Origin of the sequence: Vibrio sp. K4 (genome assembly GCF_051122595.1) — a bacterium.
GTDB classification, from domain to species: Bacteria; Pseudomonadota; Gammaproteobacteria; order Enterobacterales; family Vibrionaceae; genus Vibrio; species Vibrio owensii.
This window is the reverse complement of record NZ_CP178578.1, coordinates 862,075-1,784,820: the sequence shown is the minus strand read 5'-3', so window position 1 is coordinate 1,784,820 and position 922,746 is coordinate 862,075. Positions and strand designations below refer to the sequence as shown.

General features: G+C 45.3%; 806 protein-coding genes, 9 tRNA genes, 3 pseudogenes and 1 riboswitch (2 of these 819 cut by a window edge). Of the genes and pseudogenes, 361 read left to right on the top strand and 457 right to left on the bottom strand.

The features are described from left to right. Together ACLIIY_RS25480 and ACLIIY_RS25475 are read left to right on the top strand one after the other, a co-directional pair. On the top strand, window positions 1-503 hold the 3' portion of the coding sequence (locus ACLIIY_RS25480) for a LysR substrate-binding domain-containing protein (RefSeq protein WP_005441888.1). It extends 403 nt beyond the left edge of the window; only the last 503 of its 906 coding nucleotides appear in the window; the start codon falls outside the window, past its left edge; the stop codon is at window positions 501-503. 297 nt (window positions 504-800) lie between these two features. Further along, window positions 801-1,280, top strand: coding sequence for a DUF1097 domain-containing protein (locus ACLIIY_RS25475; protein ID WP_005441887.1), 480 nt, complete (start codon window positions 801-803; stop codon window positions 1,278-1,280). 126 nt (window positions 1,281-1,406) lie between these two features. On the opposite strand, the gene ACLIIY_RS25470 is transcribed toward ACLIIY_RS25475, so the two are convergent. Beyond that, entirely contained in the window at window positions 1,407-3,041 is a 1,635-nt protein-coding gene (locus ACLIIY_RS25470) for a DUF2813 domain-containing protein (RefSeq protein WP_005441885.1), read from the bottom strand. 273 nt (window positions 3,042-3,314) lie between these two features. Between ACLIIY_RS25470 and ACLIIY_RS25465 the strand changes: the two genes are divergently transcribed. The 4 genes from ACLIIY_RS25465 to ACLIIY_RS25450 all read left to right on the top strand — a co-directional run bounded on the left by ACLIIY_RS25465 (window position 3,315) and on the right by ACLIIY_RS25450 (window position 7,913). Beyond that, complete coding sequence (locus tag ACLIIY_RS25465; RefSeq protein WP_434528760.1) at window positions 3,315-5,057, top strand: bifunctional metallophosphatase/5'-nucleotidase; 1,743 nt, start codon at window positions 3,315-3,317, stop codon at window positions 5,055-5,057. 529 nt (window positions 5,058-5,586) lie between these two features. Continuing rightward, complete coding sequence (locus ACLIIY_RS25460; RefSeq protein WP_005441878.1) at window positions 5,587-6,606, top strand: TerC family protein; 1,020 nt, start codon at window positions 5,587-5,589, stop codon at window positions 6,604-6,606. Between the two features lie 279 nt (window positions 6,607-6,885). After that, window positions 6,886-7,077 carry a hypothetical protein gene (locus ACLIIY_RS25455; RefSeq protein ID WP_005451745.1) on the top strand — a complete coding sequence of 64 codons (192 nt, stop codon included), beginning with the start codon at window positions 6,886-6,888 and terminating at the stop codon, window positions 7,075-7,077. A 137-nt stretch (window positions 7,078-7,214) separates the two neighbouring features. Then, complete coding sequence (locus ACLIIY_RS25450) at window positions 7,215-7,913, top strand: DUF1223 domain-containing protein (protein WP_434528759.1); 699 nt, start codon at window positions 7,215-7,217, stop codon at window positions 7,911-7,913. Between the two features lie 5 nt (window positions 7,914-7,918). On the opposite strand, the gene ACLIIY_RS25445 is transcribed toward ACLIIY_RS25450, so the two are convergent. The 5 genes from ACLIIY_RS25445 to ACLIIY_RS25425 form a co-directional block, all read right to left on the bottom strand. Next, window positions 7,919-8,824 (bottom strand): homocysteine S-methyltransferase family protein, encoded by a 906-nt coding sequence (locus tag ACLIIY_RS25445; RefSeq protein WP_434528758.1) that lies wholly within the window; start codon window positions 8,822-8,824, stop codon window positions 7,919-7,921. A gap of 194 nt (window positions 8,825-9,018) precedes the next feature. Then, complete coding sequence (locus ACLIIY_RS25440) at window positions 9,019-9,576, bottom strand: PhnA domain-containing protein (protein WP_005441869.1); 558 nt, start codon at window positions 9,574-9,576, stop codon at window positions 9,019-9,021. 279 nt (window positions 9,577-9,855) lie between these two features. After that, entirely contained in the window at window positions 9,856-10,065 is a 210-nt protein-coding gene (locus ACLIIY_RS25435) for a YgdI/YgdR family lipoprotein (RefSeq protein WP_005435119.1), read from the bottom strand. 134 nt (window positions 10,066-10,199) lie between these two features. Continuing rightward, complete coding sequence (locus tag ACLIIY_RS25430; RefSeq protein ID WP_434528757.1) at window positions 10,200-12,608, bottom strand: VolA/Pla-1 family phospholipase; 2,409 nt, start codon at window positions 12,606-12,608, stop codon at window positions 10,200-10,202. A gap of 22 nt (window positions 12,609-12,630) precedes the next feature. Further along, window positions 12,631-13,872: an outer membrane protein transport protein gene (locus ACLIIY_RS25425; RefSeq protein WP_005435122.1), complete on the bottom strand. Its 1,242-nt coding sequence runs from the start codon at window positions 13,870-13,872 to the stop codon at window positions 12,631-12,633. 412 nt (window positions 13,873-14,284) lie between these two features. Here ACLIIY_RS25425 and ACLIIY_RS25420 point away from each other — a divergent pair, with 412 nt between their 5' ends. Then, window positions 14,285-15,313, top strand: a complete 1,029-nt coding sequence (locus tag ACLIIY_RS25420) for a site-2 protease family protein (RefSeq protein ID WP_434529525.1) — start codon at window positions 14,285-14,287, stop codon at window positions 15,311-15,313. 104 nt (window positions 15,314-15,417) lie between these two features. Here ACLIIY_RS25420 and ACLIIY_RS25415 read toward each other — a convergent pair whose 3' ends face one another. Then, entirely contained in the window at window positions 15,418-16,203 is a 786-nt protein-coding gene (locus tag ACLIIY_RS25415) for a M48 family metallopeptidase (protein ID WP_009704459.1), read from the bottom strand. Between the two features lie 192 nt (window positions 16,204-16,395). On the opposite strand from ACLIIY_RS25415, the gene ACLIIY_RS25410 reads away from it, so the two are divergent. From ACLIIY_RS25410 to cutA, 5 genes are all read left to right on the top strand, one after another. Then, window positions 16,396-16,833 carry a hotdog fold thioesterase gene (locus ACLIIY_RS25410; protein ID WP_020196913.1) on the top strand — a complete coding sequence of 146 codons (438 nt, stop codon included), beginning with the start codon at window positions 16,396-16,398 and terminating at the stop codon, window positions 16,831-16,833. 12 nt (window positions 16,834-16,845) lie between these two features. Beyond that, window positions 16,846-17,079 (top strand): DUF3389 domain-containing protein, encoded by a 234-nt coding sequence (locus ACLIIY_RS25405; protein ID WP_020196912.1) that lies wholly within the window; start codon window positions 16,846-16,848, stop codon window positions 17,077-17,079. Window positions 17,080-17,158: 79 nt separating this feature from the next. Next, the gene (locus ACLIIY_RS25400; protein ID WP_005435131.1) at window positions 17,159-18,865 is read left to right on the top strand and encodes an SgrR family transcriptional regulator; all 1,707 of its coding nucleotides are present in this window, start codon (window positions 17,159-17,161) and stop codon (window positions 18,863-18,865) included. Beyond that, window positions 18,849-19,100 carry a hypothetical protein gene (locus tag ACLIIY_RS25395; protein WP_009704455.1) on the top strand — a complete coding sequence of 84 codons (252 nt, stop codon included), beginning with the start codon at window positions 18,849-18,851 and terminating at the stop codon, window positions 19,098-19,100. Before ACLIIY_RS25400 ends, ACLIIY_RS25395 begins: the two co-directional genes overlap by 17 nt. 9 nt (window positions 19,101-19,109) lie before the next feature. Continuing rightward, a complete protein-coding gene (gene cutA / locus ACLIIY_RS25390) occupies window positions 19,110-19,442 on the top strand; it encodes a divalent-cation tolerance protein CutA (protein WP_009704454.1) in 333 nt (110 codons plus the stop codon). Here the strand turns inward: cutA and ACLIIY_RS25385 are convergent. Next, complete coding sequence (locus ACLIIY_RS25385; protein ID WP_005435133.1) at window positions 19,404-20,000, bottom strand: DUF2238 domain-containing protein; 597 nt, start codon at window positions 19,998-20,000, stop codon at window positions 19,404-19,406. The two genes, cutA and ACLIIY_RS25385, sit on opposite strands and share 39 nt — an antisense overlap. 222 nt (window positions 20,001-20,222) lie before the next feature. Between ACLIIY_RS25385 and ACLIIY_RS25380 the strand changes: the two genes are divergently transcribed. Further along, window positions 20,223-21,062 (top strand): isopenicillin N synthase family dioxygenase, encoded by an 840-nt coding sequence (locus ACLIIY_RS25380; RefSeq protein ID WP_005435134.1) that lies wholly within the window; start codon window positions 20,223-20,225, stop codon window positions 21,060-21,062. A gap of 113 nt (window positions 21,063-21,175) precedes the next feature. Then, window positions 21,176-21,796: a DNA-J related domain-containing protein gene (locus tag ACLIIY_RS25375; RefSeq protein WP_434528756.1), complete on the top strand. Its 621-nt coding sequence runs from the start codon at window positions 21,176-21,178 to the stop codon at window positions 21,794-21,796. A gap of 105 nt (window positions 21,797-21,901) precedes the next feature. Here the strand turns inward: ACLIIY_RS25375 and ACLIIY_RS25370 are convergent, their stop codons facing one another. The 4 genes from ACLIIY_RS25370 to tesA all read right to left on the bottom strand — a co-directional run bounded on the left by ACLIIY_RS25370 (window position 21,902) and on the right by tesA (window position 27,615). After that, a complete protein-coding gene (locus tag ACLIIY_RS25370; RefSeq protein WP_041053051.1) occupies window positions 21,902-23,557 on the bottom strand; it encodes an ABC-ATPase domain-containing protein in 1,656 nt (551 codons plus the stop codon). 72 nt (window positions 23,558-23,629) lie between these two features. Beyond that, complete coding sequence (locus tag ACLIIY_RS25365) at window positions 23,630-25,540, bottom strand: bifunctional diguanylate cyclase/phosphodiesterase (RefSeq protein WP_434528755.1); 1,911 nt, start codon at window positions 25,538-25,540, stop codon at window positions 23,630-23,632. A 189-nt stretch (window positions 25,541-25,729) separates the two neighbouring features. Then, the gene (gene fabV, locus ACLIIY_RS25360; RefSeq protein WP_434528754.1) at window positions 25,730-26,929 is read right to left on the bottom strand and encodes an enoyl-ACP reductase FabV; all 1,200 of its coding nucleotides are present in this window, start codon (window positions 26,927-26,929) and stop codon (window positions 25,730-25,732) included. Window positions 26,930-27,012: 83 nt separating this feature from the next. Beyond that, window positions 27,013-27,615: a multifunctional acyl-CoA thioesterase I/protease I/lysophospholipase L1 gene (gene tesA / locus ACLIIY_RS25355; protein ID WP_434528753.1), complete on the bottom strand. Its 603-nt coding sequence runs from the start codon at window positions 27,613-27,615 to the stop codon at window positions 27,013-27,015. Between tesA and ACLIIY_RS25350 the strand changes: the two genes are divergently transcribed. The 3 genes from ACLIIY_RS25350 to ACLIIY_RS25340 all read left to right on the top strand — a co-directional run bounded on the left by ACLIIY_RS25350 (window position 27,614) and on the right by ACLIIY_RS25340 (window position 32,546). Beyond that, complete coding sequence (locus ACLIIY_RS25350) at window positions 27,614-28,315, top strand: ABC transporter ATP-binding protein (protein WP_005435141.1); 702 nt, start codon at window positions 27,614-27,616, stop codon at window positions 28,313-28,315. The two genes, tesA and ACLIIY_RS25350, sit on opposite strands and share 2 nt — an antisense overlap. After that, complete coding sequence (locus tag ACLIIY_RS25345; protein ID WP_434528752.1) at window positions 28,306-30,759, top strand: ABC transporter permease; 2,454 nt, start codon at window positions 28,306-28,308, stop codon at window positions 30,757-30,759. The genes ACLIIY_RS25350 and ACLIIY_RS25345 overlap by 10 nt, the downstream gene beginning before the upstream one ends. 353 nt (window positions 30,760-31,112) lie before the next feature. Further along, window positions 31,113-32,546: an FAD-dependent oxidoreductase gene (locus ACLIIY_RS25340; RefSeq protein WP_434528751.1), complete on the top strand. Its 1,434-nt coding sequence runs from the start codon at window positions 31,113-31,115 to the stop codon at window positions 32,544-32,546. A 29-nt stretch (window positions 32,547-32,575) separates the two neighbouring features. Here the strand turns inward: ACLIIY_RS25340 and ACLIIY_RS25335 are convergent, their stop codons facing one another. From ACLIIY_RS25335 to ACLIIY_RS25325, 3 genes are read right to left on the bottom strand one after another with little or no spacing between them, the layout of a single operon-like run. Next, a complete protein-coding gene (locus tag ACLIIY_RS25335; RefSeq protein ID WP_434528750.1) occupies window positions 32,576-33,511 on the bottom strand; it encodes a biotin-dependent carboxyltransferase family protein in 936 nt (311 codons plus the stop codon). Further along, window positions 33,508-34,191 (bottom strand): 5-oxoprolinase subunit B family protein, encoded by a 684-nt coding sequence (locus ACLIIY_RS25330; RefSeq protein ID WP_434528749.1) that lies wholly within the window; start codon window positions 34,189-34,191, stop codon window positions 33,508-33,510. Before ACLIIY_RS25330 ends, ACLIIY_RS25335 begins: the two co-directional genes overlap by 4 nt. Continuing rightward, window positions 34,191-34,946 carry a 5-oxoprolinase subunit PxpA gene (locus ACLIIY_RS25325; RefSeq protein ID WP_009704442.1) on the bottom strand — a complete coding sequence of 252 codons (756 nt, stop codon included), beginning with the start codon at window positions 34,944-34,946 and terminating at the stop codon, window positions 34,191-34,193. The genes ACLIIY_RS25330 and ACLIIY_RS25325 overlap by 1 nt, the downstream gene beginning before the upstream one ends. 285 nt (window positions 34,947-35,231) lie before the next feature. Between ACLIIY_RS25325 and ACLIIY_RS25320 the strand changes: the two genes are divergently transcribed. Both ACLIIY_RS25320 and galE read left to right on the top strand, forming a co-directional pair. After that, the gene (locus ACLIIY_RS25320; protein ID WP_434528748.1) at window positions 35,232-37,190 is read left to right on the top strand and encodes a diguanylate cyclase domain-containing protein; all 1,959 of its coding nucleotides are present in this window, start codon (window positions 35,232-35,234) and stop codon (window positions 37,188-37,190) included. A 54-nt stretch (window positions 37,191-37,244) separates the two neighbouring features. After that, on the top strand, window positions 37,245-38,261 hold the full coding sequence (gene galE / locus ACLIIY_RS25315; protein ID WP_434528747.1) for a UDP-glucose 4-epimerase GalE: 1,017 nt from the start codon (window positions 37,245-37,247) through the stop codon (window positions 38,259-38,261). Window positions 38,262-38,603: 342 nt separating this feature from the next. Here galE and ACLIIY_RS25310 read toward each other — a convergent pair whose 3' ends face one another. Further along, window positions 38,604-40,742 carry a TonB-dependent hemoglobin/transferrin/lactoferrin family receptor gene (locus ACLIIY_RS25310; protein ID WP_434528746.1) on the bottom strand — a complete coding sequence of 713 codons (2,139 nt, stop codon included), beginning with the start codon at window positions 40,740-40,742 and terminating at the stop codon, window positions 38,604-38,606. Window positions 40,743-40,978: 236 nt separating this feature from the next. Between ACLIIY_RS25310 and ACLIIY_RS25305 the strand changes: the two genes are divergently transcribed. After that, window positions 40,979-41,866 carry a LysR family transcriptional regulator gene (locus ACLIIY_RS25305; RefSeq protein WP_005435159.1) on the top strand — a complete coding sequence of 296 codons (888 nt, stop codon included), beginning with the start codon at window positions 40,979-40,981 and terminating at the stop codon, window positions 41,864-41,866. A gap of 85 nt (window positions 41,867-41,951) precedes the next feature. Here ACLIIY_RS25305 and ACLIIY_RS25300 read toward each other — a convergent pair whose 3' ends face one another. After that, window positions 41,952-44,585, bottom strand: coding sequence for a bifunctional acetate--CoA ligase family protein/GNAT family N-acetyltransferase (locus tag ACLIIY_RS25300; protein WP_270051686.1), 2,634 nt, complete (start codon window positions 44,583-44,585; stop codon window positions 41,952-41,954). Window positions 44,586-44,821: 236 nt separating this feature from the next. Between ACLIIY_RS25300 and ACLIIY_RS25295 the strand changes: the two genes are divergently transcribed. The 4 genes from ACLIIY_RS25295 to yciH all read left to right on the top strand — a co-directional run bounded on the left by ACLIIY_RS25295 (window position 44,822) and on the right by yciH (window position 47,359). Beyond that, the gene (locus ACLIIY_RS25295; RefSeq protein ID WP_009704436.1) at window positions 44,822-45,391 is read left to right on the top strand and encodes an SPOR domain-containing protein; all 570 of its coding nucleotides are present in this window, start codon (window positions 44,822-44,824) and stop codon (window positions 45,389-45,391) included. Between the two features lie 150 nt (window positions 45,392-45,541). Next, on the top strand, window positions 45,542-46,531 hold the full coding sequence (locus ACLIIY_RS25290; protein ID WP_434528745.1) for a D-alanine--D-alanine ligase: 990 nt from the start codon (window positions 45,542-45,544) through the stop codon (window positions 46,529-46,531). Window positions 46,532-46,659: 128 nt separating this feature from the next. Continuing rightward, window positions 46,660-47,043: a DUF3319 domain-containing protein gene (locus ACLIIY_RS25285; protein WP_020196894.1), complete on the top strand. Its 384-nt coding sequence runs from the start codon at window positions 46,660-46,662 to the stop codon at window positions 47,041-47,043. 4 nt (window positions 47,044-47,047) lie between these two features. Continuing rightward, window positions 47,048-47,359 carry a stress response translation initiation inhibitor YciH gene (gene yciH, locus ACLIIY_RS25280; protein ID WP_005435166.1) on the top strand — a complete coding sequence of 104 codons (312 nt, stop codon included), beginning with the start codon at window positions 47,048-47,050 and terminating at the stop codon, window positions 47,357-47,359. 306 nt (window positions 47,360-47,665) lie between these two features. Here the strand turns inward: yciH and ACLIIY_RS25275 are convergent, their stop codons facing one another. Continuing rightward, the gene (locus ACLIIY_RS25275; protein WP_005445767.1) at window positions 47,666-48,034 is read right to left on the bottom strand and encodes a DUF3693 domain-containing protein; all 369 of its coding nucleotides are present in this window, start codon (window positions 48,032-48,034) and stop codon (window positions 47,666-47,668) included. 189 nt (window positions 48,035-48,223) lie between these two features. On the opposite strand from ACLIIY_RS25275, the gene ACLIIY_RS25270 reads away from it, so the two are divergent. The 12 genes from ACLIIY_RS25270 (at window position 48,224) to ACLIIY_RS25215 (ending at window position 55,497) form a co-directional block, all read left to right on the top strand. Further along, a complete protein-coding gene (locus tag ACLIIY_RS25270; RefSeq protein WP_274291376.1) occupies window positions 48,224-48,847 on the top strand; it encodes a 3'-5' exonuclease in 624 nt (207 codons plus the stop codon). Window positions 48,848-48,850: 3 nt separating this feature from the next. Beyond that, window positions 48,851-49,066 (top strand): hypothetical protein, encoded by a 216-nt coding sequence (locus ACLIIY_RS25265; protein ID WP_005427128.1) that lies wholly within the window; start codon window positions 48,851-48,853, stop codon window positions 49,064-49,066. Next, complete coding sequence (locus ACLIIY_RS25260; RefSeq protein WP_274291375.1) at window positions 49,050-50,195, top strand: replication initiation factor domain-containing protein; 1,146 nt, start codon at window positions 49,050-49,052, stop codon at window positions 50,193-50,195. Before ACLIIY_RS25265 ends, ACLIIY_RS25260 begins: the two co-directional genes overlap by 17 nt. A 3-nt stretch (window positions 50,196-50,198) precedes the next feature. Beyond that, window positions 50,199-50,558, top strand: a complete 360-nt coding sequence (locus ACLIIY_RS25255) for a DUF1293 family protein (protein WP_005427115.1) — start codon at window positions 50,199-50,201, stop codon at window positions 50,556-50,558. 4 nt (window positions 50,559-50,562) lie between these two features. Continuing rightward, window positions 50,563-50,793 carry a hypothetical protein gene (locus ACLIIY_RS25250; RefSeq protein ID WP_005427132.1) on the top strand — a complete coding sequence of 77 codons (231 nt, stop codon included), beginning with the start codon at window positions 50,563-50,565 and terminating at the stop codon, window positions 50,791-50,793. Window positions 50,794-50,798: 5 nt separating this feature from the next. After that, the gene (locus tag ACLIIY_RS25245; protein ID WP_005427124.1) at window positions 50,799-51,047 is read left to right on the top strand and encodes a hypothetical protein; all 249 of its coding nucleotides are present in this window, start codon (window positions 50,799-50,801) and stop codon (window positions 51,045-51,047) included. A gap of 169 nt (window positions 51,048-51,216) precedes the next feature. Then, window positions 51,217-52,716: a hypothetical protein gene (locus ACLIIY_RS25240; protein WP_157621058.1), complete on the top strand. Its 1,500-nt coding sequence runs from the start codon at window positions 51,217-51,219 to the stop codon at window positions 52,714-52,716. Window position 52,717: 1 nt separating this feature from the next. Continuing rightward, entirely contained in the window at window positions 52,718-53,062 is a 345-nt protein-coding gene (locus tag ACLIIY_RS25235; protein WP_005427048.1) for a DUF2523 family protein, read from the top strand. A 4-nt stretch (window positions 53,063-53,066) separates the two neighbouring features. Continuing rightward, window positions 53,067-54,452 carry a zonular occludens toxin domain-containing protein gene (locus ACLIIY_RS25230; protein WP_274291374.1) on the top strand — a complete coding sequence of 462 codons (1,386 nt, stop codon included), beginning with the start codon at window positions 53,067-53,069 and terminating at the stop codon, window positions 54,450-54,452. Further along, a complete protein-coding gene (locus ACLIIY_RS25225) occupies window positions 54,452-54,610 on the top strand; it encodes a hypothetical protein (RefSeq protein WP_274291373.1) in 159 nt (52 codons plus the stop codon). The genes ACLIIY_RS25230 and ACLIIY_RS25225 overlap by 1 nt, the downstream gene beginning before the upstream one ends. Then, window positions 54,607-54,762, top strand: coding sequence for a hypothetical protein (locus ACLIIY_RS25220; protein ID WP_274291372.1), 156 nt, complete (start codon window positions 54,607-54,609; stop codon window positions 54,760-54,762). Before ACLIIY_RS25225 ends, ACLIIY_RS25220 begins: the two co-directional genes overlap by 4 nt. A gap of 483 nt (window positions 54,763-55,245) precedes the next feature. Continuing rightward, the gene (locus tag ACLIIY_RS25215; protein WP_394156188.1) at window positions 55,246-55,497 is read left to right on the top strand and encodes a hypothetical protein; all 252 of its coding nucleotides are present in this window, start codon (window positions 55,246-55,248) and stop codon (window positions 55,495-55,497) included. 9 nt (window positions 55,498-55,506) lie between these two features. Here ACLIIY_RS25215 and ACLIIY_RS25210 read toward each other — a convergent pair whose 3' ends face one another. Next, window positions 55,507-55,830: a hypothetical protein gene (locus tag ACLIIY_RS25210; RefSeq protein WP_274291370.1), complete on the bottom strand. Its 324-nt coding sequence runs from the start codon at window positions 55,828-55,830 to the stop codon at window positions 55,507-55,509. Window positions 55,831-55,921: 91 nt separating this feature from the next. Then, window positions 55,922-56,287: a regulator gene (locus tag ACLIIY_RS25205; protein ID WP_274291369.1), complete on the bottom strand. Its 366-nt coding sequence runs from the start codon at window positions 56,285-56,287 to the stop codon at window positions 55,922-55,924. A 238-nt stretch (window positions 56,288-56,525) separates the two neighbouring features. Between ACLIIY_RS25205 and ACLIIY_RS25200 the strand changes: the two are divergent. Continuing rightward, a pseudogene (locus ACLIIY_RS25200) lies at window positions 56,526-56,940 on the top strand (phage protein). On the opposite strand, the gene ACLIIY_RS25195 reads toward ACLIIY_RS25200, so the two are convergent. The 12 genes from ACLIIY_RS25195 to ACLIIY_RS25140 all read right to left on the bottom strand — a co-directional run bounded on the left by ACLIIY_RS25195 (window position 56,941) and on the right by ACLIIY_RS25140 (window position 70,546). Continuing rightward, window positions 56,941-58,563 carry a GmrSD restriction endonuclease domain-containing protein gene (locus tag ACLIIY_RS25195; protein ID WP_434528744.1) on the bottom strand — a complete coding sequence of 541 codons (1,623 nt, stop codon included), beginning with the start codon at window positions 58,561-58,563 and terminating at the stop codon, window positions 56,941-56,943. It lies immediately after the preceding pseudogene. A gap of 1,126 nt (window positions 58,564-59,689) precedes the next feature. Beyond that, a complete protein-coding gene (locus tag ACLIIY_RS25190) occupies window positions 59,690-59,845 on the bottom strand; it encodes a YoaH family protein (RefSeq protein ID WP_005427041.1) in 156 nt (51 codons plus the stop codon). Between the two features lie 42 nt (window positions 59,846-59,887). Next, on the bottom strand, window positions 59,888-61,012 hold the full coding sequence (locus ACLIIY_RS25185) for a conjugal transfer protein TraF (RefSeq protein ID WP_434528743.1): 1,125 nt from the start codon (window positions 61,010-61,012) through the stop codon (window positions 59,888-59,890). Window positions 61,013-61,071: 59 nt separating this feature from the next. After that, window positions 61,072-61,953: a DUF2861 family protein gene (locus tag ACLIIY_RS25180; RefSeq protein WP_005435171.1), complete on the bottom strand. Its 882-nt coding sequence runs from the start codon at window positions 61,951-61,953 to the stop codon at window positions 61,072-61,074. An 8-nt stretch (window positions 61,954-61,961) separates the two neighbouring features. After that, window positions 61,962-62,624 carry a response regulator transcription factor VxrB gene (vxrB, locus tag ACLIIY_RS25175; protein ID WP_005435172.1) on the bottom strand — a complete coding sequence of 221 codons (663 nt, stop codon included), beginning with the start codon at window positions 62,622-62,624 and terminating at the stop codon, window positions 61,962-61,964. Further along, window positions 62,599-64,020 (bottom strand): sensor histidine kinase VxrA, encoded by a 1,422-nt coding sequence (gene vxrA, locus ACLIIY_RS25170; protein WP_434529524.1) that lies wholly within the window; start codon window positions 64,018-64,020, stop codon window positions 62,599-62,601. The genes vxrB and vxrA overlap by 26 nt, the downstream gene beginning before the upstream one ends. A 188-nt stretch (window positions 64,021-64,208) precedes the next feature. Beyond that, window positions 64,209-65,603 carry a Re/Si-specific NAD(P)(+) transhydrogenase subunit beta gene (gene pntB, locus ACLIIY_RS25165; protein WP_005435174.1) on the bottom strand — a complete coding sequence of 465 codons (1,395 nt, stop codon included), beginning with the start codon at window positions 65,601-65,603 and terminating at the stop codon, window positions 64,209-64,211. 12 nt (window positions 65,604-65,615) lie between these two features. Next, window positions 65,616-67,172: a Re/Si-specific NAD(P)(+) transhydrogenase subunit alpha gene (locus ACLIIY_RS25160; protein ID WP_434528742.1), complete on the bottom strand. Its 1,557-nt coding sequence runs from the start codon at window positions 67,170-67,172 to the stop codon at window positions 65,616-65,618. Window positions 67,173-67,656: 484 nt separating this feature from the next. Then, the gene (locus tag ACLIIY_RS25155; RefSeq protein ID WP_045478032.1) at window positions 67,657-68,376 is read right to left on the bottom strand and encodes a hypothetical protein; all 720 of its coding nucleotides are present in this window, start codon (window positions 68,374-68,376) and stop codon (window positions 67,657-67,659) included. A 228-nt stretch (window positions 68,377-68,604) separates the two neighbouring features. Next, a complete protein-coding gene (locus ACLIIY_RS25150) occupies window positions 68,605-69,369 on the bottom strand; it encodes a hypothetical protein (protein WP_041053011.1) in 765 nt (254 codons plus the stop codon). 464 nt (window positions 69,370-69,833) lie between these two features. Next, a complete protein-coding gene (locus tag ACLIIY_RS25145) occupies window positions 69,834-70,115 on the bottom strand; it encodes an HlyU family transcriptional regulator (RefSeq protein WP_005427008.1) in 282 nt (93 codons plus the stop codon). A 62-nt stretch (window positions 70,116-70,177) separates the two neighbouring features. Next, complete coding sequence (locus ACLIIY_RS25140; protein ID WP_038896671.1) at window positions 70,178-70,546, bottom strand: late competence development ComFB family protein; 369 nt, start codon at window positions 70,544-70,546, stop codon at window positions 70,178-70,180. A 255-nt stretch (window positions 70,547-70,801) separates the two neighbouring features. Here ACLIIY_RS25140 and ACLIIY_RS25135 point away from each other — a divergent pair, with 255 nt between their 5' ends. Then, window positions 70,802-72,046: a GGDEF domain-containing protein gene (locus ACLIIY_RS25135; RefSeq protein WP_005435185.1), complete on the top strand. Its 1,245-nt coding sequence runs from the start codon at window positions 70,802-70,804 to the stop codon at window positions 72,044-72,046. Window positions 72,047-72,058: 12 nt separating this feature from the next. Here the strand turns inward: ACLIIY_RS25135 and ACLIIY_RS25130 are convergent, their stop codons facing one another. Further along, entirely contained in the window at window positions 72,059-73,030 is a 972-nt protein-coding gene (locus tag ACLIIY_RS25130) for a Solitary outer membrane autotransporter beta-barrel domain (RefSeq protein ID WP_052447874.1), read from the bottom strand. Between the two features lie 14 nt (window positions 73,031-73,044). Then, on the bottom strand, window positions 73,045-74,004 hold the full coding sequence (locus ACLIIY_RS25125) for a diguanylate cyclase (protein ID WP_020196882.1): 960 nt from the start codon (window positions 74,002-74,004) through the stop codon (window positions 73,045-73,047). Window positions 74,005-74,249: 245 nt separating this feature from the next. Between ACLIIY_RS25125 and ACLIIY_RS25120 the strand changes: the two genes are divergently transcribed. After that, entirely contained in the window at window positions 74,250-74,687 is a 438-nt protein-coding gene (locus ACLIIY_RS25120) for a DUF3069 domain-containing protein (protein ID WP_005435194.1), read from the top strand. Between the two features lie 68 nt (window positions 74,688-74,755). Here the strand turns inward: ACLIIY_RS25120 and modC are convergent, their stop codons facing one another. The 4 genes from modC to ACLIIY_RS25100 form a co-directional block, all read right to left on the bottom strand. Next, on the bottom strand, window positions 74,756-75,862 hold the full coding sequence (gene modC, locus ACLIIY_RS25115; RefSeq protein WP_434528741.1) for a molybdenum ABC transporter ATP-binding protein ModC: 1,107 nt from the start codon (window positions 75,860-75,862) through the stop codon (window positions 74,756-74,758). Continuing rightward, window positions 75,859-76,548: a molybdate ABC transporter permease subunit gene (gene modB, locus ACLIIY_RS25110; RefSeq protein WP_038896676.1), complete on the bottom strand. Its 690-nt coding sequence runs from the start codon at window positions 76,546-76,548 to the stop codon at window positions 75,859-75,861. Before modB ends, modC begins: the two co-directional genes overlap by 4 nt. Window positions 76,549-76,560: 12 nt before the next feature. Next, complete coding sequence (modA, locus tag ACLIIY_RS25105) at window positions 76,561-77,313, bottom strand: molybdate ABC transporter substrate-binding protein (RefSeq protein WP_434528740.1); 753 nt, start codon at window positions 77,311-77,313, stop codon at window positions 76,561-76,563. Between the two features lie 90 nt (window positions 77,314-77,403). Next, window positions 77,404-78,855 carry a cobyric acid synthase gene (locus tag ACLIIY_RS25100; protein ID WP_434528739.1) on the bottom strand — a complete coding sequence of 484 codons (1,452 nt, stop codon included), beginning with the start codon at window positions 78,853-78,855 and terminating at the stop codon, window positions 77,404-77,406. A 165-nt stretch (window positions 78,856-79,020) separates the two neighbouring features. Here ACLIIY_RS25100 and ACLIIY_RS25095 point away from each other — a divergent pair, with 165 nt between their 5' ends. Both ACLIIY_RS25095 and ACLIIY_RS25090 read left to right on the top strand, forming a co-directional pair. Continuing rightward, complete coding sequence (locus tag ACLIIY_RS25095; RefSeq protein ID WP_005427087.1) at window positions 79,021-79,392, top strand: YgiW/YdeI family stress tolerance OB fold protein; 372 nt, start codon at window positions 79,021-79,023, stop codon at window positions 79,390-79,392. A gap of 173 nt (window positions 79,393-79,565) precedes the next feature. Further along, entirely contained in the window at window positions 79,566-80,096 is a 531-nt protein-coding gene (locus ACLIIY_RS25090) for a hypothetical protein (RefSeq protein ID WP_005435209.1), read from the top strand. Between the two features lie 84 nt (window positions 80,097-80,180). Here the strand turns inward: ACLIIY_RS25090 and ACLIIY_RS25085 are convergent, their stop codons facing one another. From ACLIIY_RS25085 to ACLIIY_RS25075, 3 genes are all read right to left on the bottom strand, one after another. Next, entirely contained in the window at window positions 80,181-80,858 is a 678-nt protein-coding gene (locus tag ACLIIY_RS25085) for a RimK/LysX family protein (protein ID WP_434528738.1), read from the bottom strand. 12 nt (window positions 80,859-80,870) lie between these two features. Then, window positions 80,871-82,058 (bottom strand): amino acid aminotransferase, encoded by a 1,188-nt coding sequence (locus tag ACLIIY_RS25080; protein ID WP_409930290.1) that lies wholly within the window; start codon window positions 82,056-82,058, stop codon window positions 80,871-80,873. 155 nt (window positions 82,059-82,213) lie between these two features. Continuing rightward, a complete protein-coding gene (locus ACLIIY_RS25075; RefSeq protein WP_054823292.1) occupies window positions 82,214-83,071 on the bottom strand; it encodes an AraC family transcriptional regulator in 858 nt (285 codons plus the stop codon). Between the two features lie 155 nt (window positions 83,072-83,226). Here ACLIIY_RS25075 and ACLIIY_RS25070 point away from each other — a divergent pair, with 155 nt between their 5' ends. Continuing rightward, window positions 83,227-84,612 carry an MATE family efflux transporter gene (locus ACLIIY_RS25070; protein ID WP_434528737.1) on the top strand — a complete coding sequence of 462 codons (1,386 nt, stop codon included), beginning with the start codon at window positions 83,227-83,229 and terminating at the stop codon, window positions 84,610-84,612. A 146-nt stretch (window positions 84,613-84,758) separates the two neighbouring features. Here ACLIIY_RS25070 and nrdG read toward each other — a convergent pair whose 3' ends face one another. Both nrdG and nrdD read right to left on the bottom strand, forming a co-directional pair. Further along, the gene (gene nrdG / locus ACLIIY_RS25065; protein WP_005435220.1) at window positions 84,759-85,229 is read right to left on the bottom strand and encodes an anaerobic ribonucleoside-triphosphate reductase-activating protein; all 471 of its coding nucleotides are present in this window, start codon (window positions 85,227-85,229) and stop codon (window positions 84,759-84,761) included. 85 nt (window positions 85,230-85,314) lie between these two features. Next, window positions 85,315-87,435 (bottom strand): anaerobic ribonucleoside-triphosphate reductase, encoded by a 2,121-nt coding sequence (nrdD, locus tag ACLIIY_RS25060; RefSeq protein WP_434528736.1) that lies wholly within the window; start codon window positions 87,433-87,435, stop codon window positions 85,315-85,317. 308 nt (window positions 87,436-87,743) lie between these two features. Here nrdD and ACLIIY_RS25055 point away from each other — a divergent pair, with 308 nt between their 5' ends. Then, window positions 87,744-88,607, top strand: a complete 864-nt coding sequence (locus tag ACLIIY_RS25055) for an endonuclease/exonuclease/phosphatase family protein (protein ID WP_418111964.1) — start codon at window positions 87,744-87,746, stop codon at window positions 88,605-88,607. Here the strand turns inward: ACLIIY_RS25055 and ACLIIY_RS25050 are convergent. The 3 genes from ACLIIY_RS25050 to ACLIIY_RS25040 are packed head-to-tail and all read right to left on the bottom strand — an operon-like array spanning window position 88,604 to window position 89,763. Further along, a complete protein-coding gene (locus ACLIIY_RS25050) occupies window positions 88,604-89,029 on the bottom strand; it encodes a DUF6691 family protein (protein WP_434528735.1) in 426 nt (141 codons plus the stop codon). The two genes, ACLIIY_RS25055 and ACLIIY_RS25050, sit on opposite strands and share 4 nt — an antisense overlap. A 14-nt stretch (window positions 89,030-89,043) precedes the next feature. After that, entirely contained in the window at window positions 89,044-89,445 is a 402-nt protein-coding gene (locus ACLIIY_RS25045) for a YeeE/YedE family protein (protein ID WP_434528734.1), read from the bottom strand. A 24-nt stretch (window positions 89,446-89,469) separates the two neighbouring features. Further along, complete coding sequence (locus tag ACLIIY_RS25040; protein WP_005435229.1) at window positions 89,470-89,763, bottom strand: ArsR/SmtB family transcription factor; 294 nt, start codon at window positions 89,761-89,763, stop codon at window positions 89,470-89,472. Window positions 89,764-89,914: 151 nt separating this feature from the next. On the opposite strand from ACLIIY_RS25040, the gene ACLIIY_RS25035 reads away from it, so the two are divergent. Further along, a complete protein-coding gene (locus ACLIIY_RS25035; RefSeq protein WP_434528733.1) occupies window positions 89,915-91,618 on the top strand; it encodes an FAD-dependent oxidoreductase in 1,704 nt (567 codons plus the stop codon). 54 nt (window positions 91,619-91,672) lie between these two features. Here ACLIIY_RS25035 and ACLIIY_RS25030 read toward each other — a convergent pair whose 3' ends face one another. The 8 genes from ACLIIY_RS25030 to ACLIIY_RS24995 form a co-directional block, all read right to left on the bottom strand. Continuing rightward, window positions 91,673-91,885, bottom strand: a complete 213-nt coding sequence (locus ACLIIY_RS25030) for a DUF6500 family protein (protein WP_434528732.1) — start codon at window positions 91,883-91,885, stop codon at window positions 91,673-91,675. Window positions 91,886-91,984: 99 nt separating this feature from the next. Then, window positions 91,985-93,211 (bottom strand): carbohydrate porin, encoded by a 1,227-nt coding sequence (locus ACLIIY_RS25025; protein WP_434528731.1) that lies wholly within the window; start codon window positions 93,209-93,211, stop codon window positions 91,985-91,987. Between the two features lie 111 nt (window positions 93,212-93,322). Next, window positions 93,323-93,955 carry a DUF3299 domain-containing protein gene (locus ACLIIY_RS25020; protein WP_009705370.1) on the bottom strand — a complete coding sequence of 211 codons (633 nt, stop codon included), beginning with the start codon at window positions 93,953-93,955 and terminating at the stop codon, window positions 93,323-93,325. A 79-nt stretch (window positions 93,956-94,034) separates the two neighbouring features. Continuing rightward, entirely contained in the window at window positions 94,035-95,366 is a 1,332-nt protein-coding gene (locus tag ACLIIY_RS25015; RefSeq protein WP_434528730.1) for an amidohydrolase family protein, read from the bottom strand. Window positions 95,367-95,643: 277 nt separating this feature from the next. Then, window positions 95,644-96,642: a helix-turn-helix domain-containing protein gene (locus ACLIIY_RS25010; RefSeq protein ID WP_434528729.1), complete on the bottom strand. Its 999-nt coding sequence runs from the start codon at window positions 96,640-96,642 to the stop codon at window positions 95,644-95,646. Window positions 96,643-96,705: 63 nt separating this feature from the next. Then, window positions 96,706-97,170, bottom strand: coding sequence for a hypothetical protein (locus tag ACLIIY_RS25005; protein WP_434528728.1), 465 nt, complete (start codon window positions 97,168-97,170; stop codon window positions 96,706-96,708). 38 nt (window positions 97,171-97,208) lie between these two features. After that, a complete protein-coding gene (locus ACLIIY_RS25000) occupies window positions 97,209-97,715 on the bottom strand; it encodes a hypothetical protein (RefSeq protein WP_122070353.1) in 507 nt (168 codons plus the stop codon). Window positions 97,716-97,717: 2 nt separating this feature from the next. Further along, window positions 97,718-98,176, bottom strand: a complete 459-nt coding sequence (locus ACLIIY_RS24995; RefSeq protein WP_122070350.1) for a hypothetical protein — start codon at window positions 98,174-98,176, stop codon at window positions 97,718-97,720. A gap of 647 nt (window positions 98,177-98,823) precedes the next feature. Here ACLIIY_RS24995 and uhpT point away from each other — a divergent pair. From uhpT to manA (ACLIIY_RS24970), 5 genes are all read left to right on the top strand, one after another. After that, window positions 98,824-100,221 carry a hexose-6-phosphate:phosphate antiporter gene (gene uhpT, locus ACLIIY_RS24990; protein WP_020196862.1) on the top strand — a complete coding sequence of 466 codons (1,398 nt, stop codon included), beginning with the start codon at window positions 98,824-98,826 and terminating at the stop codon, window positions 100,219-100,221. Between the two features lie 136 nt (window positions 100,222-100,357). Beyond that, complete coding sequence (uhpA, locus tag ACLIIY_RS24985; RefSeq protein WP_005435246.1) at window positions 100,358-100,966, top strand: transcriptional regulator UhpA; 609 nt, start codon at window positions 100,358-100,360, stop codon at window positions 100,964-100,966. Further along, entirely contained in the window at window positions 100,966-102,465 is a 1,500-nt protein-coding gene (uhpB, locus tag ACLIIY_RS24980; RefSeq protein ID WP_434528727.1) for a signal transduction histidine-protein kinase/phosphatase UhpB, read from the top strand. Before uhpA ends, uhpB begins: the two co-directional genes overlap by 1 nt. Before the next feature lie 5 nt (window positions 102,466-102,470). Next, window positions 102,471-103,811 (top strand): MFS transporter, encoded by a 1,341-nt coding sequence (locus ACLIIY_RS24975; RefSeq protein ID WP_434528726.1) that lies wholly within the window; start codon window positions 102,471-102,473, stop codon window positions 103,809-103,811. Between the two features lie 118 nt (window positions 103,812-103,929). Further along, a complete protein-coding gene (gene manA, locus ACLIIY_RS24970) occupies window positions 103,930-105,153 on the top strand; it encodes a mannose-6-phosphate isomerase, class I (protein ID WP_434528725.1) in 1,224 nt (407 codons plus the stop codon). A 70-nt stretch (window positions 105,154-105,223) separates the two neighbouring features. Here manA (ACLIIY_RS24970) and ACLIIY_RS24965 read toward each other — a convergent pair whose 3' ends face one another. The 4 genes from ACLIIY_RS24965 to ACLIIY_RS24950 are packed head-to-tail and all read right to left on the bottom strand — an operon-like array spanning window position 105,224 to window position 109,152. Continuing rightward, window positions 105,224-105,880 (bottom strand): potassium channel family protein, encoded by a 657-nt coding sequence (locus ACLIIY_RS24965; RefSeq protein WP_409580759.1) that lies wholly within the window; start codon window positions 105,878-105,880, stop codon window positions 105,224-105,226. After that, the gene (locus tag ACLIIY_RS24960) at window positions 105,877-106,998 is read right to left on the bottom strand and encodes an AI-2E family transporter (protein ID WP_434528724.1); all 1,122 of its coding nucleotides are present in this window, start codon (window positions 106,996-106,998) and stop codon (window positions 105,877-105,879) included. The genes ACLIIY_RS24965 and ACLIIY_RS24960 overlap by 4 nt, the downstream gene beginning before the upstream one ends. Window positions 106,999-107,027: 29 nt before the next feature. After that, the gene (locus ACLIIY_RS24955; RefSeq protein WP_074051477.1) at window positions 107,028-108,041 is read right to left on the bottom strand and encodes a DUF2955 domain-containing protein; all 1,014 of its coding nucleotides are present in this window, start codon (window positions 108,039-108,041) and stop codon (window positions 107,028-107,030) included. Then, the gene (locus ACLIIY_RS24950) at window positions 108,031-109,152 is read right to left on the bottom strand and encodes an HlyD family secretion protein (protein ID WP_434528723.1); all 1,122 of its coding nucleotides are present in this window, start codon (window positions 109,150-109,152) and stop codon (window positions 108,031-108,033) included. The genes ACLIIY_RS24955 and ACLIIY_RS24950 overlap by 11 nt, the downstream gene beginning before the upstream one ends. A gap of 149 nt (window positions 109,153-109,301) precedes the next feature. Between ACLIIY_RS24950 and ACLIIY_RS24945 the strand changes: the two genes are divergently transcribed. Next, the gene (locus ACLIIY_RS24945; RefSeq protein ID WP_038877339.1) at window positions 109,302-110,315 is read left to right on the top strand and encodes a helix-turn-helix domain-containing protein; all 1,014 of its coding nucleotides are present in this window, start codon (window positions 109,302-109,304) and stop codon (window positions 110,313-110,315) included. A 540-nt stretch (window positions 110,316-110,855) separates the two neighbouring features. Beyond that, on the top strand, window positions 110,856-112,118 hold the full coding sequence (locus ACLIIY_RS24940) for a hydroxymethylglutaryl-CoA reductase (protein ID WP_434528722.1): 1,263 nt from the start codon (window positions 110,856-110,858) through the stop codon (window positions 112,116-112,118). Window positions 112,119-112,242: 124 nt separating this feature from the next. Here ACLIIY_RS24940 and ACLIIY_RS24935 read toward each other — a convergent pair whose 3' ends face one another. Continuing rightward, window positions 112,243-114,711 (bottom strand): hypothetical protein, encoded by a 2,469-nt coding sequence (locus tag ACLIIY_RS24935; RefSeq protein ID WP_434528721.1) that lies wholly within the window; start codon window positions 114,709-114,711, stop codon window positions 112,243-112,245. 578 nt (window positions 114,712-115,289) lie between these two features. Between ACLIIY_RS24935 and ACLIIY_RS24930 the strand changes: the two genes are divergently transcribed. Both ACLIIY_RS24930 and ACLIIY_RS24925 read left to right on the top strand, forming a co-directional pair. Next, window positions 115,290-116,852: a DUF1800 domain-containing protein gene (locus ACLIIY_RS24930; RefSeq protein ID WP_434528720.1), complete on the top strand. Its 1,563-nt coding sequence runs from the start codon at window positions 115,290-115,292 to the stop codon at window positions 116,850-116,852. A 9-nt stretch (window positions 116,853-116,861) separates the two neighbouring features. Further along, window positions 116,862-118,187 (top strand): DUF1501 domain-containing protein, encoded by a 1,326-nt coding sequence (locus tag ACLIIY_RS24925; protein WP_434528719.1) that lies wholly within the window; start codon window positions 116,862-116,864, stop codon window positions 118,185-118,187. A gap of 100 nt (window positions 118,188-118,287) precedes the next feature. Here ACLIIY_RS24925 and ACLIIY_RS24920 read toward each other — a convergent pair whose 3' ends face one another. Further along, a complete protein-coding gene (locus tag ACLIIY_RS24920) occupies window positions 118,288-119,385 on the bottom strand; it encodes a ketoacyl-ACP synthase III (protein ID WP_434528718.1) in 1,098 nt (365 codons plus the stop codon). 165 nt (window positions 119,386-119,550) lie between these two features. Between ACLIIY_RS24920 and trxC the strand changes: the two genes are divergently transcribed. After that, window positions 119,551-119,985 (top strand): thioredoxin TrxC, encoded by a 435-nt coding sequence (gene trxC / locus ACLIIY_RS24915; RefSeq protein ID WP_005443913.1) that lies wholly within the window; start codon window positions 119,551-119,553, stop codon window positions 119,983-119,985. Between the two features lie 176 nt (window positions 119,986-120,161). Further along, complete coding sequence (locus ACLIIY_RS24910; protein WP_009705352.1) at window positions 120,162-121,322, top strand: MFS transporter; 1,161 nt, start codon at window positions 120,162-120,164, stop codon at window positions 121,320-121,322. A 112-nt stretch (window positions 121,323-121,434) separates the two neighbouring features. Here the strand turns inward: ACLIIY_RS24910 and ACLIIY_RS24905 are convergent, their stop codons facing one another. Next, entirely contained in the window at window positions 121,435-122,334 is a 900-nt protein-coding gene (locus tag ACLIIY_RS24905; protein ID WP_434528717.1) for a helix-turn-helix transcriptional regulator, read from the bottom strand. Window positions 122,335-122,386: 52 nt separating this feature from the next. On the opposite strand from ACLIIY_RS24905, the gene ACLIIY_RS24900 reads away from it, so the two are divergent. Then, entirely contained in the window at window positions 122,387-123,772 is a 1,386-nt protein-coding gene (locus tag ACLIIY_RS24900; protein WP_434528716.1) for an MATE family efflux transporter, read from the top strand. A gap of 12 nt (window positions 123,773-123,784) precedes the next feature. Here ACLIIY_RS24900 and ACLIIY_RS24895 read toward each other — a convergent pair whose 3' ends face one another. Beyond that, entirely contained in the window at window positions 123,785-124,180 is a 396-nt protein-coding gene (locus tag ACLIIY_RS24895) for a nitrous oxide-stimulated promoter family protein (RefSeq protein WP_020196846.1), read from the bottom strand. A gap of 84 nt (window positions 124,181-124,264) precedes the next feature. After that, window positions 124,265-124,774 (bottom strand): GNAT family N-acetyltransferase, encoded by a 510-nt coding sequence (locus ACLIIY_RS24890; protein ID WP_434528715.1) that lies wholly within the window; start codon window positions 124,772-124,774, stop codon window positions 124,265-124,267. Between the two features lie 72 nt (window positions 124,775-124,846). On the opposite strand from ACLIIY_RS24890, the gene ACLIIY_RS24885 reads away from it, so the two are divergent. Both ACLIIY_RS24885 and ACLIIY_RS24880 read left to right on the top strand, forming a co-directional pair. Then, a complete protein-coding gene (locus ACLIIY_RS24885) occupies window positions 124,847-125,035 on the top strand; it encodes a DUF2986 domain-containing protein (protein ID WP_020196844.1) in 189 nt (62 codons plus the stop codon). 349 nt (window positions 125,036-125,384) lie between these two features. Beyond that, window positions 125,385-126,716, top strand: coding sequence for an anaerobic C4-dicarboxylate transporter (locus ACLIIY_RS24880; protein WP_005440973.1), 1,332 nt, complete (start codon window positions 125,385-125,387; stop codon window positions 126,714-126,716). A gap of 98 nt (window positions 126,717-126,814) precedes the next feature. Here the strand turns inward: ACLIIY_RS24880 and ACLIIY_RS24875 are convergent, their stop codons facing one another. Continuing rightward, complete coding sequence (locus tag ACLIIY_RS24875) at window positions 126,815-127,306, bottom strand: NYN domain-containing protein (RefSeq protein WP_434528714.1); 492 nt, start codon at window positions 127,304-127,306, stop codon at window positions 126,815-126,817. 120 nt (window positions 127,307-127,426) lie between these two features. On the opposite strand from ACLIIY_RS24875, the gene ACLIIY_RS24870 reads away from it, so the two are divergent. Continuing rightward, complete coding sequence (locus tag ACLIIY_RS24870; RefSeq protein ID WP_005440978.1) at window positions 127,427-127,867, top strand: DUF4174 domain-containing protein; 441 nt, start codon at window positions 127,427-127,429, stop codon at window positions 127,865-127,867. A gap of 21 nt (window positions 127,868-127,888) precedes the next feature. Here ACLIIY_RS24870 and cobA read toward each other — a convergent pair whose 3' ends face one another. From cobA to ACLIIY_RS24815, 11 genes are all read right to left on the bottom strand, one after another. After that, a complete protein-coding gene (gene cobA / locus ACLIIY_RS24865; RefSeq protein ID WP_005440981.1) occupies window positions 127,889-128,647 on the bottom strand; it encodes a uroporphyrinogen-III C-methyltransferase in 759 nt (252 codons plus the stop codon). Window positions 128,648-128,853: 206 nt separating this feature from the next. Continuing rightward, entirely contained in the window at window positions 128,854-129,702 is an 849-nt protein-coding gene (locus ACLIIY_RS24860) for a formate/nitrite transporter family protein (protein ID WP_005427050.1), read from the bottom strand. A gap of 177 nt (window positions 129,703-129,879) precedes the next feature. Next, a complete protein-coding gene (nirD, locus tag ACLIIY_RS24855; protein WP_005387969.1) occupies window positions 129,880-130,203 on the bottom strand; it encodes a nitrite reductase small subunit NirD in 324 nt (107 codons plus the stop codon). Window positions 130,204-130,216: 13 nt separating this feature from the next. Beyond that, window positions 130,217-132,781, bottom strand: coding sequence for a nitrite reductase large subunit NirB (nirB, locus tag ACLIIY_RS24850; protein ID WP_434528713.1), 2,565 nt, complete (start codon window positions 132,779-132,781; stop codon window positions 130,217-130,219). 280 nt (window positions 132,782-133,061) lie between these two features. After that, window positions 133,062-134,543, bottom strand: coding sequence for a nucleoside hydrolase (locus ACLIIY_RS24845; protein ID WP_434528712.1), 1,482 nt, complete (start codon window positions 134,541-134,543; stop codon window positions 133,062-133,064). 68 nt (window positions 134,544-134,611) lie between these two features. Continuing rightward, window positions 134,612-135,964 (bottom strand): sensor domain-containing diguanylate cyclase, encoded by a 1,353-nt coding sequence (locus tag ACLIIY_RS24840; RefSeq protein WP_434529523.1) that lies wholly within the window; start codon window positions 135,962-135,964, stop codon window positions 134,612-134,614. A 126-nt stretch (window positions 135,965-136,090) separates the two neighbouring features. Next, complete coding sequence (locus ACLIIY_RS24835; protein ID WP_434529522.1) at window positions 136,091-136,537, bottom strand: hypothetical protein; 447 nt, start codon at window positions 136,535-136,537, stop codon at window positions 136,091-136,093. Between the two features lie 427 nt (window positions 136,538-136,964). After that, a tRNA-Cys gene (locus ACLIIY_RS24830) sits at window positions 136,965-137,038 on the bottom strand. A gap of 180 nt (window positions 137,039-137,218) precedes the next feature. Next, window positions 137,219-137,292 (bottom strand) — tRNA-Cys (locus tag ACLIIY_RS24825). A 5-nt stretch (window positions 137,293-137,297) separates the two neighbouring features. Then, window positions 137,298-137,373: transfer RNA gene (locus ACLIIY_RS24820), tRNA-Gly, on the bottom strand. A gap of 97 nt (window positions 137,374-137,470) precedes the next feature. Beyond that, window positions 137,471-137,557: transfer RNA gene (locus ACLIIY_RS24815), tRNA-Leu, on the bottom strand. Window positions 137,558-138,047: 490 nt separating this feature from the next. On the opposite strand from ACLIIY_RS24815, the gene ACLIIY_RS24810 reads away from it, so the two are divergent. From ACLIIY_RS24810 to ACLIIY_RS24795, 4 genes are all read left to right on the top strand, one after another. Next, window positions 138,048-139,094, top strand: a complete 1,047-nt coding sequence (locus ACLIIY_RS24810; protein ID WP_041054347.1) for a hypothetical protein — start codon at window positions 138,048-138,050, stop codon at window positions 139,092-139,094. Between the two features lie 79 nt (window positions 139,095-139,173). Beyond that, a complete protein-coding gene (locus tag ACLIIY_RS24805) occupies window positions 139,174-140,232 on the top strand; it encodes a hypothetical protein (RefSeq protein WP_434528711.1) in 1,059 nt (352 codons plus the stop codon). An 81-nt stretch (window positions 140,233-140,313) separates the two neighbouring features. Next, window positions 140,314-141,261 carry a CHAD domain-containing protein gene (locus tag ACLIIY_RS24800; RefSeq protein ID WP_434528710.1) on the top strand — a complete coding sequence of 316 codons (948 nt, stop codon included), beginning with the start codon at window positions 140,314-140,316 and terminating at the stop codon, window positions 141,259-141,261. A gap of 127 nt (window positions 141,262-141,388) precedes the next feature. After that, complete coding sequence (locus ACLIIY_RS24795) at window positions 141,389-142,177, top strand: lipase family protein (RefSeq protein ID WP_005440995.1); 789 nt, start codon at window positions 141,389-141,391, stop codon at window positions 142,175-142,177. Window positions 142,178-142,268: 91 nt separating this feature from the next. On the opposite strand, the gene ACLIIY_RS24790 is transcribed toward ACLIIY_RS24795, so the two are convergent. The 11 genes from ACLIIY_RS24790 to ACLIIY_RS24740 all read right to left on the bottom strand — a co-directional run bounded on the left by ACLIIY_RS24790 (window position 142,269) and on the right by ACLIIY_RS24740 (window position 155,587). After that, the gene (locus ACLIIY_RS24790; RefSeq protein ID WP_005440998.1) at window positions 142,269-142,514 is read right to left on the bottom strand and encodes a hypothetical protein; all 246 of its coding nucleotides are present in this window, start codon (window positions 142,512-142,514) and stop codon (window positions 142,269-142,271) included. 137 nt (window positions 142,515-142,651) lie between these two features. Next, entirely contained in the window at window positions 142,652-144,175 is a 1,524-nt protein-coding gene (gene amyS / locus ACLIIY_RS24785; RefSeq protein WP_132697214.1) for an alpha-amylase, read from the bottom strand. Between the two features lie 317 nt (window positions 144,176-144,492). After that, window positions 144,493-144,566 (bottom strand) — tRNA-Cys (locus ACLIIY_RS24780). A gap of 5 nt (window positions 144,567-144,571) precedes the next feature. After that, window positions 144,572-144,647 (bottom strand) — tRNA-Gly (locus ACLIIY_RS24775). Window positions 144,648-144,744: 97 nt separating this feature from the next. Further along, a tRNA-Leu gene (locus ACLIIY_RS24770) sits at window positions 144,745-144,831 on the bottom strand. Between the two features lie 248 nt (window positions 144,832-145,079). After that, a complete protein-coding gene (gene dld, locus ACLIIY_RS24765) occupies window positions 145,080-146,786 on the bottom strand; it encodes a D-lactate dehydrogenase (protein WP_061010526.1) in 1,707 nt (568 codons plus the stop codon). A gap of 447 nt (window positions 146,787-147,233) precedes the next feature. Further along, complete coding sequence (locus ACLIIY_RS24760; RefSeq protein WP_418112318.1) at window positions 147,234-148,136, bottom strand: LysR family transcriptional regulator; 903 nt, start codon at window positions 148,134-148,136, stop codon at window positions 147,234-147,236. 164 nt (window positions 148,137-148,300) lie between these two features. Next, window positions 148,301-151,588 (bottom strand): glycoside hydrolase family 3 N-terminal domain-containing protein, encoded by a 3,288-nt coding sequence (locus ACLIIY_RS24755; RefSeq protein ID WP_434529521.1) that lies wholly within the window; start codon window positions 151,586-151,588, stop codon window positions 148,301-148,303. Window positions 151,589-152,153: 565 nt separating this feature from the next. Next, window positions 152,154-152,227: transfer RNA gene (locus ACLIIY_RS24750), tRNA-Cys, on the bottom strand. A gap of 234 nt (window positions 152,228-152,461) precedes the next feature. Further along, on the bottom strand, window positions 152,462-153,916 hold the full coding sequence (gene viaA, locus ACLIIY_RS24745; protein ID WP_005443815.1) for an ATPase RavA stimulator ViaA: 1,455 nt from the start codon (window positions 153,914-153,916) through the stop codon (window positions 152,462-152,464). Window positions 153,917-153,925: 9 nt separating this feature from the next. Next, window positions 153,926-155,587 (bottom strand): ATPase RavA domain-containing protein, encoded by a 1,662-nt coding sequence (locus ACLIIY_RS24740; RefSeq protein WP_053052493.1) that lies wholly within the window; start codon window positions 155,585-155,587, stop codon window positions 153,926-153,928. 271 nt (window positions 155,588-155,858) lie between these two features. Between ACLIIY_RS24740 and ACLIIY_RS24735 the strand changes: the two genes are divergently transcribed. From ACLIIY_RS24735 to ACLIIY_RS24715, 5 genes are all read left to right on the top strand, one after another. Next, entirely contained in the window at window positions 155,859-156,374 is a 516-nt protein-coding gene (locus tag ACLIIY_RS24735) for an NUDIX hydrolase (RefSeq protein ID WP_017818795.1), read from the top strand. A 24-nt stretch (window positions 156,375-156,398) separates the two neighbouring features. Further along, window positions 156,399-157,403, top strand: a complete 1,005-nt coding sequence (gene ltaE / locus ACLIIY_RS24730; RefSeq protein ID WP_434528709.1) for a low-specificity L-threonine aldolase — start codon at window positions 156,399-156,401, stop codon at window positions 157,401-157,403. 78 nt (window positions 157,404-157,481) lie between these two features. Next, complete coding sequence (locus ACLIIY_RS24725; protein WP_239967495.1) at window positions 157,482-157,808, top strand: c-type cytochrome; 327 nt, start codon at window positions 157,482-157,484, stop codon at window positions 157,806-157,808. 218 nt (window positions 157,809-158,026) lie between these two features. Then, window positions 158,027-159,559 (top strand): putative basic amino acid antiporter YfcC, encoded by a 1,533-nt coding sequence (gene yfcC / locus ACLIIY_RS24720; RefSeq protein WP_171371512.1) that lies wholly within the window; start codon window positions 158,027-158,029, stop codon window positions 159,557-159,559. Window positions 159,560-159,705: 146 nt separating this feature from the next. Then, entirely contained in the window at window positions 159,706-160,701 is a 996-nt protein-coding gene (locus ACLIIY_RS24715; RefSeq protein WP_434528708.1) for a succinylglutamate desuccinylase/aspartoacylase family protein, read from the top strand. A 111-nt stretch (window positions 160,702-160,812) separates the two neighbouring features. Here ACLIIY_RS24715 and ACLIIY_RS24710 read toward each other — a convergent pair whose 3' ends face one another. Continuing rightward, window positions 160,813-161,934, bottom strand: a complete 1,122-nt coding sequence (locus ACLIIY_RS24710; protein WP_114321929.1) for a multidrug effflux MFS transporter — start codon at window positions 161,932-161,934, stop codon at window positions 160,813-160,815. A gap of 128 nt (window positions 161,935-162,062) precedes the next feature. Between ACLIIY_RS24710 and ACLIIY_RS24705 the strand changes: the two genes are divergently transcribed. Continuing rightward, window positions 162,063-162,842, top strand: a complete 780-nt coding sequence (locus ACLIIY_RS24705; protein WP_434528707.1) for an AraC family transcriptional regulator — start codon at window positions 162,063-162,065, stop codon at window positions 162,840-162,842. Between the two features lie 17 nt (window positions 162,843-162,859). Here ACLIIY_RS24705 and ACLIIY_RS24700 read toward each other — a convergent pair whose 3' ends face one another. The 7 genes from ACLIIY_RS24700 to ACLIIY_RS24670 all read right to left on the bottom strand — a co-directional run bounded on the left by ACLIIY_RS24700 (window position 162,860) and on the right by ACLIIY_RS24670 (window position 167,914). Further along, complete coding sequence (locus ACLIIY_RS24700; protein WP_005444070.1) at window positions 162,860-163,381, bottom strand: lipocalin family protein; 522 nt, start codon at window positions 163,379-163,381, stop codon at window positions 162,860-162,862. A gap of 56 nt (window positions 163,382-163,437) precedes the next feature. Further along, window positions 163,438-163,965, bottom strand: a complete 528-nt coding sequence (locus ACLIIY_RS24695; protein ID WP_434528706.1) for a histidine phosphatase family protein — start codon at window positions 163,963-163,965, stop codon at window positions 163,438-163,440. Between the two features lie 27 nt (window positions 163,966-163,992). Beyond that, window positions 163,993-164,421, bottom strand: a complete 429-nt coding sequence (locus tag ACLIIY_RS24690; RefSeq protein ID WP_042606073.1) for a hypothetical protein — start codon at window positions 164,419-164,421, stop codon at window positions 163,993-163,995. Next, a complete protein-coding gene (locus ACLIIY_RS24685) occupies window positions 164,408-165,061 on the bottom strand; it encodes an amino-acid racemase (protein ID WP_434528705.1) in 654 nt (217 codons plus the stop codon). The genes ACLIIY_RS24690 and ACLIIY_RS24685 overlap by 14 nt, the downstream gene beginning before the upstream one ends. A gap of 70 nt (window positions 165,062-165,131) precedes the next feature. Further along, window positions 165,132-165,377 carry a hypothetical protein gene (locus ACLIIY_RS24680; protein ID WP_274791278.1) on the bottom strand — a complete coding sequence of 82 codons (246 nt, stop codon included), beginning with the start codon at window positions 165,375-165,377 and terminating at the stop codon, window positions 165,132-165,134. A gap of 117 nt (window positions 165,378-165,494) precedes the next feature. Next, the gene (locus tag ACLIIY_RS24675; RefSeq protein ID WP_434528704.1) at window positions 165,495-166,037 is read right to left on the bottom strand and encodes an adenylate kinase; all 543 of its coding nucleotides are present in this window, start codon (window positions 166,035-166,037) and stop codon (window positions 165,495-165,497) included. Window positions 166,038-166,228: 191 nt separating this feature from the next. Further along, the gene (locus ACLIIY_RS24670) at window positions 166,229-167,914 is read right to left on the bottom strand and encodes an immunoglobulin-like domain-containing protein (RefSeq protein WP_045399936.1); all 1,686 of its coding nucleotides are present in this window, start codon (window positions 167,912-167,914) and stop codon (window positions 166,229-166,231) included. 375 nt (window positions 167,915-168,289) lie between these two features. Between ACLIIY_RS24670 and ACLIIY_RS24665 the strand changes: the two genes are divergently transcribed. Next, entirely contained in the window at window positions 168,290-168,670 is a 381-nt protein-coding gene (locus tag ACLIIY_RS24665; RefSeq protein ID WP_032802381.1) for a cystatin domain-containing protein, read from the top strand. Window positions 168,671-168,771: 101 nt separating this feature from the next. Here ACLIIY_RS24665 and ACLIIY_RS24660 read toward each other — a convergent pair whose 3' ends face one another. The 26 genes and pseudogenes from ACLIIY_RS24660 to ACLIIY_RS24535 all read right to left on the bottom strand — a co-directional run bounded on the left by ACLIIY_RS24660 (window position 168,772) and on the right by ACLIIY_RS24535 (window position 203,261). Then, entirely contained in the window at window positions 168,772-171,828 is a 3,057-nt protein-coding gene (locus ACLIIY_RS24660) for an AAA family ATPase (RefSeq protein WP_434528703.1), read from the bottom strand. A 9-nt stretch (window positions 171,829-171,837) separates the two neighbouring features. Further along, entirely contained in the window at window positions 171,838-172,977 is a 1,140-nt protein-coding gene (locus ACLIIY_RS24655; protein ID WP_434528702.1) for an exonuclease SbcCD subunit D, read from the bottom strand. Window positions 172,978-173,237: 260 nt separating this feature from the next. Next, window positions 173,238-173,624, bottom strand: coding sequence for a DUF7674 family protein (locus ACLIIY_RS24650; RefSeq protein WP_434528701.1), 387 nt, complete (start codon window positions 173,622-173,624; stop codon window positions 173,238-173,240). A gap of 57 nt (window positions 173,625-173,681) precedes the next feature. Beyond that, window positions 173,682-177,791 (bottom strand): RHS repeat-associated core domain-containing protein, encoded by a 4,110-nt coding sequence (locus tag ACLIIY_RS24645; protein ID WP_434528700.1) that lies wholly within the window; start codon window positions 177,789-177,791, stop codon window positions 173,682-173,684. An 8-nt stretch (window positions 177,792-177,799) separates the two neighbouring features. Next, window positions 177,800-178,630 carry an NAD/NADP transhydrogenase beta subunit gene (locus ACLIIY_RS24640; RefSeq protein ID WP_434528699.1) on the bottom strand — a complete coding sequence of 277 codons (831 nt, stop codon included), beginning with the start codon at window positions 178,628-178,630 and terminating at the stop codon, window positions 177,800-177,802. Further along, window positions 178,631-178,921, bottom strand: coding sequence for a PAAR domain-containing protein (locus ACLIIY_RS24635; RefSeq protein WP_020196276.1), 291 nt, complete (start codon window positions 178,919-178,921; stop codon window positions 178,631-178,633). A gap of 12 nt (window positions 178,922-178,933) precedes the next feature. Further along, window positions 178,934-180,769, bottom strand: coding sequence for a type VI secretion system tip protein TssI/VgrG (gene tssI, locus ACLIIY_RS24630; protein WP_434528698.1), 1,836 nt, complete (start codon window positions 180,767-180,769; stop codon window positions 178,934-178,936). Window positions 180,770-180,819: 50 nt separating this feature from the next. Beyond that, window positions 180,820-181,299, bottom strand: a complete 480-nt coding sequence (locus ACLIIY_RS24625; protein ID WP_005426862.1) for an Hcp family type VI secretion system effector — start codon at window positions 181,297-181,299, stop codon at window positions 180,820-180,822. 207 nt (window positions 181,300-181,506) lie between these two features. Continuing rightward, window positions 181,507-184,071 (bottom strand): type VI secretion system ATPase TssH, encoded by a 2,565-nt coding sequence (gene tssH / locus ACLIIY_RS24620; protein WP_434528697.1) that lies wholly within the window; start codon window positions 184,069-184,071, stop codon window positions 181,507-181,509. 10 nt (window positions 184,072-184,081) lie between these two features. Continuing rightward, window positions 184,082-185,044: a type VI secretion system baseplate subunit TssG gene (gene tssG, locus ACLIIY_RS24615; RefSeq protein ID WP_418111521.1), complete on the bottom strand. Its 963-nt coding sequence runs from the start codon at window positions 185,042-185,044 to the stop codon at window positions 184,082-184,084. Continuing rightward, on the bottom strand, window positions 185,041-186,864 hold the full coding sequence (tssF, locus tag ACLIIY_RS24610) for a type VI secretion system baseplate subunit TssF (protein ID WP_434528696.1): 1,824 nt from the start codon (window positions 186,862-186,864) through the stop codon (window positions 185,041-185,043). The genes tssG (ACLIIY_RS24615) and tssF (ACLIIY_RS24610) overlap by 4 nt, the downstream gene beginning before the upstream one ends. Then, a complete protein-coding gene (gene tssE / locus ACLIIY_RS24605) occupies window positions 186,861-187,325 on the bottom strand; it encodes a type VI secretion system baseplate subunit TssE (protein WP_434528695.1) in 465 nt (154 codons plus the stop codon). The genes tssF (ACLIIY_RS24610) and tssE (ACLIIY_RS24605) overlap by 4 nt, the downstream gene beginning before the upstream one ends. Window positions 187,326-187,333: 8 nt before the next feature. Continuing rightward, window positions 187,334-188,131 carry a type VI secretion system accessory protein TagJ gene (locus ACLIIY_RS24600; RefSeq protein ID WP_199460484.1) on the bottom strand — a complete coding sequence of 266 codons (798 nt, stop codon included), beginning with the start codon at window positions 188,129-188,131 and terminating at the stop codon, window positions 187,334-187,336. Window positions 188,132-188,140: 9 nt separating this feature from the next. Beyond that, window positions 188,141-189,652: a type VI secretion system contractile sheath large subunit gene (gene tssC, locus ACLIIY_RS24595; RefSeq protein ID WP_434528694.1), complete on the bottom strand. Its 1,512-nt coding sequence runs from the start codon at window positions 189,650-189,652 to the stop codon at window positions 188,141-188,143. Window positions 189,653-189,733: 81 nt separating this feature from the next. Continuing rightward, window positions 189,734-191,227, bottom strand: coding sequence for a type VI secretion system contractile sheath large subunit (gene tssC / locus ACLIIY_RS24590; protein ID WP_005426776.1), 1,494 nt, complete (start codon window positions 191,225-191,227; stop codon window positions 189,734-189,736). Further along, entirely contained in the window at window positions 191,227-191,757 is a 531-nt protein-coding gene (gene tssB, locus ACLIIY_RS24585; RefSeq protein WP_434528693.1) for a type VI secretion system contractile sheath small subunit, read from the bottom strand. Before tssB (ACLIIY_RS24585) ends, tssC (ACLIIY_RS24590) begins: the two co-directional genes overlap by 1 nt. 15 nt (window positions 191,758-191,772) lie before the next feature. Further along, window positions 191,773-192,912 (bottom strand): type VI secretion system protein TssA, encoded by a 1,140-nt coding sequence (gene tssA / locus ACLIIY_RS24580; protein WP_050917919.1) that lies wholly within the window; start codon window positions 192,910-192,912, stop codon window positions 191,773-191,775. Continuing rightward, window positions 192,905-193,699: a PP2C family protein-serine/threonine phosphatase gene (locus ACLIIY_RS24575; RefSeq protein ID WP_258491377.1), complete on the bottom strand. Its 795-nt coding sequence runs from the start codon at window positions 193,697-193,699 to the stop codon at window positions 192,905-192,907. Before ACLIIY_RS24575 ends, tssA (ACLIIY_RS24580) begins: the two co-directional genes overlap by 8 nt. Before the next feature lie 10 nt (window positions 193,700-193,709). Then, entirely contained in the window at window positions 193,710-194,405 is a 696-nt protein-coding gene (gene tagF / locus ACLIIY_RS24570; RefSeq protein ID WP_054823237.1) for a type VI secretion system-associated protein TagF, read from the bottom strand. Next, window positions 194,387-197,905, bottom strand: coding sequence for a type VI secretion system membrane subunit TssM (gene tssM / locus ACLIIY_RS24565; protein WP_434528692.1), 3,519 nt, complete (start codon window positions 197,903-197,905; stop codon window positions 194,387-194,389). The genes tagF and tssM (ACLIIY_RS24565) overlap by 19 nt, the downstream gene beginning before the upstream one ends. Window positions 197,906-197,919: 14 nt before the next feature. Continuing rightward, a complete protein-coding gene (gene tssL, locus ACLIIY_RS24560; RefSeq protein WP_434528691.1) occupies window positions 197,920-199,209 on the bottom strand; it encodes a type VI secretion system protein TssL, long form in 1,290 nt (429 codons plus the stop codon). 14 nt (window positions 199,210-199,223) lie between these two features. Next, the gene (gene tssK, locus ACLIIY_RS24555; protein WP_434528690.1) at window positions 199,224-200,513 is read right to left on the bottom strand and encodes a type VI secretion system baseplate subunit TssK; all 1,290 of its coding nucleotides are present in this window, start codon (window positions 200,511-200,513) and stop codon (window positions 199,224-199,226) included. A gap of 56 nt (window positions 200,514-200,569) precedes the next feature. Next, a pseudogene (locus tag ACLIIY_RS24550) lies at window positions 200,570-200,668 on the bottom strand (type VI secretion system lipoprotein TssJ); the annotation flags it as partial. Between the two features lie 135 nt (window positions 200,669-200,803). After that, window positions 200,804-201,232: a hypothetical protein gene (locus ACLIIY_RS24545; RefSeq protein ID WP_025499522.1), complete on the bottom strand. Its 429-nt coding sequence runs from the start codon at window positions 201,230-201,232 to the stop codon at window positions 200,804-200,806. Next, window positions 201,216-201,902 carry a hypothetical protein gene (locus tag ACLIIY_RS24540; protein ID WP_049874738.1) on the bottom strand — a complete coding sequence of 229 codons (687 nt, stop codon included), beginning with the start codon at window positions 201,900-201,902 and terminating at the stop codon, window positions 201,216-201,218. The genes ACLIIY_RS24545 and ACLIIY_RS24540 overlap by 17 nt, the downstream gene beginning before the upstream one ends. 711 nt (window positions 201,903-202,613) lie before the next feature. After that, entirely contained in the window at window positions 202,614-203,261 is a 648-nt protein-coding gene (locus ACLIIY_RS24535) for a recombinase family protein (RefSeq protein ID WP_023623169.1), read from the bottom strand. A 177-nt stretch (window positions 203,262-203,438) separates the two neighbouring features. Between ACLIIY_RS24535 and ACLIIY_RS24530 the strand changes: the two genes are divergently transcribed. Next, window positions 203,439-206,465: a Tn3 family transposase gene (locus ACLIIY_RS24530; protein ID WP_025499520.1), complete on the top strand. Its 3,027-nt coding sequence runs from the start codon at window positions 203,439-203,441 to the stop codon at window positions 206,463-206,465. Window positions 206,466-206,508: 43 nt separating this feature from the next. Here the strand turns inward: ACLIIY_RS24530 and tssJ (ACLIIY_RS24525) are convergent, their stop codons facing one another. After that, window positions 206,509-206,907 (bottom strand): type VI secretion system lipoprotein TssJ, encoded by a 399-nt coding sequence (tssJ, locus tag ACLIIY_RS24525; RefSeq protein ID WP_434528689.1) that lies wholly within the window; start codon window positions 206,905-206,907, stop codon window positions 206,509-206,511. A gap of 9 nt (window positions 206,908-206,916) precedes the next feature. Further along, window positions 206,917-208,086, bottom strand: coding sequence for a type VI secretion system-associated FHA domain protein TagH (tagH, locus tag ACLIIY_RS24520; protein WP_434528688.1), 1,170 nt, complete (start codon window positions 208,084-208,086; stop codon window positions 206,917-206,919). A 318-nt stretch (window positions 208,087-208,404) separates the two neighbouring features. On the opposite strand from tagH, the gene ACLIIY_RS24515 reads away from it, so the two are divergent. From ACLIIY_RS24515 to ACLIIY_RS24500, 4 genes are all read left to right on the top strand, one after another. Continuing rightward, the gene (locus tag ACLIIY_RS24515; protein ID WP_434528687.1) at window positions 208,405-210,549 is read left to right on the top strand and encodes a serine/threonine-protein kinase; all 2,145 of its coding nucleotides are present in this window, start codon (window positions 208,405-208,407) and stop codon (window positions 210,547-210,549) included. Window positions 210,550-210,671: 122 nt separating this feature from the next. Beyond that, window positions 210,672-212,216: a response regulator gene (locus ACLIIY_RS24510; protein ID WP_434528686.1), complete on the top strand. Its 1,545-nt coding sequence runs from the start codon at window positions 210,672-210,674 to the stop codon at window positions 212,214-212,216. 3 nt (window positions 212,217-212,219) lie between these two features. Then, window positions 212,220-212,555 carry an Hpt domain-containing protein gene (locus tag ACLIIY_RS24505; RefSeq protein WP_020196294.1) on the top strand — a complete coding sequence of 112 codons (336 nt, stop codon included), beginning with the start codon at window positions 212,220-212,222 and terminating at the stop codon, window positions 212,553-212,555. A gap of 45 nt (window positions 212,556-212,600) precedes the next feature. Then, window positions 212,601-212,780 (top strand): hypothetical protein, encoded by a 180-nt coding sequence (locus ACLIIY_RS24500; RefSeq protein WP_009705290.1) that lies wholly within the window; start codon window positions 212,601-212,603, stop codon window positions 212,778-212,780. 96 nt (window positions 212,781-212,876) lie between these two features. On the opposite strand, the gene ACLIIY_RS24495 is transcribed toward ACLIIY_RS24500, so the two are convergent. The 4 genes from ACLIIY_RS24495 to ACLIIY_RS24480 form a co-directional block, all read right to left on the bottom strand. Further along, window positions 212,877-213,314 carry a GNAT family N-acetyltransferase gene (locus ACLIIY_RS24495; RefSeq protein ID WP_078609654.1) on the bottom strand — a complete coding sequence of 146 codons (438 nt, stop codon included), beginning with the start codon at window positions 213,312-213,314 and terminating at the stop codon, window positions 212,877-212,879. 46 nt (window positions 213,315-213,360) lie between these two features. Continuing rightward, window positions 213,361-213,882, bottom strand: coding sequence for a GNAT family N-acetyltransferase (locus ACLIIY_RS24490; protein ID WP_434528685.1), 522 nt, complete (start codon window positions 213,880-213,882; stop codon window positions 213,361-213,363). Then, complete coding sequence (locus ACLIIY_RS24485; RefSeq protein ID WP_020196297.1) at window positions 213,879-214,217, bottom strand: DUF3465 domain-containing protein; 339 nt, start codon at window positions 214,215-214,217, stop codon at window positions 213,879-213,881. The genes ACLIIY_RS24490 and ACLIIY_RS24485 overlap by 4 nt, the downstream gene beginning before the upstream one ends. Window positions 214,218-214,304: 87 nt before the next feature. Further along, on the bottom strand, window positions 214,305-214,820 hold the full coding sequence (locus tag ACLIIY_RS24480; protein ID WP_331405859.1) for a MazG-related protein: 516 nt from the start codon (window positions 214,818-214,820) through the stop codon (window positions 214,305-214,307). A gap of 291 nt (window positions 214,821-215,111) precedes the next feature. Between ACLIIY_RS24480 and gloA the strand changes: the two genes are divergently transcribed. Beyond that, a complete protein-coding gene (gloA, locus tag ACLIIY_RS24475; protein ID WP_010452114.1) occupies window positions 215,112-215,498 on the top strand; it encodes a lactoylglutathione lyase in 387 nt (128 codons plus the stop codon). Window positions 215,499-215,509: 11 nt separating this feature from the next. Then, the gene (locus tag ACLIIY_RS24470) at window positions 215,510-216,610 is read left to right on the top strand and encodes an alkene reductase (RefSeq protein WP_434528684.1); all 1,101 of its coding nucleotides are present in this window, start codon (window positions 215,510-215,512) and stop codon (window positions 216,608-216,610) included. Between the two features lie 153 nt (window positions 216,611-216,763). Here ACLIIY_RS24470 and ACLIIY_RS24465 read toward each other — a convergent pair whose 3' ends face one another. Next, window positions 216,764-217,039, bottom strand: a complete 276-nt coding sequence (locus tag ACLIIY_RS24465; protein ID WP_005441361.1) for a nitrogenase-stabilizing/protective protein NifW — start codon at window positions 217,037-217,039, stop codon at window positions 216,764-216,766. Window positions 217,040-217,294: 255 nt separating this feature from the next. On the opposite strand from ACLIIY_RS24465, the gene ACLIIY_RS24460 reads away from it, so the two are divergent. Then, window positions 217,295-219,142 (top strand): acyltransferase family protein, encoded by a 1,848-nt coding sequence (locus tag ACLIIY_RS24460; protein WP_434529520.1) that lies wholly within the window; start codon window positions 217,295-217,297, stop codon window positions 219,140-219,142. A gap of 47 nt (window positions 219,143-219,189) precedes the next feature. On the opposite strand, the gene ACLIIY_RS24455 is transcribed toward ACLIIY_RS24460, so the two are convergent. The 3 genes from ACLIIY_RS24455 to ACLIIY_RS24445 all read right to left on the bottom strand — a co-directional run bounded on the left by ACLIIY_RS24455 (window position 219,190) and on the right by ACLIIY_RS24445 (window position 221,769). Next, entirely contained in the window at window positions 219,190-219,660 is a 471-nt protein-coding gene (locus tag ACLIIY_RS24455) for an RES family NAD+ phosphorylase (RefSeq protein WP_208445916.1), read from the bottom strand. A 1-nt stretch (window position 219,661) separates the two neighbouring features. Beyond that, window positions 219,662-220,114 carry a type II RES/Xre toxin-antitoxin system antitoxin gene (parS, locus tag ACLIIY_RS24450; RefSeq protein ID WP_390502721.1) on the bottom strand — a complete coding sequence of 151 codons (453 nt, stop codon included), beginning with the start codon at window positions 220,112-220,114 and terminating at the stop codon, window positions 219,662-219,664. A gap of 113 nt (window positions 220,115-220,227) precedes the next feature. Then, a complete protein-coding gene (locus ACLIIY_RS24445) occupies window positions 220,228-221,769 on the bottom strand; it encodes a glutamate synthase-related protein (protein ID WP_434528683.1) in 1,542 nt (513 codons plus the stop codon). Between the two features lie 129 nt (window positions 221,770-221,898). On the opposite strand from ACLIIY_RS24445, the gene ACLIIY_RS24440 reads away from it, so the two are divergent. Further along, window positions 221,899-222,378 (top strand): aminoacyl-tRNA deacylase, encoded by a 480-nt coding sequence (locus ACLIIY_RS24440; protein WP_009699021.1) that lies wholly within the window; start codon window positions 221,899-221,901, stop codon window positions 222,376-222,378. 87 nt (window positions 222,379-222,465) lie between these two features. On the opposite strand, the gene ACLIIY_RS24435 is transcribed toward ACLIIY_RS24440, so the two are convergent. Further along, window positions 222,466-223,443: a ribonuclease Z gene (locus ACLIIY_RS24435; RefSeq protein WP_434528682.1), complete on the bottom strand. Its 978-nt coding sequence runs from the start codon at window positions 223,441-223,443 to the stop codon at window positions 222,466-222,468. Between the two features lie 468 nt (window positions 223,444-223,911). Between ACLIIY_RS24435 and ACLIIY_RS24430 the strand changes: the two genes are divergently transcribed. Continuing rightward, window positions 223,912-225,198: an outer membrane protein transport protein gene (locus tag ACLIIY_RS24430; protein WP_434528681.1), complete on the top strand. Its 1,287-nt coding sequence runs from the start codon at window positions 223,912-223,914 to the stop codon at window positions 225,196-225,198. 45 nt (window positions 225,199-225,243) lie between these two features. Next, window positions 225,244-227,961 carry an SO2930 family diheme c-type cytochrome gene (locus ACLIIY_RS24425; protein ID WP_434528680.1) on the top strand — a complete coding sequence of 906 codons (2,718 nt, stop codon included), beginning with the start codon at window positions 225,244-225,246 and terminating at the stop codon, window positions 227,959-227,961. Between the two features lie 125 nt (window positions 227,962-228,086). Here ACLIIY_RS24425 and ACLIIY_RS24420 read toward each other — a convergent pair whose 3' ends face one another. The 4 genes from ACLIIY_RS24420 to ACLIIY_RS24405 all read right to left on the bottom strand — a co-directional run bounded on the left by ACLIIY_RS24420 (window position 228,087) and on the right by ACLIIY_RS24405 (window position 231,269). Next, the gene (locus ACLIIY_RS24420; RefSeq protein WP_434528679.1) at window positions 228,087-229,499 is read right to left on the bottom strand and encodes a coniferyl aldehyde dehydrogenase; all 1,413 of its coding nucleotides are present in this window, start codon (window positions 229,497-229,499) and stop codon (window positions 228,087-228,089) included. Between the two features lie 128 nt (window positions 229,500-229,627). Then, window positions 229,628-230,038 carry a GNAT family N-acetyltransferase gene (locus ACLIIY_RS24415; protein ID WP_005441349.1) on the bottom strand — a complete coding sequence of 137 codons (411 nt, stop codon included), beginning with the start codon at window positions 230,036-230,038 and terminating at the stop codon, window positions 229,628-229,630. A gap of 173 nt (window positions 230,039-230,211) precedes the next feature. Then, window positions 230,212-230,799, bottom strand: a complete 588-nt coding sequence (locus tag ACLIIY_RS24410; RefSeq protein WP_103411595.1) for a GNAT family N-acetyltransferase — start codon at window positions 230,797-230,799, stop codon at window positions 230,212-230,214. Window positions 230,800-230,816: 17 nt separating this feature from the next. Next, window positions 230,817-231,269 (bottom strand): NUDIX hydrolase, encoded by a 453-nt coding sequence (locus ACLIIY_RS24405; protein WP_434528678.1) that lies wholly within the window; start codon window positions 231,267-231,269, stop codon window positions 230,817-230,819. A 150-nt stretch (window positions 231,270-231,419) separates the two neighbouring features. Here ACLIIY_RS24405 and ACLIIY_RS24400 point away from each other — a divergent pair, with 150 nt between their 5' ends. Then, window positions 231,420-232,319, top strand: coding sequence for a DMT family transporter (locus ACLIIY_RS24400; RefSeq protein WP_009705275.1), 900 nt, complete (start codon window positions 231,420-231,422; stop codon window positions 232,317-232,319). 89 nt (window positions 232,320-232,408) lie between these two features. Here the strand turns inward: ACLIIY_RS24400 and ACLIIY_RS24395 are convergent, their stop codons facing one another. Beyond that, complete coding sequence (locus ACLIIY_RS24395) at window positions 232,409-232,723, bottom strand: DMT family transporter (protein WP_005441333.1); 315 nt, start codon at window positions 232,721-232,723, stop codon at window positions 232,409-232,411. A gap of 368 nt (window positions 232,724-233,091) precedes the next feature. Between ACLIIY_RS24395 and ACLIIY_RS24390 the strand changes: the two genes are divergently transcribed. Further along, window positions 233,092-234,456, top strand: a complete 1,365-nt coding sequence (locus tag ACLIIY_RS24390) for an endonuclease/exonuclease/phosphatase family protein (RefSeq protein WP_434528677.1) — start codon at window positions 233,092-233,094, stop codon at window positions 234,454-234,456. Window positions 234,457-234,531: 75 nt separating this feature from the next. Here ACLIIY_RS24390 and ACLIIY_RS24385 read toward each other — a convergent pair whose 3' ends face one another. The 5 genes from ACLIIY_RS24385 to ACLIIY_RS24365 all read right to left on the bottom strand — a co-directional run bounded on the left by ACLIIY_RS24385 (window position 234,532) and on the right by ACLIIY_RS24365 (window position 238,167). Further along, on the bottom strand, window positions 234,532-235,071 hold the full coding sequence (locus ACLIIY_RS24385) for a phosphatase PAP2 family protein (RefSeq protein ID WP_434528676.1): 540 nt from the start codon (window positions 235,069-235,071) through the stop codon (window positions 234,532-234,534). 366 nt (window positions 235,072-235,437) lie between these two features. Continuing rightward, entirely contained in the window at window positions 235,438-235,971 is a 534-nt protein-coding gene (locus tag ACLIIY_RS24380) for a DNA mismatch repair protein (RefSeq protein WP_418104161.1), read from the bottom strand. Beyond that, the gene (locus tag ACLIIY_RS24375; protein ID WP_009705272.1) at window positions 235,965-236,351 is read right to left on the bottom strand and encodes an MAPEG family protein; all 387 of its coding nucleotides are present in this window, start codon (window positions 236,349-236,351) and stop codon (window positions 235,965-235,967) included. Before ACLIIY_RS24375 ends, ACLIIY_RS24380 begins: the two co-directional genes overlap by 7 nt. Before the next feature lie 105 nt (window positions 236,352-236,456). After that, window positions 236,457-237,362, bottom strand: coding sequence for an EamA family transporter RarD (gene rarD / locus ACLIIY_RS24370; protein WP_054823215.1), 906 nt, complete (start codon window positions 237,360-237,362; stop codon window positions 236,457-236,459). An 82-nt stretch (window positions 237,363-237,444) separates the two neighbouring features. Then, window positions 237,445-238,167, bottom strand: coding sequence for a sulfite exporter TauE/SafE family protein (locus ACLIIY_RS24365; RefSeq protein WP_434528675.1), 723 nt, complete (start codon window positions 238,165-238,167; stop codon window positions 237,445-237,447). 354 nt (window positions 238,168-238,521) lie between these two features. On the opposite strand from ACLIIY_RS24365, the gene ACLIIY_RS24360 reads away from it, so the two are divergent. Further along, on the top strand, window positions 238,522-239,043 hold the full coding sequence (locus ACLIIY_RS24360) for a type II secretion system protein (RefSeq protein ID WP_039988852.1): 522 nt from the start codon (window positions 238,522-238,524) through the stop codon (window positions 239,041-239,043). A 44-nt stretch (window positions 239,044-239,087) separates the two neighbouring features. On the opposite strand, the gene ACLIIY_RS24355 is transcribed toward ACLIIY_RS24360, so the two are convergent. The 3 genes from ACLIIY_RS24355 to ACLIIY_RS24345 all read right to left on the bottom strand — a co-directional run bounded on the left by ACLIIY_RS24355 (window position 239,088) and on the right by ACLIIY_RS24345 (window position 243,073). Next, window positions 239,088-240,068: a chemotaxis protein gene (locus ACLIIY_RS24355; RefSeq protein ID WP_054823213.1), complete on the bottom strand. Its 981-nt coding sequence runs from the start codon at window positions 240,066-240,068 to the stop codon at window positions 239,088-239,090. Window positions 240,069-240,330: 262 nt separating this feature from the next. Next, complete coding sequence (locus tag ACLIIY_RS24350; protein WP_434528674.1) at window positions 240,331-241,053, bottom strand: nitroreductase family protein; 723 nt, start codon at window positions 241,051-241,053, stop codon at window positions 240,331-240,333. A 100-nt stretch (window positions 241,054-241,153) separates the two neighbouring features. Further along, window positions 241,154-243,073, bottom strand: coding sequence for a HAMP domain-containing methyl-accepting chemotaxis protein (locus ACLIIY_RS24345; RefSeq protein ID WP_434528673.1), 1,920 nt, complete (start codon window positions 243,071-243,073; stop codon window positions 241,154-241,156). Window positions 243,074-243,439: 366 nt separating this feature from the next. On the opposite strand from ACLIIY_RS24345, the gene ACLIIY_RS24340 reads away from it, so the two are divergent. After that, entirely contained in the window at window positions 243,440-244,048 is a 609-nt protein-coding gene (locus tag ACLIIY_RS24340; protein ID WP_009705265.1) for a response regulator transcription factor, read from the top strand. A gap of 21 nt (window positions 244,049-244,069) precedes the next feature. Here ACLIIY_RS24340 and ACLIIY_RS24335 read toward each other — a convergent pair whose 3' ends face one another. The 18 genes from ACLIIY_RS24335 to ACLIIY_RS24250 all read right to left on the bottom strand — a co-directional run bounded on the left by ACLIIY_RS24335 (window position 244,070) and on the right by ACLIIY_RS24250 (window position 265,895). Continuing rightward, entirely contained in the window at window positions 244,070-244,957 is an 888-nt protein-coding gene (locus tag ACLIIY_RS24335; RefSeq protein WP_005441308.1) for a LysR family transcriptional regulator, read from the bottom strand. 208 nt (window positions 244,958-245,165) lie between these two features. Next, window positions 245,166-246,527 (bottom strand): GGDEF domain-containing protein, encoded by a 1,362-nt coding sequence (locus tag ACLIIY_RS24330; protein ID WP_434528672.1) that lies wholly within the window; start codon window positions 246,525-246,527, stop codon window positions 245,166-245,168. Window positions 246,528-246,538: 11 nt separating this feature from the next. Beyond that, on the bottom strand, window positions 246,539-247,138 hold the full coding sequence (locus tag ACLIIY_RS24325) for a response regulator (RefSeq protein WP_409930315.1): 600 nt from the start codon (window positions 247,136-247,138) through the stop codon (window positions 246,539-246,541). Window positions 247,139-247,142: 4 nt separating this feature from the next. Beyond that, the gene (locus ACLIIY_RS24320) at window positions 247,143-248,297 is read right to left on the bottom strand and encodes an EAL domain-containing response regulator (protein ID WP_434528671.1); all 1,155 of its coding nucleotides are present in this window, start codon (window positions 248,295-248,297) and stop codon (window positions 247,143-247,145) included. Continuing rightward, the gene (locus tag ACLIIY_RS24315) at window positions 248,290-251,940 is read right to left on the bottom strand and encodes an ATP-binding protein (RefSeq protein WP_434528670.1); all 3,651 of its coding nucleotides are present in this window, start codon (window positions 251,938-251,940) and stop codon (window positions 248,290-248,292) included. The genes ACLIIY_RS24320 and ACLIIY_RS24315 overlap by 8 nt, the downstream gene beginning before the upstream one ends. 303 nt (window positions 251,941-252,243) lie before the next feature. After that, window positions 252,244-254,169, bottom strand: coding sequence for a diguanylate cyclase domain-containing protein (locus ACLIIY_RS24310; RefSeq protein WP_434528669.1), 1,926 nt, complete (start codon window positions 254,167-254,169; stop codon window positions 252,244-252,246). Beyond that, window positions 254,166-254,705 carry a YfiR family protein gene (locus ACLIIY_RS24305; RefSeq protein WP_005437953.1) on the bottom strand — a complete coding sequence of 180 codons (540 nt, stop codon included), beginning with the start codon at window positions 254,703-254,705 and terminating at the stop codon, window positions 254,166-254,168. The genes ACLIIY_RS24310 and ACLIIY_RS24305 overlap by 4 nt, the downstream gene beginning before the upstream one ends. Continuing rightward, window positions 254,699-256,855, bottom strand: a complete 2,157-nt coding sequence (locus tag ACLIIY_RS24300; protein ID WP_434528668.1) for a TonB-dependent receptor plug domain-containing protein — start codon at window positions 256,853-256,855, stop codon at window positions 254,699-254,701. Before ACLIIY_RS24300 ends, ACLIIY_RS24305 begins: the two co-directional genes overlap by 7 nt. A 235-nt stretch (window positions 256,856-257,090) precedes the next feature. After that, window positions 257,091-257,501 carry a hypothetical protein gene (locus ACLIIY_RS24295; RefSeq protein ID WP_285378948.1) on the bottom strand — a complete coding sequence of 137 codons (411 nt, stop codon included), beginning with the start codon at window positions 257,499-257,501 and terminating at the stop codon, window positions 257,091-257,093. Window positions 257,502-257,600: 99 nt separating this feature from the next. Then, window positions 257,601-258,092 carry a hypothetical protein gene (locus ACLIIY_RS24290; protein ID WP_039988838.1) on the bottom strand — a complete coding sequence of 164 codons (492 nt, stop codon included), beginning with the start codon at window positions 258,090-258,092 and terminating at the stop codon, window positions 257,601-257,603. Window positions 258,093-258,101: 9 nt separating this feature from the next. After that, window positions 258,102-258,674, bottom strand: a complete 573-nt coding sequence (locus tag ACLIIY_RS24285) for a hypothetical protein (RefSeq protein ID WP_039988837.1) — start codon at window positions 258,672-258,674, stop codon at window positions 258,102-258,104. A gap of 11 nt (window positions 258,675-258,685) precedes the next feature. Further along, the gene (locus tag ACLIIY_RS24280; protein ID WP_180826144.1) at window positions 258,686-259,456 is read right to left on the bottom strand and encodes an AHH domain-containing protein; all 771 of its coding nucleotides are present in this window, start codon (window positions 259,454-259,456) and stop codon (window positions 258,686-258,688) included. 12 nt (window positions 259,457-259,468) lie between these two features. Further along, entirely contained in the window at window positions 259,469-260,986 is a 1,518-nt protein-coding gene (locus ACLIIY_RS24275) for a PAAR-like domain-containing protein (protein WP_180826143.1), read from the bottom strand. 149 nt (window positions 260,987-261,135) lie between these two features. Beyond that, complete coding sequence (icmH, locus tag ACLIIY_RS24270; RefSeq protein ID WP_005449458.1) at window positions 261,136-261,927, bottom strand: type IVB secretion system protein IcmH/DotU; 792 nt, start codon at window positions 261,925-261,927, stop codon at window positions 261,136-261,138. Continuing rightward, entirely contained in the window at window positions 261,924-263,249 is a 1,326-nt protein-coding gene (gene tssK / locus ACLIIY_RS24265) for a type VI secretion system baseplate subunit TssK (protein ID WP_171371461.1), read from the bottom strand. The genes icmH and tssK (ACLIIY_RS24265) overlap by 4 nt, the downstream gene beginning before the upstream one ends. Before the next feature lie 11 nt (window positions 263,250-263,260). Next, window positions 263,261-263,761 carry a type VI secretion system lipoprotein TssJ gene (gene tssJ / locus ACLIIY_RS24260; protein WP_020195819.1) on the bottom strand — a complete coding sequence of 167 codons (501 nt, stop codon included), beginning with the start codon at window positions 263,759-263,761 and terminating at the stop codon, window positions 263,261-263,263. Further along, window positions 263,754-265,286, bottom strand: coding sequence for a type VI secretion system-associated FHA domain protein (locus tag ACLIIY_RS24255; RefSeq protein ID WP_434528667.1), 1,533 nt, complete (start codon window positions 265,284-265,286; stop codon window positions 263,754-263,756). The genes tssJ (ACLIIY_RS24260) and ACLIIY_RS24255 overlap by 8 nt, the downstream gene beginning before the upstream one ends. A gap of 9 nt (window positions 265,287-265,295) precedes the next feature. Continuing rightward, a complete protein-coding gene (locus tag ACLIIY_RS24250) occupies window positions 265,296-265,895 on the bottom strand; it encodes a hypothetical protein (RefSeq protein WP_009705248.1) in 600 nt (199 codons plus the stop codon). A gap of 619 nt (window positions 265,896-266,514) precedes the next feature. On the opposite strand from ACLIIY_RS24250, the gene ACLIIY_RS24245 reads away from it, so the two are divergent. The 3 genes from ACLIIY_RS24245 to ACLIIY_RS24235 are packed head-to-tail and all read left to right on the top strand — an operon-like array spanning window position 266,515 to window position 271,722. Next, window positions 266,515-267,819, top strand: coding sequence for a type VI secretion system ImpA family N-terminal domain-containing protein (locus ACLIIY_RS24245; protein ID WP_434528666.1), 1,305 nt, complete (start codon window positions 266,515-266,517; stop codon window positions 267,817-267,819). 28 nt (window positions 267,820-267,847) lie between these two features. After that, window positions 267,848-271,237 carry a type VI secretion system membrane subunit TssM gene (gene tssM / locus ACLIIY_RS24240; protein WP_434528665.1) on the top strand — a complete coding sequence of 1,130 codons (3,390 nt, stop codon included), beginning with the start codon at window positions 267,848-267,850 and terminating at the stop codon, window positions 271,235-271,237. A 32-nt stretch (window positions 271,238-271,269) separates the two neighbouring features. Next, complete coding sequence (locus tag ACLIIY_RS24235; protein ID WP_009705245.1) at window positions 271,270-271,722, top strand: Lrp/AsnC family transcriptional regulator; 453 nt, start codon at window positions 271,270-271,272, stop codon at window positions 271,720-271,722. A 136-nt stretch (window positions 271,723-271,858) separates the two neighbouring features. On the opposite strand, the gene tssG (ACLIIY_RS24230) is transcribed toward ACLIIY_RS24235, so the two are convergent. The 13 genes from tssG (ACLIIY_RS24230) to ACLIIY_RS24170 all read right to left on the bottom strand — a co-directional run bounded on the left by tssG (ACLIIY_RS24230) (window position 271,859) and on the right by ACLIIY_RS24170 (window position 287,399). After that, window positions 271,859-272,857, bottom strand: a complete 999-nt coding sequence (gene tssG, locus ACLIIY_RS24230; RefSeq protein WP_009705244.1) for a type VI secretion system baseplate subunit TssG — start codon at window positions 272,855-272,857, stop codon at window positions 271,859-271,861. Further along, window positions 272,854-274,602 (bottom strand): type VI secretion system baseplate subunit TssF, encoded by a 1,749-nt coding sequence (tssF, locus tag ACLIIY_RS24225; RefSeq protein WP_434528664.1) that lies wholly within the window; start codon window positions 274,600-274,602, stop codon window positions 272,854-272,856. The genes tssG (ACLIIY_RS24230) and tssF (ACLIIY_RS24225) overlap by 4 nt, the downstream gene beginning before the upstream one ends. A 10-nt stretch (window positions 274,603-274,612) precedes the next feature. Further along, the gene (gene tssE, locus ACLIIY_RS24220) at window positions 274,613-275,023 is read right to left on the bottom strand and encodes a type VI secretion system baseplate subunit TssE (protein WP_020195813.1); all 411 of its coding nucleotides are present in this window, start codon (window positions 275,021-275,023) and stop codon (window positions 274,613-274,615) included. A 61-nt stretch (window positions 275,024-275,084) separates the two neighbouring features. Next, window positions 275,085-276,560, bottom strand: coding sequence for a type VI secretion system contractile sheath large subunit (gene tssC / locus ACLIIY_RS24215; protein ID WP_005437988.1), 1,476 nt, complete (start codon window positions 276,558-276,560; stop codon window positions 275,085-275,087). Window positions 276,561-276,568: 8 nt separating this feature from the next. Further along, a complete protein-coding gene (tssB, locus tag ACLIIY_RS24210) occupies window positions 276,569-277,075 on the bottom strand; it encodes a type VI secretion system contractile sheath small subunit (RefSeq protein ID WP_005437995.1) in 507 nt (168 codons plus the stop codon). A 26-nt stretch (window positions 277,076-277,101) separates the two neighbouring features. Further along, window positions 277,102-278,676 carry a type VI secretion system protein TssA gene (tssA, locus tag ACLIIY_RS24205; protein WP_434528663.1) on the bottom strand — a complete coding sequence of 525 codons (1,575 nt, stop codon included), beginning with the start codon at window positions 278,674-278,676 and terminating at the stop codon, window positions 277,102-277,104. Then, window positions 278,676-280,679, bottom strand: coding sequence for a serine/threonine protein kinase (locus tag ACLIIY_RS24200; RefSeq protein ID WP_009705240.1), 2,004 nt, complete (start codon window positions 280,677-280,679; stop codon window positions 278,676-278,678). Before ACLIIY_RS24200 ends, tssA (ACLIIY_RS24205) begins: the two co-directional genes overlap by 1 nt. Window positions 280,680-280,914: 235 nt before the next feature. Then, window positions 280,915-281,859 carry a hypothetical protein gene (locus tag ACLIIY_RS24195; RefSeq protein ID WP_434528662.1) on the bottom strand — a complete coding sequence of 315 codons (945 nt, stop codon included), beginning with the start codon at window positions 281,857-281,859 and terminating at the stop codon, window positions 280,915-280,917. Next, entirely contained in the window at window positions 281,852-282,844 is a 993-nt protein-coding gene (locus ACLIIY_RS24190; protein WP_434528661.1) for a DUF2169 family type VI secretion system accessory protein, read from the bottom strand. Before ACLIIY_RS24190 ends, ACLIIY_RS24195 begins: the two co-directional genes overlap by 8 nt. Further along, window positions 282,825-284,144, bottom strand: coding sequence for a hypothetical protein (locus ACLIIY_RS24185; protein ID WP_434528660.1), 1,320 nt, complete (start codon window positions 284,142-284,144; stop codon window positions 282,825-282,827). The genes ACLIIY_RS24190 and ACLIIY_RS24185 overlap by 20 nt, the downstream gene beginning before the upstream one ends. Before the next feature lie 100 nt (window positions 284,145-284,244). Further along, window positions 284,245-284,730, bottom strand: coding sequence for a hypothetical protein (locus tag ACLIIY_RS24180; protein ID WP_434528659.1), 486 nt, complete (start codon window positions 284,728-284,730; stop codon window positions 284,245-284,247). Further along, complete coding sequence (gene tssI / locus ACLIIY_RS24175) at window positions 284,730-286,808, bottom strand: type VI secretion system tip protein VgrG (protein ID WP_005438008.1); 2,079 nt, start codon at window positions 286,806-286,808, stop codon at window positions 284,730-284,732. The genes ACLIIY_RS24180 and tssI (ACLIIY_RS24175) overlap by 1 nt, the downstream gene beginning before the upstream one ends. A 72-nt stretch (window positions 286,809-286,880) precedes the next feature. Continuing rightward, window positions 286,881-287,399, bottom strand: a complete 519-nt coding sequence (locus tag ACLIIY_RS24170; RefSeq protein ID WP_009705234.1) for an Hcp family type VI secretion system effector — start codon at window positions 287,397-287,399, stop codon at window positions 286,881-286,883. A gap of 455 nt (window positions 287,400-287,854) precedes the next feature. On the opposite strand from ACLIIY_RS24170, the gene tssH (ACLIIY_RS24165) reads away from it, so the two are divergent. Both tssH (ACLIIY_RS24165) and ACLIIY_RS24160 read left to right on the top strand, forming a co-directional pair. After that, a complete protein-coding gene (tssH, locus tag ACLIIY_RS24165; RefSeq protein WP_434529519.1) occupies window positions 287,855-290,533 on the top strand; it encodes a type VI secretion system ATPase TssH in 2,679 nt (892 codons plus the stop codon). Continuing rightward, window positions 290,520-292,148 (top strand): sigma-54-dependent Fis family transcriptional regulator, encoded by a 1,629-nt coding sequence (locus tag ACLIIY_RS24160; RefSeq protein WP_078609691.1) that lies wholly within the window; start codon window positions 290,520-290,522, stop codon window positions 292,146-292,148. The genes tssH (ACLIIY_RS24165) and ACLIIY_RS24160 overlap by 14 nt, the downstream gene beginning before the upstream one ends. 132 nt (window positions 292,149-292,280) lie before the next feature. On the opposite strand, the gene ACLIIY_RS24155 is transcribed toward ACLIIY_RS24160, so the two are convergent. The 4 genes from ACLIIY_RS24155 to ACLIIY_RS24140 all read right to left on the bottom strand — a co-directional run bounded on the left by ACLIIY_RS24155 (window position 292,281) and on the right by ACLIIY_RS24140 (window position 312,923). Then, window positions 292,281-297,053 (bottom strand): OmpA family protein, encoded by a 4,773-nt coding sequence (locus ACLIIY_RS24155; RefSeq protein ID WP_434529518.1) that lies wholly within the window; start codon window positions 297,051-297,053, stop codon window positions 292,281-292,283. Further along, window positions 297,053-298,168 carry a TolB family protein gene (locus ACLIIY_RS24150; protein WP_434528658.1) on the bottom strand — a complete coding sequence of 372 codons (1,116 nt, stop codon included), beginning with the start codon at window positions 298,166-298,168 and terminating at the stop codon, window positions 297,053-297,055. The genes ACLIIY_RS24155 and ACLIIY_RS24150 overlap by 1 nt, the downstream gene beginning before the upstream one ends. Window positions 298,169-298,171: 3 nt before the next feature. Further along, a complete protein-coding gene (locus ACLIIY_RS24145) occupies window positions 298,172-299,866 on the bottom strand; it encodes a hypothetical protein (RefSeq protein ID WP_054823192.1) in 1,695 nt (564 codons plus the stop codon). Between the two features lie 760 nt (window positions 299,867-300,626). Beyond that, window positions 300,627-312,923, bottom strand: coding sequence for a tandem large repeat (locus tag ACLIIY_RS24140; protein ID WP_434528657.1), 12,297 nt, complete (start codon window positions 312,921-312,923; stop codon window positions 300,627-300,629). A 291-nt stretch (window positions 312,924-313,214) separates the two neighbouring features. On the opposite strand from ACLIIY_RS24140, the gene ACLIIY_RS24135 reads away from it, so the two are divergent. From ACLIIY_RS24135 to cqsA, 3 genes are all read left to right on the top strand, one after another. Next, window positions 313,215-314,201: a peptidoglycan DD-metalloendopeptidase family protein gene (locus ACLIIY_RS24135; protein ID WP_434528656.1), complete on the top strand. Its 987-nt coding sequence runs from the start codon at window positions 313,215-313,217 to the stop codon at window positions 314,199-314,201. A 322-nt stretch (window positions 314,202-314,523) separates the two neighbouring features. Continuing rightward, complete coding sequence (ylqF, locus tag ACLIIY_RS24130) at window positions 314,524-315,468, top strand: ribosome biogenesis GTPase YlqF (RefSeq protein WP_038897169.1); 945 nt, start codon at window positions 314,524-314,526, stop codon at window positions 315,466-315,468. Between the two features lie 410 nt (window positions 315,469-315,878). Next, the gene (gene cqsA / locus ACLIIY_RS24125) at window positions 315,879-317,060 is read left to right on the top strand and encodes an alpha-hydroxyketone-type quorum-sensing autoinducer synthase (RefSeq protein WP_434528655.1); all 1,182 of its coding nucleotides are present in this window, start codon (window positions 315,879-315,881) and stop codon (window positions 317,058-317,060) included. Window positions 317,061-317,215: 155 nt separating this feature from the next. Here the strand turns inward: cqsA and ACLIIY_RS24120 are convergent, their stop codons facing one another. Next, the gene (locus ACLIIY_RS24120; protein WP_434528654.1) at window positions 317,216-319,261 is read right to left on the bottom strand and encodes a response regulator; all 2,046 of its coding nucleotides are present in this window, start codon (window positions 319,259-319,261) and stop codon (window positions 317,216-317,218) included. A gap of 303 nt (window positions 319,262-319,564) precedes the next feature. Between ACLIIY_RS24120 and ACLIIY_RS24115 the strand changes: the two genes are divergently transcribed. Beyond that, on the top strand, window positions 319,565-320,182 hold the full coding sequence (locus ACLIIY_RS24115) for an HAD family hydrolase (protein ID WP_434528653.1): 618 nt from the start codon (window positions 319,565-319,567) through the stop codon (window positions 320,180-320,182). A 67-nt stretch (window positions 320,183-320,249) separates the two neighbouring features. Here ACLIIY_RS24115 and ACLIIY_RS24110 read toward each other — a convergent pair whose 3' ends face one another. Then, window positions 320,250-320,798, bottom strand: coding sequence for a GNAT family N-acetyltransferase (locus ACLIIY_RS24110; RefSeq protein WP_005437703.1), 549 nt, complete (start codon window positions 320,796-320,798; stop codon window positions 320,250-320,252). 293 nt (window positions 320,799-321,091) lie between these two features. Between ACLIIY_RS24110 and ACLIIY_RS24105 the strand changes: the two genes are divergently transcribed. From ACLIIY_RS24105 to ACLIIY_RS24090, 4 genes are all read left to right on the top strand, one after another. Then, window positions 321,092-322,216 carry a fatty acid desaturase gene (locus ACLIIY_RS24105; RefSeq protein ID WP_434528652.1) on the top strand — a complete coding sequence of 375 codons (1,125 nt, stop codon included), beginning with the start codon at window positions 321,092-321,094 and terminating at the stop codon, window positions 322,214-322,216. 375 nt (window positions 322,217-322,591) lie between these two features. Next, the gene (dcuC, locus tag ACLIIY_RS24100; RefSeq protein ID WP_005437706.1) at window positions 322,592-323,959 is read left to right on the top strand and encodes an anaerobic C4-dicarboxylate transporter DcuC; all 1,368 of its coding nucleotides are present in this window, start codon (window positions 322,592-322,594) and stop codon (window positions 323,957-323,959) included. A 244-nt stretch (window positions 323,960-324,203) separates the two neighbouring features. After that, window positions 324,204-324,794 (top strand): LemA family protein, encoded by a 591-nt coding sequence (locus tag ACLIIY_RS24095; protein ID WP_054824684.1) that lies wholly within the window; start codon window positions 324,204-324,206, stop codon window positions 324,792-324,794. Then, a complete protein-coding gene (locus tag ACLIIY_RS24090) occupies window positions 324,794-326,677 on the top strand; it encodes a M48 family metallopeptidase (protein ID WP_434528651.1) in 1,884 nt (627 codons plus the stop codon). Before ACLIIY_RS24095 ends, ACLIIY_RS24090 begins: the two co-directional genes overlap by 1 nt. Window positions 326,678-326,742: 65 nt before the next feature. On the opposite strand, the gene ACLIIY_RS24085 is transcribed toward ACLIIY_RS24090, so the two are convergent. After that, entirely contained in the window at window positions 326,743-327,099 is a 357-nt protein-coding gene (locus ACLIIY_RS24085) for a hypothetical protein (RefSeq protein ID WP_009704179.1), read from the bottom strand. A 576-nt stretch (window positions 327,100-327,675) separates the two neighbouring features. Between ACLIIY_RS24085 and ACLIIY_RS24080 the strand changes: the two genes are divergently transcribed. Both ACLIIY_RS24080 and ACLIIY_RS24075 read left to right on the top strand, forming a co-directional pair. Beyond that, window positions 327,676-328,908, top strand: coding sequence for an L-lactate MFS transporter (locus ACLIIY_RS24080; protein ID WP_009704178.1), 1,233 nt, complete (start codon window positions 327,676-327,678; stop codon window positions 328,906-328,908). Between the two features lie 95 nt (window positions 328,909-329,003). Beyond that, window positions 329,004-330,620, top strand: a complete 1,617-nt coding sequence (locus ACLIIY_RS24075; RefSeq protein WP_434528650.1) for a VRR-NUC domain-containing protein — start codon at window positions 329,004-329,006, stop codon at window positions 330,618-330,620. A gap of 7 nt (window positions 330,621-330,627) precedes the next feature. On the opposite strand, the gene ACLIIY_RS24070 is transcribed toward ACLIIY_RS24075, so the two are convergent. Beyond that, complete coding sequence (locus ACLIIY_RS24070) at window positions 330,628-331,701, bottom strand: HEAT repeat domain-containing protein (protein ID WP_038897160.1); 1,074 nt, start codon at window positions 331,699-331,701, stop codon at window positions 330,628-330,630. A gap of 10 nt (window positions 331,702-331,711) precedes the next feature. Then, complete coding sequence (locus ACLIIY_RS24065) at window positions 331,712-333,034, bottom strand: anaerobic sulfatase maturase (RefSeq protein WP_005437723.1); 1,323 nt, start codon at window positions 333,032-333,034, stop codon at window positions 331,712-331,714. A 176-nt stretch (window positions 333,035-333,210) separates the two neighbouring features. On the opposite strand from ACLIIY_RS24065, the gene ACLIIY_RS24060 reads away from it, so the two are divergent. The 4 genes from ACLIIY_RS24060 to ACLIIY_RS24045 all read left to right on the top strand — a co-directional run bounded on the left by ACLIIY_RS24060 (window position 333,211) and on the right by ACLIIY_RS24045 (window position 336,290). Continuing rightward, window positions 333,211-333,999 (top strand): formylglycine-generating enzyme family protein, encoded by a 789-nt coding sequence (locus ACLIIY_RS24060; protein WP_005437724.1) that lies wholly within the window; start codon window positions 333,211-333,213, stop codon window positions 333,997-333,999. A 172-nt stretch (window positions 334,000-334,171) separates the two neighbouring features. Further along, entirely contained in the window at window positions 334,172-335,152 is a 981-nt protein-coding gene (locus tag ACLIIY_RS24055) for an HAD family hydrolase (protein ID WP_434528649.1), read from the top strand. A 137-nt stretch (window positions 335,153-335,289) separates the two neighbouring features. After that, window positions 335,290-335,937 (top strand): AcfA family outer membrane beta-barrel protein, encoded by a 648-nt coding sequence (locus ACLIIY_RS24050; protein ID WP_434528648.1) that lies wholly within the window; start codon window positions 335,290-335,292, stop codon window positions 335,935-335,937. Between the two features lie 17 nt (window positions 335,938-335,954). Beyond that, on the top strand, window positions 335,955-336,290 hold the full coding sequence (locus tag ACLIIY_RS24045; protein WP_434528647.1) for a YgiW/YdeI family stress tolerance OB fold protein: 336 nt from the start codon (window positions 335,955-335,957) through the stop codon (window positions 336,288-336,290). Window positions 336,291-336,355: 65 nt separating this feature from the next. On the opposite strand, the gene yegS is transcribed toward ACLIIY_RS24045, so the two are convergent. The 20 genes from yegS to ACLIIY_RS23945 all read right to left on the bottom strand — a co-directional run bounded on the left by yegS (window position 336,356) and on the right by ACLIIY_RS23945 (window position 355,994). Next, window positions 336,356-337,258: a lipid kinase YegS gene (gene yegS / locus ACLIIY_RS24040; RefSeq protein WP_434528646.1), complete on the bottom strand. Its 903-nt coding sequence runs from the start codon at window positions 337,256-337,258 to the stop codon at window positions 336,356-336,358. Between the two features lie 12 nt (window positions 337,259-337,270). Continuing rightward, the gene (locus tag ACLIIY_RS24035; protein WP_005437729.1) at window positions 337,271-338,173 is read right to left on the bottom strand and encodes a LysR family transcriptional regulator; all 903 of its coding nucleotides are present in this window, start codon (window positions 338,171-338,173) and stop codon (window positions 337,271-337,273) included. A 139-nt stretch (window positions 338,174-338,312) separates the two neighbouring features. Beyond that, window positions 338,313-338,738 (bottom strand): bifunctional diaminohydroxyphosphoribosylaminopyrimidine deaminase/5-amino-6-(5-phosphoribosylamino)uracil reductase RibD, encoded by a 426-nt coding sequence (locus tag ACLIIY_RS24030; RefSeq protein WP_434529517.1) that lies wholly within the window; start codon window positions 338,736-338,738, stop codon window positions 338,313-338,315. A gap of 207 nt (window positions 338,739-338,945) precedes the next feature. Continuing rightward, on the bottom strand, window positions 338,946-339,383 hold the full coding sequence (locus ACLIIY_RS24025; RefSeq protein ID WP_005431788.1) for a F0F1 ATP synthase subunit epsilon: 438 nt from the start codon (window positions 339,381-339,383) through the stop codon (window positions 338,946-338,948). Window positions 339,384-339,398: 15 nt separating this feature from the next. Beyond that, on the bottom strand, window positions 339,399-340,784 hold the full coding sequence (atpD, locus tag ACLIIY_RS24020) for a F0F1 ATP synthase subunit beta (RefSeq protein ID WP_005431749.1): 1,386 nt from the start codon (window positions 340,782-340,784) through the stop codon (window positions 339,399-339,401). Window positions 340,785-340,807: 23 nt separating this feature from the next. Continuing rightward, complete coding sequence (atpG, locus tag ACLIIY_RS24015; protein WP_005431811.1) at window positions 340,808-341,668, bottom strand: F0F1 ATP synthase subunit gamma; 861 nt, start codon at window positions 341,666-341,668, stop codon at window positions 340,808-340,810. 21 nt (window positions 341,669-341,689) lie between these two features. Then, a complete protein-coding gene (gene atpA, locus ACLIIY_RS24010; protein WP_009699258.1) occupies window positions 341,690-343,228 on the bottom strand; it encodes a F0F1 ATP synthase subunit alpha in 1,539 nt (512 codons plus the stop codon). A gap of 12 nt (window positions 343,229-343,240) precedes the next feature. Next, on the bottom strand, window positions 343,241-343,783 hold the full coding sequence (locus ACLIIY_RS24005) for a F0F1 ATP synthase subunit delta (RefSeq protein ID WP_005431763.1): 543 nt from the start codon (window positions 343,781-343,783) through the stop codon (window positions 343,241-343,243). Window positions 343,784-343,791: 8 nt separating this feature from the next. Further along, window positions 343,792-344,262, bottom strand: coding sequence for a F0F1 ATP synthase subunit B (locus tag ACLIIY_RS24000; protein WP_005431830.1), 471 nt, complete (start codon window positions 344,260-344,262; stop codon window positions 343,792-343,794). A gap of 43 nt (window positions 344,263-344,305) precedes the next feature. Then, window positions 344,306-344,542 carry a F0F1 ATP synthase subunit C gene (atpE, locus tag ACLIIY_RS23995; RefSeq protein WP_004727739.1) on the bottom strand — a complete coding sequence of 79 codons (237 nt, stop codon included), beginning with the start codon at window positions 344,540-344,542 and terminating at the stop codon, window positions 344,306-344,308. A 49-nt stretch (window positions 344,543-344,591) separates the two neighbouring features. Beyond that, window positions 344,592-345,359, bottom strand: a complete 768-nt coding sequence (atpB, locus tag ACLIIY_RS23990) for a F0F1 ATP synthase subunit A (protein WP_005533315.1) — start codon at window positions 345,357-345,359, stop codon at window positions 344,592-344,594. Further along, the gene (locus ACLIIY_RS23985; RefSeq protein WP_005447171.1) at window positions 345,360-345,758 is read right to left on the bottom strand and encodes an ATP synthase subunit I; all 399 of its coding nucleotides are present in this window, start codon (window positions 345,756-345,758) and stop codon (window positions 345,360-345,362) included. 598 nt (window positions 345,759-346,356) lie between these two features. Continuing rightward, complete coding sequence (locus ACLIIY_RS23980; RefSeq protein WP_434528645.1) at window positions 346,357-347,664, bottom strand: BatD family protein; 1,308 nt, start codon at window positions 347,662-347,664, stop codon at window positions 346,357-346,359. Beyond that, window positions 347,661-349,412, bottom strand: a complete 1,752-nt coding sequence (locus tag ACLIIY_RS23975; protein WP_050941013.1) for a vWA domain-containing protein — start codon at window positions 349,410-349,412, stop codon at window positions 347,661-347,663. Before ACLIIY_RS23975 ends, ACLIIY_RS23980 begins: the two co-directional genes overlap by 4 nt. Beyond that, entirely contained in the window at window positions 349,405-350,496 is a 1,092-nt protein-coding gene (locus ACLIIY_RS23970) for a vWA domain-containing protein (protein WP_434528644.1), read from the bottom strand. Before ACLIIY_RS23970 ends, ACLIIY_RS23975 begins: the two co-directional genes overlap by 8 nt. Beyond that, window positions 350,489-351,040 carry a DUF4381 domain-containing protein gene (locus ACLIIY_RS23965; protein WP_191118062.1) on the bottom strand — a complete coding sequence of 184 codons (552 nt, stop codon included), beginning with the start codon at window positions 351,038-351,040 and terminating at the stop codon, window positions 350,489-350,491. Before ACLIIY_RS23965 ends, ACLIIY_RS23970 begins: the two co-directional genes overlap by 8 nt. Continuing rightward, window positions 351,041-352,003: a DUF58 domain-containing protein gene (locus ACLIIY_RS23960; RefSeq protein WP_038896274.1), complete on the bottom strand. Its 963-nt coding sequence runs from the start codon at window positions 352,001-352,003 to the stop codon at window positions 351,041-351,043. It lies immediately after the preceding gene. Between the two features lie 12 nt (window positions 352,004-352,015). Continuing rightward, window positions 352,016-352,999: an AAA family ATPase gene (locus ACLIIY_RS23955; RefSeq protein WP_122070700.1), complete on the bottom strand. Its 984-nt coding sequence runs from the start codon at window positions 352,997-352,999 to the stop codon at window positions 352,016-352,018. 65 nt (window positions 353,000-353,064) lie between these two features. Next, entirely contained in the window at window positions 353,065-354,381 is a 1,317-nt protein-coding gene (locus ACLIIY_RS23950; RefSeq protein ID WP_434528643.1) for an anaerobic sulfatase maturase, read from the bottom strand. A gap of 95 nt (window positions 354,382-354,476) precedes the next feature. Next, on the bottom strand, window positions 354,477-355,994 hold the full coding sequence (locus tag ACLIIY_RS23945; protein ID WP_045414723.1) for an arylsulfatase: 1,518 nt from the start codon (window positions 355,992-355,994) through the stop codon (window positions 354,477-354,479). 127 nt (window positions 355,995-356,121) lie between these two features. Here ACLIIY_RS23945 and ACLIIY_RS23940 point away from each other — a divergent pair, with 127 nt between their 5' ends. Beyond that, a complete protein-coding gene (locus ACLIIY_RS23940) occupies window positions 356,122-356,991 on the top strand; it encodes a LysR family transcriptional regulator (RefSeq protein WP_132697035.1) in 870 nt (289 codons plus the stop codon). On the opposite strand, the gene ACLIIY_RS23935 is transcribed toward ACLIIY_RS23940, so the two are convergent. The 3 genes from ACLIIY_RS23935 to ACLIIY_RS23925 all read right to left on the bottom strand — a co-directional run bounded on the left by ACLIIY_RS23935 (window position 356,978) and on the right by ACLIIY_RS23925 (window position 362,847). Next, a complete protein-coding gene (locus ACLIIY_RS23935; RefSeq protein ID WP_434528642.1) occupies window positions 356,978-359,332 on the bottom strand; it encodes a tetratricopeptide repeat protein in 2,355 nt (784 codons plus the stop codon). The two genes, ACLIIY_RS23940 and ACLIIY_RS23935, sit on opposite strands and share 14 nt — an antisense overlap. Window positions 359,333-359,474: 142 nt before the next feature. Next, complete coding sequence (locus ACLIIY_RS23930; protein WP_434528641.1) at window positions 359,475-361,022, bottom strand: arylsulfatase; 1,548 nt, start codon at window positions 361,020-361,022, stop codon at window positions 359,475-359,477. A 277-nt stretch (window positions 361,023-361,299) separates the two neighbouring features. Beyond that, on the bottom strand, window positions 361,300-362,847 hold the full coding sequence (locus ACLIIY_RS23925) for an arylsulfatase (RefSeq protein ID WP_434528640.1): 1,548 nt from the start codon (window positions 362,845-362,847) through the stop codon (window positions 361,300-361,302). Between the two features lie 345 nt (window positions 362,848-363,192). On the opposite strand from ACLIIY_RS23925, the gene ACLIIY_RS23920 reads away from it, so the two are divergent. From ACLIIY_RS23920 to ACLIIY_RS23895, 6 genes are all read left to right on the top strand, one after another. Continuing rightward, the gene (locus tag ACLIIY_RS23920; protein ID WP_005437756.1) at window positions 363,193-364,758 is read left to right on the top strand and encodes an arylsulfatase; all 1,566 of its coding nucleotides are present in this window, start codon (window positions 363,193-363,195) and stop codon (window positions 364,756-364,758) included. Between the two features lie 206 nt (window positions 364,759-364,964). Then, window positions 364,965-365,723, top strand: a complete 759-nt coding sequence (locus ACLIIY_RS23915) for a response regulator transcription factor (protein ID WP_434528639.1) — start codon at window positions 364,965-364,967, stop codon at window positions 365,721-365,723. After that, window positions 365,720-367,060, top strand: a complete 1,341-nt coding sequence (locus ACLIIY_RS23910) for a sensor histidine kinase (RefSeq protein WP_434528638.1) — start codon at window positions 365,720-365,722, stop codon at window positions 367,058-367,060. The genes ACLIIY_RS23915 and ACLIIY_RS23910 overlap by 4 nt, the downstream gene beginning before the upstream one ends. 108 nt (window positions 367,061-367,168) lie before the next feature. Continuing rightward, the gene (locus tag ACLIIY_RS23905) at window positions 367,169-369,094 is read left to right on the top strand and encodes a TonB-dependent receptor domain-containing protein (protein WP_434528637.1); all 1,926 of its coding nucleotides are present in this window, start codon (window positions 367,169-367,171) and stop codon (window positions 369,092-369,094) included. A gap of 130 nt (window positions 369,095-369,224) precedes the next feature. Next, on the top strand, window positions 369,225-371,582 hold the full coding sequence (locus ACLIIY_RS23900; protein ID WP_434528636.1) for a fatty acid cis/trans isomerase: 2,358 nt from the start codon (window positions 369,225-369,227) through the stop codon (window positions 371,580-371,582). 18 nt (window positions 371,583-371,600) lie between these two features. Next, complete coding sequence (locus ACLIIY_RS23895) at window positions 371,601-371,792, top strand: hypothetical protein (protein WP_005447215.1); 192 nt, start codon at window positions 371,601-371,603, stop codon at window positions 371,790-371,792. A gap of 66 nt (window positions 371,793-371,858) precedes the next feature. Here the strand turns inward: ACLIIY_RS23895 and torS are convergent, their stop codons facing one another. Then, window positions 371,859-374,822 carry a TMAO reductase system sensor histidine kinase/response regulator TorS gene (torS, locus tag ACLIIY_RS23890; protein ID WP_434528635.1) on the bottom strand — a complete coding sequence of 988 codons (2,964 nt, stop codon included), beginning with the start codon at window positions 374,820-374,822 and terminating at the stop codon, window positions 371,859-371,861. A 43-nt stretch (window positions 374,823-374,865) separates the two neighbouring features. Between torS and torT the strand changes: the two genes are divergently transcribed. After that, window positions 374,866-375,915: a TMAO reductase system periplasmic protein TorT gene (torT, locus tag ACLIIY_RS23885; RefSeq protein ID WP_434529516.1), complete on the top strand. Its 1,050-nt coding sequence runs from the start codon at window positions 374,866-374,868 to the stop codon at window positions 375,913-375,915. 63 nt (window positions 375,916-375,978) lie between these two features. Then, window positions 375,979-376,434, top strand: coding sequence for a methylglyoxal synthase (locus tag ACLIIY_RS23880; protein ID WP_005437764.1), 456 nt, complete (start codon window positions 375,979-375,981; stop codon window positions 376,432-376,434). Between the two features lie 79 nt (window positions 376,435-376,513). On the opposite strand, the gene helD is transcribed toward ACLIIY_RS23880, so the two are convergent. After that, window positions 376,514-378,583: a DNA helicase IV gene (gene helD, locus ACLIIY_RS23875; protein WP_061009467.1), complete on the bottom strand. Its 2,070-nt coding sequence runs from the start codon at window positions 378,581-378,583 to the stop codon at window positions 376,514-376,516. Between the two features lie 292 nt (window positions 378,584-378,875). Here helD and yccS point away from each other — a divergent pair, with 292 nt between their 5' ends. The 3 genes from yccS (at window position 378,876) to ACLIIY_RS23860 (ending at window position 381,815) form a co-directional block, all read left to right on the top strand. Next, a complete protein-coding gene (gene yccS, locus ACLIIY_RS23870; RefSeq protein WP_005437766.1) occupies window positions 378,876-381,029 on the top strand; it encodes a YccS family putative transporter in 2,154 nt (717 codons plus the stop codon). Between the two features lie 243 nt (window positions 381,030-381,272). Beyond that, window positions 381,273-381,434 (top strand): hypothetical protein, encoded by a 162-nt coding sequence (locus tag ACLIIY_RS23865; protein WP_162998341.1) that lies wholly within the window; start codon window positions 381,273-381,275, stop codon window positions 381,432-381,434. 114 nt (window positions 381,435-381,548) lie between these two features. After that, window positions 381,549-381,815 carry a hypothetical protein gene (locus ACLIIY_RS23860; RefSeq protein WP_005437768.1) on the top strand — a complete coding sequence of 89 codons (267 nt, stop codon included), beginning with the start codon at window positions 381,549-381,551 and terminating at the stop codon, window positions 381,813-381,815. A 98-nt stretch (window positions 381,816-381,913) separates the two neighbouring features. Here ACLIIY_RS23860 and ACLIIY_RS23855 read toward each other — a convergent pair whose 3' ends face one another. The 3 genes from ACLIIY_RS23855 to ACLIIY_RS23845 all read right to left on the bottom strand — a co-directional run bounded on the left by ACLIIY_RS23855 (window position 381,914) and on the right by ACLIIY_RS23845 (window position 401,090). Continuing rightward, complete coding sequence (locus tag ACLIIY_RS23855) at window positions 381,914-389,245, bottom strand: cadherin-like domain-containing protein (protein WP_434528634.1); 7,332 nt, start codon at window positions 389,243-389,245, stop codon at window positions 381,914-381,916. Window positions 389,246-389,249: 4 nt separating this feature from the next. Next, the gene (locus ACLIIY_RS23850) at window positions 389,250-400,544 is read right to left on the bottom strand and encodes a retention module-containing protein (protein ID WP_434528633.1); all 11,295 of its coding nucleotides are present in this window, start codon (window positions 400,542-400,544) and stop codon (window positions 389,250-389,252) included. Window positions 400,545-400,826: 282 nt separating this feature from the next. After that, complete coding sequence (locus ACLIIY_RS23845; protein WP_009704152.1) at window positions 400,827-401,090, bottom strand: hypothetical protein; 264 nt, start codon at window positions 401,088-401,090, stop codon at window positions 400,827-400,829. Between the two features lie 322 nt (window positions 401,091-401,412). Between ACLIIY_RS23845 and ACLIIY_RS23840 the strand changes: the two genes are divergently transcribed. Continuing rightward, on the top strand, window positions 401,413-401,661 hold the full coding sequence (locus ACLIIY_RS23840; protein WP_005431786.1) for a YgjV family protein: 249 nt from the start codon (window positions 401,413-401,415) through the stop codon (window positions 401,659-401,661). 80 nt (window positions 401,662-401,741) lie between these two features. On the opposite strand, the gene ACLIIY_RS23835 is transcribed toward ACLIIY_RS23840, so the two are convergent. Both ACLIIY_RS23835 and ACLIIY_RS23830 read right to left on the bottom strand, forming a co-directional pair. Next, window positions 401,742-402,023, bottom strand: a complete 282-nt coding sequence (locus ACLIIY_RS23835) for a DUF2218 domain-containing protein (RefSeq protein ID WP_009704151.1) — start codon at window positions 402,021-402,023, stop codon at window positions 401,742-401,744. Window positions 402,024-402,102: 79 nt separating this feature from the next. After that, window positions 402,103-404,109 carry a TonB-dependent siderophore receptor gene (locus tag ACLIIY_RS23830; protein WP_434528632.1) on the bottom strand — a complete coding sequence of 669 codons (2,007 nt, stop codon included), beginning with the start codon at window positions 404,107-404,109 and terminating at the stop codon, window positions 402,103-402,105. Between the two features lie 116 nt (window positions 404,110-404,225). Here ACLIIY_RS23830 and ACLIIY_RS23825 point away from each other — a divergent pair, with 116 nt between their 5' ends. Continuing rightward, entirely contained in the window at window positions 404,226-405,197 is a 972-nt protein-coding gene (locus tag ACLIIY_RS23825) for a helix-turn-helix domain-containing protein (protein ID WP_434528631.1), read from the top strand. 109 nt (window positions 405,198-405,306) lie between these two features. Next, window positions 405,307-405,693: a Cu(I)-responsive transcriptional regulator gene (cueR, locus tag ACLIIY_RS23820; RefSeq protein WP_005437780.1), complete on the top strand. Its 387-nt coding sequence runs from the start codon at window positions 405,307-405,309 to the stop codon at window positions 405,691-405,693. A gap of 44 nt (window positions 405,694-405,737) precedes the next feature. Here the strand turns inward: cueR and vctC are convergent, their stop codons facing one another. Genes vctC through ACLIIY_RS23800 form a run of 4 tightly spaced genes read right to left on the bottom strand, consistent with a single transcriptional unit; the run spans window position 405,738 to window position 409,303 of the window. Further along, window positions 405,738-406,493, bottom strand: coding sequence for an iron chelate ABC transporter ATP-binding protein VctC (gene vctC, locus ACLIIY_RS23815; protein ID WP_038867972.1), 756 nt, complete (start codon window positions 406,491-406,493; stop codon window positions 405,738-405,740). 2 nt (window positions 406,494-406,495) lie between these two features. Continuing rightward, window positions 406,496-407,446 carry an iron chelate uptake ABC transporter permease subunit VctG gene (gene vctG, locus ACLIIY_RS23810; RefSeq protein WP_104036585.1) on the bottom strand — a complete coding sequence of 317 codons (951 nt, stop codon included), beginning with the start codon at window positions 407,444-407,446 and terminating at the stop codon, window positions 406,496-406,498. Beyond that, window positions 407,439-408,374 (bottom strand): iron chelate uptake ABC transporter permease subunit VctD, encoded by a 936-nt coding sequence (gene vctD, locus ACLIIY_RS23805; protein WP_005437790.1) that lies wholly within the window; start codon window positions 408,372-408,374, stop codon window positions 407,439-407,441. The genes vctG and vctD overlap by 8 nt, the downstream gene beginning before the upstream one ends. Window positions 408,375-408,394: 20 nt before the next feature. Continuing rightward, window positions 408,395-409,303, bottom strand: coding sequence for a siderophore ABC transporter substrate-binding protein (locus tag ACLIIY_RS23800; protein ID WP_434528630.1), 909 nt, complete (start codon window positions 409,301-409,303; stop codon window positions 408,395-408,397). Between the two features lie 246 nt (window positions 409,304-409,549). On the opposite strand from ACLIIY_RS23800, the gene ACLIIY_RS23795 reads away from it, so the two are divergent. Further along, window positions 409,550-409,714 carry a DUF3012 domain-containing protein gene (locus tag ACLIIY_RS23795; RefSeq protein ID WP_078609721.1) on the top strand — a complete coding sequence of 55 codons (165 nt, stop codon included), beginning with the start codon at window positions 409,550-409,552 and terminating at the stop codon, window positions 409,712-409,714. Window positions 409,715-409,790: 76 nt separating this feature from the next. Here ACLIIY_RS23795 and ACLIIY_RS23790 read toward each other — a convergent pair whose 3' ends face one another. From ACLIIY_RS23790 to rbsD, 9 genes are all read right to left on the bottom strand, one after another. Beyond that, window positions 409,791-410,471 (bottom strand): Crp/Fnr family transcriptional regulator, encoded by a 681-nt coding sequence (locus ACLIIY_RS23790; protein WP_005437794.1) that lies wholly within the window; start codon window positions 410,469-410,471, stop codon window positions 409,791-409,793. Window positions 410,472-410,593: 122 nt separating this feature from the next. Beyond that, on the bottom strand, window positions 410,594-411,325 hold the full coding sequence (locus tag ACLIIY_RS23785) for a nucleoside phosphorylase (protein WP_434528629.1): 732 nt from the start codon (window positions 411,323-411,325) through the stop codon (window positions 410,594-410,596). Window positions 411,326-411,329: 4 nt separating this feature from the next. Beyond that, window positions 411,330-412,067, bottom strand: a complete 738-nt coding sequence (gene pnuC / locus ACLIIY_RS23780; protein ID WP_434528628.1) for a nicotinamide riboside transporter PnuC — start codon at window positions 412,065-412,067, stop codon at window positions 411,330-411,332. A gap of 501 nt (window positions 412,068-412,568) precedes the next feature. Next, window positions 412,569-413,582 carry a substrate-binding domain-containing protein gene (locus ACLIIY_RS23775; RefSeq protein ID WP_038895366.1) on the bottom strand — a complete coding sequence of 338 codons (1,014 nt, stop codon included), beginning with the start codon at window positions 413,580-413,582 and terminating at the stop codon, window positions 412,569-412,571. 15 nt (window positions 413,583-413,597) lie between these two features. Further along, on the bottom strand, window positions 413,598-414,518 hold the full coding sequence (rbsK, locus tag ACLIIY_RS23770) for a ribokinase (RefSeq protein ID WP_005435750.1): 921 nt from the start codon (window positions 414,516-414,518) through the stop codon (window positions 413,598-413,600). 204 nt (window positions 414,519-414,722) lie between these two features. After that, window positions 414,723-415,601, bottom strand: a complete 879-nt coding sequence (rbsB, locus tag ACLIIY_RS23765; protein ID WP_434528627.1) for a ribose ABC transporter substrate-binding protein RbsB — start codon at window positions 415,599-415,601, stop codon at window positions 414,723-414,725. Between the two features lie 92 nt (window positions 415,602-415,693). Then, complete coding sequence (gene rbsC / locus ACLIIY_RS23760; protein WP_005435746.1) at window positions 415,694-416,677, bottom strand: ribose ABC transporter permease; 984 nt, start codon at window positions 416,675-416,677, stop codon at window positions 415,694-415,696. Continuing rightward, window positions 416,674-418,179, bottom strand: a complete 1,506-nt coding sequence (gene rbsA, locus ACLIIY_RS23755) for a ribose ABC transporter ATP-binding protein RbsA (RefSeq protein ID WP_434528626.1) — start codon at window positions 418,177-418,179, stop codon at window positions 416,674-416,676. Before rbsA ends, rbsC begins: the two co-directional genes overlap by 4 nt. A gap of 24 nt (window positions 418,180-418,203) precedes the next feature. Further along, on the bottom strand, window positions 418,204-418,623 hold the full coding sequence (gene rbsD, locus ACLIIY_RS23750; RefSeq protein WP_005435742.1) for a D-ribose pyranase: 420 nt from the start codon (window positions 418,621-418,623) through the stop codon (window positions 418,204-418,206). A 505-nt stretch (window positions 418,624-419,128) separates the two neighbouring features. Here rbsD and ACLIIY_RS23745 point away from each other — a divergent pair. After that, window positions 419,129-421,465 carry an EAL domain-containing protein gene (locus tag ACLIIY_RS23745; protein ID WP_434528625.1) on the top strand — a complete coding sequence of 779 codons (2,337 nt, stop codon included), beginning with the start codon at window positions 419,129-419,131 and terminating at the stop codon, window positions 421,463-421,465. Window positions 421,466-421,578: 113 nt separating this feature from the next. Here the strand turns inward: ACLIIY_RS23745 and ACLIIY_RS23740 are convergent, their stop codons facing one another. The 4 genes from ACLIIY_RS23740 to ACLIIY_RS23725 form a co-directional block, all read right to left on the bottom strand. Continuing rightward, window positions 421,579-422,334 (bottom strand): 5'-methylthioadenosine/adenosylhomocysteine nucleosidase, encoded by a 756-nt coding sequence (locus ACLIIY_RS23740; protein ID WP_009704133.1) that lies wholly within the window; start codon window positions 422,332-422,334, stop codon window positions 421,579-421,581. A 357-nt stretch (window positions 422,335-422,691) separates the two neighbouring features. Then, complete coding sequence (locus ACLIIY_RS23735) at window positions 422,692-423,390, bottom strand: aspartate/glutamate racemase family protein (protein ID WP_434528624.1); 699 nt, start codon at window positions 423,388-423,390, stop codon at window positions 422,692-422,694. Between the two features lie 8 nt (window positions 423,391-423,398). After that, entirely contained in the window at window positions 423,399-424,016 is a 618-nt protein-coding gene (locus ACLIIY_RS23730) for an NUDIX hydrolase (protein WP_009704131.1), read from the bottom strand. 188 nt (window positions 424,017-424,204) lie between these two features. Beyond that, on the bottom strand, window positions 424,205-424,615 hold the full coding sequence (locus tag ACLIIY_RS23725) for an NUDIX hydrolase (protein ID WP_434528623.1): 411 nt from the start codon (window positions 424,613-424,615) through the stop codon (window positions 424,205-424,207). Window positions 424,616-425,189: 574 nt separating this feature from the next. On the opposite strand from ACLIIY_RS23725, the gene ACLIIY_RS23720 reads away from it, so the two are divergent. The 3 genes from ACLIIY_RS23720 (at window position 425,190) to ACLIIY_RS23710 (ending at window position 426,863) form a co-directional block, all read left to right on the top strand. Beyond that, entirely contained in the window at window positions 425,190-425,834 is a 645-nt protein-coding gene (locus tag ACLIIY_RS23720) for a murein L,D-transpeptidase catalytic domain family protein (protein ID WP_020197530.1), read from the top strand. Between the two features lie 208 nt (window positions 425,835-426,042). Then, a complete protein-coding gene (locus ACLIIY_RS23715; protein WP_434529515.1) occupies window positions 426,043-426,450 on the top strand; it encodes a hypothetical protein in 408 nt (135 codons plus the stop codon). A 95-nt stretch (window positions 426,451-426,545) separates the two neighbouring features. After that, window positions 426,546-426,863: a hypothetical protein gene (locus ACLIIY_RS23710; RefSeq protein ID WP_005435730.1), complete on the top strand. Its 318-nt coding sequence runs from the start codon at window positions 426,546-426,548 to the stop codon at window positions 426,861-426,863. Between the two features lie 85 nt (window positions 426,864-426,948). Here the strand turns inward: ACLIIY_RS23710 and ACLIIY_RS23705 are convergent, their stop codons facing one another. The 5 genes from ACLIIY_RS23705 to ACLIIY_RS23685 form a co-directional block, all read right to left on the bottom strand. Then, window positions 426,949-427,626, bottom strand: a complete 678-nt coding sequence (locus tag ACLIIY_RS23705; protein WP_005435728.1) for a DedA family protein — start codon at window positions 427,624-427,626, stop codon at window positions 426,949-426,951. A gap of 49 nt (window positions 427,627-427,675) precedes the next feature. Further along, window positions 427,676-428,083 (bottom strand): hypothetical protein, encoded by a 408-nt coding sequence (locus ACLIIY_RS23700; RefSeq protein ID WP_122070762.1) that lies wholly within the window; start codon window positions 428,081-428,083, stop codon window positions 427,676-427,678. A gap of 142 nt (window positions 428,084-428,225) precedes the next feature. Beyond that, a complete protein-coding gene (locus tag ACLIIY_RS23695) occupies window positions 428,226-428,609 on the bottom strand; it encodes a hypothetical protein (protein WP_264408094.1) in 384 nt (127 codons plus the stop codon). 180 nt (window positions 428,610-428,789) lie between these two features. Continuing rightward, window positions 428,790-429,254: a hypothetical protein gene (locus ACLIIY_RS23690; protein ID WP_171371531.1), complete on the bottom strand. Its 465-nt coding sequence runs from the start codon at window positions 429,252-429,254 to the stop codon at window positions 428,790-428,792. Further along, complete coding sequence (locus tag ACLIIY_RS23685) at window positions 429,247-429,915, bottom strand: winged helix-turn-helix domain-containing protein (protein WP_434528622.1); 669 nt, start codon at window positions 429,913-429,915, stop codon at window positions 429,247-429,249. The genes ACLIIY_RS23690 and ACLIIY_RS23685 overlap by 8 nt, the downstream gene beginning before the upstream one ends. Window positions 429,916-430,405: 490 nt before the next feature. On the opposite strand from ACLIIY_RS23685, the gene ACLIIY_RS23680 reads away from it, so the two are divergent. Genes ACLIIY_RS23680 through ACLIIY_RS23670 form a run of 3 tightly spaced genes read left to right on the top strand, consistent with a single transcriptional unit; the run spans window position 430,406 to window position 437,098 of the window. Beyond that, window positions 430,406-432,463 carry a hypothetical protein gene (locus ACLIIY_RS23680; protein WP_434528621.1) on the top strand — a complete coding sequence of 686 codons (2,058 nt, stop codon included), beginning with the start codon at window positions 430,406-430,408 and terminating at the stop codon, window positions 432,461-432,463. Window positions 432,464-432,482: 19 nt separating this feature from the next. Further along, a complete protein-coding gene (locus ACLIIY_RS23675) occupies window positions 432,483-433,535 on the top strand; it encodes a response regulator (RefSeq protein ID WP_020197073.1) in 1,053 nt (350 codons plus the stop codon). Next, window positions 433,535-437,098 carry a response regulator gene (locus tag ACLIIY_RS23670; RefSeq protein WP_434528620.1) on the top strand — a complete coding sequence of 1,188 codons (3,564 nt, stop codon included), beginning with the start codon at window positions 433,535-433,537 and terminating at the stop codon, window positions 437,096-437,098. The genes ACLIIY_RS23675 and ACLIIY_RS23670 overlap by 1 nt, the downstream gene beginning before the upstream one ends. Window positions 437,099-437,180: 82 nt before the next feature. On the opposite strand, the gene ACLIIY_RS23665 is transcribed toward ACLIIY_RS23670, so the two are convergent. Beyond that, window positions 437,181-437,699, bottom strand: coding sequence for a DUF4136 domain-containing protein (locus tag ACLIIY_RS23665; protein WP_005435718.1), 519 nt, complete (start codon window positions 437,697-437,699; stop codon window positions 437,181-437,183). Window positions 437,700-438,027: 328 nt separating this feature from the next. Between ACLIIY_RS23665 and ACLIIY_RS23660 the strand changes: the two genes are divergently transcribed. Beyond that, window positions 438,028-438,102 (top strand) — tRNA-Gly (locus ACLIIY_RS23660). Window positions 438,103-438,288: 186 nt separating this feature from the next. Here ACLIIY_RS23660 and ACLIIY_RS23655 read toward each other — a convergent pair. The 7 genes from ACLIIY_RS23655 to ACLIIY_RS23625 form a co-directional block, all read right to left on the bottom strand. After that, window positions 438,289-438,696: a hypothetical protein gene (locus ACLIIY_RS23655; RefSeq protein ID WP_032801934.1), complete on the bottom strand. Its 408-nt coding sequence runs from the start codon at window positions 438,694-438,696 to the stop codon at window positions 438,289-438,291. A gap of 103 nt (window positions 438,697-438,799) precedes the next feature. Continuing rightward, entirely contained in the window at window positions 438,800-439,657 is an 858-nt protein-coding gene (locus ACLIIY_RS23650) for a sterol desaturase family protein (RefSeq protein WP_334439429.1), read from the bottom strand. 9 nt (window positions 439,658-439,666) lie between these two features. After that, the gene (locus ACLIIY_RS23645; RefSeq protein ID WP_434528619.1) at window positions 439,667-440,677 is read right to left on the bottom strand and encodes a DUF2804 domain-containing protein; all 1,011 of its coding nucleotides are present in this window, start codon (window positions 440,675-440,677) and stop codon (window positions 439,667-439,669) included. Window positions 440,678-440,828: 151 nt separating this feature from the next. Next, window positions 440,829-441,710, bottom strand: coding sequence for a LysR family transcriptional regulator (locus tag ACLIIY_RS23640; protein WP_009704115.1), 882 nt, complete (start codon window positions 441,708-441,710; stop codon window positions 440,829-440,831). A 76-nt stretch (window positions 441,711-441,786) separates the two neighbouring features. After that, window positions 441,787-442,254: an OsmC family protein gene (locus ACLIIY_RS23635; protein ID WP_434528618.1), complete on the bottom strand. Its 468-nt coding sequence runs from the start codon at window positions 442,252-442,254 to the stop codon at window positions 441,787-441,789. 121 nt (window positions 442,255-442,375) lie between these two features. Beyond that, entirely contained in the window at window positions 442,376-444,739 is a 2,364-nt protein-coding gene (locus tag ACLIIY_RS23630) for an ATP-binding protein (RefSeq protein ID WP_434528617.1), read from the bottom strand. Then, the gene (locus ACLIIY_RS23625) at window positions 444,732-445,709 is read right to left on the bottom strand and encodes a cytochrome-c peroxidase (protein WP_434528616.1); all 978 of its coding nucleotides are present in this window, start codon (window positions 445,707-445,709) and stop codon (window positions 444,732-444,734) included. The genes ACLIIY_RS23630 and ACLIIY_RS23625 overlap by 8 nt, the downstream gene beginning before the upstream one ends. 259 nt (window positions 445,710-445,968) lie before the next feature. On the opposite strand from ACLIIY_RS23625, the gene ACLIIY_RS23620 reads away from it, so the two are divergent. The 6 genes from ACLIIY_RS23620 (at window position 445,969) to ACLIIY_RS23595 (ending at window position 456,528) form a co-directional block, all read left to right on the top strand. Further along, a complete protein-coding gene (locus ACLIIY_RS23620) occupies window positions 445,969-449,571 on the top strand; it encodes an ATP-binding protein (protein ID WP_434528615.1) in 3,603 nt (1,200 codons plus the stop codon). After that, window positions 449,572-450,714: an EAL domain-containing response regulator gene (locus tag ACLIIY_RS23615; protein WP_434528614.1), complete on the top strand. Its 1,143-nt coding sequence runs from the start codon at window positions 449,572-449,574 to the stop codon at window positions 450,712-450,714. It begins immediately after the preceding gene. Between the two features lie 64 nt (window positions 450,715-450,778). Beyond that, window positions 450,779-452,446 carry a response regulator gene (locus ACLIIY_RS23610; protein WP_434528613.1) on the top strand — a complete coding sequence of 556 codons (1,668 nt, stop codon included), beginning with the start codon at window positions 450,779-450,781 and terminating at the stop codon, window positions 452,444-452,446. A gap of 1,014 nt (window positions 452,447-453,460) precedes the next feature. Continuing rightward, window positions 453,461-453,784, top strand: coding sequence for a hypothetical protein (locus ACLIIY_RS23605; RefSeq protein WP_041060641.1), 324 nt, complete (start codon window positions 453,461-453,463; stop codon window positions 453,782-453,784). Window positions 453,785-454,359: 575 nt separating this feature from the next. After that, window positions 454,360-455,727 (top strand): NfeD family protein, encoded by a 1,368-nt coding sequence (locus ACLIIY_RS23600; RefSeq protein WP_434528612.1) that lies wholly within the window; start codon window positions 454,360-454,362, stop codon window positions 455,725-455,727. A 9-nt stretch (window positions 455,728-455,736) separates the two neighbouring features. Further along, the gene (locus ACLIIY_RS23595; RefSeq protein ID WP_005435702.1) at window positions 455,737-456,528 is read left to right on the top strand and encodes a slipin family protein; all 792 of its coding nucleotides are present in this window, start codon (window positions 455,737-455,739) and stop codon (window positions 456,526-456,528) included. An 88-nt stretch (window positions 456,529-456,616) separates the two neighbouring features. Here ACLIIY_RS23595 and ACLIIY_RS23590 read toward each other — a convergent pair whose 3' ends face one another. Beyond that, window positions 456,617-457,021 (bottom strand): globin, encoded by a 405-nt coding sequence (locus tag ACLIIY_RS23590; protein WP_277205569.1) that lies wholly within the window; start codon window positions 457,019-457,021, stop codon window positions 456,617-456,619. Between the two features lie 287 nt (window positions 457,022-457,308). On the opposite strand from ACLIIY_RS23590, the gene ACLIIY_RS23585 reads away from it, so the two are divergent. Then, the gene (locus tag ACLIIY_RS23585; protein ID WP_005435698.1) at window positions 457,309-457,965 is read left to right on the top strand and encodes an NAD(P)H-dependent oxidoreductase; all 657 of its coding nucleotides are present in this window, start codon (window positions 457,309-457,311) and stop codon (window positions 457,963-457,965) included. Between the two features lie 120 nt (window positions 457,966-458,085). On the opposite strand, the gene ACLIIY_RS23580 is transcribed toward ACLIIY_RS23585, so the two are convergent. From ACLIIY_RS23580 to aspT, 7 genes are all read right to left on the bottom strand, one after another. Then, on the bottom strand, window positions 458,086-459,252 hold the full coding sequence (locus tag ACLIIY_RS23580) for a BamA/TamA family outer membrane protein (protein ID WP_434528611.1): 1,167 nt from the start codon (window positions 459,250-459,252) through the stop codon (window positions 458,086-458,088). A gap of 258 nt (window positions 459,253-459,510) precedes the next feature. Further along, complete coding sequence (locus ACLIIY_RS23575; RefSeq protein WP_258640156.1) at window positions 459,511-460,422, bottom strand: LysR family transcriptional regulator; 912 nt, start codon at window positions 460,420-460,422, stop codon at window positions 459,511-459,513. A gap of 142 nt (window positions 460,423-460,564) precedes the next feature. Next, a complete protein-coding gene (locus ACLIIY_RS23570) occupies window positions 460,565-460,993 on the bottom strand; it encodes a hypothetical protein (RefSeq protein WP_032801931.1) in 429 nt (142 codons plus the stop codon). 17 nt (window positions 460,994-461,010) lie between these two features. Beyond that, entirely contained in the window at window positions 461,011-462,180 is a 1,170-nt protein-coding gene (locus ACLIIY_RS23565; protein WP_434528610.1) for a patatin-like phospholipase family protein, read from the bottom strand. A 225-nt stretch (window positions 462,181-462,405) separates the two neighbouring features. After that, the gene (gene pdxY / locus ACLIIY_RS23560) at window positions 462,406-463,263 is read right to left on the bottom strand and encodes a pyridoxal kinase PdxY (RefSeq protein WP_434528609.1); all 858 of its coding nucleotides are present in this window, start codon (window positions 463,261-463,263) and stop codon (window positions 462,406-462,408) included. 125 nt (window positions 463,264-463,388) lie between these two features. Continuing rightward, on the bottom strand, window positions 463,389-464,984 hold the full coding sequence (locus tag ACLIIY_RS23555; protein WP_434528608.1) for a bifunctional aspartate transaminase/aspartate 4-decarboxylase: 1,596 nt from the start codon (window positions 464,982-464,984) through the stop codon (window positions 463,389-463,391). A 95-nt stretch (window positions 464,985-465,079) separates the two neighbouring features. After that, a complete protein-coding gene (gene aspT / locus ACLIIY_RS23550) occupies window positions 465,080-466,795 on the bottom strand; it encodes an aspartate-alanine antiporter (protein ID WP_031781104.1) in 1,716 nt (571 codons plus the stop codon). Between the two features lie 426 nt (window positions 466,796-467,221). Here aspT and ACLIIY_RS23545 point away from each other — a divergent pair, with 426 nt between their 5' ends. The 6 genes from ACLIIY_RS23545 (at window position 467,222) to ACLIIY_RS23520 (ending at window position 475,454) form a co-directional block, all read left to right on the top strand. Beyond that, window positions 467,222-467,434 (top strand): DUF1656 domain-containing protein, encoded by a 213-nt coding sequence (locus ACLIIY_RS23545; protein ID WP_033005140.1) that lies wholly within the window; start codon window positions 467,222-467,224, stop codon window positions 467,432-467,434. 10 nt (window positions 467,435-467,444) lie between these two features. Next, complete coding sequence (locus ACLIIY_RS23540; RefSeq protein ID WP_104971803.1) at window positions 467,445-468,305, top strand: HlyD family secretion protein; 861 nt, start codon at window positions 467,445-467,447, stop codon at window positions 468,303-468,305. A gap of 13 nt (window positions 468,306-468,318) precedes the next feature. Further along, complete coding sequence (locus ACLIIY_RS23535) at window positions 468,319-469,674, top strand: FUSC family protein (RefSeq protein WP_434528607.1); 1,356 nt, start codon at window positions 468,319-468,321, stop codon at window positions 469,672-469,674. Between the two features lie 301 nt (window positions 469,675-469,975). Next, window positions 469,976-471,628: a hypothetical protein gene (locus tag ACLIIY_RS23530; protein WP_434528606.1), complete on the top strand. Its 1,653-nt coding sequence runs from the start codon at window positions 469,976-469,978 to the stop codon at window positions 471,626-471,628. A 233-nt stretch (window positions 471,629-471,861) separates the two neighbouring features. Beyond that, on the top strand, window positions 471,862-473,901 hold the full coding sequence (locus tag ACLIIY_RS23525; protein WP_434528605.1) for a carboxylesterase family protein: 2,040 nt from the start codon (window positions 471,862-471,864) through the stop codon (window positions 473,899-473,901). Window positions 473,902-474,002: 101 nt separating this feature from the next. Next, window positions 474,003-475,454 (top strand): phospholipase D family protein, encoded by a 1,452-nt coding sequence (locus ACLIIY_RS23520; protein WP_434528604.1) that lies wholly within the window; start codon window positions 474,003-474,005, stop codon window positions 475,452-475,454. Between the two features lie 58 nt (window positions 475,455-475,512). Here ACLIIY_RS23520 and ACLIIY_RS23515 read toward each other — a convergent pair whose 3' ends face one another. Continuing rightward, the gene (locus ACLIIY_RS23515; RefSeq protein ID WP_434528603.1) at window positions 475,513-477,219 is read right to left on the bottom strand and encodes an autotransporter assembly complex protein TamA; all 1,707 of its coding nucleotides are present in this window, start codon (window positions 477,217-477,219) and stop codon (window positions 475,513-475,515) included. 240 nt (window positions 477,220-477,459) lie between these two features. Between ACLIIY_RS23515 and ACLIIY_RS23510 the strand changes: the two genes are divergently transcribed. Together ACLIIY_RS23510 and ACLIIY_RS23505 are read left to right on the top strand one after the other, a co-directional pair. Beyond that, window positions 477,460-478,323 carry a universal stress protein gene (locus tag ACLIIY_RS23510; RefSeq protein WP_434528602.1) on the top strand — a complete coding sequence of 288 codons (864 nt, stop codon included), beginning with the start codon at window positions 477,460-477,462 and terminating at the stop codon, window positions 478,321-478,323. A 35-nt stretch (window positions 478,324-478,358) separates the two neighbouring features. Next, complete coding sequence (locus ACLIIY_RS23505) at window positions 478,359-479,303, top strand: CorA family divalent cation transporter (protein WP_045490963.1); 945 nt, start codon at window positions 478,359-478,361, stop codon at window positions 479,301-479,303. 34 nt (window positions 479,304-479,337) lie between these two features. On the opposite strand, the gene choV is transcribed toward ACLIIY_RS23505, so the two are convergent. The 6 genes from choV to betI all read right to left on the bottom strand — a co-directional run bounded on the left by choV (window position 479,338) and on the right by betI (window position 486,193). Next, window positions 479,338-480,522 (bottom strand): choline ABC transporter ATP-binding protein, encoded by a 1,185-nt coding sequence (choV, locus tag ACLIIY_RS23500; protein ID WP_434528601.1) that lies wholly within the window; start codon window positions 480,520-480,522, stop codon window positions 479,338-479,340. Between the two features lies 1 nt (window position 480,523). Next, on the bottom strand, window positions 480,524-481,366 hold the full coding sequence (gene choW, locus ACLIIY_RS23495; protein WP_005425967.1) for a choline ABC transporter permease subunit: 843 nt from the start codon (window positions 481,364-481,366) through the stop codon (window positions 480,524-480,526). 62 nt (window positions 481,367-481,428) lie between these two features. After that, on the bottom strand, window positions 481,429-482,367 hold the full coding sequence (locus tag ACLIIY_RS23490) for a choline ABC transporter substrate-binding protein (protein ID WP_434528600.1): 939 nt from the start codon (window positions 482,365-482,367) through the stop codon (window positions 481,429-481,431). Window positions 482,368-482,396: 29 nt separating this feature from the next. After that, entirely contained in the window at window positions 482,397-484,097 is a 1,701-nt protein-coding gene (betA, locus tag ACLIIY_RS23485; RefSeq protein WP_434528599.1) for a choline dehydrogenase, read from the bottom strand. A 19-nt stretch (window positions 484,098-484,116) separates the two neighbouring features. Further along, window positions 484,117-485,577 carry a betaine-aldehyde dehydrogenase gene (gene betB, locus ACLIIY_RS23480; RefSeq protein WP_434528598.1) on the bottom strand — a complete coding sequence of 487 codons (1,461 nt, stop codon included), beginning with the start codon at window positions 485,575-485,577 and terminating at the stop codon, window positions 484,117-484,119. A gap of 16 nt (window positions 485,578-485,593) precedes the next feature. Further along, a complete protein-coding gene (gene betI / locus ACLIIY_RS23475) occupies window positions 485,594-486,193 on the bottom strand; it encodes a transcriptional regulator BetI (RefSeq protein WP_009700210.1) in 600 nt (199 codons plus the stop codon). 546 nt (window positions 486,194-486,739) lie between these two features. On the opposite strand from betI, the gene ACLIIY_RS23470 reads away from it, so the two are divergent. Then, window positions 486,740-488,191 carry a coniferyl aldehyde dehydrogenase gene (locus ACLIIY_RS23470; protein WP_434528597.1) on the top strand — a complete coding sequence of 484 codons (1,452 nt, stop codon included), beginning with the start codon at window positions 486,740-486,742 and terminating at the stop codon, window positions 488,189-488,191. A gap of 47 nt (window positions 488,192-488,238) precedes the next feature. On the opposite strand, the gene ACLIIY_RS23465 is transcribed toward ACLIIY_RS23470, so the two are convergent. Continuing rightward, complete coding sequence (locus tag ACLIIY_RS23465) at window positions 488,239-489,237, bottom strand: AraC family transcriptional regulator ligand-binding domain-containing protein (protein ID WP_434528596.1); 999 nt, start codon at window positions 489,235-489,237, stop codon at window positions 488,239-488,241. A gap of 147 nt (window positions 489,238-489,384) precedes the next feature. Beyond that, window positions 489,385-490,473, bottom strand: a complete 1,089-nt coding sequence (locus ACLIIY_RS23460) for a diguanylate cyclase (protein WP_434528595.1) — start codon at window positions 490,471-490,473, stop codon at window positions 489,385-489,387. 206 nt (window positions 490,474-490,679) lie between these two features. Between ACLIIY_RS23460 and ACLIIY_RS23455 the strand changes: the two genes are divergently transcribed. Both ACLIIY_RS23455 and ACLIIY_RS23450 read left to right on the top strand, forming a co-directional pair. Next, window positions 490,680-491,000 carry a hypothetical protein gene (locus ACLIIY_RS23455; RefSeq protein WP_005435655.1) on the top strand — a complete coding sequence of 107 codons (321 nt, stop codon included), beginning with the start codon at window positions 490,680-490,682 and terminating at the stop codon, window positions 490,998-491,000. 236 nt (window positions 491,001-491,236) lie between these two features. After that, window positions 491,237-491,398, top strand: coding sequence for a hypothetical protein (locus tag ACLIIY_RS23450; RefSeq protein WP_009704081.1), 162 nt, complete (start codon window positions 491,237-491,239; stop codon window positions 491,396-491,398). Window positions 491,399-491,895: 497 nt separating this feature from the next. Here ACLIIY_RS23450 and ACLIIY_RS23445 read toward each other — a convergent pair whose 3' ends face one another. Further along, the gene (locus ACLIIY_RS23445; protein ID WP_009704080.1) at window positions 491,896-493,158 is read right to left on the bottom strand and encodes a metal-dependent hydrolase family protein; all 1,263 of its coding nucleotides are present in this window, start codon (window positions 493,156-493,158) and stop codon (window positions 491,896-491,898) included. A 183-nt stretch (window positions 493,159-493,341) separates the two neighbouring features. On the opposite strand from ACLIIY_RS23445, the gene ACLIIY_RS23440 reads away from it, so the two are divergent. Then, the gene (locus ACLIIY_RS23440; protein WP_434528594.1) at window positions 493,342-494,478 is read left to right on the top strand and encodes an LEM-3-like GIY-YIG domain-containing protein; all 1,137 of its coding nucleotides are present in this window, start codon (window positions 493,342-493,344) and stop codon (window positions 494,476-494,478) included. A 42-nt stretch (window positions 494,479-494,520) separates the two neighbouring features. Here ACLIIY_RS23440 and ACLIIY_RS23435 read toward each other — a convergent pair whose 3' ends face one another. The 4 genes from ACLIIY_RS23435 to ACLIIY_RS23420 form a co-directional block, all read right to left on the bottom strand. After that, window positions 494,521-495,567 (bottom strand): XRE family transcriptional regulator, encoded by a 1,047-nt coding sequence (locus tag ACLIIY_RS23435; RefSeq protein WP_434528593.1) that lies wholly within the window; start codon window positions 495,565-495,567, stop codon window positions 494,521-494,523. 217 nt (window positions 495,568-495,784) lie between these two features. After that, a complete protein-coding gene (locus ACLIIY_RS23430; RefSeq protein ID WP_020195985.1) occupies window positions 495,785-496,060 on the bottom strand; it encodes an ANR family transcriptional regulator in 276 nt (91 codons plus the stop codon). A gap of 138 nt (window positions 496,061-496,198) precedes the next feature. Continuing rightward, window positions 496,199-496,834, bottom strand: coding sequence for a trimeric intracellular cation channel family protein (locus tag ACLIIY_RS23425; RefSeq protein WP_050554353.1), 636 nt, complete (start codon window positions 496,832-496,834; stop codon window positions 496,199-496,201). Window positions 496,835-496,904: 70 nt separating this feature from the next. Beyond that, on the bottom strand, window positions 496,905-498,341 hold the full coding sequence (locus ACLIIY_RS23420) for an amidohydrolase (RefSeq protein WP_334421515.1): 1,437 nt from the start codon (window positions 498,339-498,341) through the stop codon (window positions 496,905-496,907). Between the two features lie 245 nt (window positions 498,342-498,586). Here ACLIIY_RS23420 and ACLIIY_RS23415 point away from each other — a divergent pair, with 245 nt between their 5' ends. Next, window positions 498,587-499,504, top strand: a complete 918-nt coding sequence (locus ACLIIY_RS23415) for a LysR family transcriptional regulator (protein ID WP_434528592.1) — start codon at window positions 498,587-498,589, stop codon at window positions 499,502-499,504. A gap of 71 nt (window positions 499,505-499,575) precedes the next feature. On the opposite strand, the gene ACLIIY_RS23410 is transcribed toward ACLIIY_RS23415, so the two are convergent. From ACLIIY_RS23410 to ACLIIY_RS23390, 5 genes are all read right to left on the bottom strand, one after another. After that, entirely contained in the window at window positions 499,576-500,619 is a 1,044-nt protein-coding gene (locus ACLIIY_RS23410) for a GMP reductase (RefSeq protein WP_009704073.1), read from the bottom strand. A 453-nt stretch (window positions 500,620-501,072) separates the two neighbouring features. Further along, entirely contained in the window at window positions 501,073-502,608 is a 1,536-nt protein-coding gene (locus ACLIIY_RS23405) for an NAD(P)H-hydrate dehydratase (RefSeq protein ID WP_434528591.1), read from the bottom strand. Window positions 502,609-502,698: 90 nt separating this feature from the next. After that, window positions 502,699-503,139, bottom strand: coding sequence for a PAS domain-containing protein (locus tag ACLIIY_RS23400; RefSeq protein ID WP_434528590.1), 441 nt, complete (start codon window positions 503,137-503,139; stop codon window positions 502,699-502,701). Beyond that, window positions 503,139-504,143: a response regulator gene (locus tag ACLIIY_RS23395; protein WP_434528589.1), complete on the bottom strand. Its 1,005-nt coding sequence runs from the start codon at window positions 504,141-504,143 to the stop codon at window positions 503,139-503,141. The genes ACLIIY_RS23400 and ACLIIY_RS23395 overlap by 1 nt, the downstream gene beginning before the upstream one ends. 309 nt (window positions 504,144-504,452) lie before the next feature. Beyond that, window positions 504,453-505,361, bottom strand: a complete 909-nt coding sequence (locus ACLIIY_RS23390) for an aldo/keto reductase (RefSeq protein ID WP_180827084.1) — start codon at window positions 505,359-505,361, stop codon at window positions 504,453-504,455. 96 nt (window positions 505,362-505,457) lie between these two features. Here ACLIIY_RS23390 and ACLIIY_RS23385 point away from each other — a divergent pair, with 96 nt between their 5' ends. Beyond that, on the top strand, window positions 505,458-505,871 hold the full coding sequence (locus ACLIIY_RS23385; RefSeq protein ID WP_180827083.1) for a helix-turn-helix domain-containing protein: 414 nt from the start codon (window positions 505,458-505,460) through the stop codon (window positions 505,869-505,871). 42 nt (window positions 505,872-505,913) lie between these two features. On the opposite strand, the gene ACLIIY_RS23380 is transcribed toward ACLIIY_RS23385, so the two are convergent. Further along, window positions 505,914-506,474, bottom strand: a complete 561-nt coding sequence (locus ACLIIY_RS23380; protein ID WP_434528588.1) for a hypothetical protein — start codon at window positions 506,472-506,474, stop codon at window positions 505,914-505,916. Between the two features lie 694 nt (window positions 506,475-507,168). On the opposite strand from ACLIIY_RS23380, the gene clcA reads away from it, so the two are divergent. After that, on the top strand, window positions 507,169-508,575 hold the full coding sequence (gene clcA, locus ACLIIY_RS23375; RefSeq protein ID WP_180827081.1) for a H(+)/Cl(-) exchange transporter ClcA: 1,407 nt from the start codon (window positions 507,169-507,171) through the stop codon (window positions 508,573-508,575). A 277-nt stretch (window positions 508,576-508,852) separates the two neighbouring features. Beyond that, entirely contained in the window at window positions 508,853-509,752 is a 900-nt protein-coding gene (locus tag ACLIIY_RS23370; protein ID WP_061009339.1) for a TDT family transporter, read from the top strand. Between the two features lie 93 nt (window positions 509,753-509,845). On the opposite strand, the gene ACLIIY_RS23365 is transcribed toward ACLIIY_RS23370, so the two are convergent. Together ACLIIY_RS23365 and folE are read right to left on the bottom strand one after the other, a co-directional pair. Further along, on the bottom strand, window positions 509,846-511,087 hold the full coding sequence (locus ACLIIY_RS23365) for an NRAMP family divalent metal transporter (protein ID WP_434528587.1): 1,242 nt from the start codon (window positions 511,085-511,087) through the stop codon (window positions 509,846-509,848). Window positions 511,088-511,364: 277 nt separating this feature from the next. After that, complete coding sequence (folE, locus tag ACLIIY_RS23360) at window positions 511,365-512,018, bottom strand: GTP cyclohydrolase I FolE (protein WP_005373478.1); 654 nt, start codon at window positions 512,016-512,018, stop codon at window positions 511,365-511,367. Window positions 512,019-512,305: 287 nt separating this feature from the next. On the opposite strand from folE, the gene moeA reads away from it, so the two are divergent. The 7 genes from moeA to ACLIIY_RS23325 all read left to right on the top strand — a co-directional run bounded on the left by moeA (window position 512,306) and on the right by ACLIIY_RS23325 (window position 520,739). Continuing rightward, window positions 512,306-513,541 (top strand): molybdopterin molybdotransferase MoeA, encoded by a 1,236-nt coding sequence (gene moeA, locus ACLIIY_RS23355; RefSeq protein WP_434528586.1) that lies wholly within the window; start codon window positions 512,306-512,308, stop codon window positions 513,539-513,541. Between the two features lie 9 nt (window positions 513,542-513,550). Next, complete coding sequence (gene moeB, locus ACLIIY_RS23350) at window positions 513,551-514,300, top strand: molybdopterin-synthase adenylyltransferase MoeB (RefSeq protein WP_434528585.1); 750 nt, start codon at window positions 513,551-513,553, stop codon at window positions 514,298-514,300. Between the two features lie 176 nt (window positions 514,301-514,476). Continuing rightward, window positions 514,477-516,582, top strand: a complete 2,106-nt coding sequence (locus ACLIIY_RS23345; RefSeq protein ID WP_434528584.1) for an LruC domain-containing protein — start codon at window positions 514,477-514,479, stop codon at window positions 516,580-516,582. A gap of 12 nt (window positions 516,583-516,594) precedes the next feature. Next, window positions 516,595-517,101, top strand: a complete 507-nt coding sequence (locus ACLIIY_RS23340) for a hypothetical protein (RefSeq protein WP_418091022.1) — start codon at window positions 516,595-516,597, stop codon at window positions 517,099-517,101. 139 nt (window positions 517,102-517,240) lie between these two features. Next, entirely contained in the window at window positions 517,241-517,540 is a 300-nt protein-coding gene (locus tag ACLIIY_RS23335) for a hypothetical protein (RefSeq protein WP_020196635.1), read from the top strand. Window positions 517,541-517,595: 55 nt separating this feature from the next. Continuing rightward, window positions 517,596-518,426 (top strand): sulfurtransferase, encoded by an 831-nt coding sequence (locus tag ACLIIY_RS23330; RefSeq protein ID WP_331419765.1) that lies wholly within the window; start codon window positions 517,596-517,598, stop codon window positions 518,424-518,426. A gap of 21 nt (window positions 518,427-518,447) precedes the next feature. Next, window positions 518,448-520,739, top strand: a complete 2,292-nt coding sequence (locus ACLIIY_RS23325) for a bifunctional diguanylate cyclase/phosphodiesterase (RefSeq protein WP_434528583.1) — start codon at window positions 518,448-518,450, stop codon at window positions 520,737-520,739. Between the two features lie 41 nt (window positions 520,740-520,780). Here the strand turns inward: ACLIIY_RS23325 and ACLIIY_RS23320 are convergent, their stop codons facing one another. Together ACLIIY_RS23320 and ACLIIY_RS23315 are read right to left on the bottom strand one after the other, a co-directional pair. Then, window positions 520,781-522,076 carry a glycoside hydrolase family 18 protein gene (locus tag ACLIIY_RS23320; protein ID WP_038895734.1) on the bottom strand — a complete coding sequence of 432 codons (1,296 nt, stop codon included), beginning with the start codon at window positions 522,074-522,076 and terminating at the stop codon, window positions 520,781-520,783. A gap of 126 nt (window positions 522,077-522,202) precedes the next feature. Further along, window positions 522,203-523,204: a sugar-binding transcriptional regulator gene (locus ACLIIY_RS23315; protein WP_005435602.1), complete on the bottom strand. Its 1,002-nt coding sequence runs from the start codon at window positions 523,202-523,204 to the stop codon at window positions 522,203-522,205. Between the two features lie 465 nt (window positions 523,205-523,669). Between ACLIIY_RS23315 and tal the strand changes: the two genes are divergently transcribed. Beyond that, window positions 523,670-524,620 (top strand): transaldolase, encoded by a 951-nt coding sequence (gene tal, locus ACLIIY_RS23310; RefSeq protein ID WP_005425862.1) that lies wholly within the window; start codon window positions 523,670-523,672, stop codon window positions 524,618-524,620. Window positions 524,621-524,745: 125 nt separating this feature from the next. Then, a complete protein-coding gene (tkt, locus tag ACLIIY_RS23305; RefSeq protein WP_005435601.1) occupies window positions 524,746-526,737 on the top strand; it encodes a transketolase in 1,992 nt (663 codons plus the stop codon). A gap of 116 nt (window positions 526,738-526,853) precedes the next feature. Here the strand turns inward: tkt and ACLIIY_RS23300 are convergent, their stop codons facing one another. The 3 genes from ACLIIY_RS23300 to aroG all read right to left on the bottom strand — a co-directional run bounded on the left by ACLIIY_RS23300 (window position 526,854) and on the right by aroG (window position 531,052). Then, the gene (locus ACLIIY_RS23300; RefSeq protein ID WP_434528582.1) at window positions 526,854-528,416 is read right to left on the bottom strand and encodes a methyl-accepting chemotaxis protein; all 1,563 of its coding nucleotides are present in this window, start codon (window positions 528,414-528,416) and stop codon (window positions 526,854-526,856) included. A 221-nt stretch (window positions 528,417-528,637) separates the two neighbouring features. Then, a complete protein-coding gene (locus ACLIIY_RS23295) occupies window positions 528,638-529,810 on the bottom strand; it encodes an MFS transporter (protein WP_434528581.1) in 1,173 nt (390 codons plus the stop codon). A 189-nt stretch (window positions 529,811-529,999) separates the two neighbouring features. Continuing rightward, the gene (gene aroG / locus ACLIIY_RS23290) at window positions 530,000-531,052 is read right to left on the bottom strand and encodes a 3-deoxy-7-phosphoheptulonate synthase AroG (protein ID WP_009706150.1); all 1,053 of its coding nucleotides are present in this window, start codon (window positions 531,050-531,052) and stop codon (window positions 530,000-530,002) included. Between the two features lie 460 nt (window positions 531,053-531,512). Here aroG and ACLIIY_RS23285 point away from each other — a divergent pair, with 460 nt between their 5' ends. After that, on the top strand, window positions 531,513-532,493 hold the full coding sequence (locus ACLIIY_RS23285; RefSeq protein ID WP_005435592.1) for an OmpA family protein: 981 nt from the start codon (window positions 531,513-531,515) through the stop codon (window positions 532,491-532,493). Between the two features lie 453 nt (window positions 532,494-532,946). Here ACLIIY_RS23285 and cyoE read toward each other — a convergent pair whose 3' ends face one another. Genes cyoE through ACLIIY_RS23265 form a run of 4 tightly spaced genes read right to left on the bottom strand, consistent with a single transcriptional unit; the run spans window position 532,947 to window position 536,186 of the window. After that, a complete protein-coding gene (gene cyoE / locus ACLIIY_RS23280; protein ID WP_078609782.1) occupies window positions 532,947-533,861 on the bottom strand; it encodes a heme o synthase in 915 nt (304 codons plus the stop codon). Beyond that, the gene (locus tag ACLIIY_RS23275; RefSeq protein WP_434528580.1) at window positions 533,854-534,873 is read right to left on the bottom strand and encodes a COX15/CtaA family protein; all 1,020 of its coding nucleotides are present in this window, start codon (window positions 534,871-534,873) and stop codon (window positions 533,854-533,856) included. The genes cyoE and ACLIIY_RS23275 overlap by 8 nt, the downstream gene beginning before the upstream one ends. 12 nt (window positions 534,874-534,885) lie before the next feature. Further along, window positions 534,886-535,422 carry a cytochrome oxidase biogenesis cluster protein gene (locus tag ACLIIY_RS23270; RefSeq protein ID WP_171357769.1) on the bottom strand — a complete coding sequence of 179 codons (537 nt, stop codon included), beginning with the start codon at window positions 535,420-535,422 and terminating at the stop codon, window positions 534,886-534,888. Continuing rightward, on the bottom strand, window positions 535,419-536,186 hold the full coding sequence (locus ACLIIY_RS23265) for an SURF1 family protein (RefSeq protein ID WP_434528579.1): 768 nt from the start codon (window positions 536,184-536,186) through the stop codon (window positions 535,419-535,421). The genes ACLIIY_RS23270 and ACLIIY_RS23265 overlap by 4 nt, the downstream gene beginning before the upstream one ends. On the opposite strand from ACLIIY_RS23265, the gene ACLIIY_RS23260 reads away from it, so the two are divergent. Beyond that, window positions 536,185-536,421, top strand: coding sequence for a DUF2909 family protein (locus ACLIIY_RS23260; RefSeq protein WP_165935408.1), 237 nt, complete (start codon window positions 536,185-536,187; stop codon window positions 536,419-536,421). The two genes, ACLIIY_RS23265 and ACLIIY_RS23260, sit on opposite strands and share 2 nt — an antisense overlap. Window positions 536,422-536,423: 2 nt before the next feature. Here ACLIIY_RS23260 and ACLIIY_RS23255 read toward each other — a convergent pair whose 3' ends face one another. Genes ACLIIY_RS23255 through coxB form a run of 4 tightly spaced genes read right to left on the bottom strand, consistent with a single transcriptional unit; the run spans window position 536,424 to window position 540,747 of the window. Then, the gene (locus ACLIIY_RS23255) at window positions 536,424-537,308 is read right to left on the bottom strand and encodes a cytochrome c oxidase subunit 3 (RefSeq protein ID WP_009706156.1); all 885 of its coding nucleotides are present in this window, start codon (window positions 537,306-537,308) and stop codon (window positions 536,424-536,426) included. Window positions 537,309-537,319: 11 nt separating this feature from the next. Continuing rightward, window positions 537,320-537,925 (bottom strand): cytochrome c oxidase assembly protein, encoded by a 606-nt coding sequence (locus tag ACLIIY_RS23250; RefSeq protein ID WP_394611954.1) that lies wholly within the window; start codon window positions 537,923-537,925, stop codon window positions 537,320-537,322. A 21-nt stretch (window positions 537,926-537,946) separates the two neighbouring features. After that, window positions 537,947-539,587: a cytochrome c oxidase subunit I gene (ctaD, locus tag ACLIIY_RS23245; RefSeq protein ID WP_039841460.1), complete on the bottom strand. Its 1,641-nt coding sequence runs from the start codon at window positions 539,585-539,587 to the stop codon at window positions 537,947-537,949. Continuing rightward, a complete protein-coding gene (coxB, locus tag ACLIIY_RS23240) occupies window positions 539,584-540,747 on the bottom strand; it encodes a cytochrome c oxidase subunit II (protein WP_434528578.1) in 1,164 nt (387 codons plus the stop codon). The genes ctaD and coxB overlap by 4 nt, the downstream gene beginning before the upstream one ends. A 329-nt stretch (window positions 540,748-541,076) precedes the next feature. On the opposite strand from coxB, the gene ACLIIY_RS23235 reads away from it, so the two are divergent. Beyond that, window positions 541,077-542,771 carry a phospho-sugar mutase gene (locus ACLIIY_RS23235; protein WP_434528577.1) on the top strand — a complete coding sequence of 565 codons (1,695 nt, stop codon included), beginning with the start codon at window positions 541,077-541,079 and terminating at the stop codon, window positions 542,769-542,771. A gap of 102 nt (window positions 542,772-542,873) precedes the next feature. Here the strand turns inward: ACLIIY_RS23235 and ACLIIY_RS23230 are convergent, their stop codons facing one another. Next, window positions 542,874-543,293, bottom strand: coding sequence for a GNAT family N-acetyltransferase (locus tag ACLIIY_RS23230; RefSeq protein ID WP_122070917.1), 420 nt, complete (start codon window positions 543,291-543,293; stop codon window positions 542,874-542,876). Between the two features lie 88 nt (window positions 543,294-543,381). Continuing rightward, a complete protein-coding gene (locus tag ACLIIY_RS23225) occupies window positions 543,382-544,014 on the bottom strand; it encodes a LysE family translocator (RefSeq protein ID WP_020194801.1) in 633 nt (210 codons plus the stop codon). Window positions 544,015-544,264: 250 nt separating this feature from the next. Here ACLIIY_RS23225 and ACLIIY_RS23220 point away from each other — a divergent pair, with 250 nt between their 5' ends. The 3 genes from ACLIIY_RS23220 (at window position 544,265) to ACLIIY_RS23210 (ending at window position 546,215) form a co-directional block, all read left to right on the top strand. Then, window positions 544,265-545,092: an AraC family transcriptional regulator gene (locus ACLIIY_RS23220; protein ID WP_045414646.1), complete on the top strand. Its 828-nt coding sequence runs from the start codon at window positions 544,265-544,267 to the stop codon at window positions 545,090-545,092. A 71-nt stretch (window positions 545,093-545,163) separates the two neighbouring features. Beyond that, window positions 545,164-545,907, top strand: coding sequence for an AzlC family ABC transporter permease (locus ACLIIY_RS23215; RefSeq protein WP_434528576.1), 744 nt, complete (start codon window positions 545,164-545,166; stop codon window positions 545,905-545,907). After that, window positions 545,904-546,215, top strand: coding sequence for an AzlD domain-containing protein (locus tag ACLIIY_RS23210; RefSeq protein WP_434528575.1), 312 nt, complete (start codon window positions 545,904-545,906; stop codon window positions 546,213-546,215). Before ACLIIY_RS23215 ends, ACLIIY_RS23210 begins: the two co-directional genes overlap by 4 nt. An 8-nt stretch (window positions 546,216-546,223) precedes the next feature. On the opposite strand, the gene ACLIIY_RS23205 is transcribed toward ACLIIY_RS23210, so the two are convergent. Together ACLIIY_RS23205 and ACLIIY_RS23200 are read right to left on the bottom strand one after the other, a co-directional pair. Further along, entirely contained in the window at window positions 546,224-546,838 is a 615-nt protein-coding gene (locus ACLIIY_RS23205) for a fumarylacetoacetate hydrolase family protein (RefSeq protein WP_078609790.1), read from the bottom strand. Window positions 546,839-547,044: 206 nt separating this feature from the next. Next, window positions 547,045-548,070, bottom strand: a complete 1,026-nt coding sequence (locus tag ACLIIY_RS23200) for a porin (protein ID WP_009706167.1) — start codon at window positions 548,068-548,070, stop codon at window positions 547,045-547,047. A gap of 568 nt (window positions 548,071-548,638) precedes the next feature. On the opposite strand from ACLIIY_RS23200, the gene ACLIIY_RS23195 reads away from it, so the two are divergent. The 3 genes from ACLIIY_RS23195 (at window position 548,639) to ACLIIY_RS23185 (ending at window position 551,529) form a co-directional block, all read left to right on the top strand. After that, the gene (locus tag ACLIIY_RS23195) at window positions 548,639-549,607 is read left to right on the top strand and encodes a porin (protein ID WP_005435562.1); all 969 of its coding nucleotides are present in this window, start codon (window positions 548,639-548,641) and stop codon (window positions 549,605-549,607) included. Window positions 549,608-550,012: 405 nt separating this feature from the next. Then, window positions 550,013-550,852, top strand: a complete 840-nt coding sequence (locus ACLIIY_RS23190; protein WP_045483398.1) for a DMT family transporter — start codon at window positions 550,013-550,015, stop codon at window positions 550,850-550,852. 62 nt (window positions 550,853-550,914) lie between these two features. Further along, window positions 550,915-551,529, top strand: a complete 615-nt coding sequence (locus tag ACLIIY_RS23185; RefSeq protein ID WP_005435560.1) for a glutaredoxin domain-containing protein — start codon at window positions 550,915-550,917, stop codon at window positions 551,527-551,529. A gap of 67 nt (window positions 551,530-551,596) precedes the next feature. Here the strand turns inward: ACLIIY_RS23185 and ACLIIY_RS23180 are convergent, their stop codons facing one another. The 3 genes from ACLIIY_RS23180 to ACLIIY_RS23170 form a co-directional block, all read right to left on the bottom strand. Beyond that, window positions 551,597-551,731: a hypothetical protein gene (locus ACLIIY_RS23180; protein ID WP_009706169.1), complete on the bottom strand. Its 135-nt coding sequence runs from the start codon at window positions 551,729-551,731 to the stop codon at window positions 551,597-551,599. Window positions 551,732-551,865: 134 nt separating this feature from the next. After that, window positions 551,866-552,213 (bottom strand): hypothetical protein, encoded by a 348-nt coding sequence (locus ACLIIY_RS23175; protein ID WP_005435558.1) that lies wholly within the window; start codon window positions 552,211-552,213, stop codon window positions 551,866-551,868. Between the two features lie 123 nt (window positions 552,214-552,336). Continuing rightward, window positions 552,337-553,527 carry a multidrug effflux MFS transporter gene (locus ACLIIY_RS23170; RefSeq protein ID WP_045483401.1) on the bottom strand — a complete coding sequence of 397 codons (1,191 nt, stop codon included), beginning with the start codon at window positions 553,525-553,527 and terminating at the stop codon, window positions 552,337-552,339. Between the two features lie 111 nt (window positions 553,528-553,638). Here ACLIIY_RS23170 and ACLIIY_RS23165 point away from each other — a divergent pair, with 111 nt between their 5' ends. Beyond that, entirely contained in the window at window positions 553,639-554,526 is an 888-nt protein-coding gene (locus tag ACLIIY_RS23165; RefSeq protein WP_020194793.1) for a LysR family transcriptional regulator, read from the top strand. 187 nt (window positions 554,527-554,713) lie between these two features. Here the strand turns inward: ACLIIY_RS23165 and fhuB are convergent, their stop codons facing one another. From fhuB to ACLIIY_RS23145, 4 genes are all read right to left on the bottom strand, one after another. Then, window positions 554,714-556,708 (bottom strand): Fe(3+)-hydroxamate ABC transporter permease FhuB, encoded by a 1,995-nt coding sequence (gene fhuB, locus ACLIIY_RS23160; RefSeq protein ID WP_434528574.1) that lies wholly within the window; start codon window positions 556,706-556,708, stop codon window positions 554,714-554,716. After that, window positions 556,708-557,661, bottom strand: a complete 954-nt coding sequence (locus ACLIIY_RS23155) for an iron-siderophore ABC transporter substrate-binding protein (RefSeq protein WP_434528573.1) — start codon at window positions 557,659-557,661, stop codon at window positions 556,708-556,710. Before ACLIIY_RS23155 ends, fhuB begins: the two co-directional genes overlap by 1 nt. A gap of 91 nt (window positions 557,662-557,752) precedes the next feature. Next, window positions 557,753-559,876 (bottom strand): TonB-dependent siderophore receptor, encoded by a 2,124-nt coding sequence (locus tag ACLIIY_RS23150; RefSeq protein ID WP_434528572.1) that lies wholly within the window; start codon window positions 559,874-559,876, stop codon window positions 557,753-557,755. 207 nt (window positions 559,877-560,083) lie between these two features. Next, window positions 560,084-560,992 (bottom strand): AraC family transcriptional regulator, encoded by a 909-nt coding sequence (locus tag ACLIIY_RS23145; protein WP_434528571.1) that lies wholly within the window; start codon window positions 560,990-560,992, stop codon window positions 560,084-560,086. A gap of 219 nt (window positions 560,993-561,211) precedes the next feature. On the opposite strand from ACLIIY_RS23145, the gene ACLIIY_RS23140 reads away from it, so the two are divergent. The 3 genes from ACLIIY_RS23140 to ACLIIY_RS23130 all read left to right on the top strand — a co-directional run bounded on the left by ACLIIY_RS23140 (window position 561,212) and on the right by ACLIIY_RS23130 (window position 564,920). Continuing rightward, entirely contained in the window at window positions 561,212-561,970 is a 759-nt protein-coding gene (locus tag ACLIIY_RS23140) for a siderophore ferric iron reductase (RefSeq protein ID WP_434528570.1), read from the top strand. 79 nt (window positions 561,971-562,049) lie between these two features. Continuing rightward, window positions 562,050-562,835 (top strand): ABC transporter ATP-binding protein, encoded by a 786-nt coding sequence (locus ACLIIY_RS23135; protein ID WP_434528569.1) that lies wholly within the window; start codon window positions 562,050-562,052, stop codon window positions 562,833-562,835. A 264-nt stretch (window positions 562,836-563,099) separates the two neighbouring features. After that, window positions 563,100-564,920, top strand: a complete 1,821-nt coding sequence (locus tag ACLIIY_RS23130; RefSeq protein ID WP_434528568.1) for a putative bifunctional diguanylate cyclase/phosphodiesterase — start codon at window positions 563,100-563,102, stop codon at window positions 564,918-564,920. A 34-nt stretch (window positions 564,921-564,954) separates the two neighbouring features. Here ACLIIY_RS23130 and ACLIIY_RS23125 read toward each other — a convergent pair whose 3' ends face one another. Next, entirely contained in the window at window positions 564,955-566,241 is a 1,287-nt protein-coding gene (locus ACLIIY_RS23125) for a peptidoglycan DD-metalloendopeptidase family protein (protein ID WP_038895479.1), read from the bottom strand. Window positions 566,242-566,364: 123 nt separating this feature from the next. After that, window positions 566,365-566,994: a hypothetical protein gene (locus tag ACLIIY_RS23120; protein WP_434528567.1), complete on the bottom strand. Its 630-nt coding sequence runs from the start codon at window positions 566,992-566,994 to the stop codon at window positions 566,365-566,367. Between the two features lie 149 nt (window positions 566,995-567,143). Between ACLIIY_RS23120 and ACLIIY_RS23115 the strand changes: the two genes are divergently transcribed. The 4 genes from ACLIIY_RS23115 to ACLIIY_RS23100 all read left to right on the top strand — a co-directional run bounded on the left by ACLIIY_RS23115 (window position 567,144) and on the right by ACLIIY_RS23100 (window position 572,591). Next, a complete protein-coding gene (locus tag ACLIIY_RS23115) occupies window positions 567,144-567,545 on the top strand; it encodes a GFA family protein (protein ID WP_005435541.1) in 402 nt (133 codons plus the stop codon). Between the two features lie 199 nt (window positions 567,546-567,744). Then, a complete protein-coding gene (locus ACLIIY_RS23110) occupies window positions 567,745-568,416 on the top strand; it encodes a YoaK family protein (protein WP_434528566.1) in 672 nt (223 codons plus the stop codon). A gap of 471 nt (window positions 568,417-568,887) precedes the next feature. Continuing rightward, window positions 568,888-570,252 carry a YjiH family protein gene (locus ACLIIY_RS23105; RefSeq protein ID WP_005435537.1) on the top strand — a complete coding sequence of 455 codons (1,365 nt, stop codon included), beginning with the start codon at window positions 568,888-568,890 and terminating at the stop codon, window positions 570,250-570,252. A 467-nt stretch (window positions 570,253-570,719) separates the two neighbouring features. Further along, entirely contained in the window at window positions 570,720-572,591 is a 1,872-nt protein-coding gene (locus tag ACLIIY_RS23100) for a methyl-accepting chemotaxis protein (RefSeq protein ID WP_005435536.1), read from the top strand. An 82-nt stretch (window positions 572,592-572,673) separates the two neighbouring features. Here the strand turns inward: ACLIIY_RS23100 and ACLIIY_RS23095 are convergent, their stop codons facing one another. The 3 genes from ACLIIY_RS23095 to ACLIIY_RS23085 form a co-directional block, all read right to left on the bottom strand. Further along, window positions 572,674-572,991, bottom strand: coding sequence for a hypothetical protein (locus ACLIIY_RS23095; RefSeq protein ID WP_434528565.1), 318 nt, complete (start codon window positions 572,989-572,991; stop codon window positions 572,674-572,676). A gap of 235 nt (window positions 572,992-573,226) precedes the next feature. Then, a complete protein-coding gene (locus ACLIIY_RS23090) occupies window positions 573,227-574,384 on the bottom strand; it encodes an amino acid permease (protein WP_009706178.1) in 1,158 nt (385 codons plus the stop codon). 783 nt (window positions 574,385-575,167) lie between these two features. Continuing rightward, window positions 575,168-575,479, bottom strand: a complete 312-nt coding sequence (locus ACLIIY_RS23085) for a hypothetical protein (protein WP_409580646.1) — start codon at window positions 575,477-575,479, stop codon at window positions 575,168-575,170. Window positions 575,480-575,619: 140 nt separating this feature from the next. Here ACLIIY_RS23085 and ACLIIY_RS23080 point away from each other — a divergent pair, with 140 nt between their 5' ends. After that, window positions 575,620-575,967 (top strand): helix-turn-helix domain-containing protein, encoded by a 348-nt coding sequence (locus ACLIIY_RS23080; RefSeq protein ID WP_009706181.1) that lies wholly within the window; start codon window positions 575,620-575,622, stop codon window positions 575,965-575,967. A gap of 92 nt (window positions 575,968-576,059) precedes the next feature. Further along, a complete protein-coding gene (locus ACLIIY_RS23075; protein WP_434529504.1) occupies window positions 576,060-576,815 on the top strand; it encodes a hypothetical protein in 756 nt (251 codons plus the stop codon). A gap of 86 nt (window positions 576,816-576,901) precedes the next feature. Here ACLIIY_RS23075 and ACLIIY_RS23070 read toward each other — a convergent pair whose 3' ends face one another. The 7 genes from ACLIIY_RS23070 to ACLIIY_RS23040 form a co-directional block, all read right to left on the bottom strand. After that, on the bottom strand, window positions 576,902-577,648 hold the full coding sequence (locus ACLIIY_RS23070; protein WP_434529503.1) for a phosphatase: 747 nt from the start codon (window positions 577,646-577,648) through the stop codon (window positions 576,902-576,904). 26 nt (window positions 577,649-577,674) lie between these two features. Beyond that, window positions 577,675-578,409, bottom strand: a complete 735-nt coding sequence (locus ACLIIY_RS23065; protein WP_078609806.1) for a nucleoside/nucleotide kinase family protein — start codon at window positions 578,407-578,409, stop codon at window positions 577,675-577,677. Between the two features lie 9 nt (window positions 578,410-578,418). After that, window positions 578,419-578,937 carry an MltR family transcriptional regulator gene (locus tag ACLIIY_RS23060; protein WP_005435522.1) on the bottom strand — a complete coding sequence of 173 codons (519 nt, stop codon included), beginning with the start codon at window positions 578,935-578,937 and terminating at the stop codon, window positions 578,419-578,421. 59 nt (window positions 578,938-578,996) lie between these two features. After that, entirely contained in the window at window positions 578,997-580,268 is a 1,272-nt protein-coding gene (locus ACLIIY_RS23055; protein WP_045372536.1) for a zinc-binding dehydrogenase, read from the bottom strand. A 47-nt stretch (window positions 580,269-580,315) separates the two neighbouring features. Beyond that, window positions 580,316-581,737, bottom strand: coding sequence for a PTS mannitol transporter subunit IICB (locus ACLIIY_RS23050; protein ID WP_434529502.1), 1,422 nt, complete (start codon window positions 581,735-581,737; stop codon window positions 580,316-580,318). Window positions 581,738-581,749: 12 nt separating this feature from the next. Beyond that, the gene (locus ACLIIY_RS23045; protein WP_005425097.1) at window positions 581,750-582,193 is read right to left on the bottom strand and encodes a PTS sugar transporter subunit IIA; all 444 of its coding nucleotides are present in this window, start codon (window positions 582,191-582,193) and stop codon (window positions 581,750-581,752) included. A gap of 475 nt (window positions 582,194-582,668) precedes the next feature. Further along, window positions 582,669-583,388 carry a GntR family transcriptional regulator gene (locus tag ACLIIY_RS23040; protein ID WP_020194774.1) on the bottom strand — a complete coding sequence of 240 codons (720 nt, stop codon included), beginning with the start codon at window positions 583,386-583,388 and terminating at the stop codon, window positions 582,669-582,671. 313 nt (window positions 583,389-583,701) lie between these two features. Between ACLIIY_RS23040 and mngA the strand changes: the two genes are divergently transcribed. The 3 genes from mngA to manA (ACLIIY_RS23025) all read left to right on the top strand — a co-directional run bounded on the left by mngA (window position 583,702) and on the right by manA (ACLIIY_RS23025) (window position 589,741). Next, window positions 583,702-585,636, top strand: a complete 1,935-nt coding sequence (gene mngA, locus ACLIIY_RS23035) for a PTS 2-O-a-mannosyl-D-glycerate transporter subunit IIABC (protein WP_045414679.1) — start codon at window positions 583,702-583,704, stop codon at window positions 585,634-585,636. Window positions 585,637-585,792: 156 nt separating this feature from the next. Then, a complete protein-coding gene (gene mngB, locus ACLIIY_RS23030) occupies window positions 585,793-588,432 on the top strand; it encodes a mannosylglycerate hydrolase (protein WP_434529501.1) in 2,640 nt (879 codons plus the stop codon). A gap of 115 nt (window positions 588,433-588,547) precedes the next feature. Beyond that, a complete protein-coding gene (gene manA / locus ACLIIY_RS23025; protein ID WP_434529500.1) occupies window positions 588,548-589,741 on the top strand; it encodes a mannose-6-phosphate isomerase, class I in 1,194 nt (397 codons plus the stop codon). 237 nt (window positions 589,742-589,978) lie between these two features. On the opposite strand, the gene ACLIIY_RS23020 is transcribed toward manA (ACLIIY_RS23025), so the two are convergent. Both ACLIIY_RS23020 and ACLIIY_RS23015 read right to left on the bottom strand, forming a co-directional pair. After that, window positions 589,979-590,365: a GlcG/HbpS family heme-binding protein gene (locus ACLIIY_RS23020; protein WP_409588725.1), complete on the bottom strand. Its 387-nt coding sequence runs from the start codon at window positions 590,363-590,365 to the stop codon at window positions 589,979-589,981. Window positions 590,366-590,374: 9 nt separating this feature from the next. Then, window positions 590,375-591,343, bottom strand: a complete 969-nt coding sequence (locus tag ACLIIY_RS23015; protein WP_434529499.1) for an aldo/keto reductase — start codon at window positions 591,341-591,343, stop codon at window positions 590,375-590,377. A gap of 141 nt (window positions 591,344-591,484) precedes the next feature. On the opposite strand from ACLIIY_RS23015, the gene ACLIIY_RS23010 reads away from it, so the two are divergent. Then, window positions 591,485-592,360: a LysR family transcriptional regulator gene (locus ACLIIY_RS23010; RefSeq protein WP_078609810.1), complete on the top strand. Its 876-nt coding sequence runs from the start codon at window positions 591,485-591,487 to the stop codon at window positions 592,358-592,360. A 9-nt stretch (window positions 592,361-592,369) separates the two neighbouring features. Here ACLIIY_RS23010 and ACLIIY_RS23005 read toward each other — a convergent pair whose 3' ends face one another. Beyond that, window positions 592,370-594,142: an SgrR family transcriptional regulator gene (locus ACLIIY_RS23005; RefSeq protein ID WP_078609811.1), complete on the bottom strand. Its 1,773-nt coding sequence runs from the start codon at window positions 594,140-594,142 to the stop codon at window positions 592,370-592,372. A gap of 227 nt (window positions 594,143-594,369) precedes the next feature. On the opposite strand from ACLIIY_RS23005, the gene ACLIIY_RS23000 reads away from it, so the two are divergent. Next, a complete protein-coding gene (locus tag ACLIIY_RS23000; protein WP_009706196.1) occupies window positions 594,370-594,501 on the top strand; it encodes a hypothetical protein in 132 nt (43 codons plus the stop codon). Window positions 594,502-594,736: 235 nt separating this feature from the next. Then, a complete protein-coding gene (locus ACLIIY_RS22995; protein ID WP_005435499.1) occupies window positions 594,737-595,276 on the top strand; it encodes a peroxiredoxin family protein in 540 nt (179 codons plus the stop codon). Window positions 595,277-595,390: 114 nt separating this feature from the next. On the opposite strand, the gene ACLIIY_RS22990 is transcribed toward ACLIIY_RS22995, so the two are convergent. Next, a complete protein-coding gene (locus tag ACLIIY_RS22990) occupies window positions 595,391-595,759 on the bottom strand; it encodes a winged helix-turn-helix transcriptional regulator (protein WP_005435493.1) in 369 nt (122 codons plus the stop codon). 167 nt (window positions 595,760-595,926) lie between these two features. Further along, window positions 595,927-596,511, bottom strand: a complete 585-nt coding sequence (locus tag ACLIIY_RS22985; protein WP_005375454.1) for an NAD(P)H-dependent oxidoreductase — start codon at window positions 596,509-596,511, stop codon at window positions 595,927-595,929. Between the two features lie 270 nt (window positions 596,512-596,781). Here ACLIIY_RS22985 and ACLIIY_RS22980 point away from each other — a divergent pair, with 270 nt between their 5' ends. From ACLIIY_RS22980 to ACLIIY_RS22970, 3 genes are all read left to right on the top strand, one after another. After that, a complete protein-coding gene (locus ACLIIY_RS22980) occupies window positions 596,782-597,123 on the top strand; it encodes an ArsR/SmtB family transcription factor (protein WP_009706198.1) in 342 nt (113 codons plus the stop codon). 85 nt (window positions 597,124-597,208) lie between these two features. Further along, window positions 597,209-598,264, top strand: coding sequence for an ACR3 family arsenite efflux transporter (gene arsB / locus ACLIIY_RS22975; RefSeq protein WP_005435488.1), 1,056 nt, complete (start codon window positions 597,209-597,211; stop codon window positions 598,262-598,264). Window positions 598,265-598,417: 153 nt separating this feature from the next. Continuing rightward, window positions 598,418-598,636 (top strand): hypothetical protein, encoded by a 219-nt coding sequence (locus ACLIIY_RS22970; protein WP_005435487.1) that lies wholly within the window; start codon window positions 598,418-598,420, stop codon window positions 598,634-598,636. Between the two features lie 35 nt (window positions 598,637-598,671). Here ACLIIY_RS22970 and ACLIIY_RS22965 read toward each other — a convergent pair whose 3' ends face one another. Beyond that, complete coding sequence (locus ACLIIY_RS22965; protein WP_038895500.1) at window positions 598,672-599,454, bottom strand: helix-turn-helix transcriptional regulator; 783 nt, start codon at window positions 599,452-599,454, stop codon at window positions 598,672-598,674. A gap of 37 nt (window positions 599,455-599,491) precedes the next feature. Next, window positions 599,492-600,025, bottom strand: coding sequence for a YbhB/YbcL family Raf kinase inhibitor-like protein (locus ACLIIY_RS22960; RefSeq protein ID WP_434529498.1), 534 nt, complete (start codon window positions 600,023-600,025; stop codon window positions 599,492-599,494). 189 nt (window positions 600,026-600,214) lie between these two features. Between ACLIIY_RS22960 and ACLIIY_RS22955 the strand changes: the two genes are divergently transcribed. Next, window positions 600,215-601,006 (top strand): PhzF family phenazine biosynthesis protein, encoded by a 792-nt coding sequence (locus tag ACLIIY_RS22955; protein ID WP_434529497.1) that lies wholly within the window; start codon window positions 600,215-600,217, stop codon window positions 601,004-601,006. 117 nt (window positions 601,007-601,123) lie between these two features. Here ACLIIY_RS22955 and ACLIIY_RS22950 read toward each other — a convergent pair whose 3' ends face one another. From ACLIIY_RS22950 to ACLIIY_RS22915, 8 genes are all read right to left on the bottom strand, one after another. Next, on the bottom strand, window positions 601,124-601,486 hold the full coding sequence (locus ACLIIY_RS22950; RefSeq protein WP_005534602.1) for a RidA family protein: 363 nt from the start codon (window positions 601,484-601,486) through the stop codon (window positions 601,124-601,126). A gap of 14 nt (window positions 601,487-601,500) precedes the next feature. Beyond that, window positions 601,501-602,547 (bottom strand): lactonase family protein, encoded by a 1,047-nt coding sequence (locus ACLIIY_RS22945; protein ID WP_434529496.1) that lies wholly within the window; start codon window positions 602,545-602,547, stop codon window positions 601,501-601,503. Window positions 602,548-602,626: 79 nt separating this feature from the next. After that, window positions 602,627-605,080 carry a beta-N-acetylhexosaminidase gene (locus ACLIIY_RS22940; protein WP_434529495.1) on the bottom strand — a complete coding sequence of 818 codons (2,454 nt, stop codon included), beginning with the start codon at window positions 605,078-605,080 and terminating at the stop codon, window positions 602,627-602,629. Window positions 605,081-605,170: 90 nt separating this feature from the next. Further along, window positions 605,171-605,800, bottom strand: coding sequence for a bifunctional 4-hydroxy-2-oxoglutarate aldolase/2-dehydro-3-deoxy-phosphogluconate aldolase (locus tag ACLIIY_RS22935; protein ID WP_038895507.1), 630 nt, complete (start codon window positions 605,798-605,800; stop codon window positions 605,171-605,173). 16 nt (window positions 605,801-605,816) lie between these two features. After that, window positions 605,817-606,761, bottom strand: a complete 945-nt coding sequence (locus ACLIIY_RS22930; RefSeq protein WP_434529494.1) for a sugar kinase — start codon at window positions 606,759-606,761, stop codon at window positions 605,817-605,819. Window positions 606,762-606,863: 102 nt separating this feature from the next. Then, on the bottom strand, window positions 606,864-608,384 hold the full coding sequence (locus tag ACLIIY_RS22925; RefSeq protein WP_038889690.1) for a sodium:solute symporter family protein: 1,521 nt from the start codon (window positions 608,382-608,384) through the stop codon (window positions 606,864-606,866). A gap of 234 nt (window positions 608,385-608,618) precedes the next feature. Beyond that, entirely contained in the window at window positions 608,619-609,011 is a 393-nt protein-coding gene (locus ACLIIY_RS22920; protein WP_045486620.1) for a RidA family protein, read from the bottom strand. Window positions 609,012-609,062: 51 nt separating this feature from the next. Further along, window positions 609,063-610,508 carry an N-acyl-D-amino-acid deacylase family protein gene (locus ACLIIY_RS22915; protein WP_047513934.1) on the bottom strand — a complete coding sequence of 482 codons (1,446 nt, stop codon included), beginning with the start codon at window positions 610,506-610,508 and terminating at the stop codon, window positions 609,063-609,065. Between the two features lie 179 nt (window positions 610,509-610,687). Here ACLIIY_RS22915 and ACLIIY_RS22910 point away from each other — a divergent pair, with 179 nt between their 5' ends. From ACLIIY_RS22910 to ACLIIY_RS22885, 6 genes are all read left to right on the top strand, one after another. Further along, window positions 610,688-611,959, top strand: coding sequence for an amino acid deaminase (locus ACLIIY_RS22910; RefSeq protein WP_434529493.1), 1,272 nt, complete (start codon window positions 610,688-610,690; stop codon window positions 611,957-611,959). An 89-nt stretch (window positions 611,960-612,048) separates the two neighbouring features. Further along, the gene (locus ACLIIY_RS22905; protein WP_005425077.1) at window positions 612,049-612,912 is read left to right on the top strand and encodes a MurR/RpiR family transcriptional regulator; all 864 of its coding nucleotides are present in this window, start codon (window positions 612,049-612,051) and stop codon (window positions 612,910-612,912) included. A 420-nt stretch (window positions 612,913-613,332) separates the two neighbouring features. After that, window positions 613,333-614,964 (top strand): methyl-accepting chemotaxis protein, encoded by a 1,632-nt coding sequence (locus ACLIIY_RS22900; protein WP_434529492.1) that lies wholly within the window; start codon window positions 613,333-613,335, stop codon window positions 614,962-614,964. A 365-nt stretch (window positions 614,965-615,329) separates the two neighbouring features. Continuing rightward, complete coding sequence (locus ACLIIY_RS22895; protein ID WP_005385136.1) at window positions 615,330-616,280, top strand: HlyD family secretion protein; 951 nt, start codon at window positions 615,330-615,332, stop codon at window positions 616,278-616,280. Window positions 616,281-616,284: 4 nt separating this feature from the next. Next, entirely contained in the window at window positions 616,285-617,211 is a 927-nt protein-coding gene (locus tag ACLIIY_RS22890) for an ABC transporter ATP-binding protein (protein WP_434529491.1), read from the top strand. Next, window positions 617,211-618,308: an ABC transporter permease gene (locus tag ACLIIY_RS22885; protein ID WP_009706212.1), complete on the top strand. Its 1,098-nt coding sequence runs from the start codon at window positions 617,211-617,213 to the stop codon at window positions 618,306-618,308. The genes ACLIIY_RS22890 and ACLIIY_RS22885 overlap by 1 nt, the downstream gene beginning before the upstream one ends. Before the next feature lie 76 nt (window positions 618,309-618,384). Here ACLIIY_RS22885 and ACLIIY_RS22880 read toward each other — a convergent pair whose 3' ends face one another. The 3 genes from ACLIIY_RS22880 to fdhF all read right to left on the bottom strand — a co-directional run bounded on the left by ACLIIY_RS22880 (window position 618,385) and on the right by fdhF (window position 624,207). Next, on the bottom strand, window positions 618,385-618,756 hold the full coding sequence (locus ACLIIY_RS22880) for a hypothetical protein (protein ID WP_027726579.1): 372 nt from the start codon (window positions 618,754-618,756) through the stop codon (window positions 618,385-618,387). 192 nt (window positions 618,757-618,948) lie between these two features. After that, a complete protein-coding gene (locus ACLIIY_RS22875) occupies window positions 618,949-619,875 on the bottom strand; it encodes an endonuclease/exonuclease/phosphatase family protein (protein WP_061007481.1) in 927 nt (308 codons plus the stop codon). A gap of 93 nt (window positions 619,876-619,968) precedes the next feature. Then, window positions 619,969-624,207, bottom strand: a complete 4,239-nt coding sequence (gene fdhF, locus ACLIIY_RS22870) for a formate dehydrogenase subunit alpha (RefSeq protein WP_434529490.1) — start codon at window positions 624,205-624,207, stop codon at window positions 619,969-619,971. A gap of 315 nt (window positions 624,208-624,522) precedes the next feature. Here fdhF and ACLIIY_RS22865 point away from each other — a divergent pair, with 315 nt between their 5' ends. From ACLIIY_RS22865 to copI, 5 genes are all read left to right on the top strand, one after another. Then, window positions 624,523-624,945, top strand: coding sequence for a hypothetical protein (locus tag ACLIIY_RS22865; RefSeq protein ID WP_434529489.1), 423 nt, complete (start codon window positions 624,523-624,525; stop codon window positions 624,943-624,945). Window positions 624,946-625,080: 135 nt separating this feature from the next. Beyond that, a complete protein-coding gene (locus ACLIIY_RS22860) occupies window positions 625,081-626,472 on the top strand; it encodes a TolC family protein (protein WP_434529488.1) in 1,392 nt (463 codons plus the stop codon). A 146-nt stretch (window positions 626,473-626,618) separates the two neighbouring features. Then, window positions 626,619-628,337 (top strand): efflux RND transporter periplasmic adaptor subunit, encoded by a 1,719-nt coding sequence (locus tag ACLIIY_RS22855; RefSeq protein ID WP_434529487.1) that lies wholly within the window; start codon window positions 626,619-626,621, stop codon window positions 628,335-628,337. Between the two features lie 2 nt (window positions 628,338-628,339). Beyond that, complete coding sequence (locus tag ACLIIY_RS22850; protein WP_434529486.1) at window positions 628,340-631,549, top strand: efflux RND transporter permease subunit; 3,210 nt, start codon at window positions 628,340-628,342, stop codon at window positions 631,547-631,549. 76 nt (window positions 631,550-631,625) lie between these two features. After that, window positions 631,626-632,192, top strand: coding sequence for a copper-resistant cuproprotein CopI (gene copI, locus ACLIIY_RS22845; protein ID WP_434529485.1), 567 nt, complete (start codon window positions 631,626-631,628; stop codon window positions 632,190-632,192). Between the two features lie 83 nt (window positions 632,193-632,275). On the opposite strand, the gene ACLIIY_RS22840 is transcribed toward copI, so the two are convergent. After that, the gene (locus ACLIIY_RS22840; protein WP_434529484.1) at window positions 632,276-632,803 is read right to left on the bottom strand and encodes an autotransporter domain-containing protein; all 528 of its coding nucleotides are present in this window, start codon (window positions 632,801-632,803) and stop codon (window positions 632,276-632,278) included. Window positions 632,804-632,953: 150 nt separating this feature from the next. Here ACLIIY_RS22840 and ACLIIY_RS22835 point away from each other — a divergent pair, with 150 nt between their 5' ends. Continuing rightward, a complete protein-coding gene (locus ACLIIY_RS22835; protein WP_434529483.1) occupies window positions 632,954-633,862 on the top strand; it encodes a LysR substrate-binding domain-containing protein in 909 nt (302 codons plus the stop codon). A 109-nt stretch (window positions 633,863-633,971) separates the two neighbouring features. Here the strand turns inward: ACLIIY_RS22835 and ACLIIY_RS22830 are convergent, their stop codons facing one another. Both ACLIIY_RS22830 and ACLIIY_RS22825 read right to left on the bottom strand, forming a co-directional pair. Beyond that, on the bottom strand, window positions 633,972-634,502 hold the full coding sequence (locus ACLIIY_RS22830) for a hypothetical protein (RefSeq protein WP_434529482.1): 531 nt from the start codon (window positions 634,500-634,502) through the stop codon (window positions 633,972-633,974). A gap of 110 nt (window positions 634,503-634,612) precedes the next feature. Then, window positions 634,613-635,944: a ferredoxin reductase family protein gene (locus tag ACLIIY_RS22825; RefSeq protein WP_434529481.1), complete on the bottom strand. Its 1,332-nt coding sequence runs from the start codon at window positions 635,942-635,944 to the stop codon at window positions 634,613-634,615. A 212-nt stretch (window positions 635,945-636,156) separates the two neighbouring features. Between ACLIIY_RS22825 and blaCARB the strand changes: the two genes are divergently transcribed. The 3 genes from blaCARB (at window position 636,157) to ACLIIY_RS22810 (ending at window position 638,705) form a co-directional block, all read left to right on the top strand. Further along, a complete protein-coding gene (gene blaCARB, locus ACLIIY_RS22820) occupies window positions 636,157-637,008 on the top strand; it encodes a CARB/PSE/RTG family carbenicillin-hydrolyzing class A beta-lactamase (protein ID WP_009706224.1) in 852 nt (283 codons plus the stop codon). Between the two features lie 129 nt (window positions 637,009-637,137). Beyond that, a complete protein-coding gene (locus tag ACLIIY_RS22815; RefSeq protein ID WP_434529480.1) occupies window positions 637,138-637,653 on the top strand; it encodes a TetR/AcrR family transcriptional regulator in 516 nt (171 codons plus the stop codon). A gap of 2 nt (window positions 637,654-637,655) precedes the next feature. Beyond that, window positions 637,656-638,705: an alcohol dehydrogenase family protein gene (locus ACLIIY_RS22810; protein WP_434529479.1), complete on the top strand. Its 1,050-nt coding sequence runs from the start codon at window positions 637,656-637,658 to the stop codon at window positions 638,703-638,705. A 96-nt stretch (window positions 638,706-638,801) separates the two neighbouring features. Here the strand turns inward: ACLIIY_RS22810 and ACLIIY_RS22805 are convergent, their stop codons facing one another. Both ACLIIY_RS22805 and ACLIIY_RS22800 read right to left on the bottom strand, forming a co-directional pair. After that, window positions 638,802-639,374, bottom strand: coding sequence for a GNAT family N-acetyltransferase (locus ACLIIY_RS22805; protein ID WP_434529478.1), 573 nt, complete (start codon window positions 639,372-639,374; stop codon window positions 638,802-638,804). A gap of 7 nt (window positions 639,375-639,381) precedes the next feature. Then, window positions 639,382-640,545, bottom strand: a complete 1,164-nt coding sequence (locus ACLIIY_RS22800; RefSeq protein WP_434529477.1) for a MerR family transcriptional regulator — start codon at window positions 640,543-640,545, stop codon at window positions 639,382-639,384. A gap of 194 nt (window positions 640,546-640,739) precedes the next feature. Between ACLIIY_RS22800 and ACLIIY_RS22795 the strand changes: the two genes are divergently transcribed. Further along, a complete protein-coding gene (locus tag ACLIIY_RS22795) occupies window positions 640,740-641,393 on the top strand; it encodes a DsbA family oxidoreductase (RefSeq protein ID WP_434529476.1) in 654 nt (217 codons plus the stop codon). Between the two features lie 70 nt (window positions 641,394-641,463). Here the strand turns inward: ACLIIY_RS22795 and ACLIIY_RS22790 are convergent, their stop codons facing one another. The 5 genes from ACLIIY_RS22790 to ACLIIY_RS22770 form a co-directional block, all read right to left on the bottom strand. Beyond that, a complete protein-coding gene (locus ACLIIY_RS22790; protein WP_180827023.1) occupies window positions 641,464-641,862 on the bottom strand; it encodes an NUDIX hydrolase in 399 nt (132 codons plus the stop codon). Window positions 641,863-641,881: 19 nt separating this feature from the next. Next, window positions 641,882-642,397 (bottom strand): GNAT family N-acetyltransferase, encoded by a 516-nt coding sequence (locus ACLIIY_RS22785; RefSeq protein ID WP_334421445.1) that lies wholly within the window; start codon window positions 642,395-642,397, stop codon window positions 641,882-641,884. A 127-nt stretch (window positions 642,398-642,524) separates the two neighbouring features. Continuing rightward, window positions 642,525-642,887, bottom strand: coding sequence for a VOC family protein (locus ACLIIY_RS22780; RefSeq protein WP_434529475.1), 363 nt, complete (start codon window positions 642,885-642,887; stop codon window positions 642,525-642,527). 115 nt (window positions 642,888-643,002) lie between these two features. Continuing rightward, on the bottom strand, window positions 643,003-644,409 hold the full coding sequence (locus ACLIIY_RS22775; RefSeq protein ID WP_005435400.1) for a cytochrome-c peroxidase: 1,407 nt from the start codon (window positions 644,407-644,409) through the stop codon (window positions 643,003-643,005). 357 nt (window positions 644,410-644,766) lie between these two features. After that, window positions 644,767-644,919, bottom strand: a complete 153-nt coding sequence (locus ACLIIY_RS22770) for a hypothetical protein (RefSeq protein WP_005452601.1) — start codon at window positions 644,917-644,919, stop codon at window positions 644,767-644,769. Window positions 644,920-645,190: 271 nt separating this feature from the next. Here ACLIIY_RS22770 and speG point away from each other — a divergent pair, with 271 nt between their 5' ends. Beyond that, window positions 645,191-645,715: a spermidine N1-acetyltransferase gene (speG, locus tag ACLIIY_RS22765; protein WP_009706233.1), complete on the top strand. Its 525-nt coding sequence runs from the start codon at window positions 645,191-645,193 to the stop codon at window positions 645,713-645,715. 59 nt (window positions 645,716-645,774) lie between these two features. On the opposite strand, the gene ACLIIY_RS22760 is transcribed toward speG, so the two are convergent. From ACLIIY_RS22760 to ACLIIY_RS22720, 9 genes are all read right to left on the bottom strand, one after another. After that, window positions 645,775-646,572, bottom strand: coding sequence for a hypothetical protein (locus ACLIIY_RS22760; RefSeq protein WP_122071061.1), 798 nt, complete (start codon window positions 646,570-646,572; stop codon window positions 645,775-645,777). A gap of 162 nt (window positions 646,573-646,734) precedes the next feature. Next, the gene (locus ACLIIY_RS22755; RefSeq protein WP_171370026.1) at window positions 646,735-647,856 is read right to left on the bottom strand and encodes an OmpP1/FadL family transporter; all 1,122 of its coding nucleotides are present in this window, start codon (window positions 647,854-647,856) and stop codon (window positions 646,735-646,737) included. A 106-nt stretch (window positions 647,857-647,962) separates the two neighbouring features. After that, a complete protein-coding gene (locus tag ACLIIY_RS22750) occupies window positions 647,963-651,103 on the bottom strand; it encodes an efflux RND transporter permease subunit (protein WP_434529474.1) in 3,141 nt (1,046 codons plus the stop codon). A 5-nt stretch (window positions 651,104-651,108) separates the two neighbouring features. Next, window positions 651,109-652,242, bottom strand: a complete 1,134-nt coding sequence (locus ACLIIY_RS22745) for an efflux RND transporter periplasmic adaptor subunit (protein WP_434529473.1) — start codon at window positions 652,240-652,242, stop codon at window positions 651,109-651,111. A gap of 75 nt (window positions 652,243-652,317) precedes the next feature. Then, window positions 652,318-653,109, bottom strand: a complete 792-nt coding sequence (locus ACLIIY_RS22740; RefSeq protein ID WP_039974848.1) for a hypothetical protein — start codon at window positions 653,107-653,109, stop codon at window positions 652,318-652,320. A gap of 629 nt (window positions 653,110-653,738) precedes the next feature. Then, window positions 653,739-655,895, bottom strand: coding sequence for a prolyl oligopeptidase family serine peptidase (locus tag ACLIIY_RS22735; RefSeq protein ID WP_434529472.1), 2,157 nt, complete (start codon window positions 655,893-655,895; stop codon window positions 653,739-653,741). A gap of 176 nt (window positions 655,896-656,071) precedes the next feature. Then, on the bottom strand, window positions 656,072-657,643 hold the full coding sequence (locus tag ACLIIY_RS22730) for an ABC-F family ATP-binding cassette domain-containing protein (protein ID WP_434529471.1): 1,572 nt from the start codon (window positions 657,641-657,643) through the stop codon (window positions 656,072-656,074). A gap of 343 nt (window positions 657,644-657,986) precedes the next feature. Further along, a complete protein-coding gene (gene tsaA / locus ACLIIY_RS22725) occupies window positions 657,987-658,382 on the bottom strand; it encodes a tRNA (N6-threonylcarbamoyladenosine(37)-N6)-methyltransferase TrmO (protein WP_434529470.1) in 396 nt (131 codons plus the stop codon). Window positions 658,383-658,390: 8 nt separating this feature from the next. Beyond that, on the bottom strand, window positions 658,391-659,281 hold the full coding sequence (locus ACLIIY_RS22720; RefSeq protein ID WP_434529469.1) for a DMT family transporter: 891 nt from the start codon (window positions 659,279-659,281) through the stop codon (window positions 658,391-658,393). A gap of 114 nt (window positions 659,282-659,395) precedes the next feature. On the opposite strand from ACLIIY_RS22720, the gene ACLIIY_RS22715 reads away from it, so the two are divergent. The 3 genes from ACLIIY_RS22715 to ACLIIY_RS22705 all read left to right on the top strand — a co-directional run bounded on the left by ACLIIY_RS22715 (window position 659,396) and on the right by ACLIIY_RS22705 (window position 660,881). Beyond that, the gene (locus tag ACLIIY_RS22715; protein WP_434529468.1) at window positions 659,396-659,989 is read left to right on the top strand and encodes a TetR/AcrR family transcriptional regulator; all 594 of its coding nucleotides are present in this window, start codon (window positions 659,396-659,398) and stop codon (window positions 659,987-659,989) included. 59 nt (window positions 659,990-660,048) lie between these two features. Continuing rightward, on the top strand, window positions 660,049-660,300 hold the full coding sequence (locus ACLIIY_RS22710) for a DUF6482 family protein (RefSeq protein WP_033005935.1): 252 nt from the start codon (window positions 660,049-660,051) through the stop codon (window positions 660,298-660,300). Window positions 660,301-660,455: 155 nt separating this feature from the next. After that, the gene (locus tag ACLIIY_RS22705) at window positions 660,456-660,881 is read left to right on the top strand and encodes a universal stress protein (RefSeq protein WP_009706243.1); all 426 of its coding nucleotides are present in this window, start codon (window positions 660,456-660,458) and stop codon (window positions 660,879-660,881) included. A gap of 65 nt (window positions 660,882-660,946) precedes the next feature. Here ACLIIY_RS22705 and ACLIIY_RS22700 read toward each other — a convergent pair whose 3' ends face one another. The 3 genes from ACLIIY_RS22700 to ACLIIY_RS22690 all read right to left on the bottom strand — a co-directional run bounded on the left by ACLIIY_RS22700 (window position 660,947) and on the right by ACLIIY_RS22690 (window position 662,781). Then, window positions 660,947-661,165 carry a hypothetical protein gene (locus ACLIIY_RS22700; RefSeq protein WP_434529467.1) on the bottom strand — a complete coding sequence of 73 codons (219 nt, stop codon included), beginning with the start codon at window positions 661,163-661,165 and terminating at the stop codon, window positions 660,947-660,949. Between the two features lie 118 nt (window positions 661,166-661,283). Continuing rightward, window positions 661,284-662,036: a DeoR/GlpR family DNA-binding transcription regulator gene (locus ACLIIY_RS22695; protein WP_434529466.1), complete on the bottom strand. Its 753-nt coding sequence runs from the start codon at window positions 662,034-662,036 to the stop codon at window positions 661,284-661,286. Beyond that, window positions 662,029-662,781 (bottom strand): glycerophosphoryl diester phosphodiesterase, encoded by a 753-nt coding sequence (locus tag ACLIIY_RS22690; protein WP_434529465.1) that lies wholly within the window; start codon window positions 662,779-662,781, stop codon window positions 662,029-662,031. Before ACLIIY_RS22690 ends, ACLIIY_RS22695 begins: the two co-directional genes overlap by 8 nt. Window positions 662,782-663,011: 230 nt before the next feature. On the opposite strand from ACLIIY_RS22690, the gene ugpB reads away from it, so the two are divergent. The 5 genes from ugpB to ACLIIY_RS22665 all read left to right on the top strand — a co-directional run bounded on the left by ugpB (window position 663,012) and on the right by ACLIIY_RS22665 (window position 668,136). Beyond that, window positions 663,012-664,319: a sn-glycerol-3-phosphate ABC transporter substrate-binding protein UgpB gene (ugpB, locus tag ACLIIY_RS22685; RefSeq protein WP_434529464.1), complete on the top strand. Its 1,308-nt coding sequence runs from the start codon at window positions 663,012-663,014 to the stop codon at window positions 664,317-664,319. A gap of 127 nt (window positions 664,320-664,446) precedes the next feature. Next, complete coding sequence (ugpA, locus tag ACLIIY_RS22680) at window positions 664,447-665,328, top strand: sn-glycerol-3-phosphate ABC transporter permease UgpA (RefSeq protein WP_038865173.1); 882 nt, start codon at window positions 664,447-664,449, stop codon at window positions 665,326-665,328. Continuing rightward, complete coding sequence (ugpE, locus tag ACLIIY_RS22675) at window positions 665,328-666,176, top strand: sn-glycerol-3-phosphate ABC transporter permease UgpE (protein WP_005439065.1); 849 nt, start codon at window positions 665,328-665,330, stop codon at window positions 666,174-666,176. Before ugpA ends, ugpE begins: the two co-directional genes overlap by 1 nt. After that, the gene (locus ACLIIY_RS22670) at window positions 666,177-667,334 is read left to right on the top strand and encodes a sn-glycerol-3-phosphate import ATP-binding protein UgpC (protein WP_434529463.1); all 1,158 of its coding nucleotides are present in this window, start codon (window positions 666,177-666,179) and stop codon (window positions 667,332-667,334) included. Then, window positions 667,327-668,136 (top strand): HAD-IIB family hydrolase, encoded by an 810-nt coding sequence (locus tag ACLIIY_RS22665; RefSeq protein WP_409584465.1) that lies wholly within the window; start codon window positions 667,327-667,329, stop codon window positions 668,134-668,136. Before ACLIIY_RS22670 ends, ACLIIY_RS22665 begins: the two co-directional genes overlap by 8 nt. Window positions 668,137-668,207: 71 nt before the next feature. Here ACLIIY_RS22665 and ACLIIY_RS22660 read toward each other — a convergent pair whose 3' ends face one another. Continuing rightward, entirely contained in the window at window positions 668,208-668,396 is a 189-nt protein-coding gene (locus ACLIIY_RS22660; RefSeq protein ID WP_009706250.1) for a hypothetical protein, read from the bottom strand. A gap of 588 nt (window positions 668,397-668,984) precedes the next feature. Here ACLIIY_RS22660 and ACLIIY_RS22655 point away from each other — a divergent pair. From ACLIIY_RS22655 to ACLIIY_RS22645, 3 genes are all read left to right on the top strand, one after another. Next, window positions 668,985-669,320 carry a hypothetical protein gene (locus tag ACLIIY_RS22655; protein ID WP_005439068.1) on the top strand — a complete coding sequence of 112 codons (336 nt, stop codon included), beginning with the start codon at window positions 668,985-668,987 and terminating at the stop codon, window positions 669,318-669,320. Between the two features lie 88 nt (window positions 669,321-669,408). Then, complete coding sequence (locus ACLIIY_RS22650) at window positions 669,409-669,537, top strand: hypothetical protein (RefSeq protein WP_009706252.1); 129 nt, start codon at window positions 669,409-669,411, stop codon at window positions 669,535-669,537. Further along, complete coding sequence (locus ACLIIY_RS22645) at window positions 669,537-669,665, top strand: hypothetical protein (protein WP_009706253.1); 129 nt, start codon at window positions 669,537-669,539, stop codon at window positions 669,663-669,665. The genes ACLIIY_RS22650 and ACLIIY_RS22645 overlap by 1 nt, the downstream gene beginning before the upstream one ends. Before the next feature lie 59 nt (window positions 669,666-669,724). Here the strand turns inward: ACLIIY_RS22645 and ACLIIY_RS22640 are convergent, their stop codons facing one another. The 8 genes from ACLIIY_RS22640 to ACLIIY_RS22605 all read right to left on the bottom strand — a co-directional run bounded on the left by ACLIIY_RS22640 (window position 669,725) and on the right by ACLIIY_RS22605 (window position 676,621). After that, window positions 669,725-670,141 carry a MarR family winged helix-turn-helix transcriptional regulator gene (locus ACLIIY_RS22640; protein WP_434529462.1) on the bottom strand — a complete coding sequence of 139 codons (417 nt, stop codon included), beginning with the start codon at window positions 670,139-670,141 and terminating at the stop codon, window positions 669,725-669,727. Further along, entirely contained in the window at window positions 670,141-671,055 is a 915-nt protein-coding gene (dmeF, locus tag ACLIIY_RS22635) for a CDF family Co(II)/Ni(II) efflux transporter DmeF (RefSeq protein ID WP_039840380.1), read from the bottom strand. Before dmeF ends, ACLIIY_RS22640 begins: the two co-directional genes overlap by 1 nt. A gap of 223 nt (window positions 671,056-671,278) precedes the next feature. Then, window positions 671,279-671,842, bottom strand: coding sequence for an HD domain-containing protein (locus ACLIIY_RS22630; RefSeq protein ID WP_434529461.1), 564 nt, complete (start codon window positions 671,840-671,842; stop codon window positions 671,279-671,281). Between the two features lie 133 nt (window positions 671,843-671,975). Next, window positions 671,976-672,863 (bottom strand): hypothetical protein, encoded by an 888-nt coding sequence (locus tag ACLIIY_RS22625; RefSeq protein WP_434529460.1) that lies wholly within the window; start codon window positions 672,861-672,863, stop codon window positions 671,976-671,978. A 157-nt stretch (window positions 672,864-673,020) separates the two neighbouring features. Continuing rightward, window positions 673,021-674,025, bottom strand: coding sequence for a CobW family GTP-binding protein (locus tag ACLIIY_RS22620; protein ID WP_434529459.1), 1,005 nt, complete (start codon window positions 674,023-674,025; stop codon window positions 673,021-673,023). Then, window positions 674,015-674,575 carry a carbonate dehydratase gene (locus ACLIIY_RS22615; protein ID WP_005531901.1) on the bottom strand — a complete coding sequence of 187 codons (561 nt, stop codon included), beginning with the start codon at window positions 674,573-674,575 and terminating at the stop codon, window positions 674,015-674,017. The genes ACLIIY_RS22620 and ACLIIY_RS22615 overlap by 11 nt, the downstream gene beginning before the upstream one ends. 148 nt (window positions 674,576-674,723) lie before the next feature. Beyond that, entirely contained in the window at window positions 674,724-676,058 is a 1,335-nt protein-coding gene (locus ACLIIY_RS22610) for a dihydroorotase (RefSeq protein WP_418112526.1), read from the bottom strand. 104 nt (window positions 676,059-676,162) lie between these two features. After that, the gene (locus ACLIIY_RS22605) at window positions 676,163-676,621 is read right to left on the bottom strand and encodes a Fur family transcriptional regulator (protein WP_020194712.1); all 459 of its coding nucleotides are present in this window, start codon (window positions 676,619-676,621) and stop codon (window positions 676,163-676,165) included. A 179-nt stretch (window positions 676,622-676,800) separates the two neighbouring features. On the opposite strand from ACLIIY_RS22605, the gene ACLIIY_RS22600 reads away from it, so the two are divergent. Beyond that, window positions 676,801-677,649: a patatin-like phospholipase family protein gene (locus tag ACLIIY_RS22600; RefSeq protein WP_009706261.1), complete on the top strand. Its 849-nt coding sequence runs from the start codon at window positions 676,801-676,803 to the stop codon at window positions 677,647-677,649. A 173-nt stretch (window positions 677,650-677,822) separates the two neighbouring features. Here the strand turns inward: ACLIIY_RS22600 and ACLIIY_RS22595 are convergent, their stop codons facing one another. Continuing rightward, window positions 677,823-678,671 (bottom strand): pirin family protein, encoded by an 849-nt coding sequence (locus tag ACLIIY_RS22595; protein ID WP_434529458.1) that lies wholly within the window; start codon window positions 678,669-678,671, stop codon window positions 677,823-677,825. Window positions 678,672-678,993: 322 nt separating this feature from the next. On the opposite strand from ACLIIY_RS22595, the gene cspE reads away from it, so the two are divergent. The 4 genes from cspE to ACLIIY_RS22575 all read left to right on the top strand — a co-directional run bounded on the left by cspE (window position 678,994) and on the right by ACLIIY_RS22575 (window position 681,411). Continuing rightward, window positions 678,994-679,206 (top strand): transcription antiterminator/RNA stability regulator CspE, encoded by a 213-nt coding sequence (gene cspE, locus ACLIIY_RS22590; RefSeq protein WP_005439099.1) that lies wholly within the window; start codon window positions 678,994-678,996, stop codon window positions 679,204-679,206. A 296-nt stretch (window positions 679,207-679,502) separates the two neighbouring features. After that, window positions 679,503-679,712 (top strand): hypothetical protein, encoded by a 210-nt coding sequence (locus ACLIIY_RS22585; RefSeq protein WP_005452681.1) that lies wholly within the window; start codon window positions 679,503-679,505, stop codon window positions 679,710-679,712. A gap of 62 nt (window positions 679,713-679,774) precedes the next feature. Then, window positions 679,775-679,915: a hypothetical protein gene (locus ACLIIY_RS22580; protein ID WP_009706263.1), complete on the top strand. Its 141-nt coding sequence runs from the start codon at window positions 679,775-679,777 to the stop codon at window positions 679,913-679,915. A 296-nt stretch (window positions 679,916-680,211) separates the two neighbouring features. Then, window positions 680,212-680,311, top strand: a riboswitch (purine riboswitch). Window positions 680,312-680,406: 95 nt separating this feature from the next. Beyond that, window positions 680,407-681,411, top strand: coding sequence for an adenosine deaminase (locus tag ACLIIY_RS22575; protein ID WP_434529457.1), 1,005 nt, complete (start codon window positions 680,407-680,409; stop codon window positions 681,409-681,411). Window positions 681,412-681,487: 76 nt separating this feature from the next. Here ACLIIY_RS22575 and ACLIIY_RS22570 read toward each other — a convergent pair whose 3' ends face one another. Beyond that, window positions 681,488-683,122 (bottom strand): sensor domain-containing diguanylate cyclase, encoded by a 1,635-nt coding sequence (locus tag ACLIIY_RS22570; RefSeq protein WP_434529456.1) that lies wholly within the window; start codon window positions 683,120-683,122, stop codon window positions 681,488-681,490. A gap of 148 nt (window positions 683,123-683,270) precedes the next feature. Beyond that, window positions 683,271-684,200, bottom strand: coding sequence for a LysR family transcriptional regulator (locus ACLIIY_RS22565; RefSeq protein WP_434529455.1), 930 nt, complete (start codon window positions 684,198-684,200; stop codon window positions 683,271-683,273). A gap of 168 nt (window positions 684,201-684,368) precedes the next feature. On the opposite strand from ACLIIY_RS22565, the gene ACLIIY_RS22560 reads away from it, so the two are divergent. The 3 genes from ACLIIY_RS22560 to ACLIIY_RS22550 all read left to right on the top strand — a co-directional run bounded on the left by ACLIIY_RS22560 (window position 684,369) and on the right by ACLIIY_RS22550 (window position 686,467). After that, window positions 684,369-684,863, top strand: a complete 495-nt coding sequence (locus ACLIIY_RS22560) for a hypothetical protein (RefSeq protein ID WP_009706267.1) — start codon at window positions 684,369-684,371, stop codon at window positions 684,861-684,863. A gap of 3 nt (window positions 684,864-684,866) precedes the next feature. Beyond that, window positions 684,867-685,856, top strand: coding sequence for an efflux RND transporter periplasmic adaptor subunit (locus ACLIIY_RS22555; protein WP_180827003.1), 990 nt, complete (start codon window positions 684,867-684,869; stop codon window positions 685,854-685,856). Window positions 685,857-685,993: 137 nt separating this feature from the next. Next, window positions 685,994-686,467, top strand: a complete 474-nt coding sequence (locus tag ACLIIY_RS22550) for a peroxiredoxin (RefSeq protein WP_005531886.1) — start codon at window positions 685,994-685,996, stop codon at window positions 686,465-686,467. A gap of 70 nt (window positions 686,468-686,537) precedes the next feature. On the opposite strand, the gene ACLIIY_RS22545 is transcribed toward ACLIIY_RS22550, so the two are convergent. The 4 genes from ACLIIY_RS22545 to ACLIIY_RS22530 form a co-directional block, all read right to left on the bottom strand. Further along, on the bottom strand, window positions 686,538-687,242 hold the full coding sequence (locus ACLIIY_RS22545; protein WP_020194703.1) for a class I SAM-dependent methyltransferase: 705 nt from the start codon (window positions 687,240-687,242) through the stop codon (window positions 686,538-686,540). 198 nt (window positions 687,243-687,440) lie between these two features. Next, window positions 687,441-687,848, bottom strand: coding sequence for an SPOR domain-containing protein (locus tag ACLIIY_RS22540; protein ID WP_009706270.1), 408 nt, complete (start codon window positions 687,846-687,848; stop codon window positions 687,441-687,443). 168 nt (window positions 687,849-688,016) lie between these two features. After that, window positions 688,017-689,963, bottom strand: coding sequence for a diguanylate cyclase (locus tag ACLIIY_RS22535; protein ID WP_434529454.1), 1,947 nt, complete (start codon window positions 689,961-689,963; stop codon window positions 688,017-688,019). Window positions 689,964-690,257: 294 nt separating this feature from the next. Beyond that, the gene (locus ACLIIY_RS22530) at window positions 690,258-691,427 is read right to left on the bottom strand and encodes a D-alanyl-D-alanine carboxypeptidase family protein (RefSeq protein ID WP_005439123.1); all 1,170 of its coding nucleotides are present in this window, start codon (window positions 691,425-691,427) and stop codon (window positions 690,258-690,260) included. Between the two features lie 499 nt (window positions 691,428-691,926). Between ACLIIY_RS22530 and ACLIIY_RS22525 the strand changes: the two genes are divergently transcribed. Further along, window positions 691,927-693,534, top strand: a complete 1,608-nt coding sequence (locus ACLIIY_RS22525) for a BCCT family transporter (protein WP_434529453.1) — start codon at window positions 691,927-691,929, stop codon at window positions 693,532-693,534. 170 nt (window positions 693,535-693,704) lie between these two features. Here the strand turns inward: ACLIIY_RS22525 and ACLIIY_RS22520 are convergent, their stop codons facing one another. Then, window positions 693,705-694,667 (bottom strand): NAD(P)H-dependent oxidoreductase, encoded by a 963-nt coding sequence (locus ACLIIY_RS22520; protein WP_434529452.1) that lies wholly within the window; start codon window positions 694,665-694,667, stop codon window positions 693,705-693,707. A 132-nt stretch (window positions 694,668-694,799) separates the two neighbouring features. Between ACLIIY_RS22520 and ACLIIY_RS22515 the strand changes: the two genes are divergently transcribed. Then, window positions 694,800-695,699, top strand: a complete 900-nt coding sequence (locus ACLIIY_RS22515; RefSeq protein WP_041056762.1) for a LysR family transcriptional regulator — start codon at window positions 694,800-694,802, stop codon at window positions 695,697-695,699. 54 nt (window positions 695,700-695,753) lie between these two features. On the opposite strand, the gene yghU is transcribed toward ACLIIY_RS22515, so the two are convergent. Further along, the gene (gene yghU, locus ACLIIY_RS22510; protein ID WP_009706277.1) at window positions 695,754-696,614 is read right to left on the bottom strand and encodes a glutathione-dependent disulfide-bond oxidoreductase; all 861 of its coding nucleotides are present in this window, start codon (window positions 696,612-696,614) and stop codon (window positions 695,754-695,756) included. 215 nt (window positions 696,615-696,829) lie between these two features. Further along, window positions 696,830-697,396: a TetR/AcrR family transcriptional regulator gene (locus ACLIIY_RS22505; protein ID WP_434529451.1), complete on the bottom strand. Its 567-nt coding sequence runs from the start codon at window positions 697,394-697,396 to the stop codon at window positions 696,830-696,832. Between the two features lie 100 nt (window positions 697,397-697,496). Here ACLIIY_RS22505 and ACLIIY_RS22500 point away from each other — a divergent pair, with 100 nt between their 5' ends. From ACLIIY_RS22500 to ACLIIY_RS22490, 3 genes are all read left to right on the top strand, one after another. Beyond that, a complete protein-coding gene (locus ACLIIY_RS22500; protein WP_409584450.1) occupies window positions 697,497-698,030 on the top strand; it encodes a dihydrofolate reductase family protein in 534 nt (177 codons plus the stop codon). A 285-nt stretch (window positions 698,031-698,315) separates the two neighbouring features. Next, complete coding sequence (locus ACLIIY_RS22495) at window positions 698,316-699,743, top strand: AAA family ATPase (RefSeq protein WP_434529450.1); 1,428 nt, start codon at window positions 698,316-698,318, stop codon at window positions 699,741-699,743. Next, window positions 699,740-700,369, top strand: coding sequence for an HNH endonuclease (locus tag ACLIIY_RS22490; protein ID WP_088879894.1), 630 nt, complete (start codon window positions 699,740-699,742; stop codon window positions 700,367-700,369). The genes ACLIIY_RS22495 and ACLIIY_RS22490 overlap by 4 nt, the downstream gene beginning before the upstream one ends. A gap of 184 nt (window positions 700,370-700,553) precedes the next feature. Here the strand turns inward: ACLIIY_RS22490 and ACLIIY_RS22485 are convergent, their stop codons facing one another. Then, window positions 700,554-701,273 (bottom strand): beta-ketoacyl-ACP reductase, encoded by a 720-nt coding sequence (locus ACLIIY_RS22485; RefSeq protein ID WP_434529449.1) that lies wholly within the window; start codon window positions 701,271-701,273, stop codon window positions 700,554-700,556. Between the two features lie 440 nt (window positions 701,274-701,713). Here ACLIIY_RS22485 and ACLIIY_RS22480 point away from each other — a divergent pair, with 440 nt between their 5' ends. Together ACLIIY_RS22480 and ACLIIY_RS22475 are read left to right on the top strand one after the other, a co-directional pair. Next, window positions 701,714-703,198 carry a DUF1800 family protein gene (locus tag ACLIIY_RS22480; RefSeq protein WP_434529448.1) on the top strand — a complete coding sequence of 495 codons (1,485 nt, stop codon included), beginning with the start codon at window positions 701,714-701,716 and terminating at the stop codon, window positions 703,196-703,198. 5 nt (window positions 703,199-703,203) lie between these two features. Continuing rightward, a complete protein-coding gene (locus ACLIIY_RS22475) occupies window positions 703,204-704,550 on the top strand; it encodes a DUF1501 domain-containing protein (protein WP_434529447.1) in 1,347 nt (448 codons plus the stop codon). A 155-nt stretch (window positions 704,551-704,705) separates the two neighbouring features. Here the strand turns inward: ACLIIY_RS22475 and ACLIIY_RS22470 are convergent. From ACLIIY_RS22470 to ACLIIY_RS22460, 3 genes and pseudogenes are all read right to left on the bottom strand, one after another. Beyond that, window positions 704,706-705,500: pseudogene (locus ACLIIY_RS22470) on the bottom strand (metal ABC transporter permease). 3 nt (window positions 705,501-705,503) lie between these two features. Beyond that, window positions 705,504-706,430, bottom strand: coding sequence for a metal ABC transporter solute-binding protein, Zn/Mn family (locus ACLIIY_RS22465; protein WP_434529514.1), 927 nt, complete (start codon window positions 706,428-706,430; stop codon window positions 705,504-705,506). Beyond that, entirely contained in the window at window positions 706,420-707,562 is a 1,143-nt protein-coding gene (locus ACLIIY_RS22460; RefSeq protein WP_005439147.1) for a membrane protein, read from the bottom strand. Before ACLIIY_RS22460 ends, ACLIIY_RS22465 begins: the two co-directional genes overlap by 11 nt. Before the next feature lie 313 nt (window positions 707,563-707,875). Here ACLIIY_RS22460 and ACLIIY_RS22455 point away from each other — a divergent pair, with 313 nt between their 5' ends. Further along, window positions 707,876-708,529, top strand: a complete 654-nt coding sequence (locus ACLIIY_RS22455; RefSeq protein ID WP_199455271.1) for a cupin domain-containing protein — start codon at window positions 707,876-707,878, stop codon at window positions 708,527-708,529. Window positions 708,530-708,598: 69 nt separating this feature from the next. On the opposite strand, the gene ACLIIY_RS22450 is transcribed toward ACLIIY_RS22455, so the two are convergent. Next, entirely contained in the window at window positions 708,599-708,838 is a 240-nt protein-coding gene (locus tag ACLIIY_RS22450) for a YdcH family protein (protein WP_009706287.1), read from the bottom strand. 233 nt (window positions 708,839-709,071) lie between these two features. Between ACLIIY_RS22450 and ACLIIY_RS22445 the strand changes: the two genes are divergently transcribed. Both ACLIIY_RS22445 and ACLIIY_RS22440 read left to right on the top strand, forming a co-directional pair. Continuing rightward, the gene (locus tag ACLIIY_RS22445) at window positions 709,072-709,875 is read left to right on the top strand and encodes an SDR family NAD(P)-dependent oxidoreductase (RefSeq protein ID WP_418112457.1); all 804 of its coding nucleotides are present in this window, start codon (window positions 709,072-709,074) and stop codon (window positions 709,873-709,875) included. Window positions 709,876-710,166: 291 nt separating this feature from the next. After that, window positions 710,167-711,039, top strand: a complete 873-nt coding sequence (locus tag ACLIIY_RS22440; protein WP_434529446.1) for a B12-binding domain-containing radical SAM protein — start codon at window positions 710,167-710,169, stop codon at window positions 711,037-711,039. 63 nt (window positions 711,040-711,102) lie between these two features. On the opposite strand, the gene ACLIIY_RS22435 is transcribed toward ACLIIY_RS22440, so the two are convergent. Both ACLIIY_RS22435 and ACLIIY_RS22430 read right to left on the bottom strand, forming a co-directional pair. Next, window positions 711,103-712,017, bottom strand: a complete 915-nt coding sequence (locus ACLIIY_RS22435) for a LysR family transcriptional regulator (RefSeq protein WP_005439159.1) — start codon at window positions 712,015-712,017, stop codon at window positions 711,103-711,105. Between the two features lie 105 nt (window positions 712,018-712,122). Beyond that, complete coding sequence (locus ACLIIY_RS22430) at window positions 712,123-712,992, bottom strand: AraC family transcriptional regulator (protein ID WP_434529445.1); 870 nt, start codon at window positions 712,990-712,992, stop codon at window positions 712,123-712,125. Between the two features lie 130 nt (window positions 712,993-713,122). Between ACLIIY_RS22430 and ACLIIY_RS22425 the strand changes: the two genes are divergently transcribed. Continuing rightward, window positions 713,123-714,271, top strand: coding sequence for a PLP-dependent aminotransferase family protein (locus tag ACLIIY_RS22425; RefSeq protein WP_434529444.1), 1,149 nt, complete (start codon window positions 713,123-713,125; stop codon window positions 714,269-714,271). Window positions 714,272-714,708: 437 nt separating this feature from the next. Beyond that, window positions 714,709-715,737, top strand: a complete 1,029-nt coding sequence (locus tag ACLIIY_RS22420) for a hypothetical protein (protein WP_434529443.1) — start codon at window positions 714,709-714,711, stop codon at window positions 715,735-715,737. A 128-nt stretch (window positions 715,738-715,865) separates the two neighbouring features. On the opposite strand, the gene ACLIIY_RS22415 is transcribed toward ACLIIY_RS22420, so the two are convergent. Beyond that, entirely contained in the window at window positions 715,866-716,192 is a 327-nt protein-coding gene (locus tag ACLIIY_RS22415) for a DUF4156 domain-containing protein (RefSeq protein ID WP_009706294.1), read from the bottom strand. 79 nt (window positions 716,193-716,271) lie between these two features. Next, window positions 716,272-716,736, bottom strand: a complete 465-nt coding sequence (locus ACLIIY_RS22410; RefSeq protein WP_434529442.1) for a hypothetical protein — start codon at window positions 716,734-716,736, stop codon at window positions 716,272-716,274. Between the two features lie 242 nt (window positions 716,737-716,978). Here ACLIIY_RS22410 and ACLIIY_RS22405 point away from each other — a divergent pair, with 242 nt between their 5' ends. Next, window positions 716,979-717,686: a lipoate--protein ligase family protein gene (locus ACLIIY_RS22405; protein ID WP_434529441.1), complete on the top strand. Its 708-nt coding sequence runs from the start codon at window positions 716,979-716,981 to the stop codon at window positions 717,684-717,686. A gap of 61 nt (window positions 717,687-717,747) precedes the next feature. On the opposite strand, the gene ACLIIY_RS22400 is transcribed toward ACLIIY_RS22405, so the two are convergent. Next, window positions 717,748-718,176 carry a VOC family protein gene (locus ACLIIY_RS22400; RefSeq protein ID WP_038895605.1) on the bottom strand — a complete coding sequence of 143 codons (429 nt, stop codon included), beginning with the start codon at window positions 718,174-718,176 and terminating at the stop codon, window positions 717,748-717,750. A gap of 252 nt (window positions 718,177-718,428) precedes the next feature. Here ACLIIY_RS22400 and ACLIIY_RS22395 point away from each other — a divergent pair, with 252 nt between their 5' ends. Then, complete coding sequence (locus ACLIIY_RS22395) at window positions 718,429-720,009, top strand: DEAD/DEAH box helicase (protein WP_434529440.1); 1,581 nt, start codon at window positions 718,429-718,431, stop codon at window positions 720,007-720,009. 65 nt (window positions 720,010-720,074) lie between these two features. Here ACLIIY_RS22395 and ACLIIY_RS22390 read toward each other — a convergent pair whose 3' ends face one another. After that, window positions 720,075-720,944, bottom strand: a complete 870-nt coding sequence (locus ACLIIY_RS22390; protein ID WP_434529439.1) for a Vmh family MBL fold metallo-hydrolase — start codon at window positions 720,942-720,944, stop codon at window positions 720,075-720,077. 160 nt (window positions 720,945-721,104) lie between these two features. On the opposite strand from ACLIIY_RS22390, the gene ACLIIY_RS22385 reads away from it, so the two are divergent. Next, window positions 721,105-721,998, top strand: a complete 894-nt coding sequence (locus ACLIIY_RS22385) for a LysR family transcriptional regulator (protein ID WP_434529438.1) — start codon at window positions 721,105-721,107, stop codon at window positions 721,996-721,998. A gap of 101 nt (window positions 721,999-722,099) precedes the next feature. Here the strand turns inward: ACLIIY_RS22385 and ACLIIY_RS22380 are convergent, their stop codons facing one another. Then, window positions 722,100-724,976: an MGH1-like glycoside hydrolase domain-containing protein gene (locus tag ACLIIY_RS22380; protein WP_434529437.1), complete on the bottom strand. Its 2,877-nt coding sequence runs from the start codon at window positions 724,974-724,976 to the stop codon at window positions 722,100-722,102. A gap of 230 nt (window positions 724,977-725,206) precedes the next feature. On the opposite strand from ACLIIY_RS22380, the gene ACLIIY_RS22375 reads away from it, so the two are divergent. Genes ACLIIY_RS22375 through ACLIIY_RS22365 form a run of 3 tightly spaced genes read left to right on the top strand, consistent with a single transcriptional unit; the run spans window position 725,207 to window position 727,060 of the window. Beyond that, window positions 725,207-726,118 carry a LysR family transcriptional regulator gene (locus tag ACLIIY_RS22375; protein WP_434529436.1) on the top strand — a complete coding sequence of 304 codons (912 nt, stop codon included), beginning with the start codon at window positions 725,207-725,209 and terminating at the stop codon, window positions 726,116-726,118. Window positions 726,119-726,137: 19 nt separating this feature from the next. After that, complete coding sequence (locus tag ACLIIY_RS22370) at window positions 726,138-726,512, top strand: MmcQ/YjbR family DNA-binding protein (protein WP_434529435.1); 375 nt, start codon at window positions 726,138-726,140, stop codon at window positions 726,510-726,512. A 5-nt stretch (window positions 726,513-726,517) separates the two neighbouring features. Next, entirely contained in the window at window positions 726,518-727,060 is a 543-nt protein-coding gene (locus ACLIIY_RS22365) for a nucleotidyltransferase family protein (RefSeq protein WP_434529434.1), read from the top strand. A 7-nt stretch (window positions 727,061-727,067) separates the two neighbouring features. Here ACLIIY_RS22365 and ACLIIY_RS22360 read toward each other — a convergent pair whose 3' ends face one another. Continuing rightward, window positions 727,068-727,991, bottom strand: coding sequence for a LysR family transcriptional regulator (locus tag ACLIIY_RS22360; protein ID WP_434529433.1), 924 nt, complete (start codon window positions 727,989-727,991; stop codon window positions 727,068-727,070). Window positions 727,992-728,111: 120 nt separating this feature from the next. Between ACLIIY_RS22360 and ACLIIY_RS22355 the strand changes: the two genes are divergently transcribed. The 5 genes from ACLIIY_RS22355 to ACLIIY_RS22335 all read left to right on the top strand — a co-directional run bounded on the left by ACLIIY_RS22355 (window position 728,112) and on the right by ACLIIY_RS22335 (window position 732,228). Next, window positions 728,112-728,780 (top strand): SDR family oxidoreductase, encoded by a 669-nt coding sequence (locus tag ACLIIY_RS22355; protein ID WP_434529432.1) that lies wholly within the window; start codon window positions 728,112-728,114, stop codon window positions 728,778-728,780. A gap of 100 nt (window positions 728,781-728,880) precedes the next feature. Further along, window positions 728,881-730,068, top strand: coding sequence for an MFS transporter (locus tag ACLIIY_RS22350; protein ID WP_434529431.1), 1,188 nt, complete (start codon window positions 728,881-728,883; stop codon window positions 730,066-730,068). Between the two features lie 79 nt (window positions 730,069-730,147). After that, window positions 730,148-730,777 (top strand): GrxB family glutaredoxin, encoded by a 630-nt coding sequence (locus ACLIIY_RS22345; RefSeq protein WP_434529430.1) that lies wholly within the window; start codon window positions 730,148-730,150, stop codon window positions 730,775-730,777. 10 nt (window positions 730,778-730,787) lie between these two features. Then, entirely contained in the window at window positions 730,788-731,879 is a 1,092-nt protein-coding gene (locus tag ACLIIY_RS22340; protein WP_270051704.1) for an alkene reductase, read from the top strand. 163 nt (window positions 731,880-732,042) lie between these two features. Beyond that, the gene (locus ACLIIY_RS22335; protein WP_434529429.1) at window positions 732,043-732,228 is read left to right on the top strand and encodes a hypothetical protein; all 186 of its coding nucleotides are present in this window, start codon (window positions 732,043-732,045) and stop codon (window positions 732,226-732,228) included. Window positions 732,229-732,286: 58 nt separating this feature from the next. On the opposite strand, the gene ACLIIY_RS22330 is transcribed toward ACLIIY_RS22335, so the two are convergent. Next, window positions 732,287-733,729 (bottom strand): glutathione synthase, encoded by a 1,443-nt coding sequence (locus tag ACLIIY_RS22330; protein WP_434529428.1) that lies wholly within the window; start codon window positions 733,727-733,729, stop codon window positions 732,287-732,289. A 195-nt stretch (window positions 733,730-733,924) separates the two neighbouring features. Here ACLIIY_RS22330 and ACLIIY_RS22325 point away from each other — a divergent pair, with 195 nt between their 5' ends. Beyond that, window positions 733,925-734,446: a DUF2058 domain-containing protein gene (locus tag ACLIIY_RS22325; RefSeq protein ID WP_005439241.1), complete on the top strand. Its 522-nt coding sequence runs from the start codon at window positions 733,925-733,927 to the stop codon at window positions 734,444-734,446. 63 nt (window positions 734,447-734,509) lie between these two features. On the opposite strand, the gene ACLIIY_RS22320 is transcribed toward ACLIIY_RS22325, so the two are convergent. Continuing rightward, entirely contained in the window at window positions 734,510-735,397 is an 888-nt protein-coding gene (locus tag ACLIIY_RS22320; RefSeq protein ID WP_434529427.1) for a LysR family transcriptional regulator, read from the bottom strand. Window positions 735,398-735,549: 152 nt separating this feature from the next. Here ACLIIY_RS22320 and ACLIIY_RS22315 point away from each other — a divergent pair, with 152 nt between their 5' ends. After that, window positions 735,550-736,533, top strand: coding sequence for a quinone oxidoreductase family protein (locus ACLIIY_RS22315; RefSeq protein WP_434529426.1), 984 nt, complete (start codon window positions 735,550-735,552; stop codon window positions 736,531-736,533). 66 nt (window positions 736,534-736,599) lie between these two features. On the opposite strand, the gene ACLIIY_RS22310 is transcribed toward ACLIIY_RS22315, so the two are convergent. From ACLIIY_RS22310 to ACLIIY_RS22300, 3 genes are all read right to left on the bottom strand, one after another. Next, window positions 736,600-737,049 (bottom strand): YHS domain-containing (seleno)protein, encoded by a 450-nt coding sequence (locus tag ACLIIY_RS22310; RefSeq protein WP_434529425.1) that lies wholly within the window; start codon window positions 737,047-737,049, stop codon window positions 736,600-736,602. An 84-nt stretch (window positions 737,050-737,133) separates the two neighbouring features. Beyond that, window positions 737,134-737,526: a ribosome recycling factor family protein gene (locus tag ACLIIY_RS22305; protein ID WP_434529424.1), complete on the bottom strand. Its 393-nt coding sequence runs from the start codon at window positions 737,524-737,526 to the stop codon at window positions 737,134-737,136. A 4-nt stretch (window positions 737,527-737,530) separates the two neighbouring features. Next, a complete protein-coding gene (locus tag ACLIIY_RS22300) occupies window positions 737,531-738,400 on the bottom strand; it encodes a LysR family transcriptional regulator (RefSeq protein ID WP_005439250.1) in 870 nt (289 codons plus the stop codon). A 107-nt stretch (window positions 738,401-738,507) separates the two neighbouring features. On the opposite strand from ACLIIY_RS22300, the gene ACLIIY_RS22295 reads away from it, so the two are divergent. Further along, complete coding sequence (locus ACLIIY_RS22295; RefSeq protein WP_005439252.1) at window positions 738,508-739,764, top strand: adenylosuccinate synthase; 1,257 nt, start codon at window positions 738,508-738,510, stop codon at window positions 739,762-739,764. Between the two features lie 115 nt (window positions 739,765-739,879). Here the strand turns inward: ACLIIY_RS22295 and ACLIIY_RS22290 are convergent, their stop codons facing one another. Further along, window positions 739,880-740,095, bottom strand: a complete 216-nt coding sequence (locus ACLIIY_RS22290; RefSeq protein WP_005439254.1) for a hypothetical protein — start codon at window positions 740,093-740,095, stop codon at window positions 739,880-739,882. Between the two features lie 463 nt (window positions 740,096-740,558). Here ACLIIY_RS22290 and ACLIIY_RS22285 point away from each other — a divergent pair, with 463 nt between their 5' ends. Further along, window positions 740,559-742,046 (top strand): EAL domain-containing protein, encoded by a 1,488-nt coding sequence (locus ACLIIY_RS22285; protein WP_434529513.1) that lies wholly within the window; start codon window positions 740,559-740,561, stop codon window positions 742,044-742,046. A gap of 314 nt (window positions 742,047-742,360) precedes the next feature. Further along, a complete protein-coding gene (gene ansB / locus ACLIIY_RS22280; protein WP_408739723.1) occupies window positions 742,361-743,425 on the top strand; it encodes an L-asparaginase 2 in 1,065 nt (354 codons plus the stop codon). Between the two features lie 117 nt (window positions 743,426-743,542). On the opposite strand, the gene ppsR is transcribed toward ansB, so the two are convergent. Then, window positions 743,543-744,379 carry a posphoenolpyruvate synthetase regulatory kinase/phosphorylase PpsR gene (gene ppsR / locus ACLIIY_RS22275; RefSeq protein ID WP_005439262.1) on the bottom strand — a complete coding sequence of 279 codons (837 nt, stop codon included), beginning with the start codon at window positions 744,377-744,379 and terminating at the stop codon, window positions 743,543-743,545. Window positions 744,380-744,728: 349 nt separating this feature from the next. Between ppsR and ppsA the strand changes: the two genes are divergently transcribed. From ppsA to ACLIIY_RS22235, 8 genes are all read left to right on the top strand, one after another. Next, a complete protein-coding gene (gene ppsA / locus ACLIIY_RS22270; RefSeq protein ID WP_434529423.1) occupies window positions 744,729-747,098 on the top strand; it encodes a phosphoenolpyruvate synthase in 2,370 nt (789 codons plus the stop codon). A 183-nt stretch (window positions 747,099-747,281) separates the two neighbouring features. Then, window positions 747,282-748,061 (top strand): hypothetical protein, encoded by a 780-nt coding sequence (locus ACLIIY_RS22265; RefSeq protein ID WP_434529422.1) that lies wholly within the window; start codon window positions 747,282-747,284, stop codon window positions 748,059-748,061. A 117-nt stretch (window positions 748,062-748,178) separates the two neighbouring features. After that, a complete protein-coding gene (locus tag ACLIIY_RS22260) occupies window positions 748,179-749,000 on the top strand; it encodes a response regulator transcription factor (protein ID WP_434529421.1) in 822 nt (273 codons plus the stop codon). A gap of 81 nt (window positions 749,001-749,081) precedes the next feature. Then, on the top strand, window positions 749,082-750,338 hold the full coding sequence (gene tyrS / locus ACLIIY_RS22255) for a tyrosine--tRNA ligase (RefSeq protein WP_434529420.1): 1,257 nt from the start codon (window positions 749,082-749,084) through the stop codon (window positions 750,336-750,338). Window positions 750,339-750,503: 165 nt separating this feature from the next. Then, window positions 750,504-750,800 (top strand): Dabb family protein, encoded by a 297-nt coding sequence (locus ACLIIY_RS22250; protein WP_434529419.1) that lies wholly within the window; start codon window positions 750,504-750,506, stop codon window positions 750,798-750,800. A 180-nt stretch (window positions 750,801-750,980) separates the two neighbouring features. Beyond that, window positions 750,981-751,886, top strand: coding sequence for a LysR family transcriptional regulator (locus ACLIIY_RS22245; protein WP_434529418.1), 906 nt, complete (start codon window positions 750,981-750,983; stop codon window positions 751,884-751,886). A gap of 117 nt (window positions 751,887-752,003) precedes the next feature. Further along, window positions 752,004-753,833 (top strand): hypothetical protein, encoded by a 1,830-nt coding sequence (locus tag ACLIIY_RS22240; protein ID WP_434529417.1) that lies wholly within the window; start codon window positions 752,004-752,006, stop codon window positions 753,831-753,833. 97 nt (window positions 753,834-753,930) lie between these two features. Then, window positions 753,931-754,722 carry a hypothetical protein gene (locus ACLIIY_RS22235; RefSeq protein ID WP_045483740.1) on the top strand — a complete coding sequence of 264 codons (792 nt, stop codon included), beginning with the start codon at window positions 753,931-753,933 and terminating at the stop codon, window positions 754,720-754,722. 80 nt (window positions 754,723-754,802) lie between these two features. On the opposite strand, the gene ACLIIY_RS22230 is transcribed toward ACLIIY_RS22235, so the two are convergent. Then, a complete protein-coding gene (locus ACLIIY_RS22230; RefSeq protein ID WP_434529416.1) occupies window positions 754,803-756,278 on the bottom strand; it encodes a DUF1214 domain-containing protein in 1,476 nt (491 codons plus the stop codon). A gap of 132 nt (window positions 756,279-756,410) precedes the next feature. Between ACLIIY_RS22230 and ACLIIY_RS22225 the strand changes: the two genes are divergently transcribed. Together ACLIIY_RS22225 and ACLIIY_RS22220 are read left to right on the top strand one after the other, a co-directional pair. Continuing rightward, window positions 756,411-757,436: an AraC family transcriptional regulator ligand-binding domain-containing protein gene (locus ACLIIY_RS22225; RefSeq protein WP_434529415.1), complete on the top strand. Its 1,026-nt coding sequence runs from the start codon at window positions 756,411-756,413 to the stop codon at window positions 757,434-757,436. 125 nt (window positions 757,437-757,561) lie between these two features. Beyond that, window positions 757,562-758,566: a DUF1214 domain-containing protein gene (locus ACLIIY_RS22220; RefSeq protein ID WP_434529414.1), complete on the top strand. Its 1,005-nt coding sequence runs from the start codon at window positions 757,562-757,564 to the stop codon at window positions 758,564-758,566. 76 nt (window positions 758,567-758,642) lie between these two features. On the opposite strand, the gene ACLIIY_RS22215 is transcribed toward ACLIIY_RS22220, so the two are convergent. Further along, window positions 758,643-759,557: a LysR family transcriptional regulator gene (locus ACLIIY_RS22215; RefSeq protein ID WP_434529413.1), complete on the bottom strand. Its 915-nt coding sequence runs from the start codon at window positions 759,555-759,557 to the stop codon at window positions 758,643-758,645. Between the two features lie 28 nt (window positions 759,558-759,585). Continuing rightward, on the bottom strand, window positions 759,586-759,945 hold the full coding sequence (locus tag ACLIIY_RS22210; protein ID WP_434529412.1) for a DUF6559 family protein: 360 nt from the start codon (window positions 759,943-759,945) through the stop codon (window positions 759,586-759,588). Window positions 759,946-760,074: 129 nt separating this feature from the next. Here ACLIIY_RS22210 and ACLIIY_RS22205 point away from each other — a divergent pair, with 129 nt between their 5' ends. The 11 genes from ACLIIY_RS22205 (at window position 760,075) to ACLIIY_RS22155 (ending at window position 772,597) form a co-directional block, all read left to right on the top strand. After that, the gene (locus tag ACLIIY_RS22205; RefSeq protein ID WP_434529411.1) at window positions 760,075-760,956 is read left to right on the top strand and encodes a LysR family transcriptional regulator; all 882 of its coding nucleotides are present in this window, start codon (window positions 760,075-760,077) and stop codon (window positions 760,954-760,956) included. 103 nt (window positions 760,957-761,059) lie between these two features. Next, on the top strand, window positions 761,060-762,142 hold the full coding sequence (locus tag ACLIIY_RS22200) for an efflux RND transporter periplasmic adaptor subunit (protein ID WP_434529410.1): 1,083 nt from the start codon (window positions 761,060-761,062) through the stop codon (window positions 762,140-762,142). Between the two features lie 9 nt (window positions 762,143-762,151). Beyond that, window positions 762,152-765,208, top strand: a complete 3,057-nt coding sequence (locus ACLIIY_RS22195; protein ID WP_434529409.1) for an efflux RND transporter permease subunit — start codon at window positions 762,152-762,154, stop codon at window positions 765,206-765,208. 2 nt (window positions 765,209-765,210) lie between these two features. After that, entirely contained in the window at window positions 765,211-766,695 is a 1,485-nt protein-coding gene (locus tag ACLIIY_RS22190; RefSeq protein WP_434529408.1) for an efflux transporter outer membrane subunit, read from the top strand. Between the two features lie 424 nt (window positions 766,696-767,119). Further along, on the top strand, window positions 767,120-767,275 hold the full coding sequence (locus tag ACLIIY_RS22185) for a DUF5993 family protein (RefSeq protein WP_005429588.1): 156 nt from the start codon (window positions 767,120-767,122) through the stop codon (window positions 767,273-767,275). A gap of 12 nt (window positions 767,276-767,287) precedes the next feature. After that, window positions 767,288-767,827: a disulfide bond formation protein B gene (locus tag ACLIIY_RS22180; RefSeq protein ID WP_434529407.1), complete on the top strand. Its 540-nt coding sequence runs from the start codon at window positions 767,288-767,290 to the stop codon at window positions 767,825-767,827. Window positions 767,828-768,044: 217 nt separating this feature from the next. Beyond that, entirely contained in the window at window positions 768,045-769,271 is a 1,227-nt protein-coding gene (gltS, locus tag ACLIIY_RS22175; protein ID WP_005441437.1) for a sodium/glutamate symporter, read from the top strand. 147 nt (window positions 769,272-769,418) lie between these two features. After that, window positions 769,419-769,673 carry a hypothetical protein gene (locus ACLIIY_RS22170; protein WP_005441438.1) on the top strand — a complete coding sequence of 85 codons (255 nt, stop codon included), beginning with the start codon at window positions 769,419-769,421 and terminating at the stop codon, window positions 769,671-769,673. A gap of 372 nt (window positions 769,674-770,045) precedes the next feature. Next, window positions 770,046-771,062: a GGDEF domain-containing protein gene (locus ACLIIY_RS22165; protein WP_005441440.1), complete on the top strand. Its 1,017-nt coding sequence runs from the start codon at window positions 770,046-770,048 to the stop codon at window positions 771,060-771,062. Window positions 771,063-771,128: 66 nt separating this feature from the next. Beyond that, window positions 771,129-771,944, top strand: a complete 816-nt coding sequence (locus ACLIIY_RS22160; RefSeq protein WP_434529406.1) for a helix-turn-helix domain-containing protein — start codon at window positions 771,129-771,131, stop codon at window positions 771,942-771,944. Beyond that, entirely contained in the window at window positions 771,944-772,597 is a 654-nt protein-coding gene (locus ACLIIY_RS22155; protein WP_039988263.1) for a LuxR C-terminal-related transcriptional regulator, read from the top strand. The genes ACLIIY_RS22160 and ACLIIY_RS22155 overlap by 1 nt, the downstream gene beginning before the upstream one ends. A 75-nt stretch (window positions 772,598-772,672) precedes the next feature. On the opposite strand, the gene ACLIIY_RS22150 is transcribed toward ACLIIY_RS22155, so the two are convergent. Continuing rightward, on the bottom strand, window positions 772,673-775,081 hold the full coding sequence (locus tag ACLIIY_RS22150) for a glycosyl hydrolase 2 galactose-binding domain-containing protein (protein WP_434529405.1): 2,409 nt from the start codon (window positions 775,079-775,081) through the stop codon (window positions 772,673-772,675). 292 nt (window positions 775,082-775,373) lie between these two features. Between ACLIIY_RS22150 and ACLIIY_RS22145 the strand changes: the two genes are divergently transcribed. Then, on the top strand, window positions 775,374-776,957 hold the full coding sequence (locus ACLIIY_RS22145) for a BCCT family transporter (RefSeq protein ID WP_009706347.1): 1,584 nt from the start codon (window positions 775,374-775,376) through the stop codon (window positions 776,955-776,957). A 110-nt stretch (window positions 776,958-777,067) separates the two neighbouring features. Here ACLIIY_RS22145 and tnaA read toward each other — a convergent pair whose 3' ends face one another. Both tnaA and ACLIIY_RS22135 read right to left on the bottom strand, forming a co-directional pair. Next, window positions 777,068-778,489: a tryptophanase gene (gene tnaA / locus ACLIIY_RS22140; RefSeq protein WP_020196079.1), complete on the bottom strand. Its 1,422-nt coding sequence runs from the start codon at window positions 778,487-778,489 to the stop codon at window positions 777,068-777,070. Between the two features lie 653 nt (window positions 778,490-779,142). Continuing rightward, window positions 779,143-780,744, bottom strand: a complete 1,602-nt coding sequence (locus ACLIIY_RS22135) for a long-chain fatty acid--CoA ligase (protein WP_434529404.1) — start codon at window positions 780,742-780,744, stop codon at window positions 779,143-779,145. Between the two features lie 344 nt (window positions 780,745-781,088). Between ACLIIY_RS22135 and ACLIIY_RS22130 the strand changes: the two genes are divergently transcribed. Then, window positions 781,089-781,748 (top strand): HAD family hydrolase, encoded by a 660-nt coding sequence (locus ACLIIY_RS22130; protein WP_434529403.1) that lies wholly within the window; start codon window positions 781,089-781,091, stop codon window positions 781,746-781,748. A 46-nt stretch (window positions 781,749-781,794) separates the two neighbouring features. Here ACLIIY_RS22130 and ACLIIY_RS22125 read toward each other — a convergent pair whose 3' ends face one another. The 9 genes from ACLIIY_RS22125 to ACLIIY_RS22085 all read right to left on the bottom strand — a co-directional run bounded on the left by ACLIIY_RS22125 (window position 781,795) and on the right by ACLIIY_RS22085 (window position 789,164). Next, window positions 781,795-782,244, bottom strand: coding sequence for a hypothetical protein (locus tag ACLIIY_RS22125; RefSeq protein WP_434529402.1), 450 nt, complete (start codon window positions 782,242-782,244; stop codon window positions 781,795-781,797). Further along, window positions 782,228-782,944 (bottom strand): winged helix-turn-helix domain-containing protein, encoded by a 717-nt coding sequence (locus ACLIIY_RS22120; protein WP_285374795.1) that lies wholly within the window; start codon window positions 782,942-782,944, stop codon window positions 782,228-782,230. Before ACLIIY_RS22120 ends, ACLIIY_RS22125 begins: the two co-directional genes overlap by 17 nt. After that, window positions 782,937-783,545 carry a hypothetical protein gene (locus tag ACLIIY_RS22115; protein WP_045418438.1) on the bottom strand — a complete coding sequence of 203 codons (609 nt, stop codon included), beginning with the start codon at window positions 783,543-783,545 and terminating at the stop codon, window positions 782,937-782,939. The genes ACLIIY_RS22120 and ACLIIY_RS22115 overlap by 8 nt, the downstream gene beginning before the upstream one ends. After that, window positions 783,535-785,142 carry a hypothetical protein gene (locus tag ACLIIY_RS22110; RefSeq protein WP_434529401.1) on the bottom strand — a complete coding sequence of 536 codons (1,608 nt, stop codon included), beginning with the start codon at window positions 785,140-785,142 and terminating at the stop codon, window positions 783,535-783,537. Before ACLIIY_RS22110 ends, ACLIIY_RS22115 begins: the two co-directional genes overlap by 11 nt. Beyond that, on the bottom strand, window positions 785,142-785,672 hold the full coding sequence (tadF, locus tag ACLIIY_RS22105) for a tight adherence pilus pseudopilin TadF (RefSeq protein ID WP_434529400.1): 531 nt from the start codon (window positions 785,670-785,672) through the stop codon (window positions 785,142-785,144). The genes ACLIIY_RS22110 and tadF overlap by 1 nt, the downstream gene beginning before the upstream one ends. A gap of 449 nt (window positions 785,673-786,121) precedes the next feature. After that, window positions 786,122-786,826, bottom strand: a complete 705-nt coding sequence (locus ACLIIY_RS22100; RefSeq protein ID WP_434529399.1) for a tetratricopeptide repeat protein — start codon at window positions 786,824-786,826, stop codon at window positions 786,122-786,124. Next, a complete protein-coding gene (locus ACLIIY_RS22095; RefSeq protein WP_434529398.1) occupies window positions 786,826-787,653 on the bottom strand; it encodes a type II secretion system F family protein in 828 nt (275 codons plus the stop codon). Before ACLIIY_RS22095 ends, ACLIIY_RS22100 begins: the two co-directional genes overlap by 1 nt. Window positions 787,654-787,718: 65 nt before the next feature. Beyond that, complete coding sequence (locus ACLIIY_RS22090; RefSeq protein WP_434529397.1) at window positions 787,719-788,018, bottom strand: type II secretion system F family protein; 300 nt, start codon at window positions 788,016-788,018, stop codon at window positions 787,719-787,721. A 348-nt stretch (window positions 788,019-788,366) separates the two neighbouring features. Beyond that, window positions 788,367-789,164, bottom strand: coding sequence for an XRE family transcriptional regulator (locus ACLIIY_RS22085; protein ID WP_054823679.1), 798 nt, complete (start codon window positions 789,162-789,164; stop codon window positions 788,367-788,369). A gap of 202 nt (window positions 789,165-789,366) precedes the next feature. Between ACLIIY_RS22085 and ACLIIY_RS22080 the strand changes: the two genes are divergently transcribed. The 18 genes from ACLIIY_RS22080 (at window position 789,367) to ACLIIY_RS21995 (ending at window position 799,745) form a co-directional block, all read left to right on the top strand. After that, window positions 789,367-789,639 carry a helix-turn-helix domain-containing protein gene (locus tag ACLIIY_RS22080; protein ID WP_024701727.1) on the top strand — a complete coding sequence of 91 codons (273 nt, stop codon included), beginning with the start codon at window positions 789,367-789,369 and terminating at the stop codon, window positions 789,637-789,639. Next, complete coding sequence (locus tag ACLIIY_RS22075; protein ID WP_434529396.1) at window positions 789,639-791,711, top strand: transposase domain-containing protein; 2,073 nt, start codon at window positions 789,639-789,641, stop codon at window positions 791,709-791,711. Before ACLIIY_RS22080 ends, ACLIIY_RS22075 begins: the two co-directional genes overlap by 1 nt. Before the next feature lie 3 nt (window positions 791,712-791,714). Beyond that, the gene (locus tag ACLIIY_RS22070; protein WP_025818281.1) at window positions 791,715-792,638 is read left to right on the top strand and encodes an AAA family ATPase; all 924 of its coding nucleotides are present in this window, start codon (window positions 791,715-791,717) and stop codon (window positions 792,636-792,638) included. Between the two features lies 1 nt (window position 792,639). Beyond that, window positions 792,640-793,074: a hypothetical protein gene (locus tag ACLIIY_RS22065; protein WP_025788362.1), complete on the top strand. Its 435-nt coding sequence runs from the start codon at window positions 792,640-792,642 to the stop codon at window positions 793,072-793,074. Then, window positions 793,065-793,310: a hypothetical protein gene (locus tag ACLIIY_RS22060; RefSeq protein WP_025818289.1), complete on the top strand. Its 246-nt coding sequence runs from the start codon at window positions 793,065-793,067 to the stop codon at window positions 793,308-793,310. The genes ACLIIY_RS22065 and ACLIIY_RS22060 overlap by 10 nt, the downstream gene beginning before the upstream one ends. 29 nt (window positions 793,311-793,339) lie before the next feature. After that, entirely contained in the window at window positions 793,340-793,540 is a 201-nt protein-coding gene (locus ACLIIY_RS22055) for an ANR family transcriptional regulator (protein WP_025818288.1), read from the top strand. Continuing rightward, a complete protein-coding gene (locus tag ACLIIY_RS22050; protein ID WP_025818287.1) occupies window positions 793,537-794,232 on the top strand; it encodes a DUF2786 domain-containing protein in 696 nt (231 codons plus the stop codon). The genes ACLIIY_RS22055 and ACLIIY_RS22050 overlap by 4 nt, the downstream gene beginning before the upstream one ends. 9 nt (window positions 794,233-794,241) lie before the next feature. Next, window positions 794,242-794,871 carry a DUF3164 family protein gene (locus tag ACLIIY_RS22045; protein WP_023624025.1) on the top strand — a complete coding sequence of 210 codons (630 nt, stop codon included), beginning with the start codon at window positions 794,242-794,244 and terminating at the stop codon, window positions 794,869-794,871. Window positions 794,872-794,882: 11 nt separating this feature from the next. Next, a complete protein-coding gene (locus ACLIIY_RS22040; RefSeq protein ID WP_025818286.1) occupies window positions 794,883-795,110 on the top strand; it encodes a hypothetical protein in 228 nt (75 codons plus the stop codon). A gap of 120 nt (window positions 795,111-795,230) precedes the next feature. Beyond that, window positions 795,231-795,656, top strand: a complete 426-nt coding sequence (locus ACLIIY_RS22035; RefSeq protein ID WP_025818285.1) for a hypothetical protein — start codon at window positions 795,231-795,233, stop codon at window positions 795,654-795,656. Then, window positions 795,646-796,098, top strand: a complete 453-nt coding sequence (locus ACLIIY_RS22030; RefSeq protein ID WP_025818284.1) for a hypothetical protein — start codon at window positions 795,646-795,648, stop codon at window positions 796,096-796,098. Before ACLIIY_RS22035 ends, ACLIIY_RS22030 begins: the two co-directional genes overlap by 11 nt. Continuing rightward, a complete protein-coding gene (locus tag ACLIIY_RS22025; protein WP_025818283.1) occupies window positions 796,089-797,069 on the top strand; it encodes a hypothetical protein in 981 nt (326 codons plus the stop codon). The genes ACLIIY_RS22030 and ACLIIY_RS22025 overlap by 10 nt, the downstream gene beginning before the upstream one ends. Further along, window positions 797,066-797,302, top strand: a complete 237-nt coding sequence (locus ACLIIY_RS22020) for an SEC-C metal-binding domain-containing protein (protein WP_025818282.1) — start codon at window positions 797,066-797,068, stop codon at window positions 797,300-797,302. Before ACLIIY_RS22025 ends, ACLIIY_RS22020 begins: the two co-directional genes overlap by 4 nt. Beyond that, on the top strand, window positions 797,299-797,511 hold the full coding sequence (locus ACLIIY_RS22015) for a hypothetical protein (RefSeq protein ID WP_031426751.1): 213 nt from the start codon (window positions 797,299-797,301) through the stop codon (window positions 797,509-797,511). The genes ACLIIY_RS22020 and ACLIIY_RS22015 overlap by 4 nt, the downstream gene beginning before the upstream one ends. Before the next feature lie 188 nt (window positions 797,512-797,699). Continuing rightward, window positions 797,700-798,776 carry a type I restriction endonuclease gene (locus tag ACLIIY_RS22010; RefSeq protein WP_024700527.1) on the top strand — a complete coding sequence of 359 codons (1,077 nt, stop codon included), beginning with the start codon at window positions 797,700-797,702 and terminating at the stop codon, window positions 798,774-798,776. 124 nt (window positions 798,777-798,900) lie between these two features. Further along, on the top strand, window positions 798,901-799,335 hold the full coding sequence (locus tag ACLIIY_RS22005) for a regulatory protein GemA (protein WP_051509407.1): 435 nt from the start codon (window positions 798,901-798,903) through the stop codon (window positions 799,333-799,335). Continuing rightward, window positions 799,328-799,597, top strand: coding sequence for a hypothetical protein (locus tag ACLIIY_RS22000; RefSeq protein ID WP_024700529.1), 270 nt, complete (start codon window positions 799,328-799,330; stop codon window positions 799,595-799,597). Before ACLIIY_RS22005 ends, ACLIIY_RS22000 begins: the two co-directional genes overlap by 8 nt. Next, a complete protein-coding gene (locus ACLIIY_RS21995) occupies window positions 799,560-799,745 on the top strand; it encodes a hypothetical protein (protein WP_140066805.1) in 186 nt (61 codons plus the stop codon). Before ACLIIY_RS22000 ends, ACLIIY_RS21995 begins: the two co-directional genes overlap by 38 nt. A 45-nt stretch (window positions 799,746-799,790) precedes the next feature. Here ACLIIY_RS21995 and ACLIIY_RS21990 read toward each other — a convergent pair whose 3' ends face one another. The 9 genes from ACLIIY_RS21990 to ACLIIY_RS21950 are packed head-to-tail and all read right to left on the bottom strand — an operon-like array spanning window position 799,791 to window position 805,161. Next, window positions 799,791-799,967 (bottom strand): hypothetical protein, encoded by a 177-nt coding sequence (locus ACLIIY_RS21990; protein WP_153189281.1) that lies wholly within the window; start codon window positions 799,965-799,967, stop codon window positions 799,791-799,793. Window positions 799,968-799,969: 2 nt separating this feature from the next. Further along, a complete protein-coding gene (locus ACLIIY_RS21985; protein ID WP_025818927.1) occupies window positions 799,970-800,173 on the bottom strand; it encodes a hypothetical protein in 204 nt (67 codons plus the stop codon). Next, the gene (locus tag ACLIIY_RS21980) at window positions 800,170-801,066 is read right to left on the bottom strand and encodes a peptidoglycan-binding domain-containing protein (RefSeq protein ID WP_025818928.1); all 897 of its coding nucleotides are present in this window, start codon (window positions 801,064-801,066) and stop codon (window positions 800,170-800,172) included. Before ACLIIY_RS21980 ends, ACLIIY_RS21985 begins: the two co-directional genes overlap by 4 nt. 11 nt (window positions 801,067-801,077) lie before the next feature. Continuing rightward, window positions 801,078-802,256 carry a baseplate J/gp47 family protein gene (locus tag ACLIIY_RS21975; RefSeq protein ID WP_031426745.1) on the bottom strand — a complete coding sequence of 393 codons (1,179 nt, stop codon included), beginning with the start codon at window positions 802,254-802,256 and terminating at the stop codon, window positions 801,078-801,080. Further along, window positions 802,253-803,275 (bottom strand): phage late control D family protein, encoded by a 1,023-nt coding sequence (locus ACLIIY_RS21970; protein WP_025818909.1) that lies wholly within the window; start codon window positions 803,273-803,275, stop codon window positions 802,253-802,255. Before ACLIIY_RS21970 ends, ACLIIY_RS21975 begins: the two co-directional genes overlap by 4 nt. Then, entirely contained in the window at window positions 803,263-803,496 is a 234-nt protein-coding gene (locus ACLIIY_RS21965) for a tail protein X (RefSeq protein WP_025818908.1), read from the bottom strand. Before ACLIIY_RS21965 ends, ACLIIY_RS21970 begins: the two co-directional genes overlap by 13 nt. Continuing rightward, window positions 803,493-803,894: a phage tail protein gene (locus ACLIIY_RS21960; RefSeq protein ID WP_024700535.1), complete on the bottom strand. Its 402-nt coding sequence runs from the start codon at window positions 803,892-803,894 to the stop codon at window positions 803,493-803,495. The genes ACLIIY_RS21965 and ACLIIY_RS21960 overlap by 4 nt, the downstream gene beginning before the upstream one ends. Beyond that, window positions 803,891-804,526: a hypothetical protein gene (locus ACLIIY_RS21955; protein ID WP_024701748.1), complete on the bottom strand. Its 636-nt coding sequence runs from the start codon at window positions 804,524-804,526 to the stop codon at window positions 803,891-803,893. Before ACLIIY_RS21955 ends, ACLIIY_RS21960 begins: the two co-directional genes overlap by 4 nt. Beyond that, window positions 804,523-805,161, bottom strand: coding sequence for a hypothetical protein (locus ACLIIY_RS21950; protein ID WP_024700537.1), 639 nt, complete (start codon window positions 805,159-805,161; stop codon window positions 804,523-804,525). The genes ACLIIY_RS21955 and ACLIIY_RS21950 overlap by 4 nt, the downstream gene beginning before the upstream one ends. Window positions 805,162-805,294: 133 nt before the next feature. Between ACLIIY_RS21950 and ACLIIY_RS21945 the strand changes: the two genes are divergently transcribed. From ACLIIY_RS21945 to ACLIIY_RS21880, 14 genes are all read left to right on the top strand, one after another. Next, complete coding sequence (locus ACLIIY_RS21945) at window positions 805,295-805,855, top strand: phage protein Gp27 family protein (protein ID WP_024700538.1); 561 nt, start codon at window positions 805,295-805,297, stop codon at window positions 805,853-805,855. Window positions 805,856-805,864: 9 nt separating this feature from the next. Beyond that, on the top strand, window positions 805,865-806,047 hold the full coding sequence (locus ACLIIY_RS21940) for a hypothetical protein (protein WP_024700539.1): 183 nt from the start codon (window positions 805,865-805,867) through the stop codon (window positions 806,045-806,047). Continuing rightward, window positions 806,019-807,695: a phage terminase large subunit gene (terL, locus tag ACLIIY_RS21935; protein WP_140219344.1), complete on the top strand. Its 1,677-nt coding sequence runs from the start codon at window positions 806,019-806,021 to the stop codon at window positions 807,693-807,695. Before ACLIIY_RS21940 ends, terL begins: the two co-directional genes overlap by 29 nt. Window positions 807,696-807,697: 2 nt before the next feature. Further along, complete coding sequence (locus ACLIIY_RS21930) at window positions 807,698-808,489, top strand: phage baseplate assembly protein V (RefSeq protein WP_025818516.1); 792 nt, start codon at window positions 807,698-807,700, stop codon at window positions 808,487-808,489. A gap of 128 nt (window positions 808,490-808,617) precedes the next feature. Further along, entirely contained in the window at window positions 808,618-808,962 is a 345-nt protein-coding gene (locus tag ACLIIY_RS21925) for a GPW/gp25 family protein (RefSeq protein WP_024700542.1), read from the top strand. A 77-nt stretch (window positions 808,963-809,039) separates the two neighbouring features. Next, window positions 809,040-810,881, top strand: coding sequence for an Ig-like domain-containing protein (locus ACLIIY_RS21920; RefSeq protein ID WP_025818515.1), 1,842 nt, complete (start codon window positions 809,040-809,042; stop codon window positions 810,879-810,881). A gap of 2 nt (window positions 810,882-810,883) precedes the next feature. Continuing rightward, the gene (locus tag ACLIIY_RS21915) at window positions 810,884-811,396 is read left to right on the top strand and encodes a phage major tail tube protein (protein WP_024700544.1); all 513 of its coding nucleotides are present in this window, start codon (window positions 810,884-810,886) and stop codon (window positions 811,394-811,396) included. Window positions 811,397-811,406: 10 nt separating this feature from the next. Next, entirely contained in the window at window positions 811,407-812,357 is a 951-nt protein-coding gene (locus ACLIIY_RS21910) for a hypothetical protein (RefSeq protein ID WP_025818514.1), read from the top strand. A 68-nt stretch (window positions 812,358-812,425) separates the two neighbouring features. Next, the gene (locus ACLIIY_RS21905) at window positions 812,426-812,821 is read left to right on the top strand and encodes a hypothetical protein (protein WP_025818513.1); all 396 of its coding nucleotides are present in this window, start codon (window positions 812,426-812,428) and stop codon (window positions 812,819-812,821) included. After that, a complete protein-coding gene (locus ACLIIY_RS21900; protein WP_025818512.1) occupies window positions 812,821-813,699 on the top strand; it encodes a hypothetical protein in 879 nt (292 codons plus the stop codon). Before ACLIIY_RS21905 ends, ACLIIY_RS21900 begins: the two co-directional genes overlap by 1 nt. 69 nt (window positions 813,700-813,768) lie before the next feature. Further along, window positions 813,769-814,785, top strand: coding sequence for a major capsid protein (locus ACLIIY_RS21895; protein ID WP_024701757.1), 1,017 nt, complete (start codon window positions 813,769-813,771; stop codon window positions 814,783-814,785). Window positions 814,786-814,787: 2 nt separating this feature from the next. Then, complete coding sequence (locus ACLIIY_RS21890) at window positions 814,788-815,213, top strand: hypothetical protein (RefSeq protein ID WP_024701758.1); 426 nt, start codon at window positions 814,788-814,790, stop codon at window positions 815,211-815,213. Next, a complete protein-coding gene (locus ACLIIY_RS21885; protein ID WP_025818511.1) occupies window positions 815,155-816,246 on the top strand; it encodes a phage portal protein family protein in 1,092 nt (363 codons plus the stop codon). Before ACLIIY_RS21890 ends, ACLIIY_RS21885 begins: the two co-directional genes overlap by 59 nt. After that, window positions 816,234-817,559, top strand: a complete 1,326-nt coding sequence (locus tag ACLIIY_RS21880) for a phage head morphogenesis protein (protein ID WP_025818510.1) — start codon at window positions 816,234-816,236, stop codon at window positions 817,557-817,559. The genes ACLIIY_RS21885 and ACLIIY_RS21880 overlap by 13 nt, the downstream gene beginning before the upstream one ends. 31 nt (window positions 817,560-817,590) lie before the next feature. Here the strand turns inward: ACLIIY_RS21880 and ACLIIY_RS21875 are convergent, their stop codons facing one another. Continuing rightward, window positions 817,591-818,325, bottom strand: a complete 735-nt coding sequence (locus tag ACLIIY_RS21875) for an HIRAN domain-containing protein (RefSeq protein WP_025818509.1) — start codon at window positions 818,323-818,325, stop codon at window positions 817,591-817,593. After that, entirely contained in the window at window positions 818,318-819,244 is a 927-nt protein-coding gene (locus ACLIIY_RS21870; protein WP_025818508.1) for a hypothetical protein, read from the bottom strand. The genes ACLIIY_RS21875 and ACLIIY_RS21870 overlap by 8 nt, the downstream gene beginning before the upstream one ends. Before the next feature lie 205 nt (window positions 819,245-819,449). Here ACLIIY_RS21870 and ACLIIY_RS21865 point away from each other — a divergent pair, with 205 nt between their 5' ends. Together ACLIIY_RS21865 and ACLIIY_RS21860 are read left to right on the top strand one after the other, a co-directional pair. Beyond that, entirely contained in the window at window positions 819,450-819,719 is a 270-nt protein-coding gene (locus ACLIIY_RS21865) for a hypothetical protein (RefSeq protein WP_025818507.1), read from the top strand. Window positions 819,720-819,876: 157 nt separating this feature from the next. Continuing rightward, window positions 819,877-820,935 (top strand): DNA-methyltransferase, encoded by a 1,059-nt coding sequence (locus ACLIIY_RS21860; protein ID WP_031419451.1) that lies wholly within the window; start codon window positions 819,877-819,879, stop codon window positions 820,933-820,935. A 38-nt stretch (window positions 820,936-820,973) separates the two neighbouring features. Here ACLIIY_RS21860 and ACLIIY_RS21855 read toward each other — a convergent pair whose 3' ends face one another. Continuing rightward, the gene (locus ACLIIY_RS21855) at window positions 820,974-823,253 is read right to left on the bottom strand and encodes a phage tail tape measure protein (RefSeq protein ID WP_025818506.1); all 2,280 of its coding nucleotides are present in this window, start codon (window positions 823,251-823,253) and stop codon (window positions 820,974-820,976) included. A gap of 141 nt (window positions 823,254-823,394) precedes the next feature. Continuing rightward, entirely contained in the window at window positions 823,395-823,841 is a 447-nt protein-coding gene (locus tag ACLIIY_RS21850) for a hypothetical protein (protein WP_025818505.1), read from the bottom strand. Window positions 823,842-823,960: 119 nt separating this feature from the next. On the opposite strand from ACLIIY_RS21850, the gene ACLIIY_RS21845 reads away from it, so the two are divergent. Both ACLIIY_RS21845 and ACLIIY_RS21840 read left to right on the top strand, forming a co-directional pair. Next, window positions 823,961-825,220: a phage tail protein I gene (locus ACLIIY_RS21845; protein ID WP_025818504.1), complete on the top strand. Its 1,260-nt coding sequence runs from the start codon at window positions 823,961-823,963 to the stop codon at window positions 825,218-825,220. Next, entirely contained in the window at window positions 825,213-826,625 is a 1,413-nt protein-coding gene (locus ACLIIY_RS21840; protein ID WP_025818503.1) for a phage tail-collar fiber domain-containing protein, read from the top strand. The genes ACLIIY_RS21845 and ACLIIY_RS21840 overlap by 8 nt, the downstream gene beginning before the upstream one ends. A 118-nt stretch (window positions 826,626-826,743) precedes the next feature. Here ACLIIY_RS21840 and ACLIIY_RS21835 read toward each other — a convergent pair whose 3' ends face one another. Genes ACLIIY_RS21835 through ACLIIY_RS21805 form a run of 7 tightly spaced genes read right to left on the bottom strand, consistent with a single transcriptional unit; the run spans window position 826,744 to window position 832,602 of the window. Beyond that, window positions 826,744-827,307, bottom strand: coding sequence for a type II secretion system F family protein (locus tag ACLIIY_RS21835; protein ID WP_434529395.1), 564 nt, complete (start codon window positions 827,305-827,307; stop codon window positions 826,744-826,746). Next, window positions 827,300-828,541, bottom strand: a complete 1,242-nt coding sequence (locus ACLIIY_RS21830; protein ID WP_045418426.1) for a CpaF family protein — start codon at window positions 828,539-828,541, stop codon at window positions 827,300-827,302. Before ACLIIY_RS21830 ends, ACLIIY_RS21835 begins: the two co-directional genes overlap by 8 nt. Then, window positions 828,534-829,685: a hypothetical protein gene (locus ACLIIY_RS21825; protein WP_045418424.1), complete on the bottom strand. Its 1,152-nt coding sequence runs from the start codon at window positions 829,683-829,685 to the stop codon at window positions 828,534-828,536. The genes ACLIIY_RS21830 and ACLIIY_RS21825 overlap by 8 nt, the downstream gene beginning before the upstream one ends. A 5-nt stretch (window positions 829,686-829,690) precedes the next feature. Beyond that, window positions 829,691-830,173 (bottom strand): hypothetical protein, encoded by a 483-nt coding sequence (locus ACLIIY_RS21820; protein ID WP_038890821.1) that lies wholly within the window; start codon window positions 830,171-830,173, stop codon window positions 829,691-829,693. Continuing rightward, the gene (locus tag ACLIIY_RS21815; protein ID WP_171369957.1) at window positions 830,148-831,398 is read right to left on the bottom strand and encodes a type II and III secretion system protein family protein; all 1,251 of its coding nucleotides are present in this window, start codon (window positions 831,396-831,398) and stop codon (window positions 830,148-830,150) included. Before ACLIIY_RS21815 ends, ACLIIY_RS21820 begins: the two co-directional genes overlap by 26 nt. Then, on the bottom strand, window positions 831,352-832,131 hold the full coding sequence (locus tag ACLIIY_RS21810) for a hypothetical protein (protein WP_045418420.1): 780 nt from the start codon (window positions 832,129-832,131) through the stop codon (window positions 831,352-831,354). The genes ACLIIY_RS21815 and ACLIIY_RS21810 overlap by 47 nt, the downstream gene beginning before the upstream one ends. Window positions 832,132-832,140: 9 nt before the next feature. Further along, on the bottom strand, window positions 832,141-832,602 hold the full coding sequence (locus ACLIIY_RS21805; RefSeq protein ID WP_434529394.1) for a prepilin peptidase: 462 nt from the start codon (window positions 832,600-832,602) through the stop codon (window positions 832,141-832,143). Window positions 832,603-833,756: 1,154 nt separating this feature from the next. On the opposite strand from ACLIIY_RS21805, the gene ACLIIY_RS21800 reads away from it, so the two are divergent. The 8 genes from ACLIIY_RS21800 (at window position 833,757) to ACLIIY_RS21765 (ending at window position 840,144) form a co-directional block, all read left to right on the top strand. Next, on the top strand, window positions 833,757-833,954 hold the full coding sequence (locus ACLIIY_RS21800; protein ID WP_434529393.1) for a Flp family type IVb pilin: 198 nt from the start codon (window positions 833,757-833,759) through the stop codon (window positions 833,952-833,954). 35 nt (window positions 833,955-833,989) lie between these two features. Then, window positions 833,990-834,184, top strand: coding sequence for a Flp family type IVb pilin (locus ACLIIY_RS21795; protein WP_045374446.1), 195 nt, complete (start codon window positions 833,990-833,992; stop codon window positions 834,182-834,184). Between the two features lie 35 nt (window positions 834,185-834,219). Then, window positions 834,220-834,414 carry a Flp family type IVb pilin gene (locus ACLIIY_RS21790; protein WP_045374443.1) on the top strand — a complete coding sequence of 65 codons (195 nt, stop codon included), beginning with the start codon at window positions 834,220-834,222 and terminating at the stop codon, window positions 834,412-834,414. A gap of 30 nt (window positions 834,415-834,444) precedes the next feature. Further along, window positions 834,445-834,636 (top strand): Flp family type IVb pilin, encoded by a 192-nt coding sequence (locus tag ACLIIY_RS21785; RefSeq protein WP_102778554.1) that lies wholly within the window; start codon window positions 834,445-834,447, stop codon window positions 834,634-834,636. A gap of 42 nt (window positions 834,637-834,678) precedes the next feature. Continuing rightward, window positions 834,679-834,873 (top strand): Flp family type IVb pilin, encoded by a 195-nt coding sequence (locus ACLIIY_RS21780; protein ID WP_434529392.1) that lies wholly within the window; start codon window positions 834,679-834,681, stop codon window positions 834,871-834,873. A 201-nt stretch (window positions 834,874-835,074) separates the two neighbouring features. Continuing rightward, on the top strand, window positions 835,075-835,731 hold the full coding sequence (locus ACLIIY_RS21775; RefSeq protein ID WP_027726685.1) for a TetR/AcrR family transcriptional regulator: 657 nt from the start codon (window positions 835,075-835,077) through the stop codon (window positions 835,729-835,731). Further along, window positions 835,718-837,046: an efflux RND transporter periplasmic adaptor subunit gene (locus tag ACLIIY_RS21770; RefSeq protein WP_434529391.1), complete on the top strand. Its 1,329-nt coding sequence runs from the start codon at window positions 835,718-835,720 to the stop codon at window positions 837,044-837,046. The genes ACLIIY_RS21775 and ACLIIY_RS21770 overlap by 14 nt, the downstream gene beginning before the upstream one ends. Next, a complete protein-coding gene (locus ACLIIY_RS21765; protein WP_434529390.1) occupies window positions 837,043-840,144 on the top strand; it encodes an efflux RND transporter permease subunit in 3,102 nt (1,033 codons plus the stop codon). The genes ACLIIY_RS21770 and ACLIIY_RS21765 overlap by 4 nt, the downstream gene beginning before the upstream one ends. Window positions 840,145-840,832: 688 nt before the next feature. Here ACLIIY_RS21765 and ACLIIY_RS21760 read toward each other — a convergent pair. The 3 genes from ACLIIY_RS21760 to ACLIIY_RS21750 form a co-directional block, all read right to left on the bottom strand. Then, the gene (locus ACLIIY_RS21760) at window positions 840,833-841,099 is read right to left on the bottom strand and encodes a hypothetical protein (protein ID WP_005429553.1); all 267 of its coding nucleotides are present in this window, start codon (window positions 841,097-841,099) and stop codon (window positions 840,833-840,835) included. Between the two features lie 281 nt (window positions 841,100-841,380). Beyond that, window positions 841,381-844,539, bottom strand: coding sequence for an efflux RND transporter permease subunit (locus ACLIIY_RS21755; RefSeq protein ID WP_041056589.1), 3,159 nt, complete (start codon window positions 844,537-844,539; stop codon window positions 841,381-841,383). A gap of 13 nt (window positions 844,540-844,552) precedes the next feature. Then, complete coding sequence (locus ACLIIY_RS21750) at window positions 844,553-845,710, bottom strand: efflux RND transporter periplasmic adaptor subunit (RefSeq protein WP_009706355.1); 1,158 nt, start codon at window positions 845,708-845,710, stop codon at window positions 844,553-844,555. Window positions 845,711-846,299: 589 nt separating this feature from the next. On the opposite strand from ACLIIY_RS21750, the gene ACLIIY_RS21745 reads away from it, so the two are divergent. The 3 genes from ACLIIY_RS21745 (at window position 846,300) to ACLIIY_RS21735 (ending at window position 849,092) form a co-directional block, all read left to right on the top strand. Further along, the gene (locus tag ACLIIY_RS21745; protein ID WP_434529389.1) at window positions 846,300-847,817 is read left to right on the top strand and encodes a phospholipase D family protein; all 1,518 of its coding nucleotides are present in this window, start codon (window positions 846,300-846,302) and stop codon (window positions 847,815-847,817) included. Between the two features lie 89 nt (window positions 847,818-847,906). After that, a complete protein-coding gene (locus ACLIIY_RS21740) occupies window positions 847,907-848,494 on the top strand; it encodes a methyltransferase domain-containing protein (RefSeq protein ID WP_434529388.1) in 588 nt (195 codons plus the stop codon). Between the two features lie 34 nt (window positions 848,495-848,528). Beyond that, entirely contained in the window at window positions 848,529-849,092 is a 564-nt protein-coding gene (locus ACLIIY_RS21735; RefSeq protein WP_078609920.1) for a GNAT family N-acetyltransferase, read from the top strand. Window positions 849,093-849,144: 52 nt separating this feature from the next. On the opposite strand, the gene ACLIIY_RS21730 is transcribed toward ACLIIY_RS21735, so the two are convergent. Next, window positions 849,145-849,618: an ASCH domain-containing protein gene (locus ACLIIY_RS21730; protein ID WP_434529387.1), complete on the bottom strand. Its 474-nt coding sequence runs from the start codon at window positions 849,616-849,618 to the stop codon at window positions 849,145-849,147. A gap of 195 nt (window positions 849,619-849,813) precedes the next feature. Between ACLIIY_RS21730 and ACLIIY_RS21725 the strand changes: the two genes are divergently transcribed. Together ACLIIY_RS21725 and ACLIIY_RS21720 are read left to right on the top strand one after the other, a co-directional pair. Beyond that, window positions 849,814-850,671, top strand: coding sequence for a tetratricopeptide repeat protein (locus tag ACLIIY_RS21725; RefSeq protein ID WP_020196089.1), 858 nt, complete (start codon window positions 849,814-849,816; stop codon window positions 850,669-850,671). After that, a complete protein-coding gene (locus ACLIIY_RS21720) occupies window positions 850,668-851,063 on the top strand; it encodes a DUF2391 family protein (protein ID WP_005441475.1) in 396 nt (131 codons plus the stop codon). The genes ACLIIY_RS21725 and ACLIIY_RS21720 overlap by 4 nt, the downstream gene beginning before the upstream one ends. 15 nt (window positions 851,064-851,078) lie before the next feature. Here the strand turns inward: ACLIIY_RS21720 and soxR are convergent, their stop codons facing one another. Further along, window positions 851,079-851,519, bottom strand: coding sequence for a redox-sensitive transcriptional activator SoxR (gene soxR / locus ACLIIY_RS21715; protein WP_005441477.1), 441 nt, complete (start codon window positions 851,517-851,519; stop codon window positions 851,079-851,081). A 91-nt stretch (window positions 851,520-851,610) separates the two neighbouring features. Here soxR and ACLIIY_RS21710 point away from each other — a divergent pair, with 91 nt between their 5' ends. Further along, entirely contained in the window at window positions 851,611-852,810 is a 1,200-nt protein-coding gene (locus ACLIIY_RS21710; protein ID WP_434529386.1) for an MFS transporter, read from the top strand. A gap of 46 nt (window positions 852,811-852,856) precedes the next feature. Here ACLIIY_RS21710 and ACLIIY_RS21705 read toward each other — a convergent pair whose 3' ends face one another. The 4 genes from ACLIIY_RS21705 to ACLIIY_RS21690 form a co-directional block, all read right to left on the bottom strand. Continuing rightward, the gene (locus ACLIIY_RS21705; protein ID WP_434529385.1) at window positions 852,857-853,975 is read right to left on the bottom strand and encodes a carbohydrate porin; all 1,119 of its coding nucleotides are present in this window, start codon (window positions 853,973-853,975) and stop codon (window positions 852,857-852,859) included. Window positions 853,976-854,385: 410 nt separating this feature from the next. Continuing rightward, window positions 854,386-855,813, bottom strand: a complete 1,428-nt coding sequence (locus ACLIIY_RS21700) for a sucrose-6-phosphate hydrolase (RefSeq protein ID WP_434529384.1) — start codon at window positions 855,811-855,813, stop codon at window positions 854,386-854,388. 52 nt (window positions 855,814-855,865) lie between these two features. Next, a complete protein-coding gene (locus ACLIIY_RS21695) occupies window positions 855,866-857,230 on the bottom strand; it encodes a PTS transporter subunit EIIC (RefSeq protein ID WP_270052139.1) in 1,365 nt (454 codons plus the stop codon). 233 nt (window positions 857,231-857,463) lie between these two features. After that, window positions 857,464-858,192 carry a GntR family transcriptional regulator gene (locus ACLIIY_RS21690; protein WP_434529383.1) on the bottom strand — a complete coding sequence of 243 codons (729 nt, stop codon included), beginning with the start codon at window positions 858,190-858,192 and terminating at the stop codon, window positions 857,464-857,466. A gap of 128 nt (window positions 858,193-858,320) precedes the next feature. On the opposite strand from ACLIIY_RS21690, the gene ACLIIY_RS21685 reads away from it, so the two are divergent. The 4 genes from ACLIIY_RS21685 to fusA all read left to right on the top strand — a co-directional run bounded on the left by ACLIIY_RS21685 (window position 858,321) and on the right by fusA (window position 863,664). Beyond that, a complete protein-coding gene (locus ACLIIY_RS21685; protein WP_434529382.1) occupies window positions 858,321-859,205 on the top strand; it encodes a LysR family transcriptional regulator in 885 nt (294 codons plus the stop codon). A gap of 119 nt (window positions 859,206-859,324) precedes the next feature. Then, window positions 859,325-860,329, top strand: a complete 1,005-nt coding sequence (gene dgcN / locus ACLIIY_RS21680; protein WP_434529381.1) for an N-acetyltransferase DgcN — start codon at window positions 859,325-859,327, stop codon at window positions 860,327-860,329. Window positions 860,330-860,343: 14 nt separating this feature from the next. After that, window positions 860,344-861,330, top strand: coding sequence for an N-acetyl-D-Glu racemase DgcA (gene dgcA, locus ACLIIY_RS21675; RefSeq protein ID WP_009706369.1), 987 nt, complete (start codon window positions 860,344-860,346; stop codon window positions 861,328-861,330). 309 nt (window positions 861,331-861,639) lie between these two features. Beyond that, entirely contained in the window at window positions 861,640-863,664 is a 2,025-nt protein-coding gene (fusA, locus tag ACLIIY_RS21670) for an elongation factor G (RefSeq protein WP_434529380.1), read from the top strand. Window positions 863,665-863,737: 73 nt separating this feature from the next. On the opposite strand, the gene ACLIIY_RS21665 is transcribed toward fusA, so the two are convergent. Continuing rightward, window positions 863,738-863,932, bottom strand: coding sequence for a hypothetical protein (locus tag ACLIIY_RS21665; RefSeq protein WP_009697894.1), 195 nt, complete (start codon window positions 863,930-863,932; stop codon window positions 863,738-863,740). A 337-nt stretch (window positions 863,933-864,269) separates the two neighbouring features. Between ACLIIY_RS21665 and ACLIIY_RS21660 the strand changes: the two genes are divergently transcribed. Beyond that, window positions 864,270-867,284, top strand: coding sequence for an EAL domain-containing protein (locus ACLIIY_RS21660; RefSeq protein WP_434529379.1), 3,015 nt, complete (start codon window positions 864,270-864,272; stop codon window positions 867,282-867,284). A gap of 84 nt (window positions 867,285-867,368) precedes the next feature. Here ACLIIY_RS21660 and ACLIIY_RS21655 read toward each other — a convergent pair whose 3' ends face one another. Further along, window positions 867,369-867,983 (bottom strand): sugar O-acetyltransferase, encoded by a 615-nt coding sequence (locus ACLIIY_RS21655; protein WP_434529378.1) that lies wholly within the window; start codon window positions 867,981-867,983, stop codon window positions 867,369-867,371. 175 nt (window positions 867,984-868,158) lie between these two features. On the opposite strand from ACLIIY_RS21655, the gene ACLIIY_RS21650 reads away from it, so the two are divergent. Further along, window positions 868,159-868,965 carry a phosphotransferase gene (locus ACLIIY_RS21650; RefSeq protein ID WP_434529377.1) on the top strand — a complete coding sequence of 269 codons (807 nt, stop codon included), beginning with the start codon at window positions 868,159-868,161 and terminating at the stop codon, window positions 868,963-868,965. Here ACLIIY_RS21650 and nqrM read toward each other — a convergent pair. The 3 genes from nqrM to ACLIIY_RS21635 are packed head-to-tail and all read right to left on the bottom strand — an operon-like array spanning window position 868,962 to window position 869,949. Then, window positions 868,962-869,165, bottom strand: a complete 204-nt coding sequence (nqrM, locus tag ACLIIY_RS21645; RefSeq protein WP_434529376.1) for a (Na+)-NQR maturation NqrM — start codon at window positions 869,163-869,165, stop codon at window positions 868,962-868,964. The two genes, ACLIIY_RS21650 and nqrM, sit on opposite strands and share 4 nt — an antisense overlap. Continuing rightward, on the bottom strand, window positions 869,165-869,662 hold the full coding sequence (locus tag ACLIIY_RS21640; protein WP_434529375.1) for a NifB/NifX family molybdenum-iron cluster-binding protein: 498 nt from the start codon (window positions 869,660-869,662) through the stop codon (window positions 869,165-869,167). Before ACLIIY_RS21640 ends, nqrM begins: the two co-directional genes overlap by 1 nt. After that, on the bottom strand, window positions 869,659-869,949 hold the full coding sequence (locus ACLIIY_RS21635) for a DUF134 domain-containing protein (protein WP_434529374.1): 291 nt from the start codon (window positions 869,947-869,949) through the stop codon (window positions 869,659-869,661). The genes ACLIIY_RS21640 and ACLIIY_RS21635 overlap by 4 nt, the downstream gene beginning before the upstream one ends. A gap of 341 nt (window positions 869,950-870,290) precedes the next feature. Here ACLIIY_RS21635 and ACLIIY_RS21630 point away from each other — a divergent pair, with 341 nt between their 5' ends. From ACLIIY_RS21630 to ACLIIY_RS21620, 3 genes are all read left to right on the top strand, one after another. Then, on the top strand, window positions 870,291-871,283 hold the full coding sequence (locus ACLIIY_RS21630; protein ID WP_005441515.1) for an ABC transporter substrate-binding protein: 993 nt from the start codon (window positions 870,291-870,293) through the stop codon (window positions 871,281-871,283). An 88-nt stretch (window positions 871,284-871,371) separates the two neighbouring features. Continuing rightward, entirely contained in the window at window positions 871,372-872,271 is a 900-nt protein-coding gene (locus tag ACLIIY_RS21625; RefSeq protein ID WP_020196104.1) for an ABC transporter permease, read from the top strand. Continuing rightward, the gene (locus tag ACLIIY_RS21620; RefSeq protein WP_009706378.1) at window positions 872,264-873,505 is read left to right on the top strand and encodes a quaternary amine ABC transporter ATP-binding protein; all 1,242 of its coding nucleotides are present in this window, start codon (window positions 872,264-872,266) and stop codon (window positions 873,503-873,505) included. Before ACLIIY_RS21625 ends, ACLIIY_RS21620 begins: the two co-directional genes overlap by 8 nt. A 76-nt stretch (window positions 873,506-873,581) precedes the next feature. Here the strand turns inward: ACLIIY_RS21620 and ACLIIY_RS21615 are convergent, their stop codons facing one another. Beyond that, window positions 873,582-873,812 (bottom strand): hypothetical protein, encoded by a 231-nt coding sequence (locus ACLIIY_RS21615; protein WP_045415952.1) that lies wholly within the window; start codon window positions 873,810-873,812, stop codon window positions 873,582-873,584. Window positions 873,813-874,010: 198 nt separating this feature from the next. Here ACLIIY_RS21615 and ACLIIY_RS21610 point away from each other — a divergent pair, with 198 nt between their 5' ends. Both ACLIIY_RS21610 and ACLIIY_RS21605 read left to right on the top strand, forming a co-directional pair. Next, the gene (locus tag ACLIIY_RS21610; protein ID WP_005441521.1) at window positions 874,011-874,520 is read left to right on the top strand and encodes a copper resistance protein NlpE; all 510 of its coding nucleotides are present in this window, start codon (window positions 874,011-874,013) and stop codon (window positions 874,518-874,520) included. 193 nt (window positions 874,521-874,713) lie between these two features. Further along, window positions 874,714-875,526: a 5'-methylthioadenosine/S-adenosylhomocysteine nucleosidase gene (locus ACLIIY_RS21605; RefSeq protein ID WP_009706380.1), complete on the top strand. Its 813-nt coding sequence runs from the start codon at window positions 874,714-874,716 to the stop codon at window positions 875,524-875,526. Window positions 875,527-875,573: 47 nt separating this feature from the next. Here ACLIIY_RS21605 and ACLIIY_RS21600 read toward each other — a convergent pair whose 3' ends face one another. Then, the gene (locus tag ACLIIY_RS21600; protein WP_009706381.1) at window positions 875,574-876,458 is read right to left on the bottom strand and encodes a LysR substrate-binding domain-containing protein; all 885 of its coding nucleotides are present in this window, start codon (window positions 876,456-876,458) and stop codon (window positions 875,574-875,576) included. A 94-nt stretch (window positions 876,459-876,552) separates the two neighbouring features. Between ACLIIY_RS21600 and ACLIIY_RS21595 the strand changes: the two genes are divergently transcribed. Next, window positions 876,553-877,461: a DMT family transporter gene (locus ACLIIY_RS21595; RefSeq protein WP_434529373.1), complete on the top strand. Its 909-nt coding sequence runs from the start codon at window positions 876,553-876,555 to the stop codon at window positions 877,459-877,461. 88 nt (window positions 877,462-877,549) lie between these two features. On the opposite strand, the gene ACLIIY_RS21590 is transcribed toward ACLIIY_RS21595, so the two are convergent. Next, window positions 877,550-879,229 (bottom strand): hypothetical protein, encoded by a 1,680-nt coding sequence (locus ACLIIY_RS21590; RefSeq protein ID WP_434529372.1) that lies wholly within the window; start codon window positions 879,227-879,229, stop codon window positions 877,550-877,552. 328 nt (window positions 879,230-879,557) lie between these two features. On the opposite strand from ACLIIY_RS21590, the gene ACLIIY_RS21585 reads away from it, so the two are divergent. Next, the gene (locus tag ACLIIY_RS21585; protein ID WP_434529371.1) at window positions 879,558-880,649 is read left to right on the top strand and encodes a transporter substrate-binding domain-containing protein; all 1,092 of its coding nucleotides are present in this window, start codon (window positions 879,558-879,560) and stop codon (window positions 880,647-880,649) included. Window positions 880,650-880,730: 81 nt separating this feature from the next. Here ACLIIY_RS21585 and ACLIIY_RS21580 read toward each other — a convergent pair whose 3' ends face one another. From ACLIIY_RS21580 to ACLIIY_RS21570, 3 genes are all read right to left on the bottom strand, one after another. After that, complete coding sequence (locus ACLIIY_RS21580; RefSeq protein WP_009706385.1) at window positions 880,731-881,249, bottom strand: glycine zipper 2TM domain-containing protein; 519 nt, start codon at window positions 881,247-881,249, stop codon at window positions 880,731-880,733. Window positions 881,250-881,469: 220 nt separating this feature from the next. Further along, the gene (locus tag ACLIIY_RS21575) at window positions 881,470-881,817 is read right to left on the bottom strand and encodes a GlpM family protein (protein ID WP_005436374.1); all 348 of its coding nucleotides are present in this window, start codon (window positions 881,815-881,817) and stop codon (window positions 881,470-881,472) included. Between the two features lie 18 nt (window positions 881,818-881,835). After that, on the bottom strand, window positions 881,836-882,195 hold the full coding sequence (locus ACLIIY_RS21570; RefSeq protein WP_005436373.1) for a hypothetical protein: 360 nt from the start codon (window positions 882,193-882,195) through the stop codon (window positions 881,836-881,838). A 227-nt stretch (window positions 882,196-882,422) separates the two neighbouring features. Here ACLIIY_RS21570 and ACLIIY_RS21565 point away from each other — a divergent pair, with 227 nt between their 5' ends. Next, window positions 882,423-882,605: a hypothetical protein gene (locus ACLIIY_RS21565; RefSeq protein ID WP_032802795.1), complete on the top strand. Its 183-nt coding sequence runs from the start codon at window positions 882,423-882,425 to the stop codon at window positions 882,603-882,605. Between the two features lie 42 nt (window positions 882,606-882,647). On the opposite strand, the gene pncB is transcribed toward ACLIIY_RS21565, so the two are convergent. Then, window positions 882,648-883,958 (bottom strand): nicotinate phosphoribosyltransferase, encoded by a 1,311-nt coding sequence (gene pncB, locus ACLIIY_RS21560; protein WP_434529370.1) that lies wholly within the window; start codon window positions 883,956-883,958, stop codon window positions 882,648-882,650. 390 nt (window positions 883,959-884,348) lie between these two features. On the opposite strand from pncB, the gene ACLIIY_RS21555 reads away from it, so the two are divergent. Together ACLIIY_RS21555 and ACLIIY_RS21550 are read left to right on the top strand one after the other, a co-directional pair. Beyond that, window positions 884,349-885,074: an NUDIX domain-containing protein gene (locus ACLIIY_RS21555; protein WP_005436370.1), complete on the top strand. Its 726-nt coding sequence runs from the start codon at window positions 884,349-884,351 to the stop codon at window positions 885,072-885,074. A 32-nt stretch (window positions 885,075-885,106) separates the two neighbouring features. Further along, complete coding sequence (locus ACLIIY_RS21550) at window positions 885,107-885,760, top strand: nicotinamidase (protein ID WP_434529369.1); 654 nt, start codon at window positions 885,107-885,109, stop codon at window positions 885,758-885,760. A gap of 98 nt (window positions 885,761-885,858) precedes the next feature. Here the strand turns inward: ACLIIY_RS21550 and sodC are convergent, their stop codons facing one another. The 3 genes from sodC to ACLIIY_RS21535 all read right to left on the bottom strand — a co-directional run bounded on the left by sodC (window position 885,859) and on the right by ACLIIY_RS21535 (window position 888,478). Further along, window positions 885,859-886,371, bottom strand: coding sequence for a superoxide dismutase [Cu-Zn] SodC (gene sodC, locus ACLIIY_RS21545; RefSeq protein ID WP_426694191.1), 513 nt, complete (start codon window positions 886,369-886,371; stop codon window positions 885,859-885,861). A 27-nt stretch (window positions 886,372-886,398) separates the two neighbouring features. Continuing rightward, entirely contained in the window at window positions 886,399-886,863 is a 465-nt protein-coding gene (locus ACLIIY_RS21540; RefSeq protein ID WP_005436364.1) for an ankyrin repeat domain-containing protein, read from the bottom strand. Between the two features lie 100 nt (window positions 886,864-886,963). Continuing rightward, window positions 886,964-888,478, bottom strand: a complete 1,515-nt coding sequence (locus ACLIIY_RS21535) for a catalase (protein ID WP_237303939.1) — start codon at window positions 888,476-888,478, stop codon at window positions 886,964-886,966. 259 nt (window positions 888,479-888,737) lie between these two features. On the opposite strand from ACLIIY_RS21535, the gene ACLIIY_RS21530 reads away from it, so the two are divergent. From ACLIIY_RS21530 to ACLIIY_RS21520, 3 genes are all read left to right on the top strand, one after another. Continuing rightward, window positions 888,738-889,094 (top strand): VOC family protein, encoded by a 357-nt coding sequence (locus ACLIIY_RS21530; protein ID WP_104035202.1) that lies wholly within the window; start codon window positions 888,738-888,740, stop codon window positions 889,092-889,094. Between the two features lie 187 nt (window positions 889,095-889,281). Next, the gene (locus ACLIIY_RS21525; RefSeq protein WP_434529368.1) at window positions 889,282-890,091 is read left to right on the top strand and encodes an alpha/beta hydrolase; all 810 of its coding nucleotides are present in this window, start codon (window positions 889,282-889,284) and stop codon (window positions 890,089-890,091) included. A gap of 134 nt (window positions 890,092-890,225) precedes the next feature. Further along, window positions 890,226-891,119, top strand: coding sequence for a DMT family transporter (locus ACLIIY_RS21520; RefSeq protein ID WP_078609947.1), 894 nt, complete (start codon window positions 890,226-890,228; stop codon window positions 891,117-891,119). 71 nt (window positions 891,120-891,190) lie between these two features. Here ACLIIY_RS21520 and manA (ACLIIY_RS21515) read toward each other — a convergent pair whose 3' ends face one another. From manA (ACLIIY_RS21515) to malX, 3 genes are all read right to left on the bottom strand, one after another. Next, window positions 891,191-892,378: a mannose-6-phosphate isomerase, class I gene (manA, locus tag ACLIIY_RS21515; RefSeq protein ID WP_434529367.1), complete on the bottom strand. Its 1,188-nt coding sequence runs from the start codon at window positions 892,376-892,378 to the stop codon at window positions 891,191-891,193. A gap of 21 nt (window positions 892,379-892,399) precedes the next feature. Further along, window positions 892,400-893,578, bottom strand: coding sequence for a MalY/PatB family protein (locus ACLIIY_RS21510; protein WP_434529366.1), 1,179 nt, complete (start codon window positions 893,576-893,578; stop codon window positions 892,400-892,402). A gap of 92 nt (window positions 893,579-893,670) precedes the next feature. Continuing rightward, entirely contained in the window at window positions 893,671-895,242 is a 1,572-nt protein-coding gene (gene malX, locus ACLIIY_RS21505) for a maltose/glucose-specific PTS transporter subunit IIBC (protein WP_005436347.1), read from the bottom strand. Window positions 895,243-895,479: 237 nt separating this feature from the next. On the opposite strand from malX, the gene malI reads away from it, so the two are divergent. Next, a complete protein-coding gene (malI, locus tag ACLIIY_RS21500; protein WP_005453001.1) occupies window positions 895,480-896,502 on the top strand; it encodes a Mal regulon transcriptional regulator MalI in 1,023 nt (340 codons plus the stop codon). On the opposite strand, the gene ACLIIY_RS21495 is transcribed toward malI, so the two are convergent. Both ACLIIY_RS21495 and ACLIIY_RS21490 read right to left on the bottom strand, forming a co-directional pair. Then, window positions 896,499-897,239 (bottom strand): DeoR/GlpR family DNA-binding transcription regulator, encoded by a 741-nt coding sequence (locus ACLIIY_RS21495; protein WP_005436345.1) that lies wholly within the window; start codon window positions 897,237-897,239, stop codon window positions 896,499-896,501. The genes malI and ACLIIY_RS21495 overlap by 4 nt on opposite strands. A 91-nt stretch (window positions 897,240-897,330) precedes the next feature. Further along, window positions 897,331-897,720, bottom strand: coding sequence for a VOC family protein (locus ACLIIY_RS21490; protein ID WP_434529365.1), 390 nt, complete (start codon window positions 897,718-897,720; stop codon window positions 897,331-897,333). Between the two features lie 158 nt (window positions 897,721-897,878). On the opposite strand from ACLIIY_RS21490, the gene ACLIIY_RS21485 reads away from it, so the two are divergent. From ACLIIY_RS21485 to ACLIIY_RS21430, 12 genes are all read left to right on the top strand, one after another. Further along, complete coding sequence (locus ACLIIY_RS21485) at window positions 897,879-898,358, top strand: peptide-methionine (S)-S-oxide reductase (RefSeq protein WP_434529512.1); 480 nt, start codon at window positions 897,879-897,881, stop codon at window positions 898,356-898,358. Between the two features lie 451 nt (window positions 898,359-898,809). Next, window positions 898,810-899,250, top strand: coding sequence for a PTS sugar transporter subunit IIA (locus ACLIIY_RS21480; RefSeq protein WP_005436338.1), 441 nt, complete (start codon window positions 898,810-898,812; stop codon window positions 899,248-899,250). 11 nt (window positions 899,251-899,261) lie between these two features. Beyond that, window positions 899,262-900,662 (top strand): fructose-specific PTS transporter subunit EIIC, encoded by a 1,401-nt coding sequence (locus ACLIIY_RS21475; RefSeq protein WP_274879275.1) that lies wholly within the window; start codon window positions 899,262-899,264, stop codon window positions 900,660-900,662. A 121-nt stretch (window positions 900,663-900,783) separates the two neighbouring features. Next, window positions 900,784-903,615, top strand: coding sequence for a GH92 family glycosyl hydrolase (locus ACLIIY_RS21470; RefSeq protein WP_434529364.1), 2,832 nt, complete (start codon window positions 900,784-900,786; stop codon window positions 903,613-903,615). A 133-nt stretch (window positions 903,616-903,748) separates the two neighbouring features. Further along, window positions 903,749-906,169 (top strand): GH92 family glycosyl hydrolase, encoded by a 2,421-nt coding sequence (locus ACLIIY_RS21465; protein ID WP_434529363.1) that lies wholly within the window; start codon window positions 903,749-903,751, stop codon window positions 906,167-906,169. Between the two features lie 47 nt (window positions 906,170-906,216). Continuing rightward, the gene (locus tag ACLIIY_RS21460) at window positions 906,217-908,922 is read left to right on the top strand and encodes a GH92 family glycosyl hydrolase (protein ID WP_434529362.1); all 2,706 of its coding nucleotides are present in this window, start codon (window positions 906,217-906,219) and stop codon (window positions 908,920-908,922) included. 71 nt (window positions 908,923-908,993) lie between these two features. After that, complete coding sequence (locus ACLIIY_RS21455; protein ID WP_434529361.1) at window positions 908,994-911,450, top strand: GH92 family glycosyl hydrolase; 2,457 nt, start codon at window positions 908,994-908,996, stop codon at window positions 911,448-911,450. Window positions 911,451-911,539: 89 nt separating this feature from the next. Continuing rightward, a complete protein-coding gene (locus ACLIIY_RS21450) occupies window positions 911,540-914,020 on the top strand; it encodes a GH92 family glycosyl hydrolase (protein ID WP_434529360.1) in 2,481 nt (826 codons plus the stop codon). 216 nt (window positions 914,021-914,236) lie between these two features. Beyond that, complete coding sequence (locus ACLIIY_RS21445) at window positions 914,237-915,799, top strand: bifunctional metallophosphatase/5'-nucleotidase (RefSeq protein ID WP_434529359.1); 1,563 nt, start codon at window positions 914,237-914,239, stop codon at window positions 915,797-915,799. Window positions 915,800-915,833: 34 nt separating this feature from the next. Then, on the top strand, window positions 915,834-917,261 hold the full coding sequence (locus ACLIIY_RS21440; RefSeq protein ID WP_434529358.1) for a hypothetical protein: 1,428 nt from the start codon (window positions 915,834-915,836) through the stop codon (window positions 917,259-917,261). Between the two features lie 129 nt (window positions 917,262-917,390). After that, complete coding sequence (locus ACLIIY_RS21435; RefSeq protein ID WP_009706408.1) at window positions 917,391-917,570, top strand: hypothetical protein; 180 nt, start codon at window positions 917,391-917,393, stop codon at window positions 917,568-917,570. A 108-nt stretch (window positions 917,571-917,678) separates the two neighbouring features. Beyond that, window positions 917,679-918,182, top strand: a complete 504-nt coding sequence (locus ACLIIY_RS21430) for an ankyrin repeat domain-containing protein (RefSeq protein ID WP_050567178.1) — start codon at window positions 917,679-917,681, stop codon at window positions 918,180-918,182. A 53-nt stretch (window positions 918,183-918,235) separates the two neighbouring features. Here ACLIIY_RS21430 and ACLIIY_RS21425 read toward each other — a convergent pair whose 3' ends face one another. Continuing rightward, the gene (locus ACLIIY_RS21425) at window positions 918,236-918,601 is read right to left on the bottom strand and encodes a VOC family protein (RefSeq protein ID WP_434529357.1); all 366 of its coding nucleotides are present in this window, start codon (window positions 918,599-918,601) and stop codon (window positions 918,236-918,238) included. An 81-nt stretch (window positions 918,602-918,682) separates the two neighbouring features. Further along, window positions 918,683-919,549, bottom strand: coding sequence for a LysR family transcriptional regulator (locus ACLIIY_RS21420; protein ID WP_434529356.1), 867 nt, complete (start codon window positions 919,547-919,549; stop codon window positions 918,683-918,685). 103 nt (window positions 919,550-919,652) lie between these two features. Between ACLIIY_RS21420 and ACLIIY_RS21415 the strand changes: the two genes are divergently transcribed. Both ACLIIY_RS21415 and ACLIIY_RS21410 read left to right on the top strand, forming a co-directional pair. Then, window positions 919,653-920,264, top strand: a complete 612-nt coding sequence (locus ACLIIY_RS21415; RefSeq protein ID WP_434529355.1) for a LysE family translocator — start codon at window positions 919,653-919,655, stop codon at window positions 920,262-920,264. A gap of 108 nt (window positions 920,265-920,372) precedes the next feature. Beyond that, window positions 920,373-920,723 carry a rhodanese-like domain-containing protein gene (locus ACLIIY_RS21410; protein WP_434529354.1) on the top strand — a complete coding sequence of 117 codons (351 nt, stop codon included), beginning with the start codon at window positions 920,373-920,375 and terminating at the stop codon, window positions 920,721-920,723. Window positions 920,724-920,794: 71 nt separating this feature from the next. Here ACLIIY_RS21410 and ACLIIY_RS21405 read toward each other — a convergent pair whose 3' ends face one another. Then, window positions 920,795-921,664: an SDR family oxidoreductase gene (locus ACLIIY_RS21405; protein ID WP_434529353.1), complete on the bottom strand. Its 870-nt coding sequence runs from the start codon at window positions 921,662-921,664 to the stop codon at window positions 920,795-920,797. A gap of 11 nt (window positions 921,665-921,675) precedes the next feature. Beyond that, window positions 921,676-922,269, bottom strand: coding sequence for a hypothetical protein (locus ACLIIY_RS21400; protein ID WP_434529352.1), 594 nt, complete (start codon window positions 922,267-922,269; stop codon window positions 921,676-921,678). Window positions 922,270-922,416: 147 nt separating this feature from the next. Between ACLIIY_RS21400 and ACLIIY_RS21395 the strand changes: the two genes are divergently transcribed. After that, a protein-coding gene (locus tag ACLIIY_RS21395; RefSeq protein WP_434529351.1) for a TetR/AcrR family transcriptional regulator crosses the window boundary here: on the top strand, window positions 922,417-922,746 show its 5' portion. The gene runs 216 nt beyond the window's last position; 330 of the gene's 546 nt are visible here — the first part of the coding sequence; its start codon is at window positions 922,417-922,419; the stop codon falls past the right edge of the window.

The following is a 922,746-nucleotide window of genomic DNA, read 5'->3' as shown; positions in this document are numbered from 1 at the left end:
ATGGTGTTCTAGATTACAAATACGACCTAGGCGTGATTGAAGGTCGCTGCGATGACAACCGTTTACACCAAGAGATTTGGTGTCGTGACCATCTTACCGTAGTTGCAGCGTCTCACCATCCATTTGCACGGAACTCGTCTGTGAGTCTAGCGCAACTAGAGCAAGCAAAATGGGTATTGCGTGAACACGGCTCTGGAACTCGCAAGATTTTTGATAGCTCAATTCACCATCTTATTGAAGATTTGGATGTATGGCGCGAATATGAACACGTGCCAGTACTGAGAAGTTTAGTGTCGAATGGGCAGTACTTGACTTGTCTGCCATACCTTGATGTAGAGCGTTACATCGAAGCCGGTGATTTGGTTGCATTGAACGTACCTGATTTAAAGATGGATCGAACGTTGTCATTTATCTGGCGTGCCGATATGGCGGAAAACCCGCTGGTTGATTGCATTAAGCGTGAAGGCTTACGCATGATGAAGGGTAAACCTTCAGTGCTTTAAAGCGATATTCGAAACAAAATGATCGTATCTTAGAAAAGGCTCTGCATCTCGCAGGGCCTTTTTTGTCATTTATTGCTCGTTTCGCTCAATTTATTGAGACTTTGTTATTTTCGAAATCTGTTGATTTATCGGTTGCGTCAAATTTAACGTGTAAAAAATGAAACAATATGAACTTTAATGTGATCATAATCACCGAAGTATTCGATCTATATGCCTAGTATTGACTGCCTGATTTCAATGTATGAAGGCAGTTTTCGAACCATAACGGTACGAAACTAGCAAGCGGGTAAGAATACCATGACAACACTTTTAGCAATCTCTATTACCACTGGCATTCTCTCTGGCGTGTGGGGCTGGATCGCGATCTCCCTAGGCCTATTATCTTGGGCTGGCTTTCTTGGTTGTACAAGTTACTTTGCATCCCCGACAAGTGGCTTGAAAGGCTTAGGAATTAGCTTAATCACCAACATGAGTGGTGTATTCTGGGCGATGGTGATCATCTACGGTTCGACTTATGCAGGGCTAGAGATTCTTGGCTATGTAATTACTGCTGTGGTTGCGTTTTTCATGTGTATTCAAGCTAAGCAAGCTTGGTTGGCGTACATCCCTGGTACTTTCATTGGCTCATGCGCGACTTTTGCTGCAGACGGCAATTGGCAACTTGTAGTGCCATCGCTGATTTTAGGTGGTGTGTTTGGTTACCTAATGAAAGCAACAGGACTTTGGTTACATGCGAAATCAGCCGCTACTTCTTCGCTTGCTGAGCAAGTACAGTAGTGAACCCCCGATCTTATTTGTATCCGCTGTGTGTTGAGACTTATCCCGCTCAATACCGTTAATCAAAATTACTGATTCTTGATACAAGCACACCCAGTTGGTGTGCTTTTTTTTGTCTTCGAGTTGTCAGGTATTGCCATTTGCCATGGTTACCACGCGTTTAAGCGTCCAGCGTAGGAGAACAGGAATGCATTCCATACCTCTCTCTTCACAGTTTGCGACTATCGCTAAGGCTAAATCTGGCTTGGCCTGTTTTTTCAAAACACGACTCACGACTTTCTTGGCGGGCATGGGATGATCATGAGGAACTTTGATAATGTCCTTAAAGAATAATTCAAAACCATTGTTGTAAAGGAAGTGCTCAATGTCTCTGTCTGGAAGTTCTGTTAATCGATGACGTTCTTGGTCATTTTCCAGATGTGCGCGAACAGTATGGGCGTATTTTTTACCAGCAGGATCCCCATCTGTCACCACGTGCCAATCAATGCCGAATTCCTTCGCAACTTTGACCAGAGATTTCAATCCCGATTGAGCAAACTCAACAATCTGCACGCCCTCTGCGGCCAAATCATATCCGCATTGACGTGCTAATTCGTTGAATAACCAGACTTCGGTTTCGCCCTCGACTAAAAGCCAACAGCGAGCAAATAAAGCGCCAGCACGATGAAAGCGAATATGGAATCCAATTCGACGCAATTGATCGACACTGAATCGATTTGTATTGAGTGATTTTGCAATGGTACGGTCAGACAAGCGCATTAAACGACGTATAGAGGCGAGAGGAACCGAGCCAAGCAATCGTGCACTATTTGTCGTTAGAATCTTCTGCATCGGAAGAAGTTGCAACAAGCTCCAAGCACGAGAGAGATGGGTAGGGTGCAAACGTCCTTCTGGATCTTCGATGATCAAAATAGGTCGAGCACAACGTCTTAAATCGGTCGGTCCTTTTGCTTGAAGGTAAGCATTAAGCAAGCCCATTAACAATAGACGTGACTGTTTGTTGTTTGTCTCTTTCAAAAACTGCGGTAAGCCTTTGTCTGAAGAAGGGCTGGCGTAAAAAAGTCCATCGCGTGGTTTTCGAGGATTACCTTTCTTCACGCTTCTGAAGGCAAAGTAATGCTCTACTAGGGTTTGCATCGAATCTAAACTACTTCGTACTTCGCCTTTATTTACATGACCTGGCATGGCAAACAAGCGGCGGCATGTATTGTTAATGCGCTTCTCAATGCGGGCGTTTTTATTTTCACCGTTAATGTGGTTGGGCTGAGGGAATCGACGCGAATCGCGTAATCGGATCACTGGGTGTAACGTCATCAACTCAATTGCGAGCTTTTCTGAATGGTGAAGTTGCTTAGGCTCACCGTCACAGTCTAAAAATGCATATTTGGTGGTAATATGGTGCCCATCGCGCGTCGCACTTAAGCGATAGTAAATGACGTTCTCGTTATCAGCATTTACACACCAAGTTGGTTTTATCCGGCGATAGCGCCCCGCGTTAACCTCTTGCTTATCTTGAGCTTTGAAACACAAGACGATTTGAAGGTGTTGCGTCTGTGGATGGGAAATGGCGTAATCGACGTGAAAATCCGTCATTTCAAATTGATAAAGCGAGCCATCAGCTGGCAGTGCGAGGGATAGGGCATCAAGAAGGGAAGACTTACCCCAAGTGTTTTCGCCGATCAGAGTTGTCAGCTCGTCAAAAGAGAGTGAAAGGCGTTTGATGCCTCTAAACCCAGAGATTTCGATGCGTTCTAGTCTCATCTCACTCCTCCTTGCAATTATTTGAATTATCGAGGGTTCTTTTGCTTCTCCTAAGCATATATGAAATTGATCTAGGCAAGTTAAGCTCAGTTCACAAATTTAAGAGCAATCAACCTATGAATACAGACCGTTTAGGCGTACAGTCACTTTCAAATTCGTACGTAAGATGAATCTTGATCACGTTAAAATGAAATGACAATTTCTCTGTTTCATAAAATTCATGATTCTGTCATGATTCAGTTCTAATAATTAAAAGGAATGAAAAGAGAGAAGATGACAATGAATAAAAATAATAAGCCAGTCAGAATCAAACTGGCGCACATCAATGACACTCATTCCTACTTTGAGCCAACGTCATTACAGCTAAAACTCAATATTGATAACGAACGTACACTAGAGCCTTACGTGAGCGCTGGTGGATTTTCACGTATTGCAACGCGCGTAGAGCAGCTTCGCGATGATGCTCAGCGCCAAGGTCAGGGCATGTTGTTTCTTCATGCTGGCGACTGTTTCCAAGGCACGTTGTATTTTTCGTTATTTAAAGGCAAAGCAAACGCCGACTTATTAAACGCGCTAAACATCGATGCGATGGCTTTAGGCAATCATGAGCTGGATATGGGTAATGAGCCCGTTGCTTTGTTTTGTCAGCGTACCAACTTCCCGTTGCTTGCCGGTAACTGGGACCTATCAAATGAATTGCCAACAAAAGATCACCGCATGGGCGATTGCAATAACGTATTGAGCTTCGATACGACAACTCAAAGCGCGCAATATCTGGTGAAAGAGTTTCACGGAGAGAAAGTTGCCATCTTTGGCCTGTCTATCGACAAGATGAGTGACATTGCCAACCCAGATGCCGATACGCCATTCATCTCTGCTATTGAAACGGCAAGACATACTGTTGAACAAATTCATCAGGCGGGCATTAAAAACATCATCCTTTTGAGTCACTTAGGTTATGAAGGGGATTTAGAACTCGCAGCGCAAGTGGATGGCATTGGTATTATTGTGGGAGGCCATAGCCATAGATTACAAGGTAACTTTACGGCAATCGGTTTGGGCGAAGACGACCCTTATGGTGTTAAAGTCAACGATACTTATGTTGTCCAAGCCGGTTATCACGCATTAACCATGGGGCATTGTGTCCTTGAATTTGATGAAAACGGCAAAGCGAACATGTTAAGTGGTCAAAATGAGTTGCTACTCGGAAGACGCATTTTCTGGGATTCGACACTAAATGAGCAACTTGACCAAGGTGTGTTCGAAGAAGCGTGTGACTTTATTCATGGTCAGCCAAACGTGGTCGTTTGTAAAAAGCACCCAGAAACACAAGCGATCTTAAGCGACAAGTACATCCCGAGAGTACGTAAGCTTCAGTCACAAGTGATTGCCAATGTGGCAGAAAAGAAACGTCATGTGCGTGTTCCTGATGAATTTGGTGGAAGCGAACTTGCTCCGGCAGTCGCACACTCGTTCTTGTATGCGCTTAACAAGCGTGGCCATAACGTTCAATTTGCAATTCATAATGCGGGAGGCGTGCGTACTTCTCTCAATCCGGGAAATATTACTGTGGCAGATGTTGCCGGACGATTGTTGCCATTTGCCGTTCCAATCGGTTGTTATGACGTGCAGGGTAAAGTGGTTCGCCTAGCATTAGAAGGCGCAATCAATAATGCGCTGAACAACGGCGTTGAAGGGACCGGTTCTGGCAGCTACCCATATACGCATAACTTGAATTTTGAATACCAACCAGACGCTCCAAAAGGCCAACGTATTAAAAGCTTAGAAATTTTTGATGGTAAGCGTTGGTGTCAGATTGACGATGAGGCATGGTATCGTGGTGCTTCGTCTGCTTATACCATGAAAGGCAAAGAGGGCTATGAGGCGTTGCTGGATATGAAAGGCGAAGGCTTCGTTAGCAACCTCTCCATGGCGGATTGCTTTATTGAATTACTTACGGACGAACCAAACTGTTTGAACCAAGGTCACAAACTTTACTCGCAGAAGAATCAATAACCGTTATTGGTATCCTTTTTGCTCTCTTCCTGATGCACATGCGATTAAGAGGGAAGAGAGTATGTGGAAAAAAGATTGGGCTGACGCAGCGGTTGTCGTTGCTTGGGTCGCAGTTTGGTCAACACTGGTTTACTTTGTACCGCTAACTGGATTTTAAAGACCAACTATTCAACAAATGAGGGGCGCATAAGTGCTCCTTTTTTGTATCTGAACCGCTTCAAATTCATGACGTTGATAAACATTCTTCACAAAATACTTTGTTGTTATCGATAACGATTTTTTGTTGGATATCGACGCAAGCAGGGGTATGATGGCGGCGTTTGGGGAGTAGTTAGCGCAAGTTTATTTATCGTCATCTCGTTAAGCATCAGCTTATCCGGTAAATAAAGGTGTCACTTGATTCGTCATGTGATCACTTCAACGAGACCAACGCATTCATTGACTAGCAGACACATGGGTAATGTGACTGTTGGTTTGTATTGTCTGCGGAAGGTCAGCCCGAATAATGTCCTTCCGCATGGGAGGAAGCATGTCTCTTATCGAAAATACCACCCAATTATCCCAGTCTGTTCCACTGCAAGAATCACTGACAATGTACGGTGTATTCGGCCTATTTACTTTGGTTTTAGTCGCTCTCGATATCTATCAGACTCGTGGCGGCGTGATTACCATGAAAAAAGCAATTGGTTGGAGCGTATTCTGGTTCTTATTAGCGTTTGTCTTTGCAGGCTCTATCTATTTCTTTTGGGATTATTACGCGCCTCATAGCGTTTATACTCACGAAAAAGCGACCATATCATTCTTAACTGGTTACTTGCTTGAGAAATCGTTAAGTGTCGATAACTTGTTTGTGTTCGCAATCATCTTTGCGCAATACAAGGTGCCTGAGCATTTGCGTCCACGCGCTCTATTGTGGGGTGTGATTGGTGCATTGGTTCTGCGTGCAATCATGATCGCAGTAGGTGCTCAATTACTTGCTCAATACCATTGGGTGCTTTACCTATTCGCAGCATTCCTAATTTGGACTGGTATTAAACTGGCGCGAGATAAAGGCGAAGAAGAAGAGGTGAACCCATACCCTGAGCAGTTCATCCGTAAATTCTTACCAGTGACAGAAGAGTATCAAGGTAACCACTTGATCTTGAAACAAGCAGGTAAGTGGGTTGCAACGCCAATGCTGATCGTTGTTGGTGTGATTGCAGTGATGGACGTGATGTTCGCACTGGATTCGATCCCTGCAATCTTTGCGGTAACGCGTGAACCGTTCTTGGTATTAGCAGCTAACGTGTTCGCTCTGCTTGGTTTACGTTCTCTGTACTTTGTACTGCAAGCAATGTTGGACAAGTTTGTGTACCTAAAACCAGCGCTGTCAGTGATCATGATGTTCATTGGTGTGAAGATGCTACTGGTTGGCACGCAATACGAAATCCCAACGGTTTGGTCATTAACTTTCCTAGTGACAGTGATGACGACAGCGGTTATTGCTTCTATCTATAAGAACAAAGAAACCAATAGCTCTAGCGTTAAAATTACTAATCAAAACTCTTAAGTATTTTGTAAATTCAAAATCCTTTAAAAGAATATTTGGTTAATTAAATGTTGCAAATAAACTTGGGTTTACCTGTGTAAATCCAAGTTATTCAACTAAAGATTCGCTTTGCTGAATAAGTATGCGGTTAGTTGGATTTTGTATTCTTATGGTTTGTAATGGAATTGTTTTATAAGAAAAACTAATCTGAATTACCAAATTTTGTCATTTTTTGCTCAGAGAAAAAATGACTAATATACAACCAACAAAACAATTTACTGCTTTTAAAGAGAGGCAATCATGGCACAAGCAATGCAAATGACAAATGTAGCTTTACCAACCTCTATGGATAAGAAGACCTACGCGGTTAACTTCAAAGGATTGATTGCTCACTTACTAGATATTCTTTTCGTAGACAACTCTGCACCTCGCAGCTACTACGCAGAAGACCTATCTGCACACATTCAGAAAGACATCGGTATGTACCGTTAATCTGAATGGAAAGCGAATTCGAAATGCCGGCTTAATCGCCGGTATTTTTGTATCTGAAATCGCCACATCTAAAACCGCATTGAAAGCTATCTGTTGCTAGCACGGTCATAGTCAGTATCAAAGAAAAGGAGCTGTCTATGATTAACGCGATTGCACTTGTTGCTATTACCAGTCTTTCAGCATCACAAAGTTGGGTTCATGAAGGACAGCCCGCACAAGTGATAGAACTATTTACCTCCGAAGGTTGCTCAAGTTGTCCACCAGCAGACAAATACCTTTCTACGTTCGAGTCCAACCCTGATTTGTGGGGAAAGTACATTCCTGTTGCCTACCACGTTGATTATTGGGACTATCTTGGTTGGAAAGACAAATTTGCAAAGCCTGAATTCTCTCAGCTGCAACGTTTGTATCGTGCTTATGGCGCGGTAGGGAGTGTCTATACTCCGGCATTTGTCGTTGATGGTGAAGAATGGCGCGGATTCTTCAATTGGCGTAAGCGTGTATTACCCAACAACGACAACGAGAAAGCTCAAACACTAGCACTAGAACGCTCTGGCAATCAATTCACTCTACGATTTGAAGATAATGGTACGTATGACGCAACGATTGTGTTTCTCTCAAGTAATGAAACGACACCGGTTAAGCGCGGTGAAAACCGAGGGAAAGTGTTAGAACATGATTTTGTCGCGTTAGAGAAGCAACAAGGTCGCTCAAAGAACGGAGAGTGGACGTTTAAGCTCAATCAACCCATCAACAACATTGATGCTGTTGCGGCGTGGGTGACTGAGCCAGGGACCTTTAATCGTGTGCAGACTGTCGCGGGTGAGATTCGTTAAATGAACTAGAGGGATGCCTTCCAATCCGAAAGCGCTTTGATGTGTTCTGGTCCAATACCGCAGCATCCACCTATAATGGTAGCCCCGCGCAGATGCCATTCTTGCGCAAAAGCTAGGTACTCTTCTGGTGATAGCTCCCGCATCGATTGTAATGCGCTATTGGCTTCGTGGTTAGATTTGATTGCGGTGAAGTTGTTCGCGTAAACCCCAATCTCAATGTCTAGCTTACGTTGGTTTAAAACTGCTTTGGTATCACTGACAGCTTTTGCCATTACTTCAGGTACTGAACAGTTGAAGTAAACACTGATGGTATTGGTGTTATCTGCGCTTTGTACAATGTGTTCGATGGCTTGGATAACGGTTTCACCAGAACGTAACAGCGCGGTTTCCAATGAGTCATCATTTAAAGAAAAGGCATACGCAGTAGGTTTGGTGCTGCTTGCGAACACGCTTTGTAAACACTTAAGTTCTTCTAGACTGCAAATGGTCTCCGCTAACCAGAGATCAACGTAATCCTCTTGAGCGTCAAACAAAGTCCTGAAAATGATTCCACCTAATTTGGGTTCGAACAGATCTGGTCGATAACTACCAAACGCTGGTGGAATACAACCAGCTACTTGAACGTTTTTCGGTGACTTATCTGCACATTCACGAGCAATTTGGGCTGCAAAGCGTGCTAGGTCACTGCCTTTCTGGTCGTAAAGTGCTTGTCCAAGGTGGAATGGCACACAGGCATAACTGTTGGCGATGATGATCTCTGCGCCAGCATGGATAAAGTGGTTATGCGCTTGGTAAACGAATTCTGGCGATTCAATCAGAGCTTGTGCGCTCCAAAGTGGTTGAGAGAATGGGGCACCCATGCGTTTCAGCTCTCTTCCCATACCGCCATCAAGGATGGTTAACTTCTTCATACTACAATCCATCAAAATTCTTCCTAGTTGAACCTTAAATGAAAATAGCAATGAGCGAAAGTGACGAAAGGATAAGGATAGGCCGAGTAAGTGGGCAGATTTGTGGTGAGTTAGAAAACCGAAAGGTGCAGAACACCAGAAACGAAAACGGGGTCCCGATTGGAACCCCGTTTAATTCGAAAGTAATGTTGAGATTACTTCTTACGGCAGTACTCAGCGATCACGTACATTGACTGACCACCGTTTGCCTTACCTGAAACAAGTTTAGGGTCATCACCAAGGCTGATACCGCGAATAACAGTACCTTGTTTGATTACTTGGTTTGTACCTTTAACTGGTAGGTCTTTGATTACTGTTACATCGTCACCTTTCTTAAGTTCAGTGCCGTTGCAGTCAACAGTTTTATCGTCAGCAGACATACCTTTCATAGCCCAGTTCATTTGCTCTTCTTCCATGTACATCATGTCAAGAGCGTCTTGAGCCCAGCTTTCTGTGTTTAGGCGAGTAAGTTGGCGCCATGCAGTTACTTGTACCGCAGGAACCTGACTCCACATGCTGTCGTTCAAGCAGCGCCAGTGGTTAATGTCTTTAGGATCTTCGATCTCACCAAGACACTTATCACAAACCATGATAGCAGTATCAACCGTCACGTTACCGTGTGGTGGAACAGCAAATGCTGTTAGTTGAGATTCAGAAGAACACAGTTCACATTTTGACTCGCAGCGAGCAAGCAGAGTAGCTTCGATAGACATAAGGACTCACCTTAGTAATGTTTTTTGGTGGCGGTATTATCCACTTTATCCTGAGAAATAAAAGGGTGTTAGAGAATTAAAGGCGAGATTTTACAATATTCCAACCTGAAAGAGGTGAATATGTAAAATATTGGCTAAACAAATAATATCTAGAATATAAATAAGGGTGTTGATTGTTTTGAATGATGAATCAGTTGCATTGATGAATATTATTGCTGAAGGGTAAAGTTATTCAAAATGAATGGAAAGTGCCCCCTGACTCTCAGAGGGCATGTCGTTTTATCGTTCAATAATCTGCACGACTTGGTCTTTCGAAATGCTCATTTCTTTGCCATCCACGTCCTCGTATTCGTACATACCAGTATCTTCATTTAAGTCCGGCTTGCCGTAAGAGGTAATGATTTTCCCTTCATTCGTTGACATTAGGTATTGGCTGCTGCCGCAAGCGGCAAGAAGCAGTGCAGTAGCAATAACGGTCAATACGCGCATAGAGTTTTCCTTTTTAAACAAGTAAGTTAGACAAAGACAACGTTATAACTATAGCAGAGGAAATATGAGTGGGTTTGAATAGAACAGAAACGAAAAAGCCCAGTCGAAACTGGGCTTTGGTTTAGTAACGATGCTTACTTAAGTACAGCGGTGTTAGTTACACCCGTTAGCATATCGTCCATTAGGAAGTCAGCATTTTCCATCTGCATCTCTACATGATGGTCTAGGTCCGCTAACGTACCGCCAGGAGAAGCGAATGTACTGTGTGTCGCAGTTGCATTGAACTGTACAAAGCTCGCAGAAGGAGACACGGTTGTGCTCGAACTGTTCACTGTTGTTAGTCCTAGTTTCGCTGCTAGAGGTTCAGTACCCGCAAACGGTGCATTGGCTACGTTGTTTGGCACAGTATCGTCACCATCGACTTCTGTCATAAAGAATGGTGTTGAAAGCGAACCTGAAGCCATTAGGTCACTCGCGTTAGTAAATGGATCAACCGTATCTAGCGTCGTCTGCGCAGCGTAGATAAAGCTAGAGAAGCCAGACTCAAGTGCCGCTAACTGTGCTTCTGTTGCTACTTGCTCAAATGCTTCGTAACACGCTTTATCTGATAGCTCAGCACAAGATGCATCGGCGTAGCTCGCGTACTCCGTTGATGCTGCATAAGCCAAGTTGTGTTTGATCTGTGGACCAAAGTTAGACGAACCAAGCAGTAGGTTACCAATTTGGCCACCTGCGTTTTGAATTGATGCGCCGCTGAATGTGTACAGTGCGTCTGCCGTTGGGCTACCCAATGTGTTGTTCGCCGCCGCTACAGCAGAAGTACCGACGATGCCACCCAATGAGTGACCAAGCATCTTCACTTTTGAACCCGTCATTGGATTAAAACCTTGAAGCGGACTGCTTACCAGAAGGCCAGCTTGCGCTGAAACAACTAAGCTTGCACGCAGACCAAGAACATCAAGCACGCTTTGGCGAAGGTTATCACGCGCTACCGCTAGGTTAGACAGGTTTAGGTAAGCCAGTACATCCGCATTTGCTGAGCGTTGGTCATCTAAGCTACGAGTACCGTGGATAGGCAGGTCAATTGCGATAACAGCAACACCAGCTTTCACCATGTTGAACGCAAAAGAGTAAGCATTTTCTTTGGCTGACGTAATACCGTGTTGGTAAATCACAACATCTGTAGGAGTACCAGTTTCTGGCGTAAACAGTAGGAACTCCACGTCTTCTAATGACTTAACCACAGGTACTGGAGAGTAGCGAGTAATAATGCGGTCGTTATCTAGTTGAGTGCCGTCTGATAGGAACAGCGTAGAACCAACCAGTTTCAACTGTTCGGTTGGGTCGGTTGCTAGCTTGGTCACATCAACAGGATCATCAGCAAACACACCAGTAGACAGTTGTTGAACCATGTTCGCTTGCTCTGCAGGATCTGCCAACGCAGCACTTAGCTTCGCTAGGCTAGGCATTGCAGAAACCATAGGCTGCATGTTCCAATCTGCGCCTTTCTCTAGGTAATGCGGTAGTCGCACCACACCCTGAGTAACATTCACATCTACAGCTGCGCCAGCGTACAAACCTTTGATCGCTGTTTTAGCAGCATCCAGATCGCTGATGTATTTGTTGAAGTCTTCATCGGCATCTAGTGCAGTAACAAAGTCTTGCGTTGTACCTAACGTCATTGTGTATGCTGTTGCTAAATCTACAGAACCTTCATTCGCATCGTTCTTGTAAACCGTGTTTAGTGTATTTGCACCTGTAGCAAAGCCTGTTGCTGTCACGCCTTTTACTGCAGCAAGCGTATCGCCGACAGACTGGGTGCTAAACCATGAAGAGTAAACGATGTCAGCTGGGTTCACGCTCGCTAGGCCAAAAATGCCTTCTACAGCGGTTGTTGCCGCTTGTACGGAAGCTAGGTCACCAGTCTCGTAGACAATCTCTTTTGATTTACCTGTCGCGTAGCTGCCTGAAGTGCCGATAGGGTTACCGTTAACATCCTGAATAGCTTGAGTCACTGCGAAGATATATTCGCCAGATTCATCAAGAGAATTCATGAATTGGATGTAAAGCGAGTTGCCGCTTGCTTGCACAATGAAATCTGTGCCAAGTGTTAGTACTTTTTCAATTGGGTTTGAAGCACCATCCCAATCAGTCAAGCGCTGGTTGATCTTAATAACGCTAACGCCAGACGTCACAAGACCATCTGAGAAGCCGTCGCCATTAAAGTTAAGCACGATTGGCATTGATGTTGACCAACCATCCATCGTGTTCATTGCCGCTAACGGGTTAGTTAGAGCATCATCACCACCGGTAGGAAGACCAAGTGTTCCGTCTGTTGTATCCATCAATAGGTAAGATGGCGCAGGAACATCTGCATTGGCACCTTGAAGTGTAAAGCTGATAGACGTGTTACGGTCAAGAAGTGCTTGAACTGCTGGCTCAAACGTGACGGTATCAGATGTGCCTGAGCTAGAGGTATCGTCACCACAACCTGCAAGTAGGATTGCAGAACAAAGCAGTGATAGTTTAAACGTGTGTTTCATTGGTTTACTCCGTTAATCCCGATTATTTGAAGGTGTAGTTCACTTGAACAGCACTGATGTAAGCAGTACCTTCTGAGTCGAATGTGATCTCTTGATCTGCTGCGTTGGTTTCAGTGAACGAGCCGGACTTACTCTTAACAAAAGCAAAACCTGCATCGAAGGTTAGGTTCTCTTTCATTGCATAAGTCACGCCTGCGCTGTACCAGAAACGGTCGCTATCAGGGATACTCAATGTTGCTTCACCTGCTTGCTCGTCGTATGCGATACCAGCGCGAAGTGTCCATTGATTGTTTAGTGTGTATGTACCACCGAAGGAGTAACGGTTGTTGTCTTCATATTTCTCAGGTTTAAAGAAGCACACGCCATCAACACAGTCTTTGCTGGTTGCTTTTAGCTCTTTAAATGTGCTCCAGTCTGTTTGTTGCCATCCGTAGTGGATCGCCCATTTGTCATTTAATTGATGGAATGCAGACAATTCGATAATGGATGGGAGAGAGATTTGTAAACGGCCATCGACTTTTGACGCATTAGCGATGCCAGAGTCATAGCTACTGAATTCACCTTCATCGAAGTCTAAATCCACTTTGGAACGGTAACCGAATCCAAAACGGTTGTTTTCATTCAATTCGTAAAGGGCACCAATGTTCCAACCGAAAGCGAAAGTATCGCCTTCCATGCCGATTAGGTTGTCAGATTTTTTGCTTCCTGGGCCAAATAACGGCGCCAATGAGCCTTTGTGGCGAGTAAGCTCTGCGTGTGCGTAAACAATGTTAATACCACCACCAACGCTAAATTGTTCGTTGATGCGGTAAGCAATATTCGGGTTAATGTTAACCGAAAGTAGGGAAGTATCACCCGCCATGTCACCCGCAGAAATGTCATCTGGGTAATCGGTAGCGACACCGTAGGTGGTGAACATGCCAATACCCCAAGCCCATTTGTCGTTGATTGGGCTGATGTAGTAGCCAGCCGGAACGATTTGTAGTGGGGCAACGTCATTCGCGTGTTCTTTATGGAAAGTGTCATAGACGTTAACTTCAGGATCGACGACAGACAGCGCGCCTGAAAATTGAGCTTCTTTAAAAAGTGTCATCGCAGCTGGGTTGCGGGCTAATACGCTCGCATTGTCGGCTACTGCGCCTTCACCTGAAAATGCTCTACCAAGACCAGAAGCCGAGTGTTCGGCCACCTGAAAGCCCGCAGACTGGGCATTACACGCAAACAATATTGAAATTGTAAGCAGAGAGCAGTGCTTCTTGTTCATCCTTGACCCTCCTAGGGTGTCATTATATTAGACCGAAGTCTTTGTATTTGTTGTGTGCCTTTTACACCAGTTGCTGTCGGTTCGATTTACAACTGCAATGTAAATATAATGTTAATTGTATGTTTATTAACTTGTCAAAGATCAGACGTATATTGCGTTTTAAATTTGATGCATAGGTCAAACCGCAATTAATAAGGCCATGTATTATGGTGATATTTTTGTAAGGAATGGTATGACCAGAGTTGTTTTGTAAATCTTATGATTAAAAGCTAATCAAATACGTGTTGTTAACATGCTTTTCGTTCGATGCCATTGCAGGCATAATTCGAACTTTGTGTTTATCGCATTGGAAATCGCGTTGGAATTACTACACATTGAATTTTTAGGAAAGTCGCTCAGGCTTGAAGGCTCTATGGCAGGTTGGCAACAACTGTTTTGGGATAACACCTTGGTGTCGCAGATTGCTGCGAGCGATGATGACTCAGGCAAGACACAGCATGAGTTCAAGCTCACTGCTGGAGAGGATGTTTTACATTGCCAATTGAGCTGTGAACTAAACTGGCAACCATTTGATTTTAAGTATCAAGCGACAGTGAATAACTTACTGGTTGTTGAAGGTGCTCGTGACGAAAAAGACATCGAACGCCAAGTGCCAGTAGAGCCGCCACCGGCAGAAAAGCGTTTTAGTCTAATTGGTATCGTGTCGCTCGGCATGAAAGCGTTGAAAAGCGCGAAGGTCATTAAGGTGGCGTTAGCCTCTGCAAGTCTTGCCGCATACTCATGGCTGTTTTCGATTGAGTTCGCCCTCGCATTGGTGGCCTGTTTAGTTTTTCATGAATATGGCCATATCCGAGCAATGAAGTACTTTGGTATGAAGACCAAAGGCATCTATCTCATCCCATTTTTAGGTGGCTTAGCGCTAAGCGATGAAAAGATAAACACACGTTGGCAAGATGTGGTTATCTCCATCATGGGACCGTTCTTTGGGTTAGTCCTCAGCATTCTATTCACCGTCTTATATTGGATGACAGGGGAGATGATCTTTGCGGGCCTTGCTGTGTTTAACGCCTTGCTAAACCTCTTCAATTTGCTGCCAATTCTGCCATTAGACGGTGGACATGTTCTTAAAAGTATTACCTTTTCAATGAATACATGGATTGGTTTGGCGGGGAGTATTGTCACGGCTTTGCTTGGCATCTACATCAGTTATACGTTCGGCTTAACGTTGCTTGGTTTCTTGCTATTGATGGGGATGTTAGAGGTGGTAATGGAATGGCGAACTCGACACCACAGCCATTTACTGCCATTAACCCGATATGGGCAACTGTTCTCGTTTGCTTGGTACTTAGTTTCTGTCGGTGGCTTTATTGCCATCATTTGGTACTTTGCTGGGTTAGGAGACAGCTTGTTAAGCTTGCCTTTGCAGATCTTAGGTACGTAGACACAATAAGTAAAAACACAGACGAATAAAAAGAGCTCCGAAATGGAGCTCTTCTTGTTTGCAATTTAGGGACAGTTTTTAACTAGAGTGCCTTGAGTTTTGAATCAACCACACTTAGGAGCTTTAACGTTAGACGCTGGCAGTGTTTTAATGGTTGCCTGTAGATCTCTAATACGAGTGCTGTGCGATGGGTGGGTTGAGAAAAACTCTGGTGGTTGAGCACCACCTGCAACGCTCATGTTTTTCCAAAGATCGACACTTTGGTTAGGATCGAAGCCAGCTTTTGCCATAAATCCAAGGCCAACAATATCGGCTTCAGATTCTTGCGTTCGTCCATAAGGAAGAATCACACCGTATTGAACTCCCACACCAAGCGCCGCCATCGTCATCTGCTGGTATTGTTTGTATTCAGACGCACCGATTGCAACATTAGCAAGTGATAGCCCTGCATTGGCTAACTGGCTTTGAGACAAACGCTCATTACTGTGATCAGCTAAAACGTGTGCGACTTCATGGCCGATGACCGTTGCAAGTTGGTCTTGGTTTTTCGCCACTTTCAGTAAGCCGGTATAAACACCAATTTTACCACCCGGTAAAGCAAAGGCGTTTACCTGAGGGCTGTCAAACACAACCACTTCCCATTCTTTGAAGCCTGCTTGAGGCGGAATCGTGTCGGTGATTTGTTTCGCAACACATTGAACGTAGGCATTGGTCTTTTTGTCTTTACTGATTGGTATCTCTTTCTTCATTTGATCGAATGATTTTGCTCCGAGCGATGACATCTCTTGGTCGGAAAACATCAAAATTTGGTTACGGCCAGTGGGCGAAGAGCTACACGCTGTTAGACCTGCAACGGTCAAAAGTACTGAGGCTTTAATCCATGTTCTCATAGCGGGGTCCATATAAATATTTTTTGTTTTGTACCAATAGTATAACGCTTAGTAAAGAAACGTTAAGTCATTATGTTGATCACGTTGAGACTTGCGTTTGACCTTGAAGTCGCGATGCGATCAGGACTATGCTAGGCGCACTTTTCATAGATAAACCGTCCAGTGCGATACGGGACGAGATAAGAGCGAAAAATGAGTATTTGGAAAAAGCCAATTAACTTAGACATTCTTAACGCCACCTCAAAAAATACCATGATGGAGCATCTGCAAATCGTCTATACCGATTTCACTGATGATTCACTAAGCGCGACCATGCCTGTTTGCAGCTTTACGCATCAACCACTGGGTATGCTGCATGGCGGTGCGTCTGTTGTACTTGCGGAAACACTTGGTTCACTTGCTGCGAATTTTTGTGTGGAGGAAGGCAGTTACTGTGTTGGTTTGGACATTAATGCAAACCATGTTCGTGCGATGCGCAGTGGCCATGTTATTGGTACCGCAAAGCCTGTTCATTTGGGCGTGTCTACTCAAGTGTGGCAAATCGAAATCACCGATGAACGCGGACGTCTGGTTTGTACGAGCCGTTTGACGATCGCAGTAAAACATCCGAAAGAAAAACAAGTTCAGTAAGAGAATAGTCATATGGTCATTGAATTCTCTTTAGGAAAAATCATCGCTACGCAGCGTGAAATTGTTATCAAACTTACGGGTAGTGCGATGGTTACTTTGCAAGCACAAACCGATGCAATTCAGCTACTTGGGCGCGGAGCGAATGTTGTTTTGGCTCATGGTGCGGAAACGAAATGGTCGATCAAACTCGACGATGAAGATCAATTACGCCAACTAGCGCAAGAAATTGGTATCGACATTCAATAATTTGCACGTCTGAGTTTGCACTTTTCACGAAAAATGAGGAAACTTAGTTTATCGTTATGAAAACTAAAATTTCCTCTTTATGAGTAGCCCTCGTTTACGCGTTCAGTTCGAAACGCTGTTTGAAAAATTTTCTGGTAATGACACGGATGTTCAACTCGAAGACATTACCGAAGCACTCTTTTGTACTCGTCGAAACGCTCGAATCGTCCTTAATAAACTAGAGGAAGAAGGGTGGATCGAATGGCATCCTGCCGCAGGTCGCGGCAAGCTTTCTAAACTGATCTTCAAGCGCAATCGTAGCGATGTAAGTGAGAATCTTGCACGTCGTTACTTGGACGAAGGGAAAATAGGTCAAGCCCTTGAAGCGCTAGACAACGATGCAGCTAAGCTCACTCAGGTTATTCAGGGCTATTTAGGTCTGCAACATCGACAAGGTGAGCAGGTCGTTCGCTTGCCTTATTACAGACCGCTTTCTATGTTGAACCCGCAAAAGCCAATGCGCCGTTCAGAGCAGCATATCGCGCGTCAGGTGTTCAGTGGCCTTACGAAACTCGACGACAACGAGCAGCTTCAACCCGATTTAGCGCATTACTGGGAAGCACTTTCAGATACACATTGGCGCTTCTATCTACGTCGTGGGGTTCGTTTTCATAATGGCGAACTGTTGACGACTGATTGTGTTATCGAGAGTATTGGGGCGTTAAGCGAACTCAACTTGTTCTCTCACATAGAAAAGGTCATCTCTCCAGAGCCTTGGACGGTAGATATCCACTTGGTACGCCCTGATAAGTACCTGCCACTTGCATTGAGTGAGTCACAAGCCAAAGTCTTATTACCAAGCAACTTACGTTCAGAAGAATTCGATAGAAAGCCAATCGGCACAGGCCCATTCCAAGTTAAAGTCAATGATGACAAACGCTTAATTCTGACGGCGTTTGATGGCTACTTTGGTCTGCGTCCACTCTTGGATCAAGTTGAAGTGTGGGTAATCGACGAGGCGTATTCTTCCATGGTTTACCCAAGTTTGACTAAGCCACAAATGGATAAACAAGCGTCGACGGATGAAGTCGAGCTTGATCCCGGTTGTACTTTCCTACTACTGAATAAAAATACAGGTATTGCAAAAGACCCAAGATGGGCGGAGTTTTTGAGTCAAACCTTGAACAGCTACCAAGTGTACTCCCATGTGCCTCAAGACAAGGTCATTGAACTAGGAGTGCTACAAGCATTTGGATTAAAGCCTGGTTGGATTGACCTTAAACCGACGATGTCTGGTGACGCGCCCCAGAAAGAGAAAACCATTTGTGTCGCTTACCAAAAGAAACACCCTATGTTTCCTGTTATCGCTAAAGCGATCAAAACCTTGCTCAAGCCTCATGGAATTGATGTGGAGTTCATTCGTTACGATACTCAGCCGCCTTCACCAGAAGAAGTGGATATTTGGATCAAAGCAATGGGTATTGCGACCAACCGTAACGATGCACTTGCTGGCTGGCTGTTGGATTACAGCGATATTGATAAATTTAGTGCGGGTTATGATTTCTCTGGTTGGTCAACGCTGGTGGATCAATGGAGAGCAGGGCAACACACGGATTTTCCTGCCCGAGAGTTAGGCAGACAACTGGTAAAGAGCTGCCAAGTGATCCCGATGTTCCACTGTTGGTTAGGCGTGAACAAAGACCACAGCGGTGCGCTGCAAAACGCCAAATGTAACGCCTTAGGTTGGTTTGATTTCAGTACCGTGTGGGTAAAACCGAAGATAGAGAAAGATGGCGAAACCGAATAAGAAGCAACCGACCAAAACAGTCGAGATATTTTGTGCAAAATGTAAAACGCAGCTGTTTAAATATCGCAAAGGCGGTAAAGGGGCATTAGTGAAATGCTTTAAAGAACGCATTGTTGAAGACTTCACCAACACACCTTGCATTTGCCCGGGTTGTGAACAAGAGTTTGCAAGAGACACGTTAGTAAGAGGAACACCTGCCTACAAGATGATTGGCGGCAAGGTGACGATGAAATAAGAGTCAGTTATGAGCGAACAACATGAATACTGCATGGTATTGAGTACCGCAGGCACGCAGAAGAACCGAGACGAGATCATCAAAGGTTTGTTGGAAGGGCAACTTGCTGCTTGTATACAGACCATGGCAATAGAGAGCCACTATGTATGGAAAGGGGAAGTGTGTAGCGATAATGAGTGGTTGTTGATCATTAAGACACGCAAAGACTTATACGCATTGGTCGAAGACAAAATAAAAGACCTGCACGAATATGAGGTGGCTCAGATCGTACAGGTCCCAATTGTAGAAGGTTTTAACCCTTATCTAGAGTGGCTTCGCCAGTCGACGTTGAGTTGTCAGTAGAAGCAACGATAGTATCGCACCCATGGTGTCACATAACATGTCTTTCTGGGCATCCCAAATATCGCCTTGCGATCCCAGGAAGGCAATTCCCTCATCACCGCCTGCAATTTCCGCATACCACCATTCGATGATCTCGTAGCCAGCTGCCAAAGACATAATGGCAAACAAAGCAAACCAACAAGCAAATCCAACACTGATCTTTTTCTTATTAATTAGATATTCAGCAATCGGGTAAGCGTATAAGCCAATCGAGAAGTGAGCAACACGGTCAAAGTTATTGCGCTCCGAGCCAATTAAGTTGTTGAACCAATCAAACGGAACTTCTGCAAACGTGTATTTGGCACCAATGGTGTGAAGACAAAGCCAGATAAACATCAGTACATAAGCGGTATTGCTGAATTGGTAACGAATGGACAGCGCCCAAATGGCAATGAGAATACCGATGGCAGGAACGATCTCTGCAAACCACACCGCACGAGAGCTTGGCTCTAAGGCAGAAAACAAAAAAACAACGGCGTAGAAAATCGTTAAACCCAATAAGGTAGAAGTACTTTTCATAGAGAAATTGATCCTTCAATTGAAATCTGTGGTTATGATTACACTTAATTGTACAGTGTGCAATTGTTTATTTTGTCGGGGAGATGCTTACTTTTTATGTTGATATATTGCCAAACTGCTCAACAATAAAACGTTTGCGCGTAAACATTTCATTAAAGTTTGATTTACAACATGGCCATCCATAGAATTCACCGCTCAGTCTAATAAAAAAGAAGTAAAGTCATGAAACTGGAAACTGTCGATTATCTTGCTGACGATGCTGCTCAACAGTTCGTCACCTCACTGCGCGAAACGGGCTTTGGTGTTCTTAAGAACCATCCAATTCCACAAGAGCTCGTCGAGTCTATTTACAAAAATTGGTACGAGTTCTTCTGCTCTGAACAAAAGAATGATTTCCAATTTAATGTTGAAACACAAGACGGTTATTTTCCACCATCAGTTTCTGAAGTCGCGAAGGGGCACTCAGTTAAAGACATTAAAGAGTACTTCCATGTTTACCCTTGGGGTCAAATGCCAGAGCAGCTTAAAGAAGAAATTCTTGAGTACTACGAGCGCGCAAATGCCTTTGCTCAAGAGCTTCTTGGATGGGTGGAAGAGTACGCACCAAAAGAGGTTCAAGAGAAGTTCTCTATCGCACTGTCTGAAATGATCAACAACAGCGACAAAACACTACTGCGCGTCCTGCATTACCCACCAATGACGGGCGAAGAAGAACCAGGTGCGATTCGTGCGGCAGCACATGAAGACATTAACCTGCTAACTGTTCTGCCAGCAGCAAATGAACCTGGCCTTCAGGTAAAGAGCAAAGAAGGTGATTGGTTAGATGTGCCATGTGACTTTGGTAACTTGATCATTAACATCGGTGACATGCTGCAAGAAGCATCTGGTGGTTACTTCCCATCTACGACTCACCGTGTGATTAACCCTACGGGTGGCCGTCAAGAGAAGTCTCGCATCTCGCTTCCTTTATTCCTACACCCGAAGCCAGATACGGTTCTGTCTGAGCGCTACACAGCGCATAGCTACCTAATGGAACGCCTAAGAGAGCTTGGCGTTATTTAAACTAACGAGATCCTCCTTCAAAAGGCTGACGGTTTATGACTGTCAGCCTTTTTGTCTTTATGGTACAAATTGACTAGCTTTAATAACAGGTACTTAAAACGGTTAGGGGATACATGGACGAACAATTCGACGTTTGCCAAAACGGACAGCAATACATGGAAAACCCATTGTTGTGGCCGATTTTAGACATTCTCCGTAAACAACCAACGAGTTGGAAGGTGCACACACTTGCGCAAGAGCTCAGTGAGCACGATTATATTCCTCAGTTAGATCCATCTCCGGATAAAGACCTCTTTAAGCGCAATTTCTTGTTGATGAACGCGCTCTATCAACTACAAGAAACGCTTTACCCTGACGGCTGGCTACAAGTTGAAGCGATGAACATTGTGCTAATGTCTGCAATTGAAGCTTCCCGTCACAGCATCGACATCAATGACCCACTCAGAGAGTACTACCTTGATTGGAAAAATTACGAAGCCGATGAAGGCGAGGTACGTAGACTGCTCAATGACTTTTGGAGTCGATATCAACGCTACATTGGTGGAAACACTTCTAGCGATTTGGACCGAGCGAAGGCGTTGAGTTTATTTGAGTTGGGGGCGGAGGCGACTCGGGCGGATATTCGTAAGCAGTGGAGAAAGCTTGCATTACGGTGGCACCCAGATCGAGAGAACGGTGATGCAGATAGGTTTCGTATTCTCTGCGAGGCTTGGAATGTACTACGTAGCGGATAAAACAAACATTAGTCACAGTGTAACGTTATTTATCCTTTTACCTATCAGCTAGATACAAAAAAGGCAGCGTTCATTGCTGCCTTTTGCTGTATGTCTTGTCCAGTACTAACGAGAAGGTTTGAACTGAGACTTACGCATGCGGTTTAGGGCTGCCATTACATCCAATGTGCGTGGTTTTGCTAAGTCACCTTGTTTAGGTAGTGTCGCGTGCCATTCGCCAGAAAGCATGTCTTCGATTTCTTTTGCTGGGTGGTTACACCAACCTGGAAGTTGGGCAATTTGGAACCACAACCAACCAATCGTGTTTACTTCATCTGCGGATTCTAGTTGTTCAAGTGCACTTAGGTCTGCGAACTCTTTACCAAAGCGAAGAGAATCTTTGCCTTTCGCGTTAACGCGGAACTTACCGTCTGTCAGAATGTTCATCAGTGCTACTCGGTTCAACGCACGAGGGCGGAACGTTTGCAGACTTTCTTCAGATTCGTTATGACGCTGAGTAGGGTGCTGAGCAATCACTTGTTTTGCTTTTTCAGTTACATCAACCGCTTGGTAGTCGTGCATTTGGATTACGGTATCTGCAACGTCTAGATAGTCACCAGAACCGCCCATAACGATGATGGTTGAGATCTCTAGTTCATCACGTAACTGGCCGATACGATCAACTAGTGGCGTAATTGGCTCATCACCTTTTGCTACCAACGCCTGCATGCGCTCATCACGGATCATAAAGTTGGTTGCTGAAGTATCTTCATCGATAAGCAAAGAACTGGCACCTGCTTCAATAGACTCTTGTAGCCAAGCCGCTTGAGAGGTAGAACCCGATGCGTCTTGTGTCGAGAAATCAGCCGTGTCTTTGTCCATTGGCAAGTGATTGATGTAGTTCGATAGGTTCAAGTGATGAACACAACGGCCATCTTCCGCACGAATCTTCATCGCATTTCCATCTGTCACGATGTATTCGCGGCCATCGCCAGGAATGTGATCGTAGATAGAGCGTTCAACGGCATTCAACAACGTCGATTTACCATGGAAACCACCACCAACAATCAAAGTAATGCCTTTAGGGATACCCAAACCCGTTACGTAGCCTTTGTTAGGCGCGTGTAGCGTAACTTGAAGGGATTCTGGCGCTTTGAACTCAACCGCGTCTTTCATCGGCAAGTCACAGTTACCTGCGATACGTGGAAGGATGCTGCCATTCGCCACAAAAGCAACCAAGTTGTTTGCTTCTAGCTGTTCACGCAGAGATGCTTGGTCTTCAATCACTTTACAGTGCTCAATCAACGCATCTTTGTTCAGTTCACGCTCTAGCGTCGCGCGACGGATAAACTTCGGCAAGTAGAAAGTAAGGATGTTGTTGGCTTTCTTACCAAGAACAGAACGACCTTCTGCTGGCAAGTTAACGCGGAAGCGAAGTTCAATGCCTTCTTCAGTGAATAGCACTGCTGTGTTGTCTAGAACGGTTTGGCCGCTTAAAGAGATTGATACTGCGTTCTCTTGTTTTGCAAACTCGTCGAAGCTTCGAGCAATAAAGTCACGAGCCGCACGCTGAAAAGCAGGTGATTCGTCTTTTAGCCATTCAAGACCGGTTAAAGACCACGCGCGAGTTGCACGTAGGCGAGAAGCAGATGCGTATGGGTCGCCTTGAACGTAATCAATGTACAAGTCGAAATCACCGAAGTCGTATTGACCCTTGATTTGTTGGTATGCGCGGTAGTTCTGCTTTTCGATTTTCTTAAGCGTGGCAGTCAACTGATCCATGAAGATAATGGCCTTTTTATTGGAAGCGGGCGGCGATTATAGAAACCACCGCCTGCAGAGTAAAGGAAATGCTTAGGAAGAATAGATGTATTGACCACCTAAAAGGTTTTGATTAAACAAACTTTGTTCAAATTCATTGCACGGCATAGGTTTACCATACAAAAAGCCTTGTCCAATATCGCAACCTTCATTGATCAAAAACTGCTCTTGTTGGGCTGATTCAATGCCTTCTATGACCACTTGTAGATCGAGCTTTTTCGCAATGTGTATGATTGAACAAATGATGGCTCTGTCGTCATCAGATTTCTCCATTTGTTGAACAAAGCTTTTGTCGATCTTAATCGCGTCAAAAGGGTATTTCTTCAGATAACTGAATGATGCGTACCCCGTGCCAAAGTCGTCAAGTGACAGCGTCACACCAAGGTTGTGCAATTTATTCAATGTGTTACGAGCCACGACTTCATCTGCAATCAACGCACTTTCAGTCACCTCTAACTCTAGGAAGTGTGCCGGCAGGTGGAAGGTTTCAAGGAGGTGTTCTATTTGCTCAGCGAAATTAACGTTTTGTAATTGGATAGGAGACACGTTCACTGCAATCTTGAAATTGTCCACCAGCTCAGACCACTGTTTGGCTTTATCAATCGCGGTTCTCAAGACAAAAGAGCCGACTTCAAAAATCAATCCGTTTTGTTCTGCCATGTGAATTAATGCTTCGTTGGATACATCACCCAAGACAGGATGACGCCATCGCAGTAGTGCTTCGGCACCTATCCATTTGTGCGTATGTGGAAGTACCTTAGGTTGGAAGTAAAGCATTAAGTCGTCGTTGCGAACGGCTTGTAATAGGTAGCTTTCAAGCTGATTGTGATTGTTCAGTTCTTGAGTGTGGCTCTCACAGAAGTAGTTGTACGATTCACCAGACTCTTTACATAGCAACATGGCATAACAGGCGTTTTGCAGCAGTTGTTTGGCGTGACTGCTTCTGTGCGCTTGAACGACGCCAATATAAGAGTGAAGGTGGACTTCGTTTTCATCAATGTGGAAGTTGCCGACGCTAACATGGGTGATGTCTTCAAGTAAGTGTTGGACTTTCGATTCGATATCTTCACCAGAGACAACAATCACCAAGTCGTTTGAACTTGGACGGCCAGTCACAAAATAACTGGATTCGTTGTGGCCTAGGCGGAAGCGAAACTCTTTCAATACCTCGTCAAAGGCTTCAAATCCGTATTTTGTTTCGATACTACGTGCGTTACTAAAACCGACGTTAATCACCACCAAAGATTGTTGGTCATGGTTCATGGTTTCTAAGATGTGGTCTAACACTTCTTCAAGTGCAACGCGGTTTAAAAAGCCCGTCCCATGATCGTGGGTTTGTTGGTAGCTTACTTGCTTTTCTGCGGCCTTACGTCGGTCGATTTCTTTTGTTAGCGAGTAGCTAAGTTGGGCGAGGTCAGTCGTTCTATTCTCGACTCTATTTTTAAGTTCGTTATTTAAGCGCAGTAACTTATGTTGTTGGAAAACGACGGCTAGTTGCGCCTCTATGGATTCTTTAAATGTGCTCAATAGTTCTCGGTAGGTGTCATTGTACTGATTTTCTTTGGTATCCAGCATACAGATGGTGCCGAACGTTTCCCCGTTTGGCCAATAGAGTGGTAAGCCACAATACGAAATCATGCCGAGCTTAATATCAGGGTTGTCTTTCCACTCGTCATCAATGAGTGCATTAGGAACAATGAGTTCGCGTTTGTTTTTAATGACATGCTCACAGTAAAGGCCATGACCAAGTTCTTCTTTGTCGCCGACTTTATAAGGGTTGTTATCCGTCTCGCTGGAGGTATTTACTTCAATGTGGTTTGGGTGGATACGCATGATCAGCGTAGTTGGGACATCCGCGATGCGCGCGAGCAGGTTGACGATATTTTGCCAGCTTTTCCGCATGGATTCGGGTATTTCATAATCTAATGTTTGCAATGTACCCATATAGGTCATCCTTTCCCGTAATTTCACGTCCTGTGAATGAATATCGTTTTTGTTTTTGCGCGAGCTTGTTATTTAACCACTCGTCTATTTAAAGTATAGGGGGGGCGGATTCGGAAACAAAAAAAAGTCCCGAAAACCTTTCAGGACTTTGAATTACTTGGCACTATCTCAATAGTGAGACGCTTTAAATTAAGGCTTTAATGCTTTCAAAGTCTTCATTGAGATGTCTTGAGCATAATCGACACCCTCAAAGTTAAAGCCGTTCAGTTTCATAAACTCGTCTTTAAAGCCGTCGTAATCACCGATATCAGCGAAGTTGTCTGCGTTCATTTGCTCTAAAAGTGCAGAAACTTCTTCTTGTACTTGAGGATCTAACTCAAGATCATCGATACGAATCAAGCGTTCGCCATCAACGGGTACTTTGTTTTGGTCGTAAAGCTTTGTCGTGAACAGACGTTGCATTTGCTCGATACAACGCTCGTGAGTACCTTTCTCTTTCATTACACGGTATAGCGCAAGTAGATAAGGACTCAGAGCAGGGATGAACACACTTGCCTTGGTGACGAGCGCTTTACACACTGTTGCGTAGGCAGCGCCGCCAAAGTTCGCCATCTTCATGTTCAATGCATGGCTGGTTTGGTGAAGGTCAACTTTTGCTCGGCCTAACGTACCGTCTAGGTAAATTGGGTGTGTAACTTCTGGGCCCATGTAAGAAAAGGCAATCGTCTTACAACCCTTGGCAACAGATTCAGAATTGATCAGTGTGTCTATCCAACTTTCCCAGTCTTCACCACCCATGACTTTAATCGTGGCTTCTGCTTCTTCTTCTGTTGCTGGCGCCAATGTAGATTCTACCCATTGATCGTTTTCCAGCATGATTGAAGCACCCGTTACCGATTCTCCAATTGGCTTAATGACACTACGCCAAAATTCTTCAGATTCAGGCTTAGGGCGAACGCCTGTTGCTAAGCTGTAAATCACTAAATCTACTTCACCCTCAAAGTAGGTTTCAATGGCTTCAATAACTTGGCTACGAACTGAGTCTGAGAAAGCATCACCAACGATGTTTACTGCAGTGCGACCATGATGAATGGCTTCTTCTTTAAAAAAGATGTTGTTGTACCAACCAGCACTACCGACACCTTTGTCTGACGGACCGCGTTCAAATGACACGCCAATGGTGTCTGCTTCAGCACCACCAAATGTGAGGGCGATACGGGCGGCCAAGCCAAAACCTGAAGAAGCACCGATGATCAAAACACGATTGGGGCCATTTTTGATCTGCGGTGCTTGTTTAACGTATTCAATTTGCTCTTTGATGGAAGCGCGGCACCCATACGGATGTGCCGAACGAGCTACAACACCTTGAATTAACGGTTCTATTTGCATTTTTATTATCTAACCTTGGTGAATAATACTTTCGACAGGGTAACGTAAAGTTAGGTAAAACTTATTGAGCTAGACCAGTAAAATTAGAGATGTTTAACCAATTCTTCGGCGACGAGGTCGGCAATGAAAGGTTGAGCTTCCGGTTTAGGGTGCAGGCCATCGTCCATCATCCATTCTGGTTTGACGATGACGTGCTCTAAAAAGAATGGCATTAACGCGACTTGTTGATGCTCGGCGAGTTTCGGATAGATATCGTAGAACATATCACTGTATCGCTTACCATAGTTCGGTGGGACACGGATTTGCATCATGACAACATCCGCACCAGAATCTTTGATCATGGTAATCATTTTCGATAAGTTCGACGTAATAACATTAGGTGGAAAACCACGAAGGCCATCATTAGCGCCGAGTTCAATAAGAACAAGATCCGGTGTGTGCTGCTCAAGAAGAGAGGGTAAACGAGCCAAGCCATTGCCAGTGGTGTCTCCGGAGATGCTGCCGTTTACAACTTTTACATCTTGGCCGTGTTCTAATAAGGCATCAGGGAGTAAGCTAGGCCAGCTCTTCTCAATCGGCATCTGATAACCAGCGCTCAAGCTGTCGCCCAAAACAAGTAACTTTTCGCTCGCATGTGCGGTGGCGGAAAGGCAGAAAAAGAGAACTAAGGAAAGTATACGAATCATGCAAACACCTGTACTTAAAGCACCTATTGTTCAAGCTAATTTAGTTTCTAAACAAGTCTCTACTAATCAAGAACAATTAACAATCCTTAAAAATGTAAATGTTGACATTAGAAAGGGTGAGAAGATTGCTATCGTTGGCACCTCTGGTGCCGGTAAATCGACGCTCATGACGTTGCTTGCTGGGCTAGACACGCCGACGTCTGGTGAAATCACGTTACTTGGACAAGAGCTATCTAAACTGGACGATGAAGCTCGCGCTAAAATCCGTGCAGATTCACTGGGATTTGTGTTTCAAAGCTTCTTGTTAATCCCGAGTTTGAGCGCACTGCGTAACGTTACTCTTCCTTGTCTTTTACGTGGTGAATCTGAAGATGATGCACGAGCGACAGAACTACTGACAGCGGTAGGGCTTGAGAAGCGCCTTGACCATTTGCCAAGTCAATTATCCGGTGGTGAACAACAACGAGTTGCTCTAGCTCGTGCATTCATGACTCAGCCAGAACTGTTATTCGCCGATGAACCAACGGGCAACCTTGATCATCAAACGGCAGAGAAAGTCATTGAGCTTCTATTCGACCTTAATGAGCAGCATGGCACGACGTTGATCTTAGTTACGCATGACAGCCATTTAGCGAGTCGCTGTGACCGTGTCTATCGTATGGAAGCGGGTGAGCTAAAAGAGGAGGTGCTATGTCCGTGATCTCCTCAAGTGAACAAAGCTCTGCATCAAACAAAAAAGCTCATCAGTCGCCGAATAAAAGCTTGGTTCGTTGGAGCTTTGGGGAAATACGTCAAGGTAACTTGTGGCCGATTAGTGTCGCACTCATTCTTGTTATAGCCAGTATTTTTGCTTTGTCTGCGTTAGCAGAACGAATGGAGCAGGTCATCGTTAAGCAAGGCAAAGACGCATTAACAGCCGATGCCGTGTTTGTTTCAGCAAACCCCATTCCGGATACGCTTCTCACTTCAACTAAAGAGCTTGAACGCTCGACCATGACGCGCTTTGCAACCATGGCGTTCAGCGATAATGGTATGCAGCTTATCTCGGTACGCGGAGTCGATGAGCGATACCCATTGATGGGTGACTTAGTTTTGGACAATGACTCATCAGGACACATCAAGCCGAATCAGTTATGGTTGGATGAGCGAATCATGGCACAATTGGATGTTGAGAAGGGTGACGTTGTCACTATAGGCGACGCCGATTTCACGGTTTCCGGTGCCGTATTGATGGAACCGGGATTGAGTTTCAACCCTTTCCAACAAATGCCTTCGGCTTACATCCACAACAGTGACGTTGATAAAACAGGCGCGATTCAAGTAGGCAGCCGAGTACAGTATCGTTTATTCCTTAAAGGGGATGATGCAACACTGGCGCAACTGCAAGACAGCACTGAGCTTTCGCCAAGTGATCGTTGGCGTACTCAGGATACGGCAAGTCGAAGCAATGAGGTGTTTGAACGCACAACACAATACCTTTCTTTGACCGTAGCGATTGTCATCATCATGGCGGCAACCACGTTGGTTTTGACGTGTCAAAGCTACGTAAACAGCCGGACACAAACTATCGCGATGTTGAAAAGCTTAGGTGCGAGTCGTCGTTGGATTGAAAAGTGGTTATTGATTCAAGTTACCATTTTGCTGGTAAGTGCAAGTATTGTGGGCTTGTTACTGGGCAGTGGCTTGGAGTATTTGTTACGAATCCCACTCAAGGACTTGCTTCCAAATCCACTACCTAGTTACGGTGTCACTCCATTTTTAGTTTCTGTTGTTTCAGCGGTTCTGATTACGGTTCCTGCGCTGGGGATTCCGTTACTTGGTTTGATCAAAACGCCGGCTTTAGAAGTTCTGCAGCAAGGTTCAGGTAAACGTTCATGGAAGCGTATGTGGTTAGTGTTGGTTCCTGTGGTGCCATTGCTTATCCTTTACGCGAATAACACACTCGTTTGGATTGTACTTGCGGGAATCGCCGCATTGTTTGTTGTACTCGCAATGATGAGTGTGATGTTGACCAAGTTGTTCGCTCGCGTTTCAACTCGTCCAGCAATGAAACTAGCGTTAAGTCGCATCAACCGTACGCCCGTGACAAGTGGATTGCAGTTTGGTGCGTTATCACTGTCCTTGATGTTGCTTTCAATCATCTGGCTTGTACGTAGTGACATACTTGCCGATTGGGCAAGAACACTCCCTGCGGATGCACCTAACGTCTTTGCATTGAACATTGCTGATTACGAACTTGATAGCTACGTGGAAACGTTAGATAAAAATGGCGTGACGCGGTCACAAGCTTTCCCGATTATTCGAGGACGCTTGGCTGAGATTAATGACGTGAGCGTCAAAGAGATCAAATCTGAAGGTCAGGGCTCTGATGCGGTGAGTCGTGAACTCAACCTTACTTGGGGAGATTCTCTACCAGAGTACAATGACATTCTTTCCGGAGAGTGGACCAACAAAGGTAGCGTATCGGTAGAAGCAGAAGTGGCCAGTGCGCTTGGCATTGAGTTGGGCGACAAATTACGATTTGTGATCAACAGTCAGAACTTCGATGCGACAGTAGACAGCATTCGTCATGTTGAATGGCGAGATATGAAGCCAAACTTCTACTTTATCTTCTCTTCGGATGTTATGGCGAGCTTGCCAGGTTCTTACCTGATTAGTTACCGCATTGGCGAAGAGAATGAAGCGCTCTTAGCATCTATGTCACGTGAGCACCCAACCGTTTCAGTGTTAGATATACGAACGATGGGCGATAAAATCCAAGAGCTTATTCAGCAGATTGTGTCAGCCATTACCATCTTGGCGTTGTTAGGTGTTGTCGCTGGCTTATTGTTGATATTCACATTGCTTCGATTGAGCTTGTCTCAACGTCAGCAAGAGATTCGACTTTATCGAACTCTCGGGTCTAGCAAAAAACGGATTAACACAACATTGTGGGCGGAATACGGAATTATGGCTCTCGTCGCGAGTGGTGTGGCGGTATTTGCAGCCGAGCTTTGTGTCGCTGCGGTGATGAAGTATGGCTTCGAGTTGAATGCGCAAATCCACCCAGAACTGTGGATAGCTTTACCATTTGCTACGTTTGCCGTTCTCGCCTTGGTCGTTATGAGTCTTTTGAAAAGATTGTTAACGCCAGTAAACACTTAATTAGCTTGTAATAAGCCAAAACGGAAGCACTCCATGACAGTTTTATTTTAGTTATCCACAAAAACAGTGGATAACTTTTGGGATAACTGAAGTGTTAATAAAGTGGGGTGTTTCCGCAGGCTTTACACCATGGGTGTTAGCGTTAAATTATTATTCACAAAGGGTCAAAATCGGGCTTTCCCAACAACCTCGTCAAGCACTTTTTTCGGAAATTTTTTGCTCTCGAAAGTAACTTTTCGCGTATACCTTTAACAAATGCAAACCCATGAACTTTTTGTGATTTTAATCATAGTCAAACCCGAGTAGAATCCACATTAAGTAAAGATTTCTCCTTATAAAATTTCAGTGAAGCAATGAAGTCTGAGTTTCCAAATCGTAAAGATAAACACATCGCTATTGTTGGTGGCGGTGTCGCTGGCTCTACTGCGGCAATCCACTTTGCCGAGTTAGGTTTTAAAGTCTCCATTCTCGAGAAAGGGGTCTCATTAGTAAATGGACCTCCGATCTGCCACCTACACGCGGGCGGAAACCTTTATCGTGAGATTTCCGAACAGCAATGTTTGGATCTTCTGACTCAATCGATCGACACAATCCGATTGTATCCACATTCACTGAACATTCGTCCTACCATCATTGCCGTGCCTCATTCAGATGGAGGAGACCCTGAAGCATTATTACCTCGATTAGAAGTAATTAAACGTGCTTATCAATCTCTGGTTGAACAAGACACAAGTAATCAGGTGTTGGGAGAACCAGACGAGTATTACAAGTTGTACTCCAAAGAGGCCCTCATTGCGCTTTCTAAGCTTGTACAGCCAGAACACCCGCAAAGCATTGATGAGTGGACTATCCCTTTTGCTCAGCACGCAGACCTCGAGGCGCTTAAGTATCCAGTGGTCGCTGTTCAGGAATACGGATGGAGCGTATTTAGGCTTGCTGCTGTCGCGAACATGACGCTAGAACAACTTCCTAATGTTGATGTGCTGACGCAAGCAGAGCTAAAACACACCCATTGGAGTGGTTCTGATTGGGAACTGGCTTACCTTAAAGCTGATGAACAAAAGACACTACGTTGTGATTACTTAGTTAATGCTTGTGGCTTTGAGACCGGCGCAGTTGATGATGCGATTGGCGTAAAGCGCGATCGACTTGTCGAATTCAAAGCGGCTTACGTGACCCGTTGGAATAAATGTACTCAGCAATGGCCAGAAGTGATCTTCCATGGCCCTCGCGGTACAGACAAAGGCATGGCTCAGTTAACGCCATACGGTGACGGCTATTTCCAGTTGCATGGAATGACCAAAGGCATCACGTTGTTTGATGATGGCTTGGTGGAAAGCTCAAAAATCTCTGCACAACCAGAGTTACCAACCAGTTTATTGTCAAAAATACGCAACGGTTGGCGACAAGAGATCCTCGATGAGCGCACTGATAATGCGATTAAGCATATGTCTCAATTCATTCCGGATTATCAAAGTGCAGTGAAAGGCGGGAAAGCACTGTTCGGTGCGCAGCAAATCCCAGGTACTGACCCTGTATTGCGTGCAGCAGACGTGACATTTGAAGAGAACAACTATGCTCGAATTGAAGTAGTTAAAGCTTCTTCAACGCTACTAGCAGCTCAGAAAATGGCGCAATATTGGTTTGATATAGCTCCGAATGCCAATGTGGAACTTGAACATCCTGTAACGGTACATTGGAGTGAAGAAGACGTAGAGCAGTTTGCGGTAAAACTCACTCAAGAGCGCGGTTATCCAAAAGCATTGGCAGAGCGCTACGGGATGTAGCGCTCACGTTTTAATGACTAAATATGGGCTTAGTAACCAAAAAACTGAGCCCATTGACACCACACATCTTGCAGACCTTGTCTGTCTCCTTTGACGAAACTGACTTCTTGCCCGGGTTTAGCTTGCGCCAGACGTGGCAGATCAATTCTTGCGACACAACCAAACTTCGGATAGCCACCAATGGTCTGGTGATCGTTCAATAAGACGATTGGGTTGCCATCGTTTGGAATCTGAATAGAACCCAGTGCAATACCTTCTGAAAGCACGCCATCATAGGGCGGCTGTATCGCTTTGCCCTCAAGACGATAACCCATACGATTTGAATTGGGTGATATCTTAAAGCTAGCACAATAGAAATCATCAATGGACTGCTGGGAAAAATCTTCGAACTGGTAGCCTTCGATCACTCTCAGTTTTAATGGCAAGTTGTAATCTGGTTTAAATCGGAACGTCATCTGTTTGGGTTTTGACGTTGGGAGCGAATGTGGCTCAAAGCCAATAATATCTCCGGCTTTCAAAGGATTGCCATCTTTTGTCATACCGCCGAGAGATTCTCTCACAACCGTAGACGTGCTCCCTAGGTGTTTCTCAACACTAAATCCACCTTTAACAGCAAGATACGCACGTAAACCATTCTTTGGCATTCCGAACTTAAGTGTCTGGCCTTTTCTGAGGCAAAAGTCAGACCAATTAGAGATAGGCTCACCGTTTACTGATGCATTAAGATCACCGCCACAAAGCGCCAAATGACAATCGGCTAGGGCTTTAAAGCTCGCATTACCCAATGTGATTTCGATAACAGAGCAGTTAACGGGGTTGCCTAGAAGATGATTCGACCAACTGTAAGCATAATCATCGACAGGGCCGCTTTGAGTTATCCCAATGTGAGCAAGGCCAAAACGACCAAAATCTTGAATCAAAGAGAGTGGACCCGGCTTTTCTATTAACAATCCCACGAAGCTCATAAAACGCCTCCTAAACTGACAAACTCTTGTTTGGATATTGAACCAAACGTGACCTTGTCACCAACTTCAAAAGGGATTAAGGGTGGAGTATCAGTGAATAACGAGATTGGCGTACGGCCTATGATGTTCCATCCACCAGGGCTGTCGGATGGATAGACTGCGGTTTTACTGTCGGCAATCGCCACACTTCCGGCAGGTACATTGGTACGAGGTGTATGGTGTCTTGGCATGTGAAGTTCTGGACTTACATCCGACAGAAAAGCAAAGCCCGGAGCGAACCCAATGGCTGAAACGGTATAAACAGGCTTGGTATGCAGTTCAATAAGCTTATCCATTGATAGCCCATTTTGTTGAAATCGTTCCAAATCGAGAGCCGTTTCATTCGAATAATAAACGGGAATAGAAATGTAGTTCGGCTGTTTGTTGTCCATAGACTGAACGTCGAAGCGGCTCACGATCTCATTGAGCGTTTGGAGTATTACAGACTCTTGAACTCTAAAGGGCAGGTAGTCAATCAAAATGGTGCGGTAAGAAGGAACCACATTCATTACGATGAGAGTGAGTTTATCTACAATTTGATGTGCTAACTCGCCTATGTGCTCAACAGTAATGGTTTCATCAAAGCGAATTAGAATGCTGCATTCAGATATAGGAGAGATCGAAAACTGCCCTTGATTCATTAATTTCCTCCGGTGTAGAGACTTTGGCGAATTTTTTGAATCAACGCGATAGATTCATCATTATCACCATGTACACAAATCGTGTCGGCCTCTAACAAAATATATTGCCCCGATGTCGTTTTTACTCGACCTGATTCTGCCAGCATTCTGACTTGTTCTAGTATTGCATGTTCGCTGTTTAGTACCGCATTAGCTTGTGTTCTTGGCGTTAGTAACCCGTCATCTTGATAAAGGCGGTCCGCGAACGCTTCGAAGAGTAGAGGTACATCAAAATCATCGGCAATTTCTAGGTATTTTTCGTTTTCTTGGGACGCTAATATCATAAGAGGCACTTTAAACAGCGCTGCCGCTTTAACGACCGCTAAGAAAATACCATCACTCAGCATCATGTCGTTGTAGAGCGCCCCGTGAGGCTTGATGTAACCAATATCAGTATATTGTGCCTTACACAGAGCCTGTAGTGCGCCAACTTGGTAAATCACCATATTAGTGATTTCTTCGTAGGTCATCTTTAAGCTGCGGCGTCCAAACCCTTGTAAGTCTGGATAACCAGGATGCGCACCAATTTCCACGTCATGTTGATTAGCGAGGGTAATAGTATCGTGCATGACATTAGGATCAGACGCGTGGAAGCCACAAGCAATGTTCGCCATGTCTATGAAAGGCATTACGCTTTCATCTGCACCCATGGTCCATGCGCCATAGCTTTCGCCCATATCGCAGTTTAGTGTTAGTTGCTGGTTGTTCAATGTCATACGTTTATTGTGTCCAAAGTATGCTTAAAAATGCAGGAAATTGCGTTTTGGTTCAGTGACTAACGTCATTTTTCATGCAGGTGTTCGAAAAATACGCTATAAATGATCGACTGGTTATTTGAAATGATCCGAATTTTCAAGAAAATCATGATTAATCAGTCTAATATCTGAGAATTTCAGGTTCATTTCAGTGCCTGTCGTGTTAGTCTTGGCTCTTCTTTTTGTGTGATAGTTTGCATAGCAACCCTTTTGTTCTTTTGGTTGCTTTCTGCGACAGGAATATATATGTCATTAAGAGCAAAGCTAATATGGCCGATTCTCGCTTTCATCACGGTCATCTTTGTTACATCTCAAAGTTACACATCGTACATCACCTACCAGTCAGCAAAACATGAGCTTGTTGAACAAACAAAAGTGCTCATCAATGATGTATCTCACTCAATTAAAGATGCGCTGGCCACAAAGAACAAGCAAAAAGCTCAATCTATTTTGGCTGACTTTCTGAAGGAGCCAAACGTATCACGCGTTAAGCTTTACGACAAAGAAAATCAACCATTTGCGATTTTTGCTCTCGACGGTTTTTCAGCGCCTTCGCCAACAAAGCATGAACGAAGTCATCTTCATGCTATGGGGTATGCGTTATCTGCTCATTTTCTTTATGTACTTGAACCGATAATCCATGACGGACAAGTGATTGGAACGATTAGAGTCACATTGTCTCAACGTCCTTTGATACAAGTAAGAGATGCGCTATTGCAAGATGGGCTTCTGTTCCTAATCATTCTTCTCGCTGGTGGCGTGACCTTTTATATCGGTGTCGAGCGTCGTGTTCTTCGCCCTCTAGTGGAAGTTAATCAAGCACTCCAAGACTTCGCTAATGGTCATCATTTGAGTGGCCGCATTAGTCACCGTTCAAAAGATGAAGTCGGGCAACTCGTCGCTTCTCTGAATCTGATGGTAGACAAGCAAAAAAGACTAGAAAAACAGCGCAAACACAGTTTGGAAGTGTTGGAACGTCGTAAAGCGTTTGCAGAAGAAGTGGTAGATTCGATTCAAGATGCGCTTATCGTAACGGATAACTTAGGTCGCGTAATTCACTGTAATAAGGCGACGCAGAGGATTTTTGAAAAGACTTACCATGGATTAGAAACGGCAAATATCTGCGACTTGATCCAAACTAAAGCACCGAATGAATTAGGACAAATTTTAAGTCGAGGCTTAGAGTGTGACGGCATCCATCTACAAAATGCAGAAGATGAACAGCAATTAAGTTTAACCAGTCGCCGATTAGCAAAACACGGCTATCTTCTTTTTGTGATTCAGGATATCACCGAGATCGAAGAAGCCATGAACCGACAACGAGTTGCTGGACGTGTATTTGAAAGCAGTCAAGACGGCTTAGTGGTTCTCAACCATCTAGGTGTTATTACGATGGTAAACCCAGCGGTGACAAAGTTGATTGGTTTAACCGCTGAACAACTGGTTGGACAGCCGTTTATAAAATCAATTCGCTGGCGGAAACTGCAAGCAATGATGCCAAGTATCATCGAATCGATTGAAAACTATGGAATGTGGCAAGGTGAAGTAATAGAGAAAAACCACCTCGGTCAGCTTATACCAATGTTTGCGAGAGTGAATCGTATCATTAAGAGTGAAGATCAGAACTCGTTTGATATGGTGATAATTTTAACGGATCTTTCAAGTGCAAAAGAGATGGAGCGTTTAGAATACTTAGCGCATCACGATCCGTTGACGGGACTTGCTAACCGTTCAAAGTTCCATTTCGAATTGGAAGAATTAGTACAAAGATCAGGCTATCTGCGTGATGAGTTTGCGGTACTTTATCTCGACTTGGACGGTTTTAAAGGTATCAACGATACTTATGGCCATGATGCTGGGGATGAAGTGCTTAAGATCGTCGCTAAACGTATGACTGGAGCTACAAGACACAGTGATTTGATTGCTCGTTTGTCTGGGGATGAATTTGTCATGTTAGTGAATCCTGCCAATCAAAAAGTGGTGACTAGGATTGCAGAGCAGTTATTAGAAACGATTTGTGCTCCAATAGAGTATCGTGGTTCTTTGTTAATAGTCGGGGTTAGTATCGGTGTGAAATTGGTGGGTGTTAATGAACGTGACGCCACCCGAATTCTTAAAAGCGCAGATACTGCCATGTATCAAGCGAAGAAAGCCGGCAAAGGCCAAGCAATTTTAATGGGTTGCGAATCCCCAGATACAGTTTAAAAACGGGCTAGAAACCTTTAGACTAGCCCGATTCGCGTCAGAAGGAATGATAAAATGAAAGTACTTGTTACGGGTGGTATGGGCTACATTGGCAGCCACACTTGTATTCAAATGATCGAAGCTGGTATGACACCAGTTATCCTCGATAACCTTTACAACAGTAAACCAACTGTGCTTGAGCGCATTGAAAAGGTTTGTGGCGTAAAACCAATATTCATTGAAGCAGACATTCGCGACAAAGCTGCGCTTGTTGATGCAATGACGACACACAACATTGAAGCAGTTATCCATTTTGCTGGTCTTAAAGCGGTTGGTGAGTCGGTAGAAAAGCCACTTGAATATTACGATAACAACGTGAACGGTACGCTTGTTCTTGTTGATGCTATGCGCAAAGCCGGCGTTAAATCGATCGTATTTAGCTCTTCAGCAACGGTTTACGGTGATCCTGCTTCTGTGCCAATTATGGAAGACTTCCCAACAAGTGCGACCAACCCATACGGTCGCAGTAAGTTGATGGTAGAAGAGTGTCTAACGGACTTCCAAAAAGCGAATCCAGATTGGAGTATCACACTTTTGCGTTACTTCAACCCTGTTGGTTCACACCCAACCGGTGAGCTTGGCGAAGATCCACAAGGCATTCCTAATAACTTGATGCCGTTCGTTTCTCAAGTTGCAGTCGGTCGCCGTGAATTCCTGTCGGTATTTGGTAGTGATTACCCAACTAAAGATGGCACAGGTGTCCGTGATTACATCCACGTAATGGACCTTTCTGATGGCCACGTTGCTGCTCTTGATAAAGTGGGCAACAAAGCAGGCCTACATATCTATAACCTGGGTACAGGTAATGGCTACAGCGTATTGGAAATGGTGAAAGCGTTTGAAGTCGCTTCTGGTAAAGAAGTTCCGTTTAAGCTGGTGGATCGTCGTCCTGGTGATATCGCAGAGTGTTGGGCAGATCCTTCAAAAGCAGCAAACGAACTCGGTTGGAAGGCGACACGTACACTTGAAGAAATGACGAGTGATACTTGGCGCTGGCAGTCAAATAACCCTCAAGGTTATCCAGACGCTTAAAACTTCAAGTTTTACACTTTTATAACAAAAAGGCGCACTTCTGCGCCTTTTTTGATCTAAATCGGAAAAATTCGTAAATTACTGGTTAAAAGGTAGCTTCGATAAATAGAAATGCTAAACTATGTGCGAATCTTAATTTAGGTCGTAAATTTTCATTAAACTATTCGGGGTAGTTCATGGAACTTGGTTTAATCATCGCATTCATCGTTGCAGCAGCAGTAATGGTGAAAAAAGAGATGGCAAAACAATAGTCTTTCATTTTTCATTCTTTTCTTAACATTTTTGAAATGAAAGCACATAAAAAAAGCCAGCATAATGCTGGCTTTTTTGTGTTTGTAACACTTAGAACTCGTATTTGACACTAATGTTGTAGTTACGCTCTGCTTGCGTGATATCACGGCTTAGCTCAGTTTCACCACGTACATCGTTCCACAAGTAGTACTCTTCATTCGTCAAGTTCATCACACCTGCACGAACGGTTAGGTCTTTCATTGGCTTGTAGTAAGCCGTTAGGTCAACAACTGTCGCTGATGGTAGTGCAACTTGGTCTTTAGTTCCGCCATTGTCACCATCTGAGTTGATATCACTGTCAGACTTCTTCGCAGTGTAGTTAACTTTTAAACTTGTACCCCAAAGCGCGTTTGGTGAATCGTAGTTTACCGCAGCAACCGCATTCCAAGGGTTCACACTATTAAGCGGGTTGCCTTCACCATCTTCACCTTCAGTGTACGCTGCAGCTAGACGAGTCGTTACACCTTTAGGAAGGCTAGCAATAGCGTGCCAGTCAAGGCTATTAGACAGCTCGACACCTTTTACTGTTGCTTCATTGATGTTGATGAACGTGTATTCAGTTAGACCACCATTACTCGATGATGTTTGATCAATGAAGTCGGTGAAATCACTGTAGTAAAGTGCGAACTCTGTTGCCGACGCTGCTGTGTTATGACGGTAACCTAATTCGTAAGACAAGCTCTTTTCAGATTCTAGGTCTGGGTTAGGGCGGTTAGTGTAACCGTGTCCTGGGTTGTCGTACGTGTAGTAAAGTTCATCAAATGATGGTGCACGGAAACCTTGGCTTACCTGAGCGAATACTGTACCTGGTTGAGACAGCTTATATGTTGCACCTAGACGACCAGTAAACGCAGAGTCGCTGAACTTCTTAAATGACTCTTCAGAGGTATCTGATGGATCAGTAGAGAAGTAATCGTAACGTACACCAGGAGTTAAGATTAACTTGTCGTTAAGTAGTGCGATTTCATCTTGCAAGAACAAACCAAAGCTTTGTTCTTTAGCATCTGGCGTGTAAATGTAAACCGTGTCAGGCGTGCCTGGATCAGAGTTAAACTCGCGGTTTGTGTTGCTGATGTCGCTGTGTTTGTAAGACAGGCCGTAAACCAAGTAGTGGTTTTGAATCTCTTTGTCTAACTGAGTTTCAAATTCGATCTTGTCTTCAGTGTATTCGTAGTCTTTTTTCTGCTGGTTATCACCATTAGGCGGAACCCACGGTGGGAAGCCAGGACTTGCTTCTTTAAAGCGGTTTGTTACACCGTTTTCTTCTTTACTTGTCCAAGTTAGCTGAGAAGTGATGGTGTCTGAGATAGCTAAATCAGCAAACCAGATGTGTTTCAAACCAAGACGGTTTTGCTTAGTTTGGTCTTCAGCATTGAAGTTTTTGTATGAAGAACTCGCGATGTCTGAGTCAGTTTGGTTGTAAATTACTTCACCCAAAAACTCCAAACGGTGGTCTTCATTCAATTGTGACTGCAATTTAACCAACAAATCGTTCTTGTAGTAATCTTGGTCCGTCACTGAGTAGTCGTCGTAAGGCGCTTTAGAAAAGTTTTGTAGCTCAGAACCGTCACGGCGTGTGTATGCCACCAATGCTTCAAGATTATCAAATCGTTTCGCAACCGCAATGTGCTCTGCAAAAGAGTTATCTTCAGAAGAGTAAGAAAGCTTAGCTTGGCCACCAAAGTCTTTGCCTTCTTTCAAGAAGTCACTTGGATCTTTTGTTTCAAATGCAACAACGCCACCGATAGCATCACTACCGTGCAAACTAGAAGCCGCACCTTTTACAATCTCAACGCTTTTTAGCATGTCAGGGTCGACAGTCACGGCGCTAGAGTTAATGAAAGAGTATGGACCGCCGTCGAATACACCTGGCTGAGACGCTCCGTCTACCAAGATTTTCACTCGCTTGCCTTCCATGCCGCGAATGTTAATACTTTGAACACCTTGGCGTTGAGTACCGTTTACAGTAACGCCTGGTGTGTATTCGAATACATCATTGAGATCTTTTGCCATGTTTTCTTCGAGATCTTTCTCAGAAACAACGGCAACAGAAGCTGCTACAGTATCCATAGTTTGGTTAGTACGAGTGGCAGAAACAACGACTTCATTGAACGTTGATGTTTCTTCAGCGTAAGCGCCTTGGGAGAGGGCGATGACAATAGAGGCTGATAAAATTGATTTTTTATACATTGGCTTCAATACCTTAAATCCATAATAGGCAATAACAACGTGCGGTATCTTAGTGGATCTAAATGGTAATTACTATCATTACCATTGTTGTTTAATGTTGTTTTTATCAACGGAAATTTGTACTACGCACCGCCTAGTCTTTGATAATCAATGTGTTATATTGTCTAAAGTCGTTTTTTTGAGTGATTTTTCAAATACCACTACTGTGATAGCTATCACATAAATAGGGAGTTATTGTGCAGAGTCCAATCACGTTAGAAGCACTTCATATCTTGGATGCCATTGATAGAAGAGGAAGTTTTGCTGCTGCAGCCAACGAGTTAGACCGCGCACCGTCTTCGTTGAGTTATCAGATTCAAAAGCTAGAGCAAGACCTTGATATCATCATTTTCGACCGTTCTGGTCATAAAGCACATTTCACCGAAGCCGGTAAGTTAATACTTGAGCGTGGCAGGGCAATCCTTCAAGCAAGCGAGAAACTCGTTAATGATGCCACCTTGTTAGCGAACGGTTGGGAGTTGGATATTACTGTTGCGTTCGATGGCATAATTCCTATCGCAAATTTCTTCCCTATGGTTGATGCGTTGTCTAATGTGAGTAGTACACGGATCCGACTTCAAGAAGAGATTCTAGCTGGCAGCTGGGAATCATTGAACACTGGACGTTCAGATTTATTGGTTTGTCCGGCGTTAGATACGCTCCCGCAAGATGTAAAAGCAGAAAAAATTGGCAAACTAAGTATGGTTTGGGTAGCAGCGGCTGATCATTACGTTCATAAGCGCAGTGGGGAATTTGATGACGCGGCAAGGGAAAAGTATCGAGTCATCGCGATTGCAGATACTGCGCGAGAACAACCAGCGCTGTCGATCAATGTTATGCAAAAACAACCACGTCTGACGGTTACTAATTTTTCAGCAAAGGTTGAAGCTTTATTGTCGGGACTAGGGATCGGTACCTTGCCAACGCAAGTTGCACAACCTTTGGTAGAAAGCGGACAGCTTAAGTATATTGACGGCGCAGAAAGCAAGCCGATAGATATCATCCTAGCTTGGCGTAGAAATACGATGGGTGAAGCGAAGTCTTGGTGCGTACAATACCTAAAGAAAAACTGGAAAATGAAGTGACCTTGTCACTAATTTGTACAGGAATAAAGAAAAGGACGCGGCGATGCGTCCTTTCTTTTGTTACTTCATTAGTAGATGAACACAATTAATTCAAAGGTAAAACCATATCGGCAGTGCCATCTGCAAACTGAACATCTAATTCGAAACCTAAACTTTGCGCAAGTGACAGCATCCCGCGGTTAGTTGGCATCGTCATGCCAGACATCTGTTTGGTCCCTTTGATTTGGCAGTAACTGATGATCTTTTGCATCAAAAGTTTACCCAATCCTTTTCCTTTCAAATCTGAACGAACTAAAATCGCAAATTCTGCGTCGCTATTGTCCGGTGTTATCAACGCTCTCGCCACACCGATAATTGATGGGCCATTTTCATCGAATGCGACGGCGACAAAAGCCATCTCTCGGTCATAATCGATTTGTGTCAGATTCGCGAGGGCTTCATGGTTGAACTCACCGACGTCAGAGAAGAATCGGTTATATAGATCCTCCTTAGATACGCTATTAATGAACTGCGCATGGATTGGTTCGTCTTCTGGCAAGATTGGGCGAAGCAAAATAGGTTGGCCGTCTCGCAAGGTCACCGTCTCGACGAACTCTGCAGGGAAAGGGCGGATAGCTAATCGTTCTTGCGCGTCGCCTTCGTATTTCTTCAGCGTAACGTCCGCATCGATGATGGTTAAATCGCTACCAGACACCAGTACTGGATGAATATCCAGTCTTTCTATTTCTGGTAGTTCAACGGCCATCTGAGAGATTCGCACCAAGAATTTTGACAGCTCTGTGATGTCTAGAGCGTCTTTGTGTTTTTGCAGTCGCACCTTACCTGATTTGAGCGCTATGACGATCAGATAGCGTGCCAGATTCATGTTGAGTGGTGGCAGGGCTGCAACAGCATCTTGAGTAATGTTCCAGTCTGAACCACCTTGTCCCAGTAAGATTACAGGGCCAAAAACCTTATCTACTGCAATACTGACACGCAACTCTTCTGCACTACCAAGCTTTGCCATCCCTTGTACTAAAAGGCCTTGAAGGTTGGCTGAAGGGTAACTGAGCTTAGCGGTATCTAAAATAGCTTGTGCGGCGCTAGATACTTCCTGACTATTACGCAGGTTAAGTGCGACACCATGTACATCTGATTTATGAGCAATATCTGGAGACCGAAGCTTTACCGCAACCGGATAGCCAATATTCTCTGCCATATGAACGGCTTCTGTGACTTCTGAGGCAATCCAAGTTGGGAGAATATCAAAACCAAACTGCTCAAATAGGGGGCTTGTTTGGTGTGTATCCAAGGTGACTGTGTTTTTATCCAGTAGTTGTTCATTCACCCATTCGCGAGCAGAACTCACACTGCCGGAATGGAGCGGTTCTGCCGTGGTCGGTGTTTCCATCAGTTGTTTCTGGTTGCGTCTGTACTCGACCAAGTGCATGTACGCAACGACCGCACTCTCTGGTGTTCGGTAGGTTGGAATGCCTGCTTGCGTGAATGCTAAGCGTGCTTCTCTAGAGGTCTGTTCACCAGACCAATTGGTGAGAATATTAAAATGTTTATGTCTCGGATGCGCTTGAATGGCTTCGATTACTGCGTTTGCGGTCTCTAAAGAGTCTGAGACAGCTGAAGGGCTGTGCATAATCAAAATCGCGTCTGCACAGTCATTGTTCATTAATGCGTTGATGGTATCGACGTATCGCTTTTTCGTCGCGTCGCCAGCTAAGTCGATTGGATTCACACCTCGCCAACTATCCGGTAATAGACCGCGAAGGTTAGCAATCGAATCTTCATCTAATGTTGCGAGCTTGCCACCTCTATCTAATAAGGTGTCAACGGCCATCACTGCTGGGCCACCGCCATTGGTTACTATCGCGAGACGTTCACCTCGTAGAGGGACTGAATGCGTGAGCGTTTCTACTGCGGCGAATAATTCGTGTGTGTTACCAACACGCAGCATACCGGTTCTTCTGATTGCTGAATCATAGATAACGTCGAGAGAATCTATATCTTTTTCCCCAAGCGTGCGAGCTTGAGAAGAACGTCCTGCTTTAAGCACTAAGATGCGTCGATTACGAGAAGCTGCTCGTGCTGCAGACATAAATCGTCGTGCATCTTTAATCGAATCGACATAAAGCAAAATCGCTTCTGTTTTGCCATCCATACTCAAATAGTCAAGCAGCTCAGCAAAGTCGATATCTTGACCTTGTCCAATTGAGATGAACGAAGAGAAACCGATGTTTTTATCATTCGCCCAATCCAACACGGTCGTACACACTGCCGCGGACTGCGAAATAAAGGCGATCTTTCCTGGTTTCGCCGCAACAGGAGAAAAGGAACAGTTGAAGTGATGCCAAGGTAGGATAATGCCGAGACTGTTAGGCCCAAGCACACGAATGTTTAAGTCTGAGAGATCTAAGCTTTCTGCATCGTCAGAGATAACAATCGCAAACTCGGTCCCGCGTTCATCAAGCTCTTTCAACAATTGTTTATTGCGAGAAACATTGGTGCAGAGTATGGCGATATCTGGCGTATAGGGCAGGGAAGCCACGTTTGGATAAGCAATTACGCCGGAAACTGACTTGTATTTTGGAGTGACGGGCATGATAGCGCCACCAAAGCCACTCTGTAGCAAATTTCGCATCACGATTTGGCCGGCGCGCAGCTCTTTTTGAGAAGCGCCAATCACTGCAACAGAATTCGGTTTAAAGAGTTTTTGTAGTTTGTTCATTGTGACTCCTTGGCCATTGACACCGAGAACGGTTGGTCATTCCTCATACAATCATAAACGAATAAGTCACTGTTGAAATATGAACAGGCCAGACATTGGCTTAAAACTGAGCCAAGCGTACAGAGTTTGTGTCACTCATCACACCAAAATCACAGTTTATTGTGTTTGGTGCTTGATAAAATAGCCTGCTATCGGCATGATTTATCGTAATATTTATCCAGAGCGTTTGTTACTTCATGAAAAAAATCGCAATCATCGGCTTGTCTGTACTGCTTTCTGCTTGTGCATCGGAAACTTACATCACTGACGTAACGTCAGAAAGCTACCGAGAAGACTACCAATCTCAGTCAATTTCTAAACCAATTATGTCGTCTGAGAACGCAGTGGTTGAGAAAGACGTAGAACCAACAGTTGTAAAAATGACTGCGAAGCCTGAAGAGAAAAAGGTGGTGAAACTAACCCCTAAAGATCAGGCGAAACCAGTTAAGATCATTCCGCCTAGCAAGAAACAAGCGGGTATCCAGCGCTTTGGTTACACCATTCAAGTTGTTGCTGTAGGTAGCCAAGCGAAAGTTGACCAGTTTGCACGTCAACTTCCTCAAAACGGCCAGCCAATCTGGGAAAACTACAAAGTGGTAAACGGCACGAAATGGTTCTCAGTGCTTTACGGTGATTACGCAACAAGCGCAGAAGCGAAGAATGCGATCTCAACATTGCCGGGTCATTTCCAGCAACTTAAGCCTTTCGTTAAGAGCATTGATGCCATTAAAAACTCGGCATATCCAACGCTTAACAAGCTAAACTAATTGAACAAGAGAAGGGAGCAAATTGCTCCCTTCTTTCTTTGGTTAATTCCTATTCGAACAGTATTCCTCACAGTAAAATTACTGTACGTTACTACTCAAAGGTTTATCATACTGAATAGTATCTTTTGGAAATCACGGAAAGATTGATTCATGATCAAAAATATCCTTTTACTATGCGGTGGCGGCTCATCTGAGCATGAGATTTCACTGCTTTCTGCAAACTTTGTAGAACAACAGTTAAATCTGATCGAAAACGTAAGCGTAACGCGCGTAGAAATCAAAAATGAAGGTTGGGTGACAAACCAAGGTGAACTGGTTTATTTGGACCTTAATACCAAAAAGCTTTGCTCAGACAACCTTAACCTAGATATCGATTTCATTGTCCCTTGTATCCACGGTTTCCCGGGTGAAACTGGTGATATCCAATCTATGTTTGAAATCGCGGGTATTCCTTACCTAGGTTGTGGGCCTGAAGCGAGCAGCAACAGCTTCAATAAGATCACATCAAAGCTTTGGTACGATGCGATTGGTATCCCAAACACACCATACCTTTTCTTAACGCGTAATGATGAACAAGCCCATGAACAAGCGTCACAAGCGTTTGATAAGTGGGGTAAAGTGTTTGTCAAAGCGGCTCGTCAAGGTTCTTCAGTTGGCTGTTACAGTGTCACTGAAAAGGAAGCTTTATCGCAAGCCGTTAACGATGCATTTGGTTTCTCAGAGCAAGTATTGGTAGAAAAATCAGTCAAGCCTCGTGAGCTAGAAGTTGCCGCTTATGAGATGAATGGTCAATTATTCATTACAAAGCCTGGCGAAGTGATTGCGCCTGATGGTGCTTTTTACTCTTACGATGAGAAGTACAGCAGCTCAAGCCATTCATTGACTGAAGTTGAAGCGAAAAACCTAACGGAAGAACAGGTAGAAACGATTCGTGTCGCTTCAGAAACCGTCTTTAAGCAAATGAATTTACGTCATTTATCGCGCATCGACTTCTTTTTAACAGAAGATGATGAAATCTACCTAAACGAAGTAAACACGTTCCCAGGTATGACGCCGATTTCGATGTTCCCTAAAATGCTGCAAAACAACGGTCACAAATTCCATGAATTCCTAGCAGATTGTATTCATACTGCAATCTAACTAACGTTACCGTCATTCATTTTGTGGTAAACCTAAGCATAACTGAGTAATGTGACAGCGTTAAAGTTTGAATATTACTCAGTTGCATTTATGATTGTATCAAAGCATTAAATAGATGGCTCAGTGGTATGGCAATTTCAAATTATAGAGGTTTTAACCTGCAATCAGGCGGACCTGACGGTAGCGTTTGGAAGGTAAAGATCAAAAACCACGTTTTACAAGGCAGTTTGACGGCGGTAAAAAAGAGCATAGATTGGTGGTGTGACACAGCATCTATCATTGACCCAAAAGAGTTCGCAACTCTGGGGCAAAGAGCGCAAAGCACTAACAATCCTCAATCTGAAGTATTTAACGGCTACACGATAAAGAATGATACAGGCGAGCCCAACGCTTGGTACTGTATGTTCAATGGCAAATTAATCAAGGGTGCGAAGCCTGCGATTCAACGCCATATCGAAGCGTATTTGGTTGCGAAACAAAAAGCGCTACAAGCACAACAACAAAAGAAATAAGAGTATGACTCTCGTATATTCAACAGAAACTGGTCGAATCAAACCAGAAGAAGAAAAAGTCGAACGTCCTAAAGGCGACGGTATTGTTCGTATCCAAAAGCAAACTAAAGGCCGTAAAGGCAAAGGTGTTTGTATTGTAACTGGTTTGGATATGGATGACGCGCCACTTAAATTGCTAGCCGCTGAACTTAAGAAAGTCTGCGGTTGTGGTGGCTCTGTAAAAGATGGCAACATCGAAATTCAAGGTGATGCTCGTGACAAGATCAAAGCACATCTTGAGAAGAAAGGCATGACAGTAAAATTAGCCGGTGGTTAATCCAAACAGTTCAGTAGATTTTAAAGAGCGTCTCAATTGACGCTCTTTTTGTATCTGCAGTTTGTTTGGTGACTTGAAGAACTAAACCGAAGATAACAATCAGTACGAAGTGACAAACACAGAAAGTCTATTGAAGAAACTCAGCTAATAGCAGAGCAAGCAATCGTAGATTGATAGATCCATATTAGCTATTTTATGGTAAATCACGGTTATGTTTAATGACACCAACGAAAAGCGCTGTATTTTAAAATCTGAGAGGGATAGGAGACCAAACTAGAGAAGAATTGGCGTACGTGGATATTTCATTTAACATAATATACATAATGCGCACTGAATTGAGGATTCCACTGGGCTTGAAAAAGCTACTGCAAATCCTGCACAAGCCATTGAAATACTTGTTAATCCAAGCCCATTAAACTTTTTTGCTATGCTCGTCCACAACGTCTGTGCTTCGTAAGTTTTCGCTTTATCTAATGCTAATCCAACAAGTGCCTTTTCTTTATCTTCACCTATAGCTTCTGCAAGCATAAGTATCTGATTTTCCTTTAAGTATGTTCTTCCTTTTCGCACGTCAGTAAGCATTTGAGGACTGATGCCTAAATCTGGGGCGATTTGCTTGTATTGCACATACTTCATTTGCTCTTTGTAAGCGTCAATGAGTTTGTTTGTATACATTTTTGAATCCTGCCTTTAGATCGTTATTAACGATTCTAGCTCATTTGTACGGAATTTATCGTATTTACACTATGAAGAATCTCGTATTAACTGTACGAAATATTTCGTATTGGCCGCCTTGATTTAGGCGTTTGCCCTTGACGCTCGCGTCTGGTCTTGGTGGTCACTCTCAACGGTCAAGGTGTTGCTATGAAAAAACTGTCTACTGAAAATGCGATCATCATCGATACAGAAACTACTGGCTTAGGCTCTGACGCAGAAATTGTTGAGTTCACTGCTATCTGTGCTGATTCTGGCAAAGTTATCGTGAATGAACTTGTTAAACCAACTTGTTCTATTCCTGCTGACGCGACAGATATTCATGGCATCACCAATGAAGACGTTAAAGATGCGCCCGACTTTCACTTAGTCTTTTCGAATCATTTTCTTCCGCTTCTTAACGGTCGTCCAATCATCATCTACAACTCAGATTTTGATACGCGCTTAATCATCCAATCTTTGGATAAGCACTGTAACGCTGCTTACGTTCAATCCGTTCACGATTTGTTTTTCAAATTCTGTGTTCCTCAGTGTGCAATGCTTTGGTACGCCGAGTTCTTCGGTGTTTGGAATGAGCACCATGAAGATTACAAGTGGCAATCACTTTCAAACGCCTGTGCTCAACAGAATGTTGATGTGTCTGACTTAACGGCGCACCGAGCACTGGCTGATTGCGAAATGACTCGTCGATTGATTCACGCCGTTAACTCACAGATTGAAAACCAAAATAATCAAAATTGTGACAGTGTCACCAAGCCTAGTTTAGAGGCTTAATCCATGAACGAAGCTCAAATCATCTATTTCGACTTGCTGCCTGATTACACGGTTTCCGTGTTGGTCAAAGGCTGTGATGAATGGGATTTGCTTAAGTCGATGTCTCATCTTGAGTCTTGGGCTTCGTCTCAATTTGTGTCTTATGAATTGGTGTCCATCACCAATACGACTTACCAAGAACGCGTTGATTTGGGGGTGTTCGATGACTACTGCAACTAACATCCTTAAGAAGTTTGATGAGCAATCGGTTCATATCGACTACCTATGTTTTACATTTGCAGTCAAGGACTTACGCCATTGTCATAACGCAGTTCAACGTCTGCATAAACATGAAGAATACAAAGGTTTAGCGCCTAAATCCCTGTTACAGCGTAACTGTAAAGCACCTAAGTTCCCTGCTCCACCTGAGTTTAATCCGACCCTTGCGAAGACGGCTGAAGAGATTGAAGCGTACAACAGCGCCTTTGATATCTGCTACCGCAACTATTTGGAAGATTGCTTGCGTATCTTCACCAATCAAGTGCTTGGGTTGTCACTGTCTGCACCTCGCGGTTTGGGTTTCCAGTTCTATACCGAGTCAATGAAACTGACTTCGCCAGACGGTGAAGACTTCTGCGGCTTTGTTGGTATTGGCGGCAACAATGACACAGTGCATTTTCAGATAAATGGTACGGGTTGCAAACATGTCTTTGCTCGCCGTCAACCTTGGTCGCTGCATGATTGGCTGACTAACGTGCTTGGCGTTCAAACTCTGGCGCGTGTTGACCTCGCTTATGATGATTACGACGGCATTTTTGATTGTGAATATGCGCGTACCGCTTGGAACGACAATGCGTTTCGAACGGCTGAACGTGGCCGTAATCCGGTTCTGCATGTAGACCATACGATTGCGGGCTTTCGTGATGGCCGCCCTGATTACACCAAAGAGCAATACTCCATTGGCTCTCGTACTTCTCGTATTTACTGGCGTATCTACAACAAGGCGCTTGAGCAGAAACTCGCAAACACGGGTTTGGTTTGGTATCGCTCAGAAGTCGAACTGAAAAAATGGAATATCGATGTTCTGCTTAACCCAGCTGGCGCGTTCGCGGCCATCAACGATTTCGCAGCGTCGATTTCTACTGCAAAGAAATTCAATACAAAACCTGTCCCGACTAAACGCGCGGCGTTAGACCTGTTGGCCTCGGCTCACTGGATGCGTCGCCAGTACGGGAAAATCCTCAACTCTTTAATCGAATTCCATGAGGGCGACATTGAAACCGTTGTCGGCTCACTCGTCCGTGATGGAACAAAATTCACCTTCCCCGATACCTACGGAAAGTTGGTGACTCACATATTGGAGACTTAACAAATGGCTAAATCTGTTTTTGTTCTTGGCATGGACATCACTTGGAACTCGGCACGTGGTGACAGTGCTCAACTGAATATCTCGCGTCCACTACGCGAAATTAACTCGGAGAAATTCAAGCGTCGCACCATCGGTGAATCTGGTGACGTAAACCCGCAATGGGATCAACCATTGATGATTGAACACAGTTACGCCCTGCTTCTTGAGCGCACTGGTGCTCTGGTTCCTCGTCGTGAGTACCAGTTGCAACTTGAAATCAATCCAGAAGATCCATTGGCGGGTGCCATCGTGACAGCGCTTATCCCTGTCGACCCAGAACTTAAAAAGCACTTCGAAGCTTCAATGAAATCAGTTCAAGGTTAGAAAAATGTCTGTATGCGTCACCGTTGTTAACCAGTACGGCAATTTAAAAGCGACGAAAACTCACGTCGACAATTGCCAAGACTACGTGCTGATTTCGGCGGTGGAGTATCAAGAATATAAGGATCCAGTCCTGTTCAACGGTGACTTGTTCCTATATGTCAGTGGCGTGCTCTTGATCAACATGGTCGTTGGTCACTGGGTGGGTCGTGTTGTTCGCCTTATGAGTAAAAGGTAAATCTTATGAAAAAACTAGAACTTGTTGTAAATAACGTAAAACACGCAGTCGTAAACAAAAAAACAGCCGTAGGCTCTGCACTTATGCTTGCTTCCGTTTCTCCGGCTTTTGCTGAAACACCAGATATTACAGGCGCTATCAACGCCGCTGTCTCTGGCGGTCAAAGCAATGTATCACTGGTTGTTGCGGGTCTGATTGGTATGGCTGCACTGGGCTTTGGTGTGACTATGGTTGTTGGCTTCTTGCGTCGCTAACGGTTCGCCTCCATGCCTCCTTTATCTGGTAATTTACTTGGAGATGTTCTCGCTATCATTCTAGGTGTTGCCTTTGCGGGGGCATTTCTCCACGGCTTTGTGAGTGGCATCAATACTCACTAATCAGTTAATCAAGGGGGCTTCGGCTCCCTTTTTTATTGGTTGTTCTATGAAAAAGCTATTCCTTTTCTTACCGCTGCTTTTGTTCTCTTTCTATTCTCATGCCAGTGCTACCCAGTTTCCGGTGACCGCTGTTGCTCGTGACGTTAACTCTATCTTCGATTGCGCTGAGAACGGCAAGAGCTACACCATTGCGTCGGTGCTTTCTTGTCTTGAGAATCGCAGCGTGCCTTATAAGAACTACAAAACCACGACGTGCTTTTTACAAGTGAACAAGTATGGTGGCGGTTCCATTTGTAATGTTTCAGGCGGAGATTATCCCGGTCAAACGGTTAGGTTTAACGGTTGGTATGGGTTTCAGTGTCCTGCTGGTACCGAGCTTAACCGAGAAAACATGTGCGAATCGAACTGTGAATTTGGCACCAATCCCGATGGGACTTGTATGGACGCTTGCCAGTTCAAACAGTCCATTGGCGATACCGTTAAGCTCCATTGGCACCCTGCTGTTTATGGCGAATTGGTAACAGGCGCTTGTTATGGTGATTACGGTGCGACTCGATGCGAAATGACCAAGAACGAATCCACCATCATTTGCACTGGCGTCCCTGATGGACAATACACGCCGGATTCTCAATGCTCGCTGAACTTTGCTTACACTGGCCGACAGTGTGACGGCGGCACTTTGTTTTGGGGTGACAAAGGCCCTGATGAACCGATTATCCCACCGGAAGAACCCGAAGACCCGACCCATGAGCCAGATGATCCAACGGGCGAGATTGAAGATCCAAGTGTCCTACCCGATGACTCGACCAACACGTTCGACCCCAACGACGTTGACCCAGAGCCAGACGTTGAAGAACCTGACACAGATGAATCGACGGACACGGCAGTTGTTTCTGCCATTCGAGGTTTGAATGAAGACATCAACAAAGGCATTCATGACCTCAACGTTGACCTTAACGAATCGCAAACTCAGATAGCCAATGCCGTTATTGAGGTGAAAGGTTCGCTCGTTGATAACACGCAAGCTATTCAAGAGCAGCAAATCAATGACAACAAAATATATGAGAACACCAAAGCCCTTATCCAACAGGCCAACGGCGACATTACTACGGCAGTCAATAACAACACCAACGCCACCATTGGCGTTCGAACGGACTTACAAGGCTTGGGTGATTCCCTTGGTGAACTGGGCAACAGCTTGGATTCTATCGAGGGTTTACTGACTGGCTCCGACTTTGGCACACCAACAGGCACCGCAATCACTGGAGAAATCTTCACGGCTGAGGACTTCGCCAATCTGCAAACCGTTATCGATGGCAAAGCCGATTCTATTCAAGACTACGTGGATGACATCAAAGGACTGGTGAGCATCGGCACCAACTTCAATAACGGCACATTAAGTGACAAATCGTTTTCGATTAAAGGTGCGACGGTTGAGTCTGGCCTGCAACGTTTCGACTCCGTGTCCGGTTACGTTCGTCCGGTCGTCTTGTTCATTTGTGCCTTGATTGCTCTTTGGGTGCTGTTTGGTAATAGGAGTAAATAACATGGAGTACATCTACTCTGCATTAGAGTTCATCGCCAACATTGGGCAGACCTTTCTCGACTTCTTCGACGTGGCAATTGCTTGGATAAAGAATGCGTTTGAATACGGCGGAATGTGGCTTATCTCGGTTTGGCTCGATATCAAGATTGCATCGATACAAATGGCGCTCAAGATAGCGCAGCTGCTACTCGAAGAATATGGCGTTTATACCTTGGTTGAAGACCGCTTCAACGCCCTGCCTTCTGACGTTCGTTACATCCTGACCGAGTACGGCGTTACTTCTGGCCTACGTATCATCTTCGATGCGTTCGCCACTTCTTTAGTTATGCGTTTCTTTAACTGGTGATCCAATGGCAACTTCCTTTCGATATGGTCACGGCGGCTCTTACAAATCAGCATGTGCAGTATGGTTCGACTTATTGCCTGCACTGCGTGAGGGTCGCATCTGTATTACTAACATTCATGGCATGCAGCCCTTAGAAGTCATCGAGCAAAGACTGGGTGAGAAGTTTCCAGATAGTGCTCGTCTTATCCGCATCAGTTCGCGCAACCCTGAAGGCTTTGAGCTTTGGAAATACTTTTTCTGTTGGGCGCCAATTGGGGCGTTCATCCTCATTGATGAGTGTCAGCAAATCTACTCCACCAATGCAGGCTTTAAAATGGCGAACATACACAAGCGCCCTTTTACTGACTTTGAGCCGCATCTACCCGAAGGATTCTCTGAGTTGTTTCAGTCTCGTTGGCTGACTGTAGATACATCCAGTTTGGACAATGGCGAGATAGACGACTGCCAACGCACTCGTTTTGACGAGCAAGGCCGCATCATCTATCCGGAAAACTTCAACAATGCCTTTATGGAGCACCGGCACTACAACTGGGATATTGTCTTGCTCACGCCCGACTTTGCTCAAATCCCTAAAGAGTTAAAAGGCGTGGCTGAGTTGGCCAAACAGCACAAAGGGAAAGATGGGATCTTCTTTTCCAACCGTAAACCTCGAATCCTAGAACATGACCCAACAAGAACGGTCACCAAACCAAGCAAAGACGATGTGGTGTACAACCTCAAAGTCCCGCTTGATGTTCACCTACTCTATGCCTCCACCGTTACGGGGCAAATCACTAAAGCGGGACTTGGAAAGAACATCTTTCTGAATCCTAAATTCTTAGCAGCTATGGCACTGATGGTGCTTTCATTTGGGTATGTCATTTATGCGCTTATTGGTCTTTTTTCTGATCCTGAGGCGGCAGCTTCGCAAGGAACGCAGCCTCATCAAACTACGCAGCAAAGTTCTGTTTCGTCTTCGCAAAGTAAATCGAGCCCTGGGCAAACTTCTGCGGATAATTCTGTCGTGGGTTCTGGTCGTTCTGGCTGTACGGGTACTGGTTGCGGGAATAGGACTTATCATGACATAGGAACGGTTCCGGCATGGTTCCCACTGGCTAACTCAGAAAGTATCTATGTGTCAGCCGTTGAACGTTGGCACAAGCCAAGTTCGATACATGTCAGTGTTCATTTTGAGGTGGTCACGCCGCGCGGTGTGACCTACCTCGATGACGGTTTTCTTCACAAGCTCGGCATACAAATGGAGTATCTGGACGATTGCCTCGTCCAGCTGTCTCGCGGAGAGTCCAATTTCTATGTGACGTGCTCACCTTACGAACAATATGCGCAGCGCCAAGAACAAGACATAGAACTCAAGCCAGTTGGCGGTCTATTTGGAGGAGACGAAACCTAATGAATGAATACGTGACGCATGGGCAGCTTGTTGAAATCATCGAGCTGTTCGACCATCTCTCGATGTTAAACGCGATCTTAGTGATCATCGTTTACGACTTGTTTCGCTCAGGAATTCGACGGTTGTGTGACTATCTGAATAAGGAAACCGAACAATGAAGATGACACCAGAACTGTTTAATCGTGCGGTCTATAACTCAGCGTTTGGAGCGTTCGTTCTAGTTGGGCCGCCGACATTCGAGCAGCTTCAAGAACGTAAGCTATTTGTTTTGCGGTTTGAGATAGCAATGAGTAAAGCCATATATGGTTAGAACGGATTGGGCATCGCCCCGACCGAAGGGAGTCACCGAGATATAAGGAGTTGCGGAGCGACGACGAAGCACCGAGCCACTCACTACTGGCGATCTTGGGCACTTGCTTAGACTGGCGAGTGTCCCTAACTGCCCAAGCCAAAATATGTAGAGCCGCCCCTCGCCCTGCAAGAATCAGCCTCGCAGAGACTAACCACCCCAAAGGCGCATAAACCTACTGGAACACATCAGGACTATCAGCACCAAAGCTTTGCGAGTGCCGAGCAAGGCTTTTCTCATTTCTAATGATTTGGTTTGACTGCCGACTAGAGCGCGGAGCAAGTGAGGACGGGCTAGGACGATTGCGCGACGTGCGGCGGGAGGTCAAAACCCCCGTATCTGTATTACGGGGGTAAATTCCACCTAAACTCATGATATTAGGGTTTTAAAGATAGATTAATTGTCTATAATTTCTTTGACTTAATATGAAACTAAAGGTGTAGCATGAACATAAACTTTTACAAGTTAGACGACGATTTACAGGATGAATGGGATATTACTTTAAGCGAACCTCTGCTAGTAATGGAGAAAGCAGAAAGTAAAGATATCCCATCTGTAGGCGAGTTTATGATGATCCCCGCAGGTACTTTCTTATATAAGGTAAATAAGATAATAAGGAAGGTTGATGACGCTACGAAAGGCCATTTTACAACTTCGGAGATAGATGTAGTGTTAACGCCCACAGTTATTGACTAAACTGTGAAATCACATGGTGAATATCAAGAGCGTCATGCAAAAAATTACTATACAGGCTGCTGAGAGTATAAGGTTGTTAGTATGGATATGAAGTTCAATAATGCGAGTTTGGCTAACCAGTAAATTTGACCTAGCTTTATCTTCATCAGTCCAGCTGTAGCCATCACTTGCTGACTTATTTTCCAAGTAATCACCCAACAACTTGGACATCTTTTCAAGTTTGTTTAATGGATTGCCAAACAGGACATTTAAGGGAGTGATTTTCGCTTCTAAAGAATATTCCATTAAACGTTTAGAGTATTCGAGTACGCCTAATCTCTCGATAGTATCCATATCGTATCCCTCGCTGGTAAAGCTCTCTTATATATTATAGACACTGTAATGCGTGGAGTTGCTTATAAAAGGCTCAAAATGAGCCTTTGTGTTAAATCAATCTCTTTAAAGCCCTAGCATACTTTAGGATCTGATGAGCCACTTCGATATCATTAGAAGCACCTAGCTCTAACAGCGCTACACCAATTAAAACTTGTTGAGCTGTTACTAGTTGTCCGGTCGGAAGCTCTAAGCGGTCATGTCTCATCACGAAGTTTTCCCAATCTTCGCAGATGCTCAGTTCCCTGCCCTTGTTCATGCGCATCAGCCTTCTACACTCTGGCGGAATAGCATTTCCCTTATCCCATTGTTTGATCGTTCTCACACTTTTCAAACAAAGTTCAGCAGCTTCTTCAACGGTTAAACCACATTCAAACTCACGAAAAATATAGTTTTTTGTCATTTCGTGATACTTCATTGAACTGTCCCTCAAAAGGGGGGCATTTTATAAATAAGTGATATGCAACTGCATTAAACATAAGTGCCCATAATGCGCACTGAGGGTGTTAGAGCAATTTAGTAATGTCAGGTTTTAGCCACTTTAAAATGTCCTCCTAAGATTATCAACATTCTTTGCTTTTAAGACTTTAGCTGTTGCTGATTACCTTCAGTGAAAAAGATAATTATCGCTTCATTGTATTTACTCCAGCATTGTCATCTTTCACGAATCATTCCGTACACTCTTTTGGCGTGAGTTTAAATCCATCAAGCAAGGCGCTGAATACTTTCAGTTGTCCAAACCGACGATGACTCGTTGGCTCTGTTCCAATCATTCCAATGGCAAGAAAACTAATGCTGATTAAGTCGCTTGGTTACTTGCCTAACGATTTACGTTGGTCTGCCTTTCGTGTCTGTGAGAAACGTGCCATCATCATTACGCCGTCTGGCCGTGAGTTCAGCTCTAAAGAATTAGAGAGCTTTGTGTTCTGGCGTGACGAGCATCGTTAGCTTGTTGAGAAATTTGGGCATATAGACCAACCAAAAGTCTATCCTGCTAAAGAAAACGTCTTACCGTTTAAAGGCGGCCGTCGAGTGAAAGCCGCCGAATGGATACCGTCAAAACTACGGTGATTACTTACCTTTAACCATGTTGGTTACTGTGGCAATTATAAGTTTAGCACGTCGTCTTATGAATACTTTGTAGTGATTGCTGCCATAGATAGACAACTCATTTGGTAACAAGTTTGAGTCTAATATGCTCTGCTCTTTGCCCTTTGCCAGAAGGGTTTTGAAGTATTCTGACGGGGCTTTTGCTCCTATTTTCTTGTTAGACGCAGAAGATAAGAAACAGAAGTTCAATAATGTGTATCTCTCGTCTTTATTAGACACTCCTTGAGCGTTTTTCAAGAATGCGTCTGGGAATACATGGTGGAACTCACTGCGATTGTATTGAGCTAAAACTTTGCCAATATTTATCTTGGTTCCAGAGATCATGTCCATTGGTGAGTGCTGTGCTTGTAACAGTAGTACAGTTCTTGTCAATGAACTTCTAATGGAAAATGTTGATTTCATTAGAACTTCTTCTGTTACCTTTAGTGCCTCTATTTTACTGGCTTTCTCGCCTTCAATTAGGCGTTCCATCGTAGATAAGTCATGATCCATCTTTTGAGTAGTATTACCACCATCGTATCTGCGATTAAATGATGTAATCCAGAACCAAGCATTCAGGGCGTCAACCTGTTTAGCATTTGGTTTTGGACAGCGATGGAAAAAGTAACTCATTCCACATAGCAGCTGCTTGTTAGGCAAGAACTTTCCTGATTTGCACAATAAATCTGCCGACAAATGCTCTATCGCTTGTTTTATCGCTTTGCAGATGTCTGGCCAGTTGTCTTTAAAAGTGGTTGGGTTTATCGACAGAATGCTTTTTGAGGACGTCGAGTTGTTTAGGATTGAAGATGTTATTTGTAGAATAAGCGTGCTATCTAGCTTAAATGAGCAATGAGCTTCTAGTTCCTCTAAGAGCTCATCGATTTCATCTCTTAAATGAAACTCTTCATCCCACGTCCATGCCGTCATTAAATCCATGGTGTTCAGCTTCACGCCTGTGTTATTGATGCGCTCGAAGATGACACCAACTTCATCAATGGCTCTATTGCTTATTTGAATTATCGGCATATCGTAGTTCAAGAATTTGCTAGAAAGTTTACTTACTTTCTGCATTACTTCTTTCTCATAACCGTGGGTCATAAATACATCGATTTGCTTTTCATTTGATAGCAAGTTACGAAGGTAAAAGTATCGCTTCTCATCAATCGTATCTAGCTCATTAGCATGAACAAAGCAGTCTTCTTCTAAGTCATAATAGACTTCAAATACCCCTTGCTCTGGATTGTATTGTGAGCTTCCAATAGCAACGGCATTTTGCCAGAAAACACCAAATAGAGTAGATATACGCTGTTGACCATCTAGGCAGTATTGTACAGGGTATTTGTCTGGTACTTCTGGCAAGTTAATACCTGCAATATGTCGCGAAGATTGTAATTTGTCGCCCTTTTCGGCTTCCCATAATAAAATGCTTCCTACAGGGTAATTTTTGACAATACTTTCTAATAGTTCAATAACTTGTTGTGGTTTCCAAACGTAACCGCGTTGAAATTCTGGTACCTTTATAGCCCCGTCTTCGATTTTTTCGATTAACTTCTGGACTCGGATAGATGTTACATCTAATTCGGCGTTGCTTTTTGTACTCATATGTTATTTTTCTTTTTGATGATAGCAATTATATGAAATGTGCATTTTACAACATTGGATACTAAAAACTAAGCATATGTAACTGGTTTATATACAAAAGAATGCTCTAAATCAAAAAAGCCGAACCCCATCGCTAAGGTTCGGCTTTATTGTAGGCTTCTTGATTTTTGGTGGACGTCGATGAAAACGAATTGGAAGCCTGTCGAGGTCAATCGACCTGCCAAATGTATTGGCTCCCTGCCCGCTGTGTAAATCGTCATTAGTGTGGGTCTGAATTCACTCGAAAGGTTTAAGCGTTTTTCAGATCCTCATTGCACAATGATTAGACCCACCATACATAACTCAACCTTACTTACATTCTTCTATTTTCTTTCGATAACTTGCCACTGAGTTTCTGCATTGAAGCTAAATCAGGTAGGGAAAACGAACTTCCCTACGCAGAACACTATTAGTGGTACAAGCGTGTTGCGCTCTATTTCTTTATGTTACACGCCACGTTACGTCGTAACACGTAAGTAAAAGAGGTTCTAGAAGCGCTCTGCCTAGTTGTGTTGCCTAATGATCATTTTCTTAAAAATAACAGCACTAACTGCACATCCATCCAATCCGATTTCTTTCTATTCACACATTTAGATTTGCTGTTTTAGGTGAGTACTGTTGGATTAATGGATGTTAGTCCGCAAGCACTTACTGTCCTCAAAGTTCCCTTTATATCGAACTTATCTAAGTTAGCAACAAAGTGACGGTGTCTCTTTTAGATTTTTGCAGAATATTCCACTACCCACTCACTCGCTCAAATTGGCCTTTGTAATTTAATTACAGAATCATGCTTCGCATAATTCTGCGTTAGTCTTTTGTCCTTTGTTAACTCGCTGTATTTTATGGCTTTTATTGGCATTATCCTCTATGGGCGGTGTTTTCCTCTGCATTTTAAAAGTGACAGTTAATTGAAGTTAGTAAAATTTTACTAACTGATTATGGTAGAGGTTCCTACTGTACTTCTGGTTTATTGGTGTGACGTGGTAACGTAATGTTTTGTTTGAAGAAAGGGGGTGAGCTGTCTGTTTTGGTTATGTATTCGACGGGCGTAAAAAAGCAGGGTCTGTGCCCTGCTCTTCGTAATTTCTTAGTCTTGTTTCTTTGCTGCGTATTCTGCTCGAATTTGCTCTGCAACGATCTTAATCGCTTCTGCGGTACTGGTTCCCTTTTGCATTAGCTCTTGAATACGTTCTACAGCTTGTTGCTGTTCTTGATGGGACAGAGGTGGTAAATCGTCAAACATAAAAAAGCTCCTCAATGTGAGGAGCTGACTATAACGATTCGCTTAGTAGGTCGCAAGGAAATTAATTGAAGCGCCCATTGCGTTTTCATTGGTGTATTGAGCGGCAATATCCATCTCTATTAAGTTGAGTGGTGATAATCCAATACCCGCAGTAATCGTACCCTCGTCGTCTGAACGAGCTAGGTTTTTCATGTAACCGCCACGAAGTGCTAGCTGGCGTAGTACATCGATTTCAAAACCCGCACGTAGCATTTGTGTGTTGTCATCAAAGGTAGAGAACTTCTTCTCTTCATTTAGGTCGTAATCAACACTAAAGCTGAAGTAATCCGCTACGTAACCTGCACCAACGGTGTAAACAGGTCGCATGCTGTATTCATAGGATTGGATTGTGTCGCTGTTGTATGTGAATGACTTGGTTTTTACATCTCGGCCAATCAAGTTCTTCGCAGAAATACCTAATCGATAAGGACCGAAGAACCAAAGCGCGCCAGCATCCAAGTTGAACATGGTTTCTGCGGTTTCATTTTCACGTAGATCTTTAGTATCGAATGCTGCAAAGCTTGTCGCGTATGAATAGGTGTAGATGCGCTGTAGTTTAGGTGTGATACCAAATGACAGGTGCTGGTTCATGAAGTTGGTGTACTTCGCGAGAGAGACCCCCGCTTCTGCTACACCGATTGAAACGCCGCGAACATAACTGTTTTTGAGAGAATCAGCTGGAACTGAAGTATCAACTTCCGGAGCTACAAAGGATTCAGTGTAAAGCTTGCCGTAAGCCGTTGCCGATAAAAATCGATTAGGGATACCAACTGCCACAACGCCGCCCAAATCGAAGTCCATCTTCTGCCCATCAATGGCGTTCAATGAATTGACGATATCTGTAGGGTCTTTAAGTTTACCAATGCGCTCAATCTCATCGATTAAGCCATCTTGGTCGTTATAGTTGATACCAAAGCTCGGTACGATCATACCAGCATCATCATTACGTCGGTAAATCGCGGTAAGGGCTGGGTTAAAGAATGGTGCTGTTAGGTAAGAGGCAGATACGGTGCCAACGCCACCCATCGCATCACTGCGTGCTTCAATTGCGTAAGTAGCAGCAGAAGCCGCGCCAGAGAATAGCGCAGCAGTCATTGTAGTGGCTAAAATTTTGTATTGTGTCTTCATACTACACTTGTGTTTTTGTTCTTCCTGAACTTATATCGGCACAAATGTAATTTCTTTAACTATTCTTCGAGAGAAACATCATAAGTTCGACTAATAGTTTGAGCCTGCTCCACAATAATGTCCCCTTGCCAACGGCGACTGTTAATGCTCACAGCTAACACATAGCGATCGTTGGGGATGCCTTCAAGCTCTAGTGCATTTGGATAGTTAGACTCGTAGGTCTTTTTCCACACTTGATCGTATTGCCCTTCAACATAATCGTATAAGCCGACTTCGAGTTGTGGCAATGGACAGTGCGGATTTCGTAATGCGCTCTTTTCGACCTTCCAATTCTCTTTAGATGTCCAACGAACGTATTGCGTCGAGTTCGAATCCCCTAAGATTACCCAAGTTCGATAAGTGCGGTTATCTTTCGTCGTGATTGAAAGATGATACAACCCTGCGTCTAACTTACCGGTTAAGTTATAGCGCTTGAGGAAGTTTCGTTCATTCGCGAGTTCTGCGCCCTCTTGCGGCTCTTCATAGTTAAATGAGGCATCCGCAGAGATTGAGCTATCAACCCAACGACGAAAAGAAATGTCTTCAATATCGGTGGTTGCACGTAACTTCACCACTAAGCGGTAAGTGTCACGGCCGGGACTTTGAATAGTCTGACGAATAACGTTAATACCGCTGATCCAATCAGGCAGTGTGACACCAGTTAGAGATTTACCACAGTCTTTAGATAATGATTGAGCGAGCAAGTCATTAAGATGCGGTCTTAGCTCTTTATTGGGTTCACTTTGCCAGAGTTCGACCAGGGAATTGAACATGCCACCAAGGTCATCTTCTAAGAGATGTTGGTGCGCTTGTGTGAGAGGTGTGTTTGTTTGAAACCAGTCCGTTGCATGGACTGGTTTCACTAACAGTAATGATAGAACTACAGGAAGTAGTGTTTTCATTCTTGCTCTTACGCTTTCATCTTGTAGCCAACGCCACGAAGCGTTTCGATTTCAAGACCAGGTAGTTTTTGGCGAAGCTGAAGTACGTGAGTATCAACGGTACGCGTTGTTGGGAAATGGTTGTAACCCCATACGTGGTCAAGCAGTTCGTCACGTGTAAACACACGGCCTAGGTTTGATGCTAGGAACAGCAACAAGTCAAACTCTGTACGAGTCAGTGTGATCATCTCACCTTTAAATACGACTTCGCGTGTCGCACGGTCGATCTCTAGGTCTTTTGTCATCACTTTATCAGCGTTACCTTGCTCTGCTGAATCTGGTGCACGTAGTTGTGCACGAATGCGAGCAAATAGCTCCGCTTCAGCAAAAGGTTTAGTTAAGTAGTCGTTTGCGCCAGAGTCTAGGCCCGCTACTTTATCTTTAACAGTAACCAATGCTGTTAGCAGGATTACTGGGATATCTTTAATTTTTTTCCATTCAGGAAGAGATTGTACGGAATCGCCGTCTGGTAGTTGGCGATCCAGAATGACTAAGTCAGCCTTTTTCCATTGTGGCTCAACGTCTGAAATACGCTCCACATGTAAACACTCATATCCTGCTTGTTCCAGGCTTACTAACAGGCCGTCAGCCAAGTTTTTATCGTCCTCAACGAGAAGCAGTGTCTGTTTCACAAGGTATCTCCAATATAAAGGTTGTAGGTGGTCCCATTAGGGACATTTTTCCGCCCATGCGGCCTACCATTGATTCAACTATTGTTAGTCCAAGTCCTAAGCCGCTCTTACTCACGAACGGTTTTCTTAGGTTTGCCCAATCTTTCGCAGTTAAACTGCCGGCATCGATGACTTGGATAATGATTTTATCTGCACTGGTTTCTACACATAGCTCAACCGGTGCTTCACCATACTTCAATGCGTTACGTAGCAAGTTATCGATACAGGTCCCGAGCCAATACACGTTAACTTTAGCAGCTACATCTCCATTTATTTTGAAAAGTACAGCGTTATCAAATTCTTCTTCAATCTTATATTCTAGCCATTCTGCAACGGATGGAACCCAGTCTGTTGCAAGCATTTGGTTATCAGATTGCAAATAATCCTTACTTGCCTCTGCTAATTGGCGTAATCGGCGCGTATCTTCACACAATCGACGAAATTCGTCATAAACACTTTCTGGCAGATGTTCAAATTCGCGACGGAAACCCTCAACTGTTAAAGACAGTGATGCGATCGGCGTTCTTAGTTCGTGCGTTAGAATTTGCAGTACCAACATTCGGCTGCGCATTTCTTCACGTTTACTGTTCCAACGATACACTGCCCAACCGATCACCAACAAAATATTGGCAATCACGAGGATGATCATACTGATCCGCAACACTTGCGAGTGATCTTCGACATCCCAACAAATGTTGCCGCGTTTTACGAAGCAGCTTCGGCTTTCTGATGCTAAACCGTAAGACAGGCCAGCGTTTGCTACGTTCTCCTGCCATACGTTTTTAGCGAATACAAAGTAATGGTCGCCACGGCGTAACCACAACTCTTTTCCTTCAATAAACATACTCGCGCCAGCGATGAGAGCGTTGATCGCGTCATCATCCATATTCTGTAGGCTTTCGAGTAGCTCGTCCCCTTCGTCGTTTTTTCGCTCTTTGATATGCATGTACTGAGCAAGCTTAGGACGTAACTCAGGGTACTTTTCTGCATAACGTGCTGCGTAGGTACCACCACCTGGGTGGATTAAACCGCTACGCGAAAACCAACGTGGTGTAAGTTGCGTCCCCTTACATATGGCACGTGTAAAGACTAAAGGTTCAGTAATTAAAGGACTTAATGGTAATTTTCCGCGACACGTGTTCGCTAAACGGTACAGTTGCTGAATGTCTTTCAGCGGATAATCTGCCGTTTGAGGCAACATCGAATCCGGCGACAGTAACTTGGTCGGATAGTTAGACTGCAGTATGCGTATATCATACGATTTAAGAGCCACTTCGTAATTAAATAGCTCTGTAAACGTATCTATTCGTTCTGGTAATGAATCTGCAAATGCGGGTGCCGAAAAAATTGGCAGCATTAAGGCAGAACGTAGCAAAAACTGTTTAATCAAACTGTTACCGTTACTAATTATATTAGCCAGAACTATACATCAATAAACAAGCAAATGACATTAGACGGCTTAAGGATTTGCAGTACTATAACATTGAAAGCGCACAAAAAAAGGCCAGCGAATGCTGGCCTTGATTAGTTTTAAAGCAAATTATATTAAAGTGCTTTGAAAATTGCCTCGACGCTTTCTTTCGCATCACCGAACAGCATTGAGGTGTTTTCTTTAAAGAACAGTGGGTTCTGTACACCTGCGTAACCCGTATTCATTGAACGCTTGAATACGACTACGTTTTGCGCGTTCCAAACTTCTAGTACAGGCATGCCTGCAATTGGGCTGTTTGGATCTTCAAGAGCTGCTGGGTTAACCGTGTCGTTTGCACCGATGACAAGAACCGTATCTGTTTCTGGGAAGTCATCGTTGATTTCGTCCATTTCTAGCACGATATCGTAAGGCACTTTTGCTTCCGCTAGCAGTACATTCATGTGGCCAGGTAGACGGCCCGCTACTGGGTGAATACCGAAGCGAACTTCAATACCTTGTGCGCGTAGCTTCTCAGTAATCTCATGCACTGGGTATTGCGCTTGAGCTACTGCCATGCCGTATCCCGGAGTGATGATCACTGATTTTGAGTTCTTCAGCATTTCTGCTACTTCTTCTGCTGAAGTTTCGCGATGCTCGCCCTGCTCTTCATCACTTGAAATCACAACTTCTTGACCGAAGCCGCCAGCGATAACGCTGATGAACGAGCGGTTCATTGCTTTACACATGATGTAAGAAAGGATCGCACCAGAAGAACCTACCAATGCACCTGTCACGATCAATAGGTCGTTTGCAAGCATGAAACCTGCTGCCGCTGCTGCCCAACCTGAGTATGAGTTCAGCATTGAAACTACAACTGGCATATCTGCACCACCGATAGACGCTACCAAGTGGTAACCGAATGCAAAAGCAATCAGCGTCATTACGATCAGTGCGAACATGCTGCCGTCCGCTTTTACGAAGTAAATCATAAGAAGCGTAGAAACGACGATCGCCGCAAGGTTCATTTTGTGTTTGTGAGGCAAGTTAAGTGGCGAAGAAGAGATCGTGCCACGTAGCTTACCGAAAGCAACAACTGAACCAGTGAAGGTTACCGCACCGATGAACACACCAAGGAAGACTTCCACTAGGTGAATTACGTGTTCAGCGTGCATACCAGCTAGGTCAGTTGAAACTGGTGCTGGTGGCTCTAGGTAACTGTTGTAACCTACCAATACCGCTGCCATACCTACAAAGCTGTGTAGGATCGCAACCAGTTCAGGCATTTGAGTCATTTCTACTTTCTTCGCGTAGTGGATACCGATGCTACCACCGATGACCATCGCGATGATGACCCAAACAAAACCTTCCGCATTCGGGCTAAAGATTGTCGCAATAAGCGCAATCGCCATACCCGCAATACCGTAGTAGTTACCGTTTCTTGCCGATTCTTGTTTAGAAAGTCCCGCGAGACTTAAGATGAAAAATAGCGCAGCAATGATGTATGCCGCTTGTACTAATCCTGCAGACATTGGTCACTCCTATTATTTATCTTTGCGGAACATTTCGAGCATACGTTTGGTTACGGTAAAGCCACCAAAGATGTTAATGCTCGCAATGAGTACAGCAATGAATGATAGGAAGGTAACGACACCATTACCCTGACCAATTTGCAGCAGTGCACCTACTACGATGATGCCTGAAATCGCGTTGGTTACAGACATAAGCGGTGTGTGCAGTGCATGCGTTACGTTCCAAACTACGTAGTAACCTACTACACACGCCAGTACGAATACGGTGAAATGAGATAGGAATGCAGCCGGAGCAACAGAGGCAACCCAAGCAAAGGCACCTAAACCGACTGCTAAAGCACCGAATTTCTTCAGTGGTGACGTAGGTTCTTCAACTTTAGGTTGAGGTTTAACTGGTTCTTGCGGTTTGGCTTGCGGCTGTGCTGAAACCTGAATTGGTGGCGCAGGCCATGTCACTTCGCCTTCTTTTACTACTGTTACGCCACGAAGCACAACGTCTTCGAAGTCGATATTGATGTTGCCATCTTTCTCTTTGCAAAGCAGTTTCAGAAGGTTTACAAGGTTGGTTGCGTAAAGCTGAGAAGATTGCGTTGGCAGACGACCTACCATGTCAGTGTAACCAACGATTTTCACGCCGTTAGCCGTGGTAATAACTTGATCTTTTACTGTGTATTCGCAGTTACCACCGTTTGCAGCAGCAAGGTCAACGATCACGCTGCCTGCTTTCATGGTATCAACCATTTCTTTGGTGATAAGCGTTGGCGCTGGTCTGCCAGGAATCAGTGCGGTTGTAATGATGATATCAACATCTTTCGCTTGCTCAGCGTATAGCTCAGCCGCTTTCTTGTTGAATTCATCCGACATTTCTTTTGCGTAGCCGTCACCTGAACCAGAGTCTTCTTTGAAGTCTACCGTTAGGAACTCTGCGCCCATCGATTCAACTTGTTCTTTTACTTCAGGACGAACGTCAAAAGAACGAACGATAGCACCAAGGCTACCTGCTGCACCGATAGCAGCAAGACCTGCTACACCTGCACCTGCAACTAATACTTTCGCAGGCGGTACTTTACCAGCAGCGGTGATTTGACCAGTGAAGAATCGACCGAATTCATGAGCGGCTTCAACCACTGCACGGTAACCGGCAATGTTCGCCATAGAAGAGAGTGCGTCTAATGCTTGAGCACGAGAAATACGAGGAACCGCATCCATTGCGAGAACGTTGATGTTCTTGCTAGAGAGTTGTTCCATTAACTCTGCATTTTGAGCAGGCCAGATGAAGCTAACCAATGTTGCGCCATCTTGCAGTAATGCGATTTCGTCGATGCCTTTTTCTTCATCTACGAGTGGCGCATTGACTTTAAGGATTAAGCCTGATGTCCATACTTCTTCACTAGATACAATTTTCGCCCCTGCTGCTTCATAAGCGGCATCATCGAAACTGGCTAGCACCCCCGCTTGTGATTCGATTGCGACATCGAACCCCAACTTAATTAACTGCTCAACCGACTTTGGTGATGCAGCTACTCGCGATTCACCCGCGAGTATTTCTCTAGGTACACCGATTTGCAAAACGCATACTCCTTGTATACATATCAATAAATTAGTCCCAAAACAGAGCGTCGCTCTACTCTAATTCTTTTTTATTTCTATCTGTTTACTACGCAAGATAAATACAAACGAATGATGGTGTTTGGGGTCACCCATTTGCACAGTCACTTCTTGACTAACAGTCCTGTTATTATTCTGTTTTTATCTAACGTCAATCGTGACTTCAAGTGTTTTGTAATAAAAATACTAAATTTCATTACATATAACGCCACGTAATGAATGATTCTCCACTTCGCGCTGAAAAATAACAACGATTTGCATCACTAAGCAGAGGTCTAACCAGAAGCCTGCTAACTGCTTGTTTTACAGATATTTAAGCCTAAAAAAGAAAGAGAGCCATCAGCATATACACTAATGGCTCTCTTTAAGATGATTCGAATCAAGTTGCAGTGATTTCTTAATCGAAGTTAAATCAAACGATATTCAGTCATGTTGCTTCTACTCGTCAACGATATGACAGGTATTCAAACTGCGTACCTTCACTCCCCTTAGGAAACAGTACTTTCCAGCCCAGGTCACTCTCAACGATTAAATTGCCTTTGTTCTCATCGACAACTTCATATAGATGCCCTTTATTGATTACTATCTGTTTAGAGATCTCATGTTCAACATCTACTAACGCGTTAATCATTTTAGGAGGAACGGATTCAATCTCGGCAACTTCTTGTAGAACATCCGGTAGCGCAAAGTTGGTGATATCTATTGTTTCTAATAACCTATACGCAATTACCATGCTCATAGCGGTCTCATCAGCTGTATCTGCACAATCTCCGTTTTTAATTAAATGTTCTCTTATCCTTAGTTTTAGATCGTTGTTGTCCATGCAAGATAAATCATTGATTTTAGCCTGAAGGTTGTCCCACTCTAGTTTGAACGCTGCTGCTTTTTCTGCTTTAGCCTGTTTCGCTAAAACGATGAGCTCATCATAGAGAGCATCAAGCGCTTGCTCCATTGACGCCCAGCCAGATACTGAAATTGCGCGTGCAAACATATTGTCGAGCTTTTGTATTTCGCTCCCTGAACCAAGGCCAATATTGTGCAGCGTCGAGTGTATGTTCAACACTTGACCTTTTACTTCTCGTAGCAAGAGTTTGCGTTGCTGAACTTCTATTTTTAACGGGCGAAGCGTATTAATTGCTCCTTGAAGAGTTTTAAGCTTAGTCATGGCTTAATCCTGTTACTATCGTTTGATGATGTTTTTTTGTTTATGTTTTGGCTTTGTCAGTCCAACCATCGATAGGTTCATTGAATTAGGTTTAGACTAGACTTTAGGGGTAGATAGTCCCTCAAAAAATTGGAGGAATATCATGTTTAAAAAAGCCCCACTGGTTAGTGAGGCAAAGTCGAGAGAGATAAAGTTAAACCAAAATAGCTCTATGCATAAATAAGTTCATTAAAACGGAACAACTAAGCCTACAGTGGTCAAACCGTTACTAAAGTCACCATCGACGGCATACTTAACATATGGTTGGAGGCTCTCAGAACCTGTATATGTTATTTGTGCAGTATGAGACTGCGCATCTTCTGCCCCATAAAAATCTTCAAGTTGCTGATAGTAATCATAATCATACGATAGAGATAAGCTGTTGAGCGCATATTCAACACCAATGTTGTAGGCCAACATTTGTGATTGTTTGTAAACAGTGTCTACAGCGGTTCGTTGGATACCGATATCAGGTACTGTATGCTCACCCGCTGGGAGTTGACCGCCATTGTAAAAGTCTTTGTGGCGATTTGGTGTGATTGGTGGTGGTACTGCTCCGTGACTGCCAATATCATCGCCGTGTACAAGAGCGTAATCGGCTTGATCGTTATTCAGACCATTCCTGTATTGAACGCTACCACTTAGAGTTAATCGATCGGTTAATTTATAATCTTGTGAAACTTCTAGGCGTGCTTCTTCAAATCCGTCGGCACTAACGTAAGCTGCATAAATACCAGTACCCGTATTAAATGTATAACCTGCGCCAATAGCTCCAAAATTACTTTCAGCGACCTCTACATCAACGTAAATTTGGTCAGTTAAATTGAGTGAGGAATAGATACCAGCATTATTATTATCGTCGATATAAGCCTCTACTGAGCCCTCTAACTTTTCTGCTAAAACTGGGGTTGAAATTACTGTTAGCAACGCAACAGAAGTAATGTTTTTTCTCATTTGATCATCTCCGGCAACACGTAAATGCCACCTTCCTTTTAGTGCACATTTTCTTTTGAACTACCGATTTGACTGGTCATATCGGGCAGTGGGATTACACACAAACAGAGATTTCACAAAGTCAGTAACAAGTAACTTTAATGTCATTACAAAGTAATAAACTTTGAAACAATTTGACTCAATAATAGGGCTAGTGTTAAGCATTATCGACACGAAAAATACATAAATAATATTTCTATTTCGATGTGCTTTTTCATTGAAATTAATAAGCAACTCTACTTTTTAAAAGTAATGAGTAAAATGAAAAATCAGCTCATAAATTAATTATATTTACGCTTCTCCTGTCTAGCGTAGCACTTAACGATAGATGTTTATTTGCAATATGTTGAGTATTTAATTGCGAATAAAAAAAGCCACTAACAAAAGTTAATGGCTTTATGACGATTGAAAATAAGGTCGAAGAACTAATCGAAGATCTTTTCACCCATTTGGTCGATAAACATCTGCGATTTTTTTAGCATCAGTTCGTTGGCGTCTTGCTCCGAACCTAGCAAATCTGAACGGATAAAACGGTGTGATTTCACTTCTCCGTCGAAATCTTTTTCGATACGCCCTGCGATGCGGTACTGGCCACCTTCTGAAAGGCTTTCTTGGTAAATTAAGTAGCCTTTGTATTCTACTGGTTCAACGGTTTTTACTTCGGCAGCTTTGTCACTGCCACCAAACAAGCGCGAAAAGAATCCCACGGTTCCTCCTTGGGTATGCCCACTCTCTTATAGGTCATTTCCTATACAGTGGTGAGCATCAATTACTTTATGTTGACGTTGAGGATCGGTTTCTCAAACCAATCCAGTTCTTTGTCTTCATCATAACTGGTATGCGACAAAATTACAGGCACATCATTGTTACGATTTTTGCGTCTGTCTTCCTGAATCATCACTGCTGCGTTCTCAACCGCCACATCGACACTTTGTTTGAATTGAGCCAGTTTACGCTCTGGAAGTGCAGACAAAAAATCGATGTCATGACGAATGTATACCGGCTTTAGTTGAATGAGCGCTAAACATGCAATATCCGCCAATTGTTCATTGTCGAACTGCTCTACGTACTGCTCTGAGGCAAGTACCTGCCCAACCAGTGTTTCCATGTAATTGTGTACGTCTGAACTGATCTGCATCGATTTTTCTCCTTTGTTCAACACTTTGAAAGTATAGCAGTCGGGACTAACGTGCAACTCGTTGATTGCTCTTAATTTAATCAACCTCTCTCTTTTTGTAAGCGTTCGCTGTAAAACACTTGGAAAATTCCCAAATACACGTATTCTTGTTAGTTTTGAAAGTTACAGAATTTATACTGTTTGCACACGGTATTAATTGAATGCTTAACGTAACTCACTAGATATATTCAACTATTTTCAGGTAATTTGCAGTAGATGGTTTCATCTTTAATGACCTCCCCAGGCTTTCGATTCCTATTCCCAATCTTGTTGTTGGGTGTAGTCAGTTTGGGTATGGATAGCATCATTCAGATGACGCAATCTAACTGGGGAATTGCTGCGAATTTGCCGTACATTTTGCTCGGCTGTGCGTTGTTGATGTGTTATTCGTTCAAGCAAGGTCGAGAGTCTATGGTTTGTATCGCCATGCTCTTTGCCTACTTTGTGATTCAACATCGCCTTCAAGTCCCTCTTCAAACCGGAACTGCGCTTTTAGAGCTCACTATATTAGCGAGCTTGTTACCCGTTTCATTTCTCGCGGTGTTCATCTTCAATAAAGAAGGTTTTGATTCAAGAGCGACGTTGACTTACGTGTTCATGCTGATCATGTTCGTATTTTGGTCCTACGTGACTTTGACGTATTACGTCGAAGGTGGGTTTGACGAATGGACTAACGGTATTTTGTTTATCGTGCCGACTCTCTCTAAGTTACCACTCGTCTTGGTGTTGTATTGCATTGGCATCGTATGTTTTCTGGGTATCTTGGTCTTAAAGAAAAACAAGATCATTCACGCCATGACCTACTCTGCTATGGTGCTAGCATCAGCAACGTTTATCTTTTTTGACGTTCAGTATATTTCGAGCACGATGTTTACGCTGACAGGCCTTTTGATCATCATCTACTCTACTTCGGCTAGTCATCAATTGGCTTTTACCGACAGCTTGACTCTGATTCCAAGCCGCCGTGCACTGGATCTTGAGCTTAAACACATGGGACGTAAATTTACTATTGCGATGCTAGACGTTGACCACTTTAAAAAGTTCAACGATACCTATGGTCATGACACAGGCGATGACGTGTTAAAGATGGTTGCATCACGCCTAATGAAGACACAAGGTGGAGCGAAAGTTTACCGCTTTGGTGGCGAGGAGTTCACCATTGTATTCAAAGGCAAATATACGGAAGACTGTGAAGCGCATTTAGAAGAAGTTCGTGAATTGATAGCGCAATATGAAATGATTCTTCGTGACCAAGACACGCGCCCTGACGACAACAAGCAAGGTCGTAAAAAACGCGGTAGTGCAGATTCGAAGAAGAAAACGGTGTCAGTTACGGCGAGCTTTGGTGTTGCAGACAGTCGCAGCGCACGTAACCCTGCTGATGTTATTAAGCTTGCGGATGAAGCTTTGTATAAAGCCAAAAAAGCGGGCAGAAACTGTGTGAAGTACTGCCACGCTTAACGCTTATCAAAACTACTCTTGATTAAAGAACAACACTAGACTGCCACCTTTTAGTGCGCTGCCATAGTTAATAGTCAGCCCCAGACCGACATTGTCAATCCAATCTGACTTAAATGGTGGCGTCATCAGCCAGCCTACACTCGCTTCATAATAATGCGACGTGTTCATCGGTTTGCTTGTGTCTCCACCTACATCAACTCGGTTAAAGCTGGTATAAACGGACTGTACGGTTCGGCCTACCTTGGTAAAGTCATAGAATAACTTTACACCGTTGACCCAATACCAGCCTTCTGGGTTGCCGACATCCCCGTTATTGCCTTCTCCCCATCCTTTGCCGTAGAAATAATGTGGAGACGACCAAACATACCATTTACCCCAATGCTCGTTTTCTAAATACTTCAGCTCGGCGTTCACTTCGCCAACAATAGCCCACGCATCCGTATTCAGGAATACGCCATCTAAAAAGGGCCTCAAGTCACTGATAGCATCACTTCGGTAGTCATACTCGTTGCGATAATACATAAGATGAGCGCCTGCGGCGGTGCTCAACGTGAGATGTTCTGTCAGTTTGTTTTGGCGTTCGAGTTCGGTGTAAGAACCTAGGATAAGCTCTTTGTTTCGATCAGGGGTTTTGTCTTCATTTATATGAACGTCTTGATCGATTCCCAATGCATACAAGCGCCCTTTTAAATTGTACTTTGTTGGGGATTGCTCGTCGTCAGTGAGAGAGAGATGATAAGGAAGTGTGGAAATAGCAACTTGTTTCCTTAAGTCAACGGAGTCTTGCGTTCCTATGTCTTCGTTGTCGATGTCGAGGTACTTATTAGGGTCAAAGTCGTGAAAGCCAAGGGTGAACACATCACTGTCTGATAGCACGATGCCGATGGCAAAGTTACGCTCAAACTCTTTTTGCAAGGTTTGTTGAACCGGACTAGCGTGAGTTGCCATTGAAATAAGTGACAATGTCACTAAAGCGTATTTCATCTTATCCTTTTGATTTAGCTTGCATTTACCACCGTGTACGTGTTTCTTCCAAGCGATTTGGACGTATATAGCGCCCTATCTGCTGTCGCGTACAATTCGGCGACATTATCCTTACCTGTTGGTTGAAATGCAAACACCCCTTGTGACACTGTCACTCTATTTGCAACGCTTGAATACGCATGAGGGTAATCAAGAAAGTACATCGCTTCTTGTACACGCTCAGCTTCTTTTTCTGCGGTCTGCGCATCTGTGCTATTAAGCAAGATGACAAACTCTTCCCCTCCATAACGCCCCACATATTCACCAGAACGACAGAAGGTTGCTTTTAACTGATTCGCGATGGCTTGTAGACAGCGATCCCCCTCTATGTGGCCGTAGTTATCGTTAAACGGCTTAAAGAAGTCGACATCAAGAAGAATTAACGCCATCGGCATGTGGTGACGACCGTGCCATGCAATCATGGTTTCGAGCTTCTGATCAATATAACGACGGTTGTAGAGTTTGGTTAGGCCATCTTCATTGGCTTGTTGTTGCAAACGTGAATTCATCTCTTCGAGCTGTGCGGTGGCTTGCTTTAACTCACGACGCATGTGCGCAATTCGCTGCATTGCCATTAACTTAGAGTTTAGAACAAGCTTATCAACAGGCTTAATCAAATAGTCATCACCGCCCGCTTCGATTGCTTTCGCGATCATTTCTGGCTCTTCGTGACTGCTTAAGAAGATGATTGGGATCCAGTCTGGAAAGGTTTCTCTGATATGAAGTGAGACTTCGAAGCCGTTCATGTCCGGCATCGCAATATCCAGCAGCACGAGTTCAGGGTCGAAACTCTCATAGGTATTGAGGGCTTCCATCCCGCTGCCAACGGCTTTAACAATGTGACCTTGTTGTTTTAATCGGATTGCCAACTGCATTCGATCTAGCTGAACGTCATCAACTAAGAGAATGCGCATCGATGTCCCTGTCGGTTGCATAGCGCGTTCCATTCTTTTTATCAGTCTTTATTAAACATATATCATACACGCGAGGTTGTTGCATTACGCGACAAATTTAGTGCTATATTTTTTTGTTGAACGGTCACGTAATCAAATAGTTCTTATGGTAGCTATTTGACGCATTTGGTATTAATATTCCCGCCTTTTGTAACTAGAGACACTTTAATCTGGTTACATTACGCACTACAAATTACGTGCGCTCTTATGTACTAACAGGACTCATGATGTCAGAAGCAACTAACAACGAAAGCAAAAAAATCGATCTAGAAGCTATTTCTCCAGAACTACGTAAAGTTATCGAATTCGATGAAGTTCCAGAGCAAATGTTCGAGATGGTTACCTCTATCCATGAAGTGTCTGAAGAAGCTGTTCGTGCATCTTGGGATGAAATGCCAGGAAGTGCACAAAACATTCTAGACAACTTCGAGCAGTTCCACGCTCTAGTTTCTGTTGGCCAAGCTTTTGCTGGTCTGAATGTAATGGAAGAATTCCCGACTCTTAACCTGCCAGAAAACATGACAGATGAAGATAAAGAAGACTACCGTGCTCAACTGCTAGACAATGTTCTACACAACTGTGTAAAAGACATGGTTAAGCAACTTAAGAAAGCACGTCGTGACCCTCTTCTTAAGCGTGAATTCAAAGAAGTTTTCGCGAAGTAATTCCGACACTTTCTTTAATAATAAAGGCCGCACCCTGCGGCCTTTTGTGTATCTACGGTTTAGAAAACTTAGTGGTGCGCCAAAGCAATATCGCGTTGCGTGACACTTACGCCTTTAATTTGAGCATAAACCTCATCACCGACTTTCAAATTCAAGTCATCCAATGCCCACGGTGTTATCGTCGCCCATAAGTGACAATCTTCATCAAGCTTTAACGATACAGTGATACTTTGCTTATCTTCACCAGTTGAGTGCTCTTCTATTGATGCCACCGTTGCTGGTAGTACGTTTCGAATCGATGTTGATATTGGCTTTTCTAACGCGATGGAAACGTCGTTTGCACGCACTTGCAGTCGGATTGGCGTATCTGGCTCCCCATCCACTTTTTGAACCCACAGGCAAGCGCTTGGGGCGAGTTTCACGCACGTTAACGCATATCTATCGTGATGTGTCGCGATCTTGCCTTCAAACAAACTACTGTGGTCTGAGAATGACTGCCAAGGGCGCATAGCATGAGAAGCCCATACCTCTTCTAATTTACCCGACGTCATGATTCTGCCTTTATCGAGAATCGACAGGTGCTGCGCTAAACGCAGGATCTCTTGCAGGCTATGGGTAACATAAACGATAGGAATATTGACCTGTTCAGACAACTCTTCCAAAAATGGCATGACTTCACGCTTACGTGGCATATCCAACGACGCTAACGGCTCATCCATCAATAATAGATTTGGCTTTGATAGCAAGGCTCGAGCTATAGCGACACGCTGCTTCTCACCGCCGGATAACGAGATTGGAAAGCGCTTTAACAGAGGCTTAATCGCGAGAAGCTCTGTCACTTTATCGAAGTAATCATCGTCTTTTTCGGCTACGCCGTAGAGCAAGTTACCTTTCACAGAGTAATGTGGGAACAAACGCGAGTCTTGAAATACATAACCGATTTTGCGTTTGTGCGTGGGTAAATTAATTCCGGTATCACTATCGAAAAGGACATGTTCACCAATCGAGACTTGACCTTGCTTTGGCGTCACCAACCCGCTGACAACGTTGATTAGTGTGGTCTTCCCTGCACCTGAACGGCCAAATAACGCGCTTATTCCGTTACCCGGTAACGATAAGTCGATGTCAAAATTAGTTTCACCAAGTGATTGTTTAAATTGAATTTTAATGCTCATCGCTTAGCTCCCAGACGTGAAGCTGCTTTGCGATTTAACCATTCTGAAATCATTAACGTCGACAGAGCCAAAACAATAGAAATGATGCATAAGCGCGCGGCTTCCATCTCTGCTCCAGGTGTTTCTATGAAGTTGTACATCGCTAAAGGAATGGTTTGTGTCTCTCCGGGAATGTTTGAGACAAAACTGATCGTTGCCCCAAACTCTCCTAAGCTGCGAGCAAAAGACAGCATGGTGCCAGTAATGATGCCGGGTATCGTTAAAGGTAGCGTAATAGTTAGGAAGACTTTTAAAGGTGACGCGCCTAAAGTCGACGCAGCGTGTTCGAGTTTAGGATCGACATTATCTAAGCTAAGACGAACGGAACGCACCATTAGAGGCAATGCAACAACGATACAAGCGATAACTGCACCCTTCCAGTTGAAGCTGAACACCAAACCAAAGTGTTCAAAAAGCCAGTTACCCAAAACGCCTTGGCGACCTAGTGAGATCAGCAGTAGGTAGCCGATCACTACTGGCGGTAAAACCAAGGGCAAATGAATAAGGCTGTCGAGAATGGATTTGCCGATAAACTCTTTTCGTGAAAGCAACCAAGCCAGAGCGACGCCCAATGGAATAAGCCAAACGACGGCATACGCGCCAACTTTTAGGCTTAACATTAAGGCTTGGTATTCAAGTTCTGTCACTCTGTGCCCTTTTTATTGAAAACCGTACTGCGCAAACACTTGTTTGGCATCGTCAGATTTCAAATATTCGAAGAATTGTTCTGATTGCGTCGAGTCTTTAACGATAGCCGCTGGATAGACGATATCAGCGTGGGTGTTATTGGCAAATTCACCGACCACTTTTACTTTATCTGTTAAAAGCGCATCCGTTTTGTAAACCACACCAAGTGGCGCTTCACCGCGTTCAACTAATGCTAAGGCGAGTCGAACATTTTTCGCTGGCGCTACTTGTCGCTCAAGCTGTTTCCAAACCCCAAGGTTAGTAAGAGATTCTCGCGCATACATGCCCGCAGGAACCGAGACTGGGTTACCTAGCGCAAGGCGATTGCCCTCTAAAGCTTGCCCCCATGCATTGGCGTCTGAAAAATTAAATGAAGTGACGGTTGAAGCTTTAGGTGCGATAAGAACAAGACTATTACGAACCAGCTCGGTGACATTGTCACTCTTTACCGCTTTTGATTTTACCAAGTAGTTCATCCACTTAGTGTTTGCAGAGATAAACACATCAGCTGGTGCGCCGTTTAGAATTTGGCGAGCGATGGATGAAGACCCGCCGTATACTGGTGTGACTTTCACGTCGTATTGTTGTTCAAATTTTTGTGCGATATCGTCAATCGCATTGGTCATTGACGAAGCCGCGTAGACTTTTAAATCGCTCGTTGCGTTTGCTGCTGATGAAACGCTCAGTATTGCCGCTAGGCAAGCATGAATCTTCCATGCTTTCATAAAAACACTCCGGTGCTAGACAGGCAGAAAAAGATATTGTGGAACAACGTGCCCACTTTTATTTATGCTTCAAACAGTTAAAAACTGGATTTATTTGAACAGAAAGTCAAGATTCATATGTTGTTCTATCGCATCCGCAATGCGATTAATGCCTTGTTCTTTTAACTCTTCAAAGTCTTGTTGTTTGATTTGAGTACCGTTTACCCACTCAGACACCAAGCTAAGCACATCTGCTTCATCGAAGAACCCGTGTAGGTAGGTTCCAATAATTTGACCACATTCACTCAGCGCTCCTTCTGCCTCCCCAGAATTTAACTTAAGAGGTTGTGCGCCCTGTACTTCACTTCTCCCGACATGGATTTCATAACCCTTCACTTTGGCTGTTTTGCCGTTTAGGAATAAATCTGCTTGTGAATGAGTAAGCTGTTTACTGTCGGTTAGAGTTGTCGTGATGTCTAACAAACCAAGACCTTCACTACGACCAGGCTGGCCTTCTACACCATTTGGATCATCAATTACGTTGCCAAGCATCTGGTAGCCACCACAGATGCCAATGACTTTACCACCCAGACGGATGTGGCGTTGAATGTCTTTATCCCAACCTTGGCTACGTAGATAATCCAAATCGTCTCGGACTGACTTAGTGCCCGGTAGGATCACGAGGTCGGCTTTATCGATCTTTTCGCCTTTACCGACGTAGCGAAGATTAATGTCTGGGTTTAGGCGCAACACATCAAAATCGGTATGATTACTAATGCGCGTTAATACTGGTACCACAACATTGAGTTTCACTTGTGAAGACAGCTCTTGTTGTGCCGTAATGGCATCTTCCGCTTCGAGGTTTAATCCGTGAAGATACGGCAATACACCGAGCACAGGTTTGCCCGTTTTCTCTTCTAGCCAATCAAGACCAGATTCAAGCAAGCTGATGTCGCCACGGAAGCGGTTAATAACGAAGCCTTTAACGCGAGCTTGTTCAGATTCGGATAGTAACGCCAGCGTTCCATACAGGTGGGCAAACACACCACCACGGTCGATATCCGCAATAATAATGACCGGAACGTCGGCTTCTTCCGCAAAGCCCATGTTTGCGATGTCATTTTCTCTTAAGTTGATTTCTGCAGGGCTACCAGCACCTTCAATCATCACGGATTCGAATTCATCTGTTAGCTTTGCGAATGAGTCCAGCACCGTTCCCATTGCCACTTTCTTGTAATCATGAAAGCCGACAGCGTCCATATTCGACAACGCTTTGCCTTGTAAGATGATCTGAGCACCGGTATCACTGTTAGGTTTAATCAGCACAGGATTCATGTGAACCGTAGGCTCAACGTTGCAAGCTTGTGCCTGAACCGCTTGAGCACGCCCAATCTCTCCGCCATCTTTGGTTACTGCACTGTTTAACGCCATATTCTGTGGCTTGAATGGGGCAACCTTTATCCCTTTGCGGGCTAATACCCGGCATAAACCTGCCACAAGGACGCTTTTTCCGGCATCTGAAGTTGTGCCTTGAACCATTAATGAAGGGATTGGTGATTTCATGAACGTTTAATAAGAGAAAAAAAGAAGGTGAACAATCATAACGTTATCTCAGCATAGGACTCAAGAAAATGAATCGAATATGAATGTTCGAATCAGTAATGGTTCAAATAAGGTTTGTTTTAATAGCACCATCAAAAACGAACACCTATATAGAGAAACCAAATTATGAAAAACACTGTTATCGCTACTATCGCTGCACTTGCTATCGCTCCAACTGTTGCAATGGCTAAAGACCACAACCATGGCCAATCAAGCATTCAATTTAATGGCCCTGTTACCGTTGAGAAAGTCGATGCATTGATTAAAGACTCAAGCATGTTCACTGAGAAAGACGTGGTTGTAGAAGGCAACCTACTTCGTCAAACTCGTGCCGACCAATTTATCTTTAGCGACGGCTCTGGTGAAATCATGGTTGAGCTGGACGACGACATCCGCCTAACGACGCCAATTGACCAAACGACAAAAGTACGTCTGTTTGGCGAGTTTGAAGGCGGCAGCAAGCCAGAGATTGAAGTAGAACACCTTGTTGTTATGTAATCTTGCCTTTTCGCTGCTCAATTGAGCTGCACAACATTGAACTGAAAAATCATACGCACTTTGTCCTAGTGCATTAGGTGACGGGAAACGCCTAAAATGATACTTTGTAAATCTTGGTCTGCATTTTGCAGACCTTTTTTTCGTTCGTATTATTTTCTTGCCCGGAGACACCCATGTTAGGTAAAGCTCTAAAGGTTGCTGCCTTTGGTTTGTGCGCTGTTTTGCCGCTATCTGCACATGCAAACAACTTCAACTACAACACGATGGAATTCCGCATGGGTACTAGCCCAGGTACGTTTGGTGGAGAAGTTACAACCTACTTCACCGAAAACACGCACTTTGTAGGCCGTGCCGATAGTGAGTTCAGCGGCGATTGGGACATTGCAGGTGGTATTGGTTTTAATGGTCCTGCTGGTCAGTTCGCGGATATCTTCGGCCAAATGTTGGTCCACAACATTAAAAAAGACAATGGTGATGGCGACGAATGGAAAACCGAAGTTAACATTGGCACACGTATTTGGTTTATGCAGAACGTTGAATTACACGGTCGTATTGGCCAGTTGATCGACAATGATGATTCTAAAACCATCTACAACCTTGGTGCTCGCTTCCATTCAACACAACAGCTGTCGTTGGGTGCAGATTTAAAAGACAATGGCACGTATGGTCAACAGCTTGTTCTTTCTGCGCGTTTTGCTTATTAATACCAATAAGTAATTGATTAAAATTAAAAAAAGCCTCTCGTTTGAGAGGCTTTTTTATTATTACGTTAAGCGCTTAACAGTAAGTTATTTGCCGCTTGGTTTGTTCTGAACGTATTTCTTAGATACATCCACAACGGCTACATCACGGAAGAAGCTACGACCTAACAAAATTGGGTACTTCATGTGACCACGTTCTGTTAACGTAAACTCGGTTTGCTCTTTCAAGTCACCGACTTGGATATAAGCCAGAACGACGGGACGCTTATCTACGTCTTCAGATGAAGATTGACGAATCTTGGCCCAACGCTCAACAGGCAGTTTGAACTCTTTGCTCGCCTTGCCATTGATGTCAATTTTGAACTGAACCCAGTCTTTACCATCACGCTCAAATGGAACCACTTCAGTCGCACTGATCGATGAAGTCGTTGCGCCGGTATCAACGCGACCTTTGAACGTCTGGTTGATAGCTGGAATGTGAACCCACTCTTCAGCGCCCAGAATCAACATACCATCAGGTGTTTTTTGTACCTTAGCTGGTTTTTCTGGCTTTGGTTCTGGTTTCTTCTCAGGCTTCGTTTCCGGTTTTTGCTCGGGCTTCACCTCAGGTTTCGGTTCTACTTCAGGTTTCACATCCGGTGTTTCAACCGGTTGCTCAACGACAGGTGTTTCTGGCTCAACGGGCTCAGTGGTCGTCGGTGTCGACGTACAAGCGATAAGACTGCCGCTCATCATTAGCGGCAGAATCAGTTTCCAGTTCTTCATTAACTCTCCCAATTAACGTTGAGATACTTTTTGGATAGCGTCAGCAACGTAAGGAATATGAGTTTCGGTTAAACCAGCGATGTTGATACGACCATCACCGACACCATAAATGCCATAATCTTCACGCAGTTGCGCCATTTGGTTTTCACTAAAGCCTAGCACAGTAAACATGCCTTTGTGGCTCTCAATGAAATCAAATTGATCTGTATTATGGTTGTTTCTCAATTCGTTACACAAAGTTTGACGAAGGTTTAGCAAGCGTTGCTGCATTTCGTTCAATTCTTGTTTCCAAACGGAAGTAAGATTTACATCTTGAAGGATAGTTTTCACTAATGCTGCACCGTGATCTGGCGGCATAGTGTATGTTGAACGCGCTAATGTAAGCAGTTTGCCTTTCGCATTCGCCACATCTTTTGCATTTTTACCGATTACAATCGCTGCACCAGTACGCTCGCGGTACAGACCAAAGTTCTTCGAACATGAAGTCGTGATCAGCATTTCTTCAACATTGTCGGCCATAAAACGAAGACCTTTTGCATCTTCTTCTAGACCGTCACCAAAACCCTGGTAAGCAATATCTACAAACGGAGTAAAACCGTTTTTTTGCGAAAGCTCGGTAATGGCTTGCCACGCAGAGAAGTCGATGTCTGCACCCGTTGGGTTGTGGCAGCAACCATGCAGAAGAACCACGTCAGAAGGACCTGCTTTAGAAAGGTCTTCTAGCATTTTCGCAGTATCAACTTGCTTGGTTTCTGGAGAGAAGTAATGGTAGAACTTCACTTTAAGCCCAGCAGCTTCCATCACTGGCTTGTGGTTTACGTAGCTTGGGTTTGAAATCCAAACCGTTGTATCTGGTTGTGCAACCTTCATTAGGTCACCCAGCATACGCAACGCACCACTCGCACCAGGCGTTTGAATCGCAGCCACGCGATCTGTTGCTGACGTGCCAGTCAGAAGCAAATCGATCATGCTTTGGTTGAATTCTTCACAGCCGGCAAGGCCAACGTAAGACTTGGTCTTCTGGTTTTCGACAACCACTTCTTGAGCCATTTGAATGGCTTTCATGATTGGCGTTTCACCAGCGCTGTTTTTGTATACGCCAATACCAAGGTCAACCTTGTTTGGACGTTCGTCGCCGCGGTATGCGACGGAAAGAGACAAAATGGGATCTAATACGGGAGTTGGTAGATTAGAAAACATGAAAGTCATAACCCTTTGAAATTCAAGTATCGAACCTCACGGTAACACTTTCGCTAACAATGGCGAAATGATTTTTTACTCATTTCGCCAATTAGAGTACAAAATTCTGGTGACTGCGGAATTTTATGAACTCAATCGGTCACAAAAAGAACGATTCACTCATCGTAATTGATATCGAGTTTGCCATTTTTTCTGAACTCACGAGGGGTCATTGACGACCATGCCTTGAACCGAGTACTAAAGTTTGCCCCAGTTGGATAACCAACTATTTCACCAATATGTTGAATGGACCACTCAGTCGACCTAAGTAAACGGGCTGCGTATTCCATTCGCATACGAGTTAAGTGTGCCATTGGGCTTCGACCAAACTGCTGTTGCGTCAGGCGATGTAAGTGAGGCTCAGAACAAGGATAAAGTGCGGCAAGTTGCTCTACTGTCCAATCTTTATGGAGCTGTCGTTGAACCAAATCGAATACACGACGCAGTTTTAATTGGTTTCTCGAAAGGGCGTCAGAGTGTGGCATGTTTAACATAAGCTCTAGCTGAGCAACGCTATGCGCCCCTACCTCACCACCGTAATCTATGGGCAAATTGATGCTACGCAATAGGGTTTGAATACAGGAATACATCACCTCTGGCGCAGGGGTTAGTTGATAGTCGATATCGTCATTCACCATTTCCCACTCTTTGTATTGGGAAAGAAACACCCATGCGATTTGCCATGTTTCGTCTTCCATCCCAAAGCCATTTTCAATGCCTGCTGGCACGATCACTAACGATCCTGGCTCAAGTTCATAACGACAAGCTCCGCTCTCCAACCAGCCTTTGCCACGAACCGTGTACAGCAACATGTGTTTCTTCTGGTTTTTTCGATAAACCGAAAAGAAATCTCGGCAAGTCGCGATGCCGCATTGGACGATCCCTCTCTCTTCGAGGGCAAGTACTCGAGTGTGGTCGACAAATTCTTGATAGGTCTTATCTGAAATAGCGTAGCGTTCTTGTTTTTCTTCCATGGGACGACAACTCACAAATGCACTCAAAGCAAACGTGTTTTATCAAAGCATCGATAAAGACTGGATAGTTTGACAAAACTTTTGGATGTCTTTGAAAAATACACCGTCAAATCATACGGATAAACTACTCGCATTGTTCTTAGAGGAGAAATGCGATGCTCTTAACACGTCAATACATAGACAAAGCATTTTGGAAAAAACTGATTGCGATCGGTGTACCTGTGTCACTGCAATCCATGCTGTTTTCGTTACTCGGTGCCATCGATATTTTTATGGTGAGTCAGTTAGGTGAATCTGCAACAGCCGCGGTTGGCGTTGGTAACCGAATCTTTTTCTTTAATCTCGCCGTGGTGTTTGGGTTGTGTGGTGCAGTAACGGTTTTAGCCTCCCAATATTATGGCTCTGGAAACCTCTCTGGCATACGCAGAACGTTAGCGCAATCTTGGTTTATTTCGCTGGTAGTGACTTTGCCATTCATTTGGCTGTATGTGGTTTATGACAAAGAGATCGTCTCATTTATGGCGGACGATCCTGAGTATGTTGGTTATGCGAGAGAATACTTAGTCGTCACAGGGTTGAGTTTGATAGGCACAGCAGTTGTCGTTCCCATTGAGTCGGTGTTGAGATCCGTCGGTGAGGCAAAGATGCCGACTTACGTCAGTATTGCCGCTATCATCGTGAACGTTTTCCTTAATGCGGTTTTGATCTTTGGCTTATTCGGTTTTCCACAATGGGGCGTATTTGGCGCAGCTGTTGGGACTTTTATCTCACGCTTTTTCCAAACTGCGGTTCTGGTTTACTTCTTTTGCCGTCGGTATTCACATCTGCTCCCTACTCTTTCAGATTGGCGTGAGGGCACAATAAAGAAGTATCGAAACAAATATTTCAAAGTCTCGATGCCAATGTTAATCCACGATGCGTTGTGGACTGGCGGATTGATAGTCTACAGCATCATTTACGGCCAATTGGGCGTAACCGAACTGGCGATTATCTCGTTCTTATCTCCAATTGAAGGCGTATTGATTTCAACCTTTATGGGATTCGCTGTTGCCGCTTCTGTACTGCTTGGGAATGACATTGGTGCACAACAATATGACCGTGTAGAGAAAACCGCTTGGTGGTATGTACTAACGAGCGCGGTATTGGCAACCATTTTGTTCTTTGCCGTATGGATTTGCTCGCCTTTGATTTTGAATTTGTTAGAGATGAGCCCGCTCACAGACAAACAAATGGCGTTGAATGTATGTTTGGTGCTCGCATTAGGCATGATACTGCGCGTGTTTAATATGGTTGGTATTGGAGGCGTATTAAAGAGTGGCGCTGATATTCGCTATAGCATTTTCATCGACACGTTTGGTCAATGGGCGATTGGTATTCCGCTTACCTACTACACTGGGATGGTGTTAGGTTTACCACTGCATTGGGTGTTGATGTCCCTACTGGTCGAAGAATTAGTAAAAGGTATTCTAACGACTCACCGAATTCAGTCTAAGCGATGGATTAATAACATGGTTGATGATGACTCTAGTGTGACAGCGTAACTATAACGTTGTGCTATAGTTGTTGAGTCAAGCCTCACACCGAACGATTTCATCAACCAAAGCTTTAAAAGAACTCACACCAAAAGGGCACATTCGAAATATCCGAATGTGCCCTTTTTATATTGGCTTTTCTTGAGTTGGAACGCTTAAAGCTCAGTGAATCGATGGATAATTTGATTCGAGCTGCCTCGCCATTCTAGATTGAGGTCTCGTTTATCTTGCTCGTATTTGCCATCGATTAATGTGTCGATGTATTGCGTCACTTCACGCTGCGCATCGTCTAACTCTTCAAGCGTGTAACCTGTCCAAACCCAAATATCTTTGCCTGGACACTCTTCTCTAACGCGTTTAACAAGCTTAAGAATGTGCGGCACGTTCGCTGGATGCAAAGGATCACCACCAGACAGAGATAAACCACGGCGTTTGATGCGTGTGTCGTTTAGATCTGCAATGATTTTGTCTTCTGCTTCTTGCGTGAAAAACACACCAGAATCCAAGCGTTGCGTCGACTGGTTATAACAGCCGCGGCACTGGTGTACACAGCCCGACACAAACAGCGTGCAGCGTGTACCTGGTCCGTTAACAACGTCAATTGGATAGTATTGGTGATAGTTCATAATCGTGCCTTGTTTTGCTGGCTAGAAAAGAAAATCAACCCACGACAGGTTGATTTTCATTATTGGGTTTGAGCTTAAGTAAACCTTACAGGTGTTTAACTCGACGCTTCACTTCTTCTTGCTTACCGAAGTTAAACGGACGTGCATCTGGGCTGCCTAGGTAGCCACAAACACGACGTGTTACTGACACTTTGGTTGAATCATGGTTGCCACAGCTTGGGCAAGTGAAGCCTTTACTTGTACAGTCAAACTCACCGTTGTAGCCGCACTCGTAACACTCATCAATTGGAGTGTTTGTACCGTAGTAAGGTACGCGGGTGTAACTGTAGTCCCATACGTTTTCTAGTGCTTCGACGTTACGTTGCATGTTCGGGAACTCGCCGTAACAGATAAAGCCACCGCTTGAGATTTCTGGGTAAGGCATCTCAAAGTCGATCTTGTCGTATGGGTTCACCTTCTTCTCAACATCTAGGTGGAAGCTGTTGGTGTAGTAACCTTTGTCTGTTACGCCTTCAATGACGCCGAACTCTTTCGCGTCGATACGGCAGAAACGGCTACATAGGTTTTCACTCGGCGTTGCGTATAGGCTGAAACCGTAACCGGTATCTTCCGCCCAACCGTTTACTGTGTCTTTCAGGTGCTTGATGATCGTTACTGCTTTTTCACGCAGCACGGCGTCATCGTAAACGTGCGCTTCTGTACCGAATAGCGCGTTGATTGTCTCGTGTACACCGATGTAACCAAGAGAAATAGACGCACGACCGTTCTTGAAGATATCTGCGATTGAGTCATCTGCTTTCAAGCGAACACCACATGCACCTTCCATGTAAAGGATTGGTGCAACGCGTGCTTTCACGTTTTCTAGACGAGTGATACGTGTTTCTAGCGCTTTACGAGCAAGACGTAGACGATCGTTTAGAAGCTCGTAGAATTTCTCTTCACTGCCGTTTGCACGAATAGCGATACGAGGAAGGTTCAAGCTTACTACGCCTAGGTTGTTACGACCTTCGTGAATCAGCTCGCCGTTTTCTTCGTACGTACCAAGGAAGCTACGACAGCCCATAGGTGTTTTGAATGAACCCGTTACTTCCACTACTTTGTCGTAGTTAAGAATGTCTGGGTACATACGCTTAGACGCACACTCAAGCGCAAGTTGCTTGATGTCGTAGTTTGGATCTTCTGATTTGTGGTTCAGACCATCTTTGATACCGAATACCAGTTTAGGGAATACCGCCGTTTTACGGTTCTTACCTAGACCTGCAATACGGTTCTTCAGAATAGACTTCTGGATAAGGCGTGATGCCCAGCTTGTACCAAGACCAAAACCAAACGTAACGAATGGGGTTTGACCGTTCGCCGTGTGTAGCGTGTTTACTTCGTACTCTAGAGATTGGAACGCGTCGTAACACTCTTTCTCAGTGCGTGCTTTTGCGAACTCTTCTGGCTCAGCAATGTTCCACTCTTTTGCGATCTCTAGGTGTTTCTCGTAGCTTGTGATTACGTACGGTTCTAGAACTTCATCAATACGGTTGATGGTTGTACCGCCGTAAATGTGGCTCGCTACTTGAGCAATGATCTGTGCCGTTACTGCTGTTGCAGTCGAGATTGATTTTGGCGTATCAATCTCAGCGTTACCCATTTTAAAGCCGTGCGTTAGCATGCCTTTAAGATCGATAAGCATACAGTTAAACATTGGGAAGAACGGAGCGTAATCCAAATCGTGGTAGTGAATGTCACCCACTTCGTGTGCTTGAACCACATCGCGTGGAAGGATGTGTGTCTTCGCGTAGTGTTTCGCTACGATACCTGCCAACAAGTCACGTTGAGTCGGGATTACTTTACCGTCTTTGTTCGCGTTCTCGTTGATTAGGTCTAGGTTGCTTTCTTCAATCAGACCTTCGATTTCGCGAGTTAGTGCGCTTTGCTTTTCACGAGCGATGTCGCGATCGTGGCGGTATTCGATGTAAGAACGTGCTAGGGCTTTGTAAGGACCTTGCATGAGTTCATTCTCGACTAAGTCTTGAATCTCATGGATGTGAACTTCATCGTGATCCTGAAGCTGTAACTCAACTGCCAGAGCAACATTTAGTGCATAAATGGCGACATCTTTGTCTTTGTTTTCCGCTGCTGCTTCTACTGCTGCTTGAATACGATCCCTGTTAAACGGAGCTCTTGAGCCGTCACGCTTGATTACGATTGGTTTCACTTTTTCTCCTTACCCCAAAATACTCACAGACTTATCCACAAATACACTATATGGGGTTATTTCTTATTCTTATGACACAATATATTGTGGCGTATTTAACGAGAAGCACCAATTGAAAACATTGATTTTGATCAATAAAAAATGGGTAGCGAACAAGAACAAATCGATCTTATTGGCGTTGATCTCAGTTGCGAAGAAAACTGTGAAAATTGCAAAATTGGAGCGAAATCCACTTGCTTTTTTTCGAGGTCTTATAGGATAAAGGATGGAAAGGAATGCGCTAAATAATAGGAGTGCAACAGACCAAAATGCGATCACTTTTTGTTACGACGATATTACTTTTTAGTTCTCTTTCATTCGCTCAAAATTCCATCAACTTAACCAGTTGGAATATTGAATGGTTATCTATAGATGGTGGAAAAGTTTCGAGAACACCACAAGATTTTGAAAAACTGACCCACTATGTGGATAAAACACAAGCCGACATTCTTGCTTTTCAAGAAGTCGAAAGTGCTGCTGCCATCCAAAAAGCCGTTGGCAATGACTTCACTATTTATCTGTCTGATCGTGCGAACGCTTCTAATCGACATCTTCAGTTCAACGATACCAATCAATACACAGGTTTCGCGGTGCGTAATGGCGTAAACGTATTAGACAAACCAGACTTTTCTATCACACGAGGCAACAGCAAGCTCCGCTTCGCCAGCTACCTTGTTTTGAATCCAAACCAAGACAACGAGACTCACCTACTCTCTGTGCATCTAAAAGCGGGTTGCAGTGGCGCATATCGCAATAACCGCGACTGTCAGATAGTGAAACAACAAGGACAGGCACTAGCTAAGTGGATAAAAGCGCGCGAAGACAACAAACAACAATACGTGGTGCTTGGCGACTTTAACCACAATTTGGGTTATCGAGGAGATTGGTTATGGGAAGTACTATCGGACAATACCGATGCTAAGTTAGTGACCAAAAATACCAAAGCGGAATGTAAAGTGCGCTCTAATCGTAATCCGAATAAAACCCACCAATTCCGCTCGGTGATAGACCACATTATTGTGAGTGGTGATTTAAAGGCGTCGTCTGGTGTTCAAACTGTTTTCAAAACACAAGATGTGCTCGACTACAAACTGAGTGATCATTGCCCGGTATCTACGACGCTCTCTTTTTAGCCACGAACCACTCTTTTAGCGGTGAATGACCCAACCAACATAGCCGCTATAAAGAGCAGAACTTGTACGTTGCCAGTAAAAAGGCTGGCAACTGCAGGACCAGGACACACACCCAATAAGCCCCAACCAATACCAAACAGTGCTGCACCACCAACTAGCTTTTTGTCTATCGTTTTAGAAGTCGGACAGACAATCTCATCACCAAACACAGATTTGCTTCTTGGCTTTATTAATAACAGATAAGCAGGAATGAACACCGCAAGTGCTCCGCCCATGACGAAGGCTAAACTTGGGTCCCACGCGCCAGTAATATCGAGGAAACCGATCACTTTAACCGGATCAGCCATACCGGAAATCACCATACCAATACCAAAAAGCACACCAGAAAATGCAACGATAGAAATTTGCTTAATAGTTTTCATAACGACACTATTCCTCACGAGACTAGCAAGACGGTTAACATGGCTGTTGCCATAAAAGTACACATCGCGACAACAGAACGGACAGAGAAACGCCCCATTCCGCAAATACCATGACCACTTGTACAACCATTACCAATACGTGTACCGGCTCCGACAAGCAAACCAGCAACAACAACCAAACCAAGAGAGCCGCTGTACTCAGTTGGTACGTGTCCGCCAAGGGCATAAACAGCAACCACACCGCCTAATGCCATCGCAATTAAGAACACAATTCGCCAAACGCGATCTGTATTCTCAACAACGCCATTTAATATCCCGCTGATTCCCGCCGTCTTACCAGTGAAGAGCATCAATATTACCGCTGATGCGCCAACCATGACGCCGCCCAAAAGCGACATCCAAGGAACTTCAAACATAACAACCTCGATATAAAGTTTGAATTATTGCTTACAGAAAACTTGGTTAAACGCTTCGATCAGCGGAGCGACTCTTCCATCAGAAATCGAATAAAACACCTGCTGAGACACCTTTCGAGCTTTGATGATGTCGTGTTTTCTCAATACGGTGAGGTGTTGTGAAAAGGCTGATTGGCTTAATGTTGAGCCTTCAAACAGTTCACCGACCCCTTTTTCGCCTTCAATTAGCTTGCACATCACGATTAAGCGCTCCGGATGAGCCATAATTTTAAGTAGCTCACTCGCTTCGGTCGCGCTTTGTAGCATACTGTCGCCCATTCTTATGCCCCTTCATCAATACGTTAAGTTTTATTAGATATTACTAATTAATATTATTAAGTCAATGCTAATGTAGTTAAATTAACATTAGACATAGCTAATTTATTTAAGTAAGGTGTAGGCGTTTTCGATCATTCAGTAGGAGAAATCCATGAGCAAAATCGTGATTATTGGTGGTGTTGCTGGCGGTGCATCTGCAGCAGCTCGCGCTCGTCGTCTTAGTGAAGACGTAGAAATCATTATGTTTGAACGCGGTCCATTTGTGTCATTTGCAAACTGTGGCTTGCCGTACCACATTGGTGGCGATATCCAAGAACGCAGCAAACTGCTTCTTCAAACGCCTGAAAGCTTTTTATCGCGTTTCAATGTTGATGTTCGTGTGATGAACGAAGTGGTTTCAATTAACCGCCAAGATAAAACGGTTACGGTTAAGAACCTACTTGATGGCTCTGAATACCAAGAGAGTTACGACTTTCTTCTACTTAGCCCTGGTGCAGGTCCAGTAGTGCCGCCTATTCCGGGTATTGATAACCCGTTAACGCATTCGCTGCGTAATATTCCAGATATGGATCGCATCATTAAGACGATCGAAACCAACAAAGTTGAACACGCTACGGTCGTTGGCGGTGGTTTTATCGGTTTGGAAATGATGGAAGCCTTCCACCAGCTTGGCGTAAAAACCACATTGGTTGAAATGGCGGATCAAGTGATGACGCCCGTTGACCGAGAAATGGCAGGCTTTGCTCATGCTGAAATTCGTGAGAAAGGCATCGACCTGCGTTTAGGCGTTGCTCTATCTTCTATTGAATATGTTGCAAACCAATCTGTCGCTAACACTGAAGCGGGTGAAGATGACACGCACCAACACCTTCAAGGAAAGCTGACACTGTCTCTAAACAATGGTGATCAGCTGGATACCGATATCCTAATCATGGCGATCGGTGTTCGCCCTGAGACAAAACTCGCACAAGAAGCCGGTCTTCAAATTGGTGCGTTAGGCGGTATCTACACCAACGAGTACATGCAAACCAGCGATCCTTCAATCTATGCTGTTGGTGATGCGGTTGAAGAGAAAGACTTTGTCACTGGCGAACAAACACTTGTTCCGTTGGCAGGTCCGGCAAACCGTCAAGGTCGTATGGCAGCAGACAACATGCTTGGTCGCCAAGAAACTTATCAAGGTACACAAGGTACGGCGATCTGTAAGATCTTTGATTTAGCCGTCGCTTCTACTGGTAAAAACGAGAAGCAGCTTAAACGTGAAAACATCGCTTATGAAAAAGTGTATGTCCACACAGCAAGCCATGCTAGCTACTACCCTGGCGCCGAAACTGTGTCGTTCAAAATGTTGTTTGATCCAGCAACCGGAAAGATTTTAGGAGCACAAGCTGTAGGTAAAGATGGCGTAGATAAACGTATCGACGTAATGGCAGTTGCTCAGCGTGCTGGTATGACGGTAGAACAGCTACAACACCTTGAACTCACTTACGCGCCACCTTATGGATCAGCGAAAGATGTGATTAACCAAGCGGCGTTCGTTGCGAACAACATCATGAAAGGTGACGCAACAGCGATTCATTTTGATGAGATTGACAACTTGTCAGAAAACCAAGTGCTGCTTGATGTTCGTAATCCGGGAGAATTGGAATCTGTAGGCTTCATCGAAGGCGCGATCAATATTCCTGTCGACCAACTTCGCCAACGTATGAATGAACTGCCGAAAGACAAAGAGATCGTGATTTATTGTCAGGTTGGTTTGCGCGGTAACGTCGCCTATCGTCAACTGGTCAACTCAGGGTTCAAAGCGCGTAACCTGCTTGGCGGTTACCGTACTTACAAGTTCGCAAAAGCTTAACCTCTAATTCTGCTTAGTTAGACAAAGGGGCACGTTATGTGCCCCTTTCTACATTTAGGATTCGACTAATTGAATAATCTTGGTCGCTTTTTCGAAGTGATCGAGTTGATGAGTCTGAATCCACCAAGTCGCCGCTTCCATCAGTAACTCAGGGGTGTCATTCTTATTAGCGAAAAAGGCATAAAAGGACACGCCAACATTGTCGCCTTTCTGCTCTATTTTCTTCTTACACACTTGAATGATTTTGTCTCTTAACGCGATGTTCATTGCCTTTCCCTTTCTCTTTGCGATAGCAAAATTAACCCAAAACAAGAATAACTGTATTTATATACAGTTATTCTTGGTAAGGCAAATAAACATAATCATCTAGATGAATATTCTCGCACGAAGACCTAATACCCAAGTGCTGCTTTTGTTCGAAAATGCTGGGTCTTTGATGTACTGAATATCCGGTGTGATTTGAATGTAGTCGTTCAACTGGATGTTGTAGTATAGCTCGGCAGTGAACTGTTCAGAGTCATCCACACCATAGGCTTGCTCTAGGTTATCGTTAACATGGCTCCAATTGACCGCAAAACCTAGGTTGTTGGTTGGTTTACCTAAACCAAAGTAACCAATCCCCACCGTTAGCGAGCGATCATAAAGTGCCACATCACCTTCCGAAAAGCCGCCGCGAACAAATGGCATCAATTGCTCTGTAGCAAAGTAGCTTGCTGAAAAGTTAATACCCTGCCCGCTGTCTTTATTCGTTAGGTTATGTTGCGTGTCGCCATCTAAATGCCAAGCAGTTAGGTGAACATTGTCGGTATAGATTTGGTCTTGTGAGGCCGTCCAACCCAGCTCGAACGTGGTAAACAATTTATGATCATTGAATAAGGTATCGAAGCCATCAAATGGCTCATCTGAACGCCCTTTACCATCTGCGACGCCTGCAACCATATAGAAGTTATCAGTCAGCATGTGACCGACGGCTAAGCCTAGAATCCCATCATCCGGTAGACCAATCGAGCCTCCACCAGTACTGAATGCAAGGTTGGTAAATCCGGTCCAAGGGCTTGCTAATGCATAGGTATCGACGTAGTCAGTAGTATCTAGGAAACCCACCATGAAGGAAGTTTTGCCACCGTTGAGCTTTTGTTTCCAATATAGGTTGGTTAGACGAGCCCCTTGATCACTGTATGCTGGACCAATCATCCCTGCGTAGCCTAATCCACTACCGATAAAGCTAAATTCTTTCGGTGACAAATAGCTATAAGCATGGCGGTGTTCGACTTTCCAAACCAATCCGCCCGTATTGCCTGATTCAAGCCCAACAAGATTCCAACTACCGTAAAAACGAGCAACACCAGCGCTTGCTGTATCTTCACCACCACTTTGAGGTTCTGAGGCCGTTAGACCAAGGAATTGATAGTCCAGACCGAAAGTAACATTGTGTTCCTCAGCTAATGACTCACGCCATGAGCGTTTTTCTCGAGCATTTTCTGCAATAGTATTGTCGACCGTATCAGGGCTACCAAAGTTTGCCGCGTTAACCGATGATGCCATTACAAGTGAAAGAGCGATAAAACTAAGCTTTGGAACAGTTACTTTCATGTCTGGGTTCTCACTAAATTGATTTCTAGAAAGAGATTTTAATGACTCAGAGTTTTAAAAATTGCCATTAAGCGACAGCTCACTGCTTTTATGTATTTTCGATATGTACTCTTATCGATAAGGTCGGATAGAAACCTCATCCATTTGATAGATAGTTTCTACGTTGGCAGCACCATCAGAGTATGAAACGTCTGCTTTGGTCTTTTTCACATGCAGATCGCCTTTCACCCAAATTGGTTCGTAAAGAGACGTCAGTTTCAAACCTTTTGGATAATCAACCAATACAATCTGGTTTGCAGGTGGCGGAGGTGTATGGATACATGCGCCCATGGTTGGAACAAGGAAGAATTTTGTGACAACGTCATTGTTAAATTCTACTGGCGTAACAAAGCCAGGAATTTCATAAGTTTCTTCTGTTAGCGTTGTGTTTGGCATTGATGCCAACATACGACGATGTTCAGTAATTTCGTTGCGCTTTTTGAACAACCACTCAATGTCTAAGTCGTCAGCTTTTAAACTGTCTTCCAGTTCTTTCATGGTTTGCTTTTGTTGCTCATTAAGATTTTGAGAATCGCGATATCTTGCAAGAGAGCCCAGTTCAAAAAGTTGTTGGTCTGTGAGTTTTACAAATGGGTCTTCAATCTGAGGAACATTCACCGGCAGCAATTGCTCCCAGCTTAATTGATCGGCGGATACATTTGATGAAGCCAGCAAAACTAAGCCAGCCAATAGGTACTTCTTCATACGTTCCCTTGAATAGTTCTTTGTCTTTTAGAGAAAAATTTGGGGACAACGTATGCCCCCAAACTGATTGCAGAGTTTACTACAAGGTGTTCTTGTGGATCTTGCCGTCTTTCATAATTACTTTGAATTTATCTTGGTAATCGTTAAGAACTGTGATGTCCTCCAGAGGATTTCCGTCCACCAGCACCACATCAGCATACGCGCCAGACTCTACGACGCCCAATTTACCGTATTTATATGGATTCATACCACCCGACCAACTAAGCACTTCTGCTGCGTTTGATGTACCCATCTTCATGATTTGATAAGGAGTAAATCCGACTTTCTCCATCCAAACCATATTGTCTGCTTGGCGTGTATTGTAAGCCGGACCAAACATATCGCCGCCAGTCACAATCAAAAGATCGTATTTACGCGCCCACTCAAACATCTGTTTTGCGCCTTCGTTTACTTTGGTCGCTTTGGCTTTTTGATCTGGACTAAAGAAGGTGATCTTCTCTGGTTCCGCAAAGGCTTCGAGAGACATTACCGCTTGCGCAGAAAGTGCCACACCCTTCTCTTTCATTCGCTTGATGGTTTCCTCAGAGATTAGGAAGTTATGCTCGATAACTTTCACGCCAGCATCAATGGCGCGATTAACCGAACGGTCATGATAAGCGTGTGCCATGACATAAGTGCCATAATCTTCCGCTACACCCACAATCGCTTCCATTTCTTCTTTGGAGAATTGTGTCATATGGATTGGGTCAAACTCACTTGCGACACCGCCGCCAGCCATGATCTTAATTTGAGTTGCCCCCGAACGTAGGTTCTGACGCGCAGCACGACGAGCCTCTGTTTCACCATCGACGATATAACCAAAGCCGTGGCGTTCAAGATCGTCAACGCGTCCTGGTACATCATTGAAGCTGCCGGTATCTGCGTGACCGCCGGTTTGACTCAAGAAACCGCCCGCTGGGAATAGCCGTGGGCCTTCTAGTAAACCATTGTTGATGGCTTTTGCCATACCAAGAATGTTACAGCCTGCGTCACGAGCTGTGGTAAAACCTTGGTCGAGGTACTGCATCATGGAAACGTGGGCACGAGCCCCCATTGCCATTTGATCGTAATCATCTCGACCTACCAACATACCTTCCTGAATACACATGTGGGAATGCATGTCGATCAAGCCAGGGATCATGGTTAAGCCTTCGCCGTTAATCGTTGTGGTTTGCTTGTCGGTTTTTATCGGTTTAGCCGAAATCTCTTTGATTAAGTTATCGACAACCAATACGTTCTGGTTTTGCAGTAGCTTTTCATCCGTGCCATTGAAAACATCGACGTTGGTAAACAGCGTTGAGGCTGCATTGGCATTGAGGGCGAACGCACAAGATAGCGCAACTAAAGAAAGGTTCTTCTTAGAAATTGTCATTATTACACCTATGTTTTTGGATAGTTGGGGTCCATTTCCTATAACCTCCCTGTTTAAACAGCGGCGTTATGAGGGCGTCTATTTCAGTGATCACCAAAAACAACTGATCAGATAAAAATACATATGAAACAGACGACTTACGTTAAAAACATAGAAGTCATAATGACGACTTTCAAGGTGGTTTAATTGCCTTTACACGACAACATGCGGATATTGTTATAGAAATGTGAGTTGAGACGAAAACCTCCGATTATTCAGAGGTTTTATGTGTAACTCATTATGACAAGGATTGACGGTACGCTTTAGGCGTGAGATTCATCATTCGCTTAAACGCACGGGTGAAATGAGCAGAATCGGAGTAACCTGTTTTGAGCGCAATATGCGTGATACTTAGGTCTCGGTCCGCTAAAAGCTCTAGCGTTTGTTTAAGCACCAAGCCTTCGATCACTTCTCTATACGTCGTATCCTCATTTGCTAGCCGCCTTTGTATGGTGCGAGCATTCATGTCAATCAACTCACCAGCAAACTGGATAGAGATCTTGCCCATAGAGAGATAAGGCGTCAGCGCCCTTGCTAATGCGTCACTGAACTTATCATCCTCACCCCGAAAACTTGTACTTGGCGCCGTCTGAGATGGCGTGAAAGCAATCGGCTGGTTAATCCATTCATTAGGGATTGAGATTGCAGTCACCGGTCTACCAGTAAAGAACTGCGCGCTCTTCATACCCGGCAACAGATTGAAAGGCTCGGCTTCTACATCTTGAATCCCGACTTCTGCCAATCGCCATTGGGAGCCAACAAGCTTTTTGAGCAACTCATTCATAAACATCGCGGAGAACATTTCTGCGTAGCGGAACCATTCTCTTTCTGCGTTCTGTTTTTCTCTCACTAGCCACCACTTCCCACCGCGTGATTGAACAGAAATACTCACGTTATCGGAGATTTGTTTAAGCAGTTGGGATACATCTTCTAGGGCTGCTTTTAGCGAGTGAGTTTGAGTAATTTGGTTTGCAAATCTAGGTACGTAAATGTCGTGACAAAGCGTCCAAGTGAGCAAAGCAAACTTCTCTGGTGATGCGCGTTCACCTAACGTTTGGAAGACGGCTTTTAGCGCGCTCTCGGGAACAAACGCGTCAAGGGATTGGTTAGACAAGATATCCTGTGGCATTCGGGCAGATTCAAGTAATGAGTGAATATCTCCATCAAGCTCATTGAGCATAGTGGCAAAAAGCTTTACTTCTTCCGAGTGAACCAAAGGAATATCTGTATTGGGCATGCAAGCTATCATCTTAAAATACCAAGGATTATTCTAGTTTATGCAGAAACTTCAGAGCTGTCATTAATAGCAATCTAAGTGCCACTCCATATTGAGAGAGAACTCACCTGCAGGCATCTGATACTCGTTCATATCAACTCTGGCGCTGATTCGGACTTCTTTACTCGAATCTAATTGCTCAAGGTTTAGCTCAATGCCTTGCCGCCAGTAGTCAAGATTACCGACAAAACGTTCCGGCGTTTCCACTTTAAAGTGAATACGTTCCGGGCTGATGGTTTCTGCGCCCATATCGATATTGAAATAGGACAAACGAAAATAGAGACGCTTATCTCGGTTATTCGCAAGTAGTTTGAGCGTTAATGAATCACTGCCAAATCTTCGACCGAAATGAATTTCGCCACGCTCTTTGATCACTTCGATACCACAAGATTCATCGATATGTTTATGAAAATGAACTTGTGCCGCACGAGAAAGCGAACTCAGGCTTAACAGCGCGACTGCTAATAATGGAATTAGAAATTGCTTCATAAGAAAACAAGCCCTATTAAAAGGCTTTCATTAATTTATTAATCATCACATTCGATGACCCAATTAGTGACTAATGTATATTGGTCAGCATCCAAGTTGCTTTCATCGACATTAATTCGAGCGGACAAGTCAACCAGATTATTATTTCGGATGTCAGAACGGGAATATTCAATACCTTCCTCCCAATCTTTAGCATTCATATTTGCTTCATGGACACCGCCTGATTTGAACCACACATCTTCTTTATCAATATGGTTACCGAGTTCATGCTCTTTTAATGGCTCAAGGCTGAGTTCAATCTTTCCGTCGTCTTCGTTATTAATCAACTTAACTTGTGCTTTGGAATCGTTGTATTGATCACCAAAAGCAAGATCAGCGTTTGCGATGGTGACATCAATGCCGCATTGTTCTTGAATAGTTGCACTAAACGTGACGTCATCACTTGTGGCTTCGTCCTTATCTTTAAGCGCTTGAGCCTGTACACCAGTCGCTGCAATGAGTGTTGCTAACAATGCAATGCGGACCGGTCGTTTCTTGAGTTTCATGTTTACTCCGAAAAAGTGGTTTGAGTTTGCTTCATTCTCTTGAGCCTTTGTGTTTCTGCTTGAATTTGCAGAAGCTTCAGCTCGTGCTCTGCCTGAGCGAGTTCTTCCTGCCGTTTTCTCTCTCGCAATTCGAATTCATAAAGACGAGTACAATCGACTCGTTCCTCACCACCGAATTGAAAAGTCAGTGACGCGTATACGCCAGCCTCATCTTGGTTTTGCTGGTAATAATTGTTGTAATAGTTATCACTGTCTTCTTGACCCGTTGCGCCATACGTACCGACCTGAAAGGTTTTACCGGTTGAGACGGCTTGCTCACAGGTTGCGCCTTCAGACGTTCTGATTCTGTCTGTACCCGATGGATTTGAAACACTGGGAATAGGATTTGCGATAACACCAAAACTCAGCATTAACAAAGGCAAGCCACAATACAGAACACGCTTGTTAGCAATCGTGCTCATGCTTTAATACCTTTTTAACCGGATGTTAGAACACACTTCGTAGCTATTTGGTGTGTTATTCACCATTCGAGTACAAATTTTCTTTTTGCTTATTTTTCCCGCAGGTGTTTTGACTCGAACGTTTAATGACACTTCTTGTTGAGGATCGAGTGTTATTTTACTGTTGAACGTCTTATCATCGATTCTGAGATAATAATCCGCTTTTTTGTTGTACTTATTCTTTAAAAGAAATTGAACTTCCGTCATATCGGTATATGCGGTGAACTCTCTCTCTTTCCAAATATGTAAATTTGCCGATGCACTGCCAGAGATTAGCATCGTTAATATAATCACCTTTCGTATCATGGCTTATTACCTTGAGAAGAAATCAGACGGTGATTTTATTTTGTGCAGTTTTTAATCCTTACCATTTTACGCCAAGGAAGAAACTAACTAGGTAACTGGATGCTTATCGCTTGAATTAAGGTTATTCCGCACAGAATGTGATGATTTTCACGCTTTCTTAATCAGCAATCGTTTTCTAGGAATTTTTCCTAGTCGATCTAAGCCCTCCTCTCATGTGGTTCAAAAGAGGACTCTCTACAATCGCCGACAGCTAAAAGAAAGCGAGCACGCAAGTGCATCACACTAATACAAGAGAGTTCACGATGTTAAAATTCCTTGAACAAGTCCGGAAGCCTACCCTCGATCTTCCTGTCGAAGTACGTAGAAAAATGTGGTTCAAACCATTTATCCAATCTTACCTAGTGGTATTTATTGGCTATTTGACCATGTACCTGATCCGTAAAAACTTCAACGTCGCGCAAAACGACATGATTTCTACTTACGGTTTGTCGATGACAGATCTAGGCTTGATTGGTCTGGGGTTCTCGATTACTTACGGCATCGGTAAGACCGTAGTTTCCTACTACGCCGATGGTAAAAACACCAAGCAGTTCCTTCCTTTCATGCTTATCCTTTCTGGCCTGGCAATGCTTGGTTTCAGTTTCAGCATGGGTGGTGGCAGCGCGAGCTTGTTCTTGATGGTGGCGTTCTACGCACTAAGTGGTTTCTTCCAAAGTACTGGTGGTCCTTCTAGTTACTCAACCATTACTAAGTGGACACCGCGTAACAAGCGTGGTTCTTACCTAGGCCTTTGGAACATGTCTCACAACGTAGGTGGTGCGGGTGCTGCAGGTGTGGCTCTGTTTGGTGCTAACTACTTGTTTGATGGTCACGTAATCGGCATGTTCGTGTTCCCTTCTATCATTGCGATCATCGTTGGTTTCATCGGTATGCGCTATGGTAACGACTCTCCTGAAGCCTACGGTCTAGGTAAAGTAGAAGAGCTATTTGATGAAGCAGTCAGCGAAGAAGACGAAGCGGCTGAAGGCAATCAAATGACTAAGAAAGAGATCTTTGTTGAGTACGTTCTGAAAAACAAAGTGATCTGGCTACTTTGCTTCGCAAACATCTTCCTTTACATCGTGCGTATCGGTATCGACCAATGGTCAACCGTTTACGCATACCAAGAACTTGGTCTATCAAAAGAAGCAGCAATCTCTGGCTTCACCCTATTCGAAGTGGGTGCGTTAGTCGGCACATTGATGTGGGGTTACTTATCTGACCTTGCGAATGGTCGCCGTGCACTAGTGGCTTGTGTTTCTTTGGGTTTGATCATCGTATCACTTGAATTCTACCAACACGCAACCAGTGAGTTCATGTACCTAGCGTCGCTATTTGTTCTCGGCTTCCTAGTATTTGGTCCTCAACTGCTTATCGGTGTTGCGGCGGTTGGCTTTGTTCCTAAGAAAGCAATCAGTGTGGCTGACGGCGTAAAAGGCACATTCGCTTACCTAATTGGTGACAGCTTCGCGAAATTGGGTCTAGGTATGATTGCAGATGGCACACCAATCTTTGGTCTTACGGGTTGGAAAGGTACGTTCGCTGCCCTAGATACCTCAGCAATGATTTGTATTATTTTGCTTGCTTTCGTTGCTATCGCAGAAGAGAAAAAGATTCGTCAAAACAAGAAGAAGCTTGAACTCGCAGAAAACCAAGCTTAATCAAACAGCGCGCTTTGCTAGTCAAAGCGCGCTAGATCATTAAATAAACTTGGTCAATTTAGTATCATAGTAGGTTTTTATTGGGCTCTTTGAGAGCTCATTTTCGTTTGTGTATTGCTGAAGTTTGGTATTTAAGATGATTAACGTAGCGCTTGTTGATGACCATGTCATTGTTCGTTCTGGATTTGCTCAATTGCTGAGCCTTGAAACAGACATGAATGTTGTAGGTGAATTTAGCTCGGTAGCAGAAGCTCGAGTGGGATTACCTGCGTGCAAGCCAAATGTAGTTATCCTAGATATCTCGATGGCAGACGAAAGTGGGCTTACCCTACTCTCCGAAATCCCTTCAGGCATTGCTTGTGTCATGTTGAGCGTACATGACTCGCCAGCAATGGTTGAAAAGTCACTTAAACTCGGCGCAAAAGGTTACCTAAGTAAACGTTGTAGCCCTGACGAGTTAATTCAAGCAGTCAGAACCAGTGCTTCAGGCGGTTGTTACCTAACACCCGATATTGCGTTGAAGCTCGCGACACCAAGTGACAAAGCGGCGACGCTGACACAACTGACTCGCCGAGAGAACGAAGTGTGCCAATTGCTGGCTCGTGGTTTAGATGTGAAATCAATCGCCACTGAGCTTGGCTTAAGCCATAAAACCGTTCACGTTCACCGTGCAAACGCCATGGATAAGCTTGGCGTGAAGAACAACGTTGAGCTCGCCAAACTGTTCTCGCAAGAGTCGTTTTAATGCGTAGCTACACCATCACCTCCATTTGCGGTTTATTCATGACAGGATGCTCGTGGTTCTGTCTGTGGGTGATCGCCTATTACTTTGTGAACGATGCGGAGCTCGCGATCTTGCTGTTCCCCTTCGCATTACGTTTAGGGTTAACACTGCACACGCGTACAAAGTATTGGGCAACGATTTATCTCGCTGAATGGGGATTGACCGTGGCTCTTGCTCTACTTCTTGAACAACCACAATGGCTGATGGTGTTGATAGCCAGCGTATTGAGCATTCCGGTTGTTTACCTTGCTAAGCGCTATTACAAAGGCGATCAGAATCAGCATCTAGCGGTGATGGCGGTCGTGTTGCTCGTGACGTCTTGTATTAACGTACTTGCGGTTGGTTATCACGTTCAATCTGTCTACATGGCATGGTTGGCGAGCATTGCTGGCGGTTTGTTGGTTCTGCCAATGTGTTACTTACTTTGGAACTATCTCTTCCAAAGCCCTTGGTCACCGTTGACTTCGAATCTACTGGCGAACGAAGTTCAATTCAAAGTTCGTCATATTCTGCTTTATAGCGTGCTGTTGATTGCCAGCATTTTGGTTCAAACCAGCTTGCCGGATGAGTTAAAACGCTTCGCGCCTTTTTGCATGGCGATACCAATCATTGTGCTTGCGCTACGCTACGGCTGGCAAGGCGCTCTGCTTGCGACCATGTTAAACAGTATTGCCTTGATCGCTGCGCGAAGTGGTGTTTCGAATCTGGAAATCACTGACCTGCTGTTGTCCCTTTCGGCACAAACCTTAACTGGCATCATGCTCGGTTTAGCGGTGCAGAAACAAAAAGATCTCAACCAAAAGCTTCGTGGCGAATTGTCGAGAAACCAAACCTTGTCCCGACAACTCATTCAAGCGGAAGAGTCGGTGCGTCGTGACGTGGCAAGAGAACTGCACGATGAAATTGGTCAGAACATCACAGCGATCCGTACACAAGCGAGCATCATTAAGCGCGTTGATAACGCAGAAATGAACACACGCTGTGCCGACATGATAGAGAACCTATCACTCAATGTTTATGACACAACCAAGCATCTGCTGAGCAAACTGCGCCCGAAAATGCTCGACGATCTGGATTTAAAAGACTCCGTTCACCAGTTAACCCGTGAAATGGAGTTCGACAATCATGGCACTCGCGTTGTGCTTGATTGGCAAGGTGACTATGAGTCTTTAGGCGACACGCTAAAAGTCACCCTATTCCGTTTATGCCAAGAAGCGTTAAACAACGCAGCTAAATACGCGAATGCGACGTCTATAGTTATCGAGCTCTCTATTGATGAGAACATTTCGTTGAACATCGCAGACAACGGCATTGGTTTCAAAACCGAAGACTGCATGAAAGGCATGGGCGTTCGCGGCATGCAAGAACGTGTGCAAGCGCTCGGCGGCAAAATGTATATCTACTCTTTGAACGATCATGTGGATGGTACGCAAATCGCCATCACATTACCTAAGGTGTAACGAGCATGTTTGGATTATTTCAGTCTCCGAGCTACAACCAAGCTCCCCTTAGCAAAGACCAAGTGAATGAACGCTATCGCTATTGGCGTCTGCACATCATGCTGGGTATGTATCTTGGTTATGCGGGCTTTTACTTCACTCGTAAAACATTCAACTACGCTGCACCCGCGATGATTGCTGATTTAAGTTTAGATAAAGCCGATATCGGTATGATAGGTACGCTTTTCTACATCACCTATGGTTTATCGAAGTTTATCTCGGGCACCATTTCTGACCGTTCTAACCCTCGCTTTTTCATGGGTGTCGGTTTAATCGCGACGGGCCTTATCAATATCGCGTTTGGCTTCTCTAGCTCTTTGGTTGCACTCGCTGCCCTGTGGGTGATGAACGCCTGGTTCCAAGGATGGGGCTGGCCTTCGTGCTCTAAGTTACTTACGACTTGGTATTCGCGCTCAGAACGTGGCTTTTTGTGGGCAATTTGGAACACGGCTCATAACGTGGGCGGCGCTTTGATTCCCCTACTCGTTGGGTTTCTCACATTCCATTACAGCTGGCGAGAAGGCTTTATTGTACCGGGCGTAATCGGCGTCATTCTTGGTGTCATTGTTTGTTGGCGTTTGCGTGATAAACCGACCACTCAAGGGTTACCAACAGTTGGTCAATGGCGTGATGACAAGTTAGAGCTGGCGCAAGAAAATCACGGACAAGGTCTGAGTTATAAAGAAATCCTCAAACAATACGTGTTCAACAACAAGTACATTTGGTTGCTCGCATTTAGCTATGTACTGGTTTACATCGTGCGCACCGCCATCAATGACTGGGGGAACTTGTACCTGACAGAACAACACCACTACAGCCTAATCAATGCTAACGCGGCATTGTCGATGTTTGAAATCGGTGGCTTTGTTGGCTCTCTGGTGGCTGGTTGGGGCTCGGATAAACTGTTCGGTGGTAACCGAGGTCCGATGAACCTGTTGTTTGCCGCAGGTATATTCTTATCTGTCGCAGCACTGTGGTTGATGCCATTAACCAACTTCGCGTTCCAAGCTGCGGGATTGTTTTCTATTGGCTTCTTTGTGTTTGGCCCACAAATGTTGATCGGTATGGCAGCAGCGGAATGTTCACACAAAGACTCCGCTGGTGCTGCAACGGGCTTTGTTGGTTTGTTTGCTTACATGGGTGCTGCTCTTTCTGGCTATCCATTGGCATTGATTCTTGAAGAATACAGCTGGACTGGATTCTTTATCACCATCTCGGTATGCGCAGCCGTTATTGGCTTGTTGTTATTGCCATTCTTACAGGCTCAACCTTCAAGAAAGCCGCTCGCTCCCAAGCTTAGGTTGTAGACATCTGATTGTAGAAGCGACTTCTACACCTCTTAGGGTGAGTTAACCACTCACCCGTCCAATCTCCACTATTTTTTGCTTCCGATTCAGTTCGGAGGGTTTTCTACGGGTAAAATTCATGAATTCGAATACTATTTCATCAAAATGCTTCTTCAAAATGGACAATAAGATCCAAAACTACGACTGGGGAAGCCGCACAGCAATCCACGATTTGTTTGGCTTTGCTAACGAAGCTCAACAACCTCAAGCCGAAGTTTGGATGGGCACGCATCCGAATGGTTGCTCTATCGTTACACGAGGAAACACTGACGCTTCAAATACAACTGTTTCGCTATCAGAATTGATCAAACAAGATCCGTCAGCGTTTCTATCCCCAAGCACGGCAGACGCCTTTGGTGACCTACCTTTCCTTTTCAAGATTCTTGCGGCGGATAAAGCCTTGTCTATTCAAGTACACCCAAACAAGCAAGATGCAGAGCTCGGTTATGCAAATGAACAACAGCTAGGTGTCCCGCTGAGTGCATTCAATCGTAATTACAAAGATGCGAACCACAAGCCAGAGCTGGTTTACGCCCTAACGGAATATCAAGCAATGAATGGCTTTCGTCCATTTGATGAAATCATCGCTGAGTTCCGCCAGTGTGACATTCCTGAAATCAACGGCTACCTAGAACAGTTTGAGCGCAACCCCAATCAAGATGGCTTGTGTCACTTCTTCGTAGAGATCCTTTCCATGGAAGAAGCACGCAAGGCTAACGCAGTTGATCACCTATTAAGTTACGCAGCAGCCAACCAAGTACGCCCTGTGTGCGAATTGATTTTAGATCTTGCTGCTCAGTACCCGAATGACGTAGGTTTGTTTGCCCCATTACTGCTGAATGTTATTACGTTAAAACCTGGTGAAGCCATGTTCTTAAGCGCAAGAACGCCTCATGCTTACATCAAAGGCACTGGTCTGGAAATCATGGCGAACTCAGACAACGTACTTCGTGCTGGTTTAACACCAAAACACATGGATGTGGAGGAACTGGTTAAGTGTACCGACTTTATTCCGAAGCCAATGAACACGCTGCTAACCAAAGCAGAAATCAAAGACTGTGAGCACAACTTCCCTGTCCCTGTACAAGACTTCAAGTTCTCTGTGTTCCAAGAGCCGAAAGATCAACAAGTTGAGATGAACAGTGCGGAAATCTTGATGCCGATCGATGCGGACGTTACGCTGCTTGCAGAAAGCGGCGAAACATTGGTGCTTGCCAAAGGGCAATCGGCTTTCATTCCTGCTTATGTGGGTAGCTACACAATCCGTTGTGAAGGTCGCGTCGCTCGTGCATTTAATGGCTAAGTTCATTTCCTCTTAAAACAAAAATGGCGGAGACTTTTCAGCTCCGCCATTCAAACCATTCATTTGTTTGCTAACTCTGTGCTTGAGCCAAACGAATACTCACCAAACTTGCCACCATGATGGCCAAGTAAAAGCTCCCGACTATCGCTTCAAAGAAGACGAAGAACTGTGCCACTGGAACCGTTGGTGAAATGTCGCCATAGCCCACTGTCGTCAAAGTGATAAAGCTGAAGTACAAGGCATTAAACAAGTTCGACAGCCAAGGTTTTGCTTCTAATCCAGTGAAAGAGCTCGGGAAGAATTCCAGCACCAATAAGTAAATCACCGCCCACGCAAGCCCTAATAACAGATAGATACAAATCGAACCTATGATGTGGTTTGTCGTCACCGACTTAGTTAACACCACCTGCTTTAATGCCGAGTATATGTGCGAAAACAAGAACACCAATAACGCACCTAGCGTCATAATGGACAGATCTAAATGCTCTAAGAACGACATCCCGTAGGAGATGACGGCCACAATCAGTAACACACCATACCATGTTCGGTTGGTTTTGTTCTTCTTGTTGATACCTGCGATCGAAGCGCCTAGTGTCACCACCAAAAGGGCGAGAACAAATTCCTGCCCATCTGGATAAAACTGATGCATCACAGCACAGCCAAAAAACAACGCAATGAGTGCGAAAAACAAAAAGTAGAAGTTATCTTCCCTAGTCATCGGTTTCATGATGCCACCTCTACTTTGTCTTCCTCCTTCGCTTTTTGGTCAATGCTCAGTGCTTTGTTTGTTTCCTCGTCATCTTCATCTAACCAGTTCACCATCAACTGGTAAGTCAAACTCAGTACCACAGCACCAACAAACAGACCAACGATACCAGACATTGCCATACCACCCAGAGCACCTAGTAACGTCACAAGCATCGGTGTGTCAGAACCACGGCTTAGAAGAACAGGTTTCAGTACCGCATCACTCGCGCTCACCAAAATACACCAGACTAGGAAGATGCCAGCAACCAGTGTCGATTCGACGCTAAACACGTAAATGATCGCAGGAATCAATGCCAGAATCGGTGGCAACTGAACAATCGCAATCAGAATCACGGCAACCATCCAAAGCGCAGCAGCAGGAACGCCAACCGCGACCATACCAACACCCGCCATGACAGATTGAATCAGTGCAACGCCAATCACACCTTGAACGACACTGCGAACGGTCGATTTTGAAAGATCAATCAACGCTTCGCCTTTCTTGTTGGTAAGGCGGTCAGCCAGCTTGGTAAAACCTTTCTGGCACACTTCAGCATTGCTCATGAACGCACCAGCAATCATGGTCGAAATAATGAACTGGATGAAACCACCACTTACCGAGCCAACGATAGATGCTGCTTGAGAAAGGAAGCCTTTCACTTGTTCGCCATACTTAACCAAGAAGCCTTCCATGTTGGTCGATGCGTAGTTAATCGCAACGAACAATTTATCGCCCACTACAGGGATTTCTTTTAAGCTTTCTTGTGGCTTAGGTACAACTAAGGTGCCATCTTGCAACCCAGTGACGACCTCGGTACCACTGGTATAAAGGCCGGATGAGAGCGCGATAAGTGGGATTAAAAGTAGCAGCACACCAATAGTGCTGAGGAGCGCACTCGCCTTACCTTTTGAGATACCCAAGCGATTATGAAGGGACAACATGACTGGATAGAGCGCGATGGCAATAATGCCGCCCCACACAACTAACATGATGAATGGACTGAGGATAGAGAAACACCACCAGATCAGTAACGCTACGGCTCCGATCTTGATAGCGGCGTCTATCGCCTGTTTAGAGAAATCATTTGAAGCTTTCATAGCGTTACCTTTTCACTGTCTGTTAAGTGTTATGTTTGCAAAAACTTCCATTGTCGGGTTTCCAAAAAGAGTGATGCGAGGATCATGTACGTCCCGACCAACACTAATTGGAAGATTCGGATAAATGTATTGCTGTCGATATCGCCAGAGCTCATTAACGTGCTGCCAATTAAGACAAGCAAGGTACTGAACGCCGTGGCAAATATCGGCGCCTTCTCTGGCACGGTGTAAATCTTCTTCCCTATCAATACCGCCAATAACGCAATAAAGGCGGTGTAAAAGAATATGCTTGGCACAATCGCGAGAATCGAGAAAGCCAAGATGGCAAGTATCCCGCCGATACCGTTACTGATGATTAAGAACGCGCTTAATTTGACTGACTTCTCTGACGTAATCATCAAAGACAGCAACGCGACAAACATCATGGTGAGCAGCGCTTCTGAAATCTGAAAGATAAAGAAGAAGCACACCACAGGAAACGAAATCAACATGGCTCGAAATGACGCATGCCAACGTTGTTCTTTACCAATTGGTGGAGCCGCATAACCGGCGAACTCACTGTCTGGCTCTGGTAGGTAAATATGAACCAAAGCAAAAATCGCCACCGATACCGCACCAGAAATTGCCAAGCCACTCGCGAGCACTAAAGAAATCGCAGGGTTATTGATTGCCATAAACGGCAACATCAACACCGCAATCAACAAAATGGTCGCGAACAGATTCCATTTGGGGTCAGTAAACAAGTAGTAACCCCATGCCATCATCAAACCGACGGCAATCAGTAGAACAATTGGGTACTGAGTAATGCCTCCTGAAAGAAGTAGCCCCAATCCCATGGTGGCAATCAATGCCAGCAGCAACTCGTAAATCGTTTCTCTATGAAGGTTTGGCTTATCGACCAAGAACTTCGCGGTAAATACCGGCGCGACAAACGCCAGTTGCCAATTAATCCAAGCAGCGAGAAACACCGCCAGACCTACACCAATGGTGAAGCGCAGAATCCGGCGTTGAGTTGCGTTATCAATGCTCAGATTATCGGACATAAGACAGTACGCTCAGTAGACGAATCCAAAGTTTGCCAAGGGTGTTGAACACGAAGTTGTCACCGCTGTAGACAATCACGTCTGCTTGCCCGCCAACACGTAGCATTCCTGTTACCTCTTCACGCTCAAACTCGATAGCGATTGGTAACATTTGCGTTTGGCGTAACCAGCCTGTTTGTTGGTTGGCTTGCGCGAGCTTACCCGCTTGTTGGTTTTGTCCCCAATCGACACCCCAGTCGATGCTGCTGACTTTGCCTTTGATGACTTTGCCAGGAACAAAGTCGAGTGCAATTTCCACTTCGTCACCAATGCTGACGTTGCCTAAACTGTTTTCACGGAAGTACGCCTCAATCCAAATGTCTTCTGTCGACACAAACGTCATGATTGGCTGACCTGCTGAAGCGTAGAAGCCTTCGGTTAAGCTGAAGTTCGAAACACCACCTTGAGTTGGCGCACGAATCACTGTACGTTCTAAGTTCAGTTGAGCTTGCTCAAGAGCCAGCAATGCTGCTTTAACTTGGCTGTTTTCTTCACCTTCTGCGCCAAGTTGTTGTTTCGCTTTTTCAAGATCCGCTTCTGCATTTACTACGTTCGCTCTCGCGGTTGCCAATGATGCTCGTGCTTTATCTGCATCCGATTTCGACACTACGCCTTTCTCTGCCATGGCAAGAACACGGTTGGCTTGCGCTTCAGTGTTTTGGCGTTCAACAATCGCAGAAGTTAACCTTGCTTGAGCCGATGCGATTGATGCGGTTTGTGCACCAACGTTCTGCCCAGCAATTTCCAGATTCTCTTCAGCTTGCTTTACTGCAATTTCATAATCTGATTTGTCGAGAACGGCTAGCTCATCACCCTCTGCAACAAGTTGGTTCGGGCGAACCTTAATATCTAAAACGTTGCCAGAAACCTGAGGCTTTATCGGCACGATATAGCCTTTGACACGTGCATTGTCAGTCACTGGAATGATGCGGTCTGACACAATGCTGAACCCGAGCATGACGACAATGAACAAAAGCAAATAGTTGGTGACCGTCTTTACTTTGTCTTTTTTATTCGTCTCTTTATTTTCTGCCACTTCCGTTGGCTGTTTTTGTTTTTCGTTCTCGGACATGTTATCCCCTTGCCATTGAATAGATTGAACATTTTAAGAATATACCGTCCTGCTCAACCTTCAATTAATTGAATAATAAATAGCGAGCTATATCTAAAACCGTGCGTTATGCGCTAAGATAAAACAGTGATAAAGGAGTATCCGCGAAAATGCCAAATCAAACGTTTCATCTACCTGTCATTCAGACTAACTATGCTCGTATTCTGGTTGAAGTCTTTGCTGACTATGGCTTGGACAAGCATAAGCTACTTAGTGACGCTGGCTTACCTGCGGACTTATTCCAAACCGAGAGCGACTACATTCCGTCTGAATCGATAAAACGTTTAATTCATCTCACTTCTTCCCAACTTGGCGTAACGAAATTCACCGACTTATTGGTGTTAGTCTTTCGTCGCCGCGTTATACCCAATGTCTTGCATCAGTTTGTGCCATTTCAAACCATCGGCGATTCAATGCAGCACATTGATGAAATCTTCAGTTTAGACTCGCCTGGCAGTAACGTTTCTTTCGAAACCCATCATGGCCACGCCTGGTTCTGTCGATATTCGGAACAGAAAGACACACAAATCGCTAACTGGTCTGAAGCATTTGCTGTGATTTACATCATTGAGCTCATTAGCATTTTGACCAAGACCGCTTGGTATCCAAGTAAGGTACGCCTGCAAGGCAGTAACAGCGATATCGTAAAAAGTGTTGTTCCTAGCCAGTGCCAGATATTTGTGGGTCAAGAGAAGACCGGTGTTTACATTCCCGCGGACATTCTTAACGTACCAATCCAAATATCGGACTCACAGTTAGGCGCTGAACCGAGTCAGATTCAGTGGCATACAAGTTTTACCGATAGCGTGTTTGAACTCCTGCGCCCTTATGTGCGAGAGCGTAATTTGTCCATAGAAGAAGCGGCTCAGTTGCTGAGCTATTCTGTTCGAACCTTTCAAAGAAAGTTAAAGAATGAAGGCACTTCTTTTCGACATATTAAAGAGTCATTGATGTTCTCTGTTTCTTGCGAATTGATGGAAGAAGGACACTCTCTCACTTATATATCCAATCAACTTGGCTACACCAGTATTTCGCACTTTTCGCGCGCCTTTAAAAGAGTGTCCGGGTTATCTCCTAAAGTGTATAAACAGTCGATTGCGCTGAACGCATCCAGCACTTCGTGACGTTATACTGCTCAGTCCATTTGAGGCTTGGCACTTGGTAATTGTTTGAGCTTGGCTTGCATCAGTGTTGCGAGGTCTATTTCATCGCACAGCACTTCTACGTCCTGAACTCGAAAGTAAACAATCATACGTTACCCTCAATTGAAAACGTGGGGCTATTATGCCGTGGCGCAAACCAAGTTATTTACCATTTTACGCCACCCGACCACATTCCAATCTCAATATTTGAAGTCTCAAATTAGAGTAGTTCGCCCACTTTGCACAATTTTTACAATAAGAAGAAATTCGATAGTTTGTCCATTGAGTTTTACTTCTCAATCCGGCTTCCATCTTGCTTTTGTCTAATTTTCAATAACCTACTGTATTGGTTAGCCCAAATATCGGTTTTATCAGCCAATGGATAACGCTCTATCTATTGGTCAAGCCGAATGTTCATCAGTTTGAAGCGGAGCAGCCTTTTGTTGCAAAACGTATACGCGGGATTGTAATCACGTTTTGTATCACTACAATTCCAAACCAAATGAATAAAGAAACGTTTGTATGCCGAAATTAAATTTAGACAGCGCAAGGAATAGCTCTGCACTCTCTGATAATGAAACCTGCGAAAAAGTACAATCGGCATTAGAACCGAAATACCACAAGCCAGAAAAGAAACTTTGCCTCAGTGCGGGTCTGACGGAAAAGCACATTGAACGCCGTTGGAAAGTACTCGAATCGATGACGGACAAAGATCTTCTTCTGGATCCTTTCACACAATCGCATTACGACCAATACGCCAACAACATTGAACACTTTATTGGTACCGTTAACGTCCCTGTCGGTGTTGCTGGGCCTCTACGTATTAACGGCTTGTTCGCGAATGACGACTACCTAGTACCACTCGCAACAACAGAAGCCGCTCTCGTTGCCTCTTATAACCGCGGCGCGAACTTGATTACCGCAGCTGGTGGCGCAAGTACGCTTTTGATCAGCGAAGGCGTGAGTCGTACTCCCGTGTTTGGTTTCCAATCACTTGCAGAAGCAGCGCAGTTCGTCAGTTGGGTAGTCACTCAATACGATATCTTCCGTAAAGAAGCAGAATCCACCACCACGCACGGCAAGCTGAAAGATATCAACGTCAACATCGAAGGTAATCATGTTTACCTCGTGTTTGAATACGTGACGGGGGACGCGTCGGGTCAAAACATGGTGACCATCGCGACGCACAAAGTCTTCCATTACATTCTTGAACACAGTCCAGTCGCACCGGTTGATGCTTATCTTGACGGCAACTTATCCGGTGATAAGAAAGCCAACGCCCACACTTTACGCTCTGTTCGCGGTAAAAAAGTGTCAGCTGAAGTGACGATTCCTGCGGCTTTGGTCGAGAAATACCTGCACACCACACCAGAGGCGATGGTGAAGTTTGGCAAAATGAACACTGTCGGTGGATTGTTAAGTGGTACCATAGGTATTAACGCACACTACGCCAATGCTCTCACCGCTTTGTACATCGCCTGCGGACAAGATGCAGCGTGCGTTGCAGAATCTGCGGTTGGTATTACTAGAATGGATGTGGATTCTCACGGCGACCTGTATACCTCTGTCACTTTGCCAAACATCATGGTTGGCACCGTTGGTGGCGGTACTGGCCTACCAACTCAGAAAGCGTGTTTGGATATCCTTGGTTTGCACGGCAATGGCAAAGCAAAAGCGTTAGCAGAAGTCGCTGCCGGTCTATGCTTGGCTGGTGAGCTTTCCATTGTTGGTGCATTCTGTGCCGATCATTTCTCCCGAGCGCATCACAAGCTAGCGAGAAAATAAACCGTTCAGCCTAAACCGTTAAAACAAAAAGCCGCGCACTCGTGTTAATACAATGAGTGAGCGGCTTTTTAGTTTAAGCTCTTGTGCTTACTACGTTATTGATGCTGCGAGCAACTTGGCTTATTTACTCAGGTTGCGGTGGTATGTATAAATCCACAGTATCAACAAAATACGTACTCCACATCTCGTTCATACTTGTATCTGAGTACTCGTCAAAGATAATAACGGCAGCGCCATATTCACCTTTGAAGTAAGGCGCAATCAAACGGACAAAATCGTCTCCTTTGCTTAACCTTAAGTAACCTTCTGAGGTGATACTCCAATCCCAACCGAGGTTTTCAGTATTGCCATCGGCTTTCCAAGTCTCGCGATCCGCCATACCGCCTTCATAGATGTCCCAGAAACGAACTTCGACTCCGTTTCCTTTGCGTCTAGTCAGTCTTGAATCGACAACGTCATCCGCCGTTAATGGCTGTAGGCCACCACAGTTTGTTAGCTCCGACGCCAACGACGCGGCATTGACTGATGCACCAGTCTCATTGACCTCGCAGTAATCGTAACCTTCACTGCGACTCACGCCACGGATAGACTCACCAATCACTCGCAACCATATCGCTTGTTCAGACAGTCCTTCTTCGAGCCAACCGTCGACCAGTTCGTCTAAGTCTTCAATATAAGGACCGACGTACTCAGGATAACCTGTGTAATTGTCGTCGATTAGGGTGCTGTATTTTTGTCCACCATCATTAAAGGTGTAGTCATACCCTTCAATTTCAAAGTGTTGCCATTCAACATGAGTACGAATATCTGTCTCTGACCAATAGGTTTTCACTTCGTCCCAACGGTTAAACCTCATACCATCGCCATTTTCATCGACTTTCTTGACCGCGTTCGCTTCATCGAGAATATATTTGCCACCCACACTCGTTTCGATTTTCTGACCGTCGTCGTTGACACCCTTGGTATAGGTATATTCTTCCCAATAATTGACTTGGTATTCGAAGCTAACTGAGCCATCCCAGTTCCAAACTGGGCCGGCTTTCGTGTATGACTCGGAGCCATCGGCATTATTCATACTTGTTGTCGTTTCATTTACTGAACCGTCTGCATCCCAATCATGCTTGATGACTTCTTTGTTACCACCATCGACATAGTCCCATCGTTCACGAACTTGCGCATAGGTGGCCGCTTCTAGAGGAACTGCAGCATCTAGGTCGTACTCTTTAAAATCACGAGATTCATAATCATGTTCTGCCGTTGTTTCTTCTACCTCAACCATGGTTTGAAGTAAGTCCACACCAGACATATCGCGGGCCATGATCGCTTCTGCAAACAAATCCACCGTGCTGTAGCTTAACTCACGTTCTGGATCATCCGTAGTGACGCTGTCACCACCAGAATCGGCAGGGTTGGATTCATCAACGTAACGGGTAAATTCCCACTGACCGCGAGTCTCCCCCTCATCTGCGACACCAACATCATATACGTGGCTGGTAAAATCAAACTCGCCATCGAAGTTCAAGTCTGCTTTAAACGTTATCTTGGCCGTGAAAGTACCGTCATCGAGGTTCTGCACCGCTTCTTCTGTGAACGTACTGAACACCGTTTTTACGCCGGCTCGCTCATAATATTCCGTAGCCGTGGCTTGATAGGTCAATGTGTTCGCGGTTTCATCGACGATCTCCGTTTCACTGCCCTCTACCGTGAAGTCTAATGAGATGTCCATATTGTCCGGCGTACCATAGTAACTGTCTGTGTACGAGTAATGGGTAACCTTACCGTTGGGATATTCATCTTCTAACTCTTCGGCAACTCGCTCATCCGATACGCGCTCGTCGACTTTACTTTCAGCTAGTTCTAGAATTTCGCCTGTGTCGCCTTCAGCGATAAAATCACCCATCAAACGGTCTTTAAGTTCTTCATCGGTCAAGGTGCTGTCTTCGAGCTCTTCTTTTAACTCGTCAACTGCATCGTCAATTGCTTGGTTCACCAGGCTTCCAAGCGCAACAAGCAGCGCTGCTAATTCCTCATCACTCAATTCATCGAGGTTTTGATCTTCCAGAACGGCGCTTACTCGAGATGTCAGCTCTTCATGAACTTGGGTAGTAAAAGGGTTGATGACCTGACCATCGAGTTCACCGTCTTCAAGATCATCAAAGTCGGCTTGTGTTAAAGGTGGCATCCCAAGAACAATGGCGTGTCCATCTTCAGCATCTTCAAAGACTTTCTCTGCTTCATTTGCAGCGATTTTCTGCTCTAACTCTTCCATCGTGGTTGGGGGTTCAGTCCCCACATCGACAGAGTCGTTTGTTAACTGAGCCAAAATTGGCACACCTACTAAGGCGTCCTTTTGTGCTCCTGAAATTTGAAATGAATATGTACCATCAAGACCAGTGTTTGCCTGAGGTTCATCGGCGTCTGGCTCACCATCTCTATCGATGTCCATCCAGACTAAGGCGTTATAGATGTAACCATCTACGACGGTACCATTAAGTGTGTACGTTTGACTGGCGCTCTCATCATTATCATCACTGCCACACGCAGCGACCGTAGATGCAATAACAATAGCGAGCATAGTTTTGCGAGCTTCCATGTGTGCTCTCCTATCCAACATTTATGGTGCAGCTATTACCTCTCCTCTTTACTAGCTGCGGATTGAATTGTGTCGAACTTATCGACCCGGTAAATGTTAGCTATTGATCGCATTTATTTGTGCAATTTATGTACAATCGTGAGCTTATTCACGCTTTATGCAACTTAATTAATAAATCGATCAGTAAAGTAATCACTCTGGCATGTTTTTTTAGATCTAATTTCTTTAAAGGCTCACTTCAACCAAACTAAGTGATATATCAACAAGCCCACCATTGAGTGTTCGAATGATAAAAACAGGCAAAACATGAAAGCCTGCTTAAAAATTTCATAATTAATTTGAAGTTTAACAAGGCAATTTTGGCGCTTATCTATCAGTTATTTATCAAACCAAACGTGAGCCTACGTTTTTCAATCCAGATTATTTTCTGAGAAATCATACTTTGTTAGTGAATTTTCCCGTCTATACTCCGCTCTGCAGCTGCTTGATTTCGTTACTTTATTTTACAGCTCACTATGAGCTTCATTTTACTCCCGTTAAATGGATTTAAGTCGTTCCTTTGGGTAAGCGAGTTAACTATGAGACGTCAGAAACAGAATGAGATTTCTTGTTGGGTGCTAGGCTTTGTAGCCATGCTATTGTTTTTTGTAGGACCAGTATCGGCCGACGAAGACGACCCAGATCTACCAACTGCACGCTTTCTATATCAAACCACATTTGGTCCCACTCCTGCTTTGATCGACCAAATAAACCAAACCAATTACGAGGATTGGATTACAGAACAAATACTTCTCCCTCCTACTTATCACAGTGATCTTTACTTCACGCCTTTTAGTAAAGGGGCACAAGCAAACCGAGAAAACGCTTGGTATCAAATCGTCCTCACTTCTGAAGATCAACTCAGACAAAGAATGGCCTTTGCTCTTAGCCAAGTTCTCGTTGTATCCCGATATGGCGGTCTACTCGGTAGCAAGCCGGAAAGTCTGGTCAATTATTATGACTTACTGGTCGAAAATGCCTTTGGCAACTATCGTGACTTGTTGCTAAAAACCGCTATGCACCCTGCCATGGGAAACTATTTGTCAATGATGGGAAGCGCAAAAGCAAACGCGGCGACAGGTGCACTGCCAGATGAAAACTTTGCTCGTGAATTGATGCAACTGTTCACCATCGGTTTGTATCAATTGAACTTAGACGGTAGCGTCAAATACGATTTAGAAACTGGGCATGCGCTCGCGACCTACACACAAACAGACATACAAGAACTCGCTCGCGCGCTGACGGGTTGGAACAAGTCAGACAACACGTTTGTGAAGCCTATGCGCGTGATTAAAAACCGCCACGACACTGGTGAAAAACACGTACTCGGTAGCAAGATCCCTGCGGGACTGACCGCCGAAGAGGAACTGGAACGTGTCATTGATATTTTGATGAGTCACGACAATATCGGGCCGTTTGTCTCTAAGTTGCTCATCCAACGCTTTGTGACCTCTAATCCAACACCTGAATACATTGCAAGAGTCGCAACCGTGTTCAATAACAATGGCAATGATGTAAAGGGTGATTTGAATTCTGTCATCCGAGCGATCTTACTTGATGACGAGGCTCGCGGGAAAACCTCCATTCGCCCAATAAAAGTAAAAGAGCCAATCTTGGTGCTCACCAATTTCCATCGCGCGGCGGGCTTTACACTCGACGCTGCACGATACGATGGCGCGGTATCCTTGATGAACATCGCCAATCAAGGACCACTGCGGTCACCTTCTGTGTTTAACTTCTATTCGCCCGATTATCAGCCTTCAGCCGACTTTGTGTTTACCGGAATGGTTTCGCCTGAGTACGAACTATTGGATTGGTCGGTATATACAGAGTTGGTTAACTTCATGCTTTACAGCGTTCGTAAAGGTTCTGGCTCGACTTACTCATTGGATATGACTGAGTTGTACGAGTTGCTTGATGATCATGAGGCATTGGTTAAGGCCATCGATGTGCGTTTCTTTGCGGGCACGGCTTCTCCGCAGCTAAAACAAATCATGCACAACGCACTCAACAAATACAAAACCAATTATGTTCCCACCACCAAACTTGCCTTAGTGATTTTCACCGCGATTTCTGGCAGCGAATTCTACATTCAAAATTAGGAGCGACTTATGAAACTTTCACGACGCAATTTTATGAAAAGTACGGCTTCTTTGGGTGCTATGGCTTCCGTGGGTTTACCAGGTTATGCAATGGCTTCACAAACCAATGATTTTCGTGCGCTTATCTGTGTGTATTTGTCTGGCGGTAATGATGCTATTAATACATTCCTGCCCTTGTCCGACTTCCATTACGACCAATACGTCAATGTGAGAGGCAAACTTTCTGTTGCCAAAAACAGCATCATACCTATTGGGTTAAATGCCACTGACAACAAAGGCAATACGGTACCCTTGGGTATGCATCCAAAGTTAGCTCGACTGGCTGAAATGTTCGATAACGGTGATGCCACTGTCGTTCTTAACAGCGGTGTCCTTGAGCAACCCATGACGAAACAGATGATTGAATCTGGTGAGGTTGCTTTGCCTGATCAGCTCTTTTCTCACAACTCGCAAAGCAACACTTTAATGCGCGGCGGCATGAACACGTTCACAAACCTAGGTTGGGCAGGAAGAATGCTCGATGTCATGAGCTCACACTCAGAGATTACGCCGCTGTACAGTGTTCATGGTGATTCCTTGTGGTTACGTTCACTTGAACACCGACAAACCGTGCTTAAGAAAGACCGAGCCGTGCAGCTGAGCGCGATTGGCAATCCACTTTACAAAGAGGTCTATGATCAACTGTTGGCGACGGCTTCTAATAATCCATTCAGTGGTCACTTTAATCTGATGGTTGATGACTCTATGACCATGAGTGGTGTGTTGGCAGAGCAACTGCACAATGTAGAAGATGCACCGCTGTTTTCCTCTACCACGCTCGGGAAGCAAATGCAGACGGTCTACAAATTGATTGCGAGCCAAAGCCACTTGAATCAACAGCAACAAGTGTTCTTCGTTAAACATACTGGTTATGACGTTCATGATTCACAACTGTCGAAACACCCTGCATTATTAGGAGACTTGGCGACAAACCTGTTTGCCATGTATCGAGCAATCGATGCACTTGGAATGCGTGACAATGTCACTACATTTACCATGTCTGACTTTGGCCGCCGCATGACAAACAACGGTAACGGTACCGACCACGGTTGGGGCGGACATCAGTTTATTATGGGTGGCGCGGTTAACGGGTCGAAGCCAATTGGAACATGGCCTGAATTGGTATTGGATGGCGAAGATGATTACTCGAAAGGACGTTTGATTCCGAAAATCGGTACTGATCAAGTGGGCGCAACACTCGCACAATGGATGGGCATTACCGATGGCGCAGCGTTGGATTACGTGTTCCCCAACATCCGAAACTTCTCTTCATCAAATCTCGGCTTTATGTCGTAACGCCTTTATGTCTTAACACCTACCGGATAGGCATAAAAAAGGGAGCGTTATGCTCCCTTTCGCTTATTACTTATTTTGACCAGTTAGCCGCTCGCGCTAGTTATGCGTCTTCACCACGTGGGCGTTCATTACAAAGCTTAATAGCACGCTCTAGTAGCTCAAGCGCTGACTTATCACTCTCAGGCAGCGCAGCGTCACTTTCAGCAACAGGCGTTACGCGGTCACCCCACTTCAACACAGCGGCACCCCATGTTAGACCAGCACCGAACGCTGCTAACAACATGTTGTCACCTGGCTTAACACGACCTTGTTCTAGCGCTTCACACAATGCGATTGGCACCGTCGCTGCCGAAGTGTTACCGTAGTTTTGGATGTTCACAAACGCTTTTTCTTGTGGGATACCAGAAAGATCACACAGCGTTTGGATAATACGGATGTTTGCTTGGTGCGGGATTACCACGTCGATTTGATCTGTGGTTAGTTCTGAAGCTTTCAGAACTGTTTTCGCCGCTAGACCCATGCCTTTTACGGCGCGTTTGAAGATCTCTTGACCTACAAAGTTGAAGTCCCAGTAACCATTGTCTTCCGCAAAGCGGTCCATGCATGTACCAAACTTAGGTACGGAAAGGATGTCGCGCCCTTTTGCATCACAACCAATTTGCGATTGCAGTAGACCTGTTTCTTGCTCTGTACGAGTCAGAACAACGGCCCCTGCACCATCGCCGAACAGTACAGCAGTATCGCGCATTGCCCAGTCGATGTAGAAAGAAAGACGCTCTGCACCAATAATGATTGCGTTTCTGTAGTTGCCCGATTGAATCAAACGTGTGCCTGTTTCTAGGCCGTATACGAAGCCAGTACATGCTGCGTTTAAATCGAATGCCGCAGCAGAGCGAACACCAAGGTTTTGCTGAACCTTAGAGGCAATGTTTGGGATAAGGGAATCAGGGGAGCATGTCGCAACAATGATTAGGTCGATGTCACTCGCTTCTACACCTGCACGAGCCATCGCGTGTTGCGCGGCTACCGTTGCCATGTCAGACGTGTTTACGTGGCTGATGCGACGGTTTTCAATACCAGTACGGGTGCGAATCCATTCATCTGAAGTTTCAAGGAAAGTGCTAAGGTCATCGTTAGAGAGCGTGGCTGGTGGAAGACATTTTCCCCAACCGGTAATTTCAGCGTAGTAATTTGTCATCGCAGACCTATTTATTGTTGTATTTTAATGAAATTTCTTAGAACCTGTTCGGGTCCAAATACAGACTTGCCGTCTTATAATTCGGCAGGCTAAAAAATAAGTATACAAATTATGAGGCTGACTGGTAAGTCATGTTTTCATCAAGTTGTCATAAAGGAAGAAGTCATGTCATCGTTTAAAACTCGTTGCCCGTCTTGTGGCGGTTTAAATCGTGTCCCTAATGAGCGAGTTGCAGAAGCTGCAAGTTGCGGTAAATGCAAAAACGCCCTGTTTGATGGTGCACCGATAGAAGGCACTGTCGATAACTTCTCGGCGCTGCTAGAAAGTAACACGCCAGTTGTGGTGGATTTTTGGGCACCGTGGTGCAATCCATGTGTTGGTTTTGCGCCTGTTTTCTCGGATGTTGCACAAGAACAGACCGGAAACGCTCGTTTTGTCAAGATTGATACCGAAGCGCAACAGCAGCTTGCCGCTCAATTTGGGATTCGCAGCATCCCAACCATTATGGTTTTCAAGAATGGCCAGCGCGTGGATATGATCAACGGCGCCCTACCTAAGACTCAATTCGATCAGTGGTTAAATCAAGCACTTAGCAAATAAATCCTTGCGCCAGCCTCGCTTACAGGCTGGCGTTTTTATGCAGCATTTCCCCATAGAATTTCGATAAATTTCTTTTGTCGAAACGACTCAAATATATCGTTTTACTTGCCTATTAATTAGCCTCATATTCGCGCCGAATAACCCCTGATTTTTACTTAACTTATAGGCGCAAAACATTGGAAAACACAGCCATTCCTGCAGCATCACCACGAGTCACAGTTCCTGTCGTAGCACTGTCTCTTTATGCAGTGGCGTCAGGCTATTTGATGAGCTTGATCCCTCTTATGCTTGGTGAATACAACATCTCTGCTGATTACGCGAGTTGGTTGGCGAGTGTGTTCTATGGCGGTCTATTGATCGGCGCAATGTTCTTTGAACGTATTGTTCGCAACGTTGGTCACCGTAAAGCGTTTGTAGGTAGCTTAGCTGCATTCTCACTAACGATCATCGTACTGCCTATTATTCCTAACGGCATGGTATGGCTTGTCGCACGTTTTATCGCAGGTATTGCGGTCGCTGGCGTCTTTGTCATTGTTGAATCATGGCTAATGTCTGGTGATGAAGCATCACGCGCCAAACGCTTGAGCCTATACATGCTGTCACTATACGGAGGTTCTGCATTGGGTCAGTTTGGTATCGGTATCCTTGGTGTGAGCGGCGGTGTTCCTTTTATTGCCATCACAACACTGATCTTAATGGCGATGTTAGTGCTGCTGTTCATCGATTGTGAACAACCAAACAGCCATGAATCGACTGCACTTTCGTTTAAACAGATCTCTAAACTAAGCCACGCTGCGATCATTGGTTGTGTAGTGTCTGGTCTTACTTTAGGTGCGATTTACGGTTTGATGCCTGTTGAGCTTGCAAACCGCAAAATCAGCCACCAAGACATTGGCACTCTAATGGCACTTGTGATCCTAGGCGGCATGCTGGTTCAACCAATGGTGACAACCTTAAACAAGTACATGGCACGTACAGTGCTAATGGCGTTCTTCTGTATCCTAGGTATTTTCTCTATCGGTCTGACCTTCGTTTCTTCGTCAGCGGTAGTATTGGCAGCAGCACTGTTCCTATTGGGCATGGCGACATTCGCACTATACCCAATCGCGATTAACTTGGGTTGCGAAGGTTTGGACGAGCGTTTCATCGTGTCTGCAACGCAAGTCATGCTGTTCAGCTACAGCGTTGGCTCGGTAGCAGGTCCAGTGGTCGCAGATAAGTTCATGGGTCAGATGCACGGCTTGCTGGGCTACTTGTTCGCAGCATTGCTTGCAACTTGCATCTACATGCTAATCGCAGCGACCAAGTCAAAACATCAAATGGCAGCAGGTTTGTAATTCAAACCTCTGCAAAAAGACAAACAAAAACGAGGGTCAATGCTCTCGTTTTTTTTGTTTCTGAATTCTCTACTTTATCGATCATTAGGTGATCATTAGAAATCAAAACGACTCATTGGTTTTGATTCTCCAATAACCTCTTGCGATAACGCGTTGGTGATGTGCCGTAGAACTTTTTAAATCGATGAGTGAAATTGTAAGGATCACGATAACCCAATCGGTTCGCAATCATAGCCACTGACCAAGCTGGATATTGCAATAAGTCTGCGGCCTTGTGCATACGAAGCTCAATTAACTTGCTTCGCGGACTCATATTGAAAAGCTGTTTAGATAAACGATTGAACTGCTCTTCACTGATAAAACACTGCTTGGCCATTTCGGCAATGGTCCACGGCAAGTGTAACTGACCTTCAACTTCGTTAAAGAGTGTTTGAACGCGCGACAGCGACGTACTGATTGGAGTTTCAACACTTTTTACCAATCGCTGCACTTCACTGATCAATAACTGACGAAACCCCGTTCGTCCCCCTATTTCGTTGTAGAGTAAGGTCATCAGTGACCATACCTGCTCAGAGCCCCTAAACGGCACCACGGTTTGCCCCAAGTCAGAGAGATGCTGCCAGGCCTCTGTATTTTGTGGCAGAAGCCAAACCATCTTCCAGAGCCCCCTTCTTGGATTCATTTCAAATCGAAAACACGTATCTACAGGCAAAATAGTCAGCGTATAAGGCTCAATTTCTTTAACGAAATCCGGTGTAATCAAAACACCGCCGCCTTCAATAGTAAACAGCAAGGTATGAACGCCCACTTTATCTCGCTCGACATGGTAACCATCGCGCAGTTCAGCCAGCCCCGCCATAAAGATATCAGCTCGTTTCCATTCGGGGATTTCCGTTAGAGTCAGGAATCGTTCTTTACATGCAGGGGCTAAATGCACATCGTCGTGCCACTCTGTTTTGATGGCAAATTGTTCGATGACGGATTCGCACAGGTTTTGTGGTTTTTCGCACATGTATTTCTGTCCCTATTGGCTTTATATTCCTCACAAATTTCGAGGAGTAACTATGACGAACAACATTGGCATCAAAAACAGCGACAACTCTTTATCTAACGGGCTACTGAAGCAGATCATCCGCTTGGGTTTCCCTGTCGCGATCCAGAGTGCGTTGGTGGCTATTCTCGCCTTGGCTGATGTTCTCATGGTTAGTGACTTTGGTAAAGAAGCAACCGCAGCTGTGGGAATTGCATCAAAATGGCATTTTGTCGCGATTATGATCATGGCAGGTTTAGCGTCCGCAAATGGTACGCTTGTGGCTCAATATTGGGGACGTGATGACGCAGTAAGCGCAAAAACCGTTACTGGTATAGCGATTCGATTTGGTTTAAAAGTCTTGATTCCTGTTACCCTGATAATCACAGTCGGTAGCGAACTGATCATGCGTCTACAAACCAACGATACGCAAGTCATCGAACTCGGCTCAACCTATCTTTGGTATGCGTTCCCTGTTCTGTTACTCACTCATATCATCATTGTTTTAGAAGCGAGCATGCGCTCTTCTGGTGACACCGTCACTCCTTTACTTATGGGCGCGCTGACGATTGTTCTCAATATCGCACTGAACTTCTGGCTCATCAAAGGTGGGTTCGGTGTACCTGCAATGGGTGTTGCGGGTGCGGCTTTGGCGACAACTATTTCTCGCCTGTTCCAAGTGCTAGCTATGGTTGGCTACATGCGTTGGCGTAAGCATTGGTTATTGGAAGTGAAAGAAGGTTCTGAGCGCCCTTCCTTATGGCTCTCTTACCGCCGCTTGGCGCTACCAATGACATTAGGTGCGCTACTTTGGGCGATCGGCACCATGGTGTATCAAATGATTTTTGGTCACATGGGCACGACGGAGCTTGCGGTATTCAGCATGTTAGGCCCGTTTGAGTCGCTATGTTATTCGATCTTCTTTGGTATATCGGTCGCGTGTTCAGTGATGATTGGGCAGTCGTTAGGGCGTGATGCTTTTGAACAAGCTCAGCACATGGCAAGCTTCTTCATTAAAGCGGTATTTGTGTTTGGTATTTCTATTGGTACGTTACTGCTACTAAACCGAGAATTAATCATCGCTGCTTTGAACTTAGACAACCCTGAGCTTTACCCACTTGCAGCGCCTGCGGTCGTGATCTTATGCAGCGCAATTTGGCTTCGCATGCTTAATATGATCATCATCAACGGTATTATTCGTGCGGGTGGCGATAACGTCTTTTGCTTACGCATGGACTTTATCGCGATGTGGATGACGGGCCTACCTTTGTGTGCAATTGCTGCGTTTGTATTAGGTTGGGAATTCAAATACGTTTATGCGCTTATGATCGCCGAAGAAGTCGTGAAATTGGCGTTGTGTTACCGCAGATACACACAAAAGTATTGGATTAAGAACTTAACGGTCGTGACAACTTCTTAATTCTTATGTTGACTAGGATTTCTTAGCCTCGCGCTCTGCACTCATCCGTTTGTGGCGATTCGACGCATTGGCAGCAGGTTTTTCAGGCACCTCGCGTTTCTCATGCATCAAGTGTCGAATTGCCAAGATTGGGTGTTTAAGCAACATTCTCGGCCCTGAATAACGCATCACTAAACGCATTTGCTCTTTAGGCTCTGGCTTGTAACAGTGAATCGGACATTTGTTGCAAGTCGGCTTGTCTTCTCCGTAAGGGCAACGATCAAGCCGTACTTCCGCGTATTCTAATAATTCGCGACATTCCGCGCACAACTCACCTTTGGTGCCGTGGTGGTCTTTACAGTAAACCTCCACCATCGCTTTAACGGTTTTAAATTCTGTGGCGAGTTTGCCTAATAAAATGTCGCTCATTCTTTCCTCAATCTAAAGCAGCTTTGGCTCAGAGACCTTAACAATAAGGCACTAACCGATAAGCTTTAGTTACCACTTATCGGGTCACAACGTCATGGTATAGAGTTGCAATGTACGGCCATTATCGTAAGTCTGCTCGACACGTTCAAACTGAAAACCCAATTTTTCTAGCAAACTTATACTACGAATATTGTCATTATTGGTGATGGCGACCAAGTTTTCTATTTTCATCTCATCCCGAGCAAAATCGACCACGACACTCGCCGCTTCTTTTGCGTAACCTTTGCCATAAGCGCTAGGTAGATAACCGTAACCAATATCAAACGCCGTTAATGTGTCGCGTTTAACCAAACCACAAATGCCTACAGGTTGTTTGTCATGATTGGTTTCTACCACCAGCAAGCTGACGCCCTTGAGTTCTTGCATCCTTAACATGTTGTCTTGAATGTAGCGTTTTGCTTCTTCCAAGGTGCGAATCTGCTTGTCACCGACGAAGCGATAAAAGTCAGGCTGATTGTAGAGTTCTAAAATAAACGGCGCATCTTCTACACTAACAAGACGAAGTGTCAGGCGTTCTGTAATAAGTGTTTTCATAAGGGATCCATTAGGCTTGTAACTTGGTGGAAAAATCACTATCCTGCCCCGCTAAATTAAAGGACCAACACCATGAACCGCAAGAAGAAAATCAATTCGATCTTAAAAGCGAAGTTGAAAAAACAAAATGCAAAGCTTCATAAGAGCAACAAGCCTCGCTATATCTCAAAAGCAGAGCGCGCGAAAATGGAAGCTGAAGAAAAAGCAGCCGAGCAAACTTCGCAAGTGAGTGAAGAAGCTCAAACAACTGACGAAGCATAAAAGAAAAGCCGCATAACGCGGCTTTTTTATTTTAACCAAGGTTAACTCGGCATTGAGTCGCCTGAAAATCTAACGCCTATCGTTTAAATTATCATCTAGACCAAAAAGCGCTCAAAACCACTGAAAATCTTTGCACCAAAATGGACCGCTGTAACCTTAGCTGACGACGATTCAAACATTCCTTCAACACCCTTTCAAACCACTATTAACACTGACACGGCTCAGCGTGAGTTATTCCCAATTATTGGACATTGCTGTTTCTTATAAAACGGAATGTGAACAAGGCTAAGTATTTTTTCCTTCAATACCGAAACAATAGAAGTCCCTGTTTCTAATAAGGAAATTAAACATGTTGTATCTTGAGTTTCTATTTTTGCTCGTGATGCTGTATATCGGCTCACGGTATGGCGGCATTGGTCTTGGTGTCGTTTCTGGTATTGGTTTGGTCATTGAGGTTTTCATCTTCAAGATGCCTCCAACGTCTCCACCAGTGACCGTAATGCTGATCATCCTCGCGGTGGTGACTTGTGCCTCCATTCTTGAAGCCGCAGGTGGCTTAAAATACATGTTGCAGGTGGCAGAACGCGTATTACGTAAGAATCCTAAACGCGTCACTCTTATTGCGCCGTTCGTGACTTACTTTATGACCTTCCTACTTGGTACTGGTCACGCGGTTTACTCTATCATGCCAATCATTGGCGACGTTGCACTTAAAAACGGCATTCGTCCTGAGCGTCCGATGGCTGCAGCATCGGTTGCTTCTCAAATCGCAATCACGGCGTCACCAATTTCAGCGGCAGTGGTTTACTACCTTGCGCAATTGTCTGATATCCAACACGAGATCACCCTACTTTCTATTTTGCTAGTTACCGTGCCAGCAACCTTGTTTGGTACCTTGTTGATGTCTCTATACAGCCTAAAACGCGGTAAAGAGTTAGAAGACGATGAAGAGTACCAAGAGCGTCTAAAAGATCCGGTCTGGCGTGACAAGATCTTAAACACAACTGCTACATCATTGGATGAAGTGCTACCGTCTAGTGCGCGTAACTCCGTTCTACTGTTCATCCTATCGATTCTTGTGATTGTCGTTATCGCGATGTGGCCAGAGGTTCGTACCATAGTTGAAGGTACAAAACCAATCAGTATGGCCGTTGTGATTCAAATGATGATGCTCTGCTTCGGCGGTATCATTTTGCTAGCGACGAAGACCGATCCTCGCGACGTACCAAATGGCGTAGTGTTCAAATCAGGTATGGTGGCCGCGATTGCTATCTTCGGTATTGCATGGATGTCAGATACCTACTTCCAATACGCTATGCCTCAATTTAAATCCGGCATCGTAGAGATGGTAACCAACTACCCTTGGACGTTCGCGCTTGCGCTATTCATCGTATCTGTAGTGGTGAACTCTCAAGCGGCGACAGCGCGTATGATGTTGCCAGTCGGTTTAGGTCTAGGTTTGGAGCCAGCACTGCTTATCGGCTTGATGCCAGCGGTTTACGGTTACTTTTTTATTCCAAACTACCCTTCAGATATCGCGACTGTGAACTTCGATACCTCAGGTACAACTAAGATTGGTAAGTGGTACTTCAACCACTCATTCATGTCTGTGGGTTTAATCGGCGTGATTGGTGCGTGTTGTTTGGGTTACCTACTAGGACAAATGATCATTCCTTCGTAAATCATCTAAATCAGAAATAAGGGGCGAGTCATTGTACGTTTGCGTACAGCCTGAAGTGACTCGCCCTTTCTTTTATCTGTTTCTAGCGCAAGCAAAACTTAAAGAAGAAAGTCGTCATCGACAGCAACAAAATGGTCCGCGCAATCAATCAAGGTTTGGGAAGTTAGCCTTGGTACGCCATAGACAGTAACTTTCTTGTTGAAGCGTTGCTGAATGCGTTCCACCAACAAACTGAAATCGCCATCGCCAGATACCAGAATCACTTCATCCACTTCCGGCGCAATCTCAATCGCATCTAGCGTGATACCCACATCCCAGTCGCCTTTCGCACTGCCGTCACGACGTTGAATGTAAGGTTTCAACATCACCTCAAATCCGACACCACGAAGAATATGGTGGAACTGACGCTGCTTAGGGTCGTTACTCGCAATAGCATAAGCTCGTGCGCTCACCACTCCTTTCCCTTGTGTCGCAACATACCAAAACTGGTTGTAATCAAAATTGCTGCGGTACGCTTCACGACAGGTGTAGTACACGTTTTGTACATCGACCAAGATTGCGATCTTTTGTTTGTTGCTATCCGAATTCATCTTCTTAATACGCTTTATTTGTTTGTCGCATACCCTATGCCACTTTGGCTCAAAGCACAATGAGCTAATTCCACTAAACTTATCGTATAACTTGATATTCGAGTTTCAAGGAGTGAAGCCATGAACAAGACGACCATTGCCCTGTTGCTTTCATGCCTCATATCAAGTGCTGCATTTGGATATCCAGCGCACTCTCAGTATTGGCCGCACCGCAGCGTGCTGTATTTCGCCCCTGCAAATGACGACCACGTTAAGCAGTTTTTGCTTGAAGCACTGATGAATGAATGTGAACTAGAAGACCGTGACGTTATTACGCTCGTTATTGCCGAAGACGGTTACACACAACCATCATGGCTAAAAGAAGAGTTTGATTTGAAAATGTTAGCCAAACTTTACGAAGTGAAACAAGGCCAACACACGGCGATACTATTAGGTAAAGATGGTGAAGAGAAACACCGCTGGGGAGCGAAGACCGATTGGCAGTTCATCAACAATCTGATTGATGAAATGCCAATGCGTAAAAGAGAGATGCAGCAGAAACGCAGTCCTTGCGCAATCTAATGCTTTAGAATAAGTCTTCGGTTACTTGCCGAACCAATCCAATTTGTTGTGCAGCTGTGTAACGCTACCAACTACAATCAATGCTGGGCTCACGGCTTGCTCTGCCATGCTCGATAGCTCGTTCAACTTTCCTTGGAACACGCGCTGCTCCGGGCGCGTACCGTTTTCAATAATGGCGCATGACATCTCAGGGTCTAAGCCGTGAGTGATCAGCTTATCCATAATGTGACCGCTTTGCTTCAAACCCATGTAGAACACAAGTGTGTTGTTGGATTGCGCCAGTGAATGCCACTCAATCTCACGACCATCTTTTTGTACGTGACCAGTGATGAATTGAACGCTTTGCGCATGGTCGCGGTGTGTCAATGGAATACCAGCGTAAGCCGTTGCACCCGCTGCTGCGGTGATGCCCGGAACCACTTCGTATTTGATACCAAATTCCGCGAGTTCTTCTAGCTCTTCACCACCACGGCCAAAGATAAATGAGTCACCGCCCTTCAGACGTACAACACGCTTACCTTCTTGTGCTTTCTGCACCAAAATTTGGTTGATTTGATCTTGAGGCACGCAGTGAAAGTCCAATTTTTTTCCTACGTAAATCATCTCTGCTGATGCATGAGCCAATTCAAGAATGTCTTTCGACACCAAACGGTCGTATACAACAACTTCAGCCGCTTGAATGGCTTTTAAGCCTTTTACTGTGAGCAAATCAGGATCACCTGGACCTGCACCAACAAGAGAAACAAAGCCGCTGTTTAAAGATGAGTGAGCAGTAGTCATATCAACGCCTATCGAAAAATTTAGATATAAAGAGTAACACTCGCGTTATGCACTTAGGGCTAAAACCACTCTAAGGAGTTATTACTTTTTATAGCTAAACCAATAAAATATGTCGCGAAAGTGAAAGTTAAAAATTGAAATCTAGTTAGAGAATAGTCCCGCCCATCCAGAAGCGGGACCATATTAAGCGAATTACCCGTTAATGGTTATTTAGCCATTGCAGGTTGTGCTTTTACTTCTTCTTCAGCATTGATAGAAGGCGCAGTTTTAGCGTGAGTTAGGTACAGTGGAATACAAGTCATTACTAGACCACCAACAATGTTACCTAGGATGGTTGGGATAAGGTTGAAGTTCAACCAAGTCGCGATACCAAAATCCGCACCTAGAATCATACCTAGTGGGAATAGGAACATGTTTACTACTGTGTGCTCGAATACTAATGCGAAGAAGATGAAGATTGGGAACCACATCATTGCTACGCGACCAGACACTGAACGTGCAGTCATGTTGCCGATAACGCCTAGACATACCATTAGGTTACAGAAGATGCCACGTACGAAACACGTGATCCATCCGTCCATACCCATGTTTTCAAAACCAAGGCTACGCGCGGTAGAAACAGCGACAAATTTCTTCGCTACTGCGTTAAGTTCTAGAGAGAAGTTACCTGTTAGTGAGATAGCCACAAGGTAAGCAACGATTAGAGAACCGATAAGGTTACCCAAGCCTACAAGCCCCCAACAACGGAAGATACGACCCCAAGTGATACCAGGACGGTTTGCAAACTTAGCCAGCGGCGCTAGACCAAAAACACCGGTTACTAGGTCGTAACCCATCACACTTAGAATCACGAAACCAACTGGGAAGACAAGTGCACCCACGATGCCAATACCGGTTTGAACCATAGTGGTAATAGCAACAACAACCGCTAGCGATAGGATGATACCCGCCATAGTACCGCGAAGTAACAAGTCGCGAGTGCTAGTGTTGGTTTTCGCTTCACCCACGTTGATCATGGTTTGAACGAATTCTGCAGGCTTATAATCAGTAGACATGAATGTGTCCTTATTCAAAAGTGAAAGTTAAAAATTAAAGATTGAATAGAGAAAGGCTTGCCGCTGAGTAACACCTAGCTTCCCTGTCCCCGCAGATGAACCACGGAAAGCCTTTACCTATTAAATCTAGATTTCAGTTCATTCCCTCCCCCTTAGAGGAGGGAATGGAAACCAAGCTTATGCAGAAATTTCTACTTCGCCGTTGGTTACGCGCGTTTTGTACGCTTTCACGCTAAAACGCTCGTCTTCCATGCACGCACCTGTTGTCAGGTTAAAGCGCTGCTTCTTAAGTGGGCTTGCCACCCAAAGCTCGCCTTGGTGCTCACAAATCAAACCGCGAGAAAGTACGTTTGATTGGAAGAACGGGTCAGTGTTGCTGATCGCCAGCACTTCTTCTGCTTGTGTTGGGCGGAATACCGCAACTTGCTGACCATCAACCAGTGCACAAACACCCGTGCCCGGTACGATGTCGCTGATTTGGCAAATCTTTTCAAATGACATAATCAACCTTCCCTTATGCTTCAGTGATCGCTACGTGTAGGATGTCGCCTTTCGCTTCAGGGTGTTTTTCCGTGAAGGTTGCTGGGCGGTGCTGCTCACGCTCTTGTACAAACACAACGTTGTCATCGCGCTTATCAGAGTTGATGAAGTGCGCGAAACGAGTCAGTTGTGATTCGTCGTTGATGGTCGCAGTCCACTCACACTCGTACTCGTCTACAAGCTTCGCTACGTCTGCTTCTAGTTGAGCGTTGATGCCAAGTTTGTCGTTAACAATCACTTCGCGTAGGTAGTCAACGCCACCTTCCATGTTTTCCATCCAAACTGATGTGCGTTGTAGTGGCGCAGCAGTACGGATGTAGAACATCATGAAGCGGTCGATGTACTTGATTAGCGTTTCTTTATCTAGATCGCTTGCTAGTAGGTCTGCGTGACGAGGTTTCATACCGCCGTTACCACATACGTACATGTTCCAACCTGCGTCAGTCGCGATAATGCCAAGGTCTTTACCTTGTGCTTCCGCACACTCACGAGTACAGCCAGAAACACCGAACTTCATCTTATGAGGTGTACGAATGCCTTTGTAACGGTTCTCGATGTAAGAACCTAGACCAACAGAATCTTGAACACCGTAACGACACCAAGTAGAGCCCACACATGTCTTCGCCATACGAAGTGCTTTTGCGTACGCTTGACCTGTTTCGAAACCAGCGTCGATAAGCTTGCGCCAGATCTCTGGAAGATCGTCTTTTTGAGCACCAAACAGACCAATACGTTGAGCACCGGTTACTTTGGTGTATAAGTTGTATTCTGCAGCAACGTTCGCTAGCGCACCCAATGCTTGAGGTGTTACTTCACCACCCGCCATACGTGGGATAACAGAGTAAGTACCGTCTTTTTGGATGTTACCTAGGAAGTTGTCGTTCGTGTCGTGCAGCTTAACCAGTTGTGGCTTAAGAATGTGCTCACCCCAGCAAGAAGCCAAGATAGAACCAGCCAGTGGTTTACAAACTTCACAGCCGTAACCTTTACCGTATTTCTCTAGAAGCTCATCAAACGTTTTGATCTCTTCAATGCGGATTAGGTGGAACAACTCTTGGCGTGAGTATGCAAAGTGCTCACACACGTCGTTCTTCACTTCGATACCAGATTTAGCAAGCTCAGCATTTAGAACAGACGTCACTAGAGGAATACAACCACCACAGCCTGTACCTGCGCCAGTCACTGCTTTGATGTCGCCCAATGTGTGGTGACCATCAGCAACCGCTTGTGCGATCTTGCCTTTTGTCACGTCGAAACATGAACAGATCACTGCGCTTTCTGGTAGAGCGTCTGCACCTAGTGCTGGTTTCTCAGCGCCTGCGTGTGCAGGAAGGATCAACGCATCTGGGTGTTCTGGCAGGTCGATTTCGTTCAACATAAGTTGAAGCAGGTCGCCGTAGTCAGAGGTGTCACCAACCATAACCGCGCCAAGCAGTTTCTTGTTGTCTTCAGAAACGATAAGACGTTTGTAAACTTCTTGCTCTTCGTTTTGGTAAACGTAACTCTTACAGCCTTCAGTACGACCGTTCGCGTCACCGATAGAGCCTACTTTCACGCCAAGAAGTTTCAGCTTCGCAGACATGTCAGCGCCTTCGAATTTGCTTTCTGTGTTACCTAGTAGGTGATCAACAGCAACTGTCGCCATCTTGTAGCCAGGAGCAACAAGGCCGTAGAACATTTCGTTCCAAGACGCACACTCACCAATCGCGTAGATGTTCTCATCAGAAGTCTGACAATGGTCGTTGATAGCAACACCGCCACGAGGTGCCACTTCTAGCTCCATTTGGCGTGCTAGTTTGTCTTGTGGACGAATACCAGCAGAGAATACGATGAAGTCTGTTTCTAACTCTGAACCGTCAGCAAAACGCATAACGTTGCGTGCGTTTGTGCCTTCTGCCGCAATCTCAAGCGTGTTTTTGCTGGTGTGAACGTTCACACCCATACGCTCGATCTTTTGACGAAGTTGGTTACCACCAGCAAGGTCAAGTTGCTCAGCCATTAGCTTTGGTGCGAACTCAACAACGTGTGTTTCTACACCTAGTGCTTTCAATGCGCCCGCAGCTTCAAGACCTAGCAAACCACCACCGACAACAACGCCTGATTTGCTCTTCTTCGCACACGCTTCGATCGCTTTAAGATCTTCGATAGTACGGTAAACAAAACAGTCTTTGCTTTCGTGACCTTTGATAGGTGGAACAAATGGGAATGAGCCAGTAGCAAGAATCAGCTTGTCGTATTGAATTTCGCGACCAGTGCTTGAGTAAACAATGCGGTTTTCACGGTTAATGTTAATCGCGCGTTCGCCGATCAGCATGTTAATACCGTGTTTCTCGTAGAAGCCTTCTTTCACTAAAGAAAGTTCATCTGCAGTATGGTGAGAAAAGTAAGAGGAAAGGTGCACACGGTCGTATGCGACACGAGGTTCTTCACAGAAAACCGTAATGTCCATATTAGACATATCAGCTTTCTCGACTAAGTCTTCAATGTAACGGTGGCCTACCATACCGTTACCGATGACTACTAGCTTCAACTTGCTCATTGTACTTCCTAAGGGTTAGGTTCTTATCACTGAGCGCATTGTTAATTGTGAAAGAAAATTAATACATGATGTAAATCAATTACGGAATTAAACTACCCTAAAGGGGTAGGAGCAGTTTTTAAACAGCGTTTAAACCTTTGCTTTCGTAATTTAAACAAAATTCATGTAATCCAGCCGAAATGAACTCAACATATTTGTCACATTTCTTCATAACAAAGAAAAAGCAAGCGACTAACCGCTTGCTTTTTAATCACATTTGAGTGGATTTTATAGGGTCACGTTAAATAATACCGCGTGATGTCCCTACTCTACGCCCTTCTTCCATCTCCCATTGAATGCCGTATTTGTCTATCCAATAGAAAAAGGTGATCGGGAAGCCATTCAATTTTTCCGGGTGGTAACTTTTGGATTCATCAATCATAGTGACCCCCTCTTGTTGTTTTAAGTATCGAAATACCTCACCACAGTTGGAAACTTCGAGTGCAATATGACGAGGACCACCAAGATCATAGGTTCTTGGTTGTGGCGGTATAGCCGTCGCACCAACAGGCGAATGGTATTTCATCAGCTCAAGATAAACCGATGCATACGGATGCTTCACAAACAGCACGTCAACGACGACGTCTTGTCCAGCTAAACCCGCATCTTGGTTAAACTCCGCCATACTCACACCGCGGTAATCCATCTTTTGCCCCTGAGCATCAAGTGCGCGTTCAAAACCGAGTACTCGCTGATAGTAATCAGCCGCCGTATCAACATCGTCGACAATGACGTTTATATGAGATAAACCAAGTACAAATGCGCCAATATCACGCTCTGCTAAACGCTTAAGCATTTCCGGTTCGGCATCTGGTGATACTTCAACCACATAGTCGACCTCTCGTCCCTGCTCTATCGATTCGTTGCAAACCAGATAAGCTTTCCCTTTGTGTTTGTCCGTATCACTTGCTGCGATCTCCACCTTGGACTTCCAAGCGTGAGAAACAAACCACTCAGGATTCACCACGTAGGCCGCGGCCACCATATCAAAAGGAATAAACCCATCTTTAGAACCAAACACCACTTCCCACTCGGTACACCATGCAATGGAATGTGACTCTAAGAAGTGACTAAGACTACTGCCATGGCTCATCTTGTGAAGTTCTTTAAAATCGACCCAAACTTGAGCACAGGCTTCAAAAGGGACTAAAGTCACCGGAACATCGCTATCAAGGAGTACTTGAAATGCAGCTTGGTCCACCTCAAAGTTCAGATCACGAAACGGCCTTGGCTGACGCTTTCCAGCAACAAAATGCTGCTCAGTGTTTCGCCTGCCTGCAACGCATACCACCTTTTCAATGTTTTTGGCCTGTTCAGGAAAATGTCGAATCAATAAGGCGATGTTAGTCAGAGCACCGATAGCAAGAATAGTCAAAGGCTCTTGCTCAAGTTGAGCAGCAAGGTCTTTCACCGCTGGCGGAATATCTTTGGCAGAATCAAAGTAAGTGGCGCTTCCTTGAGAAACGCTGAGGTAAGTTGGACCAAACTGGCTAATAAAAGAGCGAGCGATGTCCGTAGTAACTTTAATGTCATCACAATTGCCAAGTGTTGAACTCACGCCAACGATGTCGACTTCTTGGCTTCTGAGCAATAACCCCAGCGCGTAGCCATCGTCAACATCACACAGCTTAAACCGGTCGTGATGGCCTATGGTGATGTCGGTATCAACCCAGACGCGTGTTTGTGGGCGACAGGTATGCTTATCCTCTCCGATGTTGTGCATCGAGACTCCTTTCTCTTCTTTGGTCTTAAATGGCCGAGTGGCCGAATTAAATGCAATGAAACTAAAAACTACAGCGTGATGGGTTCCGCCATAATGACAACGTTTCGTCCTTTATCTTTTGCTGCGTATAGGTTCCTATCGGCAACTTCAAAGGCCTGCTCAAGTGCCTTCTCGCAGTCGTTCAAGTTAGGATGAGACGCGGCGCGGGTTAATGGAACCGCTCCAACCGAAATCGTTACGACTTCAGAAGGTAGGTTTTTGATGTGTGGTATGGCGAGGGTTTCGACCGCTTGTCTTAAGTGTTCAACTTTGGAGTTCAACACCTCTAACGTATTGCCATAGACAAGCAAAGCAAACTCTTCGCCGCCTAAACGAAACGAGGGCTGGTCTTTACCTAAATGAGAACGGAAGACTTCCGCAACATCACATAAGGCGTTGTCCCCTTCAGTGTGCCCGTAAGTATCATTAAACTTTTTGAAATTATCGATATCACACAAGACGAAACAGGCGTACTTCATGTTGCTCAGGGTCTCATGAACAAAGACAGGCGCACTGCGCTTGTACAAATAGCGCGAGCCGATTCCGGTCAACGTATCGGTATCTGTCTGTTGACGAAGCACTCTTAGTTGGTTCTTGATTTTGGTGATTAAACTTGAGTATGAACGAGCGAGTTCGCCGATTTCATCCGAGCGTTTGATCTCCGGAATGTGTGATTGATCGATCTTCTCAATGTCTTTTTTCATTGATTGAGACAAGCGTTTAAGCGGGCTCACAATCCACATTGTCACCATGTAGATCAACACCATTGAAATAAGCGCGGCAATCAAGGCTTCGTTGATCAGCTCTTTAATCAAAGTAACCTTAATAGTATCGAGGTCACTTGCATCTAGCACTGCCCAAATGTAGCCGCCATTAATATTGCGTAGCGGTAAACAGACGTGAAGTACCGACAGTGTCGAATCGTAGTAAAAATCCGTTTGGCGCAGATAGTCCTTATTCCAAGGTAGTTCAGTATTGCGATTGAGTAACTGACTCGCTTGCAACGCCTCTAAATCAACGCTGGTCTTGTTTATCAAATATTGCAGCTTATTACGCTTGATCTCATCTTTTTCCGGCGTCATGGACAACATTCGAACTAAGTTGCCCTTTTGGTCTTTCAAGATATTGACTTCAAGGTCGCTCACATCGATACGCCACACCTGATTGGACTCCGCCAAGTAACGGACAGCAACTGTCTGGGTTTTGTAATCGGAAACGCCGGAAATTTCGATAAAGAGCAGATCGTCTATCGCACTCAAATTGGCCTTAGTCGATGGCATCATTAAGTTAGCGTAATTGCGACCCGCAATCGATCCAGAAAGGAAAGTCATTTGAGAAGAGAGATGAGTTTTCGCCATGGTGGCGGCATGCTCAATACGCATGTTCCATTCGCTTTGAAAACGCGTGAAAGACAGACCTAGAATGATGGACAGAACCAACACCAAATGCGAAACAAATAGCATCTGGTTAATCGTCAACCAGCCGAAAACTCGATTACTCACAATAAACTACTGCTTATCTTTATAAACGCCTAAAACTGGCTCTGCACACGTACCATTAATACAAATGTCTTGATACGTAGTGTGGCAACTTTGGCAAAATGAAGGCTCTAATGAGGGATGTGTGTGGCTAATATCTTTGCCTTGACGATCGTAACTTCCATAAATCGCCATACCACCGACGTGTTCTGTTACCCAAACAATGCCATCGACCTCAGAAATAGCGACAGCGGTAGGACCATCTGTGTATGGACCATGGGTCTTGTACTGTTCAATCTTTTTCGGATTCACACGGATCGTAAGTGGTGATCCTTGTCCGTTATTAATCCAACTGTAAGCACGAACAGATTCTTGAATAAACAATGAGGTGTCTGGAGGCAGAATCGTGTCTGCAGGTAGGTTTTGTGACTCTTTAACAACTGGCCATTCCTGCCACCCTTCCGGATAGCTAGCCATAGACGCGGCAAAAGCAGTAAATGACGTAGCACCCAACAGTAAGGCTACGAATCGCCTGCTTAAATGACATAACACGTGTACTTCTCCCTAAAACAAAATGGGCTCATCCTGAGCTAAAATCAAAATGTTATATATTAACAAAACGTTATATATGATGTTATCAATTAGATTCTAGTAATGCACTCAGTTTATAATTAACAACATTCTGTTAATAGAGTTGAATGTGCATTTTGGGAACTAACGAGAGTGATGAGAAGTGTAAAATGAGGCTTATGTCGAATTTACGTCGGTAAATAGCGATGAAATGCAATTATTTATGAAATTTGAAGAAGTTAGTTTTGCTGAAGTTCTTGAATGGTCAGAGGTCTGAATTGAAGCTTCTGGTTTGATTTAGGAACAAAGATGTTTGAGTTACGAGGAAAGATAATGGAGGCGCCTCCCGGAATCGAACCGAGGTCCACGGATTTGCAATCCGCTGCATAGCCACTCTGCCAAGGCGCCATTTTGTTGCTTCTAAGATGAAACATTGAGGTTTTCGTAAGGGATTGCCCTTTCGATGGTCGTTGTGAAAGATTCTATTTAAACTTGCCAGAAGCTAAATCAGCTTCAAATCATTTAAATAATCACACCAACCTAATCGCACATTCGATAATGAGATGCGATGGTACTCACTCTATCGAATGGAGGCGCCTCCCGGAGTCGAACCGAGGTCCACGGATTTGCAATCCGCTGCATAGCCACTCTGCCAAGGCGCCTCAACTGGAGCGACACACGAGGTTCGAACTCGTGACCTCAACCTTGGCAAGGTTGCGCTCTACCAACTGAGCTAGTGTCGCATAATTTGAGATGGTGCCCCGGGCCGGAATTGATGGTCCGACACTCGGCCGGTCAACTCGACGGCGGGATATTAAATTCACCCACTCAATTTTCGGATGGTGCCCCGGGCCGGACTTGAACCGGCACAACGCGAACGTCGAGGGATTTTAAATCCCTTGTGTCTACCAATTCCACCACCAGGGCAACGCAATCAATGCGATGGTAACACCACCTGCTCTAACGACCTTCGCCGTGAGAACGAGGCGTACTTTAACGGATTAAGATTCTAGGTCAACAACAAATTTTATCTTTTTTATTCATGCGGTTAAAAAGCAGACTCAGACGAGCACTCTTCAATCAATTCGATCAATCCCTAAACACATCAAACCATTCCAACCCTGCTCTTCACCTGCTGTTACTCAATCATCGCTTTTCTTTCTAGTTAATGTCAGAAAGATTAAAAAGAGAAATCTATCAACAACTTTATAAATTACTCCCGCAAGCAATCTCATTTATAGGAATTAAAATTATCATTATTGTACTCCGGTAACACTTCACTGATCGGATGTGTTGATCGTTATTATTCATCCCGTTAATCATACCTTTCGAGCAAAAGTGATTTTGATGTTTGTATTTTGCTTATTACCACTTCGCTATTTTTGGCGAAACTAAACATTCAAAGGTTGATAACATCATGAATAAAATGACAAAACTAGCCGCACTCGCAGTAGCAATGGCTTTACCTACCGCTTCCAATGCAGCTATTGGTGATTACAAAGTGGTCCTCATCCACGGATTCCAAGCCGATCAACTGCAAACTAAACCAGCGCCATCGCAAGTTGAAACAGAAGGTGCGGATTATTGGAAAGACTATTGGATGCAGTATGCCGATGCTCGCATTGATTGGCCCTCTCATGAAAGAGTTGAAGGAAAAATAGCCAGTGATTATGTATGGCCGAAGCTGCAAGAGCTCTCAAGAAACGGGACTTGCCAGCCGGGTTGCGTGTTGGTAACCCACTCAACTGGCGACTTAGTTGCAAGACATCTGCTCGATAACCAAGAAAACTGGTTAACTAACGCAGGCCTATCTCCACTCAACATTGTCGCGACTTTCGACTTTGCAGGTGCTGGTGGTGGATCAGAGCTGGGCGATATCGTTATTAACATCACTGAAGGTGGTGGCTGGACAAACAGTGCAATGCGTTATGCGATTTCACTCTGGCTTGGCGATATGCCATCAAAAAACAACACCGGTGTATTGAATGATCTAAAAGTGTCAAACGCTCGCCAAATAGCGATGTTACCAGACCACCGTATCCCTCGAATTCGTTTTGTTGGTAACGGCAGCGACTACCTAAAAGCGACCGCAAGCTTCTTGCCCGGAAAAGACGATGGTGTTGTAGCGGCGCATTCATCATGTGGCGCTTCAAGCTCAGGCAGTTTCGATAGCTGTTCTACTAGTCTTGCTATGGACGGAAAAATGGCTTCTCAAAGCAAGGGAGTGGCTAGCTTTATGCCAAACCACTACCCGTTCATCATGGGTAACGGTTATAGCCACAGCGAGGTCATTGGGTCGAAACACAAAGGTAAAGTCACCTCCAGTAATACGTCGATTGCCTTAGCGGATGGAAAATCGGTAAGCGTTGACAGCTACCAAGAGAACGGATGGTTTGGAAATAAATACATATACGTACAAGGTTCTCAAAATGACACCATGTCGGAAATCGCTGTCGGCCTGTAAAGCGTCGTAATAAGCAAACCAACGAGCCAAGTTTCATGCTTGGCTCTTCTCACACAAAGTACGATGCAAGAGATGGATTATGAGTAACAAAAAGCCAATCGCCATTGCGGCTTTCGTTTTGATTGGGGCTACGGCGTTGTTTCTATCGCAACAAGATCAAGACGATGACTCCGCGAAGCAACAACCAGCCCAGCAGAATCAAACAGCCGCTTTGCGCAAGCCAACACCGAGCGAAACCATCACTATGGAGGGCGCGCCATTACCTCCCAAACAAGAGAGTGTCGATGTGATTGAAGATATGACTTCTTCTCATGACTTATCTTTGATTGCAGAACGTCACGAAGAGGTCTTACAGTATCCAGCCTACTCTACTCCCATTACAGATAAGAACAGCCCGTATCTCGACTGGAATCATTTTGAAGAGGTCCCTGTTCCAGTGTTGAATGGAGAAGCCAAAGCAGCATTAAGCTTGGACAAATATCGTCATTTTTATCCAGACAAGATTGATGTTCGCTTAAAATCATCGGCAAACTACGTGACAGCGTCACTCGAAATTATTGACGTAGAAAGCCAGCAAACCCTTACCACTCTCCCTGTTCAAGAGAATGGTTGGCAAATAACACCAGAAGCAAACTGGCCACAAGAATTAAGATTGGTGGCACGCATCAGCTTTGAGCAAGGTGAAGATGTCATCAGTGCGGATTTACGCCTTTACCACTCTGTAGCCAGTATTATCAATGTAGACCAAGCGTCTTCGAATAATTCCGATATGGTGATTCCTATTACAGTTCAAGTGGACAGAGCGGGTATCTATCGAGTTCGTGGCAGTTTATATCAATCAAGCGGCTCGGCAGTTGCCTCTTTAGTACAAAAGAAACAACTGGCTGAAGGAGAACAAACCGTGGAGCTAAAAGCGTTCCACAATGTCTTACCCAATGGAAGAGCCGAGTATGAACTTCGTGACATCATGATAGAACGCATGTCTGGTTTCCCAGGTGAAAAAGCACAGTATGGCCAAAGTAAAGCAGAGTCTTATCCTATTGGATCATTTGATTCGAATACCCTATCCGATGAACCTTATGAAATGAGCGATAAAGAAAAGCAACAGCTTGAATTTCTTCACCAAGCCGCCAACTAGCCGGAATAATTGCTGGCTGAGGCAGGTAGAACTGGTCGTCACCTCCTAAAATTAAACCATGTTTGATGTAGGAGGATGGCGATGAAGCTTCTCAACAAGAAGGTTGCGGACTTTAAATTGAGTCCAGATTCGGATCTGAGCTTTCTTTTACCCCGTCATCTAATGCATGAATTCGACTACGCAAGAACGCTTGAACAAGGCGTAATTACCGAAACGGAACCTGAGTTTAACCATCAATATCGAGTCACTTTACGGCGCATTCGCTCTCTACTACTGCTTCTTAAGGCTAATTTCTGCCCCTTTGAATTCAAACTGCTCAAGCCCCACTTAAAGTTACTCATGAAGCAGACCAACACATTACGCGACTTAGATGTGTTTCTCATCGATAGAGAGCATTACTTAAATCGATCACCGGAATACCAAGATAAATTAGCGTCGGTTTTTGACGTGATTGAAACGCAACAAATCGAAGCACTCAAATCTGTTAGGCAATGGCTCGCCTCTGATTGCTATCTCAAAACCTGCGTCATGATTGAAAACAGCCTTCGCCGAGCATCTCAATATGAGGTGGACAATGTCGAATCCATTGTTGTTTGTTCGAACAAAAGGATCCGCCACCACTACAAGCTGGTAAGCAATGCATGTAAAGGCTTGAACAGAAAAAGCAACGATGGTGAAGTTCATCAATTCAGGATTGAATGCAAGAAGCTCCGTTACTTGCTTGAATACTTTGCTCCTTTGTATGTTCCTCACCAAGGCCACCTTGGAATACAGCACAGAGCGAATGTAAAACAGTTGAAGCAACTTCAAGACCGCCTCGGCGCGTTTAACGATACTTCCAATCAGCTCGACTTCTTTCGTAAGCAACAAAACGATAAGCAATTCACCAAGCCACAGCGTAAGGCGATTGGTCAGCTATTAACATTGGTAGAAAAAGACCATCAATCCGCCAAGCTGGCGATTTTCGCTGACTTAAAAAACTTCAAACGTGAGATAAAGAGAAGCGATGCTCTCACCATTTATGCTTAGTTTATGCCCAAGCCATAAAAATAAACGCTATAGGCTGAGCTGTTTATTTTGCCTTTCCATACAGGTTCATGTTCTTTTCATATTTGACGTCTAGAGTTTGAAATTAACTAAGACAAAGAACAACAACGTGAAGCCTCTAAAACGATACCAATACGAACGCTACGCCGTACTCTGCAACCTTGCCTACCCCAGAGTCTTTAAACAGACCCGCTATGGGTTCGATCCTAATGGACAGCGCATCATTAAAAACGAGTTTGGCAAAACCATGATTCGTGTTTTATGGAGTAAAAAGCGCACAGAAGTCGTTGTTGTCATCAAGGGCTCACACAGCATTAGCGATTGGCTTTTGAACTTTGCCATGTGGACTCGTAGCTGCAAGCGCCTTGGGCTTAACTATCGCATCCATGCAGGTTTCTACCATTTGCTATTTCAAGAAAGCCAACCTTCTCGAAATGAAGATCGTCTTGGTTTGAGCGTGATTGAACGGCTAGAAGCCACCGTCGTACCGCTGATTCTACAAGGCAAGCGCATCACCATTACTGGGCATTCATCGGGCGGCGCGATTGGTAGCGTGTTTGCCGATTATATCGAACGAAAGTACCCCAAAAGCATCAAGCGAGTAGTAACGTTTGGTCAGCCAGCAATTGGTGATTGGACATTCAAAAAACGATACAAGTTAGGACACAAAACCTATCGAATCTGTTGCGATATCGACATTGTTACCTTTATGCCTCCGGTACCTTTTCTCTACTGGCATGTGGGCAAAATGCTGTGGCTTTATAACGGTAGGATTTACGAGAACACACCAACGTTGATGCGGCTTGGACGCTCTTTGGTGAGTTGGTTGATCCGCCCTTTTTCCTATCACTTGATGAGTAAGTACATTCGAAATAAAGACTTCTTTGATGAGCGGTAATCCATTGCTTCCATTGCTTCCAGCAATCTGGGAAAAGGAACAGAAACAAAAAGAGCCAGTATTAAACTGGCTCTTTCTTCTTGATTCAGAATTACAAAGACGCAATTTCTTTATCAAGTTGGTATTTGTTGTCAGTAACGATACGCTCTAATACTTCGACGCGCTGTTTTAGGTCTTCTATTTGTTTATTAAGACCATCTCGCTCTTCTTTATTCATCTGCTTACGCTCAGAAATTTCGAGCGCTCTCACTTCTTTTCGATGATTGAGAATCAGCTTAACGATACCACCACCAAATATTGCACCGAATACAATCGCAACAATCAAAACGTCAGCCATAGATTCCTTTCCTTAATCTGCCTACTGATAATGCTCAGGTATAAAGTTACGCATATGTTTCATGAATATCAAACAAGACATTGATTAAATGCGCACTATTTTCGAAATTGGTCACACCTGCAATTTTACGAGCCTGATTATTTAACGCCGACCCAAACAGAAACCGAACCACCGTTCACTGGGAACTCTGCCCAACCGTTAGCGTCAGTCCAGACTTCTTCCGTGCGAATACCTAACTTATCGACGTAACGCGTACTTGGTGAACCTGTGTACATCCATTTTGTACCGCCAGGGCCATCACTCATGATAACCGCCATTGAGTTCGGGTGTTCTGCATCCCCTTCTCGCGTCCAACCAATCACATCCCAATGATCAAGGTAAGAGTGCTGCTTGCCATAAGCATAATCTTTACGGGCTTTCACCAATTTCTCAATATACGGCACTTTCACCATGTTGATGTCGTGTCCTTTATCGCTGTATTGTGCGCCGTAGTAATCCGCGTAGAACACTGACGGATAACCTTCTTCACGAAGCAAAATGAACGCGTACGCAAGAGGCTTGAACCACCAATCCACTGGAGACTCCAGCGCTTGCAGTGGTTGCGTATCATGGTTCTCGACCAATGTTACCGCTTTCACTGGGTTGTCCTTCATCAAGGTGCCATCCATGATACGGCGCATATCGAAGTTACCACCCGAGCGTGAAGCGTTATAGAAGTTCATGTGTAGCGGTGCATCAAACAATGACATGCTGCCAGAAGTCTTAGTGATAAAGTTATGCAGATTGTTCACGTCGTAGTTCCAGTATTCACCCACAGTGAACAGCTCTTTGCCAGTCTTCCAACGCAAGTAATCGATCCACTCTTGTAGGTACTGGTACTTGATGTGTTTAACCGCGTCCATTCGGAAACCATCCACACCCGTCATGTTTAGGTACCACTCGCCCCAGTCTTTCAGCTCTTGCTTCACTTCTGGGTGATCCATGTCTAAGTCTGCATACATGAGGTAGTCGTAGTTGCCTTTTTCAGAACTGACTTCCCAATCCCATGCTTTGCCGTCACCTTTGAATTTGAAGATCGCTTTTTCTTTACCTGCATCATCCCAGTCAACGCCGTCAAAGTGATACCACGTCCAATGGAAATCTGAGTATTTGTCGTTACGCCCTGGGAAGCTAAATTCGACCCATGCTTCAATCCATTTGTCGCCTAGCTCAATATTTCGGTTGTTCCAATCGACTCGCTTGGTGTCGACCCACGATTTACCATCCGCACCGCCACGGTGGTTAAATACCACATCACCATAAATTTGAATGTTATTTGCGTGTGCCGCTTTGATGGCATCGAGGTATTGGTCTTTAGTACCGTATTTGGTTCGCACCGATCCTTTTTGATCAAACTCCCCCAAGTCATACATATCGTAAACGCCATAACCGACGTCGTTGCTGCCACCAGCACCTTTATAGGCAGGCGGTAACCATAACGCGGTAAAGCCATTGTCCGATAGTGCTGGCGCGTTGTTTTCAACTTGTGTCCAGAGTGCACCGTCATTTGGCACATACCAATGGAAATACTGCATCATGGTTCCATTTTGAGCCGCCATTACCGGCGAACTGAGCAGCAAAGTTAAAGGTAAAAGTGTGGGTTTAAGGTTGAATGTTTTCATTATTTTTCTCTCACGTTTTAGGACGAAGCCCGAACTTAGAGAGCGCAAGACGGGTAGAAGAAATCCAACTAACCGTCTGTTGTACAACAAAAAGTTCGGACTACAATCGTGGAGAAATTATCACCAATCACCCTCTACAATTATTGAGATGTGTAACATTTATAAAACCAATAACTAATTGAGTGCAATTATTGAATCCCGATCAAATAATCAGGGAGGAGATAATAAGTAAACAGCAGAAAGAGGGATTAAAGCGCGTCGATTTCATTGCGCTAAAACGAAGAAAGCCCGTCATAATGACGAGCTTTCGAAAAGAATGGAGGCGCCTCCCGGAATCGAACCGAGGTCCACGGATTTGCAATCCGCTGCATAGCCACTCTGCCAAGGCGCCTCAACTGGAGCGACACACGAGGTTCGAACTCGTGACCTCAACCTTGGCAAGGTTGCGCTCTACCAACTGAGCTAGTGTCGCATAATTTGAGAAGGAGTCCCGAGCCGGAATTGATGCTCCGACACTCGGCCGGTCAACTTGACGGCGGGATATTAAATTCACCCACTCAATTTTTGGATGGTGCCCCGGGCCGGACTTGAACCGGCACAACGCGAACGTCGAGGGATTTTAAATCCCTTGTGTCTACCAATTCCACCACCAGGGCAACGCAATCAATGCGATGGTAACACCATCTGTTCTAACGACCTTCGCCGTGAGAACGAGGCGTACTTTAACGGATTAAGATTTCAGGTCAACAATAAATTTATTCTTTTTGATTCAGATGGTTAAAAACACGACTGAACGTATGGGAGTTGAGCAATTCGCTTAAAACTCAAACGGCTTATTCCACTATTTCTTGTTAAAAAAAGAGCCGCTGTTTAAGCGACTCTCCACATCATATCGGTTTAGTGCTTACGCACAGCAGTTACAGTTGCGCTTGTAGCGATCCATTTTACCTATGCCTGGGTTAAAAGTATTGGTTGGATCAAGTTGATGGTAGAACTTTTGCAGCGAGTTTTCCGCTTCGTACAGATGCCCTACGTTGTGTTCTGCTGGGTATTTAGCGCCGCGACTGTTCAGGTGTTCCAACATTAGCTTCTTCATCAGCTTGGTGTCGGTGCCCTTTTTGAAAACATAGTCTTGGTGGAATACATAACACATAAAGTGACCGTAATAGAGGGATTTAACGAGGTTCTTACTTACTTCCTCAGGTAATGTTTCTAACCACTCTTCATCGTTACGTCGTAACGCAATATCGAGAGCCACAATGTCTTCTACTTCCTTGCGGTGAATGGTTTCGTAACGAATTGCTGCACCTGCCGCTGCAAAACGGTGTAGATACGCTTTCTTACCCTCTTCTGGTGTGCATTCGAAGAAGTCACTATCGTGCTCAGCTGCCCAAACCTCTTTGAGGTATTTCTGTGCTTCGGCAATACCGCCGTCACTCATTTTAAGTACAAGATGGTGCTCGTACTTATCACGGTATTCCAACATGCGCTTAGGAAGATGCTGCGGGAACAACTTGCTTGCGTAGTAAAGAATAGTATCTGGCAGGTACTTGCTGACCAACGGAACACGCTCTAAGAAGTTTTCAACCTTAGCTTTAAGCGAGAACATCTTAGGTAGGTTATCTGTGCCTAATAAATCGATAGAAAGGAAGACATCTTTACCGTACTTCTCTGCCATATTGAAAATATCACGGTGAAGGTACTCGCCCATTTCTGGTAAGTTTTCGAATTGGGTAAGGAAGTCTTTTCTCAGCTTGGTCAGTTTATCTGGATCGTTAGTACCTAGGTAGAACACTTGCTCTTTTTCAGGGATTGGATAGCTATCGACTCGAACAGCGAAAACGCCAAGCTTACCCGCACAACCGCTCGCCTCGTACAGACGGCGTTCGTCGGCATTAAAGCGCGATGGGATATCAGAAGTCACATCACGAACGCGTTCGTCGTATTCTTTATCCGACGCCATACGTTCATCATGAATCACTTTGTCTGGGTCGAAGTTACCATCTTGGATATTCTGTAAGATCTCTTCAGGCGTCGAGCCTAATCCTTCAATACCAAGGTGGTTAACAAGATTGAGCTTACCGTCTTTGTCCACCTGAGCGAATATGGCTAACTCTGTATAAGCAGGGCCACGTTTAACCAAAGCGCCACCAGAGTTGTTTGCAATACCGCCCACGACGGTTGCGCCAAGAGAGGAAGATCCAATCACTGAGTGCGGCGCACGATTAACCGCTCGCAGCTCTTTTTCTAACGAATGTAAACTTGCTCCCGGAAGACAAACTGCTTGCTTACCGCCGTCTAACAGATAGATTTGCTTCATCTTGGTAATATTGATCACCACCACATCACGGTCGTAATCACTACCACTTGGCGCAGAGCCTTCGGTCAGACCCGTCTTAGCCGCTTGCATGATGATGATGCAATTATTGTCGACACATTGTTGGATGACCTTCCACTGCTCTAGCAGAGTCTTAGGAAAAACCACCGCCAATGCCGTGCCGCTTCCTGAGCGAAAACCGCTGCGGTAATACTTGGTTTTGATTTGATCGGTAAGGACATTTTCTTCCCCGACAATGGTGACAAACGCGTCGATGAGCTGCTTCTGTTTCATATCCGTATCTCTAGTTATTATGCCCAGCCAATATAAGTAGTCCGAATCTGAACGTCCATGCCACCAAAGTCCGATAACAACGCCCAGAGAAAGTTAACTACATTAATTACCCATATATTCAATTACTTAAAATTTTCAGAACTTTAAAATCAACAAAGAAACTTATCGTTTCCAAAAAGAAACAATAGCAAAGTACATTGTTAACAAATGTGCACGATATCGAAGAAAAGGAAAGTCGAAAGGGTCAACAAGGCCTTATATATCTGACCTTGAAAGAATATTCAGTCAAAACAAAACCACAACATATGAATATCATGACGTTATAGCAGCGTTATATGGCTGTGATATTGTCGGTTAATGAAGAAAATAGACAGATTGTAGAGTTTAAAATTTAGAGTGAATTCCTTCCATCAAAGGAGAATCACTCCTTTGAGAAAAGTTGAGCCATTAGAATTGATGGCTACGACGTTGAAAGCACTGATACAGGTGCTCGATAAAGATCTTAATCTTTTCTGGTTGCTGACGAGTGTATGGGTACACAGCATAAATGCCCAAACACTTAGCCGTTTCGTCTTTAAACAACTGAATCAGCTTACCCTGCTGCAAGTCTTCATAAACCAGTACCCGAGGCACATAAATGATACCTTGCCCTAGCAAAGCGACGTTACGTAACGCAGATGAGTTATTGGTACATAGATTCCCGTCCACCTTAACCTGATACACCTCATCATCACGCTTGAAAGCCCACTCACGAGCCCCTGTCTCTTGATAGGCGTAAACCAAGCAGTTGTGCTTAGTGAGATCGTCCGGTGTTTTGGGTTTGCCATGTTTGACGACGTACTTAGGCGATGCACACACAATCCAGTTTGCATCGACGAGCTTGCGTGCTATCAGGCTTGAGTCAGGCAAAACCCCAGTACGAATGGCAAGGTCAAAACCTTCGTTCACGATGTCAGCAAACCGGTTGTCCAGTTCCATATCAATGTTGATATCTGGATAAGCTTGGTTGAATTCAGAAATGACGGTAGGAAGGATAAGTTCACCAGAGATAGTCGGAACGGTAATCTTGATGTTGCCAGATAGACTCTTACCCAAACCAACAATGGATTCTTCTGCGGTTGCGACGGCTTGGTAGACACTACGAGCATGTTCGAAGAAGGATTGCCCTGCTTCTGTCAGTTTAAGCGTGCGTGTGGTTCGATAAAGCAGTTGAACACCTATCTCCTGCTCTAATTTGGCAATGCGCTTACTGACGACCGACTTAGTAAGTTCCATTTGTCTTGCAGCGGCGCTGAATGAACCCTGTTCAACCAAATGATAGAAAATAATGTAGTCGTCGGTATTTCTCATGTGTCTTCACTGCTTCCTTGTCGAAGAAGACATTCTAAAGAGATTTCGCACAGATTGCCGCAAGAAAGTTCACACTTGGCTTTTAAAGCCTGCCAACGAGAAAGGCGAGCTAATAAGGCTCGCCTTGTTTCTACTCAATTGAGTAACGTTCCTAGATGGTCTGTTTACTTCGTGAAGTGAATATCACTGATTTCAAACTCTACGCCAGCTTGGGTATTTGCCCATGCCGGGAAGATAGTGAACGTCTTAACAGTTTGAGCCCAGTACTTGTTATCAAACTTCTCTGCGAAGTTGGCCATTGGCACGGTCACTTTAATATCCGTATTCAGCGTAATATTCTCCCCGGCCAATTCCGTGACAAAAATGTCACCAGTATCCCCATCAGCATTCGCCAGCTTCAACACCAATCCGGTTTGATCGTTGTCAGGCTTTTGTGCCCCTAACGTCGATACATTAACCGTAAACACCAACGAACCCGCTTCAACAAAGTTTTCTAAGTTCTGTGCATCAAAGTTGAAATGCAACAGGCCTTTGTAAGCCTCTGGACTCGCGCTGTTATAAGTAACCGATGCACCATCAGCAGTTTGTGTTGCCGTCATGTGGATTTCACCGTCAGGGATAGGTCCCCAGCCTTCTGTCGTGTATTGGTCTGAGGTATTTATCTGTGTGTTAAAGTCGGTAATGATGTTGTACATGTCCCCCGTCAATGGTGGTAGCGCTTCATCAAGCATGTCTTCACAGCTAACTGCGTCCTCAGGTAATCCATCTGGGTTCGGAACATAACGAATCTTACCCAAATCAAACTCCACAGCCTCAGTTGAATACATCAAGAAAGACGTGTTCAACATTTGAAAACTCATCCCAGTGTCCTTCAAACACTGGAGCGGTACTTTGATCGTCGTCCAAGTGCTATCTGACGGTTCGGGTAACACTTTGTTGATGTTTACCTCACCGCGACAAGGATACTCACAGTGTGTCGACAACACTAAGCTCTCTGGCGCTGTTGTTACCATGCGAATATCAAACTCCAAAGTAGAATCGGCATTCATGTAACTGTTGTAGTCGGAACCCTTTTCATCTGGCGTTTGCATGTAAATTTGCGCGGCTGAATTACCAACGAAGTCGCCAGTTTCTCCAGAGAATTTTACGTTGATTGCTGACTGCTGCATGCCATCGTAGTTAATGCCTTTCGTCGTTACTGAGCCAATTGTGGTGGTGTCTTTGCTGATTTCCACGCCAGCCCAACCATTCGCACTGCCTGACATTCTCGCAACAAACTCACCTTTTGCGTCTTTACCGAAGATCTCTAATGGGAACTCAGCAATACCATTGTCTGGCTCGTCCATACCACAGCCATAATCACGTGGGTCGAGTGGAATGTCGTTTAAGTCTTCATACAGCGCTGGGACATCGGTCTGGTTCGCGTAGTTCAAACCATAACCATATGGGAATAACGGCTTATGTTCGCCTTCAATATCCTGCTCAATCAACTCACCGTTTATGCCATCAAGAGGAGTCGTGTAGTTAGGGATATTAAGCGCTTTGCGGTTGATTGTGGTCGAACACTTCTTAGCGCCCCACGAGTAAGAGAGCTTACCTTTGAAATCCGCGCCATCTTTTGCGAACAGTACATCCGTAATACCTAAACCTTCCGTTCCCGGCAGCCAAGCTGCAACGAATGCATCAGAGTTGTTGATCTCTTCATTTACGTAAAGCGGACGCCCAGAGAAGAATACCGTAACCACTTTGTATCCCTGCTCTTTTAGCGCTTTGATCGTATCAAGATCCGCTTGATAAGAGGCTTTTAGCTTCGAGAACTCAAGTGTTTGTGCTTTGCTGATGTCACCGAACATTTCCGCATAAGGATCTTCACCGATAACCACAAGCGCAATAGCTTCTTCAGGTGTTGTTGCAGAAGCATCAGTAAACACGTTTTCTTCACCAACTTCTTGCTGCATTGCCATAAGCACGGTTTGTGCGTTCGGGAAGTCTTTCTCTATCGTGTTGCCATCACCTTGCCAAGTAAGCGACCAACCACCAGTTTGCTTGGTGATGTCGTTGGCAGCCGAACCCGTTACCAAGAATTTCGCATCTGATTTCAAAGGTAGAATTTGGTCTTGGTTCTTCAATAGAACTAACGATTCTGAAACGGCTTGGCGCGCGATGGCGACGTGTTCTGGCGCGCTAAGCACGGATTGGTCACCCGCTAACGAACGCTCAGATGGCTTAGGTTTCTCCCAAAGGTTTGCACGCATTTTGACGCGAAGAATACGGGTTACGGCATCATCAATACGAGACATTGGGATAATGCCTGCGTTTACTTGGTCAATCACATTTTGGTAGAACGCTTGCCAATCGTTACGCGAGGTCACCATAAACACATCATTACCTGCGATTACAGCTTGCGGACAGTTTGCTGCTGTGCAGCCGTTGATCTCACCTTGTCCGTTCCAGTCTGTGACGACTAAGCCGTCAAAGCCTAATTTGCCCTTCAAGACGTCAGTAATCAGGTATTGTGAGCCGTGGATTTTCTGGTTTTGCATGTAATCGCCACCATCCTCAGCACCGTCGATACCGACCATAGGGTCGTAGTTCGCATCGTTCCACCATGAGTTAAACGAAGACATCACCACTTGTGCGCCTGCATTCAAGCCACCTATGTAGCCCATTGCATGGATGTTACGCAGATACTCTTCTGTGTAACGGTTCTCACCATGGTCAACGCCACCCAACGTACCACCGTCACCGACCCAGTGCTTCACGTTGGAGATTACGTTGGTGTCTCCTTTTAAGCCTTCTTCACCACCTTGAATGCCTTCCACCATGCGCTTCGCGTATTCATACACGATTTCAGGATCTTCCGAGTAACCTTCGTATACACGGCCCCAGCGATAATCACGTGGCGTGGCAACGGTCGGTGCGAATGTCCAATCAAGACCGGTCGCAACAACCTCTCTTGCGGTCGCTTTTCCTATTTCTTCAATCAGATCAGGGTTACGAGCTGCACCCAAACCAATGTTATGAGGGAAAACCGTCGCCATAAAAACGTTGTTGTGGCCATGAACCGCATCGGTTGCCCACATAAAAGGAATTCGGAATCCTCTCTCTGCGTAAGCTTCTTCTAGTGCCAACCAGAATTTATCCGCTTCGTCCGCCCAATCTTGCGCGGTTGAGTATTTATCGTCATTCGGGAAGCCGCCTCCGCCGTTTAAGATAGAACCTAACTTATAGGCTTTCGCTTCTTCAGGAGTGACTTCGCGCAGGTCGGGCTGAATCATTTGCCCCACCTTTTCTTCCAGCGTCATTAACGCAAGGATACGTTGGATTTCCGCTTCCATTGCATCGTCTTTCTTGATGGCACTGTCGACATCCGTCCATTCTGCAAAATAAGGAATTGGACTGGTTGAAGTCGCGTCACTGTCTGAGTCATTGCAGCCTGAGATCATCGCCATTGAGACGAGAATACTGACGATTGTTTTCTTTGTTCGTAGCACGTTATTGCTCCTGAAATATCTTGTTATCCAACGGGACCACACGTCAGAAACGTGCTAGTCACGACTAATTTTTCACTACAGGGGTTTTATTTAGACTACTGAAATAAATGATAAATAATTCTGTGTTAATCACAGAAATTAGCCGATCGGATAACCACGTTAGTTCATGAAACAAATAAACAAATTGCTGGTCTTGATGAGGTGCGCGAAGCTCTATGGCAAAAGGCACGTGGTACTTTTTAATGAGGTGAACGTTATTTCACAGATTCATAGAAATGTGATTTATTTTCAAATCTTGAAAAAACGCACTAGTGATAGTTCTTCCATATTCAACAAATTAAATCGGCATTAAGTTGCATAACTTTGAAGCATATTCACACAAATGACGTCGATTATTTTTTACTGCGTTTTAAGTTGGTTGCCAAGTTAACATCAAGAGAAATGAGATTGGATGATTGAGCTTACCGAGAGGAATTTGAGGTATAAAAAAAGACGCCATAAAGACGTCTCTTTTTTAAGAATTTGGAGGCGCCTCCCGGAGTCGAACCGAGGTCCACGGATTTGCAATCCGCTGCATAGCCACTCTGCCAAGGCGCCAAATTGTTTACGCTTAAAGGCTCTGCCCCGTTGCGTTGGTTGCTACTTTACGGATTCAGGAAATATAGTCAAACAAAAATCCAAAATTTCTGTTTGTTTGCTTTGTTTTAAACCAATCCGATGTTAATTCGACCTAAACCGTCCAGATTTATTCGTTTTGGTTAAAGCAAATCAAAATAGATAGGCAAAAGAAAAGCGGCAATCAGTGCCGCTTTTCTCTCTTAACTCTCGTGGTTAACCGTTGGCAACGCGTTTAAACAAGCGTCCCACTACGTTTGGATGGTAAGACCAAGTGTGGTCAAACATCGACATTAACGCTGGGTTGCCGTACTTCGACAAGCTAATGGCATGGAATCGGTTCTTCTTCGCTTTTAACGCATCGACTTTTGCAAGCAACTCATCTTGCTGTTTTGGCGCAATGAAGTCTGAAATAACAACCATATCGGCGTTTTTGTATTTGTCGCTGTTCATCAAATCGATGGATTTAATCAACGTTGGCTCCAAATCTGTACCACCATGGAAGCTGTAAGTTAAAAAGTCGGCAGCTTCACGTAAGCCATCCTGACGAGTTAACTCGTAAGTAATGTGCTCCGTGGAGAAGATAATCACATAACAATCACGTTGCTCCGCCAAAGCGATTTGCATCAGTGCATAAGCCATAGCCTTAGCACATTGTTCTGGGAAGCCACTCATCGAGCCTGATGCATCAACACAAACGATAAACGGTCCTTTTTCAACGTCCACCGCTTTATGATCGGGTTTGTGCGCTTTGACTTTACGCAATGTGCGAGACTTACCTTGCGTGCGGTAGTTCATCAAGCGTTTATCAACCAAATGCTTGTAGAACACGACTTCCAGCTCTGGGTAAGCCAAAAACATGGTTTCGTTCGGTAGCAGTTTGTTGAGATCGTCACTTTCATGAATACCGACGATATCGTCTGTTGCTTCGTCGCTCTTTTCCTCAACCATTTGCAGCTCTTCTGCTGGTGCGCGGTTGAGGTCAGGATCATTCACTTGTCCCGCCATGCGACCAAGCTGTTCTGCAATTTCTTGTAAGCCTTTGTGCTTTTTAAGGAACTCTGCGTGGCGCTTCATCACGGTTAAGTCGGTTTTACTCAACTTAGCGGACGCCATATCCCATAAGCGCCCTACGCTTTCTTCGTCACCGGACTCCGTCACTTTATCCATGTTACGCATGGTTTCCATACGTTGATAAAGATCGTTAAGGACTTTTTCTTTGTTCTCTTCAAGCTCAGAAACTTGCGCTTGTTTGATTGCTTCGGCAAGGCTTTGATACCACTGGTCACAGAAGTAATGAGGGAACATTGGGTTATTCACCCCCTTGTTCTTCTCCATCATGCGACGCGCTTGCATATAAAACGCTGAGTGCCATTCAAGCTTCTTGATCACATCATCAATGCGCTCAAAGAACTCGTTCTCATCCCAATAAATGACTTCTTGGTAGAGCGCGAGTTCCTGTTGAAAACGTTCTGTCTCACAGACTTTCGTCATGCGCTTTTTCACGTTGCCACGCCATTTAAGCAGATGGTTTTTCACTGAGGATTTCATGCCTCGGTTTTCTGCCATCATCATGACTTGTGAACGCGCCATTAAATCGTTAACCGCACTATCAATGATGCCTGAATCTGCCACCATGAGCGCTAAGTTGAGTCCGTCTGCACCTAACATGTCGTCTCCTTAAGAGAAAAACTGATGTAAGTTTTTGAAGCGTTGAATGATCTTCTCGCTTTCACCTTGGATAGACTCAAGTCTCTGGCTCACCTGTTGCAGACTCGACTCCATTAGACGTGGTAACTCTGGATCCACGAAACTGTGTGGTAATGCGCCATGGAAGTTGGCTTTAACCTTGCGCATATGATGTTCAGCTTCACTCAATTGGCTGACTGCTTTTTCGCTTTCTGCCAACCATTTTTGGTAAAGCTCAACATCTAAACCTTTTTGGGTGACCAAGCTCACCAACACGCCTCGGTTAGCAATGTCACGGATCACTAGGTTGTTGGCGGCATCGACATCAAAACGCAGACGACACATATTGGTGTTTTGGTTCACGTAGCCATACACATCGCCATGACCTTCTTTGATCACTCGGTCAAGTTCGTCTTTTGGAACGTATACCCAGCGGCTGTCACCCTTCTCTGATTCAGAAACCGACATGTTACTTTGCAGAATAACCAGCTTAACCAGATTCACCGCCGCGCCTACTTTGTAAGTTTTCGCTTTGGATGTATCGAAGCTCATGGTTTCTTTGCGAAGCAGACCCGTTGCCGCTTCTGCGTTTAGCGTCATGCGATATTTGTCTTCAAGCTCATGCTGAACATCAACCAAAGATTCACGACAGTATTCGATCTCTTGTTCTGCTTCTTGCTGGTCAAAGGCATGCTTAAGAGCGAACTCTTGAATCACACCGCGAACGACATCGCGTGACTCAGGGCTGTTCCATAAACAATCTTGAAGTAGCAGAAGATCAAGTGGATTGATCTCGTCACGCCCATTAAAGAACGCACTTGCTTTAAGCAGCTTGACCGCTTTCTTCCAACGGCGGTCTGACACGTACATGTCTGTTAATGATGCGTCGCCAAACTCAGACTCAACTTTGGTTTCCAACATGGTTTTTAGTTGGAACAGCTTTTCGAATGCGTTGTCGGTCAGAGTAAGTTTGTCGAGTTGCTGCTGCCAGCGGTGGTATTCTTCGTCTGTGATCGCCAAGCCCTCTGGAACTTGCGCTTCTTGAGATGTACCCACCGTCAGCATGGACTTGAAGTTTTGTTTATCCTGAATGCGGTTTACAAACACGCGCACCAACATACGGTCGTAAAGTGCGTCTAAGCCGCTGTCTTCATCTGGCAGCTCGTTTGATGCAGAAACCAAAAGACGCATCGGTACACGTTCGATATCGCTGCCGTTTTTAAATGTCTTTTCGTTCACAACGGTCAAAAGCGTGTTCAGAATGGCAGGACCTGCTTTCCAAATCTCATCAAGGAAAACCACTTGCGCCGTTGGTAAGTACCCTTGAGTAAGACGTACATAACGACCGTTGTCTTTTAGCTCTTGAATGCTCAATGGACCAAACACTTCTTCAGGTGTTGAGAAGCGCGTCATGAGGTATTCAAAATAACTGCTATTATCAAAAGCTTGGATAAGTCGTTTTGCGATTAGGCTTTTTGCGATCCCTGGAGGACCAAGCAGGAAGACGCTTTCGCCGGCAAGAGCGGCAAGAAGACAAAGTTTGATGGTGTGTTCGCGTTCGTAAACGCCATCAGTTAACGCTTTCGCTAGCTTGTTGATACGCTCTGAAAGAAGCGCCTTTTCTGCATTAGATGCGAAAGATGGTTGAATCATAGAAGCTCCGGCTGTTGAACTGAGGCTGTATATATAATTTTATACATTTGTTATCACTTTGTTACAAGTGTATTTTTTAGTGAACCTCGTTTATACCAGATGCTCTTCGCGCGCGTGCGCGAGCAACCATAGTTTTCATTTATGAGACATAACTCACTGAATGTGCTGGTTTCGCAAGAGTATGAAACCATTTTCTTCTTTTGTTTCCGGTGGTTTGTGGTTAATGTGCAAAGCACGTCAATGCGCGGTTACAGCTAGGATCCACAACTGCATGAGCAATACAATTCATAAATGGAAGCAGATTTCTCTAGTCGAAGAGGAAGTTAAACTACCAACTGGTCGGATGATCACACATACCACTATCCAACACCCCGGTGCTGCCGTTATCTTACCTATTACTTCAGATGGCAACATCGTTCTTGTTAATCAATTCCGTCCCTCTCTTAACAAATGGCTGCTTGAATTGCCTGCTGGTACACGTGAAGGCGATGAAGATCCTTTGCACTGTGCTCAAAGAGAGCTGGAAGAAGAAACAGGATACAGCGCCGAAAAGTTTACATCGCTTGGTCAAGTTACTCCTCTTGCTGGTTTCTGTGATGAAATCCAGTACTTGTTTGTTGCCGAACAACTGAACAAAACCAATCGATACGAGTGTGACGACGACGAAGTTATTGAAGTAGTGACATTGTCACGAGAAGAACTCGAACAACAAATTATTCAAGGCATTATTACGGATGCCAAAACTATCGCTTGCCTAAGCAAAGCTCGTCTTTGCGGTTATATTTAGGTCTTTTCGACCGAGGAGAGAATTATGGACTTTCGATCAGATACCGTTACGCAACCTACACAAGCAATGCGTGAAGCAATGTTTACCGCTCCTGTCGGCGATGATGTGTACGGTGATGACCCAACCGTTAACGAGTTAGAGCAATTTGCGGCTGAGCTTGCGGGCTTTGAAGCGGCAATGTTCACAACCTCAGGCACACAAGCAAACTTACTTGGCTTAATGGCACACTGTGAGCGCGGTGACGAATACCTATGTGGTCAGCAAGCGCATAACTACAAGTACGAAGCTGGCGGCGCGGCGGTACTGGGGTCTATTCAACCTCAACCGATTGAAAACAACCCAGACGGTACTTTGCCATTTGATAAGCTAGAAGCCGCTATCAAGCCAGATGACGCGCACTTTGCACGTACTCGCCTACTTAGCTTAGAGAACACCATCAATGGTAAAGTGATTCCTCTTTCCTACCTTGCTGAGGCTCGTGAGTTTGTGAACAAACATAACTTGCAGATGCACCTAGATGGCGCTCGCGTATTTAACGCAGCTGTTGCGCTTGATGTTCCAGTGAAAGAGATTGGTCAGTACTTTGATTCAATGACTATCTGTTTATCTAAAGGTTTGGCTGCCCCTGTTGGTTCGCTACTGCTTGGTAGCAAAGAGTACATTGCAAAAGCACGCCGCCTAAGAAAAATGGTCGGCGGTGGTATGCGCCAAGCGGGTATTCTTGCTGCAGCCGGTAAACTAGCCCTTACCGAGCAAGTAGCAGAGCTAAAACAAGACCACATCAATGCAAAGACATTAGCGGAAGGTTTAGCGGAATTGCCTGGTTTCTCTGTTAATCCAGAATTTGTTCAAACCAACATCGTTTTTGCCAAGCTTGATCCACAAGTCGATATTGCTGGTATTGCTGAAAAGATGAAGGAGCAAGGCATCACAATTACGCCAGGAAACCCAATCCGCTTCGTGACGCACAAAGATATTTCGGCACAAGACATCGATACCTTCCTATCTAGCCTTAAATCTCTGCTTTAACTTGATTTTGATCATTGAGCTTCCCCTAAGGGGAAGCTTTATTCTATGCGCTTTCAAGAACTACAATGAGTGCATTTCATGCTTAGATACGTGCTTCTAACGTCTCTTCTTCTCTCTTCCTCTGTTGTGGCGAAACCTTTCGGTGACGTTGATAAAGGCAAACTTAAATCGCCAAGCTGTGTTTACTGTCATGGTTCGAACGGCATGACGACAAACGACGCTTACCCTAACCTAGCCGGTCAGAATGCTCAGTACCTGTATGATTCTATGAAAGCCTATCAAGATCGGCTTCGCTTAGGTCCTTTGGCAGAAATGATGGCAGCCCAGTTACGCATGCTGAATGATGAAGATTTGCGCGATGTTGCCGCGTTTTATTCAGAACAAACACCTCATGCAGAAAAGTGAATAATTATGGGACTTGTGAATCACCACAAGTCCTAACTCCGTTTTCATTCGCACAACATCTAACCAAAACAATTAACCATTAAATCATTGATAAGCAACTCAACCCTCTTCAGATCAAATTATTGATGAATTTATAGTTCATCAACTCAGTTAATATTGACTTTTTATTCTATTTTATCGATATTTCATGCTTTCTATAATTCGACGTGAAATAGGTTATGTCTCACACACACGCTCAGCCATCGGAATCGGCGGCAACCCCTAAATCATGGCAGATGCCTGATACCCTCATTTTGATCTTCATTGTTGGTATTCTTGCTGCGATTCTTACCTACTTAATCCCTGCTGGTCATTTTGATAGCCAACAGGTGACCTACATGGTCGACGGTGCAGAAAAAACTCGCACAGTTATCGATCCATCTTCTTTCTCTTATGCAACCGACGAAAACGGTGAATTGGTTTACAACAAGGTTGGACTGTTCGCGTCAGGCGGTGGCATTGGTCTAATGAACTTCCCATTCGAAGGTCTGGTTTCAGGCTCTAAATGGGGCAGCGCGATTGGCGTTATCATGTTCATGCTGGTTATCGGTGGTGCATTTGGTGTGGTAATGCGCACAGGCACAATCGACAACGGTATCTTACGTCTTATCGACAAGACCAAAGGTAACGAAGCGCTATTCATTCCAGTTCTGTTCTTGCTGTTCTCTTTGGGCGGTGCAGTATTTGGTATGGGTGAAGAAGCCGTTGCATTTGCGATTATCATTGCGCCACTAATGGTTCGCCTTGGCTACGATGGTATCACTACAGTTATGGTGACCTACGTTGCGACTCAGATTGGTTTTGCAACGTCTTGGATGAACCCATTCTCGGTAGCGATCGCGCAAGGTATTGCTGGTATTCCGGTTCTGTCTGGTATGACTGTACGTATGGGCCTGTGGGCTGGCTTTACACTTATCGGTATTGCTTTCACTATGATCTATGCAGCGCGTATCAAAGCAAATCCTGAGCTTTCTTACAGCCGTCGTACTGACAAATACTTCCGTCAGCAAGAGCTAGGTGACCACGAATCTCGTTGGAACCTAGGTGACACCCTAGTTATCCTTACGGTTATCGCAACTACCGTATGGGTTGTTTGGGGCGTAGTAGCTAACGCATGGTACATTCCAGAAATCGCGTCACAATTCTTCACTATGGGCTTTGTCGTTGCGATTATCGGTACGATCTTCCGTCTGAACGGCATGACGCTAAACTGTGCGGCTGACGCATTTAAAGAAGGTGCAGCAATCATGCTTGCCCCTGCTCTATTGGTTGGTTGTGCGAAAGGTGTATTGCTTATCCTAGGTGGCGGTACTACTGATGAAGCGAGCGTACTGAACTCGATCCTGAACAGCGCTGGTGGCGTAATCAGCGGTCTTCCTGACGTTGCTGCGGCTTGGTTGATGTATGTTTTCCAATCGATCTTCAACTTCTTCGTGACTTCAGGTTCCGGTCAAGCAGCGCTGACAATGCCTCTATTGTCTCCTCTTGCAGACATCGCTGGCGTTACACGTCAGGTAGCCGTTCTAGCATTCCAACTTGGTGACGGTTTCACTAACGTTATCGTACCAACTTCAGCGTCTCTAATGGCAACACTGGGTGTATGTCGTATCGACTGGGGTGACTGGGCGAAATTCTGCTGGCGCTTTATGCTATTACTCTTTACCCTATCGAGCATTGTCGTCGTCGCAGCTCACGTGATGGGTTTTGCGTAAACTGATTACCAATATCCCCAAGCAACTTAAACGCGAAAGCGGAGTTTGGGTATAAAGAATAAGGCGAGACAAGGTTCTCGCCTTTTTTAATTCAAGCCGTATGGCAAACAAGCATCAAAGTAAGATGTTTTGGAGTGACAACTTTAATGGCAACACAATTTCTGGATGACGTAATTCAAGGTCATCAAGTCATTCAATCTCTTGACGTAACAGACTTGCCTGCAGGCGAGCATAAGTTTTGGTTCCGTATCGCAACCAACGCCCTATCTCAGTGGCAACATTTACCTGTGTTGGTTTTCAAAGGCGAAAAACCGGGTAAGAAAATCATGATCACAGCAGGTGTTCATGGTGACGAATACAACGGTGTTTTAGCAGCTCAAAAGACCGCTCGTGAACTGATTGGTAAAGACATCGCAGGTACTGTAACTGTCGTTCCGACCATCAACCTGACGGGTATGCTGAACCACAGCCGTGACTTCTTCTCTGCGGATCCAGATGCATCTCCTTCAAACTTAAACCGTTTCTTCCCTGGCGATGCAAACGGCAACGAAGCAAACCGATTCCTATTTGCTTTGTGGAATAACCTTCTTAAGCCAAACGCAGAACTGGCGATTGATTTACACACTCAAACCACTGGTGCTGCTTACCCGCTGTACGTTTTTGCCGATTTCCGTATTGAGCAATCTCTGGAAATGGCTCGCCTCATTAACCCAGATGCGATTCTTAACGATCCGGGTGACGCAGGTGTACTTGAAACCGTCTGGAACAACAGCGGCATTCCAAGCATCACCATCGAGGTGGGCATTGGTCGTTACACAGAACAAGAGCTGATCGACCGTACCGTGACTGGCATCTTCAATATCCTTGTTCGCCATGACGTAGTAACTGGTGAAGTTGCAGAAATCACGCCTTGCCTAGAAGGTAAAGACATAATCAGCATTCGCGCTGAATTAGGTGGTTTTGTACTACCACAAGTGAAGATGATGGATAAGGTAGAACAAGGTCAATTGGTTGCAATTCAATACGACAGCTTTGGTGATGAGATTCAGCGTTATACAGCCCCGACAGAAGGCACGGTACTTAGTCACAACATTGAATCGATCCGAGCACCAGGCTCTTTGGTTGTTCGACTGATTAAGTAATACCTTTGAATTTAATAGTTCGTAATTTCAGACTGTTAAACTCAAAACAATAACAAAAAGCCCTGCATAACTTGCAGGGCTTTTCTTTTTTGGTCTCTTCAACAGCTTCAGCTAAGCTTTGCGTGACAATGTCACCAATAAAACCAAAGCTGCACACGACATAAGAACAAATCCAAGGTTTTGAATCATTCCAGCTAAGCCTAGACCTGAACCAATCATCAAGTAGTACATTAATCCTAGCAATGCCCCTGCACTGCCCGCTTGTTGCTTGTAATCAACTAAAGCGGTGCTCAGAACATTTGGAATCGCGATACCAAATGCCATCACAATGAACAACATTGGGGCCAAGAACCAAATCGATGTTTGCAGCATAAACACACCGAAGCCTCCGATGATCAAAAATGCTGATGCAATCCAAAGCAAATGCGTTTGTGAGCGACCTTTTGCTAGCAATGACTTGTTCATCAAACTGCCAATTAAGGTACCAACGCCCAATATCACACCGCTGTATCCGAACTGCTCAGAACTCAGTCCGAGCTGCTCAAAAGTGAATGCGCCCAATTGGTAGTATGCGAATAAAGCAATGTTGTAGAGCGCAACCAACAACGCAGATTGCCAGATTTGAGCATCTTTCAACATTCGTCCAAGCAATGAACCGATGTTTAGCGGCTGCTTTTGAGTTTGTGTTTCAGGTAGATTAACCGCGTTGTAGCACAGCAAAACAAGCGCCAAAATAAACAACGTAAAGAACACAACCTGATAGCCACCGAGTGCTGTTAACTGACCACCGAGCAACATGCCAATCACAGGGCTAATGGAAATACCCATGCCCATAACACTGAATACTTTGCTTAGCTCATCGCCTGAAAAGCTGTCTCTTAGCATGGTTTGTGTCACGACCGACCCAACCGCAATACCAAAGGCACTGAACGCGCGAGCTATCATCATCACATCAAAGCTTTCTGTTTGCATAGCGACCAAAGCAGATACGCCATAAACCAGCAACCCTGCCAGCATGGTCGGGCGTCTGCCCCACTTATCTGCCAAGATTCCCCAAACCACCACGCCAATCGCAAATGCAGAAAAGTAGATAGATAGGGTTTGCGCTGCTTGTGAATACGTCACAGCAAACGACTGAGCAATATTACCTAGCGCTGGGCTGTATATGGTCTCCACAATTTGCGGAAACATCAGCATCACCACCATCAATCCAATAGAAGGTTTCGTTTTCATTTTTACCTCTCTGTCCCACTCCTACAGATGTTTAAGTGGGTAACGAACTTAACTTGGCGTGCAGTATAGAAGGCGTTATGCTTTACCCATTAACAACATTAAAACCAAAAACATCAAGATTCGGACAAATGGCAATTATTGAAGACAATACTCGATTTGATGCGGACGCAATTGCCGCGAGTGTAGTTGGTATCGCAGCGGATGTCGGCAAACATGATTCCGGTATGCACGAACACAAGAAAGGACAATTGCTTTATGCGCCACAAGGCTGCATGACGTTCGCACTCGATAACTCTATTTGCACCTTACCACCAACCAAAGCGGTGTGGATTCCGCCGCATACTTCTCACAGAGCTGTCATGACCAACGTTGTAGCTTACCGTTCACTCTATTTCGATTGCAGCCAATACAGCTGCCCGAAAAATATCGTGATGATTGAGGTGAATGATCTTTTAAAAGCACTGATCGACAAAATGGCATTGTGGGAATGGGATATTGAAGAAACGAAAACCCAAGCGACGAGCACTTTGTTTTGGGAAGAGTTTTACCAAGCGAAGCAGTTTGAATTCTCTTTACCCTTGCCTTCTGATCGACGTTTAACAGGGTTTCGTAAGGCAATGACCAAGAGTGATTTTATAGCACCAGAGTTAAACCAACTGTCACAAACCGTTGGCGCGAGCAGCAAAACCATCACGCGCCTATTTAAGGCCGAGACTGGCATGGCTTATCAAGATTGGCGTCAACAATGGCGGCTACTTAAGGCTATTGAGCTCTTATGTGAAGAAAGACAAGTCAGTGATGTTGCCCATTGTTTGGAGTTCTCATCAGACAGCGCATTTATTGCGTTCTTTAAGAAACAAACCGGACAGACACCACTGAGTTTTATGAAGCACAGATCGTTGTTATAAGGCGATCATTTCGCGTGTTATTTAGTTTGGTCTACGAGAATTAGCTCGTCCAACGCAAAGCCTTTCTCTTTTGCTACTTGTTTGAAACGCTCGACCGTTGCTTTATCGACAGTTGGCGTGCGTGACAGTAGCCATAGGTAGTCGTGATTGAAACCAGAGATAAATGCGTAGTCGTAGTTCTCACCTAGTTCAAATACGATGTAAGACGAATAAAACGGACCGAAGAAAGACACTTTTAAATGCCCTGTGTTTTCACCATCAACGAAATACGCTTTGCCGTCAGCTTGCGTCCATTCTTTATCTTCTTCTGAATAACCTCGGTTGATAACTGTTACACCACCATCCTCACGAAGCTCGTATTCAGCCGTCACATTCGATAAACCACGCTCAAAAGAGTGATCAAGACGCGCAATTTCATACCACTTACCTAGATATGGTTGAAGTTCAAAGTTGTTGACGGGCTCCACGCCGTCCGGTTTAGACGTACAGCCAAACAACGTTGCAAGAGACAAAAGTAAAAGTGTTTTAAGAGATTTCATACAGCAACCTGAAATTAAATTAGTGTCTGATTTTACTATAGAAGATAAAAATTCGATCAGAAATTAATGTATCGAAATTCTCCACAGGACAGTCCTACGTCTTGGAAACCTTGTAGTGCTTCAAACACATTAAAGTGGCTCACGACAACAACCTTTCGATATTGGCGGTAGCGTTCCAGCACCAACTCAGCCCGTGCTTTTAGCTCATCAACATGTTCGTAGCGATTATCGGCCATTGGAAGACCCGCTTTTAACAGCTCTCGGTATTCGAGCCAGCGTCGGTCTCTTTCATTCAATGTAATGTAGCCGCCTTCTTTATCAGCGCGCCACTCTCTCAAGTCATGCTCAACAAACAGAGGCAAACCGCGATGACGATTGAGAATTTCTGCAGTTTGAAGAGTACGCGTATAAGGTGAGCTGATGATGATTTCGGCACCATTGAAGACTGGATGATTGAGTTTTTCTTGCAACACAGGCAAATGCTCTCGGCAAAGCGGCGCATAATCCTTCTCAAGTTGGGTCATCTGCCGCTCATCTGCTAACGTAAAATCCGGCACACCATGCCTTACAAATACAATGTCCATATTGTGGTGCTCGTCCTTGTTAAATTGCTATTGAGAAATTGGAGTCAGTTTTAGATAGGAGTGCACTTCTCCATTTTTGTATTCAATCGCAGAGTGGATGGAAGGTTCACGATTTCCCACAACAGAAAGTTCATAAGTGTTTTCACCTTTGTAGATAGTGATATGAAGTACGCCAGCCTCTAGCTCCCAATGCCCTTTGGTATGAAGGCGTCCAAACAAGGTGTATTCATCAAGTGAACCATCTGCATGCAAATGTACCTCTGTGATGTAGCCTCCCGTGCAACTCTTGATCCAGCAACGATCACTGACTTCTTCGAAGCGTACTTCTCTTTTGCTTGCCTTCCATTTTGAGAAACGTTCCGACTCAGCAAAAGATGCTTCGATATCGGAATGTTCTTTTATGGGCGCTCCTTCAAGCTCGCGTAAGCAAAGCTGAATCCAACTAGTTATTTGCATGGAATGTCCTTAAGGTTTCAATTGCCCTTTTTACGCCTAAACGTGGGCTGCTTAATACTGGAATGTCGACATCAACTAATGATGCGGCACCTGACATAGAAGCTTGTGCCAATACGATTACGTCATAATCACGAGCCTTTTGCTCTATTACCGCTTTGATCTTGTCGTAATAACCTTGGTTATCTTGGTCGAGAAAGCGTTCCCAAGCACCTTCAACCACAAACGTATCTAACTGACGGATACAATTGCCCTCACTTGTCTCAAGTAACGCCAAGCTGGGCTCAATGGTTGTCGATAATGCCGCGAGTAACAACACTCGCTCATGAGTGACAGCTTGGTCACCCATCGCGCGGTCGATACGCTGAACGTTAACGCCCTGCTTTGTAAGCGATTCAGCAAAGCGACCAATTGAGGAGCAGGTACAAACCACCAAGTTTGCTTGTTCAGAAAGCTCTCGTACTTTGCCTTGTACGGATTGCTCCACCTTAGATTCGTCCTCTCCAGCAACCAAACGCTCCAACAACTCAGCATCGGCAAAGTGTGCGACTTTTAAATCAGGTGCGAGCTCTGTCATCAGTTCGGAGAAAGGTGGAATGTGTACGGGTGAAGTATGAAGAAAATATAGGTCGTATGGCTTCATGCTAAGTTGTCGATTTTTAGTTCAATTTCGACAACTTAGCACAAGGCGATGGGAATTAATGCGATCAGAGTTACTGTTGTGCTTCCCAAAGACCAAGAAAGTACTTGCCGTAAACCACTTCAGTTTGCATATGCATAATCAGTAAAAATACAATCAAAGCTAATATAAAGCGATTGAAATAACGGCTGACTTTGGTACGAACTTTTATATCGAATACTCCGATATGAATACCAACATAGGCAAAGGGGTAAACCAACAAAACAGCGAGTAACCAACCTAGGTAGCCGGATATCGCCATTTCTTCGTAGCCGATCATAATACCTCCACAATGAAAACGACGGGAACGTGGTTAGTATTCATCATCTAACGGAGGCGAAATGTCAGAATTTACACAGCTGCGAGCCGTTGCCAAAAAGTCCCTTAAATAAGTTACTTATCTATTTATAAAATCTTGAGAACCAAGAAAATCTTGTGCCATTTTTGGCGAACTGATGTGGATGAACTCGATAGGCGAACCTTTTAAGTCATCTTTCAGTTTTAAATAACGCTTCCGATTCTTTCGGTAATTCTTAACCGACCACCAAATAATTGAATCCTTACTCAAAAACGCTTTTCTAAAACTTTCTCTATTTCCAGTTCCTTCCCAGAACTCTTCTTGAGTCCATGCCCTTTTGATAGCACGAGTTACGGAGCGATAAGTGGTGATAGAACGTGAATAATCGAGCCAGATGATGGTATCGACCCTTTGCCATTTGTACGGTTGTGTTCTGCTGTAGTTCCCGTCGAGTACCCAAGCCTCTTGTTGAGTTACGTCCACGACTTTATCGAAGAACGTCTCATCATCGAGTTCTTTCCAGTCGGGAAGCCAGAACAACCTGTCCATTTCTATGTACGTGACACCTAATTTCATTGCGAGCTGCTTTGAAAACGTCGATTTACCGCTTCCGCTGCTGCCTACTACATTGATCCTTTTCATTAAAAACCTCCTAGGTGACCGTACCAAATTGACAAAGAGCGACGCATTCCAACTATAGGTAAGTGTGGAAAATGCGGAGGCGGGATACTAATGATTACGTTTTAAAGTTCTAGTGTAGGTTCAATAAGATGTGAAGTTACGCGCATAAAAAAGCCTCCAGTGAAGGAGGCTTGCAATAATTCATGAGCTAATTACAACTTATCCCATGCGTCTGACCAGTAAACGGTTTCACCAGGCGCATAAGAAGGGTTTGAACACCAGCCCGTGTATGGCCACGGTTTACACTGATACAAGTTGCCATCTGAACCTGTGACAATGTCACCTGCCTCATAGGTTTTTCCAGATTCATACGGAGGGTAACTGCTGCCATCAGAAACAATCACAGAGCGTTGAGCTGTCGTAGTCTGATTTGCACTATCCGTTACTCGGTAAACCAAGTCGTAGACACCTAGCACGTTAACATCTACGCTGCCCTCTACACGAACTTGATCAGTCAAATCACCGTCTTCTGCATCCGTCGCTTTTACGCCTGCCATTGGGTCAAATGCGTCACCAAGCTGTATGGTCGTATCCGTTACACCTTCAAACTCAGGCACTAGGCTGTAAACAACAACTGTTCTGCTTTGCTTGGTTTCATTGTTGTCGCTGTCTTTTACACTGTAAACCAAAACATATGTGCCAACGGTGTTCACATCAACTGAACCTTCAACAGTAATGCTGTTAGTTAGGTCTCCATCTTCTTTGTCAGACGCGGTAACACCTGCATACGGATCAAATGAACTACCGTGATGCACGCGAACATCACTGATGCCGCTGAACACCGGTTCGCCTTCACTTGGCGGTGGTGGAGTCTGGCCATGAATAAACGGACCGTAATCCTTCACAAACTTTTCACCGTACGCCTGACCATTCTTGTCTGTGCCCATATCCCAGTTCACCGACCATGTCATTACGCCACGAAGTGCCTGCCCTTGCGCTTTAAGTTGGTCAAACGCATCGTAAAGATCTTGAGGGTCTTGTACAAAGCCTGTTGCGGCTGCATCAATGTTAGATGGAATACCAAACACCAATTTGTCATGCGGAATTTTGTGGAAACCACGTGTACCGTTCGATAGAGAGTCTGAAATGTAGTAAATGAATTCTTGTTTTAGCGCATCATTGTTTTGTGCAATCCAACCCACACCTTCAACCCAAATGCCATCACCACCTTGGTTGTAAAACTGAGGGTTGATCCAATCGTAGTACCCTTCTAATCCAGTAATATAAGGAACGTATTTGCCACCTTCTGTTAAGTATGGAAACTCAGGCGCCATCGTAATTAGGAAGTTTTTACCCTGCTGTTGGTAGTGTTCTTTTACAAGGCGAAGTGCAGCTGGAATTACGGTTTGGTTGTCTGACGCGGTTACTGCAGATTGCTCTAAATCGATATCCAGACCATCAAAGCCGAATTTATCAGTCAGGCGGATGATCTCTTGTGCGAATGCTTGCTCATCGCCAGTTTTCAGCTCAACGTGTGCATCTGCACCACCAAGCGCAATAAGAACGGCGCGTCCTTGTTGGTTTAGTGCGCCAATTTGATCAATAAATTGTTGTTCTGAAAGACCAATATTTGGATCGAGCTTAAAGGTTGGGATACGGCCTTCACTGGTATTGAACACCTTCATAAAGGAGACGTTAACCACATTGTACATAGGATCAACTTCATCCAGCGTCACACACGGTGCATTACCGCCCTTGTAACCAGCCCCATCGCACCAGTTATGCCAATAACCGACTACGACACCACCATCTGGATTCACCATCTCATTAGCGGATGCTACGTTTGAAAGACCACTCAAACCCAATGCTACTGCTAGATATAGCGCTTTTTGCTTCATCGTGTTACCTCTCATCCATTTTGCTTCATCACAACAATCATTCAGCACTTTCTATTGGTGCCTAATGAATTTTGATTGGATTATATGGCCGTATTGAGAAAACAGATACACGTGCAAAGTTATGTTTTCCATGTCTATTTTATAATTGTGATCTTAATTCACGACGCGAAATGAATAGGAAATTAGCGTTCGCTCTCAAGCGTGACTTACTATCAAAATCAGGCAAAAAGTTAACCAAAATCTATTTTTTGGAGGTCACTCGCAACGATTTAATCAGGATTTAACCCTGTTCATATAAAAAGTTTGCACAACGTAGACATTGGGCTGGAATGCCAACTTATATAATGCGGGCTTACATAAATAGAGGTTATTTTTATGAAATTAAAAACAGTGTCAGCTTGCGCAATCTTGGTTTTGCTTGTCGGATGTCAGCAAAAAACTCAAGATGAAGCGACACAGCCAACAACCTCGGCAGATGTATGTAGTACACAAGGAAATATGCCAGGTGGGTGGAACGAATTCGATGCTACCCCAGACGCACAAAAGGCAATGGCCTTTGTCCTAAACAAAATGGAAACTCTCTCTTCGTTTAAACAGATCTTGTCCGTTCATGCACAAATTGTGAGTGGTGTGAACTACGCGATAGAGTTTGAATTGAATGACGGCTCAGTTTGGAACACGGTTGTTTACCGCAACCTTGATGGTGAGTATGCGATTACGCAGTCACCGAAAGAAGGTCGCTTCTGCGAACAATAAATGCTTCGAGACTGAGAACCAAAAAGCCCCGCTATTTTACACCGTAATCTAGCGGGGCTTTTTGTTTATCAATGTTTACCAATACCGTTGACCGTTACCGATTAAGAATCAAATGCCATCTGAGACTTCACAGAAACCGTAGAACCAAGTCGCGACGGTTCAACATCAATGCGTTGCGCCATTTGCTCTTTCAGCTCGGATACGTGAGAAATCACGCCAATCATGCGACCCGTTTGCTGTAAGTCGACCAAGGTTTGAATCGCAAGATCCAAAGATTCCGGATCTAAGCTGCCAAAACCTTCATCAATAAACAGCGTATCCAAGCGAATACCGCCACTGTAAGACTGCACAACATCAGATAGACCGAGCGCTAATGCCAACGCTGCCATGAAAGATTCACCACCTGATAACGTCGCAACATCGCGCGTTTTACCTGTGTAACTATCCTCAACTACCAAATCCAAGCCTCGTCCTGCCGCCCCTTTGAAGCCTTCAGTTTTACGAGCCAAGATATAACGACCTTTACTCATCAGACTTAAGCGCTGTGACGCTTGAATCAATACATCGTCTAATAATACACCAAGGACAAATCGGTGCAGACTGATGCGGCTACCCGTTTTACCGCTTGCAACGTCATACAAGGTGCCAAACACTTTATATTCGTCTTCTAACTTAGTGTTCTTGTCGTGTAACGTAGCGATATCATTACGGACTTTCTCTAGACGTTCAAACAAAGAGCGTGTGCTATCAAGCTGATTGCGTGCTTCAACATAACCTTGCTGAACACTGTTTAGCTTAACGTTAAGCCCTTCTAAATCTGGTAACACCAAGTCTTTCAACGTTGAATTCAAGTCTGCCAATGTTTGTTCTGCCTTGATTTGAGTTTGTTTGAACGCATCAATCTCTTGCTGCCAAACCTGCATCTCGGCCTCATCAACTTTACTTGTTAGGAATTGCGCTTCATCCTCGAATGCGCTCGCCTGCAACGCTTGCGCCCAATCAGCTTTAGCTGTGTTCAAACGCTCTAGTGCCTCATTCAACCACTGTTGATTAGTTGTCAGTTGGCTTTCAATATTGGTCTTCGCCAGCACGGCTTGTTGCAAATGGTTTTGTGCAGACTCGAATGTGGCATTTAACTCCGCAATCTGTTTTTGAATCGCAACAATGTCTTGCTCAAGAACTTCAAGAGATGAGTACTTAGCATCTAACGAAGCAGACAGTTTAGCCAATTGCTCTTGGTTCACTTTCACCGTCGATTCATTCGCTGCCATCTGGTTTTGTAGATCACTGATCTTACCCTCACCAGTAACACAACGCTGGTTTAACTCATTGACGCTTTGTTCCAGCTGAACCAAGTTAATCGATGACAATTGCTGTAAACGTTCATTGAGCTGCTGCATAGACGCTTGTAACGCGCTTAAATCCATTAATGCGTTTTGGCCAAGTTCAACGGATAATTGCTCAATCTGCTGCTTGTATTGTCCGACTGCGATATTGTGCTGCTCCAACTGATTGTTCAATTGGTTAAGTACAACTTGCCCTTCTCGCTCCGCGTTTCGAGCGCGCTGAACTTGCTCTTTTGTTACCTCTTCACCAACAAATTGAGCGGGTTGAGGGTGTTCTACACTACCGCACACCGGACACATTTCACCGGCTTGTAAGCGCTGAGCCAATACTGCGGCTTGAGCATTGTGCCAGCTCAATTCAAGTGTATCTGCTGAGCGTTGAAGTTCTACGTATCTCGCTTTTGCTTGGTCAACCGAAGCTTGTTTACTAGGAGTCAATGCATCCAATTTCGCTAGCTCTTGGTTTAAGCCAGTGAGCTTCTGTAGGTCTTGCATCAAACGTTGTTGCTGTTTTATCTCAGCCTCTACACTGCCAATACTTGCAACATCGACTCGAGCTTGATCCAGTGACTTCTGACCTTGTTGCGCCTCTAGCGTTAACTTCTCTTTCAGAGCGATATATTTATTAAGCGTTACCTCAAACTCTGACTTTTGCGTCAAACCTGCGTTAATGGCTTTCTCTAGTTCTGACTTTTCAACCAACTTTCCTTTCATGCCTTCAAGTTGGTATTGCTGCTCTGTCAGTTTTGGCAATTGTGCAGCTTGTTCTTTCGCGGTTTGCAATGCGCCTTCTTTGGATTTTACCGCGTCATTTGCCACAGTAAGATCTTGAGATAGCTTAGCCACCTTTTGCTCAAGTTCTTGCGTTTGCTTTGAGGCATTTTGTAACGTGACATAAGGCAACTCAACCTTGCTTGCCTTCTTCGCATTGTCTAACTGCAATTGACGTGATGAGACAGCATCGCTCTGTTCCAAGTGTTGCTTCAACGCAATTTCGGCTTGCTCGCGCTTTTTGAACTCATTGCTCAGCGCTTCTGCTTTTTGCAGTTCCGTTTTTACCGCATTTAATTGCGCCAGAGATTCTTGCTCTTGCTTTTGCACAGATTCAAATTGAGAAGCTAACGCTTCACGCTGCTCTGTTAACTCCACTTCGGAAGAAACACCAGCTACCTGCAGCGCGCCTCGAATTTGGTTATCAAACTCGTCTTTGGCTTTGCTAATGGCACTCGCTTTGTCTTTCAGTGCGTATTCAATCTTCTTGTAGATATCCGTTTGGAATAGCTGACCAAATATCTCTTCACGCTCTTTGGACGTCGCAAGTAACAACTCTCGAAACTTACCTTGTGGCAACACCATCACTTGGCGGAACTGAGTTTCGTTCAAGCCAATAATATTGGTCACTTCTGTCTTTACTTGCGTTGTTTTGCTAGTGATGAGCTTTTCTTCGCCCGTAATCTCATACAAAGCTGCGGTATGCTTACGCACCGTCATGCCCTCACCACGCGCTTTTGGCGCTTCTTGTTCTGGTGAGCGAATCACTCGATAAGACTTACCGTGCAAAGAGAACTCTAGCGTCACTTCAGTCAGCAACGTTGGCGCTGCCATATCGCAACGCATTTGAGTACCTTGGCGCTCGTTACCCGTTGTTTCACCATAAAGCGCAAAACAAATCGCATCGAGAATTGATGTTTTACCCGAACCAGTAGGGCCATTGATAAGAAACAGAGGGTTAGTTCCCAGCTTGTCGAATTCAATCGTTTCTGTTTGAGCAAACGGACCAAAAGCCTGCATTGTCAGTTTAATGGGTTTCATGTTTGGTCCTTACTGAGCTTGCTGGGAAAGTTGTTTAATGATGTCACTGATCGCTTGATCTTGTTCTTGCGATAATTGGCTGTCTTGCGCTTCCGAAAAGAAGTCTCGGAACATGTCTATCTCACTTCTCGCCAACTTCGCTTGCGCCATCTCCTGCTCGACACCAATTAACATGCCCGGTTTTTCTAGGTGCAAAACATTCGGGTAAACAGTACGTAGCTTTTCCATTGGGTTTAAGATTGCGTGCTTATCCATCAAACGTACCAACAAGTAGTCTTCGTTTTTCGGATCGGTTTTGCCCTGCTCTATTACTTGTTCAAGTTCACCTTCAACGATTCGCATCTCATGAGGTGCAGCAAGGTCAACATGCTCTGCCGAGACAAAACCGTTTTGGTCGATTTCCACCAGCGTGAAACCTTTCTTCTGGTTTTGTTCACCAAAGCTGTATTTCATCAGTGAACCAGAATAACGAATGTACTCTTCGCCTTTTTTCTGTGGCTGATGCAAATGCCCCAACGCCACATAGTCAAAGTTGAGGAAATGCTCGTGACTTACGCGGTCGGAACCGCCAATCGAAAGTGGACGCTCAGATTCAGACTCAATGGCACCATCGACAAAGCAGTGGCTGACTAACACGTTGCGTTGCTCTGATTGGAACTGCTCAGTGATTTTTTCGGCAAGTAACTTGTGCGCTTGATCGTGGGTCGAAACGGGTTCTTGATAGGCAAAACGGACTTGCTCAGGGTCGTTATAAGGCATGCCATAAAAAGCAACTTGCCCTGCGCTTTCGGTTTCAATAACAACAGGGATAAGCATGTCTTCGAAGTTACTGATAATGTGAAGACCCGCGTTTTTCATTTGTTCTGAACCAAAACCCAAGCGCTCAGCACCATCATGGTTGCCAGAAATCAAAATCATCGGCGTGTTTAGCTCACCACAGATTCGTTTCACTACTTTGTTAAGTAGCTCAATCGCAATGGTTGGTGGGACAGAACGGTCATAAATATCACCAGCAACAACCACTGCATCAACAGGGTTGTTTTCAATGTATTGGATTAACTGGTCAAGAACGGCTTGCTGATCGTCAAGCAAAGAGACGTTATGAAACTGTCGGCCAAGGTGCCAATCTGAGGTATGGATAAACTTCATTCGAATTCACTTTCTGCCATCTACATGGCGTTATCTTATTATCCCCCTAGGATATCGTGAGTTAGTAAGCTTTTCATGTGGTTTGTGTGGAAATTCATGCGACGACAACAGCTGTCAACTAAACGACTATTTCGCGTATCGCTTTAGATAGGCAGCTATAGAACCTGTTTTGAGCTGTTGCACTAAGCTCGAAAAAATAGGTTTACTTGTTCCAGATGCATTAACTAGTATATATCTCCACGCCAAAACTTCTATACTCTTTATAAGCCCTTAGTTTTACATCCTGTAAACTTATCCCATTGTCTACAGTATTTTTTGGATTCAAAACCTAATAAATCAACAAATTTTGAACTTTCAATTTGTTGAGAGGAAGTTGCGTTAAGCAATACCTCTAAAAAACACGTCGCTATAGCATCTTTTACTGCGTAATCCCCATTAAGAAAACAATTTTCAACTAGAATGAAAACCTGCTGTCTTTTTTGGATTGAAATTTCGTCGATATTCTCGATAAAGTAGCTAGCAAATTCTGTGAAGTCATTTGATAGTCCAGCGTCTTCGCCGTCCCAGTAATCTAAATACTCTTCCCATTCAGCCATAAATTCAGGCACGATAATAAGTAATGATTTAATCACTTCTTTACCAGTCATACATCCCTTCTCAAAAAATCATACGTATGTTTTTATTGTCCGAACATAATATTCGAATCAGCTCTTAAGTGCATTCATTAGATCAAGCATAACGTTTTCTGCCGCGGCTCGATCATTAGAGGAAGCAGTTGGATTTTTTGCCAACCATTTCGTTAATGCTTCAATTGCATCTACTCCCTTTTGAGAGTGAAACCTGCCTCCGACACTTTTCCCTGTTATTCTCTCATATCTAATTGCATCAGCCGTACTACCACTACCAACCTTAGCATTCTCGCGGTATAGACTATCCATCAATTGGCTCAAACGCTTTTCTTTTACAAACGGTTTTTCCATTCCTTTCCGGAGCTCAACTTTTAGCTTTTCATGTAGTATAGGATTTGAAGCTCCTCGCACATTAAATACTTCACTAGCATGAGAAGTATATTTAGTCGCCATAGCTCCCTGCCCGACAATGGGAACCATTGCAGAAAGGGAAATGCCCGCGTTAACAAAGTCACCAGTTACACCATATAAGACCGTATTAATTGCGTCAGGAATAATACCAACTCCAGGTACCATACCGGCGGCATCGAGTGCCATATGCACATCGTTAATACCTAAAGCTGAATGATGCGGGGACGAAGACGCATGTAGTTTGTAATTGGACGAAGCCTGAGAGCCTGTAGCTTGATAATTCCCTGACCCCATTGCGTAATACACCGACTTCTCAGGCGAGTTATCATTGTGTCCGGCAAGAAGTGTCGGCGTATCTTCTTTTGCACATAAACCCAAGGGGTCGACCCAAGAAACTGGATTTGGCGCAAATTGATAGTGGTTGGTTCCACCAAGCAGCCCTAGGGGATCGGGTTGGATAAATCGACCTATTTGAGGGTCGTAGTAACGTGCTAAGTTGTAGTGCAGACCAGTCTCAATATCGAAGTACTGCCCCAGTAAGCGAAAGTTATTTTTAACCGTCTCGATTTCAACGTGAGCAAATCCAAAGGTATCGTATGTTGCTTGCCAAACTACCTGCCCATTCGAGTCCACCAAACGCTCTGGAGTTCCGATTTGATTGCATTGGAAGAAATAACACTCGCCGTTTTCAATAAGTGCAAGCGGAACAAAACTGTTTGGTTGATATAGATACCACCGAAAACCTGAACGAGAATACTCGCCGACTAAATGACTTCCTTGCCAAATAAATTCGGAGGTCCCATTTTCGCTGATTTTCTTCGTTCTTCGACCTAGCGCATCGTATTCAAATTGGCATAAATGCCCTTCGCTTTCGACGACAATCAGTTGCCCTTTAGCATCGTAAGTGCAGTACTGCTCTCGTCCATTGCCTTGACTACTGGTTCTGTTTCCTAGTTCATCGTACTCGTACCTGATACCATGGTATTCAATAAGACGGTCATGTTTTCGCTGCGCACTGTCGTCATTAAAGTTGCCAAAACTGTCATAGACGTATGACTCTTCAGAGGTTTCTGTCTTTACTCTTTCTAAGTGGCCGAGCTCATCATATTGATAATGTTGAGCTCCCTTCTCACTGTCGATGATAAGCGAAAGAAAATGCTGTGCGTTGAAATGGTATTTACGCTCGAAACCAGTCCATGTTTGGCGCTTCAAGCGACCTATTCCATCGAACTCTCTTCGTTCTTTTCCCGCGCTATAAGTGATTATCGATAAACGTTGTAATTCATCGTATTCAAACTTAATTGACTCTTCTCTTTCAGAGCCGTTTGAATGAATAATTAATCCACATATCATGCCAAATTGGTCATGCTCATATAGCACCTCTGTGCCGTCGTCATAACGTTGAGAGCGGAGTAAACCGTTATCTTGGTACTGATTGACGAAAGAAAAGCGTCCCTGCTCTTCACTTACCAATTTTGTACCTAGATACGTATAGGAAACGTTAGAAAAGCGGTTATGCGCGCGGATTAACTTGCCGCCTAAGGTGTGTTGGTAATGGTCCTCAACACTACGATTTTTACCATGGGCTTTCACCCTCGCGATGCGACCAACTTCGTCATACTCAAAAGAGATGCGACCACTACAATGTAAGATTTCACTTAATCTTTCAGCGCGGTCATAGGTGTAGTTTGTTTGAAATTGATCGAAGCTAATTGTCTGGCTGATCTGGCCATCTGGAGTGTATTCAAACTCGTATTGGCAACCGTCAGAACGCTTGATAGATATCAGTTTCCTTTCCGCATCGTACGTGAAGGAAAAAGAGCTTTGATCTGGTTGAACAATTTCCGTTGGTTGAGCAAAGTTCCCCCAAACAATTTGGGTTGTCCCTCTTGGCGTATGAACCTGTTTAACTCGCCCAACTTCGTCATACTGGTAGCGATGCTCTCGAGACGTACCATCTTCTGAGCTTTGGAAGTATAGGCGTGTGAGTAAGTTGCTTTCGTTGCGCTCAAATCCGCTTATAAGGCCATGTGGGTAAGCGACACCGTTCACTCGATCGCGCTCATCATAGCTATAGCGAATCAAACTTTGATCGACTTTTTTTGCTAACAGCTGATGCGAGTCATTCCACCACCATTGTGTACGAGAGCCAGTATCAGCACTCCTTTCTACTTGTCTGCCATATTTATCAAATACGGCGCGTTCTTGAAGCCCATTACTGTGTTGGTGCCACACGAGCTGACCAAGTGCATTGAACTCTTTAAACTCGATTTCACCGTCAGGAAAGTGATGCTTAATACATTGGCCAAATTCGTTGTATTCAAAATCCTCTGTAGCCCCCGACGAGTGTGTTTTTTTCTCGAGCAAGCCAAATGGGTTGTAGCTATGGTGGGTGTATGTCTGATCTGCGTTGACAGTACAAACTAATCTACCGAGTGAGTCGTACTCAAATGCCCTACATCTCGATTCAGGGCTTACACTCTCAAGCAACTTGCCTTGTTCATTGTGTTTATAGTGCCAACAGTGTCCGAGTGAATTTCGGTATTTGGATTCGGTCCCATCAAACTCAAACGAGTAATCATAAACGCTTTCATCCGCCCAATTTTTTATGCATTGCGCATCAGGCCCTCGCCCAGACCATGTAAAGTAGTGAGAAAGTCCGCTAGCTCTTGTTCGTTTAACAATTAGGTTTGTATCATCGTATTGGTATTGCTCGGTTAAACCATTTTCATTCTGAGCAGCTATCAATCGCCCATCAACATCGAAATCGTACTTGGCTAGCAAATGTTGAGTCTTTGGGTTTCTAATCTCTATTAATTGGCCTTGATGGTTGTATTGGAGCTCAAGCTGGTTTTGTCGGTTGACGCATATATGGGTGATACGGTGATTTCGAGAGTATTCGAGATTTACCGCTTTCATATGACCTAGACGGATTTCAGTGGCAACCCACTGCTCATTCTTTAAGAAAAACTTGATTTGAGCTTCATTGCTTAACGTAACTAATCGATAACCGCTGTTATGATACTGGCAACTCGCACCTACATAAGTTTGGTAACTAATTCCACCTTTGGCGACATTAGGAAATAGGATTGTGTCCCCCATTTCGTCGATGAACAGCCACCCCGTCACATTAGATTTTTCATCCAATACGTCTGTTAGCTCATATTGAAAAATATGTCTCCAACCAAAACCAAGCGTGGTAGAAGAATCGCACAACGATGAGCGATACGTTCGTGACCAAACCAATCCATTCGGCAGTCCGACATCAGACAATGAGAGATTTTCTTCCCCTGTGACCATGGAAACAGGATCGCCTGCTTTTACATGCCTTTTGCTACTTTCTTCCTGAGGAGCACTATTACTTGCGACAGTGTTGGTACCTGAATGAGTGGCTTTCGAGTTATTACGCTCAACCTTCGCCAGTTGGTTTATGACTTGGGAAGGTATGTTAGCCGATGGATAAAATGTGCTTGGTGCAGTCTTAGGCAACTCAATAGCAAAAAGGATTTTTTCTTGTAATCCTTGAGCAATAATTTGAAGAAGTTCAGACTTAGTCTTTGTCTGGTATTCATGTGAAAAAGTCGCACTCATGCTTGTCCATGACGCAATTTCACTGAGCTCCTCTAAATCGGAAAAATGAAATTGCTCAATAAACGCTTCTGCACTTCGAGCGGTTGCAAAGCTTTGTTCCGATCCGGTACTGAGTTGCTGCGTGGAAAAGTAAAACGTGATTCCGTTTAAAGATGTGAGTTTGACAATCCTTTGTATATTCATTTTGTAAGTTACTCACTACCCCAGCGGTAAGTAGCGCCGACAGCATACCCACCGCGCTCAATATCAAGCTGAATACCTGAATAATTTTTATCTTGTGTTTCTTTCGACTGCAGGCAAGCACAAATCGCCTTCAATACCCCTCCACTCGCCCCCAAAGGGCCAGTCGTGGTACCTATTAGCCGATAGGAGGTGTCTCTATTAACCCAAGGAGAAAGGAATTGAATTGATTCCAGCCACACAGGCTCATCGCCTTCGGCTGACAACATCAATTCATCCAACTCCTCTACACACGACTTTCCAAGTTGCTTGACGACATTTGAAACCGCGGTGTTGTTACTATCGAGTTGAAGATCAATTGCGATCTTATTGAATATAAGTCCCTGTTTTTGCGCGGAGCAACGCGCGACAACTAATGAATCATGCTCCCCTTTAGCATTGGCAACATGTAAAGCGATAATCCATAATGGTTTAGTCTGTTTCACTGCTCGTTGGATGTGACTCAGTGCCATCAGAAAAGACGCGTTCCCATACGGATATAACGCCAAATGTTGTGGTTCTACTCGTTGAAACACCGAAAGAAGCAGCGTTGTAATACGTTGAAGCTCAACCTTGTCCGATAGCTTTGGTAACAGAAGATAAACTTGCCCTTCGACACCACATTCAGACAGTGCTTTTGAATAGTGAGTTAATCTGTCATAGGCAGGCAGGACTGAGCTTTCCCTGGCTTGTGGAATCAGTTCGTTTTTTTCTGATGGCCTTAGCGTATTGTTTGCCAATTGCTCTATAGAAAACGCTTGATCGCCCAGCATACAAAGGTGGGATTGAAACAATAGCGCCATTTACCCACCAATTAATATTGCTGAGTTACCGGCAACAATTTTACCGCCATGCGCAGTGGAGTCTCCCAGCCTAGCCGCAGGTTTTCCGTTGATTTTGACGCTCGAAGACCCGGATGAAATAGTGTCTGGAGGCCCCACACAAGAAAGCTTGTCTCCCTGACGCGCAGCCGGAATACCTGAAATCTTCACGTTTGGAGAACCGACAACGACAGGACCACCTACATGAGGGACTTTGTTTGTTTTTTTGGGGCACACATGGTGACTCCCCAATACCGCGGCTGGTTTACCCATATCTGCTCACCTTTAGTTAAGAGAAATTTGACCAGCTTTAAGTGCTATGGCTGAACCATTAATAGAGATCTTGTTGCCTTTAATGTTGATCTCCCCAGAGCTCGACATTTGTATGGACGCCCCTCCTACCTTTATTTCAATGCTCTTACCCGCTTTAACGACAAGTGCTTCACCGATATCAATCCCTTGGTTCTTGCCTACTTTCTGACTCGCGTTATTACCAACCTCTTGCATGAAATCATTGGTAATCCTTTCACTTTTATTGTTCTCTACAGCAATCTCGGCATTGTCTTCCACCACCATTTGAAAGAGTTTCTCAGCATGCAAATACACATGTTCTTCGCCGGGTTTGTCTTCAAAACGTAGCTCGTTGAACTTGTCGCCGCCTTTCTGTACTGAACGGGACTTATAGCCGCTTTGAGAAGCTTGAGCAGGTAATTGATAGGGTGTTAGCTGGGTACCGTTATAAAGAGCCCCAGTTACGATTGGCTGGTCTGGGTCTCCATTTACAAAATCGACGATAACTTCTTGTCCGACTCTTGGATGGAATACACTCCCCCAGCCATTGCCAGCAGTGGCTTGAGCGACTCGAATCCAACATGAACTGTTCGCATCATATTTACCTTCACGATCCCAGTGGAACTGCACTTTGATACGGCCAAATTTATCGACGTAGATTTCGCCATCTTTGTTTCCTGTCACAATTGCGGTTTGCAAACCTCTAATCTGCGGTTTAAGCCTCTGCATTTTTGGGCGCAGAATGGTGTTTGAGTCAACGCAATGAAACGAAACCCTCACACCTTGTGACGATGTACCGCCCTGCCCCGTTTGGTTAAATACCGCAGCAGAAAGTGCGACAGAAGAAAGCACATACTCTTTTCCTACTCGAGTCTTATCCTCATGCTTTTTAAATTTAAAAAGTTTGCCGACAGCAAATGTTCTGCAGCTCGATTCACCACTGCATTGATAAACGTCTTGCTGAAGTGATTCGATCGCGTGTGTATTTCGCAACACAAACTCATCGTCAGTTTCTGCTTCAGCTAAGTATTCGTAGTGCTCACTATTTGGCACCGAAAACAGTTGTGCAGATCCACTAGTAAGATTCTGTGGAGGTGATAAAGGCTTGAGCATATTAAAGCCGGACTTGTGTGCGGCTTTTGTCGTCAGTATTTGCGTTTCATTCCAAGAGTAAATGTGGCTTGCTTGACCTGTTCCCGTCGTATGTTCGACAAGAAACTCTGAGCCAGGTATGTAAAAGTTAAGATCGTCAAACAATTCCAGTATGTGTGCTGAATTTGTATGTGAGAAACAGTAAGCAATCCCTTCTTCAGACAGAAGTCGTTCAACAAATGCCAGATCAGATTCTTCATATTGAACTTTATAAATATATTTAGAGTACGACTTGGTAAGCTTTAGGCTAAAGCTTACGTCATGCTCAGATAATACTTCCGACACAATTTCTTTGATGTCTTTGTTTTGAAAAATACGGGAGTGGACTCGATAATCGGCAAAGCGAACTTTAGGCTCAATAAGTAAATCGATATTTCGATAGTTTTCACCTTGATGAGCGGTGGTCACCCGAGAACCTGTTAACTTAGCTCGTGAGACGACACCATGAAAGTAACGGGGTTGAAAGCTAACACTTGGATCATTGTCCATAGCGATAACAACCTCTTGCCCAATAATATTATTGAGCTCTTCGTGTTGCCCGTTGAAATAAGCTTGTGCATGTAATGAAAAAAGATCTGATACTTTTTCCTTATATTCAAATGAATTTAGAATAATGGCATCTGTACCAAATGGTGTAGAAATACGAATAAAGTTATTTTTCTGTGTCGCTTTTTTCATTAGATACTTCTTTATAAAATAGCGGGAAGCGTTGACTTCCCGCAATTCAATTACATTTGTTGACCTTTCACACCGCTGTAGCCATATACTAATGGTGCAGATGTGTTGTTCTTATCGTCAGTTGGTGTCACTGTCATCATCATTTCAGTGTATGAAATAGTGATAGTTTCAATTGGGCGGTCATCTTGAATTGACACTGAGTAGTTTGAAATCATTGCATCTGTAAGCTCGATTTTCATGATTTCTTCCACTTTCTCACCTTGCTTGGTGATGTGGAATACAGCTGGTTTACCTTTACCAATTGTCGCTTCTTTAAATAGATCCGGTGACGCGCGGTCTTGAAGCTTAGTGATTGTCAGGTCGTATAGACGTGTTGCACTTGCTTCACGGTCCATAGCAGTACCAGTGAATGATGAAATTTCACGACCAACACTCCAATCTACAGATAGTAGTGTAATTAGATCCTTGTACTGCTCAGCAGTTGCTTCACCTTTAATATCTGCATATTTAAGATACGTGTTAGACTGCATGCTAATCTCCTATAGCATTATTAATGACATATTGCTTAATGTTTTAATTATCTATTCTATTTTGATAATTAATGATTGATGTATCAAAAACTTTATTTTAAATACGCTCTTTTATATCTTTAATTAAGAATTTAATTAAGCGCTATTTCTGATCAAAAATGTTTATTATGAAGCGACTCTCAAATAATTTTTACTTTAGAAAAACTGTTAAATAAGTGAGACGTTCAATGAATTAACAGAACCTTCGACATTAATTATTTCAAATGTCTTACCATTAAGAATGGCGTTCAATATTTCATGAGAAACTTTCGGTAATAGCGTATTTTCAATGGTTGTTTGCACGACTCTTGCCCCACTCCCAGACTCGTTACTGCTATCCACTATGTCGGTTACAAGAGCATCACCAAAATGAAGTTCAGCCGAATAGTGTTTTTCAATTCTGTCTGACACCTTTTTCAGCTTGAGGCGTGTAATTTGGGTCAGTACTTCCTTATCCAGAGGTACAAACGGAAGGACATTCACTCTTCCTAAAAAGGCGGGCTTAAAGTCGTTCAGTAAGTCATCGTGTAGTGCGTCTTTTAGTGCACTTGGATCAGGGGCTAGTTCTGGGTCATCGAACAGTGACATGGTGGTATCCGTCCCTGTATTCGCTGTCATGATGATAATCGTGTTTTTGAAATCGATATCTCTGCCTTCGCCGTCCTTAATTATCCCTTTATCAAAGACTTGGTAAAAAATATCTTGGACTCCTGGGTGTGCTTTTTCCATTTCATCTAACAGTATTACACTATATGGCTTACGTCTGACGGCTTCGGTTAATACACCACCTTCACCATAACCCACGTATCCTGGAGGAGAACCTAACAACAATGAGACCTTGTGTTCTTCTTTGAACTCCGACATATTGATTGTCGTAACGTTGTCCTCACTACCATACACTTTTTCTGCAATCGCTAACGCAGATTCCGTTTTACCCACACCACTTGGACCAGTTAATAAAAACACTCCGTTTGGCTTGGATTCATCAGTCAATTGCGCACTCGCCGTTTTGATCACCTCAGACATGATTTCTAACGCATGGTCTTGACCAACAACTCTCTCAATCAAGCTCTCTTTTAGATTTAGAACGGCTTTTATTTCATCATCTTGCAGTTTGCCTAGTGGAATCCCTGTCCAGTCCGATATCACTTCAGCAATCAAAGCCTCGCTAACATGGGAAAACACTAAAGGCTGCGCACTCGCGTTTAAGTCGCTTTCGATTTCCATTAATTTTTTCTTATCTTCACTTAATGGTTCTAGAGCAATTTTTTCGCGTAACGCTATCGCTTGTTCAACCCACGTTTGTTCTTTGTTCCATTGCAACTCCAAGTCAGAGACCTGAGTAGATAACTCATCAATATCTCGTCTTATGCGCTGGACTGATTCAGTATTCTCCGAGCCAAATTGAAACTCTTTCTCAAGCTGCTTTAACTCGTCTTGTTTAAGTTGAACAGATTTCCTTTTGCTATCGAGCAACCCCGGAATGGCATTTTGGCTCAAGGCTACGCGGGAACATGCGGTATCTAAAACGGAAACGGCTTTGTCTGGCAACTGCCTTCCATTTATGTAACGCGAGGAGAGCTGTACAGCGGCTTCTAAAGCATCGCTGGTGATGTAAACACCATGGTGTTCAGCCATAACACTCAGTAGTCCACGTAACATGTTTACGGCAACCGCTGGCGTTGGCTCTTCCACTTTGACGACTTGAAATCGTCTTGTCAGGGCTGCGTCTTTCTCAAAGTATTTTTTGTATTCCGCCCAGGTCGTTGCTGCTATCGTTCGCAGCTCACCTCTTGCCAGAGCGGGTTTGAGAATGTTCGCAGCGTCACCTTGACCGGCTTGCCCGCCACCACCAATCAAACCATGCGCTTCATCAATGAAAAGGATGATTGGCGTGGAAGACTCGTTAACCTCCTTAATTACGTTTTTTAACCGATTTTCGAATTCGCCTTTCATGCCCGCTCCTACTTGAAGCAGAGCCATATCAAGAGACTTAATTGAAACGCCTTCTAGCGCTGGAGGGACATCTCCGTCGACGATCTTTTGAGCCAGTCCTTCGACAACCGCTGTTTTACCGACCCCCGCTTCGCCCGTCAGTATTGGGTTGTTTTGACGCCTTCTAAGCAAAATATCAATCATTAGACGGATTTCATTCTCTCGTCCAACTACTGGATCAATCTTCCCTGCCTTTGCTTGTTCAGTAAGATCCACGGTGAACTGATCCAATGCCGCGTTCGACCCTTTAGTTCTAGTAACGCCAGCTTGATGTGGCGAATTCGCCTCTGATAATCCAAGGAGTGCACTTGCCTCTACTTTGTCTAGCTCTGTGCTGACTTGGTTCATCACGTTCGCCAAGCTGTCATCGGACAAATAAGCACTTAGCAGATGGATACAGTCGAGGTCCGTTGCTTGAAACTCAATCGTCGAGACCATCATGGCGTTTTGCATCACCGAAACTGTATGTGCTGAAAGTCCCGGAACTGACTCACAACCTGTTTTATACTTTTCTAATTGAGATAGTAGCTGTGATTCAACTACCTGCGCGTTTACATTAAATCTATCGAACACTTCAGCATAGATTTGATTGGGATTTTGGACGATGGTGAGTAACCAATGCGTCATTTCAATACTATGGTGGGTACGCGAACTGGCCATAGCGGCAGCTTGCTCAAGTGTTTCTCGTGCAACAGGTGATAACCTTTCGACCAACGCTGAAAGTGAGAGTAAAGCCATTTTGATTCCCTTAAATGGTAATTGTTATTTTTCGATCTTTGGTTCGTTTATGTTTTGCCAAAACGGTTCCTATCCCTAATTGACCAGAACCTTTAACAAGACTAACTTGAGGTAAATGTTTATGACGTGTCGTGAGCTTCCAATTAATGCGCTTATGCTTACCAACAAAGTCCTGCACAACTGACTTTATGGTTGCTAAGCTCGATTTATTTGGCAGTAATTGCTCAACTTGTAATGTGTTTGTCGGAAACAGCTCAATGGTAATTCCTGCATTGATATTCCAAGCCTTGGCACCGATAGAAGCTCCTCGCCCCAATTGGGCAAACTGCCCTTCAGGCAATGAGCCCCCAGCTAGCTTCGTTTGTTCATCTTGCGATACATTCATCCACTGCCCCTGAAGCTCGTGTAACTTAGCATCACAGCCTGTGAGGTGCTCAATTAAGTCTTTTAGCGCACCTTTACCGCGACCTTTCTGCGCAAACAATCCTGCATAGTAATTGTTCAGCCGCTTTTCATGCCCAGTTACCGCTTCAAGACTGCTCAACAGAGGCGCTCGATTGCCCTTATTGTGCTCACGTGCCTGCACCGCAAATTGACTCAACTGCCAACTTCGGTAGTACAGTGACAGCAAGCGATGATTGAAAATGTTATAGAAATCAACCATTGCACCATCACCAGCCTTTTCACGACCGATGGCCAATTCACTGTAGTAGCTTGGTAAAACGCCTTGCTCACCCGTTAATCCAAGCAAGTTCGTTTCTAGGAAAACTTTATGTTCAGAAAGTGTCGCATTAACCAGTTGTGCATTCTCATAACCCAATGAGGCGTTTACTTTTAACTCAAGTTTCTCTTTCTTGGGTAACTCATCCGAGCCTAGTTGAGCTTGTGAACGAAGCAACGCTTGCTCGATTAAGTGAATCGCTTCGAACAACGGTCGCTTTTTCAGCTGAATTAAGAACTCTTCTGGTTTCATAACAGAGCTTTGTTTCCGATCAGTGCTGGCCACCGATGAAATAACTGGCCTGTCGATTTAAGTTTTACTTCTAACTGCGTAAAAATGTTTACTTCCGCAAACTGAGAGAAGTACACCGACAAGACGCAGCCTAAAAGGAAGACTTGCTCTTTAGATATCATTTGTTCAGAGACGGTCAATATGAGCTTTACACCATGAGCAAATCCAACTTTACCTTTTTCGTTCACCCTTCCCGTTGTTTGCTGATACTCGAAATTTACCAGAGCATCGATCAGCGATTTCGTTTCCGCATTACCTGTAAACGCGTACAAGTTGAGTAATTGCTTGAGCGTAGAGAGTCCGTCCTCATCGGTAAAATGAGTCAGGGTAAGCAGTTTGGTTAGTTGCCATCGCGTGCTCTCATCCATTTCCGGCCTCACCGTCTCAGACAAAGAAACAAGGCATCGAAGCTCAGCAAAATTGTCATTAACACTCGGTAGCGAGACCTCTGGCAGGCCGCCACCAAAAGGCAGTTTCTGCGGTAAGTTTCGATTGCAACATTCCGCCTGCACGTACATCAGCCAGTTTTCACGACTTTCAGGAGCAAATAGGCGGTGCTTTTTATCCACGAATGAAATGTAGCTTTCTCGGCCCGGTTCATCGAACCCACCTGCCCAATTCTTATCCTCTCGCCTCATAACCCAAAAAATCTCGCTTTTGTTCATGTAATGGGTGTGTTCACCGGCAAAATAACTGGGCAAGTTCTCGTATGTTTTATTCCAATTCCTAAGCGTGACATTCGAAATAGACACCACTTCGTTGCTCTCTGCTTCTTGGTATTGTGGAGACAGTTGGTATTCGTACTCGACTGGCTCTAGTCGCTTTGGCTCCATTGTTGTTTTGAAAAGATTGATGATGGGAACACAACCTAATAACACACTGTCTTTGTCAACTTGCTTTGGGAGCCAGTCATCATTGCAGTCAAAGTAGAAGTTGAGTTCCAACTCCTCGTTAATACCTAACTTTTCGAGATTTAAGTCAACGACATCAAAGAACATAAACTTCTCGGGGAAATGTAAATATTCCACCAACATCCTCGAAGAAGAAAAGCTTCGCTTGCTGTAGGGCACGACTTGTTCACTATCGATAAAACCGACAGCTTGGCGGTGACGTGGAGTGTACGAAGCCTGCTCACAACCATTCACCGAGACAGAGATCCCGATTAGGCTTTGGAACAATAGCTGATATAGCCGCTGAGTAAGCTGTGCTTGGCCATTGAGGTAGAATCTGAGTGTCTCGACGCCCATCTCACTTAATGCAGACTCACCATCATTAGCCTTGATCTTTACCTTAAGTACAGATTTAGACGAACGCTCCCAAGGAGAACCAATCGGCTGTATCGGGGCATTTTCAAAGGTTCCTGCCGATATATCGAAGGGATGCATTCTTGTTTCATAACACGTTCTGAATTCACATTCTTTGTAACCCGGCGCGCCAACCATCACCTTTTCCCCCTTAGAAACATCAAAGGGAGCAGAGGTCGACTCATTACATTTCATTTTAATGATCGACATTGAAGGGATTGGCGCATGAAAATCCGGATGTAATTGCCCCATCAAAGATTCCGTAAACTGCGGATAACTGTTATCGAGACTTTGACGTATACGAGCTGTCATGAAAGCGCAGCCTTCAAGAAGCCTCTCCACATGAGGGTCATCAACTTGCTCTTCACTGATCCCCAATCGAGAGGCAATTTTGGGGTACTGCTCGCCAAACTCTTGCCCTTTATGGCGTAAGTAAGCTAACTCTCGGTTGTAATACTTAAGAAACTCGTCACTCATTTCATTCTGCTCAACTTCACGCCTAAACTTACGGGTTCTACTTCTGAGTTAAATGTTACTTCGTGTGTGTTATTGCCAATCAGACAAGTCGCGCTGATCTTTAGTCTCAAGGTTCTGTCTACTGCGCTCTTTTCATCTAGAATGCTAACGTTCGGGCTTTCTAGGCGAGGTTCAAACTCTAAAATCGCATCACGAACGATCTCACACAGTTGATCTTGCCCCTGCTTGCTGCTGTATGGCATAGACGAAAAGTCAGGTAATCCATAATTTAAAATTGAGGACTTTACTTCTCTGAGATCATCCGAAATTTCCGTCCAACCGATACGGCTGTTCAGCATGGACTCCAAATCTCTTAGAAGATTGTCGACCAATGCTTGCTGACCCAACGGAAAATCCTTGTCTTCTCTGAGATGTGGATCGTTATCGATAAGCTTGTCGAGTAAAGAAGCGACCAATGGCATAAAAACCTCTATGCCAATGCCTTGCTTTCTGACAACGTGTCCAGCTCAAAGATTGGCAGAGCTTTATCACCGACAAGCCAACATTTTTGACCTAGGCCGACAAACAGTTCACTTTCACCTAATTGCCTCCAATCTGTTTCTCGGCCAAGTTTTTGCGCGTCGGTAACAGAATCAATGTAAGTCAGAGGCATATGCCCCTCACCTTCACCCAAGCCTTCAATGTCAAACTCAACAGGTCGCCAGATGTGTTCAAGCATCGAGCCCGCTTGTTTTATGTCTAGCTGCTTAATGTTTTTGATCGGCACCAGAAAGTAATTACCTGCCGTCGAGAAGAGTTCGATGTATCCGGATAAACGATCGTCAATATCTCTTACATCCTCAAACTCTCGAGTTCCTTGTAGGAAACGCTTTTGCTCTCGCATGTTTTCCAGTGACTGAGCGAGTTCATAGCCCTGGTCAAACTCTTCATTTTTGATGGCTAAATTAAGGTCGACAACAAGCTCGTTGGCCTGCTGATCAAATTCAATAAACTGTGCAGTGGCAGCCCCACCAGTAAAGTCTTTTCGCGCTTGTGCCGCTTTCACCATATGGCGTAGCTGACTCGCACCAGATAAATATTCAGGGAACAATTTAATAGACTGTATGAGCTGATCGTCAGCACGTTCAAAATCACCGTCAATACACAACAGTTCAATAAAAGAACTGCGTAACCCTGCATCTTTTGGTGAAGCTTTAATGTCTTCGATAATCAGTGTTATAGCCTGTTGTAAGTTGCCCTCAGAAAGCGCATTTTTCCATGTTTTCATTGTCTTCCCTTACACCACTTGTTCTGGTGATAATTCCGTAATAAGTTTGACTGCCGACACCATCTGGTCGAGTTGAAAATGAGGCCGTAAATGAACCACCGAATAATAGTGTCCGGGGGAGTCACGTTTTTCTTTAACGCTGATGTTTGCCTCATTTAAAGGGTATTTTGCCCTCAGTTCATCCGAAGCTTCGTCAGAGGCTGTTGTGTATTGATGAAGCCACTTTTGGAAGTCTCGTTGGATTGAATCTGCATCTTGATAACCACCGATTTTGTCTCGTCCCATGACCTTTATGTAATGGGCGATTCGTGAAACACAAAGCGTGTATTGCAGCATCGAGGTCAACTTGGCGTTCATAGTGATATGCCGCTCTTCGAACTGTCTTGGCTTATAAATGGACACGCTGGACGTCATCCCCACCATGTAGGTTTCTGCAACCGGTGACATGGTGATAAATCCACAATCCGATATTTCTTTTTCCTTCCGCTCTGAAACCTTTAAGTTCAAAGGACTTCTATCACGGGTATTTTTGCTAGTGAAGTGCACTGAACTTCGCGTGGGCGCTAAAATTGTTCCTTGTGTGTAATCGCCTTGCTTAACGCCCCTCATGTGAGTAAACCAGCCATGTTCTTGATACGTTCGAATTGCAATCGCAGCGAAACAAAAAGCGGCACTTCCCCACTGCAATTCGCGCTCAGAATCATTAATAGTCTCTTCGAAATCAAACCCTTCTATACGAGAACCGTCTCTGGTATAAGGCAAGCGAAACAACACGTTTGGTGCAGCAATACCGATGAATTTCGCATCTTCCGATTCTCGTAACTTTTGCCATTTTATGTACTCAACTTGTTCAAACTGAGCGCCGATATCTGTGGTCGATGACAACTCTGAAAATCGATTAACACCAAACACACTTGGCTGTGCAGATAGAATGAATGGACTGAATGCCGCTGCCGCAGTTTGCGAAACCTTACTTAACACCGTTAAATCTCGATCAAAGTGATTTTTCGCTGGGTCATGTCTTAGTTCGTAATCACCGATCACCACCCCAAAAGGCTCACCACCCGGCATGCCATATTCATTCTGATACAACAATTTAAACAGCGCAGATTGATCAAACTCGATGGCTTTCAGTGCGTCTTTGCTGACCTCATTCCATGTTGCCGAAAGTACTTTTATCTTCACAGGCTCACTGGATTGGCTAGCAGTTTGCTCACACAGATAGCGAACACCTAACCATGATTTTTCCAATGCTTGAAATGCTTGATGATGAATAATCTCATTCAATTGCTCTTCCAATATTTGGTCAATCTGATCGATGGTCATCAACACGCTATATCGAAAGTCATCAACAGTTGAACTCTTTGTTCCCTCTAGCCAAATTTTTGCCGAATGTATTGAATCTACTGACTCGACAAACTGGGTAACCCAGTGACTATCAAGTTCCGCACACCCAAGTGGACTGAACTCGTGTTTCAGTTCACTTGGGTCTAAGAAATTCAATGTCATATCGTTAGCCATTCCAAATCGTCACTTTTAATACTCAATCTCTATTCCCAAGCGTGGAAGGAGTGGTTGACCCAAAGGCCAACCACCCATTATTTAGCCACCCGATTGAGGGATCTTTGCGACCAAGCGTAATGACGTGGTCAACTCTTCCATTTGCAGCCAAGGCTTCAACCATGCCACAGCATTGTAGGAACCTGGCGCACCCGGAATTTCTTTCACCTGAACACGAGCATCGGCAAGTGGGTATTTCGCACGGATTTCTTGACCACCACCTTCTGAGGCATTCACGTAGCTTAAGATCCAACGGTTTAGCCACGACTCCACGTCTTCAGCTTCCATAAAGCTACCAATCTTATCGCGCGCCATGACCTTCAAGTAATGAGCAAAACGCGACGTTGCCATCATGTAAGGTAAGCGTGCTGAAATGGCCGCATTCGCAGTTGCATCAGGAGAATCGTGATTGGCTGGTTTTTGGCAGGTTTGTGCACCAAAGAAAACCGCGTAGTTGGTATTCTTATAGTGGCACAAAGGAAGGAAACCAAGTTTACCTAGTTCCGCTTCACGTCGGTCCGTAATGCCAATTTCTGTCGGGCATTTCATATCTGGGTCGCCGTCATCGCTCATGAAGAAGTGCGTCGGTAGGTTATCTACTCGGCCACCACCTTCTGCGCCACGAATAGCGGTGCAGAAGCCATATTTCGAGAATGCATCGGTAAGCTTAGCGCCCAGCACATAAGAAGAGTTCATCCAACAGTAATCATTATGTTCAGCATTCGTTGCAATGCCCGACACTGAGTCAACGTCAAACTCTTCAAAGCCAAACTCTTCCACCGGCGAAGTTGCTTGTCCATAAGGCAAACGCGCCAATACTTTTGGCATGGTTAAGCTTACAAAACGAGAATCTGCGCTTTCACGGAAAGAACGCCATTGCGCATATTCCAGTGATTCGAAAACTTTGTCCAAATCACGAGGTTTAGAAAGCTCTGTCCACTCATCAAAACCAAACAATGCAGGTGAAGCCGCAGATAAGAATGGAGAGAAACCAGACGCGGCCACATTAGACATTAAGCGAAGTGATTCAATGTCTTCTGGGTGGTTAGTAAATTCGTAATCACCAATCAATGCACCATATGGCTCACCACCGGCACTGCCGAATTCCGACTCATAAACTTTTTTGAAGATCTGGCTTTGATCAAACTCAACCGCTTTACTCAAATCTTTATGAAGCTCTTTCTTCGTCATGCTGATCATGCGTATTTTGAGTGTCGAACTGGTATCTGAGTTCATTACTAGGTAGTTCAAACCACGCCAAGATCCTTCAAGTTTTTGCAGTTCTGGATGGTGCATGACTTCAGACAGCTGTTCAGAAATCTGACGATCGAGTAAGTTAATCGCTTCACGGAAAGTCACGGTTAGGTTCTTATTCCATGAGACTGTGCCTTTCATTGCCTCTTCAGTTAACGTCTTAATCAGCTCTTCAGCACGCGAAGCTTCTGTTTGCTTAGTTGCGCCAATCGCTTGCTCTAGAAAAGAGGAAGTCTGCTCACCAACGGTAGGATCAAGCTGCTTTTCAATTTGCGTTGTCATCACTTCACCCCCTCTGGATTATCCGTTGGGTGAGCGTCACCTAATTTTAGCTCGCCTGCCAGCTTGGTTAAGTTATCCGTGTTGTTTAAGACATCTTCAAGGATATTTTCCAACTCTTCTGAACGATCCACCTTGGTCATTAGGTCACGTAGCTTATTGCGTGTTTCCATCAACTGGCGCAGTGGGTCAACTTGATTAACGATCGCTGCTGGCTCAAAGTCTTGCATCGACTTGAAGCTCAGATCAACTTCAAATTGAGAGTCATCTTTCGCGAGTTTGTTGGCAACCTTAAACTTCACTGATGGGTTCATTTTCTTTAGAACGTCATCGAAGTTATCTCTGTCGATCTGAATAAAGCGACGGTCTTTGAGTGGCTTCAGCACTTCCGTATTTTGTCCTGCGAAATCGCCCATTACACCAACAACAAAAGGAAGCTCTTTTTTCAGCGTTGTTCCCTCAGTTTCAACATCATAGGTAATGTGAACACGAGGCTTCCTTACTCGTGACAGTTTCGAGTGGATACTCGTCATACCGTTCTCCCTTTCTTAATTTTCATTTTGTTCTGCTATGCCAACTAAACGGAAATAGCTTCTCTTTGCATCTCCGTCGGAGATCAATTCCGCCAGTAGTTCCGGCAGAGGCATTCCACACCAACGAATGATTTGTTCGATGGAGTAAGAAACTGGTGAATGAGGCTCACTTTCTCTAAAGAAGTCTGCCACCTTTTGTAACTGCTCAATAGCCTGTTCCCGCGATTGCATGTTTGTCATCAATAAAGCGCCGTTTTGCCCCTGTAGCGTTGGTGCTTCCTCATCCTCAGTCGGATCGAGCTGAATAACTTCAGTCACCTCTGATGGAGCTTGAAAACGAACGCCCAATAGATGCTTTAATGCCGAATGTATTGAATCTAGTTTTTTGGAGATGTATGAGCTCGGTGTAACGTCCCCAACCGCATCATCAAGCTTTTGACTAAATTGGCTAAACGCAGCCATCGCAAACTCAAGGTCAGAGATAAGTTCACGATAGAACTCATCAGATGTAGATTTCACCGTGTCGTTAATCTTGGACATTTCAACAGCACCCTGCTCAACCTTGTAGCGGCGCTTGTCTTCATCAAGTCTCTCCAACTCAATCGCTTGCTGATATTCCCAAAAGGCGTACGGTTGCTCTACACCCATGTCAGTCAGGGGAATAGATGCTAAAGGAAAAATTAACGTTCCTTCACTATCGATGCCATTTAGGCCAATAATAGAAGAGATACGCGTCTCCATACCGTCTTCATCAGGCATTGGATATAGTTGTTCCCAAAAATTGTCGATGAAGTTTGAGGCAATTTCATAGCCAACCCCCATGCCACGAAATCCATAAAGACGCGTGAGGGCTTCAATTAACCATGCAACAAATTCTAAGTCTTTTGATTGGCGAGAAAGAATATCCGGAACCTCGTCAATAAAGACACGCCACAAGTTTGTGTGCGTTAATATGCTCTCTTCTTCGATAATCGCATTGCGCTCAGCATTGCGTGCCGCCATTCGACTGTCTTTTAAACGGTAGTATGCCGATTGAGGTGACACGTCTTCACGCGGATCTACACCTGTTGGACGCTCTTCTGATACTGGCAATAGAACCGGAGCCAACCAATCGAATACCCTGCTAGAGTCAGATACACTTTTTGGATCAACCATTCGCCTTGCTCCTCAAGAATACTGGGATAGTGGCATCCTCTTGTGTTCGTCCGTCTAGCTCGCTTCTCTCACAACAGGCTTTGATCAAAGCACACGTGACATTGTCACTCGCACCTCTCACTAATGCAGAATGCATCAAAGCTAAGCCCGCCTGATTAACCGAGTCTGCATAAAGTGTCTTGTGCATCTCATCGTTGGTGAGTTCTTTTGATAATCCATCACTGCACAAAAGAAATTGATCTCCGTCTGCAAGCTGGCCTGATATTTGGTCTATTGTGACTATTTCGTCCACACCAATCGCTCGTGTAATGACATTAGCCAGTGGATGTGACTCTGCATCCTCAAAAGCCAATAGACCTTGCTCAACCAAATCCATGACTTGACTGTGATCTCTGGTTTTTTGGGAGAAGCGACCTTCTCTGAGTTGATAGATGCGGCTGTCTCCTACCCATAAACAGTGGAAGTAGCCATCTTGCATAAACAATAAGACAAGAGTCGTTCCCATGGTTTTGCCCTCTAAGCGGGCTTGTGCGTAATCAAAAATCTCTTTGTTTGCTTGCTGGACAACAGCTCTTAGTTCATCGATATTAGTCGTTTTGCTGTCTTTGATATGGCGAGCGATACGATCCACTAACATCTGACTCGCAATATCCCCCGCACTGTGTCCACCCATTCCATCCGCTACAACCCAAAGTCCAGCTTCAGACATCTCAAGTAAGGCGTCTTCGTTATAAGGTCGCACTTTTCCTGGGTGCGTCTTAGCAAAAGTAAAGTAATTCCAATTCATTCTTCGCTTCCTACCAGTTCCACTTTTGCCAATTGCCGTCTAGCATTGCGGAATATTGTCCTATCGAGGGCAAGCCAGATGTCACCAACATGCACGGTTCGATGTTGTCCGAACCGTCTGTCCACCAAAAGCAAGGCGTTTTGTAGTCCTTACCAATCATTCGATTCAAGAGGCTGTTCACTGATAGCTGCGACGAACGCTGATAAATGACGGACAGATCACTTTCATAAACCATCGTTGGAACTTGGCTTACACCTGCTTCTTCGGCTGGTAGATTGTCAGAGTCTGTCAGCCCTTGTGCCCATGCATCGAAAACAAACTCATCACTCAATACGGCAACTGCAAGGTTTTGGCTATGCTGTGTCCAGTCACTCTGTTGCCAGTAGTTCAACGCAGGTCCCTGTACTGCGCGCGCCACCGTAAAAAAGAAATAACGGCCTGACGAATCCACGCTCGGAATGACACTGCCGATATAAGTGGCGTCTTCCATGTAAGAAACATCAAGCGCAAAATGCCAGATAGGAGCTGTCAAAAAGTACTCGCTCCAATTTTCACCCAGTTGCTCACGGCTAACGGCAATCACCGCTTGCTGCCAGTCGTGCCAACGACCAGTAAATTCTTGGGACAAACCGTCTTTAACGAAATCCCCTTTAGCCGGCATTTTTCCTATGTATCCCCAAGAAGAAGTTAAAGCGTTTGTGGACATCGGAACCTCTCCATTTCATTTGACCAGAATGGGTTTACCGTGCTCGAAGGGATCAGCTCCAACTGAACTTTATTACCATTGAGATCAATCATCACGATGTTGTCTTTTCGTGACTCCGGACGTGCTTTAAGTGATTGGTCTAGTAATCTAAAGATGCCCCATTCACCCTCATATGTATGAGCAATTTCTCGCTTTGATTCCGGCGGCGTAAATACGATTCGAGTTTGATCTTGACCTGCTGGCCAACTTAACGATTTAGCTCGTGCTGGACCATGTTTATAAACGAGGTCTTGTTCACCTAACTCCAATACAAAGCGAGTTATGTGTTGGTCTAAATAGACTGGCTTCATTCCAAACTCGACTCTCAGCGAGTTATCAGATTCAAAGAAGGTTTGTCTAATGCGCTTTGCTTGTTGAAACACCGCTAATGTTTCAGGCCTCACACCGATTTCTTTCTCAAGTTTCCAGCGTCTAGAGGAGGTGTCCACAAATGGTTCGAGATACTCTTTAAAAAAAGAGTCCATCGTTCCGCCGTAGCCGAAGAAGCGTTTAAAATCTTTGAGCCGCACTTCCTTGGCCGCATTTGAAACAAAGGGATAACGCCCTGCGATAGAGCGACGATACGGTTTTACGACCTGCGTTTGCCAAAGCTGGTTTAGGTGATCTTTAGAACCACTCTCAGCAAATTTCACTGACTCTTGAGACAACTCACCTAACCATTGATTAAATGGCTTTGGTAGCAACTCTCGCGCCCGCTCAAAAGAGGCAGCTACATCTTGGGTAACCGTTCCATCTAGAATGCTCTTGTAAGCAATTTTTTGATTGTTCCCTGAGCTTGATAGATCAGACAAGTAAGAACGCAGATTAACCATTGCTTGCTGAATGTCGTCAAAATCTTGCTCATCCAAACGTAGAATTTCAGTAAAGTGTTGCTCCACTTCCTTCCCGGGCAAGGCTACGTTAAATGCATTTTCCTCAGGTAAATACAGATCGAGCTTGTCAGCCGTGTTTGAAAACTTCACCTTGGCTACATTTCCCGCAACTTCAGAAGCGGCTTTTTGGTTTTCTGACAAAACTACTTTCGTTAAACCCACTTCTTTTTGAATCGCACGCAGTAGTGATTCAATTGGCCTTTCGACACCAGAGAACACCCTCGCCTGAGCGGAAGCCAACTCTAAACTTGGCGCCTGTTTAAGCTGGATGTCTTCAATCAAGTTTTTCCACTCATTGATATAATCTTGGTAATAGCGCTCTTGTACACCTCGAATAGCGCTTGCATGGTCAATCTCATGCGCTTTTAAATCGTCCCCATAGACCCAGTTTTCCTCCATCAAGCTCTTTACCGTGCGGTTAATTTGAATTTGAAAAATGCTATGGAATCCGTTGTAAGTGTAAAAACCAGAAATACCTTGCGATAGTGGCTTACCACTGTTTCGTTCGAACTGATCTAAACCCTTCGGTCCCAGAACGTCAGTCAACCTAAATGAAGGCACATGACTTTTCGCAAACTGCAACTTCATACGTTGGTAAGCGCGTTCCGGCAAAGACATTTGTGTTAAGACTTTTCGAGCCTTCGCTACCGATGATTCGTCGTAAGAAAGCCCTCGCTCATTGCTGTCCAGCAAATTTCGAGTGTGCGTCATTAAGCGCTCTCTTAGCATCTCATTAAGTACACCAGGGTAATGACGTTCATAGTAGAAACCAAACCAACTCAGGACTTCCTCTTGCTGATATTTATTTGGGTTAAACAGCATCAAATAAGTTTTAAGTGTTTCGTATAGATATTGACGATGCTCTTGGTTTCCTTCCATTTCTGAGACAAGACTCTGGAGCATCATTGGGGCAAAGTGCTTATTTAACGCAGAGGTATAAGCGTTGTTCGCCGCTTGAGAGACCTTATTCCCTTGATACAGGCCAAACTTTTTTATCGCAGTTTCTTCTTCATAATCGCTTTGTTTACCGAGCGGTAACATCATGATGCGATCAAGCGTTTCTATTGCACTTATAATATCTGAATCAAAGTCCAAGCTATCCGCGCCTATCATTGCGTTGATATGGTCAGTCTGCTTATTGGTTTGATTAATAAGGTTCACGTTCCACTGGTAACTGGTGAACCAAACGCCCGAGGCACCTGCCAGTGCCACTGCACATCCGATGTAAACGCCTCGATGGAGCCAACTAGACTGTTTTTGATAATGACGATTCACCGTACCAAGCAATTGCTCTTTGAAAATCACTCGATCAAATAGGTTTTTGACAAAGTAACTATCAGAACTTCGACTGTTCATTGATAGCCCGAGCTTGCCAAGTCCCAACCCACTTGTGGCTTCATTCATTAAACGGCTAACAGGGATCCCTTCTTGAACCGAACTCACCATAAACACACCACGGATGAGCGTCGGTTCTTCAAAGCTGTTTTGAGCAAAAATATCGGTTAAAAACTCGTCTAAGTTTGCCTGTAGTACACGCAGCTGTTTCGGAAACTCGAAGATAAGCGCACGCTTATCAAGGTCATCTTCAGTTTCAAGGATCCTCAACATTCGAGCATCAAGACGTTCTAATAGGTGATGAAACTCTTTATTAAAAAGAGAAATAACGCCTTTCTCATCCTCGCAATCTTGAGGGAACATAAAACCAAAGAGATCGTCTCGCTCTTCTTTACTCAAGTCAGAAAAAAACTCATTAAACCCCGCGACGAGATCCATCTTAGTAAGCAGTACGTAGATTGGAAATTGCATGCCTAATTGATTTTTCAACTCTTGTAAACGAGCCTTAATTGCTCTTGCGTGCAAGCTGCGCTCAGTGCGAGTCTGCGACATCATGCTGGCCAAACTCACCGTCACGATAGCGCCATTGATTGGTCTCTGAGTTCGATATTTTTTAAGTAGTCCAAGGAACCCATGCCAAGCCTTTGAGTCGACCTTTTCCTGACTGTCTTGCGTGGTGTAGCGCCCTGCAGTATCAATTAACACCGCTTTGTTCGCGAACCACCAATCGCAATGTCGAGTGCCACCAACCCCAGCGACCGAATCTGTACCCATTGACTCAGCCAAAGGAAATTCCAAACCAGACTGCTTGAGAACCGTTGTTTTACCCGTACCAGGAGGACCAATCAAAACGTACCACGGCAATTCATAAAGGCTGCGTTTTCCTTTATGTGTTTTAGTCACGACTTTAATTGCCTGTTCAATCCTATCTTGCAAGACATTGATTTCAGAAGCGGCTTCTTTATCCGATTGAGAGTCAACTTCTAACAAAGTCTGAATACTCTCGTCTTCTTTTACTTTTTGCTTGTGTTGTTTCGTAAGATTGAAAATCCCCCAAACGAAAACCAACACCAAAATACTGACGAGACGTTGAAAATCCGTCTTTAAAGGTTCATAACCTGCAACGGTAATTAGTGGCCCAACAGCCCATATAAAGATTGAACAAGCTGCGACACCAACTAAGCCAATAAACCAGCGTTGAGTAAAGATCTTGCCTACTTCTCGGATACTCATTTATCTCACTTTCCTTAGTTCGCAACCATTAGATCAATTTCGATTCGGCGATTAAGCGCTCGGTTCTCGTCGCTAGTGTTATCTACCAACGGCCTCGCATCTCCTAACCCCTCAGGCAACACACGTCCCTTTAAAGCACTATTCGCGATTAACTGCTCAGACATCGCGGTAGCTCTAGCCAGAGAGAGGTGCCAGTTGGAAGGATATTTGCTGGTAAAAATTGGCTTGTCGTCGGTATGTCCTGCGACCAAGATTTTCCCTTCTGTCGCTTCTAAGGTTCGAGCCAATTTGGATATCACGGGCTGAATGTATTCAACAACCTCGGCACTTCCAGACTCAAAGAGATCTTGAGCTTTGATGGAGATTCGAACTCGGTCTGGAAGCGCGTCGACCGTGACTAAACCTTTACTGATTTCTGTTGCGAGATACATGGAAATGCGTTCAGCGATATCGGTAACTTGAGAATCAGTTTGAACCGTTGATTCAACTTGTACCGGAGCGATCAAGTTGATCAAGTTGGTAAAGGTTTGGTTGGAGGCTTTGTTAAGGTCATAACTAAAGTACATAAAAATACACACCAACAAAGCAAGTGTGACCGAGCAAACAACCCACAAAGGCGCTCGTTCAGAGATTTGCGCACCATTAAGAAGACGGGCTTCGACATTATCATTCAAGCCTTGTTGCATACCTCGGCCATGATTCTTGAGCGTCGCCATCACCTGTTTCCTCAAACGACGATGCGCTTCGAGTCCGTTCTTCTCTAATCGATATTGACCGACAAAGCCCAAAGACAAGCAGACATACATTAATTCAAGAAGGTCTAAATGAGACTCTGGAGAAGAGATACATTTTTCAAGGTGTTGATAAAATGCCTCACCACCTTGGCTGCTCGAATAAAACGACGTTAATAATGAATCGTGGCTCCAAGCAGATTGGCTACCCCAATTTGTATTCAATACCGCTTCATCAATTGCACAACACAAACAGTAACGTGCCGTATCTATCGTTTCTAAGTTAATATTTTTCTGACGTAGTCGATTCTCGTAATCTCTAAGTTTCTGCGCTAACGTTTCTTTTAAAAAGAACACATCAGAGTGAGTCGCCGTTGCTCTTACCTGACCAATGATAGAAAGGATACCATTAGCCTCCGCCAGTATTGGGTTAGTGCCAAATGCGACTACCGTGTCATTGTTCACAACCTCGGCGCTTTTTGAAATCACCACAGTACTGTCTGCCGATTGTGGCTGAGATACTTTGGCTACTGGCCTTCCACCTGGCGTTGGCTTAATAATTGTCTGTTCCATAGTGACGTCACCCGTTATTGGTTAATGCTCCAAAGCTCAATATCTGCATTCGGAAATTGGCCAGATAACTGTAGAGCGATACCTCCACTCTCTTTTAGCCGGTTCCAGAAAGGCCCTTTTTTGATGACGTCAAAGTAGACGTACCCAGTTTGATAAGGAATCTGCCTCGGAACGACATTGAGTGGCGCAACATTGATGCCATTAATCTGGTTGTTGATGAGGTCACGAATTTGTTCTGCTGGCCCAAACTTAAGTTGCGCTGGTACCAATCGTCTAATCTCTTCGGTGCTCGTATCAGCTTTTACAGCCAATACAAACTGACTGGAAGCAAGTAGTCGCTTGTCTGGCAATGGTGTGACATGTATACCGAGTTGGCGAGCTTCTAGCGGTAACTTGTTGGCAGTCTGGTCGAGTACAACGCTTAAATATTGGCTTAACACTTGGTTAAGCTCCTGAACAACAAGAGTCAGGTTTATATGATCATAATCAGACAACGTAGGGATACGTTTCGTCTTGCTAGAAAATGTTGAGAGTTCGCCGACGTAGCCCTTCAATAAAGTAATAAGCTCAAGCGGATGAATTTGCTCTAATTTACCGAGGTGCTTAAGAATCGTCTCGTATCGGTTTAGCATTTGTAGCATGATGAAATCCACCGCTGATGCAGAAGCCATCTTTCCTTGAAGCAGACGTTGAGAGACGACATCAGCACGAATCTTAGTCATAGCGGAGGCGTTTTTAAGACAGCTCATCATGGCTTGATCATTAAGCGCGTTTAGGTTTGGTGGCGTGAATTCATCATCCAAGATAACAACACCTTCACTTGTTACCTCTTTAATTTTTAGAATGGGCAATTCAACAAAACCAGAAAGCTTTTCATTGTTCGCTTTCAACGCCATGTTCAATGATGCGACTTGAATACACTCTTCGTCTTGACCTGTCTGAACATCAATAACATCAATATCTTTCAACAAATATCGCGACACCAAGCCTTCGCTAACATCAGCGACCATTTTCTCTTTCAAGCTCTTCGCTGGCACGGTAAGTTTAACGAGCGTGTCTTGCGTACCTTTTTCAATGCTCAAAGGGCTGAGCTCAGCACTTGCATTCTGCAGTTGGACGACCGTCATATCAGGCAGAATTGCGTCTATACTCTCAACTTCCACCAGCCCTTCTTTAAGGCTGTTTGAGTTAACAAGGACTTTGTAAACGCCCCAATTATAGGGTTGTTGCAAGCGATTTAGCCCCTTGAATTCTTGTTCTATCGCGCGTTCGCTTTGTTGAAAATGTTGAGGACGTAAAAACATCCCCTCACACCATGCTGTGCGGGAGTAATGTGTCATGGTTTTATCGCCAATCAAGATTAGTTAACGAACAAAGACAAATCGTCTAGTTGAATTTGGTAGGTGTTGTACCCGGTTTGATCAACCTTAATTACCTGTCGCCAATTTGAGTTTTCTATATGGGGTTTTGCGCCCATTTCAGCGAAAAGTCCAAAGTTGGCTCTCAGGCCTTTAGTTACAAGGGATTCCGAAGAGTAGTAGCGAATAAAAAGACTCCCGAAGGAGCCTTTTTAAATTCAAACATTGTGACTAAATCATCGAGCTTTCACGTACATCAGATGTATTCCTGTTGGAGTGATTCTTGTTAAATCTCGGCTGTACACATACCCATATTTTTCTAACAAATCGATAGAGTGGTATGTCCAGGCAACAGCAAATGCAATTCCGCATAAAGCAAATATAGTTACAATCTTATCCCAGATTTTTATTGTTTGAGAGCGGTAAATTTCTTTTATTTTTTCACCACGAACGAAAGCCTTAGGTGTTAAAAACAACAAATAAAGCAGCACCCCAAAAAAACCTACGGGTAGCCATAAAGTAATTATTGAAACTTGTACAAGATCAGCATGATTCAACAGATCAAGATAATCTTCTAATACTCCTTTAGATACATAAAACCAACTAGGAAAAAAGAAACTCCACATAAAAAGTATTGCAAATCTAACGCTAGTTTTGGATAACATTCTCTAACTCTCTAACAATTGTGTTTGAGATTTTAAACTCCCCCCAAGCCCATTCAATAATTACGTAGGCAGCAACACACGCAAGAGCACCGACTAAAACCGTACCACCAAGAGCAGCAACCGCGAACAAAGATGCCTCACCAACGGCTGTCTGGAGCATAAATTTGAACATGTCAGAGCCAACATTCCCAAACCAATCCACTAGGTGGTAATCATCTTTGAATACTAGGTCACTGGTAGCAATACTCGCCGATACTACAAACGTTAAAACTCCTGCACCTTTAAAGTTTGCAGCCCTAGATTTCGGGCTAAAACCAGTTTGCATTGCTTTAAATGAGTTCAGCGGGTATTTTTTTCCATTCATGTTGACACGAGTGCCATTTACAAGCGCATGTTTGAGTGCTTTCCCGTTCAGATCTGTCCCATTGAATGCGACAAAGATTTTTCCTCTGCTCTCAACAAGATCCGCCTTAATGTTCATATCCCCGAATTGCTTAGCAATAGACGCAGCGTCAAACATCGGCTCTGTGTGGTTGAACCATGATTTGGCTGTATTAATACTCGCAGCAAGAGCGGCAACATCTTTACCAGAATCGACCCAAACGTTATGCAATATCTTGTGCGCATCTTCTAAATCCGTGATAAGCACATGCTGCATGTTCTTAGCCATTTCATCTTCCAGAGAACACTCTAAAGCAAGAGAATCACTCAATACTTTTTCAACCGTTTGAGTTTGGCTATATAACAAAGGCTCTGAACCATAAGGGTCGTTAACTGGAGAATAGGATTGAACGGAAGCGATGTCTGTACTTCGACCTGACGGCTCATGAACGAGTTCACTAGTGAACTGTTCAAATATACTCTTAGATGCTTCACCCATTGGTTTTAAAGGACGCTCAAGCGGATTAGCTAAACCATCTTCCGTAGGATTTAAACGACTACGGATCGCATCATTCATGTTCTTAAATGCCTTGATGCCTCTTGCTTCAAGCGCGAGCTGTTCCTGCTCTTTCTTTTGATAAAAGGCATTTTGATCCTGTGTGTATGCTCTTTGAGCATCAAAAATAGTGGGATATGTAACTCTTTTGTAAACCAATGAATTCACAATAGGATCATGCCCTAAATGTTGCTGCATAGCGGTTTGGTCATAAAACATATCAACGGCTTGATCGAATGTGACGTGACACTTTTCCCAAAAAGCACTACCGCGCTGTGCGAATGGATAGTTTCGACCTCTCGGTGGAGGATTTTTGCTCATGACTTGCTCACATTGTCGAATAAAGAGTATGAAATCATAGCGATTTTTCTTGGTGCGTCATATTGGTCATATGTTGAATAGGCAACTTCACTATCAAAACGCTCATTTTGGCAGTGACAAAAATCAATATGTCTTATCATCAATTAAACGTTCATGCTCTAACCTCTTTGCCACTCGAATGACCGTTCTGTCCGAGACATTGGTCAGTTTTGCGGTGTCGCGAATACTCAATTTATTGATGACTCGCAACTGATAGATTTTTTCGTGGAGCTCGAGGTTTGGTTGTCTGCCACGATATTTCCCTTCCTCTTTGGCCTTTTTTATCCCCTCAGCCTGACGGCGACGCCGATCTTGGTAATCTTTGCGAGCGATGGCTGCCAACATGTCCATCATCATGCTGTTTATCGCTTTGATCATAGAGCTGGTAAATTCATCGGTGACTTGAGGAGATAGAGCGATATGACTGGTCGGTAAATCTAGGCTGATCACTTTTAATGCTTTCTTGCTCAGCATTTCTTTCAATGTAAACCAACTTTTTTCATCAAGACGTGAAAGGCGGTCAATCTGCTCAATGAGGATCGCATCACCAACAGCAGCATCATCAAGTAATCGTAGAAGTTCAGGTCTTTGCAAAGACGCGCCTGATTCATTCTCAATATACCAACCCGCTACACGGTAGCCTTTATCTTGAACAAAGCTTTGTAAGGTGCTCTGAGCACGTTTTGCATTTTGATCAGATGTTGATGCTCTTAGGTAGCCAAATATGTACATAATTCACTCGATATGACATTTACATGATGATCTTAATGGTTGTGTCATTTAGGTTATGACATTGCAGGGTTTGATGTCAAATTTAACCCATGTCTTTTAGGTAGACTCAAATTTCATGCAGGCACAGTTATCCCTATGTCGAGTCGTTCAATATTTATTAACACAAAATAAAAAACAATGAGAAAAGTTAAACCAAGTCGAATCCAAATATTAACGGAACAAGAAGTCCATGAACTTTACTCCCGTCTCGCATTTAATCAGAATGAGCGTGAAGAGTTTTTCTCGATAGACCCGAGTATCGAGAAAGCGCTATCAAACATGGGAAAGATTGAAACTAAAATTTATTTGATCCTCCTAATTGGCTATTTTCGAGCCAAGCCAGTTGTGCCGCAATTTAGATTGCGAGACGTGAAACAAGATGTTGATTACATTTACGCCACTCACTTCCCCAACAGAAAACCGAAATATCCCCTCATTGCTAAAAGCACACGAGCGACACTGATCTTGAAGATGCACGAACTACTCGGCTTCAAACGATTAACCAAATCAGCCGAGAAGGCGTTATTAGAAAGGTTGCAAGATGTGGCTACGATATGTACCTATCCTAAATACATTTTTGATGAGAGCTTGGCTTTCTTCGGTCAACAGCGCATTGGCTTGGTTGGATATTCGACATTACAGAACATGATCACCACTGTCTTAGCAAATGAGCGACAGCGAACAGAGTCAATTCTTTCAAATCAAATGTCAGATACAACTCGAGCCCAACTTAAGAAAATACTACACACCAAGGGGCGGCTAAACCAACTATCAATACAAAAAGGCTCGGCTAAAGACTTTACTCCAGCAGAGCTTAATCGTGAAATAGAGGCACACAATACCATAAAGAGTGTTTATCAGGATGTGAAACGCCTCATCAGCGAGCTAAGGTTGTCACAAGGGAACTTGAACTATTACGCTTCTATTATCCGGCATCAATCTATTTACAAAATTCGTCGATTTCCTGAATGGCAGGGGCTGTTGTATATGGTGTGCTATTTATTCTTTCGCTACCAAGAAACGAATGACAAGTTAGTGACAGCCTTTCAGTATGCGACTCGAAAACAAAGAGAAGCCGCCTCAGCGGCAGCGAAGCAGCAAATAGCCGATGAATTAGAAGTGGTTAGGGACAAGCTAACCCATGCAGGCAGCATATTGAAGCTTTTCGTGGATGACTCAGTGAGTGATCAAGTCAATTTTGGTGATGTACGGCAAAATGCCTTCGACATCATGTCTAAAGATGAGCTACAGCTTATCAGTCAGCACCTACATCAAAAAAACTTCGACAAGCGTCAGTATGAATGGGAGTACATCGACACCCAGTACAGAAAAGTAGTGAAGACGATAAGACCTCTTTTTCTTGCTATTGATATTGAATGTGAGCCTGGGCAATCATTGCTTGCCTCTCAGTTGCAGGCGGCAAAGTCAGAACTCCAAAAAGAAAAACACATTTGCACAGCAGATCAGAGGCTTATTCTTAAGCAAGATAAGGGGCACATCGTAGAAGCAGGCAGTGCTAATCCGCGGCGATTTGAATATTACTTGTACCAAAAAGTTTCACGAATGCTTGATAGCAATCATATTTTCATCAATGAGAGTGCAAAGAATAAGCGCCTAGAAGATGACTTAATCCCTATTTCTGAGTGGGAGCATAGAGAACATATTATTGTTAATACCGGGCTAGAAAAGTTAACGACTCCTATTGAGAAAACGCTTACCAATTTAACACAGACCTTACGTAAGAAAATGGAGGTGGTCAGCCGCAACATTAATGACGGTGCAAATGATTTTGTTGTCCATCAACCTAGATCAAATCAACTCACTTGGAAGCTTGCCAATAAGCGCTGGAAGGAGGAAGTAGATAATCCTGTCTACAGCCAACTCCAACATAAGGGGATCATCGAAATCATGGACTATGTCCATCAGAAAACGGGGTATCTCGATGCATTTAAGAATATAGCGACCAAAAAGCAAGGCAGTAAGGCAAGAGAAGAAGACTTATTGGCGTGTATTTTTGGTAATGGTTCCAATTATGGCTTACACCATATGTCGTCGATATCAGACCGAGCTATTGGGGTATTAAGATCAGTGAATGATGGGTATATCAGACCAGAAACCACCAGTAACGCAAATGATGTGATTTCCAATGCCTTGGCAAAGCTCCCAATATTCAGCTATTACACAATTAATGAATCAGCTCCGTTTGGTAGTATTGATGGTCAAAAACATGCTTGTCGTATAAACACATTTAAAGCGCGATTCTCGGCAAAGTACTTCCGTAAAGGAAAAGGTGTTTCGGCTCTCACACTAGTATCAAACCACGTACCAGTGAACACTAAAGTCATTTCAGCGAACGAGTATGAAGCGCATCATGCTTTTGACTTACTCTATAACAATACCAGTGATATAGACCCAAAAACTCTGGCCACCGACACTCATGGCGTCAATAACGTTAACTTTGCGATCCTTGACCTATTCGGATACCAGTTTGCTCCACGCTATGCCAAGTTTAAAAATGTCTTCCATGATTTGTTTGAGATTGATTACGGAGAAGCGTTCGTTTTGAGGCTGCGTAAGCCATTTAACACCTCCTTAATTAAGCGAGAGTGGCATAATATTCAAAGAATTATCTGTTCGCTAAGCCGTAAAACAACGACGCAGAGTACCATCATAACGAAACTATCTAATGGTAAACAGAATCAACGAACATTAGCGGCGCTTAGAGAATATGATCGGCTCATAAAGTGCCTCTACGTTTTGGATTATGTTGATGATTCAGAGCTTAGACACTTTGTTCAACAAGCTCTGAATCGCGGTGAGGCCTATCACCAATTGCGCCGAGCGATTGCTTCAATCAATGGAAATCAGTTTCGTGGTGGGGATGATTATCAGATAGAACAATGGAATGACTGTGCGAGGATCATTGCGAACTGCATCATTTATTATAATTCGGCGTTGTTATCTAGCTTAATTGAAAAATTTGAGAAGGAAGGAAACCAAAAAGTCGTGGAGTTGATAGCCGGTCTTTCTCCCGTTGCTTGGCGTCATATCCAGCTTGCAGGGAATTACACATTTGGTCAAAAAAAGGACAATATAGTTTTAGAAAGATTACTTGAAAACTTAGCGCCACTAGGAGAAGAAGAGATGCTAGAAATGGTCGCGTAAAAACTCTATATGCTCTCAGCCATTGTAAATAAAGGGCTGAGAGCTAACTTTGGACTTTTCGCTGAAATGGGCGCAACTCCCCTATATCTCGAAAAGCCGCAACTAAGCCGAGATATTTCGTCTTAGCAGACATACTTGCGTGATAAACCTCTTCTTGGCCAGGCGTTAGCGATATCTCATACTTGTTAACTAAATCTGGCCCCAAAACCGTGTCGTAGTTTTCATATATTGAAAAGAAATCTTGGCTTTCAAACACCGTCGAAGAAGTGAGCTCAAACACATAAATTACGACTGGGGAAGGTCTACCATTTGAATCAGGGTTGATGTTATGTTTTGCAGCTAGCTCTAAATCAGCGTAAGGGGCAACCACAAGGTTTGCAGCGGAGCAGCCCGTAAGCAGTGCAGTAAAAAGTAGAACTAGAGTTTTCATTATCACTTTCATCATCATCCCTTAAATTTTAGTTTTTAGCGCGCTTTCATAATGCTTTGCAAAATCTTCTAAATAAAATGGCGATTCTTTATTTATAACTTCATCTGTCAATTGGTGATGAATACCTTCAAACTTTTTCCAACTGCATGCATATTTTCTCGCCGGAATTAATTTATTTAAGACACTATCATTGGACATAGCATCAGAATAAATCGTTGCTGGTTCTACTAATGACATAACACTTGATACAGTACCTTCGACACCTTTCATTAAGGCACGCTCATGATTTTCAATATCAAAGAACGCTTCTTTTATCGCGGTATCAGCTCGCATAAAACTTTCCGATTGGCGATTATATAAATTATGAATTGCATCTTCTAAATTAGCAGAGAACTTTAACGGGTTATTTTCAGATTTTCTAAACGCCGTATGATTCAAACGATTATTTTGTTTAAACTCGGCACGATTGTGTAATGTTTCCATTAAGCCTAATAGCATCAGGGAAAACGATTGGCCTAACTGCTCAAACCATTGCTCACTGCCTTCATCTGGGACCATATTAGGATTGATACCCAAACCTCTAATAAAAGCCTGTGCATTTTTCTCATCGAACTCATGTGAGATTGGAGTATGAGAAGGTAGCTTTTCTTCTTCTCGGTCATCTTGAGAGTGAGATGTAGGTGCATCTAAAAAGTCATCCATGAGACCAATATCTAGTTGAAACTCGGAAGAAACGCTCTCTTTTAATAGATCTGAGGCATTCAAACCAAAGTTGTCGTGAGCCAAGTTTTCAATAGCAACCTCCTCATCTAATTCATTGATTTTATTGGACTCATTTAAAGAATCGTCAATGCAACGCTCTTCAAGGTTGACTTGAATTTGATAATCGCCGAGGGTCACTACATCACCATGATTCAGTGCTAATTCATTTCCTTGACCAACAGGGCTGACTGCGTTGTTTACAAAAGTGCCATTAGTGGAGAGGTCTTTAATCAAGTATTTGTCACCAAACTTGATCAGCTCTCCATGCTTACCTGAAATGACTCTTTCAGGGTCTGGCAACGTCCAATCGCACTGTTCTGAGCGACCAAAACTGACTTTCTCATGCTCGCCTGTCGCGTCAAAAACGAATTCGTTGTCTATCTCTGGAGTGAACTTATGAAAGCTCGTAATAGTTAAAACCAACGTCATGTAAACCTCGCCAAAGGAACTGCTTAATATATAAATTTAGTTCTTAATAGTTAGGCGACATCTTATTAACACTAAAGTTAATAATGCCTAATCAAATAATAATTAGATTTCACGAACGGAATAATGAATTAAATTTACAGCAAAGCAATCGAGGATTATTACCCAGAACAAAATATACAACGAGGTTCAAATTTTTGACGCTAAATCTTTCATTCGTCAAAAAACCGATGTTAGCTTTACCGAGAAATCAACATTTAACTATTTTTCATTAGTTGATGAATTATATATTCACACCATCATTTTATATGGAGCCTCGTGATGGACGACCAAAGTAAAAACAATTCTATAAATAAAGACTCGAATGGTGATAAAACAAAAATTGTAAAGACTCAAAAAAGAGAAAATACAAACGACAAGATGGGTAATATAAATAATGAAGGCTCAGCCCAAAATAATAATGAGACAAATACAAAAGTGTCTCATAATCAAAACACTATTCCACCAATGGGTAACCCTCACTCTAACTTCGAGAACAGCGCTCATAAAAAGCGTCCTGATTCTTTACTCGGTGAGACAATCAAAAACCGGTATGAAATCGAGTCTTTAATTGGTCATGGTGGTTTGTGTGATGTCTTTTTAGCGAAAGACAAGATCCTCGAATCGTCCGGTTCCGATACTCCATATGTCGCACTTAAAGTTCTCCAGAATGAGTATGCCTCGCAGCCTGAGACCGCACGCATGCTGATTCGTGAAGCACAACAAACTCAGAAGTTAAGCCACCCGAATATTATCCGCGTTTACGACTTTGGTGTTGATGGTGACATTTATTTCCTTGTTATGGAGTACGTTGATGGTGAAACTTTGGAAGGGATAATTCAACGCTCTCGACCGGACGGGTTAAGATACAACGCTGCCCTATCGATTCTTAATCAAACGCTGGACGCGTTGTCGTATGCGCATTCACTCGGCGTCGTTCATGCCGATTTAAAACCTGCCAACGTCATCCTCACGTCTGAGGGAAAAGTGAAACTGTTAGATTTTGGTGTATCAAAAACTCAGCAATTAAAACATGACCAATACGCCGCTAAGCGGAAGTCCCAAGATACAGACACACTTGGCTATACACCAAATTATGCGTCACTAGACATTTTGTCGGGTAAAGAGCCTAAATTCAGTGACGACCTTTTTGCCTTCTTCTGTATCACTTTTGAACTTTTAAGCTGCAAGCATCCTTATGGCCGTACCCCTGTCGACGAAGCGTTGAAGAAAGGTATTAAAGTGAGGAAGCCAACTAATTTACCCTTCTCAAAGTGGAGTCTATTCGCTAATGCTTTTGCAACAGGAACCGTACATCAAGGCTTGAACTGTGTTGATATAAAAACACGACTCAATAAAAACCGTTGGCCTTTGTACTCTGGTATTGCTGCTAGTGTCGCTTTATTGGCAGCACTTGGCATGTTCTATCAACAGCAACAAGGTACGATCTCCAAACTAAACCTAGCACTGGCAGAGAAAGAGCAAACGATCGAGTTGGCCGAACAGTTACTCAATACATTACCAGAAGACACAAAAGCGTTAATAGATGACAAACAAGGGCTACATCCTGTGATTGAGGCTGGTTTCCTACGCCTGTATAAGCCTCACCTCTTGGGCGAATTTGAGTCTAAAATTGATGATGTACTGAATTCCGATGTCACCACTTACCCAAATTACGACCAAATTGAATCCATCTTGCAACAGGCAAAAGTTTACTACCCTGACTCACACAAAATTGAAGTGTTGGCATTGGATATTCAATCAAGTAAACATTCAACGCTTCTTGCGATTGCACGCCAGATAAACAGCCACTTAGAAAAATCCGTTTATGCTCAGGTTGAAGGTGAGAAATCGATCTATGATCTCAAGAAAGAGCTGCAAGAGATCCACAAAGAATACCCTTTCACACCAAGCTCTCTAGCAAGTGAAGTATTTGGACAGCATTTGAATGACGCGCTTCAACTGAGAGATGCTGCCGCTTTAGTTACCTTGATTAAGGTTGGAAATACGTTCTTTTCTGAATCTGAAGAACATCAAGAAAACTTGGCTTTCAGCAATGCGATGAAAGATGCCGTGTTGGAAATGAAGTTGTATGAGACAGCCAAAGACAGCACTACCCCACTTGTTTTCCCCTCGGATGCCGCCCGCCTTCTCTATCAAGAGGAGTTTGAAGGGCTGCACTACCGCCTAAAACAGGCTCGCACGACTGTAAATCTCGATAAGTTAGTAAAAGACATTGACGCGTTTGCCGAGAACTTTCCGCCGGGCTTTCAAGACATTAACGACCTTAGGTTCCAAACTGCTGATAAATACCTTCAGTTTTCCGATATCTTGCTGAATAAACGAAAATCCAAGAGTGCAAGGCGTGCAATGAAAAAGGCGAACGAGCTATTAAAACGGTTAGAAAGTGACGCAGAACAGAGTTAATGACTACAAAAGTTGATGAGGGGCATATCGCCCCTTCTTTGTCGCAAAAACCACTTGCCTTTATGCAAACTGATGACTAACTTTATTTTAGAGTGTGCTAATCCGTATAAATAGGTAGAAGTTTGACCGCAGGGAAGATCGAAGTCGATAACATCAGCATTTTAGTCATTGATGACTGCTCCACATCAGCGACGTTGATCAAGCATCAACTGGTTTCGCTCGGGGCAAAATTGGCGAATATCACTTGTGTGAATAGCGCGCAAGAAGCATTGAACGCGGTGAAAACACGCTTTTACTCATTTATTGTGATGGACTATCACTTGTCGACTAAGTTGACCGGGCTTGATTTGATCAATTTGATGAGCCGAGCCAAGTTAATCTCTGACACCACTGCGGTTCTTATGATATCTGGTGACGCTACGCAGGAAACGGTACTGACTGCCCTCTCTGGCCGAGTAAGACACCTTCTTACTAAACCACTCCAAACCAAAGCGTTGAAGAACAAGATGCTTGCTGCATTACAAGAGCAGCATAACCTTGCGGAAGTACGTCAATCACTGGGGAAATGTAGTGCTCTCACTCTCGCTGAAGTAGCACGCCTACATAAAAAGTATGCGACGAGCGTTTGTGTAGAATCACTGCTTATCGATACCTTGGTCGAAACTCAGCAGTTTGATGTGCTTGAGAACTTTCTTCCCTTCTGCAATGACAAAGAACACGCAAGTCGTATCTGCGCCGAAGCCTTTTTACTCCATAAACAAGGAAAGATCAGGGAAGCGGTGGACGTACTAGCAAATTATGTCACGCATAACCCTCTTTGCTTGAGAGCAATTGATAATCTCGTTGGCTTATACGAAACACTTGGCCAGCACAATAATGCGTCCATTCTGGCAAACCGAGCGTTTGAGCTTACACCAAGCAGTAGTGCACGTATGGTCACTGTTTCTCGAATAGTATCCAAGCTTGGGCAGATAGACAGGTTATACGAGGTTGGGTATCTATATGCTTCGAACGTTTCTTCAACTGATACGCTCTGGTTATCTGCAATGAATTCGTATGTTGATTTGATTAGTGAGCACTTCAAGACGCTTTCGAGCGCCAACGAGAAGAAAAAAGTACTTATAAAACTGAATGACTTTTGCTTGCTGGCGGAGAAACAACTGAACCGAAATCAGCAAGTCGATTTAGCGGCCTTCAAGCAAATGATGCAATGCAAGTTGTTGTTGCTTGAAGCGCGACCAGAATACGCGCACAGAAAGCTGATGAAGTCTCTCAGCTATTACTATGCAACACCAAATAGAACCCCGTTGCCCTTGTTGAAACAAGCGATTCCATTGATGGATTTCTTCGGTGAATTCGCAATTAAACAGAGCTTACTGGCACTACTCGCGGCAAAGTCTGGAGTGCCGATGAAGCAAAGCGCTCAAGGAGACAACAACGACAAGCGCTTGAGGGATAGATACCCGTTCTCAACTGAAATGCGCCTCAAAAAACTCTCTGATAACAGCATTGATGTAACAGATATTATATTGGACGAGAGCATTGAGTTTCTTTCTCAGCGTCCTTTACCACCCAATTGGTCTAACTGGCTCAAAGATTACCTATCCGGCTCTTACTCGTCCCAGTTGCCAACCCCTTTTAACCTACAAGCCACACAGTGGAGATGAGCAATGATCAATTTCGAAGTACTCAATACTTATATGGACAACGATGTCGATATTATCTTTGCTGTTTTCTCAACCTATATGGAAGACTACGAAGATGGATTGGAGCGTATTAATCAGCTTAACCAAGACCAAAATTGGCCTGAGTTGTTCCTATTGTCACACAGTTTAAAAGGCATCCTTTCAAGCTTTGGAGAGGAGTCAGCAGTATCAGCACTTAACAATATAGAGGAGCATACAAGAGATAATATCGCACCAGATAGCGGGGATCTGGCTATAGTTAATAAAGAGTTGGTTACGATAAACCAACAGATAACTGATTACTTATCCAACATGGATTAGTGACAAAACAATAAAAAATATTACGTTAATTGGAAATGCTAGGCTATGAACAACACAAATTTTAAAGAGTTGATAGATTCGCTTAAGGATCTGACGCCAACTCAAAAAAAATACTTAATAAGCCAGACGCGGCTTTCTTTAGAAGAAAGTGAAGTCCTGAAAAACAAAGACTTACTGACACCTGAAGAGCTCGAATTACTGCTTGCTGTAACTAACGCAAAATGAAAGACCGATAGAGGGAACTAAACGCGACCATTACGGGTTTTCAAATTCTGAATCAGAGGGGTTAGCTGTGCTGACCCCTTTTTCATGGTATGTGCGTTAGAGTTCGATGATTGCCAACATATCTTCACCATCTTCATCCATACCAACTTCTTCAAAACCAAACTGACTGTAGAAAGGCTTAGCGACTGGATTAGTCGGATTGTAACAGATCTCTATATGTTTGAGATTGGGCGCTTGTTTGATCTCTTCGATTGCCAGTTTTAATGCAACTCGCCCTATTCCTTTGTTTTGGTGTTTGGCATCGACCATAAAACGCCAAATAGAAACTTTATCACTTGCTTCATGAACCCACATGAAAAAACCAACGGCTTCCTCGTCTAGATAGATTGCACGAACTACATGGCCTTCGTTGTAGAAAGACTCCACCAGCGACCACATGTTGCATGCTACAAATTCTTCTTGTGGTTTCGTTACATCCAAGTCGCAGACGAGTTCATAGTTTTGTTTCGTAACCTCTCTCAGAGAGACATTCATGGCATCCTTTCCTTAATCATGTCTAATTCGATATTTTCTATGATGGTTAGTACATATACCCCAACCAATCGAGTGCACCCTTTGTCACTATTTGACCACGCAATGGTTTCACATAAAGGTCATTGAGCCGTTCTTCCGCGACGCCATAATTTTTGTGTTCGTGCACTCTCAACCAGGTCGCCTCTGCCTCAAAACACTGAAATCCGTTTTTTAGATAAAGCGATGGATCGTCAGCCACAAGAATGATGAAATCAACGTCTTTGTCTTGGGCATACTCTGTAACACGAGTAAGCATTGTTGAAGCGACATCTTTCCCTTGGAAATCAGTATCAACGCATAAATCGATGATCCCCAACACTTTGGTTGGCTGTTCATTCAAGTTCATCACGCGATAGTCCAGCCCCATATAACCAATCAGCTTTGTACCCTGAAACTCAAGAGCACGATAATGAGGTAACTGCTTGTAATAAGATTGGTCTGACTGATGCTCAGGAAATGCGGCATTTCGCAAATGCTTGATGGCTAGATGCTCGGCGGGGCTTAAATCTAGCTCTGGAACAATATTCATTGGTACGTTCGACCGTTATGTTTCAACCAACCACCTTCATGGCGTCCTTGTGGATCGTGGTGCGTCCAGTGCAAGACACCACCTTTTGAATTCCATTCATATTCACCATTAAATTCAATGCGGTCGCCAACGTTCAGATTCGCAACTCTTGGAGCCAAGTCAATATTGTGAGCAACCAAAAGCGTTTGGCGAGATTCTAGCTTAAGGATGAATTTTTGATGTCTCGAGCCAACGTTATCATCTCGTAACACACGAATGACCACACCAGAACCTCGAACTTGTACATCGCTTTGCTGCGACTGATAAGCTTGCTTCAATACTTGGTCATTCGCCATTGATACACTCGGTATTACAGCCAAACTGCCGAGTATTAATGCCAATAGAAACTTACTTTTCTTCATAGTTTGTTGCCTTGTATTTCTCTAAATTCTGGTTTGAGTCATTGATTGAGCACTATCCGCTTGTTGGATTTCTTCTAGCTCTTTGATATCGATTTGATCGACTTCTCGATTGAGGATTCGTTTGTACTCAACAAGAGAGCTTGCATTGATGACCGGCAAAGTTAGCCCATGAAAATCGCGCTGTACGGATTCGGCCAAATTAATATCAAGCAATACCCATTGTTGGTTTGAGGTGCTAAAAATCTTCGTCCCCGGAGTCAATCCAATTTCGATTTTCTGGTTTTCATAAATCAGCTGAAGGTATTCTAAGTCCCACCCTTCTTCACAGTAGTGTTTAAGCGGTTTACTTACAAAAGGTTGAAAGAACGGTAGAAGCGCATGTACATCCTCTTTTTCAATATAGAGGTCAATGTCAGCAATAGGCCGAGAACCACCGTGAAGGTGGGCGGCGAAACCTCCGACAATCTGGTAACGAATATCTTGCTTATCCAGTATTCCTTTCAGCCAAGACATTGCACGATACACTGATTCATTCATCCGCTGTCCTTTTGTTTCTATGAGTATGCATTCAATCCAATAATCAATCACTGTAAGTAATTTATATTAAAAATAAAAGGTTAAAGTGTCTCGCGCTTTCACTTCGATTAATGAGCCACCAAAATAATCAAATACCCTACGATTTTGATAACAGAATATTATACAAACAATAATCAATGATAATTTCATGTTTGCGTGTAATACCTTTATCTTTAGCTTCAACAACGTTGCTTGTTGAAATGCCTTTGTCACTCCGACATCGCCTCACAAGCCGAGATAAGAAGGTTAAATATGAAATTTCTTCACACTATGATCCGCGTGGCTGACCTAGATAAGTCCATCGAGTTTTACACCAAAGTTCTTGGTATGAGCGAGCTTGATCGCTTCGAAAACACAGAATACCGCTACACTCTCGTGTTTGTCGGTAACGCAGACCAACCAGGCAGCGCGACGATTGAACTGACTTATAACTGGGACACGGACAGCTATGACCTAGGTAATGCGTTCGGTCACATGGCATTGGGTTGTGAAGATATTTACGCTGCATGCGACAAAATCAAAGCACTTGGTGGCAATGTCACTCGTGAACCAGGTCCAATGAAAGGCGGCGAAACTCATATCGCATTCATCAAAGACCCTGACGGTTACCAAATCGAATTGATTCAAACAAGCAAATAACGAGGTTAGTCATGAAAGATACATTGTTTCAACCTGTACAACTTGGTTCTCTAACGCTTCAGAACCGTATCGTTATGCCACCAATGACTCGCTCTCGTGCAAGCCAACCCGGCAACGTCGCAAACGACATGATGGCTGAGTATTACGCACAGCGCGCATCTGCGGGTTTGATTGTTGCAGAAGGCACACAGATTTCACCTATGGGTCAAGGTTACGCTTGGACTCCGGGTATTTACAGCCAAGAACAAATCGCAGGTTGGAAAAAAGTCACTGACGCTGTACACGCAAAAGGCGGTGCGATCTTCGCTCAGCTTTGGCACGTAGGCCGTGTAACTCACCCTGACAACATCGGTGGTAAACAACCAATTTCTTCTTCTGCATTAAAAGCAGAAAACGTGAAAGTGTTTATCGATAACGGCACAGATGAGCCTGGTTTCGTCGACGTGGTAGAACCACGTGAGATGACGAAAGAAGACATCAAAGTGGTTATCGAAGAGTACCGTCAAGCGGCATTGAATGCGATCGAAGCGGGCTTTGATGGCATCGAGCTGCACGCAGCGAACGGCTATCTTGTAAACCAGTTTATCGATTCTGAAGCAAACAACCGCACAGATGAATACGGTGGTTCAGTTGAAAACCGTCTACGTTTCTTGGGTGAAGTGGTTGAAGCAATGACTCAAGCGATTGGTGCTGAGCGCGTTGGTGTTCGTCTTGCTCCGTTTACGTCACTAAATGGTACTGTAGATAAAACTCCAGTAGAAACTTACACAGCTGCTGCGGCACTGCTTGATAAGCTAAACGTTGTTTACATGCACATTGCAGAAGTAGACTGGGATGACGCACCAGATACGCCTGCTGAGTTCAAAACAGCTGTTCGTGAAGCTTATAAAGGCACCATCATCTATGCTGGTCGCTACAACACAGAGAAAGCAGCTGAAGCTCTAGAAAGTGGCTTGGCAGATATGGTTGGCTTTGGTCGTCCGTTTATCGCGAACCCTGACCTACCGAACCGTATCAAGAACGATTACCCGCTAGCTGCTCACGATCCTGCGACGCTGTTTGGTGGTAACGAGAAAGGTCTGTTGGATTACCCAACTTACCAAGCAAACTAAATCGTTGAGCTTGCCTAGTTCAGCCGACTTATTTGAATAGGTAAGTTGAATAGACAAAAACCCCGCAGATGAGTTTGAGTGCATCTCCGGGGTTTCTTTTTTTTAACGCCCAATGTTTTGTCTGACATTATGGTTTGGGTATTGAAATACGTTCTAACGACGCTGACAAGAAGTGCAACCACGACAAGCCGAGCGTGTGGTTTTATCCAACAAACTTCGCTGCACTTTGCAGTATGCGTTCTTTAATGCACGGCGAGCCGCAAACCAATCTTCAGGCTTAGTCAGAATCAAATAGCCATTGAAGCGCTTCACTAACTCCACTCTGTGTTTATCAATAAAGCGGCTGTCAAAACCAATATCGAAGTAATCCAAAGCTTCTTCGATACAAGTAAAGCTGGCAATCTTGGCTTGAATATCGTTTTGGCTCATAGCCTCGTTTCTGAGTTTGTTCACTTAGCTTGCAGTATAAAAACTTCCGTGCAACCGTTCTTTGATTTACATCCGTAGCACGTCATTTTGCTAGAAACCGCCGAGTTTTAAATTTTCAAAATGAAAATCAATATAAGAAGTCAACCTGCAAAACTCTTCTCATCTTCAGAATGGTTTTTAACTCACTGATTTTATGGCCCTAATTCTTGGTGCGCATTTTGCGTTAGTGAATTTGTTGACTAGGGAGAGATGATGATGACTTACCGAGCAGAAATAGATGGATTAAGAGCGATTGCCGTCATATTGGTGATCTTCTTCCACGCAGACATCGAAGCGTTCGCTGGTGGCTATATTGGCGTAGACGTGTTCTTCGTGATCAGTGGCTATTTAATTACCACAATTGTGATAAACGATTTGGATAAGAACCAATTCAGCCTTGCTGATTTCTACGAGCGCCGAATTCGTAGGATTCTGCCCTTACTGTTGCTGGTTATTGCAGTATGTTACCTACTCTCTTGGTGGTTGTTCCTTCCACATGCACACAAAGAGGTGGGCGAGTTTTCTGTGTCTTCCATTCTGTCCGCTTCTAATGTTTTGCTTTACCTCAAAGGGCACAATTATTTTGGGCTGGAAGAACAAGCCAATCCGCTCTTTCATACTTGGAGCTTGGGCGTAGAAGAACAATACTACATTGTCATCCCTCTTCTGCTTATGCTGCTGGCACGTGGCAAGCTCATGTCTTACCTCACCTTCTTCATTGCGGTGTTTGCACTAAGCCTGATGACTATTTGGTACGCCAGTGGTGATCCTGATTTCGCCTTTTACATGATTTTCTCTCGTGCGTGGGAACTGGCGGCGGGCTCTCTGATTGCCCTAGTGATGCGTAAAACCGTCATCAAACCCAACAACACCTTAGCTATGATTGGTTTAACACTAGTTCTCGCCTCTGCTTTGTTGTTTGATAAATCAAAAGATGGTGCCGGGCTCATGCTTTTAATCCCCGTGATTGGCACCACGCTTATCATCTTGTTCTCATCCAAAGACAACACGCTGGGTAAAGCTCTAAGCCTCAAATCGGTGGTTTTTGTTGGGTTGATCAGCTACAGCCTTTATTTGTGGCACATACCATTGCTGGTTTTTTATCGCTACGTACTTACTGCCGGACAAGAGTTCAGCCTCGCGTTTTATCTAGGGGCTCTATTTGCCTTTTCTTACTTAACTTGGCGCTTTGTTGAAAAGCCTTTCCGTAGCCGCAAGAAAATCGGCATGAGCACACTTGCTGCTTCACTTGTGTTAGTCACCCTACCGCTGCTTGCTTTTGGTGTCGTCGGTCATAAAAACGGAGGCTTTCCCGACCGTAGCGCATTTTTTGAAGCCATGCGTGTAAACAATGGCTACGGCATTGCATGTAATGGTAATACAACCATCAACGACACTTGTTCATCATCTTCAGAGCCTACTGTCGCAGTATTGGGTAACAGCCACAGCATGGTCTTTGTTCAGCAACTCTCAAATGACACACCAACGGGAGTTGTCCAGCTTACGCAAGATTCTTGTGCGGTGGGTTATGTCGACGTGATTGCAGGAGTCGATAATCTATCGTGTCGAAGCTTCTTCACCGATGCAGTAGAAACCATTCAGAATACGCCTTCAATTCGACGCGTGGTGATTTCTTCTAACTTCAATAAAGAGCTCTCTAAGCAAGACTACCAAGCTTCGCTCACCCATCTATTGAACGAGTTAGAAGACAGAGAAATCGTTGTCTTTGGTCCGACACCTTCTGCACCGCATGCTATTGGCGAATGCTTATGGAAAGCACAATTGTTTGGTGATAACACAGGCAACGAATGTGACTTTTCGCCGAAGCAGTCACACCCTCATCATGTAGCAACGCTTGCAGAGTACTTTGACCAATTTGAACATGTGGAGTTTGTCGACCTTACTAACTACATCTGCCAACAGGACAAATGCGCAATGAAAGTGGGCAGCAACAATGCCATGTACACCGATGCAAGCCACCTCTCTTACAAAGGCGCAGAAATTGTATTGAGTAGCTATCAGAAGGAGTTGAGTGACAATCAACAACTGACTGCTCAGCATTGACCCAATGACAAAAGAAAGCTCAGCGCTAACCCAAACGCTGAGCTTTTTTATTTGAAGATTCGTGGGTCAAAAGCAAAATCAAGCTTCTCTGCTTTCTTCAGGATATCTTTCATCTTGGGATGATTTGGATTGACGACGTAGTTGTTGTCACGAGGAGAAATTGTCGAAGGTACTTGCAGTGCAGCGAACTCAGGATGTGGATCGTTGAGAAACTGGTCGCCAATGTATTGTGTGGATTCACTAGCAGGAATGGAGCGCCAAGTGACCGGCAAGTCTTCGTCATCCAGTGCAGCAATTAAGTACTCTGGCATCTCGATACGATACAAATCGTAAAGCTTGGTGATCGCCGGATCGTTGTTTACATGAACGAAAACTTCTAAAGAGCAAAGAGATTCGGACTGAGAAAAATACAGTGCTTCGGTTCCTTTGGAGTTCCATCGCCCGCCGTACAGCTTAGCACCGATTGGGCTAAATGGAGACTCAGAGAACTTCTTTTGAGTCAGTCGATAGAGCTTCATATTACGAGAATACCCCGTGCTCTAGTCGTCCAATCAAATCTTTGACGACTTCAAAATCAACCGTAGTTGAAACCATGTCTAGTGGGCGCTTGCCACCCAAACCGTAAACATTTTCCCGCATCCAACCTAGCGCGCGTTCTTCATCATCAAACAGTTCTGTTGCTAGCTTAAGTAGCATCGCTAAACGATAGATGGCATCACTCTCTTGCGTGTTGAAGCGTTCTTCGTTTTTGAGTCGACGTTTGATGGTGCTCACCGGGATCAATGTGACGTGTTGGAATTCGCTTTGAGAAAGCTTCACACGCTCGACGATATTACGGTATACCTTTGGCTCAAACCCTTTATGAACCGCATCGGTGCGACCGGTTTCGGCATCTTCAATGCCCAGCATAAACCAAAAGTTTGCCTTATGAGGCAGCTTCGGTTTAAAGCTTTTTAATGTTGCCGTTGCCATACTGAGCTCCTATAGACCAAATGGTCTTGATATTATGGTCCATATGAGCCCAATTATCAATCGCACAAATTGCAGCCAGGGTAAAACAGGCGCTAATCAGAGCAAGAGAAACGCTAAGGCTTGTCTACGCCTGCGTATTTCACCCCAGAAAGCAACGCCATATCGCGATTCCAAGTGGCGAGGTCGCGTTGATTAAACTTGCTGAGATCATCGTGTCCACACGCCCTTGCCATCACTTGCATCAACTCAACCGAGGCTTCAAAGAAGTTCTTCAATTGAACCGAGGCTTTATCCACATTCAACCGCTGTCTTAAATCGGCCTTTTGCGTTGCAATGCCTGCTGGACAATTGTTGGTATTGCACATTCTCGCGGCTACACAACCTATCGACTGCATCGCACTGTTAGAAATCGCAACGCCATCTGCCCCAAGCGCCATCGCTTTTACAAAATCCATTGGAACACGCAGTCCACCCGTGACAATTAACGTGACACGGTCACTCACGCCTTGAGCATCCAGATAGCGTCTTGCTCTAGCGAGAGCAGGAATAGTTGGCACGCTGATGTGATCACGGAACATAGCAGGCGCTGCGCCCGTACCTCCTCCACGACCATCCAAAATGATGTAATCCGCACTGGCATCGAGTGCGAATTGAATATCTTCTTCGATATGGTTTGCACTGAGCTTGAAGCCTATCGGGATACCACCTGTCACTTCCCGTACCCGATCTGCAAACTTTTTGAAATCTTCTGCGGTATGCAGATCTTTAAACGTCGGTGGTGAAATCGCAGATTGCCCTTCGGGAATGCCACGCACTTGCGATATTTTGCCCACATTTTTATTGGCTGGTAGATGACCACCAGTCCCTGTTTTTGCTCCCTGCCCACCTTTAAAGTGGAAGGCTTGAACATTGAGCAACTTAGATTCGTCGTAACCAAATTGCGCACTCGCCAGTTCATAGAAATAACGCGAGTTCGCCGCTTGTTCTTCTGGCAACATGCCACCTTCTCCGGAGCAGATTCCGGTTCCGGCTAACTCCGCACCTTTCGCAAGTGAAACTTTGGCTTCTTCTGATAACGCGCCAAAGCTCATGTCAGAGACAAACAATGGAATTTTTAGCACTAACGGCTTCTTCGCTTTTGGACCAATCACCAATTCGGTTTTGACTGGCGCATCTTCCATCAGAGGTTTGGTTGCCATTTGTGCGACCATCATTTGAATGTCATCCCAATGTGGCAATTGGTCTCTCGGCACACCCATCGCCGTCATCGGTCCATGGTGCCCTAACTTTGATAGCCCTTCTCTTGCCAGTTGGTGAATAAACTCAACCGTAGGTTCTTCTTGTGTCGCGACCGCAATTGGGATCTCGTTATGTCCTGCTTGGATACCCGGACCTTCTTGCCCTACTTGCTCAGAGGTGAACTGCTTATGCGTCCCATCGCAGAAAGGCGCATTTGCGGTGTGCTTACACTGACACAGATACGCATCTTCATCCTTTTCAGCGACAAAGCTCATGGGTTTAAAATTGGTTCCGGCGTGGGAGCCATCACAATAAGGTTGGTTCTTAGATCGCCCGCATCGACAAAAGTAATATTCTTGCCCTTGCACAAGCTCAACTTTGATGGGTTTGTTATCCGCTATTACTGGTTTGCTCATTTTGCTTCCCTTTTTCAATGCCATACTCTGTGGTTGGCTTTCGTTAAGCGTAGAACAGCTCAAGTAAAGCGTCAGGGGAATAGAGATTTACCTATACTTAATGTGGGTCTCAACACTCTGGAGGCTAACATGACCATGTCAACCCGGCTCGACCACTATTTGACTGAGCACCATATTCACTTTCAAACCGTGAACCACAGTCATAGTAATAGTTCGCTGCAAAGCGGTGTTGCAGCGGGTATCCCTCTCAATAACTTGGCAAAAGGCGTGATTTTGGAAGATCACCAAGGTCGTCATATGATGGCTGTCTTGCCTGCGAATAATAAAATCAGTTTGTCTCGATTGAATGACGAGCTCAACGCCTCTTTCCATCTAATCAAAGAAAGAGAAGTCTATCGTTTGTTTACCGATTGCGATAACGGCGCGATACCTCCGGTGGGTAGCGCTTATCACATGGCAACCATTTGCGATGAAATGCTCGCCAATTTAGAGCATGTATATTTGGAAGCAGGCGATCACGAAACCTTGATTAAGTTAGACAAAGAAGCGTTTCGTGAACTGATGGGAGAAAGTCGTTTTCTACGCTTCAGTAGTCAGGTATTTCATTAGACTTAAGCTGCAATGAATGCGGTATCTAGAGCAGGTTGGCTCTTGTTGTGATGATTTCATTTAGAATTGCTTTCGCGACAAGAGCCTTTATTCGTTCTTATCTTCAGCGTCTTTAACCTCCTCAACCAAACCCGCTCTGTCAATTCGATAATGCGCGAGATCGTGAGCAAGAAAGAGATGACCAGAGTAAGCGGTTTGAGCTTCTTTCCGAATCTGCTCGATAGACACTTCCGCTTCAGGGCTAAATTGATAGCGAGGACTAAAATGAGTGAGAATTAAGCTCGGAATTTGTTTTGTCTGAGCATAACTGGCGACTTGTGAAGAATAAGCGTGACCGACTTCTCCTGCTCGCTCTTTCATCGCTTCTGAGTACGTTGATTCGTGTACCAACAGATGCGCGCCTTCAATTAGACGATCGAGCTTCTCTGGTTTGTCGTTATCACCACAAATAATCACTTTTCTCGGTGGATGTGCAAGCTTAGTAAACGCCTTACTCATTAAGGTTTGACCTTGGTACTCCACATCATTCCCCCGCACAAGTTCTCCCCAGATTGGTCCCCTCGGTATGTTCAATTGCTCAAGCTTATCGATGTCTGGATACATGCGAATGGTTGATTCTTCAAAACAGTAAGCAAAGCTAGGAACGCGATGGGAAAGTGCGGTAGCGGTAATCGTAAACTGACCAATTTCAATCGAATCAAGCTGCTCGACTTCAATGAAGTGAAGTTCAAATGGCAGATAGAGTTTGGTGAACGCTTGAGTCGCTTCAAACCACTGTTTAATCCCCTCTGGCGCGATGATCGTCAGAGGATCTTTGCGGTTATTCATACCTGCACTAGCGAGCAAGCCCGGTAAACCATAACAGTGGTCGCCGTGAATATGAGTAATACAGATGGCTTGTAAATAACTCAATGATAACTGAGTGTGTAGCAATTGGTGCTGAGTCGCCTCTCCGCAGTCAACTAGAAACCACCCTTTCCCCTTGCTCTCCAGCAAAGCAGTCGCAGAAACATTACGGGATTTAGTTGGAACCCCAGAGGACGTTCCTAAGAAATACAGCTCCATATGACTTCTCATTCCTTAAGTAAAAGCTCTAATCATTCATAAAGTTTAGCATTCGATTCAGTGATAAATTGCATGATTCTGACCGATTTTAACACTAAGCCTTAAATATCAATTAAACACTCGTTTAAAACAAGCGTACAAAAATACACTGATTACCATTCACTATTCTATAACACTTAAGCCGCACTTTTTGAGTGGACATCAAACACCATAGGGCTGTTTCGTGAAACATCCACGATGTATAAATCGAGCTTAACTATAACATTTACAGATATTTAAACCCAAAACTACAAACCATTAGTTATATGAGATGGTAATAACAAATCCTGAAATTCAATGTTACAACTATGTTAATTGTTTTTATGCTTGAGATGAGTGTTTAGCAAATAACCTACTCATCCCCTGTATAGGTTATTAGGCACTTTTAATTAAAACGCATCCTAAAAACACATGGAGTTTCAGAGTGATATGAAGACAAGGAATGCAAAACTCGCGCTTGCAATAGGTATAGCGCTCAGCTCCCCTAAGTTATACGCCGCTGGATTTCAATTATCCGAACATTCAGCCGCTGGCCTAGGGCGCGCTAATGCAGGCGAAGCCGCCATAGCAGACGGTGCATCAGTAGTCGCACATAACCCTGCAGCCATTACGATGTTCGATTCTTATCAATTGTCCGTAGGTGCTGCTTACATCATGCCAGAGGTTCGCGTAACCGGTAACGGCCCTTCAGAATCCTTCAATAATCAGCTAACCAACAATGACGTCGTCGACAATGTGGTTGTGCCATCTTTTTATATCGCAGCCCCAATCAATGACTCGTGGTCATGGGGGCTTGGTATCTTCACTGACTTTGGTTTGGCAACCGAATACCCTGATGACTATTTAGCCGGACCGATTGGTGGGGAAACCAGTTTAGAAACGATTAATTTTAACCCTACCATCGCCTACCGAATCAACGACGAGTTCAGTGTCGGCGCTGGTGCTAGCGTTGTTTATGGTAAAGCCAAGCTCACACGTACGTTGGGTATTCTTGCCGATGCAATTAATGCTGATACGGGCGCAAATTTTGCTCGTACCGACGTGGCGAAATCACTCGATGGTGATGGCTGGGGTTACGGTTTTAATCTTGGTGCACTTTGGGAGATCAACGAGAGGCACCGTTTCGGATTAAGCTATCGCACTAAAGTGGATGTGGATTTCGAAGGCGATTATTACTCAGATATTCCAAGTGCGATTTCGATGCCGGGTGAAACCGTGACGGGTGACCTAACCCTAAATCTACCGAGCATTACTGAGTTCTCTGGTTTCCATCAGATTACCGGTCCACTGGCTATTCACTACAGTGTGATGATGACGGGTTGGGATGTGTTTGAAGAAATCCGCGCCACCGTAGATGGGCAAGAAGTTCTGCAAAAGGATGAGAACTTCGAAAATGCCTTCAAATATGCGTTTGGGGCAACTTACCAACTCAACCCTTCCTTCATTCTGCGCGCCGGTATTGCTTACGACGAAACGCCTAATGTGAACGACAAGAGCATCAGCTTGCCAGATTCCGACCGAATCAATTACAGCTTTGGTGCCACGTACGCCTTCAATCAAAACAGCCGAATCGACTTTGGATTCACCTTTATTGATGCCGAAGAAGTCACGTTCACCGAGCCGCTTGAGCCGCACGCTCTACCGGGTGTTGATATCGCTTATCGCTCCGAAGGGGACGCCTACATATACGGAATCCAATACAACCACTCTTTCTAATTATTCCTGACTGAGTCAATAACACTAATTACAGGGAAGCAAATCATGCACGGAATAAACAAAACGGTTGTCGCTGCACTCATCAGTTCCGGTCTTTTGATGGGTTGTAACAGTGACGATTATGATGAACCGCAAACCTCTAGCGGTTATGAATTATCTGAATACGGTACACCAGAATTATGTGGCAACAGTCAGGAATGGGCGAGCGCAGAACAAGTCACCGCAATTGAAAACCTGGTCGAACTTGCCGAAGACAACAGCGTGGTAACACTGCCCGCTGGTTGTTTCAAAATGAACAATCAATTGACGGTCGATTCGAAGAATAACCTCGTCTTACGTGGTGCTGGTATCGACCAAACCTACCTCGACTTCAGTGGTGTGGATGGCAAAGATGGTATTGCCATCAGTGGTGGTTCGAACATCACCGTATCCGATCTCCAAATTGCGGAAGCCTCCAAGAACGGTCTTAAAGCCGACGGGGTTGAAGGCATCATTATTCGTGATGTCGCAGCGGTTTGGCTCGAAGTGCCTCGTGCACGTGACGAAGATGGCAACCTACGCGGTACTTACGGCATCTATCCAGTAAAATCTCAAAACGTCTTGATTGAAGATACATGGAGTTACGGCAGTGCCGATGCAGGTATCTATGTGGGTCAAACCATCGGTGCGGTTATCCGTGACAACGTAGCGGAAAAGAACATCGCCGGTATCGAGATAGAAAACAGTTCGAACGTGGACGTCTACGACAACTTAGCACTTGGAAACACGGGCGGTGTGCTGCTGTTTGACCTACCGGGCGCTACCACTATTGGTCGCTTAATTGATGATGTACGTATCTTTGATAACGTCATTCGTGACAACAACTTAGAGAACTATGTTGATACCACGTGTCAAAATGGGCTTGGCGGCTGTGGCGTGGTGGGCATCGTCCCTCCTGGTACTGGTGTCGTTATTCTGTCCGGACGTAATAGCGAGTTCTTCAACAACACGATTACTAACCACGACTCGATGGCACTTGCGATGACGAGTTACTTACTGGTGAATGGCGATCCCAACGCTTACAGCCCACTCAATGGGACATCTGAGGGCAATGCCGTTATGCAGGGCTGGAACCCTGTTCCGACCAACATGTATTTCCACGACAACACCATAACCAACACGGGAGCCAATCCAAATGGTTCTCTGATTGAAGATATGATTTTAGCGTACACGTTAAATCATCAAGCCTTCCCTGCTCTGTTTTATGATGGCGCTGGTGAGTCACTGATTCGTTCACAAATGTTTGCACCATTGCGTGATGCACTCAACGGTATGACAGGAACAACCAACTGGAATTACCTTACTGAGTTTACCGATGCAGACAGCAACTGTTTAGTGAACAATGGCGCAAGTGTCGGTGTATTGGTTGATAACATGGACCCAACCGCAATTGGTCGTTATGCGGAAAACCCAGCCAATGCAGATTTCTTATACGAGAAAGAGCAAACAACGCTACTTACCGCAGGTTGTGATTCTAAGACGCCATTAGACATCAATACCGTCACAATTAATGGCGTGGTGTATGGTTATAATCAAACCGAAGACGGAGCGACGGATCCTGATAACCCAGATACACCAAACGGTATCGTCGGCAACGCAAGCTGTACCCTAGATAACGTGACGGGTATTAACTGGGATGCGATTACTCGTGAAAGCGCGACATACGGTGAAAACTGTGTGAGCTTGTCGCAATACAATCTGTTTGAAGATGCGAAAGATCCAACACAAAACCTCAATTTAGCGACATCTGCGAAAGGCACTTTGTATGAGATGAACGTTGAACTCTTTACTGACTACGCACGCAAATACCGCTTTGTTGTGATGCCGAACGAAGTCTCTGCAAGCTATCGTGAGCAAGAGGTATTCGACTTCCCAGTAGGTACCGTGTTAATCAAAACCTTTGCGCTACCTTCGAGCACAGCAAATGCCCGTGGCGAAAATGAAGAGCTCATTGAAACTCGCCTATTGATTCGTCGTGACAACGGTTGGATTGCCCTACCTTACGTATGGAACGAAGACAAAACCGACGCTTACCTGACTGCCGTATCGGTACCCTTTGAGCGTAGCGTAGAACATAACGGCGAGACACTGAGCTTCACTTATGAAGTACCAAGCCGAAATGAGTGTACCTTGTGTCACAAAGTAGAATCTGATGTCTCCGATCCTACTGGTAACACACAGCCAAAAGGTTTCTCTCCTATTGGTCCTAAAGCACGTAACCTAAACAGTGTCCAGGATGTCTCTGATGGTTCACCAGTTAACCAGCTTGTGCATTGGGAAACGCTAGGGCTATTTACAGAAGCTTTACCAGATACGCCGGAGAACTTACCTAAGACCCCTGTGTTTGATACCGAAGCGGGAGCAATCAATCTAACGGACGCTGAGCTACTGGATTATGCCAAAGCGTACCTTGATGTGAACTGCGCACACTGTCACCGCACTGAAGGTAAAGCAGCGAGCAACCCGTTCAAGTTTGAATACTGGCGTGAAGGGATCAGTGAAATGGGTATTTGCGCGCGTGGTATCACCTTCCACAAAGGTCCATCTCCGTATGTGATTGTACCGGGTGATCCAGAAAACTCTGTGTTGCACTACCGCATCAATGTCGACAACGGAAATATGATGCCAGAACTAGGCAGACACGTTGTTCACGATGAAGGTGTTCAGTTAATTGCCGATTGGATTAACTCGATTGATACCACAGGCTGGAACTGTGTAGAGTAATACATTCAATGGCTACCGAATGTTTAGGTAGCCATTAACTTACTTCAACAACCCGAATTAACAACAAACAAAAACCGCCTCACTGGGCGGTTTTCTTATTCTTGGGTGTTCCAATGTCAGTCGCCTTAACGCATAAAGAATTTCTGTAATGCTTTGATTGCCATGCCACGTCGTTCCATCAACATACCTACACGAGGTAACCACGTTGGTGTATTTAGAACGGTTTTGGCGTGGCTAAAGGTTCTAAATCCTTCTTCGCCATGGTAGTGGCCGATACCAGATTCACCAATACCACCAAATGGCGCGTCTTCCGCACCAACGTGTAAGATGGTGTCATTCACCCCAACCCCGCCACTGTGAGTATTACGGGTAATTCGCTCAATAACACTCTTATCTTCTGACATGATGTACAGCGCAAGTGGGTGTTGATTCTGGTTGATGTAGTCGATGGCCTCTTGGATCTCACGGTAAGATTTAATTGGCATAAGAGGACCAAAAATCTCTTCCTGCATAATGGTCATATCTTCCGAAACATTGGTCACTAGGTGCGGATACAATAGTCGCCCCTCTGCGCTCGTCTCGGACACGGTATGTATTTCTGCGCCCTTGGCTTTGGCATCTTCCAATACTGCCTTTAAACGGTCGTACTGACGTTGATTGATGATATGAGTAAAACCTTGGTCGTTCTGACCTTTGAGGTACAGCGCTTCAAAACGTTGTAGGAACAGCTCGACAAACTCGTTGATTCTTCCCTCTGGTACAAAGGCATAATCTGGCGCAACACAGATTTGTCCAGCATTGATGCATTTACCAAACAAAATTGCATCAACCGCTTTGCTCAAGTTAGCGTCATCCGCCACGATGACTGGAGATTTACCACCGAGCTCCAAAGTAATTGGAGTTAAGTTTTCAGCAGCAGCACGAGCAACCGCACGACCCACATTGGTTGAACCAGTAAACAAGAGATGATCAAACGGCAATTTACTGAACGCTTGAGCAACTTCCGCTTCGCCCTCTACGACTTCAACATCTTCAGGTAACGCTCGGCAAATCTCAGAAATCACTTTGTTGCTCATAGGGGTGAATTCAGAGAGTTTCATCATCACTCGGTTACCAGCTGCAAGCGCGGTCACTAATGGCGATAAACTGAGAATGACTGGGAAGTTCCAAGGCGAAATGATGCCAACCACGCCAACCGGTTGATATTCAACGGTGACTTTTGAAGGAGCAAGCAACAAACCTGCATGACGACGACTTGGCTTACACCATTTATTGAGGCGTTTCAGGGTGTAATTGATTTGCGCAACCGTCGGCAATACATCCGTCATTGCCGTATCAAATTCAGAGCGATAACCGAAATCGGCGCTTAACGCTTCCACCAAGTCTTGCTGGTTATTTAAGATGGTTTGTTTAAGGAGAGTCAGCTTTTGCTTTCTCGAATCCAAGCTCGGATAAGGATCCGTGTTGTATCCGGCTTTGAGCTTATCTAACTTTTGTTGCAGCAGTTGACCAACTTCGACGTCTACGATCGCATTCATGATTTTCTCCTTGTACCCCTGACAACTGGCAATGTCGCACTTATGTACGATTTAAACCTAACATAGGTGCAACATTGTGACTATTTAAGAGGTTAGGAAGTTAGAGTTGAAACTCAGATTTCTGTTCATTAGAGCGCAAGCTTCATTTTAAAATACGGCACTTCCGATTTGTAAAAACGTTCACCTTCTGTATGCATTCCAAAACGTTCGTAAAAGATGAGCGCCGATTCTCTTGCATCACACCAAAAATACTCGACAGGAGATAGCTTCAAGTTCACCAAAATATAGCGAACCATTGAAGAGCCAATACCTTGCCCTTGATAGTCAGGTAATATGGCGAACTTACGCAGCCGAGCTTGATTGTCGTCAAGGTATATCGACGCAACGCCGACTAAAACGTCATCAACAAACGCACCATAATGCTCTGCTTCTTCATCACCCTCTACGTGGCAATGTTCCACAGGCTTGTTAGGCCATAATACTTGGTGTCGGATAGGCATGGCTTGCTGCCACGTGATCCGGTTAATTGCAATTTCCATCTCTAAATACCAATGAGTACTCATTCATCGCTGCAATAATGGATTATCTTTTCGAACATGATAAGTTTCTTATCACTAAAACCTGAATGCAGTTTGTAATTTGTGACAAAGGCTTAAATCGAACAATTTACAACCATCACGCCCCTTTTCCAGTAGGCTCAAATTTGTTGCGGTTATGCACGCTCTTCTAGCGAATGGCTCGTCCTTGGGTGTGCTTCAAATACCAACTCATAAACTCCTAACCTCTGACGAGAGTCGAGCATTTCAAAATCATGGTCTATGTATTCCTTTAATACCGCCCCTGCTCGCTCTGCAATCTTGATGCTCGGAACATTGCCTTCCATACAATGGAATTGAATCGCACTTGTCTGCCCTCGCTCACGAACCAATGGCAATAGAACAGATAAAACGTGATCAATAATGCGATGACCACGCCCCTGTTCGGCAAGCCAATATCCCACTTCCGCCACACCCGTTTCTTGGTTCACGCCTTTCATACCGAGCACACCAACAAAGTTCTGATCGAGGCGAATGGCAAACCAATACGCCTCAAACGCGTTAGAGTTAATACGTTGAGATATATAAGCGACGGCTTCTCTGCGATTCGTCACCCAATCCGTCCAAGGCAAATATTGTGACAAGTGTTCACGGCTCTTATTCACCGCAGCAAGCAAAGGGGTCGCATGCTTCGTCAATAAAGGCTCAATGGAAATGCGCTCTGTGATTTGTCGCAATTGGTGTTTTTCATATCCTTGGTACATCTAGAGAACTCGTTGACCTACTTTGGTTTAATCACTGTGAATGGCGAAGGTTTGCTTTCAACATAGTGCTTCCATACATGCTCGTATAGTTGATGTTGATTGGCAAATGGTGCGAGCTGTTTGGCTTCTTCTAATGTACACCAACGATAATCAGTATGTTCGTGATTTAGTGTCACCGTTTGATTCGGTTTGCAGAACAAGACAAAACAAGGAATGACCATGATTCGATTCTTGTGTGCCTCATAAAACTGTTCTAAAAAATCTGCGCTATGGAGCTCAACATCTTCGATTTGTGTCTCTTCCTTAAGCTCTCGCACAATGGTTTGCCAGCCAGTTTCGCCCTCTTCCACACCACCAGCGACATGACACCAATAACCACCTTTAACTCGCTCTAACAACAGCATTTTCTTTATGCCGTCGAATTCGGAAATCACCACACCAGACACATGCGTTGCTTGAATAGGAATCATCCCTTTCTCCTTATGTATTTATTGTTTTTATATCTGAACGAGACAGTCTACCTTGGTTCAAGAAGATCCGGACTCTTAATCACAAGGTGCTGATCTTTTTGTCAGTCTAGTATGCTAAAGTGCGATCTCCCTCAATAAACGAGCAGTAAGATGCCTAACTCAATCAATTCGATGATTCCCATTGGCGTGCGCTTTATGGTGCTGTCCGCTTTTGGCTTTGCACTGATGTCTGCCACCGTAAAACATGTTAGCTTGCACGGCATTCCAGTATTTGAGATCGTAGCAGCAAGGGCACTGGTCTCCTTGGTGATCAGCTATCTTGATGTAAAACGCAAAGGCATTTCGGTTTGGGGTAATAATAAACCTCTCCTTTTCGCGCGAGGCGCTGTAGGTACCATGGCTTTGATGTGTGTGTACTATTCCGTTACAACGCTACCACTAGCTGAAGCGACCATTTTCCAGTACATCCACCCTGTATTTACTGCCTTACTTGCGGTTTTCTTCCTTAAAGAACGTATCCAGTCTTCGACGTTTATCTGTATCGCCCTGTGTTTGCTTGGGGTATACGTTATGGTGAGGCCAGAAACCGGTCCAGACGCCGAACATGCTTTACCCATGTTCAGTGTGATGATCGCCATCTTAGGTGCTTTTGGTAGCTCCATCGCGTACGTAATCGTACGTAAGTTAAGTCAGACCGAAGACAGCTCGGTGATCATTTTTTACTTCCCGTTGGTGGCGCTGCCTGCATCGATTCTTTTGATTGGGGATCAATTCGTCATGCCAGATTTGTATCTGACCATGATGCTCGTTTTAGTCGGCGTCTTTACGCAAATAGGACAACTGGGCCTCACGAAAGCAATGCAAACACAAGAAGCAGGAAAAGCATCGGCTTATTCTTATGTACAGATCATTTTCTCTGTCGTTTTAGGCATCGTCTTCTTTGGTGAATTACCTTCGGCGTGGACATACTTAGGTGGCGCATTAATCGTGACAGGCGCGCTGATCAACGTATTTGGTCAGCATCTCAAGTTGCCGTTTATAAAACGATAGCAATCGCCCTTCTACTTACGTTTCGTTTGATCGAAAAACAATAGAGCCAGAGCATCACTCTGGCTTTTCTTTTGGCTGTATTTGTAACGCTAAGCTGCGAACTTCAAACCCGCGATACCTGCAACAATGAGCAGTAAACTGATTAGCTTGATTAGTGTGGCCGGTTCATTAAATAAATAGATACTGGCAATTGCGGTACCTATCGCACCAATACCTACCCAAACGCCATAAGCAACGCCTAGCGGTAACGTCCTTAGTGCGATACCCAGTAACCAAAAGCTCAACCCCATAAATCCAATAGTGAATGCAGATGGTGCAAGCTTACTAAAACCTTCGGTGTATTTGAGCCCGACCGCCCATGCGACTTCGCATAGACCAGCAAGAAAAAGAATAGCCCAAGCCATTGAGAGATTCCTAACGATTGGGGTCGTCCCCGAGAGAGAAAAGAGCGGTGAGGTCGTCCTCACTTCTGTTAGACGCCTAGTATAAAGAAAAATTTCCCACTACTAAAACTCAGATGAGTAGCGAACAAAATCCATCCAAACTGATTAATATAAAATATAAATCCAATCACATTAAATAAAATAGACATCATTATTTAACAGTTTGAATATAACCTTCTGCTGTTGAAAATGATGCGTTTATTGCATTAATCACACAAAAATTAAGCAAACGTGTAACTAAGCAATCGTTTGTGTGACCTAGATCGCTTACAAAAGCTACTGATAACTTTAGTATTTGCGCGAATCCAATTATAAGGTATGACATACCCATGAAATACATCAAAACTCCTCTTGCTCTCCTTGTTGGTGCAGCGCTTTTAACTGGCTGTAATGACGACACTGAATACGTAGATGTTCAACCTAAAGAAGTAAAGATCGCCACTTATAACCTCTCTTTTGATCGCAGTACTTTTGAAGACCTTGTCGCTGAAATGCAGGTAGAGCCAGCAAAACAAACTGAGCTTGTCACCGCTTACCTTGATGGCACCATCGCGGATGAAGACAAAACAATGGCCGAGAAAGTCATTCAGATCCGTAACGTTGCTGCAATCATTCAGAAGAACCGTCCTGACGTTCTTATGATGGCGGAATACAACAACGACGGTACTGGTGAGGATATGGTTGCTTTGGAAGGTTTCCAAAACAACTACCTATCTGTTGCGCAAAGTCTTGACGGTGCGGGTGGTGAAGCAAACTTAGAACCAATCGAGTACCCTTACGCCGAGTCTTACTCAACAAACACAGGCCTAAACAGTGGTCTTGACCTAGATAACAACGGCACTGCTGGCCAGCTTCCTGGCGATGCTTGGGGCTTTGGCTTCTACCACGGCCAATACGCTTTCGCGTTGATGTCTAAATACGAGATCGACACAGAAAACACTCGTACTTTCCAAGAGTTCAAATGGAAAGACATGGAAGGCGCAGAAATCCCTAAAATCACAATCTGTGACGGCTCACAAACCATTCCAGATGGCATGAAGTGTGGTGACGATTGGTACACTGCTGAAGAGTGGGACGTCGTTCGCCTGTCGTCTAAAAACCACGTAGATGCACCAATTATCATTCCGACAGAGAAAGGTGACGAAGTTGTTCACCTATTGATGTCTCACCCTACTCCACCAGTATTCGATCCAGGCAAGAACAAAGTTCAAAACGAAGCTGAAGTTGAGTTCTGGCATCACTATGTACAAGGCAAAGAGTACTTCTACGATGACGCTGGCAACAAAGGTGGTCTGACAGAAGGTGCGAAATTCGTCATGATGGGTGACCAAAACCTTGATCCATTAGATGGCGACGGCTTTAGTGACATCATGCAAGCATTCCATAATGATCCACTAGTAAACCAAGAAGTGATGAACGGTGAGCTTTACCCAACTAGCTTCGGTGCTGCAGAACACGCAGTAGATAGCAGTTCTACTCACCCAATCCCTAACCGCATCACTTCGACGTTCGGTCTAGGTGTTGACTATGCAATGCCTTCAGCAAACCTAAACGTGGTTGATTCTGGCGTTTACTGGGCTGCATCATACGAAGAAGGTCGTAAACTGTTTAACGATGACCGCATTGGTAAATACGGTAATGGTAAAGATGTTTCTTCTGACCACCGCATGATCTGGATTAAAGCTCAGTTCTAAAACGCGAACACGCTAACATTCAGATACAACAAAGCCTCGGTTTATGCCGAGGCTTTTTGTTTTTCAACGGACAAGCTACCAGCGGTATGTAAGTGATACGCCCATATCTTCGCTCGTCACCCAAGGAACGAGTTGAACATTTTCATCATAAGCGTCAGTGAACACGTATGCGGTCAAAGTTCCTAAAGCGGCGCCAGCAAGTACATCGCGCCAATAGTGTTTCTTCGCCTCAACTCGACCAACACCAACTAAAGTTGCGACCCCATAAGCAGGTAAGCCCGCTTCCCAACCATAACGTAAATAAAGGTTTGTCGCCGAAGCAAAAGCGTTAGCCGTATGGTTAGAAGGAAAACTGTCATTACCACTTTTGTCTGGGCGCTCCGCATCGATGGTCGTTTTACCAATCAAACCAATTCCTGACGTAGCACCAATACTGAAACCGGCTTGCCAAAAACCTTCCCAGTCCCCTTTATATGCGGGTACTGCGGCAGCCGTTGCAACCAAACCATAAGCACCGATATCGGTAAGCACGTCCCAATCTTTTTCACTCATCGCGTTTGCCGATTGAGCGCCAAAAATAGAGACAACACCAACTAAACGTACAACTTTCTTCATTAATACAACCAATTAGAATTTATATGCGCGCGAAAACTACCACAGCCATCGCCATTGTTCGACTGGAAACTGTAACAATTAAAACGTGAATTGATTGTGAAAAAAAAGCCAACCACAAAAGATGTGATTGGCTGTATATACGTGTGAACAATTGGGTTCACTAACAACGTCAGTTGGCTAGGTGACCCTCGACTTAAAAGGGTCGCTATATCTAAAGCATTAGGCATGCCAACTTTCTGATGCAGTCAAACCGATTGTTATTTAACCATTTGCACTTAATTTGAACGAATAATCACTCTTGCGAGATAAAATCATATGCATATTGCAAACAGTCTTTTGCAAATAGCAAACAAGTTACATTGGCCATTAAGGTTTACGAGCAAGGTCTCGTGCTAAAATCAAAGCTAAGCCAAAAACCTGCAAAAACAATCCAATGCTTTTGTACCATGCGATCTTTTCTTCCAAACTCGACATGACTTCAGTTACCTCAAGGTTTTCTAGATAGTAACTGTCGATGCGGTTTCGATAGTTAGTTTGAGCTTGATTGATTTCAGACATAAGGTTGGGCAGTTGGGTGATCTCAATGGCGCTAACCTTCTCCCCTGTCCATGCAGAAAGGTGTCCTTGTAGGACTTGATTCATCTCTTCAGACACCGCTTCTCTTTGGGACAAATGAAGATGCAGTAGCAATACTTCTCGCTTTCTCTCAAGCGTTTCTACACTGTTCCACGCCAATTGAATGGAGTACAAGTTGTCGGCCTTTTGATCGGCCAACAAACTGGTTTCTTTTCCTAATTTATCGAGCACCACGCTCGTCAGTACGATCGCCGCGATATTTAGCACCAATCCGATAAGAACCAGTAGCCAAGCTGGCGGTAAGTAAGTCGCGTTTTTTACCATAAATTACCGTAAGGTAAGTAGATTAAGTTCAGCACCACTAAACCAATCATAGTAAAAAAGGTGAACTTCATCCCGGTCACACGCCCTTTTAAGTCTTCACCTAATATTCCGCGAGCATGAATGATGCGCCCAATGACGAACGCAACTCCAGCAAGATGAATCAGCCAAACCGATGCACCGTTGTATTCAACGAGTGCCATTAGAATCAGAGTAATAGGAATGTATTCACTTGCGTTGCTTTGGGCACTTCGGGCGATTTGAAGCGCTTCAACGCCACCGTCAGCGTAGGCGATTTTGTTGCTTCGACGTTGTTTGATGACTTGAAAAGCGAGCCAGATGAGCAGTAAAGCGAGAATGGATGCGTAGAGAGCGGTGATCATAAATCTTCCTTCTTTAGATATTGCGATAGCATTCTAATAACGAAAACTAAGGGCTAACTATATATTAAATATAAGCTAGCCCTATGAACCCAAAGAAGGAATTGGCTAAATTGAGTGGTCAGCAAGCTTTTTTCTTTTTGATAGCTTAGCGATGCCCTCGAAGATCGTGAACAGAAGACCCACCCAAATAAAGGCAAAAGTCACCGCTTTAACGCTGTCGAACATCTCACCAAAGAACACAACAGCCAGTACAAACTGCAAGCTTGGCTCAATGTACTGCATCAACCCCACCGTCGATAAATTGGTGATGCGAATCGCAATCGAATAGAAGATCAGCGGTAAAAGTGTCACCGGCGCACTACCCAAGTAGAGCATAAAGGTGGTCATATCCACGGTAGAGGCCAACTCGCCTACTGTCACTTGTTTTACGATTAAGTAAGCGAGTGCGATTGGCGTCAGCACTACCGCTTCGATAAACAGCGTCGTGCTCCAATCAAAGTTAATCTTCTTCTTAAACAGACCATAAAGAGAGAAGAATATCCCCATTGTCAGAGCGACCAGTGGTAATTGACCGTACTGGATAACTTGATATAACACGCCGATCGTCGCCAGAAGAATCGCGATGAACTGCCCTTTTGAAAGCTTATCGCCCAACACAAACACGCCGAGTGCAACAGAGATTAATGGGCCAATAAAGAAGCCCAAGCTCGCATCAATGACGCGGTTGTTCGTTAATGCCCATGTGAATGCCACCCAAGAAATACACATTAAGCTACTGGCAACAAACGTATACCAAAGCGATTTTTTATCCTGCCAGATCGCAGACCATTTTGGCATATGACGCGTGATCGCCAGAACGAGAACAAACCCTACAGGCACTGAACCAATAATACGTAGCGCAAGCAGTTCATCCATCGATGCGTTTGGTAAAAAGCGATAGTAAATTGGCAACAGTCCCCAAATAACGAAGGACAATGCAGCCATAAAGTTGCCGTAACGATTGCTGTTCATAACTAACTCGACAAATAAAAAGTGACGCGATTCTATAGAGCAAAGTGCTTTTGTAAAGCGAATTTGAAACGATGACTTAACTTTACAGTGCTAGGCCTTGAACCACGGCGGTAATACCACTAACAAAACACAGCGTAAGTGCGCCAAAGCGAATCTTTTCTTTCGGCAATAACTGTGTCGTTTTGATTGCTAACCAATAACCAAATGCAGCAGCCGGCAGCAATGGCAACGTGATCACCAAATGATGAAGATTAAAGAAGCCAACGGGTATCTGGACTATCAATGAGATAATAGAGCTAAATACGAAGAATGCAGACAAGTTACCACGTAACTGATTCGCCTCTTGATGTTGTAACAATAAAGCCATAGGTGGACCACCAATCGCAGAACTGGTACCAAACAGACCTGAAAAGAAACCTGCGAACGTCATGCGTCCGGGAGTTGGTTCAATACGGAATGGGAGTACGCTTACTGCTACGGCAAACAGTACGAGAAAACCGATCCAAAGTGTGAGTGCTTCAGTGGAAACAAAGAACAACAGCGCCCCACCCGCTAGCGAGCCTGGCACACGACCGATCAAAGCCATTTTTAGGCCACCAATTTCAACACTGCTGCGGTGCTTCATTGCGTTCATTAATGAAATAAACAGAGCAACCAAGCAGATTGGTGCAGGTACATATTCAGGAGCCCAAAGAATCAGTAATGGCGCAGCCACAATAGCGAGGCCAAAACCAATGGCGGTTTGAACATAAGAGCCAAGGAAAATCAGCCCCATTGCAAGCAAATTAGTTGAATCGAAATCCATCTATATGATCTTATATTTTAATTAATTATTAGAGAGTTGATTGAATACACACCACCTATCAATACCTCACTCTCACCCCGCGTAGGATTCACCAAAGCCATTAAAAACACAATCAAAATGTTTCAATATCTGAGTTCTTAAGTCTCACATTTTGCGACTTACAAAATTGGTTATCTCTTCGCCACAAAATTTATGACGTGAATAGTATCTTGGATACAAATATGGAACTATAATCACACTATATTTAGAGTGAATACACCATTAAAATTCACCAAATATGAACTTTAGTAGTCTATAGCACCATAAAATACAAAAATATTAGACTATCGTATCAACCTAACTTAAAGATGGTTTATGAAAAGAAAATCAGGTTTTACTTTAATTGAGCTTGTTGTTGTTATCGTAATTCTCGGCATCCTTGCTGTCACTGCCGCGCCACGCTTTTTAAACATTCAAGACGATGCTCGCGAAGCTCGTTTAGAAGGTATGAAAGGTGCAATCGCTTCAGGTCTAGGAATTGGATATGGGAAAATGGCGATAGCGGGATTGGAAGATGGTTATGTGTCCAACTTTGAACCAAATACACCTAATTTCAACCTTCCGTTTGATGGATGTGACATTGGCGGCACAAAGCGCTGTGCATTTCGCTACGGCTATCCTGATACTGATGAAACGGGGTTAACTCTGATTGTTCCAGAGTTAGATCATCAGTATGGTGATACTGACTGGCAGATTAAGAGGACAGAGGATAAAAAATTTATGTCTGTCACTGTTCGAGGTGACTCCAACTCAAATGAAAACCACTGCAACATATTATATGCCGCTCCACAAAACGAAAATGAAACATACACGTTAAAAATCAATCACTGTTCATAATAAAAAGGCTGCCAATCGGCAGCCTTTTTTAAATCTGTAGAAAGTTACGCGAAACTAAATACGTGCTTATCCATCATGTTCACCATACGCCCGATCTCTGGCTTAGTGATGGTGTCATTCGCACCAAGAGATAACGCTTTCGCACGGTTGTCTTCACTCATCAAAGAAGAGAACATCACGATTGGTGTTTGGCTGTAGGCTTCTGTATCACGTAGTCGTTTCACTAAGTGCATACCATCCATACGAGGCATTTCTACGTCGGTAACAACGGCATCAAGCAACTCACGAACTGGCAAGTTTTCTTCTTTCGCTACGTCGATCAAGCTCATCAGTTTTTCATACGCTTCGCCACCATCTTTACAGGTGATCACGTTATACCCCGCAGAAGCCAATGTATCTTGAATCAATGAACGAATAAACGCAGAGTCATCCACAACCATGATGGTTTTTGCGTTACGCTTACCGACCATACGTTGGTTTAGATCAACCGACTTATCGCCCGTCACGTCGTACTTTTCCATACTCAGTTCTGGGTTGATGTCTGCAATGATCTTCTCGAAGTCTAAGATCATGATCAGATTGCCGTCTTTACGTACTACCGCAACAACGCAGTCTTGTTCCCCCGCTTCTAAGAATTGGCTTGGGGACTCTACATCGTTCCACGAAATACGGTGGATACGCGAAATACTGTCGATCAAGAAGCCATTCGTCATCTTGTTGAAGTCGGTAACAATAACAAACTTACGCTCAAGATCACGACGCGTAGGAACACCAAGCCAACCAGCAAGGTCAACCAATGGCGTTAACACTTCACGCGACGAGAATACGCCGATCATATGAGGTTGTGCATTCGGATAATCAGTAGTCTCCGGCACGCGAATCACTTCACGCACTTTAGCGACGTTAATACCGTAATAACATGTTTTTGTGCTGCCATCTGGCAATTGTTTTTCTAGATGGAACTCAATGATTTCAAGCTCATTGGTGCCACTTTCAGTCAGAATAGTACTGGTTACGTTACTCATAAACCCAATTATCCAAAATACGCATCAAGAAAAAGGCTTGATGCAATGCCACAGAGAATCACTTCACAGGCGTAAAAATCCAAGAGTCCTTTTGTAGTCTTTGAGACAGAATTTGTAAATAATCAAAAGGATGCTGACCGCACACTTCTATATCAAATGATGAAATTTCGTCTCATTTTTGAACAAAACTCAGCCATGAGTTCGATATAGAAAAGACGTCTGTTTAAATAGCGGCAGCAAATAGAAAAAGTTTAGCGATTTATTAGTGTGTTTTAATAACCGACTCATTCGAAACTCGGTGACGCTCACCGTATACGCCTTCTTCCGTTCGAACACCGCAGCTGATGACCATGGTGATTTGGTCACTGTCACGTAAGCCAAGTAAATCTTTCACACGCTTCGAATCAAATCCTTCCATCGGGCAAGTGTCGTAGCCCTTCTCTCTCATGGCATACATAAAGGTCATGGCTGCAAGAGAAACACTTTTGTGCAAGCATACGCGAACATCCGCTTTACTCACCTCACGCACCATAGGTTTATTACGCCCCAACCACCAGCTGTAGAGCTTACGAACGACTCCACGAACACCAAATGCATCGTTGTTATAAACCATCGGGATGAGTTTTTCGTAGTACTTTAGAGCGCGCTTGGCCGCAGCGTCGTCACGGCCTTCAAAAGCTTGGCGCACAGTCTCTGCGTTGCGCTTTGCGCGCTCTTTCCAGTTATGAGTCGTGGCAACAAACACCACCAATTCGTTAGCTGTCTTAGCGGCATTTTGCCCCATACAAAGCTCAGCAAGCGCTGCTTTTTTATCTTCTGAGATCACACGATGGAATTCCCACATCTGCATGTTGCTGCTGTTAGGACTTAATGTGGTTAGCTCAAGGGCCTTGGCAACATCATCATGGTTAAACTCAGCGCTCGCGTCGTATTTTCTGACTGAACGACGAGATTGAACAATTGATTCAAAAGAAGGTTGGTTCATAACGGACTCAAAAGATAGGAAAAACGCGATCTTACCGATTCACACCTCACCTGCAAGCGTAAATACAAAGCCAGACACAAAATCGTGTCTGGCCGTCTTATTATTGAAGTTTGAAAAAACGTATTTGGTCTGAAAGGTTAATCGACATTCTTGCCAATTCGTCGGCGGCCTGATTGCTGTCTTGAATCATATTAACCGTCTGATCGACTTGGTCTCTTACCGACACGACACTTTGGTTAATCATCTCCGCTGTTGCACTCTGCTCTTCTGTTGCCGCTGCAATTTGTGTGTTCAGAGCGTTAGTTTGTTCAATATTGGTAGAGATACTAATAAAGGCATCGTTCGCAGATGCAGATTGATGAACCGTCTCCTCAAGCATTCGCTGCCCTGCATCGATGGAATCTACCACTTGGGTCGTGTTCTGCTGCAACGTATGAATTCGATCTCCTATTTTCTCTACTGCCTTTTGGGTTTCTTGAGCCAACTGACGCACTTCATCCGCAACGACTGCAAATCCACGTCCTTGGTCACCAGCCCTTGCTGCCTCAATCGCTGCGTTTAATGCAAGTAAGTTGGTCTGCTCTGCAATGGTTTGGATGACTTGGGTGATGTCTGCGACTTCGGCTGTACCATTGGACAACGTCGCAACTTTCTGGCTCATTGTGCCCATTTGACTTGCTAGCCCGCCAACTTGCTCAGTCGCACTTTGCATGACAACTTGCCCCTGTTCAGACACCTCCGATGCCACTTCGGCTTCACGAGACGCACCATTCGCATTTTGTGCAACTTCAGCGATGGCTACCGTCATCTCGTTAACTGCTGTCGCGACTTGGTCAGTTTCCATTTGTTGCGATTGCGCATTGCTTAATATCTCAGAGTTTACGGCTGATAATTCTTCAGAAGCGGAAGCAAGAAGATCACTGCATGAAATAACTTCAGAAACGGTTTTGTACAACTGCTCTTCCATGTGATGTAGAGCATCAAGCATTTCTGCTACCTCATCGCTCCCCTTCACTTGTTGCTGCTCTGCAGAGATCTCACCGCGGCTCAGCTTCTCAGCCACTTGCTTTGCGAACAAGACATTGTTGGTAATATCGCGAGATATAAACACGCACAGCAAAGACAAAGCCGGAAGTCCGATGAACAACGCTAATGCTACGTTAATCGTTGCGTCTTCAGTGGTTTGTTGTATCTCTTCTTTTAGTACGTTCTGATCATTGACGGCGTCTGTTTTAATACCGTTGATCTGTTCTGAAATATCAAAACCAATCTCCTTTAACACGTCCCATCGAGCATTTCTTTCTCGAATTAACACAGCCACCTGAGACAAGGAACTCGCAAAGCTGTCGGTCAATGCATTTAACTGCTCTTGATTAACATAACCAAGTTGCGTCAAATACAATTTCCACTCGTCGAGCTTTGATTCAAACTGCTGATAGTCTCGCTCATTATTGGTCAATAGGTATTCTGTAGCTTCTTGTGTTAGCGCTTTAAACACCAAGGTGGCGTCAGCAAGTTCCGCACGATATTGCGTTACATCGGTCGCTTCAGAAAGACGTTTTTCTAATTTTGATTCCACTTGCTTTTGAAAAGAGACAAGTTCGGCAACCTTTAGATCTCGCTCTTTCATTAAACGAGAAACGTCATTTAGATTGTCCATGTAGCGAACCAATTCAGCAGTCACCTTTTCAAATCGAGTTTTACGCTCTGGATCGAAGGCATTTTCAGCCTGCTTTTGGGCTTCTTGATGGGCGAATTTTAACGCTTCCATAGATTGAGAGAAAAATTGTGGATCGCGATTCGTCCGATACGTAAGTGCATTGGTTCGAGCGGTCAAAAGGTTTGTTTCGATTTCGGTTGCTTCAAACGCAGTGGTATTGATGGTTTGAAAATGAATAAAATTATTGTTGATGTGTTTGGTGGTAACAATACCAACCGCGGTGATTGCAAATAGCACCAAAATAACGGCACTTAAAATCAGGTAAAACTTATGTTTTATTTTTTTAATCTTGTTTAGCATTCCGCCTAACTCCGTGAGAACAGCAAGAATGAAATACTAAAAACCCATGGATTCAGGTGCAAACTGGCCAATCAAAGCGTAACAACCTATCTAATTGTTATCATTGAGTTTATTTCAGAATGTCAGCTTTTTCCGACGAGAAACAAAGATTGATACGTCAATGTAAGACCGTCATTCTTTCACGTGCTATCTAATTGATTCTATTATTTTTAGCGCGACACTTTCTCATATGCGAGACACACCTTTTCAAATAATGAAATTGTCATTTTCACCCACTCCTCACGGATTTTTCCTACAATCCTACCTCGTTAAATAAGTGCTGAAAGGAAGCGGCAAGTAAATTGAAATATAAGGTGAGGCACAAATATGAATAACGTTCTTATTATCGACGACCAACCGTTATATAGCGAAGCACTCGCTTCTCTTGTTCAAACCGCTTTCCAATCTGTTAACGTCGTGGAGTCAACAGACAGCGCTGAAGTTATGGAAATCATTCGTAACCAACCTGTAGATTTGGTTATTTTAGACGTCGTGCTAGGTGATCGAGACGGCATGCGCTTGGCTAAGAACATATTAGCGACAGGCTACCAAGGCAAAATCTTGTTTATTTCTTCTCGTGATTATTCAAGTTTGTCTAAAGCCGCATTTGAAATGGGTGCACACGGCTTTTTAAATAAGAATGAAGCGAAAGCCACCATTATGGATGCCATCGTCAGTGTGACTCGTGGATATTCGATGTTTAAAGCGACGCATAACCAATCATCGGGTAACGTCACTTTATCTAATCGTGAAGCAATGGTGTTCCACTACCTTGCCCAAGGTTACTCGAATAAGAAGATCTCTGAGCAACTGTCACTGAGTGCTAAGACCATCAGTACGTACAAAACTCGAATCTTGAAGAAGTATCATGCTGAGTCTGTTGTAGAACTTCTCAACACCCTTCCTCAAGAAGAGTGTGGCAGTCTTTGTTGTTAGTTTCGCTTTAAGGCAGTCAGGTTAGGTAATTACGTATCTCGCGATAGCATCAGTTAATAGCTGGTGCATCGAGTTGTAGCGATGAGTTTGCTTCATTTGTACCACCACTTTTGGGCGCCCTTCAGGATAGAAGGTTTCAGGTACAGGAATAAAATGAAAACCATCAATCGGTTTTTGATACTCCAGCAAAATTGTCGCTGCGGCCCTTGTTCTGATCACCTTGAGTAAGCTGGTGATATTTCCGATAGTCGCAACCCGGTCAATATTCAATCCGCCCTGCTCAAGCGCTCGCTTGGTGACTTGCTCCCTATCTTTCCAACCTGCGAGCTCAAGCAAAATGAACTTAAGCTCACACGCTTTTTCTAAATCGGTAATACCCAGTTCTTCGGGCACGACAATAACGGCTGGCGCGTAACCGATAAACTGTTGATGAATGGATTTTGGGTATTCTTCATTAAAATAGTGCAGTTGCATGTCTACTTTATCTTCAAGAATATCGTCAATCGTATTATCGGTGCTGCTTGCCACATTAACGTAGGCATTAGGAAACAAATCCATTAAGTCACCTAAAAGCAAGTCACCAAAAGATTGTTGCGCGGATTGCGGTAAGCAGATAGTGATGCTCTTGTCATAAGACAGAGGATCAAACTCTCGTCTCACGAGGCAAGACTCAAGCTGGTCGAGAGCATCTGTGATTTCTGGTAGCTTTCGCTTCAAATAGTCTGTCGGTTCAAAGTGATGAGCGTGACGAATGAAAAGCTCATCTTCCAGTTGTGTTCGCAAACGAGTGAGGTATTTACTGATAGATGCTTCGCTTTTACCTAGCGCTTTCGCAACAGGCTTAAGTTGGCGATGTCGTTCTAGCAGCACCAGTATTTTGAGGAGGTTTAGGTCTAGATCTTTATTCACAGCGCGGTTACCAAATAGAATCAAAGATTAAAATTGTGATTTTTATAATTACCTTCAGCCAAATACAAAGAAAGCAGCCTTTGCATAGGCTGCTTTACTATAGAAGACCAAAGTCACGTTTTGGTCAAGTTTATCAAACTCTTATATCGCCACTTACTGACATTTGAGTCATTTACCACGATTTTCAGACATAAGACACTGTCTCAATTTAGCATCGCTTGCGCTTACACTCGTACAAATCCTCGTCAGCACGCATGATAACATCGTTCAGCGTCTCATGCTCGGTGCTCATGGCGATACCAGTACTTACGCTAACGTCGATATCTAAGCTCTTTAAACGGTTCTCCTTCACCACTGAACGTAGTTTCTTGGCCAGCATTAGCGACTTGCTCTCACTACAATCAGGAAGAATCGCGATAAATTCATCACCACCTGTCCGAATCAGATAATCCGTCGCTCTAAAGACTTTTTTCATCGCATCCGCAATTATCGAGATAACCTCGTCACCAACATGGTGGCCGTATTTATCGTTGATACGTTTTACTCTATCGCCATCAATCGCAATGACAGTGAAAGTGGTCATCTTGATCTTGTTCTTGAATGCCTGCTCTTTAAAGACCTTACGATTAAACAACCCGGTGAGCTCGTCTTTGGTTGCATCGCTAATGGCATTTGCTAGCTGAATCTTACTCTCTTTAGATTCCTGCGCCTTGGAGTAATAACCAAAGATTACCGCGAACATAATCAGGTACAAGAACCCAAAGTCGATCAGAATTTTACTAAACGGATACTTATAAACGATGAGGTTATTGTTATCTGCAACATAGGTCTGCGTGTAAGCAAAATCTGGCCACGGGTAATGCGGGAAATAGACCACAACGTGCTTGTTGCCATTATTAATGTCTACCGTGAGTGCTTTACCCTCCGTTCTCAGAGAATCAAGAAATATCTGTTCCCCAAACTCTCCAACAATCTGTCCTTGGTAATACACAGGGCTAATGACACTGAATGCCCTACTGTCCGAATAAGTGGTTTTAAACGGCTGTGAAATCAAAATCCGATCGGCTAATTGATCTTTCCATGCCGCCAAGACGCACGAGTTAGTTTCTTTACACCAATCAACATCAAATGGTGCTGCTAAGTTCTCGAGCTCTTCGATTGGATTTTCAAGAATAAGCTTGTTAGCGGTATAGGAGCGAAAGTAAAGCACCACGTCGATTCGTTCATAAACGTTTGATAGGTAGCCTTCGGCTTCATGTAAAACTTTACGCGCGACAGATTCCACATAATCTAGCTCACTTCCCGCTTCAAGCGCATAAACTGCATCTTGGAAGCTAAACTCCGTAAGCTCACCAATTTCCTTTGCCGTTTTTCCCTCGTAACGAGCCAATTCAGACTCCATGAGCAGACCAAGCAAGGTTACCTTCTGCTTGGTCTTAGAAATTCCCTGAGTGTAGATCTTAAATTGTTTCACCTCATGAGAAATCAGCATAGCGCCAATCATGGTCATTGAGGTTGTAAACAAAAGCGTGGCAAAGAAAAAAGACAAATAGATGTTTTTTAAATTCATCCTTTCTCCTGTTAAGTGCTCACAACTTTTGTCAGTTCAACGATGTTTTTTACGTTGAACTTATCCAGAACGCGTCGCTTGTAGGTGCTAACAGTCTTGTCACTGATAGACAGCACATCTGCGATATCTCGGTTACTCTTCCCTTGCAATAGTAACTTCATTACCGCGCTTTCACGGCTGGATAGCGTCGGTACATTTCGATGTTCTTCGACCGTTTGTTTGAATTTGAAGAACGAATACCCTTTCGCTACGGCTTCTATCGCATCTTTCAAAATTTCATGGTTTTCGGACTTACATACATAACCATCAGCGCCCGAGCGAAACGCCATTTGACTATACATGTGGCTGGTCTCAGCAGAGAAGAAGATGACCTTGCCACTGAAACCGTGAGATTTAATACGCTTATAAAAATCGTACCCATCACAGTCCGCGAGATTCACATCCAAAATGAGCAGACCGATATCCGATTCTTTCAGCGTTTTTAGTGCGTCTTTTGAGCTTGTTGCCGTCATAACTTCATTTGCAATGCCTAGGCTTTCAACCAAGGATTTAATAGCAATGCAAACCAGTGGGTGATCATCAAAGATCAAGCAGTTCATTTTATTCATCATTCTTTTAGTTCAATATCGTTATTGCTTCTAATGGCATAGGTTTATCGATGTAATAGCCTTGGCACACATCAACGGTATATTGGCGCATGGCCTCTAGCGTCACCTCGTCTTCCACCCCCTCTGCGACGACGCTAATGTTTAAGCTTTTTGCTAGTGCGCATATCGCTAACACTATGTTTTTCTTTTTCGGGTCATGAACTAACCCTTGAACGAATGAACGGTCGATTTTCAGCTCGTTGAAAGGCAGTTGAGCAAGCTTTTCTAACGAGGATGATCCGGTACCGAAATCATCAATACTGATCGTCACTCCATTCATTCGAAATTTAAGTAGGTTCTTATAGAGCGCTGGACTGGTTTGAAATGTGTCTCGCTCTGTTATTTCTATCGTAAATCGGTCTGGACTGATGCCATGCTCCTGACAACGGGCGATAAATTGGTTCGCAAATTCCGCATCTTCTAAGTTGTCATGATCGACATTTAGCGACACATGTTGCTTGAGTCCGCGATTTTTCATGTCGTATAACGCGTTGCTAAACACTGCATCAAATAACTCTGCTGATAAGTGACAACGTTCCACGATCGAAAGGAAATTATGTGGGGCAAGCACGCCGTAAATCGGATGAAACCAACGAGCAAGCGCCTCATAACCGATAATCTCGCCGGAGTTGGCATCAGCTAACGGTTGGTAATAGTTTTTGACTTTACCCTCAGCCAATGCGAACAAGAATTCTTGGTCCTGAACGCAGATATCCTGTTGGAAATGTGTATTTTTAACCGGCTCAAGTCCCGATCTTCTCAGCATTTCGGTTACTTGGCTTTCATCGTAGGGTTTAAGTAACTTACCCAGTACTTCAAAACTGAACGTCTCGCACATAGCACGCACAGCTGTAACGATTGTCAGCTCCATCGCACTGACCAGCACGACTTTGCCGCGATAACCAATCTGGTTAAGCATTTCCATCATGTCGATGCCATCTTTGTTTGGCATTTGCAGATCACAGAAGATAATGTCGATATTCGCCGATTTTGCGTGTGCAATGGCTTTGTCGACGTCATCAAATGACGCAACGTCTACGTCGTGACGCAGCAACATTTGCTTTAACAGCGTAATTTGCAGTGGATGGTCATCAATCACCATCGCGTTTAGTGGTTTATTCATGAGCTTTTATCCAATGTTCTGCGAGGTTGATTTCTTGTTCGATTCGGTCAATAAGGCCAGTGACATGTGATTCAAAGTCGGCGTCACTCGCCTGCTCTGCTTCAACACACAGTTCGGCTAAAATGCTAACGCCAATGGCACCGAGTGCTCCTTTAATGCCGTGGATAATGCGTTTTTTCTCTAATTTACTTTCTGCTTGTTTTAAGTTGGAAACGTCTTGTGTCATCGAACTCTTAAACACATTCGCAATCTCATGCGCATCTTGCTTTCTGAACTTCTCGATCCACTCAGGCCATTTCGCCTCTTTTTCTTGACCAAGATAAGGCAGCAGCTTCGACTTGAGTTTTTCTAAGTCATACGGCTTGTATAAGATGTCATCAATCCCGATGTTTTTGGCTCGCTCATTGGCTAAGCGAGAATCCTCTGCTGTCACGCCAATTACAGGGATCGAAGCGTGCTCTGGTGTTGCTTTAAGCTTCTTCACTAGCTCAAAGCCATCCATCTCTGGCATATGGAAATCGGTCAGCACTAAGATCACTTGATCGTCTCGGTTTACATATTGCCAAGCTTCTAGTCCGTTACTCACGATCACAGGCTCGATGCCAAGCTCTCGCAGTTGCATCGTAATTACGCTTTGGTTAATCGGGTTATCTTCTGCAACCAAAACCGAACCGTGCTTCCAATAAACATCACTGAGTGTTTTAGTTTGCTTGGGCTTCAATGAACAATCTTGTGTTAACAGCGCCAAAAGTGTGTCGGGGTACTTGGCATCAGAAGGAGAAAGCTCACATTCGCGGTTCTCCCCACATACCAAATTGAGACCTTGGAATTTGCCTTGAGGTGAAAACTTACCCGCCAAGCATGGTGCTACATCCGTAGACTCCATTCCCCAAACTAGACACCAATCACGAACATTCGCAGGTAAGGTTGGTGAGAAAGTATAACGAATGGCCGCTTGCGGTTCGGCTTCGCAGAAAATCACGGGTAGCTTCACCACCATTGTCGTGCCTAAGCCGAATTGGGAATCGATGCAGAGATCCCCACCCATACATTCCACAAGACGGTCAACAATGCTCAGGCCGAGCCCAGTACCACCGTACTTACGTGTGATCGTGTCATCGGCTTGCACGAACGGTTGAAGAATGCCATCAAGCTGTGTCTCCGTCATGCCGATGCCTGTGTCTGCAATCTTCAGGATCAACTGCCCTTCATTCATTGCTACGCTAACGCTGATCTCACCATCGGTGGTAAATTTCACCGCGTTAGACAGTAAATTTGTGGTGATCTGAACCAAACGCACAGCATCAACTTTCAACCAAGGATTCACAAACGGTTTGAAAGTCACACGGTAATCCAAACCTTTACTTACGGCTTTTGGCTCGAAGCTACGTACAACATCACTGAGTGTGGTCACCACATTGGTTTTGGTCGGTGTGACCTTTAATTGACCCGCTTCAAGCTTGGAGTAATCAAGAACCTCATCCACCAGTAGGTTCAAGTGATTGAGAGAACGCATCGCTTGGGTGATGAGTTCTTTACTAGACTCACGATTAGTCTGACGGGTCAACAAGTCCAGCAAGCCGTGTGCCGCAGATAATGGAGTTCTCAACTCGTGGCTCATCGTTGCCAAAAAGTTCTCTCGTGCACGAACCGCAGTTTGTGCCTTTTCTTGGGCATCAATGAGCGCAAACTCTCGCTCTTTCTGCTCGGTGATGTCTTGTAAAACGGTTAGAACGAACTTCTTCTTGCTACTCGGTGAAAGAATGGATTTGCGCTCTCGATAAACATGTTGAATACCGAGCTTACAAGCATTAGATGCCGTCGTGTCCGAGATACGTTTTCCTGCAATCACTTGGCGCAGTTCGCGTACGTTATCCACCAGCGGTTTCGCCCCTTTTCGGCTTTGAATCGTACAGCCTTTACAGCGATTATTGCGGTACAAAGAACAGTTGCTCATCTGGATCTGATTATCTTCACCGTGGATAAAGACAATGCTATTGATCTCTTGGATTATCTCCATCAGCCACTGTTTTTCTTTCTCTTCATTGGTCGCGTTAAGCTCCGCCAGATTCACTTTTAACTTAAGATGAGCCAGAACGAAGTAAACAATGGCAAGCAAGATGACGAACACTACCGCGACAAAAAGCACGATGGTAAAGATATGCTCTTCGTCGTATCCATAGACCAAGTTGAAGTTACGATATGTACGGTTCAGCTTGTCTATCTCTTTGGCATCGATCGTGTCGATGATGCTGTCGAGGATCTTCTTTAACTTGGTGTTGTGGTTTGCTACAGCAAAAGCAATAGAAAGCGTAAGGACGTCTTTCTCACTGATAAGCAGCCCATCGATATTATCTTGCGCAATCATGCTGTGAACGATGTCGTCCGGGACATAGGCGACATCGATCTCCCCCGATTTCAAATCGCTAAGCAACTGCTTTAAATCGTCGTAACGAGTGAAACGCTCTTCTTTCCATGAATCTAGATTCACCAACCCCTGCTTCTTTAGGCTCATTAATATGCCCGATTTCGCATCGTGAGGCGGATGACTGTCTACATCGAGCGCTTCAATCGCGACAAAGTTGTTGTGCATAAAAGGTTTGGTGATGAGCCAGTCTGAAGAACGCGCATGATCTACATAGGCGACAGGAACAATGTCGGCGCTAAATGCAGTCAAACCACTGTTTAAGCTGCTGCTAGGTTTTAAATACTCAAACTTGAGTCCCGTCCTAGATTGAATGAGGTCAATAAAATCCGGTAGGAAGCCATCTAAACGACCAGTGTGCGCATTTCTGAACAGAAACGGGAACGCCTCTTCACTACTGCTGTAAGTGATGGTCTCTTTGTTCTTGAGATCACGGCGATATTCCACCAGCAACTTGTCGTTGACGTGATAAGGATTTTTCGATGCAACAGAGCGAATGTTTTTACCATTGCGCTCCCAGCTTAGAATGCGGTCGATTCTATCGACAAGCGCTTGGTTTTCCTTAGAGGTAATAAAGCTCACATCCTCCTCGTTTAACCAACTTGGGATATCAACCGAGCCATTCACAATGTCGTTCTGATCTAGATATTGGTTGATCGCGACATAAGTTGAGATCAGCGCATTTGCACGGCCAGTTCTCACCTCTTCAAATGCTTTAGCGCGTGTTTGAACTTCGCGAACTTTGGTTGCGCCCATGTCTTTCAGGAACTCGCAATATACGGTTCCTACCACGCATACCCATTGGAGTTCTCGAGGGTCGCGTTTGTAGTAACTGTTTTCGCGATACCAAACAGCGACGGTGCTAGAGAAGAAAGGTTCAGAGAAAATGAATCGGGCTTCACGCTCAGGGGTTTTACTAAAACCAACGGCCCCGTCAATCTTGCCACTTTCAATATCATTGAGGATATCGGGAATGTTGTCATAAGAGCGCAGAACAAGCTTGAGATTGAGAACCTTCGCAATGTTCGTGAGGTACTCTAGGTTAATACCATAGAAGGCGTTCACCTTGATGCCGGCATTAGGGTCATCGGACATTTGTGCGATCACGCCAACCACAACGGCATCAGTTGGTTCTTCCGCAGCGAGAGAATAGTTTGAAGACGCAATTCCGATGAATGCGGCAAAAAATACAACGGTTTTTCTTAGAATGCTGAACATAACGACTTCCACAACTTGGGAGGTCAGACTAATTTGCACAGCTTAAATGTCAAACTTCGACAGTTTGAGAAATGTTTTTATATTACTGTTATTAAAAGACTTTATTCAATTTCGTCAGGACATTCTTACAAAATTATCCACCTTGGACTACAACACATTTGCGTAGACCATCTCATCATCAAAACGAAACTGTTTGCACAATAAATAAACAGCATAACGTGCGTCACAATAAACAAAAAAGTATAATCCGAAACCAGTTTGTGATGAAAAAAAGGCCACACTGGTTAAGTGTGGCTTTGATGATTATTCAACCAAACATGCTATTTCATTAAGACAATGAAACTGATTTTTCCCGTTATTCTTGGCTAGATACATCGCCATATCGGCTTCATTGATTTTCTCGTCCAATGTTGAACCGTCTTCTCTCGACCAATAACTCACACCGATGCTGGCAGAGATGTCACACGTTACGTCACCAAACTGAAATGGCTTGGATAAACTTTCTATGATGCGTTGTGCAATAGGCTCACAACTTGTCGCATCCCTTACAGCAATCAAAAACTCGTCACCAGCTAAACGCGAAACTAAATCTCTGCGAGCGACGCAGTTCATCAAGCGTTGAGCAACGACCTTGAGCAGTTGGTCGCCTATCGCATGACCATATTTGTCATTGACGGCTTTAAATCCATCTAAGTCGACAAACAAGATATGCTGAGAAGCACCGACATCGTGCTTTTCTTGTAGACGGCGCATTGCTTTGGAGCGGTTCGCAAGCCCAGTGAGCGGGTCATGATTCGCTTGGTAGTTCAAACGCTTCAATTCAATATCAATGGTGAGATCAGTAAAGGAAACCACAAAGGCTTCTGCTCGACCCGTTTCGCTCTTCAATACACGTACTTTCAACTCACAGGGCATCACGCGCTCTTGTTGGTTTTTGAGCTCTACGTGCGTCTTGTAGTGCCCAGTTTTGAGTAATCGCAGTTTGACGGCCTTTGTTACTTCAAAAGGCGATAAAAGCTCTAACGTTTTTAATGCATCCACTTCACCAAACCATTGTGTCGCGGCGTGGTTTTGAGTTTGAATGCCTAATGCTCGATTAAGCACTAAGATTGCGTCTTGGTTTTGATCGAACATCAGATCCAGTAATTTACGGCGTTGCTCGGAAAGCGTTTGCTCCGTGATGTCTTGCAACTGAATCAGACTGCTCTTTTCCGTGTCCATTGGATTACAAGAGATGAGATAACGTTTGGTCTTATCCAAACTGCGAACTTCAACGCCTTTTACCGTCGTATGTTTATCGATCGCAAACATCACTCGCTCAATTTTTGACAGAGGTTCAAAGCGGCTCACGAGCAAACGTCTGATTTCAGAGTTAACCTCCATGCCTCGTAATTCTTTAGACGCAATCGGGTTAAAGTACGTCACCCTATGACTTGAAGAAACCACCAGAACGCAACGTTGCATTGCATCGAGCGCACTGTGTATATAACGGTTTTTGTCCTCAACACGTTTTAGAACCTGCGCGACCTGAGACTCACGCTCAGCCAAGCTCATGGTCATTTCATTAAAGCACTCTGTCAACTTCCCGACTTCATCCTGGTGGTAAACAGGCAGTGCTTTACGAATCACCCCGACTTTACTCATATGCTCTACAGAGCGATGCAGAGACAAAAGCGGCAAAGAGATAAGCGAATGCAGCAGCTTCGCCAAAGCCCATGCACACATAGACAGCAGCAGCACGATAACGCCAAGCGATAACCACATCTTGCGCTCATTGATGAGTAAGTTTTCTAACGATACCCAGATCTCTAACGCGCCAAGCTTTTCATCACCTAAGACCACATCATAATGACGCATCACGACATTAAGGTGCGAGCACTTCAAGGTACGGCTTTGCCATTCACAGCCTTTTGGTAGATCTTCAATCGATGCGATGGTTTTATCATGTTGATTCACCACCAGCGCTGAAATCACATCAGGATCAAAACTCAGGTTAATCAGTTGCTCTTTCGCGGTGTATGAATCGTCAAACATCAATGCCGCTTGAAGTGTATTCGCAACCCCCTGACCAAGAATATTGGTACGACGCTCTAATGCGCTTTCTTGAGCTAGGACTAAGTATTGAATGGCAAGCGTGCCAAGACCTATCACAATGAGGGTAATCATAAGCCAAGTTGGAAGCATCATTTTGTGACGCAGTGGCAATCGAGCGAGACGAGAGCGAATCATGGCACCACCTCATCTTCAACTAGAATCGATATACTCAGCAACTGTGCTCGAAGCTGTACTTGAGTGGGTGCTACATGACCGCGCGATACCATAGGGCGGATACGGTTGTTCACTTTCACAAATGCAACCATTCCTCCCATCAAAACAAACTGTTCACCATTGCTGATTAACAACGAATGAGGATAAGTTTCTCTCAGCGTCTCAATCTGGGACGGCTTCGCCTGTGGAATATAAAGAATATGACAGGTACTCGGCTTTACATCGCTCGACAGGTCGTAGTAACGAGAAAGCTGAGGCTTGCGAGCAACAATGCGTTTTAAATGCTCAGCGACGGAGTCACCCTCAGAGACGCAATATTCTACAGGTGCAATAGACTTGCCTGTTGCCCCCCAATCGGCGAGTAAAGCAAATCGGTACAAGTAGACCGCTTTCAAATCGGCATCGTCATATTGACCGAACGCGAACGTCGCACTCAATAGGGCCCATAAGGTTATGCCCCATTTAAAGGCCGAACTCTTCTCGAATCGTCTCACCATCTGGCGTAATCCCAATCTAGCGTCAACCAATACTGTGTGCCATTAGCAAAAGAGTTGTAATTGTTAGGAAACTCTTTGCTTTGGTCAGCCCCTAAGTTCTCGACCGACGCGGTAATCTCTGGCATACAATCGTTGTACTGCCAGCTTAGAGATGCATCAAAGGAAACGACTTCAGGCCAGTTGTAGTCTTTATTGGCAACTGACACTGGATTCAATGCTGACTCATAATCTTCATGCAGTCCCGATTCAGAAACATATTGACCACTGACACTTACCCACCATTGCGGTGTGATGTCCCACATTACTTGTGCATTCACAAAGTGGTTTGGCTCATTTTCAATCATTCGTTTTACCGCATCATTATTTGAGCAGATGGCACCTTCACAATGACCAACAATTCGCTTATAGCTGTAGTTTGCGTTAATTTGGAGATCATCGTGGGGTTGCCATTTCACAGCGATTTCACCACCAAAACTTTCGCTCCATATCGGGTCAATCAGCTTGGATGTATATTGTTCCACCACAGTGCCAATAGTTCCCGGAGATGAGCCCTCCGCGATAATGTTTTGAGTCGCAGATTCAGTTTTATAAACGCGAATGTTTTCATGTCGGGTGTAAAAGGCACCGATGCTGAATTGCAAACGGTATTCATCCCAAAAACGATAACCAAGTTCATACGTAGATACAGACTCGACATCCAGACCTTCATTGCCTTTAAGCAACGTACTGTAGTAGTAATCGTAATAGTTGTTATCGCTGAACATTACGTTCTGCATGTATTGGTTTTCACGCAGGTAAGTACTCAACTCAAGGCGTGACGGCGTCACTATCGCTTTCCCCCAACCTGCCCAAATTCTTTGGTTGCTTGCAAGTTCATAACTCAAGCGAACTTGCGGTTGCGGATCGATATCATGAGTCAGGTTATTGTATTGCCAACGGTTGCCCAGCGTTAACTTGGTCTTGTCCATGACGGAAATATTCCAGTTCATGTACACGCCATAAGACTGGTTAAGAAAATCAGGATCTTCCGCTACACGTAAATAAGGCATAGTGACCTCATCACGCTTTGAAAAGGTGCCAAATTGCTCATCAATCAGGCGTACGTTGCCACCAAGGGTTAACTCGGTACCCCATAAATCAGAGAAGGTGTAATGTGAATCAAGGTCGGTTCTGAAAAACTGGGCATTAGCATGAGTACTGTCGTTAGAGCTGTAGGTAAACCAAACTTCGTTTTCCCAACTGTCGCCATTGGCGCGATCAAAAATATGATGGCCCCCAACGAAGTACTCTTGCATCGTCATTTCGGTTTCAAAAGAACGCATAGGCTCTGCACCTGGCATGATGAAATGCGGTTGGAAGTTACCCCAGTTGTAATCTTCACGGGAGCGAATCCCACCAGTCTGAACACTCAAAGTATGTTCATGCTTCTGATAATCCAAACGACCACCGAATCGCTCGGTATACACATTGAAATGCTGAAACGGCTGTACACGCGCTTCATCGCTGGTCCATGGCATGTGATCTACGAACTCGCCGTAAAGACTGTAGTTTGCGTATTCACCCGCAGAGCCCGCATGATGGAGCTGATATTCACTGTAATCGTAGTTTCCGAAACTGGCTGACACCTTCCCTTTTGCCGCACCCTCTGCCTCTTTTGTGATGACGTTAATAACACCGGTTACGGCATTGCCGCCCCATACTGTGCCAACTGGACCAAGGACAATTTCGATCTGAGCAATGTTATCCATACTGACGGGGATTAAATCCCAATCCACACCAGAAGACATCGGGTTAAACACACTACGACCATCAACCATGACCAACATTTTATTGTTCAGGGTTTCGTTGTTGCCACGCACGGTGACACCCCAATCGTAATTGGAGTATTTCGCGACATGCAGTCCGGGTGCCAAAGATAACGCATCAGCCACAGAACGCGCACCAGAGCGTTTAATCTCTTTTGCGGTAATGACATATACAGACGCGGGCGTATCTGCAAGGGATTGCGAGGTTCGAGTGGCCGAAACAACCTTGGTTTCAGCCAAGGAGCACAATGGCATTTCTAGTAAAGAATCTAGATCATAGTTAGCAGAGGCAGGAGCAATAGCTCCAAACGTGGATGCAATCACGAGGTTTAACGACAAACGCATAGGGGTATTTCTCAACGTTTGAACGCAAAAAATGGTATTTGGGGGAAGAGGTTCAAACGTTAAATTACAGTGTATCTATATGAGTACAGTGTACCATTTGCCCTAGTGTGGTTCATTTTAAACCAACGCCAATTACGCTGAGTTATTTTTGTCGAGACGATTAATTGATGTCCCAGATGGTCGGTGTTGGGGGTAGAAAGTAAAAAGCGCCGACAGGCGCTTAAATAGAAACGTTTTAATTCCAAACGGGCTCGCCGTACTCTTCACAGCGTTTTTTATCATAGTATTCAATACGCCCACCTTTACCGACAAACTGCGCCTGCACTACCATTCCTGCATCCACAAACTCTCGGAAATAGTCGCATGACACATAAAAACTGCTGTCCTGAATGACTATAGGTACCCATTCGTAACCGCCGCTACGAGGTAAGTAAGACTTGAATACAATGACCCCGTCATCCGAAACCTCAATCGCTTGGTCATATTCATTAAGTTTGTAGAAACGCTGCCCATCAAGTTCGGCTTTCGCATATTCAATAGTTTCTTGAGTTGCCGTAGAAGTCGGTGTTTGATTCGGCATTGTTTGACAGCCGACGACCGATGTTGCCGCCACCAACAGCAAAGTTAATTTCGTTGTTCTATTCATTATGTCCTAACCACTTTGGATTCATTAGCCACGTTCTCATCTTCTATTTGTTAGAGTTGTATCCGATTGAATAAAAGAAAAAGCGCCTTTCGGCGCTTATTATACATCTCTTATCCAAACGTCTTTGACGTCTTTTTCAAGAAGGTCAATCACACTTTGGTGAATGAAAACTAAGCCAAAATCTTCTTCTAGTTTAAATATTAATCGTTCTTCTAAGGGGATATTTTCTAATTTAGAGAAATCGAACTCTGTTGATTCAATGTCTAGCCAGTTTAACTTGCCGTATTGTTTTTCTTTATCCGTCAATTTATAAGTTTGATGTATGTAAGGCATACGATAATCTTCGTAAACTTTAATTTCATCATCAGATGGCTGGCTTGGAGAACAATCCACGCGAGCGTCTAACCACTCTACTCCGTGTACGACCAGTTTCTCTACTTTTGACGCAATATCACTGATGATAAATAGCTTTGGAGAAAAGGTCATTTCCAAAAGCAAATCTGGCTCTACTGGCACTATTGGCTTAGGGCTTTGTTGGAATGGGAAGTTAGTTAAGCTTTGCTTTGTTAAAATAATATAGTCTTCTTTCATTATTTTTTCCTAAAACTTAGGCGCACGCGTAGATGTATTCTTCTTCATTTTCCTAACTAGAGAAAACCTTGAATCATTACTAATCAAATCATAGATTTCTGGAGCAAAAAATACTGCAGTATCAGCTCCTTCAGCCCTATACACCACCCGTTTATGGAAAGGGACATTTAATATTTTTTCTGGACTTAGAAACAATCGGTGGACGATTAGGTTCCCACTGTTTGGTGATACTTCTATAACGCTTCGTTCAAAGTCGACAACATCTTGAATGTTGTTTAAAGCTAATATGTATCGCTCAGTGATTTCTCCGTCTTTAGTCAATAAGGATGCCGGATAAAACTCAACGCCATAAGGGTCAAAACTCATTACAAGTTCTGCAAGTTCTTTCGAAACACATATGTCGCCATTATCCGATATCGGGTGAACCATGGAGGAAGTTATGTTTTTGTCCTCCCATCTTATTGGATTCTCCGAGCTCGTTGGGTGAAAATTATTTGTACTATATAGAAACTCTCGGTCATCCACACTTTGGAATGCCGATGAACTTCTCATAAAGTCCTCAGAGATTACCGAAAACTCCATCTTATACCTCTTTATTGTTTGGTAATTATCTGGCTTTGCTCTCTTACACTCATCAGGCGATATTTTCCAGGGATATAGCTAAATGCATCTACCGTTTCTTGTTCAGGAACTCGCTTTTTGAGCTTAAAGAGTGATCTAAAGCGCTTTGTGTAATGTGTATGCCGGACGCCTTTTTTAATACAACGCACGCATCCTTTATCACCCTCTTCCATTAGTTTCCCTTTACTTATTAACAAAAGGTCAAAACTTGCTATATCACCGAGGATTTCAATAGAAACATCATCTATTGTATCAATATAGCTTTTAGGTAACGTGTCACAATTGATTGATTTGAGCCTTAAAGCCAATTTTTTAGCAACAACTTTATGGTATCCGAGTGCACCATTAAGTAATTGAACATCTTCTTTAACGGATTCTTCAGTAACTGGATTTGTTGCTAAGCTTTCCAGATCGGCCTCAACTTCTTCGCCAGTTCTATCCTCATAGTGTGCAATTAAGTCACTGTCAATATGCCCAGATTTGTGTAGCGGTACACTATACTGACAAGATATTTCATCTACTGTTGGTAAAATTACCAAGTTTTTCTGATGATTCACATCATATCCTTTCCTCACGATTTGTTGCTGTCTAGCTTCGGACAGCCGAGATAGCGTGTCACAAGATACAACGTGATGGGATGCAACAGATCTTAACTTGAAGTTTAATGGGTGGTGCTTTTTAGCTTTTGAGTCTCTCAAACTCCTGCTTCGCTCCCACTTGCCTTTACCTTCTCTTATTGGCATAGAGCTTACCTTTTAACTATATCTAGCTTTTAATGCGTCTTTACACTGACCGTTCTTCTTCCCTGCAATTCGGCGACAGATTTTGCATCTAACAGGCTTTTTATCTTTGTCCTCATTCGCCTTCGCAGAGTTCTTTCCTGACTGAGCAGACTCACCTGTATTGTGTTTTACTTTTGCTGGATAGGTTTTCTCGCCCTTACCTAAGATGCGAGCAAAAAGCTTATCAAACTCGCCCATCGCTTCTTTTAGTTTGTCGGGTACCATCTTATCGATGATTTTTACCTCATCCGCTAACTTCAAGAAATACGCACCAAGCTCATCTGCACCCATTCTGTTTGCGTATGACGCCAACTCAGTTGCCACTTCAATACAAGGTTTTAAAACATCACTCACAATCTGGCTGGTCTGCTTGGCGTAATCCACCCAATCTAATGTACGCAAGAATTTTTCTGGATCGCCTTTACCCATGCCTCTTAAAACGGCCAGCAAAGTATCCTTTGAAGTTCCTTTCCCGCCTTTTAGGGCAACTTTACACGTGCCCTTAACCGCGCTACCAAATGTAGGAACGCAACCGACAAGAGTAAGTGAAAGTGCTAACCAGTTTTCAGGCTTATCGCGCTCTTCTTCAGTCAACAAAGTCATAATGTTCGCAGATAAATCGCGCACGTCAGCGGCTTGGTCTACAACAGGAATCATCGTCAGCGCCGTATTGGCGATGATCTGCTCAACCGAAGCGTCATCGTTGAAATCACCAAGAATCACGCCCCAAATCCAACTGGCGGCACCAGACATTCGCGTCCAAGCATTTTCCCAGAAACCAACTTCGCCTTTCTTTGTTTCTTCAATGATCAGTTGAGCGTTAGCACTAGGATTAAAGTTCGGATTGGTCTTAGTTGGAACATTCGGCATAAAGTCGCGACTGTCCTCACCGTACTCTATGGCAAACTCACCCGGAGCAACGCCACCGACCGAAGCCTTACCGTTGTTGTCTAATGTTCCTTCAAATATGGCGCCAGATTGATCGGTTAGAGTGTAAGTTGCGCCTTGAACGGGTTCACCGTCTGAGTAAGAGAGGTACAAGTCAACCGTATACGTCCCTTCCTGATCTTCCGTAACAGAAACCGATGGGTTTTGTGCGCCGCCCAAACACATAGTGTTGGCTTTGTTCATAGTCATTTGATCAGACAGGCGACATACGCCCTTGCCTTCAAACTTAACCGTTGGTGAGGCTGAAATGAATTTTGCTTCGGCTTCTATCGTGCCGGATGCGACGCCTTTTTTATCGCCGCCCGCGTCACCGGTACTTTTTGAGAATGTACTGCCTTTAATTGCGACACTGTTGCCACCATCCATAGAGATAGTCGTAGTGCCACCAGCAAGGTCTGCTGATTTAGCATTGTTGCCATAAGGGATAGGAACGATCGGCTTGCCGACCTTCGTTAAACAAACATCCGGGAGCGTTGCATTCGCTTCACCACCTGAGCCTTTATGAACTATCGAAAGTCCATTTGCACCAACTGTTACGCCCATAACCAATCCATTTGAATTTTGTTGATTGAATAATAAAAGAGATCGCATATTGCAATCTCTCTAAATGACTAGTGAATTTCACTAAACCGCTAGTGACATTCACGATAAAGCTTAAAACTGGCAGAAGATCTCATTTCGAGATCTTCTGTTTATCGATACACTTCAAGCAATTGCTGGAACTTTAAATCTATAACGATGTAGGTCGCGGCATACATGATCGCGAAGGTTATCGCACTGATGCCTAAAATCAGTTTGGGTGAAATCACCCTTTTTAACGGTTTCTTGAGGTATTTAGCCTTAAGGTTAACGAGAGAGACTTTCTCTTGCTCTGCCAAACGCTCATCACGTACTAAGCGATAAATGGTATTGCCGATTTCTGCGAGCTTTTCGTTACCGCGTTCTTCACGGCCGTATTTGCCCTGAAAGCCAAGTTGAAGCAGTAAATACAGAAACTCGATAACGTGACGATACTTGCGTGGGTCGGCTTTTAAGCGCTCGAGAATAACGAAGAACTTATCACCGCCAGATGTTTCGTTGTGGAACTCTGACAACAAACTGTTCTGGCTCCAATGGCTGTTCGCGCCCCACTCTTGTCGGCAAACCGATTCATCAATCGCAGCACACAAACAGTATCGGATGACCAAAATGGATGCGCGATCCAATTCCATTTCATTGAGCTTACGTTCACCTTTTCTTATCTCGCGAGCCACTTGTTCACGAAACGGCATTGGGTCATCGAGCCAAGGAATTGAGGACATACAAGACAAACTGGCGATCAACCAAGAGAACTGATCGACCAAAGGGTTGATGCCCATGTTTTCAATGTTTAAGTCTTGTACCGCGATGTTACGAGATAAGTCAGGCGCTGGCATCACCTCCATCGGTTTGCCAGGCTCTGGTTGGAATAAGACTACGGTGACGTCGGTTTCTGCATAACTCATAGACGAACAGCCCATAGTTGCAACGACAAGTTAGCAAAGTCGCCGGCTACGTGAACCGCTATCGCAGCAGTGTTTTTCAGTGCCGCCCACTCTTCGCCTGTCTTATCCAGTTCGAAATAGGTGTAACCCGCATGGTAAGGCAATGCTCGAGGTACAACTGGCATTGGTTTGATCTCGATACCCGGCAGTTGAAGGTTAATCAAGTCACGAATGTTATCGATAGAACCGATCTTCGTTTGGCTAACAAACTGTGTGTGAAGAACATCCAAAGTGACATCGGCTTTAACCGCGAGGATAAACGTCGTGGTGTCAATGATCTTGCTGTCTGGAATCGCTGCCGTTCTAATGCCATAGTTTTGGTCTCTCAGCGTGAGTGGCATTGCACGCTGCTCAGACATCACACTTAATGTCATCTTCGCACTATCAAGTGTTCGCGATAGACAGCTGGTCAAATCGCCGTGGTTGTACTTGGTAAACTCAACTGGTCGACGAGATGCCGAACACAAAGTTGAAAGCTCTCCTTCTGCTTGAAGAAGAATGCGGTAAAACGATTCAGGATGAACCCCTTCTGCACTCGCAAAATGCCAGAATAATGGCTCGTATCGGTTTAAAGCTTGGAGCAGCATGAAATCAGAAACTGAAGATACACCTTGTTGGTCAACGACACCTAAGCGCTGAACGATAGACTCTGCGCGGTGTTTCAGCATAGAGGCAAACTCGGTTGCGAACTTGTTCAATACGGTTGAAGCATGGATATCAATACAAGTCGGAATAAAGCTCTCATCTAAGATGACACTGCCGTCTGGCTTCACTTCTGAGATCTTTAGAATTGGAATCGATGTGTAAGCACTCTTGTCTTCGTGGTCGTACATCAAACAAAAGTTAAGCTTACCGACTACGATGTTTGCCATGTCTTCCGAATCATAGCAAGCGTCGACCGCTTCTTGCGATTCCATCGTGTAACGTGCGCCGTCTTTCTTGGTGCCGAATAGCTCTGAACGTTCAGAAGGTAACGGACAGCAAAGGTAAACCACTTTATCTGCAATCGAAGGATCTACGTCTTTTACTTCTGGCAGTTCAGCGAGCAGTGGCAGATCAAAAGGGGTTCGGTCTTGAAGAATACCTTCAGCGCGAGTAATACCAATTTTACCCAACGCCAGCAGTTGCGAGTTAATCTCTAAACGTTTAATTCCCCAATGTAGAGGCGATGCATTAGAGCTCAACATGCTCGACAGTTTACTTTGTGAACGATCGAGTTGCTGAAAGTGCTGCGGCTTCATGAACATTCCATCTTGCCAAACAACTGGATTGTATAAAGACATGCTTTTATTCCTTAAAAGTAAACTTGTTCAATGCCGCGAGTGTTGTCAGAAATTAACTCACTGCCTTCTAACTTGAGTTTGATGTAGTACTCACTCTTCTCTTCAATCACTTCGACTTTACGCCAAGAAGAGCCGTCAATATCGCGAAACGCTACCGAGAACCCGACGGCACGAGTAGCAGGGTCAAGCTCCAAGAATTCATGGATTTTTTCACCCGGCTGCATTTGGTATTCGTAACGTTTGATGTATTCATCGCCCAGTGACGCTTTATCATTCTCAAACAAGGCAAAGAAATCTAAGCTTCGAAACAATACTGGTGATGTCAGTTCATGCACGCGCAAAATCACCGGAGAGGATTGCCCGCCTTCACGAACGTTAAGAACCGAAGAAGCCTCAATCACCAACTCGATTGAGGACGTTTCAGGTGTAATACCTGTTGATTCTTTAAATTGGTCCCACATGGAACAGCCGGATAGCAAAGCACATCCGAGCAACATCGCAATACTACGCATGGCTTCCCTTAATCGCTTTGGTGTAGTTTTTCTTGATCAAACCTTTCAACGATGTCTCATTCATTTGGCGACGGTTATTAGCATAGAACTCCAGATATTCACCCCACAATTTTGATTTGGTAGTGAACATAGATTTACTTGCGACGTCGTTTGCAAACGTGACAGGGTCATTCGTTTCAGATTGCTCGATCAGCAACTCATTGAGTGCTTTATTAAAAATAATTTGGTGGTCGTTGATTTCATCTAACATCTGTTCGACCAACTCATTAGGAGACAGTAGATTCTGGCTGTTTAGAGTCAGCATCAATTCAGCTAGGTTGGAATCCGCTTCGCTTAAGCCCTGCTCACCTTTAAGTGACTCCACTTCATGAAGGTCTTTTTGCAAGTTGTCGATACACAAACGAAGACAGGTTCCCATTTGTTTAAACAGAAGTGCTTCATTGCTGATCAATTCTGGATTATTGATCCCTAAACCTTCGTAGAACGCTTTGCTAATGTCGGAAGAAAGTGTGCCTTCCTCAGTAGCGATAGATTCATTGCTGACGAAACCCACTTTGGTTTCCGTAACTTTTGATTCTTGCTGAGCAGATTGCGTCGAAGGAATAAAGGCTTGTGTTACCTCCTCCCATTTCTGACCAACAGGTTCTGTTCTTTGCACCGATTGTTGGACTGGTGGTGGAGTTGGTTGTTCAAATTGTTGCGGGCGAGATTGGTGTACTTCAGGTTGTACTTTCTCAGGTTGAGAGACAAACGCTTCAGAGTTATCTACACCATCTGAATTAACAAAATCTTCAGGGATAAAACTGTTTTCTCGACGAGGCTGTGTTTCTGGTTCAACAGATGCATTACTCGTGGCGGTTCCAGCCAACCAATCTTCTGGAATTAGGTTCGGAATATCGAATTCAGAGTGGATGCTGAAGCTATCATCCACAACTTGTCTTGTGTTTTCGATTGGCTTAGTTTGCACGGCCTCAGGCTTTTCGACATCACGGATAAGATGGTCATCTTCACGCTGCATCGAAAACTTAAGATGTGCAATAGGATCATCGCTGTCCACATCGTCCTGTTTCGTTTCCATGAACAGGTCTTCTAACGCGCCGACTTTTTCGTCTTCCTCAACGACAGCCTCACCCAAATTAACTAGCGGATCATTTGAGACACGTTCTGGAGCAATATCGGCAGCAATATCTTGAGCCGCAGAAACGTGCTCTAAAGAAACACCAATTTCGTACTGGCCAAGGGACACTACGTCACCATCAACAATCGAAACTGGTTGGTTTTTAAGGATCTTATTGCCGTTTACCATAGTGCCATTGGTTGACACATCACTGATGTAATATGTGTCACCATAAACACTAATAAGGCAGTGGGTTCCAGAGATAAAACGATTATGGTCAGTTAAAGGCAGTGTACAACTTGGCGCACGCCCTACTGAGCCACCACCTTCGGGCATTTCAATATGCTTAGCGCCCGTGTATTCCTCCGGGCACTTTGAAATGAATAGGACTAGCTGATGTGTTTGCATTGCTAAACCTTAAAATAGTAGGGAAACGGACAGCTCTACTCCACCAATTCCATCATTGACTACTGGAAGAATGTAGGAAGCTTGAGGAATGATCTGGATATGGGCATCTGGGTTGCTACCAAGTTTTATTGCGGTACCAAGAGTAACAACCGCACCAAGTTCAAACTGGTCAATGTCTTCAATGCTTTCGTAACGGTAACCGTCTTGGTCTACTTTCCAACGGTTTGAATACTGTGAATAGCCGAACGAAAGTCCAGCACCGACGTAAGGGGTAAAGATGCTCCAAGAGCTCAAGGCATATTGTGGAACAACACGAAGCTCGTAGTTTGTGACTTCTTGATAAACACCGTTTGAAGGTGCGTCGACATCTTCAGCAAGGTAATTAAGACCCAACCACCAACGCCAACGATTGTTGTTTTCATCGATAGGACGTGTATGAACTAGACCGTATCGCAACGTGTCTACATCACCGCTAGAACCTTCATCATAGTCAATACTTTCGATTGTCAGCATGTTGACTGAGCCGCCATATCGCTCCCCCTTCGCTAAAGCAAAAGTAGAAAATAGACACATGGCTGAGATTAGCCCAACTTGACTTGGTTTTAGCATTTCGTCCCTCTTTGAAAGCCTTGTAATTATATTCAGGGGCGAAAGATATCAAGTCTCTTTGCTTTTTCAATATGGTAAAAAATAGCCCCATTAAATAAGGCAAATCACCTATAAATAAACGCAATATCACTAGCGATATATTCATAAAAACGGTGAGGGTTATTGTGTAAATATAATGAATCTAGCTTAAGTAACTAAATTAGCCAGTTCTTAATTAGAAACACAACCATCACTTAAACAAACAAATGTTAAAGACTTTGATAAGTTTTCACTATTAAAGTATCCTCTAATCAAGGTTGTCTTAATTTTAATAATCTGACATTACTTCAAGTTTTGAACTTTTGTCATAACCACGCTTAATATTAAAAATCTATTAATCTTACTTTTTGTCTCAATTCCTGGAATACACATCACCTAAACTAATGCCAAACAAATCAACATAATCAACAATTTTTGTGAACGAATGTCACACTAAGTTAAATTATATTGATTTAGATATTATTTATTATTCAATTTCTTTCTTTTGCCTATAAAATCCCTCAAAAAAAAGATGATAGCAGTGCATTTATAATCATTTGCCAACTGCTACTTTCCATATAATCAGTTGGAATTGGAAAATATGTTTTTCAGCGACTTCACTAGAAGGCCGATCGATGAAAGTAATCCAAGCGGCTCAAACCCTAATGGCTTAGACGATTTTGACGAAATAAAACGTCAAATAAATAACCTTAACAAAGTAACAGGCAGAGTTTCTTGGAAGACAGTTCAAACGCTGTCCAAAAAGATTCTAAGCACTCAAGGCAAAGACTTTCGTTGCAGCTGCTATTTTACGGTTGCAGCGACCTATAATGACGGTTTAAAAGGCCTAGTTGAAGGTTTGAACTCGTTGCTCGATTTATGCGTGGTGTACTGGTACACCGCTTACCCAGAGCATGCAAAAGCGAATGCCCGTATCAGCGCTATCGAATGGATGGTTGAATACACTGAGAAACGGATTAAAAAGCAACGTGCATTGCCAGAGGAGCTTCCTCTTATCGAAGCAGCACATCAACTGTGCTTACGCATCGAGGAAGAGTTGCGCCTTCACTACGGCATTAAAGCCCCATCTTTTGGTCGTATCCGTCGTATCTTGAATCAGTGGATTGAAGAGATTAAGGAGGCAAAAGCCAAAGAAGTCATGGCGTTAGAGGCGAAGCAACCAAAACCAGAAGTTCAAGCGCCATCAACAGGGATTAAAGTTGAAATCGCCCCTCCACCGAAAGTCGACGCCAAACAACCACCAGCAACGCCGCAGCCCGAGTCACAGAAATCGAGCCGATGGGTACTCTTCTCTGTGGTTGGTTTGTTAACAGCAGCATTGGCTTCTCATTTTATTTACAAGCAGCATCAATACGAAACACTGAAAGATGATATCGAACACGCTTCACTGAGAGAACTGACTGAGATCGTCGGCTCGTTTAGCGTTGAAAACAAAGATCACCGACTTTCTTTACGCTCAGCGACTGTAGAACGCCTTGATACATTGATGACCGACTGGACACTCGATCCAGTGAAGGTCAGTAAAGTAAACACCATTGATGAACTGACTAATGAGCTGACAGAAATCTACCCAGACTCGTCATCTGCTCAGCAACTTCGAGAGAATTTTTTAGACCAACGTTCTCGTTTCGAAAATGAATTCGATGTCATATACAAACGGTTTGCCTATGCTAGGACGGTATTTGCCAATGTCGCTAAACAGAATTCAGATAAAGACTCGAAGAAAGCGTATGAATACAGTAATTCACTATTTCCACTTCTAGGTCGAATTGAGTACGCAGAAAAGAACACGCAGCAAAAGGAAATTGAGCGCTCCCTCCTTTTACTGAACACCTACCTATATAAAATTAATCAGCTAAAAACTGCGTCAAACGACAATAAATAACAATACAAGTAAAAGAAGTTATAGGCTTATGTTCAAACAAAAAATACTGAGAAACCCGATCGTGGTTTCTACCATAGTGGCTCTGGTTTTAGCCGCGATATTTGCAGCAGTATATTTATTCTTACTCGAAGATGCAGATAAGCTTTATCTATGGGTTGGTCTCGGAGTCATTGCCACCTTTTATCTTATATTCCAGTTTTCACTATGGCTTAAGAAAAAGAACAACTCAAAAGCTCAGCGTCTAGAAACAGAAGAAGAAGCCCTTTCGATGGTTATTCGCCCTCTTCTGTCTAATTCAGGCAAGAAGCCAATCTATCTTATGATTGGTAATAAAGCGTCTGGGCGACGTCAATTCTTGTTTAATTCAAGCGCAATTAAACCAATGGATCGTTCTCGCACTGCAAAAAACGATTTCTTTGAATGGTATGAATCGGATAGCGCGGTTTACGTCAAGCCAGATCAACGTCTCGTGTTCCAAGAGGTGTCAAGCAGCGATGCGTCATTGTGGAATACCTTTGTCGATGAAGTGATTCGTCACCGTCCGAGAAAGCCATTTTCAGGTTGCCTGTTCTTTACCGACTTTGAGTTCATGATTGTTTCTGAGCCTGAGCAAAAAGATTACACCATCACGGCCTTATTACAGCGTTTGAGCTCCATCAGTGAAAAAACCTCTTCAGCATTGCCTGTTTACCTGATGATGTCGAAACTCGACAAGTTGGATGGCTTTAAGGAATACGTGCATTTTAGCTCGCTTAAAACGCGTGTAGAGTTCTTGTCTATCCCTTTGAAAGAAGCGAAAGGTGTCATCACAGAGTATTACCGCGATGGTTACCGCAATCTAGTCAAAGTACTTGAAAGCAACGCTTTAGACGCATCAGCAAACTCAACCGATATCGACGAGAAACAAGCAATCCTTGCTTTCCCTAAACAATTTGAGCTTTGCCAAGCGGAAATCAGTTATGTACTTGAACGCCTTTGTGACGCGAACAGCGGCGTTTATTCTCTTGATATCCGAGAGATCTTCTTCTGCTCTAGCTTGCAAGGTGGTCGTAAGTACAACCTGTTAGCAAAAAGCTGCAGCAATTACTTTAATTTGCCGATCATTGCGTCAGAGCATACACAACTGACAGAAACGCCCTACTTCTCTCGTTTCCTGATTGATTCTCAGATTTTGCCAGAGAGCGATTTTGCCGGTGAGAACAAAACGTACCTGCGTTTGATCCAACGTCAAAGCCATTTGGCTATGTTGGCGTCCGTTATCTTATTGGCAGGCGGTACCTATTTCTTCGTTACGACACTAGACAGCAACTTGCGTGTGATTAACCAATTGCTTGGCATTGATGACAAAGGTCAGGTAGAGCAAGAAGCAAGCTTTAACCAGCTATTGGTTAACGCAACACGCGCAATTCAACCGTCATACAGCGCATGGCTAGAAGGCTCTCGTGCCCTAGACGAAGAAGTCTTGCCACTGAACATCAGTCGCCTAGACCAAAGCACGAGACTGGCTTACGAAGCTTTGCTTAAAGAAGTCGCACAACAGCTCATGCCCGTCGTCGAGAGAGGTTACCGTCTCGAGTTGACTCACAATCAACATGATATTGCCGCGACGTTGCCATTGCTAAAAGGCTACTTGATGCTGAATGACCCATCAAAACGTGACATTCAGTTCCTACGTCGCCAAACACTTCAGACTCTCAACGATTTGAGCGATAAGCCAGATGTTGTTAGCCAAGCAATGCGTTACTTAGATGCCTATTTCCGTACTCAATTTGCACCGGTTGATATCAACATGGATATTGTGCGCGCGACTCGTCGCTCATTACTAGCTAACTCCAACGTAGATCTCGTTTACGCAGGTATTTTGAACCAGGCAGATGCCATTGACCTTGGTACGCTCGACCTTCAACGTGCCGTTGGTTTTGAGTTCAACAACGTGTTTAACGAACCGCTAGACGACAATCGACTTGTGATTGATAAAGTTTACACCTCAACAGGTTTTAGTACCTTCTATCGCCCTCGTGTTGATTTGATGTCACAGCAAGTGATCAGCGATAACTGGGTTTTAGGTTTATCAAACCACGTGATTCCAACCAAGCAAGAGCAGGAAGCGTTTAAGACTCAGGTTCGTAAGAAGTACACCGATGACTACATCAACTACTGGCGCAACGCACTGAGTGAGCTAAAAGTTCAGAACTACAGTAATGTGGGTGACTTGACGAACGCTATCGACCTTATTTCAGGTCCATCTTCGCCAATGACGACCGTGCTGAAGCAAGTTTACGCGAACACTCAGTTCTCTCCTGTTGGCGAGAAGAACGCGTTAATCGCTAAAGTGAACCCGAAACTCGCGGAAGCGGCAGACTCGGCATCAGAAGCAGTAGAAGAAGCCGTACAGCCAGATTACTTACTGATGAAGCGCGTTGAACAAGCGTTCCACTTGTTGAACCAACTTCAAGTTAGTGAAACACCGAACTCCCCTACTCCATGGGATGAAACCATTACAGCCTTGAGCCGTGTTCGTACTTACATGAAAGACATCGCGGATGCGCCCGATCCACAAATGGCCGCGTTGGCTGCTGCTCAACACCGCATGAACAGCACAGAAGCGGATCCGCTTATCAAACTTAAGCAGATTGCTCAAAAGTCACCAGAGCCGGTACGCAGCTGGTTGCTTGATGTGGTTCAGCAAAGCTGGTCAGTAATGATTGCGGAATCAGCAAAAGGCATTCAAACCCAATGGTACAGCGAGATTTACACCAAGTTTAAAGAGCTAGGACTTGGTAAATACCCATTTGATCTAAACGCGACAGAAGAAATCTCGATTGAAGACTTCGAATTGTTGTTTGCATCAGGTGGTTTGTTAGACACGTTTATTCAGAAGAACTTCGCACCGTTCTACGATACAAACTTGTGGACACCAAAACAGGTGGATGGCGAAACAATGCCACTTTCACCTGCTCTATTGGTGCAATTGCGCAATTACAACGTTATCCGCGATACGTTGATCAATAAGAGCACAAATCGAGTTTACATCCCGTTCAGTGCGAAAGTATTAGACCTTGATTCCAGTGCTATCAGAGCCAGTCTGAAAATTTCAGATACTGATATCAACTACTATCACGGTCCGAGCCGAATTCGTGAGATGGAGTGGCCGCCGCAGAACGGTGACTTCAACATTAGTATCACGATCCAAGATGTGACAGACGAGGGCAAGCAGCACGTTCTTAATAAGAGTGGTCAGTGGGCGATATACAGATTGCTAGGTGATTCGACCCTGACAAACACTCATAACGGTAGCTTCGTCAGTGACATAAAAGTGTCTGGGAGAGACTTGAGCCTTCGTATCACTCCTTTGACACAGAAAAACCCATTCACTCTAGCCGAGCTGTATAACTTTACACTCCCAGAGTCGATTTAATAACTATATAAAAACCAGAATAGGCAGAACACATGATTTCAAACATGACTTTACAAGGCTTAGACAAGTTAGACCGCAAAATCCTTTCCAGTCTGTTATCAAACGGACGAGAGTCAATTGCGAATCTATCTAGAAACATCGGTTTGTCTCGTACTGCTGTCGCAGAAAGAATCAATAGGTTGGAAAAGACTGGGATCATCAAGGGCTACACTGCCCAGATCCGAGTTGAAAATGAGGGTCGCAAAGCAGCCAGCTATCTGCTGATCTCTTGTGAAAAGGGCAAGAAAAACGAAGTAACGAGTGCCCTTAAAGAGATTCCAGAGGTACGACTGACGAGCGTTGTGGGAGGTAGCTTCGACATTATTGCTCTTATCGAAGCTCCTGACCTTCAGTCTATTCACCACCTATGTAATGAAATTGAATCTTTCAGCGGAATTCAAAAACTCGATACGACGGTTGTACTCCACCAACCAATCAGTCGATAAGTTATTTGGTTCCCGCCGAACGTTCTTTTCAGACTAAAAAGCCGCGAATACATCGCGGCTTTTTTTGTGTTCTTTGTACCTAACGTTTCTTATACATCCGTTTCTTATTCATCCATTTCGGAATCATCGCAAAGCATTAGATACTACCAATCACACGTATTTTAGCGTCTGCTTCGCTAGGGCTACCTAGCCAAAACGTTTGACCTAAATGGTTCCCTTCCCCATTACCCAGTTGGTTATCTGGAATAGAATCAAGGTTAACCGTCAGCTTTAGGTCCCAAGACATCGGGTCACGCAGAATAAAACGCATCAACCCCACTAGCGTCTTGTGCAATTCACCATCGTAGGAGAACTGTTTAAACGTTTCAAAATCAATGTTGTCGATACACAAGTTAAACTTGCCGTTCAAATCCGCAATGCTTTGGCCCAAGTGCAGACTTTGCCCCAACACACAGTTAGCGCGATTGAGTTTGTTACGCTGACTTTCAGCGATTTCTACGCGTCTATAAACCCACTCTTCGATTCGAACATTCGGCAGTGAAAAGTAATGCGAAACAATACCGGATATCAGCTTAGGCGAACGTGTACGCGTCGATAGCTGGTTAACATAAGACAGAATCTTCGCTCGATCCAACTCCGCGACATCACAATCTTGCATCACGCCAGACAGACCAGCCAAATGCAGTATTCTTCCCGAGAACGCGTCGCTCGCGCCACTTTGGTATTGCACGTGATAGCGATACTTCTTCCATACTCGATACAACAAACTGGTATAGCGGTTATGGAAAAAGTCGAAGAAGTCTTTTACTGGGTTATCATCAGGGTCGCGACCTGCAAGCTTCTCAGTATAAGAGGCTGGCAGTGGTGAACTTGAGCCATGTAAGCCCAGGAAGTTAGTCTCAACACGAGAATATTGCTGCCCATTTCTCTCCATATGAGTGATAAAGTCCATATCACTCTTCGGAAAGCACAGATTTGGCGACACACTGAACTCAATGCGTTCCTGATGGAAGTATTTATTCTCACCGACCGCGACAAAATTGGAATTTGGCTCTAGTTGGTAGTGTTTCTCCAGCAGAAGCACCGCTTGGTAGAAGCTAAACTCATTCGACTTATCAGAAAGTGTATTAATCATAGAATCGTCTGCTGTCCGATCAGGCTTGCCCAGTTGTACACTTCGCCAGTGGCTTCATCAAACACTTCCAGTTCAGTAAAAGAGTTCACACTCGAATACAGACGGATGAATTCGTTCAGTACCGTTGCCATAAGGAACATATCGCCTTCATTCACGAAGAACTTAGAGTTAGTCACCAACTTGAATTGGTTACCACGTACAGAAACGCCACGAAAGACGCGGTCAATGGGCTTCATCTCTGACGAAATAATGCCATCAAGTCGATGAATCGACGCGCGGTGGGCTTGTCTATCGACACGAGAATGGAAGTCGTAAGTCGAGAGCAACACTTTCAACACATCGATATTCGCTAAAGACAAATAGTTGAGCGACATGTTGGCAATCAACTGCCATTGAAGCTCACCGTTCACTTGTGGGCTTACCGATTGTGTTGGCTTAGTGATGTTTTTAAACATCGCATACGTTGGCGACTTGTGGGTTGCGTAAGTGATGTCACCCACCGAAAGACGTTCTGCCAAATCCGCGTTGCTGCATTGCAGTTTCATCAATACCGTTTCAGTCCCAAGATCCGCAATGTCGCCATTGTGAGTATGGAATGAGATATAGCGCTCTAACCCTCTTCCGCTTACTCGCTCACCTACTTTGGATTTGTAGAACTCTCGTTTATCACGCTGGTTGATTTGGTGTTCAAACGACTCAAATTCGATTAACGGTTTACGACGACGTTCATCCTTGCTCCAACTCTCCACTTGCTCAATCCCATACACTTCATAGTGTTCTTGAGTATTGCTTTGAGGGCGTACTTTGTATTCATTACGGCGATGCTCTAGGCGAATTGGATCACCGTCTTTCTCGAACAAGTTAACGGCTGGCGTGCAGTGCAATCTTAAGTGCTTATCTTTCAAAACCACTTCAGAAGGTAAAGCACGCTTAAAGTGGAATTTGATTTTGACCGTGCTGCGTTGCGGAATTCCTTTTAACCAGTCTAGACCTTTGATGTCGAAGAACATGAACTTATCTGGCAAAGAGAAGAATTCTTGTAGCAAGCGGTAACCTGCGAAGGAGTTTTTGCTGTAAGGCAGCAACGCTTCGTCTTCTTCATGCCCTACTGGTTTAACGTATTCTGGCCCTAGGCGGTGTTTGTAGCCACCACCTACGTCCAACTCGACGTAATCTAGGTAGCGGAACAACCATAAGAAGACGGTGCGAGTAATATGAATCTCGCCATGCAAGTGTAAGCGCAGCGTATCTAAGCCGATACGAGATAGCTCAAGACCATGTTCCGTTGATAACGTCACATCAATCGCTGAACTGGTGCGGCTGTTGGTTTGTTCGATATTAGTGATCGTGATTGGGTACAGATTCACATCGTAGCAAGTGCGGAACAAACACTGTGTGCCTTCAACTTGTTCACTGGCCATCTCCGCGCCACGTTTCACCACGGTTTTCTCAGTAACACTTCCCGTATGTGGTTTCAGCTCACTGATGCACAAAGACGGAATTGAACGCATGTAATGCGGCCACAGCAAAGTCATCAGAGATTGCGTCAGCTCTGGCAATTCATCGTCAATCTTTTCACGGATACGTCCGGTCAGAAAAGCAAAACCTTCAAGCAGTCGCTCGACGTCTGGATCGAAGGTTCCTTCAGAGAGAAAGTGAGTTAACTTCGGGTGATATTTGGCAAACTCACTACCCGACTCGCGCAAATACGTGAGTTCATCTTGAAAGTATTTACTGTTACTCAAGTGGCACCTACTAAACGTTAAATTGGCCGTCGGTTCCCATGTAGACATCGATCGACATTGGGACTTTACCGCCGTTATGGGAAACTTCGCCGCGAATACCAAAGCCGAGTTGTAATGGGTTATGGTGGTCTTCACGGTAATGAACCTCGACATTAAGCAGTCGCGGTTCAAAGCGTTCTATGGTTGATGTGATGTTTTTTTGAATGTGGCGAACGAGGTTTGTGTTATTGGATAGCACATCGTTGAAATCAGGCAGGCCGTACTCATCATCAATCATGGCGTTGCCAGAATGTGTGTTCAATAAGTCGGCAAGGTGCGAATGAATAGACTCAATTAAGTGTTTGTGAGACACCACTTTCTCGTAGCAGTTTTTTGGCTCACCCAATTCAATCCGTTCTAGAAGACGGTAACCTTTTTCCATGTTCGGTCCTACGAAAAAAGCAGCCAGTCTTCACTGGCTGCTTGATGGTTTCAGTAATGGGCTATTGGTCTAGTTTACCAACTAGAGACAAGTCGAAGCTTGCGCCCATGTACTTGAAGTGAGGACGTACAGACATCGATACTTTGTACCAACCTGGATCGCCTTCTACGTCTGATACCTCTACCTTCGCAGCGCGAAGTGGACGGCGACCACGAACTTCCGCTGGCGGGTTCTCCTGGTCAGATACGTATTGACGGATCCACTTGTTCAGTTCGATTTCTAGGTCAGAACGCTCTTTCCAAGAACCGATTTGCTCACGCTGTAGCACTTTGATGTAGTGTGCCAGACGGTTGATGATGAACATGTAAGGAAGCTGAGTACCTAGCTTGTAGTTCATCTCTGCTTGTTTGCCTTCAGGCGTGTTCGCAAACACTTTTGGTTTTTGAACAGAGTTTGCAGAGAAGAACGCCGCGTTGTCAGAACCTTTACGCATAGTTAGAGCAATGAAGCCCTCTTCTGCTAGTTCGTACTCACGACGGTCAGAAACAAGGATCTCAGTTGGGATCTTAGTTTCGATTTGACCCATTGCTTCAAAGTTGTAAACCGGTAGGTCTTGAACCGCACCACCACTTTGAGGACCAATGATATTCGGACACCAACGGTATTTAGCGAATGACTCACTGATCTTAGACGCCATCGCGTACGCTGAGTTGCCCCATAGGTAGTTGTCGTGGCTGTCTGTTACTTTCTCATCGTAGTCAAACGCCTTAATTGGGTTATCTTCTACAGAGTAAGGTGTACGCAGCATGAAGCGAGACGTACATAGACCTAAGTAACGCGCATCTTCGTGCTCACGCAGACCACGCCATTTCGCGTACTGTGGACCTTCGAATACAGACTTAAGGTCTTTTAGGTTTGGTAGCTCTTCGTAGCTATCTAGGCCAAAGAATTTAGCCGATGCAGACGTGATGAACGGCGCGTGAGACATTGCGCCCACGTTCGCCATGTATTCCATCAATTTGATATCAGGCGTTGATGCTGACATGTCAAAATCACAGATTACTGCACCAACAGGTTTACCACCGAATTGGCCGTATTCACGTGTGTAGATCTGCTTGTAAAGACCAGACTTCACCACTTCTGGTGCGTCTTCGAAGTCATCAAGAACTTCATCTTTCTTCGCTGAGATCAATTCAATTTGAATGTTCTCACGGAAGTCAGTGTGGTCAACAAGGTACTTAAGACCACGCCACGTTGATTCAACCGCTTGAACTTCTTCGCTGTGAAGAATCGCATCAACCTGGTTCGACAGTTTTTGGTCGATTTCAGAGATCATCAGATCAACCAAAGATTGGTCTACTTTCTCTGTGTTCGAGCTGCTTAGTAGCTCACTGATGAATGCTTCTACGCCGCGTTTTGCAACGTCAAAACCTTCATCACTTGGCTTTAAACGAGTTTCATTAAGAATGCTATCCAGAAGTGAGCCTGATTCAACTAAGGCTGCTTCTTGTTCTGGCGCTTGTGCTTCTGCAGACATGATATCCCTTACTCTTCTTTCGCTTCTTGGTCGGCGCCAATGCTTAGTTCATCCAACAGTTTCTTTCTCGCTTCTTCGTCTTGAAGAACCGATGCGATCTTCTTACGGAACGCAGGAACGTTTCCTAGAGGACCTTTCAGTGCAACCAAGGCTTCGCGAAGTTCAAGCAAGCTGTTTAGCTCAGGTACGCTTTTCGCGATTGCTTCAGGAGAGAAGTCCTTCATGTTTTGGAACGTTAGATCAACGCCGATTTGACCACCTTCTTCTTCAGAAAGACGGTTTTCAACATTCACTTTAACGTTTGGAGACATGCCTTCTAGCACTTCGTTAAAGTTGTCTTTATCGATATTGATTGGAGTACGTTCTTCGATTGGCGTCTCATCTGCACGTGCAGTAAAGTCGCCAACTACCATCATGCTCAGCGGCAGCTCTACGTCGTCTTGCGTATCACCAGTTGCTGGAACATAACGGATATTAATTCGCTCTTTAGGAGCCACCGAGCCGTCACGTGACATAATTAGTTCCTTATTTAACTCTTTAATTAGTCATAAATTGCTTTCCACTCTTCATACTTCTCAGGCAAAAGATCCTTACTTCTGAATAACTGATGGAGTGTCTTTCGAATCAGGTCTTCTAACTGTGACGATAAGTGGGGTTCCCAGCTCGCGAGATTAAACGCTTTTTGTACTTCCCAACCCTTCTCAAGATAAGGCAGACACAGCGGGTATAATCCAACAGACTGGTAAGCTGCTATCAATTGTAAATACAGCATAAACTGTCCACGTCCCGAGCTATCCAGCTCGAGTTTGCGGGCAAGTTCTGCGGCATATTCCCCTAGGTTTTCTAGAGTGATATCCTCCATCGGCAGCGAATCTTCTTGCGAAATCACAACCGTTTGAACAACGGATTGAGACGTCGAAGAAGTTGCATCCTGAGTCGATAACCAGCTCAAGGTCGCTTCATCTGCAAATGGTAAAGAATTCTTAAATGAGAGGTGCTCGATGCCCTCTAGCGAATCAACAAAACGCTGCACTTCTTGTTTCACAGCCAGCGCTGCATCGTCGAAGCCCAAGTTATTGAGCATCGAATACACGAAGTAATGACCTGTTAGCCAAAACGGCGCATCCGTTAGTGTGCGCTCCAAACGTTTAATGGTGTCGATGTCGCTTTCTTGATTGGCTTTGTCTCTGTATTCCGCCTGTTGATCGGAAGACACTGCCAAGCTCAATGGCGTTTGATTGTTTTGATGATCAGGCAGACCATCAATATCATCCCAAGTCAGATGACGATAAATTCGGTAAGCCAGCGGATCACTTGGATTTGCATGAAGCATGACTTCTGCGACCTTCTTCAAGGTACGCTTAGAAGCTGTCGGTGAAGAGAAGTCCGTATCGACATCCACTTCTTTTGCTACCGCTTTCTTAACTGGTGTAGGTTTAGAGGCTGGCGCTACCGTCTTTGCCGGAGCGGTTTGCACTTCGCTCTGTGCCGGCTTTTCTACTGCGGCTGGCTGTGCAGTTGGCGTAGATATCGCCTGTTCAACGGTAACCGATGCATCATCGACTTGGTCATCCGCCGCAGCTTGTTGAGATAAGACATTGAGCTGCGTGCGAATCTCAAAGAAATCCGCTTCTGAGTCTTGGTAAACATCATCGAACTGTCGCTGAACCTCTTCAATGGTCGAAATACAGCTTGAAACCAGATCCCATGACTGAGCACTCTCTGCTAACTTACCGCTTACCAATTTAAACTGATGGTTCAGCCATTCGACCGCGCCATCTCTGCCGCGCTTTCGCGAAGGATACAGTTCAACGCCAAAGCGACTTAACGCCTCACTAAGCAGCTTTAGACCTTGTTCAAAACCTTGAAGACCAAACTCTTCCGTTAGCGCGCGTACAAGGTAACAAATGGCTTTTAAGTCTTTGCTATGGTGCTCTAGCACTTCAGTCGCATGCGTTTTTACGACGCCCCAATCGACCGTTTCACCAAACAGGGAACCGAATTTCTTTACTTCTGATTCCATCATCTCGTAGCAAAACTCGTAGCGAGCATCTTCACCCACTGGCGTTGCATCAGAGATAGGGGCCAATAAGCGTTCGATATCGATATCAGACATTAGCCTCTCCCCTCTGCTAGATAATCTCTCAGAGCGCGCTCAACGGCGATTGCACCACGTGCCGGGCGAGAAAGTTGATGACTTTTATCGATAGAATCCGTAGCCATGCTCTCAAGCAGATCGGTAATTTCACTAAACTTCTTCGGCGCGTTTCGCTCAAGGTCAGCCAGTGAATCGTGCAATTTTTGCTTATCAAACACCGATTGCTCAGTCACAGTGCTAAATAGAATGTATTCGCTACGAGCAACAATCAGATCCTTGACCTTTTTGTTCAGCGCCGGCGTGTTACCAAAATAAGTCTTAGCGGCCTTCGCCTCTTCAATGGCTTTGGTGTAGTAATGATCTTTTGCGTGCTGCTCGATAGAGTCGTTGATGTTTGCCATCACCTTGTTTGGCAACACTTGGCTGTAGAAGTACGCTTCCGATTGATTCAACAACCAAGCCGCTTTCATCTCTTCGTCGGCCAACTTAGCTTCACCATCAAGGATTAAATTAGCAATCTGCTCGTCTTTGCTTCCCGCAACAGCAGAGATTTTCATCGAATCAACCGACGCGACATTTAAACCTGCCATCACTTTGGTTAAGGTTTTATCGGCGTATGGGAATAAAGCACCGTCATCGACCAATTTTTCTCGTAACGTCACCAACTCTTTACGCAAATCCACTAGCGTCTTCGGTAAGTCATCCGCTAGAGCTTGATAAGAAGTCAATTGCGCCTGATTATTTTTGTACAGCTTAGACAGTTTCATTTGCTGCACTTGGTAGGCTTCACGATAAGGTGCCGTCGACATGACGTCTTTTTCCATATCATTGAGCGCCTGCTCAATCGCCCAAGGAGGCTGAGCCAAGAAGGAAGCGGTTTGTGCTGGTTTGATCGTACTCGCCAGAGGGGTTTCGTTTTGTGAAATTGTCGGTTCCGACTTCACAATCGTTTTCCACTCAGGCTGGTTTTGTTCATATAAGTAATGGCCTGTAATTGCCATCACGCTCAATACCAAGCTGGCTTCGAGCACTTTAAAGCGACCGTAACCGGCTTTGTCTTGCGGTTTACAATGCGTCAGCAATAAGTCGGCATTACGCAAGCTGCTAAAAATAGGCGCATTCGACTGTGAATCAATAGATTGAGTGTCAATGCGTGCAAGTTGCTGTGCAAAAGAAATCGCAGTGTAGCCATGCCCTCTTGGGTTATTAATCACTTGCTTGAGCAGTTTCCAAATATGGTTTGGAATTAATGCCGGACGCTTGCGATCTTTTAATTGCTTATGCCAAGCGTCACCAAAGATCGAACCAATAAATAAATGGCCCGTCAGTAATGCAAGTGAATAAACATCGTCTTGTGGCTCGGTTGTACCTGTCTCAAGATAAAGAGGTGAAGCGTAACTTAAACTTGCCTCAGCATGAGATTCTGTCTCACCAATATAGCGAGCCGCACCAAAATCGATGAGCTTGACGTAGTCGCCTTCGCTCACCAAAACATTTGATGGTTTGATATCAAGATGGCAGATACCTCGGGTGTGCATAAATTCCAGCGCACCTGCGAGTTGGTAAACTAACCAAGCAATATGGTCGTGACGGAAACCTTTAGAGGAGTGACGCTCCATCTTTTCTGCCAGTGATTCACCTTGAATCCACTCGTACATTAAGTATGGGCGTTCAAATTCGTTACCGATTTTAATGAAATCTGCAACGCTAGGATGTTGAGAAAGTTCTAATCTGCTTGCCTCATTGACCAACATCTTATTGGCAATGTCTGGCGCATCCTCGTTGACGACTTTACAGCAGATTTGTTTTTCTGGTTGGCCTTTTTTGGCGAGATGGTAAACCGTAGTTCTACCATTTTTCGATGGCAGCGTGTCTAGAACATCAAATTGTGAAAAAAGCACGTACTCAAGCTTTGGCTTATTTTTCTGCGCCAACCTTTGCTCGTTCTGTTTCTTTTTCTCAATGGCTTTGACAACCAATTGATCAATATATCCTTTGGCTGCTCCCTGCTTATCAGACACTTTGCACTCTTTTATCGAACAAATATTATTAGGCCGAAATAATATTTGCTGAAACATCCTTGTTTCAAGGCTGGTATTTAAAACGAACAGTAACGCTATTACTTTAGTTATAATTACTAAGTTATTAGACTCTTTGACTTACGCTTTCACTACATAAGTTATGTTGTTTTCATCGATTAAATACCATGCCGAGATTATGAGAGCATTTTAATAAGGTTTTGCGTGTTGTTTTGTACTAGCACGCCAGTAATTGAAGCAGCCCTTTATCACCATTAAAATCAAACATTAATAGCGATGCAGGTTGGTTAAAATGATGATTTTTAACCGTAAATGCGACCAAAGCGAGTGAAGAACTACTGCCTATCGTGCCCCATAACTCATTGATAAGCTGTGGCTGTTCTGGGTTCGTAAAACGTTCTGCTTTGGCCCCCAATGCAAAGCCGTAATCTTCCGTGTGCATGCGGAGATTCGTCATATCGGAATACACTTCACCAAATGAATCGAGCTTTTTACTCGCACGCTGAACAAGGCGAAACATGCCTCGTCGGTCTGAAGTATTTAATTCCGTATCAATATAGCCAAGCTGCGCTTGAGGCTTAAGTTTCAATGTTTCTACCGTATTTCTTCGGCAGAGAATTAAACCAGCCCCTCCCTCACTCGGAATAATGCCCCACGGATTATTGGTACTCATGACCATGGCATCATCGATGAGCGCTTGCATCGTATCCACCATAGAATCGACGCTAATACACATCATGGCATCGTATTTATCCAAGGACTTCATAGCCTGTAGCACGAAGCTAGGCCCACTGGCATGCACTGCTTCGACCACAGAAAGAAAGTCAGAATAGTCACTTTCACCAAGCCATTCTTGCATCTTCACTAATGAAATTGTCGTTGGCACAGCAATAAGTAATGGAATCGGCTTCAAAGAACGAGGTAACTGCACTAGCAAGGAATCCAGTAAATTTGCAGTTAACTCGCACGTTTTTTCAAATAATGCGCTCTCTTTTGTGTACTCGATTTTGGCAAACGTGAAACGCTCAATGCCGTCTTTACCAACCACTTGATCAAATCTGGCTAAATCAGCGTTTGCGACACTGGTTGCGATATCCAGATTCATGCCAGTAGGTGTCATCACTTCCATTCCCAGTACGTAACGGCCTGTTGAATTATGCATGCTCGCTTACCTCTTCCAACTTAGTGATCGATGTCGACACCAACAAATGCTCTTTACCTTGACAAGGAAACGCCGCGGTGTAACTGATTGATATGGTTTTCTTTTCAGCATCCACGAATAAGGTGTACATCGCCATATCGACTTGGTAGCTACTGTCTTTGAACGTCGCGATTGCGCGATATCTCTCTTTAGGAATTCGGAATGAAAGCGTGTCATCATGACAGAAACCACTCATCATCAAGCGCTCACCACCATGAAGAAAGCCCTTACATTGTTGGTCTACAGGCGCGCTTTGAAAGAAACGCTTATCAAAGTCGAGCGGTAACATTGGCTTGCGATTTTCAATCCAATCTTCATCAAATGTCCCCGCCAGTTTTTGGCGCGATTCAAAGAAAGGAGGAACAGGACCAAAGCCCGCTACGCGAAGATTTTTCGACGTAGAACTCCACTCTTCTCTCGGGTAGAAAACCGAAGGCACTTTCTGTTCGAGCAGTTCTTTGTTGGAATCGGCAACCCCACCACCAACTCGGTTACGTAGATCCCCACCAATTGCACAGGTGTAATCTATGTCTTTTTCAATAAAAGGAATAGGCTTACTGAGCGTGATACTGCCACCATGTTCAACCCAAACACGTTCACCATGAATCGCGAGGGTTTTATCAATGTGGCCATCAATCAACACGCGACACTCTTGGTATGTCACTGGCTTTTTCGCGTAACTGCGCGCTTTGCCGTAAACAAGCACATCTGTGTTGTCTTTTGTATACGCAAACTCGTGGTCAACTTTCATCGCAGAGAAACCTTCTTCGCCCAAATATTGGGGATCGTCGAAGATTTCGCTTTCACCTAATTCTTGCCAAACCACACCATCGAATTGCCATGTACGTTTAGCGACCACAACCCACACTTCATCGCCGTTTTCGTCACGTTGAAAACGACCTTTAAGTGATAGCTCCGGGTGCGCTTCAATATCCCATAACTGCATTGCTATTCCTTAAGTTGAATCGTTCGCTCGCAGAAGGTGCGGCCTTTAAATTGTTGAAGTTCCAGTCTTGCTGATGTATCGGCATCGCCATATCCCAAGGTACGTACGCTCTGGATTGAATGCAGATTTGGCGCCATAACCAATCGCGGAACAGTACATCAACGTTAGGATCTTGCATCGCAGCTAAAGTAGATTCGAAGCTCAATGCATAACCTAAGCGACTTGGTAGGTTTTGGACGTGTTTTTCATCTTCCACCCATTCATTGAGCAGGTCGACGATCTCTTCCCACTCATATTCGACACCAACGTCTTCGGGAGTAAGGGGAAGAAGCTTTCCGTAAACCACATACAAAGCTTGAATCCAAGTTTCACCGTCATCTTCTTCCAGAGTTTCCAAGTGCTCGATGATTTCTGGCACTAACTTCCAATCGCCACTCAGAGCAAAATCAAAGGGGGCTAATGACGAAGAGATATCAAACGCCTCAAACTCTTTGAGTTCTAATAGCTTCGCGAAAGTCAGCACTTGATCAGAAGGCAAACCACTCGGCTCAATACCAAAACACTGACGGAACCAGGTGCCTCTGTCGCGTTTAGTGATCAAACGTTCAAACAGATATTGTTCAGAGTTCGCATTGTCATTAATCCATTCAATCCCCTCTTCCACATCTTGCAATGCCAATAGAGGTAGCGCGATATTAGAACGTATAATTTCCGCTTTATGCCAACGTTTAATTAACGCAACACTCAAAGCTTGACGCAGACGCAAGCACTCGAAGTACAACGTACTCGATTTTGCCTTCCCCTCAATCAGTTCAGACATCATGCTATCAATGTGTTCAACTGGAGATTGCGTGACAATGAACATAGCCGTTTTAGTATCTAACGCTTCGAGTAAGCTCAATCCACATAAAAGGTTATCCAACTCAGAGCCCAACTCACCCTGAAGCATCAACCAGCCGTAGATTTCTGGCTCTTGGCCTCTTAATTGATGAATCAAGCCCGGTGCTAATCGATAAAACGACAAGTAGACCTGCTTGAGCTCTTCAATTTGACGCTCGATCAGTTTGAGATACTCCAACTCACGACTTGGATAGCCCCGCTTGTGAATTTGAATTCGCTGCTTGATTAAAAATCCGATGCTTTCAGAAGCAATAGACAGCTTTTCATTACAAAAGCTCAGCCAAGTTGGCGGTAATTGGGAAAGGTCGTTCACAGCACGCTCAGCTCTTGTTAACGCGCCTTCGACTTCTTGATTGGTTATTGGTGCCTTTAGGTGCTCGACACCGATTCTTTGTCGCATCTACTTATCCGTTTTTAGCGTGCGATAACGCGATTGCAATTAGTTAACTCGAGTGGCTAGTCAATTCGTTACCACGAGATAAAGAGTTAAAACGAGCTAACTAGTTAATTGCGATCGTTCCGCCTTGAATTTTTTGTGCTTTCTCTGCTTGAGAAGTGACGTATTTCGCTTTAGTGGTAATTCGGCTATCACGCCCGCTGTAGCGAGTTTCTGTCTCACCACTTCTAACGATCAGTTCTTGCTCTGTCTCGATGACCATCTTCTTTGCTCGCAGTACAAACTCCTCAGAGTCATCCAAAATGGAGAAGAAAATGTCCGTCACAAGAGGCAAGCTTAAGTCGTCGTTCAAAAACTCGATTCGACAACTTAATCGATTATCGATAGCCATTTGTAGCTCAGAGCGACGAAAGCCACGCCCTAACCTTGCGGTAAGTGGTTGGTTAAATGGGTTGCCATCAAAATCAACGCGGACACTGCACGTTGATTCGTTGATGGCGACTATGGTTCCAAAACGCGAAAAGCAAGCCGGTGAATCGGCTTGCTGCTTCGTGATGGTTTCTGTAATAAGAGGTTGTTTTTCCATCATTAGTTAATCGCTACGTTACCACCTTTAACGACGACTTTATCGCTACCTTCAATGGTGATTGAAGAACCAGAGAGCTTGATTGAACCGTCACTGTTCATCACTAATGAAGAACCACCGGTTTTCAGTACAATCTTGTCACCACTGATGATTTGCGTTGCGCCATCGGCTTTGTATGACGTATTACCTTTCACCGACACGGTTAAGTTGCCGCCTACGGTTTGGTTATCATCCGCACCAATGTCTGAGCTCTTCGATGCACCAACGGTTAAGTTGCTGTTTTCACCCACATCCAGATCGTCATTTTTGCCAATCTTGGTCGTGCGGTTATCACCAATTTCCAAATCAGAATTGTTTTTCACATACTGAGTTTCGTTGGCGTTATAAGTGACAGTGACGTCTTGCTCTACTGTCTCAGTAAAGGTGCTGTTTACTTGCGTTGTCTTGTGACCATCAATGGTTTCTTTGTGGTCACCGTGTACTTCGTTGGTTTGATGACGCGCTACCTTTAAGAACTCATCCTGACCGATGTCTCGGTAACGGTTGTTGAGTACTTTCGTCGACATGTCTTTTTGAGCGTGAATGTAGACTTCTTCTTGGTTCGCTTCGTCCTCAAAGCTCAGCTCGTTATAACCAGTGCCTTTGTGCGTCTGAGTACGGAACGTGGTACGCGTTTTGTTTTCTGGCAACGAGTAAGGAGGGAAATGCAGGCCGTTATAAACCGCGCCAGTCACTAGCGGACGGTCTGGGTCCCCTTCAAGGAAGGTCACTACAACTTCATGGCCAATACGTGGCAAATAAACCGCACCCCAAGTTGGAGCCGCCATAGATTGGCTAACGCGAATCCAGCAACTTGCATGTTCATCATTGTCGCCATAACGATCCCAATGGAACTGAACTTTGATTCGTCCAAGCTTATCGGTGTAGATCTCTTCGCCTGCTGGGCCTACGACAACAGCGGTTTGCGGGCCATCAACTAGTGGCGCTGCCATTTTTGGTGCTTTGAATACCACATCGCGTGGAATACAAGAAAACTGGTTGTAGTAGGTCGTCGGCATCCCACTGGTTTCGTCTTCATGCACTTGTGGATCTTGCCCAGTATGCATGACGGACAGCATGATGTAATCACGGTTAATTTCTGAACGAGGATGCTCACCAATATTGAAGCTGTAACCAGACGCCAAACGCATTACATCACTGCTTGCTTCCACTTGTTGGTTATCCACAATGTGCTCAGACATCCATTCCGTCGTTCTCACCTGCCCCATCGCAGGATCAACATAACGACCTGGGTAATCGAACTGCTTCAAATCTTGGTCAAGGTCACCCGCGTGCGTCATCTCTTGCGGGATCTTTGGCTGCTCGTAGTTGTAATCAGTGTACGTAACCTGACCAGTTCGAACGCGGTTAACAAGCTCTAGGTCAGAGATGTGCTCGCGATCGGCAACACCGCCGCCGTCAGCGTGGAACACAATGGGTCCGATGTATGATGCATTGATTGGTGAGCTCACCAAAGGCGCGATAGCATCGTTACTATCCACAATCACCATGGTGTGGTTTGAATCGGTATGGTCAAAGTAATACCACATACCGTGCTCAGCCATCATTCGTTGAACGAAGTGCAAGTCAGATTCGCGATATTGCAGAACGTACTCTTTTGGAGGGTAAGTACCCGAGACTTCAAATCGGTAATCAGTAACCGCTCCATCATCTAACACTTCAGTGATGATATCTTGCGCTGACTTTTGTTGGAAAATGCGACAATCTTGGCGCTGAGATAAAAACCAAGCTTGAGGAACCAAAACCAATTGATAGCGAGAAAAACGACGCCCCGTACCTAGGTAACGAACTTCGTTTACTACGCCGTTGAATACGCGCGCAGCACCGACACCCTGTCCATAAAGAGTCAGCGTGCCCGCTTTACGAATGAGAGCATCAAAAGAGATATCTGGATCAAGTGAAAGTAATGAGAGACTGATGTGAAAAGGCTTCGAAAGCTCTTCATTCACTTGAAAGCTTTCTACTCGAAACTCGTGCCCACACCCTGGCACTTCAAATTTAAATTCTACGTCATTCACCATATCTTTTACCTGATACAAATAATCGAATTAGGGCCAACAATTGTTGGCCCTGAATCTTTACGCAAAAAGCAATTATGCTTCGCGTGGAGCACGCCAGTCGTCGTTACCAGCTGTACCACAGTTTTCGTGAGTTACTTCGATTGCACGGTAAGTCAGCTTAAGAACTTCTTCTGTCACGCGGTCTGCAGTTGCAGCATCTTGACAGTGGTTCATGCGAGTTTGGATATCTACAAGTAGCGCATCAATCAGTTTGATTGAGTAGTAGTGCTCTTGCTTACCTTGAACTGAAGTACGGTAGAAACGAATCACACACTCAGGAAGTTTTTCACCAGATACTAGTGCGTTGAATAGTAGTGGAGAAGAACGGTCTTGAACTTTAGTTACAACAAGTGGGCGGTGTACACGTTGACCTGTTGGCTGACCGCTTTGTGGGTCACGTGGCACTGTTAGTACGTGGTCTAGCTCTTGTACTAGGAACTCATCAACGTGAGCTTCTTGCCAAGTGTTACCTACAGAATCTGCAGAGTAAGTATCTTTAGTGATGTGACCTTGAGTTTCACCTTGGATAGACATATATGCTGGAGTTGGCATCGTTATTTCCTTTTCTAAAATCTGTTTTGTTTAAATCACCAAATCGCTTATCACCGCGACTACTTGGTATAATCAAACTCCGTGCCAACTTTTATAAACCTTTAAATACAACAGCTTAGAGAGAAATCAGCTTTATTTATCAATTTATTAAGTACAATTTATTGGATGAAAAACCAAAAAGTTGGATTTAAATAATAATAAATTGTTTCGATTATAAAAAGTGAAAATAACCATATATTTAAGGCAGAATAAAGTTAATAACACTAGCAATTTAGGCACATTAACCAATAATTAATTCACAATAACAATGAATATTTATCAGTGGTAAATATTCACACTAATATCATCATTAAAATCACCAACAAACGATAGTCAAAATATCTTGATAAAAAAACCGCACTGTCACTTTTAGTATAATAGCCGCTACCTCTTTTCCTCTAAAGAATAAAATGGCTATGATAAATATAAACCTTTCTTCATTAATTCAGCGTCTACACCCGATTGCAAAAGTTGCATTAGAAGACGCCGCTGCACTTGCAGTCTCTGAAAAAGCAAACGAAGTTCAAATTGAGCATTATTTACTGAGTCTATTAGAAAGGCCAAATAGTGATTTTGACGTCTTATTAAGTCATTTTGATTGTTCTGAGAACTTATTAAGACAATCGGTTCGATCCACACTCGACACCAACGCCAAAGGAAATGGCAGCAAACCTGTTTTTTCTGCTTTATTAATCGAATGGTTACAAGAAAGCTGGCTGGTTTCTTCTTTAGATCTATCCGAAACACAAATCCGCTCTGGCGCCCTACTCCTTACTCTTGTTAGCAACCCTCTACGTTACGGCCAACATGGTTACGCCTCTATCCTTGAAGCGGTAAACCCTGACAGCCTTAAGCGTAACTTTGCAGAGCTAACAAGCCACTCTATTGAGGCGCAAGTCGCAACTTCTGAGAAAACACAAGCTCGTGAAGATGGTTCCGCACTGAGCAAGTTCACGACCGACTTCACTGGTAAAGCACGCAAAGGCGAAATCGACCCTGTTTTCTGCCGCGACCAAGAAATCCGCCAAATCGTGGACATTCTTGCTCGTCGCCGTAAAAACAACCCTATTGCTGTTGGTGAACCGGGCGTTGGTAAAACCGCAGTAGTAGAAGGCTTGGCACTTAAGATTGTACAAGGTGACGTACCAGACAACCTCAAAGGTGTTGAGCTTTACGGCCTAGACATGGGTCTTCTGCAAGCAGGCGCAAGCGTAAAAGGTGAATTCGAAAAACGCCTAAACGCGGTATTGGATGAAGTAAAAAACTCACCAACGCCAATCATCCTATTCATCGATGAAGCACACACCCTTGTTGGTGGTGGTAACCAAGCGGGCGGCAGCGACGCTGCAAACTTGTTAAAACCAGCCCTAGCACGTGGTGAAGTGAAAACTATCGCTGCAACAACATGGTCGGAATACAAGAAGTACTTCGAGAAAGATCCTGCCCTTGCGCGTCGTTTCCAATTGGTAAAACTCGACGAACCGTCTCCTGAACAAGCAGCATTGATCATTCGTGGTCTTCGCCCTGCTTATGAAAAATCACACAATGTTTACGTGCGTGATGACGCCATCACTGCTGCGGCAGCACTTTCTGCTCGTTACATCTCTGGCCGTCAACTACCAGATAAAGCGATCGATGTACTAGATACGGCGTGTGCACGAGTGAACATTAGCCTTAATGCCATTCCTGCTTCTGTTGAGACTCTGCAGCAAGAACTTGCAGCTCAACAGCGCGAGCTAGAAGCTCTTGAGCGTGATGCTCTGCAGCAAACTGGCGACAAGCACAGCCTTGCTAACATTCCAGACCTAAAACTGGTAATGGAAACAACGAAAGAAGAGCTAGCAGAGCAAGAAGCCCAATGGCACAAAGAAAAAGAGCAGATCCAAGAGATGATTACTCTACGCTCTCGCTTGCATGAACTGGTGTTTGGCGAAACAAATGAAGAAGAGCTTGTTGCAGACGAAGATTCAGAACAAGAGCAAGACGTTTCTCCATATGCAGAAATGGATGAAGAAGCAGTTCGCATTGCAATTTCAGCCTGCCAAGAACAGTTAGACGCAATCCGTAGTGGCAACCCATTGGTTCACTTTGAAGTGGGTCCAGATGAAGTTAGCCACGTGATCTCGGACTGGACTGGTATTCCAATGGGTAAGATGCTTCAAGACGAAGCAGAAACCACACTAAAACTGAAAGAAAGCCTAACACAGAGCATCAAAGGCCAAGAATACGCTATCGATGCACTGTCTGAAGGCATCCAAACAGCAAAAGCTGGCCTAGGAAACCCAGATGCACCGACGGGCGTATTCCTGCTGGTTGGCCCAAGTGGTGTGGGTAAAACCGAAACGGCTCGTGCGATCGCTGACCAAATGTTTGGTGGTGAGCGCTTTATGACGACCATCAACATGTCTGAGTTCCAAGAGAAACACACGGTATCTCGCCTAATTGGTTCACCTCCGGGTTACGTAGGTTACGGTGAAGGCGGCATGCTGACAGAAGCGGTACGTCAGCGTCCATACTCTGTTGTACTTCTTGATGAAGTAGAAAAAGCCGACCCAGAAGTGTTGAACCTGTTCTACCAAGTGTTCGACAAAGGTACGCTGAACGATGGCGAAGGCCGCACAATCGACTTCAAGAACACGCTGATCATCATGACCAGTAACCTTGCAACGCACGAGATCGAATCTTTGGTTCATCAATCAAAAGACATCGATGCAAACATCATCGCAGAAGCTATCCGCCCTACTTTGAACCAACACTTCAAACCGGCACTGTTGGCACGTATGTCGGTACTGCCATTTGTTCCGCTTTCTGATGAAGCGATGACAGAAATCATTCACCATAAGCTGAACAAAGTTTCTCAGCGTCTACAGAGCCATCACAAGCTGTCTCTGAGCTACGAAGAAAGTTTGGTTGAGTTCGTACTAGGTAACTGTCGCCTTGCTGAAACGGGCGCGCGTAACATCGACGCGGTTATCAACCGTCAGTTACTGCCTCAGCTCTCGACTCAGCTACTAGTGCATGACAAGGATGATTCACATACGCAAATCGAAGTGTCTGTCGATGAGCAAGGAACACTAACCTATGCGTTCAGCTAACCATAGCGAACTTAGCAACGCCCTACTTGCGATCAGCCAGTCTTTGGCTGATCGCAGCCAGCTTACTCAAACATTGGACGCTGTGTTGACCGCTGCGAGACAAATGACCCTCGCAAAGCACGGCATCATTTATGTTTTGGACCAGACTGGCCAGGCGTTGATTCCAAGTACCGCTCACCATAACGATAAAACGATTGTTTCCCACCCTTGGGAGGCATTGCAGATTGATTCCGCTAGTGAGAACGACCCATTTAACTTTGCCATTCGCAATGGTGAAGTGGTATTGATTAACGAGTTGTATAAGTACAACGGCTATGACTGTGACAGCATCTATCAAACTGAGCAGACGCTAGGGCTAAAAAGCGAGAACTTACTGGCTTGGCCTTTGATTGATAGCGAAAGTAAGACCATTGGACTCTTGGTCTTGCTCGATTTAAGTGTTATCGACAATGAGGCTGCATTGACCGAGTTTTGTCGTATGGCCGCAAGTAATATTCGCCAAGCCGTTTGGTTAGAGCAATATGGGCAAGTGATTAAAAGCCTCAGTGCCGATAATCAAGCCCTAGTGCGTGAGAACACTCAGCTCAAAAAGCGTACCCAAAAAACCTATCAAGGCCCTATTGCAGAGAGCGAAGAAATGCTCAGTGTTTTGAATCGTCTTGATAAGGTGTTATCTCTTCCTGTCGACGTTCTGTTGCGTGGTGAAACTGGTGCCGGTAAAGAAGTCATCGCGAAATACATTCACGAAAACTCTAACCGAGCAGAACAGCCTTTGATCGTGCAAAACTGTGCGGCTATTCCAGAGCAGTTATTGGAATCTGAGCTTTTTGGGCATAAGAAAGGTTCATTTACGGGCGCAGACAAAGACAAAGTCGGCCTGTTTGAAGCAGCCAACGGCGGCACACTATTCTTGGATGAGATTGGTGATATGCCAATGCTACTGCAGGCAAAATTGCTGCGTGTGCTACAAGAACGTAAAGTTCGCCCAATCGGCACCAGCAAAGAGATTGAAGTGGACGTTCGCGTTATCGCCGCAACCCACTGTAATCTTATGCAGCAAATCAAAGATGGTGGGTTCCGTGCTGACTTGTTCTATCGCTTGAATGTATTCCCGATTACATTGCCCCCTTTAAGAGCCCGTAAGTCGGACATCCTCCCTCTCGCAGAGCACTTCGTGCAACACACCACAAACACGCTAGGTTTACCGCAAGCGCCGGGGTTAAGTGCCAACGTCCGTAAACAACTTCTTGCATACTCTTATCCGGGTAACGTACGTGAGCTCAAAAACATCATCGAACGCTCAGTACTACTGTCCGATTTTGAAACCATCACTCACATCGAGTTTGGTGAACAAATCCCAGAAGATACGCCAAGTGTTGAAGTCAAAGCGGCGTCACCTGCCCCAGAGCAACCTGCTTACGAGCCAGCACAAGCGGATTTAGAAGACGCTTCAATGGGCCTTAAGGACGTTGTCAGCCAATACGAGCGCACAGTGATCATCGATTGCTTAAATGCCTGCAATTGGCACACCAAGAAAGCCGCCGAGCAATTGGCGCTCCCAATGAGTACCCTCAACCACAAGATGAAGAAATACGACATTTCTGCTGCGGGTTAAGCGAGAAGCGAGAAGCGAGAAGCGAGAAGCGAGAAGCGAGAAGCGAGAAGCGAGAAGCGAGAAGCGAGAAGCGAGAAATCCTACTTCAGTTTCCATTGATAAGAAAAGAAAAACCGCCCGAAGGCGGTTTTTTTATATTGATTTTTGCTGCGGAGCACTAACATTCATCGGTTCTTTCACAATCCAATCCTCGATCCACGCTTTTCGTTTCACAGAGTTGTTCGCTAACTCTTTTTGCCAATAGAGAAAAGCCGAATCATTCATTCGAGAAGCATCTCCTTCAATTTCCATCCATGGCACGCCTTGCACACTGTATTTTTGACCACCTGGCAAAGACAATTTCTGAGACTGCTTCATAGGATACTCCCCTACACCGGGTGCAAGCCCCGTTTGCGATAGCGAGGATACCGAAATATGCACCGGTAAGAACTCTGCTTTTTTCTTGTCTACAATAGGGCCAAATGGCCTCAAGGTAGGCACTCGTCGTCCAGTAGGAGAGGTGTATCTGAGCTCAAACTTAACAATATGTAGCGTTCTACGGTCATTAAATGGATCTAGGTATCGATTAGGAGCGTCTTTGACTTTCGTCTGAAACTCTTCCACAAAAGATGCTAGGTCCGTTGTAACCTCAGTATCAGCCGCAGTGAAACTCACTTCTTTAATTTCTACTTTTGCGTAAGGAGAAGGGACTTCTTTGGTATAAGTGTACTCGCCTACTTCAAGCAGTGACCCAAAGAAACTTGGTCCTTCAGTCGCATCTTTTGAAAACATCGATTCTTGCTCTTCAATCGACAAGGACAACCGCATTGGCACCCGATAGCCCTCTCCCATCATGCGCCTATATGTCTCTTTTTCGCCCCCTTCGGAAAGTAAAGCGACATATATGGTAACTGGTTTGTCATTAGACCAATCAAGCACGGAGGATTTTGGTGCTTTGTCATCGAACCACTCAAAACCACTCCCTTTCGAAACTGCACTAAAGCTCGAAACATCACCTTTTAGATACGGAGCAATACCTTCCGTTTTTTTAGCAGAAGCACTTTTAACAAACTCTTCGATTAGTAAATCATATTCGTTAATAACTACTTGCCTATTCGCTAAACCGTCATATAGAACAAGAGGTAAACCATCAACCTCGACTTCTCCACCACTATTCAGATAGCATTGCTTACCATAGGTATTGTTGTCATCGACACCATAGTTAAACATGGTTAACCGCTCGTCAGATCCTGCTAGCGATAGCGTATTCCCATCAGCAGTGAAATAGTATTGCATTGAACGAGCTTCTCCACTTTGTTTCCACTTATCAAAGTCTTGCAACTCGTAATTTGAGTATAAAGGCTTAAGACCTGGGATCTCATACTCGCCGAACCAATATGTTGGCTCAAATTCAACACATGTCAGATGTTCTTCAACTGCGTGTTGGTCAAAGTAACTTTTTAGCCTATCGTTGCTGCCGCACAAAGTTAGATCATCCGCTTTTCGCGGCGCCATCAGAACCTCAAAACTTGGCCCTTTAAAGTCCCAAAGCGACCGCTCACAACAGTATTGCAGCGTTGTCTTAAATATCTTTTTCTTAGATTTAGAGGCATAACTTGATAATACAATCTGTACCTTAACACGTGTAAAAGGCGTAACTCGATTGGTTTTATTCGGGGAAATCCACTCTTCAAGCGGCTTCCAAGAAACCCCATCCCCTTTACTATCAACTAGCAAACGGCTGAAGCCGATATCGTCCGATTTAATCGACTCCACGTTGTTATTAAACATTTTCGCGAAATCGGAAAAGCCATTGTCCGCATCCCCCTGATATAGGCGGGCTTGTACTGGGAAGCCTTTATTGAACTCCCCTTGAATGCGAGCTCTCTTTAACAAAGGTGACAATTGTGGCGAATGTTCATTTTTCCAAGATTGTGCAAAAGCACGGGCAGCACTTGCACCTGACTTATCATCCCTAACTCGTTGTATCCAATTCTGAGCCATGGTGTTGTAGCTACTTAACGGGGCCTCCCAGTTATCATTGATAACATAAACATCGATGTAATCCTTAACTCGATATTCCTCAAGCAACCCTTGCAACTTAGAAACATTAGGGTTCCAAAGCGAAATTCGAGCAAGCAGTTCCACGAGCCCATTAAGCGCAAGAGCACGGAGTAAAAATCGTTTCTGCAGCTCTTGCACAGTTTCTTTATTCTTTAGGTGCGATTCAACTTCATCACGTGTCTTTATCTCACTACGCTCAATCGTTACTTCTAGATCTCTGTACTGTTGAAGAACTCGAATATGGATTTTACCTAACTGGTTTAGTTGGTCGATATTCTGATAACGTCCTTTAAAGTCAGAATAGGCTTTTTCAGTAATGAGCTCATCCAACACAGATAGCGCGCAGTCTGCGAGCTCTGCTCCCGACCTTAGGTACAAAATGCCCGCAGCAAGCGGAGCTAAAGGTGTAAACATCGCAAACCCGTTAAGAGTCGTTAACACCGCCGCGACTTGCGCTTTCTGCGTATCATCTAAGCCAACATCCAATGCCTGCTTCAACTGGCGTGCTTTCTCTAATTCCACCATACCACTGCGGCTTGGTGGTAAAACAACTTGATAGTTAGGAATAATCAATCGAACTTCAACTCGTCGATCTAGGGCGGCAGGTGCACTGTCTCCGGTCTGCGACATATCGCTTTTGATACTATCAGCCGTGAGAGGCTGAGTGTTGCCATAAGACGCTGTGTAAACCCTTTCTTCCAAGCTAGAATTATTGGAGATAATCGCGTTAGTAACAGTCTTTGCACGTTTAGCAGCCACGAGATCGTTCGCATCAGAAGAACCAATCCTACCCGCATGCCCCTCTATCGAAAGCTTATAGCTCGGATTATCCAGCATCAATTGCGACAAGTTCTGGCACACTTGTTTAATATCTGTTCTCAGCTTGCCGTGCTCATTGCCATATTGCCATTCGTTGAACTTAAAATTGATGTGAATGGCCAACCCTTGGCGGTCGTCAACTATGTGAGCTATCGACTCACCATTACTACCATTGATGAGGTTTTTAGCGTCGTCCAACGCTTGTGCCCATTCTTGATACGCTTTAATTACCGAAATAGATTGAAGGTAGCTTTGAGATACCGCATCGAAATCTTCTTTGGCTTCAAGAGATTTCTTCTCAAGCTCGTTTTCTTTTCGTACTAAATCGTACAAATCGACTAGGCTAGAGCCAGATTCAAGAATTGGAAACGCGCGATTCATCTTCTCCATTACGGAACCATTAAACCATGACCTCGCGAGTCGTGTTGAGTTCTCACTGAATGTACCCGTGATCAAGCTTGCTTTTATCACATCAAGTTCGCGCTTAATAAAAGAGATGTTCATTCCGCTCTTACGAAACGCCAAAGCTGCCGCCTGGTTAAAATCAAGCCCTTGGTTAGCAAATGTTATCGCTTTGGCTAATTCTTTACGGCTTTCCTTAAATGCTAAAAAGCCAAAAGCAAATGCAACACTGCTAGTCATTAAATCAGGCAATTTTTGTTGCTCAATATCCGACCAGATCCCTTTAGATACACTAAACATGGTGGCTTTCAGGCCGTCTGAAAATGGATTCCCTCCAATTAGGAAACCTTCGCCTAAACTTTCCGCGTTCTTTTTGATTGCTGACGCTAAACCGAGTGTATTGACACCTGTTCCAGATAGAGGGACGGATTTACCAGTTTTTGTCATCAGCTCGCTGTAATTGGAGGGTAACGCTTGGGGGTACTGATAAAACAAACATTCTTCAAGAGAGATCATGTCGCCACATACAATAGCAAGTTTTCCATAACCGCTGATTGATTTAAACGTTACCTTTTCGTTCAGTTCATAGGTATAACAATCCTGATCTGCTACGCCAGTAACCGCTGACGATTTATTACGTTCAAATCGAAGCCTCCCAGACTGAATAACTTCAGGAAACTTATTTTGAAGAAGCTTGTTTTCTTTAAGGTAATCTTTAACAAAGAACTGAATCCTAAGCCCGTAGAAGCCATCACCCAGCACTATGTGATTATCTTCTGAGGTTGAATCAGAGTTCGAAGGTTCGATGACCGAAGGTAGATTAAATGATACAGATGGCAAAGTGTCATTAAATTCTTGCGACTCTTGATCTTCACCTTCATAAAATGGCCGCGCTACAATTCCTCTTGCTAACACCTGTTCTGAGGTTTGTTGCTGATTGTCTAGGTTGCTGCGATATTTTATTAGTGACACTTCAGCACCTATATAAATATCACTGCTAAACACGATGCTAATGGTATTTACACTGGGTACAACAAACCCTTCTATAAACTCAACACCAGATGACTGAATATCAGCATACCATTGGTTGTAGTTTTCTTCTTCTTGCGAAAGGGACGCGCCAAACTCCGGAGTAAAAGGTTTTGCAAGTTGTTTCACTACAATCTTGGTGGGCTTAAACTTTCGAGCTACGTTTCTCCAGCTCATCTCCGTGTACAGAGACTTCACTGTTTCTTTTAGTTCAACAACAGATGACGAGTTTTGCGCTAATTGTCCAATTAGATTGGTTGGTGGAAACAACATCTCATAACTTTGATTGTTATCAATCGCTGTAATTGGGCTATTATGACGAAGCAGCACTTGCCGTTCGCCCTCTATGGCGTCACTTAAGTACGACAGGTTGCACAACCTGCCATACTGATCGCTTCCCCAAAACCTAGGCAAAGTTATAGCATCTTGGGTGAGTGCATCTATTAGTATTGGGGTAAATGGGATAGGTCGAACATTCTTTACTTGTTCTACGTTGGTTAAATCTGACGCTGTATTCCAATTACTGAATTCACGCCCTGTATCTGTATCTTCACCTTGAAAGTACACTCCAAGCAAATACAGTGGTTTATCGTAGGTACATAAGTCATCCATCACTGACTCTCCTTAAACCAAAGACCATCATTTGCCAAGCCATTGTATAAGCTCATATTTGAGTTAACGCCAATTTCACCGGTACCTAGCGCATACCATTGCCAGCTTCTCTGTGTTTTGCGATCGACGACTGTCATACGGGATACACGGTCGTGTGCGCTGAATCGAGCATCTTTTCCTAATATCCCCGACCCCACATACTCGGTTTTGTTGTATTTTTTTACAGTTTCATTCTCTATATCAAAAAAGAAACGATTTTGATCATTTTGACCCCAAGCATATCGACCCAATGGGCTCATACCCAGAAATTTCAACCACTCTCTTTGCTGAACCTTACCCTTTGGCTTAATGCTTATATGTTTCAGAACATTGCTCGTTAAATTTCGCTTAAACACCCCTGTATAACTTAAATTCGTTATTGTCGTATTATTCAAGACTGCGTAAGGACCAACTCCGAAATCAATTGCTTCAATTTCGCCAGTTTCAGAATCCCACCGAGCGTTATCAACGTCAAAATTCTGGCCTGGCATTGTATGAAAATACAAATAACGGCTATCCTCTGACCAAGTCATGCCAGGAGAGCCTCCACCGATTAACCGTGTTTTCTCACCCGTTTTTAGGTCGTAAACATACTTGCCAGTCCCTCTATCTATCCAAGCAACATAACGCAAGTTAGGAGAGCGTCGAATTAGTACAATGCCATCAACCTTGGTATCTGGCACCACTAAGCGTAAATCTGTACCATCCGTCTTCATGCTCCAAATCTTCAGTTTCACCCTGTCATCATCATCATTGTCCCATGCAAACTGAAAACGCGGCAGGTCATAAGAGCTAGCATCATTAATATCCTCCTTGGGCCATTCGTCTGAATTAAAGACATAGTATTTAGGAAACTGGCCCGGCATAGGTTTTATTTTGTCATCGGATACCCAATTTTCATTGGTGACTGCCGACTCCATTACGTAGTAGTTTTGCTCGCCGACATAAACGCGATCTGGGTGTTTTTCTTGCTCTGTTTGCGCAGAACTCGAAACAAGGGAAGCACTCTGTTGAGATTGGTCATTACAACCAATGATTGCTAAGCCTAATAACGTGATTAGTAGTGTTTTTTTCATTTTTTAGCCTAATAAATCCGTAACTTTTACTTTTTCGCGCAACTTAAACGTTTCGGGAGTTTCATTCCCTCGTGATGCATGAGCCCCCCTTAAAATATCGACTTCTTTTACCTTTTCAGGCCAGCCACTAAATCGTAAATTTAGGTAACCATCATCATCAGCAGTGGCACACCTGAAGTAAGCTTTTTGTGACCATCCATGTTCTTCATTTTGTAACATAAAATAATCATCGGGCTGATCGGTGGAGCCAAGGACTCGATAGCGTAATATGATCTCGCTTCCAGGAGGCGGTATGTTTACTGCCGCGACATTACAATTGTTCTGATCATTAACAACCGCCTTCACTTTTTGACTTTCAGATAGCGTTGGTAATTTAAAAACCGTTTGTAGGGTAAAACCTTTAGAGCTGCTGTAATCCGACATCTCGGATAGTGAAATTGCCATCGACTGATAGTTACTCTCTAACTCAGAGATAGCACCATCACTCAAGGCTTGAGACGAGTAATACAGATACACATCTTGGCATTCGCCTTTAACTTTGTATGGTAGCCAGATATGAGGCAGCGGATAGCCCAACACTTCGCCACTCGGCACAGAAGAGGCCTTCATGGGACTAGAGTTCGTCGAAAGCAAAATTTGCTCATGCGCAAAACCTGCAAACTTGATCTCGACCTCCTCAGCAACCAAGCTAAACACTCTTGCCTGCTCATTGATGTCTAATTCACCGCTAAATACTTCTACCCCATCTTGTAAAATTGAGAATGGTTCAAATGCAACGTTCTCACCGGGGAACAATGAAGAGCCATCAATATTGACGTGTCTTGTCTCCTTAGCTTTTTTTCGGCTATTGCTCATGTCTACATCAGCAAAATAACCATTGCTAGTCACTTGCAACTCGCGCCAGACTTCTCCTTTCCAAATAACGTAAACACGCCCTGATGTGTAGCCATCCCATGAAGAACCCGATTTGTATAGCGGAACTACCGGCACCAACACGTTGTCCCACTCATCCATCTGAGTTTCTTTATCAACGGGTTGCAGGTCTTCGGCGAGTTTAAACAAGATCGGCTGAGGTTGGTCGGAACAAGGGATTTTGATATAGAGCGTTTTGCCCTCAGCTTCGAGATCTTTAAACGTCGCGAGGCTGCGGTGTTTGTTTTCTGTATCGGCCTTGCCTACAGTAACTTTTTCTTTTTGAGCTTCGGTTTTTCCCAACATCAAACATGCTGCATTACTAGACCACTGCCCTGCAAACTCAACAACGATTTTTTGATCTGGGCTTGGCTCAGAAGGTACATGCGTGTAACTACGGACCAAAGCAACATCGTCAGTAACCTGCTTGTAGCCCGCTTTAAAAACTTTGCTTTCATTCGAAGCAGATAAAGAGTCAACGAGTGTTTTAAGTCTAGGGAAGCTTTGTAACTGAGAGTCCGTTAATGGCGACCTACGAACAAAGGAAGATAATGAGACCCAACTGCCTTTGCCAAGTTCGGCTCTGATCGCTGCTAGCAATCCGCTGGTCGTTTTTTTAGAAGAAAGAGAAATCTTTTGCGCAAACTCTTTAGGGAGGTTTCTAAGGATGTCATCTGAATTTCGCAAACGCGAAAGCTGCCCTATACACTCGTCTGGTGTAAGAACATAAGATAGCTCGCTGGAGGATAGCTTCGAGCTAGGTATAAATTTGCAAACTAAATGCATTTGAATTCTCCACAACCAACATCGTAAATATGGTTGCGGTGACATTTAAGCTGATAAGGCTTACAAGTACGATTTGGTGCGCTAATGCTACTAATTTAATTTATAACATTCAATCACATAGAAAAATCGACAAATAAGCTAAAAGCCACCCAAAAGACACATTCGCTAGTAAATAAGTCATTTTAACTACAGAACAAGACAAAATAACTAGACATTGAAATTAAAAAGAAGGATTAAAATAAAAGGAATTTTTTTATTTTTGGGCAGAAGTTAACAGTTTCGATACAGACAATAAGGGAGCGAAGAAAGGCTCTAAAGCAATGACCTTCCTCAGTAACAATAAATAATAGAATTGCTACTGAGGAAGTATGAATAAAAAAAGGTGAGTGCGTGTCACACCCACAAAAACGCGTAACCGCTTTGATGTGATGCTAGGCTGGTGTCACTTCATTACGATTACACAACTGTCAGGTAGTACCCTACCTTATGCAGAACTCTATACTTGGGGTATAGCGATGGATGTAACTATATAATATTGCGACATATTCTCAACGTGGCATATTCACCACCACATTCTGGAATTGACCACCACAATCACACCAATACCATCTAAAAACAAAATAGATATAGTCATTCTAGATATTTGACCTTGTATAAAGACCATCAAATCATCTGTCGCAATTATTAGAAAAAGCTAATCATTTGACTTAGATCACTTAACACCAAGTAAAAAGAAAGCGAGCTAAATGCTCGCTTTGTATTACGCAACCTTTTTCAAGGCTATATATTCCTTATCTCTATACAGATAATCAGAGACGGAAAGCACTTTAACGATAGTGCTAGAATAATTAAAAGTCGTGTTGACCTCGGTAGCACTTGCAGATAGCGAATTGGTGCCATTTGCATAGACAGTAATAGTGCCCTCTTTCAAAGAAGACAAATCAAGATCAACGGTCCATGTTCCATCACTGAGCACAGATGCATTACCAGTAGTTGGTTTATCATCAGCATCAACAGCTCTGATTTCTATTACTTCACCCTCTCTGAAGCGAGTACTTGTTCCATTGATAGTTACTGAAGTTGCACCTGTGACATCGTTTACTGTTTCAAAAGCGATAGTAGGAGTCATCGCTAGCTCTTTGCTAGAAGTGAATGCCTCACCGGCATTGCCCGTTGCATCATTAAAGCCTTGCAGCGTTAACGCCACACTCTTCACCGAATCCGCAACCGACGCCACTTCTACTGTACCCACCCATTGGGTTTGAGTACCTGCTTGTGCTGTCCAGTTGATCGCCGCGGTACCCAACGTCGAACCCGTTGGTGTGGTAACGCCTTTGTCGAACGTGGCGGTAACGGTCACACTCTCACCCGCCGCTGCGTACGTTGGGTTAATCGACGTTTGACCGTCGTCCACCGTCGGCTTGGTTTGCGTCAACGTAAATGTCGTCCCCGCTTCTTTTGCTGGTGCGCCCAAGTCGTTAGTCCCGTTCACCGTCACCGTAATGGTGCCGTCTTTAAGACCAGAGACGTCTAACGTCGCGTTCCATTTACCCAATGCAGTCACTGTCGTGGTTTTCGTGACCTCTTTATTGTCCGTATCGACCGCTTTGATGGTCAATGTATCGGTGCTTTCGAAGCGTGTACTATCGCCACTGACGGCAACGCTTGCAGCGCCAGCTTCGTTAACATCACCGATATTTTCAACGGTTAAGGTTGGGGTCATCACCAGCTCTTTGCTAGAAGTGAATGATTCACCGGCATTGCCCGTTGCATCATTAAAGCCTTGCAGCGTTAACGCCACACTCTTCACCGAATCCGCAACCGACGCCACTTCTACTGTACCCACCCATTGGGTTTGAGTACCTGCTTGTGCTGTCCAGTTGATCGCCGCGGTACCCAGTGTTGAACCCGTCGGTGTGGTGACGCCTTTGTCGAACGTGGCGGTAACGGTCACGATCTCACCCGCCGCTGCGTATGTTGGGTTAATCGACGTTTGACCGTCGTCCACCGTTGGCTTGGTTTGCGTCAACGTAAATGTCGTCCCCGCTTCTTTTGCTGGTGCACCCAAGTCGTTAGTACCATTTACGGTTACTGTGATGGTACCGTCTTTAAGACCCGAAACATCGAGCGTTGAACCCCAAGCACCGCCAGCATTTGGGTTTACGTTTGCGCTCGCCTCGGTCCCTTCGCTGTCCGTAGCCTTGATAGTCAAGCTATCAGTGCTCTCAAAGCGTGCGCTATCGCCATTAACTGCAACGCTTGCTGCGCCCGTTTCGTTAACATCACCGATATTTTCAACGGTTAAGGTTGGGGTCATCGCTAGCGCTTTGCTAGAAGTGAATGATTCACCGGCATTGCCCGTTGCATCATTAAAGCCTTGCAGCGTTAACGCCACACTCTTCACCGAATCCGCAACCGACGCCACTTCTACTGTACCCACCCATTGGGTATGAGTACCTGCTTGTGCTGTCCAGTTGATCGCCGCGGTACCCAACGTCGAACCCGTTGGTGTGGTAACGCCTTTGTCGAACGTGGCGGTAACGGTCACACTCTCACCCGCCGCTGCGTACGTTGGGTTAATCGACGTTTGACCGTCGTCCACCGTCGGCTTGGTTTGCGTCAACGTAAATGTCGTCCCCGCTTCTTTTGCTGGTGCGCCCAAGTCGTTAGTCCCGTTCACCATCACCGTAATGGTGCCGTCTTTAAGACCAGAGACGTCTAACGTCGCGTTCCATTTACCCAATGCAGTCACTGTCGTGGTTTTCGTGACCTCTTTATTGTCCGTATCGACCGCTTTGATGGTCAATGTATCGGTGCTTTCGAAGCGTGTACTATCGCCACTGACGGCAACGCTTGCAGCGCCAGCTTCGTTAACATCACCGATATTTTCAACGGTTAAGGTTGGGGTCATCACCAGCTCTTTGCTAGAAGTGAATGATTCACCGGCATTGCCCGTTGCATCATTAAAGCCTTGCAGCGTTAACGCCACACTCTTCACCGAATCCGCAACCGACGCCACTTCTACTGTACCCACCCATTGGGTTTGAGTACCTGCTTGTGCTGTCCAGTTGATCGCCGCGGTACCCAGTGTTGAACCCGTCGGTGTGGTGACGCCTTTGTCGAACGTGGCGGTAACGGTCACGATCTCACCCGCCGCTGCGTATGTTGGGTTAATCGACGTTTGACCGTCGTCCACCGTTGGCTTGGTTTGCGTCAACGTAAATGTCGTCCCCGCTTCTTTTGCCGGTGCGCCCAAGTCGTTAGTCCCGTTCACCGTCACCGTAATGGTGCCGTCTTTAAGACCAGAGACGTCTAACGTCGCGTTCCATTTACCCGATGCAGTCACTGTCGTGGTTTTCGTGACCTCTTTATTGTCCGTATCGACCGCTTTGATGGTCAATGTATCGGTGCTTTCGAAGCGTGTACTATCGCCACTGACGGCAACGCTTGCAGCGCCCGCTTCGTTAACATCACCGATATTTTCAACAGTTAAGGTTGGGGTCATCACCAGCTCTTTGCTAGAAGTGAATGCCTCACCGGCATTGCCCGTTGCATCATTAAAGCCTTGCAACGTTAACGCCACACTCTTCACCGAATCCGCAACTGACGCGACTTCTGCTGTACCCACCCATTGGGTATGAGTACCTGCTTGTGCTGTCCAGTTGATCGCCGCGGTACCCAACGTCGAACCCGTTGGTGTGGTAACGCCTTTGTCGAACGTGGCGGTAACGGTCACACTCTCACCCGCCGCTGCGTACGTTGGGTTAATCGACGTTTGACCGTCGTCCACCGTCGGCTTGGTTTGCGTCAACGTAAATGTCGTCCCCGCTTCTTTTGCCGGTGCGCCCAAGTCGTTAGTCCCGTTCACCGTCACCGTAATGGTGCCGTCTTTAAGACCAGAGACGTCTAACGTCGCGTTCCATTTACCCGATGCAGTCACTGTCGTGGTTTTCGTGACCTCTTTATTGTCCGTATCGACCGCTTTGATGGTCAATGTATCGGTGCTTTCGAAGCGTGTACTATCGCCACTGACGGCAACGCTTGCAGCGCCAGCTTCGTTAACATCACCGATATTTTCAACAGTTAAGGTTGGGGTCATCACCAGCTCTTTGCTAGAAGTGAATGCCTCACCGGCATTGCCCGTTGCATCATTAAAGCCTTGCAACGTTAACGCCACACTCTTCACCGAATCCGCAACTGACGCGACTTCTGCTGTACCCACCCATTGGGTATGAGTACCTGCTTGTGCTGTCCAGTTGATCGCCGCGGTACCCAACGTCGAACCCGTTGGTGTGGTAACGCCTTTGTCGAACGTGGCGGTAACGGTCACACTCTCACCCGCCGCTGCGTACGTTGGGTTAATCGACGTTTGACCGTCGTCCACCGTCGGCTTGGTTTGCGTCAACGTAAATGTCGTCCCCGCTTCTTTTGCCGGTGCGCCCAAGTCGTTAGTCCCGTTCACCGTCACCGTAATGGTGCCGTCTTTAAGACCAGAGACGTCTAACGTCGCGTTCCATTTACCCGATGCAGTCACTGTCGTGATTTTCGTGACCTCTTTATTGTCCGTATCGACCGCTTTGATGGTCAATGTATCGGTGCTTTCGAAGCGTGTACTATCGCCACTGACGGCAACGCTTGCAGCGCCAGCTTCGTTAACATCACCGATATTTTCAACGGTTAAGGTTGGGGTCATCACCAGCTCTTTGCTAGAAGTGAATGCCTCACCGGCATTGCCCGTTGCATCACTAAAGCCTTGCAACGTTAACGCCACACTCTTCACCGAATCCGCAACCGACGCGATTTCTGCTGTACCCACCCATTGGGTTTGAGTACCCGATTGTGCTGTCCAGTTGATCGCCGCGGTACCCAGCGTCGAACCCATCGGTGTGGTGACGCCTTTGTCGAACGTGGAGGTAACGGTCACGCTCTCACCCGCCGCTGCGTACGTTGGGTTAATCGACGTTTGACCGTCGTCCACCGTTGGCTTGGTTTGCGTCAACGTAAATGTCGTCCCCGCTTCTTTTGCTGGCGCCTCCAAGTCGTTAGTCCCGTTCACCGTCACCGTAATGGTACCGTCTTTAAGACCAGAGACGTCTAACGTCGCGTTCCATTTACCCAATGCAGCCACTGTCGTGGTTTGCGTGACTTCTTTATTGTCCGTATCGACCGCTTTGATGGTCAATGTGTCGGTGCTTTCGAAGCGTGTGCTATCGCCACTGACGGCAACGCTTGCAGCGCCCGCTTCGTTAACATCCCCGATATTTTCAACGGTTAAGGTTGGCGTGATTGGCAATGTATATGACGTATTATCCTCGCCCACATTACCCACTAGGTCTTTATATTGACTCACCACTAGGCCAACACCAAGTTCTGGTACGTCTGGGACATTAACGGTTCCGGTCCAAACTTTCTTATCAGCAGGATCAGCCTTTAGCGAAGTAACATTGTTCGTTCCCAATGTTGCCGTGGCCTCTTGCAACTCTTTGTCAAACTCAAGCTTAATATCTACTGCCTTTCCGATTTCTTGATGCAGAGGATCAAACGTTACTTTAGTCAGCGTAGGTAACACACCTTCGACCCCCAGAACCAAACTATCCCCTTTTCCGGGGATAGTGTTGATGCTCTTATAGCTCTCATCATCGACCCGAATGGTTATGTCTTTATTTTCTCTTTCTGGTGTTATGTATATGACTGTCCAAGTTATGTTGTCAGTGGTACTCCAAGATAAAGGTTTTAACTCACCGCCATTATTCTCATCTAACTTTACGTCTGAAATATCGAATTCTGTGACTTCTTCAGTAAAAGTAAACGTAAGCGGGACTTCGACGCCACCAGCCAAAGGAGTGCTTGCTGTAGTCGATATTGTTAGCTCAGGAACTGTTGCTGCTTCTACTCTGTATGTTGTCGTTTTTTCCGTTTGATTGCTGACTGCATCAGACGCGATTACTTTTATCGTGTAATCTCCTGGCGATAATAAGTAGTGGAACACATAAGGGTCGCCATCGTTAGTAGGTTCCGTGATTGACTGCGGCCCTACTGGTAGACCCGAACCATTATCAGCCGTTGATGTTACCGAACTTAAGTTTTTATCAGTCACATCAGCAGTTACATCCAACTTATATTTATCATCCGTCGGCGTCATAGAAACTTGATCCGCAGTGATACCAGTGATAACCGGTAACTCATGATCAACAACAGATTCGATACCTTTGGCATCATAAGTCTTATTAAAAAGCTTAAAGTCTGTAACAGCTCGTCCCATTGAGTCAGTGACTGTCACTTTGTACATGTATTCAGCTTGGTCATCAATTGCAAAATCCATGGTACCAGTCGCGCTTGACGACGCGACTCTTCCCTCAAAATTAAGCTGTTCTCCGGCTGTTGGAACCATATCAATGGAATAATGAATTGCCTTGACATGCTCCCCCTCTGTAGACGTAATCGTGAACGATTGACTTTCTTTGGTGAATGCTAGCTTGCCTCCCAGCAAGCTAGTCATGTCATTAAATGAGAGAGTAATAGTCGGCGCTGTCAGATCAATATCGATTGTCTGGTTTTCACTCCAACCTACTTTATCCGTAGCTTGAATGCTAACTCGAAGCTGACTTAACCCTTCTAATTCAGTTTTTGGAAGTTCAAAATAGAGATGTGAGTTATCCACACTTGCCTCTTTGTTGAAAACATGACTCGGGTTCGTTGTTGTATATTTGACAGTAGCGATACCGCTGCCTTCATCTCTGATAGAAAACAGGAATCTAACCAAACTAGGGTCTGTAGGTGATTCACTGACAGTAACATCGCTATCAATTATTGGTTTGCTGTTATCAACCATCACGTCAACTTTGGCTGAACTTGAATCCTCCCATACATCAAGCGCTTGAATGGACGGACTGATCACCTGACCATCTAAAGTGTCACTAAGAGGCGCTTTAAACGTAGAGCATGAGTAGTCATCTCCGCAGTCATTAAATCGTGAGAAATTATCAGGGTTATCTTTTAAGCTATATGACTGACCATCCACTGTGGCAATGAGATTTTCTAGGATAGAGTTAATCCCAACCTTCACTTTGAAGTCCATTGAAAGTTCTGAACCTCGGATAATACTATCGTTCTCAGGGTTCGTTATTGCGATCTGAACTGAACCAGGTGGCGGCAACAACAACTCTAACGCATGATCAGGAGCTGCATTACCTGCTCTATCGGAAAGGTTCTTGATAGTGTAAAGATGCTTTGATATCCCTGAAGCGATAATGTCTGAATAAAGCTCAGTATAGGTGCACGTAGTGAGATCTGCACTAGTACTACAACTTTTCGGCTCAAACGTTAGGTTAAACTTGCTTCTTACCAGTACAGGACGCTTAGTTAGCTCAGTGTTCACTCCGGATAAATTATCTCTAAAGTTCAGAGTGATACTTAAGATTTTGTTTCCATCAGCATCGAAACCAACATTGTTGCTATCAAGCTGGTAGGTATCTTCCTGAGCGGTTGGCGCATCAATATCCATCATGCTAAAGCTAAATTTACTGACCGTCTCTTTATCGTTCTTACCAACAGTTCTGGTGATTAAAACGACAGGCGATACCGACATATTTACGTCCGTCGTCACACTACACTTATAATTTTCTTGCGGATTATTGATCACACCAGAATACGCGTTGCTTGAGCCATCATCTGGCGCTTTGTCCGAGGTGTAATTTTCTCTTACCCAACACTCGAGCGTCTCGGCTTTAACCTCACCCGCAGGTCCGAACTCTACATCCAACGTTTTCCCGGAAATATGAGCTTGGAAGTTCTCAGGTTGAGCAACTGATAGCACCACCCCTTCACGTTGAACGTTTATGATTTCGGATCTTTCAGTTACGGGGCGATCTCCGGTGTTGTATAAAACATTGTTGTATACTTTAAATTTCAACTCGTAGCTACCGTCATTAGAAAGCTCAGCAGAAGTTAGCCTGCCTTTCCATTTTCCAGACTCCTCTTCGCTGAATTGTATACTGTTTGTTGTATCACCGTACTTATAAGTAGCTTCTACTTGAGGAATGCCACTTGCGTCCTCAGCATCGATGGTAATGATCACCGGATCATTACGTGTAATTAATCCATTTGTAATCTCTGTCCCATCTTCATAAGAAAACGACACACTCTTTATGGTAGGCAGCTTATTTTGAACCCTAATTTCATAGTCTATTTCCGTGGTATTTCCACGAACATCAGCACCCTTCAGTCTTATAGTTCTAGTAGAGCTATCACCGTCATTTTGTCCGCCTAAGTTGACCTTCATATCCTCTTCGACTTGAGTATCGGGATTAGAAGGTGTGTCGATAAAACTATTGAATTTCAGGGTATCTTTGTTTACCCCTTCAGTAGATGGCGCACCTGTTTCATTCAAGTCTTGAGCATAAAGAGTAAAGACATAATCACCACGATAGTAACTTTCAGGCTTAAACCCATTCAGTTGTAAGTCAGGTCCTTCCCGATCCAAGATTATGCTTCTTGCCTCTGTATCGGAATAAAAGCCATATTCATCTATCGCTTTAACAAATAGATCAGCTCTATTGTTCTCATCGATCGTAATATTGCCACTTTGAGTACTATTGATCTCAATGTCGAAAGGCTGAGCAGGGTCTTTAGGTTCAATTGAACGTATCGCTTCACTGCTTCCAACCTGCCAAATTTCTACATTGCTCACTTTTGAATCATCTTTCACAGAGGTTAAGCTAACTTTAAAGTTCGGACCTAACACTCCACTCTTTCCAGAGTTGCTGTCAACCACCCAAGGAGTAGCAAGCTCAATCTCAGGGCCTTTGTTATCTACTTGAAAAATGAACTCACCAGTTGCTTCCGCTTTAGGATACGCGCTGTCAATCGCCTTGACATAGAACGTATTTGTCTCTTCATATTTAAATGCGTCAGCAACTAGACGTACCTCTACATTCGGTTGGGTACCAAATAGATAGGGCTCTTCACTCTCAACTGGTTCAGTTTCATAATGCTGTAACGTAAAACGCTTACCAAACTGAGTTTTCATATCCACTTGCACTTCACTCAGTGGACTTAAGTCACCGGCGTCAATATCAGGAACCCACGCTGAGTTCCCTCCCAACCGTTGGTCAATTACCCCACCGTTTACTGCAGGTGCTTCCGAGTCAATTAGTATGTCGAATTTAGGCACATTCACAGTTTGCTGGTTAACTAGGTTTCCTAGGTTATCTTCAGCATTAACATTGACTTTCCAGTTACCATCGCCAGGATAGATAACTTTGCCTTGGCTCTCACAAAGTACTCCTGTACAAAGTTTTACAACAAAAGCATCTTGTTGATTGCTAGCGAACTGCTCGCTCGAGTATTCAACGGTCGCGTTGTTCGAATAGTTCACAAATGACAAGCTTCTTTTGTCTAATTGGTCACCAACTACATCTTCAACTTTGAAGGTTAACTCATGCACAGAGTTCGCGTTCAGATAAACATCTTCCCCAATAGGTTGATTATCTGTGTCTTTAGGCGGTATGTAACTCGCCTTCGGATAGTCATTATCAACGTATAAACTCTCAACATGAGGTTCCGCCTCGGTATATCCATTGCCTTTGGTATCGAATGCTGCTGTCTCCAGCGCAAACTCAATGATATCGGTGAGATCTGTTGATTCTGTATTCAGGGTAAAGAAGTACTCTTTTCTAAATTTATCGCTATCGCCAGATTCTTGTGGTTTAAGTTCCAATGGAATAGCAGTATTTGGGTCATCCATGGCATACCACATACTTTGGAATTTCGGGGCTTGGTCACCTTCCTCTACAACCCCAGATGGATCTTCTAACACTACTCTAGATACCACTTCACCCGCGACATAGCGCTTGTTGCCAACCATGGTTTCGCGGCCAGTCTCTATTGTTAGTGTTTGTTTCGGAGGATAAATATCAATACTACCGCCACCACTATCAAAGATATTGTCTTCGCCAAGTTTAGGATTAGCCGTAGAAATATCATCGGCATAAAGTTGAGCAATATTATCTGGGATGCCGTATTTTTCAGTCATGATATCGTAGTAAGACTGAGCAAGGTCTTTGCGGTAGGTATCAGAGTCGAACTCGTAATCATCCAATTTGATTTGATTCCCACCAGCGCCAATTCCGTTTGCTTTACCATCGTAGCTAAGATCGTCATAAATAGCGGAGGCGAAATCAGAAGAGTTATTACGAGGTGTGTCCTGAGCTAAGTCATCAATTGCTTCAACAAGAAAACGATGCAGATAATCGTTAGATAGATCGCTAGGAATTGGCTCCTTCAGCATCTCGTTTGTAGCGTAAGCCGTTACGGTTGGATCGAATCCAAAGAACGATTCGTTACCGCCCGCTAAAGCGTATTTCACTTCTGTCAAAATTTGTGAGGCGCGTTCTGACGTTTTGTCACCGGCTTCTACCTGATTCCAACGATAATCGAACAAACCTGTCTGGTAAGTGGCAAGCTCGGTCACGTAATACGTATTCGAACCGTCAAGTTCAAAATATGCGCCGATATTGGCATTGTTTAGATTAACGCTCGCTTTGGCGCCTGCATCATCTTTCCATTGGTAGTAGTGAGGGTCTGTCCCTTCTACACCAATTAAACGTACTCGCATGAATTCATAATTGACAACGTCAGTCGTGGTCTCACACGAAGCCACATCAAGCGCGCTAGTTTGATCACTTTCTGGCTGCTGAATGGTGGTACAACTTGCTAGAGAGGTGAATTCACCATTTGGGTTCAAACCTTCTAATTGCACACGTGCACCAATGAAAGGGGTCACAACCGTCATCGTAGGTAGGTCAAAACTGCTTCGGAAGTAAACTTCTTGGGTCGCACTTTCATTGTCGGACTCGTCGATGGTTTGAATCACCAGTTTCTGACTGGCGTTTTCTGAAACGTTTTTAAAACCATCACCAAGTACCTCTTTTACGAAAGGAACGTAGTAAATAACTTCATCGACTCTGCCTTCGCTATCTAAAATAGTTTCGTGAGGGATACTCGCGGTGATAGTGTCCGTCGATGCTACGGTTTGTGTTGTGTTTTGAAATGCGTAGTTGTTGTCGTTGTTTTGGCTTACGTAGTACTTCACGACTAGTTTAAGTTTGTCAGCACTTGAGCCTAAAACCGTATCGGAGTTCACATCAGAAACTCGAACTCGTACGTAAGGGATCTTATTCTGTTTTAACAGGTTAACGTTAAAGTTCGCGAAATCAACGCCATCAATTGATTTCAAGCCAGAAGCAGCATAGACATAATCGATCTTCAAGTAGTCTCTACTTGACTGAACATTGTCTGATGTATAAGTATCTTGCGTGTAAACCCCTTCGTACGTAGACCTTTCTCCATCGACGGTCACATTAACGTAGTTCATCGATGTCCCTTCAGGGTACGTAATGATCTGAGCAGGCGCTTGATCGTCACGGCTTACTGCATGCTGGTATTCACCGACGTTGTCTTTGGTATCAGTAGCCTTAACATCGAACGTAGTCGTAGATAAGAATTCGTCCGTCGAATAGGCTTTACTAAATTCACAAGCACTGCCCGACTCTGCCGTTACAGGAGTACAAGCCACATCTTCTGGGAGGCCGCTTTTAAATGAAACGCTGACAGACTTAATATCTTGAGACGCTTCTTTTACTATGCCTTTTAATACGTACTCTTGAAGTTCGTTGTTGATAGCGCTTGCAGAAGTAACAGAGATGACTGGGGCATCATTATCCCACTCAAAATTAACGTAATGACCTGAATTGCTACCAGGAACAAGTTCATTGCCTAAAACGTCTGCCGTGTAAAACACCAAACGAGCAGCAGTCACGTTAGAAAGGCCGGTTTCTGAGTCAACCTCAACGGCATCAATGGCTTTTGTATCGACACTTACTTTGATGTTTGTTTCACGAACACCAACTTCAAATTCGCTTGCGTCTACCGAACAAAACTCACTGCCAGAAGTCTGTTGGTCGTTACATTTGAATTCGCCTGACCAAGCACCATGTAATTGGTATTGCACATAAGCAGAAACAGATTGAACACCGATATCATCATTAAGTCTGATATCTACGCTATCTGTTCTTGCTAATACATCACTATCGGTGCGCGTTACGGTCGGTGGTGTTGTATCGATTTCGGTTTCATCACGTGGTGGAATAACACCATCGGTCGTACCATGGCTTCCCAAGTCATTAATTTTTTGACTAAAAGCAACGTAATCATCAGCATCCGTACCTGAGATGTTAAGCTCTGGGTCGTTCACTACAATCAATACGTGTTGAGAAAGATCTTGAGTGTAAACGTCGCTGGTAATTCTCTGCTGACCAAACGTAAGTGGCGTCACTGCACCTGTCGAGTCACTGATTTCTAAGCCGTCTAGAAGACCATCAGCGATGACATCACGAAATTGAATGTCAGCGAAATGCATTGAGGTATAGACGTTATCTTCAGACTGACCGTATTTTTCAATAAGATCATAAGAAAACGAAGAGTATGCTGTTAACAAAGCCCCGTATTGGTGACCAGGAGTGGCAAAGCTACTTTGACCACCTTTCGTTATGTCAATCGGAGTGGTTTCATTGACATTGAACCCATACATCCCATTGACACTATCTAAGGCTTCAGAGACCGCATCTGAGCCAGATTCCCCACCAGAAATCTTATACTTAGCTAAACCAGAAACGATATTAGTCAGTGGTGTGAGCATTAATTTCTGATCACTACCTTCACTAAAATTCACTACCCCTTCTAGGCGCAAAGTCTTACCCGCACTCGATGATACAATTTCTTTTGTGAGAGGATCGGTGTAGCTACCTTGCTGCGCGACGACATACAAAGGCATCGAAGAGGATTCGAATTCAAGCTTGTAATCACCAAAGGCATCAGAAGTCGTGCTTGTAAGCAATCTGCCGACTTTTCCATCCTTGTATTCAAACACCTCGATCTTGGCGCCATTGACCGGAGCGTCAAAAACGTTACCTGAGATGCTTCCTGTATTCCTAGCTGGCGGTGTATTGTCACCACCATCCCCACCGCCACATGCACTCAATAAAAGTGAAGCAGCCATGAGACTTAACGTTGGTTTTAGCGTATTTTTAGTGAACATAGTAATTTGGCAGAGTATATTTTGCCGCGATTATATTATTGTCTAGGATTTTCTCAACGTGACAAAATAACCATAAAATCAAACATAAACGCTAAGAAAATAGGTAGTTTTAAACCTCTTTAGCAGCGCTACTTCACATCTATCGTTATTTAATTAGTAAAAACACAGGAATTGGCTATAACGGCGTGTAAGATTTTATTTTAAATATTATACTCCCCTCAATTTTTCGCCTTTAAGCATAATTTCGATTTAATGACAAGTTTAATATTAAGACAACATACACAAAACATTGCTCTACCCCTTGTGCTCATTGCATTCGTCATCATTGCCGGCGTGTCTTTTACTCATCATCTACTTACTCCTGAAGAGCAACCAAGCGTAGTCACACCAAAACCTCAAGTCATTGTTTCTAATAAAATAATCCACAGTAACATCGAACACATCTACGAGACGTACTTTCAGCGAACCAAGATCACCACAGGCGTAATCGATTACTCTTTCGTGACTTCTTTGATTAATGCAGGATTATCTCAGCGAGAGATAAAATCTTTGATAAAATTAATCGAAAATGAATTCGACATTATTGGTTCGGTAAGAAAAGGCGACAAGTTCTCAATAAAAACCCGAACCAATAGTTATAATGAAAAATACATCAGTTCTTTTTACTATTCCGGTAGTAAAAGAGACTTCTTTGTTATTAACGATGGCGACAACAACGCATACGATGAATATGGCAAAAAGTTAATTCGAAAGCCATATTATTCATTTCCACTAGCGAAAAAGTACAAAATTAGCTCTGGTTTTAATTTGAAACGAAAACATCCAGTAACAGGTTTAATTGCACCACACTTAGGTACTGATTACGCCGTCCCAATTGGAACACCAATACAGAGTATTGCAGATGGTGTCGTCGTGAAGTCACGCTACAATCGTTTTGCCGGTAATTACATTAATATCCGCCACACCAACGGTTCTATGTCTCGTTACTTACACCTGTCTCGTAGCGATGTTCGCGTGGGTGACCACGTAACGAAAGGACAAACCATCGGCCGAACTGGTAATACGGGAAGAACAACAGGCCCTCACCTGCACTTAGAATTAATTGTGGATGGCGTGCCTGTTGATTACGCTCGTTATATCCGCACTAACCCTGCTCCACCGGTGAACATGCAAATGATGTTAGCTGCAAGAACTGAGCGCGCAGAACTGATCAACGAACTACTCGACTCCGCCTCTTAACGCCCTCTTGTTTTTCCTTATTCAGCTCATTGCGGCGTAGTTTTCTGCGTCACAATGAGCTGGTTACGCTTGAAAGAGAACACCCTTCGACTTGAAAGTAACCGCATTGCCGCTAAAACAGGGCTTAAAGCACCTAAATATCTCTCTGTCAGTCTGCTCTAACATTTTCGCTCTCTCAATAAAGTGTTAAGATCCTCACATGACTCGCTGTAGTGGTAACGAGTGGTGATGATTACCCCACTCCCTAAACATCCCCATAAATGATGTAACTAAGCTAAGTAACCCACCAGCATAACCATGAAACAATAAGGCGATTTTTCAAATGGTTAACAACTCTATCCAGTGGTTCCCGGGCCACATGCATAAAGCACAAAAAGAGATTGCAGAAGCGATCCCTCAAATAGATGTCATTATTGAAGTGCTTGATGCTCGTATCCCTTTTAGTAGTGAAAACCCTATGATCGCGGAGCTCAAGGGCGATAAGCCAGTAGTAAAAGTGCTTAACAAACGTGACCTTGCGGACCCGGAGTTAACTCAAGTTTGGATTGACCACTTCGAGAAAGAGCACAACGTAAAAGCGATTGCTATTACTACCTCTCAACAGACTGAAGTCCTAAAAATTATGGAGTTGGTACGTAAACTTGCCCCGCATCGTGAAGAAATTGGCAAGAACATTCGTACCATGATCATGGGTATTCCAAACGTTGGTAAATCCACCATTATCAATGCGTTGGCCGGCCGAACTATCGCAGTGACAGGTAACCAACCAGCGGTTACACGTCGTCAGCAACGTATTAACCTTCAAAATGGTATCGTTCTTTCTGACACTCCGGGGATCCTGTGGCCAAAAGTAGAAAACCCACACAGTGGCTTCCGTCTTGCTGCAACCGGCGCGGTAAAGGACACCGCAATGGAATACGATGAAGTCGCGTTCTACACGGTGGAATACTTAGCGGCTCACTACCCTGAAAAGCTAAAAGAGCGCTACCAAATCGACGAACTGCCACAATCGGATATCGAGATGATGGAAGAGATCGGTCGTCGCCGCGGTGCATTACGTGCTGGCGGACGAGTAGACCTTCACAAAGTATCTGAGATCCTTCTTCATGAACTTCGCCAGGGCACATTGGGACAAATCACTCTTGAACTGCCTGAGATGATCACTCAAGAATTGATTGAAGTAGAGATTGAAACCGCTCGTAAAGAAGAAGAAAAAGCAAAACGCAAAGAAGAACGTCGTAAGCGTTACCTTCGTAACAAGCGATAATCCCCCTCTTAACTTCCTTCCTAAGGCACGTGATACACGTGCCTTTTTTTATGCTTAAATTTTTTCATTGCAGTGCAAAAGAGCGACGCTTTTCTCATTATTTATGGAATGAAAACCACTAAACGTAGCGCTACCCTCATCCCCTAACAATTTGCCCTCCAGTTAAATTTTGTAGGAAAAGTCGAACAAATTCATAAATATTAATTATGTGTTTTAACGGTTATTTTTTAAGCGCGATCTTAGTTAGACCCCCGAATGGTAAGGAGTTACAAAGCTCACCCAACCCTTAAATGCCGAGTTTGCAGGCGCACGCAAACTTATGCAACTTGGCTAATGACACCTCACTCATATTAGTCAAACTATATAACTGTCAGCGCTGGCGTTTTTCTGTATTACGAAGAGAACTTATTATGAGTGATAAACTGAAAACGAAACGACTTCCTTCCTTTGTTGAGGAACGCCTGGACTTTTATATTCAAGATCTGATTGAACAGAACGAGAACCAAAAGCACTTGGTATTAGGGAAACGACCGCAACCCGAAGCTGTGGTCATGCAGAGTAACGATTACTTATCGCTATCTCATAACCAACAGATTCAAAAAGCTCACCGAGATGCGATATCTGAGCATGATGATAACGTCGTTATGTCTGCGATTTTCTTGCAAGATGATGATTCGAAGCCTGCATTTGAAACGCAACTTGCGGATTACGTCGGCATGGGGAGTTGCTTGCTTTCCCAATCGGGATGGGCTGCGAATATAGGATTGTTGCAGACCATTTGTCCACCTGAAACGCCGGTTTATATCGACTTCTTTGCGCATATGTCATTGTGGGAAGGTATTCGAGCCGCGGGAGCACAAGTGCATCCGTTCATGCACAACAACATGAGCCACTTGCGTAAGCAGATCCAGCGTCATGGGTCAGGTGTTATCGTGGTAGATTCGGTCTACAGCACGATAGGCACGATCGCCCCACTCCACGACATCTACGAAATGGCGCGTGAGTTTGATTGTGCTTTAGTGGTGGATGAATCCCACTCGCTAGGGACACACGGGCCTAACGGCTCCGGCTTGGTAAAAGCGCTGGAACTCACTGATCAAGTAGATTTCATTACTGTCAGTCTGGCAAAAACCTTTGCGTATCGAGCAGGAGCGATTCTCGGCCCAGAAAAACTGGCGCGAACGTTACCATTCGTTGCGTTCCCGGCCATTTTTAGTTCAACGGTTCTACCACAAGAAGTCATTCGACTAGAGAAAACGCTCGAAGTGATTAAAGACGCCGATGATAAACGAACCATGTTGTTCAATCGCGCTAAAGAGCTCAGAACGGGCCTTAAGCAGATTGGTTTTAATATCCGCAGCGAATCACAGATTATCGCGTTAGAATGCGGTAGCGAGCGTAATACCGAGCGTGTACGTGATTTCTTGGAAGAACGTAATGTCTTTGGCGCTGTATTTTGTCGCCCGGCAACGGGAAAGAATAAAAACATTATTCGATTCTCAATCAACGCCGACATGACGTCTCGCGACATCGACCATGTGCTGACCGCCTGTCAGGAAGCATATAACCATCCAGAACTAGAGTTTGTTTAACAGATCATAAACGGCACGTTTGAATGGAAGCTTGTGACTGCCGAAAAACAAAGAGCTCAGCGTTATGCTGAGCTCTATTATGACCTTTTGCTTCCCCGTGGTGATACTGGGTTAACAATACGAGGAGTTAAGATGACTAGGTTAAGAACGCTGGGTTAAATCCAATTAGCAATCTTGTCGAACAGTCTGTTCTTGTCGGCGGGTTTCACGATGAAATCCGACATCCCCGATGAGCCAATCTTATCTAGTGTAATCGGTGAGCTGTCGCCAGTATGCGCAATAATAGGCACCGTTGAATACGCCTTGTTTGAACCTCGAATCCGACGAGACGCCTCCACACCATCCATCACAGGCATTTCAATGTCCATTAAAATCAAATCGACATCATTCGCGTCTAATGCGTTGATTGCTTGCTGACCATCTTCTTTCTGAATCACGTCAAAGCCCTGCTTCTCGAGCAACATCGCCGTAAACTTGCGTAAAGACTCGTTGTCGTCCACCACCATAATAGTGCGCTTGTTTGTCGAATCCAGAGGTTTCACTGGCATCACTGGCACTACGTAGTTTGCATCATAGAGCAGACGGTCGATGGTTGCTCTGGTGTTTAGCAGCCATGCTTGGGTTTCTACCCAAATCGGCTCGAAAGACACGTTTCTTGCACGTTGAATTGGATGGTGCTCAAAGAGATACACGATTCGTGCTTCAGTAAAGGAGAGCAAAGATTCAACTTTATCGAGGTGACTCCCTCGCACGTCCAAGCTTTCCATGTCGATCAGTATTAAATCAAACTCGAATTCATACTCTTTTTTCTTCATCATCGCAGGCACATCAAGTACCGTGAGTTCAAATCCCATAAAGCGCGCAATATCAGATACTTTCGAGACTAAAATATTTTGTTCACTCACAAACAAAATCGTTTTTAGCTTCGTTAATTCACTCTTAATCTCTTTGACTGCGTTTGAGCCAATGGTTGGGAACGTCATGGTAAATTGTGACCACTCGCCGACTTCCGACTGACAACGGATATCGCCACCAAACGAGCGCATCACTTTCTTACAGAAAGGCAAACCAAGACCGTAGTTTCCGGATTTACCCGTGGTATAAAAGTCTTGGAAAATACTCTGAAGTACATCCGGAGAAATGCCCGAACCATTATCTGTCACCACGATTTGGTTAGTGAACTCATCGCTATACATGGTGACATGGATATGGAAATCTTCGGAACTACGATGATGGAACGCATTCTTGAATAAGTTGTACATCACGTACTTAAGCAATGTATCGCTGCCCAAGAAATCGAACTCGCTTCTTACGTCTAAAGAGATCGCAAAGCGGTCGGTGGAACGTTTGTAACTGAAGCTTTCAATTGCACTCTCGACAACGGTTTGTGCTGAATGTTTTTTGAATGTTGAGCGAGATACACGGTTCTCATCAATTGAAGTAAGCAGCAAATCAATGGTTTCATTCCCTGAGTGGATGATCTTCATCGCGTCACTGCTAACTTCTCGTAACAGTGTCACGTCTTCATCGCTTAACGTGTATTGCGCCTTCTTACCCTCTTTTGGATTTGGCAGAACCGATTGAATAACATCAATAGAAGTCAGCAAACCGCTCAGTGGGTTTCGCATCTCATGTGCGATGCCGGCACCAAAAGATTTCGCCAATGATACTTTTGCTTCGTGCTCAACCTGATTTCTGAAGTAGAACAAGTTACCGAACAGGTAGATAAACAAGAAGATTGGAACGTGTGTCCAATCCATTGTGAGTTCGAGGTGGAACCCTTGCGCTATCCAAGCGAAGAATGTCGCAAGCCCAATACCGGCAAAGGTCTGAGCAAACATGACCCAAGTGATATGGACGAGCAGAATATGAAGAAATATCGCCGACATAAACGACATCACCCATACATTCGACCAGTTGTTCATCAGCAACATGTAAAAGAAGAAACAAGGTAAGCAGAGCGTTATGGCGACTTGATAATAAGCGGGTAAAAACCGACGCCATTCAAATGGCACGCGGTTACGATAAATGATACCGAAGAATAAAATTGAGCAAAGGACACGAAGAGGCAGGTTTTCGTATGGTTGTGGGAACATAAATGCCCAGACCACGTAGTAAATTGGAAAGCCGACAAAACCCATCCATCCTACAAGGGTAAGATTGGGTTCTGCGTACTGATATACTTTGCGAATCGCGTCCATATTTACTTTATCTACTGAGCCTAGCGTTTACTGATTTTGTGTTTTGCATTGTTTTGTTTATATTTGCTTTCCAATTATATATTAGTTAACGCACATAAGCAGTGAGACATTAATCAAATATTTCGCGACGCTCTACTTTAAATTCAGCGCTTTATATTCACAAAACTAATAATTAGGTAAATTTGATTGTTAATTCAACAGAAAATGGGATGTAACGCAAAGCCTTGTACATGAATGCCGTGCAACATACACACAGCGAAGCAACCCTCTCTCTCCTATTCAACTTATCAAACAAGGGCACCTATGCAATCAATAGCAATAAAAAATGTCGTATTCGATGTGGGTAATGTGTTGGTGAGATGGTCGCCATTAGAAATTGCAAGGCTGACATTTGGCAATGATGTCGACGCCGAGGCGTTAGCCAAAGACTTGTTTATGAGCACTATCTGGTTAGATTTGAACAAAGGGCTTATTACTGAAGCACAAGCTAAACAGCGATATCAATCGGAAAAAGCACTTTCAGATAGCGATGTCGAACGTTTCTTTTATTACGTGAAACACACCCAATTACTGATGTATGGCAGTGTCGAGCTTCTCAAACGTCTCAAAGCCGCAGGATATAACGTGTTCGCACTGACCGACAACGTGGTAGAGATCGTTGAATTTCTAAAAGCCACTTACGACTTTTGGCCACTATTTGAAGGCGCGACGGTATCAGCAGAGCTGGGATTGTTAAAACCTCAGCCAGAAATTTATCAAAGCTTGTTGGAAACCCATCAACTCCTAGCACAAGAAACTGTGTTCCTTGATGATATGCCTTATAACGTTGAAGGGGCACGAGCGGTAGGGTTAGCGGCAATTCAATTTAAACACGCAGAACAATGTGAACATGAATTAAAAGCGATGGGATTACGCTTTTAGAACGGCACGAACTAAAAAGAGCAGCACGTCGCTGCTCTTTCCTGAATTAGGTTTCTGGTTACAACCGTTACGAGTAAACGACGTTTTCTTCTATGCCATTAACCAGTGATTGTGCATTTGACCAACGGAACACTTTCTCAAGGACTTCACCACCACCCGGCGCTTTCCAGTTGCGTTCTTGGCATTCTTGTCCACCAATATGCTGGTAGAACTGGATTGCTGGTTCATTTTGAGAAATCACTTCAAGGTACAAGCCACTGTCTTTAAAGTACTGTTGTTGCCATTCTGCAACCGCTAATAGAAGTTGCTTCCCGATGCCGCGACCGCGATAACTGTCATCCACATGAAGTGCTTCAATAAAACTGCCGCGTTCAAAATCATGATTCCCAAACACACAAACAAAACCAAGAAGAAGCCCGCCCTCTTCTGCTAACACCACATGCTGGTTGAATGGTGGGTTGGTTAAGCGAGTTTGCCAAATCAACAATTTGTCGTCGATGGCTTCGCTATCAAGGTAACCATCACTTAGCATACCACGGTAGTGACGCTTCCAACTGTCCACGTGCAACTGCGCGATGCGTTCATAATCCTTATATTCCGCTAATCGTAATTCCATTACGTATTCCTATGTTCTTTTATTGCTTCTCTAACGAGCTTTGGCATTTTCCACCTCTTTAACTACATATTTTTGGCAGATTTTACAAATCTATAGCCACAGCTCATTGATTAATACTACTCATTATTCGTTTAAAAGCAAAAAATCCCACTGACTACACCAGATTATTGCGAGTTTGACCTTAGCGATAGAACTGTCACAACTCGAAACAAAGTCACCTAACTTTAGTTTGACTTACACGTGTACGCTGATATTCTAGCGAACAGTTGTTAGCTCAAAGTTAGGGACACATCGTGACGCATAATAAACCGCCCATTATCTGGTTGAATCTATTGATATTTTCTGCCAGTTTTATTCTGACTTTTGTTGTATTGCCTTGGTATGCATACCACTACGGATTAGGTTGGGAACATCTAATCTGGGGTATCATCGCCTTTAGTTTTACCAATCTCTCCATTACCGCGGGTTATCACCGTTTGTGGAGCCACAAAACCTATGAAGCTCACCCAGTTTTACGATTCATCTTTGCCATCGGTGGTGCTTTCTCTCTTCAAAACAGCGCAATGCATTGGTCTTCTGACCATCGTGTTCACCACAAACATGTGGATGACAATAACAAAGACCCTTATTCAGCGAAGCGCGGTTTTTGGTATTCGCATATTGGTTGGATGCTTCGCGATTACAACAAGTCAAAAGAGAACGAGTACACGAACTGCCGTGATTTGAAACGAGACAAGATCGTTGCATGGCAGCACAAGTATTACGTTCCTTTGGCCATTGCCACTAATATCGGCTTCCCTCTTGCACTAGGTCTTATCTATGGTGACATCTGGGGAATGTTCTTGATCGTTGGTGCCGCTCGCCTGTTCTTGAGCCATCACACCACATTCTTCATCAATTCGCTGGCGCATGTTTGGGGTAAACAGACTTTCACCGATAAAAACACCGCTCGTGACAATGGCATCTTAGCCTTCTTCACTTTTGGTGAGGGTTATCATAACTTCCACCACATCTTTGAGAACGATTACCGAAATGGTGTGTACTGGTGGCATTACGACCCGACTAAATGGTTGATCAAATCATGCTCTTGGCTGGGGTTAACCACCAAACTTCGTACGACATCGACTTTCCGTATCGAAAAAGCGCGCGCAACTCAGTTGCTGAAAAAGGCGAAAGAAAAGTTAGAAACGAAACCGAATAGCCAATCGATTCGTGACCAACTTCAGCAGGAATTCGATGCACTCGTACACCACATGCAAGAATATTATGAAGCGCGAAAAGAAGTGCTTGGTGAGAAAACAGCAACGGTAGTGAAAAAGTACGAACGTTCCGTATCAAAGCTGAAATACGAGCAAATTAAGGAAGAATTTGAACGTCAACAACGCAGTTGGAACCTCTTAGTGCGACGCTACGCATAACGTGTAACTCGCGCTTCAATATAAAGACGTCAAAACAAAAGCTCCGTTAATTCGGAGCTTTTTTGTTCAATCAAGCCCCTTTAACGTGATCTAGCTCGAACTATCGCTTTTCCCATTTTTTAATCATTTCGTACGATTTTTATTCGACAAATTGTTCATATTTTCGTTTCTTTAAAAACAACAAAACCAGTACATAACACCTGAAAAACGTAATTTAAACAATATAATCCAACGCAATTATTTATTAATCTATTATTTGTTTTAGATCATGCTAGCTCTAATTTAGTCTCGTGCCACAGGAAAGAATTCTGTAAATTCTCTGACATAAACTGAAACAGTTTCTTTCTTTTTTTCATAATATCTGGAGACAACCCTATGTTAGAGCTCTTAATTGGCTTGGTAGTGACCATTGCTGTGGGTTATTTCATTGTCAAAGGCTACAAAGCCGCTGGCGTGTTATTAACCGCAGGTATTAGTTTGCTTCTTATGACTGGTCTGCTTGGCCATGACGTTCTGCCATCAAAAGTAACCTCAACGGGTAATATGGTGACGGACGCACTAGAGTACGTAAAATACATGCTTCAATACCGTGGCGGCGGCCTTGGTATGCAAATCATGCTACTTTGTGGCTTCGCGTCTTACATGACCCACATCGGCGCAAACAATGTAGTAGTAAAACAGTTCTCTAAACCGCTTTCTGTTATCAAGTCTCCATACGTCCTTTTGGTAGCGGCTTACATCGTGGCATGTTTGATGTCTCTTGCAGTGAGTTCAGCAACAGGTCTAGGCGTGCTATTAATGGCTACCCTATTCCCAATGATGACAGCAATGGGTATCTCCCGCCCTGCTGCGGTAGCAGTGTGTGCTTCACCAGCGGCAATCATCCTTTCACCAACTTCTGGTGACGTGGTTATCGCGGCAGAAAAATCAGGCCTAGCGCTTGACGTGTTCGCGGTTCAAACCGTATTGCCTGTGTCTATTTGTGCAATCATCGTAATGGCTGCAGCGGCATTCTTCTGGAATAAATACCTAGATAAGAAAGACAACACGCCAATGGAAAAGATTGACGTATCTGAGATCAAAGCAGATGCGCCAGCGTTCTATGCGGTTCTTCCTTTCCTACCAATCATCGGTGTATTCCTATTCAACGGTCGTACAATTCCAGGTCTGACTCTAGACATCTACACTATCGTGGTAGGTTCTATCTTCTTGGGTGCTGTGATTCACTATGTGGTGAACAAGTTTGACGGTAAGAAGTCGCTTGAGGATCTTGATTCTTGTTATGCGGGCATGGCAGATGCGTTCAAAGGCGTAGTAATGCTGTTGGTTGCGGCGGGTGTATTCGCGCAGGGTCTTATGTCAATTGGTGCTATCGATAACCTATTACACCTTGCAGACAACGCAGGTGCTGGCGGTATCGCGCTAATGCTTATTCTAACCGGTCTAACTGTTGCTGCTGCGATTGCGACGGGTTCTGGTAACGCACCGTTCTACGCGTTCGTAGAGCTTGCTCCTTCACTGGCTGCGAAGATGGGTCTTAACCCTGCGTTCCTAATCATCCCAATGCTACAAGCATCTAACCTGGGCCGCACTATATCGCCAGTATCTGGTGTAATCGTTGCGACTTCTGGTATGGCAAACATCAGTCCGTTCGAAGTAGTAAAACGTACATCAGTGCCGGTTCTAGCAGGTCTGATTACTGTGATCATCGGTACTATGGTGCTTGTACCAATGACAGCATAAACTGCGGTTACATAACGCTAATCAGTAAAGGCTCGGCTTCTATGTCGAGCCTTTTTTATTTTACGACTCTTCCTTTACGCCCTTCTCTTCTTCATTCACCAGTCCTTCGTTTTATTAGGTAGTGCGTTTTATTAAGCAATGCGTTCCATATTTTCAAAGTGCTCCACATTCTCAGCAGTCTGATTTGCTTACTATCTCAACAACTTATATAAAAATCCCATACATTCACAAAATGGAACTTACTATGACTTCACTTATTGTTTTTATCGTCATCATTTTGCTTATCGCGGTGTTTGCGGTCAGCATTTACAACAAACTAGTGACGCTACGTAATCGCTTTAAAAACAGCTTTGCTCAGATTGAAGTGCAGTTGAAACGACGTTACGACTTAATCCCAAACCTTGTTAGCACCGCAAAAGGCTACATGGAGCATGAGAAAGAAACGTTTGAGCGAGTAATTCAAGCTCGAAACCAAGCAATCTCTGGTTTAAAAGCAGCCAGTGATGCACCAGACAGCGACGCAGCCATCAGTCAATTAGCACAAGCAGAAGGCATGCTACAAAATGCGCTAGGTAAGTTAAATGTGGTTGTAGAAGCGTATCCAGAACTTAAAGCCAACGAAACCATGAGCCAACTGCAAGAAGAGCTGACTAGCACAGAAAATAAAGTCGCTTTTGCTCGCCAAGCCTTTAATGATGCAGTCACCAGCTACAACACCTACAAGCAAACTTTCCCACCAGTGTTGTTTGCCAATATGTTTGGTTTCCAAGACGGCAAGCTGTTGGAATTTGCAGACACTGAAGCCATTCAAGAAGCGCCTAAGGTTGAGTTCTAATGAATTTCTTTGACCATCAAGATACCGCGCGACAACGCACCGGGCTTTTGGTGTTTCTGTTTTCCTTAGCGGTATTTGTCATTACGGGTTTGGTCAGCGTCCTATCGATTGGTATTTACTATGGGGTGACGGGTGAGCCATTTGATCAAAACACGGCCATTAGCTATGTCTTACTGTGCTTTGCGGGTGTCGTTTTGATCGTAGCAATAAGTTCGATGATTCGCCTATCTGACTTATCTTCGAACGGTGGCCGAGGCGTTGCAGAAAGCATCGGTGGTAAGCTGATCTCTTCCAACACGATAGACGCCAAACACAGGCGACTGCTTAACGTGGTAGAAGAAATGGCGATCGCGTCAGGGATTCCCGTTCCTCCTGTTTATGTGATGCAGGAAGAACGAGGCATCAACGCGTTTGCCGCTGGCATGAGTATTGATGATGCTGTAATCGGTGTTACACAAGGCGCACTAGACACCTTCACACGTGATGAATTACAAGGCGTGATTGCTCATGAGTTCAGCCACATCTTAAACGGAGACATGCGCCTGAACACACGTTTAATCGGGGTACTCTTCGGCATCACTTGCATTGCCCATTTCGGTCATCTGGTGTTAGACAACACACACCACACCAGTCGCGTCTCAAGAAGCTCTTCCGATTCAGATAAAGGCTTTGCCGTCATTATGTTGATAGCGATTGTCTGCTTGATTCTAGGCTGGGTTGGCACTTTGTTTGGTTCAATGATCAAAGCGGCAATCTCAAGACAAAGGGAGTTCTTAGCCGATGCGAGTGCGGTTCAGTTTACCCGTAACGATCAAGGCATCGCTGGCGCTTTAAAAAAGATAGGTGGTTGCAACGCTGGGTCTTATCTTAACGCCAAAGCAAGCAGCCAAATGAGCCATATGATGTTTGGTCAGAGCAACTTATCTGGCTTTACTGGTTTATTTGCTACTCACCCACCACTTGAAGAAAGGATTCGCCGGATTGAGCCTAATTGGGATGGCAGCTTTTTGAGTAAAAGTCGTAGTCAAGGAGCAACTTTCGGTAATGGACAAGTCAGTGGATTTGCGTCGGATGCCGGCTTTAGTACCCAAGACTTAAGTACCCAGAACGTTGAGCCACAGAGTGTCGCGCCAACTTCCTCAGAGTTAAGTGAGACAGGGAAACAGCTCATTAGCCAATTGCCACAAGACTTGGTCGACATAGCACGTGAACCTTATAGCGCTCGTTTTATTGCGTTGCTGCTAATTTTTGATGGAAGCAAAGTGCAGCGTGAGATGATCAAAGGTCATATTCCAATGGTGTCGCACGCAAAGTTATTACCTTGGTTAGATTACAAGCTGCCAACGCATTTACGCCTTCCTCTTTTGGAATTAGCGGTCCCTGCCCTAAAAGCACTCAGTGAAGGCCAAAAGAACCGGTTGTGTGAAGTGCTGCGTGAATTATCACAAACTGACAATCATTACTCTCTCGGTGAGTGGTGCGTCATTAATTTACTTGAGAAGCAGCTCATCGCACCTTTTGGGTTTACTCGCCAGAACAAAACCCTTAAGCAACTGGAAGAAAGTGTACATTGGTTACTGAGGGAGCTAGCTTGGGTCAGTCACTCAGAACCACAAGCGGCGCAACTTGCATTTAATTCAGCCCTAACATCTTTAGGTTTCGCGAAAGTAACGTTAGAGCCTGCAAACAAGAATTGGCGCTTGAGCCGCGCTGCATTAGAGCTGTTGCTGCAACTGAAGCCCGTTCAACGACGCCAGTTCGTTAAAGCATGCCGCTTGGCCATTGAATCGGATGGGAAGATCACCGTTGCAGAAGGTGAATTGTATCGAGTCATAGCATGCTTTTTGGAAGTACCCGAGCCTCCGCTGACTGTGACGCTTTAAACACAGAAAGCAAAACGCCAGCGATAATCGCTGGCGTTTTTGTGTTCATCAATTGATTACTTTGATTAAGCCGCTTTGAAGCGCTCAGGAATCTTGGTGATGCTTTGACGGTAGCTGAACCATAGGTAGGTTACTGCTAGTGAGAAGAACAAGTAAGACAAAGCAAATACGATTGGAGACGTAATCAGCTCAGCTGACATACCCCACATCACACCAACTACAGTAATCGTCAATTTAGACAACATGCCACAGATCAGTAAGAACAAAGCAAGCTGTGGGAAACGCGAACTACGGAATGCGAAGAAGTAGCAGCTACCTACTGCAAGCGATGCAATAGAAAGACCTAGCATGAATGAATGGATGTGATCTGCTGATGCGACACCTGCAGAAACAGAAGCCATAAGTAATAGGAACAATTTCATAAGTCACCTCACTACAAGTAGAGAAAAGCATCCTTTCATTAATGAAAACTCATTTTGCGCCCTATTTTGCTTATCTATTTAGCAATTACAAGCACATTTTTTGCTCACTTTGTGCTCAACCCTCCCTTTCGAATCTAGTTATTACAAGCGGTTAACATTCTCGAATTTATAAACCCTTTAGATCCTGCACTTACAAAAAGCAGTCTCTATTTTGGCCACTTTTGTTACAGAACATTAACACTTAAACATTTTGAAACTTTTTGCTTAAACTGTGAGCCAAACACCCATGCTCGAGCTATCAACCTTGTTTCACTTAGGATCTCACTACCAAACCAAAGCTTCTTTACGTTAGATCAACATTTTCTTCATATATAAAACGCTCTCATTACAATCATTTTTAATGTTTCAAATTATTTTTAGCCACAGGGGTAAAAAGAGATTCCAATCACACATTTATTGGTTATAATCCGCGCTCATTACGTTATGTGTTGAAAAACGCAAACTTATTTTGAGTAAACCCTATCTTTAAACCGACCCCTCTTTGCTATCTGCCAAGAGGTATTACTGAGAACAAAAATGAGCAAGATTGATAAAGCTATGCGCATCCTGTTAGCAGGATTCTGTATCAACCTTTGTCTTGGCATCCTGTATGCTTGGAGTGTATTCAACAAAGCACTAGTGACTGAGTCAGGCTGGAGCGCAGCAGAAGCATCTGCACCTTACGCGACTGCAACTATTACTTTCTCTATCTGTCTTCTTGTTGCAGGTATTCTTCAAGACCGTATGGGTCCACGTTTGATCCTAATCCTAGGTACTGTTCTAACAGGTCTAGGCATGATCGCGTCTGGTTTTGTTAACTCACCACTAATGCTGAACATCACTTTCGGTGTGATCACTGGTGCAGGTATCGGTTTTGGTTACGCGTGTCTTTCTCCTTCAGCAATGAAGTGGTTCCACGCATCTAAGAAAGGTATGGTTAACGGCATCATCGCAGCAGGTTTCGGTCTAGCAGCTATCTACCTAGCTCCTGTGACTTCTGCACTGATCGACAGCATGGGCATCCAAACGAGCTTCCTAGTTCTTGGTGTTGGTATCCTTGCTATCGCTGTTCCTCTAGCAGCAACAATCAACAACCCACCAGCGGATTACACGCCAGCTGAACCTAAAGTAAAAGAAGGTCAAGCACCTAAGGTTGTGAAGAAATCTGACGACCTAACTTGGAAAGCAATGCTTAAAACGCCACAGTTCTACTCTCTATGGATCATGTACGCGTTCGCAGCTTCTGTTGGTCTTATGATCATCGGTAACATCACGACTATCGCAAGCGTTCAAGCGAACCTACCAAACGCGGTTTACCTAGCGTCTATCCTTGCGGTATTTAACTCAGGCGGTCGTGTAGCGGCAGGTATGCTTGCAGACAAGATCGGTGGCGTACGTACTCTTCTTCTAGCGTTCGTTCTACAGGGCATCAACATGGTTCTGTTCGCAACGTTCAAAACTGAGTTCACGCTAATCATCGGTACAGCAATCGCAGCAGTAGGTTACGGTACGCTTCTAGCAGTATTCCCTACTCTAACGGCTGAATTCTACGGTCTGAAGAACTACGGTACTAACTACGGCGTGCTTTACACAGCATGGGGTATCGGTGGTGCAATCGGTGCAGCTGTTGTTGGTTTCTCAATGACTAACGGTGACGGCTACGGTCTTGCTTACACTATCTCAGCAGTAATGATGGCAGTGTGTATCGTACTAGCGTTCATCACTAAACCACTGACTGAAGCGAAAGTAGCACAGCTGAAAAACGCTTAAACGACAATCCAGTTCTATTTATCTAATAGATCTGCAGAAATTGATTCGAAAAAGGCTTAACCTATGGGTTAAGCCTTTTTTATTGTTAGTTGGTTATGGAAAACACAGTCGAACTCGCGCCAGATTACTATCTCGATAACTTCTTTAAGCTCACACAGCACGCTACCGAGTGTTACAGCGATTTACTTAGCGAAGATGAACACCAATGGCTATCCGCGTTTAAGAGCTTAAACAAGCCTGCACAGTGCCTTCTCGTGCGTCTTTACAGCCGTAAAGGGTGCTGGTTTCGTAGCGACAAACTCAACTATCAAGAAATTGAGAACATCCAGTCGGCTTTGGATGAATTGGCAACTCATGGTTTTGTCTCGCTCTCCCCTGACCTAACGATACAGGAGTTATCAGCGAATCTACTGACCAAGCCAGAGATCGTCACGCTCTATCCTGAGCATCCTAAATCCCTCAAGAAAGAGGCGTTAGTAGCATGCCTGAGTGAAGAGCGTTTCGAGCTATTTGAGGCTCTGGATTTCACGGTGATTAAGCTTAACTCCGCACACATGATTGATGTTTTGCTGACGCTGTTTTTTGCGAATACCCATCAAGACCTCAGCCAATTCGTGCTCGACGATTTAGGCTTACACCAATTCGAACAATACCAGTTAAGTAAAGCGCGTCGATTCTTTGAGAGCAGAGAGCAAATCGATCGGCTTATTGAACTCAGCCAACTCTCCAACCTTTATTGGCAATGCGACAGAAAACAAAAAGCGAACCTCGATATTCTTATCGAAGCGATGCCAGAACGGGTTGAACATCACTACGTCGACCGTAAACGCGAGCACATGATTAACGACATTGCCCGTGATTACGAGCGCATAAACGAGCTTGAGATTGCAATTGCGTTGTTTGAGACAACCACACTCACGCCAAGCCGAGAGCGTCGTGCTCGCATTTACGACAAGCTAGAACAAAACAATTTATTTAGTGACATTGTCACGGAAATGCTCACCCACCCTATCGATGTCTCTGAGTTTGAGGTGGCACAGAAGCTCGAACAACGCGTTAAACGTAAACAAGGCTTGAAAGTCCCGAGAGCCACCAAGCCCGAGTGCAACGAATACCGCATCGAATTGGATCTATCTCAGCAACGGGTAGAGCTGGCAACCAAAGCGCATTTCGAAAGTTTAGGTTGGACCGTTTTCTATTCCGAGAATACCCTGCTCAACAGCTTGTTAGGCTTAACCTTGTGGGATGCGATTTTTGCACCGATAGAAGGCGCATTCATTAACGCATATCAACATCGACCATTGGATTTGTATCACGCCGATTTTGTCGATAAAAGAAAGCAGCTTATCGACAATGCGCTTGAGCAAGTTCAACAAGGCAATACACAGGCGTTGTTTGATACATACCGAGATAAAGTTGGGGTCAGTAATCCCTTCGTCAGTTGGGCATACGTGAACGAAGAGCTAATCTCCCTAGCACTTGAACACATCCCTAATGCCCTGTTGGTCGAACTGTTTAACGTGCAGTTAAGTGACCTAAAACTCTATCGAAACGGTATGCCGGATTTGATTGCATTTAAAGATGGGAAGTTTGAATGGATAGAAGTGAAAGGTCCGGGCGACAAACTCCAAGATAACCAATGGCGTTGGATCAAGGAGTTCAATCGCCTCAATGTGCCGTTCTCTGTCTGTTATGTAACGGCACAAGCTTAGAAAGGTCTTAGCTGCTTACTTTGGCGTTCTTCTGACCTTTCTTCTCTTTCAATTGATCAATCACGTAGCTTGGTGCGACTTTCTCTAGTTCGCCCAAGCACTCATCTGTTTTCGGGTTGTCGTAACGAACATAAATGTCGCAAACCGCATAAAGCTGTTCCGGCGCACCAGAAATCAAATACGCTTGCTCAAAAGACTTCACCGATTTGTCTAGGTTGTAGTCCTCTTGCAGTACACCATTGAGATACCAGTAGTAGCTGTTATCTTTCGCCATGTTGGCCGCTTTTTCGATTTCTGTCGCTGCATTCTTCTTCTCATCCAAACGCACCAGCGTCAGCGCTTTCGAGTAATGCAAAGACGCATTATCAGGATGAAGTTTAATTGCAGAATCTAATGTCTTGACCGCATCAGCATCGCGTTGCTGCGCTCGGTAGTTGTCGGCCAAGCTTAGCCAGATTTGTGGATTTTCAGGCTGATTGGTCACCAAAGCTTGATAGATTTTATCCGCTTTATCCCATTCATGGTGCCAACGATAAACATCCGCTAACAGCAGTTTGGAGCCGTCATCTTTCTTGTGCTCTAAGTAGCTGATCAGTTCAGCAACCGGCGCTTCCAGCGTTTGCTGTTGCTCGCTGCTCACGTTGGAAAAGTCACGCACTAAGTTGGTCGCAGCAGTAATGCGAACCATGGCCTCTGGATCACTCAACAGTGGCTCAATCATGCGCCAGCGATGTTCAATCGTGTAAGGTTCTGCTCCCACAATCGCGGCTTCACGAACCGCAGGATCTTGGTCTTGAAGGCTGCGCGCAACTGCCACCAGCGCGTTTTGACTTGGGTATTTTGCCAACTCATGCAACGCTTCAATGCGCTTTTCTACTGGTTGTTTCACGTCTTGTGCTTGATAAGACCACTTCGCAACCACTTGTTGCGGCGACATCTGTGCTGAATGGGTTTCCTCTGCACTTGTCACGCTCGCAGAAGAAACTTGGTCCGGTGCTAGCAAGGTCTCATCCTGCGCTGCAACAGATTGGCTTACGGTGACGCCTAGAGCGATGGCTAATAACGTTTTTGAGAATGTCATATCAACCCCCTTAAAATTTGGTTTCGAATACAGGACGCTTCGCCGCTTGTTGGCGTAACACTGCATCACTGTATTTGCCATGTGCCACAGGGTTACCCGTTGCACGAAGAATGTATGCCATTGCCTTATCAGCATGAGAGAAGAACTTTTTCCAACCTGCACATAGGTAGTTCAACCCAGGTTCACCGTCTTTAGTGCGAATGAAACGGTTTTTCGGACACTCGCCGTAACAAGCAAATTGGTAATCACACTGTTGGCACTGCTTGGTTAGCGAGCGAGTCTTGGCAAAGCCAAACTTTTGTTGTTCAGGACCATACGCCAAGGTGTCTAACTTTTCGTGGTGGATGTTGCCAATCTTGTATTCTGGGTAAACGTAATGGTCACAAGCGAAAACGTCACCGTTTGGTTCCATTGCCAAGCCTTTGCCGCAAATCTCGCCCAGTGTACAAAGTGGGTTTTTGCGCCCCATCCAAGTCTCTACACTCGCTTCAAAGTACTGAACAAACACCTTGCCAATGTCGTGTTGAATCCACTCATCAAAAATCGCGATAAGGAAGTTACCCCACGCCTCGTCTGCCACACACCATGGCTCAACCACAGAGTCTTTGTGACCAGGAATAAGACGCTTGTCGCCTTGTTTCAGCTGCTCTTGCGGCTCCCATGTTTGAGGTGCGGTAGTACGGAACGTTTTCTGTTCTACAATGGGAATAAACTGCATTTGCGGAGAACGCACTTCATCACGCAGGAATCGGTACACCTCAAGAGGATTGCGACTGGTTAGATTGTTGACACAAGTTAGCGTTGCGAACTTCACTTCGTGTTTATGCAGCAGTTCAACAGCCTTCATCACTTGGTTAAACGTGCCACGTCCTGCGCGGTTGGTTCGGTAAGCGTTGTGCATCATTTCTGGCCCGTCGATACTCAAACCGACCAAGAAGTTATTTGCTTTTAGAAATGCACACCAATCGTCGTTGAGCAACGTGCCGTTGGTTTGTAAATCGTTTGAAATGACTACGCCTTCTGGCTTGTACTTAGATTGAAACTCAACAATCTTTTTAAAGTAATCCAAGCCCAACATCGTTGGTTCACCCCCCTGCCAAGAGAAGATGATTTCCGGCGTGTTCTGTCCTTCAATGTACTGACGAATGTAGGTTTCTAGAGTCTCTTCATCCATCACAGGCGTGCAGCCTTTTTTGTACTCAAGTAAGTCCTGCTTGCTGAGGTAATAGCAGTAAGTGCAATCAATGTTACAAGCCGCCCCGATAGGCTTCGCCATGACATGTAAACGCTTAGAGGCTTTACCGTTGAACTGAGGACCTTGAGTAATGTGCATACGTCACCTTTTTCGTTATGAAATGCATCTGAGAACGCTCATAAGCGTGCCATTCTCACCTTGATGACCTAATCATAAATCCCATTAATACAAGAGGCTTGTTATACCGTTTATAACCTTTTTTCATAGCGTTTATTGCTAATATTTATCGTGACTTTTTTGGCGAGAAACTATTGATGAAATCATTTAAAAGCAAATCGTTAACCGCACTTTCCATTCTATCATTCAGCGTATTAATGAGTGGTTGTGCGACTCAATCACCGCACCCTATCGCGCTCAACATTGATCAAGACATGGTGTTGGTTGAAGGCGGTTCATTTGTCATGGGATCGGACAGCGACTCCGCCAAGAAGGCAGAAACCCCAGCACGCGAAGTAAAGGTAGACGGCTTTTACATTTCCAAATTTGAGGTCACTCAAGAATTGTTTGAATCTGTCATGGGTTCTTCAATGAGTTACTTCCAAGGTGCAGACATCCCAGTTAACAACTTGAGCTGGCAACAGGCGAATTACTTCATCGAGAAGTTGAACGAGCTGACTGGTGAAAACTACCGCTTACCGACAGAAGCGGAATGGGAGTTTGCTGCAAAAGGTGGTAACAAGAGCCAAGGTTTCACTTACGCAGGCTCAAACAACATTGCTGATGTGGCGTGGTATGCCGACAACTCCAAAAACCAAGCTCACCCCGTAGGTCAAAAACAACCTAATGAACTTGGTCTGTATGATATGACAGGTAACGTTGGTGAGTTCGTGATCGACGCGTATGACGATACTTTCTACCGCTATGGCCCAACCGAGAACCCAAACAACGCTAAAGATGAAAAAGCCGGCCTAGCACACAAGTCCGTACGAGGCGGCAGCTTTGCCTATGATTCTGATGAATCAGAGAATTTCCGTCGAGATTTCGCAAGCCAGTCTATAATTATGTCGGACATGGGACTTCGCCTTGCTAAAGATGCTGATTAAGCACGATTACGCATGAGAAGCGACGTTACTGCCCCTTTGCGCATTCTTACCAATTAACACGTCTCTTGGTTAGGGAAATGGTTAGGGAAAGAGGCTAAATCCACGTTGTTCTCATTTACATTTCACCTCAAATGTATACAAACAATACATTCAAACTTAGGTAAATAATAATATGAAGAAACACATCTGTGCCCTTGCAGTCTTATCTGGTTTATCGTTCTCAGCGATGGCTTTAGATTGCGACCCAAGCTTGCTACCTTCTTGGAAAGATGGAGCAAGTAAGACCGCCATCGTAAACTACGTTGACCAATCTTTGGATACAACGAAATCGACATTCATCCCTGAGCAAGACCGTATTGCCGTGTTCGATAACGACGGTACGTTATGGTCAGAGAAGCCTTTCTACTTCCAGCTGGCCTATGCGCTAGACGAAGTGAAAGTCATGGCAAAAGACCACCCAGAGTGGAAGGCGCAAGAGCCGTTCAAATCAGTATTGAACGATGATATCGAAGGCGTCTTTAAGGGCGGTGAAAAAGCACTGCTTGAGATCGTTAAAGTCACACACAGCGGCATGACGGTTGAAGAATACCAAGAGAAGGTCGCACAGTGGCTAAAAGCTGCAAAAGACCCACGTTTTGGTAAGGCGTATACCGAGCTGACTTACAAACCAATGCGTGAAATGGTGACCTATCTGCAAGAGCACGGCTTTAAGACTTACATCGTCTCTGGTGGCGGCGTGGACTTTATGCGTGTTTGGGCACCAGAAGTGTACGGCATCCCTGAAGAACAAATCATTGGTAGCGCACTAAAATACAAGTACGACTACAACGACGGTAAGCCAACTGTGACTAAGTTAGGTGAAATCCTAACGATTGATGACAAAGCCGGTAAAGTGGAAAACATTCAACACATCATCGGTAAGAAACCTGTTCTCGCAATTGGTAACTCAGACGGTGACCACGCGATGATGCAGTGGGCAACCAGTCAGCCAAACTCGATGGCGATGATCGTTCACCACACCGATGAAGATCGAGAGTGGAAATACGACCGTAAATCCAGCGTCGGCCACTTAGATAAAGCGATGGATGAAGCCAACCAACGCGATAACTGGCATCTTATCGACATGAAAAACGAATGGTGCACTGTCTACTAACACCATTACGACTTCTTCAAAGCTCCCCTTCTTGGGGAGTTTTTTTATTCATTTTCAATCGTTAGCCTTTTCTTCACGATCACTTCACGACTCTTCACACACAATGCCTCCCATCAAAACGAAGAGGTAAAAACAGAATGAAAAGAACAGTCCTGACGATTCTAGCAGCAAGCTCATTTTCGGTAGCAGCCGCACCTTATGTGGGTTTGGAGTATGGATTCGGCACCACCGACCACGATTTTGAAACATCTTTTGACGCTGACGGTGTGAATCTAAACCCTGAATTGGAAGACGGTATTTTTGGTGGCTTTGTTGGCTACTCGATCAACGACTCTTGGGCGTTAGAACTGGGTTACAACCAATTTGAACTAGAAGATAGCCGTTCAAAGAACCTAGGCATCCAGAATTTTGATGGAAAAGACTACCACCGTGACATGGAATGGGATTCATCCATCAAAGCAAAACAAATCACCCTTGCTCCTGTGTTTAGCTACGCATTAAACGACAAATGGACCACCAAAGTAAAAGCGGGTCTGAGCTACACACAATACGAATCGAAAGCCGGTAAGTACGAAGAGCACGAGCTGGTTTCAAATGACGATGTGGAAATGAGCAAAACACTTTTCCACAGCACAGAAAAGAATAACGAGTTGGGTGCCGTGTTCTCTGTTGGTGCGGAATACAAAATCTTCCCTCAATTGACCATCGGCGCAAACGCGAAGTACCAACTTGATAGCTACGCAAACACAGCATCAATCAACGTAGGTTCTACTTACTATTTCTAACTTAGGAAGCCATTAGCATGAAAAAACTGATTCTTGCGTCAATGCTCGCCCTACTTTCAGGCTCAGCATTGGGTGCCTTTACCGGTCCTGAAACCGCTGCAATCAATACCGTCAAAGAAGCACAAAAAGCGGCTGATGACAGCTATGTGTTGTTAACGGGTAACATTGTGCAAGCGTTGGGCAATGAGACTTACCTATTTAAAGACAACACAGGTGAAATCCAAGTGGAGATCGACAACGAAGACTGGATGGGGCAAGACGTGTCACCAAAAGATCAAGTTGCTATCCGTGGTGAAGTGGATTCGGAATGGACTAAAACTCAAATTGAAGTTGATACCATTCAGAAGCTTTAAGCACTAGCGATTATCCCTTGTTCCAATTAAGCAAAAGCCACCTTTATCGGTGGCTTTTCGTTTTTCTAGTGAACACTCAAGCAAGGGCAATGTGGCGGAAGCACCAAGCGAATGCTTTGCGGTTTGACATCAAATCGAATCTTATTAGAACGGTAAGGCTCGCCGTCTAAGTTCAATGGTAGCGTTTTAGGAAAATCAATCTCCAACCAACTCGCCTGAGTATGCTTAACAAACTGCCCAGTCTCGGTTGGGTTTTGAATTTCATCAATCACTTGAGGTAGCTCATGGGGCAAGAATGGATGCACCAAAGTAATGTCCATTAAACCATCATCAATAAGTGCGTTTGGCGCGAGCGCTTGTCCGCCGCCAGCTAAACGACTATTACAAAATGCGCCAACGAGAATTTCTCCCTGATAACTGCCCTGTTCTATCGTCAACGAGCCATCATAAGGTTTAAACCCTAGCGCTTTTACTAGTCCTGTTAATGTGTAAGCGCCACCACCTAAAAAGTTCTTCAGCTCTACGGGCGTCTCTGCGGTAATCTCTGCACCAAAACCTGCCGCTGCAATATTCATAAAATAACGGTCGTTGGCTTGAACGCTATCTACCGCAACGGCGTCACCATTGACCGCGAGCTCGATGGATTCTCGAATCGTGGTTGGGATCTTTGTTGCAGTTGCGAAATCATTCGCCGTCCCCATTGGGATAATGGCCAATTCAGGCCGAGCATTCGGGTCAATCTGGTTGAGCGCTGTGACTGCTTCGTTGACAGTCCCATCACCACCCGCGACAACAATACGTCTAATGCCTTCATTGACCGCTTCTTTGACTAAGCGCTCCATGTCTGCAGACTCCCAAGTCACACGAACTTGCAAATCTACACCCTGCTCTCGCATTCGCATGATCTCGTTGCGAAGTTCAGGGGTTCCGGCTTTCTTACCGTTTAGAATGGCACGTATTGTCTTCATGCTCGCTCCTCGTTATCGAATCGTTTTACCCGCTTGTTTTAGCTGAGCTCTTAACCATTGATGCGCGCTTTCATTACTGCGGCTAGAGTGCCAAATCGCACAAAGGTCATGCACACTGTCATTGAACGGCAACGGCACGGCTTTAATGTCATAGGTTTTTGAGAAGTGTTCGATGGTCGACAGTGGCAACATACCGATGTATTCACTGCCGTTGATCACTGGCAACATTTCCATCGCACCGGCCGCACGATACACAATGTTGCGACTCGCCAAATCTTCAATGTCTTCACCCGTTAACAAACTATTGCGAGCGTGCCAACGAGATACAACAACGTGTTCTTCCGCCAAGAATTGCTCAACTGAACAGGAATCTTGAATGCGCGGATGCTCAGAGCTGCATACCACCATCAAACGCTCAGAAAAGATTGGGTCCATTTTTAATACCGTTCGCCCACGTGGCGGCAAATCGATGATCAAATCGTATCTTTGTAAACGTAAGTCGCTTTCGTAATCTTCGGTAAACAGCGGATGCACTTCTAACCCGATATTAGGGGCTTGCTCGCGGATTTGACGCATCAGTTGTGGCATCAACTCATAGCTCGCTACAGATACACAGGCGATCGAAAAAATGCGGTTAGAAACTTTAGGATCGAAACTGCTAGAAGCGGAAAGCGTAGAGGTGAAGTTTTTTAACGCAGCAACCATTGCGGGATAGATATCCATCGCAAAGCTGGTTGGCTCGACGCCAGAAGTACTTCTGTGGAAAAGTGGTTCATCGTAGATATCACGAAGACGAGCCAGTGCTTTGCTCACCGCAGGTTGGCTGATATCAAGACGAGCAGCGGCCTTAGACAGGTTCTGCTCTTCGTAAATCGCCACAAAAATTGGGATAAGGTTTAAATCGGTGCTCTTCATTTTGCAAACATAAAACAGGACATGGTCTTATTTTAGCTAACAGTATGATAGTTAACGACTCAGAACACCGGATTTGAGCGTCTATGCATGTTTTCGCGAGTTTTAACCCTGCATTGACGAAGAATATTCTGAAAATCGCTCAGGATTTTCCTAGGTAAGGGGTTAAAAAGGCACTCACCTCTTCTCCACACAAACCAATTTCTACTTCTACGCCGCCTTCTTTTAGGATGTCGATACCACGACCAGCGTTACGTGGGTCAGGATCTAACATGGCAACCACCACTCTTTTGATGCCGCAAGTCACTAAGGTTTTTGCGCAAGCAGGTGTACGTCCAACAAACGAACACGGCTCTAGTGTTACGTACGCGGTCACGTCACTTAAATCGCCGCTGTAAGCTTTGAGAGCTTCAACTTCTGCATGATTGCCGCCAATCGCCTGTGTATGCCCTTCTGACACGATTTCACCGTCTTTTACCAGCACGCAACCGACAGGTGGGTTTGGTTGACAAGCAGGCAGCGCGTTGCGTGACACTTCCAACGCACGAAGCATAAATTGTTGGCTCATTTGGATCTGATACTCGTTATTCAAAATTTGGGTGATGGATTCTAACGCCAGCATGCTTTCCTCGCTATATAAAAGTGTTTGCAAAGCTCTTACGTTCGGCCTTCCCAAACAAATCAATCCTTGTCTGATATTCATAAAAAATAAAACGGGGCGAACCGAAGTTGCCCCGTTGATTACCACTCTTCAGACCGCATTCCGAAAAAGTGACTAACGAATTCTCATCGTTAGTTCTACTGCACGAAGTTGCGCCAATGCCTTGTTCAACTCCATGTGTGCCTGTGCAAAGCTGATGTCGTCCACATGCGCGCGAATGTTTTCTTCCGCCGCTCTGCGAGCTTCTTCCGCCCTTGCTTTGTCGATGTCTTTACCGTGAAGCGCAGTATCCGCTAGCACAGTAACCACATCGGGTTGGACTTCGACCAAACCACCAGAGACATACAGAATCTCTTCAGGTTTCGACAAGTCACCAGTAATACGAGCAACGCCCGGCTTGATTTTACTGATCAGCGGTGAGTGACCAGGACGAATACCTAACTCACCATCCGCACCGGCTACCGCGATAGCATGTGCCGGACCTGAGTAAAGTGTACCCTCCGCACTTACCACATTCAGTTGAAACGTATTTTGTGAAACCGCTATGGCCATATTGCCTCCCGCGCTTTACAGTTTTTTCGCTTTTTCAAGCACTTCGTCGATGTTGCCGCAGTACATAAATGCCTGCTCTGGGATGTCATCGTACTGACCATCAAGCAGCGCTTTAAAGCCTGCAATGGTGTCTTTTAGCGGAACAAATACACCCGGTTGACCCGTAAACACCTCAGCTACGTGGTAAGGCTGAGTTAGGAAACGTTCAACTTTACGAGCACGAGACACCAAGCGCTTATCTTCTTCAGACAGTTCATCCATACCCAGGATAGCGATGATGTCTTTTAGCTCTTTATAACGTTGCAGCGTTTGCTGAACTTTACGCGCTACATCGTAGTGCTCTTGACCAACTACTTGAGGATCAAGCTGACGTGATGTCGAATCCAATGGGTCAATCGCTGGGTACAGACCCAAAGCAGCGATGTTTCGAGACAGAACAACGGTCGCATCCAAGTGCGCAAACGTGGTTGCTGGCGATGGGTCAGTCAAGTCATCCGCTGGTACGTAAACCGCTTGGATAGACGTGATAGAACCATTCTTAGTCGACGTGATACGCTCTTGAAGCACACCCATCTCTTCTGCCAGTGTTGGTTGGTAACCTACCGCAGATGGCATACGACCAAGCAATGCCGACACCTCAGTACCTGCCAATGTGTAACGGTAAATGTTATCCACGAACAACAGTACGTCACGACCTTCATCACGGAAACGTTCTGCGATGGTCAAGCCTGTTAGCGCAACACGTAGACGGTTACCCGGTGGCTCGTTCATCTGACCGTAAACCATGGCTACTTTGTCGAGAACGCCTGCTTCCTTCATTTCGTAGTAGAAGTCGTTACCCTCACGAGTACGTTCACCTACACCGGTAAATACCGACAAACCTGAGTGAGCTTTAGCAATGTTATTGATAAGCTCCATCATGTTTACCGTCTTACCTACACCCGCACCACCGAACAGACCGATCTTACCGCCCTTCGCGAACGGACAAATCAAGTCGATAACTTTAACGCCCGTTTCTAGTAGCGCAGTGCTGTTAGATTGCTCTTCGTAGCTTGGTGCATCACGGTGGATCTCGTAAGACACTTGCTCACCGATTGGACCACATTCATCGATTGGATGACCCAACACGTTCATGATACGACCTAGGGTTTCTTCACCCACAGGTACCGTGATTGGGTTGCCCGTAGATTCCACTTCTAGGCCACGTTTAAGGCCATCTGAAGAACCCATTGCGATACAGCGAACTACACCGCCGCCCAACTGTTGCTGAACTTCCAGCATCAGTGAGCCATCGCTGCCATCGTTGATTTTCAGTGCATCGTAAACTTTCGGGCCTTTGCCTTGTTCGAACTCGACGTCGACCACCGCACCGATGACTTTGACGATTTTGCCAATACTCATAATTTAAACCTCAAATTCTCTCTCTAAACCGCTTGTGCGCCGGATACAATTTCACTCAACTCTTGAGTAATCGCCGCTTGACGCGCTTTGTTGTAAACCAGCTGTAGGTCTTCAATCAGTTGCGCCGCGTTATCAGTCGCGGCAGACATTGCCATCATCCGCGCGGCTTGTTCACAAGCGATACTCTCAACCACACCCTGATAAACCAGTGATTCCACATAGCGTTGAATCAGGTGGTTGAGAATGTCTTGAGGAGACTGCTCGTAGAGGTAATCCCAACGAGCCTCTTTATCACGTGAAATGTCTTCTTTCGGGAACGGCAGCATTTGCAATACCGTTGGTTTTTGCACCATGGTGTTTACAAACTGGTTGTAAACAAGGAACAAGCGGTCGATTTTGCCTTCGGAGTAGTGCTCCATCATGGCATTAACCGCACCCAACATATCCTCCAGTTTTGGTGCATCACCAAGGCCAGAAGTCTGTGCCATTACTTTCCCGAGGGACTGGAAAAAGCTGATTGCTTTCGAACCAATGAGCGTCGTATCTACTTCAACGCCCTTCTCTTGCCAGTCCTGCATTTCTGCCAATACTTTTTTGAACAAGTTACTGTTCAGGCCACCACACAAACCTCGATCGGATGAGATGATGATGTAAGCCACTCGCTTCACTTCACGTTCTTGAAGGAAAGGATGGCTGTACTCCAGCGTACCGGACGAGACGTGACCGATAACCTTACGCATGTTCTCCGCGTAAGGACGGGACGCCTGCATGTTCTCCTGCACTTTGCGCATCTTGCTGGCGGCGACCATTTGCATCGCACTCGTAATCTTTTGCGTGCTACTCACGCTAGCAATTTTGGTGCGAATCTCTTTGGTATTTGCCATAACGGACTCCTGTTAGTGGTCCTACGATTGCAGCGCAGTGAACTCTTTCAGCAAGCTGTGTAGCTCACTCTCGATCTCGTCGTTGTAATCACCGGATTGGTTGATCTTGTCCAGTAGCGGCTGCGCGTTTGTACGACCAAATGCCATCAACTCATCTTCAAAGCGAGATATTTGGTTTAACGCCACATCAGTGAGGTAACCCTTCTCTGCTGCAAAGATCGCCAGTGCTTGCTCAGCAACGGTCATTGGTGCGTACTGCTTTTGCTTCATGAGTTCCGTTACTTTCTCACCGTGGTCAAGCTGACGACGTGTCGCTTCATCTAGGTCAGAAGAGAACTGAGCAAATGCTGCCAATTCACGGTATTGCGCCAACGCGGTACGAATACCCCCCGACAGCTTCTTGATCACTTTGGTTTGCGCTGCACCACCTACACGAGATACCGAAATACCTGGGTCAACCGCTGGACGTAAGCCTGAGTTGAATAGCTGAGTCTGTAGGAAGATTTGACCATCGGTAATCGAGATTACGTTGGTTGGTACGAATGCTGATACATCACCCGCTTGGGTTTCGATGATTGGCAGTGCGGTTAGAGAACCGGTTTTGCCTTTCACTTCACCGTTAGTGAATCGCTCTACGTATTCTTCGTTAACACGTGCTGCACGTTCTAGTAGGCGTGAGTGGAGGTAGAAAACATCACCCGGGAAGGCTTCACGACCTGGTGGACGTTTTAGAAGTAGCGAGATTTGACGGTAAGCCACCGCTTGTTTTGATAGATCATCGTATACGATCAACGCATCTTCACCACGGTCACGGAAGTATTCGCCCATGGTACAACCTGCGTATGGCGCTAGGTATTGCAGTGCTGCCGCTTCTGATGCTGACGCAACCACCACAATGGTGTTTTCTAGTGCGCCGTGTTCTTCAAGCTTGCGAACCACGTTGGCAATCGTCGATGCTTTTTGACCAATTGCGACGTAAATACATTTAACGCCCAGTTCTTTTTGGTTGATGATGGCATCAATCGCCATTGCGGTTTTACCTGTCTGACGGTCACCGATGATCAACTCACGTTGACCACGACCAATTGGCACCATGGAATCTACCGCTTTGTAACCGGTTTGGATTGGTTGGTCGACAGATTTACGGTCGATAACACCAGGGGCAATGACCTCTACAGGGTCCATACGATCGAATGACACTGCGCCTTTACCATCGATTGGTTGACCTAGCGTGTTCACGACACGACCTAGCAGACCGTTACCAACTGGCACTTCGAGAATACGACCGGTGCCTTTTACTTTCATCCCTTCTGACAAGTCCGCATATGGACCCATCACAACAGCACCAACTGAATGACGCTCTAAGTTCAGAGCCAACGCAAAGCGGTTATCTGGCAGTTCTAGCATCTCGCCTTGCATAACGTCTGCAAGACCGTGAATTGTGATGATGCCGTCACTAACGGAGACGATAGTACCTTCATTTCTCGCTTCACTTTCGAGGTTGAAGTTAACAATTCGCTCTCTGATTAATTCACTGATTTCATTTGAATTTAATTGCATTTCTATACCCCGTTACACATGTAGGTTGGTCGCCAATCGGCTTAGGTTGGTGAGGACACTGCCGTCATACACGGTCTGCCCTGCTGTGATCACCACACCACCTACAAGGGATGGATCCAGTTGTGTTTCTAGTGTGATGGCTTTACCGTACTTTTCGGTTAACGCTTGTTTAAGCCTTGCCATCTGTTCCTCATCCAGAGGTTCTGAAACACGCACTGTTACTGTCATGGTTCGTTCGTAATCCGCTTTCATCTCTTGGAACTGAACGTTTACTTCACTGAGCGCTTTTAGACGCTTGTTCTCTTCCATAATGCGAAGAAAATTCTCGAAGTTTTGATTCAACCATTCACCACCAGCATGAAGAATCAGATCCAACAATGGTTGTTCAGAACCGTCTTCATCAAGGTCATTCAAGACCAGAAGCGTGTTAGGTTGTTCCAAGACCACTTGGGTAATCGCAAACATTTGTTGCCAATCGTCCAAGCATTCTGCATCGCGTGCGTAATCAAACGCCGCTTTTGCGTAGGGTTGAGCTACCACTGTCAATTCGGACATGTGCCCTCCTACATTTCGTTGATGAAGCGGTTCACCAAGTCGCGGTTAGCCGAGCTATCCAGATTGCGATTAATCAGCTTGCTGGCACTTTCAATCACCAGATCCGCCATTTCATCTTTCAGCTCTTGGCGAACTTTGCTGCGTTCGCTTTCCACTTCTGCTTTGCCTTCTGCGACAATGCGCGCTTTCTCTTGATTTGCCAGATCAACCGCTTCCGCAACCATCTGTTCTTGACGTTGCTTACCTTGGTTGATGATAGCTTGAGCTTTTGAGCGAGCTTCTGTCAGCAGCGCTTCACCGTTCGCTTTTGCCAGTTCTAACTCTTGTGCTGCTTTTTCTGTTTGCTCAAGACCTTGGGCAATTTCAGCACGACGCTCATCAAGCAGTTTTACAAGTGGTGGCCAGACATATTTCATGCACAGCCAAACGAAAATCACGAAGGAGATCGCCTGACCAAACATTGAGGCATTTAAGTTCATAGCACCCTCTCTTCTATAACGTTATGAAAATTATTAATTCGAATTACGCTACAGCGAAGATGATGTACAAGCCGATACCAACACCGATCATTGGCACCGCGTCCACAAGACCCATCATGATGAAGAATTGAGTACGAAGCATTGGGGTCAAATCAGGTTGACGAGCCACACCTTCAAGGTATTTACCTGCAAGGTTACCGATACCTGCTGCGGCACCCGCTGCACCAAGACCGATCAGTAGTGCACCCGCCACGTAAAGAACTGCGCTAACGATATCCATAACAACTCCTAGAATTGAATTTTTTAATTAATAAACAAGATTTTTGAAATTAATGCTCTTCAACAGCCATGCCGAGATAAACCACGGTCAGTACCATAAAAATAAATGCTTGAAGAACAACAATAAGAATGTGGAACAGTGCCCAAGGAACACTTAGTGCCCATTGCATCCACCATGGCATTAATGCAATTAGAATGAAGATCATTTCACCTGCATACATATTGCCAAATAATCGAAGACCTAAAGATATTGGTTTAGAAATTAACGTCACCAATTCAAGAACTAAGTTCACTGGATATAACAACGGATGTGAAAATGGTTGAGTAGTTAACTCTTTAATAAAACCTTTCACGCCTTTGTTTTTAAACGTATAACCTAACACCAAAATAAATACGCCTAATGCCATCGACATCGTAATATTGACGTCAGCGGATGGTAAGTCACGGAAGTGTTCAACCCCTACAGCACGAGTAAGTGCAGGAATTAAATCAATCGGTAACAAATCCACGGCATTCATTAATAACACCCAAACAAATATTGTCAGTGCCAAAGGACCAATTAACTTGTCCTTCGCTTGAAATATTTCTTTTACGATGTCATCGACGAACTCAAATATTATCTCGATCAAACACTGGAATCGTCCTGGTACTCCTTTCGTTCCTTTCGTCACCGCATAACGGAATGAAAGGATGAAAACGAGCCCCGTCAACCAGACCATGATCATGGAATCAAGGTTAATTCCAAACCAACCGTCGCCGGCGGTGAGAAAGGTCAAGTGGTGCTCAATATATTCATGAGCGGACTGGACAGTCTCCATTTATGCCTTCCTTTCGAAGCGGTCTCTGAACAGCGGCGTTAAGAAGTGACCAAACATCGTCACACAAAAGCCTATCAGGACCACGATGTTGCGAAGAGCCATAAATCGAAACGTCAAAACAAACATCACAATGGTGTAAATGACTTTGATATTTCGACTCAGATGCATGAGGTCACGCAAACTCTCTTCTGGTTTCACCCTAGATTTAATGGACGCGAATACCATGCCAAACAGAGATGGAAGAATCGCAATCAGTACCCCAGTGATTGCTGATTCAGCGCTTAGAGTCCCGCTTCGCATGTACTCATACGCGATGAATACCAGACCCAAAGCTGCTTGAGCAATCAGAATCCTCTTGCCTGCCACCAATATTGGGTCGTCGTGAATATTAGCTTCCATAAATCACCCTTTAAAATAATATCGAATTAAAACTTCTGATAATTAAACTTCACAAAATAAAGCTGCCTAGTGACGACGAATTATATTAAGATAAATTTAATACACAGAATTAAATTTAATCTGATAATTATTATTCACATATTTAAAAATCAAAACGGAATCACTCCGTATTTCCGTTTCCCCAGAAATATACACCGATAATTTTAATAATCTAAATCGAAAAACTTGCAAATTATCATTCCATTTTTGAAGTGTTATTTTATTTGAACAAATCAAAAATGAAATATACATTGAATAAGCCGTCTTTATCAGGGTTAAGACGAAAAGCTTGTCACATGGAAGTGACACTCCATCACGAAAGGAATTAAAGTGATTTATTGGTTATATAATCTTAAAAATACTATTTTAATATATAGCCGATTAATAAACCTGTTTAATATAAATATAAAATAAATCAAAAGCAGAACGTCGAAGTGACAAGAATTAAATATATGTAGAATATATTATTTGGTCACGCTCATTGTAGCACGCAAAAATAACAACATGACGTTTATTAAAGGATATAAAAAAGGACGCTTTACTAGCGTCCTTTTCGTTTTTATTTCTTATTGCTTGCCTGCTTATCGAGTTGTGGCAAGGCTTTAGGTATCACCCACTTGAAGCGTTTTGGCTTCAACGCTTGTATCCCTTTCCAAAGAGCATTCATCAAGCTTGCGTCCTCCTGCCCCTCTTGTAGGCGCTGTGAACGCTTCTGCCAAACGTCAGAGTCACTGGCTTTACTCATTTCAAGACCACCTGTGTTGCTTCTCAACTGCTTATACAAGCTTGCTCGAACATCACCCCATCGGTTTGCTTTCACCATTCGTCTGAACACTAACCAAGGAGGCGTAGGACGAGAACGATAATAACGGTGAATGCTCAAGACGGCGATAACGAGAACAAATAGCGTCACTGCGCAGCCAATCAACCAGCCAGAATAAGCTCGAACAAAGGATTTGAATGTATGCTTGGCTTTGAAGGTCTTACCCTCAATCACCACCGTTTCCAGCTGTTTACTCTGGCTATTCCACCATTGGAACGTATACTCAGGCAAAGTGAACTCACCACCCTGTTGGATCACATACACGCTTTCTTCGATGCGACTCGATTGGTAATCGCCACGCGTTTGCTTATCATCTAAGCGGTTTGGTTGAGGATAGGCTTGATAGCTGGCAGTAGAATCATTGGATAACAAGTCTGGAAGCAATACTGACAGGCTGTCTTGTGCATTGATCGTAATGGTGCGAGTGATTGCATCGCCGACTTTCAGCTCATCGTTAGACGTTGTCCATTTCTGATCCACACTCACCTTAGTCGCAGTAAACCATGCAGACTCATCACTGAGCAATCCAGAAGGCATAGACGCTTCAAACTTAATTGGCTGCGTATAAAGCGTACCAGCGACCTTCGAACCATCAGGCGCAGAGACTTGCACACCAACAGCGACAGGTGGAATCACAAACTGACCCGAGGCTTGCGGATACAAAGTTATTTCCCAACGCTGACGAGACCAAGTCTGTCCCCCTTTGCGCTCGGTATAGTTGGTTGCTAATTGGTTACGCTGCTTTGCAATCACGTTAGGGATTTCTACGCTGCCAATGCGTGTACCACCTGTGAACCAACGAGGCGTTGCGACTTCGATGTACAAAATCACCTGCTCATTCACACTGAACTTAGGTGCTTCCTTCCTATCGGTCCCTGCTCCCTGCTTACCAACCCATGCTAACAATTCAACATTATCGCTGCGCTGCAAGTCTTGAATGTCTTGTGCGTTCGCCAAACCAGTAAAAAACAAAGTAAACACCATCAAGATAGTGCTTAGACGCCCAACAATAGAGTCAGCGCCAAGCTTGAATACATTCATCATTGTGCTTGTTCCTCTTCTTGTTGTCGTTGCGGTCGTGGCTTCGGCTCCGTTTTCACGGGCTCACGCAGTTGAATTTGGAACTTAGCACGCAAGAAGTACTTGGGATCAGCCTCTACGCGTTTTAACCACTTATCCGCCAGCTCTTGGCTGCCAAGAATTTCGTTCGCATTGAGTTTCTCTTTCAGCATTAACTCAGCAGCGGTTTTTTCGTCTGCCCCATCTGCCGTTTGCGGGTTGTCACCCAGTTCAAACGACTCTTCGGGTCCATCTGTTGTCCCCGCTTGGCTTTCACTGGTGCGGTTTATCTCTTCGACAATACCACCAATGACTTTTAGGTTGTGCTCGACGTCTGGTCGCAATTGATCGCTCAAGGTGTCTTTATCTGCCAGTGTTTGCAATAAATTACGCGCTGCCAAATACTCACGTTGACGCGCCAACGCACTCGCAGCGTTGTACAAGCCATAGTCTTTTACCGCATCTGATGGATTGTTTTGCATCTCCAAGAAAGCCGTATGAGCCAGTTTGTACTCGCCAGCATAGTAATAAGCCGTCCCTTTTCGCAACGGATCCGTAAAGTGCTTCGCTGCCTCAAGGTATTCGTTTTTGTTGAACAGGCGCTGCCCTTGTTGGTTTGGCGTAAGCCATAAATCCCACCACCATTGAGACGCTTTATCCCAGACCGTAACCTCTTGCACCACTTCGGGCTTATCCGCTTTGAGCGAGACCGTTTCAGCCATGACTTTTGGCGTCATAAACAAAGACGTTGACACCATCGCGACAACACACCATTGCACTAACCACCCTTTGCGGAACCAAAGCATCATGATGAGCGCAATTGGGAACAACAGTTGATAACCCATGTCTTTCCAAGGCATTGAGGATTCACCATTGAGTTGCATGTTTCGCTCAACAAAACGATTCAGCTTCTCTATGTCACTATTGTCTACCGTCACTTCCACAAGGCGTCCACCAGTCGCGCTGGCAAGATTATTTAACGAGTCCAAATCGACCGGGTTGTTAGAAACAATGTCTGAGTTACCCGCAGCCAAGATAAGCAATTGATAAGGCTTGTCAGCGAAGTAGTTTTTGTAAGCGGTAATAGTTGCAGGATTAACCCCATCCGTGACCAACAGAACCGTCGAACCCGGTTGGTCTTGTAATTGTCGGTCAATCAAAGGCAGCGCCGTTTCAGCAAGTTTACCTTCAACCGGCATAATTTCTGGTGTTATCGCAGCAAGAAACGGTTCGAATACTTTACTGTCCTGCGTCACAGGCATCGCAACATGAGCAGACCCCGCATACACAACTAGCCCAGTACTGCCTCCTTTTCTTGCTGCCAATAGGTCGCGGATCTTTTGCTTAGAGCGCTCCAAACGGCTTGGCGGAAGGTCTTTTTGCAACATCGAATCGTTGTTATCCAACACCACCAACATGGAGGCTTTATCCTCTCCAAATGGAGAAGCTTGGCGCTCCCACGAAGGGCCGGCACAGATGACGATGGCAATCGCCACTATCACCATAAGTAGCTTGAGCGGCAGTTGCTTTCGCCAACCATAGTCACCAATCGTTAAGGCTTTACGTAGGTGTTCTGGAAGAATGTCTTTCCAGCTAGGTTTGGTTTCTTCTCGCCACCTCAACCAAAGCAAAAGAAACATTGGGATGAACGCCAATAGCCACATTGGACGAATGAAATGGAACTGTGTGAAGAACTGTTCTAGTCCCATGCTAGAGAAAGGAGAATCAAACATGGCGTTCTCCTTTTACGTTTTCTGCTTGCGTGGAAGCTCCACTAGTCACAGATAGTCGACGACGCTTAAATGTCGCTAACGTGAACGCGGCCAAGTACATCACAACGACTAAAGCCATTAAATAATGATGCAAGCTTTGCTTGGGGCGATACGTGGTGCTTTCATAAAGCTGGGGCTCTAACTTACCAATCTCATCATAGGCTTTAGCAAGTTCGTCGCGATTGAGCGCTTCAAACGCCTCACCACCAGATTCTTTTGCAATACGTTTGATCGTATTCATATCTAGCGCAGTTTCACCCACAGTTTGTGGATCACCCATTGCAATCACGTGGATACGTACATCTTTGGTTTTTGCTACTTTCGCAGCATCAATCGGCTCCACGAAACTTCCCGTATCATTACCATCCGTTAGCACGATGGCGACTTTCTCTTTGCTCTCTTCTACGTCGGTGCGTGACTGTTCGCTTTGCTCAAACACCTTAATCGCCAAACCAATTGCATCACCTAAGTGGGTACTCTGCCCTGCCATCGCCACATCCGTTTGGTTAAGCAGCTCTAACCATACTTTTTGATCAGGCGTGAACGGAGTTTGCACAAATGCTGCGTCGCCAAACAAGATCAGACCTAGACGGTCGCCTTTGCGCGTTTTAGCAAAATCGCTCAACACTTCTTTGGCGGCATCAAGGCGAGTGATCTTTTCTCCGGTTTTGGACGTGAAGTCTTGCTCTGCCATTGAGCCAGACAAATCGACAACGACCATGACATCACGCCCTAAGCTTTCACGCACCTGTGGCTCACCAAGTACTGTCGGCTTTGCCATTGCGGTCACGACCAAAAGCCAAGAAATAATCAGCGTCGCACGCTGCCACCAGCTCGGAGTCAGTTGGCTTGCGCCTTCTGATGGCGTTTCGCCAATGGCGTCCACAAGCTGACTAAAAAACGGCACTTTGATGGCCATTTGTTTGGTGCGGTAAGCTGGAACGAGGAAATACACTACCAAAGGCAGTGGCAAGATGATGAACCAAAGCGGATGCTCAAACTCAAAACTGCTCATGCCAAGCCATGAAGCAAGAAGATCACCCATGGCGACCTCCTTTTAATGCACGCGCTTTGTAGGCAAGCGTGCGCTTTTCAATGTTGTGAGCGTTCTCATCGTGCTCTTTCACCCACTCAGTTGCGCGTTCAAGAAGTTGTAAACGCTCTGTTTTTACCAGTTCAACACTTGGGTCAACGATACTTTGCAGCCATCGCTTCGAGACTTCGTCATCAAACATTTTATGCTTGGGGTTAAGCTCATCTAACTTGCGTAGGAACGCAGTATCAAACAAGCGAGCATGAGAGCTATCAAGATGAATCAAGACGATTTTCAGAATCGAGAACAATGCTTTCGGCATGCTGGCGTCATCTGGTGTTAAACGAGAAATCGCTTCAATAGCTTCTTTACGGTAGCGGTTATCCCACCAATGGTGTGCCAGTCGGTAGCCGACATACATGAGTACAATCGCACCGACAATGGCAAGGATCTTCCAACCAATGGTTTGTGGCACCCAGCTGACGCTTTCTGGCACCGCGACATCATGCAGCTCACGCAGAATATACGTGCTTGGAGGCGTGTGTAAGTCTGTCATTTATCGGCCTCCAACGAGTTTTTGGAATTGAGTAATGTGGTCACCTGTTGTATCGATTTCGATATGAGGCAGCTTTTTGATTGCCATGAGCTGTGCCAGTGATTGACGTTGTAACTGGGCTTTCTCAACCAAACTGGCGCTGGCTGCATCGACTTTGGCTTTACTGTCTAGGTTTAGCTGGTAACGACCATCACCAATCACCCATTTCACTTTCGCCAAATCTTGCGGAAGCGACTGCTCTAAAGGATCGCTTACCATCACCGCGAGAACATCGTTGTGCTGTTGAAGCTGCTTAAGGTGATCAAGATGGTGCTCTTCGCAATCGCGCCAATCACTGATGAAAATCAGCGTGGATTGTTTTAGCTTCATCCGTTTGATGAGCTCAATCCATTTACTGAACGTCACTTTGTCTGAATCTAACGAGTCCACATTTAAGCGCTGGTTGGCTTGAGAGAGTCGCTTCAGTTGAGCGAGCAAATCGTTTTGGGAACGCTGGGCCTTGCTGTGATATAGAGCAGAATCAGAGGCGATAACAAACCCGACTCGGTCACCATCTTTCAAGACTCGCCAACCACACATAGCCGCTACTTCAGCAGCGACCACAGATTTCATGACCTCGGTCGAGGCGAAAAACATCGCACTGCGCTGATCTACACAGACAATCACATTACGATCTTTTTCTTCGGTGTAACTGCGCACATGAGGCTTGCCCGTGCGCATGGTGACTTTCCAATCTAGGTTTCGGATGTCGTCCCCTAGTTGGTAGTGACGAAGTTCTTCAAAGTTCAAACCACGTCCGCGGAACAATGAGTTATGACGACCAGAAAGCACACTGCCCGCTTTTAAGTGAGGCAGTAAGCTGAAAGATTCGGCTTGCGCTTGTAAGCGCACCAATCGTGAGTAATCGCAATACAAGCGAGGGTCGAGCCCTTGGGATTGAGGAGCAAGCGTTGGCTTTGCCATAGTCCCTCCCGCTTATCCGATTTCTACACAATCAAGCAACTCTTGCACCACACGTTGATGATCAACACCATCGGCAAGTGCATCGTAAGATAGTGAGAAGCGATGTCCCAGTACCGATGGCACCATTGCACGCACATCATCAGGCGTTACATGGTCACGCCCTTGTAGCCACGCATAAGCTCGAGCACATTTGTCTAACGCAATTGAAGCGCGAGGACTTGAGCCGATTTCGATCCATTTTTGTAGCTGGGAATCCGTGTAACGCTCTGGTTTACGTGTCGCCATCACAAGCGCCACAATGTAGTTCTCGACTAAATCGGAAACAGTAATGTTTGGTAATTGGCGTCGCGCTTCAATAACAAGCTCTGGTTCAATGTGTTGTGGCGTCACTAATTCGCTACTGGTTTCTGAACCCAACTCTTCGCTGCGCACCAAGCGAATAATGTCACGCTCTGCTTCATCTTCTGGGTAGTCGACGGTCACTTTCATAATGAAGCGGTCCATCTGCGCTTCTGGCAATGGGTAAGTACCCTCTTGTTCCACTGGGTTTTGCGTTGCAAGCACCATAAACAACTCAGGCAAGACGTGCGTCTTATCACCCACCGTAATCGTGCCTTCCGCCATGGCTTCTAGCAGTGCTGCTTGTACTTTTGCTGGCGCACGGTTCACTTCATCCGCCAACACAATGCTGTTGAAGATTGGTCCCGGTTGGAAGTGCAACTGAGGCTTACCATCCAACTCTTGGTACACTTCGGTACCTGTTACGTCTGAAGGTAATAAGTCGGGAGTAAACTGAATACGACCAAAGCTGGTGTTAAGTAGGTTTGCAAGTGACTTTACCGAGCGCGTTTTTGCCGTTCCCGGTAAGCCCTCTAAAAGTACGTGACCATTGGTCAGTAACCCTATCACCAAAGCCTGAACCACATGGCTTTGTCCAATGACGCTTTTTTCAGTTTGTTCGATTAATTCATTAATGGCTTGTTGTGCGTGGTTCATAGTCTACCTATTGAGTTTACGGGAGCCTGAGCGTTAAAAGTTGAGTATAAGACTGAAAGTAATAACTAAAGGTTATATTCGCTATATTCACCTGAGTTGTAAGACTTTATTAACCTTGATATGCCAACCAGAATTGGCAGCGAATGGTCAAAGAACATTTTTATTCCCGGACACAAGTAGTTTAGACCAGCCTCACCATTCGGCGCGGTAAGTAGCCGATTTTTTGGGCATTCTCCCCAGCAATACTTCAAATATGGGCAATCAAGGCAGTATTGCGGCAAAGAAGACTTTTTCACCATGCCAAAGCTGTATTGACGAGTCGAGATTGCAATTTCATTCAGAGATCGGTCATGAATGTTAGCCAGCTGGTATTCCGGATAAACGTAGTGATCACAGCTAAACACGTCTCCATTGTGTTCAATCGCTAGACCCTTGCCGCAGAACTCTGCACTAACACACAACTGCGAAGGCATCCCCATCACCCGCGCGACGGCGGTTTCGAACAGGTTGACTAAGACTCTGCCAAGATCGTTGTTCACCCATTCTTCAAATACAGCAATCAGAAACTCGCCCCACTCTTCTGCATCGACCGACCAATCAGTAACAACCGACATCAAATGCCCCGGCTTTGCTAATTCGCTGCCAAGTTTTGGCGACATGTTTTCTTTCCAGAAATGAGGAGCAGTTTGAGTGAAAGACCGAGGTTCAACACAAGGTGTGAATTGGATATAAGTGACACCGAGTTCTTGAGTAAGAAAGCGATACACTTCGAGCGGATATTTGGCGTTAAAGCGGTTTACTGTCACCAACGCATTGAATGACACATTATGACGCTTCATCAGATCAACGGCTTGCATGACGCGTTGAAAGGTCGGTTTGCCACTTCGGGTTTTGCGGTATTTATCGTGAATAAATGCAGGGCCATCTATCGATAGACCAACCAGAAAACCATGGTCATGCAGAAACTGACACCACGCCTCGTTCAATAAAAGACCATTGGTTTGAAGATCGTTTTCGATGCGTACGCCCGGTTTAGCGTATTTGTTCTGCAGTTCGACAATCTTTTTGAAGTAATCCACCCCCAATAGTGTTGGCTCACCACCCTGCCAAGAAAACACAATCTCGTCACCGTCTTGGCTTTCGATATAGCTCTTTATGAATGCCTCAAGTGTTGCATCATCCATTTTTGGTTGAGTGCCTTGATTGAGTAATTCATCTTTATGCAGATAAAAACAGTACTGACAATCGATATTGCATTTCGCCCCGCCCGGTTTCGCCATCACGTGAAAACGTCGTTCGACTTTTCCACTGTTAGATGCAAACGCCGTTTTGAGAGGAGTTAAAGCCATTTGAGTGGTATGAATGTGAGTTTGTTTTTTCATAAAGAACGATCTCGAAAGCAGAAGAAAGTCAGCGCCCAAGTTGGGCGCTGTATTTAAGGACAATAACTAGGGTCTATCGACCTGTGGACAAAATGTTATTTCGGAACAAACGAGCCCGGAGCCATACGCGGCGGGTACTCTTTGAAGGTTTCCATGACCTCTTTTACTTTTTCAACCGCAGGCATCATCAAGAATGAACGTTCGTACATCCAACGGTCGTAACCCATACCAGTATCGCCACGCTCAAATGGGTCGATACTCAAATCATAGATTTGTGGTACACGGAGTTTGGTAAATGGTTTCTTCCAGATATCCAAACCGGTTTCGTTTTCTTGGATCATGAAGTGGTATTTGTATTTACCGTAGCGTAGAGCCAGTAAATCGCCGTCATCACTCCAGTAAACAAACTCGTTGCGAGCAGACTTGTCCGTTTTACCTGTTAGGTATGGCAGTTGGTTGTAACCGTCTAAGTGAACGTTGTAGTTCATATCGCCCACTTTCTTGCCTTTTAGCAGCTCTTCTTTGACGTTGCTGTTGCCCGCGGCAGCGACCAATGTTGGTAAGAAGTCTTCCAGAGACACAATGCCGTTAAACGTCGTGCCCGCTTGGATATGACCCGGCCACTTAATTACTGCAGGAACACGGAAGCCACCTTCCCAGCCAGTGTTTTTCTCACTACGGAATGGCGTCATACCCGCGTCAGGCCACAAGTTGATCATTGGGCCATTATCTGTGGTGTAAACAATGATGGTGTTGTCATCGACGCCAAGCTCTTTAATCTTATTGAGCAAGTGACCAATTTGATCATCGTGCTGCTTCACACCATCGGCGTAGAAACCTGCGCCTGTTTTACCTTTGTAGTCGTCTGGAACGTGCGTGAAGTTGTGCATACGCGTGGTGTTAAACCACGTAAAGAATGGCTTGTCGGCTTTGACTTGTTTCTCGATAAACTTCTCAGCTTCATCTAGGAACTCGTCATCAACCGTTTCCATGCGTTTGCGCGTCAATGGACCCGTGTCTTCAATCTTGCCATCCGCATAAGAGTGGATCACACCACGAGGACCGAACTTCTTCTTGAATTCAGGATCTTGTGGGTAGTCTACGTTCTCCGGCTCTTCTTCCGCATTTAAGTGGTAAAGGTTGCCAAAGAACTCGTCGAAACCGTGGTTGGTCGGCAAGTGTTCATCGCGGTCACCAAGGTGGTTTTTACCAAATTGGCCCGTTGCATAACCAAGGTCACGTAGCAGTGTCGCAATAGTTGGATCTTTCTCAGAAATCCCTTCTTTCGCTCCTGGCAAACCTACCTTAGACAAGCCCGTACGTTTTGGCATTTGTCCCGTGATGAACGCAGAGCGACCTGCGGTTGAGCTTTGCTGAGCGTAGAAGTTGGTAAACTTAGCACCGTCTCTTGCAATGCTATCAATGTTTGGTGTGCTGTAAGCGAGCATTCCACCGTTGTATGCACTCAAGTTCCAGTAACCGACATCATCACCAAAGATAACGAGAATGTTAGGCTGTTCTGCCGAATAAGCGGTCGCTGATGCCGCTCCAATCGCAAGCGTACAAGCGTTTAATACCAGCTTCTTGCCGCGTTTTTTATCGTGGTTTGCCATAAAAGGGCTCCATAAATCCGTTGCTGCTAATCTTGGTAGAAAATCAGATACCAAGATTTGATTAAGATAAAACTTGTTATTTGACGGATAAATAGAGTTCAGATACGTTGATATATAAATTTAGTTTATGGGTAACGAGATGGACTTAAACTTGATTCAAACTTTTTTGGTGGTGGCTGAGTATCAGTCCTACACCAAAGCGGCCGACCATTTAGGCCTTACGCAACCTGCGGTGAGCGCTTCGATTAAACGGCTCGAACAAGTGGTCGGAAAACAGCTTTTCGTCAAACAAGGACGAGGGATCGCCCCTACTTCGACCGCGTATCAACTCATGCCGCAGTTTCGTCAGGCAGTGAGCATCGTAGACAACGCCATTTCAGAAAGAGCCACTTTTCAAGTCTGCTGCTCCGAAACCTTACTCCACAGTTTAAATCCGATTGAAAACGTGGTTTTCCACGAGTCTCCACCGGAAAAGTACTTGTTGTTTGAACAAATTCGTCAGCAAAAAATGGACTTAGTGATTGATACCATCATCACCAAAGACTCTTCTTTCGTGATTGAAAACGCCTACGATGAACCTGCAATGATCATCTGTCGTCAAAGTCACCCAAGAATCCAAGGGACGTTGAGTCGGGAGGATTTTTATCGTGAAAATCACTGTATGTTTTCAGGTAAATGGAATAACACTTCTGGCTTCGAACAGCTGGCAAAAGAGCCGATTCAGGAGCGAAATGTAGAGATCGTTACGTCATCGTTAGCAGGTATGGCAATGTACGTGGCACAGCGAGATTGCTTAGGTGTCGTCTCTCGTTCGTTCGCGATGAAATGGAGTAAGGCACTCAAGTTACAGGTCCTTGAGTGCCCGATAGAAATCGACCATATTCCTTATAAATTTGTGTATCACAAGCGCGATGAGCACAATCCTGCTCATCAACGCTTAAGGGAACAGGTCAAGCAACAACTTGAGTTTGCCCATGCCGCTCCTATTGATTTATAGAAGCTCTTAAACGCTGAATCACATCAGCTGGCGCAAACTCTCCTAGTTGCTTCAAACACTGCTCAAAAGCAAATGCAACAGAGCCGTCTTTGTAGTTTCTCGCAAGCACCTCACATTCCGCAAACAAGTGCTGTGGGTTGCCACCTACTTTGTAAGCGGTGTTCAACGCTTTGCTGGCCGCAAGCACGTCTGATTTCTCCAGAGCGAGCCCATAAACATACCAATACTGTGGGTTTCGCTCTGCGGTTTTCGCCGCTTGTTTTAAGTATTGGTTGGCTTTCACACTGTCACCCACTCGCAACCAAGCTAAACCCGCACTGTATGGCAAAGCACTCGATTTCGGCTGAGCTTCAATCCCTGCCATCAAGGTTTCTAATGCTTTTTTGTCGTTGCCCTGTGCACGATACAAATCGGCTAAGTTTGCATAGCTGTTCTCGAAATAAGGTTCAATTTCAATCGCCTTTTGGTAAGACGCAATGGCTTTGTCTGTGTCACCAAGGTCTCGATAGACATTCGCTAGGTTCGTTCGCCCAAAGCCTCGGTCAGCATTAAAGCGTTGGATTGCCATGTAGTCTTCCAATGGCTGTTTGATCTTGTCACGCTGCAGAGGATTCATTTCCGGATAATGGCGAACCAGTGCACCTGCGGCTTCTGCACGCACAGATAAGACTGGGTCGCTCAATAATGGTTCGAGGATTTGCCAACGGTCACTGAACTCATAACCAGAAGACCCAGCAACAGCCCCAAGACGAATCATGTCACTTTCATGCTTAACCGCACGAGCCAGAGATACCAAGGTATTTTGTCCGGTATTGCCGCCCATGCGCTCTAACGCAGAGGCACGAATAATGTCACTCAACGATGAGTCTTGAGCGGAGTACGCTAACGCATCAGGCGCGCCACGATGACCAATAGAATCGGCGTAGAATGCCACCGCAAAGTGTTGTTGGTTACGGTATTTCGAATTCGGGAACCATTCGCCTATTTTCTGATCCGCCCACTGGTTGGTTTCGTCTTCATGGCATGATGTACAGACGTTTGGCGTATTGATGTGTTGGCTTAGATCTGGACGTGGCACATGCCAGCTGTGGTCACGACGTGGGTCAACTTGCATGTAGGTCGTTTCCGGCATGTGGCAAGTGGTGCATTGGGATGCCTCAGTATTTGCCTCATGGAACGTGTGATTCTCCGGCATGTAGTCAGACGCAATATGGCACTGAGCACAAACCGCTTCTTCAGGGATTTTTAACTCTGCGGTATGAGGGTCGTGACAGTTGGTACAGGTTACCCCTTTCTCTGCCATGGCTGACTGTAAAAATGAGCCATAAACGTAATCTTCATCGTAGATTTGACCATCGTGATAATAGAGCTCTGGTGTAATTAAGCTGAGGCGATATTTATCTAGGAAGGAGCCTTGAACGTGGTCTTCACTTTCATTTAACTGCGTACGACGACTGTGGCACTGCGCACAGGTTTGTACTTGATGAGTCATCACGATTTCTTTTGGCTGGAGCGTGCTGTGCCCTTCTTCGTAGACCCACTCTTTTACTGCCATACCTAAATCTCGGTCAAAACCATAGTGGTTCGCTGAGGCGATGGTATTCCCCGATTTTTCCGCTTGTTTGGCAAGCTCTACGTGTTCACTGGCTGGGCCATGACATGCTTCGCAACCGACATTGATTTCTGACCAGGTCGTCGAATACGTATTGGCTGTTGCATCGTAGTTCTTTTCTAGATTGGTTGAATGGCAATCGGCGCACATGAAGTTCCAATTCTGACCCGTGTTCGTCCAGTAGAACTCATCTTTTGGGGTGGTATCGGGATAAAGATGGAACCAGCGCTGTCCGCCTTCTTGCTTGGTTCTCGAATCCCAAGCGAAAGGAATTAACTGCACACGTCCGTCTTCGAATTCCACCATGTATTGTTGAAGCGGATCCCACGCAAAGGTGTAGCTGATTTTGTAGTCATGCCACTCACCATCAGGCCCTTGGATATTGACCCAATACTCTTCCCCTTTTCGATAGAAGCGATTTGGCTTCCCTTCAAAGGTGAATGTGTGGTCATCAAAGTCACCGAGAACAGATTCCGCATCGGCGTGACGCATCGCCATATCGTGATGAGAACCTTGCCACGCTTCGGTTTCTTTCTTGTGGCAATCAATACACGCTTCACTACCAACATAGGTAAGCTGCGAGGAATCGATTGATTTAGGTGTGTCCGTCCCGACTTGCTGCCCAACAAGAGGTTCTTGTGAAGAAAGCGTTTCTTGTGCAAACAGAGAAAAACTGACGAGCGCTGCTAGGCCGATCAGAGCCTGCTTCCAACATGCCCACTGAGTCATAACTGTCCTTGTGTGTGATTCTTTTTATTCTAAAAACAAATATAGTTGAGATTTTGAGCAAAATGACTGAAATGTAAGAAAAACTTCCAGCCGACATCACAAAGAGGCTCATTGAGCCCCTTCGTTTTGTTAACTAATAAATCTATTGATGGTGATTCTCTTGAAGCTTTTCCATTACTTGATCAAGAGAGAAGCTGGCTGCTTTCTGTCTTGGAGGGAACTCTTCAAACGTCGCCAAGAATTTACCCACATAGGCTTGCGCAGGAACCAGCATATAGGCATGGTCAATCACCCAATCGTAGTATGTATTAGACGTCACATCAGCCACTTCGTATGGGTCCATGCGTAGGTTAAAGATTTTAGGTACTCGCAGTGGCGTGAATGGTTCTGCCCAAAGACGAAGTGTGCCTTGTGCACGTTGCTCTAAGAACACGATTTTCCAATTATGGTAACGAAGTGAACTCAAATCACCGTCATCAGTGAAGTAGAAGATCTCTTCACGAGGGCCTTGTTCTGTTTTACCGGTTAAGTACGGCAAGAAGTTGTAGCCATCAAGGTGAACTTTAAACGTCTTGTTCCCTGCAGTATGACCTTTCAACAGTTTTTGTTTGATTTGGTCATCACCCGCCGCAGCAAGTAGTGTTGGCATCCAGTCCATGTGGTGCATGATTTCGTTAGAAACAGTGCCCGGTTCAATCTTACCCGGCCAACGAACCATCGCAGGAACACGGTATGCCCCTTCCCAGTTGGTGTTCTTCTCCCCACGGAATGGCGTTGTGCCTGCATCAGGCCACGAGTTCATGTGTGGGCCATTATCGGTCGAGTAGAATACGATGGTGTTGTCTGTAATGCCTAGGTCGTCCACTTTCTTCAACAGTTGGCCTACGTGGTTGTCGTGCTCAACCATCCCGTCGGCATAAAAGCTGATGCCAGTGCGGCCAAGGTTGTCCTCTTTGACGTGAGTACGAAAGTGCATGCGGGTTGCATTCCACCAAACGAAAAACGGTTTCTCAGCCTTTACTGCACGATCCATAAAATCAAGCGCCGCGTCTAATGTTTCTTCGTCAACGGTTTCCATGCGCTTACGCGTTAATGGCCCCGTATCTTCAATCTTACCGTCAGCGAAAGACTTAATGACACCGCGAGGGCCAAACTTCTTACGAAACTCCGGATCTTTCGGGTAATCCACATTCTCAGGTTCTTCCTCGGCATTCAGGTGGTAAAGGTTGCCAAAGAACTCATCAAACCCGTGATTCGTAGGAAGGTGCTCATCCTTATCTCCTAAGTGGTTTTTACCAAACTGACCTGTCATATATCCCATCGGCTTGAGCATTTCTGCAATCGTTGCGTCTTCTGCTTGCAGCCCTAAATCAGCCCCCGGAAGACCAACTTTACTCAAACCTGTTCTCAGAACCGATTGTCCAGTAATGAAAGTCGAGCGACCCGCAGTACAAGATTGCTCACCGTAGTAATCGGTAAACATCATGCCTTCGTTGGCAATGCGGTCGATGTTAGGCGTTTTGTATCCCATTAATCCAAATGTATAAGCACTGATATTCGATTGGCCAATATCATCGCCCCAAATGACCAATATGTTCGGTTTCTCTGCGGCAAAACTACTACTCGTCGCCCCAATAAACGCTGTGGTAAGAATGGCTAATCGGCGTTTCAAACCGTATTTCGTTCTCATATAAACCTCTGTTTAGTAATGTAATGTGCCTCCTGCACAACAAATTTATATTTCACGAATCAATGAGACCAATAGGCATAAAATAAATCTCACCCAAACTTAATGCCTAGCGAATTGGGCATTTCGTCCAGTTATATAAGCAAAGTAACCAGACTCCATTCTCTACCCTAAAACCGTATGGCACTTGGTTTAACATGGGGTTAACGATGATGACAAAAGCTGAATCCAAGGCAAAAAAAAGAGGCTCCGAAGAGCCCCACGTTTACTTGCAATCAATTTATTTATTGTGACTTTCCTGCAACTTCTCCATCACCTGATCAAGTGAGAAACTTGCTGCTTTTTGTCGCGGTGGGAATTCTTCGAACGTTGCTAAGAATTTACCCACATAAGCCTGTGCTGGAACCAACATGTATGCGTGGTCAATCAACCAGTCGTAGTATGTATTCGACGTGATGTCCGCCACTTCGTATGGATCCATGCGTAGGTTGAAGATCTTAGGCACACGTAATGGTGTAAACGGTTCAGCCCAGATACGTAGTGTTCCTTTTGCGCGCTGCTCTAGGAATACAATCTTCCAGTTGCGGAAGCGAAGTGAACTCAAATCACCATCATCAGTGAAGTAGAAGATCTCTTCACGTGGGCCTTTCTCTTCTTTACCAGTTAGGTAAGGCAAGAAGTTGTACCCATCGAGATGGTTCTTAAATGTCTTATCACCTGCCGTGTAGCCTTTTAGCAGCTTCTCTTTGATTTGATCATCACCCGCAGCGGCTAAGAGCGTTGGCATCCAGTCCATGTGGTGCATAATTTCGTTGGAAACGCTGCCCGCTTCAATCTTACCAGGCCAACGAACCATTGCAGGAACACGGAATGCACCTTCCCAGTTAGTGTTCTTCTCACCACGGAATGGCGTTGTACCCGCATCTGGCCAAGAGTTCATGTGCGGGCCGTTATCGGTTGAGTAGAATACGATGGTGTTGTCTTTGATGCCCAAGTCATCCACTTTTTTCAGTAGCTCGCCTACTTGGTTATCGTGTTCAACCATACCGTCAGCATAGAAACTGATGCCTGTTTTGCCCAAGTTTTCTTCTTTCACGTGAGTACGGAAGTGCATGCGTGTTGCGTTCCACCAGACAAAGAAAGGCTTGTCTGCTTTCACTGCTCGATCCATAAAATCAAGTGCCGCATCTAACGTTTCTCCATCTACCGTTTCCATACGCTTACGCGTTAGAGGACCGGTATCTTCAATTTTGCCGTCAGCATAGGATTTAATAACACCGCGAGGACCGAATTTCTTACGGAATTCTGGATCTTTCGGGTAGTCCACATTCTCAGGTTCTTCCTCGGCGTTCAAATGGTAAAGGTTGCCAAAAAATTCGTCGAAGCCGTGATTGGTTGGAAGGTGTTCGTCTTTGTCGCCAAGGTGGTTTTTACCGAACTGACCTGTCATGTAGCCAAGTGGTTTAAGCATTTCTGCAATCGTTGCATCTTCAGCCTGAAGACCCAAATCTGCACCCGGAAGGCCAACCTTGCTTAAGCCTGTTCTCAATACCGTTTGTCCGGTAATGAAGGTAGAACGGCCTGCAGTACAAGATTGCTCGCCGTAATAGTCGGTGAACATCATGCCTTCTTTCGCAATGCTATCGATGTTCGGTGTTTTGTATCCCATTAAGCCAAATGTGTAGGCACTGATATTAGATTGACCGATATCATCGCCCCAAATGACCAGAATATTCGGTTTCTCTGCTGCGATACTGCTACTTGTCGCGCCGATAAAAGCAGCGGCAAGAATCGCTAATCGGCGTTTCACGCCATAATTCGCTGTCATATAAACCTCTGTATGTAATAGAAAAGTGCATCCTGCACACAAACGTATAGCTCACAAAATAGACTAATGCGAATCAAATAGCATAATTATACTTTGGTTAAAACTAAGGTCTTATATCCCCATTTAGAAAGCGGATTAACGTGACCTGAGTCTCGCTTCAGTTTTCCCCACAAATCCTAAGGTCGAAACAATCAACTGATAAAACAACAAGTTATTTCTCTACATAACTTATGGTTATAAACACTATAAAGCGACATTCTTCAATTGCATCATTAACTTAATAGCCAACGAAGCATGGGCGGTACCTAAGCTTCTTTTCCAACTTACAACCAATTTGGAGTTTTTATGGCTAACCAAATGAGCAAGCTGGCTGTCGGTCTCGGCGTACTGGCAACCTCAAGCGCAGCAGTGGCGGCAGACAAACCAAACATCCTAGCGATCTTTGGTGATGATGTTGGTTACTGGAACATCAGTGCATACAACCAAGGTATGATGGGTTACGAAACCCCGAATATCGACCGTATTGCAAACGAGGGTGCACTATTTACTGATCACTACGGTCAGCAATCTTGTACTGCAGGCCGTGCAGCATTTATCACAGGCCAAGAACCGTTCCGTACTGGCTTGCTTACAATCGGTATGCCAGGCTCTACTCACGGTATCCCTGATTGGGCACCGACCATTGCAGACCTACTTAAAGGTCAAGGCTACATGACGGCTCAGTTTGGTAAGAACCACTTAGGTGACCAAGACCAACACTTGCCAACTAACCACGGTTTCGACGAGTTCTTCGGTAACCTTTATCACCTCAATGCTGAAGAAGAACCAGAAACTTACTACTACCCGAAAGATCCTGAGTTCCGTAAAAACTACGGCCCTCGTGGTGTAATCAAGTCTTTTGCTGACGGTAAGATTGAAGATACAGGCCCAATGACGCGTAAGCGTATGGAGCACGCGGATGAAGAATTCCTAGAAACGTCACTGGCGTTCATGGAAAAAGCCGTGAAAGCAGACAAGCCATTCTTCATCTGGCACAACACCACTCGTATGCACGTTTGGACTCGTCTACAAGAGAAATACCAAGGTAAATCAGGTGTAAGTATCTACGCTGACGGTATGCTTGAGCACGATGACCAAGTAGGTGTTCTACTAGACAAACTTGATGAGCTAGGTGTGGCTGATAACACCATCGTTATCTACTCAACCGATAACGGTGCAGAAACAGTAACATGGCCTGACGGTGGTGCAACACCATTCCACGGTGAGAAAGGTACCACTTGGGAAGGCGGTATGCGTGTACCTCAACTTGTTCGTTGGCCTGGCGTAATTGAACCAGGTACTAAGATCAACGAAATGATGGCGCACCAAGACTGGCTACCAACACTAATGGCTGCAGCTGGCGTTCCTGACGTGAAAGAGAAGCTAGCGAAAGGCTACAAAGCGAACGGTAAAGACTGGCGCGTACACATCGACGGTTACAACTTCATGCCTTACTTCCAAGGTAAAGAAGAGAAAGGCCCTCGTGAGTCACTACTTTACTTTACAGCGAACGGCGAGCTAAACGCAGTACGTTGGAATGACTGGAAACTGAACTTCGCGGTTCTTGAAGGTGATATCTCTAACGCGATTCGCTTCTCTCCAAACTGGCCACAAATCATCCACCTACGTGCTGACCCATTCGAGAAAGCACCACACGAATCAGGTATGTACCTGCGCTGGATGGCTGACAACATGTGGTTGTTCGTACCTATCCAAGACGTTCTTGGTGAATTCTTCAAGACACTGCCAGATTACCCAATGCAGCAAGGTCAGATGATGAACCCAGCGTCAATTAGCTACCAATCTCTTGGCCTACAAGGCAAGATGAAGCAGCTAGAGCAACTTCAGCAAGAAGTTAAAAAAATGAACTAGTTTCTTTTGCAACTACCGAAAAAGCCCACCGATTTAGGTGGGCTTTCTTTTTGTCGCGACCTTCCCCGCTTAAGCAAAACTTCTAAACATGTCGCACTTTGAAGCCTCTTTATAAATAACTGATAGCTTTCTCATTCATCACGTTGATTTTAAGTAAGTCATTATTGATAATAGTTCGCATTATCGATAATGAGTGATATGTCAACATGTTTAGCCCAACGTCAGCCCCCGTTCAGCCAAAGCCAAACTGGTCATCGAGTTCACCCGTTCCTGCTCCTTCAATCTTATTGGTCGAAGATGACCCAGATCTCAACCTTCAACTCACGCGACTACTTAAAGAGCAACGCTATCAAGTCATCTCGATGTTTTGCGGGGATGAAGCCGTTAAGGTTTTTCAGCAGCAAGACTTTGATTTGGTCATACTCGATGTCAACCTCCCTAACCTCGATGGTTTCGAAGTGCTTAATGTCATTCGTTCTCAGTCACAAACACCCGTAGTTATGCTGACTGCATTTGGTGCAGAAGAATATCGAATTCAGGGTCTTAAATGCGGAGCGGATGATTACATCACCAAACCCTGTAACTTCACCGAGGTGAGTTTACGCATAGAAGCAATTTTACGTCGCACCCAACTCACCAAGCTGCCCAATTCCGCAACGCAACTCAGTGAGAGAGAGTTACTTCTCGATAAGCAAACTCACACGGTAACAATCCATCATCGCCCTGAGATGGACCCCATTCAATTAACACCTATTCAATTTAAACTGTTGTGGACGTTAATCGAGCACCGCGAAGAGGTTCTGAGTAAACCCTTCCTTTACCAGACCGTACTAGAGCGTCAATTTAGCCAATATGACCGAGCCCTAGACATGCACTTAAGCCGCGTGCGCAAACGTCTTATCGCGGAAGGTATGTCGAACGACCGTATCCAGACCGTGCACGGCAAAGGGTATATTTTCAAATGAAGAAAATGTTGTTCTGGCGGCTGTTTGTCGTGTTATCTCTCGGAGTGGTCATCTTCTTTTCTTTGATTCATAGCGCTGCCATTCTTTCTAATGAAAAGATGAGCTATCTAAAGAAGTCTCACCGTCAACAGATCCTCGACTGGGGCTCTACAGCACAAACCTATATCGACCAGCAAGATTGGCAAGGTTTGGACACTTGGTTAGAAGAACTCGCTGCTAATGAGTCTACTTGGGCAACGGTTCTGCAATCACACCTAGATGTAAAAGGCGGCAATCCACTCAACGAGCGCTTTTGGGAAGGCTACGGCATTGGTCGAAGTGTTGAGTGGAAAATCCACCTCGATTTTCCAGATAATCCAATCATGGAAGTACCGCTTTCTCCTTTTGGGTATCATTTTCTGATTCTACTGCCTGATCGAATGCGCCCCGGCACTTACATGTCCCATGCGTTTTGGTTGTTCCGGTTTGTAATTCCATTTCTCTCTTTGCTGGCACTTACGGTGTATTTGTACCGTTACGTCATGCGTCCATTGCAGCAGTTCCACCGAGCAAGCCAAGCTTTCAGCCAAGGGGATTATTCGGCGCGAATTGGGCAAACCATGAAGTTAGGCAACGATGAAATAAGCCAAGTCGCGCGAACTTTCGACAAAATGGCTGAGCGAACCTCAGATGTGATTCAACACAACAGAAACTTAATCGCTGACATGTCACATGAGATACGTACCCCACTCGCTCGTATAGAAATGGCCATAGACTGCGTCGATAAAAACATTGAGCGCGAGCAAATGTTGCAACGCATTAAAAGTGATACTCATAAGATGCGCAGTACAGCAGAAGACACTCTCACCCTTGCATGGATTGAAAACGAACAACCGAACCTCAGAACGGAAGCCTTTGACTTAGCGGAACTGGTTGAAATCATCGTTGAAGATGCACGATTTGAATACCCCGATAGGCACCTGTTCCTGCAGCAAGATGAACCACTACCGATCCGTGACTCCAACCAAATGGCACTCAGCCAATCGTTAGAAAACGTCATTCGCAACGGTTTACGTTACACCCAACCCAATGAAGCGCTAAGAATTGAGGTGCGAAACAGTGGCGAGCATTATCAAATCGTCATCACCGACTCCGGGCCCGGTATCGACCCAAGTTTGTATCAACAAATGTTCAAACCTTTCTTTAAAGCCAATAATCAAGTCGCATCACGTAAGGGCTTTGGTGTTGGGCTGGCGTTAGCGAAAAGGCACATTGAAGCCGTTGGCGGCAAGATCGTTGCCTACAATGCGCCAGAGCGAGGTTTAGTGATGGATATTACCTTGCCCAAACGACGTTAAGCATCACGCGTAACAAGGATTGTAACAGTTGTAAAAATCGTTTACTCAGCGTGGAAGAATCACCAAAATCTCACTCGATAATAATTCTCATTAACAATGGAGGTTACGGTGTCTGCTTCAACCGTATTTAAGCTAAGCCCACTTACCATCGCGCTTTTAGTGGCGTCGCAAGCGACTTACGCCAAGGACGATATGGAAGTTATCGAGGTGACCGGTCACACACCGGAAGGTGTCGATATCTCGATAGACTCTGACCAACTAGCTAAGTCCCAAGCTCAAGATCTTAATGACATTTTCAGAAAGGATGCCGAAGTCAGTGTCGGTGGCTCATCAGGTATCTCTCAAAAGATCTACGTCCGAGGTCTAGAAGATACGATGCTGAATGTATCTATCGATGGGGCAGAACAATCCGGTAACCTATTCCACCACCAAGGTCGATTATCTATTGAGCCAGAGTTGCTTAAACAAGTCGATGTGAGTGCAGGCGCTGGACGAGCAACAGACGGCCCTGGTGCACTTGGTGGCGCAATTAAATTCACCACAAAAGATGCACACGATCTACTCGCTGCAGACCAAACCTACGGTGCAATGTTGAAAGGTGGCTACTACACCAACAATGAAGGCTACAAAGTATCGGCAAGTCTTTATGGTGAAGTCGCCGATCAACTTGGTTTGTTGGCATCATTCGGCTACATCGATGGTGACAACATTCAAGATGGCAAAGGTGAAGAGCAGCCTTATACAGCGCTAGAACAGCAAGTTGCCCTCCTTAAGCTATCTGGTCAACTCAATGACGAACACTACCTCTCAGTAAGCTACGACTATCGTAATGACGATGGACGACGCTTGAATCGCCCGCACTTCCAACCAAGTTTCAAAAACGAACCTTTAGACCAAGAGACGGATCGTTCTACATTCACCTTAAACCACAAATACAGCGCGAGTGACCTATTCAATCTCGATACGACCTTCTACTACACGGACAGTCGTCTTGCCCACAAAGATCACCCACGTTGGGGAACGAGCGATGGCTCAATTCAAACTTCGGGCGTGAAGATCTTCAACACTAGCAAACTCACCGACCATACTTTGGTTTACGGCCTAGATTACAAGAAAGACAAATCAGAATTTGAGACCAATTACGATGGCAAAAAGGATGATGAAGAGAAAGGCACTGTCTACGGTTTGTTTGTTCAAGACGATTGGATGCTGACAGACGCTCTCATTCTCACCGCAGGTGCTCGTTATGATTGGTATGAACTTACCGACAACATGGACCAAGACTTTGACTCAAGTGGCTTTAGCCCTAACGTTGGTATCAATTACAACGCCTTTGAAGGTTTGAACCTATTCGCGAGCTATGCGGAAGCGTTTCGTGGGCAACAAATCAAAGAGTTATTTGTCATCGACTACCGCGAAAATGATCCAAACCGTAAGCCAGAGGAAGCGCGCAACCTAGAGCTGGGCGCAAGCTACCAGTATGACGAATTCTTTGCTGGCTTAACCTTCTTTGACAGCACCATCAAAGATGTCGTCACTAATCAAGGGGCCGTGTACACCAATGTTGGCGATTTAGATAACCAAGGCATTACCGCCTACCTAGGTTATGCGATTTCAGATGTGTCAGCTCGCTTGAGTTACAACCAATCACGCCCAGAACTCAATGGCACTCCACTTTCGGATGAAGACTCTACCCTAGGCACATCAATCGGTGACACTTGGGTGCTTGATCTTATCTATCAACCGATGGAAACACTGGAGTTTGGCTGGAATGCTCGATTTGTTGAACGTCTAACCGACGTGGCGGACCCAAGCGTTCATCCAGAAAAGCCAGGCTACGGCGTACACGATGTTTACGCATATTGGATGCCAATTGCTGACGAAGAGTTATCTCTAACCCTGTCTGTGAAGAACGTATTCGACAAATATTACTTTGACCATGCGTCGTACATGGCATACATCGGTAGCCCTGTCGCCCAAGGCTACGCAAGCCCGGGGCGAGACTTTCGCTTTAACGTGACTTACGCGTTCTAGGTTTGTCTCTTACTTTGGCATTGACCTAACAATAACAACCCGGAAATCGGAGCAATTTGCTCCGATTTTTGGTATTTGGCGACTTATTTTGCTTTAATTAACGCAAATTCAATTTACTCAAAATAACTCAATGAATTTACGTTTAATTTTCACACTGTGTATCGCCACTCTGTTTGCAGGTTGTGCGACCTATGCGGGCCTAAACTACGACAAACTGTTTGGTCCTGAAGAAGTGCGTGAGCGTACTGTTGCTCTTGAGACGCCCCAAGCGGACTTCTTTCAACATGAAGTAAAACCTATCGTCGACAATCGATGTGTGGTTTGCCATGCCTGCTACGATGCCCCTTGTCAGTTAAAACTCTCTTCCGTAGAAGGCATTGACCGTGGTGCAAGCAAAGCTTTGGTTTATGAAGGCACACGCTTGACTGCAGCTACCCCAACTCGCTTATTTGAAGACGCGCAAACTACGCAAGAATGGCGTGATGCTGGCTTCCATCCTGTGCTCAACGAGCGTGAGCAGAGCATGGCGGCTAATATGGATGCAGGTTTGATTGCTCGTATGTTGCAACAAAAGGAACGTCATCCGCTCCCTGATCAAGTTCAATTAGAAGGCTTCGATTTTTCTATCGACCGTGAACAAACGTGTCCGACGATAGAAGAGTACGCAAAATACGAACAAGACAACCCGACATGGGGAATGCCTTTCGGAATGCCGAACCTAACGGCGATAGAATATCAAACGCTCATGCTTTGGCTGGAAAATGGCGGCATCATGAATGCGCATATCCCGCTTACCGAGCAACAAAAAGCTGAGGTTCAGAAATACGAGACGCTGCTGAACAAGAGTTCTCGCAAAAACCAACTCGCCGCTCGTTATATTTACGAACACCTTTTCTTATCGCACCTGTTCTTTTCTGAACTGGACGGTGAGCAACCACGATTCTTCACTCTCGTTCGCTCCTCAACGCCACCGGGAGAGCCAGTAAAACGCATCACAACGCGTCGTCCTTATGATGATCCGGGTGTTGAACGCGTGTACTACCGCATCATTCCTGAGCAAGGCACTATTGTCGACAAGACGCACATGCCGTTTGCGCTGAACAAACAACGTATCGAAAACTGGAAAAAATGGTTCATCGATGCCGATTACGAAGTGGCAAAATTACCAAGCTACGAGCCTGGAATCGCAGCTAACCCAATGACCGCATTCATCGATTTGCCGGTGAAGTCGCGCTTCAAGTTCATGTTGGACAACGCTCAGAACACCATCATGGCTTACATCAAGGGTCCGGTATGTCGTGGTCAGCTGGCATTAAACGTAATTAATGATCGCTTCTGGGTATTCTTCCTAGACCCAGACAAAGCCGACATTCCTGAAGTGAACGAGTTCTATCGCTCACAAGCTGCGAACCTAAAACTTCCCGGCGAGCTTGAAAGCAATACAGTGCCAGTAACCAACTGGGTGAAATACTCGCGTCAGCAAGCACGCTACCTAGAAGCGAAGTCTGATTTCATCAACAAGTGGTTTAAGAACGGTGAGCACCTATCGACCGACGTAATTTGGGACGGCAATGGTACAAATCCAAACGCTGCTCTTACGGTCTTCCGTCACTTTGACAGCGCGTCAGTAGTGCAAGGTTTGGTGGGCGAACAACCGAAAACGGCTTGGGTTTTGGACTATGCTCTGCTTGAACGTATCCACTACCTACTTGTTGCCGGCTTCGATGTTTACGGTAACTTTGGCCACCAGCTGATTACCCGTATGTTCATGGACTTCTTACGCCTTGAAGGGGAAAGTAACTTTATTGCCCTACTTCCTGCTGATATGCGCCACCAAGAACATTCAAGCTGGTATCAGGACCAACCGCGTCAACTAAGTGACTTCTTACAACGCAACGTTGCACCATTTAGCCAACCGACGAGTGTTGTGTATCACACCGACGATCCTAAATCGGAGCTATTGGATATTCTGCGCAAACAAGTATCACCTGTCTTATTGCCGCGATACGACATCATTGATACCGCGCTTACTGTAGAGAATGAGCAACAGTTGGTGAGCATCAACCAAGTTCGTGGGGAAGGGCTAAAAACGGTACCGCAAATCACAATGCTGATGGTGCGCAGCAAATCTGGTGAAGATGAGCTTTTCACTCTTATTCATAACAACGCTCATATCAACATTTCTAGCTTGTTTGATGAGGAGAGCAATCGAGACTTCGCTAACGATGACATGACCATTGTTCGAGGCGTGGTTGGCAGCTATCCAGCGGCGTTTTTCTCAATCGAAGAAGATCAAGTAAAAGAATTTGTCGATCAATTTAGCACCCTTAAATCTGAGGATGATTACGTTAAGTTACTGGATAATTTTGCTATTCGCCGAAGCTCTGAAAAGTTCTGGCCATTTAGCGATCGTATCCACGATTGGTATCGTACAAAACAACCGATCGAATTTGGTTTACTTGACTATAATCGTTTTGAGAATCGATGATGATTTAAGGGGGTTCTCATGAGTATCCGAGACAACATCGCCGCTCTCGAGCAACAGATATACGTTGCCTGCTCAGAGGGAGATTACGACACGGTCAACATGCTTGAGCACCAACTCGAATACTTGCGTGGCAGAATGGAGCATCCGTTCGAAGATGATCCTTATGCTCTAGACACTCGGTTCGAGTGGGAAGATGATCTGACCGAATAGAAAAAAACCTCCGGCGCAAACCGGAGGTTTTTGTATATAAGTGGCGCTGAAATCAAACGACCGATGTTATTCAGCCATTAACTCATCCAGCGCAATCACTGAATCACTCACCTGCCCTTTCAAGTCCGCTCGAAGCATTGTGTAAGCCTCTAATGACTCTGGTGCAATCTCGATGCTTTGGCAGGTATTCATTAGAGCTGTCAAACCTAAACTGCCTGCGCTGCCTTTTAGTTTATGAGCGAGATCTTTTACTGCTCGACTTTCACCATTTTGTGCAGAACTTTCCATTTGGCTCAAAACATCAGCGCTGGTTTGTCGGAACAAGTCGATGATGTGAAGCATTTTCTCTTTGCCCAAAATCTTCATGTCTGACTGAATCACATTAGGGTTGATGATAACCATCGCTGGCTCCTCTGCTGTTAGGTCTGTTGTAAAGGACACAGTGTCGTTGTCACTTGTTGTAATTATCTCATCCTGAGCAAGGCACTCCCCACTTTGGGGAAGCAGTAATTGTTTGCCATCCAACATATCTTGGATGAGTGCAGAAAGCGCTTCTTTTTCCATCGGCTTAGGCAGATATCCGTCAAAGCCCGCCGCCAAATAACTTTCCACTTCTTCAGCGAATACATGGGCAGAAACTGCCACCATTGGCGTTGGATTGAGTGCTTTATCCGAAGGCTTATTGCGCTCGATACGTTTGAGGCGGTGGATTAAATCAGCACCATTGCAATCTGGCAAGTTGATATCGACCAATGCAATATCGAAATCATGCTTGTCAATGATCTGCTCCGCCTCTAACCCATTTTCTGCCAAAATAACTTCGTGTCCCATGCTCTCCAAGAAGCCTTCCGCTACCACACGGTTCACTGGGTTATCTTCCACAACAAGGACCTTCGCTCGAATCTTGCAACGCGCACTAGCAATCGATACGGTTTCTACCGGTTCGCTTTCCTCTAAAGGAATGGAGAACCAGAAACGACTACCGTGCCCCTCGTCTGAGTCTACTTCCAAGCAGCCACCCATCGCTTGGATAATGCGTCGACTGATCGCTAAACCTAATCCGGTTCCGCCAGTTTGATTCATGCCGCCTTCAGCCTGAGTGAAGGCATCAAACAACGTCTTTTGATCTTTCTTGGCAATACCGATACCCGTATCAGAAACTTCAAATAGCACCTGAGTTTCATCTTCTGGATTCAGGCTAACATAGATGTCGATTTCACCCTGCTCGGTAAACTTAATCGCGTTACCAACGAGATTGTTCAACACCTGATTGATGCGAATGACATCACCTTTCCAATAGCGGCCTACATCGCTTTCAATGTGGTAAGAGAACAGCAGTTTTTTCTCTTGTGCTTTGCCGTTCATCAATTGGAACGTATCTTCAACCATCTGGTGTAAATCAAATCCCAAGCTACGGATTTCCAAATGTCCCGCTTCGATTTTCGAGTAATCCAATACATCGTTCAAAATCGCCAGTAGCGTTTTACCACTGCGGTTGATGATTTCAGCGTAACGTTTCTGAATTGGGTTCAAACCGGAATCAATCAATAAACGCGCCGTACCAAGAACACCATTCATTGGAGTGCGAATTTCATGGCTCATGGTGGCTAAGAAGGCCGATTTCGCGCGGCTTGCTTGTTCCGCTTGTTTACGTGCTTTTGCGTGGTTCAGCACTTCTTCGTTCAAGCGTCGGTTCGCTTGTTTCAACTGAGAAGTGCGTTGTTCGATCAACTCTTCTAAGTGTTCTTTGTGCTCTTCCAACTCACGTTTCGCTTGCGCTTCACCTTCTGCCACCACTTTTAATGCTTGCGCGGTGTTTCTCGCTGTGATGATCGCCTGCCCCATGTGCGCCAGCTCATCTTTGCCTTTCACTTCCAACTCTACTGCGAGGTTGCCTTGAGCAACCGAAAGCAATGCAGAGGAGTATTCACCTAGACGTTTGATGACCGAAACATAAACCACGCGCCAAAGGATGAGTACAACGATAATCAAACCGATGATGGAGATCACCGTCAGTGACCACTGTGCAAACTTGAGCGTACTGGTAAGCTTCTCAACCGCAATTCTGGTTGTTTTGTTGGAATCATCCACCAGCTTGTTTACTGTCCCGTTTAGCTCTGAAAAGAGTTCGAGGGTTTTCTGCATTAACTGCTGAGATTGCTCGTTGTTCTCATACTGCTGAAGCAAAATAGTAAACACCACCTGACGCTTGCCAAGTTCGGTAAGCAATTGACTCATTTGCTCTGAACGCGTTGGGTCTTCTACCGCAAGCACGCGGCGCTTCATTATTTTCAGGTTGTCTTCAAAGGCGGTTTGAATTTGTTGGATGCGGTCAACGTTGGTGAGCGTGCGCGCTTCTTCAATTTGGTTAAGCATTTTGAACGCCAGCAAGTGCAGTTCATGAAGTCGTTCTGTCAGGTCTAGATCGACTTCAACAAGTGCATCCAAAGCTTGGAATGCTTGCGCTTTCTTATTCGCGTCAAGAAGGTCATAAATGTGCGTTACGTTCGCGACCGCAATCGTGCTGGTGTTTTGCACTTGGGTACGAGTCAACTGCTCTAGCTCTTCACTCAGCAGACGCATCTCTTCTACGCGCGTGTCGATCTCTTTCGTCAGCCAAAGCTTGCGTTCTACTGTAACGCCTAGCTCTGCCAAGTTATCAATGACGTTCTGGACATTGTTTTCCAATGCTTCAAGCAGCTTCGAATCAAACGACTCACTGCCAAGCTCTTTAATATGCGTAAGTAACGATTCGAGCTGTTCAAAAAGAACGCGCCCAGCTTCTTTACGTTCTTGCTCATTCTGAGCATTAGAGAGCATTTGTACCGACGAAATAATTCGTGTACTGAGCTCAGAAACTTGTCGAGCTTCTAGCATTGCCGGGATGGCACTGTCCACGACGTTCCTTTCTGTTTTTGCTACCAGAGAAAACCCTGATACACCGATTAATGCTGATATCATCACCAGCATTGCCATCGCAATAAATGACAACAGCAGTTTTCGACCGATGCTTGCAGTAGCTAGCAACATATTTTCCTAACCTTAATGTTCGTGTTCGGCGACATATTACGTTATATTTTGCAGTGTTTACTTAATCTATGCCAACGAACTTCATTTCATGGTTATAAATCAGCGTTCATTTCGCACAATTTTCAAGCATTCTACACTCGCATTGTCACTTTTCGCTTCAGTGCCTACTTTTGCGGCTGAGAAAATCTGTGCCATATACCCTCATTTAAAGGATTCATACTGGTTGTCAGTAAACTATGGAATGGTTTCCGAAGCGGAAAAACTCGGTGTTAACCTTCGTGTGCTCGAAGCGGGCGGCTACCCGAACAAAACGCGCCAGGAACAACAACTCGCCCTGTGTACCCAATGGGGCGCAGATGCAATCATTCTTGGCACCGTTGATCCTCAAGCCTATGAACACAATCTAAAAAATTGGGTCGGTAAGACGCCTGTTTTTGCTACCGTCAATCAACTTGATCTCGACGAAGAACAATCAAAGTTACTTAAAGGCGTTGTCGGTGTTGACTGGTACTGGATGGGCTATGAAGCTGGTAAATACCTTGCAGAGAAGCACCCTAAAGGATCAGGCAAAACCAACATTGCTTTATTGCTGGGCCCTAGAACCCGTGGTGGAACAAAACCTGTCACGACTGGTTTTTACGAAGCCATTAAAGAAAGCGACATCCGCATCGTCGATTCGTACTGGGCAGATAACGACAAAGAGCTTCAACGTAACCTTGTGCAACGTGTCATTGATATGGGCAACATTGATTACATTGTTGGCAGCGCAGTAGCGATTGAGGCGGCCATCAGCGAGTTGCGCAGTGCAGAAAAGACCGAGGAGATTGGTTTGGTTTCCGTGTACTTAAGTCATGGTGTTTATCGTGGCTTGTTGCGCCACAAAGTTTTATTCGCACCAACAGACAAAATGGTGGAACAAGGTCGCCTTTCTGTCATGCAGGCAGTCCACTACTTGCGTCATCAACCGTATGAAAAACACGCGTCTCCAACCATTAAAGCGCTGACACCAAAGACGCTTCATGACGACACAATTGAAGATTCGTTATCTCCGTCAGAATATAGGCCTACATTCAGCGTTAAGGCTGTTGATTGATGGGCAAAAAACGTGTTTTATTGGATGCAGCGAATTTAAAATCATAAAAACGGAAATAACTTGATGCAAAAAACAACTCGTACCATGCCAGCGCACAAACATGTGGCATTGGTTGCCCACGACAACTGCAAACCTGAATTGCTTCGTTGGGTAAAAGAGAACAAAGAGAAGCTGCAAAGCCACTTCTTGTACGCGACCGGAACAACGGGTCACATGCTGAGCAAAGAAACTGGCCTTGCTATCAAGAGCATGATCAGCGGCCCAATGGGTGGCGACCAACAACTTGGTGCTTTAATTTCTGAAGGCAACATTGACGTGCTTGTGTTCTTCTGGGATCCACTGAATGCCGTTCCTCATGATCCTGATGTAAAAGCCCTACTACGTATTGCAAGCGTATGGAATATTCCTGTGGCAACAAACCGTGCGACCGCTAAATTCCTGTTCAACTCTCCGCTGATCGATCAAGAAGTGGATATTGAAGTACCAGACTACGAAGCATACCTTGCTGAGCGCACGTAATTCCTATTAACGACGCTTCCAAATACAACAAAGGCGATACTCAGTATCGCCTTTGTTTTACCCGAGTAATGGGAAGGTATTATCTTGAAGTGACAATTGGATAGTCGCCATTCACCAGTTCTTGTACAAAAGCAGAACCTGCACCTGTGTGGGTGATCCAAACCTTCTCTTTCGCACGAGTCAACGCAACATAGAATAAACGACGCTCTTCTGCATAAGGGTATTTGTCTTTCGACTCACTCAATGCCCCATCGATATGCGCTTGCTTCTTCTTCGCTGGGAATTGACCTTCATCCACCGACAGAATAATCACAAAGTCCGCTTCTCTGCCCTTACTCGCATGACACGTCATAAAGCGAATCTCAAGGTTCGGGAAACGCTTCAACCAATCGTCATATAGATCGGGTTTGTGATAATGGTTTCGCCCTAACAGCAGCACCGACTTGGTTTTCTTCGCTTGTTGATTGAGCTGGTCAAGAATCTTCTCAACTTGGTTGCTCGGTGCAGTATGCACACTCTTCTGTTTACGTTGCTTGTGGCTGTTAAGCGTCTTCGGCAACTGAGATGGGTTCTCTTGGACAAAGGTATTCGCCACATCACCAATTTGGTTGTTGAAGCGATACGTCGTGTCTAAGTGATGCACGGTTGAATGTGTAAAACGCTCTTGGAAACCAGTCGTCAAATCCACATCTGCACCTGCGAACTGGTAAATCGCTTGCCAGTCATCGCCTACTGCAAACAGAGTAGCGCCAGTTTGCTTCTCGGTTGACGCACATAACGCTTCAATCAACGCTAAGCGATCTGGTGAGATGTCTTGGTATTCGTCCACCATGATAAAACGCCAAGGTGAAATGAATTTACCTTTCGTCACATAATCTGTCGCGCGGCTGATCATGGTTGGAAAATCAACTTGATTGGTTTCCTTAAGCATCTTTTGCCACGCACTAAAACATGGCCAACAAAGTGCTAGCTCACTGTTCAAACGCGTGTAATCTTGATGATTCACAAGCTTTTCTTGAACTTGTTTCTTAGTTAAGCCAACGGCAGCCAACTGCGAAAGTTGGTTATCGAGCCAAGCGATCAGTTTCGGGTTTTCTGAGTGGCTACCAAGCTCATCATCGCCTTTCAAGTAGGCAATTGGCCATTTATCTAAATGCTTTTGCCAGCGCTTAAAGTTGGTTGGCGTCATCCAATGCTTCTTGAGCCAATCAATGCACCATGCTGAACGTTGATTGTCATCCAAAGCAAGCGGGCTAATTTCAACAGGTTGAGGCTCAACTTGATTAAGGATACGTAAGCCAAGTTGGTGGAAAGTATTCACTCGCACGTTTTCTGCCGCGAGCCCCACTTTGTCGACCAATCGCTCTTTCATTTCTTTTGCGGCATCACGACCAAATGCCAACATCAATAACTCTTCTGCCTGCGCTTGATGGCTCTGAAGTAAATACGCCACGCGAGCGGTCAGTACGCTGGTTTTGCCGGAGCCCGCCCCTGCAAGTACAAGGTTATGGTCATCATTGAGCAGCACAGCATGCTGTTGAGAAAGGTTAAGCGGTGAAGACTCAATACGGCTGAACAGAACTTCCCAGTTTGGACGTTCATTCTCGAGCCACTCATGGTTACGTTCACTCAAGGTATGAGAGGTCTCAGACAACCATGGCTCAATCTCCGCCATACGCTTAGGCATACGCATTTTCGCTTCGACCAAGCTGGTTTTGATTTCAACAAGTTCGCCGTTAAGTTGGTCGACCCAATTTTGCACTCTCGAGTGCGAGAGATAAGCTGGAAGATGCTTGAGTTGATACAACTCGTCTTCCCACTTAGGGAGGTATTCAGCAAGTTTTCGGCACTGAGTATTGTGCCAGTCTTGATATTGACGAACCGCTTCGACCGCAAATTTACGACATTGTGGCCAAGGCAAACCTTGCACTAACCAGCTTTGCTGCTTGCCATCTTGTTCATGAGCGAAAAACTGCAGAGAGCTCCATAGCAAGCCGCGTTTAACGCCAACTTTGCCATTCCAAATCGTAAATGGAATGTGCTCTTCACTGCCGACTGAACTTAATAAAACACTGTTTTCTTTTATTTCGACTTGGTAATACTCATTTTGAATAAAAAACTGTGCTTTATTGGTGGCAGTAAGCTGCATGAAAGGTGCGCCTTTTGATAGAGAAGTTCTCGTTTTATATCATTTTAGTCAGTTAAATTGTAGCGATGGATGAAGCACAAATCGCCTTCTGTCGGTATTCTTAATTAAAATTCACATTACTGTTGAATTTGTGAACAGCGGTTCGTTCATGAATCTCTCACAACGAGTTAAGTCAATGACAATTCTGTTGATTTCCTGAGCAAGTGACGTTTTTTATTAAATTAGGTCATAAACACGCTATAGTGAGTTTGTTAAAATTCTCCTGTTTTCCACCGGCAACCAAAGGCGCATCGTGCAAGCTGCTTTAAAACTTCGCCTCTATTGGGCAAACAAAACCATTAACTACAGCATTCTGATTCTTATCACCCTTTTAGGCGTGGTGATTCCTGCTTGGTATTTTAAGCAACATACCTTGATTACTCCTCTTATCTTAGGCGTGATTGCTGCTGCTTTGGCTGAGAGTGACGACAGTTTCACGGGCAGGATAAAAGCGCTCATTCTTACCTTTATATGTTTCGCCGTCGCCGCTTTCTCAATTGAGATCTTATTTGATACGCCATGGGCTTTTGCCATAGGCCTGTTTGTCTCGACGTTCGGCTTTATTATGCTTGGCGCTATTGGGCCTAAATACGCCAGCATCGCGTTTGGCTCTTTATTGATTGCCATCTACACCATGCTTGGGGCTCATGAAAGCACCAATATTTGGTTCCAACCCTTGCTGCTATTGACTGGCGCGGCGTGGTACTACTTCATGTCGATGATTTGGCAGATGTTCTGGCCACTTCAACCCGTTCAACAAAGCTTAGCGACGGTGTTCTTACAAATCGCCAACTACCTTGATGCCAAAGCGAAGCTGTTCCACCCTGTCACAAACCTAACTCCGCAACCTATGCGCATCGAGGCGGCAAAATTAAATGCTGCGACCGTTAATGCACTGAATGCTTGTAAAGCAACGCTATTGAGCCGTTCTAAGCGCGGTCATATAGATGGTCCAAGCGACCGCTTCCTTAATATTTACTTTATTGCGCAAGACATTCACGAGCGCGTGAGCTCAAGCCACTATCGATACCAAGATTTGGCGACCGAGTTTGAGCGCTCAGACGTTTTGTTCCGCTTTAAGTACTTACTTGAATCTCAAGCGCAAGCTTGTCGCGATATTGCTCATGCGATTCGACTAGGCAATGAATACACTCATACTGATCAATCGATTCTTGCCTTGGCAGAGCTACAAAACTCCCTAGGTTACTTAGAAGAACAAGAACAAAGCCATTGGAAGCGCTTGTTGGCTCAGCTTACTTACCTGTTCAATAACCTAGCGACGGTAGAAAAACAGCTCAGCAATATTAATAACCCAGACGCAGAGCGCCTAGAAGAGGATGTGCTGGATGATACGAATCCACACACGCTTAAAGCCATGTGGCAACGCATCTCAGCGAACTTACACAAAGATTCGATGCTGTTCCGCCACGCATTGCGCATGTCGATTGCCCTAACTGCCGGTTACGGAATTATCCAAGCGTTCGACATTGACCGTGGTTACTGGATTCTGCTTACTACGCTATTTGTTTGCCAACCTAACTACAGCGCAACACGACAAAAACTTACTGCCCGCGTTATCGGGACACTCGCAGGTTTGTTGATAGGTGTGCCCCTGCTGACCTTCTTCCCTTCTCAAGAAAGCCAGTTGGTCTTTATTGTCATCTCTGGGGTGATGTTCTTTGCATTTCGCATCAACAACTACGGTTATGCCACTGGCTTTATCACCCTGCTCGTGTTGTTCTTGTTCAACCAATTAGGCGAAGGCTACGCCGTGGTGCTGCCTCGACTTGCTGATACCTTGATTGGCTGTGTATTGGCGGTTGGTGCCGTTTTAGTCATTCTGCCTGACTGGCAATCTAAGCGCCTGCATAAAGTGATGTCCGACGCGATAGATGCCAATAAGCAATACCTTGGTCAGATCATCGGCCAGTATCGGATTGGTAAGAAAGATAACCTCAGCTACCGAATCGCTCGTCGTCAGGCACACAACACTGATGCCAACCTCTCTTCCGCGATCAGCACCATGTTGGCGGAGCCGGGAAAATATCGAACGGCAGTGGATGAAAGTTTCCGTTTCTTAACGTTGAATCATGCAATGTTGAGTTATATCTCAGCATTAGGTGCGCATCGGACTCGGATTGACGATGAATCCATCCACCAGCTTGTCCTTGATGCTCATCGATGTATTCACCAACATTTGGACGTGTTACATCAACAATTGCATCACAACAGTGAAGAGTGTGATTTGTCGTCGATCGACGATACCAATTTGGAACAACGCCTGAATGAATGGCGTGATGAAGATGATCATTCTGCGCGAATGGTGCTTCAGCAATTGCACCTCATCTACCGCATGCTGCCTGAGTTGCACTCTCTTGCCTCTAAGTTTGCCGTTCGTGTGAACTAAACAAGCCTCTTGAACCAACGAGGCATATTAAAGGGGTAGACTATGATTCTACCCCTTTATGATTACCGCCTTTATTCATAGGAAAAGTCTTACAAGTTACTTGAGGCTTACTGACATTACTCGGACAAAAAAACACCATTCAAAAACTAACCTAAGAATATTAGAACATTCTTTAATTGTGACCATGGAGGTCGCTGAGGTGGGTGGATGAAGGAGAAGCCCAAGAAATGTGAGGAGATCGAAATGACTACTCAACAGTTTAATGAACTGAGACAAAAGATTAATGAGCTGACAGCGAGCCAATTAAAGTCGCTTCAGGGTGACATTAGTCAATCGCTTAACAAAAAGGAAAGCCCGCTTCTTTCTAACGAAGAACGCGATATGCTTTCAAAACTGTTTGCATAATCAAACCGTTCGAATAAAGAACTTGCACGAAATTGCAGCACTTCCTATGCTAACAAAAGCATAACAAGTGAGAGAGTTAACATGCCAGTATCAGGAATACAGTCCGGATATAATATGATTCAGCTGTCGCAGAAGATGGCTGAAGGTGCTGCGCATGAAATTCAACAAGACTTTGTGAAAGAAAACGATTTAGCGTTTAACAAAGTTGACCTCGTCAAAGACAACGAGCTTAATTTCAATAAAGTCTCCTCTGAATTGCCTTCAAACCCAATCGAACCGCTCGTTAACTTAACTCAAGCTGCAAGCTATAACCGAATCGGTGCATCTGTTGTTGATAAGAACAATGAAGTGATCGGCAGCCTACTCGACATTCACGTTTAAACAACGCTTCAAATATCAATCAGCACACTGCTTTTTATACCAGACACAAAAAAGCGCGATAACTCTATGAGCTATCGCGCTTTTGTTTTTAGGCTGCGTTAACCGTTGGCAAGCACATTATTGTTTAGCAATGACTCAACGATCTCGTTCGAACTCAGACCGTTAAAGTCCAGCGCATCACCTAAGTGTTCAACCACAATGGTTTGGTGCACATTGGTGTCGGTCGTGATGTTTAACGATACCGCCTCGGTAGCCGCATCGTAGTCTGCCGAAATGTGGCCAAGCAGATCATCCATATCAATCATCGGATTGTTAAGATCAGAGATGACCTCGCGCAAATCGATACTGTCTTCGTTCACTGTAAAGTCAGTAATGGTATCCACTGCTCCTTCGTCAACGGAATCCACTGTCCACTTAAAGGTATCGCTGCCGTCACCACCAGTTAGGATGTCTGAACCTAGGCCACCGATCAGCACATCATCACCATCGCCACCTACGATAAGATCGTCACCTTCCCCACCGATTAAGTTAATGCCTGTGTCTCCACCAACTAAGTAGCTGTCGTCTGTTGCGCTTGACTGATCAATATCGTCGTTATCACCGCTCACATCCAAACTAATTTGGACAGGCGAAGACTGCGCTTCATCACCATTAGATTCTGTTGATATCGCAGTAACCGAAATATCGTAAGAACCGATATCAATACCACTGTTGGTGTCCGTCGCCACAATTTCTAGCGTATCAATTTCATCGCTTGGTACTGTCCAAGTGGTGCCATCGAAGCTAATGCCTGATGGAGAAACACCGCTTGTCACCTCTGCACTAGCAGGTACACCCGTTAGTTCCAGTGAAAGTACCTCGTCAATGTCAGTCAACGCCGCCATGATGCCCACAATTGCAAGACCTTGGCTGCTCGCGGTTTGGCTAGCAGCAATTTGACGAACGTAGTTAAACTGAGGATCGATACCCAGTGTTGGGGCATCAGCCACAGGATTCACATTGATGGTGAAGTCTTGATTCGCCTCCAATGCTGTACCCGATGCATTTTCAAAGTACACACCGTTGTCTTCGACTTTCACCGATAAGGTGATTGAAGCGGCATCCACGTCTCCTGCATCCACAAATACGCCTTCAGAAGAATCTGTCGCACCAAGAACGGAGTTAATGTTATCTGGTGTACCCATTAGGATAATTTCACCAAACATACCCGCCCCTACAGTGACACCACTACCTGCCGGCGGCTCAACACGAACGTCACCTTCAGTCACCGATAGAGTCACCGTCATGATTTCGTTCGCCTGTGCACCAGTGAAGTCGATGTCGCTTACACTAATACCCGTAATTTTCTGGCCATCGGCTTCGTTGATCGTATCCGTTACCGACGTAGCTGTGATTTCAGGTGCGTCATTGGTCGCTTCAACATTCAACACCGCTGTGCCAGCAATTGTGATTGGGTCTGGCGCACCGTTAGTGGTTCCGTCATCTGTGATTTCATAAGTGAAGTTAACGTCACCAAAGAAATCTGCAGCAGGTTCAAACGTCCATTCTGTTGCATTGACTTGCGTTAACGTACCCGCCGAAGGGTCTGCCAAAGCAACATTACTAATGGTCAAGTTGTCCGCTTCAGGGTCACTCGCATTGCTCAGAAGTTCTGTCGCAGTAATCGTCACCGCGCCACCATCTTCTTCCGTACTGCTTAGCGTTACCTCTGATGTTACAGGAGAATCGTTCACCTCGGTGACTTCAAAGGTTGCCGTTCCTGACACTGTCTGAGGATCAGAAGCACCATTCGTCGTACCGTCATCGGTGATGATGTAAGTCAGATTCACCGTGCCGTTGTAGCCTGGAGCTGGTGTAAATGACCATGTACCTGAGACGTTATCGAAATCCAATGTACCGCTACTTGGGTCGACCAATTGAACGCTACTCACTGTCAACGTGTCGTTCTCAATATCAGAGGCATTCGCCAACAAATCAGCTTGGGTAATCTCAACCGCCGCACTGTCTTCCGCAACATCAGAAAGTGTCACTTCAGACGTTGTTGGTGCATCGTTAACTTCCGTTACATTGAACGACGCGCTGCCATTAACCGATTTAGGATCGGATGCGCCATCTGTCGTGCCATCATCTGTAATGGTGTACGTGATTTCAACTGGACCGTTGTAATCTGGTGCTGGAGTAAACTCCCACTCACCAGTACCGCTGTTGAAAGTAATGCTGCCCGAACTTGGATCGGTTAACTGAACATTGCTAACAGTGAGGTTGTCGTTTTCTACGTCTGTCGCATTCGCAATAAGATCCGCTTCAGAGATAGAGAACACACCACTGTCTTCTTCAATATCTGGTAGCGTCACTGGCGTAGTTTCCGGGGTATCGTTCACCGCTGTCACTTCAATATTGAAGCTGCCGCTGTTGGTATTTAGGGTGTCATCTACCCCACCAATCACAATACCTTCATTGCCTTGGTCATCAACTGTCACGTCCACCTGAACGTCACCAAAGAAGTTCAGGTCCGGATTAAACTCAATCAGGCCGTCTGCAATGGCATTGTTTAGATCGGCCACAGTGCCTTTCAGCTCAACGGAATCCGTACCATCACCGCTCACGGTTAGGTTGTAAGTATTGATAAGCGTTGGATTGAGCTCCAAGATACCGCTGTCTACAGTAACGTTGAGCACGTACTCAGCATTCGGATCATCTAGCACCGCATCAACGTCTGTAATGCTGAAGCCATCAAGCAGTAACGGAGTATCCTCTGGCGTTTCAACATCCACTGTATTCACGAACTCTGGGCGGTCGTTAACAGCTTCTACTTCGACATTAACGTCAAACTCTTTTGGCGTGCCTAGGCTTTGACTTCCATCTAAGCCAGTATCAACCGCCTGCACTTTAAACTCTAATGTGCCATTCCAAGAGTTATCGTTGCGATCGCCAGAGTTAAAGACCACTTTATCCAGATCTTGAGCATCAATCTCTAGAACGAACACACCGCCACCTAGGTCGGCAAATGCAGTGCCGTCGGTAAGTTCAATGCTTGCACCGTCTGGCACATTCGCGATTTCTACACGAAGCGTTTCTGGATCGTTCTCTTCATAATTCGCACCATCACCAATCGACTCTTGCTTGTCGACCACGAGAGCATTGATATTGATTTCAATGTCTTCACCCTCATTACCTGAAACTAAGGTATCTGGGTTTACATCAACATCGTCACCAATTGGATCAATGATCACTTTGAAGTTGCCAGTGTGTTCCGTAGGTACTTTAAGCAACTCTTCCTGTGTGAAGGCAGTAATACCAATATCAACTTCACCACTGAAGTTTTTCGGTGGTTGGATTTGAATTGAACTCAAATCAACGGACGTTTGTGTCAAATCATTCAGTTGAATACTCCACTCACCACCGCCGTTGTTTTTCACCGTGTAATCAGCAGAGCTAGAAGTCACAATAAAGTCGGTCGGTAATCCAGTAAGCTTCAAGGAAACAAACTGTTCTGAACCATCATTATCGTTCAGACTCACCGATACGCCGGAGCCTGACTGCGTCAATGAAATAAGAGTATCTTCATCGCCTGTGACAACGATAGGTTGAGAAGGATCTGCACCACTTATCGTAATGTCATCAACCACTGGTGTGATTTCAAACGACACGTTATCAGTGAAGGTGCGAACATCGGTATCGTCACCAGGGTTAGCAAGCGTGGTTTGATCGATGATTGCTGTATCCGTGATCTCCCCTTCGATATTAATTTGAACGGTATTTTGACCGCCACCGACTGGGTAATTCTCTTTCGGCTTGAACAACACTTCATCCAATGCGCCCGCAGCAATTTCAGCAGCACTGAACTCGATACTTGTGCCTAATGGGTTGCCACTCGCGTCAACAAACTCACCTAACGTCGTGTCATCAAGCGTGAGCTTAATGTTGGTGAGCGTCTCTCTGCCCGCTTGCAAGTTATTACGGTTGTCAGCAAAGTCGACATTCAAGTTGAGTTGAATCAAGCCGTCTTCGTAGCCAATACCATCGTTGGTTGGGACATCATTGTTAAGGTCGTTCACTGGTTGCTTGTCAGCATCTAAGCCTAACGTACCAGTGATATCGACTGTCACATCTGGTGTCACATTGCTATCAAGAGGTTGATCACCCGAAGAACCTGGGACATCCGCAACTGGCAAGATCTGAACAGGTAGTGACTCTAGCGTCGCGTTTTCATCACCCGATTGAGTATCGGTGGTAACAAACAGAACTGGCAGCGTGAAGTCACCAGCCCAGTCTTCGGCAACACGTAGGGTCAAACCATCGAGGCCAGTAATGTTGCCACTCGCATCAATCGAAGCTTGGAACACATATTTGCCGTCAACGAAGTCAACATCAGTGCCACCAATAACTAGGCCTGGAGGTACACCCGGTGATGAAGGGTCAATAACCAGCGTTAGGACATCTTCTACGCCATCAGCATTAATGGTGGTGACTTTAGATGACAATTGCGTACCCAAATCAACAATATTGTCTTCGTTGCCATCAATTTGAACCGTGTTATCAAGGTCAATTTCAGCTGCTACGCTGGTTTGAGGCGTGATATCTGTTGGGAACTCAAGTGTGATGTCAGTTTGACGTTGAACTGTTGCATCTTCTTCGACCGTATCTTCACCCAAGTCGTTAACTTGTGCGTAGATGGTTAAGCCAATTGAAGAAATACCGTTGTTATCACCGTCGTCAGTGTCATCATTAGGTGTAAGATCCAAACCTGCTGGCGCAATAATCGAGAAGTTTTCTTCATCAGTGATCGTCCAGCGACCACCACCTTCATTCGATGCACCAACAATGACTAGCTGATTCAAGATTTCTGGGTCAGTAATACTGAATTGAACCACCAATTGAGTCACGACTTCATCAGAAGAATCATCAAACTCTTGATATTTGATGATGTTAGCACCGGCTTGACCACCAGCACTGCTGTTAATCGTGAAATCGATATGGCCTTGAGCATCAGCACGAACCACATCTGTCGTTGTACCACCCGATTCTTCAACCAGTAGACGAGTTTGATCAGCGACATCACCTGTTAAGTCCTCTGGTTCAACAACCGGATTCACTTGAACATTGACTGTACCGTTGATCACGGTAGATGCAATGCCCTCGCCCGGATTACCTGAGTCGACATACTCTGCATCAATTTCTTTCACCGTCACCTGTGTACTCAAGCTAAAGTCAGTACTTGAGTCCGGTTCAAGCTGGACTTGAATATAGCCATCTTGAGTGATTCTGGCAGAGAAGTCTTGCTCTGACTCGTTAGTTCCCGGAGTGAGCGTAATGCTGCCACCTGTCACGGTTTGCGCGACACCGTCAACATAAACAGTACTGCCATTTGGGAAACCACTGATTGTTAGAGCAGCAAAGAATTCGTCCGCATCTGGGCTTTGCGTTGCTGTCGGCTCCCAATCAATATTAATGCGCGTGTCTTCGTTGCCTTCAGAGCTAACGACATAGTTGTCTTGAGCATCAATCACAGGGGCAACTTTAACGCGGATTTCACCAGTTACCTCACGCGTATGACCATCGTTCTCAGTCACGATAGTAGTTGCTGTGATGGTAATATTTTCTGTCGATGACGCTTCAGGTCGAATAACGATGCCCGAGTTTACGTTAGCATTGGTAATGTTTGCTTCGTAAATCGGTTGGCCTGCTCCATCGTATCCAACAAACGTCAGGTCGATAGAGGCACCATCGTTATCAAACAGTTCTACACCATCAGGGATATTAGACAGCAGTACCGTGATGGATTCTGAACTATCAGCGGGATTGTCTTTCAGCTCTCCTGACACCACGCTAAACGCGAGATCAACTTGACCGTTCTCATCGATTTCAGCTTCGATTCCTCGAACGGTACCATCATCGAACACGTTCCAAATGCCAGTTTTATCGTTCAGTTCGATGTCTGGAATATCCGCAACACCTTTCACCGATACAATCACCGATTGCGTGCCTAAAGAACGAACGTCCTGAGCGGCGCCCCCTGATAGAGAGGCGTTGTCTTTCACAATACCTTCTACATCAAACGTGAAGTCTTCGTTACTGTGTAATGGAGGAAGCACTTCAACATTAGCAAGGCTTGATTCTGGAATTTCGTAGTAAAGAACATTACCGCCACTGTCTGTAACTGCATTGATTTGGCTTGGATTTGCTGTATCAAGCCAAACCAACGTCACACCATCAATGGAGAAATTGTCGATGCGTACAAACAGTTCTTCAGAGCCATCAATATCATCTGATGGGCTCATCGTAATGACCTCGCTCAACTGAAGCGGATCGTGGTCTGTCACAGGGTCGACGGTATCTTGAGTTCGAGCGTTATCCTCAAAAATGTTGATGCGATTCACCACAAAGTCTGCTTGGTCAGCGACAGGGTTAACGTCAATCACAATTTCTTCGGTTTCAGAACGCGCCGTTTCTTTGCCCGTCAGAGGGTTAGTACTTTCCGTCGTAATCGCGGTTACATCTAGCTTAATCTGGCCAGAGAAGTGCTCCGAAGGATCCACTTCAACCTCGTCAATACGACTCGCATCCACTAGGTATTTGCCACCCGCTTCAGGAATAGGTGTACCATCTGAGTAAACCAACGTCGCATTATCTCCACCCTCGGTAAAGACAAGTTCGTATACGATGGACTCTGGGTTGCTGATGTCTTGCGTGTTCGCCTCGATGTCTAACTCAACATTGTTGCCATCTTCATCAACGGTGTAATCGAAGGTGCTGCTAGCGTTCCACGTTGCAATATCTGCAACCGCATCAACTTCAATATCCAAGCGACCATTAATCGTGTGATCTGGCGTACCATTGTTAAGAATTTCCACACGGATACGAGGATCGATACCAGAAGCATCAGTTGAGGAATGGCGATCTGGTACAAAGTACAAGTTATCTAGCGAGACAAGCTCACCATTGAATGATTGCTCAACATTTGATGCATCAAGAACAACTGTATTGCCGACAGGCGTTAATTCAATGTAGTTGCCGCTACCGTCTCGATAGTAGAACGTACCGTTGTGAGTATTGGCATCTCGAATAGTGATGTCACCTAGGCTCTCGTTACGATCGATATCATGCAAATCGATAACCAAATCGACTTTCGCTGGTGTCACATCCAAAGTTGATAGGTTATCTTGGGTATTTGCAGAATCCACGCCTGCGACAACACCACCACGACCTTGGTCCTCGAACGCGGTAACGGTTGACGTATTAATCTGTGCGTTACGGTCGGTGATTGAGATATCAACATCTGCATCACTAGTATCACCGTCACCATCGGTTGCAACAACGTTTATGGTGAAATCAATCGAATCAGTTTCTGTATGGTCAAGATCGTCATTCGGACGGAAAGACACGCGACCGTCAGTTCGAACAATCAAACGACCGATTTCGGTATCCACTCCGTCAAGAACCTTGTGAACGAACCACAACTTGGTTGCTGCCGTTTAAATCAACAGAGTCCGAGTCAACACCGTTTTGCTTGAAGTAAATACCCGAATCATCAGCCGAGAATGACGTCACTTGTGCACCGTCAGCACCAAGATCATCATCACCTTCTACAGGGTCTCGGAATAAGCGAACCGTACGGTTTCCTTGTCCCTCAATACGTGAAATAGACGCATCGTGCAGGGTTGGAACATCATCGGTAATCGTAACTGGTAAGTTAATACCGGCCGTATCGCCATCGACATCGGTCGCGAAGACTGGAAGATCGAGTATGAGTGTATCTTCGCCCTGGGTTGAGTGGTCTAGCGCACCCTCAAGCGTAAACTTGTAAGAGCCGTCAGCGTTCAAAACTAACGTGAACACTGAGTTACCATCCGGTGTTTGACCTTGATAAGTAAAGTTGTTGTTGCTTACCGCGGTTTGAACTAACGTTACCGCGAGACCACCTGAAGTGACTCCTGGGATCGGGTTAGAAGTAAGATCTAACTGGTAAGAGACAACCGTATCTGCCCCTTCCACCGTATCGAAATTACCTGTTGCTTCTAGGCTGTCTTTGTTGGTTGCCTGAGAGCCATTAGCGAGATCATCCTCGTCAACAGCCAAAGCATCTGCTGATGTAATTTCAGGAATGTCATCAACAATGGTGATTGGAAGGTTCAGTGATGATGACGTATCACCATCAAAATCTGTCACTGTAATTGGGATATCAATGACAAGGTTGTTTTCACCTTGAACAGCATCATGGTCGATTGGTCCCAATAGTTCAAATTGGTAACTGTCGTTATTCGCATCAAGAGACAACGTGAAGATCTTAGTTGATGTACCAGTGATGACCGCTTCGTAACTGGCTACGCCTCCAACAGTACTCACCAAGTTAAGCTCAATGTTTTGACCGTTGGAAGTTAACCCTGACACAACAGAATTAAGGTCAGAAACTTGGTAGCTGACAATCTCATCCGCACCATCAACGACTTCAAATCCACCGGTTAATACCGTTGAATCGCTACTTGTCGTGTCTGAGCCACCAGCAAGATCATCTTCATCGACTGTTTGTTGGCTAGTGTCTGTCACTTTCACAATCGCAGGAACATCGTCCACCACTGTGATCGGCAAGGTGATATTATTTGAAACATCGCCATCAAAATCAGTCGCGTTGACTGGAAAGTTGATGACTAACGAGTTTTCATCGTTACCCGCAGGATGATCAAGTGCACCCAACAGTTCAAATTCATAACTGTCTGCTGAACCATTTAGCGTCAGTTTAAAGACGGTGTCCGTCGTACCTTGTACATAAGCTCGGTACTCAATCACACCGTTTGAATTTGAAAACTCAACCAACTCAAGCGGTTGACCACCTGAGGTAAGGCCAGAAACAGGCGATGTTAAACTATCCAACTGGAAGCTAACGATAGAATCGGCACCATCAGTAACGTCAAAGTTACCACCAATGATATTGGATTCTGGCGTGTCGTCCGAACCTTGGCTTGGAATATCATCCTCATCCACAGACAAGGTACTACCAGAGCTAATAGCATCAATGGTTGGTTTGTCATCTACGATGGTCACTGGCAAGGTCGCAGTGAAGGTATCGTTGTCGCCATCCGTGATCTTCACAGGTAGATTCAACAAAATTTCATCAGAGTTAACCGCGTGATCTAACTGACCAGATAACTCAAAGTCGTATTTACCATCTTGATGAAGTGTCAACGTGAAGACCGTCACTCCACCCGGCGTTTGTCCCACGTAAACAAGCGCGTCAGCAGTTGAAGCGCCAACGTCTTGAGAAAGTGTTACCTCTTCTCCACCCGATTTCAGATTCGGGATAGGATTTGAGCTTAGATCCAATTCGAAAGCATCAATACCATCTGCGCTAGTGACTTCGAACTCACCTGATACCGTTAATGGCTCTTTCGTTCCATCAGAACCAAGAGGTAAGTCATCTTCGTCGACACGTAGACTTTCAATATTGGTAACAACTGGAACATCGTCCACAACGGTAATTGGCAATGTGAAGGCTGGTGAAGTATCACCATCATTATCTGTCGCCGTCACAGGGAGGTTAATAACAATCTCGTTTTGCTGATTACCATCGGGATGATCAAGCGGCTTCTGTAAATCGAACTCATAGGAGTTGTTCGTTGCATCCAGCGTCAGTTCGAAAACCACTTCAGCAGGATTGCCAGCAACACCTTGGTATACGTTCACGCCGTTTGCGCTAGAAGACAAAACTAAGGTGATAGCTTCACCATCTGAAGTCAGTGACGCAACAGGCGTGGTCAGGTCACTCAGCTGAATAGAAGCTACTTGATCAGCACCTTCGGTGATATCAAAAGTACCCGAAATAACAGTATCTTCTGCACTTGCAGCATCCGTACCTGCTGGTAGGTCATCTTCATCAACGGTTTGTTCGCTGCCTGCTAGCAAACCATCAATGGTCGGAACATCATCCACAACCGTAATTGGTAAGGTGATGTTGTTCGACACGTCTCCATCAGTGTCAGTCGCGTTTATCGGTAAATTGATGACCAGTTCATTTTGGCCATCAGCATTTGGATGATCGAGAGGAGCAAGCAAATCGAACGTGTAGCTGTCATCAGAAGCATCGAGAGTCACACGGAATACTGGTGTCGTCGTGCCATCAATACGAGCTTCGTAAACTGAAACGCCACCTGCGTTTGATACTTCAACCATAACCAGTGATTGACCGCCAGAGGTCAGGCCTTGTACTGGCGTCGTCAGGTCAGAAACGCTGTACTCCACAATGCCATCAGAGCCATCAGTCGCGATGAAGTTACCTGCAATGCTGTTCGACTGCGTACCATCAGATCCGACTGTTGGGATATCGTCCTCGTCAACCGTTTGCACACTTGTGGCTTCGATGCCACCAAGTGTCGGTTTGTCATCAACGATCTTGACAGGAATTGTCTCAGCAGACGTGTCGCCATCAAAGTCTGTCGCGATGATTGGGAAGTTGAGCGTTAACTCATCGCTATCTACCGCGTGGTCAATTGGCCCTTCAAGCGTGAAGTTATAAGAGCCATCGGTATTCACTGTCAGCGTAAAGACCGCTTCAGTCCCCGCTGCCGCTTCGTAAGTAAAGCTACCATCGCCGTTTGCAGTTTCCGTCAGTGTGACTGCCACGCCTTGTGATGTGAGTCCAGCTACTGGTGTTGCAGAAGTATCGAGCTGATAGCTCACCACTCGGTCCGAGCCTTGTGTGGTGGTGAAGTTGCCATCGATTGAAATCGGGTCAGTTTGGTCTGAGCCAATCGTACCTAAATCATCCTCATCAACGGTAATCGCATCGACATTGGTAATAGTTGGCTTATCGTCAACGATGGTGACTGGGAGCGTTTCTGTGGTGGTATCACCATCAAAATCCGTCGCGATGATTGGGAAGTTCAGTGTCAGTTCATCACTGTCTACCGCATGGTCGATTGGACCTTGCAACGTGAAGTTGTATGAGCCATCCGTATTAACGGTCAGCGTAAATACTGCTTCAGTTCCTGCTGTCGCTTCATAAGTGTAGCTACCGTCGCCGTTTGCGGTTTCAGTCAGCGTGACGGCCACACCTTGTGATGTTAGACCATCAACTGGCGTTGCAGCAGCATCCAATTGGTAGCTTACTACCCCATCAGAGCCTTGCGTTGTAGTGAAGTTGCCATCGATTGAAATTGGATCTGAGCCGTCGGAGCCAATCGTCGCTAAGTCATCTTCATCCACGCGGATTGCGTCTACGTCAGTGATGGTTGGTTTATCATCAACGATGGTGACAGGTAACGTCTTCGATGAGGTGTCGCCATCAAAGTCTGTTGCGATAATCGGGAAGTCGATTTGCAGACTGTCGCTATTCACCGCATGGTCTAGTGGGCCCTGCAGAGTAAAGGTGTAGCTGCCATCTGGCTTCACCACCAATTCAAATACGGCATTGCCATCTGCTGTGGCAGTGTAAGTAAAGCTGCCATCACCATTTGTTGTCTCAGCAAGTACGACAGGCTCACCATGAGAGGTTAACCCTGCTACTGGATCTGCTGTTGCATCAAGCTGGTATTTAACAACGCTGTCCGAGCCTTCAGTTGTGCTGAAAGAGCCCGACATGAACGCATCATCGTTTTGGTCTGAGCCAATTGAAGCGAGATCATCTTCGTCCACCGTGAGTGGAACAACGTTGTCAATGGTTGGAACGTCATCAGTAATCGTGACGGGAATGGTCGCGGTCGTCGTATCGCCATCAAAATCTGTTGCAATGATTGGGAAGTTCAGAACTAATTCATCGCTGTTTAACGCATGATCCACCGGACCTTCTAGACGGAAGTTGTATGTGCCGTCTGCATTCACGTTCATGGTGAAGACAGGATTGCCATCCGCGGTAGCCACGTAAGTAAAGCTGCCATCGACATTCGCAGTCTCTACCAAAGTAACAGGCTCACCTTGGGAGGTTAATCCCGAAACAGGATCAGAAGTTGAATCAAGTTGGTAGCTCACCACTCGGTCTGAGCCTTGAGTAGTCGTAAACGCGCCTTCAACAAACACAGCGTCAGTTTGGTCTGAGCCAATGCCTGATAAATCATCTTCATCCACAGCCAGAGGCACAACATTATCGATGATTGGCGCATCATCCGTGATCGTGACTGGAATGGTCGCCGAAGTCGTATCACCATCAAAGTCGGTGGCAATAATTGGGAAATCAATCGTCAGGCTGTCGCTGTTAGCGGCATGGTCAATCGGGCCTTGCAGCGTAAAGTCGTACGTACCATCTATTGCGACATTCAACGTGAAGACAGGATTGCCGTCAGCGGTGGCCACATAGGTAAAACTGCCGTCACCATTCGCGGTTTCCACCAAGGTAATCGCCTCACCTTGAGAGGTCAGCCCCGCAACAGGATCTGCTGTTGAATCCAGTTGGTAGCTCACCACTCGGTCAGAGCCTTGTGTGGTCGTAAACGCGCCTTCAACGAACAGATCGCCGCCTGGGTCTGAGCCCACACCGCTAAGGTCGTCTTCATCGACACTCAACGCATCCACCGCTGTAATGGTCGGTACATCATCAACAATCGTGACTGGAATGGTTTCAGTAACGGTGTCGCCATCAAAGTCGGTTGCGATAATTGGGAAGTTCAGTGTCAACTCGTCACTATCAACCGCGTGATCAATCGGCCCTTCTAGCGTGAAGTTGTAAGATCCATCAGTATTCACTGTCAGCGTAAAGACCGCTTCAGAGCCCGCGGTTGCTTCGTAGGTAAAGCTGCCATCACCGTTTGCAGTTTCAGTTAATGTGACCGCCACACCTTGCGATGTTAAACCGTCAACTGGTGTTGATGAGCCATCTAACTGGTAGCTCACCACTCGGTCTGAACCTTGTGTGGTGGTGAAGTTACCATCAATAGAAATTGGATTGCTTTGGTCTGAACCGATTGACGCTAGGTCATCTTCATCAACCGTAATGGCATCTACGGCAGTAATAACTGGCTTATCGTCCACGATGGTGACCGGGATAGTGGCATTTGTGGTGTCACCATCAAAGTCGGTCGCGATGATTGGGAAGTTGAGCGTTAACTCATCACTATCAACAGCATGATCGATTGGACCTTCAAGCGTGAAGTTGTAACTACCATCAGTATTCACTGTTAGCGTAAAGACCGCTTCACTACCCGCTGTCGCTTCGTAAGTAAAGCTGCCATCGCCATTTGCGGTTTCAGTCAGCGTGACGGCCACACCTTGTGATGTAAGGCCAGCTACTGGTGTTGCAGAAGCGTCAAGCTGATAACTCACCACTCGGTCAGAGCCTTGTGTGGTGGTAAAGTTGCCATCAATTGAAATCGGGTCAGTTTGGTCTGAGCCAATCGTGCCTAAGTCATCTTCATCAACGGTAATCGCATCGACATCGGTAATAGTCGGCTTATCATCCACGATGGTGACTGGGAGCGTTTCTGTGGTGGTATCACCATCAAAATCCGTCGCGATGATTGGGAAGTTCAGTGTTAACTCATCACTGTCTACCGCATGGTCGATTGGACCTTGCAACGTGAAGTTGTATGAACCATCCGTATTAACGGTCAGCGTAAATACGGCGTCAGTTCCGGCTGTCGCTTCATAAGTGTAGCTACCGTCGCCGTTTGCAGTTTCCGTCAGCGTCACTGCCACACCTTGCGATGTTAGGCCATCAACTGGCGTTGCAGCAGCATCCAATTGGTAACTCACCACCCCATCAGAGCCTTGCGTTGTAGTGAAGTTGCCATCGATTGAAATTGGATCTGAGCCATCAGAGCCAATCGTCGCTAAGTCATCTTCATCCACGCGGATTGCGTCTACGTCAGTGATGGTTGGTTTATCATCAACGATGGTGACAGGTAGTGTTTCTGTCGACGTATCGCCATCAAAGTCTGTTGCGATAATCGGGAAGTCGATTTGCAGGCTGTCGCTATTCACCGCATGGTCTAGTGGGCCCTGCAGAGTAAAGGTGTAGCTGCCGTCTGGCTTCACCACCAATTCAAATACGTCATTGCCATTTGCTGTGGCAGTGTAAGTAAAGCTGCCATCACCATTTGCTGTCTCTGCAAGCACGACAGGCTCACCATGAGAGGTCAACCCTGCTACTGGATCTGCCGTTGCATCAAGCTGGTATTTAACAACGCTGTCTGAGCCTTCAGTTGTGCTGAAAGAGCCCGACATAAACGCATCATCGTTTTGGTCTGAGCCAATTGAGGCGAGATCATCTTCGTCCACCGTGAGTGGAACAACGTTGTCGATAGTTGGAACGTCATCAGTAATCGTGACGGGAATGGTCGCGGTCGTCGTATCGCCATCAAAGTCTGTTGCAATGATTGGGAAGTTCAGTACTAGCTCATCGCTGTTTAACGCGTGATCGATTGGCCCTTCCAGACGGAAGTCATATGTACCGTCAGCATTCACATTCATGGTGAAGACAGGATTGCCATCCGCAGTTGCCACGTAAGTGAAGCTGCCATCGGCATTCGCAGTCTCTACCAAAATAACAGGCTCACCTTGAGAAGTTAAACCTGAAACAGGATCAGAAGTTGAATCAAGTTGGTAGCTCACCACTCGGTCTGAACCTTGAGTGGTCGTAAATGCGCCTTCCACAAACACTGCGTCAGTTTGGTCTGAGCCAATACCTGATAAATCATCTTCGTCTACAGCCAGAGGCACGACATTATCAATGATTGGTGCATCATCCGTAATCGTGACTGGAATGGTTGCCGAAGTCGTATCACCATCAAAATCGGTGGCAATAATTGGGAAATCAATCGTCAGGCTGTCACTGTTAGCTGCATGGTCAATCGGGCCTTGCAGCGTAAAATCGTAAGTGCCATCTGTTGCTACGTTTAACGTGAATACCGGATTGCCGTCTGCGGTCGCCACATAAATAAAGCTGCCGTCGCCATTCGCGGTTTCCACCAAGATAATCGCCTCACCTTGAGAGGTCAGCCCCGCAACAGGATCAGCGGTTGAATCCAGTTGATAGCTCACCACTCGGTCAGAGCCTTGTGTGGTTGTAAACGCCCCTTCAACGAACAGATCGCCGCCTGGGTCTGAACCCACACCGCTAAGGTCGTCTTCGTCGACACTCAACGCATCCACCGCTGTGATGGTCGGTACATCATCAACAATTGTGACTGGAATCGTTTCTGTGACGGTGTCACCATCAAAGTCGGTTGCGATAATTGGGAAGTTAAGTGTCAACTCGTCACTATCAACCGCGTGATCAATTGGCCCTTCAAGCGTGAAGTTGTAAGAGCCATCAGTATTCACTGTTAGCGTAAAGACCGCTTCAGAGCCCGCGGTTGCTTCGTAGGTAAAGCTGCCATCACCGTTTGCAGTTTCAGTTAATGTGATAGCCACGCCTTGCGATGTTAAACCGTCAACTGGTGTTGATGTGCCATCGAGTTGGTAGCTCACCACTCGGTCTGAACCTTGTGTGGTGGTGAAGTTACCATCAATAGAAATTGGATTGCTTTGGTCTGAACCGATTGACGCTAGATCATCTTCATCAACCGTAATGGCATCCACGTCAGTAATAACTGGCTTATCGTCCACGATGGTGACCGGGATAGTGGCATTTGTGGTGTCACCATCAAAGTCGGTCGCGATGATTGGGAAGTTGAGCGTTAACTCATCACTATCAACAGCATGATCGATTGGGCCTTCAAGCGTGAAGTTATAAGAGCCATCAGTGTTCACTGTCAGTGTAAAGACCGACTCGGTGCCTGCTGTTGCTTGATAGGTAAAGCTGCCATCGCCGTTTGCGGTTTCAGTCAGCGTGACGGCCACGCCTTGTGATGTAAGGCCATCAACTGGTGTTGAAGAAGCATCGAGCTGATAACTCACCACTCGGTCCGAGCCTTGTGTGGTGGTGAAGTTGCCATCGATTGAAATCGGGTCAGTCTGATCTGAACCAATCGTGCTTAAGTCATCTTCATCAACGGTAATCGCATCGACATCGGTAATGGTTGGCTTATCATCCACGATGGTAACAGGCAATACGATTTGGCTTGTGTCACCATCGAAATCGGTAGCAATAACGCTAAAATCAAGGGTTAAGCTGTCGCTATTTGACGCATGGTCGATTGGACCTTGCAGCTCAAAACTGTACGAGCCATCAGTATTCAAAATTAATGTGAAGACTGCGCTGCCATTTGCCGTTGCGCTGTAAGTATAGCTGCCGTCTGCATTTTGCGTTTCGGCAATGGAGACGGTTTGACCTTGAGATTGCAGGCCATTTAAGGGATCAGCGTTTACATCCAACTGATACTGTACGACACCATCAGAACCCTGAGTCGTCGTGAACTGCCCTTCAACCAATGTTGGCTGTGATTGGTCAGAGCCTACCGAACTTAAGTCATCTTCATCGACGGTAAGAGCAACAACGTCATTAATGGTTGGCACATCATCAGCAATGGTAACTGGTAGAACAAGTGAGCTGGTGTCACCGTCAAAGTCCGTTGCGACAATATTGAAGTCTAGAGTTAAGCTATCACTACCCACAGCATGATCGATTGGACCTTCAAGGGTAAATGAATAAGAACCGTCAGGGTTCACTTGTAAGGTGAAGATAGCGTCCCCTTCTGCCGTTGCAGAATAGGTAAAGCTGCCATCTGAGTTGGTTGTTTCCGTCAGAGAGATAGATCGACCCTGAGATTCCAACCCATTGAGTGGATCAGTGCCGCTTTCTAATTGATAACTTACAACACGGTCTGAGCCCTGAGTCGTCGTGAAGTTGCCTTGCGCGAGCACAGAATCGCTTTGATCGGAGCCGATGCTTGATAAATCGTCTTCATCGACGGCTAGTGCCTCAACGCCATCAATCGAAGGAACGTCATCTTGAACTTGAATGACAATTTGCGCTGCTTCTGGTGTGTTCGAACCGTCGGTAATCGAGGAACGGTCACCATCCGCATCTACCGCGTAAACTGGCAGTGAGAAAGTAAGCGAGTCATCGTTAGCACCCGTATGGTCAAGTTGTTCATACAAGTTGAATTGGTATTCGCCCAATGCAGGTGCATCAATCGCCACATCAAATACGGTAATACGCACACCATCCAGCTCAATGAAGCCTTCGTAAGTACGTACGCCGTTACTCTCGGACGCTAGTTCTAGTTGAACAACCTGCCCTTGAGATTGGAGTTCTCCACCAACATTAAACTCTGTAGGTTCCAACTCATAGTGATCAATGATGTCACTACCGACCGCTGTCGTGATCGCCCCAGTACCACTTGTTACTACCGCGCCTTCCTGTGAACCTTGGTCAACACCCGCCTCGTCTAAAGACAATCCCGTCACGTTCTCAATCACTGGATTATCGCCATCAAGGATGGTCATCGTAAAGGTGTTGCTTGCTGTATCTTGGTCATAGTCGACGATTGTGGTTGGCAAAGAGAGCTCAATCGTATCTTCACCGTTTGTTTGTTCTAACGGCTTAAATTGCTCAAATTGGTAGGTACCATCAGTATTCAGACTGATGGTTAAGACGGTTTCATTCGAGCCAGCAATGGACAAGGTGATAGTACTGCCGTCTTCAGAGAGTACCGCTTCTGTCGCCTGATTATCACTCAATAGGCCATCGAACTGACTAAGTCCTTCTTGATTAAACGTGACCGTTGCCAATTGATCACTACCAATATCAACAAAGGTGCCAGTGATTGGTGTAGAAGAAGATTCAACGTTTTCAAAAGTAACGTTTTGCGGCGCAGGATCATCGCCATCAATAACGGTTGTCGTAAAATCGATAGGCGCTTGAATGCTGTTCCCACCAATATCTGCGCCAGTAATATCAAAAGCGATATTGATTTGATCACCGACGATCGATACTTGGCCATCAGCAACAGACGCGACATGGTCAATACCCTGGCTAATCGTGGTAACGACCTCTAACTCTAAATCACGGCCTAAAGATGTCGCTTCGATCTCGATACGAAGCACTTCGTTACCTTCTTGAGTACCGATAATGGCATTTTGCGCTTCGTCATAAACGAACGCCACTGGCTGACCACCAGAGGTAATATCACTGTTAAGCTCAGTTAACAAAGACTCTAAAGAAGACGTTTCAGGTACAAATGAAGCGGTATCAAGTGCGAGATCCCCTGCTTCAACCAACACACTAGAAGAAATGGTTTGCGGGTAGCTTGATAGAGAAATTGAGCCTTCTGTTACTTGAGAAGAGAGAGACTGACCGCCGTCAGCAAAAATGGTGATGTCGAGGCCATCAATATCATCATCGGTTTCGGTATCACCGCTTGGAGCCGATGTCTCGAAGAAGGTTGAAGCGAGTACTTCAGGATTGTTGTACTCAATGGTAACAAAGCCCGCATTCGCAGAACCGGAACCACCGCCGCCACCAGGACCTGCAGCGGTTGCTTCTAAAATGGCGGTAGGGTCGGCACCTTCCAAAATGGCTTGTTGAATCGCAGCCACGTCTTCTGCACCAAACTCAGCGTTTGCCGCTGCCGTTGGGTCAACATTGACTTGTCCGTCAACAGGCGCTTGAACGACCGCTTCCGTCGATGCAGCTTCAGGTGTCGGCGCTGGAATACACGCCACACAATTCTCGTCTACTAGATAGAGAGAACCTTCCGCTATCACTTCAATCGAAGCGCCATTTTCCGTGATGATTACATCACCCGGAACCAATACATCTCCGACGTTAATCGCCCTAACCTTCCCCTCAAGGTTTAAAGCGTAAACATCCCCTTTGACAGCATCTACTAATACTTCTTGCGGCACAGCTTGTGTACTCATCTGACCCCCGCTAATTGGTCAACGTCTTCTCGTTAGACCTTTATACATTATTTTAGTTTATCGGCTTATGATTCACCGTTTATCACAACTCTGATTTAACTAAGTATTGAGTCAATAAACAATCATATTTTGCAGTTTCGTTAATCGTCAGATACGAAAACTGCACCTAGTCACAATTATGTGACACCAACAAACCACTAAAATACCAACCAAACATATGAAAATAATAGACTATTAATGAAAGCTTAGTATTTATAAATAAAAAGACGAAGTGACGTGAAATTATGAAGTTAAGACTAATCCGCCCGTCCCGATTAGAAGCGGTAGAAATGCGAACAAAATGTCGTAGCTTGAAGAGCGTTTCGCAAGTCGGATAAGGAAAGGTGAAGAGAAAAACATCACCATCAAATACTGAACGACATAGTCAGAAGGAATCAGAATCAGCATCAGAACATGTGTTAATACGTGGATAGCCACTCCCCACGAATGAGGTTTGGTACGCATCATCAAGGCAAATGAAAACAGAAAGCTAATGGCAACAGGCATAAATTACACTTAATTAATAATGATTCTCATTTTCAATATTATGTTATTGTCCTAATTCCTTCAACTCAGTTTTGTCTATTGTTTGTATCGCTATTATCAATCAACATAATAAGTAAAATTATCAATGAATTTTTTCCTAAACGTTTGCGTAATCGCTAACCTTCTCTTAACCTTGATTTGAGGCTTTCATCACGGTTTTTCCATTGCTATAGTTCACCCATCAAAACGAACAAGACCATTCGAGGCATGGAGCTTCCTCGTTAATCTCAAGATGAGAAGAAGTGGTACCGACAAAATTCGGCAGATTTAAGAGGGTCAAATAATGGAAATGAACATGGTTGAGATTCTAGGCTACGCGGCTTCTATCATGGTTGCTATCTCACTAACTATGAAAGATATCGTTAAGCTTCGTATCCTTAACTTTATCGGCTGTGCACTTTTCACAGCGTACGGTTTGATGATCGATTCATGGCCAGTAGTTCTAACTAACGGTTTTATTGCATGTGTTAACGTGTACTTCCTTGCTAAAATGCAGCAGGAAAAAAAAAGCCTAGCGCCTGAAGAAGCCTAGGAAAAACGATTTTGGAAAGCCCGTAAGTATCATGCTTACGGGCTTTGTTGTTTTTGGTCGCGACTGCCGATTCGCTTTCTCTAGCGTATCCAGTTCAACTTCAGTGTTTCGCGGCGGGAGAACATTTCTACATGAACCGATACAACGCCCTTCACTTTTTCCAATGACTCTTCAGAGTCCGCCTCACAAGTTATCAGTAAACGCTCCCCTTCTAACTTAAACTCCGTATTTCCAACAGGAAATGTCACCAAACCTTTTTCATCATTCCAAGTCGCCGGTACTTTACGCGCGAAGTGGCGACACAAAGTCACGAGATATTTCGCCGCATGCTCGCTTTCAATTACAGTGGTTTCTTTGATCATTTCAGTCCCTCGTCCCTTTCATAAAAAAGGCTCTCGTAGGAGAGCCAAACATCTAAGGTTGTTGTTATTGCCCTTAGAGTTAGAATTGATAAGCGGCAGACAACTTGTAGTTACGCCCTGGTTCGTAATCGTCTAACGTAATCCCCCTTGCTGTGCCTGAGCGAGAGGCGTGGGATGTGTAGAGCTCATCAAATACGTTATCAATACCAAAGGTGACCGATAGCCCGTCAACGTTAGAAGGTACCCATTGTGCGTACAAGTTATGAACATCGTAACTGTCTTTCTTAGGTTGACCGTCAAACACGTTATCTTCCTCAAGCACAAACATTGAACTCCAGCCGAAAATGGTTTCTAGCGAATCAGATTGGTAATCCAGCGTTAAAGCGATGCTGTCACCCATGTCAATACTACGGCCATTACCACCCGCTACTGGGCCGCCCGTATCTTTGTTCTTTGTATCCGACTTAGAGTAAGACAGTTTGCTGCCGAAGCTCTCGTAACCATAGAAAGCACTCGCTTCAAAACCTTTGATCTCGACATCACCCTCATTGTAAATAAGGTATGTTTGAGTCGCTCCTTGATACGCTTCTGCAATGTAGTCATCAATATCGGTTTGGAACACGGTTAGGTTTGCGCCAAATGTGTGTTCATTTACCGTCTTATTGAAACGAACACCACCTTGGGTGTTGAGTCCCGTTTCTGGCTTCAAACCATCTTGTAGATAAGCCACATCTTGATAAGCAATAAAGGTTTCCATTAGCTCTGGACCTTTAAACAGCGAGCGAGAACTTGCAAACAACGTCCAGTCTTGTGTTACTGCCCATTCTGCCGCTAGTGCCCATGTCACTTCGTCGTAATCGTTTTTACCTGTTTCTGCTTTGCGTTGGTAGTCGTCAAATCGTAGGCCGGCTGTGATCGAAAGCGCATCCGAGATAAAGAATTGGTCCTCGACGAACAAAGCTGTAGAAACCGCAGATTCATCCATGAACTTGCTGCTGCCATAGTAACTTTCAGAAGTCTTATCCATGTAATCAAGGCCGTAAGTCGCGCGATGATCAAAGCTACCCAGAGTTAGCAATGATTGGAATTTTGCGCTTAAGCCAAAGTTCTGGTTTTTCGCGGTATTTTTCGATAAGCGGTTTGCTGGCCAACGCGGCGCCATGACAGATTCATCACGGACGATTTCGGTTTCAGTGTTATATAACGTGACGTCCCCTTGGTGTTGCTCATCACGAAGCTCATAACTTAATGTGACCGTGTCACGATCATAATCGGTTGGAATTAGAAGCTCACTCGACAAACCGTTATTGGCATCACCAGACATATCAGGGCGTGGGTTGTAATCACCACTGTCACGATACATATCGTATGAGATTTCTAGTCGGTGAATATCGCCAAACTCATAGCCGAGCTTACCTAAAATGTTGTAAACATCTCCTTCCGCACCAAAGGTTTTGTTACCATCACCATCTTTAAAGTCATCACGTGTTACGTAGTGACCATAGACCATCGCGTCCACGTTTTCAGACAGCAATCCATATAGCGTTAGAGAACCTTGTTGGTTGTCGTTAGACGCATAACCGCCGTAAACGCGAGCACCAAAGTTTTCATCGTAACGCAGAAGATCACGAGCATCTTTAGTCTCAAAGTACACAGAACCACCAAGACCGCTTTGGGTAACAGAGTTATTACCCACTTGGATATCTGCTGACTTTAGAATGTCTGGGTTGAGTGTAAGGTTACCAATATGGTGGAACATGTTGGCGTGCTGAGAGGCACCGTCTAAACGGATATCAAGATCGGTTTCACCCAGGCCACGAATGGTAATACGTTGATTGACGGAGTGTGTACCACCCACGTCGACGCCGGGAATATCACGAAGCAAATCAGACATGTGGTTAGCTTGTTTAAGCGACATGTCGTCGGCAAACATTGATTCGGTGTTACTGGATACCTTCGTACCCCACACCACTACCTCTTCGAAATGAGAATCTTGTTCTTGGGCTAAAGCGGGATGAGCAAGCGCCACCCCGACTGCTAGGCATAGGCTTGAAAGCTTAATTGGTGAGCTAACTGGGCTTTCCATAAACGTCTTCCTAAATATAAATGATAATAATTCTCACGTATGATAGGGTCGCTATTGATAAATACAAAGACGAATCACTTATGCGAAATCGCATAGGTGTTATGAGGAAACGTCAAATGGCGGAAGAGACCAAAAAAAGAACTAAAATTGCCAAAGTGGCTCTAACCAAAAAGCTTGAGCAGAAGGAAAAACAGATCATTGTAACCCAAGGTCAAAGCAACCAAACCCAACTCGCGGAAGGTCAATTCCTCTCCTACCAATACAACGACCAAATCTTTGTTCATGGCGGACGTTGCATTGAATTAGTCGATTCGAATATTGTTTCAACCGCACATTCTGCACTACTGATTACCATTCTTTTGGAGGGAAAACTCTCTTTTGGTTACGATGACCTCCAATTTGATTTTGACGCAAGCAAAGGCCCACAAGGCGTGGTTGTTAACCTAGCTAAGCCTGCAAACTTCCGCCGCTCGCTGATTCAAAACAACCGCATGAATAAAATTAATATTCTTATTAAGCCACCTTGGTTGGAATCGAGAATGGCGGGACATTGCGGTCACAAGCGCTTTATTGAAACTCACCAAGCCTTTTACACGCTGGAGCTTAATGAGACGTTAATTGAGCTGACACGAGCTCTAACTCAACATGAATCACCGACAAACATGAAAGATCGTATAGAGGTAGAGAGTTTGATCTACCAAGTGCTCTCCCACTCGATTGGGCAAATGCCAGACGACTACTGCGCGGAGTGCGAAGAGAAAAAGCGTTCTGGCGATGCTCGAATCGAGGATGTCGTCAGTTACATAGAGACACACCTCGAAGAAGATTTAACCTTAGAACGCTTAGCAGAACAGTTCTCGATGAGCGTTTCTAACCTGCAGCGTCGCTTTAAACAATCTTTTAATATGACCATCAACGGCTACATTCGTCACCGCCGGTTGGAGATTGCGCGTCAGCATTTGGAGCGTGGATTAGTCACCATCACAGAAGCAGCATACGAGGCGGGTTATCACCACCCATCGAACTTTACCAACGCCTTCAAGAAAGTGTTTGGTGTTCCGCCACACGAGGTCGTAAACAGCCATTGATGGTATCCGTGTCAACACCACAAAATAGGTTTGCTCTCAAAGCCATTTGGGAAGATAAACACTTGGCGTTATACTCGCGAGAAAGGTTATCTGAAATACAGAGGTCATCATGAATATTGGTGCAGTTGCGAAATTAACAGGGTTGTCTTCTAAGTCGATTCGTATGTACGAAGACAAAGGCATCATCTCGTCACCAGCTCGCAGCGATTCAGGCTATCGCGAATATTCTGACAAACATATCCAAGAGCTCAACCTTGTTTCTCGAGCAAAAAACGCAGGATTCTCACTGCAAGAATGCAAAGAGTTCGTTCAACTGGCGCACAATCCAAATCGTAAGAGCAGTGAAGTGAAAGCGCGTACGATGGATAAGCTTCATGAAGTTGAGCAAAAGATCGCTCACTTGTTGGAGATTAAAAAGCAATTAGAAGGTTGGGTTTCATCTTGCCCAGGCGATGCCGAGAGCCGATGTCCAATCATTGACGAGCTCACCAAGTAAGCTCGCCAACATTTCTATTTCGTTTTAATTTAATGAATGTAGCTTTAGTGGTAAGTACACATACGCTTGCCATTAAGCTCAATGATATTAAAAGGTGTCTCGTAGATATCTTCCAACGTGGATGCCTGAATCACCTCCTCCACTTTGCCAGTGGCAACCACTTTGCCCTTCTTCAACGCAAGGATCTCGTCGGAGTAACAAGCCGCAAAGTTAATATCATGAATCACCACAACCATGGCTTTATTCATATCGTGAGCAAGGCGCTGAACGACTTTCATGATCTGTAGCGAGTGCTTGATATCAAGATTATTCAATGGCTCATCAAGGAAAACGTAATCCGTATCTTGGGCTATCACCATCGCAATAAACGCCAACTGTCGTTGACCACCACTCAATTCATCTAAGAACTTATCTTGAATTTCTTTTAGGTCTAAGTAGTCAATTGCTTGGTCGATGATCGCATGGTCATCTTTGGACAAGTTGCCTTTTGAATAAGGGAATCGCCCAAACGAGACCAATTCTTTTACGGTAAAGCGCATCGTAATCGTGTTTGCTTGGCGCAACACCGCCAGCTTTTTTGCGAGCTCTTTGGTGTCCCATTCCGCAATCTCTTTGCAGTCAATCATGACACTACCACCATCTCGTTCGGTTAATCGTGACGCCATGGACAGCAAGGTACTTTTTCCTGCTCCGTTTGGACCAATAATCGATGTCACCTTCCCTTTCTCAAATTGGGTATCCGCACCATCAACCACTTTGTTGGAACCAAATGCTTTGGTTAATTTATCTATAACTATCATGTTTATACGACTTTGTTTTTCAGCAGTAGATACAAGAAGTAGATACCACCAATAAAGTTAATCACCACGCTCAGCGTCGTTTCAAATGAAAACAGGTTTTCTATAATCCACTGCCCCGACAACAAGGCACAAATTGCCATCAATGAACAACCGACTAACAAGGTACGATGCTGGTAAGAGTGGAACATTTCACGGCTCAAGTTCGTCACCAATAAACCAAAGAACATGATTGGCCCGACTAAAGCTGTCGAAATGGCAATGAGAACCGCAGAGAGAATAAAGACATTGCGCGTCACTTTAGGGACATCAACCCCTAGGCTCTTAGCGTTATCTTGGTCGAGCCAAAAGACATCTAAGGTGCGATGCATGCGATACAACAACCAGCAAGCGATGAGCAATATAGGCGAACTGAGATACACCAAGTTCACCTTCACATTGTTGAAACTCGCGTACAGTTTAGATTGCACAAACGCAAACGTATTTGGATCCATCAGAAGGGAGAAGAACACCGCAATATTGCTAAACAACTGCCCAAAGATCAGCCCAACTAACAGCAAAGTGATGAGATTGCGCCCGCCTTTTGAAAAATAAAACCCAAACAGCAACATCGAAAAGCCTACCATCACCAACACAGCAATCGAGAAGTTGATGTAAACATTCAGAACGAGCGCACTTAAACCACCAAACAACAAAACAATCAGCACTTGCGTCAACACATACAACGCATCAAACCCCATGATACTTGGAGTAAGAATCCGGTTGTGGGTAATGGTTTGGAACACCAACGAAGATTGAGCGATCGCAATACCCGCCAACACCATGGCTAGCACTTTAGGCACACGTCGCGATAAAAAGTACTGGTAGTTATCTGCCGTTAAGCCAATGCCAATAAACAAAAACGCAAAAAGCAGCGCGACGGCTGCCAATAAGAACAGTTTCTTGGAATCACGCACTTTGCTTACCTCGCAACAACATCGCGATAAATACCACCCCGCCTAAGATACTGATCACGATTGAAATCGGCATTTCATGAGGGAAGATGATCAATCGGCTAACCAAGTCACACGCCAAAACGAGTATTGCCCCGTACATGGCAGTAAGCGGGATATTGCGTTTGAGATTGTCACCGTAGAAGTAACTGACTAAGTTTGGCACGATAAGCCCAAGAAATGGCAGTTGACCTACGATCATCACCACACTGGCTGACATTACCGACACCAAAAGTACGCCTAACGTCACCACTTGCTGATAGTTCAGCCCAAGGTTTACTGCAAAGTCTTTACCAATGCCAACCGCAGAAATGCGTGCCGCAAATAGGTAACTTAAAAGAGCAACGGGAACAGCAATATAAAGCAGCTCAAAATCACCACGCAAAATGTTTGCAAAGTTTGCCACGCTCCATGCTGACAGGCTTTGTAGGGCATCGTATTTGTAGGCAATGAAAGTAGTAACAGCGTCAACAACGTTACCAAAGATGATGCCGACGAGCGGCACAAACACGACGCTTTTGAATTGGATGCGTTGAATGAACTGGACGAACATCAAGGTCCCCAGAATAGAGACAGCAAAGACAAGCCAAAGCTGTTCGCCATTACCAAAAAACACCACACTCATTACGTAACCAAGCATGGCACACTCAATCGTGCCCGTTGTTGAAGGCGCGGCGAATCGGTTTTGGCTAATTTGCTGCATCACTAATCCAGCGATGCTCAGCCCTGCTCCGGCAAGAAGAATGGCAAATAAACGCGGAATTCGGCTAGTAAAGAAAAGTTCTAGTGCTTTTGCATCGCCCGAAAACAACTGTTGGGGTGTCATATTTGCCACCCCAACAAACAACGATGCGACGCTTAGAACAATAAGAACAAGCAATAACTTTTTCAAAGTTAACCTCAGCTAGCTTTTTACAGATCGATCGTGTGTTTGATTTCACTCACCATCTTTTCCGTCGCGGTTACGCCAGACATCGCTAAGTACCAAGCATCAACATCTAGGAAGGTAATTTTCTTGTTCTTGTATGCCGAAGTTGCTTTAACCAAATCGTTATCCAACGCTTTAGCGAGGTCGTTGTCAGACTTTGCGTGAAGTGAGTTTCTATCAATAACTAGAATATTTTTCGGGTTAGCTTCGCGGATAAACTCGTAAGAGATGACATCACCGTGCGTGCCTGTTTTGAGGTTCTTCACTGTTTCAGTAAAGCCAAAATCGGTGTAAATCGCGCCAAAACGAGACTTCGCACCGAATGCACTGATGTTGTCTCCGATACTCAAAATCGTGAGTGCATCATTATTATTGGTTTGGTTGTATTCGCGAATCGCCTTGAACTGTGCATCCAAGTTTTCGATCTTTTGCTCAACCTTGTCCTCTATGTTGAAGATCTTACCAAGATTACGCCATTGTGCTTTTGTGCCCTGCCAGTAATCTTCTTTCTCTCCTGACGCAAAAACGACTGTTGGTGCAATTTCACTTAACTCATCGTATTTCGATGAACCACGAGGACCAACCAGAATCAAATCTGGTTTTTGCATATAGATGGTTTCGAAATCCGGTTCAAACAAGCTACCAGCAGAGGTGTAATTGTCTTTATTGTATTTCGATAAGTATTTAGGAAGATGCGAGGCATTCGAGACTGCAACAGGGTCGATATTAAAGCTATCGAGCATATCAAGAGGGCCAAAGCCAATCACAACCACACGCTTTGGTGATTGTTCGACTTTTGTCGTTCCCATGTAGTGATCGATTTTGACGGTTGCAGCAAAAGCAGGTGAGATTGTGAGCAGCGAAATAAGAGCCGCACTGACGAGTTTTTCCATTATTTTAAACCTTAAATGAGATCCATTATCATGCGCATTCGCAATATATCGTTACTCACATAGGCATTCAACCGATTATTTAATAACTTTACATTCGTTACACTTCTAAATTGGCTTAATAAATCAACAAATTACACTGTACCTATATCGGATTTGAGACGGTAAGCGCAAAATAATAATTTTCATGTTTATCTCGTGATCGAGTGCTTATACTTCAAAACAAGTCTTATCAAAAAGGATTAGAAAATGAAGAAGTTAGCATTAATGGTTTTTGTCGCAGCGCAACTGATGGCTTGTACAGAGGTGGGCAGTGAAGCGTGGTGTAACGACATGAAAGAAAAGCCAAAAGGCGAATGGACCGCTAACGAAGCGTCTGATTTTGCTAAAAATTGTGTTTTTAAATCAGAATAAACACACATTGTTCTGATTGAATAACAGATAAACCAGATAGCCTGCAGCTTTTATTTTTAAAATGGAATCGTGCGGGCTACTCGTAGGCATCAAGAAACGCTTTTAGTGCAAGTTCATCAACAATCTCTAGCCCCTGTTCGCCCTTTCTGATCAACCCCTTTTCCATTAAATCTTTCACCGCTCGGCGATAAACACGCCCCGAAGTGCCAAATCTTTCGGCTTCTTGGTTTACTTTGCCAAATCCACCCAACAAGGTATTAGTCTGTTTTTGCACCAACAAATCATAAGCGATGTTATAAGTAATTGGGTGTAACAAGCGATTGGTATAGATGTCCATTGAATCCTGATAATCCTCCGCCAAAGCAGAAGCAAAGAAGAACATCATGTCAGGTTGTTGATGCAACGCCTCAGTCAGTTTTTGAATACAGATGATATCCACTTGCATGTGTTCATCAGCTACCACATTCCATTGGCAAGGCGTTTGGGTGAAGTACTCCATTTCACCATAGATGTGATAATCGCAATTGGCTTCGCCCAGCTGGAAACGTCGTCCATTAGCTGCAATGATGCTCATCGAAACTCGACCAACTGGCACAACATAAAGATATTGAAGTTGTTCACCTTGGCGAAGGATCTCTTCACCAGAGTCAAAGTATCGACTGCCGATTTGGCATTGATAGATTAAGTCACGAAACTCAGCACTTTTCTGTTCTAGAAAGCTTTTGAAACGTCCAGTCGGATAAGGGCTTATTTTCACGTGAGTTTCTCTTTAATGACAACAATCTCAAGTAGATTGTACTCGCTAGAATCGTTTGATGACAGCCAATAAAAAAGCGACACCAAGGTGCCGCTTATAAAATTAACTAAGCTGTGATCTGGTTAACTCTGTGCAATTAAGGCTTCAAGAGCAGCGTAAGACGCTAAACGCTCCCCTTCCATCATCACTTGCGCTTCGTCTACGTACTGCCCTACACCTTCTTTCACATCCTGCTGATACAAAACCACATTGTTCAGAATGGAGGCGACATTCAGACCACGCAGTCGACCGACAGTAAACAAAGCCGAGGTTTCCATATCCGCACCGAGAATACCTTTCTTGTTCCAGTACTCGCAGATCGCTTCTTCGTCGTCGGTATAGAAGCTATCATGGGAACGAACCAAACCTAAATGATATCGTGCCTCTTTTGCCGCTAAATAGCTGTCCATCGCTTTAAGTAATGAAAAGCTCGCGTAAGCCGGATACGAAGAGCGAACGTATGCTTTCGAGCCACCTTCGTCTCTTACTGCGCCTTCAGCCACAATCAACTCACCAAGTTGGATGTTGGATTGCATCGCGCCAGCAGAACCCACTCGAATCACATCCGTCACACCACACTGCTTTAGCTCTTCCACCGCAATGATCATCGAAGGTGCTCCGATACCTGTACTGCACACTGATACGCGCTGACCTTGGTATGTTCCTGTAAACACACGATACTCACGGTTTTCAGAGACCAATTCTGCGTTATCAAACAATGTAGCAATACGGTTTGCTCGATCTGGCTCACCACAGACGATTACTCGGGCCGCTATTTGAGTACTGTCTACACCTATATGTGGTTGTTTCATCATTGGCTTAACCTTGAGCTGTCGCTTGCGTTAGGGTCTTCTCACCGTTGCGTTTTGCGCTACGTGCCCACTCTCTTGTGCCGTTTGCTGCGATGAACATGAGAATCGCGTATTGAACTGACATTGCGTACACACCTTGTGTCGCGTAAATACCAACGCTGATGATGTTGATTACGACCCAAAGAATCCAGTTCTCAACGTACTTACGTGTCATCAAGATTTGCGCCACGATAGAAAGCACGGTCATGGTTGCATCCCAGAATGGGAAAGCATCTGGCTCCAACACAGGCTCAGACAAACCTGCACCGAACACATTTAGCGTATCAACGGCAATGTTAGCCAACGCAAAGAAGAATGGGTCGATGTAAATCGTTAACATCGCAATCGCAACGATGCTTGCTGAACCTGTCGCGATCAGCTTCTGTTTGCTTAACCAACGCACCTCAAGTGTCTCACCTTGTGCATTTGGTCTTGTCCATGCATACCAGCCGTAGATGTTGGCGCAGAAGAAGAAAAGTTGAAGCAGAAGCAATCCGTAAAGCTGAATCTGGAAAAAGATAACGGCAAAAAGTGTTACGTTCAGCAGACCGAACAAGTAGTTAATGGTTTTTTCTTGGCTCGCAAACCAAATACAAAGCAGACCGAAAACCGTACCAAACGCTTCGATCCAGCTCATTGCATAGCCACCACCAATAGGAATGTTAACAAGGGTGTTGTTGATGTCTAACAGGGCAAATAGGTCCATGAAGATGTCCTTTATTATTGTGCTTGGGATGCGCTCATCTTATTGCCTCGCAGCAAACAAAAAGGAGGACATTTGTCCTCCCTTTGATGTATCCGATCATAAATCAGATCAATAATTTTTTTATATTGTGGTGTTCCCACTACGCAGTAATGGTTTAAGACTCTAAACCCGAATAACGTTTTTTAAACGCCGATGCCGAAGCAAAGAGTAATGTTGCTAAAAGAGTAATAACAAAGCCGATTGAGAATTCAAAAGCTTCGTTGACTAATAGTTGATAGCAACTTAATAAAAAAATGAACGCAACCGCTGTAACATTCAAACGATGAAACCAAGGGTGTTTCACCGAGAACTTCGCGTATCCCTTTGACAACATATTGCTAATCCACCGAATATATAATTAACACTTCTATTTATAATGAAAGTTAATACTAAGCCTTTCTCATACAAAGAGAAATAATTTATTACTAATTTCTAGCAAAATGTCACAACGGAAAGCGAGGGCTATTGACTAGACACAACCTTCACACTGTTACGCTCAACCAATGTAGGTTCAAGCTGTACAACCTGAGCTTCATCAGATTTATCATCCAGTTTTCGCAATAAAGTTTCGACTGCAGCTTGCCCTAGACGGTATTTTGGTTGGTGAATTGTTGTCAGAGATGGAGACATGAATTTGGCGATATGGATGTCATCGTAGCCAATAATGGATAACTGCTCTGGAATTTTAATGCCTAGCTCGTTAGCCGCGTTAATTGCGCCCATTGCCATCATGTCGTTGGAGACAAAAATCGAGCTTGGGAGCGGACCACGTTCCGCCATCTTCTTGAAGGCTTGATAACCACCTTCACATTCAAAGTCAGATTCAACAATCCAGTTTGCATTGAACTCAAGCTCAGCTTCAATCATCGCTCGCTTGTAGCCTTCATAACGCATTTGCGCTTGATGCTTGATTAGTGGACCTGTAATACAACCAATCTCTTGGTGGCCACAGTCGATAAGATATTTAGCTGCAAGATAACCACCACGAAGTGAGTTGTCTTGAATCTTATCGCTGGTGAACAACATAGGTCCCCAGTCCATCACTACAACCGGAATGTCAGGATAACGCTCAAATACATCAATACGCTCCCCTTCTAACGATGAACACATCAAAATCAAACCATCAACGCGCTTTTGCAACAACGTATTGATAGATTCACGCATTCGCTCGTTATCGCCTTCAGTGTTACACAGGATCAGGCTGTAGCCTTTATGGTAGCAACTGCGCTCAACACCTTTTACGACTTCACCGAAAAATGGGTTGGTAGAGGTGGTTACTAGCATACCAATGGTTTTGGTGCGATTGACTTTTAGGCTACGCGCCAAAGCAGACGGCGCGTAGTAATTGAGTTCTTTGGCAGCGTTGCTGACTCGTTCCGAGATCTCTTCGCTGACAAAGCGAGTTTTGTTAATAACATGGCTCACAGTTGAAGTGGAAACCCCTGCCAGTTTTGCGATGTCTTTCATCGTTGCCATGTTATTACTCCTTGATTATTGGTGTTGAGCCAGAAACTCCTCAACCTCTTCACGGGTTGGAATGGAGGTTTGCGCGCCAAAGCGAGTTACTGAGATCGCTGCTGCTGCGTGGGCAAACTTAATCGCTGATTCTAAAGGTAAGTCTTCCAATAAACCAGTGACTAATGCCCCATTAAACGTATCGCCCGCCGCAGTGGTATCTGTTGCTTCTACGCGGAAGCCAGGAATGATTTCACCACGACCGTTTTGACTCAACCACACTCCTTTCGCACCAAGCGTGATCATGACGATTTCAATGCCTTTCGAATGCAGGATGTTCGCCGCTTCTTGTGCACTGTCATCGTCTGTTACCGTCACACCTGTTAGCACTTCCGCTTCCGTTTCGTTTGGTGTAATCACATCAATGCAAGACAGTAATTCATCTGACAGCTCGCGAGCTGGTGCAGGGTTAAGAATGACGTTGGTTTTGGCATCTTTCGCGATTCGCGCAGCTTTCTCGATGCCGCACATTGGCGTTTCTAGTTGCATCAACAAGTAATCAGCCTGACGAATGCGCTCTAGATCAGGCTCAATCGCCTCTGCTGTCAGCTTTGCGTTGGCTTCTGCTGAGATACAAATGCTGTTCTCGCCACTGTCCGCCACTTGAATCATGGCAATGCCCGTTGGGCAGTTCGGCTGCATTTTCACGCCAGTGATGTCGATGCCATCCATTTTGAAGTTCTCACGAATGTTGATGCCGAACGAATCATCACCCACACACGCAATAAAACCGATGTCTGCGTTTAATCGAGCTGCCGCAACAGCTTGGTTGGCACCTTTGCCACCTGGGATAACTTGATAGTTGCGACCATGTAGCGTCTCGCCTGGGCGAGGGAAAGAAGGCACTTGAAGAACATGGTCAGCGTTTACACTACCTAACACCACTAACTTATTCATACGGTTATCCTCGGTTCTGATTGAACCCTTTATATTTGAACAGGAGTAATAGGTTTACGCTCTTTGAAAAAACGTAAGCGTATTACGATTCAGCTAGATTTAATTTTCTAACGTACCGCTTTCGTTGTTTGGAATGACCCAACACATTCATTGGGTCATTCCGTTATCTTCAACAAAGAAGAATCACTGAGTCAGGCGCTAAGCTTACTTAGTCACGACTTTAAGCGGAACAGGAATGTACTCCTCAACCTTCTCGCCTTTCAATACTTTCGCTGCAGTTTCTACACCCAACGCACCAATTAGATCTGGTTGCTGTGCGATAGTCGCTGCTAGCTTGCCACGGTTAACTGCAGCGATACCATCGTCGGTACCGTCGAAGCCTACGATCATTACGTCTTTACCTGATGCCTGAACTGCGCGAAGCGCACCAAGTGCCATCTCATCATTCTGAGCAAATACCGCTTGAACGTCTGGGTTCGCTGCAAGCAAGTTTTCCATTACGTTCAGACCTTTAGTACGGTCAAAATCAGCAGGTTGGCTTGCTAGTAGCTCCATGTTGCTGCTCTTAACTGCTGTCATGAAACCTTCACCACGCTCTCGCGCCGCAGACGTACCTGCAATACCTTCTAGTTGGATAACCTTCGCTTTCTCACCTACTTTTTCCATGATGTAGTGACCAGCCATTTCACCACCAACTACGTTGTCAGATGCGATGTGACTCACTACGTCACCACGGCTTGCACCACGGTCTAGTGTCAACACAGGGATCTTAGAACGGTTCGCCATACGAATCGCGTTTGACACAGCGTCGGAATCTGTTGGGTTAATCAGAATCGCTTTTACGCCACGAATCGTTAGGTCTTCGATGTTTGACAGTTCTTTACTCGGGTCATTTTGCGAGTCCAGTACAATCAAGTCGTATCCCAGTTCTTTCGCTTTTGCTTCTGCGCCGTCTTTCATCGTTACGAAGAACGGGTTATTCAGCGTAGAAACAACAATCGCCATCGTATCTTGAGCGTGCGCCGCTACCGATACGGTTGAAGAAAGAAGTGCAGCAGAGATAAGAGTTGCGAGTTTTTTCATCGTTCTAGTCCTTTGTGTAGGGTGAGCCAGCACACGTCCTCTGGCTCGATTTGTATTCAGGATTTAGTGGAGCTATTTATTTTAAATATCAATTACTTGTTTTTGTTGTCTACCAGTACTGCTAGCAAGATAACCACTGCTTTCGCAATCATTTGGTAGTAAGAAGAAACATCGAGTAGGTTCAGCGCGTTGTTTAGGAAGCCGATGATCAGAGCACCAATCAATGTACCCATGATGCGACCTTTACCACCCATCAAGCTGGTGCCGCCAAGAACCACTGCTGCGATAGCATCTAGCTCGTAACCCATACCTGCTGTTGGCTGCGCCGAAGACAGGCGAGACGTCACGATGATGCCTGCAAGCGCTGCCAACATACCGCAAATGGCGTATACACCGATTTTCACACGGTCAACGTTGATACCAGAAAGGCGTGTTGCTGATTCGTTGCCACCAAGTGCGTACACGTAGCGACCGAAGCGAGTGTGGTTCAGTAGGTACCAAGCCGCAGCAAAGACAATCACCATCAACCAAACAGGAACTGGAATACCAAGTGCGTAACCGGTACCGAACCATGCAAATGCGTCTGCTGTGTCGGTAAAGCCCGTTGAGATAGGACGACCGTCTGTGTAAACCATGGTTACACCGCGTAGTAACGTCATAGTAACCAGTGTTGCGATAAAGGCTTGAACTTTACCTTTGGCAATGATGATTCCGCTGATCGCACCCAGTGCTGCACCAGCAAACAACGCTGTAGGAACCGCAATAAGCACCGGCACTTCTAACGCAATCATGCTCGCGGCAAACGCACCACATAACGCGAGTACAGAACCAACACTTAGGTCGATGCCTGCGGTTAGGATAACCAACGTCATACCTACCGCGATAATTGCGTTGACTGAGGTTTGACGAAGAATATTAAGAATGTTGTCTACCGTAAAAAAGTTCGGGTTCAAGAATGACACAACAACAATCAAGAAAATCAGTGCAATCAGTGACTTTTGCTCAATCAGCCACTCTTTGGTGAACAACTTTTTGCTGTTCGCTTCGGTTGGTTTGCTCATGGTCTTAGTACTCATGCTGCTTCCTCATTGATCTTTCTGCCTACGGCACAAGCGAGTAGTGTTTCTTGGTCGGCGTCTTTCGCATCGAATTCGCCAGTAATACGACCTTCGTGCATCACCATGATGCGGTCACTCATGCCTAGCACTTCAGGCATCTCAGAAGAAACCAAGATGATGCTCATGCCATCGGCTTTAAATTTGTTGATTAGCTGGTAGATTTCTTTCTTAGCGCCTACGTCGACGCCGCGAGTTGGCTCATCCAGAATCAGAACTTTAGGTTTGGTCATCAACCCTTTTGCGATTGCCACTTTCTGCTGGTTACCACCAGAAAGGTTGCCAATGATTTGGTCTCGGGTTGGCGTTTTGATGTTAAACAGTTTGATAAAGTCTTCAACCGCCACGACTTCTTCGCCATGTTGGATTTGGAAGCCTTTGGTGAGTTTATCCAGTGCACACAGAGACATGTTCTCCTTCACGGATAACCCCAGCACCAAGCCATCGCCTTTACGGTCTTCAGAGATGTAAGCAATGCCATTCACCAAGCCATCTTGTGGGCTAACCGGGTTAATGGTCTTGTTGTCTAAGTTGATGACGCCACGCTCACTTGGTAACGCGCCGTAAATCACCTTCATCAACTCTGTGCGCCCTGCGCCCATCAAGCCTGACACACCAAGGATTTCACCACGTTGAAGTGTGAAGCTAATGTCATGAACGCCCGAGCCCGTCAAACCAATCACTTCAAGACAAACATCACCATGCGTCACATCGATACGCGGGTATTGCTCTTCCAACTTACGACCAACCATCATTTCGATGAGTCCATCTTCGTTGGTGTCTTTAACTTGGCATTCGCCGATGAACTTACCGTCACGTAACACAGTAATGTCATCACAGATTTCGAAGATTTCTTTCAGGCGGTGTGAGATATAAACGATGCCACAGCCTTGGTCGCGAAGTTCGTTAATTACTTTAAACAGCGATTCCGTCTCTTTGTCGGTTAACGCATCCGTTGGTTCATCCATGATGATGACTTTGGACTCGAAAGACAGCGCTTTCGCAATCTCCACCATTTGTTGCTCACCAAGGCTCAAATCACCAAGCAAAGTTTTCGATGAGTGCTTTACGTTAAGGCGTTGAAGCAACTTGTCTGCTTCTTCATACATTTTGCCCCACTGAATACGCCCCATCGTGCCGGTAAACTCACGACCTAGATAGATGTTTTCGGCAATCGTCAGCTCCGGGATCAAATTCAATTCTTGGTGAATGATACTGATGCCAGCTTCTTGCGAGTCTCGTGGACCTTTAAACGCCGCTGGTTGGCCTTGATATTTGATGCTTCCTGCATCCATGTGGTAGATGCCCGTTAACACTTTCATCAAGGTCGACTTACCTGCCCCGTTCTCGCCCATCAACGCCATCACACGACCTGGGTATACGTTAAGGCTGGCTTTATCCAACGCCTTAACACCCGGGAACGCTTTCTCGATGTCGCTCAGTTGTAGAATGGCTTGAGTCATAATTTGTCCTCAATTAGTTGTGGCTTAAAAAACCACGCCGGCTTGGAAAATCACGTTCGCGTAAGGTGTGCACTCGCCTGTTCTAACAACAGCGCGGCTTTGTTCTGTGCGAGCTTTAAAATCTTCATGCGACACATAGTTGATCGCGATTTGTTTACCTGTTTGCTCACTTTCTTTGGTTAGCTCCGTGATTAGTGCATCATGGTGAACCGGGCTAACTTTGGCGAATTCTTCAGCAATGATGACCCCTTCAATTTGGGACTCAGACAGAATCACGCGAACGGTATCTAGAAAGCCTGGGACTCCGTGCGTCAACGCTAAATCAATGCGCTGTACATGATCAGGAATTGGCAAGCCCGCGTCACAAATGGTGATTTCGTCGGTATGACCCAGCGTCGCCACCAAGTAAGAAATTTCTGAGTTAATTAGGGTACTTTTTTTCATCTCATCGACCTTTCGGTTACACGTTCATACAACTTTGAGTTTCATTTCTTAGTATTGACAGAAAACTCATCGAAACGTTTCGATGCAATAATAGGACGGCAATGAAAATTGGCTAGTGACAGATCGATAAGGTGTGAGAATGATCCGTAATTGAACCTTTTGTGATGAAGAAAAAGATATTGGGGTCACATTTCACCATCGAAACGTTTCGATGGTGAAAAAATCCATTAGAGGGAGACTGTCATGGCTGTATTACTCATTCGTACATTCATCTTGCAAATGTATTTTGTGCTTTTGAAACGGTACAAATATGTCTAAAGTTTGAGACTTCTTCTGGTCAATCTCGTAAAAAACCGCACACAGCATCACAAATTAAGTAAGGGTGTCTGACTTTCGAAAATCACCCACTTACAATTTGAAAAACACAGAAATACTATCGTCATCCGTTCGGAACCTTTAAGTAGGGAACGTTTGTAGGGACACAAACGGAAATTGAAGAACCATAATGAAACTAAGCAATAGAGTTGTTTTGCTTGTCGCGCCAGTCATTCTTATTAGCGCGTTGGTGTCGAGTTACATCATTTATAGCATTCAAAAAGTCACATTGATCAAGCGAGAAGACAGCTACATACAGCTGCAAATGGAGAAGCTCGCAGGGCAATTTCGTCAAGCCAATATCTTCCTCAACAGTTACGCCTATACCCTAGGGAAAAGTGAAGTTTTACAGGATTACTTCGTTAACCACGAAGACCCGTACCGAGAACGACAGCTATTCAACCGATTGGATGAAACAGTGGAAGTGCTAAGCCATGGTTATAATGGCGATGCGAACATGGCAATATTGGATGGCGACCAACACCTACTCTATTACACCGAGAATCAGTTTTATGAGTCCAACGGCAGCGTCGATCCTAAGATTCTCGAATACGTAGAAAAGAGCTATGCCCAGCACGGTAAAACCAGCCATACCGGCTTTATTTACAACTCAAGTGGGCAAAGCATACTCCTGCAGTACGAACTGTTCGATAAGCGAACGGGCGAGCACCCACCCAGCTTTGATCCGCACAACGCATTCTTTGTTGTCGTCTCCGTCTCTCTCGAAGCTTTTAATGACATCAAACACGAAATCGAATTTGATACCCACAGTGTCATCACATTTTCTGACAAACCGATTCACCTAGACATCCCCTTAGCCCAAACCATAGAACTCTTACCGCATTTCCACGCAATTTTGTCACCGGCAGAGTATTTAATGTGGAATAAGGTCGATAAGGTCTGGTTGGAGCTGGCTCTTTCGTTTGGTATAGCGTCGTTTTGTACCATCACTTTGATTGTCTTAGTCTTGTATCGTTACGTGCTCAGTCCGGTATCTAAACTGGACAAACAACTGCGCGAAATAGAAGCAAACAAGCGCACTAATATTGAAAAGCTAAACAGTGACGATGAAATTGGTCGCCTCTCTTCGCGCTTCTTCGACATGTATGAAGAACTCAATAACATCTACCATAAAACCAAGCACTTAGCGGAAACAGACCACCTAACTCAACTCGCGAACCGTCATCGTTTTCATGAGTTGGCAACTCGCGAGTTAGCCGATCCCTCTGAGCAACTTTGGGTTGTATACATCGACCTAGACAACTTCAAGTACGTAAACGACAAATACGGCCACGAATTGGGTGACAAACTATTGCAAGTCTTCTCTCGCCATATAAAAAATGTCTGCCAGAAGTTTACCCAACAACACAACAGCCCTTGCTTTGGCGCTCGCTTGTCTGGCGATGAGTTTGCCATCCTACTGAGTACAAACCAAAAGAAAGCTGACATACCAGATATGTTCGCTTCAGAGTTGCTCAAACCCATCCATAACTTGAGCCAATCTTCGACAAATTCGTTTCCGGTGACGGCAAGCGTTGGTATTGCTCAATATCCAAGAGATGGCGTTGATATTGCCAAGTTGCTTTCAAGTGCAGATGCGGCGATGTACCAAGCAAAACGCGGCGGTAAAAACCAATACGCCTACTATTCGGCGGCGCTCAATATTGAAGCTCAGCGCCGTAGCCAGATCGAACGCGCTTTACGTAAAGCCAATGTGGAAGACGAATTCCATTTGGTTTTCCAGCCATACATGAACAGTCACGCCAATGAAATCGAGGGGCTGGAAGTTCTCTTACGTTGGGAAGCAGAAGGAATTGGTTCGATTCCACCGAAGGAATTCATCCCTATTGCGGAACAAACCGGGTTGTTCGAGAAAATCGACCGCTGGGTGTTTGCGAACGCAATGGAAGAGTACCACCAGCTCAAGAGTATTTTTGGCAAGGACATCATTTTATCCATTAACCTATCATCAGCAGAGCTGAACTCCCTATCAATGGCCGAGTTTATCCACGACAAAGCGAAGCAAAATGGTGTGCCCCCTCACTGTATTGAGTTGGAAATAACAGAAACCTTCGCCGCAGACCAACAAGGTACTGCTCTGCTCGATGAACTAGCCCAACTTGGCTATAAACTTGCGATTGACGACTTTGGCTCAGGCTATACCTCACTGACGCAATTGGTTCAGTACCCTGTTCAGAAAATCAAATTCGACCGAGAATTTCTGCTCACCTTGATGAATACTGACAACGGCCACGTCATCAAACCAATCATTGAACTGTGCCATGCGCAAAACAAGAAGGTAACGGCAGAAGGTATTGAGCATAACGTGATGCACGAATGGCTATCTTCGTATCGCTGTGACTTCATGCAAGGTTACTTGTTTGGTAAGCCCATGAACAAAGAGCAGCTTGATCAATGGTGGAAATCGGCTAACGACCAACCTTTTACCCGCTCTGATATTGCTTAGCCTAACGGCTTATATCGTTTATTGCAGATGAATGGAAACCCAACAAAAAAAGCAGCACCGCGCGTGCTGCTTTTTCGTGTTTTAAAAAAACATTTGGCCTAGTGAACGTGTTCTCACATTCGCTTTAGCATATTAAGGGTAATGTTTGCTGAGTTGTCGGCCGTTGCTTTTTTAAGATCTGAGTAGACAACATCTGCCGAACCATCCGCTTTGTCTGAAATCGTACGGATAACGACGTAAGGTACTTTGAACGCATCTGCTACTTGGCCTAACGCTGCGCCTTCCATTTCCACAGCCATTGCGTTGTATTCTTGGTAGATACCCGTCACCTTCACTTTGCTTGCAATGAACTGGTCACCAGATGCGATAACGCCACGGTAAACACTCTCTTTGCCAAGCGTATCAACGGCTGCATCAAATGCGTATTTTTGCAGTGTTTTATCTGCGTAGAAGTAACGCTCTTCGTAATCAGGCAGTAGACCTTTCGGCATATTGAATGCGGTTAGATCAACATCGTGCTGAACCAAACGCGTAGAAACCACGACATCTAACGGGTCCAATTTAGGGTCGCTAGCACCAGCAATACCCGTAAAGATCAGTTGGTCAACACCGAAAGATTCGATCAGAAGAGTGGTCGTCATTGCCGCATTGACCTTACCTACGCCAGATTTCGTCACGACAACGGTTTTGCCCTCTAACTCACCCGTGTAAAAGCGATGGCTACCAATTTTCTTTACTTGTTGGTTTTGGATTTTTGGTAATAGCGCTTCAACTTCGACATCCATCGCACCGACAATACCGATGGTCGAACCTGCAACGGAAGGAAGTGAGTACGCAGCAAGCATTAGAGCAAGAGATTTCTTCAACATGGGAATCCTGAAATGTAATACGCGCCACCAAAGTGTGACGCGACGCAAATTATACAATACATTCCCAAGGGAGCAATCGTTTGCATCAATCAACTAATACTGATTGATTAAGAAATTCTCAATTAATGAGAACGACTTAGCCATTTTTACTTTTTAAAGGAGAAACCACTCGGTCCTTAACCCGGATCGTAGGCATAAAATAATCGCAAGCTGCACGATTTGCATCCGTTGGATGACCCCAAGCGCCGCAAATATCAGCGCTGCTCTTCTGTCTCGTAAACTGGCGACATTGTCCGCATCGATAATTCATAACTCTTCCATGAGTGATTTAATCCTGTCGATCAATTCTGTAGAGAATTACGCTTCATTCAGCGCGGCTTCCACAGCGGCCTTAGCGTGAATCTCTGTTGTATCGTAAAGCTTCACGTCTGTGTGTTGAGGTTCAACTAACATCGCAATCTCAGTACAACCAAGAATGACCGCTTCAGCGCCCTCTTCAACTAACTTATCGATAACAGCGAGATACTGTTGACGAGAATCCTCACGCACTTCTCCTTTGCACAGCTCGTTATAGATAACCTCATGAACAATCGTTTGGTCATTTGAACTCGGTACGACGACATCAACACCAAATTTATCGATGAGTCGCTGCTTATAAAAGTCTTGCTCCATGGTAAAACGTGTACCAAGCAAACCAACCTTCTCAATGCCATCCGCCACCAGCTTCTCAGCGGTCGCATCAGCAATATGAACAAGCGGTACATTGACAGCTTGCTGAATTTGGTCCGCGACTTTATGCATGGTATTAGTACAAATCAGAATGAAGTCCGCACCGCCTGCTTCCACCGATTTTGCTGCTTGAGAAAGAATCGTGGCCGTGTCATCCCATCGACCTTGGTGTTGAAGTGTTTCAATTTCGGCGAAATCGACACTGTACAAACAGACTTTTCCTGAATGTAACCCACCTAGACGCGCTTTCACTTCACGGTTAATGATTTGGTAATAGTTCGCAGTGGATTCCCATGACATACCACCAATTAGACCTATCGTTTTCATTTTCTTCCTTAATCGACGTGTACTTGAAAATCTTCACTGTAAAAAGCATCGAAGACCATTTCAATATCTCTTGGTAAAACTCGGCTCTGTGAAAGTGGCGGAATCTTATGCTGCGCGAAGAAATCGATTTCCGAAACTTCAATGTTCTCTTTAGGTTCACCAGAAACGTATTCACACAAAAAGAACATCTTATAGATGTGGAATGGGTAAGGCGGCTGATAGTCATGCATCGCTCTGTCGCGAATCGCTATTAGCTTCGGTTTAGCAACCACGAGGCCAGATTCCTCCAACACTTCGCGCACCACCCCACTACTTGGCGTTTCACATACGTCAGCCCAACCACCAGGCAATGTCCACCCTCCGTCTTCGCGCTCTCTTACGAGAAGTATCTTGCCATCTTTTATCACCCCAGCACGTAGGTCGACTTTGGGCGTAGGATAACCCGTTTCAGGGATAAACAAGTTTTGAATATCGGCAACTGACTTATCGCTGATGTCAGCAAACATCTGATGAGCGATGTCTTCGACCATTTTGAATCGCTCTAGATCGTAAGCATCTTTACTGTATGCTTCCCCTGCTTGAGCAATCGCTTGCAGCTGCTTTGCCCAATCTAACCACTTCGACATACACTTCCCTTTTTCAACTTACCTTTGCAGAAACTAGCATAACCAACTGAAAGCAAAGTTTATTTTTGATCAAGTTTTCGCAAAGTATTTATCCGCTATATTTTGTTCACAAGATAATTCGAATATTTTCGATATTTACAATTCAATCAAAAATATTATTACTCGTCACAAATATTATTTATGGAACTTCATTTATTAAACACAGTTCTTAGCGTTGTATTTAATCGAAGATATTCACTTAATGCGACGCGATCGACTTCCGTCGAGACTGGTGCATTTATTATTGGATACCATTTAACAGATTCCGCTTCTAAGCTCTGAATATCACCTTGCCAATTGGTCACCACATAATAGTGAATCAATTGCAGTTCTGTAGTTGGGTGATATAAAGAACATAAATAACCAAATTGAAGTGGCTTGATATTGAGCTCTTCCTCCAATTCTCTAAACAACGTTTGTTGTTGGGGTTCGTTAAACTCCATGTGACCGCCGGGTATTGCTATTGCCCCAGGATCAGATTCCTTATCCTTTGCTCTAGTTTCCAGCAACACGTGATCGCCCTTAACTAAGATAAATGAGACACACTCATGAACTTCCATCTTCATCGCCCTTTGATAACAATTTTATAGCAAACTAACATAAATCATTTCGATGATGTGAACAGCTATAGTCAATAAATTGACCACATACAACAACCTAGCTGAACGTTTAGTTGAATATGCAGAATTAGATATTCGCTTAATCTATCAATTGTCTGTAGCCGGGTAATGATTTGTTACGACTAGGATCACAGTCTAAAAAAATTTTGCACAATGCTAAGTATGAAATAAATACATTGAATTCAAACGGTATTTTTATTTCATTTATAATTAAACGATGTTTTATTAGCACCACTGCTTAGTAAATCACGGTAAACACAGTTTTATTAATTACCCAAATCGGCTAGTATTTGTCTTGAAGATTTTTAAAGTCATCGATTAACCTCTCAATGTTGATTAATTTCAGCGAGTTAGTTGGCAGAACTCTACCAAATACTAAAAATGGTTCGGTAATACGTGTCACTACGCATAATAGGAAACGTTGAGAATAGAATTAAATTGATGTGCAAGCTGTATTAACGACTGCAAGACGCAATCGCTGAATTTGCTACACCAAGAGTTTTATTTAGTACAAATGAAAAAGCTATTTTTATTATTGATATGGACATCGCTTACGGTTTCACCTTTTGCCTTTGCTCACCACTCATCAGCAAAAGCAACGGAAACTAAAGCTACCAAGCAACTTGTTGAAAAGACATTCAAAGAAGCCAATTTGGAAGGAGTCATCGACTTCAGTTTATTCAACGATGCATTTTTAGCTTACAAAAAAGCACATGACCGTAAAAAGCCAGTATTAACCATCATCGACTACAGTAAACCCTCTACAGAAAAACGCTTTTATGTGGTCGATTTAGATAAGAAAAAACTTATCTTTAATACCTATGTTTCTCACGGCGTAAATAGTGGTAAAAAGACTGCGACAAAGTTTTCTAACGTAGTGAACTCCCGTAAGACTTCTTTAGGTACGTTTTTAACTGATACCACTTACTATGGTTCTAACGGATACTCGCTGCGACTCGATGGATTAACATCTGGTGTCAACGACAAGGCACGTGAGCGTTACATCGTGGTTCATGGCGCAGACTACGCAAACCCTTCTTTTATCAAGAAGAATGGCTATCTTGGCCGCAGTTGGGGTTGCCCAGCACTGCCGCAAAAGTTATCACGACAAATCATTGATACCATTAAAGGTGGCAGCGTTATCTACGCAAGCGCTTAACGCCGCTTTTACGAAGTTCAAAAAGGGAGCAGATTCGCTCCCTTTTTAATAGACAAAAAACTGTTCATCCTGTTAACAAGTCGCTAGTATACGCAAGCGCCACCAATTGGCAGCAAACGAATATCGATTCCATCTTGTGTTAGGGTTAGTTTTGGTTCACGTATTTCGCCTACTGCTTTTGTTGTCACTCTCCCTGTTCTCAGGGCAGATGTCTGCTGCGCAAAATCATGAATGTGCAGATACCAACTACACCGCTTCCGAGACGTTCTACAAACTTACGCAACATGACTATCATGCGTTAAAAGTCCCTTATCGAGCTTGGAATACTCGTGACGCTTGGAGCCCTGATGGTTACTACCGCCACTTAAAGCGCGACCTGTTGGGTCTACTGCCTTGCCGTCGAGCTTCTGGCAACGATGGCGAATTGACATTGAGCGTCGTACCCGAGTATCACCTTCTGGTCGCTTTTTTGTCCCCTTCCTTATTGGATATCGCACTCAAAGCCACACCTTTGCCAAATCGTGCACAGTTATCGGCAAGCAAAAGTGCGTTTCATCTTCCGGGATGGAAACAAGCCAATTTACTTTACGTGTTTAAACACAGTCGCGAGGCTTAGCTCGGACATTGACTGTACTGACATTAATACGGATACCTTCAGTACTAGCCAAGGATGATCTCATCTTTACCCTGAATTAACTCGAGATCCTGATTATGAAAAAAATCGCGACTATCGCCGTTTTGGCTCTAACAACCTTATTCGCTGCGACTACGCAAGCAGCAAAACCTGAAGATATGAGCAATAGTGCGCTTCTAGAGTGTGCAAATGCTTCTAACGCTCGTGCAGCCGTTCCTGAGCATCGTGCTATGTTTCGTCATTACTTAATGGCTGAGCGCGGCTATACATTCAGCCAGCTCTCTTCTGCGGAGACTGAGTTCAAAGCGCAAGGCATGGATGAAACGAAGATGGAACAGTTCTACAAAACTGAGTGTAAGGAAGCAGGCGAATATCTTTACAACATCGGTTACTGATTCGCGCTCATTGCAAGCAATGTAAATACAGAAAAAGGCGCTGTGATAGCGCCTTTTTTGCTTTTCAAATTTCTTACCAGAACAATTATGGCAGTTGTGGAGTTGTTTTTGATTTGCTCCAAGCCTTACGCACTTTTACCAACACAAAACTCATGATCGCAATGGTTAAGGTAATAACCGGTGCTGCCATCAACCCCATGGTCACAATCTTGTTTAGCTTTTCCGGTAACAATGGTAACAACAGGCCAAGACCGCACAGCAGTAGTGTCCAAAGAATCGCACTCAACCACGCAAAGTAATGGAACTTGCTAACACGGTTCACACGTAATCCCATCATCAATGGCAGCAACGAACGCACCACTGGAATAAAACGCGCGCAAAATAGCGCAATCAAACCATGCTTACCCAGCAGCATGTCCACTTGTTCTAAACGCTTCGCTGGTACTGCATTCACCCAGCCTTGTACCTTCGGCAAGCGGTTTAGCCATTTACCTTGCAGATATGCTGCCCAACTGCCCATTGCTGCGCTGACAACAATCACCAACATGATCATAACTGGGTCAAGCACTCCTACCGCTGCCAATGTACCAGAAAGTACGACCACGCTGTCACACGGGAATGGGGCTGCGGGGATAAACCCACTTTCAAGGAAAATAAGTGCACCAACTACAAAGTAAATCAGCCCTGCACTACCCGGCGCCATCAGCGCGGTAAAGTCTTGGTGCCACAACGCAAACAGCACCTGAGTAATCGAATCAAACATAGCAAACTCCTAAACATCACAATTAAATTTAAAAACAGATGAATAGGCATCACCTAGCATGCATAAAGCGATATATGAGATTGGATTCTTGTCCTGTCCCAAGTCGATATTTCGAGCGAGGATAAAAGACATCAATAACTGGCATGGCCACTTTTGATACAAAGCGCTTATTAAAATCGGCAACGACTGTTAACCAGCGTGCAGGTACTACATCAAAGTCATCAGATTCTGGTGATGTATTGGAATGGTTAACGCGCAGTGCGTTTCGACTGAATAAGCTGGCGGCAATTTTACGAGATGGTGAGAATGGTGCTTTCTCAAGATGCGCTTCACCATCAATTAAAGAAGAGGTGTAGCTGACCGCGTGGGAAAGTTTTGGTGACGGTGAAGCCTGACTCAATCCAAAAGCCATCAGCGCAACAACAAGCCCTAACACACTGACTAGGTAAGTACGCACAGAATTCACCTAAACCACAACGATACGCTGTTGTAACTCCATGCGTGTTGATTTGCAATCTAAATTCTCAGTTGATAGTAAAAAGAGAGTTTTGCAAACCTTTGGGCGTACATTTCATGTTCAAAAGGCCTCAAAAAGTGTTCTAAGTGATACCGGATAACCGAGAAGCAATCTTAGCTACCACTTGAGCAACAAACTCAAGTTTACAGCGCCCTAGTAACGCACCAGCCGTAGCTTCTGCCAACATACGTATTTCGTTTGGGTTGATACCAAGCCTTGTCAGCTCGCCTAACTCAAACAATAAACCCGACTCTTGCGAACTTTTTTCTCCGGGCAGAGAAACCACGTTAATGAAAATGCCAACGGATGCTAAGCGATTACAAGCTGATGCAGACCCCTCTTCATGATGCCACTTAACCATCACTTTATTCGCTTCCGCGTTTTCATCTCTAAGCTTACAAACTTCAAGCCCTTCATCAATCAAGCAACGCGCAAACAAATTCGCATTATCAACATCACTTAGCATTGTCTTGTTCCTTCTATTTAAAAAAGCAGCTTCGTTAATACTTCTGTCGCTACTTTAAAAATAACGTTCGCGCGTTAGTGAGTAATTTAGCGTTAAATAATGGCGGTACTGTTTGTTCCCATCGAAAAGTAACGCTTCAGGAACTAGCTCACTCACTGATGAAACGAGAACTCTTGGTACTCACCTCATCACCATGGCAAACAAATCCATCTCGCCTTCTAACTGCCCTTCAATAACGTTGTTTTCCGGGAAGTTTTCGAAGATAAAGACACGATCGCCCAGCCGCTCTACGTGGTAAAAGAGGACGTTATATCCCGAGAAGATTTCGTTATATCTGTCTGTCAGGTTGTTCGTGCTGCCACCATCAATGCGGTTTCGGTCATAGATGATGTATATCACCTGCTTGCCAAACTTCATTTGCCTTGCCATTACCTGCCACTTGGAAACCAGTTCATTTTGCTCGTTGAGAAGAGAATGGAGCACCACTACCTTGCCGCGGTAGCAGGTGACAAACGTTTTTTGATGTTCAGCATTTTCCACCGAGAGGTCATAGCGACAACCAGCACCATTGACCAGCCCAGATAAAAGAAAAGCGGTAGTTAAGATGAAGCCAAGAAATGCGACGCGTTGTAGTAGCTTAGTCATGATATGCCCCCTCATAACGCTTGCCGTTTGATGAGACGAAAACGGATGAGCCTTGCTCTGCTTTCACCTCAGAGTCTACATCCCCTCGAATTGCACAGACTTTGGATTGTCCGACAACCTCGCAATCAACTTGAACCCAAGAAAAGCTGAAATACGACGCCACAAACACCACATACAACAGCGATAACCAAGCGCAAATAACACTAATCTTGTTGGAGTTTGTTTCAATACGTTTGCTGATATTACGTTCAGGCTTGGATGCAACGACTTGCTCTGTTACTTCTTCAACTTGTTCTGAATGGGGCTCTCCAGAACCCATACACTCTACTTCCAGTTGATAACCTTGGCGGGGGACATTAACGATCTTGATCTTTTCCGGCTCGAGTACTTTACGCAGGTTTGAAATCGCGACAGGTAATGAGTTGGAACCGATGATCTCGGGGTTTCCCCAGGCTGCGCGAATAAGGGCATCTTTAGATACCACCTTGCCCAAGTTGGTAACTAACGTTTTTAAGACATCACTTTCTTTCGTTGTAATGTTGTAGCGTTTACCGCTCTCCACAATGAGTTCACACGCGTGCTGTTGCACCTTGAGTAAACATGATCCCACTTGAACTTCGTGCGCTTCAAATTCCTCGAATACAGGGCTGGTAATTTTCATTGCGACCCCCACTTTTATCCATCCTGTTTAGGAATTAGCAAAAGCTAAGCCAAGCCCTAAAAGTATCACTGCGACAACCTTTGTCCATTGAGGCCATATCTATTGACGTCGTTGTCTAACAGTCAACTTGCTTCAGTAATAGATGAGGATGAGGGAGATTGCTCTCACCTACCTTGGCGCTAGGTTCAGAGTTCTGGGTTCTCAAATTGAATGTCAAAAAGAGAATTTTTGTCTCAAAGAAGAAACCTAGATGGATAAATGAGCAATAAATTACTTATTTTATCCGGTGATTTTCATCAATCATTAGTGCCCAGCGAGATTCACGACTGGTTCACTCGCTAAATACACACTTGGTACGCCTTATGCCTCTTCAGTGTGTAACCCCGTCAGAAATAAGAGTTAGCCAACAATAAAAACAACACAACCGCTAAAGGCTAGTGCAATTAAAAACGAATCCAGTCGCTTATAAGTTCACAACTCGGAATCATTTATGAAAGCACTTTTATTGTTAGTCACATGCTCAACGCTTTTTCTTACTGCTTGTAACGACACCGAAACAGGCACGGAGCTAGTTACCCCACCGCAACAGCAAGAAGTTGAACTGCCGAAGAAACCGAATGTAGAACCGACACCAGACCCAATTCAACCGCCAGAAAGTGAGAAACCACCACTTCCACCCGTTGATACGCCTCCAATTTTGCCACCAAAGGCCGAACCGAAACCTGATCCGGTGCCAGAAAAGCAACCTGACCAAAACCAAGACAAACAGCCTGACGAGAATACAACGCAGCAACCTGATCAAAACCAGGACAAGCAACCTGAACCGCCAGTCATAGCGCCAGACCCAACACCTGTGCCTGTGCCGCCAAGTGCCTTTACCTTAACCGCGCCAACTGCCGTGAGTGGGAAAACGTTCTTGTTTCAGTGGCAAACCAGTCAAAACGCTGATGAGTACACCTTGTGCCGAAAAAACACGATAGCAACGGACAACTGCGACGTCTTGTCTACTGGATTAACCGAGACCAATAAACAAGTTGAGCTCAACAGTTTGTTATCAACTAACGAGACGTATTTCGTGGTGGCTAGTAACAAAGATGGTAGCCAGAAAAGTAACGAAGTATCGATTGAACCAAGCGCTTTGTTGAATTCTATTGGCTTGTTGAAAGCATCTAACACCGACAGTAACGACAACTACGGCAACGCTGTCGCGGTGAGTAATGATGGCTCGACTATCGCAGTGAGTGCTTTCAAAGAGAGCGGCATAGTCAATGATCCTACTGTAAACAGTGCTGCCCTATCTGGAGCCGTATATGTTTATCGAAAAACAAACGGTATTTGGAATGAAGTTGCTTACCTTAAAGCGCCGAATGCTGATGACAAAGATGAGTTTGGTTACGCGATTGCTCTGAGCGGAGATGGCAACACGCTTGCTGTCAGTACGATAAACGAAGCCTCGTCTGCAACGGGTATCGATGGTAACCAGTTGGATAACCTAGCGCCTGCGTCCGGTGCTGTTTATCTATACGTTAACAGTGGGTCTTCTTGGCAATCGCAAGCTTACATTAAATCCTCAAACAGCAACCTTGTTGATTCATTTGGCTTCTCAGTATCACTGGATTCAGACGGTACGACGTTACTTGTTGGTGCGCCTGGAGAAAGCTCTTCAGCTCAGTCCATCAATGGTGACGAGACAGATAACACAGGCAGTTTGTCTGGTGCGGCCTACGTGTTTGAATTGCAAAACAACCAGTGGACGCAAACCGCGTACTTGAAGTCAACAAACTCAGACAAGCTTGACTCGTTCGGCTACGACGTGGCCCTAAGCGAAGACGGATTAACCGCGGTAGTAGGCTCACCGGGTGAAGATTCGAATACCACCAGCCTCAATGGTGACGAGATGGATAATAGCAGTGATAACTCAGGTGCGGCCTATGTCTTTGTTCATAACGGTACAACTTGGGCTCAAGATTCCTATTTAAAAGCCTTAAACTCGGATTCTGAAGACCAGCTTGGACACTCAGTCGACGTAAACTCAGATGGCACCGTGATAGCGATTGGCACTTTCAACGAAGCGTCTGACAGTGAGATAAACGGCAATGAATCAGACAACTCAGCTTCTGGCGCTGGAGCCGCTTACCTCTTCTACAAATCGCAAGCGGGTTGGCAACAAGAAGATTACATCAAAGCCGTTAACTCCGATGCTTCTGACCACTTCGGTTCCGATGTTCAACTGAGCAGCAATGGTAAAGCGCTTGTTGTTGGCGCCCCAAATGAAGCCTCATCTAGCCAAGGTTTGGATGGTGACGTGCAATTGAATGACGCAAGTGCAGCTGGTGCAGTTTATCTCTTTACCGATGTTGAAGGAACTTGGCAACAAACAGAATATATCAAATCCCGCAATACAGATGCTGGCGATGGATTTGGCAGCGCTATCGCGATCAGTGGTGATGGTAATACCTTGATCGTCGGTGCAAAAAACGAGGCGTCTGATGGGTCAGATTTCAACGACAACAGTAGCTCGGGTTCGGGCGCAGCTTACATCTACTAAACATATAAGGAGATGAACCATGCTAACGACTAAACCTACCGTGTTGGTCATTGACGATACACCCGAGCACATTCAGATCATCTCTAACGTGCTGAACGAAGAATACCAAGTCAAAGCTGCGATCAACGGTGAACGCGGCTTGCAAATTGCACTTCAAGAGCCAAAACCTGACCTCATCTTGCTCGACATTGTCATGCCGGAAATGAACGGCTTTGAGGTATGTAAGCGTTTGAAGTCGAACCCTTTGACTAGCGCGATTCCGGTCATGTTTTTAACCGCGCAATCCGATGACGATGATGAACAGTTCGGCTTTGATATTGGCGCGGTGGATTACATCACCAAACCGATTAGCCCAGCCATACTTCGAGTAAGAGTACGATCACAACTACTGGCTTACAGTAAAAGCCGAATGCTAGCAGCTCAAGTCAAAGAAAAAACCGCCCTTCTTGCTCGAAACCAACTCGAGATCATCAACTGCTTAGCAAGGGCTGGCGAGTACAAAGACAACGAAACAGGCATGCACGTGATTCGAATGAGCCACTATAGCCGATTGCTTGCAGAAGCCATTGGCGCTGATGAAGAATGGTGTGAACTGCTTTTTACCGCCGCCCCTATGCATGACATCGGAAAAATAGGAACGCCCGATGCTGTACTACTCAAGCCCTCTCGACTTGATGAAGATGAATGGGAAGAGATGCAACGACACGTGGAATATGGTTATGAGATCCTCGGCAAGCACGATTCTCCTCTCCTTAACCTTGCGAGAGAAGTCGTCATCGCGCATCACGAGAAGTGGGATGGAAGCGGCTACCCGAAAGGTATTTCTGGGGAGCAGATTCCCCTTTCTGCTCGAATCGTTGCCATTGCAGACGTGTTCGACGCTTTAACCAGTGAACGACCTTATAAACGAGCATGGTCGATTCCCGAAGCATGCGCGCTTCTGACTAAGGAATCGGGTACCCACTTTGACCCAAAACTGGTGCCTGTTTTCATCTCTCTCATTCCTGAAATCAAAAAAATAATGGCGCGTTATTCGGATGTTGAGCCCCAAGCTTTGAGAGTTAACGCGTAATGACCAGGGAAGGCGAAAACAAAGTCTCGAAACAAGCAAAACGAACCCTGTTGAGTTTTGGGTTCGTTATTGCGCTGTTTTGTATCGTGGGCTTGTTCGCTGGTTTCAGTATCAATAAAACCTTTGGTTCAATAGAGAGGTACGGTCTCGCGGGGCAACTCTTGCTGGCACTTGATAACGCGAGATTATATGAGCTCACCTACACGCGCGATCGTCAGTTGGAAGACGCAGCTAAAGCAGAGCGTTTTATCGAAGAGACCAAAAAACTCGCGCAGAGCTTTGAAGAGAACTCAGTATCAAACGACCTCATCGATGACTCTTTACTTAGTTACGTAGAAGATTATCAAGAGCTCTTCACCCAATATAAAACCCTCACAGAACAACAAAAACAAAGCCTTTCTGTGATGGAAAAGGATGCGACAACCGTTGCCACACAAACCCGAGAGTTACAAAAACGCCTCGCTTCTAAAGTCGTATCAGACAAACAGGAAGAACTTCAAAACCGAGACATGATGGTTCGTGTGGCCGAGCACGAATCACTCAGCTACGAGATAAACTTAACCGCCCAGTCCATTCGCTCTGCGAGTCTAGAGTTTCTTCTATTCGGCAGAGACAGGGACCTCAACGATGCCATCAAGTACACGGACGAGCTTGAACAGCTTACAGAAACGCTCTCTGAAGCGCTGCACAACAAATACGAATTAACCCTCGTTCAAGCGCTGAAGAACTCGCAAAAGCATTATTCATCAGCCTTAAGCTTGGTAAATCAAAGCGCAGACAACGAAGCCACATCTAAAAACCTGAGATCCTCTTCTGAACAACTCGCTCGGAGCGTTGATGCATTGCGTGAACGCATCAGGCAGGACCTGATTCAAGCGCAAGCCAATGTTGCCAACCTAGAAAGTGACATGAACATGAGCCTTGAAGCAGGCATCCAAGCGACGCTACTTAAACAATCAGTCGGAAAGGCGAGACAAGCAGATCGCGACTTCATGATCTCGACTCGAGCCGAAGAAAAGGAAAAACACAAACTGATTGTGTTAGAGGCGTTAGCGAAAGCACAAGCACACACACGTAGCATCCAATCTTTTTTGGTTGAAGAGAGCAATAATGCGCTGTTTGAATCTGTGCCTAGCTCTATTGAGGCTTATAAGCTGCACTTTTTAGATGTCGTCGAGGTATCCCAACAACTGAACGACATTGCAGGCAAAATGGTCATGGCCGCGACCAAAGCAGACGACCAGCTTGATCATTTAAGAGAGCTGCGTTTTGCCGAGGTGTCGCAATTCAAACAAGTGTCGCAATATCTCATTTATTCGGCGTTCGTGTTCATTTTGGCGATCATCTTACTCGCCTATACCATGCGCCGATCCCAAATCGAACTTCAGGCGATGGCGGCGACATTGCAAGAAGCACGTGATGATGCCGAATCTGCCAATCAAGCCAAATCGAGCTTCCTAGCCAACATGAGTCATGAAATCAGAACGCCGATGAATGCCATCATAGGAATGAGTCATCTTGTTCTTGAATCAGAGCTCAATAAACATCAAAAGAACTACATTGAGAAGGTACATCGCTCAGCGAAATCCTTGTTGCGATTGTTGAATGACATATTGGACTTTTCGAAAGTAGAAGCAGGAAAACTAGAGCTCGAACGTACGCCCTTCTCTCTCGATGAATTACTCGATCAAGCCATCGATATTTTGTCCGTCAAATCACAGGATAAATCTCTCGACCTCTTGCTCTCCGTCGATCAGAACTTACCGCAAACCTTGATAGGCGACCCTTACCGCGTCAAACAAATCATCCTCAACTTAGGGTTTAATGCCATCAAGTTTACTCACCAAGGCAAAGTCACATTGCGTTTGAATTTACTCCGCAAAACCAAGCAATACAGTACTTTGGAGTTAATTGTCGAGGATGAGGGTATCGGCATGACACCAGGGCAGATCAACAAGCTGTTTAATAGTTTCTCTCAAGCAGACACTTCAACAACGCGCAAATACGGCGGGTCAGGGCTCGGTTTGGCCATTACGAAAAACATCATAGACTTGATGAAGGGGACAATCTCAGTGACCAGTGCGCTAGGAAAAGGCTCAACGTTTAAAGTTCAATTCGAACTCGAATATTGCAATGAAGACGTTCCGTGTCCAAACTTCGAACACGTGCCTAACCGCGCGTTTTTGATCGATGCTTGTAAAGAGTCTCGCCTGCTTATACAAGGTCAATTGCAACAACTGAATATCCAATGTGAGGACTTCGCTGACCTAAAAGACATGATAGATTCTGAACTTAAGCTCCCTCCACTCCTTTTAGTCACCCTGCCCGCCCAATCCCACTTAATTACCAAGATGCTCTCTCAGCTTCGGAACCTTGAAGTGCCGAATAGCAAAGTGCTTTTGGTCACTAATACCAGTGTTGCGCACGTACTACACCAACTGGATTCTATTGACCTCAAATACGATGAACTACTCAGAAAACCTTTCACAACCACAGTGCTTTCTGAGTGCTTGGACACCCTTTTCCAAAGTGAGAGTGAAGCACCTTCTCCTACCACAACAAGCTCAGGCTCAAGATTGGCGAAAAAACGAATTCTTGTTGTTGAAGACCATCGAATTAACCAAGAGTTAGTGCGAGATGTTCTAGTCAATGTGGGCTGCGTTGTGCAAATTGCCAACCACGGTAAAGAAGCCTTAGAACTTTTGGTTAAACACAACTTCGATGCCGTCTTAATGGATTGTCAGATGCCAATTATGGATGGATATCAGGCGACCCAAAACATCCGACAGAAGCTAAAGCTTACCGAGTTGCCAATTATCGCATTAACGGCCAATACCCTAGCTGAAGATGAGAAAAAAGCCCTCGATGCAGGCATGAATTGTGTGCTGCATAAACCCATAGATATTCCATTGCTGAAATCGACATTAGCGAAGCTGCTGTGTACTGATAGCGGCGATAGTCTTGAGACACAAGCGCCTACAAATGAGATGCCAATTGCCATCAAAGAAGCGCTTTCTCAAATACCTGAACTGAATATTGAACAAGGCATCAGAGTCACTGCAGGAAATGGCACGCTGTATCTGTCGGTACTACAAAAGTTTGCTCACCAATACAAATCGTTTAGCTTCGATGAAATGAGTACTAACGAGGTAGGCAGAGCCATTCATACCATCAAAGGGCTCAGTGGCAGTGTCGGACTCAAGCAAATTCAAGCACTATGCACGCAATTGGAAAAAGAGAACGTCAGTGCAAAAGACAAAGCACTTCTTGCCCAGTCTTTATCGAGCGTCTGTGCTCAGGTGTTGTCAGCCATTGAAAGCAATACAAAAGAAAACCCCGTTCATATTGACGAATCATTCAATCCAGAGACGTTCGAAATGTTGAAACGCCTACTGCTTAATGATGACACCGAGGTGCTTAATCACTTGAGTAGCGTTCATAGCGGCAAACAACTCGGATTGGCGGCCTCTTGTTTCGATAAATTTAAAAGAGCAACGGAACAATATGATTTCTCTCTCGCGCTTGAAATCCTCAATACATCCGATGGTTTGAGTAACTCATGAGGGAGTAATGATGAAACCCACGATCAAAATAGCCCCGTTCGACTCATGCCGGACGAGGCTATTAGTCCGTGCTTGAGCCGAGCTATTTCTTACCGTAAGGGTAGTTTTCAAACATCTTCATCACTTCTTCCGAGATTAGCTCTTCACGCTTTTCCGTACTCATTGATTCGGTTAACTTGCGGCTAGAAACACCCTTCCACACCACTTGATTGGCTTTGGTGTCGACAAGTTCAACAACAAGCTTGCCATACTTCTTCTCTTTATAGCGCTCAGGGCTAGAAGTGATCACGCCAAAGCTGTTCCATCCGTAACCAACACTAAAGCTAGAACCCGATGACACCAATTCAGACTCTTTGATGATGTCGTGATGCACATAAAGGTCACCGCCACTTTGCACGCGCGACAGTCCTTTTGATTCCAGTTGAGCAGCCAATCCCTGTTCGATTCTTCGTGCGTCCAAACTGGTTGGGGTTTCAGACTGCTCACCAAAATCAAACGTTTTGTAGGATGAGAAATCCGCTTGCTTGTCGACGTCTGTCGTCACCGTTGTACAAGCCGTTACCGAGATAGCAAACAGTGTTGCCAGTAAACCTTTCCACATACCCTTTCTCCTCTGTCTTATCGTGCCGGTCTCTCTCGGCAAATGGTGGTATTCGTTTTTACGTGTGTGGGAAAAAATTGAATCATTTCAACATTTAGTCTTGACCATGAATGCCAAGTGTTCAAATTCAAGACGCGAGAGAGACGAAGAACAGAGTAATTAACTGCTTGAGAAAGGAAACGGATCGATATTTGGAGTTACCCATCGCCAACGTCATCGTGCGCTTTTTGAGCGAATTGGTATTTATTTGCTCATTAAGCAACTCATTGAGCAAAAAAGACTTTTCTTTTGAATTTAATCTGGCATATTGAATAAGTCCTATCGATGCGCGGGCATCGTATAATGGCTATTACCTCAGCCTTCCAAGCTGATGATGCGGGTTCGATTCCCGCTGCCCGCTCCAAGCTTTCCCTTAAGCTAATCTTTTTCTCAGATTTCCCAAATCTATCCTTTAAATTCTTACTTCACTGCTATCACGCTGTGGCTGTAATCGATCTCTTGTATTTGCTACCTCAAACTGCAGGCATAAAAAAGCCCCTGCAAAATACAGGGGCGTGTCTTCGTTATAATGTTCCCCATATCTTTGGGGTTAATCCAACTGAAGTGTCGTGAACGTGTCGTTTTTCAGCCCGCCACCAGCGCGTTTCTTCATGGTGACTTCGACCGATCGCTTCCCTTCATTGACGCGATAACGTATGGCTTGAGCAAGGTATTTGTCATTTCGCTTCAAGTCTCTAGCGTCAATCTTTAACGTACGATTTTGACGATTTACCGTGCAGCGATAATCCCAATCATTTTTGCCATTTTTCAAAGCCAGCAAAATACGTTGACCTGACGTTCCCGCCGTTTTAATCCCGCGGGGCTGCTTATCTATCGCCAGTGCTAACCCTGCTTTACACAGCTGATCTGCACTAAAAGCAGGTGCTGCGTATGCGTACCCAGAGCCGAGCATAGCGGCGGTCATCGTTACAATTGAGAAAACTCGATTGAATGTCATCGTCCGTTCCTTAAAACTTACAAAACACCGTACGCATTAAAGCAACATTACCGGATGCTGTCAAGAATAAATGGTATGGCGTTTAGTTAATCATAAGAAACGTCTATTCCAGGGTGTCGGACGGAGGTGCAAACAAACACCGCCAGCGCTGACGCCAAGATAAGTTTGGACGAGTCACTTCTTTGAACATGTCTTTCCATTCCGCAAAGGTCACGGTAATAGGATTAAAGCTGTTAACAGGTTTTGAGATGCCATAACGAACCGTTTCAACTTCTGGCTCGAATGTACCGAACATGCGGTCCCAGATGATCAGCACACCAGCGTAATTCTTATCGATATATTGAGGATTCACACCATGATGAACTCGGTGATGAGATGGCGTATTGAAGACCCATTCTAAAGGGCCAAGAGAACGAATCGATTGGGTATGAACAAAGAATTGCAGGCCAAGATTGAGCAGAACAACAAACACCACCCATTTAGGGTCAAAACCAATAATGACAAGTGGCAACCAGAATAACCACATACCTGCCAATGGGTACATTAGGCTTTGACGAAATGCGGTACTGAAGTTCATACGCTCAGAACTGTGATGCACCACATGTGCCGCCCACATCCAACGGATACGATGGCTTGCTCGGTGGAACCAGTAATAGAAAAAGTCTTGCAAGACCATTAGCAGTAGGAAGGTAGAAACCGTCATCTCGATATCAAACAAACGCCAACCAAACCACCATAAGTACAGCTTGGCGATAAGCAACCCTGTTAAGATATCTGTCGCTTGATGAAGCCCAGCCAAGACAAAGTTACACACCACTTCGGGTAAGTAATATCGGGCGCTCTCCGGTAATCTTCCGCCACGCTGTCCAAACCAATATTCTGCTGCAATGCAGAGAAAGAATATTGGCGCGAGCAACATCAACAATAAATCAGGATGTTCCGTAATTTGTGACCATTCCATAGTCCGTTCCTACCATTTCGCGTAGTGATCTTCGGTGAGTCCCATCACCTCTTCAAGTTCGTGTTTAATGCCATTGCCATCAATCAAATAGCCAGAAAAATAACCGACAAACTGACGAAAGTTACTCTTCAAAAACCAGAAGTTCTTTTTCTCTGAGCGCTGATTTTTAGGTTTGAAGATCAAGTCGATGCGCTTGTCTTGTGAAGTAATTCGCCATGACGCTTCTTGATGGAGGCGAGAAAATTCGAATTGGACAGGTGGCATCAAATGCCGTTCGCCATCAATCCAAATCACGTTTTCACAATGTCCGGTTTCGTTGACTCCAGCAGCAAAGTTCAGCCCTATCCGTTTGTCTTCACTGTAATGATTAATGCTCGCCCATCGCCAACTGGTTTCCCGTCGCATATACCCGGCAGAGAAGTCATACCCAGCGACTGCGTTGGTTAAATCTTGTGGTTGCCCTTTCACACTCATTTCACCTTGAACAGCGAGCGCGTTGTGTTTTTGGGTGTAGGTCCAACCGGAATACGCGGTTGGCGTGCAGAGCATCAAAGGCAAGCTTTCTGACTCAGGTTTTAACCTCAAATCAGCTTGAATAAGGTCTGTTGAAAGCTGTATGTGCCAGAGTCCATGTTCAATCTTGAATTGAATGGCATCGTTAGCGAGATAAGCGTGGCTGTTCCAGCTAGAAGGTTGTGTTTGATAACCCATGTTGAGCGGCTTTAGCCATTGCTGCTCCACCAGTTCATGGGTTTCTGTATCAAACACATAGCAAAAGCCAGACGCCAAATAGCGAATATCGGCAATCGCAACACCAATGATGTATTTCTCTGTCACGATCGAGACGAACTGGAACTGCTTATAGTCGAATCGCTTTCGCCAACTCGATGCAGGCTGGTCCATCTCATTAAGATACTGAAACGCATCCAACTGAAGCGATTCGGGAATCGATGCTAAATGACCAAATTGAGGTAATCCATTCGCTTGAATGAAGGGATTCAAAGGCGTTTGCACATCCATGCTCGCTATTAATCAATGACACACCATTCGATATTAACATTAATTTAACAACAAACAGTTTGCGCCACTGCACAACATTGGTTCAGTTCTCGGCTTCAAATGGAATAAAATGTGAAACCAGTCACTCATATTCAAACCATTGAACGGTTAATTAGAGCTTTAACTTGGGTTGGATGAAATCAAGGAAAGCAGAAATACGCAATGAGACAGATGAAGATTTGTAATAAACCGCGTTGATCTGTTCACGACCGGTATTAGTGATTTTGTCTGATTCCAATATCGGCACCAAGCGCCCCTCTTCCATGTCTTTACGCACCATAAAACCGGACAAACACGCAATGCCATTGCCTGCTAGCGCCAGTTGGCGAATGGTCTCACCGTTACTGGAAAGCAAATTTGGCTCTATCTCTGGTGCGCCTTTTAATGGCAGTTTGTTGAGGATCTTCGGCTCAGTGAATCCGATAATGTCGTGATGAGCAAGGTCAGTTGGCTTTTGTGGAATCCCTCTGTGTTTGAGGTAATCCGGTGAGGCAACCAAATACAACTCACTCTTACCCAGCGCTCTTGCATGCAAAGTAGAATCAGACAGTTTACCGATACGAATCGCCACATCAGTGCGCTTTTCTAATAGATCAACGAAACCTTCGTTGGACGTCAGCTCCAATTCAATCTGCGGATAGGCTTCACGGAAAGGTTTGATCAGGTCAACAAGTTGATGGAAGACGAATGGACTTGCTGCATCCACACGCAGTGTCCCTTGAGGTGTTTCTCCTAACGAGAGAATGCACTCTTCCGCCTGCTGAATGTACTGCATTGCGGTGCGCACATGCTCGACAAATCGGCGACCTTCATCGGTTAACTCAACGCGGCGTGTGGTGCGGTTTAGTAAAGAGACGCCAAGCTGCTGTTCAAGACGACTGACTGAACGAGAAACTCTCGCCACTTGCACATCTAGTGCTTCTGCCGCAGCGGAAAAGCCACCACAGTCTACAACCGTTAATAGGATTTCTAGATCATCGGAACGCGTTAACATCGTCTTACCTCACTTTTGTTGCTGTAACCATAATTGAGGAGAGACTTTTGTCAATATTGAAATAATCTAAACGACGCTAATCGAGAATTTCGGTCACGACTTCGGTCTTTACGGAATTGGCGATAAAACAGTTCTCATGCGCCAGATGATGCATTTTTTCTAACTGTTCACGTGTCGGCTGTTTATCTCCAGAAAAAACGATGCGTGGTCTCAGCACAACTTTAGAAACCCACTCTTTGCCGTTTTCTCCTGCCGTCAGTTCCCCAATTGCTTCGTCCACGTACGAATCAATTACATAGCGACGCTTAGCGGCAAGAGAAAGGAAAACCAACATATGACAACTCGATAACGCAGCAATAAACGCTTCTTCTGGATCGACGTTTTCTTCTACCGAAAGTGGCAACGGGACAACTTGAGGAGATGGGGATGCCGGAACGGTAACGCCGCCGTCAAACTGCCAAACGTGCGCTCGACTGTATTGATTGTCGCTAAAGATTTCGTTGGCTTGGCGCTGCCATCGGATAACTGCGGTGTGTGTACTCATTACCATCCCTTGTGCTGTGGGGCTTTGCCTAATAAGGCGACTCTCCATAAATTAGAGCCCCAAGTAAACCACAGTACAAAGCATGCCCCAAGAGCAGGGATGAAATACGTGCGCTAAGCCATTAAATCACCTGATTTGTGTCTGCCTGTTGTTTGCGAGATTGGTCAATCAAACGTTGCCCTTGATGCACGTTCACCTGCAATCGGTTAATCAACTTCTGCAGTTGTTCAATATCCGGAATGTGTTTGTTTTTCACTTGGGTTTCAATTTCAAGCGCTTGATTTGCCAGCGTATCCAAACCTAAGTTGAGCGCCATGCCTTTGGTGGTATGTAAGGTACTGTGGAGCGCTTCAAGATCTTCCGCCATGAAGAATTCAATCAACTCGTCGACTGACTTCTCAAAGTCATTCACTATGCTTTCTAGTAAATCCACCAAGGCTTCTGGTTCCTGTTTGAGTATCTCGACGGTTTCTGAATGAGTCAGCTCCTCTTCAGTCAGTCTGAGCTTCTCAATCGGCTCACGATGCAACTGAACAATATTGTCAGCTTGCTCTGGTGCATCATCACCTTGGGTCGGCAAACGCGAGGCAAACTGCTTCAGTGCGTCAGCAAAACTCTCTCGTTGCAGCGGCTTGGTCAGTACATGGTCCGCCCCTGCTTCAATGAAGTTATCGTGCGCTTCTCTAAACACATCGGCGGTGTAGGCAAACAATAAGGTATTCACGCCAAGTTTTTCGCGGATAAAGCGGGTCGCCTCAACCCCATTCATCTCCGGCATATGATTATCCATAAGAATCAAGTCATATTGGTTCTCCTGCGCTTTCTTAGTCGCAATTAGACCATTCTCAGCAATCTCGACCGTATGCCCTAACTTCTCACAGAACCCTTTCGCCACAATCGCATTGACTCGGTTGTCTTCGGCGAGAAGAATATGCAGGTTACGTTTGTTTTCGCGCTGAACTTTGACTTTGGTATCCGCCGCTTTAGGCAACGCCTTCTCTTCCCAAGGTATTGGGAGTTCGACTAAAAACTGAGTACCAATGCTCTCAACACTCTTAAGCTTGACCTCACCACCCATCAATTCTGTTAGCTTTTTCACAATCGCTAAACCAAGCCCTGTGCCACCAAACTTACGTGTGGTGGAAGTATCTGCTTGCTCGAAGGAGTTGAAGATACGGTCTTGCTTGTCGGCTGGAATACCAATGCCCGTGTCGTTAATAGACAACAATAAGCGCTTTCTTGGTTCATCCAATTCCGCTCGAATCAGTACATGCCCATCACTGGTGAACTTGACCGCATTACCTGCAAGGTTAAACAGGATCTGCCGAATACGCGCACAGTCGCCATTAAACTCGATGTTTTCTGGTACTTCGTTCTCGACGTAAAGCTGAATGTTTTTCTCTTCGATTAAAGGCTGAATCGCACTACAAACTGGAGTGAGCACTTGGGGTAAATTGAATGGTGCGGCTTCAAGCTCCAACTTATTCTCTTCAACTTTGGAGAAATCCAAAATGTCATTAAGAATCGTCATCAGATGTTGACCAGAGTCCAAAATCACCTGCACGTGCTCCTTCGTCCCCTTCTCCTTAGTCTCACTGGCGATGATTTGCGAAATACCTAACACCCCATTCATTGGCGTTCTTAGCTCATGGCTCATGGTTGCTAAGAATTGTGACTTGGCTTTTGCCGCCCGCTCCGCTTTTTCTGTGGCTTCGGTTAAGTCGTCATTAAGGGTCTTTAATTTGTTCACACGGTGTTGAGTTTGCAACACAAATACCGCTACCAAAGAGATAATGGATAACAAAACAAACACCCACGTAAGTCTTGCTTCACGCTGAGCAATCTCTAAAAGTTGATGTTCCGAGTATTCAACAAATTCAAAGTAGTGACTCTCCAAAATCTTGTTGGTGAGCAACTCAATTTTGCGTTCGCTCTCTCGTAGTCGGTCAAGGAATAAGGCGATATTTTGACTTTGCGCGTTCTCCCCCTCTAGGGCGGCATTGGTCAAGAATTCAAAATAATGCTGTTCGAGCCAAGCATCTTCATTGGTGACTTCAAACTGCTGCTTATAAATGTTGTGCAGGGTGTGCATCTCATATTGATTTGCAACTTGAACGCCTACCAACATATCTAACGTCTGCGTCGCATCGCGTACCTTGCCATCAAATTGGGCGACGATGTTTTGCACGCGCGTTTTGGTTGGGGTGAAACTAAACCAAATGGATTGCTTAAAATCGGTACACAAATTCTCAGCGGCAATCTCTAATTCCACCAAGCTTTGGGTTATTTCGTAGTTCTTTCTCTCTTGCAGAGAATAACGATTCACGACACTGTCACGAGACTCAATCAAATGGTGACCAATCTCAGATAACGAAGCATGTAGCCCATGTGTGTTTTTGGAATTCACATGCGTCATGTACGCCAGCACCATCATTGCTGCAATAACGATGAAAAGAAAGGCGTTGAGTAATCGGAATTTATTCATTTTCAAACACCTCTAAAATCGCGGGTCTCGGCGCCGTTAACGTGTTTAAGAACGCTTCGATGTCTGCCACTTTGTCGTCACTCATGGTCACTCCCAGCTGGGTTTGCGACATGATCTGAATGGCTTCGGAGAGCTCATCAACTTGCCCGTTGTGGAAGTAAGGGCTGGTTTGCCCCACGTTACGTAAGCTCGCGACTCGGAAATAGTACTTATCCTCGCCATCCGTTGTTCTTAAGTGACGCCCTGTATCGAGGCTTTCATCTTGGGTTCGGAAGTAGGAAAAGCGCTGAATCATTGAACCACCGACATTCTTGCCTTGATGACACTGAACGCAACCGACTTGTTGAAACGTATTCCAACCCCGAATCGCTTGTTCGTCCAAAGTGTGAGAGTAGCCGAGTAAATAAGAATCAAAAGGCGCGCCTGGCGTTTGCAGTCCTCTAACGAACTCAACAATGGCACCTTTGATGTTGTTGACAGTGATCGCTCGATTGTCGGCTTGCTTAAATAAAGCTTGGTAAGAGGTATTCGACTGTACATATTGCTCTATATCCTGCCAGTTCGAATCCATCTCTAACGGGTTTTGAACCGGGCCATCGATTTGAGCCATCAAAGAGTTCGCCGTGCCGTCCCAGAGAAAACGATAATTTAAAGCCGCATTAAAAACAGTAATCGAGTTGCGGTTGCCGACACCATTCACGCCAGTAGAAACCGCGGTTGGTTCTGCACCGTTAGTTGAAAGATCATGGCAAGTTTCACAACTGATTGTCCCGTTGGAAGATAAGTTTGGGTCTCGGAACAAGTGCCAACCGACTCGAGCTAGATCCATGTCGATCTTAGGTTCGCCATCAATTGGTTGCACCAACTGAAAATTCACTTCGTCATCATGCGTTGCACCAGCGATAACCGAAGCGCTAAAACCTATCATCAAACATCCACATAACCCTTTTGTGGTAAGCCTTTTGTTCATAATTCTGGGTATCCTTACCTAGCCTCTTAATATGAACTTAGTTGCTTTTGCGTTTTTTTCCATTACGGCTCATGGGGATATTGAACTTCCTCTCATAACTTTTTGATAATTAATCGTCCTGATCCTCTCTGAACTCATCGAGTTGTATATCAAGCGTATGTTGTCGACAAGACAAACAACCTTGATTGGAGAACGCGGTGAAAACCTATACGATTCCGCCCCATTTTGAATTCGGTTCTTGGCTGGAAAACATAAAATAGTGAAACTGTTCGCATTCATTGCTGCACTACTTACCGCTCTGTCATTCAATGCATCTGCTCGTGATTTCTTAAACGCAGAAGACAGAACATTTCTGGACAATCAAAGCACATTAAAAGTCGGTGTACTTGAAGGAGATTGGCTACCTTACTGGGGTGATCTTGCCTCAAAAGAAGGCATCAATATCGAGTACGCAGAGACCATGCTGCACGACTTAAATATCGAGGCAGAATACGTCCCGTATAGAACGTTAAATACACTATTCGATGGCTTAGAGAACGGAGAGATAGATCTCACCGTTGGCTTTGTTGCAACCAAAAAGCGCGCAGAACGTTTCCTGTACTCTGATCCGATATTTCACACATTGAGACTGGTTTGGCTGCGTGACAGCGCATTAGAGAATACCCCGCTAGACGAGCTCAAATGGGTGTGTGTGCAAGATTCAAGCGCGTGTGATCAGATTGATGTACTTGGCTTTAAGCACGTCCATTCTGTGCGCAATAACATGATGATGACGGCATCGCTTAATAGTGGCGCAGCCGATGCTGCCGTGGTCGGTTTGTCGACACTGAGCTCTTATGGATTCAAAAACCCGAAAGGTGAACTGACGGGTAAAGTCGTTTACAACAAATCCCTCACTCCGGGAGAAGTAACGATTTTTACAGGAAAAGAATCTACCCAATTGATGGACATCATTACTAAGTACATCAAACATTCGAAAGAATCGAAACACAGTCGTGTGCACATCGAAGCCAACATCAACATTCTGCACAACGAATTGATGCTCGATATTCTAGAGCAGCAGCAAGGTCATCAGACGGTACGCTACACAATTCAAGATAATGTGTATCCGCTGTCTTATCTCGATCCTAAAACGGGCGAGATAAAAGGCTATGTTCATGATCTGCTTAAGCTGATGGAGCAAAAGAGCATGATCAAGTTCGAATACGTGCCAGCTAATGGGCGCGATGTTGACTTGATGCTGCAAGAGAATCTGGTCGACTTACTGCCTGCGCGCAACATTGCCCTAACCGACAAAAAGCGTTTTATCACGACCAGAACCTTGGGCTACTTGCAGTTTGGCTACATTAAATCGCTCAACTCAAACGCTGAAGAAAACGTGGCGATTTTGGACCGATCAGGTAACTTTTATCCGCATTTTCTCGATCACTCGGAGTATTCATCTGCGGAAGTTTATCGTGATTTCGATAACTTGATGGCAGCGTTTGAAGAAGGTGAGATTTCCCATGCTTTTGTTAATCAGAGCCTAATCGATAATCACTATTACGATGGACAAGGTAAGACGTTTGAAGCGGTTACACCTCCAACGGGTATTCAGCTCAAAGTAAGACTGGGCATGGAGCTAAGAAAAGACTCCGAGTTCTTACGTCGCGTATTGAACACCGTGTTGAAAATCACCACAGACGCCGAGTTAAAGCAGCTCATGGAGCGTCATGACAAAGTCACCGTCCACTATGGTGTCGATAAAGAAATCGTGGTGATTTGGGCGCTAGTCGGCGTCTGTGTGCTGTTGGTTGCCGTACTGATTTACATTCTGAGAACCGGACATCTGACACGCAAGATCAAGCGTAAAGAGTACGAGACCAAAGTACGTCAACGACAAAACCGATGGTTGTCTTCGGTGCTTGATCATATCCCTAATAAGATTTTGATCTCGGATGATAACCACCAGCAAATCTTAGCCAACAAACCGTACTTATCGATGCTACAACGTTGCAATACCGACAGCAACATCACCGATGAACAGCGCGAGCTAGTTTTGAAGCTAACCAAGGATACGGATTACCCAGTACCGGATGAAATCGTCACCACGCTCTGCTCTCTTGGTAAAAAGCATTACCGAGTAAGAAGGCAGTCTCTCCTTCATCCAGAGGAAGGGACACGATTCCATATGACGGTGTTTGATGACATCACCGAGCTGAAAAAGAAAGAGTGTGCATTGAAAGCTTCCAACCTCAAAGCCATGCAAGCGATTGAGGCACGAGAACACTTTCTCGCGGTGATCAGCCATGAACTGAGAACCCCTATCGCTGCCATGCTCGGACTGATGGAACTATTGGAACAAGACCTCGACCGCCCAGAAAGCAAAGAGCTTCTGAAAAGTGCGATGCTGTCGGCTGAGCGTTTACAGCTGCACGTAAACGACATTCTAGACTTCTCGAAAGTGGATGCGAACCAGCTTCAGTTGGATGTGCACAGTGGCAATGTTTATGAAGAGCTTGGCTCAAGTTTGCGTAGCTTTGAAAAAGCAGTAGAACAAAAGGCTTTAGCGTTTGAAGTGAATTGGCAACCGACGCCTTATGCTTTGGTGAATCTTGACTGGCTGCGCGTTAACCAGATCATCAACAACCTACTGAGTAATGCCGTTAAGTTCACAGACAAAGGCAAGATCAGCGTGAACATTCACGTCCGCGCGAATGAGCTTGTTTTCTCCGTGCAAGACTCCGGGTGTGGCATGAGCAAGGCTCAATTGGATGCCCTATTCCAACCATTTGTACAGGGTGATAAGAGCATCAGCCGTCGCTTTGGTGGCACAGGTCTTGGTATGTCTATTGTGAAAAAACTGGTCGACATCATGACCGGCACGATAGAGGTGAATAGTAAACAAGGCAAAGGTACAGAGATTACCGTGCGTTTGCCGATGACCAGCCAACCTCTCGACCTAACGGGAATGGGACCGATTTATACCGAAGACAAGCAGATACAACGTTGGCTAAATACTTGGCAGGTAACGCTCGATGAGTTTGAACTCAAGCATCATGTCATTGAGCCAGAACCGCACTACTCCAATGTTTATCCTGACCTTATTCAGCAAAAGCTGAACACAAGTTCGACGATGCCAAATCATTGGACACAACCGACAGCCTGCCAATGGCAAGGTCGAGTTTTAGTGGTTGATGACGATGCTATCAACCGACTGTTGTTTAAGCGCCAGTTTGAAAAGCTTGGTGTGTGTTGCCAGTTGGCAGCGAGTGGGAGTGAGGCGATTGAATTGTTGAAACAGGCTCAAGACGACGATGCTTTTGCGCCAATCAGTTTGATTATTAGTGATTGCCATATGCCGGATATGGATGGCTATCAACTCACACAAAAACTCAAAGCGAGCAGTGAATTTGCCTCACTACCCGTTGTGGGTTGTACGGCAGAAAACTCTCGTAATGTGATTGAGAAAGCGGAGCAAAACGGCATGGAGTCGGTCTTGTTCAAGCCCTATAACTTGGACGATCTCAAAGCCTTGTGTGAGCAGTATTTGGCGATGTCCTTCTCTAGCGAAACTCAAAGTGACTGGTTGGATGCCTATCACCATGAAGAAAAAGCAGAAATGGCACACGTGGTCTGCGAAGCGCTGAGTAACGACATCGCATTGATTCACTCTGGCGAAGAGAGTCTTAAGTCTGTCGCACACCGAATTAAAGGCTCTGCCGCCGCCTTGAATTTGACTCAATTGAAGCACAGTGCCCAGCAGTGTGAAGCGCTGATAGGTACAGAGCAAGAACAGCAAGCGCGCACCGCTTTACTTAACGAATTAGAAACCATCATAGCCACCACAAAACAATGGCTAGATTTGAGTGAGAACAACTAATTGAACATTTTGATTGTTGAAGATGACCGACTACAAGCAACCAATCTCAAGATTCTGCTTAATCGTCTTTTTATTGGCTCAATCACCATCGTACATCGAGGTTCTGAGGTCAGCGAAATCTGCACCAACCAAGCTGTAGATTTGATGTTCTGCGACATCGACCTGCCCGATATCAATGGCGTGGACTTGCTGTGCACACTGTCAGAAGAAACGCGTCCAAAAGGCGTGGTGATTTTGAGTGCGATGAATCAGGATGTGGTCGAAATCACTTACAACATGTGTTTGTCGGCAGGCTATGACTTTGTACGCGCACTCACTAAACCGATTTCTTGTGAACAGCTGAGTCAGATATTGACGGCTTTCCAGCAGTACACCATCGAAGAGCAAGTCGTTGCCCTGCCTGTGCTGATGAACACAACAGACATCGATACCGCGTTCCAACAAAGTTGGTTTCATAACTACTACCAGCCGCAATACTCCGTCGTCGATAACCGTTTGGTTGGGCTAGAAGCGTTGGTGCGCTGCTTTCATCCAGAACACGGCGTGTTAGCTCCGGCTCAGTTTTTAAGTGAGGTCCAAGCCCGTAATGAGCTGGATAAACTGTTTTGGTTGGTTCTGGAAAACGCCTTACGTGATTTGGCTAAACTCAACACCAGCGTGAGTTTGTCGGTCAACATGAACCAAAAGACGCTTAAACAACCGATGAGCGAACGGTTTTTCGGTTTGTGCGACCAATACCAGATCGCACCAGAACGAGTGACGTTAGAGCTTACAGAAGATGAGGTCTACGATTCAGACGTGGTTTCGTTAGCCAACCTAGCTAACTTGCGCCTAAGAGGTGTCGGTTTGGCGATTGATGATTTTGGGACGGGTTACTCCTCTCTCAGCCAACTGGCAATTTTGCCGTACACGGAATTGAAGATTGATCGCCAGTTCATCAAAAATGCGCTAACCAATTTTAAGAGCCAACAACTGACCATATCTAGCTTACAGCTGGCAAAGTCACTGGGATTAAAGTCGGTAGCCGAAGGCGTCGAAGATCATGAAACGCTTTACTACCTTCGTCAAATTGGCGTCGACCTGTATCAAGGTTTTGTGCGCAGCCGTCCTGTTCCATTTGAGCAACTGGAAGCTTTGTTCTAATTCAATCTAAGTGGCGTATGGTCTGCCCTCGCCGCTTAGATTTTGTTTGATGAATCACTTTGAAATGAATACCAAATCTTTCTCACAATACAATGTGCTCATTGTCGATGATGCGCCTATCGTAGTGCTCACATTACGAAACATGCTGACCAAACTTGGTTTCTCTGACAAACGCATTTTCACCGCTCGTCTTGCTAAGGGTGCGATTTCAATCGCCCATCAAGAGCGAATTGATCTGATCATTTGTGACTATAACTTTGGTCGCGGCATGAACGGTAAACAGCTCTTTGAAGAGTTAAAACACCTCAAACTCTTGAGCCATGACACGGTGTTTATTCTGGTAACAGGGGAAAGCTCGGCCACTATCGTACGTGCGATCATTGAGCTCAAGCCCGACGAGTACCTACTTAAGCCCTTTAACTCAATCACGTTAAAAGAGCGTATTTCAGGCGCAGTAAAGCGTAAAAACACCTTACAAGCCATCTATGAAGCAGAGCTGAAGAACGATGCTCACGCTGGCTTAGAAGCGTGCGACGAGTTAGCACCCTTCCACCCGGAATACTTCTTCATCATTGAGAAGTTCCGCGCCGATTTCTTAACGCGCCTAAAGCTGCATCACGAAGCCAAAATCGTCTACGAACAAGTCATCGAACGCAAAGACGTTAACTGGGCAAAAATCGGCTTGGCGAACACACTGGTTTCTCTGGGTGAAAACGACGAAGCACAACGCCTAGTACGTACCTTGCTGGAAGAGTCTCCGAACAATGTTGAAGTTCGTGAATGTGCCGCGAACTTCAACATGCTTAACCGCGAAGTGCCAAGTGCGATCAAACACTTAGAGCTAGCAAACAGCTTGGTTGAAGGCAATTCAGAACGAGAACTGGTGATCGTAAACTTGTGTCTTGCAGAGCACGATTATCACTCAGCATTGCAGCACTATCACGCGTATATGGAGATCAACAAAGATACCTATCGCAATAACACCTTCTCTAAGCTGAATTTGATCCGAATTTTGCTTTACTGCGTGCGAAAATTAGAAGGTCGCGAGGATTTACTAGCTCAGGCAAAAAGTCTGTTTAAATCCATCACTAATGGTCCTGAAAACAAGGCAATTAAAGACGAGTTGGATTTGATTGCCGCACACATTGCGATTGAGGAAAACCAGTACGTTGCAGCGTTTAAAGTGCTCAGTGATTTGTATCGCCGTAAGCCTTTCGCTCACTTTTATGCGCAGTTTCATCTCGCTTGGTTATTGCATGAGATGAACTTCGAATCTGAGTTCTCTCAAGCCATCACTTGGTGTTTTGAAAATCTACAAACCGACTCAAGCGATACGATTCTATCGAGTAAAATTGCCCTTGGTCGCTCTTTAGAAACCGACAACGCGGAGCGCCAAGCTTGGATGCAAGAACAGTACAAAAAGATTCGTGCAGCCGAGCAAGATTACCAAGCTTTGATCGACGCATTAATTGAGCTTCAAGCCCGTTGTCCGCTACTAAGAACCGTGTGTATTAACATCATCAAAGTGCTAACACGTGCTTTTCCGAGCAACAGCTCGTCATTAGAGGTCGAACTGCTGATCAAGCGCTGCGACAACATTGTGAAGCAATTGGTTTCTAGTGAAGAGCTTGAGAAAAGCGGCTACGACAAGTTTCTGTTTCTGGCTCAAGATCGATGTCAACAGATGTCTGTGGTGAACACTCCACCTACGCAACCAGAACTGGCAAACTAGACAGCAAAAAGGGGCTCGATGCCCCTTTCATTTCGGATTACAGGTTGAAGAAACGATTAATCCAAGTCACCTCACCGAACGCAATCAAATCGTAGATAGTGAAGAACACTGCACAGATAACGGCAAGCTTCACCAATCGAATCGCAATTAACATCATAACTTCCCACTTATCTTCTTGTCTGAGTGTCGTTGATTCTTCGCAGTTTACTGGTTTTCTGAAGAACCACAACGTCCCATAAAGTGAATTTCTTTGTTTATAGAAAATGCAACTTCACAAAATCAAAGTGGCACCGCTAATCCTACGCGACAGTGATTAAATAAGTTTAAATTACATTAAATAAGATTATAAATAGTACAAAATGACTCACGTATTATTCTCAAATCACTTATCGTTGTGACACATCCGTAACCGATTCAATAAAAAACTCACCGAGTTGAATATCAAGTCAAATGGAGAAGTGCTGTGTTATTTCCATTTTTACTTCTTTTGAATAGCCTTTTCTTCTTACTTATTTGTCTTCAGATTCAAGTTAAAGAAAATGAGCTTAGGTTAGATAAAGAAGATTACTCATTATGGTTAAACGATGAAAAGGTCATCAGTTTTCGTAATGGCAGTATAAATTTTCGGTTTATTTCCTATTTATTTGATAACCCAGGGCGCCAAATCACTGTCTCGGAGCTAGAGCACAATGTCTTTTTCGACAACAGCATCAACCTTAATAAGGTCATGCGAAATACAGGAATACCCGCAGACATTGTAAACCAACACTTTGAATTAAAGAAAGGACACATATTAATGCATAAAAAACGGACATCACCCAATCAATGATGTCCGCACGCAAGTACGTGAAATAAAACGGCAAGGTGACGCTACGCAACAATGTGACTATAACGTCCACGCCATTCTCTAATATTATTCTGTGCTCTTTTGTGTCGAGGCTCACTCAGAGAATTTCTGAGAATAAACAAAGACTCTTCGCAAAATAAATAAAAACGTTATTGAGGATTAATAATATGAACAGAAAGAAACTTATCTTCCTATTTTCCCTATCTTTTTCAGGATGGTTTTTCTCAGGCTTTCTGCTTTATAACTATATGGAAGAACAGCGAGATCATTTAGAAAGTATGGTGAGCGAAAACGCCTATAACATCGTGGCTCAAGCGATTCAGGAAGATAAATCTCAAGAAGACATTATCGCAAGCATGGAGTTTTGGTTCGAAAATAAGTGGACAGCACAAACTGGCTCAGTAACCACGCTTTGCAAATTTGGCAGGGATAAACTCAAACGCATTTTGACTGACGAAGGGGTAACCACAGTATGCCGACTCAATCTTTAACAATAGCCCCGCTGACCATATTAGTAGTAATACTAAGTTTCTCAGGTTGGATAACGTCAGCCTACTTGTACATAGAAACAACAAAACAAACACAGTATATGGCAGAAGCAAAGCTCATTAATGCCTACAATATTCTCTCAGGCGCCCTCGGCTCTGCCTCCTCAGAGAGTGAATTGCACAACATTATCAATGACTGGAGAGTGAAAGGTTGGAGCGCGCAAACAGGATCGCTCACAACCATTTGCGACAACAACGCTTCCCTATTGGTAAATCTAAACCCAGTAATAGATGAACCAGTCTCAGAACACATCTGCCAAACCAATGAGCAATACATGCATAGACTTAAAAAATAGCAGTTTCAAAAGCTTCAGATAGGCGGTTATCAATGAAAACCAACCTATCTCAAAGTACCCATAGAAGCGTGAAAAGTTTGTATGGCCCACTTTCATTCAAAATTCTGTACAGTGAATTCTTTGACGTTATTAAACGTTGTTTAATTCCCTTCTCCCTCCCTCTCGTATCTATACTTTAAATAGTGTTTTGATAAGTCCCAGTGGTAACACAAGGAGGGCTGTATGAAACAGATACGATTGTGGCTTCTTCCTCTACTCTTGTTTGCCAGCCAAGCGTTAGCAAGCACCGTTTGGGTATTGCCAGTCAAAGGCGCGATTGGTCCTGCTCTGAGTGATTATCTGTCGCGAGAGATTGAAGAGGCTCAGCAAAACGGCGTCGACCTCATCATTCTAAAAATGGATACCCCCGGCGGACTTGATAGCTCAATGAGAGACATCATTCATGCCATCACCACCTCTTCCGTGCCCATTGCAACTTGGGTTGGTCCATCAGGCTCTAGGGCAGCCAGCGCAGGCACCTACATTCTGCTGGCTAGTCATGTCGCAGCGATGGCAGAAGCCACCAATTTAGGCTCAGCTACGCCTGTTTCACTTGGCGGCGCACCACAGCAACCTTCTAGTGCCGACGACAAAGACAATGACGAATCGAATGATGAATCATCAGGTAAAAACTCCGATAAAGTACCCGCCAAAACCGCAATGGAAAAGAAAGTCATTAATGACGCCAGAGCATATATCAAAGGTTTGGCTCGCTTGCATGGCAGAAACGCAGAGTGGGCAGAGAAAGCTGTCAGCGAAGCTGCAAACATAGACGCTTCAGAAGCGCTAGAGTTAAACGTTATTGATTACATTGCTAACTCGCCCGAAGACTTGGTCACCACCATCAATGGCACAGAGGTCAAAGTGAACGGCAAGCCGCATATGCTGACGTTAGATAACCCAACTTGGGTGGAGCGCGTCCCAGACTGGCGTGCCGAGATGTTGGCGGTGATCACCAATCCCAACGTGGCTTACATCCTGATGCTGATTGGTATTTACGGTCTGTTATTGGAGTTCTACAACCCTGGCATCGGCTTACCAGGTGTGCTTGGAGGGATATGCTTGTTGCTCGCCATGTATGCCCTACAAATGATGCCAGTGAATTACGTTGGTTTAGGGTTACTGCTGCTCGGTATTGCTCTGATGATTGCTGAGGCCTTTAACCCGAGCTTTGGCATACTCGGCTTAGGCGGCGTCGTTGCGTTTGTTCTCGGCTCGATCTTCCTAATGGATAGCGACATCCCCGGCTTCCAAATCGCTCTGCCACTAATCATTGGTATCGCTGTTTTCTCTGCTGGCTTAATCGTGATTACCGTTGGCTTGCTTCTTAAAATTCGCAGCAAAAAAGCCACCACCGGACTAGAAACCTACCCGGGTAAACTCGCCGTTGTGAGCGATGATTTTGTAGATGGAACAGGGCTTGTCCAACTGGATGGTGCTTTGTGGCAAGCCAAGGCTGACGCACAGCTCAAACAAGGAGACCACGTCACCGTGGTAACCATAAAAGGGTTGACCCTAACCGTGAAACCCAGTGACCGCCCTAAGGAATAGGAGGCGCTTATGATGCTCTACACTGTTGCCGTTATCATTGTTTTATTGGTTGCACTGGCAACGCAAATGTTCAAGGTGCTGCGTGAGTACGAGCGCGGCGTGGTGTTCTTCCTCGGTCGCTTCCAAGAAGTGAAAGGACCGGGTTTGATCATCTTAATTCCTTTCATTCAACAAATGGTTCGTGTCGACTTACGCACCATCGTATTGGATGTTCCGACTCAAGATTTGATCACCCGTGACAACGTATCGGTTAGAGTCAATGCCGTGGTTTATTTCCGAGTTGTCGACCCACAAATGGCAATCAACAATATTGAAAGCTACAGCGATGCCACCAGCCAGTTAGCACAGACAACGTTGCGTTCTGTGCTTGGTCAGCATGAACTGGATGAGTTGCTTTCTGAACGCGAACGCCTCAACAAAGATCTGCAATCCATTCTCGACCAGCAAACTGACGATTGGGGTATCAAGATAGCAACGGTTGAGGTGAAACACGTTGATCTTAACGACAGCATGGTGCGCGCCCTTGCCCGCCAAGCCGAAGCCGAGCGTAACCGCCGTGCGAAGATCATCCACGCAACTGGTGAATTGGAAGCTTCCAACAAGCTAAAAGAGGCGGCAGAAATGCTTAACGAAGCACCTAATGCGTTGCAACTTCGATACATGCAGACGCTCACTGAAATCACCACAGACAAGACATCGACCATCATTTTCCCGATGCCGATTAATCTCGTCGAAGCAGTCTCCGATATCGCCAAAGCAGTGAAGAAAAATCAGGGAGAGTCGGAAGAAGGGAAAGAGTAAGACTAGCAGTCGCGATAGAAGCAAGTAGAAAAAGAAAAGAGGGAGTAGCTGTGTTCTACTCCCTTTACGAATTCAACATTGATTGGACTTATGCATCGCTGCACTCTTTCTTCATAATTGCCAATCCAGTTTCAAAGCAGTGACGCCACGCGTACTCTACCCTTTCATCAAAGTCAGGATCACATTGGGCGACGGTTTCTAACAGGCTTTCAAACCAGACATCGATATCTTCAGGGGCGACGCCTATATTGTTGTGTCCGTGCTTATTGCCGTATTTACGCATCATGTCACGAGCGTCCGTTGAGGTGTCTGCCATCATCACAAACACAATAGATCCTTTAAGCATCCGGATTTGCTTTTTCATGTCCACGCCATCGAACTTTTGTCTGAAGTTCTCACCTTTCGACCAAAAGTTCTCATAGAACAAATCAAAGAAGTCCTCATGGATTACGCAGCGTTCGTAGCTGTCGTTAAATACCTCGATTACGTTCATACCCTAGCCTCCAACCAACTTATCTATTTTCATTATGAATGTAATTTGATAATCCTACCAAGCTCGTTGGTGGTTTCTGCGGTTTCTGAACGTCGGCGTACGGAGAATTCCAACCTGCCTTATAGGCGTTCAAATTCGATTTTCAATAAAAAATAGAAAGTGATTTAAACGAAACACGTATTATCAATTCGATAAAAGTCGATATTATGGACTCACTTTCGAGGTACGCATGGTTGTCGATGCTAAGCGCATCCTCATTTGTCTAATAATATTAAGAGGATATAAACGTGTCTCATCAAATCATTACAGACCTAAACAACCGTTACACAGCTAAAAAATACGACGAAGAGAAACGCATCTCTCAAGAAGATATGGCAATCATCAAAGAAGCAATCCGCCTATCTGCGTCTTCTATCAACTCTCAGCCTTGGAAATTCATCGTAATTGAGAGCGACGAAGCGAAACAGCGTTTCCATGACACGTTTGCTAACATGCACCAGTTCAACCAACCGCACGCTAAAGCAGCGTCTCACACTATTCTGCTAGCGTACGATCCAAAATTCACTAAAGAGAAATTCGCGAAGCGTGTTGATGCTGAAGTGACTTCTGGTCACCTACCAGCAGACATGTACGACATGTTCATGGGTGCTTACGCATTTGCTGAAGCAAACACAGATGAGAACGGCTACAACGGCGGCTGGACTAAAGCGCAAGTTTACATCGCGCTTGGTAACCTACTGCACACACTAGCGCGTCTAGGTATCGACTCTACTCCAATGGAAGGTGTTGACCCAACACTGATCGGCGAAGAGTTCAAAGCAGAACTAGACGGTCACGTATGTGAAGTTGCACTAGCAATCGGCTACCACAAAGACGGCGAAGACTACAACCACGGTCTACCAAAAGCGCGTCTAAACATGGATGACGTAATTACTACTCTTTAATGAGTATCGTCTCCTAGCTCCTTGGTTCCTAGCCTAGAGCTTAGCTATCTAAATCATTGTTCAAATTGAAAGAGCCGTACTTCTTAGTTTCTCAGTCTAAGAGTACGGCTCTTTTTCTTTCTAAAATCCGCTGCCCACATTAACGTAGATTGCGCTTTCTTCATCGCTCACCGCGTAGTCCATTCCTAAATGCAATCCATAGCGACGAGCGATCTGATAACGAAAACCGACGCCACCCGCTTTTACTTTGCTTTCCTTTTCTTCAGACTCTTTTTGAATCGCTTTACCTTCACCATAAAAAGCAGAGACTTTCCAACGGTGAGTAATGCTGTAAGTGAGCTGACCTTGTAGCGCTTCGATTTCATCCCCTTGATAACGGTAAGAGGAGACACCGCGTAGTGATACATAAGGCTTTGCCGTTGGAGATACAACTAGGTCATCTTGTTCGAAGCGCTGGTAGTTTCCTGCTAAACCAAGTGTCCACTTCTCAGCCAAAGGAATGAAACCTTCCCCCTCTAGATTGAGATTACGATAGTTGTAATCACTGCCGATGGCATCATCGTAGAGCATATAATCGGCACTGATCCTAGCGCCTTTGGTTGGAAAAAAGAGGTTATCTCTGGTGTCGTATTCTAGCTCTAATCCCAAACCCGATGTGAAATTCTCGTCCCCTAATGTCAGTTCCATGATGGTCTCAACGAGTTTGTTGTCCGACTCAACCTTAGACTTTGCCAATAACTGTTTTACGCCAACCATGATAGGCGTGTCTGCAATGCGTACTTGCACCTTTTGTGAGAGCGCGGCAACCGAGGTGGTGGTGCCAAATCTTAAGTCTTTTTGAATTGGGCCAAACGATAACTGTTTATACAAGTCCAGATTTGCAACCCCAAAGCCACCAATACCGATGTAACGAACGCGGTCTTTGAGCCATGAATGACGATGTCCTCCAAAGACAAACCATGTGCCATTTTCTGTCCCTAAAGCGCCAGCAACGGTCATTGCAGCAGGAACAAGTTGCGCACCACCATCAATCGCTTTTAGTGCCGCTTGCTTGCGCTTGTTTTTCTCTTCTTCTGTTTCATGGAGGAACAGTCCTGCAACTCCACCACCATAACCAACGGCAGGTTCAGTAATCAAAATGGGAATAGGCAAAAATCCATGGGCGTTTTCTGCGATGTAATGCCCCATATCAAATTGTCCGTCAATTGGGTCATAAAATGAGGCGAAAGATGGAAATGCCAATAAGACGGATGTAGAAAGTAACGCACCTTGGCGTTGGCGATTCATAATAAATCCTCAGATAAAAAAAGCCGGGCAGTAACGACCCGGCTGAAAATTCTGCATCCGTGCAGCAGACATATAGATAAAACACTTTTTGCTCTGGGTAACCCCATTCGCAAGGCTAGATTAAGGCAAAATAGTGATATCCCATACTCTCGTATAGAGGGTGTGATCCTTCAAAATTTGAAGCCGGATATTTTGAGTCGGATAAAACGAAAACAAGGCTCGAAATGAGCCTTGTTGGAATGAAATGAGTCTTTGGAATCAGCGACGAAGGCTGTCTTCGAATCGCTGACGATAGTTATTTATCACGGTCATTAGCGATTGCTTGATATCACCAACCTGTTTGGAATGTGGACACCATAGTGCAAAACCAAACTTGAACCCTTCAAGCATCTCGGCAGATTCGACAGGTTCAATCGAATGGTTGGCAAACTCAGTATTAGCAAAGGTTTTAGGCAGTAGCGCCCAACCCAAGCCCGCTTCGACCATTTTTATCACGAGGGCAAGCTGATCGACTTCTTCGTTATCAGAGCTAACGATGATCTTCTCCGCCATGCCTTCTTCGATAAATGAGCGTAAGACAAATTGCTTGCTGCTTTTCAATGCGGTTAAGACTTCATCTTTCTTCAACTTAGACAGCGCTCCACCTTTTTGTGCAAAAGGGAAAAACTCGAAATGCCCAAGGAAGGTGGCATCAAAACTGTGCATCGCCTGACTATCATGAACATTCACGATACCGAAGTGGAACTCACCACTAGCGATCCCCTTTTTGATGTCCTGTTTATTCCGGACAAAGAAGTTCACTCGCATTAACGGAAAGTCACGTAACAATTGCTGGCGAATTTCAACCAAAGCACGATGCGGAATCACACTAGAATAGGCGATATTAACGCTTTCTAATCCACCGTAAGAAAGACTCAGTGCGACTTTATCGAAAGTACGAGCCTGTTCGATGGTTTGTTTAGCATAGTGGTACAGATGGTGTCCATCTTCTGTTGGCTCTACCGAACGACCAACGCGTTCAAACAAGTTAACCGCAAGTTGGTCTTCAAGATTGGTGATCACCTGCCCTATTGTAGTTCGGTGCTTATTGAGTTTGACCGCCGCCTTACTGAATGAAAGCTGTTCATAAACGGTCACGAACGCGAGAAGTTGTTCAAAACTAAAATTCATAGGTTGTGCTTACTTTTTAGAGTTATCTAATTAAATTATCACAAGATAGTAGAATTGCTACTCGGTAACGGTAACAAGCTGCTTTTGAATTCCTTCTCGACGACATCAAAAAACCTACTAAAGTCAGTAGGTTTCTTCCATCTTAGTTGTACTCAACAACGCGAGCCAAATAGTTAAATTCACCCGAGTCACCATGATAATCGCGGTAAACATCCACACTGAAATACTTAGGTTGGTCAGCTTGAATGTGGTCAACGATCTTCTGTTCTAATGACGCTAGCGTTTCACCCGTTTGCGAATACACAAACTGCTTGTTCACTTTTTCCAATTTGCGTTGCTTTGCTTCTTTGTGTGAGACATAGTTGTTGATCTCTTCCCACTTACCCACGTACTCGACTGCTACGTAACTCGAGTTCTCATCAATCATGATAAAAGCTGCACCTTCTTCTTTGATTGCAGACAGTTGCTGCATATCACTGTCGACTTTTTGCTGGTCAAGGTGAGCACCACTTTGTGCAAATGCAGTCGCAGAAGCAGTGAGCATCATTAACGTTAGAACGGCTTTTTTCATTGTGTTGTTTTCCTGTATTAAGGGAGTTCAGTCACCCAAAGTTGTCCTTGGGTGGCTTTTTTGAATCCATATTCGTAAATCGTTAGCAAGTAATGTTGGTCGAACATGTCTTTCGTCACTTTGGCGTATCCGAAGTCTTGGTCGATGTAAGTAAACTGCATCTCAATATCGTTGATTTCACTGATGTATTTCATTCGATACAGATCACCACGAGTTTGCGCTAACGTAAGGCTTGAGACGCTTTTTGAGACCAAATCCAAACCTTTGTCTTTTAGTGGTCGATACGGCGCTTTCAATGCACCATTGCGAATCACATCTAGCTGAGGCGCTTTTTCTAACCCCAGAGCCTCTGAGATCTGTTGATAGTCGAAGTTAGACGGATTAAAGAACACCTGTGCTGCAAGCCCACCATCTACGTGTAACTCTTCAAGTGTCTCCCCATCATGTTCAACATCGATAAATTGTGGAGGGAAAACACCAGGGATCGATGCACTTGCGGCAAGCACTTTGTAGATCAATTCTGATTTGTCCGCTAAGTCACTATTCGCAATCGCGCCGATGTTCCAAATTACTAATTCACCTGAATCAAAATGGGTACTGCCGATAAAGAGGCGTTTACCATTGCGATGTTGCTGTGCCATCGCCTCAATCATTGGCTCAGGGTAAGCGTTCGCAATGAAGTCATAGAGGTTCTCGCCATCGGTAAACGCGTCCTTAAACAGTGTGTTTAAAAAGTTCTTTTTACCCAGGACGCTTTTGTCGTTGATGTTGAGCATGACTTCTTTCATCTTTGGCATTGCATCACCACCGATGAAAACAAATGGCGCAATTAACGCACCCGCGCTAATGCCAGTAATGATGGCGTAGTCTTTCAGCTCACCCTTTTCCTGTAAGCCCATCAAAACGCCTGCACCGTAAGCGCCGTTTACGCCACCACCCGATAAGGCCAAAATATTGAGTTGTTCACCCTCTACTTTGATTGGTGTGGTTTGATTATGTGCCGAATAAAGAAAATCGGGAGCCTCATTGGCCCACATTCGAAGCGGTTCTGTCGGTACTGAATTTGCGATTTCAACATCTTTATAGTTGCTTGGAGAAACGCGGACATCCAGCGTATGGGGTGAACTGCAAGCCACTACTAACAGCGAGAGTGCTATCGTTACACCAGAGGAAATTAAACGATTCATAGTCAGTCTCATTTAATGTTCTCTGGCGTATGACCAGAGACTCAGTTTGAAGTTAAATGGGTCAAAATGAAGTCCGTTTCGTTGTGTGGAGGTACTATAGCTAAGCGCTTCAAAACGCTGTAATCGCAGATGTAGGACGCTATCCATCAATTCAGTGACGCCCAGATTTCATAACGTCACGCTTAGCTTCTAATCATCATTGTACGTATCCATCTGGCCGTAGCACTAGGCGATTTTCACGACATTAAACTCATGCGTCGGCTCGACAAATTCGTATTGGCCGTTGATCGTCTGCAGTTCCCATGTGCCATAGCCTTTGGTGATCTCTAATACGCCATAAACCGCATTGTGAGCATGACGAAATGCAGCGACAGGAGACATCTTCTTCACTAAACAAGAAGTGAAAATTGCAGAAATCAAATCCCCAACGCCCACGGGTTGTTGGTCAAATTCAATACTTGGGCGTTGAGCTAAATAACACGCTTTTGGTGTCGCTAAGATCATACTGAAGGCATCATCTGTTAGCGCATGCAGGTGTTTCACCAATACCATCTTTGGTCCCAGCTCTAGGGCTTTTTTGCATGCAGTGACCGCATCATAAAGGGAGTCAATTTTCACGCCTGTTAGCTCACTCAGTTCAAACTGGTTTGGAACAATCACATCAGCGATGGGCAATAAATTATGGCAGATCGCTTCTTTGACGCCGTCTTCTACAATGCAGCCTTTATCTGGATCACCCATCACGGGGTCGCACACGTAAAGCGCGCTGTGGTTACGCGATTTAACTAAACTGACGGCTTCAGCGACGGCGCGGCATTGCTCTGCGCTACCTTGATAACCGGACAGTACCGCACCGCATTCACTGAGCTTTTCAATATTGTCCAAACCGCGCATTAATGAACGAATATCGTCAGAGCCGAATCGTTGTCCCGTCCAGCCTTGTTGGTATTGCGTATGATTTGAGAACTGAACCGTGTGGATTGGCCAGACTTCGAGGCCCATTCTCTGCATTGGGAATACTGCAGCGCTGTTTCCTGCGTGGCCATAAACCACATGAGATTGAATAGAAATAATGCTTTTCATAAGTCACTCTTAATTGGGAAGTTTGTTAGCTTGGCGACTAAATAAACACAATGCCGCACACTGTGCTTATTTGGTCGGAATAGCCTCGACAACGCCGAGGCTTATTCTTAGTCAGGCTGGATTAATTAGCCTTGGAACTCAGCGAAGTACTCATCCAACACTTTGCGTGTTGCGCGACCGATAAGCTCGTATTCGTGGTGAGTAAGGTTTGCTAACGAAACTCGAACTGATGCGTGCACTACATCGAAGCCTTGGCCTGGAAGTAGGATAACGCCGGTTTCATGCGCAAGGCGGAACAGGAAGTCTTTGCCCTTCTCGCTCGCTTTGAACCATTCAACGAAAGCTGGTCCGTACAATTTGCCACCCAAAGTGTCGAGCTCAAGTAGTGTGTAGTAGTCCACACGATCTTTGTTTTCTTCAATTTCTACACCCATGTTTTTGTACAGAGTTTTGTAACGCTCACGGATGATGCGTTTACATGCTTCTTTGTAGTTTTGTTCTGAGTCCATCAAGCAGTTCAAAGAGAACAGTGCCATTTGAACTTGTTGAGGAAGAGACAAACCTGCTGTGTGGTTAAGTGCTACGCTGCGGCTGTCTGCTACGATACGGTCAATAAACTTAATCTCACGAGGTTCCGGAGTCAGCGTTTTGTAACGATCGTCCAACTCAAGTTGACGCGCTTCAGGAAGGCTGCGCATTGCATCGTCAAACACGTTGTTGTGTTGAATCGCAATCGAGCCTAAACGCCAGCCTGTTGCACCGAAGTACTTAGAGAACGAGTAAACACAAAGCGTGTTGTATGGCAGTTTCGCGAACAGTGATACAAAGTCGTCCGCAAATGTGCCGTATACATCGTCAGTCACAATGAACAAGTCGCTACGTTCGTTGTTCACGAAGTTTGATAGGTTATCCAGAGTTTCATCCGAGAACTTCACAGACGCTGGGTTTGCCGGGTTCACGACACAAAGCAGTTTGATGTCTGTATCTGCAAGCTTTTCGATTTCAGACATCGGCAGTTGCCATGTTGTCTCATCTAGGCGCAGCTCAATGATTTCCAGTTCGTATTCACTCAGTTCTGGGATCTCTAGGTAAGGCGTAAAGATTGGAGTGATTAGCGCAACCTTGTCACCTTTCTTAAGCAGGCCGTTGTTGAACATGGTTTGGAAGGTGTACGTCATAGACGCCGTGCCGCCTTCAGTGGCAAACAGATCGAAGTCTGTTGTCATTGGCATTGGGCCGTACATTTCTTCTGCAATGTATTGCTTCACAACGGTTTCGATGTTCGTCAACATACGTGGTGGCACTGGGTAGTTACATGCAAGGTATGCGTTAACCAGTTCATTCAAGAATGCTTGCTTCTCTAGACCCAAACGGTCTTTTGCGTAGCTCAGCGACTTTTCCAAGAACTGCACGCCTTGGTCTTGTTTGTTGTTGCTTGCAAACGTGTCGAAGCGCTCAACAATGCCCACACCATCAGGAATGCCACCGAAGCCACCATCTAGGTATGAGTAAGTGCGCTCAGCTTCCAATACTGCGAATTCACCCAAACGAATGAACGCTTTACGTGGTAGCGTCGCTAGAAAGTTAGGGTTACCACGACCAGCATCTAATAACGCGCGGTCAGGAACAGTTTGTGCCACTTCAATTAGTTTATCTTTTAATTCAAATGGGCTTAAATCTGCAAATTTTGAAAAATCAATTGTTGTGTTTTGCGTAGTCATAATATTTACCTGAATCTATTATTTACTTAAATTTTGATAATACTTCCCCTATCGCCTATTTAATTAGGCGATAAGCGTGTTCGAATTTATTTAAATTACATGCCTGCGTTTAAAGTAATAATGCCGACAATAATTGGACCCCATAGGGTAAGCAGTACATTGGCGACTGCATAAGTCACGGTGAATGAGAATACTGGCGTTGCGTTGCCTGTTTTTTCCATTAAAGCCGCGAATGCTGGGTTTGCACTTCGTCCACCTGTAACACAACCTAGTGCTTCAACTGGGTTCTTAATCTTCAATACAAAGTATGAGAAGAAGAACGAAATAAATTGAGGAATAATGGTCACAGCCATACCAAGGAACAACAGAGACATGCCGTGTTCTTTGATGGTGTCGACCGCTTGAGGGCCTGCCTCTAGGCCAACAATGCCCACAAATGCTGCCAAACCGAAATCTCGAATGAAGTTCGCCGCACCTTCTGGGAACTGAGCAACGTGGGGATTGCGGCTACGCAACCAACCGACGATCAAACCTGAGATCAAACAACCAGCACCAGAACCGATGGTGACGGGAATACCTGCAATCTTAAAGCTGATAAGACCAATCAATAGACCAAGCACCATACCCATACCAAGCACAATGAAATCCGTCATGGTTGCAGAGCCCATGCGTTGACCGATGTTTTTCTCAACGCGATTAATGTCTTTTGCTGTACCTGTAAGCTGGATGACGTCGTTTTTCTTCACCACAAGATCCGGCGTCATTTCGATAGAGCTGCCTTCACGAATGTAATCCGTCACATAAATGCCGCGCATTGAACCTTGGTTCGAAGCCTCTTTGATCTCTTGCAGCGACTTACCAATCAGCTTGCGGTTGTCAGCGATCAGTTGACGGTTTTCTTCAATAACTTCATAGCCTTCAGGAAGTGCAATCTCATTGTCAGCCAAACCATCTTGCAGCTGATGTACCGCATTACGGCGACCTGTTACAACAATGACATCCCCTTCTTTCAGTGCTGTGAATTTGTCCACTTCTAGCACTTTGCCATCACGTTGAATCAATTCAATACAAGCAGCTAGAGCGTGTTGGTTTAACTGAGCTAGGGTTTTGCCTGCTAGCCCGCCATCTTTGCTCACTTTAAATGCTCGTGTAACCAGCGCGGTTACTGCGTTGAATTCACCCGGCGCAAGATCGCGCTTACCATTTGAGTTTTTCTCTTCTAGAGCAATCGCTTCTGCTCGGATATCCCACTTCATCAGTGTTGGGAATACCCATGTCACCATAAGAATTGGACCAAGCGAACCAAAGATGTACGTAACTGCATAGCCTACTGCGACGTTGGTCTGCATTAGGTGTTTCGCTTCTTCTGTCACACCACCAAGACGTGCGATCGCATCACCCGCTGTACCGATGATTGCCGATTGAGTCAAACCACCAGCTGCAAGGCCTGCTGCCGTACCTCTGTCTAGATCAAACATCCAAGCTGCCGCTAACACACAAAGCAGACCTGAAACCGTCATAACCACGGCAGAAAGTAGAATGTTGATGGTTCTAAAGTTCAATGCTTTGAAGAACTGCGCACCACCTTGATACCCTACTGCGTAAATAAAGAGCGCAAAGAAAATGCTTTTTACGCCGGGATCAATATGAACACCAAATTGCCCAATAATTACACCCATTAATAATGTTCCGGCAACACCGCCAAGAACAAATCGACCAATGGTAATTTTACCAACCATATAACCGAGAGAGAGCGTAATAAAGAGAGCAACAAATGGTGCCATGTCAAAAAGGTTAGAAATAATTTCCATGACAATTTTACTCTTACTAATAAATATAAAACTCAAATAATCTAACGAATAATCTGTCACTCATATTTGTTGGATTATTTAATTTAAAAAGCATCTCGTTTGCTTCGAAGCGAATATTAGGAACAAAAACTCACAACTCGTAATCCCATTTGAAGGACGAAACCATCACTTCGCATATTCAAACGCAAACATTGAAAAATAATTGTCGAAAATTGAATAACTTAGTGTTCTGCAATAGAAACCAGATAAATCGCAAAATAATTTTATTTTTGTTTTCGCTCTCCAAAAAACGATTTGGTTGCATCATTCCCTCTATATAGCGCATAACACCTTTCGTTTGATGGATTAGATCCTCCAAAAGCGATTATCACGGATGCCATCATTTGCTTTATCTTTCCATTCATCAAGTTAATAGAGAAAAACACCATGAACTCAATGCCACATGAACTTGTGTGGGGCGAAGTTTACTTCCCACCCTTGTTGCTGGTTATTGCATTGGCTTACATGCTCACCATTTTGGTCGGAACCATTGCTACAAAACTGGGGATCCACAAATACGTTGCATTTCCTGCACTCGCAGAGCTGAGCCTAATTGTGATTTTTACTGGCGTTATTGGTCGATTCATTACCATCTTTTGAGGCAAACCCCGTGATTAAACGTTATCTCATCACATTGCTACTGTTTTGTGCCGCTGGCAGTGTGATTTTCAGCTATTACCAGTCGTACTCAAGCAGCCCTTGGACACGAGACGGTCAAGTCAGTGCATACATTGTCTCAATCACGCCGCGTGTGACAGGACAAGTCATTAACGTGTATGTCGAAGACAACTCTCAAGTGAAACAAGGCGATTTACTGTTTGAGATCGACCCTAGTATCTATAAAGCGGCATACCACAAAGCATTGGCGACTCAAAAGCAAGCAGTCGCTCTGTTAGCAAAGGCAAAAAACGAAGAGCAGCGCGCACTTAAGTTAGAAAAACGCACACCAGGTGCAGTACCAGTACTGACATTGAACAACCTAAACAATGCGGTAGAAACAGCGGTGGCCAACGTAGAACTTGCGAAAGCCAATGTTGAAGAAGCCAAACTGAACCTTGATTACACTAAGGTTTATGCTCCAACGAATGGTTACATCACTAATTTGAACTTACGCGTCGGTTCTCAAGTGGTCGCTAATTCTCCAGTCGTAGCCCTAATTGATGAAGACAGCTTCTGGATAGAAGGTTACTTCAAAGAGACAGATCTGGTAGGCGTCAATCCTGAAGATACCGCTTACGTAACCTTGATGATGCACAACGATGTGCAACTAAAAGGTGAAATCAAAAGCATCGGCTACGGTATTGCAAAGCAAGATGGCAGCACAGGCAACGACCTCCTGCCAAACGTCAATCCGAACTTCCAGTGGATTCGATTGGCTCAACGTATTCCCATCAAAGTAAAACTGGATGAACTGCCAGACGATCTGCAACTTCGCGTGGGTATGACGGCTTCTATCAAAATCATTAAATAATTCGGTGATTGTTATGTTCAGCGCCTCTACCAAAGAAGCGATCAAAGCTGCGCTCTCTATCGTTATCGCGATCTGCCTTGCCTTATGGTTTCAATGGGAGAAACCTTACTGGGCGGCGATTGCGGTCGCGGTGATGGCATTGAACGAAAGCTTCGCACACTCGATAAACAAAGGTAATAACCGATTGCTGGGAACCTTATTGGGCATCGGTTATGCCTTCTTTCTTATCGCGATGTTCTCTCAAGACCGCTTTTTGTTCCTCACTTTCTTCACCTTGTTTTTGGGTGTGTGCATATTTATGTCGAGCGACGAGAAGTACGGCTATGTGTTTACCATCGGTTTTGCAGTGTGCTCAATTGTCGCCTGTATGGGTGGTTTTGATAATCAAGCAACATTTCACTTCGCCGTCCTTCGTATGCAGGAGACGATTCTTGGCGTGATCACCTTTTCGGTTGTGTATCGCTTAGTGTGGCCAGTAAACACGGAACAAAACTTCATTCAGCGTTTTGAGACAAGCCGTGAGGCAATGCTTAACGCCATGAATAACCCTCACCACATTGATATCGAAGCACTGGAAACCAATACGACTAACATAGAGAAACTGTACCAACTGATCAGCTTGCCGCTCACTGGTAGCTACCATTTAAAAGAGCATCGTCAGCTATGGCGCGCGCGTTTAAATGAGATGGCACAGATCCAAGACCGATTGCTAGAACAAGCCGACAAGCCGAAACGTAATGAGATTGATTGGTCGACGTTAGCACAGCAACTTCAAAGCTTTGATATTAAAAAGCCGAGTACATCGTTTGTTGGCGACGTCCCTTTTGTCATGCGAGGCGATAACAATACTGTCTGGCATCATGAGCATCGGACCTTCATCCAGCATTTGAATGAAGACAGAAGAAAGGTACTGCAAGGTGTCTCCATGTTCGTGACGTCGCTGCTGATCTGGATTTACCTTCCTGTGCCCGGAGGGTTCATTTTCCCTATGCTGGCCGGTGTATTCTCATCACTCGTTCCTACCATGCCTCCGAGTATTATTAAGGATGCTTTTTTTGGAGTAATAGGCACGGGGACGGTAATCCTTCTGCAATATATTTTCTTAATGCCAATGATGACCGAGCTATGGCAACTTGCCTTATTCTACTTCATCAACATCATCGTGATTTGGAAGGTCTTTTCCACACCAAAACTAATGGTACATAGAATCCTAGGTATTAACTTATTGGTTGTTTTGACATCGGGTGCGCTCAACTTAACCCCAGCGTATCGAATTGAAACACCATTGCTGATGCTGGTAAACATTATGATCATTTTGATGATTGCCAAGTTGTTTACCGACCTGTTCCGTATTCGCGTCACGGCCTAAGCGTCACCTCCGCTCTTGAAACTAAAGCCCCGCATTGCTTTTGCTCTGCGGGGCTTTTTGCTTTGTTCACTGCCCTATTCCTGCCTCACCCATAAAGCGAGGATAGTATCCATCAAAAGCGATTAACGGGATTTCTCTACCCACCATAAAATCCTCTCATTGATTTACGAAATGCAATTAAAAACACGGCATTCACAACATCAATCACAGCAAACACATCTATCCAACTGAACAAGAAGTTCAGTGACACATTAACTGTCTGAGTCTCGAAGGTCTGAGGCTATTCAGAGTGGAAATCGTCATGAGTTTTTTTGAAATACGCGCTAGCAAGACATCTTCTCTTACTGTTCTAGCGAGCGCACTAATGCTTACTACCCCCACTTTTAGCTTCGCCGCAGAAGAGACAACTTACAACGAAGTAATGGAACAAGGTCGCCAGCTCTTCGACAAATACGGTATCAGCCATGATCTACCGAAACTGGCCATCAGTTCTCTAGTGCAAGGCGAGCACTTGGTAGAGCATGCTCACCGAACGGTTCAAATCGGCAACGAGGTCCGTGACTCTTCGGTGTTCCTTGTAAAGAACACCGACAGCAAGGGCAATATCGATTTACGCATCAAATACAACCCTGAAGAGCTGGATAAGAACGAAAAAGTGTTGGATGAAATCGAAGCCTTCACGCGCACAGAATATCGCCTGCGTAATTACGCAGAGAGCTTTGATTCTTCATCGGTGCGAGCAAAAGAAGATCAAAACGGCAATGTCGTTGTCAGCTTCAACTACTCAAAATATGGGCTTCCACAAGACATCGCCTATTTCCGTTTCTTAAGCGTCGATATCGAACTCGTTAACGGTGAACCAAAACGCATGGTCATCACTAACGAAAAGCCGTTCACACACCACAAATACAAGGTGGATACGTACCATCAAGAGATCCGCTTTCAAAAGTTGGATTCTGGCAAACTTGTGATTGCGAGCAAACACACAGAAATTGTTGGCTCAAGCAAAAACAAACCACTGAAAATGGTCAGCACTCTTAAACCTGTTGCCATCTATGAGGATGACATTGGTGTGCAAGTGCTGGATGAGAAGCGCTTGAACGAAGTTTCTGACCCACGCATGCAAGAAGCCAGTGTAAAACTTGATCGTATCTTCCCATTAATGGGCGATATGGTGCGTCGACAAGGCATCGATTTACCGCTGCCGTTTGGTGTATCAATGGCTTACCGTAACCAAGATATGAACATCCCATTCAATGACTTCACTATTGATGGCGTGCGTCTAAACGACCTATTCGACCCAGAAGACACCGTCGGGATTGTGAACGCAGAGAGTTTCAGTGTTCGTGGTGATGTGAACATCCTCCCTTTTTGGAACGTGTTTGGTTACGTCGGCAAAATCAATGTCGATGCGAACGTGGATGCGGGATACACAGGCGAAGGTGGCCAGTATCTAAAAGACAAGCTTAATGATCGTCTACCGGGCTTAGGCGACAAGTTTTGTGATGGTTTGTCTGCCCTATGTAATCGCGGGCGACTGAACGTGCCAATTCACCTTGAATACGATTTGCGCGGTGTCGGTACAACACTCTCGGTTGGTTACAAAGAGTTCTTTGCTTCTGTGACTGGCACGTACTCTCAGACACGTTTAAAAGGCTTGGATGACTGGGGTGACGGCATTGTTACCGTTCAACCGATGCTTGGTTATCAGTTAGTCGACTACCGTACCCAGTTCTTTGTCGGTGCTGAATATCAAGGCTTGGACTCTCGTATGGATGGCCGAGTAAAAACCGGTGATATCGAGTTCGATTACGACATCGGTGTCGAGCTTAACGAGTGGGCATTCCTGACAGGCTTCAATAAGCAAATCGGCAAGAACTACAACCTGACCATGCTTTACAACAAAGGCGAAACACGTGACTCACTGACCTTGAACTTGGGTTATCGCTTCTAATCGCACAAAGAGATAACACACTTAGAAATAACACATTGGTAGGCCATTGGATGGTAGGACTGCATCCTACAAAGGCGATTATTGAAACTGTCACCGATGCCCTACCATTTGAGCCATCAATACAACAAGCCATCCAACCATTCACGGATTAATACCAAAGCGTCAGGACGTCGCTTGTTAGATGCCGTTTAACATTTTCGGTGTACGCACCAAATGACTTTTTGGACATAACAATGACTTTACTCAATCGCTCAACTTTAGCCATTACCATCACTCTTGCCTTAGCTGCCTGTAGTGATGATTCAAGCAAACCTAGCGTTCCTTACGAACCAGAGCCATTACAACCGTTACCACCAGAACAAATCTCTTTGGAAATTGGTGATGCGACCATTCAGGCCACTAAAGAGTCCCTTGTCATCACGCCTCTTGATGAGGATGAAAAGCTGGCAGCGGTAGAGACGTTCAAAGGTATCCAATTTGCGCAAGCAGACCGCTTTCAGCACAGCATTGTTGCTCCACTTGAAGGCGATGTTGATGCGACTCAGTTCGGTGATGCGTGTCCGCAGTTAAAAACCACCACACAAACGCAGTCAGAAAATTGTTTGAACCTAAACATTTGGCGACCTGCCGGGACAGAAGCGTACGCAGATTTGCCAGTTTATGTCTTTATTCACGGTGGAGACTTTGAATACGGCGCAGGCTCAGAACCGCTGATTCATGGTGATATGGTGGTTGCGCAAGGTGCTGACGATGGTAACCCGTTTATTGCTGTTACTTTTAACTATCGTTTGGGCTTGCTGGGCAGTGTTTGGGTCGATGGTTTGGACAACCCAGAGGGTGGTAACTTTGGCCTAGGCGATCAAAAACACGCGCTTGAATGGGTTCAACAAAACATAGATGCATTCGGCGGCAATCCGCAAAACGTGACACTCATGGGGCAAGGTGCGGGTGCCATGTCGGTGGGAATTTTACAGCAATCAAAAGGCGATGCTGCAATCGCAGGTGAGCACTTTCAACGTGCCATCATGCAAAGCAACGCTTACGGCTTTGAATATAAAAGTTACGATGTTGCCAAGAGCCAAAGACCAGAGCAAAGCGTTGAAGATCTAACGTTACTATCACTTGAAGAGGTCATGAAGGTACAGAGCGAGATGCTAGATCCTATTCAACGTCTTAAGAACTGGGTACTGACCGCCGCGAATATTCCGGTTATAAGTCCAACACGCGACAACAGCCCATTAGCTACGTTGATGCCATTTGCGCCTTACATCGAGCATCGCCCACCAGCGTTTCTAGTGAAAGAAGTACCAGGCTATCACTTTACTGAACAAGCGATTGAGAGTGAATGGATCGTACCGACGGTAATTGGCTCAAACAGTGCAGAAAGCAATACTCTGGGCATGCTGCCCAGCCTGACATTTTTGATCCCAACTATCCTTGATATTTTGAGCCAAGAAGCGCCAGAAATCATCGAAAGTGGTGACGAAACCTTAATCGTCGAATACATGGTGGAGTGGCTAGAATCGGATGCGAACTTGAACCGTTTACGCGCTGAATATCTTTCATTACTCAGCGATTCCGCTTCGATTGAACTCGATCTTTCTGACTTATTGGAACTGCTGCCTAACACCGCTTATGAGGCGATGACTAAGTTGTTTTTCGGTTTGGGGAACTCCGATTCAACCACTGAGTTACTTGCTCTGGCTGACTTTTTCCCTAACGATGAAAGTGAACTGAATGGCGCGGCGAAAAACATGCAGCAATTCAAAACCACGTTGCATGATTTGCTCTTCACGGGTCCAAACCGTAATAAAGCTTCAATTGAAGAAGCAACAGGAGCGACGCCAAGCTTCTACTACTTTGACTACAAACCTGGATTCAACGTATGGACTTACAACACAAAAGGTGAAAATGGCGATCTCGACGTGGGTGATTTACTCAAAAGCATCAGTTGTATTGTGGGCGCTTGTAATGCATCGGAATTACCATTTGTGTTTAATAAGGCATTAAAGCTTGATGGTTCAAGTGTTCGCCCAGGTAGCAAAGACAAAGCGATGATGAACGAGCTCTCTCGTATGTGGTTTAGCGAGCGTTTATTTGAAGACTTCCAATACAACAGCGCGACTGATCGAGTACTGCTGATCGATAACGATGGCGGTATTCAATCCACGCAAGATTGGGACAATGCTCATCACTCAGGCATCGATCCAAAACTGCGCCAAGGTCGCCTCAATGGTCTCGAGGAACTTGGGCTGATTCTGAGTCACATGTAACGTTATCTTCAGTCACTAAAAACTCGTTACCGAATACCTAAAAGCCAGTTCGCTGGCTTTTTTCATCCTTATTCCTTGAACATAATTAGGAAGGTTTACTCATGTTTCCTAACGCCATTCGTGCTCTGCTACTCTTTATCTTCGGCGCGCTGTTGGTTGGCTGTGCCCAGCCCTACCCTCAAGTTGAACCGGATTTTGAAGCCAATTGGCAAACTACTCAGCATCAAGCCGAAGTTTACTTAATTCCTACCGCTCCAGAAGCCTTTGCTCGTCGTGTTGAACTGGTAAGAAACGCTCAGCAAAGCATCGATATGACTTACTTTTCTTGGGAGAGTGACACGCTTGGTTTGATGCTACTCAATGAACTCAAACAAGCAGCAGATCGAGGCGTGCAAGTTCGACTCACTCTCGATGATTTATTGGTGTTTAACGAGAAATGGCTGGCTGATCTCAGTGCTCACGACAACATTCAAATCCGTTTATTCAATCCGTTTGATTCACGTAAGTCAGGCTGGATTGGTCGCGTCGTCAACTTCTCTACTCATCAACAACGTTTGGACAATCGTCTGCACGAGAAGTACTTCAACGTCGACCATCAATGGATGATTCTAGGTGGACGTAACATTGGCGACGACTATTTTGGTTACAGCCGCAAAGCCAACTTCTTTGATATGGATGTCTTGTTCAAAGGCAGCATTATTCGAGCATTCGACAAAAACTACCAACAGCTTTGGGACAGCGAGCATGTTACGCCAATAGAAAACATCGTTAACGTTACCCCAAACTATTCCGCGTTTACTAAAGCGCTTAATAAAGGTGAGAAAGACAAAAGCATCATTCTGGCTGAAGTTGAAAAACAGGTAAAACAACTGGTCAGTCCCGACTTCATTGCTACGCAAGTCACCCCCGTTTTCGACTCATTAGACAAGTTAGAAAACAACAAACCCTACTTTAGAAAACGTGCAGAACACCAAGTTTGGCAACAAATAACCACTGCATCCAAAGCAGTGATATCAACGCCTTATGTGGTACCGAGTGATGGTGAATTTGCCTTTATTGATACCTTGATGGAGCAAAAAGCGGACATCACGTTAATGACGAACTCGTCTGCCTCTAATGATTCTGGCTTTATTCCGGCTTATTACGAGGAGCATCGCCAAACCCTGTTAGATAAGGGCGTCCATATACTTGAGTACAAAAACCAAGCGAACAATGATGACCATTACTTCCATGCGGATACTTATTATCACAACAAGACGGTGATACTCGATGATCGGCTGACTTATATCGGCTCATCAAACTTCGACCCAAGATCGGATTTCCTCAATATGGAATTTGGTGTGTTGGTCCAAAGCAGAGCCTTTGCAGAACATGTCATGCACTACTTAACTCGACAACAAGATGAACTGTTTTGGCGAGTATCTCGAGATGGACAAGGCCAAACTCAGTGGCAATCAATGAATGAGATCCATACTAAGAATCCAAACTATGGTGGATGGCATAAGGCACCTAACTGGATATTCAAGAAACTGAATGGTGAGTTCGAACTCTAAACAATCAAGGCTTAAAAAGGCTCTCTATCTGCAAGGATGAGAGCCTTTTTAATGCCCGCTAAAACTGCGTTCCGAGCGAAAAGTGAACGCGGAATTGGTCTCCTTGCGGAGCATCTAAACCATAAGCAAAGTCCACTTTGACGGGCACGTATTTTGAATTCCATATCAAACTCAAGCCTGTACCACTTTTCCAATCCACCTTATCGTTGAAGGCATCACCAACATCATAAAATGCTCCAAGCCACAATTGGCGGTAGACCTGATATTGATATTCCAGCCCAGCAGTAAACATGTAACGGGCACCCGTTAAATCGCCATTTTCATCTCTAGGAGAGATAGACTCATAACCATAACCACGAAGATTGCCATCACCTCCCGCAAAGAAGCGTAACGAGGATGGAATATCGCTCAAAGTGTCAGCGACATTAATACCGACATTAGAACGAAAGTGAAACTTGTGTTTTTCACTAATATCCCATGACAGAACACTATTGCCCTCAATACGCAGCAAACGAGAATCGGAGAAAAAATTAGGGTCTGAGTATTCCAATGAGTAAACGTGACGGTGCTTTACTTCTAATTGATCGTTCTTGCGATCAAGCAGTGAAAATGTCACCCCCGGTAATAACAACTGTGATTCGTCATTCTCCGACGCTTGTCGATAACTTTCTTGCAAATAACGAACGTGCATGGTGCTTTGCCAATCACTGTCTAACTGCCAGTGTTTTTCAAACGATAAATCATTAGAAAAACTCGATGTGTCTCGATAGTCGACATGCTTAGATTCAAACTGAATCCCGTAGTAATCCGTTAGAACATTTTGGGTGGGAATTTTGTAACCAAGTAATAGCGATTGTTCCGGTTTGGAAGCGTACGCTTGTGCCTCAAAACTGTGTCCACGTGCGTTGTACCAAGGCTTGGTCCAGTTCAGCGAAGCGCGCAATCCCAAGTCTGTCGAATACCCTCCACCGACCTGCACAATATTGCGTGAATTCGGCTCTGCGAGCACTTCTATCGGCACCTTATAACCATCGGATATCTCCTCGAAATCCGCTTTCACAATCACACTGCGAAACCAATCAGTACTCGAGAGGTCGGCCTGATATTGACTCAATTTCAAAGTGTCAAAATCGTCGCCCCGTTCAAACGTTCTCATCGCTTCTATTCGTGCTGTTTCGATACCCGACGTAAGAACAGACAGCTCTCCAAATTGGTAGCGAGAACCACTAGAGAAATGCAGATTCACATGGGCTTGATTCAAACTGGGAATGACTTCCAAAGACGATTCAATAAAACGCCCATCCAAGTAACCTTTTTGCTGAGCCAATGAAATCAAGTTTCGCTTTAGCGTGTCGTACTCAGAATGAAGCAACGGCTGACCTTGTTTAAGTTGAGCTTGATTAATTAGTTCGATGAAATCCTGATCATTACTGGCCTCTCCCGACACAGCAATATTAGATTTTTTGACCAACATCACCTCCCCAGCGTCAACCTCAAGCGTGATGAGATCATTCTCTGGTCTCTGAACTCTGAGCTCGGAATGATAGTAACCATAAGGATTTAACGCTGACCTAACCAGCGTGTTGAGTTGGCTAATAGAAAGGTTTTCAGCCGGCACTTCAGCTAATGGCGAGAGGTAATATTCTAGGTTCTTTTCCAGCGGCTGGGATAAACCTTGTATAACAAATTCTGCAGCTAAAACCTCAGCAAGGGGAAGAGAAGCGAATACAGAAATTCCAACAAGTTTTTGGACAAGAGAAGCCACAAATCTGCCTAAGTGAGTTTGACACTCAACTAGGCTAAACGTACTACAGAAATCACGTTAATCGTGTATGTAGGATGATTACCTACAAACGCTTACGAGAAGATAACCTCATGCACCTTCCGCACCACTGTTACTCTTTCTCTCCTAAACTAAAACAAGTCACGCGATACACGCTTCAAACGTTTGATTTGTGAATACAGTAGAAACGGTAAAAGTCATAGACATAAATAGGAGATGCTCATGCCGACTGTGGACTTGCTTCTGAAAACTTCAATTATTCCATCAAGAAAGGTGCTGATAAAAACTCTTGTTTACGCCTCTAAGACAAATTCGCCTATCAAGATTTATGGAGAGGATTATCGTAGAAGCGAAGATCACACCTTTTTTGATTTCATTAGTGATAAAGCGCGAGATGCCAAGCGTACAAACGATAGATACTTAAATTGGACTATACAAGTGCTTGAAAAAATTGCTCTTATAGCGAAACAAGAAGGCTTAAAATACGAGCTAGATTTTATACACTTGGACGGACGGAAATGGATCTCACAGCTGATCAGAGAGTCAGGTAATAACAACACGCTCTTCGTTGACGCAAAGAGTATCAATATATCGCACGAGCTGATGTCAGCTTTGATAACCGAGAACAAAAACTTGTTCTTACTCACTGACAAGTCGTGGTCAACATCAACCCTAGTGCTCGGAGCGATAGATCCATTACACAGGGACGACGAAAGCGGCACTATAGATCGGGCAATAATCCAAGCAGGATTGCGTCTTTCTGACACTCTGGCACAAAGTTTCAAGCTTGTTTATTGCCAATACGTCGCGGAATATTTGACAGAATTCAGTCAAGAAATATTGCAAAGCCAGAAAGAAGGGGTATTGAACTTTCTCAAAGATAAAAACCTCAACTCGGTTCCCTTAACCTTCATCAGAGGAAACCCTGACTTCGCCCTTGTTGAAGCAGTGAAAATACACAAAGGAACGCTGTTAGTCCTTGGTGCTTGCCGAAGAAGCAGCGCATCTCGTTACTGGATGGGAAGTACCGTAGATAGCCTATTACAATCTCCTCCATGTGATATGCTGCTCGTAGCTGAGCATTAAAAACTACCTCTCTCTCCTAGCACAAGGACGCAATTATGAGTTTCATGATCGAACATTGGGACTTTTCGAGTGAAAAACCGATAAAAAAGGAAAACTCAACTGAAGTCATAGAAGCTGATCATTGGTATCACTGTGAAAGAGGTCACCTCGCTATCCGAGGCTGGCTAGAGTTCAACGCAATACCAAGATCGACGATAGATAACTTGCTTGCAGACGAGAGCCGCCCTTCTTTCCATCAATTGGATGGAGAAAACTTTTTGCTCATTTTGCGCGGTGTCAATATGAACGCTAACGCATCACCAGAAGACATGCTTAGTATCCGAATTCTCTATTACAACGGCGCACTAATCTCAACACGTAAAACACCATCCCGAGCGATCATGGATATTAGAGAGGCTCTAGCGGAAAGGAAAGGACCGCAAAGCCTTGCTAGCCTGTTGAACTATATTATTGATGGGTTAAACGGCAAGATTGATACGTACTTGGATTTTATCGAGAATACATTGAACGAATTCGACGTAAGTGATGAGTCAACTTACAACCATATTTCAGCGCAAAAAGCACTGATTTCAATAAAGCGATTCATACGCCCACAGCAATACGCGATTCGAGATTTGATTGAGTCTGAAGTCCCATTAGTGACAACAAGGCCACACCAGTATCGGTTTGCTCATAACAATATCATTCGAATTAACGAAACCATCGATTTCTTTCTTGGAGAGGTCGAGCTGTTTCAAGAAGAAATTAGGCACCTACGGGATCAAAAGACAAACAAAAATAGTTATCTCTTCACCTTGGTCGCTACCATCTTCCTGCCTACTAGCTTTTTAACTGGCCTACTAGGAATCAACATTGGAGGCATGCCAGGCGTCGACTCCTCGATGGCATTTACATGGTTCTGTATCGCTCTTGTCGTAATATTTGGGCTCGAGGTGGTTTTACTAAAGTATTTAGGCTTCACAAACAAAAAAGAGCCATGATAGCGGCTCTTTATTGTCCGAAAGTGTAATCGGCCTACGCCACTTGCTTGGACTTAAAATTACCAAGTAGCGCATCGTACAACTCGTTATCACTCAATACGCCCACTAGCTTGTTCTCTTCTACTAGCAATATCGGCTGGTTGCTGCGTTGCTTCAGTTCAATCGCCTCACGCATGCTGATATCTGGATTGGCTTGAACAACCGTGCTTTCACCGATGTCGTCGAGTGTGGTTGAATCGCTTTCCCAATTCACCAATGACTTGTCAGAATCCACCAGCGTGACACCTTTCGGCTCTTGCTCGACCCAAATCTGCTTTTCTGCACACACCAATACGCGGTCATTTTTCTGCTTAAGCTCGGTACTGGCTTGCATCAGTGAACGACCTTTCAAAACATTGAGCGGATTAGTGTGAGCCACAAAGTCAGCCACATAGTCGTTTTCTGGCGCAAGGATGATCTGCTCAGGCTTGCCGTGTTGAATCAGTTTGCCCGATTCCATAATGGCGATGTTGTTGCCGATTTTCAGCGCTTCGTCTAGGTCGTGGCTCACAAACAAAATCGTCTTGTTGAGCTTCTCTTGCAGTTGAATCAATTCATCTTGAAGCTGAGCACGAATCAGCGGGTCGAGCGCAGAGAACGGTTCATCCATTAGTAGGATATCGGTATCCATAGCAAAGGCGCGAGCCAAGCCAACACGCTGCTGCATACCACCAGAGAGCTCATGCGGGAACTTGCTCTCCCACTCGCTTAGCCCAACCATTTCTAATTGTTCACGCGCTTTTTTACGACGTTCCGCTTTGCCAATACCCTGCATCTCAAGACCAAACGCCACATTATCCAATACCGTTAACCACGGCATAAGCGCAAACTTTTGGAACACCATCGATACGCGGTGAGTACGCAAGTTACGTAGAGTTTGTTCGTCACAGTTGGCAAGCTCTACCATGTCGTCGCCATCTTTGATTTTGAGTGAGCCGCGAGAAATCTCATTCAAACCATTAACGGCACGAAGCAGGCTGGATTTACCCGAACCGGAAAGCCCCATCAATACACAGATCTCGCCTTGTTGGACGCTCATTGAGACCTTATCAACACCAACCACTTGTCCGGTTTGATCAATGATCTCTTGGCGAGACTTGCCTTGGTCGAGTAACGCCAATGCTTGCTCTTGCTGCTGACCAAACACAACGTCGAGGTTTTCAATTGTAATTGCATCCATGTTATGCCTCCTTTTGGTTTGGTGCTTTGCACAAACGGTCGAGAATAATCGCGACCAAAACAATCGCTAAACCGGCTTCAAAGCCTTGAGAAATGTTCACGGTGTTCAGTGCTCGTACGACTGGTTTACCCAGACCATCGGCACCTACTAGTGCGGCTATCACCACCATAGAAAGTGACAACATGATGCATTGGGTCACACCCGCCATAATGCTTGGCAATGCGGCTGGGAGTTCGACTTTGAATAGTAACTTCATGCGACTGGCACCAAAGGCTTTACCCGCTTCAATCAGCTCTTCTGGCACTTTGGTGATGCCAAGGTAAGTCAGACGAATTGGCGCGGCAATAGCAAAGATAATGGTGGAAATCAGCCCCGGAACGATGCCTAAACCAAACAGAACTAATGTTGGGATCAGGTACACAAACGTTGGTACGGTCTGCATTAAATCGAGTATCGGGCGCAATAAGGTATACAACCAAGGGCGATGCGCCGCCATGATGCCAAGCGGCACGCCAATTAATACGGAAATCGTTGTCGCAGCGAAGACGAGAACAAAGGTTTCCAGCATTTCTTGCCAGTAGCCGAGGTTAAGAATAGTCAGTAGCGCCAGCACGATAAACACAACTAAAGGAATGCTGCGGTGTAGGAACCACGCAATCGCTGCGGTCATGATGATAGGTGCTGCCGGTGGCATCCATTTGAAAATATCCACCACGAATAGAATGATGGTTTCAAGAAAAATAGAGATAGCATCAAAGAAACCCGACGCGTTCATGGTTAACCAATCCACGCCTGTTTCCATCCATTCGCCCAACGGAAGTTTGTTGTCCGTAATAAAATTCACAATAAAACCTTTGTGTTAATAGGCGGGCATCGCTGCCCACCTTTTCCTAAAGAGAGGAATGATTAAGCGTTTGTTTCTAGGTAAGAAGTAATCGCTTGTTTTGCGTCTTTGCCGTCTAGCGTCTTCACGCCTTCTAGCCACGCTTCAAATTGTTGTGGGTTAGCATTCAACCATTCTTGCGCCGCTTTCGCTGGCTTTTGTTTTTGGTTTAGAATCGCTTCCATCAACTGGTTTTCCATCTCTAGGCTGAACTCTAGGTTCTTAAGCAGTTGACCCACGTTTTGACACTCAGATAGGTAGTCTTGGCGCACGTTGGTGTAAACATTGGCACCACCGTAGTTAGGACCAAAGAAGTCGTCACCGCCAGATAGGTACTCCATCTCAACATTGCTGTTCATTGGGTGTGGAGCCCAACCTAGGTAAACGATCCATTGGTTGCGACGCACTGCACGAGACACCTGAGACACCATGCCCGCTTCGCTTGATTCCACTAGGCTGAAGTCTTTCAAGCCGAATGCATCGCTGTCGATCATATCTTGGATAAGGCGGTTGCCATCGTTACCCGGCTCAATACCGTAGATGCGGTCTTTGAATTTGTCGGCATGTTTTGCCAAGTCAGCAAAGCTTTTCACACCCGCGTCGTACACGTACTTTGGCACGGCTAGGGTGTATTTTGCGCCCTCTAGGTTTGCGCGAACGGTTTCCACTGTGCCAGCTTCACGATATTTGGCGATATCGCCTTCCATGGTTGGCATCCAGTTACCTAGGAACACGTCAATGTCGCCGTTTGCCATTGAAGAGTACGTCACAGGTACAGACAGAAGATCGGTCTTGGTTTTGTAGCCCAAGCCTTTTAGCAGCTCAGAAGTAACAGCAGTAGTTGCAGTAATGTCCGTCCAGCCTACATCGGCAAATCGAACAGTTTCACATTGGTTAGCGTAAGCACCTGTCGCTACTGCACTCAGCGCGATAGATGAAAAGATTTTTGTCATCGTAGACATGTTTAAATTCCTTGTAATGATTACTGACTTTATGAGATTGAGCTTAAGTCTCTTTTCGGCGGACGCATTCTTTGCGTCTCTTGCCAGTTCGGAGCAATCCAAACCGGTGTGTTATTCGATTCTTCGAGTACGTTCCCCAAGATCATGTCTGCGGCACGCTCTGCGACCATGATGGTTGGGGCGTTTAAGTTGCCATTCGGAATCGTTGGGAAGATGGATGAATCCACTACGCGCAAGCCTTCAATGCCGCGCACTTGGCAGGCTTCATTCAGAACTGCCATTGGGTCATCGTCTGCGCCCATTTTGCAGCTACACGATGGGTGGTAAGCACTTTCCACGTTTTGCTTCACCCATTCATCAATCGCTTCGTCACTGGTGATGTTAAGACCCGGTTGAATCTCTTCACCGCGAAACGCATCCATTGCAGGTTGATTGAGGATTTCACGCGTTAAACGAATACAGTCTCGCCAGTCCTGCTTGTCTTGTTCCGTCGAGATGTAGTTGAACTCGATTTTTGGCTTGTCATTTGGGTTGGCAGAAACCACTTCGACACTGCCGCGGCTCTCTGGCTTGTTTGGACCAACATGCACTTGGAAGCCGTGACCATCAAATGCCGCGCGTCCGTCATAACGCATTGCTGCTGGTAGGAAATGATATTGAATGTTTGGCGATTTCAATCCTTCACGAGAACGGATGAACGCACACGATTCAAAGTGGTTGGTTGCGCCCAGACCTTTGCGCGTCAGAATCCACTCCGTACCAATTAAGCCTTTGCTGATCAAACCTAACTTGCTGTTAAGCGTGATCGGCTGTTTGCAGTGATACTGGAAGTACACTTCAAGGTGGTCTTGCAAGTTCTTACCCACACCTTCGAGTGCGTGTTTCACTTCGATGCCCGCTTTTTCAAGCACAGTCTTAGGACCAATACCAGAAAGTTGCAGTAGTTGTACGGAGCCGATTGAACCTGCGCTCGACACAACCTCTTTGTTAGCAAAGCACTGTTTGATTTTGCCAGATTGCTCAAACTCAATGCCGACTGCTTTCTTGCCTTTCAGTAAAATACGGTGAGCCGTTACGCCTTTCATCAAGGTGAAATTACTGCGCTTTTTTGTACGGCTTAAGTAAGCGTTAGAGGTAGAAGCGCGCACGCCTTTATCTACCGTCATGTGCATCGGACCGAAGCCCTCTTGCTGATAACCGTTGTAATCTTGCGTTTCTGGATAGCCCGCATCTTTGCCCGCTTCAATAAACGCTTGGTAAAGTGGATTCAGCTTCATATCATTGCCGTTACACGTCCCTACCGGACCGCTGTCGCCACGGTATTCGTCTACGCCGCCTGTCCACGTTTCCGCTTTACGGAAGTACGGCAGACACGCTTGGTAGTTCCACCCTTTCGCGCCCTCTGCTTCCCATTCGTCAAAGTCACATGCATGACCACGAACATAAACCATGCCGTTGATCGAAGAGCTGCCACCCAACACTTTACCGCGTGGACAATGCAGTTGGCGTCCGTCTAGTCCATCTTCCGCAACAGTTTCGAACTGCCATGCGTACTTTTCGGTGTTCATTGGGTAAGACAGCGCCGTTGGCATTTGAATGAAGATGCTCTTGTCTGAGCCACCCGCTTCCAGCAGTAAGACTTGGTGCTGACCGCTTTCACTCAGGCGATCCGCCAAAACACAGCCTGCCGAGCCAGCACCGACGATGATGTAATCGTAGTGTTGTTGCATTACAAATCCTCCTGACTGATTAGGCGTAAGGGCTATCGAAATCACCCAAATGCACTAACACGCTCTTGGTTTGGGTGTAATGCTTAAGGGTTTCAACGCCGTTTTCACGTCCAACTCCAGAAAGCTTGTAGCCGCCAACTGGCATTTCAGCTGGGGAATCGCCCCACGTATTAATCCAACAAATGCCTGCTTGGATTTGATGAATGACGCGGTGTGCACGAGAGAGGTTTTGCGTGAACACGCCAGCTGCAAGTCCGTAATCGGTGCTGTTAGCGCGTGCAATCACTTCGTCTTCGTCACTGAACTTAAGCACTGACATTACGGGACCAAAGATCTCTTGCTGCACGTGCGGCATGTCGTCTTCGCAATCAATGAAAACCGTTGGCACAACAAAATTGCCGCTCGCCAAGCCATTGTCTGTAACTTTATAGCCACCGGTCAGTAACGTTGCGTTGCTTGCTTTCGCTTGTTCAATTGCGGAAAGGACTTTTGATTCGTGCTCTTTGGAAATTAGCGCGCCAATTTGGGTTTGCTCATCAAGCGGATCGCCAACCACCAGCAGTTCGGTACGTTTCTTAAGTTGAGCGACAAACTCATCATAAATGCCTTCATGCACGAACACGCGAGTACCGTGTGTACAAACCTCACCTTGGGTGTAGAAGTTCGCGACCATTGCAGCAGAAACCGCGTCGTCTAACTTGGCATCATCAAAAATGATCATTGGAGATTTACCGCCAAGTTCCATAGTGACTTGCTTTAGCGTATTGGCACTGTCACCCATCACCACTTTGCCCGTACCGGATTCCCCCGTGAAAGAGACTTTAGCGATGTCTGGATGTGCGGTGAGCATTTGCCCTACTCGGTAATCACCTTGAATGACGTTGAACACGCCATCTGGCAACCCCGCTTCGCTGTAGATTTCTGCTAGTTTGAGTGCGGTTAACGGAGTTTCTTCTGATGGTTTAAAGATCATCGCATTACCCGCAGCAAGCGCAGGGGCAGACTTCCACATCGCGATTTGAATTGGGTAGTTCCATGCACCAATACCCGCACAAACGCCAAGAGGCTCGCGGCGAGTGTAGAAAAACTGTGATTCATTCAGCGGTTGCTGTTCACCATGCATGCTAGGCGCAAGACCTGCGTAGTACTCGATCACATCTGCGCCCGTTGCAATGTCTACGCAATTCGCTTCTTGAATCGGTTTGCCCGTATCCGCGACTTCTAATGCTGCCAGTTCGTCGTTTCTTTCACGAAGTAGCGCCACCGCTTTAAGCAAAATGCGGCTTCGTTCTGTCGCCGTCATTGCAGACCAAATCGCAAAACCACGTTTGGCAGATTCAATCGCTGCTTGCATGTCTTGCTGGTTAGCCTGCTTCACGTTTGCAAGCGGTTCACCATTGGCTGGATTGTATGTGGTGAAGTGTTCTTCTGAGCATCCTAGGTGCATGGCACCATCGATGTAGTGTGCTTTCATATCCATTTGAAGGTTTGACTCTTTATTTTAGTTTTGAGTAGAACGTGAGCTGTTTATCGAGATAGTCGTTGATGATAACGCGCGCTTTCTCGGCATCGATGCCTTGCGGATTGAGCGTTCCGCGCAGCCAAATGCCATCAATCAGTGACGCAATACCATGCGCCACCAGCTCTGCTTGGTCTTGATCCAACAAAGCTTTTAATTCTTTTTTTAGGTGAGAAAGGAGGCGTCGTTCATTCACTCGTTGCAGACGTTTGAGTTGCGCGTCATGCATGGAGTAAGACCAGAATGCCAACCAAGTTTTTGCCACTTGGTTCTCGGCTTGAAAACCCACAAAGTTGCCGTCGATGATGGCGTTAATACGTTGATGATGCGCATCAGCCGGTAGTTGGCTTAGGTTCTCTTTGATGGTGGCAGAAAGCTGGCGCAGGATCTCACGCATGGTCTCTTCTAACAGACCGTGCTTACCACCGAAATAGTGATTAATGATCCCCGTTGATACCCCTGCTTCTTTGCTGATCAACGAGATACTCGCTGCGTGTAAACCAACTCTGTCGATGACCGACATCGTCGCTTTGACTAGCTGCGGTTTTCTGATTTCAGGCATCCCAACCTTGGGCATTTTGCATCCTTGTTATTTTTAATTGAACGGTTAGTTAAATATAAAATGCCTCAAATTTAGTTCTAACTCAAACTAATTATCTAGAAAAAACAACAGAAACAGCCGAATCATTTCGACAACAATCATTATTAAAACTTGAAAAAAGAGAGAATTTATGAAGATTTAACACGTAAAAACAGAAACACAAAAACTTTTAAAATCAATAATTAGAGTATTTATAGCGCAAGTTATAGATGCAAAGACTCATGAAAACCCCGTGCTTATCAAAAGTACAAACAAAGACAAATGCAATGAACTCAAATATTTTCTACACATTTTATTTTTAAGTTTGTTAATTGACCAAGGAATGGCATACCGCTTCATCACATCAAGTTCATTGCACTAGGATGTAAACACCTTGTGGCAGTCAAGATCGTTCAGTTTGATGACATTCTTTGTTTTTGTTGTCCGGTTTGGACAATAAAATGTCCGCTATCAACATGTGAAGTTCACTTTGCTAAAGACATACTGAATTCCATAAACGCAGATACTAATGAGGAGTCAGATATGTCAGCTCAACCACTTTACGACATTGACCAACCAGAAGCGGCGCTTCGTCCAACGTTAGAAACATTGAAAAGTGCTTTCTTAACCATTCCAAATCCAAGCGCTGGCATGCGTATTGAACGTCTTCAAAGACTGCACACGGCTTTGCTAACCTATCAAGACCGTCTCATAGACGCGGTAGATCAAGATTTCAACGGGCGCTCAAGTGCTGAAACCTTGATGATTGAGCTTCTGCCTATTCTTGAAGGGATTCATTACAACAAGAAAAACCTGCGTAAGTGGATGAAACCATCTCGTCGCAAAACGCCTTTAATGTTGTTCGGCGCGAAAACTAAAGTGCATTACCAACCACTCGGTGTTGTTGGGATTGTTGTGCCTTGGAACTTCCCTATTTTCTTAGGTTTATCACCTTTGGCTGGCGCGCTGGCGGCGGGTAATTTGGCAATGATCAAAACTTCTGAATTTGCCCCAAAGACGGGTGAAGTGATGAAGCAAATGATCTCCGAATATTTCACCTCTGACGAGGTTGTCGTGGTCAATGGTGGTGTTGAAGTCGCGACCGAATTCACCAAATTGCCGTTTGACCATATTGTTTTCACTGGCTCAACTCAGGTGGGTAGCATTGTAATGCAGGCGGCAGCACAGAACCTGACTCCTGTGACTCTCGAATTGGGCGGCAAATCTCCTGCCATCATCCACGAAGACTTCCCTATCGAAGAAGCAGCTAAACGCATCGCTTTTGGTAAAGGTCTCAACGCCGGCCAAGTTTGCGTCTCACCCGACTACATTTTAGTGCCAAATGGCAAGGTGGATGAGTTTGCAGAAGCATTCAAAAACGCCATCTCCAAGCATTATCCAACCATGCGTGACAACCCGGATTACACCTCTATTATTACAGAGAGGCAGCGCGATAGATTGGCTGACAACATTGCTGACGCGAAACAAAAAGGCGCAGAAGTGATGGTGATAAACCCAGCAAACGAAGACTTCTCTGGAACTCGAAAACTGCCTATGCATGTGGTTAAGAATGTCACTCACGACATGCGAGTGATGCGTGAAGAGATCTTTGGTCCAATTCTGCCGCTAGTACCTTACGAAACGCTTGATGACGCCATTCAATACGTACAAAGCAAGGATAGACCGCTTGCTCTGTACTACTTCGACTGGGATCAGAGCCGCGTTGAGAAAGTGGTAGAAAACACACATTCAGGTGGCGTGTGTATCAATGAAGTGATGACCCATACCATGGTCGATGATATGCCTTTTGGCGGTGTAGGGCCTTCAGGCATGGGGCACTACCACGGCAAAGAAGGCTTCTTGAACTTCTCGAAAGCGAAATCGATTGTGATCAAAGGTCGCTTTGATGCGAGCCAGTACATCTCTGCACCTTGGGGAAATAAGATGTTCAACTTCTTCACCAACTTCCAGTTGAATCGTCTGAAGAAATTCTAGAACCAAACAGCCCTAATGACGCTAAGAGTCATTAGGGCTATTTGTGTTCAACACGTTTTCTTGATGCTGCCAGGCGAGAAGCCGAACTGCTTTACAAAGGCTCGAATAAAACTGGCTGGCTCGGCATACCCCACTCGCCATGCGACGGTTTCTACGTTCAAACAAGAAGCTTCAAGTAACTGTCGAGCAATGGTCAAACGCGTGTTGGCATACAGTTCTCGATAAGTTGTCCCTTCGTCACTCAAACGTCTCCTTAAGGTTCGCTCTGTCATTGAGAGTTTATCGGCGACCGCACTGAGCGTCTTCTCTTCTGCGATATCTTCGAGAACCACTTCTTTCACTCGCTCGGTCCACTGTTTCTCTTCGTCTTCTCCCTGAGCCACAATGGCATCACACTGTTCCAAACAGAACTTCAAGGTAACTGGATCGCTTTTTGGTAGCGGTTGATTGAGCATAGAATGGGGAATCACCAACGCATGGTGTGATTGCCCGCCTTTAACATGAATACCAAGAACCTGACTAAGTTTGTCGATGTGGCCCGGGTTATCTAGCGTGGTTTTCAGATAAAGGTCTTCCAGTGCGGGCAAAGGTAATGCTTCACGCATAAAGTTAAGCGTAACGGCGGTATGCCTCTCTAAGATGAAAGGCGTTACTCGCTCAGACAAACCAGACATGCCAAAGCTCAGCTCACCACCTTCTTGTGTCTCTTTGAAAGTCAGTTTGGCAATCACCAAAGAGAGCGCGACATAGTCGATTGCTGTGTTGAACGCCGCACGCATCGTCGGACTGGTTAATATCGCAAATCCCCAAATTCCGAACACATTCACATGCATTTGCTGACCTATTTCAGCACCGAGTCCGACTTCACTTGGCGCCTGTTTGACGTAGTTTTCTATCACCGCGACTTCTTGCGGCATGGTGAGTTTTAGATCGTCTTTGACTAGGTCTTGCTCTGTCAGCCCTGTGCCCGCTAAGCATTCCTCTAAAGGAATACCTCGCTTCTGTGCGGCATCACAAATCAATCGTACGCTGGTTATCGATCTCATAAGTGTCTCTGTAGGTGAACAAGGCTTACGAGTTTGAATTTTAATGCAATCATGCACTTATGCATAAACCATAACTTCCTGATTCAGGTATTTCCTTTTAAGCGAGAGTACTGATAGAAGTATAGAGCGTCAATGCTGAGAAGATAGTCAAAGCACATTGCATTGGTGTGAGTTATGTTTCTCGCTCAGTTCAGCCTTGGCACTTTCTTGTTGTATCGATTCATCTTCCGAGCTACACACTCGGTTTCGACCCAATGTTTTAGCGCGATAAAGCGCTTTGTCTGCTTGGCGATAGCTTTGCTCTACAGAACGGTTGATCGTCGTAATTCCGCCACTGATCGTAATACCCAATACACTTTTCGATTGAATAATTTCTTTAAGACGATAAATCGCTTCAAATGCATTGCGAGTATTAGTCTCTGGCATGATGATGGCAAACTCCTCACCGCCAACACGTGCAACAATGTCTGTCTCTCGGCACTGTGCTTTCATCAAGTTCCCGAGGTCTTTGATCACCTCATCCCCGACATCATGGCCGTGTTTATCATTAATCTGCTTGAAGTGGTCTATATCGATAATGGCCAGTGCGGTATTAGACACCGCGTAACGATCAGCAATACTCGCATGACGCGCCAACTCCTTGTCGAAACGACGGCGATTCCAACAGCCCGTTAGTGGATCTTTTTCGGCAAGGTTCTTCAGTTTATTCTCCAACCGCACTCGATGGCTGATGTCTCGGAAACTAAGCACATAACGGTCGCTCATTCCCATCCCCATTTTATAATGAGTAATGTGCGTATCTAGCGTTAAATGGTCACCAAAACGGTTGGTCACTTTGATTTCACCTTTCCAGTTGGCTTTCGCGCCTAACTTGGTCATCGCTTTGTTTAAACAATTGAAGCCATACTGTTGCAGGTTTTCACCATTCAGTTGTTCGCGTGTATAACCTGTCAGCTTAGAAAAACTCTTGTTCGCAAAATCGACTCGTAAATCTTGGTCGAGAATGACGACACCAATTACCGAGTGTGCGGCAATACTTGCGATCTTTTCGTCAATGCGTTCACTTTCTAAGTGGTAGTTGCGCACTACCATCAATAAACCGATAACGAACAGCAACAATGCCTGCCAACTGTAGTCATGTGTGAGTGTGTAAATCCCCCAGCCAGTCAGCGTCAATAGATAAACAAACGGAAGTAACTTGCGCTTGGTATCGTTAGTAAATTTTCTCGCATTCATAATGCGTGCTCCGAATAATTCGATGAGCAAAGGTTATTAAATTCAGGTTGTTAAGATTTACCACTTTACGCCACCCCCTGATCACTGACATGCCGCTGACAAACCATCGTCGCTATTTGTTTCGTCGTAAATGTCGCTTAATGGCAATTTTTTAACGTCGTTGCCCTTTATCTTATTCATCAACTCGATTGAATTAGGAAAGAGAAATGAAAGCACGTAATGCCCTTTTGATTTTACTTACAAGCACTATTGGTTTTAACGCTTATGCGATTACCGACGCCAGCAAGATTGGCGCAAATGCAGGAGCGATGAGTTACTGTTACGATCGTGTCGCCTCTGGTAAAGATAAATCGAAATACCGTTTATTGAAGCTGAAAACAATGGAAGAGTATCAAGACCTAGACAGCGGTGATCGAGCGAGAGCCCTAGTGATGAAGAAAGCCGCTGAAGATGGAGAATATCTTGGCGATCCACTGGATAAATCACGATGCAATAGCTTAAGAAAGATGTTGTTTGTGAAATACTAATCGAACCAGATTCCTTAAAAGCCATCACTTTCTAGTGGTGGCTTTTTTGTATCTGTAATCCACTCATTACAAATTCACCCCAGCTATTTATAACCACTCCAATCGATATTACTTTTTTATCTTTACGTGCGAAGTGGCGCCAAATGGTAAGTCCCCATTTACGCTTATTTCTACTATACCGCTACAGGGTATGCATTGAGCGACAGGAGTCCCCACTTAAAAAATGAGAGACCAACATGACTTACGCAGAGTTCAAACAAACTGATCTACACACTTGCCTAACCGTTGCTGGTGAGCTGATGCTGACCATTGGTAAAGTTGCCTTCAAGACCATAAAAATTTTATTCAAAGCCTTTGCTTGGTTGGCAATCAAAACTTACCGCTATGTGATGAAGTAAGCTGATTCAAACTCACGCTGCTATATTGCTTTTAACTAGAACCGCGCCTTTCAAGGTGCGGTTTTTTATATGTCCTATCCCCAAGTTCAATTCCCTATCGCGCCCTTCTTTCTCCTCGCTCCTTTTTGGCACTTGGCGCTCAGAACAAAGCAAACCAATGCTAGTTATGAACCAATTAAGAAGATAAAAGACACCTCTTGTTTGCTCCTATGCTGAGTTATTCAACGCGCTGTAGTTAAGCTCGTAGGGAGCTAGGTCAATGAAAAATTCAATGCTAGAAACGTTCTGAGGCACTCTGGATAGGCAATTTAAAATGACTAACAAGGAGCTTTAAGAATCAACGTGAGGTGATCTTGTGACGATATTGGCAGGAAGGTTTAACGGCTTTAGAGCTAGGTTAAGGTTGCGTCTAAAAACCGTTCACAGGTTGAGCTTCACTTTTCTAAATACGCAAAAAAGGCGCTCAGTGAGCGCCTTTGATTGGGATGTGTAATGACTTATAGCGTGTTCTTGTACACGACACCGTCTTTCATGATCAACTTCTGTGTCTCTGTGTTTGCCACACATTCCACACCTTCTAGAGGGTTGCCATCGACGATCAACAAGTCAGCGTAAGCACCTTCCACGATTTGACCTAATTTGCCTTCTTGGTATGGGTGTTGGTAAGTCGACATTTCGAACAAACGACCACAGTTTGACGTTGCCATACGAAGTGCCGTGATGGTATCGAACGTTTTCTCAATCGCTCCCAATTCATTTAGCTGTGTTGCGTGAACATTTGTCTCGCCAACGCAGTCTGTACCAAACGCGAGGTTTTGAATATCGTACTTCTTGATTAGCTCAGCAGACTTAAACATCGCTTTACCCACTCGCTCGGTTTTGCGGTAAGTCTCCTCATTCGGTAGAGGGATTTTACGCTCAGCGATCAAAGAGGATGTAAAGTATGAAGGGATTACCCAAATACCTTTTTCTTTAATCGTCTGAGCGATGTCGTCATCCATAATCGTTGCGTGTTCGAACGACATCACGCCTGCCTCAGCAGCTCTGCGCATCGCATCTGGCGTATGAATGTGCGCCGCGACATAAGTACCGTAGTCGCTCGCTGCTTCTACCGCTGCTTTCATCTCATCAAGCGTGTATTGCAGCGTATCAAGTGGGTCAAAGGTAGAAGACGCACCACCACCAGCCATGATTTTGATTTGTGACGCGCCCTTAAATAGCTGTTCACGAACGGCTCTTAATACTTCTGCACGACCATCTGCCACTTTCATCGCGCCTAGCTTCATCATTGGCGAATCTTCGTGGCCATTCGCTAAACGCTCTTGAGCTTGGTTTTGGCGATAGTCTGCATGACCACTCGTTTGCGAGATGGCTGCCATTGAAGGCAAAATTCGCGGACCTTTTGCGTAACCGTTATCGATGCTGTTTTTCAAACCTAGTGTGTTACCCGCGACATCACGAATGGTCGTGAAACCGCGCATCAACATCTCTTCTGAGATTTTCGCTGATCGAATCGCGACTTCTTCACGTGTCATAGTATCAATCACATTAAATGGTGCTGACAGCGTGATGTGTACGTGCGCATCAATCAGACCTGGCATCACCGTTTTGCCTTCTGCATCGATGATTTGCTCAGCATTCGAGTCATCCACTTTCCCGATTTGTGTGATCAAGTTGTTTTCAATCAGAAGGTCCACGTTCTTCAGAAGTTGCTCATCCACACCGTTAAACACGTTTGCATTTTTAATTACGATACTCATGGTTTCTATCTCCGAGTCAGTTGTCTCAATACAGGTGCATCATATCGAGTGACTCGGAAATAGAATTGCCATTTCGCGACAGTCAAATCATTCAAGACTTAAGTAAGTTTTCGTGATAGATTCCGTCGCCATTTAAATATGCATGACCAATCTTATTAACCTATTGTGCGGATAATCCCCGTTATGTTTTCTCAATCTGTCATTGAACAACTGAAATACTATGTCTACTTCTTACGAGACCCGCGTGACGGCAAGGTGTTCTACGTTGGTAAAGGCAAAGGTAATCGAATCTTTAACCATGCAGAATGTGCATTAGAAAGTGAAAGCTCAAGCGACAAACTTGACACTATACGAAGCATTTTAAGTGCAGGCTACAAAGTAGAGCACTATGTCTTAAGGCATGGATTAGAAGAAGCAGCAGCATTTGAAGTCGAAGCCGCTTTAATCGATTTTATAGGCTTAACCAACCTGTCTAATTCGCAAGGTGGTCACTACTCTAGCGATTTTGGCATTAAAACTACTGATGAGATTATCGCTATGTATAGTGCTGCGCCACTAGACACTTCGTTGCCTATCGTACTGATAAACATCAATAGAAAATACTATCGTGAAATTACACAAGAAGAACTCTATGACGCAACCCGAGAAGCTTGGGTCATTGGCAGCAAGCGTGATAAAGCAACTTACGCAGTCGCTACCTATCGTGGTTTAACTCGCGAAGTTTACAAAATTCAGTCTTGGTATCCTGTCGATATTGAAGGAAAAGAACGTTGGGGTTTTATTGGTGAGTTAGCGAGTGACGCCGTTCGAGAACAGCTTCGCTACAAAGCCATTTCTTCTTACTTCCCACAAGGCGCGGCAAACCCAATTAAATACCTAAACTGTGATGCACCTTTATCTGCTGTTGGAACGATGCCGTCACAAAAAGTTGTACAAGGTCCTATTGATTCAGCGGACAAAAACTTGAATCTCATTGTTCATATTCAGAAAGGCAAAGAAATACATGGTTATGAATGGGGAACACGCCAAGCATGGAAGTGCGGGGAAAAAGCGCATCGGGTAAAACGTGTAATCGGTGTCGTGAAAGGTAAAATCGCTTGTATCGTAGACGACGTCAGCGCCGAGATATCAACGCCGACGTCCAATCCGAAACACAACGCAGGTTGTGAAGGCCGTTATGTGTTCGTTGGTGGTAAATGCGTTAGTGAAAAAGATCTTTGCGTTGGAATGCACGGAACGCTGATGTTTAAAAAGATATCAGGGCTTGGCCAAGGTCATCGTTATCTAACCGATGAAGAGTTATTTTCCCGCATTGATTAATGAATTAAGAGCCGCTGTTGTCGGCTCTTAATTCGATGTCATCTATACATGACTTCTTGTTTCAACAATATCTACGATAGGTATTCTAGCGATGTCGGGAGAGTTAACCTTCTTAAAATCCCGTAGATTACACAAGTTACATTCCGGAGCACAATTCGCTAGGCACTCTAGTTTTTCCTTCACTTTCTTCAATAGAACAGGGTTAGAAATTGACTTTATTATGTTATGTCTAAGTAGGTAAACGCCCATACTCCCCTTCTCTTTTGGAGGGTAGTATTTCACTTCTTCGGCATTGAAGACCAACTTACTGAAAGCGACCAACGGCTGAAAATCGACAACAAAGAAGTAAGCGTAATCTTTCTTACTGGAATATCTGATCAAATAATAACAAAGTGCTTGAACGATCAACTCAAAATAGTGCGTAGAACTTGTAAAATACCCCACACCAATCAAACAACTGCGTTCAGCTTCTTCCTGTGGGATTGAAATAAATGAAGGGAGACCATTGATGCCTTCAATATTCACTATACCGTACCAATGACCTACCGTTGCATCTTGGTCATTTTTAATCAAAACACATTGATATTTAACATCATTGCCTTTGTCTTGCAGATCCTGATAAAAACGCGCCAAAGGAGAGATATTGTGATTAAACTCTTTAAACATATCCGCGTATTCATTCAAAGACAGCGATTTAATTTCACTCTTTGGTGGCCCAGATACCTTACGGTACGAGAGGTTAGATATTGAAAAATCGAGCGCTTTTACGAGTGTGCTGATCACCACATCATGTTTGTTCGAGTAACGAGCTTTAGAAAGATCCATTCTTAATATAACTTCCACCAAATCCATTTCCAAACACTTAGCGATATAGAACTGTTTGTAGATTGGTGGGACGCTTTTTCCAGTAAACCACCTACTCAAGGTAATAGAGTCTAGTCCTTTGAACTCTTCGTAATAGTTGTTTTGCAGCAACGCAATAACATCTTTTCGAGAAATGCCTCTCGTTTCAACCCAACGACTTAACTCGTCTTTAAAGCAATACGCCATATGACTCCCCCTTTCAATCAAAATATCCATTGCTGACATGAGTATTTAGAACAGATATCACATTATTCCTGCAGAGCATTTCTATTGATGCCCTTTATTGAATAATGCGGCTAACTATTAAAGGAGGTTATTTAATTTTATCTTTTTTAGATATATGTGCGCACCACTCTCAGAATTTTCTGACAGAATATAAAGAACCACAGAAAACATGAGAGACTCGTTCCGTGTCGTTTTTTTGACTATTTTTAAAGGGTATTTAACTAAACACCGTTCCTCTGAAAGATGAGAGACTACTCATTGCAATTTTACTCTCCCTGATTTGAGTAGAAGGTTCCGATGGAAAGTAAAAGCCATTTTCTCGAGTACGCCCTCGGCAGAAGTCCGACCGCAACAACGCCCAATGCTTATTGCTACTATTTTCTGGTGCTTTGGTTGCAGCTGCGAGCCAAAACTCACACGCTAATCCCCACTCATATTCCCTTTCATTTGCAGCAGCTTGTTTCGCCAACTCAAGATAATCTTTATTAGGCACATTTTCCTCCGTGAGCCAGTAACAAAAAGTCATCTTAAGGAATGGATAAAGACCATAAATAGCATTCAAGAACGATTTAGTTTTAATAATGCAACTTTTGCGTTTTTTGACCGAATAGCAAGCTCAATTCGAACGTGGTTATCTCATGATCGCCCAACTTGGAACCTGAACATGTTTATTGATAGTAAGGTGACGCATGTATATCACCAAGACGATTGCCCCCACCGCACTGAAGTCAGCAAGTTGGGGCGCGAAAGACAAGACAACCGCATGCAGTGTACAACCTATCGCCACAGGAATAGCGTAAAGCTCTTTAGATAAAAACAAGGTTGGACGCTGAATCAAAACGTCTCTGACTATCCCACCACCTACCGCAGTAATTACACCCAAGAGAATAGGAGCAACGGGTAGACCAAAACCTAAGCTCCACGCTTTTTCTGTTCCTTGAATTGAGAACATTGCTAACGCTACAGAATCGACATACAGATTGACTTTATTCATCCAATTTTTCTTTATGAGAGAAAAGCAAATAAATCCAATCAAACCACTCGCTATGGCAATCCAGACGAGATAAATATCTTGAGACCAAAATACTGGAACATCTAGCATACAGTCTCGTATGGTGCCCCCTCCAACAGCGGTGGTGACGGCTAAAACCAGCACGGTAAAAACATCGGTTTTCTTTTCACTTGCAGCAAAAACTGCTGATAAAGCAAAAGCAGCCGTACCGAGAACCGTAATGGTCTCAATCAAAAAAACTGTCGTAATAAACATGTCCACACTCTCTCGCCAGCAAAACATAGGAAGGATTTCGGGTGAAGATTGACCTCACCCGCCATTGTCATTAGTGGTGACACACGCCTAAATGTTCTAGCGCAGTGTGTAGGCAACACTCATAGTGATGAACTTGCTCATCATTAAGTATGCCGCGTGGGTTAGTCACAGTGTCGTTCAATGAAACATACTCACGACCCGCTTTTTTGTTCTCAAATTCTGCTTTAACTTGTTTTAATAAATCAGTATTTGTCATCAACTCTAACCCTTGTGCTGCAAGGACGTGTGCCGCATTCAGCCCTGCTTTCTGACCAATACTCATACCGTTACAAGCCGTACAACCCCATTGATGTGGTGGAATATGCAAAGGCCAAGCCGCGTAAACAATTCCCATTGTTGGAACATTCCAGCTAATATCCCCAACGTCCGTTGAGCCACCGACTTCAATACCTTGTGGTACATCCATCACATCAGTCGCTAAACCGTCTTCAGGCTTACCCATTTCTCGTTGAATGCTCTTAGCGAAATCTTGCTCCTCTTGCGTCCAACTCAATGGAAAATAACGATTCAGATGCTCGGTGATAGAGCTTGCTAATACATCATTTGGCAAACAGTCATAGATACCGCCTAGGTTTGTCACCTCCGTTGTGGTTTGAGTCGCCAATGCCGCACCTTTTGCAATGTCCTCTAACCACGCTTTGTGTTGACGAACATTCTCCGCGCTTTTGCCTCGGTAACGCACTAACACTTTTGCATAGTCAGGCACCACATTCACAGCCGAACCGCCATTAAGGATCTGATAATGGAGGCGACCTGTTGGTTCCAATTGCTCTCGCATCATGTTGGCCGCAACAATAAATACTTCAGCAGCATGAAGTGCGCTTCGGCCGTCCCAAGGAGCAGCACCAGCATGCGCCGTGACACCGTGCCACTCGACAATAAGATCGATAGAAGCGGTAGAATGGAAGTTTACTGCCGCGTTAACCATAGCTGGGTGGTTATGTAGACATACATCAAGCTCATCAAACACACCAGTCGCTGCCATGTAGTTTTTACCATTAAGTGACTCTTCTGCAGGACAACCGTAAACCTTGATTGTGCCTTGAATGCCCTCTTTCTCCATATGTTGCTTGAGTGCAATTGCAGCGCCAATTGAAGAAGAACCAATAAGGTTATGACCACAACCATGACCATTTGTGTTGCCGCTTTTAGCCGGTGTTTTATGAGGCACCGTGTCATTGCCCAAATCTGGCAAAGCGTCAAATTCGACGAGGTAACCAACCACAGGTTTGCCCTGCCCCCACGTCGCCACCCAAGATGTTGCTAGATCTGCAATGTTGCGTTGTTCAATAGTGAAACCATGCGCTTCAAGAACAGAGCTTTCTAACGCCGAGCTTTCAAACTCTTCATAGCTGAGCTCTGCATAATCCCAGACCTGAGATGCCATTCCCCAAATAACCTCTGATAGTTGCTCTACTTCGCGGTCAATATTGGTGTAATCAGTCATTGTGTTTACCTTATTGGTGATTTGATATGGAAATAATTCGCAGCACCATTGGTTCATCGCCATGTCCTGCGTGTTGATGCAGTTCATATTAGCGATGAATTTAAAACGCAATAAATGCGTTATGACGGATGCTATCCGTCCAAATTAACTCGACTACATCACAGCAATAAGCTTCCTGAATGGCAGTTTATAAACGTAGTGATAAGTTTTAGATAGACGACATCGAGGAAAAGGAAGTATCCGATATGAGCACCAGCATTGAACAATTACTGGCATTTGTGACGGTGTATGAAGAGCGCTCCTTTAGCAAAGCAGCAGCCAAACTTGGTAAACATCGCACGACAACAGGCCAAGTGATCGCCAACATGGAAGATATTCTCGCGGTAGAACTGTTTGAGAGAATTGGTCGTAATGTCGAACCAACCGAAGAAGGGCACTTGCTCTATCATTACGCCAAAGCAACGATTGCGCAATCTGACACCTTCGACAAAATCGCCCTCAGCTTGGCCTATGGAGGACTGGAGGGAATCACCTTTGCCCACTCAAGCGTTGTGCCCCACGGGATGCTCGCGACCATTCGAATGCAGCTTGCTAACGACTTCCCGAATATGAAGGTGAATTTTCTAGTAAAAACAAAAGCGGAAGTTGAAGAGGGTATTAATAATGGCGATATTCATTTTGGTTTAGTACACATTGATCATGGCAAAGGAATGTATGGTAAAGACGCTACCTTTATCGGTCATATGGAATTTTTGCCGTTCGTTAAAAAAGGCAGTCCCCTCTCCCAATTGCCAGATGATGAAGTATTAAATGCACTCAGAACTACCAGACAATTTGTTCTTAGAGCATTTGTGCATGAAGGGTTAAAAGAAAAGCTCATTGTATCGGCAGACAACGAAGAAGTTGATCAACTCGCACTCACGATCAAACTCATTCAATGTGGCTTAGGCTGGGCATGGTTACCAAAGGTGCTTTCAGAGTCTCAATACGTCACAGAAAACTTGCAGCCACTTAAACCTCGAGAACTCAAGCACGGACTAAAGTTCTCTTTTGCTTTGTGGAATCCGCACTCTAAGCAAATCCTTGAAATCAAAAAGTCGGTACTTAAAGCAGTAGATGATTACATCGACCATTTTAAAGCACTGCAACTGAATGATGTATAACAGAAAACATAGATACAAAAAGAGCCGCAAACTGCGGCTCTTAATCTATCTATTTCTATTTAAGCAAAAACTTATTCTTTACCGAATACGTTGTTTTCTTGCTCTTGTACGCGGATGAACGTTGTACGCTTGGTTAGCTCTTTAAGCTTTGCTGCACCTACGTAAGTACATGTTGAGCGAACACCGCCAAGGATGTCTTGGATAGTACCGTGAACGCTGCCACGGAATGGTAGAAGTACAGTTTTACCTTCAGCGGCACGGTAGCCAGCAACACCACCAGAATGCTTGTCCATCGCGCTCTTAGAAGACATGCCATAGAATTTCATGAACTTCTTGCCGTCTTGTTCGATCACTTCACCGCCTGACTCTTCGTGACCTGCTAGCATACCGCCTAGCATTACGAAGTCAGCGCCGCCGCCGAATGCTTTTGCAACGTCACCCGCACATGAACAGCCACCGTCACCGATGATCATGCCGCCAAGGCCGTGTGCAGCGTCACCACACTCGATGATTGCAGAAAGTTGTGGGTAACCAACACCTGTTTTAACACGTGTAGTACATACAGAACCTGGGCCGATACCCACTTTCACGATGTCTGCGCCCGCTAGGATTAGCTCTTCACACATATCGCCAGTCACTACGTTACCTGCAGAGATAACTTTGTCTGGGAATGCAGCACGTACACGTTGTACGTACTCGACTAGGTGCTCTGAGTAACCGTTCGCGATATCGATACAGATGAAGATAAACTCATCAGAGATCGCCATGATGTCTTTGGTTTTTTGGAAGTCTGCATCAGACGTACCCGTAGACACCATTACGTTGTTTAGTGTTGTTTTGTCTGCTGTTTTCGCAAACTCTGCCCAGTCTTCTACTGTGTAGTGTTTGTGAACAGCGGTCATTACACCATGCTCTGCTAGTGCCTTCGCCATTGCGAAGCTACCAACCGAATCCATGTTCGCCGCAATTACAGGCACACCAGACCATTGACGGCCACTGTGCTTGAATGTAAAATCGCGGGTTAAATTTACTTGAGAACGGCTCTTAAGGGTTGAACGTTTCGGGCGAAACAGTACATCTTTGAAACCTAACTTAAGTTCTTGTTCGATACGCATTGTGTAATTCCTTGATTCATAAGTATATGTGTCATCTCAGAGTGCGTAGTGAAGTCGTTGGCAGACGAGTTCACTGTTCTTCGGACACAAAAAAACCGGAGCGTTGGCAGACGCTCCGGTTTTCAGCATTATAGGTCGTGATTTATTTCCTACAAGTCTGATATTTGAATTTTTTTTGTGATACCATCTTGGAAATCGCATATCAAAAACACCTCACCGCTCTCCAAAACCATAACTTTATTAACAATATCAAATAGTTAAAACCAACCTCTATTTAATCCTTTGCGCAAACCTTTGCGTTAAACGACGGGAATTTTACCGTTCAACCTCTCATAAACGCTCAAAATTACACCAAATGATACTCATTAGTCGGTTTGTACAAGAATAAATTTCTAATTTTTTTCACGTTTCACATCACTTTTCTGCCACTTTTTTGAGTATATCAAGCACGAACTAGCTCTCTGTGATGTTTATAGCGCATCGAAGTGATTCAATAACATCACTTGCTAATAACCCAATTTCGCCTTTTTGTTGAACATTAATGTCCGCAGCGTGACTATGGAGCATCACTCCCAAACGTGCAGCAACAGCAATAGGTAGCCCCTTGGCAAGCAGTGCGGCAATGACACCGGATAACACATCCCCCATACCGCCACTGGCCATTCCCGGATTTCCGGCAAGACAAACGTACATTCTCACGCCATCATAGATAAGCGTGCCCGCCCCTTTAAGAACAACGACACCTCCATAACGTTCATGAAGTTGCCTTGCTGCGGTAAAGCGATCTTGCTCGATGCCCTTTGTAGAGACATTAAGTAAACGTGCTGCCTCTCCTGGATGTGGCGTTATAACGCGTTGCTCATCTCGTAAAACCACGACTTCATTACGCTGATTCAGCATCGCAAGAATATTGAGTCCGTCTGCATCAACGACTTTCAGTTTGTGCTGCTGAGATAAGTATTGATAGGCTTGATGTGCCCATTCATCCTCACCGAAACCAGGGCCGAAAGCCAAGACATCCGCCCAACGTGTCCGCTTAATCAGTTCGTTATCTGCCTCTTTTAACTCATCAAATGTAATAGCCTGACTCATGACTTCTGGAGAGCCGACTTGCAATGGCAACAATGAGCTTGGGTGAGTGAGAGCAGCGGTCAACCCTGCCCCTGTTCTTACTGCGGCTGAAGCGCACAAACGAATGGCGCCAGACATGCCTTGATTACCGCCTATACATAAGAGCTTGCCATTATTCCCTTTTTGGGCTGTGGCTTTTCTTTTTGGTAGTAACCTTTTGATGATTTGATGGTCGATGCCTAAAGCACTTTCTTCCTCAATCGACTCGAACTCAACGTTTACACCTAAACCAGAAAAATGCAGCTCACCGACGTAGTCTCTCGCCTGCCCTGTGCATAAGCCTTGCTTCACACCAATAAAGGTCACCGTATGATCCGCTTGTATGGCATCTCCGAGCACGGAACCTGTGTCTGCACTCAACCCCGAAGGAATATCGATTGAGATGATCGGACAATGAATTTGATTAACTTGATCAATGTAGCGGCGATACTCATGCCTTACTTCACCAGAGAGCCCTGTACCAAGCATGGCATCGATGATTACATCTGCCTCTAAAAGTGCAGTGTGCCAATCATCCCAAGAACTATTCTCGCCATCCACAGATTGCCAATCTTCAAACGCTCGCAACGCATCCCCTTTCAATGATGTGGTGTCACCTAGCTGGAAAACACGAACATTCAACTGCGCCTGTTTGGCAAGCGTGGCAAACACGTATCCGTCTCCACCATTATTGCCTTTGCCGCAGACCACCAGCACAGTTCGCGCCCTTGGGTAAAGATGAAGAAATCGTTCGTATACCGCCATTCCTGCACGCTGCATTAGGCTGTACATTGAGACGCCTGCCATTTGAGCTGCGAGTATTTCTCCGTTTCTGACTTGCTCTGCGGTGTAGAGCTTGAGGGCGAGATTAAAGTCCATATTGAGATTCTGCGTTTTAGAAGACACGATTTAAGTATACGAAAAAGCCGAGGCGAACCTCGGCTTTTACTGTGTTTATTTTCTCAAGCTTTATTTTTGCTGCTGCGAAATCAAGGCTTCGGCTGTGGCGTCTTGAATCGACAAGAACAGCGAGTTGATTTTCCCTGTTGGGGTTCGCATTGGGTTTAGCGTCACGTTTTGGTACATGAACTCTGCTTGTTGCGTCACTGGTCGAACGTTGCGGCAACGGAACAAATACGGGCGCTGACGCCACGTGATGAAGCTTCGACACCCCAAATCGTAAACAGGCTTAGTTTTCAACTTGAACCACTCTTGCGGGATCTCAGGGAAGATATCAAAGATCGAACGACCAATTGCCTCGTGAGATTGCAAACCGCTGTGGTGAGTCATAAAACCATTCCACACTTGAACGTTGTAATCTTTATCGATAACAACTAAGCCCATGTCGACATTTTGAACCATGTCGACCATCCAATGGAATTGTTCAAATTCTGCAGGTAAGTTCAGCATTAGAAATCCTCCATTAGGTACGAGAGTTTGTTATCCAGCAACGGCAGTGACTCATCGACAAACATAAACAGTAGATCACAACGGATGGAGGTGCCTTCAATGTTGTAGCTAACCTCGAATGTCATGGTTCGACTAAATGCACCTGTTGTCGACTCGATAATAGAATCGATGGAAATATGCTGACCAAGTAGCACTGGTGAACTCTGGAAAAAGCGAACTTCAGATTGTTCGCCCAAACCATTCAAGAATGATCCAACCAAGATATTGGAAATGTCCATCAACAGCTCTAGTTCTTCCAACTCTTCGCTGTCTGCTGGCACCTTCATCAGTTTCTTAAGATCAGAAACACTGGAGTCACTTAGAATCACTAACGCTTCGCCGGCGATGCCCTCACCACAAAAGCCTTGGCAAACACCAGAGACATTGTCGTGAGATGCGAGATCGCGCAAAGCCATGTGCAGTTCACTGACTTCAAAGATATTCACGTTTGGCAATGGAAGCTGAACAAATACATCAAAGTGTCGAGCGAGCGCATCCGCTGCGCGACCAATAGAAACGTTCGCCACTTCCATATAGATGTCGCGACGGCGGAGAATCGGCAATTCTATGGTTGTCGGTGTGATGACTTGTGGTCGATCATTCGGCTCGATCAGCTCTTTTAACGTCGCTATAAGCTCATCTTTACCAATCGGCTTTTGAATAAACGCTTTCGCACCGAGAGCAAACACGCGCTCTTTTGCTTTTGGTTGAATATCGCCAGACACAACCACGACAGGCGTTTGAATGCCCAAGCGTTTCATGTTTTCTAATGTTTCAAAACCGTCCATCTCTGGCATGGTGAGGTCGAGAAACATCAGTTTAAATTCTTTTTGCGCTAACTCTTCAAGCGCATTTTTACCATGGATGGCAAATGTCACGTCTGCATTCAATGTTGCTGGCAGTGATCTTGCCATCTGTTTGCGTGCTAACGCAGAATCATCACAGATGAGTACAGGAAAAGACATGCTACCACCTTTAAATATTCAACAATCTGTGCGGAATTCTACCAGATTGTTACTGCTACACAGACTAAGAGTCTTCGTTTTTTGTTTACTGGGTAAGCATACGCAATATGAATAGTTGAGTGAACCAATGAACTAAGAAAAAGTTCGATTCCCTATACATTTAGTGACATCAGTCAGGAATGATTAAAAGTTCTACAAGGCTTGATACGCAAGGGGTTGCGTTTATAAAGTGGCTGCCATTTAAGATAAGAAGAAATAAAAAAGGCACCCTCTTTGGAGTGCCTCAGTCTTTTGTTTACTGGCCGCTTTCTATGGCACACCGTGACCTTTTGATGCAACCCAAACTCGGTACCATTGCTCACGCGTTAGCTCAATGCTTAGCGCGTTAACTGCACTATGAACACGCTCGATTTTACCAGAACCAATAATTGGCATCGGCTTAGAAGGCAAGCGACGTACCCAAGCGTAAATCACTTCGTCGATGCTGTTTGCACCCACTTCTTCTCGGATAGCTTCTAACTCGTTACGAACACGAACCGCTTGCTCCGTATCACCAGTAAAGATTGAACCACCACCCAAACATGACCATGCCATTGGGCGAACACGATGCGTTTGAAGTAGATCTAGCGTACCATCGTGTACCACTTCAAAGTTCAGTGGGTTGATTTCCACTTGGTTAGTCACAAGAGGTTTGCTTAAACGAGATTGAAGAAGCTCGAATTGGCGAGGCGTGAAGTTAGAAACACCAAAGTGCTTAACTTTACCCACTTTATGTAGCTCAGAGAACGCTTCTGCTACCTCATCTGCATCCATTAACGCGTCTGGACGATGGATAAGAAGAACATCAATCTCGTCGACTTTTAGTCGCTCAAGCGAGTTGTTCACAGATTGATAGATGTGCGCAGCGCTGGTGTCGTAGTGGTTGATCTTACGCTCTGGCGTTTTATCACCACACAAGTTGATGTCGCACTTGGTCACAATCTGAATTTGCTCACGAACGCTTTTGTCCAGTGCGAGTGCCTCACCAAACAGCGCTTCACATTCGTAGTTACCGTAGATGTCAGCGTGATCGACGGTGGTAATGCCTAACTCAATGTGTTGCTTTAGGAACGACAAACGCTCTTGCGCCGTCATGCCCCAATCTACCGCACGCCAATAACCTTGTACCAGTTCAGAAAACTCTGGACCGTTTGGTGCAGTCACTACTTTTGCAACCATGGGTTTATCTCCTTTTCTTAATCTGCTTTCATCCTAGTCTTGTTTTACCGCTCGCTCAACGGGTAAACTTTCGCAATTCGAACTGGAGTACGAAATATGTCTTTTGCCCAACGACTCGCGACATTAATTGGCGAAGAAAGCATCAGTGGTTTTGCGCGACGCGTGGACGTTTCTGAAGCTTTGATTCGCAAATACCTCAAAGGCAGCGAACCCAGCTTAGCCAAAGCGAATCAAATCGCCATGCGAGCCAACTGTTCATTGGAATGGTTAGCCACTGGTTGCGGCTATTTATACCGTCAAGCGGAAGTCGTGGACATGGAGGCCTATAAACTGGCCTTCCAACACGTGATGAATGGAACGATATCAGAAGAGGAAGAGGTCAAGCACCGTAAGCTGGTCGCGGGTTATCAGTACCTACGCGCGCACAAGAAGTCAGATGGATTTCTGGATGAATCGGCGATGGCGACCTTTCTTTCGTTGCATGATGAAAACAAGACCGCACAAAACTAAACCTTTTAACGATGTATGTTTCGCGAAGCGTTAGCTCCCGCTTTAAAAGCGCTCAACCTTAAGCTCAATCATTTCGCCATCACTGTTTAACGTGACACGCACTCTCGGTGTTGGCGATTCAAACTCTTCAGCTAACACCCAATCAATACTTCGCGGCGCTTGCTGAGAGTAGCGGTTGATAAACAGAATCAGAGCTTTGTCGACAGCTTCTGGTGAGTTTTGTTTTAAAGCCGCAGCTATATCGTACTGCTCGCCCTGTATGTTAATTCGCTTCATCACCAAGCCATCTTTTCTCAGGTTTAGTATCACACCACTCAAGTTTTGAGGTTGATAGTCCGTGAGAAAGTTCAGACGAATCGCTTTTTCTTCTATCGTTGCTTCTCCGTAAAGGTGCTGATGGTAATAATGAAAATCATCCAAGCATAATGCTCCTTCGCTTTCCTGCGTCTCACATCCGTACCAGTCACCACCCTCTTGCAAGGTTTGTTGAACCTCAGCGACAGGCGCTTCAGATAACATGATTTGCCACCATGCATCTCGTGCGTTAGCGGTATGAGAAAACAAACTTAAAGAAAGAAGCAGGAAGAATGAGAAACGCAACATAGTGGTACTATCGATTTGACTCGAGAAGATGAATGAAAGAGCTTTATCTTTGCTGTAAGTAAAGCGAGAAGCAAGTGACTATGTCGGATTTCGGACACAAAAAAAGCGGACCTTCTAGCCCGCATCAATCTTTGTATAAAGCATAAACCGCGTAGTCCATCACGCTGAGAACCATTACGAGAAAGCAGAATAGCATACCATTTATATTTATCAATACTTCATACGGTTATTATTAGACAACCGCGCAGACACCTTTGTAGGGGTAGTGAATAGGCGTGCGGTTTAGACAGGCATTAAAAAGGCGCACTCTTGCGTGCGCCTCTGCCTCGTGACTCAATCGTGAGTATGCGAATCGGGAAGTCTATTGATGCATCCCGAACAAATAACGAGGAATTTCTGTAGGGTTTGAATCCATCCAAATTGTGTGTAAAACCTCACATCCCTCCTTCTGAAGCAGTCATGTTGCTTTACACTTAAAGCATGGTTCATTTTGCTCAGAAAACAAGGTTACTCGATAAAAAAATAGCGTGAGATATGGAATCAATAGCACAATATTTATCAATATTTGCACAATAGACGCTTGAACTGCTCAATAGTGGAAAGCTAAATTGCATCTTTATTGATTAGGTCTAGACTCTCGTGAGCGTATAATTTCTTTCGTCCCTTCCAATTAGTAGTCTAGGAGAATCTGTTAATGACCAAACGCGAGAGAATTGTGAAATCTGTGTTAGCGCACGTACCTAAAGATGCGATTAACCAGTTTGTCTCTCGAGGGTCAACGCCAACATCATTTTCCGTCCTCTTTATGGCCGCAATCGTTGGTACGTTAGCAGGTTTTGTCGGCACCTACTTCGAAATTGCCGTTCACTTTGTTTCAGAAACTCGTACCGAGTGGTTAAAAAGCGAAATCGGTAGCGTATTGCCTTTGTGGCTTGCTGCGATTCTAATCAGTGCAACCTTGGCATTTATCGGTTACTACCTTGTTCACCGTTTTGCTCCTGAAGCATCTGGCTCAGGTATTCCTGAGATCGAAGGTGCCATGGATAACATTCGCCCTGTACGTTGGTGGCGTGTTATTCCAGTGAAGTTCTTTGGCGGTATGGGTGCGCTTGGTTCAGGTATGGTTTTAGGTCGCGAAGGTCCTACCGTACAAATGGGTGGTGCCGTTGGTCGCATGGTCACTGACATCTTCCGTATTAAAGACGATGATACACGCCACTCATTATTAGCCTCTGGTGCTGCTGGTGGCTTGGCCGCTGCCTTTAACGCGCCATTAGCAGGCATTATGTTTGTGGTTGAGGAAATGCGCCCTCAATTTCGCTACTCGTTGATTTCTATCCGAGCGGTGATCATTTCAGCGATCATGGCAAACATTGTATTTCGCGCCATCAATGGCCAAGCCGCCGTTATCACCATGCCGCAATATCAATCGCCAGAGTTACAATCACTGTGGCTATTCCTACTGCTTGGTTCTCTATTCGGTGTATTTGGTGTCATATTCAACAAACTGGTGACTATCGCACAAGACAGCTTTGTTGCTCTGCATAAAAACGACCGTAAACGCTACCTAATCACAGGCACTGTATTGGGTGGTGTGTTTGGCTTGCTACTGCTTTATGTTCCTCAACTTACTGGCGGTGGTATTGGTTTGATTCCGGACATTACCAACGGTAACTACTCAATCTCGATCTTGGTGATGCTGTTTGTTGGTCGTGTTATCACAACCTTACTCTGTTTTGGTTCAGGTGCTCCGGGCGGTATCTTCGCACCAATGTTGGCGCTGGGTACGCTATTTGGCTACGCGTTTGGCGCAAGTGCAGACATGTTATTACCTTCTCTGACGATTGAACCTGGCGTGTTTGCCATTGCCGGTATGGGAGCGTTATTCGCAGCGACAGTGCGTGCTCCAATCACTGGCATCTTGCTGGTTATCGAGATGACAAATAACTACTACTTAATTCTGCCTCTCATCATTACTAGCTTAGGCGCGGTAATCGTAGCGCAGTTACTTGGTGGGCAACCGATTTACAGCCAGTTGCTACATCGTACGCTTAAAAATGACAAGCTACGTCAGCAAGACCTACCGGAAAACCAAGCCTAACTTAATATCGGCTCCAAATTATCTTCCACATAAGATGTTAGTTTGGAGCCAGTAATTCTACGTTTTTGCATCTCTCTACAAAATTTCCCTACCAAACTCACAAAATTCCCATTCTCTGATATTTACTTATAATATTTAAAGGTAACGACTCATGAATATTGTTAGTATTCTCGCCTCAAATTAGAGTGATTCATCCAATCTCGGAGTAGTTTTGAACTGGAGAAGACTTGTACAGTTTTACAGTGTCCCACCGTCACAAGCGGCTTTGGCACTAGGTATGATAGGGCTTGGACAAGCTTGGGCTTTATACATTCCTGACATTGGCGAACCGATAAGACCATTTCTTGCTGCACTTGGTGCATTGCTCCTCACTCCAGTTCTTCTAAAATACGCCACCAGCCCTCGCCTGTTTATGGCGGATATCAAACACCCGCTGAGTGGTAGCTTGATGGCTCCGATGAGTATGGCCTTGCTCGTGCTGTGTGACTACCTTGCGGCAGTAGCACCACTTATTGCTTATCCATTGTGGTTTGTGGCGGTCTTACTTCACTTTACGATGATGGTGTTGTTCTTTGGTTTCCAGATCATGAACTTCAAGATGTCGAACATCGTGCCAAGTTGGTTCCTATATCCTGTAGGCTTGATCAGTTCTTCCCTTGCAGGTTCTCAATTCGGCCACAACGTGTTCTCTGAAACCTTGGCGATGATGTGCATTGGCATTTACTTTTTCATGTTGCCATTAGTGTTATATCGATTGGTGTTTTTTGGTTCTCTTCCGCGTCGCGCACGCCCAACATTGGCGATTATGGCAGCTCCGGTGAACTTGTCTTTAGCGGCGTATTTGGTCAACTTTGGCGAACCAGACCCGATTCTGACAGGCGCATTGGCAGGCATCGCAATCACCATGACGTTGCTGATTTATCTGTGTTACTTCCGCTTAATGCGTTTGAAGTTCCAGCCATCTATTGCAGCCGTGACCTTCCCTTCTGTAATCAGTGCTATTGCGATGCATCGTCTCACCACTTTTTTTGCTGAGTCTCATCCCCATTGGCATTGGTTGCACGATTTTGGATTCTTAGAGTTAAGCATTGCGACGGTACTTGTCGTTTGGGTTTCTGCTGGTTATGTAAAAATGTACTGGCCAGAACTGGTAAGAACGCCTTCAAAACAAACATAAAAAAACGACCTCATTGCGAGGTCGTTTTCTTTTGTTCTTTGCAAGCTCATGCTCGATAAACATTACTCGACACACGTTAGCCGATGCATTGAGTTAGCCTATAAACTTGGCCATAAAGTTGCTGATATTGGTCATGCTTGATGCCGCCATCACCACGACAATCGCAACGCCCGTCAGCGTTAAATAGGCTGGGTGTTTGTAGTCACCTACGATGTCTTTTCTGCGTGTCGCCACCAGCACCATACCTAAAACGATTGGCAGGATAATACTGTTAACAAGGCCAGCCAGCATTAGCAGCAAAATCGGCATATTCATCGTCACAGTGCCAAGCGATGTGATAACAATGAAACCGACACACCATGCTTTCTCGTTGCGAGCCACAACTGGGAAGAGTGTTTTGATGAGGGAAATCGCCATGTACGAGTTACCGACAACCGAGGTAATCGAAGCAACAAACAACACCAAACCAAAGATAAAGTAGCCTACCTCACCCGCACCTTGACGGAACGCGTCTGCGGCTGGGTTTGCAGAGTCCAAAGTCGCGCCTGTGGCAATCACACCGAACACGGCCATAAACAACAGGATGCGAATCACCACGGCAATTGAAATACCGGCCCATGCTGCGGTTTTGATAGCGGGTACGTTCTCTTTACCTTGCAAGCCGATGTCAACCAATCGCTGTGCGCCTGTGTAATAGCCACCTACTGCGCCACCAACGATAGTCAGCGTCGGTAATAGCAGGCTGCCAACATCAGTAGGCATTACTGCTGCGCTCAAGGTCTCCCCCATTGGCGGCACACTGGTCATCGCGACATACGCAATTAAGATGATCATAAACAAGCCGAGGTAGCGTGCCATTTGGTCCATGCGTTTAGATGCGTTGTGCACCACAAACAGCAAACAACCTACTACGCCTGTAAAAAGAGCACCCCAAGTCGTATCTACACCCGTTAGAACATTAATACCGAGTGCAGAGCCACTTACGTTACCGAAGTTAAATGCAACCGCGCCAAGTGCCAAAAGAATACCCACCACGTAGCCCATCCCCGGTGCTACTTTGTTAGCAATGTCTTGAATTCGCATACCAGACACACCTACGATGCGCCATAAGTTCATCACAATACCAAAGGTGATAAACATGGATGCAAAGACAGGGAATGCCATGTCGATTTTGTAGATATTGGTGAAGACCGCTGTTTGGGTTAAAAAGCCAGGTCCAACAGACGTGGTCGCCATTAAGAACGCGACACTAAGAATTGCTTTCTTTTGCCAACTGTTTTCCGATGCTTGAATAGAAGCGGGAGCAGTCGAGTTGATGGTGGTTTGTGTGGTCATGCCAAATCTCAATTTTGTTGCCTTTCTACTATTAGAAAACAGAAAGACAACTGACCGAGATCAGCTGAGCTTGAAGAATCAAATTGGGCAGAACGAATAGAGAAGTGAAGCCTTCGCAACCGTTTGCTGGGCGCGGATATTAAGTCTATCGCATGTGACTGTCAACACAGAAATCGATAAATGATTTTTGTCGTATTCATTCTCAAATCATTATTCATTTCAGACAGATACAAAAAAGGATGGCGTTTGCCATCCTCTTAGAATAGTGCTTGGTTACTTAGCGTAAACCGTGCAGAAACTCGGCACGCGTTGCTGGGTTGCTTTTGAAGATGCCACCCAATGCTGTTGTCGTCGTTTCGCTGGTTGCATCCATCACACCGCGAGATTTCACACAGTAGTGTGTTGCGTCAATCGTCACTGCCACATCATCAGACTCAAGCAACGTTTGAAGTGCAACAAGAATCTGCTGAGTCATACGCTCTTGAACTTGTGGACGCTGGGCAAAGAAGCGAACGATACGGTTGATCTTTGATAGACCAATGATCTTGCCACGTGGAATGTAAGCGACAGCCGCCTTGCCATCAATGGTCACAAGGTGGTGTTCACAAGTACTGGTCACTGTGATGTCCTTCACACGAACCATCTCGCTCACGTTCATCTTGTTCTCAATCACCGTGATTTTAGGAAAGTTGGAGTAATCCAGACCTGAGAAGATTTCGTCAACGTACATCTTAGCAATGCGGTGAGGGGTTTCTTCTAGGCTATCGTCGGTAAGGTCAAGTTGAAGCAGACCTAAGATCTCACGCATGTGGTGTTCGATCTTCTCTTTCTTCTCTTCACGACTTACGTTGTTTGGACGCATTGGCGTTTCCAAACCGCGTTGCTCTAGCGCTTCTTTTACTAACTTCGCTGACTCGCTAAGACCTGACATTCCACTTCCTCTTTTGTTACTTCCGCTTTTATACAAACCCAATCAAAATTGCATTCATATTTTTCGCTTTGAGTTGCTCAGTTTCGTGTCTTTACACCAAGTCACATCAAATATAGGTACTGAGCTGATTTTATTGAGCTCCGCGGGCTTTTTACCCCTTTCGGATGGCTGACAAGGATACTCGGATTTTTGAATAATTACACCCATATTTTATAGGTGGACATTCTTACTCGGTCCCCTTTTTATGGTAAAGTTGCCACAAAACAAAAGAACACAGGATTTTCTCAATGGGCTGCTGCGACGCACCTGGCTTGATGCCAATTGAAGAAGCGATGGACAAAATGCTATCGCGAATCAAACCTATCCAAACAACGCTTTCTCTTCCACTTGCTGACGCACTCGGTTTTGTACTGGCAGAAGACATCTTGTCTCCTATTCACGTACCGCCATTCGATAACTCAGCAATGGATGGCTACGCTATTCGCATTCAAGATCTTGAGTCGTCTTCCGTTTTGCCTCTGACAGGTAAATCATTTGCGGGGCAACCTTTTGAAGGTGAATGGCCTCAAGGTACCTGTGTTCGCATCATGACTGGCGCAAAAATCCCACAGGGTTGTGATGCCGTTATCATGCAAGAGAACACAGAAGTAACGGATGCTGGCATTCAGTTCAACCAAACCGACGTGAAGCCGCAAAACAACATCCGCCCAACAGGTGACGACATCAAGCAAGGTGACATCGTACTGGCAAAAGGCGCACGTTTAACACCTCGCGATATTCCGATGATTGCGTCTCTAGGTGTTAGCCACGTGACAGTAGTACGTAAACCAAAAGTTGCTTTCTTCTCTACTGGTGATGAACTTAAACCACTGGGCGAGCCGCTAGACGAAGGTCAGATCTACGACAGCAACCGTTACGGTATTAAACCGCTTATCGAGAACTTCGGTTGTGAAGCCGTTGATCTTGGCATCATTCCAGATTGCCCAGAGACTCTAAAAGCAACCTTTGAACAAGCGCAAACATTGGCAGATGTGGTAGTGACCTCAGGCGGTGTCAGTGTGGGCGAAGCGGATTACACCAAAGACATTCTTGAAGAGCTTGGTGAAATTGGTTTCTGGAAGCTAGCAATCAAGCCGGGTAAACCTTTCGCATTTGGTAAGCTAAGCACTGCTTGGTTCTGTGGTCTGCCGGGTAACCCGGTTTCTGCCGTGCTCACTATGTACGTGCTTGTTCAACCAATGCTGGCAAAACTTGCAGGCCATACCGAATGGAAAGCACCCGAGTCTATTCCAGCAACAACCAAAACCGCCTTTAAGAAAGCGCCAGGTCGTACCGATTACCAACGTGGTATCTACACATTGGAAGATGGCAAGTTTGTGGTTGAGACAACCGGTAACCAAAGCTCTGGCGCGTTCCGCTCAATGAGCCTAGCGAACTGTTTTGTTGTCTTGGAACGTGAACGCGGCCGAGTTGAAGTGGGCGAAACGGTTCAGATTCAACTATTCAACTCAACCCTTTACTAGGAAGTCGTTGTGGATATTCTTTCCGATCAGGAAATGCTGCGTTACAACCGCCAAATCATTCTTCGTCAGTTTGACTTTGAAGGACAAGAAGCACTCAAACAAGCATCGGTACTGATGCTTGGTGCTGGCGGCTTAGGCTGCGCATCAAGCCAATATTTGGCGACTGCTGGTGTCGGTAAAATCACGCTGATTGATGATGATATCGTCGAGTTGTCTAACCTTCAGCGCCAAGTGCTACACCACGATGCAGATATTGGTCGTAAGAAGGTAGAGTCGGCGGCCGATGCGCTACGCGAGCTTAACCCGCACATTATCGTAGATACCATCGCAAAACGTCTTGATGATACCGCGTTAGAGAGCCTGATTACGCAGCACACTATTGTTGTCGATGCATCGGATAACGTCGATACGCGCAATCAACTTAACCGCCTATGTTTTGCGACCAAAACACCGCTAATTTCAGGCGCGGCCATTCGCATGGAGGGGCAAGTAAGCGTGTTTACTTACGATGACCCAGCGCAACCATGTTACCAGTGCTTGAGTGCCCTTTTTGGCAGTGGTGCGTTAAGTTGTGTCGAAGCCGGAGTCATGGCGCCTGTTGTTGGTATTGTCGGCGCAGTACAAGCGATGGAAGCGATTAAAGTGATAGCTGATTACGGCCAACCAAAGAAAGGCAAAATTCTGATTTTGGATGCGCTCAGTATGTCTTGGCGAGAAATGAATCTGATGAAAATGCCAACCTGTCCGGTTTGTAGTTAGTTCTAAACCTCTAATCATTCCCAAAAAGCCCAACTCGATGTTGGGCTTTTTTCTCATTTTGACAATCAGATTTAAAACCCCTCTTCTTACAAATATTAAATCAATAAAATTCAACAATTTAAAAGTTGGCACATTCCTTTCATTGCATATATCACGAACCAATGAGAGGGCGAATTATGAAAAGGACATCACTACTACTTGGGTCTCTAATAGCGAGCGCTTATGCACAAGCGGCGCCATTTGACACATGCCCAAGCAAAGCATACCTATTCCAATCAACCCCGGTTCAAATCTATGGCGTCAATTTGGTTACAGGTTCTACGACTCTTTTAGAGGACGACACAGGTTTGGCTTCGGGCATCAACGGTGTAGGCTTTAACTTCACTGACCGTTATATCTACGGCTACGACACCACAAACAAAAAGATTGTTCGTCTTGGTCAAGACTTCCAAGCAGAGACGCTTGATGTTTCGGGTCTTCCTACCGACCACACGTTTTACGTAGGTGACGTTTACAACCACGTCTACTACTTGTACCGCAAAGGCAAAGGACTTTTCTCCATTGACCTTTCTCCGCTCGATTCTGATCCAAATGCGACATTGAGCATCGTGAAAATTAGTTCAACAGCGACGGTGAACCTAACCGACTTTGCATTCCATCCAGGCGACGGTTCCCTTTACGGCATCGACAATAACTCTGGAGTGTTGTACCAGTTCAACCCATCGAATGGTAATACGACTGCGATAGGTGACACTGGTGAGTTAGGCACATTTGGTGCTGGCTACTTCGATGTAAACGGCAACTACTACGTGTCACGTAACCAAGATGGCAAAATCTATCGTGTTGACCTTTCGGAAGGCAACGCAGCCAATATCGCAGCAGGTATCGTTCCTGCGGTTGAGTTTGTATCCAACGGTCCAAGCTCAAGCCAAAATGATGGCGCACGTTGTGCAAACGCTCCCGTAATTGACGAAGATGAGCCAATTGATTTTGGTGACGCTCCAGACAGCTACCACACAACACTTGCGTCAAACGGTCCTCGCCACGAAGTGGACGGTGTAACTTGGCTTGGCTCTGTTGCTCCAGATGGCGATGCTGACGGTCAAGCAAACGACAACTCTGTTGGCACAGCTGATGAAGATGGTGTTGGTTTTGTATCCGCACTTGACCCAGGCTTAAGTTCAATTGTGAATGTGACGGCTTCTACTTCTGGCTACCTATCAGCATGGTTTGACTGGAACCGCGATGGTGACTTTGATGATGAAGGCGAACAAGTCTTTACTGACCAATTACTGTCTGCGGGTAATAATCCCCTACCGTTTGTCGTTTCAACCGCTGCAACGGAAGGTTCAAGCTGGAGCCGATTCCGCTTTAGCCAACAAACCGGATTAAACTACGATGGTGGTTCGACATCTGGTGAGGTGGAAGATTACCCAATAACCATCACTGGTAATGGCTACTCAGTGGAATATTTCCCGAGTGCAGAAGATTACGCCACCGTCGCTTACGAAGATAACTGGCCATACACCGCAGACTACGACATGAACGATGTGGTCGTGAAATTCCGCATTACTGAAACCAGTCTTGCTGGTCATGTTGAGAATATCCAGATTACAGGTGACCTAGCGGCTTACGGCGCAAGTTACAAAAATGGCTTCGCAATCCGACTACCGGGTGTATTGAGAAGCTCGATTGAAAACGGATTAACGACGCTATCCTTCAATGGTGTAGAGCAAGCATCCAACGGCTTAGAAAGTATTTCTGATGAAGCAATTTTCATCATCAGTGAAGACTTAAGCACACACGCGGCGAGCAGCTGTAGCTACTTCCGCACAGAGTCTGGCTGTGATGATAACGTTTCACTCACCTTTACCTTGAATGTGTACTTCACTGAAGGATCTGACCGTTCAGCGATTCAAGCCATGCCATACGACCCGTTCATCTTCGCAACACCGGGCACTTACCATGGCGATGGTATTACCTTCCAACCAGGTCGTAAATGGGAAGTTCACTTAGCAGACCAAGCACCAACAGAACAGTTTGATGACCAAAACCTCTTCGGTGTCGGCGTCGATGCAAGTGACCCCACACAAGGTGTGTACTTCAAAACAGCAAACAACTTACCTTGGGCACTGTTGATAGTAGAGGATTGGGATTGGCCGCTAGAGCGTGTAGACATGGTCGATGCATACCCTCAATTCCAAACTTGGGCTGAGTCTGGTGGCGAACTAAGCACAGATTGGCACACCGCTCCAACACCTAACAAATGCTACATTCCATAGGGAGATAACATTATGAAAGCACTTATCACAATCATCATGGGATTAGCACTAACAGCTTGTGGCGGAGGCGGAGGCGGTGGCGGCGGAGGTGGTGGTAACAGCACACCTCCACCAACCCAAACCACCGTGCCAGAGGAAGATACTACCCAGCAGGAAGAAACTACCGAAGAAGAGACAACGGTAACAGTAGAAGATGCAACCATGCAGGATCTAGTAGTACCAGATGACTTTAGCTACAACCCAGTGACGGAAGGTACGCTCAATGTAGACATCAGTGGTTTCTCTTCACAACGAGCACACCTAAGCGTGTACAAAGAGTTTGTAGAGAACAGTTCAGGTAACTACGACGCAAGATACCCAAGTAAAGTCGCATCGGTTCCACTCAACAACGGTACAGCAAACGTCGACTTTAATGTCTCTGATAGCCAAGGTAGCCTGCTTGTTGAGATTTGGTTCTATGACGGTAGTGACCCAATTCAGAAAGTGATTACTTCTGGGGACAACACTTGGACCATGTAACTGGGTAAATTGAAGGCATAGCGAAAGCAGCCTTTCAGAACAAATCTTCAATCTTTAACTTAAAAATCGCATCGTTCTTTTGAACATGCGATTTTTTTGTTGTAAAACAGTAGGATTAATCATCGAGCGGGAAAACACGTTGGACAACCCGAAAACCTTCATTTTGGTCTTTGTTGCTGCCATCGTCGCATTATGTTTGGCTCTGTGGCTAACATCTTCTGATGAAACACAAACCATCACCGCAAAAGTGATTTCAAATACCCTGACACAATCCCTCGATGGGCAAAGACGCTATCTCACCGTCGAGTCAGAGGTACTCGGAACAAAGCGTGTTGCGGTTCCAACCTCTGTCCATTGTCCTGAAGGTGCCTTAGTGACATTCAACCAAGCTACGGATTCACTCTTCGAGCAACCGCTCACGTTTTTAAACTGCGAATGAGCCTACTCTTCGAATTCATGTCAAACGTCATACTACTTTGAGGAAATGAAAAACAATGCAAGCACTGATCAGTACTGATGAACTCAATAGCCTTCTCGGCCAACCTAACGTCAAGCTCCTCGACGCTAGTATTGCGTTTCAAATCCCTTCTGAAGGTAAAAAGATCCAAGATAAGTGGATTCCAAACACTTTACGCTTTGATTACGACAATGACTTTTGTTTACCCGGTTCCTCCCTGCCGCATATGATGCCAACAGAAGAAGGCTTCAACCAAAGTGCGCAACAACTCGGTTTGAACAACGAGGACTTGATTGTGGTTTATGACAACTCTGGTACTTTAGCCGCACCAAGAGCTTGGTGGATGTTCAAGGCCATGGGACATAATAATGTTCGAGTCTTAAACGGTGGGCTTCCAGCGTGGATTGAAGCTGGATTCCCTGCCGAAGGTGCCCTATCGGAACCAAGCGAAAAAGGTAACTTTGCGGGCAAGCTCAACCAAAATGCCTTTTTGAGTGCACAAGATGTTCTTGCTCATTCAACCAATAAAAGTGCCAATATCATCGATGCCAGAGCCAAAGCCCGCTTCCTTGGTGAAGTGCCTGAGCCACGAGAAGGTCTACGTAGTGGGCACATTCCAAATTCGGTTTGCTTACCGTTTCAAGAACTCTTAACCAACGGTCACATTAAACCGAATTCAGAGTTGCAACAGATATTTAGCGCACTAACAATAGATAGTGATAATTCAATCATTTTTAGTTGCGGCTCCGGTGTGACCGCATGCATTTTATTACTCGCGGCGTATCAAATTGGTCTGGACAATCTGTCGGTGTACGACGGTTCTTGGACCGAATGGGGCGCTGACCACTCTCTACCTATCGAGCGTTAAGATCAGGAGCAGTAAAACGATATGATCGGCTTAAAGAAGAACATTTGGACGCTCTATATGACACTGTTTGCCATCAGTGTCGGATTGTTCTCTCTGTTTGGTCACTATCATTACGAATCCACTCTCGATAAATATAAGGACAAACAGCTCCTTCAATTGGAGTTGTTTGCTTCCTCTGTCGATTCTCTATTCAAGGGGCAAGAAACGCTGTTAGAAGTCGTTGGGCATCAACTGATTGACCAAAACGATTTCACTCGCACCGCTTCATTGCAAATGCGCCCTTTGCTTGATGACTTGATGGACATCCATCCCGCCATCGCCGCTTTTGGCCTGACGAATCCTGAAGGGGATTATCTCGCCATTAGTTCTAATCTGGATTTACAAAAACTCCACAACCTCAAGCAAGATCCTCAGACTAAACAGACTTTCGAAGCTGCACTGCAATCTGACCATATGGTCGTAGGTAGAACCTATTTCATGCCTGCGCTCGATTCATTAGTGATTCCAATTCGAAAAGCGATTCGAGATAAAAATGGTAAGGTGCTGGCGGTGATGACTGCTGGCTTCAACATGAACTCGTCTTTGGTGTTTAGAAATGATGTGCACGCCAACAAACACAATCGCGTGTCTTTGGTCCGAGAAGACGGTTACCTAACCTTTACCTCAGCGGAACAAGCAAGCCTATTCAGTTATACCCTTCCTGCTGATGGGCACAAAAAATCCATTGTTTTTGAACAGGTTGAGAAAAAGTACGGGTGGAGTCGAGAAACCGTCAAGGCGTTATCTGGTGCGGTCAATATTGTTGCAGATGATCCAAGAATTAATCAACTCGTCACGCTGAAGTACCTGCCTGATTACAAACTATGGGCCTCTTCTTCCACTGATCTACGCTACATCCAAAGTGGATTTTTTGACCAATTTGCGCTGTATTCCATTGTCTTTCTGTTTATCCAAGCGGGTTTTTACGCACTCGTTCGCTCTATTGCTAATAACGAACTGGCGACGCGCCAAAAGCTTCTTTACCAAGCGCATCATGATCACCTAACGCTGCTGCCAAATCGCGAATATCTCAGAACACATATCAAAGGTTGGTTAAGCGGGTCTTCAATGCCATTTACTTTGATGTTCATCGACATCGATAACTTTAAATCGGTCAATGACACTCATGGGCACGAGTTCGGCGACGAAGTGTTGAAGCAAATCGCACTGCGCTTGAAAAGCTTCGACAGTGATGGTCGATTGATTGTCAGAGAAGCCAGTGATGAGTTCATACTGCTCGTCAACCGCACCGATGAAAATGCCGTGCGAACATTGGCAAGTGATCTGATTCATTACTTGTCCGAGCCTTACCTTGTGAACGAAAACCAGTTTCTATTGAGTTGCAGCATTGGTGTTGCCCTCTACCCTTCACACGGTAAAAATTTAGACGCATTGCTTCGCTCCGCAGATATCGCGATGTATCAGGCGAAAAAAGAGCGCAATGCATACAGTGTGTTCGACCAACAAATGCAAGCCAAACACCTGCATAAAATGAAGGTTGAACAACGTTTGAGGTTAGCAATCGAACGACAAAATCTGTTCCTAGTTTATCAACCACAGTTAAACGTGAACGGTGAAATCTATGGTGTTGAAGCCCTAATTCGTTGGCAAGATGAAGAGCTTGGTTTTGTTCCACCAAATGAATTTATCCCCGTAGCGGAAAGCTCAGGCTTGATGGTGAGACTGGGTGAATTAATCATCGAGAAAAGTTTGGTCGATATGGCTCGCCTAACCAAACTAGCCTCTCAACCAATTCAAATGTCGATAAACATCTCGGTCAAACAGTTCATTCAAGTCAACTTTATCGACGACTTAGTGGCGTTGATTGATAAACATGGGGTCGACCAACATCGCATCACACTCGAAATCACCGAGAACCTATTTATTGAAGACCTCAACAAGTTTGCCCCGATTTGCGAACGCTTGCACACTCTAGGCTTCAAGATTTCTTTGGATGATTTTGGTACGGGCTACTCTTCCCTTTCGATGCTCAAAGCGTTACCGATTGATGAAGTTAAAATCGATAAGAGCTTTGTCGACAATATCGAGAACGACGAAAAAGCACTGAACATGGTGCAAAACATCATTGCTATCGGTAAAAACTTTGGGATGAAAGTGCTTGCTGAAGGGGTTGAAACACGTCAGCAACGCGATCAACTTGCCGCGTGTGGCTGTGATTTGATTCAAGGTTATTTCTATTCCAAACCCCTGCCTTTTGAACGGTTGGTTAGCTTTGCTGAAGAGAACCACAACGAAAAAGCCGTCGAACAATAGCGACGGCTTGATTTACGTGATTATTGCGTAAGGGACAGAGACTAGTTCTGCATTTCCTTATACATCACTTCGACTAACTCCCCTTTCGGATCTCCTGATAGTTCCCATGTAAAGATCCCACCAAGGTTTGATTGTTTCGCCCAATCTGCTTTGGCTTTTATAGAACGCTGATCTTCGAATGAGATGAACACCTTCTTATCTGGGTTCCAAAGGTAAGGCGCTTGAGCTTGCTCATCATATTTGTACTCATATCCCTGTTTCGTGCTGTAGTTCTTCATCAGATCCCAGAACATGAAGTAGCCATTCTCACCAGTACCGAACTGTGCGCCTTGCTCAGAAACTAGGTCTTGAGTTGGTAAGCCACCGGAGAAATCTTTGGTACCTTGCCAGCCACGGCCGTAGAACGCCGCACCAATCACTAGTTTTTCACTCGGAATGCCCAACTCAATCATTTGATTAATGAACACGTCTGCACCCATCCCCCACCAACTGCGGTCGGTCGCATGTAGGTTAGTTGTATGCCCAGTCTGTTGCCCCCAACCGCCAAGGAAATCGTAAGTCATCGCAAACATGTTGGTTAGGTAAGGCTGCGCCGCTTTCCAATCGATGCCCGCCGCTTTTGGACCAACACCCACCGCGGTTGAAAGCTCGTACTCACGCTTGGTCTTTTTCGCTAGTGTATCTAAATCACCACGCATGGTTTTAACTAGATATGTGAAGGCGTCACGTTCAAGCGCTTTCTGCTCATCCGTCAACTTGGTATCTGGGTTCCAAGGAGAAGTCGTTAAACCGCCGCCACCTGGATATTCCCAATCCAAGTCAATGCCATCGAAGAAATCGTATTGAGCAATCAACTCAACAGCCGTTTTAGAGAATTGATCCATCGCTTGCTGGTTTTTAGCCATTGCATGGAAAGGTTCAGACATGGTCCAACCGCCAAAAGAAGGGAGAATTTTCAGATCAGGGTGTTGCTTCTTAAGTTCGGCTAATTGAGCGAAGTGCCCTTTATATGGAACGTCGACAGAGACCGGACCAAAATCTTTTTCAAGTGCCGCCTCGGTATCAACCAGAATCGCGGTGTACGGCTCTTTGCCTTCACATTGCTTAGCGACTAACTTTTGCACTGTCTCAGATGCGCCAGTATGAGGGCCACACATGCTCAAAAACGCATAGATGATATGGGTCAGGTTATCAGCTGGGATGTCTTTTACTGTATATGGGTTGTCTGCGTTAGCGTATTGCCAGTCAGCAAAATAGCCTGCGACGACTTTTTGCTCGGCTTGCGCCATGCCTGTTAACCCCGTAAATAAAGCAGCTGCGAGAAGTGTCTTTTTCATAATTTCCTCCAGAGTAATCAACTACAAATTACTCCTGAGGATTATTTTTAACTTGGAAACGAAATCAGGCTGCGAGTCATTTATAAATCCTCACAGCCTGATTACATAGTTTGCATATTATTTGTGCTAAACCTCTGATGTACTGTTGCCGTGCATCTGTTCATCCAAGTTAAGAACCGTCAATGCATTACTAACGCTGGTTGCAATAACATCAATCGCGCCAGTTCTTAAAGCACCTAATAGTGCGAGTGGCTTGCTGTTTTCCGCCGCAATCGCAATCACTTCTGCAATCGGTCTAAACTCTTCGATACCTAAACCGATGACTCGGTCACTCATCACTGTGTTTGCGACGTTGCCGTGAATATCAAAGAAGTCGTAGCCAGCAAAATCCCCGACGACACCTTGCATCAAACGAGATTGCACCACTTCATCTGGAGTGAACCATCCAAGGTCAACCATGTAGCTGTTTTCACTCATATCACCGATACCGACAAGGGCTACATCTGCTTTACGTGCAAGATCGAGCGTTTGTTTAACCGTAGCATTTTGCATGAAGGCAATTTTCTGCTCTCGGTTTTCAGCGTAAGCCGGTGCATAAAGGGTTTCGGAGGTTCCACCATATTTCTTAGCAAACTGTCGGCAAATGTGGTCGGCGTTAAACATACCGCCACGAGGGTGAATCCCGCCGATGCCGCACACAAACTTACAATCACGCGGCGTAATAACACCAATGTGGTGAGCCACGGAAGACACATTACGCCCTTGCCCAACCGTCACCACCATGCCGTTCTTGAGCGTGCTAGTGAGGTAGTTCGAGACTAAACCTGACACTTGAAGACGCTGCGCTTCTTCATTGGGCTGATCCAATGCCACTAGCGCGCGTTTCACACCAAAGCGGTCAATCAAACGTTGCTCGATCTTGGCGCTGAACACTGGATGGTACTTTACGGTGATTTCAACAATCCCTTCATCACGTGCCTGTTTGAGCATTCGCCCTACTTTGGCACGAGAAATGGAAAATTTTCTGGATATCTCTTCCTGTGTTGCACCATCTTGATAATAAGCAACGGAAATCTCCGTTAGTAAGTCTGTGCTTTCAATAGAAATATCTTGGTTAGAACTGCTCATGGTTTTTCTCGCCCTTTTAGAGGATCGACATTGTATGCATTAGTGAGCATCTGCTCATTGACTTAGCATATGTTACCCTCCAATTTTACTGCGACATTTGCTCACTGCAATGACATTTTCTCACTACTTAATTTTATTAATCTCAGCACTGCTCAAGCCTTGAACAATAAGGGCAAACGTTTATTTCGGCCATGCTCTGAACACACAGCAAAAAAACGTTGATGAACTTCACTTAAAGTCGGTTTCGGCGATTGACTTTCAGCATGGATAGGATAAATATGGATTCATCATTTACTCAGCTACCGATCAAATGTTCATAGCAAATGTTCGGTACCGAAATTTTCCGTAGTTGGCTGAGCAGATGTCTCGTTAAATATGATGAGACGATTAGCCGACACGCTTGCAAATGCACAAGCTGTGGTATTGAAAACCACACTTAAGCCCATTTATATAGGATGATCGATTATGAGCAACAAGTTAGAGCAACTTCGTAAACTAACAACTGTAGTAGCGGACACTGGTGAAATTGACGCAATCAAAAAGTACCAACCTGAAGATGCAACAACGAACCCATCTCTTATCCTAAAAGCGGCTCAAATCGAAGAGTACGCACCTCTAATCGACGCTTCTATCGAATACGCAAAAGCACAAAGCAACGACAAAGCACAACAAGTACAAGACACTTGTGACATGCTTGCAGTAAACATCGGCAAAGAGATCCTAAAAACTATCCCTGGCCGTATCTCTACAGAAGTAGATGCTCGTCTTTCTTACGACACAGAAGGCAGCGTTGCTAAAGCTCGCCAGCTTGTAAAAATGTACAACGACGCAGGCATCACTAACGACCGCATCCTAATCAAACTGGCTTCTACTTGGGAAGGTATCCGCGCTGCAGAGATCCTAGAGAAAGAAGGCATCAACTGTAACCTAACGCTTCTATTCTCTTTCGCGCAAGCTCGTGCATGTGCTGAAGCAGGCGTATTCCTAATCTCACCATTCGTTGGCCGCATCATGGACTGGTACAAAGCGAAAGAAGGTCGTGACTTTGAAGCTTCAGAAGATCCAGGTGTAATCTCTGTAACAGACATCTACAACTACTACAAAGACTACGGTTACAACACAGTTGTTATGGGCGCAAGCTTCCGTAACATCGGCGAGATCCTAGAACTTGCTGGCTGTGACCGTCTAACTATCGCTCCTGCTCTTCTTGCTGAGCTAGAAGCTGCTGAAGGCGAAGTTGTAGAGAAACTGGTTGATTCTAAAGGTTCTAAAGAGCGTCCAGCTCCAATGTCTCACGCTGAGTTCCTATGGGAGCACAACCTAGACGCAATGGCTGTTGAGAAAGTAGCTGAAGGTATCCGTAACTTCGCGGTTGACCAAGGCAAACTAGAAGACATGATCGCAGCTAAGCTTTAATTGCTTACCAAAAGCGAGTAGCCAGCCTACTCGCTTTTAGCATCAGCGCTTTATTCAAAAAATTCTATTTGAACTTGTTCCGACGAGTTCCCTCTATTTAAATCAAATATCGAGAAGTAACTACTATGGATCGTAAATATCTAGCTAATGCAATCCGTGCACTAAGCATGGACGGTGTTCAACAAGCTAACTCTGGTCACCCAGGGGCACCTATGGGTATGGCTGACATCGCTGAAGTACTTTGGCGTTCTCACCTAAACCACAACCCATCAAACCCAGAGTGGGCTGACCGCGACCGTTTCGTACTGTCTAACGGCCACGGCTCTATGCTTATCTACTCTCTACTGCACCTTGCAGGCTACGAGCTATCTATCGACGATCTTAAGAACTTCCGTCAGCTTCACTCTAAGACTCCTGGTCACCCAGAGTACGGCTACGCACCAGGTATCGAGACAACAACCGGTCCTCTAGGTCAAGGCATCACTAACGCTGTTGGTATGGCAATGGCTGAGAAAGCGCTAGCGGCTCAGTTCAACAAAGAAGGCCACGACATCGTTGACCACTTCACTTACGTGTTCATGGGTGATGGCTGTCTGATGGAAGGTATCTCGCACGAGGCATGTTCTCTCGCTGGTACACTAGGCCTTGGCAAACTGATCGCATTCTGGGATGACAACGGCATCTCTATCGACGGTCACGTTGAAGGTTGGTTCTCTGACGATACACCTAAGCGTTTTGAATCTTACGGCTGGCACGTAATCCCTGCTGTAGACGGTCACGACTCTGAAGCGATCAACGCAGCAATCGAAGCGGCAAAAGCAGATCCACGCCCTACGCTTATCTGTACTAAAACTATCATCGGTTTTGGTTCACCAAACAAATCTGGTTCACACGACTGTCACGGTGCGCCACTAGGTGCTGAAGAAATTGCAGCAACACGTAAAGAACTAGGTTGGGAGCACGGTCCTTTTGAAATTCCGCAGGAAGTCTACGCAGAGTGGTCAGCGAAAGAAGCAGGCGCAGCTAAGGAAGCAGCGTGGGACGAGAAATTTGCAGCTTATGAAGCAGCGTACCCTGAGCTGGCAGCTGAATTCAAACGCCGCGTAAACGGCGACCTACCAGCTGAGTGGGAAGAGAAAGCAAACCAAATCATTGCTGACCTTCAAGCAAACCCAGCAAACATCGCATCACGTAAAGCATCTCAAAACGCACTAGAAGCGTTTGGTCAAATGCTTCCAGAATTCATGGGCGGCTCTGCTGACCTTGCGCCTTCTAACCTAACTATGTGGTCTGGTTCTAAGTCTCTAGAAGCGAACGACTTCTCTGGTAACTACATCCACTACGGTGTACGTGAATTCGGCATGACAGCAATCATGAACGGTATCGCACTACACGGCGGTTTTGTTCCTTACGGCGCAACATTCCTAATGTTCATGGAATACGCACGTAACGCTATGCGTATGGCTGCTCTGATGAAAGTTCAGAACATCCAAGTTTACACGCACGACTCTATCGGTCTTGGCGAAGATGGTCCAACTCACCAACCGGTTGAGCAAATCGCGTCTCTACGTCTTACTCCAAACATGAGCACATGGCGTCCATGTGACCAAGTTGAGTCTGCAGTAGCATGGAAACTAGCAATTGAACGTAAAGATGGCCCATCGGCGCTTATCTTCTCTCGTCAAAACCTAGCGCAACAAGAGCGTACAGCTCAGCAAGTTGCTGATATCGCTAAGGGTGGTTACATCCTGAAAGATAGCGATGGTAAGCCTGAACTAATCCTAATCGCGACAGGTTCTGAAGTTGAACTAGCAGTGAAAGCAGCAGAGCAGCTAACCGCTGAAGGTAAGAAAGTACGCGTTGTTTCAATGCCTGCAACAGATACATTCGACAAACAAGACGCAGCTTACCGTGAATCAGTACTACCATCAGACGTAACTGCACGTATCGCTATCGAAGCGGGCATCGCTGACTTCTGGTACAAGTACGTTGGCTTCGACGGTCGCATCATCGGTATGACAACATTCGGTGAATCTGCACCAGCTGACCAACTATTCGAAATGTTTGGTTTCACTGTAGAAAACGCAGTAAACACAGCAAAAGAACTGCTAGCTTAATCGCTTAGTATTATCAGTTTTCTCTATTGCGAATTTGAAAACTGAAAAGCCCCGCTTCGGCGGGGCTTTATTTTATCTAATCATTTTTCAACAACGATTCAGCTAGCTGGTTTGAATCACTTCTCTTCAAACTGAATAGCAAGTCGATAGAAGTCTTGAACTTGATCTTTCAACTGCTTACTGTTCTGTTCTACAGAATGTGTAGCCGCTAAGTTCTGCTCTGCTGTCGACGCAATAGAATGAATGTGCTGATTCACGTCGCTAGAAAGCTGTAACTGCTTATTGGCAGAGTCCGCCACATTCACCATCAAACCACTCATGGTTTGCATCATCTGTTCTACCTCAGACAGACGCGCCGCACTTTGTTCAGCCACTTGCGAACAGGTGTCTGTTTGATCTTTATTAGCGATGATATCCTTCTGCCAGCCTTGAATCGTCATTAGCATAGCTTCAATGGATGCTTTGATTTGCTCAGTCGCATTCGAGGTACGTCCAGAAAGCGCCCTCACCTCATCCGCCACAACAGCAAAGCCACGACCTTGTTCACCTGCTCGCGCTGCCTCAATTGCAGCATTGAGTGCTAGCAGATTAGTTTGATCGGCAATTCCACCAATCTCTTCCATTAATTGACTGACCTTTTGTGCTTGGTCACTCAATTGATACGTTGTTTCTGTCGCCTTCTCAGCTTGTAAGCTTAGTTGCGCTAGGTTGGTATGGGTTTGATCTATTGTCTCTTTCGCCATTAAACAGGATTTCAGAGTATCATCAATCAGCAGATGAGCATCGTGAGTGCTGGATGAAACCGAATTCGCTGATGCCTCCATCGAGTCAGCAGCATCGCGAACTTCATGGATGTCTTTGTTCTGTTGCGTCAAAGCAGTAAGTACTTCTGCCGTGGTATGACTTAACTCTTCAGCGCAATTTTGGAGCGGTCTTGCCGAGTCCGTCATACGCCCCAAAACGGTACGAATACGAGCGGAGAGCATTTTGATGTGAAAGTCCGCGATAGAGAATGGTTTATTACCGGAATACACCAAGCGACTCACACTGTCGTATTGTGCTTGCAGTTTTTTAAACTGTTGCGGCGTATCAATGAGTTCTTGGCGGAATAACACGGTAAGCACGCCTGCCGGTAATAATGTCGCAAGCCAAGCGAGTGGCCCTTCAAGTGATAAAGCAAAGCTAGTGATCGGTGCGGCTAATGCACCTAGAAGAATCGCATAGCGTAGTGTTTCATTTAACTTCAGTGACCATGCACGTCCCGACTTCTCTGCTTTCAAAAGCCCTTGATAAGCCTTAGAAGCGATATCAACCCATTCACGCTTTGGTTTCACACGAACCGATTGATAGCCCACCATTTGATGGCCTTCATAAATTGGGGTTACGTAAGCATCGACCCAATAGTAACCACCCGACTTCGTACTGTTCTTTACAATTCCGCGCCACGCTTTGCCTTGTTTTAGGCGAGCCCACATATCACCAAAAGCGGCTTTGGGCATATCTCCGTGGCGAACGATATTGTGGTTTTGTCCGAGCAGTTCGTCGTGGCTGTATTCTGCGATTCGACAAAACGCATCATTACAGTAAGTAATGACACCTTTAAGATCGGTTGTTGAGACCAGCTCGTCGGAATCCCCTACAAGGGTTTCTTGAGCTTTATTGGAAGTTGAGACTGACATAGATGAGGCTTCTATAGTTTTTATTAAATTGCGACAGGTTATATACACGATTGTTATATTTATTACAAAATGCTAGAGAAAAAACCTTACAGAGGCGACATTTCGAGCTCGAAAAACTTACTTAGATAACAATAATTAACCAATTATTTTGTGGGTTGTGAGCCGATAGACAAAAAAGACCCAGCGTACATAACTGGGTCTTATAAAATCTTGAAGTTGATTTATGCAACTTGAGATTCAGAGTTATTATTCGCCTTGATAAAAAATATTCCCATCACCAATAGGACAAAAGGCAGAACGTACAAATTCAAGCTCTGCCATCCTACGGTAGATTCCAACCAACCAGACAAAAGCGCAGTAACGGTGACGCAGCTGAACACGAAAAATTCATTAAACGCCTGCGCTTTACTCTTGTTCTTTGCTTCATAACTCTGGCTAAACAAGCTTGTTGCAGCGATAAACATGAAATTCCATCCAACCCCGAGTAAGATCAACGCGGTACTGAAATGCCAAATAGAAAGTCCGTGCATATTAATCGCGATACACGCAATAAACAGTACTCCACCAGCTAAGATCATCTTCTTCGCCCCAAACTTCTCGATCAAACTGCCCGTAAAGAAAGCAGGAACAAACATGCCCAAGACATGCCATTCAATCACGCCAGCCGCTCTGGTGAAGTCAAAGCCACAACCAATCATCGCCAATGGCGTTGCTGTCATCAGAATATTCATGACAGCATAGGCAACCATCGCGGCTAGAACTGCGATCATAAAGTTAGGACGGCGAACAATGACTTTTATCGAGTCTGTTTTTAAATGCGAATTCTGGGTGTGTGCCGGGGGGAATCGAATCGTTTGAAGCAAAATGAGTGCGGTAACATACAAACCAATCAATACAGCAAACGCACTAATATACAGTCCATCGCCTGACCACTTTTGTGAATAGACAGCGAGGTTTGGCCCTAATACTGCGGCAAGTACCCCACCCGCCATGGAAATAGAAATTGCGCGGTGCCTCGCAGATTCATCACAAACTTCAATCGCAGCAAATCGATAGAGCGTACCAAATCCAATCCCTACACCTAATAAAAACGTAGAAGCACAAAACAAAGTGAAGTTTTCTAACGAAAGCGCATAAGTTGCTAATGAAGCGCCAAAGATGCCAATAACGTTACCCAAGCTAAAACCTAGACGACGCCCTAGTTTCCCCATAATTAAGGAAGCAGGAATCGTCGCTGACATTAAGCCAAGAAATTGCAACGCTACTGGTAGAGTAATCATGCTTGAAGAAGGAGCGATTTGCTTTCCGATGAGTGCGATGACTGAGATTAAGAGAATGTTCCCTGTCATTAATAAAGCTTGGCAAAGTGACAATAGCCAGACGTTTCTGTTCATCTCATTCCTTGAGTGTTTTTTAATCTATGCCCACACCATAACGGATTTAAAACTAAAACACATGACTTATGTGCAACACGTTTATTCTTGTTTTGGTTTATTTGGATATAACCGATTTCATTCTATTTTTTTCAGAACATTAAAAAAGCCAGCAAGTTGCTGGCTTTTATGAACACGAAATATTGATGCTTATTTAGCGCGACGAGCTTTTACAGCATCTGATAACTGACGTAAAACGGTTTCCGTATCTTCCCAACCAATACATGCATCTGTAATAGATTGACCGTAGTTAGCGACTTTGCCGTCTACTAAGTCTTGACGACCTTCAACAAGGTGAGACTCAATCATTACACCGAAGATTGCGTCTTCGCCGCCAGAAATCTGCTCTGAAACATCATCAGAAACCAGCATTTGACGCTTAAACTGCTTAGAGCTGTTTGCATGGCTGAAGTCGATCATGACTTTCTTCGGCAGACCAGCAGCATCTAGCTCATCTTTGATTTGTGCAACATGAGATGCGCTGTAGTTTGGCTCTTTACCACCACGTAGAATGATGTGACAGTCAGGGTTACCTGCTGTTTCTACGATTGCAGAGTGGCCGTATTTTGTTACTGATAGGAAGTGGTGAGAGGCGCTTGCAGAGCGGATTGCGTCGCTAGCGATCTTGATGTTGCCATCAGTACCGTTTTTAAAGCCAACTGGGCAAGACAAACCTGACGCTAGCTCACGGTGTACCTGAGATTCAGTTGTACGTGCACCGATAGCACCCCAGCTAATAAGGTCAGCGACATACTGTGGCGTGATCATATCTAGGAATTCACTCGCCGTAGGAAGGCCCATGTCAGTAAGATCAAGCAACAGCTTACGACCAATACGAAGACCATCATTCAGCTTGTAAGTATCATTTAGGTACGGGTCGTTGATTAAACCTTTCCAACCAACCGTGGTACGTGGCTTTTCAAAGTAAACACGCATGACCACTTCAAGTTGCTCACCTAATTCATCACGAAGCACTTTGAGCTTTTTGCCGTACTCGACAGCAGCTTCTGGATCGTGAATAGAACATGGACCAACGATCACAAGCAGACGGTCATCTTTACCTTCAAGAATATTGTGGATGGCATTACGACATTCAAAAGTGGTTGTGGAAGCAGTTTCGGTTGCCGGAAATTTCTCAAGCACTGCAACAGGTGGCAATAGCTCTTTTACTTTATTAATTCTTACATCATCAGTTTGAAACATTACTTCTACTTCCTAATTACTATCCCAGACCCACTAATTTGCCCAAACTTTACTCAGTGCAACATTGTTCACAAAGCAAGCAATAATAAGGGCTGTGGGCTTATTTAATTGTGTCAATGCAAGTAACTTATCGACTTAGAAGAACAGTTGCAATCACTTTTTTTAAAAAAATGCAAATTAACACTCTATGTTCAAAACAAAACACAGTGTAAATTTTAATGTACGCAAAAAGTTCAAAATAATCATATATTTTCCTGTAACTTTGAAAAAGTTGTCTACAATGTAAGAAATATCAGAAGTTTGTGAGGGAGTTCGCGACTAAAAGTGTAGCAAGATCTAAGATATTGTTGCTTGATGTTAAATTAAATGACTATTAAACTAATTTCTTATAACTACCTAGTTTTACTCAAATTGTTAAAACAAAGTAGAAATTAATATGCAATCAATACAAGGAAACACTATGAAAAAAGTAGCAATTGCAGTAGCAGCAGTGGTAGCTGGTGGTTTAATTAACTCTGCTCAAGCTGAAATGTATATCGGGGGCAAAGTAGGCATGACTACACTAGATGATGCTTGCTATTTAAACAGCCCTTGTGATGATGATGCTTTCGGTGCCGGAATGCACATTGGTTACGACTTTACCGATATCATTGGTCTTGAGTACGGCGTTGATTACTTAGGTAACTACGAAGCTAACTTCAAGTCAGGGGCTAATACGGCTAACACAATTGATGGTGATCTATGGGCGCTAACGCTTGCACCTAAATTCAATTGGCACCTAAACGACACGTGGAACCTATTCGCGAAAGTCGGTGGTGCTTACATGATCTCTGGTGACGAGAAAGACATCGTTCCTACAGGTTCATTAGGTGCGGAATACACTATCGATAGAAACTGGAGCGTTCGTGCAGAGTACCAACGTTACCAAGATATTTCTGACGACGTTCTAGATGATATGGACGCTAACTTCTTCGGCATCGGCGTTAACTACAAGTTCGCAGCAGCACCTGTTGTAGCGGCAGTAGTAACAGAAGAGGTGATGGAAGAAGAACCAGTAATGATGACGAAGACGCACAAAGAAGAGTACGGTACAGGTACGTTTGAATTCGACAGTGCAACACTTACTGATTCAGTATCTGAGCGTCTAGACAACTTCGTTAACTTCTTGAACGAGTACCCACAAGCTCAAGTTGAAATCACTGGTTACACAGATAGCTCTGGTCCAGCAGCATACAACCAAAAACTGTCTGAGCGTCGTGCTCAATCTGTTGCAGATTACCTAATCGCAGCAGGTATCGATGCAGACCGCTTCACAGTTAAAGGTATGGGTGAAGAGAACCCTGTAGCTGACAACAGCACTCACGAAGGTCGCGAGAAGAACCGTCGTGTTGAAGTTGTAGTTCCTGAGTTCCAATACGAAGAACTAGTTCAACCAGAATAAGAGTTACCGCTCTAATTTCTAGTCTAAGGGATGTTTCGGCATCCCTTTTTGTTTGCCTCTTATTTGTTCACTTCAGTACCATTTGCCGCTAAGACTCTCTCAACTCTCTCACTGTCTAAATCAAACTTCTTATTTGCTCCGTCATAACACTTCTGGTTCTAGCTCTTAAATTAAAGGCGACAGTTTAAGCTCATAGATTAAGGGTTTGTTCAGCAAGACTTGACGGAGTTCAACGGAAAGCCGTGTGGCAGTTCTTCATGAGTCCTTCTCTCCCGTTGCTAACTAAAGCGTGATTCATAAATCCTCAGCTATTAGCACAAGCGCTCAAAAAGGTATTTATCAAACGGTTTGGGGCGCACTACTAAGCAGTTACACCGCAAAATGATTAGATATAAAGGCCAACAAAAAACCGCACTTGTTCAGTGCGGTTTGGAGAAACAAAGAAGAGAGCACCTATAGCGAGAAGAGCAAACCAAGATAATGGTCTGCCAACAAAGCAACAAACAAAGCAAGTAAGTGATAAATGGAGAATTTGAATGTTTCCATAGCGCTGTTTTGTTCAGGTGAGAACTTCAATTTCCACGCGTGATACATAAAGCCAATGTTAAGAAGCAAAGAAGAGAAAAGATAAACCGAACCGACCATCCCCACCAGCACAGGCAGAATACAAACGAGCGTGAGTAAAACTGTGTACAGAAGAATCGAAGTTTTGGTGTACTCAATACCATGGGTGACCGGGAGCATTGGAATATCCACTTTTCGATAATCTTCGACCCGATGAATCGCCAATGCCCAGAAATGAGGTGGCGTCCATATAAAGATAATCATCACCAAAAGCCAAGCATGGGCGTGTAACTCTCCCGTCACTGCAGTCCATCCTAAAAGTGGCGGCATAGCACCTGCAATTCCGGCAATTACAATGTTTTGTGGGGTCGCCCGTTTAAGGTACATGGTGTAAACCACCGCGTAACCGAGCAAGCTTAAAAACGTCATCCAAGCTGTTAACGGATTAACCAGTGCATACAGAAGTACAAAACCAACAACACCTAACGTAACAGCAAACAACGCGACTGATAACGGATTCGTGTCACCAGAAGGCAGAGGACGCTTGTGAGTTCGAGCCATTCGCGCATCAATACGGCGATCGATGAGATGATTAAACGCTGCCGCCGACCCCGCCATCAAACCAATGCCAATGAGACCTATCGCCGCTTGTAGCCAAGGAAAACTGGCAACCGGCGCTAAGCTCATTCCGACAATGGCGGTAATCAACATAAGCGCAACCACTTTGGGTTTTGTTAGTTTTAAATAAGTTGAACCGAGCTTCTTCTTACCACTTTCTAGCGGTAACGCGATTTCTTTACTCATAGCGAACTCCTTTCGCTTGATGACTCCAACGAGCTTTACCCTGCCATAGGTAGAACTGACTCACACAGATAAGTGAAAGCATGACCGCTGCGCCTAAATTGTGCGCAACTGCCACATAGATAGGAAGTTGGAACACAACATTGCTTACGCCCAATAGGATTTGGCAAACCAAAGCTAAGCCAATCCATACACCCAAGCGTTGAGAATGGTGTGAGTCTTGTTTTAATAGTAATACGCAGTAAATTAGCACAACACATGCGGTAATGATGGCACCAATACGATGGCTGACATGAATTGTCATTCGAGCTGGGTAATCTAGAACACCAAACTCATAGTTATCAAACCCTGTTTGCCAGAAAGAAAACGCCTCTTTCCAAGATAAGTAACTGGTCCAGTTCCCCTCACAAATCGGTAAAGCGGTGCACATAAGAGCGGCGTAGTTGGATGATGTCCAACCACCAAGCAAGACCTGTGTTAACACTACGCCAAACGCGATCAAGGAAAAGGTTCTTACGTTTTTGGAAGATGGCGAAAAGTAGAGGCTGTTCTGAGATTTTATCTGACAATAGAATATCGCTTGGAGAGCAAGCAATGTAAATCCACCCAGTAGGTGCAACATAACAATCACTGGCATGAGTTTTAAAGTTACGGTCCACATTCCCAATGCTGCCTGACCAATAACTAAGACGCAGAGTAAAATCGGAATCGTCGCATCAACACGTTCAGCCCTAACGGCAACAATCGCCATCATCAAAATTACGAGCCCTAAGGTGCCCGCGAAATAACGATGAATCATCTCCAGCCAAGCCTTTCCCTGCTCCACTGCACGTTCTGGAAATAATGCATTCGCTCGAGAAACTTCAGCATCGGTTTGAGGAACCAGTAACTGACCGTAACATCCAGGCCAATCTGGGCACCCTAGACCTGCATCAGCAAGGCGTGTGTATGCACCTAGCATAATGACAACAAGGGTAAGACAAAGACTGAACTTAACTAAACGTTTTAACGCCATATCACTCTCTCCCTAACCTACACGTGATAACTTCAATAGTTTTCGTAGATCCGCCAAAACGTCTTTACTTAACTGCACCAAATCCTCGTTGGCTTCCGGTGTATAAGCCATCACAAGCTGCCCTAATGGATCAACGATCAACATTTGCCCTGCTTGGACTTTTTCCGACAACGAATCATTCATTTGCATCACCATCATCGTTTCGCTCGTACTTTCTGACGGCTTTGATGTCCAGATAACTGGGACGACTCGCTCTTGGTACTTGCCCAACGCAATATGACTCTGCTGCATGAGGTGAAGTTGTTGCTGACACTGTTCTTGGCAATCAGAAGGCAACACATAGGCCAATTGCCACCCTTTTTCACTCAGAGGCGATGTCTGCCCCAATTGTTCAAATGTGGTATAGGGCTCCACCAACTCACCTCTATTAGTCACACCCGTTTCATACCAGCCTTGACTAAGCACTACTTTTGCAATAATTGCCGGGAGGGCAAAAAGAACAATGAGCGACAACAGTACAATTCTTCCTCTCGTGACCGCTGATGTCATACTTCACCTCCTTGTGAGCGTGAACTTTTGAACCATCGAATGAAGATCATCACCGTGATAAGCAGAAATACACCCGCCATAGCAAACCATTGAAAGGAGTAACCAAAATGCTTAGCACTGGTTAATGGCAAAGGATTCCATGGGAAAGAATACGGCCATCGGACTAAATTGTTTGGCTGTACGACGGTCGGCATTAATTCGACATTGAGTAACTGGCTCAGTTGATTGATGTTGAGGTTTTGGACGCGTATCGTATCGCCAACTTCTGCCATCAAGTCAGAACTCAAAGGGTTCATCGATTTACGATATAAACGCCCAGTAACCTCGTAAGGAGCTTGTAAAGTTTCCACTTTAGGTAGCACAGAGCGTGAAGCTCCCCCTTTGACAAACCCTAACTCTAGGAGGGTCAATGTGGTTGGGTCTTGGGTCAAGGAAACGACTTGAAACGCTAAATAACCCACTGCCCCTTCATACGTCTGGTTATCTAAAAGGATGACCGGAAGTGCCTCCGGAGTCACATTGGCTTTCACCTTAATGCCAATCACACTCTCCTCACGCCAATCATTGTTCTCCAGTACAGCGCGCATATCCTGATAAGGTGCATTCACTCTTGCCAAAATAGCTTGCTCTAAAAGCTGCTTTTCGTTACCACGTTCGAGCTGCCAGAAGCCCAGTTTGACCAATAGAGAAAACACGACCACAGTTAAACAAACAGCAATCCAAACCCATTTCGATAACATCAAAAACGAAACCGGAGGTGCCATGTCCACCGTATTTCTGTTCAAATTAACGCTTGTCCTTTTGCTGCTTTTCATCATCTTTAACCTCGCAAAAGCGCTTGTCGAAATGGTTCGCGAAGACCCTGAGGACTCATCGAAAAAAGGCAAACCAATGAGCCATTACCTCGGTCGTCGTGTCATGTTTTCTGCGTTAGTCGTGATACTCCTTCTCATTGCTCTAGGGGCTGGATGGATCGCCCCTAACCCTCGTCCTTACTAGTTTTACAGGACATAAACAAAAACAAATAAACACAGCCAAACCACATCTACAAAGTGCCAATACCAGCTGCCCGCTTGGAACGCAAAATGGTTTTTAGGTGAAAAGTGATCCTTGGCGATGCGAAACAGCAATACGATGAGGAAAATGGTACCGAGGCACACGTGCAAGCCATGAAAGCCCGTGAGCATAAAGAAGGTATTGCCATAAACGCCCGATTGCAGTGTCAGACCAATATCTTGATAAGCATGAGCATACTCAACCGCTTGGTAATAGAGGAAGAAACCCGCTAAGACGATGGTGATCTCCAACCAGACAATCAGCGCCGTTCGCTTATCTTGTTCTAAGCTGATGTGTGCCATATGTAACGTAATCGAAGACAATAGCAGCAAAATCGTATTGGTTAATGGAATGCCTTGCCACGGCATTGCTTGAGTCGTATCACCACCCGGCGTGGTAGTGAGCGGCCATATCGCCTCGAAAGCTGGCCACAGCACTTCATGAGTCATGGCATTGTTATCTGCGCCACCTAACCAAGGCACAGAAATCATTCTTGCGTAGAACAGAGCACCAAAGAACGCACCAAAGAACATGATTTCTGAAAAGATGAACCAGCTCATCCCTTGTCGAAATGAACGTGTAATTTGTGCGCTGTACTTTCCGGTAAGGGATTCGGTGATGACGTTACTGAACCACCCGGCCAACATGTAAAGCAAAAACAGCATACCAACCGCAAGAATAATGCCGCCTAGCGTCCCAACCGCACCGTCACTTTGAGTGCCTTGAACGGTCATTCCTGCACCGACAGCGACAAGGAATAACGCAAATGCCCCTACAATAGGCCAACTGCTTTGTGCGGGAACATAATAGGTATCAGGCTTGTTACTCATGAGTTCTCTCCTTACAGACGCGCTTTGGTTTGAGGCGTTAAGGTCTGTTTATCACTCCCTGAGAGGCTAGCTGTCGAAGACTCGCCCGATTGAGGAGGAAATTTGTAGAGTGTGTAAGACAAGGTCAATGTATGAATTGAATCCGGCACGTCCGGCTCAATGTAGAAAATCAAAGGCATACTCGCTTGTTGTTTACCTTCCAATGGTTGTTGGTTAAAGCAAAAACACTCGATCTTATTGAAGTAAGCCGCACCAGTACCCGGCGATACGGAGGGCACAGCTTGACCTACTAAATTTTCACCGCTTTGATTAAAAGCAAGATATTCCGTTTGAATCACTTCGCCGGGATGAACATCCATGGATACAACTTTTGGTTTGAATTCCCAAGGCATGTCTGGACTGACGTGCGCCATAAATTCCACACGAATCGTTCTGCTGATATCCGCTTGCATGCCTGTTGGTTGAATCGCTGCGACCTCACTGGTTTTACCGTTAATACCCAATGCATCGCACATAATGTCGTAGAGTGGTACTAAGGCAAAACCGAAGCCGAACATCATTGCTGTCGCTAACAGCAACTTGATAGTGAGTTTCTTATTAGATGAATTACCTTGCATCTCGCTCACCTCACTCTTTTCTTAGTCGACTTTTGGCGGCGTTGTGAACGTGTGGTGTGGCGCTGGACTTGGTACTGTCCACTCTAGACCCTCTGCTCTCTCCCATGGCTTGGCTGGTGCTTTTTCACCACCACGGATGCATTTAATCACTAGCCACAAGAAGATCAGTTGAGAGAGACCAAAGGCAAAGCCACCTATCGATACGATTTGGTTTATGTCAGCAAACTGGATGGCGTAATCGGGAATACGTCGTGGCATCCCGGCTAAGCCCAAGAAATGCATTGGGAAGAACAGTACGTTAACCGAGATGATGGAACACCAGAAATGCCACAGACTCAGCTTGTGGTCATACATATTGCCTGTCCACTTCGGTAGCCAGTAATACGCGGCCGCCATAATCGAGAACACCGCACCAGAGACCAAGACATAATGGAAATGCGCAACAACAAAGTACGTATCGTGGTATTGGAAATCCGCAGGCACAATTGCCAGCATCAAGCCGGAGAAACCACCTATTGTGAATAAGACAATAAAGGCGATGGCAAATAACATCGGTGTCTCAAACGTCATTGCACCTCGCCACATGGTCGCCACCCAGTTAAACACCTTCACCCCAGTTGGTACCGCAATCAGCATGGTGCAATACATAAAGAAGAGTTCAGCGAAAACCGGCATCCCCGTGGTGAACATATGATGCGCCCACACTAGGAATGAAAGCAGCGCAATACTACAAGTCGCGTAAACCATCGAATGGTAACCGAACAGTTTCTTACCACTAAACGCAGGAATGATTGCCGAAACAATACCAAACGAAGGCAAGATCATGATGTACACCTCTGGGTGACCAAAGAACCAGAAAATGTGTTGGAACATCACTGGGTCACCGCCACCAGCGGCATCAAAAAAGCTGGTACCGAAGTATTTATCGGTCAAAACCATGGTCACCGCACCAGCTAGTACGGGCATCACAGCTATCAGCAAGAACGCCGTGATTAGCCAAGTCCAAACAAACATTGGCAACTTGAACCATGTCATGCCCGGTGCTCGCATATTTACGATAGTCACGATGACGTTGATGGCACCCATGATGGAACTGATCCCCATGATATGGACTGAGAAAACAAACAACGCCGTACTGTCAGGGCCGTAGGTTGTAGAAAGTGGCGCGTAGAAAGTCCATCCGAAATCAGGACCACCACCCGGTAAGAACAAAGAGCCGATCAAAATGAGGAAAGCAAAAGGTAAGATCCAAAAGCTCAAGTTGTTCATTCGTGGTAACGCCATATCTGGAGCGCCAATCATCATTGGGATCATCCAGTTCGCTAAGCCGGTAAACGCAGGCATGACGGCACCAAATACCATCACCAAACCATGCACGGTCGTCATTTGGTTGAAGAACTGAGGGTCAACCAACTGCAAACCCGGTTGGAACAACTCAGCGCGAATGATCATCGCCATCGCACCGCCAGTGAGGAACATGGCAAAACTAAACCATAAATAAAGCGTACCGATGTCTTTATGACTGGTGGAATAAAGCCAACGCGCTAGCCCTTTTGGTGCGTGATGATGATCGTGGTCATCTTCGATCGCAATGGTGGTGTTTGCGGTAGTTTGCGCCTCTGCAGGAGCAGACTTCACCGCTTTTTCAATTGGCTTACTCATATTTCCTCCTTGGCACTTTCTTGTGCCTTAAAGGCGTTAACATCAGATGCTTGAACGGTATCGCCGGTGTCATTTCCCCAAGCATTACGTTGATAGGTAATTACAGCGGCAATTTCTTGATCGCTAAGTTGGTTAGCAAAAGCTTGCATTGCGGTACCAGCTCGTCCGTTCACTAATACGTCGATGTGAGCCATAACCGGGCCTTTAGCTATTTCGCTGCCTTTAATAGCCGGGAATGCGCCCGGAATGCCTTCACCATTCGCTTGATGACACACGGCACAACGCGCGGTGTAAATCGACTCACCTTGTCCCATCAAGTCTTCCATTGAAAGGTCTTGTGTTAATGCTTCTTGTGCAGCCGCTTTTTGTAATGCAAGTTCTTGTTTCTTATCTGCCATCCATTGGTCGAAATCGTCTTCCGCCATCGCATGAACGACAACCGGCATAAAACCATGTGCTCGACCACAAAGCTCTGCACACTGACCGCGATACACACCCGGTTCGTCAATCTTGGTCCAAGCTTCATTGATAAAGCCTGGAATCGTATCTTTCTTAACTGCGAAATCAGGCACCCACCAAGAGTGGATTACGTCATCAGACGTCATTAAGAAACGAACTTTACGGTTGATTGGTAAAACGAGCGGATTGTCCACTTCGAGTAAGTAGTGCGCCCCTTTCGCTTCGATGCCATCAATTTCTTTCTGGCTGGTAGCAAGCAGGCTGAAGAATTCGACGTCCTCTCCGAAATAGCTGTAATGCCACTTCCATTGGGAACCCGTGATCTTCACAGTGAGGTCAGACTGACTGGTATCCTCCATCGCCACCAACGTTTTTGTGGCAGGAATCGCCATGGCAATGAGGATAATGACGGGGATGATGGTCCAGATAATCTCCACTTTGGTGCTTTCATGGAAATTTGCCGCAACTGCCCCTTTTGACTTGCGGTGTCGGAAGATGGAATAGAACATCACACCAAACACCACAAAGGCGATGGCACAACAGATGTAGAAGATCAGCATATGTAATTCATACACTTGCTCACTGATCCCTGTGACACCTCTCGTCATGTTGTAATCGTTTTGCTCTGACCAACTGTACGAAGAAAATGTGATAAAAATCACATTCGTTAATAAGGCTAGAGTAGTCGCTAATCTTTTCAAAAGATCTCTCCTCTGCTCAGCCGCTGCGCTTGCGCGAGCTTCCTTGTTTCCCGATGCAAATATCGAACAAATTTACAAAAAATCACAAAAACTACGATTTCAATGCACTTTGTTATATTTATGTTAAAAGGCTAGTTATAGTTCAATAGTTCTTCAAGAAATAAAATGTGAATAAATTCTGTACAGAGAGAAAAATAAATTCGGTTTATCGATTGCCCTCTTTGAAATGTAATTGAGAATCATTTACATTAATAAAAAGAAAACATTGGGACACTTTCCTGATAAAAGTGTCTAAACAAGTAGGCTCCCCCTGCTAAGGAAAGATGAATATGACAACACAAATTACTCAATGGCTAGCACGAGATCCTGACCCAAAAACTCGTGAAGAGCTTCAGCACCTAGTCGATGCGAATAACGAACAAGAACTGACAGATCGATTTGGCTCACGCTTAGCATTTGGTACGGCAGGTCTGCGCGGTAAAGTTGGTGCTGGTCCAAATCGCATGAACCGTTTGGTGATTCAAGAGACAGCAACTGGTCTCGGTCACTATCTGATTGAACAAGTGAAAGACGCATCGTCTCGTGGTGTTGTTATTGGTTACGATGGCCGCCCAGATTCACAACAGTTCGCACACGATACGGCTTCCGTACTTACTGCTTTAGGCATCAAGGTTTACCTAACCTATAAAGTAGCGGCCACACCAATTGTTGCTTTTGGTGTTCGCGAGTTAAATGCAGCAGCAGCTGTGGTTGTTACCGCAAGCCATAACCCGCCTGAGTACAACGGCTTTAAAGTTTACTGGGAAAATGGCGCGCAAATCATTCCACCGCACGATTCAGGTATTGCTGCAAAAATCGATGAAGCAACAACAGAACCGCTTCCTCTGATGTCACTGGACGATGCGAAAGAAAAAGGTTTGTTAGTTTGGCTCGAAGACGAGTACTACCAAACATACCGCAAAACAATGAACGACAATACCTTGCTAACACCGGACAGCAACACAGATATCTCGATTGTTTACACGGCAATGCACGGTGTTGGTGCGGACATGGCAGAAACGTTACTCGCAGACGCTGGCTTTAAAAAAGTCGCAAGTGTTCCAGAACAGCGCGAACCGGACGGCACGTTCCCTACCGTAAACTTCCCGAACCCGGAAGAAGCAGGTGCAATGGACATGGTGATGGCGCTAGGTAAATCTGTCGATGCCGACATTGCTTGCGCGAACGATCCTGATGCAGACCGTTTTGCTGTGGCTGTAAAACGCCCAGATGGCGAATATCAGATGCTAACGGGTGACCAAGTGGGTTCATTGTTTGGTGACTACTTACTGCAAGCTCAACCAAACGCGCTTGTTGGTAATACCATTGTGTCTTCTCGCCTATTGAGCAGCATTGCTAAAGCACACGGTGCAGAATACTACCAAACGTTAACTGGCTTTAAATGGCTAACCAACGTAGCAATGACACAAGAGACAGAAGCAAATCCGTTCCTATTCTCTTACGAGGAAGCACTGGGCTACACGGTAGGCAACAAGGTTTGGGATAAAGATGGCCTGTCAGCGCTGGTAGCTTTCTCTCAATTGACAGGTAAATTGAAAGCACAAGGCAAAACGCTGTGGGATAAGTTAGAAGAGTTATACCGCCAACACGGTTTCTACTTCAACGCGCAACGCAGCATTGCGCTTGACCCTAAATCACCACCAATCGGTGACAAGCTTCGCGCAAACCCACCGACAGAGATCGCGGGTAAACGTATCGAAGTGACCGAAGATCTGAAGTCATCACTTCGCTTTGTGACCGATGGTCCAACAGAAGCGATTGACTTGCCTGCAAGTGACGTATTGGTTTACCACCTAGAAGACAAATCACGCGTGATTGTTCGCCCTTCAGGTACTGAACCGAAGTTGAAGTGTTACTACGAAGTGATCAGCGACTTCCCAGCAGAGATGGATTACGCGCAAGCTAACCAAGCAGCAGAAGCGAAGATGAACGCATTGATCGAAGCACATCAACAAAGCTTGTAATTCGGGTTTGATACATCGATTCTGTAACAACAGCAAATAACAAATCGCAAATAGTAAAGGAGGCGCATCGAGCGCCTCTTTTTTTGTTCAATTCAAACCAAATCAAGCAATCTGTTTTTGCAGGAAATGTTTATCAATGCCTGCTACTGGGTAACCTGAGTACTGCCCTACTTTTTCAAAACCCAATTTCAAGTAAAAATCGAGTGCTTGAAAGCTATAAGTATCGAGATACAAGTGCGTCACCCCATGTGGCTTCACTTGCTCTTCCAGTAAGGAAATCAGTTTGCTTCCCAATCCCGAAGTGCGTGCCTCTGCATCTACCCAAAGATATTCAACGAACACGGTGTTATTGAACATCTCTCCCGTAAGTCCACCAATTACTTTGCCCTCGTCATTACGGGCAAAACAGCCGATGGCGTTTACATCACCATCCGGTAAATGCATGCGGTTGTATGCTCGGATGCCATCACGGATAAAATCGAGATCGTTTTGTTCTGGATTGAGTTTAAATTCAAGTTTCATACTGCCACTCCTTGGAAATCAGTGTGATACTAAAACAAAAAGCCAGCGAGTGCTGGCTTTTGTTTAAAAATCTGATTGTTCCTACACACTACATAGCGAAGCTACTGAGCATCCACACCGCAAGGATCACGAACACCAAGCCCATCAGTTTGCCTTGGTACATGCGGAATTTATCGTTTTCCAATAACCCTTTACCTAATGTCCCCGCCAATGCAACTAACAAAATATTGAATAGCAAGCCTAATACGTTTAGCAGCAAACCAAGTGCGAGCATTTGCTCACCCGACGATGCGGTAATGTTGCTAGAGACGAACTGAGGTAAAAACATCACGAAGAACACCAAGGCTTTCGGGTTCAGCAGGTTACTCATCAAAGCGCGTTGATAGTAAGTCGATGCCATTTTGTTTTTCTGGTCCAGCTCTGGTGCAGCAGAAACGTCCGCTCGTAGACAGTCCCAGCCCATTTTTAGCAAGTACGCGCCCCCCAGTAGATGAAGCACTTTTAATGCGATGGGGCTCATTGCAATCAAGGTTGACACGCCCATTGCGGCCAATAAGGTTAAGATCACACCGGATGTCGCGTTGCCCAAGCTCGCAAACAGACCAACTTTCTTACCATAGCTCATGCTAGAACTGGCAATCAGCAACATGTCAGGTCCAGGTAACAAAAGAAGTGCAACAACAGCAGTGAGATAAACAGGGAGTACAGATAAATCGATCATGGTGGAACTGGCTTTCTAAAACAGGCGGCGGATCTTATACCAATGAATAGATAACAACCAGACCAAATATCTAACCAAGGAGTAAAATTCAGAAAATAGAAAAGGTTTAATGTTCAATTTAAAAACAATTAACCTTTTTGGTGTTTATTTTTAATACCGATAGCAATTTTGTACAAAAATAAGCAGGATGGATCCGGTAGACTCCAAATGATGTGATGCCACGATTAATGCTTGAGCAGTTCGGAACGAGATGAAAGAAAAGAATAAGGAAATCGCGACTTTTAAAATTGCTCAAGAGCTCGGTGGCTTGGAGCTGCTCGACGCAAAGTACGAAAAACAGAATTTCTCTCGCCATAGCCATGAAGGCTACACCATAGGTGTGATTGAAAAAGGCGCGCAACAGTTCTTTCGTACTGGCGGCAACCACATCGCACCGCAAGACAGTATCATTCTTGTCAACGCCGACGAGGTGCATAATGGTCATTCAGCGTCAGAAGGCGGTTGGGAATACAAAGCCATGTATCCCGTACCTGAGCAGTTTCAAACGCTTGGGGAAGAACTTGGCGCACCCAATGTCGCGCTGCCCTACTTCCCCCAACCTGTCGTTTACGATCCAGAGCTCGCAAACCAACTGCGGTTAGTGTTCGATACTCTAGAGAAGTCCGATAACCGCTTATTAAGAGAGACACTTGTCTACGGTACGTTGGTCAAACTTGCCAGCAAACACAGTACACATCGAGCCCCGCTTCAAGATGCGACCAAAGCGCAAAAGCAAGTACATCTGGTCAAAGAGTTTCTTGAAGACTTTCCTCAAGCCGATGTCTCTTTAGAAGAACTGGCGAAATTAGCGGGATTAAGTCCTTTTCATTTGTTGCGTGAGTTTCAAAAGCAGTTTGGTTTCCCACCGCACGCATTTCAGATTCAACAGAGGCTCAGAATGGCGAAAAAACTGCTCAAGCTAGGACAAAAGATTTCCGACGTTGCTCAAGAGTGTGGCTTTCACGATCAAAGCCATTTGCATCGTCACTTTAAAAAAGCCATGGGCGTAACGCCTGGGCAGTACATCAAGCATTGTTAGCAATTTTGTACAAGGCAGCGTGCTGAGGTCAGCCTACCTTAACAGCATGTTTTTCTATTTAAGTTGAAGTTATGGATACTACTTTGCCAACTCATCAAGACTCAAAATCCTCACTCTTTTTACAAGGCACCATCGCAATGATGCCATTGAGCATTGCTGTATTGCCTTGGGGATTACTAGCCGGCTCATTTGCCATTGATACTGGCTTACACCCTTTGGAAGGTCAGGCGCTTTCCGCCATTCTGTTTGCAGGCTCAGCACAGCTCGTGGCTATGGGGATGATTAAAGCAGGCGCTGGCTTGACGACTATGTTGCTGACTACTTTTTTTATTACCTCTCGCCATTTTCTTTATAGCGTTTCAATGCGCAGTAAAATTTCGCCATTGCCATTAAAGTGGCGTCTTTCACTTGGCTTCTTGCTCACTGATGAGCTATTTGCCATCGTCGGGCACCAATCCGATAAACAATTTGATCGATGGTACGCCCTAGGCGCTGGATTAAGCTTTTATCTCTTCTGGAACTTCGCAACGCTTGCTGGCATCGTTGCCGGCAGTTTGATACCTGAATTGAATGAGCTCGGATTGGAATTTGCCGTTGCTGCCACCTTTATCGCGATTGTGGTGCCAACGATAAAAAGCATTCCCGTGTTATGCAGTGTGTTGGTGGCATTAGTTAGCTCAGTGGCGCTGAACTACTACCAAGTGGAAGGGAGCTTGATGTTCGCGAGCATTCTCGCCATGTTAACGGGCTATTTTGTAGAACAATTTACGACGAAAGCACCAAACATTGAGAATACACCGAAGGAGCGCCAATGATCTTTTTGTCTATCTTAGCCATGACAGCCTTGGTGTTCACCAGCCGTTATCTGTTCTTAGAACCGAAATTACCGCTTAGGTTGGGGGTAAGAACTCAGAAAGTATTGAGCTACGCAAGCCCTGCAGTACTCACCGCAATTTGGGCTCCAATTGTGTTTATGCCAGAGGGTGAACTTAGCGTCACATGGCAAAATCCATTCCTATTGGCAGCTCTATTAGCTGCTGCGATTGCGTACCTCGCCAAGAATGTCTTGCTCACCACCATAGTAAGTATGGTCGCGTTCTTATTGCTTCGAATTTGGTTGTAAGCTCACGACTAAGCAGCTACCCACTCAATCTCTAACAAGGTGATGTCTCCACACTTCAAACGCCCAAGGAAGACATCGCCTTGATGCACTTCTCCCACGCCCTTTGGTGTGCCTGTCATCACGAGATCGCCATCTTCTAGTGTTGTATAGCTCTTCAGCTCATCGAGAATACTAACTGGTGGGTAAAGCATCTGTTTAACGTGCCCTTTTTGAACATGAACACAGTTAATCAAAAGCTCTAAGTTGAGATCGTCTATATCGACACCTTGAAGAGAGTGGAATCGACTGAATACCGCTGAGCCGTCAAACGCTTTGGCGCGCTCCCAAGGTAACCCTTTTTCTTTGAGGGTAGATTGTAAGCCGCGTTTGGTCAGATCTAAGCCGAGCCCAACCGCACTGTATTGACCATTTTTGATCACAAAACAGATTTCTGCTTCGTAATGCAAAGGCTCTTGATGGAATGCGATGAGTTTGGTTGAAACGGAAGTCGCCGGTTTATTAAACACAACCATTTGTTCTGGCATGGCATTATTAAGCTCTTGAATATGCTCAACGTAGTTACGTCCAACACACAGAACTTTACCAACTTTGACTTTCTTCTCTTCAACCTGAATGACGCTCATTGCTCTTCCCTGCAAAACAAAACGCACATGATAATCTAACTGATTGACTTGCCCACACTAGTTCCCACTCTGGAATGTTAAAAACAAGACATTCAGCCCGTTTTTCTCTTGCACTCTTCAAGGCGAAACTCTTTCGTTTATCAAACACTAGATATGAAAAAAGCCAGCACGAAGCTGGCTTTCATAGTAACTAGGACAGGTTACTATTATAGGTAGTAACGAGCACCAAGTGCCCATTTGTCGTCTGTTTTACGATCGTTAGCATCGTTTAGGTCGAACTGGTAACCAGCGTAACCAACAAACTTAGAAGTGAAGTTGTATTCAGCTTGAACAGCCATCTCTTCACGTGCAGTTTCAGTTTTGCTGCGGTTAAACTCTTTACCTTCAACCATTTCGTAGTTGATGCTTAGGTTTAGGCTGCTTGGTAGAGCGTATGCTAGTAGTGCTTCGTACGCATCACTTTCTACAAGGCGAGCGCCGTTTGTGCCAAAGTTCATGTTCTCGTTTGAACCGTAAACTGCTGCAACGTATAGGCCTTGACCGTATGAACCGTATGCCGCAGATACTAGGTGAGATTCAGCAGATTGCTTGCCTACAAAGTTTGCTTGTTGGATATCACCACCGTTGTAGGTGTAACCGATTTTCGCGCCCATGATTGCGTAAGAAAGTGCAACTTGCATACGATCATCGTATTCAGCGCCGTCTTCTTTAGCACCTTGCCAACCTAGACCGAAGTTGATTGCACCAGCTTCACCTAGCTCGATTGCGTTGCGGTAAGAAAGCATCTTGTCCGCACGACCAGTACCTAGAGCACCGTGGTCATCGTAGATAAAGTCGTTCGCAAACGCGATTGGCATATCAGCAACACCAGCTACGTCGTAGTAAGGTGCCCATTGAGTACCACCAACTGCACGGCCGTATACGTCGTGAGTTAGACCTAGGTAGCCAAGACGAGTTGTGAAAGAGTTGTCGCCACCGTCTAGGTAGTTAAGAGCCCACTCACCACGAGCGTCAGCTGTGAAGCCGTTGCCTAGGTCTTGAGTTGCTGTGAAGTTGATACGTGGAGAGTTAGTACCTACATCTGTGTCGCCTTGCTCAGAACCGTTTAGGTTAACTGAAACGTGGCCACCGATAGAGAAAGTAGTGCCGTCGTTGTTGTAAAGCTCCACTGCTACTGCTTGTGTACCAAATGTTGCTGCTGCGATCGCTGCTGCTAGGAATTTTTTGTTCATTATAAAATCCGTGTATTTATGCATTAGTTTATAAGTCAGTCTTATACAAAAGTGGATTGGGGCATCTCTTCCACCAATGTCGCGTCACTTTTGCTTAACAACTGCTAATCAATGTATTTCAGAAGTTCCCAAGAGCAGAGTGAAAAGATGTAATAAAAAAGAAAAATGGCAAACGTTGAGCTCGAATCAATACACAAATTTGGAAAACAACACCTAAATACAGAAACATTTTGTTACACCTATGAAGAAACACCAAGCATAAGTTATTGTTAAACGGTCAGATAGTCGAATATTTAAGAAACCCAATGTTACATTTCGGGTAAAGAAATATGATTAGGAACTTTTTTAAAAACACACTGTCAATTAGGTAAGACAGAAACATCAAAAAAGATAAAAAGCCCTTTCCTCTTATTTTCATGAATAGGAGCTCATTCATGCATTTGAAATAAAAATGCAATGGAATCATAACTTAACAGAAATCTATCTTTCATTTTCGCGGTTTACCTTAAGCCTCATCGACACAAATCGAGCAAGTAAGCTCATCGATTACAACTAGGGTAATAAGAAAATGAAAAAGGCAGCACTAACTACTGCAGTTCTAACAGCATTGGTATCATCACCATCTTTCGCAGCAACAGTTTACAAAGACGACGGCACTGAATTAAAAGTTGGTGGTCGTGTTGAATTTCGTGGTGACTTCATCGGTTCAGACGGTGCTGAAATCGATGGCTCTATGGAAGATGCATCACGTGCACGTCTAAACCTAAAAGGTAAGACAGACATCGGTAACGGTCTTTCCGCTTTTGGTGTTTACGAAGCGGAACAAAAAACAGGTAAAAGCGAGTTTAAAAACCGTTACATGTACGCTGGTGTGAGTGCTGATGCAGGTGATTTTTCGGTAGGTCGCCAAGACATGGCTGCTGTTATCATCTCTGATATGACGGATATCACTGAGTTCTCAGGTGTTCAACAAGTTATTGATTCATCTTCTGATAAGCAAGACAGCGTATTCGCTTACCGTGGCGAATTTGATGCTCTACAAGTTCAAGCAACTTACCAAGCTAACTCTGGTGACAGCCAAGACAAATACGGCATCTCTGGCCTTTACTCTCTACCAATGGGTCTAGACCTAGGTCTTGCTTACTCTGGTGGCGATGTAGATAAAGATAACTCAGAAGACCAAATTCTTGGTGGTATCGCTTACTCTCTAGAAAACCTTTACCTTGCAGGTACATACTCACAAGGTGCACTAGATGATTCTGAAGACTTCACCGCTTACGAAATTGCAGCAAGCTACAAACTAGCAAGCAAGTTCACTGTTGTTGGTCTTTACACATACCAAGAAAACGATCCAAATGGTGGCGCAAAATACGATGCTCTTGATGGTTTTGAGCTAGTTGGTTACTACAAGCTTAACAGCAACTTCCGTACTTACCTTTCTTACTACATGAACCAACTCGACGAAGAGAAGGATGCAGAAGGTAAAGTGATTCAAGGCGAAGACACACTACGTCTAGGCGTACGTTACGACTTCTAATAAAAACTTGTCCTAATAGCGAGTCTTTTGGCCGGCACTATTGTGTCGGCTTTTTTGATCGCATTAACTAACAAAGAACTTGCCCTCTTTTAATGCACCAAATCCCGAAGTTAGTGCATTTCCTCTAGTTTATCTTAAGCAATACCGATCTAGTCCTTTAAAATCAATAAATTAAAAGTTGGCACACTAGCTGCAATATTTAGATCGAGCAAATGCATGGCAGCGTTTGTGCTTCTCGTTCTTTGTACCTACTTCGGTAGGCACGTCCTTTGAATTGGTAATGTCGCCTCCCTCTGGGAGGCATTTTTTTATTGGCTACCCACAGATTAGGACGTATGATTCTGATAATTCTTTAAAACCGGAAATATCCAATTGAATCATCATCCTGTCCAAGGGGCATCTTGGATGCTTACCGCAGGTTTGGCATTCGCCATCGTCAATAGTTTTGCTCAAGTTGCGAGCATTCACTTTGGTGTGTCATCCACCACATTTGCACTCTTCCAGTACGCCATCGCATTTTTCGCTATCTTGCCTTACTTGCGAACCTTAGGTATCCGCCAATCTCTGCGCACGAATCATTTTGGTTGGCACGCATTACGTATCTTCTTAGCGGTTATTGGCATTCAACTTTGGTTGTGGGCGCTCGCTTACCCCGTCCCGATTTGGCAAGGTATTGCGTTGCTAATGACCTCCCCTCTTTTTGCTACCGTTGGCTCAGGCCTGATTCTTAAAGAGAAAGTGGGAGTCGCTCGTTGGATTGCGACACTAACGGGCTTTATTGGCGCGATGATCATCCTTGAGCCATGGTCAGACTCCTTCACATGGGCAACCTTGCTTCCTGTTGGCGCAGCGTTTTTCTGGGCTTCTTATTCTTTGATGGTGAAGAAACTATCAGTGAACGATCCTCCTTCCACTATGGTGGTCTATCTGCTTCTACTGATCACACCATTTAATATCCTGCTCGCCGTTCCTACTTTCGCGATGCCAGAAGGTTGGAGTATCTGGGGCATTTTGGTTGCTGCAGGTGTACTGACTGCTCTTGCACAGTGGGCGGTTGTTAAAGCTTATGCCGTAGCGGACGCCTCTTTTGTACAACCCTTTGACCATGCAAAGTTACCGCTTAATGTGTTCGCTGGCTGGTTAGTGTTTAACTGGGTTCCACCGGGTCGATTATGGCTTGGTGCCGCAATCATTATCGGCTCGATTGCTTTCATTACTCATTGGGAAGCAAAAAAAAGAAAGTAATTTGAAAGAAATATTTGGGTTTTGGGTTCTATATTTTCAGGAAAGGAAATGAGGAGCATCTTATGACACAGCCAATCAAAATTACATTGTATCGTTGGGCGGGAAGCTGGGGTCCGTTTAAAGTAAACATCCCATGTGGCGAATGCACACTAACAAAAGACATTCTTGCAGATACGTTTGAGAACGAATTAGCAGACGTACCTGTCGAGCTTGAAGTGAAAGATTGGTTGTCTCACTGGTGGGAACCGTTGAAGCTTGGTGCTTGGCACGCCCCTATCCTAGTTGTTGAAGGCAAAGTCGTCAGCCAAGGGGAAGCGCTAAACAGAGGTGTGCTTGTTCAGTCTGTTATTGCTGAATGGACCAAACGAGACCAACTTCAAGGCAACATCGTTTATGGTAAAGCGACCTGCCCTTACTGTGTAAAAGCCAAAAAACTGCTTGATGAAGCGGGTGTGGAATACAAATACCATGACGTTGTAAAAGACAGTGCAGCACTTTATCGCATGATCCCAGAAGTAAAAGCGATCATCGGAGAGAAAACTCCAGTCACTGTCCCACAAATTTGGTTAGATGGTCAGTACATCGGAGGCGCCGATAACTTGGAAAAGTGGTTAGCGGAAAAGGGATTGGATAGTGTGCCAGATAACGTGGTTGAGATCCCAAGCCAAACAGCTTAGGGCTCCGAATTCAAAAGCCGATACCTAGAATGCAAAAAGCCCCGACATGATGTCGGGGCTTTTCTTATTAATTCGCTAGCTTTTTCATAACGCGAGCAAACATAGAAGGCTTTTTCTTCTTCGCTTTACCGTAAAGCGCTTTGTGCATCGCATCTTTGGCAATCATTTGGCCAAAGTAAACACCACCAAGTTCGTAACCCATGACCTTCTCCTAAGAAGTAATTGACTGGTTTATGTTGTAATTTTACACCATAAAAACCACAAAACAAGACTCAGGTCACAATTATTTTGTAATTTACTTACAGAATTTTTTATCCTAGCGAATCAGAACGGTAATTAACGCTTAGGCTGTTGGTAGGTTTTACCTGCTGCTTTGTACGTGTCTTTTGGTTTGATCTCAAAGAAAGTCTCAAAGAACCAAGCTGCGAATTTGATCAGGTGATCACCTTCATTCATTACATGTTCAACGAATTCTTTCTCTTCACCCGATTCATCGGCTTGAACCGTGATGTGGTAGATACGTTTTTCGCCTTCTACTTCAGCAAGACCAAATTGACCAGTCAGTGATTCAGCCGCTTGCGCCACTTCCTCTTCCTCACACGCTTTTAATAGCTCTAGCGCTTGAGGCAGGTTTTCTTTTTGACAGATTTCTTTTAGCAGTGCTTCAAATTCGTTTTGTTGCATGATTTCACCTAACGATTAACGGGTGTTGTCGAACGCTCACTTCCATAAGCCAAGTGTAGGTAACGACACAATAATTGGTTGCGCATTTTAGAGAGGAGCTTAAATGCTTGCAACCAGATTTAACTATGAACGTTCCGGTTGAACCAAGCCACTTGAAGGCGTACGAAACTGCCCGAACAGCAGAACAACGCAAGAAATAACGGCGACTAAAACGTAGAACACACCTAATTGATGTTGAGTTGTTACCCAACTTTCAACGAGGTAACCACCAAACAAACCTGCCAAACACATCTGGATAGATCCTGACAAAGCAGACACAGCGCCGGCTTGCTGCTTGTGTGGAGACAATAAGAGGCTAATTGACACAGGAAAAGACATCCCTTGTGCAAAGCTCAAGCAAGTGAACGCCACCAATAACGACACAACGTTGAACGGCAAACAAAGTAACATAACGCCAGAAGCCGCGACGATGACAAAGCTCATCAGTAAAATCTGCTGTTCTTTATAGCGTGAGTTGATGAAGTTGAGCACCAAACTGCCCATCAATAAGCCAGCCGAAGGCACAATCATTAGTGTTCCGTAATCTGCAGCGGTTAATCCAAGCTCTTGTTGCATCAAAAATGGATAAAGAGACAAAGTAACCAAAGCAGATAAGTAGCTAAGCCAGTTGTAGCTTGCGCTGCCAATCACTTGTTTATTGGTCAGTAATTCAAGGTAGTTCAACATTACACGTTTTGGTTCAAAGCGTCGCTTGGGATACGGCAGCGTTTCATGCAATACAGCGAAGCCCAATGTAAAAATAGCTAGCAGATAAACAAGCACGAACACAAAAACCGCATGCCAACTGATGTGATAGGCAATCCAACCACCAAACAAAGGAGCGACTATCGGCATCACGGACGCGGTTACTGATATGTAAGAAAGCGCTTTGGTTAACTGCGCCCCATCGTAACTATCACGCAAGACGGATCGTCCCAGCACCGAGGCACTACCCGCCCCAAGTCCCTGCAACAAACGTCCGGCTTCAAGGGCAACAATATGATCAGCAAAAACAATACAAATGACCGTACCAATCAAATAGACGCTCTGCCCCAAGAGAAACACCGGTCTTCGTCCAATGGCATCCGACAAAGGCCCATAAAACAACTGCGAAACACCGAAACCAACAAGGAAAAGAGTCACTAAGTTTTGAACGGTATGCTGTTGCAAAGCGAGGTCATGACTGATCAGAGGCAAAGAGGGAAGATAAATGCTGACGCCTACTTGACCAGTCGCGATGATCATCATCGCCAATAATAATGGTGTTTTACGCAATATACCCTCCTTACAACATGACAGTTTCACGACAGACAGTGTATATTTGTTACTCAAAGATGATAATCAACCAAAATGGAAAGGGATTATTTCCCCTGAGGATGGAATTGAATGGATTGGATACAGAGTGTTAATAGCTACATTCGCGTTGTTGAAGAAGGCAGTTTCAATGCAGCAGCGCGTAAACTCAATACCACCAGCTCCGCCATCAGCAAACGTATCCAATGGTTGGAAGATAAGATCGGCGTCCAATTACTAAAACGAACGACGCGCTCCATTAGCCAAACCGAGGCAGGCGCTTTGTTTTACGAGCGCGCTAAAGTGCAACTCGACTCTTGGCAGTCCGTACTCGACGAAACCCGTTCCGTTAACCAATCTCCTGCAGGGCTCCTCAAAATTGGTGCTACGCTCGCCGTCGGCTCTAAGTTCTTGGTGCATTACCTTGATGACTTTCTGGAAAAATACCCAGACATAAAGCTGCAATTGATTACAACCCTACCCGGTCAAATACCTGAACTCAGTTTAGATTTGTTCATCAGCCGAGAGTTAGAGCAATTGAATTCGCTTAGCTTTAAAGCCAGCCCTCTGTTCGAACATAAGGCCCAGTTTTATGCGGCGCCGAGTTACCTAGAGAAACATGGCACACCGCAAAGTGTTGAAGAGCTGTCACAGCATAACGTTTTGATTTGGGGAGAAAAGCCCGTAAGAGAAATCAAGACTAATCGTGGGAAACGCATTAGCCTTTCAGGGAATTTCGCCACCACTAATCCAGAAGCTCTGTTTCACGGCGCAAAACGGGGCATGGGCATCTTGCTATCAAACAACGTGATGATAAAAGAAGACCTGAGATCCGGGGCTTTAGTGCCGATTCTTCCAGACATCACAGCTGATGAAGCTACCGTCTATGCGTATTACCCTAAGCTCGATTACCAACACACTCGAACCCAGCTCTTCTTGGACTACTTAAAGAGTCGTTTAGAAGAAGAAAAGCGCGCTTAATCTGATTACGCTTTGGTTGCAAAAGCACTGGGGAATCGCAAGCGTGCGTTGGTCTTTCTTGAGTGCTTTTGAGTGATAGATAAGAAGTTATCACTTTCCTCACTCTAAAAGAGCCAACGCACCAAATCATACTAAGAACAAGGTTCGCTGATATTTGATGACAAAAACCTTCAGCCTACTCACAAGCCTACGAATTTCGGGATTTCAGCAACAAGAAGATGAAGTAGCTGCCACCGATAATAGAAACCAACGTGCCTGCCGCAAGCTGAGCTGGGAAAACAACCACTTGTCCTAACCAGTCGGCGAACAACATTAGTGCCGCACCAATCAAAAACGATAAGATGATCTGTTCTCGAACCAAGCGCGCACCAACCATCGCTGCAATATGTGGGGCCAGTAACCCAACAAAAGCAACCGGCCCCATGGTGGTTGTCACCATCGAACATAAAATCGCGACAATGCACAACAGAGCGACATAGGCGGTGTTGATGTTCAACCCTCTTGCACTGGCAAACTGACGACCAGTAGCAATTAATGTCACCCAACGGCTCAACAGTAAAGCAACACCAATACAAACGGTTATCACGATAGCCATGATCGTTGCCGCATCAGGTTCAACACGATAAGTAGAGCCAGCTAACCAAGCCAACAAGGTGTACTTCCCTTCCCCTACTCGCGTTAAAGAGAATTGCACTAAAGCCTCCAACACTGCGGTCAGCGAGATACCCGTCAGGATAAGAATCGAGGGTGCAAACTGATGCTTCTTACCGAGGAACAACAGCGAACACAGTGCAACAGCGCTGCCCAAAAACGCAATCCACGGGCTTAGTGAATGAATCGAGTATCCCATAAACAGGCTACTGAAAATCAACGCTAAAACAGCACCCGCCGACACACCGAGGATGTCTGGGCTCGCAAGTGGGTTGTAAACCAACCGTTGTAAAATCACACCAGCGACAGCGAGACCGCCACCAGCAAATATCGCAGTTAACATTCTAGGCCAGCGGATTGACCATTCAAACGCGTCTGGAATTGCAAAGTAGCCCATATCAGACGCCGGTTGTGACAATGTACTTAACGCCAGCAAACCGAAGATCATGATGAACAACAAGAAATAAGCCAAAGATGAGATAGACTTTGGACCTTTCGGCATAGAGAAAAACATTTGATCTTGGGCAGACATTTGTTTGCGGGCAATAATGATCAAAGCCGGAGCCCCAATCACCGCGGTTGCCGTTCCTGTTGGAATCATATCCAAAGACCATTGAGCTAAGAATATAGCCAGACTGTCGGTCACACAGAGTAATAGTGCGCCTAACGCACAGCTTGCAATGAGTTCTGATTTCGCCTTTAAAAAGCCCAAGTGCCTCGCAATATTTGGGGCAATCAAACCAATAAAACTGATAACACCCACCGAGGTAATCGACACTGAAACCAACCACACACCGATTGCCATTAGCACGAAAAAGGTTGTACCTATGTTAAGGCCACGCGCAGCCGCTCCTTCCGAACCAATCGAAAGCAACGTCAAAACCCTCGGCGCCAACAGAAAAATAGCAAAGATTGGCAGTAACTTAGGCATTAACCAAAGCACTTGTTCCCAACCGTTTTGCCCAAGATCGCCAGCTCCCCATACAAACAGGTTTTGTGCGTACTGGTCGTTAAGTAAGATAATCGCGGTCGCAAATGCGCCTAACAGTAAGTTAACCGCCATACCTGCCAAAACAATTGGCAAACCACTCATATTTTTGATGCCAACAATGGAAACAATTAGCCCCATTGCAAGCAAAGCCCCGACCAGCGCAAACCAAACTGAATACTGAGCCACCAACATCGGCGCGACCACATTTAGAATGACCAGACCAAGCCATGCACCGGACGATGTACCTAAGGTAAGCGGAGACATCATGCGATTCTGTGTTAGCTGTTGAAACAGGCTACCTATAGTGCCAAGTGTTCCACCAACCAAAATCGCCATTACCAAACGAGGCAAGTTTACATAGGCTAACGCCATTAACTCGAATGAATCATCGACCATTCGTTCGAACGAAGCGGTGTCGCTAATCTGTGAGATTTGCCGGAACAACTCATCAACGGGACCAAATTCAGACTGACCTAGCCATAAATGAACAGAGGCGGCGAGCAATAACACCGCCCCCATCATCAAACCACCGAATCTCATTACTGCTCCGCGAGCTTCAACAACGATTGCGCCATAGCTTCAGCGTTATACAAAATCGACATCGCCCCGCCGTAACTCCAACTTGCGTCTACTGAGCTAAATTGGCCATTACGCACGAAAGGCATACTCTTCCAAATTGGGGATTGATTTAACTTGTCTTGGTATGGGAAAGGTTCGAAGTAAAGTGCAATGCCATTCTTCACCTTCTTAAGCTCAGTCATACGCTTTTGACTGATCCCCCACTGACTCGCAGGAAGATCCATTGCATTTTCAAAGCCTAACTGCTCAAGCGCATATTGCGGGATCGAGTTATCACCGTAAATGTACACCGAAGTGGTGCTGGCAAAACGGAATGAAGTAACTTTCGGTTTATCACCTGGATACGCCTTGGCTAACTCAGCCTTTAGAACAGCAATACGGGTATCCATCGCAGCCAGTTTATTGTTCGCTTGTTCTTCTTTGCCAAGCAATTGAGCTATCTTCTTAAAGTTCTCGATAGCCGCCGCCGCGTTGCTATGCTGCTCACTATAAGTTTGGTAATAAAGTACTGGTGCGATTTCAGAGAGTCGCTCTTGAAGATCTTTCTGAGGCGAAGCAATAAGAATCACATCAGGGTTAAGCTTCTTAAGTGCAGAAAAGTTAGGCTCTGTTCGAGTGCCAATATCCGTCACACCTTCTGGAATCGCAGGTTGCACAACCCAATCACTGTACCCTGCAATATCAGGCACCGCGACCGGTGTTACGCCTAGTTCGATCACTTGCTCTGCTATATCCCAGTTCAGTGCCGCCACTCTAACGGGTTGAGCTTTAATAGTCTTAACACCTTCACTGTCTTCGACTTGGTAATCCGCCATCGCATTAAACGATAAAGCGCTCGCTAAAACAGACAGAGTGAGTTTTGTATTCAAATTTTTTGCTTTATGAAAATGGGAAGCGATTGATTTTAAGCTCATATATTTGCCTACTTAATCTAAATTCGATATTTGTTCAAACGACAAAAGCAGCCGAATTAAGGCTGCTTTATTAGTGATATTCCTAACTTAGTTAGAACTCATAGTTCACACTAAGCTCGATAGATTGCTCTGCACCAAACCAGCAATTCGATTGGTCGTAACACGCGTAATACTCTTCGTTGAAAATATTGTTCACGGCTAGGTTCGCTGTTGCACCAGATAGCGTATCGCTGGCTGCCCCTAAATCGTAACCTACAGACAAATCAACCACCGTGTAAGACGGAACTTTGCCTTGTGTATTACTCGCATCCATTTGCATTTCGCCAACGTAACGAGCACCTACGCTGAATCGAGAGCCCGTTAGCATGCCGTTAAATACGTTGTAGTTCGCCCACATATTAGCTGTGTGTTCAGGTACATAAATTGGCGTCGTGCCTTCTAAACCGTTGTTAGAGTCTTCCGTAATTTCCATGTCAACATACGTATATGCTGCGGTAATATCGAAGTTCTCTGTCGCGAACCAGCGTCCTGATAGCTCTGCACCTTGTGATACCACTTCACCCACTTGGATTCTTGGGCCATAAACGTTTGTTGGATCTGTCATCAACATGTCTTCTTTCACAATATGGAATAGAGAAACCGTTGCTTCTTTCGACATATCATCAGACAGGTATTTCACACCAATCTCTGCTTGCTGTGCTGTCTCTGGATCAAATTCATTACCAGCTTTATCAACACCCGGCGCTGGTTCAAAGCTCGTCGCGTAACTTGCAAAAGGTGCTAAGCCATTATCAAACTGATACAAAGCCCCTAAACGGTAAGTAAACTGTTTATGATCAGATTCATGCGCGTAGTAATCACTCTCTGATTTGTAATGGTCAAATCGTGCGCCAGCAATCAGTACTAATGCATCTAAACGGATTTGGTCTTGCAGGTAAAAGCCCAGTTGGCTTGATGTTGTGTCATCTAGATATTCACCCATTTTAGTTACATCGCTACGGTCTAATAGATCATTGTTCGGGTTCAATGGATCAAAGCTATTAAAGCCACTGCCATTCGCAATGTAAGACGAGTAGTTAACATTACCGTCTAAGTCTTGGTAATCTAGGCCAAGCAATAGATTGTGTTCGACAGACCCAACATTGATGATGCCGCTCAGTTGGTTATCAATAACAAAGCCTTTGAAGCTCTCATCCGTTGAATACAAATAACGATCCAACTTATTCGGCGTGCTTGGGTCGTAACTCACATGATAAGTGTTCTCTTGGTATAGAGACGCATCGGTGTAACGAGCATTCTGTAAGAATGTCCATTTATCATTGAAGTCATGGTTAATCTTATAACCAACCATCAACACTTCACGTTCCAATGTATTCCAATTCTTATCACCCATCGAAACGGATGGATCGCTTACTTTCAGAACATCTAATGGCATTGCCGAGTTAATGCCCATTGAAGGATCTTTTTGGTAGTAAAGGTTAAAGTTAACTAATGTACTGTCAGTTGCTTGCCAATCCACTGAGGGAGCAATTAGGTATCGCTCTTCTTCTGCATTATCAACTTGGCTATCTTGTTTACGAGCAAGCGCGATCAAACGGTAAGAAAAATCACTGTCGCCAAACTGACCAGTGGTATCGATAGAAGCTTCCTGTAAATTACGTGATCCCGTCGCAACGCCAACCTTAGTAGATTGCTCTGTTTGCGGGGCTTTCGCGATCATATTCACCATACCACCCGGTGGCATTGCACCATAAAGTACAGAAGTTGGTCCTTTAAAGATCTCGACTTGCTGCATTGCAATCGGGTCAATCTGTGGTTGTAGGTTCCAACCATTTAAGAATTGAAGCGAAAGACCATCGTAGTAGTTAACGTTGTTGGTCGCAAAACCACGGATAGAGTACGAATCAAACATGGCTACCGAACTACCACGGTTTTCAGTTACAACACCCGGAGCATAGCGAAGGGCTTGATTCAAAGATTGAACACCTCGTTGCTCTAACTGTTCTTCATCAATAACGGTAATACCCTGAGGCGTTTCTTCTGGCTCAAGTGCCGACTTAGTTGCGGTATTACGGTAAGCTTTTCCTAAAACAGTGATAGTTTCTATATTCGAATCTGTCGCTGTAACAGCTTCTTCTGCTAAAGCCTGCGTGGAAAATGCAGTCAACAACGCAACTACCAGTGATGAATACTTAAAACGAACGTGAGTGGTCATGATTCCCTCGGTACCAATGCTTAACTTAAATAATAATAAATCTCATTTGCATTGTATGTATCTATAAAAGGGATAATTAACAATTTGGTGCAAATTCCAAAAGAACTTGGCCAATTTTGAGAAGAGTTAGGTCAATTGATGATTAAAAATACAATTAACCTTATTGATTGAGAGGCTTTGCTGGGAGTGCGCAGGAAGAAGATATGACTACGATTTAATAATAGGCACCCAGTATTCCATGATGGCATCTGCGGCATTAGATTTATAGGCTGATGGGTACACTTCAAGTTCGTAACCGTCGACACCTCGATAACCAGATTTCGGCAACCAATTAAGTACGAACCAACTCAGAGTGTATCGAAGATTCTCAATCGGACCACAGTGCTTAACCACTGCGTAGGTTTGTTTAGGAACGGATAAGACCTCTAATTTATCAGAGATAATGCTTGGCAATTGAGGGATTGAGATTTCGTCTTTAAGTTCGACCCCAGCCCAATAGTGGATATTCGTACCATCAAAACTCGATTGAGTAAGGTCGACAACGCCAATAAATTGAAAGGCATTCTCATCAGGAAGCGTCACTTCTCCTTCTAAACGCGACCACAGTTGAGGGACTTTCTGGGCAAAATCTTGCGTCAGTGAAAACAAACCACTGATTTCTGAGGTAATCCCCTTAACCAAGAAAGGCTCTCTTTCGTCGATACGCACATTAACGAAACTTAGCGCGCCCTTTTCTTCAGCGCTTACCGTTTCAGACACTTGTATCGGCTTTCTTAGCCCTACTCTTTTTCCCGCTTTTCTGTACTGACTAGGGCTTGAACCAAACATCTGCTTAAACGAACGGCTAAAACTAATTTCTGAATTGAATCCGAGTCCAAGGGCGATATCGATCACTCGCTCTTTGCTGTCCAACAATTCTTCAGCCGCTTGGCTTAACTTAAGTTCTCTCACGTAGTTTGCAACAGTCAGCCCGGTTTCAGCCTGAAACACCCTTTGCAATTGCCATCGTGACCAGCAACTCTGCTTCGCAATATCCTCTAATGATAGTGTCGAGCTGAGGTTCGCATGGATATAAGCCAAAACGCGGCTGATACGGTCAAATGCAGGTGTGTTCATAGTCAAGCAATCAAATTCTCGGTAGTGGTCATAACGTATTAGATGTCAGAGATACTTTTATCATTTAAAGGCGCTTTTATCACTTAAAAATGGCTAAAGTGCACCCAATTCATCCTTAGCTCTCATTGAAATTTCGCCGAGGAGATGCCCCATTTTGTATGGTTATCATCGATAAGGTTCGCTATGATAACGCAATTAATTCTCATTTAATGGTTTAAGATGCTTTCCCAGCTGCACAATGTTTTCACTCGTCGGAGAGCCCCTTCTCTACACCAAAAAATCTTCGCTTACTCTAAACAAATTACGCCTTATCTTAGTGGAAGTTATGGTTCTCTGAGCAGCAAAAGTATCGCTATTACGAATGATAATAGCCATGTCGAAATCAAGCGCGTATACGATGGCCTTGCAAAGAGTCAACCTGAAGCGGGTAAAGCCTACTGGTTAACACGAACTTGGGACCTAGTATGCTGGCAACCTGTCTATGTCACTTTTGTTTCAATATACGGCCTTCATTCGCTGCCCGATATCAAGAATATTGGTCAATTTAGGTACAAAGAGTTCGTCACAGGGTACCGCTTCTTCAATGGTGACCATCAGCACGGCACACCAGAAGAGTTAATCCCACACGCTGGTAAAGCCATACTTGAACTCACTGAGTTTTTCCGCGTTCAGATTAGTGAGTGGACACGCATCCGCCCGGGCTTTACCAACCATTTACTCGCGGATCTATTATTGGGTTGTTTAATCAAACTGCAACAGCGCGAGCAAAGCCTGACCAATGAGTATATAACCGAGCAAGCGAAACTATGGTTAGCGGCATGCCAACTGCCAGATAGTCATTTAGACAGCCTCAAAATCGACGATACTTCGGGAATGCTTAAGCTCGTTAGGGTCAGCTGCTGCTTAGTCTATAAGTGTGACTCTGGGAAATATTGTGACGATTGTCCTAGGCATCCAGACAACAAGAAGAGCGCTTAACACCACCATCTAATTTCAAAGGCCAGTAAAGGTGCATTTGCTTTTATCAAGTGACTTTGTTGGTCGAGGCAGTACTGACATGTTTCAACTTTCAAACATCAAAATCGTTCGTGAAGAACGAACCATTCTCTCAATTGATGAGCTTTCCATTCCAACGAATGAACTCACCGTGATTCTTGGTCACAACGGTTCAGGAAAATCGACATTGGTAAACTTGCTCTCAGGACAAATGGCACCGGATCACGGAACGGTAGAGTTAAATGGGACTTCTCTCTCCTCCTTCAAAAGCAGAAACCTAGCCAAGAAGATCGCATATCTACCGCAAAAGCTCCCAGCTTCTGCTGGCTTAACGGTAGAGGAACTGGTTCGTCTCGGGCGTTTTCCTTGGCGAGGCACCTTTGGTCTTTGGAACTCAGAAGATCAATCTATTATCCAACAAGCGATGGAAAGAACGGGCGTTGCTGAATTCTCGCAGGCACTAGCGGACGATTTGTCCGGTGGTGAACGCCAGCGAGCTTGGGTATCAATGTTGCTTGCTCAGCAGTCACCAGTATTAATCCTCGATGAGCCAACATCAGCACTGGATGTTCATCACCAATTTCAACTGATGGGTTTGCTGTCTGAACTGAACAAAAAAGAAGATGTGGGTGTGATTGTCATTCTGCATGACTTGAACCTCGCATTGCGCTACGCGACACACATCGTTGCTTTAAAGAGAGGTCATATCGCATTTGAAGGTAACGCAGATAAGTTACTCGACGAACAAGCGTTGTCTGCACTGTATGAATCCCCTATCCGACTGATCGACCATCCTGTACCAGCCAACACCGCAGCAAGTGAGAAAGTCGCCGTCGTCTGTGAATAGCTTAGGAAACTCTCATAAAAGACGACATAGCGCAGTCTCTAGTATCTAGTCACTACCAAGGAGACTGCCACTTTTGTGAGAGGTTGATTCAGCCCTTGCTAACCCATTAGTTGAAAAATGCCTTTCTTAAGCAATCAGAGTTTGAAAAATCACGTGAAGTAAACAATAGTTAACGTGATGCATATCGATTAAATGAGAAAAGATCGTGTAACAAAACCAACATAAACACGATATGGCAAAACACAACGTCGGGTGAAATGTTCAATGGATCATGAACAAAACAGTATCCAATTGCTTGATGAGATTCTAAAACTTAACGGTAGTGCATTACTCGATAGAGTAACGCTGGAGCTCCATCAACAATTTCAAAGCTACTGCACATGTGTAGTCGAAATAGCGCACCTACAGCACTGTGCCGTAACCCTTTCCAATTCTAGTGGTGGCACCATTGCTGACAACATGAGTTACGGATTAGAAGGGACACCTTGCGAAAAGGTAGCACAAGACATCGGTGAGATTATTTTCTATCAAGATGAGGTCTACCGTCTCTACCCTAAAGATCAGCTATTCCAAGATGCTGGCATTCAAGCTTACATCGGCCTTCCACTGAAGACACACAATGGAGAAGTGCTTGGTATCTTACTTTCGACCTTTCCTCGCGCCATCAATGAGCGAGAGGCAAAGGAGATCATCTTCTATCACCGTTTCTTGTCCAACGTGATCATCCACAGCTTAAGAGAGAAGTGGATCAGTGAACGTTCAGACAAACTGCTTAACCAACTGAGTTATGAAGTCTCCCATGACAACCTCACTGGTTTGCTCAATCGCAGTTGTTTGGCAGACACGCTAGAAACACTCACACAACAAGCTACGCGCCCTTTTAGTCTCGCCTATTTGGATATCGATAATTTCAAATCGATTAACGACATTAACGGTAACTACATTGGCGACCAAATTATCAAATTCACCGCCAATGCGATTCAGCAAAGTTTAACTTCACCAAATAATGCGTTCCGTGTTGCAGGCGACGAGTTTGCCTTCATCACTTATGACGAAGACCCTGTCGCGGTTTGTCAGGAAATTTTAGATAAGATTGAAGCGGGTTACTCAGATAAATCCAACCGTATTTCCTTTACGGTCAGCATTGGTATTGCTCGTGCTCCTGTCCATATGCTCAACAGTGACGACCTGATTCTTAATGCAAGCCTAGCGCTCAAAGACTGTAAAAAGCACCGGGATACACGCATACAGCACTACGACACTCATTTAAGTGCGCTCTATCATCGTCAAACACAATTGATTGAAGCGCTACGCGAACAGCTGCGTTTGAGTATCGATGAAAACGAAGAGCTATACGTCGTCGTTCAACCGATTGTGGACATCACGAGTGACCGCTGGGATTACTTTGAAATCCTAGCGCGATGGAACAGCAGCGTTTACGGCAGTGTCTCTCCCGTAGAGTTTATTGAAGCAGCCGAACAATCTGGGTTGATCATAGAGCTAGGCGAACGGATTGTTGAACTGGCTTGCCGTGCGAAACAAGATCTTGAACGACAGCTTGGCTACAACGTGAAGCTTTCTATTAACTGTTCTGCACACGAACTGGTTGATTCAAACCGTTACATGAACTTTTTAACGCGTATTTTGGAGAAATACGACCACCAAGCGACTGACTTTGTTATTGAGCTCACCGAAACGGTTTTGTTGTCACAAAGTGGCCGCGAACAGATGGTTCTGAACTCACTTCGTTATCTCGGGTTTAAAGTTGCACTGGATGATTTCGGTACGGGTTATTCTAGTCTGAACTACATCCATAACTACCCTATTGACAGCATTAAAATTGATGCCACCTTTGTGAGAAATATGTTGGCGAACACCACGTCAGAACAAGTGGTGCTGCTCATTGCTCAATTAGCACAGCTGTTAGAAGTCGATTTGATTGCGGAAGGGGTTGAAGACGACAGAGCCTTACAGAAACTGATAGAGATGGGTTGTCATCACATTCAAGGCTACTTCTATTCGAGGCCACACAACGTCAATGAACTGATAAGTATCATCAACGAAAAACAAGTGAAAAGCGCATAAAAAAGACCAAACAATGTTTGGTCTTTTTTGTATTTTATAACACTGCTTTTTCTTTGTCTTTCAGCAGTTTGTCCATCTCGTCTCGGTTAGCGACAAAGCTCGCCATTTCCTTCTTAGGCACTGAGCTCGCCATAGGAATATTGGCACGCATTGCGTTCACCGGACGGCCGTACTCGATCAACTCATAGTGAAGGTGCGGACCTGTCACACGCCCTGTTTTACCAGATAGACCAATACGTTGACCACGAGAAACCTTTTGGCCTTTCTTCACGAGGATCTTGCTAAGGTGCAAGTAACGCGTTTTGTACTTGCTACCGTGCTCAATCACCACGTAGTTGCCCGCATATGGGTGTTTACGCGTCATGATAACAGTACCGTCACCGGTCGCTTCTACTGGTGTACCAATAGGCACAGCCCAATCCGTACCGTTGTGCGGTGCAACACGACCTGTTACTGGGTGAAGACGTGTCGGATTAAAGCCAGAGCTGATACGCCAGCTACGACTGACAGGATAACGTTGGAAGGCACGCTGTAGGCTCTCGCCTTTCGCGTTATAGAATTGACCATCGGTATGAAGGTAAGCGGTAACTTCACGACCACGGTTATAAATTTTGATTGCTTCTATTTCGTTCTTGCCAGTTGGCACACCATCAATGCTTTGAGATCGGCGAACCACTTCGAATCGGTCACCAGCACGTAAATCTTTACCGAAGTTCACTTGCTCTTTTAGGAGGTTAACTACTTGGCTGATTTCAGCTGAGCTCAAGCCTAAGCGATTTGCAGATGACGAGAAACTGCCTCGAATCACCCCAACCAATGGCTCTTGTTTCCACACACCTGGGATTGAGATGTCTGAGAAATCGTAGCTGCCATCGTCATTACGGTGGTAAACCACTTTATCGGCAATGGAGAACTGAAGCTCCATCTTTTGTAGCTCACCTGTCGATTCATCACGCCAAAAACGCAATGTGTTGCCAGGTTTCAGGGTATCAAGAGCAAGGAAGTTCAAATCCGTTTCCATCACTTTCATCAACGAGCTGTAGCCGAAGCCCAATTGGCTGAAAATGGTACTCAGGTTATCACCTGCTTGGATTTGGTATTCAAAATTGGGTGGAGTGACAACTTCTGCTGTTGTCGCATCAAGAATATTTTCGACAACCTGCGATTCTGGCAGGTTCAATGCGATGGTTTTGGTAAGGGAAGACTCTTTGAGAGAGTTGGAAACACCAATCGCAACTAATACTGGCAAGGAGTACAACAGTAGCGCTTTACGACTTGTCAGATTCGGCAACCGTCTTGTTGTAATTTCATTTGTAGACACGGGAATTACTATCTCCTTTATAACAAGGCTCATAGCTTATGCATTCCCGCATAAGAAATCACTATGAAATTACGAGATCTAGCGCAGAAAACACTTATTTTTTACAGAAGACAAAAAAATTCATTACTGTTGCATATGTAGGTTATTACCTACACGTTTAAGCGTCGCTGAATTCAATTGATTTGGTTGTTCTGCCATCGCTTGCTCTTCGCCATGTTGAAGATAAGAAAGCGAAATTTGCGTATCACTTTCCCACTTCAAAGAAGACATCTGAATTCGGTCACCAATGAAAACACTGTTCAATAGCACAACTCGGCTTGGCACTGCATCAAATTTAAACAACCCGATGTAATAAAACGCCCCTGAGCCTTGTGTGGTCACAATCACCGGCGCGACAATCCAAGGGGTTTCATTGATGTCGCGTTGAGCAATAAACTCGGTAGGAACCAGCACTTCACCTCTGGTGCCACCAGCGTCATATTGACCTTTCATGAAGCCGTTCTCTTTATCCCAATCTTCAAGAAATGTTACCGCTCCTTGTTCAGGAACTTGAACCGTCCACGGATTTCGTGACTGAATCCCCAGAACTTCGGCCACGATAGGATTAGATTGTGCCTGCGCTTGAGGAAACTTCGCCATAATTTCTTCATCGGACAGACTAAATCGATAAATGCCCGCAATGATCACCACGGCTAACAGGACGATAGGGATCAGTAGAATGAGAGGGATAGATAGGATTCTCTTACGAGCCATGAAGACTTCCTTGTGTTCTTGTTCTCTTAATTATGTTCGGAGTATATACCAATTCCCCCGTGAAGACCTCAACGCCTACTCGTTCGATTTGACTCAAGTGTTTCAAAATTAAACTAAACTGTTTGGTGGGCAACCAATAGGTAATAACGATGACAAAAATCACCCACACATGCGAGTGTGCCTGTGGCTTAGTCCAACTTCGTTGCACGGCGGAGCCCATTCGCACTTCTATCTGTCACTGCTTCGAATGCCAAAAGCGAACTGGCAGCGTGTTCGGCGTTCAAGCTCGATTCAACAAAGACCAAGTCATCCTCGATGGTGAGGTCACCAGTTACATTCGAATTGCTGATTCAGGCAATCAAGTTCAATACGAGTTTTGCCCTGCGTGCGGCACGACCATGCGCTTACTCTTGTCGGACGCACCAGATTACGCCGTGATTCCGATGGGTTTGTTTAACAATAAAGAATTTGCAGAACCAACGGTCTCTATTTACGAACAACGAAAACACGGCTGGGTAAGCTTTGATTGCACCATGGAACACATTGGTTAAGCACAAACAGCCCCAATCTGAAAAATTCTTAGCAGTCAGCCTATCTACTTTCGATATGCTTATTTACTCTCGATACGAACAAATCATTCAACAAAAGTTGAGACTTTATTGAGAATGATCAACCGCGTAATAGCAGAAGTACTTTCGTTCCGCGCCACGAGCGCTATAATCTGCTCCTAACATTTGGTGAGGTTTTATTGTGATTTCCAGACTTCCTCGTTGGGTGGAATATGGCGCGTTTTTGCTTGCTCTTCTCGCAGGCTGCGTCAATGCCGTGGGTCTTCTCGGCTTTCAACATCAAGCGATAACGCATCTTTCCGGAACCGTAACTCAGCTAGGGAACAGCTTACTAACAGGTGTGGACTCAACCATCCACCTGCTCTTTATTGTATTCAGCTTTTTAATTGGCTCTGCGTTTAGCGGATTCTTTATTGAAAGTAGCGCTCTTAAACTTGGCCGCCGTTACGGTGTTGCACTTTGTATTGAAGGCAGCTTGTTACTGCTGAGCTTAGGCTTTTTGGTACAAGGCAATGTATATGGTCAGTACCTCGCTTCTGCCGCATGTGGTTTGCAAAACGCGATGATCACGACCTTCAGTGGCGCTGTGGTACGAACGACGCACATGACCGGCATCATTACCGACCTAGGTATTATGATTGGAGAGAGCTTACGTGGCCGTCAATTTGACCGACGTAAAGCCAAACTGTTCATCTTTATCTTTTTAGGTTTCTTGTTCGGCGGTACTGCTGGTGCGGCTTTGTTTAACGTTTATGATCTGTATGCGTTGGCCTTCCCTGCGCTTCTGGCATTTGTTATTGCCATCGCATATTGGTGCTACTTGTACCTACTCAATCGCAATCAAACAGCCTAAATGTAATATGACGGTTTAAGCATTCGACTTAAGCCGTCACTCTTATACCCTCTCACCTATCTCTTTCTGCTTTAAACGAATCCCTTCGATTGCTCTGATTCAGCTATTTGTTCTTTAATCCCTTAAAAGTTGTGCAACTACTGGGAGAAAACACCGCTTTTGCCTTGAGATCCGAATCACATTTGCTAGGCTTTTTATTGCTTTGGTCACACTGTGCCGTTTAACAAGCTGCTCAGAGGGGCTTGCGTGCTACAATTTTCTAACACGAGCAACAAATTCATATACAAGATTCTGGTTTTGATTCAATTGACCGAAAAAACGGCTGAATAACTAGATGTATTTAATGAATAGTATTGCAAAGGATACAGTTTGCGGGTAATCTCCGCACACTGTGATTAAATACGGATGTTTAGTGAATATTTATGTCATGGAATATGGCGAGTATTGACTAGTAGTAACACGAGACAAAAAATGCATAACAACACCAATGCTGCTGAAGCGCCTAAGGGCAACTTTTGGATGTTCTTCATCCCATCCCTGATCGGTCTTCTACTTTTCATGGCTCCAATCTCTTACGATGGTGGCCTGACAATCCCTGTTGCGGTAATGGCAAAAGTCATTCCTGCGGTTCTTGGCGATACTTTAATTGCGATCGTGACCGCTATTGTTGCTTTCATGGCTATAGCTTCTGTTCTGTGCAAAATTTTCAAGCCAGCAGCAATCCTACGTAATGGTTTCTTGAACGGCCTATTTAATCCTTCTCCACTTTGGTTAATGGTTCGCCTAATTGGTGGCGCAGCTGTGCTGATGACTTTCTTCCAAGTAGGTCCAAAAGCGATTTGGGAAGAAAATACTGGTGGCCTTGTGCTTACTGGTCTTCTACCAACACTGTTTGCAGTATTTATTTTTGCAGGCCTATTACTGCCTCTACTGCTTAACTTCGGTCTACTAGAACTGTTCGGTGCACTTCTAAGTAAAGTAATGCGCCCTGTATTCAACCTTCCTGGCCGTAGCGCTATCGACTGTATGGCTTCTTGGTTAGGCGATGGTAGTGTTGGTATCCTGCTAACCAGTAAGCAGTATGAAAACAACTTCTATACGCAGCGCGAAGCAGCGGTTGTAGGCACGACGTTCTCTGCGGTATCTATTACGTTCAGCTTGGTGGTACTTGCTCAGGTTCAATTAGAGCACCTATTCCTGCCTTTCTACGGCGCAATCTGTTTGGCAGGTGTTATCGCGGCGATCATCATCCCTCGCCTTCCACCATTGAGCCTAAAGAAAGACCGCTACATGGATGGCAGTGAGCCTAAGAAAGACGCAGACGCAGTACCTGCAGGTCACACAACTTTCTCTTGGGGTATGGATCTCGCACTAAAACGTGCTGGTCAAGTCACGTCAGTACGCTCTGTATTTAAAGAAGGCGTACACAACGCAATCGACATGGTCTTTGGCGTACTGCCAGTGGTTATGGGTCTTGGTACTGTTGCGCTGATCATTGCTGAATACACATCGGTATTTGAAATCCTAGGTCAGCCATTTATCCCTTACCTAGAATTGCTACAAATCCCTGAAGCAGCGGCAGCATCTCAAACTATCGTCGTTGGCTTTGCGGACATGTTCATCCCAGCGATCCTAGCAGCATCAATCGACAACGAGATGACTCGCTTCGTGATTGCAGCTATGTCAGTTACTCAGCTTATCTACATGTCAGAAGTGGGCGCACTGCTACTAGGTAGTAAGATTCCAGTAAACATCGTAGAACTGTTCGTTATCTTCATTCTACGTACGCTGATTACGCTACCAGTTATTGCCGGTATAGCTCATTTGATTTTCTAAAATCATACATCTTACAAAGGCTCCGCTCTGTCGGGGCCTTTTTTGTATCTGCTGACTGGTTTTGTCTTTTCCCTTCTGTTTTGTCACATCACTCCTTATGCATTCAGCTTTCGAATAGCCTCACTTTAAACACATAAGTTATAAATATAACTTTAAATTCATTGGTTTAAATTGCAGAAAACCAACAACTCAGACTTGTTTCTATAAGGCTCAATGATACTATTCTTATGTTTTTAACAGTTTGATGACGAAGTTCAACAAATTAGATCAATCTCACAACTTTATAAAACAAGCGGCTTTTTGTTCTCGTTTCGCCAACAAAAGTCGTAATTAGCCTTCAGGTTTCTGATAAATCTGTCGATAACAAAAATAACAAACACAATAATGTGTTCACTTCTGCCGAATGTGCCCGACAAATAAGAGGCGCAAGCAGAGTAAACCAGCCGGGAGACTCGAGAGGGAAAAGTATGAAATTCAGACATAAGGTTGTCACCGCCTCTTCTATTTTATTGCTTGTGACTGTGGCATTGCTGTCGACACAACAAGTGATGACCATTCGTTCACAGATCGAAGAAAACATCGACACCAGCGTAAGTGAGATCCTATCCAGTGTGGGGAACACGGTAGAATCCGAAATGAACGCTAAAAAAGAACTCGCTCAATCCATGACCGAGATTCTGGAAATTAACCCAAGCGACCACGATTACGTGAAAGAAGTGCTAGAGAAGCCAATGCCAAAATCAAGCTTCTTGGCCATCGGTTATGCTTACGACAGCAACGGATTCGTGATTGAAAACGATGACGGTTGGGAAGCGGGCCCTGATTACGATCCTCGTGTTCGCCCTTGGTTTGTATCAGCAAAAGCAGAAAACAAACTTGTTGTCACCGATCCTTACGTGGATGTTTCTTCTAAGAAAGTGATCATCTCTATCGGTACACCAGTGCGTGAAGCTGGCCAGTTTTTAGCTGCCATGTTCTACGATATGGAGCTAACCACCCTTTCTGACTTGGTCAACCAAGTAAACCTATTCGATGCTGGCTACTTGTTCCTAGTGACTGCGGATGGCACAACCATTGCGCACCCAGAAGCAAAATACAACGGCGAGAAGCTATCAAGCTACCTACCGCAAGTATCACTAACGTCTGGCGCTCAGCACATCGAGATGAATGGCGACAAATATATGGTCAGCCTAACGCACATCGCAAGCGAGAACTGGTATGTGGGCGCGGTTGTGGACGAGAGCATTGCTTATGCTGCAGTAGGTAAGCTGCGTAATAGCGCAATCATCTACTCATTGATTGCTGTTATTGCCTCTATCATCGCGCTGACTATCCTTATCCGTACCTTGATGCGCCCTCTTGATGAGCTAAACACAGCGATCCAAGCTGTAGCATCAGGCAAAGGCGATTTGACACAGCGTTTGGATACCAATACCGATCAAGAATTCTCTGAGCTCGCGAAAGGTTTTAATACCTTTATGGAGAACTTGCAGCATCAAATCATCGAATCGAAGAGCATTTCTGATCAGATCCTAAGTGGTACGCAAATCACCGCTGAAGGCGCTCGTGATTCGGCTTCTGCGATTCAAACTCAGCTGCAAGAACTTGAACAGCTCGCAACCGCAATGCACGAGATGTCAGTGACTGCGACAGAAGTTGCGAACAACGCACAAGGCGCAGCAAGTGCAGCGAAAGAAGCAGACGATGCAACGGTGCAAGGTTCTTCTATCGTGAATGAATCTACAGAGACGATTAACCTGCTTTCAGACAGCATCGATCAAGCAGTCGAGGAAGTGCAAGGTCTTGAGTCAGCGACGGCAAATATCGAAACGATTCTAAAAGTAATCAACGACATCGCAGACCAAACCAACCTACTGGCGTTGAACGCAGCAATCGAGGCAGCACGTGCTGGTGAGTCTGGTCGCGGCTTTGCAGTCGTAGCGGATGAAGTTCGTACTCTGGCGCAACGTACTCAAGAATCCACGACCGAAATCCGTAGCATGATTGAACAGCTTCAATCTGGTGCCTCTTCTGTGGCTAGCGCTATGCACCAAAGCAAAGGCAGCGCAGTAGAAGCGGTAGAGAAAGCAGAACACGCTAATGACGCCCTGCAACGTATTCGCGATGCGATCCAACGTATCTCTGACATGAACTTGCAGATTGCGTCAGCAGCAGAAGAACAAAGCTTGGTAGCGGAAGAAATCAACAACAACACGGTTAACATTAAAGATCTGTCGACCCAAGTTGCTGATTCAGCGAACCGCACCAACGACGCAATGCAAGCACAGCATGAAGACGTTCGTAAGCAAGACGAGATCCTAAACCGCTTTACGGTCTAACTTCTCCTCTTTAACCCAGAACAAACTTCATCAGCCAACAAGCAAAACAGCGAGCCAAAGTGCTCGCTGTTTTTTTGTTTGCTTACAAGACCACATGTATATAGCGATCTTTTGAGCGCTTGTAATAAAAGTCATCCACTTTTAGGTAGGTAAAATTGCCAATCTGAATATAGGTGCTACGTGGTGGAATGTGTTTGTAATGGTAGTAGTGATGCTTCGGTCGCTTGTGCTTCACCACCACAACCTTTTTGTGCTTATGCTTGTGCTTATGATGATGGTGGTGATGCCCGTGATGATGTCCGTGTTTGTGGTGATGTTTAGGGTGTGCGATTACTTCAGCACTGAACATCCCCAAAGAAAGCATCATTCCAACGACTATGAAAGAAAATCGCTTCGACACTCGGTTCCCCTTTACTTTATAACTTGTTAGTCATCATAAAGAGAGTGGTCGCAATCCATGTCAGCCTCTAGCGAGACAGTTTCACCTCAAGGTCAAATATCATCACGATTTATCAGGCAACGGTCAGGCCATACACGCCGCTGATGCAGCACTAACAATTCTGCTCAAAAAAGCCGCTTGCCCAGTTATGGACAAGCGGCTTTCTAGATTCAATTTGTGTGTTCGTAGAGTCGATTTAGACCGCTTGAGCGAACAGCAAGAAACAACCGAATAGGAAGATCATGCTCATACCCATCGCACCGCCACCAGCTTCGTACACACTGTTGTCTTCTACAGGTACACGACGCACTTTCATGGTCATCGATAGTGGAACAAACACCGCTAGGAATACAAGGATGATGCCTGCGTAGCTAAGGATCGCTAAGAAGTGCTCTGGAGCAAATACCGCGCCAAGCAATGGCAGAATAAACGTCGTCACGAATACCACTGGCTTACTTGCTTTTAGAAGGTCAGCATTTTGGTCGTAAAGCGCCATTGCTACACCCAAGAAAGACGTCAGCAGTGCCAAACCAGTAAACATAGACAGAATGAACTCAAGACCTGTGTACTGCTGACCAAGAACAGAGATCAACTCCGACACGTTTGAGAATTGGATAAGTTCGTGTGGTGGCAAGTTACCTACTACTGCAAACAACCACAGTAGGTAACACACAAGAGGAATCGTCGAGCCAACAATGATCATGTTGCGCAGTTGGGTTTTGCTCGCTTCTTTGTTGTAAGTCACCAAAGAAGGAATCACGACCATGAAGCCAAAGCTTGTGAACAGAACTGAGCTTTGTTTGATCAGTGCCATTTTGTCTGCGTTCACGACTTCACTTAGACCTTCAAACGATACGTTCGGCGCAAGAGAAAATAGCGTAAGGACAAGCGCGACAATCATACCGATGAATAAGCCACGGTTTAGCTTATCAACCACACCGGTACCCGCCGATACGATTAGACCAACCAAAACGGTAAAGCCAACTTGGCTAGAGATAGTAGAAAGTGGTAGGCCCATTGACGCCGTCACTTTTTGTACCAAGTCACCAGCACCGATGATGTACGCCATTAAAAGACAGACAAGCAGCGCGTACAAAAGACCGTTAGTAACAAACTGACCACCTTTACCAAGAGTTTCACGAGCAATCGCGTTCATGCTAACGCCACCACCTACTTTACAGCTTGCTTCCAATAGAAGAAGTGCGGCGTAAGTTGTACCCGCCCAGATGAACAGCATAAGAAGAGTGCCCCAAAGGAGGCCGAATTGAGCAAGCACCATTGGTATAGCAAGCATACCAGCGCCAAGAGCAGTACCTGCAACGATCAGGGAGCTGCCGACAAGTTTTAGGTTCACGGTTAATACCTCTAAATTTAATCCGTTTTGTTTTGACTTATCGTACTTTGGTTCGAAGCACGATCTACGGAAACGCCCTACTTTGCAGCCTATGAATTCGATGCTATACAGCAATTCAGGATGCAAGAAGCCTTGACTCAAGACGGATCTATCCTGTCTGAGTACATTGGGGATGTAGGGAATCATTTCCGGGCAGAGTTCGATTAACGGAATGTCTCACTTTGGGTTCGAAGCAAAATCAGCGCATCCATTTTCGTCAATCCCATTCTCTGCTGAATGGATTTGGTTCGAAAGGATTGTAAGGCATAAATAGGACGATTGAAAAGCAAAAGCTCCATCTTATAGCCATATATTTTAACAACTATCAGTTGATGCAACAGATATGTTGTAAAACCGCCGATTATTTAGCCTTTTGTTGTTATAAAGCTTAAGAAGTGAGCTTTGGTGCTCAATTTTTGAGGTGTACATGAAAATGTACACTTTGTTGAGAGGTGTTAGAAACCTGGAACATAGCCTAGATTCAGCAATATCGTTATTATTCGCTCCGTACCGACACGTTTCGGTTCACATACCTCTAAACACTGATTTACGGTTCGAAAATATAGGTAAATGAGTGTTCCGAATGCTGGGTTTGGTTCCCCAGCATTTGCATCCTTTCTTTAAATTCCTTCAGTGCTTTTATTTCACACAATTTGCTTTGTGGGATTTCGCTCGTTCATGTTGTTACAGCTCTCCATACTTTACAGTTATCCATGCTTTACAACGAGCAACGCTTTCAACCGATCACATTTCCTTATCTAGTGCGTCAATGATGTAAGTGAGTGCTGCAACACCCATATCTGCCACTGATCGCTCTATCAGGCTCAAATTCTCATAGGTTTGATTCAGCTCAGTCTGGTCAAGATCACATCGATGCAAAAACAGCTCTTTATACTTCATCAACCTTTTCTGTGATTCTCTGGTTAACCATGTCATATCCAAGCGACTATCACGGCTGCGATTGCGAATTTCATCAAGCAATTGTTCTAAAACGCGTTGCATTTTGCGAATATTTACTTCACCAGAAATTGATTTATAAAGCTGATATTTTTCCATTTTCTGAAACTGACTGAAATTTAGTAATTTTTTTGTGGAACGTCATTCTTATCGCTATATCAACTTGGGTAAATACGAGGTGGTTAAACTGGTCCGGATATTGCGTGCTTCAGGACAAAACTGTCCTTTAAGGAGCGCCTATGCATGTAGACCCACTGATTGAAGTACTGATTGCTCGACGCAAAGAGAGAGGTATGTCGCGTGAGCAAATGGCGAAAGTCGCAGGGATGAGCGAAAAGACTTACCAAAGAATTGAGAGAGGCGAATCGGATTTAAAACTCTCCCAATATCGCTCCATTCTGCGGGCTCTAAACCTAACAGATTTGGATGTCGCTCTCGATGCTAGAGGGGTTGGTAACATCTCTGCAAGCGATGTTGCCTCAGCAGCGAGATTACTGTCACCAGAGGCACAATCCATGCTGACTAAGCTGATCTTCTTGGTGTTAGAACAGAAAGCGAACGAAAGCAAAAGCTCAACGAGAACATAAAGTCGTGCCCTAGACTCCTCAGTCAAACAAAGCTATGGTGAGCTAAACTTAAAGATTAGAGCTTCGGTACTCCAACCATGGGGGAAAGCATTATGAGAAGCATCTGGGTCATGATCACCGCCATTCTCTGCTTGCTAGGGGCAACAAGTCTGTCTGCACAGCCGCAAGCTAAACCCGCGGTAAAGCCGATCACGCAGCCGGGTAACAAACACGATTTGCGCCCTGTGAATCGCCCTCATAGGCCAATCAAGCCGCCCCACTATAATCGGCCACCTTATTACCGTCCGCCCTACTACAGACCACCCTATTACCATCGACCGCCATATGTTGTTAGGCCACCGCGCTATCATTCATCGTTTATCTATGTGAGACCGGGTTATTGGTATCCACCCTATCGTGGACGTTATTACTATTATCATAGCGATCTCGTCGGCATAGCGACTTTCGCCATCTTTGCAGGCATCACCTATGCCATCGTTCAAGACTCGTATTACCGTAGAAACGGAGACCGCTATGATTACGTCCGTTATCCACCAAGCGGTAACTACACGATTGTGAATGGAAACACCATCACTACGTCTTCTTCAACGTCGTCAAACTATGTGCCATCGTCGTCAGGACAAGTAGTATCTTCTTCGCCAAGTTCGAATACGCCGCGAGTCACCCATGTGGTTCCGGCGACCAAACCTGAGCCTAGCCCTTATAAGCTTGGAGAGATCGTAGATTCACTACCTCACACGAAAGAAACGGTCGTCGTCGATGGACAGAGCTATTTCAAATACAAAAATACGTGGTTTGCGCCACTCAGAGCCGAGCGTAAGTTTGTTGTAGTGGAATCACCCCTGTAGTGCTTTATGTGCCCCCTTAAACGAACTAAACCCGCACGCTGCGGGTTTATGTTTGTTTGTTGATAGCCGTTTGAGTTACTCGCTTTTCAATAGAGTGCTTCGAACTCTGGAATCCTCGCTTTACCTCTAAGTAATAAGAAGTTCAAAAATCGGCTCGTCGACGTAGTGAGTATCTTCTCTTCATCCACATTGTGTTTCTCCAACAAAGCAATCGCCAAATCTAACTTGGAGATCTCTTCACAGAAGTGAGCATCCGACCCTGTACTGAAGTAAACGCCAATCTCTTTGCCAAGATCGACAATGCGATCACAACGGGAATCACTGCCCTTGCGGCTTTTGCCTGTCAAAGATGTATTGTTAACTTCAATTGCGACATTGTGTTCTTTGGCACAGCGCAACACTTGCTCCATATCGAATGGATAGTTCGGATTACCCAAGTGGCCCAGAACATCCACTCTGCCGCTTTTAATCACATTTATCAGGGCAGCGGTATGTTCAGCTTCGGTCGCGGGCTTGAATACGGGCTCATGGAAACTCGCAATCACCCAGTCAAGGTGTTGGTCAGAGGAAGGTGGTAAGTCTATCTCCCCTTTCACATTCAGCGTGTTGGCTTCTACGCCACGGAGAATACCTACATCGTGTAAAAAGCGGGGCAAAATTCTTTGATTGTTGAAATACCAGTAGTGAGGGGCTCCTGGCATCTCGGGAGCATGATCGGTGGTACAAAGAAGTTTTAGCCCCTTATTCTTGGCAGACAATGCGTTCTCTAGAATGGTGCTGTAAGCGTGTCCACTGGCAATAGTATGGGTGTGGCTATCAATCACGATATCCATGGTGACCTCCTGAGATTGTGGACGAACTATCGAATTTCGAACGAACCGTTTTGATTGAGAAACAACGATAAGTCAGCAGGAATTGAGTGATTCAACACTTTATCAACGTTGACCGCATCTGAACGCAAGTAGAACTCCAAGGCGGCTTCTGGATCTGTGCCACCACGGATCTTACGATTGACTAAACGCTCCTGTAGAAACTCCGCTTGAGTATCAATAAACACCGTAAAATCAGCCAAGCGATGCAGTTCTTTCCATACTGGTTCATCTAGCAACAACCAGTTGCCCTCGACGACGACAATATTGCGGTTAACCTGAATGGCATCATCAACCGGATCATGCAGGTTGCGATCGTAGTAAGGCCATTTACTGTCTTTCACTTTAAGCTGTTTCAGCTTGTCGATAAGCTCGGTGAGATTGAACGTCTCGTAAGAGCCTTTAATGCTGCGCAGAGGGACAATGTCACCATTACGCTCAATGGTGTTGCTGTCTAGGATTTCGTTCGGGTAGTGAAAACCATCAAAAGGCAGAACCTGAAGTGGCTCTTGGTTTTCATCTTGTTCAGAAAGGTATTCCCAAAACGCAGCAAGGGTGGACTTACCGCTGCCCGGAGGGGCACATAAGAACACGACAATGCGCTCCTGCTTCTCATGATATAAACGGGTAAATTTTTCGATAAGAGGTTGATGGATTCGCTTTACGTCGGCATCGGGAAAGGTAGCTTCGGTTTCAAAACCACTGACGTTTAAATTCACTTTCATGGTGAACCCTTATTGATTGATCTCCCCTTCGATTCTTTCTATCAACATTTCACATGACAGCTTCAACACTGTTTTGATGAGAGATTCATATCTCATTTGCGAAAAGGACTCAAACGAAGAGAACTTAAGCTGATTGATCGACTCAAGATAAAAGCTGTCTTGCTGAGAAGAGAGTACCGCTTGGTTTTTGATGAAGTCGTAAATTACATCATCCGCAAATTCGACTTTCTCCGGTTGGCTAACCACGTACTCCAAGACCTGATCGTACAATCCGATATCGGCGTAAGTTTCCAAAGAGATTTTGCCCATCGCAAACATCAGCTTCGATACCACATCGGTCGTCACCAACGGACCATCTTCTTTCAATAAAGGATCCACAGCATACTCCTTCACGAGATCGTCTTGGACGAACACGCTCGGAAGTAATGCTTTTAACTTGAGGTTAATTATTTTGTTAGAAACCTGAAGAAACGCCGTGGCATTTTCGCACTCGTCCAGTTTCTCCAGTAATTCGTCTTCACGTGACAACGTATTATGACCTCTCCATTATGTGGCAGCGCAAAGGCTACCACACAAATTCGTTGCAACTAAACCGTTAAGCTCACGTCATAAAACTCAAGTAACGCTTTTTCTGCATGTGCGTTCCACACATAGTTATTCGCGTTCAAAATTGCGTCTAATTCGGCGAAGAACGGGTCTTGGTCTGCCAACGATAAGAAATCATCAATCGCGGTCAATGGCAGGTCGATGTGTGGGTAAATTAACTTCTTACCACCCGGAATATCCAGTTGATTCAGAATCGTATGTGGCGCAGCTTGCAGACCACCAACGTGGGTGATCATGAACGATGGATTGATCTTACCTTGTGAAGACAAGTCGATAGATTCAACCATGTCGCCAGTCGAGCCACCAGATGTGCCAACAATGTGCGTTGATTCGTAATGCACGTTGTAGAAGTTAAACGGTACTTTGAATTTTTTATCGGTAGGCCCTGCGAAGAAGTTCAAGCAGCCATCGTTACCCAACAACTCATCGGCTTGTTCTAGCACTTGCGATACCGCTGCATACACCATCACATCGTCGTAGCCTTTGCCATCGTTCAGCGCTTTCAGATAAGTCACAGGGTCATCGACTTGAGCTGTGTTCACGTAATGCAGTTCAACGCCCTGCTCTTTTGCTTTCTCAACCGGAATTAAGCACTCTGCTCGGTCTAAGCGCGCAGCGTCGATGTCTGTTACCACAATCAGCTTTGGCTTCACCGGACCGTTAATCGCGTAGTCAATCGCACCAATGCCCATTGGACCAGCACATGCGAGTAGCGCTAACGCTCCCCCCTCTTTGATACCCATATCGTGCTCGTACACGTATTGCGTAGTGTGGTAACTAGCATGGTAAGCACCGATGATGCATGACATTGGTTCAGCCAAAGACGCATCTGCAAAGTAGTCTCCGTGGTAAGGCAGCACACAACCTAAGTCGATAGCAATTTTAGGAATGATGGAATACGTTGCGTTGCCACCAAAGGTTTCGTAGCTGTAACCCGCAGAGTAACCACTAGGCAAACCCATTGCTGGTTGCAGTACAAAGTAATCGCCTGCTTTGTACTGGTCTTTTAGGTTCTCACCGACTTCAACAATCACACCTGCGTATTCATGACCCGTCATCACTGGCACTTCATCAATGTTCTCAGGGACGCGTTTGTGTTTGCTACCCAACAATGCTGCTTTGTAAGTGGATAGGCAAATGCTGTTTGAAATGTTTTTAACCAGAAGTTCATCGGCTGAAATGCTTGGCAAATCAAAGGTTCTTAGTTGAACGTCTTTCTCGCCACAGATAACCGCTGCCGTTGTTTGTACCATGATTTCTCTCCTAAATGGGGCGGTAAGTGCCACCCCATACTGCATTGTTAGGCTGGTTGCTCAGTCGCGACCGCTTGTTGCTTAATCGTATCCATCAGCTCATTGAGCGCTGGGTCATTGAGGAAGTTCTTAATCGTTACCACCGGCAAGCCTGTTGCTTTAATGGCTCGACTTTCTAAGCTTTCGTGTGTCACGACAATATCGGCTTCACTTGGGACTTTTTCGATGGCGAAGTTCTTCACTTCAATATCAATCCCGGCTTGAACTAACTTGCGTTTGAAGGTTGAAGCCCCCATCGCACTTGAGCCCATACCCGCATCACAAGCGAATGCGACAAATGAAATTGGTTTGTTGACTTCTTGTGTTGCTGCAGCAACTGGTTTGATTGTGCCTTCCTCTTTCATGTCTTTCATATCAGAGACTGATTGTTCAAACTCGTCTTCTTTGTCTTCGGCTTTGCTCATCTTCAGAATCGCACTTGCGACAAGGAAGGAAACAATCGTTGCAGTTGTGACACCTGCGATGGTCGCTAGGAAGCTGCCTTTCGGTGTTAGTGCTAGGTAAGAGAAGATTGAGCCTGGACTTGGACCTGCTACCAAACCCGCGTCAAGTAGGTTGAAGGTTGCGATACCTGTCGCGGCACCCGCAATCATCGCCAAGATCATGATTGGCTTCATTAACACGTACGGGAAGTACAGCTCATGAATACCACCGAAGAAGTGAATGATAATGGCACTTGGCGCAGAACGTTTAGACAGACCTTGACCAAACTTCGCGTAAGCCAGCAGCATACCAAGACCCGGACCTGGGTTAGATGCCACCATAAAGAAGATAGATTTACCTGTTTCAGCTGCGGCCTGCAGACCTAGTGGGTAATAAATACCTTGGTCGATAGCGTTGTTTAGGAACAGCACTTTCGCCGGCTCGTTGATGATCGCAAGCAGAGGAAGGAATCCCGTCGCCACCAAGGCTTCGATGCCTGATTTCACAAACAAGTTTGCCGCTGTTACTGCAGGACCAACAATCTCGTAGGCGAACAGACACAGAATCATGCCCACAATACCTAGTGAGAAGTTGTTCACCACCATCTCAAAACCAGAAGGAATACGGTGTTGGATTCGCTTATCCATTTGCACCACAACCCAAGCACTGAGTGGGCCCATGATCATTGCGCCGACGAACATTGGGATGTCCGCACCAACGATAACACCCATGGTACCAATGGCACCGGCTACCGCGCCGCGTTTATCACCAACAATCTGACCGCCGGTATAACCGATCAACAGTGGTAATAAATAAGTGATCATTGGGCCAACGAGTTCCCCAAACGCTTCGTTTGGCATCCAACCTGTTGGGATAAAGAGTGCAGTAATAAAGCCCCAAGCGATGAAGGCTCCTATATTTGGCAGCACCATGGCGGTCAAATGACCCCCGAAGGCTTGCACATTGGCTCGCATGTTTGCTTTCACGTTATGTTCCTTTTAGTATGCTTTTATTATGTCTAGCACTTGTTCCTTAGATGAAGCTTGTGCCAGTTTTGCAATGTTCTCTTCGTCCACAAACATCTCGCTCAGCGCTTGAATCACCTCAATGTGGGTATCAGAGTCTTTTGCAGCTAGGGTAATAAGAATGTTGGCAGGACCAAGGTCCGAACCAAAATCAACTGGTGAAGGGAAAATATGAATGCCCAAGCCCGTTTTTAGGACACCGGTTTCTGGGCGAGCATGTGGCATCGCCAGTCCAGGACACAACACATAGTAAGGACCATTTTCTTCGGTCGATTGGATGATGGCATCCGCGTATTGCTGAGAAACGTAACCTTTGTCTTCTAGGTATTGCGTTGTCTTTTTAACTGCGTCTTGCCATTGGTAAGCGCGGTCATTAATAACATCTACTAGTTCGTGGTCGATTAATTCATACAGCATTTTTAAACCCTATCAACAGTTCGGTATCGATGGGTTAATTATCAATAAGAGTCGTAGAACCACGCAAGCACGCCTCTTTTGTGCAACAAATCACAATTAAATGGCTGTCAATTTGTTTTAATGAACGTAGCTCAAAAATAGACAAAGAAAGTTAGCAACAAATTTTCTTTCAGCAACATGTCAATAGGCATAATTTGAACCTCCGCACCTATCCAAACATTTCTAGAAATTCGCAATAATTTATCTCGATCACATTACGACTCTTGACTCGCTATTTATCGTGATTAAATTCAAACTTCATTTTCCACTAATTCGGCGCTAGTGAGTTTCAAACAGGGATAATCATCACACTTGTTTGCTAAAAGAAATCGAAACGTTGCTTAGTTTCAGCATAGAGCGAACAGAAGGTCGGAAGAGAAAAGACACAAAAAACCCGCCGAGTGGCGGGTTTAAAATGAAATGCGTAATATCGCGCTTACGACTTATGACGTTTTGCCACCAGCGTAAACTTGTAGTCAGTCGATTTGAAGTAGTTGCGGCTGTATTCAAACACCACATCCCCTTGTAAGAAACCACGCGTGCGCTTTTCGATGATCGGCTCGGCCGGGTCAATATCTAGCAACTCTGCAATGTCTTGCGGTGGCAATACCGGGATGATTTCTTGCTCACTGCGATCAATCACCATGCCCTTCTCTTTCTCAATAAAGTGGTACTTAGAACCTTGCATCACTTGGTAGGTGAGATCAGGGAACATGTCTGTCGGCAGCCAAGTTTCTTCTACTGTGATTGGGTTGTCATCTAGGTAACGAACGCGTTTCACGTAAAAGACTTTGTCATCTTCATTAATGTTCAGCGCATCAGCCATCGTGAGCGATGCTTTAGTAATCTCGAACGCGACCACATCGCTGTGCGTCACTGCATTTAGGTGCGCCCACTTCTCTGCAAAACTGGTCTGCTGGTAAATGTCGTAGTTAACCTTGTTCTCTTTCACATAGGTACCACTACCCTGCACACTCTCCAGTTCACCATTTTCAATCAGCAATTTTAACGCTTGGCGAACCGTGACTCGACTACAAGAAAATTCTTCGCGTAACTGAGCTTCGGTAGGAAGAGCGGTTCCTACTTTGTATTCGCCATCGCTGATCTTCTCGCGAATCGCATCCGCAATCTGGCGATACATTGGCAGTCTTGCCATGTTTACCTCTATAAAAACAATACAAATGACCATTCAAGTGAACTTGTTTGAGACAACTCAAGAACCGAGCACACTGGAGTGAACTATCATTGCAAGAAAGACTTGGTTTATGAGCTCTATAATACGAATTCAGGTCAACATGACAAGCACTTGTTCGCATATCGGCATACAAAAACAAGCCAAAACAATACAACAATAATACATATTTTAATTCAACTGCGATCCTGATCACGGATCATTTGTATTTAAAAGGTATTATTCACATCATTGTTGAATGCACAACAATGTCGAATGTGACAATGGGACAAAAGTTATGAAATTAACCTCTCTTACAAACCCATCGCTGATAAACCTACAAACGACGTTCGAAAGTCGTGACGCAGCGATTCGTGCACTTGCCGACCAGCTAGACCAGCAAGGCAAACTGCATAACAAGGAAGAATACCTACAAGCAGTGTTTGCTCGCGAAGAGCAAGGCCCGACGGCGCTAGGCGAAGGCTTGGCAGTACCGCACGGTAAGACAGATGCAGTAAAAGAGGCGGCGTTTGCCGTAGCCACACTAAAACAAGACTTAAAGTGGCAAGGTCTGGATGAAGACGAAGACGTAAACCTGATCTTCCTAATCGCAATTCCAAATGCGGAAGCAGGTTCAACACACATGCACCTGTTGACCGAACTGACCACAACCCTAGTGGATGACGATGTTCGTGAAGCAGTGCTAAATGCTACAAATGTAGAACAAATTTTTGCTTTGCTTGATGGTCAAGCAGAGCAAGAAGAAAAACAAGACCAATTAGATACAAATGCACCAACCATCGTTTGTGTGACGGCTTGTCCTGCGGGTATTGCGCACACATACATGGCAGCAGAATACCTAGAGAAGACGGGTAAGAAGCTGGGTTACAACGTGCATGTTGAAAAGCAAGGTGCAAACGGTATTGAAGATCGTCTGACTGCTGAACAGCTCAACAGTGCAACAGCGGTGGTTTTCGCGGCTGAAGTGGCAATCAAAGAGTTAGAGCGTTTTGACGGTATTCCTCGTGTAGAAGTGCCAGTTGCTGAGCCAATCAAACACTCTGAGCGCATTCTTAACGAAGCGGTTGAAGCAGGTAAAGCAGGTCGAAGCGCTGGTGCTGCAGTTGCAACCAACGACAAACCGAAGAAACTACCACTTAAAACTGAACTAAAACAAGCACTTCTATCAGGTATCTCTTACGCAGTTCCTCTTATCGTTGCTGGCGGTACCGTACTTGCTGTTGCCGTGCTATTGGCACAAATGTTCAACCTACAAGATTTGTATGCAGAAGAAGGCTCTTGGCTGTGGATGTACCGCAAGCTAGGTGGTGGTCTACTGGGTACATTGATGGTTCCTGTACTGGCGGCATACACCGCTTACTCATTGGCAGATAAACCAGCGCTTGGTCCAGGCTTTGCCGCAGGTATTGCAGCGAACCTTATCGGCTCTGGCTTCCTTGGCGGTGTTGTCGGTGGTTTGATTGCTGGTTACGTCATGCGTTGGGTAAAAGAAAACGTACGTCTAAACCCTGCGTTCAATGGCTTCCTAACTTTCTACCTATACCCGGTTATCGGTACTTTGGTTGCTGGCTCATTGATGCTGTTCGTTATCGGTAAACCTGTTGCTTGGCTAAACCAAGGTTTGACGGATTGGCTAAATGGCATGTCTGGCACCAACGCCCTACTTCTAGGCGCAGTAATTGGTTTATTCGTATCGTTCGACCTTGGCGGTCCAGTTAACAAAGCCGCTTACGCATTCTGTCTGGGTGCCATGGCGAACGGTGTTTACGGCCCATACGCTATCTTCGGTTCGGTGAAAATGGTCTCAGCGTTCACGGTAACGGCTTCAACCATGCTTGCACCTCGCCTGTTCAAAGATTTTGAAATCGAGACGGGTAAATCAACTTGGTTGCTTGGTCTAGCGGGCATCACTGAAGGTGCGATTCCGATGGCTATCGAAGACCCAATCCGCGTTATTGGCTCATTCCTACTTGGCTCTGTCGTAACAGGCGCAATGGTAGGTGCTGCTGGCGTAGGTCTATCGACTCCAGGTGCAGGTATCTTCTCAATCTTCCTACTACACGATGCAGGTCTAGGCGCATTCACGGCTGCGGCAATCTGGTTTGGCGCTGCGCTGATTGGTGCAACCATCTCGACCATCACTCTCATCATGTGGCGAGCACACGCAGTAAAAAAGGGCAAATTTGTCACTGAGGCTGCTGCTCAACATTAATTCGAATCACTCATAGATTCGCTCAACACAAACTTTGGGCGTGGGATTTCTGCGCCCTAAATATTCGTCGGCAAGCATAAACGCTGCAAGAACGAATAGAAAACAATCAAATTTAAAACAAATTAACGGCAATTATTGCCTAAGACGGTAAAAGTTATGACTACATCTCGCGTTCATATTACTCCTCACATGCACTGGGATCGTGAATGGTACTTCACTACAGAAGAGTCTCGCATTCTGCTAGTGAATAACATGGAAGAAATCATGACTCGTCTGGAAAACGATCCAGACTACAAATACTACGTTCTAGACGGTCAAACCGCAGTTCTGGAAGATTACTTCGCAATCAAACCAGAAAACAAAGAGCGCGTACGTGAGCTCGTACAAGCTGGCAAACTGATTGTTGGCCCTTGGTACTCTCAAACGGATACGATGCAAGTATCTGGCGAATCTATCGTACGTAACATGCTTTACGGATTGCGCGACTGTCTAGCGCTAGGCGAACCAATGAAGATTGGTTACCTACCAGATTCATTCTCTATGAGCTCTCAGCTGCCAGCTATCTACAACGGTTTTGGCATCAATCGCGCTATGTTCTGGCGCGGTTGTTCAGAGCGTCACGGCACAGATAAAACCGAGTTCTTGTGGCAATCAAACGATGGCAGCGAAGTCTCTGCGCAAGTCCTGCCACTGGGTTACGCGATTGGTAAATACCTACCGCAAGACGAAGAAGGTCTGCGCGCACGTCTAGATAAATACTTCCCAGTGCTGGAAAAACCGTCGGTAACCAAAGACATCCTGCTACCAAACGGTCACGACCAAATGCCTATCCAAAAAGACATCTTCGAGGTGATGGATAAGCTACGTGAAATCTACCCAGACAAAGAATTCAAAATGAGCCGCTTTGAAGAAGTGTTCGAGCGTATTGAAGCCGAGCTCGATCAGCTTGATACCATCAAAGGCGAGTTCAATGACGGTAAATACATGCGTGTTCACCGTACTATTTCTTCAACGCGTATGGACATCAAACTGATCCACGCCGAAGTAGAAAACAAGATCGTAAACATCCTTGAGCCGTTAGCCTCTATCGCATGGACACTAGGCTTCGAATACCATCACGGTCTAATCGAGAAGATGTGGAAAGAGAGCATGAAGAACCACGCTCACGACTCGATTGGCTGCTGCTGTTCAGACAAAGTACACGCAGAGATCTTGAACCGTTACATCCTTGCGGACGACATGGCGACCAACCTGATCAACTTCTACAAACGTAAGATTGTTGACCACATGCCTGCACGCGAAGGTTGCGACAAGCTAGCACTATTCAACCTATCGCCATACGCTCGTGAAGAAGTGGTGAATACCACCATCACTATCCGTGCGGAACAGTTCAACCTGTTTGATGAAAACGGCACGCCAGTTGAGTACTTCATCCAAGATCAACGCGTAATCGACCCAGGTAAGATTGACCGTCAAATCGTTCACTACGGTAACTACGACCCGTTCATCGAGTACGACATTCAAATCAAGCACACTGTGCCAGCGATGGGCTTCACTACCCTTCACATTCAAGCGAACGAGAAAGGCACGCAAAAAGTGGCTGAGCAGAAAGAGTTCCTTCTTGAGAACGAATTCTACCGCATCAACGTCAACCCAAACGGCACTCTGAACATCTTCGACAAAGAGACAGAGCACCTTTACGAACAAGCGCTGCGCATTGAAGACGGCTCTGACGATGGCGATGAATACGACTACTCACCTTCTCGTAAAGAGTGGCTACTGTACTCAGACGAATTCGATGCAGAAGTGAATGTGAAGCACGAAGGTTTCCAATCTGTGGCAACCATCAAGCTGCGCATGAACTTGCCAGAGAACCTACAACAACGTGAAGAGCGCACAGGTCAAAACGGTTACCTGGACGTGAACTGCCAAGTGGTTCTAAAACAAGGTACACGCCGTATTGAAGTTCGCATGGAGCTGGATAACCAAGCTGACGACCACCGCGTTCGCGTATTAGTACCAACACCGTTTGTGTCTGAAACCGTGGTAGCAGACAACCAGTTCGGTTTGATCACTCGCCCAACTAACGATCCAGAAATGGCGAACTGGGAAGCAGACGGCTGGAAAGAAGCACCAGTGCCGGTTTACCAGCTAATGAACTTTGCTGCGGTTGAAAACGCACAAGGTGGTATGGCGCTAATGAGCAACGGTCTGCGTGAGTTTGAAGTGATTTCAAGCCAAGGCAATGAAGAGCGTGACACATTCGCCCTAACCCTTCTGCGTGGTATCGGCGTGTTGGGTAAAGAAGAGTTGTTGCTTCGTCCGGGTCGTCCATCTGGTATCAAGATCCCGACGCCAGACTCACAAGTACGCGGCAAGATCGTTTGTGAGTTTGCGCTATTCGGTTTCGCGGGCAACCACATCGAAGCGAACGTAATGGCGGCGGCGCGTGACAACGTGACTCCAATCCAGTGCTACAACAAGATCCCTTACAACGCGATGAAGCTGAACGTAGGCGAGCAAAACCTACCGCTAACGCACAGCTTGCTAAACAAATCGCTAGAAGGTGCGGTACTGAGCGTACTGAAGAAGGCGGAAGACGAGGGTGCACTCATCCTGCGCGTCTACAACCCATCAGAGAGCGAAGTGATTAACGACACAGTGGCGTTTACTTCAGAAGTAACGTCATGGAAAGAAACACAGCTAGACGAGAAAGTGCTACCAAACGAGGTAGACACAGCATCGTTCGGTACGCTGAAACCGTGTCAGGTTAAGTCTTTCCAAGTGAAGTTCTAATCCGGTTCTCAGGATAAGGTCATCAACTAGATAACCCGCCCAAACCGACTCAGGCTTGCTCTCATCGTGGAGCAAGCCTCTCCTCTTCTTTCGTTCCAATCAAGAGAATATCGCCATGCAACACGCTCTATTCAAACTGGACAATGTGATTCAAAACTACGCTTGGGGCAGCCACACCTCGATTCATGATTTATTCGGCATCGACAATCCAGCGAACGAGCCACAAGCAGAAATCTGGATGGGTGCTCACCCAAACGGCTGTTCAAAGCTTGCTGACACCAAACAACTGCTGTCAGAAGTCATCAACCAAAACAAAACGCAATCGCTGGGTGATTACACCGCTGCACGTTTTGGTGAACTGCCATTCCTATTCAAAGTCCTGGCCGCTGAAACACCGCTGTCCATTCAAGTGCACCCAAGTAAGCACAAGGCAGAAATAGGCTTCGCTCGTGAAAACGAACAAGGTATCCCGCTTAATGCTGCCAACCGTAACTACAAAGATCCAAACCATAAACCGGAGCTGGTTTACGCGCTGACATTTTACAAAGCGATGAACGGCTTCCGTCCAATTGAGCAGATCTTATCTCTGTTTGAGCAAGCGAACATCTCTACTCTAGAGACAGAAATCAACGCACTGAAAGCCACACCAAACAGTGAAGGTCTTAAAGTGTTCTTCTCAGCAATTATGTCGTTAGAAGGCGAACGCAAACAGCAGGCTTTGAATGAGCTATACGCAAGCCTAGAGCGCCCTGCGAAAACCGCTATGGCACGAGAAGCTTACGGTTATATTCAAGACTTCCGTCAGCATTACGCGGACGATATTGGTCTGTTTTCGCCATTGATGTTGAACACGATTGAACTGGCTCCTGGCGAAGCGATGTTCCTCCATGCAGAAACGCCGCACGCATATGTTCAAGGGACAGGTTTGGAGATCATGGCGAACTCAGACAACGTGCTGCGCGCTGGCTTAACACCTAAGTACATCGACGTTCCTGAGCTTATCGACAACACCATCTTCAACGCGATTGCCCCAGAACAAATCAAGCTCGCGCCCGTGCATAAACAAGGCAAGCTTAGTTACCCAATTCCGGTGGATGATTTCGGTTTTGAAGTGATGGCAGTTGAAGGCGCTGCAACGACTCAATTCGTACGTAGCGCAGAGATTTTGTTTTGTATCGAAGGGGAAATCTCGGTTTCTAGCCAAGACGATCACATCACATTGAAAGCGGGTGAATCGGTTTTCGTCTGCAGCAACTCAGTGAAGTACGTTTGCCAGGGTCACGGCACCTTAGCTCGCGCCTTTAACTGATTGGCGAAATGAACTGACAGCTTATTGGATAGCGGCTTTCTGTTATTCAGTAAGCACGCTCCTAACCTAGGTTTGCGCTGATGTTGTCAGTGGTCAGCAATAACCACCTTGTCACGCTCCACTTCGATGACGCTTTTCGAAGACGAGCAGACATTTACCGTTGATATTCGTGGTCAACTCCATCATTTTGACCATCCCCACCAATGTCTAGCGAAGAGCATTGGTGGGATTTTTTGTTTACAGCGCTTTTAATACTTCCATTGCAAGTGCTTCATCGTCTTGCTCAGCTAAACCACTGATGCCAATTGCACCGACGACTTTCCCCTCTTGTTCTACAGGTACTCCGCCCATAAATCCCGTGATCTTTGGGTCAGTCCAATAACTCAACTGCTTACCCGTCTCACGAGCCCAAGCGCCCAGATTGCCACTAGGCTGACGGTCTCTAGCCGAGGTGTAAGCTTTGTTTTGTGCCAACAAACCTGCTTGCACGCTCACATCATCCATTCGGGCAAAACCGAGCAATTCGCCATGTGTATCAACCACGGCAACCGCAATGTTTTGCTTGCGATCAGCAGCAATTTCCAATGCGGTTTGAATCAGAGTTTGAACTTGTACGTATTTCATTTTTCTCTCCTACGGGATCTCATGACCAAGGGTTTTCTCGAACAATCCATACCAATGGCTGCGTGATAGCGTGACGTTCTCTACTTGAGCACAAGCGCGAATACGCTGTGGGTTTGCAGTACCAATAACAGGCTGAATTTGGTTTGGATGACGCGTCAGGAAGGCTAAAACAATCGCCTCAGACGACACGCCATATTCAGCTGTTAGCGCCATCACCATCTCCGCCGTCTGTCTGGTGTTGTGATCATCAGAATGTAAACCACGCTCTGAGAATCTGCCCTGCGCCATACTGCCCCACGCTTGCAGTTGGATATTGTGCCTACGGGCATGTTCCAGTGTTCCTGCAACGTAGTCAGATGCAGACGAAGGAAGCCCCATGCCCTGCTTGATGAAGTCAGACTTAGCCAGACTCATTTCCAACTGGTTCGCCACAATAACTTCGCCCGTTGCTTGTTGGAGAAGATCAATTTGAGCACTGTTCATGTTAGAGACACCGAAGTGGTTAACTTTGCCAGCTTGTTTCAGTGCTTGGAGCGCTGTGCCCAATTCTTCAAATTCAACCAAAGGATCAGGACGATGCAGCATCAAAACATCAAGATTCTCCACGCCAAGGCGCTCAAGAATGCCCTCAACAGAAGCCGTCACCCATTTAGCAGAGAAGTCATACTGCTTAACACCTTGCTCATCTCCTAGATGGATGCCGCACTTGGATTGCAGATAAATTCGTTCTCGTAAGGTTGAGTCATTGGCTAAGATGCGCCCAAACACTTCTTCTGCCTTACCGAATTTGTAGATATCCGCATGATCAAAGAGATTGATGCCAACCTCTAATGCTGCCTCTACAGCGGCATAAGCTTGGTTTTCATCTTGGGCGGTTAACGGGTTGCGATTCCACTCCCCTCCAAGCCCCATGCAGCCGAAGACCAAGCGGCTAACGTTAGGTAAGGTTTTGGCGAGCGGTAGTGTTGGATTGTTCATCGTTATTCTCACTTTTCCGATTTCTGCATTTTCAATTTCTGAAATTAACTCGAACTATCTTACCGTTCGTAAAAATTAGTTTAATACCGTAAAATCGAATTCATTATCCTCGTTACCGAACAATTAAAGCGAACAATCAAGATGGCAGATTACAAGAGAATCGAAAAATTGATGCTGTTTGCCGAAGTGGCTCAAACACTCAACTTTTCTAGGGCAGCGGAGCAACTTGGCATTTCAAAAAGTTACCTGTCAGAACAAATCAAGCGATTGGAATCGGAACTCGCTACGCCTTTGATTGTTCGAACCACACGCAGCGTGAGATTGACGGCAGAAGGTGAATCGATCTTTGCGCAAGCGGAAGATCTCAAACGACGCGTAATGGAAATGGAAAAGAGTTTAAGTCAGCAATCTGAGCAAATAGACGGCCTGATTCGGCTTACCGCTCCCAAGATGTTTGCTGAAGCGGTACTGCATGATTTATGTGTGGCGTTTCGCGCTCTACATCCAAACGTAGAGTTCGAGATCCTTTCTAGCTATCAAGCGTTTAATCTGACGGAAACCAGCGTCGACTTTGCGTTTCGAGCGACAAGAACCCCGCCCGAGAATATGATTGCGCATCACCTTTTGGACTACTACCACTGGTTGGTTACTTCTCCTGAGTATCTGCGAGAAAATGGCACGCCGGAGACGTTAGCGGATTTAAAACAGCATCAATGCTTAACCACATTGCATCAAAAAGAATGGCCTTTAAGAACGGGAACGGTTCAAACCCAAGGTTGGCTTTCTAGCAATGAAAACCGCTTACTCAAAGAATCAGCTCTGTCTGGTAATGGCATCGCTCGATTAGCAAGTTACTTTGTCGAGCAAGACGTTGATAATGGCCGACTAGTGCAGGTTCTATCGGAAGAAACGGACCACCAACACAACGCAGTATACTTAGTGTATCCGCAACTCATCTATCAATCGGCGAAAACCAAAGCCTTCATTGAATTCGTGAAGCAGTACTTTGCTAAATAACTAAGACAGTTAATCCGCTGACCACACCGAGCGAATATCTGGCCAACCCCAGTTAGTTAGGGCAACGTCTTCTAACACACCTTGGAAGCGCAACGTTTGCGTATGGTGGAACATAGGTGCAATCCAGTATTCGCTGACGAGTGTGGAAGCAATAGGTTCAAGCGCTTTGAGATAACCTTCCAGCGAGGTATACGCGCGCACTTTCTCTAGTTGCTCATCCAACCAAGTCGCATTCTCTTCACCCAAGGTGTGGTGCAACACGGTATTGCTAAAGAAGTTGGTAAACGCCGATGCATGACGGTTGTCATCTAAGTTAATGTTTGTCACCACCAAGGTTTCATCTAGCGTGCCGTTTTTGGCTTTTTCGCTTAGCTCTCGGTAGGAATACATCACAATGCCTACTTTGCTTCCTGTCCCTTCAAGTAGGTTAGCAATTGCACGCGCACATCGTCTCAATGCCGTGTAGTTGTACCCTGCGATGGTGATATGTTTAGGCAGCTTGCTCTCTTCACCAAACGGTCTTAGTACGGGCTTCCACGTTGGCAGCATGTTGTAAGCCGGTACGCTGCCAAACACGATCTTTTCTTTGCGCATCACATCGGCAAGTCGTTCCGGTTGAATCAGCTCGGCGATATAACGGCGCTGCGCTTGAGACAGCGGGTACTTGGCATGTTGATTGAACAAGGCGAACAAACAGCCGTCCTCGGTGCGACTGTGCTGACTAGCCGGAGCCGCTTCTGCATCTTGTGTCGACATGTAGTGTCCGCACATGCTGTCGACAAGCTCGTCGTCCGCTTTTTCTACCTGCTTAGGCGGTGTATTCGCGGCTAGAGATGGGTTCTCCATTTTCTCATCATTGACGATCCAGATCGTCACCATGTCGGTCAGTACTCGACAGGCGTAATAGCCGTCAAAAGCTTGCAGTTTTAATCGATGAGCACTGTGTTCAATCACAGAAAAAGGGCCACTACCAATGACCAAATTGTTATTGGCAACGTTCACTTGGCTAACAGGTTGAATGCCATACTTCACGCCAGAAATAAGCCCAGCAAAACCCAAATCTGGCTTGCTGAGGGTAAACACAACCTTGAGTGGGTTTGGCGCGGTAATGTTATCGACATGAGCCAATTCTTTCTCATACAACTCAAGGGAACTGAGTTTGGCAAACAGGCTAACAACGGTATCGGCATCAATCGGTGCACCATTATGAAAGGTTAAGCCTGGGCGCAGGTAAAAGGTCCATTCGTAACTTTTCTCGTCATACCGCCAATGATGAGCAAGCTCTGGCTTCACCACTCCGTTGTAGTCACTCGATACCAAACAACAGTAGATTTGACGCAAGAAGAAGCGCTCACTGCTGCGATGCAGTTGATGAGGAACAATACGCTCAAACATACGTTTGTAGGTGAGCTGAATGTTGAGTCGACCCTCTTGAACAGACGCCCCCGAAGTGGTTTTGAGCAATCGTCCAAACGCCGCTTCATCTTCATCGAGAATCGCCAACGCTTTTTCGTATTTACCCAGCTTAATTCGCTCCAGTGCGAGGCTTTCTTTTAATGCACTCAACTCGATGTTCAGCAATAACGTTGAACGCTGATTTCGTCCCGCTTTTGGAAGCCAACTCAACCACGCTTGCTCCTGCATTTGCGACAGTAAGCTGCGTGCATGGCGAGGAGAAGTGAACAGCAAGTCAGCAACTTCCTGCAATGTGGTTTTGGCTTCACTTCCCACGCCAAATGGAGTGAGTCGTTGGTAGTAGCGGAACAAGTTGAGATCAGACACCGCGCGCCCTCAAAAAGTGGATATAGGTTTATTTTACTCAACTTATCCGAGAGAAAATAAGAAAACTTCCAAACACTTTGTTCCCCTTTTTACCCTCACGAACGCAAAAATCGGTGAGTTAGCGCACCTTCTGGGGCTAACTAGGAATAAACCACAGAAATCTACTCTCTTTTTCAGCTCCTCTTTTCTTCGCATACTGACCCTGTCAGCAACAAGGAGGAAACACTATGCGATTCCAAATTCGATCAGCAAAAGACATGCCTACAATGGCAACCTATTTCCGAGAGCGCGTTGCGCATTCGGACAACAAGCTTGAAGTAATGGCTCTGGTAACAATGAACGATTTCTTCAACTGGTAAACGAACCTTAAGCAGAACTTAGCTCCTGATACTACACCCCCACTTCGTTGTATCTTTAAGTTCTGCTTTCCTCTTCTAACTGTTTCTTTTTCTTGCCATTCATTATCTAGGTTACCAAAAGTTAACTAGTTGAAATGCCGCAAAACTGGGTCTACATTGAAGTCTCACCCCCTACACAATCGCTTTTATTGAGAAGGGGCATCCATGGATATATACCACTAATTCGGGAGTCATTATGGCAACTTCAGTGAAACTTAAAGCGGGCGACAGCTTCCCTTCTCTTCAAGCAACCTTGCTAGATGGTTCAAGCGTGACATTAGGTCAGCCACAAGGTGATGCGACTTGGCAAGCCGTATTCGTTTATCGTGGTAAACACTGTCCTCTTTGTACCAAATACCTCAATGAGTTAGAGGGCTACAAGCAAGCTTTCGCAGAAGCTGGCGTTGATATTCTTGCGGTTTCAGGCGATTCAAAAGAGCAGCTTGAGGGACATCTAGAGAAACTCGAAATCAGCTTCCCGATTGCTTACGGCCTAACCGAAGAACAAATGAAAACATTAGGTCTGTACATTTCACTGCCTCGTTCAGAGCAAGAGACTGACCATAACTTCGCAGAACCAGGTCTGTTTGTGGTGAATGAACACGGCAACTTGCACGTGGTGGATATTTCAAACAACCCGTTTGTTCGCCCAGAGCTTGGCGCGCTATCACGTGGTTTGGCTTGGATTCGTAATCCAGACAACAACTACCCTATCCGTGGTACGTTGGACTACTAAGCGGATTACGCTCAATCAGTCCCAAACAACAATCAAACATAAAAAATGCCAGCGATATGCTGGCATTTTTATTGGCTTAAACCGTTAAGCGATGATGAGATACAAGAGACCGTGTTATTTACGCAACTCAATCTGGTGAGTCTCAGACCAGATTCGCAAATCATCAAGAATCTTAAGTGCGGTACGGCCGAACTCTGTTAGCTCATAGCTGACTGCAATTGGGCGATCGCTGATCACTTTGCGCACCACCATACCTTCCGCTTCCAGCTCTTTAAGGCGTTGGTCAATCATCTTTTTGCTTGCGCCGCCTAGCATGCGTGCTAAGTCATTGAAGCGAACTGGGCCGTCTTTCAAATGAAAAATCAAAGAGCCTTTCCATTTACCACCAATTAGACGCATCCCTTTCTCGATAGCACATGGCTCCGCACATACGTTCGCCACTGACTTACGACCTTTGCTATCTACACTGATTCTGCTTTCCACAATACACCTCAAGATACGCACCTAATCTAGGTAACGAAAAGTAAGCTAGATACATTTAGTGCTTTAGAGTAATAAAAACGTCACCTCGCCGCAAACAAATAAAAATGGACCGCATGTAGCAGTCCATCTCAATTCATCATTCAGTTCGCACTATGTTTCTAAAAGGATTAGAAGTTTTCGTTAATGTGCGCTTCGAAACGAACAAAATCGTTTTCGATATCTGCGTTCTTCATCACATCGTAACACGCGAATGTAGGCAGTGCTGACATACCAAAGAAGCGGAAGTTAGCGTGCATGTGGAACATCAAATCGTCCACGCCTTTACCTTGGAATAGGTATTCGTTCTCATCATCAAACGATTCTTCTGGCGCGTTGAATGTCAGTGACAGCATGTATTTGCTGTTGGTTTGAGTACCGCCTGTACCATAATTTTTCTTTGGTTCTTCTGCGCTACGGCCATCAAATGCACACAGTGCGCCGCCCATACCCGCAGTAAACACGTCGTCCATGTATTTTTTGAATGACCAAGGCACAGACATCCAGTTGATTGGGCTTTGGATGATCACGCGATCAGCCCATTCAAAGTGTGCGAGTTGCTCATCTACGTTGATCTCATCTTGCATTGTCACAACGCGAACCTCATGGCCTTTTGCTTGCAGAAGCGTCTGTGCTTTGTCGACAAGAGAAGCGTTTAAACGACCTTCTGAGTATGGTGATGGTTCGTGTGCATTGATGATCAGTACGTTGCTCATGGGATTACCTTTAAATAAGTTCACAAGATGACGCAATAACCATTGTGCGTCGGATGTGGTTTATTATGGTAACCTAGAAATATAGTGCAATTAGTTAACTTTTAGTAACCTACTTAATTTTTGATTATCTCTATGTTTTTAAAAGATATATTTTTTCAACTTTTTATTCATCGTTATTTCCCGATTGATTTTTTCATCGATTTGTTGCATCTTCCACAGAGCAGGCGTACACTTTATCGCAATTCGACGATTAACTATTAAGGCCAGCGAATGAGTGATAAGTGCAACGACACGTGCGAAGTTGTTTTTCAGACAACGCAACAACAGCTCGAGAAAGAACAAACTCTAGCAGCACAAGCAAAAGCTTTGTCGCATCCTGCACGTTTGCGCATTCTGCATATCCTGCACACGCTCGATACCATGGGCGGTTGTTTGAACAGTGATTTGGTTTCTGAACTCGGTCTTGCGCAATCTACTGTTTCCGAGCACTTGCGCATTCTAAAGCAAGCTGGCTTTATCAGCGCCGAGCCAAACCCACCTAAGGTGTGTTACCGCATTCAACGCGACGCTTTTGATCAGTTCAATCTAGGATTTTCCAAGTTATTTGATTAATTCCCTTTGCACGCTGATCAGGCGTGCAGAGATAAACTATACCTTTAACTATCGTCTTTCGACGATAAACGAATAAGAGAACACTATGACTACTCAAGTTTTAAATAGTGCCAGCGACAAAATGAGCTTCTTGGACCGTTACCTAACGGTGTGGATTTTTGTTGCAATGGCAATCGGTGTAGGTATTGGCGCAGCATTCCCTCAAGTTGCTGAGTGGAACGAGTCAATGTCAGTTGGTAGCACAAACGTACCGCTAGCGATTGGTTTGATTTTGATGATGTACCCGCCACTCGCAAAGGTGAACTACAACCTGCTAGGCACAGTGACGAAAGATAAAAAAGCGATCACGCTGTCTTTGGTCATGAACTGGATTGTCGGCCCTATTTTGATGTTCATCCTTGCATTGACTTTCCTAGGTGATCATCCGGGTTACATGGTCGGCATCATTCTGATCGGTCTTGCTCGTTGTATTGCGATGGTATTGGTATGGAACGATATCGGTGGTGGTAACAAAGAATACGGCGCAGCCCTAGTTGCACTAAACAGCGCTTTCCAAATCGTGACTTACAGTGTGATGGCATGGCTGTTCATCACTGTGTTGCCACCAGTCTTTGGTTACGAAGGTTTCGTGGTTGATATCTCGATGATGGACATCGCGGAAAGCGTTCTGATTTACCTTGGTATTCCATTCCTAGCGGGCTTCCTAAGCCGTAAATGGTTGGTCGCTGCGAAAGGTGAACAATGGTACAACGACGTGTTCATCCCACGCATTTCACCAATTACGCTTATCGCCCTACTTGCGACCATCGTACTGATGTTCAGCTTGAAAGGTGAAATGATTCTTGAACTGCCAATGGATGTATTCCGTGTAGCAATTCCACTGGCTATCTACTTCGTGTTGATGTTCTTTGTCAGCTTCTTCGTTGGTAAGAAAATGGGCATCGACTACGACAAAAATGCGTCGATTGCCTTCACAGCAACAGGTAACAACTTTGAATTGGCAATTGCGGTTTCTATCGCGGTGTTTGGCCTAAACTCAGACCAAGCTTTTGCTGGTGTCATTGGTCCACTGATCGAAGTGCCTGTATTGATTGCTTTGGTGAACGTAGCACTCAAAATGAAGAAGAAATACTACAAATAACCAAAGGTTATAGTGACTTGAAAGCGCCCGTCGTTAAAGCGATGGGCGCTTTTTTATATCCGCTCTAGGCATAGGCTTATTAACAAATTCCTATTTGCTAACTCAAAGTTTTGAACAATGTTTTAAATTAATCATTCACATAGGAGTTTGAGTATGAATTTAGAATATAAAAAACTGAAGTGGCATGCTGTTCTCAAGCTTTCACAACAGACGATTAAATACCTTGAAGAAGAAAACAGTACGAGTTGGAGTGACGTTGATAAAGTAAAAGCGAACGTCCACGCTGCAGAATTACTGCAACAGCTTTTGTCTGATTTGGCGATTGCAGATTCGAAAGCACCCACTGCGTTGCACTCGGTAAAACGCGCGTAAGCGATTAAACGCGCACAAGCAATTTTTCGCTAGCGCTAACTGACCACAACCGTTTTGATGTAGTCACTCGGAGTCAATCCGAATTTGCCTTTAAAGCGTTGACTAAAACGCCCCTCGGATTGATAGCCGCAAGACTGAGCCAACAGCGCGACGTTGTAATGGCCATTCTGCATCAAATACAAGGCATGATTTAAGCGCACTTCCGCCAGCACTTCCCGATACTGAGTGCCCTCTTGCTTGAGCTTGCGAATCATGGTCGCACGGCTCATGGCAAAACGTTCAGCCACCAGCTCTAATGGGTGTTCCTCTCCTGGAGAATGCGACAAATAACGGCTCAGCTTCTGGCTGAATGTTGTGTTCGCACTCGCAAACAAGTGATGCAACACACCACGCTCAGCAAGTTGTTGATACAACCCCATTACCCAGAAGGTTTGGGTCTCTTTGCTCATGGTTTGTTGGTCAAACGAGAACAAAGCATTGAGCGTGTCTTCCAAGGCTTTATCGGCTTCTAATGTCGGCTTTTCTTCACCCTTGTCAATGCTCGCGCTAAGTTCAAGCATTGCTTCTGACGGCAAACAATGAAAACTGAACATTCTAGAGAGAAACTTACCTTTTTGCGGTAAGTTCTCAAAACTCAATGATGCAGAAGCCTCACAAAGCAGCAACTCAGAATGGGAAAGATCCAGCGCCGATTCTTTCCAGAAAAGACGCTTACTGCCCGTGATGATCTGAATGATACTTGGGGAATGGATCTTCACATTACGCAGTTTCTGTAACTGCTCGGCACGAAACAACGTGACTCGATATTGATGGCTCATCTATTCCCCTCGTTTTTTATCATCTATCTATTACGGCTTAACGTGTGTACGTCGCCGTCAGTTTCGCTTTGTCTAATGCCATGCTGTTAAGCGTAAAACCAACCACAGCAGCCGGTGTGTTTTCATCTAGGTTTAGCTTCTCGGTTGGCAATGCCCAAACCGTAAATTGGTAGCGGTGCATGCCGTCAGCTTCTGGTGGGCAAACGCCACCAAAACCAACCGTTCCGTAGTCAATACGCGACTCTTTACCGCCCAATTTTTCAATGTTCACTGCGCGTGGCAGTTCACTTACTGAAGCTGGAATGTTAAACGCAACCCAGTGCCAGAAACCACTGCCAGTAGGTGCATCAGGGTCATAAGCCGTGATTGCAAAACTCTTAGTTCCTGCTGGCGCGTCCTTCCACATCAATTGTGGAGATTGGTTGCCGCCATTACAGCCCCAGTTGTTGTATTCGAAGGTCTTCGCCATAGGATGACCTTCTTGGATGTCTTTACTGGTTAACTCAAATGCTTGTGCTGAACCCACTGCCAATAAGCTTAATGCCAAAACCGATATAGTGATTGCTTTCATGATGATGCTCCTATTTCTTAAGTTCGGAATAAGTGTATGTCCCAAAAGAAACAGCAACCTATCATTAAGTATCAACAACATTCATTTTAAGCCAACCAGTGATACTTTTCGTAATATTTTTAAATTCGTGCTTATCGACGACTTATTTGGTTTATGCTGATTAGCCCAAAAGCAAACAAGGAAGCGTAAATGGAACTGGATATCTACGTGGTGGACGCCTTCACCGATACGCAATTCAAAGGCAACTCTGCAGCAGTGGTACCGTTAGAGGAATGGCTTGCTCCAGAGTTGATGCAAAACATCGCGGCAGAAAACAACTTGTCGGAAACGGCTTTTCTAAAATCCATTGGCGCAAACCGATATGAGATTCGTTGGTTCTCTCCTATAACTGAAATCGACTTTTGTGGACACGCCACACTGGCCTCGTCGTTAGTTCTGTTTGATGAGCTTGGCATGATTGGCACGATTGAGTTCCATACTCAAGAAGTAGGAACGCTCACCGTAGAAAAGAATGCGCAAGGTAAGATTGAAATGACGTTCCCTGCTCGTCCTCCAAAAGCAGTTTCTGATATTCCCTCGGCATTAATTGAAGGCTTGAGTTGCGATGTGGAACGCGTACTGCTTAGCCCCCAAGCGTACTTCGTGGTAGTCGACAGCCAACAAGAGGTAATTGAGGTTCATTACCGTTCTGAGCACCTCAAGACACTCGCTCCTTACGATGTGGTCGTAACTGCGAAAGGCGATCAACAAGACTTTGTATCGCGTTACTTTTGGCCTGCAAATGGTGGCGATGAAGACCCGGTAACCGGCTCGATTCACGCTGGATTAGCACCATTCTGGGCAGAAGAATTAGGCAAAACATCACTGGTTGCTTATCAAGCTTCTCAGCGTGGAGGCATTTTGCACTGTGAAGTAAACGGCGAACAAGTAAGAGTATCTGGCGACGGCGTGCTCTACATGAAAGGCAAGATTTTTGTGTAGACCTTTAGCCTGTCTTTAGCATTAGCCCAATAAAACAAAGCCCAGCGTTATTGAACTATATAACGCTGAGCTTGAGGATAACGCTGGGCTTGATGGTTTAATTAGGGTAATGTCGAACTACTGGAACTTCTCACCCGCAGCAGCAACAAACGCCATTTCTACCAACAGTTCAGGATTCGCCAATTCAACTTTGACGCAAGCACGGCTTGGTGCGCAGCCCTCAGGAAACCACGCATCCCACACTTCATTTAGGGCATCGAAGTTCGCAAAATCCGTCACGTAAATCGTCACAGATAGAATGCGCGACTTGTCACTATCAACACTGGCTAGCATTTGCTCGGCTTGGTCGAAAATCTGTTGTACTTGCCCTTTCATATCCGCAGTGGTGTCAGCTTCCGCCACTTCAACAAAGTTGGCGATGCCATTGAATACCGTTACATCTGACCAACGTTTGCATGGATTAATACGATGAATTGTCATGTTATTTCTCTTAATTACGGCTTCTCAACCAAACACACAGGCGCACCGATGTCGCACGAATATCCGGTTGGAGTGATAGCGCCAGTTTCCGGATTCCTATGGAAGCTAGCGACATTATGTGAATGTTGATTAGCAACGAGCATCCACTGCCCGTCACGGGATAAAACAAAATCTCTTGGAAACGCACCGCCACAATCGGACGCGGCAATTTGAACCGGAATATCACTCGTTACATCAAATGTACTGATCAGATTTTGCGCACGGCATGAGACATAGACAAAGCGCTCATCCGCAGAAAGACGAATTGCAGACGCCGCTTCTTTGTTCTCTTCATCGGCTAGCAGTTTAACTTGTTGAGTCAGATTCCACTGTCCGCTTTGCTTACGAAGTACCACCAGCGTTTCAGACAATTCGCAAACAACGTACGCGACAGACTCATCACGATTGAAGATCAAATGACGAGGCCCAGAGCCAGCAGACATAGCGATGCTTTGAGAAAGTGAAAACTTAACTGTCTCACCATTATTGTCGTAGTCATAGAAGTGAACGCTGTCTGTGCCTAAATCGACCACAGCCAATTGAGCGGAATGTTTTAGAAAAGTGACTTGATGGGCATGAGGTGAAGTTTGACGGTCAATATTCGGCCCATTGCCTTCTACATACAATTCTGCAATGGATTTCAAAGGCTTACCTTGCTCATCAAGTTGGTAAACACTTACATTGCCGGAACCGTAGTTTGCAACAGCGAGTAACGGTTCTTTAATGTCGATATGGCAAGGGTAGTCACCTTCAATTGGCAGTGCATAGCGGTCTGTTTTTTCAGCAAATATCAGCTCTGCACCTGCCAAGCGCTCTACTTCATTAAAGGTATATAAACCCTCTCCTTTGAGCGCAAGGTAAGAAGGGTTACGAATCGTTTTTACTGCGTCTGGAACAAGTTCATTAATGAGCGTTAATGCGCCAGTAGCAGTATCGAGAGAAACACACGCAATGCCCTGACTTTGGCTTGGTGAATCGGTATAGGTGCCTACATAAAAATGTAAGTGACCATTTACTATCATGGGAAACCTTTGGGAGATAAAAGAGTGCTTAACCGATAAGATGCCGCCTGCGTTACCAGACGGCAATCCCTTTTAGTTATCAATCGGTTAAAGTGTGAAGCAACTGCTCGGTTGGTACTACGATGGCGACAATCGTTTCATCAAAAATAATCGCATTTTCATTGATGATGCGTTGATACGCTTCAGCGTCAGATTGGCTAATGTCACTGCCCTGCTTGGCGAGCTCAATCAAGGTTAAACCTAAATCGGCAACTTTGATTGCGGCATCTGCAACTGGCACCGTTTCTAGCGACGCTACGTTGGCCGCGAAAATAGGTTTGGCTTGCTGCGCCGCTAACTTAACGCTCTGATAATGCATCGCTAACGCATCCAACGCAGCTTTATCACCTTGAGCATAAGCTGCGACCAAATCTTTCATCTCGTACACTGCAAGGCTTTCTACTGGCAGTGCATCCGCAAAGCGGTTTAATCGCTCATACTGATTGTATAAATCGCCTTCGTTTGGCGTAGAAATCCACTTCTCCCAATGACGAGCGTAATATTGAGCCGGCTCGATGTACTTCGCTAACGTTAGTAGCGGCGTTTCGTCCGCACCATTGGCAAGACGTTTTAGCATCATATTGGCATCGGCGTGATGGCGTAGACCAAGCGAAATCTCAGACCATGTATCCATCACCGTCATGCGCTTGTACATGCTGCGCTCATCGGTTAGCTCCTGACTCGACCATAGACGCTCAGCAATCGCGTAACTTCGTGGCCATAAGCGTTGCTCGATGGTCATTGAATCGAGGTTCTCACCCCAAATTGTGATTTCTCCACCTAAGATTAGCTGCTGTTCTTTCTCGGTCAACTCAGCCGGATAACCACCTTTCGGCTCAGGAATGACGCCTCCTGCCATGTCACTGCTCGCGACCAATTCTCCAGTCGCAGGCCAACGCACATTACCAATCAATTGGTAACTGGTGTCTTTCAACTTGCCGTCTGCAAAGTCATAGTTGAATTCGGTGTAAGACATAAAGTTATCGAAGTGACCTTTAAACTTCACACCTGGCACATACTCGATGATGAACACCTCTTCGCGCGACTTACCGTTGTAATCGGTAAACGCACGGTAGCTGCCGTCTGTCGCTTCAATAATGGTCAGATTACCTGTACGTGGACCACCTTTGTTGCGTGGTTTCACCCAGTCATAAGTCGCGAATTTCTCACCTTGATGAAGTTGATCATCAACGGTGATTCCTTTCGGCATTGGATCATTGCGGTAGTGGTAACTGGTTGGTTGTGGTTGGTCTAGGTAATAGCCTGTTGAGAGAATACCTTGGTAGCCCTCTTTTGCTGCTCGACCGATACTGTCGTGCCCTTGCCAGCTTTGAATCACAATCGAGGTTGGAAGGTCTTTGTGCCAGATTTCATCCCAGCCAGTCATCTTTTTACCGCGCTGTTCCAGCATCTGTTCAACCTTGGTGTTCAGATACGATTGCAGACCACGCTCTCCATCCAGATTGTTGTCTTTGATGAATTGCTGAATCTTCGGGTTGTCTTTCCACTGTTGGTAATTTGGTTCATCGCCGCCGATATGGAAATACTCATCAGGGAAAAGCTCAACCACTTCGTCAAACACGCTCGCTAGCATCTTGTAGAGTTCAGGGTTGGTCGGGTCCATTAACGGCTCAAACACACCCCAGCCACGTTGGTGCGGATAAGATTGCTCACCCATACCAGACATTAATTCAGGGTAAGCGTGCGCCACTGCCGAAGCATGTCCCGGCAGAGAGATTTCAGGGATAACTCGAATACCAAGGTTGCGCGCGTAATTCACTACATAGCGGATTTCATCTTTGGTGTAGTAATCACCATCTGCGGTGTCTTGCCATAGCTTTTGGTAATTATCGAGCTGGATACGAATCGCTTGGTCATCCCAAATATGCCAATGGAAAACGTTCATTTTTGCTGATGCCATCGCATTGAGTTGACGAAGAATCACGTCGAGTTCAATGAAGTGACGAGAAGTGTCGTAAGAAACACCACGCCAAGGAAAGCGCGGCTCATCTTGAATCGACACCGCAGGCACAAAGTAGCCAGTCGCGTCCGTAGTCACCAACTGCAAGAAGGTTTCTAAACCATGGAAAGCACCGTAAGGGCGTTCGGAGCGAATGATGATCTGACCATTACGCGATTCAAGTTGATACGATTCATCACTGTTAATGTCTTGCACCTCTGACTTGGGTGCATTCCGAATATTAATCACCAAGGTCGCGTCTTTTTCCGACTCGGCATGCCAGTTCAACATCGGTAAGCCGGTTTGGCGATACAGACGGTCCATAGTGCGCTTTGCGTTGAACTGCACGCGCGGTGAATCGTAGCCTTTGATGTAAATGCTGAAGGATTTATCCAGTGTGATTTTACCCTGCCCCAACTCTACATTTTGTGGGTAAGGCATTAGGTTAAGATCGGGGTTGGGAGTCATCGCCATTGCTGCCGTTGGAATTGTGATTAAGCCTGAAATGAGTAGTGCTAATGTACCTTTGTTCATCCGCGCCATCCTGTCGTCGTTATTATTGTTCAACCCAAGTCACGCTATTTAACGGGGTCTAGTGACTTGGGTAAAAGAGCTCTGTTTGAGTTACGCAACCAGCTCTACTGCTTCACGAACCAGCTTACCAATTTCGTCCCATTGTTCGTTTTCAATTAAGCTCGGTGCCACCATCCAAGTACCACCGCAACAAACCACACGGTCGATAGCTAGGTAATCATTGACGTTGTTCTTGCCGATACCGCCTGTCGGCATCAGGCTCACATCAACATAAGGTGCAAGTAGTGATTTCACCATCGCGATACCACCGCTCGCTTCCGCCGGGAAGAATTTGAGGAAGTTCAAACCCAGCTCTAGTGCTTGCTCAACCTGACTTGGGTTATTGACGCCCGGTACGATCGGCATGTTGATTTCTTGGCAACGACGCACGGTATTTGGGTTCAACCCCGGCGCGACAATAAACTCTGCACCCGCGTCTTTCGCTTGGGCGATTTGCTCTGGCGTCAGTACCGTGCCAGCACCGATGCACATTTGCGGGTAAGCATCACGCATGGCTTTAATCGCATCGGCAGCGGCTTCTGTTCGAAACGTCACTTCCGCAACTGGCAGGCCGTTTTCTACTAACACTTTCGCCAGTGGAATCGCGTGCTCAACCTTATTGATTTGAATAACAGGAATAACTTTGAATTGCTGAAGTTGCTGAATCATTGCTTGGGACATAATACGTTCTCGGAAATTATCGAATTAGATGAGTCATGGCGTCGTTTGGAATGATCGCGCCAGGATATTGAATAACGGTTGCCGCTAGTGCGTGACCGAGTTGGGCAGATTGCTCGCAACTTTGTTCGGTCAATCTGCCAGCAAGGTAACCAGCAGCAAAAGAGTCGCCTGCGGCACAGGTGTCGATCACTTTGACGACCTTCTCGGCGGCTACGTAAGCGGTTTGCTTGTCATCACCATGCGACCAAACCAATTTGCAAGGCTCACAGCCACGTTTAATCACGATTTCTCGGCAACCAAAGCGAAGGCAGCGCTGCTCGGCACTTTCCTCTTCACCCCATACCAAGACATCATCGTCTTCCGTGATAAGCGCAATGTCGACTAAAGGCAGAATTTGGCTGTACCAATGCTTTGCCTCTTGTGCAGACCAAAGTTGAGGACGGAAGTTATTATCGAAGATAACCTTGCCTCCAGCTTGTGAGAACTGACTTAACGCCTTTTTAAGCCTTACTTTGCTATCGTCATTTAGAATCGCAATGCTGATGCCACTCAGATAGAGATAATGCAGCTCTCGGTTCGCAATCGCGGCTTCTAATTTGTTGAGCGAAGAGGTAGAGAAGTAACTTTTAACGGCTGCGCTGTCACGCCAATAAAGAAAGCTGCGTTCGCCTTCTTGGTCAGTCTGCACCATGTACAAACCCGGTAGTTGAGCTGGGAAGACCTCGACAAGATCAGTAGCAATGCCTTCTTGTTGCCAGTTTTCCAGAAGCTCTTGAGAAAGTACGTCTTCCCCAAGACCGGTAGCGTAAGACACTTGGACTGGTTGCTGAGCCGTCAGTCGAGAGAGGTAAAGTGCGGTATTGAGCGTGTCGCCACCAAAGCCTTTGCGAATTGGGTCGCCGCTCAGTTCAATCATGCATTCGCCAAAGAAAGCAATTTTAGTCTGGGATGAATCGGTCATCGTTCACCTACTTTGGATAGATTTAGAATGGTGGCTCGGGGGAGCCACCAGTTTGTCAGGAGCTTATGAGCGAGTTTCTGTTCGAGCCGAAGCTCTTTGCTATTAAGCGTTTTGATTTGCTGTTGTGCGGTTTTTTAATGAAGCATCTTCTTCTAGAACACCATCGTCAGACAGTTCCATTTCCATCAGAGCACGCTCATCATCTAGGATTGCTCGTGCCATTTCTGGTGACACTTGGTTAGCTGGAGTCACTAGGCTTACTACCACACCTGCGGTTAGGGCAAACAAGCAAGATGGAATCACTGGGTTGCCCCAGAAAGCGGTCAGGTCAGGGCTCATCATGACTGCAAATGAAGCGATAGACGCACCTGCCAATGTTGCCAGTGCACCTTGCCAGTTGTAACGCTTCCAGAAGCGACCCAACATACCGCACACGAACATGCCAGACATAACTGTCGAGATCATCTTAGTGATGTAGCTAATGATGTCGTTAGAAGTTAGCGCGAACAACAATGCACAACCGATCACTACAACCAAAGCCAAGCGAGAGTAATTCAACATGGATTCTTTGTTTGGCACACGACCGGTGAACATGACGTAAACATCACGCAGTAAGATAGACACGCCCGCAATCGCATCGGAACTTGCACTCGACATGGTTGCCGATAGACCTGCAATCAGAACGATAAGACCAACACCTACTGGCAATACCGTTGCCGCGATGTATGGGAAAGCAAAGTTCGCGTTGTTCAGTTCAGGGTCAATCGCATGCGCCGCCATACCAATGACTGCTGGAATGATAGAGAAGAACAAGTACAGCACACCAGAAGCAACGAACGAACGGCGGATGGTTGATACATCTTTGCCTGAGTAGATGCGTTGGCGGAATGAAGGCGTTGCAAGTACACCCACACCAATCACAACAGCAAGAGAAACCGCTGGGATTAAACCAAGCTTATCAATCGCAAGGAAGCTAACCGCTTCTGGGTCCATGGCAGAGTAGAGGTTATCCAAGCCGCCAATGTGCTGCACTGACAGTACCGCCATTAGAATGAAGCCAACGAATAAGATGATAGCTTGAATGGTGTCCGTCCAAACCACCGCAGTGTAACCGCCAATAACCACATAAATGGTAAACGCTGCTGCGATGATCATCTTCGCAGTGCTCAGCTCAATATCGGCAATCCACGCTAGGTACATACCACCACCAAGGATGTGTGCGCCCAACCAGCCGATAGAAGCGATAAAGATAAGCAGACCAACCACGTTCTTCACGATGCGGTTTGCACCTACGTAGTATGCGAGCTCTTCACTCATGGTCATAAAGTTGAGTTTACGAACTGGCGCAAACCACAGCGCCAATAACAAGATACCAATTGCGCCACCAATGCCGTAAAGCGCACCAGCCCAACCGTTTGAGTAACCAAAGCCAACCGCGCCCATACTTGAGCCCGTGCCAACCATGGTTGCTACCGTGGTACCTAATACGAGGAACAGAGGTAAGCCTCGACCACCGAGTAGAAAGTCTTCACCTGATTTTTGGTTGCGAGAGACAAACCATCCCAACCAAATTAAAAATAAGACATACGCACCGAAGCCGGTAAGAAAAAGTGTACTGTTCATTGAACACCTCTCATATCAAAATCCATCTTTCAGATTGATATAATTCCAGCAGCAAGTATTAGATTTTATTCCAGAAATTATCTAATTTTATTTTTATAGCTTTTGCTAAATATATTAGGCACTACTGCTTTATGAAATTATATTTATGTAGGGAGTGAGAGTGCCAAAAAGATAATAACAGGAAAGTAATTATTTCCGGCACTCTATTTTATTTAATTAGGTAAAGTGTGATTTCTATCGGCGATCTTCGCGGTAGCAAGTCACATCGACTTCGACTTTCACGTCGACCACGAGATCACACACCATGCAAATACGTGCAGGTGGGTGGTCGCCAAAGAACTCTCTGAACACTTTATTGAACGATTGGAAGTAACGAGAATCCGTTAGTACCACTTTTACGTGTACCACGTCAGCTAGCGTGTAGCCTGCTTCTTCCATGATATCGACACAGTTTTGAATCGCTAGGCGAGACTGGTCAATGATACCGCCTTCTACCACTTCGCCGTCAGTCATTGGTGTTTGACCCGAGACGTATAAGAAGCCGCCCGCTTCTGTTGCACGTGCAAATGGTAAATGTTGACCGCCAGTACCTACGCCGCCTTCTACACCATAACGTTTAATTGACATAATATTCTCCAGTGATAATGCTTAATCTATAAAATTAATTAATTTAATAAGTTATTGATGGGTATTATTTCGATAAATAAATACGCCATTTCTATTTTCGGTGACTTTATCTTTTAAATAAGATAACTCGCCATTTACAAATACAGATTCAATACCTTGCGCGACGGAAATTGGATTTTCGAACGTTGCAGTATCTTTAATTGTATTTGGGTTAAATAAAACCAAGTCTGCGTAAGCGCCTGTTTTTATTTCCCCACGATCTTTCAATTGGTAGCGTGTTGCCGACATCCCCGTCATCTTGTGAATCGCTTCTGCCAATGGGAAAAGCTGCTCTTCACGACAGTAATGCCCCAAAACTTTCGGGAATGTGCCCCACAAACGTGGATGTGGGTGCGGGTCGTTTGGTAATCCGTCCGAGCCCACCATAGTCAACTTATACTTAAGTACCCGTTTGACGTCGTTTTCATCCATGCAGTGATAAACCGCACCCGCAGGTTGCAACGCTTTTGCTGCTTCCATAAGAGGCAGTTGCATCTCGTCAGCAATGTCTTTCAGCATCTTGCCAGCGTGTTCAGGTTTACTTTCAGACCAAGTGATGAAGATGTCGATTTCATCCGTCACCTGTTTTAAATCCAGCGTTGAAGAACTGGCAGAATATGGGTAGCAATCGCAAGACACGTCTTGATGCTCAGAAACCTTATCCATCAAATCCAGCACTTCTACCGTGCGTCCCCAGTTGCCTGCACCTGCGCATTTCAGATGAGAAATCACCACTGGCACTTTCGCGTACTGCCCAGTTTCAAAGGCTTCTTCCATTGCGCTGATGATTTCTTCAAACTCGGTACGCATGTGCGTGGTGTAGATACCACCGTGATGACCAAGAATTTCCGCTAGGCGCATCACTTCATCCGCGTTTGCTTGCTTGGCACTCGCATAAGCAAGACCCGAGCTCAAACCCAATGCGCCCTCTTCCATCGCTTGCGCCAGTGTTTGACGCATTTGGTCGATTTCTTCATCGGTTGCCGTGCGCAGTAAGTCATCCATCACGTTGTTACGCAAAGTAGTGTGACCGACTAACGCAGCAACATTGACTGCAGGGTTCGCCGCTTGCACCGCCTTCGCATACTCCGCAAAGGTTGGGTATTTGAAGTCTTCCTGCTTGCCCAATAGATTCATTGGGTCTGGCGGAGTATCACTGAGTACCGCAGGGCTCGCGCTAATTCCGCAATTGCCTACGATTACTGTCGTCACACCTTGGCTGATCTTTGGCAAGCAGTCAGGGTAACGAATCACATTGGTGTCATCGTGCGTGTGCACATCAATAAATCCCGGAGCCAACGCAAGACCCTGACCGTTGATAACCTTCTTTGCAGAAAGCTCGTCTAGCTGCCCTACTTGCTCAATACGATCTTGACGAATCGCAACATCAGCAATGAATGGTGCTGCACCCGTACCGTCAAATACCTCTACGCTTTTGATAATGGTATCGAACAACATACTTCACTCTCTTCGTCCGTCGTTAACATGATTCAATCTTAATAATTCTTGAAATTTAAACAGTGAAGAAACACACAAAAAACTTAGATTTGTTTGATACTTTCTAACATATTATTTATGGTAGTTAGCAACAAACACTTAATATCAATTACTTAGACCATGTTAGAAGTAGGTACGCCATGAAAGACAATCGCCAAAAGTGTGATAAAAACTATCATAATGAGTGTGTTACCACGCCAGGTTACGGAGAAAAGGCTCAACCTGTTGCGTGCAATTCGGACGGGTTACACAGCTTGATCCATGAAGAGATCACCTTGCCCGCTGCAGTGATCAAATCTTCTTCATTGAAGAACAACCTCGATTGGATGCAGCGTTTTGCCAATCAGCACAAAGTGAAGTTGTCACCGCACGGTAAAACCACCATGACTCCCGCTTTCTTCCAGCAGCAATTAGAAAACGGCGCTTGGGGCATTACCGTCGCAACGCCGGCTCAGGCAGAGATTGCGGCGCTAGGCGGAGCGAAAAACATCATCATGGCGAACCAACTAGTCGGGCGCGCTAACATGACCATCATCGCCAACTTGATTGAAACCCATGGAATCAACTTCTATTGCTGTGTGGATTCAAACCGAAACGTCAAAGCGCTAGAGCGTGCCTTCGCTGAATATCAGTTGCCGCTTAATGTACTGATTGAGTTTGGTGTCGAAGGCGGTCGCTGTGGATGCCGAAACCAACAAGATGTGGTTGAGCTCGCCACATTCATCCACCAGCAACCTCACCTTACGCTCAAAGGTATCGAGGTTTACGAAGGTGTCATTCATGGTGACAATGCTGAGCAGGACATCCGTGACTTCCTCAACACCACATTAGAAATCGCAGCCCAACTACAAAACGACAAGTTGATTGAATCTAAACCTCTTGTTACTGGCGCAGGCTCTGCTTGGTATGACGTGGTTTCTGAATGCTTCGCCAACCTAGAAGATTTTGACGCCATCATTCGCCCAGGTTGCTACGCGATTCATGACACAGGCATTTACCTTGATGCACAAAACAAAGTCATGCAGCGCGCTGAAAACAACCAAGGAGCAGCGTGTGATTTAGGTGGTGACTTGGAATCGGCATTAGAGCTTTGGGCTTATGTGATTTCTCGCCCCGAGCCAACCAAGCTAGTTGCTGGCTTTGGTAAACGTGACGTGGCGTTTGATGCCGGATTACCAATCCCTGAGCGCGCATACCGCGAAGGTGAGTCAATCTCTATTGAAAGTGCGGTAACGACCGCGGTGATGGATCAGCACGCGTTCATCGAAGTAGACGCAAACAGCGACCTTCAAGTGGGTGATATGATTGCCTTCTCAACCTCTCATCCATGTTTAACGTTTGATAAGTGGCGTGCCGTGGCGGTTTGTGATGATGAGTATCAAGTCACTCATTGGGTGAAAACCCGTTTCTGATGATGAGCTTAGTGAGGCTTTTCGTTATACTTCATGCCAAACCAGTGGGGGCGGCACAATCGCCTCCATGCAATAGATAGGAACACAGCTTGAGTTTAGAAGTCGATATTATCTCTCAAATCACTGAACGTTTCAGTGCGCTGCGCGATGCCGAAAAGAAGGTCGCGAAGTTGATCATGGACGACATTCAAACTGCCGCCAACGCCAGCATTACTGAGCTGGCAGAAAGCGCAGAAGTGAGTGAAGCCACCATCACCCGTTTTGCCAAAGCTGTTGGCTGCAAAAACGTGCGTGATATGAAGATCAAATTGGCACAAACCTTAACGGTTGGACAACGATTCATCCTTGAGCCACCTGATCAAAGTGGCTACCAAGGCATTTATGAGTCGATCAAGCAATCCCTTGATGTAAACCGCAGTTTGATTGTTGAAGAAGATATCGACACTGCCGTGAACTGGCTGCACAACGCAAGACAAGTGATCTGTATTGGCATGGGTGGCGGCTCAACCATTGCAGCACAAGAGATGCAGCATCGTTTGTTCCGTCTAGGCTATCCTGTTGTGGCGTACAACGATGGCTTGTTATCGCGCATGATTGCGGCGACTGCAGACGCGAACGATGTGCTGGTGATGATCTCAGCCACTGGCTATACCCCTGCCATCATAGAAACCGCGCAATTAGCCAAGCAGTACGGCGTGAAAGTTATTGTGATTACTCCGAAAGACACGCCTTTGACTGAGCAAGCCGATTTGGTTCTGCCTATTGAGCACCAAGAGACGGACTTCATCTACAAGCCATCGGCTTCTCGTTACGCGATGTTGGCTTTGGTTGATGTACTTTCGATGGCGTTAGCCGTTAATCATAAGCGACGCTCGCGCGATAAACTTCGTCGACTCAAAGTTGCCCTCGACTCTTATCGTGGCGGTTTGGAAAGACAGCCTCTTGGTGATTAAACCAACGTGGTCTAGATACCTAAAATCTCGCTCATAAAACTCAAACAATGAAGCCCGATGTTCAGCATCGGGCTTTTATTTTACCGAAATAATACTTCAATTCGGTACGATGTCTTGTTTTAATATTTAGGAAAACTTGCTAACACATAAATAACGAAATTCATCAATAAGAAAATTCTGATTGAATGTAAGGTTATCAAGATTAATACCAATTCGTACTCGAAATAATTTATAAGTTAATTAATTATTTTCCTAATCAATATTGATTAACTATTAACTTATTTTCAAACGAAATATGAACATTAAGTTTCCATTTTATTTTCGTTTCCGATAAAACTATTTGAGACTTTCATCACACTAAATTTCAAATCTCAGGAATAGACTCCGAGCCTTTCAAGCCCCCCAATTTGCAGTGAGTCTATGAAACTTTCTAACCTAAGTATTAAAAGTAAAATCAGTGCGTTGATACTTGTTATCTCCGCTGCCGTCATTGCGTTATCTTTCTTCTTTACCTCTCAAATAAAACTTATTGATGGCAAGATGACAGAATTTTCTGACACCACAGTGCCAAGTATTTTATTGGTAAAAAACATTGAAATCGAAATTGGCACCTTAAGAAAAGACGAATTCTCTTTGCTGACCAATGTAAACCATGCTGAATTTAACACTTGGCTTAAAGGTTTGGATGAATCAGAAAATAAAATCGACGACTATATTGAACAATACGGTAAATCACTTTGGGATCAGCGCGATCGTGATGCTTATAATGAAGTATCGAGTGCGTGGTCAAAATACCGTAGCTTCAACGACAAATATTCAGAGCTATTAACCACGAAACGTATTGATGAAGCCAACGCTATGCTGCTGGATGGTTTTTCAACCTTCCAAGCACTTTCTAGCTCGATTAAAGACCTGGTTGAGTTAAACCAAACCTTCATAAAAGAAGACATCAACAGCACTCACGATGTGGTTGCAGACGCCATCACCTATAGCATTATCGCGATTGTTGCTTTATTGGCATTGAGCTTTGTACTCGGCCTATTCCTCACAAAACAAATCTGTTCTCCACTGCAATACGTGGTCGAAATGGCCTCTAAGATTGCTTCCGGCGACCTTACTTACAAACTTCCGCGCAATAAAATTGGTAACGACGAGCTCGGTTTATTGGCAGACGCCTGTGAAGATATGCAAGCCAAACTACTGAGTCTGGTCGACAGCATCTCTTCTACTACCGCTCAGGTGAGCACCGCCACCGAGGAAGTGAGCGCTATTTCTGAACAAACCTCTTCAGGCATGGATGAGCAGCAGCAACAACTTAACCTGATTGCGACTGCCATGAACGAGATGCAAGCAACGGTGCACGATGTTGCAAGCAACACGGAAGCCGCTTCAGAAACTGCAAACAGTGCCTCTCAAGAAGCCAAAGAAGGCTTAGAAGTGGTTCAAGAGTGTATTGAACAGATCAACGAAGCTTCAGTCGCGATTCAATCTGTTGGCACCATGGTAAGTGAGCTAGAGCAAGACGCATCGAACATCAGCGTGGTGGTTGACGTGATTCAAGACATCGCAGAGCAAACTAACCTGCTTGCTCTCAATGCTGCAATTGAAGCTGCCCGCGCGGGTGAACAAGGCCGCGGATTTGCCGTTGTAGCTGATGAAGTTCGTACGCTAGCGAGTCGCACACAAGCATCGACAGAAGAAATCATTTCTATCATCAGTAAGCTTCAGAACTGCTCGAAAACCGCTGTATCGGCAACAAACAACAGCAGCGATTTGATTCAAGTGTGTGTTGAGCAAGCTCAGCGAGCAGGTACGACGATTGGTCACATCGAACAAAGCGCTGACAACATCGCCGAGAAGAGTATCCAAATCGCGAGTGCGTGCAGTGAGCAGAGCTCTGTGACTGAAGAGCTGCATCGCAATGTCGAACACATCAACCAGTTCTCTAGCGAAGTCGCAACAGGCTCTCGTCAAACCGCGATTGCATGCCGAGACTTAAGTGAACTGGCGGTTGGTCTACAAGAAATCGTTAGTCAGTTTAAAACGGCTTAAACAGCCATTAAAGGTTGCGTTAACTTTGTCCTAGCGCGCTCTGTAAAGCCCGATGCTCAACCATCGGGCTTTGCTTTATCTAGCCGTTTCTTTACGCGTGCACGGTAAACCTGATCCTTGTCTCGATTCTTTAATTTATCTTTTCTAACCCCACCAACATCACGGTAACCCACTATATTTGAATGAGAATATTCTAAGAGACCCATTCAAGAGTGAGGCCAGTTTCAGTAATTAATCAATCGATGAATATTGAAGGAATTAACTTCCTAGCCGGACAAAACTGACTCACGTTACACTGAATGCAGTCCCATACTCTTCTATAGCTTGATACGAATTCGAGCTCACCTTCTTAGAGGAAGCGTCGCATGATGAAGCGAATCATTCTTGGCACCCTAGCCCTGACTCTTTTAACTGCCTGTTCCAAAGATGACGGACAGCAAGCCCTTGGCACACTAGAACGTGACCGTGTAACCTTTACTGCAACCTCTAGCGAGATAATTCGTGCCCTACCCATCAAGGAAGGCAGCCAAGTCACCGAAGGAGAAGTGCTGGTTCAGCTCGATACAAAGAACCAAGAAGCCGTTTTAGCTCACGCCGTAGCCGAACAAGCCAAGGCTGACGCTTATCTTTTGAAATTGACCAATGGTGAGCGACCAGAAGACATTGCCGCAGCGCAAGCTCGCGTTGCCAGAGCGGAAGCTCAATTGGTTGAAGCGCAAAAGAACTACCAACGTAAAGCGGAGTTAGTTCGCAAGAAACTCATCAGCCAATCAGAAAAAGACACCGCTTTAGCAGCCAGAGATTCTGCCCGCGCTGAATTGGACTCCTCACAAGAAGAGTTCAGTAAACTGACGGCTGGTTCTCGCCCTGAAGATATTGAACAAGCGAAAGCCGCACTCATGGCAGCAAAAGCTGATGTGGCACTGCAAGAACAGAAACTGGCAGAACTCACCATCACCGCAACGAGAGATGGCTTGTTAGATAACCTACCGTTTAACCTTGGCGAACGCGTCCCTGTCAATGGCGTGGTTGCTGTGATTCAAGCCAGCCGCGTCCCATACGCTCGTGTTTATGTTCCTGCCAACTACCGAGTAGACTTTGTGCCGGGTAAAACGGTTAACGTGCATGTAGATGGCGTTGAGCAACCATATAGCGGCACCGTTCGTTGGGTTGCGACTGAGCCTTCATTTACGCCTTATTTCGCGCTTACCGAGGAAGAACGCTCGCGTTTGATGTACCTTGCAGAAGTCGACCTTCAAGACTCAGCACAATCCTTGCCTTCAGGTATACCAGCGCAAGTGGATTTGGTGGAGTAAGCCAATGACCGAATACGCGATTCAAGCTGAAAATGTAGTGAAGAAGTTTGGTGACTTCACCGCCATCAACAACATCACGCTTAATGTGCCCAAAGGCAGTATTTATGGTTTTCTTGGCCCCAACGGCTGCGGTAAATCGACAACCATTCGTGTGTTAACAGGCCTACTCAGCCCAAGTGAGGGCAATGTTGATGTACTAGGACTCAAGATCCCAAAACAATCGGAATTACTGCGCCTTAAGATTGGCTACATGACACAAAAGTTCTCCCTCTATGATGACCTGACGGTTCAAGAGAATCTTGAGTTTATTGGACAAATCTTTGGTATGGAAACCAAGGCCCTAAAAGCTCGCATCGAAGAACAACTAGCCACCTACGGTCTCGACCAACTACGCAAACAGCGCGTAGGCGGAATGAGTGGCGGGCAGAAACAACGCTTGTCTCTCGCCGCAGCCACCATGCACAAACCAGAACTGTTGTTTCTCGATGAACCCACATCTGCGGTTGACCCAGAGAACCGACGCGATTTCTGGGAGCAGTTGTTTGATCTCTCTGACCAAGGCACGACGATTTTGGTCACAACGCACTACATGGATGAAGCGGAGCGTTGCCATCGTCTGGCTATCATGGAAGCTGGGGAAATCCGCGCCGATGGTGAGCCAGAAGAACTCATGGCGCAAATGGGCGTTAACATCGTTGAAGTCAAAGCGGATAACTTACGCGAGCTAAAAGAGAAAGTCATTCAGCGTGAAGAGGTGCGCTCGGCCGCACAGCTAGGCATTCGCTTACGTATTTTGATCCACCAGCACATCGAAGAACCGATCGAATGGTTAACCCATACCTTTCCTGAGCTTGATGGCTGCGAGATGAACATTGCTCGCCCGAGCTTGGAAGATGTGTTTGTCAGCGTGACGGGAGAAGGTCGCCAATGATGAAATCTATTGCCCGCATGAAAGCGGTGATGATCAAAGAGATCCGTCAGCTTTCACGTGACCGCATTACCTTTGGCATGGTCGTGATGATCCCGTTGATTCAGCTCCTGCTGTTCGGCTTTGCCATTAATACGGATATTCGCAACATTCCCGTTGGCGTCGTCGATCAAAGTGGCAGTACTGCCGGGCGCGTGATTACCGAGTCCGTCAAAGTCACACAAGTGGTCGATGTGGTCGAAACCTTCGCTACCGCATCAGAAGCCGAGCAAGCCATTCAAGACGGCTTGGTACGAGCGGCTTTAATTCTACCTAGCGACTTAACCCAACGTATGGTGCAAGGTCGAGAGCTTGGCCAGTGGATAGTAGATGGTTCAGACACCATGATCAGCTCTGCGATTCTCTCGCTACAAACCATGCCGTTAACGGATTTTGATTTTGAGATACGCCCTGCCCCAACCAAAACCTTTGAAGTTGCGTTGTATTACAACCCAAGTCGACGCTCGGCGGTGAACATTGTCCCCGGTTTGTTGGGGGTGATTCTAACCATGACGATGATCTTGTTCACCAGTGCAGCCATTGTTCGAGAACGGGAACGAGGCAATTTAGAGTTACTGATTACTACGCCAATCCATTCCATCGAACTCATGGTGGCGAAGATCATTCCCTACATCTTTGTTGGTCTGATACAGGTGTTTATCATTTTAGGCTTGGGTCACTGGATATTTGGCGTGCCGATAAACGGCGCCATTAGTCAGATACTGTTTGGCACGCTGTTGTTTATCGCCGCGAGTTTAACCTTAGGTTTGGTGATATCCACCATTGCAACGACACAGCTTCAGGCCATGCAGATGACGGTGTTTATTCTTTTGCCATCGATTCTTCTGTCCGGATTTATGTTCCCTTATGAAGGTATGCCCGTCGCGGCACAATGGATATCAGAAGCCCTACCAGCCACTCACTTTATGCGCATTATTCGTGGTGTGGTGCTGCGCGGTGCAGACTTGATGGAGTTATGGCGAGATACAGTCTGGCTACTGGGCTTTACGGTGATAGGTTTAGTTGTTGCGTCATTACGCTTCAAAAAATCACTCGATTAATCCATCAGATTCCAAAACTAAAAACGCCTCCGGATTTGGAGGCGTTTTTATTGAATCATCAATTATCGTAGCGAGATCAGTAATACTCACCCAGAGAACAATCGTGCAAATCTGAAATGCTATAACTTCTTAGCGAATTGATTTTGAAGTTGAAAACCACTTGTTTGCATACGTTTCGACTGCGGTCGCTATAGGTAATGTAACCTTCGCTGTATGCACGTTTACCGCTGGTTGAGGTAATGTCTGCGTTCAACTCCAGATGCGCCTTGTGCGCTTCTACACGTTCCATCATCTCATGTACGTCAAGCCACTCTTCACGATTGGCCATTTGGATCAGCATCGATTCCGCCTGTGTTTCTAGCTTTTGCGGATAAACGTAAAAACGGTTATAGGCAAAATAGGCGCTCATTAAAATAAGTATTAACACTGCTGAGGTAGTTCTTGTCATACAAGTTGCCTCTTATCATTATGAATTTCTGCTTTTCTCTATATTCTCAGTATAGGAAGCGGATGGAGTTTAGGTTAAAGAATTCACCCAAATAACAACTTAAGGTCAGAGTCCGTCAATTCCATGACAAGCCACACCGCGATTTAACCTAATTCTAAATAACTAGACACTTTGCCAATAGAAAGTACTAACTCATTGCCCGATTAGAGTCGTCACCAACCTGTGATCAGAGCCATTCGGTTGATCTGTCGATGCTCTTGAACAGATTCTCCGATTTGAGTTTTCTGACTTAAGCCAGAGGTGATCAATCCCTATCATGGCGAAAGCAGGAACCGGCAAGCCTTTCACTGATGTTGGCCAACTGGCAACAGGTTGAGTTTGGAAACGAGAAAACAGCCCATCAAACCTCGGGCTTGAAGCAGAAAGATTGAAATCCCCTATCACGATCATTTCCGGTGTTGGATACAAATCAGTAAGGGTTTCTATGGTTCGAATCAGTGCATTGCGGCGTTGCCATAACGGCTCAGTTCTTGGCGAAGGAGGATGCGCCGTCATCAGGGTAAGAGGGTTGTCCACTTGCCATGTGGCTCGAATCACCTCTTGACCATCTGGGGTGTGATAAATCGAAACAGGCTCCAAAGGATAGCGACTCAAAATCATCTGATTTGACGGGTAACCAACACCGCGCTGGCCGCCATAATAGAAAGGATAAATATCGTCGAGAAGATGAAGCTTCTCCCCAACTTGAGGCGAGAGCTCTTGCATCACTACCAAATCCGCAGGGTGTTTAAGCAAGTAATTGATGAACTGATTGATGTCCGGATTTTCGTAGAACAGGTTGAATTGGACTATCGTCAGCGGTTTTTCGCAGGTTTGGTTATTTGTGATTTGAGTGGGTAAGAGAAACGCAATAGAAGCGGAGCCGATTAAAGCAGAGAAAATGGCTTTCGCCCAGTGACGACAAACCAAAAGTACCAGAGCAAATCCTAGGTAGACGAATAAAAGGAGAGCGGGAATCGAGGTTAGATTCTCCGCCCACCAAATATCATGATATTGCCTTGCCACCAGCCAAATTGAAGCGGGTAAAAACAACACAATCCATTTAATGACTTTCAGCACACGCACGGCTCATTTAGCGATTACATATCATAAGCTTATATGTAATCGCCCAACTCGCCAGTGCGCTGCTGAACTGTATATAAACAGATTGGCTTAAATGGAATGAACCGCTTCCGCTGCAGGCTCTGTGAGCAGCGCTTTTTCGCTCACTTCCACTTTAACCGCAGCGACCTTGAACTCAGGGATCTTCGCATGCGGGTCAGTCGCGGTTGTCGTTAAACGGTTGACTGGTGACTCAACAAAGTGGAAAGGAATGAACACCACACCTTTTTGAATACGCTTAGTCACAAAGGCATCAATCTCAATGCTCCCGCGACGTGTAGATACCGTCAGACGCTGACCATTACTGATACCTAACGCTTCTGCGTCTTCCACGCTCACCATCGCACGAGGGCCAGCAAGATTATCCAACCCTTTGGTTTTGCGCGTCATGGTTCCAGTATGGAACTGCTCAAGTACGCGACCCGTCGTTAACACAAGTGGGTACTCTTCATCTGGCAGCTCAGCCGCATAACGGAACGGTACACCCACCATTTGCCCTTTACCACGAGTAAACTGGGTTTGGTGCATGATGCGAGTACCCGCAGGGTTGTTCTTGTTGCTCGGCCATTGCACACCGTTTGGCGTAATGGCATCCCAACGAAGACCCGCGTATTGAGGTGTCACTCGTGCGATTTCATTAGTGATATCAGACACGCAGTGGTAATCCCAATCACTGCCCATTGCATTGGCGATCTCTTGGATAATCCACCAATCTTCTTTCGCTTCACCCGGTGCCGTTACGACCGGATTCACGCGTTGAACACGACGCTCCGTATTGGTGAAGTGACCCGCTTTCTCAGCAAACGAGCAAGAAGGCAGAACTACATCCGCGTATTGTGCAGTCTCCGTTAGGAAGATGTCTTGAACCACCAAGAAGTCGAGCGTTTCTAAACCTTCAATCACATGCGCTTGGTTCGGGTCACTCAACACTGGGTTCTCACCCATGATGTACATACCACGAACGTCACGATGGCAAGCCGCATCAATGATTTCTGTCAGGGTTAGACCTTGCTCAGAAGGCAGATTTGGTGCGTTCCATTCAATCGCAAACTTCTGACGCACAATTGGGTTGTATACCTTTTGGTAGCCCGGGAAACTGTTTGGCAACGCGCCCATATCACACGCGCCTTGCACGTTTGATTGACCACGAAGCGGGTTGATACCACCACCTTCAATACCGATGTTGCCACACAGCAATTGCAGGTTAGCGATAGAACGCACGTTGTCATGACCTGTCGTGTGCTGAGTAATACCCATTGAGTAGTAAACAGCCGTGCGATCTGCCGTGCCAATCATACGCGCCATTGCTTGAATGTCTTCAGCTTTAACGCCCGTAACCAACTCCACTTTATCGAGGTTGTAAGCTGGCGACATTACTTCTTGCAGCAAGGTATCAAAGCCGTCGACACGTTCTTCGATGTACTCTTGATCGTACCAACCGTTCTTGATGATCTGCTGCATGACGCCATTTAAAAGCATCACATCTGTACCCGGACGGTGCGCCATATACAGCTCAGCATGCTCTGCCATATCGACACGTTTCGGGTCAGCCACAATCAAACGAGCACCGTGGTGACGAATTGCTTGTTTGATATGTGAAGCGATAATCGGGTGCGCCGATGTGGTATCCGAACCAATAATAAAGATCACATCAGAGTGCTTAATGCTTGGAATGTCGTTGGTCATTGCACCACTACCCAGTGACGCCTCAAGACCGGTTACACTCGATGCGTGACACAAACGCGCACAGTGATCGACGTTATTGGTGCCCAGTTCACGACGGACAAATTTTTGGAACGCGTAGTTGTCTTCGTTGGTGGTTTTCGCTGAAGAGAAACCCGCCAATGCGTTGCTGCCAAAATCTTGCTTGATTCCTGAGAACTTGCTCGCAATCAGTTGAATCGCCTCTTCCCAGCTTGCAGGTTGCAGCCAACCGTCTTTACGGATCAATGGCGTGGTAAGACGCTCTTCACTGCCGATGAAATCAAAACCAAAGCGCCCTTTCACACACAGCATGCCTTGGTTCACTGGCGAGTCACCGCCCTTCACGTAACGAATCGTATTGGTTGCTTCGTCCACGAACATAGTCAACTTACAACCCACACCACAGTACGTACAAATGGTGTCGACCGCTTTCAGATCTTCAGTACGACCTTGTGAGCGGTCACGACTATCGACCATCGCGCCCGTTGGACACACTTGAACGCACGCGCCACATTGCACGCAGTTCGAATCGCCCATTAGGGTTAAGCCATTCTTGTTACTTCCAAAGTGTGGACGGTCGTCAGGACGTAATGCAGGACGACCTTGTTTGTCGCACACAAAGTTCAGTACGCCGTGCACGGCTTTGTCACGACACGCTTGGATACACTGACCACAGCTAATACAGCGGTTGGCATCAAACTCAATAAACTCAGAGCTACGGTCAACTTCGTACTTATGACGCAAGTCTTTCGCACGAAGATCTAACCAATCTTGATGTGATTTAATCTGCAAGGAGAAGTCAAAGCTCTGCTCGGCTTCATATTCGGTGGAGTAGTCACGTAGCGCACAATCGGTATTGGCCTGACAGCCACATTCTAGACAGCGCGCTGCTTCTTTCATTGCTTCTTCGTTATCAAAGCCCAACTCCACTTCAGCGAAGCTTTGCTCGCGTTGTGCTGGAGTCAGTTCAGGCATGATAGAGCGAGCGACTTTTTGGATGTTCTCGAAGTGAAGCGGGTCGACTTGAGAGAGCTTCTTCTCTTTGCGCGAGTTGAACGCCGCCTTTGGCATGTCTGCCATATCGCCATTCAAAAACAGATCAATGGCTTTTGCCGCAACGCGGCCATCACCCACCGCTTCAACTGCCGTTGCAGGACCACGGCGGAAATCACCAATACTGAAGATGTTACCCGTGCCAGTGTGCATGGTCTTTTCATCTGCAACAGAGGTGTTCCAACGCGTAAGTGGAATCGACAAATCTTCGCCTTCGAGGAAGCTCAGGTCTGGCTTTTGCGATACTGCCGCAATTACGGTGTCGAACTCTTCGGTGAAGAACTCGCCGGTTGGTTTAGGGCTTCGACGACCAGATGCATCCGGCTCACCCAATGCCATGCGCTCTAGACGAATCGCATTCACGCGTCCGGTTTCATCGGCAAGGTTTTCTGCAGGGTTGGTCAAGAAGTGGAATTTCACCCCTTCGTGTTCCGCTTCGACAATCTCGTAGTCTTCTGCCGGCATTTCGTCACGGGTACGACGGTAAATCAACGTGGTGTCTGCACCAGCACGACGCGCAGTACGAGCACAGTCAATTGCCGTGTTACCACCACCGATCACCGCGACTTTCTGACCCGTTACATAGTTTTGCTCGGTAACGTAATCTTTTAGGTAATCAACGCCTAAGTAGCAACCCTCAAGATCGCTGCCTGTGTAATGCATTTCGACCGCTTGAGACGCGCCGACAGCCAAACACACTGCGTCGTATTCTTCGCTCAATTGAGAAAGCGTGAAATCCACACCCAGCTTTTGATTGGTGTGAACTTGCATGCCATTGCGGCACATCAGTTCGATTTCTTTATCGAGAATGTCTTTTGGTAAACGGTATTCTGGAATGCCATAACGCAACCAACCACCCGCTTTTGGCATGGATTCAAAGACCGTAACGTCGTAGCCTTCATTCGATAAGTAGTAGCCAGCCGTTAGACCACCAGGGCCACTGCCTACGACGGCAATGTTCAGACCTTTGCTTGGTTTCTTTTCTGGTACGTAGGCTTCATGCGCAGACAAATCCGCATCCGCGGCATGACGTTTTAGCTGACGAATTGCAATAGGCTCATCGACTAACGAGCGGCGACATTCACTCTCACAAAATGCCGGGCATACGCGGCCAATCGATAGCGGCATAGGAAGCGTACGCTTAATCACTTCAATCGCTTTTTGATGATCGTTCTGTGCGATGTGATAAAGGTACGATTGGATATCCACGCCCGCAGGACACGCGGTTTTACATGGCGCTTCACAATCGGCGTAATGGTCCGTCATGATGCGGTTGAGTGCTTTTCTGCGGTGCTCGCTTAATTGTTCTGATTGCGTGACCACATTAAGGCCGCGGTAAACTTCGAGTTCACACGCACGCTTAGTACCGCCACTTTCGACTTCAACTACACACAAGTCACACGGTACTTTTTCATTACTTTTGTTCATTCCGCACAGCGATGGGATCTCGACCCCACACACTTTTGCTGCTTCTAAAAGGGTTAGACCCTCTTCTACAATTCTATATTTTCCATCGATGACAATTTCTATCATGCAACCCCCGCAGCAAAGCAAATCCAAATCTGCACAAGTAAAACCATGCATTCTATAAGGATAATCATTTGTAAGACAAGTTAGTGTGATGTAAAACTTATAAACCACATTTTTCACGTGTCATAAAAAGCGAGGGCTTCTTTCGCTAACTTTCAACACTCGGTGTTTAACAAACGTTTTACTCCCTCGAAAGTGCGAAAACTGAAGGGGTGGACTATTTTGATAATAAGAGTAATAAATGATTGACCTTACCCTTAGGTTAACCTTTAGAATCGAAGGGTTTTCATCATTTTCATCAAACACATGGGAAAAGGTATGCATTTAAAATCGCTGCATACAATCTGGTTAACTCTCTTCACGACGCTAGTACTATTGGTATCTAGTGTGGCGAACAGTGAGCCGTTGATGAATATTCAAATGATGTCTACTGGCATAGCTCACCATCCTTCTATGATGAGTGACAGCGAACACTGCGGTATGCCTGGCATGATGGACGTCTCCATGACAGACGCTTCTCTGTCCGAAGATGGCGATGCAAGAGAAACCAGCATGAACTGTGGTGGAGGCTCCGGCATGGTTCATACCTGCTGTACCGCCGCGTGTACGATAGTTTTCGTCCCCCTACCGAATCCTGTCAATAGCCCGATGCCCGTCGTCTATCGCGCAACTATTACTCCTGAAGTTGCTTCCCCAGTCGTACACGTCAGCCGCGACCTATATCGACCTCCTATAGCCTAAATCCGTCCTAGCATTCGACCCTGCGCGTATATCGCAGGTTGTTTTAATGCGCCTGAACGATGAGGTAACAAGACTTTACTGTTCCCGCAATAAAATCCGCACCTCCATCGATCCGGCGAACACTGGATTTAGATTATGGATATCAAACCATACCGCTTAGCTGCACCTATTTTTATGGTGGCTCTGGTCGCTGCGCCAACCTTGGTTAACGCCGCAGGTAAAGAGACGCACGCAGCGCAAAATTCCGCTTCAAGTGAGCGAGCTTCAACGACCAAGCTTGCCCAACTGATCAACGTCGCTTTGAGTAACGATGGCAATCGCAAGCAATACTCTGCGCAATCTGCTGCCATGCGTGAAACGGGCGTCGCAAGTGCAACCTTGATGGACCCAAAACTGAAAGTGGGTTTTGGTGGCTTGCCTGTCGACAGCTTCAAATTCGATGAAGATCCAATGACCAACATCTCCGTTGGTTTAATGCAACAGTTTGAGCGTGGCTCTACCCTTGATTTACAGCAGAAGAAAGCCAATCAACAAGCCGACGGCCTTGTGCTTCAAGTTCATGCTCGTGAGCTTGAGGTAGCCAACAGCATGACTCAACTTTGGTTAGAACTTGGTTACCAGCAACGCGCTGAACAAATCATGCTTGAGAACCGCAAGTTGATGAAGGAAATGGAAAGCTTTATTCAAACCAACTATTCGATTGGTAAGAGTGAAGCGCAAGATCTGCTCAACGCCCAACTTCAAGTCAGCAAGTTGGATGAGAAACTGCAAGCCAATGCACAAATGCAACGTCGTCTTATCTCTCAACTCTCCGAATGGTTGGGGTCAGATTGGTTGGCAAACGAACAGGCTCTGCACGCGAGCAATCAATTGAACTGGGACACACTGAACAGCAAACTTGCTGCCAGTCAGGGTTCCACCAAGCATTATCAGCAACTCAGCCAACACCCGATGGTTAAGATGGCCGACGTCAGCATTTCTGCCAATAAAACTCAGGTGGAAATTGCTGAGCAAGCCTACAACCCACAATTTGGCGTCGAAGTAATGTACGCCTACCGCCAAGCCGACAACATGATGGGTGAACCTGCCTCCGATTTGGTCAGCGCTTACCTCACAATGGACATTCCGTTGTTTACGGGTGACCGCCAAGATCGCAATCTCGCGGCCGCTCAATACCAAGTTGGCGCGGCACAATCACAAAAGGACACCTTACTAGCGCAGATGAATGCCAAGGTGAACACTTTGCTGGTTGATCGCGGCAACTTAACCCAACGCTTAGAACGTTATCAATCCACCTTATTGCCTCAAGCGAAAGCGCGCATTCAAGCCGTTGAGCGGGGTTATCAAAACAACACAGCGCAGTTTAACGATGTGATTTCTGCCACGACTGACGAGTTGGCTCTGCAATTGGAGCAACAACGTCTACTGACCGATCTCAACATCGCAAACAGCAATTTAGCCACCCTACTCGGTGGTTTCGACTATCAAGTCGCTTCACCAGAAGCTCGCTCTATTTCGACATATTAATTTGTGATTCCCCAAAACAGTTGGGGCTACAGCTAGGCGGCAAACGAGAGAATCCCATGAGCATAGATCTGCTATGTGATTTGGGTGAACGAGAGCAGGCAACAACGCTGTAGCGTCAAATGTGAAGGGGAAAATAAGGTAAAACAATGAAAACATTACAAGTTGCAACCATCGCGCTGATTGTTGGTGGTGCTTTAGGGTTTGGTGCTAATCATTTTCTTAAGGGCTCAACTCATGACATGAGTGCGATGGGTGGCGAGTCTGCTGCAAGCTCTAATGATCCACTGTACTGGGTTGCCCCCATGGATCCGAACTACAAACGCGACAAGCCGGGTAAGTCCCCAATGGGCATGGATTTGATTCCGGTTTACGCAGAAGACCTATCCGGTGAACAAGACGCACCGGGTACAGTGACTATTGACCCTTCAGTAGAAAACAACCTCGGGGTTAAAACCGCAAACGCGACACTACAACAGCTATCACCACGCATCGAAACGGTTGGCTATATTGCCTTTGATGAAAGTCTGTTATGGCAAACCAACGTTCGTGTGGCGGGTTGGGTAGAAAAACTCTACATCAATGCCGTCGGTGAGAAAGTGAAGAAAGGCGATGTGCTTTTCACGCTCTACTCTCCTGAACTGGTTAAAGCACAAGAAGAATTGCTGAATGCGTACCGCACTGGCCGCAAAGGTCTTGTAAAAGGCGCGACCGAACGCTTGGTAACGCTTGGTGTTGACCGCGCTCAAATCAAATCCATTACTCGTAGTGGTAAAGCATCGCAAACCATTGAAATCAAAGCGCCTGCTGATGGCGTTATCGCGAGCTTAAACGTGCGTGAAGGTGGCTATTTGTCCCCTGCTCAAGCGGTGATCAGTGCAGGTCCTTTGGACAATGTTTGGGTTGATGCAGAAGTCTTTGAGCGTCAAGCACACTGGATGAAAGCAGGCTCTCAAGCCACGATGACCCTTGACGCGATTCCAGGCAATGAATGGCAAGGTGTTGTCGATTACGTGTACCCAATCCTCGATCCGAAAACACGTACGTTGCGTGTGCGCCTCAAATTCCCTAACCCAGATGGCGCATTGAAGCCAAACATGTTCGCCAATATTGCCTTGCAGCCTGTTACTGACGACGCAGTATTAACGATTCCCAAATCATCTGTTATCCGCTCTGGCGGTATGACTCGCGTTGTCCTGGCGGAAGGTGATGGCAAATACCGTTCTGCTCGAATTGAAGTTGGCCGCGAAGCTGGCGAACAAATCGAAGTATTACAAGGACTTAAACAGGGCGACAAGATCGTTACTTCATCTCACTTCATGCTCGATTCTGAATCAAGCCAGTCGGCGGATCTATCTCGCATCAATGGTGTAGAAGCGGCAGCAGAAACGGCATGGGCCAAAGGTGAGATCACGGATGTGATGAAAGATCACCGTATGCTGACCATCAACCACCAGCCTGTACCAGAATGGGATTGGCCGGGCATGGTAATGAACTTCACTTTCGCAGATGGCGTTGAAATGGGTGACTTGAAAAAAGGTCAGGCTATCGAATTTGAAATGCAAAAGACGGAGTCCGGTCAGTACCAAATCATCGACTATAAGGCAGACAACAGCGTCATTGCCGCAGAAGTTTGGCTAACTGGTGACATTAGCATGCTGATGGCTGATTTTGGCATGATCACCTTAAACCACCTACCGGTTGCAGAATGGAACTGGGATGCTGGCGAGATGAACTTCTCTGTGGGTGAAGACGTTGATCTATCGGGTTTTGAAGAAGGACAGAAAGTTCGGTTTCTAGTTGAAAAACAGGGATCTGACTATGTTCTTAAACAGCTAGTTCCTGCAACAACAGCCGTCGAGGGTTAATTATGATCAATGCTATTATTCGTTGGTCACTGAGCAACCGATTCCTAGTGTTGGTCGCGACCTTAGCCCTTATATTAGGCGGACTTTACAGTGTAAAGAATACGCCTGTTGATGCGATTCCGGATCTTTCTGATGTGCAAGTGATCATCAAGACAAGCTATCCGGGTCAAGCTCCTCAAGTTGTCGAGGATCAAGTTACTTACCCACTCACCACCGCCATGCTTGCCGTGCCGGGTGCTGAGACGGTTCGTGGCTACTCCTTCTTTGGTGACTCTTACGTTTATATCATTTTCAACGATGATACCGACATGTACTGGGCACGTTCACGCGTGTTGGAGTACTTAAGCCAAGTAGCACCAAAGCTGCCACCGAACGCAAAACCAACCCTAGGTCCTGATGCAACGGGCGTGGGCTGGGTTTACAGCTACGTATTACAAGACAAAACTGGCAAACATGATTTGGCGGATCTTCGCAGCCTGCAAGATTGGTTCTTGAAGTACGAATTGCAAACCGTTGATGGCGTTTCTGAAGTTGCGACCGTGGGCGGTATGGTGAAGCAGTATCAAGTGCAGATTGACCCTGCCAAGCTTCGTGCTTACAACCTCACTCTGCAACAAGTGAACATGGCAATCCAAAACGGTAACCAAGAAACCGGCGCGTCCGTTATCGAAGTGGCCGAAGCCGAGCACATGGTTCGTACCACGGGTTACCTAACCAGCATTGAAGACATCAAATCACTGCCTCTCAAAGTCACTGAGAAAGGCACGCCGTTGCTATTAGGAGACATCGCAGACATTAACCTTGGTCCACAAATGCGCCGTGGTATCTCAGAGCTGAATGGCGAAGGTGAAGCGGTCGGTGGCGTTATCGTGATGCGCTTTGGTGAAAACGCCAGTGAAGTGATTGCGAAAGTCAAAGACAAACTCGCAGACCTACAACGCAGCCTGCCAGAAGGCGTGGAAATTGTTGCAACCTACGACCGTTCTACCCTTATCGATTCAGCGGTAGAAAACCTCTGGAAGAAGCTTGCAGAAGAGTTCATCGTCGTTGCGATTGTGTGTGCGTTGTTCCTGTTCCACATTCGTTCTTCGTTGGTTATCGCTCTGAGCCTACCGGTTGGCATTCTCACTGCGTTTATCGTGATGCATTGGCAAGGCATCAACGCCAACATCATGTCCTTGGGCGGTATTGCGATAGCCATCGGAGCCATGGTGGATGGTGCAATCGTGATGATTGAAAACGTTCATAAGCACATTGAACGAACGCCACTGACCGACAAAAACCGCTGGCAAGTAATAGGTAAAGCTGCAGAAGAGGTCGGCGCACCGCTGTTCTTCTCGTTGCTTATCATCACTCTTAGCTTCGTACCGGTGTTCGCCTTAGAAGGCCAAGAAGGCAAGATGTTCTCGCCGCTTGCGTTCACTAAGACTTACGCCATGGCAGCGGCAGCAGGTTTGGCAATAACACTCGTCCCTGTTCTTATGGGCTACTTCATTCGCGGTAAGGTGTTACCGGAGCACAAAAACCCGGTTAACCGTGGCTTGGTCGCGTTGTACCGTCCGCTGTTGAACACCAGCTTAAAATACCCTAAGACCATGATTGTTATCGCATTAGGTCTAATGGCATCGGCTTACTACCCAACCAGTAAACTGGGTAGCGAGTTCATCCCTCCGCTGGATGAAGGCGACTTGATGTACATGCCAACAACCTATCCGGGCATCTCAATTGGTAAAGCACGCGAGCTTCTACAACAAACCAACAAGCTGATCAAAACCGTTCCAGAGGTGAAAACCGTATGGGGCAAGATTGGCCGAGCTGAGACCGCAACCGATCCAGCGCCACTCACCATGATTGAAACCGTGATTCAGTTGAAGCCACGCGATCAATGGCGTGAAGGGGTAACAACCGAGTCACTGCGCAAAGAGTTCGACAAGCTGGTTCAGTTCCCTGGTCTTACTAACGCTTGGGTAATGCCGATCAAAACGCGTATCGACATGCTGGCAACGGGCATCAAAACCCCTATCGGCATTAAGATCGCCGGACCTGACCTGAAAGTGATTGAGAAGATCGGTTCTCAGTTGGAGCCAATTCTTAATGGCGTACAAGGCACCGCATCGGTTTACGCTGAGCGTGTAGCAGGTGGTCGTTATGTCACGATCGACATTAAACGTCGTGCCGCAGCGCGTTATGGCTTAAGCATCAAAGACGTTCAGCAAGTGATCTCCACTGCGGTGGGTGGCATGAATGTGGGTGAAACCATTGAAGGCTTGGAGCGTTACCCAATCAACGTTCGTTACCCACAAGACTACCGTGATTCAGTGGTTAAACTGCAAAACCTACCTTTGGTGACACCAAATGGCGCCCGTATTGCGCTGGCTGATGTAGCGGACATTCGTTACGAAGACGGCCCTCCGATGATCAAGACAGAAAACGCGCGTCCGAATGGCTGGGTATTTGTCGACATCGATGGTCGTGACCTTGGCTCTTACGTCGTGGAAGCACAGCAAGTCGTGGCTGATCAATTGGAACTTCCTGCGGGTTACTCGCTGGCTTGGTCTGGTCAATACGAATACATGGAACGTGCGAAAGACCGCTTGAGTGTCGTGGTACCAATCACCATCGCCATCATTATGCTGCTGCTTTACTTCAGCTTCCGTCGCGTTGGCGAAGTGATGATCATCATGCTTACCCTACCACTCGCTATGGTCGGTGGTTTGTGGCTCATGCATATCCTCAACTACAACTTCTCGATTGCCGTTGGGGTCGGCTTTATTGCCCTAGCAGGCGTCGCGGTTGAAATTGGGGTCATCATGCTCGTCTACCTCAACCAAGCATGGCACTACAAAAAGCTGGATGCGGAAGAGAGCCAACAGAAGCTTGAAGCGAAAGACCTAACTGATGCCATTCGTGAAGGTGCAGGCCTGCGTGTTCGCCCAGTAATGATGACGGTACTGACGGTCATTATTGGTCTGATTCCGATCATGTACGGCGAAGGTACAGGATCAGAAGTAATGCAACGTATCGCCGCACCAATGATTGGTGGTATGGCATCAGCACTGCTGCTGACGCTGTTGGTACTTCCAGCCATCTTCAAGCTGTGGAAACAACGTGAGTTACGCCCAAGCAACTCAACTCCGAGCCAAACAAGCACGCAAACTGGCAACCAAATCGAAAACGCCGCCAGCACAGATCGCACTGGCAACAAGGCTTAATCCCTACCTTCCCCTCAATCAATTCGTTTGGGGGGAAGCAACCAAGTTATTAATTAATTAAAACAAGGATATAAAAATGAAAAAGACACTAATCACTCTTGCTCTAGCCCTAACAACAACGACTGCGTTTGCCCAAATGGATCATTCAAACATGGACCACGCGAACATGGACCATGGCAACATGAAGCATGAAAATATGGACCACGGCAGCATGAAGATGGACCACAGTCAAATGGACCATTCAAACATGATGGATATGCCGGGCATGTCGGCAGTAGGTATGCCAGCAAAAGGGGCAAAGCCAGACAAGGTGGTACACGTTATCTTGGGTGATGACATGACCATCAAGTTCAAAAAAGACGTTAAAATTGAGCCAAACGATGTGGTGCAGTTTGTGGTCATGAACACAGGTAAGATCAACCACGAGTTTACGATTGGTTCGGCTAAAGAGCAGCTAGAACATCGCGAAATGATGAAGACAATGAGTGGCGATCACATTCACGACTCGGGCAACTCTGTAACGGTAGAACCGGGCAAAGCGAAGCAGTTATTGTGGCATTTCCACGGTGACAACAACGTTGAGTTCGCGTGCAACATTCCGGGCCATGCAGAAGCGGGCATGACGAAGAACATTACGCTGTAAATCGTACTTGAACACAACAAAAAGGAGCTGACATTTCAGCTCCTTTTTTCTCTCTGAATCCATGCTTACGTAGTGGCTTCGGCTCAGAAGTTATAGGCTGCCATAACTCGAACCGCCATCTCATCTTCCTCCGATAAGCTGATGTCATCGTCAATTTTGTAGCCTTCAACAACAAGTCCAACGCTGGCAATATCGACTTTGACACCTAAGGTTGGTTCAAAGTTGTTTTGGCTGTCTGTGTCGACATACTCACCCGTCTCTTCTTCAAAATACTCAATCTCGACATTGTTGTAATTCAAACCGATACGCGGCGTTATCGCCAACACGTCATTCACGCGAATTTCGTAGCCCAACGCAGTATGTAATCCCCAAACTTGCTTCTCTGCCCAATGCGTACCGAAGTGCTCTTGTTCACCGCTATCTATCGGTGCATTGAAGCCGAGTGACCAATTGATATTGGGTAACACTTCTGCACCCATCTCTACACTCAAGACCTCATGCTTATCCAAAAACGTCACGCCACCCGCGATAAAGGGTTCTCTCTCTTCTGCAAACACTGGAGCGCTAAGCAAAAGCACCAAAATGAATAAGCCAACCAGATCTTTAAGCATGACACCTCCGAGCAATGAATACGTCGATTTACCACTCTCAGAATACGTGGATTACGTGCGCATTTTTGACGGTTAAGAAGCTCAAATTTGAACCTTTGAACACCACACAATGTCGTAACCAACGATGTAAATTTATGCTTAAGGCGCTTTGTGAAACACTCCATAGACCTCAACCTGTATCGCTTTTTAAACCTGATTCTTGAACAGAAGTCGTTGCCCAAGGTGTGCCATACGCTCGATATCAGCCGAGCCACGTTTAATCGCCAGCTGGCTGACTGCCGTGAGCTATTTGGCAACGAGCTCTTCATTGCTAATAAAGGGCTGTATTTCCCGACCCTGTTTTGTAGCCAGCTCATGAACATTATCGAGGAGCCGTTAGAACAACTGGAGTCTGCTCAAACTCAAGTCAACGTTCTTGAAGCCGCTACGCAACCGACCCAATTTCGCTTTTTTGTACCGAACCCTCTTAGCGCCATTCTCACCACACCGCTACTCGAATTGCTCAGCCAGCACGACAATATCGCTGATTTCTCGATGGTGGATTGGAATCTTGAAGGCATCGAATTTCCAAAAGCAGGCTCACTTGCCGTCGGTATTTCGGGCTACCCTTCTGTTATGAATGAACGCGTGGTTGAGCGGAAAATCGGTGAACTAGGTTTGTATCTCTATACCTCGCAGAACAACCCGCTTTGGCAACAAGATCATATTGATATTCAGCGTCTGCAAAACGAAAAACTGGTGCGAGTGTCGATGGGCGCACTGGATGACGCCATTTACTATGAGAGGGTGAAGCGACAACTTGGGTTTGCTCTGGAAAGACGGTTAACCGTGCCATCAGTTCATGCCGCTTTGGATTGGTTAATCAAAACCGATTATGTTCTGATTTGCTTTGCCCTGCCCAATTCGGCTTTGCCGCAAGGCATCAAGAAGATTCCGTTGATTCAGGATAACGCTCAGATGTTCTTTGATATCGGCTTGCAGTTTCACCGTGGCTATTATCAACACCCAACGATAGTGAAATTAGAAAAGCACCTGTCCGATATTCTCAACGATTTATAACGTCAATGGCCATCGAGATACTGGACATACAAAAAAGCCGCCCGGTACAGGCGGCAAACAAGCAGTATGTGCAATAAAACGATAAAAATATAAAGGTCGATGAAAAACGTTAGAAGTTGAAGCTCAACGTAGCGCGAACCACATCTTCTTCAAATTCTTTACCATTGATCGGGTTAACCGCTGAGTCGTTGATCTTACCGTAATCAACCGTTAGGCCAACCATGCGCCAGTTAACCGTACCACCAACAGAAGCGTAGACGCTATCAATGTTCATGCTCCGGCCAGAGTGGGTGCCACTATTGATATCAACGTCCGCATTAAAGTAGTTGATACCAAGCTTAGGAATGATATCGAACTCAGCAATTTCAAAGCGGTAACCAATGTTCGCGTACATACCCCAAGCGTCTTGATCGTTCTTTACGGGCATATCAATTGCGTCAGAACCAACAAAAATACCACCACCGGTGACAATGTTGTTACCCACATCGCGGCTGTAACCCAAGGTATACATTTCGTGGTCGCCAACGAAGGTCGCACCCGCTTCAATTGAGTTGTTGCGACCTTCTGCCAATGCGTGGCCAGAAGCGGTCACTGTTGCCAATGTTGTTAGCGCTAGAATGCGTTTTGATGTGATAGTCATCTTTACTCTCTCGGTTTGGATTTGCTTATTACCCTACCCATTTCTGAATATCGAAATTGAGGCTTAAAAAGCTCACCGCTGAGCTAACTTATGACTAACAATCTTGACACTTAGCGCATAATAAATAGCTCTTCGTGATAACTCTGCTCAATATTAAATTGATGCGCATCTAGCTCTTTTTTCAGTGTTTTTGAGAACGCTTCTGGTCCACAGAAATACATTTCATATTGGTTCAAATCACCACACTGAGCCGCAATACGTTCAGCATTCAAACGTGGCGATTTCATAGTATCTATCACGTGCAGTTTGACGCTTGCTTGGTGCGCTAAGTGCCAAAGTTCATCGACCAACTGACCGTCGATACCACGACTGCAGTAAAACAAATGAACGTCGCTAGTTTGCGCTTGCACTTTCAATGCTTCCAATGCGGCAAAGAAAGAAGCAATCCCTACCCCACCAGCAATCCAGATTTGAGGTTTCTCTAAATCAAATTCCAAACGTCCGTAAGGCCCCTCGACCATTACAGCATCGCCCGCTTTTACGCGCTCATACAAGCCGGTAGTAAAGTCGCCTAGCTCTTTGATTAAAAAACGTAATTCATCACTTTCACTGCCAGATACGATGGTGAACGGATGGGCATCTTCATCACCAAAACGTAAGTAAGCAAATTGTCCCGCTTTGTGTCCTTGCCAAGACGCATTTGGTTTAACGACCAATTCCATCACTTCAGCTTGAGGGAAGTAACGTGTCGACGCCACAACCGCAGAATGTTTATTACGACGACCAACGAAGCCAAACAAACTGTAAAGTGCAGCAATCGAGCCCACAACTGCGAATGCTACTGTGAGATAGTAAACAGGCTCGCCCCAATACGCGCGTTTGAGCAGCAGTACGGAGTGAATCGCGATCAGCAAATACGCCACAGACATAAAGCGGTGCGATAGTTTAAAGGGTTTGTACTTCACAGCGCCCCATAGAGAAACCACCAGCAAAACCAACAGCATGTAGAAGCCCCACTCACCCATGCCTTGAGCAAGATCGCGCAGACCATGAATCCAAGCTTCAATTCCAGAGAGATTGCCCTCGGGCCCTGCACCTGTGTGTTTCTCTGGTCTTGCTAGTACACCAAACATGACTAACCATTTCGGCACTTGATACCAAAGCCAGTGCGCCAAACCTAATGCAACGCCACCAATGCCGAGCCATTTGTGCACTCGATACGCTTTGTCCATGCCGTGTAGCCAGTTTTCAACCACAGGAAGGCGCATTGCCAACACCATGGTTATCGACATCAGCATCAAAGACAGAATGCCTGAATATTGGATCATGGCAGATCGCCATTCAAAGACATTGGTAGAAGAGAAAAGCTGCGGTTCCATCGCAAACCATAATACGGACATCGCGGCGATCATTGCCCAGATGATATTGCGGAATGTTTTCATGATTGGTTACTCGGTTAATCGACAACTTTACTTTAGCGCTTCACATGTAAAGCAACGTCAATAAGAGTAAAAGCGGGTAAAGCTCGACATATGCAAGGATTCCTACAGAAAAAAGACAAGAATCTAACAGTCATTAGAGTATTCACTCGTTATAGTTCCGGCTAAATTCGCCAAGGTGCGAACTGGAATAAATAACACTAAGAAAATCAATAATGAAAAAGCTATTTCTGCTACTCGGATTGTTAGTCTGTTCGAGTGCAACGTACGCCGCCAAACTGAATGAAGACCTCTCCGCAATTGAAGACCACATTACGGGTCGTATTGGTGTTTCTGTTTGGGATACGCAAACAGACGAAAAGTGGGATTACCGTGGCGACGAGCGCTTCCCAATGATGAGTACCTTTAAAACGCTGGCTTGCGCGACCATGCTGAAAGACATGGACAGTGAAAAGCTTGATAAAAACGCCACCGCGAAAGTCGAAGAGCGCAACATGGTGGTGTGGTCACCTGTCATGGATCGAATGGCAGGCCAAACAACCCGTATTGAACATGCCTGTGAAGCCGCAATGTTGATGAGCGACAACACCGCGGCCAACATCGTTTTACGCAGCATTGGTGGTCCGCATGGTGTAACCAGATTCTTGCGTTCTATTGGTGACAAGGCCACTCGTCTTGACCGTTTTGAACCAAGATTGAATGAAGCAAAACCGGGCGACAAGCAAGATACAACAACGCCTAACGCCATGGTAAACACTCTACACACCCTGCTAGAAGGCGATGCACTCTCTTACGAATCACGTATTCAGTTAAAGATTTGGATGCAAGACAACAAAGTCTCCGATTCTTTGATGCGATCTGTGTTGCCAAAAGGCTGGTCGATTGCCGATCGTTCTGGTGCTGGCGGGTTTGGCTCGCGTGGTATCACGGCGATGATCTGGAAAGAGAATCATAAACCGGTTTACATCAGCATTTACATTACTGAGACCGATTTATCGTTGCAGGCGCGCGACCAAGTCATCGCTCAAATTAGCCAGTTGGTGTTGGACGAATACAAAAATATTTAACGCTAACTTGATGATTTAAAACGGAGCTTTCGGGCTCCGTTTTTTTATGTCTGCGATCTTGGTTGACATAGGTAGAACGATCGCTCTACTCTAAAAGTAGAGCATTCATTCTACCCATGAGAAGACGCTATGTTGAAAGAACAGATCGCCGCCAGTTTAGAGCAAGCTTTTAGCGAGCTTGGATTTGCCGAGCCGAGTGTGGCACAGCTCAAGACGGCCTGTGGCGTTAGCCTCCGCACCTTGTACAAGCATTACCCATCTAAGGAAGACATGATCGTGGCTGCGTTAGAACACCGCCACCAGCGCTACTTAAACTTCCTGCTGGATAACTCGCCACAGACGGGGCTAGAAGCGACTCAGCACGTATTCAACAAGCTCAAACAATGGATGGAAGACTACGCACCGCATGGTTGCATGTCGATGAACGCGATTGCGGCATTTCCCGAGCACGACATCATCAACCAAACCGTGAAAGCTCACAAAGAAGACGTTCGACAATTTTTGGGTAAACAGAGCCTTCGCCAAGACCTTGCCACGCAGCTTTTCTTACTGCACGAAGGCGTCTCCAGCGCTTGGCCGGTACTGGGTAACGAGGCTCTGAACTCTGCGCAACAAGCTGTTTTAAGATTGCTAAAGGAAGATTAATCATGACAACACTACCAACCACAATGAAAGGTGTTCTACTGACCGGTCACGGCGGACCAGAAATGTTGGAATACCGCCAAGATATTCCTGTCCCAACGCCAAAAGAGAACGAAGTACTGATTCGTGTATCCGCAGCAGGCGTGAACAATACCGATATCAATACGCGTATTGGCTGGTACTCGAAAGGCGACAACGACAGCGAGGACGCAAGTTGGAGTGGTAATGCACTGGTTCTCCCACGTATTCAAGGCGCTGACGTCTGTGGCGAGATCGTTGCCGTGGGTAGCATGGTGGATGAAAGCCGCATAGGTGAACGCGTGCTGATTGAACCTTGCTTGAGCGATGTAAATGGCGAAACCATTAATCCACCTTGGTACTTTGGCTCAGAATGCGACGGTGGTTTTGCAGAATACACCGTGGTCTCAGCTAAGCACGCCTACCAACTAAAGACGGATTTAACTGACGTCGAACTTGCGTCTTTCCCATGTTCGTATTCAACGGCAGAAAACATGCTCACGCGATCTCGTGTTGCCAAAGGAGATCGTGTCCTGATTTCTGGTGCTTCCGGCGGTGTCGGCTCTGCGGCGATTCAACTTGCCAAAGCGCGCGGTGCTACTGTTATTGCCATCACAAGCCCAAGCAAAAATGAACAAGTGCTGGATCTGGGCGCAGATGAAGTCGTGCCACGCAATGCAAATCTTGTTGAAGCACTTGGCAATAACAGCGTCGATGTAGTGATTGATTTGGTTGCTGGCAACCAGTGGCCACAGTTCCTTGAAGTCTTGCGCCCGAAAGGTCGTTACGCGGTATCAGGTGCCATTGGCGGCGCAATGGTTGAGTTAGACGTGCGCACTCTGTATCTCAAAGATCTCAGCTTCTTTGGCTGTACCGTCCTTGAGCCTGAAGTGTTTGGAAACTTGGTTCATCATATTGAACAAGGCAACATCAAACCATTAGTCGCACAGACATTCCCACTGGAAGACATCAACCAAGCGCAAACGGCATTCCAAGAGAAGGGACACGTAGGCAAGATGGTCCTTACCGTGAGGTAATGCCTGGTAGAACGCATTAAAAAGCCCCTCTGCAAGTTCATCGCAGAGGGGCTTTTTCGTTCAGGTTAGGCCAACCAATGACCGGAACTTAATGGGTTACCAGTAAGCAGGACTATCCAAACCTTGCACGCAAGAGGATGAGCCTTGGATTGGCGTCAATTCACCTGCAAGTGATTGTGCCAACCAACCATGTGGGAAACTCAACGTATGAGGCGCTTTGAATTGCGCTTCCGTCACTTGTTGGAAACCAACGCGCGAATAGAAGTTAGGATCGCCGTAGGTAAACACCAACTCGATGCCTTGTTGTTTCAAGTGTTCAAGGCCAAAGTTGATCAGGGCTTGTCCTACGCCTTTACCCTGGCACTCTGTCAGTGTGGCCATTGGCGATAATAAGTAACCCACTTCACCACTCTCAAAGCTTAATGGCGTAAACAACACGCCTGCGATCAAACGCTCACCCTGTTTCGCAACAAAGCCTTTCAATTCTTGCTCTGGCGTTGTAGTTAACAAATCGCCGACGAGTAAGCCAATGGTTTTACCTTCAGCTTCGCCTTCAGAATCAGAAAAGGTTTGAGTAAACAAAGCGATCATCTCGCTGCTCATGCCTCTCTCATATGGAGAAAGTGTGTAGTTAGATTTTTGAGTATTTTGATTTGTTGTTTCGTTCATTTTTCTATCAATCTTTTTGTAAGATATACATCTGATACGCCACTTCATTACCACGGCGTTTAACGATATCTAATTCAACTTGTATGTCTTTTAATGCTTGTGATGCTGGCATCTCAGCTTTCAAACTTTGCACACGCTCATCTAAAGGAACGTAGTAGTTATTCCATGCCTGTTGGCTAATCGGGAATGTTTCTAACACTCGGTAGCCTGCTGCTTTCGCCTGCGCAATGCGCTTCTCAGCACTGCCCACATCTGGGTATTCTTTTTGCCAAAACGCCACCGTATCTTCACTTGGTGTATCCGTGTTCCATACCAAATCGCTCACCACTAAGATACCGCCGACTTTAAGCAATGGGCGCCATGCTTTGAATGCGTTCTCCACACCCATGATGTAAGCACTGCCTTCTGCCCAAATGACATCAGCCGAACCTTCTGCAAACGGCAGTTCTGTCATGCTCGCACACACCGTGGTGATATTGTCACTTAAGCTAAGAGCCTCAGCTTTGCCTTGTAGGCGTTGCAAAGACGGCTCGTCATTATCGACCGCTGTGATGTGTGCATGTTTTGCCAAAGTACGAGTCGCAATGCCCTGCCCACAGCCGATTTCCAATATTTCATCAGGTTGAGTTGGTAATAGGCTCAATGCTTTCAACGTATCTTGCTCTGAACCAGGCCCCCAAAACTCCAAGGCTTCATATACGCGGAAGAAGTCCGCCATGTAGTCGTCGTGAGTATTCATATCTTTTGATAACCAACGTAAGTGAAGGGCTTCTTTCTCGCTAAAACCTTGCGTCATCAGCCATTTCAAGTGCGCATCCGGCGCGACTTCATCCAACGATTCATGCCAATCGGTTAACGGTGTTTCACCAAGCAATGCCGCCAACAGCTGGCGCGATTTCTGCTTTTGCTCAATCTCTTCATCGAGCTGTTTGAGCCTTTTCAGCATCAACTGGCGATCTACTTTGGCTTCCAAGCAGGCTTTACACTCCTTGAGCGTCAGTCCGCCACTCTGCAATTGCTGGATCAAACGCAAGCGTTGTAGATCCGCATCGCTATACGCACGATAGCCGTTGCTTAACCGTTGCCCTTTGATGAGCTCAATCTTCTCGTAATAGAGCAATGTGGTGCGAGACAAACCCAGCATCTCTGCCAGTTCCGATATCCGATACATGTAATTTTCCTCAGCGCTGATGAAAGCATCTTAAACTGTAGAGTTATAGACAGGTCAACATGAATTGTAGAAAAAGATATGATGAAAGATAAAACGTGATGAGAAAAGCGTCAGGTTACTAAAAGGTAACTGGTTGAATTCATACTCTTGGTCTCCATATCCATTTTATAACTCGAAAAAGTAAGGTCTGTTTTATGGAATCAGTAATCAAAATCGACGTAGTGTCAGATGTGGTTTGCCCTTGGTGCATCATCGGCTACAAACGCTTAGAACAAGCAATTCAAGAGCTAGGATTGGAAGACAAAATTGAGTTGGAATGGCAACCGTTCGAATTGAACCCGAACATGCCAGCAGAAGGTGAAAACCTACGCCAACACCTAGCGAATAAATACGGAACAACGCCGGAAGACAGCGTTCGTGCGCGCGATAACCTGACTAATCTGGGTAAAGAAGTGGGATTCGACTTTGATTACTTTGATGACATGAAGATGGTCAATACGCGAGATGCACACATACTGCTGCAGTGGGCGGAGCAATTTGGTAAGCAAACTGAACTGAAGTTAGCCCTGTTCGCGGCGTTCTTTGGTCAACGCAAAGATGTCTCTGACCGAAACACACTGGCAGCGATTCTGACTGACATTGGTTTAGATGCAAATATGGGCATCGCCACCCTAGACGATGCAAGTAATGCTGACTCTATCGAGTATCAAGAAAGCCAATGGCATCAACTTGGCGTGAGCTCAGTACCAACAGTGGTGTTCAATATGGAAAGTGCTGTGACTGGCGCTCAACCAGTTGAAGTCTACAAGCAGATCCTGAGCGAATACGCAGAAAAACTGGCTAAGTAAAAGCTCACAATAAAACGCCCACAATACGTTCGCATTGTGGGCGTTTTTGTATTCTGCTCGAGGTTTAGTGTTATTTCACTAATCCTTGTTCAACCAAGCTCGGGAAGACCTCATTGCGGAAAATCGTGCTTATCGCGATGCCATCCACGTTTGAAGAATCTACCCATTGGCACTCTTCGATTTCGTTACTGGCAACCACCTCGCCCGAATAATCATTAACGAAAAACACATCCATGACCAGAGTAATGCCGTCTTTATCGTGTGCAGGCGCCTCAAAGCGACCAAACAGCGTTAATGCATCTTCCTTCACGGCAATGCTCACTTCTTCTTGAAGTTCTCGACATAACGCTTGCTCTGAAGTTTCGCCACTATCCAGTTTTCCGCCCGGCGCATAGAAGGTGTCTTTGCCTTTTGAGCGCAGCACTAACAACGCACCGTCTTTAATGATGATACCTGCTGACTTATGCATTTTGCTTTCCTTTTAAGTGCTAGAGAAACTTCTCGATCATGACTTCATTGATGTACTGGCCGTTAACTTTGGCATGCTTCTTTGCAGTGCCGACCACTTCAAAGCCATGTTTTAGATACGTTGCGAGCGCGTTGGGGTTGTCCTCTCGTACATAAGCAAACAACTTTTCATAACCTTTGGATTTAGCATCCGCAAAGGTAGCGGTAAACAACGCTGAAGCGACACCTTGTCGGCGACATTTAGCATCAACGAACGTACCGATAATACCGACATGCGCGAATGCCTTGGTATAACTGGCGAAAGGCTCTACGTTTTGGAAACCTAGCACGGCGCTGTCTTCCTCGTCCGCCTCTTTTACAGTCAATGCCACATTGAACACACCCGTTTCAGGAAAGCTTTCAATGAAGCCTTCTTCCTCTTCTGGGGTGAAGGTGGTATCAAGGATTGTGTATAAGCCCTCTTCTATGATGGGATTGAGAACTTCGGTAATGCCTTGAGCGTGCTGTTTTTTTGCCTTTGTGACGACAACTTTCATAGTATTTTTCGTTCTTTTTATAGGGATGAAATAGGAGCTCGATTATCTTCTATCTTGATCGTAAAACCAATGACCTAGCGATCGTTCGATCAGTAAATGCCCACTGACTCATCCCATAGCTAACGCCCTATAAATAAGCCACCGCTTCGATGTTGTTACCATCGGGATCATAAAAAAACGCTGCGTAGTAATTTGGCGCATAGTGTTCACGCAAACCTAGCTCACCATGACAAGTAAAACCAGCCTCAATACCCGCTTTATGAAAGGCCTCAACGGACGCTTTGTCATTCGCTTTAAACGCAACGTGGCAAGGGCCACTTTGGCCACCCTTTTCTATCAGGAAGCGCGTATTGGCTTCACCAACTAATCCAAAGCCTGCCGCTGCTTCGTCCGACCATTTTAGTTCGATGCCCAAAGTGATAAGAACCTTGGAATAAAAAGCGACACAGGCATCAAAATCCACAACCTTAATTTCAAAATGATCAATCATATCTATCCCTACTTGATTGAATCTGTTCCATAAAAAAGACCACCTTAATCAAAGGTGGTCTCGATTGCGAAGTCTATCGTTTTATCGGTGATAAACTTGTCGGTAATGCCTCAGCTTAACTTAAAGGACGGCCTTCATAATCGCCCGTCAGTGTTTTCAAGAACGCTTTGATGGCATCCACTTCTTCATCCGACATTTCCACTCCAACTTGGTATTTACCCATGTCGTAGATGGCTTTTTCTAGCGTATCAGCATGTCCATCGTGGAAGTATGGCGGTGTCAGTTCAATGTTACGCAAGGTTGGCACTTTGAACTTGTGCTTGTCTTCTTTGTTGCCAGTGAAGTTGTAACGACCAAGGTCTGCATCCGTCATATCAGTACCACGCTCAGCGAAGTAGTCCGCTTTCATGCCCATGGTTTCAAACGTTTCACCACCCATCGCTTCACCTGCGTGACAGGTTTGACAATCGTACTTCTTGAACAGCATTAGACCGTATTTCTCGTGCGAGTCCAACGCTTGAGTATCACCCATCATGTATTGGTCGAAGCGGCTATTTGGTGTGGTTAGGGTTTTCTCAAACTCGGCAATCGCATCCGTAATGTTGTTGCCATTAATCTCACCTGAGTAAACCTTTTTGAACATCGCAACCATTTCTGGATCTTGGCTTAACTTGTCGACGATTTCATCCCAATCCATAGAGCCCATTTCAATCGGGTTAAACGGAGGACCACCCGCTTGGTCTTGTAGATCCGCGGCACGACCATCCCAGAATTGCAGCTTGTTGTACACAGCATTAAACACGGTTGGCGCATTGATGCCACCCACTTGGCCATGAATACCAACAGACGTTACGAGTCGGTCCACGCCGCCTGTATCAAGGCTATGGCATGACGCACATGAGACACTATTGTCTCCTGATAGTCGCGTGTCGTGATAAAGCACCTTACCCAGTTCAGCCTTGTCCGCATCGGTTTCGAACGTGGTGTAAATTGGTTGTAGAACTTTGGTTTTACGTTCTTCAGATACCGGAGACTGTGCATGACGCTCTGCACGCTTCTCACGAATCCACTTCAATAAGGTGTGCTTTTCGTCTTTGGACATGCTCGCTGACCAGTGCATCGTGAGGTAAATCGCCGGCGGCATTGAGTCGTCGTAAAGCACCTTCTCAAGACGAGCAAGTGCCACTTCAGAAACAGGATCATTCTGCTTCACGTCGCCGAACAGATTGGTCATATCAAAGTGACGCATGGCCACCTTCACATCCGCTTCCATGATCTGTTTCGCCACTGGCATTTCTGAGTAGAAAGGCATTTCGCTGTTTGGTGTATGGCAATAGCCACAACCTTTATCCGCCAACACCTTCATCGCTTGATAATCCAGCGTAGATTGATCGAGCGAACTAAATTGCGCCAGATTTTGTTGAGCCACTTTTTTATCGTCTTGGTTCACCATGTAAACGGTGCCGAAGTAAGCCACCAAGCCTGCTCCCACGATCCCTAGTGTTATTTTCTTTTTATTCATCACTGTTCCCCTAAATCAGTTGGGGCGAAAGTTATTGAAATGCCAATATTTTTAAAAATGGGAAAAAGGAATAGATATTAATCGAATATTTAGATGAGCAACGAATTTAACATCTAAAGTTTATGAAAACAGACACTTGCGGCAACAAGTGAAAAATACAACATAAAAACAACAACTTAAAACCGGAGGTTTTATTGATATGAGTCAAAAATGACGGAGACGACAATATATTAACCAAACATATTAAATTTGATTAAAAATAATTCAGGTCGAAATAAAGTAGGAATTTAGGAAGGAATTGTAGGCACAAAAAAAGGCAGCTCGAGAGCTACCTTTTTAGCAAGTCAGCAAATGTAATTATGCTTTCTTAAGATCTTTAGCTGGGTAAGTTAGTGTCTTTTCGCCAGCTTTAACGTGCGCGTAAAAACCGCCGCTGCTTAGACCTGTAACAACCATTTCGCCTAGTTCGATACCTTTAGTAGCTACTACTACGTCACCGATTGAAAACATATTTAATACCTTGTTTCTGTAGATTATGACCTTAAGTCGTTGGCGGTATTTAATCTGAAATTGCACCCTTAACCTAATCAGATTTTTTGTCGTCATGATTAAGTTTCATTATTGCCGCAGCCCTTATAGATAAAGGCGTTGCAAGGGTATGACGAAGATCGCTTTTACGACCCTAAAGCCTTAGAAGTAAAGGGGAGATTTCCCTCTAATGGGCTAAGATGGCTTGGTTATAGTCGCATTTGATTATGCTTTTGCTCTCTGGAGATAGACGATGAAAAATGGTCTCACAATTCGTGCTTTAGAACGTTCAGACCTGCGCTTTATTCACGACCTCAACAACAACCGCAACATCATGACGTATTGGTTTGAAGAGCCTTACGAATCTCATGATGAATTAGAAGAGCTGTATCGCAAACACATTCATGACGACGCTGAGCGCCGCTTTGTCGTAGAAGATGAACACGGCGTCTTAATTGGTCTGGTCGAGTTGATTGAAATTAACTACATCCACCGCAGCGCCGAATTCCAAATCATCATCGCGCCAGACCACCAAGGACGAGGCTATGCCGAAGAGGTGATCAATCGTGCTTTGGATTATTCATTCTCGATTCTTAACCTGCACAAAATCTACCTGTTGGTTGCCTTGGACAATGAAAAAGCGATCCACCTTTACCAGAAGTGCGGCTTTATTGAAGAAGGCCATCTGGTACAAGAGTTCTTCATCAACGGTAGCTACCGCGATGTAAAACGTATGTACATCCTACAAGACCAATACCGCGCAGAGTTAGAGAGCTGATCCGTTCGAGTATGGAGTGGCACTTTTTAATTAAAACGCAGCCGATGGGCTGCGCTTCTTTAATCAAACTGATACTGGTATGAGACTATGACGCGCTTGTCTGGATCATCGAGATAAGTGTTGTTGTCCATCATAAACGTCATCAAGTTAAACGAGTGACGCTTTTGAACAAGATAACCTAACCCTAAGCCACCAAAAGCGCCTTTGTAGTTGTCGCCTTCACTGTTCTCTGAGCCATAAGAGCCACCCGCGAATCCCATTAAGGTCAATTGCTCTGTCAGGGGCTTCAATGTGAACGCTCCCAAATAGCCGCTACTGCCTGAAGAGTTCATCATGTTGAATCCATTCTCTGGGCTAGGTGTGCCAGTAAAACCAGGGGCTGAACATGCACTGCTCTCTGCGCCATCACAAACCGGCACATCGCCATCGTTATAGGTGTAACCAGCCATAGGGAATATCTGAAAGCCTGCCGGTTCGATGCCAAAATAGCTCAATGGTACAAACGTTCCGACGCTGTAATTGGTTTGATCAGCACCGTTGGTGTATTCATTCTTACCAAAGTTGAAGTTCACGATACCTACCGGAAACAGCCAAGAGCCGCCCACGCGCCACTCACTCGCATCATCATTGATACGAACATTAATCTTGCGAGCTTCATCCAATGCTAAAGAGCCAGAGAAAGAGATGTTCTGGTCATCAAAATCATAGTTGTTAGAATAAGCCGCACCGAACTTGGTGATCACCTTTGTTGGGTCATCGGCTAATTTGTTTTTGTTCTCTTTGGGAACGCGTTCGCTAGCCAGAGCCGACGAGCTTAAAACTAACGCTGCACATGCCAGCCAAAACGTGTTGTTCATTTCAAATTTCCTCGACGAATTCGCTATCGTCTTTTTACTTTGTGCTTTTTGTTCAGTTGAATTGATACGGTCCCGCTACAAACAAAAACGGCGGTAAGCCTAGGACGTGCTTACCGCTGCTTTTCGTCGTATCGCTAATCTAGTGATTGCGTTAACGCCGGATTATTGGTTTTTCCAGCTATAGCCGATGCTCAGGAAGTACAACGCTGGATCATCAAAGCTTGCAATCGTGTTACCTGTTGGGCCTTTCACTTCAGACGATTCAATTAAGGTCGCTTCAAAGGCAACTGACACCGTGCTTGCTTCATCAATCTTGTAATCAATGCCCGTACCTAGACGGTATGCGTTGCCAGTTGGGATAGTCAGGTCACCGTTGGATTGGTCTGTGTACATGCTTGAGTCAAAGGCGAAACCTGCATTCCACATCACTTTGCTATTAACCTTGTACTGTGTACCCAAAGCAATCTGATAGGTGTCTTGTGTTTCTACATCCATCAGCGTTTGGTAAGCGCTCCAATCTTGCCAGTTCAAGTTACCCATCACCGCCAGTTTGTCGTTGAGCTCATGGTATGCACTGAATACCAACTGCTGAGGCGCAACGGCACTGGTCGAGAAGTCTTTATCATCGAATTCGAACTCAGTTTCATTCGAGTAAGACAGACCTAAACGAGTACCTGAATTCAACTCATACAACACACCAACGCGGCCATTGACTTGAGTATCTGTATCTTCAATGCCACCAGCGATTGCCGTACCATCAACTTTGACATCCATATCTAAAATGCCGTAATGGATGCCCAATGCAGCACCTACAGACCATTGATCGTTAATACGGTATGAAGCAGAAGGTTGAACCGTCACGGCCTGAGTAATTGCATTAGGAATATCAATAAAGTTGAACAGCTTGTCGTATTCCAGACCCAAGCCGTAGTTGCCGTACATACCAATACCAAGCGTCCACTTATCGTTCACTTGTTGGCTATAAAACGCAGAACCAAGCGGCACGTAACCAATGATGTTCCCTGCGTCACCGCCACCAAAGGTGTCCAGCGTTGTGTCGCCATACAAGCTGATCAAGTGACCCGAAAATGACTGACCCGCCACGTTAGACAAACCCGCAGGGTTCGCCGCCATGACCGAGGCATCCTGCGCTCTTGCCGCCATACCCGCAGACGCTAAACCAATGTCTGTGGTGGAAGTCTCGTACAAGTACAGACCTCCTGCTTGCGCTGCTGCACACGAGATGAGGGACCCCACAGCAACGATTTTGGTAAGATTTTTCATACTAAAACCTATAAGTATATTTAAAAGAAAACCCATGCTGACAATTTGGTTTTATCTCAACAAAGACTCTTGTCATTGCAGCAGCATGGGGAGGAGCAATTAGAATTTACGCGCTAGGTTCCTCCGTTTTAGTTGGAACATTACGCTTAAATCGTTCACGCAATGACTGCATCATCACGAAGAAAACTGGAGTCAATAATGTGCCGACAAAGGTTGAAAGGATCATGCCACCGAAGACAGCGAAACCTAATGAGTGACGTGAAGCTGCGCCTGCACCAGACGCAATCACTAACGGGAAAACACCCCAAATGAATGCAAATGCTGTCATTTGAACCGCTCGGAAACGAATTCGAGCTGCTTCTTTTGCCGCATCAATAATCGATAGCCCTTTCTCTTCTCGAAGCACTTTGGCGAATTCCACAATGAGAATGGCGACTTTTGCCGACATCCCGATCAAGATAACAACACCTATCTGTACATAGAGATCGAAAGACTGACCAACCATGACTAGCGTTCCCATTGCTCCCAGAATGGCTACGGGTACTGCCATCATTACCGCAGCAGGAATCGTCCAACTTTCATATTGAGCAACAAGGAATAGGTAGGTAAATAAGAGGGATAGAGCAAAAGCAATAGGCGCAAGGTTGCCTGCCTTTTGCTCTTGATAAGTCATGCCTGACCATTCGTAAGAATAGCCGCTCGGCAAACTGGTTTGTGCTAGCTCCTCTATCGCGTTAACGACATCACCAGAACTGTAACCTGGAGCAGGAGCGCCATTCACTGTTGCCGAACCAAACATGTTGTAATTTGATAGAGTATCCGGGCCAAAGATCGGCTCTACTTTTACTAACGTTGCCAAAGACACCATCTTTCCAGAACTAGAGCGAACATACAGATGGCTAATGTCATCAACGTTGTCTCGGAACTGCTCCTCTGCTTGAACCTTTACTTGGTAAGAACGACCAAATAAATTGAAGTCCGAGATATACGCACCGCCTAACTCGGCTTGAAGCGTTGTAAATATCTCATTCAATGGCACTCCCATTGAGATTGCTTTATCACGATCAATGTTGATGTAACGCTGTGGGATGTTTGCGCGGAAAATGGAAAACGCTCGTGCAACCTGCGGCAGTTGGTTTATCTTTGCTACAAACTCTGCGGTAGTTCTTGCCAACTCCTTCGGAGAGCGACCCAAGTTATCTTGCAAAACAAGATTGAAGCCATCGACCGCTCCCATCCCTTTAATTGCAGGAGTCGCAAATACAAACGAGGCTGCATCTGGCGTAGAATTCAGCAACTGATTCACTTTTGCCATCAGAGCACGTTGATGCAACGCAGGATCTTGTCGCTCATCCCAATTATCCAGTTTAATAATTAACATGCCGGAGTTTGGGATAGCGGCCATATTGATGACAGAAAAGCCTGCCACCGAGACAACATTCTCCACGCCATCCATCTGTTTAAGCTCATCGACATATTTTTTCATTAAAGGAGCGGTGCGTTGCAATGCGGCAGCATCAGGTAACCTCATCTCAACCATAAACACACCTTTGTCTTCATTTGGAACAAACGACGACGGGACATTCATAAATCCGTAGGCAAGCGCACCGATTAACGCTCCATAGACTCCAAGACTGAGAACAAGACGACGGCTCAAAAAACCAACTAAGCCTTGATATTTACGGGTGATGGCATCAAAACCGCGGTTGAAAGCACGTAAAGGTGCGATAGGCTGCTCATGCGTTGACTTGAGCATCAGAGCACATAATGCAGGGGTAAGTGATAACGCATTGACTGCTGAGATAAGAACCGAGACACAAATCGTCACTGCGAACTGGTTAAACATGCGCCCAGAAATACCTGGTAGTAGTGCAACAGGTACAAATACAGCAAGTAAAATAAGTGTGGTTGCCAGTACAGGTCCCGTCACCTCTTTCATCGCTTGAATAGTCGCAGGCACAGGATCAAGGTGCTCCTCATGCATTACACGCTCAACGTTTTCTACCACGATAATGGCATCATCGACGACGATACCAATTGCCAATATCAGTCCAAATAGGGATATCGTATTTATCGTCATCCCCATGAGAGCCATTACCGCAAAAGTAGCAATGATCGACACTGGAATTGCTAACGTGGGTATGACCGTTGCACGCCAATTTTGGAGAAACACATACACGACTAGCGTAACTAAAAGAACCGCAATAACGAGGGTCTCATACACTTCATCGATGGACGTTTCTACATACTCGGTAGAGTCGTAAGCAATATCGTAAACAAGATCATCAGGAAACGTCTTTTCGTACTCTTTCATTGCCTGCTTGACTTCTTCCATGACTGCCAACGCATTCGCTGTAGGCAATTGGTACAGCGCAAGTACTGCTGCAGGGGCGTTATTCATACGGCCATCAGCCTCATACCCTTGAGCGCCAACTTCCACACGAGCGACATCTTTAAGGCGGATTAAAGTCCCCTTTTCACTTGCTCGAATCACAATGTTTTCAAACTCAGCGGCAGTCGTCAGTCTACCTTTTGTCTGCAAAACATATTGATACTGCTGATCTCCCGGAGCAGGCATTCCGCCAACCTTACCTGCGGCAACTTGTATGTTTTGTGTTTTGATTGCTGTGATGACGTCACTGGCAGAAAGCTTCAAGGTCGCTAGCTTGTTAGGATCTAACCAAACTCGCATGGAGTAATCTTTTTTACCCAGTAAGGTAATATCACTCATACCTTCAATACGCTTCAAACGTTCAACTACGTTTAAATCTGCATAGTTGGAAAGGTAAATGCTATCGAATGATTGATTTGGTGAACGAAGAGTAATAACGCCAAGCATGTCCGACGACTTCTTTTTCACCGTTACACCGATTTGGTTTACTTCTTGAGGTAAAGAGGAGGTCGCTTGGGCAACTAAGTTGTTCACTCGAACCTGTGCCATATCACCGTCAGCACCTACCCGAAAGTAAACCTTCAGCGTGTATGAACCATCGTTACCTATGACGGATGACATATAAATCATGTCTTCAACACCATTGACTTTGGCTTCGATAGGTTGAGCTACCGTCTTTTTAACCACATCCGCATTTGCACCCGGATACATGGTTGTTATTGAAATTACTGTCGGTGATATTTGGGGATACTCAGAAATCGGCAACACATTTAAAGCGATCATCCCCATCAAGGTCATCGCCAATGAAATGACCAAAGCGAACTTTGGGCGGTGAATGAAAAATTTACTTAACATCGTGGCTAACCCTGTCGCTCAATATCATTCACAGTGCTACCTGGACGCACTTTTTGTAGACCGTTCACAATGACTTTTTCATTTTCAGACAGGCCTGATAGGACAGCATGGTTCACACCATAAACTTGACCCAACTCGATATTGCGACGTGAGACAACATGATCATCAGCAACCACCATAACGTAGCTACCAGCTTGATCTTGTTGAATCGCTGATGACGGAACTAGCAACCCATCAATCGTTTTGTTACGGAGTTTGATCGTCAAATTTCCGTATTCACCCGGCATAAGTGAGTAAGTTGGATTGTCAAACTGAGCCTCAGCCTGAATTGAGCCTGTTTCTAAATCGATCTTATTCCCAAGTGCATAGATCTTTCCTTTATGCGGATATGTTTTGCCGTCGGATAAAGAAAGCGTTACATCAACATTGAGCTTTTCGTCGTGGCTTCGTGCCACATCAATTGCATTTCTTACACGTCGATAGAGTTTTTCATCCACATCAAAACCAAAGCGAATCGGATCAATTTGGGTAATCGAAACGAGTGGAACAAGTTGTATTTTTGAGATGCGGTCGCCAACGCGAAAGTTACTGAATCCCACACGACCAGAGAATGGAGCACGAACTGACGAGAATTCCAAATCAAGCTTAGCTGAAACCAGAGTCGCTTTTGCCTCTTCCACCTCTGCACTAGCCGTTGCTTTATCTGTAATCGCCTCATCAAACTGCTGCTCACTGATGCTCTTGTCTTTGATCAACTTTTGAGCTCGCTGTGCATTTCGGTTAGCTTGAAGCAAGTTAGCGTGGGCCTTTTCTATTGATGCTTCGGCATAGGAAAGTGCAGCTTCGTAGGGTCTCGAATCGATTTCAAATAGAAGCTGACCTTTTTCAACCATATCTCCATCTTTGAAATGAATCGCGGTCAACTCTCCTCCCACTCTCGGCATAATATCAACATCATTGACAGCTTCGGTTCTGCCGATAAAGGTATGGTAAGGGGTGATTGGTGTTTTAGTGAGAGTGAGCGTTTCGACTGATGGGACTGCCTTATCTAGTGTTTTCGCCTCATCAGTATTACACCCAGAGAGTAAGGTAGTCGTAATAAGTAGAGAGAGTAATACTGCTTTATTTTGGACTTTCATAATAGACCTACTTAGGAAAAAGTGAGCTTATAAAAATACGCCCACTCGTTTATTCCTGAGATATAAATATAATTATTAGAATTGGTAGTTATATTCGATGCGGTGATCACCATCGCCAAAGTCGACTTGCTCATTCCAGTTAGCGAAGTAACGAATATTTGAGCGTGGTGTTATTTGGTAAGAAATCGCAAATTCATGCGTTAAGATATTATCCTCACCTGCATAATACGCGTCTTTATAATCACTTGAGCCCGACAAGGTGTGCATATACATCGGGTTGTAGTTGATCCAAATTTTGTCGGTAATATCGATTTTCGAATACATACCAACCACAGTAAACGTCCCCGGAATCTCGTAGCCGTTGTCTTCACCACTGAAATCGTTGGCGATCGTTACACCTGCACCTGCTAGTGGGTAAAGCTGGACGACACCAAGCTTAGGCAAGGCCTTGATGAAGCTGTACGACGCATCTAACTTGTCAGCATCCACGTCGTAGTTCACATCAAGCTGACGTCCCAATCCTTTCGCCACTTCAACTTGGAAATTACGCAGACGGAAGGAATCAATACTGTCATCCACTTTGCTGTACAACGGATCATCTTCGTCTCGAATGCCAAACAGTTCGCCACCAATACCTTTGACTTCGATAACGTTCATTGCCATCGTGCCCGGTTGTGACGCTTTATAAGTTTGGCCTATTTTGATGTTTGCTCCTTTGTCCGTAATACCAAAACCTGCTTGGGTATAAACCGCAAGAGGATCCGACATATCTTGTAATTGTTCATCTGAATTTGTCTCAGCAAAAACGGGGGACGCAAACTGGATTACTGCTGCCATTACAACAACAGATGGTTTCACCAAATTCATAGGATTTTGTCCATTCTCATGATAATTAATTGTTTTGCGTCATCGAGTCATCACAAACAGCAAACGTTCAGAAGCAAGCTTTGGAGGATAATATTTCTAAATGCGATTCTAATGATGGCTAAAGGATTGACGCTGTGCGTAAATTAAGAGAAATGGTATAGAAAGTTCAATCACCTATGGTTATATGAGTTATAACCTAAACTTTGGTAAAAGAAAAAATAATAAGAAAACAATGGAACTAGAAATAAACAAGCATTGACAAAACAAATAATAAGTTGTTTTTAACATCACTTCTTCATGTGAAATCTTTCTTTGTTTCTATAAGTTAACAAAAAAGAATCACTATTGATAATAGCTAGTAAATACGTGAGATACAGAAGTTTTTTATATCTATTTAATTTTCCTATTTCATATTTATACTTTACAGTTGTGGAGCATTTTATATTGAAATAATGTTATTATCCCTTTTGTAAAAGTACCGTTTAATACCCTACAGAGAAATAATGAGGAATGTGAGAACTGTCACTCTTACTTTATCCCTTGTATTCACATAAAAAACGCAGCCCGAAGACTGCGTTTTAATTCCAATGTAAATGAGCTTAAGCTCTTCAGTTAATCTCCCCTCTCGCTTACAGCTTTTCAACGCCCATATTGAACAAAGTAAAACTGTAAACATCGGCAGTTTTCTCGATAACCTTACTAGTCGGTGTGCCTGCACCGTGACCTGCATTGGTTTCGATTCGAATCAAAGTTGGGTTTGTACCCGCTTGTTTAGACTGTAGCTCAGCCGCAAATTTGTACGAGTGCGCAGGGACCACACGGTCATCGTGGTCACCCGTTGTCACCATGGTTGCCGGGTATTTAACGCCGGCTTTTACGTTATGAACTGGCGAGTATCCTTTGAGGTAATCAAACATCTCTTTACTTTGTTCTGCTGTACCGTAGTCATAAGCCCAGCCAGCTCCTGCTGTAAAGGTGTGGTAGCGAAGCATATCCAATACACCCACTGCTGGCAGTGCCACTTTGAACAGCTCTGGGCGTTGCGTCATCACCGCACCAACAAGCAAGCCGCCGTTCGAGCCACCGTTAATCGCGAGCTTTTCTGACGAGGTGTAGTCTTTATCGATAAGGAACTCCGCTCCGGCAATAAAGTCATCAAACGAGTTTTGCTTCTCTAATTTGGTGCCGGCGTTGTGCCACTCTTTACCGTACTCACCACCACCACGGATGTTTGCGACAGCATAGATACCACCCATTTCCAACCATGCAGCTCGGCTTGGGCTGAAGTAAGGCGTCAGGCTGATATTGAAACCACCATAACCATACAAAATCGTTGGCGCACTGCCGTCCATCGGCGTGCCTTTTTTGTAGGTGATGATCATTGGAATCTTGGTGCCATCTTTCGATTTGTAGAACACCTGACGAGATTCAAATTGTGCCGGATCGAATGGTGCGTTCGATTTGTGGTAAACCTCGCTGTCGCCCTCTTTGATGTCTAGGCGATAGGTCGTGCTTGGCGTCTTGTAGTTGGTGAAAGAGTAGTAGACTTCCGCGTCTTCTTTCTTACCCCAAAAGCCGTAAGCACTGCCAATGTCTGGCAGCTTGATTTCACGAATGAACTTACCGTCCATGTCGTATTGTTTGACCATAGAAAGGGCATCAACAATGTAGCTTGCGAATAGGTAACCGCCCGCGGTGGATGGGCTAAGCACATTTTCAGTTTCAGGTATTAAATCTTTCCAATTCTTCGGCTCAGGGTTGCTCGCATCTACCGTCACCACTCGTTTGTTTGGAGCATCTAAGTTAGTGACCAAATACAGCTTGGTGCCTTTGCTATCAATCACCCAAGTATCAGAATTGGTGTCATCCAAAATGGTTTGCAGCGGACTATCTGGCTTGGTCAAATCTTTGAAGAACAGCTTATTGCCAGACGTTGAAGTGCTTGCCGAAACAAACAGGTAACGTTGGTCGTCCGAAGTGTAACCACGAACGTATCGGTGCTTCTCTTCCTCTGTACCGCCGAAGATCAGCTTGTCTTCACTCTGTTTAGTGCCTAGCTTGTGATAGTAAAGCTTGTGTTGGTCGGTTTTTGCCGAAAGCTCGCTGCCTTCTGGCTTGTCGTAACTTGAGTAGTAGAAACCTTTGTTCCCCAGCCAATTCACGCCGCTGAACTTAATATCCACTAGCGTCTCACCGACAGGCTTTTTGGTTTCTGCATCAAGCACAATCACTTTGCGCCAATCGCTACCGCCTTCTGAAATGCTGTAAGCGACTAAAGAACCATCTTTGGTGAAGCTCACATTCGCCAATGAGGTCGTGCCATCTTCGCTAAAGGTATTCGGGTCGAGGAAGACTTCAGGCCTGCTACCGTCAAGTTGACGATAAAGCACATCTTGATTTTGCAAACCGTCGTTCTTGTAGAAATAGGTGTATTTACCTTCTTTGAATGGTCGCCCTAACTTCTCGTAATCCATCAACTGAGTTAAGCGTTCTTCAATCTGGTGACGATAAGGAATTTGCGCCAAGTAATCGAACGTCACTTGGTTCTGCGCTTTGACCCAGTCAGCGGTTTCTTTACTGCGGTCGTCTTCTAACCAGCGGTATGGGTCACTGACTTTGGTACCAAAATACTCATCCACCACATCGACTTTCTTTGTCGTTGGATACTTCACCGCCATTTTGTGTACGTGTTCCACCAACTCCTGTGTTGAGTCTTCGGCATAAGCTCCCGGTAATACGCCCGTCATCGCAAACGCGGTCACCAGTGCTAAGGTTTTCTTTTTCATAGACTTCCTTTTCTGTTTTTGTTTTGTGTAATGCATCAAGCATCTTACCCATATCGAAGTAAGGATTCTAATTGCTTTGAGAAAATTGTTTGGTAAAGGTTTTAAAGTCACCAAAGCCAAACTAGCTGCTTGGCTTCGGTGATCCCCCACAATGTGGAGTTATAAACAAGAGCTTGCTAGCTCAGTTCAATGCTTCGAGACACACCCGACTCCGCGGCAAAATCTTGGTCATGGCTGATAAGAATAAAGCCACCTCGATACGCGCTTAGTGCCTGAGCAAGCATGATTTTCGAATCCAAATCGAGGTGATTATCTGGCTCATCCAAGAGCAACAAAGGCTGCGTTGGTTGATGACTGACAATCAGCATCGCAAGTTTCATTTTCTCGCCGCCACTCAATACACGGCCCAAACGAAAGACACTGTCTCGGCGAAAGCCAATGCCTGCTAGTAATGTTCTGGCATCGCTTTCTTTCATCCCCTCACAATGTTGCATTAGGTTTTCCAACATGGAGAGTTCAGGCTGTATCGCACCAAAGTGTTGGTCGAGATAATAAAGCGGCGTATTGATTTGTAGCTCACCACTTTGCAATGAGAATTCCCCCAAGAGGGTTTTCAGTAAGGTCGATTTACCGCATCCGTTTTTGCCCAACAAATGCAATTTATCATCCGCATGAACTTGCGCAGTGATGGGCTGAGCCGACCCAAATGGCAACACGCCTCCTAAAAGCGACACGACTTTTCGCGAGCGACTTTGACTGTCTGCCAAATACAGTTTTTGCCCTTTGATTTGCTCTTTGCGCACTCGCAAGCTTTGCTCTTTCTCCTGCAGGTGCGCTTGGCGAAGTTGCTCGTTTTTATTACGACTGGCGGCTCGGGCTGTGGCTTTGTCTTTCATACCATCCAGTAAGATTTTCGGCTGACTGCCATCCTTTCTCAGCTTGTTACCTTGAGCCGCTCTTTGTTCTGCTTTCTCCCGATTGCGCTGAGCTTGTTCTTCCAATTGCTTTTTTTGTTTATCGACAGCAGCTAATTGACGCTCTACCGCTTGCAGTTCGGTGCGCTTTTGCTCCGCATACACGTCGTAATTACCGCCAAACACTTGCAAACCTAAACCGGATAGCTCCCAGATTTCCTCCATCTCGCGAAGTAACTCTCTGTCATGACTGATGAGCAGAATCGCGCCTGAGAAATTGCGCATCGAATCAATCAACCACTGCTTGGCATGTGTATCAAGATGGTTCGACGGTTCATCAAGGATCAGCAATTCCACTTCGCTGTCGAACAACTGCCACAGTTGCAAACGCGCTAACTGTCCGCCACTCAATTGCGAGCAAGGAAAGTCTGGCTGTGGCGGTAAACCCATGGTTTCTAACTGCTTAGCAAGTTGGATGGGCAAATCCCATTGATCCCCCACCACCTCAAACAGATGCTCAGAGCAATCACCCATCTCGAACTGCTTGAGCGCACTTAGCACTTTGTCCTTTGCTAAAAACTGAGCAATCGACAGCTCTCCCGCCAACAAGTGAGATGGTTGCTGAGGATACACCGCAAAGGACCTTGGTAAGGTTACTGTACCGCTAGTTGAGGTTTGCTCACCGCTGAGTATCGATGCAAACACCGATTTTCCGACACCGTTGCGTCCGACTAACCCAACACGACGTTTGGTCATAGAACATGAGATTTGCTGAAACAGCGTTTCGCCATTACCAAATTGATGACTGATATTGTAAGCCTGTAAGACTGGCATAATTTGCCTCCTGTATAACAGGGACAACAGCCGTAGCTTGATATAAATCTAGAGATGAGATCGATGCAAATACACGCGCCCATAGAAGCGCTTCCAAACAGAAAAATGGTAACTGCAAAGAAATATCGGAAAGTGAGCTACGCCTACTAACCCTGTAAATCCAAAAAATAAAATGAGAGTTGGATGACAGGTTTAGTTGTTCATGTTGGCGTAATCTCCTAAAGAAGTGATGCGCAAAGTCTAAAGGTTTTCTTGTATAAAAAGCAAGCGACTTCTGTCACAAGCCGCTTTCAGGCCGAGAGTTCGTTTTGATGCCCTGACTTACAGAGCCACATACCTAGGATTATGCTTCAAAGTAAATCGCAGGTTTGATATCAACCAAAGGCGTGCCATCCAAGCAGTCCAAACCACGCACTTTAATTGTTCCCTCGTCGATAGACTCAATCGGTAAGACCGCTGCGCCAATAGGGTTTGGTCTGTGCGGCGAACGTAAAGCAAATGTGCCGTTCTTTCCTTGCATCATTTCAGGTTGGCGGTTCGCACCAGAAAGCCAATACAGAACCAGTATTTTCTGCCCAACTTCAAGCCCTACGAGCCCTTGGTAATACTGAGATTTAATTTCAATTTCACACACAGGTCCATCTTGTGGCTGAATGTTATTTGGGCACTGAGAAACATCAGTATATGGCGTACGAATTTGTCCAATAAACTCAAGTTGTGGGGTTTGAATTGTGTTCATATCAACCTCTATTTCTGTTCTGACTTCATCGCTGAAAAAGCGTAAATGGAAATGGTGACCAAGATGATTGAACCGCCAAGAATGCTTGCCATTGCAGGAATTTCATCAAAGAAGATTAATGCCCAAAGTGGTGCTAGCACGGTTTCAATCATCAGAATCATGCCAACTTCTGGTGCCGTGATGTAACGGGTCGCGACTTGTGAAAGCACACGCCCAAACGGCGCAGTAAACAGCCCCATCAAACCCATAATCAACCAAGTGTTCGCGCTGTAAGTTGAAGGCGTTGCCCAAAACAGCATGGCCATCGCTAAGAACAGTCCACCAAAGCCAACACTAGCCATGCGACTTACGTGCTGATGCTTACGCAGTTGCACCTGGTTGAGCGACAAACACACCACAGCAAACACTGCTAAGCCATCGCCAATCCAGTTACCCGATTTAAAAGAACCAGAGACCACAATCGCAATACCCACCATCACAGCAACAATCGCAATCCACGTCGAACGCTGGGTCACTTCACCCAAAAACCACCAGCTAAACAATGCAGCCAAAGCTGGTGCTGCGCTTAGAATCACAAAGGTATTCGCAACCGTAGTTAGCTTAATGCTCATCACCAAACCAGCAGCACTGCCGAGCATCAATAAGCCAGATAACAAGACATGCCAGCCGCTCTCTTTCACCGCTCGAACCAGACCGCGCTCATCGCGAAGTTGGATAAATATCGGCATCGAAATCGCCGTAAACAAGCCAAATAGAAATGCGGTATCCACACCACTCACGCCCGAGAAGCGAATAAAAATTGGGTCTAGGCTCATTAGCAACGCACCAACCAAGGTGATCATCACCCCGGCAAAGCTAGCCCCTTTGGCGTTTAAGTTATTCATTAATGCCGTCGTCATCGTCTTTCTCCTCAAGAAATAAATCATACTGGCTAGTATGATTTTATAGTTTTGGAGTTGTGTCAATAAAAATCATACCGTATAGTATGATTATCAAATCAAGAGAATCTGAGCATGAGCAAGATCGAGCAAAACCGAGAGAAGAAACGCCGAGCTATTTTGGAAGCCGCGAAAGAGAACTTTTTGTCCGAGGGATATGTGTTAGCGAACATGGATAAAATCTCCGCCCAAGCAGGCATGACAAAGCAAACCGTGTATCGCTACTTCCCATCTAAAGCAGCGCTATTTGAAGCAACATTGCGCCAGATAGGTGAAGACATGGATGGTGGTTTCATTACTCACCTACAAAAGGATGATCTGCGAGAAGCGTTGAACTCATTTGGTGAACACTTTGTTTCTTTCCACCTTTCTGATGAGCACTTGGCGACCTTCCGCTTGTTGATTGCAGAAAGTGCCAAAGCGCCTGAGATCACGACGATCTTCCGCGAAGTCGGTCCGGACGATACCGATGCTAAGCTCACTCAGTTCTTCCAAGATCGTTTCGATATTAAGGAACCAGAAACACAGATTCGCCTTTGGACAGGTATGCTACTGTCTATTCGCTCTGGCGTTTTAATGGGAATGGAAAAGCCAACGCAAGCTGAGATTACGGAGCACGTGCAAGAAGTGACTGAGTTTTTGTTGGCAGCAATCGAGCACCAGAAGTGAACTAAAATCCATTGCTCGCCGTAATAGCCAAAGAGTGAAAACACCAATGGGAAACGGCTATGAATCTTTTGATTGAATCGGTCGAGGGTGGTATCTACCTCGCTTACAATGTAGAAAACCATACAAAGTCACTGATATTGAACGAGCACAAAAGCCCGCTCAAATTTGCCAGCCTCTGCGAGGCAAGAGACCACTTTCGAGGAGAAGGATACTCCTCTGCAAAACTGGTTCACCTCAACGCATCCGATGAGATGTGTGGAGAAAGAATACGCTGTGACATGCCATTAGAGATTGAATTGAGCTGGTACTAGTACCGGCTCTTTTTTCGTCCTCTCCTCTGCTTCCTCTCGCTCTTAGGCTGGTGATAATTTGCCAAAACTTTGAGCGATTTCGGGATCTTATCAACACATTTTTTGTTAAAGGCGTACTATGCTATTGGTAGTGTATTCCACAAGAGGGCGTGGTTATGAAATACAAACATATCCTAGTCGCACTGGAACTGTCTGATGAGAGTACTGTGTTGATTGATCGAGCGGTATCTATGGCGAGTTATCTCGGTGCCGAGATTTCTTTTATTCATATCGATGGTACTCATGGCGAAATTTATCGTGAGCTTGTCGATATTAAAGCAAACCCAGACCAAAGACCGTTGAATGAACATTCAATGGAGTGCTTGAAGTCCTTTAGCGATTACATGGAGCAGCCATTGAAGCACTTCTTCGTTGGCACGGGTGACTTGGCGGACAAACTGGAAGTGACCATTAAAGAGCAAGAAGTTGATCTGCTTATTTGTGGCCACCACCAAGACTTCTGGAGCAAGATCATTTCTTACTCGAGACATCTGATCAACAAGTCTCCGGTAGATATTCTGGTTGTGCCGATTCACGACTAGTTTGAATGAAGGATCTAAAAAGCCGCCAACGATGGGCGGCTTTTTTGTTGTTCTTGTTGGCTCAATTAAGGCTCTATTTCACCAATCGAATACAGCACCAACTCTTCTGGGTTGTTCCCTTCCCCTAATGAATGGATGTCTTCCCCTTCTTGCTTCAGCTCATTAATCAGCTTGAGCGCTTTATCTTGCTTCACCCCAATAATGGTTGGCATTTCAGAGGCAGAGACACCAAAACGTGTCGCAACAAGCAAGTTTCTTACTTTGGTTTTATCCGATACAAACATGGCAGGACCTCTTTATTTTCAATCATCTAAGCATAGCGAATCGCGATGAAAAAGCATCACGCAGGTCGAATCAATAACGGATTTTCCTACGAGTTAGACAAACAAGGCGAATAAAAGATCAGTTACTGAAAACTCGGTCGAAATAATTGAGTGGCGCCACCTTAGTGTTGGCTCTTCGCTGCCATTTACTTTTGTTCGCCACCAGCCACTTTTGTTCGGAATTGGCTAATATTGCTTGGCTCACCTTGGCTTCTCGCAACTCATGTTCCATCGCGAACAACTGAGAATCAACTTCAGTGCGACCAAAATTGACCATCTCTGAATGAGGCTGCGCGATTTCGGTGATACCTGCACAACCAATAATTCCGATGTCAGCGGAAAACTGGCCGTAAAACTGCTCTGCCAAACCATCCACCACGTCGCGATCGTTAGTTCTAATACGACCACCCGGAATCCAAGTTTCGATGTTCTCAAAGTGAGAAAGAATATGCGCCGCTTCGAAGTTATTGGTCACCACACGTAACTCACTGTGATTGGCTAGACGTTCAGCAACCAAAGCAATCGTAGTACCAATACCTAGAAACAGAGTCGTGCCGTTTGGGATAGCTTTGACCACTTCATCGGCGATGATCTGCTTTTCCTGTTGATTGGTGACTTGGCGAGAGGCATAGCTGCGATTGCTCAGAGTGGCAGGTAGCCCGACACCACCATGATGGCGTCGGGTGAGTCCGAGTCGACAAAGTTCATTGATGTCGCGACGAATGGTTTGCGTCGTGACTTCGAAACGTTGGGCAAGTTCTTCTATCGAGCAATATTCTTGCTGATGAACCAGTTCAATGATGTTTTGTTGACGGACGTTTAAATTATTCATTCAGTGCGGGTTCTCGTATGGCTGAAGGCACTTTAACTTTATAACGTTGAGGCGTATCTGTAATCATCATATCCACGCCCCAATGCCAATGTGCTTCAACTAATTGAGGAAAGTTTGGTGTATAGCAGAAGAGTTGATAACCATACTGCTTGATCTTCTGAGCTTGCAATTCGGTCAGGAAACGGTAATCACAATGCACACTGTATGCATCGATGTGTTGTAGCACGACAGCAGAATCATCTGGAATCTCTTGCCATAGCTGACCTCTTCTCACTTCTGGCAGGTAGTTTTTCATCATCATTAATGCTTCTGTGTTAAAGCTAGAAAACAGAATCGCGTCCGCTTCTACACCCAAATGCTCGATCACCTGCGCCACCTTTTCGCACAACAGGTCGATTTCGTCACCAGAGTAAACCTTCAATTCAATATTGAGCTTCACATCCGCTCTTGAAGTGAGCTCAAGCGTCTCTTCTAAACTAGGGATAGGTTCGCCTGCGAAGTCATCACCGAACCACAAGCCTGCGTCGAGTAATCTCAGTTCTTGCCAAGTCAGATCTTTGACTTTACCTCGACCATTCGTGCAGCGGTTGACCGTTTTGTCATGGATGACAACAGGAATGTTGTCCGCACTAAGTTGAACGTCGATTTCAATCCATTCGCAACCAAATTCAATGGCGCGTTGTATTGCCGATAAAGTGTTTTCTGGAGCCAAACTGGATAAGCCGCGGTGTGCTGTTATTTTCATTTTTCATTCCGTCTTTTTCATTTTTTTTCAAATGAACTATCTCAACCCTCAATGACGCTTTGATTACAAAATAGTGACGAAAGTAATGTTCAAATAAGTTCATTTTTTTGTAACTAGAACGTCATTTGGCTCATTTAATGTTCATTTGAATTTTTTGGAGCGGATTCATAATCAAAATGAACATTCGCAAGGAAACACCTGTTCAAATCATCCAATGAAAAGGAATCATTATGGCTATTAAACACCTCGCCGGACTTGCAGTTGCAGCGGCATTCATCAGCACGCAAGCACAAGCAAAAACAGAGGTTGAGTGGTGGCACGCAATGGGCGGCGCACTAGGTAACAAGGTTAATGAAATTGCGGCAGACTTTAACGCAAGCCAATCAGAATACGAGATCAAACCGGTTTACAAAGGCAGCTACGCAGAAACGATGACCAGTGCTATCGCGGCGTTCCGAGCAAAAGAACAGCCAGCGATTGTACAAGTATTCGAAGTGGGTACGGCGACCATGATGGGCGCAGACAAAGCGATTTATCCTGTTTATCAATTGATGGAAGACACCAAAGAGTCGTTCAACCCTGATGATTACCTTGCAGCCGTAACGGGTTACTACACCACCAAAGAAGGCAACATGCTTTCCCTGCCATTTAACAGCTCAACGCCAGTGCTTTACTATAACAAAGACATGTTCGCAAAAGCTGGCGTAGAAAACCCACCAAAGACATGGAAAGAGATGGAAGAAGTTTCTCGTAAGCTGCTGGCATCTGGTGCGAAGTGTGGTTTCAGCACAACGTGGCAATCATGGACGCAAATCGAAAACTTCGGTGCGCGTAACAATATTCCTGTTGCCAATAACAACAACGGCTTTGCTGGCTTAGACACTGAGTTTAAGTTCAATGATTCGGCGTTTGTTCGTCACATTGATCAAATGGGCAAATGGTCGAAAGAAGGCATCTTTAAGTACGGCGGTCGCCAATCTGATGGTATGCCACTGTTCTACACCCAAGAGTGTGCAATGACTATGGGTTCGTCGGCAGGTCTGGCTGGCATTAAAGAGAACATGAAAGACGTTGATATTGGCGTAGCGCAACTGCCTTACGATTCAGAGATCGTCGCTAAGCCACAAAACACCATCATCGGTGGTGCATCACTTTGGGTACTTCGCGGTCACTCAAGCGAGGAATACAAAGGCGTAGCGAAGTTCTTCTCTTACCTTTCTAGTGCAGAAGTTCAAGCAGATTGGCACCAGTTCACAGGTTACCTACCAATCACTAAAGCGGCTTACGAGCTAACGAAAGAGCAAGGCTTCTACGCTAAGAACCCAGGCACAGATACAGCGGTTCTACAAATGACGTCAACCGAGCCTACAGAAAACTCGAAAGGCATTCGCTTTGGTAACTTCCTACAAACACGCGACATCATCAATGAAGAGCTAGAAGCAGTGTGGGCAGGCAAAGCAACGGCACAAGCTGCGCTAAACAATGCAGTTCGTCGTGGTGACGAGCAGCTACGTCGCTTTGAGCGCACACAGAAGTAACGAACATTAATAACGAACAATGGTGCGCTGAGTCTTATTCGAATCACCGCTCAGATACGCACTCTCCCCGCCCATCTTGGGTGGGGAATTCGTTCACACACCTTGCCTGTTTTACTTTGGTATTTGTATGTCCTCACCTGTTGTTTTTAAACACAAATGGCTTCCGGTTGCGTTGATCGCACCTCAGTTGGTGATCACCTTGGTGTTCTTCATCTGGCCGGCAGGACAAGCCATTTTCCAATCTTCTCAACTTGAAGATGCTTTCGGCATGAGCCGTGAGTTTGTGGGGTTGGAGAACTTTGAAAAGCTCATCCATGATCCCCTTTACCTAGATTCGTTAATGACCACGCTGCAATTTAGCATCAGCGTTGCGGTGCTCGCGTTGGTCAGCGCACTGGTTCTTTCCGCTTTCGCCGAACAAATCATCCGTGGCGCGACCATGTATCGCACCTTCTTGATTTGGCCTTATGCGGTCGCTCCGGTTGTCGCAGGTTCGTTATGGCTATTTTTATTCGATCCAACCATCGGTGTGATGACCGAACTGTTGAACCTGTTTGGCGTAGACTGGAACCCAACGCTCAACGGGACCCATGCAATGTGGATGGTGATCATCACCTCAACGTGGAAGCAAATCAGCTACAACTTCCTGTTCTTCTTAGCAGCGCTGCAATCCGTACCGAAGTCTTTGCACGAAGCCGCAGCCATTGATGGTAGCGGTCCGATCAAACGCTTTATCACCATTAGTTTCCCACTGATTTCACCAACCAGCTTTTTCTTGTTGGTCGTGAACTTTGTTTATGCGTTCTTTGATACGTTCGCCATCATCCACGCGATGACACAAGGCGGTCCAAGTAACAGCACCTCGACCTTGGTTTACAAAGTCTACAACGATGGCTTTATCGGGCTGGATTTAGGTTCATCGGCCGCACAGTCCGTGATCCTGATGATCTTGGTTGCTTCCCTGACTGTGATTCAATTTAAGTATGTTGAGAAGAAGGTGGCGTACTGATGGTAGAAAGAAGACCGTTTTTTAATCTGTTTTGCCATGTCATTTTGATTCTTGGCATCATTTCGATTGCGCTTCCGGTTTGGATTGCAATCGTAGCAACTACCCATGAGAACAGCGCATTCGCTACTGGCACTCCACTTTGGTTTGGAGATTTGGGTTTTAGCGTATTTACTGACTTGTTGAGTAACGACACTCAATACAACAACAATACTTTGCCGATTGGCAGCATGCTGCTGAACTCTTTCATCATGGCGATGTGCATTACCATCGGTAAGTTGAGCATTTCCATCATGTCAGCGTATGCAGTGGTGTTCTTCCGTTTTCCGGGACGAATGCTGGCGTTCTGGATGATTTTCTTCACGCTGATGTTACCCGTTGAAGTTCGCATCATGCCGACGTTTGAGGTGATTACGAACCTCAACATGCTCAACTCATTTTACGGCTTAACCATTCCGCTGATCGCCAGTGCGACCGCCACTTTCTTGTTCCGTCAGTTTTTCTTAACGGTACCGAATGAGTTAGTGGAAGCAGCACGAATTGATGGCGCAGGCCCAATCAAGTTCTTCTTCGATATCTTGTTGCCTCTGTCGCGTACCAACATCGCTGCACTGTTCGTCATCACTTTCATCTACGGCTGGAACCAATATTTATGGCCACTGCTGATCACCACTGATGTGCAGTACTACACCATCGTGATGGGCATTAAACAAATGCTTGGAGTAGTTGATGGAGTTGTGGAATGGAACAAAATTATGGCCACCACCATTATCGCCATGTTGCCACCCGTGATTGTGGTAATTGCAATGCAAAAAGCCTTTGTTAAAGGTCTGGTAGATTCGGAGAAATAAATGTCCACGTTAACTCTTTCAAATATCGCTAAATGTTATCCGAACGGCTATCAGGCGATCCAAAAACTCAATCTTGATATCTGCGACGGCGAAATGGTCGTATTGGTTGGCCCAAGTGGCTGTGGTAAATCCACCCTACTTCGCATGATTGCGGGCCTAGAAGAAATCAGCTCTGGTGAGCTCAAGATCGACACCACAGTCGTCAACGACCTCGAACCGGGTGAGCGCGACATTGCCATGGTATTCCAGAATTACGCCTTGTACCCGCACATGACGGTGTACAACAACATGGCTTATGGTCTGCGCAACCGAAAAACACCGAAAGCGGAAATCGAACGATTGGTTCACGAAGCAGCAAAGATGCTGGAATTGGATCACCTACTCGACCGCAAACCGGGGCAGCTCTCTGGTGGGCAACGTCAGCGTGTCGCGATGGGGCGTGCAATTGTGCGTGAACCAAAGGTGTTCTTGTTTGATGAGCCACTGTCTAACCTAGACGCCAAACTGCGTGTTCAAATGCGCTTGGAAATAAAGAAGCTGCAACGTCGCCTCGGCACTACGTCAGTTTACGTTACCCACGACCAAGTGGAAGCAATGACGCTGGCAGACAAACTTGTCGTATTGAACAAAGGCAATGTCGAACAAGTCGGCACACCGCTAGAGATATACGACAACCCTGCTTCTCTGTTCGTGGCGACCTTTATTGGCTCACCATCCATGAACATCTTAGATGGCAATGTTAGCGCTGACGGCATTACGATTGGCGATGCACTGCTTCCTACATCCACAACAAACTTAGATCTAGGTGAAGTTAAGCTAGGTCTTCGTCCAGAGCATTTACAAATCAGCCAAGATAACCCATGGTTGCAGGTAGAAGTCGAATTGATTGAATCGCTCGGTGCTGACTTGTTGCTTTACTGCCGCACAGAAGGTGGTGACTCACAAAAGCTGGTTGTTCGTGTTGAGGGGCATACGCCGATTCAAATTGGCGACAAGCTTGGTCTGGATATCAAACCAAAGCATGTTCATCTATTTGATGCCAACACAGAAAAGCGCATCGAGTGTACACTGGCTCCAGCGGTGTCACTGCAAGACGTCAGTGACAATACCCAAGCAATCAATCCTAAAGTAAACAAGCAAGGAGTGGTGAATGCCTAACCCGTTATCAGAGCTCAATGTGGAGAGCCTGAAACAGATCGAGTGGCTGCTGACCGACGTGGACGACACGTTGACTTGGCAAGGCAAACTGCCACCAGAGACATTAATTGCGCTAGCAGAGTTAGAGCGTGTGGGCGTAAAAGTGGTCGCAGTAACAGGTGCATGTGCTGGTTGGTGTGACCAAATGGCAAAGATGTGGTCACTGCATGGTGTGATTGGTGAAAATGGCGCGTTTTGGATGAGAAAAGACGCGACAGGATTCAATACCACCTTCGCTCGCCCAGCCGAAGCGATGCGCAAAGAGCAACGCGCATTACAAGAAAGCATTGCAGGCATTTTGGCAGAGTATCCTGATGTCGAGTTCAGCCAAGATCAGAGTTTTCGCTACTGTGACGTTGCGGTGAACATAGCACAAGATAGAGCGCCAGTTTCCCCTTCCACGACAATGGAGATTCTTAATCGCATCGTTAATTTGAATGTGGAGTCTCACCCCGTTAACGCCACATTGAGTTCGATTCACATCAATGCTTGGGTCGGTAATCACAGTAAGCGTACTAGCGGTGAAGCGTACATTAGGCAGTTCAATAATGGTGAGCTACCGAGTTTGGAGCGCATCACTTATGTGGGAGATTCATTGAATGATGAAGGCATGTTTGAATGGCTGCCAACGACCTTTGGCGTAAACAACATTCGCCCTTTATTGGCGAAACTGAATCATCAACCTAGCTTTTTGACTGACGAAAATGGCGGTTTTGGGTTTGCTCAATTGGCTAACCTAATCGTCAAAGCTAAAAGTCAGTAACGGCTTTTGACAAGGCTGTTTGGTAAAAGTGCAGCCTTCGAAAGGGTTAGAGACTTAGGTAAATGGATACCCTAAGAATAGGAGGACGCGGTTCTCTCTTCGGCGAACAGTCGATGGATGAATTGGCGTTCTTCTTCACTCAAACGCACTGTCACTTCCTGTTTGGTTGCATTCTGAACCAACTGATAAACCTCATTCAATTGCGATAACGTCAAAGAATTCAGTTTTTGCTTTATTGCACTAAATTGCTGCTGTTCCATATTTTTATGCTACTTATTCCTTATTTCATCCCTCATTGAGAAAAAAAGACACTCAATCCAAATATCACCATGGAGGGGGGAAATATATTCGGATTGAGTGAAAAGAAGGAGTAAAGACTGCGGCGGATTGCATGAGAAAATCAAACTCTCAATCTTTATTAAGCACTCCAACGAGAAAAAGAATATCGCTTTCTGATGTATTTATAATTAGCAGTTGTGAAGTTTATTTATCATAAGTGCTTAAAAATCTCTCATCGAGAAACACCGCTTAAGCCCTTGCTACACTTAGCATTTCTCCAATTCAGGCAGCCTACCATGCCCAGAATGGACAATCTCGCAACAAAGATTGCTTGTTGTTTTCACTAATTATTTTTGTTTGTCGCATCCAAAAGCAGCCCATATTATCCGCAGCACAAGGGATGACATTCCTTACGCTCTTTAACAATCAAATGCCGTACTTCCTCATCTGCAACTTTCCTACTGATGTAAAAATTTCCTTTTGATTCCCATTTTCTAATTTTTACAACCACTGCGCAGAGCATTTAAAGCTGTGTTCTGCATTACAGTCTATTCATGTAGGAATTCATCGTGGATAAATATCAAGCTGCATACGCTAAGCGTCTAGAAAAACTGAAAGGCAATCGTTCGCCAAAAGCTATTGCACGTATTTCGGCGTGGGATGCGTTTTTTAACAAAGAATACGAGATGCAAGATCTAGAGTCTCAAATGACAGACTCAGCTCGCAAGCACTACGAGCAATCTGACGTTAAAAATGAAATCAGCTTTGGTTCATTCAAACGCGCGTTCTATAAAGAATCGATCGTGATTTATGACCTAACCGATGGTGCTTCAATTCAAAAGGTGTTCACACCACTACTTGTGCTAACAACAGCATGGGTACTGTTCGTGTGTTTTACTCAGTAATTGAAGAACCGAATTTAATAAGCAATAGATAAACTATTGGCAGAGTGTTTATTACCTTTGTTCAATACAAACAGTTGAGAGTTTAAGGATGAAAGGAAGAAACATTGCGGCATTTGCCATTGTGATGGCAGCACTAACGTTTGGGTATGGCTTTAAAGCGTACCAAGAGGCTAATGGTGTCATTTACCCAACCTTTAAGAAGGAGTTTAATCTCTAATGCCTAAGATTACCCTTCTGCTACTCGCAACGACAGTCGCCATGGGCATTACTGGCGCTGCATTCTGTGTTGGCGTCACTTACGCGTTTACACAATTGCCAATAGAACAAATTCTATCGAGCTTATAATAAAAAAGTAGAGCATTTCGGTGCTCTACTTTTTTGCTATTTAGGGTTTAAAAAACCAATCAAAATTCTCGATTCATCTTCCCTAAACAGGCGAACAAAATCGCTTGATGCTCGGGGTCGATATTGCGCGTTAAGTCTTGAACCAAATCCAAATGCAGTTGATTGTGATGACGGTGAATCTCTTCACCCGCTGGTGTGAGCTTCACAACAATTGCGCGACGATCTTCTGGGTGCGGGCAACGCTCAATAAGCTCTGCTTTTACCAGCTTCTCAATTTGAACCGTCAGCGTACCCGTGGTGATACCGAGTTTCTCGGCCAACTCTTTCATACGCATTGCACCGTGCCCACCCAACACTTCGATGGTGTGAGTTTGAGCCAGTGAATAACCCGTTTCTTTTACTACAGATTGCTCCCAAGAAGACATTTTGTCATAGAACTCGGTAAGCGTTTGATTCAGCTTTTCTAATTCGCGCATCAGTCAGTCGTTTGAACTTCCAAAGTCAGGTGATGAATCTTATCAAATTTACTCAATAATTGCTTAAATTCATCCAGCGTTTTGTCGCTATGATTTTTCAGTGCGATTGCCGCAGAGTAATGGTGACCACTCACTTTCCAGATGTGTAAATCAACGATCTCGGCGTAAGGCGTGAGTGTTTCTGTAATCTCATCTCGGTAAGACTTGTTGATGCTCTCGTCCAGTAACACAGGCGCCGTTTGCTTCATTAAGCCCAAGGTCCATTTACCAATCACAACAGCACCGACAATACCCATCATGGCATCTAACCAAACCCAACCGTAAAACTTACCGACAATCAGCGCCACGATCGCCAGCAAAGACGTCAACGTATCCGCCAACACGTGAAAATACGCAGCGGTTAAGTTGTGGTCGTGATGATGCTCGTGCTCATGATCGTGAGAGTGGTGATCGTGATGGTCATGCCCATGATGATGGTGATCTTGCAGAAGTAGCATGCTTGCAAGGTTAACCACGAGACCAATCACCGCGACCATGATTGCCTCATTGAATTGGATGCTTTCTGGATTAAAGAGACGGTGAATCGACTCGACCATCATCATCAATGCCACAATCCCCAACGCAATCGCACTGGTAAAACCGCCGAGTACACTCACCTTGCCCGTACCAAATGAGAAGCGGTCATTGTGCGCGTTTTGTTTCGCGTAGCGGTAAGCAAAGAGCGTAATACAAAATGCCGCTGCGTGTGTGCCCATGTGCCAACCATCTGCGAGCAATGCCATTGAGCCAAACATAGTTCCGGCAGCAATCTCTACCACCATAGTGGTCACGGTTAGAATCAATACGTAGAGCGTGCGTTTTTCACCCTTTTGGTTGTGAGAAACGAAATCATGTGAATGTTGCGATACAGCCATTGCGACACTTACCTTCTAATTTTAGTTTGATTATCAAATTATTTGATTTTAATTTAGTTTGACCATCAAACAATGTCAACCTAGGAAGGCAATTTGATCGAAGAGAAGGTTGAAAAAGGATCTTGCTGAGCGCAGAAAACGCAAATGTAATAAAGCACTTAAGCTCGCTAGAGAAGCCTAAGTGCTTTTGAAGAAAGTGATGTTCTTGAGTAGAGAGTCGGGACTAACGATCAGCTAATCGGCGGGTACCTTCATCAATGATCGCTCGAAGCGCTTTGGTCAGCTCATCAAAATCGGTGTGCTTTTTACCGTATTCCAGATTAAACGCGTAATTGAAATCAGCAGGGTTATCACCTTGCGTGTGCTGCAGAATGGTCTCTAACTTATCCAACGCTTTGGTGAGGCGAGCTTCTTCGGTAGTGGCACTGTCGTATTCCAACCAAAGGTCCAAAAACTCCTGTTGCAGAGATGCGTCTAGTGGAGCGATAAGCTGCTTCAAATCCGCCAGTTCTAGCGCACTTTTATCCAGCCCATCGTGTTGCTCCAACGCCGAAATGTCACCACTTACTGCTTCTGCTAAGTCATGCACAATGCAAAGCTTGAGCACTTTTAGCATGTCTAAATGCGGATAATGTTCTCCTACCAGCATGGCAAGTAAACACAATCGCCATGTGTGCTCAGCCGTGCTCTCATGGCGACCAGATGATGTCCAAGCAGTGCGCAAGGTGTTTTTGAGCTGCTCCGCCTCACGCAGAAAAGTAAGAATGCCAGGTAGCTTGTCGATCATGTTTACACTCATCTCTGTCTGTTTTGCCAAAGACTAGCGGATTGCCATTCATGAAGGAAGTAAATCACTCGAACCTTTGTTCCAAATAGAGGCGTTAAACATCTGTCGTTAAACATCTATATCGAACACTTGGCTAAAGCACCTTTGCTCGCAACTGGGCAATTTTCAAACTGCCTGAATCCAAAATGATTTTTAGATCCTGATGTACGCGCATATCGTAGTTATCGCCGTTCTTCGCTTTGGCTTTCCAAACCACATTGTAACTCACGGCCCAGCCAGAGTTTTGATCGCCCTTAATGGTCAAACCTTGAATGTCGTGCGAGTTCCAGACGATGTTGTCCGTCACGCCTTTGTACCAACGGAGAAAGTCTTGGTATGACTGAATAGGGAAATCTGGGTACGCCATATCAACGGGCTCTGCGATACGAGCAAGGAAGTAGCCTGATTCGCGTTGATGGTCAAAACCTGCGAACCACTGGTAAACAAAACTTGCGATGTCGTTTTGGCTCAACTGTGAACGAGCCTCCGCATCGTACGTCTTACTCAAAACATTCATATCAATTTGTAGCAGCGCAATCTCGCCCGCATCATTGAAAGTGAAATATTCCGTCCAGCGATGCCCATCTGGGTTGATGGTATCACTTTGACCGTCTTGAGTTTGAATCAGTGTACCGAACAGCTCAACCTTCACTCGTCCGTCTTTCGAAGCAGGAGCAATACGGTAGCTAAAATCATCTTGAGTTTGGTAAATCTCAAACCAGTCTTTGATAGACTCAAGGTGCCCTGCTTTCCCTTTGTATTCTGTCGCTGTTACGTCGTTGACAAGCGTTTTGCTGTCGTCAGAAAACAAGGTTTCACGTGCTTTCGCAAATGCATCGAACCCTTGCTCTCCAAGCAGCTGATACTGAGCAAAAAACGCATTGATGGTGGCTTCGTTTTCCGCCTGTTTGTTTGGCTCATTCGCCAAAGAGAAAGCACTCACTACAACCAATAGTGAAGCGAGAAATTGTTTTACGCGCATGGATTTTCCTCCCCCAAGGATATGCTGATCAAATTGTATGATAACGATTTGAATTACTGGGGATTAGAGGAATAAAGACTTAAGAACTATTAGCGAATACCTAATAATCAGAAGAAAGAAAAGGCACCTCACGAAATGAGATGCCCAAGTTCGCAGTTTATGCTGATTCACACGAAAGCAGTTTGGCTTCAAATTGATCGTCAATGCTGTCTGCAATCAATTCGATGCGGCTTTCGGCACAATCATCCAACTCCACTTCGGTTAGTCCATCTGGCGTTAAGTTGTAGCCATAAATGCCATCGCTCGTAATAAACACGGCTTTCATGCGCTCCACTTCTAGCTCCACCAACAAAGGAATCAGCTTCCGACGGTCAAACACTTTCTCCGGCGAGAAGCGCCAACCAACACTTTGGAAGCCTTCGCCTTCATTGGTCGCTTTAATAATGCCACTTTCAGGCATTGGCATGTCTGAAGCCAACGGCTTGTCACTCGCATGATGGTGGTGATGGTGCGGCGGATGCTCATGAATGGTGGTTTCACCTTCGAATTCATGAAAAGGAATCACACCGTGCTCCGCAAAAATCACTTTTGTGTTTGGACGACCAACTTCCGCCACGTAAGCTTCTAGCTTCTGGGTGTCGCCCTCTTGATAGAGATCGAGCTTGTTACCCACCACCGTATCGGCAATGGCGATTTGCTGATTGAATGTGTCGTGCTCGGTGTAACGAAGGTCTGTCAGTTTACGAGCATCAACTAAAGTGATGTTCTTTTGCAGTGACAACACTTGTCGATAATGATCGGTCGATAAAACCTGTAACACCTCTTTTGGATGCCCAAGGCCAGTCGGCTCAATCAACAAGCGGTCGGGCTTCGCTTCATTCAGCAGTTGATTAAGTGCGATTTGCATTGGCAATCCCGCCGCACAGCACATACACCCGCCGGGTACTTCACGAATAAAGACTTGCTGCTCTTCGCTTTGCTGCCCTTGAACCAAGCTGCCATCCACACCGATTTCGCCAAACTCATTCACCAAAACAGCCCAGCGTTCGTTCTCTGGCTTACTCGCCATCAGGTTCAAAATCGCAGAGGTTTTACCGACGCCTAAAAACCCAGTAATAATGTTAGTTGGAACCCCAAGTATGGGCTGATTATCAGAGCTCATTGGCAATTCTCCTGTAGCCTTGAACCAGCTCGTGGTTTGCTGAAACCACAGACTCCGAAAATGCCGAGTATTCTGGCGGCACTTTCGAGATGCTGTTCAAATCAAAATCGGCGCCGATATTGGTCATCGGCGGAACGTGGAAGTTCTCTGGCAAGTCTAGTCCATCCACCACACAGTTATGACGAATCACACAACCTGTACCAATCACAGCATTAAACACCACGGAGTTAAAACCGATAAACACGTCATCACTGACTTCACATGGACCATGAATGATAGAACGATGGGCAATCGACGAACGCTCCCCAATGGTCACGGCCGCACCTGCTTTTGAGTGGATAACAACGCCATCTTGAATGTTGGTATCGCGCTTGATCACGATGGCTTCCATGTCGCCTTGCTCGTTCACTTCATCGGCACGAATCACCGCGTAAGGACCAATAAAAACGTTATCTTCAATGATTACTTTGCCACAGATGATCGCCGTTGGATCAATGAACGCCGTTTCCGATACTTCCGGCATGTGACCAGTAGGATTTCTTCTTAACATATTGATTTCTCTTTATTCGGTGCCTCAAAGACACTCAAGCTACGACAACTATACTTCTACAAATAAAGCCCAAAGAAAGCGGATAAATGTAAGCTTTCGAAAATAAACTGAGCTTTCAAATAATCTAAGTTTCTGAAAAACGTGAATCCTAGCGCTCAAATACCAATCGCATGGCGTGTGCAGCCTGCTCATTCACTTGCTGGTTGGCATACACTAAACCGCCATTGACCCATGTATTCTTAATGTGAGCCGAGAACTGGTGACCAACAAATGGCGACCAACCACAATGGTACAAGCTGTTCTCGTTCGTCACTGGCGTTGGGGCTGCGGTATCAACAAGAACCAAATCAGCAAAGTAGCCTTCACGAATAAAACCGCGATCCTGAACGCCATAACGAATCGCTGGGTTATGAGAGGTTTTCTCTACCACTTGCTCCATCGTCATGTGCCCACGACTCACTTGATCAAACAGCGTGAGTAGCGCGTGTTGCACCAAAGGTAAGCCAGCAGGTGCTTGGTCGTAAGGCACTTGTTTTTCTTCCCAAGTGTGCGGGGCATGGTCCGTCGCAATAATATCAATCTGGCCTGTGCTTAATGCCTTTAGTAGCGCTTCACGATCGCTTGGGTACTTCACCGCTGGGTTGCATTTAATTTGGTTACCACGATCTGCATAGTCTTTATTGCTAAACCAGAGATGGTGAACACACGCTTCTGCGGTGATGCTCTTACCTTGAATCGGGCCCGCTTCAAACAAAGCCAATTCTTTTGCTGTTGTGATATGCAGTACGTGCAGTTGGCTGTTGTGCTTCTTCGCTAACTCAACGGCATAAGAAGAAGAGGCATAACAAGCTTCATCGTCACGAAGTACAGGATGGTCTTCAATGGTGAATTCCGACTTCTCTTTCAACAGGCGTTCTTTGTTCTGAGCAATGACAGGGCCACTTTCACAGTGCGTTACGATCAATACTGGAGAATCACGGAAAATCTCATCCAATGCTTGCTCGTCTTCGACCAATAGATCTCCGGTAGATGCGCCCATAAAGACTTTCACACCACAGTGTTTCTTTGGATCGAGTAACTTGATTTGATCCAGATTGTCTTCTGTTGCGCCAAGGTAGAAAGAATAGTTAGCCAGAGAGCTTTGTTCCGCGATAGCAAATTTGCGCTCCAATGCTTCAATCGTTGTGGTGGCTGGGCTTACGTTTGGCATTTCCATGAAACTCGTGATACCACCAGCGACGGCTGCGCGTGATTCGGTTGCAATAGAGCCTTTGTGAGTCAGTCCTGGTTCGCGAAAATGCACTTGGTCATCGATCATTCCAGGGATTAGATAGCAACCTTTCGCATCGATAACGACATCACCTTCCCTTGCTGCTAGGTCAGTTGCGATGGTTTCGATTCGTTGATCGACAATTCGCAAATCGGTTTCGGTGATGGTTCCTTCATTTACTACGCGGGCGTTTTTAATGAGCGTTGCAGACATAGCGGTTCAGAATCTCCTTGCTGATGATGCTAATGGTTGGGATGTATTTGAGGAAAAGGCGACGACGTCGTCATGGTGTGAGCCAAGCTCAATAAAAAGCACGGCTATTTGGTGTCAGCGCAGTCATCACACACACAATTGATTTCTAATTGCGGGCTAACGACGGTAAACCCCTCTTGTTTTGCATGAGATTTAAGACCGTTAATCAATTTGGGATCGATGGCTTGTTCGCTGATCTTGTTGCACTTGGAACAGATAAGAAATTGAGGGATACCGTGCTCGTGTTCGCAGAGAATATGGGAGCATACGATGTATTTATTGGAAACTTTAAGCTTGTGAGCCAGATGCTCACCTTCAAGAAAATCCAAGATTCGATACACAGACATAGCCTGAATATTCTGATCAAAATGGGCTTTGCAATAATCCACTAGCTCATAAGCTGATAACGCTCTATCGGCATGGACCAAGGCTTTCAACACCAGTTTTCTCTTAGAAGTTAATTGCTTTCCCTGAGCCTTAAAACTCTTCTCAACATGCTCAATAATGGCGTCAATATTGCTCACTCTCACCTCACACAAGACACACGCTACCTTTTAATAATTTTGATTATTGTTATGTTATAACATAAAAAATAGATTCATCAAGGTGAGACCAAAGTGAACGCGACTTGGGAATGAGCATTAGATCCGTTACTCTAATTAGCTCGTATCCCAAATCAGAATAATCAAAACGGATGGCTAGAATGGAACACGTTGGCTCTCGGGCACTGGTTGTTGAAGGCGGTGCCATGCGCGGGGTATTTTCCTGCGGCATACTCGATCATTTTATTAAGCAAGACTTCTCCCCGTTTGACAGTTTTTGGGGTGTTTCGGCAGGCGCGAGCAACTTAGCCGCATACCTTGCAAAAATGCCGGGAAGGAACCTCAAGATCTATCTTGATTACAGCTTACGTAAAGAGTTCATTTCTCCTACTCAACTGCTGCGTGGCGGTGACATGATGGACTTGGATTGGATGTGGGATATCACCCTTAAAGAACTCGATATAGATAGAGATGTGCTCTCGGCAGATCCCCGTCCTTTCTTTTTAGGGGTCACACGACAAGACAACGGACAACCAGAATACCTCACGCCATCTATTCAAATGCTGGCAGAAACCATGAAAGCCAGTAGCGCCCTGCCCATCATGTACCGAAACGGTGTCGCTTTAGATGGTGTGAGATACGTCGATGGCGGCGTAGCGGATGCGATTCCCGTCGCCGAAGCCATTAAACGCGGCGCGACCAGAATCATGGTGCTAAGAAGTCGGCCAGCCAGCTATCGCAAATCCAAACCTAAACTTGAAAAGCTCACTGCGCGCCTGTTGAAAGATCACCCTGCTTTGGTCGAGCCGATGCTCACGCGTCATATTCGCTATAACCAGAGTTTGGAATTGATAGAGAACCCACCCGCTGGTGTTGAGATCATTCAAATCTGTCCGCCAGAAGGCTTTAAATTAAAGCGCTTGAGCCGCTCGCCAGAACCATTGCGCAAAGCTTATGAATTAGGGTTGGAATTTGGCAAACATGCCATAACGCGTTGGGAACAGAGCTAAACACCACTTTCAAACGCAGCAGAATAAAAAAAGCCACACCATGTTAGTGTGGCTGATGCAAATTCGATGGCAGTGGATATCGTCTTTGCTTGCGTATGAGCCCAATGCACGGACTCCAAATCACTTAGGGGTCACCAATCATGCGAATTCAATAGGCACGATTGTCGGTCAAACTAATACGTTTCAAACAATCCAGAGTTGTAATCTTGAATCGCTTGTTCAATCTCTTCGATGCTATTCATGACAAACGGGCCATAATGCACGACAGGTTCATCAATTGGCTCGCCGATAAAGAGCAGTACACCACTGGTGTCATTGGATTGAAGCGTTACCAACTCACCTTTAGAAAGCAGTGCCATTTCTCCCTGCATGACAACGCGCTCTCCAATAGTAATGCTGCCTTTATAAGCATAGACCATCATATTGTGATCGTTAGGTGTCATCAGGTTTAACGACGCGCCTTGATGCGCTTGCCAATCAGCGACCGTCACAGGTACACCAGTTTTACTCAATGGCCCACGAATCACTTCATCATCAATATTCAGCTCACCAGAAATAACGCGAACTAAACCATGCGCCTCTGCGCGATGTTCGGTAATGGATTCCGGTTGGAAGTCGTGATATTGCGCCGGAGCCATCTTGTCTCGCGCTGGTTGATTAATCCAAATTTGGAAACCGTGCAGCTCACCGTCTTCCATTATTGGCATTTCACTATGAATGACGCCTCGACCAGCTGCCATCCATTGCGCACCACCAGAACGAAGTTCACCAACATTATCCATGTGGTCACGATGTTGGAAGTGTCCCGTTAACATGTAAGTTAGCGTTTCAATGCCTCGGTGTGGGTGCGGAGGGAACCCGCCTACGTAATCGGCTCTTTGGTCTGATTTCAGTTCATCTACCATCAAGAATGGCGAAAAGCTCGCATTGTTAAAGCCTGCGACACGGCGAATTTTCACGCCGTCACCATCAGCAGTTGCATGTGATGGGATAATCTGACGAATCTCTCTCACTGTACTCATAATCTTGCCTCCCTTTAGGATATGAGTTGATTCTAGAGAGCAAGTACTGAGTTTATGAGGGGGAAAAATTGTTCTACTTCATCAACTTTTTCGAACGAAAAAAAATGAAAAATAAATGTAGCTATTTTTTAAACACCCTGTATAGTGGCGGCTGGCTCTAGAAAAGAGCTGTTAATGCTACATTTAGTTTAAGTTCCCTCTCAGTAACATCCTGAATCTTCGGTTCAGACTCCTGCGTAAAACTTCCTCTTGATTGCACATTCAATAGCTTAAAAAAGATCCATCACAATTCGTACATTATTGTTTAATTTCAGAGGTTTTTATGTCTGGTAAAGTAACTGGTTCAGTAAAATGGTTCAACGAAACTAAAGGTTTTGGTTTCCTAACTCAAGACAACGGCGGCCAAGATGTATTCGTACACTTCAACGCTATCGTTGCTGACGGTTTCAAAACTTTGGCTGAAGGTCAGAAAGTAAGCTTCAACGTAGAAGATGGTAAAAAAGGTCCTCAAGCGACTGAAGTTACTCCTCTATAAGATAGCTTTTCTTGGTGCAGCATTTCCTCGCTGCACCAAACTCTCTCCCCCTTCAAAAATTCCTCAAACTTAATACTCAGCAATCAAATATTGCTCGGTTTTCTGCTGCCTAAAATAAATGGGCTGCACCACTGTATCCATCGTTGGAACAAGTTATCTGTCGTCAGATCACTGTCGCCGTCGTTGGTATGTAAATTACTAAAATTAGGAAAAATTATGTCTAGAAGAACTGGTCGTCAAAGACACTGGTATCAATTATCGAATAAAGAAAAGATCACAAAGAAACAGGAGAATAAATGATAGAGATTGAATTCCGTTTAAAACAACCCGACATCTCTTGGAACGCCAAAATTCACCAACTTAACAGTGATATTTTAAGGCGCCATATATTGCCAAAACTCCAATCTGCTTGCTATCTCATTGATTTTAAATACTGTGAGAAAACCTATTCCGGTGACATTCTGTGTGACTCAGGTTCAAAGCTAGGAAGTTTTATTATTAAATAAATCAGTTTCGTGCATTAATAATTAATGTGGAAATTTAGGAAGAAATTCCCAAGGTGAAAAACATGGCAAATAAAAGCAAGAAGCAAATTGAGCAAGAAAAGAAAGAGTCCGAACAAAACGCTGCTGCGATAAAACAACAAACTCGCCGCCGAATTGAGGACATCATGGAGCAAAGAGAATTTGATAAAATGTTCGAGCTATAAATACATTCCCTTTCATTTCCTTTTCTCTACTCTTCTCAATTTAAAGTATCGATGTGCAAGGTATCGCCACCCCTTCTCAGTTCACAATGAGCAACGCACAATAAACTCGATATGACTCCCAATGTTTCTCGCATGATGTGATTCAGTATTAGCCACTGAATATTCGACTCAGCTAGGTGTGTGCTGATAACGAAACCATCATGCGATGAAATCGCTCCCTTATCCCTTATCCCTTATCCCTTGTCCCAAAGAATTACAATTTACTCACTAGCTCTAGCCAAGCCCCAATTTTTGCGTATAATCGCAACCGTTTGCTTCGTATAACCCCAATGATATGGTTTGGGGGTCTCTACCAGCTCCCGCAAAGTGCTGATTACGAAGAGTCGAGATCACTGTGGATCTTACTCTTTGTAATGGCGTTCGATTTTTCTCAATCTATACCTATTCTTAGAGTAATTGCATCCACGTAAAAGCATAAGAAGAGGTGGAATATGAACGCATTTATTCAAGGTCTTCCAAAGGTAGAGTTACACTTACATATCGAAGGTTCGCTAGAGCCAGAGCTGTTGTTTGAGCTTGCACAGCGCAACAACATCGACATCCCATACGAATCACCGCAAGCACTGCGCAAGGCGTACGAGTTCGAAGATTTGCAGTCTTTCCTAGATATCTACTATCAAGGTGCTAACGCGCTTCGCACGGAACAAGACTTCTATGATTTGACTTGGGCATACCTAGAGCGCTGCAAAGCTGACAACGTTATCCATACTGAAATCTTCTTTGACCCACAAACCCACACCGACCGCGGCATTGAGTTTGAGACTGTTATCAATGGTATTCACCGAGCAATGCAAGATGGTAACGAGAAGTTAGGTATCACCTCTCAAATCATTGCGTGCTTCTTGCGTCACCTATCGGAAGAGAGCGCGATTGAAACACTGCAATCCATTGTTAAACACAAAGACAAAATCGTCGGTGTTGGTTTGGATTCTTCAGAGCTTGGACATCCGCCAGAGAAGTTCAAACGTGCGTTCCAACAAGCAAAAGAAGCAGGTTTACTCACCGTGGCACACGCAGGCGAGGAAGGCCCGGCGCAAAACATCATCGATTCTGTCGAGATGCTGGGCGTTAGCCGCGTTGACCATGGTGTTCGCTGCGTTGAAGATGCATCGTTAGTCGAAGCGCTTATCGAAAGTAAAATGCCACTCACGGTGTGCCCGTTGTCGAATATTAAGCTTTGCGTGTTTGATGAAATGGAGCAGCACAACATTGTCGATTTGCTACGTAAAGGTGTCGCGGTAACCATTAACTCCGATGATCCGGCGTACTTTGGTGGTTACATGACGGATAACTTTATAGCTGTCAGCAATGCGCACCCAATGACGAAGGCTGAGTTGGCTCAGTTTACGATCAATGCGATTAATGCGAGCTTCATCAGCGAAGCACTTAAAGCCAAATACCGTGCTCAAGTCGCTGATTACTTAGCGAATCACTGAGTATAAGTGCAAACCAATAAGGGCTAGCGACCTAGCCCTTATTTTGTTGTTTTCTATACGTAATTCGCTACGTACCTCATGATGTGTCTCGCTCGGTTTTAACACAGTTTCTTCCCGCATTTTTCGCAACATAGAGCGCCTTATCCGCTCTTGCGACCAGTTCATCAAAACTGTCTTCCAACTCTAATGTGGCAATACCCGCACTGAACGTTACTTTCGAAACGGGGCTGAAATCCTCATCCTTAAGCGCCTCTAAACGGCTTTGAGCCCATTGCTGTGCCTTTTCTAAAGATACTTTGGAAGCGACGATAACAAACTCCTCCCCACCCCAGCGTGCCAACATCCCTTCTTCCAAAGGGTCTTGAGCGAGAAAGTCAGCAATATGCTTTAGCACGTCATCCCCAACATCATGCCCATAGGTATCGTTGACCTCTTTAAAGTGGTCGAGATCGAGCAAAATCAATGACACAGGCCAACTGTGCGCTCTTGCTTTCTGAAGCTGCTCGTGGACTTTGGTGATCAGTGCGCGGCGGTTAAACAAGTTAGTGAGCGGATCATGCATGGCTAACCACGTAAGCTTGTGATTGTTTGCATTGAGCAGATTGACTGAGTACGCCAACTCTTGGTTCGCTGTGTTGAGCTCTTGCGTTCTGAGCGCGACCACTTCCTCTAGCTTTCTATTGTGCTGATGGATTTCATCAAAGGTGTTTTTAAAGGCATTGGAAAGCTGGCCGATTTCATCTTTCGAATCGTAGCCAGAAAACGTGGTGTAATGGTTGTTGACGGCGTTTTCGACATCGTACGTCAGCTCCAAAATCGGTCTTGTGATGGAATTGGTGAGGTAAAACACGATAGGCATAAAGACAACGATCACCACCGATGAAGTAATCGCAACGTCTTCCAGTAGCTCATTGATATCGAGGAAAATATCGGACTCTTCCGTAGTCACGAAGAGCGTCCAATTAGGCAAGGTGTCGATTTTCGCAAAGGTCACGATCTTGGCTTCATTGACCTTTCTGTCGTAGTAGTGGCCGTGTCCGACATTTTCCCAATTGGTTTGCACTGCAATGTCCGCAAAGCCTTCAAAACCAACTCGTTCACCTTCAAATATATTAGCGTGCAAGATCAGAGAGCTGTCGGGGTGAGAAACCACCGTTCCACTGCTATCAGAGATCCAAGCATAACTGCTGTTGCCTAACTTCACTTTCGACAAACGCTGCGCGAGGTAGTCGACAGAGATAGACACACCAACAATCCCTTTCCAGTTATCCGCTTCGTCATACACGGGCACACCAAGGGCCACTACAGGCGTTTTGACCAGTAAGCCAACGTGCGGCGCTGTGATGTGATAATCCGCGCTCTTCCATCGAGCGTCTTCTACAAATTCTGGCCACTCAATTTTGATGGTTCTGCTTTTGTGATCAATTAGATTCCAATGCTCATCGACGAAAAGCGTATTAATCACGGACTTCTTAGACATGCTTTTGAGCCATTTGAGCTCTTCGACAATAAAGTCTATATCTCCTTCTTGCACACGTTGGTGACCACTGATGGTTTGCAGTGACGCCACATGTCGTTGCAGTTCTTGGCTGATGACGTCTGAATGAAGGTTGGATAATTGGATGGAGTTTTCTAGGGCGACACTAAAGATCCGTTGCCGCTCTTTAAAGTACAACACGGCGAAAAGAATCAGGACGAAGCAAATCGTCATTACTGAGTACGTAACGACAAACTTGGTTCTCACACTTCGGAAAGCAAACCCCGCGATATACACAAATGTCCTTATCAAGTGTATGGATATGCATATAGTCTAGTTTGTTAATAAAGAGTCTGCTATGTGGTTTAGCGCAAAAATTGGCTTAAATTGAATGATTTATTACGAATTTCTCAGCAGCTAATAAACACTGTTCGCGTAGCCATTGATGGCTTGGGTCATTAGTGCGAGAGGGGTGCCAATACATCGCCACATCGATCGGATCTTTCATGAAGTCGGCTTCAAGCTCTCTGAGGTGATACAAATCTCTATATTGCTCCAGTAAGGTTTGTGGCATCAAAGCAAGATAATCACAGCGCTGTACCACTGGCAGTATCTCGATAATACTTCCCGCCTGCCATGCCACTTGGCGCTTCCCTAGGATCTGCTCATTCTTGATGCCACGGCCAATCAAATAACCGTTTTGTTGGTCAAACTGAGAAAGGGTCACATGCTTCTCGTTTAGGTACTCTTCTACACTGATGGTATTGCCTTGTAACCGAGGATGATCCTCTCGGCACACAACCGTGAGTTTATCGGACATCAAAATCTGTGAACGCAGATGCGGGTGTAAATTGGTCTGAGCTTCAATCACCAAATCGCACTGCTGTGACCTCAGCAAGCTGGTTAAGTCCATAGTGAAAAGCGGCTCAATCCGTGTGTTTGCCTTCGGTGCTTTTTCGTTGAGTAAGGCTGAAAGCTCTGGCAGCAAAGTAAAACTGAACACACTGAGTGAAGAGATCACAAAACGCTTATCGCACTCAGCAGGATTAAATCGTGAATGCTCCGGCAACATATAAGCGATGCTTTCTACCGCTGTCGCTAATGTGGGATAGATATCAATGGCGAAGGCTGTTGGTGCAACGCCGTGGCTTTCGCGAATAAATAACGCATCCTTAAACACCTCTCGCAGCCTGACTACCGCTTGACTGACCGCAGATTGACTCACACCCAGCCGTTGCGCCGCTTTGGTGTAACTTTTCTCTTCGACAATCGCCACGAAGGTCGGAATAAGACTGTAATCTGAGTGCTTCATAGATTATGTGTTCTCGAATATTTTCATTCTGATATGAGCTTAACTTATATCATATATAACTCAACTTATGACGTTTTTTCATACAATTCCGCGCATGTGATTACAAAAGACAAAACAATAATCACACGCTCAACGTTTTACCCTCACACATCGACAAAAGGTATAACTATGAACGTCATAAAAGCCATAGGTCGCGTTATCTTTGCGATTTTTATGGTGCTATTAAAGTTCTCACTATTCATGGCTCTCATGCTTGGTGGCGCTTACTTGCTTGCACCCATGGGCACGATCAATTCCAAAGACATTGATATGAGCTTGTTCACCAACACGCCCAACGACACCATGATGGTGATTTTCAACTCCGAATACTTCAGTGGTTACCTGTTCTCTGTCACCATAGCCCTTGCCCTTTTTGTCATCTATTTGCTATGGCAGATCCATGAAGTTGCGGTTCACCGAGCTCAAGAAAAGAAAAGTTCTCATATCCAATTGGTGTTTGCCCTCTCCTTGTGTGGTTTGTTCCTTCACAAAGCTTGGTGGGTTCTGGCGCTGATCATTGCTTTCGCGAACTGGGAGCACATTGGGAACTCACTGAGCAACATTATTCGCAATAGCCGTTTGTCGTCTCAACCACAAACACCCGCAAAAGTGACGGAGGAATAAGCCATGAAAGAGGTAATGATTCCGTACATTCTGATCATGTGGATTCTGGTCTCAACGGGTGCGATTAAGTGGACATTTAAAAGCGCGTTTTGGATCATCTCCGGCGGGGCATTCATTCTGGTGGTGCTAGGGATACTCTCACGTCTATGGGCTCCGGTTGATTTGACTTATTCATCGACGGTGAAAGCGCCCCATTCGGTGTTGTCCCCACTGTTTCGCGAGCAGATTGACCACATCTATGTCGACCACAATCAAGAAGTGAAGAAAGGCGATGTGATCTATACGCTCGTCGACACCACCTCTTTGGCAGACGTAGAAAAAATCAAAGCAGGCATTGTTCAGCAAGAAGAAAACGTGGCTCAGTTAAAGCGCGATATTATTCGCGGTAAAACGTCACCAGAGATCTTCAAAGGGCGTGACATTGAATACTACGAATCTCAACTTCGCGTTGCAGAAGCGTCGTTAAAGTCTTTGCATGCCGATTTGCAAAAGACTGAGTTTGAACAAAGCCGTAAAACCGTTCGTGCGCCTTTCGACGGCCAAGTTGCAGTGGTGAACGTAGCCAATGGTAGCCGAGTCGGTAACATGCACATCTACGACACGTCGCGTAAATTCTTGGAGATGCGCATACCAGACCAAACCTACCGCTATGTTGAACAGGGTCAGTTTGCTGAGTTCTACGTCGATGCGTATCCAGGTGAAGTGTTCCGAGCTCGTGTTCACAGCATCACGGCGGGTACTGGAGAATCATCGGTCTCGCCATTGCAAGGCCCACAGAGCGTTCGTCAACACGTAGGCGCAAACACCAGTAGCCACGGCCGTACAGTGATTCTGGAAATTTTCGAACCAGAGGGCAAGTCCATCCCAATCGGTGCCACTGGCTCTGCATGGATTGCTGCAAATAAACCACACAGCCTATTTGGCTTCATTGATGTAATTGGCGCGGCAACGGTTCGACTTCACTCTTATAAGTCTTACCTGAACGCGATGTAGAGAATAAACAAACCGCCAACTTAGGCGGTTTGTTTTTATGAAGCCAATTAAGACCTTACATTTCTTCCGTGGTTAGCCTGCGGTTTTAGCGCTAGACTGAGTGAGCTAAATAAAGCATACACAAAAGGAAGAAAATCATGATTCAACAAGGTCAAGCACTGCCTGCTGCAACGCTAAGCGAACTGACTGCAGATGGTATGGTAAACCACCAAGTAACAGAGCTATTTGCAGATAAGAAAGTGGTTCTATTTGCGGTTCCAGGTGCATTTACTCCTACTTGTTCTGAAGCGCACCTGCCAGGTTACGTCGTATTGGCTGACCAACTAAAGGCAAAAGGCGTGGACCTGATTGCTTGTGTATCTGTTAACGATGCATTCGTAATGCAAGCTTGGGGTGAAGCACAAAACGCATCTGAGTTGCTAATGCTGGGTGATGGTGACGCAAGCTTTACTAAAGCACTGGGCCTAGAAATGGACACCGGCGGTTTTGGTGGCGTTCGTTCACAGCGTTACGCGATGATCATCGACAATGGTGTGGTTACGACACTAAACGTTGAAGAGCCAAAGACATTTGAAGCAAGCAAAGCGGAAACCATTCTCGCTGCACTTTAAGCTCAACGCTAAGATCACAAAACGGAAGCCTCATTGCTTCCGTTTTTTCTATCTGAACTCACTGATTTTACTAGCTCAGCGCCACACATTTAATGAAGATGAAGTTCGGGAACGTCGCCAAACGTTGGTAATGCTCTTGCGAGATTTCACGAATCTTTTCATTCACCTTACCTTCTGAAATCGCCAGCATCGCCATGTTACTGCCTGTGATCGCATCGGTAATATCTTGCAATGAACGGCGGTAGAACGCCACAGGAACCGGTTCTCCTACCGTATTCCACATATCTTCAACCAGCTCTTTATCGTAGTAATTGCCCGAAGCCGAGCATTCAAAATCGGCAAATGGATGATGAGTTGAGAAGACAAACTGACCACCAGCTTTTAGTACTCGTTGAATATCGTTAAACAAGGGACGCAGATCTTCAATGTAGTGAACCATAAGCGGGCAAATGACTAAGTCGTACTGTCCGTCTGCCTCTTCTGGTAAACCGAGCGCCAAGTTTTGTGCATAAGCGGTGACCGAGCTACCAAGCTTTTCTTTTACGATATCTATCATCTCTTGAGCAGCGTCGATGCAGGTTACTGAGCTTGCGCCCAACTCAAGAAGAAGCTGCGCGTAAATACCAGAACCACAACCTAAATCCAGCACCTTTTTACCTGCCACATCACCGACTAGTTCAAGGGTGTTTGGACGCTCAAAATGCGCATTGTACAGGTTATCTTGCGCGGCTAAATCGTATTGCTTTGCGTAGGTGGTGTACATTTCTTGCTTCATGGTGACTCCGACAGAAAAAGTGGGATGCGAAGACTAGAAAATACCCGATAACAAGTAAAGTCAAAAGCGCGTTAGAAGCGTGATCTTGCGCGTACATTGAGGAAGATTGGCGATTGATGGTTAGGTTGAGCCTTTCCAACCGATTGCAAAGGCTCGATGTGTAACGATAAAGCGCTTATTGGAATGACAAGAACAGCACTAACGCATACGCACAACGCTGGTCTCTTGTTTGCGCTGCATCTCAGCAAACGTTAAGACGAACGGAGAAGATTGCTTAACTCGACTTGGTAATGAGGACAGTGCGTTGTAGGCGTCTTGCTTGGTTTTGAAATCCCCAACCGTCACCGTATACCAACGTGTGCCACGGCTGTTTTTCCAGTTTACCCACACCGGATGTTTAGGGTCGATGTAGCGAATGTACTCTTTGACATCCTTTTCTTTCTTTAAGGCCAGCACTTGCATGGTGTAGTGATTTGGGTTGAGGTAACCATAAGCATCTTGCGATGACATCACACCCACACACTGCCCTGTTTCCATTGGTTGGTGCTGCGGCATCACACAGCCAGTAAGTGACATAGCCAAAGTCAAAGATAGAATCTTGCGCACGCGTAACTCCGTTTTTTGTTCTGAATGGTTCTCTTGAAGAGTGCTCTACATTGAGTAGGCGACCACCGACTCCAAAACATGAAACACAAAATAAAAACGGCAGATTTATCATATCAATCTGCCGTTTCGTTCACTTTGATTTATCTATTTTCAGCGCAATTCTTAAAGCTACTGAGCCTCCGGTGGTTCTGGAAATACGACCTGATCCTTGCCATTACGTTTTGCCTCGTAGAGACTTTTATCTGCTCGGCGGAAGTATTCATCGTTGTAAGTGAAGGTCTCGATTAACCCGCCGTGACTGACACCAATAGACGTAGTGACATTCAAACTAGCTTCTTCTGTCTCAAACGAAACATCACCAATGTGTTGGCGCATTTCCTCAAGACGCTTGGCCAGATCGTCAGTGGTTTGCAACAACATTAAGAACTCTTCACCACCCCAACGAATCAATAACTCTTGAGATTGAACATGAACTCTTAAACGTTCAGCAAAGCCTTCTAGAATTCGATCTCCCGTTTCGTGTCCATACACATCGTTTACCTGTTTAAAGTTGTCGATATCAAACAACACCACTCGATATTCCGCTTTGGCATCTAGGTGCTCAGGATGATCAATCTGCGCGTAGTAATAGCGTCGGTTGTGCAATTGAGTCAAAGGGTCGAGCAATGAAAGCTGCTCCAATTCTTGGTTTTTGCGCTGCGTGGCCAGCACTTTCGTCACGGTCAGCGCCAGTACCACTGCTGAAATCGCAATCCAAATAATCGCAATCTGAAAGCGCAGTTTCTCTTGGTCCAGCTCGGATTCCGCCAAGCGCTTTTCGACTTCCAACAAATCTCTTTCCCGTTGGATATGCTCTGTCGCAAATGCCTGTTCTAAGTCATACACTTTACCCAGCAACTGCTTTTTGCTGTCGACGGAAAAGTGTTTAAACGAGCTCAGCGCTTGTTCGTATTCACCCAATTGTTCAAATATCTTCGCCTTTTGTTCTTCTACTCGAATCAACCAGCGTTGATGCTCGATTGAGCGAAAAGCCGCAGCGCTCAAAGCCGCACTCTGCATGGCTTTGTCTAAATCTCCCATCGCCAGTTGGCATTTGGACATAATCAAATAGCACTGGCCATATTCAATGGGATAATCCGCCGCTGAAGGCAACATCACACATTGTTGAGTGGTTTCCAACGCTTTCGGGTATTGCTCTTCCAGCAGCAACATATCTGCTTTGCCTTTCAGCTGAATAAGGTGATGGCGCAGATTGGTTGAAGTGGGTTTGTAGAACTCTTGCGACTTCTCATAAGCCGTGCGAGCCAATTCGGCTTTACCTTGTCGATTGTAGATATGTGCCTCATTGAGATACATAATCTGCAATCCTCTGGCTTTGTGCCCTTTGGCATGGCGCTTGAGGTAAATTTGCTGCGCTTTTTGAATGAACTCTAATGCTCTATCCCAGCTTTCGATGTGCAGATAAAGCAGACCAAGGTTATTGTAAATCGTACCTTTGTAAGCCTCTTGCCCAACTTGTTCGGCGATATCAATGCCATCAAGGAAGTAACGTTGGGCATCCACCAGCTGGTTTGTCGCATTACTCAACGCGCCCGCGACGTTATAAAACTTGGGCAAAAGCGAGTTGAGGTGCTCTTTCTCAGCTATTTCGATAGCGAGTTTTATTTCGCTCAAGCCCACATCATTTCGGCCGTGCAAGGTGTGCTCTTTCGCACTGTCTGCTAGCAACACGGCATCAAGCCATGGTTGTTCGCTCTCTCGAGCAATGGCTTGAAGTTGCTGAAGGTAGTCTGCCGCCAATAGAGGCTCATCATTCACACGAGCCAATCGATATTGCTGATACAAGGCATAGGAGGTTTCGAGCTCAGACGAAAAGGCATTCCCGACCGCTTCCAACGCTTGTTGCGCACTTTCAGGATCACTGTAAATAAGCGAACTCACATCGAGTAGCGCTTGTCCTTGAGCTGTTTTAGCAAGCAAAATTTGAGGATCTTGACTGACAGTTTGTTTGATATGTTCACTTGGCGAATCCTTACGCCAGTAATCGTGTAAAGCGAAAGCGAGCACTACCCAAAGTAGCGCCGCTAACAAGGTGACAACATAGCTTTTTCTCACGAAGTATTACGTTCCATCTCGATTGTATTTAGATTTTTCTTTTTAGAAGCATCTGATTTATAAGAAAACCATAGCATTAATCAAATGCATTCCCAAGCATGCATAAGAATCGATATTTATATGAATGTCACGTTTCAGCCCATGGTTAGGCAAATGCTCTAATGGCAAGTTTTATTGCCATTTGTGTATGTTCTTCTATGAAGTTAGGAGGAGAAAGGGCTGAGCTTGAGAGAAAAATGAAAAAGCCGCATCTGAAACTCAGATGCGGCTTAAATAGAATGGGATTAAGAGAAGTTAGAACCAGCTCGCAACCAAACGTTTGAACCAATCCATTAGGCGCTTAAAGATTCCGCCTTCTTCAACAGGTTCCAGCGCAACCAATTCCGCTTCTTTGACTACATCACCATCGACTTTGTACAACACTTTGCCGACAACTTGGTCTTGCTGAATTGGAGCCATTAGGTCGCCATTGTATTCCACTTCGGCTTCCAGCTTGTTCACATCACCTTTTGGCAACGTTAGGTAGATATCACGATCAACACCAACTTTTAGTTCGTCTTGATTACCCATCCAAACGCGTGCCGTTGCTACCTCTTTACCTGCTTGAGTTGGTACAACGGTATCGAAGAAACGGAAACCGTAGCTCAGAAGCTGTTTGCTCTCTGACTCACGTACACTAGGGCTTTTCGCACCCATCACAACCGCGACTAAACGCATGTCACCGTTGGTTGCCGAGGTCGCGAGACTGTAACCCGCACCGCTGGTGTAACCCGTCTTCATGCCGTCAACGCTCATGCTTCGGTCACGTAGCAAGCCGTTACGGTTGTATTGAGTGATGCCGTTGTAGGTAAACGAAGTCTCGCTGTACAACGGGTAGATATCTGGAAGATCACGGATAATCGCACGGCCTAGCGTTGCAATGTCACGCGGCGTTGAATACAGACCATCGCTATCCAAACCATGTGGGTTGGTAAATGCAGAGTTTGATAGACCAAGTTGGTTCGCCCAACTGTTCATCAAACCAACAAAGCCCGCTTCACTGCCTGCAACGTGTTCGGCAATAGCAACACTGGCATCGTTACCCGATTGAACAATCAATCCACGGTAAAGATCCGACAGTGAAACCGACGTGCCGACTTCGATAAACATCTTAGAAGAATCAGGGAAGTTTTTCGCCCACGCGTTGCGGCTGATCACCACTTCATCGTCTAGGCTAATGTTGCCAGACTTGACCTCTTGACCCGCAACATAAGCGGTCATCAGCTTAGTCAAACTTGCCGGGTTTAGGCGTTTGTCGGCATCACGTTCCACTAGCACTGTGCCAGTGTGGTAATCCATTAATACGTAGCCACGAGAGCTCAGCTCTGGGGCATTTGGAACAACGGTAGGAGCAGCAAAACTAAACGCAGAAACAGCAGTCAAGGTGGTCGCTAACGTAGCATTGAATAAAGTGTTTTTTCTCATAGCAGCATTCTGTGGCTTACAACTTACAAACTAAGTCGAGTATATGGAAACGCTGTTCAGTTACAGCACCTCTGTTACGATTGGTTACGTTTACTCGATATTTGTCGAAAAGAATGCGAAGCTCGTTGGAATTTGTGCTTATTCGTTAACCAATTCCTTGAAATCATGATTTTTGATTAGCCCTAGTTTAGCACTCGGGTTCTTTGGAGCCTTGCCAACCTTTACTCGCGCGTCACGCTGCTACTTTTGGTCAAACAATCTTCTCCAACATCAAACGAATATTTACACATCAAAACATTACACCTCATTGTATTTTTCACTAAAAACCTGACTTACAACCAGTTTAAAAGCCTTAAAACTCTATCGATTTGCAATGTTTTACACAAAACATTATGATCGTGTCGCATTTTTTAATTAGAACTCAAAACAATCGGAGGGCGGTTTTAGTGTTTTTCTTGTTCAGGAAAGACACATTTAAAAAAGCGTACATGTTGTATTTATGGATAATGCACTAAAAAAATATAGTATCGACACTACCGACTATCAGGTTGGTCAAGATAACGTTCAAAAATGGGGATTTGATATCCACAATCCAGTATTTGGGATTAGTGCTGGTCTTGTTCTTCTCTGTCTTGCTTCTCTTTTAATTGTTGATCCTTCAACAGCCCGTGATGCCTTAAACGGCGTTAAGAACAGCATCATTTCTGACTTTGATGTGTTCTTTATGTGGTCTACTAACTTCTTCATCGTATTTGCTATCGCAGTCTTACTTTCACCACTGGGTAAAATCCGCATTGGTGGTAAAGACGCGCAAGCAGAACACTCAACGGCTTCTTGGTTATCTATGCTGTTCGCAGCGGGTATGGGTATCGGCCTGCTATTTTGGAGTGTTTCGGAACCAACGGCTTATTTCACTGATTGGTACGGCACACCACTGAACGTAGAACCTTACACCGAGGAAGCAAAATCACTCGCTATGGGTGCCACCATGTTCCACTGGGGCATTCACGGTTGGGCGATTTACGCCATCGTTGCACTTTCACTGGCTTTCTTTGCCTTCAATAAAGGCTTACCACTTTCTTTGCGCTCTGCGTTCTACCCACTATTTGGTGATAGAGCTTGGGGCTGGTTAGGTCACGTCATCGACATTCTTGCGGTACTTTCAACCCTGTTTGGTCTAGCAACTTCGCTTGGCTTGGGTGCACAACAAGCCACCAGCGGCATCAACCATGTATTTGGTTTGGATGGCGGCATTGGCATGCAAATGATCGTAATCGCGTTCGTGACCTTTATTGCGGTTCTTTCTGTTGTTCGAGGCATCGACGGCGGCGTTAAGCTATTAAGTAACATCAACATGGCAGTGGCATTTGCCCTACTTGCTTTCGTGTTGTTCATTAGCTTTGATGTAGCGACAACTTCTATCTGGGATACAACTGTCGCTTACGCAAAAGACATCTTCGCGCTAAGTAACCCACATGGTCGTGATGATACGGAATGGATGCACGGCTGGACTGTGTTCTACTGGGCATGGTGGGTATCTTGGTCACCATTCGTTGGTATGTTTATCGCACGTGTTTCAAAAGGTCGTACCGTTCGTGAATTCCTATTTGCCGTTATCGTTATTCCAACCACAGTGACGCTGATTTGGATGGCAGTATTTGGCGGTATCGCGCTTGATCAAGTGGTCAACAAAGTGGGTGAGCTGGGTGCGAACGGCCTGACAGATATCTCACTAACGCTGTTCCACGTTTACGATGCAATGCCATTTAGCTCTGTTATTTCTGTTCTGTCTATCGTTCTGATTTTAGTGTTCTTTATCACTTCATCAGACTCAGGTTCATTGGTTATCGATAGCATCACGGCTGGCGGTAAAATTGATGCACCTGTACCACAACGTATTTTCTGGGCGTGTATTGAAGGCTCTATCGCCGCAGTCATGCTTTGGATCGGTGGTAAAGAAGCACTGCAAGCGCTTCAATCCGGCGTGGTGGCGACTGGCTTGCCATTCACCTTTGTTCTACTGCTGATGTGTGTCAGTTTGATCAAAGGTTTGAGATCAGAATTGCCTGCTTATCAAAACACCGCACAGAAACAACCTGTCGCTTAGTAAAAGCGGTAGAGCATCAAGATGAGAAACGAGCGTCCATTTGGCGCTCGTTTTTTTATCCGCGTCATTGCCTGTATTGGTGAGTCAGTAAGTTAAGTTCTTACACATAAAAAAGCCCCAAGCACAAAGGCCTGGGGCAAATAAAGCAATGAGTTATTGGTCAAGGGTAGCTAACTCACCACTGGAACAACGTTGTATTCATGAATGGTGATGGAGCCTGCTTCCTCAATCGAAACTTGCCATGTCTCGTTAACGGTCAAGTTAACGGCTTCACCTTTCATCATCGAATCTTCATAACTGTCTGCTGTTAATCGAATACGCAGTTCCACTTGGAAACGATCACCATTTGGTTTCACTTCGATCTGCTGAACGTCGTGATCGCAGTTTGATTTGAAGGTTGCACGAGCAATCGCGTACCAATCACGGAAGCCGTCATGCCCTAGGAATTCACCTTCTGGCATCGACCACTTCACGTCTTGTGCTAGCTTATCGGTAAAGAACTCTGTGTCTTCTTCCAGTACATCGAACTTAGCAAACCACTCGGCAACAAACTTCTGTATACGACTTTCTGGTGAAGCCGTGATCTCTTCAATCTGCGCCAACAAACGGCTCGCATGATCTTTTGCACGCGCTTGCACCTCTTCCAATTTGTTGTACACATTTGGAATGTAAACCATGCGGTGCGTGTAAATTGGCTTGCGGTAGTTCATGCCAGCCAAGTAAGCGGTTTGTTGGAATGGGTAAACAAACTGCTCAATAGTAAAGTGGTTGTAGCCAAGCGGATCGTAAGACTCTTCAGGGCCACCTACCGTAAAGGAAAGAATGAAATCTTTGCCTTTTAACTTGTCGCCTTCTGGGCCATAAGCGAAGTTGAAATTGAATACATCATCCACCCACTTTTTCAGCAAGGCTGGCGACGAGTACCAGTAGAATGGGAATTGGAGCACAACCACATCCGCACTCACGAGCGCCGCTTGCTCTGCTTCAACATCAATTTGATAGTTCGGGTACAGAGTATCTAGGCGGCGAACTTCAACATCATTCAGTCCCGCTTTTAGCTCGTCTATGATAACGGTGTTTGTGTATGACTTATCTAGGTTTGGGTGACCTGAAATTACCAGTACTTTGCTCATCGTGATTCCTCTGTTTCGAAGCGTTAACCGATGAGAAGAGAATACGCCTAAGTTACCTTTAGTTTTAGACGCTCTTTACTTAAATCATTATTAGGTAGAAACTAAAGATAAATACCTCACTCGGGAAAAGGCATGAACGGCACGACCTACAACCAATTAATGATGTTCCATACCATTGCGCAAGAAGGCAGCATTACCGCCGCAGCACGTAAATTAGAGATAGCCCCACCCTCGGTGAGCCAAGCACTAAAGATGCTAGAAGAACAACTCGGCTTGCCCCTGTTTACGCGTACCACTCGCCGCATTGAGTTAACAGAAGCGGGACAGTTGCTCTATGAACGCACGTTAGCGTCGATGTCAGAGTTAAACCTTGCCGTCGAAAGTGTCAGCGACTTGAGCCGAGTCCCTTCGGGTAAAGTCCGTATTACCGTGCCTCGATTCGTGTACCAATCGCTACTCAAACCCATCTACATTGAGTTCTGCCAACGTTACCCAAGCATTCAATTGGAGATTTCCGTTTCAGACAAAGCCATCGACATCATTCGTGACGGCTTTGATATGGGCATCCGCTTTGGTGACCGAGTAGAAGAAGGCATGATTGCACGTCAGCTTACACTCCCAGTGAAAGAAGCGTTATTCGCCTCACCGGGCTACGTTGAGCAATATGGCTTACCCAAAACACCCGATGATTTGAAGCAACACAAACTGATTCAATACCGGTTTATCTCGTCTAACCAAGTCGCTCCACTGAATCTAAACAATCAGGGCGAAACCATTACCGTCAACATGCCAACTGCCCTTATTGTGAATGATACGGATGTGATGATAGACGCTGCGCACAACGGTTTGGGGATTGGGCGAATCGTGACGCCTATGGTCGAAGAAGGCTTTAAGAAAGGTGAAATCGTGCCTGTGCTTGAAGAATACTGGCAACCCTACTCGGGTTTGTATGTCTACTTCCACAAGAACACTCAAAAGGCGAAGCGCGTCCGCGTGCTCATTGACTTCTTACTTGAGAAAGCAGAGCTTTAATACAACAAAAAAGGAATGCCGAAGCATTCCTTTTTACTCATACAGAGAGGGCAATTATTCAGGCTTTTTTGCCAGTGCCGCATCAATGTCTGCTGCACTGTGACGCTCTGCCACTTGCTCCCACTCTTCACCCCATGCGCGGTTAACAATGCGACCACGTTTTACCGCTTCACGCTCATCAATCGCTTTCGCCCAACGCACAACGTTTTTGTAGCTTGCTACGTCTAAGAATTCAGCCGCATCGTAAGCACGACCCAATACAAGGTTGCCGTACCAAGGCCAAGTTGCGATATCAGCAATGCTGTACTCATCGCCACCTAGGAATTCATTGTTCGCAAGACGCTTGTCGAGTACGTCTAACTGACGTTTTGTTTCCATCGTGAAACGGTTGATTGGGTATTCGAACTTCTCTGGTGCGTACGCGTAGAAGTGACCAAAACCACCGCCTAGATATGGTGCAGAACCTTGAAGCCAGAACAACCAGTTCATTACCTCGGCACGCTTCGCGCCTTCTGTTGGTAGGAAGTGACCAAACTTCTCTGCTAGGTAAAACAAGATGTTACCAGATTCGAACACGTTCACTGGCTCAGCACCTGAACGGTCTACCAAAGCAGGGATCTTCGAGTTCGGGTTAACTGAAACAAAGCCAGAACCAAACTGGTCGCCATCGCCAATCTTAATCAGGTACGCATCGTATTCTGCTGCTGTTACACCTGCCGCCAAAAGCTCTTCAAACATGATCGTCACTTTTTGACCATTTGGTGTACCCATTGAGTAGAGTTGGAATGGGTGCTCACCAATTGGAAGCTCTTGCTCATGACGTGCGCCAGAATCCGGACGGTTGATGCTCGCCCACTGACCGCCGTTTTCATTATCGTTTGTCCAAACTTTTGGTGGAATGTATTCGTTAGTCATTGTTATCCCTTATTGTGTTTGAATGCATCTTCAAACTGACGGCTTTTGCGCGCCAGCAAGCATTATTGAAATCACCACTTCGCCAACTGCGATGGGCATACTCAAGATATTAGGTCGAATTCGCCAAATAAAAGTCCTGCAATCTCTTTTAGTTAGAACCTTTGGTTATGGGAATTTCTTTCACGCTATAAGTAAAAAGTACACGTTAATGTGAACTAGGTTCGAGATGCTAGTAACGAAGAACAGATCAGATTCAACGGCCCATCCATCATCTCCGTCTTAATCAAGCTCGCATCGTGGCAACAACTGATCGAGAACGCGAATCCGTGTAGGTAATCTGCCAATAGATCCAAACTGTCTTTCTCCACTTGCGGAGACAGTGCCAAAGGCTGAACAATGATTTGATAACGCTCGGTAAACACTTGAGCAGGGCCATGAGATGTCATGCTCAGCATGGTTTGCAATAACCCGTTGTACTCACGCAGCAGTTCAATGTAGCTAACACACAAATTTTTGAGTTCGCCTTGCCAATCTTCATTCACTTTCGGTTGATAAACTTCCTCCACCAGCGATGTGGTCAACGCTTCAAGCAACGCATTCTTGTTTTTGAAGTAGTGATAGATCGCCATAGGATCGACATTTAATTGCGTCGCTAACGAGCGAATACTTGGTACCTTGCTATCCTTTTTCATCAATGACTTAGCTGTATCTAGGATGTTTTCTGCGCTTAGCTGCGACTGCTTGGCGGCTGGTCTCCCGCGTTTCTTTTCGTTGACAGACATTTGATCTTCCCGATAAACTCAGATTTAATTCTACAATGTAGAATTAATTTTAAACCATACTTTAGCTTGGCTCAAGCATCACCATTTTGATGAGGTACTCATGGCAAATATCGTATTTATTGCAACCAGTCTGGACGGTTACATCGCAGATAAGCAGGGCAAACTCGACTGGCTACATTCAGTACCAAATCCAGACAACATTGATACTGGCTTCTTCTCTCTAATGGAGCGTATTGATGGCTTAGTAATGGGACGCAACACTCTAGATGTCGTGCTGAGCTTTGATTGCGATTGGCCATACAGCAAACCTGTGTTTGTACTCAGCAACACCATGACAGAAGTGCCACAAGGCTACGAAGACAAAGTCTTTCTAGTAAAAGGCGAGCTAAAAGATGTTCTTGCGGAGCTAAACGCAAAAGGCTTTAACGATCTTTACATCGACGGCGGTGTAACGATTCAGAACTTCCTGAAAGAAGATCTTATCGATGAAATGGTGATCACACGTTTCCCTATCCTACTTGGCGGCGGCGCACCTCTGTTTGGGGATTTGGAACAACCACTGAACTTCAAAGTCACCAAGAGTGAAGTTGTTTTGGATACTTTAGTTCAAACCACTTACGTGCGTGAAAGGTAATCTACCTAGGTAATTTGAACAAAATAAAAACGCCCTTCATGGAGGGAGATATGAAGGGCATTTTTATTCAAATGGCTTTGTGAAGCTCGTTTTTGGACAAAAGTGCGTTACGATCTGAAACTCAAATCAAGTATTTTAGATAAACCATACTCGGGCAAATAAAGTTAATCACGTTTCATCTATCACTTCTTAAAATTGTAGCGGTATCATTACTATTAGGTGTGTTGGAGAATAGATGTCCCCCATGTACTATATGCTATTAAATCAAAGTATTGCGGGTAAGATATGGGGTTTCGGGTTAACAAAATTAGAGAGCATATCCTCTGGGAAAAAGAGGATGATGAAAGTAATGCCTTTACGGTTATCATTGGTAATAATGGGTGTGGTAAAACAGAACTCCTAAAAGACACTTGCAATTACTATCAATCACTTTATGTAGAAGCTCTCGCGAGTAGACGTCGGAATGTTTCCTCAGCGGTTTATTATGCGAGAGAGGATCTATCGTTGTGGCCAATCATTGGTAAAGAATTCAAGCATCCCATTCCCAGAAAACTCATTGCAGCATCGACAAGCCAGTTTGAGAAATTTCAAGATAGCTGGAAGACAAAACGAGATATCATACCTAGTGGTTTCTACGCGTATGTTGGTTCTAAACCCTATCTACCTACCTTATCTCCATCTGTTCGTATTGCATCAAAAGCTATAGAGCAACTTCTCGGAACCGAAGATCGAATTGAACCAAGAAAGCAAGAAGCGCTGACGCGTTTTCTATCTAAGTTCAATTTTGGTCGAAAACTGGCTCTACAGTTTAACCTTACTTTCCCTAAAGCAGATTTAGAGAAATTAGTCACAAGTGAAACACACAACAGTTCAGCACTTGAGCCAGAAACCCAGTTGATATTGAGGAAAGCTTACGAAGAGTACGAAGGCAGTGAGTTGGCAGAAATGCTGCAGACTTGCGAAGCAATATCATATTACCCATCTTTTGTTTTAGACATACTACGGAACTCTTTTGATCTAATCCACATAACTAAAAGTGAGAATTATTCATTTTCTAAACGCATTATTGCTAAACTACTCCGCTCAGGACTCATTTCTCTAGCAAGTATTCAAACCGTATATGAGAAAGAAACTGGATTTTCAGAAGGCGAGTTGAATTTAGATAACTCTGCGATTACATGTTTATCAAAACGCAGTTCTGGAGAGCAGTGCCTCTTTCTTTTGTTTATGGGGATCATATCTTCTATCGAAGATAATGCGCTAATTTGCATCGATGAACCTGAAATCAGTCTTCACCCACAGTGGCAAGAAAAGTTTGTCGACATTCTCAATGACTCATTTTCGAGTTATAAAGGATGTCACTTCCTCATTGCCACTCATTCCCCTTTGATTGTGTCAGACATCTCCGCCTCAAATTGTTGCGTGTATGATATGGTCAATCGCAAACTAATTGATTCTAACCCTCATAAAGAGCGCTCCGCTGATTACCAGTTGGCTAGGTTGTTTCATAATCCAGGCAACAACAATGAATATTTGATTACTCAAATTATTGAGGTCTTGGATTGTGTCTGTAAAACAGAAAACCCTTCCGAAGAAACCTTGGCAAACGCGAATTGGTTATTGAACTTTGAATCTCAATTGGAAGAACACGACAAAGTTAGAGTGTTACTGGGAATTATGCGCTCGACTTTACTGTCTGGAGGGTACTTATGACACCTTTTGTCCTGAACGAAGACGACAAAGCGATCATCACAGGCGTGCTGGAAAAAAACGTATCCCCAAATGAAAAATGGGGGGGCGATGAGGTAGCAGAGCTCAAAGCTAGAATGAAACAGCATTATATTGAACAACAGGAATATTGCTGTGCTTATTGCAAGGTTCACAAACCTTCCAAACATGGTGGGGACTGGGATTTAGAACACATCATGCACAAAAATGATTTTGATAAATGGATGTTTCACCCAGAGAACCTATGTGTATCCTGTAAAGAATGTAATGGATACAAAGGTACATCGTTAATTACCAAATCCCCTTCTTACACTAGATTTCCCTCAAAGTCATCTAATTACACTATTATCCATGCACACTACGATAGATACGAAGACCACATCACCGCACTGGTGCCTGGGCTAACCTATAGGCATAAAGGGGGAAAACATGGTAAAGGGTGGAACACTATAGAAGTTTGTGGGTTGTTGCGATATCACGAAGAAGGAGGCCGAACGCATGTTGACCCAATTACCCAAGCAGTGTTGCTCATGGCAGCTAATGACCAGACACCGGAAAACTATAAAATTGCAATCCAAGTGTTACAAGACAAGCTCAATGCCCTTAGTTAGTTTGAGTTATCCCTTTGGCAGACTGTCTCAGATAAGTATTTGGCATTGGGAAATGTTGGTCTATCGAAACGCTCTCGTTTAGTGAAGAGTATCTACTCTAAATGATAATGGGGCAAAAGTTTGCCAACAAAAACGCCCTTCACTCAGATGAAGGGCGTTTGTTATTTGAGGTTTAGTTAGTGGGTTAAAGCACTAACCCACCGTCAATCTTGAGCACTTGGCCTGTGATGTAGGCGCTCTTGTCGGAGGTGAGGAAGGAGACGCCATTGGCGATGTCTTGCACTGAGCCCATTCGGCCTAATGGGGTTTTGCCTTCCATCATTTGAATCACTTTTTCTGGCAGGTTCTTGGTCATATCGGTTGCGATAAAGCCTGGTGCAACGCAATTGACGCGGATTTGTGCGCCTTTTCTTGATAGCTCTTTCGCCCAGCCTTTACTCATAGAAATAACGCCGCCTTTACTTGCGCCGTAATTGCTCTGGCCGATATTGCCATCCGTTCCCACGATAGAAGAAATGCTAACAATGCTACCTACGCCTTGCTCTAGCATGACAGGGGCAACGCGTTGAGTGAGTAAGAACACCGCTTTTAGGTTTACGTCGATGACGCTGTCCCAATCTTGCTCTAACATGTCTGGCAACAGTGCATCGCGAGTGATGCCCGCGTTGTTAACCAGCGCATCGATTCTTCCGTGCTGCGCTACGATACTTTCTACCACTTCGCCGACGGCTGCGGCATCACACAAGTTGACTTGATAACTGCTTAGCTGCGCCGACTGGCTCCATTCCACAGGTGATATATCTAGCCCGACAACGTGGAATCCATCCTCCAGTAATTGCTCACAAATCGCTTGGCCAATACCACGAGCCGCACCAGTGACTACTGCTACTTTTTCCGGTTTCATCTTGGTCTTCCTTAAATGTTGAGATTACAAATTCGCTTGTATCCCTAGCGTTTTTTGTTTTTATGCCTAGTCGCGTTACAGCTGCGCTTCTCATACGCAGGGTCTTTCATATCTTATAAAAACTATAGAAACAGTCTGGGAGTCGGATGTGAACTAATCAAGACAACTTGATGATGGTTTGCCAAATAGTTCGTTTCCGTCACCGTTCTGCCGATCAACCTGTGCAACAAATGCGCTTTTTGTTGAATAACTCGCCTTTCATTTAAAGCTCAGACGAATAATTTTTAGATTAGGCAGCAAAGTCACAATAAACCTGTGGGTATTACATTCTTGATATCAAAAATCTGGATTACGATTTTAAAGATACAGCGTGTTTTTAAATATGGACGTGAAAAGAGACGCCTTACCTGACAAAGATAAGAATACCTACGGGAGATAAAATGAATCAGGCTTACATAGACGCGGCAAGAACGCTGCAACAATGCACATTTGGGGGCTCCCAACGTGACATTAATGACCTTGTTCAATCAGGAAGCATTGAAAACTGGGTCGCTCAACAAACTCTTATTCCCTCTTCTTCTTGGCTGACGCACTTTGAACAAGATGAGCTTAACGTACCCGACTTAGGGCAAGGTCTATACTACGCCAGCAGTTGGACACGCATGACGGTAGAAGGGCAAGACATTCTGCGCCAACGCATCGCATATACCCTCTCTCAACTGTTTGTGGTGAGCGTGAAAGATCCGGCGTTCAGTGCCGCCTCTAAGCGTCGCTACATGTGCCAATACTTTGATGGATTGCTCGATAAAGCTTTTGCTAACTTCCGAGATGTGATTCGTTTTGTGTCGACATCCCCAATCATGGGTGAATATCTGACCTTCGTAAACAACGTTTCTAATGAGCTCACGGCCCCAGATGAAAACTACGCACGAGAGCTGTTACAGCTGTTCACGCTTGGCCCAGTCAAACTGCGTAATAACGGTGAAGTACGTTTGGATGCCGAAGGTAACGAAGTTGCATCGTACACCCAAGAAGACATTGAAGAACTGGCTCGCGTGTTCACCGGTTGGAAATTCATCGACATTCGCGGTAACGACAAATACAGCCAGCCGATGGAACCGCGTGGCGAACACGACATGGGTGAAAAGCACATTCTTGGTAAGAAGTTCCCTGCCGGCGTAAGCGCGGTAGATGAACTGGAAGCCGTGATTGAACTCTTGATGAACCAAAATACGCTTTACACCTTTGTGACCAAATTCTTCATCAATAAGCTTGTGACCAGTAACCCTAGAGCGGGCTACGTTCGCCGTGTGCGCCGCGCATTCAAGCGCTCCGATGGCGATATGCAAACGCTAGTGATCGCGATTTTAACCGACAAAGACGCGCTGCGTTCTGGCAACACCGTAGGCAAACTGCGTGACCCACTGTCTGTATTTACGCATGCGATGCGCGCGCTACAAGTGAAGCGACGTGACGGTGTGATGATGTGGCCAAAGCAGTTCAACTGGTATAACCGAACGCTGCCTCTGTCTGCCCCTTCTGTGTTCTATTACTACCAACCGGATGATGCGCCCAACCACCCTGATTTTAATAGTCTGGTTGCGCCTGAGTTCAACGTTTATCAATGGCACGACATCTATCAATACGGCATTCAATTCCGCGAGTTAATCGCTCGATTTGAAGAAGAAGCCAAAGATTGGTACATGGATGAAGCGCTATTCGCCCGTTACCTTGCTTTTGATGACGAAGGCGTTGTGGATTACCTCAACGAGCATTTGTTTGCTTACCAAATGAGTGAGCAAGCACGTCAATGTTATCTCGATTACCTCGCTCAGTGCCCAAGTCGCCAATCTAAATGGCGCAAAGAGATCAAGAATCTCGTTATGAACGCACTGCTTTCACCAGAATTCATCACACAGGGGTAATCACCATGAACTTAACTCGACGTCGATTTTTACAAGCAGGTTCCGCTGGTGTGGGGATTTCTGCGCTTAACCTTGCTGCATTCCCAGCCTTTGCTGATTCGTTTAACCAATGCAAGAATGGCTATCGCGCTGTGGTTGGTATCGACCTTGCGGGCGGTAACGATGGCTACAACATGCTTATCCCAACCGCCGCTAACGCCAACAGCCAATACCGCGCGCTGCGTGGCAACTTGGCTTTGGATGAGACAACCTGTATCTACTTAGACGCAGTGAACGACGAGGCCAAATTGGCACTTAACCCAGCGATGGCAGCCCTCAAACCTTATTGGGACAGTGCTAACCTTGTGCCTGTGGTGAACCTCGGCCCGTTGACTCAGCGCGTAAACAATGTGATTTACGATGAAAGCACTCGTCCGGCGCACCTGTTCAGTCACTCGCATCAATCTACAATGGTGCAGTCTCACGCCACCAAGTCACTGTCGAAAGAAGGCTTTGGCGCTAAGACATCCACAGAGCTTGGCTCTATGCTGCGTAGTCTGAACGAGTTGTCACCGATGTTTGATATTGGCGGCACACAAGTATGGACGAACTGTATTGAAGCCCAATCAAACTCGGTCGGTTCTCAGCCACCAAGTGATATTTTCAACGATCAACGCTCACGCGATCTGTTCGATCAACTGCAAAGCACGGGCAGTTACAGCAATGTCTTCCAGTCTCATTATGCGGGCGTTGCTGTGGACTCAACCAGAATGTACGAGCAGTTCAGTGCGATTCTAAATGCCGAGATCCCAGACGTATTCCCAGAAACGCGCATCGGTAAGCAATTGAAAGCGGTCTTTAAACTGTTGCTGCATAAAGATCAGTTCCAACATCCTGCGCAGTACTTTAGTTGTAAGTTGGGCGGGTTCGATACTCACTCAGCTCAAATCAGCCGCCAAACAGGCTTGCTACAAGAACTGGCAGAAGCCATGGCCGCTTTCCAATTGGCACTAGAGAACAACGGCTTGTTTGAGCAAGTGACCACGTTTACCCATTCTGAATTTGGCCGAACTCTGATTCCGAACGGCACAGATGGGACAGACCACGGATGGGCAAGCCATGCATTAGTCATGGGCGGTGGTGTAGCCGGAAAAGCGATTGTGGGGGAATATCCAGACTTGTCTGAGACGAGCCCTTACTTGCTTTCGCGTGGTCGTGTGATTCCAACCATCTCTTCTGATCAGCTTCATGCGAGCTTAATGGCGTGGTTAGGACTGTCTGAAACGGGAATTAATCAATTATTCCCTGCGCTGGATAACACTTTGACAGATTCAATCCAACCTCAGACTCTACCTCTGTTCAAATCTTGCTAATATAGTAGGAGATAAGTAACTAAGTAATCAGTTAATAACTAGCAAGGTTACTAATAAGAAAAAGCAGTGCTAAACAAAAGGCTCCGTTCACGCGGAGCCTTTTTATCATCAGGCTAAAGTACTAGATCAACGTTCGAGTAGATTCCTCAACGTTTTCATACCGTCTCTTCATAAACGGATTGCGCTTTCGACAACCAATGCTGAAGCAAAAGATTGAACAACATGCCCGCAATGAACAAGGTGATTACGATACTCGCCCCACTTGGCAAGTCATAATGCGCTGACGCCGCGATGCCCGACAATATCCCCACGATGCCAATGCTGATGCTCGCAACGAAGAATCTTGTTCCTTTCAGTGCTGCCGCACACAAAGCCGGAATCACCAACAAGGCAAATTCCAAATAGATGCCCGTTAGCTTGACCGTAATCGGCATTAGTATCGCGAAGATGAGATAGAAGCCACTGCCCTGCATAAACTCTGGCTTCACCCACACCAATAACAACATCGCTGCGGTGATTAATGCCAAAGGCCAAACATCATCCCACGTTGACCACAATAACTGCCCGTTGAGAATGCTTTGAATAAAATCGGCACCGTGTGGATCTTTACTCACCAGTAATATCGCCAGTGACGCCGACACCACAAATAAGCTGCCAATCATTGGCTCTAAATGCTGTTGGTAGCGCTTTTCCATTAAGGCGATCAGACCGCAAAGCAGTAACGACATCACCCAAGGTCCAACCATCTCACCAAAGAAAGAACCAGAAAAGAGATCGTATTGGTTCAACCAATAGTGACTCAGCGCTGCCCCCAAAGCCGCAACTTGTGCCACCGCCAAATCGATGAAGATAATTTGGCGCTTTAACACTTACTGCCCGAGCACCACGTTACCAACCAGAGCAATCAAGCCACACAGTACCGCTGGTAATAGCCATGCATAATCTGCCATGGCTTAGATCTTCACCGGAACAGGTTGCACGAGCACATCCAACAAATCATCGATAACTTGGTCGTACATTTCATCCAGACTTTCGCCATCAGAAACCGTTAAAGGCAGCTGAATCAGCGGCTTATTGGTTTGTTTCTGTAGCCAGTTTGCTGGACGCTGGTCTTGATGCGACGAGTAGACAATCGCTTCAAAAGAATCGGAGTCCAACTTAGTTAAGGATTGAAGGTGAGAAGTGGTAGGAGAAATGCCCGGCTTTGGCTCTAGGTCAGCGATTTGTTCCATGCCAAGCCAATCGTATAGATAACGGTAGGTTTCGTGATAACCCACCACTTGTTTACCCTTTAACGGTGCGGCTTTCTTATTCCACTCATTAAGCTTTTTACGCCAGTGAGCGCGGAACTTCATACCATTCACTTGATAGCTTTGCGCGTTCTCAGGATCGATGCTCTTCAAACGTTCGGTCACAGCACGCGAAATCGCAACCATGTCATTCGCCGCAAATTGTACATGTGGGTTTCCGTGCGCATGAATGTCTCCCATGCTGCGGTCGACATGATCATGAGTGTCTAACATGCGCACGAAATCAGTCGCGTAGATCATGCTTTGTGAACCGTTTTGTACCGCACCATTGCTACTGCGAACTTGCAACATAGGCAGCCATCCTACTTCTAACTCCGCACCAGAACACATTGCCATGTCGGCTTGGCGCATCTTTGCAATCAAAGAAGGGCGAGCTTGTACATAATGAGGATCTTGCTTGGCGGTGGTCGCGGAATAGATGGTCGCGTCTGGGGCGTGACTTTCGAGAAGGGCTTTCCATTCTGGCTCACAAACAAAGATATTAAGAGCCAAAGCAGGTGAAGAGATGATGGCAGCCCCCGCCGCCATCATCGCTAAACTGCATTTATTTAATGTCAGCTTAGAACGCATGTGCACCGTGCGCTCCAAATGTCATCACGTATTGCAGAGTGAATACGTTGTCTGTCTCGCTGTCTTGGTTATCAATGCGAGTGTATTGCGCACGGATAGTACCAAAGTGAGAAGAATCCCATGCGATCATCGCATCCATTTCTTTATCATTCAGTGCTGTGAAGTGCATGTGGTCGCCGTGCGCGTGGCCATCGTAGCTTTCTGCTTCACCGTAACGTAGACCTGCAGACCAGCTTGGGTTAAAGCGGTAAACACCCGATACGTAGTATGCGCTTAGGTTGTCTGGCGATTCAGCATCATTCTTGTATTTGCTGTCCACCACACCGTCTAGCAGCATGTATTCCGCAGATAGCGTGAAGTTGCTGTACTTGTAGTTACCATCTGGCGCCCACTTCCATACAAAGTCTGCACCGTATAAGTTTTCACCCGTTACCGCAGCTGCGTGGCTGTGGTCATGATCATGCTCATCTGCGTGGCCGTGATCATGGTCTTCGAACTCTGTTACCTTACCGTTTTCGTTACGTAGGTAGCTCAGGCCAAACTGCCAGCTAGAAGACTCTGAGAAATCACTGCCAAGCTTAAGTGTTGTCGTGTAAACGCCAACTTCAGAACCATCTTCAACAGAAGACATCTTGCTGCCGCTTAGTGCTTCTACACCCAACTTCACATATAGGTCAGTTGGAAGAACGATGTTTGCACGCACACCGTCATCGTAGTAATGCGAGCCAAGGAAAGTACGGTAAGCAATTGGACGCTCAACAAAGCTGTCCGTGTGCATGTGTTGGTTGTTCAAGTAACCAAAGTCAGACAGGAAGCGACCTGCACGTACATTTAAGCCATATGGTAGTGCCAGAGTCTCGATAAACGCCTCTTCAAGCATCAGCTCGGTTTCGTCACCGTGGCTTTCTAGAACCGCCGTCAGTGCGCCGTGGAATTTATCATCGATGTTTGCAGACATGTTTAGCTCAGTATGACCTAGGCCAAAACCTTCTTCACGCTCTGAGTTATGACGCTGGCCATCTTGATAGTAACCGTCTAGTACCACGCCAATCTGAGGGTTCGAAAGCGTATCGGCAAAAACTGGGGAAACAAACAAACTACCAACCGCTAAAGAGACCAATTTCTTATTCACTACGTTTTTCCTTATTTTGTTATGTTATAACACCATTTAATATTTCGCGGATGTTATAACATAACAAACACTAAAAAAAGTGTAGCTTGTAACATTTTGTAAATTTAGTTTTTATGAAAATCATCAATAACAATCATAAGGTTAATTAGAAGAACCTTGCTCCATCGTCGTGTTTATTCCCCTGCGCCCTACTCTGTTGTGATCTTTCCAATACAAGTGAGTAAGTGAAAATCTCGCGCTTCAAGAGTTGAAAACCGACCTGTGCGAAACTACGTATACTTAAACAATGCAAAGCAAACACTGGAAACACGCAATGATAAACATGGACTTTTCACAACGTTTGGTGATTAAAACTGGCGAACAAGATTGGGTAGCCAGCCCAGCCGCCGGTGTATGGCGCAAACCGTTGGAACGAGAAGCGAAAGAGTCTGGGCATACCACCAGCGTGGTGAAGTACGAGCCGAACTCACAGTTCTCGACGCACCCTCACCCATACGGAGAAGAAATACTGGTGCTCGAAGGGGTGTTTTCTGACGAGCATGGCGATTACCCTGCGGGGACTTATCTACGTAATCCTCCGGGAAGCCAACATGCCCCATTCAGCAAAGACGGTTGCGTGATCTTAGTGAAACTCAATCAATTTGATCCTAACGATCTAGACACTGTGCGCATCAATACCAATCAAACCGAGTGGTTGCCGGGTATTGGTGGATTGGAGGTGATGCCATTGCACAACTTCGAACACGAGCATGTTGCACTGGTTAAATGGCCTAAAGGTGAAAAGTTTCAGCCACACCGCCACTTTGGCGGTGAAGAGATCTTTGTCCTATCTGGAGAGTTTAAAGACGAACTGGGGGAATACCCTACCCACACTTGGCTACGCAGCCCTCACATGAGTGAACATTTTCCTTTCGTCGAGGAAGAAACGGTTATCTGGGTCAAGACTGGCCATTTGCCTGTCGATTAATCGATCCCCTTTAAAAAAGCAAAACGGCTCGAACATTCGAGCCGCCATCAAAGACACTTAACGGGTCAATTAAGCGTTCATAATTTTTGAGTAAAGCCAGTCTTTTAGCTCTGCACGGTTATGTTTCATCGTGTTCATTTCGTGGTCGTCGATTGGGCTTCCTCGCAATTCTAGTTGGCGTATTTCCTTGTCGAGCATGTTGTAGTTTTTAGCGTTTTCAGCAAACGTGGCGTCATCTGCCGTAAGTTGAGTAATGGTATCCAAATGTTCTGGGAATTCATGAGTTAATGAGTGATTTTCACCTAACATAGAGACCTCTTTGGCTGAGTACATTTCAAGTTAAATAAGCTGCTCAAATCTTAAGCAACGCTTAAAATAACCATAGCATTTCATGAGCGGTTAATTCGTCGTATCGCCCACAAAAAGACTAACAAATTCATTTTCAATATTTTCTATAAAGTGTTTCCCTCACTCTCCCAATAGTCGAACGCCAAAGATGCCACTATGATTGTTGCATATCGAATTCAAAAGGAATCTCAATTATGCAAAAAATCATCCTGATTACTGGCTCTACAGACGGCATTGGTTTAGAAACAGCAAAAATGTTAGTGGCAGATGGTCACCACGTGATTGTTCATGGCCGTAACGAAGCAAAAGTTCAAAACGTAGAGCAAAGCTTGATTGAGATGAACGCTGGCAAAGTGGAAAGCATCGTAGCTGATCTGTCTTCAGTCAAAGCCGTGAAACAGATGGTTGCGGAAGTGGCAGAACGCTTTGGCAAACTGGATGTGATCATTAATAACGCTGGCGTGTTCGCGACACCTAATTCAAGAACTCAAGAAGGTCTTGATGTGCGCTTTGCCGTTAACACCATTGCGCCGTACATGCTGACAAAAGAGTTGCTACCACTACTTGGTAACACAGGTCGTGTCGTAAACCTATCTTCTGCAGCACAAGCGCCAGTGAGCATCGAAGCCTTGATGGGCGATAAACCATTGTCAGACGGTGAAGCTTATGCTCAAAGTAAACTGGCACTGACCATGTGGTCACGCGTAATGGGATTGCAGTTGAAAAACGTCGGCCCTATGGTGGTTTCCGTCAATCCAAAATCATTCCTTGGCAGCAAAATGGTGAAAGACGCTTACGGTATCGCGGGTAATGACATTAGTTTGGGCGCAGACATTCTCATTCGTGCTGCACTATCGGATGAATTTGCTCAAGCGCATGGTTCGTACTTCGACAACGACATTGAAGCTTTTGCCGCTCCTCATCGTGATGCGTTGAATGACACCAAATCACAACAAGTGGTAGACGCGATTGAAGCAGCGATTGCTAAACTCGCTTAATTCCACACGGTTGATTCCTCTTAAACACCTAGCCTCGGCTGGGTGTTGTTGTTTTTACGTACTAGCGTTTCTGTTTCTCACGTTTCCGTCTCTGCGCTTCTGAAACTACCACTATTGCTCATTTTCAATAAAATCTAAAAACTCATTCGATATAAAGGCCAATTATCAACAAACCCTTCTCTTGTTAATCTTCAGCCATCGGGAAAAACGCCAGACTCAAACGTGTTCGTTCCCATTATCTTTCGCGAGTGATGACATCGAATCATCCCGCTTTTAACTGGAGATCCAACTATGAACTATGAGGGCAAAGTTTACCGACCATGGCCGGAATACCGCAGCATCTTAATCCAAACTACATTGGGTTGTAGCATCAACACCTGCACGTTTTGCAGCATGTTTGATGACAAACGCTTTAAGGTACGCCCTATTGAAGACGTGATTAAAGACATTGAAGAAGCACGCTTGATCTACCCACATGTAGAATCGATCTTTTTGATTGATGGTAACGTTATGGCGGCACGTACGGATTACTTGCTTAAGATCTTCGACAAACTGCGTTCAACCTTTCCTGAATGCAAAAAGATTTCTCTTTACAGTGGATTGAACGATTTCCGCCGTAAAACCATTGCTGAATTGAAAGAGCTGAAAGAAGCGGGTTTAGATATGGCCTATTCTGGCCTTGAATCTGGCGACCGCGTTGTTCTTGAGCGTATTAAAAAACGCATGTCACCAGAGCAAGCGATCGAAGGCATGGCAATGGCGAAAGAAGCTGGCATTGAAGTATTGCTGTCTTTCATCTTTGGTCTTGGGGGGCGCGAACGTTCAAAAGAGCACATTATTGCGACAACAGACATCTTGAACCAAATCAATCCTGAGCAAATTGCGCCTATGGCACTTGCGATTCAACCGGGTACGGTGATGGAGCAAGAAGTGAAGAATGGTGAGTTCATTATGCCAACTCAACTCCAAGTGCTTGAGGAGGAGAAATACCTACTCGAAAACTTGAACATTGATACCTTCTACTGGGGCGACCATGGTAATAACATCGTTCCACAAAAAGGTTGGCTGTTGGATTCACGCGAGGATTTTCTGAGAAACATCAATCACGCTATTGCATCTAACCCAATGGCAAAAGACAACGTCATCCAGACTTTCTCTTGGTAGTCGTTCTCTTTCCCGCTAGATAAGCACAATAAAAAACGCTTTCCGATTGGAAAGCGTTTTTGTTTATTTCTGATGGGTAGCCAGTTCGGTTTCCCAATATGGTGGCTGCCCGTAATACTCGGCAAAGTAATCAATAAATGCACGAACCTTAGGTGCGATCAAACGTGAGCTAGGGTAAACCGCCCAAATGCTGGCGTTCATCACTAATGGGTAGTCTTCCAAGATTTCGACTAACTCACCGGCTTGAAGCTGTTTGTAGACACTCCAAATTGAGTTAATCGACACACCAAGCCCATCGATACAAGCATCGCGCATCGCATCGCCGTTATCGGTTCTAAAGCTGCCAGAAGCGCGCATCGCATAATGACCATCTGGGGTTTCAAACACCCAATTGTCTAATCCCATTAGCGTCACGCATTCATGTTCAGCAAGTTCTTGCGGTGTTTTCGGCGTTCCGTGCTTTTCTAAATACTCTGGTGAAGCGACAATGATGCGACGATCCGGTGCTAATTTGCGTGCCACCAGCGTTGAGTCTTTCAGCTCCGCAAGACGAATCGCGACATCGAACCCGCCTTCAACCATATCAATAATGGAATCGGAGAAACGAAAATCTACCGTTAGCTCCGGATAAGCCGCCATAAAACCTTTGAGTGCAGGTACAAGATGCAAACGCCCAAACGATGCTGGAGCCGTGACTCGAAGCGTGCCAGTTGGCGCACTATGACCTACTCCGACCGCACCTCGCGCCGCTTCTACCGTTGCAAGCACTTCTTCTGCGTGTGGCAAAAATGCCTGACCTTCTTCCGTTAATGAGACCTTACGTGTGGTTCGGTGCACAAGGCGAACGCCTAGCCCTTCTTCCAACTTATTGATGTGGGCACTGGCAACGGCTGGCGATAATCCAAGCTCTTGTCCTGCCATGCTGATGTTGTGCGTTGATGCCAAACGAACGAAAAGCTTGAGATGTTCTATATTCATTTCATTTTCAACTTATTCTATAAAGTCCGACGTCAATGTCGGGCATTTTCATCTGACACAATAGTAAAGCATTGAACGTGAAGCAAAGCTTTTTAAAAGAAATTGTTAGAAGAAACTGATAGGCAAGTAGAAATCTAATTCAAACGCTTCTTCATGATTTAAAAAGTGGTTTTGATGATAATGCACATACGCAGGAGTCGAGCGTTGCTTAAAGCCTGAGTTTGGCAACCATTTCTCCAACACCATACTTATTTGAGGCAGCAACTCACCATACACACCAGTCAACCTGAACACCGCATGTAAGCCCCCCGGAATCGTCATCTGGTTCACTACGCCGCGATACTTAAGCGGTTTATCAATGGCCATGCACGCCACATAACGACATTTGTCCAACTCAACCCAAGCTGGGTTGGAATGATGCAAACCATATTGCGTAGAGAAGTCTCGGTTCTCTGAATTGGCCCAAGCTTTTAACACCAGCCAAGCATTGCGAATAGAACGGTTGTAGCCTTCATGACGAACATAAGCAGCGAAGCGTTGGGGCACTTCAACAATCTTTGGCTCCGGTAAGGTACGCTTCGCGACTCGATGGTAACCCGCCGCGACTTCTGGATCTTTGAGATACGGTTTTTCAGCGATGTGCAAATCATGCTTACGCCAAGCACCGGGCGACATATCGAACGTAGATTTAAAGGCACGGCTGAATGACGACACTGAACTAAAGCCACACTTGTTGGCAATCTCTAATACTGACGATTTGGTATCGAACATCAACTGGTTTGCTGCGTATTCCATTCGCGTACGACGAATGTATTGATGAATCGACTCCCCCACCACATCTTTAAAAATACGGTGGAAATGCTGCTCAGAATACGCTGCTACATCCGCTAGCTCTTTAGCGGATAATTCTCTGCTAATGTCTTGGTGAATGTAGAACAGTACGTCATTGATTCTAGAAACCTGTTGCTGACTCATAATTTAGCGTTTGATTGAAATAGCATAAATGGACATGTTTAACAGCATAAATGGACACACCTAAGTTAGCAAATCCCATGTACTATCTTCTGAATAAAACCAAAATTAAAAAATACGAGAAACACAACACATGGAAATCGCACAGTCACTACAACAAGTAAAGTCATCGTACATTCGAGAGATCCTCGCTGCCGCTAGCGATAAAAACGTCATCTCGCTTGCTGGCGGTTTGCCAGATGAGAAGACCTTCCCAATCGACTTAATGAAGCCGACGCTTGAAAACTTGGCCAACATGCCAGAGGTGTTCCAATACGGCTCAACCGCAGGCTATGGACCGCTACTGAGCTTTCTAAACGGTTACTTCAAGCTTCCTGAAACACACACAGCGATGATCACTACAGGCTCTCAGCAAGGCTTGGACTTGATTGCACGCGCCTATGTGAATCCGGGTGACAAAGTGGTAATGGAAGCCCCAAGCTACCTAGGTGCGATGCAGGTGTTTGGTTTGGTTCAAGCAAACATCGTGACTGTTTCTCAAACTGAGTTCGGTCCAAACCTTGAAGAGCTAGAGCAGTGCTTCGCTGAGCAAAATCCGAAGATGTTCTATGCAGTGCCAGATTTCCATAACCCAACAGGCGTATGCTGGGCATTAGAAACGCGTCAAAAGGTTGCAGAGCTTTGTATTCAATACAATGTAGCTTTCATCGAGGATGCACCGTACCGCGAACTGCGTTTCTCAGGTGAAGCTTTGCCTTTGGTGTCTGACTTCTGTCCACAGAATTCTATCGTACTGCGTTCATTCTCTAAGATTGCATCACCAGGTCTTCGTATCGGTGTGGTTACGGGTAAAACTAGCTACCTAGAACCGCTGATTAAAATCAAACAAGGTGCGGATCTGCACTCAAGCGTACCGATGCAAGCCCTACTGCACGGCTTGCTTCAACATGACAACTTTGAAACCCACATCAGCACCATTTGTGAGCTGTACAAGTCTCGCTACGATGTGATGTATGCAGAGCTAGAGAAACAGCTTCCAGCGAGCTGCGTCCTCAAGCCTGTTGATGGTGGTATGTTCGTATGGGTAGAGATCCCAGAGTGCGATACCTTTGAGCTGGCAAAATCACTGCTTGCTAACGGTGTGGCTGTTGTACCAAGCCCTGTCTTCTACCCAGAAGGTTCTGAAGTGAAAGCGGCACTGCGTCTTAACTTCACCAATGCGACACCAGAAGAATTGAAAGTGGCGGTAACACGCCTAGCAGACGTACTCAACGCACTGTAATAAAAATTACACCTTAAAATCCAAATACCTGCCTTTGAGATGCGAATTAAGTCTCAAAGGCAGCGTTTCAAAAAGTTCCCAAAAAAATTTATTTTTTTCTCTCAAAATCAACTCTCTACGTTAAGTGTCTGTTTTCGCTTGATCCTCGCACTGTCGCAAAAAATAGATCTCGATCACGGATTTGAAGCCTTGAAAAGTTACGTCTATCTTTCAGAAAAAAGACATCGACCTTGCAGCATCATCTGCGAATTCAAACACTTTTGATCGTGACGGCTTATCACTATCGAAAGTCGAGCTGAAACCATCAGCAATGCAGTCTTGTGAAGATGAACGTGGCGAGGACGCAATTACAACCATTCTGAATGTCGCTATACCAATCCGCGATTGGACTTATACACGTCGGCTTAGCGCATCATATTACAGAGGGGTTTATCAGGATGAACAATCGACCATCGAAAGGACTCGTCGTCACTGGCTTGTCCGCTATGCTTTCTCTCGCTGCGATTCAAACCGCACATGCGAGTAACTCACCAAACTGTAGCGACGTATTAGCCGGCAACAAAACTGCCGCGTCGCAGAAAATGACTGTCTTGCTGGGTGAAGACATCACCCAATCTAACCTCATCACGACGGTTGTTCCGGCAAAAAACAATCCGTTTGTGACCGAGGAGTTAGTATCAGTTTCAAACGACGTCTCACCTAACGGTTTACTGCCGAAAAAATCATTGGAAGAGATCAAACAAGTTCGTGACAACATTGAGAAAGCGGGCATTGAAGTCAGCAAACTCCAAGGTACGTTTGAAGTGGCGTTTGTCAGCCTAATCGACGGACACTGCCAGTTCTCAACCAACAAGCTCACCACTAACGCGAAGATCGACTTTGACCACTTAGAAGGGTTGTCTGCTTACTCTATCCCTGCGCTACTCGCTATGGTTGATAAGTCTTATGCGATGGCAGAAGCTCGAATTGAAGAAGAAAAAGCGCGTGTTGCGGAAGTTGAACGCGAGAAAGAACGACAAAGAGAAATGGCAGCTGCAGCGGCGGCCGCTCGTTACCAAGACGCGAACGTACTTGTTCGAGTGGAGAAGTTTGATGGCTCTAACGTTACCTTCTCAGTGACTAACTTAGCCTCTGACGGTGAGTTACAACCGAACTTTAATACCTTCAGAGCGTATCAAACCGACAAGGGTGAGTTGATTTACAAATCTGAATCTTTGTTGAGCTTGGTCGATCAGGAAGGTAATGGCCTAACGACGATTGGTATCGCTGAGCTGGGCCCACAAGCGGGCAAAGACTTGACCATCTCTCCAGGAGAAACTCGTCAGTTCATTACCAGTATCGAATCAGAAGTCGCACCAGAGGCGAAGCTAAGCCTAGAGTTTCCGGCAAAAGTTCTGAACACGGATGACGCTTTCTCTTTGTCCTTTACGGATTCAGTTGCCATGGCGACTGCAGGGCTGAACTAAATAGCTGAGCTGAACAAGTCGCAGGGCAGAAAGAAATAGCAACCACGGCGTGTCCCTTGTCGTTCCTTGCTATGCCTTGAAGGCAAATACTAAAACGAAAAAAGCAGACATTAACGTCTGCTTTTCTTTTAGTTCTGACACTGATACGCGTTAGCGAACATGGTCACTGAGCTTGAGAAGCCAAGTGGTTGATACAAGTAAAGTGTATCTGCCCCTAGCTCTGCTGCTTTGATGCGCATTTGGTTTAGTGTGCCCCAAACCATGTCTTTGTCTGCATGAAGCCAGTAATCATAAAAGTGGCCTTCTGAGCCCATTACTGTGCCTAGGTGCTGGCAGTTTGCGATTGCGTTTACATCATCCCAAATCACTTTCACTTGCTCGGACTCTTGCGTTGGGAAGGTCACGCAGCCAGTTAACAACGTTGCTAATGCTGCAGCAGTCATTAACTTTTTCATAATTTCATCGCCTTAGAATTAAATAGTCTGCGGATTCTATTTATCACCCAGACGATGACCAACAAATTATTTTTATGCTTTACATAACAGCCTGTTTAGGCGCTTTTGTTGAGCGTTTTAATGCTCTTGCATCTCGAATATTCAACGTCATCAAAGTCAAATTGATGAACCCAGCAACTAACTCCACGATTTGAACCACGTAAAAAGTGGTATCAAACCGCCCAAGTTCGGCCAAGTGATGAAGGTAAATGGCTGATGGAACAAGAATCAAGATGCCGTTCAACGCAACGAAAGGCATACGCTTTTTCTTTGCAGCTAATGGGCCTTTCTTTACATTCGGAGCCATCTTAGACCCCGTAATACCAGCTGCCGTCATTAAAGGTACTACCGCCCAAATCGCATAAGAAATATAGGTTTTGACGAACAAGATAGCTTGGTGATCACCAAATAATTCAACCAACACGGTGCTAATAAAAAAGCTCATGATGAGTAGGTATGCACTGATAGAGCTGAGTCGATGAGCTAGGCTGAGTGACTTTTTCATAGCGATATTCTCTTTTTTTATTTGATGTGAGTAGCGGTACGAAATAAAGATTACACAACAATCATTGCATACGCAACACTTGCAATTAAAATTAATTGCAAAACTGACCCGACATTTGCGCCTGAAGGTTTTAACTTAATGTTTTTAATGAACATTTACTTTCAAACAAAAACAGAGTTGTGATTGGATTTTGTGAAGGAATTGGAGTAAAACTGAAGGGTAGATGAAAAGAGGAACTGAATTTGGCTTCCAAAAATAAACTGATCCGCTATCAATCCACTGAAGTTGCAGATGTTTTCAGTAAAGAAGATGAGCTGATCAAACTCGTGCAGACGGATCAACTCTCTCAAGTCTTATTGTTGTGGCAAGTGAAAAGCCCAACGCTCGTCCTTCCTGCGGGAAAGAAGTGGCCTATTTCAGACGAGCTTGAACAAGGTCTTGAAGAAACTAACTGGAAACTATTCTCGAGAAAAACTGGCGGCGCCCCCGTACCACAAGTTCCTGGAATCATTAATCTATCCCACATCTATCATTGGCCAACAGGTCAGCCATACGATATCAAAAAAGCGTATCTCGACTTATGTTCTGTCCTAGAGGTTTTCTTTGAACAACTTGGTGTGAAGGTTGATGTGCACGCAACACCCAACTCCTATTGTGACGGGGACTACAACCTAAACATCAATGGACAAAAAGTGGTGGGAACCGCACAACGAGTCTTACTGAAGAAAGGCGGCGGGCAAATAGTGCTCTCTCAAGCCTGCATTCTTATTGATGCGGACGTAGAAAAGATCGTTGAACCTGTGCAGTTGTGTAATCGTCTATGCGGGCATAACGATGATATTCGCGGCGACGTGCACACTCCCCTATTCAATCACATAGAAGAAAGGCCAGATACTGACACACTGTTCCAACTGCTAACACAAGCCTTTTTGGATCACGCCAAGCACTAGCCTCACTCTTAAGAGCAAGGTACACGCTCTATGCCTTGCTCCATCCTTGATTCAATAAATACTACTGAGTGTAATCATTTCGTTCGCTGTCTTTGTCTGAGAGATACTCGACAAACTCAAACTGCATACCATGATCTTCCAAGTAATAGACGTTTTTACGAAATGGGTGTTCCGCGCCCCAGTGGTCAAGCTCATAACCCACTTCTTTTAATCGAGCTACGAGCGCATCAACATCAGGAACGACGATGCCGAGATGCTTCATGCCAGTAAAATGTGTCGTCCAATGCCCAGCATCGCCATCTCCACCATCGGAGATCGCAATGTAAGAATGCTCATCTCCGACATGAAACCATTCGATGGGACGTCCAAACCAGTCATCAAGCTTACCGCTGCCACGGATTGTCCACTCTGGAATAGCAGTCGTTAAAAACTCAATGGTTTTGCGTGCATTTACGACGGAGATATTGGCGTGTTCAACATAGCTTTTCATAACGTTGTTCCTTGTTAATTTGGGTTATCGTTTTAGTTTTCCTTTTGCTTGTTAAACACTCTAAAACCTCGAGCAAACTTGAGGTAAAGGCTGCATTTTAACGCTGTCGTGAGAAATGAGATCTGCTTCAAAAAATTATCCATGACGGAAATAGTTGAAGCTAACGCTCAAAAGCCTCAGAATGTCGCACTTTTCGCGTCGTACATAAATTCGACGCCTTGTTATCTAACTCGACAATTGAGAATCATACATATGGGTTTTACCTCGTTAGGTCTATCTGCTCCAATCCTTAAAGCTATTCAGGAAAAAGGCTACGACACCCCTTCGCCAATTCAGGCACAAGCAATTCCAGCTGTTTTGGAAGGGAAAGACGTGATGGCAGCAGCACAGACTGGTACAGGTAAAACGGCAGGCTTTACGCTTCCGATTCTTGAACGTCTGTCGAACGGTCCACGTGTACGCAGCAATCAAGTCCGCGCTTTGGTGCTAACACCAACTCGTGAGCTTGCAGCTCAGGTACAAGAAAACGTATTCATGTACAGCCGCCACCTACCTCTAACGAGTGCAGTGGTATTTGGTGGTGTGAAGATCAACCCGCAAATGCTTCGCCTACGTAAAGGTGCGGACGTATTGGTTGCAACACCAGGTCGTCTATTGGACCTATACAACCAAAACGCAGTGAAGTTCGACCAACTAGAAATGCTGGTTCTAGACGAAGCAGACCGCATGTTAGACATGGGTTTCATTCGCGATATTCGCAAGATTCTTGATTTACTGCCTAAGCAACGTCAAAACCTTCTGTTCTCTGCGACTTTCTCTGATGAAATCCGCGATCTTGCAAAAGGTTTGGTAAACAACCCTGTAGAGATTTCAGTTAACCCTGCAAACTCAACAGCACGCACTGTAGAACAATGCATCTACCCAGCAGACGTGAAGAAGAAAGCCCCAATGCTGGTCAAACTGATCAAAGACGGTGACTGGAAACAAGTATTGGTATTTACCAAAACCAAGCATGGCGCAAACCGCTTAGCGAAGTTCTTAATCGACCAAAAGATTACAGCTGCAGCAATTCACGGTAACAAAAGCCAAGGCGCACGTACTAAAGCACTGGCTGACTTTAAATCTGGCGAAGTTCGTGTATTAGTTGCAACAGACATTGCTGCACGTGGTATCGATATTCCTCAGCTTCCTCAAGTGGTTAACTTTGAGCTGCCAAAAGTGGCAGAAGACTACGTTCACCGTATCGGTCGTACTGGTCGTGCTGGTGAAGTGGGTAAAGCGATTTCTCTAGTGTGCGCACTTGAAGCATCAGAGCTGTTTGCGATTGAACGTTTGATTCAACAACTGCTTCCTCGTAAAGAGCTAGAAGGCTACGCACCAACTAACGTATTGCCAGAGTCGAAGCTAGATACGCGCCCTATCAAGCCAAAGAAACCGAAAAAGCCTAAGAAGCCAAAAGCGGAAGGTGAAAACGGTCAAACCGCTGAGAAGAAAAACAGCGGTGGTAACAACAAATCAAAGCGTCGTTTCAACAGTGACAACAAAAACGGTAAAGGCGAAAACAAATCAGGCAAAGGCGGCGCTGGTAAGCCAAAAGGCAACCGTGACGGCCAAGCTCGCTCAAACGGCAAGCCAAGCGGTAACAAGCCGAATACCAAACAGCCTGATACGAACAAATCAGGCGCAAACAAAAATGATAACGGTGGTAAACCATCAGGAAACCGCAAGCCTAACAGCGGCAAACCAGCAGGCGCAAAGCCTTCAAACGGTAAACCGTCAGGCAACAAGCCATCAGGACAACGTCGTAAGCCACGTCCGCAAGCAGCAAAATAATAAAAAACAGCCCCTCACAATGAGGGGCTGTTTTTTTGGGCAGTATGGCGAATAGCAGGCTTAGATTAATGCCACTCCATTTCACCACTTAGCACTTTTGCACCCAATTCAAGATCGCCTTCTGTAGCAGCAAACTGAGGATACTTAGCCTTCATCACTGCCGAAATCTCGTTTGATGATGGCTTACTTAATTTTTCTAACGTCTGCTCAATGTCTGCGATGTAGTTTATAGTGAATTGAACACCTTCCACACCTTTCGGCATATCACCTAGGTAGTGTCCCGGAATCACGGTTTTTGGTTTCAATGCTTTCATGCGCTCTAACGATTGAGACCATTGAGCACGCTCTTGTTTTGACTGAGTGTCCGCCATCCAAACATGAACGCCACTGTAAACCGATACACCACCAAATACCGTCTTCTCCGAAGGTACCCAAAGGTAAGCATCATGAGTATTGATTTCTTTTACTTCAATGCGCTTACCTTCAAGCGTCAGAGTAGTGGTATTGAGTACAGTAGGCACAACAATTTTTGATGGTGCCCCTTCTTCCAAAATAGGTCCCCAGTACGCCAGTTTCGCGTCTTTTGTTCGTTCGATATGTTCAACAACCGCTTCGCTCGCAACCACTTTTACACCTGGGAAGGCCGCAACAATGGGTTCTAAGCCAAAATAATAATCTGGGTCACCGCTGCTGATGTAAATCATCGACAGCTCTTTGCCACTCTTTTTAATCTGTTCCACCAACTTTTTTCCATCTTTGACGCTAAATTGTGCGTCAAACAACATCAGCTCTTTTTCACCAGAAACAAGCACAGAGCTTGCAGGAAAGATCGCATTTTCACCGGGGTTGTAGTGGGTAATCGTTAAGTCCGCAGCCGACACATAGTTCGATGCCGCTAATGCGGTGACCAGTAGAGTAATTGAACGCTTATTCATCATCTTATTCCGTGTTAGAGAACCAACTCATGCGGCTCGTTTAGTGTTGAGGCCATCTTATTTGATTGGTTTTAGATGAAATAGACAGCAAATTAACTTTCACTGTTGCGAAATCCGGACATATACTGTGACAGCGATTTTCTTAAGGTGAAGCAACAGAATGGACAGACTTGAGGCAATGAACGTCTTTGTCACGATCGTAGAGCGAGGCAGTTTGAGTGCAGCAGCAGAGCACCTCGACATGTCCCGAACCAAAGTGACACGTTATTTAAGTGAGCTCGAAAAGTGGATGGATACTCGTCTGCTCCACCGCACAACTCGAAGCCTCAGCTTAACCAGTGCAGGGAAAGAGACGCTTGAGATTGCACGAGAGCTACTTGCACTTGAAGAATCCCTAAGCGGAATCCGAAACCAAAATCGAGTGAATCTAAAAGGTCAATTGCGTATTACCGCAAGCTATTCCATTGTGAGTAGCTTCCTCATTGATGCAATCACAAACTTTGTTGAACAATGGCCTGATGTGGCGATTGATATTGTGTCGACAGATGAAACCGTAAACCTCGTGGAATCACGCATTGATCTTGCCATACGCATCACCAATGAGTTACCTGCTAATGTCGTAGCAAAACAATTAGGTGAATGCCGCTCGGTGATATGTGCGTCCCCCAAATATATCGAACAAAAAGGCGCACCGTTAAACGCCCAAGACCTAGGACACCACAATTGTCTGTCCTTTAGCTATTTTGGTCGTTCTGAGTGGATATTCTCTGGACCAAACGGTGATGAATCAGTCTCCATCAAAGGCAATATCAGCGCGAATACCCCGGAAGTGCTACTTGCTGCTGCTTTAAATGGTAACGGTATCAGCTTACAGCCCTACCCAACCGTGAAGGATTTACTCACTGAGGGTAAACTGATTCAGCTGTTGCCGGAATGGCACCCAAAAACGTTAGGCGTTCATGCCATCTATGGCACGCGTAAACAAGTTACACCGTTATTAAGAGCCTTTATCGATCATCTCTCCACTAGCATGTCGGAATCCAAGCGCTGGTGAGCACTTTTCTGAGCATTCATGTTACAACGAACCTCCAGTGGTTACTTAAATAGAAAGCCGCTGGATAAACCAGCGGCTTTTTCTTAGAACTTAAATTCACGTTATTGAAGCGGCGTGATGCGGATATTAGCAATCTGCGCTTCATTCATCTCGCCATCTACACCACCTGAGTAAATGTAGGTTTCATTAGATTTCAAGTAACTCATATTGAAATGATCTTTGAGAACCAGTCGGTATGATTTGCCTTGTTCTAGAGAGACTTCAATCGGTGTTGAGTAACGCATACCTTTGTTCTCACCAATATGACCCATTTGAATGTAACCTTTACCAACTGACTGGCCAGATTCGTCGAGAACTTCGAGCTCTTTCACTGCGTTAGTAATACCGGTGTTTAGTTGGCCTAGGTTATTGTTATACCACGCCGCCAACTGGTATCGCCCGTTGGTAGGGACGGTGAAAGCACTCAGACCATTTACATCACCACTATCTTTGCTGACAGTGACTACCGATACATCATCTTTTAGCGGTTGGTAATCACCTTCGAGTTTGACGCGAATATCTTCGCCAACACAAACAGGTTCACTTGGATTGGAACGGAAGCCTTGTTCATTAATACTCTCTGCCAAATAACACGCATAACCGCTTAAGGTATCGCTGTACTCTTTTCCGTTAACATTGCTTTGGATCAATTGACCATTGCGGTACAAGTTAATGTTGTAGTCACTAGTTACACCAATCGTCACATTATTGTTAGCGCGAGCGACATCGAGCTTAGGCTCTTTTGGAGAAAAGACTTTTTCACTTTCCGTTGCGTAAGGTTTGACTCCATCAACCACTTTTATACTGCTGTCGTCAGCAACAATACTACCCAAGGTGACTTGGTAGTGACCATTATCATCAACCGTCACCTCTTCCACTGGATAGTAGCCGTTTGACTCATCTTGTGCTTCTGGCAGGTTAACCGTCACAGAGTAGTTTTTCCCCTTAAAGCTAAAGTTCTCCAATGTAATCTGTTCTGATTGAGCAAAAAGTTGATTGCGAACCCATCCTGTAATGAACGGTTTCACTTCCAATTGCCCTGTTTCAGTGTGTATACCAAAGATAGTTTCGACCACCATATTGAGGTAACCACCTACCGACCATAGCTGGCGCTGAGAGTTAATTACTGGGCCATCAAGAGAAGCATCTGCACCATGATCGCTATGAATGATGAAAGACTTGCCAGACAACCACTCTAAATTTTCCATATTCGATAAGTTGGTTGCGGTGCCGCGAACTAGGGATTGAATCGCATTGTTAGCCGCTGCCACATTTTGGGTATGATGTGCAGCGCGCAAGCTATATGCGGTGACAAATGGCCAAATCGCGCGGTTGTGATAAACAGGAACACCTGGCTGTTGAGGGAAATAAACTGGCACACCAAACTCACTATGAGGGTAGTTTTCCATGATTTGCTTCGCTTGTTCATTGCTTGCAATACCGCTTATGATCGCCAGCGCTTCCCCAAGCATGTCATATTTGTCGACAGCAATATCTTGCCCGTTATCGAACAAGTAACTCACGTACATACCACGCTGTTCATTCCAAAACTCAGTATTGATTGCCGTTTTTAACTGCTCAGCCCAATCTGCGTATTTCACCGCGTTTTTTGAGTCAAATTGTTCTGCCAACTTCGCCGCTAATCGCATTGCTCGATAGTGAACCACGTTAGTAGACAACGCTTTGCTACTACCAATCGCATTAACATCATCTGGCGTCCAAGTAGAATATGTCTGTTCACGCCAATCCAAGAAAGACTGTTCACCAGTGTATAAACCTGAGTCTTGATCAAACGCCGCTAAACGGTCGGCTTCTAGCGTGTTGCTAACCGCGTTGTAAGCGCGCTCTGCGAATTGGTTGTAAGCTTCGCCATCCAGTGCCGACAGTAAACGTTCTGCCCCTAACGCCCAAGTTGTTCTATCGGTACTGATCGGCCAACTGCCACCAGTGCCTGTATCTTGGACGATTTGCTCGCCATCGTATTGTTGATCTGTTGAGTCTCGGAAGGCTGATAACTTGAATTCCAAACCGTTTTCAACGCGCGTAGGATTCATCAACGCAAGGGAAAGGTCGGCCGCATATGCCAAATCACGAGTCCAAACGTAATGCCATTTAGCACCTGTCTCAAACACTTCTGCCTTTATTGGTTTGTTGTAGTTGTAATTACCGTCTTTGATTTCAGACACCGCAAGTTGATCGAGCTCTTTCATCGTCAAAGCGAACAGTGCATCAAACGCTAGATCACCAGATACAACACGCGGCCCTTCTTTCTCCGTAATCACCATGCCTTGATCCAGAGCGTCTCGCAGTTCCGTCGTAGTTGAGATGCCAAATTCACGCAGTTCTGCTTTAGGATCCTTGACTGAAAATGTCACAGTTTCATTACTGTCATCATAGTTTCGGAACAGTTTTAGTTCTTTATTTTGATGCCCCTCATGCACCATTTCAGGATCCAAAATAGCATCTGAGTAATACTTCTCTGCCTCTTCCTGCGTGGCTTTTGTTACGGTCATCGTCGCGCTGCTTTCATCCGCAAAACTCACAGAGAACTTATAGTAACCTTTGTCTTCAAACGTGATTTCCGAATTGCAGTCGTCATTCATACACGCTTCATTCGTTTCTGGTTTTGGTAAGTAGTCCTGAGCCTCATCAAACATCACAGGCTGTTCAAAATGAGTGTATTGGATTTGCCAGCCAGGATCGGCAATCTTGAATTGGTTACTGCCTCGCGCTACACGCAACACCGTTTCATATTCATTGTTCCCTAAATACTTCAGCTTCGCGTGTTCTGCAGTCCCCCAATCGCCATTCAATCCGCGTAAGTAAAGGTCTTCCGAAATAATCGGTTTATCGACCACCTCTGTGGTATCAGAATCTGAACCACATCCAACTAACCCCATCGTTGCAGCAACAGCAAGCGCGATAAAACTTGGTTTCATGTTCATCCCTTAGATTGTTATTTTGGCGACAGTCTAAGGAAGACGCTCTTCAGAGAAAAATAGGTAAAATCGCAAGCTTTATAGACAATATCTATATGTTGCTCACCAATAGTGATTTAGATCTATGAAACACTAATAAATTCAATTATGTCAGATAGCAGATTTGTGATTTATAAAAGAAATTGTGCACAATACCCCCAAGAAACCTTGCTTCAAAAAGGGGAATAACAATGGACAAATCTCTACAGCAATTTTTACTGATTGCTCGTTGTCAAAGCATAAGTGCCGCCGCAAGGATGGCCGGACTAAGCCAACCGACAATGACGAGTAATTTAAAAAAGCTGGAAGAGTCTCTTGGCGTCACACTCTTTGAACGCCACCAAAGCGGCATGGTTCTGACCGAGTTTGGTCGTATTCTCTATCGTCATAGCGATGCGATGCAACACGAATACAATCAAATGATGCAAGGCATTGAAGAGAGGAAGCAGTATCAAGTCGGCAAAATAAAAATAGGAACCGGGGACGCTTGGTGGCCTTTGTTCGTAAAGCAAGCCTTAGATGAACATTTGTCTCATCAACCATCCGCATCTACACACGTCGAATTTGGCAATCATTTAGGCTTAATGGATTCTTTGATTAATGAGCAAATTGAATTCTTCATTGGTCATGAAATTGTAGGGTTGTCGTCAAAGTGTGATGTTACTTTTATTCCTTTATTGCAAACTGTTGACGCCTACTTTGTCTCTCCCAATCATCCACTTTTAGGTAAATTGGTGACGAAACAAATGCTCCATGAATACCCCGCCCTATCCGTCACCTATGATGCCAAAAAGTTTAACCATGTTTTAGACAACCCAATTCCCAAGCAAAACGAAAGGGAACGTCAGCAGCTTGATAACCGCCCAACTTACGAAGTCGATTCGTTACTCGCGAGTATTGATGTTCTAAAAAGTGGCATAGCCGTGATGTCTTATACCAGCCACCTGAGCGATTACTTACAATCGTTAGGGTTGAAAATCTTAACCGTGGACTCACAGCCCAAGCCAGGTACTGTCGGCATCTATCGCCATAGAAGGGAAACCTCGGAATCTCATTTGGCTTTGATTGCACACATCACTAAGTTAGCCCAAAATTTAAGCTAATCACTATTGAGGTAACCCAATGACATACGATGAATTTAATCAATTCTGCGGCTCATTCGCTGCCACTTCCCATGTTGTTCAATGGGGTGATGCACACGTTTGGAAAGTCGGTGGAAAGGTATTTGCTATTGGCGGTTGGAGTAAAGACAAGCAGCCTGCCTTTACGTTTAAGACTTCTCCTTTAAACTTCGATTTTTTAAGTGATTATGAGGGCTATATTCCTGCCCCTTATTTCGCAAACCGTGGCATGAAGTGGATTCAACAAACAGAAACCTCCGGACGCCTAGACGAAGAGCTAAAGTACTATCTATCAGAATCCTATCGTTTGGTTGCACTTGGCTTGAGTAAGCGAAAACGCGATGAACTAGGCATTGACCTGCCATCAGCGAAGTAATGCTGATGCTTGAAGATAAACTTGCTCAGTTGTTGGTAGAAGATCCACTTCGCATTCAAGCATTGGTGTGTGTTCGAGCACTGGCTTTACCAGATTGCTACATTGCTGCTGGCTTTGTACGAAACCTAGTTTGGGATCACCTTCACCAAAAACAAAATCCAACACCATTAAACGATCTTGATGTGGTTTATTTCGATCCAAGTGAATTGGACGATCAGGCTAACCTCAAATACGAAGCTCAACTAAACGCCTTAATGCCAGAGCTCAACTGGCAAGTTCGCAATCAAGCAAACATGCACCTAAGGAATGGTGATAATCCTTACCAAAGCACCTTAGATGCAATGAGTTACTGGCCAGAAAAAGAGACGGCGGTTGCGGCCAGATTGAACGAAAAGAACCAGATAGACTGCATTTCTGCGTTCGGGTTTGAATCTTTGTTTGAAGCTCGGATTACTTACAATCCCAAGCGAACATTAGTGATGTTTCAATCTCGGGTAGAATCCAAAAACTGGCTAATCACATGGCCTCAATTGCAGATTGTTCTCTAAGTCTTGTTTATTCCGGAAACTGGCTATGAAAACGCTCAATCAAGAAGTCCAAAAACAAACGAAGTCGCTTAGGTTGATACTGGCGGCTCAGGTATATCACGTTCAAATCTGCACCTGCAGAAGAAGTTGATGCGTTGAAGTTCTTCATATAGCCATTTAACACCGTCACTAAACGCTGCTGTTTGATGTCCTCTTGTACATCGAGAATCGATTTCAACGCAATCCCCGCCCCATCTAATGCCCATTGACGAATCACTTCGCCATCATCAGAAAACCGCTTCGGTACGACAGTAACAACATTGTGCTGATCTTCATCTTGAAAGTGCCATGTTTTCAACTCTTCATTGCTGCGAACCATGGCTAAACAATCGTGTTGTGCTAAATCTTGTGGCGTGATCGGCGTGCCTTTCTTTGCCAAATACTGAGGAGAAGCGCAAAGCACTCGGCGACTGGACGCCAGTTTGCGAGAGATAAGGTTGCTGTCGGCTAGCTCCCCATATCGGATAACGATGTCCAAACCGGACTCCGCCAAGTTGGATAAGTTATCGTTCAAATACAGATAAGGGATCACATCGGGATAGAGCTGACTAAATTCCGACAGTATTGGCGAAATGTATTGCTTACCAATATCACGAGGAGCCGAGATTTTAAGTGTGCCGCGCACTTCTTTGGTGCCATTTTGGAGTAAGTTCTCCGTCTCTTTAACGCTGTCGATGATTTCCAAGCATGCCTGATGGTACATAGCACCAGAGTCCGTCAGTGAAATATGCCTTGTACTGCGATTAAGTAATTTCACCCCATAACGGTCTTCCAGCGACTGCAATCTTGCCGTTACTGTTGCCGGCGATAAGCCGAGCTCTCTACCCGCCGCCGCCAACCCTTGGTTCTTCACTATGCTGACAAACAGCGTCATATCCGAAAACTTGTCCACATTACCTCCGAAATTTCATTATTCGACTGAGCTGAATAATCAATTTAAATATTACCCAATTATCAAATTTCTTCCAATACATATACTGGCTCCAACGAAACAAGATTGGAGAAGCAAATCATGAAAACAGATAAAACTGTCTACATAGTACTCGGTGGCACATCAGGTATTGGTGCTGAACTTAGCCAACAACTTGCAAGCGACAATGCGGTTGTCCACGTAGCAAGCCGAAAAACAGGGCTAGACATCAGCGATGAACAGTCGGTTTACCACTACTTCGAAACCATTGGTGCTTTTGACCACCTGATCGTCACAGCAGGTTCTTATGCTCCGGCAGGCAAAATCGTAGACGTGGAAGTTTCCCAAGCAAAATACGCGTTTGATACCAAATTTTGGGGTGCCGCCAACGCGGCGAAACATGGCGCACGCTACATCAAGAAAGGCGGCTCAATCACGCTAACTTCCGGCATGTTATCGCGCAAAGTTGTTGCTAACACCTACGTAAAAACCGCGATTAACGCGGCCATTGAAGCGACCACGAAAGTACTGGCGAAAGAATTGGCTCCGATCCGAGTGAATGCGGTCAGTCCAGGTTTGACCAGAACTGAGGCGTATCAAGGCATGAACGAAGACGACAGAAATGCCATGTTCAAACGCTCACAAAATAGCTTGCCCGTAGGCAAAGTTGGTGAAGCCAGTGACGTTGCAAAAGCTTACTTACTTCTGATTGAAAATAGCTACATGACTGGCGCCGTGATTGATGTTGATGGTGGCGCACTGCTTGGCTAACAACACACGTTCAGCTAACCGCAAATAAAAACAAGGTGCCAGAGCAATAAAGAAGCATGGCACCAATGGGTTCAAACGAAATAAAAAAAGAGACTCCCCCATGAATAAAGAAAAAATGCCGTTGCAGGTATGGATCTTAACGCTTGCAGCTTTTGCTATCGGTACCGCGGAATTTGTTATTGCAGGAATCCTTCCTCAAGTCGCCAACTCTTTGTCCATCACGGAAGGGCAAGCGGGTTATCTAATCAGTGCCTACGCGCTTGCCATTGTGTTTGGCGGCCCGCTACTTACGATTTACTTGGCACGCTTTAACAAGAAAGCCGTACTGGCTGGGCTGATGGTGCTGTTTATTCTCGGCAACGTATTGTCCGCTTTCGCACCTAACTACTTTGTGTTGATGGTCAGCCGAGTGATCACAGGTTTGGTTCAAGGTCCTTTCTACGGCATCGGAGCCGTGGTCGCGACCAATTTAGTTTCAGAAAAAATGGCAGGTCGTGCGGTCGGACAGATGTTCGCAGGCCTAACATTGGCTAACGTTTTAGGTGTGCCTGGCGGTACTTGGATTGGCTTGCAATTCGGCTGGCACACCACTTTCTTAACCGTTGCCGCTTTTGGTTTAGTGGCTCTGTTGTTCATCACTTCAGTGATCAAATCGACTGGTCATGGCGAAGCAAAAGATGTCAAAGCGCAATTGGCTGCGTTCAAAAACCCAATGCTACTTATCAGCCTTGCGATCACCGTATTTGCTTGGTCGGGGTTTATGACTTTGTATGGCTACATCGCCCCTATCGCCATGCACATCACTGGCTTTGGTGAAAGTGCCGTGACTTGGATTTTGGTTATCGTTGGTGTCGGTCTGATTGTTGGTAACACTATGGGTGGTCGCTCATCGGATAAAAACCTACAAAAAGCGTCCATGTTCTGGGCTATCGCAATGATTGTGTCACTGGTATTGGTCGGCCTAACTGTCGACAGCAAAGTTCTGTTCATTGCCACCGCCTTTGTATTTGGTATTGCGTCATTCGCTAACGTGCCAGCAATGCAGCTTCGAGTAATGAACCATGGTGGTGAAGGTCAAGAGTTAGCAGCAACGGCAAACATCTCAGCGTTCAACTTAGCCAATGCCTTTGGCGGTTTCTTAGGCGGCATGGTGCTCGATAGCCAAATGGGCGCAGGCATGATCCCTTACGCAGCCATCATTGTTCCACTGATTGGTTTGTTATTCATCGCCAAGGCGAACCGCAAAGAAAGCAAACAAACTGAGCTAACACCAAGCTTCAACAACTAATTTCATCCCTACTGGTAGCCCTGACTTAACGCCTCCCGAACAAGCGGGGCTACCCAATACGAATCACCAGGAAAATACTATGAAACTCTACATTTACGAACATTGCCCATTCAGTGCTCGCGTCCGCTATGTTGCTGGCATGCTGAATATCCAACTCGACGTCATCAATATTGCTTATGACGATGACAAAACCACAACAGACCTGATTGGAACCAAACAAGTGCCACTTCTTATCAAAGACAATGGTGAAGCGATGGCAGAAAGCCTAGATATCATCGCTTACTTCCTTGAACTGGCAACATCAAATGAAACAAGCCAACCCTCTCAACAAGCGCTGGATTGGCAAAAAATCGCATTTCTTCCACTACAGAAGGTGGGTTACCCACGTTGGTCAAACATGGACTTACCAGAGTTTGCCACTCAGTCTGCACAGCTCGCTTGGCGCGCGAAAAAGGAAACGGATGCACTCAATTTTGATGCACTTCTGCAAGACACACCAAACATTGCCAAAGAGGTCGAAGCGCTCATTGAACGTGCGAAAAGCGTGTTGAATCTCGATTCCTACCAACATGTGACGTTGGTAGACGAAGCGATCTTATTTTCTATTTTGCGCGGGTTCTTCAGTGCCACAGAAATCCAATGGGACAACACCGTGAAAGACTGGATGGAATCGGTAAGCAACAAAACCCAAGTACCACTACTTAAGTAAGGAGTCGATCATGAGCAAGCTATTTGAACCAGCACAGCTGAAACAACTGGATCTACAAAACCGTGTAGTCATGGCACCAATGACCCGAGCGCGCACTAGCCAACCGGGCAACATTCCAAACCAAATGATGGCGACTTACTACAAGCAGCGCGCTACCACAGGCTTAATCATCTCTGAAGCCACCCAGATTTCAGACGATTCGCAAGGTTACTCATTCACACCAGGCGTCTACACTGATGAACAAGTGGCAGGCTGGAAAACCGTTACTCAAGCAGCAAAAGAGCAAGGCGCAGCGATGTTTTGTCAATTATGGCATGTTGGCCGTGTATCACACCCGACATTCCAAAAAGGCGAACAGCCTATTGCCCCATCAGCACTAAAACCCGTAGAAACCCAAGTGTGGATTGCCGACGAGCAAGGCAACGGCAATATGGTCGATTGTGTAGAGCCACGAGCCATGACTCAAGCGGATATTGACCGTGTTGTAAATGATTTTGCCTATGCCGCGAAACGTGCGATTGAAGCAGGCTTCGATGGCGTTGAAATCCACGGCGGTAATGGTTACCTGATTGACCAGTTTCTACGTACCAATTCAAACCACAGAACCGACAACTACGGCGGAACTCGCGAAAACCGACTTCGCTTTTTGTTAGAAGTGGTCGATGCGGTGAGCGAAGCCATTGGTGCCAACAAAGTGGGTGTACGACTCGCACCTTTCATCACTTTCAAGGACATGAACTGCCCAGACATTGTGCCAACCATCCTTGATGCATCGAAACAACTTCAAGCTCGTGATATTGCGTACTTACACTTGTCTGAAGCAGATTGGGATGACGCCCCAGTGATTCCAGAAAGCTTCCGCATCGAACTGCGCGAATATTTCACCAATACGATTATCGTCGCTGGCAGTTACACCCAAGAGCGTGCTGACGAGGTACTTGAGAAAGGCTATGCGGATTTAGTGGCGTTTGGACGCCCGTTTGTGTCTAACCCAGACTTGGTGGCGCGCTTACAGCACCAACAACCTCTGGCTGAACTGGATGGCTCCACACTCTTTGGTGGTAATGAACACGGCTATACAGATTATCCGGCGCTTGGTTGAGAGGCTTTACCCGCTTGTGATAGCGATTCATAGCGTGCCGTATTTCTCAGATTAATCAGTTGTTATCCCATAAAGGGAAAAGCACAAAGTAGTTCAACGTTTTCTTGTGTTCAGGTGTAATAAACTGGCTGCATATTCAGAATGCAAATTTAGGAGAACGCTCGTGTCTGATGAAACTACAAAACAGGAAGTGACGGTTGTTGATATTAAGATGCCATTTATGTCGATGGTGATCTTTATGGTCAAGTTCGCTATCGCTTCAATCCCTGCAATGATCATCCTAGGTATTATTTTCGGTATCTTAGGTGCGCTTTTCGGAGGGATGTTCCACGGTATGGGCCACATGTAACCAACTAATCCACAAATAAAAACACTCTCCATGCTTTACTCATGGAGAGTGTTTCTCTTTAATCCACCAGCACTAAAGAATCTAAGATCCCTTTGCCGCTGTGGATGCCACCTTCGTTTTCACTGGCTGGTTTACTGCGAATCAAATAGCCGGCGTAGCCATCCAATTGCGTTACAGGTTCACCTTGATAGTGCGCCGTGAATAAACCAATTTCACTCACAAGGTCCGTCACCACGCTCTGCTTTGCATCACGCACCGCAATCGTTGGTGTTTCTCTTTCATGCGGATACAAACGCTGCATCAAAGCCCACGCACTATATTGCTCTTGTGGCAGTCGACTCAGCTGTTTCGCAATATCGTCACCAAAGATACAGTGACCACCGCCCTCACCTTGGTTTTTCAATACCCAATCGTCTTTGTTGCCAGAGGCAGCAAACCATTTAATCGTATCAGTGTTAATTGGCTTCATCTCTGCCAATACGCTTTTGACTAACTCGGCTTCTTCAAGATTGAGCCCCCAGCGCTGATACTCACTTGCCGGCATCATAGTTAACAACATTTGCATTGATTTACTGGTAGCCAACTGTTGACTGATGGTCGCATTCATCGCTACGTAGTGCTTTTCCATGAACAAACGAGTCTGGCTCAAGGTATGGCAACAGATTGGTTCATTTAGCTCTGGCGAGAAGTAGTCCATATATTGATAACCTGCGCGCAAGTACACAACGTCAAGACCGCCAATGTTTTCTAACAAGAGGCGTTGATTGTCACCGCTCGATAGCTGTGAACTTAACTGCTCAAAGGTACGCCTTAACGTGCGAACACCAAACTTCTGCAATTCAACTTCGAGTAAGTGTTGGTCATACACGTTGTCTTCGTTTTTCTGCACCACCATCAGAAACGTCGGTGCGCCTTCTTCATTAAAATGCGCTTTGACTTTTCTCGCGGAAGTGGCAATGCCAAGCGCAAGTTGCTGCATGCCTTGGTTATCGGCTGGCGTTGCCGTTTTATCTTCTAACCATTGTTGGTAAACGCTGCCCCACTGAGAGCTCAAAAATTGATGCAGCTCTGTTGCACGCTGACCAAAAGGTGCCATCCCAGCCGCAATGCCATTAAACTCGATCACTTTCGCGCCGTGTTGACGATCATCCATAAAGTCGGTTCGCATTAACAACAGGGGTTGGCGCGCAGCTTCATGGTGGACCTCTTTGTGCAATTCCAATAAACGCTCAAAGAAAGAATCGGCTTTGCCTAGCTCGGCTAAGGAGGTTTGCAGGAATTCATAATCCTCAGACACATGACTGATCAGCTTGGCGATTAACGGCGTCACTTTCTTCAAATGTGCGAACACATCGCGCTCTATCGTCATTGGCGAAAAGCTAAAAGGACAGTGTCTTGCGGTGTTATCTGCTTGACGAAATGCCACACCGTGCATGATTGCCCACTCACAAGCTTCTTCGATCACTTGTTGCGGGATGGTTTGTTTGTCTGAGGTACTCATGGTTTTGCTTCAAAATTTTTCGCCTAATGTACTTAAGACGCTGGAAGTTGCAATAAGACGCACACTTTCTCGATTTATTTTTCGTTTTTTTGCTCAACAAAGCGCCGAGTCATATCCCGCCGTATGTTTAACCCTCTTTCTTTGCGGCGGATGACTGGTTAAAATGCACAAAATTGCGCACTAACTGGATAGATCATGGCAAAACTTACCCTTCAAGAGCAGATGCTAAAAGCAGGCTTGGTTAACGAGAAAAAACTGAAAAAAGCGAAAAAAGGCTCTAAAAAATCACGTGTTCAAGCTCGCGAAGTAAAAGCGGCGGTTGAAGAGAACAAACGTCAGCAGTTAGAACGTGACAAGCAATTAAGCGAGCAACAAAACGCAGAGCGCTTGAACAAAGAAATCAAAGCGCAAATCAACCAACTGATTGAAATGAACAAGGTTGACTTGAAAGATGGCGACATCAAGTACAACTTCACACACGGCACGCTAGTGAAATCCCTGTACGTTGAGTCAGAGATCCGCGAACAGCTTATCAAAGGCATCTTGGCAATCGCGATTGTTGGTGAAAGCTACGTTGTCATCCCACGTGGTGTAGCAAACAAGATTGCTCAACGAGATGAATCTGTGATCATCGAACAGAAAGAACCAGAAGCGGACATCCCGGCAGAAGATGACCCGTACGCAGATTTCGTCGTACCAGACGATCTGATGTGGTAATGCTCCACACTACGTGGAACCCAAATTGAAAAAGCCGCGATCATCGCGGCTTTTTTGTGTTTGTTATTCGCTCTCTTGATAGCGCTGTCGAATGTAATCGACGATGTGCTTTATCTGGCTCTGCGCGTGTCTTCGTCCTAAATAGTACGCGTACATAACACGCTTACGAGGCTCTAAGTTTTCAATTTGTAACGTCACGATGTTTTCATCCTTCACCATAGACGCTGGCAACATACCCATGTATTTGCCTGACTGAATCGCGTGATACGCCAAACCAAGATCATCCACCGTCAAACCTTGCTGTGGCGATACAGCGACTTCTTCAAATTGCTTGTTTACAAACATCCAGTTCATTGCTGGACGAGTTATCACTCCGGGCAGTGATTCCAACTGTTCGATGGAGAGAGTGAGTTCACTCAATTGATGGTTTTCAACGTAATCATAATGAGCACAAACGACGTATGGAATATCCCATAAATGCAATGCGATTGCAGATGAATCGACAAGTGGACCAACTCGGAATGCTAAATCGATGTCATCTTTAATCAGATGCTTATTGTCGTTCGACAGAGAAACATCAAGCTGAAGATCCGGGTGTTCTGTTGCGAAGTCGATAAGCCACGCCCCAAGAAAATCAATGCCAGCACGAACGGGCATCGACACATTCAACTTCCCCTTGAAGGCAACTTCAGAATCCACCGCGAAATCTATCGACTGGCGAATTGTCCCAAGCAGAGCCGAGCAGTTTTGATAAAGCTCTTCACCGCGGGTAGACACTTTGACTTCACGTGTGGTGCGATGAAGCAGTACTAAACCCAAGTTGTTTTCTAGCGCTTCAATACGTCGACTCACCGTACTGTGAGGAATTTCTAACCGCTCAGAAGCGCGCTTTAAACTGCCCTCTTCTACCACGGTGCAAAATACCTGCAAATCATCCAACACTCGTTTCACGCACAACTCCTTTTAGCGAGTATGAATTTCTATTATCCCATTTTTGGAATAGTGATACTCAATATCGCCAATTTTTTCTCTCAGCGCAAGCGTCTAGTATTTGATTCACAGACACGGCAAACGCCCATTAATCGAATCACGAGGATGACATCATGAAAGCAGTATTACTGACTCAAACAGGCGGCAGCGACAAACTGGTTTACCAAGACGTTGCACAACCAACATTGAAAGAAGGACAAGTTTTGGTTCACATTCACGCCGCACCAGTGAACTTCATTGATACCATCATCCGTGAAGGCAATATGCCTCCAGGTATGATGCCAGAGTTGCCATACATCTCTGGTGTAGAAGGCAGTGGCGTGGTTGCCGATTCAAACAACACAAGCTTAAAAGAAGGCACGAAAGTCGCGTTTCTTGGCCCAATTGGCGCATCAACTTACGCAGAGTTTACTACTGTCGACGCAGATAAATTGGTCGTGCTACCAGAATCGGTCGACCTTCAAGAAGCTGCTGTTCTACCTGTTAACTACTTTACGGCTTACCACATGCTACATAACGTTGCTCGCGTTGAAGAAGGCAAAACAGCGCTGGTTTACGCAGCGTCCGGTGGCGTGGGTACGGCATTGATTCAATTGGCTAAGCTAGCAGGTCTAAACGTTATTGCTTTAGAGCGACAAGCCCACAAAGCAGAAAACGCATTGAAGATGGGTGCGGACCACGCATTTACCTCTGATAGCGATTGGGTAGAATCAGTTAAAGAAGTCACCGAAGGTCGCGGAGTGAACTACATCTTTAACCCAGTAGCTGGTGATACCATAGTGCAAGACTTGGAAGTACTGGCACCACTTGGTCACGTTGTTGTGTTTGGTTTCTTGGCGGGTATGGGTGAGACAAACTTGCAAGCCGAGGCGATTAAGCACTTTAGCAAAGCGCCAACTATTACTTACTCAGAAATCTACGCGACTTACTTCAACGACTACCCATTGGTGAAATCATCCATGGAAGCGCTTTACGGACTCCTAGAGCAAGGCAAAATTAAACCAGTGTTTACCACGCTGCCATTGTCCGAAGCGGCCCAAGCACACGATAAAATTGAAAGTGGTTCGGTGATGGGTAAAATGTTGTTGCTACCGTAAATTTAAAGATTCCCCACAATCAAAAAAGGTCGCTGTAATAGCGACCTTTTATCTTATCGGACTTCGTTATTCTGCAAGTAACTTCGGCCAGTTTTTATCCCCGCTCGCAATGTTACCCGGAATGTCTTGCTGCCAAGAGGTTTGAACGGATTTGCTGTAGTTTAGGTAGAGCTTTCCATCGTGAATATTCCACGCATTAGGATCTATCTTGGCGGTATAGCCTTTGCTCACTGCCCAAGCACAATAGCCGCCATATTGCGGTGCAAATTTCTCAGGATTTTTCACGAATGCATCCCGATTTTCAGCCGATGAAAAGTACCATTTGGCATCATTCCAACGGTAAGTAAAATCACTATCACCTTTGACTGGTTTTGATTGAGTGAAGTAAGCAACAGGGTCATAACCACGAATCGCTTTGCCGAGAAAGTCGCTATAAACAGGATCAAGAGCGAAAGCAGGAAGCGTCAAACTCCCCCAAATGAAGAATACACTCAACAGTTTTAATATCAGCTTCATAACCTTCCCTCTCTACGTTATCCGATGTTTGATAATCAATCGCTTACCAGTATAGACAGGGAATAAGAGAAGAAACTTTCAGGCTTATAGCATCTCTGCGTCGAAACGTGCCGTTCGAGCTTGGGCGATCGTACAGTTGGTTTCCGACATTAGCTCTGCCAAGGTAATGTTTGGATTCTCCAAGACCAATCGAATCAGCTTGGCTTCCAAAGGTTCAAGCTTATCGCTGTGCTTGGCGAGACCAGCTTCCATTTTGTTTATCACAAATCGCATCGGCTCAAATTCTTCTGCCTTGATATGATCGAGGAACGCTTTCAAATCCAAAGCCTCTCCAGCGATTTGCCAATTACGCGAGCGTCGAATGCGCTTCATTTCGCACTTTTTCTCAGCCGCTATTGCTTTGGCTCGCTTAGCATGATCACCACCAATTCGGTGAATCAAAGATGGTAGAGGGATGATAATGGTTGTGTCTTGCATACCGTTAAACCTCTACCACAGACACATTCTCAGCTACCCATTTAAGGAGCTGTTTTGCGGCTTTAGACAGCACTTGGTTTTGGCGAACAATATAGCCAAAATCGGTGTTGGGGAAGCTGGGTAACGGCGTCACTTTTCTTGATAGTTTCAATCTTGGATCGAGTGAGAAGTCCGGCACAATTGCGGTTCCGAATCCAGCTTCTGCCCAATCAATTTGAGCCTCTACACTACCCACTTCCATGACTCTATATTTTGGCAGGTTTAGCTCTGGCAGAGACGCGTCAATCAGTTCACGCGTTCGGGTATCGTGACCGAGCAAGATAAGTGTTTGGTTCTCTTCGCTGTTATCTCGCCAATCGAAAATGTTATCGCCAAAAGCACACCAATGAATCTGGGTCAGCGACGTAAAGTGCAGTGGTTGACTCTCTTTCTGCGCAATAACAAATCCGATGTCAGCACGAGCACTTTTTACCAAATCCACCGCTTGCGATGAAGTGGTGTTGAACAGTGCTAAGTCGATACCGGGATACTCGTTTTTGAATTGCTGGAATGGCTTGATAAGTAACAGGCGCGAGACAATATCACTCGCCGCAATCGAGAGCGTTCCTTGCGTTAAGTCATTAATAGCATTGAGATCGGACTGGCAGATTTGCAGCTCATTCAACATGTGCTCGGCAGTGTCTAATAATCGCTTACCGGCCTGAGTCAGTTGTACTGGGTTACGTTCTATCAATTTGGTACGAGTGGCTTGTTCTAACTGCTTGATGTGAAGACTGACATTTGGCTGCGTCATGTGCAGTTCAATCGCTGTTTTTCCGAAATGTTTCACTTCTGCCAAGGTGACAAACGTACGTAACCAGTTCAAATCCAACATAGAAAATTACCCGATATGACTTTCTTATCAAGTTAATGAGTATAATTAATTTCTCTTATTCATGCGAGCATCCTAAGATTTTCCGGTCTGTTTTTGGAGAATGAATTATGTCGTCTATCGTTGTTGTGGGTGCAAACTGGGGTGATGAAGGCAAAGGCCGCATCGTTGACTTTTTGGCAGAGCAAGCTTCTGCAAGCATTCGTTTCCAAGGTGGTAACAACGCGGGTCATACCGTAGTTAACGACCTAGGTACGTTCAAGCTGCACCAGCTACCAAGTGGCGTTTTCAACCCTGACTGTTTGGCAGTTTTAGGTCCGGGTATGGTTATCAGCCCTGCGTCGCTGTCTGAGGAGATTGCGGAAGTCGCGGAAGCGGGTGTTAAAGTGAATATGTGCATCTCTGATCGCGCAACACTGTGTCTACCTCTACACGCACTAGAAGATACGCTAGAAGAACAACGCTTAGGCGACAAAGCATACGGTTCAACTCGTCAAGGTATTGCACCTGCATACGGCGACCGTGTGATGAAAAAAGGCATCCTAGTTGGTTGGTTGAAACAACCAGAAGTTCTAGTAGAACGCATCAAGTTCTGGATGGACTGGAAACTTCCACAACTACGTGCACTTTACCCAACGTTCGAATTCGAGCAAACCGCTGAAGAAATGGCGAACTGGTTGTTAGAAGTGTCTGCACCTTGGCGTGATGCTATCTGCAACGTAACGCTGCCGCTAAAAGAGCTGCAAGCAAAAGACCAAACTCTACTGTTCGAAGCACAGCTAGGTGCGGGCCGTGACCTTGTTTACGGTGAGTACCCATGGACAACATCTTCAAACGTTGTGTCTATGTACGCAGGTATCGGTAGTGGTCTTCCTGCTCTACGTCCAGAGCGCGTTATTGCAGTAGCAAAAGCGTTCAGCTCATCAGTAGGTACTGGTACGCTAATCACTGCAATGGAAGAGCAAGATGCATTCCGTGAACTTGCGGGTGAATTCGGCGCAACAACAGGTCGTCCACGTGACATGGGTTACTTTGATGCTGTTGCGACTAAGAACGGCGTTGAGCTTCAAGCAGCGACTGAAATCGCACTAACCAAAGTAGACTGCCTGACTGGTCTTAAAGATCTAAAAATCTGTGTTGGTTACGAAGGCGAGCACAGCGAAAACCCAATTTGGCCTCAAACGGCTGCACTAGCACCAATCTACGAGAAGATGGAAAGCTGGAGCGAAGACATTACTGGTTGTCGTAAATTCGAAGAGCTACCAGTTGCGGCACAAAAATACGTTCTACGTATTGAAGAACTAATGGGTGTACCAGTGAAAATGGTATCGGTTGGTCCTGGTCGTGAACAAATGATTATGCGCTAAGACGTAAACAATACGTCTATTGGCAAGCGGCTTTTATCTTTTCCGGGGTAAAGCCGCTTTTTTTATGCACTTTATACTTTGTTAAAACAAGTACTGTTCTATGTTTTAACGAGCGTCAGAACGCCAGTTCTTCCAACGGCCTCACCACAGAGCCGTGTTGCTGAGACAGCAAGGAGAACTCAACTTCTTGCCCACATCCACAGTAAAAGTCGTAACCTTCACCGGTTAAAAACGGCGTACTTTTATCGATAAACCAATCTCTAGATTTTTTAGTATGAAGCTCACCACAACTTGGACAAGTCACTTCAATCGAGAAAGTTTTCGCAATCATATCCCTAACCTCTTGTTTATTACATCACGCACAACGAAATCGTTTGCTGCAAATAAATTAAACGAAGTCTTGAAACACTTCGTTAAGATATTGTCAGAGGCAAGGGTGGAAAATGCGTGTTTCAACGACACTTTGAACAAGTTTTTGCAGAATTAGATAACCGACAAACTTTGCTCTATACACCTCTTTAGGATGAATACATTTTGAACGCTTATTTATCACAATTATGTGATAGTAAGACTCATTTTTTATTTTAAAATAGTAACTTATCGTTATTTTATAAGATCATCTTCACAGTTTGCGCTGAACATTTCCTAAATATGAGACGCTTAATATAGTTTTATGTCATTACTTGCTTGCGCTACTGATATCTGTGACCAATAAACTCTTCAAAAACGCCTCCAAAAGATGGACAAACAACATAAAATTGGGTGTGGTCGGTGTTCTTTCTTTCACGTTCACCATGTTGGCTTTCATCCCTCTTGCGAACCAACATCATAAAAAGCTCACCGAACAAGCGGTGGTGTCTATCGAAAATGAGTTTCGAGACAATGTGAATGATCTCACCTACTTGCTTGATGACGCGTTTTTTCTAAAAGCCTGCAATGATTTAATACATGACCTGAGAGCGAGCATCTTCAGCTTGGGAATGGCTAAAGATATCGCGACGTTCGACAGCGATGGTCAAGTGTTGTGTACCAGTAGCGAACGCAGCCCATCTTTTTTTATTTACAAAACCATCCTAAAACGTCTTGGCGATAGTAATGTACACGCCACCCTCTCCTACACCAAAAGCGCATTAACTCCGGACCAAGCACTGATTCTATTTTTCACGAAACAAGAAGGCAGAGGCATCAGTGTGGTTTTTCCTAAGGAGTCATTGGAGACCCTCGTTGCTGACATCTTTCGCTTTGGAGACATGGACTATCGGATTGATGTCATTGGAAGAACAGTAAGAAGCCCGAGCGATAAACAACCTCTGCGCATGGAAGAAGTCGCCTCAGATGTGCTGCCTTTTACGGTTTACTCTTGCATTGGCTTTGCGTTCTATCTGCAGTTTCTGGTGAGCAAGCTTTGGTTAGGATTGCTAGTGATGGCGTTTGCGCTTGTGGTTCGCCTATTCTTCACTTCGAAGAAGTTTGCTAAGAACAGTTTGGAATTCTCTCTTACACAAGCGATCAAAAGTCGAAATTTGAGTGTGCACTATCAGCCAATTGTGGATCAGCGAGATGGGTCAGTGATTGGTGGAGAATCCCTAGTGCGCTGGAACGATCCGGTTCAAGGCTTTATTTCCCCAGGTATCTTTATCCCTCTTGCAGAGAAAGTTGGCTTGATCGACCAGATCACTTATCTCGTTTTAGATAAAGCGATCAATATGATCGCCTCGAACAAGGTAACGTTCCATGATCGTTACATCAGCGTGAATGTCAGTCGCTCTTTGATCTTACGAGAGGATTTCATTAAAGAAGTGGAGTCTCGTTTGAAGTATCGTTACTTCATCAGCGAGCGTTTGGTGTTTGAGATCACCGAAGAGGCTATCTTCAGTGGCGGCGAGCTCGCGGTGCTTCGTAAACATCTCGATCGCTTAGCCGCTCTAGGAATTCGTATTGCGGTTGATGACTTCGGCACAGGTTATTCGGGGCTGGACTTCATCAGCCAGTATCCGTTTGACATCATTAAAATCGACCGTGTGTTCGTCACTAACTTAGGTAACGGGCAAACCATCCAACCTTTGTTAGAAGCCATCCACACGCTTTCCCAAACGCTGAGCATGTCGGTGATTGTAGAAGGCGTAGAAGAGCAGACGCAATTACGTGTTTTGCATGATCTCGGCTTCTACAACATACAAGGCTTTTACTTCTCGAAGCCGATACCTAAACCAGACTTCCTCGAGTATTTGGAATCGAAACAGGCAACGACACTACAAACTCTCACGCCCGCTCTAAACTGAGTTTAAAGTACTCTGGCTCTTGGCTGAGCAATGGATGCTCAGCTAAGTCTTACCTTAAAACCCTCATCAGACGTTGTCTTACTTACAAATCAGTAAATTACAATTAACCAATTGTTAAACACACTGCCGAAAGATCTCACTTGTTAATGAAGCACGTCGATTAAGTTAAACGCTTGATTTAATGTTCTTTAACTGATTAGTTGATCACGATTTTCATCTGTAAATTGGTGAACTTGTGCTCAAAAAATCTACTGCACTGTTTTTAGGATAGATGTCGCTTCCCCCAACATCTAACCCAAAAACAGGTGAATCCTATGACTAAAAAGTTTCTCCGCCTAAGTACGATCACGCTCGGTTTGTGCATGAGTTCTTTGTCCTTCGCCAATGCCGACCTTCCAAACATTAAGATCTTAGCAACCGGCGGTACCATCGCTGGCGCTGGTCAATCAGCAACGGAATCCAATTACACCGCAGGTAAAGTCGGAGTAGATTCGCTGATCAATGCCGTTCCTAGCATGACTAAGATTGCCGATATTTCTGGCGAGCAAGTGGTCAGCATCGGCTCTCAAGACATGAACGATGAAGTCTGGTTGAAGTTAGCCAAACGCGTAAACGAATTACTCGCTCAAGATGATGTTGACGGTATTGTGATTACTCACGGTACCGACACGCTCGAAGAGACCGCCTACTTCCTTGATTTAACGGTGAAGAGCGACAAGCCTGTTGTCATTGTGGGTGCAATGCGCCCTTCTACTGCAATGAGTGCAGACGGCCCAGTCAACCTCTACAACGCAGTGGTGACGGCAACGGATGAAGACTCTCAAGGTCGAGGTGTTTTGGTTGCGATGAATGACACCATCTTCGATGCACGTGACGTAACCAAAACTAACACAACGTCAGTCAGCACCTTCCAATCACCGAACTTTGGCCCGCTCGGTTACATTCACAACAGCGATGCGAAGTATCAACGTAGCCCAGAACGTAAGCACACCACTGAAACAACCTTCGATGTTTCCAAACTCGATAAGCTGCCACAAGTTGGTATCGTTTATAACTATGCCAATGCGTCGAGCTTACCTGTAAAAGCGTTCGTCGATGCGAAATTTGACGGCATCGTCAGTGCGGGGGTCGGCAATGGTAACTTGTACCACACCGTCTTTGATGAGTTAGAAAAGGCGAGTAAAGATGGCATCATGGTTGTTCGCAGCTCTCGCACGCCAACCGGCTCTACTACCCTAGATGCTGAAATTGACGACGATAAATACGGTTTCGTGGCATCTGGTACGTTGAACCCACAGAAAGCTCGTATTTTGTTGATGCTATCGCTAACACAGACCAAAAATTACCAAGACATCCAGAAGATGTTCCAACATTACTAATCGGACGGTTCGCGAACTTTCCGATGAGTTAAAGCTAACCGCTAATTAAAAAAGAGGAGGCTCAGATGCCTCCTCTTTTGTGATTTATCGTTGGTAACTTAGCTAAACAAGGGCAACTTAGCCAAACAAGCGACGCTTCATCCCTGCTCTTTCAAGAATGCGCGTGGTGATTTCTTCCACCGACAGCGATGACGTGTTGATGTAAGGAATGGCTTCTCTTCTAAACAGTGCTTCTACCGTATCAAGCTCCAACTTACATTGCTCTGTGCTGGCGTATTCGCTGCCTGATAAGCGGTTCTCGCGGATTTCATTCAACCGTTCTGGGTTGATGGTTAAACCAAACAGTTTATGGCGATGGATTTCAAACTCCGGCAATAAACGCATCATCTTGACGTCTTCGGCGATAAACGGGTAGTTCACCACACGCAAACCAAATTGCATCGCCATATATAGGCTGGTTGGGGTTTTGCCACTGCGAGAAACACCAAGAAGGATAATATCGGCCTCATCCAAGCCTTTAAGTGTGATGCCGTCATCATGAGCAAGCGTGTATTCAATCGCTGCGATACGGTCGAAATAGGTGTCCGAATCTTTGCTTACGCTACGTGAGCGCTGCATCTTCGGTTGTGGTTCCATTTGAATGTCGTCTTGCACCTTCTGCACAATGCTTTCTAACACGTCATAGCTATGAGCAGGCGCTTTTAGCAGCATTTCACGAATTTCTGGCACAACAATCGAGAAGAAAACCAAAGGCTTAATCCCATCACGCTGGTAGGAAATCTCGATTTCTTTGATGACATCGGCGACTTTGTCTTCACTTTCAACAAAAGGAAAGGTTTTTTCATTAGGAATGAAGGAAAACTGACCCAGAACAACATGCCCTAACGTCTCACATGTTATGGCCGTTCCGTCAGAAACATAGAATACATCACGACTTTGGCTATTTATTTGCATTTTAGTTTAATTTTTAAAATTCATTTGAGTAGGATGGTTTACATAATATTAATAAATGAGTTTGGCTTGCAATTGCGTGCCCCACAGCTTTGAAAATTCTTCGGAGTTTTTTTAAGCCAAGACGTAATCGTTTGCCTTTCATATCAACCACGAAAAGTGTTGAACTATGTTTGCGTCGGAAAATTCGTTTAAGCCCCAGTTGGGAAGTTGTAGTTAACGCCCCTTACCTACAATGGCTGCTTGTCAGCTCGATACTGCGTCTTCAATGACATTGACCTGCAAGGATGCTCAACCGCTGTTCGAGGTTGGTATAAATCCCTACAAAGCTGCAATGTTTCTGGAGAAAGACATGCAAAAGAACACCCTCTGGTTCAATGGACTATCCATGGATGATGTCGACAAAGTCGGCGGTAAAAATGCTTCACTTGGCGAAATGGTTTCTAACCTAGCCAATGTTGGTGTATCAGTACCAAACGGTTTTGCGACAACCTCGTATGCGTTTAACCAATTCCTTGACCACGAAGGTTTGGATGAGCGTATTCACCAACTACTTGATGAACTGGACGTTGAGGATGTAGAAGCCCTGCGCAAGACAGGTGCCACCATTCGTCAATGGGTATTAGAAGCCCCGTTCCCTGCGGAACTTGAACAAGACATCCGCGATAACTACAAAGAACTGACAGACAATCATCCTGAGATTTCTGTTGCCGTTCGTTCTTCTGCAACTGCAGAGGATCTACCGGATGCGTCATTTGCTGGTCAGCAAGAGACGTTCCTAAACGTAAAAGGCATTGATGCAGTATTAGAAGCAACCAAGCACGTTTACGCTTCTTTGTTCAATGACCGTGCAATTTCATACCGTGTACACCAAGGGTTTAACCACCGTGGCATTTCGCTATCGGCAGGTATTCAACGCATGGTGCGCTCGGATAAAGCCTCTTCTGGCGTTATGTTCACCCTAGATACGGAATCTGGCTTCGACCAAGTCGTATTCATCACCTCTTCTTGGGGCTTGGGTGAAATGGTGGTTCAGGGTGCGGTTAACCCTGATGAATTCTACGTTCACAAGCCAATGCTAGAAGCGGGTCAACACCCAATTGTTAAAAAAACCTTTGGCTCTAAGCAGATCAAAATGATCTACTCAGACCGTCAAGAGATCGGTAAGCAAGTTGAGATCATCGATACGTCAGTAGAAGAACGCAACGCCTTCTCTCTGAATGATGAAGAGATCAAAGAGCTAGCAAAACAAGCGATGATCATCGAGAAGCACTACAAACGTCCTATGGATATTGAGTGGGCAAAAGATGGCATCGACGGCAAGCTTTACATCGTACAGGCACGCCCAGAGACCGTATGTTCTCAAAGCGAGCAAAACGTGATTGAGCGTTACGAGCTAAGCAACAAAGCAGACGTTTTGGTTGAAGGTCGTGCAATTGGTCAGCGTATCGGTAAAGGCCCAGTGCGCTTAGTCGACTCTCTAGATCAAATGTCATTGGTGCAAGATGGTGATGTGCTAGTGACAGACATGACTGACCCAGATTGGGAACCAGTGATGAAGAAGGCGTCCGCGATTGTCACGAACCGTGGCGGCCGTACTTGTCACGCAGCGATCATCGCACGTGAGCTTGGTATTCCTGCAATCGTTGGTTGTGGTGATGCCACCAGCAAGCTAACCGATGGCGAGACAGTGACTGTGTCTTGTGCAGAAGGTGAAACGGGTTACGTTTACCAAGGCGAGCTGGATTTCGAAATCAAACGCTCTGCGGTCGATGAGCTTCCGCTGCTTCCAACCAAAGTCATGATGAACGTGGGTAACCCAGACCGTGCATTCGACTTCGCTCAAATTCCAAACGAAGGTGTGGGTCTTGCGCGTCTTGAATTCATCATCAACAAGATGATTGGTATTCACCCGAAAGCGTTGCTGAACTTTGATGCGCAAAGCGATGAGCTAAAAACTGAAATCACTGAGCGTATTCGTGGCTACAAAGATCCAATCGATTTCTACGTTAGTAAGCTAACCGAAGGCATTGCGACTATCGCATCTGCATTCTGGCCAAAACGCGTGATCGTTCGTATGTCTGATTTCAAATCGAACGAGTACAGCAACTTAGTGGGCGGTAAAGGTTACGAACCACATGAAGAGAACCCAATGCTGGGCTTCCGTGGTGCGTCTCGCTACATTTCTCCAGTGTTTGAAGACTGTTTCGAGCTAGAAACTCAAGCAATCAAACGCGTTCGTAACGAGATGGGTCTGAAGAACGTTGAAATCATGATCCCATTCGTACGTACACCAAGCGAAGCGGCATCGGTTATCGACCTACTGGCTAAGTTCGACCTACGCCGCGGCGACCAAGGTTTAAAAGTCATCATGATGTGTGAGCTACCGTCAAACGCAGTGCTTGCTGAAGAGTTCTTGAAGTACTTCGATGGTTTCTCTATCGGCTCAAACGACATGACTCAGCTTACGCTTGGTCTTGACCGTGACTCTGGTGACGTTGCACACCTATTCGATGAGCGCAACCCAGCAGTGAAAGCCATGCTGCAAATGGCCATTGATGCAGCAACCAAAGCAGGCAAATACGTCGGTATCTGTGGCCAAGGCCCATCAGATCACGATGACCTAGCGGAATGGTTGATGGAACAAGGCATCAGCTCTGTGTCATTGAACCCAGATACGGTTATCGATACTTGGTTGAAGCTGGGTAAAGTGAGCAAGTAACACGCTCCTTTCCAACTCGCAATTCAAAGCCCTCAAGCCTCGGTTTGAGGGCTTTTTCTTTGCCTATCATGTCAAAGCTCTGTGAGTTCGTGACGATAATCCCAACCTAAACGGCGTGCTAATTTTCCCTCTGTGATTTTTCACCTAGAATGAAAGAATCTGATTTCATAAAAGAATGGACCTATGAAAAAGCAACTTGCACTTGTTACCGCTTTAACGCTACTCGCCTCTCCGGCTTACGCAGATTGGGACGACATTTCTAACAGTCTCTCAGACCTTGGTGACGCCGTCTCTGATACTGCAAAAGACACTTGGGATGACACCAAGGCGTTCTCTAAACAAGCTTGGCAAGATTTCACTAACTGGTCTGAAGATGCGATCAACACCGCGGGTGAATGGACTGATGCCAGCATTGAGACCAGTAAAAAGTGGATCGACGATGCCGATAAGAAAATCGATGAATTGATGGAAGGTGATACGCCAGAAGAAGCGCGCCAAGCGATTGATTTAATGGCGGATAGCACCCTGCTAAAACTCTTCAATGAGAAACCAGAAGCGAAAGATCTTTATGATAAAGCTTACGGTTATGCGGTGTTTGATTCACGCAAACTGTCGCTGATGTTCCATACCAACTCCGGCTCTGGTGTTGCAGTCAACAAATCGACGGATAAGCGCACTTACATGAATATGTTTGGTGCGGGTGTTGCCCTTGGTGTTGGTGGTAAGTTCTACCAACAAGTCGTGCTATTTGAGGAAGAAAAAGACTTCAACACCTTTGTCGAAGAAGGTTGGGAAGCATCGAGCGAGGCCTCTTTAGTTGCTGGTGAGGATGGCGAAGAGATGACAGCGCAATTCAACAGCGGTGTGGCCGTGTATCAGCTAAACACCACTGGCTTGTTGGTTGATGCGAACGTTTCTGGCTCGAAATACTGGGTCAACAAAGAGCTGACCGATTCGCAGTAATCGCTTAGTGACAAGGATTTATTGATGGGGAGCACAACGCTCCCCTTTTTGATCACTTTGGGATAACCGTCTGTTGCGTTATGCTTATCTCAACCTTTATCTCACGCTCGAATCTCCATGCCTAACGACGCATTCAACACTCAACTTGCAGAGACAATTTCTGCCCTTAACTCACCAAGCTTTACGCCTAAACTGATGCGCGTTATTGCTTCGTTATTGAGTTTTGATTGTGCGGTGATCCTCGGTTACCGCGAAGGCAAACACCCTATCTATCTTTATGATTCGATTGAGAATGAGCGCGAGCTTTTGTTTCAGCGTTACCTCACCACCTCTTTTCAAAACGACCCGTTTTACCAGAAGCTTAACGCCAACAAAGAGCAAGGCATCTTTACGCTCAAAGATGTCGTAGACAAAGACGTCGCGCGTAACGATCTCGATTACCAAGCCTACTGTGAGCAGTTTTACCATCAAACGGGTTGGAAGGATGAACTCAGCATGCTGATTGAAATCGAGCCGACACGTTGGGTGATGCTCTACTTCGGTTTTATGCAAGACGATAAACGCTTCACCAAGGCTCAAGTCACCAAGCTCAAATCTTACTTCGCGATTATCCAGTCTCTGTGCCAACAGCACTGGAAACAAACCGAGTTTACACTCGCCGAGCCAGTATTCAGCCCTAACGTTTATTCAGGACAAATGCGTGCCGCGATTGAATCCGCATTGGCATCGTTTGGCCAAACCGTCCTCACTAATCGAGAACAAGAAATCGCGGCATTGATCGCGCAAGGCAATGACAGCAAAGAGATAGCAACGCAGCTAGATGTTGCAGAAGGCACAGTTAAGAATCACCGTAAACGCATCTACGCACAGTTAAATGTCGCGTCGTTAAGCGAGTTCTTTCAGTTGTTTCTCAATCACCTGATCACTCAATCAAGATAACAAACTGTCCCTTTAGGGATATATCTCGATTCCGCATCGCCTTTTAATCTGAATACAACCAAACCAGATAAAGATAAGACGATGACACTGATTGAAGATTTACAAGCTCGCGGTTTGATTGCCCAAGCGAGCGATTTAGACCAAGTTCAACAACTGCTATCTGAGCCACAAACCTTGTACTGTGGTTTCGATCCAACCGCAGGTAGCTTGCACATTGGCCACCTTGTACCACTGATTATGCTCAAACGCTTTCAAGATGCAGGACACCAAGCCATCGCTCTGATTGGTGGTGCGACCGGTATGATTGGTGACCCGAGCTTTAAAGCCACAGAGCGAAGCTTAAACTCAGAAGAGACCGTAACGGGTTGGGTACAAGATCTGTCGAATCAAATTCAACAGTTGATGAATAACCAAGTCAGCAAGCCAATGATCATGGTAAACAATGCGGATTGGGTGAAGCTGATTAACGTGATCGACTTCTTCCGCGACGTAGGTAAGCATTTCTCCGTAAATACCATGATCAGCCGAGAGTCGGTGAAGCAACGCTTACAACGTCCAGACCAAGGCATCTCATTCACCGAGTTTAGTTACGCGCTACTGCAATCTTACGACTTCGCAGAATTAAACCGTCAGTACGGCTGTCGCCTACAAATTGGTGGTAATGACCAATGGGGCAACATTGTTAGCGGCATTGACCTTACTCGCCGTCAAAATGGTGAACAAGTATTTGGTTTAACCCTACCTTTGATCACCAAATCTGACGGCACTAAATTTGGTAAAACCGAAGGCGGCGCTGTGTGGTTAGATCCAAGTAAGACCTCACCTTACGCTTTCTACCAATTCTGGTTGTCTGCGGAAGATGCCGATGTTTACCACTTCCTGCGCTACTACACCTTCTTGAGTTGCGATGAGATTGCTGCGATTGAAGCACAAGACAAAGAGAGCAAAGGCAAACCACAAGCACAGCGTATCCTAGCAGAGCAAATGACGCGTTTTGTCCACGGTGAAGAAGGCTTAGCAAGTGCAGAGCGAATCACTCAAGCGCTATTTAGCGGCAATGTGCAGCAGCTAAGTTTGAGCGAACTAAAACAGTTGGAACTCGATGGCTTACCGAGCATGCAAAGTGCTGAGCAAGACTTGGTAGAACTACTGGTTGAATCGGGCTTAGCCAACTCAAAGCGCATTGCTCGTGAGCTGATTGGCAACAACGCCATCAGTGTGAACGGCGAGAAAGTTGATGCAGAAAACCCAAGTTTGAACTTCCCGTTGTTCGATCAATACTGGTTGCTTCAGCGCGGTAAAAAGCACTTCTACTTGGTGAAACGCATCGAAGGTTAACGGTTCCCATCTAACGACCTCCGACCTAGATAAACCAACTAAAAACGCGAGCCAAAGTGTTCGCGTTTTTGTTTCCCTATTTTGTGAAGCCAAAAGCTAACTTTAGAGTGGATGCCCGTTATAGTGTTGTTCTTCAAACACAATAAAATATAACACCACAAAACCATGATCAGACACATTCTACTCATCAAATTTAAAGCATCTGCCACCAGCGACAAAATCCAACAACTTCGAGAGCTATTCGAAGCCATGCCAACGAAAGTGGAAGGTGTAACCGACGTTGAATGGGGCTTAAACAACAGCCCAGAAGGAAAGAACAAAGACTACACACACGCCGTGATGATGACGTTTGCCGATGAAGCGAGTCGTCAGAACTACCTACCTCATCCAGAACACGATGCATTGAAAGAGGTATTTAGACCACTACTTGAAGACATCATCGTGTTTGATTACGAAATCTAATTGATGTGTTCAGCCAATCGATTCAAGCCACAACTCGCGAGCCAAAGGTCCTACCTTTTGTTGCAGCTTTGACTCTCAGTACTAAATTAAGGATATTGAAGTAAGCGACATCAACGACAAAGGGCGTGAATATTGAAAGATTTATACTCCAACTTAGACTTAAATCTTCTGAGAACTTTTTTGGTCATCTATCAGGAGCAAAATCTTCAAAAAGCGTCCAATCGATTGTTCGTCACCGCGCCCGCACTCAGTAAATCCTTAACTAAGTTGAGAAACCATTTCGATGATCCGCTGTTTGTCAAAGTGCCAACGGGGTTATCAGCGACTCACTTTGCAACTGAACTTTACGGTGTCATTGAGCCAACGTTCGATAAGCTCTCGAAAAAGCTGAACTCCCTCAACCAATTCGATCCTGCAGAGCTTGAAGGTAAAATCACCGTCGCGATTTCCCCGATATTATTGCAAGCTCTAGGCAAAGATCTATTCAGTGAAATTAGCCGACAAGCGCCCAACGTGGAACTTCACTTGCCTTGCTGGAACAATAACTCACTCGACGATCTTGCCAATGGAACCTGTAAAGTCGGCATTAACTACGAGTTACCTTTCTCGCGCAAAGACATTCTTAGCGAAGTGGTGGGGCAAGACTTGTTTGGCATCTACGTTCGCAAAGACCATCCTCTGGCAGCAAAAACCATTTCGTTGGCCGACACCATTTCTTACCCTCTGGCGCTTTTGCTCGTCACGGATTGGAACATCGATGAACCATACGCGATTAAAGTGCTTCGAGAATACTATCCTGATGTTCCGCCAAAGATTGCGTTTCGCTCCGAATTACCATCCCCTATTCTGGAAATATTGGCAGAGACAGACCTGCTGTTTCCCTATACCGCCTTTTTCCACATTGAGCGTTATCCCAATCTCACCGCTTTGGATATCAAGAAAGATCAGTTGGACAAACTGCTTAAGCGGATTCATGTCTATTACCCCAACAAGGATCGATTCGACCCTGTTCAGCAATGGCTAATGGCAATTATTTCTAACTTATTGAATCAATTACCTCAGGCACACAACCCTATTAACTCTTAGTTAATACCCATTTTCCTTCTGCTCAATATTCGTCCAGATGTATTAAAAGTAAGATTTTCTCATCGGTCGGGCATGCATCGCTCTGCCTTTCTTCCAAGCGATTATGAGAAATCACCAATGAGAAAATCACTTCTAGCTACCATCGTTTTTAGTTCTCTTTCTGTTAATGCTTACGCTGTGCAAGTCGACACTCGTGAAGCTAATCGTCAAACCTCAATCTTAATTGATCAACAACTTTCCGCATCACAGGCGATGTATGTCGCTAGCTTGAATGCACGTAATCAACAAATGGAATTGAGTGAGTTTGCAACGGAAGACGCTACCGATGAAAGCAGTTGGGACAGCGCAGGTGCGATTGCTGGCGGCCTTCTTGTTGGTGCGGTAGGCAGTATCAGTACGGGTAGTTCAAGTTCCGATCCGGCTTCACCAATGAAGCCAATCTCAGTGACACCAAACAACCCAATCGAGACAGAGATTGGCAACCCGAATATGGAATACGACTACGCATGGCATGACCAAACGCTGATCATCACTGAGAAAGGCACAGATGTTTGGGTAGCGACAGGTACCCTCGAGAAGACGAATACTGGTGTTGAGCTTGTTATCAAGCACAGCACAGGCGAAGTGGTTCGTATCCCGCTAGAGAACGGCAAACCTGTAATCAAACCGGGCACGCCATCTAACCCAATCGAAGGCGAAGTTAGTAACCCGAACATGGAATACAACTACGCATGGCACGACCAAACTCTTGTCATTACTGAAAAAGGCACTGATGTTTGGGTAGCGACAGGCACGCTTGAGAAGACTAACTCTGGCGTCGAGCTTGTTATCAAACACAACACAGGTGAAGTGGTTCGCATCCCACTAGAGAACGGCAAACCTGTTATCAAGCCGGGCACACCATCTAACCCGATTGAAGATGAAGTTGGTAATCCGAACATGGAATACGACTACGCATGGAATGACCAAACGCTGATCATCACTGAGAAAGGCACTGATGTTTGGGTAGCGACAGGAACAATCGAAGAAACAACCGCTGGCTTTGAATTAGTAATCAAACACAACACAGGCGAAGTGGTTCGTATCCCGCTAGAGAACGGCAAACCTGTAATCAAACCGGGCACGCCATCTAACCCAATCGAAGGCGAAGTTGGTAACCCGAACATGGAATACAACTACGCTTGGCACGACCAAACGCTGATCATCACTGAAAAAGGCACTGATGTTTGGGTAGCAACAGGTACGCTTGAGAAGACGAATACTGGCGTCGAGCTTGTTATCAAGCACAGCACTGGCGAAGTGGTTCGTATCCCGCTAGAGAACGGCAAACCAGTAATCAAACCGGGCACACCATCTAACCCGATTGAAGGCGAAGTTGGTAATCCAAACATGGAATACGACTACGCGTGGAATGACCAAACTCTTGTCATCACTGAGAAAGGCACCGATGTTTGGGTAGCGACAGGAACAATCGAAGAAACAACCGTTGGCTTTGAATTAGTCATCAAACACAGCACGGGCGAAGTGGTTCGCATCCCGCTAGAGAACGGCAAGCCTGTTATCAAGCCGGGGACGCCATCTAACCCAATCGAAGGTGAAGTTGGTAATCCAAACATGGAATACGACTACGCTTGGCACGACCAAACGCTGATCATCACTGAAAAAGGCAACGATAACTGGGTAGCAACTGGCACTATTGAACCAAACAATACTGACTCCGGCTTTGACCTTGTTATTAAACACAACACTGGTGAAGAGGTTCGTATTCCACTTGAAAATGGCAAGCCTGTGTTCAAACCAGCTGGAAACAATGAGTTTGACGCTTACCAAATCACTGAGAAGGTAAACGCTTCAGACTTCGATATTCAAAACGTTAAAGATCGCTTTAATGCTTTGTCTGCGGAGCAACGCAAGAAAATCCGTCAATTTGTAAATACTAGAAAATAACGTCAGTCGGTAATTCAAGCCCCCTTCCCTTGGGGGCTTTTTTATCTTAATTCTGTCCCGCATTCACAGCATGGAAGCCCATTAAAGAGAGCCGCTCGTGAGATTTCCGATTACAACCTTTATCGTTTCTTTGCTACTTCTGCCATTTCAAACCAACGCAAGTACCGAACCTGAGCATGTCCACACAAAACTCCAAGAACTAGAATCACCGGAAGAATCCCAGCAAGATTGGGGAACCTTGCTTGTTGAAACGTTCGATGTTTCAGTCAGTAAGAGTGATTTTCTTGGCGACTATTCGAACGACTATGTGTTCACCCTAAATGGTTCTTATAACTTGAACGATAAGTGGCGATTATTTGGTTCGGTAGACAGCGACAAATTTGGTGACATTGGGCTTGGTTACTCTTTCCTACTCTTCGACCAAATTTACAATGAAGTAAGCGCTTCTGTTGGTGGAAACACAGATAAAACGGGCGTTTATACCACAGGGTTGTTTTCAGCCGCGCAATTAGGTGACGCGATAGTGTTCACCAATTTCGATGTTCAATACATCGATAGCCGATTTGAGGGAGAAGGTTGGGATATTCGTGATGAATCGTTCAATCTGAACAAGTTAGTTGGGGTGCTTTACCCTGTGAATGATGTATTAGAGCTGTCTGCCTCGTACGGACACGACAGTAATCTTTACGGAAAAGCGCAGCTCAATCTTGATGAATTGCCATGCTCTAGGCCGATTTGCACCAACCGAAACACAACCGATGCCGACAGCTATATTAATCTCGGCTTTACGTTGAATCTTTGGGGAGTAAAACCGTATTTATCTCATCGATTTGACCTCAATGATTCAAACCGAAACTACTGGGATTTCAGTTTGTCATTTGATTACTAATTCAAATTAGCAGCACAACATCAAACGCAACGAGTCTTTAAAAAGCCACCACGACAGTTTTATCATGGTGGCTTTTGGGGTTACTTCACGTGTTTAAAGTTTGGCAGAATCGTTTCTGGCTTCTGCTCAACAAACGCCTTGCTTGGTGAGTAAGCGCGGAAATACACAAACCAGTTTTCATCTGGTCGAGTTTGTACCCAGTTTGCTTCATTCACACCTTCTGGCTTGGTTGGTGAAAAGTGGAACGTGTAGTTCCCGTCTGCGTCTTTCACTGTGCCCGGAACGTTTGAGCCCACATCGGCACGTTGAATGTCGTTATCGATGATGGCGCGGTTTTCCACGTTGTACACCGTGATGGTCCAGAACAAATCGGCGTAGTTCACATCGCCATCTAAAGTTAGCGTGTAGTGATTGCTACCATTTAGGCCATAGCCTTCGCCGTCACGATAGTTATCAAGGTATATCTGACCCCAGCCACCGTTTTCAAAACCATGCATCGCAATATCGTTCGTCACTGCTTCATAAAACCATGCTGCGCGACCATCGAGATCCATGCCATAAGCGCGATCTTGATTTGGTGTTGATGCTGTTGCAACTTCCCAACGGTTCCCTTCAGGCCCATATTCCGATTGATGTAAACGACCCGTTTTGTTGAAGTCGATATTCTTAGTCATGGCCTCACCAAGTACTACCGCTTCTTTCACGATCTTCACTTGCTCGGCATTTGGCTCGAAAGGTTTACCCTTCTCAATACCCAATGGACGCAACATGTCATGCATCATGCGATCGCGCTCTGCAACAGGTTCTGTTTGAATGGCTTCGTTGAGCACTTGCCAAAACTCCATACCACGTGGGTGTTTCGCATCGAGACCTTTTTTCGGGAAGTTAACACCTCGATCGCTGAGTGGTTTGCCATCCAGATGCGTGATTGACATCGACTCCAAGTCCGTCATGCGCTGTTTTTCTGTTTTCGCCATTAAGCGCACACCAAAGAAGACATAGTTGGTATCAGATTCAAGCACCACCGCATCTTTTGGTAGGTTCTTTGGTGTTTCGCTGCCCTTAGCTTTTATCACGTATGTGCCTGGTTTGGTCATTTGTGCAATGCCAATCTGCCACATGGTATGCACCGCACCACGCAGTTCATCGGTCGGGATGTTCACTACAACGGGCTCTTTCTCTACGTTAAACCATGTAATCGCGTAAGGCGTTGAGGTGTTGTAAGTTAAACCGCCCAATTTAGACTGGTGGGATGCCACATAAGTAATTTGGCCATCTTCTGAGCCCATTTTTTCATACGCCGCCTTCCACGCGTAGTTAGACGTCAGCGGAATAGACCAAATGTAAGCTTGTGTCGCGCGCTGAAAATCCATCAGATTAAACAGTTTCTTTGAGCTTTCCTCTGTTGGAATGCCGTTGAGCACGCTGGTTTCAAAAGCAAAATCACCAGAGCGGGTGTGCATGTTCTCAATCTTGATGTTGTTGTCTGCGTATGCGCTACTGGTTAAAGCGGCAAATATCAAACCAGAGATAAGGGTTTTCGTTACTTTTTTCATGTCTATTCTCTACTCGTCGTTTCAGGCGGTATCGGGAGGATGAAGTTGAAATCTGTCATTTCTTGACCAACTCAATGTGGCGCAGTATAAAAACAAGCCAAGACCTAAAATTGACATTTTGAGAATATTTGAGTGAAAAACGAATATCGATTGAGTGCGTTATACCTCTCTGCTTTTCCTAGATTGTGCAGACGATATGGTGTTGAGCCTCAAACCTTAACCTCAAAGCTCAATATTCAAATCTCAACCTTACACGATGAAAACCAAGAGCTTAGCCACCAGCAATTTGCAGAACTGCTGAACTTGGCCGCCAAAGAGACCCAAGACCCGCTGTTCGCCCTAGAGCTCAGTACCTTGATTGACTACCAGTCTTTAGACATCGCTATGTTGCTGATTGCCAGTCAGGAATCTCTCGCAAACATCTATCCGGTTTTGTTTGGTCTATACAGCTATCAACAGCGCGCTTCTCGCCATCAACTTGATATTCGTGAAGACATTGCTCGCCACTTTACCCAGTTCTTATTCGAACCCAATGTCGATACAAGCCAACACGCTTTGCTTTCCATCGGAGGCATTATTACAACGTTCAAGATGGTATTGGGCGAACGGTTGAAGTTGCATCAAGTCCATTTTAAAGCGCGCTACCAAGGTGAATCAGGAGCACAGCAGCAAACACAGATAGAACGTCTTGAACGTTTCTTTGGATGCAAAGTGATATTAGGCAGTCAGTTCGATGGTTTTGAGCTCCCCAAAGCCCTACTCACAGAAAAGCCCGATTTGGAGATGACCATTACCAATAAAATGCGACGCAAAGTCTCTCACGGCCTTCAACATCACAACACGCTATTGGAAATTACCACCAACTCGATTCTGTTATTGCTTCCTCTCGGTGATATCAGCAAAACCTTGGTCAGCAAAATGCTCGGCATCCACCCCAGAACATTGCAGAACTTGTTGAACAAAAATAACCTCACCTACCGAGATATCGTGAATTCAGTTCGCGACACCGAGAGTAAGAAGCTGCTCACCAACAGCGAGTATCCAATCCGCACCATTGCTGACATGCTTTGCTACGCTTCTGCCGACTCTTTTATTCGCCAGTTCAAACGCACCAATGGCACCACACCTTTGCAATATCGAAAACAGCATCGCGTGTGACGGCTGGCAATCCGAACTTGCAATTCGATTTGGTTATTATCTGAATTACATCAATTCATTTCTGTCATCACTGGCATATCGATAAAGTGAGGTCATCTCTTAATGACGACCTCAAGGTAAGCGACATGAAAAAGACCATCTTAGCGACTCTTATTGCCATCACCTCTATGCAGACCATGGCAGCCGTTAAAGTGACCGACGAAAACTTCGCCCGTGCAGAAACTGACCTGTACTTCACTCAACAACTAGAGCGCCAACCAATCAATGTGTTTGACCACAACCGAGACAGCGTCACCGTTGATAATCAGATGATCATTCGCTCAAACACCGACTTGCTCTACTCGACAGCCGTGGTCGATGTGTCGAAAGGGGCCACTTTCCGTTTAGCGAAAGGTGATGCTTACCAAATCATGCATTTCTTCAACAACAATCACGACAACCACATGGCCATTTACGGTGGTGACGAGATCTACATTGATTCGAAAATTGCAGGCTCGGATTACATTTACATCTTAATGCGCACCGCTACGACGGCAGGCATGGAAGAAGCGCATCGCTTACAAGATGCTGCCGTAATTGATGCAAAATCCGCAAAACCATTTAAGCCAGCACAAGATTGGGATAGCGCCTCTCGCGACGCGGTGCGTGCGAAATGGGAGAAGCAAGTCAACACGATTAAGACAGAAGAAGCCTTTACTACTGGCATTACTGCAACGCCAGATAACAAGCAATTTATGATTGGTACCGCTGTGGGCTGGGCTGGCTTACCAGCAGAGTACGCGGTGTATTCCTCACGAGCAGGTACTGGCAAAGTTGAGTGTGCTGACATCACCTTCGACAAACCGTCACTAAGCTATGAAAAAGGCGGTTACTGGTCTATCACCGCATATTCAGGCAAAGGCTGGTTGATGACGGATAACAACAGCGCAGACTCAACCTCCGCTGTACCAAACAAAGATGGTTCTTACACCATTCACTTCGCACCTAAAGGCGAGACCTGTGGTGCCGCGAATAACGTAATTGAAGTGAACGATGCGGGCTGGAACTTCGCGCTGCGTGCTTACCGTCCAAGTGAAAAAGCCAAAGCGATTGAGGAAATGCACAACTTCCCGAACGTGACGGCAAAATAACGCAGTACAGGCTTAATCTCTTCAGACCAAGCCTCTGAGAACAAACCTCCAACAATAAGCCTCTCAATGGAGAGGCTTATTGTTTTTCTTGGATGATGGCTTGAGAAGTGATGATGATTTTTCGTTTGAGCCACTGATGCATCGGATGCATGCGCTTATTGTGTGATTCCACCAGCACAATATTTTTAAGCTCATCTGGGGTGTGATTCGGGAAAGAGACGTACTCAAACTCACCGCGCAGATAATGAGCAAGCTGTCGAGAGCAAGGCAAGATGATCTCACTCTGCTTAACCACATCGAGCAAGGTATGCAAATAGGAGCTTCGCGCTTTTACTTTCAACACTTCACTTGAAAGGTGCTTAGCAATAAAGGGCTGAGTATCATTCCAACCCGGCACCACCAAACTGGCGTATTCTGCTTGATTGATTTCAGCTTGAGACAAGGTCTTTCCTGCCAACGGGTGGTTGATTTTCACTAACCCAACAAAATCATCTTCACCGATCACTTGGTGGGTAAATTGCTTATTGGTGTCGATTGGCGAGTAGTTGATGGCCGCTTGAATTTCGCCATCGAGCAACTTTTTGAGTGTTTGAGAGCCCCAATTCACTATGTTTACTTGTGCGTTTGGTGCCTCTTCAATCACCGCGAGACACAAGCGTGCACCGAGCCAATTGGAGATAAAGCCATTAATCGCAATGGTAATGTTGCCTTGGTAGTCGGCAGGCTCAAACGTTGGCGAATCTAGAATCACCTCATCCAAACTTTCCATGATCATCGGCAGCTTGTCACCCAGCTCAAGTGCACGAGGCGTTGGTTTTAAGCCAGAGTGAACACGAGTAAACAACTCATCATCAAAGTAATCACGAAGCCTTCCCAACGCTTTGCTGACTGCGGGTTGACTCAACGCTAATTGGTCACCTGCAATGCGCGTGTTCTTAGTTTCAAGTAACACCAGAAAGATACGAAGTAAGTTGAGATCCAGTTGCTTCATCGTGATTCGTTCCCTAATACAACCCTGTTTAGTATCGGCTATTCATTCCGAATCGGTGCGACATGTCATCGTCCATACGACCGCCTTTCCAACCGCCCGAGCCAAGCAGATTCAGTACGTCTTGCGCCGTGTAATCACCACCATCAAAAAAATCATTCGAGACATCGGTACGCAAGGAAGTAAGCTCAGCTCTAACTTCTGCGCTCAGTTCTTGAGGATCGGCATACAGAGCCAAAGCGATCTGTTGTTGGCGCTTGCTCAACTCGCTTGTGCTGCTTTGTACTTGTCCGATAGAGAAATACTCGCGACTTCCATAGCCCTTAATCAATCTGGCAGAAAGCAACTTAATAACCTTCTTGATTCGACGACGTTGAATGACTCTCAGCACATTAATTCCCTATTTCTCTTTTCAAAAAAGTATCTGTTATCAAAAGTCACGTTATATTTTGTGCATAACGTTATGATGCTTTAGAGTGTCACGGTTTAGTACAGTGTTCAATAAGCATGGAGCGCCAGTGTGAAAATCGACGATCTTAAACTCTTCATTAAAGTGGTCGAGCTAGGAAGCTTTACCGCCGCGGCAAACGCATTGGATCTGCCGCGCGCAAATGTGAGTCGACGAATTGGCGAATTAGAGCAATCCTTAGGCGCTCAGTTATTCCATCGCACCACACGCAGTTTATCACTCACCAATAATGGCGAAGCTTACTACGAGAACCTGCAAAAAGCGCTGACGATGCTCGATTCGGCGAACGAACAAGTTAGCAACGACACCAATGAAGTTCGCGGCCGCATCAAACTTGGGTTACTGCCAGAAACCGATGAACTGGTTCGCCCAATTCTGTTTAACTTCCACGATAAATACCCACACGTTGAGTTGGATATTCGCAACATCAACAATGGCTTTAGTGACATGTTCCAACAGGGCTTGGACATCGCTTTTCATGGGGGTGCCCTATTTGATTCCGACATCGTTGCCCGTAAGCTTTTGACACTCGACCGTTGTTTAGTCGCTTCTCCCAATTACCTTGAAACACATGGCCTGCCAGAAAACCTAGAACAACTGAAGGAACACCAGTGTGTCTGTTTTCGTTGGCCGAATGGCGAAGTAGACAATGTATGGCACTTCCAAGAACAAAGTGTACAACTGCACCCGAAGCTCATTTCTAATAACATTGGCTTTATCAAGAACGCGACGATTTTAGATCGTGGCATCACCTTTATGCCTAAGCTACTGGTGAAGCGTGAGTTGGAATCCGGCAGCTTGGTGCAGCTATTGTCACAATATTCTGTCACTGAAGAATCGGGGTGGTTGCTTTACCCTCAGCCTAAGACATTGAGTCAGGCGAGCCGCCTACTTATTGACCACCTCATTAAAGAAGTCCCAAAACTCGTTTAGCTGAATACATTGTCTCGTTTTTTGAGACAGTGAGTCTCATTGTCGAGTGATTATCTGAACATTGTACAATTGTATGATGGCACCAAAATTATGGAGCCATCGTATGAATCGTCTATTCAAAACTACTGCATTAGGTGCCGCGACCTTGGCACTGTTTGGCTGTAATCAAAGCCAAAACACGTTCACAGAACCAGACTCCCCTCGCCCAATTCAAGTTGTTGAAGTGACAGGTGAAAACACGGCATTGAACAAATCGTTTAGTGGCATTGTTCAAGCAAAAGAGACCGCATCCCTTTCTTTTCGCGTTCCTGGCACGGTTGACCGCGTTTTGGTGAAGAAAGGCGATCATGTCGAGAAAGGACAGCTCATTGCTACGCTTGATCCTCACGATTACCAAGTTTCTTTGGAAGAACTTCAAGCACGTATGCTGGAAGCGAAGTCTGCGCATAAACTGGCAAAGGCTGAGCTAAAACGCGTGAAACAAGCCACCGATGATGACGCGATTGCCAGTGTGAATTTGGATAGAGCCATCAGTGGTTATGAGCGTAGTTTGTCTGCCGTTAAAGTAGTAGAGAAGAATATCCAACGCGCGGAAGATGCCTTGGCTTACACCACGCTGCGTGCACCATTTTCTGGCAGCATTGGCGAGGTAAGAATCGACGCATTCGAGCAGACACTGCCGGGCGTTAGCGTCACCACTCTTCAACAAGACGGTCAGTGGGAAGTGAATATCGACGTGCCTGAGAACATGATTCGCCAGTTTAACCTTGGGCAAACAGCGGCACTGTCTTGGTATGGTTCAGAGCAAACATACCGTGCGAACGTCGCTGAAATCGCGCCTAAAAAACATCTCATCAAACAAACTTACCCTGTCACTCTAGCTATCGATTCGATTTCTAGTGAGCTGTTCAATGGCAAAGCCGTTACGGTCACAACCTCATTTCAGCTACATCAATCCAGTCATTGCTTTCCCTATTCTGCGATTTTAGGTGAAAAGAAAACGCTACACGTCAATGTCGTTCGTGACGCTATCGTGCACACCGAGCCAGTGACATTGCAATCCATCGACTCGCATCAAGCGTGTGTCTCTGGCGCTTTCCACCAAGGCGACTATGTGGTCATTAGCGGCACTCATTATCTTCAAGCTGGCGACAAGACGCCGAACTTAACCATCAAAACGCTATAGGTTCGAATCATGATCAATTTAGCTGAATTCGCGATAAGACAGCGCACTTTCGTGTTGTTCTTTATCGCCTTGAGTGTGGTGGCAGGACTGTATTCTTACTTCGATTTAGGCAAGCTGGAAGACCCAAGCTTCACGGTTAAAACCGCCGTCGTTGTTACCTTGTATCCGGGCGCCTCAGCGGAAGAAGTAGAACAACAAGTCACCGATACCATTGAGACCAAGCTGCAAGAAATGGCGGAGTTGAATCGCCTGCGCTCATTGTCTCGTCCGGGCATGTCAATGGTATTTGTCGACTTGAAAGAGAGCCTCAATTCCAAAGCGCTGCCACAACAATGGGATTTACTGCGCCGCAAAGTCGACGACGTGAAACTGCAACTGCCGTCTACAGCGCAAATCAGCATTGTTCAGGATGAGTTCTCTGAAGTGTATGGCATGCTTTTCTCTATCCATAGCCAAGACGCCGCACCAGAAGAGTTACGCCGTTATGCAGAAGAACTGCAACGCCAAATCAAAGCTGTAAAAGGCATCAAAAAGATTGAGCTACACGGCGTGCAACCGCGAGTGGTTTACATTGATATGCCCGACGAACGTCTGGCTCAATATGGCTTGTCTGTCGCGCAGGTATGGAACCAACTCAGCACACAGAACATGACCTTTGAAGCAGGCAAGTTCGATGCTGGCACCGAGCGCATTCGCATCACTCAAACCAGTGAATTTCAATCATTAGATGATATTCGCAACTTGGTAATCAAAGGCGGCGTGAGTGAACTAGGTACAGGCTTGATTCGCTTAGGTGACATCGCCGATGTATCCATGGGCTATCAAACACCAGCACTAACAGAAAGCCGATTTAATGGTGAGCCTGCGGTGACGCTAGCGGTCAGCCCTGTTGAAGGCATTAATGTGGTCTCGCTCGGCGACACGATTCGCGACATCATCCAAAACTACCAACAAACACTGCCGCTTGGCGTTGATATTTCTACTGTGGCTTACCAACCTGAAGAAGTACAAAAAGCGATTGATGACTTCGTTGGTAACCTGCTCGAAAGTGTCGGCATTGTGTTTGTGGTGCTGTTGGTGTTCATGGGCTTTAAGAGCGCGACAATTGTTGGTTCAAGCTTATTGCTGACTATCCTGCTCACGCTGATCTACATGAATATCGCGGGCATAGATTTGCATCGAGTCTCGTTAGGTACCTTCATCCTTGCTTTGGGTATGTTGGTGGACAACGCCATCGTGATCACTGACATGATGATCGTAAAACTGAGCAAAGGCATCGAACGCACACGTGCTGCTATTGATTCAGTTAAGGAAACCGCCGTCCCTCTGCTTGGCGCAACCGTAATTGCCATCATGGGTGCAAGTCCGGTTCTGTTCTCCAAAACCGACTCAGCCGAGTTTGCGGGTTCAGTGTTCTACATCGTAGCGTCTTCGCTTCTTTTGTCTTGGTTGGTCGCGATGACCTTCACCGTACTGATGTGTTGGATGTTCATCAAACCAACACCTATCGATGAAGACGCAAAGCCAAGCCGTTACAAGCAGTTGGTGTTTGGGACGGTTGATAACCCAATGAAAGCGCTGACAGCATTGATTCCTCTGCTTTTGGTGACTGCTGTTGCTGTGCCTTACGTGGCGGTGAACTTTATCCCGCAATCGGATCGCCCTATCGTGTTTCTTGATTACTGGCTACCGAATGGCGCCAAGATCGAGCAAACCTCAGCAGATATGCGCAAAGTCGAGCAGTGGCTACTCAAGCAACCAGAAGTAGAAAGCATCTCTAGCTACATGGGTGCAAGTGCGCCGCGCTTCTCGGTGACCGTAGAACCAGAACCGCTTGATCCTGCATACGGGCAGATATTGATTAACACCAAGGATTACGAAAGCATCAGCCAACTTGTTGAACGTGGTGATAAGTGGTTGCAAAACACTTTCCCAGATGCCGAACCTCGCTTTAGAGCGTTAAAACTGGCGACCTCAGACAAGTATGCGGTAGAAGCGCGCTTCTCTGGCCCTGATGAAGCGGTGTTGCACCAACTGGCGGATCAAGCGAAAGCCATCTTTGCTACTCACCCGGATGCCAAATACGTTCGTGATGACTGGCGTCAAGAAAGCAAAGTGCTCAAACCCATCATCAACCAAGACAAGATGCGTCAGGCTGGCATCAACCGTGCGGACATCGCCTTTGCTCTGAAGCGCGCTTCTGATGGCATGCCATTAGGTCAGATGAACCTTAATGACGAGTTGATTCCAATTCAGCTGCGTGGCACGTCTCAAAACATGGCGTCACTAGAAACATTGCCCGTGCGTTCGCTACTTGGTATGCACAGTGTGCCTCTCGGCCAAGTGGTTGATGGCTTTGAGCTAGTACCAGAAGAGAGCATGATCTGGCGCCGCAATCGCGTCAAAACCATCACAGCACAAGCAGGTGTTGAGCGTTCAACCACACCAGCAAGAGTACGCAACGCGGTGAAAGATCAAATCGAAGCGATTCCTCTGCCAGTCGGCTACAGCTTGGAATGGGGCGGCGAATACTACGATGAACACAAAGCGGTTACTGACATCTTTAAACAGCTACCAAAAGCCATGCTGATCATGGTGATCATTCTGGTCGCAATGTTTAACGGCTTTAAGCAACCGATCATCATTCTAGCCACGCTACCTTTGGCGGCTACCGGTGCCACCTTTGCTCTGCTTGGTTTTGATAAACCATTCGGCTTTATGGCGTTGATTGGTGCCATCACCCTGACGGGCATGATCATTAAAAACGGCATTGTGTTGATGGATCAAATTGAGTTGGAACGTGCGAACGGCCGCCCATTATCGGATGCCATCAAAGAAGCCACCGTTAACCGTACCATGGCGATTTCGATGGGTGCACTGACAACCGCACTCGGCATGATCCCGCTGCTTTCAGATCTCTTGTTCGACCAAATGGCAGCTACCATCATCGGCGGCCTGGCAGCAGCAACCGTGTTGTCACTGTTCATCATGCCGGCACTGTATCGCTTGGCGTACAAAGAAACATCACCAACCACGCAAACTGACGCTGAATTGAAGGAGGCGTAATCATGAGAAAGTTCGTTATCGCGCCACTGGTATTGGCAATGAGTTTATCCGGTTGTGCCGTTGGGCCAGACTATCAAACGCCAACCACCAGCATGGCAGAAACTTATTTGTATGCCGACCAAAATGGCGTCAGCCGCAATGCTGAGAGAGAAGCGTTTTGGTGGACAGAGTTTAACGACCCTACGTTGAACGATTTGGTGCTTGATATGCAAAGTCAAAACATCCCGCTTAAGGTCGCGGCAGAACGCATCAAAATGGCAAACAACTATAAGACCGTTGTTGAGTCATTCAAGGTGCCGACCATCAATGTTGGTGCCGGATATGTCAATTATCAACTAAGTAAGAACGACTCACTGCTTGGCCCTGCGTTGAACCCGATTGGTGATTCCGCCGCTGGCCTACCACCACAAATCGGCAATACAACCTTGTTGGACAATCAGCACGATGGTGTGTTTGCCGGCGCAAGTATCGCTTGGGAATTAGATTTGTTTGGTCGCATTGATCGCCAGTCCAACGCTGCAAAAATTCGAGTTGAGCAAGCAGAGATCTATCAAAGCGGGCTTACAACCTTACTCACCGCAGACTTGATTCATAACTACTTGCAGTATCAAGGGGCAGCCGAGCGTCTCGACTTAGCCAAATCGAACCTTGAAGACCAACAAAAAACCATGGCGTTGGTCGAGAAAGTGGTTCGTAGCGGTTATGGCTCGGATCTCGATTTAGCGCAAGCCAAAGCGACGCTAGCAGCGATGGAGTCAATCATTCCTCAGTTGGAAATCGCACAACAAGTACACAAGCATCGTATCGCGGTACTGCTTGGTGAGCCTTTATCGAAAGTCGAAGTGCGACTTGCAGAGACTCAAGGTGTACCCGCAATGCAAAATGTCGTGCCAATCGGATTACCTTCCGACTTACTGCAGCGTCGCCCTGATATCCGCTTAGCGGAGCGAGAAATGGCAGCCATCAATGAAGAACTTGCGGCAAGTATTGCCAATCAATATCCGAAGTTCTTCTTAACCGGTGCTCCTGGTGTGTCCGCCTCTAGCTTTGATGATCTGTTTAGCAGTGATTCTTTCGGCTGGGTTGGCGCGACTGGCATCAGTTGGAATGTCTTTGATGGTGGTCGTGGCGATGCTTTAGAGGACATCAACCAAGCTCGTTTTGATGCAGCAACTCTGACTTACCAACACGCTGTAGATTCGGCTTTTGCTGAAGTGGATTCCACCTTATTTGCTTATGGCAGAAGCCAAGAGAATCAGCGTCGTATTGATGATGCTCTGGTTGCAACAGACAAAGCCGTGGGGAAAGCCAAATCCCTCTACCGTGCAGGGTTGATTGACCACTTGTCGGTTCTGGATGCTCAGCGCCAGCAACGCATGATGCAAGACCGACAAATCGCAGCCAAATTGCAAACGGCTCAGGTCACTGTCGCACTCTACAAATCACTGGGTGGCGATTGGGCATTAGAGCAATCTCCACAAAGTTAAACCGAATGAGTTGAGTAACGATTTTGGGGAGCGGGTTAGCTTCATCTGGGACCTCGAATCTAACCCCTCCTCTTTTTTATTGTGGATATACCCAAGTGACTTCAAGATGCAGGATTCAGAGCGTTGTCATTGATTCGAGATCAAGGAAAACAACGCAGTGTAATAGCCAGCTCTTTCCAAGTTGTTTGACGCAGAAATCGACTCAATGACACGCTCCCGAAGGGCGAGTTGCCTTGGCTTGCATACTTTGTTGCCGATTCTTGATTTAGGCCCACTAAACCTTTAAATCGACGCCGCGTCTGCAAACCAAGTCATTCTCGCTGAACCAAGCATCTCGAAGTTATTTGGGTATAAAGTCGCGCATTAGCTCGCGTTTCCTATAGTTAAAAGGATTGAAATCAGAGAGTAAGGAAGGAACTCCCTCATGATGACATTAATCTTTTTGCTGTTATTGATTGCGATGCTCAGTGCATTTTTAGGTAAGAAAGCGGTGGGCTATGCCTTCTTTGCTTCCTCGGTGATCATTGGACTGTATTGGTTCAATCATCACGCCACCGACCCTCTTTCCATCTTGCTGTAAAGGGGATTGCACATGAATCGAAACTATCTGGCTTTACTCAATACCCTTGGTTTACTGGGCATGACAGCCGTTCTACTGATTGGCTTTGTTCTGCAATTTGTACTGCATGAGTTGCCTTGCCCTTTGTGTTTATTGCAGCGCATTGGCTTCATCATGATCATGTTCGGCTTCTTGTTGAACGTGGTGTATGGGCCGCAGTCGCGACATTATGGTGTGGTCCTTATCGGCGCACTCTATGGCGTCGCTACGTCACTGAGACAAGTCTCTTTGCACGTAATTCCCGGTACGCCTGGATACGGTAGCCCTATCTTCGGGATGCACTATTACACTTGGGCGTTTGTGCTGTTTGTTGCCACCATTTTCGCGGTCGCCGTTATTCTGATGCTGACCAGTAAAGAGGAGTCTCCAGAACCTTACGAAATGAGCAATCTAGGTCGCATCACATGTTTGCTGGCGATTTCTGTTGTGGCACTCAATGTGATTGGGACTTTTGCCGAATGTGGTCCTTATCAATGTCCAGACAATCCAGAAAGCTACTGGCTATTTAACTAACGAGCCCTTAATCGAAGCAAGAGGAGTCATGCATAGGTACATGTGACCTTGTATTACTCCTCTTTTCTATCGGTTACGAAAATACGATTCTCAGCACAATCCGACTTGGTTCAAATTCGTTGGTATGCAATTGGATGTCATACAAACATGTCAGTATGTTTAGAGATAAACGTACCGATTAATTCTCTCATCATGTTTTACCAAAGCAGGAGTGGTTATGAACTTTGTCGACGGTGTATTACAAGTCGAATCTTTTCTCGCGGTGACCCTCGGGATCATCGTGTTGTTTTTAGGCAGGCGCCTAACCCAAGCCAGCAGTTTCTTAAAGGAATTCAGTATTCCTGAACCGGTTTCCGGCGGCATCTTGGTATCAGTGTTGTTCGCCGTTATCCATTACGTCACTCAAATCGATGTTCAATTTGATCTTGCTACCCGAGACTTGTTGTTGGTGTATTTCTTCACCACTATCGGCATCAACGCCAGCCTTCAAGATCTGTTCAAAGGCGGTAAGCCATTATTGATCCTGCTTTCGGTCACCATCGGTTATATGTTGATTCAAAACCTAACCGGTATTGGAATCGCGACCATGTTAGATCAGCCAGAGGCGGTTGGCTTGTTGAGCGGAACGGTGTCTCTGATCGGCGGACACGGCACTGCGATTGCGTGGTCACCTCGCATAGCTGAAATATTCGATCTTGATACCGCAATGGAAATTGGCATCGCAAGTGCAACGTTTGGCTTAATTTTAGCAAGCTTGATGGGCGGCCCGATTGCAAAATACCTGATCAACAAACACAACCTAAAGCCAGCTAAAGTGGAAGAAATGGACGTGGGTACGGCGCAGGATGAACCGCAACCGTCTATCAATGCTTATGACTTCTTAGATGCGATGTTAGCAATCCATGTTTGTATTATCTTGGGCGCGATTCTGAACGAAGGCGTAAGCAGCTTAGGGCTGGAATTACCGTTGTTTGTGACCTGTTTGTTTGCCGGTATTTTGATTTCTAATCTTATTCCCGCCTCATACCCTCGCCTTACAGGCACTCGTTGGCCAGCAAGAAAACCAGCAGTTGCGTTGATTGCGGATATGGCGTTGGGCGCTTTCTTAGCCATGTCACTGATGAGCATGCAACTTTGGGCTTTGGTCGATTTAGCTGGACCTATTTTTATCATTCTTGGCGCGCAGTTCTTGGTAGCAATTTGTATCGCGATATTTGTTGTCTTCCCTTTGATGGGGAAAAACTACGACGCTGCAGTTGTGTGCTCTGGGTTTGGCGGCATATCTTTGGGTTCTACCCCAACCGCTATGGCCAACATGTCTGCAGTTGCTCAGAAATACGGTAACTCGCATCAGGCTTTTATTATCGTGCCTTTGGTTTGTGCATTCTTCATCGATTTAGCCAATGCTCTCATCATTCCGTACTTCATTAATTGGATTGGATAATTAAGACGCCATCTGGTTAAAAAGAGGTCACTTCGGTGGCCTCTTGTCATATTCATGCAAATATTGCTACCACTTCCCCCCTCACTCAGTTGTATAATGTTTCTCTTGAAATATTTTGTTACGAAGTCAGTAACTCTTGAGATGAACATGAACAGCAGTAGATGGGTTGGCCTTTCCATTGGCACACTCTTTTTAATTGGCACACTTATTCTATTTGGATCGACCGTGCATGCGTCTTGGTACAAGATCCCGATGGAAGCCGTGAATGGCATTGCATTCACCTTGTCTTTTGGATTAGGTTTGAATCACTTTATTGCCTACATTTCTGCGTTCGTTACGCTCGCAGCGCTGTTTTATCTTGGTTATGCAACCGGTTACCGCATCCATCAAAAACTCAAGTAGACATCTCAAACTTAAGACTGATTTCACTCACACCTCATAGCACTTAAGTATTAGTTTTTCCTCGATAAATTTGCTGTTAACCCACTTTTTATGCGGACATATTGAGATCGGGGCATTTTCCCGAAAACCGTATAGTTTTATGCAACCTCGCCTCATAGAATAGTTTATAAAAACGGCAGTAGGTATCGAGCATCTTTATGAAATGCAGTGTCGCTTGCAGACGAGAAAAACGCCCGAAAAAGCATATGCGCCTCGCATTTCCAAATTCATGCGGTGCAAATTCTTTGTTTCTCACGTTCTCTATCCACACTCAATCCATACTGAACCCTATCTCTGACTGCCCATTATTTGCTGTTCCTTTGAGACATAACTATGGACAGAACGCAGTTCACCAAAATTTTTACGCGCTACTACATGCGCTCTACAAGTTTGGGGATTCTTATTACCCTATTCGCTTGTGCAATCAGAGGGGTTAATTATGTTGTATACCTTCCTTACGTGTTATCCGCGGTTGCTTGTTTTACCTACCTTTGGGTGGGGCGAACGTTCGCATTTGAGCAAAGACATCGCTCTGTCGTCATTGCTCTGATCCTCGGCTACACCCTCACTTTTTACCTGTACTACTTCTTAGGCGGCCACTTCCTCTTTTCGTCATTAGTCACAATAAACCTTCTTTTAGCCTTAATTGAGTTCGGTGTTTTTTGGTCATTAATCACATACACCCTATCAATGGCAGTTTGCTTTAACATTGATTTGATAACCGCAGGCAACGACCTGTTTAAACTACAGGGTTTAAGTGAGTTCTCCATTCGGAGTACGTTTCTGTACTTGTTCAACCTATTTATTTACAAAGGGTTGCGCTCTATCGAGAGCTATTGGCACAGCGCATGGCAAACCCAATATGAACAAGTTGAAAAACTAGAAAGACTGCTCGAGATTGACGAGCTAACAGGGTGTTATTCCCGCTTTAAAGGCAACCAGCTGATAGAACGACAGATACAGCGTGCTCAACCGTTTACTCTGTTTTATATCGACTTGGATGGCTTTAAAGCCGTGAATGACGAATTCGGGCATGATGCCGGAGACAAAGTTTTACGCATTACCGCCCAACGCATTTTGCATCTACTAAGTGATGGCCAGTTCGCAACAAGAATTGGTGGCGATGAGTTTATTCTTTGTCTACCCGAGCTAGAACATACAAAGGATTTAGAACAGTTTCAGTCTTTGCTGCACCAAGCATGTAGTGCACCTATTTTTATCCATTTTCAAAACGTTCACATCGGTCTGAGTGTCGGTGTCGCGCGCTTCCCTTATGAAGGGAGCTGTAGTGACTCCTTAATCCAGCACGCAGACCAAATGATGTACCTCACTAAAAAATCAAGAACATAGAGTTTTGGCTCGGTCCGAGCCGCTTCGAAGCAATCAAAAAATATAATGAGTTCAGGACGTAGATATATGGTTAGCAAGTTAGAATTTTCGCATGCGGTCGCTGCAATTCGAAAGGAGAGGGGATTAACTCAAGGTCAATTGGCGGACGACTTAGCAAGGAGTTACAGCGCTTTTGAAAGCTTAAACCAACCCACATTAAGTCAATGGGAAAGCGGAAAAGTCACACCGAGTTTATTAAAGCGACTCGCCTTCTCTCACTATATCGGTGAGCAGTATGAATACACTTCCAGCGAGTACAAACGGATAAAAGCCTCGCAAAGTAAAAATATCTATTTGAGCTTTAAAGACATTGTTTACGAGTATCAGGTTACCGATGTGAAAAGTTGTTCTCTCAGCCAAATCAGCGATTCAGAGTTCGAACAAATTGACGCTGTCCACAAGCAGTTAATTACCCCCGGAGGTGTAGAGGACACGCTCAACCAGTTTGGTAAATCCCCCAGCAAGGCCCGCCTCTACTATTGCAAGGGCATGTTAGTTGGACATTTGATTTACCAAGAGCTGAGGTCTGAATTTAGGATTCTCAGCTTATGGCATTTAGGGCGCTCGATTTTGAAATTCTTGGTGACTGACATCATCCAAGTTATGGGCAATGCCATCATCCATTTTCCGGTTCATGAGCCCGTAATTAAACAACTTCTATTCGACATTTTCATACGGGATTTCTACCACCACCGGCGGGTCACGTTTTTTAAAGCCCCCGCGACACACATATTCGAGAACCCCATGGTGAAGCATTGCTTTGATGGACTCTTAGATCTGGTGCTCTATCGCTTCCATCAAGTAGGAAATGAATTTATGCAGTCTCGACAGGAGGCCCACTAATGATAAATAACAACGCAACCAACAGTACCATCTTATTGTTTACCTTCAATAATATACAAGGTCGAGGCTTACAATCGGCCATTGAGCAACAGCTTGGACAACCAGTGCTATTAGCAAAAGGGGCTGAAGTAGAATTACCTCACTATAGAGATGAGCACTATATGGCGATCGTCGACAGCTCCCTACCCGATCTCTCGGAAGTTAAAATGACGCTCAGTGAACTGGAACATGTCGATGCAACGGTATTGGTGAACGCTGAGCCCAATTTAGGCGTGGAGAGCCTGCTCACTTGGTCAAACCTCAAAGGCTTGTTCTATTTTGAAGATGACTTCGACAAGGTAATCAGAGGCTTGAAAGGTATTCTGAGTGGGGAGAACTGGCTCTCTCGAGATATTCTCAATCGACTGCTTGGCTATCTAGTAAATCTTAACCACACGGTTACTGAGCTGGATACGAAACTCGAAATTGAACTCACTCGTAGAGAAATGCAAGTACTGACCGCCCTGTGCCAAGGCGGCTCCAACCTTGATATTGCAGACTCGTTGTTTGTCAGTGAGCACACGGTGAAATCGCACCTGTATAGCATTTTCCGCAAACTGGAAGTGAAGAACCGAATGCAAGCGGTCGCTTGGGCAAAACGTAACTTGTTCTAGCCCCCGTCCAAAAACAAAGGGAGCACGGAGGCCCCCTTTAATGCATTTGCCGTGCGTCGGCTCGCTTAAGCTTTCTTATTGCATCAAATGATAGACGCGTAGCGATTCTGCCATCATTGCTAAATCTTCGCCTGAGAACTCAACCGTGACAGGTTGGTTCGCCAATAGCGTGATGCTTGAGTCATCAAAGCGTCCTGCGGTGTCACACTCCAAATGAACAAAGAACGCTGGTTTATCTGCGACGAGTGTGACTTTGTTGGCTTCAATCGTTACGTCAATCTTGGCGCTTTCCATCGGTAGAGTTTTTAGTTCGTGAGTACTAAACCAAGTGTTGGTGATTCTCTCTTGCCCTACTTGCCCGTCTACGTAGAAGAAACCCGATTGCAATTCGGACGAATCAAATGCCTCATCCAACTGCCATACAATGGTATTGCTGTCGCTAGAAACCGTGTGCTCTAGCGACCAAGTTTGCTTCACTTCACCTTGCCAGTTCACCCAATGTAATTGCGCACTCACATCAACGGGTTCTTTGGCATCGTTGAGCAGATGAAGGCTCAGCTTGCCCGTATGTTCTGAGAACACCAAATACTGAGGCGCAAAGAAACGTTTCGCGTGGTAATGCAATTGCTTCCAACGGCCACTGTACTCCAAACTAGACCAAGAACTCACTGGCCAGTTGTCGTTGAGTTGCCAATACAACATGCCACGACATATTGGAGAGATCGCACGCCAGTGGTCACAAGCGGTCTTGATTGCCATCGCCTGTTGCACTTGGCTAAGGTACAACATTTGCTCAAAGCCGGAAGGGAAACGGAAATAACGAGTAAACATCTCCGTGATAATACTGTTACCGCGGGGGTTCTTTTGGTGCTGCTCAAAGGTTGGTGAGGTGACGTTCCAGTCTTGCTCTGGAACGAACTGTTTTGCTTCAGCAAACGAAGGCCAAGATTGGAAACCAAACTCGGAGCAGAAACGCGGGTTAATGTTTAGATAAGCATTAAACGATTTTCCTGAGTGCCAAACGTCCCAGAAATGCATATCGCCTTTGCTGTCATCATGCCATGCATCGCCAAAATCCAACTCACCGTTACAAGGAGAGCTTGGCCAAAAACGGCGTGAATCATCTTGCTGACCAATCACCTGCTCTATCATTCGATTCAGACGGTCGTAATTCACCGTGTATTTGACTTTGTTGTGCTTGGATTCGTCGTACCAACCAATCGCACCAATCACTTCGTTATCACCACACCACAGTGCAATCGATGGGTGCTCTTTCAAACGTGGGATTTGGAATCGCAACTCTTGTTCCACGTCTTTCAAGAAATCATCATCAGATGGATACAGCGAGCAAGCGAACATCATGTCTTGCCAAACCAGCAGACCTAATTCATCACACAGGTTGTAGAACGTTTCGCTCTCATATTGACCGCCACCCCAGACACGAATCATGTTCATATTGGCATCGACCGCGCTTTGCAGAAGTGCACGATAGCGACTCTCACATTCACGACCCGGCATGGCGTCCACAGGAATCCAGTTTGCACCCTTCGCATTGATTGGCACGCCGTTAACGACAAACTCCATCGCCGAGCCATGCTCATCAGCTTGATTGTTTAGGCTCAGCTCTCGCAAACCAATCGTGCGTGACAGTGATTGCTCGCCGCAAGATACTGTCATTGGGTAAAGATGCGCTTCGCCATAACCCGCAGGCCACCAGAGTTTTGGCTCAGAAATATGGAACTGGCAGTGATAGTGACCACTTCCTTCGGTTTGAATCGATTGGCGCTGACCATCGAATTCAATCGAAATTTCATGATGTTGAGTATCGGCTTCTACTTCAACCAATGCATCAACCAGCACGCTACCATCAGCTTGCCATTGTTGCTCTGTAGAGAATCCTTTGAGCCACACATCGTTTATGACATCAATTTTAATCGGGTCATAAATACCAGACACCATCAAACAAATACCCCAGTCCCACCCCGAATGACATTGGGTTTTGCGAATCAAGTTCATGTGCGGGATCTGGTTGTTCCCCATCGCCGAAGGGATTGGAAACGGCAATTTCTTCGCACGTTCTAACCCTTCTATATCCACTCGGGCAAACTCAACTCGAATCGTGTTAGTGCCTTGTTTTAAGTAAGGTTTGATATCAATACGTTGCTGAGCGAACATGTTGCTGCTAGTTAGTGCTTGCTCACCATTGATATAAAAGGTCGCTAAGGTGTCTACACGGGTGAGCGTCATCCACACTTGTTTGGCAGAGAGCACAGGGCCATCGACATCAAACTCGCGTGAAATGTGCCAATCGCAAGTTTCAATCCAACGAACTTTCGCTTCATTATCAGCAAAATAGGGATTCGGGATGAGCTCTGCTTGTAACAATGCGGATACATTGTCACCGGGCAAAGTCATAGGAATATCGATATCGGGACGCTGTGGCGAGGTAAGTTGCCACGTTCCGTTAAGTTCAAAATGAGCCATAGGGTAAGACCTTTAATTTTTATTAGAACAGGTTGGCTCAATGTAATCTTGCGGTGTCCCTACAAGAATAAGGGGAATGTCATTTCCGTATGAAATGCGGCGCACTTCACGTAAAAATTCTCTAACCAGAAATCAGTAATTTGGCTAGGAAAACGACATTTAATCCGGTTTCACGGTTATATTGAGCATCTCAACGTGCTAGTATCAGCGGCTTTTTGATCATCCTCACACTTTTCGAGCCATTTGTGTGAGGGAAATGCACGGCTTCCGAGCCCTAAAAAGCGAAGTAATTATGTCAAATATGACGAACGCCGCCTCTCATGCTCCTATTCAGGAGGCAGACTATTCTGCGATTCACCCTCCTTCCCTACTTAAGCGTCTTGAACTCACCAACCCAGTATTCTGGCTAAGTGGTAGCTTCCTCACCGTGTTTGTATTGCTTGCTCTGACGAATACAGACTCTCTGACCGCAATGGTTAACGCAGGCTTCGGGTTTGCGACTCAATACTTCGGTGCCTTCTGGCAAGTATTACTCCTACTAAATTTCCTTATTGGTTTGGCTATCGCGCTAGGTCGTACGGGTTACGTGCGCTTGGGTGGTTTAGCGAGACCAGATATCGATACCTTTAAATGGTTGTCGATCGTACTTTGTACCCTACTCGCAGGTGGCGGTGTTTTCTGGGCCGCAGCTGAGCCTATCGCACACTTTGTTTCTGCGCCGCCTCTTTACGGTGAAGCATCACCAAAAGCATCTGCAATAAATGCACTTTCTCAGTCTTTCATGCACTGGGGCTTCCTTGCTTGGGCAATCTTAGGTTGTCTTTCTTCTGTGGTGTTGATGCACCTTCATTACGACAAAGGCTTACCACTAAAACCGCGTACTCTGCTTTACCCTGTCTTTGGCGACAAAGCGATCAACGGTTGGATTGGTGACGTGGCTGACGCCTGCAGCATTATCGCCGTAGCCGCTGGTACTATTGGTCCAATTGGCTTCTTAGGTCTGCAGATCAGTTACGCGTTGAACTCGCTATTCGGCTTGCCAGACACTTTCATCACTCAAAGCATGGTGATTGTGGCTGCAATTCTAATGTACACCTTGTCAGCGCTAAGCGGCGTGAGCAAAGGCATCCAGCTTGTGAGCCGTTACAACATCATTTTGTCTGTGGCTCTAATTGGTTACATCCTGTTCTTCGGCCCAACCAGCTTTATTGTCGATGGTTACGTGCAAGGCATTGGCCGCATGGTGGATAACTTCTTCCCTATGGCGCTTTACCGTGGCGACACAGAATGGCTAAGTTGGTGGACAGTATTCTTCTGGGGCTGGTTTATTGGTTATGGCCCGATGATGGCAATCTTCATCGCACGTATCTCACGTGGCCGTACCATTCGTCAGTTGATCCTTTCTATCAGCATCGCTGCGCCTTTAATCACCTGCTTCTGGTTCAGTATTGTTGGCGGCAGTGGTTTGGCATTCGAGCTAGAAAACCCAGGTTTGATTTCATCCGCATTTGAAGGCTTTAACCTACCAGCAGTTCTGCTTGCGATTACCTCTGAACTGCCATTCCCAATGGTGATTTCGGTATTGTTCTTGATCCTGACCACGACGTTTATCGTGACCACAGGTGACTCAATGACTTACACCATCAGTGTGGTAATGACAGGTTCAGCAGAGCCAAACGCTGTGATCCGCTCGTTCTGGGGCTTAATGATGGGTGTGGTGGCTATCGCGCTTATTTCGATGGGCTCTGGCGGCATCTCTGCTTTGCAATCTTTCATCGTGATTACGGCCGTGCCCGTGTCTTTCATTTTGCTACCAAGCATCTGGAAAGCGCCAAGCATCGCCAGCCACATGGCAAAAGAGCAAGGTTTGGTTTAATCACTTGGTTTAATCAGACAAGCTTTACCACAAACATAAAACAAGCGCCGATTTAAGGCGCTTGTTTCTTATTGAGCCATTGCAATAGCCGCTTCATTACGCAAGGTTAGTTACGACCCGATCTCTTTGAGTCGAGCAGTAAAATGACGCAGCACTGGCGGTTCGTAAGTGAACTCCAAACCTTTGACATTATGTACATTCTCTTTCACTTTTTGGAATGCTTCGATAACGTAATCCATGTGTGTTTGAGTATAAGTCGCCCTTGGCAAAGTCAGACGTAAAAACTCCGCAGGACAAGGCAGTTGCTTGCCTGTTTCAGGGTCTCGTCCGAGCAATAGTGAGCCAATCTCCGGCGCTCGAATACCGGCAACTTTATACAACTCACACGCCAGAGCATGAGCAGGAAATTGATCACCCGGAATATGCGGTAGGAGCTTCCCTGCATCAACAAACGCAGCATGACCACCGGCTTGCTGGCAGACAATACCTATCGCCTCTAGCCCTGAGACCAAGTATTGAATCTGAGCGATACGGTACTCCAACCATTCCTGTCGCATCCCGTCATAAAGGCCAACAGCAAGGCGCTCCATCGCTCCTCCCTCTAAACCGCCGTAAGTAGGAAAGCCTTCTTGCACAACACACAGAGTTCGGCATTCGTTGTAAACATCGATAAAGCTGTCATCCTTGAAACACAATAATCCGCCCATCTGAACCATTGCGTCTTTCTTTGCAGACATGGCTAATGCATCGGCATATTTGTAGCTCTCGAATGTGATCTCTTCAATCGACCAATCTTGGTAGCCCGGCTCCCGTTGCTGAATAAAGTAAGCATTTTCCGCATATCGAGCTGAGTCCATGATGACAGGAATATCGTATTTCTGACCAATGGCATACACCGCTTTTAAGTTCGCGATAGAAACAGGTTGGCCACCAGCAGAGTTACAAGTAATCGTACTGACGATATAAGGAACGTTTTTTGGGTCGGCATCAAGAATCGCTTGCTCAAGCTTATCGATATCAAAATTGCCTTTGAAATCAGCATTGACTGACGTATCAAACGCTTCTTCCGTATAGACATTTTTAGCCACACAGCAATTGATTTGCGTATGCCCCTGAGTGGTGTCAAAGAAGTGATTCGACAATGCGACCATTTTGGTTCGGTCGAGCCCTTTCTCTTTTTCACGTTTGGCGATCAAGACCGGAATGTAAATCTGTTCTGCACCACGGCCTTGGTGAGTAGGAATCGTCAACTCGTAGCCAAAAATGTCTTTCACTGCATTCGCCAGCGCATGATAACTACGGCTGCCGCTGTATGCTTCATCGCCTCTAAACATGGCGGCCTGCATATCTTGAGTGATCGACCCAGTACCACTGTCTGTGAGCAAATCAATAAACACATCGTCGCTTTCAAGCAGAAATGGATTCATTCCTGACTCTAAAATGGCTTGTTCACGATACGCTCTCGTTGTTCTTTTTACGGGTTCAACGACACGAATACGAAACGGTTCTGGCAAATGTTTAAAGTTTTCCATCAAAAATACCTTACTTCCAGATAGCCGCACACGCCTCTTCCATAAACGAAAAGTACAAATGTGCGCACTAATTTAATAGCAATTAATTGTTCTAAAGAGAGATAACTTTTGAACAGCAAACTCAGCGAAGGGTTCGCTTAGTCAGCGCTACAACGACCGTATTACACAGTTCAACGATCAGTTAAAACGGGCTCTGCTGTTAAAGTCGGATTGCATTAAGAAAGGTAGATTTTAGAAAGATAGGCACGTTGCGGATCACGCGTGTACCAAGCAATAGAGCTTGAGCACTGCTTGTGTCGCATCATTAAAGGCATACGCATCTTACATCCTCTTCAAGCAGTCAATAAATGAAAACACATGAGTTGTGCTTTCCCCAAAACCAAGCTTAATCACGAATTAGCATTGGTTAATTTCTAGTCTATTTCGTCGTTATTACTAACACTAAACCTTCACCGCCACAATCGTTGCACGTTAGTACCATCAAGGATATGAGAATAGAATCACAAAAAAATAGCCTAGTTATGCAATGACTCTCAGTCACTTTTACGCAGAAAAAATAGCGAAATTTGAATCGCTTGCTTAGAAAAAACAGCCCCGACACATAATCTGTATCGGGGCCGTTTTTATGGGTTGGATTCAAAAAGCTTCACTGCTTACAGGTGAAGTTTACGCAGCACTTTCTTATCCACTTTACCGACGCTGGTCTTGGCGATCTCGTCCACCAGCTTCACTTTGAGTAGTAACGCTTCTCTGGCAAGAATGCCTTTGCTGATAAAGTCTTTCGCAAAACCTAACAGCTCTTTCTCAGTCATCTCTGCATCGTCTTTTAACGTCACCAACGCTAGCGGCACCTCGCCCCATTTGTTGTGTGGCATGCCAATTACAGCGACTTCCGACACGGCTTGATGCTGGTGCAGAATGTCTTCCAGCTCCAAAGAACTTACCCACTCACCAGAAATCTTAATCATGTCTTTTACGCGGTCAGTGATCTTGATAAAGCCTTCATTATCGATATGCGCGACATCGCCAGTGTGTAGATAACCACCACGCCACAAGGCTTTAGAGTTCTTGTTGTCTTTGTAGTAGCTTAGCGTTAACCACGGCGCACGCACTACAATCTCACCCGCACTCTCACCATCGTGTGGGAGTCTGTTCATCTCATCATCGACAATATGAGCTTCCACCAGCGCGACTTTCTTACCTGTCTTCGAGCGGTATTCTGCTTGCTTATCTAGGTCGAGTTCAAGCTGTTCTGGAGTCAGTTGAACAATAGACAAAATTGGTCCTGTTTCACTCATGCCGTAACCCGCAAACACATCGATATCGCGCTCAAGGGCTGATTTACACAACGCTTTTGGCAGCGCTGCACCGCCAATGACGACTTTCCAACCAGAGAAATTAATCGACTTGGACTTTGGTGAGCTCAATAACAGATGCAGGATGGTTGGCACACAATGTGAGAACGTCACCTTCTCTTGTTCAATTAAGTTAAGCAGAACATCTGGGACATACTTGCCTGGATACACTTGTTTCACGCCAAGCATGGTCGCCATGTACGGAAGTCCCCATGCGTGGACATGGAACATTGGCGTAATCGGCATATAGATATCACCTTGATGCAGTCGACCTTGCGACGCATTAGTGCCGATGGTGCTCAATATCCCCATGGTGTGGAGAACCAGTTGGCGGTGAGTAAAGAACACACCTTTAGGGAAGCCCGTCGTACCCGTGGTGTAGAAAGTGGTCGCGATGGTGTTCTCATCGAAATCAGGGAAGTTGTATTCGGTGCTTTCTTGCTCCAGAAGGCGCTCGTATTCACATTCATCGTTATCGCGTAAAACCACGTAACGCGTCACCGTATCAATACGACCTTTGATCTGATCCAGAATTGGCAGAAACTCTTCGTTGATCAGGATAATGTCATCTTCCGCATGGTCGATGGTGTAAAGGATCTGCTCTGGAGACAAGCGCACGTTGATCATGTGCAGCTTTGCACCAATCATCGGGATGGCAAAGTAGCATTCAAGATAACGGTGTGAGTCATAATCCATTACCGCGACCGTATCACCTTTCTTAACGCCCATTTTGGTTAGCGCGTTTGCAAACTGTCTCACACGGTCATGAAACGTTTTGTAGCTGTGACGACGGTGGTTTGCGTAGACGATTTCTTGCTCGGGGTTGAAAGCAACCGGGGAAAACAGCAAGTTTTTAATTAACAACTGATAATTGGATGGATCATTTACATACTGGTTCATATCGGGGATTCTTTTTGTATTTTTCTTAACGTTCGCTTTGCGCGAGTGGCGCTATTATCACTCAAAGATAAGACTGTATTCAGTACACAATATTGAGATCAGGTTCGAAAGACGCCATATATCTATAGTACGCGGTTTCTATAAGTACCCCTGTATTGTAGCCTTCTATCACCGAGTCAGAAATGCTTCATCCCACGACTTAGTCATTAAGTTTTGTCATGGTCAGAAAAAGTGCAACGAAACCGTCACAGTTTGTCGTTAGCATACGTCCCACACTTGTAAACCTCGCTCTATACTGACCGACACGTTACATCGACCTCAATCCAAACTGTGAGAAGCCAACTATGTCCAAGCCTTTGTATGTTTTTGATCTGGATGAAACCTTAATCAACGCAGACTGCGCAATGATTTGGAATGAATTTATAGTCGAGAAAGGCATCGCCACTGCGCCTAACTTTATTGAGGAAGATAAGCGTCTAATGGGCTTGTACGCAGAAGGCAAAATGGACATGGAAGATTACCTCACGTTCTCCATGAAGCCGCTAGAAAACATGCTTATTGAACAGGTAGACGCCTTAGTAAAAGAGTGCGTTGACAACCATATTCTGGCTAAACAATTCCCGCAAGCCAAAACACTGATTGAACAACTGTCTCGTGATGAGATTGATATGGTCATCATCTCTGCTAGCGTCACTTTTTTGGTTGAAGCAGTTGGTCGACGCATCGGCATCCCTAACGCGCTCGGGATTGATTTAGTCGAAAAAGACAACTGCTATACCGCGGAAATAGAAGGCATCCCGAGTTATCGCGAAGGCAAGGTTACACGCTTAAAACAGTGGTTAGAGGCTCAACCTGAGACCTATTCAGACATCCATTTCTATACGGATTCGATCAACGACTTACCACTGTGTGAATGCGCGGATTACGCTTATCTGGTCAATCCATGCCCTCGCTTAAAAGAGCACGCCGATAGACCGAATTGGACTGTGTTAAGTTGGGGGTAAAAGGCGGCAAGACAAGAGCCCCACTCAAGCAGTAGGGCTTCTAATATCATCCGTTTGTGTTATCAGTGGTCTTTTGCAGCAAAATGAACTTGCCTTCTGAATGCACCACCAATACTTTTGGGGAAAGCGTGTAGACTTCTAACCTTTGAACCGAGTGAAAGAAATCATATTTAGATGCTTGCTCGACGGCTTTGTCTTGCTTTTCTCCAATCCCAGTTTCATTGATAACAAAGACATTCTCTTCAATCTTCACCAACTCAAACAGCCTAGTATAGTCGTAACTTTTATCGCCGACCTTGAGCGTTGACTGTAAAAGCAGTTTTCCCCCACTCAAAGCATCAATAATATAGTCAAACTCAACACCTTCATTAGTCGATACGTTTGCCGAGAAGCGATGAGATATATCGTGATACGCGGGCTTCTTCAGCATAAAAATGCCCAAACAAGAGAAAATTAGAACAACCAACACGTCCTTCTTCTTACAGCGAAGCAACATAAATGTCACCCTTGACCTTACTGATTATATACGATCCTTTCTTGTCGAAATCAAAATTTGAAATCTCAGTGCACGCTATTTCTTCACTCGTAAAAATCACGTTTGCGTCAATGTCGCATTTATCTAACAGCAATGGGGATGAATCGATTTCCAGTGGCAATTTTGGATAATGTAAAGCATTGCGACTCAACATGATCCCAACGAAAAACACTGAGAGAAGAAAAACAAAACCCAGATCTCTTACTCTAAACTCACGATTCTCATTAATGCTGAAAAGCTCTTTGAGGAACTGAGATTGAAAAAAACGGTACTTTTTCTCGGATTCTGGGTCACGATCGTAAATGCTATTCGCCGCATAAGTGATCTCATCATCATTAAACTCGTAACCATCATTTAATGTTAAATAGTAGCCAACCCCACGTTGGCTTTTAATTTCCACTATTTGCTCAAGGGGCTTGAGCTGCCTTCTTGTTTTCGATATCAACTGAATAAGATTGGAACTATCTGGCCGATAATTCCCCTCGTTTGCGTTTCCCCAAACTTCATCAATAATCGAATCGCTTGACCGTACTTCACCTTGACTGTGTATGAGGTAATAGAAAAGATTGAATTCATATTTGGTAAAATGGATATCAATTCCATTTTCACCATATAAGCTTCTTTTCTTTTTATCGATAGTCCAAAATGTCTCTTTATTCATAGGTTAATCCATATATCGACACACTTCGTCGTTTTGATTTGTAGAATTCCTCGTTCGCTTTAGAGCTATCTTGCCCAAAAGCACCTAAATTCATTAAGAAAATATCTTTACGACCTTTCAGTTTCTCGACAACCTCATTACCACGTTTTAGCGAAAGGTTTAGGTTATAAATTGTGTCCCCGACAATCGAAGAAGAACCTACGACAAGCAAGGCATCTGCATCGATGAACTCGTTCGTTGAAGAGATATGAGATAAATCCGCATCTCGCGTTTCATACAATGCCGTATCAAAATAGACCGTAGTTAGATGCCTAAAATTATTGTTATTCAATGTTCTGTGCAAAGCAGAGAAGTCGTTTCGTTCGCAGATATCATAGGAGGATGCCTTCAGCTCACTAAGCTTCTGTTTCAAGACATAGCTGTGAACTGAATGAGATTCGATAGTACGCCCCATAAAGGAGTAATAGTTACCATCTTTCATTGTGTTCTTTGCGATCAAATAGGTATCACAACTCTCAACTAACTCTTGAGCAATGACTGTATGACTGAAGGTAAACATCAGCGTCAAAGCAAATTTCACAAAATATGATTTATTCTTCATCGTCTTCATTTCCAATATAAGTAGAGCTAGATTCTTGTAAAAGTTCGTAGGAGATTCTGTCTGCAAGCTTCTCATCTTCATCAATTTCATCGATATCAATAATTCCCGTTGATTTATTCCAAGCGTTGGCACAATTTAACGCTTCAATATCATCAAGATTCGAATTGGTATCGACTATAAATATCGACTTAGCTGACACATCATTAACGTATTTGTTCTGCACCGTGCTGCAAAAATCCGAGAGTATGTCTTTGTCTTCGTCTTTTTGGTCCTGTTCAGAAAGATAAGTATCGTCTAAGGAAGTAATATTAATTACGACTGTTCTTTTATTATCTAAGTTAAATGCATTTTTCAGTGAATAGTTAAAGCCCTGAATTGGAGAAACAAAGCTATCACTGAAATCCATACTATTAACTATTGAGAGAAACTTACTATACTCACTCGAATTAGCTAGGGCTTGCTGACTCGGGCAGGTCTTAGTGTTTCCGAAGTATTTATTTCTAGTGACTTTCAACTCGTCTACACTAGCCATGTTCGTTCGCTTCGAATCGGAAATAGCGTCACCATCTGTATAGCTGTACCCATTAGACTCGAGAAATTCGTCAAAGTAGTTGTCTAAGTAGAGGTAGTTGGCGCCTCCATAGTTTGGCTTAGCATAGTGATAGGCAAGCTCTTTGTATTCCTCATAAATAGGGCTGGATTCGAGCTCTGCAATCACCTCCTCTTGATCTTCGATCTGTTCTTCTTTGTCCTCGAGGTTAGACTCATACTCCTCAATATCTTCATAAAGGTCGTCAATCTCCCTCTCTAAGCGTTCTCTCTCCGCCTTTAGTTGATCTTTCTCTGCCGGATCCTCTGTTTCAGCAAGCAGTTCATTGATCTCGCTAATACGCCTTTGTTTCGCAGCAATCTGAGAGTTAGCGTTTGATATATTGTTTTCTATCGAAGATTTTTGATTCTCAAGAGTCTTGAGCACATCAAGCTCACCAAAATACTTCTCCCACCATTGAAATGGGAAGTTATCCCCACGTGGGAAGGTGCTCCAACACTTGCCACTTATGTTGATACGATAACCATAAGGAATCACCGTTAGCGTTGAATTGGTTTTATCAAATAATGATTTTAGAGCATCGTTGATTGCATATTTAACTTCATTCGCAATCGAACGAGTTTTAGGATCATTGGAAACAGCGATGATTACGTTTAAATCTTCATAGTGTTTTGCTCTAATAGTTTTTGCACTCACGGTGAATGAATCATTGCCCACACTGCTCAAGCCCGGGGTTAATTTGCGGTGCTGCTGCATAGGCAAAGAGGTCGTCATATACACGACTTCATCATCGTCATACTCTTCAAAGGTCCAGTCATCGTTGGAGCCATTCACATCAAGACCGTTTGATTCAGCCACCTGCTTTTCTACATTCCACTCCGAGTCACCCGTTATTGCGGTAAGATCGTTAAGTTCGCTAGCTGTGTTAATCTGCACTTTTGCAGCTAAATAGCTTCGGCTCATATCGTATGAGTAGTAAGCAAATACAATTGCAGACAACATAACCAACAATACGATTGGCGTAGCCGATCCTCTTTGATTTCGCATTAGTGGTGTTTCCCGTAATGAGTGGAAGAAAACTTAACTTCAAACCACTGATAAATTTCTTCTGGCAACTCAATGGTGTTGAACGCGGCAATTTCACGACACAGAGTCACCCTATAGACAGAGTGGAACTTCTTATAAGCATTGATAACGGGGGTGATATCGGAAAGTGATGTATCTATGTCACACGCTTTCCCTTCAATATCGTTGTTGATGCGAACTTTCTTGTACTTCTGTCGATTCGACGTGACCTCCCCGTAAGCTAGCTCTTCAACGATGATTGAGATGTTTCTCTCTTCGAGATGAAAAGCATCCGATAACTTTTGTACCTCTGCCTCTTTCAAATTGCCTTCAAATATATCGCGACGATTGGATATCACTTCACCAGCTTGATAAGCCATATCAGACATCTCAAACTTTAAAGACGTTGAAGCGGCATATTGCATAGTTAACAACAACGCAAGAAACAAAACAGGCGCAAGAATCGTCGTTTCAACCGCCATCCCACCATGCTCTGAATTAATAAATCTCATTGACGATAACCAGTTCTCTTTTCATGTCTAAGAAGGCTGATGGATATATCGTTGAAAACAGCCATGAAAATCTCTTGTAGTCGAAATCAAAGGAAATAAGAATTAAGTTTGTTTTCTTTATATTACTTTGATTGCATACCAGTTCGTTTTTACGTTCAACTAAATCATCGACAGTTTGAAAGCAAGTGAATGCAAGTGAGCTAGCATTTATATCGATGACATTTGTATTTACTTTATGATTCAATTCTTTTATAAAGTTCGACTTTGATAGTTCTACGTTGTCTTCTTTCTCTATGGACTTGTAATCGAATAACTGAACTGAGCGAGTAATATTGTAATTAAGTAGACTCTCATTACCTACATATTGAAAGAATCCAACTATGACAATCAAGATATAGATAATAATAGGAATGGTGAATACAGCCTCTATAGCAGCTATACCATCCTCGTCATTTAAGTGAGGTATATTTAATATCTTCATAAATTAACAAGGCCTTTTCTTTGTCTTTATATTTTTGATTGAGAAGGTCAATGACCATTTCGTCTTGGCCTGCAACTATGCCTGCTAAGACAACATACTCAATGTCATTAGTACCAGTTTCATACGAGTTATAGATCTTCAAAAAGTTTGCTTTATCATCAGGTTTGTAAGCGAATCTAGAAAGCAGCATGTTGTTGTAGATACTTTCCGAGGTCGGATATTTTTTACTCAATGTATTAAAGCGTTCACTACATTGTTTTTTTCCAAGTTCTTGGCACTGTGAGACCGCATATAAATTGTCGACTTTCGCTGCTAGCTTATTGTTTCCTGAGTATCCCTGAGTCTTTTTTATGTCATCAAGATAACTTCTAGAACGCTCTTTATCGCCATTTTCTAGATAAATAACCGCTAGCAAATACAAGTCGTCATAATTGAGTTTCTCTTTAGTACTCAAAACGTAAATAGCCCGATCTCCGTTGCCATTTTTGTAGAACGAGTAAGCTAGCAAGAAGTTCTCTCTATCACTAAGCTGCTTTTTCTCTGATAGTTGTGTGATAACTTTGTCGTAGCTTTCTAAATTGAATGCCAGCTCTGCGCTTTCATAGTCTTGCCCTGTAGACTGACACCCAAACAAGGCGAGGCACAGCATTGAAATACCGAATTTTTTTTTCATTACATCTTACTCACTAGGTTCAGGACGCCCGGGGCGATGATTTCGACAATAATTGGGAACATGATGAAAACAATGAGCGGGATTCCCATTTTCGCGTTCACCTTACCTATCTTTTCTTCGGTTTCGATGAAGTGAAAATCACGGGTTTCCTTAGACAAAACACGTAGAGCTTCTGTCACTGCTGCACCGCTTTCTACCGCGTTTTCGAGTACCGCCGTAAAATCTTTAACCTCTTGTAGGTCCAAATTTTTACGTAGGTTTTCCCCCGCAATGCTAAAGCCATTATTCGAAATATCATTCGAGTAGATCTTGATGTAGTTTGCCAGTGAAGATGACATGTTTCCGATATACTCAGACACAGCGATGAGACCCAATTCCACCGTCATACCAGATTTTGTCGCAGTTGCTAATAGGTCCAAGAAGTAAGTAAAGTTAGTCTTAATTCGACGTCGTTCTTCGTTAATAAAAAATGTCCTAAAGATCATCTTTATCATAATATTATTAACTATTATAAAGACCACCATAAAAGCCAGCATTTTTATTTTGTCTTCATTCAGGTAGTAAACAACAGCCAAACCTAGTATTGCTTCTAGAAAATAAATAAGAAAAAAATTGGTTTTATCTTTTTTCTTAACCAAACCACCTGAAGGTAGCATTGTATAAAGTTCGTTTTCAGATAGGTACTTTGTAATCAATGAATATAAGAAATCATCTAAAATCTTTTTCTGCTCAGAGATTTGGTTAAATATATTATAGTATTCTTGCTTACTATCATGGTCAGAAATCATAAACTTAAAGTTATCTACATATTCTTGTTCTTCTTTCATACTTTTACTATTAAGTATAAAAACAATTGAACCAAGTAAGAAAAGTAGAATACTGATGGCAATAATCATAGCGCTACACTGTCAATCATTCGTTTAATTAAAACAAAGCCAATACTTACACTTGTAACCACATAGATAAGTATGTACTTACCGTATTGTTCGCTAATCAAATACTCATAGTTTTCAACTGCAAAGCTCTTGAGAACAAAGAGCATCAAAAAAGGTAACACAACCAATATCTTTGCTGCCCCTCGTGACTCAGATGTCAACGCCAATGTCTTCTTACGAATAACCTGAGAAGCAACAAGATCTTGGGCAAGTTCGTTTAGAGAATCTTTGATGCTGCCACCGCGTTTTAGGCTCATTTGAACGTTTGCACTGAATACCGCATACCCTTTGTGAGGGTGTTAAATCAAAACTAACTAAATTGTTATTTTTAAGAGAGAGTCAATGAAGTGCCATTCTATAAGGGATTGGAGGGATTTAAAGCGAATTCATGATCCTTTTTAAAACTCGCTTTAAATCCACTTAAAACAAACCAAAAATAACACACCAATCAAACAGCATCTAATTCTCTGTGCTCTTCTTTATCATATAGTCCGCATTCACCATTTTCATGAACTGGACATTCAAAATTACCACGCCCTGTCATTAAGCACGAGCCATCTGGCTGCATGTAAACGCATTGCTTGACTGGTTTCGCTACGCGTCCTCTAATCCTTGGCTGGCTGGCTGGCTGGCTGGCTGGCTGGCTGGCTGGCTGGCTGGCTCGGTCTGCCCATTACCATTACCACTTCACCAATTACGCGCATGCGATCTTGCATGAGCTCATCGTGGCTTATGAACTCTTCCGAATATTCGGGATTGTCACTAATGATGCGGTATCCGTTCTTCTGGAGACTGTATTGTAAGCGCTTAACCTTTAGCATCCCATCAATGCTAATGACATGAACACCACTTAAGACGTTGTCTGCGTTGAACTCAACGCGTTTTAAGAGCAAATCGTCCCCACTTTCTATATATGGAGCCATTGAGTCCCCTTTGGCCTCAATAATGAGTAGCTCTGCATGTGAAAGCCTATTCCGCTTTAAGTACTCATCACTAAACGGATAGTATTCTTCAATGCTTTCTTCTTCTATATACGATCCTCCACCAGCAGAGGCTGCAACGTTGACCTTTTCAATATAACTGACGCGAACGTTAGGAAAGGCTTCATGCTCACCACTTACGCTTTCTACTTCCTCATCTTCTCCGCACCCAGTAGCTAACCACTGTAGGCTAACATGTTCAGCTTCAGCTATGGTTATGGCTCTATCTATAGACGGCATTGAGCCTTGGTTTATGTAACGGTCAAGCGTTGATGTAGATACTCCCCACTTTTGAGCAACCTCTCTGGTCTTGCCCCTATTAGCGAGCAACCGTAAACGTTCAGAAATAGATCCTTTTCTATCGCTTATATTCGGATCATTTGCGTGTTTTTTTTCTTTTGGATCCGTTTTTATATAACTCATTGTTTTCACTACCCTTTAAGAATTTATCACCTAAAATCGCAGCAAAATAGAAACGGATCGCAAAAAGTAGCTTGCATTGCTCCTAATTGCGATCAATACTTACCCACATCGGTTAACGGAAAGGGTATCTTTGCTGATAAGTAAGTTGGCTAAGTAAGCTTACTCAGGCGCAAGGGTATCAAAACTTAAAGTGGAGATCACTATGTCACAAAATGCAGCTCCTCTTTTTTTAGCGTTAGTTAACGCTTTAGACGGAGAAAAGGATGTGCCTCGCTGTTACATCACTGCCGCACTTCGAGACGTTGGTTGGCAAGTTTCGACCTTGTCAAAAGCCAAAGGCGTGGATCTAAAAAACGCTTTAGATCGCCCTTGGATTAAAGGTGAAGAAATCATAGCGGAAACTCTTGGTGTTAAACCGGAGCAGATTTGGCCCGTTCGCTATCGCGAGCGTTCAAAAATGGTGAGGGTCGCTTGATGTATTTCACAGTGCAAGAATTGATGGGCAAGCCAGGTATGCCAGAAGGTGAACGTAATGTTCGAATCAAACTGAGCAAAATTGCAACCGATGAACACAAGCGTAAGCGTGAGGTTTCGTCTGGTCGCAAACCAATGGAGTTTCACATCGACTGCCTGCCAGCAGAAACTCGCATGGCTTTGATGCAGCAAATTGCCAAAGAAGAAGCGGACAAGTCTCAATCTGCCGAAACTCGTGAAATGTCTAGCGCAGAGCTTTGGTATGAGTTCGACCTAGCTACTGACAAGCAAAAAGAAAGAGCGACGGTAGCTCATGAGTTATGTGTTCGTGTGCGCACCTATGTGGACGATGGAATGAACCAAAGAGAGGCGATGCGTAAAGTTGCCGATGAAGCTGGTTGCTCCTTTGGTCGCATTCATCGCTACTTCTACAACTCCCCTGGTTTGCGCATTAATCGCATCCCAAAGAACGACTGGCTTCCAGCGTTGCTTGATGGTCGAGGTGGTGCAACTCGCACTGCTGACATGCCGGATGAGGCATGGGAATTATTCAAAGCGGACTATCTTCGTCCTGAAATGAAGTCCGGTACATTCACGGAAGTTTATCGTCGCTTGAGTCGTATCGCAGAAGCTCGTGGTTGGGAACTGCCATGTCTAGGTACTTTTAAAAACCGTGTAAAGCGAGACATTCCAAAAGAACTTGTTTTACTCAAGCGTTTTGGTCTTGCTGAGTTCCAGCAAACCGTTATTCCAGCTCAACGTCGCTCTCGTAAGGGGTTGCATGCTATGCAAGTCGTCGCTGGAGATGGTCACAAATGTCGCGTGTTCTGTAAGCGAAACGGCAAGGTGTTCCGTCCTGTAATTTGGGCCTTCATTGATGTGTATAGCTCGATGATTGTTGGTTACAGCGTTGATATTAGCGAAAACACAGAAATGCTTGGTTTGGCTGTGTACAACATGGTGAGTAAATATCACGCCCCTACGCAGTACATCTTTGACCGAGGCAGTGTCTTGCTGAGTGAAGCGATGACTGGGCGTATGTCTCGACCTAAGCGTGACGGCAGCGGAAAGCTCGTACACAAGAAATTCGATGCTTACGAGATTGAAGGCGCGCTAACCGCGATGGGTTCAACGGTTAACTGGATCCGTCGTTACGACGATAACGAAGGTTCAAAAGGTAACTCTCGTGCGAACCCTATTGAGCGCCTCTGGCACTCCAAAGGTGGCTTTGGTCAGTTTGAGCGTGAGCCTGTTTTTGATGAGGCATACACGGGCGCAAATATTGACGACAAGCCAGCAAACTACAACGAAAACAACGCCGTGGATTACGACGTATTTTTAGAGCATCTCGACGCATGGATTCACCGTTGGAATCATGAAGAAGGTCGTCGCACTGAGATGGCAAAAAGCCGGAAGCTGAGTTACGCGCAAGTGTTTAAAGAGAGTTACGAGCAATCAGAAATACCTAAACCAACACAAGAGCAGTTAGCGCTTTGTTTGCTGAGAACTCGTAAAGCCGTAAAGGTTCACGAAGGTGGCTTGGTTGACCTCAACGCTGGCGATTACTCCAACCATGAAACGAACCGCTACCGTTCGCCGCTTCTTTTTGAGTACGTAGGTTCAAAGGTCATGTTGCGATTCAATCCTTACGACTTAACTCAGTACGTACTGGCCTACTCAGAAGATGGGCGTTTTATCGGGAAAATTCCGCTTTATGGTGATGTGGCAGTTAATGACTTGAGCGCACCACGACATAAGCGCCTGATGGAAGAGAGTGAAGTGGAGCGCGTTGAAAATATCGCTTCAGTCATGATCACCAAAACCGTTGATGACCTCGTTGAAGCTTACGCACCAAAAGAACACGAGAAAACCGACATCGGCGGTCCAGTACCTGGCATTACGAAGATGGTGCCAAGTATGCCTAGAACACTTGATGACTTTAGTGATTTCGATATGGGAGAAAAAACAAAACGCGCCGTTGGTCATGACGCGTCTTGGGATGCTGATGATGATTACTTCAACGATGATATGACCCGAGTAATACAGCAGCAATTTGGAAAGAATACGGAGTAAAGAATGAATGATGTAATTGAGCGTGTCAAGCTGGCTCGACTTGAGCACGGTCTGACACAACGAGCGATTGCTCGCGAATCAGGGGTTAACGAAGGCTCACTCAGTGCGTTGTTAAAGCATGGCACTTGCGCTGGTGATGAGCAGAGTTATATCAAGAAACTTGAAATGTGGCTTAACAATCGAGACCACCAGCAGGAAACAAGAAGCACACTTGCTTCCCCTGCATTCTTAGAGCTGCCAACTGCTAAGCGCATTATGAACCTGATGTCGATTGCGCAGAACCTGTCTTCTTGGAGCATGGTGTATGAAGGCGCTGGCGTTGGTAAAACGAAAGCGGCTGAAGAGTACCAACGTACACACAACAACGTGTGGATTGTGACCGCTTCACCGTTTTGTAAAACATCAGCCTATGTGATTGGCGAGCTGGCTGAGCAGCTAGGTGTTCGTGGATGTCGCACGATTGCTACTCAAACCAAGGCGGTAGCTAAAGAGCTTGTAGGTCGTAACGGCCTTGTGATTATCGACGAGGCGCAATACCTCAGCGACGATACGCTAAACGGCATTCGTATCCTGATCGAAGGTAAAGCTGGCGGCATGCTGCTTGGTAACGATGTGGTCCGTACTCGCATGACGGCGACACGCTCAAAAGTGAACATGAAAGCGTTTTGGTCACGCGTGATTAGCCCAGCAATGATTAAGCATCCAGTTCCTGACGACATTGATATGTTTGTGCGCGCTTGGGGCGTAACAGATGCTGAGATTCTTCGCTACGCACAGCGCATCACTCCGCAAACAGAAGGTCAACTTCGTAGTCTCGATAACATCCTAAAACTTGCATCATCGAGAGCGTTGTCATCAGGTGAGCCGCTTAATGTTGAACACGTCAAACGCGCCCACCTGAAACTAGCAGAGAACTTGAGAGGTTAGCATGTTGGAAGTTGAAAAAGTGATGGCTCACATGAAAGCGAATCCAGGTACTTGGTTAGCTGAGCGTGAAATTACAAAAGCGGTTGGATCGAAAGCAAGCCCTAAAGGCATGACTCGCTCTCTAATGCACTTGGCATCAATTGGTGGGCTAATTACTAAAAAAGAACCAGGTCGCCCTTACTTCTACAAATACAAAGGGGACGTGGAGAGTGTTGGTAAATGCAAGGGCTGCAAGAGTTCTGTCGAGGCTCGAGTGCTTGTCGATGGTCATTGTAATCAATGCCGCAAGGGCAAAAGCCTAAGCCCAACACTTTCTGATGTCGATGCGTGGCGCGCGGCACGAGATAAAATTTTTACTACTGTATTGCGCCTTCCATTTGGGCTTCCAACTGGTGCTTATGAACGAATTGTACGAGGTAACAAATTATGTCTTTAGCGGAGCAAGTTGTGGTACTTGGAGGCTCTTGGGTTGACCAACGCAAACAAATGGGCCGCTCTGAAATTTTGGTTTGTGAGCGTCCATTATCTCTCGATAAAGAAGCCGTACGCGCAGAGATTGGTGACGCAAAGCCGTTTGATATTTATCAAGTTAAGAATGGCATTGGAACGCTCATGAACGCGCTTCGAATCGGACGCAGTTTGATTGTTTGGCAAGTTCAACCAAAACATTAGTTTTTTAATCAATAAAGGAACATAAACACATGGCAACAACAGTAAGTCGTAACGAGTATCGCATCCATGCCACTGATGCAGCAGAAGCGGAACGTAAGGGTGATTATCAAGCAGCAGCTTACCATTGGAAAACGGCTGGTATCTACGCTCCGAATGCAACCGAATCGCACTGGGTATCCGCTCGTGTAGATTTTTGTGAAATGAAAAATAAAGAGGAAGTTGTTGCGTGAGCAATCAAAAAATTATCGAGCGCATTAAGAAGCTACTCCGTTTAGCGGCTCGTTCAACAAATGAAGGTGAAGCTGCCAACGCTCTATCTCAAGCGCAAAAGCTAATGGCGAAACATGGGCTTGATTCACATGCGCCAGAGCTGAGTGACGTATGCCAAGCCGATGTGCTTTCAAAGTTGAAAGCCAATAAACCTGCTGCTTATTTTTCTGGGTTGGTGTGGTTGGTTGCTGAATCGTTTGGGTGTCATGTGCATCGAGCAGACTCATGGGATGGTAAGCACCGAGTTGTTTTTACTGGACACAACGAACGCCCTGAAGTCGCAACGTATGTGTATGAGGTGTTAGAGCGTCAATTGTTGAAAGCGCGAAAAGAGTTTTTAGCGACCCTAAATAAGCGCCTTAAACGCACCACGAAGACCGCTCGCGCTGACATGTTCTGTGAAGGTTGGGTAACAGCGGTTCGTTCAAAGGTTAACGCTTTAGCCTTGAGTGACGCTGAGTCCACTCAAATCAAAGAGTTTCAAAGTAAGAAGCATGGCGAACTGAAAACTCTAAACGTTCGCTCTGCGTCTGAAAAGAAAGCGCGTGGAGGCGCAGATAACGCATTTTCATCCGGTTATGAATCTGGAAAACAAGCTGAATTAAACCACGGCGTAAATGGTCGTGAATCTCAAAAACTAACAATGAAGTAAGGAATAACCATGACAACTGAAACTAAACAAGCAACACGTCCAGAAGCGCCAGAAGGCTTTGTATATAACGCTGAAGGCAACCTTATTGCTAAGTGCAACATCGCGGCCTCTGATTTGCGTAAAGACGCATTTGTAACGGGCCTTGTGCAACAAGTGAAGGCTCAACGCAAACAACTCGCTCAATTCAAAGCAAACATCGTCAAAGCATTTGAAGAGTTCCGTGTTGAGATGCTTGACCAGTACGGTACGAAATTGCACGCACGAGGCACTGGTGACAATGTGACGATCTTCTCTTTCGATGGTAAGTACAAAATGACTTACAAAACTCAGAAGCTGAAATCGTTGGGCCCAGAGCATGATGCTGCACGTGAGTTAGCTCGTCAGTATTTCGATTCGAAAAAAGAGACGCTGGAGCATGACATGTTGATTGCCGTTCAAGACTTCTTTGTGAAGGACGCATCCATTGCAAACACTATCAGCTTTATCAGCAAAGACTTCAAAGACGAGACGCTTGTAAAAGCTCAGAACGCTGCACGTGACTCTCTATTAATTATCGGTAGCAAGTCTTACTTCAACTTCTATGAACGCGATGAGCAAGGTGAGTACCAACAAGTGCATCTTAATTTCGCGAAACTATAAAGGCCACCATTATGACTACAACAGCAGATAGCTTAATCAGTACTAGCGTTGCGGATGCTAAGTCTACGCTAGAGTGCTTACTAAGCAATAAGCCTCAGAGAGCAAAAGAGCTAGCAGAGAAAACTCTTAATAAGTTACCTGTGCCAAGTCCTAACGAAAGAAACTGGCATATGACTCGTATCGCCATGCTTCGCACTATCGTTCGACGTGCAGATAAATTACTCGCAACGAGTAAATAAACCCACTCAGTAAATAACACATTAAATACAGCGAGCAGAGCTCTAGAGCTTCACTGCTTTGGATTCGCTCGCTTTAAACATCGTTAAAACATTATTTAAACCGGATTTAAGGAATTAAACATGACTAATAAAGATACCTTGTCAGATATGTTTGATAGCTCGGTTCGAGTGTCCAGAATCATACATTTACGCAGTATGTTTGCTGATACCCCAGAGAATGGCGTATGGCGTCTGTTCGAAGATTCGTTCGACGAAATTGCAGAAGCTATTGGTGTAGGGCTTCCTGAGGAATTGTTGCACGACGAGGTTGAGCTTGGTGCTTTCTTTCTTCGTAACGATCAATTTGCTGGTCTTTTAGTTCTGTTTGATACGCCAGTGCCTTTGCGAGTCAATGAAAAAGGCGGCTACTCTTGCTCTTGGAGTCGATACCACAGCAAATGGTTCTACTGCGACACGCTACAAGAGGCTTGTGAAAAGGCTCTGGTTTGGCAAGAAGCTGTGGTGAAGGAAGCATACGAAATCGCAGGAGTTGAATATGACGACTGAAACTCGATCGCTTACTGCTTCTGACTGGACTGAGGTTCAAAGCCAGCTTGAAGGTTTCCTTGCTAACGTTTCGTTCAAATATAAGGGCCACAAAATATCGGTAGTTCGTGAGTATCAAAGCGAATCATCAAGCAAGCTCGCTGTTTATATCGATGACCAAATCAAAGGCGCGTGGATTGATCTTAACTTTGGAAAAATTGGCGAAGTTGATAAACCCAAAGAACGGCCGGGTGTGATTGATGATGTATGGATGTTGAAAACTCAAGCTCGATACGACAAGAAGTTCATCGCAAGTGTCGAGAAGGTTTGGGGCAAGCGTGAAGCGAAAAAGCGCTATCCAGATTTACACAGCAAGCGCCAATTTCGCTGGCCTTATTTCAACAAAGCATCATCAGTGGTGCGTCAATTCAAAAAGCTAGAAGGTATCGAACTATGTCTATAAAACAATTACGCGCTGCTATAGCACCTTGCTGTGGTCTTGGGGCAAATCGTACCGAAGTAGAAGCAGCTTTGAATAACGTCTCAGCGCAGCTTAGTACGCAAGAGCAATTGCTTGTTGAAACGTTGAACATTCTTGAGCATTCGCTGAAAGCTATTCGCTTAGATGCTGTCACAGAAGAGCTTCTTCAAAATCATTACGGTGCAATCAAAGCAATTCGTGAGCACTTTGAATCCGCTCAATCAAATGAGCGCTACTCGGTCGAGTTAATAGTGCAAGCTCAGTCGCTAACTGAAGCTGAAATCCTAGAAATGATTAAACAACCAGGTCAACTTCAGCTTATGCCTAAGGTTGCGGTGTCTCAAATCGACCAGGTGATTCATGATTTGTTCTCTAACAACTGGACTTCTGACCTTCGGACGGCACCCATCGATAAGATGCGAGCGCAGTTATATAAGAACTTAAAAGATCAACTTGCAGGTTATTGGACGGGTCACACTGCGTACTGGATATTGGTTAATGGTGGATTCATCGTTGATGGACCAAAAGGTACTGCAAAACAATTAACACGATTCGGTTCAATGTTTAAAGAAGAGATGGAGTCTATCAATGACACAGCACAAAAAACTCGTTCGCACCTTCAGTCGCAAGCACTACAACAAACAGCCGCAATGGTGCCAATGGCGCAAATCGAAAAAAGCGTCGAAGAACATGTGGCTCATTTCATCTCGTTAATTCGTACTATTCGAGTGAGTGACAAGCTGTTACCAAATGGCTATTGGATTCATCGTACGCGTCGCTGTCCTGTTCAATGTTGGCCTTGGTCTGCTGACGCATCCATAAAGAGCATCGAACGCCGCATTCAAGCCGCCATTAAATCTCGCGAGTTCGCTAAGGCTCAACGTCTCGATAGCGTCAAGCAAGCACTGGTCTTTATTGAATCAAATCCAATTGAATTGGGAGCGATGGCATGAACGAATCACAAGCTCATGAATTGAAAGCGGCAAACCTTAAAGCGATTGAATCTGAGAGCATGCAAAGTGAAGTGTACACAGACGATGAGATCATCCACATCATCGAGCAAGCACTAAAGCCAGCGAACCGTAATCGCCCTTGTATTTGCGGAAGTGGTAAGAAGTACAAGAAATGCTGCCGTGGTGGTCACTTGGTTAAGTTCAATCAATTCAAAAAGGAACACAATCTATGACTGGACTTGAACGCCCGTTCGTTTCAGTCCACTCACGCTCTGCTCTAGAGCGTGAGGTCGAGATGGCTGAAGCGCTAATTGCTGAAAAAGGTTCGGCATACCCAGATGCAACATTTGAAGAAGGCTATATCGCCGCACTAAATATGGTGATGAATCGTCAAGGCTCAAATGTTCGAGAAGATTATGAAGTAATGATGAAGGACAGTTGAATTAATATACAAGATAAAGAGCCTCGTTTACGCGAGGTTTTTATTTGTGCAATTAATGCATAGAGGATATTGACTTGTTACGATAAATAAGATCTTTATCAAAAGCTAATAATTAAAAAATGATCATTTACGTTAGGCTTGACTAATGTAAGTTTTAACTACTTTTACATCAACAAGTTGGATACGCTATGGATTTTATTGAACGCTTACAAGCTCTCGCCAAAAAGGCTTCTCAAATATCTTCAACTCTCGAAACTGAAGAAGCAACTAAAAACGCTTTAATTATGCCTTTTCTTCATTCCGTTTTAGGTTATGACGTATTTGACCCTAGTGAGGTTATCCCTGAGTTTACAGCCGATACGGCGACAAAGAAGGGGGAAAAGGTTGACTACGCGTTAATGAAAGGTGGTGAAGTTCAAATTTTAATTGAATGCAAAAAGTTCGGAGAGCAACTGTCAACAAAACACGCCGCTCAATTGTTCCGATACTTTTCTGTAACTAATGCTCGCTTGGCAGTTTTAACTAACGGAACTGAATATCAGTTTTATACTGACCTAGATGCCCCAAATAAAATGGATGAAAAGCCGTTCCTTATAATGGATTTGCTTAAGCTTGATGAGCATATTGTCCCTGAAATAAAAAAGTTAACGAAAACCTCGTTTGATGTCGAATCTGTGGTTGATGCTGCTGGAGAGCTAAAATATCTGAATCAGATTAAAAAAGTTTTAGCCGAACAGTTTGCAAACCCAGAGGAAGACCTTGTTCGATTCTTTACATCTAAAGTCTATGATGGAGTTCAAACTCCAAAAGTTAAGGCTCAATTTTTAGAGATTACACAAAAAGCTCTCAAACAGTTCTTGAATGACAGTATTAAAGCTCGTTTACAGTCAGCAATTGGTTCGGATTCAAGAACAGAAGATATCCAGGATGTATCATCAGAACCTGAATTAGCAGAAGATGCTGACGGCAAGTCAAAGATTGTAACAACAGAAGAAGAACTTGAAGGGTTCAATGTCGTTCGAGCAATATTAAGACAGAAGTTTGATGTATCTAGGATTGTTCATCGCGACACTCAAAGTTATTTTGGTGTACTTCTTGATGACAATAACCGCAAACCCTTGTGTCGTTTACATTTCAATGCAAAACAAAAATATATTGGTGTTTTGGGTGAGGATCGAAAAGAGACAAGGCATGCAATTTCATCTATTGATGACATTTTCGAGCATGCAGATTTGTTACTTGAAGTTGCATCTAGATACGAATAATACGGACAGCGAACACAAAGCCTCACTCAGTGTGAGGCTTTTTTTTGCACAAAACATTTGCAATCGCAAACCTGTCCGCCCCTACAATAATAAGAGTTATCAATTGACAATTGATGAGAGAAGCATGGTGGACATAAATCGAAACAAGTACTACGGCATGATCCATAAAGGTGTGCAGGCGCTATTAAAAGACCGCATGGGCTTTTGTGATGATGACGAGTATCGCAATTATCTTGGCATTACTGTTGGTAAAACGTCCTGCAAAGAGATGACCGACGAAGAACTGATGGATTTGGTTAAAGGGTTGCGTGATGAAGGCTATCTGACCTTCAACAAGCAACCAGGTGGTCAAGGTGAAGGCAACCGCCCGACGAACGCGCAGTGGGCAAAGCTTGCTGCTTTAGCAAAAGATAAAGGTTGGAGTGGCTTGAATGACGCGCGACTCGATGCGTTCGTTGAGCGCACGGCAGGTGTAAAGAAAACGCGATGGCTGACTCGTACCAAAATCAGTGAAGTCATTCTCGGCTTGGAGCGTTGGTTAGGAGGTCGTCATGGCTAATCATTTTTCCTCTCGTTATCGCGTTATTGAAGTGCGCTCTCAGGCGGACTTGGAGCAACTGCTTGAGCAGATGTGGCCAACCAAAGCCATACCTGCGCATGAATTGTTTGAACGCTTTGGTTCGCCCGTCGATGAGGCAATGATAAAAAGCGTCCTTGGCTATCCACGCAATTGGTACACACCGAAAGAATTAGCCGCTTACTTCTGGAAAGGGAGCAATTACTATGCACAAGAAGAAAAAGATCAATATTGTGACGACTAAGGATGCGATGACTTGTTGCACCTCCAGTCGCAACAATGCCGTTCGCAGCCTCAACTTCTTCGCGTTTAAACTGCACTCATGGTTTGTATTTGTTGAAGACCTGGGGGAAGACGTTGAAAAGAAGAATGAGCAGCTCGCACTGTTTTAAAGAAGATTAAAAGGCGCTTTAAAGAAAGCGCCTTTTTTGTGCCAGCTACTTTTTCGTGGTGCTCTCACATGGCACGCCAAGTTTCACACCATCACCGCCATCACCTGCCGCATTGCATCCTGAGTTGTGACTGCGGTTGTCTGTTTTAATGTACGTTAGGATGTTGGTGCAGCCGCCTAGGCTCACGCATAGAACGATGGCCATCACGACTTTTTTGATCATAGTTAGTCTCCATTATCTTTAGGTTGTTTGCATTGAGTTGCGTTGTCATTGATGCGAACCGATACGCCTACGGAGGTGTCAGCATCCACTTTAAGTGGGCAAGACTCATCACCGTAACTTACGTTGTAACTGGTGATGGCCGTTGCGCAGCCTGTCAGGTTTAACATTACCAATGCTAGAGTGAATAAAATCAGTGCGTTTTTCATAGTCCGTAGATCTCTTTTTCAAAGGTGGTCCAAGTTGATGGGCCGCAAATGCCGTCATCATTGAGTTGGTGTTGTTGCTGAAAATGGATAAGCGCGGTTTGAGTGGCGTTGCCAAACTTACCGTCTGGGTTCAATCCAAGTCCCAACTGCAGCTCTCGAACATCATCGCCTTTACTGCCATGTTGGATGGTTGCTCGTTTGATGTCCGTCCCTACGCCGAGATACAACGCGGTCTCAAATTCAATCGCATAAGCCGCAATGGTTTCCGCTTTGTCTGTACCGTTAATGATGCGCCTAGCATTGATGTAATCAAAAGAGCCGTCCGCCAGCAGGTAGTCGCTTAACTTCTTACCCGTAAACCAGCCTGCCATCATGCCGCTAATCGCGATTTGCGCCGCATAGAATGGATTCAATGCCAGCTCTGGCGCGTTCACAAAATCAATCACACCTTGTTGCCAGCTTCGGCTGTACACCGCCGCCTTGGCTTTGGCGTAGTTCGCGAGCCAAGTCAATTGCACGTAGCCTCTGCCGTAGTAGGTTTGGCCTGTCTCTGGGTCGGGTTCACCGTATGAATGGCCTTGTCCTTTTCCCCATTCTTCAATGGGTTTCATCGTGCGGCCTGTTTCGTGGTAAGTCGTGGCGAGCACGTAAGCCAGGTATTGAAGTGGTACCGTCATGCCCAGCATGACGAACATGGCGTAAACAAACGCAAAGCCGAGAATGCAAGCGCGTTGCGTGCCATTCATTTTCCCATCAAAGAGTGTGGCGTTCGTGCGCGCCAGCATCGCTTTGGTGTTGATGTGAGGCGTTGCTCGCCCCTGGATAAGTCGCTGCGCCTTTTCAATGTTCGCTTTGGCGGTATCAAGAAGCGCGTTTGCTTGCTGTGTTTGCATGAGGTTCTCCGTTATTGGAAGTTGTTTGAGCTCAGCTCATCGATGACGGTGTGAGTGACACTGGTCAATGTGATGTTTGCGCGCTCTTGTTTACTGATGGATTTTTTCTTATCGATGACATTGCCATCGCTGTCGGTGATAGTGACATCCGCGTAGTACACGCCTTCGATGTTCTTGCAGATGGTTTCAAGATCTTGAACGACAATGTCTTTGCCATGGGTGGTGCGCCATTTAAGTAACTCGTCGTTCACCAACTTAGTCGCCGTATCAACGATGGTTTTACCCAGTGCGGCATAGTCATTGAATACTTGCAGCGCGATAGTGGCAGTGCCATTCACGCCACCAGGCGCGACAACAGCAACTCGATCCCCCTGCGGCACGCGCTTCTTACCAGAGCACTGCGCGTAAATCGCATCAATGATGGGCTGCTCTGGCAAAGAGCCATCAAGCAAGATAGCGCTGATGCTGATGTCGTTTGGGGCAGGCGTCCAAATGGATACCGAGCCAATCGCTGAACTGGCTGACAGAGCAAAGTATTCATACGCATCGTAAGGACCACAGGAAGACCACCCTGATGGCGCAAGCCAAATGCGATAGGCATAACGGTCATCATCTTCTTCTGGTGCGCCGCCTTGACTTGTGGTCACGTTTGTCGCGCTTTCTACTTCGGCGATACTGGTGTCCACAATGGTAGAGATTTGGCCAGCAATGAATCCGTTACCTTCTTCTCCTGGTGTTTGACATTCAAAGTTAGCCAGTAAATTGGCTTCACCAGCATCGACAATGTAGTCCTGCATGCACAAGAAAATAGTCTGGTCATCGGCGGCTTTGAGTTCGTACCCTTTTGGAATAACCACACCCGTGTGTCCTGCGGTAAACGTAAACTCGACTACCGTGCTGGCAGAGGCAGCGCCCAGTCGCTCACCAGCACCAACCAATGCAGCGAGGTGTTCAAGACGACCACTTTCAGCAAACGCCAGTAAGTTCTGCTTCGACTCGTAGTTAATCTCATCAATCACTTCGTTCTTGCTATAAGCAATGGCTTCAAGATGAACGGTTTCTGGGTCGTTTACAGTTGGGTAATACCCTGTCTTTTTGAAGTAGCGCTCTTTCAGGCTTGCCAGGTCGCCCTCAAAATCAGGAGTAACCAGGCTTGGTTCTGGTAGCGTTGGAAATCGGTTGGTACTCATGCGCGTCTCTGTATGGTTACGGTGGAGGTCCAGCCGCCACTGGTGAGTGATGTGCTCACTGATGTTGGCTTCCATTTGTTTGGCAATTTGCCAGCGCTCGTCAAGGCAATCATGTCGGCAGTGGTCACTGTGGCGTTCACTAGCGTTAGTCTGCCTGTCGTGATTTGCTTGCTTTTACCTGAGCCTGTCGCGACATAGTTATCGGCATAACTTTTGGCTTCTTCCATGGAAGTGACACCATCAGGGGTAAGCGTTTTTATTTTGGCCCCTTCATCGGTATTGCCTGTTCGGTATTCGCCAGCAGTGTCATTGACCACGTCGTAGAACTGAACGATGATGCCGTCACTTTTGGTGCGATCTGATACTGGGAATGAGCCATTAACAACGATGTCTCGATTACGGATATCGAGCGTTAACGTGCTGGTATTAAGTTCACCAACAACAAGCTGGTTTCCTTTAAACGCCATAGGAATGCTGTTCTCATCAGCCAAGCGGCCCATCATGGCCATCTTGCTTTCATCTCGTTGTTGCACTCGGGTGTAAGCGACATCACGTGCATCGGGGGCAATGAGTATCGAGACGCCCACCTCTTTGGCAATGTCCTCCGCCAATGTGACAAAGCTGGTTTGCTCATACACTTCGCTCGTTTCATTGTCGATTTTTCCGCGAGTGGCAGGTTTGGCGTTTGCACCGATGCTGACCTTGTCGGGGTTCAAGCTAAATCGGATCTCATCAATGGTGAACTTGCCCCACATCCACGCATTGCGCTTACCATCGTCATCAAACCAGCCAATACCACACTCAAGCGTGTCGCCTTTTTCAGGGAACCAAGCATCGTAGAAGCGGCCATCATGATTCACGAGTGTCATCGAGACGGTATCGGTGCCGACCTTCTTGCTGTCGAGTACATCGGTGTAGGTCAATGCGCTTACGTAGTCTGACAGCTCCTGACTGATTTCTTTTCCAGCCCACTTCACAATGGCAAATGGCTTAATCAAGCTTCCAGCTATTCTGCCCATGGCGGCTTCTCCGTGGTGTCTTCAATGACCGTGCTCACTTCAAGTGCAGGGATGGTGACAACTTCGCCCCCATCAAACTCAAAGTTATCCATGTCACTTGCCAGCGTTCGGTTCGCTTCACGCAGTGTCATAACCAATGTCTCGCTGGCGCTGCTGTAAGCGCGATAACAAAGTTGATCCCAGCGCTCACCACGCTGGGCATATAACGTCGTGGTGCTCATGGTTTGTCTTTCACTTCCACTAATTCACACTGGTATGTCATGCTAACCACGCTGCCACTGGGTGTGGTCTTCATGCCCGTTAGCGTGCGACTGCGAATGGTGAACTTGCCTTTAATGTCATCACCAATCACAACCGCGCGCGGCACTTGATTTTCTGCCATGGCATCGAGCGCCTTAACGCTTTTTGTGATGTCACAGAACTTGTTGCTGAACTGCATCGTCAGTGAGCAAGTGCGCTCACTCTCACCTTGCGCTTGATGTCTTGGATAACCGTTCACCACTTGCTGCGCAGTCACGCGCCAGGTGCGGCGGTCTTGAAATTGACTGGGACTCAATCGACCTTTGAAGGTCAAATCACCAAAACCACCCCAGGCGGCGTATTGTGCTTCTTGGCTCATGCTTCTTCCTCTGGCGGTACAACCACCTCTTCGTCAAGCAGCTCGTTGTAAAAACGAACTTCTCTTAATGTCGGTGAATAAAAATCGCGGTGGACCGTGAGTACCATGGTTAAGCTCCAGTCTTCACGATAAGTAAAGGGACCATCAAAGGGATCGAAATCCGCTGCTTCTTTGTCCCCTGTGAAACCACTTTGGGTAAATTTGGCATTGGTGATTTCAGCATCGCCAACGATGTGCATCTTGTTCTTTGGACCTAGCTGCATCATGCCTTTTGGTACTTTGAGAATTTGGCCCACATCACGCACCTCAACCAACTCGTTCTCCAAAAAGTTGGCCAGTTGCATGTTTATCCAGGTGGCTTGTCCTGCGAGTGCGTTGCCAGCATTGCCACCTGTTGCGCGTACGCAAACTACGACAGGCAGATTCCACTCATACGGCACGAACGGAGCGTAACAGTCTGGCTTCGGCAACGGGTTCAGCGTTGACGCACCTGTTACCATTAGGCGAACTTCAATGGCCGCCATCGCATTGTTGGGTTCAACAATGGTGGTGATATCGAGGTAGCGCTCAATTTCGGCCTTGAGCTTATTGATGGCCGTCAGCGATTCGGGGTGTAAACTTGGTGCGCTCATTTCACCGCCTTCATTAATTCTTTTTGAACCAGCTCGGCTTGTTCTTTTTGCTGCTCGTCGCTTAGGTACATAAATGGTCGCCCTGGTACTTTCACTTCATCGGCTCGGATATACAGCACATAGAACACGCCTTTGTCTTTGCTTTTGTTGTTACGGTTAAAACGGCTTTTGATTTTTCGGCCAATGCCTTTCGCACCGACTGGCGCTCGTCCCATGACGGAGTTTGGACGCCAGAAAATCTTCCACCCTTGCGCCTCCAATCCCGATAACGTCTTGCGAACGCCATAGGCTTCAGTGCGCTTTTTGATGCGCTTGTCAGCAGGGATGGTGAGTTTCTGCGCTTTTAATGGCTTCACAATGCCACCGTCATTAATCAGCGGCGCATGGACCTTGTTGGTCCCGATGCGGTATTCGCCTTGACCTGTCTGGTACGTAAGCGAAGCGTACGTCTCACCCGAATCAAACAGCGGTTTAGCGCCGCCGTTCTTGGTGTTCTTCGTCAGCGTCGAGTTAGGTGCAAAGTCGCCATTGCGATAGTTGTCTTTCACGCACTGCAAACCGAAAGGCGCAATGCGCTCGGGCAGTTCGTTGATGATGCTCGCCGTCTCATTGAGCGCTTTTAAAAACTCTTTCATGCCGTTTTAAATCTCGTTTAAACCGAGCTCTATTGTCGTCTGCTTATTGGCCAATATTTGTCAATTGCCACGCATGCGCGCGTGATATAGCCACAATGGCACCATCAAAAAGCATGAAAAATAAGAGGGTTATGTGGCCAAAAAATCGAAGATTGAGCTGCAAGGATTGAGCGAGCGCATTATCGATATGTACGACAAGGAGCAGATGACACTGACCGACATCACCGCCGTTCTCTCTGATGAGGGATGGGAAGTGAGCCGCGCTGGCGTGCATCGCGAAGTCAAAAAATGGGAAACGTTCCTGGAAGAGCAGAAAGAGCGCGATCGCTTTGCAAACAAATTCCTTGATGAGTTTCGAGACAGACCCAACACCGACATTTCAGAGATTGGTTTGCAGGTTCTGCAGAGCAAGATTGTTGAGGTGGTGAAAAACTACGACGTCAGCACCGAGTCGTTTGGCGATGTCACCAAACTGGTGAACTCGCTGGCTCGTCTATCGGATTCTCAAGTCAACCTTGACCGACTCAAGACCGAGTTTCGTAAAGGCGTGGATGCAGCCAAGAAAGAGCTGGAAGATGAATTTAAGGTACTGCTTGAAGAGAGCAACCCAGAGCTACTTATCCAGTTGGTTGAGATCATCCGTTCGGTGCGTGTGGACCCCGATGGTCGCAAGCGCACGAAGAAGCGTCGCTAAGGAGTCATGATGAAATGCTTATCTGCGTTAGTGCTGGTCTTAGTTGCCATTATGCTGCTTGGTGAAATGCATCTGCAGACGCTGGAAAAATCGAGTCTTGAGCTTTCCATTGAGCAACACAAACTGGAAATTCGTTACTTGAAACTGCAGTTGGAGCTGATTGATGAAAGCGCCATTCTCACAGTTCAGTAACGCTGACCTCGATAACCTGCGCGAAAAAGCCAATGCGGCCATCGCGCATAAAGAAGCGCAAAGTAAAGGCCAAAGAGAAGCCAAGCAAAAACTGGCAGAAGAGAAGCGACAAGAGAAAGCGCGTCGTCGACGTCGCGTCAGAGCAAAAGCTGACTTTGCCTATTTTTGTGAGACGTACATGCCGCATGCATTTACGTGTGAGGCTGCGCCATATCAAAAGGCGCTCTCTCGTATTGTGGCGTCGCGAGTGATGCGCAAACGCGACATGAAGCTGTTTAAAAAGCTGGTCTATCCCATCAATCACGGTTCGATTGTTATGCCCGAGCGGGCGCAGTTTAATGGCATTCTCGACTTGGAGCCTCGTGACCACGGTAAAACCACGCGTAACGTTAAAGCCTTACCGATGTGGTTGCTGCTCAACTACCCAGAGCAATACATCATTATCGGTGGTGCCAGTGGCCCAGCGGCTAAAAAGAACATCATGGCCATTCGAAATGAATTGGAGACCAACCAGCTCATTATTGATGACTATGGCGTGCAAAAGGTTCACGGCAATATCTGGACGCAAAAGCAACTCGTGCTCGCCAATGGTAATGCCATTGAAGGTGTCGGTCGTGGTCAGTCTATCCGTGGTACAACGCACGGGTTCTTGCGTCCCACAGCTTGTATTCTCGATGACGTCATCACAGAGCTCGAAAAGAACAACAAGGAAATACGAGACAAGTGTGAGGACTGGTTTGACTCAGTAATTTTGCCTCTGGGTAAAGGCATGCTGATTGTGGTGGCCAACACCATCATGCACCACGATGACTTGCCGTCCAGATTGCTCGCACGCATTCGTGAAGGCTTGCTGCCTAACTGGCTTGGTTTGGTGTTTAGTGCCCTTACTCCAACAGGGCACTCTCTCTTTCCGTCACGATGGCCATTGGCTGACCTTTACGAATTACGTCGCATCATGCGCAAAGTGTGGTGGGCGGAATACATGAACATGCCTCGCTCGCGCAAAGAGCAAGACTTCAAACCCGAATACTTCAAGCATTACCAGCTGTCCGATCTCGATATCCGCGACATCGATATCATGATGGCCGTTGACCCTGCGACTGGGATGGAGACCGGAGACTATAGTGCCATCGGCGTGGTAGGTCGCCATCGCATTACCTTGGTGGACTACGTGTTGTTTTGTAATGGCTGGCATGAATCCGATTTGACGTTCGCGAAACGCATCGTTGAGGTGTATCTCTGGGTGAAAAACACCTTTAACAAACCACCTAAAAAAGTGCTGTTTGAAGAAGTTGCGTTTCAGAAAATCTATAAGAACTCGGTCATTCGCTTTGCCAAAGGCCATGGCGTTCGTCTGCCTATCACGGGCTATAAGCCCAGTGGCAATAAGAAACTGCGCATCAAGTCACTGTCGCCCGATGTGGAGTCTGGCGGCGTTCAGTTCTTAGAAGATCAAGTGTTGCTTAAAAGTCAGTTGGAAGAGTTTCCGCGTGGGCATGATGACTGCCCTGATGTGATTGAGATGTGTGTCAGTGAGTTTGAGACCAAGCAGTTTGTGGGCAGCGCCACACCAAACGTGGTGAAAAAGATGAAGAGCGCCGCTCAGCGCCTTGCACGTATTGGCGGTGGCGCGCGAGGGAGGATGTAGCCATGTTTGATGATATTCGCGTACTTGGCAATAAGATGAAAGATGTCTTCACTATGTTAAGGCGCACAGTAAGTGTTGCGACCGTCAGCCAAGTCGACAGCGAACTGCGCCGCGTAAAGGTTACGTTTGCAGGTGGTCGCATCCCAGAATCTGATTGGTTGTCAGTGGTGGGCTCTCGCACCAAAGGCGTGAATGCCAGTTGGAACATGGCCGTGGGTGAGCAAGTGCTGTGTCTCTTCCCACCTATTGGATCGATGGTGCGAGGTTATGTCCTGGGTTCATTAGTGAATGTGAACGCCAGACCGTACACCACCAATCCAGATAAATTTGGTATTCAGTTTGAAGACGGCACGTTATTGGAGTACGACCAGGCAACGCAAACAGGCGTGCTCAAAATCCAAGGTGGCACACCATCGATTCAAGTTGGTCCCGATAAAGTCTCGATTGTCTCTGATGTGGATATTAAGGGCGCAGTGGTCATCAGCAAAACCTTGGATGTGGGCGGTAACACGAACATTGGCGGCAATCTATCTGTGACGGGGACAGTATCAGGTCAGCAAACCGCCACCTTTATGGGGACGGTTGGCGCGGCTGGATATGGTGGTCCTGTATCTGGCGGTGTGGCGAAAATGCAAAACGGCATGGAAGTGTCTGGTACGGCGACCATTAACGGGGTAACGGTCTCGGTTAATACGCACACACACTTGGATGCAGAAGGTCGCCCAACAGGGCCAGCAGTCAGTGTTCGAAGTGCTTCACTGCTTAGTCGTCTTCTTGGCTATTTGAGGCGATAAATAAACCCTAACGTAAAACGCTCTGTATCGCGTTCTAAGGGCGTTTAAATTTCAGTGGTAACATTTATCGAAAATAAAATCTTAAAACAATTAAAACGGGTTTTTAAGCGAATTAAAACAGGTGTGACATGATTTACTCACTCAAACTCGGTGGCGAGGGTCGAAACGCCACATTACTGGATGATATTAAGCAATCGCTCTACATGATCATCTATACCAGTAAAACCGAGCGTATTTACTTGCCAGACTACGCCGCTGATGCTCTCGCATATTTAGATAAGCCGATGTGGTTTATGTCAAAGCTGCAGGTGGCGATTGCGGAGTCGGTTGCTAAATACGAAAAGCGCATCACACTGGATAGCGTGAAGATAGTGTCTGTCGAGCCGACGAAGGGCTTGATCCGTTTGGGGCTTTCATGCACGATAAATGAAACAGGTGTTCGCGAATATTTTGAACTCTCCAACGACCTTTAGCCCCATCCTCATTTTGTCAATTGCCACCTGACCTTGGTGAATACTTCCATAATGCTCTCAGTTTCTAGGAGGGCATTATGTCTGATGAATTTCTACACGGTATCTATACCGTTGAGTCCACCACAGGCTCGCTGGCCGTCACCGATGTTGCATCGAGTGTGATTGGCATTTTCGGCACGTCCGAAAAAGCAGAGCCGATGCAGCTCAATCACACCACCAACTACGATGATGCGTACGCACTCTTCGGTGAAGGTTCCATTTCAAAAGCGCTTAAACGTATTCATACCTATGTGGAAAGCAATTCAGTGATTGCCATTCCTCTGGGTAAAGATTCTGATTTTCCGGACACGCCAGAAGAGCCAGCAACATCGGGCGTGAAGCTCAGCTCTGCCAGCGCTACGGCTTATATTGATGATGGTGCAGCAGTATCTCCTGTTGTTGTCACCAATCCACACGCCGCCACTATCGCTTATACGTCCAGCAATGAAGCGGCTGCGACCGTTGATGCAGACGGCCTAGTTACATTAGTGGCAGAAGGTGAAACCACCATCACACTTAATATCGAGTTTGATGACGGCACCGAAGCTGCATCTGAGTCTGCGCCACAGCAAGCGACGCGCTCTCGCAAGAAAGGCGCGCGTTCTGCTCAATCGCAAACTCGCGCAGCGGCAACCGAGACGTTGACGTACACACTGACCGTAGCGCAAACCAATCCTGATGCAGGTAAAGAGGCTAACGGTGCGACGTTGTCTGCATCTAAAGGTGTGGTCTATACAGGCTCACCTGCAACGCCTGTTGAGCTGTCGAACCCTAACGACTTGGCCGTGAACTACTCATCCAGTGATGAGACGGTGGCGATTGTCGATAATGGCACGGGTGAAATCACACCGCTTGCTGAAGGCGTGGCGACCATCACACTAGAGCTGATTGGGAATGCGACTTATCAATCGTCAACGCTGACTTATGAAGTGACGGTCACAGCCGTCTCTGATGCGCTGTTAGCTGCATTCATTGATGCTTTGCCGCTTCTGCGCAAAGCAGGCAACAAATATGGCTTCTCATCAAAAATCCATCTTGCTCCTGGCATCTTGCACAAAACGGGCGCGGCCTCGTTAGCAGTTGCGGCAGTAAAACCCATTCGCGGTGTTTGGGTGGGTGACATGCCGGAAGATGTCAGCACAAAAGAAGAGGCGTTCGCCTTTAAACAGCAATTTGGTAGCGATCGTTATATGCCATGTTGGCCCCGTCCCCTTGTTATTCAAGATGACGGCTCGACCAAAGTGGATTGGTTCGCACCTTCATTGGCAGGCTTGATGGCACAAGTCGACCGCAATGGTACGGGTGACACTATTGTCAGTGAGACTGGCTACTGGTGTTCTCCATCCAACTATCCTTTGGTGGATATCGTCGGTCCATCCATTGACATTGAGTACATCCCTAGCGATGTCGCTTGTGACGTTAACTATCTTAATGCCAACGGCATCTACACCATGATCAACCGTAGCGGCTGGAAAGGTTTTGGTAACTACTCAAGCGCGTATCCAGACTCAACCGATTTAACGTCATTCCTTTGTGTTCGCCGCACAGCGGACATCATCGAAGAGTCGATTGAAACCACTACGCTGCAGTTTATCGACAAGCCGATGTTTACAGGGCCACATGGTCTACAGGCCATGGTGTGTGGTCGCGTTCGTGACACGGTCAATGATTACCTTCGCTCGAAGGAAGGCACGTCACTGGTTTACTCCAATGTGTATCTGGAAGTAAACGACAACCCATTGGTGAACTTGCAACAGGGCAAAATTAAGTATCGCTATCAGTTCACACCACCAATCCCGATGCAGACCGTTGAGTATGCAGCAGAAATTTACGTGGAAGGTCTGGAAAGCGCCTTTAGCTCACTCGTAGGGAGTAATTAACAATGGCTGAGAACCATGTAACCAAGCGCAACCATATGTGCTTTATCAATGAAACGCAGTACATCGGACGCGTCAAAGCCATCACAGCAGAGCCTCAACTTAAGGTTGAAACGTTCTCGGCGCTTGGCGGTATCGGTGATATGGAAATTCCTAATGGTGATTATGAAGCAATGGCGGCCAACATCGAGTTTGACAGCACCGCGCCTGCAGATTTGAAGCAGCTCACCAAAAACGGCGGCTATGTTGCCATTCGAGCTCTGTGTGATGTCCGTGGTTTGGATGTGACGACAGGTACGCGCCGTCTTGATGGTGTAGTGACGCGTATTTGGGGTTACGTGAAAAATCCGCCAGCGACACATCACACTAAAGAAAAAGTAGCGTACACCGCTCAGATGTCCGTGTTCCGCATTGAAATCAGCAACAACAGTGGTCGCCTCTTTGAGCTCGATTTTGTTACTGGTGTTCGCTATCCAGCCGATGAGCCAGGTAGCGGCGGCATTACTATTTCGCTGTAAGGAGTGAACCATGCCTCGTATTCGCAAATTGGAGCTCGTTGGTGAAGGCATTCAGCGCAATGGCCAACCTGTTGACAAGTCCGTGCTGGAATCTGTGGTTCGTAACTCGGGAGGCTCACGTCCTCCAGTCACGCTAGGACATCCCGAAAAGGGCGATGACAAGGTTCCGGCGCTAGGTCGCATTGACGTTCGCGGCGTTGGCACGAGCGACAAAGGTGAAGCGGTACTGCTGTGCGAGCAGCACTACACACCTGAACTCGAAGAGCTAGAAGACCAAGGGTATTTCGAAGGTCAAAGCGCCGGCATTTATCCGCTTCCTGGCAAACCTGGCGAATTCTACCTTCACCACGTAGCTCAGCTTGGCTCTTTGCCGCCTGCTGCAAACATCAAAACGCTGGATGTCGTCGAGCTCAGCGATGACGGTGAAAGCGACGCTATTTTTCTGTTCTCCAATGCTGGAGTGCAAACCAAACAATTGAATGAGAATGCCATTATGAAATTTGAAGATCTAATGAAAGCCGTCAAGAGCTACTCGGACGACGAAAAAAAGCAGCTGGGTGACGCGCTGGGTTTTAAAGCGCCAGAAGGTAAGCCTAAAGACGAAGGTAAACCTAAGGATGAAGGCAACCCTAAAGGCGAAGGTACCACTCAGGAAGGTCAAGAGAGTGAAGAGTTGAAACAGATGCGCGAATCAATGGCTGGTGACCGTCGTGACACTCTCACTGAATTGGCTAACGATGCCAATCTTGGTGAAGACATGTTGAAAGTGATCACCTCGATGATCAAAGGTGCATCGGCTATCGAACTGTGTAACACAGGCGAAGGCTCTCGTTACGCTGAAATCAAGTCACTCATTAAGGCGACACCTGAAAAGAAAAAAGGCTCGCTCGATGTGTTTGGCAACATTGAACTTTCAAACGAAGGTGAAGAAAAAGACACGTTCGACCCTGAAGGTTGGTAATTGCATTGATGTGGCGTGCGTTCTCTTTGGGCGCACATTGAAACCAAACAACTCAAGAGTAATGAATTATGGAATTTACCTCTAAGACGGCATTAAGCCATAAGAATGTGATTGGCAGTGGTAAGGGTGCAAAGGTGCATCAAATTACTGCAGGTGCAATCACTGACCTTGATATCGGCCACGTCATTGTGGTCACCAAAGAAGGCATTCAGGGTCGTTGGGATGGCATCACTATTCCGACTGAAGACATTGATGATGGCGCAGGCGGCACCATCACGGCAACAGCGGCTTATCGTTTGGCGATTGTGACTCGTAAGCAATTCGCTGGTGATACGTCGGTTACGGCACTCGTTAAAGGTGATTATGTTCGTGAGAACGTCGTGCTGGCGGATGACTCTGCACTTCCAGCAGAAGCGCAGTTCATGCTGACATTAAGCGATTTGTGGGCAGAAGGTGAATGGTAATGGATAAGCAAAAATTAGACGCTGAGTTTTCAGCGCAATTTAATCGCGTTGGCAGCGCCATGGCTAACCTTGGTGGTCACTCTCGCTTCTTGCTGATGAACCGTCAGCGTAAAGCCAAGATTGATAACCTGGTGAAACAGGTACTGGGCCTCAAAGTCTTGTCTGAGCTTTACGACCAGGAGCGCCTGACGGTCGAAGCCGTTGCTCAAGCGCTTGCGCCAGAAAATGTGGACGAGCAACTTGCTGACAGCGCGAAACAAAAGCCATCGACTACTGCCACCAAACCAAAAGACCAAGAGCCAGGCTTTGCGCTTGAAACGCTGACCTATCCATTCACAGTGGATGATATCGGTTCGCCGTTGATGGCCGAAGGTCAAGAGATGGAGCTGGTGTTCAATCCGCATGAGCAGCGCGTCAATCTGAAAACCTCAGATGAAAGCGTGATTGCGATTGAAGATGGCAAGTTCATCGTCAAAGGCGCGGGTGATGCCACGCTTTCTGCCACGTTCGTTAAGTCAGGTAATGTTCCAGGTCTGAAATCTGACATGGCCATCACGCTCACATTGCAAGAAAAAGAACTGCCGGATGACATCGAAGAAGCACCTGAAGGTTCAAAGGCGCGTGGATTCCTTCGCCCTACACCAGATTTTGACATCGAACTGGAGCTAGGCAAGAACGCGTTCATTGGTACCGTCGTTGAACTGCCTATTGCTTTTGCGAACCCAGAAAGCGAAGAGTTTGAATTTGAAAGCTCAGATACTGATGTGTTTGAAGTGGATGCGCAAACGGGAGCGATTTTACCCAAAGCCGCGGGTGACGCCGTGCTGAAACTGCACATCGGTGATGACTCTGACGATGTCGTTGTCAGCATCAAGTAACCAAAATTAAACGCGCCTTAAAACCGCATTTAAGGCGCATTGAACACTGTTTTAAGAAAGAGAGAAGTCATGGATATTATCGACCTGTTCCGCAGCTATACGAAGCTGGATGTTTGGGGTGAGTTCCTAAACAAACAAAAGAAATTAAAACCCGTACCGATGCCAGTTCGCAATACGGTGTTTGGTCCTGCTCAGCTATGGCATGACGTGTCGCTGCCATATTCTGAAATCAAAGACACCACCACAAACGTGCCTGTGGTTCGTCGTGGTACTGCTGCCCTTGTCTTGAAATCGGAAGGTACAACCGTAAAGGCTATCGAACCACAAGGTTTTGTTATGTCGCACTTTGCCACCGCAGCTGAGCTGAACAACTTAAAAGCATTAGGGATGAAAGCCACAAAACAATGGTTTGATTCGAAAAATGCCAACATGCTACGCCGCGTTTACAAGGGTATTGAGGCGATGTGTGCCATGGCGCTTTCAGGCAAAGTGGAATATCCAATGAAAGCTGAAGGTGGTGAGATTGAACTGGAAGTCTACGACTACGGCCTTACCGAAGAGTACAGCGCGGCTGGCACCATCGACGTATCATCGACAGATACCACCATTAGTCAACTGTTTAAACTGCTGCAAAGCATGGCCGAAAAAATTGAAGACAACGGCTATGGCAGCAAGCTGTTAACCTACGCAGGTCGCGATGTTTACGCGCGCATCATGGACATCGCTTCAGGTACGAATACTCGCAACATCAGCATTGAAATCGCTGAAAACGAGATCACCATCGGTGGTTACAAAATTCAGCGTATGTCTGGCAAGTACCATACCTATGTGGGTGGTGCAAAAACCATGGTGGATAAAATCGACGCTGAAGCACTGTGTATGATTGACCTTGATGCTGGGCACGATTTCTACTACCTGGCGATTGATGATCTCGATGCAGGTTTGAAAGCACTGCCGTTCTTCTCAAAACCGCTTAAATCAGAAAACCCAAATGGCGCAGAAATTATCGGTCACTCAAAACCCGTACCGGTTCCAGTGGTGGCGGCGATTTGTTGGTGTAACGATGCAATGGGTGGCGGTGCATAACGATGACACTAGACGAACTAAAAAGTCTAGTAACACCAGAGGGCGTCCAACGCGCCCTCGATAATCAAATTTATGACAGCCTCGTCTACGGTGATGGACACAACATCACCGACTCTTGTAACAGCGCGGCTGTGTGGTGTTACGGCTACCTAGCCAAAACAGGCAACATCAACCGAGCGTTTAATGCCTCTGATAAAGAGGTGCTGTCTGCTGCCATGGTGCAAATGGCCATCTATAAATTAGGTGCGCATCACTTCTTCAATCTTGAAGACCCTGAAGAGCTGGCATACGCGCTCATCGATTCCATTCTTGGCATTAACAAAGATGACACTGGCACATCCACCTACGTCGGAGCCGCAGTAGCAAAAGATGAAAAATCTAACATTGTTCACAAACCTGGTTGCAGGTTTGCCTTCTGGCGTCATTGAAGACTTCTATCCCCAACCGACAGAGATTGGCTCTGAGTCTGTCAATGTCACCAACTATTATTTTGGTGCGATTCGAGCCATGATGCTCGATGACCAAATTAGCTCGGACGTGGACATGCGCCATGCGTTCGCTTCTCAAATTCCGTTCATTATCGAAGGCTCACAAACCGACATTGCTAACGCAAAAGCCATTCTTGGTGAGTTAGATATAGAAGATTTGATGCTGCGTATGCTGACAGCTGCAGAGTTTGGATATCGCCCCGTCGAAATAAAATGGGAACAAGACGGCGCAAATGCCATTCCGGTGGAGTCCGAAGCCAAGCGTCCTGATAGCTTTTACATTCTACGTGACGGTGGTGTTGCGTATCGAAACACCTATGGCGAAATTCAGCCAGTGCCAGCAGGTCGCATCATTCCAGTGACACGAGAACGCACCAGCGACAAACCCTATGGGCATTCAATTCTGGAACCACTCTGGCCAATTTGGCAAACCAAGTGGGTCAACTGGGCTAACCTAGAGCGCCTTGGTGAGAAGTATGCCATCCCTAATGTAGTGGCGTTAACCGAAAGTAATAATGAGACCTCATTGCAAACTGTGGCGGATGCATTGGCTCCACTGCAGAACGGTGATGTTGCGGCAGTCAGTGGTGTCGCCAGTATTGAAGTGCTCAACCCACAAGGAAAGGTTGATGAAATCTTGAATGCGATTAAATACATCGATAACAAGATCACTTATCGCCTTACAGGACAAACCCTGTCATCGGGTAACCAGAAATATGGCTCTCGCGCTATGGGAGAAACGCACCAGCAGAATGCGTTCTTCTATGCCAAGGCGGATGCAAAGATGGTGTTCAAAGCGCTCAACCAAACGTTATTCAAATGGATATTCCAGGCGAACAACATGAATGGCCGTATCCGCATGCGAGTAGACGATAAGAAGTTTAAAGCGCTTCTCAAGTCTGCTGTCACTGATGAAGATGGCACCATTCAATTATCGGACCCAACGGAGGCGAAACATCTATGGCTGTTCTAACAGACGTGGAGCGCGCTGAAAAAGACAACCTGACCAAAATGGAGCGCCTCGAAAATGAGGCGCTTTCTTTTACGGCCAATAAATTGTCCAGAGCAATCACTAGCGCAATCAAAAGTGGTAATGTCGACATCAATGCGTTCATGAGCGCATACACGGCAACGTACACTAATTCAATGATGGTAAGTTGGCTGCTAGGTCAAGTGCATATCATCAAACAAATCGATGCCAACATCGAGCTGGCCAACGCACCTATTACCCTTGCTGTTGACCCTGTACCATTCCAAGAAGCCATTGATGCGCTGTCATCAATGATACCTGCAGACAGCAAAACCTATCGACAGACCGAAGCGTCGATGAAGTTGCGCGCTTTTACCATTGCCAATGTATCGAGTCTCGATGCTGTCAATCGAGTGAAGAAGCTTTATGAAGATGCATTAAACGAAGGTCAAAGTCGTTCAGAGGTGCTTCGCAACCTGGATGCGTATCTTGAGCAAGTCGGCATTGCAGAGGCAAATCCATACTGGCTTGAACTGCATTATCGCAACAACATGATGACCGCATACAATGCTGGGCGATGGACGCAGATTGCAGACAATGATTTGGTCGAATTCCTGGTCTACACATCGGTGATGGATGATGGCACCACCAAACTCTGCAGAGAGTTGGACGGCGTGGCCAAACCAAAGAACGATGAGTTTTGGATTGAGTTCTATCCACCAAACCATCATAAGTGCCGAGGTACGGTATCGGTGCTGACCAGGGAGCAATACGACAAACTGCCATCAAGCAAGAAGTCGCAATACACCAAAATCACCATTAGCTCTATGCATGAAAACGACACGTTTTCTAAAGAGCATCAGTTTAGAAGTTCGCCCCTTGTATCGATGCAAGCCTTACCAGAGTCCTTGGCTACCAGTGCTCAAGAGTACGGTCTTACCAACAAAGTGCTGAGCTACTCATATGAACAAAGCAAATCCGTTATCCAAGAACAAATCAATCAAGCGGCTAAAAGCAGAGTATCCACTGCCGTTCTCGACAAGGCAATTAAAGAAACACCAGAGCTCAATCCGTTCAAAGAAAAATTAGCCGGCACAAACTTGGATGATGTTGATGGCATCCTGTTTGGCTTTGATGAACTTGATGGTGATGAGTGGCTGCCGACGCTGCAGTACCAGGTTGCATTAGATAATCAGCACGTAGCAGTAATGTTGGTTTCTGCGTTTGAAGAATCGAGCGTTTATAACGTGAAGTATTTCACCAAAGGCGAACTAGCCAAGCTGCAAGCCGAGTTTGTTAAGTTGGATACGAAGTAATAAAAAAGGGCCAGATTACCGGCCCTTCTCGTTACACTAGAAATTTATATTCATCTTGCGTTGGGAGGGTATTATCCCCATCAACAACATGCCCACTGATTTTGCAAAGTAGCCGATAGTTCATAGGGGCATCTTTCGCAATGTTTTCTACTGATACAATGAGATCGGTTGACTTAGTTAAAAGAGCTTTGATGTCTCGCGCTAGATATCGAGGACAATAGCCTACAATTTCCGCAGGGTCTTCTGCTCTAACAATTACCGCATGGTTGTCATATTCATTTTGACAATCTAGACAAAGTCTTAACTGTTCACCTTGTTCTAAAGCGTCGATTCGGCGTTGTGCCGATTTAGATAAGTGACTAACACCATGTAAGAAAAAGTAGTGTTCAAAAGAACCACTTTCATTGATATTAATACGACGAAACATTTGAAGTTGATCTGTACCTCTCATGCCACCAGATCGAGCTAAAATATTTACTGGTGTAACTTCATCATCTTTAAGTCCTAACCATTTAATAAAGCGAGGATATTCAGGTCTTCTCTCTGACAATAGACGATTATGAAATAGAGGAAACAATTCAATAGATACATACGATGTATGTAAGTCTTCCATTCCGCTAAATGGGACAAAGTTTGAGGAACTTGTCGCACCTTGTGTGTAACGAAATTCAAAGCCTTCTTGTGTATCAGTAAGGGCCCCAACGACATGCCAGTCTCTTGTATCTGGCGATTGCCAAGCTAAGTAAACCGGATTGTTTTTAGTCATCTGTTAGTAACCTATTTTTGTTTTCAAGTACCATTTGTAACGCAAACTGTTTTGCTGTGTCAGTTATCACTTCTTCTGGAATCTTATCAAAAATTTCGTGGATTTTATCATCACTTAATCCTTCAAGTCTGCTGAGCCAAAATTTTTTAGCTTCTTCCCTTTTTTCTACCGCAGTAAAAAATGCATCAGTAGTTAGCATTGGCTTTTTGTCGGTTTTGAATTTAAATAACTCCGAACGAGCCTTTCGTACAAACTTACCAACAGTCCTGTTTTTATCTTTTGTCTTTAAACGTTCATCACGTTCAATATCTAACAACTCTCTACCTAAGCTTGCAGCATGATCGTAAGTTTCGCACAAATATTTTTCTTTAGATTCGATATCCATCACGATAGCCCAGTTTTCATGATGTCTATCCTGATTACTAATCAAAGCATCTAACAAAAGATAGCCGCAAAAAACATCACCCGCATTTAATCCATCAATACAATCCCATCCCTTGGGAGGTTGCACGTCTGTTCTATCTAGACAACCAAGAACCCTGCTTATGGTATGTTCTTTCACTCGAACAAACTTTTGGTTTTGCTCCATTGGAACTGGGTAATTTAAAGGACTATCGGCATGTAAAACTTCATTACCCATGATCATTCGATTTGAACTTGGGATTACGTTTGGTGACACGACGCCCATACGTTCATTAAGCATCATTTGAGCTATTTCGTAAGTTACATGAGGTATACCCAGTTCTTTACATAGTTCCTCAGCAATTTTTTCAGACCAATGCTCTCCCGTATTTTCTCTGGAATACTTAAAAAGCCAGCGTCTTGTCCCACCTTTAAACCAAAACCAAAATTTTTCTTTGGTCCCCAATTGCTCCAAGTCATCAGGGCTAACATATAAGCGTTTAATTTCAAAGGTCATAACGTTGAAATGTTGGATGGGTAATTTTTATCAATCTATCAAAATTAATCAAACTAAACCAGAAATAACACATTAGGGGTTATCAATAAGTGAACTTGCTCAGCATCAATATTGTGGCGCTTAGCCCCAATAATGACTGGATGGTATTTGTCACGAATGTAATGGTTCGTGGCAATTTAGAAACACCCAATAAGGTCTATTTCATATGTTGTTTGATATTAAAGAAAACCAACAAATCCTCATTAAAGCTATTTTAAACGCCGTTAAAAGCAACCAACCAAGAGAAAGTGCCTGTGACGTTGCATTCTATGTAAACCCAACAATGCACCAAGTAACCTCTGTAGGTATGATGTTCATCGTTGAACAATTGAAGGTGCTTGGCGCAATCAAAAGTATAGATGGATCTCTTGCTCTGACTTTTGAGGGTGGTGATTTGTTGCACAAGCTATCAGCAGTAACACTGACCACTGTGTAACTATACAGTAATTCTGTGATAAGCTGTTTCTGTGTTTTGATGCCTTGAGTACCTGAGACCCAGTAACGCTGGAGAGGAAGCATTGAAACGCCGCCAGTCTCATTTGAGGCTGGCGGCTTGCTTTGTATTCAAGGCTCTTTTCAATAAGGAGACCAGAATGCACAAACACACCTTACACAACAATCAATTGACCCTCGTTAATGCTGATTGCTTACAGCACCTTAAAACACTTGATGACAACTCTGTCGATCTCATTCTTACCGACCCACCGTATTTTAGAATCAAAGCCAATGCATGGGATAACCAATGGGCAGATGTCGAAAGCTTTCTTGCATGGCTTGATGAAGTGCTAGTGGAATTTTGGCGTGTACTAAAACCCAACGGCAGCTTGTACCTGTTCTGTGGTTCGACGCTCGCTGTAGATACAGAAATCTTAATGCGTTCTCGCTTCGAAGTGCTTAACCACATTATTTGGGCTAAGCCGTCAGGGCCGTGGAGACGAATGCATAAACCTGACCTTCGCAAGTTCTTTCCTTCAACGGAACGTGTGCTATTTGCTGGTCACTATGGTTCGGAAGGTTTTGCTAAAGGTTCTTCTGGATACGCCACTAAATGTAAAGCACTGAAACAGGAAGTGTTTAAACCACTAATTGACTACTTTGCTAATGCTCGTAAAGAACTGGGCATTACTGCAAAGGAGATCAACCATGCTACCAACTCTCAGATGTGCTCGCACTGGTTCAGCGCAAGCCAATGGAAATTGCCAAGTGAACAACAGTACAAGCAGCTGCAGGCGTTATTCAAGGCGAAAGCTGGAGAGCTAACCAAAAGCCATCAAGAGCTGCATACGCAATACCAATCGTTGCAGGAAACTTACCAGACTTTGGTTAAAGAATATGATGATCTAAAAACTCAATATGAAACGCTTCGTCGTCCGTTCTCAGTGACAGCAGACGTACCTTATACCGATGTTTGGCAGTTTGAGCCTGTACAGTATTATCCTGGTAAACATCCATGCGAGAAACCAGCCGCAATGCTTGAGCATGTTATTACGACAAGCAGCCGAGAAGGTGATGTGGTACTTGATGCGTTTATGGGAAGTGGATCAACAGGTAAAGCGTGTTTAAAGCTGGGACGTCGGTTTATCGGTATTGAGTTTGAAGAGGAAACGTTTGATACAACGTTGAAGCAGTTACAAGCGCTTAGCGCAGAATAAGAGGTAATAGAAAGGCATCGGCGCTAACCGATGCCTTTTTAATGTTCCAGGTAATCACTAGACTGCATGATGTCTGACATGGCATCACGTAGCTGCTGTTGAAGCTCTGGCGTCATGTTTCTAAGTGCGGTCACGATGCTGTCAGACAGTGCCTGGGCTTGCTCTTCGGAAGCGCCAGTGAGTTCAACTGTGATTTGAGGAGTGAACTCGATTTGAATCATTGGTGCCGTAGGTTGTCCTGTGACCATGGCAGTGTCGTTCGAACTATCCACTAAATTTTCGACACGCTTAACATCGTCCGATTTATCATCGCCAAACCACTCATCCCACACATCCATCAACCCAACTTTTTTAGGGATGATATTTTGATCGAACCCAAGATACCCAGTTTCATTAGTCTTAAAGCCAAAGATGGATGCTCGGTCATCGCGGTCATCTGATCTATCTATCTTAACGGGACTAAAATCAGGCATGAGTGATAGACCATACATAGCCGTACCACCACTTACTATACCAGTGCCAAGCTTAAAGCGACTTAACATACCCGTGCCTCTTGTGGCAGTAGCGCCTAAAGCACTCTCAGCACCTGCGCCTGCCGCTACGTCAATCGTCTTACCTGTAAGCCAACTTAAAATTTTACCTCTCGCTTTCCATGCAAGGGCTCCGCCAGCCCCTAACGTTGCGGTCTCAACTGCGCTAGAAACATGCCCAGCTATTGGATTTTCAATCACAAAGTCAGTGAAAGTTTTGCTTAAGTCTTGAATGGCCGTCGATAAGCTATCCTGAGATTGGATTAAGTTTGCAGTGGATTCATCAACGACAGATTGTGAAGCTCGTCCTGCGTCTGCAAGTTTTTCCGCTTCTGTTCGGGTGCTTTGAGCAAGCTCTTTTAGGTTAATTTCATGAATAAATTTTTCTGGATTAGCAGCTCCTTCAGTCATCCCTGTAAGGCCTTTTACCCCAATATCCTCACTAAGTATTGTTCCGCCTGCGGCTTCCAAAATAGGCTTGATAGCTCCTCGGTCATGTTCCATTACAGGCATCAAGCTCTTCATAAATGCAGTGTAGGCATCACCAGAGTCTTGACCTGTAGTGACAGCATGACGCAAACGCAATGCTGCCGTAAGAACGTTCTTGCGCTCCTTCTCATCAGAGATGGCTTCAATAGCCCCTGTCGTTTTGTCATCACCAACTAGCTTGACGAACTCTCCTTGCTCTTTAAAGCGTACTTGGAAGAGTTCTTTCATGCCGTCAGCGATCTTGTCGTAGTTCCAAACTCCAGCCTTACGCCCTGCCGCTAGCGATGCAGCAAACTTATCTAACGACATGTCATCGCCAAGAAGAGGCGAATACTCTGCAAAAGTGTCTAAGAGATCATGGTTTGCATCACCACTAAATTGTCTAACCGACATGACCGCTTGAGCTGCTTCATCAATGCTGACATTAAATGATTTAGATGCAGTGGCAATTGAACGACTTAACTCTTGTGGGTCAAGGTCTGGAAATACTTGGTTAATTCGCACGGTGGCAGCAGTCAGTGCATTCGTTTCTTTATCATCCAGTCCTTGAGTTCGAGCCAATCCCATGGCCGTGAATATATCACCGCTGGTGGCACCATCTGCAACGAGCGATGCTCTGAACTTACGCTGCTCGTCTGACTTTAGCTCAGATATGTCTGTGTTAGTTTGAGCTGCGTACATGAGCATGTGCTTTGCCATGTCGTTACCACGATAAAGCGTATAACCAGCTGCAGCAGTGATACTGCCAATCACGCCGAGCTTGTCGCTAAGACCTTCCATTTGAGCACTGGCATCACCAAACTTATTGAGCGCTTGAGTCTGCTCTTTGAGAGCTTTGGTGGTCTTTTCAATTTTATTCTGCAGCTTAGTTTCATCGGCAGATAGGTTGCTTAGATCTAATCCTGCATCTGACAATGTACGGCGAAGGCGTCTAGTTTCTCTTTCGTGTTCACGCAAGCTTGCAGTTGTATCACGGTCTTGTCGTTCCAGTTTTTTAAGTGCATGTTCCTGACGCTCAATTTCCTTTGTGTCACCAACCTCCTTTTTCAACTTTTTTAAAGCGTCCTTCTGTTTTGTTATCTCATCTTTGTTTTTAATCTGTTGTTTCTGCAAATCGCCCAGAGCTTTTTCTGCTTTCTTGAATTTAGTGATGTCGCCCGTCATTTTTTGAAGTTCTTCAACCTCTTTACCAAGGCGCTTAGTCTCTTGCTCAATAGCTTTAGATTTGCCAGAAAATTCATCTTGAATGCCTACAAGCAACTCAAGAGCATAGCCATTACTTTGTTTGCTTATTGACATTGTTGAACCTCTCTATTAAATAAGACATCTCATGCCAATTCATTCCCATTAGCTCAGAAACCGACACATTCATTTTTGAGTTTTTATTGGATAGCGATTCAAACGCCTGGTTGAATATCTCACTACTCATTCGAGCCAGGCTTAAGCCTTTCCCAACATGTGCGACACGTTTGCGTAATCCTTAACGGCCAGCGAATCAACAATGCAGTCAACAGGTAATTGAGCACTTTCTGTTAATACTGCCTCAGTGACACGAATGAAATTATCCTCTTGAATAGTTTTCATATCCAGAACACCAAATCGGCAAGTATCAGCGATAAAGAAGGCGCGAACGGCATCAATATACACGCTGTCAAATTCACCAATTGACCATTGCTCTGCATGAATGCGATCTCGAATAACAGCCTCTCGTTCTCGAACCATGCAATCATAAACTTTGTTGTTGTATGTAATTGGAGCTCTCAGTGGGCAGATATCGAACTTAACCATGCACTGACCAATGATTGAATCCGTCATTTGAACTGGCTTCGCTATATCGAGACTCGATATTTCTGTTGTCGATGTTTCATGTTTAGTTTCTTCAGTCATGTTTTAAACCTCTTTAAAAGAAGCTTAAAGGTACTTTTAAATCCGTAGTGAAAATGTCAATTGCCACGCGCGCGCGATAAGAATAGTTAAGATTTTGGCATCAAATATTGGAGTGAATCATGCTGCCAAAAATCCTAAAAAATGACATTCGAATGCAAGCACTCTATGAGTTGACCGTCGAAGAATTTAACTCATTGCGGACTGTGATAAAGCGATTGGACATCATGGATGTCTATAACGTCGATGCGTCGTTTTTACCCTGGCTTGCGTGGTGGTTTCGAGTTGATGCGTGGGATGATGAATGGAGCGAAGAACGTCAAAGAGAATCGATAGCAAATGCTCTTATTTTACGTAAGTACAAAGGTACAGTATGGGCTGTAGAGCACGCACTGGAGCTATCTCTATTCGATGCCGTCGTTGTACCGTGGTACGCAATGGTCCCCGAAGGTACGCGAGGCACATTCCGCATCGATGCAGTACCAAGTGATAGTCGCAGTCTAACTCAAAGTGACTACGCAACGTTTATCACTCTCACTGAAAGCAACAAGCAAGGTTCGCAGCATTGGAAGGGCAATATCAAGCACGACCCAAGTCTAGGCTCTGCATATGCAGCGCCAGTCATCCGAACTCGCAAGCGCTGGGTGTCAAAAAGCATTATGCCATTGTATGTCTCCGATATATCTATCGAACCAACAAGCGCGAGCATTCGCGAACATGAGGGGACGATTTCAGTGTCTACAACGGTAAGCATGAGTGATGGCACAACAACACATGACGTGCGGTATGAATCCAGTGACCCTAGTATCGCCACGGTGAGTGATGATGGCCAAGTGTCTTATGTTAGTGAGGGGATTGTAACTATCTCTGCAATATCAACGTTCGATGACATCAGTCGAGCTGAATGCGAAATAACCACCATTGCCATTACTTTTGTTATGACTGTTGGTGCAGGCACCTCAGCGGTTGGCTTCAGTTCATCTAGTTCAAGTTTTGGTGAATTGGAACCAAAAGACTGGAATGAAGGTGCTGGCACAGAAACCCGACGAGTTCACGTTGATATCGACACATTACAACTCACGCGAAGTGCCGCATCGGTTGGTACTCTCCTTTACAACAAAGACTACACGGTTGGAGCTGCGTTTTCGACATCTGCGCCTACATATTGGGATCTAAAATGGAACGAGTATGAGGCTGTTAAATTTGAATTCGTTGATGTCGGAGGCAATGAACGTATGAGCAAACCTATCCCGTTTTCAAGTGTGGGAGGCAATTACAGGATTGATGAATCTAACTACGATTTAGAAACCTTCAATTGGTTGTATGACCGACGAAATCAAGATGTATATATTTATGTAAAGGACGGAAGTGACGATGTCTAATGATTACTTTTCTTATGTGACCAACGTCGGTGTTGAAAAAATTGAAAAAGCCTACAACGCAGGTGAAACCATCAATTTAATCGAGATGGCCATTGGGGATTCAAATGGTGCTTATGTAGTGCCTGATTCTAGTTTCACGAACTTGGTCAATGAATTTGCACGAGTAGCACTCAATGATGCATCTACAGATGGCCACTTGATTCATGTCATTTCATACATCAAACCCACAGCGGAAACAGCGGAAAAGACGCTACGCGAATACGGTATTTATGACGATGAAGGGGACATGATTATCTACGGAGCGTATCCTGAATCATTAATCCCTAGTCTCGATAGCGCAGAGTACCTTCAGCTAGAAGTTGAGAACATCACAGAACTAGAGAACGCTGATGTTGTGAATGTGACAGTAAGCCCTATAGTTCCTTACGCAACCGAAACTGAAGCAGGCATCGCCAAAATTATCAATGACGATGATGTTGAAGCTGGTGTTGATGACTCTAAAATACTGACTATTTCAAAGATGCTTAAACGTGTCGCAACTAGCGTTAAAGCAGGCGTAGCAAGATTTGCAACCAGTGCAGAAGCTATCAACGGCACTGACACATCAACGATGTTGAATCCTAGCTCTGGCTTAGCTTTGTTAAAGTCTCGCATTTCAAGCGCATTAGATGGCACGAGAACGGATTACACAGCAAGTGAATATGCACTGAGCCAAATAAACACAAAAGCAAGTAACGCTCAAAGCACAGCGGATAACGCAGTAAATTTAGCTAACGCCGCACAAGACACTGCCGATAATGCGACGGACTTGGCCAATGCAGCTCAAGACGATCTTGATGCTTTCAAAGCCGAAGACAACCCATTCCCTCAGTATCTACACAATGACGAACATGCCACGCAAGCGCAAGCAGAGGAAGGCACTAGCGCGGGTGTTTGGATGTCACCGCTTCGTACTGCGCAGCACTTCCTATCTAAGTTGTCTGATAAAATCGATGGGACCAGTCATGAATTAGCGGCGTCTGAGTACGCGCTCGGTCTAGTGAACGCTAAAGCTCAAGAAGCTCTTGATGATGAAAAGCTACATTGGGTTAAGGTTGCATCAGGGAGTTGCTCTATCCCTTGGAAGAATGGAACGACAGGAGTACTGGCTGGGACGATAGAAACAGGTTACTCAGTAAGCTCTCGCAAACACTATACAGGGCGATTCAAAGTTAACATTTTATCAGATGGCACTGCTGAATCATCCGATCCAACGAACTGTTGGTGGTCGTTCAAAGGTGAACCAAGAGAAGTGACATATTGGAGTGGCACGCCGCAAGTAGTTATAGATGTGTATGCGTATGGTGCAGGCTTAGTCAGCGGCACTGGAGGTACAAGTTGGGAATTATGGGAATTGCAGGCATAAATTAGCTAGAGATGAGGGCTATTGAATTAGCTCTCGTATCTCACTAAATCCCGCTAAATCCCGCTAAATATCACTTAAATTTGCGGAATTTGATTGTTATTTTTGGTTTTCGGGCTTGTTATTTTTGGTTTTCCGCCGTCACTTTGTAGGGATAGATTTTTTCACCTGCAATCAACGCTTCTTCCAGTGTGTTTCCTGCATGCACCTGTTTGATGATTCGTTCAAACTCGATACGAATCTTACCAACCGTGTGGCGCGACGCTGATTCAATTGCTGAAATAATTGTCTTACCAGACAACAAGTTCCTACTGATCATCCGGAGTGAAAAGGCAAACTTATCTTCGAAGTAGTTACTAAGCTTCAAATGGTACTCTTTCAAAATCAGCAAACTACCAATCGTTATCACAACACCTACGAGAATCAGTGTGATGAAATAAGATAAATCAAACGTCTCACTTACGAAAATCATAAAAGCGACGTAAAACAAGATAACGCCACAATGCAAAACGAAAGCACCTAGACCATAGATTTCAAAGAAGATAACCAGGATGTTCTGGCTCAAGTACTTAATATAGAAATCGTTGATCTCTTTTTTGACTTCATCAAACTTACTGGCTTCCTCAAGTTCAGGAAGCTCAGCGTCTTCAATGTATTCGTCTATTTTGTTGCTTCGATTAAACATCAGTAAACACCAACGCGAGTTCATTTTCCAAGCCCGCAGCCTTCACTTTTCGCTCTAGCAAAGTGGATTTGACCTCGTTTACGTGATCATCTTTTTTGTGGTCATAAACGAATAGGTCTTGCGTGGCGATAACACCTCCATCAAAGTTACCTACTTCCGTAATATGAGTGATTTTCCGTCGACCATCGATAAGGCGACTGGTTTGAATGATGATGTCTACAGCTTGGCTTATCTGCTTTTTGATAGATTCTGGAGACAAGTTACTTGCCGTCATCATAATCATGCTTTCCAAACGAATTAGCGCATCTTTGGGGTTATTCGAGTGAATGGTCGACATCGAGCCATCGTGACCAGTGTTCATCGCTTGAAGCATCTCGAAAGCCTCGTCACCACGACACTCACCTACGATAATTCGGTCCGGGCGCATACGTAGAGAGTTAATAACAAGAGAACGTATTGAAACCTCCCCCGACTCTTCACTACTCGCAGGACGAGATTCAAGACGAACAACGTGCTCATGTTGCAATTGGAGCTCAGCTGCATCTTCAATGGTCACGACTCGATGACCTTCGTTGATTTCGTTGGAGCAAGCGTTAAGCAATGTCGTTTTACCCGAGCCAGTACCCCCAGAAATGATGATGTTTGCCGCAGAGCGAACCATTACACTCAAATAAAGCGCCATCTCCTCAGTCATCGACTCGTATCGAACTAAGTCAACAATATCGAGCTTATCTTCGCGAAATTTACGAATCGAGATGCTACAACCATCTAAAGCAATTGGGGGAACAATGATGTTTACACGGCTCCCATCCGGCAGGCGCGCGTCCACCATTGGTGAGCTTTCATCAATGCGTCGGCCAATAGGAGATACGATTTTTTTCGCTATACGTAAGACTTGATCTTCGTTCTGAAAAACCACATCGTAAGCACGACTAATTTTGCCGTTACGTTCTACAAACGTCTCCGTTAAGCTGTTAACCATAATGTCACTGATGGTGTTGTCACCAAGCAGATCCTCTAAAGGTCCATAGCCAAAGATGTCATCTTTCACTTCTTTTGTTAGCTTCTGACGATCTGACTCAGTTAGAATGAATGAAGAACTTGAAAGAAATTCATTCACTGTGTTGTAGATGGTGCTACTTTTAATGCTGTCGTCTTCATGTTGAATATCTGTAATATCGATATTATCTAAAACAAACTTTCGGCAGAGCATAAATATTTTTGAATCAATCATTCTTCACCAACCTAGTGATAATTTCGTTCTTACTATCTTTATTTCTAAAAAATCTATTTTTACTATCAGGATTGAATTTATAACTAATTCTTTGACCTGTTTTCTTATAAATACTACTCTTGTCCAACAAGTATCGACTTTCTTTATTCGATTTAATTTGAAACGTTTTTACGTTCGTATCCTTACCTTTAATTTCCTGCTCAATAAGATACTTAAGCATATATACCGATTCTAAAGATGCATCAGTAACCATAGTTATATTATCAGATTTGTTAATAAGCTGCTGATAGAGCTCTATTTTCGTAAAGTAAAAAGGTACATAAATAAATATGTAAGAAAATTCACCATCAAAGATATTGAAAAAGTTCATCAACTGCTCAGCAATTTTGTCAATGGAATGCAATGTGGTGTGATGCAAAACATCAATCGAGAAATAAGAAAAATTTTCATCAACTTTAATGATGTATTCTTCAGCCGCTTTCGCATCGACATTCTCTCCATTGATCAACATATTAATGATCTTAGGGTCTGCTTTTTTACCAATACGCGCGTCTAAAGAGATGCTGAAAACATCTAAGTTGATAAATAAGGTATTTAAGCTTGGCCTTTTTCTGACATAGTCACGCAAATTATCGTATACGTAGTGTAAGACCTTATCACCATGAAGTTGGGTCGTGTCAGAAAGCAAAAACCAGTGGCTGCTGTTTGATTTTACAATTCCGAAAAACCACAAAATCATATTAAATACTTGCTTGGACATATCAGAATAACTGGTGTACTCACTGATACCTTCTGATTTGATGAACCAGTAATAATCTAGATCTTCACGATCACCATAAATGAGTGTCCCCACTCGGCCTTTAGTGACTTCTACGAATTTAGCAAGCCCTTCCTTTTCTCTTAACGTGTCTTCATCACTAATGACGTAAATCTTTGATTTAAAGTGTAGGTTGAATACGTTCTCTAATGACTCGATATCGTCTTGATAATCGATGATTTCAACATTGTAAGCAGAAAAATAGTTCTGAACACGTTGCATGATCTCATTGTTGTTAGAGATAACAATGATCATGTAAGGTGAAAAAGCTTTACCTTTTGCGCTAGTCTGGCTTTTACTTGCTCGTTTTAATTTCTCTAAAATCATTTAAATTACCACAGCTCTAATGAAGAACAGGCCGTTTCATTGGCAAAGTTATCAAGTTCACTATCAGACATTGAGAAATGTCCATATGTAGGGACTTCCCAAACCTGACAATTAACCAGTCGCGTATCACTTACATGTACTTCCCACAGTAGAAGTTGCTTATCATCGTAGTTTCCGATATCAATAAAGTTCGGCGAGAAGTCGTAGATGTTTTCCATATCAATTTTTAATTGATATAGGCGCTCCCTAGACAAATTATCTGTATGATAGACGTTAATTCCATGAATCCAAGAAACACTTTCGTTCTTTATTTCTTGGTTGATCGCCTTTGAAAAAGGAAGAATATATTGAATATTATTTCCTTCAGATATTTCATGGACGATATAAACGTAATCATCTTTTAGTGCACTGCTACATCCAGAAAAGAGTGTCACCATCCCTATCAAAAAGATGTATTTAAATTTAGTTTTCATAATGATATTGAGCATGTTTAATAATATCCTTTACTTCAGGCACGTCATCACCGCCATCTATATTAGTGAATATAGAAAGGGAGGACTTTATATTTACCTTTGGTAGTTTTGGCTGTTCTATACTGTTTTCTACAAAGTTAACTTCTGCAAAGACCATTAACTCAGTTTTATTAGATTGAAAGTTCTCAGACGTAAATAGCGCACCAATAACGGGTAAGTAACCTAAGAATGGAACTTTTGACACGGCTTGCGTCTGACTGTTATCAATCAATCCTGCAAGAACGAAAATATCCCCGTCATTAACGTTGAGCTCTGTATTCACACTCCGAGTGTTGAGCTGTGGAGTGTCATTACCTGCTAAGTTGATAAAACCAGCAATTTGTGATGATGAGATATTCGCTCTTAGGTCAATACTCTGATCTCGTTTGATCTCTGGTTTAAACTCTAACTTGATTCCGTACTCTTTAAATTCAACGTCAACGTTTTCATCATCGTAAGTCAAGACGGGGATTTCACCCCCTGCTTCGAATGTTGCAGTTGAATCGTTCGTGACGATGATTGAAGGCCTTGTAAGTACCGTGGCTAAGTTATTGCGAGATAAAATTCCTATCGTGGCGTTGAGCATTTCACTCGTCACACCATCTATTTTACTCCAGCCAGCACTCCATTGGATGCCAAGATCATCATCAATACTCTTTGACACCTCGGCCATGGTGAGTTTAATTCGCACTTGGCGGTTTTCAGTGATCGTCGTGTTATCAACGTAATAGCTTGAAATTGCACTCCTGATCAGTTCATTAAGCTCTCGCTTTTCGACTTTGTCTTTAACCGCGCCATTGATATAAATTTTCTCCGCGACTTTGACCGCTTCTATGTCCTTGAAGCCTGCGGAATCAAGATATTTATTAAGGTTTTCGGTCTCTTGGTCAGTGTCACGTACCTGAATGACATACTCAGTCGTTTCTTCTTCTCCCTTTACAATGACCTTGGTCTTTCCCGCTTCATGTGCAATAAGATACAAGTTATTACTATCCGTCAGAGTGACATCAACGATCTTGTCCGATCCAACAACGATATCTTTAGGGACATACGAAAGGGACAGATGCCTAGTTTCATTAACAGACATACTTATAAACGTGTCGGCCTGTACATATAAAGACGCTAAGCACAAAACAAAGCCGAGAACGATTTTTCTATTTAATAAAGTTGACATCGTATTTGTAGCTCGAACTAATATCATTTGCTTGAATTTCCTTAGATGAATCAACTTCTAATGTTGAATAATTTTCTAGATTGATACTCTTTTGTGTCACGTTGACTATCTTGAAGTAGCCTAACTGATCGGCTTGCAAATAACGCTCTACCACATCGTCATTGACCGAAAATACAACCGGGCTAAGATTTTCATGATCGCTGTTATGAGGCGCTGCGTTTTGCTCCCCTTCTTGCGATTGGTTTAGTGGTCGAATAAATACATTCTTCGAGAATAGTTTCACTTTTCTGGAGTTTTTATCTCGACCAGAGTTATTAAAATGCCAGTAAACGTCATAGAAATCTGAAGTGAAGTTTTCGATTGAGCTTCTATCCACTCTCAGCACTATATCGGTGAAGTTTTTACTTTTTAGACTTTCAAGGTCATCCAAGGAGATAAACTGTCCAGCGTCCATCTTGTGCTTTAAGATAAAAATCTCCGGATCAAGCAGCTCTTCTTCACCTTCAGTAATGTATAAGCCTTCATCTTCCGGGCTAAAGGTCGCAGGTAGAAGCTCGAAAGAATCACGTGACACCAATGTTCCCGCCTTAGAAGCATTCCTAACGGCTAAAGCAAGCACCGTTTTCTGGACGTTTTGTGGTTCTGCGTTTTCGGTTTCTTCATGATTTGATATCCTGCTTAAATCTTCTGATTTGTAGATACCAACAGCCCCCATCCCGATGATAAAGAGGGCAAGTAAACCAATAGTTTGAAATCTCATGCTTTGCCTTTATAAAAAAAGTGTATTTGAATGTATGACGTAAGATGCAATGATCGGAATCGCGTAAGGAACTCCATTCGAAGAAAAGCCGAATCTATCAAAATAGTGATTAAGGATTTTTAACTGAAGCACGGCAAGCCCGCCGCCAATAAGCGTCATGTGAAATAAAAACAATTTATAATCACTAAACTCAATAAAAATGAGCATAATCATTATCAGTTTTACATCACCCATGCCTAGCAACCTAAATGCACCTAAAGCAAAGAAAAATAAAGATATCGCTATATAGATAGAAAACTTATACCCAGAGATTTGGAATTCTGCGCCACCAAAAAACAGCTCGTAAAGATACTTAACAGACAGTAGTAACAACAAAAGAACAACTCTTTTATTGTATATTTTTCTGTGTTTTACATCTTCATATGAGATGACTAAAAGCAATGTGAGTATTAATGAATTTATAATAACCATTATTCATTTCTTATCCATTCAGAGAGCTATTAACACTTCTTGCCATATCAACCCAAGTTTCGTTCAATGTTTGTAGAAAGCTCGAGCTATCTAATATATATAACAGTGATACCGACATACAAACGCCAATAATCGCGTATTCCACTGAAGTAATACCATCACACGAAAATGCAAGACTGGTGATTTGTTTTTTCATATCGTTCCTTAACCAGAACTCAGTTCTTAATTACTGCTTAATATATTACCCCCAAACCAAGATTAGACTTACACTAATAACATTAATTGTTAATTATTCATGTTATCAACATTCAAATAGTCTTTTTTTGATGTTAACTTAAGCAGGCACAAAAATTAAAAACCAATAACCGGGGTCTATTTTGTTTCGAAATAAACTATATGAGTACATACTCGTACTCTTTGTTAGCTTTTTTGCTTATGCCGTCGTCATACATTTATTAGATTTGCTTAAATACTGGGCATCCATCACTCGTGTTCTAGTTGAAATCAGAGATATCCGATAAGTTTATCCTCTCCCACTTCTCACTATTAATCTCAAACCTCACATGTATAAACCATGAAGGCTGAGTAGAAGAAGCCGTTACACTCCACACTCTCATACCCAGTCATTACTGGGTTTCATCACCTAAACTGGTTAAAATCCCAACATCACAACGTCAATGATGTCTGTCCTCCTCTCAATGTAACTTGAGACAAGCACCACGCTTCAGTGTTAACCATTAATGATTATCAAAGCAAAAGGATTAATTAATTGTCATTGCCATGAATTTTAGAAAGGATGCTACATAAGATTTTCGTGATATCCAACCAAGAAACGGATAAATATAAATTAACAATGATTAACAAATCGAATTAATGGAATATTTTTATAAAAAAGACTAAAAACCCCAAGCGGATATCCATGTTTTTGCCTGATGCATCTCCGCACCGACGTATGAGTACAAATCACACTATTCATTTACTTTAGGCAGATTATTTATTCTAGATTTAGATGAAGTTTTCTTATTAAAAGCCAAATTTTATTAATAACGTGGAGTATTGATTCGATAATCGTCATATTTAAATCGTCTTAGCGAGCTGTGGCTACTTAAAAGCACAGCGAGAAACTTTAAACAACTTATACAATGAGAAACACAATGAAAAAAGCACTAAAGAACTTCCTTTCTAATGAAGATGGTATTACTGCAATCGAGTATGCAATTATCGGTGTCGCTATGTCTTCTGCACTCTTTTACATCTTTGATGAAGGCGGCTTCCTTGAGTCTTTAGAAGATGCTTGGGGAACGATGGAAAAGAACATTAAGAACTCTGGCAAAGTACTAGGCAGCAGCTAATCAATCAAATTAAACAACTTTCAAAAGGTAAATACATGAACGTACTTAAACACTTTCTAAATAACGAAGATGGTATTACAGCAATCGAATACGCAATTATTGGTGTCGCTATGTCTTCTGCACTCTTTTACATCTTCGATGAAGGTGGCTTCCTGGAATCACTAGAGAAGGCTTGGGGTGATATGGAAAGCAATATTAAGAAATCCGGAAACGTACTAGGCAATAGCTAATCAATCAAATTAAACAGCTTTCAAAAGGTAAACAAATGAACGTACTTAAACACTTTCTAAATAACGAAGACGGTATCACTGCAATCGAGTATGCGATCATCGGTGTAGCAATGTCTTCTGCACTCTTTTACATCTTCGATGAAGGCGGTTTCCTTGAGTCACTTGAAGACGCATGGGGCACCATGGAAAAGAACATTAAGAACTCTGGCAAAGTACTAGGCAGCAGTTAATCAATTAAACAGCTTTCAAAAGGTAAACAAATGAACGTACTTAAACACTTTCTAAATAACGAAGATGGTATCACCGCGATCGAATACGCAATCATCGGTGTCGCTATGTCTTCTGCACTCTTTTACATCTTCGATGAAGGCGGCTTCCTTGAGTCGCTAGAGAAGGCTTGGGGTGATATGGAAAGCAATATTAAAAAATCCGGTCAAGTACTAGGCAGCTAGAAACACCTGATGACCAATTCGCTTACAACTAAGGTAATTAACATGAATTTACTGAAACAATTTCTAATTAACGAAGATGGTATCACTGCGATCGAATACGCAATCATCGGTGTAGCAATGTCTTCTGCACTCTTTTATATCTTCGATGAAGGCGGCTTCCTTGAGTCACTTGAAGATGCATGGGGCACTATGGAGAAGAACATCAACAAAGCTGACAACATCCTTGGCAGCTCTTAATTACCATCCTGTCTAAACAAGGGAGCCTATATGGCTCCCTTTTTAACTTTCCGCCTACCAACCTCCGTACTCTTGTTCCTGACGATTACCTTCTCCTTCACAAATTAATCACTTGATTAAATACTGATTAATTTTTCGCATGTCGTATAAGAAATCAGCGTCTTATAATTAATCAAATGTTTAATATCTTGAGAGACGATTGTGACGGAAGCTCATCGAAGGGCGGGAAGACCCACAGATAAAATCGACGCACGGGAGAAGCTGATTTTCCATGCGCGCGAACTCTTCACCATTATGGCTTACGACAAGGTGTCTACTCGCCTAGTCGCGCAGAAAGCAGGCGTGAACGTGGCGATGATTCGCTACTACTTTGGCAATAAAGAGGGCTTGTTCGAAACCATGTTGCGCGAAACGCTGTCGCCGATGCAAAAACAGATGCAGGCATTGATGTCCGACAGTAACGAGAAAAACTTCCTCGACTTAATGCGTACCTACTACCGCGAAATGATCAAAGCGCCACAGTTCCCGCGTTTGATTGCCCAAGTCATGCATATGCCTCCTTCAGAGACCCAACGCAAGCTGCTCGAAAAAGTTATCGCGGATATCAGTAAGCCAATGCAAGGCGTGATCTTTGATAAGTTGATCGACAGTGGCGTTTTACGAAAAGACGCCGACCCTCAACTTTGTCGCGTCTCTTACATCAGCTTAATGGTGTTTCCTTTTATGGCTCCACCCTCTTTGCTCGCCCTTCATGGTATCGAGCTCTCAGAAGCCTTCTTGAACCGATTATTCGAACACAACATACAACTGATGAAACATGGATTTTTAGACTCGGGCGACCAATATGAAAATGAATAAAAAGCTGCTGTTCTTTCCTGCCCTTGCTGTTGGGGTCGTCATTCTATTTTTAGCGATTAGCCTCAAACCAGATTTGCCCGTAAAGCCTGCGGGTGATCGTGCAAGACTAGTCGAGACGATTCCTCTTGAGCTGAGAGCGATTGCGCCTGTTGCTATCGGCTTTGGCAAAATCGCACCAAAAGTTGAATGGAAAGCGATAGCCGAAGTGACCGGCAAAGTGGTTTACCGTCATCCGCAACTGGAAAAAGGACAAGTGCTGCAAGCAGGAACGGAAATCTTGCGCATCGATCCACTCGATTACGAGTTGAAACTGGTTCAAGCTCAAGCCGATCTCAAATCTGCCCAAACCTCTCTGGCTAAGCTGAACCAAGAAGAAGCGAATCTCAAAAGCACCCTCAAAATAGAAGCCAACCGTCTGGTTATCGCCAACAAAGAGTTAGACCGTAAACAAAACCTACGTAAGAAAGGCCTAACATCTCAATCGGATGTAGATCAGCAAGAGCAAAGCGCGCTCTCTCAACGTAAGTTAGTGCTGGATATCGAAAACCAAATCGGTTTGATGCCAGATGAAAAGCGCGTCGCAGAAGCCCTAGTAAAGGTCAATGCATCAAAGGTGGACGAAGCGAAACGTTCGCTTGATAAAACCATTATCACCCTTCCTTACGACTTGCGTATTGCAGAAGTCGAAATTGAGCAAAACCAAGTGGTGAATCTACAACAGACCATGGTGACCGGACATGGTATTGATGTCATGGAAGTGGAAGCTCAGCTTTCCATTCATGACATGCAAACTTTGGCGGCGAGCATCGGTGAGTTTGTCCGTGATGAATCTGGTATTCCACAACCTGATATGAATGCGATTCATGCCAACATTGAACTCAGCAGCGGTAACCTCTCCGCAAGTTGGCCTGCAAAAGTTGCACGCATCAGTGAAACGGTTGATCCAAGCCAAGCGACTGCCGGTGTGATTCTGGAAATTGAACAAGACTACCGTGCATTAAACCCAACCTCTGCGCCGCCATTGGTGAACGGCATGTTTGTGCGAGCCTTGATTGAGGGGCAAGAGAATCCGAGTTGGGTCATCCCAGAGCGTGCGCTTCATGGCGATAAGATTTACCTGATGGGCGATGACAATCGTCTGCAAGTCGTGACGGTTGAAGTGTTATATCGCCGAAATAACCAAGTGGTGATCGATGGCGAATTGGAGCAAGGTCAGAAGCTGATCATCAACGATTTGCTGCCTGCAATTAACGGTATGCTATTGAAAGAGTCCCCTGAACAGTCCGAAGCGGCTATTGAGGAGTCTGATTCATGATCCGATTCTTCGCCAAGCACCCAACAGCAGCCAACTTGCTGATGCTAACGCTGCTGATATTGGGGATTTCTTCACTTTCCACGATTAAGCGGGAAACCTTTCCTGAGTTTGATCCGCCCTACATCCTAGCTGGTGTGGTTTACCCTGGCGCTTCCCCGCAAGAAGTCGAAGAGAGTATCTGTGTCCGAATGGAAGATGCTGTTGATGGCCTTGCTAACATTGAAGAAACGCAATGTGAAGCGATTGAAGGCTCCGCGCGTCTTATCTTAAAACTGAATGAAGAAGCCGACATCGGGCGCATGCTGGTCGACGTTCAAACTCAGATCAACTCGATTAATGACTTCCCACAAGAAATTGAATCTCCCGTTGTACAAGAGCTAGATTGGAATGAGCCAGTTGTGGATGTCGCGATCACCGCAGACACCACATGGCCAGAGTTAAAAGCTTACGCAGAACAACTTAAGCGCACGTTAAAGCTCGATTACGATGTGTCTTTGGTTGAAGTTGCGGGCTTCTCTGACCACCAATACCGAGTAGAGTTAGACACTCAAGCTATTCGCCAACTTGGCTTGAGTGTTGGTGATATTGCTGAGCAGATTGGTCGTCAGAACGTCAAGTTGCCAAGTGGTAATGTCGAAACGCCAGATAAGAACTTTCTGATCCGCTTTGACGAACGCCGCGTAACGCCAGAAGAGCTTGAGACTATCGTCGTGGGTTCAGGCCCAAATGGATCAATCATCCGTCTAAGAGACATTGCGACGATTACCGACCGATTTGAATTGGACGAACAGAAAGTCCTCTTTGATGGTCACCCTTCTGCCCTACTAAAAGTCAGCAAAAATAAAGAAGACGATGCACTGCGTATTAAGGAACGAGTTGCTCAATTTGTCGAAGAGCAACAAGCCATTGCGCCAGATGGTGTGATGCTACAAATGACTAATGACCTTTCATCCGTGCTTTGGGATCGCCTGACCATGATGGTCAAAAACGGTTGGCAGGGTATCATTCTGGTTTTCGCCACCATGTGGTTGTTCTTTAGTTTTCGCTACTCTTTTTGGGTTGCGGCTGGTTTGCCCGTTGCCTTCTTAGGTGGGTTATTTTTGATGGCGCAACTTGGCCTGTCCATCAACATCATGTCATTGGTCGGGTTACTCATGGCCATCGGTATCATGATGGATGACGCCATCGTTATTGCCGAATCGATCGCCGCTCACCTCGACCGAGGAGAAGAGATCGATGATGCCGTGATTAAAGGCGTGAAAAAGGTACTGCCGGGGGTGATTTCTTCCTTCCTAACCACGGTGTGTATTTTCGGTAGCTTGTTATTCCTGCAAGGTGAAATGGGTGCGGTACTTAAAGCGGTTCCTCAAGTTCTGATCCTCGTATTGAGCTTAAGCTTGGTGGAAGCCTTCTTGATTCTACCTAACCACCTTTCTCACTCCCTGCACAAACAAAAGCAAGAGCGAAAAACACCGAAGTTCAAACAAAAGCTGCTCGCTTCTTTTGAAAACTTCCGCAACACCACCTTGGTCAACGCTGTGGATAAAGTGGTCGAGTATCGCTATGCCTTTATGGGTGGTGTGGTTGCGTTACTTCTTATCTCCGCTGCCACGTTAGTAGGTGGTTTACTCAAGTTCCAACCCTTCCCTGAGTTGGATGGTGACATTGCAGAAGCGCGCATTATTCTTCCTCCGGGTTCCTCTCTGTCTCAAACGGAAGCTGTCGTCGATAAGATCGTCGCTTCCGCTCAAAAGCTAGATAAAGAATGGACAGAAAAAGTGGAAGACGGCAATCCATTGGTTCTGCACATCACTAGTCAATTCAATGCTAACGCCGACGCGAACGAATCTGGCCCTCACATTGCCACGGTACGTCTGGATTTGCTGGGCGCCGAGAGTCGTAACACACTCATCGATGAATTTATCGATGCATGGCGCGAAGACATTGGTGAACTTGCCGATCCTATCTCACTGGTATTTAAACAACCGACCATGGGACCGGGTGGACGAGCGATTGAAATTCGAGCGAAACATGATGATCTGGATGCGCTTAAAGCAGCTTCTATCGACATTCAGCAATACTTGAATGAGTTTGATGGTGTCCATGGCGTGTTGGATGACATGCGTATGGGTAAAGAAGAAGTCTTGGTTAAACTGCGTCCGGGCGCAGAAGCTTATGGGGTTAACGGCCAACTCATCGCCAATCAGTTACGTGCGGCTTTCTTTGGCCAAACCGCAGACGAAATCCAAGTTGGGGTAGAAAACATTTCCATCGAAGTTCGCCTCGATAAAGCACAAGCCGGTGACTTACAGCAATTGGCAAACTTCCCAATTATCTTGTCCGATGGTAGTCAAATTCCACTCGCGACCATTGCGACTTTGGATTTCCAGCGTAATTACGTAAGAATCCAGCGCATTGATGGCTTGCGCACTGTGAGCGTATTCGGCGATATCGACAATACGAAAGCCAACTCAACCGCCATTATTCGTCAGTTCCAACAGGATGAAGCACCAAAGCTTATGCAAAAGTATCCTGGTCTTCGCTTCGACTTTGAAGGCGAAGCCAAAGATACCGCAGAAACTGGCGCATCAATGGGTAAAGGCTTCTTGCTTGGTTTGTTTGGCGTGTTTGCGATTCTGAGTTACCAATTCCGCAGTTATTTGGAACCATTCGTCGTCATGCTTGCGATTCCCCTCGCCTTTATTGGCGTGGTATGGGGACACATCCTACTCGGTCACTCATTAAGTATGCCAAGTATGATGGGCTTCGTCTCATTAGCAGGGATTGTGGTGAATGACTCGATTCTGTTAGTTCAGTACATACGCCATCATGTCGATGAAGGTGATAATGTGCACGACTCGGTAGTCAAAGCCAGTCGCGAACGCTTTAGAGCAGTATTCCTGACATCAATGACCACTGCAGCAGGTTTGCTTCCGTTACTGACTGAAACCAGCCTGCAAGCACAGGTTATCCAACCGCTGGTGATCTCCATCGTGTTTGGTATTTTTGCATCCACTCTGCTGGTGTTATTTATGATCCCTGCCGCGTATGCCATTTTAGCTGACTTCGGCCTAGTCCATAAACACGAAGAAATCTAAAACGGACTGATAAGTAAACTTATCAAAATGAACAAGAGCGGCTTAGGTCGCTCTTTTTGTTTTCAGTGAAAAGCGTTAAAAACAACACAAACACTTAACAAATACAGGGTTATTATGTGGCATTAAGTGCAAATATGAACAATTGAGAATACGGTATGTCGAGTTTTATATAACCAACTCAAATGATCACCGTAGGATTTATGATAAGTTTTATTATCAAAAACGACATTTAGCACAGTATAAATACACACAGACAACACATTCACAATTTGAACTAACGATAATGAAATCATTGATTGAAGAATTAACATTTTAACAATGATTACAACAATGTTAACTTTAGCCTCGTTGGTCGCACTGGTGGTAAGCCTCTCACCAAGCCTATTGTCAGTATGATATGGACGTTCGGCCATCTCCAAAATGAATAGACACCCAATTTGGTGCCCTTTTTTCGCCCGTGAAGGTATTCTTCGCGGGCTTTTTTCTATCTGCCGTATTTCTCCTACTCAATTCCCAGTTTTAGCGCCCCCTCCTCAATCAACAGGCATAAAAAAGCCAACCCATTAATAGGTTGGCAAATAGAGCAACAAGGTTGACGCTGACTGCTCACTAACGTCGTGCTTGTATCGGATGCACTCTGGTTAATCACTCGTCCTTGTGACTAACACGTAATCTTTGTCGTCAGAGGTTATGACTTGGTTGCCTCTGTCTTCTGGCATTTGATCTTTACCAGTTGAGCTTGTTGTTCTTTGATGTGTTTAACAATGCGTTCATCGCGTTCATCAATAGCGTCCATGTTCATTTGTTGGATGTCCGCAACCGCCTCATGCTTCATTGTTGTAAATTCTTGACGTAAATCCGCACTCCACTCTTCTTTGTCTAGAGTGTTAGCAGCAGCGATTGGTGATGACATTACAGCAATAAGACCTAGAGTAGATAGAAATACGCTTTGCATAATAAGCTCCTTAGGGATTAGCAGTTCATTGGGTTGCACTCTATACATTGCACATAGAATGCCAACTTTTTAAACCTTTAATATCAACAACTTAAACAAAAGTTTATTTTTCTACCATCTGCTCAATGGCGAATTTCACACACACAGTGTTAAATTAACCAACGATATTTATGAACATTTAGCCATTCATCTAGCTTGTAGTATAGATAGTCCATTTCAGTTCGCCTAAGGCACAAAAAAAGCAGCCCGAAGGCTGCTTTAGATTTTCGCTTTAGGTGAAACTAGCTTTGCGTGCTTTCGTTGCCAACAGTGTTTGATGACTGTGATTTGAACTTACCTATCAAGCGACCAAAGAATCGTTTAATAATGCGGAAGATGTTTTTAATATCCTCTAGCATCAGGTACAAACAAGGTACCAGAATCAAGGTAAGGACAGTTGCAAACAGAACAGCAAAACCAAGCGCGACCGCCATAGGGATAACAAAACGCGCCTGCAAGCTGGTTTCAAACATGATAGGAAGTACACCAGCGAAGGTGGTAATAGACGTCAGCGTGATCGCTCGAAAACGAGCACAGCCAGCCTCAACAACCGCTTGCTTAATGCTCATGCCTTTTTCTCGCACTTGGTTAACGTAATCTGTCATCACCAAGGAGTCATTGATAACCACACCCGCTGCCGCGATTAAACCAAACGTCGACATCATGCTGATGTCCATATCCAACCAGAAGTGTCCCCAAATCGCACCCGTTAAGCTAAACGGAATTACCGACATGACGATAAGCGGTTGGGTGTAGCTCTTAAGCGGCACGGCCAGCAAGATGTATACGATGATCATGCCTGCAATGAAGAACATGATTTGCTCGTTACGCTGTGCTGCTTGCTCTTCGATGTCACCACCCAATTCCGTTTTCACACTTGGGAAGGCTTGCTTCATGTCTGGTAAGATGTTGTCGTCGATAACTTTCACGACTTCTTGAGGTTCAACCAACTCTTCATCTATAGAGCCATAGACATAAACGGTTTGATAACCGCCTTCACGACGAATGGTACTCACACCCGGTTGCTCGTTGATTTTCACCACATCACCAAGCATTACCTTCTTGCCTGCTGGTGTGGTAATCACAGCGTAACGTAGTGATGAGAAGGCTTCACGCGTCAGTTGCGGGTAACGCACCATGACCTTAATTTCTTCGCCATCGCGAATAATGCGCTGCGCTTCACCACCGTAGAAACTGCCACCTACTTGCTCTGCGATCATGGTGAGATCCAAGCCCAAATCATAAGCAACAGGAGCTAGTGATAGCAGTACCTCTTTACTACCAGAATCGATAGAGGAAGAGATATCGTACAGACCTTCCTCTTGCTGAAGTCGACCAATCAGGTAGCGACCTGCTTCGTTTAGCTCGTTAATGTCCGAACCAAACAGCAAGTAACCAAATTCATCACGGTCACCGCCACCTGCACTTTGCTCACGGATCTTAAAGCTCTTCATGCCCGGAATAACTGGCATTGCCTCACGCCAGCGACGTGCAAGTTCAAAGGTATTGAATGGGCGCAGTTCTTCATCTACAAGCGGCACAAGAATACGACCTTCAGTACGGCTGCGGTTGTAAGAAAGCACATCACGAATCATCCCCTGACCATGCTCATCAATGATCTGGTTTTCGATTTTCTGCATCACGCCTTCAATGGTTTTTAACGCATTGATGGTTTGCTCGCTCGATACCGTGTCATTCATCTCAATCGTAATCGCCGGATAATCCGTTGGTACTTTCGGGTTTGGAATCACACGAACATAGTTCGAGCTAACTAAAGCAGCACTAATCAGTAACAGACCACAGAAGAAGGCAAACACGGTCCAACGCCAATGGGTACAAGCTTTAACAAAGCTGCGGTAAGGACCATTAACAAAGCCGAAGAAACGCTTGTTGAAATTATCACGCCAACCACCCGCTTTGATTGGTGTAAAGTTGGTGTGTGCTAAGTGAGCTGGAAGGATCAGCTTAGATTCAATCAAGCTAAAGATAAGGCACAGGATCACCACACCCGCAATACCGTAGAAGAAGGCACTATCAATCCCACTTGAGAGTAGGAATGGGGCAAACACCGCTATCGTGGTTAACACACCAAAGGTCGCCGGAGTCGCGACACGCTTAACACCCGTCACAACGTTCTCAACACCACCACCCTTTTCTTCGATCTCACTGTAGGCACTTTCCCCGGTTACGATGGCGTCATCCACCACGATACCGAGCACCATGATAAAGGCAAACAAAGACACAATATTCACGGTGATACCCAGCATTGGCATCATCATTACTGCGCCTAAGAAACACACTGGTAGCCCCAACATTACCCACATTGCTAAGCGGAAACGAAGGAATACCGAGAGCATGATGGCAACCAAAGCGGCACCTTGAAGAAGGTTCTTCAACATCATGTCGAGACGACCATTTAGGTAGTAGGTCATATCGACGAGAACTTTCAGTTGAATGTCGTCAGGTAAGGTTTTGTTCTTTGCTTCGATGTAGTTACGAACGGATTCAGCAACTGGGATGATGTTTTGATCACGCGTGGCTTGAACCGCCATGTAGATCGCGTTTTGACCCGAGTATTCGAAGTAACGATCTTCTTCTGTGAAGCCGTCTTTAATCGTTGCGATATCTTGAAGGAGTACCTTCGCGCCATTCGCTCCTAGCTTAACTGGAATATTGCGAAACTCATCACCGCGGTAGTACTGGTTTTCAATACGAACTGCGATCATGCCTGCGTTGGTTTTTACTTCACCTGCAGAAAAGTTAGCTGAATAGCGACGAATCGCGTTACTCACATCACTTAACGTTAAGTCATATTTACGAAGAATCAGCGGATCAACTTCTATAGCAATCTCTTCTTCTGGTGCATTAAGATCCACCAGCATGACATTTTTCAGTTGCAGTAATTCGTCTTCAACTTGTTTAGCGATAGGTTTGAGCTCTTCCAGTGGTCTATCGCCCACCAAGCCCATTTCTATCACCTCTTGTCGCCATTCCACTTGATAAACGTTGATGGGTTCCATGCCTGCCGGCAAATTGGATAAGGTGTCTACCCGTTGCTTTACATCGTCCAGCACGCGTTTGATGTCGGCATTCACATCCACTTCTATCGATACATAAGCGCTGCCTCGAGAAGCTCGTGCCACGGTCTTTTTGATGCCAGTGACGTCTTTGATCGATTCTTCAACTTTAACCAAGATACTCTCTTCAATCTCTTGCGGAGAGGCACCAGGGTAAGCCGCTCGAATGTTGATGTAGTTAACTTCAACGTTCGGGAACATTTGTCGTTGAATGAACATGAAGCTCACGATACCCATCACGATGATGAACACCATCATTAGGTTCGCGGCGACAGAGTTATTCGCAAAATAGGCAATGATGCCCTTTTGTTGATTCTCTTCCATGATTGACTCCTACTTACTGTACGACGGTTTCGGAGTCGTCATTCTTTTTTGCGACTTGGACAGCCATACCTTTTTGCGGGTACTCAGGTAACGTCAGAACCAGCTTATCTGATTGCTCAAGACCTTCCCCCACAAGTAGGAACTCGCCCTCTGCACGAAGTACGTTAACCGTTCTAGGTTGCAGTTCGTTTTCGCCATTCACAACCCAAACGGTGCGGTTCTTAACTAGCTCCTGAGGGAGACGATAAATGTGCTTGAGCTCTTTACCGGTAAAGCTCACTTCAACATATGAACCAAACTTAATCGGTGGCTGATTGTTATCTAGACCATATGGGTCACGAACTTGAATCACCATATTGATCATGCGAGTCGCGCTGTCGATCATGCCGAGATCACGAACGACTTTGCCTTCACGAGTCGTCGATAGAATGCCTTGCTGCGTTACAGTCGCACGTAGTTCTTTCAAAGATTCAGGAAGGAATGCACTGTCAAAACCAGCGATAGGAACGTGGATCTCCGCCACTTCGATATTGTTCAAGGTTGCAACTCGAGAGCCGGAAGAGACAAACTGCCCCACACCGATATCACGCTCAACAACAAGTGCATCGTATGGCGCAATCACTTTACAGTTTTCTAGGTCACGGTTGGCTCGCTTCAACGCAGCTTGTGCAGACTTGACTTGCGCCTGAGCACTCAAGACATGAGGCTTACGTAAGTAAAGGTCTGTGACTTGTTTGTCGCTTAACTTTTTCGCTTGGCGTTTTGCGACTTCTGCTTTGGCTTGTTCCTCGATCAACGCAGCACGTGCACTTGCCAAGCCCGCTTCTGCTTGTAGAACAGCCGCTTCATAGTTATCACTTTCAATCGTGAATAACACTTCACCACGCTTTACGATTCCACCCGTCACAAAATTTGGGTGCCAACTGATCACTTCGCCGCTAACTTGCGCTGCTAGGTGCGTTTTTTCGAATGGACGCATTTCACCGTGACTGGTGATAACAACTTTATGATCGGTAGGAAAAAGTGAAGAGGTTTGTACTGTGGGTTCAGTAATGGTGTCTTTGATTGACTCTTTTTCGGGCGCAGTAGCGGCAATCGCGGCATAACCCGCATAAGAACCACCAACTACGACGAAGGGTAACAGCCAACGTAATACTGGTTTTGCTAACATCAAAAATCCTTTTTTATTTTTGTATTCTCCTGTTCATCCTCGTCAGGCCTTCGCCTTAGAGCTGAATTAACAAACGGAACGTTCGATAACCCAATCTCCTACTCCCCGCGGACAAACAGTGAGTGTTTGCATCTGAAATAGACAACTTTATAAGAGCGCCGTGCTTCTGCTGTGTTTCGCGATTATCAATCACAAAAGAACTATCCATGGCAAGTTAATAAAATTAACAAAAACTTAACCATCTCCGCAAGTTACGACCTCTCACGCTCACTGTTTATACGCAATCGTCATGCCAAACGTTTACTCTTTAAATATCAATAAGTTAGGCTAAATTGGTAATTTCTCTCAGTGCAGTGTTGGTAATTACCACCAGATATTAGTGATATTGACCATTTCTGAGTAAAACATAAGTAAAAAACATGATATTGTCCGCCCGAATAATATGCTTTCCAAAAACCATATCGAGTCATTCAGATTCGGTTGCTTTATTGAGAAATCTGCGACTTGGCTACAATCACTCGCGTTACCCAGATTTAAAGCTTGATATATAATCAAAGAGTTACGTTGTGTATTAACAAGGAAGTGTGCATTGCTACGTTCTCTCTCTAAAGCCTTACTCAGTTCAATGCTTGTACTTATCTCGGCTTGCTCCTCAATTCAGCCAAGAGATCCAAGTGAGAAATCCACCAGTTTTCAGTTCGGATATCAAAGCGACTCATCGTTGGCAGAGTTCTTTGAAAGTTACGACAAAGACCCTAACTCAGATACTGGCTTTTACCCTCTTAATCAGGGAAACGACGCGCTATTAGCTCGAATAGCACTGATTGAATCTGCCGAAAAAAGCCTAGATTTGCAGTACTACATCTATCGCAGTGACGAGACCAGTCAACTAATGACGTGGCGTTTGTATGAAGCAGCACAACGTGGCGTACGCGTTCGCCTACTTCTAGATGACATGCAAAAGCGAAATGATGCAGGAATGGCAGAACTGAACGCTCACCCAAACATCGAAATCCGACTGTTTAACCCACACCAATATCGAGATGCGCGTGTATTTGCATTGGCAAGTGACTTTGACCGCCTTAATCGTCGCATGCACAACAAGGCTCTGATTTCCGATAGTGTGTCTGCCATTGTCGGCGGCAGAAACATTGGCAATGAATACTTCTCCTTCGAGTCCAATGTCGAGTTTGGTGATTTCGATTTGATGCTATATGGCGAGGCCGTGACGCAAACTGCTGACCAGTTCGATTTGTATTGGAATAGTCTCTATGCCATCCCAATGGAATGGATTGTGCCTGAGTCTGAAAAAGTGGCAGACGATGCGATTCAAGCGCAAGTGAAAAAGCTCAAATTGGAAGAGAAGTTTTCTACTGGTCCCTATAACTTCAAAGAGTTAGACCTGTATGAGGAGCTCCAACAAGGCAAACTGAACCTGTATTGGGGACAAGGCCAAGTGTGGTTCGACTTACCCGATAAGATTGCCACCCAAAAAAGCCAACTGGTCGCGAACTTAGGTGAACTCCTTGAGAGCGTTGAAGATTCTTTTGTTCTAATTTCCCCTTACTTTGTGCCGACAGAATCCGGAACAAAAGCTCTGACTGATGCGGCAAAACGAGGGATAGATATCACCATCGTGACCAATAGCTTGGCATCAAACGATGTATTTGCTGTGCACGGTTGGTACGCCAAGTACCGTGAAGATTTGGTCAAAGCGGGCATTAAACTATGGGAAGTAAAAGCCAGCGCGAAAATCAAAAGCAAATGGAGCTTAACCGGTAGCAGCCGAGCGAGCCTGCACGCCAAAGCCATGATGATCGATGGGAAAACCTTGTTTGTAGGTTCGATGAACTGGGATCCACGTTCGGCTGAGCTCAATACAGAGATGGGCGTAGTTATAGAGCAACCAGAGTACGTGCAAAAACAACAAACCGTTTTGCCAGAGCAGTTGAAAGAAAATGCCTATCAACTCATCATCAAAGATGGTGATATCGCATGGATTGATCAAGCAACAGGCGAAGAATTTGATTCAGAGCCAGAAGCCAGCGTGTGGAGAAAAATGGGTGCTTGGTTCTCGGGCATTCTGCCAATCGAGGATCAGCTGTAGCTTCCCTTCGAGGATAAAGTCAACAAAACTAAATCAAAACGCTATTCAGGCACTGAGTAGCGTTTTTTACACATAAGAAAGGAATCTCAATGTCAGTAACATGGAACGATTACTATCAAAAGGTTGCGAGCCAACCTCACCGACCAAACGTAGAACGTGCCGCCAATCTGCTTACGCTCGACAACAAAATCGCCATTGATGCAGGATGCGGTACCGGTCGAGATTCGAACTACCTCCTCAATCAAGGCTTTACCGTTTACGCGTTTGACACTCATCAAGATGCAGTGGAAACTTGCTTGACGCGTTTCGAAGGCAATCCTAACTTTTCCATATCGCAGTCTTGCTTTAGTGACTTTGATTACCCGCCATGCAGCTTGTTCATTGCCAGTGCGAGTTTGTTCTTCTGCCCTAGAGAGCACTTTGAAAGCGTGTGGCAGAGAATCGATTCAGCCTTAGTCTCCGGTGGTGTTTTTTGTGGGGATTTACTGGGCATGAAAGATTCTTGGGTCAAAGCCAAAACGCATCCAGACATCAGTGCGTTCACCAAAGAGCAAGTCGAAGCATTGTTTGAAGGGTATGACATTCTCCACTTCCATGAGCGGGATGAAGATGGCAGCACTGCTCTCGGCAATGCAAAACATTGGCACATGTTCAGCGTCACTGCGGTCAAACGTTAATTCGTTACTCTTATTCGTTACTAAAAGGAGTGTTATGTACCATTTCCAAGGCGTCACATTAAGACGAGCCGTTCCGGAAGAAGCCAAAGCGCTCTATAAGCTCATTACTGAGGATGAGCGCTGGGCGCAATTCAATGGTCCTTACTTCCCTTATCAAACACCGACATTAGAAGGCTTTCGTAATCACACCTTTCAACGCCTACTGAAAGGCGAGGACATGTTATTGATTGAGTTCGAAGGTAAGCCCGTCGGCTCAGTGAGTTGGTATTGGGAATGTGAAAGCACTCGCTGGCTTGAAGCTGGTATCGTCATTTACGATTCGAACTATTGGGATAAAGGGTTGGGATTTTGTGCGCTAGTGCCTTGGATTAGCCATATATTCGAAACCCAAGACATAGCACGAGTGGGTTTAACAACATGGTCGGGTAACCCAAGAATGATGCGTTGCGCAGAAAAGCTTGGCATGCAACAGGAAGCCCGGATTCGTAAAGTGCGTTACTACCAAGGCGAGTACTACGACTCCATCAAATACGGCGTATTAAGAGAAGAATGGCAAACGCTGATCCAACGGCTCTATAGCCAAGAACAATTAGCGTAAATCATCGTATTTAATGAAAAGGCTTGGCAACGCGCCAAGCCTTTTCGTTGGGTTACTTGGATATAGGATAAACCACTTCAAACCGCTCTAGCAGCAATAATCGCTGCTCGTGCCACTCAATGCCTAACTCATCACATTCCGCTTTAAAGAATTTAGTATGTGCTTCTCGCCACCAAGCTATTGTGCGGTCGCCCTCCCCTTCAGCTTGGGCAAACTCTTCACTCACGTCCGAATATCGGCAGGTACTGACGTCTGTGATTTGAATAATACAAACAGGTTCGCCGTCCCAATTGGTCACCACTTGTAAGTGCCCCACTTGAGGCATCACCTCTCCGTGTTCGCTGTACCAGAGTTCCATACTGCAAGAGGCCGTTTTCTGGCCGACTCTAACTAGCTCAGCACAAGTATTGGCGTTGTACTCGTCAGCACAATAATAATCAGCGCTTACTGAGGGAATCGCTGCTTGCTCTTGTTGAGAGAGCGTCTCCATATAATGGGTAAGATAAGCTTGTGCTTTGGCGTCCATACTTCTGTTCCTTGGTTCTGCTTTTCCATCGCTTTACTAGCCGGAAAGAGTATCCATTCATGATCAAAAGAACAAGATACGAGCCCATCAGAACGCTTTATAAAACAAGCATTTTTCATCTGTTTTTTGCTAAACCTTGTCTGTATTTGCTATGGTTTCAGAGATCCATCCATTCTCGACGCAAAAGGACGTTCTATGCGCTTAATCATCGGCATCTTCTTCGCTGCTCTGCTCTCCTTTCCAACTCTTGCATCCGAAGAAAAGTATTCAGAATCCGACCTTTTGGATAGACCATTAATGGAGCGTTATATCCTTGATGAGTTGAAGTCGCTGCGTCAGGAACAACAGGATTTAGAACGAAGAATGATTGTTGAAATCACCGACCGTGAGTTAACGGTGGCTGATAAATCTTTGAACTACGCTAACGTGACGGTTACCTACTTCTTCTACATCATTGCGGGTGTCGCTTCACTCATTGCTTTTGTTGGTTGGCAATCTCTGCGCGAGTTTAAGCACAACACCAAAGAGATGGCAGACAAGCGATTAGAAAAGATCGCTCAGGAATATGAGAAAAAGTTCGTGGCGTTGGAGCGTGACTTGAAACGTAAAACCCGCATCATCAGCGAGAACAACAAAGAGATTGAGAAGATCAACGAAATCCATAACTTATGGCTTCGTGCACAAAGCTCACAAACTCCGGAACAACGCATCGACATCTACGATGAAATTTTGCTTGTTCGCCCTGGTGATTTAGAAGCGCTGACTTACAAAGCCGACGCCGCTATGGAGATCAAAGAGTACCACTGGGCACTGAGCTTATGTAACCGAGTACTGGAAGTGGACGATACAAACGGCCCAGCCCTTTACCAACGCGCTTGTGCCTACTCTCGTTTAGGGATTGAAGAGCAAGCGATTGAAGACTTAGAGCGTGCGATTGATACCAGCCCTTCCATTCGCGATCTGTTAGCGGAAGAACAAGATCTCGAGCTGCTTCACGGCAATGAGCGCTTTGAGCAGCTCTTAGCAAGCAGCACGCCTGAGTCTCAAGCATGAGCAGCCACTTTAACCTCGAAGATGCCAGCCAAGTTTTAGTTGGCGCTTTTGCTCTCGCCGTCCCAATTTCTTTCTCGGAAGAAGCGTGGCGCTTGGGTGAAAGCTTGCCGATGTTGAATTTGCTGATGCTATTCAGCTTGTCGGTACTCTTCTTAGGTTTTTTCGCTTATCAAAGCGTATTTCAAAGCAACATAAAAACGCGCGTTGCCGTTTTCATCTTTCGTGTGGTAATTGCCTACTTCATCGCCGCTGTGGTGGTGGCTTTAGTGCTATTCTGCATCAACAAACTTCCTTTATTCACCGACCCACTTATCGCCCTCAAACGGGTGATTGTGATTACTATGCCTGCTTCAATGGGCGCGATTGTGGTGGATAGTTTCGATAAGGAATAACCAGCTCAGCCGTTGTTATGACTCTTGTTCGTCGAGGGTCAGGTTCGAACCAGCATGATCTTTACCGAGCACATCTTCTGGGTTTCTTAATGCACAAGTTTCTAGTGAGAGACACCCGCAACCAATACAACCTCCCAAATCGTTTTGTAGCGCTTTGAGCTTTTGAATCTTTTGTTCTAACTGCTCATGCCAATGACTGGCCATGGTTTCCCATTGCTGCTTGTTTGGTGCTTGATGCTTGGGCAGCTCTTCTAATGCCACTTTGATCTCTTCTAACGACAATCCAACTTGCTGCGCTGCTTTGATCACAGCCACACGACGAAGTACGCTGCGATGGTAGCGACGTTGATTACCTTGATTTCTCCAGCTTGAAATCAATCCCTTCTGCTCATAAAAGTGCAGCGCTGATACCTTCACTCCAGAGCGCTTTGCCACCTCGCCTACGCTGATTTCCATTTCTGACCTCTTGTTTAAAAAAACGCTTTACCTCAAGTTTACTTGAGGTTCTAAAGTTGCACCACGTTAACAAATTAAGCAGATAAAAACGATGAAAAATAAAACGCTGCCCTACTTGGCTGGGCGATTCTTCGATAGCATTTCTTCCGGATTATTCATGATGGCACTGCCATGGGTAATGTTGGCTGAACCGGGAATGGGAACCTTTGTTGCTTTGGTCTCACTCTCTTGTACTGCGGTTTCTTTCTTGGCTACACCTTTCTTCTCCACTCTTATCGACCGCCATTCAAGAAAGCAGTTACTCGTGCTCAATCAGTGGTTACAAGCTGGTATGGCGTTCATCATTTTTGTCGCGTACTGGTTTGAGCTTGGCTCACATTGGTTGTTAGCGTTTGCACAATTGGTCTATTGGGTATCCAGTAACTTCGCATGGACAACCAACAATGCTTTCACCCAAGAGAACTACCAACGCCATGAATACGCCAAAATTTCCGGACAACAAGAAATCGTGATGCAATCGACTACACTGGGCGCTGGCGCGCTAGGTATAGTGTTATTAGAGATGTGGGGCATGAAGGAATTTGCTTTGTTTGCTGCCTCCGCTTCTTCTATCGCCGCCCTTTTCTATATGGCCACGCCGTACGTGCAACAAATCAGAGACACTCACACTGTTGCCTTTATGTCGCAGTTAAAAGAGAGCAAGCAAATCTTTGCTAAAGAGCCGACCTTTTACACTTTCATTTTGCTGTCTTGCTTGTCCTATCCCATTCTGACTTATCTTGGAAAATTGGTGCCTATTTGGTTCTCGGAGCAAGGTATCTCGGGAGATTGGTACGCAGGGTTTAACATCAGCTTTGGCTTGGGTTCATTACTAACCGGATTTATCGTGACCAAGGTGCTGAATCAGTTTGGTCACACCAGCATTATTGTCGTATCGATGAGCGTGTTAGTAATTGCTTTAATTGGCATGAGCTTATCCGCACATCCACTGACCATTCTTATGTTTACTGCGCTCTTTGGCACATTTAACGCGTTGAATCGAATCGCAAGAATCAATTGGATGCACCACACTGTCTCTGTCCATCAACGAGGACGAGTCGATGGCGGAATCAGCATGTTCGCCACTACCGTGCAATCTTTAAGTTATGTTGTTATTGCCGTGTTGAGCCACTATGGCTTGACCGAGTATGGCTTCATTCTGGCAGCTGGCACCATGGCGATGGCAGTCTGTGTGATGTGGTATTTGAATCATAAAATGAATGGCGATGGCCAACTTGCCATAAGCCAATAACAAAAAGCCCAGCAATCGCTGGGCTTTTGGCTTCCAAAGGGAGGAATTAGAATTCGTAGTATAGGCGAACACGGGCACCGAAATCGTCTTCTTCAGCAAAGGCAGTTGCATCCGATTGCTGCGTCAGCTTGTTGTCGACCATAGTGTAGTAAGTACCTAGTAGGATTGAGAAATCCTGAACTTCTAGCACATCACGGAATGCGTAAGAAGCGTACCAAGTTGATACATTTACGTCGCCTTCCGCCCAAGAAGAAAACTCTTTGTTTTCGAATTCGTTCGTTGAGTAGATGTAGCCAAGACCTAGGTTATTCCACAATGCGTTCACACCTGCCGACATGTTGTTCTCGTCTACTGCATCTAGGTAAGAAACACTTGCGTTCACAGACCAATCACCGCTTGTCCAGTTACCTGTTAAGCCGTAACCCGTACGATCTGAGATGTCCACGCCATCGGCAACAATAGCGTCAGAAACTAGGTTAGTCTCCATCGATGCTGCGACTGTGAAATCACCCATTTGGTAAGCAACGACAGGTCGTAGTAGGAATGCATCTTTGCTTTCTGTGATTTCTTTGCCGTGGTAATAACCACCAACGCCGCCATCAAATAAGTTAGAACGGTCACCTAACATCGCACCAACTTCTACATATAGGTTGCCGAATGTTTGGTTGTACATGATCTGACCATCAGAACCACGACCGCGCGCTTCTTTCATTTGGTAAGAGTATGCCGCACCGTCTGCGTATAGGTCATTCGCCGTATCGCCTGAATACTCAAGGAATACGTCTAGGCCCACAGGGAACATATCATAAGCTTCGAAACGACCCGCTTTAATCGCCCAACCGTCTTTCTTACCAAATTCAAAGTACGCATCATCCAGTGCGATGTTGCCTGTGCTCTCAAAAAGAGGCTGTGCTTTTACACCCACATAGTGACCGTTGCTGGTGTACTTTTCACCCGCAAACTCGATAAGTACGCGACCGTCTTGGTTGAATTCGCTGTCGTCATTGGCGTTTGATTCACGATCTTCAAAGTTGAAGTTTAGCTCTACGTTACCGCCAACCGAGAAGTTACCTTCTTCGTTGTCAACGATGCTGATACCTGCGTTTGCAGTCATTGCTGTTGATACTAAAACAGCCGCTAGCGAAAGCTTAATAGTGTTGTTCATGTGAACCCCTATATTTGTATTTTTTAATAGTTTGCCCGCCTTAAAGGAGGGCTTATGTGTAGCTATGGACAAAAAAGAACTGCTAATTAACTGGCCGATCATTAGCAGTGGACGGGGCTAATTCTTGATCAACAAAATCAGCAAAACAATATTGCTAAACCGTTTTTGCTAGACGAGATCACGATTTTAGATCTTTGATTATTTACCTTTAATTACAGCAACTTAAATATAAAAATTTATAATTATCGGATTTTAAAGCAATTTTTTGAGTGAAATTGATAGAAATAAAACTCATTCATATGAGCATTGTGACATGACAGATATCACAAAATTTATGAATCAATTTCATTGCTAAATAGCAGGCACAAAAAAGGCCACCAAGTTGGTGGCCAAAAACCAATCCGAAACTGCTAGCAGTATGAGATCGGGGACAAGTAATGCAGTGTTGCTTGAGCCTGTTTGAGCTCGATGTTGCACAGATCATCAATAAAGATCCGCGAGGTGAAAGCCGTCTTACCGCTGTCGGCAAAAATCTCGATGGCAGAGTTATCCACGAAGATACGAATACGCTGTGCTTGTTCAAGTCGCTTGGCATAACGAACGGTACCAAAAGCCTCAGCATGCAAATGAGAAACATGAGTTCGATCTAGGGTGAACTCATGTTGATCGCCGCTAAATACCATTCGCTCACCTTTCTGGTTGGACAGAACCAAAGAGAAAGCGCCATCAACATGAAGCTCGACCTCAAATGCTTGAGAATCCAACGAATGTGAACCGTCGACTTCGACAGAATCTTTGCGTAACGCTTCCAATTCTTGTAGTGGGCTTTGAATGAGGTAATCCCCTTCAATAGTCAAGACACGAGGTAGCGTCAGCATATGCGCCCAACGGTTCTTATCGGTTGGGTATTCACTCTTCGAGTTACCCAACCAGCCAATCAAAATACGTCGCTGCTGATCATCGAGATAGGTCTGAGGAGCGTAGAAATCAAAGCCTTTATCCAACTCTCGGTAACCCTGATTAGAAAAGACTTTGTTTTCGAAATCAATGCGCTCGCCCACCATGTACACCACAGAGAAAACGTTCTTCAGGTCATATTTACTCTCTGAGCTTACGCCTTGAGGAGAGAAGATAAACACGCCGTTTTCACCTTGTTCGTAATAGTTAGGGCATTCCCACATATAACCGAAATCACCCAGACCCACATCAATATTGCCTTGATAGTGGTAATCGTCGATATCGGAACCGTGATAATAAGCAAGCTTGCCTTTTTCATCATGCCCTTGAGCACCTATCAGCATGTGGTAACCGTCGTCGCGAGTGACTAATACTGGATCACGGAATTCTTGCGTGTACGCATCAGAATTGAACTCAACTACAACGCCTTTTTTCTCGATCTTGCCTTGCTTATCCATCACCGCGAGCGCTTGTGTTGGTAACCCTTTCCCTTCTTCATTCAGAAGGTTGGCGGTGTAAAACAAGTACAATTCGTCATTATGAGGAACACCCACACCCGTATAACACCCGTGATGGTCGTAATCTTGGTCTGGATACATCGCAATGCCGCGATCGTTAAAGTTGACGAAGTCTTTGGTCGATACGTGATACCAATGTTTCAAACCGTGCACGGGGCCTAGTGGAAACCACTGATAGAAAATATGATGCTCACCATTAAAGTAGCTCAGACCATTTGGGTCATTCACTAAGCCATGATGCGGGGCAATGTGGTAGCTCGGATAAAACGGGTCTGTTTTCGTTTTATGCTTAATGTCTGCCAAATATTCCGCGCTCACCTCATCGATTCTCACAAATCGATTTTGGCGATTAGAAAAATCCATAACGACTCCAAAAAGAGAAAGCACTCCCGCTAAACAACGGGAGTGAAAAGAATTACTTTGGTTCTTTGTAGAACAGTTTTGTTAGAGCGAACGCCGACACTGCACCCACCAGCATGACAAGCATGTACATGCCTAGACCACCGCCGAGGTACAACAACATACCCGGTAGCATGGTTGCGCCTGTACCCGCGGAGCCGATGCCTGCAATAGCACCAAGACAGCCACCAATCGCACCACCGACACAGCCGTATAGGAAAGGCTTAACGCGAGGAAGCGTAATCGCAAACATGGCAGGCTCTGTGATACCAAATAGTGCAGGAAGTGCGGCGCCAAACATGCCAGAGCGTTTTACTTTGTCTGTTTGCATGGTCATGACCGCCATCGCCGCACCAAACTGACCGGCAATCGCCGCTGTACCAAGTGGGTTGATGTAGTCGAAGCCTGTGTCTGTCACCATCGCAATCGTGATTGGAACGATAGTGTGGTGCATGCCAGTCACGGCCATAAATTGAATAGCACCACCGTAAATCAAACCACCGATTCCGTAAGGAATTTGCAAGAAGTACAGCACCGCCTCAGTAATCAGTTTCTCTATGCCAAGCAGAAGTGGGCCTACGAACACTAAGCCAACAATCAGAGACACCAACAAGGTAATAAATGGTGTGAGGATTAAGTCCAACACTTCTGGAATGTGTTTGCGCGAAGTGCGCTCTACCATCGCCGCGAACCAACCCATAAATACCGCAGGAAGAATCGAGCTTTGCAGACCGGTAACTGCGATATCAAAACCCATAAACGGAATGATCATGGCTTCTGCGTTGCCAAAGGCCACATCCCACTTACTGGCTAATTGTGGCGCAACTAGCATCAGGCCGAGCACAATGCCGAGAACCGGGTTACCGCCAAATACGCGCATCGCTGACCAAGTCACCAAAACTGGGATAAAGATAAATGCCGTGTCGGTCAGAACTTGCGAAAGCGTGTTTAACTGTGGCGATAGCTCCATGCCAAAACCGTTGACGAGTAAACCACGCAAGCCCATCAAAAGACCCGTAGCAACCAGTGCTGGAATAATGGCAACAAAGATATCAGAGAAGGTACGCGTCACCGCTTGAAAGGTGCTGACTTTGTCTTTTTTCTCTTCGGTTTGTGGCGCTTCTTCAATCGCTTCATTGCCTTTCATAATGGCAAATACTTTACCCACAAAACCAGTACCCAAGATCACTTGGTGCTGTCCGTTTTGGAAGAAGTAACCGTGTACCCCTTCTGTCGCGCTGAGTCCTTCCGCGTCTACTAGTCCATCGTCCTTGGCCACAACACGCAGTCGTGTTGCACAGTGATTAAGTTGTGCGATGTTGCCCTCACCACCTAGCAAGGACATCACTTTACTCGCTACAACTTTCGCATCTCGCGCCATAATTTTTGTCTCCAAAGAGTGCAAAGAAATAACAACCTGTATTCAACTTGTATTTATCGTAATACAGGTTAGATACAGGTTGTATTTTTCATTCTCGTTTTTTGTCACACGTCACACTTGTTATTGATTCAAAATGCATGGAGTTGCTTAGTTATTAAACCTATAAATAAAAAAATAGCCCACATCGGTGGGCTATTTTTCAATTCGTTCAATATTCGTTTAATTCAAGGTCTTTAAACTCGTGCGGTGATTTCAAAGTCGTACAAACTCGACTTGTAATAAACGATGGAATACTCGTATATCCCTTGTTCCTCATAGAAGTTCTGAGATTGGTTGATCAAGATAGGCTCCAGCTTATCAACCACCAACAGTTTCTGTGCCGCATCATCCGGTAAGGCAGGAATCAATTTCTGCTGCGTTTTCACCATCTCAATGCCATGACGACTTAAGTATTCGAACTTTGAGCCTTCAAGGTCTTGTTGCGTTAAATTAGGCAAAAGAACACGAGGAATATAGAACTCCTCATAAGAAACAACCTGATCATTAATCAGACGTAAACGACGAGCAAAGTTAACTGGCTCACCTTGCGCAATATTGAGTTTTTCAGCGACTAACTCGTCTGCAGGAACCACTTCAAACGCATCAACAATGTTCTTAGCTTCTAACCCTGAGCCTGCCGCTTCTTGAGCAAAGCCAGACATGGACAAGAAATCATGACGCAATTTGTTGGATTTAACGAACGTCCCTTTGCCTTTTTCTGAGAAGGTGTAGCCCAAATCATTAAGCTGTTGAAGCGCTTTACGAACCGTCACTCGACTGACTTTGAGCAATTCCACCAGCTGATTTTCCGATGGAAGCTTACTGCCTGCAGGGTAAGTACCTTTGTCAATTTCGCGCTTTAATTCATCCGCGACTTGAATGTACAGCGGCTGCAAACTTTTTTGATCAAATAGCTCAGTCATAATTCCGTGAAAACTAAGGGGTTACCAACTCATCTTACTCAAGCTGAGGGTAATTACCAACTATTGTTAAAAGGCGTAAGAATTGGATAAGCTAGCTTCTAGCTCAAACGAAACAACAGGAAACCGCAGTGAATTTAAGACAATTGGAAGTCTTTTACGCTATCATGCAGACCGGAACCGTTTCTGGTGCCGCGCGCCTATTGCATGTATCGCAGCCTAATGTCACTCGGGTACTTGCCCATACGGAACAACAACTTAGCTTTGCCCTGTTTGAGCGCGTCAAAGGCCGCTTAGTACCGACCCAAGAAGCCAAAGCCCTATTACCAGAAGCCGAGAAAGTCTACCAACAGCTTGGGCAATTTCGCTCCCTCACCAATAAAGTGAAACAAGGCACTCAGCACTTGAGAGTCGGAGCACCTCCTGTCTTAGCTTCCCAACTGCTTGCTCCAACGGTTGCTGCACTATCGAAGCAACAAGGCATCTCATTTGAACTATTAACCGCAAACCGTGATGAGCTGTGTTCAGGCTTACTTAAGCACGAATTGGATGTGGCAATTGCCTTTGGTGAAGAAGCGCCACCCGCGATTTTGAGTGAGGTTTTACTCAAACAGCAACTTGTTTTGATTGCGCCAAAAGAAGCGCTCAAATCGACTGACGACGCGATATCATTTGATGATTTGATTCAGCACGAATTGCCAATCATCGGCTTGGACAGTCGCGACCCACTCGGTTTATTGCTACATCAAACACTATCTGCACGTGATGAACATTATCACCATGCAATCACAGTGCGCAGTTACGCCGCTGCTGCTGAACTGGTCAAACACCATGCGGGTTTTGCGATTGTCGACCCATGGACAGCAATACAGTATCAAGATGACGAATCAGTCAGCGTTCGCTCACTTTCTCCGGCGCTGTCATTTTCTATCTCTATCATGTTTGCAGAACACTCGCCGCAATCCATATCGACCAAGCTTTTTATTGAGTCGTTAAAGCAGCATGTTAATCAGTAAGTTAGCACTCATACTCACCTATAACCTCAAGTTATAGGCGCACAACAAATAGGCATTCGGCTTCCCTCTTCAAACTGACTACATTGTCTGAAAACGAACGAATGACAGAGGGAACCATCATGCAAATTGCTCAACCTTACCTACTTTTTCTTGGCGACGTCACCGATCCATTAGCCGCAAAAACTGCACGCGGTATCCATCAATGGCGCGCAGAGATTTGTTTAGGTCAGCTTCGTCTTACGTCAGAAACCGTTTCATTAGGTTTAACCGACATGACGCTGCAACAAGCTCAGCAGCAAGGCGCAAAAACGCTTGTCATCGGTACAGCAAACCCTGGTGGTGTTATTCCTGAATCATGGCAATCAACCTTGCTCGAAGCGGCGGAAATGGGGTTTGAAATTGCCTCGGGTATGCACCAACGTCTTTCTGAATTCGCGCCTTTGAATGACTTACAGCAACGTGGCTTGACCAAGTTGCACGATGTACGCCATTACGATGAGCCGCTAAAAGTGGGCAATGGTAAAGCGCGCTCGGGTAAACGCTTACTAACGGTTGGTACCGACTGCTCGGTTGGCAAAATGTTCTCAGCTCTCGCGATTGAGAAAGCCTTACAGCAATCGGGTTGTAAAGCTGAGTTCAAAGCCACAGGTCAAACGGGCATCTTAGTTGCAGGCAGTGGTATTTCGATTGATGCTGTTGTCGCGGACTTTATCTCTGGTGCGGTGGAAGCCATCAGTCCTGAGTTTACTGACCATGAATGGGACATCATTGAAGGGCAAGGTTCACTATTCAATCCGTCTTTTGCTGGCGTAAGTTTAGGCTTGCTTCACGGCGCACAAGCAGACGCTTTGGTATTGTGTCACGAGATCGGTCGCCCACACATTCGCAACCTTCCTCATGCTAAGTTGCCAACGATTGAGCAAACCATCGAAGCGAATTTACAAGCAGCACGTTTAACAAACTCTGACACACGTCTTGTCGGAATCTGCTTGAATACCTCCGCAATCAGTGAAGATGATGCCGCACAGCTTTGCCAAGACTGGACTGAGAAATACCAAGTACCAGTGACCGATCCTGTGCGTTTTGGCGTAGAGCAAATTGCTCAACACATTATTGCGATTTAAGGATTGTAGACGCGATGAAAATTCATGTAGAGCCCGTCACCATTGCGATGGCGACGCCTTTCCGTATATCACGTGGCAGCAGAACCGAATGCCACGTGGTGCGAGTAACCATAGAGCAGAACGGCATCAGTGCCCAAGGTGAATGTACGCCTTATCCCCGTTACGGCGAGTCGGTAGAATCGGTGATCAAAGCCATTTCTCAAGCCGCCCATGAACTACAAGGTTTGTTTGCCAAAGGCGATGCGAACATAGTCTCTCTCAGAGAAAAGCTGCAAACCCTTCTCCCTGGTGGTGCGGCACGTAATGCACTCGACTGTGCGATGTGGAACTTACAAGCTAAGCTAGCGGGCAAGCAACACACTCAAGATTTATTTGAACTACCAGCATCGATTGTCACTGCGATGACCGTGTCGATTAACACGCCAGAGGCAATGGCAAACCAGACCCGTAGTTACATCGAACAAGGCGCAAAACTACTTAAAGTGAAGCTCGATGGCGAACAAGTGATTGAACGTGTTCGCGCAGTTCGTGAAGCGGCAGGCGATGCGATGATCGTGCTGGATGCGAACGAAGCATGGCAAGAGCTGGATTTAGACGCCACCTTTGCCGCGCTAGCGCCACTGAATATTGCGATGATTGAGCAGCCTTTACCCTCGAATGACGATGAAAAGCTAAAAGACATTTCGCACCCTATTCCACTTTGTGCCGATGAAAGTTGCCATACGCGCCAACAATTGCATGAATTGGTAGGCAAATACGAAATGGTCAACATCAAGCTCGACAAGACAGGTGGTCTAACCGAAGCCTTATTGCTTGCAGAAGAAGCGAAACGCCTTGGCTTTACCTTGATGTCTGGTTGCATGTTAGGCACTTCACTAGCGATGCGAGCAGCTCTACCCATCGCTGTTCAATCGAAAGTGGTCGACTTAGATGGTCCGGTTTTACTGGGTCAGGATGTTGAGCCTGCTTTGGTATATCGAGAAGGTGAAATCGTCCTGTAAAGGGTCAGGGATCACCCCATCACCCATTTCATGACCTAGATTAAAAAACAATCACCGTCAGCATGAAATAAGTCACATAAATTACGGGGTTATTACGGCATGCTAATAACGTAGTAACCTCTAATGCGCTTTTTCAGCAAGGTGGTGGTTGTATGTATAGAGTCATCCGAAAAATGACATGGAAGACGAAAAGGCGGTAAACCCGCCCTACTCCAATGCAGTTCGTGCCTGATATCAGGTTTGCTTTGGAACCGTTGATTGGCCGCTAAAGGCTCACTCGGTTTCGCACGTCATTTGCAAGGAGGCTCTATGCCTATCAATAAGATCCGCAACGTCGCCTTTGTCGGTCAAACGGGTACCGGCAAAACCACACTGATAGAAAAACTGCTCTACACCTGCCAAGCTACCAACCATTTAGGTTGTGTGGAAAAAGGCGATACGGTGACCGATTTCGACCAACAATCCATCCAATATCAACACAGTATCGAAGCCACCCCAGTCGCCCTAAGTTGGAACAAACACCGCCTCAATATCATCGACACTCCCGGACAGAGTGAATTACTCGGACGCACACTCAGCGTGTTCCCTGCCGTTGAAACTTCCGCGTTGATCATCGACCCACAAATGCCCATCAACCAAACTTCTGACCGCTTGTTCGCCTTTGCTAAAGAGCAGCAAAAGTGCCAGATGATCATCATCAACAAGCTCGATAATCACGGTAACCAACTTGAAGCCGTGATGGAAAACATCATCGAACACTTTGGTGACAACTGCTTACCAATCAACTTACCTTCAGCCGATGCTCAATCGGTCGTGGATTGCTATTTCGAACCAGAGATCGAACGCGAGACCCAGCTCGCCAAAGTCGAAGAAGCCCATGAAACCTTGATAGACCAAGTGATTGAAGTCGATGAAGAGCTGATGGAACTGTATCTTGAACAAGGCTCAGAACTGACAGCAGAACAGCTGCATGACCCGTTTGAAGAAGCATTAAGAACCGGACACGTTATTCCAATCTGCTTTGTGTCGTCCGAAACAGGCGCAGGGGTAGAACTGCTGCTGAGAACCCTAGCGGAAATCATGCCGATGCCAAATGAAGGCAACCCACCGCTGTTGGAGAAAAACGGCAAGAAGGTCAAAGTAAACTGTGAAGCACTTGAGCACAGCGTGGCGCATGTGTACAAGATCAGCGTCGATCCTTACATGGGCAAACTCGCCTACTTGCGTGTTTACCAAGGTGAAATCAACGCAGGCAGTCAACTCTACATTGGCGAAAGCAACAAAGCGTTCAAAGTCGGTCATCTCTACCAATTGCAAGGCAAAGACAGAACGGAGATCCCAAGGGCGCTTGCCGGCGATTTCTGTGTGCTAGCCAAAGTGGATGAGTTGGAATTTGATTCCATTGTTCATGACTCTCATGAAGAAGATGGCGTGCAACTCAAAACCCTCAACTTCCCAGATTCGATGTACTCGCTGTGCCTCAAGCCTGTTAAACGTGGCGACGAACAAAAGCTTGGGGATGTGCTGAATAAAATCGCCAGTGAAGATCCTTCTCTTCGAATCGAACATCGCGCACGTACTAATGAAACCATCATCAGTGGTCAGGGTGAATTCCACCTCAAAGTAGCGCTTGAGAAAATGTCCTCTGTTTACAAACTGGAAGTGGAGACCAGCCAACCAAGCGTCGAATACTTTGAGACCATAACCAAGCCAGCAGAAGGTCATTATCGTCACAAGAAACAGAGCGGCGGTGCCGGTCAATTTGGTGAGGTGCAACTAAAAGTACGCCCACTCGAACGCGGCGCGGGATTCAAGTTCATCAATAAAGTGGTTGGCGGTGTGATTCCTACCGCACTCATCCCAGCAGTGGAAAAAGGCATTGTTCAAGCACTAGAAGAAGGAGCGATTTCTGGTAACCCAATCAAAGATGTCGAAGTGACCGTTTACGATGGTAAATACCACTCGGTTGACTCAAAAGAAATCGCGTTTGTCATCGCTGGTAAGAAAGCCTTCTTAGATGCGATCAACAACGCAGACCCGATTGTGCTCGAACCGATTGTGCAAATGGAGCTTCATATTCCAACCGCGAATGTGGGTGATGTGTCCGGCGATTTATCTGGTAATCGCGGTCTTATTGAAGGTACTGAACCTATCGACGCGAACTTCACCATGTTAAGAGCCAAGTCTCCGGTCAACGAGCTGCAAGATTATGCTCGTCGTCTGCGCTCAATTACCGGCGGTGAAGGCAGTTTTAACATGACGCTCAGCCACTACGAACCAGCACCACCAGCTGTGCAAAAACAGGTCTGCAACGAAGCGACGCAGCAAAGCTAAGACTTAACACACTTAACTTCACCAACAAAAAACGCCCTCGAAACTTGAGGGCGTTGTTGTATTCAGTTGAGGTCTATTTGTCTAACGACATACCAATGTGTTCAAGCTTGGATTGGAACTGTTCAACACTGTCGGCTTTATAGGTAGGAGAACCGTTAAAATAGCGCGGCTTTTCTGGCAACATCGCGTTCTTGAGTTCTTGTTCCTGATCGACATTGTCATGGTACACCGTTACACGGTTTGGGATATCCTGTTTCATAAATGCCATTTTGGTTCTCCTTTGTTAAGACGAACCTTAAAGTTAAATGCGGTCAAAAAATAAGCAAAACAAGTTGTGTAAAAATTAGACATTCTCGACAGTTTTTATTGTTAAATCTGAAGAATTTTATAAAGCGAGCGTGAACTGAATTTTGACACTACGTCATCGAACTGGCAGCGAACTCATCCCATCCCCTACCAAACGTGCGCCTATTAGCATTTCCACAAATTATGTCTTTTTTTTGAGATTTTAGTCAGTAATGTGTGGATGCAAATAGCCTCATATTCAACTTGCTCATAGAGGCGACCTTTTTCTTTTTTGAGTTTTACTCGACTTGCTGATTCAGATGAATAGACGTGTTTTTGATAAACGCCCAACCATTGGCATCATCTTGCCTATGTTGAGCGGTTTTTATATGGGAGAGCTTAACGCCACGTTGCGCCAAATGGCTAAGCAACATGGGGTTAATTTGGTATTTATTCGTAGCGGGCATCGCCGAGACTTCGACCTGTCTGTTTCTTTGCATCATCTCGACGCATTGATGGTGGTTTTGCATTCTGCATCCGATCATCTGGTGCAAACGGCGCTGAGCAAAGGCATTCCAGTGTTGTCTTTGGGCGCAAGCTACGCACCGCTTGACGTTGAGCAGTTCATCAGCATACAAAGTGACGGCGTAAAAGCCTTGTATCGCTGGCTGTTGGAGCAAGGACATCAACGCATTGGTTTTTGTGGTGATTTGTCGGTTAACGATGTACGTTCACGTTTTAAAGCCTATCAACACGCTGCTACACAGCATCAAGGGGCTTTCAATCCCGAAGATTTCTTTAGCGTTAGCAACTGCTCATTAGCGGGCGGACGAGAAGCTGCCGTTGAGTTCGTGCAGCGCAATTCGCAATGCACGGCGGTTATTTGTGCTACCGACCACAACGCCATTGGCATGATGGAGCAACTTAAGCACTTGCAAGTTGCCGTACCAAATGAAGTCGCCGTGGTTGGTATTGATAACGTCTTCTTCGGTAAACAAACTCAGCCACCGTTAACCACTGCCGATCAGCAATTGGAAGTTCTGGCACGCCGAGCATTTAGCCGAGCTATCGAGCGCATTCAAGGGGCTGCGTTTTCAAACCAGATTAACCAAGTGCCACAGAAACTGGTTATCCGTCAGTCCTGTGGTAATCGTAACCCAACCTATGAATCAACAGAATGTCCGAACTCAATTCGTCATGCCCTGCTGAATGTGGAAGGCCGCTCTCCGGCAGAGATTTTTGAGAACTTCTATTCTCAAGCTCAGAACGGTTTTAACTCCATTCTTGATGCTCAAAGCTTGTATGGCAACAACCTCGATTGGGCATGTTTAGCACAGTGCGATCAGGAGCAATACCATATCGAGAGTTGGGTCGAACAAGGCATGACCCAACCAACCACGCTGCCAAAACAAAGCACAGCAAGTGATGACATTCGTGACTTTCCTTTCCTTGAAGGTTGCGAACACTTTGTCGCAACAGTGATGCCCATTGCTACGGGGCAAAAAAACCAGTGGCAGTTAGTCGCCGTGGTCGATTCGCTTGAAGATCAACAAAACATCGGCACCCAATCGGTGTTCAACAACTATCTCGATATGTTGTCTCTGTTCATCGAACGTGATGCGCTACTCAACACCAGCACCTTACGTCAAAAGAACTCACAGCAATTGTTGCAGCAACTCAAGGTGGTATCAAATAGCTCAAATGATGGTATTTGGGATTGGGATTTGACCAGCAATAAACTGCGTTGGAACAGCCGCTTGGTCAACATGCTCGGCAATGAAAACATCTCCCACAAACGCTACATCGATTGCGATCAGCTGTTCCAATTTATTCATCCAGAAGACATCGACCAATTGGAAGAACACATCCAAGCTCACTTGGTCGATAAAGTGGCGTTCAAAACCGAATTTCGTATTCGCAAACACGACAACAGCTATATCTGGGTACAAGCCAATGGTTCTGCTGTACGCAACGCACAAGGTCATGCGGTGCGCTTTATCGGCTCAATGACGGATGTGACCGAGCAACGAGAAAGCGCCGCGAAGATCCATCATATGGCCTATTTCGATGCGCTAACGGGTGTCGCCAACCGCCGCAAAATCATGGAAGAGATTGTTGAACACATCCGCGTCAATCCGGATAAGCCTCGTGCCATCATGTTGATGGATCTCAATCGCTTTAAAATGATCAATGATTCTTTCGGACACCATGTCGGCGACGCTCTGCTTTGCCACATAACCAAAGAGTTAGAGAGTGTTTTGGTTGAGCCTCATACCATTGCGCGACTCGGCGGAGATGAGTTCCTGTTCTTCTGTCATGTCAGCAATGCCGCCCAAGCCAACCAGATCGCTAGCATGATTTTACGTACTATCGAAAAGCCAATGATTCATGAAGAGATGGAATTGGTCAGCCAAGGCAGTTTAGGTATTTCCTTCTACCCATCGGATGGCCATAGCCCGGAAGAGTTGGTCAAAAAAGCGGATATCGCCATGTATCAAGCGAAGCAACTCGGTGGGCGCAAAGTGGTGCATTACAACGACACCATGGAAGCCACGACACAAAGCTTAATTAAGTTCGAACACCACCTAAATCGCGCTTTAGAACAAAGCGAAATTGATGTGTTCTACCAACCTCAGTTGTGCCACAAAACGCAGCGTGTGATTGCAGTAGAAGCCTTGGCTCGTTGGCAATCTGAAGCGCTTGGCTTTGTCCCACCAAGTCAGTTTATTCAGGTCGCCGAGAACGCAGGTATGATCTCGCGATTGGGAGAATACATTCTCAATCGAGTCTGTCGTGATGTGCAGCAGTCGGCTTGGTTACAATCAATGAGCCATATTTCGGTCAACATCAGTGCACGTCAGTTGGTACAGCCTTATTTTGCAGATGAGGTGATTCAAACCATCCTTAACTACCGATTGCCGTTGTCTCTGTTCTGCATCGAAATCACCGAAACAGCAGCCATTAGTGATTATGACTTGTGTGTGAAATCGCTTGAGAAACTCAGAAAAGCGGGCATTACCATCTCTTTGGATGATTTCGGGACAGGCTTCTCTTCTTTATCGTTATTGAAGAAGTTGCCATTGAGCGAAGTCAAAATCGACCGCTCTTTCATCGCGGACATCATCAAAGATCAATCCAACCTCGATTTCGTCTCCACTATGATTTTGATGGGCAGAAGTTTGGGTTATCGCGTGGTCGCAGAAGGGGTAGAAACCGCAGAGCATGTCTCTAGCTTAAGCGAACTCGGCGTGGATTTACTGCAAGGTTATTACTTCAGCAAACCCCAACCTATTTCTCAACTAGAGCAACAATACACACCACTTGGAGCCGTTTAAAAGCAACAAGGCGAGCTCATGTGCTCGCCTTGTTCTGTTCTTCACCGTTGGTTTTAAATACTTCGCTTTAGAAAACCTTCTTGTCTAGTCCAACTTCATTTCCATCAACGGTCGCCACATCTCGATAATCTCTTCTTCCGATGGCATTTCGCTTTGCTCGATGGTTTTCACTACGCGACATGGATTCCCCACCGCAACGCAATCTGCTGGGATGTCTTTGGTCACCACGCTGCCTGCCCCAATAATCGCTCGGCCACCAATTGTCACGCCATCCAAAATGATGGCACCCGCACCAATCCACACACTATCACCGATGGTAATTGGGTTGCCCGTTGCTATGGGACGAACACGCTCGGCGAGCTCAAAGGGGTGTCCTGCCGTACTGATCACCACATTAGGACCAATTTGCACGTACTCACCAATATGAACAGGCGCAAGATCGAGAATGGTAACGCCAGCATTCAAAAAGCCGCCTTGGGTAAAGTGAATATTCTTGCCCATGTCACAATAGAACGGCGGCACGATGTTCACGCCGTTCGCACTGCCAAGAAGTGACTCGATGATCTCGGCTTTCTTTAAATGCTCAGAAGGTCGTGCGTGGTTAAAGTCATACAGCTTCTCCTTCACTTCGGTTTGAAACTCAAACAGCTCAGGCGTAATAGGAATATGCACAGAAAAATCAGCCAGTTTACTACTCATCGACAACCTCTAAAGAACCAAGAAAACATCGATAAATAATCGTAAATTCAGCCAGTTAACTACCAACTTTTCGCATCATTTCGCTAGGTATTTGCGAGCAACAACGCATTTTGATGTTGGCAATTGGACGCTCGATGTTTATCTTGAAATTCCATTCAGCATGGAAAGCAGATTGATGCCACGAAAAGAGCTAAGCCAGATGGGCAGCGCCCAAGTGTTCCTAACAGAAAAAGAAGGCCTTAAAGTCATTGAGAAACGCAACCCTACGCAGGTTGAAGTAGCGTTTTACCAAAAGCAATCTGCTAGATTTAATCAGCAAGGTATCCTTGTCCCAGAATTCATCGGGTTCGACGCTGAGCAAAATACCTTATGGATTGAGTACATTCCTCACTCAGTAGATCAAGCATTCCTTCTACAAGATCCAAGAGTTTTGAGGCGTCTTGCCCAAATTCATCAAACTCCACAGCCCGCCAATAACGCCATATTTAAATCCCATACGTGGACAGATGAAGCAACAACATCAGCATTTGAAACCCTCCACCTAGATGCTCAAACCGAGGCTCAGCTCCGTCATTTTCAAACCCAAGCAAAGTACCTCTTCAAACCCCAAACTCTGCTCTCAGGAGACAGTAACGCTGGCAACTGGGGGCTAAGGGATAATGGCGAATTGGTACTGTTCGATTGGGAACGTTTTTCTACTGGCCACCCTGCGATTGACCTATCACCCTTGGTAGCAGGAATGGGTAACATGGAAGACTACAAACAAGTCGCAAAACAATACATAGCAATGGGTGGAAAGGGGATAGAATCAGAACTCACCACTGCGGTCCTACTAGCAAAAGCTTGGATCGTAATTGAGGTGACAAATTTGCTGGTTTCCAGAAGCAATCCGCAAGCCAGCAAATATATAGAATGGTTTAGACAGACATTACCAAAGTGGTGCAAATCGGTGTCATTAGAGGCAGGTTTAGCTGAGCGTTAGCTTATCGAACTCGGCTCTTGGATCTGATAGAGGCGGCGTTCGTTATCTGCGCAACTGGTCTCGCAGTTACACACTTTATCAACGCCTACGTTATTCAAGCCACCGCAACTACCTTGAATGCGCTTGTTGTGAAAGATCACGCCCAGTGACATCAACAAAATGATTGCTAAGAACCCAAGAAAAGTGAACAACCAAACCATTACTTCACCTCTTTCACGTAAGAAGAAACCAATGCTTTGAGTTTCGTCGGGCGAAGTGTCATGAGTGCTTTTTTGGATTGAGATTGAGGATTAAGCAATAACGACTGCACTTTTTTGCTGCCACAGCCTCCGCAACCACCTTTCTTAGCGTGGTTGGTAGAAGGTCGACCTTGCGTGGCAAGCGTTAATGGCGAACGCGGCACACCCATCACATCATCCAGTGAACTGCGAGTCGATAGCTTAAACACTTGCTTACCACTGCTCAAAAGCTTACCTAGCGCACGCTCACCAATGTTGCGAACCAACACCGCATCTACTTTGTATTCTTGCAAAGATTGAATAAGTTGTGATTTTGCTTTGCAGCCAGCTTGTGGCATAGAAGCAATGTTAGCTAGATTCTTCAACAGTCCGTCTGAATCGGAATAAATCGCAATGTATGGGGCTTTAACAAAGTGATTGGCGACGCGTTCGCCGTCATTCGGAATAGCGTAAATCATGAGTTTGACTCCTGGTCAGGAAAAACAAGTGCATGACCCTCAACTAGGCTTTTCGCGACTTTAAAACGCGCGCTTTTAACCGTATTACCAAAGGTCTGGCGAGAGACTCCCATTTGGTCGGCGGCTTGTTGCTGGCTCAATCCTTCCAGATCGGCCAACCTCAATGCCTCTAGTTCTTCTGGCAATATGTTGACTTTTTCTAGCTCGTAAAACGGTACACCATTAGGCTTAAAGCAATGGTGCGCTGCACGTCCACATACGCGTCTTTCTATTTTTGGTCTCGCCATCACATCCTCTCTACAAAACGCCTTCACCTTACGCCCGTTTATGGCATATGCCAATTATAGTTTTTAGCATATGCCAATATCTTAGTTTGCAAAAATCGTCTCCATAGCGAAATATTCGTTAGACATCTAATAATAATGCAACATCACATACAAACCACCATACGATTCATTGACATGAGTCGATAAAAAACCTCGCATTTTTGTGGCTATTTTCATCAAATGTTCACCATCATTTTCACGCTTGTTAACAAATAAAGCTATAATCCATCTAACACATTAGTTTGAACACTAATGATTAATTCGTTACCCTAAGTGAGCTATTTAGAGAAAGGAAACTCAATATGACGTACAAAACTCCCTTACTACTAGCGATTGGTGCGCTAGCAGCGACCAACGCAAACGCAAGTGAGTGTGGAACGGTTACCATTGCAGATATGAACTGGAACTCTGCAACACTGATTGCCAATGTGGACCGTTTTATTCTTGAGCACGGCTACGGCTGTGATGCCGAACTCATCCCAGGCGACACCATGCCTACCGGCACCTCAATGATCGAAAAAGGACAGCCCGATGTAGCACCAGAACTTTGGAGTAACAGCCTTAAAGATGCGCTAGACAAAGGTGTTGAAGAAAAACGCCTACGTTATGCTGGTAAAGCGCTTGTCGATGGCGGTGAAGAAGGCTTCTGGATCCCTGCCTACCTTGTTAAGCAATACCCTGAAATGAAAACCATCGAAGGTGTGAAAAAACACGCGAAACTGTTCTCTCATCCTGAAGACAAAGCAAAATCCGCATTTTACAGCTGCCCTGCTGGTTGGAACTGTCAGATCAGCGCAGGCAACCTTTTCAAAGCAATGGATCTTGCTGACTCAGGTTTTGACATCATTGACCCAGGCTCAAGTGCCGGTCTATCTGGTTCCATCGCAAAAGCTTACGAACGCGAACAAGCATGGTTTGGTTATTACTGGGCACCAACTGCAGTTCTTGGTAAGTACGACATGGTTAAAGTCGATTTCGGCAGCGGCGTGAATGAAGAAGAGTTCGTGAGCTGTACAACCCAAGCGGATTGTGAAGCGCCAAAAGCAACCATGTACCCACCTTCACCAGTGCACACGATTACCACTGAAGAGTTTGCTTCACGTTCTCCAGCAGCGTACGACTACTTCACTAAACGTGGTTTCACCAATGCAGACATGAACCAACTGCTTGCTTGGATGGAAGACAATCAAGCAGACGGTGAAGAAACCATGTTCCATTTCCTAGAAAACTACCCACAGATCTGGACCGCATGGGTTCCTCAAGACGTAGCTAAAAAAGTGCAAGGTGCACTGTAAGACTTAGACGTTTCGTAAATGGTATAGGAATACCAAAATTGTTGTATGCCGAGGCTCGCTTGAGTCTCGGCAAGAAAAGGAAGTAAACATGTCTGACTCGAATTGGCTTAGCGAATTCCCAGAAATGGATCGCTCAGATCTTAGAGCCATCCGCAAAACCTTAGATGGAGCCTACCGCGATTTCTCTCGCGAATACGGCGACCTAATTGAATCATTCTTCGACCCTCTTCTCTCATTTCTCGTTTGGTTCGAAAAACTCCTCATTTCTACACCATGGATGATCATCCTTGCTGTGTGTACCGCGTTAGTTTATGCCGCGAGTCGCTCATGGAAATTGGCTGTCGCGTGTTTCGTGTCATTGATCCTGATTGGGTACTTTGGCATGTGGGAAGATACGATGCGGACGCTCAGCATCATCACGGTGTGTACCATGCTCGCCATTGCGCTCGGTATTCCGATTGGTATTGCCATGGCGCGCTCAAATCGCGTGCAATCCGTCGTAACCCCGCTTCTTGATGTTATGCAAACCATGCCAGCGTTCGTCTATCTGATTCCTGTCGTGATGCTTCTAGGTATTGGTAAGATTCCGGGCTTGATTGCCGTGGTTATCTACGCGATTCCACCAGTGATTCGTTTAACCAACTTAGGTATTCGACTGGTAGATAAAGAAGTACTTGAAGCCGCTACTGCCTTTGGTGCCAGTAAGAAGCAGCGCTTAGTCGGCGTGCAATTACCTTTGGCAATGCCAACCATCATGGCTGGTATCAACCAAACCATCATGATGGCGCTTTCTATGGTCGTTATTGCTTCGATGATTGGCGTAAAAGGCTTAGGTCAGCCAGTATTAAAGTCAATCACGAACCAGTATTTCACGCTTGGTCTGCTTAACGGCTTGGCAATCGTGGCACTAGCGATTTTGTTTGACCGTGCATCGCAAGCTTACGCAAAAAGAACGCAAGCACACCTAGGAGATCTGAAACATGACTAAGCCACTTATTGAAATCAGCGGCCTGTATAAGATCTTCGGCCGAAAACCAAATTCTGTTATCGACCGTGTTAAGCAAGGACAAAGCAAAGACCAAATTCTTGCTGATACCGGCCATACCGTTGGTTTAAAAGACATCAACCTGCAAATCAACAAAGGCGAAATCTTCGTTATCATGGGCCTATCTGGCTCTGGCAAGTCGACTATGATTCGTCACTTCAACCGTTTGATTGACCCGACTATGGGACAAATCTTAGTTGAAGGCGTCGACGTAATGCAGTTGTCGTCAAAAGAGTTGGAAGAGTTTCGTCGCCATAAGATGTCGATGGTATTCCAGCGCTTTGGTCTGTTGCCTCACCGAACTGTGGTCGACAACGTAGCTTACGGCTTGGAAATCCAAGGCATCAAGAAAGAAGCTCGTCTTGCCAAAGCCAATGAGTGGTTGGAAACAGTGGGCCTTAAAGGTTACGAGAACCAATACCCTGCGCAACTTTCTGGTGGCCAGCAACAACGTGTTGGTTTGGCTCGCGCATTAGCGACGGATGCTGAGATCCTATTGATGGATGAAGCCTTCTCGGCACTCGATCCACTGATCCGCAGTGAGATGCAAGATCAGCTTATCGAACTGCAAGAGAAGCTACATAAGACCATTATCTTTATTACTCACGATTTGGACGAAGCACTTCGCTTAGGCGACCGTATTGCTATCTTGAAAGACGGCGAATTGGTACAGCAAGGTTCTCCAGACGAAATTCTGCTTCATCCTGCTGATGAATATGTAGAAGCCTTCGTTAAGGACGTTAACCGAGCACGCGCTCTTACCGTAGAAACCGTGATGCAGCCACCGGCGTATCGCATTGCAGCGACGACCATTGAAGAAGCCTTGATAGAAATGAAACGCGTGAAGCAAGACTATGCCTACCATGTAACCGACGACGGCTATCAAGGTGTGGTGACCAAAGAGAGCTTGCTTGACGCTGCGAAAACCGATGCAGCACAAGAACTCGATGAAGAAATCTACGAAGAAGTGCCTGTAGTCTCACCTGACTCGGTGATTGAAGAAGTGCTACCGGACACCATGTCTTGTGACTACTCACTGCCAGTTGTCGATGACGAAGGTAATCTGCAAGGCGAACTAGAACGAAGCGCCGTGGCCGAAATCTTCACTGACAATACCGAAGAGGAATCTCCGTCAAAGGAGGTCAAAACACCACCAGCAATGGATAAGGCATCCTAATACGCAAAAGGCTCATCATCTGATGAGCCTTTTTGTTTGCTTTGTTGTCTATTCAATATTGGTGTTATTGCTATCCCTACAGCCATATAAGCAGTGCGAAGATTAACAGACTCAACACGATACCAAGCAGGGCAATCCGTCCCTGCATTTCTGTAGAGACGGGACGATGCGGTCTTTTACCTAGCGTCAGAATATACAATCCCGCGTAACCGATACTGTAAGCAACCCTGTCTAAAAAAAGTTCGATCAACAACCAACGAATAAGTGCTCCCAATACCCTAAGCGCACCTATAACTAATTCTTCCATTTTCTTTCCTTTTCCTTCTTCTTTGCAAATCACTGACGTTAAAGAGTTTTTCTAACAGAGACTGTTCAATGGTTTGCTTTGTTCTGACGCAGGTCTAGGAAACAAGTCTATTATTATCACGGTATACCTAAGTGACCTTAGCATACATGCAACGAGATTACTTTGGTATGTCAACTTGTTGATTTAGAGAGGAATAAAATGAAAAAGACATTATTAGCACTCACAGGTGCTGTCATTATTCTAGCAGGCTGTCAGGATGAGAAACCAGCGGAGACAACTGCGGTTGACGTTCCTCAAGCCACTGAAGTTGAAAGCACGGTTGATGCGACGCCAATTGAAGAAGAGCAAGTGATCACTCCAGACACGTTCGTAGATTCTGGCCACAATGCGCAAAATGCATTGGATTGGAACGGCATTTACAAAGGTAAGCTTCCTTGTGCAGATTGTGCGGGTATCGATACCACGCTAACGCTGAACGAAGACGGCACTTACTCATTGGTAGAGCTTTATGAAGGTAAAGAAGGCGACCCAATCAAGTCAGAAGGTAAGTTCACTTGGAACGAATCAGGCAACACCATTACATTGGTTGATGAGTCTGGTCCAAACCAGTACTTCGTTGGCGAAAACATGCTAATGAAGCTGGACATGAACGGCGAAAAAGCAACAGGCGAGTTGGCTTCATTCTACAATCTGAGCAAAATGCCTTAATGCTGAATAGCAATTCAATTTAATCCTGATAAAGACCAAATCCGAGCCTCCCCCGCTCGGATTTTTTCATTCTCGTTAATTAGAACGACAATCAAGAATTTTCATTTATTAAGAAAAATAACAATCCAACCAATTGACGCAAACGATTGCCATTGATAGATTGCGCCATCTTTTTTATTTGTAAGTATGTCGTATGCAAATCTTTAAACGTTTCGCTGCACTTGTTCCTGCAGTACTTTCCTTCTCTGTTTTCGCTCAAACTCAACCTATCCTTGTTCAGGGGGCAATGGATATTGAAACCAGTACATTGGTTGAAGCACTGGATGATGCGAAAGAAACCACCGTTGGTTCTTGGACTTTCTGGCAAGGTGAAATCGATGGCTACCCAGTTGTCGTGTCTCGTACCGAGGTTGGCTTAGCGAACGCTGCCGCTTCTACCACGATTGCAATTGAACACTTCAATCCTAAATACATCATCAACCAAGGTACATCGGGCGGTCACGACCCTGAGCTATACCGTGGTGACATTGTCGTGGGTGAAGCCAGCTTCAACATGGGCTCTTACAAGTCTGAGTTTACTGAAAAAGGCAAAGGCATCGACCCAACTAAGTGGCAGAACTTCGACGTAACCATGCGTCTACGTGAAAACGGCGAGTTTGTTGAACACAAACAATTCAAAGCAGATCCGGCGCTGGTGGAAACCGCTCTTTCTTTGTCTGAAGAATACAAGAAAGGCAAAGTCGTGAAAGGCTTGATTGGCTCAGCGGACGAGTGGAACCGCGAAGTGGATCGTATCAACTGGTTCCATGAAACGTACGGTACGTCTGTTGAAGAAATGGAAACGTCATCAGCGGCATTGGTTGCTCAAGCTTACCAAGTACCTTTCGTTGGCATCCGTATCCTTTCGAACACAGATCAACACAAGCAAGACTTCGAACCACAAACTGCGGTCGATTGTCAGCTATACACAATTGATGTGATTAAAGCGCTGATCAAAAAGCAATAGTCGCTTTTTCGAATCGCAAAGGGAGGCCGAGTGCCTCCCTTTCTTGTTTATAGACACTGCTGCTTAAGCCAGTTGGTCAACTTAATGATTTCTGGCTGACGGGCGCGATTCTTCTTATGCACGAAGTAAAAGCTGTCTCCTGTTTCTAAGCCGTGAGAGGGGATATAAACCAAGTCCTGAGCCTTATCCCGCTCATTCAACATGAAGTCATTGGCAAACGTAATACCCTGATCGTAACGAGCGGCTTCGATAGCCAGCAGCATGTGACTGAAATGCTGCATATCAATGTCTTTAGGTAGCTCAAACCCACCAGCTTTACACCACTCCGCCCAATCTTTACCGCGCTCACGATAGATAGAATCAGTAGAAAGAATCGGATAGTGCCAAAGTGCGTCTGGCATCGGTTGATCTTGAATTTCCTTCCAAATGTTGAGGCTGCATACCGGATACAAAGTCTCGTCATATAGGCGAACTGCCATGTAGTTGCGCTTTGGCTTCTGTACCGTGATAAAGCAATCACCAACACTGTCGGTTTGCTCTGGGTCTCCTGCAACCATGTTGAGTGTCAGATCGATTTCTGGATGCTGACGCTTGAAGTCCGCCAGTCGTGGGATCAACCATTTCACCGCCAGCGAGCTGTAAATCGCCAAACGTAGACTGCCCTTTTCGCCTTCACGCACTTTTTGGCTAGCCATTGCAATGGCACTGATCGCAGGGCTGATGTCTTCAAGATAACGAAAACCCGTATCCGAGAGTGATAGCTTACGACCTTGTCGAATAAACAGAGCTTCACCCAGGTAGTCTTCTAATATACGAATCTGATGACTCACGGCGCTTTGGGTTACGTTGAGCTCTTCTGCTGCAAGGGAAAAGCTCAAATTACGCGCAACGGACTCGAAACAGTGAACCGCTCTCAGAGGTGGCAATTTCATTATCTAAAAATCTCATACTTAAACTAATAAATATCATTTCACTTCATCCTATGACATCACCTACTCTTTGGCAAAGAATGAGGAGAGGAATAACGTGAAAGTCACATCTGTCGGCGCAGCCATGCTGCTATTAATTGTTGGAAACCTAATTGCGGTGCTCTCAGACGCTTTGATCAAAAGTGTCGGTAACGAGGTGCCGGTTTTTCAGTTCGTGTTTTACCGACAGCTGTCAGCAGTGATGATTTTGTTACCTGTATTCTTGCTCACCAAACAAGCACCATTGATGGAAGGCTTTAAATGGCATGTAGTGCGTGCACACGTTTGGCTAACCGGCGCGATTTTCATGGTGTTTGCTATCTCTTCAATGCCACTCGCTACGGCAAATGCGATCTTTTATGCTGCTCCTTTGATCATGTTGCCACTGGCAGCGATCTTCTTTGGAGAGAAGCTTTCTGCACAATCTATTGCAGCGGCAGTAATGGGCTTTGCAGGCGTGCTTGTGATTATTCGTCCAGACCAAGTTGATTGGGCGGCACTATCGGCTTTGGTTGTCGCGGTGACGTTAGCAATCAACAACCTGTTGATCCGCAAGTTGCCAAAGAACCAATCAGTGCCACACACGCTATTGATGACTAACCTAGCCGGCATTCCTGTGTCTCTACTGTTGGTGTTTATTGAGGGTGAAGCATGGGATTGGAGCTCATTCCCTGTTGCGGCAGGCTCAAGCCTATTCATCATGATTTACGCGGCAACTTGTGTATTGGCTTATCGCTCCATCGATAGCAACAAAATCGCCAGCGCCGAATACAGCGGCTTAATTGGCGCGGTAATCGTTGGTTTAATTTGGTTTGGTGAAGTGCCAGATATCTTTATGGCAATTGGCACAGTGATGATTGTGGTGCCTCTGGTTTGGCTATCTAAGCGCGAACGCCGCAAACAAAAGCAAGCCCAAGCCGCAAAACTCGCGGAAGAGCAAAAACATCATCAAGCGCCAGCAGCGTAAACAACCAAAAAAGCCGAGCACTCATCGCTCGGCTTTTTTGTTTTAGGGCAACACATATGAGCCTTGTTTATCTTGGATTATCGACTCATTAGTTTTTGATGGCGTTAATGGTTGCCGCTTTTTGCTGTAACGCTTTAAAGTCAGCGCTCTGCTTAATTTGGTTCAAGGTGTCAGTAACATCAAACGTACCAACCACCTGCTTTGCGGCCTCAAAGGGTGTCACTCCTTTTTCCAATTGAAGGATGTCATAGCCTGCCGCCTTCAACGCATAAATTGCGGCTGCACCACTTGGATAGAAGTATCCCCAACCAAACTGAGACTCCACACTTTCACGGTTTTGATACTGAGTCGTAAACGCGTAGCTATCAACAAACTTGAGCTCGGAAAAATTTGGTAGCGCATTTCTCAATGCCATCACTTCAACATACCAAGCGCTGCCTTCAAACAGCTCTTGGCCTAATCCCATGTTCTTCGCATAACGCTTACTGCTGGTATCAATATTGATTTGCTCCTGAGTCAAAGCGATGTATTGCTTAAGCATGGTTTTCGCTTCGTCTTGGGTCATTGTTTTAGGCAAAGATTTAAACAGATCCAGAACCGCTAGCTTGTAAGTTATCTGCTCTACATTCACAGGGTAACCGTTGAGCTCGTTAAAGTAATTGGCAGGATCGCTAAAGTGCTCCAGCTGATAGTCATGAAACATCTCATGCACAGCTAATGCGATAGTATTGCGTTGATGTTCACCTTTTACGAAGGTCTCTGAGGGCTTATACACTTGGAGATAGTACTTCGCTCCGTTAAACGTATATTGCCTTTCATACACCCCATTACCTTTGTTTATTACGTCATGAAAGACGTGCATATTGGTTTCGTATTGATAGATATTCAGAGCACCACTTTCATTGACGCCTAACTTTTGCGCCTCTTCTGGGACTTTGGAAGGATTGACCAAATAGGCAGTGACTGGCGTGCTGCTTTTTTCATCCAAACGTAGAAAGTAAGCTGGCGTACCTGATAAGTAGTCCCCATAACCGCCCCAAACGGATTGGAATTTCAGTGCATTCACAGAGGCATTAAGTTGCTCGAAAAGCTTACTATCTACCTCACTGGTCAAAGACGTTTCGCCTTCAGGGGAGACAAGTTTACCGAGGCCATACTTGGTTATCTCTTGCTCAGACATGTTGTGTATGTCTTGTGCCGATGCTGCATTAATCGTGAAGTAGTAGAAACCTTCTGGGTCTGACAATCCCATCTTTTTGTAGTAATCGATGTAAGGTTGATGATATTTGTGACCAACAGGAAAATCCGTTGCAACTTGATCTTCCGTTGCCCATGAATGAACACCAATCGTTGCGCCGCTCTCAATCGTTCGGTTTACACCTGCCAAAAACAAATCAGTACCGCCAGAAGCAATTTGCCCACTGCTCGCAATATGGGAATCCAGCTGTTTAGCGCGAACTTGATAAGCCAGTTCGAGGTTTGATTCATCATCAACAGAACCATCAATACTGATGAACTTGAGCTGCTTCACGTTGGCGTGTTTTGTAATCATTTGCTCAAACGCCTTTGGTGAGCCCTGACAAATAACACCTTGCAGTTCTGCGACGTCTCCTTTCACAACAAACGACAAACCCGGCTCTTGAGCTGACAGTTGGTCTCCACACTGAGAAGTAAATGTGTTGGTTGATGATGTGCTTTGGTCTTTCCCTTCTGAACCACAACCAGATAATGCCACGGCAATGCTCAGCGCCAATACTTGTTTTTTCATTCCTTTCTCCAATAAAACACCGTTCGATAGAGGAGATAATAAACAAAAAAATCCTGTTTTCCGGCGATTCTTACGTTGGCTTACAGACGCTTAATAATCCATCGATAACACCGGTTTTGTAAGCAACTCGCATACAATTTTGGTTGCCTAAACATTCGAGGGAGCCTCAGATAGGCATCAGCTGCTATAGTTAAAACAGTAAATAATAAAACTAGGGCAGTATTGAAATCGTCATCACCTCTCCTACTTTCTCAGCACTCTGGCATTTTTAGAGCGAGCGTTCGCTCTTGATTCGATTCATCGCTGCCTCTTTTTTGAGGGTCTGCGCATGCAAATTGGTTTCAAATCGACGCTTCAATCTTTTGTCCTTTCAACGCTTTTTCTTATCTCTGTTTTCAGCCCTTATACTTCTGCATCTTCACTAAAAGTAGGGACTTACCCCTGTCCACCTTTTGTCATCGGCTCTGTTGATTCGGAGCTAAACGGCCTCAGTATTGAGTTGTGGGAACAAATAGCCAAAGAGATGAATGTCGAGTTCACTTTCGAAAACCACCCATTGGATGATCTTCTTAACTCGATAGAAACAGAACAAATCGACATTGGCGTGTCATGCATTTCTATTACACCCGAACGTGAGTTATTCGCAGACTTCTCCCACTCTTTCTATGAGACCCACCTTGCGATTGCAGTTAAAAATCAAGGGTACCTACATACCTTACAATCGATCTTCATGAACCCTGCATTGTGGTTAATCGTAGGCGCGATCATTCTGGTTGCAGGTTTGGTTGGGGCGTTTTTCTACGCGATAGAAGAAGGGAAAAATGAAAAGCTGTATTCGATGAAAAGCCGAGTAGGACGTTGGGTTGAGAGCTTTATCCTTGGACTTCTCTTCATTACACGAGGCCCCTTTAACTACTTCGAGTTTAAGAGCTTAACAGGACGCATAGTAACGGTGTTTATTGGTGTGTTTAGCATGCTCTTTATCGCCAGTATCACCGCCGTGCTGGCCAGCAAATTGACCCTAAGCCAAGGCTATTCTCAAATAAAAAGCATTAACGATCTCGCCAATGTCAAAGTGGGAACCAAAACCGCAACCACCTCATCTTTGTTACTGACAAGCTTCGGTATTCGTCATCAAGATTATCAAGACATGACCGCGCTTTTAAATGCATTGGATACTGGAGAAGTCGAAGCAATCGTCGCTGATGACGTAGTGCTCAAATACATGATTGGTAACGGCAGAATATCGGGACAATATGAAGATTTAGAGGTGCTGCCTTACCAGTTAGAAAAACAGAACTATGGCTTCATCATTACGGAAAACAACCCGTATGAAGAAGAGATCAATCGCGCTCTACTGCAAATTCGTGAATCACGGAAATGGCGTAAGATTCTGGTCGATTATTTTGCAGACAAGTAGTGTTCACCACTGTCTTCTAAAATGAAAAAAGCCCTTAAGTTCAATGAACAAAAGGGCTTTTGTATTCAATCTCGTTGGCGATTATTGCGGTAGAACCACTTTGCCATCTTGAATTGGGAAAGTTTTACCTGCAGGTTTGCTTTGCATACGAACGGTTGTTGGCGCGCCAGCAACTTCGTAAGTGACATCGTAACCCACTACTTTCTCAGACGTGGTGTATTCAGTGTGACATTGCTTCTCAGTTGATGTCACAACATCGCCCTTTTGTACATTGTCTTGGATCTTACGACCTGTCATCGCACCAGCAACAGTACCTGCAGCAGTCGCAATCACTTTACCTGAACCACCACCGATTTGGTTACCCAATGCAGCACCTGCCGCTGCACCACCCACAGTACCAAGGATCTTGTTGTTGTCCGTTGGTTCTACTTGATGTGTTACTACCACGTCTTTACACACTTGGTGTGGGTTTTTCACAGTTTCTGTTACCGCTTCAACAAGCGTGATATTTGCTTCTGTTGGTGCTGGTGGCGTTTTGTCTTTACAACCCGCTAGTACTGCAACAACCGCTGTTGCGATTGCGATAGATTTCATATTCATGATTTACTTTCCGATACGGTTATCTTTGTTTGGCGATATAGTAAATCTAGAAGAAAAATTCACATCAGGTGAAAACAAACGTCCGGTCATTAGCAGGTTAAAATACAGCGTTTTATAAACGCCGTGTTAGAGAAAGCTCAGAGAAAGGTCAATTGGAGCGAGATCACATCAGCTTGAGCAATGAATGTTGCGCTAACTACAATGCCAAGTTGAGCAAACTTTAGGCAGGCACCATCCAACGAGTCCAAAATGCAAGCAACATCGAGGCAAACATGACCCATACCAGCGTCGCGGCCGTCAATGTCCCCACCAAGCTCAAGCGGTAGCTAAAGTAGAAAACAGAAATCAGGTACGCCGCATAAGGAATCAAAGAATAGATGCCAAACAGAGCCGTTTGGCGCAGGGCTTCCATGTCTCGCTCGCTACCGACAATAAAGTGCGCGATCAGAGCAAAGGTCGGAAACAAAGGTACGAGCCCTGCGATATAAAAGCTTTTCGACTTCGATAGCATGGCAATAATCAATACTGCCACGGCACCAAGCAAAGATTTAAGAAACAGACTGGTCATCAGTGTATGCCAAACACCCTAAGCTAGGCTTAAGAAGAGCTCATCATCGGTTAGATACTTATGACGATGACTAAGACTGCGTAAGTGCATAAACATAAAATCAGGAAAACCAGGTGCGATAACGTTGTTTGGTTCCCAGAAGATGCCACCAACAAATACATAACGGCCTTGCTTCTCATCATCATGTAAAGGGTTGTTGATTGGTGTTGTCAATTCAGCACGACAACCTTCGACAACGCAAACGATCTGACCTTTGAAGATCCCGATCACTCGTTTCACAAGATTAGCTTTAATCCCACACTTCCAAGCTTGGCGCGTTGCCCACTCATAGCCGTGTTTGTTGATCGCTTTTTTCTGTAGATGCACAACCAAATTCATCGTTCATTCCTGACTTGACCTTTGCTTGTACTATAACCAAATCGCCTGTTAGGTTTGCCGATATTAATTTATCGAAACCATAGAAGGTAAAAATCAAGAAACGAGAGCGTTACAACAAATCGCCATTTACTTAACGGTTTTTAGGATTTTTCTGACATTAGAAACAGAGTTGTGTTGCATAGAATAGCGTCACATTTATAAAAATAATTATGACAACAAGGTGACGTATGGCTTTTGATGACTACTGGAAGAAGGTTCGCGAAAAGCACCTGAAAAGTGCCAATCTAGAAGGGCTTATTGTAAAGAGGGTTCGCGCTAACACAGGAAGTAAACGCCTTCCCTATCGCACAAAATGCGGCGCGCTGTGCGAAATCAAATACAACGAAGTTTGTGAATCACAAAAAGAGTGATGACATTGCACCACCCTTTTTCATCATGACTCACTTCAATATTTAAGCGTCGATAAGGTAGTTATCGCCCTCGTTTTCTAGACGATCAAGCAATACGCGACACTCATCAAGATCGAGCGGCTGCTCAAAACGACGCTTCAAATTCATCAAAAAGAAAATGTCTTCACACATCGCTTTCTCTGGCTCATCACTGATTTTCGCCACTGGAGAGCCATTGCACGAAACCATCTTGATTACGATTGAAAGTGGCTTATACGCGACACCTTGCTTGTTAGTGTACTCGCCCATATCGTTTGCCAAAAACGTACCAATACCAAAGCTGATTTGTACTCGACCTTGGAAGTGCTCACAAATGTCCAGTGCTTGATCAAAGTTCAAGCCGTCTGTAAACACCAAGGTTTTGGTCATAGGGTCGATGCCAAGCGATTGGTAATGCTCAATCATCTTCTCGCCCCATGTGTAAGGGCAACCACTGTCATGACGCACTCCTACATAAGCATTACTTAGCTCTTCATCGAAGTCTTTTAAGAACGCATCAATACCAATGGTATCTGTTAAAGCAATGCCTAACGCACCATTAAACATCTTTTGCCAACGCTGCAATGCTACCTTTTGTGAATCACGAACATTCACTAGCGCTTGGTGTCCCATAAACCATTCGTGTGCAACCGTACCGATTGGCGTGAGATCGAGCTCTTTCGCCAAATGGTAGTTACTGGTTCCAGTTAGGCTGTCAGGTAACTCTTGGCTCAGATACTGCAGCATTGAGCGCTGGGCTTGGAACGAGAAACGACGGCGGGTCGACATATCAGCAAACTTAAAGTTAGTGATATTGCGGCGTGTTAGTTCGGATTTTAGATGACTAACTTTCTCTTTAAGAACAGATTGGAATTGCTCAACTGGAATGTCTGCCCAACGTGCACGGCTGCGCACTTCGGACACAATACTCATGATGATGGTCTCGTAGAGAATGGTTTCTTTCCAAAGACCATTGATGGTGATGCGTAATTGGCTTGTGCCATCAGCCATGGTTTTAGTATTGAAAGAAACGTCACGTTGAGGGTTAAAACGAAATGCATGCAGAGCGTCAACAAACTCATAGCTAAGATAAGGCGCGACGCCTTTCATGTACTCGATTTCTTCTGCCGAGAAAGTGATGTCTTGCAGTTTAAGAACTTCCGCTTTCACATCTGGCAGTAGTTCAGACAGGTCTTCTTCACTGCGAACAATGAATTTGTAGGACACCATCGCATCTGGATAAAGCGCTGCAACAGCACTCATCATATTCACTTTGTATACGTCAAAATCTAACGCACTTTGAATGATGCGAGACGAAAATAAATTGGTGGTCATTCGGAGCCCTTCTACACGCCCTTTTTCGTTTATACCCAAATTCCCTCAGCACGGTGCAAACCGCATCTTATTGTTTTCCCAACGAAGTTGGTGGGAAGTTCTCAACAAGGCAAACTTGGGTATATAACTTGTTGTTACTAACTAAATTGCGTAAACAATAAACACCCACTATTAGTTTGTCAACTTTTGTTACTAACCACTCTTTTTTATAAGGTTTTTACGCGCAATAATCCAACAGCTATTGTGGATAACCTGAACAGATACGCACATTCATACTTAAACATCACCACTAAGAAAATGTATGTACGTTTCTAACAATCGGTTACTTACCCATTGATTGACTACTTGTTATGCGCTAGATTACTTACAAATCAATCTCAGGACCCAATCATGATCGTAACTGTCGACATCATTCCATTCAGACTATCTGGCTGTGCCGATAAAGGGTTGGAAGTGTTGCTGATCAAACGCTCAAATCCAGAACGCCCCTACCACGGCGTGTGGGCTTTGCCTGGTGGATTTGTGTTTGATAAAGACATGACGCACGAAGGTGGACGAGCAGCAGACGAAAACTTCGAAGCAGCACGACGTAGAATCTGCCGTGAAAAAATTCACACCTACCCTCGCCACTTTAGCGAAGCTTTTGTCGATGGCGATCCAAAGCGTGACCCTGAAGATTGGAGCCTGAACATCACCCACTACGCCTTAGTAGACCGCAATAACAAAGAACAAATCGACAACGCTGGTGTACCAGAGTGTCATTTGAAGTGGTTCCCGCTACAAGCAATCCTTGATGGTGAAGAAACCCTCGCTTTTGATCACCAAAAGATGATTGAAAAGGCATGGCAGAAGCTGCGTGCCTCTATTGAATACACCTCAGTATTGTTGTTCGCACTCGATAAAGAATTTTTGGTTGCAGACATCATTGCCGCATACCAAGAGTTCGGTATTGATATCAGTCGAATGACGATCAAACGCCGCTTGATTGATTCCGGTGTTCTAAAGCCAACCAACAAAGTCGCTTCCACTAACAAAGGTAAAGGCGGTAAGCCAGCCATGGTGTACACCTTAGCAAGCGACGAAGTGACCTTTTTCCAAAACTGTTTGCGTGGTTAACGCAAGCACAAAAGACAGACAAGGAGTCTGCCATGACCGTTCGAGTTAACTACCAAACTACCGCAGTGATCGACGTGGATCCTGAAAAAGGCTTCACCGAACTTTGCCCTGACGAGTTACCTGTCACTGGCGCATTAGAAATCGTTCCAGAGATATTAAAGAACCACACTAAAGGTCGCTTAAAGCTCGTTAGCCGTGATTTGCATCCACCAAAAGCAGCTTGGGATGCAGAAACGCCAGCGAATATGCTTGAACCTGTCGGCCTACCTAATGTGGACATTAAGTGGAACCGCCATTGCGTGCTTGGTACTACGGGTGTTGAGCTGCTGGACGGTCTACCTCCTGTTCTGGAATACGATTTCCAAGTCAACAAAGGCATGGACCCAGACGCACATCCTTATGGCATCTTTTTCCACGACGTGGCTGATACCAAAACTACAGGTGCGAATGAGTTCCTTAAATTCAACCACATCGATACGGTTGTTGTTGGTGGCTTAGCGCTTGATTTTTGTGTGAAGAAATCCGTGACTCAAGCTCTCGATTTAGGTTTCAAAGTGATTGTGAACTTAGCCTCTAGCCGTGCAGTCTTGCCAGAAACTATCGATGCAGTGATTGCGGAGATGGAAGAGAAAGGCGCAGTATTTGTTAGCAATGCAGATGACATCATCGTCGAGAACTTCGCGTAATTTAAGTCGGTTTAAACTAAGCCCATCAGCTTTCGCTTAAAAAGAAAACGGTCCAGCTTATCTGGACCGTTTTTTGTTTGTGGCATCTAAGAAGGGGATTACTTAATCACACCACACACAATGCGAGCACCGCCGCCGCCAAGTTTCGCCGGATGGTCGGAGTGGTTATCGCCCCCAGCATGAACCATCAAAGCACGACCTTTTACGTCATCAAGTTTTACTCGTGGTGCCAATACTGGCTGGTCCGCCATTCCATGAGCATTCACGTAAAGCGCTGGTAAATCGCCAAGGTGATTGTCGTCCGTCCAAGGGAAGCCATGCTTGCCTGTTTTTTCTGGGTCATAATGCCCTCCGGCAGCACCGCCAAGAATGGTTTTACCTTCTTTGGTAATGCTGTCACACGAGCCGTTAGCGTGTAAATGGAAGCCATGCGTACCAGCGGGTAAACCCTGTAGTTTCGGCGTAAAAACGGTGCCGTAATCACTGTCGCTGATCATCACGCTCCCGGTTGATTGACCAGAGCCAAGGTCAATCATTTCTACGCTTACTGTCTCGGCAAAAGTTGGGGAAGAGAGAAGCGTTAGTGCAGCAAGCCATGTTGTTTTATTCATACTGTGGGTCCTATTTATTGTTATTTATCAGTGTTGAAGTGATTTCAACACATTGGATTGACCATAGATCTCGGCAAACTCTTTCAAATTTAACCCTGCTTTATTGCGCAGCTCTGGTGAACAGTCCGCTTGATAGAGGTCTTTCGCTATGCCGATTTCACGCTTGATGAGTGCGCCCATTAATGCAGTGTTACCACGTTTATCTTGCAGGCAGGCGTTAGCGCCGGAGTCGAGCAGCAAGCGAACGGTTTCTCGATGTCCTTGATACGCTGCCACCATCAATGCGGTATAACTTTGAGTATTACGTTGGTCGATTGGGAAGCCTTGAGAAACAAATGTATCGACCACTTCGTTATTGCCAATTCGCGCTGCGTCAAAGAACAGTTCAACCAAAGATTGGTATTCCTCTTCCAGTTTGTCTTCTGCAGCTAATAAGCTCAGCGAGAAACTTAAAGAGAACAGAACGGCACTGAGCAAAAACACGGTTTTCATTTACTCACCCTCACTAACAGAATTTGAGAATGACCCACGGGAGCCCTGATTTTCGGGCAGAAAAGAGCAGATAAATCTCCCGCAGGTCAAAACTTATTGCTTACATCATCGCTTTGTTTTTCACTTGCTTGAGATTGGTATCTGTCGCCTCAGCCAGACGCGTACCGTACTCTTTATCTGCGCGATAGAAATAGCTCACCATGGTTTCCTTAACGTCTTTATCCATCACCTTGTTCAGGTCACCCGCTAAATTGGCAATCAAATCACTCTGGTCTTGCTCGTTCATGCTGCGGAACAACACACCCGCTTGGTAGAAGTTGCGAGGATTGCTGATCGCTCTTTGTTGAACAGTGCCAACCAGCTTGGTTTCAACCGCTTTAAATTGTGTGTCTTCTGCCAGTGCCAGTTTACGGCTTGGTTCGTAGTTCACATCACCATTGCCTTGCTTCGCGTTGTTGCTCAATCCATCTTGGTTATGGTTGTTCACTGATGCTAGAGGACGGTTTACTGGCAGTTGGAACAAGTTCACACCCACGCGGTACAGCTGTGTATCTGCATAAGCGAACAAACGGCCTTGTAGCAAACGGTCTTCCGATGGCTCGATACCAGGAATCAAATTCGAAGGCGCAAATGCCGACTGTTCAGTGTCTAAAAAGAAATTTTCTGGTAGGCGGTTCAACGTCATAGTGCCGACTTTTTGATCCGGTACATTTAGCCATACTTTGGTCGCATCCAACCCGTTGTAATCCAGTTTGCTCAGAGCTTCTGGTGACAGCACCTTCACGTAAAGATCCCACTTAGGGTAGTTACCACGCCCAATTTCTTTGTACAGATCATTGGTTAAATGGTTGAAATCTTTACCCTGCATTGCGGTTACTTCATCAGGACGCAGGCTTTCGATACCTTGTTGGCTCTTCCATTGGAACTTCACATAGTTCACATCGCCTTGCTTATTAATCCACTTATAAGCGTGCACACCAAAGCCGTCCATCGTGCGATAGCTTGCTGGCGTACCTAGGTTGCTATAAACCCAAGTCAGCATGTTGGTCGCACTCGGCTCATGACTGAAGAAATCAAAGAATCGGTTTGGATCCTGAACGTTGGTAACAGGAGACGGTTTTAGAGAGTGCACCATATCCGGAAACTTAATTGAATCGCGGATGAAGAACACAGGCAGGTTGTTCCCTACCAGATCCCAGTTACCCTGTTCAGTATAAAATTTAGTGGCGAAACCACGAGGATCGCGAAGTGTCTCAGGTGATCCTTTTGAGTGAATAACGGTCGAAAAACGAACAAAAACAGGGGTTACCTTTCCTTTGTTAGTAAAAGGAGCGGAAACCGTTAAATCACTAAAATCACCCGATGCAACAAACTCACCATGAGCACCCGTACCACGAGCATGCACCACACGCTCAGGAATACGCTCTCTGGCAAAACGCTGCAATTTTTGGATCAGGTGAACGTCTTGCAGTAATACGCTGCCGTTTTCACCTGCTGTGATTGAATTCTGGTTGTCACCGACTGGTGCACCGTTGTCTCTTGTCAGGGTTTGCGCCTGTAGAGATGTGCTGGCTAAGCCAACTGTAATTAATAAGAAGCTTTTTGACATCTGCATGGTTGCTCTCCAATGCGTGCTAACCATTTGACCAGTCGAGTGGTCAATGGATACTCAAAAGCTCTTTTCTGCCCACGAAGAATATATCTTCAATGATTACATTTGTTTAATGGGAAATAACGATAGATTTAATAGGGATAACCAATGAAATTTTTGAGGTTTTATCAGTTTGATTAATAAAACCTAGACTCGGGCTGAGAAACTCGACCGAAGAGTTAATACACTGACAGAAAAGCACAGCGATGAAAAGGACACCAGAATGCACCAACATGAAAAGTTAAATTACGTTGAGTTTGGCACGCGAGACATCAATGCGACTAAACAGTTTTTCGAGCAAGCCTTTGGATGGAGCTTCGTTGATTATGGTCCTGAGTACAGCGCCTTTTCAGGTCAAGGCTTGGACGGTGGCTTTTATGCAGCAGAGCAAGTCAGCCAAACAACAAATGGGGCAGCACTACTGGTGTTCTATAGCTCGGATATTCATGCCACGTTAGCCAAAGTCGAACAGTTCGGGGGCCAAGTCATCCGCCCTATCTTCGAGTTCCCGGGAGGTTGTCGTTTCCATTTTACCGAACCAAGTGGCAATGAGTTCGCGGTCTGGTCTGAAAAGCATTAATTAATGACAAGTAAAACAGTAATTAATGACAGGTAAAACAATAACGTACCACCGCATTCGATAATTGACTCGAAGAGTTACAAACCCGCTCGCCTCGCCTTTTCATTTATTGATAGCGCGGGGCTTTTTGATTGCTCAAATCTTATACAGTTGTTTTTGTTCTTTAAATCAAAAGCAAAGGTAAAACATGGAAGTTTTGAAGCGTTGGTTCATCGCCCTTTCTTTAGGGCTTGTGTTATCGGCATGCGGAGGTGGTGATGGCTCCGATGTGGACTCCTCAACATCGGACAACAATCTCAATCAAATACAGGCAAGCATCTTTTCCAACATCACGGGCGTCACCTACCCGTATGATGTTTATTTGCCTGAGAACTACGACGACCGACTTAGTTCTTTGCCCGTGATCTTTGTCTCGGACGGTGGAGGCACGGGATTGAGCTTCGCAGAGCTTATCGATGATTACGGTGCTGAAGTCATTCTCGTTGCCGTTCACGAAGGCCCACCGGGACGCAGAGACATTGATTACTTGCCTCCGGGCGTAGATGACTACTATCTCTTTCTTACGCAGGAACTCATTCCTATTGTTGAAGCAGAGTACGATATCGATCCGACTCAGCGCACGTTAGCTGGACATTCGTTTGGCGGTGCGAAATCCGCTTATGTGATGCTTACGGAAGATGTTGGTGCCGAGTTTTTCTCAAACTTTATCATCTCTGATGGTTCTTTTTGGCGTATTGAAGACACCATCTACCCTGTAGAGGAAGAGCGCTATCTTATTTCTCCTTGGCTTGAAGTGACGGCGATTTTTAGCGCCACATCTGGCAGAACAGGGAATTTTTATTGGGTAGATATCTTCTACAGCCATATTAAATCGAAACAGTACCAAGGGTTCACTCTGCCTCCTTTAATTCACTACAACGGATTAAATCACGGCGTGATGTGGTACCACACTTATAGAGACAGTTTGCCAATCTTGTTTCCAAAAGAAGAAATTTAAGATCATCAAAACAAGTCAGCGGTAGCCAGATTCGGAACTCGCGTTGCATTTCTGGTTGATCTCATCCTTGGTTTAATCCACTGTTAGCGCAACAATTAATCAATGAGGCGCTAGACCTCGACCAAGGATGTAACATGACCGCAGCCAGTTTTTTTCGCTTACTTTGTCTCGCTGCTATTTGGGGTGGCTCGTTTCTATTTATGCGAGTCGCCGCCAATACGTTCGGACCGGCTTACTTAATCGAATTTCGAGTGGGGTTTGCAGCAATTGCCTTGTTGCTCATCTCCATTTATCTCAAAAAGAGACTCTCCTTCACCGCGCATACTAAACATTTCTTTATTATTGGATTGTTTAACACCGCGGCACCGTTTCTGTTTTTCGCCTATGCTGCGCAGACGCTCAATGCCTCAACTTTATCGATACTCAATTCAACGGCTCCTATTTGGGGCGCATTGATTGGTTTTATCTGGTATCGCAGCCCGCTGACCAAGAAAGCGATTCTTGGCATGGCGATTGGTATCACTGGCGTCGCAGTATTGGTCGGTTGGAGTGCGGTCAAGATTGGTGAGGAGGCGATTCTGCCGATCATTGCTAGCTTGTTGGCCGCATGTAGCTATGGAATCGCGACCAACTACACTAAGAATGCTCCTCAGATTCCGGCTTTCAATAATGCACACGGCAGTATGTGGGCAGCGGTGATTTGGGTACTTCCGCTACTGCCATTTTTACCAATGCGTGCAGAGCCAACCAGCATAGAGTGGAGCTCTGTGGTTGCTCTCGGTGTGGTTTGTACCGGTTTGGCGTATTTGCTTTACTTCCGTTTGGTATCAGAAGTAGGCCCAGCATCGGCACTTTCGGTTACCTTCCTCATTCCAGTCTTCGGAATCTTATGGGGTTATCTGATTCTAGATGAACCAATCGGCTTCAATACCATCATAGGGACCATTCTGGTGCTTAGTGGGACAATGTTGGTAACAGGCTTCTCTCCTGCTGCAATGCTGGCGAAGCGAAAAGAGAAAGTCGCTTAACCGTTTTTAGGCGTCATAAAATCAAACAAGGCCGCTGTTCAAGCGGCCTTTTAGTATTAACAACGAAATGACTAGTTATACGCCCTCGCCAACGTACCACTCCCTTGATATTGGTAGAGCTTACAATCGTTAGTGATAAACGCGGATTCTCCGGCTTTAAGAGTCAGACTTGTTTCTAATGTCATGACCTCAACACTACCTTCAACACAAAAAACAATCTCAGCACCACGCACAAACTGTTGCTTGCATTCCTCATCGGAAGAGAGAATATCAAACCCAAAATCGTCCACCGGAATTGGATAGCTCAACTTGCCCTCTTTGTGGATTGGCGACAGTTTAATCTGTTCCGGTTGCGTGGTGTGAAATGCCGTATTGGCGATAAGCTCATTCACATCAATGTACTTGGGCGTTAACCCAGCTCTAAGCACGTTGTCAGAATTCGCCATGATCTCCAAAGCTGTACCTTGTACATACGCATGAGGCGTTTCGGCATGGAGGAACATCGCTTCACCAGGTGCAAGCTCTATCGTGTTCAACATCAACGGAGACAGCAATCCAATGTCTTGCGGGTAGTGCTTTTGAAATTCCGCCACATAACTGAGCACTTCTCTTTCCAATGCCGTCTTTGGACCACGCTCTAACGCTGCGTCCAGTTCTGCCAAGGCTTGAATTTTATGAGCTTCGCTCAAGGTCATGATCGCCGTGAAGAAGTCTTTCAACCCGTCTTGATTTGGGTGCTCGGCTAACGCGGTCACCTCGCCGTCTAAACTACGAATACCGAATTGGCGGAACAGCGTCAGTATCTGTTCTATCGGACGAAAGCCATTCATCGCCTTGTAGAAAGTCAGCGCATAGACCAACTCTGGCTTGTGATTAGCGTCTTTGTAGTTGCGATTAGGAGCATCAAGTGGAATACCTTGTTCATTCTCTCGTACAAAACCAAGCTCAGCTTTACGCTTGTTCGGATGAACTTGAATCGAGAGCGGAGAATCCGCCGCAAGCACTTTGAATAGGTAAGGAAGTTCCCCGAAACGCATCATGGTGTAATCACCAAACATGCTTGCTTTATCTCTCGCAATCACATCAGATAACAACTCACCGGTTGTTGCGAGGCGCGAGCAACCATTAGGGTGCGCTCCCATCCAAATTTCAGCTTGAGGTTGATGGTTCACATTGTCGATACCAAACAGTTTAGAAATCGACTCTTTGCTTCCCCAAGCGTAGTTTTGAATCACGTTATCTAGCTTGAACAGTGACATCTCACACTCTCCCGCGGTGTTTTAACGCTGCAATTCGATAGCTTGAATCAAGGCTGAAACGCCCTGCTCGACTTTGTTTCTTGGGCAACCCAGATTGAGTCTGAGATAGCCTTTACCGGAATCGCCATAAACATCTCCAGACATGATGGCTACATTGAATTGTTCAATTAACGCCTGATTAAGCAGCTTCATATCTAGATTCAAAACAGATAGATCAATCCAAGCTAAATAGGTTGCGTCTGGGACAAGGTAGCTCACCTCAGGAAAGGCACTTTCAAGTGCTTCTTTCACGTATTGATGGTTAGCCAATACATACTCGTTGAGTGCCTTTAGCCAAGGCTCTCCGTGACGATAAGCCGCCATCGTCCCAAGCACGCCCATGATAGAAGGCGATGAAAGACCATCCACCTCTTTGAGTTTATGTAGGTAACGTTCACGCGTTTGTGAATCTGCGATCAACGCATACGCACCATTCAAGGCTGGAATATTGAACGATTTAGACGCCGATGTAACGACAGCCCAATCTTGTGAACGGCCAAACCCCACGTAAGGGATGTGACGCTTAAAGCTCACGTCCATATGGATCTCATCCGAAATCACTTTAACTTGGTGTTGGTTACAAAGCTCCGCCATCTTTTCCAATTCGCTTTGGTTCCACACTCGCCCTGTTGGGTTATGAGGGCTGCACAACAACAGCACAGTGTTGTTCTGGTCAGCGAGTTTGGTTTCCAGATCTTGCCAGTCAATTTCAAATCGACCTTGCTGCTTGATGAGCGGACTGCGAACGCACGCACGACCTTGCCCTTCAACCATTTTGTCGAACGCATCATAAGCTGGTGTATGGAACACCACGCCTTGTCCCGGCTGGCTCCATTGCTCAATCAACTTTGACACAATGTAGATAACCGATGGTCCGTACACCACTTGCTGAGTGTCGATTTCGCAGTCAAAACGAGTTTGATACCAGTAGCGAATCGCGGACTTAAAATCCTCATGGTTCCAGCGGCTATAACCTAATACCGGATGCTCTAAACGTTGTTTAAGCACATTCATCACCGGCTCTGGCGCAGCAAAATCCATATCTGAAATGGTAAATGGCAATAAACCCGCTTTACCAAATCTATCCTGAACGTAGTCCCACTGCGTGCAGTAAGTGCCAGTGCGATCAATCGGTGTATTAAAGTCGAAATTCTGAGTCATACGAATATTCCAATATTAAGGTCCCTCGTCACAATCTCATTGGGGGGGAGGATGGAGATTGTGCCGAGGGGGAGCATCTATCAAGGCAGTGATTAGCTTGCAGACATGATGGCTTGCATTTCGTTCTTCACTAGGTGAACTTGTGTACCAATAACGACTTGCAGGTTGTGCTCATCAAGCTTCACTACGCCCAGCGCGCCGTTGGCTTTCAACTTAGCGTCGTCGACCAAACTCATGTCGTTAACAGACAAGCGAAGACGAGTGATGCAGTTATCTAGAGCCGTGATGTTCTCTTTGCCACCAAGAGCTGCCAGTACTGCGGCACCTTTGCCAGATTCGTTGATGAATGCGGCTTCAAGCTCTTTGTCCACTTCCGCCGTATCGACTTCACGACCTGGTGTTTTTAGGTTGAACTTAGTGATCGCAAACTTAAATACTGAGTAATAAACCACGAACCAAACACCCGCCACCAGCGGTACTAAGTACCATTTCGTTGCCGTGCCTTGCAGGATACCGAACACCAAGAAATCAATCAGGTTGCCGTCTGTGTTACCGATGGTGACATCAAGCAAACCCATGACCATAAAGCCCAGACCAGTCAGAATCGCATGGACGAAGTAAAGCACTGGCGCAACAAATAGGAACAAGAATTCAAGCGGCTCAGTGATACCACCTACCACACAAGCTACGACGCCAGAGATAAGCAGTGCTTTGATTTTTGAGCGGTTCTCAGGGCGAGCACAGTGGTACATAGCAAGAGCCGCACCCGGTAAACCGCCTAGGAAGGTTGGCATTTTACCTTGAGACAAGAATGCCGTGACTTCCGGAGTAAACGCCGTTGTGTCAGGACAAGACAATTCAGAGTAGAAGATGTTTAGTGCGCCAGACACGGTTTGACCACACACGTCCATAGTACCGCCTGCTTCAGTGAATCGAATCAGCGCAACTAAGATGTGGTGAAGACCGATTGGCAGCAACAAACGTTCGCCCGTACCAAACAGCATTGGACCGAAATCACCCGCGCCTTCAATCACATGACCGATACCATTGATGCCCGCAGCAAAGTAAGGCCATACGAATGGGATAAACACACCGACAACGCCCAGTACCAAGGCAGAAATGATTGGAACAAAACGAGCACCACCAAAGAACGCTAGCGCATCTGGCATTTTGAAGGTGTAAAAGCGCTGGTGAAGTTTCGCAACAATCACACCAACGATCACCGCGCCAAGGATACCAGTATCAATCGATTCAATGCCGATGATACTTTTCACACCATAGGCGGCACGTTCCGCTTCACTGTCTAGTACACCTGCGACGGTTAAGAAGAAGTTGATCGCAAGGTTGAACGCAGCATAGCCAACGAAACCCGCGAAACCTGCCACGCCTTTCTCTTCACGTGCTAACCCAAGCGGGATAGCAACGGCAAACATTACAGGCAAGTAAATGAATGCGACAAGACCGATTTTGGTCATCCACATAAACAGGTATTGCAGAGGGGTGTTGTCTAAAAATGGGATGGCTTCTTTGATAGCGGCGCTAGAAAACGAGCTGCCGACACCAAGAAGAATACCTGAGAATGCCAGCAGCGCGACTGGCAACATGAAGGTCTTGCCGAGGCTTTGCAAGAACTCCCACATGGTCGATTTATTGCTTTTAGACATAGTTTGTCTCCGGAAATTGAGAACTTGTAGGGCTCATACACATCACATTATGTGCGCATGAAGTGTTGTTTTTATGCACTCAATATACGCTGCCAAAAATTTTGATAAAACGTTTTACCAAAAATTCTGTGATCGAGTTAGATATCTTTTTCCACAAACTATGTAGGGCTTTTAAAATCAACCTAATAGGGTTACAGTTTGATGATAAAACGTTTTTCTAATCCATAAAGTGAATCTATGTCGTCAAAAAAAGTGACCATTACAGAAGTCGCTAAACATGCTGGCGTGTCAGTTACCACCGTCTCTATGGTGTTGGGGAATAAAGGGCGGATCTCTCCAGACACGATAGAAAAGGTCAACGCTGCGGTAGAAGAGCTCGGCTATATTCGTAACCGTGCCGCTGCCAACCTACGCTCCAATTCCAGTGAAATCATTGGACTGATCCTCAAAGACATCAGTGATCCCTATTACGCAGAAGTCGCGGCAGGATTGAGTGAAGAAATCGAGCAGCAAGGTTACATGCTGTTTCTGGCTCAAAGTGGGGATAGCCAAGAAAAGTTTGAGAAGTGTGTATTAACCATGGCACGCCAAGGCGTCGGTGGTATTGCATTTTGCCCGATTGGTGAAAGCCAGCAGTTCAACGTCGAAAACCTCAAGCAGCACAATCTGCCAATGGTCTGCATTTCACGCGCTTCGGTGGATAAGCAAATCGACTACGTGGGACCAGACAACATGTACGCCGCCAAGTTGGCGACGGAGCATCTGGTTAAGCAAGGTCATCGCAGAATTGCTTATGTCGGCGGCGCGAGCAGTTCTTTGTGCCGTGCTGAGCGTATTGGTGGGTATTGCTCAACTCTGATGCAGTTTGGTTTGCCTTTCAAACCAGAGTGGGTGGTCGAGTGTGAGAAAAGCCAAGCGTCTGCCGCTCAAACTGTGCAGCAATTGTTGTTGGAGCATCCACAGATTACTGCAGTCCTTTGTCACCATTCCTCGACGGCACTAGGCGCGGTTTATGGCATACATCGAGCAGGACGTTCCATCGGTAAAGATCAGTTTATCGGCGAGCAAGTATCGGTGATTGGTTTTGATGACGTTGAAGAAGCAGAGTTAATTGAACCACCGCTCACCTTCGTTAATTCCAATGCACGAGAGATGGGAAGACAAGCAGCAAAACGATTGATCAATCAACTGAAGCAAGAAGACAGCGAGCCTTACAGCTTGATCCTGCCTCCTAAACTCATTGTTCGTGAGTCGGCTTAACCCAACACCACTTCCACGCCTTGCTTTCTCAGTTGTTCGAGGTCGCTTTTCGGAGCGGCTTCGTCGGTTAACAACACCGAGATTTCACTCGTTTTACCAATCGAAGATGGGTAGATTTGCCCAAACTTACTTGAGTCCGTCAGCACGATGTTACGACGCTTTTTCGCAATGATGGTTTCGGCGATTTCTGCGCGCATCATGTCTCGGCTAGTAAAGCCTGTGTCTTGATGGAAACCGTCAATACCCAAAAAAGCCGTGCTGAAATGAATGTTCTCAATACACAGCTTAGTCAGCGGTCCAACCAAACTCTCGCCTTGATGCTGATACACACCACCAAGCAAGATGATGTTGGCAGAAGTGTTGCGGATGAGATGGGCAATGTACGCCGATGGGGTAATGATGGTGACGTCACCACGTTCAGCCAATGTGCGAGCCAAGAGCGCATTAGCACTGCCGCCTTCGATTAACACGGTTTCGTTTGGTGATACCAAATCTGCCGCTTTGTTGGCTAACGCTTGTTTGATGTCGAAGCGCACTTCGAGTCGCGTATCAATATCGTCACTTTGTAGCGCCGTCGCAGCGCCATGAACACGCTTCAAGTAGCCTTGTTGCTCAAGGAAATTCAAATCCTGCCTGATGGTCACGCCCGACACGCCAATGATGTCAGAAAGCTCCGTCACTTGAACGCGTTTGCGGTCATTAACCAATTGCAGGATTTCGTTTTGTCTTGAGTTCACAGGCTCGCTCCTTATAGATGAGCTTGCAGTATACGCCCGAACACTTTCATATGAAAGCAGCCTGTGAACGATAGAAATAAGCTAAGTCGCGTTACACCGTAAGCTCAAGACGGTTGCCATCCGGATCTAAGATGCAACTTTCGTAGTAACCATCACCTGTTTGTCTCGGACCGTCGATCCATTGGTAGCCATCATCCACTAAGGTTTTGGTCAATTGATCCACTGCCTGCTCTGATCCTAGAGAAAAGGCAAAGTGTGCCAACCCTGTTACCTGCATCGCATGAGATTTTTCACATGCGGTCACACTTTCCATCGACATTAACTCCAGTCGTGCACCACTTTCAAACGAAAGAAAGTAAGATGAAAACTGTTTAGTTGGGTTGTGGTATTTGTCGTTAGACACCGCGTTAAAGTATTTCTCATAGAAGGCTTTAAGCTCTTCCAAACATTCAGTCCAAATCGCGATATGTTCAATTTTCATTAGGATTCCCCCTAGCTCTTAACTGCGTTCAATCTAACGAGGAAAAGCAGCACAAAAAAGAGAGCAAATCACCACCGAGTTGTTCCTGTTTTATGGTTGGAGTTGTGTTTGAGTGAAAGTGATGCCCATAATGGCGCAAAGATTTTCAGGACAGAATGATGGAAGAAATTTACTTCGCAGGCGGCTGCCTTTGGGGCGTTCAAGAATTTATGCGCCACCTTCCGGGCGTAATTAGCACCGAAGCAGGACGAGCAAATGGCTCAACGGACAACACTCAAACCGAATACGATGGCTACGCGGAATGCGTGAAAACCCAGTTCGACCCTGAACAAGTGTCGGTTGAAACTTTAATGGGGTATCTGTTTGAGATCATCGACCCGCACAGTGTTAACAAGCAAGGTGAGGACGTAGGTGAAAAGTACCGTACTGGTGTCTATAGCCAAAACGAACAACACCTAGCGATTGCTAAAGCGTTTATCGCAGCAAGACCAGATGCCGAAAAGATCGCCGTAGAAGTGCTGCCGCTTACAAACTATGTACCAAGTGATGATGAGCACCAAGACAGACTCACGCGCTTTCCAAATGACTACTGCCATATCCCGTTAGATTTGCTGCACAAGTACAAGAATCCGTCTTAATGGATTAGCCAAATCCAGCGTACCAACCCCTCCTAACCTCCCCTTGGCTTCAGATTCGGAGCTTACATTCGCCAATGTGTATCAAGGGGAGGAACTAGCTGAGCTCACTATCAGCTCTCCTAAGCGCTTTATTTCTTTTCTCAAAGAGACAGAAAATTACGTTAATAAAAGGGTTATTAGAGTGCCTTTAGCACAAAGCCTCTTTTTTATAGCAAAATTGAACCATATTTGATTCCCTTCTCGTTTATTTTCAAGCTTCATTATTAATTTCAAAATAAATGGAATATAAGTCACAATACTAATTCCCTTCTAGCTCATTGATATTAATGACTTCTATCACACTTAGCTCTCAGTGATACAAAAATATAGTTATTGGATTTTTTTTACTATTTCAGAAAACCGTAACATTAATTAAATTTGCCTCATTACTTCAGTACCAATGAGTCAAAAAATGATTACAGAACTAACAAACGTCAATTTAATTAAAGGCAACCTTCAAGCAAATAATAAAAAAGAAGTCTTTGAAGAGCTAGCGCAAATGCTATTCGAAAATAATCGAATCAGCAGCAAAGAGGCTTTTTTAACCGACATCGAAGCGCGTGAAGCATTAAGCGTAACTTCAATGGACGGCATCGCTTACCCACACGCAAAAAGCAAAGCGGTTACAGAGCCTGCAATCGCTGTTGGCGTAAAGCGCGAAGGCATCGAGTATGGCGACGAAGAGGGAGTCAAGCCGACTGTATTCTTCATGATTGCCTCACCAGATAACGGTGCCGACCACCATATTTATGTTCTTCAAGAATTATTCGGTAAATTTAGCGAAGAGTTTATTGAAGATATTCATAACGCAAAAGACGAAAACCAAATACTAAATATTTTAATTAATTCATAAGGCGTGAAATTATGAGTACAATCACAGCTCAAGCTAGTAATAATAGCGATTTCAAAAAAATCCTAAGTACCATGAAAGGTCACCTTTTATTCGGTACTTCTCACATGCTTCCATTTATCGTTGCGGGTGGTGTACTACTGGCGCTAGCGGTAATGGCATCAGGTAAAGGTGCGGTTCCTGCGGACGGTTTATTGGCTGATATTTCTAATATCGGTATTAAAGGTCTGGTGCTGTTCCCAATTATTCTTGGTGGCTTCATCGGTTACTCAATTGCAGACAAACCAGCTCTAGCACCAGCGATGATCTCTTCTGGCATCATGGCTGACATGGGCGGCGGCTTCCTTGGTTGTATCGTAGCGGGCTTCATCGCAGGTGGTGTGGTATTCCAACTTAAGAAGATCCCTCTTTCTGCTAACATGACTGCGTTGGGCGCTTACTTCATCTACCCTCTACTAGGTACGCTTATCTCTGCAGGTATCGTTCTATGGGGTATCGGTGAGCCAATCAAGATCTTCATGGCGTCTATGAACGAATTCCTAGCTTCTATGGCTGGCGCTTCTAAAGTGGTTCTAGGTACGATTCTTGGTGGTATGACTGCATTCGATATGGGCGGTCCAATCAACAAAGTAGCAACGCTATTCGCTCAAACTCAAGTTGATACTCAACCATGGCTAATGGGTGGTGTTGGTATCGCAATCTGTACGCCTCCTCTAGGTATGGCACTAGCAACATTCCTATTCAAGAAGAAGTTCACTAAGCAAGAACAAGAAGCAGGTAAAGCAGCAGCAATCATGGGTTCTATCGGTATCTCTGAAGGTGCTATCCCATTCGCAGCAAACGACCCTGTACGCGTTCTTCCTTCAATCGTTGCTGGTGGTATCGTTGGCTGTGTGTTCGGCTTCCTAACAGACGTACTACTACACGCACCATGGGGCGGTCTAATCACAGCTCCTGTATCAAGCAACATCCCAATGTACGTTGTGGGTATCGCACTAGGCTCACTAACAACAGCAGTTATCGTTGGCTTCTGGAAACCAGTTGCTGAAGAAGAAGCAGAAGACGAAATCGTTGAAGCAGCACCTGCACAAGCTCAAGCGGCTCCAGCTGCAGGCGAAGGCGAGTACGACATCGTAGCAGTAACATGTTGCCCATCTGGCGTAGCACACACATTCATGGCAGCGAAAGCACTAGAGAAAGCAGGTGCAGCAGCTGGTCTGAAAATCAAAGTAGAAACTCAAGGTCAAAACGGTATCCAGAACCGCATCACTGACCTAGATGTAGCAAACGCGAAGCTGGTTATTCTAGCTCACGATATCCAAGTAAAAGACGCTCACCGCTTTACAAAAGCAAACGTTGTTGAGTGTTCAACGAAAGAAGCGATGCGTAACGCAGCGACTCTTGTGAAAGCTTAAACCTTAAGCTCCTCCCCCTAAGAGCCCTTTCCCCCAAAGGGCTCTATTTCAAGTTTTTAAGTTTTAGTAATACCCCTGATTTTTTTAATTATATAACCCTATAATTTACAAGGCTTTAAAAATGAAATTCAAACCTTCCCTACTCGCTTGCGCAGTTCTCAGTGGCCTAGTCGGTCTGACTGGCTGTAACGACGACACAACCAACATTTATGAAGGCGGTGACACCAACCCTGCACTGCCGGATATTCCTGACGGCGGCAAGCCAGTATGTCCTCCAGTTGGCGATGGCGACTGTGATGACAAGCCAAACCCAGAAACACCTGAAATCGACATGGGCGTTCACATTCCGGTAGATTTCGCCGATATGGACGTAACACGCTACGTCAACCCATTCATCGGCACAGGTAACCTAGGCAACACCTACCCTGGTGCAACCACACCACACGGCATGGTGCAGCTTTCTCCAAACAACGGTTCTAACGGCTGGGAATACATTTCAGGCTACTACTACCACGACGCACGTACTTCCGGTTTCTCTCATACCCACCTTTCCGGAGCAGGTGCTGGCGACTTGAACGACATTCTCGTCATGCCAATCAACTCCCGTTCGGATTACATGATTGATGAAGGTTCGGCAACGCTAAACCTAGAAGCGTCTCGCTACCAACATCGTGACGAGCAAGCGACGGCAGGCTACTACAAAGTCGATCTATTGGATTACGACATCAAAGCAGAATTGACGGCGTCTGATCGCGTTGGTGTACACCGCTACACCTTCCCTCGTGATGAGAAGTCAGAAATCATCGTGAACACTGGCTTCAAAATTAACTGGGACTACACCTCAGATTCTTACTTGAAATGGGACAAAGACAATAACCGTCTTGAAGGTCACCGTTTCTCAGATGGTTGGGCACCAAGCCAAAAAGAATTCTTCGTGATGGAATTCGACCAACCAATCAAAAACGTTCGCTTTGCTTACTACGATAAAGAGCAAGGTCGTTACATGGACGTGCCAGAAGGCATTACAGAAATCGGAAACGAAACACGCGGCAAGTACCAATACGCGCGCGCTTACGTTGAGTTCGATACATCCAAAGACGGCTTAACGGTTGAAGCGAAATTGGCACTATCAAACGTTGAGATTGGCGAGAATGGCAAATCAGGTGCTTCTCTTAACATGACAGAAGTTGCTGGCATGAACTTCGACCAAGTACGCGAAGCGGCAACGAAGAAATGGGAAGACGAACTCGGCAAGATCCAAGTCTCTGGCGACGAGGATTACAAACAGACATTCTACACCGCGATGTACCACTCGTACCTAGGTCAAACCATTCACTCTGACTTAGATGGTCGCTACCGCCAAGTTCACCAAGGTCGTAACGCTTACCCAGATGGCAACACACCTTGGGGCGATAAGATTGATACGCTGAAAGAGTCAATCCGCACTGCCGATGCTAACAAAGATGGCAAAGCAGACTTCACGCGCTACGACACTTTCTCGTTGTGGGATACCTACCGTGCAGTTCAACCGCTATCTTCGATTCTTGAGCCAGACCGCTTAGCCGACGTGGTGCTGTCTATGCTGTCTTACGCTGAAGAAGAATGGGTGGATGACAAAGGCAACGTGCGCAAAGGTCGCCTGCCTGAGTGGACATTCAAAGGCAACGAAACAGGCATGATGATGGGCATGCACTCAACGCCTGTGATTCACGATGTGTTGTCGAAAGGCTCACTAGAAAAACGCATGATCGATCTTGGCTTTACAGAAGCAGAGCGCAAAGACGTGAAAGAGCGCTTGGTTGAAGCGATGATCACTGACGCGCGCGCCGCAACGAGCCAAGGCGTAGCATGGATCAAAGAGTACGAAGAACAAGGTTACGTGCCAGCGCAATTGCACGACACTCCACCAGATTCTTACGGCGGTCACTCACCATTTAAAGACTCTTGGACAGCATCTTACTCGCTTGAATACTCAATGAACGACTGGGCAATCGCGCAATCGATCAAAGAAGTATTTGGTGAAGAAGATCCACGCTACACCGAGTTCGCTAACCGTTCTAAAAACTGGCAAGCGCAATTCGACTTCGGTGGTAAGCAATACCAAGGTTGGTTCAAAGCCCGTGACTACGATGGCGAGTTTATCGATGCAGGTTGGGTAGACCCAATCACTGGTCGCGCGGTCGGTAAAGACTGGCGTCCAGACATGTTCAACTGGGCATTCTCTGAGTCTAACGGGTGGCAATACTCGTTCAGTGTTCAGCACGACATTCATGGCTTGATTGACCTGATGACACGCTTCGACAAGACACAAAACCCTGAAGCAGAACGCGGTGACTTGTTCGCAGCGCGCTTGGATGAGTACTGGTCAACCTACCCAGACCGCAACGCAGGCGACAACCAATTCCCAGTGTTCAACACAGGTAACGTTGGTCAGCACGTTCAAGGTAACGAACCAGATATCCACGTTCCGTACTTGTACAACTACGTAGGTCAACCTTGGAAAGGTCAGGCAGCCATCGCCGCAGCCACCAACATTTGCTACAAGAACACCGCTGACGGCATTTGTGGTAACGACGACTTCGGTACGCTCTCTGCGTGGTTCGTGTTCCGTGCACTTGGCTTCTACCCAGTGAACGCTTCTTCTGGCATCTACGAAATCGGTACTCCGCTGTTCGAAAGCGCGTCTATCGACGTAGGCAACAACCAGAAGTTCACGGTGACCGCGAAGAACGTTAGCCGCGAAAACATCTTCATTCAATCGGCTCGCTACAACGGCAAAGACTTCAACCGCACTTACCTGACTCATGACGAAATCATGTACGGCGGTGAGTTGGAGTTCGTGATGGGCGACAAACCAAATCAACGTTGGGGCTCTCTAGAGCGGGATCTTCCACCAGCACAAGGCATCGGTGAGTTCTTACATGAAGACGAGATGCCAGCAGGTTCTCGTTAATCCCAATAGTGACAACTCAGCCGGGGGAGCGCATCTCCCGGCTACCCCTACAAGCAAATTTTATAAGCAGTCCTTCATAAGCAGTCTCTTATAAACACTTTTTATATACGAATAACGACAAAACGGTATGCACATGTTTAAACGTAATCTTATCTCTTTGGCTATCCTGGTTGGTCTGACGGGTGGCTTGGCTGGCTGTAACAGCGACAACGATTCTTCCTCTTCACTGCCTGGCGATCCAATTGTTGATCTTGTGGTGTTGAAATACGTCGATCCAATGATCGGCACAGCAGCTTCAGGTCATACGTTCCCGGGCGCGACGGTACCGGCAGGTATGGTTCAGCTGTCTCCAGATACTTTCATCGGTTCTAACACAGACCATGAATCAGGACTTAACCCTTGGCACTCGGCATCTGGCTACTGGGATTCATCCAACTACGAAACTGGCGAAGTGGTTAACACTGACGTTCCTCTGTACGGCTTCTCACATACTCACCTTTCAGGTACAGGCGCAACGGACTTAGGCGACATCTTGGTTCTGCCATACGCAGACATGGCGAACACACAACTGAACTCTTTCGACAAAGCCAATGAAGAAGCAAGCGCAGGCTACTACAAAACCAAGCTAAACCAAGGTCAAATCGAAGTAGAACTGAGCGCAACCAAACGCGTTGGTTTGCACAAATACACCTTTGCTGATGGCGCTGACCGTAACGTGAAGTTCGATTTAGGTCATACCCTAATGAACAACAACGGCAAGTCTTTGAAGAACAAAGTAGAAGTGGTGGATGAATACACCATTCGCGGTCGTAAAACCTCAACAGGCTGGTTCCAAGGGCAAGATCACCAAGGTCAAGACATCTTCTTCTACGCGAAATTCAACCAACCAATCGCCAAAGCACTGTTGGGCGAACAAGATCTAGAACCAACGCGCGAAATGCGTAGTGGTGCGGTTTACTCAGGCGATGATCTGACGGCTTACCTAAACTTCGGCACTGGCGAAGAACCAATTGAAATCCGCGTCGGTATCTCCCCAGTTAACTGGCAAGGCGCACAGAAAAACTTAGAAGCGGAAGCACCAAGTTTCGACCTAGCACAAGTAAAAGAAGACGCGGAATACGCGTGGGCTGAGAAGCTAGCAAAAATCAAAGTAGAAGGCGGCACTGACGCAGAGAAAACCAACTTCTACACCGGCATGTACCACATGATGATCGCGCCAATCGAGTTCTACGATGTGGATGGTCAATACGTGGATATGCTTGGCACGGTGCGCACACTGAAAGATGGCGACACACCAAACTACTCGATTTACTCAACGTGGGATACGTTCCGCGCGGTTCACCCAATGTGGACCATCATCGACCCAGACCAAGCAACGCTATACGTGAAAGACTTGATTCGTAAATCCAACGACGAGTTTGGTTTATTGCCGAAATGGGAAGGTCACGGTTCAGAAACCGGCACCATGATCGGCTACCCATCGGCAGCGATTCTGGGCGATGCGGTAACCAAAGGCTTGATTGATGCAGAGCAGGCTTACACGGCGTCGGTGAAATCAGCGCGTTACACACCGCATGAGTACCCACAGATTCATGATGACATCCTAAGCTCACTCATGGCAGGTCAGTTGAACTACCACGAGAAAGAACAGTGTGTTCGTTACCCGAACTGGAACTCAGTATCGTACTCGTTGGAATTCTCATTCTACGATTGGACGATCGCAGAAATGGCGAAAGCTGCTGGCGATATGGACGCGTATGAAGAGTTCAAAGCTCGTTCTTACAACTCTTTGAAACACTGGGATGCAGAAGCAGGTAACGCAGACGGCACGGGCTTCTTTGTACCGACAGAACTAAAAGAAGGCGACCCATGTGCACTGAAATACGCTTCAACTGACTTCGACCCTTACAAGTCTGACGCGTTCTACTACACAGAAGGTAACGCGTGGCAATGGCAATGGGCGTTCATGCAAGACTTGGACAAGCTGACTGAAATCATGGGCGGCACGCAAGGTCTGAACGACAAGCTGAACAACCTATTTACCGCCGATCCAAATGGCGGCGAAGCGCACCAAGACATGACAGGCTACATCGGTCAGTACATTCACGGTAATGAGCCTTCGCACCACGTCATCTACTTGTACAACCGTACTGAAGAATCTTACAAGGCGCAGGAATACCTAGACCAAGTTTACGACCAGTTCTACAAACCGACGCCAGACGGCATCATCGGTAACGAGGACGTAGGTCAAATGTCGGCGTGGTACTTGATGTCAGCACTGGGCTTCTACCAAATCTCGCCAACCGATCCAACCTACAGCATCGGTCGTCCAATCTTCGACAAAGCGACGGTAGACATTGGCTCTGGCACCTTCACGGTAACGGCTGAGAACAACGGTCCAGACAACATGTACATCAAAGAAGTAACCATCAACGGTAAGCCTCTGGATGTGTACAACACCTTCCAGCACAGCGAATTCAAAGCAGGCGGCGAACTGCACTTCGTGATGACAGCTGACAAGTCTGAAGCAATGCAAGCCAACCTTGGCGAATAATGATTTTGAGGGGACCTCGTGTCCCCTTTTCTCGTGGAATAAAAACAATGAAACTAAAAAGAACCCTACTCTCTACTGCAGTGTTAACCGCCATGTTTGGTCTTGCTGGTTGTGGCAGCGACTCTGATCCAGAAACTCCAGTTATCTCTACCCCTACTTTGGAATTCGTTGATACCTTGATCGGCACTAAAGGTCTTGGCAACGTTAACCCTTCTCCAGTTATGCCAGAAGGTATGATTCAACCGTCACCAGATAACTTCGATCCAAACGGTTGGAATGGCAAAGGCTCACCTGTCGAATACGATCCTGTGCACAGCCTGCTTTCTGGCTTCTCAATGACTCACATTTCTGGCGCAGGTAAAGGCGACCTAAACGACTTCGCTTTCTTGCCATACACAGGCTTCAATACCGATGCCGTAACCATGGATAAAAGCTCGGAAGTGGCAGAGGTTGGTTACTACTCGGTTGATCTTGTAGAAACCGGCGTAAAAGCTGAGCTGTCGGCGACCGACCGCGTGGCATTCCAACGTTACACCTTTAAGCCGGGTGAAGATCGCAAAGTGCGTATCGACCTGCAACACGAACTGTTGGAGCAATACGGCAACCACTCTCGCAGCATCTACTACAAACGCGTTAACGACACTACCGTCGTAGGCGCGCGTACCTCAAACGAATGGGGTCAATGGCAAACCGTATTCTTCGCGGCAGAATTCTCTGATCCAATCATTGAAGAGAACCTGTACACCAAGCTGGCTTCTGAGAGCAAACTGACTCCAACTGACGCTACCGAAGTCGGCTTAGAAGATTACCGCGGCTACGCAGAGCACAAACCAATGCCGGGCGAACCAGAACCTGATCCAGAACGTTTGGCAAAACGCGCAAACGATGTCCTAACGCATTTGAACTTTGGCAAGAGCGATGAGCCATTGGTGGTCAAAGTAGCGATTTCTGGCACTGGCGTTGACGGCGCACTGAAAAACCTAGAAGCAGACACTAACGGCTGGGACTTCGACAACGTCGTACAACAAAACCGCGTGGCTTGGGAAAACATCCTTGGCGAGTTTGAACTGGAAGGTGGCAACAAAGCCGACAAAACCATGTTCTACACCTCGCTCTACCGTACGTTTGTTGCTCCATTCCTATACCAAGACGTGGATGGCAAATACCGTGGCATGGATGGCAAAGTGCACCAAGCAGAAGATGGCTTAGTGAACTACTCGGTATACTCAATGTGGGATACCTTCCGCGCCGCACACCCACTGAAAACCATCATCGATAAAGACCGCGCAATTGAACACGCACGCGATCTATTGAACAAATACCAAACGGGCGGCGTACTACCAAAATGGGAACTGCACTCGGATTACACCGGTGAAATGGTCGGTCATCCTGCGGTTTCGGTTATCGCCGATATCATGGTCAAACACCCGGAAGCCTTTAGCGCTGCTGAGTTTGATTTGGCACTGAAAGCGGCTGACGAAACAGTCAACTTCAACCTTGATAAAACAGAGAGCTGGGTGCCTTACCAAGATGCTTGGAACGGTGACAAACGCTTCACGGTCATGACTCGTCATAACGACTACCAAGAAGACGTCGGCTTTATTCCAGCCAATACCAAATGGGCGCCGGATTCTGGCGACAAACCGGGTTACGTGGAAGGCTTAAAAGTCGATAAATACGACGAGCTCGTGAACGAGTCGGTGTCTTACGGTCTTGAGAATGCTTACTACGACTGGTGTATCGCCCAGATCGCTAAACTTGCAGGCAACGACCAGCAGTACGACCGCTACATGGCGCGCTCAGAATCGTTCAAGAACTACTTCGATTACAACCCAGAGCAATACGGCAAACTGCAAGACACCAAAGGCAACGCATTGGGTGCAACGGGCTTTATGCGTCCGGCTTACATGAACAGCGGCAGCAAGGTTTGGGCAAACAACCTGAAAGCCGAATGTTTGGACGAGAACATGGCGCTGTCTATCCCAGACGGTATGGACTACAACGCCTGTAAAGACCGCAAAGCACTCAACGAAAGTGACGTTTTCTGGCCTTACCGTGCTGAGCACCGTGGTGAAGACTTTACTGAAGGCAATACATGGCAATGGACATGGTTTGCACCACACAACTTGAACGGTCTAGCCAACGTGATGGGTGGCGAGCACATCGACCGTACTGACTTCTCTCTTCCAGAAGACGTAACCGAACAAGGCAAAGCGGCATTCTTAGCCAACTTGAATGCGCTGTTTAATGCGGACTCCAACGCCGATACGAGCCAATCACACGATATGTCGGGCTACATCGGTCAGTTCGTGATGGGTAACGAGCCTGATCACCACGTGCCTTACCTCTACAACTGGACGGCTGAGCCTTGGAAGACACAAGAAATTGTCGATCAAGCGATGAACGAGTTCTACCACCCAACGCATGAAGGTCTGATTGGTAACGAAGACGTCGGTCAGATGTCGGCGTGGTATGTGATGTCTGCATTGGGCTTCTACCAAGTCACACCGGGCGAAGCAAGCTACACCATCGGTCGCCCTCTGTTCGACAAAGCCGTGATTCCAGTCGCGGACGGTAAATTCACCATCACCTCAGAAAACAACAGCCAAGAGAGCATCTACGTGAAGTCGGTGACCATCAACGGCAAACAATTGAGTAACAACTTCAGCTTCGCGCACAGCGATTTGAAAGACGGTGGTGAGCTGCATTTCGTCATGACTTCAGACAAATCTGAAGCGATGAAAGCGCAATAACCGACACCTATCCAAATAACGAAAGGGGGCATCGAGCCCCCTAAAAACTTCACTTCAGTGGAACCATAAAAATGAAACTAAATAGAACCCTTATCTCTACCGCTATACTCGCTGCCATGTTTGGTCTTGCTGGTTGTAACAGCGATGACGACAACAGCAAATCTGGAACACCATCCCTCGACACCACGCTAACCCAATACGTCAATCCATTGATTGGTACAGGCGCAGATGGTCACACCTTCCCAGGGGCGGTTGTGCCTTATGGTTTGGTACAACTTTCTCCTGATACCGAAATGGAAGGTTGGGGCTCTGCCGCCGGTTACTTCGACCACGGCAAGCTGACTGAAATCCCAGTGTATGGTTTTTCCCACACTCACCTTTCTGGCACAGGCATTACCGACCTTGGTGACATCTTAGTTCTGCCTTTCACCAAGAAAGAAAACGCCGTTTTCAACACCTTCGATAAAGACAACGAAACCGCAGAAGCGGGCTACTACGCGGTTGAACTGAACAAAGGCGAGATCAAAGCTGAGCTAACTACCACGCAACGTGTTGGCTTCCACCGCTACACCTTCAAAGAAGGCACTACGCCACACATCAAGTTCGATTTAGACCACACTCTCAACAAAGGTCACTTCAACAACCGCACCATGAAGGGTGATTTGGAGTTCATCGACGCTTACACCATTCGCGGTTTACGTAGTTCGAACGGTTGGGCGAACAACCAACACGTCTACTTCTACGCCACCTTCAACCAGCCTATTGTCAAAGCCATCGCTTTAGTTGACGGCGCAGAAACGGAAATCGATGTAAACAACGACAACATCGACGCAGTGAAAACCATCGCTTACCTAGAATTCGCACCATCATCAACACCGCTAGAAATCCAAGTAGGCTTGTCACCAACAGGCACAGAAGGAGCGGAGAAAAACCTAGAAGCAGAAGCGAAAGACGTGTCATTTGATACTGCACGTGCTCAAGCCAACGACGCATGGCACCAAGAGCTTAGCCGCATGATGGTATGTGGCGGCACGGAAGATCAGAAAGAGATCTTCTACACCGCGCTTTACCACGCTTCTATCGCGCCAATGATTTTCCAAGATGTCGACGGTCAATACCCTGCGATGCGTACTCGCATTCAAAAAGACGCGGGCGACACACCAAACTACTCTGTGTACTCCATGTGGGATACCTTCCGCGCTGCGCATCCACTGAAAACCATCATCGACCCAGAACGTGCCGAAGAGTTTGCCAACGACCTGATTCGTAAATACGAAGACGGTGGCATCTTGCCGAAATGGGAGCTGCACAGCCACTACACGGGCACTATGATCGGCTTCCCTGCGGTCTCTATCATTGCTGACGCGATGGCAAAAGGCTTAGACATCGACCCACAACTTGCCAAAGAAGCGGCTGAATTTACGGTGCGTTACCACGAGGCGTCTGAATTCCCAGATTGGACGGAAGACAACAACATCGGCGCAGCAAACGTTGTGCAAGTGAAGGTGTACGAAGAAAACGGCTTTGTTCATCACGGCTACTGGAACAGTGCCTCTTACACGCTTGAGTTTGCTTATGGCGACTGGGCAATGGCAGAAATCGCGCGCATGGCTGGCGATGTAAAACTGCAAGAAGAGTTTATGACTCGTGCCGACAACTGGCTCAACCATTGGGATGCAGAGACGGGCTTCTTACGTCCGAAAAACCACCCGCTAAGCTCATCACCAAACAAACCGCCTTTGGAGTTCAACCAACCAATTGATGAAGAGCGTTTGGATGAGTGTGAAATGGTTGAGTGGCCAGAAGGCTCTGGCGTGATGAAAGAGAAATGCCCGCTGCTGCCATTCGACCCTTACTACGTGGATGAGTTTGCCTACACCGAAGGGAACGCGTGGCAATGGAAGTTCCAACCAATGCACGATTTCAACCGTCTGAAACAAGAAATCTACCAAGCCGACTTGGCGCAAGGCAAAGACACCACACCTGAGAAAGCGTTCCGTGAAGATTTGGACGAGCTATTCAATGCGCGTTCTTCAAACACAGGCGAAGAGCTACCAGACCTAACGGGTTACATCGGTCAGTACATGCACGGTAACGAGCCATCGCACCACATTCCTTACCTATACGCGCTAACGGATGAGCCATGGAAAGCGCAAGAGTACCTAGACCGCATCATGTCAGAGATGTACACCAGCGAACCAACTGGTTTGATTGGTAACGAAGACGTAGGTCAGATGAGCTCTTGGTACTTGATGTCGGCAATGGGCTTCTACCAAGTGACGCCTGCAGATCCGGTCTACACCATCGGTCGCCCTATGTTTGATGAAATCACTATTCCAGTGGAAGGCGGCGAGTTCACAGTCATCGCAGACAACAACAGCCCACACAACAAGTACGTGAAGTCTGTAACCATCAACGGCAAACCACTAGATGCCAACTTCACCTTCAAACACAGTGAAATCAAAGCGGGCGGCGAGCTTCACTTCGTCATGACGGGTGACAAGCAAGAAGCGCTTCAAGCTCAGTAACGTTTTATGTAATTCGTGTTTAAAGAATAAGCAGATAGATTAACTCAGTGGCAGGAAGTGATGCACTTCCTGCCTAAGGAATCAAGATTATGAACTTTACGAAAACCGCTATCGCCACCGCTGTGATTGCAAGTGTTATTGGTTTGGCTGGCTGCAACGATGACGACGATAACACCTCACCAAGCGTCGATACTTCCAACCTAAAATACGTCGACCCATTCATTGGTACCGGCTTTAACGGACACACCTTCCCGGGGCCTGTTGTGCCAGAAGGCATGGTGCAACTTTCTCCAGATACCGAGCTGATCGGCTGGCACTCTTCATCAGGTTACCACTTCGATAAAAAGACTCTATTTGGCTTCTCCCACACTCACCTTTCTGGCACGGGCATGGGCGGTTTAGGTGACATTCTGTTCCTGCCGTTTACCGAAGATAAAGCTAAATACATCGAAGACAGCGACGACTACCGCGAAGCGATTTCGGTCAAGATGGACAAAACCTCAGAAGTAGCAGAAGCAGGTTACTACTCTGTGAAGATTGCTGAGAATGGTATCAAAGCTGAGCTTACAGCTTCTGAACGTGTCGGCTTCCACCGCTACACCTACCCACAAGGTCAACCACAACGTCTGAAGATAGACCTCAACTCCATCCTTAACAGTGATTGGGGTTCGACCTCTCTGCGCAACAAACTGACGGTGAGCGAAGACGGTCATACCATCACGGGCGAGCGCGATGCAGCGCACTTCTCTGGTTGGGCGAAAAACCAAAAAGTCTTCTTCTATGCGACTTTCGATAAGAAGATCAAAGACGTCTACATCCTTGCCAATGGTAAGCCTGTTGACGGCCTAACGGCAGAGCACGTTTCTGAATTGATTTACGATGACCAAGGTAATCCAGTTAAGCGTGTCAAAGCGGACGTCACTGCCTACATCGAATTTGAAGATGAAGGCTCACAAGAGTTGAATGCGCAAGTGGCGTTATCTGCGGTTGACCCACAAGGCGCAGAAAACAACTACGATGCCGAAGCGAATATCTCTTTCGATACTGCGCGTAACAACGCACGTGAGAAATGGGCAAAAGCACTCAACTTCTCAATTGAAGGGGGCACGGAAGATCAGAAAGAGATCTTCTACACCGCGCTTTACCACACCAAGATTGCGCCGATGGTGCATCAAGACGTGGATGGTCGATTCCGTGGCATGGGCAAAGGCTCAATTCGTGAAGGCGAAGGGGAATACTCCATCGCTTACGGTCAAGCAACAGAAGAGCAACCAAACTTCTCGGTTTACTCTCTATGGGATACCCAACGTGCATTACACCCACTAAAAACCATCACAGAGCCAACCCGCGCGGTGCAGTACGCGAAGAACCTAGTTCAGAAGTACACTGAAAGCGGTTTGCTGCCGAAGTGGGAACACTTAGGTGACGAGACAGGCACCATGGTCGGCTACCCAGCGGTAGCAGTGATTGCGGATGCAATGACCAAATTCCCAGAAGAGTTTACTCAACAAGAGAAAGAGCTGGCGCTGAAAGCAGCGATCGACTCTTCGACTTACGACAACTACCCGGCACTGCAAGCCGATTGGGATCAAGGCGTATTGGATCGCACTTTAACCAAGCACATCGACTACATTGAGAAAAACGGCTTCACGCCAGCTATCCAACGTGTTGATGGTGAGCCAGTATTTGAAGACTACACGGTTGAGTCTGTTTCTTACGGTCTGGAAAACGCATTCTACGATTGGGCCATCGCACAAATCGCCAAAGCGGCCGGTGATACTCAAGCAGAAGAGCAATACCTTGAACGCTCAAAAGGCTACAAGAAGTACTTCGATTACAACCCAACGGAATACGCAGAGCATGGCGTGACGGGCTTTATGCGCCCATTGATGATTGATGAAACCTTCATGACGCCATTCGACCCATACGGCACAGAACACGAGACAGGCAACTACACCGAAGGTAACGCGTGGCAGTGGACTTGGTTTGTACCGCATGACATCGCAGGCTTGAAGACCATCATGGGTGGCGATGCTGAGTTCCAGAAGAACCTAGAAGCAACCTTCACCGCAGAAAGCCAAGGCACAGAAACACCGGATATGTCTGGTTTGATTGGTCAAGTTGCGTTTGGTAACGAACCTTCGCACCACATTCCTTACCTATTCAACTGGACCGCAGAACCATGGAAGACGCAACAAGTCGTCGACCACATTCTGGATGACATGTATTTCGCTGCGCCAGAAGGCGTCATTGGTAACGAAGACGTAGGCGCGATGTCCGCTTGGTATGTGATGTCTGCATTAGGCTTCTACCAAGTGAACGCAGCAGAGCCTATTTACACTGTAGGTCGTCCGCTATTTGACAAAGCAGTGATTCCGGTGAAAGGTGGCACGTTCACCATCACCACAGAGAACAACGCCGATGACAACATGTACATCAAGTCTGTCACCATCAATGGCAAAGCTTTGGATAACGGTTTCTTCTTCGACCATTCCGAGTTCAAACCGGGTGGTGAGTTACACTTCGTGATGACGGGCGAGCAATCTGAAGCGATGAAAGCACCTCAATAAGCCTCTATCACTCTTCCCTCTTCAAAGGTCAGTTCGCGAGAGCTGGCCTTTTGTTTTTAGCCTTTAATCTTCACCAACACAAATGATCACTCCGCGACAATTAATCATAAGCTCAGTAAATTTATGTGATCCAATTCAAGCGAACTAAACGTTTGCTTTTTTAAAGTTGCCCCGTTTCGCGAAACCCAACATTCATTCGACTTAACCGGATCAGCTATGAACACATTTTCTAAAAAGCCGTTACTTTGCGCCTTGGCTGCAATTTCTATCGGTGCTTCATTTTCTTCATTTGCGGAAATTCGCAATGTCACGCTGCTGCACACCAATGACATCGAGAGCGTTTACGAACCTGTAGATGCCTTTTGGAATCCAGACATCTCACACATTGGTGGTATTCCATACCTAGCCACCTTGATCAAACAAACCCGAGCGCAGGAAGAGACCAGTTTCTTGTTTGATGCGGGTGATATTTTCACTGGCTCACTTGCTAAGAAGACTCAAGGCAAACTCTCTTTTGATTTGTATAGCGCAATGGGCTACGACGCGATTACGCTCGGCAACCATGAGTTTGAATACGGTTGGCAAACACTGAAAGAGACCATGCCGAGAGCGGCTTACCCAGTGCTGAATGCCAACATTAAATTCGAGCAAAACAATGCCCCATTTGCTTCGCCCTACACCATTATTGAGCGCGATGGCGTTCGTGTAGGCGTGATAGGTGTTATGGGCGTGGATGCGTTCTACAACACCATGTGGAAAGGCAACCGCAAAGGTTTAACCATTGATGACCCTGTCGAAGTCACTCAATACTGGGTTGATAAGATTCGTGATGAAGTGGACATGATTGTCGTACTGACTCACCAAAATAAAACGGCGCCAATGCAAACCGACAAAGAAGCAGACCCAGAAGTGCAACGCGGTTTTGATGAAGACTACGACATGGCTGGCAAGCTAAAAGGCGTGGATGTGATCTTTGGTGGTCACTCAGACCATGGCTTGTGGAAGCCAGTTGTGCACCCGAAAACTGGCACCGTTATTGGTCTTACATTCGGTCAGGGCAAATACTTGGGTTACACCAAGTTCGCGGTGGATACAGAAAAGCACGACGTAAAACTGCTCGATGGCAAACTCATCCCTGTGGAATCCGACAAGCTGGAACGAGACAAAAAAACCAGCGACCTTATCGCTAATGCACGCAGCCAGTTCCCTGAGCTAAGCGAGCAACTGGCGACCATCAACGATACTGCTTACCGCCGTTACTATCGCGAATCAAACGTCGGTAACTTGGTGGCCGATATGATGCGCGAAGCTGCCAATGCTGATGTTGGCATGATCAGCTCTGGCAGCATTCGGGTCGACTTAAACAAAGGCCCAGTGACGATGGAAAACGTGATGGATCTTTTCCCATTCACGGATAAACTCTCGGTCGTGACATTAAGCGGTGAACAGCTAAAAGAACTGTTGGAATACAGCTACACCTTGCCTTACGGCCTAGCGCAATTCTCTGGTATCGAAGCGCGTTATGACAACGAAAAACCAGAGGGTCAACGCTTGGTGAGCCTAAATGTAAACGGCAAACCAGTGGACGATGCTGACTCATACAAAGTCGCGACTTACTCTTACGCAGCAAGTGGCGGTGACGGCTATCATGTGTTTGAGAAAGGCACGTTTGAATCAGAAGGCGATTCAGTAACACAAGTGTTGATTGACCAGTTCAAAGCGAAGAAGCAAGTGACCGTACCAGAACTCGGTCGTCAAGTAGACGTAAGCCAAAACTAAATCCATAACGGACTTAGCTCGGAGAATAAGCACCATGACATTTCGTCAAGAATACAATGGCTGTAAGTCGTTTGGTTGCGCTAATTGCGGCGTACCCGACTTGAGCTTGTATTCGCGCTCAAACCGACTCGGTTACGATGCGTGGCATTGTTCTGAGTGTGGTGCTTATCCTCCTGTTTTGGTGAACGAGCCCATTCTCGCGTTAGCCAATCAACTGGAACAACACACCTTCAAACTCGATTTATTGCCTCAATGCCATTGTTCAAAAGCGTCTTGGCAACGTTTCGGACGCACGACCTCTGGCACCGAACGTGTGCAATGTCGGCAATGCAAAAAGACCGCAACGCTGATCAACTCAAGTAAAGCATCATCAAATCTGCAACCAATGTTGGATGCTTTGATTTCTGGCGTTCCTCCCCAAGAGCTACAACAAGCTTTAGGGCTCAATCACCGCGCGTTTTCTCTGCGAATGGAACAATTGGCTGAGCTACTCAATTCCTTCAGCCGTTTGTTTGAAACGCAGCTTGATTTCTCAGTGCTACAAACTCGTTCGTTTCTTCAAGTCGCGCGCTCTGGATTTAGACACGATAGCCGCTCTCAAAGTAGCGCGCATATTTGGACATTATCGACGGCCGATGCCAAGACGGGATATGTACTGTTGATCAGTGATAACGCACTGATGGAGAAAGATTCGTTACCTGAAGAGGTGCGAGAGCAGAGCCGTTATCGACTCACCAAGAAAGAGCTCGCTCCCACAGAAGAAGACGCACTGCTTCAAGCGCAGAAGACGTACGACAAGATCTTAAATCGCAGCCAGTTTGATCAACTCGGTTACTGCGATGCCCAACATGCCCAATCCAAGGAAGTGTTCTTAACTCGTCCTGTATTTGCCGCTCACGCTCACATGCAGAACTTAACAAAGTATCTAAAATCTCAGCTGCCAAAAGCCTTATTGCTCGAGCATGAAAGCTTTATTCGCGGCGCTGCGATTACCGCATTTACACCAACTGTAATCAGTGGCAGCACACATCTGTACTACTGCCATGTCGCCTCGCGCAACGCGTTCGACATTAACAACAGCGGTAAACAAAACATGAGTTGGTGGGATGAAACGTGGCGACGAGTGAATATTGAAAATGCACTGGGCAAGTGGCAAATCGGCTTGGGTTTATTGACCAAAAAAGGCGAGCTCGATGATTCCGCTATTCACTCCCTTTTCCCCACACATCCAGATTGGAATTCGCGCTTCTGGCAACACTATACCGAATGGCTACAACCTAGCTACGCGTCTCACCTCAGCTTGGCTCGAATACAACAGTGGCAAAGCATTTATCGCTTTTTGCACAATTTCACACTGTGCCAGCATGAAATCAAAATTGGATCTCGATTCATCAAACCAAGCCAAGTTACTGACTTAGTTGACTTCATAAACCATCATTCACTAACAAGTGAACAACCATAAAGATCTGATTAGAAATAATTTTTTATTGATAATAGCATTTTCATTTTTGGCTCTTGATACAATGCCGTATTGCAGGTTAGAGAACTCTGTAATGTATAGTTTTCCGAATGATAAAAAGGACGAACTATCATGAAAGACTATGACGATGGCGGGCTTCAATTGGTTGACGAAGTCGTTGGCAAAGGCAAGCTGGCATTTATCAATAACATCCCATTTGACCAAAACCCCTACCCAATCGTGACCCTTGAGTTCATGAGTTGGTGGTACGGCTGGTTGCTAGAAGAAGAACGCCAAACCATGGCTGCGTAAACCGCGTAATGACACCTTATTTCCACAATTAAACCGTTTCCAAGTTTACCTAATGCCAACAAGCGTCAGGTGCGCTTGCGGCTTTTTCTTTTTTAAATACAGGTAGATATGGACATCAATACAACAATTAGAACCACAATCTTTACCCTATCGTTTATCACAACTTCATTCGCACTGTTTTTGAAGCATTCACTCACCGAAGAACGAATGATGTTGTGCGCATTAGGAAATGATATTCCAGTGTTTGATAGCGAAGATTGCTTATTCTATTTTGAGACGTTTGGCGTTTCGCAAGATTTACTAAGCTTAGTCGAGTATCAATATGGTATTTCGTCGATTCTAAGTGGTGACAGTCATAGTCGCTTTCGTATGGCAAACACCTTAATCGCACATGGGTTTGACGTAAATTGGCTGAACGAAAGTAACAGTCCGCCTCTGCACTCCGCCATCATTCATGATGATTTCGAGGCGTTTAAATGGCTAATGCAGCAAGGGGCAAACAAAGATCTTTATTGCCCTAAGGTAGGAAAGAACGCCACTGAGTTTTTGGATTGGATTTACACCGAGAACCCGACCGCTAATCGCGGCGCTATGTACGCGCTATTGCACTAGAGCAAAAACAAAGGGAGCCGCTCGCTCCCTTTGTTGTTTTTATATAGTTGAAATTAATCGATATTCTGACCAATTCGCCACAGCACGCCACTAGGATCGTGCAAACAGAATTCTCGCATCTTCCAAGGTTGATCAACCAGTTCTGTCACCTTGGCTCCGAATGACTCCAGATCGACATTCGAAACATGTTCATGCCAGCTGGCAACATCTTCCACCAACAAATGCATCATGAAATTATTGCAGTGTTTTTGCTCATAAAAATCTTGCAGTAAGAATGAGCAACTGCCCTTGAAGAAGTACGCTACGTCACCAAAATCCGAAGGCATCTCAAAACCCAATGCCTGATAAAAACGCTTTGAAAGCTCATAATCTTTCGCCGGAACAAAAGATTTAATTTCAACAATATTGAGGTTTTCCATTTCCTAAGTTTCCATTGTGTAGCACGTACTCAACCACTCTAGGCAACTCAACGCGCCCTGACTAGAGTCTCTCTTTGTTTCTTAGGCGTAAGGCACACACTCCGCCATTTGGGTTTGCAGCCAAACCACAAATTTTTGTTCCAGTTCAGAGCGAGCCTTATCTTGAGTCAATAAAACATAGTCATGCCCTGACGACACAAAACCAAATGGTGCAACGAGGTTGCCACGTTCGAGGTCGTCCATCACCAAAGGATAAGAGCCCATCGCCGCGCCTAAGCCATCCACCGCAGCTTGAATGCAGAAATAGAAATGTGCGAAAGACTGTTCTGCTTTGGTATCCATCGACGCATCACCAGAGCGCTGCATCCATTCTTGCCAAGCTTCAGGTCTGGTTTGGCTGTGTAATAGCTTCACAGAGTTCAAATCACTTTTTACTTGCTGCCAGTAGTCGGGTGAAAACACGGGACCCACCCACTCTTCCACTAACTTGGTTTTTGGGTAGTGATACAAAGGCTCAAAGTCATCTCGACGAATCGCCATAGCAAGCCCCGTCGAGCCAAGCGTTACAGGTCCTCCCGCAGTCGAAAGACGAACATCTGCGTCACAATCATCATTAAACGCGGAAAGCCTTGGCATCAACCAACGCATGGTTAACGTTGGCTCACAAGAGACTTCAAGGTATTGATGCTTTTCCTGCACCAGCTTGTTCACGCCAGTTTCCAACGCTTGGAATGCTTGCTCGGTATAGCTTTTCAGCATCTCCCCCTCTCTAGTGAGCAACATATTGCGCCCCTGTTTGTAGAACAAAGGTTGAGCCAGATAGGTCTCCAACACTTTGATCTGCTTACTCACTGCGCCATGCGTAATATTGAGCTTGTTTGCTGCTTCACTAAAACTCGCAGACGTTGCCGCGACATGGAAAACATGAAAGGATTTAAGATGCCTCATCTGTGACTTTTTCTCACACTTAGCAGAATTTCTTTCGATTATAGTCTCCCAACTCTCGGCCTACAATTGCCCCATTCATAACAACGAAGAAATAGGAAACACCATGGAGCTTTTCAGCCTTGCCTTATTAGGCATACTCATTGTCATCAGTCCTGGAGCTGATTTTGTATTGGTTCTTAGAAACAGCCTCAACAGTGGTAGACGGGCGGGGATTTGGAGTGCCGTAGGCATTAGTCTTGCGATTTCGGTGCACATTACCTATTCATTGCTTGGTATCAGTTACTTAATCTCACAGAACGAATGGTTGTTCAGCTTGATTCGCTATCTAGGTGCGGCTTATCTGATCTTTCTCGGATTGAAAGGGATTTTTGGGACTGATTCTCAACAGAAGATAGAGGGGGAAACACAACAAAGCATCTCCATTTGGCAGTTCTTTTTCCAAGGCTTTTTGTGCAATGTGCTTAACCCAAAAACCATGTTGTTCTTCTTGAGTATCTTTAGCCAAGTCATCGATCCGAATGCAGCATCACAGCACCTAGCTTTAGGCTACGGTGTCTACATGATTGCGCTACACGGGATTTGGTTTTCTATGGTTGCCATCTTGTTTACCTCACCGCGATTACAGAGCTTATTACTGCGCGTGAAACATAGGTTGAATCAAGCTTGTGGCGCTGGCTTATTGGTGTTTGGCGCAATGTTAGGATTAAAGTCATAACACGCTAGGTTACGACATTTCGACTGGTGCCACATCGAAGTTTGATAATCGCACGTATAATCTTCATCAGAACGATTAAGGACAATTGACCTTGAGGAAAGGAACTCAATGAAAAAACTACTTCTGATTGTATTCACTTGTTTGAGCTTAGCTTTCACCGCACCATCGGTATTGGCTTCTGAACGTGCAGAGCAAGGTTGGCAATGGATTGAGCAAGGCGCAATGATTGTCGATGTACGCACACCACAAGAGTTCGCGGATGGTCACTTGGACAATGCGGTTAACTTTCCGCTTTCAGAGTTGGATAAACACTTTGCTAATGTCGATAAAGACACGCAGATTGTGCTTTACTGCCGCAGCGGCAATCGCTCAGGACAAGCGTATCAATACCTACAATCACAAGGGTTTACCAACCTTCATAACGCGGGCGGCTTGGTTGAGATGCAGCAAGCGAAGTAATACGACTTAACACCTACCTAGCCAACTGAACGGAAAGCACACCTCTCGTGTGCTTTTTGTTATTTCACAATCTATTGGTTATCGGTTGAAGCCAGCTCGCCAAAGTAGTCTTCTAGTCGATGGCGACCATAAGTCGGCGCGATATTGTCACCGCCTAACATGGTTAAAAAGAACTCCGCAGGACCGCCCCATTTCTCCGGAAAATGACGTACTATCGATAACCCAGCTGTTCGCAGGAAGTCCGGTAGGTGCGTGTTTTTCTCCACTTTGTTTTGAGATTTGAACGCGATCCGAGCTACATCATTGACTGACACAACATCTGGACCACCGACATCTAGTTCCGTGTCATTTCGTTCAATAGCCTCTAAACAAAACCTTGCCAAATCTTTTCCATGAATGGGATTAAGCAAATTTTCACCATCGCCAAAAGTAAATACTCGCCCCGATTTCGCCATGTTGTACACCTCGGTAATATCAGAGAAAAAACCATTCGGGCGAATCACACAAGGGGTTAATTTTGTTGATTGCAGAAGCCGACTCGCAAAGCGCTCTTTCGCCTCTAAAAGACGAACTTGAGGATGTTTCTGAGCATTAAACGCAGAGATGTAGATGAACTTACCGACACCTGCTCGCTCTGCTTCTTCAAGCAAGTTCAAATTTGCTTGGTAGTCGACATCCAAATAACCTAATCCGTCTTGTTGGCGAGTAATGCCCAAGCATGAGATAACAACATCCACACCCTCACAAACACCTTTAAGCTCATCGGGATGAGTAACCTGCGCCTCTATCACTTGTGACTCTTCCACGCCCATTGCGAGTAACTTGGTTTTGCTTCTCGCAATGGCTTTAAAATCAATATGCTCAGAGAGGAGTAGCTCAACAATATTCGAGCCCAAGTACCCCGTTGAGCCCGCAATTAAAATTCGAGGGTGCGTTTTCATAACATGACGTCCTATTCTTGCTCTGGTCGGTATGGCTCTTCACGCAATACGTGGCTCACCAATAACTTTAGGTAGAACAGCGGTAAAAACCATTCCAAGCCTTGTGGTGCTTGTACCCAGTAAATTGAAATAATCACACTCAGAGAATACAGAGTTAGGGCCACAGGACGTTGTAAATACAACGGAGTTTTCATGACTAGACTACATGCCAGAACCATGTAACCACCGATCACAACAATCCACATGATATCGAAATTCAAGAACGCCCAACTGTAGAGAGAAAGCTGCACGAAATGAGTCAGAATAAAGCTCATGTGCTGCTTAAAACCTTGTCCTTCCCGATGAAACCAGCGCTTTGCCGTAGACGTCGCATTGGTAATAATGCCGCCGATAATATCCACTGTGAGCAAACCCGCGATAACATATTGAGTAGTAGTCCAACCCAGTTGTGCAAAGTACGCATAAATCACCACGACAAAACCAGCAGCAAAAGGGACATACAGCTGTAAATTCTTTTCAGCTTTCGTTGCGCCCGGACCAATCAGCTTATCAATCCCACCCCAGAAACCCGCTCTTGCTTGAGGAACACTCCAATCAATTTTCATACTAAAACCTTATTTCGACCACTTGGTCTTTTTAAATTAGTACGCTTTGAGAGCTAGGTAAAGATCTTTTTTTGTCCACTCGGTCTAAATAAAGGTTCTTGTGTTATACTGCAGGGCATTGCGGTAACAAAAGCTGAGAAGAAAATCATGCCGAAGATCGTCGATCATGAAAGCAGACGCAGAGAAATTGCCTTAAAAGCAACCGAAGTGTTCCTTGAGTTCGGTTACAAAAACATTGGTATGAGACAACTGTGCGAACAGTTAGGAATGAGCAAAAGTGCGGTTTATCACTATTACAAAAGTAAGGATGAACTATTCAAAGCCGCAACAGAGGCCATCGTCAACTTTGATGCAGAAGTGCTAGCAGATAGACCAAACTCAAGTGAAGCGAATACAGGGCAACAAATCGAAAACTTCGTATTGATCTTTCAGCAAATGGCTCCGCGTTTCTTCCAAGAAATGAAGCTTGTCTCTGAT

Coding starts and splice junctions, on each gene's coding strand:
- yfcC (WP_171371512.1), top strand. CDS start 158,027: ATGTCTCACACACACGCTCAGCCATCGGAATCGGCGGCAACCCCTAAA.
- ACLIIY_RS23400 (WP_434528590.1), bottom strand. CDS start 503,139: ATGCTGAACTTACCTGCAGAATTTGAACAATTCCATTGGATGGTCGAC.
- ACLIIY_RS22395 (WP_434529440.1), top strand. CDS start 718,429: ATGGGTTTTACCTCGTTAGGTCTATCTGCTCCAATCCTTAAAGCTATT.
- ACLIIY_RS24185 (WP_434528660.1), bottom strand. CDS start 284,144: ATGCGACAAAGAATCGGTGTCGAGCACCTAAAGGCACCAATAACCAAT.
- ACLIIY_RS24930 (WP_434528720.1), top strand. CDS start 115,290: ATGAGACGTCAGAAACAGAATGAGATTTCTTGTTGGGTGCTAGGCTTT.
- ACLIIY_RS22485 (WP_434529449.1), bottom strand. CDS start 701,273: ATGAAACCGGAAAAAGTAGCAGTAGTCACTGGTGCGGCTCGTGGTATT.
- ACLIIY_RS25440 (WP_005441869.1), bottom strand. CDS start 9,576: ATGTCTATCGAAGCTACTCTGCTTGCTCGCTGCGAGTCAAAATGTGAA.
- ACLIIY_RS24340 (WP_009705265.1), top strand. CDS start 243,440: ATGAATAACGTTCTTATTATCGACGACCAACCGTTATATAGCGAAGCA.
- ACLIIY_RS24275 (WP_180826143.1), bottom strand. CDS start 260,986: ATGGGCGTAACAGTTGGTGCAAATGGACTTTCGATAGTTCATAAAGGC.
- ACLIIY_RS21920 (WP_025818515.1), top strand. CDS start 809,040: ATGTCTGATGAATTTCTACACGGTATCTATACCGTTGAGTCCACCACA.
- ACLIIY_RS25185 (WP_434528743.1), bottom strand. CDS start 61,012: ATGAAGACACAATACAAAATTTTAGCCACTACAATGACTGCTGCGCTA.
- ACLIIY_RS25270 (WP_274291376.1), top strand. CDS start 48,224: ATGAAAAAACTGTCTACTGAAAATGCGATCATCATCGATACAGAAACT.
- ACLIIY_RS23625 (WP_434528616.1), bottom strand. CDS start 445,709: ATGAACAAAAGGCTTACCACAAAAGGGTTATGTGGATGTTTGATGATA.
- ACLIIY_RS25320 (WP_434528748.1), top strand. CDS start 35,232: ATGTCATTAAGAGCAAAGCTAATATGGCCGATTCTCGCTTTCATCACG.
- ACLIIY_RS25220 (WP_274291372.1), top strand. CDS start 54,607: ATGAAGATGACACCAGAACTGTTTAATCGTGCGGTCTATAACTCAGCG.
- ACLIIY_RS25310 (WP_434528746.1), bottom strand. CDS start 40,742: ATGTATAAAAAATCAATTTTATCAGCCTCTATTGTCATCGCCCTCTCC.
- ACLIIY_RS22410 (WP_434529442.1), bottom strand. CDS start 716,736: ATGAAAAAGTCACTCAGCCTAGCTCATCGACTCAGCTCTATCAGTGCA.
- ACLIIY_RS21710 (WP_434529386.1), top strand. CDS start 851,611: ATGAAAAATAAAACGCTGCCCTACTTGGCTGGGCGATTCTTCGATAGC.
- tssM (WP_434528665.1), top strand. CDS start 267,848: ATGTTCAAACAAAAAATACTGAGAAACCCGATCGTGGTTTCTACCATA.
- aroG (WP_009706150.1), bottom strand. CDS start 531,052: ATGTTTCAAACTGATGATGTAAGAATTAATAAAGTAAAAGAGCTATTG.
- ACLIIY_RS23255 (WP_009706156.1), bottom strand. CDS start 537,308: ATGAGTAACAAGCCTGATACCTATTATGTTCCCGCACAAAGCAGTTGG.
- ACLIIY_RS24195 (WP_434528662.1), bottom strand. CDS start 281,859: ATGCATAATTCAACAGGCCGTTACGTACTGGGAATGGAAGTGATGACA.
- ACLIIY_RS22865 (WP_434529489.1), top strand. CDS start 624,523: ATGCATTTAAAATCGCTGCATACAATCTGGTTAACTCTCTTCACGACG.
- ACLIIY_RS22120 (WP_285374795.1), bottom strand. CDS start 782,944: ATGAATAAAGAGACATTTTGGACTATCGATAAAAAGAAAAGAAGCTTA.
- ACLIIY_RS24300 (WP_434528668.1), bottom strand. CDS start 256,855: ATGCGTTTGTCGTTAAACCTCGTGATTGCATCCACGTTTGGAGCTATT.
- ACLIIY_RS22795 (WP_434529476.1), top strand. CDS start 640,740: ATGGAATCAGTAATCAAAATCGACGTAGTGTCAGATGTGGTTTGCCCT.
- ACLIIY_RS24355 (WP_054823213.1), bottom strand. CDS start 240,068: ATGAGTAACGTAACCAGTACTATTCTGACTGAAAGTGGCACCAATGAG.
- ACLIIY_RS21555 (WP_005436370.1), top strand. CDS start 884,349: ATGATCGTAACTGTCGACATCATTCCATTCAGACTATCTGGCTGTGCC.
- ACLIIY_RS25095 (WP_005427087.1), top strand. CDS start 79,021: ATGAAAAACACTGTTATCGCTACTATCGCTGCACTTGCTATCGCTCCA.
- ACLIIY_RS21950 (WP_024700537.1), bottom strand. CDS start 805,161: ATGAAAGAGTTTTTAAAAGCGCTCAATGAGACGGCGAGCATCATCAAC.
- ACLIIY_RS22195 (WP_434529409.1), top strand. CDS start 762,152: ATGATCAATTTAGCTGAATTCGCGATAAGACAGCGCACTTTCGTGTTG.
- ACLIIY_RS23730 (WP_009704131.1), bottom strand. CDS start 424,016: ATGTCGAAGTGGTTAGATTGGGCAAAGCAGCTGCAAGCGATTGCTCAA.
- ACLIIY_RS23920 (WP_005437756.1), top strand. CDS start 363,193: ATGGCTAACCAAATGAGCAAGCTGGCTGTCGGTCTCGGCGTACTGGCA.
- aspT (WP_031781104.1), bottom strand. CDS start 466,795: ATGGAAATTATTTCTAACCTTTTTGACATGGCACCATTTGTTGCTCTC.
- ACLIIY_RS22760 (WP_122071061.1), bottom strand. CDS start 646,572: ATGAACAACACGTTTTGGCTGGCATGTGCAGCGTTAGTTTTAAGCTCG.
- ACLIIY_RS24645 (WP_434528700.1), bottom strand. CDS start 177,791: ATGAATATACAAAGGATTGTCAAACTCACATCTTTAAACGGAATCACG.
- ACLIIY_RS22730 (WP_434529471.1), bottom strand. CDS start 657,643: ATGCCAGTCTTACAGGCTTACAATATCAGTCATCAATTTGGTAATGGC.
- tssE (WP_020195813.1), bottom strand. CDS start 275,023: ATGGAAAAAGGTTACCGTCTTCTAGAACGGATTGAATTGGGTGAGCCA.
- ACLIIY_RS21995 (WP_140066805.1), top strand. CDS start 799,560: ATGCACAAGAAGAAAAAGATCAATATTGTGACGACTAAGGATGCGATG.
- ACLIIY_RS23015 (WP_434529499.1), bottom strand. CDS start 591,343: ATGAACAATCCAACACTACCGCTCGCCAAAACCTTACCTAACGTTAGC.
- ACLIIY_RS22390 (WP_434529439.1), bottom strand. CDS start 720,944: ATGAATAAGCGTTCAATTACTCTACTGGTCACCGCATTAGCGGCATCG.
- modA (WP_434528740.1), bottom strand. CDS start 77,313: ATGAAAGCATGGAAGATTCATGCTTGCCTAGCGGCAATACTGAGCGTT.
- ACLIIY_RS23505 (WP_045490963.1), top strand. CDS start 478,359: ATGAGTTTCATGATCGAACATTGGGACTTTTCGAGTGAAAAACCGATA.
- tssA (WP_434528663.1), bottom strand. CDS start 278,676: ATGTCTGATATCGATATCGAACGCTTATTGGCCCCTATCTCTGATGCA.
- ACLIIY_RS23315 (WP_005435602.1), bottom strand. CDS start 523,204: ATGAGCAGTTCTAACCAAGATATTTCTATTGAAAGCACAGACTTACTA.
- ACLIIY_RS23365 (WP_434528587.1), bottom strand. CDS start 511,087: ATGACCACACAAACCACCATCAACTCGACTGCTCCCGCTTCTATTCAA.
- pncB (WP_434529370.1), bottom strand. CDS start 883,958: ATGACCACCAATTTATTTTCGTCTCGCATCATTCAAAGTGCGTTAGAT.
- ACLIIY_RS21440 (WP_434529358.1), top strand. CDS start 915,834: ATGACATTTCGTCAAGAATACAATGGCTGTAAGTCGTTTGGTTGCGCT.
- ACLIIY_RS21490 (WP_434529365.1), bottom strand. CDS start 897,720: ATGAAAATTGAACATATCGCGATTTGGACTGAATGTTTGGAAGAGCTT.
- ACLIIY_RS24890 (WP_434528715.1), bottom strand. CDS start 124,774: ATGAAAACACTTATTACAGAACGCCTGACACTTCGTCTTGTTAGTGTA.
- ACLIIY_RS22265 (WP_434529422.1), top strand. CDS start 747,282: ATGAAAAAGCAACTTGCACTTGTTACCGCTTTAACGCTACTCGCCTCT.
- ACLIIY_RS24385 (WP_434528676.1), bottom strand. CDS start 235,071: ATGAAGAAAGTTGTACGTTTAGTTGGTGTTGTCTCTATTTTTGGCGCT.
- ACLIIY_RS23680 (WP_434528621.1), top strand. CDS start 430,406: ATGAAAGCACTTTTATTGTTAGTCACATGCTCAACGCTTTTTCTTACT.
- ACLIIY_RS22650 (WP_009706252.1), top strand. CDS start 669,409: ATGAAAGGAAGAAACATTGCGGCATTTGCCATTGTGATGGCAGCACTA.
- ACLIIY_RS22565 (WP_434529455.1), bottom strand. CDS start 684,200: ATGAAGCACTCAGATTACAGTCTTATTCCGACCTTCGTGGCGATTGTC.
- ACLIIY_RS25135 (WP_005435185.1), top strand. CDS start 70,802: ATGGTTTCATCTTTAATGACCTCCCCAGGCTTTCGATTCCTATTCCCA.
- amyS (WP_132697214.1), bottom strand. CDS start 144,175: ATGAAAACATTCAACCTTAAACCCACACTTTTACCTTTAACTTTGCTG.
- ACLIIY_RS22045 (WP_023624025.1), top strand. CDS start 794,242: ATGACAACTGAAACTAAACAAGCAACACGTCCAGAAGCGCCAGAAGGC.
- ACLIIY_RS22695 (WP_434529466.1), bottom strand. CDS start 662,036: ATGAATAATTTAAACGTCCGTCAACAAAACATCATTGAACTGGTTCAT.
- ACLIIY_RS21565 (WP_032802795.1), top strand. CDS start 882,423: ATGGCTTTTGATGACTACTGGAAGAAGGTTCGCGAAAAGCACCTGAAA.
- ACLIIY_RS24495 (WP_078609654.1), bottom strand. CDS start 213,314: ATGAATGTCTCTCTGAGAGAGGTTACGAAACAAAACTATGAACTCGTC.
- ACLIIY_RS23900 (WP_434528636.1), top strand. CDS start 369,225: ATGAATTTACGTTTAATTTTCACACTGTGTATCGCCACTCTGTTTGCA.
- ACLIIY_RS25265 (WP_005427128.1), top strand. CDS start 48,851: ATGAACGAAGCTCAAATCATCTATTTCGACTTGCTGCCTGATTACACG.
- ltaE (WP_434528709.1), top strand. CDS start 156,399: ATGGACTTTCGATCAGATACCGTTACGCAACCTACACAAGCAATGCGT.
- rarD (WP_054823215.1), bottom strand. CDS start 237,362: ATGAACAGCAATCGTTACGGCAACTTTATGGCTGCATTGTCCTTCGTT.
- ACLIIY_RS23395 (WP_434528589.1), bottom strand. CDS start 504,143: ATGTCTTTTCCTGTACTCATCTGTGATGATTCTGCGTTAGCACGCAAA.
- ACLIIY_RS21955 (WP_024701748.1), bottom strand. CDS start 804,526: ATGAGCGCACCAAGTTTACACCCCGAATCGCTGACGGCCATCAATAAG.
- ACLIIY_RS21420 (WP_434529356.1), bottom strand. CDS start 919,549: ATGAGGCATCTTAAATCCTTTCATGTTTTCCATGTCGCGGCAACGTCT.
- ACLIIY_RS25055 (WP_418111964.1), top strand. CDS start 87,744: ATGCGATCACTTTTTGTTACGACGATATTACTTTTTAGTTCTCTTTCA.
- ACLIIY_RS24190 (WP_434528661.1), bottom strand. CDS start 282,844: ATGCAGTTATGGGATATTGAAGCGCACCCGGAGCTATCACTTAAAGGT.
- ACLIIY_RS24840 (WP_434529523.1), bottom strand. CDS start 135,964: ATGCGTATTGAGCATGCCGCCACCATGGCGAAAACTCATCTCTCTTCT.
- ACLIIY_RS23105 (WP_005435537.1), top strand. CDS start 568,888: ATGCATAACAACACCAATGCTGCTGAAGCGCCTAAGGGCAACTTTTGG.
- ACLIIY_RS23020 (WP_409588725.1), bottom strand. CDS start 590,365: ATGAAATACGTACAAGTTCAAACTCTGATTCAAACCGCATTGGAAATT.
- ACLIIY_RS24135 (WP_434528656.1), top strand. CDS start 313,215: ATGACAAGTTTAATATTAAGACAACATACACAAAACATTGCTCTACCC.
- ACLIIY_RS22825 (WP_434529481.1), bottom strand. CDS start 635,944: ATGAAAACATTCCGCAATATCATCTGGGCAATGATCGCCGCGATGTCC.
- ACLIIY_RS21590 (WP_434529372.1), bottom strand. CDS start 879,229: ATGAAAAAACAAGTATTGGCGCTGAGCATTGCCGTGGCATTATCTGGT.
- ACLIIY_RS22700 (WP_434529467.1), bottom strand. CDS start 661,165: ATGTTTGTATCGGATAAAACCAAAGTAAGAAACTTGCTTGTTGCGACA.
- ACLIIY_RS21875 (WP_025818509.1), bottom strand. CDS start 818,325: ATGACTAAAAACAATCCGGTTTACTTAGCTTGGCAATCGCCAGATACA.
- ACLIIY_RS24440 (WP_009699021.1), top strand. CDS start 221,899: ATGACCATGTCAACCCGGCTCGACCACTATTTGACTGAGCACCATATT.
- ACLIIY_RS25460 (WP_005441878.1), top strand. CDS start 5,587: ATGTCTCTTATCGAAAATACCACCCAATTATCCCAGTCTGTTCCACTG.
- ACLIIY_RS22170 (WP_005441438.1), top strand. CDS start 769,419: ATGAACAGCAGTAGATGGGTTGGCCTTTCCATTGGCACACTCTTTTTA.
- ACLIIY_RS23705 (WP_005435728.1), bottom strand. CDS start 427,626: ATGTTTGATTCGATTACTCAGGTGCTGTTTGCGTTGTGGCACCAAGAC.
- ACLIIY_RS22325 (WP_005439241.1), top strand. CDS start 733,925: ATGGCAAAACTTACCCTTCAAGAGCAGATGCTAAAAGCAGGCTTGGTT.
- ACLIIY_RS25180 (WP_005435171.1), bottom strand. CDS start 61,953: ATGAAAACACTACTTCCTGTAGTTCTATCATTACTGTTAGTGAAACCA.
- tssK (WP_434528690.1), bottom strand. CDS start 200,513: ATGTTTTTACGTCCTCAACATTTTCAACAAAGCGAACGCGCGATAGAA.
- cqsA (WP_434528655.1), top strand. CDS start 315,879: ATGAGTGATAAACTGAAAACGAAACGACTTCCTTCCTTTGTTGAGGAA.
- blaCARB (WP_009706224.1), top strand. CDS start 636,157: ATGAAAAAGCTATTTCTGCTACTCGGATTGTTAGTCTGTTCGAGTGCA.
- ACLIIY_RS22070 (WP_025818281.1), top strand. CDS start 791,715: ATGAATGATGTAATTGAGCGTGTCAAGCTGGCTCGACTTGAGCACGGT.
- uhpA (WP_005435246.1), top strand. CDS start 100,358: ATGATTAACGTAGCGCTTGTTGATGACCATGTCATTGTTCGTTCTGGA.
- ACLIIY_RS21585 (WP_434529371.1), top strand. CDS start 879,558: ATGCAAATTGGTTTCAAATCGACGCTTCAATCTTTTGTCCTTTCAACG.
- ACLIIY_RS25225 (WP_274291373.1), top strand. CDS start 54,452: ATGAATGAATACGTGACGCATGGGCAGCTTGTTGAAATCATCGAGCTG.
- ACLIIY_RS21965 (WP_025818908.1), bottom strand. CDS start 803,496: ATGAGCACCACGACGTTATATGCCCAGCGTGGTGAGCGCTGGGATCAA.
- ACLIIY_RS22315 (WP_434529426.1), top strand. CDS start 735,550: ATGAAAGCAGTATTACTGACTCAAACAGGCGGCAGCGACAAACTGGTT.
- ACLIIY_RS25250 (WP_005427132.1), top strand. CDS start 50,563: ATGTCTGTATGCGTCACCGTTGTTAACCAGTACGGCAATTTAAAAGCG.
- ACLIIY_RS23915 (WP_434528639.1), top strand. CDS start 364,965: ATGTTTAGCCCAACGTCAGCCCCCGTTCAGCCAAAGCCAAACTGGTCA.
- ACLIIY_RS23645 (WP_434528619.1), bottom strand. CDS start 440,677: ATGGATGTGCAAACGCCTTTGAATCCCTTCATTCAAGCGAATGGATTA.
- ACLIIY_RS25015 (WP_434528730.1), bottom strand. CDS start 95,366: ATGACAATTTCTAAGAAGAACCTTTCTTTAGTTGCGCTATCTTGTGCG.
- ACLIIY_RS22135 (WP_434529404.1), bottom strand. CDS start 780,744: ATGAACCAGTATGTAAATGATCCATCCAATTATCAGTTGTTAATTAAA.
- ACLIIY_RS23115 (WP_005435541.1), top strand. CDS start 567,144: ATGACAAAAATCACCCACACATGCGAGTGTGCCTGTGGCTTAGTCCAA.
- parS (WP_390502721.1), bottom strand. CDS start 220,114: ATGGCAACGGCAACATTAAAAAGCTTTAAACCGAAGCTGCCTCATAAG.
- ACLIIY_RS22965 (WP_038895500.1), bottom strand. CDS start 599,454: ATGAGCCATCAATATCGAGTCACGTTGTTTCGTGCCGAGCAGTTACAG.
- pnuC (WP_434528628.1), bottom strand. CDS start 412,067: ATGGACCTATTTGCCCTGTTAGACATCAACAACACCCTTGTTAACATT.
- ACLIIY_RS24950 (WP_434528723.1), bottom strand. CDS start 109,152: ATGTCCGAGAACGAAAAACAAAAACAGCCAACGGAAGTGGCAGAAAAT.
- ACLIIY_RS23250 (WP_394611954.1), bottom strand. CDS start 537,925: ATGCAAGGTAATTCATCTAATAAGAAACTCACTATCAAGTTGCTGTTA.
- ACLIIY_RS22160 (WP_434529406.1), top strand. CDS start 771,129: ATGGTTAGCAAGTTAGAATTTTCGCATGCGGTCGCTGCAATTCGAAAG.
- ACLIIY_RS22110 (WP_434529401.1), bottom strand. CDS start 785,142: ATGCGAAATCAAAGAGGATCGGCTACGCCAATCGTATTGTTGGTTATG.
- ACLIIY_RS24705 (WP_434528707.1), top strand. CDS start 162,063: ATGGCAATTATTGAAGACAATACTCGATTTGATGCGGACGCAATTGCC.
- ACLIIY_RS23200 (WP_009706167.1), bottom strand. CDS start 548,070: ATGAACAAAAAATTCCTAGCAGCAGCGATCGCAGCAGCAACATTTGGT.
- ACLIIY_RS25275 (WP_005445767.1), bottom strand. CDS start 48,034: ATGTATACAAACAAACTCATTGACGCTTACAAAGAGCAAATGAAGTAT.
- ACLIIY_RS22145 (WP_009706347.1), top strand. CDS start 775,374: ATGTCAAATATGACGAACGCCGCCTCTCATGCTCCTATTCAGGAGGCA.
- ACLIIY_RS22425 (WP_434529444.1), top strand. CDS start 713,123: ATGGAAATCGCACAGTCACTACAACAAGTAAAGTCATCGTACATTCGA.
- ACLIIY_RS22980 (WP_009706198.1), top strand. CDS start 596,782: ATGAGTGATAAGTGCAACGACACGTGCGAAGTTGTTTTTCAGACAACG.
- helD (WP_061009467.1), bottom strand. CDS start 378,583: ATGCAGCTTACTGCCACCAATAAAGCACAGTTTTTTATTCAAAATGAG.
- nirB (WP_434528713.1), bottom strand. CDS start 132,781: ATGAGCAAGTTGAAGCTAGTAGTCATCGGTAACGGTATGGTAGGCCAC.
- ACLIIY_RS22520 (WP_434529452.1), bottom strand. CDS start 694,667: ATGAGCAAAGTACTGGTAATTTCAGGTCACCCAAACCTAGATAAGTCA.
- tssE (WP_434528695.1), bottom strand. CDS start 187,325: ATGCCATTGGTCGCTTCTTTACTCGACAAGCTTATCGATAACGATCCA.
- ACLIIY_RS24150 (WP_434528658.1), bottom strand. CDS start 298,168: ATGAAAAAAACACTACTAATCACGTTATTAGGCTTAGCAATCATTGGT.
- ACLIIY_RS22705 (WP_009706243.1), top strand. CDS start 660,456: ATGAAATACAAACATATCCTAGTCGCACTGGAACTGTCTGATGAGAGT.
- tnaA (WP_020196079.1), bottom strand. CDS start 778,489: ATGGAAAACTTTAAACATTTGCCAGAACCGTTTCGTATTCGTGTCGTT.
- ACLIIY_RS22890 (WP_434529491.1), top strand. CDS start 616,285: ATGACCGAATACGCGATTCAAGCTGAAAATGTAGTGAAGAAGTTTGGT.
- soxR (WP_005441477.1), bottom strand. CDS start 851,519: ATGGAAATCAGCGTAGGCGAGGTGGCAAAGCGCTCTGGAGTGAAGGTA.
- ACLIIY_RS22815 (WP_434529480.1), top strand. CDS start 637,138: ATGTTGAAAGAACAGATCGCCGCCAGTTTAGAGCAAGCTTTTAGCGAG.
- ACLIIY_RS25290 (WP_434528745.1), top strand. CDS start 45,542: ATGATCAAAAATATCCTTTTACTATGCGGTGGCGGCTCATCTGAGCAT.
- ACLIIY_RS24790 (WP_005440998.1), bottom strand. CDS start 142,514: ATGGCTGACGTTTTGATTGTTGCGATTGTATTCGGTGCAATATTTGGT.
- ACLIIY_RS23685 (WP_434528622.1), bottom strand. CDS start 429,915: ATGAAAATTACCAGCCCTGTATTCGAGGAATTTGAAGCGCACGAAGTT.
- ACLIIY_RS24515 (WP_434528687.1), top strand. CDS start 208,405: ATGGACGACCAAAGTAAAAACAATTCTATAAATAAAGACTCGAATGGT.
- yghU (WP_009706277.1), bottom strand. CDS start 696,614: ATGACTAACGAATACATTCCACCAAAAGTTTGGACAAACGATAATGAA.
- ACLIIY_RS23575 (WP_258640156.1), bottom strand. CDS start 460,422: ATGAATTTTAGTTTTGAACAACTTCTCGCGTTCGTGACCGTTTATGAA.
- ACLIIY_RS21925 (WP_024700542.1), top strand. CDS start 808,618: ATGATTTACTCACTCAAACTCGGTGGCGAGGGTCGAAACGCCACATTA.
- ACLIIY_RS24035 (WP_005437729.1), bottom strand. CDS start 338,173: ATGAAGAGCACCGATTTAAACCTTATCCCAATTTTTGTGGCGATTTAC.
- ACLIIY_RS23000 (WP_009706196.1), top strand. CDS start 594,370: ATGCGATTCCAAATTCGATCAGCAAAAGACATGCCTACAATGGCAACC.
- ACLIIY_RS25075 (WP_054823292.1), bottom strand. CDS start 83,071: ATGGAAGAAAAACAAGAACGCTACGCTATTTCAGATAAGACCTATCAA.
- ACLIIY_RS21405 (WP_434529353.1), bottom strand. CDS start 921,664: ATGAAAACGCACCCTCGAATTTTAATTGCGGGCTCAACGGGGTACTTG.
- manA (WP_434529500.1), top strand. CDS start 588,548: ATGCAACACGCTCTATTCAAACTGGACAATGTGATTCAAAACTACGCT.
- ugpE (WP_005439065.1), top strand. CDS start 665,328: ATGGTAGAAAGAAGACCGTTTTTTAATCTGTTTTGCCATGTCATTTTG.
- dgcN (WP_434529381.1), top strand. CDS start 859,325: ATGCAAATTGCTCAACCTTACCTACTTTTTCTTGGCGACGTCACCGAT.
- ACLIIY_RS25325 (WP_009704442.1), bottom strand. CDS start 34,946: ATGACATTGAACAACCAGCAACTAACACTAAACTGCGATATGGGCGAA.
- ACLIIY_RS24250 (WP_009705248.1), bottom strand. CDS start 265,895: ATGCTAAAACCAAGTCAAGTTGGGCTAATCTCAGCCATGTGTCTATTT.
- ACLIIY_RS25410 (WP_020196913.1), top strand. CDS start 16,396: ATGAGTATTTGGAAAAAGCCAATTAACTTAGACATTCTTAACGCCACC.
- ACLIIY_RS24895 (WP_020196846.1), bottom strand. CDS start 124,180: ATGAGCGACATTTTATTAGGCAAACTCGCCACAGAATTTAAAACCGTT.
- ACLIIY_RS23595 (WP_005435702.1), top strand. CDS start 455,737: ATGATGCTCTACACTGTTGCCGTTATCATTGTTTTATTGGTTGCACTG.
- ACLIIY_RS22840 (WP_434529484.1), bottom strand. CDS start 632,803: ATGCTTAAAGATCTGGTTGGCTTATTCATTTTGGTGCTTTTGCTTAGC.
- ACLIIY_RS22220 (WP_434529414.1), top strand. CDS start 757,562: ATGAAAAAGACCATCTTAGCGACTCTTATTGCCATCACCTCTATGCAG.
- ACLIIY_RS23285 (WP_005435592.1), top strand. CDS start 531,513: ATGAAAAAAGTAGCAATTGCAGTAGCAGCAGTGGTAGCTGGTGGTTTA.
- tssM (WP_434528692.1), bottom strand. CDS start 197,905: ATGAGTATCCGAGAAGTAGGCAAGATCTTTACTCAACGCTGGTTTATT.
- ACLIIY_RS21905 (WP_025818513.1), top strand. CDS start 812,426: ATGGAATTTACCTCTAAGACGGCATTAAGCCATAAGAATGTGATTGGC.
- atpB (WP_005533315.1), bottom strand. CDS start 345,359: ATGGAGACTGTCCAGTCCGCTCATGAATATATTGAGCACCACTTGACC.
- dcuC (WP_005437706.1), top strand. CDS start 322,592: ATGTTAGAGCTCTTAATTGGCTTGGTAGTGACCATTGCTGTGGGTTAT.
- ACLIIY_RS23190 (WP_045483398.1), top strand. CDS start 550,013: ATGCTTACCGCAGGTTTGGCATTCGCCATCGTCAATAGTTTTGCTCAA.
- sodC (WP_426694191.1), bottom strand. CDS start 886,371: ATGAATAAAACAACATGGCTTGCTGCACTAACGCTTCTCTCTTCCCCA.
- ACLIIY_RS24460 (WP_434529520.1), top strand. CDS start 217,295: ATGACTTACCGAGCAGAAATAGATGGATTAAGAGCGATTGCCGTCATA.
- ACLIIY_RS23325 (WP_434528583.1), top strand. CDS start 518,448: ATGATCGGCTTAAAGAAGAACATTTGGACGCTCTATATGACACTGTTT.
- ACLIIY_RS21735 (WP_078609920.1), top strand. CDS start 848,529: ATGTACCATTTCCAAGGCGTCACATTAAGACGAGCCGTTCCGGAAGAA.
- ACLIIY_RS21460 (WP_434529362.1), top strand. CDS start 906,217: ATGAAACTAAAAAGAACCCTACTCTCTACTGCAGTGTTAACCGCCATG.
- ACLIIY_RS23740 (WP_009704133.1), bottom strand. CDS start 422,334: ATGTTGAAGAAATCTCTTGCTCTAATGCTTGCTGCGTACTCACTTCCT.
- mngB (WP_434529501.1), top strand. CDS start 585,793: ATGACTACATCTCGCGTTCATATTACTCCTCACATGCACTGGGATCGT.
- dmeF (WP_039840380.1), bottom strand. CDS start 671,055: ATGGCTGTATCGCAACATTCACATGATTTCGTTTCTCACAACCAAAAG.
- ACLIIY_RS22640 (WP_434529462.1), bottom strand. CDS start 670,141: ATGCGCGAATTAGAAAAGCTGAATCAAACGCTTACCGAGTTCTATGAC.
- ACLIIY_RS23185 (WP_005435560.1), top strand. CDS start 550,915: ATGACACAGCCAATCAAAATTACATTGTATCGTTGGGCGGGAAGCTGG.
- ACLIIY_RS23565 (WP_434528610.1), bottom strand. CDS start 462,180: ATGAATCGTTTAATTTCCTCTGGTGTAACGATAGCACTCTCGCTGTTA.
- ACLIIY_RS22910 (WP_434529493.1), top strand. CDS start 610,688: ATGAAAGACAATCGCCAAAAGTGTGATAAAAACTATCATAATGAGTGT.
- ACLIIY_RS21835 (WP_434529395.1), bottom strand. CDS start 827,307: ATGTTTAATCGAAGCAACAAAATAGACGAATACATTGAAGACGCTGAG.
- ACLIIY_RS24465 (WP_005441361.1), bottom strand. CDS start 217,039: ATGAGCCAAAACGATATTCAAGCCAAGATTGCCAGCTTTACTTGTATC.
- tkt (WP_005435601.1), top strand. CDS start 524,746: ATGGATCGTAAATATCTAGCTAATGCAATCCGTGCACTAAGCATGGAC.
- ACLIIY_RS21720 (WP_005441475.1), top strand. CDS start 850,668: ATGAGCAGCCACTTTAACCTCGAAGATGCCAGCCAAGTTTTAGTTGGC.
- ACLIIY_RS24055 (WP_434528649.1), top strand. CDS start 334,172: ATGAAGAAACACATCTGTGCCCTTGCAGTCTTATCTGGTTTATCGTTC.
- ACLIIY_RS23980 (WP_434528645.1), bottom strand. CDS start 347,664: ATGATGAATGTATTCAAGCTTGGCGCTGACTCTATTGTTGGGCGTCTA.
- ACLIIY_RS24160 (WP_078609691.1), top strand. CDS start 290,520: ATGCGTTCAGCTAACCATAGCGAACTTAGCAACGCCCTACTTGCGATC.
- ACLIIY_RS23055 (WP_045372536.1), bottom strand. CDS start 580,268: ATGGTACAAACAACGGCAGCGGTTATCTGTGGCGAGAAAGACGTTCAA.
- choV (WP_434528601.1), bottom strand. CDS start 480,522: ATGGATGCAATTACAATTGAAAACCTCGACGTTGTGTTTGGTCAGCAG.
- ACLIIY_RS21900 (WP_025818512.1), top strand. CDS start 812,821: ATGGATAAGCAAAAATTAGACGCTGAGTTTTCAGCGCAATTTAATCGC.
- ACLIIY_RS22455 (WP_199455271.1), top strand. CDS start 707,876: ATGATAAACATGGACTTTTCACAACGTTTGGTGATTAAAACTGGCGAA.
- ACLIIY_RS23845 (WP_009704152.1), bottom strand. CDS start 401,090: ATGCCTGTTGCCATTAGCTTTCTGTTTTCATTTGCCTTGATGATGCGT.
- ACLIIY_RS25395 (WP_009704455.1), top strand. CDS start 18,849: ATGGCGAAACCGAATAAGAAGCAACCGACCAAAACAGTCGAGATATTT.
- ACLIIY_RS21800 (WP_434529393.1), top strand. CDS start 833,757: ATGAAAAAAGCACTAAAGAACTTCCTTTCTAATGAAGATGGTATTACT.
- ACLIIY_RS22080 (WP_024701727.1), top strand. CDS start 789,367: ATGTCACAAAATGCAGCTCCTCTTTTTTTAGCGTTAGTTAACGCTTTA.
- ACLIIY_RS24365 (WP_434528675.1), bottom strand. CDS start 238,167: ATGGATTTCGATTCAACTAATTTGCTTGCAATGGGGCTGATTTTCCTT.
- ACLIIY_RS21640 (WP_434529375.1), bottom strand. CDS start 869,662: ATGATTTACGCTATTCCGAATGACGGCGAACGCGTCGCCAATCACTTT.
- ACLIIY_RS25385 (WP_005435133.1), bottom strand. CDS start 20,000: ATGAAAAGTACTTCTACCTTATTGGGTTTAACGATTTTCTACGCCGTT.
- ACLIIY_RS21805 (WP_434529394.1), bottom strand. CDS start 832,602: ATGGTTATTATAAATTCATTAATACTCACATTGCTTTTAGTCATCTCA.
- ctaD (WP_039841460.1), bottom strand. CDS start 539,587: ATGAGTAAGCCAATTGAAAAAGCGGTGAAGTCTGCTCCTGCAGAGGCG.
- ACLIIY_RS22860 (WP_434529488.1), top strand. CDS start 625,081: ATGGATATCAAACCATACCGCTTAGCTGCACCTATTTTTATGGTGGCT.
- ACLIIY_RS21975 (WP_031426745.1), bottom strand. CDS start 802,256: ATGAGTACCAACCGATTTCCAACGCTACCAGAACCAAGCCTGGTTACT.
- ACLIIY_RS23715 (WP_434529515.1), top strand. CDS start 426,043: ATGTCTGCTGCGCAAAATCATGAATGTGCAGATACCAACTACACCGCT.
- ACLIIY_RS25130 (WP_052447874.1), bottom strand. CDS start 73,030: ATGAAATACGCTTTAGTGACATTGTCACTTATTTCAATGGCAACTCAC.
- ACLIIY_RS22985 (WP_005375454.1), bottom strand. CDS start 596,511: ATGAGCAACGTACTGATCATCAATGCACACGAACCATCACCATACTCA.
- ACLIIY_RS23370 (WP_061009339.1), top strand. CDS start 508,853: ATGATAGGGCTTGGACAAGCTTGGGCTTTATACATTCCTGACATTGGC.
- ACLIIY_RS21480 (WP_005436338.1), top strand. CDS start 898,810: ATGATTACAGAACTAACAAACGTCAATTTAATTAAAGGCAACCTTCAA.
- ACLIIY_RS21740 (WP_434529388.1), top strand. CDS start 847,907: ATGTCAGTAACATGGAACGATTACTATCAAAAGGTTGCGAGCCAACCT.
- ACLIIY_RS22900 (WP_434529492.1), top strand. CDS start 613,333: ATGAAACTTTCTAACCTAAGTATTAAAAGTAAAATCAGTGCGTTGATA.
- ACLIIY_RS21750 (WP_009706355.1), bottom strand. CDS start 845,710: ATGTTAGCAAAACCAGTATTACGTTGGCTGTTACCCTTCGTCGTAGTT.
- ACLIIY_RS22780 (WP_434529475.1), bottom strand. CDS start 642,887: ATGATTGATCATTTTGAAATTAAGGTTGTGGATTTTGATGCCTGTGTC.
- nirD (WP_005387969.1), bottom strand. CDS start 130,203: ATGTCATTTGAAAAGATTTGCCAAATCAGCGACATCGTACCGGGCACG.
- malI (WP_005453001.1), top strand. CDS start 895,480: ATGTCGTCAAAAAAAGTGACCATTACAGAAGTCGCTAAACATGCTGGC.
- gltS (WP_005441437.1), top strand. CDS start 768,045: ATGAACTTTGTCGACGGTGTATTACAAGTCGAATCTTTTCTCGCGGTG.
- ACLIIY_RS23650 (WP_334439429.1), bottom strand. CDS start 439,657: ATGGAATGGTCACAAATTACGGAACATCCTGATTTATTGTTGATGTTG.
- ACLIIY_RS21475 (WP_274879275.1), top strand. CDS start 899,262: ATGAGTACAATCACAGCTCAAGCTAGTAATAATAGCGATTTCAAAAAA.
- ACLIIY_RS22075 (WP_434529396.1), top strand. CDS start 789,639: ATGTATTTCACAGTGCAAGAATTGATGGGCAAGCCAGGTATGCCAGAA.
- ACLIIY_RS24680 (WP_274791278.1), bottom strand. CDS start 165,377: ATGATCGGCTACGAAGAAATGGCGATATCCGGCTACCTAGGTTGGTTA.
- ACLIIY_RS23270 (WP_171357769.1), bottom strand. CDS start 535,422: ATGACATCAGCGGTCACGAGAGGAAGAATTGTACTGTTGTCGCTCATT.
- ACLIIY_RS25415 (WP_009704459.1), bottom strand. CDS start 16,203: ATGAGAACATGGATTAAAGCCTCAGTACTTTTGACCGTTGCAGGTCTA.
- ACLIIY_RS22475 (WP_434529447.1), top strand. CDS start 703,204: ATGAACTTAACTCGACGTCGATTTTTACAAGCAGGTTCCGCTGGTGTG.
- ACLIIY_RS22040 (WP_025818286.1), top strand. CDS start 794,883: ATGACTACAACAGCAGATAGCTTAATCAGTACTAGCGTTGCGGATGCT.
- ACLIIY_RS21570 (WP_005436373.1), bottom strand. CDS start 882,195: ATGAATTTGGTTGTGCATCTACAGAAAAAAGCGATCAACAAACACGGC.
- ACLIIY_RS24180 (WP_434528659.1), bottom strand. CDS start 284,730: ATGATGGAAAAACAACCTCTTATTACAGAAACCATCACGAAGCAGCAA.
- ACLIIY_RS23935 (WP_434528642.1), bottom strand. CDS start 359,332: ATGACTCAGTGGGCATGTTGGAAGCAGGCTCTGATCGGCCTAGCAGCG.
- ACLIIY_RS24080 (WP_009704178.1), top strand. CDS start 327,676: ATGAGCAAGATTGATAAAGCTATGCGCATCCTGTTAGCAGGATTCTGT.
- ACLIIY_RS23690 (WP_171371531.1), bottom strand. CDS start 429,254: ATGACTAAGCTACTACAACGCGTCGCATTTCTTGGCTTCATCTTAACT.
- ACLIIY_RS21880 (WP_025818510.1), top strand. CDS start 816,234: ATGGCTGTTCTAACAGACGTGGAGCGCGCTGAAAAAGACAACCTGACC.
- ACLIIY_RS24285 (WP_039988837.1), bottom strand. CDS start 258,674: ATGGAGTTTTCGGTAATCTCTGAGGACTTTATGAGAAGTTCATCGGCA.
- tssI (WP_434528698.1), bottom strand. CDS start 180,769: ATGAAAAAAGCGACACAGAAAAATAACTTTATTCGTATTTCTACACCA.
- ACLIIY_RS24880 (WP_005440973.1), top strand. CDS start 125,385: ATGTTGTATCTTGAGTTTCTATTTTTGCTCGTGATGCTGTATATCGGC.
- ACLIIY_RS22570 (WP_434529456.1), bottom strand. CDS start 683,122: ATGACGATTTGCTTCGTCCTGATTCTTTTCGCCGTGTTGTACTTTAAA.
- ACLIIY_RS23795 (WP_078609721.1), top strand. CDS start 409,550: ATGAAGAAGTTAGCATTAATGGTTTTTGTCGCAGCGCAACTGATGGCT.
- ACLIIY_RS22790 (WP_180827023.1), bottom strand. CDS start 641,862: ATGCATAAGTCAGCAGGTATCATCATTAAAGACGGTGCGTTGTTAGTG.
- ACLIIY_RS22305 (WP_434529424.1), bottom strand. CDS start 737,526: ATGCAAGACACAACCATTATCATCCCTCTACCATCTTTGATTCACCGA.
- ACLIIY_RS21760 (WP_005429553.1), bottom strand. CDS start 841,099: ATGCAAAGCGTATTTCTATCTACTCTAGGTCTTATTGCTGTAATGTCA.
- ACLIIY_RS22800 (WP_434529477.1), bottom strand. CDS start 640,545: ATGTATCGGATATCGGAACTGGCAGAGATGCTGGGTTTGTCTCGCACC.
- tssH (WP_434528697.1), bottom strand. CDS start 184,071: ATGGCTTTACTCTCACTTTCAGCGTTGGTCGAAAGGTTATCACCTGTT.
- ACLIIY_RS22440 (WP_434529446.1), top strand. CDS start 710,167: ATGAACTATGAGGGCAAAGTTTACCGACCATGGCCGGAATACCGCAGC.
- ylqF (WP_038897169.1), top strand. CDS start 314,524: ATGGTTAACAACTCTATCCAGTGGTTCCCGGGCCACATGCATAAAGCA.
- ACLIIY_RS23545 (WP_033005140.1), top strand. CDS start 467,222: ATGAACTCAATGCCACATGAACTTGTGTGGGGCGAAGTTTACTTCCCA.
- tssG (WP_009705244.1), bottom strand. CDS start 272,857: ATGATTAATACACTTTCTGATAAGTCGAATGAGTTTAGCTTCTACCAA.
- ACLIIY_RS24740 (WP_053052493.1), bottom strand. CDS start 155,587: ATGATTCAACCATCTTTCGCATCTAATGCAGAAAAGGCGCTTCTTTCA.
- ACLIIY_RS21810 (WP_045418420.1), bottom strand. CDS start 832,131: ATGAGATTTCAAACTATTGGTTTACTTGCCCTCTTTATCATCGGGATG.
- ACLIIY_RS21610 (WP_005441521.1), top strand. CDS start 874,011: ATGAAAAAGACATTATTAGCACTCACAGGTGCTGTCATTATTCTAGCA.
- ACLIIY_RS25240 (WP_157621058.1), top strand. CDS start 51,217: ATGAAAAAGCTATTCCTTTTCTTACCGCTGCTTTTGTTCTCTTTCTAT.
- ACLIIY_RS24145 (WP_054823192.1), bottom strand. CDS start 299,866: ATGCATTTAGTTTGCAAATTTATACCTAGCTCGAAGCTATCCTCCAGC.
- ACLIIY_RS22585 (WP_005452681.1), top strand. CDS start 679,503: ATGATAGAGATTGAATTCCGTTTAAAACAACCCGACATCTCTTGGAAC.
- ACLIIY_RS23630 (WP_434528617.1), bottom strand. CDS start 444,739: ATGAATAAATTCCGATTACTCAACGCCTTTCTTTTCATCGTTATTGCA.
- ACLIIY_RS25155 (WP_045478032.1), bottom strand. CDS start 68,376: ATGACTAAGCTTAAAACTCTTCAAGGAGCAATTAATACGCTTCGCCCG.
- ACLIIY_RS25425 (WP_005435122.1), bottom strand. CDS start 13,872: ATGAACAAGAAGCACTGCTCTCTGCTTACAATTTCAATATTGTTTGCG.
- ACLIIY_RS24420 (WP_434528679.1), bottom strand. CDS start 229,499: ATGAATGCGATCGTAGACGTCGAAGTTGGTCAACTGCTGCAACAAAAG.
- ACLIIY_RS24005 (WP_005431763.1), bottom strand. CDS start 343,783: ATGTCCGAATTGACAGTGGTAGCTCAACCCTACGCAAAAGCGGCGTTT.
- ACLIIY_RS21820 (WP_038890821.1), bottom strand. CDS start 830,173: ATGCTCAATATCATTATGAAAACTAAATTTAAATACATCTTTTTGATA.
- ACLIIY_RS25090 (WP_005435209.1), top strand. CDS start 79,566: ATGTTAGGTAAAGCTCTAAAGGTTGCTGCCTTTGGTTTGTGCGCTGTT.
- ACLIIY_RS25255 (WP_005427115.1), top strand. CDS start 50,199: ATGGCTAAATCTGTTTTTGTTCTTGGCATGGACATCACTTGGAACTCG.
- ACLIIY_RS23275 (WP_434528580.1), bottom strand. CDS start 534,873: ATGGCGTTAAAACGTTTAGTTAAGTTCAGTCTTTGTCTTACCCTTGTT.
- ACLIIY_RS22660 (WP_009706250.1), bottom strand. CDS start 668,396: ATGGAACAGCAGCAATTTAGTGCAATAAAGCAAAAACTGAATTCTTTG.
- ACLIIY_RS24115 (WP_434528653.1), top strand. CDS start 319,565: ATGCAATCAATAGCAATAAAAAATGTCGTATTCGATGTGGGTAATGTG.
- ACLIIY_RS22575 (WP_434529457.1), top strand. CDS start 680,407: ATGAACGCATTTATTCAAGGTCTTCCAAAGGTAGAGTTACACTTACAT.
- ACLIIY_RS23635 (WP_434528618.1), bottom strand. CDS start 442,254: ATGAGTACACACACCGCAGTTATCCGATGGCAGCGCCAAGCCAACGAA.
- ACLIIY_RS22365 (WP_434529434.1), top strand. CDS start 726,518: ATGCTTGAAGATAAACTTGCTCAGTTGTTGGTAGAAGATCCACTTCGC.
- ACLIIY_RS23590 (WP_277205569.1), bottom strand. CDS start 457,021: ATGAACGTAATCGAGGTATTTAACGACAGCTACGAACGCTGCGTAATC.
- tssJ (WP_020195819.1), bottom strand. CDS start 263,761: ATGCGTAGTATTGCGATGTTGCTCGGATGTGCTTTGCTATCCGGCTGT.
- ACLIIY_RS22810 (WP_434529479.1), top strand. CDS start 637,656: ATGACAACACTACCAACCACAATGAAAGGTGTTCTACTGACCGGTCAC.
- ACLIIY_RS23525 (WP_434528605.1), top strand. CDS start 471,862: ATGACTTTACTCAATCGCTCAACTTTAGCCATTACCATCACTCTTGCC.
- ACLIIY_RS22350 (WP_434529431.1), top strand. CDS start 728,881: ATGAATAAAGAAAAAATGCCGTTGCAGGTATGGATCTTAACGCTTGCA.
- ACLIIY_RS22435 (WP_005439159.1), bottom strand. CDS start 712,017: ATGAATATAGAACATCTCAAGCTTTTCGTTCGTTTGGCATCAACGCAC.
- ACLIIY_RS24700 (WP_005444070.1), bottom strand. CDS start 163,381: ATGAAATCTCTTAAAACACTTTTACTTTTGTCTCTTGCAACGTTGTTT.
- ACLIIY_RS24530 (WP_025499520.1), top strand. CDS start 203,439: ATGAGAAAAGTTAAACCAAGTCGAATCCAAATATTAACGGAACAAGAA.
- ACLIIY_RS24640 (WP_434528699.1), bottom strand. CDS start 178,630: ATGGCGCTATTGTTTCAATCCCACCTTTGTATGCTGGGCGATCAAGCG.
- ACLIIY_RS22015 (WP_031426751.1), top strand. CDS start 797,299: ATGACTGGACTTGAACGCCCGTTCGTTTCAGTCCACTCACGCTCTGCT.
- ACLIIY_RS24575 (WP_258491377.1), bottom strand. CDS start 193,699: ATGAATTGGAATTACTTTACTTTTGCTAAGACGCACCCAGGAAAAGTG.
- ACLIIY_RS23410 (WP_009704073.1), bottom strand. CDS start 500,619: ATGCGTATCGAACAAGAACTTAAGTTAGGTTTCAAAGATGTACTGTTT.
- ACLIIY_RS23530 (WP_434528606.1), top strand. CDS start 469,976: ATGAGTTTTTTTGAAATACGCGCTAGCAAGACATCTTCTCTTACTGTT.
- ACLIIY_RS22970 (WP_005435487.1), top strand. CDS start 598,418: ATGAATTTAGAATATAAAAAACTGAAGTGGCATGCTGTTCTCAAGCTT.
- rbsA (WP_434528626.1), bottom strand. CDS start 418,179: ATGACTCAAGCCATTCTACAACTGAGCGACATCGAGAAAGCGTTCCCG.
- tssC (WP_434528694.1), bottom strand. CDS start 189,652: ATGGCTAACGATATGACATTGAATTTCTTAGACCCAAGTGAACTGAAA.
- ACLIIY_RS23785 (WP_434528629.1), bottom strand. CDS start 411,325: ATGATGAAACAACCACATATAGGTGTAGACAGTACTCAAATAGCGGCC.
- ACLIIY_RS24375 (WP_009705272.1), bottom strand. CDS start 236,351: ATGATCACCGCTCTCTACGCATCCATTCTCGCTTTACTGCTCATCTGG.
- ACLIIY_RS25190 (WP_005427041.1), bottom strand. CDS start 59,845: ATGTTTGACGATTTACCACCTCTGTCCCATCAAGAACAGCAACAAGCT.
- ACLIIY_RS24170 (WP_009705234.1), bottom strand. CDS start 287,399: ATGCCAACTCCAGCATATATGTCTATCCAAGGTGAAACTCAAGGTCAC.
- ACLIIY_RS22925 (WP_038889690.1), bottom strand. CDS start 608,384: ATGAACAGTACACTTTTTCTTACCGGCTTCGGTGCGTATGTCTTATTT.
- ACLIIY_RS25085 (WP_434528738.1), bottom strand. CDS start 80,858: ATGAAGAACTGGAAACTGATTCTGCCGCTAATGATGAGCGGCAGTCTT.
- pntB (WP_005435174.1), bottom strand. CDS start 65,603: ATGTCTGCAGGATTAGTACAAGCGGCATACATCATTGCTGCGCTATTT.
- ACLIIY_RS24505 (WP_020196294.1), top strand. CDS start 212,220: ATGATCAATTTCGAAGTACTCAATACTTATATGGACAACGATGTCGAT.
- betB (WP_434528598.1), bottom strand. CDS start 485,577: ATGGATATGAAAGCACACTACATCGATGGTGCCATGCACCTAGGATGC.
- ACLIIY_RS23080 (WP_009706181.1), top strand. CDS start 575,620: ATGCATGTAGACCCACTGATTGAAGTACTGATTGCTCGACGCAAAGAG.
- fhuB (WP_434528574.1), bottom strand. CDS start 556,708: ATGAGATTCGGTGGTTTGATGATGGGGGCGGTGTTATTGCTCGCCGCC.
- ACLIIY_RS21535 (WP_237303939.1), bottom strand. CDS start 888,478: ATGCAGATGTCAAAAAGCTTCTTATTAATTACAGTTGGCTTAGCCAGC.
- ACLIIY_RS21400 (WP_434529352.1), bottom strand. CDS start 922,269: ATGAAAATTGATTGGAGTGTTCCTCAAGCAAGAGCGGGTTTCTGGGGT.
- ACLIIY_RS23610 (WP_434528613.1), top strand. CDS start 450,779: ATGAATACCAAATCTTTCTCACAATACAATGTGCTCATTGTCGATGAT.
- tesA (WP_434528753.1), bottom strand. CDS start 27,615: ATGATTCGTATACTTTCCTTAGTTCTCTTTTTCTGCCTTTCCGCCACC.
- ACLIIY_RS25100 (WP_434528739.1), bottom strand. CDS start 78,855: ATGAAATCACCAATCCCTTCATTAATGGTTCAAGGCACAACTTCAGAT.
- ACLIIY_RS22885 (WP_009706212.1), top strand. CDS start 617,211: ATGAAATCTATTGCCCGCATGAAAGCGGTGATGATCAAAGAGATCCGT.
- ACLIIY_RS24480 (WP_331405859.1), bottom strand. CDS start 214,820: ATGAATGAATCAGTGTATCGTGCAATGTCTTGGCTGAAAGGAATACTG.
- tssB (WP_005437995.1), bottom strand. CDS start 277,075: ATGTCACGTGACGGCTCGGTGGCTCCTAAAGAGCGAATTAATATCCGT.
- ACLIIY_RS21870 (WP_025818508.1), bottom strand. CDS start 819,244: ATGACCTTTGAAATTAAACGCTTATATGTTAGCCCTGATGACTTGGAG.
- ACLIIY_RS24955 (WP_074051477.1), bottom strand. CDS start 108,041: ATGTCCGATAATCTGAGCATTGATAACGCAACTCAACGCCGGATTCTG.
- ACLIIY_RS25405 (WP_020196912.1), top strand. CDS start 16,846: ATGGTCATTGAATTCTCTTTAGGAAAAATCATCGCTACGCAGCGTGAA.
- ACLIIY_RS23950 (WP_434528643.1), bottom strand. CDS start 354,381: ATGAAAAAACAAACTCACATTCATACCACTCAAATGGCTTTAACTCCT.
- ACLIIY_RS22035 (WP_025818285.1), top strand. CDS start 795,231: ATGACTAATAAAGATACCTTGTCAGATATGTTTGATAGCTCGGTTCGA.
- ACLIIY_RS22130 (WP_434529403.1), top strand. CDS start 781,089: ATGTCCAAGCCTTTGTATGTTTTTGATCTGGATGAAACCTTAATCAAC.
- ACLIIY_RS22620 (WP_434529459.1), bottom strand. CDS start 674,025: ATGAGCTCTGATAATCAGCCCATACTTGGGGTTCCAACTAACATTATT.
- ACLIIY_RS24310 (WP_434528669.1), bottom strand. CDS start 254,169: ATGATTCGCTCTCGTCTCGCTCGATTGCCACTGCGTCACAAAATGATG.
- ACLIIY_RS23040 (WP_020194774.1), bottom strand. CDS start 583,388: ATGGCAAGACTGCCAATGTATCGCCAGATTGCGGATGCGATTCGCGAG.
- ACLIIY_RS22330 (WP_434529428.1), bottom strand. CDS start 733,729: ATGAGTACCTCAGACAAACAAACCATCCCGCAACAAGTGATCGAAGAA.
- ACLIIY_RS22230 (WP_434529416.1), bottom strand. CDS start 756,278: ATGAAAAAAGTAACGAAAACCCTTATCTCTGGTTTGATATTTGCCGCT.
- ACLIIY_RS24735 (WP_017818795.1), top strand. CDS start 155,859: ATGAGCAATACAATTCATAAATGGAAGCAGATTTCTCTAGTCGAAGAG.
- ACLIIY_RS23155 (WP_434528573.1), bottom strand. CDS start 557,661: ATGAGCTTAAAATCAATCGCTTCCCATTTTCATAAAGCAAAAAATTTG.
- ACLIIY_RS24350 (WP_434528674.1), bottom strand. CDS start 241,053: ATGAACCAACCTTCTTTTGAATCAATTGTTCAATCTCGTCGTTCAGTC.
- ACLIIY_RS24485 (WP_020196297.1), bottom strand. CDS start 214,217: ATGGCGAATGACCAAGTATTGAAGCAAGCTTATCAGTCGCAGCAAAGC.
- ACLIIY_RS23265 (WP_434528579.1), bottom strand. CDS start 536,186: ATGGCACCTCCGGTTTCGTTTTTGATGTTATCGAAATGGGTTTGGATT.
- ACLIIY_RS22495 (WP_434529450.1), top strand. CDS start 698,316: ATGGGGTTTCGGGTTAACAAAATTAGAGAGCATATCCTCTGGGAAAAA.
- ACLIIY_RS24315 (WP_434528670.1), bottom strand. CDS start 251,940: ATGTTCAGCATTCTAAGAAAAACCGTTGTATTTTTTGCCGCATTCATC.
- ACLIIY_RS23345 (WP_434528584.1), top strand. CDS start 514,477: ATGAAAAGGACATCACTACTACTTGGGTCTCTAATAGCGAGCGCTTAT.
- ACLIIY_RS22430 (WP_434529445.1), bottom strand. CDS start 712,992: ATGAGTCAGCAACAGGTTTCTAGAATCAATGACGTACTGTTCTACATT.
- dld (WP_061010526.1), bottom strand. CDS start 146,786: ATGAAACAGAAGCAGCTCATCGACGCGTTTGTCACCATTGTCGGGGAA.
- ACLIIY_RS22610 (WP_418112526.1), bottom strand. CDS start 676,058: ATGTCTGCAACGCTCATTAAAAACGCCCGCGTAGTAAATGAAGGAACC.
- ACLIIY_RS25235 (WP_005427048.1), top strand. CDS start 52,718: ATGGAGTACATCTACTCTGCATTAGAGTTCATCGCCAACATTGGGCAG.
- ACLIIY_RS23865 (WP_162998341.1), top strand. CDS start 381,273: ATGACTACTCAACAGTTTAATGAACTGAGACAAAAGATTAATGAGCTG.
- fabV (WP_434528754.1), bottom strand. CDS start 26,929: ATGCAAATAGAACCGTTAATTCAAGGTGTTGTAGCTCGTTCGGCACAT.
- ACLIIY_RS21410 (WP_434529354.1), top strand. CDS start 920,373: ATGAAAAAACTACTTCTGATTGTATTCACTTGTTTGAGCTTAGCTTTC.
- ACLIIY_RS24925 (WP_434528719.1), top strand. CDS start 116,862: ATGAAACTTTCACGACGCAATTTTATGAAAAGTACGGCTTCTTTGGGT.
- tssB (WP_434528693.1), bottom strand. CDS start 191,757: ATGACGAGTATCCACTCGAAACTGTCACGAGTAAGGAAGCCTCGTGTT.
- ACLIIY_RS23925 (WP_434528640.1), bottom strand. CDS start 362,847: ATGACAGCGAATTATGGCGTGAAACGCCGATTAGCGATTCTTGCCGCT.
- ACLIIY_RS25465 (WP_434528760.1), top strand. CDS start 3,315: ATGACAATGAATAAAAATAATAAGCCAGTCAGAATCAAACTGGCGCAC.
- ACLIIY_RS25010 (WP_434528729.1), bottom strand. CDS start 96,642: ATGCCCAATACAGATATTCCTTTGGTTCACTCGGAAGAAGTAAAGCTT.
- ACLIIY_RS21830 (WP_045418426.1), bottom strand. CDS start 828,541: ATGATTGATTCAAAAATATTTATGCTCTGCCGAAAGTTTGTTTTAGAT.
- ACLIIY_RS21885 (WP_025818511.1), top strand. CDS start 815,155: ATGAAAAATCTAACATTGTTCACAAACCTGGTTGCAGGTTTGCCTTCT.
- ACLIIY_RS22465 (WP_434529514.1), bottom strand. CDS start 706,430: ATGCGTTCTAAGCTGACATTAAATAAATGCAGTTTAGCGATGATGGCG.
- ACLIIY_RS23555 (WP_434528608.1), bottom strand. CDS start 464,984: ATGACTACGCAAAACACAACAATTGATTTTTCAAAATTTGCAGATTTA.
- ACLIIY_RS21990 (WP_153189281.1), bottom strand. CDS start 799,967: ATGATCAAAAAAGTCGTGATGGCCATCGTTCTATGCGTGAGCCTAGGC.
- ACLIIY_RS23220 (WP_045414646.1), top strand. CDS start 544,265: ATGAAAGAAAAGAATAAGGAAATCGCGACTTTTAAAATTGCTCAAGAG.
- clcA (WP_180827081.1), top strand. CDS start 507,169: ATGACCAAACGCGAGAGAATTGTGAAATCTGTGTTAGCGCACGTACCT.
- ACLIIY_RS23655 (WP_032801934.1), bottom strand. CDS start 438,696: ATGACATTCAATCGAGTTTTCTCAATTGTAACGATGACCGCCGCTATG.
- malX (WP_005436347.1), bottom strand. CDS start 895,242: ATGTCTAAAAGCAATAAATCGACCATGTGGGAGTTCTTGCAAAGCCTC.
- manA (WP_434528725.1), top strand. CDS start 103,930: ATGAATTCGAATACTATTTCATCAAAATGCTTCTTCAAAATGGACAAT.
- ACLIIY_RS22065 (WP_025788362.1), top strand. CDS start 792,640: ATGTTGGAAGTTGAAAAAGTGATGGCTCACATGAAAGCGAATCCAGGT.
- ACLIIY_RS24755 (WP_434529521.1), bottom strand. CDS start 151,588: ATGGCGATGATCTCAGGCTGCAATGACTCAGACAGTGACGCGACTTCA.
- ACLIIY_RS23725 (WP_434528623.1), bottom strand. CDS start 424,615: ATGGAAGTTCATGAGTGTGTCTCATTTATCTTAGTTAAGGGCGATCAC.
- ACLIIY_RS23460 (WP_434528595.1), bottom strand. CDS start 490,473: ATGAATGCGAGAAAATTTACTAACGATACCAAGCGCAAGTTACTTCCG.
- ACLIIY_RS25195 (WP_434528744.1), bottom strand. CDS start 58,563: ATGAGTACAAAAAGCAACGCCGAATTAGATGTAACATCTATCCGAGTC.
- ACLIIY_RS23840 (WP_005431786.1), top strand. CDS start 401,413: ATGGAAATGAACATGGTTGAGATTCTAGGCTACGCGGCTTCTATCATG.
- ACLIIY_RS22185 (WP_005429588.1), top strand. CDS start 767,120: ATGATGACATTAATCTTTTTGCTGTTATTGATTGCGATGCTCAGTGCA.
- ACLIIY_RS22785 (WP_334421445.1), bottom strand. CDS start 642,397: ATGAAAGTTGTCGTCACAAAGGCAAAAAAACAGCACGCTCAAGGCATT.
- ACLIIY_RS23775 (WP_038895366.1), bottom strand. CDS start 413,582: ATGGCAACGATGAAAGACATCGCAAAACTGGCAGGGGTTTCCACTTCA.
- ACLIIY_RS22670 (WP_434529463.1), top strand. CDS start 666,177: ATGTCCACGTTAACTCTTTCAAATATCGCTAAATGTTATCCGAACGGC.
- ACLIIY_RS25470 (WP_005441885.1), bottom strand. CDS start 3,041: ATGAGACTAGAACGCATCGAAATCTCTGGGTTTAGAGGCATCAAACGC.
- tssH (WP_434529519.1), top strand. CDS start 287,855: ATGATAAATATAAACCTTTCTTCATTAATTCAGCGTCTACACCCGATT.
- ACLIIY_RS23145 (WP_434528571.1), bottom strand. CDS start 560,992: ATGAACACACCTGCATTTGACCGTATCAGCCGCGTTTTGGCTTATATC.
- ACLIIY_RS23835 (WP_009704151.1), bottom strand. CDS start 402,023: ATGATCAAAGAAACCACTGTAATTGAAAGCGAGCATGCGGCGAAATAT.
- ACLIIY_RS24455 (WP_208445916.1), bottom strand. CDS start 219,660: ATGAAGCTCTATCGACTGACTCAAAAGAAGTTCTCTGAGTCTCCATTT.
- ACLIIY_RS22200 (WP_434529410.1), top strand. CDS start 761,060: ATGAATCGTCTATTCAAAACTACTGCATTAGGTGCCGCGACCTTGGCA.
- ACLIIY_RS22000 (WP_024700529.1), top strand. CDS start 799,328: ATGGCTAATCATTTTTCCTCTCGTTATCGCGTTATTGAAGTGCGCTCT.
- gloA (WP_010452114.1), top strand. CDS start 215,112: ATGAAATTTCTTCACACTATGATCCGCGTGGCTGACCTAGATAAGTCC.
- ACLIIY_RS25005 (WP_434528728.1), bottom strand. CDS start 97,170: ATGAAGCAATTTCTAATTCCATTATTAGCAGTCGCGCTGTTAAGCCTG.
- ACLIIY_RS22740 (WP_039974848.1), bottom strand. CDS start 653,109: ATGAATTTGGTGAAACCATCTGTTGTTGTAATGGCAGCAGTAATCCAG.
- ACLIIY_RS21840 (WP_025818503.1), top strand. CDS start 825,213: ATGTCTAATGATTACTTTTCTTATGTGACCAACGTCGGTGTTGAAAAA.
- ACLIIY_RS24500 (WP_009705290.1), top strand. CDS start 212,601: ATGAACAACACAAATTTTAAAGAGTTGATAGATTCGCTTAAGGATCTG.
- ACLIIY_RS24305 (WP_005437953.1), bottom strand. CDS start 254,705: ATGGTGAGACGATTCGAGAAGAGTTCGGCCTTTAAATGGGGCATAACC.
- ACLIIY_RS24600 (WP_199460484.1), bottom strand. CDS start 188,131: ATGAAAACATGGAAAAATGCGCTTTCTGAGGGCAACTTACAACAGGCT.
- ACLIIY_RS22375 (WP_434529436.1), top strand. CDS start 725,207: ATGGACAAATCTCTACAGCAATTTTTACTGATTGCTCGTTGTCAAAGC.
- ppsA (WP_434529423.1), top strand. CDS start 744,729: ATGCAAAAGAACACCCTCTGGTTCAATGGACTATCCATGGATGATGTC.
- ACLIIY_RS24330 (WP_434528672.1), bottom strand. CDS start 246,527: ATGAATTTAAAAAACATCTATTTGTCTTTTTTCTTTGCCACGCTTTTG.
- ACLIIY_RS24435 (WP_434528682.1), bottom strand. CDS start 223,443: ATGGAGCTGTATTTCTTAGGAACGTCCTCTGGGGTTCCAACTAAATCC.
- ACLIIY_RS23175 (WP_005435558.1), bottom strand. CDS start 552,213: ATGCAACAAAACGAATTTGAAGCACTGCTAAAAGAAATCTGTCAAAAA.
- ACLIIY_RS23710 (WP_005435730.1), top strand. CDS start 426,546: ATGAAAAAAATCGCGACTATCGCCGTTTTGGCTCTAACAACCTTATTC.
- ACLIIY_RS24715 (WP_434528708.1), top strand. CDS start 159,706: ATGGCAACACAATTTCTGGATGACGTAATTCAAGGTCATCAAGTCATT.
- ACLIIY_RS25150 (WP_041053011.1), bottom strand. CDS start 69,369: ATGAGAAAAAACATTACTTCTGTTGCGTTGCTAACAGTAATTTCAACC.
- cutA (WP_009704454.1), top strand. CDS start 19,110: ATGAGCGAACAACATGAATACTGCATGGTATTGAGTACCGCAGGCACG.
- ACLIIY_RS23210 (WP_434528575.1), top strand. CDS start 545,904: ATGATCTTTTTGTCTATCTTAGCCATGACAGCCTTGGTGTTCACCAGC.
- ACLIIY_RS23510 (WP_434528602.1), top strand. CDS start 477,460: ATGCCGACTGTGGACTTGCTTCTGAAAACTTCAATTATTCCATCAAGA.
- ACLIIY_RS22125 (WP_434529402.1), bottom strand. CDS start 782,244: ATGTTGCTTCGCTGTAAGAAGAAGGACGTGTTGGTTGTTCTAATTTTC.
- ACLIIY_RS22515 (WP_041056762.1), top strand. CDS start 694,800: ATGAACGGCACGACCTACAACCAATTAATGATGTTCCATACCATTGCG.
- ACLIIY_RS23440 (WP_434528594.1), top strand. CDS start 493,342: ATGTTTTCTCAATCTGTCATTGAACAACTGAAATACTATGTCTACTTC.
- ACLIIY_RS21605 (WP_009706380.1), top strand. CDS start 874,714: ATGCAAATCTTTAAACGTTTCGCTGCACTTGTTCCTGCAGTACTTTCC.
- ACLIIY_RS21860 (WP_031419451.1), top strand. CDS start 819,877: ATGCACAAACACACCTTACACAACAATCAATTGACCCTCGTTAATGCT.
- ACLIIY_RS25070 (WP_434528737.1), top strand. CDS start 83,227: ATGCTCTTAACACGTCAATACATAGACAAAGCATTTTGGAAAAAACTG.
- ACLIIY_RS22960 (WP_434529498.1), bottom strand. CDS start 600,025: ATGAAAGCAATCACTATATCGGTTTTGGCATTAAGCTTATTGGCAGTG.
- ACLIIY_RS21430 (WP_050567178.1), top strand. CDS start 917,679: ATGGACATCAATACAACAATTAGAACCACAATCTTTACCCTATCGTTT.
- ACLIIY_RS22735 (WP_434529472.1), bottom strand. CDS start 655,895: ATGAAAAAGAAAACCTTAGCACTGGTGACCGCGTTTGCGATGACGGGC.
- ACLIIY_RS24490 (WP_434528685.1), bottom strand. CDS start 213,882: ATGAATATTGTTCCAGAGCTAGATTTAAGCCCCGCCGAGCATCTAGCC.
- ACLIIY_RS23970 (WP_434528644.1), bottom strand. CDS start 350,496: ATGGGTGATCTTCTTGCTTCATGGCTTGGCATGAGCAGTTTTGAGTTT.
- ACLIIY_RS24360 (WP_039988852.1), top strand. CDS start 238,522: ATGAAAAGAAAATCAGGTTTTACTTTAATTGAGCTTGTTGTTGTTATC.
- ACLIIY_RS24905 (WP_434528717.1), bottom strand. CDS start 122,334: ATGTGCGAAAAACCACAAAACCTGTGCGAATCCGTCATCGAACAATTT.
- ACLIIY_RS24810 (WP_041054347.1), top strand. CDS start 138,048: ATGAATAAAATGACAAAACTAGCCGCACTCGCAGTAGCAATGGCTTTA.
- ACLIIY_RS23520 (WP_434528604.1), top strand. CDS start 474,003: ATGTTTCCTAACGCCATTCGTGCTCTGCTACTCTTTATCTTCGGCGCG.
- fusA (WP_434529380.1), top strand. CDS start 861,640: ATGCCTATCAATAAGATCCGCAACGTCGCCTTTGTCGGTCAAACGGGT.
- ACLIIY_RS23850 (WP_434528633.1), bottom strand. CDS start 400,544: ATGAGTACACAAGCTGTGCCGCAAGAAGTATTAGTAGATGCTGTCAAA.
- ACLIIY_RS22595 (WP_434529458.1), bottom strand. CDS start 678,671: ATGAGTACAGTGAGAGAGATTCGTCAGATTATCCCATCACATGCAACT.
- ACLIIY_RS22295 (WP_005439252.1), top strand. CDS start 738,508: ATGTCGTCTATCGTTGTTGTGGGTGCAAACTGGGGTGATGAAGGCAAA.
- cobA (WP_005440981.1), bottom strand. CDS start 128,647: ATGACTACTGCTCACTCATCTTTAAACAGCGGCTTTGTTTCTCTTGTT.
- ACLIIY_RS24665 (WP_032802381.1), top strand. CDS start 168,290: ATGAAATTAAAAACAGTGTCAGCTTGCGCAATCTTGGTTTTGCTTGTC.
- ACLIIY_RS22165 (WP_005441440.1), top strand. CDS start 770,046: ATGGACAGAACGCAGTTCACCAAAATTTTTACGCGCTACTACATGCGC.
- ppsR (WP_005439262.1), bottom strand. CDS start 744,379: ATGCAAATAAATAGCCAAAGTCGTGATGTATTCTATGTTTCTGACGGA.
- ACLIIY_RS24090 (WP_434528651.1), top strand. CDS start 324,794: ATGAATTTCTTTGACCATCAAGATACCGCGCGACAACGCACCGGGCTT.
- ACLIIY_RS21435 (WP_009706408.1), top strand. CDS start 917,391: ATGAAAGACTATGACGATGGCGGGCTTCAATTGGTTGACGAAGTCGTT.
- ACLIIY_RS22005 (WP_051509407.1), top strand. CDS start 798,901: ATGGTGGACATAAATCGAAACAAGTACTACGGCATGATCCATAAAGGT.
- ACLIIY_RS21770 (WP_434529391.1), top strand. CDS start 835,718: ATGAAAATGAATAAAAAGCTGCTGTTCTTTCCTGCCCTTGCTGTTGGG.
- ACLIIY_RS23470 (WP_434528597.1), top strand. CDS start 486,740: ATGTCAGCTCAACCACTTTACGACATTGACCAACCAGAAGCGGCGCTT.
- ACLIIY_RS21415 (WP_434529355.1), top strand. CDS start 919,653: ATGGAGCTTTTCAGCCTTGCCTTATTAGGCATACTCATTGTCATCAGT.
- ACLIIY_RS23165 (WP_020194793.1), top strand. CDS start 553,639: ATGGATTGGATACAGAGTGTTAATAGCTACATTCGCGTTGTTGAAGAA.
- ACLIIY_RS24415 (WP_005441349.1), bottom strand. CDS start 230,038: ATGGAAATTGCAATTAACCGGATCACGTGGCAGCAAGCCATGCCTATC.
- ACLIIY_RS21615 (WP_045415952.1), bottom strand. CDS start 873,812: ATGGAAGAATTAGTTATAGGTGCGCTTAGGGTATTGGGAGCACTTATT.
- ACLIIY_RS25455 (WP_005451745.1), top strand. CDS start 6,886: ATGGCACAAGCAATGCAAATGACAAATGTAGCTTTACCAACCTCTATG.
- ACLIIY_RS22445 (WP_418112457.1), top strand. CDS start 709,072: ATGCAAAAAATCATCCTGATTACTGGCTCTACAGACGGCATTGGTTTA.
- tagF (WP_054823237.1), bottom strand. CDS start 194,405: ATGTCCACAAACGCTTTAACTTCTTCTTGGGGATACATAGGAAAAATG.
- ACLIIY_RS25300 (WP_270051686.1), bottom strand. CDS start 44,585: ATGAACAAACTACAAAAACTCTTTAAACCGAATTCTGTTGCAGTGATT.
- yciH (WP_005435166.1), top strand. CDS start 47,048: ATGACTCTCGTATATTCAACAGAAACTGGTCGAATCAAACCAGAAGAA.
- ACLIIY_RS24695 (WP_434528706.1), bottom strand. CDS start 163,965: ATGGACATTGTATTTGTAAGGCATGGTGTGCCGGATTTTACGTTAGCA.
- ACLIIY_RS25330 (WP_434528749.1), bottom strand. CDS start 34,191: ATGAATCAAGGGCAGTTTTCGATCTCTCCTATATCTGAATGCAGCATT.
- ACLIIY_RS25400 (WP_005435131.1), top strand. CDS start 17,159: ATGAGTAGCCCTCGTTTACGCGTTCAGTTCGAAACGCTGTTTGAAAAA.
- ACLIIY_RS21425 (WP_434529357.1), bottom strand. CDS start 918,601: ATGGAAAACCTCAATATTGTTGAAATTAAATCTTTTGTTCCGGCGAAA.
- ACLIIY_RS22805 (WP_434529478.1), bottom strand. CDS start 639,374: ATGAACGAAACAACAAATCAAAATACTCAAAAATCTAACTACACACTT.
- ACLIIY_RS24535 (WP_023623169.1), bottom strand. CDS start 203,261: ATGTACATATTTGGCTACCTAAGAGCATCAACATCTGATCAAAATGCA.
- ACLIIY_RS21510 (WP_434529366.1), bottom strand. CDS start 893,578: ATGACTCAGAATTTCGACTTTAATACACCGATTGATCGCACTGGCACT.
- ACLIIY_RS22940 (WP_434529495.1), bottom strand. CDS start 605,080: ATGAACAAAGGTACATTAGCACTACTCATTTCAGGCTTAATCACAATT.
- ACLIIY_RS21970 (WP_025818909.1), bottom strand. CDS start 803,275: ATGGGCAGAATAGCTGGAAGCTTGATTAAGCCATTTGCCATTGTGAAG.
- ACLIIY_RS21910 (WP_025818514.1), top strand. CDS start 811,407: ATGCCTCGTATTCGCAAATTGGAGCTCGTTGGTGAAGGCATTCAGCGC.
- ACLIIY_RS21915 (WP_024700544.1), top strand. CDS start 810,884: ATGGCTGAGAACCATGTAACCAAGCGCAACCATATGTGCTTTATCAAT.
- ACLIIY_RS25210 (WP_274291370.1), bottom strand. CDS start 55,830: ATGGATACTATCGAGAGATTAGGCGTACTCGAATACTCTAAACGTTTA.
- ACLIIY_RS21530 (WP_104035202.1), top strand. CDS start 888,738: ATGCACCAACATGAAAAGTTAAATTACGTTGAGTTTGGCACGCGAGAC.
- ACLIIY_RS22560 (WP_009706267.1), top strand. CDS start 684,369: ATGAACGTCATAAAAGCCATAGGTCGCGTTATCTTTGCGATTTTTATG.
- ACLIIY_RS25335 (WP_434528750.1), bottom strand. CDS start 33,511: ATGAGCTTCGTGGGATTGTTAATAGAAAAGCCGGGTCCACTCTCTTTG.
- ACLIIY_RS24685 (WP_434528705.1), bottom strand. CDS start 165,061: ATGAAGCCATACGACCTATATTTTCTTCATACTTCACCCGTACACATT.
- tssG (WP_418111521.1), bottom strand. CDS start 185,044: ATGAAACCAGAAGAGTTCTTAATTCAGCTGAAAAAGCGACCGTTGTTC.
- ACLIIY_RS24395 (WP_005441333.1), bottom strand. CDS start 232,723: ATGGCTTGGGCTATTCTTTTTCTTGCTGGTCTATGCGAAGTCGCATGG.
- ACLIIY_RS24085 (WP_009704179.1), bottom strand. CDS start 327,099: ATGAAATTGTTCCTATTACTTATGGCTTCTGTTTCTGCAGGTGTCGCA.
- ACLIIY_RS22775 (WP_005435400.1), bottom strand. CDS start 644,409: ATGAATAAAAAGAAAATAACACTAGGGATCGTGGGAGCAGGCTTGGTG.
- ACLIIY_RS22755 (WP_171370026.1), bottom strand. CDS start 647,856: ATGAAAAATCTTACCAAAATCGTTGCTGTGGGGTCCCTCATCTCGTGT.
- ACLIIY_RS25380 (WP_005435134.1), top strand. CDS start 20,223: ATGAAACTGGAAACTGTCGATTATCTTGCTGACGATGCTGCTCAACAG.
- ACLIIY_RS22600 (WP_009706261.1), top strand. CDS start 676,801: ATGGAACACGTTGGCTCTCGGGCACTGGTTGTTGAAGGCGGTGCCATG.
- ACLIIY_RS21655 (WP_434529378.1), bottom strand. CDS start 867,983: ATGAGTAGTAAACTGGCTGATTTTTCTGTGCATATTCCTATTACGCCT.
- ACLIIY_RS22850 (WP_434529486.1), top strand. CDS start 628,340: ATGATCAATGCTATTATTCGTTGGTCACTGAGCAACCGATTCCTAGTG.
- ACLIIY_RS24945 (WP_038877339.1), top strand. CDS start 109,302: ATGCCAAATCAAACGTTTCATCTACCTGTCATTCAGACTAACTATGCT.
- ACLIIY_RS22625 (WP_434529460.1), bottom strand. CDS start 672,863: ATGCGCGTAAAACAATTTCTCGCTTCACTATTGGTTGTAGTGAGTGCT.
- tagH (WP_434528688.1), bottom strand. CDS start 208,086: ATGACGTTGGTTTTAACTATTACGAGCTTTCATAAGTTCACTCCAGAG.
- ACLIIY_RS21700 (WP_434529384.1), bottom strand. CDS start 855,813: ATGGATTTTTCTAATCGCCAAAATCGATTTGTGAGAATCGATGAGGTG.
- ACLIIY_RS23735 (WP_434528624.1), bottom strand. CDS start 423,390: ATGAAAACGATAGGTCTAATTGGTGGTATGTCATGGGAATCCACTGCG.
- ACLIIY_RS22415 (WP_009706294.1), bottom strand. CDS start 716,192: ATGAAAAAGTTAATGACTGCTGCAGCATTAGCAACGTTGTTAACTGGC.
- ACLIIY_RS24030 (WP_434529517.1), bottom strand. CDS start 338,738: ATGAGCCAACAATTTATGCTTCGTGCGTTGGAAGTGTCACGCAACGCG.
- yegS (WP_434528646.1), bottom strand. CDS start 337,258: ATGAAGACAATACGTGCCATTCTAAACGGTAAGAAAGCCGGAACCCCT.
- ACLIIY_RS24290 (WP_039988838.1), bottom strand. CDS start 258,092: ATGAAAGAAGACTATATTATTTTAACAAAGCAAAGCTTAACTAACTTC.
- ACLIIY_RS22285 (WP_434529513.1), top strand. CDS start 740,559: ATGTTGGCTTTCATCCCTCTTGCGAACCAACATCATAAAAAGCTCACC.
- ACLIIY_RS24045 (WP_434528647.1), top strand. CDS start 335,955: ATGAAAAAACTGATTCTTGCGTCAATGCTCGCCCTACTTTCAGGCTCA.
- ACLIIY_RS23455 (WP_005435655.1), top strand. CDS start 490,680: ATGAAAGCACGTAATGCCCTTTTGATTTTACTTACAAGCACTATTGGT.
- ACLIIY_RS24655 (WP_434528702.1), bottom strand. CDS start 172,977: ATGAAGTTTATCCATACCTCAGATTGGCACCTTGGCCGACAGTTTCAT.
- ACLIIY_RS23205 (WP_078609790.1), bottom strand. CDS start 546,838: ATGAGCGTCATTCAGGTTGAAGAGAAGAAAGTCAAAGTTGGTAAAGTT.
- ACLIIY_RS25450 (WP_434528759.1), top strand. CDS start 7,215: ATGATTAACGCGATTGCACTTGTTGCTATTACCAGTCTTTCAGCATCA.
- ACLIIY_RS23045 (WP_005425097.1), bottom strand. CDS start 582,193: ATGCTGTATGAATTAATCGACCACGAACTAGTAGATGTTATTAATGAC.
- ACLIIY_RS21730 (WP_434529387.1), bottom strand. CDS start 849,618: ATGGACGCCAAAGCACAAGCTTATCTTACCCATTATATGGAGACGCTC.
- ACLIIY_RS23340 (WP_418091022.1), top strand. CDS start 516,595: ATGAAAGCACTTATCACAATCATCATGGGATTAGCACTAACAGCTTGT.
- ACLIIY_RS21795 (WP_045374446.1), top strand. CDS start 833,990: ATGAACGTACTTAAACACTTTCTAAATAACGAAGATGGTATTACAGCA.
- ACLIIY_RS24425 (WP_434528680.1), top strand. CDS start 225,244: ATGCACGGAATAAACAAAACGGTTGTCGCTGCACTCATCAGTTCCGGT.
- ACLIIY_RS22745 (WP_434529473.1), bottom strand. CDS start 652,242: ATGAAAGTCCAAAATAAAGCAGTATTACTCTCTCTACTTATTACGACT.
- ACLIIY_RS21630 (WP_005441515.1), top strand. CDS start 870,291: ATGACGTACAAAACTCCCTTACTACTAGCGATTGGTGCGCTAGCAGCG.
- ACLIIY_RS23570 (WP_032801931.1), bottom strand. CDS start 460,993: ATGAAAAAAGCCGTTCTAACGTTAATGATGCTCACTGCTTCTGCGACT.
- ACLIIY_RS22420 (WP_434529443.1), top strand. CDS start 714,709: ATGAACAATCGACCATCGAAAGGACTCGTCGTCACTGGCTTGTCCGCT.
- vctC (WP_038867972.1), bottom strand. CDS start 406,493: ATGATAGTTATAGATAAATTAACCAAAGCATTTGGTTCCAACAAAGTG.
- ACLIIY_RS23405 (WP_434528591.1), bottom strand. CDS start 502,608: ATGGACTTTAATCTCGCCCTCAAGCTCTACACCGCAGAGCAAGTCAGA.
- ACLIIY_RS24940 (WP_434528722.1), top strand. CDS start 110,856: ATGCCGAAATTAAATTTAGACAGCGCAAGGAATAGCTCTGCACTCTCT.
- ACLIIY_RS23120 (WP_434528567.1), bottom strand. CDS start 566,994: ATGGCTCGTAAGAGAATCCTATCTATCCCTCTCATTCTACTGATCCCT.
- ACLIIY_RS23975 (WP_050941013.1), bottom strand. CDS start 349,412: ATGTTTGATTCTCCTTTCTCTAGCATGGGACTAGAACAGTTCTTCACA.
- ACLIIY_RS22895 (WP_005385136.1), top strand. CDS start 615,330: ATGATGAAGCGAATCATTCTTGGCACCCTAGCCCTGACTCTTTTAACT.
- ACLIIY_RS23535 (WP_434528607.1), top strand. CDS start 468,319: ATGTTCAGCGCCTCTACCAAAGAAGCGATCAAAGCTGCGCTCTCTATC.
- ACLIIY_RS24885 (WP_020196844.1), top strand. CDS start 124,847: ATGAACCGCAAGAAGAAAATCAATTCGATCTTAAAAGCGAAGTTGAAA.
- ACLIIY_RS25045 (WP_434528734.1), bottom strand. CDS start 89,445: ATGTTTGAAGTTCCTTGGATGTCGCTTTTGGGCGGCGTCATGGTTGGC.
- ACLIIY_RS23085 (WP_409580646.1), bottom strand. CDS start 575,479: ATGGAAAAATATCAGCTTTATAAATCAATTTCTGGTGAAGTAAATATT.
- ACLIIY_RS24675 (WP_434528704.1), bottom strand. CDS start 166,037: ATGAAAAGGATCAATGTAGTAGGCAGCAGCGGAAGCGGTAAATCGACG.
- ACLIIY_RS23135 (WP_434528569.1), top strand. CDS start 562,050: ATGTTTCAACTTTCAAACATCAAAATCGTTCGTGAAGAACGAACCATT.
- ACLIIY_RS22030 (WP_025818284.1), top strand. CDS start 795,646: ATGACGACTGAAACTCGATCGCTTACTGCTTCTGACTGGACTGAGGTT.
- terL (WP_140219344.1), top strand. CDS start 806,019: ATGAAAGCGCCATTCTCACAGTTCAGTAACGCTGACCTCGATAACCTG.
- ACLIIY_RS23910 (WP_434528638.1), top strand. CDS start 365,720: ATGAAGAAAATGTTGTTCTGGCGGCTGTTTGTCGTGTTATCTCTCGGA.
- ACLIIY_RS22215 (WP_434529413.1), bottom strand. CDS start 759,557: ATGAAGCAACTGGATCTCAACTTACTTCGTATCTTTCTGGTGTTACTT.
- ACLIIY_RS23960 (WP_038896274.1), bottom strand. CDS start 352,003: ATGGCAAAGCCAACGCTTGCTCCTCAATCCCAAGGGCTCGACCCTCGC.
- ACLIIY_RS22385 (WP_434529438.1), top strand. CDS start 721,105: ATGGACAGACTTGAGGCAATGAACGTCTTTGTCACGATCGTAGAGCGA.
- rbsD (WP_005435742.1), bottom strand. CDS start 418,623: ATGAAAAAAAGTACCCTAATTAACTCAGAAATTTCTTACTTGGTGGCG.
- ACLIIY_RS23260 (WP_165935408.1), top strand. CDS start 536,185: ATGTCCACCGTATTTCTGTTCAAATTAACGCTTGTCCTTTTGCTGCTT.
- ACLIIY_RS24390 (WP_434528677.1), top strand. CDS start 233,092: ATGAAATACATCAAAACTCCTCTTGCTCTCCTTGTTGGTGCAGCGCTT.
- ACLIIY_RS25340 (WP_434528751.1), top strand. CDS start 31,113: ATGAAGTCTGAGTTTCCAAATCGTAAAGATAAACACATCGCTATTGTT.
- ACLIIY_RS25000 (WP_122070353.1), bottom strand. CDS start 97,715: ATGAAACTCAAGAAACGACCGGTCCGCATTGCATTGTTAGCAACACTC.
- ACLIIY_RS23425 (WP_050554353.1), bottom strand. CDS start 496,834: ATGTTTATTACGACAGTTTTTTTGATTGAGACCATTACGGTTCTCGGT.
- ACLIIY_RS22920 (WP_045486620.1), bottom strand. CDS start 609,011: ATGTCAATTAAACGTTATGGTGTAGAAGGCGGCGTAGGTACTGGCGGT.
- modC (WP_434528741.1), bottom strand. CDS start 75,862: ATGAGCATTAAAATTCAATTTAAACAATCACTTGGTGAAACTAATTTT.
- ACLIIY_RS22490 (WP_088879894.1), top strand. CDS start 699,740: ATGACACCTTTTGTCCTGAACGAAGACGACAAAGCGATCATCACAGGC.
- ACLIIY_RS23825 (WP_434528631.1), top strand. CDS start 404,226: ATGGCGGAAGAGACCAAAAAAAGAACTAAAATTGCCAAAGTGGCTCTA.
- ACLIIY_RS23860 (WP_005437768.1), top strand. CDS start 381,549: ATGATTCAGCTGTCGCAGAAGATGGCTGAAGGTGCTGCGCATGAAATT.
- ACLIIY_RS21690 (WP_434529383.1), bottom strand. CDS start 858,192: ATGACTGAGCTATTTGATCAAAAAAGTTTGCAGCCGCTGTACATTCAA.
- ACLIIY_RS25260 (WP_274291375.1), top strand. CDS start 49,050: ATGACTACTGCAACTAACATCCTTAAGAAGTTTGATGAGCAATCGGTT.
- ACLIIY_RS24805 (WP_434528711.1), top strand. CDS start 139,174: ATGAGTAACAAAAAGCCAATCGCCATTGCGGCTTTCGTTTTGATTGGG.
- ACLIIY_RS24860 (WP_005427050.1), bottom strand. CDS start 129,702: ATGTCTACTGATTATAAGCCTGCAGAATTCGTTCAAACCATGATCAAC.
- copI (WP_434529485.1), top strand. CDS start 631,626: ATGAAAAAGACACTAATCACTCTTGCTCTAGCCCTAACAACAACGACT.
- ACLIIY_RS25035 (WP_434528733.1), top strand. CDS start 89,915: ATGAGCAAAATCGTGATTATTGGTGGTGTTGCTGGCGGTGCATCTGCA.
- ACLIIY_RS23940 (WP_132697035.1), top strand. CDS start 356,122: ATGGGTAACGAGATGGACTTAAACTTGATTCAAACTTTTTTGGTGGTG.
- ACLIIY_RS24245 (WP_434528666.1), top strand. CDS start 266,515: ATGTTTTTCAGCGACTTCACTAGAAGGCCGATCGATGAAAGTAATCCA.
- ACLIIY_RS24070 (WP_038897160.1), bottom strand. CDS start 331,701: ATGACATTCTCAAAAACGTTATTAGCCATCGCTCTAGGCGTCACCGTA.
- ACLIIY_RS24635 (WP_020196276.1), bottom strand. CDS start 178,921: ATGGGTAAACCAGCCGCGGTATTGGGGAGTCACCATGTGTGCCCCAAA.
- cyoE (WP_078609782.1), bottom strand. CDS start 533,861: ATGAGTAAAGAAATCGCGTTACCGCTAGAAAGTGGTAAGAAGAAGCTC.
- ACLIIY_RS24650 (WP_434528701.1), bottom strand. CDS start 173,624: ATGACTGGTAAAGAAGTGATTAAATCATTACTTATTATCGTGCCTGAA.
- ACLIIY_RS24660 (WP_434528703.1), bottom strand. CDS start 171,828: ATGAAACCCATTAAACTGACAATGCAGGCTTTTGGTCCGTTTGCTCAA.
- tssL (WP_434528691.1), bottom strand. CDS start 199,209: ATGGAACAGACAATTATTAAGCCAACGCCAGGTGGAAGGCCAGTAGCC.
- ACLIIY_RS24430 (WP_434528681.1), top strand. CDS start 223,912: ATGAAGACAAGGAATGCAAAACTCGCGCTTGCAATAGGTATAGCGCTC.
- ACLIIY_RS22645 (WP_009706253.1), top strand. CDS start 669,537: ATGCCTAAGATTACCCTTCTGCTACTCGCAACGACAGTCGCCATGGGC.
- ACLIIY_RS23330 (WP_331419765.1), top strand. CDS start 517,596: ATGCAAGCACTGATCAGTACTGATGAACTCAATAGCCTTCTCGGCCAA.
- ACLIIY_RS24760 (WP_418112318.1), bottom strand. CDS start 148,136: ATGAGAAATACCGACGACTACATTATTTTCTATCATTTGGTTGAACAG.
- cspE (WP_005439099.1), top strand. CDS start 678,994: ATGTCTGGTAAAGTAACTGGTTCAGTAAAATGGTTCAACGAAACTAAA.
- ACLIIY_RS24050 (WP_434528648.1), top strand. CDS start 335,290: ATGAAAAGAACAGTCCTGACGATTCTAGCAGCAAGCTCATTTTCGGTA.
- ACLIIY_RS21790 (WP_045374443.1), top strand. CDS start 834,220: ATGAACGTACTTAAACACTTTCTAAATAACGAAGACGGTATCACTGCA.
- atpG (WP_005431811.1), bottom strand. CDS start 341,668: ATGGCAAATACCAAAGAGATTCGCACCAAAATTGCTAGCGTGAGTAGC.
- vxrA (WP_434529524.1), bottom strand. CDS start 64,020: ATGCTGCCAATTTTTTCGGCACCCGCATTTGCAGATTCATTACCAGAA.
- ACLIIY_RS23140 (WP_434528570.1), top strand. CDS start 561,212: ATGCTTTCCCAGCTGCACAATGTTTTCACTCGTCGGAGAGCCCCTTCT.
- ACLIIY_RS23945 (WP_045414723.1), bottom strand. CDS start 355,994: ATGGCAAACCACGATAAAAAACGCGGCAAGAAGCTGGTATTAAACGCT.
- icmH (WP_005449458.1), bottom strand. CDS start 261,927: ATGAGTTATGCAGAAACCGACGTCACCGTAGTCTTATTCCAACCAGAG.
- ACLIIY_RS23465 (WP_434528596.1), bottom strand. CDS start 489,237: ATGAGATCGATAACCAGCGTACGATTGATTTGTGATGCCGCACAGAAG.
- ACLIIY_RS25350 (WP_005435141.1), top strand. CDS start 27,614: ATGCAAACACCTGTACTTAAAGCACCTATTGTTCAAGCTAATTTAGTT.
- ACLIIY_RS22370 (WP_434529435.1), top strand. CDS start 726,138: ATGACATACGATGAATTTAATCAATTCTGCGGCTCATTCGCTGCCACT.
- ACLIIY_RS24710 (WP_114321929.1), bottom strand. CDS start 161,934: ATGAAAACGAAACCTTCTATTGGATTGATGGTGGTGATGCTGATGTTT.
- ugpA (WP_038865173.1), top strand. CDS start 664,447: ATGTCCTCACCTGTTGTTTTTAAACACAAATGGCTTCCGGTTGCGTTG.
- torS (WP_434528635.1), bottom strand. CDS start 374,822: ATGTTGCTAGCTACTGCAAGCATCGGTCGAAAACTGCTGTTGTCATTT.
- ACLIIY_RS23720 (WP_020197530.1), top strand. CDS start 425,190: ATGAAAAAGCTATTTTTATTATTGATATGGACATCGCTTACGGTTTCA.
- ACLIIY_RS23415 (WP_434528592.1), top strand. CDS start 498,587: ATGAGCACCAGCATTGAACAATTACTGGCATTTGTGACGGTGTATGAA.
- ACLIIY_RS24800 (WP_434528710.1), top strand. CDS start 140,314: ATGAAGCTTCTCAACAAGAAGGTTGCGGACTTTAAATTGAGTCCAGAT.
- arsB (WP_005435488.1), top strand. CDS start 597,209: ATGACTACTCAAGTTTTAAATAGTGCCAGCGACAAAATGAGCTTCTTG.
- ACLIIY_RS22085 (WP_054823679.1), bottom strand. CDS start 789,164: ATGAGTTATATAAAAACGGATCCAAAAGAAAAAAAACACGCAAATGAT.
- ACLIIY_RS21695 (WP_270052139.1), bottom strand. CDS start 857,230: ATGGCGCGAGATGCGAAAGTTGTAGCGAGTAAAGTGATGTCCTTGCTA.
- ACLIIY_RS25295 (WP_009704436.1), top strand. CDS start 44,822: ATGAAAAAAATCGCAATCATCGGCTTGTCTGTACTGCTTTCTGCTTGT.
- mngA (WP_045414679.1), top strand. CDS start 583,702: ATGAAATTAACCTCTCTTACAAACCCATCGCTGATAAACCTACAAACG.
- atpD (WP_005431749.1), bottom strand. CDS start 340,784: ATGAGTATTGGCAAAATCGTCAAAGTCATCGGTGCGGTGGTCGACGTC.
- ACLIIY_RS25365 (WP_434528755.1), bottom strand. CDS start 25,540: ATGGGTACATTGCAAACATTAGATTATGAAATACCCGAATCCATGCGG.
- ACLIIY_RS22115 (WP_045418438.1), bottom strand. CDS start 783,545: ATGAAGAATAAATCATATTTTGTGAAATTTGCTTTGACGCTGATGTTT.
- ACLIIY_RS21845 (WP_025818504.1), top strand. CDS start 823,961: ATGCTGCCAAAAATCCTAAAAAATGACATTCGAATGCAAGCACTCTAT.
- ACLIIY_RS25245 (WP_005427124.1), top strand. CDS start 50,799: ATGAAAAAACTAGAACTTGTTGTAAATAACGTAAAACACGCAGTCGTA.
- moeA (WP_434528586.1), top strand. CDS start 512,306: ATGGGCTGCTGCGACGCACCTGGCTTGATGCCAATTGAAGAAGCGATG.
- ACLIIY_RS21520 (WP_078609947.1), top strand. CDS start 890,226: ATGACCGCAGCCAGTTTTTTTCGCTTACTTTGTCTCGCTGCTATTTGG.
- ACLIIY_RS24255 (WP_434528667.1), bottom strand. CDS start 265,286: ATGCAAACACATCAGCTAGTCCTATTCATTTCAAAGTGCCCGGAGGAA.
- ACLIIY_RS23230 (WP_122070917.1), bottom strand. CDS start 543,293: ATGAAACTTGAATTTAAACTCAATCCAGAACAAAACGATCTCGATTTT.
- fdhF (WP_434529490.1), bottom strand. CDS start 624,207: ATGATAGAAATTGTCATCGATGGAAAATATAGAATTGTAGAAGAGGGT.
- ACLIIY_RS24295 (WP_285378948.1), bottom strand. CDS start 257,501: ATGAATAGAACAACGAAATTAACTTTGCTGTTGGTGGCGGCAACATCG.
- ACLIIY_RS23390 (WP_180827084.1), bottom strand. CDS start 505,361: ATGGTTGCAAAAGTAGTGACTGCACCAAACGGTCCAGAGTTTTCTGAA.
- ACLIIY_RS21665 (WP_009697894.1), bottom strand. CDS start 863,932: ATGGCATTTATGAAACAGGATATCCCAAACCGTGTAACGGTGTACCAT.
- ACLIIY_RS23420 (WP_334421515.1), bottom strand. CDS start 498,341: ATGACTGATTACACCAATATTGACCGCGAAGTAGAGCAACTATCAGAG.
- ACLIIY_RS23010 (WP_078609810.1), top strand. CDS start 591,485: ATGGCAGATTACAAGAGAATCGAAAAATTGATGCTGTTTGCCGAAGTG.
- ACLIIY_RS21525 (WP_434529368.1), top strand. CDS start 889,282: ATGGAAGTTTTGAAGCGTTGGTTCATCGCCCTTTCTTTAGGGCTTGTG.
- ACLIIY_RS24995 (WP_122070350.1), bottom strand. CDS start 98,176: ATGAGCACGATTGCTAACAAGCGTGTTCTGTATTGTGGCTTGCCTTTG.
- ACLIIY_RS21755 (WP_041056589.1), bottom strand. CDS start 844,539: ATGGAAGAGAATCAACAAAAGGGCATCATTGCCTATTTTGCGAATAAC.
- ACLIIY_RS23225 (WP_020194801.1), bottom strand. CDS start 544,014: ATGATCGATTTATCTGTACTCCCTGTTTATCTCACTGCTGTTGTTGCA.
- ACLIIY_RS23150 (WP_434528572.1), bottom strand. CDS start 559,876: ATGACCACTCACGTTCGTTTTAAGTATTCATCACTGGTAGTTGCGTTG.
- ACLIIY_RS22665 (WP_409584465.1), top strand. CDS start 667,327: ATGCCTAACCCGTTATCAGAGCTCAATGTGGAGAGCCTGAAACAGATC.
- tssK (WP_171371461.1), bottom strand. CDS start 263,249: ATGTCTTTATACAATCCAGTTGTTTGGCAAGATGGAATGTTCATGAAG.
- ACLIIY_RS24470 (WP_434528684.1), top strand. CDS start 215,510: ATGAAAGATACATTGTTTCAACCTGTACAACTTGGTTCTCTAACGCTT.
- tssC (WP_005437988.1), bottom strand. CDS start 276,560: ATGTCTGCAGAAGCACAAGCGCCAGAACAAGAAGCAGCCTTAGTTGAA.
- ACLIIY_RS23640 (WP_009704115.1), bottom strand. CDS start 441,710: ATGTTAACGCGTTCCGATGATCTAGAAATCCTATTAACGGTTGTAGAC.
- ACLIIY_RS21890 (WP_024701758.1), top strand. CDS start 814,788: ATGACACTAGACGAACTAAAAAGTCTAGTAACACCAGAGGGCGTCCAA.
- ACLIIY_RS21540 (WP_005436364.1), bottom strand. CDS start 886,863: ATGAAAACCGTGTTTTTGCTCAGTGCCGTTCTGTTCTCTTTAAGTTTC.
- manA (WP_434529367.1), bottom strand. CDS start 892,378: ATGTCACTGTTCAAGCTAGATAACGTGATTCAAAACTACGCTTGGGGA.
- ACLIIY_RS22240 (WP_434529417.1), top strand. CDS start 752,004: ATGAGAAAATCACTTCTAGCTACCATCGTTTTTAGTTCTCTTTCTGTT.
- ACLIIY_RS24000 (WP_005431830.1), bottom strand. CDS start 344,262: ATGAACTTAAATGCCTCAATGTTTGGTCAGGCGATCTCCTTCGTGATT.
- ACLIIY_RS23450 (WP_009704081.1), top strand. CDS start 491,237: ATGACTTACGCAGAGTTCAAACAAACTGATCTACACACTTGCCTAACC.
- ACLIIY_RS22855 (WP_434529487.1), top strand. CDS start 626,619: ATGAAAACATTACAAGTTGCAACCATCGCGCTGATTGTTGGTGGTGCT.
- ACLIIY_RS24540 (WP_049874738.1), bottom strand. CDS start 201,902: ATGGCTAAGAACATGCAGCATGTGCTTATCACGGATTTAGAAGATGCG.
- ACLIIY_RS25370 (WP_041053051.1), bottom strand. CDS start 23,557: ATGGATCAGTTGACTGCCACGCTTAAGAAAATCGAAAAGCAGAACTAC.
- ACLIIY_RS22690 (WP_434529465.1), bottom strand. CDS start 662,781: ATGAAAATAACAGCACACCGCGGCTTATCCAGTTTGGCTCCAGAAAAC.
- ACLIIY_RS22880 (WP_027726579.1), bottom strand. CDS start 618,756: ATGACAAGAACTACCTCAGCAGTGTTAATACTTATTTTAATGAGCGCC.
- ACLIIY_RS25420 (WP_434529525.1), top strand. CDS start 14,285: ATGGCAGGTTGGCAACAACTGTTTTGGGATAACACCTTGGTGTCGCAG.
- ACLIIY_RS23445 (WP_009704080.1), bottom strand. CDS start 493,158: ATGAGTATCGTAATTAAAAATGCAAACGTGTTTAACGGTGTGGATGAG.
- ACLIIY_RS24235 (WP_009705245.1), top strand. CDS start 271,270: ATGATTTCAAACATGACTTTACAAGGCTTAGACAAGTTAGACCGCAAA.
- ACLIIY_RS24835 (WP_434529522.1), bottom strand. CDS start 136,537: ATGGCTAGCTATCCGGAAGGGTGGCAGGAATGGCCAGTTGTTAAAGAG.
- ACLIIY_RS21455 (WP_434529361.1), top strand. CDS start 908,994: ATGAAACTAAATAGAACCCTTATCTCTACCGCTATACTCGCTGCCATG.
- ACLIIY_RS22545 (WP_020194703.1), bottom strand. CDS start 687,242: ATGAAGCAAGAAATGTACACCACCTACGCAAAGCAATACGATTTAGCC.
- ACLIIY_RS24380 (WP_418104161.1), bottom strand. CDS start 235,971: ATGGTAAAAAACGCGACTTACTTACCGCCAGCTTGGCTACTGGTTCTT.
- ACLIIY_RS21445 (WP_434529359.1), top strand. CDS start 914,237: ATGAACACATTTTCTAAAAAGCCGTTACTTTGCGCCTTGGCTGCAATT.
- ACLIIY_RS23695 (WP_264408094.1), bottom strand. CDS start 428,609: ATGCTAAGTGATGTTGATAATGCGAATTTGTTTGCGCGTTGCTTGATT.
- ACLIIY_RS21550 (WP_434529369.1), top strand. CDS start 885,107: ATGACCGTTCGAGTTAACTACCAAACTACCGCAGTGATCGACGTGGAT.
- ACLIIY_RS23300 (WP_434528582.1), bottom strand. CDS start 528,416: ATGTCAGTCTCAACTTCCAATAAAGCTCAAGAAACCCTTGTAGGGGAT.
- ACLIIY_RS21895 (WP_024701757.1), top strand. CDS start 813,769: ATGGATATTATCGACCTGTTCCGCAGCTATACGAAGCTGGATGTTTGG.
- ACLIIY_RS24545 (WP_025499522.1), bottom strand. CDS start 201,232: ATGTTATCCAAAACTAGCGTTAGATTTGCAATACTTTTTATGTGGAGT.
- ACLIIY_RS22340 (WP_270051704.1), top strand. CDS start 730,788: ATGAGCAAGCTATTTGAACCAGCACAGCTGAAACAACTGGATCTACAA.
- ACLIIY_RS24095 (WP_054824684.1), top strand. CDS start 324,204: ATGACTTCACTTATTGTTTTTATCGTCATCATTTTGCTTATCGCGGTG.
- rbsC (WP_005435746.1), bottom strand. CDS start 416,677: ATGAGTACTAAGACCATGAGCAAACCAACCGAAGCGAACAGCAAAAAG.
- ACLIIY_RS22400 (WP_038895605.1), bottom strand. CDS start 718,176: ATGAAAAGCTATGTTGAACACGCCAATATCTCCGTCGTAAATGCACGC.
- ACLIIY_RS22180 (WP_434529407.1), top strand. CDS start 767,288: ATGAATCGAAACTATCTGGCTTTACTCAATACCCTTGGTTTACTGGGC.
- ACLIIY_RS23435 (WP_434528593.1), bottom strand. CDS start 495,567: ATGTCAGCAATGGATATTTTGATTGAAAGGGGGAGTCATATGGCGTAT.
- tssF (WP_434528696.1), bottom strand. CDS start 186,864: ATGAGTGACGAGTTTCTTAAGTATTACAACCGAGAGTTAGCTTACTTA.
- ACLIIY_RS22525 (WP_434529453.1), top strand. CDS start 691,927: ATGGATAATGCACTAAAAAAATATAGTATCGACACTACCGACTATCAG.
- ACLIIY_RS21940 (WP_024700539.1), top strand. CDS start 805,865: ATGAAATGCTTATCTGCGTTAGTGCTGGTCTTAGTTGCCATTATGCTG.
- ACLIIY_RS24120 (WP_434528654.1), bottom strand. CDS start 319,261: ATGGACGCGATTCGCAAAGTATATCAGTACGCAGAACCCAATCTTACC.
- ACLIIY_RS24280 (WP_180826144.1), bottom strand. CDS start 259,456: ATGCCAATAAGAGAAGGTAAAGGCAAGTGGGAGCGAAGCAGGAGTTTG.
- ACLIIY_RS23600 (WP_434528612.1), top strand. CDS start 454,360: ATGAAACAGATACGATTGTGGCTTCTTCCTCTACTCTTGTTTGCCAGC.
- ACLIIY_RS22355 (WP_434529432.1), top strand. CDS start 728,112: ATGAAAACAGATAAAACTGTCTACATAGTACTCGGTGGCACATCAGGT.
- ACLIIY_RS22060 (WP_025818289.1), top strand. CDS start 793,065: ATGTCTTTAGCGGAGCAAGTTGTGGTACTTGGAGGCTCTTGGGTTGAC.
- cueR (WP_005437780.1), top strand. CDS start 405,307: ATGAATATTGGTGCAGTTGCGAAATTAACAGGGTTGTCTTCTAAGTCG.
- ACLIIY_RS25120 (WP_005435194.1), top strand. CDS start 74,250: ATGTCAGAAGCAACTAACAACGAAAGCAAAAAAATCGATCTAGAAGCT.
- ACLIIY_RS21985 (WP_025818927.1), bottom strand. CDS start 800,173: ATGAAAAACGCACTGATTTTATTCACTCTAGCATTGGTAATGTTAAAC.
- ACLIIY_RS23180 (WP_009706169.1), bottom strand. CDS start 551,731: ATGGGTTACGAACTTGGTGGTGTTTACTTTGGCCAAATGATTGCCAAA.
- ACLIIY_RS23985 (WP_005447171.1), bottom strand. CDS start 345,758: ATGGAAGCTAATATTCACGACGACCCAATATTGGTGGCAGGCAAGAGG.
- ACLIIY_RS23895 (WP_005447215.1), top strand. CDS start 371,601: ATGAGTATCCGAGACAACATCGCCGCTCTCGAGCAACAGATATACGTT.
- ACLIIY_RS24900 (WP_434528716.1), top strand. CDS start 122,387: ATGACGAACAACATTGGCATCAAAAACAGCGACAACTCTTTATCTAAC.
- ACLIIY_RS24325 (WP_409930315.1), bottom strand. CDS start 247,138: ATGATGAATAAAATGAACTGCTTGATCTTTGATGATCACCCACTGGTT.
- ACLIIY_RS25345 (WP_434528752.1), top strand. CDS start 28,306: ATGTCCGTGATCTCCTCAAGTGAACAAAGCTCTGCATCAAACAAAAAA.
- ACLIIY_RS21815 (WP_171369957.1), bottom strand. CDS start 831,398: ATGATATTAGTTCGAGCTACAAATACGATGTCAACTTTATTAAATAGA.
- ACLIIY_RS25140 (WP_038896671.1), bottom strand. CDS start 70,546: ATGCAGATCAGTTCAGACGTACACAATTACATGGAAACACTGGTTGGG.
- ACLIIY_RS25050 (WP_434528735.1), bottom strand. CDS start 89,029: ATGAAAACTATTAAGCAAATTTCTATCGTTGCATTTTCTGGTGTGCTT.
- ACLIIY_RS23065 (WP_078609806.1), bottom strand. CDS start 578,409: ATGAAAGTGAATTTAAACGTCAGTGGTTTTGAAACCGAAGCTACCTTT.
- ACLIIY_RS21960 (WP_024700535.1), bottom strand. CDS start 803,894: ATGAGCCAAGAAGCACAATACGCCGCCTGGGGTGGTTTTGGTGATTTG.
- ACLIIY_RS24725 (WP_239967495.1), top strand. CDS start 157,482: ATGCTTAGATACGTGCTTCTAACGTCTCTTCTTCTCTCTTCCTCTGTT.
- speG (WP_009706233.1), top strand. CDS start 645,191: ATGAAAAATGGTCTCACAATTCGTGCTTTAGAACGTTCAGACCTGCGC.
- ACLIIY_RS21650 (WP_434529377.1), top strand. CDS start 868,159: ATGCCACGAAAAGAGCTAAGCCAGATGGGCAGCGCCCAAGTGTTCCTA.
- ACLIIY_RS22720 (WP_434529469.1), bottom strand. CDS start 659,281: ATGACGACGGCATTAATGAATAACTTAAACGCCAAAGGGGCTAGCTTT.
- trxC (WP_005443913.1), top strand. CDS start 119,551: ATGTCATCGTTTAAAACTCGTTGCCCGTCTTGTGGCGGTTTAAATCGT.
- ACLIIY_RS21825 (WP_045418424.1), bottom strand. CDS start 829,685: ATGATTTTAGAGAAATTAAAACGAGCAAGTAAAAGCCAGACTAGCGCA.
- ACLIIY_RS23100 (WP_005435536.1), top strand. CDS start 570,720: ATGAAATTCAGACATAAGGTTGTCACCGCCTCTTCTATTTTATTGCTT.
- ansB (WP_408739723.1), top strand. CDS start 742,361: ATGACTAAAAAGTTTCTCCGCCTAAGTACGATCACGCTCGGTTTGTGC.
- ACLIIY_RS24935 (WP_434528721.1), bottom strand. CDS start 114,711: ATGGAAGCTCGCAAAACTATGCTCGCTATTGTTATTGCATCTACGGTC.
- ACLIIY_RS21465 (WP_434529363.1), top strand. CDS start 903,749: ATGTTTAAACGTAATCTTATCTCTTTGGCTATCCTGGTTGGTCTGACG.
- ACLIIY_RS22915 (WP_047513934.1), bottom strand. CDS start 610,508: ATGTTGTTCGATACCATTATCAAAAGCGTAGAGGTATTTGACGGTACG.
- tssC (WP_005426776.1), bottom strand. CDS start 191,227: ATGACAACGCAAATTGAAAAGCAGCTTGATCCTACCGTTGGTGAGCAG.
- ACLIIY_RS25230 (WP_274291374.1), top strand. CDS start 53,067: ATGGCAACTTCCTTTCGATATGGTCACGGCGGCTCTTACAAATCAGCA.
- ACLIIY_RS22310 (WP_434529425.1), bottom strand. CDS start 737,049: ATGAAGCTGATATTAAAACTGTTGAGTGTATTCTTCATTTGGGGGAGT.
- ACLIIY_RS23665 (WP_005435718.1), bottom strand. CDS start 437,699: ATGTGGAAAGGTTTACTGGCAACACTGTTTGCTATCTCGGTAACGGCT.
- ACLIIY_RS24870 (WP_005440978.1), top strand. CDS start 127,427: ATGAACAAGACGACCATTGCCCTGTTGCTTTCATGCCTCATATCAAGT.
- viaA (WP_005443815.1), bottom strand. CDS start 153,916: ATGTTAGGTGCAGACGGACTCAACTTAGCGCTCATGGTGGCAGATTCA.
- ACLIIY_RS23490 (WP_434528600.1), bottom strand. CDS start 482,367: ATGTCTACGATGACAAAAATCTTTTCATCTATCGCGCTGAGTGCAGTA.
- ACLIIY_RS22500 (WP_409584450.1), top strand. CDS start 697,497: ATGGCAAATATCGTATTTATTGCAACCAGTCTGGACGGTTACATCGCA.
- ACLIIY_RS22380 (WP_434529437.1), bottom strand. CDS start 724,976: ATGAAACCAAGTTTTATCGCGCTTGCTGTTGCTGCAACGATGGGGTTA.
- ACLIIY_RS22580 (WP_009706263.1), top strand. CDS start 679,775: ATGGCAAATAAAAGCAAGAAGCAAATTGAGCAAGAAAAGAAAGAGTCC.
- ACLIIY_RS24400 (WP_009705275.1), top strand. CDS start 231,420: ATGCCTAACTCAATCAATTCGATGATTCCCATTGGCGTGCGCTTTATG.
- ACLIIY_RS24405 (WP_434528678.1), bottom strand. CDS start 231,269: ATGATTCCTATTCAAGCAACGCATGTGTCTGGTGTGGTGATTTCCGAA.
- ACLIIY_RS23295 (WP_434528581.1), bottom strand. CDS start 529,810: ATGAACAGAAACGTCTGGCTATTGTCACTTTGCCAAGCTTTATTAATG.
- tyrS (WP_434529420.1), top strand. CDS start 749,082: ATGACACTGATTGAAGATTTACAAGCTCGCGGTTTGATTGCCCAAGCG.
- ACLIIY_RS25435 (WP_005435119.1), bottom strand. CDS start 10,065: ATGCGCGTATTGACCGTTATTGCTACTGCACTGCTTCTTGCCGCTTGC.
- ACLIIY_RS23930 (WP_434528641.1), bottom strand. CDS start 361,022: ATGAGAACGAAATACGGTTTGAAACGCCGATTAGCCATTCTTACCACA.
- ACLIIY_RS23965 (WP_191118062.1), bottom strand. CDS start 351,040: ATGACAGACTTACACACGCCTCCAAGCACGTATATTCTGCGTGAGCTG.
- ACLIIY_RS22010 (WP_024700527.1), top strand. CDS start 797,700: ATGGATTTTATTGAACGCTTACAAGCTCTCGCCAAAAAGGCTTCTCAA.
- ACLIIY_RS22715 (WP_434529468.1), top strand. CDS start 659,396: ATGAGCAAGATCGAGCAAAACCGAGAGAAGAAACGCCGAGCTATTTTG.
- ACLIIY_RS24320 (WP_434528671.1), bottom strand. CDS start 248,297: ATGAATAAACCACTAAACGCGATGGTGATTGATGACCATCCACTGCAA.
- ACLIIY_RS23070 (WP_434529503.1), bottom strand. CDS start 577,648: ATGGATATCGTGATTGATAGCCACACCCATACTATTGCCAGTGGACAC.
- tssA (WP_050917919.1), bottom strand. CDS start 192,912: ATGGTTGATCCAAAAAGTGTATCTGACTCTAGCAGGGTATTCGATTGG.
- ACLIIY_RS24975 (WP_434528726.1), top strand. CDS start 102,471: ATGTTTGGATTATTTCAGTCTCCGAGCTACAACCAAGCTCCCCTTAGC.
- ACLIIY_RS22025 (WP_025818283.1), top strand. CDS start 796,089: ATGTCTATAAAACAATTACGCGCTGCTATAGCACCTTGCTGTGGTCTT.
- atpE (WP_004727739.1), bottom strand. CDS start 344,542: ATGGATATCGTTAGCGCAGTTCTTTACGTGGCGGGTGCACTACTGATC.
- rbsK (WP_005435750.1), bottom strand. CDS start 414,518: ATGAATAAGTTAGTGGTGTTAGGTAGTGTAAACGCTGACCATGTTCTT.
- ACLIIY_RS21705 (WP_434529385.1), bottom strand. CDS start 853,975: ATGAACAACACTATTAAGCTTTCGCTAGCGGCTGTTTTAGTATCAACA.
- ACLIIY_RS22345 (WP_434529430.1), top strand. CDS start 730,148: ATGAAACTCTACATTTACGAACATTGCCCATTCAGTGCTCGCGTCCGC.
- ACLIIY_RS24965 (WP_409580759.1), bottom strand. CDS start 105,880: ATGAAACCGATGACTAGGGAAGATAACTTCTACTTTTTGTTTTTCGCA.
- ACLIIY_RS22550 (WP_005531886.1), top strand. CDS start 685,994: ATGATTCAACAAGGTCAAGCACTGCCTGCTGCAACGCTAAGCGAACTG.
- ACLIIY_RS21625 (WP_020196104.1), top strand. CDS start 871,372: ATGTCTGACTCGAATTGGCTTAGCGAATTCCCAGAAATGGATCGCTCA.
- ACLIIY_RS25025 (WP_434528731.1), bottom strand. CDS start 93,211: ATGAAAGTAACTGTTCCAAAGCTTAGTTTTATCGCTCTTTCACTTGTA.
- ACLIIY_RS24410 (WP_103411595.1), bottom strand. CDS start 230,799: ATGTACCAAGGATATGAAAAACACCAATTGCGACAAATCACAGAGCGC.
- ACLIIY_RS25080 (WP_409930290.1), bottom strand. CDS start 82,058: ATGTTTTCTAATCTACCAACTCCCGTATTAGATCCCATTTTGTCTCTT.
- ACLIIY_RS22300 (WP_005439250.1), bottom strand. CDS start 738,400: ATGTTGGATTTGAACTGGTTACGTACGTTTGTCACCTTGGCAGAAGTG.
- ACLIIY_RS21580 (WP_009706385.1), bottom strand. CDS start 881,249: ATGAATATGAAATCTATCGCAATCGCAACAGCGGTTGTTGCAGTACTA.
- ACLIIY_RS24155 (WP_434529518.1), bottom strand. CDS start 297,053: ATGGATGACTTATGTACCTACGATAAACCACTGTATTTGCTTGGAGTG.
- ACLIIY_RS23380 (WP_434528588.1), bottom strand. CDS start 506,474: ATGTTGCGTTTCTCATTCTTCCTGCTTCTTTCTTTAAGTTTGTTTTCT.
- ACLIIY_RS24075 (WP_434528650.1), top strand. CDS start 329,004: ATGGAAAACACAGTCGAACTCGCGCCAGATTACTATCTCGATAACTTC.
- ACLIIY_RS21620 (WP_009706378.1), top strand. CDS start 872,264: ATGACTAAGCCACTTATTGAAATCAGCGGCCTGTATAAGATCTTCGGC.
- ACLIIY_RS24140 (WP_434528657.1), bottom strand. CDS start 312,923: ATGGCTGCTTCACTTTTATTGAGTGCATGTGGCGGTGGGGATGGTGGT.
- ACLIIY_RS22830 (WP_434529482.1), bottom strand. CDS start 634,502: ATGACTATCACATCAAAACGCATTCTAGCGCTAACAACATTGGCAACA.
- ACLIIY_RS24625 (WP_005426862.1), bottom strand. CDS start 181,299: ATGCAGTCTAACACGTATCTTAAATATGCAGATATTAAAGGTGAAGCA.
- ACLIIY_RS22630 (WP_434529461.1), bottom strand. CDS start 671,842: ATGATCGACAAGCTACCTGGCATTCTTACTTTTCTGCGTGAGGCGGAG.
- tal (WP_005425862.1), top strand. CDS start 523,670: ATGAGCAACAAGTTAGAGCAACTTCGTAAACTAACAACTGTAGTAGCG.
- ACLIIY_RS21765 (WP_434529390.1), top strand. CDS start 837,043: ATGATCCGATTCTTCGCCAAGCACCCAACAGCAGCCAACTTGCTGATG.
- ACLIIY_RS23075 (WP_434529504.1), top strand. CDS start 576,060: ATGAGAAGCATCTGGGTCATGATCACCGCCATTCTCTGCTTGCTAGGG.
- ACLIIY_RS25430 (WP_434528757.1), bottom strand. CDS start 12,608: ATGAAACACACGTTTAAACTATCACTGCTTTGTTCTGCAATCCTACTT.
- ACLIIY_RS24670 (WP_045399936.1), bottom strand. CDS start 167,914: ATGAAGCAAAAAGCGCTATATCTAGCAGTAGCATTGGGTTTGAGTGGT.
- ACLIIY_RS25020 (WP_009705370.1), bottom strand. CDS start 93,955: ATGAAGAAGTACCTATTGGCTGGCTTAGTTTTGCTGGCTTCATCAAAT.
- ACLIIY_RS22155 (WP_039988263.1), top strand. CDS start 771,944: ATGATAAATAACAACGCAACCAACAGTACCATCTTATTGTTTACCTTC.
- nqrM (WP_434529376.1), bottom strand. CDS start 869,165: ATGGTTTGGTTGTTCACTTTTCTTGGGTTCTTAGCAATCATTTTGTTG.
- ACLIIY_RS25205 (WP_274291369.1), bottom strand. CDS start 56,287: ATGAAGTATCACGAAATGACAAAAAACTATATTTTTCGTGAGTTTGAA.
- ACLIIY_RS22615 (WP_005531901.1), bottom strand. CDS start 674,575: ATGTTAAGAAGAAATCCTACTGGTCACATGCCGGAAGTATCGGAAACG.
- ACLIIY_RS22530 (WP_005439123.1), bottom strand. CDS start 691,427: ATGAGAAAAAACACTTTATTCAATGCTACGTTAGCGACCACCTTGACT.
- ACLIIY_RS25375 (WP_434528756.1), top strand. CDS start 21,176: ATGGACGAACAATTCGACGTTTGCCAAAACGGACAGCAATACATGGAA.
- ACLIIY_RS22955 (WP_434529497.1), top strand. CDS start 600,215: ATGGAACTGGATATCTACGTGGTGGACGCCTTCACCGATACGCAATTC.
- ACLIIY_RS22450 (WP_009706287.1), bottom strand. CDS start 708,838: ATGTTAGGTGAAAATCACTCATTAACTCATGAATTCCCAGAACATTTG.
- ACLIIY_RS21980 (WP_025818928.1), bottom strand. CDS start 801,066: ATGCAAACACAGCAAGCAAACGCGCTTCTTGATACCGCCAAAGCGAAC.
- ACLIIY_RS22505 (WP_434529451.1), bottom strand. CDS start 697,396: ATGTCTGTCAACGAAAAGAAACGCGGGAGACCAGCCGCCAAGCAGTCG.
- ACLIIY_RS24875 (WP_434528714.1), bottom strand. CDS start 127,306: ATGAATTCGGATAGCAACAAACAAAAGATCGCAATCTTGGTCGATGTA.
- ACLIIY_RS21470 (WP_434529364.1), top strand. CDS start 900,784: ATGAAATTCAAACCTTCCCTACTCGCTTGCGCAGTTCTCAGTGGCCTA.
- ACLIIY_RS22995 (WP_005435499.1), top strand. CDS start 594,737: ATGGCAACTTCAGTGAAACTTAAAGCGGGCGACAGCTTCCCTTCTCTT.
- ACLIIY_RS23675 (WP_020197073.1), top strand. CDS start 432,483: ATGCTAACGACTAAACCTACCGTGTTGGTCATTGACGATACACCCGAG.
- ACLIIY_RS22250 (WP_434529419.1), top strand. CDS start 750,504: ATGATCAGACACATTCTACTCATCAAATTTAAAGCATCTGCCACCAGC.
- ACLIIY_RS21600 (WP_009706381.1), bottom strand. CDS start 876,458: ATGAAATTGCCACCTCTGAGAGCGGTTCACTGTTTCGAGTCCGTTGCG.
- ACLIIY_RS22945 (WP_434529496.1), bottom strand. CDS start 602,547: ATGATAGTAAATGGTCACTTACATTTTTATGTAGGCACCTATACCGAT.
- folE (WP_005373478.1), bottom strand. CDS start 512,018: ATGTCAGGTCTTAGCGAGTCAGCGAAGTTAGTAAAAGAAGCGCTAGAG.
- ACLIIY_RS23195 (WP_005435562.1), top strand. CDS start 548,639: ATGAAAAAGGCAGCACTAACTACTGCAGTTCTAACAGCATTGGTATCA.
- ACLIIY_RS25040 (WP_005435229.1), bottom strand. CDS start 89,763: ATGGGCGACAGTATGCTACAAAGCGCGACCGAAGCGAGTGAGCTACTT.
- ACLIIY_RS23215 (WP_434528576.1), top strand. CDS start 545,164: ATGGATACTACTTTGCCAACTCATCAAGACTCAAAATCCTCACTCTTT.
- ACLIIY_RS21780 (WP_434529392.1), top strand. CDS start 834,679: ATGAATTTACTGAAACAATTTCTAATTAACGAAGATGGTATCACTGCG.
- ACLIIY_RS21485 (WP_434529512.1), top strand. CDS start 897,879: ATGGAAGAAATTTACTTCGCAGGCGGCTGCCTTTGGGGCGTTCAAGAA.
- tsaA (WP_434529470.1), bottom strand. CDS start 658,382: ATGAACACAATTCAAACCCCACAACTTGAGTTTATTGGACAAATTCGT.
- ACLIIY_RS25445 (WP_434528758.1), bottom strand. CDS start 8,824: ATGAAGAAGTTAACCATCCTTGATGGCGGTATGGGAAGAGAGCTGAAA.
- ACLIIY_RS23830 (WP_434528632.1), bottom strand. CDS start 404,109: ATGGAAAGCCCAGTTAGCTCACCAATTAAGCTTTCAAGCCTATGCCTA.
- galE (WP_434528747.1), top strand. CDS start 37,245: ATGAAAGTACTTGTTACGGGTGGTATGGGCTACATTGGCAGCCACACT.
- ACLIIY_RS24345 (WP_434528673.1), bottom strand. CDS start 243,073: ATGCTAAACAAGATTAAAAAAATAAAACATAAGTTTTACCTGATTTTA.
- ACLIIY_RS21575 (WP_005436374.1), bottom strand. CDS start 881,817: ATGACCAGTCTGTTTCTTAAATCTTTGCTTGGTGCCGTGGCAGTATTG.
- ACLIIY_RS22020 (WP_025818282.1), top strand. CDS start 797,066: ATGAACGAATCACAAGCTCATGAATTGAAAGCGGCAAACCTTAAAGCG.
- betA (WP_434528599.1), bottom strand. CDS start 484,097: ATGCAACAACACTACGATTACATCATCGTCGGTGCTGGCTCGGCAGGC.
- ACLIIY_RS21865 (WP_025818507.1), top strand. CDS start 819,450: ATGTTGTTTGATATTAAAGAAAACCAACAAATCCTCATTAAAGCTATT.
- ACLIIY_RS22090 (WP_434529397.1), bottom strand. CDS start 788,018: ATGAGCCTAAAACGCGGTGGCAGCATCAAAGATTCTCTAAACGAACTT.
- ACLIIY_RS25215 (WP_394156188.1), top strand. CDS start 55,246: ATGAACATAAACTTTTACAAGTTAGACGACGATTTACAGGATGAATGG.
- ACLIIY_RS21785 (WP_102778554.1), top strand. CDS start 834,445: ATGAACGTACTTAAACACTTTCTAAATAACGAAGATGGTATCACCGCG.
- ACLIIY_RS22555 (WP_180827003.1), top strand. CDS start 684,867: ATGAAAGAGGTAATGATTCCGTACATTCTGATCATGTGGATTCTGGTC.
- ACLIIY_RS23385 (WP_180827083.1), top strand. CDS start 505,458: ATGTCTTTTGCCCAACGACTCGCGACATTAATTGGCGAAGAAAGCATC.
- ACLIIY_RS24845 (WP_434528712.1), bottom strand. CDS start 134,543: ATGCACAACATCGGAGAGGATAAGCATACCTGTCGCCCACAAACACGC.
- ACLIIY_RS22100 (WP_434529399.1), bottom strand. CDS start 786,826: ATGAAAAAAAAATTCGGTATTTCAATGCTGTGCCTCGCCTTGTTTGGG.
- ACLIIY_RS21635 (WP_434529374.1), bottom strand. CDS start 869,949: ATGGCGAGACCAAAAATAGAAAGACGCGTATGTGGACGTGCAGCGCAC.
- tadF (WP_434529400.1), bottom strand. CDS start 785,672: ATGAGATTTATTAATTCAGAGCATGGTGGGATGGCGGTTGAAACGACG.
- ACLIIY_RS22770 (WP_005452601.1), bottom strand. CDS start 644,919: ATGTTTTCAATCGGTGACGTAGTAGTAGCTACTAAAGGTATCGAACTA.
- ACLIIY_RS22290 (WP_005439254.1), bottom strand. CDS start 740,095: ATGATTGCGAAAACTTTCTCGATTGAAGTGACTTGTCCAAGTTGTGGT.
- tssJ (WP_434528689.1), bottom strand. CDS start 206,907: ATGAAAGTGATAATGAAAACTCTAGTTCTACTTTTTACTGCACTGCTT.
- nrdG (WP_005435220.1), bottom strand. CDS start 85,229: ATGAACTATCACCAATACTATCCAATTGACGTTGTTAACGGACCAGGT.
- ACLIIY_RS25285 (WP_020196894.1), top strand. CDS start 46,660: ATGGCAATTTCAAATTATAGAGGTTTTAACCTGCAATCAGGCGGACCT.
- ACLIIY_RS22935 (WP_038895507.1), bottom strand. CDS start 605,800: ATGTCCCAAGCAATGATTCAGCAACTTCAGCAATTCAAAGTTATTCCT.
- ACLIIY_RS21450 (WP_434529360.1), top strand. CDS start 911,540: ATGAACTTTACGAAAACCGCTATCGCCACCGCTGTGATTGCAAGTGTT.
- ACLIIY_RS24065 (WP_005437723.1), bottom strand. CDS start 333,034: ATGCACATTACTCAAGGTCCTCAGTTCAACGGTAAAGCCTCTAAGCGT.
- ACLIIY_RS22710 (WP_033005935.1), top strand. CDS start 660,049: ATGAATCTTTTGATTGAATCGGTCGAGGGTGGTATCTACCTCGCTTAC.
- ACLIIY_RS22055 (WP_025818288.1), top strand. CDS start 793,340: ATGGCAACAACAGTAAGTCGTAACGAGTATCGCATCCATGCCACTGAT.
- ACLIIY_RS23320 (WP_038895734.1), bottom strand. CDS start 522,076: ATGAAAAAGACACTTCTCGCAGCTGCTTTATTTACGGGGTTAACAGGC.
- ACLIIY_RS21660 (WP_434529379.1), top strand. CDS start 864,270: ATGAATAGACGTGTTTTTGATAAACGCCCAACCATTGGCATCATCTTG.
- ACLIIY_RS23235 (WP_434528577.1), top strand. CDS start 541,077: ATGACAACACAAATTACTCAATGGCTAGCACGAGATCCTGACCCAAAA.
- dgcA (WP_009706369.1), top strand. CDS start 860,344: ATGAAAATTCATGTAGAGCCCGTCACCATTGCGATGGCGACGCCTTTC.
- ugpB (WP_434529464.1), top strand. CDS start 663,012: ATGGCTATTAAACACCTCGCCGGACTTGCAGTTGCAGCGGCATTCATC.
- ACLIIY_RS22930 (WP_434529494.1), bottom strand. CDS start 606,761: ATGACCGATTCATCCCAGACTAAAATTGCTTTCTTTGGCGAATGCATG.
- ACLIIY_RS22750 (WP_434529474.1), bottom strand. CDS start 651,103: ATGTTAAGTAAATTTTTCATTCACCGCCCAAAGTTCGCTTTGGTCATT.
- tssI (WP_005438008.1), bottom strand. CDS start 286,808: ATGGTGAATGACGTAGAATTTAAATTTGAAGTGCCAGGGTGTGGGCAC.
- ACLIIY_RS22190 (WP_434529408.1), top strand. CDS start 765,211: ATGAGAAAGTTCGTTATCGCGCCACTGGTATTGGCAATGAGTTTATCC.
- ACLIIY_RS22095 (WP_434529398.1), bottom strand. CDS start 787,653: ATGAAAGAAGAACAAGAATATGTAGATAACTTTAAGTTTATGATTTCT.
- ACLIIY_RS23580 (WP_434528611.1), bottom strand. CDS start 459,252: ATGAATCGCCAACGCCAAGGTGCGTTACTTTCTACATCCGTCTTATTG.
- ACLIIY_RS22480 (WP_434529448.1), top strand. CDS start 701,714: ATGAATCAGGCTTACATAGACGCGGCAAGAACGCTGCAACAATGCACA.
- ACLIIY_RS21930 (WP_025818516.1), top strand. CDS start 807,698: ATGTTTGATGATATTCGCGTACTTGGCAATAAGATGAAAGATGTCTTC.
- ACLIIY_RS21850 (WP_025818505.1), bottom strand. CDS start 823,841: ATGACTGAAGAAACTAAACATGAAACATCGACAACAGAAATATCGAGT.
- atpA (WP_009699258.1), bottom strand. CDS start 343,228: ATGCAATTAAATTCAAATGAAATCAGTGAATTAATCAGAGAGCGAATT.
- ACLIIY_RS25125 (WP_020196882.1), bottom strand. CDS start 74,004: ATGCAACCGACAGGGACATCGATGCGCATTCTCTTAGTTGATGACGTT.
- ACLIIY_RS23130 (WP_434528568.1), top strand. CDS start 563,100: ATGGATCATGAACAAAACAGTATCCAATTGCTTGATGAGATTCTAAAA.
- betI (WP_009700210.1), bottom strand. CDS start 486,193: ATGCCCAAGGTTGGGATGCCTGAAATCAGAAAACCGCAGCTAGTCAAA.
- pdxY (WP_434528609.1), bottom strand. CDS start 463,263: ATGAAAAGCATTATTTCTATTCAATCTCATGTGGTTTATGGCCACGCA.
- ACLIIY_RS23800 (WP_434528630.1), bottom strand. CDS start 409,303: ATGGAAAAACTCGTCAGTGCGGCTCTTATTTCGCTGCTCACAATCTCA.
- ACLIIY_RS24690 (WP_042606073.1), bottom strand. CDS start 164,421: ATGCAAATAACTAGTTGGATTCAGCTTTGCTTACGCGAGCTTGAAGGA.
- ACLIIY_RS24060 (WP_005437724.1), top strand. CDS start 333,211: ATGAAATCATTTAAAAGCAAATCGTTAACCGCACTTTCCATTCTATCA.
- uhpT (WP_020196862.1), top strand. CDS start 98,824: ATGTTAAAATTCCTTGAACAAGTCCGGAAGCCTACCCTCGATCTTCCT.
- rbsB (WP_434528627.1), bottom strand. CDS start 415,601: ATGAAAAAACTCGCAACTCTTATCTCTGCTGCACTTCTTTCTTCAACC.
- uhpB (WP_434528727.1), top strand. CDS start 100,966: ATGCGTAGCTACACCATCACCTCCATTTGCGGTTTATTCATGACAGGA.
- ACLIIY_RS21725 (WP_020196089.1), top strand. CDS start 849,814: ATGCGCTTAATCATCGGCATCTTCTTCGCTGCTCTGCTCTCCTTTCCA.
- ACLIIY_RS22150 (WP_434529405.1), bottom strand. CDS start 775,081: ATGGCTCATTTTGAACTTAACGGAACGTGGCAACTTACCTCGCCACAG.
- ACLIIY_RS23955 (WP_122070700.1), bottom strand. CDS start 352,999: ATGAACCACGCACAACAAGCCATTAATGAATTAATCGAACAAACTGAA.
- ACLIIY_RS23605 (WP_041060641.1), top strand. CDS start 453,461: ATGAACAGAAAGAAACTTATCTTCCTATTTTCCCTATCTTTTTCAGGA.
- ACLIIY_RS25030 (WP_434528732.1), bottom strand. CDS start 91,885: ATGAACATCGCGTTAAGAGACAAAATCATTCAAGTGTGTAAGAAGAAA.
- ACLIIY_RS24920 (WP_434528718.1), bottom strand. CDS start 119,385: ATGACAAATTACTACGCTGAAATTACCGGTTGGGGAAAATGTCTTCCA.
- ACLIIY_RS25475 (WP_005441887.1), top strand. CDS start 801: ATGACAACACTTTTAGCAATCTCTATTACCACTGGCATTCTCTCTGGC.
- ACLIIY_RS23745 (WP_434528625.1), top strand. CDS start 419,129: ATGAAACTAAGCAATAGAGTTGTTTTGCTTGTCGCGCCAGTCATTCTT.
- ACLIIY_RS22950 (WP_005534602.1), bottom strand. CDS start 601,486: ATGACAATTCATCGTATTAATCCATGCAAACGTTGGTCAGATGTAACG.
- ACLIIY_RS24025 (WP_005431788.1), bottom strand. CDS start 339,383: ATGGCCATAGCGGTTTCACAAAATACGTTTCAACTGAATGTGGTAAGT.
- ACLIIY_RS23880 (WP_005437764.1), top strand. CDS start 375,979: ATGCAAAAAACAACTCGTACCATGCCAGCGCACAAACATGTGGCATTG.
- ACLIIY_RS21855 (WP_025818506.1), bottom strand. CDS start 823,253: ATGTCAATAAGCAAACAAAGTAATGGCTATGCTCTTGAGTTGCTTGTA.
- ACLIIY_RS24960 (WP_434528724.1), bottom strand. CDS start 106,998: ATGAAAGCTTCAAATGATTTCTCTAAACAGGCGATAGACGCCGCTATC.
- ACLIIY_RS24445 (WP_434528683.1), bottom strand. CDS start 221,769: ATGAGCAAACCAGTAATAGCGGATAACAAACCCATCAAAGTTGAGCTT.
- ACLIIY_RS23670 (WP_434528620.1), top strand. CDS start 433,535: ATGACCAGGGAAGGCGAAAACAAAGTCTCGAAACAAGCAAAACGAACC.
- ACLIIY_RS24110 (WP_005437703.1), bottom strand. CDS start 320,798: ATGGAATTACGATTAGCGGAATATAAGGATTATGAACGCATCGCGCAG.
- ACLIIY_RS22260 (WP_434529421.1), top strand. CDS start 748,179: ATGCCTAACGACGCATTCAACACTCAACTTGCAGAGACAATTTCTGCC.